Annotated in this window: 853 protein-coding genes, 17 tRNA genes, 1 other RNA gene, 4 pseudogenes and 5 riboswitches (2 of these 880 cut by a window edge); of the genes and pseudogenes, 445 read left to right on the top strand and 430 right to left on the bottom strand. The window is 63.5% G+C overall.

The genetic code is table 11. The features are described 5' to 3' along the window. The 7 genes from ACXJ1Z_RS17300 to ACXJ1Z_RS17270 form a co-directional block, all read left to right on the top strand. Positions 1–254 carry the 3' portion of a hypothetical protein gene (locus ACXJ1Z_RS17300; protein ID WP_463778360.1) on the top strand. The gene continues 175 nt to the left of window position 1, outside the view, so the window shows 254 of its 429 coding nt (coding positions 176–429); the start codon falls outside the window, past its left edge; it ends in the stop codon at positions 252–254. Positions 255–312: 58 nt separating this feature from the next. Continuing rightward, positions 313–1,131 (top strand): inositol monophosphatase family protein, encoded by an 819-nt coding sequence (locus ACXJ1Z_RS17295; RefSeq protein WP_463778358.1) that lies wholly within the window; start codon positions 313–315, stop codon positions 1,129–1,131. A 115-nt stretch (positions 1,132–1,246) separates the two neighbouring features. Next, positions 1,247–1,330, top strand: a tRNA-Leu gene (locus ACXJ1Z_RS17290). A gap of 231 nt (positions 1,331–1,561) precedes the next feature. Beyond that, entirely contained in the window at positions 1,562–2,947 is a 1,386-nt protein-coding gene (locus ACXJ1Z_RS17285) for a TIGR03013 family XrtA/PEP-CTERM system glycosyltransferase (RefSeq protein ID WP_463778357.1), read from the top strand. Beyond that, entirely contained in the window at positions 2,947–5,058 is a 2,112-nt protein-coding gene (gene prsK, locus ACXJ1Z_RS17280; RefSeq protein WP_463778356.1) for an XrtA/PEP-CTERM system histidine kinase PrsK, read from the top strand. Before ACXJ1Z_RS17285 ends, prsK begins: the two co-directional genes overlap by 1 nt. Beyond that, a complete protein-coding gene (gene prsR, locus ACXJ1Z_RS17275) occupies positions 5,055–6,434 on the top strand; it encodes a PEP-CTERM-box response regulator transcription factor (RefSeq protein WP_463778355.1) in 1,380 nt (459 codons plus the stop codon). Before prsK ends, prsR begins: the two co-directional genes overlap by 4 nt. Then, positions 6,427–8,223: a tetratricopeptide repeat protein gene (locus ACXJ1Z_RS17270; RefSeq protein ID WP_463778353.1), complete on the top strand. Its 1,797-nt coding sequence runs from the start codon at positions 6,427–6,429 to the stop codon at positions 8,221–8,223. Before prsR ends, ACXJ1Z_RS17270 begins: the two co-directional genes overlap by 8 nt. On the opposite strand, the gene panB is transcribed toward ACXJ1Z_RS17270, so the two are convergent. Next, a complete protein-coding gene (gene panB, locus ACXJ1Z_RS17265) occupies positions 8,224–9,096 on the bottom strand; it encodes a 3-methyl-2-oxobutanoate hydroxymethyltransferase (RefSeq protein WP_463778351.1) in 873 nt (290 codons plus the stop codon). A 125-nt stretch (positions 9,097–9,221) separates the two neighbouring features. Here panB and ACXJ1Z_RS17260 point away from each other — a divergent pair, with 125 nt between their 5' ends. The 3 genes from ACXJ1Z_RS17260 to ACXJ1Z_RS17250 all read left to right on the top strand — a co-directional run bounded on the left by ACXJ1Z_RS17260 (position 9,222) and on the right by ACXJ1Z_RS17250 (position 13,297). After that, on the top strand, positions 9,222–10,721 hold the full coding sequence (locus ACXJ1Z_RS17260; RefSeq protein WP_463781284.1) for an amino acid permease: 1,500 nt from the start codon (positions 9,222–9,224) through the stop codon (positions 10,719–10,721). A gap of 215 nt (positions 10,722–10,936) precedes the next feature. Continuing rightward, positions 10,937–11,698 carry a hypothetical protein gene (locus ACXJ1Z_RS17255; RefSeq protein WP_463778349.1) on the top strand — a complete coding sequence of 254 codons (762 nt, stop codon included), beginning with the start codon at positions 10,937–10,939 and terminating at the stop codon, positions 11,696–11,698. Positions 11,699–11,731: 33 nt separating this feature from the next. Then, positions 11,732–13,297: a Y-family DNA polymerase gene (locus ACXJ1Z_RS17250; RefSeq protein WP_463778348.1), complete on the top strand. Its 1,566-nt coding sequence runs from the start codon at positions 11,732–11,734 to the stop codon at positions 13,295–13,297. Positions 13,298–13,701: 404 nt separating this feature from the next. On the opposite strand, the gene ACXJ1Z_RS17245 is transcribed toward ACXJ1Z_RS17250, so the two are convergent. Beyond that, on the bottom strand, positions 13,702–16,032 hold the full coding sequence (locus tag ACXJ1Z_RS17245) for a patatin-like protein (RefSeq protein WP_463778346.1): 2,331 nt from the start codon (positions 16,030–16,032) through the stop codon (positions 13,702–13,704). A 70-nt stretch (positions 16,033–16,102) separates the two neighbouring features. On the opposite strand from ACXJ1Z_RS17245, the gene radA reads away from it, so the two are divergent. The 7 genes from radA to ACXJ1Z_RS17210 all read left to right on the top strand — a co-directional run bounded on the left by radA (position 16,103) and on the right by ACXJ1Z_RS17210 (position 22,326). Next, a complete protein-coding gene (radA, locus tag ACXJ1Z_RS17240) occupies positions 16,103–17,473 on the top strand; it encodes a DNA repair protein RadA (RefSeq protein ID WP_463778345.1) in 1,371 nt (456 codons plus the stop codon). A gap of 11 nt (positions 17,474–17,484) precedes the next feature. Beyond that, positions 17,485–18,042 (top strand): CvpA family protein, encoded by a 558-nt coding sequence (locus ACXJ1Z_RS17235; protein ID WP_463778343.1) that lies wholly within the window; start codon positions 17,485–17,487, stop codon positions 18,040–18,042. 6 nt (positions 18,043–18,048) lie between these two features. After that, positions 18,049–18,483: an iron-sulfur cluster assembly scaffold protein gene (locus tag ACXJ1Z_RS17230; RefSeq protein ID WP_463778342.1), complete on the top strand. Its 435-nt coding sequence runs from the start codon at positions 18,049–18,051 to the stop codon at positions 18,481–18,483. Between the two features lie 47 nt (positions 18,484–18,530). Beyond that, positions 18,531–20,174 (top strand): MFS transporter, encoded by a 1,644-nt coding sequence (locus ACXJ1Z_RS17225; protein ID WP_463778341.1) that lies wholly within the window; start codon positions 18,531–18,533, stop codon positions 20,172–20,174. Next, positions 20,167–21,219 carry an alanine racemase gene (locus ACXJ1Z_RS17220; RefSeq protein WP_463778339.1) on the top strand — a complete coding sequence of 351 codons (1,053 nt, stop codon included), beginning with the start codon at positions 20,167–20,169 and terminating at the stop codon, positions 21,217–21,219. Before ACXJ1Z_RS17225 ends, ACXJ1Z_RS17220 begins: the two co-directional genes overlap by 8 nt. 98 nt (positions 21,220–21,317) lie before the next feature. Next, positions 21,318–21,887 carry a polyhydroxyalkanoate synthesis repressor PhaR gene (gene phaR / locus ACXJ1Z_RS17215; RefSeq protein ID WP_463778338.1) on the top strand — a complete coding sequence of 190 codons (570 nt, stop codon included), beginning with the start codon at positions 21,318–21,320 and terminating at the stop codon, positions 21,885–21,887. A gap of 1 nt (position 21,888) precedes the next feature. Further along, positions 21,889–22,326 carry an NUDIX hydrolase gene (locus ACXJ1Z_RS17210; RefSeq protein WP_463778336.1) on the top strand — a complete coding sequence of 146 codons (438 nt, stop codon included), beginning with the start codon at positions 21,889–21,891 and terminating at the stop codon, positions 22,324–22,326. Positions 22,327–22,354: 28 nt separating this feature from the next. Here the strand turns inward: ACXJ1Z_RS17210 and ACXJ1Z_RS17205 are convergent, their stop codons facing one another. From ACXJ1Z_RS17205 to cyoA, 7 genes are read right to left on the bottom strand one after another with little or no spacing between them, the layout of a single operon-like run. Continuing rightward, entirely contained in the window at positions 22,355–22,888 is a 534-nt protein-coding gene (locus ACXJ1Z_RS17205; protein ID WP_463778335.1) for a response regulator transcription factor, read from the bottom strand. A 1-nt stretch (position 22,889) separates the two neighbouring features. After that, entirely contained in the window at positions 22,890–24,185 is a 1,296-nt protein-coding gene (locus ACXJ1Z_RS17200; protein ID WP_463781283.1) for an ATP-binding protein, read from the bottom strand. After that, positions 24,185–24,877 (bottom strand): SURF1 family protein, encoded by a 693-nt coding sequence (locus ACXJ1Z_RS17195; protein WP_463778333.1) that lies wholly within the window; start codon positions 24,875–24,877, stop codon positions 24,185–24,187. Before ACXJ1Z_RS17195 ends, ACXJ1Z_RS17200 begins: the two co-directional genes overlap by 1 nt. 10 nt (positions 24,878–24,887) lie before the next feature. Next, entirely contained in the window at positions 24,888–25,298 is a 411-nt protein-coding gene (gene cyoD / locus ACXJ1Z_RS17190; protein ID WP_463778331.1) for a cytochrome o ubiquinol oxidase subunit IV, read from the bottom strand. Continuing rightward, positions 25,295–25,918 carry a cytochrome o ubiquinol oxidase subunit III gene (cyoC, locus tag ACXJ1Z_RS17185; RefSeq protein WP_463778330.1) on the bottom strand — a complete coding sequence of 208 codons (624 nt, stop codon included), beginning with the start codon at positions 25,916–25,918 and terminating at the stop codon, positions 25,295–25,297. The genes cyoD and cyoC overlap by 4 nt, the downstream gene beginning before the upstream one ends. After that, the gene (gene cyoB, locus ACXJ1Z_RS17180) at positions 25,915–27,945 is read right to left on the bottom strand and encodes a cytochrome o ubiquinol oxidase subunit I (protein WP_463778328.1); all 2,031 of its coding nucleotides are present in this window, start codon (positions 27,943–27,945) and stop codon (positions 25,915–25,917) included. Before cyoB ends, cyoC begins: the two co-directional genes overlap by 4 nt. 11 nt (positions 27,946–27,956) lie before the next feature. Next, complete coding sequence (gene cyoA / locus ACXJ1Z_RS17175) at positions 27,957–29,000, bottom strand: ubiquinol oxidase subunit II (RefSeq protein ID WP_463778326.1); 1,044 nt, start codon at positions 28,998–29,000, stop codon at positions 27,957–27,959. A gap of 201 nt (positions 29,001–29,201) precedes the next feature. Between cyoA and ACXJ1Z_RS17170 the strand changes: the two genes are divergently transcribed. Further along, positions 29,202–30,554: an MFS transporter gene (locus ACXJ1Z_RS17170; protein ID WP_463778324.1), complete on the top strand. Its 1,353-nt coding sequence runs from the start codon at positions 29,202–29,204 to the stop codon at positions 30,552–30,554. A gap of 103 nt (positions 30,555–30,657) precedes the next feature. On the opposite strand, the gene ACXJ1Z_RS17165 is transcribed toward ACXJ1Z_RS17170, so the two are convergent. The 3 genes from ACXJ1Z_RS17165 to ACXJ1Z_RS17155 are packed head-to-tail and all read right to left on the bottom strand — an operon-like array spanning position 30,658 to position 33,730. Next, positions 30,658–31,377 (bottom strand): TadE/TadG family type IV pilus assembly protein, encoded by a 720-nt coding sequence (locus ACXJ1Z_RS17165; protein WP_463778323.1) that lies wholly within the window; start codon positions 31,375–31,377, stop codon positions 30,658–30,660. A 53-nt stretch (positions 31,378–31,430) separates the two neighbouring features. Next, positions 31,431–32,009, bottom strand: coding sequence for a TadE/TadG family type IV pilus assembly protein (locus ACXJ1Z_RS17160; protein WP_463778321.1), 579 nt, complete (start codon positions 32,007–32,009; stop codon positions 31,431–31,433). A gap of 11 nt (positions 32,010–32,020) precedes the next feature. Beyond that, positions 32,021–33,730, bottom strand: coding sequence for a TadE/TadG family type IV pilus assembly protein (locus ACXJ1Z_RS17155; RefSeq protein WP_463778320.1), 1,710 nt, complete (start codon positions 33,728–33,730; stop codon positions 32,021–32,023). Between the two features lie 293 nt (positions 33,731–34,023). On the opposite strand from ACXJ1Z_RS17155, the gene ACXJ1Z_RS17150 reads away from it, so the two are divergent. The 3 genes from ACXJ1Z_RS17150 to rnr all read left to right on the top strand — a co-directional run bounded on the left by ACXJ1Z_RS17150 (position 34,024) and on the right by rnr (position 39,398). After that, positions 34,024–35,571, top strand: coding sequence for an aminoacyl--tRNA ligase-related protein (locus tag ACXJ1Z_RS17150; protein WP_463778319.1), 1,548 nt, complete (start codon positions 34,024–34,026; stop codon positions 35,569–35,571). Positions 35,572–35,751: 180 nt separating this feature from the next. Then, on the top strand, positions 35,752–37,071 hold the full coding sequence (locus tag ACXJ1Z_RS17145; protein ID WP_463778317.1) for a M28 family peptidase: 1,320 nt from the start codon (positions 35,752–35,754) through the stop codon (positions 37,069–37,071). A 47-nt stretch (positions 37,072–37,118) separates the two neighbouring features. Further along, a complete protein-coding gene (rnr, locus tag ACXJ1Z_RS17140) occupies positions 37,119–39,398 on the top strand; it encodes a ribonuclease R (protein ID WP_463778316.1) in 2,280 nt (759 codons plus the stop codon). 24 nt (positions 39,399–39,422) lie between these two features. On the opposite strand, the gene ACXJ1Z_RS17135 is transcribed toward rnr, so the two are convergent. After that, complete coding sequence (locus tag ACXJ1Z_RS17135) at positions 39,423–39,875, bottom strand: universal stress protein (RefSeq protein WP_463778314.1); 453 nt, start codon at positions 39,873–39,875, stop codon at positions 39,423–39,425. Positions 39,876–40,035: 160 nt separating this feature from the next. Between ACXJ1Z_RS17135 and ACXJ1Z_RS17130 the strand changes: the two genes are divergently transcribed. Genes ACXJ1Z_RS17130 through lpdA (ACXJ1Z_RS17120) form a run of 3 tightly spaced genes read left to right on the top strand, consistent with a single transcriptional unit; the run spans position 40,036 to position 43,243 of the window. Next, on the top strand, positions 40,036–41,415 hold the full coding sequence (locus ACXJ1Z_RS17130; protein WP_463778313.1) for a pyruvate dehydrogenase complex dihydrolipoamide acetyltransferase: 1,380 nt from the start codon (positions 40,036–40,038) through the stop codon (positions 41,413–41,415). Positions 41,416–41,443: 28 nt separating this feature from the next. After that, the gene (locus ACXJ1Z_RS17125; protein ID WP_463778312.1) at positions 41,444–41,821 is read left to right on the top strand and encodes an acyl-CoA thioesterase; all 378 of its coding nucleotides are present in this window, start codon (positions 41,444–41,446) and stop codon (positions 41,819–41,821) included. Positions 41,822–41,827: 6 nt separating this feature from the next. Then, complete coding sequence (lpdA, locus tag ACXJ1Z_RS17120; RefSeq protein ID WP_463778310.1) at positions 41,828–43,243, top strand: dihydrolipoyl dehydrogenase; 1,416 nt, start codon at positions 41,828–41,830, stop codon at positions 43,241–43,243. Positions 43,244–43,265: 22 nt separating this feature from the next. Here lpdA (ACXJ1Z_RS17120) and ACXJ1Z_RS17115 read toward each other — a convergent pair whose 3' ends face one another. Continuing rightward, complete coding sequence (locus ACXJ1Z_RS17115) at positions 43,266–43,586, bottom strand: PilZ domain-containing protein (RefSeq protein WP_463778309.1); 321 nt, start codon at positions 43,584–43,586, stop codon at positions 43,266–43,268. Between the two features lie 288 nt (positions 43,587–43,874). On the opposite strand from ACXJ1Z_RS17115, the gene ACXJ1Z_RS17110 reads away from it, so the two are divergent. Genes ACXJ1Z_RS17110 through ACXJ1Z_RS17100 form a run of 3 tightly spaced genes read left to right on the top strand, consistent with a single transcriptional unit; the run spans position 43,875 to position 48,813 of the window. Continuing rightward, positions 43,875–47,045 (top strand): helicase-related protein, encoded by a 3,171-nt coding sequence (locus ACXJ1Z_RS17110; RefSeq protein WP_463778307.1) that lies wholly within the window; start codon positions 43,875–43,877, stop codon positions 47,043–47,045. A gap of 34 nt (positions 47,046–47,079) precedes the next feature. Continuing rightward, positions 47,080–48,216 carry a glycoside hydrolase family 130 protein gene (locus ACXJ1Z_RS17105; RefSeq protein WP_463778306.1) on the top strand — a complete coding sequence of 379 codons (1,137 nt, stop codon included), beginning with the start codon at positions 47,080–47,082 and terminating at the stop codon, positions 48,214–48,216. A gap of 27 nt (positions 48,217–48,243) precedes the next feature. Continuing rightward, complete coding sequence (locus ACXJ1Z_RS17100) at positions 48,244–48,813, top strand: PRC-barrel domain containing protein (RefSeq protein ID WP_463778304.1); 570 nt, start codon at positions 48,244–48,246, stop codon at positions 48,811–48,813. A gap of 78 nt (positions 48,814–48,891) precedes the next feature. Here ACXJ1Z_RS17100 and ACXJ1Z_RS17095 read toward each other — a convergent pair whose 3' ends face one another. Together ACXJ1Z_RS17095 and ACXJ1Z_RS17090 are read right to left on the bottom strand one after the other, a co-directional pair. Then, a complete protein-coding gene (locus ACXJ1Z_RS17095; RefSeq protein WP_463778303.1) occupies positions 48,892–49,401 on the bottom strand; it encodes an SWIB/MDM2 domain-containing protein in 510 nt (169 codons plus the stop codon). A gap of 12 nt (positions 49,402–49,413) precedes the next feature. Continuing rightward, positions 49,414–49,503, bottom strand: a tRNA-Ser gene (locus tag ACXJ1Z_RS17090). Positions 49,504–49,660: 157 nt separating this feature from the next. Between ACXJ1Z_RS17090 and ACXJ1Z_RS17085 the strand changes: the two genes are divergently transcribed. From ACXJ1Z_RS17085 to mazG, 10 genes are all read left to right on the top strand, one after another. Then, positions 49,661–50,695: a lytic murein transglycosylase gene (locus tag ACXJ1Z_RS17085; protein ID WP_463778301.1), complete on the top strand. Its 1,035-nt coding sequence runs from the start codon at positions 49,661–49,663 to the stop codon at positions 50,693–50,695. After that, positions 50,679–51,653, top strand: a complete 975-nt coding sequence (locus tag ACXJ1Z_RS17080; RefSeq protein WP_463778300.1) for an SPOR domain-containing protein — start codon at positions 50,679–50,681, stop codon at positions 51,651–51,653. The genes ACXJ1Z_RS17085 and ACXJ1Z_RS17080 overlap by 17 nt, the downstream gene beginning before the upstream one ends. 71 nt (positions 51,654–51,724) lie before the next feature. Next, complete coding sequence (locus tag ACXJ1Z_RS17075; RefSeq protein ID WP_463778298.1) at positions 51,725–52,870, top strand: D-alanyl-D-alanine carboxypeptidase family protein; 1,146 nt, start codon at positions 51,725–51,727, stop codon at positions 52,868–52,870. Then, entirely contained in the window at positions 52,867–53,493 is a 627-nt protein-coding gene (gene tmk, locus ACXJ1Z_RS17070; RefSeq protein WP_463778296.1) for a dTMP kinase, read from the top strand. Before ACXJ1Z_RS17075 ends, tmk begins: the two co-directional genes overlap by 4 nt. After that, complete coding sequence (locus ACXJ1Z_RS17065; RefSeq protein WP_463778295.1) at positions 53,490–54,467, top strand: DNA polymerase III delta subunit-related protein; 978 nt, start codon at positions 53,490–53,492, stop codon at positions 54,465–54,467. Before tmk ends, ACXJ1Z_RS17065 begins: the two co-directional genes overlap by 4 nt. 24 nt (positions 54,468–54,491) lie before the next feature. Then, positions 54,492–56,057 (top strand): methionine--tRNA ligase, encoded by a 1,566-nt coding sequence (gene metG / locus ACXJ1Z_RS17060; RefSeq protein WP_463778294.1) that lies wholly within the window; start codon positions 54,492–54,494, stop codon positions 56,055–56,057. After that, positions 56,057–56,848 carry a TatD family hydrolase gene (locus ACXJ1Z_RS17055; RefSeq protein WP_463778293.1) on the top strand — a complete coding sequence of 264 codons (792 nt, stop codon included), beginning with the start codon at positions 56,057–56,059 and terminating at the stop codon, positions 56,846–56,848. Before metG ends, ACXJ1Z_RS17055 begins: the two co-directional genes overlap by 1 nt. Next, positions 56,845–57,624 carry an MBL fold metallo-hydrolase gene (locus ACXJ1Z_RS17050; RefSeq protein ID WP_463778291.1) on the top strand — a complete coding sequence of 260 codons (780 nt, stop codon included), beginning with the start codon at positions 56,845–56,847 and terminating at the stop codon, positions 57,622–57,624. Before ACXJ1Z_RS17055 ends, ACXJ1Z_RS17050 begins: the two co-directional genes overlap by 4 nt. Next, positions 57,621–57,803: a hypothetical protein gene (locus ACXJ1Z_RS17045; RefSeq protein ID WP_463778289.1), complete on the top strand. Its 183-nt coding sequence runs from the start codon at positions 57,621–57,623 to the stop codon at positions 57,801–57,803. The genes ACXJ1Z_RS17050 and ACXJ1Z_RS17045 overlap by 4 nt, the downstream gene beginning before the upstream one ends. 64 nt (positions 57,804–57,867) lie before the next feature. Continuing rightward, the gene (mazG, locus tag ACXJ1Z_RS17040) at positions 57,868–58,650 is read left to right on the top strand and encodes a nucleoside triphosphate pyrophosphohydrolase (RefSeq protein WP_463778287.1); all 783 of its coding nucleotides are present in this window, start codon (positions 57,868–57,870) and stop codon (positions 58,648–58,650) included. Here mazG and hflX read toward each other — a convergent pair. From hflX to dusB, 7 genes are all read right to left on the bottom strand, one after another. Further along, positions 58,627–59,946, bottom strand: coding sequence for a GTPase HflX (gene hflX, locus ACXJ1Z_RS17035; protein ID WP_463778285.1), 1,320 nt, complete (start codon positions 59,944–59,946; stop codon positions 58,627–58,629). The genes mazG and hflX overlap by 24 nt on opposite strands. Before the next feature lie 43 nt (positions 59,947–59,989). Beyond that, positions 59,990–60,565 (bottom strand): RNA chaperone Hfq, encoded by a 576-nt coding sequence (gene hfq / locus ACXJ1Z_RS17030; RefSeq protein WP_463778283.1) that lies wholly within the window; start codon positions 60,563–60,565, stop codon positions 59,990–59,992. A 127-nt stretch (positions 60,566–60,692) separates the two neighbouring features. Then, positions 60,693–62,087 (bottom strand): nitrogen assimilation response regulator NtrX, encoded by a 1,395-nt coding sequence (ntrX, locus tag ACXJ1Z_RS17025; protein ID WP_463778281.1) that lies wholly within the window; start codon positions 62,085–62,087, stop codon positions 60,693–60,695. Positions 62,088–62,110: 23 nt separating this feature from the next. Further along, positions 62,111–64,333, bottom strand: coding sequence for a sensor histidine kinase (locus ACXJ1Z_RS17020; protein WP_463778279.1), 2,223 nt, complete (start codon positions 64,331–64,333; stop codon positions 62,111–62,113). Positions 64,334–64,394: 61 nt separating this feature from the next. Then, complete coding sequence (locus ACXJ1Z_RS17015; protein WP_463778277.1) at positions 64,395–65,810, bottom strand: sigma 54-interacting transcriptional regulator; 1,416 nt, start codon at positions 65,808–65,810, stop codon at positions 64,395–64,397. Further along, complete coding sequence (locus tag ACXJ1Z_RS17010) at positions 65,807–66,934, bottom strand: two-component system sensor histidine kinase NtrB (RefSeq protein ID WP_463778276.1); 1,128 nt, start codon at positions 66,932–66,934, stop codon at positions 65,807–65,809. The genes ACXJ1Z_RS17015 and ACXJ1Z_RS17010 overlap by 4 nt, the downstream gene beginning before the upstream one ends. Then, the gene (gene dusB / locus ACXJ1Z_RS17005; protein WP_463778274.1) at positions 66,931–67,947 is read right to left on the bottom strand and encodes a tRNA dihydrouridine synthase DusB; all 1,017 of its coding nucleotides are present in this window, start codon (positions 67,945–67,947) and stop codon (positions 66,931–66,933) included. Before dusB ends, ACXJ1Z_RS17010 begins: the two co-directional genes overlap by 4 nt. A 77-nt stretch (positions 67,948–68,024) precedes the next feature. Here dusB and ACXJ1Z_RS17000 point away from each other — a divergent pair, with 77 nt between their 5' ends. The 3 genes from ACXJ1Z_RS17000 to ACXJ1Z_RS16990 are packed head-to-tail and all read left to right on the top strand — an operon-like array spanning position 68,025 to position 70,221. After that, the gene (locus ACXJ1Z_RS17000) at positions 68,025–69,176 is read left to right on the top strand and encodes a bifunctional 2-C-methyl-D-erythritol 4-phosphate cytidylyltransferase/2-C-methyl-D-erythritol 2,4-cyclodiphosphate synthase (protein ID WP_463778272.1); all 1,152 of its coding nucleotides are present in this window, start codon (positions 68,025–68,027) and stop codon (positions 69,174–69,176) included. Between the two features lie 11 nt (positions 69,177–69,187). Continuing rightward, positions 69,188–69,715, top strand: a complete 528-nt coding sequence (locus ACXJ1Z_RS16995; protein ID WP_463778271.1) for a hypothetical protein — start codon at positions 69,188–69,190, stop codon at positions 69,713–69,715. 2 nt (positions 69,716–69,717) lie between these two features. Next, on the top strand, positions 69,718–70,221 hold the full coding sequence (locus tag ACXJ1Z_RS16990; protein WP_463778270.1) for a CinA family protein: 504 nt from the start codon (positions 69,718–69,720) through the stop codon (positions 70,219–70,221). Here ACXJ1Z_RS16990 and ACXJ1Z_RS16985 read toward each other — a convergent pair. Further along, on the bottom strand, positions 70,182–70,640 hold the full coding sequence (locus ACXJ1Z_RS16985) for a type II toxin-antitoxin system RatA family toxin (RefSeq protein WP_463778268.1): 459 nt from the start codon (positions 70,638–70,640) through the stop codon (positions 70,182–70,184). The two genes, ACXJ1Z_RS16990 and ACXJ1Z_RS16985, sit on opposite strands and share 40 nt — an antisense overlap. Then, positions 70,641–71,594, bottom strand: a complete 954-nt coding sequence (lipA, locus tag ACXJ1Z_RS16980; protein WP_463778266.1) for a lipoyl synthase — start codon at positions 71,592–71,594, stop codon at positions 70,641–70,643. A 65-nt stretch (positions 71,595–71,659) separates the two neighbouring features. On the opposite strand from lipA, the gene ACXJ1Z_RS16975 reads away from it, so the two are divergent. Continuing rightward, positions 71,660–72,325: a carbonic anhydrase gene (locus tag ACXJ1Z_RS16975; protein WP_463778265.1), complete on the top strand. Its 666-nt coding sequence runs from the start codon at positions 71,660–71,662 to the stop codon at positions 72,323–72,325. 71 nt (positions 72,326–72,396) lie between these two features. On the opposite strand, the gene ACXJ1Z_RS16970 is transcribed toward ACXJ1Z_RS16975, so the two are convergent. Then, positions 72,397–73,764, bottom strand: a complete 1,368-nt coding sequence (locus ACXJ1Z_RS16970; RefSeq protein ID WP_463778264.1) for a hypothetical protein — start codon at positions 73,762–73,764, stop codon at positions 72,397–72,399. A gap of 307 nt (positions 73,765–74,071) precedes the next feature. Between ACXJ1Z_RS16970 and gyrA the strand changes: the two genes are divergently transcribed. Genes gyrA through trmFO form a run of 3 tightly spaced genes read left to right on the top strand, consistent with a single transcriptional unit; the run spans position 74,072 to position 78,581 of the window. Then, positions 74,072–76,885 carry a DNA gyrase subunit A gene (gene gyrA / locus ACXJ1Z_RS16965; protein WP_463778262.1) on the top strand — a complete coding sequence of 938 codons (2,814 nt, stop codon included), beginning with the start codon at positions 74,072–74,074 and terminating at the stop codon, positions 76,883–76,885. After that, positions 76,882–77,247 (top strand): DUF952 domain-containing protein, encoded by a 366-nt coding sequence (locus tag ACXJ1Z_RS16960; protein WP_463778260.1) that lies wholly within the window; start codon positions 76,882–76,884, stop codon positions 77,245–77,247. Before gyrA ends, ACXJ1Z_RS16960 begins: the two co-directional genes overlap by 4 nt. Before the next feature lie 2 nt (positions 77,248–77,249). Further along, positions 77,250–78,581: a methylenetetrahydrofolate--tRNA-(uracil(54)-C(5))-methyltransferase (FADH(2)-oxidizing) TrmFO gene (gene trmFO, locus ACXJ1Z_RS16955; RefSeq protein ID WP_463778258.1), complete on the top strand. Its 1,332-nt coding sequence runs from the start codon at positions 77,250–77,252 to the stop codon at positions 78,579–78,581. 4 nt (positions 78,582–78,585) lie between these two features. Here trmFO and ACXJ1Z_RS16950 read toward each other — a convergent pair whose 3' ends face one another. From ACXJ1Z_RS16950 to ACXJ1Z_RS16930, 5 genes are all read right to left on the bottom strand, one after another. Further along, entirely contained in the window at positions 78,586–79,053 is a 468-nt protein-coding gene (locus ACXJ1Z_RS16950) for an EF-hand domain-containing protein (RefSeq protein WP_463778256.1), read from the bottom strand. A 36-nt stretch (positions 79,054–79,089) separates the two neighbouring features. After that, positions 79,090–79,734, bottom strand: coding sequence for a hypothetical protein (locus tag ACXJ1Z_RS16945; protein ID WP_463778255.1), 645 nt, complete (start codon positions 79,732–79,734; stop codon positions 79,090–79,092). 43 nt (positions 79,735–79,777) lie between these two features. Beyond that, positions 79,778–81,220 (bottom strand): pyruvate dehydrogenase complex E1 component subunit beta, encoded by a 1,443-nt coding sequence (locus ACXJ1Z_RS16940; RefSeq protein WP_463778253.1) that lies wholly within the window; start codon positions 81,218–81,220, stop codon positions 79,778–79,780. Further along, a complete protein-coding gene (gene pdhA / locus ACXJ1Z_RS16935) occupies positions 81,220–82,287 on the bottom strand; it encodes a pyruvate dehydrogenase (acetyl-transferring) E1 component subunit alpha (protein ID WP_463778252.1) in 1,068 nt (355 codons plus the stop codon). Before pdhA ends, ACXJ1Z_RS16940 begins: the two co-directional genes overlap by 1 nt. A gap of 167 nt (positions 82,288–82,454) precedes the next feature. Next, a complete protein-coding gene (locus ACXJ1Z_RS16930; protein ID WP_463781282.1) occupies positions 82,455–82,697 on the bottom strand; it encodes an FtsB family cell division protein in 243 nt (80 codons plus the stop codon). A gap of 321 nt (positions 82,698–83,018) precedes the next feature. Between ACXJ1Z_RS16930 and ACXJ1Z_RS16925 the strand changes: the two genes are divergently transcribed. Together ACXJ1Z_RS16925 and ACXJ1Z_RS16920 are read left to right on the top strand one after the other, a co-directional pair. Continuing rightward, the gene (locus ACXJ1Z_RS16925; protein ID WP_463778250.1) at positions 83,019–84,236 is read left to right on the top strand and encodes a toxic anion resistance protein; all 1,218 of its coding nucleotides are present in this window, start codon (positions 83,019–83,021) and stop codon (positions 84,234–84,236) included. A gap of 153 nt (positions 84,237–84,389) precedes the next feature. Further along, on the top strand, positions 84,390–84,974 hold the full coding sequence (locus tag ACXJ1Z_RS16920) for a hypothetical protein (protein WP_463781281.1): 585 nt from the start codon (positions 84,390–84,392) through the stop codon (positions 84,972–84,974). Positions 84,975–85,035: 61 nt separating this feature from the next. On the opposite strand, the gene ACXJ1Z_RS16915 is transcribed toward ACXJ1Z_RS16920, so the two are convergent. The 5 genes from ACXJ1Z_RS16915 to ACXJ1Z_RS16895 form a co-directional block, all read right to left on the bottom strand. Next, the gene (locus ACXJ1Z_RS16915) at positions 85,036–85,896 is read right to left on the bottom strand and encodes a TorF family putative porin (RefSeq protein WP_463778249.1); all 861 of its coding nucleotides are present in this window, start codon (positions 85,894–85,896) and stop codon (positions 85,036–85,038) included. Between the two features lie 235 nt (positions 85,897–86,131). After that, positions 86,132–87,670, bottom strand: coding sequence for a SulP family inorganic anion transporter (locus ACXJ1Z_RS16910; protein ID WP_463778247.1), 1,539 nt, complete (start codon positions 87,668–87,670; stop codon positions 86,132–86,134). Beyond that, entirely contained in the window at positions 87,667–88,356 is a 690-nt protein-coding gene (locus tag ACXJ1Z_RS16905) for a carbonic anhydrase (RefSeq protein WP_463778246.1), read from the bottom strand. Before ACXJ1Z_RS16905 ends, ACXJ1Z_RS16910 begins: the two co-directional genes overlap by 4 nt. Positions 88,357–88,523: 167 nt before the next feature. Next, positions 88,524–89,849 carry an ATP-binding protein gene (locus ACXJ1Z_RS16900; protein WP_463778244.1) on the bottom strand — a complete coding sequence of 442 codons (1,326 nt, stop codon included), beginning with the start codon at positions 89,847–89,849 and terminating at the stop codon, positions 88,524–88,526. After that, entirely contained in the window at positions 89,849–90,580 is a 732-nt protein-coding gene (locus tag ACXJ1Z_RS16895; protein WP_463778242.1) for a response regulator transcription factor, read from the bottom strand. Before ACXJ1Z_RS16895 ends, ACXJ1Z_RS16900 begins: the two co-directional genes overlap by 1 nt. A gap of 319 nt (positions 90,581–90,899) precedes the next feature. Between ACXJ1Z_RS16895 and ACXJ1Z_RS16890 the strand changes: the two genes are divergently transcribed. Beyond that, the gene (locus tag ACXJ1Z_RS16890; protein ID WP_463778240.1) at positions 90,900–91,988 is read left to right on the top strand and encodes an acyltransferase family protein; all 1,089 of its coding nucleotides are present in this window, start codon (positions 90,900–90,902) and stop codon (positions 91,986–91,988) included. Between the two features lie 29 nt (positions 91,989–92,017). Here the strand turns inward: ACXJ1Z_RS16890 and ACXJ1Z_RS16885 are convergent, their stop codons facing one another. Together ACXJ1Z_RS16885 and ACXJ1Z_RS16880 are read right to left on the bottom strand one after the other, a co-directional pair. Continuing rightward, positions 92,018–92,668, bottom strand: a complete 651-nt coding sequence (locus tag ACXJ1Z_RS16885) for an extensin-like domain-containing protein (protein WP_463778238.1) — start codon at positions 92,666–92,668, stop codon at positions 92,018–92,020. A 223-nt stretch (positions 92,669–92,891) separates the two neighbouring features. Next, on the bottom strand, positions 92,892–96,467 hold the full coding sequence (locus ACXJ1Z_RS16880; protein WP_463781280.1) for an error-prone DNA polymerase: 3,576 nt from the start codon (positions 96,465–96,467) through the stop codon (positions 92,892–92,894). Between the two features lie 167 nt (positions 96,468–96,634). Between ACXJ1Z_RS16880 and ACXJ1Z_RS16875 the strand changes: the two genes are divergently transcribed. Continuing rightward, positions 96,635–97,528, top strand: coding sequence for an alpha/beta fold hydrolase (locus ACXJ1Z_RS16875; protein ID WP_463778237.1), 894 nt, complete (start codon positions 96,635–96,637; stop codon positions 97,526–97,528). A gap of 40 nt (positions 97,529–97,568) precedes the next feature. On the opposite strand, the gene dnaJ is transcribed toward ACXJ1Z_RS16875, so the two are convergent. Beyond that, entirely contained in the window at positions 97,569–98,687 is a 1,119-nt protein-coding gene (gene dnaJ, locus ACXJ1Z_RS16870) for a molecular chaperone DnaJ (protein WP_463778235.1), read from the bottom strand. Between the two features lie 76 nt (positions 98,688–98,763). Further along, a complete protein-coding gene (gene dnaK / locus ACXJ1Z_RS16865) occupies positions 98,764–100,686 on the bottom strand; it encodes a molecular chaperone DnaK (RefSeq protein ID WP_463778233.1) in 1,923 nt (640 codons plus the stop codon). A gap of 199 nt (positions 100,687–100,885) precedes the next feature. Here dnaK and ACXJ1Z_RS16860 point away from each other — a divergent pair, with 199 nt between their 5' ends. Then, positions 100,886–101,413, top strand: a complete 528-nt coding sequence (locus ACXJ1Z_RS16860; RefSeq protein WP_463778232.1) for a copper chaperone PCu(A)C — start codon at positions 100,886–100,888, stop codon at positions 101,411–101,413. A gap of 86 nt (positions 101,414–101,499) precedes the next feature. Then, the gene (locus tag ACXJ1Z_RS16855; RefSeq protein WP_463778230.1) at positions 101,500–101,916 is read left to right on the top strand and encodes a vgr related protein; all 417 of its coding nucleotides are present in this window, start codon (positions 101,500–101,502) and stop codon (positions 101,914–101,916) included. A gap of 52 nt (positions 101,917–101,968) precedes the next feature. Here ACXJ1Z_RS16855 and ACXJ1Z_RS16850 read toward each other — a convergent pair whose 3' ends face one another. The 3 genes from ACXJ1Z_RS16850 to hrcA all read right to left on the bottom strand — a co-directional run bounded on the left by ACXJ1Z_RS16850 (position 101,969) and on the right by hrcA (position 104,023). Next, entirely contained in the window at positions 101,969–102,229 is a 261-nt protein-coding gene (locus ACXJ1Z_RS16850) for a YMGG-like glycine zipper-containing protein (RefSeq protein WP_463778229.1), read from the bottom strand. Between the two features lie 131 nt (positions 102,230–102,360). Further along, positions 102,361–102,936 (bottom strand): nucleotide exchange factor GrpE, encoded by a 576-nt coding sequence (locus ACXJ1Z_RS16845; RefSeq protein ID WP_463778228.1) that lies wholly within the window; start codon positions 102,934–102,936, stop codon positions 102,361–102,363. Between the two features lie 16 nt (positions 102,937–102,952). Then, entirely contained in the window at positions 102,953–104,023 is a 1,071-nt protein-coding gene (gene hrcA / locus ACXJ1Z_RS16840) for a heat-inducible transcriptional repressor HrcA (RefSeq protein ID WP_463778226.1), read from the bottom strand. Positions 104,024–104,098: 75 nt separating this feature from the next. On the opposite strand from hrcA, the gene rph reads away from it, so the two are divergent. From rph to ACXJ1Z_RS16820, 4 genes are read left to right on the top strand one after another with little or no spacing between them, the layout of a single operon-like run. Beyond that, positions 104,099–104,815, top strand: coding sequence for a ribonuclease PH (rph, locus tag ACXJ1Z_RS16835; RefSeq protein WP_463778225.1), 717 nt, complete (start codon positions 104,099–104,101; stop codon positions 104,813–104,815). Further along, on the top strand, positions 104,812–105,438 hold the full coding sequence (gene rdgB / locus ACXJ1Z_RS16830) for an RdgB/HAM1 family non-canonical purine NTP pyrophosphatase (RefSeq protein WP_463778224.1): 627 nt from the start codon (positions 104,812–104,814) through the stop codon (positions 105,436–105,438). The genes rph and rdgB overlap by 4 nt, the downstream gene beginning before the upstream one ends. A 43-nt stretch (positions 105,439–105,481) precedes the next feature. After that, positions 105,482–106,633 carry a radical SAM family heme chaperone HemW gene (gene hemW, locus ACXJ1Z_RS16825; RefSeq protein WP_463778222.1) on the top strand — a complete coding sequence of 384 codons (1,152 nt, stop codon included), beginning with the start codon at positions 105,482–105,484 and terminating at the stop codon, positions 106,631–106,633. Continuing rightward, positions 106,630–107,580, top strand: a complete 951-nt coding sequence (locus ACXJ1Z_RS16820; protein WP_463778221.1) for a tyrosine recombinase XerC — start codon at positions 106,630–106,632, stop codon at positions 107,578–107,580. The genes hemW and ACXJ1Z_RS16820 overlap by 4 nt, the downstream gene beginning before the upstream one ends. Here ACXJ1Z_RS16820 and ACXJ1Z_RS16815 read toward each other — a convergent pair. The 4 genes from ACXJ1Z_RS16815 to rsmI form a co-directional block, all read right to left on the bottom strand. Next, positions 107,528–108,127 (bottom strand): DedA family protein, encoded by a 600-nt coding sequence (locus tag ACXJ1Z_RS16815; protein ID WP_463778220.1) that lies wholly within the window; start codon positions 108,125–108,127, stop codon positions 107,528–107,530. The genes ACXJ1Z_RS16820 and ACXJ1Z_RS16815 overlap by 53 nt on opposite strands. 16 nt (positions 108,128–108,143) lie before the next feature. Next, positions 108,144–109,115: a glutathione synthase gene (gshB, locus tag ACXJ1Z_RS16810; RefSeq protein WP_463778218.1), complete on the bottom strand. Its 972-nt coding sequence runs from the start codon at positions 109,113–109,115 to the stop codon at positions 108,144–108,146. A gap of 128 nt (positions 109,116–109,243) precedes the next feature. Next, positions 109,244–109,609, bottom strand: coding sequence for a YraN family protein (locus ACXJ1Z_RS16805; RefSeq protein ID WP_463778216.1), 366 nt, complete (start codon positions 109,607–109,609; stop codon positions 109,244–109,246). Further along, complete coding sequence (rsmI, locus tag ACXJ1Z_RS16800) at positions 109,606–110,430, bottom strand: 16S rRNA (cytidine(1402)-2'-O)-methyltransferase (protein WP_463778215.1); 825 nt, start codon at positions 110,428–110,430, stop codon at positions 109,606–109,608. Before rsmI ends, ACXJ1Z_RS16805 begins: the two co-directional genes overlap by 4 nt. Positions 110,431–110,440: 10 nt before the next feature. Here rsmI and ACXJ1Z_RS16795 point away from each other — a divergent pair, with 10 nt between their 5' ends. The 3 genes from ACXJ1Z_RS16795 (at position 110,441) to ACXJ1Z_RS16785 (ending at position 114,891) form a co-directional block, all read left to right on the top strand. Then, positions 110,441–111,634 carry a penicillin-binding protein activator gene (locus ACXJ1Z_RS16795; RefSeq protein ID WP_463778214.1) on the top strand — a complete coding sequence of 398 codons (1,194 nt, stop codon included), beginning with the start codon at positions 110,441–110,443 and terminating at the stop codon, positions 111,632–111,634. Between the two features lie 67 nt (positions 111,635–111,701). After that, positions 111,702–113,696 carry a DNA topoisomerase IV subunit B gene (gene parE / locus ACXJ1Z_RS16790; RefSeq protein WP_463778212.1) on the top strand — a complete coding sequence of 665 codons (1,995 nt, stop codon included), beginning with the start codon at positions 111,702–111,704 and terminating at the stop codon, positions 113,694–113,696. 133 nt (positions 113,697–113,829) lie between these two features. After that, positions 113,830–114,891 carry an acyltransferase family protein gene (locus tag ACXJ1Z_RS16785; RefSeq protein WP_463778211.1) on the top strand — a complete coding sequence of 354 codons (1,062 nt, stop codon included), beginning with the start codon at positions 113,830–113,832 and terminating at the stop codon, positions 114,889–114,891. A 7-nt stretch (positions 114,892–114,898) separates the two neighbouring features. Here ACXJ1Z_RS16785 and ACXJ1Z_RS16780 read toward each other — a convergent pair whose 3' ends face one another. Further along, on the bottom strand, positions 114,899–115,603 hold the full coding sequence (locus ACXJ1Z_RS16780) for an NYN domain-containing protein (protein WP_463778209.1): 705 nt from the start codon (positions 115,601–115,603) through the stop codon (positions 114,899–114,901). Then, complete coding sequence (locus ACXJ1Z_RS16775; protein ID WP_463778208.1) at positions 115,596–116,801, bottom strand: glycosyltransferase family 87 protein; 1,206 nt, start codon at positions 116,799–116,801, stop codon at positions 115,596–115,598. Before ACXJ1Z_RS16775 ends, ACXJ1Z_RS16780 begins: the two co-directional genes overlap by 8 nt. A 103-nt stretch (positions 116,802–116,904) precedes the next feature. On the opposite strand from ACXJ1Z_RS16775, the gene ACXJ1Z_RS16770 reads away from it, so the two are divergent. From ACXJ1Z_RS16770 to ACXJ1Z_RS16750, 5 genes are all read left to right on the top strand, one after another. After that, positions 116,905–117,750 (top strand): AAA family ATPase, encoded by an 846-nt coding sequence (locus tag ACXJ1Z_RS16770; RefSeq protein ID WP_463778206.1) that lies wholly within the window; start codon positions 116,905–116,907, stop codon positions 117,748–117,750. Positions 117,751–117,754: 4 nt separating this feature from the next. Further along, complete coding sequence (gene bla, locus ACXJ1Z_RS16765) at positions 117,755–118,609, top strand: subclass B3 metallo-beta-lactamase (RefSeq protein ID WP_463778205.1); 855 nt, start codon at positions 117,755–117,757, stop codon at positions 118,607–118,609. Continuing rightward, positions 118,606–119,025 (top strand): GFA family protein, encoded by a 420-nt coding sequence (locus ACXJ1Z_RS16760; RefSeq protein ID WP_463778204.1) that lies wholly within the window; start codon positions 118,606–118,608, stop codon positions 119,023–119,025. Before bla ends, ACXJ1Z_RS16760 begins: the two co-directional genes overlap by 4 nt. A gap of 206 nt (positions 119,026–119,231) precedes the next feature. Then, positions 119,232–120,413 carry a vWA domain-containing protein gene (locus ACXJ1Z_RS16755; protein WP_463778202.1) on the top strand — a complete coding sequence of 394 codons (1,182 nt, stop codon included), beginning with the start codon at positions 119,232–119,234 and terminating at the stop codon, positions 120,411–120,413. 91 nt (positions 120,414–120,504) lie between these two features. Then, complete coding sequence (locus ACXJ1Z_RS16750; RefSeq protein ID WP_463778201.1) at positions 120,505–121,308, top strand: lipid II flippase Amj family protein; 804 nt, start codon at positions 120,505–120,507, stop codon at positions 121,306–121,308. Here the strand turns inward: ACXJ1Z_RS16750 and ACXJ1Z_RS16745 are convergent. Both ACXJ1Z_RS16745 and ACXJ1Z_RS16740 read right to left on the bottom strand, forming a co-directional pair. Continuing rightward, on the bottom strand, positions 121,299–122,501 hold the full coding sequence (locus ACXJ1Z_RS16745; RefSeq protein ID WP_463778199.1) for an exo-beta-N-acetylmuramidase NamZ family protein: 1,203 nt from the start codon (positions 122,499–122,501) through the stop codon (positions 121,299–121,301). The genes ACXJ1Z_RS16750 and ACXJ1Z_RS16745 overlap by 10 nt on opposite strands. Further along, the gene (locus tag ACXJ1Z_RS16740; protein WP_463778198.1) at positions 122,498–123,037 is read right to left on the bottom strand and encodes a DOMON-like domain-containing protein; all 540 of its coding nucleotides are present in this window, start codon (positions 123,035–123,037) and stop codon (positions 122,498–122,500) included. The genes ACXJ1Z_RS16745 and ACXJ1Z_RS16740 overlap by 4 nt, the downstream gene beginning before the upstream one ends. A 48-nt stretch (positions 123,038–123,085) precedes the next feature. On the opposite strand from ACXJ1Z_RS16740, the gene tyrS reads away from it, so the two are divergent. The 5 genes from tyrS to ACXJ1Z_RS16715 all read left to right on the top strand — a co-directional run bounded on the left by tyrS (position 123,086) and on the right by ACXJ1Z_RS16715 (position 127,746). Further along, on the top strand, positions 123,086–124,315 hold the full coding sequence (gene tyrS / locus ACXJ1Z_RS16735) for a tyrosine--tRNA ligase (protein WP_463778196.1): 1,230 nt from the start codon (positions 123,086–123,088) through the stop codon (positions 124,313–124,315). A 98-nt stretch (positions 124,316–124,413) separates the two neighbouring features. Then, a complete protein-coding gene (locus ACXJ1Z_RS16730) occupies positions 124,414–124,752 on the top strand; it encodes a PilZ domain-containing protein (protein WP_463778194.1) in 339 nt (112 codons plus the stop codon). Between the two features lie 62 nt (positions 124,753–124,814). Further along, complete coding sequence (locus ACXJ1Z_RS16725; RefSeq protein ID WP_463778193.1) at positions 124,815–126,137, top strand: MFS transporter; 1,323 nt, start codon at positions 124,815–124,817, stop codon at positions 126,135–126,137. Then, a complete protein-coding gene (gene cysK, locus ACXJ1Z_RS16720) occupies positions 126,134–127,051 on the top strand; it encodes a cysteine synthase A (RefSeq protein ID WP_463778191.1) in 918 nt (305 codons plus the stop codon). Before ACXJ1Z_RS16725 ends, cysK begins: the two co-directional genes overlap by 4 nt. Then, a complete protein-coding gene (locus ACXJ1Z_RS16715) occupies positions 127,048–127,746 on the top strand; it encodes a dienelactone hydrolase family protein (RefSeq protein ID WP_463778190.1) in 699 nt (232 codons plus the stop codon). The genes cysK and ACXJ1Z_RS16715 overlap by 4 nt, the downstream gene beginning before the upstream one ends. On the opposite strand, the gene hisI is transcribed toward ACXJ1Z_RS16715, so the two are convergent. Together hisI and ACXJ1Z_RS16705 are read right to left on the bottom strand one after the other, a co-directional pair. Further along, positions 127,743–128,078 (bottom strand): phosphoribosyl-AMP cyclohydrolase, encoded by a 336-nt coding sequence (gene hisI, locus ACXJ1Z_RS16710; RefSeq protein ID WP_463781279.1) that lies wholly within the window; start codon positions 128,076–128,078, stop codon positions 127,743–127,745. The two genes, ACXJ1Z_RS16715 and hisI, sit on opposite strands and share 4 nt — an antisense overlap. A 381-nt stretch (positions 128,079–128,459) precedes the next feature. Beyond that, a complete protein-coding gene (locus ACXJ1Z_RS16705; RefSeq protein WP_463778188.1) occupies positions 128,460–129,191 on the bottom strand; it encodes a ComF family protein in 732 nt (243 codons plus the stop codon). A 97-nt stretch (positions 129,192–129,288) separates the two neighbouring features. Here ACXJ1Z_RS16705 and ACXJ1Z_RS16700 point away from each other — a divergent pair, with 97 nt between their 5' ends. Continuing rightward, positions 129,289–130,047 carry a class I SAM-dependent methyltransferase gene (locus ACXJ1Z_RS16700; protein ID WP_463778187.1) on the top strand — a complete coding sequence of 253 codons (759 nt, stop codon included), beginning with the start codon at positions 129,289–129,291 and terminating at the stop codon, positions 130,045–130,047. Positions 130,048–130,069: 22 nt separating this feature from the next. Here the strand turns inward: ACXJ1Z_RS16700 and ppdK are convergent, their stop codons facing one another. From ppdK to ACXJ1Z_RS16685, 3 genes are all read right to left on the bottom strand, one after another. After that, complete coding sequence (gene ppdK / locus ACXJ1Z_RS16695) at positions 130,070–132,733, bottom strand: pyruvate, phosphate dikinase (RefSeq protein ID WP_463781278.1); 2,664 nt, start codon at positions 132,731–132,733, stop codon at positions 130,070–130,072. 114 nt (positions 132,734–132,847) lie between these two features. Next, positions 132,848–135,166 carry a glycine--tRNA ligase subunit beta gene (gene glyS, locus ACXJ1Z_RS16690; RefSeq protein WP_463778186.1) on the bottom strand — a complete coding sequence of 773 codons (2,319 nt, stop codon included), beginning with the start codon at positions 135,164–135,166 and terminating at the stop codon, positions 132,848–132,850. Further along, a complete protein-coding gene (locus ACXJ1Z_RS16685; protein WP_463778184.1) occupies positions 135,163–136,065 on the bottom strand; it encodes a glycine--tRNA ligase subunit alpha in 903 nt (300 codons plus the stop codon). The genes glyS and ACXJ1Z_RS16685 overlap by 4 nt, the downstream gene beginning before the upstream one ends. A gap of 108 nt (positions 136,066–136,173) precedes the next feature. Between ACXJ1Z_RS16685 and ACXJ1Z_RS16680 the strand changes: the two genes are divergently transcribed. The 6 genes from ACXJ1Z_RS16680 (at position 136,174) to ACXJ1Z_RS16655 (ending at position 141,454) form a co-directional block, all read left to right on the top strand. Beyond that, complete coding sequence (locus ACXJ1Z_RS16680) at positions 136,174–137,076, top strand: TraB/GumN family protein (RefSeq protein WP_463778183.1); 903 nt, start codon at positions 136,174–136,176, stop codon at positions 137,074–137,076. Next, positions 137,073–137,972 (top strand): TraB/GumN family protein, encoded by a 900-nt coding sequence (locus ACXJ1Z_RS16675; protein ID WP_463778182.1) that lies wholly within the window; start codon positions 137,073–137,075, stop codon positions 137,970–137,972. Before ACXJ1Z_RS16680 ends, ACXJ1Z_RS16675 begins: the two co-directional genes overlap by 4 nt. A 137-nt stretch (positions 137,973–138,109) precedes the next feature. Next, on the top strand, positions 138,110–138,727 hold the full coding sequence (locus ACXJ1Z_RS16670; RefSeq protein ID WP_463778180.1) for a 50S ribosomal protein L25/general stress protein Ctc: 618 nt from the start codon (positions 138,110–138,112) through the stop codon (positions 138,725–138,727). A gap of 105 nt (positions 138,728–138,832) precedes the next feature. Then, on the top strand, positions 138,833–139,402 hold the full coding sequence (gene pth, locus ACXJ1Z_RS16665; protein ID WP_463778179.1) for an aminoacyl-tRNA hydrolase: 570 nt from the start codon (positions 138,833–138,835) through the stop codon (positions 139,400–139,402). Between the two features lie 66 nt (positions 139,403–139,468). Further along, on the top strand, positions 139,469–140,569 hold the full coding sequence (ychF, locus tag ACXJ1Z_RS16660) for a redox-regulated ATPase YchF (protein ID WP_463778178.1): 1,101 nt from the start codon (positions 139,469–139,471) through the stop codon (positions 140,567–140,569). Between the two features lie 105 nt (positions 140,570–140,674). Next, positions 140,675–141,454: a DUF1206 domain-containing protein gene (locus ACXJ1Z_RS16655; RefSeq protein WP_463778176.1), complete on the top strand. Its 780-nt coding sequence runs from the start codon at positions 140,675–140,677 to the stop codon at positions 141,452–141,454. Positions 141,455–141,468: 14 nt separating this feature from the next. On the opposite strand, the gene ACXJ1Z_RS16650 is transcribed toward ACXJ1Z_RS16655, so the two are convergent. Beyond that, positions 141,469–141,990, bottom strand: coding sequence for a hypothetical protein (locus tag ACXJ1Z_RS16650; RefSeq protein ID WP_463778174.1), 522 nt, complete (start codon positions 141,988–141,990; stop codon positions 141,469–141,471). Then, positions 141,987–143,774, bottom strand: a complete 1,788-nt coding sequence (gene mutL / locus ACXJ1Z_RS16645; RefSeq protein ID WP_463778173.1) for a DNA mismatch repair endonuclease MutL — start codon at positions 143,772–143,774, stop codon at positions 141,987–141,989. The genes ACXJ1Z_RS16650 and mutL overlap by 4 nt, the downstream gene beginning before the upstream one ends. Before the next feature lie 187 nt (positions 143,775–143,961). Here mutL and ACXJ1Z_RS16640 point away from each other — a divergent pair, with 187 nt between their 5' ends. From ACXJ1Z_RS16640 to ACXJ1Z_RS16620, 5 genes are all read left to right on the top strand, one after another. After that, on the top strand, positions 143,962–145,008 hold the full coding sequence (locus tag ACXJ1Z_RS16640) for a rod shape-determining protein (protein WP_463778171.1): 1,047 nt from the start codon (positions 143,962–143,964) through the stop codon (positions 145,006–145,008). Positions 145,009–145,064: 56 nt separating this feature from the next. After that, the gene (locus ACXJ1Z_RS16635; protein ID WP_463778170.1) at positions 145,065–145,946 is read left to right on the top strand and encodes a rod shape-determining protein MreC; all 882 of its coding nucleotides are present in this window, start codon (positions 145,065–145,067) and stop codon (positions 145,944–145,946) included. A gap of 106 nt (positions 145,947–146,052) precedes the next feature. After that, positions 146,053–146,508, top strand: a complete 456-nt coding sequence (mreD, locus tag ACXJ1Z_RS16630) for a rod shape-determining protein MreD (protein ID WP_463778169.1) — start codon at positions 146,053–146,055, stop codon at positions 146,506–146,508. Then, positions 146,505–148,577, top strand: coding sequence for a penicillin-binding protein 2 (mrdA, locus tag ACXJ1Z_RS16625; protein WP_463778167.1), 2,073 nt, complete (start codon positions 146,505–146,507; stop codon positions 148,575–148,577). Before mreD ends, mrdA begins: the two co-directional genes overlap by 4 nt. A 246-nt stretch (positions 148,578–148,823) precedes the next feature. Continuing rightward, a tRNA-Lys gene (locus tag ACXJ1Z_RS16620) sits at positions 148,824–148,899 on the top strand. Between the two features lie 543 nt (positions 148,900–149,442). Here ACXJ1Z_RS16620 and ACXJ1Z_RS16615 read toward each other — a convergent pair. From ACXJ1Z_RS16615 to ACXJ1Z_RS16580, 8 genes are all read right to left on the bottom strand, one after another. Then, a complete protein-coding gene (locus ACXJ1Z_RS16615; RefSeq protein WP_463778165.1) occupies positions 149,443–150,882 on the bottom strand; it encodes a hypothetical protein in 1,440 nt (479 codons plus the stop codon). Beyond that, positions 150,830–153,379 carry a hypothetical protein gene (locus ACXJ1Z_RS16610; protein ID WP_463778164.1) on the bottom strand — a complete coding sequence of 850 codons (2,550 nt, stop codon included), beginning with the start codon at positions 153,377–153,379 and terminating at the stop codon, positions 150,830–150,832. The genes ACXJ1Z_RS16615 and ACXJ1Z_RS16610 overlap by 53 nt, the downstream gene beginning before the upstream one ends. A gap of 63 nt (positions 153,380–153,442) precedes the next feature. After that, positions 153,443–153,586 (bottom strand): hypothetical protein, encoded by a 144-nt coding sequence (locus ACXJ1Z_RS16605; RefSeq protein ID WP_463778162.1) that lies wholly within the window; start codon positions 153,584–153,586, stop codon positions 153,443–153,445. A gap of 392 nt (positions 153,587–153,978) precedes the next feature. After that, on the bottom strand, positions 153,979–154,389 hold the full coding sequence (locus tag ACXJ1Z_RS16600; RefSeq protein WP_463778161.1) for a hypothetical protein: 411 nt from the start codon (positions 154,387–154,389) through the stop codon (positions 153,979–153,981). A gap of 333 nt (positions 154,390–154,722) precedes the next feature. After that, the gene (locus tag ACXJ1Z_RS16595; protein ID WP_463781277.1) at positions 154,723–155,013 is read right to left on the bottom strand and encodes a MerR family transcriptional regulator; all 291 of its coding nucleotides are present in this window, start codon (positions 155,011–155,013) and stop codon (positions 154,723–154,725) included. 50 nt (positions 155,014–155,063) lie between these two features. After that, positions 155,064–155,273 carry a helix-turn-helix transcriptional regulator gene (locus ACXJ1Z_RS16590; protein ID WP_463778160.1) on the bottom strand — a complete coding sequence of 70 codons (210 nt, stop codon included), beginning with the start codon at positions 155,271–155,273 and terminating at the stop codon, positions 155,064–155,066. A 203-nt stretch (positions 155,274–155,476) separates the two neighbouring features. Further along, on the bottom strand, positions 155,477–156,565 hold the full coding sequence (locus tag ACXJ1Z_RS16585; protein WP_463778159.1) for a tyrosine-type recombinase/integrase: 1,089 nt from the start codon (positions 156,563–156,565) through the stop codon (positions 155,477–155,479). 158 nt (positions 156,566–156,723) lie between these two features. Next, positions 156,724–157,053: a hypothetical protein gene (locus ACXJ1Z_RS16580; protein ID WP_463778157.1), complete on the bottom strand. Its 330-nt coding sequence runs from the start codon at positions 157,051–157,053 to the stop codon at positions 156,724–156,726. Positions 157,054–158,208: 1,155 nt separating this feature from the next. Here ACXJ1Z_RS16580 and ACXJ1Z_RS16575 point away from each other — a divergent pair. From ACXJ1Z_RS16575 to ACXJ1Z_RS16560, 4 genes are all read left to right on the top strand, one after another. Beyond that, on the top strand, positions 158,209–159,696 hold the full coding sequence (locus tag ACXJ1Z_RS16575) for an AAA family ATPase (protein ID WP_463778156.1): 1,488 nt from the start codon (positions 158,209–158,211) through the stop codon (positions 159,694–159,696). 994 nt (positions 159,697–160,690) lie between these two features. Continuing rightward, positions 160,691–161,776 (top strand): sulfite oxidase, encoded by a 1,086-nt coding sequence (locus ACXJ1Z_RS16570; protein WP_463778154.1) that lies wholly within the window; start codon positions 160,691–160,693, stop codon positions 161,774–161,776. Continuing rightward, entirely contained in the window at positions 161,776–162,216 is a 441-nt protein-coding gene (locus ACXJ1Z_RS16565) for a YidH family protein (protein WP_463778152.1), read from the top strand. Before ACXJ1Z_RS16570 ends, ACXJ1Z_RS16565 begins: the two co-directional genes overlap by 1 nt. A gap of 153 nt (positions 162,217–162,369) precedes the next feature. Then, positions 162,370–162,446, top strand: a riboswitch (Fluoride riboswitch). A 23-nt stretch (positions 162,447–162,469) separates the two neighbouring features. Next, on the top strand, positions 162,470–163,834 hold the full coding sequence (locus tag ACXJ1Z_RS16560; protein WP_463778151.1) for a voltage-gated chloride channel family protein: 1,365 nt from the start codon (positions 162,470–162,472) through the stop codon (positions 163,832–163,834). Positions 163,835–163,844: 10 nt separating this feature from the next. Here ACXJ1Z_RS16560 and ACXJ1Z_RS16555 read toward each other — a convergent pair whose 3' ends face one another. From ACXJ1Z_RS16555 to ACXJ1Z_RS16540, 4 genes are all read right to left on the bottom strand, one after another. After that, on the bottom strand, positions 163,845–164,321 hold the full coding sequence (locus ACXJ1Z_RS16555) for a hypothetical protein (RefSeq protein ID WP_463778149.1): 477 nt from the start codon (positions 164,319–164,321) through the stop codon (positions 163,845–163,847). 12 nt (positions 164,322–164,333) lie between these two features. After that, a complete protein-coding gene (locus tag ACXJ1Z_RS16550; RefSeq protein WP_463778148.1) occupies positions 164,334–165,578 on the bottom strand; it encodes a molybdopterin-dependent oxidoreductase in 1,245 nt (414 codons plus the stop codon). Between the two features lie 107 nt (positions 165,579–165,685). Further along, entirely contained in the window at positions 165,686–166,837 is a 1,152-nt protein-coding gene (locus ACXJ1Z_RS16545) for a TDT family transporter (RefSeq protein ID WP_463778147.1), read from the bottom strand. Further along, the gene (locus ACXJ1Z_RS16540; protein WP_463778145.1) at positions 166,834–167,706 is read right to left on the bottom strand and encodes a LysR family transcriptional regulator; all 873 of its coding nucleotides are present in this window, start codon (positions 167,704–167,706) and stop codon (positions 166,834–166,836) included. The genes ACXJ1Z_RS16545 and ACXJ1Z_RS16540 overlap by 4 nt, the downstream gene beginning before the upstream one ends. 172 nt (positions 167,707–167,878) lie before the next feature. Between ACXJ1Z_RS16540 and copM the strand changes: the two genes are divergently transcribed. The 3 genes from copM to ACXJ1Z_RS16525 all read left to right on the top strand — a co-directional run bounded on the left by copM (position 167,879) and on the right by ACXJ1Z_RS16525 (position 170,316). Beyond that, positions 167,879–168,259, top strand: coding sequence for a CopM family metallochaperone (gene copM, locus ACXJ1Z_RS16535; RefSeq protein WP_463778144.1), 381 nt, complete (start codon positions 167,879–167,881; stop codon positions 168,257–168,259). Next, positions 168,256–169,674 (top strand): YncE family protein, encoded by a 1,419-nt coding sequence (locus ACXJ1Z_RS16530; protein ID WP_463778143.1) that lies wholly within the window; start codon positions 168,256–168,258, stop codon positions 169,672–169,674. The genes copM and ACXJ1Z_RS16530 overlap by 4 nt, the downstream gene beginning before the upstream one ends. A gap of 496 nt (positions 169,675–170,170) precedes the next feature. Next, a tRNA-OTHER gene (locus ACXJ1Z_RS16525) sits at positions 170,171–170,316 on the top strand. A 496-nt stretch (positions 170,317–170,812) separates the two neighbouring features. Here ACXJ1Z_RS16525 and ACXJ1Z_RS16520 read toward each other — a convergent pair. Together ACXJ1Z_RS16520 and ACXJ1Z_RS16515 are read right to left on the bottom strand one after the other, a co-directional pair. Further along, positions 170,813–170,889, bottom strand: a tRNA-Arg gene (locus ACXJ1Z_RS16520). 44 nt (positions 170,890–170,933) lie between these two features. Next, entirely contained in the window at positions 170,934–171,380 is a 447-nt protein-coding gene (locus tag ACXJ1Z_RS16515) for a (deoxy)nucleoside triphosphate pyrophosphohydrolase (protein ID WP_463778141.1), read from the bottom strand. 362 nt (positions 171,381–171,742) lie between these two features. Here ACXJ1Z_RS16515 and ACXJ1Z_RS16510 point away from each other — a divergent pair, with 362 nt between their 5' ends. Beyond that, positions 171,743–171,925, top strand: coding sequence for a Flp family type IVb pilin (locus ACXJ1Z_RS16510; RefSeq protein ID WP_463778140.1), 183 nt, complete (start codon positions 171,743–171,745; stop codon positions 171,923–171,925). Positions 171,926–171,991: 66 nt separating this feature from the next. Here ACXJ1Z_RS16510 and ACXJ1Z_RS16505 read toward each other — a convergent pair whose 3' ends face one another. From ACXJ1Z_RS16505 to ACXJ1Z_RS16495, 3 genes are all read right to left on the bottom strand, one after another. Continuing rightward, on the bottom strand, positions 171,992–173,437 hold the full coding sequence (locus ACXJ1Z_RS16505; RefSeq protein WP_463778139.1) for a M48 family metalloprotease: 1,446 nt from the start codon (positions 173,435–173,437) through the stop codon (positions 171,992–171,994). A 76-nt stretch (positions 173,438–173,513) separates the two neighbouring features. Next, positions 173,514–174,431, bottom strand: a complete 918-nt coding sequence (locus tag ACXJ1Z_RS16500) for a tyrosine recombinase (protein WP_463778137.1) — start codon at positions 174,429–174,431, stop codon at positions 173,514–173,516. A gap of 3 nt (positions 174,432–174,434) precedes the next feature. After that, positions 174,435–176,126: a hypothetical protein gene (locus ACXJ1Z_RS16495; protein WP_463778136.1), complete on the bottom strand. Its 1,692-nt coding sequence runs from the start codon at positions 176,124–176,126 to the stop codon at positions 174,435–174,437. 377 nt (positions 176,127–176,503) lie between these two features. On the opposite strand from ACXJ1Z_RS16495, the gene ACXJ1Z_RS16490 reads away from it, so the two are divergent. The 3 genes from ACXJ1Z_RS16490 (at position 176,504) to ACXJ1Z_RS16480 (ending at position 179,676) form a co-directional block, all read left to right on the top strand. Continuing rightward, positions 176,504–177,079 (top strand): shikimate kinase, encoded by a 576-nt coding sequence (locus ACXJ1Z_RS16490; protein WP_463778135.1) that lies wholly within the window; start codon positions 176,504–176,506, stop codon positions 177,077–177,079. After that, on the top strand, positions 177,070–178,176 hold the full coding sequence (aroB, locus tag ACXJ1Z_RS16485; protein WP_463778133.1) for a 3-dehydroquinate synthase: 1,107 nt from the start codon (positions 177,070–177,072) through the stop codon (positions 178,174–178,176). Before ACXJ1Z_RS16490 ends, aroB begins: the two co-directional genes overlap by 10 nt. A 129-nt stretch (positions 178,177–178,305) precedes the next feature. Then, on the top strand, positions 178,306–179,676 hold the full coding sequence (locus ACXJ1Z_RS16480) for a peptide MFS transporter (RefSeq protein ID WP_463778132.1): 1,371 nt from the start codon (positions 178,306–178,308) through the stop codon (positions 179,674–179,676). A gap of 44 nt (positions 179,677–179,720) precedes the next feature. Here ACXJ1Z_RS16480 and ACXJ1Z_RS16475 read toward each other — a convergent pair whose 3' ends face one another. The 11 genes from ACXJ1Z_RS16475 to gor all read right to left on the bottom strand — a co-directional run bounded on the left by ACXJ1Z_RS16475 (position 179,721) and on the right by gor (position 192,312). Continuing rightward, a complete protein-coding gene (locus tag ACXJ1Z_RS16475) occupies positions 179,721–180,503 on the bottom strand; it encodes an acyl-CoA thioesterase domain-containing protein (RefSeq protein WP_463778130.1) in 783 nt (260 codons plus the stop codon). Further along, positions 180,503–180,874, bottom strand: a complete 372-nt coding sequence (locus tag ACXJ1Z_RS16470; RefSeq protein WP_463778128.1) for a tRNA-binding protein — start codon at positions 180,872–180,874, stop codon at positions 180,503–180,505. The genes ACXJ1Z_RS16475 and ACXJ1Z_RS16470 overlap by 1 nt, the downstream gene beginning before the upstream one ends. A 4-nt stretch (positions 180,875–180,878) precedes the next feature. After that, a complete protein-coding gene (locus ACXJ1Z_RS16465; RefSeq protein WP_463778127.1) occupies positions 180,879–182,900 on the bottom strand; it encodes an ATP-binding protein in 2,022 nt (673 codons plus the stop codon). After that, entirely contained in the window at positions 182,882–183,712 is an 831-nt protein-coding gene (locus tag ACXJ1Z_RS16460; RefSeq protein WP_463778125.1) for an alpha/beta hydrolase, read from the bottom strand. Before ACXJ1Z_RS16460 ends, ACXJ1Z_RS16465 begins: the two co-directional genes overlap by 19 nt. Before the next feature lie 23 nt (positions 183,713–183,735). After that, positions 183,736–184,785 (bottom strand): biotin synthase BioB, encoded by a 1,050-nt coding sequence (gene bioB / locus ACXJ1Z_RS16455; RefSeq protein WP_463778124.1) that lies wholly within the window; start codon positions 184,783–184,785, stop codon positions 183,736–183,738. Beyond that, entirely contained in the window at positions 184,782–185,237 is a 456-nt protein-coding gene (locus ACXJ1Z_RS16450; protein ID WP_463778123.1) for a DMT family transporter, read from the bottom strand. Before ACXJ1Z_RS16450 ends, bioB begins: the two co-directional genes overlap by 4 nt. Before the next feature lie 8 nt (positions 185,238–185,245). Further along, positions 185,246–187,498, bottom strand: a complete 2,253-nt coding sequence (gene scpA, locus ACXJ1Z_RS16445) for a methylmalonyl-CoA mutase (protein WP_463778121.1) — start codon at positions 187,496–187,498, stop codon at positions 185,246–185,248. Between the two features lie 56 nt (positions 187,499–187,554). Beyond that, a complete protein-coding gene (gene mce, locus ACXJ1Z_RS16440) occupies positions 187,555–187,992 on the bottom strand; it encodes a methylmalonyl-CoA epimerase (RefSeq protein ID WP_463778120.1) in 438 nt (145 codons plus the stop codon). Further along, positions 187,989–189,194 (bottom strand): beta-ketothiolase BktB, encoded by a 1,206-nt coding sequence (bktB, locus tag ACXJ1Z_RS16435; protein WP_463778118.1) that lies wholly within the window; start codon positions 189,192–189,194, stop codon positions 187,989–187,991. The genes mce and bktB overlap by 4 nt, the downstream gene beginning before the upstream one ends. 67 nt (positions 189,195–189,261) lie before the next feature. Next, on the bottom strand, positions 189,262–190,791 hold the full coding sequence (locus ACXJ1Z_RS16430) for an acyl-CoA carboxylase subunit beta (RefSeq protein WP_463778117.1): 1,530 nt from the start codon (positions 190,789–190,791) through the stop codon (positions 189,262–189,264). A 174-nt stretch (positions 190,792–190,965) separates the two neighbouring features. Further along, positions 190,966–192,312, bottom strand: coding sequence for a glutathione-disulfide reductase (gor, locus tag ACXJ1Z_RS16425; RefSeq protein ID WP_463778115.1), 1,347 nt, complete (start codon positions 192,310–192,312; stop codon positions 190,966–190,968). Positions 192,313–192,512: 200 nt separating this feature from the next. Here gor and ACXJ1Z_RS16420 point away from each other — a divergent pair, with 200 nt between their 5' ends. Then, positions 192,513–193,184: an RBBP9/YdeN family alpha/beta hydrolase gene (locus tag ACXJ1Z_RS16420; RefSeq protein WP_463778113.1), complete on the top strand. Its 672-nt coding sequence runs from the start codon at positions 192,513–192,515 to the stop codon at positions 193,182–193,184. Positions 193,185–193,197: 13 nt separating this feature from the next. Here ACXJ1Z_RS16420 and ACXJ1Z_RS16415 read toward each other — a convergent pair whose 3' ends face one another. The 3 genes from ACXJ1Z_RS16415 to pgi form a co-directional block, all read right to left on the bottom strand. Further along, entirely contained in the window at positions 193,198–195,282 is a 2,085-nt protein-coding gene (locus ACXJ1Z_RS16415) for a S8 family peptidase (RefSeq protein ID WP_463778111.1), read from the bottom strand. 331 nt (positions 195,283–195,613) lie between these two features. Beyond that, positions 195,614–195,967 (bottom strand): hypothetical protein, encoded by a 354-nt coding sequence (locus tag ACXJ1Z_RS16410; RefSeq protein ID WP_463778110.1) that lies wholly within the window; start codon positions 195,965–195,967, stop codon positions 195,614–195,616. A gap of 203 nt (positions 195,968–196,170) precedes the next feature. Further along, positions 196,171–197,688, bottom strand: a complete 1,518-nt coding sequence (gene pgi / locus ACXJ1Z_RS16405; protein ID WP_463778108.1) for a glucose-6-phosphate isomerase — start codon at positions 197,686–197,688, stop codon at positions 196,171–196,173. Between the two features lie 169 nt (positions 197,689–197,857). On the opposite strand from pgi, the gene lepB reads away from it, so the two are divergent. The 3 genes from lepB to era are packed head-to-tail and all read left to right on the top strand — an operon-like array spanning position 197,858 to position 200,285. Continuing rightward, positions 197,858–198,727 carry a signal peptidase I gene (lepB, locus tag ACXJ1Z_RS16400; RefSeq protein ID WP_463778106.1) on the top strand — a complete coding sequence of 290 codons (870 nt, stop codon included), beginning with the start codon at positions 197,858–197,860 and terminating at the stop codon, positions 198,725–198,727. After that, entirely contained in the window at positions 198,676–199,395 is a 720-nt protein-coding gene (rnc, locus tag ACXJ1Z_RS16395) for a ribonuclease III (protein WP_463778104.1), read from the top strand. The genes lepB and rnc overlap by 52 nt, the downstream gene beginning before the upstream one ends. After that, a complete protein-coding gene (era, locus tag ACXJ1Z_RS16390) occupies positions 199,392–200,285 on the top strand; it encodes a GTPase Era (protein ID WP_463778102.1) in 894 nt (297 codons plus the stop codon). Before rnc ends, era begins: the two co-directional genes overlap by 4 nt. 109 nt (positions 200,286–200,394) lie before the next feature. On the opposite strand, the gene ACXJ1Z_RS16385 is transcribed toward era, so the two are convergent. The 5 genes from ACXJ1Z_RS16385 to plsY form a co-directional block, all read right to left on the bottom strand. Continuing rightward, on the bottom strand, positions 200,395–200,574 hold the full coding sequence (locus tag ACXJ1Z_RS16385) for a hypothetical protein (RefSeq protein WP_463778101.1): 180 nt from the start codon (positions 200,572–200,574) through the stop codon (positions 200,395–200,397). Next, on the bottom strand, positions 200,571–203,168 hold the full coding sequence (gene topA / locus ACXJ1Z_RS16380) for a type I DNA topoisomerase (RefSeq protein WP_463778099.1): 2,598 nt from the start codon (positions 203,166–203,168) through the stop codon (positions 200,571–200,573). The genes ACXJ1Z_RS16385 and topA overlap by 4 nt, the downstream gene beginning before the upstream one ends. A gap of 90 nt (positions 203,169–203,258) precedes the next feature. Next, on the bottom strand, positions 203,259–203,933 hold the full coding sequence (locus ACXJ1Z_RS16375) for a glycerophosphoryl diester phosphodiesterase membrane domain-containing protein (protein ID WP_463778098.1): 675 nt from the start codon (positions 203,931–203,933) through the stop codon (positions 203,259–203,261). Positions 203,934–203,947: 14 nt separating this feature from the next. After that, positions 203,948–205,057, bottom strand: coding sequence for a DNA-processing protein DprA (gene dprA, locus ACXJ1Z_RS16370; protein ID WP_463778097.1), 1,110 nt, complete (start codon positions 205,055–205,057; stop codon positions 203,948–203,950). Then, on the bottom strand, positions 205,054–205,650 hold the full coding sequence (gene plsY / locus ACXJ1Z_RS16365) for a glycerol-3-phosphate 1-O-acyltransferase PlsY (RefSeq protein ID WP_463778095.1): 597 nt from the start codon (positions 205,648–205,650) through the stop codon (positions 205,054–205,056). Before plsY ends, dprA begins: the two co-directional genes overlap by 4 nt. A 156-nt stretch (positions 205,651–205,806) precedes the next feature. On the opposite strand from plsY, the gene murI reads away from it, so the two are divergent. From murI to ACXJ1Z_RS16350, 3 genes are all read left to right on the top strand, one after another. After that, positions 205,807–206,562 (top strand): glutamate racemase, encoded by a 756-nt coding sequence (gene murI / locus ACXJ1Z_RS16360; RefSeq protein ID WP_463781276.1) that lies wholly within the window; start codon positions 205,807–205,809, stop codon positions 206,560–206,562. 139 nt (positions 206,563–206,701) lie between these two features. Next, complete coding sequence (gene hemA / locus ACXJ1Z_RS16355; RefSeq protein ID WP_463778093.1) at positions 206,702–207,916, top strand: 5-aminolevulinate synthase; 1,215 nt, start codon at positions 206,702–206,704, stop codon at positions 207,914–207,916. Positions 207,917–208,101: 185 nt separating this feature from the next. Further along, a complete protein-coding gene (locus tag ACXJ1Z_RS16350) occupies positions 208,102–208,305 on the top strand; it encodes a hypothetical protein (RefSeq protein ID WP_463778092.1) in 204 nt (67 codons plus the stop codon). Between the two features lie 30 nt (positions 208,306–208,335). Here ACXJ1Z_RS16350 and ACXJ1Z_RS16345 read toward each other — a convergent pair whose 3' ends face one another. The 4 genes from ACXJ1Z_RS16345 to ACXJ1Z_RS16330 all read right to left on the bottom strand — a co-directional run bounded on the left by ACXJ1Z_RS16345 (position 208,336) and on the right by ACXJ1Z_RS16330 (position 212,280). Beyond that, positions 208,336–209,745 carry a sensor histidine kinase gene (locus ACXJ1Z_RS16345; RefSeq protein ID WP_463778090.1) on the bottom strand — a complete coding sequence of 470 codons (1,410 nt, stop codon included), beginning with the start codon at positions 209,743–209,745 and terminating at the stop codon, positions 208,336–208,338. Continuing rightward, positions 209,732–210,658: a hypothetical protein gene (locus ACXJ1Z_RS16340; protein ID WP_463778088.1), complete on the bottom strand. Its 927-nt coding sequence runs from the start codon at positions 210,656–210,658 to the stop codon at positions 209,732–209,734. The genes ACXJ1Z_RS16345 and ACXJ1Z_RS16340 overlap by 14 nt, the downstream gene beginning before the upstream one ends. 34 nt (positions 210,659–210,692) lie before the next feature. Beyond that, positions 210,693–211,904: a hypothetical protein gene (locus ACXJ1Z_RS16335; RefSeq protein WP_463778087.1), complete on the bottom strand. Its 1,212-nt coding sequence runs from the start codon at positions 211,902–211,904 to the stop codon at positions 210,693–210,695. A gap of 73 nt (positions 211,905–211,977) precedes the next feature. Further along, positions 211,978–212,280, bottom strand: coding sequence for an Hpt domain-containing protein (locus tag ACXJ1Z_RS16330; protein WP_463778086.1), 303 nt, complete (start codon positions 212,278–212,280; stop codon positions 211,978–211,980). A 195-nt stretch (positions 212,281–212,475) separates the two neighbouring features. On the opposite strand from ACXJ1Z_RS16330, the gene ACXJ1Z_RS16325 reads away from it, so the two are divergent. Beyond that, positions 212,476–215,019 carry a coiled-coil domain-containing protein gene (locus tag ACXJ1Z_RS16325; RefSeq protein WP_463778084.1) on the top strand — a complete coding sequence of 848 codons (2,544 nt, stop codon included), beginning with the start codon at positions 212,476–212,478 and terminating at the stop codon, positions 215,017–215,019. A 64-nt stretch (positions 215,020–215,083) separates the two neighbouring features. Here ACXJ1Z_RS16325 and ACXJ1Z_RS16320 read toward each other — a convergent pair whose 3' ends face one another. From ACXJ1Z_RS16320 to ndhC, 20 genes are all read right to left on the bottom strand, one after another. After that, entirely contained in the window at positions 215,084–215,374 is a 291-nt protein-coding gene (locus tag ACXJ1Z_RS16320) for a DUF1467 family protein (protein ID WP_463778082.1), read from the bottom strand. A 9-nt stretch (positions 215,375–215,383) separates the two neighbouring features. Further along, positions 215,384–217,030 carry a ribonuclease J gene (locus ACXJ1Z_RS16315; protein WP_463778081.1) on the bottom strand — a complete coding sequence of 549 codons (1,647 nt, stop codon included), beginning with the start codon at positions 217,028–217,030 and terminating at the stop codon, positions 215,384–215,386. Positions 217,031–217,040: 10 nt separating this feature from the next. Further along, the gene (locus ACXJ1Z_RS16310) at positions 217,041–217,817 is read right to left on the bottom strand and encodes a type III pantothenate kinase (RefSeq protein WP_463778080.1); all 777 of its coding nucleotides are present in this window, start codon (positions 217,815–217,817) and stop codon (positions 217,041–217,043) included. Between the two features lie 16 nt (positions 217,818–217,833). Beyond that, a complete protein-coding gene (locus ACXJ1Z_RS16305; RefSeq protein ID WP_463778078.1) occupies positions 217,834–218,553 on the bottom strand; it encodes a biotin--[acetyl-CoA-carboxylase] ligase in 720 nt (239 codons plus the stop codon). Between the two features lie 16 nt (positions 218,554–218,569). Next, positions 218,570–220,033 (bottom strand): NADH-quinone oxidoreductase subunit NuoN, encoded by a 1,464-nt coding sequence (nuoN, locus tag ACXJ1Z_RS16300; RefSeq protein WP_463778076.1) that lies wholly within the window; start codon positions 220,031–220,033, stop codon positions 218,570–218,572. After that, entirely contained in the window at positions 220,033–221,562 is a 1,530-nt protein-coding gene (locus ACXJ1Z_RS16295; RefSeq protein WP_463778074.1) for an NADH-quinone oxidoreductase subunit M, read from the bottom strand. Before ACXJ1Z_RS16295 ends, nuoN begins: the two co-directional genes overlap by 1 nt. 64 nt (positions 221,563–221,626) lie before the next feature. Continuing rightward, complete coding sequence (gene nuoL, locus ACXJ1Z_RS16290; protein ID WP_463778072.1) at positions 221,627–223,741, bottom strand: NADH-quinone oxidoreductase subunit L; 2,115 nt, start codon at positions 223,739–223,741, stop codon at positions 221,627–221,629. 4 nt (positions 223,742–223,745) lie between these two features. Beyond that, positions 223,746–224,051 carry an NADH-quinone oxidoreductase subunit NuoK gene (gene nuoK / locus ACXJ1Z_RS16285; protein ID WP_463778070.1) on the bottom strand — a complete coding sequence of 102 codons (306 nt, stop codon included), beginning with the start codon at positions 224,049–224,051 and terminating at the stop codon, positions 223,746–223,748. After that, positions 224,048–224,665, bottom strand: coding sequence for an NADH-quinone oxidoreductase subunit J (locus ACXJ1Z_RS16280; protein ID WP_463778069.1), 618 nt, complete (start codon positions 224,663–224,665; stop codon positions 224,048–224,050). The genes nuoK and ACXJ1Z_RS16280 overlap by 4 nt, the downstream gene beginning before the upstream one ends. 15 nt (positions 224,666–224,680) lie before the next feature. Next, on the bottom strand, positions 224,681–225,166 hold the full coding sequence (nuoI, locus tag ACXJ1Z_RS16275; RefSeq protein WP_463778067.1) for an NADH-quinone oxidoreductase subunit NuoI: 486 nt from the start codon (positions 225,164–225,166) through the stop codon (positions 224,681–224,683). Next, positions 225,163–226,209, bottom strand: a complete 1,047-nt coding sequence (nuoH, locus tag ACXJ1Z_RS16270) for an NADH-quinone oxidoreductase subunit NuoH (protein ID WP_463778066.1) — start codon at positions 226,207–226,209, stop codon at positions 225,163–225,165. The genes nuoI and nuoH overlap by 4 nt, the downstream gene beginning before the upstream one ends. Continuing rightward, positions 226,206–228,224: an NADH-quinone oxidoreductase subunit NuoG gene (nuoG, locus tag ACXJ1Z_RS16265; RefSeq protein ID WP_463778064.1), complete on the bottom strand. Its 2,019-nt coding sequence runs from the start codon at positions 228,222–228,224 to the stop codon at positions 226,206–226,208. The genes nuoH and nuoG overlap by 4 nt, the downstream gene beginning before the upstream one ends. Further along, entirely contained in the window at positions 228,224–229,534 is a 1,311-nt protein-coding gene (nuoF, locus tag ACXJ1Z_RS16260; protein ID WP_463778062.1) for an NADH-quinone oxidoreductase subunit NuoF, read from the bottom strand. Before nuoF ends, nuoG begins: the two co-directional genes overlap by 1 nt. Beyond that, positions 229,531–230,202: a complex I 24 kDa subunit family protein gene (locus tag ACXJ1Z_RS16255; RefSeq protein ID WP_463778061.1), complete on the bottom strand. Its 672-nt coding sequence runs from the start codon at positions 230,200–230,202 to the stop codon at positions 229,531–229,533. The genes nuoF and ACXJ1Z_RS16255 overlap by 4 nt, the downstream gene beginning before the upstream one ends. After that, positions 230,202–230,537: a nuclear transport factor 2 family protein gene (locus ACXJ1Z_RS16250; RefSeq protein ID WP_463778059.1), complete on the bottom strand. Its 336-nt coding sequence runs from the start codon at positions 230,535–230,537 to the stop codon at positions 230,202–230,204. The genes ACXJ1Z_RS16255 and ACXJ1Z_RS16250 overlap by 1 nt, the downstream gene beginning before the upstream one ends. Further along, positions 230,530–230,730 carry a hypothetical protein gene (locus ACXJ1Z_RS16245; protein ID WP_463778058.1) on the bottom strand — a complete coding sequence of 67 codons (201 nt, stop codon included), beginning with the start codon at positions 230,728–230,730 and terminating at the stop codon, positions 230,530–230,532. The genes ACXJ1Z_RS16250 and ACXJ1Z_RS16245 overlap by 8 nt, the downstream gene beginning before the upstream one ends. A gap of 82 nt (positions 230,731–230,812) precedes the next feature. Further along, entirely contained in the window at positions 230,813–232,027 is a 1,215-nt protein-coding gene (locus tag ACXJ1Z_RS16240) for an NADH-quinone oxidoreductase subunit D (protein WP_463778056.1), read from the bottom strand. Position 232,028: 1 nt separating this feature from the next. After that, positions 232,029–232,925 (bottom strand): NADH-quinone oxidoreductase subunit C, encoded by an 897-nt coding sequence (locus ACXJ1Z_RS16235; RefSeq protein ID WP_463778055.1) that lies wholly within the window; start codon positions 232,923–232,925, stop codon positions 232,029–232,031. Positions 232,926–232,927: 2 nt separating this feature from the next. Then, positions 232,928–233,485, bottom strand: a complete 558-nt coding sequence (locus tag ACXJ1Z_RS16230) for a NuoB/complex I 20 kDa subunit family protein (protein WP_463778053.1) — start codon at positions 233,483–233,485, stop codon at positions 232,928–232,930. Then, entirely contained in the window at positions 233,482–233,856 is a 375-nt protein-coding gene (gene ndhC / locus ACXJ1Z_RS16225; protein ID WP_463778052.1) for an NADH-quinone oxidoreductase subunit A, read from the bottom strand. The genes ACXJ1Z_RS16230 and ndhC overlap by 4 nt, the downstream gene beginning before the upstream one ends. Before the next feature lie 248 nt (positions 233,857–234,104). On the opposite strand from ndhC, the gene ACXJ1Z_RS16220 reads away from it, so the two are divergent. Beyond that, complete coding sequence (locus ACXJ1Z_RS16220) at positions 234,105–235,301, top strand: acetyl-CoA C-acyltransferase (RefSeq protein ID WP_463778051.1); 1,197 nt, start codon at positions 234,105–234,107, stop codon at positions 235,299–235,301. A gap of 42 nt (positions 235,302–235,343) precedes the next feature. On the opposite strand, the gene ACXJ1Z_RS16215 is transcribed toward ACXJ1Z_RS16220, so the two are convergent. The 6 genes from ACXJ1Z_RS16215 to ACXJ1Z_RS16190 all read right to left on the bottom strand — a co-directional run bounded on the left by ACXJ1Z_RS16215 (position 235,344) and on the right by ACXJ1Z_RS16190 (position 240,335). Next, positions 235,344–235,817: an SH3 domain-containing protein gene (locus ACXJ1Z_RS16215; protein ID WP_463781275.1), complete on the bottom strand. Its 474-nt coding sequence runs from the start codon at positions 235,815–235,817 to the stop codon at positions 235,344–235,346. Between the two features lie 149 nt (positions 235,818–235,966). Beyond that, positions 235,967–237,373: an NAD(P)H-dependent flavin oxidoreductase gene (locus ACXJ1Z_RS16210; protein ID WP_463778050.1), complete on the bottom strand. Its 1,407-nt coding sequence runs from the start codon at positions 237,371–237,373 to the stop codon at positions 235,967–235,969. A gap of 32 nt (positions 237,374–237,405) precedes the next feature. Continuing rightward, entirely contained in the window at positions 237,406–238,155 is a 750-nt protein-coding gene (locus tag ACXJ1Z_RS16205; RefSeq protein WP_463778049.1) for a class I SAM-dependent methyltransferase, read from the bottom strand. Positions 238,156–238,236: 81 nt separating this feature from the next. Next, the gene (gene prfB, locus ACXJ1Z_RS16200; protein ID WP_463778047.1) at positions 238,237–239,364 is read right to left on the bottom strand and encodes a peptide chain release factor 2; all 1,128 of its coding nucleotides are present in this window, start codon (positions 239,362–239,364) and stop codon (positions 238,237–238,239) included. A 140-nt stretch (positions 239,365–239,504) separates the two neighbouring features. Next, positions 239,505–240,053 carry a peroxiredoxin gene (locus ACXJ1Z_RS16195; protein ID WP_463778046.1) on the bottom strand — a complete coding sequence of 183 codons (549 nt, stop codon included), beginning with the start codon at positions 240,051–240,053 and terminating at the stop codon, positions 239,505–239,507. Positions 240,054–240,104: 51 nt separating this feature from the next. Beyond that, entirely contained in the window at positions 240,105–240,335 is a 231-nt protein-coding gene (locus tag ACXJ1Z_RS16190; protein WP_463778045.1) for a biotin/lipoyl-containing protein, read from the bottom strand. A 320-nt stretch (positions 240,336–240,655) separates the two neighbouring features. Here ACXJ1Z_RS16190 and ACXJ1Z_RS16185 point away from each other — a divergent pair, with 320 nt between their 5' ends. Beyond that, the gene (locus tag ACXJ1Z_RS16185; protein WP_463778044.1) at positions 240,656–241,528 is read left to right on the top strand and encodes an HpcH/HpaI aldolase/citrate lyase family protein; all 873 of its coding nucleotides are present in this window, start codon (positions 240,656–240,658) and stop codon (positions 241,526–241,528) included. A 105-nt stretch (positions 241,529–241,633) separates the two neighbouring features. Here the strand turns inward: ACXJ1Z_RS16185 and eno are convergent, their stop codons facing one another. Then, on the bottom strand, positions 241,634–242,920 hold the full coding sequence (eno, locus tag ACXJ1Z_RS16180; protein WP_463778042.1) for a phosphopyruvate hydratase: 1,287 nt from the start codon (positions 242,918–242,920) through the stop codon (positions 241,634–241,636). Between the two features lie 173 nt (positions 242,921–243,093). Here eno and ACXJ1Z_RS16175 point away from each other — a divergent pair, with 173 nt between their 5' ends. The 6 genes from ACXJ1Z_RS16175 (at position 243,094) to ACXJ1Z_RS16150 (ending at position 245,826) form a co-directional block, all read left to right on the top strand. Beyond that, the gene (locus tag ACXJ1Z_RS16175) at positions 243,094–243,597 is read left to right on the top strand and encodes a hypothetical protein (RefSeq protein WP_463778041.1); all 504 of its coding nucleotides are present in this window, start codon (positions 243,094–243,096) and stop codon (positions 243,595–243,597) included. Between the two features lie 24 nt (positions 243,598–243,621). Continuing rightward, positions 243,622–244,017: a phage holin family protein gene (locus tag ACXJ1Z_RS16170; RefSeq protein WP_463778040.1), complete on the top strand. Its 396-nt coding sequence runs from the start codon at positions 243,622–243,624 to the stop codon at positions 244,015–244,017. Further along, complete coding sequence (locus tag ACXJ1Z_RS16165) at positions 244,014–244,307, top strand: hypothetical protein (protein ID WP_463778039.1); 294 nt, start codon at positions 244,014–244,016, stop codon at positions 244,305–244,307. The genes ACXJ1Z_RS16170 and ACXJ1Z_RS16165 overlap by 4 nt, the downstream gene beginning before the upstream one ends. A gap of 33 nt (positions 244,308–244,340) precedes the next feature. Further along, a complete protein-coding gene (locus ACXJ1Z_RS16160) occupies positions 244,341–245,039 on the top strand; it encodes a hypothetical protein (protein WP_463778037.1) in 699 nt (232 codons plus the stop codon). Positions 245,040–245,116: 77 nt separating this feature from the next. Beyond that, on the top strand, positions 245,117–245,338 hold the full coding sequence (locus ACXJ1Z_RS16155; protein WP_463778036.1) for a DUF4170 domain-containing protein: 222 nt from the start codon (positions 245,117–245,119) through the stop codon (positions 245,336–245,338). Beyond that, the gene (locus ACXJ1Z_RS16150) at positions 245,335–245,826 is read left to right on the top strand and encodes a GNAT family N-acetyltransferase (RefSeq protein ID WP_463778035.1); all 492 of its coding nucleotides are present in this window, start codon (positions 245,335–245,337) and stop codon (positions 245,824–245,826) included. Before ACXJ1Z_RS16155 ends, ACXJ1Z_RS16150 begins: the two co-directional genes overlap by 4 nt. Positions 245,827–245,885: 59 nt before the next feature. Here the strand turns inward: ACXJ1Z_RS16150 and greA are convergent, their stop codons facing one another. From greA to carA, 4 genes are all read right to left on the bottom strand, one after another. Continuing rightward, complete coding sequence (gene greA, locus ACXJ1Z_RS16145) at positions 245,886–246,362, bottom strand: transcription elongation factor GreA (RefSeq protein WP_463778033.1); 477 nt, start codon at positions 246,360–246,362, stop codon at positions 245,886–245,888. A 117-nt stretch (positions 246,363–246,479) separates the two neighbouring features. After that, the gene (gene carB / locus ACXJ1Z_RS16140) at positions 246,480–249,803 is read right to left on the bottom strand and encodes a carbamoyl-phosphate synthase large subunit (protein WP_463778031.1); all 3,324 of its coding nucleotides are present in this window, start codon (positions 249,801–249,803) and stop codon (positions 246,480–246,482) included. A 45-nt stretch (positions 249,804–249,848) separates the two neighbouring features. Then, a complete protein-coding gene (locus ACXJ1Z_RS16135; RefSeq protein WP_463778030.1) occupies positions 249,849–250,232 on the bottom strand; it encodes a hypothetical protein in 384 nt (127 codons plus the stop codon). After that, on the bottom strand, positions 250,229–251,410 hold the full coding sequence (gene carA / locus ACXJ1Z_RS16130; protein WP_463778028.1) for a glutamine-hydrolyzing carbamoyl-phosphate synthase small subunit: 1,182 nt from the start codon (positions 251,408–251,410) through the stop codon (positions 250,229–250,231). Before carA ends, ACXJ1Z_RS16135 begins: the two co-directional genes overlap by 4 nt. Before the next feature lie 148 nt (positions 251,411–251,558). On the opposite strand from carA, the gene ACXJ1Z_RS16125 reads away from it, so the two are divergent. The 9 genes from ACXJ1Z_RS16125 (at position 251,559) to ACXJ1Z_RS16085 (ending at position 260,074) form a co-directional block, all read left to right on the top strand. Then, positions 251,559–252,011 carry a GatB/YqeY domain-containing protein gene (locus tag ACXJ1Z_RS16125; protein WP_463778027.1) on the top strand — a complete coding sequence of 151 codons (453 nt, stop codon included), beginning with the start codon at positions 251,559–251,561 and terminating at the stop codon, positions 252,009–252,011. A gap of 34 nt (positions 252,012–252,045) precedes the next feature. Then, complete coding sequence (gene dnaG / locus ACXJ1Z_RS16120) at positions 252,046–253,908, top strand: DNA primase (RefSeq protein ID WP_463778025.1); 1,863 nt, start codon at positions 252,046–252,048, stop codon at positions 253,906–253,908. A 74-nt stretch (positions 253,909–253,982) separates the two neighbouring features. Continuing rightward, positions 253,983–256,025: an RNA polymerase sigma factor RpoD gene (gene rpoD, locus ACXJ1Z_RS16115; protein ID WP_463781274.1), complete on the top strand. Its 2,043-nt coding sequence runs from the start codon at positions 253,983–253,985 to the stop codon at positions 256,023–256,025. Between the two features lie 239 nt (positions 256,026–256,264). Next, a complete protein-coding gene (locus ACXJ1Z_RS16110) occupies positions 256,265–256,711 on the top strand; it encodes a DUF2059 domain-containing protein (RefSeq protein WP_463778023.1) in 447 nt (148 codons plus the stop codon). Positions 256,712–256,886: 175 nt separating this feature from the next. Beyond that, complete coding sequence (rpiB, locus tag ACXJ1Z_RS16105; protein ID WP_463778022.1) at positions 256,887–257,342, top strand: ribose 5-phosphate isomerase B; 456 nt, start codon at positions 256,887–256,889, stop codon at positions 257,340–257,342. Then, the gene (glyA, locus tag ACXJ1Z_RS16100; RefSeq protein ID WP_463778021.1) at positions 257,339–258,646 is read left to right on the top strand and encodes a serine hydroxymethyltransferase; all 1,308 of its coding nucleotides are present in this window, start codon (positions 257,339–257,341) and stop codon (positions 258,644–258,646) included. The genes rpiB and glyA overlap by 4 nt, the downstream gene beginning before the upstream one ends. 2 nt (positions 258,647–258,648) lie before the next feature. Next, a complete protein-coding gene (locus ACXJ1Z_RS16095) occupies positions 258,649–258,876 on the top strand; it encodes a hypothetical protein (RefSeq protein WP_463778019.1) in 228 nt (75 codons plus the stop codon). Between the two features lie 14 nt (positions 258,877–258,890). Further along, positions 258,891–259,352, top strand: coding sequence for a transcriptional regulator NrdR (nrdR, locus tag ACXJ1Z_RS16090; protein ID WP_463778018.1), 462 nt, complete (start codon positions 258,891–258,893; stop codon positions 259,350–259,352). Then, entirely contained in the window at positions 259,352–260,074 is a 723-nt protein-coding gene (locus ACXJ1Z_RS16085) for an RNA methyltransferase (RefSeq protein ID WP_463778017.1), read from the top strand. Before nrdR ends, ACXJ1Z_RS16085 begins: the two co-directional genes overlap by 1 nt. 12 nt (positions 260,075–260,086) lie before the next feature. Here ACXJ1Z_RS16085 and ACXJ1Z_RS16080 read toward each other — a convergent pair whose 3' ends face one another. Continuing rightward, positions 260,087–260,401, bottom strand: a complete 315-nt coding sequence (locus ACXJ1Z_RS16080) for a chorismate mutase (RefSeq protein WP_463778016.1) — start codon at positions 260,399–260,401, stop codon at positions 260,087–260,089. Positions 260,402–260,634: 233 nt separating this feature from the next. Here ACXJ1Z_RS16080 and rpsD point away from each other — a divergent pair, with 233 nt between their 5' ends. After that, positions 260,635–261,249: a 30S ribosomal protein S4 gene (gene rpsD, locus ACXJ1Z_RS16075; RefSeq protein ID WP_463778014.1), complete on the top strand. Its 615-nt coding sequence runs from the start codon at positions 260,635–260,637 to the stop codon at positions 261,247–261,249. A gap of 400 nt (positions 261,250–261,649) precedes the next feature. On the opposite strand, the gene tgt is transcribed toward rpsD, so the two are convergent. The 10 genes from tgt to ACXJ1Z_RS16025 all read right to left on the bottom strand — a co-directional run bounded on the left by tgt (position 261,650) and on the right by ACXJ1Z_RS16025 (position 269,480). Then, positions 261,650–262,774, bottom strand: a complete 1,125-nt coding sequence (gene tgt / locus ACXJ1Z_RS16070; protein ID WP_463778013.1) for a tRNA guanosine(34) transglycosylase Tgt — start codon at positions 262,772–262,774, stop codon at positions 261,650–261,652. A gap of 2 nt (positions 262,775–262,776) precedes the next feature. Next, the gene (locus ACXJ1Z_RS16065; protein ID WP_463778012.1) at positions 262,777–263,607 is read right to left on the bottom strand and encodes a DUF481 domain-containing protein; all 831 of its coding nucleotides are present in this window, start codon (positions 263,605–263,607) and stop codon (positions 262,777–262,779) included. 106 nt (positions 263,608–263,713) lie between these two features. Further along, complete coding sequence (locus ACXJ1Z_RS16060; RefSeq protein ID WP_463778010.1) at positions 263,714–264,487, bottom strand: ABC transporter permease; 774 nt, start codon at positions 264,485–264,487, stop codon at positions 263,714–263,716. Continuing rightward, on the bottom strand, positions 264,484–265,437 hold the full coding sequence (locus ACXJ1Z_RS16055) for an ABC transporter ATP-binding protein (protein WP_463778009.1): 954 nt from the start codon (positions 265,435–265,437) through the stop codon (positions 264,484–264,486). Before ACXJ1Z_RS16055 ends, ACXJ1Z_RS16060 begins: the two co-directional genes overlap by 4 nt. Positions 265,438–265,483: 46 nt before the next feature. After that, the gene (queA, locus tag ACXJ1Z_RS16050) at positions 265,484–266,512 is read right to left on the bottom strand and encodes a tRNA preQ1(34) S-adenosylmethionine ribosyltransferase-isomerase QueA (protein ID WP_463778007.1); all 1,029 of its coding nucleotides are present in this window, start codon (positions 266,510–266,512) and stop codon (positions 265,484–265,486) included. A gap of 26 nt (positions 266,513–266,538) precedes the next feature. Beyond that, on the bottom strand, positions 266,539–267,222 hold the full coding sequence (locus ACXJ1Z_RS16045; protein ID WP_463778006.1) for a peptidylprolyl isomerase: 684 nt from the start codon (positions 267,220–267,222) through the stop codon (positions 266,539–266,541). A gap of 131 nt (positions 267,223–267,353) precedes the next feature. Further along, positions 267,354–267,872 carry a pantetheine-phosphate adenylyltransferase gene (gene coaD, locus ACXJ1Z_RS16040; protein ID WP_463778004.1) on the bottom strand — a complete coding sequence of 173 codons (519 nt, stop codon included), beginning with the start codon at positions 267,870–267,872 and terminating at the stop codon, positions 267,354–267,356. Next, positions 267,873–268,802: a polyprenyl synthetase family protein gene (locus tag ACXJ1Z_RS16035; protein WP_463778003.1), complete on the bottom strand. Its 930-nt coding sequence runs from the start codon at positions 268,800–268,802 to the stop codon at positions 267,873–267,875. It lies immediately after the preceding gene. Positions 268,803–268,805: 3 nt separating this feature from the next. Further along, positions 268,806–269,057 (bottom strand): exodeoxyribonuclease VII small subunit, encoded by a 252-nt coding sequence (locus ACXJ1Z_RS16030; RefSeq protein ID WP_463778001.1) that lies wholly within the window; start codon positions 269,055–269,057, stop codon positions 268,806–268,808. A gap of 105 nt (positions 269,058–269,162) precedes the next feature. Continuing rightward, positions 269,163–269,480: a hypothetical protein gene (locus tag ACXJ1Z_RS16025; protein WP_463778000.1), complete on the bottom strand. Its 318-nt coding sequence runs from the start codon at positions 269,478–269,480 to the stop codon at positions 269,163–269,165. A gap of 161 nt (positions 269,481–269,641) precedes the next feature. Here ACXJ1Z_RS16025 and purL point away from each other — a divergent pair, with 161 nt between their 5' ends. Continuing rightward, positions 269,642–271,876 (top strand): phosphoribosylformylglycinamidine synthase subunit PurL, encoded by a 2,235-nt coding sequence (gene purL, locus ACXJ1Z_RS16020; RefSeq protein WP_463777999.1) that lies wholly within the window; start codon positions 269,642–269,644, stop codon positions 271,874–271,876. 69 nt (positions 271,877–271,945) lie between these two features. Here the strand turns inward: purL and ACXJ1Z_RS16015 are convergent, their stop codons facing one another. Next, the gene (locus tag ACXJ1Z_RS16015) at positions 271,946–272,593 is read right to left on the bottom strand and encodes a DUF1345 domain-containing protein (RefSeq protein WP_463777997.1); all 648 of its coding nucleotides are present in this window, start codon (positions 272,591–272,593) and stop codon (positions 271,946–271,948) included. A gap of 3 nt (positions 272,594–272,596) precedes the next feature. Beyond that, the gene (gene serB / locus ACXJ1Z_RS16010; RefSeq protein WP_463781273.1) at positions 272,597–273,478 is read right to left on the bottom strand and encodes a phosphoserine phosphatase SerB; all 882 of its coding nucleotides are present in this window, start codon (positions 273,476–273,478) and stop codon (positions 272,597–272,599) included. Positions 273,479–273,527: 49 nt separating this feature from the next. Here serB and miaA point away from each other — a divergent pair, with 49 nt between their 5' ends. From miaA to leuA, 7 genes are all read left to right on the top strand, one after another. Beyond that, positions 273,528–274,463: a tRNA (adenosine(37)-N6)-dimethylallyltransferase MiaA gene (gene miaA / locus ACXJ1Z_RS16005; RefSeq protein ID WP_463777996.1), complete on the top strand. Its 936-nt coding sequence runs from the start codon at positions 273,528–273,530 to the stop codon at positions 274,461–274,463. 162 nt (positions 274,464–274,625) lie between these two features. Continuing rightward, positions 274,626–276,368 (top strand): biosynthetic-type acetolactate synthase large subunit, encoded by a 1,743-nt coding sequence (gene ilvB, locus ACXJ1Z_RS16000; protein WP_463777995.1) that lies wholly within the window; start codon positions 274,626–274,628, stop codon positions 276,366–276,368. Between the two features lie 13 nt (positions 276,369–276,381). Beyond that, positions 276,382–276,897, top strand: a complete 516-nt coding sequence (ilvN, locus tag ACXJ1Z_RS15995; RefSeq protein WP_463777993.1) for an acetolactate synthase small subunit — start codon at positions 276,382–276,384, stop codon at positions 276,895–276,897. 109 nt (positions 276,898–277,006) lie between these two features. Then, positions 277,007–278,026: a ketol-acid reductoisomerase gene (gene ilvC, locus ACXJ1Z_RS15990; protein ID WP_463777992.1), complete on the top strand. Its 1,020-nt coding sequence runs from the start codon at positions 277,007–277,009 to the stop codon at positions 278,024–278,026. A 99-nt stretch (positions 278,027–278,125) separates the two neighbouring features. Next, positions 278,126–278,773, top strand: a complete 648-nt coding sequence (locus ACXJ1Z_RS15985; protein ID WP_463777990.1) for a YceI family protein — start codon at positions 278,126–278,128, stop codon at positions 278,771–278,773. Between the two features lie 4 nt (positions 278,774–278,777). Further along, complete coding sequence (locus ACXJ1Z_RS15980; protein ID WP_463777988.1) at positions 278,778–279,089, top strand: I78 family peptidase inhibitor; 312 nt, start codon at positions 278,778–278,780, stop codon at positions 279,087–279,089. Between the two features lie 300 nt (positions 279,090–279,389). Beyond that, positions 279,390–281,057, top strand: coding sequence for a 2-isopropylmalate synthase (gene leuA / locus ACXJ1Z_RS15975; protein ID WP_463777987.1), 1,668 nt, complete (start codon positions 279,390–279,392; stop codon positions 281,055–281,057). Positions 281,058–281,594: 537 nt separating this feature from the next. Here the strand turns inward: leuA and ACXJ1Z_RS15970 are convergent. Next, positions 281,595–282,767 (bottom strand): FAS1-like dehydratase domain-containing protein, encoded by a 1,173-nt coding sequence (locus ACXJ1Z_RS15970; RefSeq protein WP_463777985.1) that lies wholly within the window; start codon positions 282,765–282,767, stop codon positions 281,595–281,597. Between the two features lie 185 nt (positions 282,768–282,952). Here ACXJ1Z_RS15970 and ACXJ1Z_RS15965 point away from each other — a divergent pair, with 185 nt between their 5' ends. Continuing rightward, positions 282,953–283,897 carry an NAD(P)H-dependent flavin oxidoreductase gene (locus ACXJ1Z_RS15965; protein ID WP_463777984.1) on the top strand — a complete coding sequence of 315 codons (945 nt, stop codon included), beginning with the start codon at positions 282,953–282,955 and terminating at the stop codon, positions 283,895–283,897. Between the two features lie 3 nt (positions 283,898–283,900). On the opposite strand, the gene ACXJ1Z_RS15960 is transcribed toward ACXJ1Z_RS15965, so the two are convergent. Both ACXJ1Z_RS15960 and ACXJ1Z_RS15955 read right to left on the bottom strand, forming a co-directional pair. Further along, positions 283,901–284,635 carry a hypothetical protein gene (locus tag ACXJ1Z_RS15960; protein ID WP_463777982.1) on the bottom strand — a complete coding sequence of 245 codons (735 nt, stop codon included), beginning with the start codon at positions 284,633–284,635 and terminating at the stop codon, positions 283,901–283,903. A 61-nt stretch (positions 284,636–284,696) separates the two neighbouring features. Continuing rightward, complete coding sequence (locus ACXJ1Z_RS15955; protein WP_463777981.1) at positions 284,697–285,203, bottom strand: flavodoxin family protein; 507 nt, start codon at positions 285,201–285,203, stop codon at positions 284,697–284,699. Between the two features lie 114 nt (positions 285,204–285,317). Here ACXJ1Z_RS15955 and recJ point away from each other — a divergent pair, with 114 nt between their 5' ends. The 5 genes from recJ (at position 285,318) to ACXJ1Z_RS15930 (ending at position 288,507) form a co-directional block, all read left to right on the top strand. After that, complete coding sequence (recJ, locus tag ACXJ1Z_RS15950) at positions 285,318–287,120, top strand: single-stranded-DNA-specific exonuclease RecJ (protein ID WP_463777979.1); 1,803 nt, start codon at positions 285,318–285,320, stop codon at positions 287,118–287,120. A 91-nt stretch (positions 287,121–287,211) separates the two neighbouring features. After that, positions 287,212–287,286 (top strand) — tRNA-Glu (locus ACXJ1Z_RS15945). A 39-nt stretch (positions 287,287–287,325) separates the two neighbouring features. Next, positions 287,326–287,400 (top strand) — tRNA-Glu (locus ACXJ1Z_RS15940). Positions 287,401–287,572: 172 nt separating this feature from the next. Beyond that, complete coding sequence (locus tag ACXJ1Z_RS15935; protein WP_463777978.1) at positions 287,573–287,836, top strand: DUF2171 domain-containing protein; 264 nt, start codon at positions 287,573–287,575, stop codon at positions 287,834–287,836. 23 nt (positions 287,837–287,859) lie between these two features. Then, positions 287,860–288,507 (top strand): YbhB/YbcL family Raf kinase inhibitor-like protein, encoded by a 648-nt coding sequence (locus tag ACXJ1Z_RS15930; protein ID WP_463777976.1) that lies wholly within the window; start codon positions 287,860–287,862, stop codon positions 288,505–288,507. 49 nt (positions 288,508–288,556) lie between these two features. Here ACXJ1Z_RS15930 and ACXJ1Z_RS15925 read toward each other — a convergent pair. The 4 genes from ACXJ1Z_RS15925 to grxC form a co-directional block, all read right to left on the bottom strand. Continuing rightward, positions 288,557–288,633: transfer RNA gene (locus tag ACXJ1Z_RS15925), tRNA-Arg, on the bottom strand. 40 nt (positions 288,634–288,673) lie between these two features. Next, positions 288,674–289,177, bottom strand: a complete 504-nt coding sequence (locus ACXJ1Z_RS15920; RefSeq protein WP_463777974.1) for a DUF1178 family protein — start codon at positions 289,175–289,177, stop codon at positions 288,674–288,676. 8 nt (positions 289,178–289,185) lie between these two features. Then, positions 289,186–290,001: a carbon-nitrogen hydrolase family protein gene (locus tag ACXJ1Z_RS15915; RefSeq protein WP_463777973.1), complete on the bottom strand. Its 816-nt coding sequence runs from the start codon at positions 289,999–290,001 to the stop codon at positions 289,186–289,188. Positions 290,002–290,009: 8 nt separating this feature from the next. Further along, complete coding sequence (gene grxC, locus ACXJ1Z_RS15910) at positions 290,010–290,270, bottom strand: glutaredoxin 3 (RefSeq protein ID WP_463777971.1); 261 nt, start codon at positions 290,268–290,270, stop codon at positions 290,010–290,012. Positions 290,271–290,432: 162 nt separating this feature from the next. Between grxC and ACXJ1Z_RS15905 the strand changes: the two genes are divergently transcribed. Continuing rightward, positions 290,433–290,909 carry an Hsp20 family protein gene (locus ACXJ1Z_RS15905; protein WP_463781272.1) on the top strand — a complete coding sequence of 159 codons (477 nt, stop codon included), beginning with the start codon at positions 290,433–290,435 and terminating at the stop codon, positions 290,907–290,909. A 566-nt stretch (positions 290,910–291,475) separates the two neighbouring features. Here the strand turns inward: ACXJ1Z_RS15905 and ACXJ1Z_RS15900 are convergent. Next, positions 291,476–292,681, bottom strand: a complete 1,206-nt coding sequence (locus ACXJ1Z_RS15900) for a hypothetical protein (protein ID WP_463777969.1) — start codon at positions 292,679–292,681, stop codon at positions 291,476–291,478. A 64-nt stretch (positions 292,682–292,745) separates the two neighbouring features. Here ACXJ1Z_RS15900 and ACXJ1Z_RS15895 point away from each other — a divergent pair, with 64 nt between their 5' ends. The 7 genes from ACXJ1Z_RS15895 to ACXJ1Z_RS15865 all read left to right on the top strand — a co-directional run bounded on the left by ACXJ1Z_RS15895 (position 292,746) and on the right by ACXJ1Z_RS15865 (position 300,112). After that, positions 292,746–292,988: a type II toxin-antitoxin system Phd/YefM family antitoxin gene (locus tag ACXJ1Z_RS15895; protein ID WP_463777968.1), complete on the top strand. Its 243-nt coding sequence runs from the start codon at positions 292,746–292,748 to the stop codon at positions 292,986–292,988. Beyond that, complete coding sequence (locus ACXJ1Z_RS15890) at positions 292,988–293,413, top strand: type II toxin-antitoxin system VapC family toxin (protein ID WP_463777967.1); 426 nt, start codon at positions 292,988–292,990, stop codon at positions 293,411–293,413. Before ACXJ1Z_RS15895 ends, ACXJ1Z_RS15890 begins: the two co-directional genes overlap by 1 nt. A 487-nt stretch (positions 293,414–293,900) precedes the next feature. Then, positions 293,901–294,815: a hypothetical protein gene (locus tag ACXJ1Z_RS15885; protein ID WP_463777965.1), complete on the top strand. Its 915-nt coding sequence runs from the start codon at positions 293,901–293,903 to the stop codon at positions 294,813–294,815. A 152-nt stretch (positions 294,816–294,967) separates the two neighbouring features. Next, complete coding sequence (locus ACXJ1Z_RS15880; RefSeq protein WP_463777964.1) at positions 294,968–295,291, top strand: hypothetical protein; 324 nt, start codon at positions 294,968–294,970, stop codon at positions 295,289–295,291. Continuing rightward, positions 295,288–297,369, top strand: a complete 2,082-nt coding sequence (locus tag ACXJ1Z_RS15875) for a coiled-coil domain-containing protein (protein ID WP_463777962.1) — start codon at positions 295,288–295,290, stop codon at positions 297,367–297,369. The genes ACXJ1Z_RS15880 and ACXJ1Z_RS15875 overlap by 4 nt, the downstream gene beginning before the upstream one ends. Before the next feature lie 41 nt (positions 297,370–297,410). Further along, positions 297,411–299,117: a hypothetical protein gene (locus ACXJ1Z_RS15870; protein WP_463777960.1), complete on the top strand. Its 1,707-nt coding sequence runs from the start codon at positions 297,411–297,413 to the stop codon at positions 299,115–299,117. A gap of 641 nt (positions 299,118–299,758) precedes the next feature. After that, positions 299,759–300,112 carry a LysR family transcriptional regulator gene (locus ACXJ1Z_RS15865; protein ID WP_463777959.1) on the top strand — a complete coding sequence of 118 codons (354 nt, stop codon included), beginning with the start codon at positions 299,759–299,761 and terminating at the stop codon, positions 300,110–300,112. A gap of 300 nt (positions 300,113–300,412) precedes the next feature. Here the strand turns inward: ACXJ1Z_RS15865 and ACXJ1Z_RS15860 are convergent, their stop codons facing one another. The 3 genes from ACXJ1Z_RS15860 to ACXJ1Z_RS15850 all read right to left on the bottom strand — a co-directional run bounded on the left by ACXJ1Z_RS15860 (position 300,413) and on the right by ACXJ1Z_RS15850 (position 303,859). Continuing rightward, positions 300,413–301,504 carry an alpha/beta hydrolase gene (locus ACXJ1Z_RS15860; RefSeq protein ID WP_463777957.1) on the bottom strand — a complete coding sequence of 364 codons (1,092 nt, stop codon included), beginning with the start codon at positions 301,502–301,504 and terminating at the stop codon, positions 300,413–300,415. Between the two features lie 196 nt (positions 301,505–301,700). Beyond that, entirely contained in the window at positions 301,701–303,008 is a 1,308-nt protein-coding gene (locus tag ACXJ1Z_RS15855; protein WP_463777955.1) for a PQQ-dependent sugar dehydrogenase, read from the bottom strand. Between the two features lie 68 nt (positions 303,009–303,076). After that, the gene (locus ACXJ1Z_RS15850) at positions 303,077–303,859 is read right to left on the bottom strand and encodes a glucose 1-dehydrogenase (protein WP_463777954.1); all 783 of its coding nucleotides are present in this window, start codon (positions 303,857–303,859) and stop codon (positions 303,077–303,079) included. A gap of 177 nt (positions 303,860–304,036) precedes the next feature. Between ACXJ1Z_RS15850 and ACXJ1Z_RS15845 the strand changes: the two genes are divergently transcribed. The 20 genes from ACXJ1Z_RS15845 to ACXJ1Z_RS15750 all read left to right on the top strand — a co-directional run bounded on the left by ACXJ1Z_RS15845 (position 304,037) and on the right by ACXJ1Z_RS15750 (position 324,069). After that, the gene (locus tag ACXJ1Z_RS15845) at positions 304,037–304,741 is read left to right on the top strand and encodes a RibD family protein (RefSeq protein ID WP_463777952.1); all 705 of its coding nucleotides are present in this window, start codon (positions 304,037–304,039) and stop codon (positions 304,739–304,741) included. Positions 304,742–304,936: 195 nt separating this feature from the next. Continuing rightward, the gene (locus ACXJ1Z_RS15840) at positions 304,937–306,169 is read left to right on the top strand and encodes an MFS transporter (RefSeq protein ID WP_463777951.1); all 1,233 of its coding nucleotides are present in this window, start codon (positions 304,937–304,939) and stop codon (positions 306,167–306,169) included. Next, a complete protein-coding gene (locus ACXJ1Z_RS15835; RefSeq protein WP_463777949.1) occupies positions 306,166–307,284 on the top strand; it encodes an XdhC family protein in 1,119 nt (372 codons plus the stop codon). Before ACXJ1Z_RS15840 ends, ACXJ1Z_RS15835 begins: the two co-directional genes overlap by 4 nt. Further along, on the top strand, positions 307,268–307,906 hold the full coding sequence (paoA, locus tag ACXJ1Z_RS15830) for an aldehyde dehydrogenase iron-sulfur subunit PaoA (RefSeq protein WP_463777947.1): 639 nt from the start codon (positions 307,268–307,270) through the stop codon (positions 307,904–307,906). The genes ACXJ1Z_RS15835 and paoA overlap by 17 nt, the downstream gene beginning before the upstream one ends. Next, entirely contained in the window at positions 307,903–308,850 is a 948-nt protein-coding gene (locus ACXJ1Z_RS15825; protein WP_463777945.1) for an FAD binding domain-containing protein, read from the top strand. Before paoA ends, ACXJ1Z_RS15825 begins: the two co-directional genes overlap by 4 nt. 3 nt (positions 308,851–308,853) lie before the next feature. Next, positions 308,854–311,073, top strand: a complete 2,220-nt coding sequence (gene paoC, locus ACXJ1Z_RS15820) for an aldehyde oxidoreductase molybdenum-binding subunit PaoC (RefSeq protein WP_463777943.1) — start codon at positions 308,854–308,856, stop codon at positions 311,071–311,073. A gap of 111 nt (positions 311,074–311,184) precedes the next feature. After that, positions 311,185–311,793 (top strand): cysteine hydrolase family protein, encoded by a 609-nt coding sequence (locus ACXJ1Z_RS15815; RefSeq protein WP_463777941.1) that lies wholly within the window; start codon positions 311,185–311,187, stop codon positions 311,791–311,793. After that, a complete protein-coding gene (paoC, locus tag ACXJ1Z_RS15810) occupies positions 311,790–314,000 on the top strand; it encodes an aldehyde oxidoreductase molybdenum-binding subunit PaoC (protein ID WP_463777939.1) in 2,211 nt (736 codons plus the stop codon). The genes ACXJ1Z_RS15815 and paoC (ACXJ1Z_RS15810) overlap by 4 nt, the downstream gene beginning before the upstream one ends. Beyond that, positions 313,997–315,007, top strand: a complete 1,011-nt coding sequence (locus ACXJ1Z_RS15805) for an SMP-30/gluconolactonase/LRE family protein (RefSeq protein WP_463777938.1) — start codon at positions 313,997–313,999, stop codon at positions 315,005–315,007. The genes paoC (ACXJ1Z_RS15810) and ACXJ1Z_RS15805 overlap by 4 nt, the downstream gene beginning before the upstream one ends. A gap of 18 nt (positions 315,008–315,025) precedes the next feature. Next, a complete protein-coding gene (locus ACXJ1Z_RS15800; protein WP_463777936.1) occupies positions 315,026–315,421 on the top strand; it encodes a (R)-mandelonitrile lyase in 396 nt (131 codons plus the stop codon). Positions 315,422–315,457: 36 nt separating this feature from the next. Further along, positions 315,458–315,901 (top strand): (R)-mandelonitrile lyase, encoded by a 444-nt coding sequence (locus ACXJ1Z_RS15795; RefSeq protein ID WP_463777934.1) that lies wholly within the window; start codon positions 315,458–315,460, stop codon positions 315,899–315,901. A gap of 47 nt (positions 315,902–315,948) precedes the next feature. After that, complete coding sequence (locus tag ACXJ1Z_RS15790; protein ID WP_463777933.1) at positions 315,949–316,857, top strand: LysR family transcriptional regulator; 909 nt, start codon at positions 315,949–315,951, stop codon at positions 316,855–316,857. A gap of 458 nt (positions 316,858–317,315) precedes the next feature. Next, entirely contained in the window at positions 317,316–317,711 is a 396-nt protein-coding gene (locus tag ACXJ1Z_RS15785; protein WP_463777931.1) for a VOC family protein, read from the top strand. Between the two features lie 329 nt (positions 317,712–318,040). Continuing rightward, positions 318,041–318,673 (top strand): energy transducer TonB, encoded by a 633-nt coding sequence (locus ACXJ1Z_RS15780; RefSeq protein WP_463777929.1) that lies wholly within the window; start codon positions 318,041–318,043, stop codon positions 318,671–318,673. Between the two features lie 125 nt (positions 318,674–318,798). Continuing rightward, entirely contained in the window at positions 318,799–319,113 is a 315-nt protein-coding gene (locus tag ACXJ1Z_RS15775) for an energy transducer TonB (protein ID WP_463777928.1), read from the top strand. A gap of 883 nt (positions 319,114–319,996) precedes the next feature. After that, positions 319,997–320,602 (top strand): TetR/AcrR family transcriptional regulator, encoded by a 606-nt coding sequence (locus ACXJ1Z_RS15770; protein ID WP_463777927.1) that lies wholly within the window; start codon positions 319,997–319,999, stop codon positions 320,600–320,602. A gap of 73 nt (positions 320,603–320,675) precedes the next feature. Next, on the top strand, positions 320,676–321,869 hold the full coding sequence (locus ACXJ1Z_RS15765; RefSeq protein ID WP_463777925.1) for an aromatic ring-hydroxylating oxygenase subunit alpha: 1,194 nt from the start codon (positions 320,676–320,678) through the stop codon (positions 321,867–321,869). Continuing rightward, on the top strand, positions 321,866–322,222 hold the full coding sequence (locus tag ACXJ1Z_RS15760; protein ID WP_463777924.1) for a hypothetical protein: 357 nt from the start codon (positions 321,866–321,868) through the stop codon (positions 322,220–322,222). The genes ACXJ1Z_RS15765 and ACXJ1Z_RS15760 overlap by 4 nt, the downstream gene beginning before the upstream one ends. Then, positions 322,219–323,043, top strand: coding sequence for an SDR family oxidoreductase (locus ACXJ1Z_RS15755; protein WP_463777922.1), 825 nt, complete (start codon positions 322,219–322,221; stop codon positions 323,041–323,043). The genes ACXJ1Z_RS15760 and ACXJ1Z_RS15755 overlap by 4 nt, the downstream gene beginning before the upstream one ends. A 339-nt stretch (positions 323,044–323,382) precedes the next feature. Next, positions 323,383–324,069 carry a pentapeptide repeat-containing protein gene (locus ACXJ1Z_RS15750; RefSeq protein ID WP_463777921.1) on the top strand — a complete coding sequence of 229 codons (687 nt, stop codon included), beginning with the start codon at positions 323,383–323,385 and terminating at the stop codon, positions 324,067–324,069. A gap of 264 nt (positions 324,070–324,333) precedes the next feature. Here the strand turns inward: ACXJ1Z_RS15750 and ACXJ1Z_RS15745 are convergent, their stop codons facing one another. The 9 genes from ACXJ1Z_RS15745 to ACXJ1Z_RS15705 all read right to left on the bottom strand — a co-directional run bounded on the left by ACXJ1Z_RS15745 (position 324,334) and on the right by ACXJ1Z_RS15705 (position 338,328). After that, complete coding sequence (locus tag ACXJ1Z_RS15745; RefSeq protein WP_463781271.1) at positions 324,334–326,484, bottom strand: glycoside hydrolase family 3 N-terminal domain-containing protein; 2,151 nt, start codon at positions 326,482–326,484, stop codon at positions 324,334–324,336. A 209-nt stretch (positions 326,485–326,693) separates the two neighbouring features. Next, positions 326,694–327,560 (bottom strand): sugar phosphate isomerase/epimerase family protein, encoded by an 867-nt coding sequence (locus ACXJ1Z_RS15740; protein WP_463777919.1) that lies wholly within the window; start codon positions 327,558–327,560, stop codon positions 326,694–326,696. Positions 327,561–327,606: 46 nt separating this feature from the next. Continuing rightward, positions 327,607–329,211: a glycosyl hydrolase family 79 N-terminal domain-containing protein gene (locus tag ACXJ1Z_RS15735; protein ID WP_463777918.1), complete on the bottom strand. Its 1,605-nt coding sequence runs from the start codon at positions 329,209–329,211 to the stop codon at positions 327,607–327,609. Between the two features lie 42 nt (positions 329,212–329,253). Further along, positions 329,254–331,284: a hypothetical protein gene (locus ACXJ1Z_RS15730; RefSeq protein ID WP_463777916.1), complete on the bottom strand. Its 2,031-nt coding sequence runs from the start codon at positions 331,282–331,284 to the stop codon at positions 329,254–329,256. Positions 331,285–331,508: 224 nt separating this feature from the next. Further along, positions 331,509–334,232, bottom strand: coding sequence for a TonB-dependent receptor domain-containing protein (locus ACXJ1Z_RS15725; RefSeq protein WP_463777914.1), 2,724 nt, complete (start codon positions 334,230–334,232; stop codon positions 331,509–331,511). Positions 334,233–334,397: 165 nt separating this feature from the next. After that, positions 334,398–335,255, bottom strand: a complete 858-nt coding sequence (locus ACXJ1Z_RS15720; protein ID WP_463777913.1) for an NAD(P)-dependent oxidoreductase — start codon at positions 335,253–335,255, stop codon at positions 334,398–334,400. Positions 335,256–335,285: 30 nt separating this feature from the next. Next, on the bottom strand, positions 335,286–336,074 hold the full coding sequence (locus tag ACXJ1Z_RS15715; protein ID WP_463777911.1) for an SDR family NAD(P)-dependent oxidoreductase: 789 nt from the start codon (positions 336,072–336,074) through the stop codon (positions 335,286–335,288). A gap of 6 nt (positions 336,075–336,080) precedes the next feature. Beyond that, a complete protein-coding gene (locus tag ACXJ1Z_RS15710; protein ID WP_463777910.1) occupies positions 336,081–337,223 on the bottom strand; it encodes a sulfotransferase family protein in 1,143 nt (380 codons plus the stop codon). A gap of 169 nt (positions 337,224–337,392) precedes the next feature. Then, positions 337,393–338,328: a LysR family transcriptional regulator gene (locus ACXJ1Z_RS15705; protein WP_463781270.1), complete on the bottom strand. Its 936-nt coding sequence runs from the start codon at positions 338,326–338,328 to the stop codon at positions 337,393–337,395. A 344-nt stretch (positions 338,329–338,672) separates the two neighbouring features. Between ACXJ1Z_RS15705 and ACXJ1Z_RS15700 the strand changes: the two genes are divergently transcribed. The 3 genes from ACXJ1Z_RS15700 to ACXJ1Z_RS15690 all read left to right on the top strand — a co-directional run bounded on the left by ACXJ1Z_RS15700 (position 338,673) and on the right by ACXJ1Z_RS15690 (position 342,112). Further along, positions 338,673–339,386 (top strand): helix-turn-helix transcriptional regulator, encoded by a 714-nt coding sequence (locus ACXJ1Z_RS15700; RefSeq protein ID WP_463777908.1) that lies wholly within the window; start codon positions 338,673–338,675, stop codon positions 339,384–339,386. 173 nt (positions 339,387–339,559) lie between these two features. Beyond that, on the top strand, positions 339,560–340,804 hold the full coding sequence (locus ACXJ1Z_RS15695; protein WP_463777907.1) for an alkyl sulfatase dimerization domain-containing protein: 1,245 nt from the start codon (positions 339,560–339,562) through the stop codon (positions 340,802–340,804). A gap of 45 nt (positions 340,805–340,849) precedes the next feature. After that, entirely contained in the window at positions 340,850–342,112 is a 1,263-nt protein-coding gene (locus ACXJ1Z_RS15690) for an MFS transporter (protein ID WP_463777905.1), read from the top strand. A gap of 21 nt (positions 342,113–342,133) precedes the next feature. On the opposite strand, the gene ACXJ1Z_RS15685 is transcribed toward ACXJ1Z_RS15690, so the two are convergent. The 4 genes from ACXJ1Z_RS15685 to ACXJ1Z_RS15670 all read right to left on the bottom strand — a co-directional run bounded on the left by ACXJ1Z_RS15685 (position 342,134) and on the right by ACXJ1Z_RS15670 (position 346,436). After that, the gene (locus ACXJ1Z_RS15685; RefSeq protein WP_463777903.1) at positions 342,134–342,874 is read right to left on the bottom strand and encodes a 3'(2'),5'-bisphosphate nucleotidase CysQ; all 741 of its coding nucleotides are present in this window, start codon (positions 342,872–342,874) and stop codon (positions 342,134–342,136) included. Beyond that, a complete protein-coding gene (cysN, locus tag ACXJ1Z_RS15680; RefSeq protein ID WP_463777902.1) occupies positions 342,874–344,796 on the bottom strand; it encodes a sulfate adenylyltransferase subunit CysN in 1,923 nt (640 codons plus the stop codon). Before cysN ends, ACXJ1Z_RS15685 begins: the two co-directional genes overlap by 1 nt. Further along, positions 344,796–345,698, bottom strand: coding sequence for a sulfate adenylyltransferase subunit CysD (gene cysD / locus ACXJ1Z_RS15675; protein ID WP_463777900.1), 903 nt, complete (start codon positions 345,696–345,698; stop codon positions 344,796–344,798). The genes cysN and cysD overlap by 1 nt, the downstream gene beginning before the upstream one ends. A 210-nt stretch (positions 345,699–345,908) precedes the next feature. Beyond that, positions 345,909–346,436 (bottom strand): TetR/AcrR family transcriptional regulator, encoded by a 528-nt coding sequence (locus ACXJ1Z_RS15670; RefSeq protein ID WP_463777899.1) that lies wholly within the window; start codon positions 346,434–346,436, stop codon positions 345,909–345,911. A gap of 189 nt (positions 346,437–346,625) precedes the next feature. On the opposite strand from ACXJ1Z_RS15670, the gene ACXJ1Z_RS15665 reads away from it, so the two are divergent. The 4 genes from ACXJ1Z_RS15665 to ACXJ1Z_RS15650 all read left to right on the top strand — a co-directional run bounded on the left by ACXJ1Z_RS15665 (position 346,626) and on the right by ACXJ1Z_RS15650 (position 350,390). Next, complete coding sequence (locus tag ACXJ1Z_RS15665; RefSeq protein WP_184244691.1) at positions 346,626–347,393, top strand: SDR family NAD(P)-dependent oxidoreductase; 768 nt, start codon at positions 346,626–346,628, stop codon at positions 347,391–347,393. Positions 347,394–347,398: 5 nt separating this feature from the next. Then, the gene (locus ACXJ1Z_RS15660; RefSeq protein ID WP_463777898.1) at positions 347,399–348,154 is read left to right on the top strand and encodes an SDR family NAD(P)-dependent oxidoreductase; all 756 of its coding nucleotides are present in this window, start codon (positions 347,399–347,401) and stop codon (positions 348,152–348,154) included. Between the two features lie 150 nt (positions 348,155–348,304). Beyond that, positions 348,305–349,114, top strand: coding sequence for an SDR family NAD(P)-dependent oxidoreductase (locus tag ACXJ1Z_RS15655; RefSeq protein ID WP_463777896.1), 810 nt, complete (start codon positions 348,305–348,307; stop codon positions 349,112–349,114). 4 nt (positions 349,115–349,118) lie between these two features. Beyond that, entirely contained in the window at positions 349,119–350,390 is a 1,272-nt protein-coding gene (locus tag ACXJ1Z_RS15650; protein ID WP_463777895.1) for a cytochrome P450, read from the top strand. Here the strand turns inward: ACXJ1Z_RS15650 and ACXJ1Z_RS15645 are convergent. Beyond that, positions 350,387–351,655: a cytochrome P450 gene (locus ACXJ1Z_RS15645; protein WP_463777893.1), complete on the bottom strand. Its 1,269-nt coding sequence runs from the start codon at positions 351,653–351,655 to the stop codon at positions 350,387–350,389. The genes ACXJ1Z_RS15650 and ACXJ1Z_RS15645 overlap by 4 nt on opposite strands. A 108-nt stretch (positions 351,656–351,763) precedes the next feature. Here ACXJ1Z_RS15645 and ACXJ1Z_RS15640 point away from each other — a divergent pair, with 108 nt between their 5' ends. From ACXJ1Z_RS15640 to ACXJ1Z_RS15625, 4 genes are read left to right on the top strand one after another with little or no spacing between them, the layout of a single operon-like run. Continuing rightward, entirely contained in the window at positions 351,764–352,669 is a 906-nt protein-coding gene (locus ACXJ1Z_RS15640) for an SMP-30/gluconolactonase/LRE family protein (RefSeq protein ID WP_463777892.1), read from the top strand. A gap of 3 nt (positions 352,670–352,672) precedes the next feature. After that, positions 352,673–353,539, top strand: coding sequence for an SDR family NAD(P)-dependent oxidoreductase (locus ACXJ1Z_RS15635; RefSeq protein ID WP_463777889.1), 867 nt, complete (start codon positions 352,673–352,675; stop codon positions 353,537–353,539). A gap of 4 nt (positions 353,540–353,543) precedes the next feature. Continuing rightward, positions 353,544–354,191 carry a carboxymuconolactone decarboxylase family protein gene (locus tag ACXJ1Z_RS15630; RefSeq protein ID WP_463777888.1) on the top strand — a complete coding sequence of 216 codons (648 nt, stop codon included), beginning with the start codon at positions 353,544–353,546 and terminating at the stop codon, positions 354,189–354,191. 13 nt (positions 354,192–354,204) lie between these two features. Continuing rightward, positions 354,205–354,759: a nuclear transport factor 2 family protein gene (locus ACXJ1Z_RS15625; protein ID WP_463777886.1), complete on the top strand. Its 555-nt coding sequence runs from the start codon at positions 354,205–354,207 to the stop codon at positions 354,757–354,759. A gap of 537 nt (positions 354,760–355,296) precedes the next feature. Here the strand turns inward: ACXJ1Z_RS15625 and ACXJ1Z_RS15620 are convergent. Further along, positions 355,297–355,887: a TetR/AcrR family transcriptional regulator gene (locus ACXJ1Z_RS15620; RefSeq protein ID WP_463777885.1), complete on the bottom strand. Its 591-nt coding sequence runs from the start codon at positions 355,885–355,887 to the stop codon at positions 355,297–355,299. Positions 355,888–356,004: 117 nt separating this feature from the next. On the opposite strand from ACXJ1Z_RS15620, the gene ACXJ1Z_RS15615 reads away from it, so the two are divergent. Then, complete coding sequence (locus ACXJ1Z_RS15615; RefSeq protein ID WP_463777883.1) at positions 356,005–357,219, top strand: MFS transporter; 1,215 nt, start codon at positions 356,005–356,007, stop codon at positions 357,217–357,219. 482 nt (positions 357,220–357,701) lie between these two features. On the opposite strand, the gene ACXJ1Z_RS15610 is transcribed toward ACXJ1Z_RS15615, so the two are convergent. Together ACXJ1Z_RS15610 and ACXJ1Z_RS15605 are read right to left on the bottom strand one after the other, a co-directional pair. Further along, positions 357,702–358,013 carry a hypothetical protein gene (locus tag ACXJ1Z_RS15610; protein WP_463777882.1) on the bottom strand — a complete coding sequence of 104 codons (312 nt, stop codon included), beginning with the start codon at positions 358,011–358,013 and terminating at the stop codon, positions 357,702–357,704. Between the two features lie 99 nt (positions 358,014–358,112). Next, complete coding sequence (locus ACXJ1Z_RS15605; protein WP_463777881.1) at positions 358,113–358,952, bottom strand: hypothetical protein; 840 nt, start codon at positions 358,950–358,952, stop codon at positions 358,113–358,115. Between the two features lie 197 nt (positions 358,953–359,149). Between ACXJ1Z_RS15605 and ACXJ1Z_RS15600 the strand changes: the two genes are divergently transcribed. The 7 genes from ACXJ1Z_RS15600 (at position 359,150) to creD (ending at position 366,301) form a co-directional block, all read left to right on the top strand. Next, on the top strand, positions 359,150–359,608 hold the full coding sequence (locus ACXJ1Z_RS15600) for an SMI1/KNR4 family protein (protein ID WP_463777879.1): 459 nt from the start codon (positions 359,150–359,152) through the stop codon (positions 359,606–359,608). A gap of 463 nt (positions 359,609–360,071) precedes the next feature. Further along, positions 360,072–360,581, top strand: coding sequence for a hypothetical protein (locus tag ACXJ1Z_RS15595; RefSeq protein WP_463777877.1), 510 nt, complete (start codon positions 360,072–360,074; stop codon positions 360,579–360,581). A 173-nt stretch (positions 360,582–360,754) separates the two neighbouring features. Next, positions 360,755–361,033 (top strand): hypothetical protein, encoded by a 279-nt coding sequence (locus ACXJ1Z_RS15590; RefSeq protein WP_463777876.1) that lies wholly within the window; start codon positions 360,755–360,757, stop codon positions 361,031–361,033. 148 nt (positions 361,034–361,181) lie between these two features. Further along, on the top strand, positions 361,182–363,347 hold the full coding sequence (locus tag ACXJ1Z_RS15585; RefSeq protein ID WP_463777874.1) for a M48 family metallopeptidase: 2,166 nt from the start codon (positions 361,182–361,184) through the stop codon (positions 363,345–363,347). Between the two features lie 49 nt (positions 363,348–363,396). Beyond that, positions 363,397–364,119: a hypothetical protein gene (locus tag ACXJ1Z_RS15580; RefSeq protein ID WP_463777873.1), complete on the top strand. Its 723-nt coding sequence runs from the start codon at positions 363,397–363,399 to the stop codon at positions 364,117–364,119. After that, the gene (locus ACXJ1Z_RS15575; RefSeq protein WP_463777871.1) at positions 364,119–364,703 is read left to right on the top strand and encodes a hypothetical protein; all 585 of its coding nucleotides are present in this window, start codon (positions 364,119–364,121) and stop codon (positions 364,701–364,703) included. Before ACXJ1Z_RS15580 ends, ACXJ1Z_RS15575 begins: the two co-directional genes overlap by 1 nt. A gap of 125 nt (positions 364,704–364,828) precedes the next feature. Next, the gene (creD, locus tag ACXJ1Z_RS15570; RefSeq protein WP_463777870.1) at positions 364,829–366,301 is read left to right on the top strand and encodes a cell envelope integrity protein CreD; all 1,473 of its coding nucleotides are present in this window, start codon (positions 364,829–364,831) and stop codon (positions 366,299–366,301) included. 28 nt (positions 366,302–366,329) lie between these two features. Here the strand turns inward: creD and ACXJ1Z_RS15565 are convergent, their stop codons facing one another. Genes ACXJ1Z_RS15565 through ACXJ1Z_RS15550 form a run of 4 tightly spaced genes read right to left on the bottom strand, consistent with a single transcriptional unit; the run spans position 366,330 to position 367,969 of the window. Beyond that, entirely contained in the window at positions 366,330–366,893 is a 564-nt protein-coding gene (locus tag ACXJ1Z_RS15565; RefSeq protein ID WP_463777868.1) for a hypothetical protein, read from the bottom strand. A gap of 27 nt (positions 366,894–366,920) precedes the next feature. Continuing rightward, the gene (locus tag ACXJ1Z_RS15560; RefSeq protein WP_463777866.1) at positions 366,921–367,301 is read right to left on the bottom strand and encodes a lysozyme inhibitor LprI family protein; all 381 of its coding nucleotides are present in this window, start codon (positions 367,299–367,301) and stop codon (positions 366,921–366,923) included. Positions 367,302–367,321: 20 nt separating this feature from the next. After that, positions 367,322–367,744, bottom strand: coding sequence for an SH3 domain-containing protein (locus ACXJ1Z_RS15555; RefSeq protein WP_463777865.1), 423 nt, complete (start codon positions 367,742–367,744; stop codon positions 367,322–367,324). Positions 367,745–367,768: 24 nt separating this feature from the next. Next, complete coding sequence (locus tag ACXJ1Z_RS15550) at positions 367,769–367,969, bottom strand: hypothetical protein (protein WP_463777864.1); 201 nt, start codon at positions 367,967–367,969, stop codon at positions 367,769–367,771. Positions 367,970–368,387: 418 nt separating this feature from the next. Between ACXJ1Z_RS15550 and ACXJ1Z_RS15545 the strand changes: the two genes are divergently transcribed. Both ACXJ1Z_RS15545 and ACXJ1Z_RS15540 read left to right on the top strand, forming a co-directional pair. Next, positions 368,388–369,086, top strand: a complete 699-nt coding sequence (locus ACXJ1Z_RS15545; RefSeq protein WP_463777863.1) for an SIMPL domain-containing protein — start codon at positions 368,388–368,390, stop codon at positions 369,084–369,086. Continuing rightward, positions 369,083–369,538: a hypothetical protein gene (locus ACXJ1Z_RS15540; protein ID WP_463777861.1), complete on the top strand. Its 456-nt coding sequence runs from the start codon at positions 369,083–369,085 to the stop codon at positions 369,536–369,538. Before ACXJ1Z_RS15545 ends, ACXJ1Z_RS15540 begins: the two co-directional genes overlap by 4 nt. Here ACXJ1Z_RS15540 and ACXJ1Z_RS15535 read toward each other — a convergent pair. From ACXJ1Z_RS15535 to ACXJ1Z_RS15525, 3 genes are read right to left on the bottom strand one after another with little or no spacing between them, the layout of a single operon-like run. Continuing rightward, entirely contained in the window at positions 369,516–369,812 is a 297-nt protein-coding gene (locus ACXJ1Z_RS15535; protein WP_463777860.1) for a hypothetical protein, read from the bottom strand. The genes ACXJ1Z_RS15540 and ACXJ1Z_RS15535 overlap by 23 nt on opposite strands. 22 nt (positions 369,813–369,834) lie before the next feature. Continuing rightward, positions 369,835–370,179: a hypothetical protein gene (locus ACXJ1Z_RS15530; protein ID WP_463777858.1), complete on the bottom strand. Its 345-nt coding sequence runs from the start codon at positions 370,177–370,179 to the stop codon at positions 369,835–369,837. A 41-nt stretch (positions 370,180–370,220) separates the two neighbouring features. Next, entirely contained in the window at positions 370,221–370,802 is a 582-nt protein-coding gene (locus tag ACXJ1Z_RS15525) for an SH3 domain-containing protein (protein WP_463777857.1), read from the bottom strand. Positions 370,803–370,898: 96 nt separating this feature from the next. On the opposite strand from ACXJ1Z_RS15525, the gene ACXJ1Z_RS15520 reads away from it, so the two are divergent. Beyond that, the gene (locus ACXJ1Z_RS15520; protein WP_463777855.1) at positions 370,899–371,654 is read left to right on the top strand and encodes a hypothetical protein; all 756 of its coding nucleotides are present in this window, start codon (positions 370,899–370,901) and stop codon (positions 371,652–371,654) included. A 40-nt stretch (positions 371,655–371,694) separates the two neighbouring features. After that, positions 371,695–372,075 carry a hypothetical protein gene (locus ACXJ1Z_RS15515; RefSeq protein ID WP_463777854.1) on the top strand — a complete coding sequence of 127 codons (381 nt, stop codon included), beginning with the start codon at positions 371,695–371,697 and terminating at the stop codon, positions 372,073–372,075. Here the strand turns inward: ACXJ1Z_RS15515 and ACXJ1Z_RS15510 are convergent. Next, positions 372,072–372,662, bottom strand: a complete 591-nt coding sequence (locus ACXJ1Z_RS15510; RefSeq protein WP_463777853.1) for a WG repeat-containing protein — start codon at positions 372,660–372,662, stop codon at positions 372,072–372,074. The genes ACXJ1Z_RS15515 and ACXJ1Z_RS15510 overlap by 4 nt on opposite strands. Positions 372,663–372,764: 102 nt before the next feature. Here ACXJ1Z_RS15510 and ACXJ1Z_RS15505 point away from each other — a divergent pair, with 102 nt between their 5' ends. Continuing rightward, the gene (locus ACXJ1Z_RS15505) at positions 372,765–373,511 is read left to right on the top strand and encodes a hypothetical protein (RefSeq protein WP_463777851.1); all 747 of its coding nucleotides are present in this window, start codon (positions 372,765–372,767) and stop codon (positions 373,509–373,511) included. A gap of 23 nt (positions 373,512–373,534) precedes the next feature. Here ACXJ1Z_RS15505 and ACXJ1Z_RS15500 read toward each other — a convergent pair whose 3' ends face one another. The 4 genes from ACXJ1Z_RS15500 to ACXJ1Z_RS15485 are packed head-to-tail and all read right to left on the bottom strand — an operon-like array spanning position 373,535 to position 375,744. Next, positions 373,535–374,110: a hypothetical protein gene (locus ACXJ1Z_RS15500; RefSeq protein ID WP_463777850.1), complete on the bottom strand. Its 576-nt coding sequence runs from the start codon at positions 374,108–374,110 to the stop codon at positions 373,535–373,537. Further along, positions 374,107–374,667 carry a hypothetical protein gene (locus ACXJ1Z_RS15495; protein ID WP_463777848.1) on the bottom strand — a complete coding sequence of 187 codons (561 nt, stop codon included), beginning with the start codon at positions 374,665–374,667 and terminating at the stop codon, positions 374,107–374,109. Before ACXJ1Z_RS15495 ends, ACXJ1Z_RS15500 begins: the two co-directional genes overlap by 4 nt. Further along, the gene (locus ACXJ1Z_RS15490; RefSeq protein ID WP_463777846.1) at positions 374,664–375,047 is read right to left on the bottom strand and encodes a hypothetical protein; all 384 of its coding nucleotides are present in this window, start codon (positions 375,045–375,047) and stop codon (positions 374,664–374,666) included. The genes ACXJ1Z_RS15495 and ACXJ1Z_RS15490 overlap by 4 nt, the downstream gene beginning before the upstream one ends. A gap of 4 nt (positions 375,048–375,051) precedes the next feature. Then, positions 375,052–375,744 carry a hypothetical protein gene (locus ACXJ1Z_RS15485; RefSeq protein WP_463777844.1) on the bottom strand — a complete coding sequence of 231 codons (693 nt, stop codon included), beginning with the start codon at positions 375,742–375,744 and terminating at the stop codon, positions 375,052–375,054. 46 nt (positions 375,745–375,790) lie between these two features. On the opposite strand from ACXJ1Z_RS15485, the gene ACXJ1Z_RS15480 reads away from it, so the two are divergent. Continuing rightward, positions 375,791–376,243, top strand: a complete 453-nt coding sequence (locus tag ACXJ1Z_RS15480; protein WP_463777843.1) for a hypothetical protein — start codon at positions 375,791–375,793, stop codon at positions 376,241–376,243. Here ACXJ1Z_RS15480 and ACXJ1Z_RS15475 read toward each other — a convergent pair. The 4 genes from ACXJ1Z_RS15475 to ACXJ1Z_RS15460 all read right to left on the bottom strand — a co-directional run bounded on the left by ACXJ1Z_RS15475 (position 376,237) and on the right by ACXJ1Z_RS15460 (position 378,281). After that, a complete protein-coding gene (locus ACXJ1Z_RS15475) occupies positions 376,237–376,917 on the bottom strand; it encodes a hypothetical protein (protein ID WP_463777841.1) in 681 nt (226 codons plus the stop codon). The genes ACXJ1Z_RS15480 and ACXJ1Z_RS15475 overlap by 7 nt on opposite strands. 46 nt (positions 376,918–376,963) lie before the next feature. Further along, positions 376,964–377,371: a hypothetical protein gene (locus ACXJ1Z_RS15470; RefSeq protein ID WP_463777840.1), complete on the bottom strand. Its 408-nt coding sequence runs from the start codon at positions 377,369–377,371 to the stop codon at positions 376,964–376,966. A gap of 138 nt (positions 377,372–377,509) precedes the next feature. Next, positions 377,510–378,085, bottom strand: coding sequence for a hypothetical protein (locus ACXJ1Z_RS15465; RefSeq protein ID WP_463777839.1), 576 nt, complete (start codon positions 378,083–378,085; stop codon positions 377,510–377,512). A gap of 31 nt (positions 378,086–378,116) precedes the next feature. Then, positions 378,117–378,281, bottom strand: coding sequence for a hypothetical protein (locus ACXJ1Z_RS15460; RefSeq protein WP_463777838.1), 165 nt, complete (start codon positions 378,279–378,281; stop codon positions 378,117–378,119). A gap of 385 nt (positions 378,282–378,666) precedes the next feature. On the opposite strand from ACXJ1Z_RS15460, the gene ACXJ1Z_RS15455 reads away from it, so the two are divergent. From ACXJ1Z_RS15455 to ACXJ1Z_RS15435, 5 genes are all read left to right on the top strand, one after another. Continuing rightward, positions 378,667–379,449 carry a M48 family metalloprotease gene (locus ACXJ1Z_RS15455; protein ID WP_463777836.1) on the top strand — a complete coding sequence of 261 codons (783 nt, stop codon included), beginning with the start codon at positions 378,667–378,669 and terminating at the stop codon, positions 379,447–379,449. A gap of 260 nt (positions 379,450–379,709) precedes the next feature. Next, the gene (locus ACXJ1Z_RS15450) at positions 379,710–380,210 is read left to right on the top strand and encodes a hypothetical protein (RefSeq protein ID WP_463777835.1); all 501 of its coding nucleotides are present in this window, start codon (positions 379,710–379,712) and stop codon (positions 380,208–380,210) included. Next, positions 380,210–380,923 carry a hypothetical protein gene (locus tag ACXJ1Z_RS15445; RefSeq protein WP_463777834.1) on the top strand — a complete coding sequence of 238 codons (714 nt, stop codon included), beginning with the start codon at positions 380,210–380,212 and terminating at the stop codon, positions 380,921–380,923. Before ACXJ1Z_RS15450 ends, ACXJ1Z_RS15445 begins: the two co-directional genes overlap by 1 nt. Positions 380,924–381,279: 356 nt before the next feature. Then, entirely contained in the window at positions 381,280–382,200 is a 921-nt protein-coding gene (locus ACXJ1Z_RS15440) for a surface-adhesin E family protein (RefSeq protein WP_463777832.1), read from the top strand. After that, entirely contained in the window at positions 382,197–383,168 is a 972-nt protein-coding gene (locus ACXJ1Z_RS15435) for a tetratricopeptide repeat protein (RefSeq protein WP_463777831.1), read from the top strand. The genes ACXJ1Z_RS15440 and ACXJ1Z_RS15435 overlap by 4 nt, the downstream gene beginning before the upstream one ends. Here ACXJ1Z_RS15435 and ACXJ1Z_RS15430 read toward each other — a convergent pair. Genes ACXJ1Z_RS15430 through ACXJ1Z_RS15420 form a run of 3 tightly spaced genes read right to left on the bottom strand, consistent with a single transcriptional unit; the run spans position 383,152 to position 384,528 of the window. Then, positions 383,152–383,724, bottom strand: coding sequence for a hypothetical protein (locus ACXJ1Z_RS15430; protein WP_463777829.1), 573 nt, complete (start codon positions 383,722–383,724; stop codon positions 383,152–383,154). The two genes, ACXJ1Z_RS15435 and ACXJ1Z_RS15430, sit on opposite strands and share 17 nt — an antisense overlap. A gap of 12 nt (positions 383,725–383,736) precedes the next feature. Beyond that, the gene (locus ACXJ1Z_RS15425) at positions 383,737–384,168 is read right to left on the bottom strand and encodes a lysozyme inhibitor LprI family protein (protein ID WP_463777828.1); all 432 of its coding nucleotides are present in this window, start codon (positions 384,166–384,168) and stop codon (positions 383,737–383,739) included. Positions 384,169–384,180: 12 nt separating this feature from the next. After that, complete coding sequence (locus tag ACXJ1Z_RS15420) at positions 384,181–384,528, bottom strand: hypothetical protein (protein WP_463777826.1); 348 nt, start codon at positions 384,526–384,528, stop codon at positions 384,181–384,183. Positions 384,529–385,058: 530 nt separating this feature from the next. Between ACXJ1Z_RS15420 and ACXJ1Z_RS15415 the strand changes: the two genes are divergently transcribed. The 3 genes from ACXJ1Z_RS15415 to ACXJ1Z_RS15405 all read left to right on the top strand — a co-directional run bounded on the left by ACXJ1Z_RS15415 (position 385,059) and on the right by ACXJ1Z_RS15405 (position 388,869). After that, entirely contained in the window at positions 385,059–385,487 is a 429-nt protein-coding gene (locus ACXJ1Z_RS15415) for a hypothetical protein (RefSeq protein ID WP_463777825.1), read from the top strand. 112 nt (positions 385,488–385,599) lie between these two features. Beyond that, positions 385,600–386,046 carry a nuclear transport factor 2 family protein gene (locus tag ACXJ1Z_RS15410; protein WP_463777822.1) on the top strand — a complete coding sequence of 149 codons (447 nt, stop codon included), beginning with the start codon at positions 385,600–385,602 and terminating at the stop codon, positions 386,044–386,046. A gap of 378 nt (positions 386,047–386,424) precedes the next feature. Next, positions 386,425–388,869: a CaiB/BaiF CoA transferase family protein gene (locus tag ACXJ1Z_RS15405; RefSeq protein WP_463777821.1), complete on the top strand. Its 2,445-nt coding sequence runs from the start codon at positions 386,425–386,427 to the stop codon at positions 388,867–388,869. A 33-nt stretch (positions 388,870–388,902) separates the two neighbouring features. Here the strand turns inward: ACXJ1Z_RS15405 and ACXJ1Z_RS15400 are convergent, their stop codons facing one another. Then, positions 388,903–389,826 (bottom strand): helix-turn-helix domain-containing protein, encoded by a 924-nt coding sequence (locus ACXJ1Z_RS15400; protein WP_463777819.1) that lies wholly within the window; start codon positions 389,824–389,826, stop codon positions 388,903–388,905. 242 nt (positions 389,827–390,068) lie between these two features. Here ACXJ1Z_RS15400 and ACXJ1Z_RS15395 point away from each other — a divergent pair, with 242 nt between their 5' ends. The 7 genes from ACXJ1Z_RS15395 to ACXJ1Z_RS15365 all read left to right on the top strand — a co-directional run bounded on the left by ACXJ1Z_RS15395 (position 390,069) and on the right by ACXJ1Z_RS15365 (position 396,196). Continuing rightward, positions 390,069–391,049 carry a phytanoyl-CoA dioxygenase family protein gene (locus ACXJ1Z_RS15395; protein WP_463777818.1) on the top strand — a complete coding sequence of 327 codons (981 nt, stop codon included), beginning with the start codon at positions 390,069–390,071 and terminating at the stop codon, positions 391,047–391,049. A gap of 59 nt (positions 391,050–391,108) precedes the next feature. Next, positions 391,109–391,951, top strand: coding sequence for a cupin domain-containing protein (locus ACXJ1Z_RS15390; protein ID WP_463777816.1), 843 nt, complete (start codon positions 391,109–391,111; stop codon positions 391,949–391,951). Between the two features lie 137 nt (positions 391,952–392,088). Continuing rightward, on the top strand, positions 392,089–393,315 hold the full coding sequence (locus ACXJ1Z_RS15385) for an MFS transporter (protein WP_463777814.1): 1,227 nt from the start codon (positions 392,089–392,091) through the stop codon (positions 393,313–393,315). Between the two features lie 67 nt (positions 393,316–393,382). Next, a complete protein-coding gene (locus tag ACXJ1Z_RS15380; RefSeq protein ID WP_463777813.1) occupies positions 393,383–393,844 on the top strand; it encodes a nuclear transport factor 2 family protein in 462 nt (153 codons plus the stop codon). Further along, positions 393,841–394,611 carry a hypothetical protein gene (locus ACXJ1Z_RS15375; RefSeq protein WP_463777811.1) on the top strand — a complete coding sequence of 257 codons (771 nt, stop codon included), beginning with the start codon at positions 393,841–393,843 and terminating at the stop codon, positions 394,609–394,611. Before ACXJ1Z_RS15380 ends, ACXJ1Z_RS15375 begins: the two co-directional genes overlap by 4 nt. Continuing rightward, positions 394,608–395,771, top strand: a complete 1,164-nt coding sequence (locus ACXJ1Z_RS15370) for a thiolase C-terminal domain-containing protein (protein ID WP_463777809.1) — start codon at positions 394,608–394,610, stop codon at positions 395,769–395,771. Before ACXJ1Z_RS15375 ends, ACXJ1Z_RS15370 begins: the two co-directional genes overlap by 4 nt. Continuing rightward, positions 395,768–396,196 carry a Zn-ribbon domain-containing OB-fold protein gene (locus ACXJ1Z_RS15365; protein ID WP_463777807.1) on the top strand — a complete coding sequence of 143 codons (429 nt, stop codon included), beginning with the start codon at positions 395,768–395,770 and terminating at the stop codon, positions 396,194–396,196. The genes ACXJ1Z_RS15370 and ACXJ1Z_RS15365 overlap by 4 nt, the downstream gene beginning before the upstream one ends. Here the strand turns inward: ACXJ1Z_RS15365 and ACXJ1Z_RS15360 are convergent. Then, complete coding sequence (locus ACXJ1Z_RS15360) at positions 396,193–397,608, bottom strand: MFS transporter (RefSeq protein ID WP_463777805.1); 1,416 nt, start codon at positions 397,606–397,608, stop codon at positions 396,193–396,195. The two genes, ACXJ1Z_RS15365 and ACXJ1Z_RS15360, sit on opposite strands and share 4 nt — an antisense overlap. Positions 397,609–397,881: 273 nt before the next feature. On the opposite strand from ACXJ1Z_RS15360, the gene ACXJ1Z_RS15355 reads away from it, so the two are divergent. Next, positions 397,882–399,168 carry an MFS transporter gene (locus ACXJ1Z_RS15355; RefSeq protein WP_463777804.1) on the top strand — a complete coding sequence of 429 codons (1,287 nt, stop codon included), beginning with the start codon at positions 397,882–397,884 and terminating at the stop codon, positions 399,166–399,168. On the opposite strand, the gene ACXJ1Z_RS15350 is transcribed toward ACXJ1Z_RS15355, so the two are convergent. From ACXJ1Z_RS15350 to ACXJ1Z_RS15310, 9 genes are all read right to left on the bottom strand, one after another. After that, complete coding sequence (locus tag ACXJ1Z_RS15350; RefSeq protein ID WP_463777802.1) at positions 399,169–399,675, bottom strand: cupin domain-containing protein; 507 nt, start codon at positions 399,673–399,675, stop codon at positions 399,169–399,171. 17 nt (positions 399,676–399,692) lie between these two features. Beyond that, positions 399,693–400,217 carry a nuclear transport factor 2 family protein gene (locus ACXJ1Z_RS15345; RefSeq protein ID WP_463777801.1) on the bottom strand — a complete coding sequence of 175 codons (525 nt, stop codon included), beginning with the start codon at positions 400,215–400,217 and terminating at the stop codon, positions 399,693–399,695. A 10-nt stretch (positions 400,218–400,227) separates the two neighbouring features. Then, a complete protein-coding gene (locus ACXJ1Z_RS15340; protein WP_463777799.1) occupies positions 400,228–402,690 on the bottom strand; it encodes a TonB-dependent receptor in 2,463 nt (820 codons plus the stop codon). Between the two features lie 591 nt (positions 402,691–403,281). Continuing rightward, the gene (locus tag ACXJ1Z_RS15335; RefSeq protein ID WP_463777797.1) at positions 403,282–404,307 is read right to left on the bottom strand and encodes an IS110 family RNA-guided transposase; all 1,026 of its coding nucleotides are present in this window, start codon (positions 404,305–404,307) and stop codon (positions 403,282–403,284) included. Positions 404,308–404,523: 216 nt separating this feature from the next. Then, positions 404,524–405,063, bottom strand: coding sequence for a GNAT family N-acetyltransferase (locus ACXJ1Z_RS15330; protein WP_463777795.1), 540 nt, complete (start codon positions 405,061–405,063; stop codon positions 404,524–404,526). A gap of 233 nt (positions 405,064–405,296) precedes the next feature. After that, positions 405,297–406,796, bottom strand: coding sequence for a carbohydrate porin (locus tag ACXJ1Z_RS15325; protein WP_463777793.1), 1,500 nt, complete (start codon positions 406,794–406,796; stop codon positions 405,297–405,299). Between the two features lie 63 nt (positions 406,797–406,859). After that, the gene (dctA, locus tag ACXJ1Z_RS15320; RefSeq protein ID WP_463777792.1) at positions 406,860–408,182 is read right to left on the bottom strand and encodes a C4-dicarboxylate transporter DctA; all 1,323 of its coding nucleotides are present in this window, start codon (positions 408,180–408,182) and stop codon (positions 406,860–406,862) included. 40 nt (positions 408,183–408,222) lie between these two features. Continuing rightward, on the bottom strand, positions 408,223–409,278 hold the full coding sequence (locus ACXJ1Z_RS15315; RefSeq protein ID WP_463777790.1) for a 4-oxalomesaconate tautomerase: 1,056 nt from the start codon (positions 409,276–409,278) through the stop codon (positions 408,223–408,225). Next, complete coding sequence (locus ACXJ1Z_RS15310) at positions 409,271–409,942, bottom strand: 4-carboxy-4-hydroxy-2-oxoadipate aldolase/oxaloacetate decarboxylase (RefSeq protein ID WP_463777789.1); 672 nt, start codon at positions 409,940–409,942, stop codon at positions 409,271–409,273. Before ACXJ1Z_RS15310 ends, ACXJ1Z_RS15315 begins: the two co-directional genes overlap by 8 nt. Positions 409,943–410,047: 105 nt before the next feature. Between ACXJ1Z_RS15310 and ACXJ1Z_RS15305 the strand changes: the two genes are divergently transcribed. The 4 genes from ACXJ1Z_RS15305 to ACXJ1Z_RS15290 are packed head-to-tail and all read left to right on the top strand — an operon-like array spanning position 410,048 to position 414,132. Continuing rightward, on the top strand, positions 410,048–411,295 hold the full coding sequence (locus ACXJ1Z_RS15305; protein ID WP_463777787.1) for a LysR family transcriptional regulator: 1,248 nt from the start codon (positions 410,048–410,050) through the stop codon (positions 411,293–411,295). A 55-nt stretch (positions 411,296–411,350) separates the two neighbouring features. Then, positions 411,351–412,226 (top strand): NAD(P)-dependent oxidoreductase, encoded by an 876-nt coding sequence (locus ACXJ1Z_RS15300; RefSeq protein ID WP_463777786.1) that lies wholly within the window; start codon positions 411,351–411,353, stop codon positions 412,224–412,226. Further along, positions 412,223–413,245, top strand: coding sequence for an amidohydrolase family protein (locus ACXJ1Z_RS15295; RefSeq protein ID WP_463777785.1), 1,023 nt, complete (start codon positions 412,223–412,225; stop codon positions 413,243–413,245). Before ACXJ1Z_RS15300 ends, ACXJ1Z_RS15295 begins: the two co-directional genes overlap by 4 nt. Further along, complete coding sequence (locus ACXJ1Z_RS15290) at positions 413,245–414,132, top strand: amidohydrolase family protein (RefSeq protein WP_463777784.1); 888 nt, start codon at positions 413,245–413,247, stop codon at positions 414,130–414,132. Before ACXJ1Z_RS15295 ends, ACXJ1Z_RS15290 begins: the two co-directional genes overlap by 1 nt. Positions 414,133–414,794: 662 nt before the next feature. Here ACXJ1Z_RS15290 and ACXJ1Z_RS15285 read toward each other — a convergent pair. The 3 genes and pseudogenes from ACXJ1Z_RS15285 to ACXJ1Z_RS15275 all read right to left on the bottom strand — a co-directional run. After that, the gene (locus ACXJ1Z_RS15285; protein ID WP_463777782.1) at positions 414,795–415,046 is read right to left on the bottom strand and encodes a hypothetical protein; all 252 of its coding nucleotides are present in this window, start codon (positions 415,044–415,046) and stop codon (positions 414,795–414,797) included. A gap of 988 nt (positions 415,047–416,034) precedes the next feature. Continuing rightward, positions 416,035–416,364, bottom strand: a complete 330-nt coding sequence (locus ACXJ1Z_RS15280; protein WP_463777781.1) for a hypothetical protein — start codon at positions 416,362–416,364, stop codon at positions 416,035–416,037. Positions 416,365–416,423: 59 nt separating this feature from the next. After that, a pseudogene (locus ACXJ1Z_RS15275) lies at positions 416,424–416,741 on the bottom strand (hypothetical protein); the annotation flags it as partial. Positions 416,742–417,061: 320 nt separating this feature from the next. Here ACXJ1Z_RS15275 and ACXJ1Z_RS15270 point away from each other — a divergent pair. The 3 genes from ACXJ1Z_RS15270 to ACXJ1Z_RS15260 are packed head-to-tail and all read left to right on the top strand — an operon-like array spanning position 417,062 to position 422,804. Beyond that, complete coding sequence (locus ACXJ1Z_RS15270; RefSeq protein ID WP_463777780.1) at positions 417,062–418,213, top strand: efflux RND transporter periplasmic adaptor subunit; 1,152 nt, start codon at positions 417,062–417,064, stop codon at positions 418,211–418,213. Between the two features lie 3 nt (positions 418,214–418,216). After that, the gene (locus ACXJ1Z_RS15265; RefSeq protein ID WP_463777779.1) at positions 418,217–421,408 is read left to right on the top strand and encodes a multidrug efflux RND transporter permease subunit; all 3,192 of its coding nucleotides are present in this window, start codon (positions 418,217–418,219) and stop codon (positions 421,406–421,408) included. Further along, the gene (locus ACXJ1Z_RS15260) at positions 421,401–422,804 is read left to right on the top strand and encodes an efflux transporter outer membrane subunit (RefSeq protein WP_463777778.1); all 1,404 of its coding nucleotides are present in this window, start codon (positions 421,401–421,403) and stop codon (positions 422,802–422,804) included. The genes ACXJ1Z_RS15265 and ACXJ1Z_RS15260 overlap by 8 nt, the downstream gene beginning before the upstream one ends. A gap of 156 nt (positions 422,805–422,960) precedes the next feature. Here ACXJ1Z_RS15260 and ACXJ1Z_RS15255 read toward each other — a convergent pair whose 3' ends face one another. Then, positions 422,961–423,722, bottom strand: coding sequence for a hypothetical protein (locus ACXJ1Z_RS15255; RefSeq protein WP_463777776.1), 762 nt, complete (start codon positions 423,720–423,722; stop codon positions 422,961–422,963). A gap of 821 nt (positions 423,723–424,543) precedes the next feature. On the opposite strand from ACXJ1Z_RS15255, the gene ACXJ1Z_RS15250 reads away from it, so the two are divergent. Further along, positions 424,544–424,939 (top strand): VOC family protein, encoded by a 396-nt coding sequence (locus ACXJ1Z_RS15250; RefSeq protein WP_463777774.1) that lies wholly within the window; start codon positions 424,544–424,546, stop codon positions 424,937–424,939. Positions 424,940–425,280: 341 nt separating this feature from the next. Here ACXJ1Z_RS15250 and ACXJ1Z_RS15245 read toward each other — a convergent pair whose 3' ends face one another. Beyond that, on the bottom strand, positions 425,281–425,541 hold the full coding sequence (locus tag ACXJ1Z_RS15245) for a hypothetical protein (protein WP_463777773.1): 261 nt from the start codon (positions 425,539–425,541) through the stop codon (positions 425,281–425,283). 115 nt (positions 425,542–425,656) lie between these two features. On the opposite strand from ACXJ1Z_RS15245, the gene ACXJ1Z_RS15240 reads away from it, so the two are divergent. The 10 genes from ACXJ1Z_RS15240 (at position 425,657) to ACXJ1Z_RS15195 (ending at position 443,726) form a co-directional block, all read left to right on the top strand. Continuing rightward, entirely contained in the window at positions 425,657–426,451 is a 795-nt protein-coding gene (locus ACXJ1Z_RS15240) for an AraC family transcriptional regulator (protein ID WP_463777772.1), read from the top strand. Positions 426,452–426,563: 112 nt separating this feature from the next. Then, positions 426,564–427,022 carry an SgcJ/EcaC family oxidoreductase gene (locus ACXJ1Z_RS15235; RefSeq protein ID WP_463777770.1) on the top strand — a complete coding sequence of 153 codons (459 nt, stop codon included), beginning with the start codon at positions 426,564–426,566 and terminating at the stop codon, positions 427,020–427,022. 161 nt (positions 427,023–427,183) lie between these two features. Continuing rightward, positions 427,184–427,492 carry an EAL domain-containing protein gene (locus ACXJ1Z_RS15230; RefSeq protein ID WP_463777769.1) on the top strand — a complete coding sequence of 103 codons (309 nt, stop codon included), beginning with the start codon at positions 427,184–427,186 and terminating at the stop codon, positions 427,490–427,492. A gap of 233 nt (positions 427,493–427,725) precedes the next feature. Continuing rightward, positions 427,726–429,405 (top strand): catalase, encoded by a 1,680-nt coding sequence (locus ACXJ1Z_RS15225; protein WP_463777767.1) that lies wholly within the window; start codon positions 427,726–427,728, stop codon positions 429,403–429,405. Further along, on the top strand, positions 429,405–429,968 hold the full coding sequence (locus ACXJ1Z_RS15220) for an ankyrin repeat domain-containing protein (RefSeq protein ID WP_463777766.1): 564 nt from the start codon (positions 429,405–429,407) through the stop codon (positions 429,966–429,968). Before ACXJ1Z_RS15225 ends, ACXJ1Z_RS15220 begins: the two co-directional genes overlap by 1 nt. Positions 429,969–430,278: 310 nt before the next feature. Then, positions 430,279–430,422, top strand: a complete 144-nt coding sequence (locus ACXJ1Z_RS15215) for a hypothetical protein (RefSeq protein WP_463777764.1) — start codon at positions 430,279–430,281, stop codon at positions 430,420–430,422. Positions 430,423–431,100: 678 nt separating this feature from the next. Then, positions 431,101–432,708, top strand: a complete 1,608-nt coding sequence (locus tag ACXJ1Z_RS15210; protein WP_463777763.1) for a ShlB/FhaC/HecB family hemolysin secretion/activation protein — start codon at positions 431,101–431,103, stop codon at positions 432,706–432,708. A gap of 2 nt (positions 432,709–432,710) precedes the next feature. Next, a complete protein-coding gene (locus ACXJ1Z_RS15205) occupies positions 432,711–442,460 on the top strand; it encodes a two-partner secretion domain-containing protein (RefSeq protein WP_463777762.1) in 9,750 nt (3,249 codons plus the stop codon). 31 nt (positions 442,461–442,491) lie between these two features. Then, positions 442,492–442,806: a hypothetical protein gene (locus ACXJ1Z_RS15200; protein WP_463777761.1), complete on the top strand. Its 315-nt coding sequence runs from the start codon at positions 442,492–442,494 to the stop codon at positions 442,804–442,806. Between the two features lie 551 nt (positions 442,807–443,357). Then, complete coding sequence (locus ACXJ1Z_RS15195; RefSeq protein WP_463777760.1) at positions 443,358–443,726, top strand: hypothetical protein; 369 nt, start codon at positions 443,358–443,360, stop codon at positions 443,724–443,726. A gap of 1,017 nt (positions 443,727–444,743) precedes the next feature. Here ACXJ1Z_RS15195 and ACXJ1Z_RS15190 read toward each other — a convergent pair. Both ACXJ1Z_RS15190 and ACXJ1Z_RS15185 read right to left on the bottom strand, forming a co-directional pair. After that, positions 444,744–446,747 carry a TonB-dependent receptor gene (locus ACXJ1Z_RS15190; RefSeq protein ID WP_463777759.1) on the bottom strand — a complete coding sequence of 668 codons (2,004 nt, stop codon included), beginning with the start codon at positions 446,745–446,747 and terminating at the stop codon, positions 444,744–444,746. 69 nt (positions 446,748–446,816) lie between these two features. Next, positions 446,817–447,260 (bottom strand): TonB-dependent receptor plug domain-containing protein, encoded by a 444-nt coding sequence (locus ACXJ1Z_RS15185; protein ID WP_463777757.1) that lies wholly within the window; start codon positions 447,258–447,260, stop codon positions 446,817–446,819. Positions 447,261–447,473: 213 nt separating this feature from the next. Here ACXJ1Z_RS15185 and ACXJ1Z_RS15180 point away from each other — a divergent pair, with 213 nt between their 5' ends. Beyond that, positions 447,474–448,568, top strand: coding sequence for an LLM class flavin-dependent oxidoreductase (locus ACXJ1Z_RS15180; protein WP_463777756.1), 1,095 nt, complete (start codon positions 447,474–447,476; stop codon positions 448,566–448,568). A 504-nt stretch (positions 448,569–449,072) separates the two neighbouring features. On the opposite strand, the gene ACXJ1Z_RS15175 is transcribed toward ACXJ1Z_RS15180, so the two are convergent. Continuing rightward, on the bottom strand, positions 449,073–450,890 hold the full coding sequence (locus ACXJ1Z_RS15175) for an ABC transporter ATP-binding protein (protein ID WP_463777754.1): 1,818 nt from the start codon (positions 450,888–450,890) through the stop codon (positions 449,073–449,075). Continuing rightward, positions 450,890–452,776, bottom strand: a complete 1,887-nt coding sequence (locus ACXJ1Z_RS15170; protein WP_463777753.1) for an ABC transporter ATP-binding protein — start codon at positions 452,774–452,776, stop codon at positions 450,890–450,892. Before ACXJ1Z_RS15170 ends, ACXJ1Z_RS15175 begins: the two co-directional genes overlap by 1 nt. Before the next feature lie 229 nt (positions 452,777–453,005). Here ACXJ1Z_RS15170 and ACXJ1Z_RS15165 point away from each other — a divergent pair, with 229 nt between their 5' ends. From ACXJ1Z_RS15165 to ACXJ1Z_RS15150, 4 genes are all read left to right on the top strand, one after another. After that, on the top strand, positions 453,006–454,370 hold the full coding sequence (locus ACXJ1Z_RS15165) for an LLM class flavin-dependent oxidoreductase (RefSeq protein WP_463777751.1): 1,365 nt from the start codon (positions 453,006–453,008) through the stop codon (positions 454,368–454,370). Between the two features lie 33 nt (positions 454,371–454,403). Beyond that, positions 454,404–455,402, top strand: coding sequence for a TauD/TfdA dioxygenase family protein (locus tag ACXJ1Z_RS15160; protein WP_463777750.1), 999 nt, complete (start codon positions 454,404–454,406; stop codon positions 455,400–455,402). 241 nt (positions 455,403–455,643) lie between these two features. Beyond that, entirely contained in the window at positions 455,644–456,060 is a 417-nt protein-coding gene (locus ACXJ1Z_RS15155; RefSeq protein ID WP_463777748.1) for a rhodanese-like domain-containing protein, read from the top strand. Positions 456,061–456,192: 132 nt separating this feature from the next. Continuing rightward, positions 456,193–456,642 (top strand): RrF2 family transcriptional regulator, encoded by a 450-nt coding sequence (locus tag ACXJ1Z_RS15150; RefSeq protein ID WP_463777746.1) that lies wholly within the window; start codon positions 456,193–456,195, stop codon positions 456,640–456,642. Between the two features lie 25 nt (positions 456,643–456,667). Here ACXJ1Z_RS15150 and ACXJ1Z_RS15145 read toward each other — a convergent pair whose 3' ends face one another. Further along, on the bottom strand, positions 456,668–457,723 hold the full coding sequence (locus ACXJ1Z_RS15145) for an aldo/keto reductase (RefSeq protein WP_463777745.1): 1,056 nt from the start codon (positions 457,721–457,723) through the stop codon (positions 456,668–456,670). 219 nt (positions 457,724–457,942) lie between these two features. On the opposite strand from ACXJ1Z_RS15145, the gene ACXJ1Z_RS15140 reads away from it, so the two are divergent. The 3 genes from ACXJ1Z_RS15140 to ACXJ1Z_RS15130 are packed head-to-tail and all read left to right on the top strand — an operon-like array spanning position 457,943 to position 460,744. Next, positions 457,943–459,019, top strand: coding sequence for an ABC transporter substrate-binding protein (locus ACXJ1Z_RS15140; protein WP_463777743.1), 1,077 nt, complete (start codon positions 457,943–457,945; stop codon positions 459,017–459,019). A gap of 49 nt (positions 459,020–459,068) precedes the next feature. Beyond that, positions 459,069–459,974, top strand: coding sequence for an ABC transporter permease (locus ACXJ1Z_RS15135; RefSeq protein ID WP_463777742.1), 906 nt, complete (start codon positions 459,069–459,071; stop codon positions 459,972–459,974). Continuing rightward, entirely contained in the window at positions 459,971–460,744 is a 774-nt protein-coding gene (locus ACXJ1Z_RS15130; protein WP_463777740.1) for an ABC transporter ATP-binding protein, read from the top strand. The genes ACXJ1Z_RS15135 and ACXJ1Z_RS15130 overlap by 4 nt, the downstream gene beginning before the upstream one ends. A gap of 16 nt (positions 460,745–460,760) precedes the next feature. On the opposite strand, the gene ACXJ1Z_RS15125 is transcribed toward ACXJ1Z_RS15130, so the two are convergent. Continuing rightward, positions 460,761–461,930 (bottom strand): FAD/NAD(P)-binding protein, encoded by a 1,170-nt coding sequence (locus tag ACXJ1Z_RS15125; protein ID WP_463777738.1) that lies wholly within the window; start codon positions 461,928–461,930, stop codon positions 460,761–460,763. Positions 461,931–462,023: 93 nt separating this feature from the next. On the opposite strand from ACXJ1Z_RS15125, the gene ACXJ1Z_RS15120 reads away from it, so the two are divergent. Continuing rightward, on the top strand, positions 462,024–462,302 hold the full coding sequence (locus tag ACXJ1Z_RS15120; protein WP_463777737.1) for a hypothetical protein: 279 nt from the start codon (positions 462,024–462,026) through the stop codon (positions 462,300–462,302). Positions 462,303–462,677: 375 nt separating this feature from the next. Beyond that, positions 462,678–464,054 (top strand): annotated as a pseudogene (locus tag ACXJ1Z_RS15115) (transposase). Between the two features lie 110 nt (positions 464,055–464,164). Here ACXJ1Z_RS15115 and ACXJ1Z_RS15110 read toward each other — a convergent pair. From ACXJ1Z_RS15110 to ACXJ1Z_RS15065, 10 genes are all read right to left on the bottom strand, one after another. After that, a complete protein-coding gene (locus tag ACXJ1Z_RS15110; RefSeq protein WP_463777736.1) occupies positions 464,165–464,794 on the bottom strand; it encodes a TetR/AcrR family transcriptional regulator in 630 nt (209 codons plus the stop codon). Then, positions 464,791–466,314, bottom strand: coding sequence for an FAD-dependent monooxygenase (locus tag ACXJ1Z_RS15105; RefSeq protein ID WP_463777734.1), 1,524 nt, complete (start codon positions 466,312–466,314; stop codon positions 464,791–464,793). Before ACXJ1Z_RS15105 ends, ACXJ1Z_RS15110 begins: the two co-directional genes overlap by 4 nt. A gap of 173 nt (positions 466,315–466,487) precedes the next feature. Continuing rightward, positions 466,488–466,862, bottom strand: coding sequence for a VOC family protein (locus ACXJ1Z_RS15100; protein ID WP_463777733.1), 375 nt, complete (start codon positions 466,860–466,862; stop codon positions 466,488–466,490). Positions 466,863–466,972: 110 nt separating this feature from the next. Beyond that, on the bottom strand, positions 466,973–467,722 hold the full coding sequence (locus ACXJ1Z_RS15095; RefSeq protein ID WP_463777731.1) for an SDR family NAD(P)-dependent oxidoreductase: 750 nt from the start codon (positions 467,720–467,722) through the stop codon (positions 466,973–466,975). A 59-nt stretch (positions 467,723–467,781) separates the two neighbouring features. After that, on the bottom strand, positions 467,782–468,594 hold the full coding sequence (locus ACXJ1Z_RS15090; protein ID WP_463777730.1) for an SDR family NAD(P)-dependent oxidoreductase: 813 nt from the start codon (positions 468,592–468,594) through the stop codon (positions 467,782–467,784). A 53-nt stretch (positions 468,595–468,647) separates the two neighbouring features. Further along, on the bottom strand, positions 468,648–469,430 hold the full coding sequence (locus ACXJ1Z_RS15085; RefSeq protein WP_463777728.1) for an SDR family NAD(P)-dependent oxidoreductase: 783 nt from the start codon (positions 469,428–469,430) through the stop codon (positions 468,648–468,650). Between the two features lie 74 nt (positions 469,431–469,504). After that, positions 469,505–470,374: a sugar phosphate isomerase/epimerase family protein gene (locus ACXJ1Z_RS15080; protein WP_463777727.1), complete on the bottom strand. Its 870-nt coding sequence runs from the start codon at positions 470,372–470,374 to the stop codon at positions 469,505–469,507. A gap of 212 nt (positions 470,375–470,586) precedes the next feature. Further along, entirely contained in the window at positions 470,587–471,474 is an 888-nt protein-coding gene (locus tag ACXJ1Z_RS15075) for a helix-turn-helix transcriptional regulator (protein WP_463777726.1), read from the bottom strand. Between the two features lie 248 nt (positions 471,475–471,722). Next, complete coding sequence (locus tag ACXJ1Z_RS15070; RefSeq protein ID WP_463781269.1) at positions 471,723–472,160, bottom strand: GNAT family N-acetyltransferase; 438 nt, start codon at positions 472,158–472,160, stop codon at positions 471,723–471,725. Between the two features lie 585 nt (positions 472,161–472,745). Continuing rightward, entirely contained in the window at positions 472,746–474,236 is a 1,491-nt protein-coding gene (locus ACXJ1Z_RS15065; protein WP_463777724.1) for an aldehyde dehydrogenase family protein, read from the bottom strand. A 185-nt stretch (positions 474,237–474,421) separates the two neighbouring features. Here ACXJ1Z_RS15065 and ACXJ1Z_RS15060 point away from each other — a divergent pair, with 185 nt between their 5' ends. Next, positions 474,422–474,814, top strand: coding sequence for a GbsR/MarR family transcriptional regulator (locus ACXJ1Z_RS15060; RefSeq protein WP_463777722.1), 393 nt, complete (start codon positions 474,422–474,424; stop codon positions 474,812–474,814). Between the two features lie 407 nt (positions 474,815–475,221). Then, a complete protein-coding gene (locus tag ACXJ1Z_RS15055) occupies positions 475,222–477,750 on the top strand; it encodes a sensor domain-containing phosphodiesterase (protein WP_463777720.1) in 2,529 nt (842 codons plus the stop codon). 289 nt (positions 477,751–478,039) lie between these two features. Here ACXJ1Z_RS15055 and ACXJ1Z_RS15050 read toward each other — a convergent pair whose 3' ends face one another. The 10 genes and pseudogenes from ACXJ1Z_RS15050 to ACXJ1Z_RS15005 form a co-directional block, all read right to left on the bottom strand. Continuing rightward, a complete protein-coding gene (locus tag ACXJ1Z_RS15050) occupies positions 478,040–478,303 on the bottom strand; it encodes a DksA/TraR family C4-type zinc finger protein (protein WP_463777718.1) in 264 nt (87 codons plus the stop codon). Between the two features lie 385 nt (positions 478,304–478,688). Further along, positions 478,689–479,288, bottom strand: coding sequence for a hypothetical protein (locus ACXJ1Z_RS15045; protein ID WP_463777717.1), 600 nt, complete (start codon positions 479,286–479,288; stop codon positions 478,689–478,691). A 990-nt stretch (positions 479,289–480,278) separates the two neighbouring features. Continuing rightward, positions 480,279–482,582 carry a TonB-dependent receptor gene (locus ACXJ1Z_RS15040; RefSeq protein ID WP_463777715.1) on the bottom strand — a complete coding sequence of 768 codons (2,304 nt, stop codon included), beginning with the start codon at positions 482,580–482,582 and terminating at the stop codon, positions 480,279–480,281. Positions 482,583–482,657: 75 nt separating this feature from the next. Beyond that, positions 482,658–484,226, bottom strand: a complete 1,569-nt coding sequence (locus ACXJ1Z_RS15035; protein ID WP_463777714.1) for a sulfatase family protein — start codon at positions 484,224–484,226, stop codon at positions 482,658–482,660. 177 nt (positions 484,227–484,403) lie between these two features. After that, positions 484,404–486,002, bottom strand: coding sequence for a carboxylesterase/lipase family protein (locus ACXJ1Z_RS15030; protein ID WP_463777712.1), 1,599 nt, complete (start codon positions 486,000–486,002; stop codon positions 484,404–484,406). 640 nt (positions 486,003–486,642) lie between these two features. Beyond that, positions 486,643–487,104 carry a hypothetical protein gene (locus tag ACXJ1Z_RS15025; RefSeq protein ID WP_463776847.1) on the bottom strand — a complete coding sequence of 154 codons (462 nt, stop codon included), beginning with the start codon at positions 487,102–487,104 and terminating at the stop codon, positions 486,643–486,645. Between the two features lie 183 nt (positions 487,105–487,287). Next, positions 487,288–488,496, bottom strand: a complete 1,209-nt coding sequence (locus ACXJ1Z_RS15020; RefSeq protein WP_463776845.1) for a tyrosine-type recombinase/integrase — start codon at positions 488,494–488,496, stop codon at positions 487,288–487,290. Then, the gene (locus ACXJ1Z_RS15015) at positions 488,493–489,149 is read right to left on the bottom strand and encodes a tyrosine-type recombinase/integrase (protein ID WP_463776844.1); all 657 of its coding nucleotides are present in this window, start codon (positions 489,147–489,149) and stop codon (positions 488,493–488,495) included. Before ACXJ1Z_RS15015 ends, ACXJ1Z_RS15020 begins: the two co-directional genes overlap by 4 nt. 99 nt (positions 489,150–489,248) lie before the next feature. After that, a pseudogene (locus ACXJ1Z_RS15010) lies at positions 489,249–489,317 on the bottom strand (hypothetical protein); the annotation flags it as partial. A 131-nt stretch (positions 489,318–489,448) separates the two neighbouring features. Continuing rightward, positions 489,449–489,646 (bottom strand): annotated as a pseudogene (locus tag ACXJ1Z_RS15005) (Arm DNA-binding domain-containing protein); the annotation flags it as partial. A 577-nt stretch (positions 489,647–490,223) separates the two neighbouring features. On the opposite strand from ACXJ1Z_RS15005, the gene ACXJ1Z_RS15000 reads away from it, so the two are divergent. Further along, positions 490,224–491,453, top strand: coding sequence for an MFS transporter (locus ACXJ1Z_RS15000; RefSeq protein ID WP_463781268.1), 1,230 nt, complete (start codon positions 490,224–490,226; stop codon positions 491,451–491,453). Between the two features lie 46 nt (positions 491,454–491,499). Here the strand turns inward: ACXJ1Z_RS15000 and acs are convergent, their stop codons facing one another. Next, the gene (acs, locus tag ACXJ1Z_RS14995) at positions 491,500–493,449 is read right to left on the bottom strand and encodes an acetate--CoA ligase (protein ID WP_463777711.1); all 1,950 of its coding nucleotides are present in this window, start codon (positions 493,447–493,449) and stop codon (positions 491,500–491,502) included. A 333-nt stretch (positions 493,450–493,782) separates the two neighbouring features. Between acs and ACXJ1Z_RS14990 the strand changes: the two genes are divergently transcribed. From ACXJ1Z_RS14990 to ACXJ1Z_RS14980, 3 genes are all read left to right on the top strand, one after another. Then, positions 493,783–494,061 carry a hypothetical protein gene (locus ACXJ1Z_RS14990; RefSeq protein ID WP_463777710.1) on the top strand — a complete coding sequence of 93 codons (279 nt, stop codon included), beginning with the start codon at positions 493,783–493,785 and terminating at the stop codon, positions 494,059–494,061. A 135-nt stretch (positions 494,062–494,196) separates the two neighbouring features. Beyond that, a complete protein-coding gene (locus tag ACXJ1Z_RS14985; RefSeq protein ID WP_463777708.1) occupies positions 494,197–496,338 on the top strand; it encodes a catalase in 2,142 nt (713 codons plus the stop codon). Then, positions 496,335–496,877 carry an ankyrin repeat domain-containing protein gene (locus tag ACXJ1Z_RS14980; protein ID WP_463777707.1) on the top strand — a complete coding sequence of 181 codons (543 nt, stop codon included), beginning with the start codon at positions 496,335–496,337 and terminating at the stop codon, positions 496,875–496,877. Before ACXJ1Z_RS14985 ends, ACXJ1Z_RS14980 begins: the two co-directional genes overlap by 4 nt. A 126-nt stretch (positions 496,878–497,003) precedes the next feature. Here ACXJ1Z_RS14980 and ACXJ1Z_RS14975 read toward each other — a convergent pair. The 3 genes from ACXJ1Z_RS14975 to ACXJ1Z_RS14965 form a co-directional block, all read right to left on the bottom strand. Then, a tRNA-Met gene (locus ACXJ1Z_RS14975) sits at positions 497,004–497,080 on the bottom strand. A gap of 86 nt (positions 497,081–497,166) precedes the next feature. Then, the gene (locus ACXJ1Z_RS14970) at positions 497,167–497,709 is read right to left on the bottom strand and encodes a 2'-5' RNA ligase family protein (RefSeq protein WP_463777705.1); all 543 of its coding nucleotides are present in this window, start codon (positions 497,707–497,709) and stop codon (positions 497,167–497,169) included. After that, positions 497,706–498,242, bottom strand: coding sequence for a peroxiredoxin (locus ACXJ1Z_RS14965; RefSeq protein ID WP_463777704.1), 537 nt, complete (start codon positions 498,240–498,242; stop codon positions 497,706–497,708). The genes ACXJ1Z_RS14970 and ACXJ1Z_RS14965 overlap by 4 nt, the downstream gene beginning before the upstream one ends. A 270-nt stretch (positions 498,243–498,512) precedes the next feature. Here ACXJ1Z_RS14965 and ACXJ1Z_RS14960 point away from each other — a divergent pair, with 270 nt between their 5' ends. Then, a complete protein-coding gene (locus ACXJ1Z_RS14960) occupies positions 498,513–498,869 on the top strand; it encodes a response regulator (protein WP_463777702.1) in 357 nt (118 codons plus the stop codon). A gap of 48 nt (positions 498,870–498,917) precedes the next feature. Here ACXJ1Z_RS14960 and ACXJ1Z_RS14955 read toward each other — a convergent pair whose 3' ends face one another. Beyond that, positions 498,918–502,571 (bottom strand): PAS domain S-box protein, encoded by a 3,654-nt coding sequence (locus ACXJ1Z_RS14955; protein ID WP_463777701.1) that lies wholly within the window; start codon positions 502,569–502,571, stop codon positions 498,918–498,920. Positions 502,572–502,755: 184 nt separating this feature from the next. Between ACXJ1Z_RS14955 and ACXJ1Z_RS14950 the strand changes: the two genes are divergently transcribed. After that, positions 502,756–503,367, top strand: coding sequence for a TetR/AcrR family transcriptional regulator (locus tag ACXJ1Z_RS14950; protein ID WP_463777699.1), 612 nt, complete (start codon positions 502,756–502,758; stop codon positions 503,365–503,367). A 42-nt stretch (positions 503,368–503,409) separates the two neighbouring features. On the opposite strand, the gene ACXJ1Z_RS14945 is transcribed toward ACXJ1Z_RS14950, so the two are convergent. From ACXJ1Z_RS14945 to ACXJ1Z_RS14915, 7 genes are all read right to left on the bottom strand, one after another. Next, on the bottom strand, positions 503,410–504,588 hold the full coding sequence (locus tag ACXJ1Z_RS14945) for a deoxyguanosinetriphosphate triphosphohydrolase (RefSeq protein WP_463777698.1): 1,179 nt from the start codon (positions 504,586–504,588) through the stop codon (positions 503,410–503,412). After that, positions 504,585–505,274, bottom strand: a complete 690-nt coding sequence (locus tag ACXJ1Z_RS14940; RefSeq protein WP_463777696.1) for an aspartate/glutamate racemase family protein — start codon at positions 505,272–505,274, stop codon at positions 504,585–504,587. Before ACXJ1Z_RS14940 ends, ACXJ1Z_RS14945 begins: the two co-directional genes overlap by 4 nt. A 94-nt stretch (positions 505,275–505,368) precedes the next feature. Then, positions 505,369–506,859 (bottom strand): NAD(P)(+) transhydrogenase (Re/Si-specific) subunit beta, encoded by a 1,491-nt coding sequence (locus ACXJ1Z_RS14935; protein WP_463781267.1) that lies wholly within the window; start codon positions 506,857–506,859, stop codon positions 505,369–505,371. 44 nt (positions 506,860–506,903) lie between these two features. After that, complete coding sequence (locus ACXJ1Z_RS14930) at positions 506,904–507,188, bottom strand: NAD(P) transhydrogenase subunit alpha part 2 (RefSeq protein WP_463777693.1); 285 nt, start codon at positions 507,186–507,188, stop codon at positions 506,904–506,906. Then, positions 507,188–507,547, bottom strand: a complete 360-nt coding sequence (locus ACXJ1Z_RS14925; RefSeq protein WP_463777692.1) for a PH domain-containing protein — start codon at positions 507,545–507,547, stop codon at positions 507,188–507,190. The genes ACXJ1Z_RS14930 and ACXJ1Z_RS14925 overlap by 1 nt, the downstream gene beginning before the upstream one ends. A 73-nt stretch (positions 507,548–507,620) precedes the next feature. Next, complete coding sequence (locus ACXJ1Z_RS14920; protein WP_463777689.1) at positions 507,621–508,763, bottom strand: NAD(P) transhydrogenase subunit alpha; 1,143 nt, start codon at positions 508,761–508,763, stop codon at positions 507,621–507,623. An 11-nt stretch (positions 508,764–508,774) separates the two neighbouring features. Next, complete coding sequence (locus ACXJ1Z_RS14915) at positions 508,775–508,900, bottom strand: aa3-type cytochrome c oxidase subunit IV (protein WP_463777688.1); 126 nt, start codon at positions 508,898–508,900, stop codon at positions 508,775–508,777. A 178-nt stretch (positions 508,901–509,078) separates the two neighbouring features. Between ACXJ1Z_RS14915 and ACXJ1Z_RS14910 the strand changes: the two genes are divergently transcribed. After that, on the top strand, positions 509,079–510,503 hold the full coding sequence (locus ACXJ1Z_RS14910; protein WP_463777686.1) for a sigma-54-dependent transcriptional regulator: 1,425 nt from the start codon (positions 509,079–509,081) through the stop codon (positions 510,501–510,503). A 131-nt stretch (positions 510,504–510,634) separates the two neighbouring features. Here ACXJ1Z_RS14910 and ACXJ1Z_RS14905 read toward each other — a convergent pair whose 3' ends face one another. The 5 genes from ACXJ1Z_RS14905 to rnhB form a co-directional block, all read right to left on the bottom strand. Further along, positions 510,635–510,979 carry a hypothetical protein gene (locus ACXJ1Z_RS14905; protein ID WP_463777685.1) on the bottom strand — a complete coding sequence of 115 codons (345 nt, stop codon included), beginning with the start codon at positions 510,977–510,979 and terminating at the stop codon, positions 510,635–510,637. A gap of 139 nt (positions 510,980–511,118) precedes the next feature. Continuing rightward, entirely contained in the window at positions 511,119–512,225 is a 1,107-nt protein-coding gene (gene folP, locus ACXJ1Z_RS14900; RefSeq protein WP_463777683.1) for a dihydropteroate synthase, read from the bottom strand. 22 nt (positions 512,226–512,247) lie between these two features. Then, the gene (locus ACXJ1Z_RS14895) at positions 512,248–513,381 is read right to left on the bottom strand and encodes a site-specific DNA-methyltransferase (RefSeq protein ID WP_463777681.1); all 1,134 of its coding nucleotides are present in this window, start codon (positions 513,379–513,381) and stop codon (positions 512,248–512,250) included. Between the two features lie 175 nt (positions 513,382–513,556). Further along, positions 513,557–514,471 carry an oxidoreductase gene (locus ACXJ1Z_RS14890; RefSeq protein WP_463777679.1) on the bottom strand — a complete coding sequence of 305 codons (915 nt, stop codon included), beginning with the start codon at positions 514,469–514,471 and terminating at the stop codon, positions 513,557–513,559. Next, complete coding sequence (gene rnhB / locus ACXJ1Z_RS14885; RefSeq protein WP_463777677.1) at positions 514,468–515,124, bottom strand: ribonuclease HII; 657 nt, start codon at positions 515,122–515,124, stop codon at positions 514,468–514,470. Before rnhB ends, ACXJ1Z_RS14890 begins: the two co-directional genes overlap by 4 nt. Between rnhB and ACXJ1Z_RS14880 the strand changes: the two genes are divergently transcribed. Further along, complete coding sequence (locus ACXJ1Z_RS14880; protein ID WP_463777676.1) at positions 515,123–516,316, top strand: PQQ-dependent sugar dehydrogenase; 1,194 nt, start codon at positions 515,123–515,125, stop codon at positions 516,314–516,316. The two genes, rnhB and ACXJ1Z_RS14880, sit on opposite strands and share 2 nt — an antisense overlap. 66 nt (positions 516,317–516,382) lie before the next feature. On the opposite strand, the gene pgl is transcribed toward ACXJ1Z_RS14880, so the two are convergent. After that, complete coding sequence (pgl, locus tag ACXJ1Z_RS14875; RefSeq protein WP_463777675.1) at positions 516,383–517,093, bottom strand: 6-phosphogluconolactonase; 711 nt, start codon at positions 517,091–517,093, stop codon at positions 516,383–516,385. A 167-nt stretch (positions 517,094–517,260) separates the two neighbouring features. Between pgl and ACXJ1Z_RS14870 the strand changes: the two genes are divergently transcribed. Genes ACXJ1Z_RS14870 through ACXJ1Z_RS14850 form a run of 5 tightly spaced genes read left to right on the top strand, consistent with a single transcriptional unit; the run spans position 517,261 to position 520,778 of the window. Next, a complete protein-coding gene (locus tag ACXJ1Z_RS14870) occupies positions 517,261–517,776 on the top strand; it encodes a GNAT family N-acetyltransferase (RefSeq protein WP_463781266.1) in 516 nt (171 codons plus the stop codon). 24 nt (positions 517,777–517,800) lie between these two features. Continuing rightward, the gene (locus ACXJ1Z_RS14865; protein ID WP_463777673.1) at positions 517,801–518,346 is read left to right on the top strand and encodes a DUF1285 domain-containing protein; all 546 of its coding nucleotides are present in this window, start codon (positions 517,801–517,803) and stop codon (positions 518,344–518,346) included. Beyond that, positions 518,343–518,936, top strand: coding sequence for a CoA pyrophosphatase (locus ACXJ1Z_RS14860; protein WP_463777672.1), 594 nt, complete (start codon positions 518,343–518,345; stop codon positions 518,934–518,936). Before ACXJ1Z_RS14865 ends, ACXJ1Z_RS14860 begins: the two co-directional genes overlap by 4 nt. Beyond that, positions 518,929–520,089 (top strand): CCA tRNA nucleotidyltransferase, encoded by a 1,161-nt coding sequence (locus ACXJ1Z_RS14855; RefSeq protein ID WP_463777670.1) that lies wholly within the window; start codon positions 518,929–518,931, stop codon positions 520,087–520,089. The genes ACXJ1Z_RS14860 and ACXJ1Z_RS14855 overlap by 8 nt, the downstream gene beginning before the upstream one ends. A gap of 59 nt (positions 520,090–520,148) precedes the next feature. After that, the gene (locus tag ACXJ1Z_RS14850) at positions 520,149–520,778 is read left to right on the top strand and encodes a retropepsin-like aspartic protease family protein (protein ID WP_463777668.1); all 630 of its coding nucleotides are present in this window, start codon (positions 520,149–520,151) and stop codon (positions 520,776–520,778) included. 16 nt (positions 520,779–520,794) lie between these two features. Here ACXJ1Z_RS14850 and ACXJ1Z_RS14845 read toward each other — a convergent pair whose 3' ends face one another. Both ACXJ1Z_RS14845 and parC read right to left on the bottom strand, forming a co-directional pair. Continuing rightward, positions 520,795–521,367: a DUF4328 domain-containing protein gene (locus tag ACXJ1Z_RS14845; RefSeq protein ID WP_463777667.1), complete on the bottom strand. Its 573-nt coding sequence runs from the start codon at positions 521,365–521,367 to the stop codon at positions 520,795–520,797. Between the two features lie 140 nt (positions 521,368–521,507). After that, positions 521,508–523,811, bottom strand: a complete 2,304-nt coding sequence (parC, locus tag ACXJ1Z_RS14840; protein WP_463777665.1) for a DNA topoisomerase IV subunit A — start codon at positions 523,809–523,811, stop codon at positions 521,508–521,510. 101 nt (positions 523,812–523,912) lie between these two features. Here parC and ACXJ1Z_RS14835 point away from each other — a divergent pair, with 101 nt between their 5' ends. After that, positions 523,913–524,449 carry a type 1 glutamine amidotransferase domain-containing protein gene (locus tag ACXJ1Z_RS14835; protein ID WP_463777664.1) on the top strand — a complete coding sequence of 179 codons (537 nt, stop codon included), beginning with the start codon at positions 523,913–523,915 and terminating at the stop codon, positions 524,447–524,449. Positions 524,450–524,581: 132 nt separating this feature from the next. Here the strand turns inward: ACXJ1Z_RS14835 and ACXJ1Z_RS14830 are convergent, their stop codons facing one another. From ACXJ1Z_RS14830 to ACXJ1Z_RS14820, 3 genes are read right to left on the bottom strand one after another with little or no spacing between them, the layout of a single operon-like run. After that, positions 524,582–524,962 carry a 2Fe-2S iron-sulfur cluster-binding protein gene (locus tag ACXJ1Z_RS14830; protein ID WP_463777662.1) on the bottom strand — a complete coding sequence of 127 codons (381 nt, stop codon included), beginning with the start codon at positions 524,960–524,962 and terminating at the stop codon, positions 524,582–524,584. Then, entirely contained in the window at positions 524,916–525,992 is a 1,077-nt protein-coding gene (locus ACXJ1Z_RS14825; RefSeq protein ID WP_463777661.1) for a cysteine desulfurase family protein, read from the bottom strand. Before ACXJ1Z_RS14825 ends, ACXJ1Z_RS14830 begins: the two co-directional genes overlap by 47 nt. Further along, positions 525,989–527,032: a cysteine desulfurase family protein gene (locus tag ACXJ1Z_RS14820; RefSeq protein ID WP_463777659.1), complete on the bottom strand. Its 1,044-nt coding sequence runs from the start codon at positions 527,030–527,032 to the stop codon at positions 525,989–525,991. Before ACXJ1Z_RS14820 ends, ACXJ1Z_RS14825 begins: the two co-directional genes overlap by 4 nt. A gap of 131 nt (positions 527,033–527,163) precedes the next feature. Between ACXJ1Z_RS14820 and ACXJ1Z_RS14815 the strand changes: the two genes are divergently transcribed. The 3 genes from ACXJ1Z_RS14815 to ACXJ1Z_RS14805 all read left to right on the top strand — a co-directional run bounded on the left by ACXJ1Z_RS14815 (position 527,164) and on the right by ACXJ1Z_RS14805 (position 529,989). Further along, complete coding sequence (locus ACXJ1Z_RS14815) at positions 527,164–527,820, top strand: alpha/beta hydrolase (RefSeq protein ID WP_463777657.1); 657 nt, start codon at positions 527,164–527,166, stop codon at positions 527,818–527,820. 69 nt (positions 527,821–527,889) lie between these two features. Further along, positions 527,890–529,116: a bifunctional glutamate N-acetyltransferase/amino-acid acetyltransferase ArgJ gene (gene argJ, locus ACXJ1Z_RS14810; RefSeq protein ID WP_463777656.1), complete on the top strand. Its 1,227-nt coding sequence runs from the start codon at positions 527,890–527,892 to the stop codon at positions 529,114–529,116. Between the two features lie 45 nt (positions 529,117–529,161). Then, positions 529,162–529,989 (top strand): inositol monophosphatase family protein, encoded by an 828-nt coding sequence (locus ACXJ1Z_RS14805; RefSeq protein WP_463777655.1) that lies wholly within the window; start codon positions 529,162–529,164, stop codon positions 529,987–529,989. A gap of 520 nt (positions 529,990–530,509) precedes the next feature. Here ACXJ1Z_RS14805 and trxA read toward each other — a convergent pair. The 9 genes from trxA to ACXJ1Z_RS14760 all read right to left on the bottom strand — a co-directional run bounded on the left by trxA (position 530,510) and on the right by ACXJ1Z_RS14760 (position 543,904). After that, positions 530,510–530,830 carry a thioredoxin gene (gene trxA, locus ACXJ1Z_RS14800; RefSeq protein WP_463777653.1) on the bottom strand — a complete coding sequence of 107 codons (321 nt, stop codon included), beginning with the start codon at positions 530,828–530,830 and terminating at the stop codon, positions 530,510–530,512. A 77-nt stretch (positions 530,831–530,907) separates the two neighbouring features. Continuing rightward, the gene (gene addA / locus ACXJ1Z_RS14795) at positions 530,908–534,390 is read right to left on the bottom strand and encodes a double-strand break repair helicase AddA (protein WP_463777652.1); all 3,483 of its coding nucleotides are present in this window, start codon (positions 534,388–534,390) and stop codon (positions 530,908–530,910) included. Further along, positions 534,387–537,362 (bottom strand): PD-(D/E)XK nuclease family protein, encoded by a 2,976-nt coding sequence (locus ACXJ1Z_RS14790; protein WP_463777650.1) that lies wholly within the window; start codon positions 537,360–537,362, stop codon positions 534,387–534,389. The genes addA and ACXJ1Z_RS14790 overlap by 4 nt, the downstream gene beginning before the upstream one ends. 8 nt (positions 537,363–537,370) lie before the next feature. Further along, entirely contained in the window at positions 537,371–538,093 is a 723-nt protein-coding gene (locus ACXJ1Z_RS14785; RefSeq protein WP_463777649.1) for a nucleotidyltransferase family protein, read from the bottom strand. Then, complete coding sequence (locus tag ACXJ1Z_RS14780) at positions 538,090–539,076, bottom strand: aminoglycoside phosphotransferase family protein (protein ID WP_463781265.1); 987 nt, start codon at positions 539,074–539,076, stop codon at positions 538,090–538,092. Before ACXJ1Z_RS14780 ends, ACXJ1Z_RS14785 begins: the two co-directional genes overlap by 4 nt. Beyond that, positions 539,076–539,537 (bottom strand): tRNA (adenosine(37)-N6)-threonylcarbamoyltransferase complex ATPase subunit type 1 TsaE, encoded by a 462-nt coding sequence (gene tsaE, locus ACXJ1Z_RS14775; RefSeq protein ID WP_463777647.1) that lies wholly within the window; start codon positions 539,535–539,537, stop codon positions 539,076–539,078. Before tsaE ends, ACXJ1Z_RS14780 begins: the two co-directional genes overlap by 1 nt. Further along, entirely contained in the window at positions 539,534–541,888 is a 2,355-nt protein-coding gene (locus tag ACXJ1Z_RS14770) for a sensor histidine kinase (RefSeq protein ID WP_463777646.1), read from the bottom strand. Before ACXJ1Z_RS14770 ends, tsaE begins: the two co-directional genes overlap by 4 nt. Before the next feature lie 92 nt (positions 541,889–541,980). Further along, the gene (ahcY, locus tag ACXJ1Z_RS14765; RefSeq protein ID WP_463777645.1) at positions 541,981–543,399 is read right to left on the bottom strand and encodes an adenosylhomocysteinase; all 1,419 of its coding nucleotides are present in this window, start codon (positions 543,397–543,399) and stop codon (positions 541,981–541,983) included. A 121-nt stretch (positions 543,400–543,520) separates the two neighbouring features. Beyond that, positions 543,521–543,904 carry a hypothetical protein gene (locus tag ACXJ1Z_RS14760; RefSeq protein WP_463777643.1) on the bottom strand — a complete coding sequence of 128 codons (384 nt, stop codon included), beginning with the start codon at positions 543,902–543,904 and terminating at the stop codon, positions 543,521–543,523. A 284-nt stretch (positions 543,905–544,188) separates the two neighbouring features. Between ACXJ1Z_RS14760 and ACXJ1Z_RS14755 the strand changes: the two genes are divergently transcribed. Continuing rightward, complete coding sequence (locus ACXJ1Z_RS14755) at positions 544,189–544,668, top strand: peroxiredoxin (protein WP_463777642.1); 480 nt, start codon at positions 544,189–544,191, stop codon at positions 544,666–544,668. A 67-nt stretch (positions 544,669–544,735) separates the two neighbouring features. Next, on the top strand, positions 544,736–545,416 hold the full coding sequence (locus ACXJ1Z_RS14750) for an SDR family NAD(P)-dependent oxidoreductase (RefSeq protein WP_463777641.1): 681 nt from the start codon (positions 544,736–544,738) through the stop codon (positions 545,414–545,416). On the opposite strand, the gene ACXJ1Z_RS14745 is transcribed toward ACXJ1Z_RS14750, so the two are convergent. The 3 genes from ACXJ1Z_RS14745 to ACXJ1Z_RS14735 all read right to left on the bottom strand — a co-directional run bounded on the left by ACXJ1Z_RS14745 (position 545,417) and on the right by ACXJ1Z_RS14735 (position 549,142). After that, positions 545,417–546,814, bottom strand: coding sequence for a hypothetical protein (locus ACXJ1Z_RS14745; protein WP_463777640.1), 1,398 nt, complete (start codon positions 546,812–546,814; stop codon positions 545,417–545,419). It abuts the gene before it with no gap. Positions 546,815–546,995: 181 nt separating this feature from the next. Next, positions 546,996–547,604, bottom strand: a complete 609-nt coding sequence (gene folE / locus ACXJ1Z_RS14740) for a GTP cyclohydrolase I FolE (RefSeq protein ID WP_463777639.1) — start codon at positions 547,602–547,604, stop codon at positions 546,996–546,998. Beyond that, entirely contained in the window at positions 547,601–549,142 is a 1,542-nt protein-coding gene (locus ACXJ1Z_RS14735) for a phospholipase D-like domain-containing protein (protein ID WP_463777637.1), read from the bottom strand. Before ACXJ1Z_RS14735 ends, folE begins: the two co-directional genes overlap by 4 nt. Before the next feature lie 305 nt (positions 549,143–549,447). Here ACXJ1Z_RS14735 and ACXJ1Z_RS14730 point away from each other — a divergent pair, with 305 nt between their 5' ends. Then, complete coding sequence (locus ACXJ1Z_RS14730; protein ID WP_463777636.1) at positions 549,448–550,095, top strand: hypothetical protein; 648 nt, start codon at positions 549,448–549,450, stop codon at positions 550,093–550,095. A 115-nt stretch (positions 550,096–550,210) separates the two neighbouring features. Here the strand turns inward: ACXJ1Z_RS14730 and ACXJ1Z_RS14725 are convergent, their stop codons facing one another. From ACXJ1Z_RS14725 to ACXJ1Z_RS14695, 7 genes are all read right to left on the bottom strand, one after another. After that, positions 550,211–550,819, bottom strand: coding sequence for a class I SAM-dependent methyltransferase (locus tag ACXJ1Z_RS14725; protein WP_463777634.1), 609 nt, complete (start codon positions 550,817–550,819; stop codon positions 550,211–550,213). Next, positions 550,816–551,466, bottom strand: coding sequence for a PIG-L deacetylase family protein (locus ACXJ1Z_RS14720; RefSeq protein WP_463777632.1), 651 nt, complete (start codon positions 551,464–551,466; stop codon positions 550,816–550,818). The genes ACXJ1Z_RS14725 and ACXJ1Z_RS14720 overlap by 4 nt, the downstream gene beginning before the upstream one ends. Then, the gene (locus ACXJ1Z_RS14715) at positions 551,463–552,446 is read right to left on the bottom strand and encodes an acyl-CoA dehydrogenase (RefSeq protein WP_463777631.1); all 984 of its coding nucleotides are present in this window, start codon (positions 552,444–552,446) and stop codon (positions 551,463–551,465) included. Before ACXJ1Z_RS14715 ends, ACXJ1Z_RS14720 begins: the two co-directional genes overlap by 4 nt. Then, positions 552,443–553,471, bottom strand: coding sequence for a glycosyltransferase family 2 protein (locus ACXJ1Z_RS14710; protein ID WP_463777629.1), 1,029 nt, complete (start codon positions 553,469–553,471; stop codon positions 552,443–552,445). Before ACXJ1Z_RS14710 ends, ACXJ1Z_RS14715 begins: the two co-directional genes overlap by 4 nt. A gap of 213 nt (positions 553,472–553,684) precedes the next feature. Continuing rightward, complete coding sequence (locus tag ACXJ1Z_RS14705) at positions 553,685–553,888, bottom strand: hypothetical protein (RefSeq protein ID WP_463777628.1); 204 nt, start codon at positions 553,886–553,888, stop codon at positions 553,685–553,687. Next, entirely contained in the window at positions 553,888–558,150 is a 4,263-nt protein-coding gene (locus ACXJ1Z_RS14700) for a translocation/assembly module TamB domain-containing protein (protein ID WP_463777627.1), read from the bottom strand. Before ACXJ1Z_RS14700 ends, ACXJ1Z_RS14705 begins: the two co-directional genes overlap by 1 nt. Further along, positions 558,150–560,432: an autotransporter assembly complex protein TamA gene (locus ACXJ1Z_RS14695; protein WP_463777625.1), complete on the bottom strand. Its 2,283-nt coding sequence runs from the start codon at positions 560,430–560,432 to the stop codon at positions 558,150–558,152. The genes ACXJ1Z_RS14700 and ACXJ1Z_RS14695 overlap by 1 nt, the downstream gene beginning before the upstream one ends. Positions 560,433–560,617: 185 nt before the next feature. On the opposite strand from ACXJ1Z_RS14695, the gene ACXJ1Z_RS14690 reads away from it, so the two are divergent. The 8 genes from ACXJ1Z_RS14690 to ACXJ1Z_RS14655 all read left to right on the top strand — a co-directional run bounded on the left by ACXJ1Z_RS14690 (position 560,618) and on the right by ACXJ1Z_RS14655 (position 569,585). Further along, positions 560,618–561,679: a YihY/virulence factor BrkB family protein gene (locus ACXJ1Z_RS14690; RefSeq protein WP_463777624.1), complete on the top strand. Its 1,062-nt coding sequence runs from the start codon at positions 560,618–560,620 to the stop codon at positions 561,677–561,679. 119 nt (positions 561,680–561,798) lie between these two features. Further along, entirely contained in the window at positions 561,799–562,632 is an 834-nt protein-coding gene (locus ACXJ1Z_RS14685) for a coniferyl-alcohol dehydrogenase (RefSeq protein ID WP_463777623.1), read from the top strand. Between the two features lie 135 nt (positions 562,633–562,767). Beyond that, positions 562,768–564,081 (top strand): 3,4-dihydroxy-2-butanone-4-phosphate synthase, encoded by a 1,314-nt coding sequence (gene ribB / locus ACXJ1Z_RS14680; RefSeq protein ID WP_463777621.1) that lies wholly within the window; start codon positions 562,768–562,770, stop codon positions 564,079–564,081. Further along, the gene (gene ribH, locus ACXJ1Z_RS14675; protein WP_463777620.1) at positions 564,074–564,496 is read left to right on the top strand and encodes a 6,7-dimethyl-8-ribityllumazine synthase; all 423 of its coding nucleotides are present in this window, start codon (positions 564,074–564,076) and stop codon (positions 564,494–564,496) included. Before ribB ends, ribH begins: the two co-directional genes overlap by 8 nt. Continuing rightward, the gene (locus ACXJ1Z_RS14670) at positions 564,489–565,454 is read left to right on the top strand and encodes an aldo/keto reductase (protein WP_463777619.1); all 966 of its coding nucleotides are present in this window, start codon (positions 564,489–564,491) and stop codon (positions 565,452–565,454) included. The genes ribH and ACXJ1Z_RS14670 overlap by 8 nt, the downstream gene beginning before the upstream one ends. A 643-nt stretch (positions 565,455–566,097) precedes the next feature. Beyond that, positions 566,098–566,613: a MarR family transcriptional regulator gene (locus tag ACXJ1Z_RS14665; protein ID WP_463777618.1), complete on the top strand. Its 516-nt coding sequence runs from the start codon at positions 566,098–566,100 to the stop codon at positions 566,611–566,613. A 168-nt stretch (positions 566,614–566,781) separates the two neighbouring features. After that, entirely contained in the window at positions 566,782–568,461 is a 1,680-nt protein-coding gene (gene ettA / locus ACXJ1Z_RS14660; RefSeq protein WP_463777617.1) for an energy-dependent translational throttle protein EttA, read from the top strand. Between the two features lie 116 nt (positions 568,462–568,577). Next, the gene (locus ACXJ1Z_RS14655) at positions 568,578–569,585 is read left to right on the top strand and encodes an RcnB family protein (protein WP_463777616.1); all 1,008 of its coding nucleotides are present in this window, start codon (positions 568,578–568,580) and stop codon (positions 569,583–569,585) included. Between the two features lie 73 nt (positions 569,586–569,658). Here ACXJ1Z_RS14655 and ACXJ1Z_RS14650 read toward each other — a convergent pair whose 3' ends face one another. After that, entirely contained in the window at positions 569,659–570,249 is a 591-nt protein-coding gene (locus ACXJ1Z_RS14650) for a J domain-containing protein (RefSeq protein WP_463777614.1), read from the bottom strand. Between the two features lie 39 nt (positions 570,250–570,288). Between ACXJ1Z_RS14650 and ACXJ1Z_RS14645 the strand changes: the two genes are divergently transcribed. From ACXJ1Z_RS14645 to ACXJ1Z_RS14610, 8 genes are all read left to right on the top strand, one after another. Further along, positions 570,289–570,564: a BolA family protein gene (locus tag ACXJ1Z_RS14645; RefSeq protein WP_463781264.1), complete on the top strand. Its 276-nt coding sequence runs from the start codon at positions 570,289–570,291 to the stop codon at positions 570,562–570,564. 122 nt (positions 570,565–570,686) lie between these two features. After that, positions 570,687–571,340 (top strand): ATP phosphoribosyltransferase, encoded by a 654-nt coding sequence (gene hisG / locus ACXJ1Z_RS14640; RefSeq protein WP_463777613.1) that lies wholly within the window; start codon positions 570,687–570,689, stop codon positions 571,338–571,340. Next, entirely contained in the window at positions 571,340–572,632 is a 1,293-nt protein-coding gene (gene hisD / locus ACXJ1Z_RS14635; RefSeq protein ID WP_463777612.1) for a histidinol dehydrogenase, read from the top strand. The genes hisG and hisD overlap by 1 nt, the downstream gene beginning before the upstream one ends. After that, a complete protein-coding gene (gene nusB / locus ACXJ1Z_RS14630; protein WP_463777611.1) occupies positions 572,629–573,072 on the top strand; it encodes a transcription antitermination factor NusB in 444 nt (147 codons plus the stop codon). Before hisD ends, nusB begins: the two co-directional genes overlap by 4 nt. A gap of 66 nt (positions 573,073–573,138) precedes the next feature. Then, entirely contained in the window at positions 573,139–574,101 is a 963-nt protein-coding gene (gene thiL / locus ACXJ1Z_RS14625) for a thiamine-phosphate kinase (RefSeq protein ID WP_463777610.1), read from the top strand. A gap of 151 nt (positions 574,102–574,252) precedes the next feature. Continuing rightward, on the top strand, positions 574,253–576,406 hold the full coding sequence (locus ACXJ1Z_RS14620) for a sodium-translocating pyrophosphatase (RefSeq protein WP_463777609.1): 2,154 nt from the start codon (positions 574,253–574,255) through the stop codon (positions 576,404–576,406). A 127-nt stretch (positions 576,407–576,533) separates the two neighbouring features. Further along, positions 576,534–577,688: a GNAT family N-acetyltransferase gene (locus ACXJ1Z_RS14615; protein ID WP_463777607.1), complete on the top strand. Its 1,155-nt coding sequence runs from the start codon at positions 576,534–576,536 to the stop codon at positions 577,686–577,688. After that, on the top strand, positions 577,685–578,533 hold the full coding sequence (locus ACXJ1Z_RS14610; RefSeq protein ID WP_463777606.1) for a transcriptional regulator: 849 nt from the start codon (positions 577,685–577,687) through the stop codon (positions 578,531–578,533). Before ACXJ1Z_RS14615 ends, ACXJ1Z_RS14610 begins: the two co-directional genes overlap by 4 nt. A gap of 1,536 nt (positions 578,534–580,069) precedes the next feature. Here the strand turns inward: ACXJ1Z_RS14610 and ACXJ1Z_RS14605 are convergent. Together ACXJ1Z_RS14605 and uvrA are read right to left on the bottom strand one after the other, a co-directional pair. Beyond that, positions 580,070–582,598 carry a DEAD/DEAH box helicase family protein gene (locus ACXJ1Z_RS14605; protein ID WP_463777605.1) on the bottom strand — a complete coding sequence of 843 codons (2,529 nt, stop codon included), beginning with the start codon at positions 582,596–582,598 and terminating at the stop codon, positions 580,070–580,072. A 106-nt stretch (positions 582,599–582,704) separates the two neighbouring features. Next, the gene (uvrA, locus tag ACXJ1Z_RS14600) at positions 582,705–585,599 is read right to left on the bottom strand and encodes an excinuclease ABC subunit UvrA (protein WP_463777603.1); all 2,895 of its coding nucleotides are present in this window, start codon (positions 585,597–585,599) and stop codon (positions 582,705–582,707) included. A 478-nt stretch (positions 585,600–586,077) separates the two neighbouring features. Here uvrA and ACXJ1Z_RS14595 point away from each other — a divergent pair, with 478 nt between their 5' ends. The 4 genes from ACXJ1Z_RS14595 (at position 586,078) to ACXJ1Z_RS14580 (ending at position 589,193) form a co-directional block, all read left to right on the top strand. After that, entirely contained in the window at positions 586,078–586,437 is a 360-nt protein-coding gene (locus tag ACXJ1Z_RS14595) for a UrcA family protein (RefSeq protein ID WP_463777602.1), read from the top strand. Between the two features lie 147 nt (positions 586,438–586,584). Continuing rightward, positions 586,585–588,321, top strand: a complete 1,737-nt coding sequence (locus tag ACXJ1Z_RS14590; protein ID WP_463777601.1) for a M28 family metallopeptidase — start codon at positions 586,585–586,587, stop codon at positions 588,319–588,321. Positions 588,322–588,383: 62 nt separating this feature from the next. Continuing rightward, on the top strand, positions 588,384–588,929 hold the full coding sequence (locus ACXJ1Z_RS14585; RefSeq protein ID WP_463777599.1) for a septal ring lytic transglycosylase RlpA family protein: 546 nt from the start codon (positions 588,384–588,386) through the stop codon (positions 588,927–588,929). A 69-nt stretch (positions 588,930–588,998) separates the two neighbouring features. Continuing rightward, complete coding sequence (locus ACXJ1Z_RS14580; RefSeq protein WP_463777598.1) at positions 588,999–589,193, top strand: hypothetical protein; 195 nt, start codon at positions 588,999–589,001, stop codon at positions 589,191–589,193. A gap of 45 nt (positions 589,194–589,238) precedes the next feature. Here ACXJ1Z_RS14580 and ACXJ1Z_RS14575 read toward each other — a convergent pair whose 3' ends face one another. From ACXJ1Z_RS14575 to ACXJ1Z_RS14555, 5 genes are all read right to left on the bottom strand, one after another. After that, a complete protein-coding gene (locus tag ACXJ1Z_RS14575) occupies positions 589,239–590,015 on the bottom strand; it encodes an N-acetylmuramidase domain-containing protein (RefSeq protein WP_463777597.1) in 777 nt (258 codons plus the stop codon). 78 nt (positions 590,016–590,093) lie between these two features. Then, complete coding sequence (locus ACXJ1Z_RS14570) at positions 590,094–590,846, bottom strand: ABC transporter ATP-binding protein (protein ID WP_463777595.1); 753 nt, start codon at positions 590,844–590,846, stop codon at positions 590,094–590,096. Then, positions 590,846–591,808: a FecCD family ABC transporter permease gene (locus ACXJ1Z_RS14565; protein ID WP_463777594.1), complete on the bottom strand. Its 963-nt coding sequence runs from the start codon at positions 591,806–591,808 to the stop codon at positions 590,846–590,848. Before ACXJ1Z_RS14565 ends, ACXJ1Z_RS14570 begins: the two co-directional genes overlap by 1 nt. Further along, positions 591,805–592,776, bottom strand: a complete 972-nt coding sequence (locus ACXJ1Z_RS14560) for an ABC transporter substrate-binding protein (protein ID WP_463777593.1) — start codon at positions 592,774–592,776, stop codon at positions 591,805–591,807. Before ACXJ1Z_RS14560 ends, ACXJ1Z_RS14565 begins: the two co-directional genes overlap by 4 nt. Before the next feature lie 5 nt (positions 592,777–592,781). After that, complete coding sequence (locus ACXJ1Z_RS14555) at positions 592,782–594,683, bottom strand: TonB-dependent receptor plug domain-containing protein (protein ID WP_463777592.1); 1,902 nt, start codon at positions 594,681–594,683, stop codon at positions 592,782–592,784. 104 nt (positions 594,684–594,787) lie between these two features. Beyond that, a riboswitch (cobalamin riboswitch) is annotated at positions 594,788–594,986 on the bottom strand. A 237-nt stretch (positions 594,987–595,223) separates the two neighbouring features. On the opposite strand from ACXJ1Z_RS14555, the gene ACXJ1Z_RS14550 reads away from it, so the two are divergent. The 9 genes from ACXJ1Z_RS14550 to lpdA (ACXJ1Z_RS14510) all read left to right on the top strand — a co-directional run bounded on the left by ACXJ1Z_RS14550 (position 595,224) and on the right by lpdA (ACXJ1Z_RS14510) (position 605,433). Continuing rightward, positions 595,224–596,363: a cell wall hydrolase gene (locus ACXJ1Z_RS14550; RefSeq protein WP_463777591.1), complete on the top strand. Its 1,140-nt coding sequence runs from the start codon at positions 595,224–595,226 to the stop codon at positions 596,361–596,363. A gap of 140 nt (positions 596,364–596,503) precedes the next feature. Continuing rightward, positions 596,504–596,815 carry a hypothetical protein gene (locus tag ACXJ1Z_RS14545; RefSeq protein ID WP_463777590.1) on the top strand — a complete coding sequence of 104 codons (312 nt, stop codon included), beginning with the start codon at positions 596,504–596,506 and terminating at the stop codon, positions 596,813–596,815. 198 nt (positions 596,816–597,013) lie between these two features. Beyond that, complete coding sequence (gene mdh / locus ACXJ1Z_RS14540; RefSeq protein WP_463777589.1) at positions 597,014–597,976, top strand: malate dehydrogenase; 963 nt, start codon at positions 597,014–597,016, stop codon at positions 597,974–597,976. 38 nt (positions 597,977–598,014) lie between these two features. Beyond that, positions 598,015–598,608, top strand: coding sequence for a hypothetical protein (locus ACXJ1Z_RS14535; protein WP_463777587.1), 594 nt, complete (start codon positions 598,015–598,017; stop codon positions 598,606–598,608). A gap of 21 nt (positions 598,609–598,629) precedes the next feature. Further along, positions 598,630–599,520: a succinate--CoA ligase subunit alpha gene (sucD, locus tag ACXJ1Z_RS14530; protein ID WP_463777586.1), complete on the top strand. Its 891-nt coding sequence runs from the start codon at positions 598,630–598,632 to the stop codon at positions 599,518–599,520. 126 nt (positions 599,521–599,646) lie between these two features. Further along, positions 599,647–602,487 (top strand): 2-oxoglutarate dehydrogenase E1 component, encoded by a 2,841-nt coding sequence (locus ACXJ1Z_RS14525; protein WP_463777585.1) that lies wholly within the window; start codon positions 599,647–599,649, stop codon positions 602,485–602,487. 8 nt (positions 602,488–602,495) lie between these two features. Further along, positions 602,496–603,734 carry a 2-oxoglutarate dehydrogenase complex dihydrolipoyllysine-residue succinyltransferase gene (gene odhB, locus ACXJ1Z_RS14520; RefSeq protein ID WP_463777583.1) on the top strand — a complete coding sequence of 413 codons (1,239 nt, stop codon included), beginning with the start codon at positions 602,496–602,498 and terminating at the stop codon, positions 603,732–603,734. Positions 603,735–603,757: 23 nt separating this feature from the next. Beyond that, positions 603,758–604,021, top strand: a complete 264-nt coding sequence (locus tag ACXJ1Z_RS14515) for a hypothetical protein (protein WP_463777582.1) — start codon at positions 603,758–603,760, stop codon at positions 604,019–604,021. Then, positions 604,021–605,433: a dihydrolipoyl dehydrogenase gene (gene lpdA, locus ACXJ1Z_RS14510; RefSeq protein ID WP_463777581.1), complete on the top strand. Its 1,413-nt coding sequence runs from the start codon at positions 604,021–604,023 to the stop codon at positions 605,431–605,433. Before ACXJ1Z_RS14515 ends, lpdA (ACXJ1Z_RS14510) begins: the two co-directional genes overlap by 1 nt. 265 nt (positions 605,434–605,698) lie before the next feature. Here the strand turns inward: lpdA (ACXJ1Z_RS14510) and ACXJ1Z_RS14505 are convergent, their stop codons facing one another. From ACXJ1Z_RS14505 to ACXJ1Z_RS14460, 10 genes are all read right to left on the bottom strand, one after another. After that, the gene (locus ACXJ1Z_RS14505; protein ID WP_463777579.1) at positions 605,699–606,721 is read right to left on the bottom strand and encodes an alpha-ketoacid dehydrogenase subunit beta; all 1,023 of its coding nucleotides are present in this window, start codon (positions 606,719–606,721) and stop codon (positions 605,699–605,701) included. Next, positions 606,718–607,716, bottom strand: a complete 999-nt coding sequence (locus ACXJ1Z_RS14500; RefSeq protein WP_463777578.1) for a thiamine pyrophosphate-dependent dehydrogenase E1 component subunit alpha — start codon at positions 607,714–607,716, stop codon at positions 606,718–606,720. The genes ACXJ1Z_RS14505 and ACXJ1Z_RS14500 overlap by 4 nt, the downstream gene beginning before the upstream one ends. Before the next feature lie 230 nt (positions 607,717–607,946). Further along, positions 607,947–608,219 (bottom strand): HU family DNA-binding protein, encoded by a 273-nt coding sequence (locus tag ACXJ1Z_RS14495; RefSeq protein WP_463777576.1) that lies wholly within the window; start codon positions 608,217–608,219, stop codon positions 607,947–607,949. A gap of 333 nt (positions 608,220–608,552) precedes the next feature. Then, positions 608,553–608,924: a 50S ribosomal protein L19 gene (rplS, locus tag ACXJ1Z_RS14490; RefSeq protein WP_463777575.1), complete on the bottom strand. Its 372-nt coding sequence runs from the start codon at positions 608,922–608,924 to the stop codon at positions 608,553–608,555. Beyond that, positions 608,921–609,667 (bottom strand): tRNA (guanosine(37)-N1)-methyltransferase TrmD, encoded by a 747-nt coding sequence (gene trmD / locus ACXJ1Z_RS14485; protein ID WP_463777574.1) that lies wholly within the window; start codon positions 609,665–609,667, stop codon positions 608,921–608,923. The genes rplS and trmD overlap by 4 nt, the downstream gene beginning before the upstream one ends. 33 nt (positions 609,668–609,700) lie before the next feature. Next, positions 609,701–610,213 (bottom strand): ribosome maturation factor RimM, encoded by a 513-nt coding sequence (rimM, locus tag ACXJ1Z_RS14480; RefSeq protein WP_463777572.1) that lies wholly within the window; start codon positions 610,211–610,213, stop codon positions 609,701–609,703. A gap of 27 nt (positions 610,214–610,240) precedes the next feature. After that, positions 610,241–610,711: a 30S ribosomal protein S16 gene (gene rpsP / locus ACXJ1Z_RS14475; RefSeq protein ID WP_463777571.1), complete on the bottom strand. Its 471-nt coding sequence runs from the start codon at positions 610,709–610,711 to the stop codon at positions 610,241–610,243. Between the two features lie 40 nt (positions 610,712–610,751). Next, positions 610,752–612,191, bottom strand: a complete 1,440-nt coding sequence (gene ffh / locus ACXJ1Z_RS14470; protein ID WP_463777570.1) for a signal recognition particle protein — start codon at positions 612,189–612,191, stop codon at positions 610,752–610,754. A 213-nt stretch (positions 612,192–612,404) separates the two neighbouring features. Next, a tRNA-Ala gene (locus ACXJ1Z_RS14465) sits at positions 612,405–612,480 on the bottom strand. A 107-nt stretch (positions 612,481–612,587) separates the two neighbouring features. Beyond that, positions 612,588–612,908: a TIGR02300 family protein gene (locus ACXJ1Z_RS14460; RefSeq protein WP_463777568.1), complete on the bottom strand. Its 321-nt coding sequence runs from the start codon at positions 612,906–612,908 to the stop codon at positions 612,588–612,590. A gap of 210 nt (positions 612,909–613,118) precedes the next feature. Here ACXJ1Z_RS14460 and aroA point away from each other — a divergent pair, with 210 nt between their 5' ends. From aroA to gloB, 4 genes are all read left to right on the top strand, one after another. After that, the gene (gene aroA, locus ACXJ1Z_RS14455; RefSeq protein ID WP_463781263.1) at positions 613,119–614,453 is read left to right on the top strand and encodes a 3-phosphoshikimate 1-carboxyvinyltransferase; all 1,335 of its coding nucleotides are present in this window, start codon (positions 613,119–613,121) and stop codon (positions 614,451–614,453) included. Then, a complete protein-coding gene (locus tag ACXJ1Z_RS14450; protein WP_463777567.1) occupies positions 614,450–615,067 on the top strand; it encodes a (d)CMP kinase in 618 nt (205 codons plus the stop codon). Before aroA ends, ACXJ1Z_RS14450 begins: the two co-directional genes overlap by 4 nt. A 215-nt stretch (positions 615,068–615,282) precedes the next feature. Then, on the top strand, positions 615,283–617,016 hold the full coding sequence (gene rpsA / locus ACXJ1Z_RS14445; RefSeq protein WP_463777566.1) for a 30S ribosomal protein S1: 1,734 nt from the start codon (positions 615,283–615,285) through the stop codon (positions 617,014–617,016). 222 nt (positions 617,017–617,238) lie between these two features. Further along, positions 617,239–617,997 carry a hydroxyacylglutathione hydrolase gene (gene gloB, locus ACXJ1Z_RS14440; RefSeq protein WP_463777565.1) on the top strand — a complete coding sequence of 253 codons (759 nt, stop codon included), beginning with the start codon at positions 617,239–617,241 and terminating at the stop codon, positions 617,995–617,997. Positions 617,998–618,001: 4 nt separating this feature from the next. Here gloB and ACXJ1Z_RS14435 read toward each other — a convergent pair whose 3' ends face one another. From ACXJ1Z_RS14435 to ACXJ1Z_RS14390, 10 genes are all read right to left on the bottom strand, one after another. Further along, complete coding sequence (locus ACXJ1Z_RS14435; protein WP_463777563.1) at positions 618,002–618,589, bottom strand: hypothetical protein; 588 nt, start codon at positions 618,587–618,589, stop codon at positions 618,002–618,004. 3 nt (positions 618,590–618,592) lie between these two features. Then, positions 618,593–618,736 carry a hypothetical protein gene (locus ACXJ1Z_RS14430; protein WP_463777561.1) on the bottom strand — a complete coding sequence of 48 codons (144 nt, stop codon included), beginning with the start codon at positions 618,734–618,736 and terminating at the stop codon, positions 618,593–618,595. Positions 618,737–618,982: 246 nt separating this feature from the next. Beyond that, positions 618,983–619,573, bottom strand: a complete 591-nt coding sequence (locus ACXJ1Z_RS14425) for a F0F1 ATP synthase subunit B family protein (protein WP_463777560.1) — start codon at positions 619,571–619,573, stop codon at positions 618,983–618,985. Beyond that, positions 619,566–620,060 (bottom strand): F0F1 ATP synthase subunit B family protein, encoded by a 495-nt coding sequence (locus ACXJ1Z_RS14420; protein ID WP_463777559.1) that lies wholly within the window; start codon positions 620,058–620,060, stop codon positions 619,566–619,568. Before ACXJ1Z_RS14420 ends, ACXJ1Z_RS14425 begins: the two co-directional genes overlap by 8 nt. An 89-nt stretch (positions 620,061–620,149) precedes the next feature. Beyond that, complete coding sequence (locus ACXJ1Z_RS14415) at positions 620,150–620,374, bottom strand: F0F1 ATP synthase subunit C (RefSeq protein WP_058735464.1); 225 nt, start codon at positions 620,372–620,374, stop codon at positions 620,150–620,152. A gap of 54 nt (positions 620,375–620,428) precedes the next feature. Then, the gene (locus tag ACXJ1Z_RS14410) at positions 620,429–621,217 is read right to left on the bottom strand and encodes a F0F1 ATP synthase subunit A (protein WP_463777557.1); all 789 of its coding nucleotides are present in this window, start codon (positions 621,215–621,217) and stop codon (positions 620,429–620,431) included. A gap of 72 nt (positions 621,218–621,289) precedes the next feature. After that, positions 621,290–621,610, bottom strand: coding sequence for an AtpZ/AtpI family protein (locus ACXJ1Z_RS14405; RefSeq protein WP_463777556.1), 321 nt, complete (start codon positions 621,608–621,610; stop codon positions 621,290–621,292). A 198-nt stretch (positions 621,611–621,808) separates the two neighbouring features. Next, positions 621,809–622,219, bottom strand: coding sequence for a YdbL family probable chaperone protein (locus tag ACXJ1Z_RS14400; RefSeq protein WP_463777555.1), 411 nt, complete (start codon positions 622,217–622,219; stop codon positions 621,809–621,811). Continuing rightward, positions 622,219–622,497 (bottom strand): YnbE family lipoprotein, encoded by a 279-nt coding sequence (locus ACXJ1Z_RS14395; protein WP_463777554.1) that lies wholly within the window; start codon positions 622,495–622,497, stop codon positions 622,219–622,221. The genes ACXJ1Z_RS14400 and ACXJ1Z_RS14395 overlap by 1 nt, the downstream gene beginning before the upstream one ends. Further along, positions 622,494–625,676 carry an intermembrane phospholipid transport protein YdbH family protein gene (locus ACXJ1Z_RS14390; protein ID WP_463777552.1) on the bottom strand — a complete coding sequence of 1,061 codons (3,183 nt, stop codon included), beginning with the start codon at positions 625,674–625,676 and terminating at the stop codon, positions 622,494–622,496. Before ACXJ1Z_RS14390 ends, ACXJ1Z_RS14395 begins: the two co-directional genes overlap by 4 nt. 53 nt (positions 625,677–625,729) lie before the next feature. On the opposite strand from ACXJ1Z_RS14390, the gene radC reads away from it, so the two are divergent. The 6 genes from radC (at position 625,730) to ACXJ1Z_RS14360 (ending at position 630,671) form a co-directional block, all read left to right on the top strand. Then, complete coding sequence (gene radC, locus ACXJ1Z_RS14385; protein ID WP_463777550.1) at positions 625,730–626,473, top strand: RadC family protein; 744 nt, start codon at positions 625,730–625,732, stop codon at positions 626,471–626,473. Beyond that, complete coding sequence (locus ACXJ1Z_RS14380) at positions 626,473–627,195, top strand: NRDE family protein (protein WP_463777549.1); 723 nt, start codon at positions 626,473–626,475, stop codon at positions 627,193–627,195. Before radC ends, ACXJ1Z_RS14380 begins: the two co-directional genes overlap by 1 nt. 105 nt (positions 627,196–627,300) lie before the next feature. Further along, on the top strand, positions 627,301–628,614 hold the full coding sequence (purB, locus tag ACXJ1Z_RS14375) for an adenylosuccinate lyase (RefSeq protein ID WP_463777548.1): 1,314 nt from the start codon (positions 627,301–627,303) through the stop codon (positions 628,612–628,614). 99 nt (positions 628,615–628,713) lie between these two features. Then, complete coding sequence (locus ACXJ1Z_RS14370) at positions 628,714–629,115, top strand: lipopolysaccharide assembly protein LapA domain-containing protein (RefSeq protein WP_463777546.1); 402 nt, start codon at positions 628,714–628,716, stop codon at positions 629,113–629,115. Between the two features lie 31 nt (positions 629,116–629,146). Then, positions 629,147–629,827, top strand: coding sequence for an orotidine-5'-phosphate decarboxylase (pyrF, locus tag ACXJ1Z_RS14365; protein WP_463777544.1), 681 nt, complete (start codon positions 629,147–629,149; stop codon positions 629,825–629,827). Positions 629,828–629,918: 91 nt separating this feature from the next. Continuing rightward, positions 629,919–630,671 (top strand): SIMPL domain-containing protein, encoded by a 753-nt coding sequence (locus ACXJ1Z_RS14360; protein WP_463777543.1) that lies wholly within the window; start codon positions 629,919–629,921, stop codon positions 630,669–630,671. Here the strand turns inward: ACXJ1Z_RS14360 and ACXJ1Z_RS14355 are convergent, their stop codons facing one another. After that, positions 630,672–631,094 carry a DUF4019 domain-containing protein gene (locus ACXJ1Z_RS14355; RefSeq protein ID WP_463777541.1) on the bottom strand — a complete coding sequence of 141 codons (423 nt, stop codon included), beginning with the start codon at positions 631,092–631,094 and terminating at the stop codon, positions 630,672–630,674. It lies immediately after the preceding gene. Between the two features lie 50 nt (positions 631,095–631,144). Here ACXJ1Z_RS14355 and ACXJ1Z_RS14350 point away from each other — a divergent pair, with 50 nt between their 5' ends. Genes ACXJ1Z_RS14350 through ACXJ1Z_RS14330 form a run of 5 tightly spaced genes read left to right on the top strand, consistent with a single transcriptional unit; the run spans position 631,145 to position 635,405 of the window. Further along, positions 631,145–631,789 (top strand): phosphoribosylanthranilate isomerase, encoded by a 645-nt coding sequence (locus ACXJ1Z_RS14350; protein ID WP_463777540.1) that lies wholly within the window; start codon positions 631,145–631,147, stop codon positions 631,787–631,789. Positions 631,790–631,845: 56 nt separating this feature from the next. Continuing rightward, positions 631,846–633,087, top strand: coding sequence for a tryptophan synthase subunit beta (gene trpB, locus ACXJ1Z_RS14345; protein WP_463777538.1), 1,242 nt, complete (start codon positions 631,846–631,848; stop codon positions 633,085–633,087). Then, complete coding sequence (locus tag ACXJ1Z_RS14340) at positions 633,084–633,326, top strand: hypothetical protein (RefSeq protein WP_463777537.1); 243 nt, start codon at positions 633,084–633,086, stop codon at positions 633,324–633,326. Before trpB ends, ACXJ1Z_RS14340 begins: the two co-directional genes overlap by 4 nt. Next, on the top strand, positions 633,323–634,108 hold the full coding sequence (gene trpA, locus ACXJ1Z_RS14335) for a tryptophan synthase subunit alpha (RefSeq protein ID WP_463777535.1): 786 nt from the start codon (positions 633,323–633,325) through the stop codon (positions 634,106–634,108). The genes ACXJ1Z_RS14340 and trpA overlap by 4 nt, the downstream gene beginning before the upstream one ends. Position 634,109: 1 nt before the next feature. Then, the gene (locus ACXJ1Z_RS14330) at positions 634,110–635,405 is read left to right on the top strand and encodes a bifunctional folylpolyglutamate synthase/dihydrofolate synthase (RefSeq protein ID WP_463781262.1); all 1,296 of its coding nucleotides are present in this window, start codon (positions 634,110–634,112) and stop codon (positions 635,403–635,405) included. A 9-nt stretch (positions 635,406–635,414) separates the two neighbouring features. On the opposite strand, the gene ACXJ1Z_RS14325 is transcribed toward ACXJ1Z_RS14330, so the two are convergent. Beyond that, positions 635,415–636,707 carry an AmpG family muropeptide MFS transporter gene (locus ACXJ1Z_RS14325; RefSeq protein WP_463781261.1) on the bottom strand — a complete coding sequence of 431 codons (1,293 nt, stop codon included), beginning with the start codon at positions 636,705–636,707 and terminating at the stop codon, positions 635,415–635,417. A gap of 111 nt (positions 636,708–636,818) precedes the next feature. Between ACXJ1Z_RS14325 and ACXJ1Z_RS14320 the strand changes: the two genes are divergently transcribed. Continuing rightward, positions 636,819–637,820, top strand: a complete 1,002-nt coding sequence (locus ACXJ1Z_RS14320) for a pseudouridine synthase (protein ID WP_463777534.1) — start codon at positions 636,819–636,821, stop codon at positions 637,818–637,820. Next, entirely contained in the window at positions 637,817–638,365 is a 549-nt protein-coding gene (rsmD, locus tag ACXJ1Z_RS14315; RefSeq protein ID WP_463777533.1) for a 16S rRNA (guanine(966)-N(2))-methyltransferase RsmD, read from the top strand. The genes ACXJ1Z_RS14320 and rsmD overlap by 4 nt, the downstream gene beginning before the upstream one ends. Positions 638,366–638,403: 38 nt before the next feature. On the opposite strand, the gene ACXJ1Z_RS14310 is transcribed toward rsmD, so the two are convergent. Then, complete coding sequence (locus ACXJ1Z_RS14310; RefSeq protein WP_463777531.1) at positions 638,404–639,081, bottom strand: hypothetical protein; 678 nt, start codon at positions 639,079–639,081, stop codon at positions 638,404–638,406. A gap of 136 nt (positions 639,082–639,217) precedes the next feature. Between ACXJ1Z_RS14310 and ACXJ1Z_RS14305 the strand changes: the two genes are divergently transcribed. Beyond that, positions 639,218–641,509, top strand: coding sequence for an ATP-dependent helicase (locus ACXJ1Z_RS14305; RefSeq protein WP_463781260.1), 2,292 nt, complete (start codon positions 639,218–639,220; stop codon positions 641,507–641,509). A gap of 4 nt (positions 641,510–641,513) precedes the next feature. Here ACXJ1Z_RS14305 and ACXJ1Z_RS14300 read toward each other — a convergent pair whose 3' ends face one another. The 3 genes from ACXJ1Z_RS14300 to ACXJ1Z_RS14290 all read right to left on the bottom strand — a co-directional run bounded on the left by ACXJ1Z_RS14300 (position 641,514) and on the right by ACXJ1Z_RS14290 (position 644,909). Next, positions 641,514–642,518 (bottom strand): SDR family oxidoreductase, encoded by a 1,005-nt coding sequence (locus tag ACXJ1Z_RS14300; RefSeq protein ID WP_463777530.1) that lies wholly within the window; start codon positions 642,516–642,518, stop codon positions 641,514–641,516. A gap of 165 nt (positions 642,519–642,683) precedes the next feature. Continuing rightward, complete coding sequence (locus tag ACXJ1Z_RS14295) at positions 642,684–644,162, bottom strand: DEAD/DEAH box helicase (RefSeq protein ID WP_463777529.1); 1,479 nt, start codon at positions 644,160–644,162, stop codon at positions 642,684–642,686. Between the two features lie 171 nt (positions 644,163–644,333). Next, positions 644,334–644,909, bottom strand: coding sequence for a hypothetical protein (locus ACXJ1Z_RS14290; protein ID WP_463777527.1), 576 nt, complete (start codon positions 644,907–644,909; stop codon positions 644,334–644,336). Between the two features lie 198 nt (positions 644,910–645,107). Between ACXJ1Z_RS14290 and ACXJ1Z_RS14285 the strand changes: the two genes are divergently transcribed. After that, complete coding sequence (locus tag ACXJ1Z_RS14285) at positions 645,108–646,529, top strand: FAD-binding oxidoreductase (RefSeq protein WP_463777526.1); 1,422 nt, start codon at positions 645,108–645,110, stop codon at positions 646,527–646,529. A gap of 120 nt (positions 646,530–646,649) precedes the next feature. Next, positions 646,650–647,435 carry a SapC family protein gene (locus tag ACXJ1Z_RS14280; protein WP_463777525.1) on the top strand — a complete coding sequence of 262 codons (786 nt, stop codon included), beginning with the start codon at positions 646,650–646,652 and terminating at the stop codon, positions 647,433–647,435. Between the two features lie 207 nt (positions 647,436–647,642). Here ACXJ1Z_RS14280 and ACXJ1Z_RS14275 read toward each other — a convergent pair whose 3' ends face one another. Next, positions 647,643–648,617: an N-formylglutamate amidohydrolase gene (locus ACXJ1Z_RS14275; RefSeq protein ID WP_463777523.1), complete on the bottom strand. Its 975-nt coding sequence runs from the start codon at positions 648,615–648,617 to the stop codon at positions 647,643–647,645. A gap of 165 nt (positions 648,618–648,782) precedes the next feature. Here ACXJ1Z_RS14275 and cpdR point away from each other — a divergent pair, with 165 nt between their 5' ends. The 4 genes from cpdR to ACXJ1Z_RS14255 all read left to right on the top strand — a co-directional run bounded on the left by cpdR (position 648,783) and on the right by ACXJ1Z_RS14255 (position 652,775). Further along, positions 648,783–649,157 carry a cell cycle two-component system response regulator CpdR gene (cpdR, locus tag ACXJ1Z_RS14270; RefSeq protein ID WP_463781259.1) on the top strand — a complete coding sequence of 125 codons (375 nt, stop codon included), beginning with the start codon at positions 648,783–648,785 and terminating at the stop codon, positions 649,155–649,157. A gap of 100 nt (positions 649,158–649,257) precedes the next feature. Further along, a tRNA-Val gene (locus tag ACXJ1Z_RS14265) sits at positions 649,258–649,332 on the top strand. A 218-nt stretch (positions 649,333–649,550) separates the two neighbouring features. Then, positions 649,551–650,774 (top strand): NADP-dependent isocitrate dehydrogenase, encoded by a 1,224-nt coding sequence (locus ACXJ1Z_RS14260; RefSeq protein WP_463777522.1) that lies wholly within the window; start codon positions 649,551–649,553, stop codon positions 650,772–650,774. Positions 650,775–651,005: 231 nt separating this feature from the next. Further along, positions 651,006–652,775 carry a cation:proton antiporter domain-containing protein gene (locus ACXJ1Z_RS14255; RefSeq protein ID WP_463777521.1) on the top strand — a complete coding sequence of 590 codons (1,770 nt, stop codon included), beginning with the start codon at positions 651,006–651,008 and terminating at the stop codon, positions 652,773–652,775. 26 nt (positions 652,776–652,801) lie between these two features. On the opposite strand, the gene alaS is transcribed toward ACXJ1Z_RS14255, so the two are convergent. The 8 genes from alaS to dapA all read right to left on the bottom strand — a co-directional run bounded on the left by alaS (position 652,802) and on the right by dapA (position 663,133). Next, on the bottom strand, positions 652,802–655,471 hold the full coding sequence (alaS, locus tag ACXJ1Z_RS14250; RefSeq protein ID WP_463777519.1) for an alanine--tRNA ligase: 2,670 nt from the start codon (positions 655,469–655,471) through the stop codon (positions 652,802–652,804). A gap of 57 nt (positions 655,472–655,528) precedes the next feature. Beyond that, entirely contained in the window at positions 655,529–656,452 is a 924-nt protein-coding gene (locus tag ACXJ1Z_RS14245) for a diacylglycerol/lipid kinase family protein (protein ID WP_463777517.1), read from the bottom strand. 277 nt (positions 656,453–656,729) lie between these two features. Beyond that, positions 656,730–657,803 (bottom strand): recombinase RecA, encoded by a 1,074-nt coding sequence (gene recA / locus ACXJ1Z_RS14240; protein ID WP_463777516.1) that lies wholly within the window; start codon positions 657,801–657,803, stop codon positions 656,730–656,732. A gap of 126 nt (positions 657,804–657,929) precedes the next feature. Next, the gene (locus tag ACXJ1Z_RS14235; RefSeq protein ID WP_463777514.1) at positions 657,930–658,565 is read right to left on the bottom strand and encodes a hypothetical protein; all 636 of its coding nucleotides are present in this window, start codon (positions 658,563–658,565) and stop codon (positions 657,930–657,932) included. Continuing rightward, positions 658,562–660,988, bottom strand: a complete 2,427-nt coding sequence (locus ACXJ1Z_RS14230; protein ID WP_463777513.1) for a hybrid sensor histidine kinase/response regulator — start codon at positions 660,986–660,988, stop codon at positions 658,562–658,564. Before ACXJ1Z_RS14230 ends, ACXJ1Z_RS14235 begins: the two co-directional genes overlap by 4 nt. A gap of 13 nt (positions 660,989–661,001) precedes the next feature. After that, positions 661,002–661,577: a DUF2062 domain-containing protein gene (locus ACXJ1Z_RS14225; RefSeq protein WP_463777511.1), complete on the bottom strand. Its 576-nt coding sequence runs from the start codon at positions 661,575–661,577 to the stop codon at positions 661,002–661,004. Then, entirely contained in the window at positions 661,574–662,056 is a 483-nt protein-coding gene (smpB, locus tag ACXJ1Z_RS14220) for an SsrA-binding protein SmpB (protein WP_463777509.1), read from the bottom strand. Before smpB ends, ACXJ1Z_RS14225 begins: the two co-directional genes overlap by 4 nt. 195 nt (positions 662,057–662,251) lie before the next feature. After that, positions 662,252–663,133 (bottom strand): 4-hydroxy-tetrahydrodipicolinate synthase, encoded by an 882-nt coding sequence (gene dapA / locus ACXJ1Z_RS14215; protein ID WP_463777507.1) that lies wholly within the window; start codon positions 663,131–663,133, stop codon positions 662,252–662,254. Between the two features lie 101 nt (positions 663,134–663,234). On the opposite strand from dapA, the gene ACXJ1Z_RS14210 reads away from it, so the two are divergent. From ACXJ1Z_RS14210 to ACXJ1Z_RS14200, 3 genes are all read left to right on the top strand, one after another. After that, positions 663,235–665,256, top strand: a complete 2,022-nt coding sequence (locus ACXJ1Z_RS14210; RefSeq protein ID WP_463777506.1) for a lytic transglycosylase domain-containing protein — start codon at positions 663,235–663,237, stop codon at positions 665,254–665,256. 22 nt (positions 665,257–665,278) lie between these two features. Then, entirely contained in the window at positions 665,279–665,764 is a 486-nt protein-coding gene (gene greB, locus ACXJ1Z_RS14205; RefSeq protein WP_463777504.1) for a transcription elongation factor GreB, read from the top strand. Between the two features lie 67 nt (positions 665,765–665,831). Continuing rightward, positions 665,832–666,050, top strand: coding sequence for a hypothetical protein (locus ACXJ1Z_RS14200; RefSeq protein ID WP_463777503.1), 219 nt, complete (start codon positions 665,832–665,834; stop codon positions 666,048–666,050). A 36-nt stretch (positions 666,051–666,086) separates the two neighbouring features. Here ACXJ1Z_RS14200 and sthA read toward each other — a convergent pair whose 3' ends face one another. Continuing rightward, positions 666,087–667,481, bottom strand: coding sequence for a Si-specific NAD(P)(+) transhydrogenase (sthA, locus tag ACXJ1Z_RS14195; RefSeq protein ID WP_463777501.1), 1,395 nt, complete (start codon positions 667,479–667,481; stop codon positions 666,087–666,089). A 117-nt stretch (positions 667,482–667,598) separates the two neighbouring features. Here sthA and ACXJ1Z_RS14190 point away from each other — a divergent pair, with 117 nt between their 5' ends. The 9 genes from ACXJ1Z_RS14190 to aroQ all read left to right on the top strand — a co-directional run bounded on the left by ACXJ1Z_RS14190 (position 667,599) and on the right by aroQ (position 675,626). After that, positions 667,599–668,138: a hypothetical protein gene (locus ACXJ1Z_RS14190; protein WP_463777500.1), complete on the top strand. Its 540-nt coding sequence runs from the start codon at positions 667,599–667,601 to the stop codon at positions 668,136–668,138. 72 nt (positions 668,139–668,210) lie between these two features. Further along, positions 668,211–669,479 carry a dual-specificity RNA methyltransferase RlmN gene (gene rlmN / locus ACXJ1Z_RS14185; RefSeq protein WP_463777498.1) on the top strand — a complete coding sequence of 423 codons (1,269 nt, stop codon included), beginning with the start codon at positions 668,211–668,213 and terminating at the stop codon, positions 669,477–669,479. 183 nt (positions 669,480–669,662) lie between these two features. After that, positions 669,663–669,992, top strand: coding sequence for a glycine zipper 2TM domain-containing protein (locus ACXJ1Z_RS14180; protein WP_463777496.1), 330 nt, complete (start codon positions 669,663–669,665; stop codon positions 669,990–669,992). 223 nt (positions 669,993–670,215) lie between these two features. Continuing rightward, entirely contained in the window at positions 670,216–670,980 is a 765-nt protein-coding gene (locus ACXJ1Z_RS14175; protein WP_463777494.1) for an SDR family oxidoreductase, read from the top strand. 141 nt (positions 670,981–671,121) lie between these two features. Next, complete coding sequence (locus ACXJ1Z_RS14170; RefSeq protein ID WP_463777493.1) at positions 671,122–672,378, top strand: class I SAM-dependent methyltransferase; 1,257 nt, start codon at positions 671,122–671,124, stop codon at positions 672,376–672,378. Between the two features lie 90 nt (positions 672,379–672,468). Then, complete coding sequence (locus tag ACXJ1Z_RS14165; RefSeq protein ID WP_463777491.1) at positions 672,469–673,683, top strand: argininosuccinate synthase; 1,215 nt, start codon at positions 672,469–672,471, stop codon at positions 673,681–673,683. Between the two features lie 301 nt (positions 673,684–673,984). Then, the gene (locus tag ACXJ1Z_RS14160; protein WP_463777490.1) at positions 673,985–674,359 is read left to right on the top strand and encodes a septal ring lytic transglycosylase RlpA family protein; all 375 of its coding nucleotides are present in this window, start codon (positions 673,985–673,987) and stop codon (positions 674,357–674,359) included. A gap of 240 nt (positions 674,360–674,599) precedes the next feature. Continuing rightward, positions 674,600–675,016 carry a 3TM-type holin gene (locus tag ACXJ1Z_RS14155; RefSeq protein ID WP_463777488.1) on the top strand — a complete coding sequence of 139 codons (417 nt, stop codon included), beginning with the start codon at positions 674,600–674,602 and terminating at the stop codon, positions 675,014–675,016. A 172-nt stretch (positions 675,017–675,188) separates the two neighbouring features. Further along, positions 675,189–675,626 (top strand): type II 3-dehydroquinate dehydratase, encoded by a 438-nt coding sequence (gene aroQ, locus ACXJ1Z_RS14150; protein ID WP_463777487.1) that lies wholly within the window; start codon positions 675,189–675,191, stop codon positions 675,624–675,626. Positions 675,627–675,785: 159 nt separating this feature from the next. On the opposite strand, the gene ACXJ1Z_RS14145 is transcribed toward aroQ, so the two are convergent. After that, the gene (locus tag ACXJ1Z_RS14145) at positions 675,786–676,250 is read right to left on the bottom strand and encodes an Lrp/AsnC family transcriptional regulator (RefSeq protein WP_463777486.1); all 465 of its coding nucleotides are present in this window, start codon (positions 676,248–676,250) and stop codon (positions 675,786–675,788) included. A 237-nt stretch (positions 676,251–676,487) separates the two neighbouring features. Between ACXJ1Z_RS14145 and ACXJ1Z_RS14140 the strand changes: the two genes are divergently transcribed. From ACXJ1Z_RS14140 to ACXJ1Z_RS14110, 7 genes are all read left to right on the top strand, one after another. Next, complete coding sequence (locus tag ACXJ1Z_RS14140) at positions 676,488–678,152, top strand: sensor histidine kinase (RefSeq protein WP_463777484.1); 1,665 nt, start codon at positions 676,488–676,490, stop codon at positions 678,150–678,152. Positions 678,153–678,226: 74 nt separating this feature from the next. Beyond that, positions 678,227–679,231: a polysaccharide deacetylase family protein gene (locus ACXJ1Z_RS14135; protein ID WP_463777483.1), complete on the top strand. Its 1,005-nt coding sequence runs from the start codon at positions 678,227–678,229 to the stop codon at positions 679,229–679,231. A 69-nt stretch (positions 679,232–679,300) separates the two neighbouring features. Beyond that, a tRNA-Ile gene (locus tag ACXJ1Z_RS14130) sits at positions 679,301–679,376 on the top strand. Between the two features lie 38 nt (positions 679,377–679,414). Beyond that, positions 679,415–679,491 (top strand) — tRNA-Pro (locus ACXJ1Z_RS14125). Positions 679,492–679,991: 500 nt separating this feature from the next. Further along, positions 679,992–681,923: a S9 family peptidase gene (locus ACXJ1Z_RS14120; RefSeq protein WP_463777481.1), complete on the top strand. Its 1,932-nt coding sequence runs from the start codon at positions 679,992–679,994 to the stop codon at positions 681,921–681,923. A 151-nt stretch (positions 681,924–682,074) separates the two neighbouring features. Beyond that, positions 682,075–682,887 carry a phosphoribosylaminoimidazolesuccinocarboxamide synthase gene (gene purC / locus ACXJ1Z_RS14115; RefSeq protein ID WP_463777480.1) on the top strand — a complete coding sequence of 271 codons (813 nt, stop codon included), beginning with the start codon at positions 682,075–682,077 and terminating at the stop codon, positions 682,885–682,887. Positions 682,888–682,960: 73 nt separating this feature from the next. Next, the gene (locus ACXJ1Z_RS14110) at positions 682,961–685,807 is read left to right on the top strand and encodes a M16 family metallopeptidase (protein ID WP_463777478.1); all 2,847 of its coding nucleotides are present in this window, start codon (positions 682,961–682,963) and stop codon (positions 685,805–685,807) included. A gap of 3 nt (positions 685,808–685,810) precedes the next feature. On the opposite strand, the gene ACXJ1Z_RS14105 is transcribed toward ACXJ1Z_RS14110, so the two are convergent. Continuing rightward, a complete protein-coding gene (locus ACXJ1Z_RS14105) occupies positions 685,811–686,689 on the bottom strand; it encodes an isocitrate lyase/PEP mutase family protein (RefSeq protein ID WP_463777476.1) in 879 nt (292 codons plus the stop codon). 75 nt (positions 686,690–686,764) lie between these two features. Next, entirely contained in the window at positions 686,765–687,436 is a 672-nt protein-coding gene (locus ACXJ1Z_RS14100; protein WP_463777474.1) for an HAD-IA family hydrolase, read from the bottom strand. Positions 687,437–687,497: 61 nt separating this feature from the next. Between ACXJ1Z_RS14100 and glmU the strand changes: the two genes are divergently transcribed. From glmU to ACXJ1Z_RS14080, 4 genes are all read left to right on the top strand, one after another. Next, complete coding sequence (gene glmU / locus ACXJ1Z_RS14095; RefSeq protein WP_463777473.1) at positions 687,498–688,877, top strand: bifunctional UDP-N-acetylglucosamine diphosphorylase/glucosamine-1-phosphate N-acetyltransferase GlmU; 1,380 nt, start codon at positions 687,498–687,500, stop codon at positions 688,875–688,877. A gap of 22 nt (positions 688,878–688,899) precedes the next feature. Next, complete coding sequence (locus tag ACXJ1Z_RS14090) at positions 688,900–689,751, top strand: TIGR00266 family protein (RefSeq protein ID WP_463777471.1); 852 nt, start codon at positions 688,900–688,902, stop codon at positions 689,749–689,751. A gap of 145 nt (positions 689,752–689,896) precedes the next feature. Continuing rightward, complete coding sequence (gene glmS, locus ACXJ1Z_RS14085; protein ID WP_463777469.1) at positions 689,897–691,720, top strand: glutamine--fructose-6-phosphate transaminase (isomerizing); 1,824 nt, start codon at positions 689,897–689,899, stop codon at positions 691,718–691,720. A 46-nt stretch (positions 691,721–691,766) separates the two neighbouring features. Continuing rightward, positions 691,767–694,073: a putative bifunctional diguanylate cyclase/phosphodiesterase gene (locus ACXJ1Z_RS14080; RefSeq protein WP_463777467.1), complete on the top strand. Its 2,307-nt coding sequence runs from the start codon at positions 691,767–691,769 to the stop codon at positions 694,071–694,073. A 25-nt stretch (positions 694,074–694,098) separates the two neighbouring features. Here the strand turns inward: ACXJ1Z_RS14080 and purQ are convergent, their stop codons facing one another. Together purQ and purS are read right to left on the bottom strand one after the other, a co-directional pair. Next, entirely contained in the window at positions 694,099–694,770 is a 672-nt protein-coding gene (purQ, locus tag ACXJ1Z_RS14075; RefSeq protein WP_463781258.1) for a phosphoribosylformylglycinamidine synthase subunit PurQ, read from the bottom strand. A 5-nt stretch (positions 694,771–694,775) separates the two neighbouring features. Next, positions 694,776–695,027, bottom strand: a complete 252-nt coding sequence (gene purS / locus ACXJ1Z_RS14070) for a phosphoribosylformylglycinamidine synthase subunit PurS (RefSeq protein ID WP_463777465.1) — start codon at positions 695,025–695,027, stop codon at positions 694,776–694,778. A gap of 142 nt (positions 695,028–695,169) precedes the next feature. Between purS and ACXJ1Z_RS14065 the strand changes: the two genes are divergently transcribed. Further along, positions 695,170–696,078, top strand: a complete 909-nt coding sequence (locus ACXJ1Z_RS14065) for an SDR family NAD(P)-dependent oxidoreductase (RefSeq protein WP_463777464.1) — start codon at positions 695,170–695,172, stop codon at positions 696,076–696,078. Between the two features lie 27 nt (positions 696,079–696,105). Here ACXJ1Z_RS14065 and ACXJ1Z_RS14060 read toward each other — a convergent pair whose 3' ends face one another. Genes ACXJ1Z_RS14060 through ACXJ1Z_RS14045 form a run of 4 tightly spaced genes read right to left on the bottom strand, consistent with a single transcriptional unit; the run spans position 696,106 to position 699,086 of the window. After that, entirely contained in the window at positions 696,106–696,480 is a 375-nt protein-coding gene (locus ACXJ1Z_RS14060; protein WP_463777462.1) for a DUF2794 domain-containing protein, read from the bottom strand. Positions 696,481–696,488: 8 nt separating this feature from the next. Continuing rightward, positions 696,489–697,196, bottom strand: a complete 708-nt coding sequence (gene epsC, locus ACXJ1Z_RS14055) for a serine O-acetyltransferase EpsC (RefSeq protein WP_463777461.1) — start codon at positions 697,194–697,196, stop codon at positions 696,489–696,491. Between the two features lie 38 nt (positions 697,197–697,234). After that, a complete protein-coding gene (locus ACXJ1Z_RS14050) occupies positions 697,235–697,846 on the bottom strand; it encodes a P-loop NTPase family protein (RefSeq protein ID WP_463777460.1) in 612 nt (203 codons plus the stop codon). 16 nt (positions 697,847–697,862) lie between these two features. Next, positions 697,863–699,086 (bottom strand): heavy-metal-associated domain-containing protein, encoded by a 1,224-nt coding sequence (locus tag ACXJ1Z_RS14045; RefSeq protein WP_463777458.1) that lies wholly within the window; start codon positions 699,084–699,086, stop codon positions 697,863–697,865. Between the two features lie 145 nt (positions 699,087–699,231). Here ACXJ1Z_RS14045 and purM point away from each other — a divergent pair, with 145 nt between their 5' ends. Then, the gene (purM, locus tag ACXJ1Z_RS14040) at positions 699,232–700,347 is read left to right on the top strand and encodes a phosphoribosylformylglycinamidine cyclo-ligase (RefSeq protein WP_463777457.1); all 1,116 of its coding nucleotides are present in this window, start codon (positions 699,232–699,234) and stop codon (positions 700,345–700,347) included. 25 nt (positions 700,348–700,372) lie between these two features. On the opposite strand, the gene ACXJ1Z_RS14035 is transcribed toward purM, so the two are convergent. Next, a complete protein-coding gene (locus ACXJ1Z_RS14035) occupies positions 700,373–701,428 on the bottom strand; it encodes an AI-2E family transporter (RefSeq protein WP_463777456.1) in 1,056 nt (351 codons plus the stop codon). Positions 701,429–701,604: 176 nt separating this feature from the next. On the opposite strand from ACXJ1Z_RS14035, the gene purN reads away from it, so the two are divergent. Beyond that, complete coding sequence (gene purN / locus ACXJ1Z_RS14030) at positions 701,605–702,576, top strand: phosphoribosylglycinamide formyltransferase (RefSeq protein ID WP_463777454.1); 972 nt, start codon at positions 701,605–701,607, stop codon at positions 702,574–702,576. A gap of 460 nt (positions 702,577–703,036) precedes the next feature. On the opposite strand, the gene ACXJ1Z_RS14025 is transcribed toward purN, so the two are convergent. The 4 genes from ACXJ1Z_RS14025 to ACXJ1Z_RS14010 form a co-directional block, all read right to left on the bottom strand. Then, positions 703,037–703,285 carry a hypothetical protein gene (locus tag ACXJ1Z_RS14025; protein ID WP_463777452.1) on the bottom strand — a complete coding sequence of 83 codons (249 nt, stop codon included), beginning with the start codon at positions 703,283–703,285 and terminating at the stop codon, positions 703,037–703,039. A 110-nt stretch (positions 703,286–703,395) separates the two neighbouring features. Next, the gene (gene ndk, locus ACXJ1Z_RS14020; RefSeq protein ID WP_463777451.1) at positions 703,396–703,818 is read right to left on the bottom strand and encodes a nucleoside-diphosphate kinase; all 423 of its coding nucleotides are present in this window, start codon (positions 703,816–703,818) and stop codon (positions 703,396–703,398) included. A 91-nt stretch (positions 703,819–703,909) separates the two neighbouring features. Then, the gene (locus tag ACXJ1Z_RS14015) at positions 703,910–704,347 is read right to left on the bottom strand and encodes a DNA polymerase III subunit chi (RefSeq protein WP_463777449.1); all 438 of its coding nucleotides are present in this window, start codon (positions 704,345–704,347) and stop codon (positions 703,910–703,912) included. A 44-nt stretch (positions 704,348–704,391) separates the two neighbouring features. Next, positions 704,392–705,867 carry a leucyl aminopeptidase gene (locus ACXJ1Z_RS14010; protein ID WP_463777447.1) on the bottom strand — a complete coding sequence of 492 codons (1,476 nt, stop codon included), beginning with the start codon at positions 705,865–705,867 and terminating at the stop codon, positions 704,392–704,394. Between the two features lie 129 nt (positions 705,868–705,996). On the opposite strand from ACXJ1Z_RS14010, the gene ACXJ1Z_RS14005 reads away from it, so the two are divergent. From ACXJ1Z_RS14005 to rsmA, 4 genes are all read left to right on the top strand, one after another. Next, positions 705,997–708,291, top strand: a complete 2,295-nt coding sequence (locus tag ACXJ1Z_RS14005; RefSeq protein WP_463777446.1) for an LPS-assembly protein LptD — start codon at positions 705,997–705,999, stop codon at positions 708,289–708,291. Positions 708,292–708,438: 147 nt separating this feature from the next. Beyond that, positions 708,439–709,848 carry a peptidylprolyl isomerase gene (locus ACXJ1Z_RS14000; RefSeq protein ID WP_463777444.1) on the top strand — a complete coding sequence of 470 codons (1,410 nt, stop codon included), beginning with the start codon at positions 708,439–708,441 and terminating at the stop codon, positions 709,846–709,848. Between the two features lie 7 nt (positions 709,849–709,855). After that, positions 709,856–710,875, top strand: coding sequence for a 4-hydroxythreonine-4-phosphate dehydrogenase PdxA (pdxA, locus tag ACXJ1Z_RS13995; protein ID WP_463777443.1), 1,020 nt, complete (start codon positions 709,856–709,858; stop codon positions 710,873–710,875). 41 nt (positions 710,876–710,916) lie between these two features. Then, positions 710,917–711,738, top strand: a complete 822-nt coding sequence (gene rsmA, locus ACXJ1Z_RS13990; protein WP_463777441.1) for a 16S rRNA (adenine(1518)-N(6)/adenine(1519)-N(6))-dimethyltransferase RsmA — start codon at positions 710,917–710,919, stop codon at positions 711,736–711,738. Positions 711,739–711,757: 19 nt separating this feature from the next. On the opposite strand, the gene ACXJ1Z_RS13985 is transcribed toward rsmA, so the two are convergent. Next, on the bottom strand, positions 711,758–713,866 hold the full coding sequence (locus tag ACXJ1Z_RS13985; protein WP_463777440.1) for a malate synthase G: 2,109 nt from the start codon (positions 713,864–713,866) through the stop codon (positions 711,758–711,760). A gap of 276 nt (positions 713,867–714,142) precedes the next feature. Between ACXJ1Z_RS13985 and ACXJ1Z_RS13980 the strand changes: the two genes are divergently transcribed. Next, a complete protein-coding gene (locus ACXJ1Z_RS13980) occupies positions 714,143–714,427 on the top strand; it encodes a hypothetical protein (protein WP_463777439.1) in 285 nt (94 codons plus the stop codon). A 94-nt stretch (positions 714,428–714,521) separates the two neighbouring features. Here the strand turns inward: ACXJ1Z_RS13980 and ssrA are convergent. Together ssrA and mscL are read right to left on the bottom strand one after the other, a co-directional pair. After that, positions 714,522–714,866: a transfer-messenger RNA gene (ssrA, locus tag ACXJ1Z_RS13975) on the bottom strand. A gap of 24 nt (positions 714,867–714,890) precedes the next feature. Further along, positions 714,891–715,370 carry a large conductance mechanosensitive channel protein MscL gene (gene mscL, locus ACXJ1Z_RS13970; RefSeq protein ID WP_463777438.1) on the bottom strand — a complete coding sequence of 160 codons (480 nt, stop codon included), beginning with the start codon at positions 715,368–715,370 and terminating at the stop codon, positions 714,891–714,893. 157 nt (positions 715,371–715,527) lie between these two features. Between mscL and ACXJ1Z_RS13965 the strand changes: the two genes are divergently transcribed. From ACXJ1Z_RS13965 to ACXJ1Z_RS13950, 4 genes are read left to right on the top strand one after another with little or no spacing between them, the layout of a single operon-like run. Further along, positions 715,528–716,145: a LemA family protein gene (locus ACXJ1Z_RS13965; RefSeq protein ID WP_463777436.1), complete on the top strand. Its 618-nt coding sequence runs from the start codon at positions 715,528–715,530 to the stop codon at positions 716,143–716,145. Between the two features lie 23 nt (positions 716,146–716,168). Next, positions 716,169–716,957, top strand: coding sequence for a TPM domain-containing protein (locus tag ACXJ1Z_RS13960; protein ID WP_463777435.1), 789 nt, complete (start codon positions 716,169–716,171; stop codon positions 716,955–716,957). A gap of 1 nt (position 716,958) precedes the next feature. Further along, entirely contained in the window at positions 716,959–717,642 is a 684-nt protein-coding gene (locus ACXJ1Z_RS13955; RefSeq protein ID WP_463777433.1) for a TPM domain-containing protein, read from the top strand. Then, positions 717,639–718,175, top strand: coding sequence for an NUDIX hydrolase (locus tag ACXJ1Z_RS13950; protein ID WP_463777432.1), 537 nt, complete (start codon positions 717,639–717,641; stop codon positions 718,173–718,175). The genes ACXJ1Z_RS13955 and ACXJ1Z_RS13950 overlap by 4 nt, the downstream gene beginning before the upstream one ends. Positions 718,176–718,441: 266 nt before the next feature. Here the strand turns inward: ACXJ1Z_RS13950 and mmsB are convergent, their stop codons facing one another. From mmsB to ACXJ1Z_RS13915, 7 genes are all read right to left on the bottom strand, one after another. Further along, on the bottom strand, positions 718,442–719,311 hold the full coding sequence (gene mmsB, locus ACXJ1Z_RS13945; protein ID WP_463777431.1) for a 3-hydroxyisobutyrate dehydrogenase: 870 nt from the start codon (positions 719,309–719,311) through the stop codon (positions 718,442–718,444). A gap of 7 nt (positions 719,312–719,318) precedes the next feature. Next, positions 719,319–720,113 carry an enoyl-CoA hydratase-related protein gene (locus ACXJ1Z_RS13940; protein WP_463777429.1) on the bottom strand — a complete coding sequence of 265 codons (795 nt, stop codon included), beginning with the start codon at positions 720,111–720,113 and terminating at the stop codon, positions 719,319–719,321. Beyond that, positions 720,110–721,153: an enoyl-CoA hydratase/isomerase family protein gene (locus ACXJ1Z_RS13935; protein WP_463777427.1), complete on the bottom strand. Its 1,044-nt coding sequence runs from the start codon at positions 721,151–721,153 to the stop codon at positions 720,110–720,112. The genes ACXJ1Z_RS13940 and ACXJ1Z_RS13935 overlap by 4 nt, the downstream gene beginning before the upstream one ends. Then, positions 721,150–721,410, bottom strand: a complete 261-nt coding sequence (locus tag ACXJ1Z_RS13930) for a hypothetical protein (RefSeq protein WP_463777426.1) — start codon at positions 721,408–721,410, stop codon at positions 721,150–721,152. The genes ACXJ1Z_RS13935 and ACXJ1Z_RS13930 overlap by 4 nt, the downstream gene beginning before the upstream one ends. A gap of 23 nt (positions 721,411–721,433) precedes the next feature. Continuing rightward, a complete protein-coding gene (locus ACXJ1Z_RS13925; RefSeq protein WP_463777424.1) occupies positions 721,434–722,579 on the bottom strand; it encodes an acyl-CoA dehydrogenase family protein in 1,146 nt (381 codons plus the stop codon). A gap of 22 nt (positions 722,580–722,601) precedes the next feature. Beyond that, on the bottom strand, positions 722,602–723,132 hold the full coding sequence (locus tag ACXJ1Z_RS13920; RefSeq protein ID WP_463777422.1) for a hypothetical protein: 531 nt from the start codon (positions 723,130–723,132) through the stop codon (positions 722,602–722,604). A 65-nt stretch (positions 723,133–723,197) separates the two neighbouring features. After that, positions 723,198–724,634: an aldehyde dehydrogenase family protein gene (locus tag ACXJ1Z_RS13915; protein WP_463777421.1), complete on the bottom strand. Its 1,437-nt coding sequence runs from the start codon at positions 724,632–724,634 to the stop codon at positions 723,198–723,200. Between the two features lie 386 nt (positions 724,635–725,020). On the opposite strand from ACXJ1Z_RS13915, the gene ACXJ1Z_RS13910 reads away from it, so the two are divergent. The 6 genes from ACXJ1Z_RS13910 to ACXJ1Z_RS13885 all read left to right on the top strand — a co-directional run bounded on the left by ACXJ1Z_RS13910 (position 725,021) and on the right by ACXJ1Z_RS13885 (position 729,785). Next, positions 725,021–725,524, top strand: coding sequence for a flavin reductase family protein (locus ACXJ1Z_RS13910; RefSeq protein ID WP_463777420.1), 504 nt, complete (start codon positions 725,021–725,023; stop codon positions 725,522–725,524). Positions 725,525–725,582: 58 nt separating this feature from the next. Then, positions 725,583–726,335, top strand: coding sequence for an SDR family NAD(P)-dependent oxidoreductase (locus tag ACXJ1Z_RS13905; protein WP_463777418.1), 753 nt, complete (start codon positions 725,583–725,585; stop codon positions 726,333–726,335). Position 726,336: 1 nt separating this feature from the next. After that, the gene (locus tag ACXJ1Z_RS13900; protein ID WP_463777417.1) at positions 726,337–727,125 is read left to right on the top strand and encodes an alpha/beta fold hydrolase; all 789 of its coding nucleotides are present in this window, start codon (positions 726,337–726,339) and stop codon (positions 727,123–727,125) included. A 58-nt stretch (positions 727,126–727,183) separates the two neighbouring features. Then, positions 727,184–728,104 (top strand): TIGR03619 family F420-dependent LLM class oxidoreductase, encoded by a 921-nt coding sequence (locus ACXJ1Z_RS13895; protein WP_463777415.1) that lies wholly within the window; start codon positions 727,184–727,186, stop codon positions 728,102–728,104. A 107-nt stretch (positions 728,105–728,211) separates the two neighbouring features. Then, entirely contained in the window at positions 728,212–728,616 is a 405-nt protein-coding gene (locus ACXJ1Z_RS13890; protein WP_463777414.1) for a Zn-ribbon domain-containing OB-fold protein, read from the top strand. A gap of 2 nt (positions 728,617–728,618) precedes the next feature. After that, the gene (locus tag ACXJ1Z_RS13885) at positions 728,619–729,785 is read left to right on the top strand and encodes a thiolase family protein (RefSeq protein WP_463777413.1); all 1,167 of its coding nucleotides are present in this window, start codon (positions 728,619–728,621) and stop codon (positions 729,783–729,785) included. A gap of 4 nt (positions 729,786–729,789) precedes the next feature. Here ACXJ1Z_RS13885 and ACXJ1Z_RS13880 read toward each other — a convergent pair whose 3' ends face one another. From ACXJ1Z_RS13880 to ACXJ1Z_RS13865, 4 genes are all read right to left on the bottom strand, one after another. Beyond that, on the bottom strand, positions 729,790–731,010 hold the full coding sequence (locus ACXJ1Z_RS13880; protein ID WP_463777411.1) for an acyltransferase family protein: 1,221 nt from the start codon (positions 731,008–731,010) through the stop codon (positions 729,790–729,792). Positions 731,011–731,189: 179 nt separating this feature from the next. Next, positions 731,190–731,699, bottom strand: a complete 510-nt coding sequence (locus tag ACXJ1Z_RS13875; RefSeq protein WP_463777410.1) for a hypothetical protein — start codon at positions 731,697–731,699, stop codon at positions 731,190–731,192. A gap of 111 nt (positions 731,700–731,810) precedes the next feature. Next, a complete protein-coding gene (locus ACXJ1Z_RS13870) occupies positions 731,811–732,605 on the bottom strand; it encodes an SDR family NAD(P)-dependent oxidoreductase (RefSeq protein ID WP_463777409.1) in 795 nt (264 codons plus the stop codon). A gap of 3 nt (positions 732,606–732,608) precedes the next feature. Beyond that, the gene (locus tag ACXJ1Z_RS13865; protein WP_463777407.1) at positions 732,609–733,112 is read right to left on the bottom strand and encodes a VOC family protein; all 504 of its coding nucleotides are present in this window, start codon (positions 733,110–733,112) and stop codon (positions 732,609–732,611) included. Positions 733,113–733,173: 61 nt separating this feature from the next. Here ACXJ1Z_RS13865 and ACXJ1Z_RS13860 point away from each other — a divergent pair, with 61 nt between their 5' ends. Next, the gene (locus ACXJ1Z_RS13860; RefSeq protein ID WP_463777406.1) at positions 733,174–734,424 is read left to right on the top strand and encodes a CaiB/BaiF CoA transferase family protein; all 1,251 of its coding nucleotides are present in this window, start codon (positions 733,174–733,176) and stop codon (positions 734,422–734,424) included. A 140-nt stretch (positions 734,425–734,564) separates the two neighbouring features. Continuing rightward, positions 734,565–735,365, top strand: coding sequence for a LysR family transcriptional regulator (locus ACXJ1Z_RS13855; RefSeq protein ID WP_463777405.1), 801 nt, complete (start codon positions 734,565–734,567; stop codon positions 735,363–735,365). A 220-nt stretch (positions 735,366–735,585) separates the two neighbouring features. On the opposite strand, the gene ACXJ1Z_RS13850 is transcribed toward ACXJ1Z_RS13855, so the two are convergent. Continuing rightward, a complete protein-coding gene (locus ACXJ1Z_RS13850) occupies positions 735,586–737,031 on the bottom strand; it encodes an aromatic ring-hydroxylating oxygenase subunit alpha (RefSeq protein ID WP_463777404.1) in 1,446 nt (481 codons plus the stop codon). 237 nt (positions 737,032–737,268) lie between these two features. On the opposite strand from ACXJ1Z_RS13850, the gene ACXJ1Z_RS13845 reads away from it, so the two are divergent. Continuing rightward, positions 737,269–738,249, top strand: a complete 981-nt coding sequence (locus tag ACXJ1Z_RS13845) for an NAD(P)H-dependent flavin oxidoreductase (RefSeq protein ID WP_463777402.1) — start codon at positions 737,269–737,271, stop codon at positions 738,247–738,249. A gap of 4 nt (positions 738,250–738,253) precedes the next feature. Continuing rightward, positions 738,254–739,036: an enoyl-CoA hydratase-related protein gene (locus ACXJ1Z_RS13840; RefSeq protein ID WP_463777401.1), complete on the top strand. Its 783-nt coding sequence runs from the start codon at positions 738,254–738,256 to the stop codon at positions 739,034–739,036. 365 nt (positions 739,037–739,401) lie between these two features. On the opposite strand, the gene sdhA is transcribed toward ACXJ1Z_RS13840, so the two are convergent. Genes sdhA through sdhC form a run of 3 tightly spaced genes read right to left on the bottom strand, consistent with a single transcriptional unit; the run spans position 739,402 to position 742,027 of the window. Beyond that, entirely contained in the window at positions 739,402–741,222 is a 1,821-nt protein-coding gene (sdhA, locus tag ACXJ1Z_RS13835) for a succinate dehydrogenase flavoprotein subunit (protein ID WP_463777400.1), read from the bottom strand. Position 741,223: 1 nt separating this feature from the next. Next, positions 741,224–741,607 (bottom strand): succinate dehydrogenase, hydrophobic membrane anchor protein, encoded by a 384-nt coding sequence (gene sdhD / locus ACXJ1Z_RS13830; RefSeq protein ID WP_463777399.1) that lies wholly within the window; start codon positions 741,605–741,607, stop codon positions 741,224–741,226. Positions 741,608–741,631: 24 nt separating this feature from the next. Further along, positions 741,632–742,027, bottom strand: a complete 396-nt coding sequence (gene sdhC, locus ACXJ1Z_RS13825; RefSeq protein ID WP_463777397.1) for a succinate dehydrogenase, cytochrome b556 subunit — start codon at positions 742,025–742,027, stop codon at positions 741,632–741,634. Between the two features lie 207 nt (positions 742,028–742,234). Between sdhC and ACXJ1Z_RS13820 the strand changes: the two genes are divergently transcribed. The 4 genes from ACXJ1Z_RS13820 to ACXJ1Z_RS13805 all read left to right on the top strand — a co-directional run bounded on the left by ACXJ1Z_RS13820 (position 742,235) and on the right by ACXJ1Z_RS13805 (position 745,323). Next, a complete protein-coding gene (locus ACXJ1Z_RS13820; RefSeq protein WP_463777396.1) occupies positions 742,235–743,128 on the top strand; it encodes a 50S ribosomal protein L11 methyltransferase in 894 nt (297 codons plus the stop codon). Then, positions 743,101–743,865 carry a DUF2459 domain-containing protein gene (locus tag ACXJ1Z_RS13815; protein WP_463777395.1) on the top strand — a complete coding sequence of 255 codons (765 nt, stop codon included), beginning with the start codon at positions 743,101–743,103 and terminating at the stop codon, positions 743,863–743,865. The genes ACXJ1Z_RS13820 and ACXJ1Z_RS13815 overlap by 28 nt, the downstream gene beginning before the upstream one ends. Positions 743,866–744,181: 316 nt before the next feature. Beyond that, the gene (gene sciP, locus ACXJ1Z_RS13810; protein WP_463777393.1) at positions 744,182–744,484 is read left to right on the top strand and encodes a CtrA inhibitor SciP; all 303 of its coding nucleotides are present in this window, start codon (positions 744,182–744,184) and stop codon (positions 744,482–744,484) included. 81 nt (positions 744,485–744,565) lie between these two features. Then, positions 744,566–744,741, top strand: a riboswitch (yybP-ykoY riboswitch). Between the two features lie 12 nt (positions 744,742–744,753). Then, positions 744,754–745,323 (top strand): TMEM165/GDT1 family protein, encoded by a 570-nt coding sequence (locus ACXJ1Z_RS13805; protein WP_463777392.1) that lies wholly within the window; start codon positions 744,754–744,756, stop codon positions 745,321–745,323. A gap of 18 nt (positions 745,324–745,341) precedes the next feature. On the opposite strand, the gene ligA is transcribed toward ACXJ1Z_RS13805, so the two are convergent. From ligA to cofE, 17 genes are all read right to left on the bottom strand, one after another. Further along, a complete protein-coding gene (ligA, locus tag ACXJ1Z_RS13800) occupies positions 745,342–747,480 on the bottom strand; it encodes an NAD-dependent DNA ligase LigA (protein WP_488199531.1) in 2,139 nt (712 codons plus the stop codon). After that, positions 747,477–749,141 (bottom strand): DNA repair protein RecN, encoded by a 1,665-nt coding sequence (gene recN, locus ACXJ1Z_RS13795; protein ID WP_463781256.1) that lies wholly within the window; start codon positions 749,139–749,141, stop codon positions 747,477–747,479. Before recN ends, ligA begins: the two co-directional genes overlap by 4 nt. A gap of 145 nt (positions 749,142–749,286) precedes the next feature. Next, positions 749,287–751,779, bottom strand: a complete 2,493-nt coding sequence (locus ACXJ1Z_RS13790; RefSeq protein WP_463777391.1) for a TonB-dependent receptor — start codon at positions 751,777–751,779, stop codon at positions 749,287–749,289. Positions 751,780–751,911: 132 nt separating this feature from the next. After that, the gene (locus tag ACXJ1Z_RS13785; RefSeq protein WP_463777388.1) at positions 751,912–752,109 is read right to left on the bottom strand and encodes a YezD family protein; all 198 of its coding nucleotides are present in this window, start codon (positions 752,107–752,109) and stop codon (positions 751,912–751,914) included. 142 nt (positions 752,110–752,251) lie between these two features. After that, complete coding sequence (locus ACXJ1Z_RS13780; RefSeq protein WP_463777387.1) at positions 752,252–752,695, bottom strand: RrF2 family transcriptional regulator; 444 nt, start codon at positions 752,693–752,695, stop codon at positions 752,252–752,254. A gap of 83 nt (positions 752,696–752,778) precedes the next feature. Continuing rightward, the gene (locus ACXJ1Z_RS13775) at positions 752,779–753,573 is read right to left on the bottom strand and encodes an outer membrane protein assembly factor BamD (protein ID WP_463777385.1); all 795 of its coding nucleotides are present in this window, start codon (positions 753,571–753,573) and stop codon (positions 752,779–752,781) included. 206 nt (positions 753,574–753,779) lie between these two features. Then, positions 753,780–754,628, bottom strand: coding sequence for a TauD/TfdA dioxygenase family protein (locus ACXJ1Z_RS13770; protein ID WP_463777384.1), 849 nt, complete (start codon positions 754,626–754,628; stop codon positions 753,780–753,782). Between the two features lie 115 nt (positions 754,629–754,743). Beyond that, positions 754,744–755,379 carry a TetR/AcrR family transcriptional regulator gene (locus tag ACXJ1Z_RS13765; protein ID WP_463777382.1) on the bottom strand — a complete coding sequence of 212 codons (636 nt, stop codon included), beginning with the start codon at positions 755,377–755,379 and terminating at the stop codon, positions 754,744–754,746. Positions 755,380–755,485: 106 nt separating this feature from the next. Beyond that, complete coding sequence (locus ACXJ1Z_RS13760) at positions 755,486–756,367, bottom strand: alpha/beta fold hydrolase (protein WP_463777381.1); 882 nt, start codon at positions 756,365–756,367, stop codon at positions 755,486–755,488. Positions 756,368–756,490: 123 nt separating this feature from the next. Beyond that, positions 756,491–757,639, bottom strand: coding sequence for an alpha-hydroxy acid oxidase (locus ACXJ1Z_RS13755; RefSeq protein ID WP_463777380.1), 1,149 nt, complete (start codon positions 757,637–757,639; stop codon positions 756,491–756,493). A gap of 7 nt (positions 757,640–757,646) precedes the next feature. After that, complete coding sequence (locus tag ACXJ1Z_RS13750; RefSeq protein WP_463777378.1) at positions 757,647–758,954, bottom strand: NtaA/DmoA family FMN-dependent monooxygenase; 1,308 nt, start codon at positions 758,952–758,954, stop codon at positions 757,647–757,649. An 89-nt stretch (positions 758,955–759,043) separates the two neighbouring features. Then, entirely contained in the window at positions 759,044–759,511 is a 468-nt protein-coding gene (locus ACXJ1Z_RS13745) for a hypothetical protein (protein WP_463777377.1), read from the bottom strand. 97 nt (positions 759,512–759,608) lie between these two features. Continuing rightward, positions 759,609–760,067 (bottom strand): helix-turn-helix transcriptional regulator, encoded by a 459-nt coding sequence (locus ACXJ1Z_RS13740; protein WP_463777376.1) that lies wholly within the window; start codon positions 760,065–760,067, stop codon positions 759,609–759,611. A 315-nt stretch (positions 760,068–760,382) separates the two neighbouring features. Then, positions 760,383–761,102 carry an RraA family protein gene (locus ACXJ1Z_RS13735; RefSeq protein ID WP_463777374.1) on the bottom strand — a complete coding sequence of 240 codons (720 nt, stop codon included), beginning with the start codon at positions 761,100–761,102 and terminating at the stop codon, positions 760,383–760,385. Positions 761,103–761,232: 130 nt separating this feature from the next. Further along, positions 761,233–763,563, bottom strand: coding sequence for a 5-amino-6-(D-ribitylamino)uracil--L-tyrosine 4-hydroxyphenyl transferase CofH (gene cofH, locus ACXJ1Z_RS13730; protein ID WP_463777373.1), 2,331 nt, complete (start codon positions 763,561–763,563; stop codon positions 761,233–761,235). Then, on the bottom strand, positions 763,550–764,515 hold the full coding sequence (cofD, locus tag ACXJ1Z_RS13725) for a 2-phospho-L-lactate transferase (protein WP_463777372.1): 966 nt from the start codon (positions 764,513–764,515) through the stop codon (positions 763,550–763,552). The genes cofH and cofD overlap by 14 nt, the downstream gene beginning before the upstream one ends. Further along, positions 764,512–765,285 carry a coenzyme F420-0:L-glutamate ligase gene (gene cofE, locus ACXJ1Z_RS13720; protein WP_463777370.1) on the bottom strand — a complete coding sequence of 258 codons (774 nt, stop codon included), beginning with the start codon at positions 765,283–765,285 and terminating at the stop codon, positions 764,512–764,514. Before cofE ends, cofD begins: the two co-directional genes overlap by 4 nt. Before the next feature lie 135 nt (positions 765,286–765,420). Between cofE and npdG the strand changes: the two genes are divergently transcribed. From npdG to ACXJ1Z_RS13695, 5 genes are all read left to right on the top strand, one after another. Continuing rightward, entirely contained in the window at positions 765,421–766,071 is a 651-nt protein-coding gene (gene npdG / locus ACXJ1Z_RS13715; protein ID WP_463777369.1) for an NADPH-dependent F420 reductase, read from the top strand. Next, positions 766,068–766,709: a 2-phospho-L-lactate guanylyltransferase gene (cofC, locus tag ACXJ1Z_RS13710; protein WP_463777368.1), complete on the top strand. Its 642-nt coding sequence runs from the start codon at positions 766,068–766,070 to the stop codon at positions 766,707–766,709. The genes npdG and cofC overlap by 4 nt, the downstream gene beginning before the upstream one ends. Positions 766,710–766,727: 18 nt before the next feature. Next, positions 766,728–767,585: an SDR family NAD(P)-dependent oxidoreductase gene (locus ACXJ1Z_RS13705; protein ID WP_463777367.1), complete on the top strand. Its 858-nt coding sequence runs from the start codon at positions 766,728–766,730 to the stop codon at positions 767,583–767,585. Between the two features lie 44 nt (positions 767,586–767,629). Then, positions 767,630–768,550: an LLM class F420-dependent oxidoreductase gene (locus ACXJ1Z_RS13700; RefSeq protein WP_463777365.1), complete on the top strand. Its 921-nt coding sequence runs from the start codon at positions 767,630–767,632 to the stop codon at positions 768,548–768,550. Positions 768,551–768,712: 162 nt separating this feature from the next. Continuing rightward, positions 768,713–769,516 carry a sugar phosphate isomerase/epimerase family protein gene (locus tag ACXJ1Z_RS13695; protein ID WP_463777363.1) on the top strand — a complete coding sequence of 268 codons (804 nt, stop codon included), beginning with the start codon at positions 768,713–768,715 and terminating at the stop codon, positions 769,514–769,516. Here ACXJ1Z_RS13695 and thiE read toward each other — a convergent pair. Continuing rightward, positions 769,502–770,161, bottom strand: a complete 660-nt coding sequence (gene thiE, locus ACXJ1Z_RS13690; protein WP_463777361.1) for a thiamine phosphate synthase — start codon at positions 770,159–770,161, stop codon at positions 769,502–769,504. The two genes, ACXJ1Z_RS13695 and thiE, sit on opposite strands and share 15 nt — an antisense overlap. Positions 770,162–770,239: 78 nt before the next feature. Between thiE and ACXJ1Z_RS13685 the strand changes: the two genes are divergently transcribed. After that, a complete protein-coding gene (locus ACXJ1Z_RS13685) occupies positions 770,240–770,647 on the top strand; it encodes a hypothetical protein (RefSeq protein ID WP_463777359.1) in 408 nt (135 codons plus the stop codon). Between the two features lie 107 nt (positions 770,648–770,754). On the opposite strand, the gene tsf is transcribed toward ACXJ1Z_RS13685, so the two are convergent. Then, the gene (gene tsf / locus ACXJ1Z_RS13680; protein ID WP_463777358.1) at positions 770,755–771,693 is read right to left on the bottom strand and encodes a translation elongation factor Ts; all 939 of its coding nucleotides are present in this window, start codon (positions 771,691–771,693) and stop codon (positions 770,755–770,757) included. Between the two features lie 90 nt (positions 771,694–771,783). Then, positions 771,784–772,557 (bottom strand): 30S ribosomal protein S2, encoded by a 774-nt coding sequence (rpsB, locus tag ACXJ1Z_RS13675; RefSeq protein ID WP_463777356.1) that lies wholly within the window; start codon positions 772,555–772,557, stop codon positions 771,784–771,786. 370 nt (positions 772,558–772,927) lie between these two features. Between rpsB and ACXJ1Z_RS13670 the strand changes: the two genes are divergently transcribed. Then, the gene (locus ACXJ1Z_RS13670; protein WP_463777355.1) at positions 772,928–773,206 is read left to right on the top strand and encodes a hypothetical protein; all 279 of its coding nucleotides are present in this window, start codon (positions 772,928–772,930) and stop codon (positions 773,204–773,206) included. A 425-nt stretch (positions 773,207–773,631) separates the two neighbouring features. Here ACXJ1Z_RS13670 and ACXJ1Z_RS13665 read toward each other — a convergent pair whose 3' ends face one another. From ACXJ1Z_RS13665 to ACXJ1Z_RS13655, 3 genes are all read right to left on the bottom strand, one after another. Then, positions 773,632–774,450, bottom strand: coding sequence for a CDP-alcohol phosphatidyltransferase family protein (locus ACXJ1Z_RS13665; RefSeq protein WP_463777354.1), 819 nt, complete (start codon positions 774,448–774,450; stop codon positions 773,632–773,634). A gap of 43 nt (positions 774,451–774,493) precedes the next feature. After that, on the bottom strand, positions 774,494–775,243 hold the full coding sequence (locus ACXJ1Z_RS13660; RefSeq protein WP_463781255.1) for a phosphatidylserine decarboxylase: 750 nt from the start codon (positions 775,241–775,243) through the stop codon (positions 774,494–774,496). 85 nt (positions 775,244–775,328) lie between these two features. Continuing rightward, positions 775,329–775,414: transfer RNA gene (locus ACXJ1Z_RS13655), tRNA-Tyr, on the bottom strand. Positions 775,415–775,571: 157 nt separating this feature from the next. On the opposite strand from ACXJ1Z_RS13655, the gene ACXJ1Z_RS13650 reads away from it, so the two are divergent. From ACXJ1Z_RS13650 to ACXJ1Z_RS13640, 3 genes are all read left to right on the top strand, one after another. Continuing rightward, on the top strand, positions 775,572–776,384 hold the full coding sequence (locus ACXJ1Z_RS13650) for a TrmH family RNA methyltransferase (RefSeq protein ID WP_463777352.1): 813 nt from the start codon (positions 775,572–775,574) through the stop codon (positions 776,382–776,384). Positions 776,385–776,857: 473 nt separating this feature from the next. Beyond that, positions 776,858–778,615 carry a right-handed parallel beta-helix repeat-containing protein gene (locus ACXJ1Z_RS13645; protein ID WP_463777350.1) on the top strand — a complete coding sequence of 586 codons (1,758 nt, stop codon included), beginning with the start codon at positions 776,858–776,860 and terminating at the stop codon, positions 778,613–778,615. Positions 778,616–778,753: 138 nt separating this feature from the next. Next, a complete protein-coding gene (locus tag ACXJ1Z_RS13640) occupies positions 778,754–779,332 on the top strand; it encodes a response regulator transcription factor (RefSeq protein ID WP_463777349.1) in 579 nt (192 codons plus the stop codon). A gap of 131 nt (positions 779,333–779,463) precedes the next feature. Here the strand turns inward: ACXJ1Z_RS13640 and secA are convergent, their stop codons facing one another. The 4 genes from secA to ACXJ1Z_RS13620 form a co-directional block, all read right to left on the bottom strand. Beyond that, positions 779,464–782,202, bottom strand: a complete 2,739-nt coding sequence (gene secA / locus ACXJ1Z_RS13635) for a preprotein translocase subunit SecA (RefSeq protein WP_463777347.1) — start codon at positions 782,200–782,202, stop codon at positions 779,464–779,466. A gap of 101 nt (positions 782,203–782,303) precedes the next feature. Beyond that, a complete protein-coding gene (locus tag ACXJ1Z_RS13630; RefSeq protein ID WP_463777346.1) occupies positions 782,304–782,624 on the bottom strand; it encodes a hypothetical protein in 321 nt (106 codons plus the stop codon). A gap of 49 nt (positions 782,625–782,673) precedes the next feature. After that, the gene (locus ACXJ1Z_RS13625) at positions 782,674–782,871 is read right to left on the bottom strand and encodes a hypothetical protein (RefSeq protein WP_463777345.1); all 198 of its coding nucleotides are present in this window, start codon (positions 782,869–782,871) and stop codon (positions 782,674–782,676) included. A 336-nt stretch (positions 782,872–783,207) separates the two neighbouring features. Next, complete coding sequence (locus ACXJ1Z_RS13620) at positions 783,208–784,821, bottom strand: phosphoenolpyruvate carboxykinase (RefSeq protein WP_463777343.1); 1,614 nt, start codon at positions 784,819–784,821, stop codon at positions 783,208–783,210. A 221-nt stretch (positions 784,822–785,042) separates the two neighbouring features. Between ACXJ1Z_RS13620 and ACXJ1Z_RS13615 the strand changes: the two genes are divergently transcribed. The 7 genes from ACXJ1Z_RS13615 (at position 785,043) to ACXJ1Z_RS13585 (ending at position 790,352) form a co-directional block, all read left to right on the top strand. Then, positions 785,043–785,801 carry a response regulator transcription factor gene (locus ACXJ1Z_RS13615; protein WP_463777342.1) on the top strand — a complete coding sequence of 253 codons (759 nt, stop codon included), beginning with the start codon at positions 785,043–785,045 and terminating at the stop codon, positions 785,799–785,801. After that, positions 785,794–787,380 carry a sensor histidine kinase gene (locus tag ACXJ1Z_RS13610; RefSeq protein ID WP_463777340.1) on the top strand — a complete coding sequence of 529 codons (1,587 nt, stop codon included), beginning with the start codon at positions 785,794–785,796 and terminating at the stop codon, positions 787,378–787,380. The genes ACXJ1Z_RS13615 and ACXJ1Z_RS13610 overlap by 8 nt, the downstream gene beginning before the upstream one ends. Beyond that, positions 787,377–787,796 carry an HPr kinase/phosphorylase gene (locus ACXJ1Z_RS13605; RefSeq protein ID WP_463777339.1) on the top strand — a complete coding sequence of 140 codons (420 nt, stop codon included), beginning with the start codon at positions 787,377–787,379 and terminating at the stop codon, positions 787,794–787,796. The genes ACXJ1Z_RS13610 and ACXJ1Z_RS13605 overlap by 4 nt, the downstream gene beginning before the upstream one ends. Before the next feature lie 99 nt (positions 787,797–787,895). Further along, positions 787,896–788,822, top strand: coding sequence for an RNase adapter RapZ (gene rapZ, locus ACXJ1Z_RS13600; protein WP_463777337.1), 927 nt, complete (start codon positions 787,896–787,898; stop codon positions 788,820–788,822). Between the two features lie 51 nt (positions 788,823–788,873). Continuing rightward, positions 788,874–789,278 carry a PTS sugar transporter subunit IIA gene (locus tag ACXJ1Z_RS13595; protein ID WP_463777336.1) on the top strand — a complete coding sequence of 135 codons (405 nt, stop codon included), beginning with the start codon at positions 788,874–788,876 and terminating at the stop codon, positions 789,276–789,278. Further along, entirely contained in the window at positions 789,275–789,553 is a 279-nt protein-coding gene (locus ACXJ1Z_RS13590) for an HPr family phosphocarrier protein (protein WP_463777335.1), read from the top strand. Before ACXJ1Z_RS13595 ends, ACXJ1Z_RS13590 begins: the two co-directional genes overlap by 4 nt. Beyond that, positions 789,534–790,352, top strand: a complete 819-nt coding sequence (locus tag ACXJ1Z_RS13585; protein WP_463777334.1) for a TrmH family RNA methyltransferase — start codon at positions 789,534–789,536, stop codon at positions 790,350–790,352. The genes ACXJ1Z_RS13590 and ACXJ1Z_RS13585 overlap by 20 nt, the downstream gene beginning before the upstream one ends. A 248-nt stretch (positions 790,353–790,600) precedes the next feature. Here ACXJ1Z_RS13585 and ACXJ1Z_RS13580 read toward each other — a convergent pair whose 3' ends face one another. The 3 genes from ACXJ1Z_RS13580 to recR all read right to left on the bottom strand — a co-directional run bounded on the left by ACXJ1Z_RS13580 (position 790,601) and on the right by recR (position 793,523). After that, entirely contained in the window at positions 790,601–792,211 is a 1,611-nt protein-coding gene (locus ACXJ1Z_RS13580; protein WP_463777332.1) for a DNA recombination protein RmuC, read from the bottom strand. Positions 792,212–792,280: 69 nt separating this feature from the next. Continuing rightward, the gene (locus ACXJ1Z_RS13575; RefSeq protein WP_463777331.1) at positions 792,281–792,850 is read right to left on the bottom strand and encodes a peptide deformylase; all 570 of its coding nucleotides are present in this window, start codon (positions 792,848–792,850) and stop codon (positions 792,281–792,283) included. 76 nt (positions 792,851–792,926) lie between these two features. After that, entirely contained in the window at positions 792,927–793,523 is a 597-nt protein-coding gene (gene recR / locus ACXJ1Z_RS13570; RefSeq protein ID WP_463777330.1) for a recombination mediator RecR, read from the bottom strand. 53 nt (positions 793,524–793,576) lie between these two features. On the opposite strand from recR, the gene fmt reads away from it, so the two are divergent. After that, complete coding sequence (gene fmt, locus ACXJ1Z_RS13565; protein WP_463777329.1) at positions 793,577–794,485, top strand: methionyl-tRNA formyltransferase; 909 nt, start codon at positions 793,577–793,579, stop codon at positions 794,483–794,485. A 9-nt stretch (positions 794,486–794,494) separates the two neighbouring features. On the opposite strand, the gene ACXJ1Z_RS13560 is transcribed toward fmt, so the two are convergent. Beyond that, on the bottom strand, positions 794,495–795,025 hold the full coding sequence (locus tag ACXJ1Z_RS13560; RefSeq protein WP_463777327.1) for a cupin domain-containing protein: 531 nt from the start codon (positions 795,023–795,025) through the stop codon (positions 794,495–794,497). Between the two features lie 100 nt (positions 795,026–795,125). Between ACXJ1Z_RS13560 and truA the strand changes: the two genes are divergently transcribed. Together truA and ACXJ1Z_RS13550 are read left to right on the top strand one after the other, a co-directional pair. Continuing rightward, positions 795,126–795,893 (top strand): tRNA pseudouridine(38-40) synthase TruA, encoded by a 768-nt coding sequence (gene truA, locus ACXJ1Z_RS13555; RefSeq protein WP_463777326.1) that lies wholly within the window; start codon positions 795,126–795,128, stop codon positions 795,891–795,893. Positions 795,894–795,995: 102 nt separating this feature from the next. Beyond that, complete coding sequence (locus tag ACXJ1Z_RS13550; protein WP_463777324.1) at positions 795,996–798,410, top strand: putative bifunctional diguanylate cyclase/phosphodiesterase; 2,415 nt, start codon at positions 795,996–795,998, stop codon at positions 798,408–798,410. Between the two features lie 78 nt (positions 798,411–798,488). On the opposite strand, the gene cobS is transcribed toward ACXJ1Z_RS13550, so the two are convergent. Beyond that, complete coding sequence (gene cobS, locus ACXJ1Z_RS13545) at positions 798,489–799,472, bottom strand: cobaltochelatase subunit CobS (RefSeq protein ID WP_463777322.1); 984 nt, start codon at positions 799,470–799,472, stop codon at positions 798,489–798,491. A gap of 209 nt (positions 799,473–799,681) precedes the next feature. On the opposite strand from cobS, the gene ACXJ1Z_RS13540 reads away from it, so the two are divergent. The 5 genes from ACXJ1Z_RS13540 (at position 799,682) to ACXJ1Z_RS13520 (ending at position 803,006) form a co-directional block, all read left to right on the top strand. Further along, positions 799,682–800,110 carry a VOC family protein gene (locus ACXJ1Z_RS13540; protein ID WP_463777321.1) on the top strand — a complete coding sequence of 143 codons (429 nt, stop codon included), beginning with the start codon at positions 799,682–799,684 and terminating at the stop codon, positions 800,108–800,110. A gap of 26 nt (positions 800,111–800,136) precedes the next feature. After that, the gene (locus ACXJ1Z_RS13535; protein WP_463777320.1) at positions 800,137–800,814 is read left to right on the top strand and encodes a glutathione S-transferase family protein; all 678 of its coding nucleotides are present in this window, start codon (positions 800,137–800,139) and stop codon (positions 800,812–800,814) included. A gap of 1 nt (position 800,815) precedes the next feature. Further along, complete coding sequence (locus tag ACXJ1Z_RS13530; protein WP_463777319.1) at positions 800,816–801,565, top strand: DUF1428 domain-containing protein; 750 nt, start codon at positions 800,816–800,818, stop codon at positions 801,563–801,565. 79 nt (positions 801,566–801,644) lie between these two features. Beyond that, on the top strand, positions 801,645–802,271 hold the full coding sequence (locus tag ACXJ1Z_RS13525) for a glutathione S-transferase family protein (RefSeq protein WP_463777317.1): 627 nt from the start codon (positions 801,645–801,647) through the stop codon (positions 802,269–802,271). Between the two features lie 45 nt (positions 802,272–802,316). Then, entirely contained in the window at positions 802,317–803,006 is a 690-nt protein-coding gene (locus ACXJ1Z_RS13520) for a prolyl hydroxylase family protein (RefSeq protein ID WP_463777316.1), read from the top strand. A 20-nt stretch (positions 803,007–803,026) separates the two neighbouring features. On the opposite strand, the gene ACXJ1Z_RS13515 is transcribed toward ACXJ1Z_RS13520, so the two are convergent. Both ACXJ1Z_RS13515 and ACXJ1Z_RS13510 read right to left on the bottom strand, forming a co-directional pair. Next, complete coding sequence (locus tag ACXJ1Z_RS13515; RefSeq protein ID WP_463777315.1) at positions 803,027–803,542, bottom strand: DUF1003 domain-containing protein; 516 nt, start codon at positions 803,540–803,542, stop codon at positions 803,027–803,029. Continuing rightward, entirely contained in the window at positions 803,526–805,142 is a 1,617-nt protein-coding gene (locus tag ACXJ1Z_RS13510) for a lysine--tRNA ligase (protein ID WP_463777314.1), read from the bottom strand. Before ACXJ1Z_RS13510 ends, ACXJ1Z_RS13515 begins: the two co-directional genes overlap by 17 nt. A 164-nt stretch (positions 805,143–805,306) precedes the next feature. Between ACXJ1Z_RS13510 and ACXJ1Z_RS13505 the strand changes: the two genes are divergently transcribed. Then, positions 805,307–806,188, top strand: a complete 882-nt coding sequence (locus tag ACXJ1Z_RS13505; RefSeq protein WP_463777313.1) for a mechanosensitive ion channel family protein — start codon at positions 805,307–805,309, stop codon at positions 806,186–806,188. On the opposite strand, the gene ACXJ1Z_RS13500 is transcribed toward ACXJ1Z_RS13505, so the two are convergent. Together ACXJ1Z_RS13500 and ACXJ1Z_RS13495 are read right to left on the bottom strand one after the other, a co-directional pair. After that, positions 806,167–806,454, bottom strand: a complete 288-nt coding sequence (locus ACXJ1Z_RS13500; RefSeq protein ID WP_463777311.1) for a DUF2218 domain-containing protein — start codon at positions 806,452–806,454, stop codon at positions 806,167–806,169. The genes ACXJ1Z_RS13505 and ACXJ1Z_RS13500 overlap by 22 nt on opposite strands. Further along, positions 806,451–806,885, bottom strand: a complete 435-nt coding sequence (locus tag ACXJ1Z_RS13495) for a PadR family transcriptional regulator (protein WP_463777310.1) — start codon at positions 806,883–806,885, stop codon at positions 806,451–806,453. The genes ACXJ1Z_RS13500 and ACXJ1Z_RS13495 overlap by 4 nt, the downstream gene beginning before the upstream one ends. Between ACXJ1Z_RS13495 and ACXJ1Z_RS13490 the strand changes: the two genes are divergently transcribed. The 3 genes from ACXJ1Z_RS13490 to ACXJ1Z_RS13480 are packed head-to-tail and all read left to right on the top strand — an operon-like array spanning position 806,847 to position 810,611. Continuing rightward, complete coding sequence (locus ACXJ1Z_RS13490) at positions 806,847–807,314, top strand: hypothetical protein (RefSeq protein WP_463777308.1); 468 nt, start codon at positions 806,847–806,849, stop codon at positions 807,312–807,314. The genes ACXJ1Z_RS13495 and ACXJ1Z_RS13490 overlap by 39 nt on opposite strands. Beyond that, on the top strand, positions 807,301–810,057 hold the full coding sequence (locus ACXJ1Z_RS13485; protein ID WP_463781254.1) for an ATP-dependent DNA helicase: 2,757 nt from the start codon (positions 807,301–807,303) through the stop codon (positions 810,055–810,057). Before ACXJ1Z_RS13490 ends, ACXJ1Z_RS13485 begins: the two co-directional genes overlap by 14 nt. Next, positions 810,054–810,611, top strand: a complete 558-nt coding sequence (locus ACXJ1Z_RS13480; RefSeq protein ID WP_463777306.1) for a SixA phosphatase family protein — start codon at positions 810,054–810,056, stop codon at positions 810,609–810,611. The genes ACXJ1Z_RS13485 and ACXJ1Z_RS13480 overlap by 4 nt, the downstream gene beginning before the upstream one ends. Positions 810,612–810,619: 8 nt before the next feature. Here ACXJ1Z_RS13480 and ACXJ1Z_RS13475 read toward each other — a convergent pair whose 3' ends face one another. The 5 genes from ACXJ1Z_RS13475 to rpmF all read right to left on the bottom strand — a co-directional run bounded on the left by ACXJ1Z_RS13475 (position 810,620) and on the right by rpmF (position 813,857). Further along, positions 810,620–811,048, bottom strand: coding sequence for a MerR family transcriptional regulator (locus ACXJ1Z_RS13475; RefSeq protein WP_463777304.1), 429 nt, complete (start codon positions 811,046–811,048; stop codon positions 810,620–810,622). After that, positions 811,045–811,395, bottom strand: coding sequence for an integration host factor subunit alpha (locus ACXJ1Z_RS13470; protein WP_463777303.1), 351 nt, complete (start codon positions 811,393–811,395; stop codon positions 811,045–811,047). The genes ACXJ1Z_RS13475 and ACXJ1Z_RS13470 overlap by 4 nt, the downstream gene beginning before the upstream one ends. A gap of 70 nt (positions 811,396–811,465) precedes the next feature. Then, entirely contained in the window at positions 811,466–812,434 is a 969-nt protein-coding gene (locus ACXJ1Z_RS13465) for a beta-ketoacyl-ACP synthase III (RefSeq protein WP_463777301.1), read from the bottom strand. Then, complete coding sequence (plsX, locus tag ACXJ1Z_RS13460; RefSeq protein WP_463777300.1) at positions 812,434–813,501, bottom strand: phosphate acyltransferase PlsX; 1,068 nt, start codon at positions 813,499–813,501, stop codon at positions 812,434–812,436. Before plsX ends, ACXJ1Z_RS13465 begins: the two co-directional genes overlap by 1 nt. Positions 813,502–813,677: 176 nt before the next feature. Beyond that, positions 813,678–813,857: a 50S ribosomal protein L32 gene (rpmF, locus tag ACXJ1Z_RS13455; protein WP_463777298.1), complete on the bottom strand. Its 180-nt coding sequence runs from the start codon at positions 813,855–813,857 to the stop codon at positions 813,678–813,680. A gap of 194 nt (positions 813,858–814,051) precedes the next feature. On the opposite strand from rpmF, the gene ACXJ1Z_RS13450 reads away from it, so the two are divergent. Then, positions 814,052–814,444 carry an MAPEG family protein gene (locus tag ACXJ1Z_RS13450; RefSeq protein ID WP_463781253.1) on the top strand — a complete coding sequence of 131 codons (393 nt, stop codon included), beginning with the start codon at positions 814,052–814,054 and terminating at the stop codon, positions 814,442–814,444. A gap of 16 nt (positions 814,445–814,460) precedes the next feature. Further along, positions 814,461–814,760: a putative quinol monooxygenase gene (locus ACXJ1Z_RS13445; RefSeq protein ID WP_463777296.1), complete on the top strand. Its 300-nt coding sequence runs from the start codon at positions 814,461–814,463 to the stop codon at positions 814,758–814,760. Positions 814,761–814,780: 20 nt separating this feature from the next. Here ACXJ1Z_RS13445 and ACXJ1Z_RS13440 read toward each other — a convergent pair whose 3' ends face one another. Then, the gene (locus tag ACXJ1Z_RS13440) at positions 814,781–815,458 is read right to left on the bottom strand and encodes an MBL fold metallo-hydrolase (RefSeq protein ID WP_463777295.1); all 678 of its coding nucleotides are present in this window, start codon (positions 815,456–815,458) and stop codon (positions 814,781–814,783) included. Between the two features lie 52 nt (positions 815,459–815,510). After that, positions 815,511–816,158, bottom strand: a complete 648-nt coding sequence (locus ACXJ1Z_RS13435; RefSeq protein WP_463777294.1) for a S24 family peptidase — start codon at positions 816,156–816,158, stop codon at positions 815,511–815,513. A gap of 98 nt (positions 816,159–816,256) precedes the next feature. On the opposite strand from ACXJ1Z_RS13435, the gene ACXJ1Z_RS13430 reads away from it, so the two are divergent. Beyond that, positions 816,257–816,445 (top strand): hypothetical protein, encoded by a 189-nt coding sequence (locus ACXJ1Z_RS13430; RefSeq protein WP_463777292.1) that lies wholly within the window; start codon positions 816,257–816,259, stop codon positions 816,443–816,445. Continuing rightward, complete coding sequence (locus tag ACXJ1Z_RS13425; RefSeq protein ID WP_463777290.1) at positions 816,435–816,806, top strand: hypothetical protein; 372 nt, start codon at positions 816,435–816,437, stop codon at positions 816,804–816,806. Before ACXJ1Z_RS13430 ends, ACXJ1Z_RS13425 begins: the two co-directional genes overlap by 11 nt. Before the next feature lie 19 nt (positions 816,807–816,825). Here ACXJ1Z_RS13425 and ACXJ1Z_RS13420 read toward each other — a convergent pair whose 3' ends face one another. The 6 genes from ACXJ1Z_RS13420 to ACXJ1Z_RS13395 all read right to left on the bottom strand — a co-directional run bounded on the left by ACXJ1Z_RS13420 (position 816,826) and on the right by ACXJ1Z_RS13395 (position 823,351). Continuing rightward, entirely contained in the window at positions 816,826–817,764 is a 939-nt protein-coding gene (locus tag ACXJ1Z_RS13420) for an NAD(P)-dependent oxidoreductase (protein WP_463777288.1), read from the bottom strand. Further along, positions 817,761–818,222 carry an RES family NAD+ phosphorylase gene (locus tag ACXJ1Z_RS13415; RefSeq protein ID WP_463777286.1) on the bottom strand — a complete coding sequence of 154 codons (462 nt, stop codon included), beginning with the start codon at positions 818,220–818,222 and terminating at the stop codon, positions 817,761–817,763. Before ACXJ1Z_RS13415 ends, ACXJ1Z_RS13420 begins: the two co-directional genes overlap by 4 nt. Further along, on the bottom strand, positions 818,222–819,667 hold the full coding sequence (cysS, locus tag ACXJ1Z_RS13410) for a cysteine--tRNA ligase (protein WP_463777285.1): 1,446 nt from the start codon (positions 819,665–819,667) through the stop codon (positions 818,222–818,224). Before cysS ends, ACXJ1Z_RS13415 begins: the two co-directional genes overlap by 1 nt. A gap of 45 nt (positions 819,668–819,712) precedes the next feature. Then, positions 819,713–820,621 (bottom strand): DMT family transporter, encoded by a 909-nt coding sequence (locus tag ACXJ1Z_RS13405; RefSeq protein ID WP_463777283.1) that lies wholly within the window; start codon positions 820,619–820,621, stop codon positions 819,713–819,715. Further along, positions 820,618–822,432: a cobaltochelatase subunit CobT gene (cobT, locus tag ACXJ1Z_RS13400; RefSeq protein WP_463777282.1), complete on the bottom strand. Its 1,815-nt coding sequence runs from the start codon at positions 822,430–822,432 to the stop codon at positions 820,618–820,620. Before cobT ends, ACXJ1Z_RS13405 begins: the two co-directional genes overlap by 4 nt. A 172-nt stretch (positions 822,433–822,604) precedes the next feature. Next, positions 822,605–823,351, bottom strand: coding sequence for a DUF4197 domain-containing protein (locus ACXJ1Z_RS13395; protein WP_463777280.1), 747 nt, complete (start codon positions 823,349–823,351; stop codon positions 822,605–822,607). A 68-nt stretch (positions 823,352–823,419) separates the two neighbouring features. Here ACXJ1Z_RS13395 and ACXJ1Z_RS13390 point away from each other — a divergent pair, with 68 nt between their 5' ends. Further along, the gene (locus tag ACXJ1Z_RS13390; RefSeq protein WP_463781252.1) at positions 823,420–825,585 is read left to right on the top strand and encodes a primosomal protein N'; all 2,166 of its coding nucleotides are present in this window, start codon (positions 823,420–823,422) and stop codon (positions 825,583–825,585) included. Here the strand turns inward: ACXJ1Z_RS13390 and uraH are convergent, their stop codons facing one another. Together uraH and ACXJ1Z_RS13380 are read right to left on the bottom strand one after the other, a co-directional pair. Next, positions 825,586–825,984, bottom strand: coding sequence for a hydroxyisourate hydrolase (uraH, locus tag ACXJ1Z_RS13385; RefSeq protein ID WP_463777278.1), 399 nt, complete (start codon positions 825,982–825,984; stop codon positions 825,586–825,588). Between the two features lie 146 nt (positions 825,985–826,130). Beyond that, on the bottom strand, positions 826,131–826,361 hold the full coding sequence (locus ACXJ1Z_RS13380; RefSeq protein WP_463777277.1) for a hypothetical protein: 231 nt from the start codon (positions 826,359–826,361) through the stop codon (positions 826,131–826,133). Positions 826,362–826,538: 177 nt separating this feature from the next. Here ACXJ1Z_RS13380 and ACXJ1Z_RS13375 point away from each other — a divergent pair, with 177 nt between their 5' ends. Then, positions 826,539–828,095, top strand: coding sequence for a cryptochrome/photolyase family protein (locus tag ACXJ1Z_RS13375; RefSeq protein ID WP_463777275.1), 1,557 nt, complete (start codon positions 826,539–826,541; stop codon positions 828,093–828,095). Between the two features lie 51 nt (positions 828,096–828,146). Here ACXJ1Z_RS13375 and ada read toward each other — a convergent pair whose 3' ends face one another. Next, positions 828,147–829,166, bottom strand: coding sequence for a bifunctional DNA-binding transcriptional regulator/O6-methylguanine-DNA methyltransferase Ada (gene ada / locus ACXJ1Z_RS13370; RefSeq protein ID WP_463777274.1), 1,020 nt, complete (start codon positions 829,164–829,166; stop codon positions 828,147–828,149). Positions 829,167–829,425: 259 nt separating this feature from the next. Between ada and ACXJ1Z_RS13365 the strand changes: the two genes are divergently transcribed. The 8 genes from ACXJ1Z_RS13365 to ACXJ1Z_RS13330 all read left to right on the top strand — a co-directional run bounded on the left by ACXJ1Z_RS13365 (position 829,426) and on the right by ACXJ1Z_RS13330 (position 839,477). Next, entirely contained in the window at positions 829,426–829,980 is a 555-nt protein-coding gene (locus ACXJ1Z_RS13365) for a F0F1 ATP synthase subunit delta (protein WP_463777272.1), read from the top strand. A gap of 13 nt (positions 829,981–829,993) precedes the next feature. Beyond that, entirely contained in the window at positions 829,994–831,523 is a 1,530-nt protein-coding gene (gene atpA, locus ACXJ1Z_RS13360) for a F0F1 ATP synthase subunit alpha (protein ID WP_463777270.1), read from the top strand. 85 nt (positions 831,524–831,608) lie between these two features. Continuing rightward, entirely contained in the window at positions 831,609–832,484 is an 876-nt protein-coding gene (locus ACXJ1Z_RS13355; protein WP_463777269.1) for a F0F1 ATP synthase subunit gamma, read from the top strand. A gap of 24 nt (positions 832,485–832,508) precedes the next feature. After that, positions 832,509–833,966, top strand: a complete 1,458-nt coding sequence (gene atpD, locus ACXJ1Z_RS13350) for a F0F1 ATP synthase subunit beta (RefSeq protein ID WP_463777268.1) — start codon at positions 832,509–832,511, stop codon at positions 833,964–833,966. A gap of 119 nt (positions 833,967–834,085) precedes the next feature. Next, complete coding sequence (locus tag ACXJ1Z_RS13345) at positions 834,086–834,343, top strand: ATP synthase F1 subunit epsilon (protein ID WP_463777266.1); 258 nt, start codon at positions 834,086–834,088, stop codon at positions 834,341–834,343. Between the two features lie 575 nt (positions 834,344–834,918). Further along, complete coding sequence (locus ACXJ1Z_RS13340; RefSeq protein ID WP_463777265.1) at positions 834,919–836,349, top strand: ArnT family glycosyltransferase; 1,431 nt, start codon at positions 834,919–834,921, stop codon at positions 836,347–836,349. Beyond that, complete coding sequence (locus ACXJ1Z_RS13335; RefSeq protein ID WP_463777263.1) at positions 836,349–837,896, top strand: hypothetical protein; 1,548 nt, start codon at positions 836,349–836,351, stop codon at positions 837,894–837,896. Before ACXJ1Z_RS13340 ends, ACXJ1Z_RS13335 begins: the two co-directional genes overlap by 1 nt. Positions 837,897–837,959: 63 nt before the next feature. Beyond that, positions 837,960–839,477: a TadA family conjugal transfer-associated ATPase gene (locus ACXJ1Z_RS13330; RefSeq protein ID WP_463777261.1), complete on the top strand. Its 1,518-nt coding sequence runs from the start codon at positions 837,960–837,962 to the stop codon at positions 839,475–839,477. 39 nt (positions 839,478–839,516) lie between these two features. Here ACXJ1Z_RS13330 and ACXJ1Z_RS13325 read toward each other — a convergent pair whose 3' ends face one another. Continuing rightward, on the bottom strand, positions 839,517–839,723 hold the full coding sequence (locus ACXJ1Z_RS13325) for a hypothetical protein (RefSeq protein ID WP_463777260.1): 207 nt from the start codon (positions 839,721–839,723) through the stop codon (positions 839,517–839,519). A 45-nt stretch (positions 839,724–839,768) separates the two neighbouring features. Between ACXJ1Z_RS13325 and ACXJ1Z_RS13320 the strand changes: the two genes are divergently transcribed. Together ACXJ1Z_RS13320 and ACXJ1Z_RS13315 are read left to right on the top strand one after the other, a co-directional pair. Then, complete coding sequence (locus tag ACXJ1Z_RS13320) at positions 839,769–840,713, top strand: DMT family transporter (RefSeq protein WP_463777258.1); 945 nt, start codon at positions 839,769–839,771, stop codon at positions 840,711–840,713. A gap of 96 nt (positions 840,714–840,809) precedes the next feature. Beyond that, the gene (locus ACXJ1Z_RS13315) at positions 840,810–840,947 is read left to right on the top strand and encodes an entericidin A/B family lipoprotein (protein WP_463777257.1); all 138 of its coding nucleotides are present in this window, start codon (positions 840,810–840,812) and stop codon (positions 840,945–840,947) included. Between the two features lie 62 nt (positions 840,948–841,009). Here ACXJ1Z_RS13315 and ACXJ1Z_RS13310 read toward each other — a convergent pair whose 3' ends face one another. The 5 genes from ACXJ1Z_RS13310 to gcvT form a co-directional block, all read right to left on the bottom strand. Next, a complete protein-coding gene (locus ACXJ1Z_RS13310; RefSeq protein ID WP_463777256.1) occupies positions 841,010–841,540 on the bottom strand; it encodes a CcdC protein domain-containing protein in 531 nt (176 codons plus the stop codon). 27 nt (positions 841,541–841,567) lie between these two features. Continuing rightward, positions 841,568–843,169, bottom strand: a complete 1,602-nt coding sequence (gcvPB, locus tag ACXJ1Z_RS13305; protein ID WP_463777254.1) for an aminomethyl-transferring glycine dehydrogenase subunit GcvPB — start codon at positions 843,167–843,169, stop codon at positions 841,568–841,570. Beyond that, complete coding sequence (gcvPA, locus tag ACXJ1Z_RS13300) at positions 843,166–844,524, bottom strand: aminomethyl-transferring glycine dehydrogenase subunit GcvPA (RefSeq protein ID WP_463777252.1); 1,359 nt, start codon at positions 844,522–844,524, stop codon at positions 843,166–843,168. The genes gcvPB and gcvPA overlap by 4 nt, the downstream gene beginning before the upstream one ends. Positions 844,525–844,635: 111 nt before the next feature. Beyond that, the gene (gene gcvH / locus ACXJ1Z_RS13295) at positions 844,636–845,007 is read right to left on the bottom strand and encodes a glycine cleavage system protein GcvH (RefSeq protein WP_463777251.1); all 372 of its coding nucleotides are present in this window, start codon (positions 845,005–845,007) and stop codon (positions 844,636–844,638) included. 8 nt (positions 845,008–845,015) lie between these two features. Then, positions 845,016–846,194: a glycine cleavage system aminomethyltransferase GcvT gene (gcvT, locus tag ACXJ1Z_RS13290; RefSeq protein WP_463777250.1), complete on the bottom strand. Its 1,179-nt coding sequence runs from the start codon at positions 846,192–846,194 to the stop codon at positions 845,016–845,018. 33 nt (positions 846,195–846,227) lie between these two features. Continuing rightward, positions 846,228–846,346: riboswitch (glycine riboswitch) on the bottom strand. Position 846,347: 1 nt separating this feature from the next. Next, positions 846,348–846,451: riboswitch (glycine riboswitch) on the bottom strand. Positions 846,452–846,780: 329 nt separating this feature from the next. Here gcvT and ACXJ1Z_RS13285 point away from each other — a divergent pair. Next, on the top strand, positions 846,781–847,218 hold the full coding sequence (locus ACXJ1Z_RS13285) for a hypothetical protein (protein WP_463777248.1): 438 nt from the start codon (positions 846,781–846,783) through the stop codon (positions 847,216–847,218). Positions 847,219–847,331: 113 nt separating this feature from the next. Here the strand turns inward: ACXJ1Z_RS13285 and ACXJ1Z_RS13280 are convergent, their stop codons facing one another. The 7 genes from ACXJ1Z_RS13280 to tkt form a co-directional block, all read right to left on the bottom strand. Continuing rightward, entirely contained in the window at positions 847,332–848,435 is a 1,104-nt protein-coding gene (locus ACXJ1Z_RS13280) for an NADH:flavin oxidoreductase/NADH oxidase (protein WP_463777247.1), read from the bottom strand. A gap of 582 nt (positions 848,436–849,017) precedes the next feature. After that, on the bottom strand, positions 849,018–849,929 hold the full coding sequence (locus ACXJ1Z_RS13275; protein ID WP_463777246.1) for a fructose bisphosphate aldolase: 912 nt from the start codon (positions 849,927–849,929) through the stop codon (positions 849,018–849,020). An 84-nt stretch (positions 849,930–850,013) separates the two neighbouring features. Then, on the bottom strand, positions 850,014–851,225 hold the full coding sequence (locus ACXJ1Z_RS13270) for an acyltransferase family protein (protein WP_463777244.1): 1,212 nt from the start codon (positions 851,223–851,225) through the stop codon (positions 850,014–850,016). Further along, positions 851,119–852,318, bottom strand: a complete 1,200-nt coding sequence (locus ACXJ1Z_RS13265; protein WP_463777243.1) for a phosphoglycerate kinase — start codon at positions 852,316–852,318, stop codon at positions 851,119–851,121. Before ACXJ1Z_RS13265 ends, ACXJ1Z_RS13270 begins: the two co-directional genes overlap by 107 nt. Next, positions 852,315–852,803 (bottom strand): MOSC domain-containing protein, encoded by a 489-nt coding sequence (locus tag ACXJ1Z_RS13260; RefSeq protein ID WP_463777242.1) that lies wholly within the window; start codon positions 852,801–852,803, stop codon positions 852,315–852,317. Before ACXJ1Z_RS13260 ends, ACXJ1Z_RS13265 begins: the two co-directional genes overlap by 4 nt. Before the next feature lie 23 nt (positions 852,804–852,826). Continuing rightward, positions 852,827–853,834: a type I glyceraldehyde-3-phosphate dehydrogenase gene (gap, locus tag ACXJ1Z_RS13255; protein WP_463777241.1), complete on the bottom strand. Its 1,008-nt coding sequence runs from the start codon at positions 853,832–853,834 to the stop codon at positions 852,827–852,829. Between the two features lie 15 nt (positions 853,835–853,849). Continuing rightward, the gene (gene tkt, locus ACXJ1Z_RS13250; protein ID WP_463777240.1) at positions 853,850–855,835 is read right to left on the bottom strand and encodes a transketolase; all 1,986 of its coding nucleotides are present in this window, start codon (positions 855,833–855,835) and stop codon (positions 853,850–853,852) included. Between the two features lie 192 nt (positions 855,836–856,027). Between tkt and ACXJ1Z_RS13245 the strand changes: the two genes are divergently transcribed. From ACXJ1Z_RS13245 to ACXJ1Z_RS13230, 4 genes are all read left to right on the top strand, one after another. Further along, positions 856,028–856,234: a hypothetical protein gene (locus ACXJ1Z_RS13245; protein ID WP_463777239.1), complete on the top strand. Its 207-nt coding sequence runs from the start codon at positions 856,028–856,030 to the stop codon at positions 856,232–856,234. Further along, positions 856,231–856,578: a cell division protein ZapA gene (locus tag ACXJ1Z_RS13240; RefSeq protein ID WP_463777238.1), complete on the top strand. Its 348-nt coding sequence runs from the start codon at positions 856,231–856,233 to the stop codon at positions 856,576–856,578. Before ACXJ1Z_RS13245 ends, ACXJ1Z_RS13240 begins: the two co-directional genes overlap by 4 nt. Before the next feature lie 157 nt (positions 856,579–856,735). Further along, positions 856,736–857,362, top strand: coding sequence for a 5-formyltetrahydrofolate cyclo-ligase (locus ACXJ1Z_RS13235; RefSeq protein ID WP_463777237.1), 627 nt, complete (start codon positions 856,736–856,738; stop codon positions 857,360–857,362). Next, entirely contained in the window at positions 857,362–857,595 is a 234-nt protein-coding gene (locus tag ACXJ1Z_RS13230) for a DUF2842 domain-containing protein (protein WP_463777236.1), read from the top strand. The genes ACXJ1Z_RS13235 and ACXJ1Z_RS13230 overlap by 1 nt, the downstream gene beginning before the upstream one ends. A 128-nt stretch (positions 857,596–857,723) precedes the next feature. On the opposite strand, the gene ACXJ1Z_RS13225 is transcribed toward ACXJ1Z_RS13230, so the two are convergent. Next, positions 857,724–857,800: transfer RNA gene (locus ACXJ1Z_RS13225), tRNA-Asp, on the bottom strand. 225 nt (positions 857,801–858,025) lie between these two features. Between ACXJ1Z_RS13225 and ACXJ1Z_RS13220 the strand changes: the two genes are divergently transcribed. Continuing rightward, positions 858,026–858,466, top strand: coding sequence for a hypothetical protein (locus ACXJ1Z_RS13220; RefSeq protein ID WP_463777234.1), 441 nt, complete (start codon positions 858,026–858,028; stop codon positions 858,464–858,466). A 90-nt stretch (positions 858,467–858,556) separates the two neighbouring features. On the opposite strand, the gene ACXJ1Z_RS13215 is transcribed toward ACXJ1Z_RS13220, so the two are convergent. The 4 genes from ACXJ1Z_RS13215 to thyA form a co-directional block, all read right to left on the bottom strand. Next, on the bottom strand, positions 858,557–859,882 hold the full coding sequence (locus ACXJ1Z_RS13215; RefSeq protein WP_463777233.1) for a dihydrolipoamide acetyltransferase family protein: 1,326 nt from the start codon (positions 859,880–859,882) through the stop codon (positions 858,557–858,559). 4 nt (positions 859,883–859,886) lie between these two features. Then, a complete protein-coding gene (locus ACXJ1Z_RS13210) occupies positions 859,887–860,951 on the bottom strand; it encodes an alpha-ketoacid dehydrogenase subunit beta (RefSeq protein WP_463777232.1) in 1,065 nt (354 codons plus the stop codon). Further along, entirely contained in the window at positions 860,948–862,264 is a 1,317-nt protein-coding gene (locus tag ACXJ1Z_RS13205) for a 3-methyl-2-oxobutanoate dehydrogenase (2-methylpropanoyl-transferring) subunit alpha (protein ID WP_463777230.1), read from the bottom strand. The genes ACXJ1Z_RS13210 and ACXJ1Z_RS13205 overlap by 4 nt, the downstream gene beginning before the upstream one ends. A 94-nt stretch (positions 862,265–862,358) precedes the next feature. Beyond that, complete coding sequence (gene thyA, locus ACXJ1Z_RS13200; protein ID WP_463777229.1) at positions 862,359–863,306, bottom strand: thymidylate synthase; 948 nt, start codon at positions 863,304–863,306, stop codon at positions 862,359–862,361. Between the two features lie 154 nt (positions 863,307–863,460). On the opposite strand from thyA, the gene ACXJ1Z_RS13195 reads away from it, so the two are divergent. The 5 genes from ACXJ1Z_RS13195 (at position 863,461) to ACXJ1Z_RS13175 (ending at position 869,163) form a co-directional block, all read left to right on the top strand. Next, positions 863,461–863,537 (top strand) — tRNA-Pro (locus ACXJ1Z_RS13195). Between the two features lie 300 nt (positions 863,538–863,837). Continuing rightward, the gene (locus tag ACXJ1Z_RS13190; RefSeq protein WP_463777228.1) at positions 863,838–865,037 is read left to right on the top strand and encodes a GGDEF domain-containing protein; all 1,200 of its coding nucleotides are present in this window, start codon (positions 863,838–863,840) and stop codon (positions 865,035–865,037) included. Positions 865,038–865,188: 151 nt separating this feature from the next. Next, the gene (locus ACXJ1Z_RS13185) at positions 865,189–867,213 is read left to right on the top strand and encodes a transglycosylase domain-containing protein (RefSeq protein WP_463777227.1); all 2,025 of its coding nucleotides are present in this window, start codon (positions 865,189–865,191) and stop codon (positions 867,211–867,213) included. A 215-nt stretch (positions 867,214–867,428) separates the two neighbouring features. Beyond that, entirely contained in the window at positions 867,429–868,421 is a 993-nt protein-coding gene (locus ACXJ1Z_RS13180) for a sterol desaturase family protein (protein WP_463777225.1), read from the top strand. 79 nt (positions 868,422–868,500) lie between these two features. After that, positions 868,501–869,163 (top strand): hypothetical protein, encoded by a 663-nt coding sequence (locus tag ACXJ1Z_RS13175; protein ID WP_463777224.1) that lies wholly within the window; start codon positions 868,501–868,503, stop codon positions 869,161–869,163. Positions 869,164–869,257: 94 nt separating this feature from the next. On the opposite strand, the gene ACXJ1Z_RS13170 is transcribed toward ACXJ1Z_RS13175, so the two are convergent. After that, positions 869,258–869,848, bottom strand: coding sequence for a TetR/AcrR family transcriptional regulator (locus ACXJ1Z_RS13170; protein ID WP_463777223.1), 591 nt, complete (start codon positions 869,846–869,848; stop codon positions 869,258–869,260). A 146-nt stretch (positions 869,849–869,994) separates the two neighbouring features. On the opposite strand from ACXJ1Z_RS13170, the gene ACXJ1Z_RS13165 reads away from it, so the two are divergent. Both ACXJ1Z_RS13165 and ACXJ1Z_RS13160 read left to right on the top strand, forming a co-directional pair. Continuing rightward, on the top strand, positions 869,995–870,864 hold the full coding sequence (locus ACXJ1Z_RS13165; protein ID WP_463777221.1) for an SDR family NAD(P)-dependent oxidoreductase: 870 nt from the start codon (positions 869,995–869,997) through the stop codon (positions 870,862–870,864). A gap of 1 nt (position 870,865) precedes the next feature. Continuing rightward, complete coding sequence (locus ACXJ1Z_RS13160; protein WP_463777220.1) at positions 870,866–871,480, top strand: carboxymuconolactone decarboxylase family protein; 615 nt, start codon at positions 870,866–870,868, stop codon at positions 871,478–871,480. Between the two features lie 41 nt (positions 871,481–871,521). Here the strand turns inward: ACXJ1Z_RS13160 and recG are convergent, their stop codons facing one another. Next, a complete protein-coding gene (recG, locus tag ACXJ1Z_RS13155; protein WP_463777219.1) occupies positions 871,522–873,579 on the bottom strand; it encodes an ATP-dependent DNA helicase RecG in 2,058 nt (685 codons plus the stop codon). A gap of 105 nt (positions 873,580–873,684) precedes the next feature. Here recG and ACXJ1Z_RS13150 point away from each other — a divergent pair, with 105 nt between their 5' ends. The 4 genes from ACXJ1Z_RS13150 to ACXJ1Z_RS13135 all read left to right on the top strand — a co-directional run bounded on the left by ACXJ1Z_RS13150 (position 873,685) and on the right by ACXJ1Z_RS13135 (position 879,701). Further along, positions 873,685–874,107 carry a host attachment family protein gene (locus ACXJ1Z_RS13150; protein WP_463777217.1) on the top strand — a complete coding sequence of 141 codons (423 nt, stop codon included), beginning with the start codon at positions 873,685–873,687 and terminating at the stop codon, positions 874,105–874,107. Between the two features lie 118 nt (positions 874,108–874,225). Continuing rightward, positions 874,226–874,513: an FAD assembly factor SdhE gene (locus tag ACXJ1Z_RS13145; RefSeq protein WP_463777216.1), complete on the top strand. Its 288-nt coding sequence runs from the start codon at positions 874,226–874,228 to the stop codon at positions 874,511–874,513. A 94-nt stretch (positions 874,514–874,607) separates the two neighbouring features. Continuing rightward, a complete protein-coding gene (gene mfd / locus ACXJ1Z_RS13140) occupies positions 874,608–878,105 on the top strand; it encodes a transcription-repair coupling factor (RefSeq protein WP_463777214.1) in 3,498 nt (1,165 codons plus the stop codon). Between the two features lie 51 nt (positions 878,106–878,156). Continuing rightward, positions 878,157–879,701, top strand: a complete 1,545-nt coding sequence (locus ACXJ1Z_RS13135; RefSeq protein WP_463777213.1) for an ArnT family glycosyltransferase — start codon at positions 878,157–878,159, stop codon at positions 879,699–879,701. 9 nt (positions 879,702–879,710) lie between these two features. On the opposite strand, the gene ACXJ1Z_RS13130 is transcribed toward ACXJ1Z_RS13135, so the two are convergent. Further along, positions 879,711–881,117 carry an EAL domain-containing protein gene (locus tag ACXJ1Z_RS13130; RefSeq protein ID WP_463777212.1) on the bottom strand — a complete coding sequence of 469 codons (1,407 nt, stop codon included), beginning with the start codon at positions 881,115–881,117 and terminating at the stop codon, positions 879,711–879,713. Positions 881,118–881,228: 111 nt separating this feature from the next. On the opposite strand from ACXJ1Z_RS13130, the gene ACXJ1Z_RS13125 reads away from it, so the two are divergent. Then, the gene (locus tag ACXJ1Z_RS13125) at positions 881,229–882,026 is read left to right on the top strand and encodes an NAD kinase (protein ID WP_463777210.1); all 798 of its coding nucleotides are present in this window, start codon (positions 881,229–881,231) and stop codon (positions 882,024–882,026) included. Between the two features lie 60 nt (positions 882,027–882,086). Here ACXJ1Z_RS13125 and ACXJ1Z_RS13120 read toward each other — a convergent pair. The 3 genes from ACXJ1Z_RS13120 to ACXJ1Z_RS13110 all read right to left on the bottom strand — a co-directional run bounded on the left by ACXJ1Z_RS13120 (position 882,087) and on the right by ACXJ1Z_RS13110 (position 884,364). Next, positions 882,087–882,161 (bottom strand) — tRNA-Asn (locus ACXJ1Z_RS13120). 83 nt (positions 882,162–882,244) lie between these two features. Then, positions 882,245–882,583 (bottom strand): PaaI family thioesterase, encoded by a 339-nt coding sequence (locus ACXJ1Z_RS13115; RefSeq protein WP_463777209.1) that lies wholly within the window; start codon positions 882,581–882,583, stop codon positions 882,245–882,247. A gap of 92 nt (positions 882,584–882,675) precedes the next feature. Further along, the gene (locus ACXJ1Z_RS13110; protein ID WP_463777208.1) at positions 882,676–884,364 is read right to left on the bottom strand and encodes an FAD-binding protein; all 1,689 of its coding nucleotides are present in this window, start codon (positions 884,362–884,364) and stop codon (positions 882,676–882,678) included. A 175-nt stretch (positions 884,365–884,539) separates the two neighbouring features. Here ACXJ1Z_RS13110 and ACXJ1Z_RS13105 point away from each other — a divergent pair, with 175 nt between their 5' ends. Beyond that, complete coding sequence (locus ACXJ1Z_RS13105) at positions 884,540–885,349, top strand: enoyl-CoA hydratase/isomerase family protein (protein ID WP_463777206.1); 810 nt, start codon at positions 884,540–884,542, stop codon at positions 885,347–885,349. Between the two features lie 162 nt (positions 885,350–885,511). Continuing rightward, positions 885,512–885,730, top strand: a complete 219-nt coding sequence (locus ACXJ1Z_RS13100) for a hypothetical protein (protein ID WP_463777205.1) — start codon at positions 885,512–885,514, stop codon at positions 885,728–885,730. Between the two features lie 18 nt (positions 885,731–885,748). On the opposite strand, the gene ACXJ1Z_RS13095 is transcribed toward ACXJ1Z_RS13100, so the two are convergent. Next, on the bottom strand, positions 885,749–885,955 hold the full coding sequence (locus ACXJ1Z_RS13095; protein WP_463777204.1) for a hypothetical protein: 207 nt from the start codon (positions 885,953–885,955) through the stop codon (positions 885,749–885,751). A gap of 178 nt (positions 885,956–886,133) precedes the next feature. Here ACXJ1Z_RS13095 and ACXJ1Z_RS13090 point away from each other — a divergent pair, with 178 nt between their 5' ends. Next, on the top strand, positions 886,134–887,327 hold the full coding sequence (locus ACXJ1Z_RS13090; RefSeq protein WP_463777203.1) for an MFS transporter: 1,194 nt from the start codon (positions 886,134–886,136) through the stop codon (positions 887,325–887,327). A gap of 281 nt (positions 887,328–887,608) precedes the next feature. Here ACXJ1Z_RS13090 and ACXJ1Z_RS13085 read toward each other — a convergent pair whose 3' ends face one another. Beyond that, positions 887,609–887,944, bottom strand: coding sequence for a hypothetical protein (locus ACXJ1Z_RS13085; RefSeq protein WP_463777202.1), 336 nt, complete (start codon positions 887,942–887,944; stop codon positions 887,609–887,611). Positions 887,945–888,123: 179 nt separating this feature from the next. Between ACXJ1Z_RS13085 and ACXJ1Z_RS13080 the strand changes: the two genes are divergently transcribed. The 26 genes from ACXJ1Z_RS13080 to ACXJ1Z_RS12955 all read left to right on the top strand — a co-directional run bounded on the left by ACXJ1Z_RS13080 (position 888,124) and on the right by ACXJ1Z_RS12955 (position 904,317). Then, positions 888,124–888,726, top strand: coding sequence for a response regulator transcription factor (locus tag ACXJ1Z_RS13080; protein ID WP_463777200.1), 603 nt, complete (start codon positions 888,124–888,126; stop codon positions 888,724–888,726). Between the two features lie 442 nt (positions 888,727–889,168). Further along, entirely contained in the window at positions 889,169–889,540 is a 372-nt protein-coding gene (gene rpsL / locus ACXJ1Z_RS13075) for a 30S ribosomal protein S12 (protein ID WP_058737541.1), read from the top strand. Between the two features lie 147 nt (positions 889,541–889,687). Beyond that, positions 889,688–890,158: a 30S ribosomal protein S7 gene (gene rpsG, locus ACXJ1Z_RS13070; RefSeq protein ID WP_463777198.1), complete on the top strand. Its 471-nt coding sequence runs from the start codon at positions 889,688–889,690 to the stop codon at positions 890,156–890,158. Positions 890,159–890,301: 143 nt separating this feature from the next. Beyond that, positions 890,302–892,386, top strand: a complete 2,085-nt coding sequence (fusA, locus tag ACXJ1Z_RS13065) for an elongation factor G (protein WP_463777196.1) — start codon at positions 890,302–890,304, stop codon at positions 892,384–892,386. Positions 892,387–892,476: 90 nt separating this feature from the next. Further along, on the top strand, positions 892,477–893,667 hold the full coding sequence (tuf, locus tag ACXJ1Z_RS13060; RefSeq protein WP_463777195.1) for an elongation factor Tu: 1,191 nt from the start codon (positions 892,477–892,479) through the stop codon (positions 893,665–893,667). Positions 893,668–894,098: 431 nt separating this feature from the next. Next, the gene (gene rpsJ, locus ACXJ1Z_RS13055; protein ID WP_463777193.1) at positions 894,099–894,410 is read left to right on the top strand and encodes a 30S ribosomal protein S10; all 312 of its coding nucleotides are present in this window, start codon (positions 894,099–894,101) and stop codon (positions 894,408–894,410) included. 300 nt (positions 894,411–894,710) lie between these two features. Continuing rightward, complete coding sequence (gene rplC / locus ACXJ1Z_RS13050) at positions 894,711–895,469, top strand: 50S ribosomal protein L3 (protein ID WP_463777192.1); 759 nt, start codon at positions 894,711–894,713, stop codon at positions 895,467–895,469. A 2-nt stretch (positions 895,470–895,471) separates the two neighbouring features. Then, the gene (gene rplD, locus ACXJ1Z_RS13045; protein WP_463777191.1) at positions 895,472–896,119 is read left to right on the top strand and encodes a 50S ribosomal protein L4; all 648 of its coding nucleotides are present in this window, start codon (positions 895,472–895,474) and stop codon (positions 896,117–896,119) included. Continuing rightward, on the top strand, positions 896,112–896,426 hold the full coding sequence (locus ACXJ1Z_RS13040; RefSeq protein WP_463777189.1) for a 50S ribosomal protein L23: 315 nt from the start codon (positions 896,112–896,114) through the stop codon (positions 896,424–896,426). The genes rplD and ACXJ1Z_RS13040 overlap by 8 nt, the downstream gene beginning before the upstream one ends. Positions 896,427–896,431: 5 nt before the next feature. Beyond that, complete coding sequence (rplB, locus tag ACXJ1Z_RS13035; RefSeq protein ID WP_463777187.1) at positions 896,432–897,268, top strand: 50S ribosomal protein L2; 837 nt, start codon at positions 896,432–896,434, stop codon at positions 897,266–897,268. Between the two features lie 6 nt (positions 897,269–897,274). Further along, positions 897,275–897,553 carry a 30S ribosomal protein S19 gene (gene rpsS, locus ACXJ1Z_RS13030; RefSeq protein ID WP_463777185.1) on the top strand — a complete coding sequence of 93 codons (279 nt, stop codon included), beginning with the start codon at positions 897,275–897,277 and terminating at the stop codon, positions 897,551–897,553. Next, positions 897,553–897,930 carry a 50S ribosomal protein L22 gene (rplV, locus tag ACXJ1Z_RS13025; RefSeq protein WP_463777184.1) on the top strand — a complete coding sequence of 126 codons (378 nt, stop codon included), beginning with the start codon at positions 897,553–897,555 and terminating at the stop codon, positions 897,928–897,930. Before rpsS ends, rplV begins: the two co-directional genes overlap by 1 nt. A gap of 3 nt (positions 897,931–897,933) precedes the next feature. Continuing rightward, positions 897,934–898,629 carry a 30S ribosomal protein S3 gene (gene rpsC / locus ACXJ1Z_RS13020; protein ID WP_463777183.1) on the top strand — a complete coding sequence of 232 codons (696 nt, stop codon included), beginning with the start codon at positions 897,934–897,936 and terminating at the stop codon, positions 898,627–898,629. Between the two features lie 21 nt (positions 898,630–898,650). Continuing rightward, entirely contained in the window at positions 898,651–899,085 is a 435-nt protein-coding gene (gene rplP, locus ACXJ1Z_RS13015; protein ID WP_463777182.1) for a 50S ribosomal protein L16, read from the top strand. Further along, complete coding sequence (gene rpmC, locus ACXJ1Z_RS13010) at positions 899,085–899,288, top strand: 50S ribosomal protein L29 (protein ID WP_463777180.1); 204 nt, start codon at positions 899,085–899,087, stop codon at positions 899,286–899,288. The genes rplP and rpmC overlap by 1 nt, the downstream gene beginning before the upstream one ends. An 11-nt stretch (positions 899,289–899,299) precedes the next feature. Further along, a complete protein-coding gene (gene rpsQ, locus ACXJ1Z_RS13005; RefSeq protein ID WP_463777179.1) occupies positions 899,300–899,587 on the top strand; it encodes a 30S ribosomal protein S17 in 288 nt (95 codons plus the stop codon). A 109-nt stretch (positions 899,588–899,696) separates the two neighbouring features. Continuing rightward, a complete protein-coding gene (gene rplN, locus ACXJ1Z_RS13000; RefSeq protein ID WP_159870546.1) occupies positions 899,697–900,065 on the top strand; it encodes a 50S ribosomal protein L14 in 369 nt (122 codons plus the stop codon). Next, on the top strand, positions 900,065–900,385 hold the full coding sequence (gene rplX / locus ACXJ1Z_RS12995; RefSeq protein ID WP_463777177.1) for a 50S ribosomal protein L24: 321 nt from the start codon (positions 900,065–900,067) through the stop codon (positions 900,383–900,385). Before rplN ends, rplX begins: the two co-directional genes overlap by 1 nt. Next, a complete protein-coding gene (gene rplE, locus ACXJ1Z_RS12990; RefSeq protein ID WP_463777175.1) occupies positions 900,378–900,965 on the top strand; it encodes a 50S ribosomal protein L5 in 588 nt (195 codons plus the stop codon). The genes rplX and rplE overlap by 8 nt, the downstream gene beginning before the upstream one ends. A 27-nt stretch (positions 900,966–900,992) precedes the next feature. After that, positions 900,993–901,298 carry a 30S ribosomal protein S14 gene (gene rpsN, locus ACXJ1Z_RS12985; protein ID WP_463777174.1) on the top strand — a complete coding sequence of 102 codons (306 nt, stop codon included), beginning with the start codon at positions 900,993–900,995 and terminating at the stop codon, positions 901,296–901,298. A gap of 11 nt (positions 901,299–901,309) precedes the next feature. After that, a complete protein-coding gene (gene rpsH, locus ACXJ1Z_RS12980; RefSeq protein ID WP_463777172.1) occupies positions 901,310–901,705 on the top strand; it encodes a 30S ribosomal protein S8 in 396 nt (131 codons plus the stop codon). Continuing rightward, positions 901,705–902,238 carry a 50S ribosomal protein L6 gene (gene rplF, locus ACXJ1Z_RS12975; protein WP_463777170.1) on the top strand — a complete coding sequence of 178 codons (534 nt, stop codon included), beginning with the start codon at positions 901,705–901,707 and terminating at the stop codon, positions 902,236–902,238. Before rpsH ends, rplF begins: the two co-directional genes overlap by 1 nt. After that, entirely contained in the window at positions 902,238–902,576 is a 339-nt protein-coding gene (rplR, locus tag ACXJ1Z_RS12970; RefSeq protein ID WP_463777169.1) for a 50S ribosomal protein L18, read from the top strand. The genes rplF and rplR overlap by 1 nt, the downstream gene beginning before the upstream one ends. Positions 902,577–902,578: 2 nt before the next feature. Continuing rightward, positions 902,579–903,379: a 30S ribosomal protein S5 gene (gene rpsE, locus ACXJ1Z_RS12965; protein WP_463777168.1), complete on the top strand. Its 801-nt coding sequence runs from the start codon at positions 902,579–902,581 to the stop codon at positions 903,377–903,379. A 6-nt stretch (positions 903,380–903,385) separates the two neighbouring features. After that, positions 903,386–903,562 carry a 50S ribosomal protein L30 gene (gene rpmD, locus ACXJ1Z_RS12960; RefSeq protein ID WP_463777166.1) on the top strand — a complete coding sequence of 59 codons (177 nt, stop codon included), beginning with the start codon at positions 903,386–903,388 and terminating at the stop codon, positions 903,560–903,562. Positions 903,563–903,789: 227 nt separating this feature from the next. Beyond that, positions 903,790–904,317 (top strand): hypothetical protein, encoded by a 528-nt coding sequence (locus tag ACXJ1Z_RS12955; RefSeq protein ID WP_463777165.1) that lies wholly within the window; start codon positions 903,790–903,792, stop codon positions 904,315–904,317. Positions 904,318–904,359: 42 nt separating this feature from the next. On the opposite strand, the gene ACXJ1Z_RS12950 is transcribed toward ACXJ1Z_RS12955, so the two are convergent. From ACXJ1Z_RS12950 to ACXJ1Z_RS12940, 3 genes are all read right to left on the bottom strand, one after another. Further along, positions 904,360–905,778 carry an aromatic ring-hydroxylating oxygenase subunit alpha gene (locus tag ACXJ1Z_RS12950; RefSeq protein ID WP_463777164.1) on the bottom strand — a complete coding sequence of 473 codons (1,419 nt, stop codon included), beginning with the start codon at positions 905,776–905,778 and terminating at the stop codon, positions 904,360–904,362. A gap of 190 nt (positions 905,779–905,968) precedes the next feature. Beyond that, positions 905,969–908,446 carry a PhoX family protein gene (locus tag ACXJ1Z_RS12945; RefSeq protein WP_463777162.1) on the bottom strand — a complete coding sequence of 826 codons (2,478 nt, stop codon included), beginning with the start codon at positions 908,444–908,446 and terminating at the stop codon, positions 905,969–905,971. Positions 908,447–908,558: 112 nt separating this feature from the next. Then, on the bottom strand, positions 908,559–909,269 hold the full coding sequence (locus ACXJ1Z_RS12940) for a Crp/Fnr family transcriptional regulator (RefSeq protein WP_463777161.1): 711 nt from the start codon (positions 909,267–909,269) through the stop codon (positions 908,559–908,561). Positions 909,270–909,496: 227 nt separating this feature from the next. On the opposite strand from ACXJ1Z_RS12940, the gene ACXJ1Z_RS12935 reads away from it, so the two are divergent. Next, positions 909,497–910,060: a biliverdin-producing heme oxygenase gene (locus tag ACXJ1Z_RS12935; protein WP_463777160.1), complete on the top strand. Its 564-nt coding sequence runs from the start codon at positions 909,497–909,499 to the stop codon at positions 910,058–910,060. A gap of 23 nt (positions 910,061–910,083) precedes the next feature. Beyond that, positions 910,084–912,565, top strand: the 5' portion of a protein-coding gene (locus tag ACXJ1Z_RS12930; RefSeq protein WP_463777158.1) for an HWE histidine kinase domain-containing protein. Its footprint extends 62 nt past the window's final position; only the first 2,482 of its 2,544 coding nucleotides appear in the window; its start codon is at positions 910,084–910,086; its stop codon lies off the right edge, out of view.

Below are 912,565 nucleotides of genomic sequence, written 5' to 3'. Positions count from 1 at the left end.
AGTCAGACAAGATCGAGCAGCCCGTGAAGGGAGCGCTGGTCGGCTGCGTCTACAATAACTCGCTAGGCAAGATCACCGACTCGATGGAGAAGCTGATCGCCGAAAATCCAGGCAAGGTCAGCCGCGACAATCCCAACCAGGTGCTCTCGGCGCTGCTGGCCGTTTGCGGTTATGGCGCCGGAACCGCGCCTGCCGGGCCGGCCGGTGCCACCCCAACGCCCGCACCGACCACCACTACTCCTTCCGGCCGCTAAGGGGCCGGCCGCCGCGGCGGCGCCCCCATGCCGGACAATTACCGTAACAAGGAAACTCATGGCTCTTTCCGGTCTCATCCGCGTCATGGAGAAGGCAGCCCGCAAGGCCGGCCAGCGCCTGCGTCGCGACTTCGGCGAAGTCGAGCACCTTCAGGCCTCGCGTAAGGGCCCGGCGGACTTCGTGTCCAAGGCGGACCTCGCTTCGGAGCGGACCTTGTGGGACGAACTTCGCGTCGCACGTCCCGACTGGGGCTTCGTGATGGAAGAGGGCGGAACGATCGAGGGCGATCCGGACAAGCCGCGCTTCATCATCGATCCGCTAGACGGCACCAGCAACTTTCTGCACGGCATTCCGCACTTCTCGATCTCGATCGCGGTGCAGGAGCCAAAGCTTGATGGATCGGGCTGGGGCGAAGTGACCGCCGGCATGGTCTATCAGCCGATTACCGACGAGACCTTCTGGGCCGAAAAGACCCGCGGCGCGTGGTTGCAGGATCGCCGCCTGCGGGTGTCCGCACGACGCCACCTGGATGAAGCGCTGATCGCAACCGGCATTCCGTTCGCCGGCCATGGCGACACGGCTCAATGGACACGGATCTACAACGCCATCGGTCCGCAGGTGGCGGGCATCCGTCGTTTCGGGTCCGCGGCGCTTGACCTCGCATGGGTTGCCGCCGGGCGTTACGAGGCTTTCTGGGAAGAGGGGCTCAAGCCGTGGGACAGCGCGGCGGGGTGCTTGCTGGTGCGTGAGGCGGGCGGCTTCGTTTCGGATTTCCGCGGTCGCTCGCTGCCGATCTGCGACGCCGAGGTTCTGGCCGGCAATGACGTGCTCCATTCTCGCCTTCACAAGATCTTGGCGAACAGCCTGAAGGCCTGAGGTCTTTTTATCTGTTCGTCACATGCGAGCCCAGGCGTTGTTGTTGCTTTTCATCTTCAACGCAACGGGCGCTTGAATGCGGCGGCAAGCCTCGCTACAGCGCTCGCGCCGGTGTGCCCCTGTGGCGGAATGGTAGACGCGATCGACTCAAAATCGATTGTTGAGAGACGTGCCCGTTCGAGTCGGGCCAGGGGCACCAGCACACCATCATCATCGCATTGATTGATCCCTACGCGGATCCGTTTCCACGCGGTTGCCTGGAGCGATCGCCCTGGGCTGGGTGTAAGGTTTTCCTTTCACCCCCTTAACGCGCGTGGCCCAGGAAAAACGCGATTTCGAGACATCGATTGTCAAAGTAACCGACATTTTACGTCTTTGCCCTAGGTAGGCATCCTGTCCAGTCCCGGACCGGGAAGATCGACGCGTACCGATGATCCGTTTGTTCAAGCATTACATCCCGCATGCGGTGGTCCTGCTGTGGCTGGTCGACTTGTTGATGCTGGTCGGCGCCAACGAGATGTCGTGGCGGTTGCGCGCCGGGCAGATTGGCATCGCCACCGGGTCGATCGCCGATCGGGTATGGCCGCACTTCGGCTTCGCAGCGATGATGGTGACCGCGATGATCGCCGTCGGCGTCTATGGGGGCGACGCCTTGCGATCGATGCGGTTCGCCGCGGCCAGGCTGCTGGTCTCGATTTCGTTGGGTGTGATCGCGCTGTCGTTTCTCGACTTCGTAATCGGCGGTCAGACGTTCTGGCGATCGACGTTGGCCTATTCGATGGCGATCGCCTTCTGCCTGCTTATCGCCGATCGTCTGGTGCTGGGCGGCTTTCTTGGCACATCGGCCTTCCGCCGCCGCGTCCTAGTGCTTGGCGCGGGCAATCGTGCCAAGCGTCTGCGTGACCTTGGCGATCGGCCCGAGAGCGGATTCGCCATCGTCGGCTACATCGGCATGAGCGAGGCGGCGCCGGTGATCCTTGAGGCGATCCCCCGCGTCGCGATCCACAATCTCACCCGCTACGTCGAGAACCTGGGCGTTAGCGAAGTGGTGCTCGCACTGGAGGAACGCCGCAATGCGCTACCGTTGAAGGACCTGCTGCGGATCAAGACCGCTGGCGTGCACGTCAACGAGTTCTCCAGTTTCGTCGAACGCGAAACGGGTCGAGTCGATCTCGATACCGTCAACCCCAGCTGGCTGATCTTCTCTGACGGTTTTTCGTCCGGGCGCATCGTTTCGAGCGTTGCCAAGCGCCTGTTCGATATTGGCGCCAGCGCGCTGCTGCTGGTGTTCACCGCCCCGATCATCCTGATCTTCGCCATCATGGTAAAACTCGACAGCAAGGGCCCGGCCTTCTACCGCCAGAAACGGGTCGGCCTGTTCGGACAGAACTTCAACGTCATCAAGCTGCGCTCGATGCGGACCGACGCCGAGGCCGCCGGTGCGCAATGGGCCTCGAAAGACGATCCGCGCGTCACGCGCGTCGGCAACTTCATCCGCAAGGTCCGCATCGACGAACTGCCGCAGACCTGGACCGTCCTCAAGGGTGAGATGAGCTTTGTCGGGCCACGGCCCGAACGCCCCGAATTTGTGGCCGATCTGGAAGAGCATCTGCCGTATTACGCCGAACGGCACATGGTGAAGCCGGGGATCACCGGCTGGGCGCAGATCAACTATCCCTACGGAGCCTCGATCGACGATGCGCGGCACAAGCTGGAATACGATCTCTACTACGCCAAGAACTACACGCCGTTCCTCGACCTGCTGATCCTGCTGCAGACGCTGCGGGTGGTGTTGTGGAGCGAAGGGGCGCGTTGATGCCCGGACCAATGGCAAGCTTTCCCGCCGATCTTTGGAGCGTGGTTGCGCTGGTGCTGCACGTCACTGCGGCGATCGCGGCGGCGACGCTGGCGATCTGGCTGCGGCGTCGCACGCAACGCCTGGGAACCGCCGGGCCTGCGATCGCCGCCGCGCTGGTCGTGACGGCGTTATGGTCGCTCGCCGGCGGGATCGAGTTGCACGGCAGTTATGCCACGACGATGCTCGAAGCCGGACGCAATCTTGTGTGGCTGCTGGTGGTCTATCGGCTGTTCGGCGACGATGGGCGACGCGACAGTCTTGCGCCGATCCGTCCCGTGCTGCTGGCGTTGGTCTTTGTGGAAGTGCTGTTGCTGATCCTCGCCGGGATCGAGACGGATGGCGGGGCAGGGGGTGGCGCGCTTGGGCTGAGCATCATGCTGCGGCTGCTGGTCACGGTGGGCGCGTTGGTGTTGGTGCATAACCTTTACGGCGGTGCCTCTCCCGATGCACGCAAGGCGCTGCGCTGGACCGCGGCCGGTCTCGCAGCGATCTGGATCTTCGATCTCAACCTCTACACCGTTGCATATCTCGCCAACAGCTGGCCACGCGAGATCGCGGCGCTGCGCGGCTTGGCGACGCTCGTGCTGGTCGGCCTGTTTGCGATCGGTGCCAGTCATGGGCGCGAGGAGCTGCGGCTGCGTCCATCGCGGGCGGTGACGTTCCAGACGTTCTCGCTACTGCTGATCGGCATGTATCTGGTGGGCATGGTCGTGATCGCCCAATGGCTCGCCTTTGCGGGTGGCGACTTTGCCCGACTGATCGAGCTGGGCTTTCTGACGGTGGCATCTGCCGTGGCGTTGCTGGTGCTGCCCTCCCGCAAATTGCGCGGCTGGGGCAAGGTGATGCTGTCCAAGCACTTGTTCCAGCACCGCTACGATTACCGTGAGGAATGGCTGCGGTTTACCCGCACGATCGGCAATACCGGCGCCGAGGCACCGCCACTGGGCGAGCGCGTGATCCAGGCTTTGGCCGACGTTACCAGCAGTCCTGCAGGGCTGTTGTTGACGTGCGAGGAGGGCATCGAGGGACCGGCACTGTCGGCGCGATGGAATTGGGGGCAGGTGACGGGGCCGGCCACGATCGATGCGCAGTTTGCTGCGTTCCTGGTGCGAGAGAACTTCATCGCTGAACTGGACGACCTGCGCGCTGGGCACACCACGGTGCCAAACGAAACCACCGCGCCGGCCTGGTTGCTCGACGATCCTCGCGCGTGGGCGATCGTGCCGCTGATCCACTATGATCGGTTGGTGGGAGCGGTGGTGCTCGCCCGCCCGGAAGTCACGCGCAAGCTGGATTGGGAGGACTTCGATCTGCTTCGCGTGGTCGGTCAGCAGCTCGCCAGCTACCTTGCCGAGAACGCGACACAGGATGCGCTGGCCGAAGCTAGCCGCTTCGATGATTTTCATCGCCGCATCGCTTTCGTGATGCACGATATCAAGAACCTCGCCAGTCAGTTCAGCCTGTTGGCGCGCAATGCCGAGCTTCATGCCGAGAAAAAGGCGTTTCGCGACGACATGATCGTCACCCTGCGTAGCTCGTCCGAGAAGCTCAACGCCATGATCGCGCGGCTTTCGCGCTACGGTAACGGCAGTGTCGACCGGATCGAGGATGTCGCTGCCGATCAGGTCGCGAAGGCCGTGATGTTGCGCTTCGCCGGCAACCCGCAGGTCGTGCTGGCCGAGTGCCGCGCGTTGCAGGTAATGGGGAGTCGGCATTCGCTGGAGCAGGTACTGGTCCATCTCGTTCAGAACGCGCTCGACGCCAGCCTGTCCGATAGCCCCGTGTTCCTGTCGCTGGTGGCCGAAGGTGGACAAGCGCGGTTCGAGGTCGTCGATTCGGGCACTGGGATGTCGCCCGAATTCATCCGCAACCGGCTGTTCAAGCCGTTCGTCTCAACCAAGAGCGGCGGGTTCGGCATCGGTGCTTTTGAAGCAAGGGAACTGGTCCAGGCGATGCGGGGCACGCTTGATGTCGACTCGCGTGAAGGCATCGGTTCGCGCTTTGTCGTGCGCGTGCCGTTGCAGATTCAAAGCATGGCCGATTCGGCGCACAACCAGGAAGTGGCATGAGCAACGATACCAAGGCCTTGTCGCTGCCCAAGCTTCTGGTGATAGAGGATGATGCTGGGCTGCAGGCGCAGCTCAAGTGGTCCTATGAGGATTTCGAGGTGTTCGTCGCCAGTGACCGCGCGTCAGCGTTGGCACTGCTGCGTTCGGAATCGCCCGACGTTGTCACGCTCGATCTGGGATTGCCGCCCGATCCGGACGGGGTGAGCGAGGGCTTTGCCGTTCTTGACGCGATCATGACGTTGAAGCCCGACACCAAGGTTATCGTCGCATCGGGCCACGGGGCGCGTGAAAGCGCGCTGCAGGCCATCGCGCGCGGCGCCTATGACTTCTACCAGAAACCGGTCGATATAGACGCGCTGGGCTTGATCGTGCGCCGCGCCTTACAACTGCATCGGCTTGAGGACGAGAACCGTCGACTCGCCGCGCGGGTCAACAAGGGCGGGACGGTTCTGGGCCGCCTGATCACCGCCGCGCCTGAGATGGTGAAGGTCGCCCGGACGATCGAGCGGGTCGCCAACACCAAAGTGTCGGTCATGCTGCTGGGGGCCAGCGGAACGGGCAAGGAGCTGCTGGCGCGCGGTCTGCATGACGCAAGCGATCGCAGTGGGCGTGCGTTCGTCGCGATCAACTGCGCCGCAATCCCCGAAAACCTGCTTGAGAGTGAGTTGTTCGGTCACGAGCGCGGCGCCTTCACCGGCGCGATCAAGACCGTCGAAGGGAAGATCGAGCAGGCCGCGGGCGGGACGCTGTTCCTCGACGAGGTGGGAGACATCCCGCTGCAGCTTCAGGTCAAGCTACTGCGTTTCCTGCAGGAGCGGGTGATCGAACGTGTGGGATCACGTACGTCCATTCCGGTCGACACGCGGATCGTGTGCGCCACGCACCAGAACCTGGAAGCGATGATCGAGCAGGGCCGTTTCCGCGAAGATCTGTACTATCGTCTGGCCGAGATCATCGTGCGGATCCCGAGCCTGGCGGAACGACCGGGCGACGCCACGTTGCTCGCCAAGACCTTCCTCAACCGATATGCCAAGGAGATGAACCCGAGCGTACGCGGCTTCGCCGCCGATGCACTGGCCGCGATCGATGGCTGGAGCTGGCCAGGAAATGTGAGAGAGCTGGAAAACCGGGTCAAGCGCGCGGTGATCATGGCGGATGAGAAGCTGGTCAGTGCCGTCGACCTCGATCTCACGTCTCCCGACGAACGGGCTCTGAATGCGCTCAACCTGAAGACTGCGCGCGAAGCTGCCGACCGCAAGGTGATCCGGCATGCGCTTGCCCGCAGCGAAGGCAACATCAGCAGCACCGCCAAGCTGCTGGGGATCAGCCGTCCGACCTTGTACGACCTGCTCAGGCAGTATGACTTGCATGGCTGAACGGTGTCGTCGGCTGCGGCAGGTCGCCTGGCTGGCGATCGTTCCGGCATTGGCGATGGCGCCTTTGGCCAGCCATGCCGAGCCACAGCCACAGAGCCGCACCGCTCTGATCGAAGCGGCGCGGGCGGCACTGCGGCGCGATGACGGCATCGATGCCGAAATGAAGCTGCGCGCGGCGCTTGCCCAGGGGATGCCCCGCGATAACGTCGCTGCGCTGATGGGCGGGGCCTACATCCGTCAGGGCGACCTGCAGCACGCACGCGAGTGGCTCGGTCCCGGTGCGTTCTCGCCTGGTACCGCGGCGGAGGGTTTTCGCGTGCTGGCGCAATTGGAGCAACTGGATGCCGATCTTCCAGCGGCGGCGCGCGCCTACGATCGGGCCTTGGCCATTGCACCGCGCGATGCCGGACTCTGGGTCGAGATCGGACGGCTGCGATATCGCGCGGGCCAACATCTGATGGCGATCCAGGCGGCCGATCATGCGATCGCGCTGAACGGCCGGGATGTACGGGCGCTGGAATTTCGCGGTCAGCTCGTTCGCGATCGATATGGGCTGTTGGCCTCGCTGCCATGGTTCGAGAGTGCGCTTGCGCAATCGCCCGACGACATAGCGGTTCTGACCCAATATGCCGCGACCCTGGGCGAGCTGGGACGTGCGACCGAGATGCTGGCGGTGACGCGTCGCTTGCTCATGGTCGATCCCGGCAACGCGCAGGCCTACTATCTGCAGGCAGTCCTGGCCGCGCGGGGCGGACGGTTCGAGGTTGCCAGGCAATTGCTGGCGCGAACCGGCGGCAAGCTCGACACGATTCCGGCGACGATGCTTCTCGAAGCCGTGCTGGAATTGTCGGCGGGGAACACGCAAACGGCTTCGGAACTGTGCGAGCAGTTGCTTCAGCGCGAACCCGACGACATGCACGCACGCCAATTGCTGGCGCGCGCACTCTACGCGAGCGGCCAGTACCGGTATCTTACGCTGCGGTTCCGCGACGACATCGAACGGGGATATGCCTCACCGTATCTCCTCACGATCGTGGCGCGTGGGTTCGAGGTACTTGGGGACCGGATGCGGGCCGGTGCGCTGCTAGATCGGGCAGCGATGCCGCCGGCGGCCCCGTTGCGGGTGGTGCCGGTGGGCAGCACCGTGGGCGCGCTGATGGCGCAAGGACGCTCTCAGGAAGCGTTGGCCACCGCAGAGCGCGACCGCACGAGCAGGCCCGGGTCCTATGACGCGCAGGCCGCCGCGGGCGACGTACAGCTTGCGTTGGGCCATCCGGTACAAGCCCAGCTGCGCTATGCCGCCGCCGCTCGGATCCGCATGTCCGACAGCCTGCTGCAACGTCGCTACCAGGCTTTCGCGAATGCCGGCGACGTGCGCGGCGCGACGCAGATGGTCGAGGCCTACCTGCTGCAGGATCCCGGCAATCGCATCGCCTTGAGGCTGCAGGCGGCACTGGCGGTTCGCATCGGCGATCCGCGGCGGGCGACAGCGATATTGGATTATCTGCGACAGACCGGGAGCGGGCAGGATGTGCAGCTGCTCACCGATCTGTCGCTGGTTCGGCTGGGCTCCGGCGATACCGGGGCAGGGGAGGCGGCGGCGGCGCGGGCCTATCGCCTGCAGCGGGCGAATCCGGTGGCGGCGCAAGCGTTGGCGCTGAGCTATGCGACGCTGCAGATCCACCGGGGCCAGGCGGTGTCTTTGCTCGACAAGGCGCGCCAGATGCTGGGCGACAATCCGCTGCTCGCCGCCGCACGCGCGCGGCTCGGCAGTTATCGGGCGGGCTGATCAGGCTTTGGGCTGGTAGGTCTGCTCGGGCCCCGGAAACGCACGCTCGCGCACGTCCTGGGCATATTGGGCGGCGCTGGCGCCGATCATGCCGGCGATGTCGCCGTACCGTTTGACGAAGCGTGGCGTGCGTTCGAACATGCCCAGCATATCCTCGGTCACCAAAACCTGACCATCGCACAGAGCCGAGGCGCCGATGCCGATGGTGGGTATCGCGAGTGCCTTGGTGAGGGCGACGGCGATCGGCTCGATAACCCCTTCGATCACCACGGCGAAAGCACCCGCCGCGGCGACGGCTTCGCCATCGGCCATGATCTTGGCATGTTCCTCCTCGCTGCGGCCGCGCGCGGCATAGCCGCCAAGCGCGTTCACCGCCTGCGGGGTCAGGCCGATATGTGCCATTACCGGGATGCCGCGCTGGGACAGGAATGCGATGGTCTCGGCCATGGCCTGCCCTCCTTCCAGTTTCACGCCCGCCGCTCCGGTCTCGGCCATGATCCGGCTGGCCGAGGCGAAGGCGGCCTGGGGGCTCGCTTCGTAGGAGCCGAAAGGCATGTCCACGATCACGACCGAATGATAACTCCCGCGCACGACAGCCGCGCCATGGGCGATCATCATCTCCAGCGTGACGGCAAGGGTGGAAGGCAGGCCATAGATCACCTGGCCCAGCGAATCCCCCACCAGCAGCAGATCGCAGTGCGGATCGAGCAGCTGCGCCTGGCGAGCGGTATAGGCGGTCAGCATCACCAGCGGTTCGGCCGTGACGCCGCCCGTCTTGCGACGCTGGATCGCCGGTACCGTCAGGCGTTTCATCGGTGCCGGAGTGGGGTTGGCGCGGCTGGTCGCGGTATCGAGCTGGAAGGTCGTGGACATGCCATGCCTTCTAGCGCCGCCATGACGATGACGCAAAGGCGTGGAACGCCGTGCGATAACCCTTGCCAAGCGACCGCTTGCCGTTAGCGTCCGGCAGCAATACGCTTATTTCCGGGGGTTACCGCATGTTCGGTCGCGTGAAGTCGCTCGATGCCATCTTGGCGACGGCGGAAAAGAAATCTCTCCATCGATCACTCGGCGCCTTCCAGCTGACCATGCTGGGTATCGGCGCGGTGATCGGCACGGGTATCTTCGTTCTAACCGCCGAGGCCGCGCAGAAGGCGGGTCCCGGCATGATGATCTCGTTCGTCATCGCGGGCTTCGTCTGCGCGGTGGCGGCGCTGTGCTACGCCGAAATGGCAGCGATGGTTCCGGTTTCGGGATCTGCCTATACCTACAGCTATGCGGTCATGGGCGAACTGGTCGCCTGGATGGTCGGCTGGGCGCTGATCCTGGAATACGCGATCGCCGCGGGAGCGGTGTCCGTCGGCTGGTCGGGCTATTTCATCGGCTGGTTGAACACGAGTTTCAATCTGAACGTACCCTACACCTGGGTGCGCGGGCCTTTTGATGGCGGCCTGATCAACTTGCCTGCCATGCTGATCGCCGCTGCTGTTACCGCGCTGCTGATCAAGGGGACGAAGGAAAGCGCGACAGTCAACGCGGTACTGGTCGGGGTCAAGATCCTGGCGTTGACCCTCTTCGTCGCGCTGACCATCCCGATCATCAAGTCGGGCCAGTTCACGCCGTTCGCGCCGCTGGGCTTTGCGGGCATTTCCGGAGCCGCAGCGTCGATCTTCTTCGCCTATGTCGGCTTCGACGCGGTTTCGACCGCCGCCGAGGAGACCAAGAATCCCCAGCGCAACATGCCGATCGGGTTGATCGGAAGCCTGGCGGTCTGCACGATCTTCTACATGCTCGTCGCCACGGGCGTGATCGGCACGGTCGGCGCTCAGCCGGTATTCGGCCCGAACGGCCAGGCGCTTTCGCCTGGGACTCCTGCGTTGTCGCAGGCCTGCGTCGCCATCCAGGAGAACGCCGTAGTCTGTTCGAAGGAGGCGCTGGCCTGGACGCTCAAGCAGGTCGGTTATCCGTTCGTCGGCTGGCTGGTCGGCGCCGCTGCGATCATCGCCTTGCCTTCGGTCATCCTGATGATGATGTTCGGTCAGACCCGCATCTTCTTCGTGATGAGCCGCGACGGCCTGCTGCCCGAGTTCTTTTCCAAGGTGCACCCCAAGTTCCACACCCCCCACGTCATCACGATGCTGACGGGTGTGTTCGTGGCGCTGTTCGCAGCGTTCTTCCCGGTCGGTCTGCTGGCGGACGTGTCCAATTCGGGCACGCTGTTCGCCTTTGCGGCGGTGTCGATCGCGGTCATGGTGCTGCGCCGAACCGATCCGGCCCGGGTTCGACCGTTCCGCACGCCGCTGATCATGATCACCGCACCGCTGGCTATCGCCGGGTGCGTCTATCTGTTCTTCAGCCTCTCGATCGAGACGATCCTGCTGTTCGTCGGGTGGGCGCTGATCGGCTTGGTGGTGTACTTCCTGTACAGCCGTAGCCGTAGCCATGTGGGTCGGGGTCTGAGCGATGTGGCGCCACCGGCAGGCACCATCATCCACTAAAACGCCATAGTGAAACAGCGGTCTGATGCGATGAAGACCAACGAGGGCGCGGCCGGCGGATTTTTCCGTTGGCCGCGCCTTTTTCTTTGCGGCTCAAGGCGTTCTTGCACAAGCAATCCCCAGCTTCTCCCCAGGCCTGTGCACAGGCAGACGTTGCACATCTCTCCAAATCAGAACATATGTAGAACATAATCTTGATTTCGAGAGGCGATTCAATGTCTCATGCCAGCACCGTTCCATCAGCCTTGCAGGTGCAGGATCCGGCAATCCATTGCGTGATGGCCTCGGCCGTACTGTCACCCTCACGAGCGGCGGAGTGGCGGCCTGGACTGGTGCCATCCGGGCCTGCGCATGGCGAGATCTTCGCTTCAGGCGATGATACTTCGGGATCGGCGCTCGCGTTGGCCTTTGCGCGTGACCACTTGCAGGCCACTGCGCCCGATCCATTGGCCGACACGCCGGATGAACGTCCCTGGCTTTGGGTACAGGATCGTGAGGCGCTGCGTTGCTCTGGCCGGCCCTACCGCCCCGGCTTGCCTCGTGCGCTTCGTCATCGCCTGATCCATGTCGCCGTGCGCACTCCGGAAGATGCGCTGTTCGCGCTTGAGGAGGGCTTGCGCTGCCGTGATCTCGCTTTCGTCATGGGTGAGATCACCGGCAATCCGCGCGCGCTGGATATGACGGCCTCGCGCCGCCTAAGCCTGGCGGCGGAGAAGCATGGCGTGCCGTTGTGGCTGATCCGGCTGGATGCGAAGCGTGACTTGTCGTCGGCACGCCAGCGCTGGTCTGTGCAAGCGGCGGCTTCTCCCGAGCCGCGCTGGAACCCTGCGGCGCCGGGTACGCCAAGCTGGCAGGCAGACTTGTTTCGTGCCCGCCGCCATCCTGCCGGCACCTGGATGCTGCGGGACGATGGCGCGATGGTGGCGGGCCGCATTTCCGCGCCGCAACAGGCATACGACATATCGGCAAGAGCCTGAGCCAGGGGCTTTGAACCTCCTGGCCATACTGCCATGCAATCATCATCCACTCCTCGCCGCATCCTCGCCATCTGGTGCGCGCGACTGGCGATCGATCGCTGGCGTCTTGGCGAGAACCTGGCTGAGGGTGAGGGGGCCGATGCCGCGCCTTTGGCGCTGATCACCGAAACCGCGCATGGACCGCGCATAACCGCCGCCAATACCGCCGGACTTGCCGCAGGCGCGCAGCCTGGAATGATGCTGGCCGATGCGCGCACGCTGTGCCCCGCTTTGGCGGTGGCGCCGGCGGACCCTGCCGGTGATCTGGCATTTCTGGAAAAGCTGGCGGTATGGGCTCAGCGCTGGGGGCCATGGAGCGCGCTCGACCCCCCGGATGGCGTGCTTGTCGACGTGAGCGGCGCGGCACACCTGTTCGGTGGCGAAACCGGGTTGCTGGAGGATGCGCGCACGGCTCTTGCGCGGCGGCGACTGGCGGTACGCCTTGCCATCGCGCCTACCGCCGGGGCGGCGTGGGCGCTGGCGCACTATGGCCCACCCAATGCCATGCTGCATATGGCGGATGATCCGGCGCAGCGGCTTTCGCACTTGCCGGTAGCGGCATTGCGGCTGGATGACGATACGATTACCTTGCTCAAGCGGCTGGGGCTCAAGCGGCTGGGCGACCTGCATGGCGTCCATCGCGAGGCGATTGTGCGGCGTTTCCGCAACCGCCGTTCGGCCTCGGCCAACCCGCTGATCCGCATCGACCAGCTCCTGGGTTGCGTACCCGAACCCTTGTTGCCGATCGTCGCTGTCGAGGCGCCACTGGTGCAGCGCCGGCTGATGGAGCCGATCCGCCATCGCGAGCTGCTGCAAAGGGTCGTCGCCGATCTGGCAGCAGACATGGCGCGGATCCTGGAAGGACAGGCGCTGGGCGTCCGCAGGCTGGAACTCGGCATGTGGAAGGTCGACGGCGAAGTCGTGACCCGCCGGCTGGAAATTTCCGCTGCCAGCCGCGATTGCATACACCTGGCCACCTTGTTCAACGGCAAGCTGGAGAATATCGACGCCGGGTTTGGCATCGAGATGGTGCGTCTGCGCGCCTCGTGGACCATGCCGATGGCGCTGGCCCAGCGCGACTTCGAAGCGTCTGCCGAGAACCACGGCACCAGCCTGTCCGCCTGCATCGACCGGCTGTCGGTACGGCTTGGTCCCGATGCCGTCCGCCGCCCGGTTCCTCACGCCAGCCACGTGCCCGAACGCGCACAGCGCTGGCTGGGCCCGCTGGAGCAGGACAAGACGGCGCAGGGTGAACTGGAATTCCACGCCCGCCCGCTCAAGCTGCTCGATCGACCCGAACCGATCACGGTGATCTACGAGACGCCCGATGGCCTGCCCAAGCGTTTCCGCTGGCGCGGCGGATCGCACGACGTCACGCGATCCGAAGGTCCGGAACGTATCGCTCCCGAGTGGTGGCGCGAACGCTCGACCACTCGTCTGCGCGATTACTATCGCATCGAGGATGGGCAGGGCCGTCGCTACTGGATCTATCGCAACGGTGTGATCGGAGATGGCCGGGGCGGCCTGCCCGAGTGGTTCCTGCAAGGCATGTGGGGGTAGCCGATGCTCCGGCCTGATCCAGGACAGCGCGATCAAGCGACACCTAGGCGAGCGCTGAGATGCAACGACCGACATTGACGAACGGGATCAAAAAAGGGCGCTCCAGCCTCGGCCGGAGCGCCTCAGTCGTCGTACATGGGGATGCACCGCAGCGACTTACGCGCGGCGATTTGAAAAAGCATGGCTTTGTTTTCCCCAGTGATTTCGCTGTGAACGCGGAACCAATCGGGCCATGTTTTCGTTCGCGCGCCTCCTTGATCCTAGAGAATCCGGTCGTTTCGTCTGTCTACTCCCCCGATGGAAGCGGTCCGTTCCCGTCGTTGGATCGTGTCTGCCTTGGGTTGAGATGTGACCTCCCGCGATGATCCTGCAAAGGGCAGCGCGATATCATCGCCCTGGATCATTCATGCCCGATCGCCGCCACTCGTGTTTACCTCGACCTCCCGACGAATCCCCCGGATCAGGCCTGGATCTGCCAACAATCGGCCCTCTTCCTCTCGCAGGATGGCCAGAAACGCCTCACACTTGAACCGATCCAGCTCCGCTGTATTGCCATTTGCGGCTTCGATCGTCGATGCGATCAGGTCTATCAGCCGTTCCGCGCCGTGAAGCCGGCCCCAAAGGTAGTCGTTCTCGCGGTAGGCGCGACTGAAGAATGCGCCGAAATTGTAGAACTCCGTACCCCGCAAAGTCGCCCCCTTGCGAATGGCGCTGCAATCGTCAGGAGAGATGCGGTCGACCTTGGCGGGGTTGTACTCGGTGGTGCCCTCACCGCGCAGCAACGGCAACGTCACCACGTCATAGAAGGGGAAACCAAGGTAGGCGAGAAGCAGGGCACGGCGCGAATCCGTCGAGATCGCAGCCAGCGCATCGCCGATCAGCGCATCGGCCCAGGCATCGAGCCGGACCAGATCCCGACTGCGTGCGATGAAGGCGATGACCGCCCCCGGATCCTCGAACACGCGCGCGGCGATACCTTCGAACGCGGGGCCGAGAGAGACCGTCGGCTCGCATGCCTGATACAGGGCAAGCGCCTCGTAGATCGCCGCCAGAAGACGGTCCTCGCCGTCATCGCTGCCGAACCCGTTCGCCTGCTTGTCCTGCGCCGCGCGGCGGGCAAGTAGACGCAGGCGCCGGATGCGAAACGCCAGATCATGCTCGCGAAACAGCGTGATCGCCTGCTCCGAGGCACCACCACGAAGCGCGGACAACCGATCGAGACCGTTCGCGGCAAGGTGCGCGGACAAGGCTTCACCGATCCTCTGCCGCGAACCCGTTTGCGGCGCAGCCTGCGCCACCATCCGCGCCAGCATGTCGACGATGCCGGTGAACTTGACCTGCGAGTATCCGTGATAGGCGAACCCGGCCTGCTCCCACGCGGCCCGCTGCGCCTTGCCGCGCCAGCCTGCCAGTCGCTTCGAAGTCGGCTTGTCGAAGAACAGCGTCCGACCGAACAGTTTTTGCACCGCATCGTCGATCTCGGGGCGAAGCGACTCGATGATCGCGGTCAATGTGGCCATCTCGCGCGAAGCCGTCTCCAGCGCTTCGAGATTGTCGCGGATCGGCTGTTCGCGCGGTATGGCCGAGATCGCTCCGAAGATGGTGGTAAGAAAGCTTGGTGGCCCGACATGCTCGCGCGGTGTCCGCAAGAAGGTGCGGTCGGGCGTGGGGTCGATGTAGACGAAGCGCCGGTCGACTTCCCGATGTGCCGGCCGATCGCGCAGCACTGCCATCGCATCGGCGAACGGGGCATTCACCAGCACCGATCCGTCGATGAGCGCGACCTGGTCAAGATCGTCGGCGCGGATGTGTTCGGGAAGAATGCGCGCCAGGAAGCCATCCCGACTATCCCATGTCATCCCATCCTCATCCGCTAGGCGATCGATCTCCGTGACCTGAAGCGGCGGAAAGGCACCAGGGAAACTCGATGTCGCCCTCGCCGCGAACACAAGATCAAGCAAGGGCGCAAGCGCTTCGCCCGACGCCAGCGGTGTCGCCCGACGAAAGCCGATGCTAACGCGATACTCGCTCTCGAACACCTGTCGCGGCGAATGCAGGCGAAGGGGCTGTACCTGACCGGCGAAGTCGGTGGTGGTGACGAACAGATCGACCGGATGACCCGCCGGCAACAGCGGCGGCCCTGCCGGCCCCTCGGCCATCGCCTGCAACGCACCGGCCAGCAGGCGCGACAGACCGATCCCGCTGAAAGGCGGTTCGAACCAGCGGGAGCGTATCAGCCGGGATAGCTTCTCGCGCACCTCTTCGCGCATTTCCGGAGCTACCGAAACACTCACGCCATTGCCCGGCCGGTGCAGCATGTACGACGCAAATGGCGCCATCCAGAACTTGGCACGGCGCGCCGCTGGCCGCGCCTCGGGGTCCAACAGCACGTCGATATCGGCTTCGGACAGCCATAACTCGGTCAGCGGATCGAGTGATTGGCCCGAATGAATCGCTTGTGCCAGAAACACCGAATTGATGCCCCCGGCACTGGCGCCTGCCACGATGTCGGCCAGCACCGACACGCGCAATCCGTGGCGTTCCTGCAACCATCGCAACAGTTCGGCATAGACCGCCTCGCTGCCATTCAGGCCTTCGTTATCGCCACTGCCGGAATGGATGATCTGACTGGCGCGCAGCAGCTTCCACAATTCCTTGGTGACGCCGTGCATGTAGACGGCCAGGCTGACCCCGCCGTAGCAGACGAGCGCGATGCGCAGTTCCTTGTGCCGCATGTGTCCGATCTAGCGGCATCTTCGCGGATGGCAATTGCGTTCCCGCAATGTTCCGGCTAATCGCACGGATATGGTCAAGCCCAAACGTCGATATGTCTGCCAGGCCTGCGGCGGCGTCAGCAATCGCTGGCAGGGGCAATGCCCCGACTGCGCCGAGTGGAACACGCTTGCCGAAGATGTCCCGGCGACGGTCTTTTCGGCAAAGCACGACTTGTCGTCAGGTGGCCGGCCGATCCGCTTCGAGCCGCTCGATGCGCCGGGGGAAAGACTGGTCCGCCGGTCTAGCGGTCTCGCGGAATTCGACCGGGCACTGGGTGGCGGGATGGTGCCCGGATCGGCTATCCTGATGGGTGGTGATCCGGGTATCGGCAAGTCGACACTCTTGCTGCAGGCGGCGGCGAACATCGCCAATTCAGTTGCGCTCGCCGTCTATATCAGCGGCGAGGAAGCGGCGGGGCAGGTGCGCCTGCGGGCGGAGCGTCTGGGCCTGTCGACGGCGCCACTGCAACTCGCCGCGGCGACGTCGGTACGTGATATTCTTACGACGCTGGGCGGCATGGATCCGCCCAAGCTGCTGGTCATCGATTCCATCCAGACCATGCACTCCGATCAGATCGAAGGCGCGCCCGGCACCGTCAGCCAGGTACGCGGCTGCGCATTCGAGTTGATCCGCTATGCCAAGCAGAACGGCGTGACGCTGGTGCTCGTCGGCCATGTCACCAAGGACGGATCCATCGCCGGCCCGCGTGTGCTTGAGCATATGGTGGACGTGGTGATGAGCTTCGAGGGAGAGCGCAGCCACCAGTATCGCATCCTGCGCTCGATCAAGAACCGCTTCGGGCCGGTGGACGAGATCGGCGTGTTCGCGATGGAGGGTGCCGGGCTGACGGAAGTGGGCAACCCCTCGCTGTTGTTTCTGTCGGGACGCGAGGAGCCGATGGCGGGCAGTGCGGTGTTCCCCGCCATGGAGGGTACGCGGCCGGTCCTGGTCGAAATACAGGCGCTGATCGTGCGGCTGCAAAGCGGCGCCACTCCGCGTCGTGCGGTCGTCGGCTGGGATTCCGGCCGATTGGCGATGCTGCTTGCCGTGCTGGAGGCGCGCTGCGGGCTTAACTTCTCCAGCGCGGAAGTCTATCTGAACGTGGCGGGGGGATATCGTCTGGCCGATCCTGCCGCCGATCTCGCCGTGGCGGCTGCGCTGGTTTCCGCGCTGGGTGACAAGCCGCTGGCGAAGGATGCAGTGTGGTTCGGCGAGGTCTCGCTCGCAGGAGAGATCCGGCCGGTCGCGCATGCCGCCATCCGGCAGCGCGAAGCGGCCAAGCTAGGCTTCGGCAAGGCGTGCGGACCCGCGGGCTCGACCGCCTCGGGGGACAAGGGGTTGCGGTACGATGGGCTGACGCTGCTACCAAACCTCGTTGACCGGGTGCTGGGCGCTTCCTAGATGCATCGCGGATGACCGGCTTCGATATCGCGATCCTGCTGTTCGTAGGGATAGGTGCCGTAACCGGCTTCGTGCGGGGTTTCGTGCACGAGATCCTTGCCTTGATCGCGTGGATCGCCGCTGTGCTCGCGATTCACGCGCTGCATACGTCCCTTAGCGCATGGCTTGCGCCACATATCGGTTCGCCGTCGGGTGCGACGGTCCTCGCCTTCGGACTGCTGCTGATCGTGCCTTACGCGGTGATGAAGCTGATCGCCAATTGGGCGGGGCGCAAAAGCCGCGGTTCGCTACTTGGCCCGATCGATCGCGTGCTGGGTTTCGGCTTCGGCACGGTCAAGGGCGTCATCATCGTCGTACTCGGGTTTTCGGTGCTGTTGCTGGGGTACGACACGGTCTGGGGAATCGGCGGGCGCCCCACCTGGATCACGCAGGCGCGGACATATCCGTTCATTGATGCAGCCAGCAAGTCGCTGGTCGAGATCATCGGCAAGCGCCGGCGCGCAGCCGCTGCGGCCGCGAATCCCAACGCCAAGGCTTCCGCCAGCCTCGACAACAGCGAGGACGAGTAACGGATCATGGCGTCCGCGACCGTTCTCTACACCCCGCAAGTCCTGGCGCTCACGACCGCCCTTGCCGGCTTTCGTTTCGATGACGCGTTCGTGCTGCGCAGCGAGGCTCGCTCGCGCAGTTGCGGAAGCATGTTGATGCTCGGCCTTTCGTTCGATGCAAACGACCGCGTCGAACGCGTCGGCGTGCGCAGCCAGGCCTGCGCGATCGGCCAGGCCTCTGCCGCGATCTTTGCGCAAGGCGCCATGGGGCGTCATGGCGAAGAGATCGGCACGATGGCACAGGCGGTGGCCCACTGGGTCGCGGGGGAGGGCGAACTGCCCGACTGGCCGGATCTGACCACGATCGCTCGGGCCCGTGACTATCCCGGCCGCCACGGAGCCTTGTTGTTGCCGTGGAACGCAGCGCTGCAACTGCTTTCCTCGCGCACCGCTGCCGGTTAAGGCCAACCGCACGGCGAAAGCCGGTAGCAAATGGGGGATTACAAGCGATGGCCGAAGCAGCCGCCACCGGACCAGCCGTCTACGCGGAGCCCAGCGCATCCGACATTCGGCTCGTCATCGCCGCGTCGTCCGCCGGTACGATCTTCGAATGGTACGATTTCTTCATCTACGGCACGCTCGCCTCCATCATCGGCAAGACCTTCTTCCCCGCAGACAACGAGACGCTGCAGTTGCTGCTGGTGTGGGCCGGTTTCGCGGTCGGCTTTGGTTTTCGTCCCTTGGGGGCCATCCTGTTCGGCTATTTCGGTGACAAGCTGGGTCGCAAGTACACCTTCCTGGTCACCGTCACATTGATGGGCATCGCCACCGCCGGTGTCGGGTTGATCCCGTCCGCTGCCAGCATCGGTGTGGCCGCACCGCTCATCATCATCGTGCTGCGCATCTTGCAGGGGCTGGCGCTCGGTGGCGAGTATGGCGGCGCCGCGATCTACGTCGCCGAGCATGCGCCGCCGGACAAGCGCGGTTATTACACGGGATATATCCAGGCGAGCGTCGTGGGCGGTTTCGTGCTCAGCGTCGTCGTGGTTCTGGCCTGTCGGTTCCTCATCCCGGCGGATGTATTCGCAGCCTGGGGTTGGCGACTGCCGTTCGTACTGAGCCTCGTGCTGCTGGCGGTGTCGCTCTACATGCGACTGAAGCTAAACGAGAGCCCGGTGTTCAAGGCGATGAGCGCCGCCGGCGAGATCGCCGGCAATCCCTTCGTGGAAAGCTTCACGTATCCCGGCAACAAGAAGCGTATTTTCGTGGCGCTGTTCGGCGTCACCGGCGGCCTTACGACGATCTGGTACACTGCGTTTTTTTCCAGCCTGACGTTCCTCAAGGGGCCGATGCGCGTCGACGAGACCACTGCCGAGATTGTCGTCGGTTTGACCGGACTGATCTCGATGGTTTTCTTCGTGCTCTTTGGAAAACTGTCGGATCGCATCGGACGAAAGAAGCCGATCATCTGGGGCGACGTGCTGACGTTGCTGCTCTTGTTCCCGTTGTTCTGGGGCCTGGGGCACTACGCCAACCCAGGCTTGGCCGAGGCTGCGGAGCGGGCGCCGGTCATGGTTTCGGGCAGAGACTGCACGTACGATCCGTTCGCTTCCGAGCAGAAGACCAACTGCGGCAAGCTGCTTTCGGACCTCACGGCTTTGGGTGTCAGCTATGACCTCAAGGAAGGCGGCAGCGATTTGCAACTCGGCATCGGCGAGCGCAGTCGCGCGCTTGGTGCAGCCGATGCGATGCCGTGGATGGACAAGACCGCGCGACCCGCTCAGCTCAAGAGCTGGCTTGCAGAAGCGGGCTACGATTTCGCCAAGCAATTTCCCCCGCTCGGGCGACTGGTGATGATCGGCGTCTTGCTATGTGCACTGGGTGCGTTGTCCGGTCTGACCTACGGGTCGGTCGCCGCATTGCTGACTGAGATGTTTCCACCCAAGATCCGCTACAGTTCGATGTCGATCCCGTACCATGTCGGCGCAGGCTACCTCGGCGGATTTCTGCCTTTGATCGCCAGTTACATCATCGCCAAGACGGGCAATGCCTATTCGGGGCTATGGTACACCTGGGCTGTGGTGCTGGTTGCGCTGATCGTCGGCATATGGGGCCTCAAGGGCGGTCCGCCGCGCGAGTTCGAAGATGATTGACGCCAAGGCAGCGCTGCCACCTGCAGCGTTGAGGTTGAGCATTGACGAGCATGCCTTGCAGGCGAACTGGCGAGCCCTCGACGCGCTGTCAGGATCGGCGCGGGCAGGCGCCGCGATCAAGGCGAATGCTTATGGAATGGGCGTTCATGTAGCCGCGCCGCTGCTGCTTGCCGCAGGTTGTCGCGACTTCTTCGTGGCGCATCCTCGCGAAGCGGCGGAGGTGATCGGCCTGATCGAGCCCAGAATGTTGAGCGTCCTGCATGGGCCGTTGAGCGAGGCAGACGCAGCATGGATGCGCGACGCCGGGGTAAAGCCGGTGATCAACTCGGTAGCGCAGGCTAGGCGTTGGATCTCCGCAGGGGGCGGGCTGTGCGACCTGATGGTGGATACAGGCATCAACCGGCTTGGTTTGCCAATGGCCGAACTCGGTGCTGAGGTGATTGGCGCACTCGAGATCGACGTATTGCTGTCGCACTTGGCTTCGGCCGAGGAAATGTCGCCGCTCAACGCGCTGCAACTCGCCAGATGGCGCGACGCCAGCGCAGTGCTGCCGCATCGTCGGCGCAGCCTCGCCAACAGCGCGGGTATTGCCCTGGGGCAGGATTATCACGGCGATCTCACCAGACCTGGCCTTTCGCTTTATGGCGGCGTTCCGTGTAGCGCACTATCCGGGGTGATCCGGCAGGTCGTGAGACCACAGGCCGCGATCATGCAGGTTCGCCGGATCGAAGCGGGGGACGCAGTCGGCTATAACGCAACGTATGTTGCGAAAAGCCCCATGCGCGTGGGTACGATCGCCTTGGGTTATGCCGATGGTTTCCTGCGATGCTGGTCTGGGGTCGGCATGTTGACCGGGCAGGGCCGAGACCTTCCCGTGCTGGGCCGGGTGAGCATGGACATGACTGTGATCGACCTAAGCGATGCGCCGGACTTGCGCGAAGGTGACTGGGTTGAGGCTCTTTACGATCTTCCCGACGCTGCAACTGCGTCCGGCTTGTCTCAGTACGAGTTGCTCACATTGCTGGGATCCCGCTTCAGCCGTTGATCAGCAATGTTTTGTGCAAGTGTGCTGCGCAGCAAACTGTTGCACTGCAGCGTCGGTGTGCTTACGTTGCCTCAATACGAATAATTTGGGAACGAGCGATGGCTGACGCGACAGTCGATGACGAAACGGTAGTCATCAAGAAGTACGCTAACCGGCGGCTTTATAATACGCGCTCGTCGAGCTACATCACGCTCGAACATTTGGCGCAGATGACGCGCGAGGGCATCAACTACAAGGTGATCGACGCAAAGAGCGGCAATGACATCACGCATACGATTCTGACGCAGATCATCATGGAAGAAGAGACCAATGGCGAGCAGATGCTGCCGGTCAACTTCCTGCGCGAGCTGATCGGCATGTACGGCAATTCGATGCAATCGTTGATCCCCCATTATCTGGAGGCGTCGATGGATAACTTTCGCGCCAATCAGACCAAGTTGCACAAGGCGTTCGAAGACAGTCTGGGCAACAATCCCTTGGCCAAACTGGCCGAGCAGAACATGGCCATGTTCAAGGCTGCGGCTTCGGCGTTCATGCCGGGCGCTGAAAAGACCGAAGCCCCGGCGCAACCCTCGCAGGAGGCTCCCGCGCCGGCCGCCGAAGATCTGGCGGTCTTGCGTGAACAGATGGCGCAGATTCAGAAGCGGCTAGACACGCTGGGCAAGTAGCTTGACCCGTGTAGCCCGACCGGCAGCGAGGATCGTGCTGCAGGACAGCCACGGCAGGGTTTTGCTGTTTCGCTTCGATCCCTCGGACCGGCCCCCATTCTGGTGCACCCCCGGAGGCGCCGTCGATACCGGTGAGACTTATGAGGCTGCCGCTCGGCGCGAACTTCTGGAAGAGACCGGCATAGCGGCGGATCCCGGTCCCGAGATAGCGCGCAAACTCGCGGAGTTCATCACTCTCGAAGGCGTGCCGGTGATCGCCGATGAGCGTTACTATCGGGTCATGCTGCCAACCGGAATGGACCCCGACGCGATCGACACCGGTGGTCACACCGAACTCGAACGCCAGGTAATGCGAAGCTGGCGCTGGTTCGATCGAGATAGCTTGGCTGCACTGGATGAGTTGTGGTTCCCTGAGGATCTGGCAGATCTGCTTTTGTAGATCAGGCTACGGCAATTGGGTCATTCGGCTAGGTCATTCGGCGCTTTTCGAGCTTTCTGGCGAGAGTGCGGCGATGCATGCCAAGCCGCCGCGCGGCTTCCGAGACGTTGAAGTCGCTTTGCGCAAGCACTTCGTTGATGCGCTCCCATTCAATCGTCTTGATCGAAGTCGGGCGACTGCCGATCGGAACTTCCGTGTCGCCATGTCCCGCACCAAATGCGAGTTCGATGTCATCGGTATTTGCCGGCTTGGCGAGATACGAGGTCGCGCCCAGTTTGATCGACTGCACGGCCGTGGCGATGCTGGCATAGCCGGTGAGCACGACGATGATCATTTTCGGATCGTGATCGTGCAATGTCTCTACGCAAGTGAGCCCCGACGACTGGGCAAGCTTCAGGTCGACCACCGCGTAAGTCGGGGTGCGGATCGAAAGCAGTGCATCGACCTCTGTGGGTCCAGGCGCGACGACGACTTCGTAGTCGCGGCGTTCGAACGACCGTTGCAAGGTTCGCGCGAAGACGGCGTCATCCTCGACGATCAACAACAGGGGTCTGTCGGTCATCCTAATCCCCCAGGCTGATTGCGGACAGCGGAAGCTGCAGGGTCACCTGCGCCCCCCCGCCTTCCTTGTTGCTGGCGGATAGCGAGCCACCAAGCTTGCGTACGACATTGCCGACCAGGAACAGGCCCAGGCCCCGGCCAAGCCCGACTTTGCTGCTGTTGTACGGCTTGCCCAAATTCGTCAGCTGCTCGGGGGCGAAACCCGGGCCTTCATCGCGGACGATCAAGGCAAGCATGTCGTCGATCCGCGAAAGCAGGATGTCGATCCGGTCGGGCGATGCCTCTGCGGCATTGTCCAGCATGTTGAACACGGCCTGTTGAAGGACCACGTCGGCGACGATCGGCACGTCGCTTCCGAAATCATCCTGATAGCGAGCGTTGCGGAAATCCCGGGCGCTCGTCCAGTCGGACACGATACGATCGAACAGCGCGCGCACCGTCGTCGCGGCGGATTGTTCGCCGCGCGGATCACCCGACGAGAGCAGGATGCTGGTGACGATCGCCTTGCAGCGCTGGACCTCGGCCTGCATGTCCTCGACATCGCGCAACAGATCGGGAGCGGCGGCGATCGCCTCGATTCGGCGCCAATCGCCCAAGATGACCGATAGCGATGACAAGGGCGTGCCCAGTTCGTGCGCGGCTCCGGATGCCAGCATTCCGATCCGCACGATGTGGTCTTCTTCGACTGATTGACGGCGAATGTCGGCCAGATAATCGTCCTGCGCGCGCAAGTTGCCGTTTATACGCGTGACGAACATCACCAGCAGCACTGCGACCAGAGCGAAGCAGACCCACATGCCCTGTATGTGCAGGACGAACAGGTCGATGGCGAATGAGGCGGGCAGCATGATCGGGCGGTAAAACACAGTCAGCAGGGCAAATGCGATACTGGTTGCGATCACCATCACCCAACTCGACCAGCGATCAAGCAGCACCGATCCAAGCACGACCTGAAGCAGGAAAAGCGAGATAAACGGATTTGTCGCGCCGCCGCTGAGGTATAGCTGCGCCGAAAGCGCGAGAACGTCGAGCAGGAGCGCTCCAAACAACTCGGCATTCGTGATGTGCGACCGCCGTCGCAAGAATATGATGCTGGCGAGGTTAAGCACGATCAGCGCCGCTAGCACGGCCAGCATTGCGCGAAGCGGCAGGACGATCCCGAACGCGAATTGGGTCAGTACGATGGTGCCGAGCTGCCCAGCGACGGCAAGCCAGCGCAGTTGCACCAGTTGCAGCAGGTTTTCCCGGCCTGCCGCGATACTGATCCGGCGATCTTGCGACACGGTCGCTCCGGCGATCACGACCCGAACTGATCGCGACGTGAAGAGCGGAACCAGTAGAAGAGTGCGGCGGCCGTCATTATCGCCAGCATGTACCATGTGATTGCATAGACCAGATGGTTGTTCGTGAACGTCACGACCGTCAACCCACCGATCGGCTCACCTGCCTGCTCGCCTCCAGCCTGGGCGTCGATGAAATAAAGCTGTGCCACGATCCCGGTTCGGCGTGCGATGGCACCAATATCGCGCGAGTACCAGCGTCCGCCGGCAGGATCGTTGCTGCGCAGGAACCCTCCGCCCGGCTCGGTGAGCCGTAGCAGCCCGATGATCGTCACCCGACCGGCAGGCGTGCGAGTCACCGTGCGGTCGGGGATATAGCCCCGGTTCACCAGTACGATACCTTCGGTTGTCTTCAGCGGAGACATGACCCACCAGCCGGGGCCCCGCACGGTCGATGCCTGGACCAGCACATCCTTGCCCGGTAGGAAGCGCCCGCGCGCGATCACGCGACGATACTCATCCTGCTTGTCGATACGCGTCCCGAAAGGTGCCGGTTCGGGCGCAGCATGGAGTCGGGCGTCAACCCGGTCAATCAGATCGAGTTTCCATGCACGTCGTTCGACCTGCCACGTACCCAGCGCCATCAGCCCGGCGATCGCAAGTACCCACACCGTGCCAACCGCCGCACGAACGGCGGATGAAGACCTCATGGCGTCCGAGTCATCCCATGTCACTCATCGCCTGCGTCGGCATCATGTTGGTGTTCATGTGGTACATGACCCACAGCGATCCAATCAGCGATATGCCGATGACGACCACGGTGAACAGCAGCGCCATGATCGACCAGCCGCCTTCGGCCCGCCGGTTCATGTGCAGGAAGAACACGATGTGGACCAGCATCTGCACGGCGGCGAAGGCCATGATGATCAGGGCTGTCGCCTGCTTGGTCAGCGTCATCGTCATGACGAGCCAGAACGGGATCGCGGTAAGCACCACCGATAGCGCGAAGCCGATCCAGTAGCCCTTGCGCGATCCGTGCGCCTCGTCATTGTCGTGGTGGTGGTCCTGCTGACCGTGCTGATCCTGGCGGTCGTGCGTCTGACCGTCCATCGCGTGACCCGTCGCGCTCATCGCAGCATTCCCATCAGGTAAACGAAGGTGAAGACCCCGATCCAGATCAGGTCGAGGAAGTGCCAGAACAGACTGAGGCACATCAGCCGACGCTTGTTGGCGGTAATCAAGCCCTTCATCTGGACCTGCACCATCAGCACCACCAGCCAGATCAGGCCAAAGGTTACGTGCAGCCCGTGCGTGCCCACCAGTACGAAGAACGACGAAAGGAACGCGCTGCGCTGCGGGCCGGCACCTTCGTGGATCAGATGGGTGAACTCGTACATTTCGATGCACAGGAACGCGAGGCCGAACAACGCCGTGATCGCCAGCCAGCCTTGCGTCGCGCCACGCTTGCCGTCGCTCATGCTCAGCATCGCGAAACCGTACGTGATCGAGGAGAACAGCAGCATGGCGGTGTTGAGCGCCACCAGCGGCAGTTCGAACAGCTCTTTCGGCCCCGGGCCGCCGGCGTAGCTGGTGCCGAGCACGCCATAGGTCGCGAACAGCATCGCGAAGATGAGGCAGTCGCTCATCAGGTACATCCAGAAGCCGAGCATGGTGCTCGACCCCTCGGCGTGGTGCGGTTCTTCCGCGAGGTGGAAGAGGTCCGGGTCGAGCTGTTGTGCGGTCGCGCTCATGCGAGGGCTCCTGCGAGTTGCTTGCTGCGCGCTTCTTCCACTTCGGTCACGTGGGATGCCGGGATGTGGAAGTCGCGTTTGTAGTTGAAGGTATGCCCGATCGCGACGGCGAGGATGCCCGCGAATGCGATGATCGCCAGCCACCACACGTACCAGATCATGCCGACGCCAAACGCCACGCTCAAACCACCCAGGATGATCCCGGCGCCGGTGTTGCTGGGCATGTGGATGTCGGCGTAGCCGGTCAGTGGCCGTGCATAGTGGCGCGCCTTCATATCGGCCCAGGCGTCGTTGTCATGCACCACCGGCGTGAACGCGAAGTTGTAGTCCGGCGGGGGCGAGGAGGTCGCCCACTCCAGCGTGCGGCCGTTCCAGGGGTCGCCTGTCAGGTCACGCAAGCTCTCGCGATCGCGGATGCTGACATAGAACTGCATCAGCATGGCGGCGATACCCAGCGCAATCAGGAACGCTCCAAAGCCCGCGATGATAAACCAGATCTGCAGGCTCGGATCGTCGAAGGTGCGCAGGCGCCGTGTGACGCCCATCAGACCCAGCACATAGAGCGGCATGAAGGCGAAGTAGAAGCCGCTGACCCACAGCCAGAAGCTGGTCTTGCCCCAAAACTGGTTGAGCTTGAAGCCGAATGCCTTGGGCCACCAGTAGTTTATCGCCGCGAAGGCACCGAACAGCACGCCGCCGATGATCACGTTGTGGAAGTGCGCCACCAGGAACAGCGAGTTGTGCAGCACGAAGTCGGCCGGTGGCACCGCCAGCAGCACGCCGGTCATGCCGCCCAGCGTGAAGGTGATCATGAACGCGATCGTCCACATCATCGGCAGTTCGAAGCGGATCTGCCCGCGGTACATCGTGAACAGCCAGTTGAAGATCTTCGCGCCCGTCGGGATCGAGATGATCATCGTCGTGATGCCGAAGAAGCTGTTGACGCTGGCGCCCGATCCCATGGTGAAAAAGTGGTGCAGCCAGACCAGGTACGCGAGTACAGTGATGACCAGCGTGGCATAGACCATCGAGGTGTAACCGAAGAGGCGCTTGCCCGAGAAGGTCGAGGTCACTTCGCTGAACACGCCGAACATCGGCAGGATCAGGATGTAGACCTCGGGGTGGCCCCAGATCCAGATCAGGTTCACGTACATCATCGGGTTGCCGCCCAGCGTGTTCGTGAAGAACGCGGTCTCGGCATAGCGGTCGAGGCTGAGCAGCGCGAGCACGGCGGTCAGCACCGGGAAGGCGGCGACGATCAGGATGTTGGTGCACAGCGAGGTCCAGCAGAAGATCGGCATCTTCATCATGGTCATACCGGGCGCCCGCATCTTCACGATCGTGGCGATCAGGTTGATGCCTGATAACAACGTCCCGACGCCCGCGATCTGCAACGCCCAGATGTAGTAGTCTACGCCCACCCCGGGGCTGGCGGCGATGCCCGACAGCGGCGGCATGGCGAGCCAGCCGGTCTGCGCGAACTCGCCCACGAACAGGCTCATCATGACGATGGCGGCGCCCGCCGTGGTCATCCAGAAGCTGAAGTTGTTGAGGAACGGGAACGACACGTCGCGCGCGCCGATCTGCAGCGGCACGACGTAGTTCATCAGGCCGGTAACGATCGGCATCGCCACGAAGAAGATCATGATCACCCCGTGCGCGGTGAACACCTGGTCGTAGTGGTGTGCGTTGAGATAGCCTTCGTTGTTGAAGGCCAAGGCCTGCTGCAGCCGCATCATGATCGCATCGGAAAAGCCGCGCAGCAGCATGACGATGCCAAGGATCATGTACATGATGCCGATGCGCTTGTGGTCGACGGTGGTGAACCACTCCTTCCACAGATAGCCCCAGAGCTTGAAATAGGTCAGCGCGGCCAGCAATGCGGCTCCGCCAAGAGCGACTGCCACGAACGTGGCGACCACGATCGGTTCATGCAGCGGCAGGCTTTCGATCGTGAAACGACCGAAGATCGGACTCACCGAGGAGAAAATGCCGGTTGCGGCGGCGGTGGTTGCAGGGGTGCTCATCGCAGGGCCAATCAATGGGTGTGCTTGGTGGGGATGTTGTCGGCCTCTGGCGAGGACGGGCTACGCTGCTTGATGTCTGCCGGGTTCGCGGGGGCAGGGCCGCCGGCCTGGCTGGTGGTCAACGGTGCCTGCCGACGCTGATCCTTCGGCATCGCATGGCCGCTTTCACCACCCATGCCGGATGGATCCGCCGCGTCATGGTTCATCATGTGGCTCATGCATGGCGTACCTGGCTCTACGCATTGGTTCACCACGGCTTCGAACAAGCCCGGCGCCACCTTGCCGAAGCGCATGACCGGCACCTTTTCCGTAGGCTTGACCAAGGTGATGTAGTTCGCTCGGGTCAGCGGAACCCGCGCCGCCTGGTTTCGCGCGACCCAGGCGTTGAAGGCGGTGTCGTCCATCCCATGGAAGCGGAACCGCATGCCCGAGAAACCCGCGCCGCTATAGTTTGACGAAAAGCCCTCATAGTTACCTGGCTTGTTGATGACGGCGTTGAGCTTGGTCTCCATCGACGGCATCGCATAGATCATGCCCGCGAGCGTCGGCACGTAGAACGCGTTCATCACCGATGACGATGTCAACCGGAACGTGATCGGGCGGTCGACCGGGGCCGCGAGTTCATTCACGGTGGCAAAGCCGTACTCGGGGTAGATGAACAGCCATTTCCAATCGAGCGCCACGACCTGCACTTCCAGTGGCTTGGTATTGACGGGTACGGGCTTGCCCTGGGAAATGCGCCCGATGGGGCGATAGGGATCGAGCAGGTGGGTGCCGGTCCAGGTCACCGCGCCCAGACAGATGACGATCAGTAGCGGCGCCGACCAGATCATCAGCTCCAGCAGGGTGGAGTGATCCCAATCCGGCTCGTACTTCGCGTCCTTGTTGGAAGCACGGTACTTCCAGGCGAAGATGCCGACCAGCGCGATCACCGGAATGACGATGAGCAGCATCAGGAAGGTCGCGAAGAGGACGAGATTACGCTGTTGCAGCGCGACATCGCCCATCGGGTTCATGACCACCATGTCGCAGCCGCCAAGCAGCGGCAGGATCATCAACGCGGGCAGCGCACGCGTAATGACACGAGCGATGGATGGAGATGCGGGCGGAGTCGGGCCGGTGTTTGGCATGGCGGTGATCTATGCCCGAAAGCCGCGCCATGACATTGGACATTTTGTCCAATCGCGTTTTCGCGCGTAATGCTTCATTTGGACAAGCATGGCCGATCGAGCTCCCGGCCAAGGAAGACGGATCTAATGACTGCCATGACCGGCGATGACGCCAACCTGTCCCACGCGGCCAATTCCGGAACGGCTGAACGTGATGCTCGCGTGGTCAACGCGCGTCATGAAGAGGTCGCTCCGGCTGAAATCGCGATCGGTGTGATCATCGGCCGCACGTCCGAGTTCTTCGACTTCTTCGTCTATGCGATCGCGTCGGTGCTGGTGTTTCCGTCCCTGGTGTTCCCGTATGTCGACCGGGTGACGGGCACCGTCTATTCCTTCATGATCTTCGCGCTCGCGTTCATCGCTCGGCCGATCGGGACGCTGATCTTCATGCGTGTCGATGCGTCCCTTGGACGCGGCACCAAGCTGACGATCGCTCTTTTCCTGCTCGGAAGCTCGACGGTCGCAGTGGCCTTTTTGCCCGGGTATGAAACTATCGGCATCTGGTCGGCGATCGCACTTGCCGTATTTCGTATCGGTCAGGGTGTCGCGCTTGGCGGCGCATGGGATGGTCTCGCGTCACTGCTCGCGATCAATGCGCCTGAAAATCGACGCGGCTGGTATGCGATGATACCGCAGCTCGGCGCGCCGCTCGGCCTGATATTGGGCAGCGCGCTGTTCGCATTTTTTCTGGCGTCGCTATCGCCGACCGACTTCATCGATTGGGGCTGGCGTTATCCGTTCTTCGTTGCTTTCGCGATCAACGTCGTCGCCCTGTTCGCGCGTTTGCGGATGGTCTCCACGCCAGATTACACCGCGCTTTTTGCCAGCAAGGAGCTCGAACCCTCGAGTGTCGCCGACACCATCCGCAAGGATTGGCGTAACATCGTGATCGGTGCGTTCGCGCCGCTCGCCAGCTTTGCGCTTTTCCACATGGTCACCGTCTTTCCGTTATCCTGGGTTGCTTTGTTCACGGACGAAAGCCCGACCCGCTTCCTGCTGATCGAGATCGGCGCTGCGGTGGTTGGGCTGATTGCGGTGATCTGCTCGGGACTGCTCGCGGACCGGATTGGCCGTCGGTATCTGCTCGGCGCGACCGCGGCGGGCATCGCCGTCTTCAGCGGCTTCGCACCGCAATTGCTGAACGGTGGTGATTCCGGAGAGATGGTCTTCATGCTGCTCGGCTTCGCGCTGCTTGGGGTGGCCTTCGGACAATCATCTGGATCGGTCGCCGGCAACTTTGCCAGCACCCGTCGATACACCGGCGCCGCGCTGACATCCGACCTGGCCTGGCTGTTCGGCGCCGGCTTTGCGCCGCTCGTCGCACTGGTGCTGGCAAGCCATTTCGGCCTGGTCGCGGCAGGCGGCTATCTGTTGTCGGGCGCATTGGCGACTTTGGTGGCGCTGTTCATCAACAAGGAGCTTGGCCGCCGCATCGCATAACTGCCACCTTGAGAAAGGTGGTTCGGCGGCTGTGAAACGACCACGCTACTGCCTCGATGGGCCGATGATGAACCGCAAATAGATACGCCAAAGATTGCGATTTTCAGCTGGTAGGCACCGTCGCATCGAACAAGCGGCAATCGGCCCGCCGTTTACCGCTCAAGCTGCCGTCGTTTCGCAGACTGTAGGCATTGCGCTGCCGCACGGAGAACGCGACCACGCGCCGGATCTGGGGCTGTCCGAGCAGCGATGAGATGATGTCGCTAGGTATGACGGGCTGATAGTTGTAGACGACTTCCACCACCATCACGGCCATGCCGGGCGATGCGGAGATCTGGTTGGTCGGATCGCCCATTCCATCAATCTTCGAGGCACCTTCGACCGCTGCATGATCGGGGTTGGTCGTATCGTCGATATTTGTGACTTGGCCGCCGGCGCTGTTCAGCGGGACTCCATACGACGATGTGACCGACAGCGCGCCGGCGCAACGTTGCCAGCGGATCCATTGGCGATACCCATTCGGGTTGTCGGCAGTCACGGCGCCCCGGCCACCTGTCCCGCTCGTGGTGGTTCGTTGCTCGAGATCGGACAATATAATGCGACCGTTGGCGCTGAAATTCAGCGGTTCGCCCAGTTTGAGCGCGCCGATCATCACCTCTGAGATATCACCCTCGTCAATGCTCGTCCTTACCCGGCCCGCGTTGTCCGCGACCGACATGGCAAGTTGCGAGATGCGAAGATTGGCCATCACATAGTTCGCCATCTCGACACCTCCCAACCCGAGCAGGAGGATGACGGGGGCGGTGATGGCGAATTCGGTCAACGCCAGTCCGCTGGCATCGTGGCGCAGGCTCCGCACCTTTCGCATCAAGTGGGTCATCTGCACACGGTGGCTGGCTCGGGTTGCGAAGCGTATGGCTGGTTTTTCAGCATGGTGGTCGCGGTGACGATTTCGTTCGGGTCCCAGCCCAGCAGGCCCTTCATCGGCACGAGTTCCGGATAGCTGGCCGTAGCGGTGTAGAGCACGACATCATCGGATCCCCCGGTGCCCGCCTTGCCGGCATCGGCGTCCCAGCGGCCGTTGCCGTTGATGTCGCTGAAGCAGTCGCCTGCATTGTATATCCCAAGCGGGGCGGTGTCCGTGGTGATGGGCTCCGCTTTGGCCACGCGGTCGAATTTATTGTAGCTCGTCGGCACGACGGCGACAGTCGCATTGGCTGCGACCGGATCGATCTTCGTCTTCACGATCGCAGTCAACTCGGCGGCGGTTGTACTGGTGCCAATCGTGACCATGCGAGCGGCCTGATCAAGTGCATCCTGAAGCTGCACCGCGACGTACTGGCGATAGCCCAGCGCGAACAGGCCGAACATCATCACCATCAGCGGCATGCAGACGATCGCGAATTCGAGGATGGAAGCACCTCTGCGGTCACCCCAGAGCCGATCCGACAGCATGGCTTTGCATTTCACTTCGTCAGCCTCAGCGCACCGATGTTCTGGCCGATTTCGACGAACTTGGCGATCAAGGCTGCCTGGTTGGACGAAGTCGAGGCCTGACTGCTCGTACTGGCGCAATTCGTGAGCGAGGTATCCAGCGTAGTGGCAAAACCGATGACCCAAACCGAATAACCCATCGATTTGGCTTGCGAACACAGCAAAGCGAACCGCTGCTTGTGCCTGGCCAACTGGTCGGTTTCGTTGGAAGCACTGCCGCCCGGGGTCACCCGGGCGTCCAGCTGTTCGACGCCATAACTCGAATACAGTGAAGAGTAGCCCGTATCGAACTGTCCGTCGGTCATGAAGATAATGTATTTCTTCACAGGCATCGAATTGTACGTGTCGGGATTGTTTGCGCCGAAAATGCCCGAGGATGAATCCCAACGGGCACCCCACATCATTCCATTGTCGTGATAAGTGCCGCCATCCGGATTCAGGGAATCGAGGTAGTTGGACAGCGCCGTTCTTGTCCAGTTTTGCATCATGGCCGCTTCGGTAGGGCATGCCGACTGCGGCTTGTAAGGATTTCCGGCGTAAAGCCCTGTCTTGTAACTCGTGAACTCGACCTCGGGCCAGTACGGCTTCCACTTGGTGTCTTCCGAGTTCGGTATAAGGTTGATATCGAGATCGTAGGCGTCCGATGGTATCGATGTTGCATTCGACGCCATACGGCTCGTCTTGCGTTCTTCGATGCATCCGGACCATGTCGTGAAATTTGCCACGCTTCCAATCGGTGTATCACCGGCAGAATCAGCTGTGCCAATGAATGGTGTCACGTTAACGGATGAACCATTTACAAAGTTTGCGGTATTAATCTCCTGTGCGACATATGCAAAGTAGGTACAGGTTCCGCTTTTGTAACTTCCCGCTAAAGACTTACAGCTCGTTTCCGTGGTATTAGCAGTCGTCACCTTACGGGATTGATAGGTCCAGTTACCCGACACCATGTAGCCCGTATTTGCAGCTCGGATCGACTTTCCAACATTGACCGCACTTGCATATGGGACGATGCCGTAACGAAGGCGCAGACCGGAAGCCGCAAGCTGCGTCTGGACGCTTGCCAGCTGATCATACAAGGCAAGCACGGCGCTACGCAGCGCCTGAATCTTCGTTACGGAGTCAGTCGCTACCGCCTTGTCTTTCATCGACCCGGTCGTATCCAGAACCAGAACGACATCCGTGTTCACGAAATCCTGCGAGGCGTCGCAGTTGACGGTGATCGGCAGCGACGTAAATCCGAACATGCCCATGAAAGTAGTCGGAATGTTCGTTGCGGCTGAAATGACTACCGTCGTCTTGGTTCCGCTTCCGCTGGTAATCGTCGGCGTAAAGGCGTCGGCGCCAAACGTTCCTTGTTGGAAGTTGAAGTTGAAGAACTTGGCAGCTTCGGTCTTCACGCGATCGTCGACGATGCCGTTTGCCATCGCCCTGCGACCGGCAAGCGCCGCCGCGTCGCATGCGTTTTGCATCTGTTTACGCGCGACATAGCCGCGTCCCATATCGATGGAAGAACCCACGAGGGCGATCAGGGGTATGAGAAAGGCGGCCCACAAGATCAGGACGTTGCCGTTCCGATCGGCTGCTAACGTCCTGGGCAACCGGACGATCGATCTCGGGCGTGCGGCGCACCGCAAGCGGCGCATAGCCGCATTGACAAGGTTCAGGCGCTGCAACTTCATGACCCGTTCCCGCAATGTTGATATCATTGCACCTCGCGCGAGTATGGCCGCCATAAACACGCTCAAAATCGTGATAGAGGTTGGGCAGCTAAGAAGGCCTTAATTCGGACCCGGCTTAGATACCTATCGAGTAGCCAGCAGAGTTGCGGATGCGGCAGCCCGATGCCTGCCGCTACGCAAATGCGTCATCTGAAACGTTATCGTCATCGAAGCAGACGCGCAGCCATGCGGGCGGTCCGTGCCGCCGCCTTCGAACGTTTGAACCTGCCGGCAACTCCCGCTAACAGCGCAGCATGAATCAGACGCCCCAGATCCGCCATGCCCTGACTATCAAGCGCGAGGACGATTTCGCCGGATGGTATCAGGAAGTGATTTCCGAAGCCGAGATGGCCGAGGAATCAGGTGTTCGCGGATGCATGGTGATCAAGCCGTGGGGTTATGGCATCTGGGAACGCATCCAGCGCCGCATGGATGATCGGATCAAAGCGGCAGGGGTGCAGAACTGCTACTTCCCCTTGTTCATTCCGCTTTCCTACTTCGCCAAGGAGGCCGAGCACGTCGAAGGCTTTGCAAAAGAGATGGCGGTCGTTACCCACCATCGTCTCGTCGCGGACGGCAAGGGCGGCCTAGTACCCGATCCCGAGGCCAAGTTGGAAGAACCGCTGATCGTGCGGCCGACATCGGAGACGGTCATCGGCGCCGCAATGGCGCGCTGGATCCAGTCCTGGCGTGATCTGCCGATGATGACGAACCAGTGGGCCAACGTCGTGCGTTGGGAAATGCGGACACGCATGTTCCTGCGCACCAGCGAGTTCCTGTGGCAGGAGGGCCATACCGCTCACGCCGATCGTGACGATGCCATGGTCGAGACGCTTCGTTCACTCGAGATGTATCGTGATTTCGCTGAAACCGAGTTGGCGATGCCGGTGGTTGCCGGTGAAAAGCCCGAGAACGAGCGCTTCCCGGGTGCCGTCGCGACCTATTCGATCGAGGCGATGATGCAGGACGGCAAGGCTCTGCAGGCCGGCACGTCGCACTACCTTGGCACCGGCTTCGCGCAATCGGCGGGTATCCAGTATCAGGATAAGGAGGGCACGCAGCGGCATTGCCACACGACGTCGTGGGGCACGTCGACACGCATGATCGGCGGTCTGATCATGACCCATGGCGATGATGACGGCTTGCGCGTGCCGCCGATCGTGGCACCCCATCAGATCGTGGTGCTGCCGATGTTGCGGGACAATGCCGAGGATGAGGCACTTTTGGCCTATTGTACTGAACTTACAAAGGCGCTGGGCGGACTTAACGTGTTCGGAGAACCGGTCCGGGTGCTGCTGGACAAGCGCCCCGGCAAGGCGACGCAAAAGCGCTGGGCGTGGGTCAAGAAGGGCGTGCCCCTCGTTCTGGAGATTGGCGGTCGTGATGCGGCCGGGGGTCAGGTCTCGGTATTGCGCCGCGATCGGCTATGGACCGATAACGCGAAGGCGAACTTCGTCGGGATGGCGAAGGATGATTTTGTCGGCAAGGCAGTGTCTGAGCTCGAGCAGATCCAAGCCTCGCTCTATGCAGAGGCGAGGGCGCGGCGTGACGCAAACTTGACTGAGATCGACAGCTTCGATGCGCTCGCGGCGTTCTTCTCGGAGAACAAACGCTATCCGGGGTGGGCGCAGGTTTTGTGGTCTCGCCCGACTGGCGACGAGCTGGAAGCGGTGGTGCAAAAGCTCAAGGCGCTGAAGCTGACTATTCGCAACACACCTCTCGATAGCGGCGGCGTCAGCGGCACATGCATCTTCACGGCTCAGCCGGCGGTCGAAAAGATCTATGTGGCGCGCTCTTACTGATGCGCCGTTGACCTGATCGCGGGCGTCGTTGCGCGGCGGCTGCCTTGGACTGACTTCAGCGGAGATCTTGGTCGGATAGGGGGCATGCCGCCGAACGGAGGCAGCAATCGAGCTTGCGTTCCAGCACTGGCAGCCTGACAGGACACTTGCCTTCATGCTCCTGTTGGCTGAACAAGAGCCATGCTTAGACTTTTGATCGCCGCGGCACTCAGTTCCTCGCTTTGTTCTGGCATCGCCTTGGCAAAGGATGCCGAAGTCTCCGAAGCGCGCATGCGCGCGGATATCGAAAAGCTGGTGAGTTTCGGCACGCGGCACACGCTGTCATCGCAGACCGATCCCAAGCGTGGCATCGGCGCGGCCCGACGCTGGGCCGAAGGCGAGTTTCGCCGCTCGGCAAAGGCGTGCGGCGGCTGCCTGACGATCGCGCTTCCTGAAACGATGGCAAGCGGCACGCGTATCCCGATCCCGGTGCGCCTGGTTGATGTCGTCGCTATCCAACGCGGGACTGAGCGGCCGGACGAAGTCGTTATCGTGCAAGGTCATCTCGATAGCCGCGTTAGCGACGTGATGGACGCGACCAAGGATGCTCCGGGCGCGAACGATGACGGCTCCGGGGTCTCGCTGGTGCTGGAATCGGCGCGTCTGCTGTCGCAGCGCAAGTTCCCTACCACGATCGTCTATGCCGTGCTCTCGGGCGAGGAGCAGGGACTCTTCGGCGGCAAGCTGCTCGCAGACTATGCCGCCAAGCAGGGCTGGAAGGTCAAGGCGGTGCTCAACAACGATATCGTTGGTGGCAGCAGGGGAGCCGATGAGCTTGTGGATGACACTCACGTCCGCCTGTTCTCCGAGGGGCCCCGCGCTGACGCGACCGACAAGACGCGTGCCGCTTCGCGCCGTTTTGGCGGAGAGAACGACAGCCCGGGACGGAACCTTTCACGCTACATCGCAGCATTGGCGAACGACGGCCTCGCCGTCCGGCAGGTCTGGCGGGCTGATCGTATGGGCCGCGGCGGAGATCAGCTACCGTTTCTGGAAAAGGGCTATCCGGCGGTTCGCTTTTCGGTTGCGGTCGAGGACTACGACCATCAGCATCAGGATCTGCGCACCGAAGGGGGCGTAAAATTCGGGGACACCATCGACGAGATGGACTTCCCTTATCTCGCCAAGGTGACACGTATCAACATCACGGCGCTCGCGGCACTCGCCGCAGCACCGATACCGCCGTCGCCCAAGGTCGAGGCGGCGCTTTCGACCTTTACGCAGCTGACCTGGGCAGCGGTGCCGGGTGCGAAGAGCTACAACGTCTGGCAGCGTCGCACCGATGCCTCGGATTGGGAGCCGAAGCCGGTGCGATCGGGCCTCTCCACCACCAGCGTTAAGCTAGATGGCGTGCGGGGTGATGACTGGTTGTTTGGCGTCAGCGCCGTAGCTGCGGGCGGTGCACAAAGTCCAGTTGCGGCCGCGGTGCCCGGTGGCGGGTTTGCGCCGCTTGGCGATTAAGGTCGCTGCCATTGCGGGGAGCCGCTGCGCAGCCTAAGTCAGCGGCGATGCCATCACCAAAAGCCCTGGGCCTTCCATCGCGCAAGCAGATCCTCGACTTCATTCAGGAGTCCACGGAGCCAGCGGGCAAACGTGAAATCGCGCGTGCTTTCGGCCTCAAGGGTCACGAGAAGATCCAGCTCAAGGCGCTGCTCAAGGACATGGCCGACGAGGGGCTGATCGACGGCAAGCGCACCGCCTATCATCGCATGGGAGGCGTTCCGAAGGTTACCGTCCTGCGCGTCGTCGGGGTCGAGGACGGCGAGGCGATCGCGGTTCCCGATACCTGGCAGCCGGATGATGCCACGCCGCCGCCGCGTTTACGCTTGATCGAGAGAAGTGCGGGCCGCCGCTCGGCCGCGGCGCTGAAGCCGGGGGACCGGGTGCTCGCGAGGACCGAGGAGAGCAACGGACACTGGCGCGCGTTCCCGATGAAGGTGCTGGGCGCGGCCGAGGAACAGGTTCTGGGCGTGGTCGAGATGGATAGTGCCGGCAAGGCCTGGCTGGCCCCGGTCGACAAGCGAATCCGCCATTCCATGCCGATCGCGGATCTGTCGGGCGCGGCAAAGGGCGAACTGGTGCTGGCCGAGCCGGTCGGGCGGTCCGAACGCGCGGGCGTCAAGGTGTTGCAGGTGCTGGGGGAGCCATTGGCGCCGCGGGCCTTCAGCCTGATAGCGATCCACAAGCACGGGATCCCCAACGTCTTTGCGCAAGCCACCCTGGACGAAGCCGAACTCGCGGCCAGACTGCCGGTCAGCGCCGAGCATCGCGAGGACTTGCGGCATTTGCCGATCGTCGCGATCGATCCGTCGGACGCGCGCGATCATGACGATGCGATCTGGGCCGAGCCGGACGGGGAGGGAGGCTTCCGCGCGCTCGTCGCGATTGCGGACGTCTCGTACTATGTTCGACCAGGCGGTGACGTGGACCGCGAGGCGCGCAAGCGCGGCAACTCGGTGTACTTTCCCGATCGCGTCGTGCCGATGCTGCCAGAGGTGCTTTCCGCCGATGTCTGCTCACTGCGCGCAGGAGAAGATCGTGCGGCGATGGCCTGTCACATCGTCATCGATTCCACCGGAAAGATCACGCAATGGCGCTTCAGCCGCGCTATCGTGCGCATCGCCGAGGTCATCGCCTACGAGGACGCGCAAAGGCGGATCGACGAAGGTTCCGGCGACGGCGAGGTCGCTCTGTCCGTGTTGCAGAACCTGTGGTCGGCGTGGCGAGCGCTGGCTTCCGCCCGGGATGATCGCGATCCGCTCGAGCTCGAACTGCCCGAACGCCGCGTCATGCTGGACGATCAGGGGCGTATCGCCGAGATCGCACTGCGTGAGCGCCTCGACGCGCACCGGGTCGTCGAAGACTTCATGATCGCCGCCAATGTCGCTGCGGCCAAGGCACTCGAAGCCAAGGTCGCCCCGGTGGTGTATCGCATCCACGAGCCACCAAGCCGTGAGAAGCTGATCGCGCTCAAGGAATATCTGGCGACGTTCGGACGCAAGCTGGCGTTGGGCCAGGTCATCACGCCGGGCCTGTTCAATCGCATGCTCAAGGACGTGACCGACGAGGCCGAAAAGGCACTGGTCATGGAAGCCGTCCTGCGCAGCCAGACCCGCGCCTACTACGGCCCGCGTAATGCCGGACATTTCGGCCTCGCGCTGGCCTCGTATGCGCACTTTACGTCGCCGATCCGCCGTTATGCCGACCTGCTGGTGCATCGTGCGCTTGTCGACGGTTATCAGCTCGAACAGCCGGCGCCGAAGCTGGACTTGCCGAAGCTGTCGGGTTTGTCCGACCGAGACCGGGATGATCTGTCGCGGATCAGCGACGCGATCAGCGAGGCAGAGCGCCGGGCGATGGAGGCCGAGCGCGAGACCATCGATCGCTATGTGGCGGCGTGGCTGTCGAGCCGAGTCGGCGAAACCTTCCCCACCCGGATCACCGGCGTACAGAAGTTCGGCTTTTTCGCGACCATCGTGGGGCTGGGGGGCGATGGCCTCGTTCCCGTCTCGACGCTTGGAGACGAACGCTTTCATTATGATGAAAAAGCGCATGTCCTGTTCGGAGAGCGAACCGGGACCAAGTACGCCAGCGGTGATCGCCTACCTCTTCGCCTGGCCGAGGCCAATCCGCTGACCGGCGCACTGAAGTTCGAACTGGTAGAGGGTGGAACGTCGCCGATCGAACCGCGCGGCCGGCCATTGCCGCTCAAGAAGCACGGCAATCGGCTCGTGGGCCAGCGTGGCCGCCCTGCGAATATCCGACACCAGGGCAAGAAAAAGCGCTAGCCCTGCCGACGGGTACCTCGATCCTCAGCTCAGCCGATCTATCTCCTGCTCGTCGAGGTGGCCCGGGATCACGAAGACCGGGCAGGGCATGCGGGTTCCCAAGCTGGTAAAGTGCGAAACCAGAGGGCCGGGACCGCCATCCGCGGCGGTCGCCAAGACCAGCGCGGAGACTTCCGGATGCTCCGCAAGATACTCGCGAACCACTTTCGTGTCCTCGCCCATCTTGACCGCGATCGCCGGCATCTTGCCTCCTTGCGACAACAGATTGCCCGCAGCGGCGGTCACCAGCGTCTCGGCGCGTGATCGCGCCTCCTCCTCGATCGTGGCCTGGACACCTGCGAAGGCGTTGAACGGTTGTGGAGGCACCAACGCCAGAAGGTGAACGGTGCCATCCGTCTGTGCCGCCCGTCTGGCGGCATAGCGAAGCGCGACGAGAGCCTCTTCGGACTCGTCGACGATGACGAGATAGACGCGCATGCTACACTCCTCCAGGGCGCTCTTGTGTATCGGATCGTTTCTCTTCGTGCGCAAGCGCCGGTTCAGCCGGTATGTGGCGCGCAAGTGGGTTGCTCCTGCCGGCCAATTTGTCCAAGGACTATCCAGCCATACCCGAGGCCAAAAGGAAGCCGCCGCGACCATGCCGATCGAGATCAAGATGCCCGCCCTTTCCCCCACCATGGAAGAGGGCAAGCTGGCGAAATGGCTCGTGAAGGAAGGCGACACGGTCGTGTCCGGCGACATCATGGCCGAGATCGAAACCGACAAGGCGACGATGGAGTTCGAGGCGGTCGACGAAGGTACGATCGGCAAGATCTTGATCGCCGAGGGAAGTGAAGGCGTCAAGGTCGGCACCGTGATCGCCACTATCTCGGGCGAAGACGACGACGATGTTGTCGAAGCTCCCACGGAGGCTCCGGCCAAGGATGCGCTGATCGAAGCCGAACCCGCTGACCCGGCGCCCCAGACTCCTGCCGAGGTGCCGGCTGACGTTCCAGACGAGCCGGTTTCAGCAAAACCCGAAACGACGCCGACGACCAACATCGCCAAAGCTTCACCGCAATCCCAGGAGGGACGTATCGCCGTATCCCCGCTTGCCCGACGGCTCGCTGCCGAAAAGGGCGTCGACGTTGCCGGCCTGACCGGCTCCGGCCCGCATGGCCGCATCATCAAGGCCGACATCGAGGCGGCACAACCCGGCTCTGCCAAGCCGGATGCGGCAGCCACGCCAACGGCCAAGCCAGCTGCGGCTAACGATACCGTCGCTTCCGCCAAGCCAGCTGACGTGGCGATGGCGGAAGAGACCCGCGGCTTGCTCGACGCGCGCATTCCGCACAGCGTCGAGAAGCTTTCGGGCATGCGCAAGACGATCGCGCGCCGCCTCGCGCAGTCTATGCAGCAGGCGCCGCACATCTACCTGACCTTGGATATCCGTCTCGACAAGCTGATGGCGATGCGTTCCGAACTTAACGCTGCGCTGGAAAAGCAGGGTATCAAGGTGTCGGTGAACGACATGCTGATCAAGGCGCTGGGCAAGGCACTGATCGACGTGCCCGAATGCAACGTGACCTTCGCCGGCAACGAGATGATCAAGTACAGCCGTGCCGACGTGTCGGTGGCGGTGTCGATCCCCGGCGGCCTGATCACACCGATCGTTCAGGATGCCAACGGGCGCTCGTTCTCCGATATCGCCAAGTCGATGAAGGACCTCGGCAAGCGCGCGCAGGAAGGCAAGCTCAAGCCCGAGGAGTACCAAGGCGGAACCGCCTCGATTTCGAACATGGGTATGATGGGGATCAAGCATTTCACCGCCGTCATCAATCCGCCGCAGTCGACGATCCTGGCGATCGGTGCGGGCGAAAAGCGCCCCTGGGTCATGCCTGACGGCCAGCTCGGAGTAGCGACGGTGATGACCGCCACCGGCAGTTTCGACCACCGCGCCGTCGACGGCGCCTCGGGCGCGCAACTGATGACCGCTTTCAAGCGGTACGTTGAAAATCCCCTTGGAATGGTCGCCTGAGCCGGGATCGCATAGCCGGCGCTCCGGGATGACCGGCATCAAGAGGGACCCGGTCATCCGTGTGACCGCCATGCCGGCAGACACCAACGCCTATGGCGACATCTTCGGCGGATGGCTGCTGAGCTTGATGGACTCCGGCGCTGGCTTGTTCGCGGCGCGATATTCGCGGGGCCGGGCGGTGACGGTGGCGCTTGACGGCATGCAGTTCCTGCTGCCGGTAAAGGTTGGCGACGAAGTGTCGGTTTACGCAGAGCTCAAACGAGCCGGGCGCACGTCTCTCGGCATCTCGATCGAGGCTTGGCGGCGGCATCGGACCGAGGATGAAGAAGTAAAGGTTACCGAGGCGACGTTCACGTTCGTCGCCATCGACGATGCGGGTCGGCCCCGCGCTATCGAGCAGGAGTAGATTCTAGTGGCAGACACCTACGACGTCATCGTTCTCGGCTCCGGCCCCGGCGGCTATGTCGCGGCGATCCGTGCGGCCCAGCTTGGCCTCAAGACCGCGATCGTCGAGCGTGAGCGGCTTGGCGGCATCTGCCTGAACTGGGGCTGTATCCCGACCAAGGCGCTGCTGCGCTCGGCCGAGGTGTTCCATCAGATGAAGAACGCCAAGAACTATGGCCTGTCGGCAGACAACATCACCGCCGATCTCGATGCGGTGGTCAAGCGCTCGCGCGGCGTGGCCGACCAGCTCAACAAGGGCGTCACCGGTCTGATGAAGAAGAACAAGATCGCGGTGCACCTGGGCACCGGCAAGCTGGTTGCGCCCGGAAAGCTCGAAGTTACCAGCGAGAAGGGCGCGGAAACGCTCGAAGCCAAGCACATCATCATCGCGACCGGCGCCCGCGCGCGCGAACTGCCCAAGGCCAAGTCCGACGGCGAGCGCATCTGGACCTACCGCCACGCGATGACGCCCAGGGAACTGCCGACCAAGCTGCTCGTCATCGGCTCAGGCGCGATCGGGATCGAGTTTGCCAGCTTCTACAATGACATGGGTAGCGATGTGACCGTCGTCGAAATGGCCGACCGCATCGTGCCCGTCGAAGACGCCGACGTTTCCGCCTTCCTTGAAAAGCAGTTGACCAAGCAGGGCATCAAAATCCTGACCAAGGCGACGGTCGGCGCGATCGAGAAGGGCGCGGACGCCGTCAAGGTCACGCTCAAGGACAAGGCAGGCAAGGAAGAGACGACCGACTTCAGCCACGTCATCGTCGCGATCGGCATCGTTCCCAACGTTGAGAACATCGGCCTGGAAGATCTCAACATCGAGCCGGACAAGCGCTTCTTCATTAAGATCGACGAACTGGGCCGGACCAACGTCAAGGGCGTTTGGGCGATCGGAGACTGCGTGGAAGGCCCTTGGCTGGCGCATAAGGCGAGCCACGAAGGTGTCACTGCCGCAGAGGCGATCGCGAAGGACCTGGGCAACACCGAGGTCCACCCGCACGCGCTCGACCGCAGCAACATCCCGGGCTGCACTTACTGCCACCCGCAGATCGCCTCCGTAGGTCTGACCGAGGCCAAGGCGAAGGAGGCGGGTTTCGAGCTGAAGGTCGGTACTTTCCCCTTCATCGGCAACGGCAAGGCGATCGCGCTGGGCGAGGCGGAAGGCTTCATCAAGACCGTGTTCAACGCCAAGACCGGCGAACTGCTCGGCGCGCACATGATTGGCGCCGAAGTCACCGAGCTGATCCAGGGCTATGTGATCGGCAAGACGCTGGAGACCACCGAGGCCGAGCTAATCAGTGCGGTCTTCCCGCACCCGACACTCTCAGAGATGATGCACGAATCGACATTGGCCGCCTACGGACGCGTGATCCACATGTAATATATATCTCGTTCGTCCGGCCTCAGCCGGCTTGGTGGACGAGATGTTCGAATACGGCGATGTGCAGCGGTTCGGCAAAAGCGCAACCGACTGCACCGCCCTCAACCCATCGAATTTGCGCTGTCAGCATCTGGATGCCCGGTATTCTGATACGTAAGGGCAGCTCCGGACGAACCGCCACAAGCCGGGCGATTCGAAAGCCGCCGGGTGAAAGATTGTCGAGACGTGCCGTAATCCAGGGGCGAGTGCCCTGGCGGACGTCGCAGACGAGAGTGATCCCGGCGCGTGGCGCGCCGCGTCCTGGTTCAATCGCCGCACTGCCTTGGATCGATTCGTGTTTCATGCGCGCCTGCTCATCCGATAGCCTCTGGACGACCAATCTTTACAAAGCCGTTAGCACCGCAACCCACGCGTTGATGGTTCTTTTGGCTAGCGATCAAATACGAGCCAGCGCACCGCGACAGAGCGTCGATCCGGCAAGTCCGAAGATCCCTGCCGTGGAGAACATCCGACAAACAACACACCGCATATTAGTTAACTTTAGTTAGCTCATACAACCGCTTAGTTGAGCATTTGCCCTTTTGATTCAGGAACAAGATCAGTTCCGCCGGGTTCGGCTGGAATGAATAAAATGGTCAAGATCGCTGCCCCCGCGACGGATTGTTCGACGGACACTCGTCTGCCAGAAGGGACAGGCGAGATCGCCGCCATATTGCTCGACTTGCTTGATACCGGTGACGTGATCTTCATAGCGCGAGACGAGCCGCGTGGCCGGAGCATCGCCATCGCGCTTACCGCGGCTTGCGGCGAGCATAGCGTCTTCTTCTGTCCGGGCAGCGACGCACTTCCGGGAGATCAAGCTCCGCCAACGCCCGCGAATGCCGGACTGCGCACCAACGCGCTCTACAATCTTCGGACGGCGCAAGCTGTCAGGAAGAGGCCGAACATCGCGCTCATCAGCACGGGCGAGAGCAGCGCCAAACTCTATCCTCGACCCGACCGGTTCGACAAGGCGCCGCCCATCCTTCGTGTTGGCGATAATCTGTCGTTGGATGATCTACCTGAGGCGCTCGAGGATATAGGCTACTTCGCAGATGAGCGGGTGGACGAGCCGGGGGAGTTTGCGGTGCGCGGCTATGTCGCCGACATCTATCCGGCCGATCTCGGTGGGCCATTCCGCATCGAACTGGCAGACGGGCGCATCGCCTCTATCCGGGGTTTCGACCCCATCACACAGCGTACTTCTCAGGATATCGATCTGCTTCAGATCGGCCGTGCTCGCGAGCCGGAGGCGGATGATGGAGTGAGCTTGCTCGACCATCTTGCTGGCGCTCGCATCGTGCTGGAAAAAGGCGCCGATGCGCGACGCCAGACTTTCATCGAGTTGGCCGAGGATGCGGCGCGGCGTCGCGGCACGGATGGCTGCATCGGGATCTGCACGGACCAGCAGTGGAACGAGGCTTTGGCTGGTCACGATCTACACGAACCGACAGCCTGTTTCGGAAGCGCCCCGCAGCGCTTCGTCGAGCAACGTGGACCGATGCGTGCCTTCGTGAAAGACGCGAAGAGCGCGCTTGGCGATGGGCGTATCCTGCTCTTGGGTACGCGTCGCGACCTGCGCTTTTTGACGCCACGCGTCGAGAAAGCGCTCGGCCACCCCTCAATCTCGGTCGACAGCTGGGCAGCGGCGATGAGCACGCCGGCGGGGTCTGTCGTCCGGCTCACGATGCCGGTTGAGCGAGGCTTTCGGTATCGCAACACACTGGTGGTCGCTGCCGCGGATTTTCTGGGCAGTCGCGCCCAGCGTGAAGACAGCGATCGCGCCTTTGCCGAACTGGATCCGTTCCAACTTGGTGAGCTACGAAGAGGTGATGTCGTCGTGCATGAAGATCACGGTTTGTGCGTGATCGAAGGTCTGGAGCAGACATCCGATAGCTTGGATGCCATCGTGCTGCGGTTTGCCGGTGAGACGCGGCGCCTTGTGCCCGCTCCGGAAGCCAATCGCATCTGGCGCTATGGCGCGGACGAGACTGCGGTCAAGCTGGATAAGCTGGATGGATCAAGCTGGGCGAAACGGCGCGCTGACGTCGATGCCGCACTGGCGATCGCAGCGCGTGAACTGACAGAACTGGCAGCCGAACGACGCGAAAAGGTCGCCGCTGTTATCGAGCCCGACGCGTCCAGGTACGAGAAGTTCGTAGACGGCTTTCCTTTTACCGAGACATGGGATCAGGCGCGGGCAATCGCCGCCGTGCGCCATGATCTGGCATCTGGTCGCCCGATGGATCGATTGATCGTCGGTGATGTCGGTTACGGCAAGACGGAGGTCGCATTGCGGGCGGCTGCCTTGGCGGCCTTTGCTGGAAAGCAAGTCGCGCTGGCCGCGCCGACCACGGTGCTCGCGCGGCAGCATCTGGACACGTTCATCCAGCGGTTCGCGCGTACCGGGGTCAAGGTCGCGGGCTTGTCGCGGTTGTCGAGCACGGCCGAGAAGAAGGCGGTCAAGGCGGGCTTGGCCGACGGATCCATCGCGATTGTGATCGGCACCGGCGCCGTTGCGGCGAAAGACGTCGTCTTCTCGGATCTGGGCTTGGTGATCATCGATGAAGAACAGCGCTTCGGAACGGTTGACAAGGCCAAGCTTGGCGCTCTTGGTGCCGATCATCTGCTCACACTAAGTGCTACGCCAATCCCGAGAACCCTGCAAAGCGCACTGGTCGGCCTGCAGCAGTTATCGACGATCGCGACGCCGCCGGCCCGTCGCCAACCGATACGGTCGACCGTCGCGGCATTCGACGATGCAATGGTGCGCGCCGCGCTGATGCGGGAACGCAGCAGAGGCGGACAAAGCTTCGTCGTTGTCCCACGGATCGAGGATCTGGACGGGCTGGCCGATCGGCTCGCAAAGCTGGTTCCCGAATTGGACATCGCCCGGGCTCATGGAAAGCTTCCGGCCGTTGAACTCGATCAGACCATGGTGCTGTTCGGTGCCGGCGAAGGCGATATCCTGCTGGCGACCAATATCATAGAGGCGGGGCTCGACGTGCCGCGTGCCAACACGATGATCGTCTGGCGAGCGGATCGATTTGGCCTTTCACAGCTGCACCAACTGCGCGGTCGCGTGGGGCGGAGCAGTCGCCGTGGTCAGATCCTTCTGCTTACGGAGCCGGGTGCCGTGATCGCGCCGCGGACCCTGGCGCGGCTAAACACCTTGGCGGCGTTCGACCGGCTGGGTGCCGGCTTCGCCATCAGCGCCCGCGATCTGGACATGCGCGGCGCCGGCGACTTGCTGGGAGACGAGCAAGCCGGGCATGCCAAACTGATCGGGGTTGAGCTGTACCAGCATCTCATGGAGCGAGCGATCGCGCGGGCGCGCGGTGAAGATGCCGAAGACTGGACCCCTACCATCCATGCAGAGCTTGCCGGCGTGTTGCCTGAAACATGGATCCCCGATCTTGATCTGCGTATAACCTTGCACGCGAGAATGGCGCGCATACCCGACATTGGGGGTCTGGAAAGCTTCGAGGACGAATTGCTCGACCGCTTCGGCGCCTTGCCCGACGAGGTGCGTGGTTTGCTCGCTTCGGCTCGATTGCGCGTGCTTGCCCGCAACGTCGGGGTGGAGAGAGTCGACGCCGGTCCCGCAGCGATCGCGTTCACTCCTCGGCCCGGTCGCGAGAATGCGCTTGCGGCATCAGAACTGCTCGAAAGATCCGGAAAGCGCTTTCTCAGCAGAGGGGATTACGCGAAACTCGATGTGCGGCTCGCAAAGGCGGAAGAGCTGCTGGAGAGTATCGAGTGATCATGGACATTTGGGTCGAGCCAGGGGCACGGACATGAGCTTCGTGATAGATAGGCTGGTCGTCGTTCCTGACGATATCGATCTGTCACGCTCTCCATTGGCCGGGCACCTCGATGCCGAAACCTACGTACTGGGCGCCTTCAATCCAGGCCTGACGCGATTGCCGAATGGAAACCTGCTCATGATGGTTCGCGTGGCCGAGGCGCTGCGCAAGCCTATCTTCGACGCGCATGTCCACGCGATCCGTTGGGACGAGGGTGACAATTCGTCAGGACGCTATGTGCTGGATGCCTGGTCTCTGGAGCATGCAGACACTGCGGATCCGCGCAAATTCATGCTTCGCGGCGGCACTTGGAAGGTGATGGCGCTGACATCGCTATCCTGGTTGCTGCCGGTTGAGCTCAGCCCGGATGGCCTTGATGTCGTGGCGATGCACTATGACAAGGCAATCGCGCCAGACCGCTCGCTTCAGTGCTATGGCATCGAGGATGCGCGGATCAGCCGAGTGGCCGATCGGTGGCTGATGACCACGTGCTCGGTCAGCCCCGAACGCCACTCCACCACGCTCTACACATCCACCAACGGCTTGGACTGGGTTTATGATGGCATCGTTCTCGATCACCAGAACAAGGATATGCTGGTTTTCGAAGGTCTGATCGATGGCCATTACTGGGCGCAGACCAGACCCTTGGGTGACCTCTATTTCGCATATCCCCCCGATAGCGAATGGCGCGCGGGTCCGTCGATCAACCTCGCCTACTCGCCAGATGGACTGTTCTGGCGGCCGTGTGACCAGCCGGGCATAAGGCCCCATGCCGCAACAGTCGCGACGGCGCGAATGGGGGGAGGAGCCCCTCCGATTCTGACCGACGATGGCTGGCTGACGTTATGGCATGGTGTGGAGCCACACGAGATCGTCGGCATATATCGCACATACTGGTCGCTTCTGGATCGCGATGATCCCAGCAAGGTGTTGCGAACGCAGCACACCCCGTTGCTGGAAGCCGATCCGCAACTCACCCGCCCACTTGAACACCAAATGTATGTCCATGATGTCGTCTTCACGACGGGCATCGTCGACGGTGGCGACCATTACATCGTGGCATCGGGGGAAGCGGATCTTGCTTGCCGGGTGACCCACGTTCCCAAGACAACATTCGCGTCCGGCTAGCCGGTACAGCACTTTCAGGAGTTCGCCATGTTGGACGCCGCCGGGTGGGTCGCACCCGTAGCCACCATGATCGCCGCGATGATGACCGCCGCCAACCTGGGCGCGCGCCTTACAGGCTGGGGATTCGTCGTATTCACCGTTGGTTCGATAGCCTGGACCACGATTGGTCTGACCTCCGGCCAGACCAATCTGATCGCATCGAATGGTTTTCTGACGATCGTCAATCTGGTTGGTATCTGGCGCTGGTTGGGGAAGCAGGCGAAATACGAAGATGGCGCCAAATCGGCCACCGCTGCAAGCCGCAATTCGGAGACGTCGACGCTTTTCACCGCGACATCGTTAAGCGGAATGCCGGCCAATGACGATGCCGGCCAACAATTAGGACACGCTGTCGAGGCGCTCATCGAGTGCTCGACCGGGACGGTCAACTACATAGTCGTCGCGACTGGCAACATCGCCGGTATCGACGAACAGCTTCGCGCCATACCGCGTGAGCGGATCGAGTTTACCGGCGACGATGTGCGTCTGAGTATGGGAGCCGATGAGTTTCGGGCGCTTCCCGTACTGCAATCAGGACGATGGCCAACCGCAGCATAGAAGCGGCATCGATCAATGCCTTTACCCGCCATTTGTCAGTTTACCCGGCAAATGGCGGGAGATTAAGTTCTCGCTAGATCAAGCCTTCAGATGCTTTGCCAGATGCTTGTTCATCTCGAACATGCTGGCCTTCTTACCGCCGAAGATCTTTTCCAGCTTATCGTCAGCCAGGATCTCGCGCTTATCCTTCGGATTTTGCAGATCGTGCTTCTTGATGTACTCCCAGACCTTCTTGACAACCTCGCTGCGCGGGATTTTGTCGGACCCGACGATCTCGGCCAGCTCCGGGGAAGGCGTGACTGGCGCGGTAATGCCGCCACGTGCGCCGCCTGCGGTCTTGCCGGTCTTCTTGACCTTGGCGGTTGCCGCCTTGGTTTCTTCCTCGCCTCGCTCTTCACGTGTACGGGTTGTCATTGGCGTTTCCTCTTCTTGAGCTTGATCCCACGGCATTCGCGCTTCGGGTCTAAATCCAGCAAGAACACAGAGGTTGCCAGAAATATAGCGGTTCTCGCAAGTCAAACCCGCGCCTTGGCATAACGAAGCTAAAGCGAGGCGAGATTTTTCTACAAGGTAGAAGGCGGTCGGCAAGGTCGATCGGAGTGGCGGACAGGGTGGGATTCGAACCCACGGTGAGCTTTCACCCACGCCGGTTTTCAAGACCGGAGCAATCGACCACTCTGCCACCTGTCCCGCTTAGCGAGCGCATAGCCGATTGCGGCCGCGGTGCAAGCCAGTGTCGTAATCGCCTTTCTAGTGCGGCATTGTGCCGGGGACGAGTTGCAGGGCAACGATGACCCGACGACGGCGGGCATTCCCTTGGCGCCCTTGATGTGCGAACCAGCATGGAATGAAACGCCCGTATCCGCTTCGCCTGCTTCGCCAAGGTCTTGTGTGCCTGCTTCTGGCCGGCATCCCGCTCCCCGCCGTCGAGGCGCAGACCAGCGGGCAAAGTTTTGAGGATTATCTGGGCCAAGTGGGATCGCGCGCCCGCCGCGAAGGCGTCAGCGATGCAACGATCAGCCGCATGCTCACCGGCCTGACCCCGAACCAGCGCGTGATCGCGCTCGATTCCTCGCAACCCGCGAGCCGCGCCGCTCCGCCTCCCACCGCCCCGTACATCGCGACGCATGTGGATGCGGCACGGATCGGTCGCGGTGCCGCCCGTTACAGCCAGGACAGTGCATTGCTGTCGCGGATCGAAAGGCGTTATGGCGTTCCCGGTCCGGTGCTGCTCGGCATCTGGGGACACGAGACCAACTTTGGCAGCTACACAGGCGACTTCGATCTTGCTCGATCGCTTGCGACGCTGGCCTGGGAAGGGCGGCGCCGGTCCTTGTTCGAAAACGAGCTGGTCGCTTTGCTCAAGATGGTGGATCGCGGCGTGCCGCCCAGCCGTCTCAAAGGCAGCTGGGCCGGCGCCTTCGGCAATCCGCAATTCCTGCCAAGTGTCTATCTGCGGCTCGCTACCGACGGGGACGGCGATGGCGATGCAGATATCTGGAACAACGATGCCGATACGCTCGCATCGATCGCCAACTACTTTCGGGATTCCGGCTGGCGTCCGGGGCAACCGTGGGGCGTTCGTGCCACGGTGTCTTCCAGATTTGCAGCTGGCGGGACGTCATCGCGATTGGCCGCGCCGACGTGCGATCGCGTGCATGCCAGGCACTCGCGTTGGCTCACGGTTGCCGAGTGGCGGCGTCTGGGCGTGGCGCCCTTGTCGCCGATTGGGGATCAGGTCCTCGCGTCCTTCTTCCAACCCGATGGGCCGGGCACGCCGGCTTATCTGTTAACCGGGAATTATCGGGTCATCCTTCAGTACAATTGCTCGAACTACTACGCATTGTCCGTGGGATTGCTTGCCGATGAGATTGCCCGTTAACCTCACCGCGCCGATCGCGGCGTCTGTCCTCCTGCTTGTTTCCGGCCATGCGCAGGGCCGTCCGGCCGTCAGCACCCCGGCAGTGCCTTCGGGTCCGGCAGCGGATTATCCTGTCGTGGTGGGTGAGCCCTACACGATCGGTTCGACCACGTGGACGCCGTCCGATCAGCTGAACTACGATGCGGTAGGCTATACGGGCATCGTTTCCAATGTGGTCGGCGTCGCAGCCGCTCATAAGACCTTGCCTGTTCCCAGCTACGCCGAAGTAACCGCGCTTGATACGGGACACACCATCCTGGTTCGCATCGTTGCCCGCGGGCCACAGGACAACGATACGCTGATAGCCTTGTCGCCAGAGGCGAGAACGCAACTGGGCCTTGCAACGGCAAATCGCGCGCCAGTGCGAGTTCGTCGCGTCAACCCACCCGAGGTCGAGCGGGCGGCGCTGCGCGGAAGCGTCGCCGCGCCGATGCGAATGGATACCCCGGAGTCGCTGCTGAAAGTGCTGCGCCGCAAGCTTGCCGAGCAATCGCCCTTGATGCCGCCCCCTTCCGTGCCCCCGGCCATGCCGACGAGCGTGGCCATCGAAGCCGGTCGTGCGTCCATTGCGCCCGCGAGAAATCCTCCATTGTCGACAAGGTTACCCGAAGGCGCCAAGGCACCTGTCAAGACGGCCGCTGAAAAGCCAGTTATGGCCTCTTCCGCTCGTTCAAGCAGGACGACTTCCGACAAGGCGCAGCAGGCCCTCAAAGGTGGTCAGGCTGTGCAGGTTGCCGCCTTTTCGACAAAAAATCGGGCCGATTCAGCCGCAAGGCAACTTGGTGGCAACGTGACCGCAGCGGGTCGCTTCTGGCGCGTTCGCCTCGGTCCGTTCGCATCGACAGCGCAGGCAGCCTCGGCGCTGGAGAAGGCCAAGGCAGCGGGCTATAGGGATGCGCGAATCCAGCGCGCCGACTGAACTTTCGGGATCTCTTGCGCGACGCTCGCTGGAACCATCGCCATCCAGGCGATGACTGGAGATCGCGAAATTTGAAGCGGCTACTGACGTTCCTTGTCGCGCTGGCTGTCCCGGCCGCCGTCTCCGCCGCCGATCTACCGGCGCCACCCGATGTTTCGCGCGTGCCGGTCAGCATGCTGGTCGATCTCGGTTCGGGTGAAGTGCTGGTATCCCATCGCGCCGATGTGAGCTTTCTACCCGCGTCGGTGACGAAGGTGATGTCCACATACGTCGCTTTCGAGGAAATCGGTGCCGGTCGGCTAACACTCGATCGCACCTTCGTGGTTCCGCCGGAAATCTCGCGCGACTGGTTCGCCAAGGGCACTACGATGTACCTAAAGCCCAATCAGGTGGTGGACACCGATGGGCTGCTTCATGGCCTCATGACGGCCTCGGCCAACGATGCGGCCATGGTGCTGGCGCATGGCTATGCCGGCTCGGTCGATACATGGGCGCTGATGATGAACGATGCCGCCCGACGGCTGGGCATGACCCACAGCCATTACAACACGCCAAACGGCTGGATGGACGACGGACTAACGTTCGTCAGCGCTCGTGATCTGGTGCGGTTGGCCGACGCGATGACGATGCGGTACCCGCAACTGTACAAGCACTTTTCCGGGCAGAAGACGTACAAATGGGGCTACGTCTCGATGCGCAGTCATGATCCGACGGTCGGGGTCATTCCCGGCGCCGATGGTATCAAGACGGGCTACACCCGGGAGGCCGGCTATAACTTCCTGGGTTCCGCCCAACGTGACGGTCGTCGCCTGGTGATGGTGCTGGCGGGGGCTCGCACCCATTTCGATCGTGACGCCGTCGCACGCGCCTTGCTCGAGTGGGGCTTCAGGCAGTGGCGTGCTTATCCTCTGTTCGAACAGGGCGCTATCGTTGCGAAGGCAAAGGTTCAGGACGGGTCCAGCACGACCGTTCCCCTGATCGCCAACCGGGCGCTCTATGCGACCGTCCCACGGTTTGGTCGGGCGCGGGTTTCGCTCAAGCTGCACTATCATGGACCTTTGGTCGCACCGATCGCCAAAGGGTCACGCATCGCCGATGTCGAAGTTCAGGTCGATGGGGTCGAATCCTCGCGCATCCCCCTCTATGCGGCACAGGAAGTCCCTGTCGCGGGCGTGCTGGCGCGCTTGCGCAACGGATTGATGAACATCTTCTCATGACCGCTGGCAAGTTCATCGCGCTTGAGGGCGGAGAAGGCGCGGGTAAATCGACCCAGGCGCGAATGCTGGCCGCGTCCTTGGAGAAGCGGGGCCTTCAGGTCGTCCTTACCCGCGAACCGGGTGGGACGCCGGGAGCAGAGGCCATCCGCACATTGTTGTTGAGCAACGAGGGTTCGGGCTGGAACCCGCGAGCCGAGGCCCTCTTGTTTGCGGCCGCGCGCTCCGACCATGTGGAAAGCCTCATCAGGCCGGCGCTGGCGGCAGGCAAATGGGTTGTCTGTGATCGGTTCGTGGACTCCAGTCGCGCTTACCAGGGCGGCGGCGGCGGCCTCAGCGATGCTGATCTTCTCGAACTGCATAGGATCGGCAGCGAGGGGCTGCTGCCCGATCTCACGGTGCTGATCAGCGTCGATCCGCATGTGGCGGAAAAACGGCTCCGTGCGCGCGATGGCCTGAACAGCGATCGCATCGGCTCGCGCCCGCCGCAGTATCACGCAAGGGTCGCTCAAGCGTTCGCCCGCCTCGCAGCCAATGATCGGCTGCGATTCACCGAGGTCAATGGAGATGACTCACCCGCCGCAACGCATGAGAGCGTGATGCAGGCGATCCGGGCCATGTTGTGACCGAGCCCGCCTTTATCGGGCAAGAAGGTGCCTGGCGCGAGTGGATGACTGCCGTCGGGTCCGATCGTATGCACCATGCCTGGCTGCTGGCCGGACCTAAAGGCCTGGGGAAGGGGGGCTTCGCGCGCGCCGCTGCCGCCGAACTGGTACGCTATGGAGCAGCAGTTTCGCCCGATCCCGCTACCCACCCCGATATTCATATCCTCACCCATCTTCCCGCAAACGACGATGAAGCCAAGAAGCAGGCTGAGGGTAAGCCCTTTCAGCCCAAGCGGAACATCTCCGTCGATCAGGTGCGAGGCATCATACGACGGCTGTCCACCAAGCCGACGATGGGATCTCGTCGCGCGATCGTGATCGATCCCGCCGATGACCTGGAGAAAGGCGCCGTCAATGCGCTGCTCAAGGTGCTGGAGGAGCCGCCGACAGGCACCTTCTTCCTGCTGGTGACACACCAGCCCGGACGGCTGCTGCCCACGGTCCGGTCGCGATGCCGCGTGCTGCGCTTTGCGACGTTATCCAGCGAGGATCTCGGCGCCGTGGTTCGTCGCGATCATCCACAAGCAAGCGGTACGTTGATCGATGCGGCAATCGCTGCCGCGGATGGCTCCCCTGGTGTGGCCTTGGCGGTCGTCGAGCATGACCTTGCACAGATTTACCAGTTCATGCAGCGCATCCTGCGTGAAGGTGATGGCGATGTTCGGCTTCGCGGCGCTTTGGCCGAGGCGATGGGGGTGCGGCCTTCGCGAGCCCGACAATTGGCGGTTTTGGAACTGGCGCGTTCGGCTTTGGCGAACCACCTGGTCCTCGCTTCAGGCCCGGCACAGGGCCCGGTGATCGAAGCCCATGCCGGTCTGATGAAGCTGTCGAGCATGGCCCCGACATACAATTTCGACTCCGGGTTGCTTATATTGGAGATTGGCGGCTTGCTGGCATCGGCGGCGATGCCTAGAGATGCGGCTCGCCCGACCTGACAGCAGAAAGAGCCGCGACGCCGCATGGCCGAGCCCTATTATATAACCACCGCGATCAGCTACCCCAACGGTCGTCCGCATATCGGGCACGCCTACGAGGCAGTCGCTGCCGATGTGATTGCGCGCCATCGCAAGGCCGAGGGCTTCGATGTGCGATTTCAGACAGGAACTGACGAGCATGGCCTGAAAATGGCGCAGAAGGCTCGTGAGCTCGAGACGACTCCTGCAGCGCTTGCCGCGGAGATGTCAGGCTACTTTCGTGAAATGTGCGATGCGCTTAATGTCGGTTATGACGTCTTCATACGCACGACCGAGCCGCGCCACCATGCCGCGACCCAAGAGCTGTGGCGAAGGATGGAAGCAGCCGGCGACCTCTACCTCGATCGCTATGAAGGCTGGTATTCGATCCGGGATGAAGCCTACTACGACGAAAGTGAGCTTGAGGTTTGCGACAGCGGTGAAAAGCTTTCGCCGCAGGGTACTCCGGTCGAGTGGACGGTAGAGGAAAGCTGGTTTTTCCGGCTGTCGAAGTATCAGGACCGGTTGCTGGACCTCTACCAGAACAGCGACTTCATTCGACCTGAAAGTCGCCGCAATGAGGTGATGCGGTTCGTGGAGGGCGGACTGCGTGATCTCTCTGTTTCGCGGACCAGTTTCGATTGGGGCGTTCCGGTTCCGGGCAGCGATGGTCACGTCATGTATGTGTGGGTAGATGCACTTACCAACTATCTTACCGGCCTCGGCTTTCCCGACGAAGGTGGTGACGTCTCGAGATGGTGGCCTGCCGATCTGCATTTGATCGGCAAGGACATCGTGCGCTTTCACGCCGTCTATTGGCCTGCTTTTTTGATGAGTGCCGCGCTGCCGCTGCCCAAGCAGGTGTTTGGCCACGGATTCCTTCTCAATCGCGGACAAAAGGAATCGAAGTCGCTGGGCAACGTCACCGACCCACTGGCCCTGGCGGATCAGTTTGGCGTGGACACCCTGCGCTACTTCTTCTTGCGCGAGGTCGCTTTCGGACAGGACGGCAGCTATTCCGCTGAAGCCATCGTCACACGCGCGAACGCCGAACTTGCCAATAGTTTCGGTAACTTCGCGCAGCGGACGTTATCGATGATCTACAAGAACATGGGCGGCGTCTTGACCATCGGCCATCAACTCGCCCCGGCGGATGAGGCGCTTGGGGAAGCGGTTGCGCTGGGTATCAAGGACCTGCGGCGTGGTTTTCTGGATTTGAACTTCAGCGATGGCCTGGATGCCTGGATGCGTGCCGTCTTCGCCTGCAATCAATACGTCGACGAGCAGGCGCCTTGGACGTTGCGAAAGACCGATCCACTGCGCATGGAAGCGGTGCTGATGACGCTGCTGAAGTGTGTGCGCCGCCTCGCGATCGCAGTGCGACCGGTGGTTCCAACCGCGATCGACACACTTCTCGACCAGATTGGCATCGCCAAGGATGCTCGGGATTACGCGGCCTTAGCCAAAACCGATTGGATCGAAGCTCTCATCGCACGCGAGTTTCGCATCGATCAACCCGTAGGCGTGTTCCCGCGGCTCGAAGTTCCCGCGACCGATCCGGTAAGTTTCTGATGTTGGTCGATTCTCACTGTCATCTCCAGTATGAAGGCCTTGTCGAAGATCAGGTCGCCGTTCTTACCCGAGCAAGGCAGGCCGGTATCACGGGGTTCCTCAATATCTCGACCCGCCAAAGCGAGTGGAACGCCGTGATCGCGACCGCCAGCCGCGAATCGGACGTTTGGGCAAGTGTCGGGATTCACCCCCACGAAGCCGATGCCCATGCGGATATGGGTGAAGCCGCGCTGCTTGAGGCGGCAGACCATCCGAAAGTCATTGCGATCGGAGAGACGGGGCTCGATTATTATTACGACAAGTCCGATCGTCAGGTGCAGCAGGCCCTGTTCCGCACCCATATCGCCGTAAGCCGCATGACCGGCCTGCCGATCATCATACACACACGCGATGCGGAAGAAGACACGGCAGCCATCATCGAGGACGAGATGGGGAAGGGGGCATTCCCTGCCTTGATCCATTGCTTCACCGCATCGGCAGGTTTCGGCGCACGCATGATCGAACAGGGGCTCACAATCTCGCTGTCCGGCATCGTCACTTTCAAGAACGCAAAGGACTTGCAGGCGTTTGCGGCGACGGTTCCCGAAGATCGGCTGCTCGTAGAAACCGACGCACCGTTTCTGGCCCCTGTCCCCCATCGAGGGCGGACGTGTGAGCCGGCCTATACGGCAGACACCGCCCGCCATGTCGCTCAGCTTCGAGGAACCACTTTCGAAGCTTTGGCGCAAACGACGACAAGAAACTTCTACGCGCTCTTCACCAAGGCCCAGTCGGCCGGAACTGCCACATGAAGGTAACTCTTCTTGGGAGCGGAACGTCGACGGGCGTGCCACGGCTTGGTGGCGAGCAGGGCATCGACTGGGGGCTGTGTGACCCCAAGGAGCCACGCAACCGCCGCAGCCGTGTGGCGATCGTCGTCGAGAACGATGCCGGCAAGCGCCTGCTGGTCGACACGCCACCAGACTTGCGGAGCCAGCTGCTCGATCGCACGATAACACGCATTGATGCTGTGTTCTGGACCCACGATCACGCCGATCACTGCCATGGCCTCGATGATCTGCGCCCCCTGCGATATGGGCGCGGCGGCCCCATTCCCGGCTATGCTGCGTCCGAGACGGTTCACAGGTTGCGCCAGCGCTTCGGTTACGTATTCGCCGGGCAGTTTGGCTATCCGACGATCGTCGGGCTTGATGATCTCAAGAACCTGCGGATTTGCGAGGGTTTTGGTGTGGCAAGCTGCCAAATGCCGCATGGTCCCGCACAATCGACCGCTTATCGCTTTGATTGTGATGGCAAGACTATCGGCTATGCGACTGATTTCAGCGAGATAACCCGGGGCATGGTTGACCTCATGCTCGGCTGTGACATCCTGGTGGTCGACTGCCTGCGCCGCGAACCGCACCCGACTCACGCGCATCTTGGAATGGCTCTTGAACTGGTGGCAGCAGCAGGGGTCGGTCGTGCCGTGCTGACGCACCTGGATAAAAGCATGGATTTTGCCACCTTGAGCAACGAAGTTCCGGACCATGTCATGGTCGGCTACGACGGGCTTGAGGTCATCGCTTGAGCGCAGATCTTGCTGTAGCTCTCGTCGGCATTGCAGCGGCGTTGTTTCTCGCGTTGCGCAGGCTGCGATGGCGCAATTTACCGGCGAAGCAGATGCTTTGGATGGCATTGGTTTGGGTGGTTATCATCATGACGATGATTTTTGCTTTTGCGAACTTTGGCGCGGATGTCCCCCGATAATATCAAGGACCACGCCCTCTATTTAACATAATATATATTATCAATTTTGGATTGGTCCTTTAGGATGGCGCATGTTCAGTTGGATCGCCTGCTCGCAATAATGGCGTTGCTTCGCGATCCGGTGCTCGGTTGCGAATGGGATCGGGCGCAGACATTCGCCTCGATCGCGCCTTATACGATCGAGGAAGCGTACGAGGTAGCTGACGCGATTGACCGTAGCGACTTAGCCGATCTGCGTAGCGAACTTGGCGACCTCCTCCTTCAAGTCGTCTTCCATGCTCGGATCGCTGAAGAGAGCGGTCGTTTTTCCTTCGACGATGTGGCTGCCGCTATCGCCGATAAGCTTGAAAATCGTCATCCTCACATCTTCGGAAGCGATACGTCGGGAAGTTCTCAACCCGAACGCTGGGAGGCGATCAAGGAGAGCGAGCGAGCAACCGCAGGCGCCCAAAGCGCGCTTGATGGCATAGCCCTGGCTCTGCCAGCCTTGATCCGTGCCGAGAAACTTCAGAAGCGTGCCGCGCGCGTCGGCTTCGATTGGCCTGATCCTTCTGGCCCAACAGCCAAGGTGCTGGAGGAAATCGAGGAGCTGGCCCAAGCAACGAACGATGAAGAGCGACTTTTCGAAGCTGGCGATCTTCTGTTCGCGGCCGTAAATGTGGTCCGCGCGCACGGCATAGCGCCCGAGGATGCCCTTCGAGCTGCCAATTCGAAGTTCGATCGCCGGTTTCGATCTATGGAGCGACAGGCAATCCTGTCCGGGAAGGTCTTTGCCGATCTGACACTCGACCAACAAGAAGAGCTCTGGCGCCGAGCGAAAGCATCAGAGGGCAGCGAAGCGGCCTAGTTCGCGTTCGCTAAGCTTGACCTGAAGGCGCACCATCGGGCCACTCTCTCGGTCTTCCTCGACTTGCTCTGATATGATCTTGCCCCGCGCATGAAGGAACGCCAGTCGTTCGCCATCCTGTGCCGGCAGCAGGAAGGTATACAGCTTGGCACCGACAGTAAGATGTTCCCCTATGGCAGCGCGCAGCTTGTCGCAGCCCTCGCCTGTCAGCGCCGATATCATCGCCACACTCTCATCTTCGCGCTCGGTGACGAAAGCCTTGAGGTCGTCGGCTTCCGATCCTTCCAGAAGATCCCATTTGTTCCAGACTTCGAGAATGGGGATCGTGGACTCCCCCCCCTCCTCCGGGATGACGCCGAGATCTTCGAGCACGGCCAGCACCTGGCGTTTTTGCCCCTCGGTTTCGGCACTCGCGATATCGCGAACGTGCAGGATCAGGTCGGCAGCGGTCACCTCCTCAAGCGTCGCACGAAACGCGGCGACAAGCTGCGTCGGCAAATCCGAGATGAAGCCCACCGTGTCAGACAAGATCGCCTTGTCGAGCCCCGGCAATCGGATCGCCCGCATGGTTGGGTCAAGAGTTGCGAACAGCAGGTCCTCGGCCATGACGTCCGCCCCGGTCAGCCGATTGAACAGCGTCGACTTGCCCGCGTTGGTATAGCCGACCAACGCGACGACCGGCCAAGGTGCTTTCTCGCGTCGATCGCGGTGCAAGCCACGCGTTCGTCGGACTTGCTCCAACTCGCGACGGATACGTGCCATCCGGTCTCGGATCAGCCGTCGATCTGCCTCGATCTGGGTTTCGCCTGGGCCGCCCAAGAATCCGAAACCACCGCGCTGCCGTTCGAGATGGGTCCAGCTTCGGACGAGGCGCCCGGCCTGATAATCGAGGTGCGCAAGCTCGACTTGCAAACGCCCTTCGGCAGTTGCTGCCCGTTCGCCGAAAATCTCAAGGATCAGCCCGGTGCGGTCGATGACCTTTCGCTTGAGCTTTTCTTCCAGATTGCGCTGCTGGATCGCCGTCAGCGAGCCATCGACCACCACCAGCTCCGCATGGGACTGCTCGCACGCGGCGCCGATGTTCTGAATCTGTCCTTCACCGAACAGCGTGGCGGCGCGAGGCTCGCGGATAGAAATCGCGAAGGCATCGGCGACCACGAGCCCGATCGCGAGCGCGAGCCCCCTTCCCTCTTCGAGCCGAGCGTCGACATCCTGACTGCGGTTCGTTCGCAGTTGAGGATACACGACGAGCGCTCGGACACCCCGAGAAACTTCGCCCTGCAATTCCTCGTTCAAACGACGTTCCCTGATGCGATCAGGTCAAATTTTGCCATTAAAATCAGTCATCATCCTCATCGTGCGATTGCAGGTCCACCGGCGTTACGGGCTGAATCGTCGAAACCGCATGCTTATATGCCAGCTGTACGTAGCCTTCACGCTCGAGCAGCATACAAAAGAGATCATACGCTGCAATCCGGCCCTGAAGCATGACGCCATTGACCAGGAACATCGTCACCTGCACCCCGGCGCTGCGCACGCTGGACAGAAACACGTCCTGCAGCAGACGCACTTTCTTGGAGCTTTCTGCGCCTAGCCCGAATTGGCGAGCGTCCACCGGCATGCTCGGCATGATCGTGGAAATGGCATGCTTGTACACGAGCTGAGACTGCCCGTCTCGACGCAAGAGTATCGAGAAATTGTCGAACCAAGTGACGATGCCCTGGAGCTTCACGCCCTTGACGAGGAACATGGTGACCGGCGTCTTGTTCTTCCGCAGAAGATTGAGAAACTGGTCCTGAAGGTTCTGGCCCTTGCCGGTAGCGGGCGACGAGGCAGGCACGGGAGCCTCTGCCACAGGCGTTGTAACCGGATCGGCCGCCGGTTTGGGACGGGCCGAAAGCGTTCGTCCACTCATTGCGAGTCTCCTTTTTGTTGGCGGCCGCTTTTACGGTCCACAATCTGGTCGGGTCCTCTGGCCCGGCCGTTAGGCTGCTAGTCTAGTGTTTTGCTGCAGCGCAGTAAACGCGAAAGTTCTGGCGCTACTATCCCTCTTCGCCCTCAAGCTCGGAATCCTTGCGTTCGGACATCCCCAGCAGCTTCAGCTTGCGATGCAAGGCCGAGCGCTCCATGCCGATGAATGACGCAGTGCGGGAGATATTGCCGGAGAACCGCCTTATCTGGACGCGTAGATATTCGCGCTCGAAGCTTTCACGGGCCTCGCGCAGTGGAGCGCTCATCATCACCGAGGCATGCGCATCGCCATCGCCACGGCTGTTGAAGATTTCGGGCGGCAGCATGTCGGCCTCGATCTGCTGCAAGCGATCGCGCGGCGTCATGATCACGGTACGCTCCACGACGTTACGCAATTGGCGAACGTTGCCGGGCCATTCATAAGCTTGCAGCGCAGCCATGGCATCGGCTCCTACTTCGGGTGCATCCACACCCTGCTCGCTGGCGAACCGCGTGAAAAAGTGGTCGATAAGCGGCGGGATATCCTCTCGTCGATCGCGGAGCGCCGGCACGATGACCGGTACAACATTGAGGCGATAGAACAGATCTTCCCTAAAACGTCGTTCCGCGATCTCCTTCTCGAGATCACGCGAGGTCGACGATACCACGCGCACGTCGACCCGGATTTGCCTGGTGCCCCCGACGCGCACGAAGGCCTGGTCGGTGAGCACCCTGAGGATACGAGCCTGAGTCGATAGCGGCATATCGGCTATTTCGTCGAAGTAGAGCGTGCCGCCATCCGCCGCCTCCAGCAAGCCCGGACGAAGCAGGCTGCCTTCCACTTCCTCGCCAAAAAGCTCCTGTTCGAAGCGTTCGGGCGTGATCCGCGCGGAGTTGACGCAGATGAAAGCTTGGTCCGATCGTGCGCTCCAGGAGTGCAGAAGCCTTGCTGCGACCTCCTTCCCGGCGCCCGCCGGCCCGGTTATGAGCAGGCGGCTGCCGGTGTTGGCTACGCGTTTCAGCGTTGCACGCACCTGGTTGATCGCGCTGCTGTTGCCGGTGAACTCCTCGGCATTCGAGAAGTCATGGCGAAGCTGCGCATTTTCGCGACGCAGTCGTTCCGTCTCGGTGGCCCGGGAGACCAGATGGATCAGCTTCTCGGCTTCAAACGGCTTCTCGATGAAGTCGACGGCCCCACGGCTGATCGCCGCGACCGCGGTATCGATGTTTCCGTGACCGGAGAAGATGATGACCGGCAACTCGGGCTCTCTGGCCTTGATCGCGTCCAGCACTTCCAGGCCATCCATCGCGCTTCCGTGCAGCCATACGTCAAGAAGCACAAGCGATGGCCTGCGCGTATCGAGCGCTGCCAGTGCGCTGTCGCTATCGCCAGCGGTACGGCATTCATAGCCTTCGTCGCTCAGCACGCCGGCAACCAGTTCGCGGATGTCTCGTTCGTCGTCGACGATCAGGATATCGATGGGCATCGCGTCTTGTTCATCCTGCTGTTCTATTCGGCCGCTTCGAAGTTGCGGCCATGGGCGAGAGGATCTGCGGCGAACCGCATGGTTACTGTGGTGCCACCGCCTTGCGCAGGCATGAACGCCATTTCGCCGCCATGCTCTTCGACGATCTTGTTGACGATGGCGAGGCCGAGGCCGGTCCCTTTCTCGCGCGTGGTGACATAGGGTTCGATGATGCGGTCACGGTCCTGCGGCAGACCGATACCATTGTCGGTTATGCGGACCAGCAGAGCGTTATCCTGTGCCTCGATGCATACTGCTACCTTGCCGACGTAGCCATCGCCCGCGTCCTTGATCTTGGCTTCGATCGCTTCGACCGCGTTCTTGAGAACATTGGTCATGGCCTGACCGAACTGGTGGCGGTCGCAGGCGATGGTGCGCACATCGCCCTTGCTGTCGAATTCGAACGCTATGTCGGGACGCGCGACTTCTTGCAGGAACAATGCCTGGCGTGTGAGCTCGATGGGATCTTCGGGCCGGAAGATCGGCTTGGGCAGGCGCGCGAACGAGGAGAACTCGTCCACCATCTTGCGCAGTTCGCCGACCTGGCGAATGATCGTGCGGGTCAGATCCTCGAACAGTTCGGGATCCTGGGTGATCTGCTTGCGGTAACGCCGGCTGAGCCGTTCCGTCGCCAACTGGATCGGCGTCAGGGGGTTCTTGATTTCGTGGGCGATACGGCGGGCGACGTCGGACCAGGCTGCCTGACGTTGATCCAGCAGCTGACGGGTGATGTCCTCGAAGGTGATGACCTGCCCGGTCGCGTCGCGCGCGACCTTGACCGCGAGTGTCAGCAACTCGCCATTCTTGTTGTATTGCACCACGCCGCTCGGCTTGCCGCTGTCGACCATCGTGGCGATCTGTGGCGCGATCTCACTCAACGGCAAGCCGACCGGCCCCGGAATCGCGCGCTCCAGAAGCAGCTTGTGCGCAGTACTGTTCATCAGCTTGACCGAGCCGGCATCATCGATCGAGATGATCCCCGATGTAACAGATTCGAGCACGGCTTCGATGAATGCGCGGCGTTCCTGAAGCTGCACGTTCGCGCCCAGCAGCGCCTGGGTCTGCTTCTCGATCTGCGCGGTCATTCGGTTGAAGGCGCGGTTCAGCAAGCCCATCTCGTCGGCTCCGGTGCGGCCCTCGACGCGGAGGGAGAAGTTGCCGCTACCGACCCTGCGCGCCGCGTCCACCAACTCGTACAGTGGTTTTACCTGGCGATCGGCAAAGCGAAGGGCGAACCATACCGAGAGGCCGACGAGCGCCAGCGACGCAATGAATAGGGCGACGTTGAAGCGTAACTGGTAAAGCCGCGCCCTGCTCGTCAGCATTTCATAGCCACGGACGATGTTTTCGGCCCGCTGGCCTTGGCTGAAGGCGAGTAGATCCGAACTTCGCGACGTGTAGAGATAGATGCCGGTCGCACGATCGATTGGGGTCAACGCCACGATCCGGTTGGCGCTCGCCTGTACTACGAAGGGCTCGCCCGCATCGATCTTGCTGACCATTGCCGGCTTGATCGCAGCGGCCTCGTTGTCTCCGGTCGGGTCGACGATGGCCGCTACCCGCAGCTGATTGCCCCCCACCTTCTGGAGGATGGCCGACTCGTCAAGCTTGCGCGTACGGACCTGATAGGACAGGAACTCGGGAAATCCGGCGGCGGCGATTGACTCCTGGGTCAAATAGCCCCGCAAGTCGCTCGCCATGGCCAACGATTCCTGACTGACATCACGCTGGGCCTGTTCGTAGTAGCCGCGCGCCAGCTTGTTGGCATTCTCCAAAAGACCGCGTGAATTGTCCGAGAACCAGAACTCCACGCCCGATTGGAAGAGGTACGAGGCGAAGACCACCACCAGCAATGTCGGCACCGCCGCGATGACGGAGAATATAAACACCAGCCGGACATGCATCTGGCCGTTGCCGCCAATCGTCTGAGCCGCCCGGCGCAGCGCCATCCAGCGACCCAAAAGGACCAGCAGCGCCAGCGCCGGAACCAGCGTGCCAACCAGCAGCGTTGCGGTCATGTTCGACGACAGGAACTCGCCGCCGCTGCCGTTCGTGAACAAAGCCACGAACGTGACGGTCGTCATGACGAGGAAGGCGATGACCGAAACGACTACCATCACGCCGAACAGGTTCGCTCGTCGCGCTGCGATCTGCGAGCGGCGCCACCATCGTGGCCAAACGCGCCTGGGTTGCGGAAGGGTGCTCATCGTTGCATCTCTACAACACCGGGTGTGTCAGTTTTGCAAGGGAAATTCCACGACATGCGGCTCAAATACTACGAGTGTAATGCTCCGGATTGAGGCCAAGGTCGACGATCCGCTTCCGCAAGGTGTTCCTGTTGATGCCGAGCGCCTGCGCAGCGCGAAGTTGATTGCCACCCATCTCGCGTAGCAGCTGGGTGAAAAGTGGCCGTTCGAATGCTGCCAGCGCCGTTTCGTATATCGCGCCTGCGCTGGGCCGCTCGCTTGCGAGCCACTGGCTGACGGCGCCATCCAGCCCCGGGGTCTTGTCCGCCGCCAGTTCGCACTCGGCTGTCGCTGCAGGTAGCAACGGGACGATGCTGTCGATGTCGATCGTTTCCTCACGGGCAAGCAGTGCGAGCCGGTAGATGAAATTCTTGAGTTCCCGCACGTTGCCTCGCCATGGCTGGGCGCTCAGCATCTGTGCGGCACGCGCGGTCAACTGCCGTCGCGGCAGGCCTTCTGCCATTGCCAGCTGCAGAAAATGCCGTGCCAGCGCTTCGACATCGTCCGATCGCTCGCGCAAGGGCGGCATCGTTATGGGTACGACATTCAGGCGATAATAGAGATCTTCGCGGAACAGGCCGGCCGCGATCAGCGGTTGAAGATCCTTGTTGGTCGCAGCGACGATGCGAGCGTCAAAGCGGACTTCCTCGCGCCCACCGACGCGGCGAACGGAGCCCGATTGCAAGGCTCGCAACAGGCGCGTCTGGGCTTGCATCGGCATATCGCCGATCTCGTCCAGAAACAGTGTTCCCCCAGCGGCTTGCTCGAACTTGCCGACATGCCGCGCGACCGCGCCGGTGAACGCGCCCTTTTCATGACCGAACAGCTCGCTTTCGATCAATTCCGCCGGGATGGCCGCCGTATTGACCGCGATGAACGGTCCGGCACGACGATGGCCAAGCTGATGGATCGCCTCGGCTACCAATTCCTTCCCGGTCCCGGATTCGCCTAGGATCAGCACGGTCAGATCGTTGCGCAGCACACGGGTGATCATTCGATAGACGGCCTGCATTGCGGTGCTGCGCCCCACCAGCGGAAGGCTGCTCTCCACGGCATCCTGGCCGGTTTCGATGACGCCGTCATTCGACCCGACCGCCTGCCGGATGGTTCGGGCCAGTTCATCGATATCGAATGGCTTGGGGAAGTATTCAAAAGCGCCGGTGTCGGCCGCACGTACTGCGGTATCAAGGGTGTTTTGTGCCGACAGGATGACGATCGGCATCTGCGCATGAAGGCGCTGAACCTCGTCAAGCGTGTCGATCCCATCGCCATCAGGAAGCATGACATCGGTAACGAGGGCGGCGAAGCGACGTGCTTGAAGCCAGCGATTGCGCTCAGCGATCGTCTCGCAGTGGATCACCGAAAGACCTTCCGCCTCAAGCGCGGCGGTAATGACGAGCGCGATGGAGGCATCGTCCTCGACCAGCAAGATGGTCATGTTGCGGCCTTCGTCTTGGTCGATCCGCGCAGGCGGATTTCCCGGGCAAGCGGCAGGTGGACGCGAAAGTGCGTCCAGCCTTCCGTCTCGTCGCGCTCGTGGCTGATGCGGCCGCTCATGTCGCGCACCAGCTTGCGCACCAACGGCAGGCCCAGCCCCTGACCTGACTTCTTGGTGGTGACGAATGGCTCGAAGATATGGTCGCGCATCGCGCCCGGCACGCCTGGACCATTGTCGCTAACGCGCAATTCGATCGGCAGTCGTACGGAACGCCCTGAGTCGGTTGCGTGCAACTGCAGACCACTGGCGAACCGCGTACGGATGATGACCCGCCCCGTCGAGTGATCGCCACAAGCCTCACGCGCATTCGACAAGAGATTCATCATGACCTGGACCAGCCCGTCCGGACTGCCAAGAACCGCCGGGAGTGAGGGATCGAACTCCTCCTCGATCCGGGGTGCCTTGCTGGCGGGATCGGCCACGCGCAGCACGTCGATGGCCCGGCGGGCGGCTTCGTGCAGGTTGCATGGTTCGATGTTCGGCACCGTCTTGCGGCTCAACCGCTGCATGCGATCGATCAGCGTGGCGATGCGATCCACTTCCGAGGTGATAAGCTCGGTCAAAGCCAGATCTTTCTCATCGATCCGGCGGGCCAGCAACTGCGCCGCACCGCGTATTCCGGCCAAGGGATTCTTGATCTCGTGAGCCATGATCTCGGGTCCGCGCAGCACCGCATTGTCGGCACCGCCAGAGTCAGCTCCAAAAGCATCGGTGGGCGTGTTGTCGTGGATCGTCAGCAGTTGCCAGCCGGGCCAATCGCCCACCGGCGTCACATTGATGTCGATACGTCGGGTACCCCGATCCTTGATGCCGACCATAATGTCGCGCGCGGAAACCGGCGTCTCGACATCATCGATACGATCGAGCAGCCGCGAGTCGGCGAGCGTCAATATGGTTTCCAGACGACGACCGGTAAGCCGTCGCAGGCTTTGACCAAGGAACTGCTCGGCCGCTGGATTGGCAGACGCCACCGTCTGGCCGGGTTCGAGCAACAGTACCGCATGGGGCAGGCTTGCCAGCTGCCGATGCGCCTCGGGGATTGCGGCGCGTTCCGCGTGGCTCATGCCGCCTGGCGCTGCCGCCAAGGCTCGTAGAAATCGCTCAGGGTGCGTAGCACTTCTTCGGGATCGTCGATGAAATTGACCCGGTTACGCATCTCGGCCGATCCCGGCAGACCTTTGGTGTACCAGCCAAGATGCTTTCTGGCCATTTTCACGCCGGTTTCGCGGCCATAAAGCGACAGCATGTCGCGATAATGCTCGACCATCAACTCGAACTGGGCCCCGATCGACGGAGCGGCGATCTCGCCGCCCGTACGCCACCAGTGCATTACCTGGCTCAGGAACCAAGGGCGGCCATACGCGCCCCGTCCGATCATCACGCCGTCGGCGCCCGATTGATCGAGCGCGATGGCGGCATCCGCGATGGCGCAGATATCGCCGTTGACCAGAACAGGTACCGTGACCGCCTCCTTGACCCGGCGTACGAAGCTCCAGTCAGCCTCACCTTTATACATCTGATTTCGCGTTCGGCCATGAACCGTGATCATCTTTGCGCCCAGATCCTGCGCGATACGTGCCAATTCAGGAGCATTGAGGCTGTCGTGACACCATCCCATCCGCATCTTGACGGTGACCGGAACGTCCACCGCCTTGACCGTCGCCTCGATCAAAGAGGCCGCCAGCTTCAAATCGCGCATCAGCGCCGAGCCGGCCTCGCCGTTTACGACCTTGCGAACCGGACAGCCCATGTTGATGTCGATGATCGCGGCGCCACGGTCGGCGGAAAACCTCGCGGCTTCGGCCATTTGCGCCGGATCGCAACCGACTAGTTGCATGGACACGGGCTCTTCGGATAGATCCCATTGCGCTTTTTGGACCGACTGCCGGGTCTCGCGAATAGCAGCCGGACTTGCGATCATCTCGGTGACGTTCAAGCCGGAACCGAAGCGCCGGACCAGTTTGCGAAATGGCAGATCGGTCACCCCGGTCATCGGCGCCAGCACGACCGGGCACGCGATCTCCACCGCGCCTATGCGGATGGGCGTCATGGTTGGTGGCTTGGGTAGATCGGTCATGGTCGGAAAGGCTGCCTAAAAAACAGGCAGTGCATAGTGGATTGCCCGAGGGCCAGCAAGCGATTACCGGCAGCGCGATGCCCGATGATCGTCCCTCGCCGCCTACCGCCGCCATCGTCGTCGCTGCCGGGCAAGGTCTGCGGGCCGGACAGTCTCTGCGCAAACAATTCGCATTGTGGCGGGGCAAGCCCGTGGTGCGGCATTCCGTCGAAGCCTTGCTGGGAAATGGCGTGTCCCCCATCGTCGTCGTGATACCGGTTGATGCCGAAGGCATCGCGGTGAAAGCCCTTGCCGGGTTATCCGGCGATATCCGTTTCGTGACGGGCGGATCGACCCGCCAGCAATCGGTTTGCAATGGGCTTGGCACGTTGGAGGCAGACGCGCCAACGTACGTCCTGATCCACGATGCCGCTCGCCCGACGCTTCCGGCAGCCGTCATCGCCAGGCTTCGTGAACGGCTTGCCGATTGCAGCGGGGCGATCCCGGTTCTGCCGGTGGTCGATAGTCTCGCTTCGGATGAGAATAGTATGATGGGCCCTTCGACCTCACGCGAAACGCTGCGTCGCGTGCAGACACCGCAAGCCTTCCGATATCGCGACATCCTTGCCGCCCATCGCATCTGGGATGGTGAGCCAACCGCGGGCGATGATGCGCAGGTCGCTCAGGCAGCCGGGCTCGCCGTCGCTCTCGTCGAAGGAGATGAGGCATTGCACAAGCTGACCTACGCTGCCGATTTCTCCGTGGATCGGCCTCCGGTCCGGGTCGGTTCGGGCTACGACGTCCATCGTCTTGGCGACGGTGAGGAGCTATGGCTTTGCGGTGTCCGGGTGCCTCACGATCAAGGCCTGGTGGGACATAGCGATGCCGACGTCGCCATCCACGCGTTGGTCGACGCCCTGTTGGGAGCGTTGGGCGAAGGCGATATCGGGCAACACTTCCCGCCCTCCGATGCCCGCTGGCGTGGGGCGTCGTCCGACCGCTTTCTGGCACACGCGGCAGGTCTCGTCGCACAAGCCGGATATCGGCTGGGCAATGCGGACGTGACGATCATCTGCGAAGCACCGAAGATCGGCCCGCATCGCGAAGCAATGCGCGATCGGCTGGCGGCGATCCTCGGCGTTGACAAGCGCCTTGTGAGCGTCAAGGCAACGACCACCGAAAGGCTGGGTTTCACCGGCCGGGGTGAGGGTATCGCCGCTCAGGCGATGGCCAGCCTCATCAAAGATTGAAGGTCACGACGATGCGTTTACCTGCGATCCTTTGCGCTGCCATGCTCGTTATCGCGCCAGGTGTCGCGCAGGCGGCCCAGCAGTGCCTCACCCCGCAAGAGGCGTCCTCGCTTGCTGCCTACGCGTTGCCGGCCGCCATCAGCGGCACCACCAAGCGATGCGCACCCTCGCTGACGCCATCGTCGTTCCTGCGACGCGGGGGGTCTGAACTGGCCAGCCGCTATTCGGCACGAAAGACGCAGAACTGGCCCGCCGCGAAAGCCGCATTTTTCAAGATCGGTGGTGGTTCGAAGGACGAGAGCAGCGCCATCCTCAAGACCCTGCCCGATCCATCGTTGCAGCAGATGTTGGATGCCATCATCGAAGGCATGGTCGCCCAGGAAATCCCGGTCGAAAAGTGCGGCCAGATCGATCGTATCGTCGGCCTACTGGCGCCCTTGCCTGCCGAAAATACCGCAGACCTGATCGCCGTCGTTCTTGGCATCGCCGGTAAATCCGGCAAGGCGCAAAGCGACAAGTTTTCGATTTGCAAGACCTGATCATGGCCTCCGCAATCCTGCCGGAAGACATCATCGCACTTGCACGCCGTGTAGTGGCCGAGAACATCGCAGCGAAGCGCAAGGTCGCCGTAGCGGAAAGCTGCACCGGCGGCCTGGTCTGCGCCGCCCTGACCGAGATCGCAGGCTCATCAGCGGTACTCGATCGCGGATTCGTGACCTATTCGAACGAGGCCAAGCAGCAAATGCTTGGCGTGTCGGACGACATACTCGACGCCTTCGGCGCGGTATCGCCGGCAACCGCGTGGGCGATGGCCCAAGGTGCGATCAAGCATAGCATCGCCGATGTCGCCGTCGCGATCAGCGGTATTGCCGGCCCCGACGGGGGCAGCGATCTAAAGCCTGTCGGAACCGTCGTGTTCGCCTGCGCGCATCGCAGCCAGGAAATCGAGTCGATCAATGCCGAGCAGCGGTTGCTGGACGGAGCCGATCGCAGCGAGATCAGACGTCAGGCAACGCTGATAGCGCTGGAGTTGTTGCTGCCATAGAGCGCCGCTGCACGTTCTTCGAACGCAGAGACCATCTTGCGGAATGCCCGATCGAAATACTGACCGGCGATCTTCTCGAACAACGGGTTGCGAAACGCAAAGTCGACCGCGAAATCGATTTCGCAACCGCCCTCGACATCTCGGAAGCGCCAGGCATTGTCGAGATCGCGCAGGGGTCCGTCGATGTACGTGACGCGCAGTTCGTCAGGTCGCTTCTTCACGACGCGGGAGGTGAATTTCTCCTTGAGCGCCTTGAAGCCCACAAGCATGTCAGCGACCATTTCAGTGTCGCTGTCGGTTCGGATCCGGGTCGCGATGACCCATGGCAGGAATTCCGGGTAACGATCGACGTCCGCGACCAGATCGAACATCTGGGCGGCGGTGTAGGGCATGGCCCGTGTCTCGCGAATTCCGGGCATTCAGCGGCTCTCCGCCAGCGCACGCTTTGCAAGCTGCGCTTCTCGCGTCGCGCGCATCTCGGCAAAATCCTTACCCGCGTGATAGCTCGATCGCGTCAAAGGGGACGAGGCGACCTGCAGGAACCCCTTGGCCCTGGCGATCGCACCATATGCGGCGAACGCTTGCGGCGTGACGAACTCCATCACTTCGGTATGTTTTGGCGTCGGGCGAAGATATTGGCCCATGGTCAGGAAATCGATATCGGCACAGCGCATGTCATCCATGACCTGATGGATCTCCAGACGCTGTTCACCAAGCCCCAGCATAACGCCCGATTTGGTGAAGATGGACGGATCGTGCCGCTTCACCTCTTCGAGCAGGCGCAGCGAGGCGTAATAGCGCGCGCCCGGGCGGATGGTCGGGTAAAGCCGCGGTACCGTCTCGAGATTATGGTTGTAGACATCCGGGCGGGCAGACACGATCGCTTCCACCGCGCGACGCATCTTTCCGCGAAAGTCAGGAGTCAGGATCTCGATCGTCGTGGCCGGCGTGTTGCGGCGCAATTCCTCGATCACCTTCACGAACTGCGATGCGCCGCCGTCGGGCAGGTCGTCACGATCGACCGAGGTGATGACGATATGCTCCAGGCCGAGCTTGGCCGCGGCCTCCGCCACATGCGCCGGCTCGTCGGCATCGACTCGTCCGGGCATACCCGTCTTGACGTTGCAGAACGCGCAGGCCCGCGTGCAGGTGTCGCCCAGGATCATCACCGTCGCGTGTTTCTTGGTCCAGCACTCCCCGATGTTCGGGCAAGCCGCCTCCTCGCAAACCGTATTCAGCTTGAGGTCGCGCATCAATTGCCGCGTCTCTCCATACCCTTTCGAGGTCGGAGCTTTGACACGGATCCATTCTGGCTTGCGCGCGCGGGCGGAGCTGTCGGGGGCAGCGGTCGGAGCAGATGAGAGATCGTTCATGAATGCCCAGATAGTCGCATGCGCCGGGGCTTGCCAGTGGCAAAGTCCCTAGCCATGTAAGCGCCATGACAGCCTCAGCAACAGACTCGCCGAGCACTGCGCTCGATACTCTCATCGCCGGGTACCAGCGGTTTCGCGAAACCGGATGGACGCCGCACCGGGAACGCTGGTCGGCGCTGGGTGAGGGTCAGCAACCTGAAGTGATGGTCATCGCCTGCTCGGACAGTCGCGTCGACCCCGCGCAGATCTTCGACGTGGCACCGGGTCAGATCTTCGTGGTCAGGAACGTCGCCGCGCTGGTGCCGCCATTCGAGACGACGCCCGGCCACCACGGAGTCTCCGCCGCACTCGAATTCGCGGTGCAGGTCCTCAAGGTCAAAGAGATCGTCGTCATGGGCCATGGGCTTTGCGGCGGCTGCAAGGCCGCGCTGACTCAGTCGCTGAACGGCACCGAGCCGGGTGACGGCGGTTTCGTCGCCGATTGGATCTCATTGCTCGATGAGGCCCGCGAGCCGATTGCCGAAAGCCTGGGGACTGAAGGTCGTGAGGCGGAGATGGCGATGGAACTGGCGGCGGTGCGAGTGAGCCTCGACAACTTGATGACGTTCCCGGGCATCAGCAGCAAGGTCGCCGATGGTAACCTCCGGTTGCGTGGTGCCTTTTTCGCGATTTCCGATGGTCTGCTGCATGTCCTCGACGACACGACGGACGAGTTCAAGCCCCTATCCTGATCAAGCTTGCGAGCTTAAACAATAGGACGCCGGTCTCCCGGCGCCCTATTTCATGGTCGGCTTCTGGCGGGTCAGTTGGCTGCAGGCGCAGCCGGGCTCGCCTTCGACTTTACATAGGCCAACCACATCTTCGCCACCGGCACGCGTGCCGGGGTGGTGACTTGAGCGAAAGTGCTCTGAGCGTCGGCGTACTTGCCCTGATCGGACTGAGCGATGCCGAGGCGGGTCAGGACGCGATCCTTGTCGGCGACGGGTGCCTTTGCCAGCGCCAGCTTGTAGAGCTCCTCCGCCTTGGCAGGCTGCTCGTAGCTGAGGAACGCATCGGCGGCACCGTTGATGGTGGCGAACGTTGCCGATCCGGCCCGAGCGTCCTTTTCATAGGATGGCAGCGCGGCGCGATCAGCGCTCACCCGCCCTTGCGCAAGGCTCTTGTACTCGGCAACGTCGGCTGCGGACACCTTACCCGACGATACGCCCTGATCGATGATCTTGAGGGTCTCACCCGGCAGACGGCGTGGATCGGCGTCCTGCACGTAGGACAAATAGTCGCCGCGCGTCGACAGCGTGCCGGTACGGGCCATCAGGCGTGCGAGATCCAGATCTTCCTGCGCACCGGGCCGGTTGAGTGCCCGGGTTACCTGAAACGCACTCTTCCAGCTCTCGGGGCCGGGATAGTATTCCACGAGCTGCGCGGAAAGATCGTTGGCCTGGGCAACCTGCTTGCCGTCATAGGCGGACTGCAAGGCGGTACGCAGCGCGCTTTCGCTCGGTTTGCCACCACCCGCCTTCGCCTTGGCGATCTCGTCCGTCGACATCTGCAGGGCGGCACCGGGATTGTTCGTCCGCTTGTACGAGTCGGCCAGAACCTTGTCGATCATGCCCTGCTGATCGCGATATCCACCGTCATAGGCTGGCTTGATGTACTTGATGGCGCCGGCGTAATCCTGCGACTGATACGCGGTTACGCCTGCCAGCCACTGCAATTGACCCAGCGTATCCGGCTTTGCGGCGCCACTGTCGATCATCATGACCAGGCCCTTGTGCTGCTGAGCGGTATCGTTCTTCAGCACGCCGATATTCCGGGTGAGTTCGCCAGCCTTGAGCTTGTCGAGCGGAGTCGATGCGGCGGCCGCGGCGGCCGCCAGCTTGGCATCCGCGCCGCCCAGCGCGCTATCGACCTCGGTGGCTGCAGCTGCGCGTGCCGCAGGATCTTTCGCCGCTTGAGCCTTGTCGCTCGCGGACTTGACCGCTGGATTGGTGGACGCGGAACTTACCGCCTTGTCCAGTTCTGCCGCTGCCGCACTGAAATCCTTTGAAAAGGATCCTGCGGCGGCATCCTTCTTCGCCGCGAAGGCGGGTGCTGGCGCCATCGCGGCGACCACCCCCGACGATATGGCAGCAGCCAAAGCAAGACGTGAAATCAGGAACTTGCGAGCCATACAGGCGAACTCCTCTCAATCATCCGCGATACCACCGCAATCCTTGGGCGGCATTCGCGTAGAATAAAAACCGATGCATACATGGCTACCAACATCTGCCGTGGCAATCGTGGGGTGGAGCTAGAATGCGGTCGGTGAACGCGGATTGAATGTAAATTGTTGCCTGGGTGGTCGGTCCGGGTGGTTTGGGTGTGGAAAATACCGCCCGCGTCGCCAGCCTGGATCCGGCATGACTGGCAATCGTCGCTTGCATCGCCTAGGGCAGGCGTTCGCCTATTCCCGCCAACAGTGAAACGATAAGTAGCGCGTGAGCGACGACACCGACATTCTCGATACGCAGGGTCCTTCCGGCGAATACACCCGCGTCGACATCGTCGACGAGATGAAGAACAGCTATCTCGATTACGCGATGAGCGTGATCGTGGCACGCGCCCTGCCCGACGTGCGCGATGGCCTCAAGCCGGTCCATCGCCGTATCCTGTACGCAAGCCAGGAAGGCGGCTTCGTCGCCGGGCGACCTTATCGCAAGTCGGCCAAGATCGTCGGCGACGTGATGGGCAACTATCACCCGCACGGCGATAGCTCGATCTACGATGCGCTTGCCCGCATGACCCAAGATTGGTCGATGCGCGTTCCCTTGGTCGATGGCCAAGGGAACTTCGGATCGATGGATCCCGATCCGCCGGCGTCGATGCGATACACCGAGGCGCGGCTTGCCCGGATCGCGAACTTCCTGCTCGACGATCTCGACAAGGATACCGTCAATTTCCAGGACAACTACGACGGTTCCCGCCAGGAGCCGCAGGTCCTGCCCGCGCGCTTTCCAAATCTGCTGGTCAATGGCGCCGGCGGTATCGCGGTCGGCATGGCGACCAATATCCCGCCGCACAATTTGGGCGAAGTCATCGATGGCTGCCTCGCCTTCATCGAGAATCCGGCGATCAGCGCCGAGGAACTGTTCGAGATCATCCCCGGTCCGGATTTTCCCACCGCACCGCTGATCCTGGGCAAGGCCGGAGCGCGCGCCGCATACCTGACCGGGCGCGGCTCGATCATCATGCGCTGCCGCTACGAGATCGAGGATGGCCGTGGTTCGAATCGCGGCGCGCGCTCGATCGTGCTTACCTCGATTCCCTTCCAGGTCGGCAAGTCGGGTCTCGTCGAAAAGATCGCCGATGCCGCCAAGGAAAAGCGGATCGAGGGCATTTCCGACATCCGTGACGAATCCAACCGCCTCGGCGTGCGCATGGTGCTAGACCTGAAGCGGGATGCGACGCCCGAGGTCGTGCTCAATCAGTTGTGGCGCCACACGCCCGCGCAGTCGAGCTTCCCGGCCAACATGCTTGCGATCCGGGGCGGCCGGCCGGAAACGCTCAGCCTGCGGGACATCATCCAGGCGTTCATCCAGTTCCGCGAAGAGGTCATTACCCGCCGCACCAAGTTCGAGCTGAACAAGGCGCGTGACCGTGCTCACATCTTGCTCGGCCTGGTGGTGGCGGTGTCCAACATGGATGAGGTCGTCAAGATCATCCGTGGCGCGCCGAACCCCAGCGAGGCCCGGGCGCGCTTGATGGCCAGGGAGTGGCCGATCGGCGACATCGCGCCGTATATCCGTCTGGTCGAGGCGATCGAGCCGAACGCCGAGCAAGAGGGCGGCACCTACCGTCTGTCCGAAGCTCAGGTGCGCGCGATCCTCGACCTGCGGCTGCATCGCCTGACGGCCCTTGGCCGGGACGAGATCGGTGACGAACTCAAGGAACTCGCGCTCAAGATTGCGGAGTTTTTGGCGATCCTGGGTGATCGCGTGAAGCTTTACGAGGTCATGCGTGAGGAACTGGTCGCGGTTCGCGCCTTTGCCACGCCGCGCCTTTCCGAGATCGTTGCCGCTGCCGATGGCATCGACGACGAGGATCTGATCGAGCGGGATGACATGGTCGTCACCGTGACGATGGACGGCTACATCAAGCGTACCCCCCTCTCCACCTTCCGCGCGCAAAATCGCGGCGGCAAGGGTCGCGCCGGAATGGCGACCAAGGACGAGGACGTCGTCTCCGAGATGTTCGTCACCTCGACGCACAATCCGGTGCTCTTCTTCTCGACGTCGGGGAAGGTCTATCGCCTCAAGGTATGGCGCCTGCCCGAAGGCGGCCCGACCACGCGCGGTCGGCCCATCGTCAATCTGCTGCCCGCACTGGACAAGGACGAGACGATCGCCACCGTCCTGCCGCTGCCCGAGGACGAAGGAACCTGGGGCGCACTGCACGTCGTATTCGCCACGGCCAAAGGCAATGTGCGCCGTAACTCCATGGATTCATTTGCGAACGTGCCTACCAATGGCAAGTTCGCGATGCGGTTCGAGGATGAGTCCGCGGATCGCCTGATCGGCGTCGCCCTGTTGGGTCCCGAAGACGACGTGCTGCTCGCGACCCGGCTCGGCAGGGCGATCCGCTTTGCCGGAGATGATGTGCGCGAGTTCCAGAGCCGTACGTCTACCGGTGTGCGTGGCATGACGCTCAAGCCGGGCGACGAAGTGGTATCCTTGTCGATCCTGCATCGCATCGGCAGCAGCGCCGAGGAGCGCGAAACCTACTTGCGTTACGCTCCCTGGAAAGCCGAGCGCGAGGGTGAGCATGATCTGGATGCCGATCGCTTTGCGGAGCTCTCCCTTGGCGAGCAGTTCATCCTGACCGTATGCGCCAACGGTTATGGCAAGATGTCGTCCGCTTACGAGTACCGCCGCACCGGACGGGGCGGCCAGGGTATCACCAACATCGATAACATCGGTCGCAATGGGCCGGTGGTCGCCAGTTTTGCCGCGACCAAGGCCGATCAACTGATGCTGGTTACCGACCAGGCCAAGCTGATCCGCATCGGCCTCGACAGCCTGCGCGTGATTGGGCGTGGCAGCGCCGGCGTAAAGCTGTTCGACGTATCGGCCAACGAGCATGTCGTCAGCGCTGTTCGTATCGATGAGACCGCCGAACCGGAAAACGAAGCCGAAGCTGCAATCGTAGAAGAAATGATCGCCCGCAATGCGGACCAGGTCGACATCGCGACAACCATCGACCGGGATGATCTGGATATCAACGACGAAGACAATCCGGAGGGCGACGACGTATGAGCGCGCAGAGTGGCGCGACGCCGCTGATCGCCTACAAGGTGCTCACCGCAGAGCAGATGGCGGACTTGCAAGGCAGGGGAACTTTTGCGGGATCGCCCATCGATGTGAAGGATGGCTTCATCCATCTCTCAACGGCAGACCAATTGGATGAAACCGTCATCAAGCACTTCGCAAAGCAGGATAATCTTCATCTTGCCGCCATCGATCTGGAAGCTTTGAAGGATGCGGTGAAGTGGGAGCCATCTCGCGGTGGTGCGCTGTTCCCGCACATTTACGCAGAACTGCCATTGGCGGCGGTCATCGCCTATGGTCCGCTGGAACGCGATGCGCACGGCAAGGTAAGCCTGCCGGTCACCGGCTGACGATGACCCATCAGGTTCATATCATCGGTGGTGGGCTGGCGGGTAGCGAAGCCGCCTGGCAATTGGCGCGGCGCGGTGTGCGTGTGCGATTGTCCGAGATGCGTGGGACAGGCGAACGATCGCCCGCGCATCATACCGATGCCTTGGCGGAACTGGTCTGCTCGAATTCGTTTCGATCGGATGATGACGAAAAAAATGCCGTCGGTCTTCTGCATCACGAGATGCGGCGCTTGGACTCTCTGGCGATGCGCGCGGCGAAAAGCGCGCAGGTTCCCGCAGGATCGGCTCTTGCCGTCGATCGCGACGTGTTTTCGGCGGAAGTCGAAGCGGCGCTGGCGGCCCAACCGACATTGGAAATCGTACGCGAGCGAGTTGATGTTCTGCCCGAAGATGGGCTCACTATCATCGCGACCGGTCCCCTTACTGCGGCCGGTCTGGCGAGCAGTATCGGTACCGCGACGGGAGCAGACAGCCTGGCGTTCTTCGATGCGATCGCACCAATCGTGTACCACGAGACGATCGACATGGATGTCTGCTGGATGGCCTCGCGCTGGGACAAAGGCGAGACCAAGGATTATATCAACTGCCCGATGAACAAGGAGCAGTACCTCGCCTTTCACGACGGTCTGATCTCCGGCGAAAAGATCTCGTTCAAGCAGTGGGAGGCGGACACCCCCTACTTCAACGGCTGCATGCCGATCGAGGTCATGGCCGAGCGGGGACTGGATACGCTTCGGTTTGGTCCGATGAAGCCGGTGGGGCTCGATGATCCACGGACGGGCCGATGGCCGCATGCAGTGGTGCAGTTACGGCAGGACAACAAGCTGGGCACCTTGTGGAATATGGTCGGCTTCCAGACGAAGCTGAAACATGCCGATCAGGTGCGCCTGTTCCGCACCATTCCCGGCCTGGAAAAAGCGGAGTTTGCCCGTCTTGGCGGTCTGCACCGTAACACTTTTCTCAACTCGCCTGTCTTGCTGGATCGACAGTTGCGATTGCACACGGCCCCTCACATTCGTTTCGCAGGCCAGATCACCGGGTGCGAAGGGTATGTCGAGAGTGCTGCTGTGGGTCTGGTCGCAGGGCTGATGACCGCGGCCGAAATTGGTGGTCACGCCTGGAACTCGCCGCCACGAACAACCGCCCTGGGTGCGCTGTTGGCGCACATCACCGGCGACGCGGAAGCCGAGAGCTTTCAGCCGATGAACGTCAACTTCGGCTTGTTTCCGCCTTTGCATGACGTGAAGAAAAAGCAGCGCAAGGAGGCCTACACCTCGCGTGCGAAAGACGAATTGGGCGTTTGGGCTACTGCCGAGCCGGTGCTGGTCGGCTGAGCGATCAGCATCCGCATTTCGGCTTGGCACGCACGGGTGGCGCGGTGGTGCGAAATTCCTGCGGCGTCAGGGCCAGATCATGGTTGGCGTCTGCCTGCGCGAACTTGTCGACCGTGGTGCCGGCCCATTCCTCGAAGGTAAGCAGGTTGTTGCCATCCTTGTCGAGATTGCGGAACGTGCCGGTTCGTGTCGACAGTAGCTCATTGCGGGTTATGCGGCCGTCGCTATCGCGATCGTAACGTGCGAACCGGCGCTGTTCATTGGTGAGTTCGACCGCTTCCGGCGGCGACGGACCTTGAAGGCCAGCGACATCCGCCGATGGAAGAACATCGGGTGCGGCTTTCGCCTTCTTGGGTTTGCCCGGCAGCGGCGGTGGAGCGCCCTGCTCTACTTCGGCCCGTCCTTGCAACCAAAATAGCCCGGCAGCGACGAACAATAGCGCTGCAAGAGCACCCAGTACGATACGATTCAATGACTTGCCCCCTTGTCCCGGGGAACTAGCAGGCCATCACAGACCCAGCAATCCCAGCTTCACCGCTTCGAGCATAGCCGCCGGAGAGGACGCGCCGTCCTCCCTTCCCGAGCGCCGGCGACGTCTGGACAGACCCGCAAGAACGCGCAGCGGCCGTAGTGGCCGGCTGACACGCGGAAGCTGACGCGGAAGCATCTCGGCCAGCGCTACCGCCGTCGAGCGTTCGTCATCCCGACCAAGCCGCATCGCCAGATCCTCCAGCGCCCAAACTTGTCCCAATTGCCGTGCGGCTTCCCGATCCAGGGACGAATGCAAGACGTCGGCCAGCGCTGCCGCTGCGGCGCCTCGTCCGTCGGCAAAGGCTTTGAGCGATGAGGCGGCCAATGGTGAAGGCGCGGTAAGGGCTTCCCAAGCGTCGACGAGCGCGGCTGCCGTCGGCGTCGCCTTGTTCCAGCTGCGCAGCGTTGCCAGGATCGGCTCGCCTTGCGGCCATTGCGCGGGCTGCTGGCTGATCGCCTCGCGCCACCAGGCCAGACGTAGCTGCGCCAGCATCGGTTCGGTCGAGCGCCGGATCAACGTCGCCAAACGCGCATCGAGCGCCAGCAGTGCCAGCGTCGGTGCTCGCGCAGGCGCAGGTGCGTACACCAGCGCCAGGCGAGCTAACGACGGCAGTGTCGCCAAGAGGGCTTCGTCGTAATCCCGATCGGCGGCGACGGATTCAGGGCTAGCGATAGCAGACCTTCTTCACCGCATCGATCACCTTGGGAACATCGATGAGCGCGGCCTTTTCCAGATTGGCGGCATACGGCAGCGGCACGTCTTCGTTGTTAACGCGCAGAACCGGGGCATCGAGATCGTCGAAGCCCTGCTCCATGCAGATCGCGATGATTTCCGACGCGATCGAACAGACAGGGAAGCCTTCCTCGGCGACGACGAGGCGGTTGGTCTTCTTTAGACTTGCCAGAACCGCAGCTGTATCCAGCGGCCGCAGCGTACGCAGATCGAGGACTTCGGCTTCGATGCCCTCGCCAGCGAGTTGCTCCGCCGCCTCCAGAGCGACACCGACTCCGATCGAGTAGGACACGATCGTCACGTCCGTACCTTCGCGCATGACGCGCGCCTTGCCGATGGGCAGGACGTGGTCATCGAGTTCCGGAAGCTCGAAGGAGCGGCCATAGACAAGCTCGTTCTCCAGGAAAACCACCGGATCTTCCGAGCGGATCGCCGCCTTGAGCAGGCCCTTGGCATCGGCAGCGTCGTAAGGAGCAATCACGATCAGGCCCGGCACGGAGGCGTACCAAGGACCGTAGTTGTGGGAGTGCTGCGCGCCCACGCGGGACGCCGCGCCGTTGGGACCGCGGAACACGATCGGACAACGCATTTGCCCGCCGGACATGTAGTTGGTCTTGGCGGCGGAATTGATGATGTGGTCGATGGCCTGCATAGCGAAGTTGAAGGTCATGAATTCGACGATCGGCCGCAGACCGCCCATCGCGGCGCCGGTGCCAATGCCGGCGAATCCGTATTCGGTGATCGGTGTGTCGATCACGCGCTGCGGCCCGAACTCTTCCAGCAGGCCTTGAGTTACCTTATAGGCACCTTGGTATTCGGCGACTTCTTCACCCATGATGAAGACGCGGTCGTCCCGGCGCATCTCTTCGGCCATCGCATCGCGCAAAGCCTCGCGGACAGTCGCGCTCTTCATGTTGACGCCGCGCGGGATCTCCTTCGAGGCAGCAGGCTTTATGTCGCTGCCGAGCTGGGTCGTGCCGGTTTCAAGCTTGTCGCCAGACTTGCTTGTCCCTGACTCATCAGCCTTCATCTTCTGTTCGGGCGCCTCCGTCTTTGGTGCCTTTTTGTTTTTGGCGGCATCCGGCTGTTTCGTGACGTCGCTGGCCGCTTCTGGTGCGGGCGCAGCGTCCTCATCCTCACCAGACATGACGGCGATCACGGTCCCGACCTTCACACCCTCGGTGCCCTCGGAGATCATGATCTTGCCGATCGTGCCTTCATCGACGGCTTCGAATTCCATTGTCGCCTTGTCGGTCTCGATCTCGGCCAGGATGTCGCCCGAGGTCACCTGGTCGCCTTCCTTGACCAGCCACTTGGCAAGTTTGCCTTCTTCCATGGTCGGGGAAAGCGCGGGCATCTTGAGTTCGATCGGCATCAGTATGTCTCCACCAGCACGTCGGTGTAGAGTTCGGGAGCCTCGGGCTCAGGCGAACTCTCGGCAAAATCGGCGGCATGGCCGACGCTGGTACGAACGCGCTTGTCGATCTCCTTGAGGCTTGCTTCGCTAACGCCGATTTCCAGCAGTTCCGTTTTCAGGTGTTCGATCGGATCGCGTTTTTCACGGATCCCCTGCACTTCCTCACGCGTGCGGTACTTGGCCGGATCGGACATCGAGTGGCCACGATAGCGGTAGGTGTTGAGTTCCATGAGGACGGGCCCATTACCGCCGCGCACATGCTCCAGGGCGATTTCCGCTGCCTGGCGAACCTCGAGAACGTCCATGCCGTCGACTTGCATGCCCGGAATGCGAAACGCGGTACCGCGACGATGGAAATGCGTTTCGGCTGACGAGCGATTGACGGCGGTACCCATCGCATACTGGTTGTTCTCGATCACGAAAATGATCGGAAGCTTCCACAAGGACGCCATGTTGAAGGCTTCGTACACCTGGCCCTGGTTGGCGGCACCGTCTCCGAAATAGGCCAGGGTCACCCCACCATCACCGCGATACTTATGGGCGAACGCCAAGCCGGAGCCGAGCGGAACCTGCGCACCGACGATACCATGTCCACCATAGAAGCCATGTTCGACGCTGAACATGTGCATCGAACCGCCCTTACCCTTCGAGATGCCCGATTGACGTCCCGTAAGCTCGGCCATGATGATTTTGGGATCGATGCCATATGCGAGCATGTGGCCGTGATCGCGGTAGCCGGTGATGACCGAATCCAGACCCGCCTTCAATGCCGACTGCAGGCCGACGGCCACCGCTTCCTGACCAATATAAAGGTGACAAAAACCACCGATGAGACCAAGGCCATAAAGCTGTCCAGCCTTCTCCTCGAACCGACGTATCAGCAGCATCTGCTCATAGAAGTGCAGCAGCTCCTCTTTGCCGGCCTTGTATCGTCGATCTGCGGCCAGTGCGTCTGCCAGGCTACGCAGCGCGAAACCTTCATCCTGATCGGCGGTATCGGGCGGTGACGTCTCTGCGTTAGGCAACGGCTAATTCCTGGTAGCTGCGAGTCTGATCAGGGATATAGGTTCCCCTCGCCGCCAGAGAAACCCGTCGAGCCGATTTAGCCGCATGGCAGCAGCGCTTTGTCACCATGCGAGCAAACAGCCGCGACCGGCGCACCTGCTTGGGTGCTAAATCGCCCAAGCCTGTCTCAGGGCTGCTTGGGCAACAGCATGACCATTTCGTCGGGATGAGCGACGTTGAGATTGCTGCGCAGCAGTTCACCGGCAAGGTCGGGATCGGCATGGCGCGGATCAAGCAAGGCAACGCGATTGCGCAAGTGTTCGCGATCGGCTTCCAGCTTCGCAATCTGTTCCTGCTGCTGATCGAGCAAGCGCTCGTTCTCGTTCCAGGCGATGAACCCGCTCGGCCCAGCGACCACGAAACCGGCCATCAACAGCAAGGCCCCAAGCGCGCCCAACTGAAGCCCACGGTCGCGTACGAACTTTGGTTCATGTCGATATCTGCGCATGCTGATAATCCAACCACGCATTCGCCAAAACTTCAACAAAATAGGGCCGTAACGGCGCTGGTTCATGCGCATTGACCATGAACTTGCGTTTCCACCGCAAGGTCCGACAATCATTCATCAGATGCCGAATACGGAGGGCTGCTTCACGATGGTCCGACCGGTGCAAGGTGGCTATCGCTTGTGAATCGATCCGTGCACCCTAGGTTCTGCACCAATGACACAGCGAGCGGAGCTTCGCAGACAATGACAGCGGCAGGCAACACGGCAGCGATCGACGAACTCAAGCTGGTCCCACCCGATCCCGTACCCGTCGTCGCGCCCGAGCGGGCCGCCGGGTTGGTCCCGGTCGACGAGGCCTCCAAATCGAAGCTTGCAGTCCGCGTCACGCAATATGTCGACAGCCTGATCGCGCAGGATGCCAATTCGCCCGAGTTCGGCAAGCGCGTGGATGAGATCACCAACATGGGCAGACGCGAGATTGCCGAGGCTTCCGGACAATCGAACCGCTTCCTTGATCGCCCTGTGCGCGCCATGGATGGCACGAGCGGGGTCGGCGCCGATCTTGCCGAGCTGCGACGGACGGTGGAAGAGCTCGATCCCTCGCGCCGCGGCAATCTGCTCGCGCCCAGGAAATTGCTGGGGGTGATCCCGTTCGGCAGCAAATTGAAGAACTATTTCGACAGCTACAGCAGTGCGCAGAGCCACATCAGCGCGATTCTGGCGCGCCTTCAAGGCGGCAAGGACGAACTGCTGATGGACAACGCCGCCATCGATGTCGAGCGAACGAATTTGTGGAAGGCGCTGGGCAAGCTTGAGCAGATGATCTTCATGTCCAAGGCGCTCGACACCGAGTTGGAGCAGCGCGCAGCAGATCTGGACGCCACGGATCCCGCCAAGGCCAAGGCCATCCGCGAAACCGCGCTGTTCTATGTTCGCCAGCGCACACAGGATCTGCTCACCCAGATGGCGGTCTCGGTTCAGGGTTATCTGGCGCTCGATCTCGTCAAGAAGAACAACGTCGAGCTGATCAAAGGCGTTGACCGCGCATCCACGACTACAGTCGGCGCCCTGCGAACCGCAGTGACCGTTGCGCAGGCGATGACCAGCCAGAAGCTGGTTCTGGACCAGATCACCGCCCTCAACACAACCACCGCCAACATCATCGATGCCACCGGGCAGATGCTGAAGGACAATACCGCCCGCATCCACGAACAGGCAGCAGGCGCTACGATCCCGCTCGAGACGTTGAGCCGCGCGTTCCAGAATATCTATGACACGATGGACTCCATCGACAGCTTCAAGCTCAAGGCTCTCGACAACATGAAGCAGACCGTCGACGCGCTCGAAGGCGAAGTAGGTAAGTCGAAAGCCTACATCGCCCGGGCGCAAGGCCAGGCAGATGCCTCCGCGCAGCCGGCCGGGGGCAACGGTTCCAAAGGGCTGCTGGAGACACTGGACTGATCCGTCATGGCTTCCGATACAGGTAGGTCCGCTCTTGAACGACGCCCCGTGCCGCTCGCCCTCCTGCGAGAAGCCCGACGGCAGCGCGCTGCCCGCTTGCGGCGTGCCCGTCAGAACCGGTGGCAGTGGCGGTTGCGGCGCCTGCGTCGTGCAATGTTGGCGGTGACCCTGCTGATCGTAGCGACGATCGGCGCGGGACTGGTGCTTCCCGGCGGATTGCCGGACAACCTGTTCCTGCTGGCGGTGCTTTTGGGCTTCGTGATCTTCGTCTTGCTGTCGATCTATCCTGCCACGCCACGCGCCCAGATCAAGGACGTCGAGCAGGCCGACTTGCCCGAACTCGCGGCGACGACCGAGTTGTGGCTGGAGGGCCAGCGAAAGGCACTGCCGCCGCCGGCTCTCGACGCGATCGACATGATCGGAGTACGCTTGGAGCAGCTTTCGCCGCAGCTCGAGACACTCGATCCGATGGCGCCCGCTTCCCATGAGGTGCGTAAGCTTTTGGCCGAGCACTTGCCCGGCCTGGTGAGCAGCTACACACGTATCCCGTCGTCACTACGCATGAGCGAGCACGCGGGGTCTACGCCTGCGAAGCAGGTCACCGAAGGTCTGCATGTGATCGCCAACCAGATCGAAGCGTTGTCGCTGGATCTTTCCCGCAACGATCTCGACGCCCTGGCCGTGCGGGGGCGCTTTCTAGAGACGCGCTATATCGCCGCTCCGCAGAACGACGGTTAAGGGCGACTTCTTGCTCGCAGTATCAGGTGCCGGATCCCGCCTGGGCCCGGCACCTTGGCGATCAGAACGAAGCGGTCAGCGTGCCGAGCACGGTGGAGCCGGCGATCGAACCGGTCCCATCCTGCCCGCGCGAAAAGCTTGGCTGCAGATAGGCGGATTCGCGCTTGCCGATATCGGTGTCGATGTAAGCCACGCCGACCGTGAGAGGCGTCTTGGGGATCACGAAATCCACCCCGAGCAGCCAATCCCAATATTCGCCGGTGGGCGCAACCGAGGTGGCGAAGGGGCCAAGACCCTTGTTGCCGTTGGAGTACCCGATGTGTCCCTTGAGGGTGAGTCCGGTGTTCGGGATGCCGCCGGCAAAATCGCCCCAGAGATAAAGGTTGTCGTTCTTGTCGCCCGGATCGGTGTAGACGCCGTTGGCTGCGGCCAGACCGTCGGCATACCAGGCGCCGAGTGCTTCCTGCTTGGGCGCATAGGCTACACCGGCGGTCAGCGAAACCGGACCGGCAGTGCCCGACAGCTTTGCATAAGGCTCGATGAAGTCGGTGTTGTTGAAGCCGCCCGGGTACATGTACCAAGTCGCGCCAACGTCGATCGTGCCGCCACCGCCGATGGGTGCCTTGAAGCCTGCGATCAGGTCCAGCTCCATGTTCGAGCCGCCGAAGGTGCCCCAGCCCGCGAGGTTCGAGCCCCAGGTGCCAACGTAGATGCCGCTTTCATGGCTGACGGTGATGCCGCCTTGAACCGCGAGATCCTTGTCACTCTGGGAAACGCCGCGGAAGCGATACTCGCTTGCGATGCCGACACTGCCGGTCACGGTTATGGGACCGGGAGCGGCCTCCTGCGCCAGCGCGGGGCTGGCGGACGCAAGACACGCTGCAGCAAGACCGGCCACGCCGGCCAGAAGTCGCATATTCATAATGGAACACCCTCATGTTGTTAATCGTGTTCCGCCCTGCGCTGCAGCGTTGAAGCGCGCTTCGTGGCGGCTCCATTTCGCTGCAGTGCAGCACTCATAACAAACGCCAGGGGTCAGTCAATCATCGTTGACCGCGACAGTGTGACATGTTGGTATCAGTGCCTACAGAAAAGCCCGCGACGGCTCTTGATCCGCCGCAGGCTCAGTTCTGGGGCCGCTTTTACTACGCAGGAACTTACGTTGCAGCCTGAAGCGGCTGAACGATGTACGCCGGGCCGGTTATGCGATCATGCTGACCAAAATGACGGCGGCGGTTGATCCATTCGGATAATGTCTCGGCCGTCGTGTGATCCATCCCTTTGACGTTATCAAGATCGAGATGGATCGCGCGGTCCACGGACTGTTTTTCCAGGATCGCGTTCAAGCGAGTCAAACCGAGGAAGGTTGCTGCACCAGACAATTCGACGCGGGTCGATCCGCCCTCGTCATGTTCGCGAACGCGCAGACGAATATCGCGAAAATGCGGCAAGACCTCAATAAGGGAAAGGCCGAGACCGACCAGCACCCCGGTCAGCAGATCGGTCGTGATGACAAGCATGAACGTGACGGCCCAGATTGCCGCCGGCAGGTAGCCGTGCGCCTTGAACAGGTGCTGCACATGCTTGAGGCTCACCAGCCGCCAGCCTGTGACGACCAGCACGCCGCCAAGCGCCGCCATCGGCACCTCGCGCAGGATCGAGGGTAGCAGCGCGACGAAACCCAGTATCCATGCGCCGTGCAGCATCGTCGAGAGGCGGGTCTTGCCGCCGGCTTGAACGTTCGCCGAACTGCGCACGATGACGCCCGTCATCGGCAATGCCCCGAACAAACCGCACAGGAAATTGCCGACGCCCTGGGCTCCAAGCTCCCGGTTGTAATTGGTTCGTACGCCATTGTGCATACGATCGACGGCAGCCGCCGAGAGCAGCGTTTCAGCGCTCGCGATAAACGCGATTGCCAGTGCCGCGACGATCAGTGACGGTTTAGCCAGCGGCGCGAACCACGCGGTGCTCGTCGGCAGACTGAACGCAGCGCTCAAGGACACCGGAACCTCGATGCGGGCAACCTGGGGGCCTAACGCCCATGCGACCAGCGTGGCGGCAAGCACACCCAGCAAGGCGCCGGGAACCAGGCTCATCGATTTGGGACGCAGCTTTTCCCATCCCAGCATCACGGCGATGGTGAGGATGCCTAGGGACAGGGCGATTTCGGTGCTGGATACGTCCGCGAAACTCAAACCGAGTATGCGGGCAGGCATCATGGCCATGTTGGCCAGGCCGCTCGACATCGGTTTCTCGTCAAACAGGATGTGGAACTGGCCGATGACGATCAGCGCGCCGATACCGGCGAGCATTCCATGCACCACGGCAGGACTGATGGCGCGGAACAGACCGCCCAGCTTGAGGCTGCCCGCAATAAGTTGGAGCACGCCGGCAAGCAGCAGGACCGGGCCCAAAGCTTCGAGGCCGTTTTCACGAACGAATTCGAAGACGATGACGGCGAGCCCTGCCGCTGGCCCGCTGACCTGCAAGGGCGACCCGGCCAGCAATCCAACGACGATCCCGCCGATGATGCCGGTGACCAGCCCTTTCTCAGGTGGCACGCCCGAAGCGATGGCGATGCCCATGCACAGCGGCATAGCCACGAGGAATACGACGATCGACGCCGTAAGATCACTCGTGAAATGGGCGAAAGGGCCGGTGCGACCTTGATCACCAGCGACGGGGGCGATCATTCTGCAGCTTCTGCCAAGGCGTATCCGGCGCGGGTACGAGCGGGAATGGCGACCGGGAGTTCCGCATCCTCAGCCAGGGGCACGAATTCGCCCGTATTGCCGTCCAGGCCGAGGATCTGTCCGGCTGCGATATCGACGAACCAGCCATGCAGCGCCAGTTCCCCGCGCGCCATGGCCGCGGCGACCGAGGGATGGGTACGCAAATGATTGAGCTGCGTCATAACGTTTTCAAGGCTTATGGCGCGAACGCGAGCATTACCTTCAAGATGCGGATGGCAGGTGCTGACCACGGTCTGCGCAGCGGCGCCATGTCGCAGCCACGCAGCAACGTTCGGCATGGCTTCGAGCCCGACCGGATTGCTCAGGGCCTTCATCGCGCCGCAATCGGAGTGACCGCAAACAATGATATCGCGGATACCAAGGGCCACAACCGCATATTCTACGGTCGAGGTCACGCCGCCATTCTGGGTGGCGTATGGTGGGACGATATTGCCGGCATTGCGGCATACGAACAGATCGCCTGGCGCCGCCTGCATGATCTGCTCTGGCACGATGCGCGAATCCGCGCACGAGATCATCAGCGCCTTTGGCTCCTGGCCGTGCGTCGAAAGTTTGTGGAACAACTCGCTGCTGGCGGGAAAGGTCGTCTTCGCGAAGTTGAAGACACGGCCGATCAACTCGTTCACGGTAAATACCCTTATATCGTTGTCGCGAGCATGGCGGGGGACGCCATGATTGATCGAAAACGATATCGGCCCTAGCTGTCCCTACGCGTTCGTTTATGTGACGAAGCCTTGCCCACCATCGATGTGGCGCGCCTCGTGGCTTGCAGGTTCGGGTTGTCAGCCTCAGCTCAATCCTGAGGAAGCGGCAAGCGGATCGTCGCGCAAAGTCCGCCTTCCGCGCGATTGCGCAGGTCGAGCGTGCCGTCTTCCGCTTGAACCGCCTTGCGGACGATGGCCAAACCCAGGCCCATCCCGGCAGTATCTCGCGCCCGGGCCGTATCGAGGCGAATGAATGGCTGCAGGGCGTCGGCGATACGGTCATCGGGAATACCGGGCCCGTCATCCTCTATCGAGATTACGGCGAAACCGCCTTGTCGGCGCACATCCACACGAACGTTGCCTCCATAATGGATGGAATTTTCAATGAGGTTCGACAGCGCACGACGGATCGAAACAGGCCGCACCCGGATTTCCAGGCTGGTGACACCGGTATAGGTCGCGTTCCCACCATGATCGGCTACGGTATCGACCAAGGTTTCCGCCATCACCGCGACGTCGATACGTTCCTGCTGGATCGATCGGCCGTCGCTTTCGACGTAGGCCTGAATGGATTCCAGCAGCATCCGCATCTCATCGATATCGTGTGAAAAGCCCTTGCGCAGATCGGAGTCGAGACTCTCGTCATCCAGCCGCAGCCGCATGCGCGAAAGCGGTGTCTTCAGATCGTGCCCAATCGCCAGCATGGTCTGCGTTCGATCGGTCAAGGTGGCGTGGATGCGCTCCTGCATCTCGTTAAGCGCGCGTATCAGGCTGCGCAGTTCGTCCGGACCGCCTTCAGGAACCGCCTTGCGCGGCCCCGTCCCGAGGTGGCTGGTAGCACCGATCAGATTGCGCAGCGGCTTGAGCGTGGCGCGTAACAGTATCCAGCCCAGCCCGATCAGCAACACCGTGGGGAGCAGAGAACTTACGATGCGCCCTATCGTCAGCTTCCAGGCCGCATTCGCATGCGTATGGAAACGCAGGACACTTCGGTCAGCCAAGCGGATCGAGCCACCGATGTTGTCTTTTCCGGGAACCCCTTCGAGATGAAGTTCGGGGTCGCCAAGAGCCAGTTCCGGCTCGATCGAGACGACTTGCGCCCGCAGTCCCGCGAGATCGAGCGGTCTGCGGGCCGGACGCTGCGACGGATCAACCTCTAGCTGGAATCGCTCGGTGCTAAGAGTCTTGGCAACGGCGACCCGTTCGCTGGATGGTGTGCGTTCGAGCGTACGGGTCGCAAGCACCAGGGTTTCGGCGATACGTTCGGCATCGTCACGTCGCAGTTCGAACGAATTCACGCGTTCAAACAGGAACGAGTTGGCGACAAAGTCGACGATGAGCACCAGTACCAGGACTGCCAGCAATCGTTCCGGCAGGCCCAGCTGGCGGATCATGGCGACAATCCGCTGCGCCATCAGCCGCGCTTCACCTCGGACTTGAACATGTATCCCACCCCGCGAACGGTGACGATCGGCGCGTCACAGCCACCCGCCTGCAGTTTGCGGCGCAAGCGGCTTACCAGCACGTCGATGCTGCGATCGGAACTGTCACCGATGCGCGCGCGCGACAATTCCATCAGCCGCTCACGACCCAAAACGCGCTGCGGATAACTCAGGAAGGTCAGCAGCAGGTCGAATTCGGCTCCGGTAAGGTCGACAATCGCACCGCTGGCGCTGCGCAACTCCCGCCTTGCCAGGGATACCTGCCAGCCATCGAACGAGATGATGTCGGGCGGGCGGCCATCGCTGGCGATGTCGCTCCCGGCTTCGGTGGTACTGCCCCCGCGCCGCAAAACGGCGCTGACGCGTGCCGCCAGCTCACGGGTGCTGAATGGCTTCACAAGGTAGTCGTCGGCACCCAGTTCCAGGCCAAGGACGCGATCCTCCTCGCTGCTGCGCGCGCTGGCGAAGATGATCGGTATGTCGTTTTCCCGGCGCAAGCGCCTGAACAGATCGAGGCCACTGGTGCCTGGCAGCATGATGTCCATGACGATCAGATCGACTGTGCTGTCACGCAAGGTAATCCACATCTCCGCGCCTGTCGCAGCGGTAAGGACGTGAAATCCGCTCTGCCGAAGGGCACGGGCGGTGAGTGTACGCAAGGCGCCATCATCCTCGACGAGGAGTATGGTATGAGGTGATGTCATCAGCTTCCTGCCGCTTTGAAATCTTCGAGTTTGTCGATGGGCTTCATTCGCACTGCCGCGGCAATCTATCGATTCCGCTTTGTGGCGCGATGATGATTCAGCTTCCGGAGAACCAACAATCGTGGGTCGAAGTAGTTGGTTATCAGGCAATGAGCACTCATATCTGGCCACGGCGCGTTGATGTAAATCAGTTTTTACACGTCCGGTTACGAACCAGCAATCCCTGAGCAGTCAGCATGTCGGCCGTGCTTCCGGTTCCCTACAAACCATTTCCGAAGGTCCGACTGACCTCCTTATCGCTCCAAACTGGCGCTGATGGTTGCTGCACTTCAACTGTCCGCGTGCGAGCCATACCCGCGAAGCGATGGCGGTTCGTCGTACACCACAAGGGCAAAGTTTGGAAAACGCGCGTCAGGACGTTCGTGTTGTCAAGCCCCGCGATGCGGCGATCGACTGGATGCGCGCACTATCGATATTGTATATAGTCGGGTTCTGGCATCTCCACGATCACACGGGCTTTCTAACTTGGTACAAGGCTCCGGGTTTTGCTCGCTTGACCGTTTTCGCGCTCGCACTCTTTGTTCTGATTTCCGGCAATCTGGCTGGGCGGGCAGGCCAGCAACTCACACCGACAGCCATCGTGGATTACTACAGGCGGCGGCTCATCCGCATTTATCCGCCCTATCTGCTTGCGCTGATCGTATTCACCGTTCTCAAGTTGAGTACGGCTGCGTTTGTCGCGTCGGCCCTGATGCTGACCATGTTCGTGCCGCCGCCACCGCCGACCTTATGGTTCATGACCATGATCGTGCTGTTCTATCTGGTCGCCCCTTTCCTTCTGGCCATGGCGAAGCGTCCGCTTGCGCTGATCCTGATCGTCTCGCTTGTCTGGATCACGCTGTTCGCGCTCGATCGTTTCGTGACCGACATAGAGGATCGCTTGCTCATCTATCTGCCGGCTTTCGCCGCCGGGATGTTGACCGCCAATCGCGGCTCTTCACGCAAGGTCATCTGGCTTACCGTGGCGGCGCTGATCTCGGTGGCAGGCTATGCGCTTTCGCTGGAGGGGCCAAGGTTCCTACAGGATCAGTCGCTGTGGATGGCGCCTTGGGCAACGGGAAGCGCAGTGTTCGTTTTCATTGCCTTGAGTGGCGGTTTACCAAAATCGCGGATCATCGAGGAACTCAGTTTGGGCGGGTTCTTCCTCTACCTCTTCCATCGACCGATCTTTGTTGTTCTGCTGAAGCTTGTCAGGCCAGAAACGGCCTTGCAGCGTGAGCTTCTGCTCGTGGGTGTTGGGCTGCCGGTGGCGGTGGGCTTCGGTATCGCAGCGCAGCGAACGTACGATTGGATAATAGCCAGACTTTCGCACGGCCGTCGCTCTGCCCAGCAGCCGCTCGGCGCGTAAGGGCGACAGCGCGACGTCAGCCCAAAGGATCAGCGGCAATAAGACCAGCCCATGCCGCCGCGAACGGCCTGATCAAGGTGGAGGTGGTCGGCGTGCGCGGCGTTGTAATCTGGAGAGAGTACGGTCGCGAACTCGCCGCAAGCGGCATCACGAACAGCGTGGAGGAAGGCTGCGGTCTTGTCGCTGGCAGGCCAGTCTCTCCGCACGATCACGCGACGGCCATCCTTCAGCCTGAAGGCGGCGATGTCTATGGCGTTACCCGTGGCATGCTCACTCCAGGTGCCGCGTTCACCCCCGCCGATGCGCCGGCAGTTATTGGTGCCGTAGTGTTCCAGCGATGCGACGGGCGAGCCCAGGATGGCTCGGGCTGCGGGTTGGACGCCATGGCGCAGCCAGCGCACCATCGCAGCATCCACGGCGCACGTCGCCTGCGCACCCGCGGGCCTCAGGACCAAACCAAGCGAACGATCATCCGACAGGACTTGTCGATCATCCCGCCGGCAGGTGCCCTGCCCGGCTGGCGCCAGCACGGTGAAGGCGATGCCGCTACGGCGCAGAAAGTCTCGGCAGGTTGAGGTGTCTGCGCGCAAGGTCGCAATCTTCGATCTGGCACCCCAGCCATCTGGCGTATCCTCGAACGACAGTGGAGCCCAGGGATCATAGCGCGGATGATCGTGCACCCATGCGCGTCCACCAACCAGGACTGTCAGTATAAGCAGGCCAGCAAGAAGCCAGGTGTCAAAGATAAATCGCACAAGGCAGCAATGCCCTCGGTCACGTTTAGCTGCCAAACCGGTGGTCAGCACCGGCGATCAACAAGCGAAATGCCTGTCCCAAGAGGCGCTCAGTTTGTGTGCAGTGGGATAAACAAAGCCGGGGCACGACACGCGAGCAAACTCCAGCCTAGTGGAAATCACGTGACTTGGGAATCACGCGCACGTCTCGGGGATGGCCTTGGTGAAAGCCGCATTCCCGATTTCCCGGTCCCGGTGGTGTCCACTGATCGTAATCGATCGGTTTGAACGGATCATCTTTGCCTTCGCGAAGGTTGTCACGTGGCCCCCACTTACTGGGCAGCGGATTGTTGCAATGGTCCGCGCGCGCGATGGTGGTGGGCAGCAGATCTTCGGACAGGCGGTGCAATTCGTGCGTGGCGTCGGTCATGTGCGCGGCAATTACGTGGATCACTTCGTCATCGTACTCGACCCGGCCGCGTACTTCCATCAATCGCGCGCCCATGACGACGCGCCGCTGCTTCTCCTTCAGATCGGGCCAGATGACGAGATTGATCACGCCGGTCTCATCTTCAAGCGTGATGAAGCAGACACCCTTGGCCGAACCCGGCCGTTGCCGGATCAGCACGACGCCAGCGACCTGAACCATGGTGCGGAACTTGCGACTTCGCAGGTCGCATGCACGCACGAACCCGCGTTCCGCCAGGCCGGGCCGCAAGAACGCGAGCGGATGTGCCTTCAGGCTGAGGCGCTGTGTCTGGTAATCGGCCACTACTTCTTCACTCAGCGGCATTTGCGGCAACTGCGTCTTCGCGCGTTCATCTCCCTCATCGCGAGCATCGGCGGCGGCGAACAGCGGCAAGTCCGGCCCGGCGATCAGGCTGCGTGCGTTCCACAAGGCCTGTCGTCGCGATAGAGCAAGCGAACCGAACGCATCCGCCGCGGCCAGCCGTTCGATCAAAGGCGGGGACACCTTGGCGCGTGCCTGCAATTCCGCGATATCGAGAAACGGCCCTCCCTCCACACGTGCACTGACGATCCTGGCGGCGGCGGCTTCGGGAAAGCCGTCGATCTGGCGCAATCCCAACCGCAGGCCGATGTGTCCGTCCGGCCTGCCGCTATCCTTGAACGACAGGTCTGCAGATGTCTTTTCAAGCGTACAGTCCCACTCGCTGGCGTTCACATCAGTGGGCAAGACAGGGACGTGGTGTTCCAAGGCATCGCGCACGATCTGCGCGGGCGCATAAAAGCCCATCGGCTGGGAGTTCAGCAGCGCACAACCGAAGGCAGCCGGAAAGTGGCACTTCAACCAGCTTGAGACATAGACCAGGTGTGCGAAGCTTGCCGCATGGCTTTCGGGAAAGCCATATTCGCCAAATCCCTTGATCTGATTGAAGCAACGTTCTGAAAAGTCGGCATCATAGCCGCGTTCGATCATCCGGCTGACCATCCGCTCCTGCAGCACGTCCAGCATGCCGCGCGATCGGAATGTTGCCATAGCCTTGCGCAACTGATTGGCCTCCTCACCCGTGAACTCGGCGGCATCGAGCGCGATTTTCATCGCCTGTTCCTGAAAAATCGGCACACCCAGCGTACGACTTAAGATAGAGGATAGTTCGTCTGGAGGGCCATGCTGCGGCGATGGTCCAGGGATGACCACCTGCTCACCGCCTCTACGGCGCTTGAGATAGGGATGCACCATGTCGCCCTGGATCGGCCCGGGACGCACGATGGCGACCTGGATAACCAGATCGTAGAACTCGCGCGGTCGCAATCGCGGCAGCATGTTCATCTGCGCCCTGCTTTCCACCTGGAATACGCCCAGCGAGTCGCCCTTCTGCAACATCGCATAGACCTCGGGATCCTCGCGTGGAACCGATGCCAAGTTCAAGCAGCGGTCGTGGTGGTTTTCCAGAAGATCCAGACACTTGCGGATGCATGTCAACATGCCCAAAGCAAGGACGTCTACCTTGAGAATTTTAAGCTCATCGATATCGTCCTTGTCCCACTCGATGAAGCTGCGCTCCGGCATGGCGCCATTGCCGATCGGTACGGTTTCGATGAGCGGGCCTTGGGTGAGGATAAAGCCGCCGACGTGCTGGCTGAGGTGCCGCGGCATTCCGATCATCTGCTCGGTCAACTTGAGAACGCGCTTTAAGTGTGGATCGGTAACGTCCATGCCGGTCTCCGCGACGTGCTTGTCGCCGATCTCGGTGCCCCAACCGCCCCAGACGGTCCGCGCAAGCGCAGCGGTAACGTCTTCGGTCAGACCCATCGCCTTTCCGACCTCACGGATCGCCATGCGTGGTCGATAGTGAATGACCGTGGCGCAAAGACCGGCACGCTTTCGCCCGTACCGACCATATATGTACTGGATCACTTCTTCGCGTCGCTCATGCTCGAAATCGACGTCGATGTCCGGAGGCTCGTTGCGCTCTTCGGTAATGAAGCGATCGAACAGAAGGCTGTGGACGGCGGGATCGACCGAGGTGATTCCCAAGCAGTAGCATACAGCGGAGTTCGCCGCCGAACCACGCCCCTGGCAAAGGATCGGCGGTTGGCAATTTCTAGCAAAATCAACGATATCCTTGATCGTCAGAAAGTACCTTGCGAGCTTCATCCTGCCAATGACGCTAAGCTCATGGACTATGCTGTCATGGACGTGCTCCGGTACGCCATCGGGATATCGGCGACCCGCACCGTCCCAAGTCTGCTTCACCAGATATTCTTGAGGATCCAAGCCATCGGGACATATCTCGGTCGGGTATTCGTACTTCAGGTCTTTCAGATTGAACCTGCAGGAATCTGCAACCGACCGCGATGCAACGATCGCATGTGGCCATCGGGCGAACAGATGGACCATCTCGTCCGGCGACTTCAAATGGCGTTCCGCGTTGGCTTCGAGCAGCAGCCCTGCGCCAGCCACCGTCGTCTTGTGACGGATCGCCGTCATCACGTCCTGCAGCGGCCGCCGCTCTACCGCGTGATAGAGCACATCGTTGGTCGCCAGGATGGACAGTCCGTTCGCTCTGGCCATTTCGTCGAGCTTTTCGATGCGGGCCAGATCATCACCGACATGCAGATAGCTGGCAGCAACGTGCTTCATGGTCACAAGTCGGCCGGCAAGTAGCGGGAGTAGACCGCGCAGGTCATCTGAATGCGTGGTTAGATCGAAAGCCTCGGTCGCCACCTGCGCGGTGCCGGATGACTGATCCACCGGACGCAAAGGCATGACATTGCTCTTGATCTCGATCGTGTACCTGATGGCCAGATCGCGCGGGGGCACAAGTATCAGGTGCAGGTCTTGCGCATGGTCGGCGAGCATATCCAAGGAGATCTCGCACACGCCCTTTTGCTGCCAACCACCTGACAGCGTGCCCATTCGTCCGGCAGAGATCAGACGGCACAATCGCCCGTAAGCCGCCCGATCTTGAGGGTAGGCAAGGAAAGCGAAGCCTTCGACCGTCTCGATGCGGCAACCAATGACAGGGCGCAACTTCACCCTCTGAGTCTCGGTGTGGATGCGTACCACGCCGGCAAGAGAATTGACGTCGGCGATGCCGATCGCATCGTAGCCCAGTTGATAAGCGCGCTCTACCAACTGCGCTGCATCGGACGCGCCGCGCAGGAACGAAAAGCAACTGGCCATGCCAAGCTCGACAAACGGCGCTGTCGTCGGCTCTTTGATCAGGTCCGGATCTATCGAGATCCGCCTGCGGTCTGGGGTGAGCGGCGCTTCGGGCATGATAATCAGAACACTGGTAGATGAAGAATCGTTCCTTTTATGTTCTAATTTGGCTTTTGTCAGGTTTCCGCTCGTCCGTTTTCCCCAGACGAAACAACGTACCCGCAAGCATCAGGCAGGAACGCGAACCTGATGAATGAATTGAGAAGGATGAAGGAGAGACTCCCATGCCTATGATCCAGACACGTGATGAGACGCAGCTGTTCGTCAAGACCCTGGGCGAAGGAAGGCCGGTGGTCCTCATCCACGGCTGGCCTTTGTCGTCGGACAGCTGGGATCCCGTGATGATCGCGCTTGCCGAACATGGCTATCGCGCCATCGCCTACGACCGCCGTGGCTTCGGTCGATCCGATCATGCGCCACGTGGCTACGATTACGATACGTTCTCGGATGACCTGGCCGAAGTGATGGCCGCTACTGGCGCGACACAGGACGTGGCGCTCGTTGGCTTCTCCATGGGCGGCGGAGAGATCGCCCGCTACATGTCCCGTCATGCCGGCAAAGGCGTAAGCCAGGTGGCGCTGATCAGCTCGGTAGTGCCTTACATGCTCAAGACCGACGACAATCCCAACGGCGTCGATGAAAGCGTGTTCCAGCAGATGACCGATGGAATGAAGACGGACTTCCGCCATTTCTTCACCGGCTTCATCAAGGACTTCTATGGAGTGGGCCTGCTCAGCCATCCGGTATCGGATGAAGAGCTGCGTTGGGCCTGGATGACGGCCATGAAGGCCGGCCAGTATGCCACGATCCAATCGGCCGCGGCTTTCGCCCATACCGATTTCCGGGGCGATCTGCCATCGTTCACGGTGCCCACCTTGGTGGTTCATGGCAATGCCGACGCGACGGTTCCGATCGAAGCTACCGGACGCGTTGTCGCCGATCAGGTGCCCGGCGCGCAATTCGTGGAATATCCCGGTGCGCCACATGGCGTGTTCGCCACGCACACGCAGCGTTTGTCCGAGGATCTGCTTCGCTTCCTGAGTGGAGGTGAGGTCGACAATCGGCAGGAGGTTTTGGACGCACAAACGGCGGCGTTGTTGTCCACACAGCCCCTTTGATCCTCAAGCCCACTCCCGGATCGGGAGTGGGCTTTCACCATCAGCCTGTAAACGCGGACTTGATCCGGTCGAAAAAGCCCTTCGAGCCCGGGCACTCGTCGCCGGTCTCGGTTTCCTGCAATTCGCGAAGCAAATCCTTCTGCTTGGCGGTAAGTCTGGTCGGCGTCTCGACGGTGATTTCGATCACCATGTCACCGCGTCCCCGACCTTGAAGCACCGGCATGCCGGCTCCACGTTTGCGCAACTGCTTGCCTGACTGGATTCCTGCCGGGATATCGAGAGCGAGCCGTTCGCCATCCACGCCGGGGATCTCGATATCACCGCCAAGCGCGGCGGTGGTAAAGGTGATCGGAACACGCGTGACCAGCGTGGTGCCTTCTCGCTCGAAGACGGCGTGGCGCTTCACATGCAGGAAGATATAGAGATCTCCCGGTGGCGATCCGAATGGACCCGCCTCGCCCTTGCCCGACAAACGGATGCGTGTGCCCGAATCGACGCCGGGAGGTACGTCGACTTCAAGCCGTGACGGCTTGTCGACCCGGCCCTCGCCACGGCAGATTCGACAGGGCTTTTCGATCACCTCGCCCCGGCCATGACAAGTCGGACAAGTTCGCTCGACCATGAAGAAGCCCTGTTGGGCCCTGACCTTGCCGTGGCCTCCGCAAGTCGTGCAACGACGAGACCCGGTACCAGGTTCAGCTCCCGAGCCATGACAAGGCTCACAAGCCTGCGATACCTCGATCTCGATCTCGGTCTTCTTGCCCTCGAACGCTTCTTCGAGGCTGATTTCCATATCGTAGCGCAGATCGGCACCACGACGGGCTTGCTGACGACCGCCACCTCCGCCGAACGCCTGTCCGAATATGGACTCGAAGATGTCGCCGATATCGCCGAAGTCACCGCCCTGCCCGCCGCCCGGTCCGCCGTTCTGGAACGCGGCGTGGCCATAGCGATCGTACGCCGCCCGCTTCTGCGGATCCTTGAGGCAATCGTAGGCAACGCTTATCATCTTGAAGCGCGTCTCTGCCTCTGCGTCGCCCGGGTTCTTGTCCGGATGGAACCGCATGGCAAGGCGGCGATAAGACGACTTCAGCGTCTTGTCGTCAGCAGTACGCTCGCATTCGAGCAGTTCGTAGAAATCTATCTCAGTAGCTGACACGTATTTTACCCTCGCGACACACTAACCCCCGCCGGCGCAAGTCGCACCGGCGGGGGTTGCGTCTTTCATCAGGTTATCAGCCCTTGTTCTCGTCGACTTCCGAGAACTCGGCATCGACGACATCGTCGTCGCCGCTGGCCCGTGCGCTGGCTGCATCAGCCTCAGGAGAAGCCGCAGAAGCCTGCTCCTTCTCGTAGATCGCCTGACCAAGCTTCATGGCGACTTCGGTCAACGCCTGTGACTTGGCGGTGATGTCCGCCGTGTCACCGCCTTCGATCGCGGTCTTGGTCGAAGCGATGGCGGCCTCGATCTCGGACTTCAGCGAGGCGTCGACCTTGTCGCCATTTTCGGAGAGCTGCTGCTCGGTCGCGTGAACCAGGCTTTCGGCGTTGTTCTTGGCCTCGGCCCCTTCACGGCGCTTCTTGTCCTCGTCGGCGAACTTCTCGGCATCCTTGACCATCTGGTCGATGTCGGCATCGGACAAACCACCCGATGCCTGGATGCGGATCTGCTGTTCCTTGCCTGTGCCCTTGTCCTTGGCGGACACATTGACCAGACCGTTGGCGTCGATGTCGAAAGTCACCTCGATCTGCGGCACGCCGCGACGCGACGGCGGGATGCCGACGAGGTCGAACTGGCCAAGCAGCTTGTTGTCCTGCGCCATCTCGCGCTCGCCCTGGAACACGCGGATGGTCACTGCCTGCTGGTTGTCCTCGGCAGTGGAGTAGACCTGGCTCTTCTTGGTCGGGATCGTCGTGTTACGGTCGATCATCTTGGTCATGATGCCGCCCAGCGTCTCGATGCCCAGCGACAGCGGAGTCACGTCGAGCAGCAGCACGTCCTTGACGTCACCCTGCAACACACCGGCCTGAATCGCAGCGCCCATGGCGACGACCTCATCCGGGTTCACACCGGTGTGCGGATCCTTGCCGAAGAAGTCCTTCACGACTTCGCGAACGCGCGGCATGCGGGTCATGCCGCCGACAAGCACGACCTCGTCGATGTCCTTGGCGGTCAGACCGGCATCGGCCAGAGCCTTGCGGCAAGGATCGAGCGTGCGTTGGATCAGGTCAGCGACCATCTTCTCGAGATCCGAACGTGTGATCGTCTCGACCAGATGCAACGGCGTGGTGCTGCCGCCTTCCATGCGGGCGGTGATGAAGGGCAGGTTGATCTCTGTCGAGGCGGTGCTCGAAAGCTCGATCTTGGCCTTTTCAGCTGCTTCCTTGAGACGCTGCAGAGCAAGCTTGTCGGTCCGCAGGTCCATGTTCTCCTTGGCCTTGAACTTGTCCGCCAGCCACTCGACCAGCTTGGAGTCGAAATCTTCACCACCCAGGAAGGTGTCGCCGTTGGTCGACTTCACCTCGAATACGCCGTCGCCGATCTCGAGCACGGAAACGTCGAACGTACCGCCGCCAAGGTCGTAGACCGCGATGGTCTTGCCGTCCTGCTTGTCCAGACCATAGGCAAGGGCCGCAGCGGTCGGCTCGTTGATGATGCGCAGCACTTCGAGACCAGCGATCTGGCCGGCATCCTTGGTCGCCTGGCGCTGCGCGTCATTGAAATATGCCGGCACGGTGATGACCGCCTGTGTGACCGTCTCACCCAGGTAGCTTTCCGCGGTTTCCTTCATCTTCTGCAGGATGAAAGCGCTGACCTGCGACGGGCTGTAGTCCTCGCCACCGGCGCTGACCCACGCGTCGCCATTCTTGCCACGGGTGATGGTGTATGGAACCAGCTCGGTGTCCTTCTTGGTCACCGGGTCGTCGAAGCGGCGGCCGATCAGGCGCTTCACCGCAAAAATCGTGTTGTCGCCGTTGGTGACCGCCTGGCGCTTCGCCGGCTGGCCGATCAGGCGTTCGCCATCCTTGGTGAAGGCGACGATGGAAGGCGTCGTGCGTGCGCCTTCGGAATTCTCGATGACCTTGGGCTTGCCGCCGTCCATGACCGCGATGCAGCTGTTGGTCGTGCCGAGATCGATACCGATTACTTTAGCCATTATCCCCAATTCCTCACGTCGTTAATGACACCGCCCGGATCGCCTCCCTTGCAGGCAAGGCGGCTTGTGCGGCTCCGCGACGCCCCATAGTGGGCATGTCGTCGAGGCGCGATATAGGACGGGTTTCGCTTGGCACAAGAGTGGTGCGCAGGCATGAGGCGTGCGTAAAATTCAGCTGCGGCGACAAGGGAATGCTATCGTGAAAATAGGCCGTGGAACCGCGCTGACGCTTGGGTTGGCCATGACTGCCGGACTCGGTGCCTGCAAGCAGCAGGCAACTCCGTCTGCGCAGCAGACCGGCGCGGGCGATCAGGGCGACAATGCGCTTGGTCCGGACGCAAAGCCGGGCATTACCGCCGGCGCGGCAAGGCTGGTACTCCCGATCGTGCCCGGTCGCCCCGGCGTGATCTACTTGCGTGTCGCGAATATGAGCAAGAGCAAGATCACGCTCGCGGGCGTTCATGTCGATGGTGTCGGCAAAGCAGAAATCCATCGCACCAGCGGCGGCGCGATGACACCGGTCGATCACGTCGACATCGCGCCAGGTGCCTCGATCGCGTTCGTCCCTGGCGGACTTCACGCGATGGCATTCGGAATCGCGGACAGCCTGAAGGCCGGACAACAAACGGAAGCCACGCTGACCTTTGCGGATGGCGACAAGACCTCGCTACCGATCAAGATCGAGGCGATGGGCGAAGGTAATGGCATGTCGGGGATGAAGCACTGATAGCGACGACACCGGACGAAATCGATGGCTGTCCTCCAAGCGGGGAGCGCTCACTGACGTCAGGTGAGCGTGATTTGGTCTGCGCCATGTTCGGCGACGCGATCGATTGCGATCCCGTGCGTATCAAGCGTCGCCGCTGGTTTCCGTTTCAACCCACGAACACCTTGATGGCACCCACAGGGCACATCCATTTTCACCCGCGATCGAGCCTCTACGTGAACGATTTCGCCAGTGCTGGTCGGCAACTGCAAGGCCTGTTCCTGCATGAAATGACGCACGTCTGGCAAAGTCAGCACAAGGGACGATGGTTTCTACCGCTCGCCCGCCATCCGCTATGCCGCTACGACTATGCCTTGAAGCCGGGCTGGCGACTGGAGCGTTATGGCCTCGAGCAACAAGCTGAGATCGTCAGGCACATCTTCCTGCTGCAGCATGAGGTGAATGTGCCTGGGGCGCCCCCCTTGCAGTCCTATTGCGGCATTCTACCATTTGGCCGGACATGAATAAAGGCGAGTGAAACCGGTTCCCGCGCCCTTCACATCATCCTGACGGATTTCAGCAGTCGCGATCGTAATACCGGCGGCCATCGCGATCGTAGCGGTAGCAACCGCCATTGCGATCCTTCTCGACCTGAGAACCGGCAACGGCACCCGCTGCGGCACCGATCGCGGCGCCTGCTCCTACGTCACCTGCCAGCGCGCCGATACCTGCGCCAACTGCGCCTCCGGCAAGCGCGCCCTCTCCGCCGTAGTTGGAGGCACAACCTCCGAGTGCAAGCGCGCCGGCGGCGACCAGGGGAAGGATGAGGTTACGCATGAGCTATCTCCAAGACCCAACAATTGTTCTGCAAGGGCAAACGGAGATCCGGATGCCTTGTTCCGGGAAAAGAGACGATCCTCATTGGAGCAACATGATGTCACGAACGCCCCAAACCGGACATGCCCTGCTCAATCGGGCTTCTTTGCCACCGCCACCATTGCCGGCCGAAGCAGACGGTCCTTGATCATATAGCCAGCCTGCATTTCCTGCAGCACCGTACCAGGCTCCGCGTCGGCCGAAGGCAGTTCGATCATCGCCTGATGCTGGTTGGGATCAAGCGGCAAGCCCACGGCGGCGATGCGGCTGATGCCATGCGATGCGAAGACCTTCTCGATCTCACGCCCGGTCGCCTCAAGCCCGGCGACAAGGTTCTTCAACTTGTCGTCCTCGCGCAAATCGGCGGGGATAGCCGACAGCGCCCGGCTCAGGTTGTCCGAAACCGAGAGAATGTCACGCGCAAAGCTGGTGGCAGCATAGGTGCGCGCATCGGCGACGTCCTTCTCCAGCCTACGCCTGACATTCTGGGTCTCGGCGCGAGCATACAGGACGTCCTGCTTCGCGGCCTCGTTCTCTTCACGCAGGCGCGCGAGTTCTTCGGCGCCACGATCCGCCGTCTCGGCTTTCTTGCCAAGAAGATCCTCGGGAACGCCTTTCAGTTCATCGGCTACAGCCTTGTCTTGCGGCTGCAAATTGTCTTCGGTCATGTCGTATGTTTTCCAGCTAACCAATGAGTTTGCTCAGGGTTTGACCCAGGCTGTGTGCGGTGAAATCCACCATGGGGACGACTCGCGCATAGTTCAACCGAGTCGGCCCGATAACCCCTACCACGCCGACCACCCTGCCCTCGCGATCGCGGTAGGGCGATGCGATGACCGATGACCCGGAAAGCGCGAACAGGCGGTTCTCCGATCCGATGAAGATGCGTGCCGATCGGGCATCGCGTGCCAGATCGAGCAGTGCCGATACCGACTGCTTGTTCTCCAGATCGTCGAGCAAGGAGCGCACCCGTTCGAGATCGGACACGGCCGCTTCATCCAGCAGGTTGGCCTGCCCGCGCACGATCAGCACCGGCCGACGCGCCGCATCTTCGCTCCACACGGCGATCCCGCGCTCTATCAGGTCGCGGCTGGCGGCATCGAGCGCGCTCTGGCCCGAGGCGATGTCGGCGCGCATCGCTGAGGCCGCTTCACGCAAGGTGCGTCCGGCGAGATGCGCGGTTATGTAGTTGGACGCTTCTTCGAGCGCACTGGATGGCACGGCTGCGCCGAGCTCGATGATCCGGTTCTCGACCGCGCCATCATCGTTGACCATGATCGCCAGCACCCGCCGCTCTGCGATGGATACCAGCGATAACTGGCGCAGTTGCGCGTCGCGTTGGGGAATCATCACCACGCCCGCGCAAGCCGAAAGATCCGAGAGGATCGCGCTTGTCGCTTCAAGCGCGGCCTCGATCGGTCCGGCGCCCGCAAGGCGGCTTTCGATGGCCGCGCGCTCTTCACGCGTGGGTTTGGCGACTTGCATCATCCCGTCGACAAACAGGCGAAGGCCTGATTCGGTCGGCATCCGTCCCGCGCTGGTGTGGGGCGCGGCGAGCAGGCCCTGCTTCTCGAGATCGGACAGAACCGATCGGATCGAGGCCGGCGAAAGGTTCAGCGAACCGCCCGCACCACTGGCCGACAAGGTGCGCGAGCCGACCGGAACACCGGTCGCCAGGTAACCCTCGACCACAAGGCGGAAGATTTCCCGCGCCCGTGTCGTCAATTCGGAGATAGGTGCCGTCACATCGTCCATCTTAGGGATCGCGCTTGCGGCCTCAAGCCCATTGAGCCAAGGGCCTCTCACGTTTTTACACGAGAGGACAGCTTAATGCGACCATCCGGCCGCGCGCCAGACGAGATGCGCACCATCGATATCCAGACGGGCTTCACCAAGCACGCAGAGGGATCCGCGTTGATCTCCTTTGGCGATACACGGGTGCTGGTCACCGCCAGTGTCGAGGAGAAGGTGCCGCCGTTCTTGCGCGGGAAAGGCGAAGGCTGGGTCACTGCCGAGTACTCGATGCTACCGCGCGCCACGCATACCCGCGGCAGCCGCGAAGCGGCCAAGGGCAAGCAGTCCGGCAGAACCCAGGAAATTCAGCGCCTTATCGGCCGCTCCTTGCGTGCGGTCGTGGACATGAAGAAACTGGGCGAGCGCCAGATCGTGCTCGATTGCGACGTGATCCAGGCCGATGGCGGCACGCGCACGGCGTCGATCTCGGGCGCATGGGTCGCACTGCGTCTGGCCGTCGACAAGCTGATGGCGGAAGGCAAGATCAAGGAAGATCCGATCACGGCTCAGGTGGCTGCTGTATCCTGCGGCATTCATCAGGGCACCCCGGTGCTGGATCTCGACTACATCGAGGACAGCAATGCCCACGCCGATGCCAACTTCGTGCTTTTGGAAGGCGGCATGATCGCCGAGGCGCAGGCGACCGCCGAGGGCGCTCCCTATGACGAGGAAGGCCTGCTTCGCTTGCTGCGCCTCGCGCGTATCGGCTGCGATGGCATATTCGCGGCGCAGGCAAAGGCAGTCGGACGGTGACGCGCCGTCTGGAGGGCAACCGTCTCGTCATCGCCACGCACAATGCCGGCAAGTTGAAGGAGATCGGGGCCCTCCTGGCGCCTTATGGTATCGAGTGCATCTCTGCCGGCGAGATTGGCTTGCCGGAGCCTGACGAGACCGGCACGACTTTCGTCGAAAATGCCTTGCTGAAAGCGCGCGCGGCCGCCGTCGCCGCCCAGCTTCCGGCATTGGCCGATGATAGCGGCTTGTCGGTCGCGGCGCTGGCTGGAAGGCCTGGCGTCTATACGGCGGACTGGGCCGAACGGCAGTGGTTCGAAGGAAATCCCGGCCGCGACTGGTACATGGCCATGGGCAAGGTCGAGGGACTCCTATGTGAGCTAGGTCCCGACGCCGACCGCTCATGCTGGTTTTCTTGCGTGCTCGCGATCGCTTGGCCGGATGGCGAAAGTGCAGTCTATGAAGGGCGGGTCGATGGCAATTACGCCTGGCCGCCGCGTGGAATGCTGGGGTTCGGATATGACCCGGTCTTCGTACCACAGGGTCATGAGGAGACGTTCGCCCAGCTGCCGCCAGAAGAAAAGCATCGGATGAGCCACCGCGCGGATGCGTTCGCCAAACTTGTCGCCGACCAGTTCGCCTGACGGATCCCGTTACGCTCTGCGCGATACCTGCTAAGAACCACTGATGGCGCGTGCTCTTTACATACATTGGCCTTTTTGCCTGGCGAAATGCCCGTACTGCGATTTCAACAGCCATGTGCGCGACATGGTGGACCACGAGGCATGGCAGGCGGCCTTGCTGGCCGACATGCGACGCGAAGCGGAGGTTGCCGGTGGCGAAACGCTGACTTCGATCTTCTTCGGCGGTGGCACGCCATCGCTGATGCCCCCCGCCCTCGTCGCCCGACTGCTGGATGAGGCCGAACGGCTGTGGGGCTTCGCCGATGAGATCGAAATCACGCTGGAGGGCAATCCGTCCTCGATCGAAGCGGCCAACTACGCAGAACTGGCAAGCGCGGGGATCAACCGTGCATCGATAGGCTTGCAGGCGTTCGACAATGCCACTTTGCGGTTCCTGGGGCGCCTGCACGATGCCGACGAAGGACTTGCCGCGCTCGACGTGGCACAGCGCCACTTCGGCCGGGCGTCGTTCGACCTGATCTATGCGCGTCCCGCACAGACCCTTGATGCGTGGCAGGCCGAGCTTTCTCGCGCCATAGGTCTCGGCACAGGCCACCTGTCGCTTTATCAACTCACCATCGAGCCGGGCACCCGGTTCGAAACCATGGTGCGCAAGGGCGATTTCATTCCGCTGGACGAAGACGCGGCGGCCGATATGTTCGATCTTACGCGTGAGATGACCGCAGCGGCCGGCCTGCCAGCCTACGAGATCAGCAATCACGCAAGATCCGGCGAGCAGAGCCGCCATAACCTCGCGTATTGGCGCTATCAGGATAGCTGCGGGATTGGACCCGGCGCTCATGGTCGCCGCGGAGGCATCGCCACGGTCCGCCATCGCAAGCCTGAGAATTGGCTGACGGCCGTCTCCCACCGGGGAGACGGCATCGTCGAAGCACGCACGCTTGGCCGGCACGAGCAGGCGGCAGAGGCCATGCTGATGGGGTTGCGCCTGAACGAAGGCGTCGACCTTGGCGCTCTGGCGGCTCGACTGGCGATACAAGAGAGCGCGCTTTGCGACGACGCCAAGCTCGTATTCTATGAAAGCCAGGGCTTGGCCTGGCGGCAGGGCAGCCGGATCGGCGTAACCGAAGCCGGCATGCCGTTGCTTGATGCGCTGCTGGCCGAACTGGTGCCCGCCGCCTTGGTGGCCGTTTGACCCGGGCCGACATGCTTGAGGCGTGGGGCACCTACCTCGCCAGCAGTCGACGACGCTCACCACACACGGTTCGTGCCTATGTTGCCGCCGCTGCCCGTCTGATCGAGGACGGCGATCATGACTGGTCGAGCGTCGCCAGGCTGGATGCGCCAGAACTGCGCCGGCGCCTCGCCGAACGCAGAGCGCAAGGTATCGGCAACAACTCCGCCGCACGAGAGCTTTCCGCGATCAAGGCCTTCCTGATTTTTGCGCGCGGACAGGCTGGCATCGATATCGCGCCGCCGCGTGTTCGCGGGCCACGGGTCAAGAAAGGGCTTCCGCGCCCGGTCACTCCGGACGAGGCCATCAATCTTGCGCATGCGGTGGAAGACAATGCCACCGAGCCGTGGATCGGCGCGCGCGATCGCGCGGTGCTGTTGCTGCTGTACGGTGCCGGGCTGCGTATCGCGGAGGCTCTCTCGCTGACGGGCGCCGCATTGCCGTTGGCGGAAACGCTGATGGTCACCGGTAAAGGTGGAAAGCAACGCATCGTCCCACTTCTGCCGATCGTGCGCGCTGCGGTGTCGGACTACGTGGCCATGTCGCCTTGGCCGGTCGGGCGGGCCGACCCCCTGTTTCGCGGGGCAAAAGGCGGCCCCCTTGCGCAGGGAATGGTGCAAAAGGCGGTGCTGCACGCCCGAGCCGCACTCGGCTTACCGCCGACGGCCACGCCGCATGCGCTGCGACACAGCTTTGCGACACACCTTTTAAGCGCTGGCGCCGACTTGCGCAGCCTGCAGGAGTTGCTTGGCCATGCCAGCCTTGGCTCGACGCAGATATACACCAAGGTGGACGCGGCAACGCTGCTCGATGTCTATCGTAACGCTCACCCGCGCGAGAACATGACGATTGCCGCTAGTGACGCGGCTTCCAGGTCAACACCCGCCACAGATAATAGACGATCGTAATCGCGACGATGGCGAGGGTTGCCCACCCCAGCCAATGCTCGGCCTCTGCGAACTTGTTACCCGCCCATCGCCCGGCATAGATCAGCGCAGTGTTCCAGATCGCCGCGCCGGCTGCCGTGTAGAGAAGGAAGCGGATGTGCCCCATATGCGCCAGCCCTGCCGGAATCGACACCACCGATCGGAAAGCGGGCATGAAGCGCAGGACGAACACCACCATGCCGCCATGCTTGCGGAAGAACCGGGTGCCCGTCTCGACGTCCTGCCATTCGAGGGTCAGCCACCGGCCCCAGCGGTCGACGAACGGTTGCAAGCGCTCGTAGCCCAATCGATCGGCAATCAGGAACAGGACGTAGTTCCCCAAAGTCGAGCCGATGGTCCCGGCTATCAATAGCGGCCCGAAGGCCATCGATCCACGCGCCACGGCGATCCCGCCGATGCCCATGATCAGTTCCGATGGGATCGGCGGAAAGATGTTTTCCAAGGCCATCAGGAAGACGATGCCCCAATAGCCTCCGCCTTCGATGAGTCCGATGATCCAGCTGCTCACCCGACCAAGCCTGCCGTCACATGGCGGCGTGGCGACGTTCGATGGCTTCGAAGATCATGCCACCGGTGTCGGTGCCATTGAAGCGGTCGATGGCCACGATGCCGGTCGGCGATGTCACATTGATCTCGGTAAGCCATTGTCCGCCAATCACGTCGATGCCGACAAAAACCAGCCCGCGGGCCTTGAGTTCCGGGCCCATCGCAGCGCAGATTTCTTCCTCTCGCGCCGTAAGCTGTGCCGCCTCGGCCGAACCACCGACCGCCAGGTTGGAACGGAACTCGCCCTCCCCCGGCCGGCGATTGATCGCGCCGGCAAATTCGCCGTCGACCAGGACGATGCGCTTGTCGCCCTCGCTGACTGATGGGAGAAAAGGTTGTACCATGAACGGTTCAGGCCAGACCTGACCGAACAGCTCAGCCAGCGCACCGAGGTTGGAGCCATCCGCGGGTATCCGGAACACCGCCTTGCCGCCATTGCCGTGCAGCGGCTTGACGACGAGGTCGCCGGGATGCGCCGCGTGAAACCGGCGTACATCTTCGATACGGCGTGCGATGAACGTGGGCGGCATGAAGCGGGCGTAATCCAGCACCATTACCTTCTCGGGTGCGTTGCGCACCGCTGCGGGATCGTTGACGACCAGCGTCGTTCCGGCAAGCCGCTCGAGCAGATGGGTGCCGGTGATGTAGCCCAGGTCGAACGGCGGATCCTGACGCATCAGCACGACGTCGACATCCGTCGCAAGATCGATCAGCCGGGGCTCATCGATCGAGAAATGATCGCCCTGCACTTTTTGCACCGTCACCGGCGTCGCCCAGGCCGTCAGCCGCCCCCCGGCGCCTTCGCTGGTATCGTATGCCAACGATCCGACGTCGTAATGAAATAGCGTATGACCGCGCGCCTGCGCCGAAAGCATCAGGGCGAACGAACTGTCGCCGACGATGTTGATGCTTTCGAGTGGGTCCATCTGAACCGCGATGCGTAACGCCATGCCAATCCTCGCTAAGGGCTCCTACCGTAGGCGCTTTAGCGCAATCCCAACGCATCGCGAGTAGTTTCGAAACGCTGGCCGCGCGACGGATCTCCCCATGGATCGCGGTCGTGTCAGACTTCAAGCCCCTAGGTGACGCCGGGTTGCCAAGCATTGGCAAGCCGGCGCGGCCAGCACCATGGGGCCAACAGCAGAACATCGACGCGAACGTCCTCACCGTTGCGCGCATATCGTGGTGCCAGAGCCTCTGCGGCGGCTGCGACGCGGCGAAGCCGATGCGCGTCGATCGCGAACGCAAGCTGCTCGGCACTGCGCCGCCATTTGACCTCGACGAAGCAGACCGTGCGCCCGCGTCTGGCGATGATGTCGACCTCGCCACGCGCGGTTTTCACGCGTCGCGCCATGATATGCCAGCCGGTCAATCGCAGGTACCACGCCGCCAGGACTTCGCCGCGTCGGCCCTGCTGCTCGGCCTGGGCGCGGCGCCTGCTCACTTGAGTTCGAGTGCGCGGGCATAAAGGACCTTGCGATCCAGACCGGTCACCTTGGCGACCCGCGCGGCCGCTTGCGAGGGCTTGTCTTCGGCCAACGCCTCGCGCAGCAAGGCATCGGCATCGTAATCGCGAGGGCCGCTGGATGGCGGCGCTATCAAGACGACGATCTCACCCTTGGGCGGGTGTGCGGTATAATGCACGGCAATCTCGGTCGGAGGGCCATGCCGGCATTCCTCGAACCGCTTGGTCAATTCGCGCGCCACCGCGACCTCCCGGCCCGGCAGCACCGCGTCGATCGCGGCCAGCGTATCCAGCAGGCGCGGCGCGGTTTCGTAGAACATCAAGGTCGCCGGGACGCCTGAAAGTTCGGTCAGCACATCCTCGCGCGCCTTGGCCTTGTGCGGCAGGAAACCGGCAAACAGGAACCGGTCGTTGGGCAGGCCCGACAGCGTCAGCGCGACTACCCCCGCGCTGGGGCCCGGCAGGCTGGTGACCAGGATGCCGTCTTCGCGGGCTGCACGAACGAGCCGGTAGCCCGGATCCGAGATCAGCGGCGTGCCGGCATCACTGACCAGCGCGACCGGCTCCTCGCGCATCAACGATAGCAGGCGATCACGCGACCCCACGTCGGCATGATCGTCGTAGCGCACCATACGCTTCTTGATGCCAAGGTGATTGAGCAGCTTCCCCGTGACGCGCGAATCCTCACACGCTATCGCCGAGACCGCGCCGAGAACCTCGATCGAGCGCAAGGTGATATCGCCAAGGTTGCCAATCGGGGTCGCGACTATGTAGAGGCCCGGCGGAAGCGGTTGATCCATGGCGCTTTCCATGGCCCAATCCGAAGGGGGACGGCAAGTGATGTTCGAACGGCGATTGGCTTTGCGCAAACTGCTGGCCGCAGCGGCGATGACGACTCTGGCGGCTTGCGCCGTCGTGCCCAAGGGCCCCTCGACGAACGCTCCTCCACCACGGCCGACGCCCACGCCAGGTGCCAGCGAATTGCCGAGCGACTCGCAACACCACCGGATCGCCCTGCTCGTACCGATGACCGGCGCCAACGGAGCGGTGGGTCAGTCCATCGCGAATGCTTCGACCATGGCCTTGATGGACACCAACGCCAAGAACCTGCGGATCACCACCTATGATACCGCAGCGGGTGCCGGAGCGGCGGCAATGCGGGCGGTAGCGGACGGCAATCAGCTGATCCTGGGCCCCTTGCTGGCCGACGATATTCCGTCCGTCGCGTCGGCTGCGCGCTCGGCCAGAATTCCCCTCATATCGTTCTCCAACGACGAAAGCGCCGCCGCGCGCGATGTCTATGTGATGGGCAGCCTGCCCGGCGCCTCAATTCGTCGCACGGTGCGCTACGCGCGGGGCCACGGAGTGACCAGCTTCGCCGCCCTCGTGCCCAAGGGTGATTATGGCGAACGCGCATCCGAGACGCTGATCGCCGAGGCCCGGGCCGCCGGGGGGACGGTCATGGCGATGGAAAGTTATGACCGAAGCGCCGCGTCGATCGCCGCGGCTGCTTCCCGGCTGCGCACGCGTGGCACCTTCGACGCCATCTTGATCGCGGACAGCGGCAGCTTGTCCGCCCGCGCTGCAGGCTTGCTCAAGGCGCGCGGCAGCGCCTCGCCACGCCTGCTCGGCACCGAACTATGGAGCGGCGAAAAGGCGATCACCACCTCGCCCGCGTTGACTGGCGCATGGTTTTCGGCCGTGTCCGATGCGCGCTTTCCGCAGTTTGTCAGCAGCTATCGCACTCGCTTCGGAGCAGCGCCATATCGCATCGCCACGCTGGGTTATGATGCCGTCCTGCTCACCTTGCGCGTGGCGCGCGAATGGAAGCCGGGACGGACATTCCCGACCGCGGCACTTACTTCGAACGATGGCTTTCTCGGCCTTGATGGAGCGTTTCGCTTCACCAAGGATGGCGTGATTGAGCGGGCGCTCGAAGTACGCGAAGTCGGCGCTGGAAGCGTCAAGGTGGTGGCCCCGGCGCCGACGAAGTTCACGGATTGATCCGCCGCCGACGATAACCCGCGCGCGCCCGCTTGCGCGCGGAATCCCGGCGCCCCATAGTCGATCCATGGCCGACGATCTTTTCGACAAACTGCCCACATCCGCCGGCGAGGCCTATGACGGTTCCGCGATCGAGGTCCTCGAAGGCCTCGAACCGGTCCGCCGCCGGCCGGGCATGTACATCGGCGGCACCGACGAACGGGCGCTGCATCACCTTGCCGCCGAAGTGCTCGATAATGCGATGGACGAGGCTGTCGCAGGCCACGCCAACCGCATCGAGGTGCTGCTGGAAGAAGGTAACCGCCTGACGATCACCGACAATGGTCGCGGTATTCCGGTTGACGAACACCCCAAGTTTCCGGGCAAGTCCGCTCTCGAAGTGATCCTTTCGACGCTCCATTCGGGCGGCAAGTTCTCGGGCAAGGCTTATGCGACCAGCGGCGGCCTGCATGGCGTCGGCATTTCCGTGGTGAACGCGTTGTCTAGCCATACGCGCGTGGAAGTCGCTCGCAACAAGGAGCTTTATGCGCAGGAGTTCGCGCGTGGCGCGACGCTGGGCAAGCTGCAGAAGGTCGGTGCCGCTCCCAACCGGCGCGGCACGTCGGTGGCCTTTACGCCCGACATCGAAATTTTTGGCGATCAGCAATTCAAGCCGGCCCGCCTCTTCAAGCTGGTGCGATCCAAAGCCTACCTTTTTGCCGGGGTTGAAATCCGCTGGAAATGCGCACCCTCGCTTGCCAGCGAGGACGTTCCCGCAGAGGCGGTCTTCCAGTTCCCGGGCGGCCTGGCCGATCATCTTGCCGAGCAGATCGGCAGCCGTGAATGCGTAACCGCGCAATTCTTTTCGGGCAGTCAGGACTTTCCCCGCGAGCATGGCGAGGAACAGGGACGGGTCGAATGGGCGATCGCATGGCCGCTGTACTCCGACGGCTCCTATTCGTATTACTGCAACACCATCCCCACGCCCGATGGCGGCACCCACGAGCAGGGTCTGCGTGGCGCGTTGACCAAGGGCATTCGCGCCTTTGCGGAACTGGTCGGCCAGGGCAAGAAGGTGAAGGATATAACCCCGGACGACGTGGTGACGGGGTCCGAGGTCATGCTGTCGGTCTTCGTCCGCGATCCACAGTTCCAGAGCCAGACCAAGGATCGCCTGACTTCGCCGGATGCGATTCGCCTGGTCGAGAACGCGGTGCGCGATCACTTCGACCACTTTCTCTCTGGGAACCTCGAGCGCGGCAAGGCCCTGCTCGGCTCGATCATCGAGCGGATGGACGATCGCCTGCGCCGCAAGGCGGAGCGTGAGATCAAGCGCAAGACGGCCACCAGCGCCCGCAAGCTGCGCCTGCCCGGCAAGCTCACCGACTGCACCGGTGAAGGCAAAGGCGAGACCGAGTTGTTCATCGTCGAAGGCGACAGCGCCGGCGGCTCCGCCAAGCAGGCGCGCGACCGCAAGACGCAGGCTATCCTGCCGATCCGCGGCAAGATCCTCAATGTCGCCAGCGCCAGCGCCGACAAGATCCGCGGCAACCAGGAGATCGCCGATCTCCAGCTCGCGCTGGGTTGCGGCATCCGCAAGGACTGCAATCCCGACAATCTGCGGTATGATCGCATCGTCATCATGACCGACGCCGACGTCGACGGGGCCCACATCGCCACGCTGCTGATGACTTTCTTCTTTCAGGAGATGCCCGAGATCGTACGCAAGGGTCACCTCTACCTCGCGCAGCCGCCGCTCTACCGGCTGACGTCGGGTGCGACCTCGGCCTATGCGAAGGACGATGCGCAGCGCGCCGAGCTGGAGCGGACCAAGTTCAAGGGCAAGAAGGTCGATGTCGGTCGGTTCAAGGGCCTGGGCGAAATGAACCCGCAACAGCTGCGTGAAACCACGATGAGCCCGTTGACGCGCTCGCTGCTGCGTATCACCCTTCCGCCCGAGTACGAAGACCGGGCCGCGGTGAAGGATCTTGTCGACCGCCTCATGGGTCGCAATCCGGAACACAGGTTCCAATTCATCCAGAACCGCGCAGGCGAGATCGATCCCGAGTTGATCGACGCCTGAGGCGTCCCGGCCACGTTTGCCTCCGGATTGTGCGCGGCGGGCGTGACTTACCTCGAATTCAGATGCGTATGGATTTGATCGTCTAGAACCGCGCTTGCTACTCGCCAGGCTTCGAGCTTGGCGAAAGGGCCACATGCGCATTCATTCGGTGCAGCTACTGAGAGCCGTGGCCGCATTGCTGGTGCTGGTCGGTCACGCCATCGCCGCGGGTGCCAGGATGGGCCATGCCGAAAGATTGCCGTTGCCGACCGGGGTAGGCGTCGATCTGTTTTTCGCGATCTCTGGCTTCATTATGGTTTTTGCCAGTGATCGTCTGTTTGCAAAGCCGGGCGCCGGAAGGGAGTTTCTCGCCAGGCGTATAGCGCGCGTCGTCCCGCTATATTGGCTTACGACCACCGCGATGCTGATGTTGATACTGCTTGGCAGCAGGGCGGCACCGAACCCGAATTATATCCTGTCGTCCTACCTGTTCATTCCCGATCTGTCTTACGGCAGCGTCGACGGCGTTGCATTTCCCTTGCTGTCGCTCGGTTGGACCCTGAACTACGAGATGCTGTTTTACGCCATCTTCAGCGTGTTCATCATGTTGCCGCGCCGCCGCGCGAGTGGCTGGGTCATCGGTGTACTGCTGCTCGGTGTTACACTGGGCCGTGTGTTCCAGCCGCAATCGACCGTTCTTTCCACCTGGTCGCAGCCGATCATACTGGAGTTCGCTCTGGGCCTGCTGATCGGCAACGCCTTGCTCGACGGGACCCGCCTTTCGCGGCTTGTCAGCGCGATCCTCATATTGGCCGCGTGCCTCTGGATCATCGCCGACCCCCTCCATGTGGCGGACAGTCTGCAGACGCCCAACGACTTTCGCCGTCTTGTCGGATGGGGCATGCCGGCCGCAGCACTTCTGGCGGCGGTCGTGCTCGGCCCGCGCGAGTTGCCGCTCTGGTGCCAGCGGCCCGCCGCTTTGCTGGGCGATGCCTCGTACAGTCTCTATCTGACCCACCCCTTCATCATGATCGTCTGCGAACGAGCATGGCACCATGCGATAGGGCCGCGTTATCTCACTGGCTTCGTCGTGACGGTCATCGTTCTGGCCATCGCTTTGTCCGTTGTCGTCAACAAGATCGTCGAGCGTCCTTTGACCGGCGTCCTGCAACGCCGGCGAACACCCGTCAGGCAATCCGTGGCCTTATCGATCTAGCGCCTCGTCAGCGCACGCGCTTGATGAACAGGCCCTCATCGCGATGCTCGGTGGTGAAATTGGGCAGCGACTGGATCAGATCCGAAAGACGCGAGAATCCATAGCTGCGCGCATCGAAGCTCGAACGGTTGGAAACCCTGCGTCCGACATCGAGCATGCTGGAATAGCCTTGTTCGTCGCGCTTGCTCGCTTTCCACGCGTCGCCGATCAGCTTGACCAGTTCCTCGTCGACAGCCGGCTTGCTCGGCAGCTGTCCCTTCTCCTCCTTTTTATCTTCCTCGACCACCGCATCCAGATCGATGAAGCGGGTGCAGGCCTCGCGAAAGGCTTCGGGCGTGCGGCTGGTGCCGAAGCCATAGACGGGGGTGCCGTTCTGGCGGATGCGCATGGACAATGGCATGAAGTCGCTGTCGCTCGTCATCAGACCGAAGCCTTCGATCCGGCCGCCATAGAGCAGGTCCATGGCGTCGATCGTCATCTTCATGTCGGTCGCGTTCTTTCCCTTGGTCAGATCGAACTGCTGTTGAGGCTCGAGGGCATAACGATGGACGATGGCCGACCAGCCCTTCAGGCCCGGCTTGCTCCAGTTGCCATAGATGCGTCTGACGTTGACGGTACCCAGGTCTCCGAGGATCGTCAGGGCGGCATCGAGGTTGCCCGGAGAGGCATTGTCGGCGTCGATCAGCAGCGCGATGTTGCGGGTGTCAGGCATGATTTTGTCTTTCGAAGGTAGAAGACGCGGGGTGTTCCCTCACGCGTCTCCACAGCAAATAGAATAGTAGCAACGCGATCACGGGTGCGATCGGCAGGTGCAGGTTCATGGCGATGGGCCGGGCGAACGCCGGCGCGGCAAAGGCGAGAAACACGGCCAGCTTCTCCCATGGCGCAAAGCTTCTCGCCACCATGACGATCAAGGCTGGGCCAAGCAGGAGCAGATCGTAGTCGAGCACGAAGGGGGTAAACTGGACAGAGCCGACCAGCATCAAGGCGCCCAGCTCGCTGCTATAGGGGCGGCGCCAGGAGACTATCGCCAACGCAACCGCAACGCCGATGCTTACCGCTGCTTGTATGATATAGGAAAACCACAGCGGAATTCCCAACAGCATCGCACCCGCAAACGGACTTACCATCTTGGCATAGCCCATGGAGCCCGCATCCATCGCGGCCTGGGCAGCGCGGGTGAGCGCGTACCATTCGTTCCAGACGCCGGGTCCGAACAGCATGGTGGAGGTTGCGGACAGTGCGAGCGCGGCTGCCGATGCCGCTACGATCACCCGCCATTCCCCGGTAAGTAGAAGCACCATAGGCACCAACACGCCAAACTGTGGCTTGATCGTTGCGAGGCCAAACGCGACGCCCGCGAGCATAGGCCTTTCCTGAACCCACAAGGCCCCCAGCAAGAGCAATCCAGCCACAAAGAACGCGGTCTGGCCATGCGTGATCTGGATGACGCACGCGGGATAGGCCAGCAGCAGCAGCCAGGTGGGCGCGGGAAGTCGATATCGGTGCAGCCAGCGCGTCACCGCGAATACGAACAGGGCACCTGTGCTTACCAGCCACAGGATCAGCGCCGGGAAATACGCCAGCGTGCCGAGTGGCCAGCAGAACGGCAGGAACGGCGGCGGATAGAAAAACGCGGTAAAGGCATCGACCTGGCTGAAATAGGCCTGCTGCTCGGCGATGTGCGCGGCCTGGTCATAGACATCGGCATGCCGAACCAGCAGGCGACCGGCCGTCCAAAAGCTGAGGAAGTCGGTGCCCAGCAGGAAACCGTGGCGATCGACACCACCGCGCGAGGTGGCCAAGAGAAAAGCAAGCGTGACGATGTTTAGGGTGGCCAGTATCCACAGATACGCCTTCACTCGCGCTGCGGTCAGCCAGGCAGCGCTGCGAAGGAATTGGGGCCCCATGGTCCGTATGCTTGTGCAATCGCGCCGCGGCAAAGTCCATCCGCTTGCCTCGCGGCGCAGCACAACTTACGCGTGATCGGGAACACAGGACAGGATCGACCCGATGCAGCGTTTCGAAGGCACCAGCAACTACGTCGCCACCGACGACCTGAAGGTCGCGGTCAACGCCGCCGTGCTGCTGCGCCGTCCACTGCTGGTCAAGGGGGAGCCCGGCACCGGAAAGACCGTGCTGGCCGAGGAAATCGCCAAGGCAGCCGGCGCCGAACTCATCACCTGGAACGTCAAGTCCACCACCAAGGCGCATCAGGGCCTCTATGAATACGACGCGGTCGCCCGCTTGCGCGACGGTCAGCTGGGTGACGAGCGCGTCCACGACATCTCCAACTACATCCGTAAGGGCAAGCTGTGGGAAGCCTTCACCGCACCCAAGCTGCCGGTGCTGCTGATCGATGAGATCGACAAGGCCGATATCGAATTTCCCAACGACCTGCTCGCCGAGCTCGATCGCATGGCTTTCGACGTTTATGAGACCGGCGAGCATATCGCCGCCAAAGAGCGGCCGATCATCATCATCACCTCGAACAACGAGAAGGATCTACCCGACGCGTTTCTGCGCCGCTGCTTCTTCCACTACATCAAGTTTCCGGACCGGGAGACGATGCAGTCCATCATCGACGTACACTATCCCGACATTCAGAAGACCCTCGTCACCAAGGCGATGGAGATTTTCTACTCGCTGCGCGACGTACCCGGGCTCAAGAAAAAGCCCTCCACCAGTGAATTGCTCGACTGGCTCAAGCTGCTGATGAACGAGGAAATGCCGCTCGACGTTCTGCAGAGCCAGGACGTCAGCAAGGCGATCCCGCCGCTGCACGGCGCATTGCTCAAGAACGAGCAGGACGTGATGATGTTCGAACGCCTCGCCTTCATGGCGCGCCGGGGAAACTGAATTGATGCGCAGGGTTCTGGCACTGTGTCTGGCTGCGGTGTCGAGCACGGCCGCCTTTGGTGATTCGCCGCCGGAATGGACACGCCCGACCGAGCCGTTCCACATCGTCGGGCCGATCGACTATGTCGGCACCGAAGGCATCGGCGTCTATCTGATCCGAACCAGCGCTGGGGCGATCGTGATCGATGCCGGGCCGGCGCAAGCCGCGCCGATTGTCGAGCGCAACATCGTCAAGCTGGGTCTCAAGCTCAGCGACGTGAAGATCCTGCTCGCCACGCACGCGCACTGGGATCATGTCGCCGGGATGGCGCAGCTCAAACGTGATACGGGCGCACGCCTGCTCGCCAGTGCCGCCGATCGTGGCGCGCTCGATCGGGGAACTCCACCCAGCGACACCGATTACGGCGTGGTAAGGTTCGCGCCTGTCGAAGTCGATGGCTTGGTCGTCGATGGCCGCCCGGTGCGCTTAGGCAATATCGCGCTGACGCCGGTGCTGACGCCCGGCCATACGCCGGGCTGCACCAGCTGGACGATGCAGGTGAAGGAGCGGGGGCGCTCGCTTAGCGTGCTTTTCCCGTGCAGCCTGTCGGTCGCCGGCAACAAGCTGGTCGGCAACAAGGGATATCCCGGCATCGTCGGCGATTACCGCAAGAGCTTCGCCCGGCTTAGCCGTATAAAGGCTGACGTCGTACTGCCCGCGCATCCCGAACTGGCGGACGTGCTGGGTCGAGCACGTCGCAGCAAGGAGGGTGACGCCTCCGCGTTCGTCGATCCCAAGGTTCTGCCAGGGATGGTGTCGAACTTCACCGCCGCGTTCGATCAGGAACTGGCGAAGCAGACGAGGGAGACACGGCCATGACCTACACCGGACGCTGCAATTGCGGCACCATCGCCCTTAAGATCGAGGCCGAGCCGGTCACGACACGCCAATGCTGGTGCCGTCAATGCCAGAAGATCGCGGCCGGCGGCGCCACTCACAATGCGATCTTTCCGGCCGATGCTGTGACGATCACCGGCGAGCGAACGCAGAACAGCTACACCGCCGCCAGCGGCAGCACGCTGACGCACGAGTTCTGTCCGATTTGCGGGACTCACGTTCTTGGACGGTCGAGCGCCCGCCCGCAGTTCCGCACGATCCGCCTTGGCATGCTGAACGAGGGTCATGGCATCAGGCCCGCCGCCGCGATCTGGTTGGACGAGGCGCCGGATTGGGCGGTGATCGATCCGGCGCTGGAACACTGGCCGCAGCAGCCTCCGCCGCCAGGTGCAAAGTGATCACCGGCGCTGTCCTACAGGGTGCGGGATCGGGTATGCACCCAGACATGCCCGACGCTCTTCTCCCGCTCCGAACGCCCCCTACGTCGTCTCCAGGACAGCGAAGCCGGTTCGTCGATGCCCTGGGTTCGGCGGATGGCGCCGCGTCGCCTCCCGCCTCCCCCCACATTCCCGCCGTGAGTGGCAGCCGGGTCGGAGCCTGACGCATGTTCTTCAACTTCGTCGATGAATTGCGGGCCGCAGGGATCAAGACCTCGTTCAAGGAGCACCTCACGCTGCTGGAGGCGCTCGACAAGGACGTGATCGAGCAGACGCCCGAGGCGTTCTACTATCTGTCACGCGCGACCTTCGTAAAGGATGAAGGCCTGCTCGATCGTTTCGATCAGGTCTTCCAGCGTGTCTTCAAGGGCATCCTGACCGACTATGGTCAGGCTCCCGTCGAAATCCCGGAAGACTGGCTGAAGAAACTGGCCGATCGTTATTTCACGCCCGAGGAGATGGAGGCCGTCAAGGGGCTGGGCTCCTGGGACGAGATCATGGAGACGCTCAAGAAGCGGCTGGAGGAGCAGGAAAAGCGCCACTCGGGTGGCAACAAGTGGATGGGAACCAACGGTACTTCGCCATTCGGCCATGCCGGCTACAATCCCGAGGGAATACGCGTCGGCGGCGAAGGCCGGCACGGTCGCGCCATCAAGGTGTGGGAAAAGCGCGATTTCGCCAACCTCGATAACACGAAGGATCTGGGTACCCGTAACATCAAGGTCGCGCTGCGGCGATTGCGGCGGTTCGCTCGCCAAGGCGCGGCGGAGGAGCTGGATCTCGATGCGACGATCGAAGGCACGGCGAAGCAAGGCTGGCTGGATGTCGTCATGCGGCCGGAACGGCACAATGCCGTCAAGGTGCTGCTATTTCTCGATGTCGGTGGTTCGATGGACCCGTTCATCAAGCTGATCGAGGAACTGTTCAGTGCCGCCACCTCGGAGTTCAAGAACCTCGAGTTCTTCTACTTTCACAACTGCCTGTACGAAGGCGTTTGGAAGGATAATCGGCGCCGCTGGTCCCAACGGACCACCACCTGGGACATTCTTCATAAGTACGGCCATGACTACAAGGTCATCTTCGTTGGCGATGCAGCGATGAGCCCCTACGAAATCAGCCATCCGGGCGGATCAGTCGAGCACATGAACGAAGAGGCGGGCGCGGTGTGGCTGCAGCGCGTCGTTCAGACGTATCCGGCCACTGTCTGGCTGAACCCCACGGCCGAGCGGCAATGGGACTATTCGACTTCGACGCGGATGGTTCGCGAGATCGTGCATGATGCCATGTACCCGCTGACGCTCGACGGTCTGGAAAACGCCATGCGCGAACTCACCCGCAAGAAGGCCTGAGGCGCCCGATGACGTCCGACTTGCCCCATGATCTTCCTTCGTTCGGCGGCGCTATGGCGTTGCTGACCGTGACGGCCTAGGAGCCGCGCCCATGGACCGGCAATTGCTCATCATCTGCCTGCTGACGGCGGCGATCAACCTCATCGGCACCCTCGCCTACTCGGCGCGGATCGCCGGGGTACGTACGCGGCGAATTGCGATGAGCTTCGCATTGTTCAACATCCTGGTGCTGGTTTCACGCACATCGAACAGCTTCCTGGGACCGTTTCTGGCCAAGCGCATCGAGACCAGGCTGGCGACCGGCGGCGGCGAGGCGCTGCTGGGCGACTTTCGGCTGGTTCTGGCGTCGGCTTCGATCGCGGTGTTCCTGGGTATTCTGCTGGTGCCGACCGGGCAGCGATTGTTCGCGGCGGGAATTGGCTATTTCCAGATCCACCGCTCGACCGGCAAGCTGGTGATGCGTCTGGCCTCGCCGGCAGGCGTGCGGGCGATCCGCGCATCGATCCGGATGCCATCGCTCAAGCACCTGCGCGGTTTCACCCAGGATCGCGGTGTCGGTTTCGGCGTGTTGCTTGCCAATTGCCTGGCGCAGGCGCTGATCGTCGTCGGTGTGCTGGCGTCGCTGTATGCCGGCTTCCTGAACCCGGAGTACCGCGTCACCGCCTCGCAGCTTTCCGCGGTCGTCAACGGCTTTGCGACGATCCTGCTGTTCGCGCTGATCGACCCGCAACTCTCGGTAATGACGGACGACGTGGTCGAAGGACGCATTGCCGAGGCGAGGTTTCGGCGGACGATCGTCTGGATTTCGATCAGCCGCCTGGTGGGGACCCTGCTTGCCCAGGCCTTATTCGTACCGTCGGCTCACGCGGTCGCCTGGATCGCCAACTACGTGTAGAGCAGCAGGTCCGCGACATCGTCCCGCCAGGCCGTTTCATCGCTTGTGGCAAGGGCATCGAGATCGCCGGGCCGAGCGGACGGATCATCCACCCATTCCCGCAACACCGGCCCCCCGTTGATGACGTCTATCGCCAGCCGATCGAATTCGTATTCATAGGGAAAATCGCGCCAGATCGGGTAATCCGGATAGAGCCGCCTGATCGATTTGAACGCCAGGGCCTGCAGCCGCCACGGTCTGAACGCCGCGTGATCGTAGAATGGCCCTTCGGCATGGATCATCAGCGCGTTGCACAAGGCCTTCTGATGCTTGTGGAACGTCGGCTCGAACCAGCATTCGCGCAGCGCGCAGCCGGCAAGCCACTCGGGCGCAAAGGCTTGCATGTCGTCCAGGACTTTCGCCGCCGCGATGTCGGGCGCGCCGAACAGCACCTCGAGCGGACGTGTCGTGCCTCGCGCTTCCGATAGCGTCGTGCCTTCCAGCATGACCGTTCCGGCATAAGCCCGCGCCATGTTGAGGTTGGCCGCGTTCGGGCTCGGATTGATCCACACGCGGTCCGTCGGCCAGCCAAAGCCCGGCGATCGAGCGGGCTCCCAGCCCTCCATGGCGATCACGCGATAATCGACGTCGAGTTTAAAGTGCCGGATGAACCAGTGGCCCATTTCTCCCAGCGTCAAGCCATGGCGCATCGGCATCGGGCCGGCGCCGACAAAGCTCTCCTGCCCCGGCAGCAATGTCGTGCCTTCGACGGGTCGGCCTGCGGGATTGGGGCGATCGAGCACCCAGACGCTCTTCCCCGTGTTAGCGGCCGCCTCCAGCAGATAAAGCAGCGTCGTCACGAAGGTATAGATACGGCAGCCCAGATCCTGCAGATCGAAGAGGAATACGTCGGCCGTATCCATCATCTCGCGCGTTGGCCGGCGTACTTCGCCGTACAGGCTGAAGATCGGGATGCCGAACTGCGGGTCCAGCTCGTCGCCGGTCTCGACCATGTTGTCCTGCTTGTCGCCCTTCAGCCCATGCTGCGGACCAAAGGCCGACGTCACGTCGATCCCTGCAGCCACCAGCGCATCGAGCGAGTGAGTCAGCGTCTGCGTGACCGATGCCGGATGTGCGACGAGGGCAACCCTGCGCCCCTGCAGCGGTTGGCGCAACGCGATGTCCGCCAGCAGACGGTCTATTCCAAACTTCATAGCTGATCCGCTGCCGCAAGCTCGACGACGAAGCAAGCCGCATCGTGGAAGTCCGGTTTGCCGGGTGGATGCGCAAGGGCCCAGAACGATTTCGCGCCGCCCTCCTCCTCGATCACCGCCGTCATGTTCAGCTGCCACGGTCTTGGTGGAAGCGCGGCGGCGGGAACCACTGCGTCGAAGATCGCCAGGGCCTCTCCCTTGCGCATCGCGCAGGTCGGCTCGTGTGGAAACGGCCGGGTGGCCATGCCCGCGCGATAGTCATTGAAATCGTACGCGTTCCAACGTTCCGACGGCGAAAGGTTTAGCTCGGTATAACCTGCTTCACCCGGCACTTTGACAAAGAGCTCGAAGCAGGTCGCCTGCCACAAGCCATCGGCCCTGCCCTTTCCGGCGAAGGGCGGCACGATCAGCTTGTAGGCTCCTTCGATCCGCCAGCGCAGCCGCAGCCAGTCTGCGTCAGGCGTGATCCGTGCGGTGATCTCTCGCACGGAAGTGGGCGGGAAGTCGGGATGGGCAAGCAGCGAGTGCGTTTGCAACCGCGTATCTCCATGCTAGGCGCGCGTTTGCGAAAAGGACGCTGCCCGATGACGTACAATTCCACCCTGCTCCGCCTGCTGGACGAGCGCGGCTACATTCACCAGGTGACCGATGCCGCCGGTATCGATGCCCTGGCGAGCAAGCAGGTGGTGCCTGGCTATATCGGTTTCGATCCTACCGCGCCATCGCTCCATGTGGGAAGCCTCGTTCAGATCATGATGCTGCGCTGCCTGCAAAAGGCCGGGCACAAACCGATCGTGGTGATGGGCGGCGGCACCGGCAAGATCGGCGATCCCAGCTTCAAGGACGAAGCACGCAGATTGATGACGGGTGACATCATCGCACAGAACGTGGCGTCTATCCGCCGCGTGTTCGAGCGTTTCCTGACCTTTGGCGATGGGCCGACCGACGCGATCCTCGTCGACAATGCCGAGTGGCTGGACAAGCTTGAGTACATACCGTTCCTGCGGGATATCGGCCAGCATTTCTCGATCAACCGCATGCTGAGCTTCGACTCGGTCAAGCTGCGGCTCGATCGGGAACAGTCGCTGAGCTTCCTCGAATTCAACTACATGATCCTGCAGGGATACGACTTCCTGGAGCTGTCGCGGCGAGCCGCGTGCCGGCTACAGATGGGCGGTTCGGATCAATGGGGCAACATCGTCAACGGCGTGGAATTGGCCCGTCGGGTTGACGGCACGCAAGTCTTCGGGCTGACCACGCCTCTGCTCACCAATGCCGATGGAACCAAGATGGGCAAGACGGTCAGCGGCGCGGTCTGGCTCAACGAGGACCAGCTTTCCAGCTTCGACTACTGGCAGTTCTGGCGCAACACCGACGATCGCGACGTCGGCAAGCGCCTGCGCCTGTTCACTGACCTGCCAATCTCGGAAATCAAGCGGCTCGAGGCGCTGGAGGGCGGCGAGATCAACGAGGCGAAAGTCGTTCTCGCCAACGAGGCGACCCGGCTGTGCCGCGGCGACGATGCCGCACGCACTGCCGAGGCCACGGCACGCGAGACTTTCGCGGGCGGTGGCATGGGTGAGGATCTGCCGACGATCGCGGTCGCCATCGACGGCATTCGTCTCGCTGCGGCGTGTACCGCTCTCGGCTTCACGGCATCGAACGGCGAAGCCAAGCGCAAGATCGGCGAAGGTGCCGTGCGCCTCGACGATGCGGTCGTCAGCGATCCCAATCTCCTGATCACCGTTGCCCCCGGCATTTCACGCAAGCTCAGCCTTGGCCGCAAGAAGCACGGCGTGCTGCGAAGCGTCTGACAAGTTGCTGAACGCCAGTTAACCCCGCTAATTCACGGTTTGTTTGCCACTATCGTGCATGACGAAATCTGCGACCAGAGGCAGGAGCAGACGAGGCAATGAGTGGCGGGGCACAGCTAACCGTAACGGACAAGCGGCGTGCGGCGCGTCATCCCGCCGAGTTCAAGGTGATCGCGGAACACCGGCAGCGCGGTGACGTGGTGTTGAACATCGTCAATGTATCGGCGCAAGGTTTCATGGTCCGGGGGCTGGACGACATGGAGCGTGGCGAGCGCGTCGTGATGCGTTTGCCGGTCGTCGGCAGGATCGAGGCGCATCTGATCTGGGCCCACGAGGATCGCGCAGGCTTCCAGTTTGAGCGTATCATCCGCCTGGATGACTTCACCAAGCTGGTCGACGCCATGCAGCCCAACCCACGGCTGCGCGCACGGCGGTGATCTGACGGCGCTGCGCCGACGCTTGGCGCCATGCAAGATACTCAACCAACTTAATAGACTGGATGGTTGGCAAACCGAGTTCGGGGTGCCATGTCGCGGGGGTGAGCCTAACCACCGTCGTTCCCTCCAGTCCGCTGGCCATTCCCGATTACCGCAGGTTCTGGCTTGCGCGGTTCGCTGCGGTGATCGCAACGAACGGCATGGTCGTGATCATCGGCTATCAACTCTACGACGTCGCGCGTGCCGAGTATGGGATGACGATCTCGCAAGCGTCGTTCCAGCTGGGGCTGCTGGGCCTTGCGCAGTTCATCCCGATCCTGTTGCTGACGCCGATCGCGGGTGTCGTCGCCGATCGGTTCGACCGGCGCTATGTCGCCAGCATCTCGATGTCGATCGACTTGTGCGTCGCGCTCGGGCTAGGTGTGATCACGGCCCTTGGCTGGCGCAGTCTTCCGGTATTGTTCACCTTCGCTGCACTGCATGGCGCGGTCAGAGTGTTCCAGGGACCGGCGCTGAGTGCCATTGCGCCAAACATAGTGCCGGCGGCGCTGATCCCCCGGGCGATCGCGCTCAACTCGATTGCCTGGCAAGCTGGTGGCGTCATCGGGCCGGCGACCTTCGGGTTTCTTTTCGCCTCGTCGCATCCGCTTCCTTACTGGACATCCGCCGTGCTGATGGCGATCGCCAGCGCGACGTTGCTTTCGATCCGATCGCTGCCGCCGCCGCCGGAATACGCGCGCCGATCGCATCCGCTCACCCAGATCGTCGGCGGCTTCAAGTTCGTGTGGAACGATCGTTTCCTGCTCGGTTGCATCACGCTCGACCTGTTTGCCGTGATCCTTGGCGGAGCGACCGCGCTGTTTCCGGTGTTCGCCCGGGACGTGCTTCACGTCGGCGCCGAAGGACTGGGCCAGATGCGCGCCGCCCCGGCCTTGGGCGCGGCGGCGGTCGCCTTGATCCTGTCCTTCCGCCCGCTGGAACACAACGTCGGCGTCAAGATGCTGCTTGCGGTGGGCGTGTATGGCCTGGCGACGATCGGCTTCGCCTATTCGCGGCACTTTGCCACCTCCTTGGCATTCCTCACCGTGCTGGGCGCGGCCGACATGGTCTCGGTCTTCATCCGCAGCTCGCTGATCCAGTTGAACACGCCCGACGATATGCGGGGACGGGTCTCCGCCACGTCGGGCCTGGCGGTTTCAGCCTCCAACGAACTGGGTGAGATGCAATCCGGCCTCGCCGCCGCGCTGCTCGGTGCCACTGGAGCGGTTGTGTTTGGCGGCGCTGCTGCCATATTCGTGACTGCGGTATGGTCGCGGTTGTTTCCGGAAATCCGCAAGGCGCGAACCTTCGCGCCCCAGTACCGCCAAAGGGAGAGTGCCCCATGAAGGCCGACAGCATCCTCGCCACCATCGGCAATACGCCGCATATCCGGCTCGCCCGATTGTTCCCCGACCATGAAGTCTGGGTCAAGAGCGAGCGCGGCAATCCCGGCGGCTCGATCAAGGATCGCATAGGCCTGGCCATGATCGAGGCGGCCGAAGCCGATGGCAGTCTGAAGCCGGGCGGCACGATCATCGAGCCGACGTCCGGAAACACCGGGATCGGTCTGGCCATGGCGGCCGCGGTGAAGGGCTATCCACTCGTTCTGGTGATGCCGGAATCGATGTCGCTGGAGCGTCGCCGGCTGATGCTGGCCTATGGTGCGACGTTCGACCTCACGCCCAAGGAGAAGGGCATGAAGGGCGCGATCGAGCGCGCCAAGGAACTGGTTGATCAGACGCCGGGCGCCTGGATGGCACAGCAGTTCGACAACCCGGCGAACATCGACGTACACGTGCGCACCACCGCACTCGAAATCCTGGCGGATTTCGCTGATACGCCGATCGACGTGCTGATCACGGGCGTTGGCACCGGGGGCCACCTCACCGGATGCGCCGAGCGATTGAAGCAGGACTGGCCGTCTATGAAGGCCTATGCGGTCGAGCCGACGCTCTCTCCAGTCATTTCCGGCGGACAGCCCGGCCCTCACCCCATCCAGGGCATCGGCGCCGGCTTCATACCTTCCAACTTGCACACCCAGTCGATCGACGGGGCGATCCAGGTCGATCCGGCGATTGCCAAGGACTGGGCGCGGCGCTCCGCCAGCGTCGAAGGCATCCTGGTCGGTATAAGTTCCGGCGCTACGCTTGCGGCGATCGCCGCCAAGCTGCCGGAGTTGCCAGTCGGTTCGCGCGTGCTGGGCTTCAACTACGACACCGGCGAGCGCTACCTCTCGGTTCCGGACTTCCTACCGGAGTGAGCGAACTCGAGCCACATTCGTACAGCCATGGTGAGACGCCGCTGACGGGGTGGCTGGCCCGCCCCCAAGGCACGCCGCGTGCCGCCATCCTGCTGCTGCCCACGATCGCCAACCCTGCCCCTGCCACGAAGCGCAGGGCCAGCATGTTGGCGGCCTTGGGCTACCTCGTCCTGGTGGCGGACTTCTATGGGCCAGCAGAAGGCGACGTGCAGGTGCTCGCTCAGGAGCTTCGTGCCGATGTGGCGCATTATCGTTCGCGTATCGACGCCGCCCTCGCGACGTTGCGCGACCTTCCGGAAAGCGCCGGGCTGCGGATCGGCGCTATCGGCTATTGCATGGGCGGACAAGCCGCGCTCGAAGCGGCCCGCGAGGGGCATGACCTGTTTGCGGTGGTCAGCTTCCATGGCTTGCTGACCACCGATCGTCCGGCGCTCCCTGGCGAGATCCGGGCCCGCCTGCTCATCTGCCATGGCGTCGACGATCCGCTGGTCCCGCGCGAGCAGGTCCTGACGTTCTGGGACGAGATGGAGGCCGCGAAGGCGAACTGGCACTTCCACGCCTACAGCGGCGTCAAACATGGCTTCACCGATCCCGGCAGCGACGCCCGCGGCATACCCGCTATCGGTTATGACGCGAGCGCGGATCGGCAAAGCTGGGCGGCGATGCTGGGCCTTTTCGACGAGATGCTCGGCTAGCGAGGAGCGATCGGCTCAAGCCGATCATCGACGAGCCGTCGGTAGAAGCAACTGGTTGCACCGGTGTGGCAGGCAGGCCCCTGCGGCTCAACCAGCATGACCAGCGCATCCTGATCGCAGTCCACCAGGATTTCGCGCACTTTCAAGAAGTGACCCGAAGTCTCGCCCTTCAGCCACAGACGACCGCGCGACCGTGAATGGAAATGCGCCAAGCCGGTTTCTCGCGTGCGGGCGATTGCCTCGGCATCCATAAAGGCGACCATCAGCACATCGCGATTGTCGGCATCGATGGCGATCCCGGTCACCAAGCCCTGCGCATCGAAACGGGGCATGAATATGGTTCCGCTCTCGCGATCTAGTTCGTCATTCACGCTGTGTATCCTTGAGGCCTAGATGTCTTGCGATGATGTTGCACGATAACCACAGCGCTAAACCAAAATCCGCGTCGATCTGCAAACACCCTTTCCAAGAATCACGTTTCGAGAGAACACCTGTCTTGCGGCCTTGGGGGGCTGCACACCGGACAGGTGCTGACGTTCAAGCGCCAACGGTTCAGGGAAACGGTCGAGCCCGCGTCAACGCGGCTTGGTCGACAATATGAGGGATCGAGCCAAGCGACGAACAGGGGCGTCGCTGAACTGCACTGCAGGGCTCACGAGTTTCGTCACGAGGACACCCGAGGGTTACCGCCCTCGGGTGTTTTCGTTTACGCATCACGCTTGCTCGTCGAGCACGCGTGCGAAACAACTGATCACCACCCGCTCAGCACCGGCTCGCAGTAGGGCCGAAACACAAGCCTCGCTGGTCGCGCCGCTGGTCAGCACGTCATCCACCAACAGGACATTGCGACCTTGCACGGCCATGGTGCCTTTAGGTGACACCGAAATCGCACCTCGCAACTCGCGCAGCCGGGCGCGGCGACCAAGACCGCCCAGGCTCGCGGTCGGCTTGTGACGAACCAATGCGTCCACCGCCAGCGTGCCGCCCGTCCCACGCGCGACGGCGCGCGCGAGGATAGCGGCCTGGTTGTAGCCACGACGCCATAAGCGCCAGCGGTGCAGTGGGACCGGCACGACCAGCCATCGGCTATCGTCGCCCAGTGGCACCTTTGCGACCATGAGCCGCGCCATCATCGGTGCCAGCCCCAAGCGGCTGCCGTGCTTGAAAGCAAGTACCAGCTTGCGAGAGGCCTCGTTGTAGAGCGTGGCGGCGGCGATCCCGGCATGGCGTGGCGGTTGAGCCAGGCACGGCGCACATGTGGCCTCAGCGAAGACTTCGTCGCCGAACGGCCGGCTGCAACGCAGGCAACTCGGGTCCCCCGGTATCGCCAGATCACTCCAACACATCGCACACAACCCGGCCTGCGCGTGAACGCCGGCACCGCATAACGGGCAACGGGGTGGAAAGACGAAATCGATCAGGGGATTGAGCACGGCGAGCAACACGGACCTCACGCTAGCTGATGCTGGCCGGCCGGCAAGGAACGAGTTCGATGCCCGCGCGATCGGTTGCATCGGCAGCAAGGCTACGGCAGGAAACGCCATGCCCTCCCAGCCCCCTCCCCGCATCTTTTCGCCCAACCGTCGACTAGCCGTGCGCAAACGGATGTTGATCGCGCAACGTCAGGTCGATGCGCCCCGCTATCTGCTCGACGACATGATCGAAGACGTGATCGAACGCCTCGCGTTCTTGCGTCATGAACCGCGCCGCACGCTGGTGATCGGTGACACCGGGGGCGTATTGGGTGCGGCGCTCACCCGCAGCGGTTCGCAAGTGATCGCGGTCGAGCCGGCGGACGGCTTCGAGGAGGAACGGCCCTACCCTGAAACCGCCTTCGATCTTATCACGACCATGGGTACTCTCGACACCGTCAACGACTTGCCAGGCGCGATGGTGCACATTCGTGATGCGCTGGCCCCGGGCGGCCTGCTGATCGCCAGCTTTGCGGGCGCAGGCAGCCTGCCATCGTTACGGGCGGCGCTGCTCACGGCCGACGGTGACCGCCCGGCGGGACGAGTCCATCCGATGGTCGACGTCAGATCGGGGGCCCAACTGCTACAGCGAGCAGGCTTCTCGGATCCGGTGGCGGATTCGCGGCACCTCGATGTCGCGTTCCGCTCGTTCGAACGCGAGGTTCAGGATCTGCGGGCCCAGGGTCTGATCAATGTCCTGGCGGATCCGGGACCCGCCTTGGGTAAGTCTGCGTGGTTGAAGGCTCAAGAGGCCTATGCGTCAGCGGCCACGGACGGGCGCACCATAGAACGGTTCGAATTGCTGACGCTTTCGGGCTGGCGACGGTAACGCCGCCAGCCGCTTACCGCTTTCAGGCCAAGGCCGCCTGCGCCGCCGCCAGTCGTGCAATCGGCACGCGGAACGGTGAAGCGCTGACGTAATCGAGCCCGATCTTCTCGCAGAACGCGATCGAAGCAGGATCGCCACCGTGTTCGCCACAAATGCCCAGCTTGATATCCGCGCGGGTCGCGCGGCCGCGTTGGGCGCCCAGTTCGATCAATTGCCCGACGCCTTCGATGTCCAGGCTGACGAAGGGATCACGGGGGTAGATGCCCTTTTCCACATAGGGGCTGAGGAACCGGGCCGCATCGTCACGCGAAACACCAAGCGTTGTCTGCGTCAGATCGTTGGTGCCGAACGAGAAGAACTTCGCTTCTTCCGCGATCTCGCCAGCCATCAGCGCCGCACGGGGCAATTCGATCATGGTGCCCACCATGTACTCGACCGACCGGCCCTTCTCGGCGAAGACCTTGGCGGCAGTCTCGTCGACCAGCTTCCTGAGGATCGCCAGTTCGCGCTTGGTGGCGACCAGCGGGATCATGACTTCGGGCACCGGCGCCTCGTCGACGCGGTCGAGAACATCGCAGGCCGCCTCGAAGATGGCGCGGGCCTGCATCTCGTAGATTTCGGGAAAAGTGATGCCCAGGCGGCAGCCACGGTGGCCAAGCATCGGGTTGGACTCGTGCAGTTCGTCCGCGCGGCGCTTGAGGGTCTCGACACCGATGCCGATCGTTTCGGACAGTTCGACGAACTCGGCATCGCCCTGTGGCAGGAATTCGTGCAGCGGCGGGTCGAGCAAGCGGATCGTCACCGGCAGGCCGGCCATGACCATGAAGATCTGCGCGAAGTCATCGCGCTGTTCGGGCAGCAGCTTGTCGAGAGCCAGGCGGCGGCCGGCTTCATCCTCGGCCAGGATCATTTGGCGAACGGCGGAGATGCGGCTGGCATCGAAGAACATGTGCTCGGTGCGGCACAGGCCGATGCCTTCGGCCCCGAACTGGCGGGCCATCTTGCAGTCGGCGGGCGTTTCGGCGTTGGTGCGCACTTTCATGCGGCGGTGCTTGTCGGCCCAGACCATCAGCTCGGCGAAGTCGCCCGCCAGTTCCGGCTCCACCGTGGGCACGCGGCCGAGCATGATGTCGCCGGTCGAGCCGTCGAGGGTGATCACATCCCCTTCCTTGAGATCGCGACCGCCGATCTTGAGCGTCCGGGCCTTCATGTCGATCGACACGGCGGACGCGCCAGAGACGCAGCAGCGGCCCATGCCGCGCGCAACCACCGCAGCGTGGCTGGTCATGCCGCCGCGCGCGGTGAGGATGCCCTTGGCGGCGTGCATGCCGTGAATGTCCTCGGGCGAGGTTTCAACACGCACCAAGATCACGGCGTCGCCGCGCTCGGCGCGCTTCTCGGCGGTATCGGCATCCAGCACTATCGCTCCGGAAGCGGCCCCCGGTGAGGCCGGAAGGCCCTTGCCCAGCACGTCGCGCTGCGCCTTGGGGTCGAGCGTGGGGTGCAGCAGCTGGTCGAGCGCCATCGGATCGATACGCAGGATCGCGGTCTTCTCGTCGATCAGACCCTCGGCGACCATGTCGACCGCCATCTTGAGCGCCGCCTTGGCGGTGCGCTTGCCCGAGCGGGTCTGCAGCATCCACAGCTTGTTGCGCTCCACCGTAAACTCGATGTCCTGCATGTCCTTGTAGTGCTTCTCGAGCAGCTCGAACACGGCGGCCAGTTCGCCATAGGCGGCCGGCATCGCCGCTTCCATCGACAGCGGCTTGGCGCCGGCGAGGTTGCGGGCGCGTTCGGTCAGGTACTGCGGGGTGCGGATGCCAGCGACGACGTCCTCGCCCTGCGCGTTGACCAGCCACTCGCCGTAGTAGGCCTTCTCGCCGGTCGCGGGATCGCGGGTGAAGGCGACGCCGGTGGCCGAAGTCTCGCCCATGTTGCCGAACACCATCGCTTGCACGTTGACGGCGGTGCCCCAGTCGCCCGGAATGTCGTTCAAGCGGCGATAGACCTTGGCGCGGTCCGAATCCCAGCTGTCGAAGACGGCCTGGATGGCGCCCCAGAGCTGCTCGTTCACATCAAGCGGGAATGGATGGCCCAGAGCGTCCTGGACTATGCCCTTGTACTCGGCGACGATCTTCTGCCACTCTGCGGCAGTCAGTTCCGTGTCGTTGACGTAGCCGTTGTCTTCCTTGGCGACTTCGAGCGCTTCCTCGAACAGATGATGCTCGACGCCCAGAACCACGTCCGAATACATCTGGATGAAGCGGCGATAGCTGTCCCATGCGAACCGCTCGTCACCTGAAACCTTGGCGAGGCCCTGGACTGTATCGTCGTTCAGACCAAGGTTGAGCACGGTGTCCATCATGCCGGGCATGGAAACCCGGGCGCCCGAGCGGACCGAAACCAGCAGGGGATCGGCGGCGTCGCCGAAACTCTTGCCAACGGTCTTCTCGATATGAGTCAGCGCCTCGGCCACGTCGGCGCGAAGCTGGTCCGAGAAGTTGGCGCCTTCGGCAAGGTACTTCACGCATTCTTCGGTGGTGATGGTGAATCCGGGGGGGACCGGCAAGCCGATCCCGGCCATCTCGGCGAGGTTCGCACCCTTGCCGCCGCAGATGATCTTGTCGCGCGAACGCGGATCTTCATGCTTCACGCCGCCGCCGAAGGTGTAGACCTGCTTGACCATAGTATCGATGCCCATCGGTTTTCCTCATGCTCAAGTGCGAGGATTCGCGCCCTCGGACAAGCTCTATGTCTTCAAGCGTGATGCACCATCGCAGCTACGCTCGGTGCAGCCGGATCAGCCCTCGATACGCGAGAAGTCAGCAACATTGTGCACTGCAGCACGAAATTGATCAAGCAGCGCCAGACGTGCATTGCGTTTGACCGGATCGGGATCGTTGATCATCACCGAATCGAAGAACGCGTCGATAGGCCCGCGCAGCGAAGCCAGCGCCGCCATCGCCCCGGCAAAGTCCTCGGTCGCCACAGCCTTCTCCGCTTGTGGAGTGGCGAGAGCGAGCGCGTCGATCAGCGCCTGCTCGGCGGGTTCGGGCGTGTGGCCGTGTTCCGCCTTATGGCGCTCAGCCATCTTGGCGGCGATGACAGCAGCGAGATCGGGATCGTCGACGCCGGCCAGAGGATCTTCCTCGCCAGTCTCGGCGATCTCGCCTTCGAGGCCGTGCCAGTCTTCCTTCTTGAGGATGTTGGCAGCGCGCTTGTAGCCGGCGAGCAGGTTGGCCCCGTCCTCGGTGCCGACAAACGCCTGCAGTGCATGGACGCGGGCGAGCAGGCGCACGAGATCGTCCTCGCCGCCGAGCGCGAACACGGCGTCGATCAGGTCGTGGCGGACGCCGGCCTCGCGTTGCTGGACTTTCAGACGGTCAGCAAAGAAGTCGAGGAGCCTGGCACGCGCGACCAGGACACGTTCGTCGAACTGTGCGCTCACTTCGGGCGAGATTGACTGCTCTCCCATCGCCTGGATCTGCTGACGCCGTTCAGCCTCGCTGAGTGGACTTCCGGATGCGGCGCGGGTCTCGACCAGCACTTCGAAGGCCTTTCCAAGCTCATAGCCACGGATACGTGGGCTCAAGGCCCCCATCTGGCGTCGCAAGGGCTCAAGAAGACCGAACCGGAGGCTGTTTCGCTGCACCAACTCGATGGCGCCCAGCGTCGCACGCCGAAGCGCGAAGGGATCCTTCGAACCTGTAGGAGGCATGTCACCGATGAAGAAGCTTGCCAGCGTGTCGAGCTTGTCTGCCAGCGCCACCGCGACCGTCACCGGCGCGGTGGGCACCGCGTCGCCTTGCCCGACGGGCTTGTAGTGGTCGCGGATGGCGTCGGCGACGGCCTCGGGCAGACCCTCGGCGCGGGCGTAGTAGCCGCCCATCAGGCCCTGGAGCTCTGGGAACTCGCCGACGATCTCGGTCACGAGGTCGGCCTTGCACAACTCGGCCGCCTGCCGCGCCAGAACCGGATCGCAGTTGGGGACGATGCCTTCGCCCGCCAGCCACTCGGCCAGCATCGCGACACGCTCGACCTTATCGGCGACGGTGCCAAGCTTCTCGTGGAAGGTGATGCGCCCCAGCTTCTTCGCTTGCCTCTCCAGCGTGGTCTTGCGGTCGGTGTCCCAGAAGAACCGCGCATCCGAGAGCCGCGCCGCGAGGACCTTGCGGTTGCCGGCGACGACGCCCGCGCCCCCGTCATGCGCCTCGATGTTGGCGGTGCAGACGAAGGCGTTGGCAAGCTTGCCGGCACTGTCCTCGCAGACGAAATACTTCTGGTTCACGCGGGCGGTTAGCTGGATGACTTCGGGCGGAACCGCAAGAAACCCCTCGTCGAAGCGGCCGAGCAGCGGCACCGGCCATTCGGTCAATCCGGCGTTTTCGATCACCAGGCTCTCGTCCGCGACCAGTGTCAGGCCGTCGAGCGTCGCCACTTCCGCCGCGCCTAGGCGTACGACGTCCTGGCGCTCCTCGTGGCTGACGATGACGTGGCAGGCGCGCAGCTTGTCGGCATAGTCGTGCGCGCCGCCGATGGTGATCGCGCCGGGATGGTGGAAGCGGTGGCCGACCGTGGCGTAGCCGCTGGTCACGCCGCCGACTTCGCAAGGCACCAACTCCTCGCCGAAAATGGCGACGATGCCCGAAAGTGGGCGCACCCAGCGCGGGGACTCGGTGCTGATCGAGGCTGCGCCCCAGCGCATCGACTTGGGCCAGGGGAACGCGCGCACGATCGCGGGGATGGCCTGCGCCAACACCTCGGCGACGGCGCGGCCGGGCTTCTCGACCACGGCGAAGTAGGTGCCCTTGCCCTTGATCTCACGCACTTCGAGCTGGTCCTGCGTCAGGCCGACCTTGCGCAGGAAGCCTTCCAGCGCCTGAGGCGGGACACCGACCGCCGGCCCCTTGGTCTCTTCGCTGATGGCTTGCGTCGCCTCGGGCAAGTCATGTGCGATCAGGGCGAGGCGGCGCGGCGTCGACCACACCGTGATCTTGCCTGCCTCCAGCCCGGCCGCAGCAAGCTCCTTGCGGAACAGCTTTTCGAGGTCCGCGCGCCCGCCGGCCTGCATGCGGGCGGGAATTTCCTCGGAGCGCAGTTCGAGCAGGAAGTCGGTCATACGGTCCACCCGGCGTAGTCACTGGCCCAGCGCGCTTGGTTCTTCTCGATCCACGCCTGGCAGGCGCCCTTGGCGAGATCGCGGACGCGGCCGATGTAGCTGGCGCGCTCCTGCACCGAGATCACGCCGCGTGCCTGGAGCAGGTTGAACAAGTGGCTGGCCTCGATCGCCTGGTCGTAGGCGGCAAGCGGCACGTTCGCCTTGATGCAGCGCTGCGCCTCGGTCTCGGCGTGGCGGAAGCCGGCGAACAGCTGGTCAGTGTCGGCGACCTCGAAGTTGTACTTCGACATTTCCTGCTCGTTGGCGAGGAACACGTCGCCGTAGGACACGCCCTGGTCGTTGAACCGCAAATCGTAGACGCGATCGACACCCTGGATGTACATGGCCAGGCGTTCGAGGCCATAGGTCAGCTCTCCCGCGACCGGCTTGCAGTCGTAGCCACCGATCTGCTGGAAGTAGGTGAACTGCGTCACCTCCATGCCGTCGCACCAGACTTCCCAACCCAGGCCCCATGCGCCTAGCGTCGGGCTCTCCCAGTCGTCCTCGACGAAGCGGATATCGTGCGCGAGCGGATCGACGCCGATGGCCGCCAAGCTAGCGAGGTAAAGCTCCTGCAGGTCCGCCGGGTTGGGCTTCAGGATCACCTGATACTGGTAATAGTGCTGCAGCCGGTTCGGGTTCTCGCCATAGCGGCCATCGGTCGGCCGGCGCGAGGGCTGGACGTAGGCGGCCTTCCACGGCTCCGGGCCTAGAGCGCGCAAGGTGGTCGCCGGGTGGAACGTACCCGCACCCATGCGCATGTCGTAGGGCTGCAGGATGGCGCAGCCCTGCTTGCTCCAGAACGCGTGGAGCGTCAGGATCATGTCCTGGAAACTGAGCGAAGTCGGAAGGTCTGACATGGGGTCGCGCTTTGGCGCACGGTCGGGAACGGGTCAACAATGCAGTCGGCGGCGCCAGGCCGCAATCGTTCATCGACGCTTGATACATAGTGCCTATAAGGCCGGCCGATGACATCCTTGCGCCGCGTGCTGCCCGCCCTGCTCTCCCCGCTTCTCCTGCTTTTCGCTCCCGCCTCGGGATGGGCCAAAGAGGCTGCGCCTGCTCAGGTCGCGGTCAATGCCAGACCGGCGCTGTGGAAGGTGTCGGACAAGGACACGACGATCTGGCTGTTCGGCACGATCCATATCCTGCCCGCCGGCATCGAATGGTACGCGGGGCCGATCGCCACCGCGCTGGAAGGATCGGACACGCTGGTGACCGAGATCGTCGATCAGGCCGATCCGGCAGTTCAAGCACGAATCGGCCAGATCGCCTTGTCCGATCCGCCGGCCAACTTGCGTGAGAAGCTGCCTTCCGCAGAACGCATGCAATATGAGGCCGCGCTGACGGCGCTGCAGCTCCCAGTGTCGGCGTTCGACGCCAACGACCCTTGGTATGCCGCCGTGGCGCTATCCACCTTGCCGCTGATCAAGGATGGCTACGGCGTCATGAGCGGCGCCGAGGCGCTGCTGGTCGCCAAGGCAGCGGGCAAGCAGCACATCGGCCTCGAGACGGCAGAATCGCAGCTCACGCTGTTCGATACGCTTCCCCACGATACCCAGGTCAAATACCTGGGCGAGGTTCTGAAGGATCTGCCCAAGGTCCGCGAAGAGGTGCACGCGATGATCGAAGCCTGGAAAGCGGGCAAGGCCGACGAACTCGCGCGGCTGATGAACGAGGATGAGAGCGATCCGATGTTGATGAGGATTCTTCTGGTCGATCGCAACAAGGCGTGGGCGACGTGGATCGAGGATCGCCTGAAACAGCCGGGAACGGTGTTCGTCGCGGTCGGCGCGGGCCATCTCGCCGGCAAGGACAGCGTTCAGGCGCAACTCGCGAAGGATCGGATCAGGGCGAAGCGCGTGCAGTGACCACCAGCCTGCCTGTGTCGAACGTTGTTCGCATCGGGAAAAGCCTGCGCGCGTCTTTCCTGGCCGTGCTCGTGCTGGCAGCCGGTTGTAACCGTGCGGCCATTCCTGCCGATCCGGCGATCTGGCGGGTATCGGGTAAGCATGGCGAAGAAGCATGGCTGTTCGGAACCATACATGCCGCTCCGCAGCCGTTGGCATGGCGGTCGACGAAAGTCGACGCGGCGCTATCCCGATCTAGCGAAGTCATGGTCGAAGTCGCCAACATCGCCGACGACCAAGCCATTTCGCGCAGCTTTGCCGCCTTGTCGCGAACGCCGGGACTGCCGCCGGTAGAGCAGCGGGTCGCCCCGCAGAAGCACCGGGCCCTTGCCAGAATGATGGCGGATCGCGGTGTCGATGGCGATGACTTGCGCGATGTCGAGACCTGGGCCATCGCGCTGACACTTGCGCGTCCCGCCAGCGGCGGCAATGCGGCCAACGGCATCGATCGCGCGGTCTTGGCAGCAGCGTCGGGCAAGCGGGTGATAGAACTTGAAGGCGCGACGGGCCAGCTTGCCATATTCGACCGTCTTCCCGAAACGGAGCAACGCGATCTTCTCGGCTACGTGATTGCGGATGCCGGCGTGCTGGATGACGAAGCCGACTTCGTCGATACGTGGCGGCGGGGCGACATGGACCGCATCGAGGCGGAGACGCAAAGCGGCCTGCTCGCCGATCGCGACCTGCGCGAAGCGCTGTTTACCGCCCGCAATCGCAGCTGGCGCGAGCGGATCGTCCGAGAAATCCGTGCCGGCCGCCGCCCGTTCGTCGCTGTCGGGGCGGCGCACATGGCGGGGCCCGACGGGCTCGTCGCGATGTTGCAGCACGCCGGCTACACCGTAGAGCGACTGCGGTGAGCCTTGCTTTCACGGGCATTTGCCGCTAGGGGCCCGCGCTTCCCGGCTATGGTCATCCCTGGAGGCGTAGCGGGAAAGGACGTGCCGGCAAGCGGCGCGCTCCTTACACATACAACGAATCCGAAAGGCACGTTATCATGAGCGATACGCTGAACCTGCCGGCCGAGACGCGCGAAGGGCTTGGCAAGGGAGCCTCCCGTGTGCTGCGTCGCGAAGGCCGCGTTCCCGCCGTTATCTACGGCAACAAGGAAGAGCCCCTGGCGATCCACGTCGAAGCGAAGCTGCTGGCTCGCATGCTGGACACCGGGCACTTCATGAACTCGATCGTCGAACTCGAAGTCGGCGGTCGTAAGGTGCGTACGCTCCCCAAGGACGTTGCCTTCCATCCCGTCACCGCGCGTGCGCTGCACGTCGACTTCCTGCGGCTTGCGAAGAACGCGACCGTTCACGTCAACGTGCCGGTGGTATTCACCAACGAGGAAGCTGCCCCCGGCCTGAAGCGCGGTGGTGTTCTCAATGTCGTGCGTCACGAGCTTGAGCTGGTCTGCGATGCGAACAGCATTCCGGACGAGATCATCGTCGACGTGACTGGCGCCGAGATCGGCGATTCGATCCACATCCATAGCGTGACGCTGCCCAAGGGCGTCGAGAGCGCGATCACGGATCGTGACTTCACCATCGCCACCATCGTCGCTCCTTCGGCTCTCAAGAGCGCCGATGGCGAAGAGGGCGAAGAAGAAGCCACCGCGGAATAATCCACGTCCGGAGCAAGCCGGACAGGAGTTCGGGCAAGACCTCGCCATCTCGATCGGGTGGCGGGGTCTTACTGTTTTATCGTAGGTCCGGATCGGAGAAGCGCGATGCAATTGTGGGTCGGCCTCGGCAATCCCGGCGCGCAATACGCGATGCACCGCCACAACGTCGGCTTCATGGTCGCCGATACCCTGGCGGAAGTGCATGGGTTTGGCCCGGTGCAGAAGAAGTTTCAAGGCTGGTTGCAGGAAGGGCGCATCGGGACGGAGAAGATCCTGCTGCTCAAGCCCGCGACCTTCATGAACGAAAGCGGCCGGGCCGTCGGCGAGGCGATGCGCTTCTACAAGCTCGGCCTCGAGGCGCTCACGGTGTTTCACGACGAGCTCGACCTCGCGCCGTTCAAGGTCAAGGTGAAGCAAGGCGGCGGCACCGCCGGCCACAACGGGCTGCGTTCGATCGACCAGCATCTGGGCGCCGATTTTCGACGGGTGCGCCTCGGCATCGGGCACCCGGGGCATAAGGACCGCGTGACCGGCTACGTATTGGGCAACTACACCAAGGCCGAGGTGGACGATCTGGCCGACATGCTCGGAGCCATCGCGGCCGAAGCCGAGTGGCTGGCAAAAGGCGACGGGACGCGGTTCATGAATGACATTGCCCTGCGGCAGCAGGACTAAGCCCGTCTGGCTTTCACCGGTCCTGACCGCTATGGGCCGCGCACAATCTATACACCGGAGCATATCATGGGTTTTCGTTGCGGGATCGTCGGCCTGCCAAACGTCGGCAAGTCGACCCTGTTCAATGCGCTGACGGAGACGCAGGCGGCGCAGGCGGCGAACTATCCGTTCTGCACGATCGAGCCCAATGTCGGCCAGGTCGGCGTGCCCGATCCGCGCCTCGACAAGCTGGCCGAGATCGCCAAGTCGGCCAAGATCGTGCCGACGCAGCTCTCATTCGTGGACATCGCCGGCCTGGTGCGCGGCGCTTCCAAGGGCGAGGGCCTGGGCAACCAGTTCCTCGGCAACATCCGCGAGGTCGACGCGGTGGTGCACGTGCTGCGCTGCTTCGAGAACGACGACATCCAGCACGTCGAAAACAAGGTCGACCCGATCGCCGACGCCGAGACGGTCGAGACCGAACTGCTCCTTTCCGACCTCGAAAGCCTGGAGAAGCGCGTTCCCGCTGCCCAGAAGAAGGCGGCGCAGGGTGACAAGGAAATGAAGATCACCGCCAGCGTGCTGGGCCAGGCGCTCGAGCTGCTGCGTGAGGGCAAGCCCGCGCGGCTGACCAAACCGGCCGATGAGGAAGAGGAGCGCGTGTTCCGCCAGGCGCAGCTGCTCACCGCCAAGCCTGTCCTCTACGTCTGCAACGTCGAGGAAGAAGCTGCAGCCGACGGTAACGCCTTTTCCAAGCGTGTGTTCGAGCGCGCCGCCGCCGAAGGCGCCAGCGCCGTCATCGTCTCGGCCGCGATCGAGTCCGAACTGACCGGCATGGAGATCGAGGAGCGCCTTGCGTTCCTCGAAGAGATGGGCCTGCATGAAACCGGCCTCGCCCGGATCATCCGCGCCGGCTACGACCTGCTCGATCTGCTGACCTTCTTCACCGTCGGGCCCAAGGAAGCGCGCGCCTGGACCGTGCACAAGGGCGCCAAGGCGCCCGAGGCTGCGGGCGAGATCCACTCCGACATGCAGCGCGGCTTTATCCGCGCAGAGACGATCGCATTCGACGACTTCGTGTCGCTGGGCGGCGAAGCGCCCGCACGCGACGCCGGCAAGCTGCGCCAGGAGGGCAAGGAATACGTCGTGCACGACGGCGACGTCATGCACTTCAAGTTCAATGTCTGAGCGATTGCGCAGTCGGGCACGATTGCCGCTCCCGCGCATTTAGCCCGCAACGGCAGCGGGGGAGCATGCGCGGTGGTAATTGATAAGTCAGAAAAGATAATCTGGTTGGCCAGGCTGGGCTATGCGGTGCGTGGTCTGGTTTATCTGTTGCTGGGCTATCTGCTGCTGTCGGCCACCGGCAAGGACGAAGTGAGCAACGGCACCACCGGAGCGCTCGAGTATGTGCAGGATATCCCTGGCGGCACCGCGATCCTCTACGTGGCCGCGCTGGGGTTGATCGGATATGCCGTTTACAAGATGATTGCTTGCCTGTTCGATACCGAGCGACTTGGCTCGGATATCAAGGGCGTCGGCAAGCGAATCGCCTACCTTGTTAGTGCGGTTGCCTACGGTACGTTGTCGTGGACGGCGATACAGCTTGCCCGTGGAGCGCAGGCGGGCGGCGGAAACCAGAATCGGGAGATGGCCGCGACAGCGCTGACCTTCGATCTGGGGCCGGTGGCCCTGGGCCTGGCCGGGCTCGGCTTGCTGATTGGTGCCGGGGCGCAAGCCAAGAGTGCGTATGATCTGGGCTTCATGCGGCACATCGCGTCGGATGCGCCACCTGCCACTTGCTGGATCGGCCGCATCGGCCTGGCAACGCGGGCGGTGGTGTTCCTGCTGATGGGATGGTCGCTTCTGCGCTCGGGCTGGTTTTCCAGCAGCGCCGAAGTGCGTTCACTCGGGCAGGCGTTGCTCGATCTACGCGAGATGGGTCTGGGTTTCTCGATCATCGCGACCGGCATCGCCTTGTTCGGCGTGTTCAGCCTGATCACCGCAAGATATCGTATCATTCCCGACCCCGATCCCAAGCTGGATATCGGCGCCGCCCTACGCGGGCGATAAGGCGCGCGGCGTGCTCAATCCCCGAACGGTGCGGTGCAATTCACCTGACCTAAGGCGTTGAACGACACGCGTTGTTGCGCATCGTGGATGACGAGGCGACTGGGCCAGGCCTTGCCTCCGTTGCCATCCGCGATGCCGTCACCAGCCTGTGCGACAAGCTCGATCCATCCATCCAGCCCGACATAAGTCGATAGCGCGCCTGACGGCAGCTCGGCGCTACCGCTTTTCGCTGAAACGGGTTGCAGTACACCATCGATCTTCAGGAAGCCCCGATCGTGCTGGGCGACGAATAACGGCTCAGCCTCCGCCTTGCCCATCGGGCGAAACGTGCATCCGCTTTCCGCAAGATCGTAGCGGGCGAGATCGTCGCGCGTGAGCGGTTCCGGGATGACCGGCCTGAAAGGCGTCTGGTTCATGCGCTTGACCATGGCGACAGCTTGGGCATCGTCGATCGCCTTAGCTTTCGGATCCTTGTGCTCCTGACACCCGCCAAGCAAAGCGATTCCCAGCACCACCACAGCCGCACTACGCATCATTTTCGCCCGAACAGTTTCTCGATGTCGTGATGTGCGAGCTTAACCCAGGTGGGCCGGCCATGGTTGCATTGGCCTGATCGCGGCGTGCGTTCCATCTCTCGCAGCAGCGCATTCATCTCCGCGACTGACAGGGTGCGCCCTGCTCGTACCGACCCGTGGCACGCCATCGTCGCAAGCACGAGATCCAGCTTTTCGCCAAGCAGCAACGCGTCACCGTGCTTCGCCAGATCGTCTGCGATATCCCGCACCAACGAGGCGGCGTCGGCCTTGCCCAGCACCGACGGCACCGCGCGGACCAGCATCGCACCGGGACCGAAACGCTCCATTCCCAACCCGACCTTCGCCAGTTCATCGAGCTTGTCTTCGAGACGGTCGCAATCGACCTCTTCCAGTTCGACCACTTGGGGGAGCAGCAAGGCCTGACTGCGGGTCATCGCATCTTCGGCCCCCGCCGCCTTCAGCCTTTCCAGCACGAGGCGTTCATGCGCGGCATGCTGGTCGACGATGACCAGCCCGTCATCCGCCTCGGCAACGATGTAGGTCGCCGCGACTTGGCCGCGCGCGACGCCAAGCGGAAAGGCTGCGGAGGGCGCCTCCTCGGCCACCTCGGCGCGTGCCGAAGGCGGCGCCATCACGGGTTCATCCCGAGCATTCCAGGCTGTTCCCGCCTCCCGGACTTGGCTTGGCGCCGAGTGCTGGCGTGCGAACAACGAACCCAGCGAGGGCGCCGGCGCAGTCACGGGTTCCACCTGCCATGCCGACATCGCGCCGACCGCCGGGGCCTGCGCACTGCGCTGCCCTTGCGCTTCCAGCGCGTGACGCAGCGCACCGACGAGGAAGCCGCGTACGAAGGTAGGATCGCGGAAACGAACCTCGGTCTTGGCCGGATGCACGTTGACGTCGACGTCTTCCGCCGGAATTTGCAGGAACAAGGCCAGCACCGCGTGACGATCGCGTGCGAGCATATCGGCATAGGCGCCGCGAACGGCGCCGATCAGCAGGCGATCCTTCACCGGCCTGCCGTTCACGAAGAGGTATTGATGGTCGGCGACCCCGCGATTGAACGTCGGTAACCCGGCAACGCCGGTCAGCCTTGCCTCGCCTCTTTGCGCTTCGATGACGACTCCGTCTTCCGCCAGTTCGCGCGCGATCAGACGCGCGACCCTGGCCGCCAGCGCTTCATCCGGCTGGGTCGACAAGGTACGACGACCGTCGTGCTCCAGAGTGAAGCCGATCTCGGGTCGGGCCATCGCCAGCCGTCGCATCACGTCCAGACACGCCGCATACTCGGCACGAGCGGAGCGCAGGAACTTGCGGCGTGCCGGCACTTTCCCGAACAGATCCTCGACCCGGATGCGGGTTCCCGGCGGCAACGCGGCGGGGGCGTCGACCGACATGGCGCCATGATCGACGACCCTGCGCCAGCCGTCGGCGCTCGCTCCCGGGCGGCTTTCGATAGTCATTCTTGCAACACTGGCGATCGAAGGGAGTGCTTCTCCGCGAAAACCGAGCGTCGCGACCATTTCGATGCGCTCGTCGGGGAGTTTCGATGTCGCATGGCGCTCTAGCGCGAGCGCGATCTGGTCGGCATCCATGCCGCAGCCGTCGTCCGTAACCTCGATAAGATCGAGTCCACCGCCTGCCAATCGCACCGAGATCGTTCGCGCGCCGGCGTCGATGGCGTTTTCGACGAGTTCCTTCAACGCCGACGCCGGTCGCTCGACCACTTCTCCTGCGGCGATGCGATTGACGAGATCATCGGGTAGGCGGCGTATTTCCGGCATCGCATGGTCTGTAGCGACGAAACGCCGCGAATTCGAGACGGACCCGCGAAAACGCGTTGCACTGTGGACACAAATTTTTGGCGTTTGCCTAAAGCATGGGTTAAGGGACCGCCTTCCTCGTCACCCCCTGCTGGCTTGGTCACTTCGAAGGAAGCGGCCAAGCGACAGAGTATCCACGGATTTCCTGATGGCCTCGTTCATGTCGCGATTCTTCAAGTTCGGCTCGCAGAACATGGCCATCGATCTTGGTACGGCCAATACCCTTGTCTACGTGCAGGACCGCGGGATCGTCCTCAACGAACCGTCCGTCGTCGCGATCGAGACGCTTCATGGCGTCAAGAAGGTCAAGGCCGTGGGTGACGATGCCAAGATGATGATGGGCAAGACACCCGACAACATCGAAGCCATCCGTCCTTTGCGCGATGGCGTGATCGCCGACATCGAAATCGCGGAGGAGATGATCAAGCATTTCATCCGCAAGGTGCACGGCAAGAAAAGCCTGTTCCGCTATCCCGAGATCGTGATCTGCGTGCCATCGGGCTCCACCTCGGTCGAGCGGCGCGCGATCCGCGACGCCGCCAGCAACGCCGGTGCGAGCCAGGTCTATCTCATCCTCGAGCCGATGGCCGCGGCGATCGGCGCCGACATGCCCGTCACCGAGCCGGTCGGTTCGATGGTCGTCGATATCGGCGGCGGCACCACCGAGGTGGCCGTGCTTTCGCTTCGCGGCCTCGCTTACACGACGTCGGTGCGCGTCGGTGGCGACAAGATGGACGAGGCGATCGTCTCGTACGTGCGGCGGCACCATAACCTGCTCATCGGTGAAGCCACGGCGGAGCGGATCAAGAAGGACTACGGTATCGCCATGATGCCGGCTGACGGCGTCGGCGAGCTGATCCAGATCAAGGGCCGCGATCTCGTCAACGGTGTTCCCAAGGAGATCACCATCAGCCAGGCCAACGTCGCCGAGGCCTTGAGCGAGCCTATCGGCGCAATCATCGAGGGCGTGCGCATCGCGCTCGAAAATACCGCACCGGAACTGGCGGCGGATATCGTCGATCAGGGAATCGTCCTGACCGGTGGCGGTGCGCTGATCCAGGGTCTGGACGAATACTTGCGTGAAGAGACCGGGCTGCCTGTCAGCGTGGCCGAGGATCCGCTTTCCTGCGTTGCGCTCGGCACCGGGCGGGCGATGGAAGATCCGATATATCGCGGCGTATTGATGACCGCCTAAGCCTGCTTGGCTCGGCGCCTAGCTTGTAGCGCGCGCCGGAGAAGGAGAGACGCCGTATGGCGCCCCCAGCGAACCGGCGTTCGGGATACTCCCGCAGGGCGCAGTACACGATCTTCATCAGCTACTTCGCAGGCGTGGCCGGCGTCCTGATCGGCATCGTGATGCTGGTCGTGTCCTTCGTTCAGCCCAATGCATTCACCGGATTGCGGACGCTCGCCACCGACGTTACCCAGCCTGCAAACCAGGCTACGGCTACGGCGCGAGTAGCCGGCAAGGATGTGTTCGCCACCGTCGCCGGGTTCTTCAAGGCCGGCAGCGAACGCGCCCGGTTGGAGCGTGAGCTTGCTGTGGCCAAGACCCGTCTGGTCCAGTCTCGCGCTACGCAGGTCGAAAATCAACGCTTGAAGGCGCTGCTCGGTCTCGCGCGTCAGGATCCTCGCCCGGTAGTGGTGACCCGATTGACCAGTTCGACCGCCGCAAGCACCCGGCGCTTCGCCACGTTGGCATCGGGACAGGACGCCGGCGTCAAGAACGGCATGCCGGTGCGATCCGAACGAGGGCTGCTTGGCCGCGTGCTGGATGTCGGAAGCACAAGCTCTCGAGTATTGCTCGTCACCGATACCGAAAGCCTGGTTCCGGTACGGCGTGCCACCGATGGCGTGCCGGCCTTCGCCCAGGGTGTGGGGGACGGCAACATCCGCATCAAGCTGATCAATCTTGGCCTCAACCCGCTGCACAAGGGTGACGTATTCGTCACCTCGGGATCGGGTGGCCTCTATCGACCGGGCACTCCGATGGCAGTGGCCCGCGAAGTCACCCGTGATGGCGCGATCGCTCAGGTGCTCGCCAATCCGTCGGATGCAGACTACGTCATCGTCGACGATCTTTTTGCCCCGACCCCGCCCGCCGCCGTCGCACCCGTGCCGGACAGCAAGTGACGCTGCGATGAGATGGTTACCGTGGCTTGCGCCGGATGGAACGCAGCGCCCACGCATCAATCGCGCGCCATCGTCCATCCTGGCGCGGGCGGTTCCCTGGTTTACGGTGCTGCTCGCATCGCTGATGCCGGGGCTAGCCCTTATCGCGTCGGCACCGGTATTGCCGCCCTTCGGCTTTCTGGTCTTCATATCGTGGCGACAACTGCGTCCCGGGTTGCTGCCGGTTTGGGCTGGGCTTCCGCTGGGAATCTTCGACGATCTGTTCTCGGGACAACCTTTCGGGTCTGCAGTAATGCTGTTCTCGGCCGCCGCGATCGCCCTCGACATCATCGAAACGCGCTTGCCGTGGCGTAATTTCCTGACGGAATGGCTGGTGGCGATTGGCCTTATCATCGTCTATATCATCGCCGGGCTCGTGCTCGCGAACCTTGGCGGCGCCCACACCCCCCTTCATGTGACCTGGCCACAAATGGTGATCTCCATTCTCGCTTATCCCTTGGTCGGACGTTTCGTGGCGCTGGCTGATCGCCTTCGCTTGATACCGTTCGTGGAGATCAGATGACGATCCTCCGCCTTCGCCATGTCAGCATGGCGACATTGCGTAACAGCTTCGACCGTCGCAGCATGGTTATCGGCGCAATGCAGGGTGGCCTGGGAATGCTGCTGGCCAGTCGCCTGGGTTATCTGGCGATTCTCCAGAACAAGAAGTATGAGCTGGAATCCGAGAGCAATCGGGTAAACCTGTCACTCATTCCGCCGCGGCGCGGGTGGATCCTCGACCGGCATGGCTCGCCCCTCGCCTCCAATCGCGCGGACTTCCGCGTCGATGTCGTTCCCGAAAGGATGACGAACGAGGCCTACACCATCGGGGAACTGGCCAAGCTGCTGCGGATGACGCCGGTCGATCTTCAGGATCTTCGGGACAAGCTCGACAAGTCCCATGGCTTCGCGCCCGTCGAAGTCGCGACGGGGCTTGATTGGGATCGCTTCGCAGCAGTCAGCGTGCGCTTGCCGGACCTGCCGGGGGTGGTCACTCAGCGTGGCTTTTCCCGATACTATCCTACCGGTCCCTGCGTGGGCCACCTCGTCGGCTATGTCGGCCCGGCATCGGCGGAGGAGTACGAGAAGGAGAAGGATCCTTTGCTCGTCACCCCGGGATATAAAGTAGGCAAGGACGGGCTCGAGAAGATCTTCGAGAAGCGTCTGCGCGGTTCCCCGGGCGCGCGCCGGGTGGAGGTGACCGCCGGTGGCCGGATCGTGCGCGATCTCGAGACTCGCGACGACATACCCGGCAAGCCGATCAAGCTGACGATCGATGGCCCGCTGCAGGACTATGCGGCACGGCGCATCGGGCTGGAATCCGGCGCTGTCGTCGCGATGGATCTGCAAACGGGCGGCCTGCTGGCGATGGCTTCGATGCCAAGTTACGATCCGAACAGCTTTTCCGATGGCATCGGCCGCATCGAATGGAAGATGCTGGCGGACGACGATCACGTTCCGTTACGCAACAAGGTTCTAAGAGGCCTCTATCCGCCAGGCTCGACGGTCAAGCCGATGGTCGCGCTTTCGTTTCTCGAAGCTGGCCTGGATCCTCAAGAGAGCGTTTTCTGCGGCGGCGGGCTGCGCGTCGGCAACCGCGTGTTCCACTGCTGGAACCGCCGCGGACACGGCCAGGTCAACATGGCCAAGGGCATCTATCAAAGCTGCGACGTCTATTTTTATCATTTCGCCCAACGGATCGGCATGGATCCGATTGCAGCGATGGCGCGTCGACTGGGGCTGGGGCAGGAATTCAACCTTCCGGTTATCGGTCAGTCTTACGGTACGGTTCCGGACCCCGCCTGGAAGCGGCGCAAGTATGGCAAGGATTGGGCCATCTACGATACCGTCAACGCCACGATCGGTCAGGGATACTTCCTTGTAAACCCCCTGCAGCAAGCCGTCATGGCGTCGCGCATCGCTTCGGGGCGCATGCTGATGCCCAGCATGCTCTATTCCAGCCACCCGGCCCCAGCCCCGACCCTTGGGATACCGCAGGAACACCTCGACCTGATCCACAAGGCGATGTCCGACGTCGTCAACGGACCCGGCACCGCGCACAAGGCGGCCTTGCCGATCAAGGATGTCCTGCTTGCCGGCAAGACCGGCACTGCACAGGTGGTCGGCCTCAATATAGGCAACGGCAAAGGCGGCTTGTGGAAGCACCGAGACCACGGGCACTTCATCTGCTTCGCCCCCGCCGACAAGCCGCGCTATGCCGTAGCGGTGGTGATCGAGCATGGTGGTGGATCGGGTGCGGCCTATCCCATCGCGCGCGATGTAATGACCTATCTGTTCGACCCCGGCAAAGCGGTCGACGTCCTGCATGGATATGAAAAGGAATGGGGCGGAACCGCCAAGGAACGCCTAGACGCCAAGTACCGCAGCTATGCCGCCGCCTATGGCGAGAAAGCGCCGCAAGCCCCTTCGGAGGAGAAAGTGGAGGCAATCGACCAGGCGACCGAGCCCGCCCAGCCAATCGTCAACGATGCGCAAACGCCGCCACCCGAACCGGTGCTGCTGCCGCAGAGCCCGCCCAACACCACCGCGGCCGCACCCACTATCCCCATGCCACCTCCGATCGGCGATTGACGAGTCATATCGTAGAGCCGCGAGGACCTTCATCCCTACATTAGCATGCTCGCAAATCCTTGCCGACCGATCACCGCCAGACCATTTCAGAATGGTCGAAAGATGCTCACAACATCGCGGATACGGCGCAATCGAGCCTCGTGTAAAAAGCCAAAAGAAAACTCTTCTCATCCTCTCTCCAGTCGCTATACGGGCCGCTCCCCGCCGAATCGGGGCGCGCCGAAAGGCTCGGAAAGACGGCAGTGTGGACGCATAGCTCAGTTGGTAGAGCAGCTGACTCTTAATCAGCGGGTCCTTGGTTCGAGCCCAAGTGCGTCCACCACCTTTTTCAATAATATAACGAACGCCTCTCCCGGTGAGGCCATTAGCCTCCCCTGATGTTCCCCTTCCGGTGACTGAAGCGGTTTCTGTTCGGGCAGCTTTGTTGGACCGTCCGAAACGGCAAGTTCCGAGCCGCGGAAAGCCTGACAGCGGCCATTCTAATGTATCGGTACGGCTTGCGAGTTCGACACTTCCCGGCAGTTCGAAGCTAAATCTTCGCTCTCGGGCGCAAAGGGTCCACTTTCATGGCAGGTGTCGACCAAAATACGCCGTTCGGCCTCTGCGATCGGTATGTCGGCTCATGCCGAAAGCCGCCGGTCACACTCCGCAGACTGGCTGGTCGGGAATGCGCCCCAATCTCAGCCGTTCGCTGCCCAGAAAGCTAATCATGGAAGCTGTCCTTCATCCATAGGTGATCGATACAAAGTGGTGCTTGCGGTTGGAGCAGTCTACGCCTTCGCGGACTGGTTGATCATACTGAACGGGCGCACGTGGCCATCGACCAAGACGACGCCCCACTTGCCGAAGTATTTCAGCGGTCTGGTCACCGCGAGAACGCGCTGGGCTTCGGGAAACCGCCCTGCACCAGCACCGTCACCACGCTGACGACACCGGCGCCAGTGTCGTGACCATGCAGGAACAGGCAAGACCCGAGCGGCAGCGGCGTGGCGGTCTTCCGGCTGCAGTCGAGTACGCACAGCACGGCGACGCGCTTCCCGGTTCCCACCGCGTACATGGCTGCCTGCTCGGCGAAGCGCACGCAGTCCGCCGGCAGTAGCCGCTTGGATCGCTCGCTCTTGAGTTCGAGCCGCACCCCGCGGATCGACAGATCGGTCCTTCCGCCGGCCGCGTGCGCCTGTTGCTCCAGCGCGGCACCGATGCTCGGGACGCCGCGCAGGCGATCGCGCACGTCCTTCTCGAACGTGGCCTCGTCGACGGGGCTTGGGTAGAGCGCGTCCTGCACCGAGGCTCCGGCGAGGTTGGCCAGGTGCGGCAGGAGCAACATCACGCTGCGGATGTCGTCCTCGGGAATCATCGGATCGCCGCGCAGCGCCTGACGGACGTCGAGTATGCTGCGATCCAGCTCGCCGTAGCCGGACACCGCCTGTCCCTCCGCTCCGATCCCATCGAGGCGTAGCCGGCGCTGGCCCGCGACCACCACCTTCTCGTCGGCCGCGCCGGGCTGGAATTGCGCGGCGTAGACAAACTCGAGCGGCCTCGCGTCGAATCCCTGTGCCGCGTGGATGATCATCCGCTGGTCAGCCTGGAACGTGTAGGGCGGGTCGCCTTCCGGTCGCCAAAAGGTGAAGCGCGGGAGGTCCCAGACGGATGACGGCTCCACCGACACCGGCGTGATGTCGAGCCTGTCGGCATCTTGCGGCCAGCGCGACACGCGTATGATGAGGCCGAGGTCATGTACTTGGTTCGGGCGCAGGGCGTGGAGGTTGGCGGCGGGGAAGCGGTCGATGGTGAATTCCAGGAAGGCGACCGCGAGGTCGTCCCTTGTCGGGACGGGGTCGTCGGCGAACCTGGGATGCTCAGGCACTGGATCCGCTAGGATCGCGACCGGCAGGGTGACCGCCCCGAGACTGCCGCGGAACTCGGCCACGTCCTCGGGTTCGATCGCGGCGGTGATCGGTTCGAGGAGTGCGGTAACGGTCGCGTGGTATTCGCTCGGTTCGCTCTCGCCGTTCAGCGCCTTGAGCTTCTGGCGCGCGGCGCGCAGGTGTCGTTCGGCATCGGCCTCGGCGGTCTCCACGGCGGCCGCCCAGTCGGTGAGGAGCGCGGCGGTCTCAATCGCCAAGGCCAGGGCCCGCCAGTCCTTCGCCCCGGGCATCCGCCCGAGACCTTTGGCGATCTCCGCCGCCCTTATCGCCGAGGCCCTGAGGTCGGCACCGGTGGCATCGACGCGCCGGAGCGCGTCGATCGCGTCAATCCGGGAAGGGACGAGCTGCTCGACTATCACGCTCACGCTGTTCGTCACGACGGGCCTTCAACTCCTTTTCTATCTCGTTCCACCTTGTCGAGACCTTGGCGATCCCGCCCTCCCCGTTCGCCCCGACGGCTGCCTCAAGCGCGAACGCCAACTCGACCTTCTCGCCGAACAGCCGAGCGATGCGGTTCCTCGGATTGTCCCCGAGGGCGTCCATTCGGGCCTGCGCCACGCGTGCTGCGGCGGCGGTGGCGCCCGACCGGGCCAGCGCGTCGATCACCACCAGGGTGATCCACTGGTCGGTCTTCGCGAGATCGAGACCGACTGCCTCGAACTCCGCCGAATGGGCTGCGATGGCCGATGGCGAGAGTCCCATCACGAGTTCCTGGGCGCGATCACTGTTGTTGTAGCGGTCGACCATGTGCGGCAGCAGCCGGATGACCAGCCTGGCGAAGTCGGCCTCGGTGCCGAGTGTGTGGACGATGCTTCGGATCTCGGACTCCAGGTAGATCGGCTCGACGTCCATGCACACGCCTATCAGCCATCGGCGGATGGCGCCGCTATCCTTGCCGAATGCATCGGCCGAGCCGGCTAGCGTCCGCACACACTCCATCACGAAGTTGTCCTCACCGGTCTGCGTTCGGTAGTGGCGGATCAGGTCGAGTAGGGCTCGGAGCGCCCGCAAGCGCAACTGATCCGGGAGGAGCGACGACCTGAGCGCCCTCGCGGCGTACTTGTGCACGATTACGAAGTTGTCGTGTAGTAGGGGCACGAACGCCTCGAAGACGAGCGTGGGCAGGTTGCCGAGCGCCGTGCTCCCCAGCTTGCCGATTGCGGCGGCCGCGCCGGCACGTTCGAGCGACGAGGGGCCGACCATCGCCCGGTAGAGGTGCGGAAGATACGTCGCCAGACCTGCAGCGTCGTCGGCGATCGCCGAGAACGTCTCGATGGCGATGCTGCGTAGCAGCTCATGACCCTCCGGGATGGCAGTCAGGAAGCCGTCGAGCTTCGGCAGGAGCGCCATGTCTGCGAGCGCCGCCTCGGCCGCAAGGCGCGTAAGCCCCTTCATCAGGGATCGATAGGAGCTAAGGTGGTTGTTCCGTTCGATCCGAGCCATCGGGTGCGTCGCGTCGAGCGGGGCCTTCTCCAATTCGCGGTATCGCTCGGCGAGTAGCAGCGTTGCGCCGAGCACCGCATCGGTTTCGGCGGCCGCGAGTGGAACCAGGTCGCGCGTACGGCCGCGAAAAGCCTCGACCGCCTTCTCCATGATCCCTTGGTCGAACGGACCGGTCGTCGCCCAGATCAGCCGCCGGAACGCGATCCTCGCGCATTCCGCGTCCGGCGAGAGGCTGTCGTCGTAGCCGGTCCGCAGGGATCGCGCGTAGAGGTCGTGGACGCGCTTGGTGAAGTCGCTGCCGGTAGCGCCGACGTAATCCTGCAGCAGTGCGTCCACCGCTGCGGGCCTGACGTCGAAGGCCGCGACGACCGCGTTCCGGACCGCATACAGATCCCTGTGCAGCTCGTCGAAGTCGCGCACGAGCAGGCGGGCGCGGACGTAGGTCGCGATCAGGGAGCGGGCATGGCGGTCCGCGGCTGCAGGATGGTCGGGCAGCAGAGCGCCGACGCCCCGGCCGGCACTCTCGGCCGGCCACGTCTCGCCTGACGAGAGGAGCAGGCCGATCGCCTGGTCCACGGCATCTTGATGCGTCTTGTAGAGACGTCGCAGGAGGGCCGGGTCCGGAGTGCGTCCTCGCGCAAGGAAGTCGCGGCGGTCCGGTTCCGCGAGGTCGATCGCGCCGTGCACGGAGGCCTGGGCGTCGTCCGAGCTGAGATGCTCGACGAGCGGCAGGAGCACCCGGGCTGCCAGCGCCCGGTGCGTCCCGGCCGCGAGCGCCTTCGCCGCCACGGCCGCCAGGCGTATCGGATCTGTCCCGAGGGTCTCCAGGATCTCGAGCGCGGGGCCATCGAGCCAGCGCTCGGTCTCGCAGACGTCGAGTATGTACTCCTGCAGGTCGGCGGTGAAGTGCTCGGGCGCCATCCGGGCGCTGGCCATGAGCCGTTGCCGGTTCTCCTCAGAAGCATCGCGGTCGAAGAGGGCGATGTCGTCGACAAGCGTCTGACCGATCGGCGAGAGCCGCTCCTTGAGACGGCGTCTGGTCTCGTCCCGCGTGGCGAGGGCCGCGGCGTTCGCGGCATCGGCTCTCGCGGCCTCGGCCGCCCGGAGTTCGCGCCGACGCTCGCGCTCGGCGAGGAACTTGCTGATGTTGGGCAGGCGCATCGGCTTGCGGTGCCCGCAGCCCACACAGTTCCGGTCGTTGAAATCGAGGGCCGCCTCCGAAACCTCGTAAAAGGAGGATGTGCCGCCATCGTCGGCGAAATCGCATTGGATGTGGTGGTGTCCGATCGGGAGACCCGTGTGCACCGCGAGCAAGCCGCGGGTGTCGCATTCTACCTTCGCGTTTCCGCACCAGTTCAGGACGAGCTGGATCGCCTCGCGATTCCGCTCCCCGTTGGCGATCGCCTTGTCGAAGTCGCCTCGGCCGCGCATCACTGCATATTCGACAGGATGGCGGTCGCGGGCAAGTGCTACGGCGTTGCAATCGACGTTTTGTTACGTGGGGTGACGCGGCACCATCCGATGATGGCTGCCGGGGTTCGTATCCTTGACCGTCGAGCGCGGCGTGAGTCGTCGCTGGAGGCGATAGTCGCCACTTGCGCTAAGCAGTTCGGCCAAGTTAGGGGCGGCGTCGCTCATGAGATCCGCCTCTACCAACCTCTGAGCCGAAGGGCCGTTTTTAGAGTGTGGGTACCAGCCTTCCGGCACTTCGATTTAGCGCTTCACTCGAGCACGCAATTGGTGATCTTTTGAATGTCCGATCATGTCGGTAGCGGTCGTCTGAGGGCAAATCGGAAACGGCAGTTTTGTCCCAAGTCCGGTCGCTCGCTACCGCACGCCAGTCCGCTGAACGAAGGTGGGTTCTTGGAAGCCGTTTGGGGCGGTCGATTGTCCACAATGTCGGCGGCAGCTGCCTCCTCGAACTGCCGGGAAAGGAAGCCATCCGATGCCGGTCACCGGAACCTGATAGGTGCTATGGGACGTTGTAGCAAAAAAGGCAATCCGATCGCCCGGAGGCGATCGGACACTCGCTATGCTTCTCGCGCGGCGGTCTGCTGGATGCTCTCTGCAACTTGACTTGCCTGATTGGCTATGTGCTTCGGGACCAAAAACTGCGGTCCGCCATCCGGCCCTTCAATCGTCACAAAGCGCGCAAACCGCCCGCCATCCAGCCACTCGGCGATGTCGAACCAGCCCGACGGCCCATCAGCGAGCGACAACCGGCGACCGCTCACTTCCTCCGCTGACAGTACAGCCGCGAGTTCCTCTACCTCCTCAATCAGGTACGCCGGTGCGCTCAGCAGCTCGGTGAAGCTAGCCTGCTCCACTGGCCCATCGATGAAGTCGAGCAAGCTTTCAAGAACCGCGACCATAGGCGCGCAGGTCCCCTCCGGCACGTGCCTTCGCATCTCCTCAAGATTGTCCATCACCTTCATCTTCATCCTCCGTGATCCATCACGGGCGGATGATATTGCGCCGAGTTGCCGACCTCCTGCGGGCCAGACACCCGCATCTCCGTGGGATGATTTCCTTTGAAGGAGCATTGACCGCGTGGAGGCCGGTGCAGTCTCAGCCGCGAGCTGAGAAGGAGCCAAAAAGCTATCGGCCAAGACAATAGGCTCACCGCGTCCTGCTCTGATCGCTAGCTGCGGTTGCCGACGCGCGACCCTGATCACGGGAGCGCAGTGGTAGTTTGAGGCAGGAATGCATGTTGATGCGACCGTCAGCGCCCCGAGGTGAGTGCCCTAGACGCATTGGCGGCTAGGGCATCTCCATCACCTCCTCCAGCGGCGGACCGCGAAAAGCCGACGGGGCCGCGGCATCGCAGCCAGCCGCTCAATTGTCTCAGCGTCGTACTTCCAGCCACTTGGGGTTGGACGAGGCTGAGGTCCATGCCCGATCCCCCGCCACTGGCGTAGGACGTCCTCGGTGATCTCCAGCAGCGAGGCTGCCTCGTCCAGCCCGATCACCCGGCGGGCGGCCCGGTGAGTGGCGTCTACGGCTCTTTCCCGGCGAGTGCGGCGGGGTTGGGGGACCAGTTTTGTGCTGGCGGCGTCGTGTTCCATGTGTTCCTCGTCTGCTGGGGTGGTGTTCAGGGCTGCGTCATTGTGATTGCTCATTGCGCCGTGTTGGCCCGCAGGCCGGCGGTAATGAACGCGGTGATGTCGTCGGGGAGGTAGCGCACGGTGCTGCGGCTCAGCTTGACGAAGCGAGGTCCCTCCCCCGTGATCCGCCAGCGCTCCAGCGTACGCTCAGTCAGGCTGAGCATCTCAGCAACCACCTCCGGAGTGAGCAGCCGCGGCACATCGGCGCTGGCTTGTTCCATGACAGCGACGATGGGGTCCGAGTTGCTGGCCGGCGGGCTTAGCAAATATGGTTGGGCTGTTGGCGGTGACTTGGTGACTGGTGCGTCTGCCTGTCGTGCAAGGGCGAACTTTCTGATGCGAGACATGGTAGGTTCTTCCAAAAAAGAACGGCCCCGGGATCATCTCCGCGGGGCCGCATGGTTCGTTGAGGGTGAGTTCAGAGCTAGCTGAGGTCGGGCAGCGCGAGATTGGCCGCTTCCACCAGACGCTGAGGTGCCAGATGTGCGTAACGGGCGGTCATCCCGACGGTGGTATGCCCGAGCAGCTGGCCAACCTCGTAGAGGCTACGCCCCTGCCCGACCAAACGCGAGGCGTACGTGTGCCTCAGTTGGTGTAGGCAGAGGCTCCCTTGGATCCCTGCCCGCTCCTTGACCCGCGCCCAAGCCTTGCGAAGGTCACAGATGGGCTTGGAGGAGTCCACCTCACTCGGAAATACCCAGGGACTGTCGCTCTGAGGGATGCTTCGCAAAATGCGGATCGCCGCGTCAGAGAGCGGGATGTAGCGGGTCTTCCGGCTTTTCGACGAGGACGCTGGCACAGTCAGGATGCGTCGTTCGATATCGACGCGCTCCCATCGGGCACCCAGCACCTCTCCCCGCCGGGCACCTGTCGCGGCAAGCATAGCTATGGCGCATGCAGCTGTTCGGCTGGGCTCCACTTCTAGTGCCTTGAAGAGGGCGACTAGTTCTGTATCCGTTAGAAACCGCTCTCGGCCCTGCTCGCTAAGCATGTCCGCGCGTTGCGCTGGGTTGCGGCCCTCGAAAGCCTCCCAGTGGAGCGCCAGGTTGAAGATCCTCTTTACCAGTGCCGTGTATCTATTGATGGTGGCATTCGCGAGGCCCTCGGCGGCGAGCCTCTTCTGCAGTTCAGCAACGTCGCCGCGGCGAATCTCGTCGAGGTGTCGGTTGCCCCAGAGCGCCTTCAGCCTGAGGCGATAGAAGCTCTCTTGATCTCTGTAGGAGCGTAGCTTGCCCTTCACATGCGGCAGGTAGCGGTCCTCGACGAACTCGCCAAAGGTCGGCACTGCCCGGAGCTTGTCACGCTCGGCTGCGGGGTCGCCGCCTAGAGCCGCTGCCGCTCTGATCTCCTGGGCTCGCTTGCGAGCTTGATCGAGTGTCACATCGCCATGGCGGCCGATACGCACCTCACGCTGACGGCCCCGAGAGTCGTTGTATCTGACGTAGTACGTGGATTTGCCGGATTTTCTTACCTCAAGAATGAAGCCAGGCAGCTTGTCGTCGAACAGGCGCAACTTGTCCTTCCCTGCCGGTACCGGCGGGGGACTTTGCGCCAAGGCACGCGTGATCGCGGGCATAGGCATTACTCCGATGATGGTTGAGGAGCCCGGCGACCAGCGCGGGGCGACAATGGTATGTTACGGGCCGCGCGCGAACTTTGCGGCCAAAAGGCTCAGAACATAGGACGGGCGTTGATCAGCCATCGCCCGGCTCGGCCCGGCAGATAAGCGCCGAGTTCCTCGTCAGGGCTTAGCAGAGCGATCAGCTCCAACTCGAGCCCAAGAAGGCGGCCCGTCGCTGCTGGTGCCCCATTGATCACGTGATCAAAGGCCCAGACGGGCATGAGGAACGCTGGAGGGGGGCTGATCCGCCGCTCTCGAGGAGTGAGACAGGCGTCGACGGTGAACACGCCAAGCTGCGACCGAAGTTCGCTGATGAGCTTTTCTAGATTGGCGACTTCAGTGAGGCTGACGCTGAAAGCTGCCAGGTGACCAAGGTCCAAGAGGTTGCGCAATGTGCGCTCGATAAGTTCCCTTTGATCCCGTGTGGCTGCCAATCGCCATGATCGAACTTCTGCCGTCTGTGCGAAGGCAAGTGCGACGGTAAACTCGCAACTCGACTCCCTCATGGCCTGCTCCGATGATTGCCACGTTCTCCCGACAGCACCAGGACCAGGCGGAACAAAGTGACTTCGATTGCCGGCTGTCGACAGGCACCTCCCGTTGCTCGGCGAGTTACCCGCGGTAGGTCAGAAAAGTTGACCAATGGACCGCCAAATCGGTGACACAATTGGTCGAAGATGGGTAGATGGACTGTGTTCATCGGATCTTCCTCCAGCCGGCACGATCGCCGACGCAGGAATGAAATGTGAACGAGAGCGCTCCCAAAGGCGCTTCGGGCGTACTTCGGACGCCTATAGCCAACAACGCCTCTCGACCCGTCACGACTGGGGCACGGGTGTGGAGGACCCCTCCCCCCTTTAGGGGGGGGAGGGTCCTTCCGAGCTCCCTAAGCCGGCAAGCCGATGGCTTGGCGCTGCACTCGAAAACTTTTTCCTCTCGCAAAGCCACAGAAGCCCGCCAGGAGCAGCGGTTGGGCGAGACCCTTGCCATCGCCAAGCTCAGCTGCGAGCATAGCGCAGGAAGGGCACAGAGTGCCCTTGCTGCGCCCTCCTTCGACTATCCTAACCAGACAAAGTTCAGCGATCACTCGTTTCGCCGCGGCATCGACCTTCTATAGCAAGCGGCAACTCCATCGCTGAGCTCAATTCGGTGACACCGGAAGGAGCGCGCTGATCCACCGTGAAAAGCCGATCACAGAGCAAGTCTGGCAATGTTGTCGCCAATGGCAATCTCGTGCGGCATCGATCAGACTGCCTCAAAGCAAGGCTAGCACCGGCGTGCGGCTAGCTCTGTCACAGAGATGGTTCAGCCGCCTACTTGACGAAGCTGCCTGAAGCGCCACCGCTTGCCCGACCGCTGCCACGGCAGCTTAGTTTGTCGGAAGGTGCGTTAGCAACTGCGGTGGAGAACTCTGTGCAAGAGAGGTACAGACCATGGCGCAGAAAAAATTTTCGAGTGCGCCTGCCTCGGACGGATGCTGCGTTTTAAGGCCCTTGCCTAGGCCGCAACCTATTTGCGCGCCTTGAGGAGGTTCAATGGCACTGAAAACGTTCCCGAGTAAAGTTGCAAACGCCGGCCGGACTCGGCCCGCTGCCCCCACGCTCTCAGACGCATCTAAGCGTTTCATCCAGACAAACGAAAGCGCTCTGCGCAAATTGCCGATCCAGACGGTCCGCCAAGTCAAGGTCATGGCGAGTCGTACGCAAAGCCCCCCGTCGCCGTTCTCTACGAAAGAAACCATAAGCAGTGTCTTAGCTCGGTGCTTCTCCGATAACGCGATTATCACTCTGGCTTGCGTCGCCGCGCTGACGGACACGGCTGAACTCCTGCGCGACGCGTTTGCTCATGAGGAAAGTGCGCGCCTAGACCGCTTGCTATCGGTTGGGTCTTTGATCGCCACCGGCAACTCTGCTGACCTAGACAAGCTTGTGGAGCAGGTGGTGGACGATGGATGGACAAGTATCGAGTCTTCAGGATCGCCTGATCATCAAGTCCCTTCTCAAGCACGTAGAAAAATCGCGAGGGCGGCAGACGTCTATAGCGAGGCAAATCCCCAGTGGCTGGAGCTGTTTCAGCTTGAGGCACCACCCGAGCCATCACCAGCGATAACTGAGGCTACGATTGCATCCGCAGTCAAGGACGAGGTCACAAGAGCACTTTGCCAACAGGAGCCTGCCCTGCAAGCTCCCGAGCCGCCGCCGCTGAGTATGCTGGTGACGGTAAAATCGCTCCTGAGCCAAGATATTCCTAAAAGGCAGATGGTGCTTGGAACGATTGCCGAGCGGGGAGTTGTCACCCTCATTGTTTCCCCTCCGGGATTGGGGAAGACCACACTCGGCATGCAGTTGGGAACTGCTGTGACTGCGGGTAAGGCTTGGGCCGGACTTGCTGTCGGTAAGCCCTCCAAGGTAATTTACTACAATGCAGAAGACTCTCACGCGGAGCTCGCGCGCCGGTTTGCGGCTCTGAGAACCTCTGACCAACTCACCAGCGCCGCCGAGGAACGATTTCTCCTCTACTTTCGACATGGGCCGCAGCGCATCATGGACAAGCAAACGGGTCGACCTGCTCTCACTCAGTATGGCAAAGAGTTTCGCGACGAAATCGTGGAGGCTCAACCTGCGCTCGTGATTGTCGATCCACTGGCGCTGACGCATGACTTAGACGAGAACTTGAATTCAGACATGACCGCTTACATCGAGATTCTGAAGTCTATCGCTGCGGAAGCCAACTGTGCTGTCATTTTGATGCATCACACCGGAAAGGACATGAAGATTGCCGGCATGCATGCAGGCCGAGGCGCCAGCGCACTCCCCGCGTCGGTGCGCAGCATGTGGCAGCTTTCTGAGACGGAGCGCAGCGATATAGTGGTGGTGAGCTGCGTGAAGTCGAACCATTTCGCGGGTCGGGAAGCCTTCGCTCTGAAGCGGGACTCGGTGTCACTGGACAACGGAGACGAGGTCGGACTGCTGACACCAACTCCGCTCCACGAGGTGGTGGCTAAGTCCCGGAGCCGGCGGTGACTGGGAGACGGCAGTCCAGCGACGCAGAGCCATAGCCGCGATGAGGCGAGTTGGAAAATGCCGAGAGATTTGACGGCGAGCCTAACCCGCCGGGCGGCGGAGCTGTTTTCGGCTTCAGCTCAAGCCAGATGCAGCTCTTTGCCTCCTCCCCTCCTTTGACTGCCCAGCGAAAGTTACGCAGGAGGAGAGGATGCGGCGACGCATCGATGATCTCGCTACCTAAATTACAGCTCGACCGCCTGTTCGTCTGCCCTCTCCGCTAACACTTAGAGGCAGCAGACCGGATCCGGCCATGGCGGCCGGTACAGACGCCCGGAGAGACAAGCTATATCAGCGTAAGTGGCTAGGTCGCATCGCCAGGATTGTCGCGGAAATGATGGGATGCCACCGCACCATCCTTGTGCAGTTCCTGCGAAGCTTTAAACCCTCCGTCGATTAGCATTCGAGGCGAGCTGTTGCTGCCCTCTGGGCAACTGTCCAGAGGCCACGATGCCTGTTCCGGTGACCCATGGGGCGCGGGACATCCCGGCAAGCCTGCTCATTGGCATCCGACTGCAGCGGGTGACGAAGCCGCCGCTGAAGCTCCCACCGCATGCCTTAAGTGACGGATGCGTCCAATTTGCACTAACCCCGGTCAAAACAAGCTCGTCGGCTTGCGCCCATTGTTCGCACAAGCGCTCTCCCGAGCTTTCCACATTCTGTCGATTGCTTCTCCTAAGCAGGCTCAAGCGAATGCCCGAGACTGGGACAAAGCCGTCATTCAAGTCGCGGGTCGTAAACGTCGGCTTCAGCCGAAAGCCGTCGTAGAAAGCTCAGCCACTCCGCGTCGATGTATGACAAAGGTGTGTGGCTATCGCTCGGCGTCTTTCGCGCGACGGCATGGCGATGGCTTCCCCGCCTTCCAGGAAGAAATAGGCGCTCGAAAGAGTCTTGGTGACATCTCCCAGCCAAACGATCGATTTCGCTATTGATTTCATCATGGTAAGCCGCTTGCATGACCGCATCCGATCGCGCCGAACAGAATTTGATCCTCCGCTGTCCGGAGCCGCTCAACGCGGAAACGGCTCCAGATAAACTGATCGCGTCATTCATGACGCCGCAGGCGAATTTCTACATCCGCAGTCACGGACCGACGCCGGAGCTGGCCGAAGATCATCGTGTAGCGCTGGACGGCTTGGTCGACCGCCCGCGCTCCTACACGGTTGCCGAACTTCAGACGGCATTTGCGACCCGGACAGTGACCGCGACCATGCAGTGCGCCGGCAATCGTCGGGCGCATCTTCAAGGCGTGGAAAAGACCTCGGGCGATCCCTGGGACGTGGGAGCGATCGGAAATGCGGAGTGGACCGGCGTCTCGCTCCGTGACGTACTTGCCGCAGCCGGCATCCAGGACGGCGCGTCGTTCGTCGGCACGACGGGGGCCGACAACGTGGATGTTGATGGTGAGACAGCACCGTTTGGTGCCTCGATCTCGATCGCCAAGGCGCTAGAGCCCGACGTGCTGATCGCCTGGGCCATGAACGGCGAGACGCTGGCCCCAGAACATGGCGCACCGCTGCGGCTCGTCGTGCCGGGCTATGCGGGCGTTCGTAGCGCAAAGTGGCTGACGCGCATCGAGGTGCGCGATCGCCCGTCCGATGCGCCGATCCAGGCCAAGGACTACAAGCTCTTTCCGGCGTCGGTAGCGAAGAAGAACGCGGACTGGGATCAGGGCCTGACGATCGAGGAGATGCCGCTCAACGCTGCGATATGCGCGCCCGTGGACGGCGCGCATATCGGCGCCGGCGCGTGCGGAATCGCGGGCTATGCGGTCGCCTTCGGCCGAGCGGTCTCCCGCGTCGAGGTCTCCGTCAATGGCGGCACCGACTGGCTGCAGGCGGAACTGACCGCGGAGCCCGATGCACCCTGGAGCTGGACGCAGTGGCACGTGACGGTCGATCTGTCGCCCGGACTCCACGTTCTGGTCGTGCGCGCCGTCGATGGTGCCGGGCAGATGCAACCCGAACGGCCCGAGGCGATCTGGAACTTCGCGGGCTATCTCTCGACTGCCTGGCACCGCATCACCGTCACCGTAAACTGATGGACGCGCCGCACGACGCCGATCGGGCCCATGCGAAGCTGGCGGAGAGCGCGAGCACGCTGAAGGACAGCGCAGTCCAGCAGGTGGACAGCGCCGATCGTCGCACAGAGCTTGCCGCGGACCGCACAATCCTCGCCGGCGAACGCACCTATGCCGCCTGGGTGCGTACCGGACTGGCGGCGCTTGCTTCCGGCATCGGCGCGCGCGCGCTGCTCAAGGACGTCGTGTTCCCGTGGCTGGCGACGGCGACCGGGACGATGCTGATCCTGTTTAGCGCCTTTTGCTTTGTTGCCGCGGTGTGGCGAGAGATGGGCGCAGGCGCCCCGCCGCCACGACCGGACATCAAGCGCCTGCCAGCGGCGTTGCTCCTGGTGATGAACGGGTTTCTCATGCTCGTGTCGCTGGCGGCGCTCGTCGGCATCTGGATGGCGCGCTCGTAGCAACATAAACGGCGCTGCGGGCCGAACTCGATCCCGCAGGCAGCGTACCGGGGGCGGTACATATAACGGGCTTGGATAGACGCTAACGACTGGCCGGTTTGAGCATTTGCCCGACCAACATACCCATTGACGGTTGGGGCAGACGTCGCATACATCGACCTCGGCAATGGATTTCTGCCGGGCAATTTGGCCGAACCGCTCTGAGACGAGCTGATGATTCCTACTTGGCGCCGTCAGGCAGCAAGGAGGAATTGTGCGCGCTACCTTTCGCAATCTCGTCGGCACGCTGAACGTCGCGGCATTCATGCGCGATCGTCACGACCATGCTATCTCTGTCCTGCGCTGGGCGCTGATCCTGCTGCCCATGGCTGCACTCGTCGGGACGCTATGTGCGGCGTTCCTGTTTAGCCTCGATACCGTTACCCGCCTGCGGTTTGCGTCGCCTTGGCTGCTCTATCTGCTGCCGGTGGGCGGGTTCGTTGTCGGATTACTCTACCATCTCACCGGGCGCTCGGTGGAGGGCGGCAACAACCTGATCGTCGAGCAGATCCACGAGCCTGGCGGCGGGGTGCCTCTGCGGATGGCGCCGCTCATCTTCTTCGGCACAGTGGTGACGCATCTTTTCGGTGGCTCGGCCGGACGTGAAGGCACCGCCGTCCAATTAGGCGGAAGCCTTGCCAGCGGTTTCGGCCGCGCGCTCCACCTCGATGCGGGCGGCACGCGCATCCTGTTGATGACGGGTATCGCAGCCGGGTTCGGCGCGGTCTTCGGCACGCCGATCGCAGGCGCGGTCTTCGCGCTCGAAGTGCTGGCGATCGGCCGCGTTGAATATTCCGCGCTAGTGCCATGCCTCCTTGCAGCGCTGGTCGGCGATTGGACATGCCTCGCCTGGGGTATCCATCACGGTGTCTACCCGATCGGTGCGTTGATACCGGTCGATGCGCTGCTCGTGACGAAGGCGGGTATTGCGGGGATCATATTCGGACTGGTCGGTCTGGCCTTCGCGGAAGCCAACCACGTGGTCGGGGGATGGCTGAAGCGGATCGTCCCATATGGTCCGCTACGTCCAGTGATCGGCGGGGCCGTCGTTATCGCGCTCGTCTTCCTGTTCGGCACGCGCGACTATCTGGGTCTGGGTGCCCTGGCAGCGAGGCCCGACAGCCTTACCATCGCCAGTTTCTTCGGACCGGACACGCATCCGTGGAGTTGGGCGATCAAGCTGCTGTTTACCGTCGTCACGCTCGGCGCGGGTTTCAAAGGCGGTGAAGTCACGCCGTTATTCTTCATCGGCGCAGCGCTCGGTAACGCGCTGGCGCCTTTCTTGGGCGTGCCGACGGGCCTGTTCGCCGCGATCGGCTTTGTCGCGGTCTTTGCCGGGGCTGCCAATACCCCGCTCGCCTGCACCTTCATGGGGATTGAACTGTTCGGCGCCGCCTATGCGGTGCCGATCGCCGTCGCCTGTTTCGTGGCCTATCTCTGCTCGGGCCACAACGGCATCTACCTGTCGCAGCGCGTTGCGATACCAAAGGTGCCCGCGAACGGCCTCGCGCCCAATGCGACACTGCGCGAGACACGTACACGCCGCAAAGCACTTCGCGCGCAGAACCGTGTGTCGTGAGTTGATGGGCTTAGCCTGATCCCCCCGATACGTCGGGCGCAGCCTTCGGATCAGGGTCTTGCGCCTTGCCTTTTGCGGCGCCCGGCTGCTTTGCGCTCATGGCGGTCAGATAAGCGACGATCGCCGGCACATCGGCTGCGGCGACGGGCGCCTTGTAGATCTCACGCATCTTGGTGACCTCCGCGGTCCACTGATCGGAAGAGAGTGGCGGCTGGTTCAGCGCCATGCTCGCCGAATGACACGAGGTGCAGTTGGCGTTGATGACGTCGGCATGCGGGCCGGCGGGATATTGCCCTTCGTCGGTCGGGAGATCGACCGAGGTGGACGCCAGCGAGAAGCCGCGCGCCGAAACGCTTGGCGGTGGTGGTGCGGTCGGGGCATCAGGCGTCGGGACAACGCGACTGTTCGGGGCACCGATCACGAGCAGCGTTACCGCGGCGATGCCGATGAATCCGAAGGACAGCGTGCCGATGGAAGGCGTTTTCATGCGTTGCGCTCCTTAGCCGACGACGATGTTGGTGGTTTCGATGTTGCCGCGCATGAACCCGCCCGGGTTCCAGATCGGCGTCATCGGCTGCGCGATGCCGGCGGTGTTCCAGCAGCGCGACATCAGCCTGGTCGGCCCCGCATGCGTAAGCGGAACCTGCGCATCCCAGCGGCGGAAACTGTATTTGCCGTGATCGGGGCCGAGGACCGTCTTGTACCAGGTCTTGCCGTTGTCGGTCGACACATCGACCTTGGCGACGCCGCAATCGCCGCCCATCGCGATGCCGCCCAGCGGAATCGACCGGTCGAAGGCGATCGCCTGCCCCTCGTCGAGGCTCGTGACCCAACTGCGCGGGATCATCTTGTTGATCGGGACAGTCGGGAAATCCTTCTGGCCAGGCCGCACGTTCGCGCCGGGAGTGTCAGGTATCTTATACGCCTTGGCCATCCAGTAACCGTCGTCGGGCGCGGCGAGCACCTCGATGTCGTTCAGCATCTTGACCCAATAGGTCGAATACCAGCCGGGTACGATCAGCCGGACCGGGAAGCCGTTGAGGAGCGGCATCTGTTCGCCGTTCATCCCGAAGGCGAGCATCACTTCACCATCGCGCGCATGGTCGATCGACAGCGACTTCGCGAAATCCGGTCCGCCCGCGACCACCGGCTGGTCGAGCGCACCGAACCGCACCGCGACCGCGCCCGGCTTCACGCCGGCGATGTCGAGCACGTCGCGCAAGCGAACGCCGAGCCATTTTGCGTTGCCCATCGCTCCGTGACGCCACTGCGCGCCCGCCACTGGAGGCTGGAACAGCGCACGCGAATTGCCCGAGCATTGATTGATCGCCGCCAGCTCGACGCGCGGCAAGTTCAGCAGTTGCGCGAGCGAGATCGACAGCGGCCGCGTGACCGCGCCGTGCACCTTGATCCGGAACGTCTCGACATCGATCGCGGTCGGAATGTCGGCCCAGTGCCAGCGGACGAAGAACTGGTCGTTGGGGGTGAAGACGTCGCCATTGAACACGCTCATCGGCGTTTCCAGCAACGGCGGGTGGATACGCTGGAGGATCATGTTGCCCTTGCCGGGGAACGCACTGGTCATCGGCCGTTCCGACGGACCACCCGGCAGGTGCAGATCGACCATGCTCTGCGCCAGCGCGGGTGCGGCGATCAGCGCACCGCTGCCGATCGCGGCCTCTGCGAGAAAGCGACGGCGGTTCGTCGCCTGCGCCAGTTTCGTATCCAGGCTGTCCACCAACATTCTCCCGTTTCTGTCATGATCTGTACGCGCGCCCCGTCCGCCGGTCTGCCCGGTACGGGTCGATCGGATCCGCCGGTTCGATCCGGCAGGACGATCAGTTCGGCCCATCAATTGGCTTGGGCGATGCAGGGCGACACGAACAGGTTGCCGCGCCAGCCGCCAGCGACCGTCTTGGCGCCGACCAGCAGCCACATCGCGGCGAGTGCGATCGTGAGGACGGTGCCGACGATCCCGAAAAAGCCGAGCTGGAGCGTCGTGCCGAGCTTGAAGGTGGCGACCGTGTAGACGCCGAGCGGGAAGGTATAGCCCCACCAGCCGAGGTTGAACGGAATGCCTGCGCGCCAGTAGCGGATCGTGATCAGCGTCGCGAGCGCCAGCCACCACAGACCGAAACCCCAGAGCAGCAGCCCGGCAATCGTGCCAATCCCCTGCGCTACCGCGCCGATCTGCCCCAGACCGTTGGCGGCGAGGATCGCGGGCGCGTCGCTGCCGAGCACCAGCATCCCGAGCGCACCGGTGCCGATCGGGCCAAGTGCGAGCCAGCTCGACGCGGCCATGCTCTCGTGCGGCAGTTTATGCAGCGCCATCCGCAAGATCAGGATCGCGAGGATGCCGAACGCGACCGGCACCGAATAGGCCCAGAGGACATAGGAGGTTGCCAGCACCACGAACTGGTGGTGCGCGTCCGCCAGATGCGGGGCGAGCAGGCCTCCGCTCGCACCTGCGACCTCGGCTGCGACCACCGGCAGCAGCCACACCGCGGTCATGCCGTCGAGCGAATGTTCGTGCCGGGTGAACATCAGGTACGGGATCGCCACACCGCAGGCGAGCGACATCGCGACGTCGATCCACCACAAGGTCTCGGCGATCGGGATCACGCCCGCGCCGAACCGCGGCAGGCCGAACGCGAGACATCCGTTGATGATCGTCGCCAGTCCCATCGGGATCGTGCCGATGAACATGGACACGGTGTTGTGCCCGAAGATTCGCCGCGCCTCGTGCCCGAACATCGTCCAGCGCGCGGTGTAGAGCCCGGCGAACAGCGTGAAGAGCGCGATGTTGAAATACCACAACGCCTCGCCGACCGGTTGCAGCGATGCGCCGACGCCTAGCACCTGCGGCAAGGCGAGCGCGAGGATGCCGGTGCCCATCGTCGCAGCGAACCAGTTGGGGGTGAACTGCCGGATCATCTCGCGCGGCGAGTCGAGTCGGCTGAGCGGCTTCAGGCCATCGAGAACGGGCTTCAGATCGGCGGTCACTTGCCAGTCTCCTTGATGAGGTCGGTCAGCGCGTCGGCCGCCCGGGTACGATAGCGCTCTTTATGCCGCAGCGCGTAGAACGGACGCCGCGGCAGACCGAGCGGCAGATCGTGCAACGTTCCGGCGGCGATCGCAGGTGCGACGACATGCTGCGACAGCACTGCGATGCCTGCGCCGGCCTCGACCGCGCTACGCACCGCCTCGTTCGACGGCAGGGTCAGCGCTATGGTGAGATCCGACGGATCGACGCCACGCTGACGCAATACCTCTTCGAACGATGAACGCGTGCCAGATCCCTGTTCACGGACGATCCAACGCGCAGCGCGGATCCAGTCCTCGTCGATCGTGTCGGCAGCGCGGTCGCTCACCAGCACCATGCGGTCGTTCGCAACCGTCCAATGCGCGAGCGCGGGTTCGTCGATGACACCCTCGACGAAGCCGAGCTCGACCGCACCGTCGAGCACGCGCGCCGCGGCCCCTTCCGTGTTGTCGATCGCCAGTTCTATCGTGATGGACGGGTAGCGCGCATGGAACGCCGCAAGCTGACGCGGCAGCCAATAGCCCGCAATCGTCTGGCTCGCGACCAGTCGCAGCGTGCCGCGCTCGAGTCCCGCATATTCGGCCAGTGCAAGTTCTGCACTGGCCGCACGGCCAAGGACGGCGCGCGCGTCGACCAGAAACATGCGGCCCGCCTCGGACAGCTCGATCCCACGGCCGACCCGGTGGAACAGCGGCACGCCATGCCGGGCTTCCAGCGCAGCGATGGCAGCGCTTGCGGCTGACTGCGTCACATTGAGCGCTTCGGCAGCGCGCGTCATGTGCTCGCGCTCTGCGACACCGACGAAAATCCTGAGTTGTTCGAGGGTCATGCCCGATCTCCTTATAATTGAGATACGCGCCGCCGATCGATCGAACCAACGCATTGTTCTTATTGTTTCGATTTGAAAGTGCGATCGATCCATCTTGCCGATACGAACGATCATAACCCTGCGTTGGACAGTTTGGCGTCGGTCGATCAGGTTGAACGCATTGGAGTAATCGATGAGACTTGGAATTACCGTGCTCGGGATCGCGGCATTGTCGGTGTCAGCTGTGACGCTGGCCCAGACGGACGGCTTCGCATCGGCGATGGATGCGGCGATGGCGCGGATGCACGGCGCGATGATGACAGGCTATTCAGGCGATCCCGACCGCGACTTCGCAAGGATGATGATCCCGCACCATCAGGGCGCGATCGACATGGCCGAAATCGAACTGCGCTATGGCAAGGACGAACGCCTGCGTCGGCTTGCTCAGGGAATCATCGTCGAACAGCGCCAGGAAATCGCGGTGATGCAGGGCATCCTATCCGACGGCGGCACGTTGCCACCTCACACCGAACCGACCGCGACCGGTCACCCCCATCACGGAGACCGTCCATGAATCGTTTAACCCTGACCGCCTGCGCCGCCTTGTGTTTCTCAGGCCCCGCGTTTGCCCAACAAGTGCCGAACGCGACTCCCGACATACCCGTCAGCGCGCAGGACCGGTTCTACACCTCGGACCAGTTCTCCAACACCGTGTCTGTGATCGATCCGTCGACCAACACGCTGCTCGGCGTCATCAAGCTCGGCGACCAAACCCCCGCCAATCTGAGCCCGCTCTACAAGGGGCAGTTGCTCGTGCACGGCATGGGCTTCTCGCCCGATCGCAAGACGCTGGCGGTGATCTCGATCGGGTCGAACTCGGTGACGTTCATCGATACCGCGACCAATGCCGTGAAGCACACGACCTATGTCGGGCGCTCGCCGCACGAAGCGTTCTTCCGCCCCGACGGTCGCGAAGTCTGGGTCGCGGTACGCGGCGAGGATTACATTCAGGTACTCGACGGCAAGACGTACGAGCCTACCACGCGCATCCCCGTCCCCAATGGCCCCGGCATGACGATCTTCTCGCCGAACGGAAAATACGGCTATGTCTGCTCGAGCTTCTCGCCAGAGACGGTCGTGATCGACACCGCATCGAAACAGATCGTCGGTCGCGTCAAGCAGGCGAGCCCGTTCTGTCCCGACATCGCCGCGACGCCCGACGGCAAGCAGGTCTGGTTGACGCTCAAGGACGTCGGCAAGGTGATGGTGTTCGACGCCAAGCCGCCCTTCGCGGTGCTCAGGACTATCGATACCGGCGCGATCACCAATCACGTCAACATAGTCCGTAACAAAGCGGGCCAATTCGCTTATGTGACCGTTGGCACCGAGAATGTCGTGAAGGTGTTCCGCACCACCGACTTCACACAGGTCGCCAGCATCCCGGTTGGCGCGCTGCCGCACGGCCTGTGGCCGTCGGGAGACGGGTCGCGGATCTATGTGGGGCTTGAAAACGCCGACGCGGTCGCGGCGATCGACACGACTACCAACACCGTCCTCGCGACGATTCCGATCGGCCAGGGGCCGCAAGGCGTCGCCTATGTCCCCGGCGCGGTTCCGAACGGTGATGGCAGGGCAAACCTCGTGCCGCTCGCGCAGGCAGGGATGAAGGTTCAGATTACGCTGGATGGCACGGGACGCAGTCAGGTGACGCTATTTGACCAGGGTCAGGTTCAAATCCTGCAAGCAGCGGTCGCGGGTCTGAGCCCCAAGATGCCCTATGTGCTCGGTCTATCGACACGTGCCGATGGTGGTGGCCCGATCCAACCGCTGGCCAAGTTCATGACCAACCCGGCAGGCGGCGCGATCGTCAATACGGTCGGACCGCTGCGCCAGATCGTCAGCGATGCGAAAGGAGACATGCGCCGTTATCTCGTTATCGCGCCAGGTGATCCAATGACGCTGGGAACTGCCATTCAGGTGCAGAAATAGCGATCATGCCTGAGTGGACTTCAATCGCAGGTCCACTGAGCATTCTTGTCGGTGTTACGACCGGTCGGTTCTGACGCTGAGCACGAATGGCGGATTTCCGCGGGCTCTGCGGTGTTAAGAGCCGCGCCACAATGACCGATTACGAGACGAGCGTATTGTGCTTCAGCTGCTCGGGACATTGGCGCATTCCTGATCATCTGCTCTGATAATCTCGAAAGGCTGCTCCTGTCAGAAACGGAAGTCGTCATCCCATCCGGGGAGCGACGGAAGTGGTCGGTAGCTGCCGCAGCTGGGGCGATCCTAAAATGCCGCTTTGCCAACCCTGGCGCTCGGATCTTGTTTGTCCGGTTGCCACTTGCAGTGTCGTTCACTCCGAGGACCGGACGCCTCGAAGTAACATGTTGGCATTTCATCTCCTTCCTCCCTCGCCAGATGCTGCCACGGACTTCCCCTTTCCGGCCCCTTGGCGTCCTGCTGGATATAACGGGCTGGTAGGGGGCGTTTGAGCTGAGTGAGCACAGCAGCGAATGGGTGGAAGCGGCTGTTTGCGTGCGAAAAACGGTTGCTGCGTGCCGCTCACATCGAACAAACCGAGACCTCTTAATCAGCGGGTCCTTGGTTCGAGCCCAAGTGCGTCCACCATTTTCCAATCACTTACGATACGAAAACCTCCCGAAGGGGGTGGAGCTGCGTTGCGTGAGGACACGTGAGAGACGGCGGCAGCGCCGACAGCGCCCGTCTGCGCTCCTACTATCTCATTGATCGGGGCGGAGACGCAGAATCGCTGCTGCGGGCACAGAAGTGCTCTCTCCAACCCACGGTTCATTTGGGGAACGCCACAGCGGGGTCAGTCCAGCGGAGTTGGCCCGCAATCTCAGTAGGGTTGATACCCTGACCGTAAAGTCTCTTCACCTAGGCATAGTCGATGCTGGCGGAGCGCCCCTTGTGGTGACCTTCCTGTTTGGCGCGGGCAATGCCCTCGGCCTACCGTTCGAACCTGTACGCCTCAACCATCGACGATATCTTATGATTCAAGTCATAGCGCCGTCGCGTCGCTTTGACGCGATGACATAGACAGACTAACCTAGTCCAGAAACAAATAAACCCTGCCAGGTTCAAGACCTGACAGGGTTTATTATGGTGCGCCCGGAACGATTCGAACGTCCGACCCTCAGATTCGTAGTCTGATGCTCTATCCAGCTGAGCTACGGGCGCGCTGGAGGGGTGCCTTTAGAAAAGGTCTGCGCAGTTGGCAACGGTTAAATTGCATCTTCATCGATCATTTTTGCCAATGCATGGGCAAGTGGGTAGTCGAGCGGCGGCATCGCCCATTGTTCAAGCTCGCGAGGCTCGCACCAAGCCAGTTGCGTATCGGCAAGGGGCCTTGGTTCACCCTCCCAGTGGTTGCAGGCGAACAGCAGCAGCACGGGTGATCGATCCTCCCGTGAGACTTCTGTCATGCTGCAGGCAAAGCATACCGGTCGCAGGTCGATCGGGCGTATCGATACGGCGAGTTCCTCGTGCAGTTCCCGAACCGCCGCTTGTGCAGGTGTCTCGCCCGCTTCCAACTTCCCGCCGGGAAATTCCCAGAGGTGGGCGTGTTGCGATCCTGCCGGTCTGCGCTGAACAAGCACCTGCGATGCCCCGTTAACCAAGGCGACCGCCGCAACCCACATTGGGCCGGGGTCTCGATCGTTAGCCGCCATGATGTTTAAGCGATCCTTCACGTAAGCATGAGACTTTGGCGCCACCTTGCGGTCACACAGAGGCGTCGATGCGGTTCCTACAATTTATCAGAGGCTTGCAGCGTGACCTGCGGGGTACGTCAGCAGTGGAGTATGGAATGATCCTGAGTCTCATCGTCCTGGGAATGCTGAGCGCGCTTAGCGGCGTCGCGGATGAAACGCTTAAGATGTGGACGAACATAGCCACTAAATCGGCCAAAGCACATAACGGCGGTAATTAAACTTTTTTCAAGCTTTATCACCTAGTCACCAAATTGTCCAAAGGCCCTGTGCTGCACGGACCGGGTAATTCGATAGACGATTTCCATCCCAGGAGACTACACATGCAGTTCATGAAGAAGCTTCGCCGCAATGAGAAGGGCGCCACCGCCATCGAGTACGGCCTGATCGCCGCTCTCATCGCCGTTGCCGCAATCACCGCTATGGCCGGACTTGGCTCGCAGCTGAGCAACACTTTCACGAAGACGCAGAATTCAATGGCGCAGAACAAGGCAACGACGGCCTAATCGTTCGCGTGATAAGAAATTCATCGGCGGCGGGGCAACCCGCCGCCTTTCTCTTGCACTAGGCCTTCATGAAGACACGATGATCTTCACCTTCTGACCAATCGCCAATGGCGTATTCTCCCGCAATCCGTTGAGGACAAGGAAGCGCTCCAGTGGCGCATCCTCGTACGCCATTCGGGCCGAAAGCGACTTGATGGTATCGCCGGGTTTGACCGTGATGACGCTCAATCGCCGGGCCTTCACGCTCGTGGCTTCCGTCCCAGACAGTCGCCGCATCGATCGGAACATCGGGTTGAATACCCCTGCATTGCCGGCCTGCGTGATCGAGACGAAATGATAGGCTTTGCCACCGCCGAAATCGTAAGCGAAGACGGCAACGTCCAAGGCGCCGCTGCTGCCCTGCGTCCGGACGACGCCGTAACGGGCCGAAATCCCATTTACGGTCGCGGTCTCAAACGTCTCAGCCTGCAAGCGCGGCTGGCCACTCTCCGTCAGCCCGGCAAAAACGCCCTCGATATAACGGTCAAGATCGCCATCGAAGCGCGCGGAAGCGAACTCGGCCTTGCCCGACTGGCCGCTGATGGAGACCGACGCGGTGCCATTCACGACAGTGAAGCCCTCGGGTGCGACAAACGATAGCCGCAAGTCGGGATGCTTGAACGTGCGGCCTTCCACTATGCCTTGCCGCGGATCGTCGTCATACGTCAGACCGTCCACGCCAGCGAGGAACGCGTCACGATTGGTCCTGCCGCCCGGGTTCGCGCCAGCGCGCGAGAGCGCGTCGCGAACGCGTGAGGCCGGGTCGGGGTGCGTCGATGCCCACTCCGGCACCTGGTTGCCGTTGCCACGCAGCCGGGCTTCCAGGGCAGTCTGCCGGCCCAGGCTTTCCAGGACCGTTGCCATGGCGCGCGGATCGTAGCCGGCACGCTTGAGGTAGCTGATGCCAAGCGCATCGGCCTCGAGTTCCTGGCTGCGCGAGAACTGCAGCGTCAACAGTTGCGATCCCTGCGAGAAGACCCGCTGCCCGAGCTGGCCGAAACCGCCATCACCCAGCAGAACACCCGACAGAAGCGCGCCCACTGCACCGATGATGGAATTTCGGGTTGCCGCCTTCTGTCGCTTTGCCGAGTGGCGAGCCGCGACATGGCCGACTTCGTGCCCGAGCACGCCGGCAAGCTCGGCTTCGTTGTTCATCAGTGCCGCGAGTTGGCGGGTGACGTAGATGTAGCCACCGGGGATTGCGAAGGCATTGTTGACGGGCGAATTCAGCAGCGCCACGGTGAAGTCGCTGCGGGCATTCCCGAGACCTGATTGAAGCGCGATGGTCTTGCCGATCGCCTCGACATAAGTAGCTTGAGGGCCAGTCAGGCGTCCGCCGTATTCCGCCAGCAAGGCCGGGTTCGCTTTGGCACCCTGCGCCTTGTCGGACGCGCTTATGGCGGCTACGCCGCCGACTGGGCCATCGACCGCCGCCTTGCCGCCTGTCGCTACGAAAGTCGCTGCACCTGCCATTGCAAGTGCGACGATCGCCCTACCCGTTCGTTTGCGCTGTCGCATTGCTCCGCTCTCCAACTCTCGATCCGATGCGTTAGCCCGCATCGGCTTGAGCAAGAGGATGCCGCGCATTTACCAGAGCGACAAGCCGCGCGCTGTCGACATGCGTGTAGATCTGTGTCGTCGCGATATCGGTGTGGCCGAGCAGCATCTGCAAAACGCGCAGATCCGCGCCACCTTCCAGCAGATGCGTCGCGAAGGCATGCCGCAGCACATGGGGCGAGACACGCGCAGGGTCGATATCGGCCCGGACCGCGAGTTCTCGCAGTAGTTGGAAAAGACGTACCCGGGTAAGATGTCCATCGATCCCTCGCGACGGGAACAGGAAGCGCGGAGCGGTCGCGCGAAACCTCAGCCAGCGTGACAACGCCTGTCTCGCGCGCGTGCTAACCGGCACCATCCGTTGCTGGCCGCCCTTCCCCGTGATGTGCAGGAATGGCGCGTCGCGTGGTACCGCGTTCAAGGGCAGGCTGACGAGTTCACTCGCGCGCAGACCCGAGCCATAGAGCAACTCGAGCAGACATAACAGGCGGACCGCCGGCGGATGGTCTGTGGCAGCCTCATCCTCCGCAAGGGCAAGCAAGCGTACGACTTCCTCGCGAGACAGAAGCCGCGGCAACGGACGCCGGGTCTGCGGGCGGGGCAGAGCCGCTGAAGGGTCGTTCTGACGAAGACCCTCATCCACAAGGAAACCGTAGAATTGCCGCAGTGCCGAACAGCGCCGCGCCAGGCTCGATGCGGCCAGGTCCGTCCAGGTCTCTCCAAGTGAAGCCAGTTGTGGCCCCTCGGCTCTCGCAGGGTCACCGATTGCTAATCGGGTGGCGGCAAGATCGCGCCGATAGGCGTCGATCGTGTTGCGTGAGGCACCGCGTTCCGCGGCAAGCATTGCCAGGAACGCCTCGACGGCATCGCCGGTCGGTTCGGACGCTCTTGGTTCGAGCGGATCCGGCATGGCTCAGGCTCGCGCGACCGCCTCGGCGGCGATCATGCGGGCCTCGGCGTCGAAGCCTACCGAGCGTAAGGCTGACACGATATGATAGAGGTAACGCGGCGTCATCTGCGACCAGCTTACGCCTTGCATGCCAAGGCCGGCCAGGAACGCCACTGTCGTCACGTCGCCGCTGCGTGCCGCCGCATCGATTGTCTGCGTCCAACGCGACGTCTGGCCCAACCCCAGCTTGAGGTTGGCGGAGTAGCTGCCTGCGCTGCCATTGTCGATCCGGCCAAGACCGGCAAGTCCGGCGACGAGAAACGCCGACTTGCGCGCTCCCGCGGTGTCATCGGCCTCGACGAATTTGTCGATGTCACCGGTATCCACCGCGCCTGTTCGTTGGGGAGCAGCAAGCACGAGCATGGCCCAGCCATCGCTGCCCGCATTCACCACGTTGGCCCAACGCATCGCGTTCGCGTCCAGCCCTGCTGCGAGCATGGAGGCGATCAGCGCATCTGCACTGTCGACCATCGTCGCGCTGGCCGGCAGGCGAGCCGCTGCGTAAGCGGTTAGAACCTTACGGGAATAGCCCTCCTGCGCAAGCTTGCCGCCCTCCCAAAGCGAGCGCATTGCGGCGAGCCGCGCTGCTGGATCCTCCAGCACATAGGCGTCGCGCAGCTTCTCCGCACGATCGGACCACTCGCCGGTAACATCGGGCTCGGCATAAAGCTGGCTGTAAAGATCAACCATAGCGGCGCTCGAAAACACCCCGCTGGCACCGGCGCGGTCGGCTGCGGCGGCGCGTCGAGTCAGGCCGATCATCGGCGCCAGCGCTGCCACGGAATCATAGCGAGCGTCGGCATCCGCCATGATGCTGGCGGGCGGAGCGAGCCCGACGGCATTCGTCAGACCGAAGCGCCATGGCGTCATGTCGTCGACACCATCCCACTCGATCGTCGTCGCCCTGCGTGAGCGTCCCGCGGCGCCGACGTATTTCTGCGCCAGTAACAGGTCGATCCGCGGCATCGTCCCACGAAAGCGATATCGATCGAGCTGGGCGATCGCGGCCGGGCCATTGCCGCGAAAGGCGGTGCAGATAGACTTGGCCACGTTCCACTGCGCATCATCGCGCGCCGCTCCTTGCGTGGTCAACACGGGACACACGCCGGTGAAATCGGCGGCGTCGGCATAGGCATCGAGCGCGACGCCATCAAGGTCGGGCGTGAAGTTACCCGCATCCACATCCTGCAGGATCGCACGAGCGGCATCGCTCTCGCCCATGCGCAGCAGCAGACCGACACGCAATGCCAGGAACTCCTGCGGAGCCATGCCGCGCGGCGCATCGAGCCGCGAAATCAGAGCGCGACGCAGCAGGATATGCCCCCACCGCGATACCATCGGCCCGCGATTGGCGGCGAGCGCAAGGCGGATCAGACGACCGTTCTGGCTCGCCAGTACCGACCCGTCGAGCCCTCCCTCACTCATGTCGAGCAGCCCGACCTGACTCATCGCCCGGCGCGCACCTGCCGGCATGTCGAAGTCCGGCTTGAGGCCCAGCAGATCCTGGAAATCCTCCGGCGTCATTTGCGCCAGCTCATCAAGGGACGGCAACCGCTTGACGGTATGCAAGCCATCCCCACCAGGCGCGCCGGGCGATAGCGAAACGACTTGCGATCCACCCGGAAGCGTCTGCACGACCGGCGTAGCGGTAGCCACCGGTCTGGGCGCTGGTGATAAAGGGGTGCGAGGGGCCGAAGGTGTAGTCCGCGCCGATGGCAGAGGGCTCGGCTCACCAAGACCCGGCGGCAACAGCGATTCCGGCGCGCCCTGCGCGAGCGCAAGAGCGGACGTCAGCGCCAACAAAGCGCCCGAGACGCCCAGAACCCTTCTCACTTCACGGGCCTTGGTATCGGGAGGGACTCATCGATCTGACGCAGAGGCTGGCGGCCGCCATCGATCCAGGCATAGCCGAGCAAAGCCAGCACCGGCAAAGCGAGTGCCGTCACTACAGTCCGTCTGCCAATCAACCGCTTCAACCGACTTCCTCAACGATGCTTGCGCGCGGACCTAGCGCAACTATAGGGGCGGCTGCAATGGACCATCCACAGCCACGCTTTTCCGATCAGGACATCGCCGAGTTAGCGCGGAAGATCGATCGTCCCATCGTGCTGGTGGGGATGATGGGTGTCGGCAAATCGAGCGTCGGCAAGCGGTTGGCGACGGTTCTGCGTTGGCCCTTCGTCGATGCCGACGACGAGATCGAACTATCCGCCCGCATGACGATACCCGAGATCTTCGCCGAGTTTGGCGAGGGCTACTTTCGTGACGGAGAGCGGCGGGTGATCGCACGACTGCTGGCCGAGGATCGCAAGCGCAGCGTCATCGCCACGGGCGGCGGCGCCTTCTGCAACGAAGGGACGCGCCAGCTCATCCTGGATAGCGCGATCGCGGTATGGCTCGACAGCGACGTCGATACGCTCGTCGATCGCACCGCGCGCAAGGACAACCGCCCCCTCCTGCGCGATGGCGATCCTCGCGAGATTCTCGGCCGCTTGCGAGACGAGCGCGCGCCGCACTATCGAATGGCGCAGATCCACGTGATCAGCGCGACCGGGCCTCACACCCAGACCGTCAACCGGGTGCTGCAAGGGATCTCGCAATGGCTGTGATATCGGTCGACGTCGCCGGGCGCCCTTACGACGTTCATGTCGGCACCGGCCTGTTGGAGAAGCTTGCCGGGCATTGCCGCGGACGGCTGCGCAAGCGCGGTGTGCCGATCATAACGGATGCGAACGTCCACGCGCGATGGGGCGCCACCGTCGAGGACGCGTTGCGTGCCGAAGGTCATGAGCCCTTGTGGCGCATCCTCCCCCCAGGCGAGCAAACCAAAAGTTGGGACGAGCTTGCGGCTACCGTCAACTGGCTGTTGTCGATCGAGGTCGAACGTGGCGACCACATCATCGCGCTTGGCGGCGGCGTCATCGGCGATCTTACCGGGTTTTGCGCATCCATGCTCAAGCGAGGTTGCAACTTCATCCAGGTGCCGACGACACTGCTGGCACAAGTCGACTCCAGTGTCGGCGGCAAGACCGCGATCAATACCCCGGCGGGCAAGAACCTGGTCGGTGCGTTCCACCAGCCTGCGCTTGTCCTCGCAGATCTGTCGGTCCTCGACACTCTGCCCAGGCGCGAGTTGCTGGCCGGCTATGCCGAGGTCATCAAGTACGGCCTGCTGGGCGATGCCACGTTCTTCGCGTGGTGCGAGGCGAACGGCGCTGCGATGCTGGCCGGGGATATCGCCTTGCGCGAGTACGCCGTCGCGCACAATGTCACCGCCAAAGCGCGCATAGTGGCCGCGGACGAGTTCGAGCGTAACGGCACGCGTGCACTGCTGAACCTCGGGCATACGTTCGGCCACGCGCTCGAAGCGCAGACCGGGTTCGGCGCTGCCCTGCTGCATGGCGAGGCCGTCGCGATGGGGATGGTGCTCGCTGCGCGCTATTCGGCCCGTAAAGACCTTATGCCCCACGAAGATGCCGAGCGTGCGGCGCGGCATATCGAAGCGATTGGCTTGCCAGCAAGATTGAGCGCGCTGCCGCTCGATTGCGATGGGGAGACGCTGGTGGCGCACATGCTACATGACAAGAAGATGGATGCTGGCACCCTGCCCTTCCTGCTGTTGAGAGGGATCGGCGAAGCCTTTCTCGATCGCGATGTCAGCCTTGCGGACGTTGCCGCCTTCCTCGACGATGAGCTCACCCGTTAGGTCAGGCCGTGACGACGGAACGGACCGCCACCTGTTCGCGTGATCATCGAAGCTCGAACAAGCAGCGGTGGTGACAAGGCACGCCCCAGCTTCTAGCCTTGAACACCATCGTTCCTCAACGGATCCACCATGACCGCAGCTGAAACCACGCCTGTGATCGATCTGGAAAAAGCCGATCGCGCATTTTTGGGTCATCCCAAAGGTCTGGGCTTCCTCGCCTTTGTCGAAGGCTGCGAGCGTTTCTCCTATTATTCCATGCAGACCTTGCTGGTGCTGTACATGGTCAAATATCTGCTACTGCCCGAAAATATCGGCCACGTCGCGGGCCTCCAGATGCTGCAGCACGGTTGGTACGATGGACGCGAGGGTCAGCAACTGGCTTCTGCCATCTTCGGCGATTACACCGCGCTGGTCTATCTTACGCCCATCCTGGGCGGTATCATCGCCGACCGTTGGCTCGGCCGCCGTGCGACCCTGATCCTCGGGGGAGCGGTCATGGCGCTGGGCCACTTCCTCATGGCGTTCGAAAGTGCGTTCCTGCTTGCGCTGGTATGCCTGATCATCGGCGTCGGACTGTTCAAGGGGAACATCGCCAGCCAGGTTGGCGAGTTGTACGGCCCCAAGGATATGCGCCGGGCCATGGCGTTCCAGCTTTTCTACATTGCGATCCAGGTGAGCGTCATCGCCGCACCGCTGATATCGGGAACGCTGGGTGAGCAGGTCAGCTGGCATTACGGCTTTGGCTGTGCCGGCGTCGTCATGGTTTTCGGACTTGCCGCGTATATCTTCGCCAAGCCATGGTTGCCGCCCGAGCGGCGCTCGAAGACCGCGTCAGCGATCCCGGGCGAAAAGCTGCAGGCGAGCGATGTTCCGCGCTTGTTGGTACTCCTGGCGTTGATCCCGATCCTGGCACTTGTCCTTCTGACCAACCAGGAGATTTTCAACGCCTACCTGATCTGGGCAGATCAACACTTCCAACTCACATTCGCCGGCTATACCGCGCCGACAAGCTGGATGATCACGATGGATGCCACGACCAGTTTCACGCTCCTCGTGGCGGTAACGGCATTCTGGAAATGGTACGCGGATCGTACCGGCCGCGAGCCCGACGAGCTGGGCAAAATGATCATCGGCAGTGCCTTCACGGTAGCTGGCGGGCTTTGCCTCGTTATCGCCGCCTCATTGCAAGGTAGTGGAAAGATCGGGCTGTTCTGGCCCGTCATGTTCCACATCCTCAATTCGATCGGCTTCGCACACACCCTGCCGGTCAGCCTGGCCTTGTTCACCAAGGTCGCACCCCGGGCACTCACGGGCACTGTTGTCGGCCTGTACTACCTGGCGTTCTTCGCGACGAACAAGATCGTCGGCGTTGTCGGCGGATGGTACTCGACGATGGACACGGTCCACTTCTGGCTGCTGCATGTGGCTGCAGCGGCAATCGGGCTGATCGCTTTCGTGGTGCTTAAGCTGACACTGGGCAAGGTGTTGGCACCACAATAGCCAGGGCCAGCGACGGCGTCGGCCTAGGCAGCCATGACGCTACGTCATCCAAACAAGGCGATTGACTGCAATCCGGCCATGGCGGGAACCCCGTCGGCGTTCCACGCCGTCATGCGCTGGCTTGATCCACCGTCCAGGGCATGATCACCGATGGACCGCAGCAGCCACCAACCGTCGTTGGTCTTGGGCATCGCCGTCAGCAGATTGACCTGCCAGTGCATCGTGCTCACTGGCGTTTGCAGCGCCACGAGCGGCATGACTCCCGGTGGAAGCGCGTCCGCCGCGAGTAACAGCGCGACTGTCGGATCGAGCCGCGCATGATCGAGGGGGCGCACCCACCAGCATACGTCGGGGAGCGGTCGTTCGCTTCGTGCCAGCGCAAAACGCACTTCAAAATGATTTTGCAGAAATGCTGGCGCGCGAGCATTCTCGAAGGTGCGAGCATGCTCCCTTGCTATCAGATCGCCTCGCGGCTGCGCATACTGGATCGTCAACGCGCTGTGCACCGGCTGCATGAACACGAAATTCGCCGCGAGCCCGATACCGCGTTCGGTCGAGATCTCCACAGCGATCCATGTCGCGTTACGTCCCTGCCGCATAAGTTTTGCGCTGATGGTAATCTCCCCGGCGAGCGGAGCCATCATCGCGATCTGTGCCGATCGCAGCGGCGGAAGCGGACCCCCGATGCGCATGGCTTCGGCGAGGGCGATCGCAGACGAGAATCCCCCGTAAGCCGTCCGGCCCTGGTGCCAGCTTTCCGGCACGACCACGATCCGCCCCCCTTTCACGACACGTGCTTCGTCCAGCACTTGCGCAAAGGCGGTCATCAGAACAGGCGCGAGCCGTTGGGCACGGCCTTGTCGGGAGAGAACAGGACCACCCTGCCCTCCTCGTCCGCGAACCCCAAGGTCAGCGCTTCAGACAAAGCCTTGCCGATCTGGCGTGGCGGAAAATTCACCACCGCCGCGACTTGCCGGCCGATCAGTTCCTCGGGCGTGTAGAGCGCCGCGACCTGGCCGACGCTGCGGCGTTCGCCCACGCCGGGACCGAAATCGATCCGCAACTTGAAGCTGGGCTTGCGCGCGCCTTCGTAGACCTCGGCGGCGATCACGGTGCCGATGCGGATATCGACCCGGAGGAAGTCGTCGAACGCGATGTCCTCGCTCGCGGCTGCCGCCGGGTCGTGATCCAGATGCACGGGCCTATTCCAGTTCGAGGATCACTGCGTCGACCGCCAGGCTCTGGCCAGCCTCGGCATTGACCGCCTTGACGGTCCCGGACTTCTCGGCGCGCAGGATGTTCTCCATCTTCATCGCCTCGATCACCGCGAGCGGCTGACCCAGTTCGACCTTGTCGCCCTCGGCGACATGGAGCGAGACCAGCAGGCCGGGCATCGGGCAGATCAGGAAGCGCGAAAGATCGGGCGCGACCTTCTCGATCATGTGCACCGACAACGGCGCCAGACGCGTGGGCAGCACGCCGACCTTGTGGATCGCCCCGCGCGTGGTGACCTTCAGGCCATTGCGCGTGGGCTCGACCTTGAGGCCCATCACGTCGCCATCGACTTCGGCTTCGATCAGGCGATCGCCTGGCGTGTATTCCATCGCCAATTCGACGCTGCTGCCATTCACCGTGACATCGTCTTCGTCGATTACGACGTCATAGGCATCCTTGTCGATCGTCACCGTCCACTCCGACGGCGGCGCCAGCGTCCTGCCAAGCTGTCCGTCGATCCGCCGCGAGCGGTCGGCCCGCGCGGTGGCGATGAAGCCGGCAACAGCAGCGATCTTGGCCTTGGTCTCGTCCGACGCGGCCGCCCCGACGAAGCCGTCCGGATACTCCTCGGCGATGAAGCCGGTGGTCAGCTCGCCCGAGCGGAAGCGCGGGTGCTGCATGATGGCAGAGACGAAGTCGATGTTGTGGCCCAGGCCTTCGATCTCGAAGGTGTCGAGCGCGGCGATCTGCTTGTCCGCCGCCTCGTCGCGGGTCTCGCCCCAGGTGATCAGCTTGGCGATCATCGGATCGTAGAACATCGAGACTTCGCCGCCTTCGTAGACGCCGTCATCGACGCGCACGCCATCGATGCCGCGGCGGCCATTGGCCTGACCGTCGTCGGTCCAGCCGTCCACCGGCGGCTGATAGCGCACCAAGCGCCCGGTCGATGGCAGGAACCCGCGATAGGGATCTTCGGCGTAAACGCGGTTCTCGATCGCCCAGCCGTCGATGCCGATGTCGTCCTGCGTGAACGCGAGCTTCTCACCGGCGGCGACGCGGATCATCTGTTCGACCAGGTCGATGCCGGTGATCGCCTCGGTAACGGGGTGCTCCACCTGCAGGCGGGTGTTCATCTCGAGGAAGTAGAAGCTCTCGCCCGTCGGATCCGCGCCCGAGACGATCAGTTCCACCGTACCGGCCGAGTAGTAGCCCACCGCACGCGACAGCGCGACGCACTGTTCGCCCATCGCCTTGCGCATCTTGGGCGTGACGAACGGCGACGGCGCTTCCTCGACCACCTTCTGATGGCGCCGCTGGATCGAGCATTCACGCTCGTTCAGGTAGAGGATGTTGCCGTGCTGATCGCCCAGGATCTGGATCTCGATGTGGCGCGGGTTGAGGATGAACTTCTCGATGAACACGCGGTCATCGCCGAACGAATTCAGGCCCTCGCGCTTGGTCGCCTCAAAGCCTTCGCGCACGTCCTGCTCGGAATAGGCGAGGCGCATGCCCTTGCCGCCGCCGCCGGCCGACGCCTTCATCATCACCGGGTAGCCGATCTCTTCGGAGATGCGGACCGCATGCTCGGTGTCTTCGATCTCGCCGACGAAGCCGGGGACGACGTTGACGCCGGCCTTCATGGCCAGCTTCTTGGACTCGATCTTGTCACCCATCGCCGCGATGGCGTTCACTGGCGGGCCGACGAAGGCGATGCCCTCGGCGGCGAGCGCTTCGGCGAACGAGGTCCGCTCGGACAGGAAGCCGTAGCCCGGGTGGACCGCGTCGGCGCCGGTCTGCTTGGCGGCGGCAATGATCTTGTCGGCGATCAGGTAAGACTGCGCGGCGGGTGCCGGGCCGATGTGCACGGCCTCGTCGGCCATCTGCACGAACGGCGCGCGCGCGTCGGCGTCCGAATAGACGGCGACGGTCGCGATGCCCATGCGGCGCGCGGTCTTGATGACGCGGCAGGCGATCTCACCACGATTTGCGATCAGGATTTTCTTGAACATGTCACCTCGAAACCCGCAACCGGGTCATGCTTGTTGGCGGTCGGAAACAGGAACTGTAGCGCCTGCGGCGAAAGGGTGTGATAGGCGGTCGCGTGGGTCAGATCGGTTCGCGGCACGAAGCACACGAGCGGACCAGCGGCGGCGGCGACGCGGACCGCCGCATTAGAGGTTTCCGGCCCTTCGTTGGAATACGTCAGATACAGGTGACCGCGCGTTTGCTTGCCGGCCAGCAGACGACCCGCTTCCTTGGAGAGCGCACCATCCTGCCACCAAAGGCTGGCATCGATGGCCGCATAACGGTCGAACAAGCTGGGCTCGCGCAGCCAGGTCTCGACAACGAACAGGCCGGCGAGAGACTCACCGATCACGCCGTCTTCCCCGTTGGTGCGATAGTTGGCCGCAACCAGGGGCTTGACCCGATCGCGCAGGAAAGCGCGGAAGCGGGCCGCCTGGCCGGCGGTGGGATATTGCTCGTGCTGAGCCGCCGTGCCGGGGCTGCCGATGAGTTCGGCGCGGCGATCCTTGGTCTCGATCCCCACGACGATCACCGGCAGCGACCGGCCCCAGATGGTGTTGAGCGCGCTGGTGCCTGCGACATGCAGGAAATCCTGGGAAAGCCCGCCATCGATCACGTAGAGTACGGGATAGCGCTCCGCCCCCTCGCCGTAGCCATCGGGAAGGTAGACGTTGATCTGGCGGCTGTCGCCATCCGCATAAGTCAGTTGGCGTGTTTCGCCGATCGCGATCGGCACCGCGGCGGTTTGGGCCGCGGTGGCACTACCCGACCCGCATGAAAGACAGGCCAATGCCATCAGCATCGATCCCGCCATCCTGATCATTCGGCCGCTTCCAGCTTCGCGCAGCCCGCAGGCATGCGCTCGGCTTCGAACTCGGCCTCGGTTCGGGCGATCGCCATGGGCTTGATACCGAGGCGGGCGAACATCGCCGCATCGGTGTCGTCGCCTGCGTTGGGGGCGGTAAGCAGCGTATCGCCGGTGAAGATCGAGTTGGCGCCGGCCATGAAGCACATCGCTTGCGTCATTTCGGACATGGACTCACGACCGGCCGACAGTCGTACCATCGAGAGTGGCATGGTAATTCGTGCCACGGCGACGGTGCGCACGAATTCCACGTCGTCGATCTTCGCGAGCGGCGTGTCGGCCAGCATGTCGCCAAGTACCGTGCCCTTGACCGGCACCAGCGCGTTGACCGGGACAGATTGCGGATGGCTTGGCAATGTCGCGAGGGTGTGCACGAACCCGACGCGGTCGGCGCGGGTCTCGCCCATGCCGACGATGCCGCCCGAGCAGACGTTGATTCCGGCCATACGCACGTTCGACAGGGTGTCGAGGCGGTCGTCCATGGTACGGGTGGTGATCACCTGGTCATAGCGTTCGGGCGAAGTGTCGATGTTGTGGTTGTAGTAATCGAGCCCCGCCTCGGATAGCATATCCGCCTGCGCCGGGGTCAGCATGCCCAGCGTCATGCAGGTTTCCAGACCCATCGAGCGCACGCCCTTCACCATCTCGATGATGGCGGGCATGTCCCGATCCTTGGGATTACGCCAGGCGGCGCCCATGCAGAAGCGGGTCGAACCGGCATCTCGGGCCTGCGCCGCGCGTTGCAGCACTTGCTGAACCTCGAGCAGCTTGGTCGCCTTGACGCCGCTGTCCGCCTTCACCGACTGCGAGCAGTAGCCGCAATCTTCGACGCAGCCACCGGTCTTTATCGACAGGAGCGTCGAAAGCTGGACCTCGTTGGCCGCATGGTTCGCCCGGTGGACTTCGGCGGCGCGGAACACCAGTTCGGTGAAGGGCAGGTCGAACAGCTCGGCGATCTCGTCGCGCGTCCAGTCGATACGGGGCTCGAAAGTCTGGTCAGTCATACGGTTCGCTTTGCGAGATAGATGCCGAAGCACATGACGGCGAGGCCTAGGGCGCGCTTGGCTTCGAGCGGAGTGCGGATCGACCCGAACCACCCGAAGTGATCGACCGCAGCGGCCATCACCAACTGGCCGATCAGCACGAAGAAGATCGCGTTGCCCAATCCAATGCGTGGCGCGAAGTAGGTGATCGACAGGATGTAGAACACCATGAACACGCCGCCGCAAAAGTATTGCGGCGGAACCGCCTTGAATTGCGCGACCGAGGGAACACCAGCGAAGGCAAGCGCTCCGAGTGACACCACGAAGGCTCCCACGAACAACACCGACGTAGCCGCTGCGGCATTGTCGAGCCCCCGGCCCAGTCCGGCGTTGAGCGCCGCGAGCACGGGCACGCCGATCCCGGTCAGGAACATGACGAAGGCCGCCGTCCAGAACTGAGATTGGTGGCTCACGGTCAGGCTTACTCCGCCGCCTGCAGCTCTTCGCCAGCGGGCGGCATGTTGTGGCCCAGCAGGCGCAGCACGTCCGCAGCGCATTCGACCACGTTCGAGCCAGGGCCGTAGATGCCCTGTACCCCCGAATTGCGCAGATATTCGTAGTCCTGCGGTGGGATCACGCCGCCAGCGATCACCTTGATGTCGTTGCGGCCAGCCTCACGCAGGCGCTGGACGAGCTCGGGGATCAGCGTCTTGTGGCCTGCTGCCAACGAAGATGCGCCGACCACATCGACGTCGTTCTCCAGCGCCAACACGACGGTTTCCTCGGGCGTCTGGAACAGCGGCCCGGAGACGATATCGAAGCCCATATCGCCGAACGCAGAGGCGATCACGTTGGCACCGCGATCGTGGCCGTCCTGGCCCATCTTGGCGACCATCAGCTTGGGCTTGCGACCCAGGCGACGTTCCACCGCGGCGACGCCGTCGAGAACCTGCTGCCAGCGCGGGTCGCCGGCGTAAGGTGCCCCGTAAACGCCCTTCACCGGCGTCGGCTGAGTGCCGTAGCGGGCGAAGCTCTCTTCCATCGCGGACGAAATCTCGCCCAGCGTGGCGCGCGCGCGGGCACAGTCGACCGCGAGCGCGAGCAGGTTGTTCTCGATGCTCGACTGGCCGGCAGCGCCATCGCGAAGCGCTTTCAGGGCCGCCTGGCATGCCGGCTCGTCGCGCTCGGCCTTGGTCTTGGCGATGCGGGCAATCTGCCCCTCGCGCACCTTGGCGTTGTCGACTTCGAGGGTTTCGAGGAAATCCTCGGTGGCTAGGCGGTACTTGTTGACGCCGACGATCACGTCATCGCCGCGATCGACCCGCGCCTGGCGGGCGGCGGCTGCGGTCTCGATCATCGCCTTGGGCCAGCCTGCCGCGACCGCCTTTGCCATGCCACCTTCGGACTGGACCCGCTCGATGATCTCCCAAGCCTGGTCGACCAGTTCCTGCGTCAGCGCCTCGATATAGTAGGAGCCACCCAGCGGATCGACCACCTTGGTCATCCCGGTCTCTTCCTGGATGATGATCTGGGTGTTACGCGCGATGCGCGCCGAGAAGTCGGTCGGCAGCGCGATCGCCTCGTCGAGCGCGTTGGTGTGCAGCGACTGGGTGCCGCCCAGCATCGAGGCCATCGCCTCGATCGTGGTGCGCACCACGTTGTTGTAGGGGTCCTGCTCCTGCAGCGACACGCCGGAGGTCTGGCAGTGAGTGCGCAGCATCTTCGAACGCTCGTCCTGCGCGCCCAGCTGTGTCATCGCGCGGTGCCACAGCACGCGCGCAGCTCGCAGCTTGGCGATCTCCATGAAGAAGTTCATGCCGATTGCGAAGAAGAAGCTCAGGCGCCCTGCGAACTTATCGATGTCGAGGCCCGAGGCGACGCCGTATTTCACATACTCCATGCCATCGGCGATGGTGAAGGCCAGTTCCTGGACCTGCGTCGCGCCGGCTTCCTGCATGTGATAGCCGGAGATCGAGATCGAGTTGAACTTGGGCATCTCGCGGCTGGTATAGCCGAAGATGTCCGAGATGATCCGCATGCTCGGCTCAGGAGGATAGATGTAGGTGTTGCGGACCATGAACTCCTTGAGGATGTCGTTCTGGATGGTCCCGTCGAGCAGCTTGCGGTCGACGCCCTGCTCCTCACCGGCGACGATGAAAAACGCCAGGATCGGGATCACCGCGCCATTCATTGTCATCGAGACCGACATCTTGTCCAGCGGAATGCCGTCGAACAGGATCTTCATATCCTCGAGCGTATCGATCGCAACGCCGGCCTTGCCGACATCGCCGGTGACGCGCGGATGGTCGCTGTCATAACCGCGATGCGTGGCAAGGTCGAAGGCGACCGATAGGCCCTTCTGCCCCGCGGCCAGGTTGCGCTTGTAAAATGCGTTCGATTCCTCGGCGGTCGAGAAGCCGGCGTACTGGCGGATTGTCCAGGGCCGGCCGGCATACATCGAGGCACGCACGCCACGCGTGAACGGCGCGAAACCCGGCAGGCCAGGTTCGGCGGTCACGTCCTCGGCGGTGTAGAGCGGCTTGACCGCGATGCCTTCGGGCGTGTTCCAGGTCAGGTCCTTGCCCTTGACCTCCTTGTCGGCAGCCGCGCGCCACTTCTCGAGATTTGGATTGGCCGAGGGCTCGGGGAGCTTGCGCGTATCAGGCACGGCGCCGCTGTCTTCGCCCAGGTTCGTCTCGATCGTTGGCCCATTCTGCTGGGGAGTGTCGCTCATCGTCGTGTTCCTCAGTGTCGCCTTCGCCGAGAAGGGTTCAACCTTCCCGCCTCGTGTCAGTGCGCCGCTTTGGGCGTTTCCATGATCTCGGTCAGCTGTCCGCCCATGTCCTTGGGGTGGACGAAGAAGATCATCGTGCCGTGCGCTCCGACGTGCGGTTCACCCAGCACACGCTTACCAAGGCTGTCGAACCAGGCCTTGGCCTCGAGAATATCCGGCACTTCGTAGCAGAGGTGGTGCTGGCCACCGAGCGGGTTCTTTTCCAGCCACTTGCCAACGGCGCTATCTGGCGTGGTTGGCTGCAGCAGCTCGATCTGGGTTCCAGCGGTGCCGCCCTCGCCCGGCGTGTTCACGAAGCACACGCGTACCTGCTGGCTTTCCAGCACGAACGGTTCGGTGATGTCGGTCGCGCCCATGACGTCGCGATAGAACGCGATGGAGGCATCAAGATCGGGCGTGGCGACGCCGATATGATTGAGACGACCTAGCTTCATGCTGCCTGCTCCAATGCGGCGTCTGCGACGTTCTCGATCACCATCGCAATACCCTGCCCGCCACCGATGCACATGGTGATGAGGCCATAGCGACCGCCGATGCGCTTTAGTTCATACATGCACTTGATCGTCAGCATCGTGCCGGTGGCGCCGACCGGATGGCCGATCGAAACGCCCGATCCGTTCGGGTTGACCTTCTCGGGATCGAAGCCGAGCACCTTGGCGACGGCACACGCCTGGGCAGCGAACGCCTCGTTGCTCTCGATCACATCCATCTGCGCGAGACTGAGGCCAGCGCGCTTGAGCGCAATCGGCACGGCCTGAATGGGACCCTCGCCCATGTATTCGGGCTCGACGCCGGCATGGCCCCAGGCGACGATCCTGGCGAACGGGGTCAGGCCACGACTCTCGACTTCGCTGGCAGTCGCCAGAACCACCGCCGCGGCGCCGTCGTTGATACCCGAGGCGTTGCCGGCGGTGACCACGCCATCCTTCTTGAACGCGGTGCGCATGGCACCGAGCACTTCGAGCGTGGTGTCGCCCTTCACATGTTCATCCGTATCGAACACGGTGACGCCCTTGCGCGTCTTGATCTCGACCGGGAGGATCTGCTCCTTGAAGCGACCTTCCGCGATGGCCCGTGCCGCGCGCTGGTGGCTCGTGACCGAAAGCGAGTCCATGTCGTTGCGCGTCACCTGATGACGTTCGGCGACGTTCTCGGCGGTGATGCCCATGTGGTAGCCGCCGATCGCGTCCGAAAGCCCGAGCGTCAGCGCGTCTTCCTGCGTGTTGGCGCCCATCTTCTTGCCCCAGCGCACGCCGTGGTCATGATAAGGTACGTTAGACATCGATTCCGCGCCGCCGGCGACCGTGATGGACGCCTCGCCCAGCTTCATCATCTGCGTGGCGGACACGATGGCCTGTACGCCCGAACCGCACAAACGGTTGAGGGTCAGTGCCGGGACGGCCGCAGGTATGCCTGAGTTGAGCGCCATGACCCGGCTCAGCATCTCGTCGCGTGCGCTGGTCGGCATAACCTGGCCGACCACGACATGCTGCACGGCTTCGGGCTCGACGTTCGCGCGCTTCAACGCTTCGGTCACGACCATGCCGCCAAGTTCCGATGGCATGAAAGACTTCAGCGACCCACCAAAATCCCCCACGGCGGTGCGCACGCCGCTCACGATGTAGACGTCTTCCATAACGAACCTCGGTTTCTCAACGGTTCGACGCGCGCCCTTGGGATGTCCGCAGGCACGGCCTCAATTCCTAGAGTGGGATGTTGTCGTGCTTCTTCCAAGGATTCTCGAGGCTCTTGTTGCGCAGCTTGCGCAGACCCAGAGCAATCCGCCGGCGTGTCGAATGCGGATAGATCACCTCGTCGATGTAGCCACGGCTGGCGGCGACGAAGGGATTGGCGAACCGATCCTCGTATTCCTTGGTACGTGCGGCGATGCCGTCCGCGTCCTGGCCGCGGAAGATGATCTCGACCGCGCCCTTTGCCCCCATCACCGCTATCTCTGCGGTCGGCCAGGCGTAATTGAGATCGCCGCGCAAGTGCTTCGAACTCATCACGTCGTAAGCGCCGCCATATGCCTTGCGGGTGATGACGGTGATCTTCGGCACGGTCGCTTCGGCATAGGCGAACAGCAGCTTGGCACCATGCTTGATGATGCCGTTATGCTCCTGGTCGGTGCCGGGCAGGAAGCCGGGCACGTCGACGAAGGTGATGATCGGGATGTTGAAGGCGTCGCAGAAGCGCACGAAGCGCGCGCCCTTTCGCGAAGAGTCGATGTCGAGGACGCCGGCCATCGCCATCGGCTGGTTCGCGACGATGCCCACGGTCTTGCCCTCGATACGTCCGAAGCCGATCAGGATGTTCCGCGCGTACGTCGGCTGGATCTCGAAGAACTCGCCTTCGTCGACTGTCTTACGGATAACCTCGTGCATGTCGTAGGGCTGGTTGGCCGAGGGCGGAATGATCGTGTCTAGGCTGTCTTCCAGGCGATCCCAGGGATCTGCGCAGGGGCGCTCGGGCACCTCTTCACGATTCGAGGACGGCAGAAAGTCGAAAAAGTCGCGCGTCGCCAGCAAGGCTTCGATGTCGTTTTCCAACGCGAGGTCGGAAACGGAGGTCTTGCTGGAATGTACGACGGCGCCGCCCAGTTCTTCCTGGGTGACGATCTCGTTGGTGACGGTCTTCACCACGTCCGGGCCGGTGACGAACATGTACGAGCTGTCCTTCACCATGAAGATGAAGTCGGTCATGGCCGGCGAGTACACGGCGCCGCCAGCGCAGGGGCCCATGATCAGCGAAAGCTGCGGCACCACGCCCGAGGCAAGCACATTGCGTTGGAAGATTTCGGCATAGCCGCCGAGGGACGCTACGCCTTCCTGGATGCGGGCGCCGCCGGAATCGTTGAGGCCGATCACCGGCGCACCGACCTTCATCGCCTGGTCCATGACCTTGCAGATCTTCATCGCGTGACGCTCGGAAACCGCGCCGCCGAAGACGGTAAAGTCCTGGCTGAACACGAACACCAGACGGCCGTTGATCGTACCCGATCCCGTTACGACGCCGTCCCCGGGGATCTTGGGCTGATCGAGCATCCCGAAATCGACGCAGTTATGTTCGACATAGGTATCGAACTCTTCGAAACTGTCCTCGTCGAGCAGCACTTCGAGGCGTTCGCGTGCAGTAAGCTTGCCTTTGGCATGCTGCGCGTCGATCCGGCGCTGGCCGCCGCCCAGCCGCGCAGCGGCCCGGCGCTTCTCCATCTCGGCGATGTTTGCTGACATTCCCGCTTTCCTTGCCCGCATGAACGATGAGCCCTGTCCTAAGGCAGGAAGGCGGCCACAGGTCAATAGGTTTAAGCGCGCGATTAACAACCATGGCAGCGAGGGCGCTCGGACCCTGCGAGGCACTTCAAGGGAACCGAGCGCGCGCTTTTCCTGCGGATACCAGTCGGTTGCCTACTTAAGCAGCACGAGTTCCTCGGCCATGGTCGGATGGATGGCGAGGGTCGCATCGAAGTCAGCCTTGGTCAGGCCCGCCTTTACCGCCACTGCGGCGGCCTGCATGATCTCGGGAGCGTCGGGGCCAATCATGTGGATGCCGACGACCCTGCCGGTGATGCCATCGCAGACCATCTTGTACAGCGAGCGCTCGCTGCGATGGGCCACGACGTTTTTCATCGGCCTGAAATCGCTCTCATAGACCTTCACCGAGCCGAGGCTCTGCTTCGCCTGCGCCTCGGTCAGGCCGACGCTGGCGATCGGCGGATGGCTGAAGACCGCGCTCGGGATGCAGGAATAGTCCACGGTATGTGGATTGCTGCCAAACACGGTATCGGCGAACGCCTGCCCTTCGCGGATGGCCACGGGGGTCAACTGGACGCGATTGGTCACGTCGCCGATCGCATAGATGTGATCGATGCTGGTTCGCGAATTGGCATCCACCTTGATCGCGTTCTTGTCGTCGAGTTCCACCCCCACGGATTCGAGCCCGAGGTCCTCTACGTTGGGAACCCGTCCGGTCGCAAACAGAACGCAGTCGACCTCGATCGGCTCATGGCCCGACATCGATACGCGCAGACACCCTTCGGACGTTTTTTCAATGCCCTGTATCTCGGCATGAAACCTGAAATCGATGCCTTTCATGATCGATATCTGCAGCAAGCGATCGCGCAGCGATTCATCATAGCCGCGCAGGAGCTGATCGGTTCGGTTGATGAGAGTCACCTTGGACCCGAACTGGTGGAAGATGCCGGCAAACTCATTGGCGATATAGCCGGCACCCGCAATCAGGATGCGTTTGGGAATGGCGTCGAGATGGAATGCTTCGTTCGAGGTTATGCCAAGCTCGTGCCCCGGGCAGGATGGAACGTGGGGGCGGGCACCTGTCGCCACCAATATCTTGGCCGCAGTCTTCTTCGTGCCATTTGCCAGCGTGATTTCGTTCGGACCCGTGATCGTCGCGCGGTCGTGAAAAATCTCGACTCCGCTGTTCTCAAGGGTCTGAGTATATATCCCATTGAGGCGATCGATGTCCGACAGCACGTTGTCCCGCAGCTTGACCCAATCGAACGTGCAATGCGGGATGTCCCAGCCGAAATGCTTGGCGTCTTCGAGATCCTCGGCGAAGTGGGCACCGTACACGAGCATCTTCTTGGGTACGCAGCCGCGGATCACGCACGTGCCGCCGACCCGATACTCCTCCGCCACGGCAACCCGGGCGCCGTAAGCGGAAGAGACGCGCGATGCGCGCACGCCGCCAGAGCCGGCACCAATGGTGAAGAGGTCGTAATCGAATTCGGGCATCAGGCATGGCTCCGGAAAGTTCATGGCGCATATGCGTGCGCCCGAGCCTGATTGCCATAGATGCCGTACCTTGGGGCGGAATGCGGCTGGTCGCACCATGCCGACAATCTATCGCATACGACTTGTCTATTCTCTTGGTAGAGTATATTTGGGGCTGACGCGGACGACGAAACGTATCGAGTTCGGCCCATTTTCGGAGCATGAACATGACGCCACCATCAGTTCGGAATTTTGCCGAAGCACCCGCAATCCTGCTTGTACCCGGTCTTCACGGCAGTGGCCCCGGCCACTGGCAGACCGTTTGGGAGGAGCATCTGCCAGATTGCAGCACTGTCGCGCTTGGTCGAACCGAAGACCCACATCGCAACACGTGGATCAACAATCTCAATCTCGCAATTCATCAGGCCGGGCGGCCGGTGGTTCTTGTAGCGCATAGCTTGGGTTGCTTGGCGGTCGCATGGTGGGCGCGGTTCGAGCAGCGCGAATGGATGCAGCGCGGCGCCGCCGCTCCGGTCGTCGGCGCCCTGCTGGTTGCCCCGCCCGAGGTCGACTTCTTCCCCCTGGACGATCGGGTGGCGCGCTTCTCGCCGACGCCGACCGAGCCGTTGCCGTTTGCCAGCCGACTGATCGCCAGCCGCAATGACCCCTGGATGGGCTTTCACACTGCCAAGGCGCTGGCACGACGCTGGGGCAGCACGCTGGTCGATGCCGGTGAGGCCGGTCATATCAATGCGGAGTCCGGGCTCGGGGCATGGAGCTTCGGACAGGAACAGCTGGCGATCCTGTTGGGTAACGGCGCGCGAGTGAACCATCCGGCTATCGAGGCCACGCAACTCCAGCCGACTACGCCCACGCCCACGGTTCGCCCGTAGGGTCTCCGTCTTCCTAGCGCAGCGTCATTCGCCAGGAGGCCAGCGCGCGCCAGTCGCTGACGAGCGCATCCGTGGCTGCGGCAAAGCGCAAGGATGAACTACGCCCAAGGTGCTCGTAGCCGACGCTGACGATCGGCTGGTACCGTGCGGTCATGCTGATGCGGCCACGGTCGTAGAGCAAGGAACGCTTGTCGAGGTCATAACCCGTTGCATAGGTCAACTCGCCCGAACCGGCGAAAGCCGTCAACGGCAGGGCCACTCCCATCCGCAGGCTTCCGCCTTTCAGCAGATGGCTGGCAGACACGCCAGCGCGCTGTGTGAGGATAGGACGTGCAGATGTGAGCAGCGTGTCCGCCGCGATCTTCAACCGGGTCGCACCCATTGAAGCGTATGTATCGACGGACCAGCCGCCGACCTGCCAGTTACGCGACATTTCGAGAAATGCCGTGCGTGCGCCATCCCCGAAGCGCAGCGCGCCCGCCCCAACCGGGTTGCCAAAGACGGTACCGTCCTCCTTGAGGTAGCCAGCCTTGATGCGCAGCTTGTGCCCATTCCAGCCCAGCAGCATGCCGCGCGCGGCCCCGCGTTCGCCATCGCTGTTCAAGGCCGTGATCGTCAGGTCGCCGCCGTCGATGGCACGCTGAACACCCATCGATAGGTTGGCGCCGGGAGCGTAAGCGATCGTCACGTCGGATGACGGGGCGAGACCCATGGCTTCATCCTGGATCGCATCCTGCCCGGAATAAGTGGCAAGCAGTTTGGTTCGGCCAAGACTGGCGGCGAATTTTCCCGATATCATTCTGGCTCGCTGATTTTCGGGCGCTGGGCCATTCTGGCTGCTCGTATAGGAAACGCTGCCCGCGAAACCCTTGCCTGAAAAGCTGGAACTCCCCATCCCGGCGCTGGAGATGACCTGTCGCGCCAGCATGCCTTTGCGCGGCAGGGGATCGGCTACAAGCGATGCCAGGCTGCCGCTATAATCACGCCCGTACGCATCCAGCATCGTCACACGCGACAGCATCTGTTTAACCGCGACGCTTGCCGCCGCTCCTCCCAGCGCATTGGGGATGATCATAGCGGTGTGCGATAGCGACGTCTGGGTGGTTCCGTTGGAAATCGTCGGCGTGACTGGCGACAAGGCGGCTTCGACGTCGATCAGGCCGGCACCGTAAACCGGATCGATACCTGCCTCGCCCATGTCGCGTGCGGTGTTTAGGATGACCTGCCCGGCCTGCACGCCAGAAAGCTGCGGCCACTTTCCAAGGATCAGTGCCGCAAGACCGCTGACTTGCGCGGTGGCCGAACTCGTCCCGGTGAACAGGACCGGGGCACCGCCGATGTCCATGGTCGCGTTCGTCCCCATGGCGGCGACGCATCGCGTCATCGCCGTCGCTCCGCAACGGTTGGCGTAGTCGGCCAGTGCCACCCCGTCGCCACCGTCCTCGACTGCGGTTACGAAGAGCCAGCCGTCGCGATTGGCGGGCGTGAGATCGAGGTAGCCCTTGGCATTGTCCTCGCCATCGTTACCCGCGGAATTGACGAACAAGCCCCCCGAGGCGGCATAGCGAGCCACCATGTCCGACCAAACCGTGCTTGGTTGCGAAGCATCGACCTTGGCCAGCGAGGCATTGACGACCTTGACCCCCTTGCTTGCGGCGTAGTCGAGCGCCGCCGGCAGGGTTCGGCCCAAGGTTTCCTCGCGTGTCGTGCTGTTCACGTCGCTGACGCGCAAGGAGACGATCTTCGCGCCCGGGGCGATGCCCTGAATACCGCGACCATCGTCGCGGCCGGCGATGACCCCCGCGATCAGTGTCCCGTGATCCGAATAGGCGTCGCCGATGATATTGCGCGCGGTGGTCTTTCCGTTCGTCGTCACGTTGCCGAAGTCCTTGCCGAGCGCGGAGAGTTGCCCGGCAAGCTCGGTGTTCTCGACCACGCCATCATCGACGACACCGACGAGAACCCCCTGCCCGGTCCAGCCGTGATCGAGCGCGTAGAGCGCGTGAACGTACTCGAACGCACTGTAATTGCGGCGATACTCATCGTCATCGTTCGATGAACGAACGGCGACGTCGGCTTTCGGAATGATCGTCGCCAAAGGGGCGGCAAGTTCCGGTGGCGACGGTGGTGTCGGTGTCGATACCGGCGGAGTTGATGTTTCGGGCTCCGGTACTGGGCCGGGCTCGGGAACTGCAACGGCTGGAATGTCCGGAGTCGATACAGGCGCCTGCGCCGGGTCGGGTAGCGGCGTCGATGCCGGTGCCGGGGGTGAGACCGGCGAAGCTATCGGTGTCGTATCTGGAAGCGCTGGCGCACTTGGCGAAGCACCCTCTTCGGGCAAGGGCGTTGAGACCGGTGCCACAGGCGAGACCGGCGAAAGCGTGGGGGTCGGATCTGGACTTGAAGTCCCCCCAGGCGATGGGACCTGTTCAGGCAGCGGCGTCGACACCGGTCCCGGCATCGCAACTGGCGGACTGGTCAGGCCGGGAGTTGGTGTTGGAATTGGCACTGGTGTCGCGACTGGCGTTGCGGTCGCGTCGGGCGCAGGCGTGGGCACGGGTGCTGCGATCGGTTCGAGAAGTGGAGCTGCCACGATTGCTGGAGCTGGCGTTGCCCCTGGCGCTGGCGGCGAACCCGGCTGGACCGCCGATGCAGGTGCCGGTGTGGAAACGGGCGGCGCGCTTGGGGCCGGGGTCGCGACGGCCGGAGGCGTTGGTGCCGGCGATGCGATCGGGGTTGGAGTGGATGCTACCGAGCCACCACCACTGCCGCCACCGCCACATGCAGACAGCGCGGTCGCGGCGACGCCGCAAAGCGCGACGATGCGCACGCGATGAACTCGATTTTCCATATGACCAGATCTCGATGCGGAATTGAGCGAACTCGCATCGATTAGCCAATTGTGGTTGAGACTGCCTTGGCCTCCCCTTCGGCGTTATACCGGGGTGGGTATCAACAACTTGAAAGCCCACCAGATGCGCAAGCGTCAGGCTATTCCGGCAAGCTCGAGCAAGGCTTGGGTAGACGGATCGAAGATCGTGCCTCCGGTTTCGATCTGCTTGGCGATTTCCTTGCCAAGCTCGACGCCGAACTGATCGAAAGGATTGATCTCCATCAGCACCGCGTTGCAGAATGTGCGGTGCTCGTGGAACGCCAACAGCGCGCCGAAACTGGCCGGCGACAGTTCATCCAGCAGTATCGTAGCGGACGGCCGATCGCCGGCATATGCCCTGGCCGGGTCGTCGCTTGGCTTGCCGGCCATCAGCGCGGCGCCTTGTGCGAAGCAGTTGGACAACAAGATACGGTGATGTGCCGGCGCCAGATCATGACCGGGTACGATCGCAGCGATGAAGTCGACCGGGACGAGATTGCTTCCCTGATGCAGTAACTGAAAGACCGCATGCTGTGCGTCGGTGCCCACACCGCCCCAGGTTATCGGCGCGGTCGGTTCCGTGACCGGCGAACCGTCGATACTGACGGACTTGCCGTTCGATTCCATCTCCAGCTGCTGCAGGTAGTCGGGCAGCAAGCCCAGGCGGTCGTCATAGGCGAAGACCGCGCGCGTCTGGCACTTACGCAACCGGGTGTAGTACTGGTCCGCAAAGGCTGCCCGCAACGGAAGGTTCGTGATGTCATCGGTCTGTCGAAAGTGCCTGTCGACGATCGCGGCCCCTTCGAGCATCTCGGCGAAATCGGGCCAGCCAAGCGCCATCGCGATCGGGAAACCTATCGACGACCATAGTGAATAGCGCCCACCGACACTTTCGGAGAAGGGTAGCACGCGCGTCTCGTCCACGCCCCATTCGATAGCTTTTTGCGGAGCGGCCGTCAGCGCGACCACGCGGCCGAAAGCATCGGCAACCCCATTGTCGGTCAGCCAATCGATCGCGCTGGCGGCGTTGACCATCGTCTCCATGGTGGTGAAGGTTTTCGAGGCGATCGCAAGCATGGTCGTTGCCGGATCGCAAGCTTCGAATGCCGCCTCCAGCGCGACCCCGTCGATGTTCGAGACGACGTGCACGTCCACCATCGCACCGCTGCGCGCCAGTGCGTCGATCGCGAGCGCCGGGCCCAAGGCAGATCCCCCGATCCCGATATGGATGAGGTGGCGCACCTCACCCAGGACACCTTGATGGATCGCTTCGACGATCCCGGCCATGCGAGCGTGGTAGCCACGCGCTAGATCGACGCTCTGGGCCGCACCAACGCCGCGTTGCGCGGTATGCTCTGCGGCGCGTCCCTCGGTCGGATTGACGATCGCACCGTCGAACAGCGCTGCACGGCGGGCAACGAAATTGGTGGCCTGCGCCAAAGTGACGAAAGCATCGATGTGCGCATCATCGAGGTGGGTCTTCGACCAATCGAACCGGATCCCCTGCTCCCCAAGATCCAGCCGCGTGGCAAGCTTGTCGAGCCGATCCGGATCGGCGGCGAACAGATCCGCCAAAGTCGGCTTCGGCAATTCGGTAAGCGTCGCCCAAACGGTACCGGTCGCTTCGCCCATGTCGTTTTCCCCGCTTGGCGCTGCCCCCAAAGCCGCGCGATCGCCATCGCTTATGCCTGCCACATCGGTGGCGGCCAAGGACGATCTTGGGGTATGAACACAGGCCGGTCGTGAATCAGCTGCTATGGCAGCCTTGACGGAAGCCATGGCGAGCAACATGGACATGACGATGAACGACACCGACGATGCCCCCCTTCGATTGCAATCCGCCGATGTGCCCGCCGCTGACCAGGGCAGCGCGGCGGGCAAAGCGCCGAAGGTTGAAAAGCAAGAGAATTTCTTTGTTTTCGTGCTCAAGCTCATCGTTCTGGTGGTTGTCTTTCGTAGCTTCATCTTCTCGCCGTTCAACATCCCGAGCGAGTCGATGCTGCCGCGGCTACTGAACGGCGATTACCTGCTCGCATCGAAATGGTCGTACGGCTTCTCGAAATATTCGCTCCCCTTCAGCGTGCCGCTAATCCCGGGACGGATCTTCGCCAGTCAGCCTGATCGCGGCGATATCGTCATCTTCAAGGCCCCGCCTGGAAACGACGTCGACTATATCAAACGGGTAATCGGCCTGCCGGGCGATACCGTCCAGGTTCGCGGCGGTCAGGTGTTCCTGAACGGCAAGCCTGTTCCGAAAAAGCGCGTGGCGGATTTTATCCTGCCTCTCACCCCCAATACCCGGTGCTATGCCGTGGAGTTCGAGACGCAGGCGCCCGACGGTCGCATAGCGTGCGCCTATCCGCAATTTCAGGAAACCCTGCCAGAGGGCAAAAGCTACAACGTCCTCGACCTCGGCACCCAGCCGCAGGATGACACGCAGGTTTACAAGGTTCCGGCCGATCACCTGTTCCTCATGGGCGACAATCGCGACAATTCCCTCGACAGCCGCTTCCCCGCCATCGAAGGGGAAGGCATCGGCCTGGTTCCCCAAGCGAATCTGGTCGGCCGCGCGGCAGTGATGATGTTCTCCACCGACGGGGGGGCCGAGTGGATCAAGCCATGGACCTGGTTCACCGCTGCGCGCTGGAGCCGGATCGGCGGTACGTTCTAGTGCTTTCCGAAGAGACCCTGCGCTATCTTGCCGAGCAGACCGGCAGACAGCCGCAGGATCTGGCCTTGTGGGAAGAAGCGCTTACCCATGCCAGCACGGCGGACAAGCGCAATTACGAGCGTCTCGAGTTCCTGGGCGACCGTGTGCTCGGACTTTCCATCGCCGACTGGCTGTTCGAGCGGGGCGACGAGCCAGAAGGCAAACTGTCACAGCGGCTCAATGCGCTGGTGAGCCGGACAACCTGCGCCGAAGTCGCGCGCAGCATCGGCCTTGCGCGACATATCCGCCTGGGCAAGCAAGCTCGCGATGATGGCGGGCAGGACAGCGACAATATCCTTGGGGACGTGGTCGAAGCGCTGATCGGCGCCTGCTTTCTCGAAGGCGGCTTCGAAGCAGCGCGCGACATGGTGCGCAGGCTCTGGGAAGTGTCGCTCATGGGCAAGACGGGAAAGCGCAAGCACCCCAAGTCTGCGCTTCAGGAATGGGCGGCCGGGAATCGGCGGCGCATGCCCGAATACAAGCTGCTCGATCGTTCCGGGCCCGATCATGCGGCGCAGTTCACCGTTGGCGTAATGGTTCATGGCGTCGGTGAGGCGCAGGCCACGTCCAATAGCAAGCAGGATGCGGAAACGCGGGCAGCGGAAGAGTTCATGCGGAGATTTGGGTGACACATAAATGCGGCCTCGTGGCGGTGCTCGGCGCCCCCAATGCAGGCAAATCGACGCTGGTAAACTCGCTGGTGGGCCAGAAGGTGGCGATTACATCGGCGAAGGCGCAGACCACGCGTGCGCGTCTGCTGGGCATCGCGCTGGCGGGCGAGGTGCAGATCATCCTTGCCGATACTCCCGGCATTTTCGAGCCGAAGCGTCGGCTCGATCGGGCGATGGTGTCGGCGGCATGGGAAGGCGCGCAGGAGGCGGATGCCATCCTGCTGGTGATAGACCCTATCAAGCAACGCCGGCATGAGGTCGAGCCGTTGCTTGAAGCGCTCAAGAACCGCCCCGAGCGCAAGCTGCTGGTACTCAACAAGGTGGATGCGACCGCGAAGGAGCCACTGCTGGCATTGGCCCAGGAACTGACAGGCAAGGTCGCGTTCGAGGAGGTCTTCTTTGTCTCGGCCCTGACCGGCGATGGGGTGCCCGAATTGAAGGCCCGCCTGGCCGAGCTTATGCCCCAGAGCGAGTGGCACTACCCGGAAGATCAGGTCTCAGACGCGAGCGAGCGTCTGCTGGCATGCGAAGTGACGCGCGAGCAGCTTTATCGGTTGCTGCATGACGAACTGCCTTACGACAGCGCCGTCAGGCCCGAGGCATACACGCCGCGCAAGGACGGTTCTGTCGAGATCCGGCAACAGATCGTCGTCGCCCGCGACAGCCAGAAGTCGATCGTGCTGGGCAAACGCGGCACGATGATCAAGGCGATCGGCGAAGCTGCGCGGATGGAGCTGGCCAAGATCCTCGGCCACAAGGTGCATCTCTTCCTGCATGTGAAGGTCGAGGAAAACTGGGCCGAGGCTCGTGATCTCTACGAGGAGCTTGGACTCGACTGGGTGAAGTGAACGACCGCAACGGAGGCACATGACTGCACCCGTTGCGGCTGGATTTGCGCAGTCAAGGACACCGGGAGGCTGGCGATTGGCTAGCCCCGGCGATCCTCGGGCTCTGCGTTCACCGCAGCTTGGTGATCGTCATCCCATGCTGCTTGGCCGCATCCTTCGTCGACTCCTCGGTTCGATTTAGAGACTTCGCTATCTCTTTCAGGCCCTTGCCCTTGGTGGCCAGCAGACGCAGCTGCTGGAGTTCCTCGGGCTTCCAGGGTTGCTTGTGCTTGGCGGTCCGCTCGCTCATTCCGCGACCTCCTGAACGGTCTTGCCGGTTGCCTTGGCTTTGGCCTTGGCGTCAGGCTTTTTGGCAGCCGCCTTCTTGGCCGGAGCCTTCTTCGCTGCCGCTTTCTTCGGGGCCGCCTTCTTGCGACCCTTGGCTGCCGGCGCCTTGGCAGCTCGTTCGTCGATGAGGACGATGGCCGCTTCGGCAGTCAGGTCTTCAGGCTTTGCATCACGCGGCAGGGTTGCATTGGTCGTCCCGTCGGTAACGTAGGGACCGTAGCGTCCCGCCAGCACCTTCATCTCGCCGCCTGACGTGGGATGAGGCCCAAGCACCTTGATTGGTTCCACCGGCGTACGCGCGCCCCGCCCACCCTTGTTCGCGGCCGCTTCGGCCAGCAGCGATACGGCAGCGTTCATGCCGGTTTCGAACACATCGGACGTCGAGCGCAGCCGTGCATACTTTCCATCGTGCATGAGGTAGGGGCCATAACGCCCTATGCTGGCGACGATCGGATTGCCACTCTCGGGATGTGCGCCGACCGTGCGCGGAAGGCTGAGCAGCTTGATCGCCCAATCGGCGGTAAGCTCCTCGACATCTTTCGGGATCGATGCCCGCTTGGCTTCCTTGCCCTCGCCCAACTGGATGTACGGGCCGAACCGGCCAGTGCGGCGCACCATTTCCAGGCCGCTTGCGGGATCCGTCCCGAGCGTCTCGTCCTCGGTCTCCTCGCCGTTGCCACCCGGCTGTGCGAACTTGCGGGTGTACTTGCACTCGGGATAGTTCGAGCAGGCCACGAAGGCACCGAACTTGCCGCCACGCAGCGATAGGCGGCCTTCCTGGCATTTTGGGCAGAGCCTGGGATCGGTGCCGTCGTCCTTGGGGGGAAACAGGTATTCGGACAGGAATTCGTCCAGCGCCTCGGTCACCTCGGACGGCTTGCGCTCCATCACCTCGTTGGACTTGGGCTTGAAGTCACGCCAGAACGCAGCGAGCACATCCTTCCAGACGGCGCGGCCGTCAGAAACGCTGTCGAGTTCGTCTTCCATGCTCGCGGTAAAATCGAAGGCGACGTAGCGCTCGAAGAACCGCTCCAGGAACGAGGTCAGCAGGCGGCCCGTCTCTTCCGCAAAGAAGCGATTTTTCTCGATCCGCACATAGGCGCGATCCTTCAGGACCTGCAGCGTCGCCGCGTACGTCGAGGGGCGGCCGATCCCGAGTTCCTCCAGCCGCTTGACCAGGCTTGCTTCCGAGAAGCGCGGAGGCGGCTGCGTAAAATGCTGTTCGGCAGTCACGTCCTTCTTCGCCGGCATGTCGCCCGCCTTCATTGCTGGAAGCAGGCTGCCTTCTTCATCTTCATCTGATTTCTGGTCGCGCCCTTCCTCATAGACCGCAAGGAAGCCGGGGAACTTGACCACTTGGCCGGTGGCGCGCAGCTCGTGGCGGCCGGTGGCGTCGCGCAGCGTGATCGTGGTTCGCTCAAGCTGTGCCGAGGCCATCTGGCTCGCCATGGCGCGCTTGAAGACGAGGTCGTAAAGTCGCGCTTCGTCACCGGACCCAAAGCGCTCACGCGTGAACTCCGTCGGACGGATCGCCTCGTGCGCTTCCTGTGCGTTCTTGGCCTTGGTCTCGTAGATCCGCGGCTTCTCGGGCAAGTAGTGGCCCGAAAACCGGTCGTTGATCGCGGCACGCGCTTCCGAGATCGCCGAAGGATCCATCTGCACTCCGTCCGTACGCATGTAGGTGATCGCGCCCGCCTCGTAGAGCGACTGGGCGACGCGCATCGTATGGCTGGCGGAAAAACCGAGCTTACGCGCGGCCTCCTGCTGCAGCGTCGACGTGGTGAACGGTGGTTGCGGATTGCGGCGATGTGGCTTGGTCTCGACACCCTCGACCTTGAAGGCGCCATTCTCGACCGCGGATTTCGCCCGCTGGGCCGTACCCTCATCGCCGATGCTCAGACGATCGAGCTTCTGGCCGTCGAATGTGACCAGCTTGGCCGTAAAATCGGTGCCATCGTGCGCCATCAACGCCGCGACGGACCAGTATTCCTGCGGCTTGAACGCTTCGATCTCGCGTTCACGCTCGACGATCAGGCGCAAGGCGACCGATTGCACGCGACCGGCGGACTTGGCCCCCGGCAGCTTGCGCCACAGCACCGGCGATAGCGTAAATCCGAACAGGTAATCGAGCGCGCGGCGAGCCAGGTAGGCGTCAATCAGATCCTGATCGAGTTCGCGCGGGTGCAGCATCGCCTTGGTCACCGTATCCTTGGTGATGGCGTTGAACGTGACGCGCTGAACGTCCTTGGGCAAGGCCTTGCGCTTGGCCAGCAGTTCGCGGACGTGCCACGAAATCGCCTCACCCTCACGATCGGGGTCGGTCGCCAGGATCAGTCGATCGGCTTGCTTGGCAAGATCGGTGATCGCTTTGACCTGCTTCTGCTTGTCGCCGTAAAGCTCCCAATCCATGGCGAAGTCTTCGTCGGGACGGACGGAGCCGTCCTTTGGCGGCAGATCGCGAACGTGGCCGTACGAGGCGAGGACGCGGTAATCCTTGCCGAGATACTTCTCGATGGTCTTCGCCTTGGCGGGCGATTCTACGATGACTAGCTGCATTGTGATCCCAAAAAAACGCCGCTACGCGTGCGCACATACATACACGTACAAGGTGGAAGCGGTCAGCGAGCGGCGTCAAGAGACTTCGCGTCAGGCAAAGATCGCCTCCGCTTCGGTCTGGCATCCCACAAGCTCGATATAGATCGCGACGTTCAGCACCACGCCCAGGATGGTGCCCAGGTCGACCACGCCATTCGTCACCGCCGCCGACACGAGATTCTCTTCGCCGCCCGCGAGCATCGTCACACCAAAGCTGACGCCGAAAGCCAGGGCGATGAACAGCGCCAGCACGACGAAATACACTATCGTCAGCAAGACGGTGCTTTGCTTCGTCAGCGCCCAGCTTTCTCTTAGTGCGTCACCAGCCGAGAGATTGCGGGTGATGGTGAGAGTCGTGGCTACAGCCCATCGTGCCGCCAGGAAGAATCCCGGAACGATGAGGAGGATCGCACCGACTATCATGCCAAGCCCGGACAACAACGAAGCACCGAAATAGCTGCCGAACCCGCCCGCGCGCTCGATCAGGTCTTCGATGCGAAGCAAATGTTGCATGAAAAAGAAGATAGCGATCATCGAAATAATGCTTCCGACCATCTGAATCGATGAGCCAGCAATGGCTTCAAGTGCCGTATCCACCCCAGCCAGGCCAAGCGCGACGAGCGTGATCGACGCGCCGTGTCGACCAACCAACGCGATAAACGTCTGTATAATAGCGTTCAGCCCGATCCGGTTTCCAGTCAATGCGCGCCCCCCAATAGCGATCATGCAAGCGGCCTCGATCAAGCCGCCAGGCTGACCCGCCCCCCTGCATGCCGCTGCAACCTGCCCGCGATTTCCAGTTCGAGCAAGGCAAGCTGGACCGCGGAGGCGGAGTCTCCCGACTGTCGGATCAACTCGTCCACCGCCACCGGCGCGAGTGAAAGCAGGTTCGTGATGCTGGCTGGCTCGTCTGCCGAGATGTCAGCGGCGACCCATGTCGGCGCCGGTTCGCGGAAGGTCGAGCGAGCGGTGCCATCGAATCCTGACAGCAGCTCGATGACATCCTCAGGCCGCTGGATGAGGATAGCGCCGTCGCGAATGAGCTGGTTGCAGCCGTGCGATCGTGAGTCCAGCGGCGAGCCTGGGATCGCCATGACCTCTCGCCCATAGTCTCCGGCCAACCTGGCGGTGATGAGCGAACCCGATTTCGGAGCGGCCTCTACCACCAGGGTTCCGGCAGCGAGACCCGCGATGATACGGTTGCGAGAGGGAAAGTGCCGCGCCAGCGGTTCGCTGCCGGGCGGCTGTTCGGCGATCAGCAGGCCTTCCCGGGCGATACGTTCCTGCAAGTCGACATGCTCGGGAGGGTAACTTACGTCTATGCCGCTTGCGATCACGCCAACCGTCGTATCGTTGCCCGAAGCGAGCGCTCCGGTATGGGCCGCACCATCGATGCCTCGGGCCAGTCCCGAGACGATCGTGAAGCCAGCCTCTGCCAAGGCCAGCGAGAAATCACGCGCCAGTTTGATGGCGGCCACCGAGGCGTTGCGCGCTCCGACCACGGCGACACACGGCTTTTTGGTGCTATCCAGCGATCCTCGCACGGTAACGATCGGCGGCGCGGTGTCGCTCGCAGACAGCATGGCGGGGTAATCATTCGAATCGTGGAAAAGGTAGCGTGCACCCGCCTTGCGCACAGCTGCGATCTCCTTGGTTATCCGCTCCTCACTCGCCACGCGATAGGGTTTGCCGGCGCGACTCCCCAGATCGGGAACCGCTTCGAGCGCCGCTGCAGCACTCCCATAGCGGGCGAGCAACTGCCTGAAACTTACCGGCCCGATGTTGGGCGATCGCAACAACCGGATACGGGCGAACGCCTCGTCCTGGCCCAGCACCCCGGCGGCCCTCACGATTTGGCGGAGCCGATGCGTGGCTCGGTCCCTGCGCGCAGACGGGCTATGTTCGCGCGATGCAACCACACGACCAGCAGCGCCAGAGCTGCCAGCGGTATCGCATAATCGTGATAACCGAGGGCGAATGCCGCGATCGGCGCACCGATCGCGGCCGCCATCCCGCTCAGCGACGAAACCCGCAGAGCTGCCAATATGCCAAGCCAGAGCGCGGCATAAACCAGCCCGATCGGCCAGGCGAGACCGAAGCAAACACCGGCAAGCGTCGCCACACCCTTCCCGCCGCGAAACTTGAGCCAGACTGGGAAGCAATGCCCGAGCACCGCGCCCACAGCAGCACCCGCCGCGACAAGCGGCTCGCCGTCCGGCCAGCTCGCCCGGGCCAACAGCACCGCTGCGAGCCCCTTGCCGAGATCGAGCAGCAGTGTGGCGGCGGCGAGGCCCTTGCGCCCGGTGCGCAGAACATTGGTCGCGCCGATATTGCCCGAACCCACCGCGCGCAAATCCCCGGCGCCGGTCAGACGGGTCAACAAAAGGCCGAACGGCACCGACCCAAGCAGGTAACCGAGCATCGAAGCGAGAATCCACGTCATTCGCCGCTTCTAACCGCTTGCAAAACGATTGGCGAAGGCTTGTTGCTCGGGCCTGCATCAAACCGCTAACAGGCGCATCCGATTTCGCCCGAAAGGACCACCCGCTTGGCTCGATCCCCCGCTTCATCGGCTCCGGTCCTGCTGTTCGATTCAGGCATGGGTGGCCTCACCGTGCTTGAAGAGTTGCGACGGGTGCTGCCACAGGCGCCCGTGGTCTATGCCGCCGACACCGCCGGGTTGCCTTACGGAACCAAGACGGAGGCGCAGATCGCGGCGCGTGTTGCCGGGCTGTTGGGACGCCTGACCGAACGGCTCAATCCCAGGCTGGTGTGCATCGCCTGCAACACGGCTTCGACGATCGCGCTGGAGATGGTGCGTGACGTGCTGGAAGTGCCTGTCGTCGGTACGGTTCCGGCAATCAAGCCTGCTGCGGGCATGACGCGTACCGGGGTCATCGGACTGCTGGGAACACAGGCGACCATCCGTCAGGGATACGTCGACCGCCTGGAAGATCGGTTCGGCCAGGGTAAGCGGCTGCTGCGGCATGCGGCTCCCCAACTGGTCGAGGCAGCCGAAGCGAAGATGCGTGGAGAGCCTGTCGATCCAGCCGCTGTCATGGCGGCGGTCGATGGCTTGCGCGCCATGGTCGATGGCGATCGGATCGACACCGTCGTGTTGGCGTGCACGCACTTTCCGCTGCTGCAGGAAGAACTGGCGGCGGCTTTTGGCGGCGGCGTCGCCTTCGTGCATGGCGCCGCCGGCATCGCGCGGCAGATCGCGCGCTTGCTCGAGGGGCAGAATTTCGATCGTAGCGAGCTCGACTATGCGATCACGACCGCTCCGATCCCTAGGACTGCCGACCTGAACGCGATGCTCGAACGATATGGGCTGGCCGATTTTCGCGCGGCGTGATCGTATTTCACGAACATGGTGATCGGATCGCGGCTCCCTCGCCCTGACGCCTGGATAACACGCTGGCGCATAAGGTCATCATGCGATATGGCGCCAACCAATGCGCTGGGAACGGCGACCGCGGAGCGGATCGAATTTCGTGAACTACGACAAAATCTTCGACCAGGCGATCGAGCGTCTTCATTCCGAAGGCCGCTATCGAGTGTTCATCGATATCCTGCGCAACAAGGGGGCGTTTCCCAACGCGCGCTGTTTCGCGGGGCATAACGGACCCAAGCCGATCACGGTCTGGTGCTCGAACGACTATCTCGCAATGGGGCAGCATCCCAAGGTGGTCGCCGCGATGGAAGAAGCGTTGCACGATGTCGGCGCGGGCTCGGGTGGTACGCGCAATATCGGCGGCAATACGCATTATCATATCGAGCTGGAGCGGGAACTTGCCGACCTTCACGGCAAGGAAAGCGCCCTTCTTTTCACGAGCGGCTATGTGTCGAACGACGCCACCTTGTCGACACTTGCCAAGTTGCTGCCCGGCTGCGTGATCTTCTCCGATGCCCTGAACCATGCCAGCATGATCGCCGGCATCCGCAATTCCGGGTGCGAGAAGAAGGTGTGGCGGCACAACGATGTGGAGCACCTGGAACAGCTGCTCGCGGAAACCGACCCGAAAACGCCCAAGCTGATCGCGTTTGAGAGCGTCTATTCGATGGATGGCGACGTAGCGCCGATTCATGCCATCTGTGATCTTGCCGACAAGTACAACGCCATCACCTACATCGACGAAGTTCATGCCGTCGGCATGTATGGCAAGCGTGGCGGCGGCATTTCCGAGCGCGACAACGCCGCCGATCGCATCACCATCGTCGAAGGAACCTTGGGCAAGGCTTTCGGTGTGATGGGCGGTTACATCGCCGCGGATACGCGCATTATCGACTGCATTCGCTCGTATGCGCCCGGCTTCATCTTCACCACATCCTTGTCGCCGGTGCTGGTTGCCGGCGTTCTGGCGAGCGTTCGGCACCTCAAGTCCTGCAGCGAGGAACGTGAGGGGCAGCAATACGCCGCAGCCACGATGAAGGCGATGTTCCGCGAAGCCGGGTTGCCCGTGATGGACTCCGTCACCCACATCGTCCCGCTGATGGTGGGCGATCCGGTCAAAGCCAAGAAGATCAGCGACATTCTGCTGGCCGAATATGGCGCTTACGTGCAGCCTATCAACTTTCCAACGGTTCCGCGCGGAACGGAACGGCTGCGCTTCACGCCGGGCCCGGCCCATACCGAAGCGATGATGCGCGAGTTGACCGCGGCACTTGTCGAGATTTGGGATCGCCTCGAAATGCGCATCGCCGCCTGATTTGCCGGCTGGACTACATCGCCACACCTGCGTCTTGCGGTGATTTTCCTATCGTCAGGGTACCTCCTGGAAGTCGGACCTTCCTCATCCTTCCAGCTTAAGGCGCGGATTATTCGATGCTTTTCTCGCTATTACCTGCGCAAGTAGGTATGTCTGCGCTCAGAGCGAACTGAAAAGGATTGACGATGCGGTTCCTGCGGATCGGTGCTCTTGTATTTGGCGTCCTGGCGATAGCGATGGGGTTGCTATGGCTTGGTCAAGGCACCGGGGTAATCATGTGGCCTAAAAGCAGTTTCATGCTTGCCGATCGCACTTGGGCACGGAACGGCCTCTTGCTCACCGCAGCAGGCGCCATCGTCGTCTGGCTTTCTTACAAGCGGTACCGCTGAGCAATCGCCTGGTAGGCTCCGCCAAGGTCGTCAGCAGATGTCGGATACATCGCTTGCGGGAAGGTCTAGATTGAACCGGGCGCCCTCGCCCACGACACTCTCGACCGAAAGCTCGCCGCCCATCGCTCTTGCGAGCCGCCGCGAGATGTAGAGGCCCAGACCCGAGCCGCCATCGCCACTTCGGCCCAAACGCTCGAACTTTTCGAATACGATCGCCTGGTCGTCCGGCGATAGCCCCGGCCCCTGATCGGCGACGACTACCCGCGCTTTGTCATCGACATGCTGCAAGTCGATCGAAATGTGCGATCCTTCCGGCGAATAGCGGATCGCGTTGCCGATGAGGTTGAGCAAGATCTGCAGCACCCGACGGAACTCCGCGATAGCGGTCATCTGCCCCTGCGTGGATGGGGCGGCGATGACGATGTCTTTTGCGCGTGCGCGTACGCCAAGGATCCCTGCAGCCTGTCGAGCTACATCCCCCAGGTCGATCCGCTCGGGCACAGTCGCGAAATCGGCGGCTTCGACCGTTTCAAGGTCGCTCAGGTCGTCAAGCAGGCCAAGTAGTAACCGCCCGGCGTTCGCGATCTCGCCCGCATAATCGGCATAAGCGTCGGGTAGTGGACCGGCGAGGCGCGTTCGGATGGTCTCGGCGTTCGCCACGATGCGGGCGATCGGCTGACGCAGCACTGGTGCGAGGTCGGCGCCGACAAGCCCCTGCCCCGCCGGCATCAAGCCTTCGAGCGTCGATGGCGAAGGCAAGGTCTGGTCCGCGACTTGATCGGACACGAGCAGTAACTCGAAGCCACTCGGCTCGCGACCAGCCCCGATCTGCGGAATCAGCACGATCTTCCAATCTCGCACCGCCGCGTCGATCTCGACTGGCGCCCCATCGAGCATCCGCCAGTGCAGCGCCTGGAGCCCTCGCGCCACCGGCGTCATGAAGTCGGTGAACGGGCGACCAATTCCGCCTTGCATTGCGAGCGCAAGATTAGCCAACTCCACGCTGTCGCTGGTCACGGTCAGGATGCGTTGCCGCGCGTCGAGAAGGGCTGAAAGTTCCGCCACCTCGCGATCCAGAATCAGCCGCCGCTGGTTAAGGTCGCGGGCATCATCGGCCGGCATGGGGGCGCTTTGCCAACTCCGCAAGACGATCCTGCAACCCTCGTCCTCAGCGTCCGGCCCTGGCTCTACTTCGACCCAGGCGGAAACGGACTCGACTCCATCATGGACCGTGATCGCCCGCGCAAGCGGAAGCCCGAGGCTGCGCGATTGTCGCACCAGTTCCAGCAATGCAGGGATCGCGATGATGCCGTGCGGTTCTCCACCGCAGCTGGTCTGAAGCTCCGAAAGCGGCGCATCCGCCGAAAGCAGGCGATCGGCCGCGTCGCTGGTTGCCGTCGCGATCACGACCCCCGGTTCCTCAAGGTCAGCGATGACCATCGCGCGCCTCGGCGAGGATGGCGGCGGCCGGCTCGATGCCCAGACGATCGAAGCCGGACGGGAGCTGGGTGTCGCCATGCAGTATCAGCAATTGTTGATCGATTACCGGGGCTGGCAGCGCTGCCGCCCGTAGGCCCAGAGCAAGACGTAGGCGCCGCGTATCCTGCATCGAAAGGATGACTTGCTCACGGCCCTGCCTCGTAATGGATGACAGTGCGCTCGCGAACAGGGTGGCTCCACCATGCCGCAGATCGAGCGCGACGCTCGCCGCGCTTCCCATGTTCGCGACCAAGCGGGCCGCGAGCCCAAGACGAGTAGCACTTTCGTCATGATCCTCCCGAAGTTGCGGCACGCCCAAGTCTTCAGCGAAGCCGGTCACGGAACGCAGCGCGCCAACAACGGCGTCCAGGATCTTGCCGGGCAAGTCACGCGGCGAGAGTTGCATGCGCCGCATGCCCTGGCACCAGCGCGCCTGCGCCGCGAGAAACTTCATCGCGGTATCTTGCGTCTCTGCTTCCGGCGATGCGATGAGTGCCTGCAACAACGGCGGCACGACCGGATCGACCGCGTGTTGTTGTTCCAGCCTCACGAGCAACCGCCATTCGAGTGCAAGCGCGTGGAGGTGTCGCAACACTCCGGGACAATCGAGCAGCGCGTCGGCAAGCTCAGCCACCGAGCTTCGTTCCGGCGGATGACCGTCATCGCTTGCCGTCAGCAACCGCTGCGCGAGATGGAGTTGCATGCCTCGTACGAGCGCGAGGATCTCGTCACCGAACGCGGTCCGATTGTCGTTATCGAGTAGGTGGCGCAAAACCGGTTCCACGGCGCCGGACAGCGCATCGCTTCGCGCTACTTGCGCACGCAACTGCTCCTCGATCGGTTCGCCACTGATGCGCAAAGGTGTCTCGATCATCCCACGGCGTTACTGCCGCTTGGTTAAGCCCGCGTTAGTTGCTTCGCCTTGGTGGCAGCACGATGCAGCCGATAACCAGTGCTAGCGCCATCAACCGAACCGCCATGCCAAGATACCCCAGCATGGCGGCCACGCCAAGCATCAGCGCGAGAACGCCGCGATCCGCCACCCATCGGGCTATCTGTCCTGGCAGCAACTGCGGCGCCAATCGCAGCATGAGGACAAGAACCGAAGGCGCGAAAATGCGATCTTCCATCGTGGCGATCGGATCCAGACCGATCTCGGTCATTCCCAGAACGCAGATGACGATCAATACCGCGTCGATCAGCCACCCGAGCAACTCTGCGCGAGGGATCGCAGGCGCCGCGACGCTGTAAGCCTGACGCTCGGTTTGCCGAAGCAGATCCGTGGCCTGCACCAGAACCCATCCGATCGCCGTCAAACCCAGCGCCGGCACCGGCGAACCCAGCCAGGCTGCGCAAAGCGACAGGACCAGAGCCGCTACAACGCCCCCGCCGACCATGCCGCTGGCGTTGCCGCCATGCAGCAGGGCCGATCCAAACGACAGTACGCCGATCCGCGCGAGCCGATCCGAAAGCGTCAGCGGTTGGCTCAGCGACAGTCTTGCTCGCAGCCAGTCATTTTCGATGGCGAGCGCGTCGGATTCGCTTCGCACCATCATCCAGTTGTCCGCTGCGCGCGCATCGATCGGTACTTGCCGCATCTGGGCGCCCGCCTGCAACGCCACGCGTGTCAGGGCGGAGGCCACATCGCAATCCGGCGGCAGTTCGTGCAATCGCTCCACCAGCGAGCCGGCGATCTTGATCAGTCCGGCCGCCGCATTGTTGATGTCGAGCCGCTCGAAGCCGCGTGCGACCGCGCCGTCGTCCGGCAGCGCCAGAACCACGCTCCGGCTACCTTCCAGCAGCGCAGCGGTTTCGCAGTCCTGAAGGAACAGGCCCTCGGTGATCACGATCAACTCATCTGTCGCCGTCACCAGCCCGGAGATCTGCTGCGGTCCTGTCACGATATTGAACCGCAGGCCGGCCGCCTCGGCACCATGTTGCAAGGCAATCAGTTCTGACGAAGGGCCACGCGCCACGCAGATGAGCCGCTGGCATTCGAGCGAAAGCGCGAGGCCCAACTGATGCTGCGCGAGGCTGGCTCCGGCTATGCGCAGGAAGGCTCGCGGATATGGCTGACCTGCCCCGGCCGGCTCCAGCATGGATAGCAATGCGATGCGCACCGTGCTTCCCCTCCCATGCGTCGAGGCGCCTCTCTAGGCGGCGCCCCGCTTGGTGCCAAGCAGGCTTCGTACCCTATTCGGCCGAAAATTGTGCAACGTACGTCTTGAGACGACGGACGATCCCAGGCTCGCCCGGCGCACCGCCAAGCGCTTCCTCCGCAAGAAGCAGCAGCGGTTCGGAGTGAAAGCTGGCTGCCAGGCCCTTGAGACGCATCGCCGCCACGGACCAATTGCCGTCGCACCTCGACCGTTCCAGCAAGTCCACCTGCCGCGCGACGCCATCCGCGTAAGCTCTGCGAAGCTCGGCAACCAGGTCCGCATCACCGCCTGCCGCGGCCTGTAGAGTAGCGTCGAGCGCGCCTGCTTCATAAGCCATCCCCAGCGGATAATCGATCAGGGGTTAATCCGGGGTTTAACGGATGCCGCTCCTCGTGATAAATTCACCGGCATGGCAGGGGAAACACGCATCTTCGCAGTCGACGCAAACGGGCCTGAGCCCAAAAGCGGCGCCCATTCGGCTCCTGTTGAAGGAGATACGGCGACCACGCCCGATCCGGAGCTCTTCGATACGGTGCCCTGGGATTTCGAAGAGTCCAAGCAGGCTGGCGCTCGCGACGGCGCTTATATCATGCCGCTGATAGCCGGGGGCATGGTCCTTGGCTGGACGGGATTTTTCATGTGGTCGCAATGGAATGTCTTGTCCGGGCTGACGCCGGCGGCGGTCCCCCAGACCATCGTCCAGTGGGCTGTTCCAGTGCTGTTGGTCGTGGTCGTGTGGCTGCTTGTCATGCGCAGCAGCCTGCGTGAGGCAAAGCGGTTCGGAGACGCCGCTGCCATGCTCAGAGCGGAAGGCGCCGAACTCGAGCGACGCCTCTCTACGGTGAACGGCGAGCTTAGCCTGGCAAGGGAGTTCGTTGCCGCGCAATCTCGCGATCTCGAGTCCTTGGGACGAATCGCCGTCGAGCGGCTGACCCAGAATGCCGAACGCCTGCAGGCGCTCATCGTCGAGAACAGCTCCAGACTCGATGGCATCCAGACGGTCAGCCAGTCCGCCTTGGAGAACATGGATCGACTTCGCGGCCAACTACCTGTCATCGCGAGCTCGGCGAAGGATGTGACCAACAACATCGGCAACGCGGGCCGGGTCGCACAAGTTCAACTTGACGATATGGTAGCGGGTTTCCAGCGCCTTGAGCAGGCGGGAGATGGTTGCAATCGGATCGTCGCCACCGTCAGCCGCTCGATGGACGGAGCCGCTGGCGAGTTCGCGCGCATATGCGAGAACCTCGAAGGTGTGGCGGCGGCCCGTTTCGATGCACTTGCCTCACACGGAAACGAGTTCCGCGCCCAGCTTCAACGCGATGAGGAGCAGGCGCTCGCCGCGATAAGGACTCGCGCCGAGGCCCTCGCGCATGAAGTGGAAGGCGTACGCGGGGCGCTTGATGGATATGAAGCTGAAAGCCTCAATTCCCTGCGTGTGCGCTTGGCAGCCTTGCGCGACGAAAGCGGAGTCGTGGCGCGTGCGCTGCAGGACAGCGAGTTGCGCGCGGTCGAGTCGTGGACGGCCCGGATCGTCACGGTAGAAAGCCAGCGCGACGCGCTCGACCAGCGGTTGGAAGAAATCGAGCGCGCTTCGCTAGACGCCCTGCGTGATCGGGCGGATGCGCTCACCCAACGCGCCGAAGAGTTGCGCGCCCGGTTATCGCAGGACGATCAGGCAGCCCTGACCCTGATCGAGCAACGCACCGACCGTATCCGCGTGCGCGCGATAGAACTCCAGACCCACATCGATTCGACCGAGCAAGCGGCCGTGGCACGCATAACGGCGCAATTATCCACGCTCGACGGCGCTGTGGCGGAGCGACTGGCCGATCACGAGCGGCATTCCGATGCACTCGCTTGGCGCAGCGAGGCACTCGCGGGATCGTTGAGCGATCACGGCGAACGCATGGCTGCGGTTGCCAGAAGCGGCGCCGAGATCGAAGCCAATCTGTCACGTAGTCTGGCCGTCTTGGGCGATCGCCTGACCGCATCGCGTACCACGCTGGCTGCGACCGAGGGAGAAGTCGAGCGGCTGACCGATGCCAGCGTCCGCCTTCTGGAACTCGTCCAAGCGAGCGCGAAGCACAGTTCGGGCGTATTGCCCGAGGCGCTGGCGATCGCTGACGATCGCCTGTCGCGGCTGGGGGACAAAGTGCTGCACTTGATCGACGATATCGAGACCGGATCGCGCAAAGGCGGCGAACTCAGCGGGCGCATCGACGTCCTTCGCGAGGCGCTCGCTTCCGTGCAGTCGCAGATCGACGCCGGGCAGACCAAGATCTCCGAACGCAACGAAACGCACTATGCGGAACTGAGCGCCTTGCGCGCCGCGCTGGAAGACATGGAGCGCACGGGCGAACGGGTCGAAGCCAAGACCCGCGGCGAGCTTGGCGGCGCCATCGACTACCTCGCAGCTTCGGTCCGCAACATCCTGGCAACGCTAGAAGATGAAGGCACGAGCCGAGTGCGCGCGCTTGCCGAACATCTCGGCGAGGAAAGCGCGACCGCTATCGATCGGGTCATGAGACCGCGTGCAGCCGAAGCCGCCGGCACGCTGGAGCAGGCCGTCGCTCATGCTACCGGCGCCGGCCGTGAGGCGGCAAACCAGATGCGTGAGCAATTGTCGTCGGTGGAAGAAGCCGTCGGCAATCTGGAGCGCCGCGTCGAGCAGGCCCGTGAGCGGGCACAGGAGCAGGTCGACAACGATTTCAGCCGGCGTGCCGCGCTAATCACCGACTCACTCAAGTCGAACGCGATCGATATCGCCTCGGCTCTATCTGGCGACGTGGCGGATACCGCGTGGTCCGCCTACCTGAAGGGCGATCGTGGCATCTTCACCCGCCGCGCGGTGGCCTTGCTCGAAGCCGGGGAAGCGCGCGCGATACAGCAACTGTTCGAACGCGATGATACCTTCCGCGAGCACGTGAGCCGCTACATTCATGACTTTGAGGCCCTGCTCCGACAGGTTCTATCGACCCGTGACGGCAACGCCTTGGGCGTCACGCTGCTGTCGTCAGACATGGGCAAGCTTTATGTCGCACTTGCTCAAGGTATAGAACGGTTGCGAAACTAAGCCCGCGAGATGCCGACGGAGGGTTCACGCCTTGGCATTTCGCGAAGCGTTCCCGCCGACCGGCTCAATAACCCAGATCCTTGACCGGCGGTGGACCGTAGAAGTTGAGATCCTGAACGCTCACCCAGCCATTCACATAATTGAGATAGAACGCGAAAAGCATCACAGCGGCCAGGATCGTCGCACGAATCGCGACCCGGCCAGGTCGAAAGTTTACCGGCGCGCTCTCCGCATGCCCCTTCTCGATACGGTGACCCTCCACCTCATCGGGCGTGCGCAAGCCGAACGGCATCACCAGGAATGCGCTGAACACCCACAGCAGCGCATAGATCGCGATCACCGATGTCCATTTCATCGGATCGCCTCAGTTCGCGTCGGCCATCATGACGATGACCTGCGGTTTCTTGCCGGTCCAGCGACTTGCGGCTCGCCTCGCGGCCAAGCGCACCGCTTCTCTTCGCTTGCCCGGCTCCGATCGCGACTTGCGCGATGCCGTGAGGGCGCTCTCCACATCGCGGCAGGTCTCAGCCAGGAACGCGTCCAGATCGGCTTCGAGCGGCAAGCCGAGCGCGTCGACCTGCACGCCGCCTTGCGGGTCGACCGCGACTGTCAGAACGCCAGCCTGGGACAGTCGGCGCCGCATCACGACCGCGTCGCCGTTGGCGGGTACGATCATGTCACCATCGAGCACCAGTCGACCCGAGCGGACCGCATCGATCTTACCCGGTTTACCAGGCGCCAATCGCACCAGATCCCCGTTCTGCTGGAATACGGCGGCAGGTATGCCGCTTGCCAGACCAAGCCGCACCTGCTCGCGCATGTGCCGGATCTCGCCGTGCACAGGTACCAGCACTTCCGGACGGATCCAGCTGTAGAGCGCCTCGAGTTCCGGACGCCCCGGATGCCCCGAGACGTGGATCGGGCTCTGCCGATCGGTAACCAGCACGATATCGCGCTCGGCAAGTCGATTCTGGATCCGACCGATAGCAATCTCGTTGCCCGGGATCTGGCGGCTCGAGAACAGCACAACGTCGCCGGCCTCGAGCGAAAGCTGGTGATTGCCGTCCGTCACGCGTGACAAAGCCGCGCGAGGCTCGCCCTGACCGCCGGTGGCCACGATCAGGAGTTCGCCGCGCGGCAACCCCATCGCCGTCTGAAAATCGATGGTCTCAGGAAGGTCCTTCAGGTAGCCGCTGGCCTTCCCCACTTCGATGATACGGTCGAGCGAACGGCCGGCCACGCACAGTTGGCGACCGGTCGCCTTCGCCACGGCACCCAGCGTCTGCAATCTGGCAACGTTGGATGCGAAGGTGGTGACGAGCACGCGGCGACCTTTATGCTTCGCCACTTCAAGCTGCAACCCGCGATAGACCTCCCCTTCCGAACCGGAAGCCTCGGGATTGAAGACGTTGGTGGAATCGCACACCATAGCCAACACGCCCTCATCACCGATCTCGGTAAGTTCGGCCGCCGTAGCCGGAACGCCGACCTGGGGTTCGTCGTCGATTTTCCAGTCGCCCGTGTGGAACACGCGTCCAAAAGGCGTGTCGATCAGAAGCGCGTTACCCTCAGCAATCGAGTGCGCCAGCGGAACGTAGCTGATGCCGAACGGACCGATTTCAAACTCATCCAGATCACGCACTATGATCAGTTCGATCTGGTCCCTTATGCCCTCTTCTTCCAACTTCGCGGCGACGAGGCGGGCCGTAAACGGCGTGGCATACAAGGGAACACCAAGCTTCTTTGCAAAGTAAGGCACCGCTCCGATGTGATCTTCGTGCGCGTGAGTCAGCACGATTCCCAACAGATCCTCGCGGCGCTGCTCGATGAATTCGAGATCGGCGAAGACCAGGTCGACGCCGGGGTACTCGTTACCGCTAAAGGTCATGCCAAGATCGACCATGATCCACTTGCCGCGGCAGCCATAAAGATTGACGTTCATGCCGATTTCGCCCGAGCCGCCGAGCGCGAGGAACAGCAGTTCCTCTCCGGGTTTGGTATTATCCTTCAATTCAAATCCTTTATTGGGCAGAACGCTCTGCCAGGATCGCCAGGCCCTCAAGCGTGAGGTCGGCGTCAACGATATCGAATATAGTGCTGGCTTCGTCGAACAGAACGGCCAGCCCGCCCGTCGCGACGACTTTTGCAGGGCGGCCGATCTCGGCACGCGTGCGGGCGATCAGACCCTCCATCATTGCGACATAGCCCCAGAAAACACCGATCAACATCTGATCTTCGGTGTTCCGGCCGATTACGCTGGTCCCCCTGGGCACCTCGATCGCAATGCGCGGCAGCTTGGCGGTGTTGCCGACCAGCGCGTCGAGCGAGAGGTTGAGGCCTGGCGCGATGATGCCCCCTTTGTAGGCGCCGTTGAAATCGATGACATCGAACGTGGTGGCGGTCCCGAAATCTATCACGATGAGGTCGCCCTGATACTTCGCATGAGCCGCCACTGCATTGACGGCGCGGTCGGATCCCAGCGAGCGTGGTTCGTCGACGTCTATTTCGATGCCATATGCCGCAGCGCCCTGGCCGGCGATCAACGGTTGGATCTGGAAGTAATTCTGGGCCAAGACCTCCAGGTTGTGGAGCGCGCGGGGTACCACCGTGGAAATGATGATGCGATCTATCGCCTTACGCTCGACACCCCGGATCTGCAGCAATTGCATCAGCCACACCGCGTACTCGTCGCCGGTGCGGCGAGGATCGGTGGCGATACGCCAACGTCCCTTGATGGTCCGACCATCGAAAAGTGCGAAGACGACGTTGGTATTGCCGGCGTCGATGGCGAGCAGCATGGTGCGATTGTCCCGGTCAGCGGCGATGGTCGAGCGTGACTTCGCCGGCGTGGATCGTCTGTCTCGTGCCTCCCGCAAGCTGCAGTTGCAAGGCCCCATCAGGGCCGAGGCCGGCGAATGTGCCGCGCAGGACCTCGCCGCTGGGTCCATGGACCTTCAGCGCGGTCCCGAACGCGTGTGCACGGGCGATCCAGTCCGAGCGTAGTTGCTCCCAACCACCCCCGCGCCAGAGCCTCAAAGTGTGCGTCCAGCAGGTGTCGAGTAGATCGGCGAAAATTTCGCGCGTCACAGCGTGCCCGCTCGACGTCAGGCTCGCGACATCTCGGTCCAGCACTTCGGGTGCCTGAGCAATGTTCACGCCAATGCCAACCACCACGACGTCTCCGATGCGCTCAAGCAGGATGCCGGCCAGCTTGGCATCCTTGAGCAGCACGTCGTTGGGCCACTTCAGCGCCAGGCCGGCGATGCCCGGCGCAGCGGCCTCGATCGCGGCGAAGGTTGCGACCCCGGCAACCAGCGACAGCGTCGGCGCGGGAGGATCGCTCGCCTGGACGAGAACTACGGTTGAGCCCATGAAATTGCCGGCGCCGTCGTTCCACACGCGACCCTGCCGGCCGCGGCCGGCGGTCTGGCGATCGGCGACGAGCCAGCGCCCCTCGCCCACATCCTCATCCGCAGCGATTCTCGCGGCAAGGTCGGCACTTGTCGAGCCGGTTTCGGCGACGACTTCGATCAAATCGGCCTGATGTGTCTTAGGACGCGAGGAACAGAACGGAGGCAGCGGTGGTCGCCAGGCCATCGAGCCACTTGGTGAGCAGGTAGCCAAGCGGCGACATGAACACCGCGCAGATCAGCAGCAGCGCCTGGTGCGCCCAGTCGCTCTTGCCCGTGACCACGTCAGCCGGTTCGTCGAAGTACATGATCTTGACGACCTTGATGTAGTAGAACGCACCGATCACCGAGGCGGCGATACCGATCGCGGCGAGCGCCACGTAGCCGGCATTGACCGCGGCCTGGAACACCACGAACTTGCCCCAGAAGCCGAACAGCGGCGGGATACCGGCGAGGCTGAACATGATCATCGCCAGCGCCAGCGCCAGGTAGGGGCGGGTGCGCGAAAGGCCGGCGAGATCGGCGATCGCCTCGACCGGGTTGCCGTCCGCGTCCTTGAGCATCAGGATCGCGACGAAGCCGCCCAGTGACATGGCTATGTAGATTACCAGATAGGTCAGCATCGCCGCCGCGCCCTGCGGCGTGGCAATGGCCAGACCGATCAGCACGAAGCCGACGTTGTTGATAGACGAGTACGCCATCAGCCGCTTGATGTTGCTTTGGCCGATGGCTCCGAGCGCACCGACCACGATCGAAGCGAGCGCCGCGAACATGACGATCTGCTGCCAGGCGGTCGCCTGAGACCCGAACGCCTCGAACGAAACGCGCATCAGCAGCGCCAGCGCCGAGGCCTTGGAAGCGGTGGCGAAGAAGGTCGTCACCGGTGTCGGCGCGCCTTCGTAGACGTCGGGCGTCCACATGTGGAATGGCACCGCGGCGATCTTGAAGGCCAGGCCCGCCAGCACGAAGACGATGCCGAACAGCGCGCCCGCCGACAGCCCGCCCGAGAGCGCGGCGTTGATGCCGGCGAACGAGGTGGTGCCGGTGAAGCCGTAGGTCAGGCTCACGCCGAACAGCAGGATGCCCGAGGCCAGCGCGCCCAGCACGAAGTACTTGAGGCCCGATTCCGCCGAGCGTCCGTCCGTGCGCAGGAACGCTGCGAGAATGTACGAAGCGAGCGAGTTCATCTCGAGGCCGATGTACAGCGTCAGCAGATCGCCGGCCGACGCCATCATGCCCATGCCGAGCGCGGCGAAGAGCACGAGGATCGGGTATTCGGCGCGCATCTGGCCGAGGCGGTCGAAGAACGCCGGTGCCACGATCAGGGCCGCGGCCGACGATCCGTAGATCAGCAGCTTGGCGAAGGCGGAGAAGGCATCGGCGTGGTACTGACCGCCGAACGCGCTCACGTCCGGACCCATGGCCCCGCCGCACAGCGCCGGCGCGACCAGGAACATGCAGCCGACCAGGACCGAAACGGCCAGGATCGAAATAAGGCGCGAAGCCTTGTCACCGCTCCAGGCGGCGATCAGCAGCAGGATCAGGCCCGCGATGCTGAGCGTCTCTTCGGGCGCGATCAGGCGAAGCGAATGGGCGAGGTCCATCAGTGTGCCTCCCCTTCATGCGCCGCCGGGGCGGGCTTGGCCTTGCCGATCGCTAGCTTGGCGTCGCCCTCGGGCTTGGCGCGGGCGAGACGTGCGTCGAGTGCGGCGATGTCTGCGCGCATGGGGGCAATGAAGCTTTCTGGATAAATGCCCATCCACAGCACGGCGAGGCCGAGCGGGATCATCATCAGGTATTCGCGCAAGGTCAGGTCCGGCATGGCGGCGGCGTCGGCGTTCTTCTGTTCGCCGAACACGACACGGCGGTAGAGGTAGAGCATGTAGGCGGCGCCCAGGATGATGCCGGTGGTGCACACCAGCGAGACCCAGCTCGATATCTGGTAGATACCGCCCAGGCTCAGAAACTCGCCCACGAAGCCCGAGGTACCCGGCAGGCCGATCGAGCCCATCGTGAACAGCAGGAAGAACAGCGCATACTTGGGCATGTTGATCGCGAGGCCGCCGTAACGGCTGATCTCGCGGGTGTGCAGGCGATCGTAGATCACGCCGACCGAAAGGAACAGCGCGCCCGAGACCAGGCCGTGGCTCAGCATGACCAGCATCGAGCCTTCGAGGCCCTGCACGTTGAAGGCGAACAGGCCGATCGTCACGATCGCCATGTGCGCGACGGACGAATAGGCGATCAGCTTCTTCATGTCGTGCTGCACCAGCGCGATCAGCGAGGTGACGACGACCGCGATCATCGACAGTGCGAACACCAGCGGCGCGAACTGCGCACTCGCCTCGGGGAACATCGGCAGAGAGAAGCGGATGAAGCCGTAGCCGCCCATCTTGAGCAGCACGCCGGCCAGGATCACCGAGCCCGCGGTCGGCGCCTGAACGTGCGCGTCGGGCAGCCAGGTGTGGACCGGGTACATCGGCATCTTCACCGCGAAGCTGGCGAAGAACGCGAGCCACAGCCAGGTCTGGACGTGCGGATCGAAATCGTAGGCCATCAGCGTCGGGATGTCGGTAGTGCCGGCCTGGTGGGCCATCCACAGCATCGCGATCAGCATCACCACGGAGCCGAGCAGCGTGTAGAGGAAGAATTTGTAGCTGGCGTAGATGCGGTTGTCGCCGCCCCAGATGCCGATGATCAGGTACATCGGGATCAGCCCGGCTTCGAAGAAGATGTAGAACAGGTACAGGTCCTGCGCCGCGAACACGCCGATCATCAACGTTTCCATCAGCAGGAACGCCGCCATGTATTCGCCGACGCGCTTCGTTACCGAAGTCCAGCTAGCGCCGATGCAGACCGGCATCAGGAACACCGAGAGCATGATCAGCAGCAGCGCGATGCCGTCGATCCCCAGCGCGTAGGAAAAGCTGGAGAAGATCGCGTGGCGCTCCTGGAACTGCCACTGCGCGCCGCCGATGTCGAAGTTCGCCCAGAGCACGACGCCGAGCACGAAGTCGATCAGCGTCGCCGCCAGCGCGACGGTGCGCGCGGCCTGCGCCTCGAGATTGAGGCAGGCGATGGCGCCGACCAGCGGCACCAGCAGCATCAGCGAGAGGATCGGAAAGCCCCCCATCACACTGCTCCCAACGAAGCGAACATCATATTCCCCTGCGGCCGGGTCATTCGATCAGCGCCCGTCACGTGATCACCCAGGTGATCGCGGCGACGAGGCCGATGAGCATGACCAGCGCGTAGCTGTAGAGATAGCCCGACTGCACCTTCTGCGCATAATGCGAGCCCTTGGCGACGACCCAGGCGGCACCGTTCGGACCGAACCGGTCGATGATGCCGACGTCGCCCACCTTCCAGAACACCCGACCAAGCCACAGCGCAGGCAGGACGATCGCGTAGTGGTAGAGTTCGTCGAACATCCACTTGCGGTAGACGAAGGTGTAGCTCGGGCCGAGCTGCTCGGCGAACGCTGCCGGAAAACGAGTGTTGCGGATATAGCCGTACCAGGCGGTGAGCAGGCCGATCGCCATGACCGTGAACGGTGCCCACTTCACCCACAGCGGCACGCCGTGCATCGCGTGGATCAGATGCTCGGGGAAGGACAGGCTACCCTTCCAGAACTCGCCCTCGCCCTCGGAGATGAAGGCGTGCTGGAACACGAAGCCGGCCAGCACCGCGCCAATCGACAGCGCGATCAGCGGGATCAGCATGACCCACGGACTTTCATGCGGATGATAGCCGCCGGTACCTGCCTCGGTATGGACGCTCGGCTCGTGGTGCGCGGCCGCGCGACCGTCATGTCCAGCGTCTTCCTGCGCCGGCGCGTTATCGGCTTCGCTGCCATGGCCGTGCGTTTCGTGTGCGTCATGGGAATGCGTGTCATGGCCGTGAGCATCGTGTAGCGCGTGCTGGATGTGCTCGGAGGCGGCCCAGCGCGGCTTGCCGAAGAAGGTCAGGAACACCAGGCGCCAAGAATAGAAGCTCGTCATCAGCGCAGCGAAGATGCCCATCCAGAAGGCGTAGTCGCCCACTTGCGAGCCTGATGCATAAGCGGACTCGAGGATCGCGTCCTTGGAGTAGAAGCCGGCGAAGCCGAACACGTCGGCGATGCCGACGCCGGTGATCGCGAGCGTTCCCGCGGTCATCGCCCAGAACGTGATGGGGATCTCCTTACGCAGGCCGCCATAGTACCGCATGTCCTGCTCGTGATGCATCGCGTGGATCACCGAGCCGGCGCCCAGGAACAGCAGCGCCTTGAAGAAGGCGTGGGTAAACAGGTGGAACATCGAGGCGCCGAACGCGCCGACGCCGGCGGCGAAGAACATGTAGCCCAGCTGCGAGCAGGTCGAATAGGCGATGACCCGCTTGATATCCCACTGGGTGCAGCCGATGGTCGCAGCGAAGAAGCAGGTCGAGGCGCCGATGAAGGCGACGAAGCCCATCGCCGTCGGCGCGGCCTGGAACATCGGCGACAGGCGGCAGACCATGAACACACCCGCGGTGACCATCGTCGCAGCATGAATCAGGGCCGAGACCGGGGTTGGGCCTTCCATCGCGTCGGGAAGCCAGGTGTGCAGGCCGAGCTGCGCCGACTTGCCCATCGCGCCGACGAACAGCAGCAGGCACAGGACCGTCAGCGTGTCGAAGCGATGGCCCAGGAAGCCGATCGTCGATCCCGCCATGCCCGGCGCGGCCGAGAGGATCTCCGGGATCGAGACGGTGTTGAATACCAGGTAGGTCCCGAAGATGCCGAGCATGAAGCCCAGGTCACCCACGCGGTTGACCACGAAGGCCTTGATCGCAGCGGCGCTGGCGGACGGTTTCCGGAACCAGAAACCGATCAGCAGGTACGAGGCGAGCCCGACGCCTTCCCAGCCAAAGAACATCTGCACCAGGTTGTCGGCAGTCACCAGCATCAGCATGGCGAAGGTGAAGAGCGACAGGTACGCGAAGAAGCGCGGCTGATCCGGCTCCTCGTCCATGTAACCCCACGAGTAGAGGTGGACGAGCGCAGAGACGCTGGTGATCACCACCAGCATGACGGCGGTCAGCGTGTCGACCCGCAGCGCCCAGTCGAACGTCATCGTGCCGGACTGCACCCACTTGAGCACAGGGACGACGGTGGCCTCGGCACTGCCGGTCAGGAAGCTGATGAAGATCGGCCAGGACAGGGCGCAGGCGACGAACAGCGCGCCGGTCGTGATGACCTTGGCCGCGAAGTTGCCAAGCGCCTTGTTGCCAAGCCCGGCGACGATCGCTGCCAGGAGCGGCAGGAAAACGATGAAGGTGATGGGATGCAAGATCTTAGCCCTTCATCCGATTGGCGTCGTCCACCGCAATGGTGCCACGGCTGCGGAAGTAGATGACGAGGATGGCGAGACCGACAGCCGCCTCGCCCGCCGCGACCGTCAGGACGAACATGGCGAAGATCTGCCCCGTCAGGTCGTGCAGGAAGCTGGAGAACGCCACCAGGTTGATGTTTACCGCCAGCAGGATCAGTTCGATCGCCATCAGGATGACAATGATGTTCTTGCGATTGAGAAAGATGCCCAACACGCCCAGCACGAACAGGATCGAGCTGACGACGACATAGTGTTCGATCCCGATCACAGCGTCATTCCCTTGCCCACTTCCGGTCGCATGTTGACGGTCGCCTCATCGGGACGGCGCGCGTTCTGCTTGGCGATGTTCTGCCCGCGGGTGTCGCCACGCTCGCGGTGGGTCAGAACGATGGCACCTATCATAGCGACCAGCAGCACCAGGCCCGAGGCCTCGAACAGGAACAGATAGCGGCTGTAGAGCAGCCCGCCGATCGCGGCGATGTTGCTGACACCCGGCGCGGTCATCGCTGCGCCATCCGGCGTACCGAGATGCAACGCGCCGGCGCGGTAAGCGCCGATGCCCAAGACGATCTCAGCCAGCAACACCACGGCGATCAGCATGCCGAGCGGAAAGTTTTTCACGAACCCTGCGCGCAGTTCAGCGAAGTCGATGTCCAGCATCATGACGACGAACAGGAACAGCACCGCGACCGCGCCGACATATACGATGACCAGCAGCATCGCGATAAACTCGGCACCAACGAGCACCATCAGCCCAGCAGCGTTGAAGAACGCCAGGATGAGCCAGAGCACCGAATGCACCGGGTTGCGCGCAAGGATGGTGACGGCGCCCGAGGCAATCGTCAGCACCGCGAAAAGGTAAAATGCGAAAACGTGAATCATGTGCCCCGCGGCTCCCTAGCGATAGGGCGCGTCGGCTTCAAGGTTCGCGGCCAATGCCCGCTCCCACTTGTCCCCGTTCGCCAGCAGCTTAGCCTTGTCGTAGAGCAACTCTTCGCGCGTCTCGACGGAATATTCGAAGTTCGGCCCCTCTACGATGGCATCGACCGGGCAGGCTTCCTGGCAAAAGCCGCAGAAGATGCACTTGGTCATGTCGATGTCGTAACGCGTGGTGCGGCGCGAACCGTCGCTGCGTGGCTCGGCCTCGATCGTGATCGCCTGTGCCGGGCAGACCGCCTCGCACAGCTTGCACGCGATGCAGCGCTCCTCGCCGTTGGGATACCGGCGCAGCGCATGCTCACCACGAAAGCGAGGGCTCAGCGGGTTCTTCTCGAATGGATAGTTGATCGTCGCCTTGGGCTTGAAGAAATACTTCAGCGTCAAGGCATGCGCCTTCACGAACTCCCAGAGTGTGAAGGACTTGACCAGCTGCGCGACACTCATGCGCCATACCTCGTAAACATGAGCCAGCCCGAAACGAGCACGACGAAACCGAGCGAGACGGGCAGGAAGACCTTCCAGCCCAGACGCATCAGCTGGTCATAGCGGTACCGCGGTACCGTTGCCTTCACCCATGAGAAGATGAAGAAGAAAAACAGGATCTTGAGCAGCAGCCAGACAAAGCCTGGGATCCAGTACAGGAACGGGATCTCGAACGGGGGCAACCACCCACCGAAGAACAGCGTCGCGTTGAGGGCGCACATCAGCAGCACGTTGGCGTATTCACCCAGCCAGTACAGCGCGAAAGACATCGACGAATACTCGGTCTGAAAGCCAGCGACGAGCTCGGACTCAGCCTCGGTCAGATCGAAGGGTGCCCGGCCGGTTTCTGCCATGCCCGAGATAAGGAACATCACCCACATCGGGAACAGCAGGATGTTGAACCAGAAGCCGTTGACGAAGCCGAGGCCCGCGCCCTTCTGTGCCAGCACGATGTCGTTCAGGTTGAAGCTGTTGGCCCACAACACCACGCAGATCAGGATGAACCCGATCGAGACTTCATAGCTGATCATCTGCGCCGAGGCGCGCATCGCCGAGAAGAACGGGTACTTCGAGTTCGACGCCCAACCCGCCATGACGGTGCCGTAGACACCCAGCGAACTGATCGCCAGCACGTAGAGCAAACCGACGTTGATGTCGGCCAGCACTGCGCCGGAGTTAAACGGGATCACCGCCCAGGCGAGCAGTGCCACAGTGAACGTCACGATCGGGGCGATCAGGAAGATGCCCTTGTTCGCAGCCGAGGGGATGATGGTCTCTTGCAGGAAGACCTTGAGGCCATCCGCAAACGACTGCAACAGGCCGAACGGACCGACCACGTTGGGACCGCGACGCAGCGCCATCGCCGCCCAGATCTTACGATCGGCATAGATGATCATCGCCACGCCGAGCATTAGCGGCAACGCGATCAGCAAGATGCCGGCGATCGTCGCAAGGGACCATGCCCAGTCGAAGGACATGCCGAGGGATTGGAAGAACGCTGTCACTCGGCGGCCTCCGCAAAGTCCTCGCCGTGAAGCAGTTCGGCCGAGCAGCGCTGCATCACCGCGCTAGCGCGGGCGATCGGGTTGGTCATGTAAAAATCCTGGATCGGATAGGCGATGGCGCCAGATGCGGAACCGCCGCCGGGCGGCAGCTCGCTTCCGTAGTCTGCCAGACCCTCGATGCCAAGCGTCGGAACCTGCGCGATCATCGCGTCGCGCAATTCGTCGAAGCTGTCGAATCCGACCGACACGCCGAACGCATCAGCGAGCGCGCGCAGGATCGTCCAGTCCTCGCGCGCGTCACCCGGCGCGAACACGGCCTTCTCACCGAATTGCACCCGACCCTCGGTGTTTACGTAAGTGCCGGCCTTCTCGGTGAAGGCAGCGCCAGGCAGGATCACGTCCGCCGCATGCGCGCCCTTGTCGCCGTGATGGCCGACGTAGACGATCATCGATCCGGCGAACCTAGTGTAGTCCACCTCGTCGGCGCCCAGCGAAAGCAGGACCTTTGGCTTGGCCGCAACGAGGTCGGAGATACCGCCCTTTTGCGCAAAGCCCAGCATCAGCCCGCCCATGCGGCTCGCCGCCATGTGCAGGACGTTAAAGCCGTTCCACCTTGACCCGTCCTCGAGATCACGCGCAAGGCTCAGATGTCCCGAAAGCGCCAATGCGGCGTCGAGACCGCCGCGGCCGAGCCCTGCCCCGCCGACGATTACCGCCGGACGCTTGGCAGCACCGAATGCCTCCATCACCGCCCGGGGCAGATTGCCCAGCAGTGCGAGGTCGCTGCCGATGAACTCGCCGCCGCAAGTGGTGTCCCACTCAGGCCCGATCAGGAAAACCTTGGCGCCCCGCTTGACTGCCTTGCGGATGCGAACGTGGACCAGCGGCGCTTCCCACCGCACCATCGAGCCGACGATCAGGATGGCATCAGCCGTCTCGATCCCGGCGAAGGTCGAATTGAAATTCACCGCGGCCAAGTTGTCGGTCGCGTAGTCCATTCCGGTCTGGCGACCTTCGAGCAGGGTCGAGCCCAGTGCGCCGAGTAGCGACTTGGCCGCGAACATCGTCTCACAATCGACCATGTCGCCGGCGATCGCGGCGATGCTGTTGCCCGGGTTCAACGAGGCGATCGCCGCAAACGCCTCATTCCAGCTGGCGGGCTGCAGTTTGCCATCGCGGCGCAGATAAGGCCGGTCGAGCCGACGTCGGGTCAGGCCGTCGACCTGATAGCGCGCCTTGTCGCTGATCCACTCTTCATTGACGTCATCATTGATGCGCGGAAGTACGCGCATCACCTCACGGCCGCGCGCGTCGATGCGGATGTTCGCACCGGTGGCGTCGGACACGTCGATGCCGAGCGTCTTCTTCAGCTCCCAGGGACGCGCCTCGTACTCGTAGGGACGACTGGTCAACGCGCCGACCGGGCACAAGTCGATCACGTTGGCCGACAGTTCATGCTTGGCAGCGTGCTCCAGGTATGTGGTGATCTGCATGTTCTCACCACGATAGAGCGCGCCGATTTCGTCGACGCCGGCGATCTCTTCCGAGAAGCGGACGCAGCGGGTGCAGTGGATGCAGCGAGTCATCTGCGTCTTGATCAGTGGCCCCATGTACTTGTCGGTCACCGCGCGCTTGTTCTCGTGGTAGCGCGAACCGCCACGGCCATAGCCCATCGCTTGGTCCTGCAGGTCGCACTCACCGCCCTGGTCACAGATCGGGCAATCGAGCGGGTGGTTGATGAGGAGAAACTCCATCACCCCCTCGCGCGCCTTCTTGACCATTTCCGAGTCGGTGCGGATCTCCTGGTTCTCCGCTGCGGGCAGCGCGCACGAAGCCTGCGGCTTGGGCGGACCTGGCTTCACCTCGACCAGGCACATGCGGCAGTTGCCGGCGATCGAGAGCCGCTCGTGATAACAGAACCGCGGGATTTCCTTGCCGGCGAGTTCGCAGGCCTGGAGCACGGTGGCGCCGTTGGGAACCTCGATCTCGACGCCGTCGACTTTGAGCTTGGGCATTATTCTGCGGCCTCTTGCAACGAGCCCAGGCGCTCTTCGATGCGACGCTCGATCTCGGGGCGGAAGTGCTTGATGAGGCCCTGGATCGGCCACGCGGCGGCGTCGCCCAGCGCGCAGATGGTGTGGCCCTCGACCTGCTTGGTGACTTGCTGGAGCATGTCAATTTCCTCGACATGGGCCTCGCCGGTGCGCAGGCGCTCCATCACGCGCCACATCCACCCAGTGCCTTCGCGGCAGGGCGTGCACTGGCCACAGGACTCATGCTTGTAGAAATAGGACAGGCGGCTGATGGCGCGCACAATGTCGGTCGACTTGTCCATGACGATGACCGCGGCAGTGCCCAGACCCGAACCCACCGCCTTGAGGCCGTCGAAGTCCATCGGCGCATCCCAGATCTGCGACGCGGGCACCAGCGGCACCGAGGAGCCGCCCGGGATCACCGCGAGCAAATTGTCCTTGCCGCCACGGATGCCGCCGCAGTGCTTCTCGATCAGCTCGCTGAACGGGATGCTCATCGCCTCTTCGACGACGCACGGCTTGTTCACGTGGCCGCTGATCTGGAAAAGCTTGGTGCCGCGATTGTTCTCGGCACCGAAGCTGGAGAACCAGCTCGCGCCGCGCCGCAAAATGGTAGGCGCGACCGCGATCGATTCAACGTTGTTGACCGTTGTCGGGCAGCCATAGAGGCCTGCGCCGGCCGGAAACGGCGGCTTGAGGCGGGGCTGGCCCTTCTTGCCTTCCAAGCTCTCGATCATCGCGGTCTCTTCACCGCAGATGTAGGCGCCGGCGCCGCGATGAACGAAGACGTCGTAATCGAAGCCGGAGCCAGCGGCATTCTTGCCAAGCAGGCCCGCGTCATACGCTTCCTGCACGGCGGCAAATAGCACTTCGGCCTCACGAATGTATTCACCGCGCACGTAGATGTAGGCAGCGCGCGCGTTCATCGCGAAACCGGCGACCAGCGCGCCCTCGATCAGCTTGTGCGGATCATGGCGCAGGATCTCACGATCCTTGCAGCTGCCCGGCTCGGATTCGTCGGCGTTGATAACCAGAAAGCTGGGCTTGGGATTGCCAGCGGCATCCTTGGGCGGCTCCTTGGGCATGAAGGACCATTTCATGCCGGTCGGGAAGCCCGCTCCGCCGCGGCCGCGCAAGCCCGAGTCCTTCATTTCCTGGATAATCGCGTCGCGTCCGCGCGCGATCAGGTCCTTGGTGTTGTCCCAATCGCCCCGCTTCCGCGCGGCATCAAGGTGCCACGACTGATAGCCGTAGACGTTGGTGAATATGCGGTCCTTATCGGAGAGGCTCATGCCCACTCACCCCGGTAATCGTGGTTCTCGTCGACCATCGCGATCAACGAACTCAGTGCGCCTGCAGGTTCTACCGTGTGGCGACCTGGCTCCTGGGTCCCAGCCTTCGGCCTTTCGCCGCGGGCCAGTGCGTCGAGGATCGCATCCATGCGCTCAGCCGTGAGATCCTCATAATTGTCGTCGTTGATCTGCACCATCGGCGCCGACGCGCAGTTGCCCATGCATTCGACCTCGGTGAACGTCCACAAGCCGTCGTCGGTGATGTGTCCAGGGAGCATGCCACGCTTTTCGCATGCGGCGATGATGTCGTCGGACCCGCGCAGCATACACGGCGTAGTGCCGCAGACCTGAACGTGGAAGCGACCCACCGGCACCAGGTTGTACATCGTATAGAAGGTCGCGACCTCTAGGACACGCACGACCGGCATTCCCAGTTCTCGCGCCACGAACTCGATCACCGGGATCGGTAGCCAGCCTTGCGTGTTCGTCTCTTCGCCGACCTGCCGTTGCGCGAAGTCGAGATAAGCCATCACTGCCGAGCGCTGCCGGCCCTCGGGATAACGCGCGATCGTCGCCCTGGCCTTGTCCGCCCATGTCGGCGTCCAGGCGAAGTTCCCCCAGCGCGCCCGCAGTTCGGGCGAATCCGGTTCGAGGTAGCGATCGGCCATTAGCGAACAAACTCCACGCGAGAGCACTTGTCGCCCTCGAAACTGTAGATCGACATCACTTCGAACGGCTCGGCATCGGCCGAGCGCGATACGGTCTCGTGCAGCACGACGAATTCGCCCAAGACATAACCCTTGACGATATCGGCACGGTTCTGGGGGAACTCAGCGAACATCGCCGTAAGCCCCGCGCGCACGCCTTCGCGGCCGTCACGCAGCACCGCGCCGCGGTAGCCCGCTTCGCATGCATCGTCGGTCATCAATGCGACATAGCCGTCGACGTCCTGCGCGTTGTAGCGCGCGATCATCTCTTCGGCGATGGCAAGGCGGTCAGCCATTCCTGCTCTTTCGTTTCAGCCAGACGTCCTGGCTGTAGAGAAACATTTCGAAGCCGCCGATCGCGGTGAGTAGCATGGGCAGCAGGTCGGAAACCTTGAGCCCCAGAACCAATGCGGCGAAGTACCAGGCGGCAAGCACCAACCCGGTGACCATGGCCCACATTCGCGTCATGTCGAACATCTGCGCCTTCATTTCACGTACTCCCGCGTTTCCCGCTACGCACTCACCCGAACGAGGGGTCCCACCCCTCTCGTCCGGTACTCGAAAACCGAAACTACCGATCGCATTCCCCGAACACGACGTCGATCGCCCCCAGGATCGCCGTGGCATCGGGCAGCATGTGCCCCTTGCACATCATGTCCATTGCCTGGAGATGCGAGAACGCCGTTGGCCGGATCTTGCAGCGGTACGGCTTGTTGGAACCATCCGAAACCAGATAGACACCGAATTCGCCCTTGGGGCTCTCGGTCGCGACATAGACTTCGCCGGCCGGCACGTGGAAGCCCTCGGTGTAGAGCTTGAAATGATGGATCAGCGATTCCATCGAACTCTTCATCTCGGCCCGCTTGGGTGGCACGATCTTGCGGTCTTCCGACGCGATCGGCCCCTCGGGCATCTGCGCCAGGCACTGCTTCATGATCTTGGCGGACTGGCGCACTTCCTCGACGCGCACCATGAAACGATCGTAGCAGTCGGAGTTGGTGCCGACCGGGATCTCGAATTCCATGCGGTCATAGACGTCGTAGGGCTGGCTCTTGCGCAAGTCCCACGGAATGCCGGCGCCACGGATCATCGGGCCGGAAAAGCCCCACGCGATGGCATCGTCGCGGCTGACCTTGGCGATGTCGACGTTGCGCTGCTTGAAGATCCGGTTGTCCACGACCAGGCTCATCGCGTCGTCGAACAGCGTCGGCAGGCGCGTGTCGAGCCAGTCGGCGATGTCGGTCAGCAGCTTGAGCGGCACATCCTGGTGAACGCCACCAGGACGGTACCAGGCCGCATGCATGCGTGCACCGGACGCGCGCTCGAAGAAGTTGAGGCAGTCCTCGCGAATCTCGAACAGCCACAGGTTCGGTGTCATCGCGCCCACGTCCATGACGTGCGAGCCAAGGTTGAGCATGTGGTTGCAGATGCGTGTCAGTTCGGCGAACAACACTCGCAGGTACTGCGCGCGGATCGGCACTTCGAGGTTTAGCAGCTTCTCGATCGCCAGTACGTAGCTGTGCTCCATGCACAGCGGCGAGCAGTAGTCGAGGCGGTCGAAGTACGGCAGAGCCTGAAGGTAGGTCTTGTGCTCGATCAGCTTCTCGGTGCCGCGATGCAGCAAACCGACGTGCGGATCGACTCGCTCGATCACTTCGCCGTCCAGTTCCATGACCATGCGCAGCACGCCGTGCGCGGCGGGATGCTGAGGGCCGAAGTTAATGGTGTAGTTGTCGACCGACTCGCCCGTGTTGGTGGGCGAACGGTCCAGGGTCATTCCACTCATATCAGCTACCTTCGGGAGCCGGACCGGCGCCCTCTTTCGCACTGGCGCCGCCTGCTGCCGGCCGCTCTGGACGGGTACCGGTCGGATCAGGCGCTCCCGGTTCGGACACGTCCGAAGTCTTCACAGCGGGCTCGCTCTGGCCTTGCCCGGCGATCGTGCTCGAAGTGGTCGCGCTCGGCGCTATCTTCTCTTCGGCCTTGGCGTCGGTCTTCGCGCCCGCCCCGGTCTGGTTGGGCTTCTCGGTGGTCTTTACCTCGCCGACCGGTGGCGTTGCCGGCTTCTCGGCTGCCTTCTCGTCGCCGGGGAGCACATAGTCGCCACCCTCCCAAGGACTCATGAAATCGAACGAGCGCAAATCCTGGGCCAGCTTCACCGGTTCGTAGACGACGCGCTTGTCTTCTTCGGAATAGCGCAGCTCGACATAGCCGGTGAGTGGAAAATCCTTGCGGAACGGATGCCCCTCGAACCCATAGTCGGTGAGAATGCGCCGAAGGTCGGAATTGCCCGCGAACACCACCCCGTACATGTCGAAGACCTCCCGCTCGAGCCAGCCTGCGACCGGCCATAGCGTGGTAACGGTCGGCACTGGCGTGTGCTCGGCCGCGGTCACCTTCACCATGATGCGATGGTTTTTGGTAAGCGACAGCAGCATGTAAACGACATCGAACCGCTCAGCCCGGGACGGATAATCCGCGCCGGCAATCTCCATCAACTGCTGATAGGCATGATCGTCGCGCAACAGACGCAGCGCGTCCTCGACGCTGTCTCGCGCCACAGTGAGGACGATTTCGCCAAATTCTTCCTTTGCGGATACGAGCATGCTGCCGAGCGCGACCGACAGCGAGTCGAGCACGCCTTCGTTCGAGGCGATCCGGGGGGCGGAGTGCAGGACGGCCATTCTTAGCGCTCCAGCGTGCCGACGCGGCGGATCTTACGCTGCAACTGCATCACGCCGTAAAGCAGTGCCTCTGCCGTGGGCGGACAACCGGGCACGTAGATATCGACCGGCACGATCCGGTCGCAGCCGCGCACGACGCTGTAGCTATAGTGATAGTAGCCGCCGCCGTTAGCGCATGAGCCCATCGAGATGACGTACTTGGGATCCGACATCTGATCGTAGACGCGGCGAAGCGCTGGAGCCATCTTGTTGCAAAGCGTGCCCGCCACGATCATCACGTCCGACTGACGCGGTGACGCGCGTGGAGCGACGCCAAAGCGTTCCATGTCGTAACGCGGCATGTTTACGTGGATCATTTCGACCGCGCAGCAAGCGAGGCCAAACGTCATCCACCACAGTGAGCCGGTACGGGCCCACTGGAAGAGTTCCTCGGTCGAGGTGATCAGGAAGCCCTTGTCGGACACTTCCTGGGTAAGGCCGTTGAAGAACGACGCATCGGGAGCGGTCAAGGCGCCCTCTGGCGCGTGACCGTCCGCACGAAATTGCGTAACCTCGGTCATTCCCAGTCCAGAGCTCCCTTCTTCCACGCGTAAGCCAAACCGATCGCCAGTTCCCCCAGGAAAACCATCATGGTGATCCAGCCCGGCCAGCCCGTAACGTCTAGTGACACCGCCCAGGGAAACAGGAATGCCGCCTCCAGATCGAAGATGATGAACAGGATCGCGACCAGGTAGAACCGCACATCGAACTGGCTGCGCGGATCCTCGAACGCGGGAAAGCCGCATTCATATTCCGCTAGCTTGTCCGCGCTGGGATTGTGCGTTCCCGTCAGCCGCGCCACCCCCATGGGGAGGAACACGAACGCTGTCGACAGCGCTAAAGCGACGGCGAGAAACAGGAGGATAGGCAGGTATTGCGAGAGATCGACCAAAGTACTGACTCGTTTCGAAAACCGATTGCATCGCGCCCTAGTCCTGCCCGATGCACGGTGCAACCCCGAGCAGGCCGAATACGAGCCGATCCACAATCTTGCAGTCAGCCCGAAGCGGCTTAGCCTTCATGATGCCACCCCTCTGCACCTGGTGCCGAGATCGACCAACATGGCATTGCTAATGCCGCAGCGCAGCATTATGCGCAAATGCAACAAGTGTCCAACGCAATTGCCTGAAAGGTGCCCTCATGGCCCAGATTTCTGCCAGCGATCCGATCGTCATTCTATCTTATGCCCGTACGCCGATGGGCGGCCTGCAAGGCGTCTTGGCGGATGTCAGTGCGACCGACCTCGGTGCAACGGCCGTTCGTGCGGCAGTAGAGCGCGCCGGTGTTTCCGGTGGCGATATCGAACGGATCTACATGGGATGCGTCTTGCCAGCCGGGCTTGGTCAGGCGCCCGCCCGTCAGGCGGCGATCAAGGCAGGCCTGCCCACCTCGGTTCAGGCTACGACCGTCAACAAGGTCTGCGGATCAGGTATGCAGACGGTCATTATGGGCGCCGAAGCGCTAGCTTCAGGTTCGATCGACATGGTCATCGCGGGTGGCATGGAGAGCATGACCAACGCGCCCTATCTGACGAAGAAGCATCGTGGCGGCGCGCGCGCTGGCCACGATACGCTATACGATCACATGTTTCTCGATGGCCTCGAAGATGCCTACGAGGAAGGCAAGGCCATGGGCGCCTTCGCGCAATGCACCGCTGACGAATATCAACTGACGCGTCAGGATCAGGATGCCTACGCCATCGAGTCCCTCCGCCGCGCGCAGGAGGCGATAGCTGGGGGTGGTTTCGATAGCGAGGTGGTGCCGGTCACGGTCAAGACCCGCAAGGGAGAAGTCGTCGTCGATACCGACGAGGCGCCCGGCAAAGGTCAACCCGACAAGATCCCGCAGTTGAAGGCCGCTTTCGCCAAGGAAGGCACGATCACCGCAGCCAGTTCAAGCTCGATCTCAGACGGTGCCGCCGCAGTTGTGCTGACCCGCGCCAGCCAGGCCAAGGATAAAGGTCTTACGCCCTTGGCCACGATCGTCGGCGTTTCGGCGCATGCGCAGGAGCCTGCGAAGTTTACCACTGCACCTGCCGGCGCGATCAACAAACTGCTCAAGAAGATCGATTGGGACATCGCGGACGTAGATCTGTTCGAGATCAACGAGGCATTTGCCTGCGTTGCGATGTTCGCGATGCACGACCTCGGCATCCCGCACGAGAAGATCAACGTTCATGGCGGTGCGACGGCGCTCGGTCACCCGATCGGTGCATCCGGTACGCGCATCATCGTGACACTGCTTGGAGCCCTGAAGAAGAAGGGATTGAAGCGCGGCATCGCTTGTCTGTGCATTGGCGGCGGCGAAGCGACCGCGGTTGCAATCGAACTGAACTGATCGAAAGCACTCCTCGCCGGCGCTCTGCCGGCGAGGAAATGTCTACGGCGTTCCAGCACCCCAAAGCCGCTCGGAGGGTACGAATGCCTTGTGCCCACCGGCGTCGAATTGGCACCAACCCGCGCTGCAATCTCCCAGAAGCCCGATGACCCCAGGCTCGATCTTCCATTGCAGGTGAGCTGTCGCGAGAGGCTGGGCACGCATTTCAGCTACCCCCTTCCCGGTGACCATCGCGGCTCGCTGGCGAGATAGCAGAAGGTCACGCATCCAGCCCCGATCGCCGGATGGATCTTCTATCAATCGCCATGGACCTTCACGGCGCAGCACTTTGACCGGCAAATATGGTCGACGGTAGATCCAGGAGATGCGGTAACTGTCTCCAGGCCCCACGCGCATATTCGCCTCGGCCGCGCTGACCGAAGCCCAATAAGGAACGCCCTCGTCGGCGGCCCGGGCCAAAGTCGGACTTACGATCACCGCAAGCGCAAGCAGAGGGACATAGCGAGAAAGGAACATGCTGACTGCATAGCCTTGGCGTCGATGTCGCTTCAAGAGGTAGATGGCACGTCGATCCAGCAGGCGCACTCCCCGCAGCTAAGGATTTGCACCCAGTCGATCATGGGAAGCCAAGGTCTCGTTCGACCGTGCGTACGGCCCGGCACGCGTCAATCGCCCGTCAGGATACGATCGACGAGTTCCTTGACGGTCGGCGTGAAGCCGTTCGAGTAAAACGGATCCTGCTTGAACTTGTAGGCAGCGTGACCGGCGAACATCAGGTTTTCGTCGAGCGGGCCGCCATGCGCGATCTCTTGCAAGGTCTTCTGGATGCAGAAGCTACGCGGGTCAGCGAGGCGCCCGGTGGTGTAGTCATCATGGTCCTTCCAAGATGAAAAACCACAATGCGACAGGCAGCCCATGCAGTCGGCCTGGTCCTTTCGGATCAAATCACGTTCGATCGGATCCACGAAGACGATCGTATCATCAGGCGTTCGCAGACCGTCGGTGTGGCCCTCAAGCGACCATGTGCGAGCGCGCGCAAGATCCTTGGGGGTCACCCAGAAATTCTTGCCTTTCACCCCCACGTCAAGCCGCACGGTATGCTCGCCAGCCTCCACCTTCGAGTATGGTATCTGACGATCGGATCGAGCTTCGAGATTGCGCAGGAATGGATTGCGCACGGCTGACGAATAGAACCCCGTAGGAGAGAAACGATGCAGGAGGACATCGCCAGGCTCCAACTCACGCAGAGCATCTTTCCACTGTTGGGGGATCGGACTCTCATGCGTTAGCAGAGGGCGTGTGCCGTACTGGAATGCGATGGAACCAAGCTCAGGGTTGTCGATCCAGTTTTCCCAATCGCGCAGAAACCAGACGCCGCCCGCCATGATGATGGGAACGTCATCGGAAATACCCTCGCCCCGCATGGTTTCCCGCAGGGCCTTGACGCGGGGATAAGGATCTTCGGGCTTGGTGGGATCCTCGGCGTTCGACAGACCATTGTGTCCCCCCGCCAACCACGGGTCTTCGTACACGACGGCCGCCATCAGTTCCGCAACCTTGGAATAGGCGCGCTTCCACAAGGCCCTGAAAGCGCGCGCGGAACTGACGATGGGCAGATAGTTGACATTATAGCGCGCAGCGATCTCGGCAAGCTTGTACGGCATACCGGCACCACACGTCACACCAGTGACCATCCCCCGGGTCTTTTCGAGAACGCCCTCCAAAATGGGCTGCGCGCCGCCCATTTCCCAAAGCACGTTAATGTTGATCGCACCCTTGCCGCCGGCGATGTCGTAAGCTCTGCGGACCTGCTCCACCGCGCCATCGATGGCATAGCGGATGAGTTCTTCGTGTCGCTCCTTGCGGGTAAGGGCATTGTAGATCTGAGGTATGATCTTGCCTTCGGCATCGTAACTATCCGCGTTGACCGCACTGACGGTGCCAATTCCGCCAGCGGCCGCCCAGGCGCCCGAGCTCATGTGGTTGGTAGCCGCCACGCCCTTGCCGCCTTCGACCAATGGCCAAACCTCACGGCCGCCATAAACGATCGGCTTGAGACCCTTGAAACTCATGACTCGTCGTCTTTCCTCTGGAGCGCAGCAGTTCAGCTATCTGCGGTCGGAGCCCTGTCAGCCAAACGGCAAGGCGTTATCGCGCCCGGCCGCGGAGCGGGCCCTCTTGCCTCGAACCTTGCATAATACCCTTGCATCTTAGGCTTACGCACAAATTCGGCCAAGCGGAAACCAACCGCTTCGAATTCACAGAAAAGAAGCGCGGGCGGAATACCGTGGTCCTGCGTCGAGCGATCGATGTCGACCACCACCACGCTGCCACCTGCGCGCAAGGCCGGTCGCAATCGCCAGAGGAAGGCGTAAGGCTCGCTAACCTCATGGTACATGTGGACCAGCATGATCCGATCGAAGCTGTCGGCCGGCAACCCAGGATCGTCCTCCGCGCCGCGCTTGATCGACACGTTGTCGAGACGCTCGCGCTCGATGCGCAGGCCCAGATCGCGCAGCGCATCAGGATCGATATCCTGCGCCAGAACGCGGCCATTCGCACCCACGCGCTGGGCCAGGCGGACAGTGTAATAGCCCTCGCCCGCGCCGATATCCGCCACGGTCATGTTCTTGGAGATGCCCGCCAGATCCATTACCATACGCGCTTCGTTCACGCTATCTCGCGCAACCTCGGATGAAAAGCCATTCCCCGCCAGTCTCGACACCGGGCGGTCCGCCTTCGGGAATGCTCGCGCCGTGGGTAACCGACCATCACCGGCCTTCTTCTGACAGGCACCAGTCGTGGTTGTCAGTACGACGAGCGCAACCAGCAGGAGATTTCGGCGCATACGCATGCCGCCCCTTAACGGCTTGCTTACAGACTGGCAAAAGCTTCCAGACAGTGCTGATACTGCGGATTACACAATCCTCGTCGATCAGTCGTTGTCGTCGACCTCGACCTTTTCGCCGGTAACCCGTTGCGAGAGCGCTGCTGCCATGAAGGGATCGAGTTCGCCATCAAGCACGTCTCCCGGCGCTGTCGAGACCAATCCGGTTCGCAGATCCTTGACCTGCTGATACGGTTGCAAGACGTAAGACCTGATCTGATGCCCCCACCCGATGTCGCTTTTTCCTGCATGCTCGGCGCTGGCTGCCTCTTCCCGGCGCTGCATCTCCGCTTCGAACATGCGTGCCTTGAGCATGCCCATCGCGATCTCGCGGTTCTTGTGCTGCGATCTGTCGATCTGGCTCGCTACGACAATACCCGACGGTTGGTGGGTGATGCGCACTGCTGAATCCGTCGTATTGACGTGCTGCCCGCCCGCACCTGATGCGCGATATGTGTCGATCTTCAGGTCCGAGGGGTTGATGTCGATCTCGAAGGTGTCGTCGATCACGGGATAAACCCAGACGCTGGAAAAGCTGGTGTGCCGACGTGCGGAGCTGTCGTACGGGCTGATCCGGACCAGACGATGAACGCCGCTCTCGGTCTTTGCATAGCCATAGGCGTTCTCGCCCTTGATCAACAAAGTCGCGCTTTTGATGCCGGCCGCTTCGCCAGCATGGTAGTCGACGAGCTCCACCTTGTAACCGCGTCGTTCCGCCCAGCGCGTGTACATGCGCTGCAGCATCTCGGCCCAGTCCTGGCTTTCGGTACCGCCCGCTCCGGCATGGACTTCGAGATAGGTGTCGTTGCCGTCCGCCTCGCCCGCCAGCAGGGCCTGGACCTTATCTCGGTCGGCTCGCTCGGCCAGTTGGGCTAGGGTCGTGTGCCCTTCGTCGATCGTCGCAGTATCGTCTTCCAACTCGCCCAGTTCGATGAATTCGATCGCGTCGTTCATCTCGGCAGTTATCTGGTTCACGGCTCCAATCGAAGCTTCGAGCCGCCGCCGTTCCTTCATGACGGCCTCTGCGTCCTTTGGCTTGTCCCAAAGCGTCGGATCCTCGACGCGCGCGTTCAACTCATCGAGACGCCTTGTCGCACGATCCCAGTCGAGGAACTTGCGGACGAGCGCCATCGCCTTTTGGATGCGCTCAACGTGGGCCTGCCCTTCGGCACGCATGATCTGGACTCCGGAACAAATGGGGACGCCCCGCTTAGCGAAGCGAGCATGATTGTAAAGCGCTGGCGATCATGTCGCCCGCTGACCTCGACGACGATCGGAAAGCTAAGGGCGTGAAACCACCCGAAGCCAACGCCTGATCAGCGCTTGGGCTTCCGGAGCTGCTTCACCGCGGCCAATGTCCGGCTGACATGATCGCGATAGTCGAGATCCGAGTGTACGAACGCGATGCGGCCATCGGGCGCTATGACATAGCTGGTCCGATCAGCGACCCCAGCCGGGGCACCCGCGCGCTTGAGCGAAACATCATAAGACTTGATGATCGCAGGGCTCGCCACGCCAACAGTGAACTTGTCGCGGCAGCCTTCGGTCGAAAACTTGCGGAGGGTGGGCAGATCGTCAGCTGACAATCCGATCACCGTTGCGCCGTACTTGGAGAACTCAGCCGTTGCCTCGGCGAAGGCATGAGCCTCCAGCGTACAACCTTGCGTAAAAGCCTTAGGATAGAAGTACAGCACGACCGGCCCCTTGCTAAGGGCCCGGCGCAGATCGAGCGGCACGTCCTTACCCGCGAGCGCGCCCTGCGTTATGAACTCGGGCGCTTTTGCACCGACTGGCAAGTTGGCAAGCGCCGTGCCCGGCAAAGCGGTCACGGCGAGGATTGCGAGCGCAAGGAAGGTCTTGTTCATCCACAACTGTCTGGACCCGGCAAACGCCCGAGTCCAGAGTCTAGACATGGGTTATTCGATATAGCCAAGCACGGTGCCGACTTCGTAGGTTTCGCCCGTCGTAGTGGTGATCTTGAGCGTGCCGGTAGCAGGAGCCTCGACCTCGTTCGTCGACTTGTCGGCTTCTAGCGAGAACAGCGGCTGCCCCTCAGTGACCTGATCGCCGTCCTTGGCAAGCCACTCGGCCACCTGGCCCTCCTGCATCGAGAAGCCGATCTTGGGGAGCAGGATTTCAACAGCCATGGGTACGATCCTCTTGATGCATTTGCCGAAATGCCTAGCGCATGACGCACTGCTTGCAAGAGGGTTCCGCAGCGGTGCCGCGATATGTCCCCTGCCCCATGCCTCGGAACTTCGAAACGGGAGATCGCCCTTTGCGCAGACCCTGCTTTATCGATTGCCTGGGTGCGGCGAACCCCCTCTGCCCGCGTGACCACGCTCGTCCCAGGGGCAGAGGTGCGAGGCTGAGCCAGTGGCCTATTGGCGATAAACCGAGATGATGATGTCCTCAACGGAAGGACTGCGGGGTTCAAGTCGCGCAAGGATCTCGCTAGCAACAGGGCATGAAAGCTGAACCAAAACCTCGCCGCAGCGCGCTGTATCTTCCGGCATCAAACGCCAAGGCTATCGCCAAAGCGCGAACGTTACCTTGCGATATCATAATCTTCGACCTGGAAGATGCGGTTGCGCCAGAACTGAAGGATGCAGCTCGTGAAGCCGCCGTCGCTGCAGTGCACGAAGGCGGCTTTGGCCATCGCGAGATCGCGATACGCGCGAATGGTCTCGACACGCCATGGGGCGCGGCGGATCTGGCAGCCATTGCCGGCTCCCATGCGGATGCCGTGCTGGTGCCCAAGATCGATGGACCGCAAGACCTCCAGATGTATCAGGATGCTCTCGGCACCGCTCCAAGAGAGATGCAACTTTGGGCGATGATTGAGACGTGCGCGTCCGTGGCCAATTTGCCAGCCATCGCGGCCATGGCGGCATCGACGCGTTTGTCACTCTGGATCATGGGAACCAACGATCTGGCCAAGGAGATGCGCGCGCAACTGACGCCGTGTCGTTCGCCTTTCCTGCCATTTCTTTCAATGGCGGTGGCCGCCGCTCGCACCCATGGCGTCAGCATTCTGGATGGTGTGTGCAACGAATTTCGCGACCTGGGCGCCTTCGAAGCCGAAGCACGTCAGGGCCTGATGTTCGGCTTCGATGGGAAGAGCCTGATCCATCCCGCGCAAATCGACGCCTGCAATACGGTGTTCTCTCCAAGCGCTGCTGACTTGTCGAGAGCGGAAGCGATAATCGCGGCTTTCTCCCTTCCGGAAAATGCCGGTAAGGGAGCGATTCAGGTCGATGGCAAGATGGCCGAGCTTCTGCATCTTGAGCAGGCGCGCCAAATGATTGCGGTCGCGCACAGTGCCGCTGCCAGTACATAGGCCAGCTCGTCAGCGGGGCGTCATCAAGGTCTCAATGTCAGGTCACGGCGTCAACCGGGTATCAAAAAATCGGGGTCCGAAGGTTCACTTCGGACCCCGTCTGTCTTAGAAACTCAGCTTTCCGAATGCCTTGGCGCCAGCATAATGAGCCGCCTTGCCGAGTTCCTCTTCGATGCGGATCAATTGATTGTACTTCGCCAACCGGTCGGATCGGGCAAGCGAACCGGTCTTGATCTGACCGCAGTTGGTAGCCACCGCCAGATCGGCGATCGTCGCATCCTCGGTCTCGCCCGAACGATGCGACATGACCGCGGTGTAACCAGCACGCTGGGCAATGGACACGGCCTCGAGAGTCTCGGTCAGAGATCCGATCTGGTTGACCTTAACGAGCAGGGAGTTTGCCAATCCCTTATCGATGCCCATCGTCAGACGTTTCGGATTGGTGACGAACAGGTCGTCGCCGACCAGCTGGACCTTGTGCCCGACCTTATCAGTCAGGGCCTTCCAGCCTTCGAAATCGTCTTCGCCCATGCCATCCTCGATCGAGATAATCGGATAGGCGTCGCACAAATCCGCGAGATAGTCCGCGAACGCCGTGGGAGCGAGGCTCAGCCCCTCGCCGCTGATCTCGTACTTGCCGTTCTTGAAGAATTCGGTCGAAGCACAGTCCAGGGCGAGCTGGATCTCGCTACCAGGCTTGAAACCAGCCCTCTCGATCGACGCCATCACGAAATCGAGCGCGTCGCGGGTGCTGGCCAGGTTGGGCGCGAAGCCACCTTCGTCGCCAACAGCGGTCGCGAGGCCCTTCTCGTGCAATCCCTTTTTCAGGGTGTGGAAGATCTCGGCACCCCAGCGCACGGCTTCGGCGATTGAGCCGGCCCCGACCGGCATGATCATGAATTCCTGGAAATCGATCGGGTTATCGGCATGTTCGCCACCATTGATGATGTTCATCATCGGCACCGGAAGCACATGCGCCGATACGCCGCCCACGTAGGCATACAAAGGCAGGCCACGCGCATTGGCGGCGGCTTTGGCAGCGGCGAGGCTAACGCCAAGAATGGCATTCGCGCCCAAGCGGCTCTTGTTCTCGGTCCCGTCTAGTTCGATCATCGCGAGATCAAGATCGCGCTGGTCCTCGGCGTCGGTGCCGACCAGCAACTCAGCGATCTCACCATTCACCGCATCGACGGCCTTGAGCACCCCTTTGCCGAGGTAGCGGCCCTGGTCGCCATCACGAAGTTCGACCGCCTCGTGCGCGCCGGTGGATGCGCCGGAAGGCACGGCCGCACGTCCAAAGCTGCCGTCTTCGAGCAATACATCCACTTCAACCGTTGGATTGCCGCGGCTGTCCAGGATCTCACGGCCATGAATGTCGATGATGGCGGTCATGCGGGTCAGACTCCTTGCGTGGGTGCGCGGCTTGCGCGCGAAAGTGTCGCGGTCTTAGCAGGGGAACCTTCGCTTGCAAGTTGCGTTGCAGCAACCAAGCGCCCTCGTGGACGTGATTGCGCATCATCTTGCGACCGTCATTCGGTTCGCCGACGAAAAGAAGAGGACAAACCATGGTCGAAACTATTCTGTCCGGTACCGACACTGGCAACGGCACCGAAGCTGCCAAGAACCACTTCTCCAAGGCGGTGGATGAAGCCCTCGCAGGCGCCAAGGCACTCGGCGCCGAAGCGCAGAACCGCGCCGGAGAGTACCGCGAGAAGCTTTCCGAAAAGAAGGATGGGCTTGCCGGCGACGCAAAAGTGCGCACCGATGAGTACAAGGACAAGGCGTATGGTCTGGCCGACGATGGCAAGGCAAAGGCCAGCGGTGCTCTTGTAAACCTAAGCCAGCTGATCAACGACAATGCCGGGACACTCGATGAGAAGATCGGCGTGAAATATGGCGATTACGCGCGTGGTGCGGCAAAGTCCGTGCAGGATGCCGCCAGCCGTCTTGATGAAAAGTCGATCGACGAGCTTGGAGAGGACGCCAAGGAGTTCGTTCGCGCAAGTCCCGCACTTGCCTTGGGTCTTGCCGCAGCGGCAGGCTACCTTATCGGTCGCGTGTTTAAGTAAGGCGGGCGGCTTTCGGTAAGCACGATGCAGGACATCCAACCTGAATCAGGTTCGTCACCCGCACCCTCGTTGAGCGATGCAAAGGAGCGCTCGCTCAACGATGATCTCCATCGATTGGCTCACGATGCGCGGGCTTATGCCGCCGCAGAGTTGAGCTTTCAGAAATCGCGGGTCTCTTACGCCGCCGCGGCCAGCAAGAGTATCGTTGTCTATGCCATCGCGGCGTTGGTCCTGGTATTTTTTGCCGTAATGGCGTTGGTGGTGGGCCTTATCATAGCCCTAGCGCCCTTGATAACGGCATGGGGATCGACGGCGGTAGTCACGTTGCTTTTGCTGGGCTTAGCGGCTTTCTTGTTGCTCCGCGTGAAAAGCCGAGTGCAGGTCATGATGACGGTCTTTGGCGGGACAGAAAAAGCGTGAGCCGCCTTGTAGAGAGCAAGGTGCTTGCAGACAAAGTCCTTCGTGACAGCACCAAGGCGATCCTGGATCGTCGAATCGAAGCAGTCAAACTAGACCTTGAGGCCAGGGGCATAGGCGGAAGAATCGCGGATGAGATCGTCGGCCGCGCCAAGACCGTCGTCGACGAGGCCGTAGAGATCACTGAAGAACATCCAGGCGTAATCGGCGGAACCATCGCCGCATTGGTGCTTTGGACGCTGCGAAATCCGATCATCGATTGGCTCGACGAGTTTCTCGGCCCCCGGCGCTAATCACGATCCGTCGATCATTAAACGAGGTAAACCATGGCTGCTCAAGACACCACGATCATTCCGGCTGCGAATGGCGAGGCGACGACAAACGTGGTGGCGTTGCCCATCCCCCCGGAGCCGGTAACCCCTTCCGAGAAGGCTTTGAGCTTCGTGAAGGAGCATCCGGTGCTGACGCTGGCCGGCGGTGTCGCTGCCGGCCTTCTCATCAGCTCTCTCGTTCCACGGCGCGCCAACCGCAGGTTGCGCAACCGCGCATATCGGGTCGCCGAAGCGGGTGCGACCGCCGCTCTGTCTTTTGGACGAAGCTCCCTCGACAAAGCTGAGGATGGCGGGCTCTTCGCTCGAAACAAGGCAAGGATCGTTGCAACCCAAGCCGAGAAGTTTGGAGAACGTGCCTCTGCACGAGCCGAAAGGTATAGCGCTCTGGCTGCCAGGCGAGCGGAAAAGTTGAGCGAGAAGGCTGTGGTCCAGGCCGAACGATTTGGCGTGGCCGCGTTGGGTACAGCCAGTGCATGGGGGCATGTTGCGGCGGAAAGAGCCGACAAGCTGGGTCATGCCGCGGCTTACCATGCCGAAAATCTCGGTGGACGTGCGTCCGATCGCCTAAGCCAGTTTGGTGACAAGGCACTCGATAAGTCCAGTGAGCTTTTCGGATACCCGAAAGCCCATCGCAAGCTTGGCGCTCGCATTTTGGACAAAGTTCGCGATCTATTGGATGGCTTGCGGCGGTGAAACCCGTGTAGGCCTTGCATATCGCCCTGGCGAAAGAGTAGGGGTCAAACTCCGGCAACTAGGATTTTGGCCCCTTCATGCAGAAGCTTCACCTCGTCATGGGTGGGCGGGTAAAAGACCCGCGCACCTTGGAGTTTAACGATCTCGACGCCTTGGACCTAGTCGGAGTATTTGCCGACTATGCTTCCGCTGAAGACGCATGGCGCGCCAGCGCGCAACGGACCGTTGATGATGCCGAGATGAAGTACGTAATCGTTCATCTTCACCGCCTGCTTCAGCCCGACTTACCAGCGGAGTGATCCGTACATTCAGGCCCGGCGATGAAGATGCGCTCAGGCACATCCATCTCGCTTCGATTACCCAGGTCGGCCCGTTAGCTTACAATCCGGAGCAAGTCGCGGCGTGGGCGGGGAAGACCCGTGAACCCTGGGAATGGCTGGAGTGGCACGCGTTTGGCGACCGCATAACCATTGCATTTTCCGACCAGGCTGAGCCGGCGGCCTTTAGTTTGCTTGAGGCCGATGGACATCTCGACATGCTTTACTGTCACCCCAGCCACGTCCGGCAGGGTCACGCGCTCCGCCTTGTAAAAGAAGTGAGTGCCTTCTGTAGGCGTACCGGTTTGTCGATGATCACGACTGACGCAAGCGAATTGGCTCGCCCTGTCTTTCTCGCTGCCGGATATGTCGTGGAAAGTCGGCAGGACTTTCTGTTAGATGGCGTACCCATCCACAACTACGCCATGCACAAGACCCTGACGTCCGACTGCACGCTAGTCATGCAATAAGCAGCAGGAACGCCATCCTGAATACGATTAAGGATGGCGTTCCCAAGGTCTGCTTGAAATCAAACGAACTCGATCTTTTCGACGACGAAGAACTTGTCACCTGCGGGAACGGTCACCTCGACCTCGTCACCAACTTTGCGACCGATTAGCGCCTTACCGAGCGGTGCGTTGTAGCTTATCCGGCCAACCTTCACGTCCGCCTCATAAGGCCCGACGATCTGATATTTTACCGGCTTGTCGTCGTCGTCGAGCAACGTGACGGTCGCGCCGAATATTACCTTGTCGCCCGACAATGTGGTGGGATCGACAATCTGAGCGCGAGTGATGCGGTCTTCCAAGTCGGCGATCATCGCCTCGACCTGGCCCTGACGCTCTTTCGCGGCGTGATATTCGGCATTTTCCGACAAATCGCCATGCGCACGAGCTTCCTCGATCGCATCAACGATCAGCGGACGTTCGTCCCGTAACGCCTTGATCTCTGCAGTCAGCCTTTCATAGCCTTCCGCAAGCATCGGCAACTTCTCGACACTGGCCATTGCTTCGCTCTTATCCTTTTGATGCCGTCCCCGGCTGCCGGTCTCGGCTAGTAGTGCCCTGCCCGCTACCGATTGAAGCGGGCTGATCGCAAATAATGTCGGGAAGCGCGATTGGTTTCAGTTATAATAATCCTGTAACGATCGCACTTCAAGTTGGCTGCCCCGCAATGCCGCAATAGCCTGGCTGGCAGCGACGCTCGCCGCAGCGGTCGTGAAATACGGCACTTTGGCTGTCAGCGCCGAACTTCTGATCGATTGCGAGTCCTGATGGCTCTGCCAACCCTCGGTCGTGTTGAAGATCAACGCGATGTCGCCGTCGATGATCTTGTCGACGATATGCGGCCGCCCTTCCGCCACTTTGTTTACGACCTCGACGGGCAAGCCGGCGTCTGCCAGATACCTCTGCGTTCCCGCAGTGGCGATGATGCGAAACCCTTGCGCGACAAGTTCCTGCACCGCGGGCAAGATGACCGGCTTGTCACTGGATTTGACCGAGACGAACACGGTCCCGCTCTCGGGCAGTCGCATGCCTGCTCCGAGTTGCGCCTTGAGAAACGCTGTCGCGAAGTTGGTATCGATTCCCATGACTTCGCCCGTCGATTTCATCTCAGGGCTTAGAACGGGATCGACACCGGAGAATCTGGCGAACGGGAACACCGCCTCCTTTACCGCCATGTAAGGCAAGTCACGCTTGAACGGTGGAAACGTGCTCAATTTCTCTCCGGCCATTACCCTGGCCGCGATCTTGGCGACAGGTTGCCCGATCGCTTTGGCAACGAACGGTACGGTCCGGCTGGCGCGAGGATTTACCTCGATGAGGTACACCTCGCCGTCTTTCACCGCGAACTGCACGTTCATCAAGCCGCGCACGCCCAGGCTGGTCGCCAGCAAATCCGTCTGGCGTTCCATCTCTGCGATGATCTCGGGCGGCAGACTATATGGCGGCAACGTGCAGGCGCTATCGCCAGAGTGGATCCCGGCTTCTTCGATGTGCTGCAGAACACCCGCGACCACGACTTGCTCGCCATCGCACAGGGCATCGACATCGCATTCGATCGCGTCACGCAGGTACTGATCGATCAGCACCGGGGAATCGCCGGAAACCTGCACCGCGGTGGCGATGTAGTTATCAAGCTGCTGTTCGCTATCGACAATCTCCATCGCTCTACCGCCAAGCACGTAGCTGGGGCGCATCAGCACGGGATAACCGATGCGATTGGCAACCGCGATCGCTTCGTCACGGCTTCTGGCGATACCGTTGAGAGGCTGCTTCAGCTTCAACTTGGTGATGAGAGCAGCGAAACGTTCACGATCCTCGGCAAGGTCGATCGCGTCAGGCGATGTTCCCAAAATCGGGATGCCAGCATCTTCCAGCGCTTGAGCAAGCTTCAGCGGGGTCTGCCCGCCGAACTGAACGAGTACGCCGACGACCTCGCCTCGCTGCTGCTCGACGCGCAGGATCTCCAGCACGTCTTCCTGGGTCAACGGCTCGAAGTAGAGGCGATCCGAAGTGTCGTAGTCGGTCGATACGGTTTCGGGGTTGCAGTTGACCATGATCGTTTCAAAGCCGGCTTCGGCCAACGCGAAACAGGCGTGAACGCAACAATAGTCGAACTCGATGCCCTGTCCGATGCGATTTGGACCACCACCCAGGATAACGATCTTGCGCCGATCCGAAGGCATCGCCTCGTCTTCGGGCTCGCCAAAAATAGGGCTCTCGTAGGTCGAGTACATGTACGGCGTGATGGCGTCGAACTCGGCTGCGCAACTGTCGATACGCTTGAAGACCGGCAAGACGCCCAGCTTGTGACGCAGCTTGCGCACTTCTTCTTCGCTGGTCGCGCCAGCCATCGCCCGCAAGGCATCGTGCAGCAGGCCCGAGCGCTTCGCCTGGGTTTCCGCCAGACCGCCCGCGACTCCGACCGATCGCACCGCTAGCGTGGCTAGCCTCTTGTCGGAAAAACCCATGGCTTTCAGCCGGCGCAGGCCTTGTGCGTCGATCGGCAAGCCATCGGCGAGGATCTTGGCCTCCTCCGAAATTATCTCTTCGATGTGACGCAGGAACCAGCGATCGTAATGCGTGATCGCGTGTATCTCGTCGACGCTCAGTCCTTCTCGGATGGCTTGTGCCGCGACCAGTATTCGATCGGGCGTCGCCTTTGCGAGAGCGGCGGTGATGACGTCCTTGGCGGCGCCCTGCAGGGCAGGAACCGTGTTGAAGCCATCCAGTCCGGTCTCGAGGCCACGCAGCGCCTTCTGCATCGATTCCTTGAAGTTGCGCCCGATCGCCATGACTTCGCCGACCGACTTCATGGCCGTCGACAGGATGGGATCGGCCCCCTTGAACTTTTCGAAAGCGAAGCGTGGGATCTTGGTGACGACGTAATCGATCGTCGGCTCGAAGCTCGCCGGCGTGGCACCGGTGATCTCGTTCATGATCTCGTCGAGCGTGTAGCCCACGGCCAGCTTGGCGGCGACGCGCGCGATCGGGAAGCCCGTGGCCTTCGATGCGAGCGCTGACGAACGCGACACACGAGGGTTCATCTCGATGACGATAAGACGCCCGTCCTTCGGGTTCACCGCGAACTGGACGTTGGAGCCGCCGGTTTCGACGCCGATTTCGCGCAGCACAGCGATGCTGGCATTGCGCATGATCTGGTATTCCTTGTCGGTCAGCGTCAAGGCCGGCGCGACAGTGATGGAATCTCCGGTATGGACCCCCATCGGATCGACGTTTTCGATCGAGCAGATGATGATGCAGTTGTCGTGGCGATCGCGCACGACTTCCATCTCGTACTCTTTCCAGCCGAGCAGTGATTCCTCGATCAAGACCTCGGTCGTCGGCGACGCATCGAGGCCGGTTTTGACGATCGCTTCGAACTCAGCCTTGTTGTAGGCGATGCCGCCGCCGGTACCGCCCAAGGTGAAGCTGGGCCGGATGATCGCCGGAAGACCGGTCGTCTCAAGACCCGCCAGCGCCTCGGCAAGCGTATGGGCGACGACCGATCGTGCCGACTCCAACCCGATCTTGTCCATCGCTTCACGAAAGCGCTGACGGTCCTCGGCCTTGTCGATCGCGTCGGCGTTGGCACCGATCATCTGCACGCCCAGTCGATCGAGCGTACCGTCGTTGAACAGCGCCAGCGCGCAGTTGAGCGCGGTCTGCCCGCCCATCGTCGGCAAGAGCGCGTCGGGGCGCTCCTTCTCGATGATCCGGGTGACGATCTCGGGCGTGATCGGCTCGACATAGGTGGCGTCGGCCATGTCGGGATCGGTCATGATCGTCGCCGGGTTCGAATTGACGAGGACGACGCGATAGCCCTCCTCGCGCAATGCCTTGATTGCCTGCGTACCCGAATAATCGAACTCGCACGCCTGGCCGATGATGATCGGGCCGGCGCCGATGACGAGGATGGTCGAGATGTCGGTACGTTTGGGCATCAGGTCATTCGGCTTTCAAGTTCAGGCAAGTGTCGCAGATGAAGCTCAGGCGACCAGATCGGCGAAAGCCTTGTCCCAGAATTCAGGGCCTTCGGACTTGGCGCTGGCGATGACGGGGTCGTTTGCTTGCTGTTCGGCGATGGCGCTGCGGAACTTGTCCGTCTGGAACTGGTGCATCTGACCGCCGAAGTCGTTGGTCTTGGTCTCCCACACGCCTTTGGCGATCATCGCATCGAGAAATTTCTGGGCTGCGACCTTGGACTTGCCCTTCACCTTTGGGCCGAATTTGCGGGTCGCGGTGGCGAACTTGTCGTCGATAATCAGGACGAGCTCCCCATAGGGGTACCAGCGCGTCGCGATGTTGAGGTCGTTGGCCGGTCCAGCCACGTAATAGGCGATCATGTGATCGATCAGGCTGTCATCGCTCATGCCGGGGTCCCTTCTTTCATCATCTCGACGAACTTTTCGAACAAATAGAAGCTGTCTTGCGGTCCGGGGCTCGCCTCCGGGTGATATTGCACACCGTAGGCGCGCTTGCCGCGGATCGAAATGCCGCAGTTCGAGCCGTCGAACAGTGAAACGTGAGTCTCCTGCACTTCCTCGGGCAAGCTGCGGTTATCGACCGCGAAACCATGGTTCATCGACGTGATCTCGACCACGCTGTCGACCAGCCTTTTCACGGGGTGATTGGCGCCCCGATGCCCTTGATGCATCTTGAGCGTCCTGGCGCCTGCCGCGAGGGCCAGAATTTGATGGCCGAGACAGATACCGAAAATTGGTACGTCGCGTTCGATGAGACTTTTCACCACCGGCACCGCGTAGGAGCCGGTCGCCGCCGGATCGCCCGGACCGTTGGACAGGAACACGCCGTCCGGCTTCAATTCTAGGATCGTTTCGATGGTAGCTTCGGCGGGAACCACGGTGACTCGCGCGCCGGCCTTTACCAAGTTGCGAAAAATGTTGTCCTTGGCGCCGTAATCGATCGCGACGGCGTGAGGACGGTCATCCCTCGGGCTGCGGCCGTAACCGGTTCCCAGCGTCCAAGTCGAGCCTTCCCATCCCTCTTGGATTTCGCGGCTGACGATCTTGGCGAGGTCCATGCCGGCAAGGCCGGGCCAGTCGCGCGCCCTTGCCGCAAGCGCCGCGATGTCGAAATCGCCATCAGGATGATGGGCGATGGCGACGTTGGGTGCGCCCAACGTGCGGATGCGTCTGGTAAGTGCACGCGTATCGACACCGGCGAGACCCACTTTGCCCTTGCTCGCCAGCCAATCGCCAAGCTCTCCGCGGGATCGGAAGTTGGAAGGAGTGGTCACATCCTCGCGTACGACGCAGCCGACCGCACCATCGACCAGCGATTCAAGATCCTCGTCGTTGATGCCGACATTGCCGATATGCGGAAAGGTGAAGGTGACGACCTGCCCGGCATAGGACGGATCGGTGAGCACTTCCTGATAACCGGTCATCGAGGTGTTGAAGCACAGCTCGCCAACCGCGTCACCGATGGCTCCGAATCCACGACCCCAAACGACGTGGCCATCGGCAAGAACCAGTACGCCAGTGGCGCCGTCTGGTTTGGGCGCGTGCGAAGGTGCGGCGTCGGCCATGAAGGGTCGCTCCGGTAGGCGTTCTGACAATGGTTGCTAAGGGGCGGCGGCTAGTCCTGGTTCGCGCTCACGTCAAGGCAGGCGGTGGAAATCGCATTCGGATGGGCCTACTTTCCCACCTTTCTCCGCATCATCATCAAGGCAAAACATGATTCGCGATTCGATCAAGTCCGCGCAGGTTGCTGCAATGAAGTCCGCCGACAAGCCACGTACGGCTGCCATCCGCCTGATCCTGGCCAAGTTGAAAGACCGCGATATCGAATTGCGCACGGCCTCCACCGCGCCCGACGACGATGCCCTCGTGATCGAGGTGCTGCAGAAGATGGTGAAGCAGCGGCGCGAGTCGATCCAGCTGTTCGAGCAGGGTGGCCGACAGGAAAAAGCCGACGATGAAAAGATCGAGCTGGCCGTGATCGAAGAGTTCCTGCCGCAACAACTCAACGAGGCCGACACCCGGGCGGCGATCGCCACGATAAGGGACGAGGTCGGCGCAACCGGCCCCAAGGACATGGGCAAGGTCATGGCCGAGTTGAAGGCGCGGCACGGCACCGTGCTCGACATGAGCAAGGTGAGCGGCTGGGTGAAGGAAGCCCTGGCATGATCGCATACCCTCCCCGCTGCGGGAGGGGTACGCCATGCTGAGCCCACAGTGGCTCGACCAGCTGCGCTCTCGCACATCGCTGTCTACCCTCATCGGGCGCTCCACGCGGCTGCAAAAGGCCGGACGCGAGTACAAGGCGTGCTGTCCGTTTCATGACGAGAAGACTCCGAGCTTCCACGTCAACGACGAGAAGGGGTTCTATCACTGCTTCGGGTGCGGCGCGCATGGCGATGCCATCAAGTGGATGACCGACCACCAGGGCCTGCCGTTCATGGATGCGGTCAAGGATCTTGCCGCAGAGGCCGGCATGGACGTGCCCGCGCCCGATCCACGTGCGGCCAGGGCTGCCGAGAAGCGCGACACCTTGTACGACGTGATGGCGGCGGCACAGGCCTGGTTCGTCGCCAATCTAGCGGCGCCGGATGGCGCCGAGGCACGCGCCTATCTCGCCACGCGTGGGTTCGATGCGCATACCGTGCAACGGTTCGGTTTCGGCTATGCGCCCGAGGGCCGTCAGGCGCTGAAAGCTGCGCTTGGCCAGTTTCCCGAAGCCATGCTGATCGAAGCGGGTTTGCGCATCGTCGTGGATGGCAAGGATCCCTACGATAGGTTTCGCGGCCGCCTGATGCTGCCGATCGAGGATACGCGCGGACGGGCCATCGCGTTTGGCGGGCGCATTCTGGCGAAGGGCAAGACCGATGCGCCCAAGTATCTGAATTCGCCCGATACCCCGCTGTTCGACAAAGGACGCAATCTCTACAACCTGCATCGGGCGGCCCCCGCTGCGCGCCAGTCCGGTCGTTTGATCGTGGTCGAAGGCTACATGGATGTCATCGCGCTGGCCGCCGCTGGTATAGCAGAGTGCGTTGCGCCGATGGGTACCGCCCTTACCGAGCAACAGTTGGAACTCCTGTGGCGCCAAGTGGAGAATCCGGTTCTCTGCTTCGATGGCGACGCTGCCGGTCAGCGTGCGGCCATGCGGGCGATCACCCGCGCCCTGCCGATGCTGCGACCCGCACATTCGCTGCGGATCGTGCGATTGCCGGAAGGTCTGGATCCCGACGATCTGCTGAAGTCCAAGGGCCGTGCAGCGATGGACGCCCTGCTCGGCGATGCGAGCGCGCTGGTCGAGGTGCTGTGGGAGGTCGAGCGGGAAGCGCTTCCGCTGACGACACCCGAGGCAAAGGCCGGCCTCAAGGCGCGCCTGAACGGACATGTCGAAACGATCACCCATCCGGACGTCGCCAGCCTTTATCGGCGCGATTTGATGGATCGGTATTCCTCCTTCGCCTTTCCCAAGCGGGAGGAGCGGGCTTTTACCCCACGTCGACAAAGCCCAAATCAACCGCGAAGCGGCAAACGCGGGAATTACCAACCCGACCCGCTACCGTCCGATCCGTTATCGATCGCACGGCTCAATCGTCGGATGGATCGCGGCAGCGACAACCTGTCGGCTGCCATCTTCGCCGGGCTCGTGCGCTGGCCCGAACAGATCCACCGCCATGCCGAGACGCTGATGTCCACGCATGGCATCGACCGCCGTTTCGGTGTGCTGGTCGACTGTTGCGACTCGGAGCAGCCGGTTGAAAGCGCGACGCTTGCAACCATATTGGCAAGGCACGGCCTGGAGCTTCCCGGCCCATCGGCATGGTCGGACCTCAGGTTCGGGTTCCTGCGACCTGATGCCACGGCGGCGCAGGCATCGGCGGAACTGGCGCAGGCGATCGACTTGCTGGTTGAGCGACCGGCCCTCGAAGCGGCCCTGGCCGAGGCGACGGAGCGGTTTGAAGGTGAGTTGTCCGAGGATGCTTTTTCCGAGCAACAGCGTTTGCTCAAGAGAAAGCTGGAATTTGATAATCGCTTAAGGCAGATGGCGACTAGACATGCGGCAAGTTGATAACGGCCCCGCTGGCAGCAGCCTCTTGGCAAGAGCAAGGCCCGCAACCTGCGGCAGGATCACACGGCGGTAGAATGAGCAAGAACGACAACAACGGCGATACCCAGGTCGACGGCAATGATGCACCGCTGATCGACCTCAACGAAGGAGCGATCAAGAAGTTGATCGCCCGTGCCAAGCGTCGTGGCGTCATCACCTATGACGAGTTGAACGAGGCTCTGCCGCAGGACCAGATGTCGACCGATCAGATCGAGGATATCATGTCCGCGATCTCGGAGATGGGCGTCAATATCGTCGAGAGCGATGAGGACAGCGGTAACGAGGACGATCGCGAAGCGGACGAACCGGAAGCCGAGAGCGATAACGAGGAAGACGGCGTCTCCCCGCGCCAGAACGTCGATCCGGCCAAGAAGAAGGAAGTCATCGAGCGCACCGACGATCCGGTGCGGATGTACTTGCGCGAAATGGGCGCGGTCGAACTGCTCAGCCGCGAGGGCGAGATCGCCATCGCCAAGCGGATTGAATCCGGGCGGGACATGATGATCCTGGGCTTGTGCGAGAGCCCGATCACCTTTCACGCGATCATCATGTGGTCCGAAGCGCTGAACAACGGCGAGATGCAGTTGCGCGAGATCCTCGATCTCGACGCCATGCTTTCGAAGGAACCGGCCCCTGAAACGTTGACCGACGAGGCCGAGGGCGGCGCCGACGGCGAGATCACCGAAGCGACCGCCGGACCGACCTTCAAGGAAGAAGAAGACGTCGAGGAGGAGCCTGCCGCCGACGACGAGGACGAGGACGGCATCGAACGCCGCGCCAAGCGTCCGGTTGAGGAAGAGGAGGAGGACAACACCCTCAGCCTCGCCCAGATGGAAGCGGCACTCAAGCCTGAAGCTCTCGAGCGTTTCGCGCAGATCACAGAGATGTTCCGCGCCTTCGAGAAGCTTCAGACCGAGCGGCTCGACGCCCTGAGCCTAGGCATCGATTTCCCGGCTGCCAAGGAACAGCAGTACCATCAACTGCGCGAAGACCTGACGGCGCAGGTTGAATCGGTTAAATTCCACGCGACGAAGATCGAGTATCTGGTCGACAACCTCTATGCCTTCAATCGCCGCCTCACGACGCTTGGTGGCCAGATGTTGCGGCTGGCGGAGCGTCACAAGGTCAAGCGGACCGACTTTCTTAGCGCCTATGTCGGCCACGAGATGGACGATACCTGGCTCGCCGAAATGGCGAAGAAGGACAAGAAGTGGCTGGCCTTCGCGCAGAGCGAGGCCGATCCCGTCGAGCGCATTCGTGCCGAAGTGTCCGACATCGCCGCGGCTACTGGCATGGCGCTCCCTGAGTTCCGCCGCATCGTCAACATGGTCCAGAAGGGTGAGCGCGAGGCGCGCATCGCCAAGAAGGAGATGGTCGAGGCGAACCTGCGGCTCGTGATCTCGATCGCTAAGAAGTATACCAACCGTGGCCTGCAGTTCCTGGACCTGATCCAGGAGGGAAACATCGGTCTGATGAAGGCGGTCGACAAGTTCGAGTACCGGCGCGGCTACAAGTTCAGCACTTATGCGACGTGGTGGATTCGTCAGGCCATCACCCGCTCTATCGCGGATCAGGCGCGGACCATCCGCATCCCGGTCCACATGATCGAGACGATCAACAAGCTGGTGCGCACCAGCCGTCAGTTCCTCCATGAGCAGGGCCGTGAGCCCACGCCCGAGGAAATGGCCGAGCGCCTGAGCATGCCGCTCGAGAAGGTGCGCAAGGTGATGAAGATCGCCAAGGAACCGATCTCCCTCGAGACGCCGATCGGCGACGAGGAAGACAGCCACCTGGGCGACTTCATCGAGGACAAGAACGCGATCATCCCGGTGGATGCCGCAATCCAGGCCAACCTCAAGGAAACCGTCACCCGCGTCCTTGCATCGCTCACCCCGCGCGAGGAACGCGTGCTGCGCATGCGCTTCGGCATCGGCATGAATACCGATCACACGCTGGAGGAAGTCGGCCAACAGTTCTCGGTGACACGCGAGCGCATCCGCCAGATCGAGGCCAAGGCCCTGCGCAAACTCAAGCATCCAAGTCGCAGCCGCAAGATGCGCTCGTTCCTGGACCAGTAAGCCAAGGCAGCAAGCGCGCGACCGTACCCGCGCTCTAGGGGGTTTAGATGACACGGTTTTGGCGATGCGCCCTGACGATCGCTGCTTTTGCAACGACCGACAGAGGCGCGATCGCCGCTGCGCAAGCGGTTCAGTCGCCACCCTCGCCAACAGCGCAAGCGCGAGCCATCGACCCGAAGGCTTCCGCACTCGCACACGCCATCGTCGACACGGCCTTTCCGACAGAGCGCCGACAGGAGATGATGGACAAGCTGATGCGCAGCATGGGCGAGCAGATGAAGTCGGCGATGCCGGCGTCCCTGATGAGCGATCCTGGTCTGGCAAAAATCATGTCCGATTTCCTCGCCGATCTGCCTGCGAACTTGCGACCTGCGACATCGGCGTTCATCCCGAAGCAAATGGACGCGGTGGCGCAGGCCTATGCACGCATGTTCACGGTTGCCGAATTGACAGACATCGTTGCGTTTGCGCGCACGCCAAGCGGAAAACACTACCTGCAGGGAAGCCTTGATGTGATGTCCGATCCCGCGGTCGCAGCGGTGAACAGTGAGTATTTCGCCCAGGCCCAGGGGCTGGCGCAGACATCATCCGCGATCTTGGGCGAGAAGGTTGCGGCATATCTCAAGGCTCACCCCGAGGTCGCCAAGTCGATGCGTCCAGCAACAAATGGGTCCGATGGCGACTGACGCGGAGATGAGCCCGGCGAGAGGATAAAACCGGCGCCAGCTTCGTTTTTATAGTGGCGTGGACCGGTCATCCCTACTTGCCCCCAGAGCCAGGCCCCTAGGCTGGTCATTTGCCTACCTCACGACTAAGGGGTTCGCAAACGACTCTCACGCTTCACAGGTTGCAACGCTCAACATGCGCATCGTCATCGCCTCGGACCACGCTGCTGTCGATCTCAAGGCCCAACTGACGGATTACCTCGCCGACCAGGGCCATGAGGTCGCCGACCTCGGGCCGCGGACAGACGACCGCGTCGACTATCCCGACTTTGGTTATAAGCTTGCCGATGCGATAGCGGCCGGTCGAGCGGATAGGGCGGTGGCGCTATGTGGGTCCGGGATCGGCATCTCGATCGCGGTGAATCGCCACCCTGCCCTTCGCTGCGCACTCGTGACTGACCCGCTCACCGCTGCGCTGGCCCGAGAGCACAATGACGCCAACGCCATTGCAATGGGTGCCCGCTTGATCGGCATCGACATGGCCAAGGCCTGCCTCGACGCATTTCTATCCACTGCCTTTGGCGAGGGTCGCCACGCAGGCCGTGTCGAAAAGCTTTCCCATCCCAAGATCACCGAGGAGTCCGCCGCATGAGCACCGTACTCGACGCACCGATCCGCAATCCCGGATTCTTCAGCGCCAATCTGGAGCAAGCCGATCCCGAGGTATTCGCCGCCATACGCGGTGAGCTCAAGCGGCAGCGGACCAAGATCGAACTGATCGCCAGCGAGAACATCACCAGCAAGGCCGTTCTCCAAGCCACCGGCTCGGTGTTCACCAACAAGTACGCCGAAGGCTATCCCGGCAAGCGTTACTATGGCGGCTGCGAATATGCGGACGTCGTCGAGACCCTGGCGATCGAGCGTGCGAAGCAACTGTTCGGCTGCGACTTCGCCAACGTCCAGCCAAACTCGGGCAGCCAGATGAACCAGGCGGTGTTCCTGGCATTGCTAAGCCCGGGCGACACCTTCATGGGTCTCGACCTCAACTCAGGTGGACACCTGACTCACGGTTCGCCCGTGAACATGAGCGGCAAGTGGTTCAACCCGGTGCCCTACGGCGTGCGCCCCGATGATCATTTGATCGACATGGACGATGTCGCGAAGATCGCGCGGGAAGCCAGGCCCAAGCTGATCATCGCCGGCGGTACCGCCTATTCACGGGTATGGGATTTCGAGCGATTTCGTCAGATTGCCGACGAGGTTGGCGCCTGGCTGCTGGTCGACATGAGCCATTTCTCTGGGCTCGTCGCAGGGGGTGCCCATCCGTCGCCCTTCCCGCACGCGCACGTCGTCACCACCACCACGCACAAGTCGTTGCGTGGTCCCCGCTCGGGCGTTATCCTCACCAACGACGAGGCTTTGGCCAAGAAGTTCAACACGGCGGTTTTCCCGGGGCTGCAGGGCGGCCCACTGGTGCATGTGATCGCCGCCAAGGCCGTGGCGTTTGCTGACGCCTTGAAGCCCGAGTTCAAGAACTATGCCCGGCAGATCGTTGCCAACTCGCGCGCGCTGGCGGCCAGCATCGAGGCTGAGGGACTATCGGTCGTATCCGGCGGCACCGACAATCATCTCCTGCTGGTCGATCTCACCGCAAAGGACGTGACCGGAAAGGCTGCCGAGAAGGGGCTCGATCGGGCGTGGCTCACTTGTAACAAGAATGGCATTCCGTTCGACAAGCGCTCGCCGTTCGTAACTTCGGGAATCCGCCTTGGAACGCCGGCGGGGACCACGCGCGGGTTCCGCGAAGAGGAATTCCGCGAGATCGGCAGCCTGATCGCCCAGGTTGTCGATGGACTTGCTCGCAATGGCGATGATGGAGACGGTCAGGTGGAACAAGCGGTCCGCATGCGCGTAGAAGCGCTGTGTGAACGTTATCCCATCTATGAGGACCTTTGATCATGATCGACCCCAACACCCCCAAAGGCACTGGCGACTTCATCAGCGATGCGCGCCAAGAGCTTGCCGGAATGCTGCAGGATGGCTTGGGGCATCCTTCGACCAAGCCGGTTCTGCTATGGGGTGTCGCTGGGGCCGCTGCGGCAGTGGTCCTGCCTTTCGTGACGATCCCGCTCGGGCTGGCAGCAGGTGCCGGCTATCAGTTCTACAAGCGGGTGCGCCCCGATTGACCCAGCACGCCTGAATGCGCTGTCCATTTTGCGCCCACGAGGATTCGCAGGTCAAGGATAGCCGACCGACCGAAGACAACACCTCGATCCGCCGCCGCCGCCAATGCGGTAGCTGCGGAGCGAGGTTCACGACCTTCGAGCGGGTACAACTGCGAGAGATAACCGTCATCAAGAGCGACGGCTCACGCCAGCTGTTCGATCGTTCCAAGATTGAACAATCGGTCGTCCTTGCCTGCCGCAAGCGCAGCGTTGAGCGTGAGAAGATCGATCGTCTGGTTTCGGGCGTTCAGCGGCAGGTCGAAACGCTTGGCGAAAGTGAAGTGTCCTCGCTCGCGATCGGCGAGATGGTGATGGACGGTCTGAGGCAAATCGATTCGGTCGCTTATATCCGCTTCGCCTCGGTCTATCGCGATTTCAGCGAAGCGCGCGACTTCGAAGAGTTCGCCAGCACCGTGCGTGATATCAGCACGATCTGATGTCGCCCGCGAAGCCAGTCATAGTGTTAGTCCGCCCACAGCTAGGCGAGAATATCGGCAAAGCAGCGCGAGCGATGCTCAATTTCGGGCTGACCGAAATGCGCTTGGTCACGCCAAGGGACGGTTGGCCCAATCCCAGCGCTGCTCCGGCATCCGCAGGCGCGGAAGCCGTTCTCGATGCCGCACGGGTCTATGGGTCCCTTGCAGAAGCGGTGTCGGATTGTGCGAACGTCTATGCGACGACCGTTCGTAAGCGAGGGGTGAGCAAGCCGGTCGTCACGCCCGAACAGGCGGCGATGGAGATCCACAAGGCGCCCGGCCGGTCGGCCTATGTTTTCGGTGCGGAGCGGGCGGGCCTTTCTACCGATGACGTGGCCCTCGCCCGCGCGATACTGACGGTTCCGATCAACCCACAGTTTGCCTCGCTGAATCTCGCGCAGGCAGTGATCTTGTGTGCTTACGAGTGGTCCAAGCACACGCACCTGGCGCAACCCACGCTAGAGGAAATCTTGCCTCCCGCCCCTCAGGACGAGCTGGAAGGTCTGATCGGTCATCTCGAAAAGATGCTCGACGACAAGAACTACTTCTGGCCGCCGGCACGAGCCGAAACCAATCGCCTGACCTTGCGCAACGTCATGACCAAACCGGGTTGGAATCACCTTGAGGTGCGTACGCTTCGCGGCATCCTCACGACGCTCGAGCGTGAGCGCCGCGAGCGATAGGCCGCTCGCAGGCTAATCTGCGCGTTGCGCGTCCCAGTGCGTCATCTCGTATGCGATCGAGGTTTCTACCAGGTCGTGCCATAAGGTTTCCACCGCCTCGCTAGGCAGCCCCAGCGCTTGCGCCCGTTCCTTGGCGTTGGCGATCACTTGCGCCTTGCGCCCCTCATCCCGCACTTGGCCGCGATCGGACTTGATGCGTGCGGCGGCGCGCATGTAGGCGAACCGCAAGGCCAGCATCTCGACCAATTGGGCATCGAGCGCGTCGACGCCGGCGCGAACCTCTTCCATCGAGAGACAGGTATCGGGCAGCGGTGGGACGTCGGGCATACGGGCTGCTCTAGACGCCTCTCCCATCCCAGTCGAGTGTGCCAGTCGCTTGACTTTCGCATGGCGCACGTTATTGGCGCCGCTTCACTTGGACCCTGCCTCATAGGCGGGAAACGTCCGTTCGGCCCCGCACTCCGGTGAAGCGGTGGCCGCGTTCCAGCCTAGGAACGGTGCGACCCGGAACATCATGGTCGCACCATTTTGGGGTGGCCCGCAGAATTGAAGGACACGATATGTCGAAGCGTCATAGTGCAAAGCACAAGCTCGATCGCCGTATGGGCGAGAACATCTGGGGTCGTCCGAAGAGTTCAGTCAACCGCCGTGCTTATGGCCCTGGCCAGCACGGTCAGCGCCGGAAGAGCAAGGTGTCGGATTACGGCATCCAGTTGCGCGCCAAGCAGAAGCTCAAGGGCTATTACGGCGATGTGACGGAAAAGCAGTTCAAGCGCACCTACGCCGAGGCGTCGCGCATGAAGGGCGACACCGGCCAGAACCTGATCGGCCTGCTCGAACAGCGCCTGGACATGGTCGTGTATCGCGCCAAGTTCGCGCCGACGATCTTCTCGGCCCGTCAGATCGTGAGCCACGGCCACATTCGCGTCAATGGCGTCAAGTGCAACATCGCCAGCCGCCGCGTCCTCGTTGGCGATGTCATCAGCCTGGGTGACAAGGCCAAGGAAATGGCTCTGATCGCAGAGGCACAGACGCTCGCTGAGCGTGAAGTTCCCGATTACGTATCGCAGGATGGTGGTGACAAGATCACCTTCGTGCGCGTGCCTACGCTCGACGAGGTTCCCTATCCGGTAAAGATGGAGCCCAATCTGGTGGTCGAGTTCTACTCGCGCTAAGTCAGGCGACATCGGTAGTTGAGTGGAGCGGTCCTGCGGGGCCGCTCTTTTCATATGGGCTCCCGGCGATGCGACAAATGGTGGAAGATCAGACGGATGGCGGGAACCACTCGCGCTGCTTCTTCGTTTTCAGGTTACTATGTCCAAGTATCGTTTCATCACCCCCCACCGTGCCGGCAAGTGGTACGCCGATCTTCATCTAGCGAAGCGCTTCGCCAACGCGATCGGGGCCGGGTTCCTCGACGCGCGCAGTGGCGAGTTCGTTGCATATCCAGGCACTAAGCTTGAGGTTGCAAACTACGCCAAATGATGAAGCTGGAACCGTCAGGTTGCTAGTACGAGCGGAGATCTTGGGTCATACTGCCCGGCCTAACGACGTAACCTTGCACCGCCGAAACGACTAGGCCTGATGATAGTCTGTCCTAAAAGTTGCGGCAAAGCTCGCGAAGCGCGTTTCAAAGATCGCGTCACGCATTGCCTGCATAAGCTGCTGATAGAATCCTAAATTGTGCTCTGTCAGTAGCATGGCGCCCAGAATTTCGCCTGACTTGATCAGGTGGTGTAGGTAAGCACGAGTATAGGTCCGACAGGTCGGACAGGCGCAGTGAGGATCAAGGGGGCCGGTGTCCTCGGCATGCCGCGCATTTCGCATGTTGATCGGGCCATTCCAGGTAAATGCCTGACCATTGCGCCCGGACCGGGTCGGCAAGACACAGTCGAACATATCAACTCCGCGTTCGACGGCGCCCACAAGATCATCGGGTTTGCCCACTCCCATGAGATATCTCGGGCGATCGGCAGGAAGTTGCCCCGGCGCAAAATCCAGCGTCGCGAACATCGCCTCCTGGCCCTCCCCAACCGCCAAACCACCGATCGCATAGCCATCGAAGCCGATGTCCGCCAAAGCGTCGGCCGATTGACGCCGCAGGCCTTCGTCGAGCGCACCTTGCTGAATGCCGAATAGTGCCGCATTCTCCGCATGTTCGCCACCGGCATCGAAGCCCTCTCGGCTTCGCCGCGCCCACCGCATCGACATCTCCATCGATCGAGCGATGACATCGCGGCCCTGATCAATCTTTGGACATTCGTCGAACGCCATGACGATGTCGGATCCGAGAAGACGCTGGATTTCCATCGATCTCTCCGGCGTAAGCAGGTGGCGCGAACCATCGAGATGGCTGGCGAAAGTGACGCCTTCTTCCGTGATCTTGCGTAGATCGGACAGACTCATGACCTGATAGCCGCCGCTGTCGGTGAGGATCGGGCGGTCCCAGTTCATGAAGCGATGAAGCCCGCCCAACCGAGCGACCCGTTCGGCGCCCGGTCGCAACATCAGATGATAGGTGTTGCCAAGGATGATGTCGGCACCCGATGCGCGTACATCCTGCGGCTTCATCGCCTTGACCGTCGCCGCGGTACCGACCGGCATGAACGCCGGGGTGCGTATTTCGCCACGTTTCATGGCGATGCGGCCCGTGCGCGCGCGGCCGTCGGTAGCGTGAATGGCAAAGTCGAACCGAGGCATGTTCAAAACCCGTAGACGAGCGTGAAGCGGGAGAGTGTGTCAGTGCGACGCGAGCCGATCGGCGGGGCGCTGTCGTGTTCATACCGGTATGACAGGCGTGCCTTCAGACCTTTCAGCATTCCCGCCTCAAGAGAGGTAGTCGAGGTGAACGTGCTGTTGTCCGATTCGAGATATGCGCTCGCCTGCTGGCTCAACTTGATCGCACGCGTCGCATTCCAGGCGAAGTCGAGAGAGCCGAGCGCCGAAACCGTCGTCGCTCCAGGTTCATCGATATAGTTGGTAAAGCGCAACGCAGGTCCGCCTTCAAAGGACAGCTTGAGATCCTTTGTGTTATAGAAGCGATAGCCGACACCCGGTGAGAGAGAATATCGGCTGTAATAGCCTTGGAACTTATCACTCTCGTACTGGCCCAGACCATAGGCGTAAAACCTGTCACTCAACGTGTATCGCGGGGTGTACGATGCCAGGTATTGCTCTCTGGATACGACGTCACCGGTCTTCTGGTAATCGGCAGTGAATTGCAGCTTGTGCTGCCAATAAACGCCGATGCGTTCAAGCTTCAGGCCCGCAGATACACCCGCGCTGGTGGTGTTACCGGTGGTGTTGAAAGCTCCGATCTCGCCCTCTCCCCGCCACAACTGCAGTGGCCTGGCCGCCAGCACACGTTCGCGCTCGTTCTCGGCCTTTTCCGCCACGACGAGTTTGTGCGTATCGTCGTACTTCTGCTTCATCGCGTCGATTTCCGCGCTGGCTTGCGGCTGGGTCGATTTTGCCGCCTTCACGACGGCGTCGACGGCTTTGCTGTCGTCGGTCTGCATGACCGCTTCAAGCATGGCGCGAACGGGGCCGGGAAGTTCGGCGCACGCAGGAGTGGCGGCGCCAGCGAGGACGCAAAACAGGACGACGGTACGAGCAGACATTATCCAGAAACTTAGCGCGTTAGTTGCGCAGGCGCCACCCAGTGCGGAAGATGAACGCGATCAACGCCACGCACGCTGCGAGGAACGCCAGAGTCAGCCCCAACGACAGCCAGATCGACACATCCGAGGTGCCATAAAACGTCCAGCGCAGACCATTCACAAGGTAGACTACCGGGTTGGCCATCGCGACGGTTCGCCAAGGCTGCGCCAGCATCTGCACCGAATAGAACGTCCCGCCCAGGAACGTCAGTGGCGTCAGGATCAGCATCGGCACCACCGAAAGCTTTTCGAAGCTGTCCGCCCAGATGCCCAGGATGAAACCGAACAGCGAGAAGCTGGCTGACACCAGAAGGATGAAGCCAAAAGCATACACCGGATGCAGGATCGAATAATCGACGAACAGGGTCGCCGTAGCCAAAATGATCGTCGCCAGAATCAGCGACTTGGTCGCCGCTGCGCCGACGAAGCCGACGAGAGTCTCGGCCACCCCCACCGGAGCGGACAACAGCTCGTAGATGGCACCGGTGAAACGCGGCATGTAGATGCCGAAACTTGCATTGCTGGTGCTTTCGCCAAGCAGCGTCAGCAAGAGCAGACCCGGCACGATAAATGCGCCGTAGCTCACCCCATCCATGCCTCCCTGCATGCGCCCGCCGATGGCGGCGCCGAAGACGACGAAGTACAGCGATGTCGTGAGCACCGGCGCCAGGATCGACTGCATCGCGGTACGGAACGCGCGCATCAGCTCCTGCTTGTAGATGGTCCAGGCGCTGCGAGCGCTGAAGCTGATCATGCCGCCGCTCCGACGCTTTGCGATCGTCCTTCGACCAAGTCGACGAAGATATCTTCAAGACTCGATTCACGCTGGTCGATAGCCACGTAATCCACGCCGTCGCGCGTAAGTTCCTTGGTGATTGCGGCGATATCCGCCTTACCCTGACCGGCACCGTCACCACCACGATACGTGAGCGACATACCATCATCGCTCAGGGTTACGGGATAGCCGGCCAGTGAAGCGGAGATCCCACTTTGGGCGGCGCTAAACGTGATTAGCGCCTCGGTTCGACCAAGCCGCTTCATCATCGCGTCCTTTTCATCGACCATCACGATCTCGCCCTGCCGTATGATCCCGACACGGTCGGCCATCTCCTCGGCTTCCTCGATGTAATGGGTGGTCAGGATCACCGTCGTTCCGCGGGCACGCATCTCACCGATCTGTTTCCACATCTCACGTCTCAGTTCCACGTCGACGCCCGCCGTCGGCTCATCGAGAAAAAGCAGTTCCGGCTCGTGCGCCATCGCTTTCGCGATCAGGACGCGACGCTTCATTCCGCCGGATAAGGCACGTATCTGCACGTTCCGCTTATCCCATAAGCTAAGAGATCGAAGGATCGCCTCGATCCGACCGGGATCGGGGGCAAGGCCGAACAACCCCCGCGAATGCGACACGGCGCGCAAAACCGGCTCGAACATGTCCGTTGCCAGTTCCTGGGGCACGAGCCCGATACGCCGCCTCAGCGATCGCCAATGGGTTCGCATGTCTTCGCCAAAAGCGTGGATCGTTCCGCCGCTGGGCCGCACCAGTCCGCAAACCGCGCCAATCAATGTCGTCTTGCCGGCACCGTTCGGCCCCAGCAGCGCAAAGATTTCACCCTTGCGAATGTCGAGATCGACACCGTTGAGAGCTTGAAAGCCACCCTTGTAGGTTTTGGTGAGGCCGCGGATTTTGAGGATGGGTTCCATGCCGCGCTTAGATGGCGTGGCATGCCGGTCGTTCCAAGGCCAAAGTTCAGGGAATGAGCAACGAAGAATCGCCATAAGAATAAAAGCGATAATCCCGTTCGATCGCGTGCAAGTAGATCGCTTGCATCCGCTCGAGCCCCATCAAGGCCGAGACCAGCATGAACAGGGTCGAACGCGGCAGATGGAAGTTGGTCATCAAGCCATCGACCGCGCGAAAACGGTAGCCGGGCGTGATGAAGATCGAGGTGTCACCCGCGAAGGGTAGTATCGTTCCATCGTCGCCGGCGGCACTTTCCAGCAGACGAAGGCTTGTTGTTCCCACTGCGATGAGGCGTCCGCCAGACGCGCGCGCTGTGTTCAGGCGCGCGGCGACAGCGGCATCGATCTCCCCCCATTCGGCGTGCATCCGATGCTCGGCGGTGTCATTTGCCTTGACCGGGAGGAAGGTTCCAGCACCGACATGCAGCGTCAGCGTCTCACGGCCAATCCCGGCGGCGTCCAAGGCAGCGACGAGTTCCGGCGTGAAATGTAGCGAAGCGGTAGGTGCGGCGACCGCGCCGTCGCGCGCTGCGAACATTGTCTGGTAATCGCTTCGGTCTGCCTCATCGGTCGGCCGCTTACCGGCGATATACGGCGGCAATGGCATCCGCCCGGCTCGCTCCAACAGGACCTCGACGGGCTCGTCCCCTTCGAACCACAAGGTCCAGCTGCCATCCTCGTGCCGCTGCTGAGCGATCGCGAAAACATCGGCCGGAAACGTGATGCGGTCGCCGGTTCGCAGGCGCTTGGCGTTGCGCACGAACGCCTGCCATCGACGCAAGTCGATACGCTTGTGAAGCGTCGCTCCGATCCGGGCTTCGCCTCGCTGCCCCTCCAGCTGCGCTGGAATGACCCGCGTATCGTTGAACACCAGGACATCGCCAGCCCGCAAAAGGGCTGGTAGATCATGAACATGGCAATCGGCAAGCGGGGCCTCACCCGTGGCGACAAGCATCCTAGCCGCATGGCGGGGCTTCATCGGCCGCAGCGCGATGCGTTCGGGCGGCAGGTCGAAGTCGAACAGATCTACCTTCATGGCAATGCCGCGCGGGGCCGCGAGAATCAGTCCGACTTCGACGTGTTCAGCGCCGCAGCGCTTACCGGCGCGGCAGGACTGACGGGAGCCGCCGGTGCACCCTTGCGCTCGCTTGCCAACGAGGCCTGCAGGACACGCGTCGGGTTCGCGGGCGGCTCGCCGCGCTGAATCGCATCGACGTATTGCATGCCCGAGATGACACGACCGAACACCGTGTACTTGTGATCAAGTGCGAAGCGCGGGTAGAAAACGATGAAGAACTGGCTGTTTGCCGTGTTTGGATCGTTGGTACGCGCCATCGAGACGGTACCACGCAAGTGCGGCATCGCATTGAATTCCGCCTTCAGGTCGGGCAATTTGGAACCGCCCTGCCCCGTCCCGGTCGGGTCGCCGGTCTGAGCCATGAAGCCATCTATGACACGGTGGAAAACCACACCGTTATAGAAGCCCTGCTTCGTCAGCTCCTTTATCCGCGCGACGTGTGCGGGCGCCCATTGCGGCATGAGCCGGATCGCCACGCGCCCTCCATCATCCAGATCGAGTAGCAGCACGTTATCCGGATCATGCGCGATGTCGGTGTCGATCAGCGTGGGTAGCGCAGCCGGCGGCGGTGTCACCGCCTCTGGCTTTTTGGCGAGCGCCGGCGAGCCGGTCAGGGCCAGGCCCATTACCATGCCCATCATCGTCGGAACAAGCAGACGCAGCTTCATCGGCAACTTTCGGATAGGGCCGCGCGCGGATGGCGCGCCGCAACGTGGGATTGGCAACAGCCAGCGCGATAGAACCAAGCCCCTGTCATGGCAATGAACGGAAATGTCGGGGGCAGACACACGCCGGCCCGTCAATAATCGCCGCGAAGACCGACCTTCGCGATGCGCGCTACCACGTCGTCGCGGACGGCGGGGCTGACGAATCTGGCGATTTCGCCGCCGAACATCGCGATTTCCTTGACCAGTTTGGACGCGATCGGCTGCAATCCGACGTCGGCCATCAGAAAGACGGTTTCGATACGATCGTTCAGCTGTTGGTTCATGCCCGCCATCTGGTATTCGTATTCAAAATCCGCGACTGCGCGCAGGCCGCGGATGATCATGCTGGCCCCCTGCACCTCGGCGAACTTCATCAGCAGGGCATTGAAGCCCACCACTTCGACGTTGGTTAGGCCCATGTCGGCCACCTCGCGCTCGACCATGGCGATCCGTTCGCTCGGCGTGAACATCGGATCCTTGGACGGGTTGGTCGTCACGCCCAGGATCAGCCGATCGACGAGGTTTGAACCTCGCCTTATGATATCGGCATGGCCCAGCGTGATCGGATCGAATGTGCCGGGATACACCCCGATGCGGGTCGCGTCCGCCATCTAGTGGTCCCTTTCGAGTATATATCGGGCGACGTCGCGCAACAAATCGGCTTCCCCCCCATGACCGGAGAGGTGCGCGACGGCCTGGTCGACCAGCAGCGATGCCTGCGCTCGCGCACGATCCGCACCGAGCAGCGAAACGAAGGTTTCCTTACCCGCTTGGGCATCTTTTCCGACCGCCTTGCCGGCAATCGCCTCGTCACCCTCGTGATCGATGAGGTCGTCGACGATCTGGAATGCCAATCCGATGTCGCGGGCATAACCGCGCAAGTGTGTTCGCGCTTCGAGCGGAACATGACCTAGGATCGCGCCCATTTCCACCGCCGCACCCAGCAGTGCGCCCGTCTTCAGCTGTTGCAGCCGGGTCACCGTTGCCAGATCGAAGTCGCCGGTCGCCGCCACGAGATCCATCATCTGCCCACCGGCCATGCCGCGAAAGCCGCTTGCCAGCCCGAGCGCCCGCACCAGTTCGATGCGAACGAACGGGTCGCCGCTCGTCTGTGGATCGGCCAACACCTCAAAGGCAAAATCGTGCAGGGCGTCGCCGGCCAGCACCGCCGTTGCCTCGTCGAACGCGAGGTGCAGGGTCGGCTTGCCATGACGTAGCGCATCGTCGTCCATGCAAGGCAAGTCGTCATGCACGAGCGAATAGACGTGGATCGCCTCGATCGCGCAACCGGCGCGAACGGAGGCGGCACGATCGACACCGTACATCGTCGCCGTGGCGCAAAGCAGCAGCGGGCGCAGGCGCTTGCCACCGCCGATCGCGGCATAGCGCATCGCCTCGACCAGCCGGGCGCGAGCGTCCTGCGGCACAGGCAGCAACGCGTCGAACGCCGCGTCGACCTCGCCGGCTATGCGCGCCAACGCGGCGGGGAGTAGCGAGCCGCTCATCGCGCTGTCGCTGTCGTCGCCGCGTAACGAAGCCATGGCTCAGCGCTCCACGGCATCGAAGGGCTGTACCGAAGCGGGCAGACCGTCGGGACCGGCGACGATCTTCTCGATCCGCGCCTGCGCCGCATCGAGGCGAGCCTGACAATGCCGACGAAGCGCCTCGCCGCGTTCGTAAAGCGTGATCGAGTCATCGAGCGGTACGTCGCCACTCTCGAGGGCACGCACCACGTCCTCGAGCGCACGCAGCGCATCCTCGAAGCTCAGGGCGGCGATATCGGTGGTGTCGTTCATCGGCTGCAGCAATGGCGCTGCCGCGCGCGTGGGTCAAGGTGGCCCCGCTTCACCTCGTGGTATGGCACCCGGCACGCCTGGCGATCGTAAGTCGATGCGTCTGGTTCAAAAGCCGATCTTGACCCCGACCATCGCCCGATTGCTGGACGCTCCCAGTAGCTGTCCGGACTCGCCGTGGAGGTCGATGGTCATGGTGTCGCTCACGCGCAGTTCGGCCTTGGGCAATCCTTCGGGCGGGCTTTCCGGCAAAGGGGTAAGCCGATCACGTTTTGGGTCATGAGCGCAGACGACGATCTCGCCTGGTTTGCCCGCATCGCATCGTGGCCGGATGCCGCTGACTTGCGCAAGCGGCGCAGCGGCGGTCTCGAACTCGGGACCGATATGAGGCAGGGCAATCGCCGGAGGCACGTCTGGCAAGGGCATGGATCATGTCTCACCGAAGTTCGGGATGTCCATCAGATCGTAAGAACATGGCCGAAGTGAGGCTGCGAGCGAAGACGATGCTACCATGGCCCTGCATCATGACGAGCGCACCGGCGCGCTCGGCCTAGCCACCCCGATTGTCTGGCGCTAAGGCGCAAGCCATGTCCGGAATCACCCCAGAAGTCGTCGAGGCACATGGCCTCAACCCCGAAGAATACCAGCGTGTCCTGCGCGCGATCGGTCGCGAGCCGAACCTGGTCGAGCTCGGCATCTTCTCGGTCATGTGGTCGGAACACTGCTCTTACAAGTCGAGCCGCTTCCACCTGAAGCAGTTGCCGACGACCGCGCCATGGGTGATCTGCGGACCGGGTGAGAATGCCGGCGTGATCGACATCGGCGAAGGGCCGCGCGGGCAGAAGCTGGCAGCCATCTTCAAGATGGAAAGCCACAATCACCCCAGCTACATCGAACCTTATCAAGGCGCTGCGACCGGCGTCGGCGGTATCCTGCGCGACGTGTTCACGATGGGCGCGCGCCCGATCGCCAACATGAACGCCCTACGGTTCGGCCGGCCGGATCACCCCAAGATGAAACACCTCGTCCAAGGCGTGGTGTCGGGCATCGGTGGCTACGGCAACTGCGTCGGCGTGCCGACCGTGGGTGGCGAAACCAACTTCCACAAGGCGTACGACGGCAACATCCTGGTCAATGCGATGACCGTGGGCATCGCGGCGCAGGACAAGATCTTCTACTCGGCCGCCACGGGCCTGGGCAATCCGATCGTCTATGTCGGATCCAAGACCGGTCGCGATGGCATCCACGGCGCCACGATGGCCAGCGCCGACTTCGACGAGCACAGCGACGAGAAGCGTCCCACCGTGCAGGTCGGCGATCCGTTTACCGAGAAGCTGCTGATCGAGGCGTGCCTCGAACTGATGGCCACCGACGCGATCGTCGCGATCCAGGACATGGGCGCGGCGGGGCTGACGTCCTCCTCGGTCGAGATGGCCAGCAAGGGCGGCGCCGGCATCCGGCTCGACATGAACGCGGTCCCTTGCCGCGAAGAGGGCATGACCCCTTACGAGATGATGCTGAGCGAGAGTCAGGAGCGCATGCTCATGGTGCTCAAGCCCGGCAAGGAACCGATGGCCGAAGCGATCTTCCTCAAATGGGAGCTCGACTTCGCGGTAATCGGTGAAGTCACCGATACCGGGCACATGGTGCTGGAATTCGACGGCGCGGTCGTCTGCGACATTCCTTTGGGCCCGCTGGCGGATGACGCGCCGGAGTACGAGCGGCCCTATATCACCCGCGAGCAATATACCGACTGGGCTGCGGTCCTGCCGCTGGGCGACGTGCCCGATCAGACGAACGTCGCGGCCGACTTGGTGAAGCTGATGGGGACGGCCGATCTCGCCTCACGCAAGTGGATCTGGGAACAATACGATTCGCAGGTGGGTGCGGACACGCTCCAGAAGCCGGGTGGCGATGCGGCTGTGGTGCGGATCCACGACACCACCAAAGCGCTCGCGATGAGCACCGATTGCACCCCACGCTACGTCTATGCCGATCCTTACGAGGGTGGCATGCAGGCGGTGGCCGAGACCTGGCGCAACCTTTGCGCCGTGGGCGCGCGCCCGCTGGCGATCACGAATTGCCTGAACTTCGCCAACCCACAGCGGCCCGAGATCATGGCGCAGATCGTCTATGCGCTGCACGGCATGGGCGATGCATGTCGTGCGCTGGACTACCCGATCGTGAGCGGCAACGTCTCGCTCTACAACGAAAGCAAGGCCACAGGGGGCGGCTCGGCCATCCTGCCCACGCCGGCGATCGGTGGCGTCGGACTGCTTGACGATCATGAGGCGATGGCGACGATCGCATTCAAGGCGCCGGGAGAGACGATTGTCCTCATCGGCGGTGAAAGCGGGCATCTGGGACAATCGCTGTGGCTGCGCGAAATTCATGGCCGCGAAGAAGGGCCGCCTCCGCCGGTCGGGCTGGCGCTGGAGCGCGCTTCTGGCGAGCACGTCCGCGATCTGATCGCGCGAAAGCTGGTAAGCGCGGTGCATGACTGCGCCGATGGCGGCGTGGCGGTCGCTTTGGCGGAGATGGCGCTGGCCAGTGGGATCGGCTTCGCGGTCGCGGCACCTCAGGATACGGTGAGCGAACCTGCGTTCTGGTTCGGTGAGGATCAGGCGCGCTATGTCGTGACCACCAGCGACCCCACTGCCGTCCTTGATGCCGTCGCGCAGGCCGGGCTGGTCGCCTTCGCGCTGGGGCAAACCGAAGGCACCGCCCTCACCTTCCGTGGCGGTAGCCGCGAAAGCCATGCCGAGATCGCGGATCTGCGCGAAGCACACGAAGCGTTCTTCCGCGACTGGATGGATGCCTGACCAATCACGTTCGAGGACATGCCAGACTTCCGCGTCAGATCTGTCTGACGCGGAGTAACAGTCTCCGCGTTAGCTTGACGCTAGGACGTTGACCGTCAGCGCCAGGATCCCAAGGTTGAAGGCAAACGCGAACAGACCCTGAAAGGTGGAAATCCGTCGCATCGCCTGATCGGTGATGTCGATATCGGCGGTCTGGCAGGTCATGCCGATCACGAACGCGAAATTTACGAAGTCGGCAAATACCGGCAGCTGATCGCCCGGGAAATCGAGGCCGGCATGATCGCCGCTATCCCTCACGGAGTAGTACAGGCGGGCGTAATGGAAGGCATAGACCATGTTCGCGAACGTCCAGCTCGCCATCAAGGTCGAAACCAGCAGGACGATATGCCGGGCGTCGAGTCCCTTCTTGTCGAGGATCAGCATGCCCAGCGCGGTCAGCACCACCATGCTGATCAGCGCCGTCAACATCAGCAGCAGGAGCTGATTGCCGTCGTCGCGATGTGCCTCGATCCGCATCGCCTCGGCATCGCCGCGCCGCCACAATCCCACGCAGGAAAGAATGAACGCGAGCACCGCCACGTCGAAGCCGACCAGAAGTGCCAGATCGAACTTGATGACAGCATTGAGCGCTGTCGCCGCGATCACCAGCACGAGCAGGAACAATCGGTATCGCGGATGACCGCCGCCCAGCAACGCGATACGCGACGATCCCGTCATGCTTCAGGCCACCCAGTCCCGGCGATTGATGCCCAGCAGCTTCAACACGCTGGTAAGGTCTCCGCGATCGACCCGACCGTTCGCGGCTTCTCGCGCCTTGGGCTTGGCATGATAGGCGAAGCCGTATGTGGCGGCCTCGATCATGGGAATGTCGTTGGCACCATCGCCACTTGCCAAGGTGACGGGATGTTCGCCCAGCGCCGCGGACTCTTCCAGCAATGTCGTTCGCTTGACGGCGCTGTCGACGATCCCGCCGACGAGGCCACCTGTCAGCTTGCCATCGACCACCTCCAGCCGGTTGCCGACCACCCGGTCGAAACCGAGCAGTTCCCCGATCGGATCGGCGAAATGATGGAAGCCCCCCGTCACCAGGACCGTCCGACAGCCCAGGGATTTTAGCGTCGCCACCAGCGTACCGGCGCCCGCCATCGGGCGGATCCGCTCGGCGAGGCAAGCGTCGATCGCGCTCTCGGGCAGACCTGCCAGCAGCTTCACGCGTTCGCGCAAGGCGGCGACGAAGTCGAGTTCACCCTGCATCGCCCGCTCGGTGATCGCGGCCACCCGATCTTTCAAGCCGGCATAATCGGCCAGCTCGTCGATGCACTCCTGCCCGATCATGGTTGAATCCATGTCCGAGATGAACAGGCGCGGCACCACCGGTTCGTCATTCGCCACCAGCATGTCGTACGGCGAGAAGTGCGTATCCAGAACCGCGATCATCGCCGCGGCATCGTCGTCGGGCGAAGTGATTTCGAGCGTATCGCCGCAGTGGTCGAGCATGGCGGCAGCGGCAAGGCGAATACCGCGCGTTTCAAGTTCTGCGCGCGCCGCGTCGATCCTTGCGGACAGGCTCTCGGGGTCTGCTATCAGCCGGGCTATGAGCACCGAAATATCCTCTGATTGGTTCCTGAAGCCGCACCCCGAAAGGCCGCCGATGGCGCTCATCGCAGGGCCCACCGCGAGCGGCAAGAGCGATTGTGCCGTTGCGCTGGCGCAGGCGATCGAGAGCGCGGGATGCCAGGCCATGGTGATCAATGCGGACAGCGCCCAGGTCTACGCCGACTTGGCGGTGCTCAGCGCAAGGCCTTCGTCAGAAGATATGGGAGGTATCGATCATCGACTCTTCGGCGTTTGGGATGGCGCCCAAGCGTGCTCGGCCGCCGACTGGGCCGTCGCGGCGCGTACCGAGATCGACGCCGCGCACGAGGATGGTGTCGTGCCGATCCTGGTCGGTGGTACCGGATTATATATCCGCACCTTGCTCGAGGGCATCGCTCCGGTACCACAGATCGACCCCGAAGTACGCGGCCTCGTGCGCGCCATGCCCATCGAGGCCGCCTATGCGGCTCTGCAACAGGAAGATCCCGAACGCGCCGCCGCCCTCGCCCCGGCAGATTCGGTACGGATCGCCCGCGCACTCGAGGTCGTCCGCTCGACCGGCAGCACACTGGCGTCCTGGCAATCGCGCACGACGGGCGGGATCGGCGCGCGCGTCTCAGTCCAGGCGGCGATCCTGCTGCCCGAGCGACAAGCGCTCTATGCGCGGTGCGACAATCGCTTCGCCGGCATGATCGCAGGCGGCGCGATCGACGAGGTCGGGCGCCTGTTGGAGCGAGATCTCGATCCCGATCTTCCGGTGATGCGGGCGATCGGCGTGCCCGAGCTCTCGGCTTACCTTCGGGGCGAGTTGGCACTCGACCAGGCAGAAGCCCGAGGAGCGCAGGCCACGCGAAATTACGCGAAGCGGCAGTTTACGTGGTTGCGCCACCAACTTGATACCCGTTGGCCTAGGATCGCGATCGACAATCCATCAGAAGATGATCTTTCTGAAACAATATTACGCTATTTTGGGTTGACCCGACATTTTTGATTATCTAGGAGCCCGTTACCCGCCCGAAATCAATGAGGCGGGAGGGAGAGGATGCGACCCGGCCCGCCATTGTGGAGCCGGGTCCATTTCTTTATGACCCCGGTTCGCCATTTCGGCAGCCGAGGCGCGATCCCTTGCGCCTCGTAAATTAAGGAACGTGTTGTGACCGAAGAGCGCAGCGGCGCGAACATTCTGGTTGAAGGTCTTGTGCGGCAGGGCGTCGAATTCGTATTCGGCTATCCCGGTGGTGCCGTGCTTCCCATCTACGACGCCTTGTTCTCCGAAGAGCGAATTCGCCACATCCTCGTTCGCCACGAAGCCGGCGCAGCCCATGCCGCGGAAGGCTACGCTCGCTCGACCGGCAAGCCGGGCGTCGTGCTCGTCACCTCGGGTCCGGGCGCGACCAACGCGATGACCGGCATCGCCGACGCCTTTCTCGACTCGATTCCGCTGGTCGTGATTACCGGCCAGGTGCCCACGGCGCTGATCGGCTCGGACGCGTTCCAGGAAGCCGACACCATCGGCATGTCGCGCCACTGCACCAAGCACAACTATCTGGTGCGCGATCCTGCCGAGCTTGCGGCGACGATCGACGAGGCGTTCCAGATCGCCACCACCGGTCGCCCCGGTCCGGTTCTGATCGATATCCCCAAGGACGTGCAGATCGCATCGGCGCTGTGGCACGATGGCGCGCCCCAGCGCCGCAACCGCTACACGCCACGCCTCGAAGCCGGCGCGCAGGAGATCGCCGAGGCGGTCGAGATGATCGCGTCCGCCACCAAGCCGGTGTTCTACACCGGCGGCGGCGTCATCAACTCGGGCCCGCGCGCCTCCGCCTTGCTGCGCGAGTTGCAGGCCAAGGTCGGTGCGCCGGTCACCTCGACGCTGATGGGCCTGGGTGCGTTCCCGGCCGACAGCAAGGACTGGCTTGGCATGCTGGGCATGCACGGCACGTACGAAGCCAACATGGCGATGAACGAGGCGGACCTGATCGTCTGCGTCGGGGCCCGCTTCGACGACCGGGTCACCGGCCGCCTCGATGCCTTCGCGCCCAACTCGCGCAAGATCCACATCGATATCGACCGCTCGTCGATCAACAAGACCGTGCATGTCGACCTGCCGCTGGTGGGTGACTGTGCGAATGTGCTCGACCAGCTGCTTGCCGAGTGGGGCCCGCGCGACGGCCAGAACCTGACCGCGTGGCATGCCAAGGTCGATACATGGCGCGCTCGCCAAAGCCTGGCGTTCCCGCGCCTGGCCGAAGCGATCGTGCCGCAGCTGGCGGTGCAGCGCCTGTTCGAACTCACCCGTGAGTACGACCCGATCATCTCGACCGAGGTCGGCCAGCACCAGATGTGGGCGGCGCAGCACTATCACTTCTTCTCGCCGAACCGGTGGCTCACCTCGGGTGGCCTCGGCACGATGGGCTATGGCCTTCCGGCCGCGATCGGTGCGCAGTGCGGCAATCCCAATAAGCTGGTGATCGACATCGCCGGGGACGCCTCGATCCAGATGAACATTCAGGAACTGGGTACCGCCTCGCAGTATCGACTGCCGGTCAAGGTCTTCATTCTCAACAACGAGTGGATGGGCATGGTCCGCCAGTGGCAGGAGCTCACCTACGAGAGCCGCTATTCGAACTCGTATTCGGACAGCCTGCCCGACTTCGTGAAGCTGGCCGAGGCTTATGGTTGGAAGGGCATCCGCATCGAGAACGAGAGCCAGCTGGATGCCGGCATTCAGGCGATGATCGACTACGACGGCCCAGTCATCGTCGACTGCCAGGTGTCCAAGGCGGCGAACTGCTTCCCGATGATCCCGAGCGGCGCGGCGCATACAGAGATGATGCTGCACGGCGACATCGTCACCGGCATCATGGACGACCACGCCAAAGCGCTGGTCTGAGGACAATCGAACCATGAAGATCACCCAGGCCGCAGAAGAGCGGCACGTCCTCACCGTGACCGTCGACAACGAAGCGGGCATCCTCGCTCGCATCGCCGGCATGTTCACCGCGCGCGGCTACAACATCGACAGCCTGACCGTGGCCGACATCACCGAGAACCACTCGGTCAGCCGGATCACCATCGTTACCAATGGCCCGCCGGCGGTGATCGACCAAATCCGCCACCAGCTTGAACGGCTGGTCTCGGTGCACAAGGTGGTCGACCTCACCGAAGTCGGTCCTTACGTCGAGCGCGAGCTGGCGCTGATCAAGGTGGCCGGGACCGGCGAGAAGCGCGTCGAGGCGTTGCGCGTCGCGGAGATCTTCCGCGCCCGGCCGGTCGACACCACCACCGAGAGCTTCGTGTTCGAACTCACCGGCGCACCGCAGAAGATCGACAGCTTCATCGCGCTGATGCGCGGTCTTGGCCTTGTCGAGGTCGGTCGCACCGGCATCGTCGGCATGGCACGCGGATCGATCGAAGCCTGATTTCACACCCGCGCGTCGTCCTGGGCTCAGGTCCAGGACCAAGGGCCATTCGGCGGCGCGCTCTACCTTAGCGATCCCGGCGCAAGCAGGGGATGACGGAGTACCCACGATGAAAGTCTACTACGACGCCGATGCCGACCTCAACCTGATCACCGACAAGAAGATCGTCGTGCTTGGTTACGGCAGCCAGGGCCACGCCCATGCGCAGAACCTGCGCGACAGCGGCGTCAAGGACGTCGCCATCGCCCTGCGCGCCGGTTCGGCCACCGCGAAGAAGGCTGAAGACGCCGGCTTCAAGGTGCTGTCAAACGTCGAGGCGGCCAAGTGGGCCGACATCCTGATGATCCTCGCCCCCGACGAACATCAGGCCGCGATCTACGCCGAAGACCTGCATGCCAACCTCAAGCCGGGTGCCGCACTCGCTTTCGCGCATGGCCTCAACATCCACTTCGGCCTGATCGAGCCGCGCGCCGACATCGACGTCATCATGATCGCGCCCAAGGGCCCGGGCCACACCGTACGCTCGGAATTCCAGCGCGGCGGCGGCGTGCCCTGCCTGATCGCGATCGCGCAGGACTCGACCGGTAACGCGCATGACATCGCCCTCGCCTATGCATCGGGCGTCGGCGGCGGCCGTTCGGGCATCATCGAGACCAACTTTCGCGAGGAATGCGAGACCGATCTGTTCGGCGAGCAGGCCGTGCTGTGCGGCGGCGCCACTGCGCTGGTCCAGGCCGGCTTCGAGACGCTGGTCGAGGCGGGCTACGCCCCCGAGATGGCCTATTTCGAGTGCCTCCACGAGCTGAAGCTCATCGTCGACCTGATGTACGAGGGCGGCATCGCCAACATGCGTTACTCGATCTCGAACACCGCCGAGTACGGTGACATCACCGTTGGCCCGCGCATCATCACCGAAGAGACCAAGAAGGAAATGAAGCGCGTTCTGGCCGACATCCAGTCGGGCCGCTTCGTCAAGAACTTCGTCCTCGACAACCGCGCCGGCCAGCCCGAGCTGAAGGGCGCCCGCAAGGCCGCGCAGGCACACCCGATCGAGGAAACCGGGGCCAAGCTGCGCGCGATGATGCCTTGGATCAAGGCCAACGCCCTGGTCGACAAGTCGAAGAACTAAGCCGCGGCTTGACGACCAGACGTCAAACGCTTTGACATGGAACAACCTCCCGGGCAGCTAGTTGCGCCAAGGCAACATAGCTCCCCGGGAGGACTTTCCATGCGCCGTTATCTCGCATCCGCCGCTGCTCTGGCATTCATTGCCGCCGCTCCGCTGCTCGCGCAGGGCGGACCTGCCGCTCCCGGCACCAAGAGCACCGCATCGATCACCGGCGGCACCTACCAGGCCGATCCCAATCACACCCTGGTGGAGTGGGAGCTAAACCACCTCGGCTTTTCGCCCTACTTCGGCCTTTTCGGCGACGTGACGGGCACCCTGCAGCTCGACCCCAAGGCGCCGCAGAACGCCAAGGTGTCGGTGACGATCCCCGTATCCAAGGTCACCACCGCGAGTGCCGGTCTAACCTCGCACCTGCTCCGCGCGCCCAAGGAAGCCGGCGGCAAGCCGGACTTCTTCGGCCCCTCGCCCGCCGATGCGACCTTCGTGTCGACTTCGGTGAAGCCCAAGGGCACCGGCATGGCCGACGTGACCGGCAACCTGACGCTCAACGGCGTGACCAAGCCGGTGACGCTCGCCACCAAGTTCTATGGCGCCGGCAAGATGCCCGCGCAGATGGGCGGCGCCGAGAACGTTGGCTTCGAAGCCACCGCCACGATCAAGCGCAGCGACTTCGGCATGGGCCTGATGGTGCCGATGCTGGGCGACGAGGTGAAGCTAAAGATTGCCGCCGCCTTCCAGAAGAAGTGAGGCGATGATGGCCCTGCGATCCGCACTGCCCGGCCTGATGGCGACCGTCCTGCTCGCCGGCTGTGCGGCGCAGGGCGGGCCGCCGCCCGAAACGACCCCGCCTCCTGCGCAAGGGAGCTGCGGGGCCGAGAAGGTCGGAGGCTACGTCGGTACAGTGATGAACGACGAAGTGCTGGCCAAGATCAAGGCCACCTCGGGCGCGAAAACCACGCGTGTGGTCGGGCCGCACGATGCCATGACGATGGACTTTCGCGAAGATCGGCTGACCATCACCACCGACTATGCCGGCCGGATCAAGACTCTCCGCTGCGTCTAGGCTGTAGGTGGCGGCCTTTGGAAAGCTCAGACCGAGCGGGGGTGGGGCAAACCGCTGATACCCGGTGTGTGAGGATTAACCCCCACCCTGCTTATGCTGAGCCTGTCGCCGCACCTCACTCCACCCTTTACTTTCGCGCCCCTCGGCGGCATAGGCAGCGCAATGTCCCTGCACCTCGGCCTTATTCTGCGACTTATCCGCCCTTGGGCGTGAGCCTGCGCGTCGGCTGACCGTCGCGCATCGCGCCCAGGGGATCAGCCACCACGGACACCAGCAGAATACCCGAGCGAGACAATTCCCATGACGATGCTGAAAGACCCTTCGGTCAAGTACCGACCGTTCCCGCAAGTCGCCCTGCCCGATCGTCAGTGGCCCGGCCGCACGATCACCCAGGCCCCGCGCTGGCTCTCGACCGATCTGCGCGACGGCAACCAGGCACTGATCGACCCGATGGGCGCGGAAAAGAAGACACGCTTCTTCGACCTGCTGGTTAAGGTGGGTCTCAAGGAGATCGAGGTCGGCTTCCCCGCCGCCGGCTCTACCGAATTCGACTTCATTCGTGGCCTTGTCGATACCGGCCGCATCCCCGAGGACGTGCTGGTGCAGGTCCTCACCCAGTCACGGCAAGACTTGATCGAGCGCTCGTTCGAGAGCCTGGCCGGCGTGCACGCCGCGATCGTCCACCTCTACAACGCGGTGTCGCCGCTGTGGCGTCAGGTCGTGTTCGGCATGGAACGCCGCGAAATCCGCGCGATCGCCGAGAACGGCGCCAAGGTCTTGCGCGACCAGGCGGCCAAGTACCCGCAGACCAAATGGCACTTCGAGTACAGCCCTGAGACCTTCTCCACCGCCGAACTGGATTTCTCGCTGGAGTGCTGCGAGGCGGTGATGGGCATCCTCCAGCCCACGCCCGAAAACCCGATCATCCTCAACCTGCCGGCGACGGTCGAGGCGGCGACGCCCAACATCTACGCCGACCAGATCGAGTATTTCTGCCGCAACCTGCCCAACCGCGAGAGCGCGGTGATCAGCCTGCACACGCATAACGATCGCGGCACCGGCGTCGCGGCGGCGGAGCTGGGCCTGATGGCCGGCGCCGACCGCGTCGAAGGCTGCCTGTTCGGCAACGGCGAGCGCACCGGCAACTGCTGCCTGGTGACGGTCGGCCTCAATCTCTACACCCAAGGCGTCGATCCCGGCCTGGACTTCTCGGACATCGACGAGGTGATCCAGACGGTCGAATACTGCAATCAGCTCAAGGTGGCCGAGCGGCATCCCTATGGCGGCGAGCTGGTGTTCACCGCGTTTTCCGGCAGTCATCAGGACGCGATCAAGAAGGGTTTCGCGGCGCAGGAAACCCGCAACGACCCGCTGTGGGCGGTGCCTTACCTGCCGATCGATCCGGCTGACCTGGGCCGCGACTACGAGGCGGTGATCCGCGTCAATTCGCAGTCCGGCAAGGGCGGCTTCGCCTGGGTGATCGAGCAGGACCGAGGCCTTAAGCTGCCCAAGCGGATGCAGGCGCACTTCTCCAACCACGTGCAGGAATTGGCCGACGAGCTGGGCCGCGAGCTGCAGGCGAGCGATATCTGGGATGTGTTCCAGCGCGCCTACCGCCTTGAAGGTCCGCAACGGTATCAGTTGATCGACTGGGAGGAAGGCCGCACCGCTGATGGTACGCGCCTGTTCTCGGGCAAGATCGGCGTCGAGGGGCAGGAGCAGTCGGTCTCCGGGCGCGGCAACGGGTTGATCTCGTCGGTGATTGCCACCCTCAAGGACGGCTTCGGCGTCGATCTCGACGTCAAGGATTATGCCGAGCACTCGTTGGGCAAGAGCACCGATGCGCGCGCTGCGGCTTACGTCGAGTGCGTGCTGCCGGATGGTCGCATCGTGTGGGGCGTCGGCATCGACGAGGACGTCGCCACGGCCAGCGTGCGCGCCGTGCTGAGCGCCGCCAACGCGGCTTGAGGCATGGTGGCGCGCGCTTTAACGCGTGACAGAGGAATGTTGCCGCCGGCGTAGTGGGCGACTTAGAGGGGGCTACACCCCTCCACCAGGAGCTATGCGGGCGGTCGCCCTCCCCTCGTGCGGGAGGATCCAAAGTCGGCGCACGTTCTCGCCCGCTAGCGAGCGCGGGGTTACGCCAGGGAAAAACTCACGGCAGGCGTTGCGGCCGGCGGCCCTGGCACGACAGGGTTGGCTCGAATTCCATCTTGCGACTGGCCGGCGGGGAAACGCGAAAAGCACGCCAACTCGGCCCCTGGACCACGCGAAGCGCCCGGCGAGCGGGGCTCGCATCAAATCGCCGAAACCATGAAGCCTCGCGCAGAAAGGTGGCGCGGATGAACGCCGACCGCACGGTGCGGATTGTCCGCAACGCCGCGCCAGCGCTCCGTCCGCACCCACCGTCGCCGGAAGGATCCGGCTGCTGCGTCGACTAACCTAAATGGCACTATTTGTCAAGTCTGCTCGTCGCTCCGGGCAGTCCGAAGCGACGAGCCTTGCTCAGCCCACCTTCTTCGGCAGCTTGATCTCGGCCGTGCCGGTACACATCGTCACGCCGCGCTGGTTCACCATCTTGTGCTTCACATGCACCAGATTGCGCCCGTCTTCATCGACCGACTTCTCGACGACTTCGGCGGTCTGGATGGTCACGTCGCCGGTCAGCGCCGGGCCGCGATAGTTGGCGGTGGAGTGGACGACCATGCCGTGCTCGCCGGCCCAGCCTGCCAGATAGTCCGTCACCCAGCTGCCCATCGACGCGCCGTAGCCATAACCGCGCGGCATGCCGATGCGGCGGGCGAACTTGGGGAACAGGTGCCCGCGCGAAGGACCGAAATAGGCACCGTCGGTCAGTGTCGGGTTGATCAGCTGCATCGCGCGGTCGTTCTCGTAACCGGCCATTTCCTTGGTGAAGCCCATCGCCTCCAGATCCTGGAAACGCAGGTCCATCGTGCCCCAGGTATTGACGAGATAGGCGCGCCACTCGGTGGTGAAGCTAGCGATCGAGTGCGGGCCGAACACGCGTTCGGGCAGTTGATCGCCGACATTCACATCGTCCCACCAGCGCTCCTTATGGCCAAGATCATGCAGCGTCTGGATCCAGGCGAACTTGCGGTCGGTCAGCGCGTCAAGTTCCTCGTCGCTCCATTCCGGCTCGTCGAAGTCCTCCTCGTTCACCTTCGAACCGCCGGCGGCTGCGGAATAGCGGATCGCGGTGGAACGCTGTTTGGCGACAGGCTCGCCATGCTGGTTGGCGTAGTTGTTGTCGCCACGCTGGAACACGGTTGGACCGAAGCCGGTTTCCTTGAGCGTATAGTCGAAAGGGATGCGCGTATTGGCGATGGTGTCGCCGGCAGAGATCTTGGTGTCGTAGAACCACCACTCGTCGCCGCCGAACAGCAGATGCGATTCGGGCAGGCGGCCCACGCAGGCGGGCGCGGCGCCGTGGCCGTCGTCGGTGGCGATCGCGAAACTCTGTGGCGCGACGATCTTGCCGAACCGGCTTTCTGACGCGAACTTGGGATCGAAGTGCAGCAGATTGGCATAGTGCATCGCATGCACCCAGCGCCGGATGTCGTTGGTGCCGATCGGCTCGCGCAGCGGCGAACTCTCCAGTGGTATGCCGAGTTGTGCGTCGATGTCCGATGTGTCGAATGTCTTGGGCTGGGTCGCCATGAAAACTCCCTCTCTCCGGGCGTGTCGTTAGTAGACAGTGCTGCCTATTACATGGCGCGTTTCGCACGTCACTCCTATTCCAATCGTGCGGCCAAAGCATCGCGCTCGCGCCTGCGTCCGTCTCGACAGCGATGCACGCCACGCCTAAGTGTGTGTTTAATCGCTCGCTTAAACGGAACCTGCCGATGTCCCTGCCCGCGCCTTTCGACGCCCTGCGCCTGCCAGTCATCGCAGCGCCGATGTTCATCGTGTCGACGCCCGCGCTGGTCATCGCGCAAGTGCAGTCCGGCATCGTCGGAAGTTTCCCGGCCCTCAATGCCCGGCCCGCGGCGCAGCTGGACGAGTGGCTGCACGAAATTGCCGAGGCGACACAAGGTTGCTCGGCGCCGTTCGCGGTCAACCTCATCGTCCACAAGACCAACTCGCGCTTGGAGGAAGACCTTGCGATCTGCGCCAGACATCGCGTGCCGCTGGTCATCACGTCATTGGGTGCTCGCGAGGACGTGAACGCGGCGGTTCATGATTGGGGCGGGATCGTCCTCCACGACGTCATCGACAACGGCTTTGCGCGCAAGGCGATCGACAAGGGCGCCGACGGGCTGATCGCGGTTGCCGCCGGTGCCGGTGGCCATGCCGGGAACCAGTCCCCTTTCGCGCTGATGCAGGAAATACGCGCCTGGTTTGGCGGAATCGTGGCCCTGTCCGGCGCGATCGCCAACGGTCGCTCGATCCTGGCCGCGCAAGCACTTGGCGCCGATTTCGCCTACATGGGGACCCCCTGGATCGCGACGCCGGAGGCCAACGCAGTCGAGGCATACAAGCAGGCCATCGTGACGGGCCAGGCCGCCGACATCGTCAATTCCAATCTCTTTACGGGCGTTCACGGCAATTACCTGCGGGCCTCCATCGCCGCCGCTGGAATGGACCCGGACGCTTTGCCGCAAGGCGATCCCAGTGCCATGAACTTCGGTTCGGGTGGCAACACGGCCGCCAAGGCCTGGAGAGACATCTGGGGTTCGGGCCAGGGGATCGGCGTCATAGACTCCGTTGTTCCCGTCGCGACGCGCGTCGACCAGTTGGCGGTACAGTACGAGGCCGCAGTGGCAGATCTGTCGCGCCGCGCGGTCTAGCCGCTACTCGACCCGCCAGGCGAGGATTTGCTTCGCTTCGCGTGCCGGCTCGGCGCTGACCAGCACATCTTGGATACGCCACTGCTTGAAAGCGGTGAGCGGACCTTCCTGGATGATGCGATCGACGATCCGCGTGGCCAACAGGACATCCGGCGCCGCTGTGCCGCCGCGAAACGTCAGCTCTTGCCCGACGAAATGCTTCAGCCCGCGAGACACCACGCTGCCATCCGCCAGCGCCGACAACGACGTCAGCCCCATTGCCGGAAAGGCGCCACCAGCCAACCAGGCCAGCACCGACCGCGAGAACCTGCCTGGCTCGATCGCGGTGTCGGCGGGATGCCACAGCACTGCCGTTGCCGGCAGGGCGACGGCAAGTTCCGCAGCAAGCGCCAGCATCGCGCGGATGACGGGAGAAAGCGATACGCCGCCAGACAGGTGGTGGCCCGGCGCGATCGTGACAGCCTCCTGCTCGCCAGCAGGGCCATCGTCGTCGAAGAAGTAGCGATCCGCTGGAAGCGGTACGCGCCGAGGGGAGACAGGCGCCAGACCCATCACATCGAACGCCAGACCGCTGACGATCAGTTCCACCGCATCGCCTGGCACATTGGCGCAGGTCAAGGCCGCTTGTGCCTGACAGCCTGCGATCACGCTTCTCAACGTCGCGACATCGGGCCGCTCGCCCGGCGCAAACAGCAGCGACAGTCCCGCGCGGACACGCTGTGCGTTCGATTCTTCCATGCCTATTGTGCTCACCATGCCTCGATCCTGCATGCAACGATGCGCATGCGGCGTCGAGTGTTCAGAAGATGCCCAGCCGTAATCCTTCGGCGATCGCCGCGCCTAGATCGCGGCACGCATCTATGGCGGCGGCTTCCAACGTTTTGGGCGACAGGATCGTCTCGGGCGTCTGCGCGGCGAAATCGACGATCAGCGGCTCCGCAATCCGGCGCAGGCGCCAGCCAGTGACGATGCGATCGATCTGGGCCTGCGCGCCCTGCCCGCCCGACCCCGCGGCGATCGCAGTCGCATATGGCCGCCCTTCGACCTGGCCAAGCAGCGGATAATACGTCCGGTCGAAAAAGTCCTTCATCATGCCGGACATCGACCCGAGATTTTCGGGACAGACGAAGACAAAGGCATCGGCCGACAGCAGATCTGGTGCAGTCGCTTCTGCAGCGGACAAAAGCCGTGCGCTGTCCTGCGCACCTTCGGCGATCGCATGGGCCATCGCGCGCGCGCCGCCGGTGCGGCTATGCCAGATGATGGCAAGGGTGCGGCGTGTCCCGACTTCGCTGGCGTCATGCATGAACGCGTTTTCACGCCTCGACCGGCGATCGTCCAGCTGCATTTCTCAGAGCCATGCTTTGCAGGTTCAAGCCTTTGTCTTTCACGAAGCCGGGTGAAGGTCTAACTGCGGCGCATGGCCTCTCTTTCCCAATCCGTGCTTGGTGTCGATCGATCGCTTTCCGGCAAGAGCTGGCGCTGGCGCGGCGGCAACATGGACCTTAGCAATGCGTCCACCGCCGGCCTTGGCGGGCTCGACGATATCGTCACGCAACTGTTGCTGTCACGCGGCGTCGACCGCGATGATGTTGCCCGGCATCGCACGCCGTCCCTGCGTGCGTTCCTGCCCGATCCATCCGAATTTCGTGACATGGACGCCGCTGCCGAGCGGCTGACGCAGGCCGTGCTGACGGGTGAGACGGTAACCGTCTATGGCGATTACGACGTCGATGGTGCCACCAGTGCGGCATTGCTGATCCTGCTGATGCGCGGGCTCGGGCAAGATGCCCATTACTACATCCCCGATCGCCTGCTCGAAGGATATGGGCCCTCTGGCGAGGCGCTGGTGCGTATTGCTGGCGAAGGGTCCAGCCTGATCGTGACCGTGGATTGCGGCGCCATGGCGCATGAAGCCCTGGCGATGGCGCACGATGCCGGTGTCGACGTGATCGTGGTCGACCACCACAAGTGTTCGGCCGAGCTGCCCCGTGCAGCCGCAATGGTGAACCCCAACCGTCTGGACGAAGGCGTCATCGCCGCGGGACATGGTCACCTTGCCGCGGTCGGGGTCGCCTTCCTGCTCGCGGTCGCGACCGTACGATCGCTGCGCCGCCGCGACTGGTTCAAGAGCAATGGCCGTTCCGAACCGGATTTGTTCTCGCTGCTCGATCTCGTCGCCCTCGGGACCGTCGCCGATGTCGCCTCGTTGCACGGCTTGAACCGCGCTTTGGTCGCACAAGGGCTCAAGGTGATGGCCAAGCGCGAGAATATCGGCATGTCGGCACTGATCGACGCCAGCAGGTTGTCTCGCGCGCCAACTTGCAGCGACCTGGGCTTCGCACTGGGCCCGCGGATCAATGCGGGCGGCCGGGTGGGCGAATCGACGCTGGGTGTGCGCCTGCTGACGACCCGCGATCCCGACGAGGCGCGCGAAATCGCCACGCAACTTTCGCGCCTCAACGATGAACGCCGGGCGATCGAACAGATCGTGCAGGAAGAGGCAGAGGCGCAGGTCGCCCAACAGCATAACCGCGCCGTCTTGGTGCTGGCGGGTCGTGACTGGCACCCCGGGGTGATCGGGATCGTCGCCGGGCGGATCAAGGAGAAGACCGGAAAACCCGCGCTGGTCATCGCGCTCGATGCCAACGAGGCCGGTCAGGGCAAGGGATCCGGGCGATCGATATCGGGCGTGGATCTTGGCGCCGCGATCATCGCCGCGCGCGAAGCAGGCTTGCTCGTCGCGGGCGGTGGGCATGCGATGGCGGCCGGGCTGACGATCATGCCCGACCAGCTCGAACGCCTGGGCGATTGGCTCGACCAGCGCCTTGCGAGGGACATCGCCGCCGCAAGCGAGGGGCGGGCGATGCTGCTGGACCTGGCGCTTGCCCCTGGCGGCCTTACGCCCGAGCTTGTCGAGACGCTGGATCAGGCCGGGCCATTCGGGATGGGATGGCCGGGGCCCAAGGTTGCCGTCGGCCCGGTGCGATTGGTGAAGGCCGAAATCGTCGGCAACGATCACGTGCGCGTCATCGCGAGCGGCCCTGATGGGGGACGGATCAAGGCGATCGCCTTTCGTTCGGCAGAAAGTGACATGGGACAGGCGCTGCTCCACGCGGCGCAAGGGCGGCGCCTGTGGCTGGTCGGCCGGGCCAAGATCGATGACTGGGGCGCACGGCCGCAAGCCGAGCTGTTGCTCGATGACGCGGCATGGGCGGACTGAACCGGATCGGGTGGCAAGACACACAAAGACGCTTGACCCCCTTCCCCACCTTGCCTAAAGGCGCGGCCTGCCCCCGGCATCACGCTGGTTTGGCCCCTTCGTCTAGCGGTTAGGACGCGGCCCTTTCACGGCTGAAGCACGGGTTCGATTCCCGTAGGGGTCACCATTCTCGTGCTACCGGGCGCGTACATAAACATGGCTTCACGGCCCCTTCGTCTAGCGGTTAGGACGGCGCCCTCTCACGGCGCAAACACGAGTTCGATTCTCGTAGGGGTCACCATGTTTGTCCAGGCGAGGACTGGATCACGCCCTTGTTGCGTGGCACTCTCCACAGGGTCGTATTATCGGGATCACGCCTTGAACTTGCGTTGAACCGTTCAACGCACGGCATCCAAGCTGGCCTTCGTACGTTCTCCCCTCGCTAGTTTTTCAAAAAGCACAGGAGAACCGATATGGCCGACATCAGCCAGGTTACCGAACACATGAAGATCATCGGCGCTGACGGCGTGCACGTTGGCACGGTCGACAAGGTCGTGGGCAATCGCATCAAGCTCACCAAGCAGGACGACGCGCTCAAGGCTGATCACCATCACTACATCTCCGAAGGCCTGATTGCGGGGATCGAGGGTGATACGGTGCGCCTGTCCGCCAATGCGGATGTCGCGATCACGTTTGAAGAAGAAGAAGGCGGCGAATCGACCGCCAACGACAAGTAAGCGATTGGGGCTGGAAAAAACCGATGCTTGAACATGTGCCTCACTGGCTTGGCGCTTTGCTGACGAACGTCCGTGCCGGACATTCCAAACTGGCGATCGTCCAGCATGAGCTTGCCACCGCGCTGCCGCGCATCGAGCTTTCCAGCCCCGCGTTCGCTTATGGCGCGCGCCTGCCCGAGCGCTTCACCGCCGATGGTGCAGGCGTGTCTCCACCCCTTGTCTGGGGTGACGTACCGCCCGGCACGTCCAGCCTTGCCTTGATCGTCGAGGATCCAGACGCCCCGGCGCCCAATCCCCTGGTCCACGCAGTGCTGTGGAACCTGCCTGCCGAGGAGCGCAGGTTGGCAGAAGGTGCTGTCGTCGGCGACGGAGACGGCGAGGCCGATGGCCGCGATGTTGGTCGCAACAGCTACCTGGCTGAAGGCTGGCTCCCCCCGGATCCACCAACCGGACATGGTAACCACGACTATGTTTTCCAGCTTTTCGCCTTGGCGAATACCCCCGAGCTTGGCGCAAATCCCGGTCGAGGCACCGTAGCCGATGCGTTGCAAGGCAATGTCCTGGCGGCGGGACTGCTTGTAGGCACTTACTCGCGCGGTGACGAAGCCCCGATCGCCGAAGCAGAAGCGGTCGAGACGTTTCCAACAGGAGTGCGACCCGCCACCGCCTGAAGTGACAAGGCGCTGAAAGCCCGGTTACGCCGATCGTTTATTGGCAAGGTGGTGCGCCCGACGGGATTCGAACCCATGGCCCCCAGATTAGGAATCTGATGCTCTATCCTGCTGAGCTACGGGCGCACGCGCCATGATGCTTACGAGCAGGAAATTGGCTTTGCAATCAGTTCGCACGGTCCGGTGGGACGACAGGCAACAGCAGCGGCGCCACGGCGATCCCTTCTTCAAGCAGGTCCTGCGCTTCCGCAAGCGTCGCCTGGCCATGGATGACCTCGGTTTCTCGCTCACCATAGTGCATCGCACGAGCATCCTCGGCAAATGTCGCGCCGACATATCGCGATGATTTCAGCGCCTCCGCCTGAAGCGTGGCGAGTTTATGCAAAAGCGCGACGGCTTGCGGCGTGGGCGAAGGAACCGGTGAGCTGGTCGCGGGAGCTACAGCGGGTGATGCGGGCGAGACCTTCGCGGACGCGCGAGGAACTTCGACAAGTTGGTTGCCCTTGCGGGCGATGCGTGGGGCCATAAGCGCCTTGACGACATCGCTGGATCCGCAATGCGGGCACGAAACCAACCCCATCGACTGTTGGCGGGCATAATCCTCCGACGTGCCGAACCACCCTTCGAACTTGTGCGCACCCGCGCGGCATTCCAGATCGAATACAATCATTCGGCGGTCTAATTGGATATCGCGCGACGGTTGGCAAGGCTCGGCAGCTGCGCACGCACTTCCGCGATACGTTTCGGCTCGACCTCGACGAAACCGACCTGCGCAGTCTCGCCCCCCAAATCGAGCAGCACCTCGCCCCATGGATCGATGGCAAGGCTGTGGCCATAAGTCGTGCGGCCATCCTCATGCCGCCCGACCTGCGCGGCCGATAGCACGTAGGCGCTCGATTCGACGGCACGCGCGCGCTGCAGCAAATGCCAGTGCGCCTGTCCGGTTGGAACGGTGAAGGCCGCGGGTATGGCGATGACGTCGCATCGCTCACGACCAAGCGCCTCGTACAGCGCCGGAAAACGGATATCGTAGCAGATCGACAAGCCCAGTCGTCCAAGCGGCGTCTGCACCGTCGTAACCGCATCGCCGGGCACGTAGGCGTTTGATTCCCGCCACGTTTCGCCGGTAGCCAGATCGACATCGAACATGTGCAGCTTATCATACCAGGCGGCGATCGCGCCCGAGCCATCGATCACATAGGCCCGATTGGCCCAACGTCCGTCTTCGCGCGCGATCGCCAACGAGCCGATCGCAACCCAGATGCCTTCGCGGGCGGCCATTTCGCGCACGGTGCCAAGGACGGTATCCTGCTCCTCGGGGACCACCAATGCGGCGGCACGCTTGCGATCACGATCGAGCAGTCCGGACATTTCCGGCGTGAACAGCATGGCAGCCCCACCCGCCTTCGCCGTCCGCGCGGCTTGGGCGATGGCATCGCCATTTCGCCCAGGATCGATCCCGCTCGTCATCTGGAACACTGCAGCGCGCGCCATCGGCTAGCTCAAAGCCCCAGGATCGGGTCGAGTTCGCCCCGGCTGTCGAGCGCACTGATATCGTCGAAACCGCCCAGAGCGCGGTCTCCGACGATCACTTGCGGAACCGTGCGTGCGCCAGGCACCCGCTCCAGCATTTCGGCTTTCTTGGGACCGCCCATCGTCACGTCGTATTCCTCGTAAGCAACGCCCTTCTTGTCGAGCAGCGACTTGGCCGCGACGCAGTATGGGCAACCCCACTTCGTATAGATCTCGACCTTGTCTGCCATGAAGATTTCCGTCCTTTTTTCTCGTTGAAAGTCGCTTGAAACCGGCGGCTGCCATCATATCTTGTCGCTCGAGTGATCGCCCGCAAGGGGATGACTCGTCAGCGCGGCGCCGGGTTCCCGGGCCACGCACCCACGAAGATTGCTCATTGGAGGATTTTTGTCATGAACCGTATCGACTTTTCGCCTTACCGCCGCACTATGGTCGGCTTCGACCGCCTGTTCGATATGATCGAAAACCAGGCCCGCGTGCAAAGCGCGGACAAGTACCCCCCGTTCAACATTGAGCGCCGCGGCAGCGATGCTTATCGCATCACGCTTGCGGTGGCCGGCTTCAAGGAGGCCGACATCGACATCACCGCGCAGGCCAACCTGCTGGTGGTGAAGGGTCAAAAGCCCGAGGAAGACGGCGAGGGACAGTTCCTGCATGTCGGCATCGCCCAACGCGGGTTCGAGCGCCGCTTCGAACTGGCAGACTATGTCCGCGTCCACAATGCAGACCTAGCCGACGGGCTGCTCGTGATCGACTTGGTGCGCGAAGTGCCTGAAGCGATGAAGCCGAAGAAGATCGTGATCGGCGGTAACACGTTGTCGGTGGTGGATTCGTCGGACGACACCGACAAAAAGGCCGCCGCCGCCTGATATACTGCAGCGCGACCTAAAACCATCGGGGCGGTCCGGCTATCCGGACCGCCCTTTTCGTTGTGGGTGTCTTCGCGCATCTGGATTTGGCTTTGCCGCGTAGGGTGTGCTTGTCAATGAGGGACTTTTTGCGATCAAGTGGGGGGTGGATCTCAGGCATAGCCATCAGTTGAATTGCCGTTTCCAGCGAGGGGCTTAGGCGCGCTGGAGAGCGCGCCAGTCCAGACCAAGAAAGCAAAGGCGTAAAGTGGGTGTTCTGCATCTGATCTGATTTGGGGACCAAATAGCCATCACGAACATCCGAGGAGAACGTGTCCCTGACGCTCCTCTGAGCAGGCCGAAATTCGAAGAGTGTTTGGTGTTCAAAGATCAAGGAGGATGGTGAAAGTGCCGGCATGCTAGCGCCCCCATGGAACCGCCAAGACAACAGCTTATGACGGCCCTCACCTTGCTCGATTGGAACGTGATGCGGCGCACCTTGGTGACTGCACATCACGATCGGATCGCACTCCCATTCCGCCCCCGACTGTGCGCCGTGCTCGAAGCCAAAGACAGCGTTCCAAACGTCAACAGGTTTGCGTATCCGAGCCGCCCTCGCGGGCGCCGACTGACGTCGGGGCGAAAGCTTCCACTCCGCTCAACTCGCGGGCAATCGCTTCGCGCGAAAGACGGGCGTTCATGCCGGCCAAGCGTTGCTGAACCCAGCTTCTGAAATCTCGATAGCATTCATGATCTGGCTGGTCGGATCGACCTTCGAGAGAAGCAAGGAAGGCGGCGAGGCGGTCTCGCTCTTCTACCTGCAGGAGCTTTTGCTCGAGGAACTCAACGCGGTTCGCCTCCAGCTTGGCGAGGCGCACCTGTTCAGCTCTCTCGAGCCGGGCGATCGCCGCTAATTGTGCTCGCTCCTGAGCTTGTGCCCGTTCGACTTTTTCTCCCGCAGCGAAGGCGGCAAAGGAGACAAGAACCTCTCCGATCCGCTCCACGATCTTTCGCGAGCGAGTGTCAGCAAACCTGCGTTGAACGCCCTCGTATCGAGTCCAACGGCCAAGCTCGATGACCATCTCCCCGGTCGGGAGAAAGTCATAGTAAGGGATCGTCGGGCGCCCCTGCCAGCTGGACCAATTATGCCGGTGGCGAGCGTCCCAGCGCTCGACCTTTCGCCGCTCTTCTTCAGTTTCGACATGGCGGGTTCGCCGAATCGTCTGATAGACAGAAAATGCTATCGCTTCATCGTCGGCGACGACCTCCAAGCCGTCGCGCCCCGAAACCAACCGGTAGTCTCGGCCTTTGGCCTGATAGACGAGGGCATTGAGGAAGGTTCCTACGCGCTCCAGCGTCTCCGGATGAGCGCGGATGTGGAAGACTTCCGAGCCTAACTTTGTCACCGCTCCGTGCTGATCCGGTTGCGCCTTGCGTGCAACGGCGAGCGTCTTTGCGACGAGCGGATGGAGCTTGTCCGGAACGATGATCTGCCCGCCAGTCTGTCGCACTTGCCCGATAGCGAAGGTGATTGGCTCCGGCAGCGGCGGCGCTTTTGGCGCGATGATGATCGTGTCGCTTGTGCCCGCTGGCGCCGGGCCAAGAGGCTTGCGCTTGACGGGCCGCCCCGCGTGGAGCCGGCCCCAATAAGTGGCATCCGGTAAGGGTATGGCGTGCTTGACGCACTGCTTGCGCAGGGCGACGTCAGAAATCCCGAACTCAGGTGCTACCTTCGAGACCGCGCGCTGCCAGATCATATCGTAGAGCTGCTGCCGTGACAGGCTACGTTCCATATGCGCTCCTAGGAAATTCAGTTGGGTTGATGTAGATGACTATCTACATAGTCAGGAGCGTGACATGGACATCATCAATCTGGCCGATGCCAAGGCTCACCTCAGTGAGCTTGTCGATCGCGTAGAAGCTGGAGACACCATCGACATCGCCAGACGTGGCAAGCCCGTGGCTCGTCTTGCCGCCGTATCGCAGGCTCGCAAGCCCATCGATGTCTCCCTGCTTCGTGCACTTACCGCCGGTATGCCGGTGGCGACGCAGAGCGCCGATGAACTGATACGATCGATGCGGGATGGCGATCGCTACTGATGCATTATCTCGACACATCGTTGCTCGTTGCTGCCCTCTCGAACGAAGCAGCGACCGCCGTGGTTCAGGGCTGGTTGGCGGAGCAAGATTCTGCTGAACTTACGATCAGCGAGTGGACGATCACCGAGATGTCCTCAGCATTCGCCATCAAGGTGAGAACCAGCCAGATCACGCTTGAGCAGCGCGCGGCAGCGCTCGCTATGTTCCACAAGCTTGTAGCTGAGAGCCTGACCGTGCTGCCAGTAACGGGACGTCATTTCCGGGCGGCGGCCCAACATGCCGATCAGCATTCGCTTGGCCTCCGCGCTGGCGACGCCCTTCATCTCGCGATAGCATCCGAAGCAGGCGCAGTCGTGCAGACGCTGGACCGGAAGCTTGCACAGGCTGGCCCTTCGCTGGGCATACCAACAAATCTGCTTGGGTGAGCTCACAACAGGCTGGGCCGACAACCTAAGGATCTGCCAGTAGTCAAACTCTCCACTGGGGGGCCGGGAACAAACAGTCCGGATTTAGGGAGCGCAATCGGGGAAGCGGACGTTTGTTCAGGATCACTCGAGCGACCGTCGAGTGAGGGGCCGGAAGGAGACTGTCCGGTCTTGGCGACGAAAGTCTGGAAAGCCGACCTTCGTTAATCTGGTTCAAAGCTGGTCGATCTAATGGCAACTTTGTTGGACGATCGGACGCCTGCCCATCCTAAAAGCCGCCATTCATTCGGCCAACGCTGATCGGCATAGTATGTGGATGGCGTCGCGGGTAAACGGCGATCGACGGCGAAAGACAGCCTCTCCGATGCTGGCCCAGGCCAGTTTCGCCAATTGTCTTGATAGGGCGCAATCCTTGCATAGGAGCCCTGAGCCGTTTCTAGTTGCAGCGTCAGGCATGTTGGGTAATTCTTCCCTCTAAGGGGACAACATGATTTATCGGCGAGAATGGAAGGGCAAGGAGTGGCAGGATTTCGCTCTTCAGCTCGTCCAACGCCGTCACGGCGCGGAGAATGTTCAGGTCGTTCCTGACAAAGTAAAGGGCGACGCCGGACTGGAGTTCTTCACAACTTGCGGTTGCCTTTACCAATGCTACGCGCCTGAAGAGGCATCCAACGTTGCAAAAGCCGCCAGCGCGATGAAGGCCAAGGCTGGCCGAGATCTCCCAAAGCTTGAGAAGAACAAGGCAACTATCGAAAAGCTGCTGGCTGGAACGATGGCGAGGCGATGGATACTCCTCTGCCCCTTCCTTGACAACAAAGACGTCGTCACCTCTGTCCGGTCGCGCGGTGTCGTAGTGAAGGCGCTTGGCATTTCCTTCCTAACCGCGGATTTCGAGGCACTTTGTCATTCCCAGGACGACTTTCAGGGGGAAATCGAACAGCTCAGGGCTTTGTCGCTGGGGCCGCCGCTGAGCATCACCCCACCCACCGACCAGCAGGTAAAGGATGCAGGCGAGACCGAGATCGGCTCTCGTATCGATGACAAGCTCGGGCGCGCATTTCACAAGGCCCCCGAAACCAAGATTGCGGAACGGCGCAATCAGTACGTTAGAGCCCATCTTCATCGGGAGAATGCCCTTACCCAGTTACGGCAGGATCACGCGATCTTGTGGGAGCGTGCGTTCGAGACGATCGAAGCCGAGGAGGCGCGGCTCATCGCGTTCGGTGCGAGCGCAACGCTGCCCGGAGAGCAGCTACAGGAAAGCATGCAAAGGATTGAGGCTTCGCTCGCAGAGGCCTTGCCTACGTTGAGCCCCGCGCTTCGAACTCGCATCGCACATGGCACAATCAGCGACTGGCTAATCCGCTGCCCCTTGGACTTCCCGGAAGGCGATCAACCTTAAGCACCCCCGAGTTTGCCGACACGCGCTTTTCCTTTCAGCGGCGGCCTATTCCCGTACCCGGTGACCTGCGCATCGCGTGGCGAGTGTCACTGATCCTGCTGATGCTGGTCGCGTCGCGATCGAGCCGCGCGTAGCTGGCGAAGCTGCATATCTTGAACGACGCCATCCGTTCCAAGCAGGTTCCCCGACTGAAGAAAGCCATCGAAACTGACACAAAGATCCTGCCCTGGAATTTGCGGGTCGAGCCAGCCTTTGCCAGAGCGATCGATTTCGTGGTTGGTGAACGGCTTGCTGAATGGACGAAGGCGGGCGGGCGGGCCTCGCTGCAACTGACGCAAAGAGGTCTGACAACTGCTGGCGAGATCGAGAAAGTCGAGGATGCACTCGAGCTGGAGCGGGTGATCATTTCTGACCATGCGAAAAAGCTGACGGAGACCCGTGTGTCCGCACTGCTTGGTGAAAGGATCCCGGAATGATCAGTCTTCGCCATCTTCGGCTGCGCTCCTTCACGGCTGAGCGCACTTTCGGCGCAGGCATCCCGTTCGGTCCGAGCCTGAATATCATCCAGGCACCGAACACCTCCGGCAAGTCGACCTGCCTGCAGGCCGTTATCTATGCGCTTGGTCTGGAACGGTCGCTCGGGCCTCAGCTGACGATCCCGTTGCCTTATGCGATGCGGGAAAGGATCCACGCGGCCGAAGACGACTTGTACGAGTTGGTGTTGCAGTCCTATGTGGAACTGGAAATCGAGAACCATCGCGGTGAGATCATTGTTCTCCACCGCGATGTCGTCGGCGGAACAGACACGAAGCTGATCCAGACTACGTCCGGTCCGGCGCTGAGCGAGGGTATCCCGCGCTCGGGGCAACGCGATTTCTACGTTCTCAACGGTGGATCTGCTGTACAGCCGGACGGCTTCCATTTCTTCCTGGCCAAATATCTCGGGTGGGAGCAGCCGCTCGTCGCACGCTACGACGGGACCGAGTGCCCTCTCTATCTTGAGGCGATTTTCCCAATGCTGTTCGTCGAGCAGAAGCGAGGCTGGTCGACCATTCAAGGGCCATTCCCGACCTACTTCCGTATTCAGGACGTGGCACGCCGGGTCATGGAGTTTCTGCTTAACCTCGACGTGGCGCAGTATCGGCGCCAGCGATCCGAGCTTCGCAATACCATCGCCGAGTTGAGTAACCGGTGGTCGCAGGAGCGCAGCAAGCTTGTGGATGCGGCTATGCGAGTCGGGCGACTCCGCGGTCTGCCGCAACAGCCCACGGTTGAATTCGCGCAGCAGCCCGAGATCGATCTGCAGCTATTCCACGAAGGCGAATGGGTGCGGCTTACCGAGCTGGTCTCCGAAGTTGAAGAGATCATCGACCAACTGGAATCTGCCCAGCTGGAGATGATCGACGCGATTGCCCCGCAGATAGAGGCACGGATCGCCACGCTCCGCAGCCAGGTTGATACCGAAACCGCGATACTTGAAGCGGTGCGAAACGAGCATGCCTCCGAGACCCAGGACCATCAGGACCTAGCCGCGCGCGTCCGCTCGCTTGAAATTGACCTCCGCCGAAATCAGGATGCCCAAAAACTCCAGCGACTTGGGTCCGACCTGGGCAAGGCGTCGTCCGAGCATGTGTGCCCGACCTGCCGTCAGGATGTGAGCAACGAGCTGCTTCCAGCAATCGACGCCGTCGGTATGGGGCTGGGCGAGAATATCGCGTTCGTGAAGTCTCAGCTAGAACTCTATCGATCCGCGCAAGGGTCGTCCGCGGAGCGGCTGGCGGAGATTGCCGGGCGGTACCGCGGCGTCGAACGAAACCTTCAGGACAAACAGCAGGAATTGCGGTCGCTACGTCAGGAACTGCTTCGACCAGGCAATTCCCCCTCTCGCGCAGCGCTTGAAAATCTGGTGCGACAGCAGAATTTCCTGGGACAGATCCGCAGTGTTGACGACTTGGCCATCTCGCTGCTCGACGAGCTGCACGCGATCGCGATCCGTTGGGCAGCCGCAACCGGGGATCTGCGCAATCTGCCCGCCGACAAATTGACGGCGGATGATTTGAAGAAGGTCGAAATGCTGACGGCGAAAGTGCAAAAGCAGCTCACTGATTACCGGTTCAGATCGTTCAATCCTGGCGAAATCGTGCTGTCGACCGACAATTTTCGTCCACTTGTCAGGGAACGCGTCGGCAAGGATATCGTGGAAAAGGAGATCAATTTCGAGGTTTCCGCGAGCGACGCCATCCGTCTGAAGTGGGCTTATCTTCTCGCCACATTCGAACTGAAACACAGCGGCAAAACGAACCATCCAGGCTTGGTGATCTTTGATGAACCGGGACAGCAGGAAATTGATTCGGCCAGCCTGTTCGCGTTCCTCACCCGCGCTGGTACCGTATCAAAAGATGATGGTCAGATTATCGTCTCGACCTCCGAACCGTTGGAATTGGTGCAGCAAGAGATTGGCGGACGCGCCCGCATCATCGATTTCCCGGGGTTCATTCTGCAGCCGCAAGATGGTCAGGCGGGGCACGCGACAGTTCAATCGAGCGACACCTGATCTGACATTTTGGCTATTTGATAGGACAGAAAGAGCAACGTTTGCCGCAGCATATTTTCTATTCCTGGCAGGCCGACACGAAGACCGCGACTGGCAAGAACCTCGTTGGCCGCGCGCTGCGCGACGCGATTGCGATGGTCAATGCGGATGCCGCAGTCGAGGATGCCGACCGGGACGATGAGAATGTCGCGGTGGTGGATCATGATACCGAGGGAGTGTCCGGTTCGCCACCGATCGTGCAGATCATCTTCGAGAAAATCGACGCAGCCGCCGCCTTCGTATCCGACCTGACTTATGTCGCCGAGCGAAGGGACGGGCGGCGAAGCCCGAACCCGAACGTGCTATTCGAGCATGGCTGGGCATGGAAATCGCTAACTTGGCGCGCGGTTATCTCGGTGATGAACATCGCGCATGGCGACCCGCGCGAGCACCCGCTGCCGTTCGACCTCCAGCATAACAAGGGTCCGATCTTCTTCGACTGCCCGGACGATGCGGATCTGGACTGGCGCAAGGCCGAGCGCGCCAAGCTAGCAAAGTTGTTGGCGCCCCGGCTGAAAGCGATCCTTACCGACAAGGTCCTGCTCGCCGCGCGCATCCCGCCGGCGCCGGCCGAGCTGCACCCGCACGACCTGGCGCTGATCGCGCGCTGGCGCCAGGTGATGAGCGAACCGCTCCGCCTGTTCCTGCGCGAGCATAATTTCGGAGATGTCCATGCGCGCAGCCGCGTGACACCGCTCCACGACATCGCCGAAACCTGGCTGGGCGCACAATATGAGTTGGAGGATGGCGAACTGCAGCTACCATTCGCGGCATTCCTTGAGGCCAACCGCGACTTTTACCGCTTGCTGGTCGCCAAGACCCATCTGCTCGACACGAATACCAACCTCGCCTCGCCCAAGACTACGCTCGACCGCAGGTTGGGTATACAGAAGTCGACGCTCAAGGCGATCGAACAGCTCAACAAGGCAGCGAGCCATCTCGCCGACATGATCGATGGTTTCGACCGGGCGGTGCGCGCTCGGATCCGGGTGGCGATCACGACGCCCGAGGCGGCGATCGATCCTGCATGCGACTGGGCAAACCAGGCGATCGTCGAGCTGGCCCATGATCGCAACCGTGGCGGCGTGCCCCGGCTGGTCTCCCGACCCTGCCTCACGATACGCATCGCACCCTATGCAGCGAATACGGGCAAGCGCCTCGATCCGCGCGCCGTTGAGCAGGCACAGCTGCGCTTTGCCCCCGACGATAAGGCCCGGGTCGAGGAGAGCTCGGATGCCAAGCAATGGTGGACCTGCGCGGTGCCTATGCAGATTCCGGACCACATTCCGGAGACGCGCTGGCTGGTGCGGCTGGTCCGTCCCGGCGTGATCGAAGCCGAGGTGACGATCGGTTATCGGATTGACGACGACGACGCGATTCTGATCGACGGCGCGATGGTCGAGAGCCAGTTCGTCGGCTGGAGCGAGCGCCTGGCCGGCTCCCTCGCGGCCGCCGGCCTGACCGGGGGCGGTCGGATCCAGCTCTCGCTCGACGGCACCGAAGATGTCGTGCTCAGCCGCGCCCGGCACGGTGGCAGGAAGATTGGCGCCACGTCGCTGTGCCTCGCGCTGCTCGACGTGCCGGACCTCACCGCGTCGCTGGCACCTGCCATGCACGAGGCCTTCGATATCCTGTGGCAATCCGCTGGCTGGCGCGACGGCTCGCCATCCTTCCAAGACGGAAAGTGGTTGGGTCATGACCGCGCCTGATCCCTGGTTTGCCCGCACGCGGCGCGCGCTGGCGGCAGGATTCGAAGTGGCCTTAGCGTTTGCAGGTAGCGCTCGAGTGAGCAAACGATATCGGCTTCCCTAGCCCACGCGATTCAAACCCGACATTCCGCTGAAGGCCCAAGAGGCGCGATAAATCGCTGAGTGAATGACCCGGCAGCTATCAGGCGCAGCGTTAAGTCGGGGTCCCCCCGGTTTGTCGGCGGGTGCAGGCCCGTACGGCGTCCCAACCCAGCGGCCGCTCTCGACCAACATAAGACATTCAAGAAAACACCCGTTACGTTCGCTCCTGGCGAGAGCGGACGCCAGAAAGTTACAGATTAGCGATCCTCGTATCCGCAATAGTCTCGGCGAAGCATGACCAAACAGACCAGCAGATGTCTGGAAGCCCGGACGCGCCTCGCCGTTCAGGACGGGCCGGGCGGCCTCGGCCGCTGCGATCGCAGTGAACGTGTAGCCGTTGACCGTGTCGAGGACCGAGCGACCGTTCCATCCTCACCCGTCACCCCGACCGCGGCCTGGTATGGTTATCACTGTCGGAAAGCGCACCGAGGCAAGGTCTCACAATGTTGAGCGCATCTCAGGGCAGTTGCTGTTGATGCGGGCGTTGGCACTATGGTGACTTGCGGTGGAATCGAGCTGATCTCGCAGACATCAGCTATTTCCGTGCGATCGCGCGGCATCGCTGCTTTCGGCAAGCAGGTGTTAAAGTGGGTGTCAGCGCTTCGGCGCTGAGCCGGTCGCCAAACGGCCTGGAAGCCCGGCTCGGCGTGCGCCTGCTAAATCGCACCTGTCGCAGCGTTACGCTGACCGCTGCGGGCGAGGAACTTTCCGCGCATCTCGATGCGATCAGCACGGCCGTGGACGTGCTGAACCGCTACCGGGACGACCCAGCCGGTCGGATCCGGCTAAATGTGCTTGAACATGCCGCGAAGATGTTGCTCGCGCCGGCACTGGCGAGATTCATCGAGCGCTAACGGTGCGCACCGCTTCCTTGATGATGCTATCGGGGGACCATACCCGACTATCCCGCGCAGACCGCCGCGGAGCCGACGGTGATGACGCGTGATGCTGCGTGAGCCTTCAAGTAAGGATAGCAGGCCCGCATAATGTACAGATAGAATTAAGCACACTTGCTAAAGGTGTCGGGCGGCAAATGCGGGATATTAGTTCGATTGGTCCAGATCGCCCGACACGTCGATGTTCCTGAGAACAGCAGCCTCACCATACGACCTGCAGATGGAGCCTGCCCCTGCGGCGCAGGCTCCATCTCGCGACTATAAAGAAAGATGCTGATCGAAGAAGGTGGTCAATTTGTCGAACGGGATCACATCGATTTTGTCGTAAAGATCGATATGGCTGGCGCCGGGGACGATCACCAGCTCTTTCGGCTCCGCAGCCGCTGCAAAGGCGGTTTCGCTGAAGTAGCGTGAATGCGCTTTCTCTCCGTGCACGAACAGGACCGGCCTCGGCGATATTTCCGCGATATAGGTCAGGATCGGCATGTTCATGAACGACAGCGGTGTCGTCTGCGTCCAAGCGTTGCCCGAGTTGACCGCGCGCTTATGGTATCCTCGCGGCGTCATGTAATATTCGTGATAATCGACCATGAACTGCGGCTCACCGCCTTGCAGCTTGGCGTTGTAGGCTGGCTGATAGGCCGGAGTTCCGCTCTCCGCGTCCGCCCAGCGCTGACGGCTCAGCTGTTCCAGCGTCTGCGCGCGTTGCTCGGGGGTCACGCTATCGTTGTAGCCTTTCGACATGACGCGGGTCATGTCGTACATCGTACTGGCTACGACGGCCTTGACCCGCTTGTCTGAGGCGACGGCGTTCAGCGCCATGCCGCCCCAACCGCAAACGCCGATGACACCGATCCGCTCGCGGTCGACTTCTGGCCGCAGGCCGACGAAATCCACCGCTGCACTGAAATCTTCGGTGTTGATGTCGGGTGAGGCAACGTTACGGGGCGTTCCGCCGCTTTCTCCCGTGAAGGACGGATCGAAGGCAAGCGTGACGTAGCCGCGTTCCGCCATGGTCTGCGCATAGAGTCCCGACGACTGCTCCTTCACGGCGCCGAACGGCCCGGCGACGACGATCGCCGCCAGTTTCCCGCTGGCATTCTTCGGTCGGTACAGATCGGCCGACAGGGTGATCCCGTAGCGGTTCTTGAAGGTAACCTTCTCGTGATCGACTTTCGCGCTGCGCGGAAAGACCTTATCCCATTCGTTTGACATGTTCTGAGCCTTTGCAGATGTAGGAAATATTGAAGCTGCGCCAAATGCAACGACGCCTGCGCCGGTCATCTGCAAGAGCTTGCGACGATGAACGAGGCGCACTGGCGCGTTCGTTTCTAGAATGCCGATAGGCATCGGTGATCTCCGGTCGGTTTGTGTCGGCGGGCGGCATCTGTTCGGTCGATCCCGACGGCACAGCGAGCGGCAGATCGGCGTCACACACTATAGTTAGGCGCTATCGACACCGTCGGTTACCCCCTGCCCGTGCGACGGAGCGGTGAGCGCTGCTCATCATCAGCGGCCAGTCAGCATAGCATCAGGGATTCACCGCTCAACGTGGCGCCAGTCGGATGAGCCGGCCATCGGCCGCGTCGGTGATGGCCCAGAGCGCACCGTCAGGTCCTTGTGCGACGTGGCGAAAACGCTGGTGTTGATCCTGAAGCAATCGCTCCTCGCCGACAATGCGGTTGCCTTCGATGACCAGCCGGGCGAGGTGCTGCCCGGCTAGTGCGGCGACGAACAGATTGTTCTTCCATTCGGGGATGAGGTCGCCGGAGTAGAAGGCGATCCCGCCCGGCGCGACGGCCGCCTGCCAGACATAGCGCGGCTGTTCGGTATTCGGCAGCTGCGTGCGCCCACCCTGAATGGCGCTATGGTCGTAGTTGGTGCCATAGGCGACGAGTGGCCACCCGTAATTGGTCCCGCGCGTGATGCGATTAATCTCGTCACCGCCATCCGGCCCGTGTTCGGCCTCCCACAGGCTGCCATCGACCGGGTTCAGTGCCAGCCCCTGCGGATTGCGGTGACCATAGCTCCAGATCTCGGCACGGGTGTGGTTCTCGGCGTCCTGATTTGCGGCATACGGATTGCGCGGGGCCGGTTTGCCGCTCGTATCGACGCGCAGCACCTTGCCGAGCCAGGAATAGAGCGACTGGGCTTCGTCCCGCGTAGGGCTGAAGAACCGCTCCGCCAGCGACACGTAGAGATAGCCGTCGCGATCGAACAACAGGCGCGATCCATAATGCGCCTGTTGCGGCAACGCCGGATCGACCCGCAGCAGTGTCGTTATCTCGGCGAGCTTGTACATCGGGGCCTGGTTGCCGCCCTGTGGTGGATCGAGCCGCGCCTTGGCAACGATGATCCCGCTATCCTTCTCGCCGCGTGGTTCGACATAGGTGCAATAGAGGGTGCGGTTCTGTGCGAAGTTCGGATCAGCCACCACGTCGAGCAGCCCGGCATCCCCGCCATAGACAACCCGCGGCACGTCGCTCACCCCTGCGATGGGTTCACCGCTGGCCATGTCGATGATGCGCATCGCACCCGGCTTCTCGGTCACGAGAACCTTGCCGTCACCGATGAAGGCCAGGCCCCAGGGATGATCCAGCCCCCTCGTCTTGACCTGCACGTCGATAGGCGTCCGTGTGGCAACGGCCGGCGCGCGCATCTGCCCGGCAAAAGCCGGCTTCTGCGCGGGTGCGGTCGGATCGTTGACCGGAAGCGGCCTACCGGCGACCGATGCGCCGTCCGGTGCACGCTTGCCGCTCGCGGGCAGGCCGACGCTGTTGTGGTTCTGCGCCAAGGCCGGCGCGGCGAGGATCGCGAGCATCGATGTCGCGGCAATGAGGGGGCGGGTCATCATGATCTTTCGGTATTTAGGGGCGCACATGAAGGCGGCGACGCGGCCCGGCCCGATCGCCGGGAATGCGCTCAGCCGCCCAGACCGGCGGTCTGGCCACCATCGACGACCATGGCGTGTCCGACCATGAAGGCCGCGGCATCCGAGCACATGTAGAGGACGGCTGCGGCGATCTCCTCGGGTTTGCCCATGCGGCCGATCGGCTCCTGCGCGACCATCTTCTCTCGACCTTCCTCGGTGCCGCCCGACACCCGGTCGGTTATCATCGGCGTTTCGATGATGCCGGGGCAGATGACGTTCACGCGGATCTTGTCGCCGATATATTCGAGCGCGGCCGACTTGCTTATCCCGATCACGCCATGCTTGACGGCGACGTACCCCGCCTGCCCCGCGATCCCGACGACGCCAGCGCCTGACGAGGTGTTGACGATCGCGCCGCCACCGCGCTGCTGCATCAGCGGAATCTGGTACTTCATGCACAGGAACACGCCGCGCAGGTCGATCGCGACGATCCGGTCGAACTCGTCTTCGTCGAGGTCCGCGAGCGGCACCTGTTGCTGCTCGATGCCGGCGTTGTTGAAGGCGATGTCGAGACCGCCGAACGCTTCGACCGTCTTGTCGAGCGCGGCCCGGATGTCCTCGCCCTTCGATACATCACAGCGGACGCCAAGCGCCCTACCGCCTGCGTCTTTGATCTCCTTTACAACCTTCGCAATTTCGTCATCGGCGATGTCGACCACCGCAACGCTGGCGCCGGCCTCGGCAAAGGCAAGGGCGGTAGCGCGGCCGATGCCATTGCCACCGCCGGTGATGAAGGCGACCTTGCCGGCGTGGGACTGGTTCTGAAGGGGCATGTATGTGATCCTTTCGGAATAGACGGCATTGGCTGCCGCAATCTCAGAACCTCAACGCACTCGGGGCCAGTATAGTGCATGAATCAGGCTCAACGTCTCAGTGCATAACTCTCACTGAGACGAAGACGCTGCGCGTGTGTTTTGTGATCGACCAGCCAGACCAGCAACAGGATCATCATGAAGCCGCACATCATCTGTCACATGGCCAGTAGCCTCGACGGGCGCATCATACCTGAGCGGTGGACGCCGAGCGATGCGCACTCGCACCCGACCTACGAAGATCTTCATGTCCGCCTCGGCGGGGGGTCATGGATCGTCGGTCGCGTCACAGGGGAGGAGTTTGCGAAGGGAGAAGCTTACCCCAAGCAGAGCCACGGTCCGATCGCGCGCACGTCGTGGCTGCCAAACGAGGGAGCCGACGCCTACGCGATCGTGATCGACGCGCACGGCAAGATTGTCTGGGGGCGCAGCGACGTCGGGGGAGACCCGATCATCGTCGTCCTGACTGAGCGGGTATCGGACGCGCATCTTGCCGGATTACAGGCCGACGGAGTCGGCTACGTATTCGCCGGGGAAGACGAGCTCGATCTCCGGCATGCTTTGGCCACGCTCGGTGAGGAGCTGGAGCTAGACCGGTTCATCCTTGAGGGTGGCGGGCATCTCAATGGCGCATTCCTCCGCTCCGGACTCATCGATGAAATAAGCTTGATGCTCGTACCGGCGATCGATGGGACGGCTGGCGCTCCTGCCGTCTTCGATGGTCCGGAAGCGGGCGGATCGGCCATTCCCGCGATCGACCGGCTGACACTGGAGAGCCATGAAGTGCTGGATACCGGCATCGTCTGGCTCCGCTATCAGGTGTCGAACACATCACCAGTGTAGTGCGATGATGAAGAACGTTCATCGCTTCATCAAATTTGCTCATGTTGTGGACTATCCCGCGACCCCTTAAACTAAACTCCTTCGCAGCTCGTCATCCCCCAACCTGGCGATGCTGCGCGTGCCCGGATCGACTGTGGCTGCCCCCCTGTCACGCTTTCGGTCCGGGCTTTCGAAATGACATTAGGAGAAGCCATCATGGCAGGCTTGACCGCGCCCGCGGCGACCGGCGCCGCCCAGGGCGCAATCAATTCACCGGCCCATTGGGGCGCGGTCTACGCCATGGCGCTGTGCAGCTTCGTGCTGGTGGCTTCCGAGTTCATGCCGGTCAGCCTGTTAAGCCCGATCGCACAGACGCTGCAGCTCACTGAAGGCCAAGCGGGTCAGGCGATCGCCATCTCCGGTGTCTTCGCCGTGGTGACGAGCCTGTCGCTTTCGTTCATCCTGGGCGCTCTCGACCGCCGGTTGGTCCTGCTCCTGCTTACCGGACTGCTGATCGTGTCCGGTGTCATCGTCGCCTTCGCGCCGAGCTACCTGATCTTCATGGGAGGCCGGGCTTTGCTCGGCATCGCCATCGGCGGCTTCTGGTCGATGTCGGCAGCGATCGCGATGCGTCTGGTGCCGAACGCGTCCGTCCCCAAGGCTTTGGCGGTCATCAATGGCGGCAACGCATTGGCCACCGTGCTGGCCGCGCCGCTCGGCAGCTTCATGGGCAGCCTCATCGGTTGGCGCGGCGCCTTCTTTTGCGTCGTGCCCGTTGCGGTGGCTGCCGTGGCCTGGCAGGCGATCGCCCTTCCCAAGCTGCCCGCCATCGCGCGACAGGGCGGCAATGGCATGACCGCGCTGCTGCGCCGCCCGCCGGTCCTGTTCGGTCTCGCTACGGTCGCGCTGCTGTTCGTCGGCCAGTTCTCGCTCTTCACCTATCTGCGTCCCTTCCTGGAGCAGGTCACGCATGTCAGCGTCTCGACGCTGTCGATCATGCTGCTCATCGTCGGTGTCTCCGGGTTCATCGGAACGCTGCTGATCGGCCGCGTCCTCGAACATAAGCTCTACGTGACGCTCGGCGTCCTTCCGGCTGCCATGGCGGCGGTGGCGGTCGCGCTGACGCTGGTCGGCGGATCGACGATCGCGACCGCTGCGCTTCTAGCGGTGTGGGGCTTCGCCGGTACGGCGGCACCCGTAGCCTGGTGGACCTGGCTCGCGCGCACTGCCCCCGAGGAGGCAGAAGCCGGCGGCGGGCTGATGGTGGCGATCGTCCAGCTCGCGATCACCCTGGGAGCGACAGTCGGGGGCATCGTGTTCGACACTGCCGGCGCCATCCCTGAGTTCCTCGTGAGCGGCGCTCTCCTCGCGATAGCGGCGCTGGCCGCCTTTGCGGTGGCGCGCTTTCACGGCCGCGCAACTGCAACCGGCGCAACGGCGGCCGCGTGAAGCAGGCGCGCTCCATCTTCCTCTTCTTGCGCGACTGTGCGCGCCGGGGACAGCGCAGCGTACTAGTGACGCTCACAGACGTCGCGGGCAGCGCAACCCGTGCGCCCGGCGAGCACATGGCCGTCGCCGAAAGCGGTGCCGTGTTCGGATCGTTTTCCGGAGGGTGCGTTGAGGCCGCGGTGATCGCGGAAGCGCGGGAGGTGATGGCGGCGGGACAGTCGCGCCACGTCCGCTACGGCGCTGGATCGCCCTACATCGACATCCGACTCCCGTGCGGCGGGGGCATCGACCTGCTTTTCCTGCCTGACCCCGATCGCTCACAGATCGACTTGGCGATTAATGTGCTGGAACGGCGCCGGCCGTTGAAGCTGCATCTCTCCAGGGGCGGGCGCCTCACCGCTTCGGAGGCCGAGCAGTCGGATAGGACGGGTTGGACAGATCATGCCTTTCTGGCTCGACACGATCCGCGACTCCGCCTTGTCGTACTCGGGCATGGCGCGGAACCGGGTGCTCTCATCGATATGGCGGAAGCCTATGGCGCAGAGATCCTCCTTTTCAGCCCACAAGCCTCACTTGTCGACGAGGTCCGCGCAAGAGGCACGCCTGCCCAGCTTTTGCGGGTCGTCGGACGCGCCGATGGCTTCGTGGTCGACCCTTGGTCTGCGGTTGTCACCCTGTTCCACGATCACGACTGGGAGACCGACTTGCTTTTGCAGGCACTCGAACAGCAATCGCTCTTCATCGGTGCTATGGGCAGCAGGCGCACGCATGCCGAGCGTCGAGACCGACTGCTGCAGGCAGGCGCGGAGCCGCGCGCCATCGACCGCGTTGTAGGGCCGATAGGGCTTATCGCCGCGACCCGTGACCCGCAAACTCTAGCGGTCTCGATCCTGGCGCAGATCGTTCAGGTTTATGAGGACGCGCTCGCGAGTGGGACCGTTGCCGCGCATCTCCGCTCTGGGCTGAGCAATGCTCATCGGTTCAATGAGCTCCCTGCACGAACCGTAACAACGCCAAAAGCGTTAAAGAATGAGAGCGGCGATGCCGCAACCGAAGTTTACGCTCACCGCTGCGCAGCTGGAAGAGGAGCCAAGGTCCATGGCGGGCATGTCTGAAATCGAACTGTCTCGTCGGGGACTACTTGCGGGAAGCGCCGCTACGGTCGCCATCGCCGCATCTCCGATCGCGGCTGAGGCTGCACCGCTGCAACCCTTGTCAGCTCCTGCATCTCTGCCGGTCTCGTTCGAGGTCAACGGGAAGGCGCACAAGCTGAGCCTCGATCCCCGTACCACGTTGCTTGATGCGCTTCGCGAGCACCTGCACCTGACCGGCACCAAGAAAGGCTGCGACCACGGCCAATGTGGCGCCTGCACCGTGATGGTCGATGGCGTCCGGATCAATTCCTGCCTCACCCTCGCCGTCATGCACGAGGGTGACAGGATCACGACCATCGAAGGCTTGGGCACGCCTGAGAAGCTGCACCCCATGCAGGCGGCGTTCGTGAAGCATGATGGCTACCAGTGCGGCTATTGCACGCCGGGCCAGATCTGCTCGGCAGTCGCTGTGCTCGACGAGATCAAGCGCGGTGTGCCGAGCCATGTTCAGGCCGACCTAACCAATCGACCGCAGGCGACCAACATCGAGATGCGTGAGCGTATGAGCGGCAACATCTGCCGCTGCGGCGCCTATTCCAACATCGCCGAGGCCATGGCCGAAGTTGCAGGAGCAAAGGCATGAAAGCCTTCACCTATGAGCGCGCCAAGGACCCTGTCGCCGCGGCGCGGGCCGCGGCACGCCCCGGCGCCCGGTTCATCGCTGGTGGCACCAACCTGCTCGATCTGATGAAGATCGAGGTGGAGACGCCGAGCCACCTTATCGACGTTCAGGATCTCGGCTTTGACAAGATCGAGAAGACCGCCGACGGCGGGCTGCGCATCGGCGCTCTGGTGACCAACACCAACCTTGCCGCGGACGAGCGCGTGCGCCGCGATTACGGCGTCCTGACCCGCGCCATCGTGGCTGGCGCGTCCGGCCAGCTCCGCAACAAGGCCTCTACGGCGGGCAACCTGCTTCAGCGCACCCGCTGCCCCTATTTTTACGACACCAACATGGCGTGCAATAAGCGCAAGCCAGACTCAGGGTGCTCTGCCATCGGCGGCGTGTCCCGCCAGCTCGGCGTGATCGGCGTGTCCGACAAGTGCATCGCGACCTTCCCAGGCGACATGGCGGTGGCCATGCGTGTTCTGGACGCCGTTATCGAGACGGTTGATGCCAACGGCCAGCGGCGTTCGATCCCGATCGCCGACTTCCACCGGCTGTGGGATGACCGGCCCGAGATCGACACCAACCTGCGCGCCGGCGAGCTGATCACCGCCGTGACGCTGCCACGCCCGCTCGGCGGCAAGCACCTCTACGAAAAGGTGCGCGACCGGGCATCCTATGCCTATGCGCTGGTCTCGATCGCGGCTGTCATCCAGCCCGACGGTACCGGCCGGGTCGCATTTGGCGGTGTCGCGCCCAAACCGTGGCGTGTTGAAGCCGCGGAGGCGCTGCTGCCGAGCGGAGCCGCCGCGGTGACGGCCCGCGCCTTCCAGGGCGCGACGCCGACTGAGGACAACAAGTTCAAGCTGCCGCTCGCCACGCGGGCGCTGGCCTCTGTCATCGCCCAAGCCAAGGCATAAGCCATGAAGTTCGACACCCCCGCGACGACCAATCCGATCGACCGCATGAAGGTCGTGGGGCGTGCCCACGACCGCATCGACGGTCCGCTCAAGACGACGGGTCAGGCGCCCTACGCATACGAGTTCCATCGCGAGGTCCCGAACGCGGCCTATGGCTACGTGGTCGGCTCGGCCATTGCCAAGGGTCGTATCCGTTCGATGAACCTGGACGAGGCGCGCGCAGCGCCCGGTGTGCTTGCCATCGTTACCGCATCCGACGCCGGCAAGCTGGGTAAGGGCAAGTATAATACCGCCAAGCTGTTCGCGGGTCCCGCGGTCGATCATTATCACCAAGCCGTTGCAGTCGTCGTGGCCGAGACGTTTGAGCAAGCGCGGGCGGCGGCCGGACTGATCCGCGTGGACTATCAGCGCGCGCCCGGGCGATTCGATCTCGACCAAGAGATCAAGACCGCGCCGCTACACGGCGGAAGCAGCGGCGAAGGCAGCGAATCTTCGCCGGAGCATCGCGTGGGCAAGTTCGAGGCTGCCTTCGCCGCTGCCCCGGTGAAGCTCGATCAACGCTACACCACGCCCGACCACAGCCATGCGATGATGGAGCCGTTCGCCTCGATCGCGTCCTGGACCGGTGACGAGCTGACGGTGTGGACGTCGAACCAGATGATCGACTGGGGCCGTACAGATCTGGCGACGACGCTTGGTATCCCCAAGGAGAAGATCACCTTCATGTCGCCCTATGTGGGCGGCGGTTTCGGCGGAAAGCTGTTCCTGCGCACCGACGCGGTGCTGGCGGCGCTCGGCGCGCGTGCAGCCAAGCGCCCGGTCAAGCTGGCGTTGCAACGCCCCCTCATCGCCAACAACACGACGCACCGCCCTGCCACGCGCCAGCGCATCCGTATTGGCACGTTGCGCGACGGCACGATCACAGCGATCGCGCACGAGAGCGGTTCGGGCGATCTGGCCGGTGGTGGCCCCGAAACGGCGGTCAATCAAACCGAATTGCTGTACGCGGGCGCCAATCGCCTCACGTCGCTGCGGCTCGCGGTCATGGATCTTCCCGAGGGAAATGCCATGCGTGCGCCCGGCGAGGCGCCGGGCATGATGGCGCTCGAGATCGCGATGGACGAGATGGCCGAGCAGCTCAGCATGGACCCGATCGCGTTCCGGGTAAAGAACGACACGCAGATCGATCCCAAGGATCCGAAGCGTCACTTCTCGCAGCGCCAGCTCGTCCGTTGCCTCGAGGAAGGGGCGCAGCGCTTTGGCTGGTCGAAGCGCAACCCCAAGCCCGGTCAGGTGCGCGATGGGCGTTGGCTGGTCGGGATGGGTGTCGCATCCTCGTTTCGCAACCACATGAACATGCCCTCGGGTGCCCGTGTCCGGCTGGGCCGCGACGGTGTCGTGACGGTCGAAACCGACATGACCGACATCGGCACCGGCAGTTATACTATCCTCGCGCAGACTGCTGGCGAGATGATGGGCGTGCCGGCCGAAGCCGTCGTCGTGAAGCTCGGGAGTTCGGCATATCCGGTGTCCGCGGGTTCGGGCGGCCAGTTCGGTGCGGCGAATTCGACCGCGGGTGTTTATGCAGCGTGCGTGAAGCTGCGCGAGCAGGTCGCCCAGCGGCTCGGCGTCAACTCGGTCGACGCGGTGTTCGAAGGTGGCAAGGTCCGAAGCGGCAACCGCACCGCCGACCTGCGTCAGGCGGCGTCTGCCGGCGAGCTGGTGGCCGAGGACAAGATCGAGTTCGATAAGCTCGACAAGACCTATCAGATCTCCACCTTCGGTGCGCACTTCGTCGAAGTTGGGGTCGACGCATATACCGGTGCCACCCGCGTGCGCCGGATGCTTGCGGTCTGTGCCGCCGGTCGCATCATCAACCCCAAGTCGGCGCGCAGTCAGGTGATCGGCGCGATGACCATGGGCGTTGGCTCGGCGCTGATGGAAGCGCTCGAAGTAGACAAGCGGTTCGGCCTGTTCATCAACCATGATCTTGCCGGATACGAAGTGCCGGTGCACGCTGACATTCCTCACCAAGAGGTCGTGTTCCTCGACGAGGCCGACGACAAGGCCAACCCGATGAAGGCCAAGGGTGTCGGTGAACTTGGCCTTTGCGGCGTAGGCGGCGCGGTGGCCAATGCGGTCTACAATGCCACCGGCGTGCGCATCCGCGACTATCCGTTGACCCTCGACAAGCATCTGGAACGCCTGCCGACGATCGCCTGAGCGACCGTGGCCGGATCGAGGGCGCTGCATGAGGTACGGCCCCTTCCGTCGTCCGGCGGGAGGAAATGAAAGGGCTCGCCTTCGCGGTTCGAGTCAAAACGGAGAAGCGTCATGCACCCGAACAGGACGGCACTGCTGTTGATCGAATATCAAAACGACTTCGTGAGTCAGGGCGGCGCCCAGCATGAGGCGGTGCAAGCCGTCATGGCCCAAAACGACATGCTTGCGCACAGCCGGGCCGTGGTCGAACACGCACGAGCGCGGGGCGTGACGGTGATGTACGCACCGATCAGCTTTGCTGCGGGCTATCCCGAAATTCCCTCCGATCCCTACGGCATCCTTGCCGGCATCGTCGGGGCGCAGGCATTCCGCAAGGGAAGCTGGGGGGCCGAGATCGCCGAAGAGATGGCGCCCCAGGACGGCGACATCATCATCGAGGGCAAGCGCGGGCTGGATTGCTTTGCCAGCACCAACATCGACTTCATTCTGCGTCAGCGCGGCATCACGGATGTGGCCATCGCCGGCTTCCTCACCAATTGCTGCGTGGAATTGACCATGCGCTCCGCCTACGAGCGCGGCTTCCGCGTGGTCACTCTGACTGACTGTACCGCAACGCTCAGCCCGGAAGAGCAGGAAGCGGCCGTCACCAAGAACTTTCCGATGTTCTCGCGGCCCATGACACACCAAGCCTTCGTTGCCGAGCTGGAGCCGGTGGCATGAAGTTCGACACCCCGGCGGGCACCACCCCGATCGATCGCCAGGCTGTCGTCGGCCGGCCGCATCCGCGGGTTGAGGGCCGGCTCAAGACAACCGGCACCGCTACCTACGCGGCCGAACACCATGACGTTGGCGACAATCTTGCCTACGGCTACATTTTGGGTGCCGCGATCGCGAAGGGGCGGATTTCGCGCCTCGACCTATCGATCGCGCGCGCCGCGCCGGGCGTCCGCACGATCGTCACCCACGAGACGGCGGGGACGCTCGGTGTCGGCGACTTCTATGTCCAGCGCATGCTCGCCGGACCGGAGGTGGATCATTATCATCAGGCCGTCGCCGTAGTGGTGGCGGACACGTTTGAGCAGGCGCGGGCTGCTGCCGCCCTGATCCGTGTCGATTATACGCGCGGCAAAGGCGCGTTCGACCTTGCCGCGCAAAAGCCGACCGCTCCGATTGCACCGGAAGAGCCGTTCGGCGGCGCAAGCGAGCTTCGCATCGGCGACTTCGAGCGCGCCTTCGCCGCGGCGCCGGTGAAAGTCGACCAGACCTATACCGTGCCCGATCAGGCGCATGCGATGATGGAGCCGCACGCCACCATCGCCCGCTGGGACGGTGACAAGCTGACATGCTGGACGTCCATCCAGCAGATGAATTGGGGCAAGCGCGATCTCGGCAAGATCATCGGCGCGCCCAAGGAGAACATCCACCTGCTCTCGCCCTTCATCGGCGGCGGTTTCGGTGGCAAGGGCACGACCCAGAGCGACCTCGCGCTCGCGGCGCTCGCTGCGCGTGCGGCGGGGCGGCCGGTCAAGCTCGTGCTGCAGCGGGCGATCATGTTCAACAACACGATCCATCGGCCGAAGACGATTCAGCGGATCCGGCTTGGGGCGGGCCGCGACGGACGCATCACTGCCATCGGACACGATGGCTGGTCGGGCAATCTGCGCGGCGGGAGAACCGAACCGACCACGCTTCCCACCCGCTTGCTCTATCGCGGCGAGAACCGGCTGCTGCGCCGCTATCTTACCACGCTCGACCTGGCCGAGGGCAATGCGATGCGTGCGCCCGGCGAGGCTCCCGGCATGATGGCGCTCGAAATCGCGATGGACGAGCTAGCGGAAAAACTAGGCATGGACCCGGTCACTCTGCGCATCGCCAATGACACGCAGGTTGACCCGGAGAAGCCTGAACGCCGCTTCTCGACCCGTGCCTTCGTCGAGTGTCTGCGCACGGGTGCCGAGCGGTTCGGCTGGAACGCCCGCCCCACCAAGCCCGCCAGTCGGCAGGACGGCAAGTGGCTGATCGGTTATGGCATGGCGAGTGCAATCCGCGGCGCCCCGATCGCCAAGGCGGGTGCGCGTGCGCGGCTTGGCCGCGACGGGATCGTCACGGTTGAAACCGACATGACCGACATCGGTACGGGTAGCTATACGATCGTGGCGCAGGTTGCCGCCGAGATGATGGGTGTCCCGTTGAGCCGCGTGGTGGCGAAGCTCGGCGACTCTGCTTACCCAGAGACGCCCGGCTCCGGGGGACAGATGGGCGCTGCGTCGGTCACTGCCGGAGTCTATGCCGCTTGTGCCGCCTTGCGTGATGCCGTGGCGCAGCGGCTTGGCTTCAACACGATCGATGTCACCTTCTCTGACGGCGAGGTGCGGTCGGGCGGTCGCGCCGTGCCCCTCGCTCGTGCCGCGCAAGGCGGCGACGTGGTGGCCGAGGACAGCATGGAATATGGCGACCTCAGCAAGCAATATGCTCAGCAGACCTTCGGCGCGCATTTCGCCGAAGTCGGCGTCGATCGCTACACGGGTGTCGTCCGCGTTCGACGTATGCTGGCGGTGTGTGCAGCGGGACGTATCCTCAATCCTCTGACCGCACGCAGTCAGGTGATCGGCGGCATGACTATGGGAATCGGTGCTGCGCTGATGGAGGAGATGGCCGTAGACAAGCGCTTCGGCTTCTTCGTAAATCACGACCTCGCGGGGTATGAGGTGCCGGTTCACGCCGACGTACCGCATCTCGACGTTGCGTTCATCGAAGAGGTCGACGCGACCATGTCGCCGGTCAAGGCGAAGGGCGTCGGCGAACTTGGCTTGAGCGGCGTCGCGCCTGCGATTGCCAACGCCATCTACAACGCGACCGGCGTGCGCGTGCGTGAATATCCGATCACTCTGGAGAAGCACCTCGACGGGCTACCGGAGCTTACATGACTCGCGATAGCGGGCTGCTCACGCGCTTGCCGCAACGACTTCGGCCGGCGCTCCTCGCCCTGTCGTTGCTCGGCATCGCGGCTGGAGCGTCGGCTCAGGTCACCGCTTCCACACCCGGCAGCGTCGTTCCCATACCCCCCGCCGAGCTTGCGTTGACGACAACCGTCGCCGATCGGCCGATCCGCGTCCCAGGCGCAACCCTGGATCTCGAAGGTCCGGTGTTTCTTCCCAACGGGGATCTCCTGTTCTCCGATGTTCAGGGAAGGCGCGTGATGAGACTGGATGAGCGCGATCGGCTCACCACGGTAGTCACGCTGGCCAGTCTGATGCCTGGCGGCATGGCGCTCGCGCCCGATGGCCGCGTCTTAATCGCGGCGGCAAACGACACAGGGGGCGGCGCAATCATTGCGATGCGGCCCGATGGCAGCCAGCAGGAGACGATCGTTCGCGAAAGCGCCGGCTTCGCGCCGAACGACCTCGCATTCGACGCCCAGGGCGGGTTCTACTTCACCGACGCGCGGGGCTCGATCGGAGAACCGACGGGCGGCGTCTGGTACGTCGCTTCGGGTGGCGCAGCGCCAGTGCCCGTCGTGCAGCATCTCTCGGTGGCCAACGGGCTCTCCTTGAGCCCTGACGGCAAGCGGCTGTGGGTCGGCGAGTTCGCCTTGGGGCGGCTGTACCGGATCGATCTCAAGGATGCGTTCACTCCGGCGCCCTTCGGGTCCACGACGGCCTATCAGTTCACCGGACCCGCGCCGGATTCCATGCGCGTTGACGGAGCCGGCAACGTCTATGTCGCGCTATACGGCCAAGGCCGTGTCGTTGCATTCTCGCCGAGCGGTCTGCCGCTCGGACAGATACTTCTTCCCGGCCGGGACGAGGGACGCAACCTGAACACCACCAGCATGGCGATCCGGCCCGCGACCCGCGAGTTGGTCATCGTCACGAGTGACGGCAAACCGGGCGGTCGCGCGATGATCTTTCATGCAGCCTCTTTCGAACAGTAGACCGGCAGGAGAAGAGACATGGATTTGAAACGCGCAGGATCGCAAGCCTCGCAAGTGGGGCCAGCCGAATGGTTCACCGGCAACGTCCGCATCGATCCGCTTAACAGCCCGCCCGAGCCGGCGCGCCATAGCTGTGCCGCAGTGACGTTCGAGCCGGGTGCACGGACCAACTGGCATACCCACCCGCTCGGCCAGACCCTGATCGTCACCGCAGGCTGCGGCTGGACACAATGCGAGGGCGAAGAGGTCGTCGAGATCCGCGCCGGCGACGTCATATGGTGTCCACCGGGACATAAGCATTGGCACGGCGCTACCCCGACGACTGCGATGACACACATCGCCGTGCAGGAATCGCTGGATGGGCGGCCGGTCGACTGGCTCGAGCCGGTCAGCGACGAACAGTACCACCGTTAACGAAAGCCGGAGCATCTCATGAAATATATTCACGCTATGGCGCTAGCCCTCTGCGCGGCACCTGCGGCGCACGCGCAGACCATCGTCCGGGCGGAAGAGGCGCCAGCCAAGCCCGGACCGACCGAGAATTTTACCGGCACAGTGACCGTTCGTATGACGGCTGAGGCGATCGCGCCCGGGCAGGCAGGGACTGCACTGGTAACCTTTCAGCCCGGCGCACGGACCAATTGGCACACGCATCCCGCCGGACAGATACTCTACGTGACGCAAGGCTGTGGCTGGTATCAGGAGGAAGGCAGCGCGGTCGCCCGCATCTGCACGGGTGACACCATCCACGCGCGACCGGGTGCAAAACACTGGCATGGCGCGACGAACAGACAGAGCATGAGCCATCTGGCGATCAGCGAGATGCTCAACGGGAAACCTGTCGACTGGCTCCAGCCGGTGACGGCGGATCAATTTCGGGGACCAGCGAACTAGTCCACGAAGGTTGCTTGCCGGATGATGATGATGCACGCTGCTCATCAATGTCGAACACCCGATCCAACCTTGCCGACCTGACATACTTCCTGTCGATTGCACGGCATCGCAGCTTTCGTCTTGCGGGTCTGGAACTTGGTGTCAGCGCCTCTGCGCTCAGCCACGCGCTCAAAGGGCTGGAGGCGCGTCTCGGCGTGCGCCTCTTGAACCGCACCAACCGAAGTGTGACTCTCACTGCCGCCGGCGAAGAGCTGTGCGACGAGATATCGGAACCGTTCGGGAAGATCGATCAGGCGGTAGAGGGCCTGAACCGCTTTCGCGATGCGCCCACGGGTCGCATCCGGCTGAACGTGATTGCCGAAGCGGCCACCTTGCTGCTGGCGCCGGTTGTGGCCGTGTTCAACGAGCGATACCCGGACATCGAAGTCGATATCGCTGCGCGCGATCAGATGGTGGACGTCGTGGATGGCGGCTACGACGCCGGCATTCGCCATGGCGGAACGGTTCCCGAAGACATGATCGCACAGCGGCTCTCCGCCGACCTGCGTTGGGTCGTGGCTGGATCGCCCGCATATCTGGAGAAGTTCGGGACACCTGAAACTCTCGACGATCTTCGACATCATCGTTGCCTTGGCGTGAGGCTTGGGAATGACCGCATCTACCGGTGGGAGTTCGAAGGCGCGGACGGAGAGGTCGCTTTCAGTGTGCCTAGCAAAGTCATCGTCGATGAGGGGCGTGCGATGCTTTCGATGGCGCTTGCCGGCGCAGGTTTGATGTACGGCCTCGAACCTAGCTTCGCGCCATATGTCGCCCGCGGGGAATTACGATTGGTACTTGAGGATCACGCCTCCATGGGCCCTGGTTACCACATCTACTACTCAAGCAGGCGTCAAGTGCCGACCGGTCTCCGCTTGCTGATCGAACTTGTGCGGGAGCTTCGTCCCTTGGGCCTCTGAGATCCTTTTCGGCATTCCTCGTGGTCAGCGCTTGGAAGGTGTCATATAGTCGATGACCCGTTGTTCTTTGACGCGCGCGGAAGGCGGTCTGATCGACGGGGATCGCTCGGCGTGGACAGGATAAGGCCCGAGTTATCAGTCTAGATAGTGACGTTCTGGACAATGTCGTCACCCTGGTTTCCGCTGCAGCAAGATGAGCGAGCGGCCTTTTCGGGAAAGCTCGGGGTAAAGCTGGACGGCAGAAACTGGGTCGGGCACCTGACTATGCGCTTTCGGGCAACAAGAGCACAACTCGGAACGTTCAGTAACTTAGGTGTTTGCCTGACAGCGAGTGAAGTTTGAGCTTTGACCAGCCGCCTTGGACTCCTCAGACGTTCCATTAGGACAAGATCGAGGGACCGGATACAAGGCTAGAGAGCGTGATCCCGCATGCTTACATGTCACCCAGGAGAGATGAATTGCTGTTTCATACGATGGTAGGATCGAACGATATCGAACGATCCAGGGGCTTCTACAACGCCGTGCTCGGCGTTTTGGGAGTAGGGGAAGGAGCAACGAACGTAGCCAACAGCGGGCACACTCGGCTCTTCTACAGCAACAAGGGCGGAACGAATTTCATCGTCAGCCAACCGATCAACAATGAACCAGCAACCGTAGCCAATGGCAGCACCGTCGCTTTCTCTTGCAACTCCCCCGAACAGGTAGAACTGTTTCACGCGACCGCACTCGCCAATGGCGGCACGTCCATTGAGGATCAGCCCGGCCCACGAGAGTCTGCAATGGGAACCATCAATCTCGCATACGTTCGCGATCCTGACGGCAACAAGCTGTGCGGGATCCACATTCCAACCTAAGTCGCCGCCGCAAGTTCATCAATTCAAGTAGCTGCCTGCTTCATTGATCGCCGACCGGTTACAACCGGTCGGCCCCACCCACGTGCAGCCATCAACGCGGCGCGATCGGGAAGATGAATAAGAGTCCGCTGTCGCGGAGTTCTAATGAGCCCCGAATGTCTCTATATGAGGGCGGCAGGCGCCCTGCCCCGCTTGTTCAGCCACGCACGTCCGCTACGGGCGATTGCTTTCCTGTATCCGGACAGACCTTTCGCGCCCCAATTGCAGACATTTCCGGGAAGATGCATAGTCTCGGAGAGCGGACGTTTGGAGATGGCAAATTGATACTGATGATTGCGCTTCTTGCCAGCGCCTCGGCAGCAGTGGACAATGCACCGAGTAAGGGTCACCCGATCGGCTCCGCTGCGGATTGGGTGCGTGCTGAAGACTTTTCGTCGTCGGAATGGAATAAGGCTGCGGTCACGACATACGACCTGATGGTCGATCCTAACGGCATCCCGGTAAGTTGCGTTGTAACTGGAACAAGCGGCTCCGACGAGGTCGATAAAGTGGCGTGCTCATCGCTTATGGCGAGGGCTCGATTTTTTCCGGCAAGGGATGGTCAAGGCGATCCAACAGCTGAGGCGCGTCACGGGCATATACGTTGGCATCCGGAAAAAACTGGGTCGAACCAGTACTCAACCCCGCCTGAGATACTGGTGAAGACTCCTTTGATTACTGATTTAGAACATAGAGAACATGTGACCGTGGACCTAATCTATGACGATCTCGGTGATATTAAGCAGTGCATTGCTGTCGAAAGATCAGGTATTTCTCAACTTAACGCTGATGCGTGCACAATTGCTTCCAAGACGGGTACTTTCGGCCCGGTGAGAGGCGGCCGTGGCGAGACGACAAGAGGTTTGCGAGACATAGACCTAGTTTTCATCAAGGGTGAATCAGAGCAGGTTACTATGTTTTAAACGCCTGCCTCGATTGCCGACCGGTTGAAATTCATTCGTCTCCTCTCACCGTCAACCCGGGCGCAAGCTGACCGTCGGCACACGCCCCAATTGCGGGCATCCCTGTTAAAAGCTACTAGCGTGTCATGCTGCTTTTGCTGATCATGTTAAACGCCACGGCACCGGTTCCCCTGGCCTCGCCGGCGGGCTGGACCGATTATCCGATGCAAGCTTTGAGGATGGGTGAGCAGGGGACGGTAGGATTTGAAGTGACTGTTGGACCGGATGGCCGCGTGACAGACTGTCATATCGTACAAACAAGCGCTTCTGCTATCCTCGATGCGGAGGTTTGCCGTCAGATCAGTACGCGGGGTCGCTTCCGGCCAGCTACCGACACCTCAGGTAGTCCGGTTATTGGCAGCTACCGAGGAAAGGTCAGTTTCTCGTCCAATCCGCAATAGTAGTTGCACAAGCGCGTCCGCTCACCACCGCCTGACTGGCCGCAAATGGCGCCGATACGATGCCCGTAAGCTGACGTCGCAGCCGCCGCTTGGGAGCCGTTTCCCGTGAGACGATGGAGATGAACGACGGTCCGCTTTCGGGCACGTCATCTCAGCCCCTTAGCGGCCGGAATGAGGGCGACAGACGCCCTACCACACCCGTTCTGCTCCTCGCGTCCGCTTTGGCAATCATCAGTGCCGCTGCGACAATTGGACATCGCCGGGTATCAGCCTAGGTGTATCAATCGCCACGACACCGGCCAGATGGGCCTAGGGTATCCCCAGTCGTTGCCGTGAGTCGGAGAAGTAGATGGTTCTAGGAGACTTAAGTCCCGATCGCGACCGAAACATAGCGATCTACGTGGCCGTCATCAATGGCGCGACCTTTGGTGAGCTTGCTGCGCGGCACGGTATCAGTAAGGTCCGCGTGCAGAAGGCCTATGCTCGAGAGCGCACGAATGCCTGGGAAGCGCGGCGACGCGGAGAGACCAGCTATCTAGAACGCCCTATTCCAGCGGATGTCTGATACCGGCCCGGCGGGGGTGTGCGAGGATCGCATGACCGAAGGACCACATAGCTAAGATTTCCGCTCCAGGGCGGTCAGTTCGTTTTCACCAGTTTTGCCGTAAAAGCATCCAGTTCACGCCGTCAAAACAAGAGATCAGCCGGCGCATGAACAGGCGGCCGCATTTGGGCGTGCCGTTGTGCTAAGCCTATGATCGAACGAGGGCGGCAATCGTCATGCACTTCGCCCCTTTCACGGCCTCCGCCAAAAACGGAGCCGCCGACGGGGCTTTGTGCTTCCACATCTTCCCAAACGTGGGCAGTCGTCCATAGCTAGCTGATGGCTACCACCACGGATGCAACCCGGCGTACTCGCGCCAGACGCAACAAGACGTATGATGCAACTCATCTGTCGCTGATCGAGGCATCGGTCAAACTGATCTCGGATCGGGGCGTAGAAGCGCTCTCAGTGGCCGGCCTAGCACGTGCGGTGGGCATGAACCGAGCCACCGTGTACTACCATTTCGCGGATCGAGAAGCCTTGCTCGAGGCGGTCAGCGCCTGGTCCTCAGCACAGCTTACGCGTGGGTTCGCCGGCGACGAGAGCCAGCGCGAGCGGATCGACTTCGTCGCCCGCTTTGTTCTGGGCAACCCCGATCTGATAAAGCTTTGGATCGAGCAGTTCATCGCGCCTGGCGACATCCGCGACCGCTACCCCAAATGGGACGAGTTCGTTGCGGCAAGCCATGCCACCCGCGGCAAAGAAGCAGTTGAGGAAGCTGTCGATGTGGAAGTCTACTGCACCTTCCTGCTTGCCGGTGCGATCATCGGACCGAGGGTTTTTCGCAACAGCGTGCGGCCCGACCTGAGCGAAGACGAAGTGGTAAACCGCTTTCGCGCTGAACAGCAACGTATGCTGCGGCAGGAAGGCCTGCTGCGCGACTAATTTCCAACACACCTGTTGGAATATCGTTCGAAGCTGTATAAGCTCGGGTCATAACGATCAGAGAGGATTCGCCATGGCTCAGGCCGCAACCAGCTTTCAGCGGGTCTCCGATGAGGCGCTCGCCTGGCTTGGCACCGACCCTGTGCCCGCCAAAGCCTACTACGATCCGGCCTACTTCGAACTTGAGCGCCAGGCCGTGTTCCTCAAAAGTTGGATCCAAGTTGGCCATGTCTGCGAAGTGCCGGAGCCGGGAAGCTTTGTCCGCCGCGAGCTTGAGTTCGCTCAAGCATCTCTCCTCATCATTCATGGCCGTGATCAGCGCGTCCGGGCATTTCACAACGTCTGTCCGCATCGTGGCACGCAGCTAGTTGAAGAGGCGAGCGGGCGGCAGTCGAAGTTCCGCTGCCCCTATCACATGTGGACCTTCGGCACCGACGGCGCGCTGATCTCGGCGCCGGACTTCGGGGCCTTTTACCTCGACAAGAAGGACTGCGGGTTGAAGGAAATTGCCCTGCAGGAATGTGGCGGCATGCTGTTCGTCAACTTCGATCCAGACGCCCACAGCTTGCGCGATTGGCTGGGCGATTACGCGACGCGCCTGGAGCAGATGCCGGTGGCACGTGCGACGACCTTCAGCGAATACACTTACGAGATCGATGCCAATTGGAAGCTGACATACGACAACTTCCAGGAGAACTACCATCTGCGCTTCATCCATCCCAGATCGGGAGGCGCGGGGATCGGCGGCGACAATCAGTACGGCTATCCCGTCAGCATGGGTTTCGAAGGACCACATCGAACTCAACGCATCTGGTCCAATCCCTCACCGAATCTGAAGCCCTTCCAGCGCGCCGCCTCGATGCGCGGCATCCCAGCGCTGGCCCAAGCCGGTTTGCTCGGCCTGCCGTTCGAGCGCGATTACCTAGCCTTGTTCCCGAACGTGTTCGTAATCGGCACCCCGACGCAGCCCTTCTCGCACACCGTTTATCCGCTCGCGCCGGATCGATCGCGTGGCGTGGTGCGGGTGTACTGGGTGGGCGACGACAAGACGGCCAGCCAGCGCTTTGCACGCGAATACTCGCTCGCGCAGATCCGCGACATCCACGCCGAGGACATCGCCATGATCGAGCGCGGACAGCGCGGCCTCTCCAGCGGCGCGCTCAGCCATATCCACTTCCAGAGCATGGAAGCGCTTTGTCGCCACCTGTTCAATGAGGTGGACAGCCGTGTCGCTGCTCACGCCAAAGCACAAGCGGAGGTGGTATGATCATGACGAACTCTCTGCCGCCTGAATTCGCCACACTCGAGCCTTTCGTAGCTACTTGGGCCCTCCAGCGCTCGGCCGACCGTGCAGCCAGGCGAACAGCCTCCACGCCGCGGGAGCGTGATGCTTTCTTCGCCACCGTGTCGCCGCACGTGGACGCCGCGCTGGACTACCTCGACGCGCGCTCGATGGAGGATTTAACCTCGGCCGATCGGCGCTTAATGGAACTCATGCTTTCGCTCGCGCACGTCGCGCTCGCAGTCGAGATCCAAGGGCCTGACGAGATCCGGAGCGCGCCCTGGCGGGATCGCATGCGGATCACCCGCGCCACCGCGGATCAGGAGTTCATGCGATGATGGCACTCGATGGCAGGATCGTCCTGATTACCGGTGGCGGTGGCGGGATTGGCTCGGGCATGGCGCAAGCCTTTGCCGAGCGGGGAGCGAAGATCGTCCTTGCCGACGTCGCGCTGGAGTTTGCAAAACAGGAAGCCGACAAGCTGCTCGCCGGAACTCAGACCATGGTCGTGGCTCTCGATGTTCGCAGCCTTGAAAGCTGGAACGCCGCTCGCGACACGATCGAGAGAGATTTTGGCACGGTCGATGTGCTCTGCAACAATGCCGGCGTATCTTCCGGCTTCAAGCCGCTGCTCGACATCGAGCCTGAAGAATTCGAACGCCTGATGACCATCAACGTCACCGGTGTGTACAACGGGATCAAGACCTTCGCACCCCTTATGGTCGAGCGAGGGACCGGACACATCGTCAACACATCCTCCGTGAACGGCCTGACACCTTTCGGGAGCTTCGCGGCCTACTCTGCCAGCAAGTTTGCGGTGTTGGGCCTCTCGGACGCGCTGCGCGACGAGTTGGCGCCGGCAGGTGTTGGAGTATCTACGCTGTTCCCCGGCTTGACCAAAAGCCGCATGGCCGAGGCTGACGCCGCAGGCCCAATGGCGAACAATCCCGCCCGCCTCTCTGCGATCCGGGCGAACATGATGGATCCCATCTGGCTAGGCCGAGCCGTGGTTCGTGCCGTCGAGCACGACGAACCTTACATCGTCACTCATCCCGAATATCGCGGAGGGTTGGTCGAACGTCACAACAAGATCCTGGCCGCCTTTGGCGAACCAGCACAACCAGGCTATCGCACCGGCGCTACAGCCACCATGACGTAACGCCTTCAGCTTACGTTTGAACACTTGGTCTGAGCCAGCTTGGTGTCCACAACCAGCGGAGGCTCGGTGTTGAGCTACGATCAATTGGAGCCCAGCACGCGGTTTGCGCCATTATCCGGTCGGCGGTCCTGCAAGTTCAAAGCTCGAATGAACGAGCCGCTGCTACACTGGTCAGGCAGGATGCCGACGCAACCGTCGGTGTTGGAAGCCGGCGGAAGCAGTGAGGGAGGCCGGCCATCGATGACAGCAAAGTCCGCACTTTCACTCGTTTCGATGTGGCCGCCGTGCTCGGTAGCGCCCCGGGCTACTGTCCGATCCCCACTGTGATAAGGAGGGCGGATGGAAGACAACTTTGCCCACCCGCTGCTGAAACAGCTCACACTTTCCAGAAGCGAAGTGGAAAAGTTGGCCGGGAAGCCGCACACAGTCGTCGAATGCGAGCTCGTCCGGGCCGACCTGTCTGGTCTGGATTTGGCGCAATGGTCCTTCGAAAAATGTGACCTCCGGCACGCCGATTTTCATGGCGCGAAACTCGAGCGCTCCAAGTGGCGATCATGTCGCGCGGCCTTTGCTTCGTTCGTCGGTTGCGACCTGTCCGAAGCGTCGTTCGTCAACAGCGATTTCAACAATGCTGCGCTCAAGCGCAGCAATCTCGACGGTGCGAAGATCGTAGGGTGCAAGTTCACCGGAGCAGACATGACTAACGTGACGGCGTTGACAATCCAATTTGAGGAAACCCTGCTCATCAATGCCAAAATGCCTGGCAGGGACTTTCGGAAGGCTACGCTGACCCGTCTGGACTTTTCACAAGCTGATCTACGCAAATGTGATTTTCGCCATACGACGTTCGATAATTGCAGTTTGCGGGACGCGTTGCTGGATGCTGCTCGGTTTGACAGCGCCGACCTGCGGGGGGCGGACCTTGGTGGCATCCGGCTTGGAGATGCATCACAGTTCCGAGGTGCGACAATTTCAAGCGAGCAGGCGAGTCAGCTTCTGGGCGAACTCGTATTGAAAGTTCGCTGACGCTCTGACTTACCTCACGATGCACGTCCGTGTTTGCCCCCTATTCCAAGCCTTGAACGATATGAACAAACGGCCGCTTTCGGGCATGGCATCTTGCCCATCGAATGGCCGGAATGAGGGCGTACCCTGCCCGTTCCCTCAAAAAATCATAGAGGGCAGCAGCCCGCTACTCTATATGCCCGCAGATCGATGATCCTCGGCTCGCCCGCTTAGGTAAAATCCGTCAAACACACGGCGTAGATTCGCGAAGGACAACGGCACCGATTAGCCAGCCTTTTCAAACGTTCCGTGCAATGTCGCTTCCGAGTCTCCTCCGACCCAAACGTCGAACTCGCTTGCATCATTAACCCAGCTGTTCGTCACGGCGCTCCAGTAGCGCAGGTCTTTGGGATTAAGGACGAAGTGAAGGGAGCGTACCTCCCCTGGCCTCAACGAGACACGCTGGAACCCCTTCAGCTCACGAGCAGGCCTAGCGGAGGTCCCAAATCGTTGATGTATGTAGATCTGCGCTACCTCGTCGGCGACCCGACTTCCAACATTCCTGAGATCGACTTCAAGGACAACCTGACCTCCAATTGGAACCCTCGCTTCTTTAAAGCGCAAATTGGTGTACTCGAACTTGGAGTAAGTCAGCCCATAGCCGAACGGATAAGTCGGAGCGCTCGATTCATTCCAGTAGCGCCCGTTTACGGGCTTTGGTTTGTGCGAGATCAGCTGTGCGTAGTAATTGGGGGCATGCGCCGGGCTGCGGATCCAGCTGAAGGGCAGCTTGCCTGCTGGCACCGCATCGCCAAATAAAAGGTTGGCGATGGCTGTGCCCCCTTCGGAGCCTGGATACCACGCATCCAGGATTGCTTGCGCCCGGGTTTCACCAAGATCCAGAGGCCGCGCGCTGAGGATGACCACGACGACCGGCTTGCCGGTCGCAACGGCGGCATCGAGCAATTCCTGCTGGCGACCCGGCAATTTGAAGGACGATCGTGAGCCCCCTTCGCTGATCATGTTCATGGCCTCGCCGACCACCACGATTGCAGCATCCGCATCGCGAACCTGGTTCGCCGATCGAGCGATCTCGGCGGTTTCGTTTAGGGGCGGGCGCTCGGGCACTTTGTCTGCGGTCGCCGATGGCGAAGGAAACATCCGCGCTGGCATCCTGACGCCTTCTGAATAGGAGATGCGCACCTTCTTGCCCAACTTTTGCCGAAGTCCGGCCAGGACAGTGACGGCGCTCGCACCATTCTGCTCGAATACCCATGGGCCAAGAGTGTCCTTTGCAGAGTCAGCCATGGGGCCGATGACGGCCAGCGACTTGATCCGGCGCTTGTCGAACGGAAGGACGCCGCCTTCGTTGCGCAAAAGCACCGCCGAGCGCTCGGCCGCGATGCGCGCCAAGCGCCGATGTGCAGGGTCGTTCAACGTCTTCTCGACAGCCTTCTCCTCGATATAGGGCCGTTCGAACAGGCCCATCCGCAGCTTGGCCTTGAGAATACGTCCGACCGCCTCGTCGACGCGCGCTTGCGGTACTTGTCCCGCCGCCATCGCGGCCGGCAACGTGCTCATCGCGGCCAGCTTGCCCGGATCGACCATCTCGATGTCCAGACCGGCCGCGATGGCGCGCGCGGCCGCGTCCTGCGTGTCACGTGTGAGGTTTTGCGTGACCAGCTTGTTCACCGAACCGGAGTCACTGCCGATGAAGCCCTTGAAGCCGAGCTTGTCACGCAGGATCGTGGTCAGGAGATTCCTGTTCGCCGCCGCAGGAACGCCGTTGAGATGCATATAGGCCGCCATCATCGCGCCGGCGCCGGCATCGATCGCGGCCTGGAACGGGGGAAGGTGAACGTTCCACAAGTCGGAGTCCGACAATTCGACCTCATCCCAATCACGGCCGCCCAGGGAGGCACCGTATCCGGCAAAGTGCTTGGGCCCTGCGATGACGTGCCCCGGCGCTCCCAGTCGTGGTCCTTGGAAGCCGTGAACCTGCGCGCGCGCCATGGCGGAGGTGAGATAGGGATCCTCGCCCGCGGTCTCAACTATCCGACCCCAGCGGGGGTCGCGCGCGATATCGACGTTGGGCGCGAAGGTCCAATGCACGCCGACGGCCCTCGCCTCCTTCGCGGCAACCGCCTGCGTGGCTTCGACCAGCGCCGGGTCCCAACTCGCAGCCATGCCGATGGGGACAGGGAAGATCGTCCGCAGTCCGTGGATGACATCGAACCCGAAGAGCAGCGGGATCTTGAGGCGGGATTGTTCGACCGCGATGCGCTGCAAGCGATTCACTTCCGCCGGATCGGTGACGAACAATAGCGATCCCAGACCGGTCGTGCGCAGCGCTTCGAGCGCGGGTTTGTTCGCGGCCGGGATCGGCTGGAGATAGAAGTACTGCGTGAGTTGCGCGGCCTTTTCTTCCGGCGTCATCTGCTTGAGCAGCGCGTCGGCGCGAGCCTGGATGGCTGCATCATTAGAGGCACCATCAGCCGAGGCCGAGTTCGCTGAAAGCGGGACCGCCCAGGTGAGTGAAAGACCCACACAGGCAAGAGCCACCTTGAAACGCCTGTGACCGTTCGAGATCATGCCGTAAGCTCTCCATTATCCGTTGTCCGCGCGCCACCGTTCCAGGTGTGGCACTAAGCCAGCACGCGCCTGACCAACTCCGCGCCAATGCGTGCGGCAGCGATCCCATCCTTGGGCTTGTCGACTTCGATGTAGCCGGTTGCGGTCGTCAGCCGGCGTACCGCAGGCAGCAAAGCGGCGTAGTCCATCTCACCAAGGCGGGGCGCGACGGCTTGATCGACCCGCTCCGTACCACGCCTGCGATCCACGTCCTTCCAGTGCATTGTCACCACTCGTGGACCCAGCCGGCGCAGCATCTGCAAGGGATCGATCCCGGCCAGCCAGAGCCAGGCGAGATCCAGCTCGAAGGACAGGAGCTCGGGAGAGATGGAGTTCGCCAGGAGGTCGAACGGCTGCTCGCCGTCAAGCGGCAGAAAGTCATAGGGATGGTTATGGTAGGCCAGACGCAGCCCTCGATCGCGAGCCTTCTCACCCACCTTCGCCAGTTGGGGGAGCCAGGCCTCGAACGCCGCGCGCGTGGTTTTGAAGAGTTCGGGGCCCGCAATGAAGGGCGGGGCCGTCGTGATGACAACGATGCGGGACCCCATCTCGGCGGCGATATCGAGTTCACGGTCGTAATCGGCATTGCGGACGCTCAGCCTCGTCGCGCCGATCTCCAGTCCGGCGGCACGAACCATGGCGGCTTTCAATCGGGGTGGTGGCTCGGCGGGGGACGGCCCTGCGTAGCCGTAGAGGCGGAACCCGAAGGTGGTGTATCCCAGCGCGGCAACCTTGGCCAACGTGCCGGGATAATTCACCATCAGTTCCCGCATGACCGTGATGTCCGCCAGAGCGAGGCGCTCGGGTGATTTCGCCAGCGGGCCGGTGGCGCATCCGCTCACAAGCGTCAGCGATCCCGCCAAAGCAGCACGGCGGCTCACCGTTGGCAAGGCCGAGGCTATCGTGGCGGATTGCAATACCAAGTGCTTACTTGCAGGCAGCGTTGTTGGCGCTGGGCACCGTTAGGAACGTGATGCTTGCGGGCGTCAGCTTCACGGCACCCTTTCGGAAGGCTATGCCGCCGAGCGTTGGCAGCGTGTCGCCAGAAAGGCGCAGGTCGCGCCCGTTCAGCTTGACCGACTTGGCCGTAAGCGCGCCAGCGGTCAGGCTGTAACGCGATCCACCCTCGGGCAAGTCGATTGCGGCGCTGTTGGTCTGGTTCAGGTTCAGCGCGATCAGCGTCACCCCACCTGGCGTGCCACGCATGCACTGCGAATAGACGCGAAGATCACCCTGACCGGAGCCGGTGTCGAGCACGACATCGCCGACAAGCCTGCGCCATAGGACTGCCGCCCAATAGTTGGGTCGAGGTAGCCAGGTGTCCTCCTCGATCAGCGAGTAGTCGCTAGCGGCGAGCGTGTTGTGGAACACGATGGCCACGTCGTTGCGCGCGAAGCGGCCGAGCTGGTCGATGAAACGGAACGTATCCATGAAGGTCGCAGCCCAGCGATCGCCACCGCAGGCGGCTTGCGCGGTTTCGGTGATCCAGATCGGAGCCCCGGGCGCAAACCGGTCGCGCACGCCTTTGTAGAAGTTCTGGCCTTGGTCCGCCGCGCCTAGCCACTTCTCGGTCAGCGCGTCGGCCTGGGACGTCGTGACCTCCTGGTTGCGGCCGCCGCGACCGCTGAGCGACTTGCACCGCTCGGACACCGAACCGTAGAAGTGCCAAGAGAACGCATCAAAACGGGGCTGCGGCGCACCGGCCAGGAGCCTTGCCGTGCTCATGGCTTCCGGCGGCTTGTCGAACAGCTTGAACCCGGCCTCCCCGGTGGAACCGGGACCAACCAGCTTGGTCTCGGGAGAGACCTCCTTCACCAGCCGATTAAGCGTATCCATGTCATGGGCGTAGTCTTCCGCCTTGTACTGGATTTGCGAGGCATTGGGTTCGTTGGTCAACTCGACCGCATCGATCCGCCCTCCGAGCGAGCGCGTGTAGGCGAAAAGGCGCCGCGCCTGCTCCGCATTCCACACACCGTTCGGGCGCGCGCCGGGGCTGGTGGCGAAGGACGTCAGGATCTTGGCGTCAACCGCTTGGCCGAATTTGACCACGCCGGCCCATTGCGCGCGTGTCATCACTGCCTTGTAGCCGGGAGGTGGCTCTCTGGCGGGCTGGTCGTCGTCTTGAAAGTAAACGCTGTTTGCCCAGCTGCCGCTCACGCGCATGTACGAGGGGCCAAGCTCCTTGGTCAGCATGCGCAGGCGCTTGTTGCCGATAAGGTCGATGGGCTTGCGATATCGGTACGCGCCAGTGGCGAAGCCGGTGCCATGCGGACCTTCCATGGCCTTGGGTGGCGCTTCACCGGGCTTGGGATAGGGCGCCCAGAAGTTGCCGCCGGTCACCTCCACACTTTCGACGTTGTAGGCCAGGAAGCGTGGATCGACCTGCCCCACTTTACGCAGTGCTGCCGGATCGATGCGCCTGGCAGCAACCGCATCCTGCTTGCTCATGGCCGGCGTGATCACACCGCTGGTGAGAGCCGTCCCGATAGTGACAGCGTAGATCAGGCGCTTGTGCGCGGTGCGAATGTTCATGCGGTCATCCAATCCGGGGTCATGAGGTAGTCGGGCCGAGGGCTATTTCACGACAACGCGAACCCGGGCGAGGTTCTGGATGCGCGCAAATGTAGCCGCTCGGTCACCTTGCCGGTTCGCCGTCCCGCGCAGCACTGCGAAGTAAGTGCCGGAACGCGTGAACGTGTGGGAGGTCGATACCTTCACGGTTTTCGCCTTTGCCGGCACCTTCGCGCTGATCGGGAAAGTACCGCTGCCATCGAAATCCCAGTCCGCCGCGATCACCGAGCCGGCCCCTTTCGGCACCGTGATCGCACCGTCGAACGACACAGGCTGGCCGGCCCTCACCTCGACACGATCGGAACCGTTGACGCTCAGGGATACGACGGGCTGGACGCCCTTTCTCGCCTCTGCCGATGGTGGGACGATCACCTGGCCGTCCACAATCTTGTATTGCGTGCTGGTCGGCGCGGGCACACCCTTCTCGACCCAATCGGCCAAGTCGCGCAGGGCTTGCTGCAGGACCGGGACGTAGCTGACGATCCTCGTCGCGTCTTCGCCCAAACCCTTGGGCGAGAAGTCACCATGGACCGCATGATCGGCGTACCAGAGCCTGAAGTTCTGATCGAAACGAGCCCCAAGATGCTGCTTGAGACGGTTCGCGTACCAGTCGGCTTGCCAGGGCAGCGCCTCCCGGTCCCATAGCGACGAGGCGACGATCATCTTGCCCTCGATCTCGCCAGTCTGCTTGCGGCCGACGGTCGGTATGAACATCGGGCCGAGGAGCTTGGGCCGCTGCGGGTACTTAGGCGTGCCATCGGCGTTGCGAAACTGATCCCACACCTTGAACTCGGGGCCAGGCACCTGATGGCGGTGGTAGGTCTCCATCGCCAGGAAGTTGGAGTTGTCGACGGTGACTTCGTCACCATCCTTCAGCAGTGCCGCGACATCGCCGTTGGCGACGCCCAGCACGACGACGTCGCCCACGATCCTCGCCAGCGGGAGGCGTTTGTCACGAGCGGCTCCGGTGCCGACGATCAAGTCGCCACCCAGAAACGGTATCTTCGGCGGAGCAGCCGTCAGGCGGTAGGCGACGACGCGTCGGCCCTCGGCCCCCTCGGGAACCTTGAAAGCGGTATCCACGCCGCCACGCTGTCGTTCGCTGGAGGCATCGAGATTGATCCCTGCCCTCGCCGCTTCGGCAGCGGTAAGAACATGCGAGACCTTGCTCTTGAACTGCAGCCGGGCGTCCTTGAACTGAGCCGGATCGTCGAAGCCTAGGTACCCTGGTTTCGTCCAGAAATCGGTGAAGTACGTGGGATCGGCCGCCGAAATGCCTGGATAGAGCGCGGCAAAGCCGTGAATCCCCATGTCACGCCAAGCGTACCAGGACTGCGGCAAGAACCCGAGGCGTGTCATCTCACGAAGCGCTTCGGCCTGCAACGGCGTCAGCCCGGCATAGATGTCGCCGCTACCGCCCGGATCGGCGGCGGAGACGACCTGGTCGAGCTTGTCGCCTAGTAAACGCATCACCCGGATCCGCCCGGTAAACATATTCGGAATGGCTTGCGTCGATCCGACCACGTACGGGACCGCGCCGTCCCATACGCCGCGCGTATTCTCCATCAAGCCAATCGTCCGGTACGCGCCGCCGCTGCCGCCATACGCGTAGCCGAAGGGACGCTTGCCGCCGTACATCTTCTGCGCGACGATACGGGAGTAAGCCGCCGCGTTGGGGTTCGCGCGATAGCCGCCGATGGTAGGATCAGCCTTGGACGTATGTGCCTTGCCGAGGTCCAGTTTGCCGCCGCCGTTGGTCTCGACGAAGTAGGCGCCGCTCGCAATGGCGAAGGCGATTTTGTTGTCCTCGCCGGCAGGCAGTTTCTGGCTGGCGTTCTCGTCATCCGGTACGGGCGTGATGTGCTGGAAGAAGCGACCCTTGTAGTCAGCCTTGTCCGGAAAATAATACGAGAAGCGCGTTTCCGTGCCGGTAAAGCCACCATGCACGTAACGATGGCGCACCGGCTGGGTACGCCATTCGTCGACGTCGATGTAAGGCTGTGCGAACTCGCGATCGCCTTCAGTGCGGTACAATGCCGGTTCACTCGGCGGTGGAGACTGGGTGATGGATGTCGGTGCCGTAGTCGATTGACCAAGCGCCAAGCTTGGCAGCGCAATGCTCCCGGCCAGCATCGCCACTGCCAATCGGGCTCGGCAAGGCGCCATCTTCAGCTTAACCGCCTCGGCTCTCGCCTTTAGCTTAAAGTTTCGATCCGTCGCGCGGCCGCGTTGCTGAAGACTTGCCATCAATGCGATCCTTAGAACTTCTTGCTTGCGCCGAGAATGAAGAGCCGTCCAAGTGTGAACTCGTTTGGCGCAGTCGCGAAGCCATTGAGGCCCGTCTGGCGAAACGCGGGCGGATCGGTGTCGAAGACGTTGTTGATGTTGAGTGTGAAGCTCAGATCCTTAAGCAGCGCGCTCTCACCCGGCACATCGTACTTGAAGAACAAGTTGATCGTATCGAAGGCGCCGATCCGATCCTGGATCAACTGCGTGGTACGAACCACATCGAAACCGCTGGTATGGTTCCACGTCACCTGAGCGCGAAGGTTTCCGAGGTTGGCACCCAAAAGCCCTTGCAGCGTCAGACGCGGGTTATTGGCATTCAGTTCGGTCAAGGTGGGTCCGACGGACCCCTTGCTCTTACGGGTAAGCTGATAGTTGCCGGAAACATTGGCATCGATGCTGCCAAACCCGGTCGGCCGGGAATAGTTGGCCTGGAAGTCGATACCGCTGACCTCCAGGCTCTTGAAGTTGCCGGTACGGAAGTCGATTAGCTGGTACACGACCGGGGCGCCCGGAAGCAGGAACGGCGCCACGGCAGCAGCACCGCCCGGAACCTGCGCACCGAAGGCGGCGATCTGCGCAGCCGTCGGGCGGATCGTGACGACGTCAGAGTAGCTCTGGAACAACTGTGATGGTGTCTGGACCGGCGGTGCCAGCAGAATGTCTTCGAAGTTGACATGATAGTAGTTGGCACTCAGGCGGAGCCCATCGACGAACGGCGGGTTGATCTCAGCTCCCACCGACCACGTCTCTGCCGTTTGCGGCTGCAGGTTCGGGCGGGCGCCCTGCAACGCGATCGTATTGGATCCCGCAGGCGCAGTATCGCCAGATGGCACCGCCGCCGCGATCGGAAACACCTGAATGTTGTTCCGCAACGATCCCAGCTGATCGACCGGGGTAGGCGCGGTGAAGGAGGTGCTCCAATTACCACGGATCGTCAGCCAGTCCACTGGCTCGTACGTGACGCCGATCTTGGGATTGAAGGTGTCGCCGAAATCGCTGTACTTGTCGTATCGCGCGGACGCGGACAGCGTGAGCGAGTTGATCCCGCCCACTGCATTGTCAGTACCAAAAATGGGAACGAGTATTTCGCCGAAGACCGAATGGGTGTCTCGGTTATAGGCCGCATAAGGGCGAGTAGCGAGCACGCCCACGCGAATGTCGGAGGCGAAGCGCTGGCGGAAATCCTCCTGCATGTACTCGTAGCCAATCGCAACGCGCACATCTCCTCCGGGAAGCGTCAGCAAGCTGCCATCGGCGATAGCGCGCAGGTCCAGCAACTGGTCCTTTGCCTGTCCGACGTTCTCGTTGTCGACGATGTCCGCGATCAGCGCCTGATTGCTCGTCGCCCCCAGATCGTAGGGGTTGATGGCGGTCGCCAGCGTCGTGCCACGCCCTGCCGCCGATAGCCGCCCAGGGTTAGCCTGCCCACGGATGAAGAAGTAACTAGAACTGCGGCTGTAGTTGAACAGAGTGCGAAGCTGCCAGTTGCTGCCGAGCTTTGCCTTCACCTCGGCATTGGCGCCCCACTCCTGGAAACCCGAGCCGAGCTTGATAGAGTCCGTACCAAGCACTGGCGCGAAGCTGAAATTGACGGTCTGATTGCCGACCGGATTGGCAGCAATCCGACGATAATAGGGATTGGCGCTGGTGATGGTGACCGAGTTGCGCAGTTCGTTTTCTGACAGCGTGTCACGCTTGCCATAAAAGGCACGAAGATCGACACTGATGAAGTCGTTTAGTTCCTGGGAAAGACTCGCCAGAGCACTATGGCGCTTGTTGCGCGGTACGAACGTTGCATTGTCGCTGGCATCGCAGCGGTTCGCGCCCTGGGCCGCTGCCAGCGAAGGCAGTGGGTAGGTTACGCCACTGAGCAAGACGTTGCCGGGATCGCACTGGATCGAGTTCGGCACAGCGGGATCACGAGAGTAGTCAAGCGCGCGAATAAATTCCCGGTCACGGCCAAACAGAGCGTCGTTGCGTGCAAAGTTGTACGCGACGTAGAACGAGCCCGAACCCCAATCCTTGCCCGCAATGACGTTGGCATCCGTGGAGCGGTAGTTATCGGCTATGCCATGCCTGGCATTGACCTCCAGGCCATTGAACCTGCGCCGGGTGATGAAGTTGATCACGCCACCAACCGCATCGGCGCCATACGTCGATGATCCGCCATCGGTGACGATCTCGACCCGCTCGATCGCGCCGGTAGGTATAAGGTCCGGATCGAGGGTCGCCTGGTTGACGCCAACGCCGGCCAGTCGACGTCCATCGACCAGAACCAACGTTGCGGAGGTCGAGGCATCCGTCGCGAGCAGGTTGCGAAGGTTGGGCCGGGCAACCTGCAACTGGTTAGGGTTCCCCGCTAAGGTCTGGGTCGGGACAGTGTTGAAGAAGTTGGTGACTTGCGGAACCGTTGCCAGCAATTCGTTGGTGCTGGTGGCGCCTTGTGATTGGACGGCATCCTGGCCGACGCTGATGAGATTCGATCCCACTGGAGCCGCACCGCGTAGGAGCGTGCCGGTCACAACGATGTCATCGACTGACGCCGCATCGCTTTTAGCTTCTGCCTTGGCGGCTTCCTCGCCCTGCGGTCTCTGCGACGCTTGTTGCGCTAGCGAGATGCCGGGCGAAAGTGCTGCAGCCGCGATCCCGGCCAAAAGGCCACACCGCAGGCTTCGGACCGAAGTCACGTTCATCAAACTCTCCCCAATTTATCTTCTCGATGTCTTCGTGTGGACTCCGGTAATTGCCGGCCGGACCAATAGAGCGCACGATAGGTCTGAGATCAGACGGTGGCTTTCCCGCCATCTGGACTAAAATGTCGTTTGCGGGACAGATTATCGATGGCTCAAGCTGGATGGTTACTCCGACGCATGCTCGTCTCGAGGCGCGGCCCCATCTATCCGATCAGAAACGCTTACGAACGGCTTTGAGGCGTCTTGAAGTACCTTTGCGGCTTCGTCGCTCTCGCCCAGAACCTCGCCGAGAAGGCGCAGATCCTTGCGCAACAAAGCCCCGCCGTGGCGGAAGCTGCAAGGGTCAGCCATTCTTGAACGGACTTCCAGAGCGAAGCTTTTGCCGCTGCTGTTGAGGAGTAAGTTCAACAGCGCGGAGCGATCCACACCAAGTTTGTCACCGCCATTGAGAACCGCCTCCACAAGCCCAAGATTTGCTAGCAGAAGCGAGTTATTCAACAGCTTCACGTGCTGGCCGGCGCCAACATCCCCGAGTCGGACGATTAGCCGTCCAAACGTCTCGAAGACCGGCATCGACTTCGCAATGGCGGCAGGCTCACCCCCAAGCATTAACGTCAATGTACCCGCTTCCGCCGCGGGTGAGCCGCCGCTGACGGGCGCGTCGATCACCTCTACTCCGTAGTTGGCGCCAAGAGTCTCCATCTCGCGGCAAGTTTGCGGATGAATGGTCGAATGGATCGCTAGGCGTGCTCCAGGCCTCATTGATGAGATCAAGGTTGCACAGACCTCACGCACATCGTCGTCAGTGACCACACATATGCCGACATGATCCGAGTGTGCACCTACATCCTCCAGCGATTTCGCAAAGAGGGCTGTGGTGTTTCGATAAGGCTCGAACGCGGCTTCCCGACGCGCCCAGAGCATCGTGGGAAAGCCAGCATCGATCATCCGTCGCGCTATGGGTGCGCCTTGGCTGCCAAGGCCAATGAAGCCACAGCTAATCGGTTGGCTGATGTCTTCCATTTTGCTTGCACTCGACCCTCTCACAAAATCTCAAAGCGACTTAACGGTCCTGCCGCCATCGATGACGAGGATATCACCAGTGTGGAATTTTGAGGCGTCCGAAGCCAGGTAGGCGCCCGGCCCCTCGATATCGCTGGGGTAGCCCGGACGCTTAAGCGGGGTAATTGCCGAGAACCGCTCGATGATCTGCTGCGCCTTGTCGCTGCCGCTGGTCATCTCGGTCATGATGAAGCCTGGCGCGATCATGTTAACACGCACCTTGTACTCACCCATCTCCACCGCGAGGCCCTTCACCATGGCCGCGAGCGCGCCCTTGGCTCCGGCATAATGCTCCATGCCCTTGATGCCGTGGAAAATGGACAGGCTGCCACAGACGACGATCGAGCCGCCGGGATCGCCCGCCTGCGCACGATCGCGCATGTGGCGGGTCGCTTCACGCAAGGTGTAGAACGCGCCGTGCAGGTTCACGTCCATGAGCGCGTGATACATTTCGCTCGTCATGTCCGGGAAAGACGGCGCGGCTTGCGAGTAGCCGGCGTTGGCGAACAGGCAGTCCACCCGGCCCATCGTCTCGACCGTCGACTTGAAAGCCGCGATTACCGCGGCCTCGTCGGCAACATCGACAACTTCGTGATGGGTTCGCCCGGCACCGGCTTCGCGTAGCTGTTCCAGCGCCTGCTCGTTGCGGTCACCACGCCTGCCCCAGACCACGACATCCGCGCCCTGCTTGGCACATCCCATCAGGAAACCGAGGCCGATACCGCTGTTGGCGCCGGCTGCCAGAACCACTCGGCCTGTAAGATCGAAAAGATCGCTCATCGCTGATTACTCCGCAACCGGGTGTGCACGTAGATAGTCGGAGAAGTAGGGGGCAAGATCCTGCTTGGTGTAGCCCCAATCCTCCAGCGAATACTCGTGCTTGCCGCGCTTGTTCTGAGGATTGTTGCGCATCCAATCCTCCATTCCTGATTGACTGTCCGGCGTCCATTCGTCACCCAACCACTCATAGATCCGCCGCGCCTCAGCAAGGGGATCGCGGACCATGTCCTTGTAGTAGCAGTGGTAGAAGTCGTCTGGCCGCTCCTTGCTGACTTCCAACGCCCTCGCCGCATGCAGCCCGAGCTGCAGCGGGAAGTACTGTCGCATGTATTCGCGGTTTTCGTCGATCTCGCTGAAGGGACGCCCGCCGGCGCGCATCTGCATCGAAGAGCCGAACACCTTGTAGGGATCGCGATGTGTCCAGATTACGCGTGCGTCCGGGAAAGTCTTGAACAGCTGGCGGATGAACAGCGAATCCGATGGCATTTTGAGCACCCAGCGGCCTGGGTTCGTGGTCTGCAGGATCTGCAGCACGCGCTTGCGGTGCGCAAAGGCGGAACTCATGTCCGTCAGCATCAGCCAGTCGTGATAGACCGGGGTGGTGTTGGTCACCGCCAGCATCAGCGAGCGGAAATCCTGTGCCAACGCATGGACGCATTCCGTGGGACCATCGCCCGGCTCGAAGTGCGCCGCCGCCACTTTGCCGGCGAATTTCAGGATATCCACGTCCTGCTCCAGCGCCGCAAGGCACCGTGGGTCCGTGCGCAACGCGCCTGGCTCGGCAGGCGGAACCACGTTGGCGGCTTCCCAACGCAGAGGCGTGCGGTTCGCAGGGTCCGCCTCCATCAGGTAGCTCAGCATGGTGGTGCCGGTGCGTGGCAGGCCGAGGATGAATACGGGCCGCTTGATCTCGCTTTGCGCCACTTGCGGATGGACGCGCATGAACTCGTCCACCTCCATGCGGTTGGCGAGCAGGCCGACATAGCGCGCACGAACCGTCTGATAGCCGCGTTCGGTCAGCCGGCCAGCCTTGTTGTGATCCTTGACGAGGATCTCGATACCCTCCCGCCAGGAATCGCTGTCCGGGTCCGGCAATCCGCCAGTCTTGGCCCGGGCGGCATCCACGATGTCTTCGAAGCTTAGGTCCATGATTGGGTCCAGGTGTCTACGGTCAGATCAGAACGCCTGTTAACACCGTGCGGGTGCCCCTCGCGCAAGGCGCTTCGTTGTTGCCGAGTGGCCGTGGCTTACGCAGTTGAGCCGCAACCCGCCCAGGAGATCATGAGTAGGTAGACCTTCGCCGACGACGCAACTCGCTTCAGATCGTCTCCTGCAAACGGGAAGCGAGCACCGCAAAGCGCCGGCCCAACCGCAATGCCGCGGGTGACAGCGTACAGCCATGCAGTTGGAAGATCATGAGCTTGTAGGGCGGGCGAGCGGGTGTGCGATGCTGCCGGGCCGACGTTAGCTGGCGTAGGTGTCCCTCTTGCAGCTCACGCGCGGCAGAGAACGTCGATGTGACCCAGATGAGGTCGGTGGTTGCAGCGAGCCTTGCGGCGCAGCCGAGGTCTTCCAGCATGATCTCCGGTGTTGGCCGAAGCTGCGGATATCCCATGTCTTGCGCCGTCGTGGCGGGGGCTTCGGTGCTGGAGATCATCCAGGGGAAGTCATCCGGCCTCTTGCCTGTATGGGGCGCCAGCAGGGGATGCCCCGCCCGCACCAACGGGGCGATCGGAAAGTTGGCGATGGGATGAACTTGCAGCGTATCATTGGCAGCGCGCCCCTCGCGCCGATGTTCTGCACTAACGAAGAACTCGATCTCCCTGGCCAGCAACATATCCCGAAGATTGTCGAAACTGCGCACGACGACCTGATGCTGCAGGCCCGGAGCGAGTTCGAGTTCCGCTTGCAGTGCCTGGGGTAACAGCGCCGCCGCTGCTGTTCGTGCCATCCCGAACCTTACGCTGGTTTGAGCGCCCGCCTTGAGACGTCCCAGCAACTCGTCGAACGATTGCGACTGCTGCAGTAACTCGTTGGCGCCATCGACGACGATGCGCCCCATGGCGGTGAGTTGAACCTTGGTCCTGTCCCGATCGAAAAGCGTCACGCCCAGCGCCGCCTCTACTTGCTGGATACTGCGGGAAAGGGCCGACTGCGTGAGTTCGAGTTCACGCGCCGCGCGGGTAAAGTTCAGGTGCCGGGCAAGGCCGGTGATATGGCGGGCCGCCCGAAGATCTATATTCGTCAGGCTCATCAAGAACGCTCCTTTGATGAATTGGACGGATATCAGGGCACCCCGCTATTCTCAACCCGAACCCGCCAAAGAGCGGCTATGGTCGAGAGGAGAATGCCATGATCTGCATGACGAAGGTCGAGAATAAGCGTGACAGATCGGCGCCTGCGCCTTGCGCCATTGGCAACCCTGCTTCGCATAACGCCTACTCGCACGGTCGGCATGACGATGCGCCTCGGTCGGCAGATATCTCGACAGTAGAGGCCAGGGTGTCAGTCGCCTCGGTAACCGCCGAATTGCGCAAGCTTCATCTGACTCGGCCCATCAGCACGAGGATCCACACGGGACGAGGCTACTGGATCGACATGAGCCTCACTGGCCGCACGGGAGATCCCCGCGTGCGCTATCAGGATCGGTGGCAACCTCATCGCATGGAGAAGATCGGCTCGATCATGGCCTTGTGTGGCCGCGAACCCATCTATGGCGTCAGCGGTCCCGGTACCGGCACGTCGGTCGTGTGCCGGATAAAGCCCGAAGCCGCTAGCCGCTGGATGCCTGAAGTCGAGGACTGGACCGACGATCAGCTTGTCGCGCTGCTCGATGTCACGAACGACAACGTAAAATCGCTCATGACGCGGCTGGCGGTGGAGTTGCGCAATCCGGGACTGGCTGGCGATCTGATGATCGAACTCATCGCCGGACAACTCATGATCGAGCTGCACCGCTCGCGGCAGGCCGCTGTGCAAGTGTGCAGCGGCGGATTGGCGCCCTGGCAAATGCGTTTGATCGAGGAGCGCTTCAACGATCAGATTCATGACGTTGCCTTGAAGGACGTTGCCTCGCTCTGCGGGATTTCGGTGCGACATCTGACGCGTGCTTTCCGAGTGAGCCAAGGTTGCTCGATCGGCAGCTACTTGTCGCGCATCCGTATGGAACGGGCGAAGTCCGATCTGATCGCCGGCGAAAGCATCAAGGTTCTTGCGCCGAGGCTCGGCTTCTCCAGCGTGTCGAGCTTCACCTCGGCCTTCCGCCGCGACGTGGGGATCAGCCCTGCGACCTTCCGGCGATCGTTCCGGTAAACGCCACCCCGTGACACAGCTGACGATCGGCAGTGCCAGCGCCGTTGCGGGATCGGGACATCCTGATCGCGGGTTGGACGCAATCACCTCACCGATGCTTCGGCTCGCTCGTCAGTGGTTGCAGCCCCGCCCTTCCCGCGCTGGAAAGCCGCGAACGGCGACAGGAGAATAGCATGGCGGATCCAGACACGCTTTCGGACAAGGGATTGCGGACGGCGCAGATGATCCGCTCGGGCGAGGGTCAGGCCGCAGCGATCGAGCGCGGCCCCGGTATCTGGGAGAGCCGTGGTGTCGGCAACAGCTACCTCGTCGTGACGCCCGACGGTGACGTGATCATCAATGCCGGCACGCTTTCCGATGCCCGACGCTCAAAGGAGCTGTTCGCAGCCGTTTCGAGCAACCCGGTGGCGAAGATCATCCTGACCCAGAGCCATGCCAACCAGTATGGCGGCCTGGAGATCTTCAAGACGCCGGACAACACCGTTATGACTCATCGGTTCTATCCCGCTGAGCGGTCCTACAATGAAATGCTGAGCGCGCACTATCGCCGCGGATCGCGTCGGTTTTTCGGTACCATCACCGGTCGCACCGACGAGATGGTGCCAACCCGTGAAGTCGCTCCCGACGTGTTGATCGGCGATGAAGGGCATGCCTTCACGCTTGGCAACCGGCGGTTCGAGATCATCTGGACGCCAGGCGGCGAAACCCGTTCGGCGGTCATCGTCTGGTTGCCGGACGATCGGGTCGCGATCGTCGGCAATCTTTTCGGCCCCCTTTTCGGCAACCATCCCAACCTCAATACGGTGCGGGGCGATAAGCCCCGTTCCGCTGCCGAGTTCGTCGCGTCGGTGCAGAAGCTCCGTGCGCTCAAGCCTGTGCAGATCCTGACCGGGCATGAGGACATTCGCGGCGAGGAGCACATCCAGCAAGAGACCACCCGGATCATCGATTCGGTCCAATGGGTCCACGATCAGGTGGTCGCCGGGATGAACGAAGGGACGGACTTGCGCACATTGATGCGCGAGATCCAGACGCCCGACGATCTCCGGCTGACTGAAGAGTACGGCAAAGTCGCGTGGAACGTCCGAGCGATCTGGCATGAATATACGGGTTGGTTCGATCCCAGCTCCGGCACGACGGGCCTTTACGGAGTGCCACCCTCCACTGTCGCTCGCGACCTAGTGGAGCTTGCCGGCGGCGCTGCCCCCCTCGCCCGCCGCGCGCAGGAGTATGTGCAACAAGGCAAGCCGCTCGAAGCGTTGCACATCCTGGAAGTGGCAAGCGCGGCCGCGCCGCAGGACGATACCGTCCGCGCCGCCAAGCGCGACGCACTCATGCTGCTGGACCAGCAGACCGGCGGCAAGAACCTGTGGGAGCGGATGTGGATCTCGACCGAGCTAAAGCAACTCGCTGAATAGTCAGATTGGCCACCGCGATGCCCATCAAGAACTGGAGAACTAGCTTTGCGTGAGCCCACCACAGGTTTGGCTGCGGAGGAATGGCGCAAGGGCTGGCGGCTCGTTCTGGCCTCCTCGCTCGGATTTTCATTCTTCTCGGTCATGATGTCCGCGACCGGCCTGTTCATGGAGCCGCTCAGCCAGGCGTTCGGGTGGAGCCGGACTCTGCTGTCTTCGGGCCCCTCGATCGCGTCGGCCAGTCAGGCGCTTCTCGGCCCGTTTTTCGGACTACTTGTCGATCGCCTGGGCACACGACGGCTGGCGCTTCCCGGAGTGGCGCTGACGACGGCCACGATCGCCTGCTTCGGGCTGCTGGATGGATCCTCGGCGATGTGGATCGGCCTGTGGCTGTGCTTTGGCATCGTGTCGGTCAGCATCAAGTCTACCGGCTGGACGACAGCCGTCGTAGGTAACTTCGCTGCATCACGCGGGCTCGCCCTGGCTTTGACGCTGGGTGGCACGGCTCTATCGCAAACCTTGGTGCCGCCCATCGGCAATTGGCTGATCACCGACTTCGGGTGGCGCGCCGCGTTCGTCTGGCTTGGTCTCGGCTGGGGCGGCATAACTTTGTTACTTTGCGCGCTGTTTTTCCACGACCAGAACGACAATGCGCGTGTACTAGCGCGGTCTAAGCGCCGGAAAGGCGAGCCTATTGTCAGCACCCTGTCCGGCCTGACGGTCAAGCAAGCGCTGCGCCACTTCGCCTTGTTACGCGTCGCCTTATCGAACTTCATCGTCATGCTACTGACCATGGGCTTGTCGGTTCATCTGTTCCCGATCTTGACCGAGGCTGGCGTATCGCGATCGAACGCAGCGTGGCTGGTCGCCCTGGGCGGCATCTCGGCGATCATCGGGAAAGTGATTACCGGCGTTCTCACCGACCGCTTCAAACCGAACTGGATCGGCGGGATCACGCTGGGAATTGCCGCTCTGGTATTCCTGCTGCTGCTGGACGGCGTACGAACATACCCGTTCATCATCGTTGCCATGATCGTCAACGGATATGCCCAGGGCACCAAGACGCAGATCACCGGCTATCTTACGGCAGGTTACGCCGGTATGCGCAACTTCGGAACGGTATACAGCTTCATGTCGGCACTTATGGCTCTAGCTGCGGGGCTCGGCCCGCTGATAGCCGGCATGGTCTACGACTATTCGGGAGGCTATGGCCCATTCCTGATCATGGGCACGATCGGCTGTGCAGTGGGTGGATTGATCGTCCTTACGCTGCCCCCCTTCCCGGAGCAGGAAGAAGCGGCGACCTCCTGAAGGCCGCCGCTTCCGTTTATTTCAGCTTAGCGCGGTGACTTCGGCCAGTACCCGCTCGGCGTGTTCCTTCCGGCAGATCAGCAAGTCGGGCATGTAGACGTCGCTCTGGTTGTATACCAATGGGCTGCCGTCGATGCGCGAGCAGTGCAGGCCCCAGCCCCGCGCCACGGCGACTGGGGCGCAGCTGTCCCACTCGTACTGTCCGCCCGAGTGCAGGTAGATATCCGCCTCGCCGCGCAGGATCGCCATGGCCTTGGCCCCGGCCGAGCCCATCGGCACCAGTTCGGCGCCCAGCTTGGTCGCGACTTCAGTGGCCTCACGCGCGGGACGCGTGCGGCTGACCACCATGCGCAGCACCTCGGATGCAGGCGGCACTTCGCCCGGCTGGTCCGAGCGCAGCACTTCATCGAGACCCGGCAGAGCGACGGCGCCCAGCACCGGCTCGCCGTTCACCGCCATGGCGACGTGAACCGCCCAATCGGCGCGCTCCTCGCCATACTCGCGCGTGCCGTCGACCGGGTCGACGATCCACACGCGGCTCTGGCTCAGGCGCTCGGCGTTATCCTTTTCCTCTTCGGACAGCAGACCGTCGTCTGGCCGCTGCTGGCGCAGGGCGTGGACGAGGAACTGGTTGGCGGTCTGGTCGCCCGCCTTGCCCAGCGACTTGCCCTCGAACAGTCCCGAGGCTCGGACCTGCAGGAGGATCTTGCCCGCCTCGACCGCCAGCTTGGCAGCGAGGTCACCATCGTGTTCGATCGCCATCAGGCGTCGCCCAGGAGCGTGTTGACGATCAGCTCGGCCGCTTCCTCGGGGGTGATCGCGGTGGTGTCGATCCGGATCTCGGGGTTGCGCGGCGCTTCGTAGGGGCTGTCGATGCCGGTGAAGTTCTTCAGCTCACCCGCACGGGCCTTCTTGTAGAGCCCCTTGACGTCGCGGCTCTCGGCAACGCGCAGCGGAGTGTCGATGAACACCTCGATGAACTCGCCTTCGGGCAGCATCGCACGGACCATTTCGCGCTCGGCCTGGAACGGCGAGATGAACGCGGTGATCACGATCAGGCCGGAGTCGGTCATCAACTTGGCGACCTCGCCGACGCGGCGGATGTTCTCGATGCGGTCGGCCTCGGTGAAGCCCAGGTCCTTGTTGAGACCGTGGCGCACGTTGTCGCCATCGAGCAGGAAGGTGTGCCGATTCATGCGGTACAGCTTCTTCTCGACCAGGTTGGCGATGGTCGACTTGCCCGAACCCGAAAGCCCGGTGAACCACAGCAGCGCCGGCTTCTGGTTCTTGAGGTCGGCACGCTGGTTGCGGCCGATGTCGAGCGCCTGCCAGTGCACGTTCTGCGAACGACGCAGCGAGAAGTTGATCATGCCCGCAGCCACCGTGGCGTTGGTCATCTTGTCGATCAGGATGAAGCCGCCCAGCGCGCGATTGTCGGCATAGGATTCGAACACGACCGCCTTGTCGGTGGTCAGCTCCGCCACGCCAATCGCGTTGAGTTCCAGCGTCTTGGCCGCCATGTGCTCCATGGTGTTCACGTTGACGGTGTACTTGGGCTCCTGCACCGTGGCCGAGACCATCTGCGTGCCGAGCTTGAGCCAGTAGGCGCGCCCTGCGGTCATCGCCTCGTCGGCCAGCCACACGAAGGTCGCCTCGAACTGGTCGGCGGTCTGCGGCGGATTGTCGGCGGTGGAGATCACCGAGCCGCGTGAGCAGTCGATCTCGTCGGCGAAGGTTACGGTGATCGACTGGCCGGCAGTGGCTTCCTCAAGATCGCCGTCCAGCGTGACGACGCGGGTGATCGTGCTGGTCTTGCCCGAGGGCAGGACGCGGATCTTGTCGCCCGGCTTGACCGAACCGGTCGCGATCAGGCCCGAGAAGCCGCGGAAGTCGAGGTTCGGACGGTTGACCCATTGCACCGGCAGGCGGAACGGCTTGTCGGCATCGATCGAGCTCAGCACTTCGACGGTTTCGAGATGCTCGATCAGCGTCGGGCCGGTGTACCACGGCGTGTTCTCCGACCGGCTGGTGATGTTGTCACCCTTGAAGCCCGAAATCGGCATCGCGGTGAACGTGTTGATCCCGATCGAATGGGCGAACTCGGTATAGTCCTTGACGATCGCATCGAATACCGCGTGATCGTAATCGACCAGGTCCATCTTGTTGACGGCCAGGACGATGTTCTTGATGCCGATCAGGTGGCACAGGTAAGAGTGGCGGCGCGTCTGCACCAGCACGCCCTTGCGCGCGTCGATCAGGATCACCGCCAAGTCGGCGGTCGAAGCGCCGGTGACCATGTTGCGGGTGTACTGCTCGTGGCCGGGGCAATCGGCGACGATGAACTTGCGCTTCTCGGTGTTGAAGAAGCGATAGGCCACGTCGATGGTGATGCCCTGCTCACGCTCGGCGGCAAGACCGTCGACCAGCAGCGCGAAGTCGATGTCCTGGCCTTGCGTGCCGACCTTCTTGGAGTCGGCGGTCAGCGCATCGAGCTGGTCCTCGAAGATCATCTTCGAGTCATACAGCATGCGCCCGATCAGCGTGGACTTGCCGTCGTCGACGCTGCCGCAGGTGATGAAGCGCAGCATCGTCTTGTGTTCGTGCTGGTCGAGGTATGCGTCGATATCCTCGGCGATCAGGCTGTCGGTGACGTAGACAGCATCCTTGGTGTCGATATCGGACATCAGAAGTACCCCTGCTGCTTCTTGACTTCCATGCCAGCGCCGCCGGCATCCTTGTCGATGGCGCGGCCCTGCCGCTCGGACGTGGTGGTCAGGAGCGTTTCCTGGATCACCTCGGGCAGGGTCTTGGCGGTGCTCTCCACCGCGCCGGTCAGCGGGTAGCAGCCCAGCGTGCGGAAGCGGATCGAGCGCTCGACCGGCACTTCGCCCTCGCGCAGCGGAAAACGATCGTCATCGACCATCAGCAGCATGCCGTCGCGCTCCACGGTGGGGCGCTTGTCCGCGAAATACAGCGGGACGATCGGAATGTCGTTGAGGTGGATATACTGCCAGATGTCCAGCTCGGTCCAGTTCGAGATCGGGAACACGCGGATCGACTCGCCCTTCGCCTTGCGAGCGTTGTAAAGGTTCCACAATTCCGGGCGCTGGTTCTTGGGATCCCAGCCATGCGACGTGGTGCGGAACGAGAAGATGCGCTCCTTGGCGCGGCTCTTCTCTTCGTCGCGGCGGGCACCGCCGAACGCGGCATCGAAGCCGTACTTGTCGAGCGCCTGCTTGAGGCCTTCCGTCTTCCACATGTCGGTGTGGAGCGCGCCGTGGTCGAAGGGGTTGATGCCCTTATCCTTAGCTTCCTGGTTCTGGTAGACGAGCAGCTCCATGCCGCTCTCCTGCGCCATCTTGTCGCGCAGCTTGTACATTTCCTTGAACTTCCAGGTCGTATCGACGTGGAGCAGCGGAAACGGCGGCGGCGAGGGATAGAACGCCTTGCGCGCAAGGTGCAGCATCACGGCGCTGTCCTTGCCCACGGAGTACATCATCACCGGCTTTTCAGCTTCGGCAACGACCTCGCGAAGAATGTGGATCGCCTCGGCTTCGAGACGATCGAGATGCGTAAGTGTTGTCATGTGCCTCTTTCGATCTGTCGGTCGAGGCGTTATTACAGCTACGCGTCGCTTCATGACCTCCCAATTGGGAGAATGAGAAAGCATGAGCTGCTTTGATGGCTGATTACAGACGCTAAAGTCCCGACAAAGCAAAGCCGGCACATGCAAGCTCAAGGCTCGCCAGTTCATGGGCCCCGCTCCAATCGCGCGCTAAATACGCACAGGAAGCACTCACATTGCTTCTAGCGCTCCGAGAAATACGTCCACGACAGCCATAGTCTCCGCATGGCCCATTTGCACACCCAAGTGTTCTTCGCGATTGAGGGATAGACCGAGGCTGCTCGCGATGGTGGCGATAACTACCGGTGCCAAGCGCTGATCATTTGTCGCAGGCGGGAGGGCGGCGGTAATCGCATCCACCTGAATACGGCGGGACATCTCGATGAAGTTAATGACTTCACTCCGGAGATCCGGAATGCGGTGCGCAAGTGCTGTGTATTCGGAGATAAGGCGAGCATCGTGGGAGTTGTAGCAAAGCTGCCATAGCTCCCGCACAGATCGCTGCGACGCACTTGCGTCGCGCAGCCGCTGCAAGTCTCGCTCTGACGAGCGCTTGAACAGTGCGACGACAAGATCATCCATAGTGTGAAAATAGTAATAGACGAGGCGCTGCTTCACACCAATCCGCTCGGCGATGCGGCGCGAGGTCAACTCTGCATGGCCTTGCTCGCGCAGGATATCCTCCGCGCCGTCGAGCATCGTGTTCCAAACCTCTGAGCCTGGCGGGCCCATACGTCTAGCTGGTCCTGGCTTCGTCGTCGTCATCAATCCCTACCTTGAACATCGACCTAACCTGCCTGCATCCGAGCGTAAAGGTCGCGACATCCACGCCACTTGACACTACGACCAGCTTGCTAACAATATGACGAACAAAGATGGGAGAGAGCGATGGGCAACGATTCGGAGCGCCTTGCCGGCAAGGTCGCGATCGTCACTGGCGCAGGTCAAGGCATCGGCGAAGCGATTGCGATTGGTTTCGCGGCGGCGGGGGCGAAGGTGATCGTCACCGGCCGAACCGAGAGCAAATTGGACGAGGTCGTCGCGAAGATCTCAGCCAGCCGCGGCACAGCGATCGGCGTGGCGGCTCTCGCAGGCAACAAGGAGCATGCAGCGCTTACAGTCGAGCGCGCAATTGCCGAATGGGGCCGCGTCGACGTTCTGGTCAACAATGCACACACCTTCACCGACTACCTGCCTATCGAGGATCCCCGAATGGAAGAGAACTGCATGGTCGACATTCAGTCGGCCTTCTTTGGCTCTTTGCAACTTATGCAGCTGTGCCAGCCGCACATGGTCAAGCAAGGCGGCGGCTCGATTATCAACATGGGCACTGGGTTTTCGATCCGCTGCGAACCCGGCTTTCTCGCCTATGCCGCTACCAAGGAAGCGGTCCGCGTGTTGACGAAGACCGCCGCGAAGGAGTGGGGCAAACACAAGATCCGGGTGAACACGGTGCTCCCGTCTGCACTGACACCCAAGTCGATCTGGTACCTGGAAGACAGCGGCACCTATGACCAGGAACTGGCCAAGGTCGCTCTGGGCCGTTTCGGCGAGCCTCAGGATATCGCACCGACAGCGATCTTCCTGGCTAGCGACGACTCCGCCTTCGTGACCGGTCAGACGATCGGCGTCGAAGGCGGGACGACGATGCTTTGACCGTCATGAGCATGGAAGCACGGGTTGCCATCGTTACGGGCGCCGCATCCGGAATGGGCAAGGCAACAGCACTGCGCTTTGCCCGCGACGGTCACGCGGTGGGCGTCCTCGACATCGACGGTGATGGCGCAGATGCCGTCACCGCCGATATCATTGGGGCGGGCGGCAAGGCCGTCACCTTAAAGGCCGATTTGGCAGATCGAGGGCAAATCGAGGAAGCGGTGGCCAAGGCACGCGCCACGCTCGGTCCCGTCACGATCATCGTGAACAACGCTGCGCTCGAAAGTTTTGCTCCCGTCGCCGCCATTGTCGAGGCCGAGTGGGACAAGCTGATGAACGTCAACCTCAAGGGCGCCTTTCTCCTGATCCAAACGGTCCTGTCGGACATGGTCGCTGCCGGATGGGGTCGGATCATCAATGTGTCGGCCTTTGGCGCGCAAGTCGGGGCGCCGAATATGGCACTTTATACCGCAACCAAGGGCGGCGTGATCTCGATGACGCGCTCGATGGCGGTCGAACTTGGCCCGCAAGGCATCACGGTCAATTCGGTATCACCCGGCTTCATCGACACGCCGATGGCTCGACGCGCGATCGATGGTGATCTGTTCCCGGTCCCCTACGAACAGATCATCGCGAGCTATCCGATCCCCCGCCTCGGGCGCCCAGAAGAGATAGCCGCCGCATGCGCGTTTTTCGCCTCGGACGACGCTGGCTATGTCACGGGCCAGCTACTCGGCGTGAACGGCGGCACCGCCTTTTGACCGCGAATATCAAGAGAGAAACACGCATGAAGAAGTTCATCGATCACGTGTGCTGCGTGCGCGGGATCCGGCGCACCAAGAATATCCTGGGCCAGATCGCCGATATGAAACGCATCAAACCGTTCGTTTCGGCTCAAGGAGGCTAAGCCAATGGCTGTCACCGATGTTTCGAGCCACCCGCTTGCAGACCTCATCTCGCTCAGAGGCCGCAGCGCCGTCGTTACCGGTGGTGCACAGGGGCTGGGCAAGGCAATAGCTCGGAGGTTCGCGGAAGCCGGCGCTTCGGTGCTGATTGGCGACCTCAAGGTCGGGCAGGCCGAAACCGCTGCCGTTGAACTCAGTGCCAGTTACGGCACCAAAGTGATCGCAGCCGGGCTCGACGTGACAGACAGCGCCTCGATTGCCGCCATGGGCGCGCTGGCCGTCCAGGAACTGGGCGGCGTCGACATCTGGGTGAACAACGCTGGGCTCTACCCCAACGTCAGCTTGTTCGAGATGACGGACGAGGCCTGGGACCAGGTAATGGCGGTGAACCTGCGCGGAGTGTTCGCCTCCTGCCGCGAGGCGGCGCGTCGCATGATCGACGCCGGCAATGGCGGCGTCCTGATCAACATCGTATCGACCGCCGGCTTCGGCGGCGTGGCACCGGGCGTAGCAGCCTACGTCGCATCGAAGCACGGGGTCCGCGGGCTCGTGCGCCAACTGGCGATCGAGCTCGCCCCGCACGACATCCGCGTGCTCGGCGTGGCTCCGACCTTTTGCGAGACCGAGGGCAATACGGCGGCGCTAGCCGCCCTGCCCGAGCGTGTGCGTCAGGAAATCTCCGCGACCTTAATGTCCAAGCTGGGTCGCGTCGGCGTTCCAGACGACATCGCCCGTGTCGTCCTCTTTGCCGCCTCAGACATGGCGGCCTTCATGACCGGCAGCACCCTGCTCGCCGATGCTGGTGAGGTGGCCTGAACCAATGACCGACTTTTCACAAACCGATATCTACACGGACGTTTCGCTCGTCGACGATCCCTGGGCCTACTTCGAATATCTGCATGACCAAGGTCCCATCACGCGACTTCCGCATCGAAACGTCCTGGCGGTTACGGGCTTCGAGGAGGCGCTGGCGATCTACGCCGACACGGCGAGCTTCTCGTCAGTCAACGCGGTGACCGGCCCCCTCCCCGACCTGCCCTTCTCACCCAACGGCGATGACATCGCGCGAGCTGTCGCCGAATATCGCCCGCAGATCCCCTTCGGGCTGGAGGTTGCCGGGCTAGACGCACCGCTTCATGGCCCGCTGCGATCGCTTCTGATGCCGCTGTTTACACCGGGCAGGCTCAAGGCGATGGCGCCCAAGTTTCGCGCCGTGGCAGAAGAACTGATCGGTCGCTTCCCTGCGTCCGGCTCGGTGGAGTTTATCGGCGACTACGCCAATCCGCTAGCAACGCTGATCATCACCGAACTGCTCGGTATTCCGGCTGAGGATCGGCCGATCTTCCTGGAAGCGTTCGGCCAGGGAACGCCCGCAGAAATCGGCGCCTCGGTAGCGGACATCGCAAACAATCCACTAATGGCGATGGGCATGCGGATTGCAGGCTACATCGCAGAACGCCGGGCCGAGCCACGCGAGGATCTGCTCACCCAGCTTGCTCTGTCGCGCTTTCCTGACGGATCGGAGCCGACTCTCGAAGAAGCGGCGCGCGTCGCATGCTTCCTGTTCGGCGCGGGTCAAGACACCACCGTCAAGCTGCTCGGCAATTCCTTGCGCTTGCTGGCCGAGCGGCAAGACCTTCAGGCGAAGGTACGCGCTGAGCCGACGCGTGCACCTGATTTCGTTGAGGAGATGCTGCGCTACGAAGGGTCGATCCGCGCAAGCCACCGGTTGTGTCAGCGCTCGACCGAGGTTTGCGGCTATCCTATTCAGGCCGGCACGACGGTCTGGATCGCGAATCTTGCCGTCAACCGAGACCCTCGGCGTTTCGCAGACCCGAACACCTTTGACATGGACAGGTCTAAGCTGCGGGAACACCTTGCATTCGGACGTGGCACGCACACTTGCGCCGGCGCCCCGCTCGCTCGCGCCGAGACGCGGCTGAGCCTTGAACTTCTTCTTGAACGATTCGCCACCATCACCGTCGATGAGGGCAGGCACGGGCTCGAAGGCGCGCGGGTGTTCCACTACGAAAACAGCTACGTCCTACGCGGCCTTTCGGAGCTGCACCTGCGTCTCGAAGAGGCGCGCTAAAACGGCGTGAACTGGATGTGCAATTCGGCAAGACTACGGAAGGTGTAGGTCGGCTCGAAGCGGTAGCGACGCTCGGCTTCGGGCCCATGATGGTCCTCGGAAATGCGAATGTCCTTCACCCGCGCCAGCAGGCGCTCGATGGCGATCCGTGCTTCCATGCGACCGAGCGGCGCCCCCAAACAGCCATGAACACCGCGACCAAAGCCCATGTGGTCGCGCATGTGTGGCCGGTCGATGTCGAAGCATTCGGGATGCTCGAAGTGCGCCGGGTCGTTGCTGGCGGCGTTGTAGCAGACGGTGAGGATCGTGCCTGCGGGCACCTCGACCTCACCCAACCTCGTGTCCGCAAGCGCGAGGCGATAGGCGACCTTCACTGGCGCATCGTAGCGCAGCACTTCCTCGATGAAGTCCGGTATGCGCGCGGGCTCCGCCTGCAAGCGCTGCTGCAGCGACTTGTTCTCACCCAAGATCAGGATTGCCATCGCGATCAGCCGCGATGTCGTATCCTGACCCGCGCCGAACAGGAAGCGTGCGAGACCCGACACGATATCGAAATCCGGTGTCGACCCGTCTTTGAACTTCGCATGGATGAGATCTGACATGAGATCGCCTCGTGGATTGTCGAGCCGATCGCGCAGGTATTCATCAAAGCGCGGCTTCATGAAGATCAACGGGTCTGGTCCAACCTTGTGAACCGCATCGCCGTCGATCTGGCTGGGTGGCGCGCCAATCAACTCAAGCAGTTCGGCCCGGTCGTCCTCGGGAATGCCCATGAGATCGGAGATGGCGTAGATGGTCGTAGCGTGAGCGTATTCGGGCACGACGGAGCATTGGCCTGTGCTGATGAACCGATCGATCAGCCGGTCAGCCAGGCCGCGCAGATACTCTTCGTTCTGCTTCAGACGCTTGTATGTGAGCAGGCTTCCCAGCAGCATGCGATGCTCCTGGTGCCGCTTACCGTCCATGCAGACGAGATGATCGGACCATGGCAGTTCGCCTCGGTGCGCTTCCAAATGGTTACGAATGTCGCTGCCCTGGGGGGTGAACGGCAGCCCTGGAATCGGACCCACCACCGAGCAGGCGTTCGAGAACAGGCCCGTCTTGTCGTTGAGGATTTCGAGAGCCTCGGCAAATCCAGTGACCATCAGCGTACCGTGATAGACCTCGCGCTTGATTGGCCCTTGCGAGCGCATGAGATCGAAATAGCTTCTCGAATCAGCGATCACATCTGGATCGCTGAAGAAATCGGGCGCTGATGTGATCATGGGTAAACCCGGCTCTTATGCACGGAATGCCCTGTTGCAACCGTGCTCGTCATTATGTTAGCAGGCAGCTAGCACGGTTGTAAATGCCGAGGCGAGTGGGAGGACGTCATGAGCGAAGCGGCGACGAGCGCGTTCCATAAAGTGGCGTCGGGCCTCTATCTTGAGGGACTGGCAATAGACCTTTCGCGGGATGTCATATGGTACAGCGACGTGATCGCCGGCGGCATCCACGGCGCAAAGCCGGACGGCACAAAGGTCAGCTCGTTCAACGAAGGTCGCATGTGGACCGGCGGCGTGATGATGAACCATGACGGCGCGGTCTTGTCGACGGGCGCAGGTGGGATCATGTGGAACCACCCCGAGACCGGCAAAGCCGGCTGGCTGCTCGACCGCCTAGATGGTCAGCCGATCAACGGCATCAACGAGATGATCCCCGACGGTACAGGAGGCATATTCTTCGGCACCAACGACATTGAGATGGTAATTGAAGGGCAACCGACCCGCCCCACCGAAATTTGGCGACTGACCGCGGACCGCCGAGCCATCAAACTCGCCGACGGGATCGGCTTCACGAACGGCATGGCTTACGATGCCGAACGGCGCCGGTTCTACTGCAATGATACTTTCCTTGGCACCTGGGCGTTCGATGTCGCGGACGACCTGACGCTGCACAATCGCCAGCTGTTCCTTGCAAAGGAAGATGCCGACGGCATGGCGCTCGATGCAAAGGGCAACCTGTGGGTGACCGGTTTCCGCTCGGACTTCTTCACTCGCATTGCGCCCGATGGGACCACGCTCGACCGCTTTGAGACACCTGCCGGGTCCATTACCCAGCTGCGTTTCGGTGGCACGGACGTGCGTGATCTCTATCTCAACTCGGTGCCGGCAGACGGCGGCGACACCTTGAAGGAGGGCGGTGAGATCACCGCGCAAAACTCCTTCCTCTTGCGCGGCCGGTCCGACGTCCCCGGGCTTCCCATCCCACCTGCCCGCTTCGATCTGTCGAAAGGATAACCCGTGTCCGACCAAGCTCCCGTAGTTCTCGTTACCGGCGCAAGCCGCGGTGCGGGCAGAGGTATTGCCGTCGCGCTCGGCGCGCATGGCTGCACGGTCTACGTCACTGGCCGGTCGAAAGCGTCAGGCGACCACCCTCTACCGGGAACGATCTACGAGACCGCCGATGCCGTGACCCAAGCCGGCGGTAAAGGCATCGGCGTGGCTTGCGATCACGCCGACGATGCGCAGGTCGCAGCGCTATTCGCCCAGATCAAGAACGAGCAGGGCCGTCTTGACGTGCTCGTGAACAATGCGGCGGCGGTGTATGACGAGCTGACCATGCCCGGTAACTTCTGGGAAAAGCCGCTGAAGCTTGCCGACATGATCGATGTCGGCATTCGCAGCAGCTACGTCGCCTCCTGGCATGCCGCGCCGATCATGACGAAGCAGGACAAGGCACTGATTGTCTTCACCTCAGCCTCAGGCGCGGTGCACTACTCGTTCGGCGCGGCTTACGGCGCGCACAAGGCCAGTCTCGACAAGATGGCTCATGACATGTCGGTCGACTTCGCCGAGGCCAAAAGCCACGTTGCTGCGGTTTCCATCTGGATGGGTGCCGTGCTCACCGAAAGGCTTAAGATGGTCATTGCCTCCGATCGCGAAAAGTTTGGATCGTTGGAAGGCATATCGGAAAGCCCTGGGTTCACCGGAGATCTCATCTGGGCGCTATTCAACGATCCTGCACTGGCGCAGAAGTCGGGCAAGACCTTCATCGGTGCCGAACTGGGCCGGGAGTACGGCGTCACCGATCAGGGCCGCCAGCCGCCCTCCTATCGTGACACCCATGGCTCTGTGCCGTTCACCTATCAGCCGACGATCATCCGCTGATATCATGCCCATAGACACTGACACGCGCCGCCAAATCGAGACACGTCACGATGACGTGCTCGGCCAGCCACCTCGCATTGCTCCCGTAGACCGCCAAGTCGCAGCCGCTCAGGTCCAGGAGACCACCCGGCAGCTGATCGTCGGCGTTGGCGGCCCCGCCGACATGCCGCTACCGCCGGTCGACGCCATCCCGGAAATCATGTTCACGCTTTGCCGCTTTCCCACGCTGTGGCAGGCAGTGATGGACGTGACCGTGCCACTACAAGGGCCAGCGAGTACCCTGCCGCCGCGTGACCGCAAGCTGGCCATCTTGCGCACGGGTTGGCTTTGTGCGGCTCCCTACGAGTTCGGCGAGCATGTCGCGCAGGCCAAACGCCTCGGCTTCAGCGAAGACGAGATTGAAGCTACCACAACTGGCTCGATCGCTGCCCGATGGGACGAGCATGAGCGCGCGATCCTGCAAGCGGTCGAGGAACTGCACGAAAATGCGATGGTCAGCGATGGGACATGGAACACGCTCGCTCAGCGCTTCGACGACCAGCAGATGTTCGAACTCCTGATCCTGATCGGGCAGTTCACCGCAACGGCGTATTTCCAGAACTCGCTGCGCTTACGGCTCGAAACAAACAATGCGGGCCTGGCGGCGCGCTGATCGAAGAGGGAACATGAGCGAAGACATGGATATGACTGAGCTGAAGGCGACCGTTCGGCTTCTGAAGGATCGACAAGACATTCTGGACGTCATCGTGCGGGAATCCCGCGGGCGCGACCGCCACGATGCCGAACTCACGGCGAGCTGCTACTGGCCCGAGGGCGCGGACGAGCATGGCCCGGTTCCGTTTCCCGCAACTGCATACCCTGAGATCGCCAACAAGGGGCACGCGGCCGCTTTCGGAATGAACCAGCACAACCTGGCCAATCATACCTGCGAGATCGACGGCGAAATCGCATACTGCGAGACTTACGTCGTTGGCACGATGCTGTCACATGATGGCCTGACCTGCACGATCGCGGCCGGCCGCTATATGGATCAGCTGGAGAAACGGAGCGGCGAATGGCGCATCATGTGGCGCCGTTCAACCGTCGAGACCGCCATGCAGGGCGATGCCTCCTGGCTACACACGCAGCCGGTCAAGGGCTTCCTCAAGGGCACGCGTGACTGCGACGACCTTTCATACCAAAGACCTTTTGTAATTGGCGGGCCGGGTGCGCGCTGGTAAGCGAATATAAGCAAGGCGGCAACCGCGACCGCTAGCCGATAAAATCGATCGATGGCTCAAACGGGTCTGGGCGATCCAGCATCATCTGCGTTACAGCACTTTGCACGCCTGAGGTTACTGATCTGTCGCATGTGGCATAAACGGATCGTCTAAACCACGCACACCAGCCTCTTGTTCGATGCAATATTTAATTGCTTACCCTGAAGAAGGTGCACGCGCGCGCATCCATAATTCATGTCGTGCGCTAGCGACCACTCTGCAGACTTGATTTAGATGAACGAGCGGCGGCTTTCGGGCATGCCGTCGTGCCATCTGAACGACCGGAATGAGGGCGCCAGGCGCCCTCCCCCATCCTGAGCCCCCCTAACCTGCAGTCTCGGGTGGGCAGCTAGCGACCCAAAGGCAGTCAGCCGAGGCAAGTGCCGATTTCGCAAGCCGACATTCTGAGCCGGGTTTATGACACCTGCAAGCCCTTGGAGAGCTTTGCGGGAGCGAGGGTGTCAAAACCGACCGGTTCTGACACCTTGACACTACGATCTAGCGCTGCACGAGCTGGTCTAATCCCCCCGACGCGGTTTCCGCCACGGCGATCAGCCTTGCTTCCTCCCATCCCTCGCGTGCGGCGGACGACAAGCCGAGCATGGTCGTGGCGACGTAATCGGCGACGCGGGCCGGCGCCGGAATGTCGGATGCTTCGAGAAACGCCTGCACTCTACTGCGGTTCTCGCCTGCGATTTGCGTGGCGGCGATGCCCCACTCCGTCGCCCCCGCCTTGGCGTGTTCGAGGATGAGGCAACCACGCCGCTGCGGATGGGCGGAATAAGCGCGCGCCGCAGCCTCCAGCATGTCGCCTAGGGCAGTCCGGGGCGATTGGCCTGGGATCAGGAAGCGATCAAGCGGCACTACCGTTGTCGAGTAGCGCTGCAACGCATCCCTGAAGAATGCCCCCTTGCTGCCGAACGCCGTATAAAAGCTTGGCGGAGTGATCCCGATCGCCTCGGTCAACGCAGCCACGCTGACATTCTCGTAGCCATGCTCGTGAAACAGATGCTGCCCCGCCTCGACCGCATCGTCGAGCGCGAAACCGCGCGGCCGCCCCCGTGCTCTCTTATTTTCCTTATCAGTCACTATAAAATTACCTTGCCTTAGAAAGCGGTATTTATATAGTGGGCTCTAACGGAATTATCCACGCTTCCGATTGCTCTCCCAATCGGGGCGGGCATCTTAGCAATGCCAAGGACAATCATGCCGCTTTCCCTTACGCCCGGCCACGTCGGAGAGGAGTCCGGTCCGCGGACGGGCCTGCCGACCGCGGCGCTGTCCGGCCTCGCGGCCAGTGGCTTCCTGTGCATCGTCACCGAGACGCTGCCCGCCGGCTTGCTGCCGCAGATCGCGTCCGGCCTTCGGGTCTCCGAAGCCATCGCAGGGCAGCTCATTGCGGTCTATGCTCTGGGATCGCTGCTGGCCGCGATCCCGCTCACCAGTTTGACGCAAGGCCTTCACCGAATGCCTGTGCTGCTCGCCACCATCGTCTGCTTCGTGATCGGCAACACGTTGACGGCACTGGCCGGGTCGATCGCGCTCGTGTTGGTTGCACGGTTCGTCGCCGGATGTGCAGCGGGTCTCGCTTGGGGAATCCTCGCGGGCTACGCGCGCAGTATCGTGCGCCCCGATCAGACCGGGCCGGCGATGGCGGTCGCCATGGTCGGCGTGCCCCTGGCACTCTCGTTGGGTGTTCCGTTGGGAACGTTCCTGGGGAGCCTGGTGGGCTGGCGCGGATCGTTCCTGATCCTCTCGGCGGTCGGCATCGCACTGATCGGTTGGATCGTCGTGAAAGTGCCCGATGTCGCCGGTCGGACGAGCGAGAATCGCCCCTCGCTGCGTCGCGTCGTCGCCACACCGGGCATCATGCCCATCCTGCTTGTCATCCTGGCGTGGATGACGGCGCACAACATCCTCTACACCTATATCGCACCATTCGCGACGGCTGCGGCAGTGCGGGTCGATCTCGTCCTGTTGGCGTTCGGCGTCAGTTCACTGGCCGGTATCTGGATCGTTGGACGGCTGGTGGACCGGATGTTGCGCCGGCTAGTTCTGATCGCGATCGGATCGTTCGCGGCGGTCGCGATCCTCCTTACGATCGCCGGCGAACAGGGCATTGCCGTCTATGCAGGTGCCGTCATCTGGGGCCTGGGCTTCGGCGGTGCCGGCGCGATGATGCAGACGGCGTCGGCCGACGCGGCAGGCGATGGCGTCGATCTGGCACAGGCCATGGTGACCACAGCTTGGAACTTGGCGATCGCGGTCGGTGGTGCGCTTGGCGGGGCGCTGCTCACGACTGGAGGGACGCCGCTGCTGCCGCCAGCGGTCGCCACGATGGCGGTGATTGCCTTCGTAATCGCACTGGGTGCGCGCCGTTTTGCCTTTCCACCCGGTCACCGCGCCCAGCCAAGTCGCTGATAGGTTTCGAGAAACCATTGGACTCCCTGCAACTTGGTTCAATCGGGAAGTCTGCGGTGTCAAAACTGCACGGTTGTGACACCAAGAAACGGCGGCGTGCGACCGTTCCGATCTTAGAAGCCGTCTGGCGGGAAAGTCCCCACTTCATGTTGTTCGCAGAAGCCGCGGTTGAGATGAACCGACGTCCGCTTTCGGGCATCAGGCGTGGGATGCTGAGCGACCGGAATAGGGCGGGCTAGTGACCTCTCATGAAGCTTAACATCGCAGCGCCAAGCGGGCCTTAGATCAACCCACCACCCCAACATGTATGCACCTTGCCCCTCCGCCGCCCGCTGCAATCGTCAACCGGGCGTCAGCGGCCTGACGATACGGCTGTTGTCGGCAGCGCGGGTGGCCAATTCAACCGCTTCTTTGAGGGCGATAGGCGCCCTGCCCCACCTCCCTTGGCGCGCAAGTGAACTTAGGATTCGGGTTAATTGCGGTCATGTCTGCTTGTTCGCGTACCATGCGTCGATCGCTTCATCCGCCCGCTTGCGCGCGGGTGTAATGACGAGGCTGCGTGCCTTGAAGGGAGATTTGTTTCCCTGCACACCTGGCGCGCTAGAGCGGATACGCTGGGCGAGGTTATCAAGATAGGGCCGCCCGAGCTTTCCGAAAAGCGCGGCCTCCTCCTCCGTCATCTCAAGCAGGAACATGTAGTCCACCGTGCTGTAGCTGCACACCGTGTCTAGAAAGAGACGGCCATTCTCCTCTAGGAGGAACCAACTGTAGTGTTCGCCGTCCAGAGCGATCATCGCAATCTCCATTTGATGCACGAGACGCTCGGGGTATGCTGGCTAGACTTGGCGAACCGTAAGCGGAAGATACGAGAGAGCGACAGGCTGAGCGGGCCGCTATCCGTCTCGATCCCGCCGTGGCAGTGGCACCAGGCCGATCAGCCTGGCGATGTCTGCGGCCGCAGCCTCCAGATCGGCGGGCGGGTTGTAGCCCAACGCCTGATCACCCGGCCGTGCCCAGCGTATACCGAAGGGCATTTCCACGAGACCGGGTCCGATGCCCCTTCCCGCTATCGGAAAGGCCGGTACACCGATCCGGTCCAGCCTTATGCCGGAGCGCGACCGTTTGCGTCCATCGGGCCAAGTTGCGGTCGTGCCGGTCTCGTAGCCGCTAACCCACCCACTAAAATAGCTGCTCCCTGTCCCTTCCATGTAGATCATGTTCTCGGGCTGCCCCCGCATCATTGTCTCGGTTAGCCGGCCATCGCCACTTGGCACGCGTCGATATAGGATGCGATCGGTTACGCCAATTTCCGGGCTGGCGACGGTGAAGGCCACATCGTAGCGGAGAGCCAGAATGCGTGCGATCCCGGGTTCGGAGACGTAAACGCCCAGTACGCCCGCACCGGGTCCGAATCCTGCCTCAGCTTGGTCTCTCTCTTCAATGCGCACGCGCTCGGTGGCGATCTGTCGCTCTTCAAGCATGCGCGGCATGGCCGACAACAGCGCGCCACCTAATGGAAAAGTCCACCAAGCGGACGATACGCGGCCGAAAAGTGCCTCGACGCCGACGCCGATGGCGGCAGCGTACAGCAGCGCGCCCGGCCAATATTCGGCGCGCACGAGCCCCATCAAGACGCTGAGGCCTGGCACGGCCTGCAACCCGACCAGGATCGCCGCCAAGGGCAGCGCCAGAAGCGAGCGTGGCCATGAAGCTCCGGAGCCGTCCAGGATCATCGCCCCTCCTCTTCCCTTTGGCGACGGCAGAAGCGGACGCGGCCAGATCAAGCGAGATCTCTCCGTACCGGTAGCCCACCACCTTCCGCCGCCTCTCCGCAGCCGATATAGGCGAAGGCAGCCTCTGACCACTTGCGAGTACGCCGATGCTGATCTTGCCTCCCTTGCTCCTGACCGTCACGCAGCGGGAACCCTTCATGAAGGCGACCGCGGCCGACGTCGCGCTCATTCGCGGCATTCCGCCGCTGGAGGTGCCTGAAAGCTACCTCGAGTTCATTACGCGGTTCGGATACTGGAGTTTTGATCCGCTCGATGATCCGTGCGAATTTGAATACGAGTATCGCGAGCCGGAATTCGCGATGTCGTTCGCCGACAGTGTCAAATCCTTCATGCATGCGGAAAAGGTAAACGCCTATTATACTGGCTTGGTCGTGGAGGACGATGATGACCTTCCCAAGTTCCCGCCGTTTATGCTGCCGATCTGCTCCAACCCTGGCCAGAGCCACGTTCTGCTGGAATGCGGCGGCGAAAGCGATCGGGTGTGGTTCTGGGAGTTCCAGGGCGACGCTTGGGGCAAGGGCAACAACGTGCGCCTCGGCTTCGTCGCGCAGACATTCCAGGATTTCCTTAACAAGCTGCGCGTGCCGATCGACTGAGCCTGCACGTGGCGAGAAATCTCCCTACAATCTTCGGCCATACATCTCCTGTCCGGTCCTTCGCAGAACGCAGGATCACTCAGGGCGCATCACCATGCAATTGCGGTCAGTGCAGTGCGATGGTCTGGTTGCCGAAAGCCTGATCCGCGTCGCTCCGTCGGATGCAAACTTTCTCGAGACATTCCGCTGGCTTGGTGAAATCAGACGGGGTGAGACCAAGCCGATTATAGCGAGGGATCTGTAATCCTGCCCAAAGCCAAGCAAGGGCAGCCGCAAACCCAGACGCTGACATCTAGTGCGTGCCCCGCGTACAACGAAGGATGAAACATTGCCACGCATGAGACACCGAACTTGGCTGATTTCCTTTGCCTGGCTTTGCAGCGTCTTCCTTTTGGCTCTGGCATCTGCGTCGACAGCATCCCCTCAAATCGCTGGGCGATACGGGCAACTTGCCATCGCTGTGGTGAAGGACCGCGTTCATGGCGTGTTCGCCGAAGGACGCATCGGCAACGGTAACGAAGAAAGCCCGCAGTTCAGCTGCCTGTTCCTTCTCGAAGGCCGCCTTGATGGCCGCCAGGCGAAGGTCGTGACCTGGTTCCCTGGAGAGCGAGAGCGGATCGCCGGCACTCTTCGTCTTGGCAAGGATCCAAGCTTGCAACTCGACGAGAACCATGGAGGCTGTCTGATGACGAGCGGTGACATGAAGGACAAACCCTTCACGCTCGATCTGGACGAGCCTCGCGCGGATTGGATCGGAGCCGGGCTCATCACAGCGAAACAGGCGGTCCTACGCGGCGAACCCGATGCGCGCTCGCGACAGAAGCGCCCCCACCTCGTGAAATTCGACGCTATCGCCGTTCTGGAGAAACGCCCCGGCTGGGTGCGAGCCGAATACCTCGGTTCTGAAGGTCGGCCCATAAGGGGCTGGCTCCGCGACAGCGAAGTGGCGGCAAGTGTCCCTGCGTTGAAATGAGCATCCTGCGACGACCGACGTGGCGGAATGACACGAGGTTCGTTGTCTTCGTCGGCCTCGTGGTAGCAGCTTTCGCGCTCGTGCCCGCGGGACGCCTCGCTTGCAAAACCCCCTACCTGACGGAGCTTTCGCCCGACGGACGGTGGCGTATCGACGTCTGCGGGCGTCCCCGCATGATCGCCATGCCGGGAAGCGGATCGGATGCGCCTGGATGGATCGTGCTGCGGGACAGACATCATGCTATTCGCGGCGTCTCCGATCTTGCGATGCTGCAGCTCTACGGCGCCACGTCCGGCGAAACCCGTTGGGAGAAGCAGGCGGTGGTCCGGGGCATGGTGTTCGAACTGCCGCTCGATCCCGCCAGGGACGGATTGTCACGCTGGTGGGACGAGCGGATTTGGCGCTGGCGTGCGCTTCTTGGCCTTACACCAAGCGACGAGGAATTGAGATGATCCGGGTATCGTTGCCGGTCTTCAATCCGACACTGGCCCCCTAACCGAGGATGCTGTCTGTGGTTGTTCACAGATCAAGCGACGCGCAACTGCGAACCTTTTCGGGCTCGGGCAGTTTGTAGCCACGGGCCAAAAGGGGAGTAGCGACATGACGCATAGAGGCGGCGGTGCGGCACGTTTGTGGCAGCGCATCGACATCTACGTGCTGGTTATCGTGTTCCCGCTGCTGCTCTTGGGTGTAGGCCTTTGGGAGCGTACTCGGGCCACAGAAGCACACGAGCTTTACGCAAACGCGGCGCAGAACATGGCTGCAAGCCGGGACAACATCCGCGTACTTGCGGCTCGTGAGCCGAATGCGATGATCGAGGCCGGAGGACGGGTGCTGACCGCCTCAATGGCCCTGGCGGAGCTCGACAACCTGATCCCCATGGCGGAGCGAGGAACCTGGCTCTCGAAAATCCGCCAGCCCATCGCCATCGCGACCGTTCTTGGCGGAGGTGTGGCGTTTTTGGCGGGGTTGACGGGATTGCTGCTGTCGGCACAGGCCGGACATGCGGCACGGCGCTCGCGCGATCAGCTGATCGCCAGCTTCTCGCGCATCCACAAGCTGCTTCCGCTGATCCTTGGCACGCTGATGGTGGGCATCGCACTGGGTCTTGTCGGCATCGCCGTGTTCGAGACGATCAGCATGTGGTTCTGGGACCGCGTTTCAGGCAACATGCTGAAGTTGGCCGTGTTCGGATTGCTGCTGGCGGGGCTCGCCATCTTCGGAGCGATCCGCGCGATCCTGGGCCTGCGCGACATCTTCTCGCTTTCCAGGATTGAGCCATTCGATGCCAGGGGACGCCGGATAACCGAGGAAGACGGCCCTGGATTGTGGCGGTTCGTTCGCGAGATCGCGCGTAAGCAGGAAGCAACGGCACCGGACGCAATCGTCATCGCACTCGACGGCGGCTTCTACGTGACAGAGCATCCCGTTCGACTACTTCCTGAACAGACGGTTTTGGAAGGCAGGACGCTACATATCCCGGCACCTTATCTCGAGTTCTTCGACGAGGATGAGCTTGCCGCTGTGATCGGCCATGAACTCGCGCATTTCGTCGGCGAGGACACGACCTACAGCCGCCACTTCAACCCGATCTACACCGGCCTTGAACGCGCGATGCTGGCCCTGCACGAAGCGTCGACTAAGGGCTTCGCGCTCAACCCCGCTTTCCGGCTGGGCGCCCACATGATGGACAGCTTCGATCATGCGGTGAAACATTGGAGCCGCTTGCGTGAATTCGAGGCGGATCGGCTGAGCAGCCTCGTCAACGGTCCGCGCTCCGTCGCCTCGTCGCTGCTTCGGTCGAGCGTGGTCGCACCGGTGATCGATCACACCCTGGACCGGCGCTTCCAAGATCCGGAAGAAGGCGATGCCGACTTGGTGGCGCAGATGGTCGCGGCGGTCGATACCCGCGGCTGGCCGCCGACGCGCGAACATCTGGACGATCGTGCCGCGCACCCCACCGACACGCATCCTTCAACGCCGCACCGCGTCGAGAAGCTGGCAATCGCGCTGGACGACGATCTGATCGCCCACGCCACCCGCCGCCCTGCCGCTGGCGGAACGGCACCGGGCTCGCTGCTTTTCGCGGATTGGCTGGCTGTTCGCCGGCAGCTAAGCCTGGATTTCGACGCACACGTCCGCGAACTCAAAGCCACGCACCGTGCCTATCTCGAAAGCGCCGTGGCTGCGGTCGGCGACGAGACGGTCACCCTCTACGAGAATGTCGGGCCGATGATCTGGGTGATGGGGATCGTCGCCGCCCTATTCGGTACCGGCGCGATCATCATACTGGCCATGGTGAGCCGGCAGACCCTGGAGCGCGAACCAATCGCCTTTGCGATCATGTTCGGCATCTGCCTGTTCATGGCTGTCGGCTTTGGCCTCTATGGGTTGAGGTTGCGTCGTCAAAGCCATGAGCCGGTGATGGCGCTCACGCGTGATGCGCTGGTGACGCCACGTCTTGCCCAGCCCTTGCGTTGGCAGGACATCGCCGATTACCAGGTGCACGCCGGAAGCCGCTTCGAGCTGACCTGTCTGCTCACACCTGAAGCTGCTTTGCCAGAACGGGCAGCACGCCGCCGCAGAACGCGGATCGACTCCAAGAAACGACAAGTCGTGATGCAGTGCTTCGGTATTCGCGGGATGAAGCCCCAAGCCTTCTCCGATCTCATCGGCCGCTATCTCGAAGCGTCGTCGGCGCGAGCCGCTCTTGCAAGCCAGACCATCGGAACAGACCAAGCTTCAGACACCGCTCTCGTTAACTGAGGGCCGGCAATTCACACCGCGCGCCTGTGCGCACCACGAGGGGACGAGCATGAAAACGATGTCTAAATTGGGCACCATGGCAACCGCCGCGACGCTGTCGCTGGTTCTGTCTGCCTGCGGTGGCAAGAGCGAGGACTCCGACGCGGCTGCCGCCATGCAGCAGGCAGGCTCGATGAGGGGAGCCCCCATATCCGGCGGCGGCGCAGCCAAGGTCGCCGCTCCGACGTTGGCGCAAGGCCCCGATGTCTGCTTCAAGGCGATCGCCAAGCACATCGGCGCGAACACCAAGGTGTCGGAGATTACGTCCTTCTTCAGCTCGGGACCGGAGATCGACTCCAGCAGTACCGAGCCGCAAGGACAGCTGACCACCTGCTCCGTCCAGTACCAGAACCCCGACGATCCGCGTAAGCTGCTGGGCACTCGCCTGGATATCGCGACCGGACAATTCGATAAGCCATCTCCGGTCGAGATCAGCGTGTCGGGCGGCAACGCGGCCGAGTTCAAGCTGGACGATTATCTAATCCCGCTGTCGCAGCTCAACCCGACAGCGCTGACGGCCATCATGGACTCTCAGAAGGCAAGGCTATCCGGCGTCTACGGCAAGTACGCCTGGACGGGTGTGCGCCTTTCCAGCCCCGACGCGTTCAGCCAGACCCACACGCTGCGCCTCGATGTGGAAGGCCGCTTGGCATCTAACGACATCAAGGAGAGTGGCTACGCCTCGATCACCCCGGACGGGAAGAAGATCACCACCAACTACCTCCTGCCCTGATGCTGCGCTTTTCGGCCGGGCTCATGCTGCTAGCGCTACCGGCATGTGGGCAAAATCCGCCTGAGCCGGAGCCCGAGCCGCGTCCTGAATGGCAGGGCGCGGCGGTCGATGGCATCGCGCCCTTGATGACCCCGCAAGCGGTTGCCAAGGCGCTGCAGCGGCGCGGATACCGACAAGTGGCCTGCACACAGGATCGCCCGGTCAAGGCCGACATGCTGGTGCGCGGAGACGATCCCGGGTGCTTCGAGTCCATGGCTCGGCCGATGCGCGTCCGCCTGAACTTCTTCGAGCTGAATGAGGGGCGCAGGCTGGCGATCGTCAACTTCGACGAGCGCGATGCTCATGCTCGAACCCGTCAGCAACGCCTCGACTCCAGCCGCAACCTGGCACGGCGTCTTCGAAAGCATTGGGGCAAGCCCCTCACCATGTCGCAGGATGCGCGGTTCGTAACGCTGTACTGGGGGCGGCCCGGCGGATCGCCCACCCTCCCGGATCTGGTCAGCACGACGGTGAGCGCGGATCTGGGCGCGAGCATCACGATGACCAGCTTCTGGGCCTACGGTCAGCAACGCGGACCAGCCTGACGCGCATGATCTGATTTGGCTTAGAATACCGGACAGCATGCCAGACGGCACCGCCTGATTTCTCGCGCTTGTTCTGGCAACCGCCTCGCACTTGGGGCAACGTATGTCGCGAGGAGATCCTGCTGATGCCAGACGAAACCTTGTCGCGTCCGGAGCGATCGCCGGGAATCAAGCTGCTGTTCGTGAGCTTGGTGGCCATTATACTCACACTTCCGCTCCTGCTGATCTACGCGCTTGTCTACGATCGCCAGGATCAATCCCGGACGGCGCAGGCCGCCATCAATTCAGGGTGGGGCGGCGCTCAGGTGCTTTCCGGTCCCATCGTCGTCGTACCGTTCCGGACGACCCAGACACAAAACGAGACGGTCGACGGCAAACAGGTCAGCCGGGTCGTGGAAGTGGAGCGGTTGCTCTACATCTCTCCCGTCGACAACCGCGTGACCACGCGCATCGATCCCCAGGAACGACGCAAGTCGATCTATCGCTCGGTCTTGTTCACCGCCCAGGTCAAAGGCACAGCGACGTTCCGGCTTCCAGCCGACCTTGCCCGCTTTGGCGTGACTCCGGAGCGACTGCTGTGGGACCGCGCCGAAGTGCGAGTGGGAACGTCGGACGCGCGCGGCTTGACCGCTGGCGGATCGATCCTGGCGAACGGCCGGCCACTCGAAGTTCAACCGGGCAAGGGGCCGGCCGCATCGGGGGGCCAAGGCTTTTTCGCGTTTCTGCCCTGGTCCGGCGAAGGCAGTCTGCCGGTGAGCTATGCCTTGAACGTGCGCGGCAGCGGAGGCATCAGCCTCGTCCCGCGTGGTGGCCTGACCCGATGGACCATCTCCTCGAGCTGGCCGAGCCCCAGCTTCTCCGGCTCGTTCCTTCCAGACAAGCCGCGCATTTCGAATGCAGGGTTCACCGCCAGCTATGCGATCGACAAACTGGCGCTCGGGCAACCGCCGGTGTCCATGCAAGATCTTGGCGCACCTTCGCTCGGCAGCACCGATGACTCGACCAGAATGATCCAGGTGGCCGAGCAGCCTGTGTCATCCTCCGATATCGCGGCTGGTGGAGCCCAGGAGGTGATTAGCGGCGCCAGCCATGCAGTCAGCATCGACCTGATCGAGCCGGTAAATCTATATGCCAAGGTAGTCCGCTCGGTGAAGTACGGGTTCCTGTTCATCGGCTTCACGTTCCTGGCGTTCTTCCTGTTCGACGTGGTCGGCACTGCCCGCGTCGCGGCGGTCGAGTACCTGCTGACGGGCGCTGGACTGGTGCTGTTCTTCGCCCTGTTGCTCGCCTTTGCCGAAGTGATCGGCTTCACGCTGGCCTATGTGCTGGCAAGCGCGGCGGTGATCGGCCTGCTGACCGCCTACAGCGCCGCCGTGCTGAAAAGCTGGTCACGCGCGCGGTTTATCGGCGCGTTGCTGGTCGGGCTTTATGCCTTGCTGTTCGTGCTGCTCAACCTGGAGGCCTGGTCGCTGCTGATCGGCTCGATCCTGCTGTTCGTGGCGCTCGGCGGCGTCATGTACGCGACGCGCGGGGTAGACTGGAGTTCGGTCAGCCGCCCTCGCCCGAAAGCCGAAGCGGCGCCGCAAACCGCGGCTTAGACCGTGCGCACCGGAGGCGCTGCTGCCGTCAGGAAAGTAGCCGGCGCAAGGCCGCAATGGTCGTCGCACCCTCTTGGGAGGCTCGCTGCGACAGCGCCTCGTCTGGCACCAGCGTCCGGTTCTTGCGGTTCCATCGCAGGACCACCGGCTCACGAACGAGCGTGTTGGGCGATGCTGCTTCGTAGACGATGCCGACAAGCACCGTGTCGCCGCTGGCGATCAATCCGGTGGCCAGGGCACGTCCGCAGGTTTCGGCCTCCCAGTTGCCGCTGCCGATCGTGGGAACAAGCGTCGTCCTGCCGTCCTGCACCAGCGCCATGAAGCATCTCATGGTGACAGCGTCGGGTGCCTGGCCCTTGCCAGCGACAAGAGTGGCGACGTGGCGGCCACGATCGACGATGCGGAAGGACTGCGACCTGTTGATGGTCGCGGACGGCATACCTCGGGTAGCCTGGCGAACAGCCATGATCGCGGCATCGTCGGCGCCAGCAGCAAGTTGCGGCTCGTGGGCCTCGATACCCAGCGCTGCCGCTGCGCCCACTGAACTGCATACCAAGGCGGCGGCCATCGGCGTCAGCGATCTCAGCGACATCCTTTCACCCGGTGGATGCCGCCGCACCTAGCGCGCGTCCCAGGTGATGATCGCCCGCAGCTGGCGGGTGCGCTCCTGCGTCAGTGCGGTCGTGCATTGGTTGTAGGTGAACGGCTGCATCGATCCGCCCCGCCATTCGTAGCTTTCGATCTGGCACTCCGCATCTCGGTACTTCAGCCAGGCGCGCTGCGAGGCGAGCAGCGCAGGAGCGAAGCCCAGGTCGGAACGCGTCGTTGCCGGCTCCTCGCGATCGGAGCGCCGCATCTGTGCATAAACTTGCTTCCAGACCTGGTTCATCTCCGCATCGGCGCGCTCGGAGACTTGCGCCTGGCACATCGTCATCGCCGTCTGGCTCGGTTTGTCCCCGCAGTTCGCGGCGGCGGCTAGGATCATTAGAAAGGCCGACATTTCAAGCTCCTAAGTAGCCGCTAACCGGCGATTACGTCTATGTAGCGCTTGTGAACCCACCCCGACGGGCACGGTCCACGATAAGGCCTGGCGCGCGCGATCGCCGTCGTCACACCGCACTCCTGCGAGGCACCTGCGGCGGCATACACGACGCCCAGCCACACGCCCTTCTCCTGGCAGATCGAAACCACCTGCCCGCCGTGGAGGCGCGCGATTTCGCGGAAGTGCTTGCCGCCGGGGCCGCTGCGAACGGAAAGGAAGTTGTCTGCCTTGGGATCGAGCCCCACCACTTTGCCCTGCGCGGCGCAGGCGTCCGTGATCGCATCCTCGCCGACGATGACAGGCACATCATGGACTTGGGGAGCCTGGCCGTGAGCGGGCCCGCACAAGGCCATTATACCCAGCGCACTCAGGATGGCGTTCGCGATCTTACGGGTCTGCATCCGAAATGTTCCTTGTGCCGGCGCCTACTCAGGCCTGCCGTCGATGATGCTTTGCGCCAGTCGGGTGTAGTACGCCGCCGAAGCCTGATTGCCTTGCCGCTGGAACCAGCGCGCGGTGGCAAGCGCGCCTGCGTGGGCCTGCTCGAACGCGCGGTCGTCCCATTCAGGATGCAGCCCGCCGTTTGGTACCGCCTTAAGGCTTTCGTCGAAGGCGACGGCAAGCATCCACCCGCCAGCCTTCAACATGAGCAATCCTTCGGCTGGTCTACCTTGGTGCATTACGCCGGCAAAGAAAGCATAGGGCTCGCCAGCACCGCCGCGCAAGACGCCCAGCCCGTCCGCTGCACCATGCGGACATTCTCCCAGCCAGCGACCGGGAGCAGCGTCGAGATCGGCGGGGGCTTCGAAGCGGCAGGAAGTCGCTGGCGGAAGGGGCTCTGCGGCGTGTCCGGCGGCAGGCGCCATCGCGAGGGCGATGAACCAGCCAGCAGCACTAAGCGAGCGGAGTGAAAAGCGATTGCGGATCATGTTACCGCAAGTTTCGCGCCGGCGATCCGTTCCATTTGTTTTGCGCGCGCGCGAGCGTGCGATAAGCTGCGCCATGCTCGATCGAACCACGCGCTCCGCTTTTCCAGCCCTCGCCATGATGGCGGCCGCCGTTGGCTTGAACGGATGCAGCCGCGAGGCGCCCGACCCACGGGGCCTGCTTGCCGGCGAGACCTTGCTGACGGTCTCCGGCACGGGTCGCGCTGAGGCGGCGCCGGACCAGGCGCTGTTCACGGCCGGGCTTTCCAGCATCGCTCCCACCGCCGAAGCCGCGAGCGCGCGTAATGCTGCGACGATGAACCGCATCACCGCCGCCCTTGCCAAGCTGAACATCCCCGAGCGCGATATCCAGACGCGCAACCTGTCGCTCAACCGCATCGACTACGGTCGCAGCCGCGGCCAGTTCGAGGCAAGCAACAGCGTCGCTGTGCGAGTGCGCGACGTCGGCAAGGTGGGCGTAGGGATCGCGGCGGTCACCGCTGCCGGGGCCAACATCCTGTCCGGTCCCGACCTGACCGTTTCGGACCCGGAAAAGGCGAACCTCGGCGCCTACGGCGTCGCCTACAAGGCGGCGCGCGCCAAGGCAGATAGCTATGCCAAGGCCGCCGACTTGCGCATCGTTCGCGTTCTCTCGATCCGCGACGGCGGAGATGGTGGCACCATGGCGCCGATGGGCGCGGAAGAGAGCCGCGCCGACTACGCGATGCGCCCGCAAGCCGCGCCGCCGCCGGTGATGGCGGGCACCAACGCCAACGTGGTGACGACCAGCGTGGACTTCGTGCTCGCGCCGAAATGATCGGGGCGATCGTTCGTGACCGCTGCCTCGCATCCCTGCTCGCGTTGCTGGTGGTGGGGTGCGGGGGAGCTGACGATGCCAAGACGCTGGAAGCACGGTCAACGGCATCGCAGCAAGCGGTCGGGTTGAAGCTGCCCGCCAGTGCAAGGGTCGAGTTCGTCCATCAAATGCCTGGCATCGACGATGCCGCGCAGATCATCGCGGTGATGCCGATCACCGACTGGCACGCACTCGAACGCCGGATCGAGGCGACCGTGCTCGGCACCCAGCCTCCATCGCGCGATGGCATAGCGTTCCTCGGCACCGACAACGGCGATTGGCAGCCCAGCAAGCAACCTGGCCTCACCGCTCATCAGGTGCCCTGGCGTGATGGCGTGGAGTCGCTGAACATCGGCGCCGCGCCTGCCGGACAGGGCATGGTGCGGGTCTTCATCTTCTGGTTCGAGACGTGAGCTTCTCCAGGACGGCACGCACCAGCAGGACCAGCGGAAAGGTCGCGGGCGTCAGCCAGCCCGCGAACTCCAGCGCCAGGACAAGCCGGAACCGCCATTCGATGAACGCGACCGAGCCGTTGTCCTCGAAGGTGGGATCGATGCTGATCGCGGTGAGTGCGCCGGCATAGGCGATGCCGAGTGCGAGCAGCAGCGCCGCGGCGATCCAGCGGCCGGTCCTCAGCCAGGCAATCAGCGCCACCAGAGCGACGGGCGGAACCAGAAACATCATCATTGGCGTGTCCCCCTCTCTTCGATCAAGCGGCCAGGCAACGGCGCAACAGCCATGACGCCGCCCCGATCGACACGCTCCAGACCACCATGACCCACATGTTCCCCGCCGAGCCCGACAAGTCGATCTCGGCGTCGAGCATAGCGTCGTCGTAGTCACGCGGACGCCGGGCCAGGGCAAAGATGACCCGCCGCGCCAGCCACACGAAGGGGGCGTCGGGGACGAACACGTCGTCGAGCAGACCCATGACGAACAGCCGCAGGAACGCGCGTTCATAGGCGGACAGCGCGCGTGCCAAATAGCGTGGCACGATCCAGACGCCGCAATCGTGACCCAGCACGTACGTCGCGGCGACGCGGCGGTCACGCAAGGGGATCGTCCTGTGCCATCAAGCGCGCGCAGGCAAAGCGGTCAGAGCTTTCCCGGCGGGCTCTTGTTTTCGTCGAGGCTATCGCAGGTCGTGTACTGATTGCCGCAGATGCCGCCGAACCATGCCACGCCGGAACGCGGGCCGGACAACGTGCGCGCTTCTGCCGGTATGGTGTACCGCAAGCGCGCCCAGCCGCCGGAGCAGCCCACGATCGGCTGGACCCGCTCTCCCGCATCGCCGAGCCAGTCGCTCGCCTTGACCACGACCTTGGCATGCACAGAAGGTGCCGAGCGACCCGTTTCGGACTGGACGGTGAACACCACCCGCGAGGCGTGCACCCACCCAGTACCGCGAAAGGCTGGGCGCGGTTTGCCGGGATTGTCCGTGTCGTCGGCATCGGCGATCTTCACCCAGCCATCACGCACGTCGACGATGTGGAAGTTGGGGGCGTAATGGTCATCGCCGACGATGGCTGCGGGCAGCCGCCCGATCTCGGTCGTGGCAAGGCCAGGGCCGGCATGCACGCGCAGGCCCGCCGGATCGGTGTCGTTTGACCATCCTTCGAGCATGCAGCGACGGGGTGGATCGGCGGCCATGGCGGCCATCAGCGTCAGGAAGATCATCGTCGTTACTCCACGCAGCCGCAAGCGGCACCGCCACCTTGCCCAAGCCGCCTTGCGCGTGCAACGAATGCAGCTTCACTTGGTGGCGAGCCGATCATGAAGCGTTCGATTGCATCCTGGCTGGCCGTGGCCCCGCTCCTGCTGCTGCCAGGCGCCAGCCCGCCATCCCCGCAGGACTGGACGCCGGATCCGGTGCAACGCACGCAAGTGATTAAGGGCCGCAGCGATGGCAGCGGTGGCGAGGTCCGCTGCACCTTCTACGCCGACCTACTGGTGCAAGAGAGCGACACCGACACGCCCTCTCCCGCAGACGCCCTGCTGATCCGCGCCGGTGGTACCCGGCCAGCCTGCAACGCGCGCGCGCCCGCTGGCGTACGGCTGAAAACCGCCGGCTTCGGGCTGCTCGGTCGCGCTGGTCCGTTTCTGCTGTTCCAGGAAAGTAGTTCGCACGGCAGCGTGCCGTTCGTGGTGATCGATGCCCGTACGAGACGCATGGTGATCGAGGACATTTCCGACGCCGGGATCGACGAGCCGGGCGCGATGCGGATCATCAAGGCGGAACCGGGCGCGCTCACGCTGGCGTTTCGCCGAGGCTTCAATGCCTCATGTAGCATCGTTGCCAGCCCGGGCGCCTGCTGGAGGTCCATCGCCGGCGATCGCGTCGCCGCGATGCCGCACGCCATCGCCAGGCTAGCGCCACCGGTGCCAGCTTGCGCCCGGTCATACCGTCAGGCAAGCGCTCCGGCCGATAACCCCAGCGTCATCACCTACTCCGCGCAGGTGAGCTGGACGGCGAGCCAGGGCAAACGCGTGACCGGATCCGGCCCGGTAGAATGCAGGCCGCTGCCATGACGATCTTCGTTCCGCGCCGATACTCTCCAAGGAGCCATGCATGATCAATCCCCGCAAACCTGCCCCGGATACCCAGCCCGCCACGCCGGCGCGAGGGGCCACGGCTCGCGGTCTCGTGCAAGTCGTACTGGGCGTGTTCCTGGTCGGGTTGATGGGGACGATCACCCTGCGCATGCGGCCGATGCTGCTGGCTGCCCCCGAGGCCATCGCCGATGGCTCGCGGTTCAACGCGTCGCAGGGCACTGCGCGACTGGTGCTGGCCCTGTTCGCGGCTGTCATGCTGTTCGGTGCGGTCACCATCGCGCACGGCATCAGCCTTGCGCGCACCGGGGTAAAGCCGCGCAAGCTGCTCTACCTGCAATGGGCGGCGGCAGCGCTGATCCTGGTGCTAGTGGCGGCGGTTGTACTGACGATCCGTTAGCCGATGGTCGGCCAATGCGCCCACTGAACGCGGTCTCTTCGCGCGACGAACTCGGCCTGGGTGAACGTCACCGGCACCACCTCGCGGCCCGACGTGTCGATCATGCCCCAGCGCCCACCTGCCATAACGCTGTGCTCGCCGTTGCCGACCGGCACCGCGTGGCAACCGATACACACCTCGGCTTGGCCATGATCGAAGCGATCGCTCCAGTCGTAGCGCGGTCCGATGCGGATGCGCAGGCGCCGATCGACATAGGCGATCTTGCCGTCGACCAGGGCCCGCGCCAGCCCTTGCACGAAGTCGTCCGGACCGTTGTCAAAGATGTACATGCGCCTGGTGGTGCCGTCTCGTCGACGGTAATACGCCATCCCTTGTACCGTGAAGTGGGCCAGCCCTTTTGTGTACGCCAGTTTGGCAAGGATGCGTGGAGCGAGCACCGGCGTCTCCCCGGCAGACGCCGCGCAGCCCTCCGCGACATCGAGTTCACCCGAAGTGCTCGCATATGTGCAGGCCAGCGGGAACGCCGACCTGGCGGTAGGCGAGCCTTGCGCGACGCAAGGCGATACCGATAGCAACAATCCTGCCAAGCACGACGCGACCCATCTTTCCACGCGTCCACTCCACTTTAACGATGCGCACAGCCCGCGGCTGTGGCTATGCTGGACCGATCACCGGGGAATTGTTGTACCATGAAGAGACTGCTCGCATCCGTTCTGTTGATGGGCACTGCCCTGGCCGCATGCAGCAGCCGTGAAAGCGAGCAAGCCGGGCAAGCCGAGAGCCTCGGCGACACCAAGGCTCTGGTCGCGTACGGCTACACCTACCGCTTCACCCTGCCCGGTGCCGCCGTCAGCGAGGCGCAGGACAAGCACATGGCCTTGTGCGACCAGATGGGTCCGAGCCGTTGCCGCATGCTGGAGATGCACCGCAGCACCAGCGCGAGCGGCTCCGACGGCTCGACTCGCTTCATGGTTCTGGCCGGCGACGCGCGCAAGTTCGGGCAGGACTTGACCACACCGGTCACCGCGTTGGGCGGCGAACTGGCTTCGCGCGACTTCGAAGCCGAGGACGTGACAAAGCAGACCGCCGAAGCCAGCGCCAAGGTCGCCGAGAAGAACAATGCCGACAACCGCGCCGCCGCCGGCAACTTGCGCGAGCGTGTCGAGACCTCAACGGTCTGGGCGTACTACAGCGGCACCGAAGGTTTCTGGAACCAGGTCGGCGCGGCGCTGAGTTCGGGCGGCGAGACACTGACGAGCAGCGTCGTGGCATTGATCTATTTCCTGGCCGGCGCCTTGCCGTGGGTCTTGGTGCTCGGCGCGATATTCGTGATCGTGCGCACCATCTCACGCCGCGTCCCGCGCCGGGCTAAGCCCGATCGCATTGTTCCCGCCGCCAGCCGTCCGCCGGAGGAAACCGTCGGCCCCGGCATCTGACGGGTCACAAGGCCTCGGCACGGTTACGCAGGCGAACGACGCCGCCGGCGCCACGCAGCCCTTACGCCCCAGACGATCAGGGCCGCGGCTGCGAGCCAGGGAGCCAGTGCCGGCAGCAGGAAGATCGTGGGAACGAAGCCCGCCTGCGCGACAGGTCCGAACGCACGCAGGGCTTCGCCGGTCTGTTCGGCAAATCCCGGTATGCCGACATACGTGACCGCGATCGACGTCGTGCCGTTTGCCTTGGGTGCGGGTGATCCTTCGGTAACCCTGAGTTCACGCAAGCACGCCTCGCCGCCCGCATCGTCGACAATGCTGGCGAACTGCTCCAGAACCTGCGGGGCCGTGGCGCGTGTGACCTCGACAGTCAGGGCGCCACGCTGACTTGCACCGTCATCCACACGCGACAGCATGACCCGGCATTGCGATGGACCCATCTGCGTGCACACGGCCTCCTGCTGGCGCTGCACCTGCGGGCTGTCGGCGGGCGAAAGCGCATATTCGAGCGTGTACTCATAGCTGCGGGTTGGCTCTGCCGCCGCCGCTTGCGCGGCGCTGACAAGCATGCCGCCAAGGCCAAGAACGATACGCCGGTTCACGCTGTCACCGCCGTTTCGACCATCGGGACTTTGGCAAGCGATCTGCGAAGTTCGGCGCTATCCGTCTCGCGCGCCAGCTTGATCCCGCCGAGGCCCGCCTTGATGCGGAACACCGCGGTTTCGCCCGCCGCCATGTCGATCGCGGCCGGATCGGTGCGCCTGCCTTGTGACAGGGCCACGATGTCGTGTCGGCCGGCACTGAGTGTCAGCACTGCGAAACGTGGACTCTTCAGCTGGGTCATGGTGGCACCATCGACGATCACATCGACCCCGATCATCATGCCGACCGCACTCTCGCGCACGACGATCAGCCGGGTGGTGCCGTCGCCGGGTGGCGGTGCGGCGAGCATGGCACGGCGCGCATCGTCACTAGCGATCTTCACTGCGCGGTTCTGCGAGAACAGCATGTAAACCGTACCGGCCACCATACCCAACGCCATGCCGACGAACGTCGTGTTCGGCTCACGCCCCGACCCGGCCGCCAGTGCCGCAAGGACGAACGAGGTCAGGCCCGAGACCAGCGTGACGATCGCGACGAAGATGATCGTGCGCTTCATGGTGCATCCCTCGTGCTGGTGAACGGCGCCATTTGGCCATCTGCAGGAACGCTGATGCAAGCAGCAAGCTCCGGATGCGTGGCCGCCAGGTCCAGGATACTCCGATAAAGCCGCTCCAGCACGGCATGGGCGGCGGGATCGTCCTGCCGCAGGGTTTCGATGTTACCCACCTGCTCGGCTTCGCGCAGCACGTCGGTCACCATGAACACCATCGCTTGCTGCGCGCTCCAGCGATTACGCCGCATCATCGGCGCAACGACATAGGCGGCTTCGTGGAAGATCATCTCCCCCGTCATCAGCGCTTGAGGATCTACCTCCGTGCGGCGCAAGGCAATGACTTCGACCCGCAGTGCGGCCTTTATGCGAAAACGCGCGAACACGATGCTACTTCCTCCAGGCCGACAGCCGTGCCAGCAGGTAATCGGGCACGCGATCGGCCACGCCGAGACTGCGCTGATGAAGCGAGAAGTCGTACGTCAAACCATCGCGATGGATGACATAGCTGCAGGCGTAGCGTTCCTGACGGCGATAATCGAGTTCGGCCAGGCACGATGGAGCGATCTGCGCTCCTCGGCTGCGGACTGCTGCCTCGTTCGAGAAGAGGTAGAAGCTGCGGTTGCCGTCTTCTGGCGGTCCCTCGCTGTGGACCAGCCGCATCATCCCGGAGGGGTCGGGCCGTAGCTCGGCACCTTCAGCCAGCCGCGCCTCGACGTTTTCCCAATTGCGCTGACGCAAGCGGACGAACGCGCGCGCATTGCGATCGCTGCGGATGTTCACCACCATCGTCGCCTCGACCGGACCGACAGCACCCGCGAAGTGGCCCCGATAGCCACGAATACCGCTGGCAAGTTCGGCTGCGGGAATCATCAGCCAGATCGACTCTGCCGGTTCTTCGGCAAGCCCCTCGATCTCGTCGAGCCATGGCACGTGGAACTGGCGCGAGAACTCGTACTTGTGCGGAACGAAGTAGGTGACACCGCGCAATTGGTAAGCGGTGGTGCCATACCGTGCCTCAGCCCCGCAAGCGACGCACGCGACAACCAGGACCACTACCAGAACCAGGATGACACGGCGCATGCATTATCATTGCACAATGTGCGCAGACCTGAAAAGCTCGCGGTCCATGCACCCCGTGGACGATCTCCATGATCTTGCCCAAGACGGCCGTTTCTCGAAGCGCAAGTTGATTCTCGGCTTCCTTGCAGACATGTTCGGCCTACGCCCCGATCCCTATCCGGACGGGTTCGGGCAAACCATGATCGAGGACATCCGCTACTATCTGCGCTCCCGCCGGTGCCGCAAGCTGCAAGTCCGGTGGCGGCGCGCGCTGCCGGATGAGGTGGCGATCTGGAATGCGCACCCCCTTGTCAGTCGCTTCGCCGATGATCTTCTCGGGCTCGCTGAAGTGGATGGACGCGCCTGGATCGTCAAAGACCGGATGTGGTCAGGCTGGCCCGATCCGCCGGAGTATTGCTTCTTCGTCATGGACGACAATCAGGTTTGGGCCGTGGCAGACTTCGACCGATGGCCGTGGAGTTGGACGTTGCCGCCGATCACACCGCCTGCCGATCATTGATCCGCCGCGAGCTTGCGCCGTGCCAAGACCTGATCAACGAGCACGGGAACGGCGACATTATGACGGCTGCTGATCGCCGCGACAAAGGCATCAAGATCGTCAGGCGTCGAGTGCAGGATATCGGCGACCAGACGCCCGAACGCGATCGGCGTCATGTCCGGAGCGCCTCGCCCCATCAACGATTGCAGCACCTCATGCGCAACCACTTCCAAGACGGCGCGACGATATTCATCGGACAGCAGGATCGCCAGATCGTCGTCACCAATCAGGAACGAGAAAGACGTCGACATGAAGCCGGAGTCCACCGGCAGCGAATAGACCAATCGTCCCGCAACCTCGTCGACGTGCGGCTCATAGCCATCCCCCATCCGCCTGACGGTTTTTGAATACCGTTCCTTGTAATCCTGGAAGGATCTGACGAGCGGCGAGTCAGGTGCGCCAAACGCCTCGACCAAGGCCTGGAACGTCGCGAGGTAGCGGCGCTGCTCCAACACATAGTCGGCCCAGCCGGGCGCGCCGCGCAGCCCGGGATAACCGCCACGCCCCTCCGCAATGCCTGCCCAGACCATCCAGCCATACACGATCCGGAACATTTCCGCTGGCGTTTGCGGCGCTTCGGTCCCCCGGCGGCGGCGGAACTCGTCCGCTACCGAAGACGGCAGCTGGGCCAGCAACCTGTCGGTGGCGTCTTGCACCAAGAGCGTCCCGCAAAACTGGGAGCTAGAACTTCTGCCCGGGCAAGCCGCTAAATTCTTCGCGCACGCACTTGCCCTCGGCGATGCCGAAGCTCGATCCGGACCAGCCGGCCGCCACCGCCTCGCGGATCGTACCTTGCGTGCGCGAGAGTGTAAGCTGCACGTCGGCTGGGCCGCCGGTGTTGGCGCGGCTATCGTAGATGGAGATCTCGTCGGGTGTGACCTGGCTGATCTGGCCCGCAACCTTGCAGGCGCCGCGGCACCAGCGCTTGTCCACCAGATCGAAGCGCAGCCGCTCTTTCCACGCAACCGCAGGCTTGCCGGTCGCGACCTGCTGTTGGCCGGTGCAAACCAGGTCGAAATAGTCGCGATTAGCGGCGTGTGCGGTCGACGAAACTGCACAAGCAGCGACAACCAACATCAGTTTACGCATGAACTTCCCCCCCGAACTTTGCCGTACGTGGACCTGTTGGGTCAACGTGGATTGAACATCCATGATCATAGCTTGTTCCACGCCGCCGCCAGCAGTCTCACCTTCCGCGCGCCTAAACCGAGACCGATTACCGCCCGATCATCGATCCGCCTCCACTTGCGGACAATCCGCGCCCTGAGCCGCCCAGGTCACGAACGTCATCCGGCGCCCGTGCCTGACTTCACAACTGTGATAATCGTACCAATCCATCATGGCATTCATGATGAGACTCCCGGCAAGACTGAGCACCGCCCCGAGCACCAGCGAGACGAGGATGACGACAGCCACGCGTTCCTGAACAAGTCGACATCTGGTGGTGGATGCAGCGGGAACAAGGAAGGACGCACCGATCGCAACAAGCGCAATCCCCATCAACGGCAAGCCCGGCATGGCGCTCTGCGTCTCGATCATCGGTGCGTCGCTGGCCAGCGCACGAGCGAGAACGCCGATGTCGTGGATCCCCCAGTACGCGCAACCGCCCCCACCAATCCCGAACGACGCCGCCGCCGCTATCCGCTTCCACGGCGACAAGAGCGGTTCGGGATCTGGCGCCGCCTTCGTCGTGCGTCGGTGTTGTGTCTTCGGCTTATCTCTATCCAAGTGCATGGCCGTCACATGTTTTCGAGCACCGAAGCTGAACAAGCAATCACGCTCTGCGATGTGGGCGAGAACCACCTCACGATGGCCCCGTCGATGTGCTTCGAAATCATTGATACCCGTAGGATCGCAGCAGATAGCTCGTTCCCAGCATCCCGCCGAAACCGGTCACAGCACACAACAGAGCTATGATGTTACCCACGGGCGTGATGCGCTTCCTTTCCGCATCGCGCGTCACCGCCTCCGTTCTCGCCCCCAAGATCATCAACGTCATACCAATTATCATAAGCGGCCCGACGAGAAATGAAGCCGTAGACCAGGTGCTTATGCTGGGCACCCCCTGTCGGGCTATCCGAAGACGGTCAAAAATGGACGGCCACGATATCGCAGCGCCAGCCACGACGCAGCCGAAGCCTGCCAGTCGGTTTTTTACATCGTCATTCATCGATCTCTCCGAAGGTATCCAAAGGGGCCTAACCTTGAGCCCAGCACGAAAGGAACCAGCGGATGAGACGACGGATCCGCCAGGATGGAAGACGAGTTGCGCTGATGACGTTCACTTGGGCGTTCCAGTCTGTCACCAAAATGCAGTTGTCATGATGGGGCAGTTCTGATTTATTCAGAGCTGATCTCGCAGCAGAAAATGGACTTTCAGGTTGATGATGCGCAAAAATGAAATGGTTCGGAACGTCCGACTGCCGGCGTTAACCAAGGCCGTAACACTTGGGGTAATGATCACTGCTTTGACGTCCACCGCTTTTGCACAAAGCTTTGGCGACCTGATGGGTTCGGCCAAGAAAGTAGCGCAGGCTGCAACTGTTTCTGACCAACAGATTGTCGCCACTTTCTCGCAAATGTCCGATGAACTCGATCGGCAGAACCGGATTGCTCCGGCCAAGAACCCGTATGCGGTTCGTCTCGCCAAACTGACCACGGGGTTGTCCAGCTACGATGGGCTTAAGCTCGACATCAAGGCCTATCTGGTCAACGATGTGAACGCGTTCGCAATGGGCGACGGCACTGTGCGCGTTTATTCTGGATTGATGGACAAGTTCACCGACGATGAAGTGCGTTGCGTGATCGGTCACGAGATCGGGCATGTCAAACTCCAGCATGGGCAGAAGCGTTTGAAGCGCGCTCTGCAACAGGACGCCGCATTGAGCGTGGCGGGTACAGCCAGCAGCGGAGTGCGCACCATCGCCAGTTCCGAGCTTGGTGGATTGATTCAGAACGTGGTCAGCGCCCAGTACTCACAGGGCGCTGAAACCGCGTCCGACGATTATGCACTGACCTTCATGACCGCCAAGGGTTACCCGAAACAGGCATGTCCAGCCGCAATGGATAAATTGGCGGCGCTCAGCGGCGGCGGCGGCATCGGACTGCTGCAAACCCATCCTGATCCAGCCAAGCGGGCCAAACGGATGCGAGCGCAGATCACGTGATGCGCTTCTCAGCATGCCGCTGCTGCTAGTTATCGCTCAATTTCGGCATGGTCCAATGCTAACCCGCAAGTTTTACCATTGGACCATTTCTGCGGCAACTAGAAATAAACCCTCTTTCCTGCTAACTACACACGGCTTCGAAGCTCGCCGTAAACTTACACCAAGTCGCCGGTGGATGATCGTAACTTTGATAATCACGAGCGACTTGTCACGTTGATTAGCTGTAGCTAGTCCAATGCCTTGCTGAGCGAAAACACCCCATGCACAAACTTGTGATGATCTTGATTGCCGCTATCGCGCCAGTGCACGCGCAGGCACAAGGCTTCGCGACTAATGACCTGACCCGCATCGAGGCCTCAGTCACCAGCGCGTTGGGTCAAGGTTTCGATGGTCGAGCAAAGACTAATCGACTAACCATCACCTGCCCAAGCTGCACAGGTAAGCCCATCATCGATATCCTCTTGGGTCAGCAGAACGACGGTACCGAGAAGCGCCTTCGTTCGGGCGAGACAAAGCTCAGCGATCTAGAGCGCCTGTGCAAGCTCAATACTCCTGAATGTCGGCTCTCAGCCTTGGACGTTGCGCCGGCGGTCGGCTGGGTGACTAGCTATCCGATCGGCGACAATGCAGGCGCGACAGCCATCGTTCTTCAAGATAGCGACCTTTTGACGATCCGTTCGCTGGCAACAGACGCTGCAACAGCTCGGCGCAATATCGACAAGCTGATGCCGCTGATCCGTACTCATGTGATTGGAAAGTGATGCGCTCGGAAAGCCATCTGCTCAGCAGACTCAACATGGTGTTACTCCGCGCATGCCCGACGCTTCTCGCCATTGCGGTGCCCGCAGCCGCTCAGCTCCCTTCGAACAGCGTTCCGGTGTTCATCGGCGACGAGCGCGTGCTTGTCGGAAAGTACCATTATGAAGAGGACAGCGATGACTTCAAAATGGACGTGCATCTGAACGCCGACCACACGGCGCTTTATCGCATAACTACTGGCAGTGAACAGGCAGCCTTCATCGATTTAACTGGCTACTGGACGCTCGATAATCCGTACATTCACATCCACAATCGGCCAGGACCGGTCCGCTTAGAACCAACTGGCACTCCAACACGCGACGCATCTGTCGGATTTTCGATTGTCGCCACGAATGCCGACAGGAGCCCCGCTGAAGGCCTGGGAGTGACCTGGGACGATGCAAACGGCCTCTACATGCTTTCGGAAGGGCGACACACCGCGAGCCCGAATGAGATCGCCAAGGCGACCACGGTCGAGATCGTGCGATCATCCGATCGCAAGATACTGCGTAGCGTGAAGGTCGCGCCTGGAGAACAAAACAGCTTTCGCTTCACCTACTATCCCAGCGATCAGGAACCCTTCGACATTCCAGCCATCGCGCTCGATCCTTCCGCAGATACGCTTGAAGTTGAGGTCGGCACCTCTCAGGCGCAGCTGAAACGCGTGTCGAAGTAGCTGGCTTGGCTGATCTACAAGGCAATCGCATCGCTGCGCAAAAACCTCGTGATGGCCGAGAGACCCACAATCAGTATTCCGCCGCCGCTAACCCGTTGTTCAACAACGAACGCCGTTCATCCCGCCAGATGTCCGCTATCAGGACCTTGTTAGGGCGTTAAGCGCCATGACTGGGGTGGAATGCTGCAGTTGGGGAAACAGGCTTGCCGATCAGACCAAGCCGGCGCTTCGTGGCCGCCGACCTTCGCATGCCTATATTCACGCGGGGATCGCCCGATGCTGCTTCCCGGTGCCATCGGCGCATGACTTGACGGGGCGACAGGTTCACGGTCGCCCTGCGAAGATGAGGTGAGAGAATGAAGGTTCGGATTGTGGTCTGCGCGCTGGCGCTGCTCGTGCCTTCGGCAGTGCAGGCCCGCGCGTCGCAATGGTGGTACGTCACTCAAGAAGCCGACAAGGTGCTGTTCGTGGACGCCGAGTCCATAGAGCGCGATGGCGATACAGTGCGCTACGAGGCCAGCCAGATCCTGCGCGAGCCGGGTAACCCCGCTGCTTCGGTGCGTGCCTCGATGGTCGCCGACTGCCGCCGGCAGAACGAGACCTGGGACATGGTCCTGCGCTATGGCGCCGATGACGAGCGGCTCGACAAGACGGCGCTCAGCTACGCCGGGCCCAATCCTATCGAGGCCGGATCGGTGGCCGAGGCGCAGTTGCGCTACGTCTGCGCAGACGATCGCAGCCAAAGCGGGGGCTTTCCCATCGCGATCGATCAGGTCGCCTTCGCCGAAGCCCTGATGGCCGATACCAAAGCGTCTGTCAGCCCGGCGGACCTCCACGAAAGGATGCGAGCGGACCCGAAGGTGCCCATCATCCGCTCCACCGCACCCGCGCCCGAGACCTTCGGCACGCCGCAAGTCACCGCTGCAGGCGATGCCGTCGTCCCGCCGCGCGACTACGCCAAAGGGGTGCAGATCCCCGACGCCAGCGAGTACGACACGGTCGAAAGCGGCACGATCTACGACTTCGCCTATCTGGGGATCGAGAACGGAGAACTCGCCTTCGAGCGGCGCGGCTACAGCATCGACGATCTCGTCCATGCCAGCAGCGCGCAGACCATGCGCTTTCCGCTTTCGCAAAAATCGATTCGCATCCTCGACATCGACATTGCGGTTCTGGAAGCGACCCCGCAACGGCTACGGTTCCGCGCAAGCCTGGCGGCGAGAGATGCCGAGGACGCGCCGTTCGTCTGCAACGATCCGGCCTGCACCCCGCAATGATCCGCGCCATCCTGCTATCGGCGGCGTTGCTCGTTGGGCTGGCGAGCACAGCGATAGCGCAGGATGCGGACACCGCGGCGGACGATCCCGTCGCCGCGCTGACATCGCAGTGTGCCGAGGACCACGCCGCCGCCTGCACCAGGCTCGGCAACCGGCTGATCGAGGGCAACGGCGTGGCCCGAGACGACGCGCGCGGCCTGTTGATTCTGGCCAAGGGGCGCCAGCTTGGCGACATGCGCGGCTGCACGATGGTCGGCTACCTCTACAGTCAGGGCAAGGCCATCGGGCGGTCAGCGGAGCGCGCGCGTGAATACTATGCCTATGCTTGCCATGGCGGCGAGGCGACGGGATGCTCCAATCTCGGGCTCGCCTATGTCGGAGGCGACGGCGTTCCCAAGGACGACGCCCGTGCTGCGGCGCTGTTCCAGCAAGGCTGCGCGGCAGGGTCGACGGCGGGCTGCGCCAACATGGGGGCCACCTACTCGCTGGGCAGAGGCGTGGCGCGCGATCATCGCCGGGCAGCACGGCTGTTCGAGCAGGCCTGCGATGGTGACGATCAGCACGCCTGCTACAATCTGGGCGTGCTCCACCGCGACGGCCTGGGCGTGAAACGCAACGAAGCGCGGGCTGTTACGCTGTTCGAGCAAGCGTGCGAGTCGCAGGAGCCCAGCGCTTGCGGCAATCTGGGCAACATGGTCGACGATGGCAAAGGCGCGCCCAGGGACCGGCAGCGGGCCCTTACCCTGCACGACAAGGCCTGCACCTTGGGGGAAGCTGAAAGCTGCTTCACACTGGGCCGCGCCTACCAGACCGGAAATGGGCGGCAGAACGACCACCCGCGCGCCATCGCCCTGCTGGAACGGGCCTTGAAGCTCGACTCGAAGACACCGTCCGCCGCCAGTGCCGTGAAAGCGCTCTTCATCTCCCGCGATGCCATGGCCGGCTCGATCGTCAAAGACGCCAGCTGAGCCGCCTAATATCTCGCCGCTCCCCTCGCAGCGCTGCAGCAACCCGAGAATGAAGGGTGCTATGGAGGCGAGCCGGCCAGAACGGACTTCGCCTGATCGGACAGACGACCGTGTCCGGGAACAGCGCCAGCGCCGCCCGAGCGGCCGCTGTCGTTCCCACGTTCACGGCAAAGGTCAGCCGTTCGCCGCGAAAGTGCATCTCGATGTTCACCGTCTTCCAGGCCGCCCTGAGCTCCACTCTCTCGATTTCGTCGAAGCGGCGCTCGTTCTTGCGGATCATGCGATAGCGGATGCCGGACGAGAAGATGACGAGCGAGGGGTTGGCGTTGTTGCTCGCGACCGCGAACCACCATGGCATGCCTTTGACCCCTGCGAACGCCGCCAGGACCGGGACCATTGTGCCCTCTTCCGCATCGGGATGGATCGGCCCTCGCTCCTTGTACGCGGGGCGCCCTCTGAGGACGCGGTAGACGACAAAGAGGGTCAGGCTGATAATGATCGGCTGCAGCATCTGCGTGGTAACCGCGCCCAGGACAGGAGCGGTGGTGCCAGTCACCGTCGTCCGGCCTCAGTCATCGATCGTCAACACCTGCAGCGCATCCTCGAGTTGCATGGCCCGGTCGCGAACGATGTTCGCAGACGCCGCCGCTTGCATCGGCACGTACATCGTTCCCTGCCGTGTCTCGTACAGTGCCGACCGCGCGGCTTCATCGGCGGTTCGGAAAGCTAGCCACGCGCGCTGCGCCGAGCGCAGCCGAGCGGCGGCAGCCGGCGGCAGGCGCCGCATGAGCGCCCGGTAAGCCGCGCTCATCCGCTGGTCGTAGCGGCGCTGCGCCGCGCCCTCGCACGCCGTCTGGCCTGCGGTAGATGCCGCCGAGGGTCTATCGAGACAGCGCCGCAACTCTACCTCGGCGGAGTCCGCGACGGAATCCGTGGAGGCCGGGGCGGCCGCGCCCGAAGTTGCAACCGCAATCAGGACCAGCGCGTAAGGTCGGCTCATCGCGAGCTGTCTTTAGACATGGCCCCGGGCGTGCTTTCGCGATGCGAGCAGACCCGCCAGCGTCATCACGAGGCCAAGGCCGAGCAGGAACATGCCCAGCGCGTTGCCACCGATGTCCTGGTTGTTGTTGGCACTGATCGAGGCAGCGGCCTGATTGGCGTCGGTCGCCGTCATCGCGGTGGCAAATGCCGCCTCACCGCAGCGCGCCAGCATCTCCGCGCCCTGATCCTGCAACCGTTCTCGGCACTGAACAGCTTGTACGGGATCCGCCTTGGGCGGCCCACTGGCGAAACTCATGAACGCACCTAGCGCGATCAGAACGATGCCGATGAGCAGCAGGAGCCGAGGGTTCTGCTTCATGAGTCCTACATTCCCTTGTTCTTGCCCCTGATGATCGACAACACCTGCCCGCCCATCCTGTTCCGCCAAAGCAAGCAACTGCCTGCCGCTTAACACTAATCGGCATATCGCATCACGAAGCGTCGGTTGCAGTGGAGGTACTTCTTCGCGGCTAACCTCCGGATCAGGGCTACCTTCACGATCCAAGTCAGCACTCTCCACTTCTGCTACAGCTTCTGAGAGTAGCACGGCTGGCCTTTCACAAGATCGAACTGGCAATCTGAACAAGGGTCCGCTTTCAGGCATGCCAATGTTGCGTCTGAGCGTCTGGAATGAGGGCGACAGGCGCCCTGCCCCCGCCTCTTCGGCCAAGCATGTCCGCTACAGGCACTTGCTTTCTTGATACCGGACAGCCCCTTCACGCCCCAAACCGAGACGTTGAGGCGCCCTTGTCCTCTTGCCAAAAGGAGGCGTAAGATCCGGCACGAAGCGCAGGAGCCGAAGCATTGCAGACAATCGCAAGAGCTGCACGAAAGCACTGGTTCTACGCCATGCTTCCAATCCTGCTTGGTGCTGCCTTAAACTTTCGCACTACACATCCGTGGGCAGATCAGCCGCGAATTGGCGAGGCGGTCACACTCTTCGATTGGTGCCTGTTCGTGCCCTTTCTTTATGCAATCTGCTATCGAAAGATGCCCGGGCGGGCTCTCGCGATGCGCACGCTCGCGCTGGTGTGCGGCGGAATCTGGGTCGCAGGCAAGATTGTTCCTGATCCGGCAGAAACCATCCTCGCGCGATGGGGCTGGCTGCGCGTTGTAGGCATTGGTGTCTTGGTACTTGCCGAGGGTGCTGCTCTGATTGCGGTGTTGCGGGTTGCGTTCGGCTCCTCGCCTGACCCGTCGGAATTGGAGCGGCAAGGTGTTCCGCCGTTGCTTGTGAAGCTGATGTTGGCCGAAGCACGCTTCTGGCGTTGGGTTTGATTCCGCCTGTAGGGCAAATAGCTCTAGCCTGAAAGGGAACGGCGGCTAGCCTCCCCGATCGCTAGATTTGATCCATAGATTGGAAGGATAATTCATGCATAGAGGCAGGCAGGTGGCGTTGCTGCTGGCGGCAGCGATTAGTAGCATGCCGATGAACGCAGCTGCACAGAAGCGATCTACCGGGGAGTCGCAAGTAGTCATCGCCACGACCTTCTTGGATGCGCTCGGCCGGCTTGATTTTGGCGCCGCTGGATCACTCCTCGATGACGGCGCGGTTCTAGAGCTTCCATATGTGAACCAAGGCCTGACAGTGCGGGGAAAAGCCGACGTATTGCAGTTCCTTCGGCGCTCGATGGGGAAGTCCGTGTCTGCCATCGTCTACAAATTGGATCAGGCTTATCCGAGTCCGAAAGCTAACGCCACGGTTCTGGAAGTCTCGACGCAGGGTCGCACAGCGGCAGGACGAGAGTATACCAACCATCTGGTCGGGATCTTCAAGTTTCGCTCCGGCAAAATCGTGCTTTTTCGAGAGTATTTCAATCCGGCTAAACTCGACTGAAACATTGGCAGGGGGAGCCGGTAAAATGTCGCTTGCCACCGCCAACCTGGCCGCGCGCGGCGCCGGATACATCGCCCGTAAGCTGACGTCGCCTGCGCCTATCGAAGGGTCGGTTCCATGCGGCGGTGGACATGAACGATGGACCGCTTTCGGGCACGTCATCTCGGCCCCTTAACGGCCGGAATGAGGGCGAAATGCATCAGCCAGCACAGCCTTGTAGCTGATAGCCAAGCAGAACTTACCTTCGCGGACGATAGCACAGCTATTCGAGACGGCCGCGATCTTGTGCTGCCAAGCGCCCGTGCTCTAGCTCTGCAAATCACCAATCGTCGTATCCAGTAACAGAACCGCGACAGGCGGATAGAGATCGAGGATAGCTTGACAGAGATTTTCAATGGCCTGCGCGTCATCGACCTGACCCAAGGCATGGCCGGTCCGCTGGTGACTATGATCCTGGCGGATTATGGCGCGGAGGTCATTCGGCTGGAGCCGCCCGGCGGCGATCCGATGTGGGACCATCCGGCATACCTGCTATGGCAACGCGGCAAGCAGAGCGTAGCGATCGACTGGGACAGCGAGCATGGTCGCCGACAGGCGTCCGACCTGATTGGCGGCGCGGATCTCTTCATCGAAAGCCTAGGTCCGGGCCAGGCCGCGGCACACGGTCTTGATGAGCGGGTTCTGCGGGCAACGAACCCGGCGTTGATCTTTTATTCGCTCACCGCGTTCGGCGATGAAGGACCGTACAAGAACTACAAACCGTACGACGGCATCATCAATGCCACGGCGGGCCGGATGCGGGATCAAGTCGGCTGGCAGCGCAATCGCCCGACTTTCCGGGCGGTGAACGACTTGTCGTATCACACCGCCATGTTCACGTTTCAGGCGATCGTCGCCGCGCTCCGCGTACGCTCAATGACGGGGCGCGGGCAGAAGCTCGACGGCACCCTGCTGTCCGGCGCAAGTGCACCGAACAACAATTGGCGCTTGTTCGATGCGCAGGAGATTCCGCCCGATCTCTATCCCGGTGAATTATCGAAGGAAGCCGTCGCTCGCGGCGAGCTTACTGCCGATCGGCATGAATCCGATCCGCAGACCGCGAACCCGAGCCAGATGTGCATGCAGACCCAGGATGGCCGCTGGATCATGCACTCGCATATTCAGCAGGACCTGTTCGACGCCTGGATCGACACCATCGGGTTCTCCTGGATCCGACAGGACGAACGCTATCGGCACGCGCCACAGTTTGCCAACCACGCAGATCGTATCGCGCTCAATCTGTTGATATTCGAACGCTTCAAGGAAAAGACGGCGCAGGAATGGCGTGAACTCTATCGACGCAGCCCCAATTGCGCCGGCGAGACAATGCAGACCACGCAAGAAGCATTGCGCCACGAACAGTTCATCGCCAACGGCCATCTGGTCGATATTGCCGATCCGCGGGTAGGTCCGATGAAGCAGCTCGGTGCTTTCGCCAAGTTGAGCGCGACACCCGCCCGCATCGAGCAGCCTGCACCCCTGCCCGGTCAGCATACTGCGGAAGTTCTCGCGCAGCCTCCTCGTCCGGCTCCGAAGATCGTGCCGACCGGCGGCAACCCGGCACGGCCGCTGGAAGGGATCACCGTGCTGGAATGCGCAAGCTGGCTGGCCGCGCCGTTTGCCGGTGCCTTGCTCGCGGATCTGGGCGCCCGCGTGATCAAGGTCGAGCCGTTGTCCGGCGATCCGTACCGCCGGATGCCCACCAACGAGAATATGATCCGCGCCTTCCAGGGCAAAGAGAACCTGGCGCTCAACCTCAAGAGCGAAGCCGGGCTGGCGATCTTCTACGACCTGGTGAAGCGCGCTGACATCGTGATGCACAACTACCGGCCTGGCGCCCCGGAACGGCTGAAGATCGATTACGAGACGCTCAAGGCGATCAAGCCCGACCTGGTCTACGTCTATGCCGGCTCCTACGGTTCGATCGGCCCCGACCGACTGCGCGCGGCGTTCAACCCGACGATGGGGGCATTCTCCGGAAACTCCGTGTTCCAATCGGGTGAGGGCAACAATCCGAAAGGCGACCAATCGCCAGATCCGATCGCCGGCAGCGGCGTGGCGACAGGCATGATGTTGGGCCTCGCCGCACGGTTCCTCACCGGACAGGGGCAGTACATCGAAACTTCGATGATGAACTCGAACGTCTACTGCAACTCGGACGACGCTTTCCTCTACGACGGCAAGCCGCCGCGTCGGGCGCCGGACCAGGCACAGCTTGGCCTAGAGGCGACGTACCGCCTCTATCAGACAGCCGAGGGCTGGGTATTCCTCGCCGCGCAGTTCGATGCGGAGTTCGTGGAGCTTTGCGCCCTGCTGGAACGCGACAATCTGCGGGCCGATCCGCGTTTCACCGACTGGGGATCACGCATCGCCCACCGTGCCGCGCTCGAGGCGGAGCTTGAGCCGATCTTTCGCTCGCGCGCGGCGGACGAATGGGAGGCGCTGCTAACCGCGCGAGACATCGCCTGCGTACGTGCCGACAAGGCTTCCCACGTCCGCTTTCTACATGAGGATCCGCAGCCCAAGGCGATCGGCTTCATGACAATGACGCAGAGCCAGACGTTCGCGGATCAGGCGCCCGGCGGACGCTACTGGCGGCACGCTCCGGTCGTCCGTTTTTCGGAAACGCCCTGCGAGGCGGGCAAGCCCTACGAGGGTATGGGCTCCCACACGCGCTCGATCCTGCGCGACCTGGGGTACGACGATCAGGCGATCGACCGGTTGGCGACGAACAAGGTCGTCAGTCTCGACGGCACGCTACAACCCAAGGCTCTGGCGTACTGAAGCAACAATCCGTTTACAGCCCGCGCGCTCGGTCTAGCACTCAGCTCCCACCAAGACGCGGGCGGGTTCGGCCACACGACGCTGCTTGCGAACCTGACCGGGCGTGAGGCCCTGTTGCGCCAGGAAGCGGTGGCTGAACGCGGACTCGGAACGGTATCCGATCCGATCGGCGATCTCCGCGATTTTCAGGTCGGTATGCTCCAGCAACGACACCGCATGCTTCATCCGTTCCTGCGTGATCAGAGCCATCGGAGTCTCCCCGATATCCTCCAGGAAGCGGCGCGCGAAGTTCGACCGCCCCATTCCGACTTTGCTGGCGAGCTGCGCCACCGTCCACTCGTTGAACGGATGCGTTTCGATCATCTGGACTGCCTGGGCGATCGGTCGCCTGAGACCTGCATCGTGGAAGATGCGCTCACAAGATGGATCTGTGCGAAACGCATTGACGAAGATGAACATGGCGGCGCGGGTCAGCGTTGCGGTCGTTCCCTTGCCGACCGAACGGTTGACCAGCGCAGGAAGATCGATGCAGGCTTCATCCGCACTCGTGTGCAGCATGGCGGGCAGGCCGGGTGGCAGTTTGGCTCCGGGCCAACGCGCCTTGAGCCGACCACATAGGATCCTCGTACATGGCTCACCGAAGCCAAGGCGGAAATGGAGCGGGGCGTCGACCGGCTCACCGGCAGCGAGAAACTTCAGGACGTCGCATGCCGAAGCCTGCGGACCGCGCACCGAATGCACCTCACCCGACAGCACCATTGCAATGTCGCCGGCTTCTAAAGTCGTGGTTCGTCCCCCGCCGAAAGCGAGTGAAGTGGGACCATCCAGCGCGGCATAGAAAAGCACGCCTTCGGAACGCGGTATCCGGAATGCGCCCGTGGCGCCCATTTCAACGATGCACCAGGTTTGGCTCCGGAGCTCGATGAGGTTCAGGAATTCGGAAAATGTCCAATCCATCGCGGCGCTGTTCTCCCGGGTCCTGGCTCCTGCGATACGCGGGCCTGGTAGCCTAATGGTCACTCTAGTCCGTCAGGGTATAGGTTCGACGCTCAAAACTCCAACATCAGTGCGCAATCGTCCATACCATTACGCTGCGAAGTTGGCCTTGGTGGGTTGAAGAGGTTCGAGCAGTTTTTTCAGATGCTCCCGACTGGCGCGGACTCCATGCCAAAGCCATCCTTGCCGAAATGCCTGCAGATATGCCTGGCTATGAACGGTTGGAGATGATGATGAAAATCGAAGTGCCGCAACTCGAAGACAATTCGCACCTGATTGGCAATCCAGAGGCACTGCGCCAGCGTTACCACGACGATGGCGTGCTTTACATGCGCGGGGTGATGGATCCCGAATTGATGGATTGGGCCCAAGGCAAGTATCGCGAGGCGTTGCAAGATCAGGGGCTGATCGACGGGACTTCGCAAGCTCCGGTGTGGACGGGCAAGCAGACCGATGCGTGGCGCCCGTGCGACGTGCTCGGCACCTCGGTTTGGCATGAGGTGGTCAAGACACCTTTGCTCAACGAGATCATGCACGCGATCTTCGACGCCGATCCGGTGTGGATCCCGATCGCCGCACACCGCTCGGCCTTGCCAACCGGCCCGCTAGACGAAGGCGCCGACATCTTCGCGGGACGCCACCAGGACGGCTTCTACAACGAGGGGATGCTGTTCACGATCTGCTGGATGCCCGTCCGCGACGTGAAGACGGAGAACGGCAGCTTCGCGGTCGCTCCGGGTACCCACAAGCGCGGCAGCCTGCACGATACGTCCTTGCCGAGGAATGCTATCCCCCGCTTCGCCATACCCGACGAGGCCTGGCGCAGCGCCGACTTCAAGGTGGGCGACGTGCTGATCTTCAACTACCTTACCGCGCACACCGCCTTGCCAAACCCTTCCGACGAAATCCGCATGTCGCTGGACGTGCGCGCCATTCCCTCCTGGGCTCCCCAACCCGTGATCGGAGCGGTAGAGAGGGTCGACGATGGCGACGTCGCGATCCGTACCGAGAGCGGCGAACTGCAGACAGTTACCGTCGACGACGACACGCTCATTCGCGACATGAGCCCCTGGCCCCGCATTCCCAAGAGCGAGCTGCACAAGATCGCCTATCCAGGCGCGCATGTGATGGCGATGGTCCGCAACGACGGCACCGTTTCGGTGCTGCGCCGCAACTTCTACTGAGACTGGACGACTTCCTGACCTGCATGGGTCAGGTGGAGAAACGAGGGAAAGGACAGAACATGACGATCGCAAGGCGCTCGATGGGACCGGCCGGGCACTTTCAATCCGAGGAGATCGCGCCCGGCATAATCGTGCGCCGGCTCCATCCGGGCGGGGCCGCCGGTCCAAACGGCGAGACCCGCAACGATTTTCCCGGCGGCCAGACCTGGAGCGAATACTACAGCCTCGGTTCCGACAATGACGCGTTCACGATGATCGTGCCCGATGTCCGCATGCCACCCAATCAGTTATGGCCGCTGCACTGGCACGATTGTTGGACGGTCGTCGTCATCCTTGAAGGCAATTGCCTGATTGGCGATTGGTACATGGCGCCGGGAGACGTGTTCGTGGCGGCCCCATCGGTCGAGTACGGCCCCCTGCTCAACGGACCGAAAGGCTGTCGTCTCCTCGAGATATTCGCCGATGTCACGCTGTCTCTAGGTGGCTACGCACCGGAGTACCGCGATCACCCGACCCTGCGCGGCGGCGACCATGCGTTCAAGCCGCGATCCGCGATGAACAAGCGCAACGAGGGCAGGTCCTCGATCGCGCTCGACGGGGTCGAGGGTGTCTGGAAGACCAGATTGGCGTCGGGATGGAGCTGGGATCTTGGCGCGTCGGATGACCCTGATCGCGGTGTCGTGCGCGCCTTGCATATACGGAGCGGAGAACGCGTGACCGAGCGCTCACGGGGCGACTGGTACGGCGCGCTCGTGCTTGAAGGTTCGGTGCAGGCCTGTGGAAAGACGATGGTTCGTGACGACGTGCTGATCGCGGAACGTGGTGCGGTGATTCCGGACATGATCGCGGGCTCGGATGGCGTCCACTTGCTCGAGACATTTCGCACGGCACGCGCGCTGTAGCGGCCACGCAAAGATGCGCTCGTGTTTGGACGATCGGACATCGGCAAAGGACGCGCTCAGCTTGCTGCGCTGCGCGATCGTGCAATGTTCCCAGATGATGCATTCGAGAACAACACGGATGCACGCTGGAGAAGAGGGTGGAGCATAACGACGTGCGCGTGGACGCTTCGCAAGCAGCGCTCAATTGGCCGACCCGGATCGTGATGCTGATCGGCGGCCTCATGGTCGCCATCGCCATGTCGGCCATCACGCCGGTGCTGCCCAAGATCGAGGCGGCGCTGGCGGTGACCGCGAACGACAAGCTCCTGGTCAAGATGCTGGTGCCCATCGTCGGGGTGACGATGGTGATCGGAGCGCCTCTCACCGGATGGCTGGTCGATCGGTTCGGGCTGCGGCGGATACTGCTGATCCATTGCACCCTCTATGCCGTGGGCGGGACCGCGGGACTCTATCTCAACGAGATCATGCCGCTGCTCGCCTCGCGGCTGCTGGTCGGGCTTGGCGCCTCGGGTCTCGCCACCATCAGCATGACCCTGATCAACACACGATTGGAAGGAAACGAGCGAGCGCGCTGGATGGGCTACCACATCGCGACGGCCATGTTCGGCGCGCTGATCGTCCAGCCGACCGTGGGTCTGCTGGGAGAGATCGGCTGGCGCTGGCCGTTCTTGGCCTACGCTGCCAGCGTGATCGTCGCATGCGCGGCTCTGGCCGGATTGCAGGAGCCGCCCCTTAGAACGCCCGAAACGGCGCAAGCCACTCGCGGCTCGGGAAACCCGCTGAAGTGGTTCCCCTTGTGGTTCCTGCCCTTCGCACTTGTCATGGGTACCGTGACTTACCTTCCCAACGTGTACCTGCCCTACGTCGTGCGCGATGTCGGTGTGACCAGCCCGGCAGTGATTTCGACCGTCATGCTCGCCGACGCCCTTCTCGGCGCCACGATCGCGATGCTGTTCGGCCGTTCTCAGCGATACATCTCGAGCGATACGGCGTTCGTGATCAGCTTCGGCTGTGCGGGCACCGGCATGGTCATCGTCGGTCTCGCGAGCGGTTTTGCCGGCATCGTCGCCGGTATGCTGGTGTTCGGCCTCGGTCTCGGCTGGTTCGTGCCAAATCTCATGTTCGCACTCTCCCGGCGCGTCACTCAGTTGCAGCAAGGCCGCGCCGTGGGGATCGTCAAATCCGCGCACTACCTGGCTTCGCCGCTCGCCGTGGTGGCGGTGGAGCCGATCTCGCGCGCCTATGGCTCGTCCGCCGTGCTGCTTGCGAGCGGACTGCTGTCGTTCGTGATGGTCGCGACGTTTCTGCTTCTTAGAGCCAGGCCGGGCACATCCCTGGCGGCGCCCGTGATGAGCGGTACCTAGGCATGGTCCCGGACAAAGGGCCATCGCACATTGGAAATGACGTTCGATCGATAGGTGGAAAGTAGTTATGGCGAGCACGACTCTCGAAAGAACGAGCGGGAACGAAGCTCTCCAGAGCCGCGCCGAGATTGCCGATCTCGTCCATCGCTATGCGCTCAACATACGCAACGGCAACGCGGCGGCATGTGGCGCGCTCTTCACGCATGATATCGAGTTCATCGTCCGTCAGATGGACCCGCGGCAACGCGAGCTAGTCGCGGTTCGCTCCCGCGACCGGGGCCTAGAGGAAGTCCTGGCGCATATCGCTGCGCCGCTTGCGAATATTTCGTTGTGCCCGATGATCCACAATCTGCTGATCGACATCGAGGGTGACCGCGCTTTCGCCACTTCGATCATGGAGAACCGGACCTTTCCGCCGATGCGTCCCATGATCGGCGAGTATCACGACGACTTCCGCTTCGAGGGTCGCTGGCTGTTCTCCAAGCGCGTCTACACTTTGTTCGTGCAGCCCGATCCGCCAGCCGCATGAGCGGCGCATTGTCCGTGTATCCCGCATTTCCTCCCGGCTTCTGGCGACGCATCGAATTGCATCCTGCTGCCGGTGCGATCGTCGGCGGGCTGGAGGACGACGTGCATCGCTTCATGCTTACGCTCGAACACGACGGTGAAAGGATCACCTCGGTCCCTGCGCGAACGGAGCGGGTACCCTGGTCGGTGTGCCCCGGTGCCGGGCCTTTCCTGCAGGACGGGCTTACCGGCCGGGCACTCGATGAAGTCGCCCGGCTCGATCCCAAGATCCACTGCACGCACTTGTTCGAACTTGCCGTGCTATGTGCCGCCCACGCCCATCTTGCGGAACCTGTTCGATACGACATCAAGGTGGGCGATCCGGTGAATGGACGCGCCCGCGCGGTCCTGGCGGTGAATGGCGAGCAGGCAATCATCTGGGAGGTCAGCGGCACCGCGCTGGAAGGGCCTGCCGAATGGGCGGGCCGGGACTTGCGCCGCCTTTCGCAATGGGGTGCGCAACTCGATCCCGACCTCGCGCTCAAGGCGATGATGCTGCGCCGCGCGATCATGGTCTCGGGCGCAAGGCGGCAGCCGCAGCTCATGCGCGAGGGTCAGCCATCGCTCGATCCGCGCCGTCTCGGGGCCTGCTTTCGCTATCAATTACCGCAAGCGACCGACGCGCAGCAGACGCCAGACTGGCGCAAGGATTTTTCCAGATCCCGCGCAGGGCCACTCCAGGACTTTCCGCCACGGCAGGACACGACGATGCCAGAGACCATGACGTGAGAGCCGAGACCGCCATCGTCGGAGTGGGTGCCACGCCGTACTACTTCCGCGGGCAATCCGCGCCTCAAACGCTCTATGAGCTGATCGGCAAGGCCGTCCTCGCCGCCGTTGCCGATGCCGGGCTGAAGGTGGGCGATATCGATGGGCTCGCATTCTACGCCAGCGGCTTCGAGCCGGGGCTGATCACGGAAATGCTTGGCATTCCCGAACTCACCTTCGCCGCCACGGTGGCGGCACAGGGCGGTGGCTCGGCGGGCGTACTCGATCTTGCGGCAATGGCGATCGAGACCGGCAGAGCGAAGACCGTGGTCTGCATCGGCGCCTGCCAGCAAAGCGACCGCCGCTATGGGCTGACCTTCGCCAACCTCACCACCACGCCGGACAGTGCCTGGTCGAAGGCGGCGGGCCTGACCGGCGGCCCCGGACAGACATTCGGCCTCACCACTCGGCGCCATATGCACAAGTACGGCACGCGCCGCGAAGCCTTCGGCGAAGTCGTCATGGCCAGCCGCGAGTATGCCTCGACGAGGCCCGGTGCGTTGCGTCGCAAGCCGCTTAGCCTGGACGAATACATGGCATCACCGATGCTTGCCGACCCGCTGTGCCGGTTGGACTTTTGCCTGGAAACCGACGGCGCTCTCGCCTTCGTGGTGACGAGCGGCGAACGAGCGCGCGATCTGGCGCAGAAGCCGGTCTACATCGCAGCGAGCGCGCACGGCGGGAGCGGAGATTGGGGCCGATCGTTCTTCTGGCTCAACATGCCTGATGACATGTTCACCACGGCGGGAGGCGCTCACACCGCCCGACGGCTTTACGAACAAGCCGGGATCGGCGCGAACGACATCGATGTCGCGCTGCTCTACGATCACTTCTCGCCGCTCGTGATACTGCAGCTTGAGGACTGTGGCTTCTGCAAGCCCGGCGAAGGCGGTCCTTTCGTCGAGAGCGGGGCGATCCGGCGCGGCGGAACGATACCGGTCAACCCTCACGGGGGTCACTTGTCGGAAGCTTACGTGATCGGCATGACGCATATCCGCGAAGCGGTGGAGCAACTGCGCGGGAGTGCGGTCAACCAGGTCGAGGACGCGCGAGTGGCGCTCGTCACCGGCGGTCCTGCCCCCATCCCCATGAGCGGCGCGATCCTGAGGAACGAGCGATGAGCGAGGTGACCTCGGCGCCGTACATCAGCGAACTACAAATCCCCGCGGACGCCTGGACCCAGCCGTTCTGGGACGCGGCGGAGGATGCAACGCTGCTTCTGCCCAGCTGCGCAGACTGCGAGCGGTTCCGCTGGCCGCCGGGCCCGTTCTGTCCGCACTGCCGCTCGCAAGGTGTCGCCTGGCGCGCGGGCGGGCGAGCCCGCCTCTACAGCTACACGATCGTGCGCCGTCTGAACGAGGACGGCACTTCGCAGGTGGTAGCCCCGGCGCTGGTCGAGTTCCCGGACGCGGACGGCGTACGTCTGCTAGCCGCGATCGTCGACACCCCCGTCGAGAAGCTGAAAGTCGGAGCCTCGCTGCGCCTTTCCTGGTCACAGACGGCCAACGCCAAGGTACCGGTGTTCGAAGTCGCTGCGGAACGTTAAGCGCTGTTTCGTGCCTTGGATGACCCGACAAGCAGGATCGCGCTGCAAAGCAAAGCCACGCTTGCAAGTCCGGCCGCGATCAGTGGTGGCATGGCGCCGAGGCCTGTGCCAGCGGCGAGCAAGGCTGCGGCAAGGCTGGAGCCGAGCACCTGACCGGTCATCCGCATGGTCTGGGTAAGACCACCAGCCGCCGCGGTGCGATGCAACGACGCCGCATAAATGATCTGCCGCGCATTGGGCGAATAGAACGCTCCGAACCCTGCCGCGACCAGCATGATCCGCCAAATCACGTCGAAATGGCTGGGCTCGGGCGGTAGCACCGCGAGCAGGATCAGACCGACACTCGCGACTGCCATCCCACCGGTACAGAGCAGTCCAGCCGGAGCGCCGTCCGACAGGATCGCGCTTGCAGGCGCCATCACCATGGACACCATCGGCCAAGGCGCCAGCATCAACCCCGCCTCCACGACCGTGTAGCCGAACGCCTGCTGCAGGCGGAACGGCAAGGTCAGCAGCAAGATCATTCCGGCAACCGAGGCCGTGAGCAACGCAATCCCGGACAAAGCGATGCCGCGGTCTCGCAGCAGATCGACTGGCAGGATCGGTCTCGCCTGCGTCAGCTCACGCCGGATGAAGATCACCCCGATGATCAGCGCTGACGCGAGCGAGATAGCGGCGACGCTCGCGTTCGCTCCCTGCATCGCGAATTCCAAGCCACAGATCGCCGTACCGAACATTGCCGCGCACATCACGGCTGCCGACCAGTCGAAGGGCTGCTGGTGGCGCTCGGGATCCGGAAGGCCCTTGCCGCTGATGATCAGCGACAGCAGTCCGATGGGCATGCATAGCGCGAACAGCCATGGCCAGCCCGCCGTCGAGAGGATGACGCCGCCCAGACTGGGCGCCATTGCCGCGGAGGTGGTGGCAACCATCGTGTTGAGCGCCATCCCCCTGCCAAGCTGCGCGCGCGGGTAGATCGAGCGGACCATGGCCGAGGCCACGCTGAAGGTAGCGGCGGCCCCGACCGCTTGCATCGCCCGAACCCCCACCAGCATCGGCAGCGTATGAACGACGAAGCACAACGGGGTCGCCGCCACGAACAGTCCCATCCCGCAACGGTAGACGGTGCGATGACCGAAGCGATCGCCCAGCGCCGAGAACGGCAACAAGGCCATGATCAGGATCAGCTGGTACACGGTGACGAGCATCACGGCAGAGGAAGCGGCCACGTGCAGTTCGCGCGCCAAGGTCGGCAATGCGACGTTCACGCTCCCGCTGTCGAGGCTCGCGACCATGGTGCCCAAGGAGATTGCGATCACCGCGACGTATCGACGTGGCGGCGCCAGACCGTCCGGCAACGCTACATCAGGCGGCTGGTCGCACGGATCGTCGCCTGGCTTGATACCATGCATGGTGGAAGGTCGTTCCTCGCATTCGCGCCCTGCCCTTCGAGGCGCGAAACCGACCATCCCGGCGGTGCGCCGCCTCGTCAATCGAGCCCGACCGAAGTGGGCGATCGAGCAAGTGAATTGGGCTCGCGGACACATTGCATCGGACGGGTTTCCTGTAGGACTGACGCACCGAGCGGAAGACAAGAATAGCCGTGAGAATTGCGGGATCATGCTCGGCCACGAAGATCGGCACGCCGCATAACGTCGGCCGATCGAGGTATTTGGGAGAATCGCATGCTTGAACGAACCGGCCCGACCGAGGGACTTGCGGCATCGTCCGTCACCGAGTGGAAGTCGGGCTGGACGCTGGTCATGGCATCGTCGTTCGGGATGTCGTTCTTCGGGATGATGCTGGCGGCAATCGGACTGTTCATGGCACCGCTTTCCGATGAGTTCGGCTGGAGCCGGGCCATGCTCTCGTCAGGGCATACGATTGCGTCGCTGTGCACCGCGCTGCTTGGCCCCTTCCTCGGCGTGCTCGTGGATCGCTATGGCGCACGCCGCCTCGCGTTGCCTGGGCTGCTGCTGACGATCGCGTCGATATCGGCATTCAGCCTGCTCGATGGCCGGGCCTTCTATTGGTATGGACTCTGGGCGATCTTCGGGATCGTCACCGTGGGCATTAAGACCACCACCTGGACCGCCGCGATCGTCGGCGTCTTCACCCGGTCTCGCGGACTTGCGCTGGGGTTGACCATGTCGGGCACGGCCTTGGCGGCGATCATCGTTCCGCCGCTCGGCAACTACCTGATTGCCGAGTTCGGCTGGCGCGCGGCCTTTATCTGGCTGGCGCTGGGTTGGGGCGGGCTGACCTTTGCCTTGTGCTTCCTGTTCTTCTTCGATGTCCGTGACCGGGTGCGACAACGCATGAAGGCGGGCGGCAGGGGGGGCGAGCAGAAGATCGATCTGCCGGGGCTGACAGTCCGCGAGGGCTTGCTGAATACCGCGCTGTGGCGGATCGCGTTCTCGAACTTCGTGATCATGACGCTTACGATCGGACTGAGTGTCCACCTTTTCCCGATCCTGACCGAGGCGGGCGTGTCACGAACCAATGCGGCGTGGCTGCTCAGCCTGGTCGGCGTCGCGGGGGTCGCCGGCAAGCTTGCGACCGGCGTGATGCTGGACCGCTTCCGGCCGAACTGGATCGGCGGGATCACGCTCGGCGCAGCGGCGCTGGCGTTCGTCCTGCTTATCGACGGCGTGCGCACGCCATCGTTGATCATCGTCGCGATGCTAGTGAATGGCTATGCTTTCGGCACCAAGACGCAGATCACCGGCTACATGACCGCGAGCTATGCGGGCATGAAGAACTTCGGCTTCCTTTATAGCATCATGTCGACGCTGCTGGCCTTGGCCTCGGGCATCGGGCCGTTCGTCGCCGGTCTCATCTACGACCATGCCGGCGGCTACGACCCGTTCCTGATCGCGGGAACGGTCGGCTGCGCCCTCAGCGGTGTGCTGATCGCCAGCCTGCCCCGATCGCCCGACTGGACGGCCGCACCCGCTGGCAGCGTCAGCTAATCAAACCCCGCCGAGGCGGACGGCGGGAGCGATGATGGTGCCGTCCGGCTCGTAGACTTCGACTACGGATCGTTTGCGTTCGGAGAAGTAGATCACCTCGTTCTTGGTCCGGTGATCGACCGCCTCGACCTGGAGCAGTTCGAGTTGCTCGCATTCACCCGCCTCGAACCAGTACTTGGCGCCCGCAGGTACCAGGATGCCTTCGTGCGGGCCGAGGTCGGCGACCAGTTCGTCACCCTCGCCGTAGAACCGCGCACGGCCCGCCAGCACGAACCAGAAGCCGTCCATGGCGGTGTGCAGATGCATCTCCTGCTCGCCGCCACCGCCGCGAAAGATCTGCACCATCGAGAGCAGGCTCTGTGTCTTGACCAGCGGAACCAGCGCACGATCCCGCTTCAGGTTCTCCGGAGCGAAATAGCGGAACGTTTTCATCCGCGTGCTCGGCTGGGGGCGTCCGGTGATCGCCTCGATCTCCATCACGCTGACGGCTTCTGCATCCTGGTCCATTCTGGTCTGCCTTTCAGTCATTCCCGGGGCGGCCGCGCGAAAGCGACCATGCTGAGGATCTTCCCACCACCATCGACTTCGAACAGATCGGCCGACACCATCACGTAGCGCTGCCGGCCGTTGATCTCGACCTGGCGGGTCAGCGTGACGAAGCACTGGCGATCGCTGCCGAGGTACGAAACCGCCACCAGGCTGGGCTTCATTGTACCGATGCGTTGGGTGTAGAAGTTGTCTATCTGATTACGCCCCCTGAGCGTAGGCCGCATCGGCTCAAGGAACGTCGCGTCGTCGGCATAAAGCGCCGCCACTCCGGCGTAATCGCCCGCGTTGATCATCTCGACATAGCGCGCGGCGACCGCGCAGCCTCGACCCGGTGGAGCCTTGGCCGCTATCGGCGTGCCGACATAGACGTCCGCCCCGGGGTACGTGGGATCGAGTTTCCCACCCGGCACTCTCAAATCGCTTTTGCTGGCTATCAGCTGCGTTCCGATCGCCAACACGCCGGCACAAGCTAGAGCGCGCAAGTAAGAGAAAGTCCTCACCCAGCGCTCCCTATGCGCCAAACCGGTACTTAAGCCGCAGACCGTAGATACGCGGCTGATTGGTGATGACGGTCTCGAAACCGCGCGATTGCCAGTTGTTGGTAACCGACACCGGAAATTCCTCCTTGGTGACGTTGGTTGCGAAGGCGGACAGATCGACTGGCAGGCCACCGACCGAACCCCAGTTCAGGTTGAGGTTGAGCAACTCGTTCGACGGCAGAAACGAAACGATCGAAGACGTGCTGCTGAGTTGCTTTGTCGTATAGGTGTACGTGGCGGCGAACGAGATCCGCCCGATGCTTTCGTCCAACGGCAGCGTATAGGCGGCCGTCAGCGTCACGCGGTGCTTGGGAGAGAGTGGCAGGACGCCACCTTCGGTACCCGCATCGGCCGTCGGCGGAACGTAGGGCGTTCCCGCCGGTAGCGTCGGCACTACGAAGTCGAGCAATTTGGTGTTGAGGTACGCGTAGGCCGCATCGAGCTTGAACCCCTCGAAAGGGGTTACCGAGGAATCGACCTCTATTCCCCAGATCCGCGACTTTCCGGCATTCAGTACGATGCGGGCGCCGGGAAGACCGCTGTTGAAACCGCAAGTGGACACCGTGCAGCCGAATGTGGTGGCCGATAGTTGCTGGTCGGTGAAGTTGTTGTAGAAACCCGTTATATTGACGAAGCCGTTGATGGCGCCACTGAAGCTTCCCTTCGCACCGACTTCGTAAGTGTCGACCTTCTCCGGGTTCCAGGTCTCCAAGCCGATGATGCTGGGGTTAACCCCACCCTGGCGATAGCCGCGCGAGTACTTGGCGAACAACAGCATGTCAGCGGTCGGCTTGTATTCCAGGTCGATCGTCCAGGTCGGACGTTGCGACTTCTCGACGGAGACAGGCGATGAGCAGTCAGCGAGGTTGAGCGTCACCAAGCCTGGCCTGAGCAGAGGGTTCGCGCAGCGGCCGACCGGGACGTTGGCGGTGGGGAATGAAACCGTAAGGCGCTCGCCACTGCCCTCGGTGCGATCCCAGGTGTAACGCAAGCCACCAGTCACGCCCAGCTTGTCGGAGAGCTTGTAAGTCGCTTGGCTGTATAGGCCGATGTTCCGGTATGAGACCTCGTTATCGACGATGCTCAGCGTGGAACCGGCGAAATAGCTCAGGCACCGAAGGTTGGTGACATCTTCGCAATAGAGCGTGCTTTGGGAATACGAGGTGTTGCCGCCCAGGGGTTTGCTGATTTCGAGATATCCGCCGGCCTGCCAGTTGAGGCTGCCATCGGTCGTCTGTCCCTGGAACTGCAGCTCCTCGGTGAAGGTCGATTGCGCCGCGCTGTCGCGGCCGGGAATGCGGTTCAGCGTGGTCGTCGCATACGGCTGGCCCAGGAACCTGGATGTCGGATCGGCAACGAAGAAATTGTCGCCCGAGATGTTGAAGGCCAGCTGATCCTTGTACTCGGCATAACTCGCGACGTTCTTGATCGTGAGATTATCGGCGGCCTTCCACGTCGTGATGTTTATGACCTGCCATTGCGTGCTTCTATTGTATGGCGCCGGCACGCTGCCTTCGACATCGTAGAACCCGTCTCCGCGCGCATTCTGCCGGCTCAATTGCTGGCAGGCCGAGAGGGCCGTCTGCCGCTGCGTCGCATTGGGCGTTTCATTGCACGCCACCAGCCGGCCCAGGATTCCGTGGGTATCGGACTTGCTGTAGCTGGCGACGATGTAGTTCTCAAGATCGGGGGTCAGTTCGGCGACGATACTGGCGCGGTAGGCCGAATAGTCGACATCGCCGTAGTCGTCCGGCCCAACTCCGGATCGGTTCTTGAGGTAGCCGTCACGAACATTGCGATCGACGCTCAGGCGAACCTTGAACGCCTCCGCCAGCGGGATGTTCACCACTGCCTGGACTCTGCGTTGATCGTAATTGCCGATGGTCCCCTCGACATAGCCTTCCAGGTTGTCGGTCGGCTTACGCGGTACCAGCAAAATCGCGCCGCCCGTGGTGTTGCGCCCGAACAGCGTTCCCTGTGGGCCCTTCAGCACTTGCACGTTCTGCAGGTCGAACAGCGATCCCGGCCCGGCGCCGTTGCCGCTCGTCGTGCCGGCCGCCGAACGCGGCGCGACGACATCGGCGAAATAGACGCCCACGGTCGGCGAAGTGTTACTCTCCTGGCTGAAGCCGCGGATGGTGAACGATGCCTTGTCCGGGCCGAACCGGCTGTTGGATGTCAGCGACGGGGTGTAAGTCGCCAGATCGCTCGCCGTGACGATGTTGCGGTTATCGAGTTGCTGCTGATTGAACACGGTAATCGAAATCGGAACGTCCTGCAGCCGTTCTTCGACACGCCGTGCCGTCACCACGATGTCGGCAGGATTGTCGGCAGCGGTAGCGCTGTCTTGAGCGTAAGCGGGTGCGGCAAGAACAAGTCCAATAGCGCTGGCGACGGACAATACGGGTGCGCGAAGTGTAACCGTCAACATCATCTCCCATGTATTTTTCATAGTCATTGTTTGACCTTGGCCTCTGCAAAAGAGCAGGTGCCAAGTGGTCGACCATGATTATCGCACACAGGAGTGGGGTGTCAGAGCGGACTGCGTCAACGCGCCAGCGTCCACACTGAATACTCGAAGCGCCAAAACGCCGCTGTTTACCGTTGCCGCACGAAGGGCCACTAACGTAGTGCTGCGGCTAATATGCACCGCCCCGAGTTCGTCAAGATGACAACCCCGGTGTTCAAATATCGTCAACTCATTAGCGTAAAGCTGAGTAGTCTCGTTTCAAAGCGCTCTGATCGATATGAACGAGTGGCCGTGTGTGGACGCCCCGCCGGATACAAGGGGGTGTTGAAGAGTTTTGTTCGCGCAGGTTCAGGTGCTTCCGTGTGTCCGGCCTGATTGATGCAGCCATCATCACGGCTGCAGGCCTGTATGGAGATCGCGGATCGGGTCCATGACGCTTTCGCGCGCTCGAAGCGCTTGGCCACTCTCTGGTTTTCCCGACCCCGTCTTCTGACCGTTGCGCCATACCTCCCTACTGACCTTCCTTGCGTCCCTGACGCCTCAAGCCTTGGCGGGTTACACTGCCGCGGCCGGAGCTCTGTAGGACCCGCCATGCGCCATCAGCGCCCAGACGATCCTAGCCATCTTGTTGGCGAGTGCGACGGTGACGAGCATGCGCGGCTTGCGCGTCAACATGCTGGCCAGCCATGCGCTAGCTTTATCGGGGTTACGTGCAGCGACCTTGGTCGCTGAGCTTGCGCCCAGGATCAGCAGCCGTCTCAAGCTGCGCTCGCCCATTTTCGTGGTGCGCCCGAGCCGCTCCTTGCCGCCGCTGGAGTGCTGCCTTGGGACGAGCCCGAGCAAGGCTGCAAAGTCACGCCCCCGCTTGAAGGTGTTAGCAGCCGGCGCAAGCGCAACCAACGCCGTTGCCACCACAGGGCCAACACCTGGAATAGTCATCAGCCGCTTGGCGACGGGATCAACCTTTGCGCGAGTGGCGATCTCACGATCGAGAAGAGCGATCTGCGATTGCAGCGCCTGAAAGCTGTCCGCCATGATCACGAGCACCGGCCGTGCTTCATCCGGGATGTCGGATGCAGGATCTCGGACCAGTTCGACCAGCTTGCTAACGTGGCCCACGCCTTGGCGCACGATGTAGCCGAACTTGGTAAGATGCCCGCGCAAGGCGTTTATCAGCTGCGTGCGCTGGCGAACGAGCAGATCACGGGTACGAAAGACTACCGCTGAAGCCTGGGCCTGCGCGCTCTTGCCTTGCACGAACCGCATCGTTGGGCGCTGAGCTGCCTCACAGATCGCTTCCGCATCAGCCATGTCGTTCTTCTGGCGTTTCACAAACGGCTTCACGTACGCCGGTGGGATGAGCCGTGTGTCATGACCCAAGCCTCCGATCTCACGCGCCCAATAATGAGCGCTTGCACATGCCTCCATCGCAACAATGCATTGCGGCAAGGACGCGAAGAAGGGCAGGACCTGGTCTCGGCGCAGCTTCTTGCGAAACACAACAGATCCATTCGGTCTTGAGCCGTGAACCTGAAAAACCGACTTGGCCAAGTCGATGCAGACTATGCTAACCTCATCCATGGACGCCTCCAACAGTGGTGTTTCAACACCTCCACTATGGCACATCAAGGCCGTCAGGGGGCGTCCACCCCAACGCTTTCGGGCGCGGCATCGTTGCCTGCCAGCGGCCGGAATGAGGGCGACAGGCGCCCTGCCCCGCCTGTTCAGCCAGGCAGGTCCGGTTCAGGTGTTGCTTTCCTGAATTCGGACGGGCTCTTCCCTATCTAAAGCAGCCGTTCAGTGATCGAGCCACCCTTCCGCATACTGCACCCTCCCGGCAACGCCATCGAGCGCGTGCGGTGTCAGCGGAAGGATCATGCAGTCATCGTCAGGCGCATCGAATGGCAGCGTGATCGGATAGCGGCTCAGCGGCTCAAATCCGAATCGCGAATAATAAGATCGGTTGCCAACCAGTAGGATGCTCCCGAAGCCCAGAGCAGCCGCGCGCTGTTGAGCCGCTCTCACCAGCCGCTTGCCCACTCCGCAGGATTGGTGCTTGGGCACAACCGATAAGGGGGCAAGCGCCAGGGTTACCACAGACAAATGTGCGCCGAGGATACTGGCCTTCGTCAGCAAAATATGACCCGCTGCCTCGCCGTCGATCTCAGCCAGCAGCGACAGCGCAGGGCTATAAGCGCTCGTCGCATGTAACCGCTCGATCATCAGGTGCTCGCGGTGATCGCTATAGGGTACATTGGCGTAAGCGCGGAGCACCACGTCAGTGATAGTCGGTGCGTCCTCAGGCCGCTCCGCTCGAATGATGATCTCTGCTTCCATCCCGTATCCTTACGTCGCTGCCCGATCTTTGCGATCTGACACCGGTCAGCCGGCAATCCCTTCACTCCAGCGTGGCGGCAACGATCGAAACCCCTTCTAGCTCCTCGTCTCGTGTGATCGAAGATGAACAGAGGTCCGGTTTCAGGAGCGCCATTTAAGCGCCGTAGCGTCCGGGATGAGGGCGAAAACTAGCTGCCTCACTTCCACACCCTTCATGCTTCCGCGACGGCTATCTAGCTACCGAAGATTTGCGCGAGCTTTATGTCGATACGAAGTCCAAACACCAGCGCATCAGGGACGTTGGTCACTCGGCTCGTCGCATAGATGGGATCAGGGTTCATGACGTACTGAAGGTTGGGCATAATCCGCATGCCGGGCAGCGCGGCGAAGCCGTAGTTGAGTTCGGCGATGATCTCGTTTGCCTTGGGAGAGCCCGTGCCGCCCGCCTTGGCGCGCAGATCCCTCAAGTAGGCGACTTGCTGCTCGCTGAAATGCGTATTCGAGACGAGAAAGCCGATCGTGTCGTTGTCGCGGCGCTTGAACGTGCCGGTCTTCACAAAGCCGGCCGAGGCGAACCAGTCGATCTGCTGGACGTTGCCGACGTTCGCGAAGGCACGCCCGAACAGCGCCAGGTTGCGCTTGCTCTTGCCGGACGAGCGCGAGACGGTCTGGTCGACCATGGCGTAGAGGCCGACACGGTGGCCATCGAGCGTGTCCCGTGTCAGGCCGGTCAGCGCGGCGGAGCCGCCGTTGTGATCGTAGAACGGGCTCTGCCCGCCATCCGTGTTGAGATAGAAACCGACTTTGTAACGACCCGGTAGGCGTTCCTGCTCGAACGTGGTCTGATACCCCGCCTCGCCTGCGATCAACGCACCGGTGCCCGTGCCTAGCGAGAAGTCGAGCCCGCCCTTGCCCTTCACGTTCAAGTCGTTGTTGTAGTCGAACACGCCGAGCTGAACGTAGGCCCGCGTGTCGATCGCATAGCGTATCTTGGCAGCCCAGGACGAGTTCGGGAAGGCGGTGATGCCGATGTCGCTGATGCCACCATAGGCGGTCAGGCAGCTGGTGTTGCTCATGAACACGCAGTTGAGCGGAGAATTGTTGTAATAGGTGTTCACCGCTGCCCGCCCAGCCATGACGTTCACCGGCCCGAAGTCATGCTCGATGTTGAACTGGGTCAGGCGTGGTCCGGGGACCGGACGCCAGGTCTGCTGGAAGCTGATCGAATTGCCGATGTAGTCGCGGCCAAGGCTGTCGCCGCTGAACCAGGCGCCATGGACGTGCAGCTTGGTATCGCTCCAGCCGAGCAGCTTTTCGAGGTCGACGTCGGCGCCGCTGCTGACCCAGTGTGATTCCGCCACGCCCTGGCGCACACCGCCGATCGGGTTGCCGGCCACGTTGGCGACGACATCCAGCGCCAGGTCGACGCCGTGCGCCTTGAGGGCGCTTAGCTGCCTTGCGATCGGGTTTTCGCGCTGGAAGCGCGCGATGCCAGTCGGCGTGGCGCTGTGGTCCGCTGGCGCGGCTTCGGTTCGGCCTGATGAGAACGCCGTCGCCGGATCGCGCGTCACCTCGCGTTCGCCTCGAGCGGTCACCGGCAGCTCGCCGGTCGTCGGAGCATCGCCGGTGTCGGGGGTGGCCGCCGCCTCCGACGACGGATCTGGGGCCGCTGCAAGTGCCGGGACGGGCGTCGCTTGCGTCGCCAGGACGGCTATTACGCCGATGAGGGACATGGGTTCTCTCCTGCTCCGGGTCGATAAGGCCGAAATTGTCTGGGTGGGTTGGAGCGCGGGCGCTCAGGCGGGCATGGGAATGCCCAGTCGCTGCCGGGCGGCATTGGTGCCGACCACCGCGGCGAGGGTCCGCTCGTCGAGCTTGCCCTCCCACTTGGCGATGACGATCGTGGCGACAGTGTTGCCGACCAGGTTCACGAAGGTGAGCCCCTCGGCCAGGATGCGGTGGATGCCCAGGATCAGCGCGATGCTGGCGACGGGGATCGTGCCGGTGGTGTTGAGCGTCGCTGCGAGCACCACGAACGCGGCACCGGCGATGCCTGCAGCGCCCTTGGAGGTGAGCAGCAGCACTGCGATCAGGCCCAGCTCGTGCCAGAACGTCAGGGGGGTGTTGGTCGCCTGCGCCAGGAACACCGCCACGGTCGTCAGATAGAGGCAGGTGCCGTCCAGGTTGAACGAGTAGCCGGCCGGGATCACGAAGCCGACGACGCTTTCTTCGCACCCCAGCTTGCGCAGCTTGAGGATCAGGCGCGGCAGGACCGTTTCGGTCGAGGTGGTCGCCGCGACGATCACGATCTCGTCCCAGATGTAGGCGAGCAGGCGCGGCAGGCTCACGCCGCACCAGTGCGCGATGCCGCCCAGCACCACGGCGGTGAACAGCGCGCAGACGACGAAGAACTCGATGATCAGCTCGCCCAACGACAGCAACGATCCGGTTCCGAACTGCCCGACGGTGAAGGCGATGGCACCGAACGCGCCCAACGGCGCGAAATACATGATGTAGCCGATGATCCGGAAGAACGCCTGCGAGGCGCTCTCGATCAGGTCGACGACCGGCTTGGCGCGTTCACCGATCGCGGCGACGGCAAGGCCGAACAGCACCGCAGCGAACAGCACCTGCAGCACATGACCCTCGGTTAGCGCGCCGGCGAAGCTGTCGGGGATGATCGCCATCAGGTAGGCCGAGATCGACTGGTCGTGGGCGGTGGCGACATAGGTCTGGATCGAAGCGGTATCGATCTGCGCGACATTGATGTTCATGCCCGCACCAGGCTGCCACAGATCGACGGCGACCAGGCCGAAGATCAGCGCTAGGATGGTGACCGCTTCGAAGTAGAGGATGGATTTAAGCGCGACCCGGCCGACGCTCTTCATGTCGTTCATGCCGGCGATGCCGTGCACCACGGTCACGAAGATGATCGGTCCGATCATCATGCGGATCAGCTTGATGAACGCGTCTCCAAACGGCTTCATCGCAATTGCGAGGTGGGGTGCGAAATGGCCGAGCAGAATGCCGATCAGCGTTCCCGCCAGCACCTGGAACCACAACTTGCCCACGATGCCGAAGCGGCTGGCCCGCTTCTCCGTCTCTCCTATGGTCGTCATGTTTCTTGTTCTCTTCTTGGTTCGGGAAGACGCGTCCGCGTCAGCCGAACAAGGTTCCGTCGAATAACTTGCGCGCGGTGCGCATCATGCCCGCGCCCGCCACGTCGCCATGCTCATCGACATCGATCACGCAGGCGGTGGCACCGCTGGGATGCTCCACTTCCAGCGTCTTGGACGAACCGGACGGCACCTGCGCCAACGCGGCCGCGGGCGATCCGGGGATGAGGCAGGCCGTCGCCACGCTGACCGCGCCGAGCACGCCGATCGAGGCATGGCAGCGGTGCGGGATGAACGAGCGCACGCAGATCGCGCCACCCGCGCGCGGCGCGGCGACGAGCATCATCTTGGGCACAGACTGCTCGGCCACGTCGCCCAGGTTCATCAGTGGCCCGGCAAGCAGCCGGATCGCCTCGATGCGCGCCTTGAGCGCCTCGTCGGCGTCGAGCGTCTCACGATCCTCGTACCCGGTCACGCCGACGTCGGCGGCGCGCAGCACGACGCAGGGCATGCCGTTGTCGATCAGGGTGACCTCGACGCCTTCGATGGTGTCGACCGCACGGCTGGTCGGCAGCAGTGCCCCGCAGGTGGAGCCGGCGATATCGGCAAAGGCGAGCGGTATGGGTGCGGCGGTGCCCGGCACGCCGTCGATCGCGGCATCACCGGCGTAAGTCACGCGTCCGCCGGGCGTCTGCACCGTCGCGGTGGCGTTCTTGCCGGTGTTGCGCATGTGGATGACGACGCGGGTCTCGCCGTCCTGCGCCTCGACCAGCCCGCGTTCGATCGCGAAGGGACCAACGCCTGCGAGCATGTTGCCGCAGTTCTGCTTGTCGGTCACGATCGCCTGATCGACGAAGGCCTGCAGGAACAGATAATCGACGTCCGCGTCGTCGCGCTCGGAACGCGAGACCACCGCGACCTTGGAGGTCAGCGGATCGGCGCCGCCCATCCCGTCGATCTGCCGGGGATCGGGCGAGCCGAACGCCCGCAGCAGGAACGCGTCGCGGCTTGCGACATCGGCGGGCAAATCGTCGGCGACGAAGAAGCCGCCCTTCGAAGTGCCGCCGCGCATCCACATCGCTGGCACGCCGTCACTCATAGCGCAATCCCATGGCCTCGAGCTTGCCGCGCATATCGTAGATGTCGAGGCCGAGTTCGCCGGAGGCGAGGCGCACGCGCTTCGCCTCTTCGTTGGCTTCGCGGGCCTGCGCCTTTTCGAGCACCGCGGCAGCGTCCTCGCGACGGACCACGCACACGCCGTCGTCGTCCGCGATCACCACGTCGCCGGCGCGAATCAACTCTTGCGCACAGACGATGTCGGCGTTGACCGAGCCCAGCGTCGCCTTGACCGTGCCTTGGGCGCTGATGGTCTTGGACCAGACCGGAAAGCCCATCTGGGTCAGGTCGCGCACATCGCGCACGCCCGCGTCGATGATCAGCCCGCGACAGCCCCGCGCAATCGCCGAGGTCGCCAGCAGATCGCCGAAGTATCCGTCATCGCACGGGCTGGTCGGGGCGACCACCAGGACATCGCCATCCTGCAATTGTTCGATGGCGGCATGCATCATCCAGTTGTCGCCGGGCGGCACCGATACCGTCACCGCCGAACCGGCGATGCGCGCACCGGGATAGATCGGTCGCAAGCGGTGCGACAGCAGGCCGATACGCCCCTGCGCTTCGTGAACGGTGGCGACGCCGGCCTTGGCGAGCCCATCGACGACACCGCAGGCGGCGCGTTCGACGGAAATGATGACTTTACCCATCTGTGGAATCCTCGCTTTACTATTTGACCGCCTGTGAAGCGCAAAATGCGGCTCCCCGGCAAAGTAGAATTGCGATCCGGGCATAAGCTGTGCTGAGGTGTGGTGATGGTCGACCCGCTTTCCCTCAACCTGCGCCACCTCGATGCCGTGGCAACCGCCGCCCGGCTCGGCAGCATCAGCGCAGCATCGCAGGCGATGAACCTGTCGCAACCGGCGCTGACCCAGGCCGTCGCTAAAGTGGAGGGTCAATTCGGCCATGCCTTGTTCGATCGCCAACCTGGCGGCGTGGTGCCGACCGAGGCGGGCGAGCTGGTGACGGCGCGGATCGAGCGTGCGCTGGCCTATATCGTGCGCGGCGGGCAGAGCGTGCGCCGCGGTGCCCGCCTGTCGCCGCTGCCGCACATCGAACGCCGGGTGACGCTAGGCCAGCTACGCGCCCTGATCGCCGTCGACCGGGCCGGCAGCTTCGCGCTGGCGTCAACGCACACCGGGCTTTCGGAGCCGGCTTTGCATCGCGCCGCGCGTGACCTAGAGCAGCAACTCGGGGTGCCCCTGCTCACCCGCCAGGGCCGCACCGTGCAGCCGACACCCGCCGCCGCCCGCTTCCTGCGCTTTGTGCGGCTGGCACGCGCCGAGTTACAAGCCGGCATCGACGAACTGAAGGCCTTGCGCTCCGCAGGCGCCGGGCGCGTGACGCTCGGCACGATGCCACTGGCGCGCGCGGTGCTGCTGCCGCAGACCCTGGCCCGGTTCGCGCGCGATCACCCGGGTGCCTCGGTCAACGTGGTGGAAGGGCCATACCTCGAGTTGCTCAGCAGCCTGCGCGAGGGTGAAATGGACTTGCTGGTGGGCGCCATGCGTGATCCCCTGCCAGTGCCCGACGTGGCGCAGGAGCCATTGTTCACCGACGATCCGGTGATCGTCGCGCGGGCCGGCCATCCGCTCGCAAGCGGCGGGTTCGCCTTCAAGGCGCTACTGGACTACCCCTGGGTAGTGTCCGCGATCGGCACGCCGGTCAGGCGGCGGTGGGAGCAGATGTTCACCGACCATGGCCTGGAACCGCCACGCCTGCGCATCGAATGCGGCTCCGTGATGGTCATCCGCGGCCTCTTGCTGGAGGATGACTGGCTCACCCTGATGTCCCGCGACCAGGTCGTTTTCGAGCAGCGCGCCGGCCTGGTCGCCGAGATCCCGGGCGCCGGTACCTCGCTGCGTCGGCAAATCGGACTGACCGTGCGTGACGATTGGCGTCCGACCTCGCTCCAGGCCGCCTTCGTGGCGACCTTCCGCGCCGTCTGTTCGGAATGGACTTCCGAAAAAGCAATGGAGCGTGATCCCTTCCGATACGCCTGAATGAGCGGCACGCACTACCTTGCCAAGCATGCAACACGACTTGCCACCGAACAACTTGCCCATAGCCTTCATCGGCTTTGGCGAGGCAGCGCAGGCCTTCTGCGAAAGTTGGGGCGCCGCGCGGCCAGCCGTGATCCACGCCTACGATCGCAAGACCGATGCGCCCGAAACCGCGATTGCCAAGCGGAACGACTATGCCGCGCATCGCGTACACGGCTGCGAAAACATGGGCGCGGCGTTGGACGGCGTCCTGTCCATCCTCAGCGTCGTGACCGCCGATCAGGCGCTTGCTGCGGCGCGCTTCGCTGCGCAGGCACTCGCTCCCGGCGCATACTACTACGATATGAACAGCGTCGCGCCCTATACCAAGCGGACGGCCGCGGCGGTGATCGGCCAGGCCGGTGGCCAATACGTCGATGTGGCGGTCATGGCGCCGGTGCGCACTGCGCTAAACCGCGTTCCGCTGCTGGTGTCGGGTCCGACCGCCGGCGCGGGCGCTGCCGTCCTGCAGTCGCTCGGCTTCCGCCCCGAGGTCGTGAGCGACGAGATCGGTGCGGCGAGTGCGATCAAGATGATCCGCTCGATCATGATCAAGGGCATGGAAGCCCTCACCGCCGAGTGTCTGCTGTCCGCCCGCGCCGCCGGCGTCGACGAGGCGGTGCTCGCCTCGCTCGATGCGAGCTTCCCGGGCTGGGACTGGGTCACCCGCGCGGACTACAACCTTGACCGCATGCTGGTGCACGGCACCCGGCGCGCCGCCGAAATGCGCGAGGCCGCCGCAACCGCCCAGGCCCTGGGTCAGCAAGGCAGCATGGCGCACGCCACCGCCGGCTGGCAGGGCCGTCTCGGCGCCTTGCAGATCTCCCCGCTTCCGACAGGCCTCGCCGCAAAGGCCGACGCCATCCTTGCCGCCACAGGACCCCAGCCATGATCATCGACTGCCACGGCCACTATACCACCGCCCCTGCCCCCCACAGCGAGTGGCGCGAGCAGCAGAAGACCGCGTTCAAGGCCGGCGGAGACATCGACCCTGCTTATCCCGCGATCTCCGACGACGAGATCCGCGAGACGATCGAGGCGAACCAGCTGCGCCTCTTGCGCGAGCGCGGCGCGGACATGACGATCTTCAGCCCGCGTGCTTCGGCAATGGCCCCGCACCTCGGCGATGCCACGACGAACCGGATCTGGGCCCAGCGCTCCAACGACCTGATCAAGCGCGTGGTTGACCTGTACCCCGAGACCTTCGTGGGGGTATGCCAGCTGCCCCAGACCCCGGATCTGTCGATCGCGCAGTCGATCGCCGAACTGGAGCGCTGCGTCACCGAATTGGGCTTCGTGGGCTGCAACCTCAACCCCGATCCCAGCGGCGGCAAGTTCTCGGCCCCGCCGCTCACCGACCGCGCCTGGTACCCGTTCTTCGAGAAGATGGTCGAGCTGGACGTGCCGGCGATGATCCACGTGTCGGGCAGTTGCAACCCGGCGATGCACGCGACCGGGGCATACTACATCGCCGCCGACACCATCGCCTTCATGCAGTTAATCGAAGGCGACCTGTTCCGCGACTTTCCCAGCTTGCGCTTCATCATCCCCCATGGTGGCGGCGCGGTGCCCTACCACTGGGGTCGCTATCGCGGCCTGACCGACATGCTCAAGCGCCCGCCGCTGGCCGAGCATGTGATGAAGAACGTCTACTTCGACACCTGCGTCTATCATCAGCCCGGCATCGACCTGCTGTTCAAGGTGATCGACATCGACAACATCCTGTTCGGATCGGAAATGGTCGGCGCGGTGCGCGGCATCGATCCCGAGACGGGCCAGTACTTCGATGACACCAAGCGCTACGTCGATGCTCTCGTGATCCCGGACGCGGACAAGCGCAAGGTATTCGAAGGCAATGCCCGGCGGGTCTATCCGCGCCTGGACCAGCAGCTCAAGGCGCGGGGCCTGTGATGCCCCGCTTCGCGATGGATCCCGACTGGCTGTGCTGGCATCCGACCCCCAGCACGCCGCGCTACACTCTGCCGCCGGGTGCGGTGGACGCGCATTGCCACGTCTTCGGTCCCGGCAATCTCTTCCCCTATGCGCCCGAGCGCAAGTACACACCGTGCGACGCCAGCAAGGATCAGCTGTTCGCGCTTCGCGATCACCTCGGGTTCTCGCGCAACGTCATCGTCCAGGCGACATGCCACGGCGCCGACAACCGCGCGCTGGTGGATGCGCTCAAGGCCTCGGACGGTCGTGCACGCGGCGTGGCGACGGTGCGCGACAGCGTGACGGATGCTGAACTGGCGGAGCTTGACGCGGCGGGGGTGCGGGGCGTGCGCTTCAACTTTGTGCGCCGCCTGGTCGATCCCAAGCCCGACGCCTACTATCATGCCATCATCGATCGCATCGTACCACTGGGCTGGCATGTGGTCGTCTACTTCGAGGCGGCCGACCTAGACGAGCGCTGGGACTTCTTCACCTCATTACCCACGACCGTCGTCGTCGATCACATGGGGCGACCCGACGTCACCCAGCCGGTCGAGGGTCCCGAGTTCGCCCGCTTCATCCAACTGATGACGGAGCACGAGAACGTGTGGACGAAGGTGAGCTGCCCCGAGCGCTTATCACAATCCGGCCCGCCCAATTACGACGATGTCGTGCCCTTCGCGCGGACGCTGGTCGAGCGCTTCCCTGACCGCGTGCTATGGGGCACCGACTGGCCGCACCCCAATCTTAAAAGCCACATGCCGGACGATGCCACCCTGATCGACATGATCCCACTGATCGCGACAACACCTGGGTTGCAGCTAGCGTTGATGGTAGAAAATCCGATACGGCTTTATTGGGGTTAAAGGACTAAACCACGATGGCAGTCGATCAACACTAGAGATGGTACCGTGACAGGAATTCTATTATAATACACGGGCCCGCGATGCCTCGTAAACTGGTCGTCGCAGATGGCTTACGCGCGATCATCGATCGCACCATGTAGGTGGTTGATCCCGCACGGATCCTACCCCAGATTAGCACGATATGGCGCACCGTGGCCGCGCTGTCGATGTTGTGACCTGGCGCTCTCGCCGGTCGGTGACGATGATCGAGCGACCCTTGCCCTTCGTGTTCCCTGAACAAACATGGAGCGTGAGCATCTAGCTCAGCTGCGGTGAGATAGCGTGAAGCAGATTGCCATTCAGGATCCAATGGCTACTGGATCGAAATAGAGAACGTATGCCACAGCCAAACAATGGTTCGGCCGCTATAACGGCTCATGCCCGGCAAGCGACCATAGTTTCAGCGCGGAGATCTAATTTCATGCGCGCTATCGAAATGCCGCCATTGATGCGACGGCAGTATTTTCCACAAAACGAGAGCTTGCTACTTTACGCCACTCCTGAGAGAAGCTCCTTGCGTTCCAAGGTTGCGAGAAAACCACGTGCGAACCGGACCAGAATCTTTCAACATCGACCAACGCGAAGCTCAAGTGGCTAACGATCCGCGGATCCAGCAGATGCGTTCAGAGGAATTTACCGATGAGGCAAAAGCTTTGGTCAAAGAGACCTTCGCGCATGTCGGCGCTTGACACCTCGGATGTTCCTGAGTTCTCCGCAATCTCGTTCAGACATCCCGGCCTTGCCGAGCGCACATTCAGACCAGCATAGAATTGGGGCAGAACGGCTTCATCCCACCACGCGAACAGGAGCTTGCCATTCTGCGCGCGGCTTGGTTGTCGCGAGCCCCGTTCGAATAGGGCGAGCACATCGATCACGCAAGGTAGTTGGGACTCTCAGCGGATGAGATCAAGCGTGTCACACAAGGCTCCGATGCCCCGCAATGGAGCGAGCTTGATCAAGCGATCATCCGCGCTGTGAAAGAATTCGTGGCGGATCGCGCAATAGCGACAGCAACGTGGACCATTCTCGCCATGAGATGGAGCGATCCGAAGTGATGAAGCGGTCAGGGCTCGCGGGCCATTATCTTGCAACGGCTCTATTTAAAAACAGCATCCTCTTCAATCTGCTCGAAGGAAATACGGGCCTTCGGCGAAAATAACGACGTTAGCGCCGGGTCGCATATCAGAGCGCTTCGGCATATCTTCTGATTGCTCCTGACGTTGACGAGATCGCTGACGCGTCGGATATTATTCAGCCATGGTTCGGCACTGAAAAGCACCGTCCGTCGATCTGCTGTAACAAGACGTGCTCTTTGCGCATATATCGGCCTACACCAATACGCTCGGGTTACGACGGTCTGTGGCTACCCAACGAACAAAGAATCCATTCGAGCTCATGCGCGTCCTCGACCAGCGCGATGGCTGTACATGGTGCATGTTTCGCCACCGATCGAGGCATTGCCGCGATCAGACCCTTGGGAGCGTATCTGTCGCCACGTAAAAAGACATGACCATCTAGTCCGCAATGCAGCTTAACAAGCCGCAACTTCATCGAAATTAGCAGGCGTTAATGCCCTTTAAGTCGCGGTCTGCACAGACATCCGCATCCCACCAAGGTAACCGTGTAAGCAGCCACCCTGATCGACCACCAAGCAGGGGCTCAGCCGGCACATGAAGAGGGGCAAGTTTCGGGCGTGCCATCGTTCCCATGGGTGCTTGTTGAGCGGTATCCGGGTGGGCCCTCACACCCAATAGGAGCGCTGCTTCCACAGCCAACGTTGCTCAAGCCAGCTTTGTAGGAAATGAAGATAAGGTTGGGACATCAAAACCTGGGCGCCCCTCCCTCCACCGGATCCATCAGCACCTAAGTAGCGCACCGAAGTAGTCGGGCGTGCTCGCTCTGGTGAGTGCATAGACGAAGCCCAGCTTCTTGTCTCCGCTGAATGCGCCTAGGCAACGGGCACCCCCATGGTATAAGTCTCACCGGCGGGCGGGGGCCGGTGCGGCCGGGCCCCCAGCCCGCGAGTGCCCCGGCCACCACATCGTAGACGCGTACGCCGCCTGATGGCTCGCCGATGTGGTCACCGCCCGTCACCCAGCCGCTGATTATGGCGCCGCAACGCACAATCGTCGGCAGCGAAGTCGGGAAGGCGATCCCCGGCGGGATGGTGCCCAGGTCTTCCTTGAGATCCACCGCGCCGCGCCACGCCGCCCGAGACTGGGGCAAGTCCCTTCCGTAATTGCGTCAGGCCATCATCCGATTATCCGCCATCCCGCCCCGATCCGCGGGGCGCAGTCGTGCACGGGCCAGGCGACACATATTAGCCCACACCCCAGCACATGGCGACCGAAAACCCTGTCGAGATGCGAAGGGGGATGCAAGCGCCATACTTCGCGGCCAGTCTGCTGATCAAGCGCGACGATCACGTCGGGATCCATGCACGCGTAAAGCAGTCTGCTAGCGGCCACCGGTGTCCCATTGCAACGATGGACGATATATGGGCGCATGTCGGTAACGTACGTCCATGCGGCGGTGAGCGTGGCGACATTGCGTGTGTCGATCTGCCGTGCGGGCGAGAAGCGCTACCCTCACGTCGCGCCACCCCATCGCCCGCCGTTCCCGCAAGTGCAACGACGGCGACAGGCGCCAAACCGGGTACCGGTGCGAAGGCTCGCGAACCGAACTGGCGGACATCACGAAAGTCGCCGCAATCGCCCTTAAGGGAGCGGTCAGCCACCAGTGAAATCCGTTCGCTCGAAATCAACCGGTGTGGCCTAATCTCAATCGGAACGGGTGTACATGTATCGCCCATGATCTCTCCATCGATCCTCCACGCAAAGCTTTGAAGCAATTCTCCTGATCGCATTCAGCGACGCCTTGGAGACGTAGCTTGAAATTCTGTACCCACCGCGTTGCCCTTTTCACCATCGTTCCGGTTCTCTTCGCCGGATGCGGCAGCGAGAAGGCGCAGCCGCCGCTCGCGCCGCTGGTCGAAACGGTGACGATCCGGCCGCAGCCCGTGCCCAACATGATCGAGCTTCCCGGACGCATCCAGGCGGTGCGCAGCGCCGAGGTGCGTGCCCGCACCGATGGCATCGTCCAGCGGCGCTTGTTCGAAGAGGGCACGATCGTCCCAGCCGGCGCTGCGCTGTTCCAGATCGACGCGCGCGACTACCGGGCCCAGGTCCAGCAGGCGCAGGGTACGCTACAGCGCGCGCAAGCCTTGCGCGACAATGCACAGGCGGTGGTCCGCCGCTATACCCCGCTGATCTCCGACCGCGCGGTGAGCGGGCAGGAGTTCGACAGCGCCCGCTCGGATCTGACGCAGGCGCAGGGTCAGGTCACCGAAGGCAAGGCCGCGCTCGATCGCAGCCGCCTGCAGCTCGGCTTCACCACGGTCCGTGCCCCGATCGCGGGCCGGGCCGGGCGCGCCGAAGTGACCGAAGGCGCACTGGTCAGCGGTGGGCAGGCGACGCTGATGACGCGGATCGATCAGATCACTCCAGTCTATGCGGTATTCTCCCAATCCAACGCGGCGATCCTCGACCTGCTGCAACGCAGCCGTTCGGGCGCGATCAAGCTGCCGTCGCCCCACAGCGTGGCCGTGCGGCTGGTGCTCGAGAATGGCGCTGAATATCCGGTCGCAGGCCGGATCGACTTTGCCGGCGCCAACGTCGACCCGGCGACGGGCACGCAGACCATCCGCGCACGTATTGACAACCCGCAGCAGCTGCTAGCCCCTGGGCAGTTCGTACGTGGGCGGATCGAAGCCGGCACGATCCCCGAAGGCATCGTCGTTCCCGCCCGAGCGGTCCAGTTCAAGGGCGAGCAGGCCAGCGTCTACGTGCTGGGGCAGGATGGCTCCGTGGCCAGCCGCCCGATCACGCTGGGCACGCTGCGGGGCGGCCAGTGGATCGTCGCATCCGGCCTCAAGGCCGGCGAGCGGGTCATCGTCGAAGGGTGGCAGAAGGTGAGGCCGGGGCAAAAGGCCCGCGACATGTCGACCAAGGCCAAGCTCACGTCCGGCACGGGGGCGCGTTGAACCATGGACCGCTTCTTCGTTTACAAGCCCGTGTTCGGCTGGGTCATAGCCGCGTTCATCGCGCTGGCCGGTATCATCGCGCTGACCAGCCTGCCGGTCGAGCAATATCCCTCGGTGGCGCCACCCTCGCTGAACCTGTCGTACACCTATACCGGCGCCGATGCCGAAACCCTGGACCGCAACGTCACCTCGATCGTCGAGCGCGAGCTTAACGGAATCGACGGGTTCCTCTACATGAGCTCGACCAGCAGGGCCAACGGCACCGGGCAGATCGTCGTCACTTTCAAGCCCGGCACCAATCTCGATGTCGCGCGCAGCAGCGTGCGCGACCGGCTCAACCGCGCCGAGCCGAGATTGCCGCAAGTGGTGCAGCAGATGGGCGTGCAGATCACCGACAACAGTTCGGGCTTCCTGATGCTCGTCGGCCTGTTTTCGCCCAAGGGGACGATGAGCCCGCTGGAGATCGGCAACTACGCCAACAACAACGTCGTCAACGAGCTGCGCCGCGTACCCGGCGTGGGTGACATCATCCTATTCGGCTCGCAGTACGCCATGCGCATCTGGCTCGATCCCGCCAAGCTTGCCGGCTATTCACTAACCACCGGCGAAGTGCTCGCCGCGGTGCAGGAGCAGAACAGCCAGGTCGCAGGCGGCGGCATCGCCGAGCAGCCGATCACGCGCGAGGCGGAATTCACCGCCAAGATCGTCACCCAGAACCGGTTCAGCGATCCCGAGCAGTTCAAGCAGATCATCGTCAGGGCCAACCAGGACGGCTCCGCCATCCGGCTGGGCGATGTCGCCCGCGTCGAGCTGGGCGCCGACAACTACGGCTTCAAGGCAAGGCTCAACGGCAAGGAGATCGCCGGCATGGGCGTGCAGCTCGCCGCCGGTGCCAATGCCGTCGCGACCGGTGATGCGGTGCGCGCGCGCCTGGCCGAGCTGCAGAAAAACTTCCCGCCCGACCTCACGTGGAAAGTCGGCTTCGACACGACGCCCTTCATCGACGCCTCGATCGCAAGCGTCATCACGACGCTGATCGAAGCGATGGTGCTGGTGTTCCTGGTGATGTTCATCTTCCTGCAGGACTGGCGCGCGACGCTGATCCCGGCGATCGTGGTGCCGATCGCGCTGGCCGGCGCGTGCCTGGGGCTGTTCCTGTTCGGCTTCTCGATCAACACGCTGTCGCTGTTCGCGATGGTGGTGGCGATCGGCATCCTGGTCGATGATGCGATCGTGGTGGTCGAGAACGTCGAGCGGATCATGGCCGACGAAGGCCTCCCCCCGCGGCTCGCCACGATCAAGGCGATGGGCCAGATCCGCGGCGCGATCATCGGCATTACCCTGGTGCTGGTCGCGGTGTTCGTGCCGATGGCGTTCTTCCCGGGATCGACCGGCGGCATCTATCGCCAGTTCTCGGTGACGCTGGCGGTCTCGATCTTCTTCTCGGCCATCCTCGCGCTCACCCTCACCCCGGCGCTGTGCGCCACGCTGCTCAAGCCCCATGCCGCCAAGCACGAGGACGAGGGCCCGCCCAGCGGCATCCCGGCCTTGCCCGCGCGCTTCTTCGGGTGGTTCAACCGCGTGTTCGACCGCTCGACCCAAAGCTATGGCGGCACCGTCGCGCGGCTGATCGGCTCACCGCTGCGCTGGATCGCGGTGTTCCTCGTCATGGGCCTGGTCACCGCGCTGCTGTTCACGCGCCTGCCAGGCGGCTTCCTGCCGACCGAGGACCAAGGCTATGTGCTCGTGAACTACGACGCGCCGGTCGGCTCGACGATGCAGCGCACCGAACAGGCGGTGCTCCAAGCGGAAGCCTACCTCAAGCGCCAGCCCCAAGTGCGCAACATCATCACCCTGCAGGGCTACAATTTCTACGGGCAGAGCCAGGCCGCCGCACTCTCCTATGTCGACTTGAAACCTTGGGACGAGCGCAAGGGCGAGGCGGACAGCGCTCAGGCCATCATCGCCGGCATCCAGAAAGCGATGGCCGGCGTCAGCAGCGCGACGATCTTCGCGCTGAACCCACCCGCGATCTCGGCATTGGGCAACGCCACCGGCTTCTCGATGAAGATCGAGGACCGCTCCGGCACCGACCGCGAGGGCCTGGTCGCCGCGCGCGACGCAATCATCGCCGCCGCCTCGCAGGACCCCTTGCTGGCCGGCGTTCGTCCGGACGGCCAAGGCGATGCGCCGCAGCTCTACGTCGATATCGACCGGGTCAAGGCACGCGCGCTCGGCCTCTCGATCGGCGACGTCAACCAGGCGCTGGCGATCAGCTTCGGCTCGGCCTACGCCAACGACTTCACGCGCGAAGGCAACACGTTGCGCGTCTATCTGCAGGCCGAGGCCGCGGCGCGGATGAAGCCCGACGATATCCTCTCGCTTCAGGCGCGCGGACAGGACGGGCAGATGGTGCCGTTCAGCGCCTTCACCAAGGTCAGCTGGCGGTCGGGCCCGGCCCAGCTGGAGCGTTACAACGGCTATCCCGCACTCACCATCTCGGGCTCCGCGGCCCCCGGCAAGTCCTCGGGCGACGCGTTGGCGGCGATGGAGCGCATCGCGCAGGACAAGCTGTCGGGTTCGCTGGCCTACGACTGGACCGGCATCGCCTATGAGGAGAAGCAGGCGGGCGGCCAGATCGGCCTGCTGCTGGGGCTAAGCCTGGTGGTGGTGTTCCTACTACTCTCGGCGCTCTACAACAGCTGGGGCATCCCGATCGCGGTGCTGCTGGTGGTGCCGTTCGGCATCCTGGGGGCGGTCGTGCTGACGATGGCGCGCGCGATGTCCGCCGACGTCTACTTCAACGTCGGACTGATCACGATCATCGGTCTGGCCGCCAAGAACGCGATCCTAATCGTCGAGTTCGCGATCGAGGACGAAGCCGCCGGCAAGTCGCTGGTTGACGCCACGATCGAGGCGTCCAAGCAGCGCCTGCGGCCGATCCTGATGACCAGCTTGGCCTTCATCCTAGGCATGGTGCCGCTGTTCATCGCCTCGGGTGCGGGAGCCGCCAGCCGCCAGGCGGTCGGCACCGGCGTGGTCGGCGGCATGATCGCGGCGACTATCCTGGGCATCTTCTTCACCCCGATCTTCTACGTGCTGGTGCGCCGCCACCTCAGCAAACGGCGCGATCCGGAGGGCGAGGACGCCCGATGGCTGCAATCCACGACCTCGCAGGAGACTGCGCATGCGTAAGTCGATCCCGCCCTTGCTGGCATGCACGCTGCTGGCCGGCTGCAATTTCGCCCCCAAGTACGTGCAGCCGTCGCTGCCCATCGCGGACCACTTCGCACCACAGACTACCGGCGGTGATAGCCAGGCCGCGACCGCGCTGGGCTGGCGTGAATTCTTCCAGGATGCGCGCCTACGCGAACTGATCGGCACGGCATTGGAGCGCAATCGCGAACTGGCGCAGGCCATGGCGCGGGTCGAACAGGCTCGGGCGCAGTACCGCATCCAGGAAAGCCAACGCCTGCCAACGATCGAGACCAATGGCCAGGCGACCCGCAGCCGCCAGCCGCCCAGCGCAATGGGGGGCGGCGCTGCCGGTGCCGGATCGGTCGAGTTTTCGCAGTACACCGCCGATGTCGCCGTCAGCGCATTCGAGCTCGACCTGTGGGGCCGCGTGCGCAATCTTACCCAGGCGGACCGCGAACGGTACCTGGCATCGGAGCAAGGCGCGCGCGCGTTCCGGCTTTCGCTGATCGCGCAGGTCGCCGCTGCCTATTACGACGTCCGCGCCGGCGCAGAGCGCATCGACCTGGCCAATCGCACGCTGCAAGGCCGGCGCGAGGGCGTGCGCATCGCGCTGAAGCGCCTCGACGCAGGCGTCACGTCCACCGTCGACTACGATCAGTCAGTGCTGCTCCTGACCCAGGCGCAGACAGAACTAGCCGACTTGCAACGCACCACCGAGCGGGCGCAGAACCTGCTCGACGTGCTGACAGGCGGCCCAATGACGACCGCCCTGCCCGCGGCCCAGCCGCTCATGCCGGCAGCGCAAGTTCGCCCGCTGGATGCCGGCCTGCCATCCGCGCTGCTCGAAGCGCGGCCAGATATCGTGGAGGCTGAACACAACCTGCGCGCCGCCAATGCCGACATCGGCGCGGGGCGTGCGGCGTTCTTCCCGACGATCTCGCTGACCGGCAGCTACGGCGGCGCATCCACCGCGCTCAATGGACTTTTCGACGGCGCCAACCGCGCCTGGAGCTTCGGCGGCGCGCTCAACCTGCCGATCTTCGACTGGGGCCGGCGCAAAGCGCAGGTACGCGTCAGCCGCGCTCGCGCCGACGAACTGACCGCGGCCTACCAGAGCACGGTGCAGACGGCATTCCGCGAAGTGGCCGACGCCCTTGCCGCCCGCCAGCGCCGCGCCGAACAGATCGAGGCGCAAGGCCGCACCGTCACCACCCAGCGTCGCCTTGCCCGCACCGCCCACCAGCGCTATGAGAACGGCATCGCCATCTATCTCGAAGTGCTGGATGCCGAACGCAACCTGTTCGCAGCCGAGCAGCAACTGCTCCAACTGCGCGCCACCGACCTGCAGAACAGCATCTCGCTCTACGTCGCGCTGGGTGGTGGAGCTGACTAAACTTGAGCTCGCGGTGCTCGTGATTAAAGCAGCACATCAAGCCGATCGGCGGCAGATGGCCCCCCGTTTCAGGTCATTCTTTTCGTGAGCGGACGCCCTAAAAGGCTTTTTTTGACGACTTTGATTGATTTTTTTGTCATGTCGCTGCTCACTTTGTCACTGTGGCTGCGGAGCTATGGATATAGGTGGTGGCGCTGGGACTGTGTCAAGCGTCGGTTGCCGAGCCGCCGCCTCTATCGTCTTCTGTCGGCACCATCGAATGAGTGCCGTATCCTCGCCGATCTTCAGATCAAGGGGTGAAGTGCTGGCAGAGCGTACGACACAAGCGATGTTGCTACCGCTGTCCTCAATGTCCGTGCGGATTATCAAAGACAAGCTCCCGTCCCGATGAACTCCGATCACGCGTTGAAGCGTTGTTTTTGTCGTCTCAAAACGATCAGTAGGGTAGGCGTGAAGCAAAGCCAAAGGGCGGGCGGGCTCCACGCTTGCGATCGCTGAAAGAGAACGCTGGATGGCGCCGGCCGACGCCGACACCAGTGATACCTGCCATGTCTTTCCAGACGAGTCCGTCACCGGTTCACGAAGCAAAATCTTGTCCGTGGCCCACTGCGTGTACTGTTCGGAGGGCGGTGCCACTGCGGGCACGGATAGCGGCTCGTTACCGCATTGACGGTTCTGGGTGAGCACGTAAGCATAAGAGTCCGGCTTGAATATTGACGGCGCCGCCTTAGCCATATGATCTACCGTGACTTTGCACACCTGCCCGATTTCGTCCCCGGCATCATACGGATTCAGCTGCGCAATGTAGATAATCTGGCGATCCGGTGAAAACCGAGCAAAAGTGTCGAAACTGATCCATCCTTCGCGGCGGTCCGGACCCAGGCGAACTGTGTCCCGCGTCGCGACAATTCCGACCATCTTGGCAGGATCCCAATGACCCCGCCCGCTTCCCTCCGATATCCACGCTGGACTATCGACCGCCGCAAAGGCCACACGTTCCATGCGAACTGAACTAGTCGCCGGCTTTACGGGTGCCTTAGTCTCACGTGCAGCGGCAGTTGTAGGTCCTACGCAGGCAACGACCATCAGGACTTTTAGCTCCAACCACAAGTGTCCTGACATGTTCTTTCCCCCGCCTAACGTCCCTTTTTTAAGAGAGATTCTCCCAAGATCACGCATTCTAAAGTTTCCGATGCCGAGTTGACATAAAGGGGTTCGCACGACTTTCCATCGATAAGTGAAATGCCGCTAGTCCACCTTTCGCCGCAAAATCAGGCTGATCAGACACTACACTGACCTAGACTTCGACGGTGCCGCTGCGCTCCCCGAAAGCCCGCCTTTTTCTGGCGTTTGCTGACACCGAGGCAGCCGCGATCATGAAGATGAACAAACGGCCGCTTTTCGGCATAGCATCGTGGCCTGCCAATGACCGGAATGAGGGCGGCAGGCGCCCAGCCCTGCGCGTTCTCTTCGGGCTGCTGATGTCTGCTACGGGAGCTTGCTTTCCTGAATCCGGACGTGCCGTTTCGAGGGCGGGACCTGACTTTGCGCTTTCCGGCAGCAAGGACACAGTTCGGGACGTTCAGCAGCCCAGGTGTTTGCCATACAGCGAGTAAAGTTTGAGCTTTGACCCGCCGCCTCGGACTCCTCAGACGTTCCATTAGGACAAGATCGAGGGACCGGATACAAGGCTCGAGAGCGTGATCCCGCATGCTCACATGTCACCCAGGAGAGATGATTTGCTGTTTCATACGATGGTAGGATCGAACGATATCGAACGATCCAGGGGCTTCTACAACGCCGTGCTCGGCGTTTTGGGAGTAGGGGAAGGAGCAACGAACGTAGCCGGCAGCGGGCACACTCGGCTCTTCTACAGCAACAAGGGCGGAACGAATTTCATCGTCAGCCAACCGATCAACAATGAACCAGCAACCGTAGCCAATGGCAGCACCGTCGCTTTCTCTTGCAACTCCCCCGAACAGGTAGAACTGTTTCACGCGACCGCACTCGCCAATGGCGGCACGTCCATTGAGGATCAGCCCGGCCCACGAGAGTCTGCAATGGGAACCATCAATCTCGCATACGTTCGCGATCCTGACGGCAACAAGCTGTGCGGGATCTACATTCCAGCCTGAGTCGCCGCCGCAAGATCATCGATTCAGGTAGGTGCCTGCTTCATAGATCGCCGACCGGTTACAACCGGTCGGCTCGACCCACGTGCAGCCATCAACGCGGCGCGATTGGCAAGATGAATAAAAGTCCGCTGTCGCGGAGTTCTAATGAGCCTCGAATGTCTGGATTGAGGGCGTCAGCCGCCCGGCCCAGCCGTCATCCTGACGACCGCTTTGCCGAGGGATTTGCCTCTGACCGGATATGCCAGCTCTTAGGCCGCCGCTAGCGGACATTTAACGTGGGCGGGTATTATCGCTTCATGAGAGCTATGCTTGACCCGCAGGCCGCCCCGACCGGAACGGCCTCACGAGTGATGGCGCACGGTGATTGCCAACCACAGCAGGCCGGGCGCGGCAACTACGAAGGGCGCGACAAAGGCGACGAGGAGAGGTAAGTCGGTGAACGCCCACAAGACGACCATCACCGCACTGACGCCCGCGCTAACCATTATCCAACCCTTGGGGTGATCCGCCACATAGCTGCCTTCGCTTTCAGCCTGCTTGAACCCGATTTCCTGGCCATGTTTGTTAAGTCTTGGTGGCTCTGGATCAGGCATCGCGCCCATATGATAACGCGTTTCTCCATGAGGGGCTAGCAAACGACATACGGCGCCCGCCCTTCCACGGTGATAGCAAGTTTTCTTCCTATTGACGTTGTCAGGCTATGATTGATGATGTGGCGTGATCATCTTGCAGTGTCCTGCGGCGGCGGAGCTGAAAAGCGTCGTGCTGTCCTTTGCCGAACGACGCGCGGTACTCGGTGTAGACGTCGTCACCGTGCCCCTGCCCGCCCGCCCCGATCAGTTCATCGAGTTCTACCTTGGTGATCGCTACGCCGTGTCACACGATGATGGCGAGGCTCAGTATGCTCCGGAAGCGGTCATCGTTGGGCCGCAAAGCTACCGCCGCGCACGCCTGTTCCTGACTGGCACCATCCATGTGTTTACGATCCGGTTCCAGCCAGGCGGGCTCCATGCGCTGTTTGGCATTTCGATGCAGGCCTTGGTCAACGAAGGCGTGCCCGCTGTCGACGTGCTGGGCCGAGCGGCGACGAGCCTGAGTGACGGCATCATGTCCGCGCCTGACTTTGAAGCGCGCATCACCGCGGCGCAGCGCTGGATCGGAGGTTGCCTCAGCCTAGCATCGCCCGTCGATCCCGTAGCTCAAATGGCCGCCGCCCTGGTCAGATCGGGTGGGCGTCTTAGCATCCAGACACTCGCCCGGAACGCCGAGTTGAGCGACAGGCAGTTCACCCGGCGCTTTGAAACTCAGGTCGGCCTGACTCCAAAGCTCTTCGCTCGTACCGTTCGCCTCAATGCCGTTCTTCAAGCCAGGGCACGATCGCCGGGCGTAACCTGGACCGAACTCGTGCACCGCGCCGGCTATGCCGATCAGGCCCATTTCAACCGCGACTGCCGCGCCCTTGCCGGCAGCGCACCGCGTGACTTCTTTGCCGAATGGATGGCGGGCCAATGACGCTTTTGTTCAATTCTCATCGCCTGGGTTACGATATCGCACTGTCCGCAAGGAGGTACCCAAGATGGACAGGCGGCAAGCAATGGTTGGGCTCTTGGCCGCAGGAACGCTCATGAGCGGTAAGGCAAGCGCCACAATCGTCGGCGATCCCGCCGCGAAGGTTCGACAACTCGTCGATCGCTACGCCGCCGCATGGAACGCGTCAGACATGGATGCGATGGCCAAGCTCTACACAGACGATATCCATTGGGTGAACATCGTCGGGATGCACTGGAAGGGAAAAGCTCAGGTCGATCATGCGCACCGCATCTATTTCGACGTTATGTTCAAGGGCGTGCCGATGGTGCTTGAAGAGATTGAGTCGGTGGTGGCGATCACAGGAGGCGCGCTAGTCGCCGTGGTACGCTGGTCAGTCGGTGCGTTTAAGACTCCCTTTGGTCAGCAGGTGCCGCCAAGTCGGGATCGCATGTCCCTGGTCCTGGTCCCGAACGGCGATGGCTTGCAGATTGCACATGGCGCTAACATCCAGATCGACGAACTGGCCCAAAAGTCCAATCCTGTCGGCGTGTAGCCACACTGAGGCAAGTTGCGGCTGCTTTCGGGAGCTCAGTCAACGAGAACTATCGTCCGCTTAGAGGGCGGCAGGCGCCTCCCCTGCCCTTTTCTTTGGGCTGCTCATGTCTTCTACGAAAGCTTGCTTTCCTAAATCCGGACATGCCGTTCGCGCCCTAATTGCAGACGCTAGCGGCAAGTGGCAACCAACTACCATCACACCTGAGGCCAGGAAGATGCCATGCTACATGCTGTCCGAACGACGATGATGGCGCGACCGCCATTATCGAGGCGATCACCACCGTAGCAGAAGCGCTGGGCATGGAGACGACGACCGAGGGCGTCGAACATGCAAGGCAGCTGGACATCCTGCGCGAGCAAGGGTGCAAGCAGATCCACGGATTCTACTTCAGCAAGCCGATCACCGAAGGCCAAGTCGCCGGATGGCTGCAAAGTGCGATCAGGACCGAAATGCTCAAGGCGGGTTAAGCTGCGGCCTTACGTGACCACCGCGACATAAGCTTGGCCGACAACATGCGACGCATGCTCTGTGCGGCCGGGCACTTCACCACGGCACTTCGAAAGATCGACCGCAAGCCAATGTTTGGTGGCGGATCGTTGCTTGCGATCAGCGGAATAAAAACGATTACGAACATAGGTTAAACCGGTTGGGAACTGCGCGGGCACCATGTCACTGGAGGCCCAACAATCAGGGGAAAGCCATGAAGACCTATACCTCGCTGGCACTCGCAACTGCCGTTTACGCCATTCCGATCTCCGCCGCGATCGCACAGACCGCCACGCAGGTGGAAGACCGCATGACGACGGTCGCAGCCCCGCTCGCAGCGTACAAGCCGCAGGCTGCCCAAGCCGGCGTGTCCGGCACCGTTGATGCACAGGCGGGCGCGGCAAGTGGCGGCGCGCCGCAGATGACGCGCGACAATGGCGCCCCGATCGGCTCGAACCGCAACTCGGTCGCGTTGGGTGACACTGGGCCGGTCCTGCTCGAAGATACGACGCTGCTGGAGAAGCTCGGCCGCTTCGATCGCGAGCGCGTGCCCGAGCGGGTTGTCCATGCTCGTGGTACCGGAGCACTTGGCGTGTTCCGCTCGACGGCGGACCTGTCCGAGATCACCAAGGCTTCGCTGTTCGGCCAGCCCGGCAAGGAAACGCCGGTTTTCGTCCGCTTCTCCACCGTTATACATCCGTCGGGTTCGCCCGAGGGCGCGCGCGATCCACGCGGCTTTGCGATCAAGTTCTACACCGACCAGGGCAACTGGGATCTGGTCGGCAACAACCTGCCGATCTTCTTCATTCGCGACGCGATCCAGTTTCCTGACATGATCCACTCGCTCAAGCCGTCGCCGGTGACGAACAAGCAGGACCCCAATCGCTTCTTCGAATTCTTCTCGGGCACGCCCGAGGCGACCAACATGCTGGTCCATGTCTATTCGAACCTGGGCACGCCCGCTTCGTACCGCACAATGGACGGCAACGGTGTCCACGCCTTCAAGCTCGTCAACAAGGACGGCAAGGTCGTATTCGCTAAGTTCCGGTGGATCAGCCGCCAGGGCGTAAAAAGCCTGACCGGCGACATGGCGGCCAAGGCACCGGCGAACTATCTGACCGACGATCTGTATGGCGCGTTGGCAGCGGGCGAGACGCCGACGTGGGACCTGATGGTCCAGACGATGACGCCTGAGGAGCTGGGCAAGCTGACATTCAACCCATTCGACGACACCAAGGAATGGCTGACCGCGCCGTTCCGCAAGGTCGGTGAATTGACGCTCAACCAGGTGCCGGAGAACTTCTTCCGCTGGACCGAGCAGTCTGCCTTCGCTCCTGCGAACATGGTGCCCGGCATCGAGGCTTCGCCCGATCGCATGCTCCAGGGTCGTCTGTTCTCCTATTCGGACACGCAGCGCTATCGCATCGGCGCCAACGTCATGGACTTGCCGGTCAATCGCCCGCGCGTTCCGGTGGTGAACAACAATCAGGATGGCCTGCTCGATGCCGCAACGGGCAAGGTCGACGTGAACTACTTCCCTTCGGTAACGCAGGGTAAGACCGTCAGTCCGGAGTTCGCGCCGACGCCGATCAGGATCGACGCGATCGCGCGCACCGCACCGATCTCGAAAACTGAGCCGTTCGACCAGGCAGGGCAATTCTACCGTTCGCTCAAGGCTGCCGACAAGGCGGATCTCGTGAAGAATCTCGCGGGTGATCTGGGCGTGGTGACCTCGATGCGCACCAAGGTGGTGATGGTCAGCTACTTCATGCAGACAGACAAGGACCTGGGTGCTCGCCTGGCCAAGGCCGTCAACGTGCCTGCGGGCGAGGTCAACCGGGCCGTGTCCGAGTACCAGGCTACTGCCGATGCGCGCTATGCGGGGCAGCAGTAATGCTGCTCCTCGCGCTTGCATCGGCGCTGGCGACCACGCCGGCGCCTGCCGCAACCCTGCCGCCCGCCGCAACCCTGCCGTCGCCCGAACGGCGGCAGGAGTTGCTGTTCGAGGCTGCCAAGCTCGGCCGGGTGGACCTGATCCCGGTCCTGATCAAGAACGGGGCGGACGTGAACGCCTACGAAGCACGCGGCTTCACTCCGCTGATCCTGGCGGCCTACAACGGCCAGGCCGAGGCTGTGGACCTGTTGATCAAGGCCGGCGCCGACCCGTGCAAGCCCGATCGCGAGCAGGGTAACACCGCGCAGATGGGCGTCGCCTTCAAGGGCGACGATCGTTTGGCAGCACGGCTGCTCAAGGAGAAATGCGACGTCAACACCCGCAACAAGGCGGGGCAAACGGCATTGATGATGGCGGCTTTGTTCGGCCGCACGACGCAAATCCAGCTGCTGCTCGATGCGGGCGCCGACAAAGGCGCGCTTGACCTCTCTGGCCGGTCCGCAGCAACGGTAGCGGCGTCTCAGGGCAACGAGGCGGTGGCGATGAAGCTCAGCACCCCTTGATGGCTGCTTAGCGGTAGCTGCAGTCTAGGGTCAATGTCAGTGACCCTGACGGGTGGAGTATCCGCATCTGCTCAGACATCCAACCTGTCCGGCAGGAGATCACGAAAGTGGAAAACGCCTGGCGCAAGGCTCGGATCGCAGACGACACCGCGTTCCTCGAGCAGTTCTATGCAAAGGAGGGGCGCATCTAGGGTATGGATGGCAAGGTTCAGTCTCGTGCCGCAGACATTGCGCTGTTTGCCAGCGGCAAGATCAGACCGAAGTTCTTAGATCATGTCCCCTAGAGATCGCCACCCATCGCAACACAGCCGTGGTCACTGGCGTCTACCATCTGGGTGGAACCGCGTTTGGCCGCTACGGCGAAATGTATCTGCGCTTTATAGACGTGTTGGTGAAGCGAGATTGGCGCTGGCAGCTGGTGGTGCAGCAGGCGACGCAAACCAGCGGGTTCTGAACGGCCGCTCTCCACCGCCAACCTACTCCACCGCCAACCTAGATGCCGACGGTGCCAACTGCACCGCCTGAAAGCCGCCCTTTGCTGCATCTGTTAGCGCTGGATCAGGCGCCAACATGAAGATGAACAAAGGGCCGCTTTCGGGCACGTCATCTCAGCCCCTTAGCGGCCGGAATGAGGGCGGTCGGCGGCAGCTCACGACCAGGGTCGGCCGTTCGCGCTCGCTCCGGCGAACGTCTGTTCTCGACAATAACTGCCAGTTGCTCTGATCAAGAGCCAGCAATCGGAACATGCTGATTGGCTGACAGTCTGTACGACCATCAAACCTTCGCCGCAAACCCACTGTGTCAGAACTCTCGTTCAAATTCGAACACGCCGCCTAGCCTTGTCGCTGACGCGTTTGCAGCGGCCGATGACGCAACGTACCGGCTGCTTCGGTGTGCCGCTTGACCCACGTCAGCGCGCAAGTTGCCGATATCTACGCCTGGCATGAAACGCTTTTCAGACCCGAGAGTTATGTGTTCGCTTGTAGGCCGTGACGCGGCGAAGCGTCAGGGGTTGGCGTGTTTTCGGGCATGATGAACGGGGCGGGGCATTGCGATGGTCACGGGGCGGTCAGGCGTTAGGCGAAGCAGCCGGTATGTTGGTGGCGCCGCGATCTGTGTTGCCTTGCTCGCTGTGCCGTGTGTTGCGTCGGCTCAAGGGATTTCGCCCGCTGACCAGGAACAGGCGCGGATCCGGGCGGAGCGGCAGGCTGCCGAGCGCGCGGCGCAGGAGCGGGCTCCGATCGTTTCGCTGCAGCAGGACGATGCCGCCGTGCTGGGGCCGTTCCCGGTCGAGGCGGAATGCTTCCCGGTCCGCGAGATCGTGGTCGAGAATGCGGAGGTGGCCAAGTTGCGCTGGGTGCCGGGCTTTCTCGCGCAATTCCAGGGCCGCTGCATCGGCACCCAAGGGCTCAACTACGTCGTGCGCGCGTTGCAGGGGCAGTTCATCGAGCATGGCCTGGTCACGACGCGCGTGGGTCTGCCCGAACAAGAGCTGGCGAGCGGGACTCTGCGCATCGTGGTGGTGCCGGGGACGGTGTCGGGTATCCGCGTCAACAAGGCCGATCGCACCAGAGTGTGGTCGCGCGCCGCGCCGCTCGAGCGTGGCGACCTGCTCGACTTGCGCGCGCTGGAGCAGGGGCTGGAGCAGCTGCGCAGCGTTCCCGGGCGCACCGCGACGGTGGACATCGCGCCCGGCGATACGCCGGGCGCCTCGATCCTCGACGTGACGCTGGCGCAGCCGCGACCGATCGCCGGCTCTGTCAGCATCAACAACTTCGCCAGCGAGCGGGTGGGGCGGTATCAGGGCTCGGTGCAGCTCGCCGAGCTGGGTCAACTGGGCTTCTCCGAAGTCATCAGCGTCTATTACAACCGGCGCACCGACAGTCCGGGCATCCCGGCCGATAGCCGCGGTTATGGTGCCACCGCTTCGGTGCCGCTGGGCTGGTGGACGTTCAGCGCCAACGCCTCGTCCAACCGCTACGAACAGACCGTCGTCGGCGATGTCAGCACGTTCGGCGCACGCGGCAAGCTGGAGCGGATTGCGATCGCCGCCGAGCGCGTGGTCCACCGCGACCAGGCCTCGCGCACTTCGGTCAGCGTCGGCCTTGCCAAGCGCTGGGCGAAGAACTTTATCGACGATGTCGAGATCGGCATCCAGCGGCAAGACCTCACCGACCTCGAACTGCGTCTGATCGACCGGCGCAGCATAGGGCGTGCGCGCCTCGACGGATCGGTGGGCCTGCGTCTCAGCCTCGGCATCCTCGGCGCGCAGGACGAGCCGAGCGACCGCCCCGATGCTCTGCCGAGCGCGCGCTATCGCATCTTCAGCGCCAATTTCTCGCTGCTGGTGCCGTTCGAGCAGGGCTTCATCAACGACTATCGTGCCGAGTTCTTCGGCCAGGTCAGCAGCAAGAACCTCTACGGCTCGGACCTCGTGCAGGTCGGGGGATCGTATACGGTGCGGGGGCTCGACAGCGATGCCGCGTTGCTGGGGCGTGAAGGCTTCTACGTGCGCCAGGAACTGGGTGCGCGCGTCGCCGATGGTTTCCGGCCCTACGCGCTGTTCGACTTCGGCGGTGTGCGCGATGGGCCGGGCCTGCGTGGTGGCGCGGGCATCGGCCTTCGCATGCAGCGTGGACCGGTCTTCGTCGACGCATTCGGCGCGCGCCCGGTGTTCGGCCGCGCTATCAACAATCGAGACCGCATCCGCTTCGGCCTTGCCGCCGGCATAGGATTCTGACCATGACCCAGCTGTCCTTCATCGCCACGTGCCGCCGCATCCGCGCTGCGACCGCGCTCTCGCCGGTCAGCAAGGGGGTGGGGCTCGCCGCGCTGCTCTTGATCGCGCCGCTGACGGTATGGGCGCAGGAAGCGCCAGCCCCCGCTCCCAACCCGGTGGTACCGGTGCAAGGCGGCGGCACCCGGCTGGACTACGGCGCGAACGGCGTGCCGGTGGTCAAGATCGCCGCGCCCGACGCTCGTGGCACCAGCTACAATCGCTACGACGCCTTCAACGTCGACGGGCGCGGCGTGGTGCTCAACAACAGCGACAAGATCGTGCAGAGCCGCCTTGCCGGTTTCATCGACGGCAACTCCGCGCTAAAGGCCAGCGGCGGGGCGAACCTCATCATCAACGAGGTGGTGTCCGCCAATCCGTCGCGCATGGCGGGCTATCTCGAAGTGGCCGGGCGGCCGGCCGACCTGATCCTCGCCAATCCCTACGGCATCACCTGCGATGGGTGCGGCTTCGTCAACGCACCGCGGATCACGCTGGCAGTGGGCGCGCCGCAGCTGAAGGATGGCGCGGTCAGCGGATTTCGCACTTCGACCGACGCGCTCAACGTCATCGGACGCGGGCTGGACGCCACCAACGCGCGGCTGGAGCTGTTCGCGCGTGCGGTGACGATCAACGCGGGCATCTATGCCGATAGCGTGACCGCCAGCTTCGGCACCGGCGATGTCACCCGCGACGGCGAGCTGGTGGTGACTGGCAAGCGCAATTCAGCGGCGGCGGATCAGCCAGTGTTCGGTCTCGACGTTGCGGCGCTGGGCGGGATGTACGCCAAGTCCATCCGCCTGATCGGCACCGAGGCTGGCCTTGGCGTCAACGTCTCGGGCGAGCTTGCAGGGCTGGAGCAGGGTATCAGCCTGTCGTCCGACGGGCGGGTTTCGATCGGCGGCATCGTCACCGCCAAGACCGACGCAGCGATCGAGACCACCGGTCCGCTCGACGTGGCCGGTCAGCTCTATGCCGAGGGCAAGACGACGCTCAAGGCGGGCGCTCTCACCAGCGGCGGATTGATCGGCAGCGGCGGCGATCTTACGGTGTCTGCGGGCGCGATCAACAGCAGCGGCACCCTCGCCGCCGGTCTCAACCGCGCGGGCGGCATCGCGCAGGCCGGCAGCGTGGCGCTGACCACCGGCGGCACCGCCAACCTGTCCGGCCGCGTGCTCGCACGCGATGGTCTGGCGATGGACGCGGCAAGCATCCGCAACGCCGGACTGGTGAGCGGCGGCAGCGTGACGTCGCGTTCGGACGCGCTCGACAACAGCGGCGGCGTGATCGACGGAAAGACCGCCCTTGATGTTCGGACCGGAGCAATCACTAACGTGGGCGGCGCGATCCAGTCCGGCGGCGCGCTGACGCTCACCGGCTCTGCCCTCGCGAACGAGCGCGGCGCGGTGCTGGGTCTTGGCGACGGCAAGGTCACCGTGGACGTGCGGGGCGCTGTCGCGGGCGTCGACGGGCAGATCGGTGGCAACGGCGACGTGTCGCTGACTGCCGCGAGCCTGTCGGTCGCGGGCGCGAAGGGCAGCGTCACGGTAGGCAAGGCGCTTACCGTCTCCAGCGGCGGCGGCATCGACGTCAGCGGCAATGCGCTGATCGCCAGCGGCGGGGCGGCCGATATTTCGGCGGGTACCACCACCAACATCACAGCGGGCGCGATCCAGAGCGGCGGGGCGCTGGCGCTGCGCAGCAATGCGTTGACGGTTGGCAGCGCCGGGCAGGTCAGCGGCGGCGCCGGCTCCATCGTCACCCGTGGCGGCCTCACCAACGCCGGCCTGATCGCCAGCACCGGACGCATTGATGTAAACGCAGGGAACTTGAGCAACACCGGCACCATCGCCGCCGATGCGGGACTGGGCCTCACCGTCTCGGGCGATCTCTCTACAAGCGGCCTCACCGCGTCAGATGCAGGCATCGCTATCCGGGCCGGCTCTCTCACCGCTTCGGGTGGCACGATCCAAGCGGGCGGACCGCTGACGATCACGACCGGCCTCGCCACGCTCGACAAGGCCACCGTGCTGGCGCTGGGCACCGGCGGGCTCTCGCTCGCCAGCACCGGCGCGTTCAGCGCGACCGGCAGCCGCCTGGGCGGCAATGGCGACGTGGCGTTTTCCGGCACCACCATCGGGCTCAACGGAACCCGCGTCACCGCGCTGGGCGGTCTGACGCTCGACGCCACCGCCGGTGACCTCGCGCTGACCGACGCAGCGACGCTGGAGAATGCCGGCGACCTGACGCTGCGCACCGCCGGCACGCTCAGCCACACCAGCGACATCGTCGGCCGAGGCGCGAACCTGACCCTTTCCGCCGCTCGGATCGGCAATCGCGCGGGCTCTATCCTGCATCTCGGCACCGGCACGCTGACGGTGACCGGCACCAGCGCAGTTGACAACACCTCGGGCACGATCGGCACCAACGGCGCGCTGGCCCTGAGCGGCGGCACGCTGGCCAACGCTGGCGGGCGGATCACCGCGGCGGGCTCAGCTGCGCTCAACCTGACCGGCGCGGTCACGAACGGCAGCGGCCTGGTCTCTTCGGGAGCCGGCCTCACCGTGCGTGCCGGCGCGGTGACCAACACCGGCGGATCGATCGAGACCAGCGGCGTGCTGGATGCGCGCGTCGCGTCGCTCGATGGCGGCACGCTGGTCGCGGCAGGCCCGGCCGGGAAGCTGACGCTGGACGCTACTGGCGCGATCAACGGCGGCGTGCTGATCGGCGCGGCCACCGATGCGACGATCGCCGCCGGATCGGTCACCCTGGCGAGCGGCGCGCGGCTGACCGCGGGCGGCGGCCTGACTGCGACCACGCGCAGCGGCGATCTCGCATTGAATGGCGGCACCGTCGAAGCGGCGAACGTGTCGCTGACATCGGCGGGATCCATCGCCACGGGTAGCGGCGGCGTGGTGCAGTCCACCGCCGCGCTGACGCTGTCCGCGGGGCAAGGCATCGTCACCACCGGTGGCCGGATGGTCGCGGGCGGCGCGCTGGCCGCAAAGGCCGCTACCATCGACAACCGCTCGGGCCTGCTGGTCTCGGGCCCGGGCGGCGCGACCTTCACCGCGACCACGGTGCAGAACGCGGGCGGCACGCTGGGCGGAGACGGCGCGGTCGCGCTGACCGCCGCCACGATCGACAACGGCACCGGCGTGCTCGCCGCCGGCACCGACCTGACGCTGACCGCCACCACCCTGACCAACGCCACCGGCGGGCAGCTGTGGGCCGACCAGGATGCCCGCGTCTCGATATCGGGCGCGCTGACCAATCGCGGCAGCATCGCCGCCAACCGCGATCTTGTGCTGAACACCGGTTCGCTCGACGGCGGCACCGGCGCAAGCGCGGGCACGCTGGCGGGCGGGCGCCTGCTCGAAGTCAACTCGGGCGGCGGCACCACCGGCAAGCTGGTCGCCCCCAACGCGCTGACGCTCGGCATCACCGGCGACCTCACCAACGCGGCGGGAGACACGATCTCGACCCCGGGTGCGCTGACGCTGAACATCGGCGGCAGCTTCACCAATGCGGGCCGCATCGAGGGCGGCGCGGTGGGCATCACCACCGGCGGCGCGATCGCCAACCAGGCGAGCGGTAGCATCAAGGCCGGCACCATCAGCCTTGCCGCTGCGACGACGCTGGAGAACGCAGGCCTCATCAATGGCGGCGCGGCGACGCTGCGCGGATCGAGCATCGCCAACGTCAGCGCGGTGTTCGGCGACCAGGTGGCGCTGTTCGGCACGGGCGGCATCACCAATGCCGGCAGCGACGCGGTGATCGCGACGCGCAGCGGTCTGCTCCAGCTTTCGAGCGGCGGTGACATCGTCAACCGCGACGGCGCGCTGCTCTACAGCCTGGGCAACATCGCCGCCACCGGGGCCGACGGGACCGGCCGCGCGGGCTCGCTCACCAACTTGTCCGCCGACATCCAGGCGCAGGGCGATATCGCCATCGCCGCGACACGCGTAGTCAACGACCGTGCGAGTTTCGCAACCGAAGAAGCGCTGCTCTCCAGCCAGTACGTCGAGAACGCCGACCGTCGTGACCGCGAGCATCGCACGCTCACCAGGTACACCGAGACCGTCACCGACACCCGGATCACTGCCGACAGCGGCGAGGCCCGGATCATCGGCGGCAACATCACGATCGATGCCGACAGCCTGACCAACAACATCTCGACTATCAGCGCAAGCGGCAACCTAGGCGTCGGCGCCGCGGCGGTCAGCAACGCCGCGTTCACCGGCTACAACACGACCACGCAGACCGGCACGATCGAGGATCAGAAGCGCAACTGCTTCCTGTTCTTCTGCGGCGACTGGGACACGCGTTCGACCACGCCGCTCAACACCGTGAACCCGGTGGCGACCTTCACCATCGCCTCCACGCTCACCGCGGGCGGGACGCTGGCAATCGATGCGCGCACGATCGACAATGTGACGCTGACGCCCGGCGGCGGCTCGGCGGACATCTTCGCGGCGACCGCGACGCCGGGCACGGTCAACGCCGGTGCGGCGCTGGCGGCGGGCGGCCTGGCGGCGGTGACTGCCCCCGGCACCGCGCCCGGCGCGATCACCGGCACCACGATCGACCCGTCGTTCGGCTTCGCGGTGCTCCCGCTGAGCGACCGCGCGGGCGGCGGCGCGGTCGCGGCTACGCTCGATCTCGGTGGCCTGTTCAAGTACGCCGACAGCACCTCGCAGTTCCTGGTCGAGGCCGATCCGCGCTTCTCCAATTACCAGAACTTCGTCTCGAGCGACTACTTCCTCGATCGGCTCGGCTACGACCCCGCTCGCGTCCAGCGGCGCCTGGGCGATGGCCTTTACGAGCAGCAGTTGATCTCCAACCAGCTCGTCGCGCTGTTGGGGGCGCAGCGGCTGACCGGCTACAGCGACAATCAGGCCCAGTACCGGGCGCTGCTCGATGCCGGGGCGACTTATGCCCAGCAGTACCAGCTGGCGCTGGGCGTCGGCCTCTCGCCCGAGCAGATGGCGACGCTGACCAGCGACATCGTGCTGCTGGTGGAAACCACGGTGCAGACGCCGTCCGGATCGCAGACGGTGCTCGCCCCCCGCGTCTACCTGACCAAGGCCGCAACCGGCGATCTTACCAGTGGCGGCGCGATCATCGCGGGTCGTGACCTGCAACTGCGCGCGTCGGATTCGTTCGCCAACGCCGGCGTCGTGCGCGCCACCGCAAGCAGCACCATCGTCGGCGGCACGGTTACCAACAGCGGCCGGCTCGACCTCGGCAGCCGCGCGGTAGTGGCCGCTTCAGGCGACCTGACCGACCGGGGCGGCGCGATCACCGCCGGCGACCTCACGCTCTCGGCCGGTCGCGACCTGGCGCTGGCACCGGTTGCGACCACTCGCACCGTTGCGACCCGCTACTACGCCGGGCGCTCGGACCAGCAAGTCTCGCTGGCGACGACGACCACCAATCGCGGCACCGACTTGTCGGCGAGCGGCAACGTCAACTTGCTCGCCGGGCGCAGCGTGTCCGTGGCCGGCGCGACCGTGGCGGCGGGCGGCGATCTCGCGATCCAGGGCGGGCAGGACGTGGCGATCCGCTCGGCCACCGACACCGGCTCGTCTTTCGCCATCGGCCGGCAGGGCAAGACGCAGTTCAAGCAGACCCAGACCGAACAGGCCAACGTACTCAGCACGCTGAACGCGGGCGGCAACGTCAGCATCGCCACACCGGGGGCGCTTGCGGTCTCGGGGGCGGAAGTGACGGCCGGCAAGGCGCTCACTGCCGACGCCGGCAGCATCGCTGTTACCGGCGTGGTCGACAGTACCCGTCTGCAACGCGACACGCTCAAGAAATCGGGCGGGCTGCTCTCCTCGACCAAGACCACCACCACCTACGACGGCACCGACCAGACCGTGGTCGCCTCGACGCTGGCGGGCGACACCGTGGCATTGCGCAGCCAGGGCGACAGCCGCATCGCCGGTTCGAACGTGGCGGCGAGCAGCGGCGTCGGCATCCAAGCGGGCGGGGCGATCGACATTGGCACGCTGACCGCCACCGACACCGAGGCGCAGTCCACCCGCGTCAAGAAAAGCGGCCTGTCGATCGGCGGTGGCGGCCTGTTCCTGGGCGTCGCCAATAACCGCAACGACGTGAACACCACCAGCACTACCAACATCGGATCCCTGATCGGATCGACCGCGGGCGACGTGACACTCGATGCCGGGCGCGACCTGACCGTGACCGGCAGCCAGGTGGTCGGCAATGGCACCACCCGCCTCACCGGCGAGCGCGTGACCGTGCAGAACGCGACCGACACGACGCAGACCGATACGCTCAGCAAGTCGTCCAGCATCGGGCTCTCCGTCGGCGTCCAGAACCCGGTGCTGAGCGGACTTGCCGGCGTGCGCGACGGCGCCCGCGTGCTGGGCAACGGCAACACCAACGCCCGCACCATCGCGGTGGCCGGCGTGGCCGGCGGTCTTGCCGCTTACAACGCCGTCGATGCGCTGAGCGTGGGCGGGGCCAATGTCGCCGACACCGCACGCAATCTGACTTCGGTCGGGGTGAGTTTCGGCGTATCGAATAGCAAATCCACTTCCAGCACCACCGACCAGACCAACCTGGCTAGCCGCATCGCCGGCCAGGATGTGGTGATCGCTGCGCGGGGCGCAGGTCCTACCTCGACCATCACCGTGCAAGGCAGCGAAGTGGTCGCGCAGCGTGACCTGACACTGGTCGCTCCGGGCGCGATCACGCTGCGATCGGGCAGCGAAACCGACACGCTGACGCAAGCGAACAAGTCTTCCGGCTTCTCGGTCGGCGTGCAGTTGGGGCTGAACGGCGGTATTACGCCTTCGGCCTCGCTCAACCTGGGCAAGGGCAGCGCCAGCGGCACCGACGTGCGCCAGACCGAGAGCCTGCTCAGTGCCGGCAGCCAGGTGCGGATCGCGACGCCTGACGCGCTGACGCTGCAAGGCGCGCAAGTCAGCGGCAACCGCGTTTCGGTCGATGCCGGCAGCCTTGCGATCGTCAGCGAACAGGATCGCGCCAGCTATGCCGAGCGCCAGCGCAATCTTGGCCTGTCGGTAAGTGCCGCGGGCGGCGGCTCGATCGGCGGCAACCTCAACAACAGCCGCCAGAATGGCGAATATGCCAGCGTGCGCGAGCAGTCGGGCATCTTCGCCGGATCGGGCGGCTACGACGTCAATGTCGCGGGCAACACGAATCTCGTCGGCGGCGTGATCGCCAGTGAAGCGGGGGCCGAACGCGATCGCCTGAGCACCGGCACCCTCACCGCATCGGACATCGCCAACACCGAACGCTATCGCGCCAACAGCACCACTCTGGGCGGTGGTATCGGCGGCATCGGCAAGAACAAGGACGGCCTCGCCACCGCCGGCACCGATCGCACGCCGGGCAGCCAGTTGCCGGGGCTGCGCACAGGCATCGGCACAATCAGTGCGACGCCACCTCTGGTGCTCAATGCCAAGGGTAGCCAGTCTGGCACGACGTCCTCGGCGATCGCGCCCGGCACGATCGCCATCACCTCGGGCGATGCGGCCAGTCGCGATCTCGCCGCCACGATCAGCCGCGACACCGCCGGCGCCAATGCCGGCGCGCTCACCCAGCAGTACGACGCCGACAAGCGCGAGGAGATCGCGCTGGGCTTCGCCGCCGCGACGCAGCTTGCCAACCAGACCGGAACCTTCTTCGCCAACCGCGCGAACGAGGAGCAGATCCTGCGCGACCAGGCGCGGCGGACCAACGATCCTGCCGAAGCGGCGCGCTTGACCGAGCGTGCCGATGCCTTGCGCGATACCTATGGCGCTGGCAGCTCCGCACGACTGATCGCCACCGCGCTCAATGGCGCGGCGGGCAGCGGGGTCACCGGCTCGCTTGGCGGACTGGTGCAGGCCAGTGCGGTCAACGTGCTGCAGGGGCTGGCGGCCTCGGCTGTGAAGGATCAGGTCGACCTCATCGCCAATCCGCGCGACCGTGAAGTGACGCGCGCTGCGTTGCAGGCGGTGGTTGGGTGCGCGGGTAGCGTCGCTGGGGGCTCTGGCGGATGCGGCAGCGCCGCGACTGGCGCGGCAGCCAGCGTCGTGCTCAACAACCTGCTGAAGAGCGGGACCAACGCCACGGTCGGGCCCGATGGCAAGCCGCTCACGATCGATCAGCAGGAGGCCCGCAGCGCGCTCGTGGCGACCATCGTCACCGGGCTTGGCGAGGCCTTGGGCACTGCCTCTTCCGCTGCGACGTTGGCAGCGCAGATTGAGACCGAGAACAACTCGGCGAACGGGCGCAATTATGTGAAAGGCGGCGTGACGCCGTTCACGCCCGCCCAGCTGGCGAGCGTCAACGGCTTCTTCCGCGGCAAGTACGAAGCGCTCGGAAGCACCGACCAGGCCCGTGCCGAGCGACTCCAAAAGATCATCGATTGCGCGGCCAGTTCCAGCTGCAAGGTCTCCGATCCGGTCGAACTCGCCGCCTTCAATGCCTGGGTCGATGTCGCCAATGACAAGGTGCGCACAGCGTCTAACAACCGCGCATTGAACGATCGCCTGGTTGACGTGCTGAGCCAGAACGATCCGGTCATGGCGGAAAAGCTGGCCAGCCAGTCGCAGGCAGTGCTGACGCAAGTGCGCGCCGACCTCGCCTCCGGTCGCGGCGACAATGTGGTCGGCCGCATCTCCGGCGGCATCCTGTCGACCTTCCTCAGCGACGATCAGATCGCAGATCTCTACCTCGCCAACGTCTCCGACCGCGTGGGGGAACGCAAGGGCAGCTTCGATGAGGCAATTGCGCGGGGAGCACAAGACGTACGGGCGCAAGCGATCACGACACGCCAGAACGCAGACTCGCAAGCGGCCACGATGCGTGCGAACGGCACCTCCGAATTGCTGGTGCAGGCGTTTCTATTCAAGGAATACTACAATGCGGCAGCGCAGGAGCGCACGACGACAGCACTGCTCGATCAGGTGCAATTCCTAGGCGACTACCTCACCGATCCTTTGCGAGTTACGCAGACGACCGCACGGGGCGCGGTGGGTGGGCTCGATGCAGCCCTGCTGGATGATACCAGCGCGTTGGAATATGTGCGCCGCGCCGGCGCTGCAGCTGATGGCTTCGCGCAGTCTAGCCTGACGGACAAGGCCACGGCGCTAGGCAGCGCGCAAGGAAGCATCACGGCCATCGCTATCGATGCGGCGATATCCCACGGGGCCAGCGCGGCAATTGGCCGAGCCGGTTCTATCGTACGCGAGACGGGGGCAGCGGGCACAGGTACGGCAGAAGCCGGCGCAGCCAGCGGCAGCCTCTCTGGACGCGCACCTGCGTTCGCAGGGCGCGTCGACGCAGAAGCAGGTATGGCCGAGCCGACCATGTTCTACGAACGTGCGGCGCAGACTGCGACCAACAATCCTGATGGCGGGACGGTCGTGCTGGGCAAGTATATTCCCAACGATCCTGCCTCTTATGAGGCCGTGGCGCAAAGGACAGGCTCGACCTACTTCTCGATGGGCGATTGGAACGCGGTCGTTTCGGAAATCGGCGAAGACCGGATGTGGAATATCAACCGTTCTTTCCTCGATCAGCAGATCGCGAAAGGCAAGGAATTCATCTTCACCGCCGATCCTGCCACCGCGCGGGTGGGCACGTACACGGAACTCGAGTACAAATACCTCCAGGCCAATGGCTTTAAGGTGATCAGGGACAGCGATGGGACCTTCCGTGCCACTAAGAAATGATCTCGATAGCCGTAACCTTTTGCAGGACACAGTGATTGGCTATTACGAGAATGCCGGTCGAGCAATTACCCGCCTCGGCGAGGAGATCGCGAGCGATGGTTGGCTCCAGATGGATTTCCTTGTGGATCGTCGGCATGTCATCCGCGTGGCAGTAGGTAACGATCCCAATCCGCAAGGCGACCGTTGGCTCTCTTCCATATCGTTGGCATTTGGCCCCTATTTCATCGGACCTTCCGACTTCTGGTCGTTTGACAATGCAATGCGCCTTTCTCGAGCTGCGGAGACAGCATCTATAATTCACAATTTAGCAATTTTGGATGAATACTGGAGCGGGGATTCTCAATGATATCCGTCGTTTGGTAAGACGTGTGGTAAAAATGTGAGATAGAAGTGAGTATAAAGGCCGGAGTATATTGGCTGTAAAATAGGTGAATTATGAGCTATGAATTCTACGATGAGGTAGAGAATATTGCGCGCGAACTTGCTAGTCATTCACACGGACTATTAGCCTCGCTACTTAGGAAAGATATAGGTCAAGGGTTTACGTCCACTGAAATACTAATGTCGTTGCGGCACGACATTGCGCCCGCAGTTACTGATGCAAGTGTCGCGCTTCCGACGAGGAAGCGTATCAAAAATTTGATTAAACAAATCGATATCGCGCTTGCCCCGTAATTTTGAGACCGGGCAGTGATACCGTCAGATCGATATTTAGATCCCGAATATTTTACGCGTCGCTGGTTGGAGCGAGCCGAGGAGAAGCTCGTGAATTCCTAAAGGCTCGCTCACGCCGCTATCGCAGTTCTAGGTGAATGGCGGCAAGTATCTCACCCGAGATAGCTTCGGAACACCATTCCTCCTGGATCCCAGCAAAGCCCTGCCGCGTGTAGGAGGAGAATGACAGTCGTGTCTTTGCACCCCTCCTTTAACGCATACGAGATTGCTGCCCGGATGGCCCTGGAAGACGGCCGTCAACTGGTGGTCTTTGTCTCGGTCCCAAGCGCAGGTGTGACCTACGACGAAATCCTCGGGCGTGAGGTGTTCTTGTTCGATCAAGCCGGCATCGCTGCGTGGCAGATCGATCCGGAGCGGGGCACGACCAAAGGCAGGACGCACGACTTCGATCCGACAATACCAACGACCGAGCCGTTCGTGAACGTATGGCAGGCCAACGGATCGGTCTATGCGAGCAGGATGAATGGTGACACCTTCCGCATCGACATGGAAACCGGAGCCGGCACTTACAGCGGCTGGGCAAGAACATAGATGCAGGCTACTTGGAGTGGAAGCTATGACATCCCGCGCAAGCTCGTGGCGTGCATGGAACGGTCTCGTGCAAGCCAAAAGCGGTGATGGAAGCTTCCGTACTTTTAAGGAATGACGAGGAGGGCCGAAATCGTTGAGGAAATCGCAGGCGATCGCTGATTTACCTCAGCCACTCTTGCATTCGGACCCTACTTTGTAAGTCCCGCCGATTTTTGGTCGTTCAATGATGGAGAGAAATTTCGAAGGGCGGCGGACGTCTCGTCAGTCTTGCACAACCTTACGCTCCTTGACGAGTTCTAGAACCATCTTTGAGTTGATCAGGCCATCACGATGCATTGACGGCCGTGATGATTGTCGAAGAGCCTGATCCAGCCTGTGTCACCGCCGCGTGAACGAAGCGAAGGCCGGTCGCTGACAAGATCCTTCTACTCAACATCTGAAAGATCGCCAGCCGATTGAAGCCTTGTCACGAGCGCGGCTGAATACGACAAGGTTGCCGGCGGCGTGTGAGCCAGCTTCTACCACGCGAGGCTCAATCCCGCCGCGATACGGCGCAAGATCGATGAGCTGATAGCCACCCCTACAGATCACGCCGGCAAGGTGGGGCCGAAGCTGCGCTTACCCCCCAAAAGCAGGATAGCCCCACTTGTGAATGTCAGCTCTGGCGAGAAGCCGACCTTCGGCGATGTGGACAAGAACGGCAGCTTCGTCCCACTTGCCCCCCTTCCCCGAGGCGCCCGCATGATTTTGAACGAACGTCGGCTTTCGGGCGCGCCGTCTTTTCGCCTGAGTGTCGGAAATGAGGGCGGTTCCACACATTGGCCCAACATCCAAGCAAGCGCCAAGCGCTCACTATCTTCCGTAAACGAATGGCGGAACTTGGCGAAGTAGCGCTCGCACCGATTAACCCGGCGAGTGCGCCTAGACTTGTTGATCTGGCACGCGTTTTGCCCCACCAGCTCTCAGCAGGCTCAAATCTGACCGCTATCTTGCCATGCAGCGGCTAACTCCCTTCCCTTAGTCCAGCTTGGCGGTCATGCGCAGGCCGAAGGTGCGACGGTCGCCCAACGCCCAGGTCGGCACGGCGTTGGTGGTGCCGATGGTCTTGTTGTACGTGTACTTCTCGTCGAACAGGTTCTTGACCCACACCGAGAGCGTGACCCGGTCATCGACGCGGCGCAGGCCGATGCTGGCGTTGGTCAGGCCATAAGTGCCCTGCCCCAGGTAGATCGTCGAGCCTGCGTCCGAAAACCGCGTCTTGCCGGTCAGCGCCTCGTTGACGAAGCCGAACAGCGCCACGTCCTGCCCGGCAACGGTGCCCGCCGGAATGTCGAAGTTGACGCCGACATTGGCGGTCCACGGCGCGACGTTGGGGATCTTGCGGCCCGACAGGTCGAGCGTCTTGGGGCCGCCCGGGTACTGCCAGTCCACCGTCGCGCCCGAGTTGGTGTAATCGAGGTACTTCGCACCCACGATCGCGCCGGCGGCGTGGAACTGCACGCCTTGGGTGATCTGCCAGTTGCTCTCGATCTCGACGCCTCGCAGCCGCACCTTGGCGATGTTGCCCAGGTACGCCTTGGGGATGTTGGTGCCGCTGGCGTCGAAGAACGAGGACGTGTCGGTGATGTTGCCCTGATAGTTCTTGATGGTGTTCTGGTATGCGTTGACGTTCAGGGTGAAGCGCCCGTTGGCCCAGCTGGACTTGAACCCGGCTTCGAAATCGAGCGAGGTCTCGGGCTCGGTGATGACCGGCGTCGCGCCGACGATGGTCGTGCCCGAATAGACCGGCACCGCGACCGTGTTCACCGCGCCCGACTTCACCCCGCGCGCGACCGAGGCATACAGCAGCAAGTCGGGCGTCACCTTGATGCTGGGATTGACCAGCCACGACACCGAGTTGTCGGTCTGCTTGTCCTTGAGCGAGAAATACCCGCCGAACAGCGTGCGCAGCAAGTTGGCCTGCTGCGCCTGTTCCGCCGCAGTGAGCCCGGCGGCGCCGTTGAACGACGAGCCGGTGTCGGACCCCTCGCGCTTCTCATGCGTGAAGCGTACGCCGCCGGTCAGGTCGAACCAGTCGGTCAGATGCAGCGTCACCTGTCCGAAGGCGGCGATCGTGCGGGTCTTGGCAATGCCGAGCTGGTTGTACTCCAGCCCGTCGAGCACGTTGGGATTGATCGTGATCGGCACCCGAGCCGTAAACGAAGCGGGCAGCGTCGTGCCATAGAAGCCCGCCGCGTCCCTGCCGAAGATGATCCGGTCGTTGGATTCCCGATCGTCCTTCAGGGCATAGGCACCGATCTGCCAGTCGAACACCTTGCCCGGCTCGGACGCCAGGCGGAATTCCTGCGACCAGAACTTGTTGTCGTTGTCGTAACCCAAGCTGTAGAGATACAGGCCGTAGCTGCCTTGGCTGTTGCGTGGGTAGAGCCGGAAGCTGCGGTACGCGGTGACCGAGGTCAAGCTGACCCCGCCGAAGTCGACGTTCAGCTCGTTCGAGACCCCGGTGGTGTACGAATAGAGGCGCGACGGGTTGGTCGAATCCCCGGTGGAAGGATCGGTATCCAGGTTGGTCAACCCGTAGAGCTGCGCCAGCTTGGTGGCATAAGTGCGATAGGGCGCGCCGTTGTTGTATTGCGTGATCGGCGAGGCGACGATGCCGTTGTAGTTGTTGAACTCCGCCGTCTCGTTGTGGTCCACGATCAGCCGGTTGGTGATGTTCGACGTTGGCGTCCATAGCAGTTGCCCGCGGATGCCCCAGCGATTGACGTCGGTGAAGTTGACCGTGCTGCGCCGGCTGTCGTCGATCTGCGGCGAATTGTTCTTGAAGAACCCGTCCTGCTTGTCGCGCAGGAAGCTGACGCGAAAGGCCAGCTTGTCCTCGACCAGGGTGCCGGTGGTGTACCCGCGCAGTGACAGGCTGTCGTAGTTGCCGGCGCTGACATCCAGCGCGGTCTCGGGCGTGAAGCTGGGCGCATTGTTGCGCACGATCACTGCGCCCACGGTGGTGTTCTTGCCCAGCAACGTGCCTTGCGGCCCGCGCGCGACTTCAAGCCCCGCAACATCGTAGAGCGGCCCCCAGGCGAAGCCGACCTAAGTGTAGAACACGTTGTCGACGATCAGGCCGACGCCCGACTCCGCGCCGTCGCTGCCCCCGTTGATGCCACCGACGCCGCGGATCGACAGCGCCGAAGTGCGCGGGTTCGAGGTGTATGGATTGAAATTCGGGATCTTCTGCGCGAAGTCCTGCAGGCGGTCGAGCCGCTCGGTCTTCACCACATCGCCCGAGATCGCGCTGATCGACAGCGGCACGTCCTGCAGCCGCTCGTCGCGGCGCCGCGCGGTAACGACGATTGCGTTGCCGCCACCATCATCCTCGGCAGCGACGGTCTCGGCAGACGGATCGACGGCCAGCGCGGCCTCGGCGGCTTGCGATGGCACCGCGAGACCGAATGCCATGGCGAACCCCGCTCCGCCGATCAGGCTGGAGGCAGCAGAGCAGCGCAGCTCGGCTCGAAGTCGCGAAATCTTGGTCATCGTTGGTCCCCCTGGGTTGCGAGCGTGGAGGCATATTCATCCATACCAATTTGGTATAGGTTAAATTGATTTAGCCCTGGCTAGATTTTCTAGTCACCCGCGATCAGGCGAGGAATCAAGGCGGACACGACGCCAAGAGGTTTCCGAAGGCCTTGCACAATCCCTATTGGCTGAGTAGCTTTGACTTTCCAAAGTGAGCAGATCGAGCCAGCCATGAGCAAGGACACCGAGTACCTCTGGTATATCCCCAACCAGATCGAAGCGGGCCATCGCGGCGACGTGGTGGTTCCAGGGCACAACACGCTGGATACGCTGACGCGGCAGGCGCTGGCGCTGGAACGGCATGGCTGGAAGGGCGCGCTGCTGGGCACCGGGTGGGGGCGGCCGGACACCTTCACCGTGGCGACCGCGCTGGCAGCACGCACCACCACCTTCGAACCGCTGATTGCGATCCGTCCTGGCTATTGGCGCCCGGCGCACTTTGCCTCCGCCGCCGCCACGCTCGATGACCTGAGCGAGGGCCGGGTGCGGATCAACGTCGTTTCGGGGCAGGACAACCTGGCCGCTTATGGCGACAGCGAGGCTGACCAGGCGCACCGCTATGGCCGCACCCGCGAGTTCATTCGCCTCGTCCGCCGCCTGTGGACCGAGGAAAACGTCACCTACAGCGGCGAGCACTATAGCGTCGCCGGCTCGACCGTGGTGCCGCGCATCGAACCGCGCGGAAGCCGCTTGCACCCGCGCCTCTACTTCGGCGGCGCGTCCGCCGCGGCCGAACAGACCGCCGCGGCGGAGGCCGACGTGCAGCTGTTCTGGGGTGAGCCGCTTGCCGACGTCGCCGAGCGGATCGCTCGGCTCAAGGCGCTGAGTTCTGCGCACGACCGCAACTTGCCGCCGCTCGAGTTCGGCCTGCGCATCACCACGTTGGTGTGCGACACCACCGAGCAGGCGTGGGCCGAGGCCGAAGCCAAGGTGGCCGAGATGGAGCATCGCCAAGGGAGCGACCACCATCGCCGCACCCCGGCCGTGGGCCAGCAGCGCCTGCTCGACTTGCAGGTACGCGGCGAGGTGCTGGACGACAACCTCTACACCGCGCCCGGCCGCGCCGGCGGCGGCGGCGCCGGCACCACCTGGCTGGTCGGCTCGGCGCAGGATGTCGCCACATCGTTGCGCAAGTACCAGGCGCTGGGGATCACCCACTTCATCCTTTCGGATACGCCGTACCTTGCCGAGATCGAGCGCCAGGGCGAACAGTTGCTGCCCTTGCTGCGCGGTGAGCAGGTCGAGACCGCACGCGAACTGGCTTGACATATAGAACCATTTAGGTTACACGTCGCAGCAGTCGGAGTGATCCGATACACGGCGGGTGCGGGCGAACGAGGCGCTCCGTTCGACCAACCCCGCACCATGCGGTCGGCGTTCAAACGGGCGCCAACACCGATGAGAAGCTTCATCCCACCGCTGCCCCCTCGCGGGCTTCGGAACGGGGCCAGCGCGACTTGCGAGCTCTACCGCCGGCGTTTCGCATTTTAGGGGCCGAGTTGGCGTACTTTCGCGTTCCCCCGCCAGCCGTTCGCAAGATGGAATACGAGCCAACCCTGTCGTGCCAGGTCCGCCGGCCGCAACGCCTGCCGTGTCTTCCTTTAGGCGTTATCCCGCGTTCGCCGGCGGGGGTAAAGTTGTGTCCGCTGGAGAGCATGTCAGTTTGCCCGCACGACCTACCGACCACGAACTTCGTCATTCCCGCCTTCGCGGGAGTAACGAAGGGAAGAGGGTGGCGAGTGGGCCAACCCTCCCCCTCCCAACGCGAGCTCAAGCCGCCTCGTCGAACGACGAAAAGTTGCGACGATACAGGTCGGCATAAAGCCCGTCATGCGCCAGCAGCTCGGCGGGCGAGCCCTGCTCCAGGATCGCGCCGTCGCGCAGCACGACGATGCGATCGGCATCCTTCACCGTTGCCAGGCGGTGGGCGATGAGGATGCTGGTGCGGCCCTTCTGAAGCACCCGCAGCGCATTCTGGATCTGCGCCTCGACGAAGCTGTCGATGCTGGCGGTCGCCTCGTCCAGGATCAGGATCTGCGGGTCCGCGACCAACGCCCGCGCAAAGCTGAGCAGCTGGCGCTGGCCCAGCGACAGGTTCTGCCCGCGCTGGTCGAGTGCGGTGTCGTACCCTTGCGGCAGGCGCACGATGAAGTCGTGCGCGCGCACCGCCTTGGCAGCCTCGATCACCGCCTCGCGGCTGGCGTCCACGCTGGAATAGCGGATGTTGTCCAGCACAGTGCCGGTGAACAGGAACGGCTCCTGCAACACGATCGCGATGTTGCGGCCCAGCGCTTCGAACGTGAGATCGCGCACGTCGTGCCCGCCGATCAGCACTTGCCCGTCCCACACGTCGTAGAAGCGGCGCACCAGCGAGGCGACGCTGGTCTTGCCCGAGCCAGTCGGCCCGACCAGCGCGATGACCTGCTGCGGTGCGATCTGCAAGTCGAAGTCGCGGATCACCGCCTGGCCCGGGTGATAGCCAAAGGTGACGCCGCGCAGCTCGACCGACGGCACCAGCCGGCCCGGATCGATCGCGTCCGCCTTTTCCTGCAAGGTGACCGGCACATCGAGCACCTCGAAGATGCGCTTGCCCGCCGCGGTCGCGCGCTGGAGCAGAGTGTACTGCTGCGACAGGGTGCGGATCGGATCGAAGAAGCGCTGCACGTAGAAGATGAAGGCCACCATGACGCCCACTTCGATGCGGCCGTTGATTGCCAGCATGCCGCCACCCAGCACGACCACCACCATCGCCAGCCCGGTGAGCACGTCGACCACCGGCACCATCGTCTGGCCCGACCATGCCGCGGCGACTTGCGCGTCGAAGTTGCCGTCGACCTTGGCGGTGAAGTCGCGCAGGTTCTCGCCCTCACGCCGGGCGCCCTGCACCACGCGCACCCCGGCGATGTTCTCGGCCAGCGCGCCGTTGACGATCGACGAGGTGTCACGCGCGCGCGAAAAGGTCTCACGCGCCCGGGGCAGCCAGCGCGCCCGCACGAACAGCAGCGCCGGCAGCACCGTCAGCGTCAGCAGGCCCAGCCGCCACTCCATCACGAACAGCACCACGACGATGCCGACCAGCAGCGCCAGGTCGCCGACCGCGCTGATCGAAGTCTCGAAGAAGTCCTGCAGCGCATTCACGTCGCCCTGCAGCCGCGACATGATGCGGCCGACGTGGGTCTGGTCCATGAACGAGAGCGGCAGGCGCTGCAGGTGCTCGAACATGGCGCGGCGCATGTCGAAGATGACGCGCTGGGCGAGCCGCGCCGCAGTCATCTCGTTGAGGTAGCTGCTGGCGGCGTTGGCGCCGATCAGCGCGACGAACACCAGCAGGATCGCGTTCAACGACCAGCTGCCCGGCGCGCCGACGATGCTGTCGACCGCCTTGCTGATCAAGTACGGGATGCTGACTTGCGTGGCGACGAACGCCAGCACCGCCGCGATCGCCGCGATCAGCGTCCAGCGATAAGGACGCACGAAGCCGTTAAGGCGGCGGAAGGTCTGGGTGTCGACCGAGGCGAACACTTCTTCGCCGCGCGCGCTGTGGCTGGCTGCGAGGTTGGCTGCGCGTGTGGTGACTGTGGTGGCCATCAGGCGCTCTCCCTCAGGTCGTCGGCGAAATCGTTGGCGGGTTCTTCTTCCGCCTGGCTCTGCAAGTCGTAGAGCGTGGCATAGTAGCCCCGCGCCGCGCGCAGTTGCCGGTGCGAGCCGCGCTCGACCACGCGCCCGGCGTCGAGCACGATGATCTCGTCGGCATGCATCAGCGAGCCGACCCGGTGCGAGATGATGATCGTCGCGCAGTGCCCGGTCGCCCCGCGCAGCGCCGCGCGCAAGCGATGCTCGGTCGCGGCATCGACCGCGGAGGTCGCATCGTCGAACACCATCACCGCCGGGTCGGGTACCATGCCGCGTGCGATGGCGACGCGCTGGCGCTGGCCGCCCGACAGGGCCGAGCCCCGCTCACCCACCGGAGTGCCATAGCCGGCGGGAAGCGCGACCACGTGCTCGTGCATCTGCGCCAGCAGCGCGGCATTGTGGACCGACTGGTCCTCCGCCTCGGGATCGGCATAGGCGATGTTGCACGAGACGCTGTCGTCGAACAGGAACACGTCCTGCTGCACCAGGCCCACGGCGCTGCGCAGCGAGCCGAGCGTGACATCGCGAACATCCTGGCCGTCGATGGTCACCCGGCCGCCGGTCACGTCGTAGAAGCGCGGGATCAGTTGGGCGATGGTCGACTTACCCGACCCCGACGGCCCGACGATGCCCAGCGTCCGCCCGCGGCCCACCGCAAAGCTGACGCCGTCCAGCGCCAGCGGCGCGTCCTCGCCATAACGGAACGACACGTCCTCGAACCGCAGCACGCCCGCTCCCGGCACCAGCGGCGCGGCATCGGGTGCGTCGCGGATGGTCGGTTCGAGGTCGAGCACCTCGAACACCCGCCGCCCCGACGAGATCGCGCGAGCCGACGAGTTCATGATCATGCCGATCTGGCGCACCGGCAATTGCAGGATGGTCATGAACGCCAGGAACTGCGTCAGCTGCCCCACGGTGATGATCCCTGCGCCGACGCGATGCCCGCCGACCCACAGCACCAGCGCCATCGCCAGGTAGTAGGCCGAGTTGATCACCGCCATCGAGCGCGAGCGGACCACGATCCGCTCGTTCGCCAGCGCCAGTGCGGCGTTGCCCGCGGCATCGAACTTGCCCATTTCGAACGCTTGCGAGGAGAACGCGCGCACCACTCGCGCGCCTTGCAGGTTCTCCTCCATGACGCGGGTGAGCACCGACAGCTTCTCCTGCAGCCGGGTCCAGGCAAGCCGCAGGCGCAGGCCCATGTTGGCCGCGCGCCAGGCGACGACCGGCACGAAGCTGAGCGTCAGCGCCGCCATCACCGGATCTTGCCGCACCAGCAACGCGCTGCCGATGCCGAGCAGCAGCACCAGGCTGATGAGGCGCTGCATGCCGTTCTCGATGAACCCGCGCACCCCCTCCAGATCCAGCATGCCGCGCGTGATCAGGTCGCCCGAGTGGACCCGGTCATGGTAGTCGAAGCCGAGCCGCTGCAGCTTCTCGAAAAACGCGAGCCGCAGGTCGCGGCCGACGTTCTGGCCGATGACTTCGCTGGCATAGCCCGACGCCATCTGCAGCCCGCCGCGCAGGATCGACGCCCCCAGCACCAGCGCCGCGGTAAGGCCAAGCACGCGCAGAGCGGGCCCGCTGCCAAGGTCGCTGGCCGGGCCGCCTCGCTGCAACAGCGCGTGCACCTGGTCGACCGCGCGGCCAAGCAGCCCCGGCACCATCAGGTTGAAGACCGTCGCGCCGACACTGGCCACCGTCGCGAGCGCAAAACGCCGGCGATAGACCAGCGCAAGCCGGATCACCCGCCACAGCATCGCCGGCGCCTCGCGCACGTCGATGCCCAGGCTGCGCACGACCGACGCGGTCCCGGATGGCGGATTCTGATCGGTCGACACAAGCCCCTCCATGTTGGATTTCACACCCGATAGATATACTTTGTTCCTCTGACAAGAGCCTGAGCTCGTTCGAGCCCGATGACGAAAAGTCGCAGAAAACGAGGCATAAGCGCACAAGAAAGCGTTGCCGACCATTGCGCCGGTCCCCGAAGTTGAATCTTGACTCATCTACTATGGTATGGAACTTCTAGGGCGCGACATCGGGTCGCCCAAGAGGTTCTTCGATCCCATGACACACTCTCGAAAGCTTCGGCTCGGCGCCTTCATCATGGCTACCGGCCATCACGTCGCCGCCTGGCGGCATCCTGCGGCACAAGCCGACGCCGGCCTCAACATTGCGCACTATCGCGAGCTCGCGCAGACCGCCGAGCGCGGCAAGTTCGACATGGTGTTCGTGGCCGACAGCCCCGGCGCCGGCATCCAGACCGACCCCGCCGCCGCCGCCCGCACCGCACAAGGCGTCAAGTTCGAGCCGGTCACGCTGTGGGCCGCGCTCTCGCAAGTGACCGAGCATGTCGGCTTCGTCGCCACTGCGTCCACCACGTACGAAGATCCCTATACTCTGGCGCGCAAGTTCGCGTCGCTCGACTGGATCTCGAACGGGCGGGCCGCTTGGAACGTGGTCACGACCGGCCAGGATGTCTCGCCCAACTTCGGGCTTGGTCGCCACCCGGATCATGCCTTGCGCTACGAACGCGCCGAGGAGTTCCTGACCGTCGTGAAGTCCTTGTGGGACACCCACGAGGATGACGCTTTCATCCGCGACAAGGACAGCGGCGTCTATGCCGATGCCGACAAGATCCATGCGCTGGAGCACGACGGCGCGTTCTTCAACGTGCACGGCCAGCTCAACGTCGGCCGCCCGCCGCAGGGCCATCCGGTGATCGTGCAGGCCGGCGCCTCCGAAGCGGGCCGCGACCTCGCCGCGCGCACCTCGGAAGTCATCTTCACCGCCAACCTCACCATCGAGGACGCGCAGGAATTTTACGCCGACGTGAAGGGCCGCCTGCCCCGCTTCGGCCGCGATCCCGAGCAGTTGCTGATCATGCCCGGCATCTTCCCGGTGCTCGGCGGCACCGAAGCCGAAGCGCGCGACAATTACGAATACCTGCAGTCGCTGGTGCATCCCGAAACCGCGTGGAACATCCTGAGGCGCCACTACCAAGGCGCGGACCTGAGCGGCTATTCTCTGGACGACATCGCCCCGCCGCTTCCGGGCGAGACCAACGGCAACAAGAGCCGGCTCAAGCTCGTGACCGATTACGTCGAGCGCGAACGCCCGACCTTGCGCCAGCTCTACCGCACCATGGCGACCGCACGGGGCCATCGCGTCTTCGTCGGCACGCCCGAGCAGACCGCCGATGCGATCCAGGACTGGTTCGAACACGGCGCGGCGGACGGCTTCAACATCATGCCGCCGATCCTGCCCACGGGCCTCACAGATTTCGTCGACCAGGTCGTACCGATCCTGCAGCGGCGCGGGCTGTTCCGCACCGAGTACGAAGGCTCGACGCTGCGCGAGAACCTCGGCCTCGAACGCCCGGCCAACACCTTTTCCGCGCGCAGAACCGCAATCCGCGAGAACGCGGCCTGATCACGTTTCCATCGAAGAAAAAGGAGTAAGCCCATGACTATCGATGTGCTCGAACGCACCAAGACAACCGTCAACTCGGTCGCCAATCTCAAATTCCAAAAAGCCACTCCGGTCATCGGTGCCGAAGTCACCGGCCTCGACTTGCGCGAGGAGCTCGACGCGGAGACCGTCGCCAAGCTGCGCAAGAAGCTGCTCAAGCACAAGGTGCTGTTCTTCCGCGATCAGCCGATCAGCGACGAGGATCACATCCGCTTCTCCAGCTACTTCGGCAGCGTCACGCCTGCCCATCCCATCACCAACGGCCGCAAGGGCGGACCGGTGCAAGTGATGGAGAACGTCAAGTCGCTCCAGCGCGACCGGCCCAGCGTGTTCGACGCGGTGCAAAAGCAGCACCACCGCGCCTTCAGCCGGCCCCGCACCGGCCGCGGCTGGCACACCGACATCACCTTCGTCGCCAACCCCAGCGACATCACCTTCCTGCGCATCCTCGATGGGCCGGTGGCCGGCGGCGACACGCTGTGGGTCAACCTCGAAGCGCTGTACAACAGCCTTTCACCAGCATTTCGCGCCAGCATCGAGAACCTGAAGGCGGTCCACGCCCGCGACGATGCCTACAACGGCTTCCCACCGCCACCTCGCGACGACGGCCGGCCGACGCCGGGCTTCCTCGCGCGCCACCCGCTTGTGCGTGTCCATCCCGAGACCGGCGAGAAGTCGCTGTTCCTGAGCCCCGGCTTCATCAAGTACATCGACGGCTTCAGCGACGGCGAGAGCGACGCGCTGCTCGGCTTCCTCAAGAACGAACTCGCCGGACGCGCCGAATTGCAGGCGCGCTTCAACTGGAGCCCCAACTCGATCGTGGTGTGGGACAATCGCGCGACCAGCCACTGGGGTCCGGTCGACTGGGAGCACTTCGAGGAAGAGCGCATCGTGCGCCGCACCACCGTCGGCACCAGCACCGCAACCGGCCCGGACGGCTACGTGTCGGAACAGATCGCCGGTGACTTGTTCTACACGCTGGACGATCAGTAACTCGGCTCATGGCTCGGCGACGGCGCGCAGGATTGGTCGCGCCGTCGCCTGCCTGTGCGGCGATTGCGACGAGGAAAGCCGATCCTCTCAATCTGAAAGTGGAAGTGTCTGGCATTTCTCTACTGATGTAGTAGAAACACCGCTGTTGGGGACCGCTTCCGCTCTCCCGACAGTCAGACACAAGCCACGAGCTAAGGCGACCACGTCAGGTTTCGTGACTCCTGAAACCGGGAGACGAACGATGGCCAGTTACAGAGACCTCCACAAGCTTGCCCGGCTTGCCCGCCGGCAGATCCGCGAAATCGCCCCGTCCGAAGCGCGCGCGAAAGTCGCGCAAGGGGCGCTTCTCATCGACGTGCGCGACGAGGAGGAATTGCTGCGCAACCCTCCGCTTGCCGGCGCGCTGCACCTCAGCCGGGGTCGGCTCGAATATCTCATCACCGATGCGGTCGGCAGCAAGCACGACCCTATCGTCATCTACTGCGCCGGTGGCAACCGCGGCGCCTTGGCCGTGCAGAGCCTGCAGACGCTGGGCTATAGCCAGGTGTTCAACGTCGCGGGCGGACTGCATGCCTGGCGCGACAGCACCGGTCAGCATTGGTTCGCGCCGGGCTGGGATGCTCCTGCCGGCGCGGGCCTGTCGCACGGAACCGTCTGACCGACCTGGGATAAGTGACCCCGTCGCGGCTGTGCGTCGGCTTGCGAGGCATCGGGCGCTGACCTATAGGCCGAGCCAACGATCGTTGGCGCGCTTGTGGTCTGCGCCTGACCTTGCAAGGTGTTCTTTCCCATGCTTTCCCAACGCGGCCGGTACGCGCTGAAGGCTCTTCTCAACATAGCCCGCGCCAAGGGCGCGACGCGCCAGGTGTCCGCGATCTCCGAGCAGGAGAGCATCCCGCGCAAGTTCCTGGAATCGATCATGTCGGACTTGCGCCGGGTCGGCCTGGTCAAGAGCACGCGCGGCAACATGGGCGGCTACCAGCTTGCGCGGCCCGCCGATCTCATCACCTTTGGCGAAGTCGTGCGCGTCACCGACGGACCGCTGGCGATGCTGCCCTGCGTCAGCCGCACGCTTTACCAGCGCTGCGACGACTGCCCGGACGAGCATGCCTGCCAGTTGCGCGCGCTGTTCTCCGAAGTGCGCGACGCCACCACCCGCATCCTCGACAACCGAACGATCGCCGACGCCTTGCGCGAAGAAGGCGCGACCACGACCGAGCCGGCGCGGGCTGCCGGCTAGCGACAGGGCCTGCGCCGGGTTTTTCTCACGGCGCCGGATTGCTGTGCACTTGGTGGATGGCGTCGATCGCCTGCGCCAGTTCGGGCGTGATCGTCACGTCGAGCGCGCCGAGGTTTGTTTCCAGCTGCTCCAAGGTCGTTGCGCCGATGATCGCCGAGGTCACGAATGGGCGCGAGAGAACGAACGCGATCGCCAGTTGCGAAGGATCGAGGCCATGCTCGGCTGCAAGCTTGAGGTAGGCGTCGATCGCCGCCTCGATGCCCGGCTTCTGGTAGCGCTGGCCGCGATCGTAGAGCGTCAGCCGCGCGCCCGCGGGCTTCGCGCCGTGCTGGTACTTGCCGGTCAGGAAGCCCTGGCCCAGCGGTGAGTAGGCCAGCAGGCCGACATCCTCGCGAACCGCGATTTCGGCCAGACCGATCTCGAACGTGCGGTTGATCAGGCTGTAGGCGTTCTGGATCGAGACCACGCGCGGCAGCGCGCCGTTGGCCTCGGCCGCGCTGACGAAGCGTGCCGTCCCCCAGGCCGTCTCGTTCGACAGTCCGATGTGACGCACCTTGCCCGCGGTCACCAACTCGCCCAGCGCATCGAGGGTTTCCTCGATGGCGATCTCCTCGGCGCCCTTGCCCGGCACGAACGTCGTACCGCCATCGCCGAACAGGGGCACCACCCGGTCTGGCGAGTGGAGTTGGTACAAGTCGATGTAGTCGGTCTGCAGCCGGCGCAGCGACTGCTCGACGGCGTAGTGGATGTTCTTGCGGTCGAGCTTTGGCGTTTCGCCATCGGGACGCAGCCAGGCATTGTTCGTTCGGCCCGACACCTTGGTGGCGAGCACGACCTTGTCGCGGTTCGCGCGTGCCTTGAGCCAGGTACCCAGGATCTCCTCAGTGCGTCCTTGCGTCTCGGCGCGCGGCGGGATGGGATAGATCTCGGCGGCATCGACTAGGTTGATGCCGCGATCGAACGCCAGGTCCAGCTGTGCATGACCCTCGTCCTCGGTGTTCTGCTCGCCCCAAGTCATGCTGCCGAGCGCGATTGCCGAAACCTCGATGTCGGTGCGGCCCAGCTTGCGGGTTATGCTCATGATCGTCTTCTTTCCTAGGCTTTGGATAGACATTGCAGTCGTCGGCTGCGCGCCGTCGCGGTGACACGACGCACACGACATTCGCCATGGACAACGCGAATAGGCCAGCTTGGCTGCAGCAAAGCTTTTTCGTGGCTCGCCCTGACATACGACGACCAAACGGCACTTGACGATCTAATTCATATCCGTCCAGTATGAAAGGACAACGAGGAGTGCGAAGTGGCGGGAAGGTCGATACGAGGTCGCGACATCGGCGCAATCATCGCGATCGCTCTGGTCGTGCTCGCGTTCATACCCCTGCTGCTTCATCTGGTACGCGGTCAGGCGGCTAGCGCATCGGGGCTGGCGCTCGATGCGCCGATCCCCCAACGCGTTCCGGCCGGGACCACCATCGTCGTCGGCGATCCGCTGACTCAGAAGGTCCTTGAACGCAACGGCTGGCTCAAGGGCCTGCCGTTCAAGGTCCAGTTCGCGCAGATCACCGGCGGCCCCGGTGTGACCGAGGCGTTCCAGGCCAAGGCGCTGGATGTCGGGTCGGCCGCGAACATTCCGCCGATCCATGCGATCTGGGTCGGCATCCCAGTCAAGATCGTCGCCTGGCGCTTCCGCACCGAGCCGTGGCGCCATCCGATCTACGTCATCGCCACGCGCCCCGGCAGCCCCATCACCAAGGTGGCGGACCTGAAGGGCAAGCGCATCGCCTACAGTCCCGGCCAGGCCCAGGGCGCGGTCGTGTTGCGCACGCTGGCGCATGCCGGGATCGCGCAAAAGGACGTCACACTGGTCGACCTGCCCGCAGCGGCGGACACCTACATGGGTGCGCTGGCTGCAGGCGAAGTCGATGCCGCTCCGATCGGCGCCGGGCTGCAAGCCAAACGCTATCTCGAAAAGTACCAGGCAGACGGCGCCAGAGTGATCGGCCACGGCGCTTTCCGCGACGATCCCGGCATCCTCTACGTGCGCACCGAAACGCTGCAGGATCCGGCGAAGGCCGCCGCGATCCGCCAGTACGTGCAGCTGTGGGCGCGCGCGCAGACGTGGATCGACACCCATCCGCGTGAATGGGCGCAGCTCTACTACGTCCGCGACCAGGGCGTGACCGCAGCCGAGGCGGCGCTGATCATCAAGGAAAGTGGCCGCTCCGACATTCCGCGCAGCTGGGATCAGGCGATCGCGGTGCAGCAGGAAACCATCGATTTCATGGCCGCCGAGATGAGCAACAAGCCCTTCGACGCCCACACCATCTTCGACCGCCGCTTCGAGACCGTGGCTGCAGACGCACTGCGCCCGTCATGACCCGCCTCGTAAGCCGCCTACCGGAACCGCTGAGCAAGGATATCCGACCATGAGCACGTCCACGGCAGAACTGCTTCGCCCGGCGTTTCCCGAATACGCCGGGCCGCCGCAACGATACGGCTATCGTCGCCGCCCGACGCTGGAAGAAGTGCCTTCGGGCTCGCCGCTCCGGCGCGGCCGTCACCGCCTCGCCCTGCCCAGGCCGCTCGCCTACGGCTGGCTGCTCGGCCCCGCTCTGCTGCTGATCTACTGGTCGGTGGGATCGCTGTCGGGCTTCATCGACAGCCGTATCCTGCCCGCGCCATGGGTCGCGATCACCACCGGCATCGACTTGTTCGCCGACGGACGGCTGCAGCACAATGTCCTGATCTCGTCGATCCGCGCGCTGGAGGGTCTGTTCTTTGGGGTGACCGCGGGCATCGCCGTCGCCTTCCTGTCGGGCCTCAGCCTTGTCGGCGGCTACATCTTCGACAGTGTCATCCAGCTCAAGCGGGCGATCCCGACGCTCGCGCTGATCCCCTTCTTCATCCTGTGGTTCGGCGTGGGCGAGGTGATGAAGGTGACGATGATCAGCGTCTTCGTGTTCCTGCCGATCTACGTCCACACCCACAATGCCTTGCGCGGCATCGACTTGCGCTTCGTCGAACTCGCCGAGACCACGCGCATCAGCTACCTGCAGTTCCTGCGCCACATCGTCCTGCCCGGCGCCTTGCCCGGGATCATGTTGGGCCTGCGGTTCGGGGCGATGGCGGCCTGGGTCAGTCTGGTCGTGGTGGAGCAGATCAACACCACCAGCGGTATCGGCTACATGATCAACCTGGCGCGCAATTACGCGCAGGCCGACGTCATGCTGGTGGGGCTGGTGCTCTATGCCGTGCTCGGCCTGACCACCGACCTCGCGGTGCGCCTGATCGAGAAGCGCACCATCACCTGGCGCCGGACACTCGCGCAGTGACGACAGCTACCGCTATCCGGACCGGACCGATCGTCCGCATCCGCAACCTCGTGCGCCGCTTCACCGTCAAGGGCGTGCTGAACGGCCTCGATCTCGACATCGCGCATGGCGAGTTCATCGCCCTGCTGGGCCGCAGCGGATCGGGCAAGAGCACGCTGCTGCGCGCCATCGCGGACCTCGACCATGAGGCGATCGGCGGCGGCGAACTCTATGTGCCGGAACGGATCTCGGTGGTGTTCCAGGACTCGCGCCTGCTGCCGTGGAAGCGACTGATCGACAACGTCGTCCTCGGCCTCAACCAGCCCGACGCGCGGCAACGCGGGATGGATGCGCTGTCCGAAGTCGGCCTCGCCGGGCGCGAGCGGTCCTGGCCGCACGAGCTGTCGGGCGGCGAACAGCAGCGCCTCGCCCTCGCCCGCTCGCTGGTGCGCGAGCCCGAGCTGCTGCTGGCGGACGAGCCGTTCGGCGCGCTGGACGCGCTCACCCGGATCAAGATGCACGCGCTGGTCAAGCGGCTGGTGCGCGTGCACAATCCGGCGGTACTGCTCGTCACCCACGACGTCGACGAAGCGATCGCACTGGCCAATCGCATCATCGTGCTCGATCAAGGGGTCATCGTCGCCGACCTCGCCAATGATCTGCCGGACGAGGAGATCGCCTTGCTCGAACACAAGGCCGACATCCGCGGCGTCCTGCTCGCGCATCTGGGCGTGGGCAAGGATGGCCGATCGCTGGCCGGCGATGTCGCCAGCCCCGCGACCACCGGGTAGGTACGAGCCTCGGCGGCTACAGCCCCTCGCCGCCGACCCAGTGCGCGTTGCCCAGGTAGCGGCCAAGATCCCAGACCTGCCGGCGAATGTCCGGCACCGCGACCGTCTCCCACGCTTCGCCCTTGGTGATCGGACCGACGACGAACAGCCGCTCCTGCGCCCTGCCCTCGGCGTCGAACGCACGGCCGGTCCGGTCGACGTCCAGCCCCAGTTCGTGTGGGTCCGCTCGCAACCGGCCTTGGCGCACCAGATCGCGCAGCAGCGGATGGTCGGCGCGAGCCAGCGCGCCTTCGGGACCGGTGCAGTTGATCACCCGGTCCGCCATCATGCTCTGCGCTTCGACCGCTCCGCGCGGGCGCCAGTCCAGCCGCACGCGTTCGCCGTCCACTTCGGCGCGCAGCAGCTTGCCGGCGGTGAATGTCACTCGCCCGGTACTCTCGAGGTCGTCGATCTGACGCGCCACTGCAGGGGCCAGGCGGTGGCGATGAACATCCCAGTACGGCCGCAAGTGACGCAGGAACCGGCGCTGCGCCGCCAGATCGTGGCCACGCCACAAGTGCTGGGTATGTGGTCGCAGCTCATCGATGGCCGCGCGCCAGCCGGTACTCGCCGCCCGCTCGCGCACCGCGCGCACCAGCCACGAGCCTCTGGCTTCGGGGCGCGTCGGTGGCGAGACGACCGGCCCGACCTCGGCATGGGCGCGCGGCTTGAGCCCACGGCGCGACAGCGCGGTCACTCGCCCCCGAAAGCCTGCACCCTCCAGCGAGACGATGACGTCCGCAGCGGTCAGGCCCGATCCCAGCAGCACGATGTGATCGAGCTTGTCCACGCCGTCGGTCGCTGCCGGGCTCCACGGGTCGGGTGCATACAGATGCTGCGGCAACCCGGCGAGCAGAGGCATCGGCGTTGGCGGGAAGTTGCCGAGCGCCAGCACCAGCGCGCGACAGGCAATCGACTTGCCGCCTTTCAGCGCCAGCGTGATGGACTCGGTTCCAAAAGACGCTGCAACCGCTTCTCCCTGCACGATCTGCGCACGATCCGGCGACGCTGCCATCGCGTCGACCAGCAGCTCGCGGAGATAGTGGCCGTAGGCGAGCCGGGGCACGAAGCGGCTACAAACGCGCCACTTGCTCGCAAGGCTGGCTTCCTTGAAGTCGAAGCGGCGCCTGGCGACGTGCGTGCGCAAGACGACGCTGTGTTCGCGCCGTGGGGTCCCAAGGACAAAAAGGAGGGTGTCGCGTATTTTGCGCGCGCCGGTCGTTCGGAGACGCGCTCGGCTATGGCACTCGAGATCACACCTCGTACTAGCGGGGGCAATAGTTTCGTGCTTCTTCGCGACGGCAAGCCTGTAACTGACACAGCAGTCAAGGTTATATCCCCGGACAAATGGTCGAAAGCCATCAAGCCTGACGCGCAAGGCTCAATCATTGTACCAGTGCGCGAGAAGGGCCGCTATCTCCTGACCACCACACTTAAGGATGAGGGCACCTTCAGCACCAGCCTTGGCGTGGTTGCCGTTTTGCACTTGATCGCAACCACCACCTTTGTGGTCGATTGAGGCAGCAACTCAGCCCGAATTAGCCTTGCATGCTCAGGCTCATCACGCCGTTAGGCATGTGGCCGCCATGTTTGCGACTTCCGCTCTGGAGCGCGGAACGGCGCGTGGGCTTATCATCAAGTCATCAAGTCGAGATGAAGGCAAAAAGAAGCCTGGAATTTCAGGCTAAAAGAACCAGTCGTGAGCAGCCATCCTCCCACTTCGCTGCCCGTTGATCACCTCTGCGGCTTCAATCACATATGAACGGCCGTCCGCTTTCGGGCATCCCCTCGCGGCAGCTAAAAGTCCGGAGTGAGGGCGTTGTGTTGGAAAACTCGGCCTTGAAGTAGGTGCCAAGTCCTGATTCAATCTCCCCAAGTGATTGGAGATCGGTCGATGATGGGTGAGCGGACGGTGGCGCAGGAGGCGCTGTTTTATAGCTTCAACATCGAACTGCACGTGCCGGCCGATCACCTGTTGCGGTCCATCGACCGGTTCGTCGACCTGTCAGGTGTGCGCGACCATTTGCGTCCGTTCTATAGTGAGACGGGCCGGCCCTCGATCGATCCCGAGCTGATGATCCGGATGCTGATCATTGGTTATTGCATGGGGATCTGCTCGGAGCGCCGGCTGTGCGACGAGGTGCATCTCAACCTCGCTTACCACTGGTTCTGCCGGCTTGGCTTGGAGGGCGACGTACCCGATCACTCGACGTTCTCTAAGAACCGGCACGGCCGCTTTCGTGACAGCGACCTGCTGCGAAAGGTGTCGAAATGACGGTGCAACAGTGCATTGCGGAGAAACTCGTCGGCGGTGAGGGCTTCGCGGTCGATGCCAGCCTGATCCGAGCCGATGTAAGCCGACCGCGCGCGGTTCTGTCCGTAGATGGCCTGCCACCCGAAGCAGCGAGTCGGGCCGTGCGCGAGTACCTGGAAGTGCTCGACGATGCCGCCTTTGGCGGTGCGACACCGGTCGTGCCCAAGTATCTGGCGCCGTCCGATCCGGCCTCGCGCTTCACTGCCGCGACGCCGGAGCGCGCCTTCTTCGCCTACAGCACCAACTACCTCATAGACCTCGAGCACGCGGTCATCGTCGACGTCGAGGCGACCACCGCGATCCGACAGGCCGAGATCCTGGCGCAGCGCCGGATGATCGATCGCACGCAGGAGCGGTTCGATCTGTGGCCGGCGCGGCTCGCAGCCGACACCGCCTACGGATCAGCCGAGAACCTCGCCTGGCTGGTTGAGGAGAAAGGCATCGAACCACACATCCGTGTGTTCGATCGCTCCAAGCGTCGCGACGGCACTCTTGAGCGTGACAGCTTCACGTTCGATCACCAGGATCGACAGCTACACCTGCCCCGAAGGCAAGCGGCTGCGCCCTTCCAACCGTAACTTCACTACCGAGCGCTCGCGTGTCGATCAGGACGGCTTCATCCGATACCGCGCTTCGCAGCATGACTGTGGACCGTGTGCCTTGCGGCAGCGCTGCACGCCCAACACGCCAGCGCGCAAGATCATGCGCTCGATGCACGAGGGAGCACGCGACATGGCGCGCGACCTTGCCACAACCGATGCCTACGTGACCTCGCGGCGCCAGCGAAAGAAGGTCGAGATGCTGTTCGCCCACCTCAAGCGCATCCTGAAGCTGGATCGGCTGCGATTACGCGGCCCCAACGGAGCAAAGGATGAATTCCTCCTAGCCGCCACCGCTCAAAACCTTCGCAAGATGGCCAAGATCATCCCGATGCCCGCGCAACCAGCGCCAGTCTGAGGTGACAGGCGCCTTTGGCAACGCACCTCAAGCTTTCCAGCGCGAAACCACGCCTGACTTCTTCAACAGAATCGGGGCAATACCTGTCGGCTTTGATCGCGAGCAAACGGCTAAGTTGACCCGCTCAAGCTTAAACCGCGCACTACCGTCTCGGCATGTTGGAGAGCCAAGGCATCCAAGCTAGGCCAGCCATCACCGGATGGCCCGAACACTTCGTGATAGAGTATCCCGGTGACCATCGGCCCCATGACCGACAGGGCGTGCAGGCGCGGATCGCCGGGCGTGATTTCCCCGGTTGCCTGACCTTGGGCAATGATGGTGGTGATGCGATCCAGCATCGGAGATACGACCTCGTGATGCCAGATCGAGGCAAGGTCAGGGAAGCTACGGCTTTCCGCCAGAACCATTCGTACAACAGCCGGGATGCGGCTTTGGCCTACGCTATTCGCAATCTGTCGCAGCATTGCTGGCACCAACGTCGCAACCGTCCCGGTGGGTATGGCCTCTTCAACGAAGCCAAGATTTTCTCCAGCCAGGTGCCGCACGGAGGCCCTGAACAGATCCTCCTTGGCATCGAAGTATCGGTAGAGCGTGCCTTTCACCACGCCAGCACGCTGCGCGACCTCGGTGAGTTTCGTCGCGGCAAAGCCTTTCAGCACGAACAGTTCCAATGCCGCTTCGATGATCTCACCGGGCCGGGCATCCTTGCGCCGGGTCCACTTGGGTCCACCGTCCGTCATCGGGCGAGCATGAAACCCTTATCGGCCAGATAGCCGTCGATCGCGGTGATGGACTGATCGGGGGCTGCGAACGCGATGTAGGTATCAGGCCGCAGGAGGTAGGCTGCATCCTGCTCGAACCCGGCGTCCTTGTACTCGGGCGCCCACGTGAAGGCGTTCAGCTCGACACCGTGCTTCTCGCTCCATGTGCGCAGATCGTCATGGACAGTGCCATAGACGTGTACCTGCCATCCGACTTTACGCAGCGGCTCGTAATTGTCCGATCCAGTCATCTCAACCCAAGGCAGACGATCACCGCCCTTCACCTTTCCAGCCTGTCCTTCGCTGATTGGGCCGTCCTGATAGGTCAGCGTCGTTTGCGACACGGTGCGAAACATGAACTCGCGCACGGTCCCGAAGCCGTAAGCGACACTGGCGACGGTCGGGAAGATGTGAGTCCGCACAAAGTCGGCGAAATTGCCCTGTCTGGTCGCGAAGGTGAACAACCGGTCGGTCGTGTCGATCACTTTGCGCGCGAAGGCACGGCGCTCTGCATCATAACTGTCGAGCAGGCTATCGGGAGCATGGCCCTTGATGACTTCCGCCAGCTTCCACGCAAGGTTGATCGCATCACCGATCCCGGTGTTCATGCCCTGCCCGCCTGCCGGACTGTGGACGTGTGCCGCATCACCCATAAGGAACGCGCGACCGTGGCGGAAGCTGTCGGTGACGCGGTGATGGACCCGGTAATGCGAGAACCAGTTCACCTTGTCGATCGTGATCCCGAGCTTATCGATTGCCTCGTGGCTGACATCGTCGAACGTCAGGTTTTCGGGATGGTCGGCGCGCTCACCGCGTACGGTGCCGATCAGACGGAACGTCCCACTATCGCCATAAGGCAGGATCATAACGAAGTCGCTGCCATCAAGGGCAATGTGCGCCTCGTTGGCGGGCTCGATGCCGTGCAGCGTGACATCAGCGACGTAGAAAATCTGCGCGTAGGTACCGCCCTCAAAGCTGCCCCCGACCTGCTTGCGGACGGTAGAGCGCGCGCCGTCGGCACCGGCAAGATAGCTCGCCTCGAACACCTCTTCCGATCCGTCAGCGGTACGAAGTCGCGCCGTGACGTGATCGCCCGTTTCCTCAAATGACAGCAGCTCGGTCTTGCGCTCGACGGTGACACCCATCGCCTCAAGCCGCTCGATCAGGAAACGCTCATGCTGATCCTGCGGGAAGACCAGCAGGAAGGGATAGGGCGTGAGGCCCTTGCCGGCGTCGCCCAGCGAAAGCTCAGCCCGACGCTTGCCCCCAGCCCAGAAGTTCATGGCGAGGTCCTTGTGACCCGCCGCAACCACCGCGTCGCCCATGTCGAGCTGGCGATAGAGTTCAAGCGTGCGCGCCTGCACCGCCATCGCACGGGAGGTTTCGCCAGGCCCGGCGCTCTTGTCGATGATCCGGACACCGATGCCCTGTTTGGTCAGCCAGAGCGCAAGCACCAGGCCGGTAGGACCAGCCCCCGCAATCAAAACCTTGCCTGCCATCACTATCTCCCTATCCGCTAATGACTCTGAGGTCATTAATCTGGGAGGGGCGTGCGCCGATACAAGGGTCTCAACTCCACTGGCGCAGAATCAGCTAGGGATTTGCGTCTGTAACGCTCACAAAACGACCGCTATTACCTGTGTCGCTCTTTCCCCGCTTTTCAAACTGACGTTCAGCTCGGTTCAGAGAAATTTAGCTCGAGGATGATTCCATGCGGATCGCGGACGAATATCTGGGCGACCCCCGGTGTAAGGTTGTCCGATTCTGCATATTCGATGCCCTGCTGTTTTAAACGCGCTCTCATTCCGGATCGATCGGTGCAGCACAGCGCGACGTGGTCGATGACGCCTGTATTTGCTCCTGCAGGCTCCAAATTCCGAAAATGGATTATGGCCTCGCCTTGAGAATCAAAGAGCCAGTGAGATTGGTTCCCCATCACGACCGGCCCCTGCCTGTAAACGAGGCCCAAAACGTCCTCATAGAAGCGGGCGGACGTTTCGGGGTCAGTGGTTCTGATGTTCACATGATCGAGGCCAGCGACAGCCATATGATTTCGCCTTTTAAGCATTTGGTTTCGCAGCGACGCGATTGTCCAGTCAAAGTCAGGAGCCTCGCGCTGGCGTTGCGGGGACAGTGCACCCTTGCAGCGCCGCAGTGTCAGGTCACGGTGAACCCGCCATCGACAGCCAGTACCTGATTGGTCACGAGCCTGGCTGCCGGCGTGGCGAAATACAGCGCGGCTGAACCGATGTCGCGCGGGGAACACATGCCAAGCGGGGGACGGCGGTTGCCCGGCCCATGTGAAGGCGGACCTTCCGCACCGATCGCGCCGGGCGTGCCGACGCCCCCGGGAAGAACGGTGTTGACGGTGATGGCGTGTTCGGCAAGCTCGAACGCCGCGCTGGTCGTCAGCGCGGCAAGGCCGCCCTTGGAAGCCAGATATGCCGCCAGCCCCTGAACGAACTGACCGACAAGGCCACACGAAGCGCAGTTGATGATCCGCCCGCCCTCGCCCTTCGCGATCATGGCCCGGGCGACTTCACGTATCAGCAGGAACGGCGCCAGCCCATTGACCGACTGGATACGATTCCAGTGCGCAACCGAGCCTTCCAACAGCAGTTCGCGGTGCTGCAAGCCCGCATTGTTGACGAGCGCCCAGGGCGGGCCATGGCGATCGACCACTTGCGCAACGGCCGCGACGATCGACGCTTCGTCGGTCAGATCGACAACCACATAGTCGGCCGCAGAGCCGGCATCGACCTGCGCCTTGGCGCCTGCCTCATCCTTGTCAGCGATCACGACAATGGCACCGGCCTCACTCAGCACTTCGCAGATACCGATACCAATGCCGCTGGCCCCACCGGTGACCAGCGCGACCCGGCCCGACAGATCGAAAAGGTTTGTCATGTTCATGTTTCTCCGAAGGAAGATGTTGGACTTTGCATGGTCAGGTGGTCAGCAGGGTGTCAGGTCGCCCCGTTCGACGCGAACAGGTCAGCCATCGCAGCCTCCATGGCCAAGACGCGATCCCGACGCTCGGTCGCGGACTGTGGTATGGGGCCGCGGTCCTGATCGTCGAGAGCCCAATTATGGATGGGTCCGTGTGGCAGGCGCTCGAGCCCAACACGCGCAACGTCGTCGGCGTTCGCAAGACCTTCCGGCACGGCAGCGCCGCGAGCTGCCAACCATCGACGCAGTTCGGGGGTATCCGTGCGTCCGAGGATGAGATTGAGCACGTCCACACCATGACCGCGCAATTCCGCCCAGAGCGCCTCGCCAAGGCACAGATCGAATGCCTTGCTGCCGGCGTAGGGGCCAAGGCCGCTGGCGCCGCCGTAGCACGCCCCTGATCCCACCAGCAGGATGCCGCCGCGACCACGCTCACGCATCGCTCCCCCCAGCAGATGCGCCGTGTGCATGACGGTCAGGACATTGCGCGTCACAAGCTCGGTCCATGCGGCGATGTCGGCATCGAAAAAGCCTGTGCCTTGCGTGTCCCCGCCCGCATTGCTGATGTAGAGGCCGACCTCGCGGCCAGCACTCACCGCCTTGATGGCGTCGATTGCATCGGGACGCGAAAGGTCGATCGAGGCGGTGACGCTCTCGGTGCCATGCTTGGCCTTCAGCATGGCAGCCAGCTTTTCCAGTGGCTCGGCGCGCCTTGCGACGAGGATCAGCTTGAAGCCCTGCTCCGCCAAGCGATGGGCAAAGGCCGCGCCGGTACCCTCCGAAGCGCCGGCGATCAGCACCCAAGGGCCATATTTGCTCAACGCGTCCATGCTCGCTCCTGTCTTCGAAGTATGGTGCCCTGCTATAGGCCGCCCTCCGCAGCTCAAGCTGGCTTAAGAGCGCCCGCCATCGCCATCAGCGCATCGCGGCGCGGCATGGCGAGCATTTTGTCAAAAATGGCACGGTAATGATCGCTGCTCACGAACGTCGGGCCGTTGGCGATGTTGTCCAGCGTCAACTGGACGACATCCTGCGCGGTCATCACATTCCGGAGTGTCGCTGGATCGATGCCCTGGGATGCTGCCGCCTCGGACTCTGTCGCGCCAGGGCACAGGGTCAACACGTCGATGCCGTCTGGGGCCAGCTCCGCCCAGAGCGCTTCGCCTAGACTGACGACAAGCGCCTTCGATGCTGAATAGGCTGCAGAATAGGGGCAGCCCATCAACCCTTCGACAGACGACGTGAGGATCAGGCCGCCACGTCCCCGCGCCTTGAGCCGTGGTATGAAGCCATGTGCGAGTTGCATGGGGACGTTGCAGTTGACCATCAGCATGTCGGTCATCGCGCGTGGATCGTTACTGGAATGCTCGCCCTTCATGCCAAAGCCGGCATTGCTTACGACCAAGCCGACATCCTCGTCCGCACAGAGTGCCAACATGTCCCGGGTGGCCGCGTCATCCGTGAGGTCCACCTTGGCCGTCACCACGCGGACGCCATGTTCCCGTGTCAGGCGTTCGGCCAGTTCTTTCAGTCGATCCAGCCTTCGGGCGACGAGAATAAGGTCAAGTTTGCGAGCGGCAAGCGCTCCGGCGAATGCCACGCCGATGCCGGACGAGGCGCCCGTTACCAGCGCCACAGGACCATATTGAGCTTTGAAGTCGGACATTGGGAGCCTCCGGGGCGAATCGAGCAAGGTTGGGAGTTGGCCGGCGCTGTCGGCGGGGCGTTCTCCAGGATCGGTCAGTCCATGAGATGCCCTGCTCGCTCGAGCAGCCTGCGAGCGGCATCGACGCATTTGCCGAGCCGCTCGCGAGGGCCGACCCCCGCCTCGGCTTCGCTGCGCAGCGGGATCTCCAGGCTGAAGACACGATCGGTCGGCAACGCCGCCACGATCGCGTCCAGCCTCAGCCCTCCCTCTCCAGGGGCGACCCGCTCGAACATCGATTCCTCAAAGTAGCTGGCGAAGAGTGGCTCAGCCGAAGCATCGCAGAGTTGGATGTAGCCTATTAGCTTTGGATCGACCGCAGCGAGGTCCGCGGCACTTGATCCGGAACGAACCAGGTGCATCGTATCGATCAGAAGCTTAAAATCAGCTCGCCCAACCTGCCCGATCGCTTTTAAAGCGCTGGGCAAATCAGCCACAGTGAGGCTGGGGGCGAACTCGACCGTCGTTTCCATGCCGCGCGCCGCAGCAAGCTCTGCCAGCGCCGCAAACTGGTCCACAGTGTAGTCCCAGTCGGGGTCCATGCTGACGGTGTTGACCCTAACCGTGCCCAGTTCAGCGAAGATATCAAGGTCGCCGGCATAGTCCGCCACATCATGGCCCGGACGGATCGTCAAGCCTTCGCCCAAGGTGATGCTCACCCCCCGATCTCGCAGCGTCGCGCTCATCGATTGCCGCAGCGCTGCATCGTCGCGAAGTGAAAATGTCTCGTACCCATGTGGGTTGTACGGAAAAGCGCTGAGGCCCGTCGAAATGGCACGGCATCCCAGATCGGCCGCGAGATTGACATACTCCACCGGGGGCAAGCCGAATACGCTTAGTGCCTCGAGTCCAAGAGATGCCACGACGGCCCTTCCTTCCCACTTCATGCCATCGATCGTCAGCAAGCACCGAACCTGGCGCACTTGCCATGCCTTGAGGGGCGATCGAACCGCTCAGCTCACAGCTTGGCTTCGCGGACGTCGAATACGAAATCCCAAGGCTGGCACCTGGGAACGCCTTCACCGTACACACGGTCGACCCGTCATGAGGATCGGATTTGCTAGTAACAATGAAGTTTTGCTTCAAGATCGGGACATTGTGTCGATCACTTGCCATCTCAGCTCGAAGCGGCAGTCACCTGACCTGTTTTCAGGAGGCTTCGATATTGGCCGGGGGTCATCCCCGTCGCCTGATGAAACGCGTAGATGAAGCCGGATGGAGACGCGAAACCCATGCTATAGGCGGTCGCCTTGACGCTACCGGACGTCGCAAGCAAACGCTTGGCGTTTTCGATCCGTTTTCGAGCGACGTGTTCGCCCAAAGCGATACCTCGACTGACCCGGAACGCACGGGAAAGGTGGCGAACAGAAAGACCGCACAGCATCGCCAGATCCGATAGCGTTGGTGGTTCATGCACTTCACGCAGGCGCTCATCGATCAAGCGCAGGCGCCATAGTGCCAGACCTCCATCTGACTTAGCCTCCACATGAGCACGAAGATGCCGTTCCAAAAAGACAGCCATCTGGATCGCCGCCGCTTCGCAGAAGACTTTGCTGGCAAATCCCGGATTGCGGGCTTCCTCGCCGAGCCGTCGCATGAGCAACGCGATCTCCCGGCTTCCGACGTCCAAGCTGTGCTCTAACCTGCGGTCGTTCCAACAAAGATCGTCGTCCAACCAATCGGCGACGCTTGCTGCGGATAAAAAGCAGACTATGGCTCGCTGATCGCCCAGACCGTTTCTGACTTGCAAGGTTTCTGCCGGAGGAAGCAAAAACAGCTTCCCGGCGCGTTCGTATCGATGGGTTCTCCAATGATCACAATACCGGACCTGTGTCCCCGGCAAACGTGCGTCTAGGCTAAGGTCAAAACGGTAGGCTTCGTCTTCGCGCAGCAAATGTGTCTGTGAGGTGCGTAGCGAAAGCTGCAACACCTGAACCCGGACGGACGGAAGATGAATTTCACCTGCCAGGGTGGTTGAATCCACAGATCTATCAGTCGCGATCAAGTGAAATCGTCCTGGTCTACGGCGCGGATTCGCTGACCGGTTCCCATCGTGCCGATGGTGGGCAGTGCATGCAGATGGTTCTCACCCCGCGCCTGGCTGCCGGATATAGCGGGCCATGGCAGCGCTGAACACAAGAGAAAGGGCCTCACAACAGTCAATCAGTATCGGTCCGGAAAGTGAGTGTCCACCAGAGTGATCGCGGGGATGCGGGGTCTGCCGATTGTGGCTTCGGCTTGCCGAGCAGATGTCTAACAAACGACCGGGGCTATCGATAATGGCGCGACCGTTACCCTGATTGTCTTGATTAAGATCGTTCGTGAACGTCGCCGACTATATGATCCAACGATCGAGGCTGTGGAGTATGGAGAGATCGTCTCCCATCCAAGCGCTGAGTAGAGGGATCGACCGGTTTCGGTGGCAACGAGCAACTCCGTGCCGCTGGGATGCTGACGAGCATCATGTAGCGCCTGCATGAGGGCGCGCCCTAACCCTCTCCGGCGGTGGTCAGGCTCTGTTACAATCCGATCATAGACGAAGACGTTGTGGGTTTCTGCCGCATAACCGCTTGCTGCGATCTTGCCTGCCGCTGAGAATATTTGGGCTTCCGACACCACGCCGGTCCGTCTTACCTCAACTCTGTATCCGTACGGTAAGTGTCCGCTGGGGAATTTGGCGGCAGCCTGCATGAAATAGCCTGGAGCGTGCAGCGTCCAGTCCGTCGGTAGTGCAGCGCGTAGCTCCTCGGCCGTGCCGCACAGCTTCAGGAAATAACGAGGGTCGCCGATGGAACGAGCGAGATGTTCGAGGCCAAGGTTTGCTCTCGCAAACACCCAACGGGCGACTGCTGCGTCTGACTAGGTATCGACGCGAAAGCCGCCTTGGTCCGGAATCGGCAACGGCAACCCACGCGCGATCGATCTGGCGGAAAGCCACGCTTCCAGAAGCGCAGGATCAACGCCTTGATCTTTCATAGGTCTTCTCCAGGAGCACAGTGACGTCCTATCGCTCCCACTAAATGCGAGTTTTGAGAAGCTGTCGCCTTTCCTGATGCACCATCCCATTTGGACGGGCTGACGTGGCGCTCGAAGCCCCTCCCCCCTTCATGAATGGACGGCAGCTTTCAGGTTCCTATCAAAGCGGACTCTATCACCAAAATTGGGTGGATAGCGGTCATTAAACCGACATCGACATATCAACCGAAGCCCAAACTTCTTTGGCGGCAGATAGGTTTAAGGGAGTGCTCCAGATTGTAAGGAACACTCCCGAGTAGATCAGACTGGGTAAGCCATAACTTTAGTTTCGAGGTATTCCTCGATCCCGTCGACACCCCATGCGCGGCCGATCCCGCTGTGCTTGTAGCCGCCGAACGGCAGATCGCCGTTGATCGGAGTTCCACCGTTCACACCGATGGTGCCTGTACGGATCCGCTTGGCGACTGCAATCGCGCGCGCCTGGTCGCTAGACCACACGCCGCCGGACAGGCCATAGACGCTGTCGTTGGCGATGCGAATGGCGTCGTCGTCATCGTCGAATGGGATCACAACCAGCACAGGACCGAAGATCTCCTCCTGCGCGATCCGCATATCGTTGGTCACGTCGACGAAACACGTCGGCTCGATGAACCAGCCAGTGCCGATGTCCGGACGAAGAGCCCCGCCGGCAAGCAGCGTCGCGCCTTCCTCGATGCCCAGGTCCACGTAGGCCTTTACGCGCTCCATCTGCTTCTTCGAGACGACCGGTCCCATAGAGCAGGTCGGCTCGTCGAAGTGGCCCCACTTGTCGGTGAAGCCTTCGTATGCTGCGCTTAGGATCTGCTTGGCTTCCTCGTACCGGCTCCGCGGTACCAACAGACGCGACTGCACGGCGCAGCCCTGGCCGGCATGAAACACGAGGATGGACTGGGCGACGATCCGAGCGAAGTCCTGTGCGTCGTCGAGCACGATGTTCACCGACTTGCCGCCCAGTTCCAGGAACGCGCGCTTCATCGTCTCCGCGCCTTGCCTGACGATGTGCTTGCCGATTGCGGTCGAGCCGGTGAAGGTGATTAGATCGACGCGCGGATCGGTGACGAGCATCTCGCCTGCCTCGGCCGGATCGCTTGCGGTGATGACGTTGAGGACGCCAGCGGGGAAACCCGCTTCGGCAGCCAGCTCGCCATAGATCGCACCAGCAAGAGGCGTGTCGGGCGCAGGCTTGAGGATGACCGTGCAGCCCGCCAGCAGCGCCGAGACGACCTTTTCGGCGTTCACGTAGAGCGGGAAGTTCCACGGTGTGATCGCCGCGACCACGCCGATGGCCTCGTAGAAGGCGGTGCGCTGGCTGGTACCGGACGAAGTCTCACGGATGCCGTAGTCCTTCTCCCACTCCAGCTTGGGATAGACTTCCATCAGGTCGCGCCAGCTATTGAGGCAATTGGCCACCTGGGCGCGGTTCACCGCCATCAGCGGAGCACCCACTTCGTGTCGAGCGATCGCGATCAGCTTGTCGCGGTTCGCTTCGAATAGATCGTAAAGCTTCTTGACCAACGCGAAGCGCTTCTCGTGATTGGTCGACCAGTCCGTCATGTCGAAAGCGCCCCTTGCAGCAGCAATGGCTTCCTCGACATCCTTGCTGGAGGCGTCGGCGGCAACCCCGACCGCCTCGCCCGTCCATGGACCGATGTTGTCGAACGTGCGCCCACCCTCGGCTCGGCGGAGAACGCCATCGACATAGAGCAGGCCTTCAGGAAGAACGGACGCGGCGCTTTCAGGCATGGTAGGCATGTGTTTCATCCCAATCGTTTCTTTTTGCGAGATCAGGAAGCTAATGTTGGCGCACCAGGCTAAGCTTGATTCCCCATCTCTAATTTCGTATATTTCCTAAATGAGAAATTATGTCAACGAACATGCTCACTGACGATCAGCGCCGCTTTCTCGATGAGTTCGTGACGCTGCTGGCAGGATGGAACATGCCGGCCAACGCCGCCCGCGTTTACGGCTATCTGCTGTTCCAAGGTGAGCCCGCAAGCTTGGACGAGATCGCCGAGAAGCTGGAGATCAGCAAAAGCAATGCCTGCAAGGCAGCCAAGCTGCTGGAGAATGCAGGCCATTGTCGACGCGTTGGCGAAAAAGGCACCAAGCGCGTGCTCTATGTGGCGCGCGAAGATTTTGGCACGCCGTTTCTGTTGCGAACAGCATCACTCGGTGCCTTGAACCGGCTTATGGAAACGCGGGGCAGCAAGGTTGCGAAAGGCTCGGCGGCGCGGCGGATTTCAGATCTGGCCGGCTTCTATCGCGAGATGCAAACCGCTATGGAAACCATCATCAGCGCCGATGTCGATCGAGCCGATGCCGCACCCTAGCGGTTAGCTGCTGAGGACGCTTCATGTCCGCAAATGGGGCGGGAGGCGCCCCGGCCGGCGAGTTGGGATGTTCTACAACGTCCTAGAGAGCTACTTCGCGTCGCCGCAGAGAGCACCGCCCGCTGAGCCTCGAATGCACGTCCCAATGCGGGCCGCGCTCCTCCGCGTGCGACATACGTGACGACAGTGGGGTGTCTCTTCCATGAGGCCTGACTAGGCCAGCTTTTGTGACCATGATTCCGGATTACCGACTTGTTCCCGAAGGCGCTGGCGGCGCCGCCCTCCCCGGCCGAGGCTTGGTGAGGCGCACCCGGTCGCTCAGATCCAGCACCATAGAGCGCTGAGCCTAGCTACGTGCTGACGTGCTGTTTACCAAACTCTAACCGCTGTCTTGCATTTAACGTCGCATGGATCTCTCCAATGCCCCTAGCCTTTCTAATGAAATGGAGCGCCTCGCAGCTCTCGACAGCTACGACATCTTGGACACTCCACCAGAGGGGCAATTCGATGAACTGACCCAGTTGGCTGCTGTGGCAATCGGGGCAAGCAGTTCCGTCATCAGCCTGATGGATAATGACCGTCAATGGTTCAAATCCCGCCATGACGTTTCAATCAGCGAAACCCCGCGCGCGGTAGCCTTTTGCAATCACGTTGTCGCACATGGCAAACCCATTATCGTTCCCGATGCTAGGTTGGATTGGCGGTTCAGCAACAACCCGCTTGTGACAAAGCCAGACGGCATTCGTTTCTATGCCGGCTATCCCTTGATCGTCCAGTCGGGTCATTGCCTGGGCACGCTATGCGTCTTCGATGCTCGGCCCCACGCCGATCTCACCCGGCACCAGGCCGCCCTCCTCAACGATCTTGCCCGGCTCGCGACAGAAAGGATCGAAGCGCGCCGCGAACGCCGTTTTGGCGAAATCGCTGCTCAGGTTGTGAGCGCAACATCAGACGCCATCCTCGCTTTCGATGCCGAAGGTATGATCGTGTTCTCAAATCAAGCGTCCGAGAGGATGTTTGGGCTGCCCCGTGGCGGATCAATCGCTTATCATATCGAAAACCTTATCCACCCCGAAGATCTAGATCGCTTCCGCAGACACCTGAGTCAGGTTGGATCGACCGGTGGCCAAACGCTGCCGAGCTCGCCTGCCGAAATTAATGCTTTGCACACGGACGGGAGCGAAGTAGCAGTTGAAATATCGCTGGCGATGTGGGGCGGGGACAACTCGGAAAATGGTTTTGTTGCCATACTGCGCGATGTAAGCGTTCGTAAAGCTTTGGAGCGGGATCGCGAAGTCTCTAAATCGTTCTTACATACGGTTATCACAAACCTGCCAGCAATGCTGTATGTAAAGGATACTATTACTCGCCAATACCTGATGATCAATGCGGCTGGTGAGCGGATGGTCGGAATCCCCGCAAGCGAAATGATTGGACGGACCGATTACAGTCTCTTTCCAGATTATTGCAAGACGTATGCGCTGCGAGATGAATCCACGCTGATATCCTCCGGCCCGGATATTTTCGAAAGTACGTTCATCCGACGGGACGGAGGCACAGTTCATCTTCGCACGGCTCGCACCCTGATCGATGGCCCCGACCGCCCGCACCAGTATATCCTTGGTATATCTGAAGATGTGACGCAAATTCGCCAAGCGCAGGCGGAGGTCATTCGGCTTGGTCGGTACGACCCGCTTACTAACCTGTTCAATCGAGCAACCTATACGCAAGAGGTGCAGGAATTACTGACCGAGAACACCCCCTTTGCCATGCTGAGTATCGATCTCGATCGATTTAAGTCAATCAATGATCAACTCGGCCATCCTGCAGGTGATGCGGTTCTGACGCAAGTTGGCGAAAGGCTTGGCTCGGCCATCAAGCATCCCAATTTCGTAGCTCGCGTCGGCGGCGACGAATTTGTCGCCGTCTTGGTAGGCGAGAACTTGCGGGATCGCGCGCGACTTACCGCGAACGCTCTCGTCCAACTGATGTCGGAACCGTTCGTCTTGGATCGCGTCATTGCCCATGCAGGAGCGTCTATAGGCATTGTCATCATGCCGGAGGATGGCACTACAATCGAGAGGTTGCGAGAAAACGTTGACTTGGCTTTGTATAGAGCCAAGCACATGGGCAAATCCGCTGCCTGTTTCTTTGACGCGGAAATGGACGCGTCCGCGCATGAGCGCCGGTATCTTGAGCGCGAGCTTCAGGATGCGATCAACACCGGCAATATCACCCTGGTCTACCAACCGCTGGTGCGAGCAGGCGATGGTCACATAACCAGTGTCGAGGCGTTGGCTCGGTGGTCGCACCCTATATGCGGTCCCGTCAGGCCTGATGTATTTATTTCGCTTGCTGAAGATTGCGGGTGGATCGATGAGCTTGGAAGGCAATTGTTGCAACGCGCATGCCACGATGCTCTCAATTGGCCGACGGATGTTCGAGTTGCGGTTAATCTGTCTCCCATCCAATTTATGTCCCACAAGCTGGTCGAAACAGTAACCCAGGCGTTGGCGACGTCTGGGTTGGATGCACAACGTCTGCAGCTCGAAGTGACCGAGCGACTGGTCATCCGCGATGTGGAAGCGACCTTCAGCCAGCTCGAGCAGCTGCGCGATTTGGGCATACAGATCCTTGTGGATGATTTTGGTGTTGGATACTCATCACTTAGCTACTTCCAGAGGTTCCCATTTGATAAGGTGAAGATCGACAAATCATTCGTCAACGAGGTTGGCACGTCTCAAGCAGCCAAGGCAATAATCCAAGCTGTCGTCGGACTTGGCCAGCAACTCAAGATGGCGGTTGTAGCCGAGGGGGTCGAAACGGAACTTCAAAGGCAAACTTTGACCGAGTTAGGATGCACACACCTCCAAGGGTATCTCTTCAGCCACCCTCTTCCTGCAGACGAAATCACTGAATTATTACGTTCATCATGAATGGACGCGAAGAGGGCTTCGACGGCGCGATCATGTACAGGTAGCTGCGTTAAGCGGCCCGCCCGACCTAGGCGCCCAGCCATAGGTCGACAGCGCCCGTCAGGCAAACCGGTGTAAACTTGGACAGGCTAGGCATCCATAAGTAGCCGATCCATTCTCCGAAACTTCAGTCGGAAGAACAACTGGCTCGCCCGCCAGAGGAATGGTTGAGTAGCGACATGAACCAGCGGCAGCTTTCGGTTGTGTTGGTTTGAGTAGCCAATGACCGGAATGAGGGCGGGGATTGTCGTCAGCGTAATTGACTATCCTTGCTGCCGCGGCGGTTGATTTGCGAGTGGACTACGGTCTTGTCCCGGCGGCCCTGACAAGCAACGCAGGTGCGCGCACCCGGCAGTACCTCGCGCCGACGAGCGGGAATAGCCTCACCACAGTCTTCGCAATGGTCGAGCCCTTCACCAGCGGGCATTCGTGCACGAGCCCCGCGAATGGCATCGCTCACTGTGTCGTCAATCTGATCCTGCACTGCACCGTCACGCGACCATCCACCGGCCATACCAGCTTCCCTGCAACTCTCACCGACACACTTGGGAGCGCGCCGCGCGTGGTTCAATCCCAGGCCGTCATGACGGCCCGGGCGTAGCCCCGGCTCGGATTGAGCGAGCGGGGGCTTTCGGGAACGTGCAAGGGAGATGACTAAAGCGGCTGTCGCGGCGGCAGACTCCCACGCTGCCGGAAGCCACCCACCTCAAACGTCGACCCGCCGCCTGGAGGACGGCCCGCAGCTATGTGTCGCCGGACGATCCATCCGATGCGTCAGAGCAGCCCCGGCAGGGCGTTGGAGCAGGCGGCAGCCTCTCGGACGATCGCTGCTCCTGGCCGCTGTCACCACAACCGACATGCGAACTTACGGCCAGTCTTCCTTCCCTAGCCGAACGAGGTCAGCGCGGTACGTAAGCGGCTAACGTCACCGGTCGTTTAGGATCCGCTCGCGTCACCTTCCTGCCGTCCGACACCAACGCTTCTGCGTCGGGCCCGGTGTTGTCATTTAGCCGCCAGGATTCGAAGATGCGGTTGTGCCACACGATCGTGTTCCCCTTCGGATCAAAGCGGAAAGTAGTGAAGTCGGTCCAATGCTGCCCGCAGGCGACGCCGCTCTCAAGCGTGAAGAAGCGCCCTTTGATAGCGATTGCGCCCGCATCCTCGACAGGATCGCACTGACCGCCTTCGTCTCTTTGAAGCACGACCCGATCGTTGCGCGCGATGAGCGTGGCGGTGTGGCCCACCAGACGATAGACCAGTAGCAGCCGTGGCGGTGCAGCGCGGCGTGCTGATCTGGGCTGTCGGCCCTCGTCCGGATGGGCAGCCACCACGATGCAGATTATGCGCGGCGGATCTAGCGTTTGGCTGCACGCCGCCACCCGCGCGACATGGCCCGCCGGTAGCTTCGCGCGGACCGCTGCCGGCATGGCGACCGGCTCCCATGCGGCAGCCGGTTGTGCCATCGCCAAAAGCAGGATTGCTGCCAAATGCTTGCTCATGTCGCTTCGCGGCGTCGGTCGCTGGGCGCAGTGATGGCAAAGGCGTGGGTGTCTTGCATATCCATGGCCTAACTGTTTGTCCGGCATCCACAAGCGTCGAGCATGCCGGCGGAACTGAGCTCGCTGTGCTTTGCTGGAATGGCATTCCAGTTAGGCGTATGCGCAACGTGAACGGCCGGCAACTATGAGGAAGTGCTAAGCCACTCCCGTGCGGCCGGGTAGAGGGCGAGGACAGGCGCCCTGCTCCGTCTATTCTCTTCCAGGCACGTCGCTAAGGAGTTGCTTTTCCTGGATCCGGACATGCAGCTTCGCGCAGATCGAGCCGGCTTCTATTTATCCATCACGGAACCCTGGAACCCTTCTCCGACGATGCGCCGCGTTCGTGCTATCTTCTCGCGCGATCGTGAAACTGCCGCTTCTGAGCGACGGATCGTTTCTCTAACCGAAGCAAGGAGTTCTTCCAAACTCTGGGTAGTTGGCGGACTAGGAGGCTTCTGAGTGATAACGGCCGTCCCGATCAGAGCGGGAGCGCATAGTCTCTCAGGCGTCGTTTACTCAGGGTTGATCGACGATGTCCCCCTTTGGGCCCGTTCAAGCTCTTGGTCCATCGATCTACGACACGGGTCCAATTGGCTCCTATCCACACCACGGGACACGATATGCAGTTTCGCGGACACTTGAATGCGATCACCGGGAACCTGCCCACGTACAACTGATTTCGGGCATGCTGTCGCACCAGCTGAATGACGGAGATGAGGCGCAGCTGGCCTTAAAGCGGACGGAAAGGTCGCTTTGATTCACCGAGCGAAAGAGCATCTCAATTTCAAATGTAAACCTGGCAGCTATAAGCTGCGGTAATCATCCCTCCGCATGAGATCGAACCGCAATCGAGACAGCGACTCGTTCTACATCTCACCAAGGCAAACCCGTAAGGCGCTGATCAGCACAGGCGAGGGGAGCGCCCACGCAACGCATCCCCCTACCGTTATGTCAAAAGTTCTTGCGAGCGTTGATGCCGAAGTAGCGGTCATTATCACGTGGCACGAAGCGGACCGTGCCGGCGGTGGTGCCATTGCCAAGTAGGTTCGAATAATGCTGGTCGAGGATGTTCTTCACCAGTCCCCGGACTTCCCAGTCACCCTCACGCAGCAGGGCGATGCTCGCGTTCCATATGCCATAAGCAGGCTGGATGGTGCTGGGCGTCTGCGTAAGCGCGAATTGCGTGTCGCTGCGGAAGGTCCAGTCGGTCTGCAGCTCAATGTTCTTGTCGGCACCAAGCGGTAGCCGCCAGGCTCCGCCGCCAGCCAGCTTCCAGTCCGGCGCGAACGGCAGGGACGCACCGTTGATCGAGACGCAGCTGGCGACGTTCACCGGGCACTTGAAATCGCGAACGCGGGCATGGTTGTAGACACCCGAGACGTTGAAGGTCAGCCGATCGGTTGGCCGCGCCGCAAAATCGAGCTCCACCCCCTGCGTGCGTACGTCACCTGCGTTGATCAGGCGGGTGACTGGCGCGCCGAGAAAGGTGTCCTGGAAATTGGCCTGGTAGCCGGCGTAATCGGTTCGGTAGAGGGCGATCGCTGCCGTAACCCGGCCGTCGAGGAGGCTCGACTTGAGGCCAAGCTCGTAGCTGTTGGAGGTTTCCGGCGAGAGCGCCTGATCGTCGAATGCCTGCATGTTGAAGAAGACGTTGTATGCGGGCCCCTTGTAGCCGCGCGAGTAGGTGAAGTACGCGGTTGCCTCGGGCGTGATCTTGTACTGCACGCCGGCGCGGCCGCTCCAGTCCCAGCGGTCGGTCTTGCCCGAGCGCAGGCCGATCGACGGCCGGATCGCGGTGACGCCGGCGCCCGGCGTCGCCTCGGACGGAAGCACCGAGGTGCGACTGTGATAGTACGAGAGCTTGTCGTAGATCAGCCGCCCACCCAGAATGAAGGTCAGCGTGTCGCTGGCGTGTAGGTTGGCCTCTCCGAACAGCGCGGCGTTCTCTGCGCGCGTGCCGTATTCGGCGACGCCGACGTTTGTGCGGCTCACCGCGCCCGATGAGAGGGTGACGTTACGCTGATAGCGCTCATCGGTGTCGGCCTTCAGGTAATAGGCGCCGATCACGTAGTCGATCAGTTTGCCCTGCGGCGAAGCGAGGCGCAGCTCCTGGCTGAACTGGTTGAACTTCAGCCGGCCGTCATCGCTGCCCTGCGGGAAGGCATCGGTCTGGAGCGAGCGCTGGTCCCAGTCGGGCACCTGATGGTTGCGCCACTCGCGATAAGCGGTAATCGAGGTGACGGTGTAATCGCCCGGCCGCCACTCGGCGGTAAGCGAGCCGCCGTAGTTGCTGTCGTTCACATGCGTGTCGAACGTGGTGTTGACGGTCTTGTTGTTCGAACTGGCGACGATGCCTTCACGCGCCAGGATCGCGGCAAGCGCGGGGCTGTCGGTACGCACGTTGGTGGGGTAGGCGATCCGCGCGGTGCTGGAGTAGACGCCGTTGGGCGTGGTGTCCTTGTTATGGGTGTAGTCACCCGCGAGCGTCAGCGTGAGATCGTCGGTGGGCTTCGCCTGGAGCTTGCCCCGGACGCCATAGCGCTCGTAGCCGTTGACCCAGTTGTCGGTGCCGATATTGCGAACATTGCCCTTGAAATTGGCGTAGATGCCGCTGAGCGAATAGCCCAGCTTGTCGCCGATCGGGCCGGAGAGCAGGCCGCGCACGCGGTACTCGTCCCCCTCGTAATAGCCGACGTCGATCGCGCCGGTTTGCGCCTGGGTCGGCGACTTGGTGACGACATTGACCACGCCGGCCGAGGCGTTCTTGCCGAACAGTGTGCCCTGCGGACCGCGCAGCACCTCAAGCCGTTCCAAGTCCATGAGGTCGAGCGTCGCCTGCCCCGGGCGGACCAGCACAACGCCGTCCACGACGGTGGAGACCGATGACTCAACGCCTGGCGAGGTGGTGATCGTTCCCACACCACGGATGAAGATGTTGCGATCCTTGTTCGACGCGCCGTTGCGAAAGTCCAGCGTCGGGACCGTCGCTGCGATGTCCTGGATGTTGTTGAGGTTGCGCGACGCTGCGGCATCGCCGTTCACCACCGAGATGGCGACCGGAACGTCCTTGAGGCTCTCGTTGCGGAACCGCGCGGTGACGACGATGTCTCCTTCGCCGGAAGGAGCACTCGTCGGCTCGGAGGGTTCGCTCTGCGAACCGGGCGCATCCTGCGCGCTGGCGGTTCCGGCTGCGCCGAAACCCAGCACGACGGTGGTTCCCGCGAGCACCGCGCAACTCAAGCTTATGGTCTTCACGATCTTACTCCCTGATTCGTGCGTGACCGATAATGTCTATGCCGTCAGTAGAGAAGAGAAGTTTTTCGTTGCCGATCAGGAGATGTGCTTTTCGGGCGGCAGCAGCAGGCTGGACGGGAACGGCGCATTTCCGGGCCCCTTTGGGTCACGCAGAGCATTGCGCTGGCCAGCGTCGGGCGCGAGCGGGATTTGCATGCCCTGGGTGCGCTCGAGCAGATCAAACAGTTTCGTGCTCATCCGCCGCGCCAGCTCTTCGTGGCCCGGTACGGCGAGCAGATTGTTGGTCTCGTCTGGGTCGGACTGGATGTCGTAGAGTTCGTCGATGTCCCAGATGCCGTGGAAGTGGACGTACTTGAAGCGATCCTCGCGCAGCGCATGAACGGTGGGGGTCTGCGGAAAATTGCGCTCCCAGTAGTACTCGTAGAGCAGTTCGGTGCGCCATGGCACGGACTCGCCGCGCGCGAGCGGCAGCATGTCCTTGCCTTCCATGTGCGCCGGCGCCTCAAGCCCGGCGGCGGCAAGCAAAGTCGGTGCGATGTCGATGTTGGCGACGACTTGCTCGACCTTGCGGTTCCCGCCGGGACCGAACAGCGCCGGGCAGCGCGCCAGCATCGGGATACGCATTGATTCCTCATAGGCGGTGCGCTTGTCGATCAGCCCGTGCTCGCCGAACATGAAGCCGTTGTCGCCTAGGTACAAGATCAGCGTCTCGTCGAGCTCGCCGCGCGCATCGAGTTCCGACATGATCTTCTCGATGCCTTCGTCGACCGCGAGCAGCGTCTCCATGTAACGCTTGTAGTAGCTCGCGATGTCGAGATGCGAATGGTACGCGTAGTCGACCCCGTGCCAGCTGTTGCGCTGGTCCTGCACCCAGCGCGGACGGCCCTGCGCGGCGGGGCCATCCTTCGCCATGGAAGCGGGATAGCGGAAGGTCTCGTTCTCGTACTTGCCGGTGTGGCGCTCTGCGGGGATGAATTCGGCGTGCACCGCCTTGTGGCTGAGGTAGCACAGCCACGGCTTGTCCTTCGGCCGCTCCTTGATCCAGTCGAGCGCGTAGTCGGTCAGTTCATCGGTGATGTAGCCTTTTTGCGGCACCCGCTTGCCGTTGATGTTGAGGCCGTTTTCCTCGGGCAGGTAGCTGCCCTGCCCCTTGAAGCTGATCCAGTGGTCGAAGCCGGGCTGCGGCTGGTCGCCGGTGTCGCCCATGTGCCATTTGCCGATGAACGCGGTCTGGTAGCCCGCGGTCTGCAAATATTCCGGGAAGAAGATCAGGTTCGGATCGACCGGATGGTTGTTGTCCACCACCCGGTGTTGGTGGGCGTATAGCCCGGTCAGGATCGACGCCCGTGAGGGCGAGCACAGCGCCGTCGTGACAAAGGCATTGCGGAAATGCACGCCCTCGCGCGCCAGGCGGTCCAGTGCAGGGGTGTCGCCGAAGGTCTGCGCCTTCATGAAGCCCATGGCATCGTAGCGGTGGTCGTCCGTCAGGATCACCAGGATGTTACGCGGCGTCGTGCGTGGCTTGTGCGCCAGCCGCAGCTGCTTGGGTGCCGGCTTCGCGGATGCAGCGGCATTGTTCCAGGAATATAGGCCGAAAGCGGCCCCGCCACCAGCGAGCAGAATGCTCCTGCGATTGGTATCCATGGAAGCGACTCCGACTGAGGACGAGAATAGGAAGCCGCTAATGCAATCACCACCAAGATGATAGACTATCTTTCGACCATCGGCGATTGGTTCTTCGTGGTGTCGGCGGCGAGCGTACGACTGAACCGCTTAGTCGCCGACATCCGTGCCCGCGGCGAAGTTACGTCGGCTTCAGCTTCAGCGCTTGGCGCCACTGGATGTGCGCGGGTCCGGCAGGCCGAGCGCGGCGAGGGCGTCCATCCGCCTGGTGTCAGCCCAGCGCCCAATCGCCGGTAGGCCGCCGAAGCGGATCACGCGCTCTCGGCGCGGATCATAGTGCGGCCAGCGCACGCCAAGTGTCGGGTTGTTCGGGTCTCCACCGGCGGCGAATGCGACAAGCGCATCCTGCATCCGCTCGGCAAGGGCCATATCGTCAGCGGTCCAGTCGCGCGTCCGTCGCGGATTGTTGAGGCTGTCGAAGGTACCGAGCCAATAGGGCACGTCATCGGTATGGTTCACGCCGGTCGTCGCGGGATCGAGGTCGGAGAAGATCGTTCCAGGATGATAGGGATGCCGCCGCTCGAAGAGATACGCGTAGACAGGCGAGGTGCCGTTGCGAGCCTGCAACCGAGCCCAGCTGCGCATCATCGTCGAGAAGCCGAGATCGTGCGCCAGCGCGCGCGCCATATCGTGCGCCTGCGTATCTGACGTTGCGGGGTAGAGCCGCAGGATGGCCTCGGCCTGCTGCGGCCATCGCTTTGCAACGGCGGCATGGTACTGGTCTAGCGTCATTATCGAGGTCAGCGGATCCAGCGCCTCGTCCCTGACGGTGCCCAGCAACAGCGGAACGTCCGCTTCCTGGTGGCGAGCGTAGACTTGCACCGGCGACTCATTCACGACCATGCCATCCACGTCCGGCAAGATCAGTGCCGGCTGCGCGGTGACGATGCGGTCGGCCGGCATGCGTCGCAGCGCGGCAAGATCGGTCGCACCAAGCTTTGCACGCAGCCGTTCGCCATCCTGTTCCGCCTCATCCAGGGTCGGGATCCGGTCCGAGGCGGGCGAGCTGTAGACCGAGCCGCTTAGCGCTGCGATGCGCGAGAAGAGGCCCTTGGCAGCGGAACTGGTCTGAAGCAGCGCGATCGACATCGCGCCTGCCGATTGGCCCAGCAGCGTGATGCGCGCGGGGTCACCGCCAAAGGCGGCGGCATTGGCCTTGATCCAACGCAGCGCGGCGATTTGATCCATGAGGCCATAGTTGCCCGGGGCCCCCTCGGGTGACTCTCGGCTTAGCTCGGGCAGTGCGAGAAAGCCCAAAGCACCCAGCCGATAGTTGATGGCGAACACCACCGCCCCGCGTGCCGCCAGCTTGTCGCCGACGTAGAGCGGCTTACGCGCGGAGCCGGCGACGAACGAGCCGCCATGAATGAAGACGATCACCGGCAACGCGGTGCCGGCGCTCGCACCCCTCGGAGCCCAGACGTTGAGCGTCAGGCAGTCCTCCGCAACCGGATCGTCCCCGACATAGTAAGCGATGCCATGGTCACGCAGCGGCTGCATGCAGGACGGGCCGAAGCGGTCCGCCACGAAGGGCGTGCTCCAGGGAGCGGCGGGCTGCGGCGGCTTCCAGCGAAGCTCCCCGATCGGCGGCGCGGCATAGGGGATGCCCAGCCACGCCTGTACGCCGCTGTCCAGCGTGAAGCCTACCGTCGATCCGAGCGTGATCTCTGCGGTAGTCGCCGCGATCGCTGGGGCGGCCGCCGCCAGCGTCAGACCGAACGTAAGCAGGTAGCGCATCCGGCCAGCGACTCGTCCCACGCGACGACCGCAACCTCTTACGACTTCCGCAGCGTCCAAGCGATCGCGTGCACGTGCTTGATCTCGCGAATAGGCGAGAGCGTCTCCCTCTCGATGAGATAAATGAGCTGCGCCCAACTTGGCACGCCCCAGCTGTAAGCCACGATAGCTCTGTTCATTTCTACCTCCCGCGCCGGGGATACGAGGCCCCCCCCGCCCTATCGATGGTGGATTGGCAAACGCGCCGCTTGCCCCAGACCACAATTCCGACGACGATGCGCAAATGCGCGAGTGGAAAGACGGCGGAAGAGAATTGAGCTGCGACATCTTTCCCATTTCCTAGGGTTAGAAACGTTGTTCGAGCGAGCATGCTCCCGCGCTGGGCAGACCAGCATCATGCCTGCGGCAATTATCAGCAATTCTTTAAGCGTAAAGACGCGCCTGAATGAGCGGCAGCTTTTAAGAGAGTCTATCGACGGCTCGGGCGGCCGGAATGAGGGCGTGAACGGCCGGGCGCGGAGCCGCTCCGAACGGTCGGAAAGGCCAGTCCGGCGCTCCAAAGCGGCCGTGCCGTCGTCCGCCAGGCGCGACAACGTTGATAATTTTCAGCCGCGTGGCTGGCCTGAAGTCGGCTTGGCAATCAGGAGCGCTGATAATCGGCAAGGCGCACCCCGCAAGCTTGACGGCTTGGCCGCTGCCGCTTGGCGACCTGCACGGCGATAGTCATGTCAGAGCGCTTGATGACGTAGTCTGGGTTGTCCCCGTAGCAGATAACCAGATGGTCAAGAGCGCAATCGGCGAGGGTTGTGCCAACCGCACAACGTATAGCGTGCAACCAGCGCGCTGAGGCGTACGGATGGGCAAGGGTCCATATGCCTCGGCCAAAATCGAAGACAACCACGATCAGCCAAAGCCCAAAAATGGCCAAGGCGGGAACCGATGAGGAATCGTCTATGATCGCCTGTGTAGCCGCCGCTGCTACAAACAGGAACGGTAGCGCAAGTAGGCTTAGCGACGACGGGATCGTTCCAAGCGGACTTACTTCCAACCGCGCGATTGCCAAGCTGATGAGGCCAGGTTTTCGGTCTTTCGAGGGGGTCATATGGGCCTCCTTTGCGTCGGGCAGCCTTGCCATTTCCAACTGTAATCCCGGACAAGATGGATACCACGCCACCCGTGTTAGCGAATAACGTCGATCGTATTTGGCCGACGATACTGCCTTGGGGGCCGCACGCCTATCGAAAAGCTATACTCCAGCCGTAGCTTGCAGCGAGCGCTTCGACCATCAAGGCGCCGTGCCGCCAAGCAATCGCTCAACAACGATCCCAATCTGCTTCGATGCCTCCAACAAGTGCTCATCGCCCAAGTGAGAGTATCTTGATGTCGACTCCGCTTTGACATGGCCCAGCAACCGCCCGATCATGGGAATGGACTCCTTGTTCATCGCCGCGTGGCTGGCAAAGGTATGACGCAGGTCGTGGAGCCTGACGTTTCGCAATTCAGCCTTGCTGCGGAACTCCTCCCAGTAGTACTGAAGGCTTCTGAGCGGCTTTCTAAACTTCAGGTTCCAGAACAGCCAAGGGATGTCGCGATGGCGTGGGAGAGTGGCGATCAGTGCCCTGGCTTCATCGCCAAGCCAGATGGTTCGCGGACCGGTCTTGCTGTCCCGAAGCTTGAGGCGGCTCCCCTTCACATCCTGCCACTGTAGTCCCAAAATCTCTCCGCAGCGGCACCCGGTCAGCAACAACAGAGTGATGGCGACGGCTGCCACCGGACGGACCTTCTCGTCGCCTGCCCTCTCCCTAGCGAGCAATCCCCCAAGCTTCTCCAGTTCCGCGACACTGAGGAACCGCTCGCACTTCCTGCGACGGTTCTGGCGCACCTCGCGGCATGGGTTAGTGTTATCGCGGCGATATCCCCAGCTCTCGGCCTTGTTGAGCATGTGGCTCAAGATGCCAAGCGTCCGGTTGGCAGCGCCGGGGCCGCCGTTATCCGTCACCATCGAGAACCACTTGGTCACGTGCGCTTCGTTCAGCTCGTCGATGAACACGCCGGTGAACGCGTCGTCGAGGTAGAGCGCGCGGTAGTACTGATTGCGATCATAGGTGGACGGCTTCCAGCGCGGCGCCCAACGTCGCCAGTATTCTTCGAGGAAATCGTCAAACCGCGGTGCGCCTCGCGCGCGACGACGATCCGTCGCCGGATCGCCACCTACCTGGGCGTAAGCGGACACGCGCCGGGCAACAGCGGCCGCTTGATGCTGCGTGATCACGTTGGCGGGGCCGATCGTAACCGTGCGGACGCGCCCGCCCATGCGGGTCTGAACTATGTAGACGTTTCGACCGCTCTTGTAGTGCCGTACGCCGAAGCCGTGTTCGACACCGATCCAGGTCGTTGTCCGCGGACGGCCCTTGGGGACGCGAAGGTCCAGCAGATTGGCGCCGATCTCGGCAAGTGCTTTTGCCAACACCTGCTTGAGCGAAAGAGCCGTCATCGCGTTAGCCCTATGTTGCGAGCCAAAGCGCCGCAGACCCGCTGCGCCGCGTCAGCGATGGTGTCATCGGACAGGTGGGCGTACTTGGCAGTAGTCTCGACGAGCAGATGGCCAAGCAGCTTTCCGATAGTTGCAAGAGGAACGTTGTCCATGACAGCCGTCGAAGCGAAGCTGTGCCGCAGGTCATGGATGCGCACGTCCGGTATCGCGCATGTACGTCGGAAGTTTGGCCACCATTTTCCGAGAACCATCGGCCCCGTTCGCTTGACGTTCGGGAAAACCAATGGGCAGTCGCCGATGCGTGGTACAGCGTCGAGGATGGCGAGCGCCTGACTGTTGAGCCAGATGGTTTTCGCGCCGGTCTTGCTATCCGGGAGGAGCAGGTATGGCGGCCTGACCCATTCCCATCTGAGGTCCTTGATCTCGCTGATCCGAGCACCCGTGTAGAGCAGCAATCGGATAATCGCGACCTCGGCTGGGTAGTCACCTTCCGCTTCGCTTAGAGCCGCTCCTACGCGACGATATTCAAGCGGAGTGAGGAAGCGTTCACAACGCGCGCGGCGGTAGCGCGGCATAGCCCTGCAAGGGTTTGATCCCTTGGGTCTCAGGTGCAGCTGTTCGGCGTAGTTCAGCAGCGATGCGAACACCGGCACCGCCCGATTGAAACGCGCTTCGAGGTCACCCGAGCAATCATCTCGCCACCGTGTCACATCAGCACGGGTTATGTCTGCAACGCGTATGCTCCCGAATACCGGCCCAAGGTCGCGCTTCCACGCTTCGAAGTTGCGTTTCTGCGTCGATGGCTTCCAATGCCGAGCAATGTCTTTCCAGTAGATCTCGACATAATCGGTGAGTGTCGGAGTAGACTGACGACCACTCTTTTGGGCAGGCCGTCGAGAGCAACTTCGGCAAGCAGGCGACGTGCACTGGCGCGTGCCGCCACTGCCTCGACATCCACCGTCTTGCCCAGACTAAACCGCCGATGCTTGCCACGCTGCCGCAGCCGAACGAACCAAAAGCGGGCGCCTGACGGTCTGACACGAAGCCCGAAACCAGGCAGTTGTGTGTCCCAGATGCAGTATTCTTTGCTGCGCGTGGGCAGCTTGCGGCGAGCGAGATTGCCGTCAAGAAATGCCCTTCGAGGCTGCATCGGTCGTTTGGGGACCATAAGGCCATCAGGTACAGCAAAACTATTAAGAAAAGCCTCGGAAGTCTGCGGATCTGCGGGGACCTGACAGCCATCGTGAGCACCCGAACTGTCGAGCGATTCCTGAAACGCCTGCACTGATTTGATTGCACTTTTTCCCATAAAATGCGGCTTAGCCGCGTAGGGTGTGCAAATGTCCCTTTCTTTCGGCTGGGGGCTCACATCTGACCTTTCAATCGTCGCGATGCAGATCTGTTCTGGACATGGTGGATCGGATCTGAGAGAGGAGCTCCTAGGTCATGCGCGTTGGAAAACGAGGCGCAGGCGATCCGAACAATCGGACGGACCCGGGAGAGGATGTCCTTGGCTTTAGCCGATGCGCGCAAGATGAAAGAGCAGTGCTTTTCATCGACTTATACTTTCGCCAAGCTCAGGAACTGCGCGGCGTGAAGTCGGAATGCATCAGGGGCGACGAGGGTCGGCGTCAGCGGGTTCGAGACCTTGCGCCTCGATCGGAGTCCGGTCACCATGACAGATATCTGTGCTTGCGCACGATCCAGTCAGGATACTCGTTGGCGTGATGGGCAATTATTTTCCAGGTTGGCGGCAGGTGGCGTTGTGCTTTCTGCTTCTTTCGGCAACCGGCATGATCGCCTCGACGTATTCGCTTGTGGCGGTGCCACTCTACCAGGAGTTCAGGCCCAGTCGCATGGTGCTGATGCTGTCGATGACGGCAATGGCCGGATCCAGCGCCGTACTGATGCCGATCATGGGTGGCGTGCTGGACCGGTTCTCGGTGCGCAAGATGATGGTGGTTGGCGCTCTCTGCCTTGCCGCCGGCTATGCCGCGCTGTCGTTTGCGACATCGTTCAACCAAGTTCTGGTGATTTTCGCGGTGTTGATGGCGCTGGCCAATGTGCTCATCGGGCCGCTTGCCGTTACCGTGCTGCTGTCCCGATGGTTCGAGCAGCGTCGCGGTCGCGCGATCGGTATCGCCATCGCGGGTATTTCGGCCGGCGGCTTCTTGTTTCCGATGATCGTTCAGGGACTTCTGGATGCCTATCAGTGGCGCGAGGCCTTGCGCCTGCTTGGATTTATCCTGTTGCTGTTTACGGTACCGGTCGCACTTCTGACCATCGATTCACCGCAGCAGCGTGGCCTGGTCCCGGATGGCGCATCGCCTGCTCACGAGAGCGCGACTGAGCGGACAGCGATCGAGCCGATCTCGGCCAGTGCGATCTTGACCGATCCCGCCTTCTGGATGATCGCGGCGTCGGTCGCGGTCGTCACCGCTGGAATGAAGGGGTCGGTCACGAACCTTGCGCCCCTCGCGCTTGACGCCGGGGTGGAGCCATCGCGGGCGGCGTACCTGATTTCGATCTACGCCGGCTGCAGTTTCGTCGCCAAGATGCTTTTCGCCACGTTTTCGGACAAGCTGGGCGCGCGCGCCATCATGTTCGTCTCGTTATGCGGCTTCGCGGTCGGAATGATCTGCCTTACGCAGGCGTACCTTGGCTTCGGCATGATCGCTTTCGGGGTCGCCGTCGTCGGGCTGTTCGGCGGGATGATGGTTCCGATCGAAAGCTACCTCGCGCCCAAGGTGTTCGGACAAGGCGCGGTGGGACGGGCGATGGGCCTGCTTTCAGGTACCATCCTCATCGCCCTGCTTCTCAGCCCGCCGCTGTTCGGCTTCATCTTCGACCAGACCGGAAGCTACGCCGGCATTTTCTGGACATTCGGCGGACTGGCCGCAGTGGCGCTGCTGGCCATCCCCAAGCTGCGCCTGCATCCCAGAAACCAGGTGGCCTGATCCACCGGGGCGGGCGGGGGCTTACCCCCCTCGCCTGCCCCGGCCTTCAATCCTCCGCTGCGACAGGACGGTTCGCGAGCAGGTTTTCAACGACGCCGGGGTCGGCCAGGGTCGAAGTGTCGCCCAGGTTGGCGGTATCGTTCTCCGCGATCTTGCGCAGGATGCGACGCATGATCTTGCCCGAGCGGGTCTTGGGCAAGGCAGGCGCGAACTGGATCACGTCGGGCGTGGCGATCGGCCCGATTTCTGTGCGCACCCACTTGATCAGTTCCGCGCGCAGCGCCTCGTCGGGGTCGATGCCGGCATTGGTGGTGACGTAGGCGTAGATGCCCTGCCCCTTGATCGCATGAGGCATGCCGACCACCGCAGCCTCGGCGACTTTGGCATGTGCAACCAGCGCGCTCTCGATCTCCGCCGTGCCCATGCGATGTCCCGAGACGTTGATCACATCGTCGATGCGGCCGGTGATCCAGTAATAGCCATCCTCGTCGCGGCGGCAGCCATCGCCCGAAAAGTAGTACCCCTTGTACGTCGTGAAGTAGGTCTGGAAGAACCGCTCATGGTCGCCCCATACGGTGCGCATCTGTCCGGGCCAGCTATCCGCGATCACCAGACTGCCTTCCGCGGCACCCTCCAGCACTTGTCCTTCCGCGTCGAGCAGCAAGGGTTGCACACCGAACATCGGCCAGCTTGCCGATCCGGGTTTCAGCGCGGTGGCCCCCGGCAGCGGCGTGATCGTGGCGCCACCGGTCTCGGTTTGCCACCAGGTGTCGACGATCGGGCAGCGCTCCTCGCCGACCACGCGATAGTACCATTCCCAGGCTTCGGGATTGATCGGTTCTCCGACCGATCCCAGCAAGCGCAGCGACTTGCGGCTGGTTCTCGCGACCCACTCGTCGCCCTCGCGCATCAAGGCGCGCAAGGCGGTGGGCGCGCCGTAGAAGATCTCGACCTGGAACTTGTCGATGATCTGCCAGAAGCGCGAGGGGTCGGGCCAGTTGGGCACGCCTTCGAACATCACGGTGGTGCCGCCGTTCAGCAGTGGACCATACACGACATACGTATGCCCGGTCACCCAACCCACGTCCGCCGCGCACCAGAAGATCTGCCCCGGACGATAGTCGAACACGTATTCATGCGTCATCGCCGCCCAGACCGCATAGCCGCCGGTGGTGTGGAGCACGCCTTTGGGCTTTCCGGTCGAACCCGAGGTATAGAGGATGAACAGCGGGTCTTCGGCCCCGACCTCGACTGGCTCGCAACGGACGTCTTGTGTGGCGACACCCTGCTCCCAATCGACATCGCGACCTTCGACCATCGGCACGTCTGCGCCGGTATGAGCCAGCACGATCACCGTGTCGACACCGGGGCAATGAACCAGAGCCGTATCGACGTTGGCCTTGAGCGGAATCGTCTTGCCGCCGCGCCGTCCTTCGTCGGTGGTCAGCACCATGCGGCTGTCACAATCCTGGATGCGCCCAGCAAGCGCTTCGGGCGAGAACCCGGCGAAGACGATCGAGTGGATCGCGCCGATCCGTGCACAAGCCAACATCGCGATAGCCGCTTCCGGAACCATCGGCAGATAGATCGTCACCCGATCGCCCTTGCCGACACCGCGACTTTTGAGCAGGTTGGCGAAACGGCAAACCTGTTCGTGCAGTTCGCGATAGGTGATGCGGCGCTCGGGCGTGGTTGGATCATCGGCCTCCCACACGATCGCCACCGTGTCGCCGCTTTCGGGCAGATGACGGTCGACGCAGTTTACGGACAGGTTGAGCGTACCGTCACCGAACCAGCGGATGCCGAAGTCCGCCTCGTGGAAGCTGGTTTGCTTGACTTGCGTGAACGGCTTGATCCAGTCGATCCGTCTGCCTTCCTCGCTCCAGAAGCCCTCCGGATCTTCGATCGAGCGTCGGTGCAGCTGGTGATAGCGCGCTTCGTCGATCAGGCTGCTGGCCGCCCAGGTGGCCGGAACGGGATAGATCGACTGCGGCATGCGCGCTCTCCTGCGACGTTGTTTTCGATGACCCTTCGGGCGAGTCTCGGCCATTGCGTCTAGCACAGCGGCGCAGCGCAGGTGCAAGGCGTCCCGCGTGCCATCCCTTGCCTCTGAACCCAAGAATACCCCGCAAGCTCGATTGATAAAAAGCAATAGCTGCTAAGTTATTGCGCAAGCCTCACTTTCGATCGGAACGATTTGACGGCTCTCGGGTTGGAAACGGCATCCACGTCGTCATCGGCCGACAGGCTGGCGGCTGGCCGGTTGGGAAGTGCGTTTTAGTCACCGATGCGAGCCGGAAATTTTTCGCGCCAGAAAGCGGAGCAGCACATGACCGACGAAAAGGGCAAGTTTCCCACTCAGGCCAGCGGTGAAGGACACACTCGGGGTGCCAGCGACGGCGTGGGCACCGATACCACGCATGGTCGGACCGAAAGCGAGAGTCAGGGCGGCGCCTATCCCAACCCGCATACCGGCAAGGAAGACGCCGGCAAGTCGGAGGGCTTCCACGGCGGCCAGAGCAAGACCGCATATCACGGGTCGGGACAACTGGGCGAGGAAGCGATCGAGGGCGAACACAACGACAACTCGGCCACGAAGAAGGGCTGAAGCCGTCGAAGCGCAGGCAGCCTTCGCGGCAATGTCTGCGAACATCATGGCTGGCCCAATCGATACGATTTTCACAGATGCCGACGATGGCATCTGATCCCACGAGCGGCTTCAAGATTTTTAGAAGGAATACACATGGCCAACACGAAAATCGGTGAAGACACCGGTGCCAAGTCTGGCGCACGGGAATTCGCTCACGAGGTCGGCACTGGCGGCGAGCTGCATCAGTTGCCCCAGGATGGGGTGCTGACGACGCAGCAGGGCATTCCCGTCGCCGACGACCAGAACAGCTTGAAGCTTGGCGAGCGCGGACCGACGTTGCTTGAAGACTTCCATCTGCGCGAGAAGATCTTTCACTTCGATCACGAACGTATCCCCGAACGGGTCGTTCACGCGCGTGGCTTCGGTGTGCATGGCACCTTCAAGCTCGATACCAGCCTGGCCGATCATACCATCGCCAAGGTGCTGACCGAGGTGGGTGAGGAAACGCCGATGTTCGTGCGGTTCTCCACGGTCGCCGGTAACAAGGGCTCGCCGGATCTTGCCCGCGACGTGCGCGGGTTTGCGGCCAAGTTCTACACGAAGGAAGGCAACTGGGACATCGTTGGCAACAACATCCCCGTCTTCTTCATCCAGGACGCCATCAAGTTTCCCGATCTTATCCATGCTGCCAAGCAGGAGCCCGATCGTGGCTTCCCGCAGGCGCAAACAGCGCATGACAACTTCTGGGACTTCATCAGCCTGACGCCGGAATCGATGCACATGATCATGTGGATCATGTCCGACCGCACGATCCCCCGCTCGTTCCGCTTCATCGAAGGCTTCGGTGTCCACACCTTCCGGTTGATCAACGCCGAGGGCAAGGGGACCTACGTCAAGTTCCACTTCAAGCCCAAGCTCGGGCTGCAATCGGTGATGTGGAACGAGGCGGTCAAGATCAACGGCGCCGATCCCGATTTCCATCGCCGTGATATGTGGGATGCGATCACCACGGGCAACGCGCCCGAGTGGGACCTGGGCGTACAGCTGTTCGACGACGATTTCGCCGACAGCTTCGAGTTCGATGTGCTCGATTCGACAAAGCTGATCCCTGAAGAGCAGGTTCCCGTCACCAAGATCGGTACGTTCGCGCTCAATCGTGTGGTCGACAACTTCTTTGCCGAAACCGAGCAAGTCGCGTTCTGCACCCAGAACGTGGTTCCCGGCATCGGCTTCACCAACGATCCGCTGCTGCACGGTCGCAACTTCTCGTACCTTGATACGCAGCTCAAGCGGTTGGGCAGTCCGAATTTCACCCACATCCCGATAAACGCCCCCAAGATCCCGGTCCAGAATTTCCAGCAGGACGGGCACATGGCGATGCGCAACCCCAAGGGCCGGGTGAACTACGAGCCGAACAGCTGGGGCGGTCCGCGCGCCGATCCGGTGAGCGGCTACAAGCACTTCCCCGCACAGGAGACCGGACGCAAGGCGCAAGTGCGATCGGCGACGTTCGCCGACCACTACAGTCAGGCGCGCCAGTTCTTCATCAGCCAGTTGCCGATCGAGCAAAAGCACATCGGTGATGCCCTGGTGTTCGAGCTGTCGAAGGTCGAAAGGGTCGACATTCGCGAGAAGATCGTCGCGCACTTGCGCAACATCGACGAGACTCTCGCGTCGGTCGTTGCCGATGGACTGGGTCTGGTAAAGCTCCCGGAACCGTTCCCGGCGGCGGTCACTCCGCGTACCGACCTGCCACCGTCCGACGCACTGAGCATCGTCAAGCGTGGGCCGCAAAGCTTCGCGGGCCGCAAGCTGGGCATCGTTGTCAGTGACGGCGCTTCCGCCAAGGTGGTCCAAGCCTTGGTCGATGCGGTCGCGGCACTTCCGGCCGTGTACGAAATCATCGCGCCGAAGATTGCCGGCGCGACCCTTGATGATGGGACGCTGGTGGAAGCCAAGCAGAAGATCGATGGTGGCCCCTCGATCCTCTACGATGCCGTCGTTCTGGTCCTGTCGGCGGACGGCGCGAAGCTTCTGTCCGAAGACAAGACCGCCAAGGACTTCGTCAGTGACGCGTTCGGCCATAGCAAGTTCATCGGCTACACTCCCGAAGCCGTGCCCCTGCTCGAGCGTGCGGGCATCACCGCCGACGATATCGATGAAGGCGTGATCGAGCTTGCGGGTGCTGGCGACGTCGCCGAGTTCCTGGAAAGCTGCGGTCAGCTGCGCGTCTGGGAGCGCGAACTCAGCACCGACCTTGACGCTGCCGGGTTCCTGAAGGCCAACGCCGAGTGAACGACACGATCGCAGCGGCGGGGACGGCAACGCCGCCGCCGCTGCCTTCGCCACAGCGGCTGCAACAACTGCTGTTCGACGCCGCAAGGACGGGGCGGGACGATGTCGTTCCTGCCCTGCTCCAGGCCGGTGCATCGATCGAAGCGCACGATGAGCGCGGGTTCACGCCACTTGTCCTGGCCAGTTACAATGGTCAGGAAACCACCACGGCGCTGCTGCTCCAACGTGGCGCCCACCCCGATGGGGCACCGGAGGATGCCGCGAGCAGCGCCCTGATGGGTGTCGCCTTCAAGGGTCACACCGCTATCGCGCGGTGCCTGCTTGATCATGGTGCCGACCCCAATCGCGCCAACCGCGCCGGTCAGACTCCGCTCATGATGGCAGCGCTGTTCAACCAGCGCGATATCATCGACATGCTGCTGGCGGCGGGTGCCGATCGCGAGACGCGCGATGGCAGCGGGCAAAGCGCCGCCGACGTCGCCCTCGCCCAAGGGAACGACGATTTGGCAAAGTTCCTATCCGGGACGACCGCTGACTGACGCGATGCGTCGTGTCGTACCGCAAGCCCCACCAAATTGCCGCAGCGACGATATGACAGCGGTGGAAAGGCGACAGCACCCGCGCCCGCATGGAGGCTTCAATGAAGCCTTATGTTAGTTTGAAGATGGTAGCGGAGGAGGGACTTGAACCCCCGACACGCGGATTATGATTTCGCTGCTCTAACCAGCTGAGCTACTCCGCCATCTGTTCACTGGCCGCCTGGGCCCGGTGCAGGTCGCGTCCATTAAGGCGGGGTCTGCGACAGGTCAACCGCAGAAAGCGCATCGCTCACCCACGAAATGAAAATGTCCGCATGAAGCGCCACAAACCATCCTCGTAAGCGAACAGGCTGAACCCGTGAAAGCGGAATGAGCGCGGTTGCAACGTCGCTCCGAGCTCTTCCTGAAGTTGTCGCGCGGCTTGTGCGGTCACCTTGTTCTGAATCGTGATATGCAGCTTGAGCGGCTGCGCATCCTGGCGCGTCATCAACCCGTGCATGCGCTCGGCGATAACGCCGTGCAACGCGACCATTTCAGGAGAGTCGATGGCCAACGCGGTTCCACCGCCCAGCTTCATAAGCCCACTGATCCGCGCGGGGGGCGGGGCGGACGCGGCGAGCTCGCCCAGGATTTGCCTGAGTTCAGGCTCGACCGATGGCGGCAGCGCGTGGAAGAGCGTGACGTGGGCCTGCAGTCGGTTCCGCTCGGGTGGAAAATGCGCTTTGCGCAGCCCATCCGACCACGCCAACACGTCCGGTGGCAACTGCGCGGTAACCAGCAGCGGCGGACGGCGGGCCGCAGCGTCGCGCCCCGCCGCCTGGTCCTGGTTCATGCGCGGCCTTGCTGCAGCGCTTCCAGCACCTTCTCCGGCGCGGACTCGCCATAGGGATCATTGTCCTCGCCAGTATCGTTGATGCCGGGTTCTTCGAACCAGCTGACAACCTTGTTGTCATCGACGACCATCGCATAGCGCCATGAACGCTGGCCAAAACCGAGGTGGTCCTTGTTGATGAGCATGCCCATTCGGCGCGTGAAGTGACCGGCTCCGTCCGGCAGGAGCTTGACCTGCTTGAGGCCTAGGTTCTTACCCCATTGATGCATGACGAACGCGTCGTTCACCGCGATGCAGTAAACCTCGTCCACACCCGCCTTGCGAAAGTCCTCGTACAAGCGCTCGAATGCCGGGCACTGTTCGTTCGAGCATGTCGGCGTGAATGCGCCCGGCAGCGAGAACACGACGACCTTCTTTCCTTCGAATGCCTGACGCACCGATAGGTCCTGCCAGCGGTAAGGATTGGGGCCGTCGAGGCTGTCATCGCGAACGCGGGTCTTCAAGGTGACGTCCGGAACGTAGCGGTTCAACATGGCAGCTCCCTACATCGGCGCCGACCGCGGCGCCTCGTGATCCGTTTTGACAAGACCTCAGTACCGACAAAGTTCCGCTATCCAGGCCTCCAGGCGAGGCAAACCGCCTGCGTCCGCCTGGAGGTCAGACGGGAAACATCGTGGCGCGAAACTATGCCATCCGTCGTCTTGATGCTTTGCAAACCGAATGTAGCCGGTTAATCGGCTAAACATGCAAGCCAGACCATGCCACGACCGGATCGCCAACCCTCCTTGCGGCAAGCTGAGACCATGAGCGGGAAGCGCCGCCTGCTCGTGCTTGATGACGAAGTTCTCGTCGCGATGATGCTCGAGGATATGCTCGCCGATCTCGACTACGATGTCGTGGGGCCGTTCGGTACGCTCGAGCAAGCCATGCCCGCGGCTTTGAGTGAGCAGATCGATGGCGCGATCATCGACTTGAACCTCGGACGCGGCATTCTTTCGACACCGGTGGCACAAGCGCTGCGCGAACGCGGCATTCCGTTCCTGCTGGCGACCGGATATGGCGCGAGCGCCGAGACGGAAGGCCTTGGCTACACCGGACTTCTCAGCAAACCCTTCTCCACCGGGGACGTACAGGCCGCGCTGGAATCCATGTTCGCATAAGCGCCGCCATCGTCGGCATCGCCTTGGCAACCACGGTGAACGGCTGCCTCAGCCTTCGATGATCTCGCGTATCCTGGCCGCAAGAACGTCCATGGCAAACGGCTTGGTGATAAGCGCCATGCCCGGCTCCAGAAAGCCGGAAGCCTGCGCGGCATTCTCGGCATAGCCGGTCATGAACAACACTTTCAGGTCGGGACGGCCCAGCCTTGCGGCATCCGCGACCTGCCGACCGTTCAGTCCAGGAAGCCCGATGTCGGTCACCAACAGATCGATCCGCCCCGGCGCCTGCAGCACCGCCAGCCCTTCCGGACCGTCGCAGGCTTCTATCGCTCGGTAGCCCAAATCGTTCAGCACCTCTACGATCAGGCCACGCACCACCGGCTCGTCTTCCACGACGAGCACAACTTCGCCCGCATCGGTGCCCAGTGCCGCTTCCGGCCCCGCACCCTCCTCGTCGATGGCTTGCTCGCCGCGATAGCGCGGCAGGTAGAGATGAATGGCGGTGCCTTCGTCCGGTACTGAATCGATGACCGCATGCCCTTCCGACTGGCGAGCGAAACCATAGATCATCGACAGTCCCAGCCCGGTCCCCTGCCCCGTTGGCTTGGTGGTGAAGAACGGCTCGAAGGCGCGGGCGATCGTTTCCCGGCTCATCCCGGTACCGGTATCACGAACGCTGATGCAGACGTAATGGCCGGGCTGAACGTCATGCTGATACGCGATCAAGGCGTTGTCGAACCGCACGTTCGATGTCTCGATCGTCAAATCGCCGCCATCCGGCATCGCGTCGCGTGCGTTGATCGCCAGGTTGAGGATCGCGCTCTCCAACTGGTTGGGATCGCACCGGGTCAGCCACAGATCGTCCGCCAGCTTAAGATGCAACGCGATCTTCTCGTCCAGCGTGCGTTCGAGCAGATCTTCCATGGAGGAGATCAGCGGATTGGCGGGCACCGGGCGCGGGTCGAGTGGTTGCCGTCGAGAGAAGGCGAGCAGGCGATGGGTCAGCGCGGCGGCGCGCTCGGCCGATCCGCGCGCGCCCTCCAGCCACTTGCCCAGATCATCGGTGCGACCTTTGGCGAGGCGGCTTTGCATGATGTCGAGGCTGCCGGTGATCCCCTGCAGCAGGTTGTTGAAATCGTGGGCGATGCCCCCGGTAAGCTGACCGACCGCCTCCATCTTCTGGCTTTGGCGCAACGCCTCCTCGACCTCCCGCTGATCGGTAATGTCGCGACCGATGGCGTGGATGCGACCATCGGCGGGAACCGCGGTCCACGCGATCAGGCGATAACCGCCGTCGCTGGTTCGGTAGCGGTTTTCAAAAGCGAAGGTGGTCTCGCCCTGGCCGAGCGACGCCATTTCCCTGTCCGTCGCCGCCACATCGTCGGGATGGAGGAACTCGCCCAATTTATGACCCACCATCTGGGCAGCGGACCAGCCGAGCATGCGCTTGGCAGAGGGATTGACGCCGGTGATCAGGCCTTCGTAATCACACACCAGCATCAGATCCTGGCTGCTGGTCCACAATCGCTCGCGGTCACGCGCGCTCTCCGCCTCCGCCTGTTTTTGCGCCTCGATCTGCGTGTTCGTGCCGACCCAGGCACTGATCTGACCACGCGCATCGGTGAGCGGCTGCGCGCGTGCCAGATGCCAGCAATAATGGTCTTCGCCGTTGCGAAGCCGGAACTCGGTTTCGAAAGCCTCTCCCGAGCTTAGCGATGCGTTCCATCGCTCCATCGTCGTTGCGACATCGTCGGGATGTAGCTGGCGGGTCCAGTCCACTCCGGTCAGACTGCCGCGCGCCGCGCCGCAGTAGGCATAGAACTGGTCGTTGAACCAATCGATGCCGCCATCTGCGCGCGCCGTCCAAACCTGGTTCGGCATGTTCTGCGCCAGCGCGGTGAACTGCGCTTCACTCTTTTCCAGCGCGCGCTGGATCCGCAGGCGATCGGTGACGTCCTGAACGACGCCGACGAGGCGGATCGGTCGCCCTTCGTCATCGTATTCGTAGTCCGCCCTCCTGGCGATCGTGCGTTCGGCGCCGGTGTCGGCGCGGTGGATGCGATACTCGATATCCAAAAGGCCCAAGCCCGATGCCCTGACGTCGCGATTGGACGCGAGCATGCGATCGTCCATCACCACCAACTGCTCGACATCGGCGGCGTTGAGTTCGGATTGTGGCTCGATCCCGAAGATCCGGCAGAACTCGTCGGTCGCACTGATCACATCGGTCAGGGTGTCGAGCGAGAACAGGCCCACGCCACCCGCTTCCTGGGCCCGCTGCAAGCGCTCCTCGCTATGGCGAAGCGCTTCCTGCGCCTCGTACTCAAGCGTATGATCGCGCATCAGCTTGACGAAGCCGATCGCCTGGCCTTGTGCGTCGCGCAAGGGCGCCATCTCGCTCAGCCCCCAAAATCGCTCGCCGGATTTTCGCAGATGCCAGCGCGCATCGTGCGCGCGCCCGCTTTCCAGCGCCTCGCGCCGCTTCGCCTCGGGCCTGCCCAGCACGCGATCCTCGGGGGTGAAGAACAAGGCGATCGGTCGTCCGAGCATCTCCTCCTCCGTCCAGCCCAGCATCTCGGTAGCGCCGCGGTTCCACAAGGTGACATGGCCGCCCATGTCGGCCGCGACGATGCCATAGTCGACGGCACCATCGAGAATCTGGCGATTGTAGGCCTCGCGGTCACGCAGTACGCCTTCGGCGCCGACGCGCTGGATGTGCGCCCACGAACGGTCGGTCACCTCGCGCACGATGGTCAGGTCGTAATCCGACCAGGCTCGCGCTTCGCGGTGCTGGATCGCCATCAGCGCCGTGAGACGGCCTTCCTTGATGAGTGGAACACAGATCACCGCGCGAATGCCGATGCTGCCGTAATGATCGGCGGAAGCAGTTGCGAGCTCGGCGGGGATGTCCGAGATGACCAATGACCGGCCCGCACGCAGTTCCTTCACCGCCGAGTGGCCGAAATCGGCAAGGCTGTAGTGGCCGACGATCGAGGCCGATCCGGGTTCATGCCAGTCGCCGCGGATCGTGAAGCCGTCCTGATCGTCGTCCATATCGGCATAGGCGCAGCTGCTGACGCCAAGGTGCTGCGCGGTCATCCGCGTGGTGATCGCAAGCACTTCGCTCGCTTCGCGCTGCCCGTCGACAGCCTGGCCGAGATCATCGAGGAAGCGCAGCCGCGCCTCGTTCTGCTCCAACGCGCGGCGCGTGCGCACGCCTTCGCTGGTTTCCACCACGATCGCGATCACGCCGGCCGGTTTGCCATCGTCGCCCAGAACCGGGGAGTAGTCCAGGTTCATCCAGACCTGCTCGGGCTGGCCGTCGCGCCACAAAGTGAGCTCATGGTCGCGATAGCTCAGCGTGCCGCCGGCCAATCCCACCCGCATGACGTTGTCGTTGAAGTCCGCGATCTCGCCCCAGCCTTCACGGACATTGGACCCCAGCAGCGTCGAATTGCGACCGCCCGCGAACATCGAATAGGCATCGTTGTAGATCATGACGCCGTCCTCGCCCCACAACAGGACGATCGGCACCGGGCTACCGAGCATGAAACCGAGCGTCGCGGTAAGGCTGCGCGGCCAGGTATCGATCGAACCGATCGGCGTTGCGCCCCAATCGTGCCAGGCGATCCGCCGCGCGATCTCTCCATCACCTTTGAGAAAGTCGTAGCCGTCCTGCTGCGAGAGTGTGTCAGGCTCCATCGTTCACCGCTTCTTATTGACGAACTGCTATTTCGTTAGTCCTGGCACGAGTGCGCAACCGACGTCAGGACCTACGGGCTTAGCTTCAAACTTCGTGAACGGCCACCATCACGATACGAAAACCCGTGAAGATCAATGCTCGAAGCTGGACGTAACGCTTATGCCTCACTACATACCGTCCGGTATGAAATGTTCCGCATCCACTGCCGTCCGCGGTCGCCCGCGCGAGTTCGATCCGGAGCAGGCACTCGCCGCGGCTTTGCGCGTATTCTGGCAGAACGGCTACGAAGGCGCTTCGATGAGCGAACTCACCGAAGCGATGGGCATCACCAAGCCCAGCCTCTACGCGTGTTTCGGTAACAAGGAGGCGCTGTTCCGCAAGGCGCTCGACCTCTACGAGCGCGACAAGCTGGCCTATATCGGCAGGGCGCTTGAAGAACCGACGGGCAAGGCAGTGGCGGAATACCTGCTGCGTGGCGCCTTGAAGACCCATTGCGGCGGCAGCGATCCCCAGGGGTGCCTTGGCGTGATCGCGACCGTGGTCGGCTGCTCTGAAGCGGAGTCGATCCGCGAGCATGTCTGCGCCAGGCGCGCTTCGTCGGAAGTGGCGCTGGTGAATCGGCTGGCGCGAGCGAAAGCGGAAGGCGATTTTCCGGACGGCATCGATCCCAAAGCCTTGGGCAGCTGTGTCACCACTGTGTTGCAGGGCCTGTCGGTCAAGGCGCAAAGCGGGGCCAGCCGCCAGGATCTCGAAGCCAGCGTCGATGCCTTCCTGGCGATGTGGCCGGGTCGCTGATCCGGTCCGGATCAACCACCCGCCATCACGCTTGCTCGGCGATCAGACGTTACGCAGGCCTTCTGGCGTGACTCCGTAGATGTCGGCATGGCGGGCGATGGCGAAGCGATCGGTCATCCCGGCGATGTAATCGGCGATATGGCGGCTCCGGCCGGGTTCGTGACGCGGTAGTCCGTCGATCCATTCCTCGTCCATCAGGACCGGCTGCTGCGCGTAGGCGCTGAACAATTCCGCAACGACCGCCCTCGCCCGACGCGAGGTCTCGACCTGCTCGGGATGGTAATACAGTTTTTCGTACATGAAGCGCTTGAAGGCGCGTTCCTGCTGCGCCAGTTCATCGGAGAACGCCGCCGTCGCGCGGCCGGCAGCGCGCACGTCGTCCACGCTCGCCAACCCGGCCACGCGCCTGCCGGTCTCGGCCAACAAGTCGTTGACCATGAAGCCGATCTGGCTGCGGATCAGTTCGGAGACCTGGCGGTCGCGCGGAGCCTCGGGATAGCGGCGCTCCACCTCGCGCCAGTGATCCGCAACGAATGGGTGCGCCAGCACTTCGTCGAGGTCGAGGAACCCGGCCCGCAAGCCGTCGTCGATATCGTGATTGTCATAGGCGATGTCGTCCGACAACGCCGCCACTTGCGCCTCCAGTGAGGGCCAGGTCGCCAGATCCATCGACACGGCGGCATTGAGTTCGGTCAGCGCCCAGCCGGGGCTGGCGACCGGGCCGTTATGCTTCGCCAGCCCCTCCAGCGTCTCCCACGTCAGGTTCAACCCGTCATGCTCGCAATATGGGGATTCGATGCGCATGAGCGTGCGCAGCGTCTGGGCATTGTGTTCGAACCCACCGTGCTCGTGCAGCGCACGGTTCAGCGCATCCTCGCCTGCGTGGCCGAAAGGCGCGTGCCCGATATCATGCGCCAGAGCCAACGCCTCGGTGAGATCCTCGTCCAGACCCAGGCTGCGCGCGATCACCCTGGCGATCTGCGCGACTTCGAGGCTGTGGGTCAGCCGGACGCGGTAATGATCGCCATCGGGAGCGATGAACACCTGGGTCTTGTAGCGCAGGCGGCGAAACGCAATCGAATGGATGATCCGATCGCGATCACGTTGATAGGGTGTTCGCGGGCCCCGAGACAGCGCGTCTTCCTGGCCGAATTCGCGCCCGCGCGAGCGGGTCCAATCGGTCGCATAAGGAGCGAGGTCGGAGGAGATGGTACGGCTCATCCCAGGATCCACTCCACCGCATGTTCGGCATGGATGGCGGTGCAGTCGAAGATCGGCAGGACATTCGCGTCGACATCGACGATCATCTCCAACTCGGTGCAGCCAAGGACGATCGCTTCGGCGCCCTCCTGCTCTAGCATCGTGATCATCGACTTGAGTTCGCGTTCGGACTGGCGACTCGCCTTGCCCAGCAGCAGTTCGTCGTAGATTATGCGATCGAGCAGCTCGACCCGCAGCATGTTGGGGGGCAGCAATTCGATATCGCGCGTGATCAGCTTCTGGCGATAGAAGCTTTCCAGCATCACGTTACGGGTGCCCAGCAGCGCCGCTTTTTTGGCCCCCTTGTCGACCATGCGCTGCGCCACGCACTCGGCGATGTGCAGGATCGGCACCGAGACCGCCGCCGCGACCTGATCATAGACCTTGTGCATGGAATTGGCGCCGATGAGGATCGCGGTCGCGCCCGCGTCTTCCAACCGTCGCGCCGATTCCGCCAGTTGCGCCGCGGCGCGGCCCCAATCCTCGGCCGTGGAGAGGCGCATCAGGCTGGCGGAATCGAGGCTGTCGATCACCATCGGTGCGCTCGCCTGCTTACCCATGCGCGCCTGCACGCCGTTCTGGATGTGATCGTAGTACGTCTTCGTCGAATACCAGCTGAGGCCGCCGATCAGGCCGATCTTGCGCAAGAGGGTTCCTTCCAGTCGTGCAGCAGGGGGCTTTCGTGCAGCCGTAGCCCGGCGAGGCGAGCCGCGTCCACCCCGCGCGCGCAGTTGGAGTGTCTCAGTCGGCCAATGCTTTGTTGATGTCCTCGACCATCTTCTTGGCGTCGGCGAGCAGCATCATCGTCTGGTCCATGTAGAACACGTCGTTGTCGACGCCGGCATACCCCTGCCCGCCCATCGAGCGCTTGATGAAGAAGATCGTCTTGGCCTTCTCGACGTCGAACACCGGCATGCCATAGATGGGCGACGATTTGTCGGTCTTCGCCGCGGGGTTCACCACATCGTTGGCGCCGATGATGAAGGCGACGTCGGCCTGGGCGAATTCGCCGTTGATGTCTTCCAGTTCGAACACATCGTCATACGGCACGTTGGCCTCGGCCAGCAGCACGTTCATGTGTCCCGGCATACGCCCGGCAACGGGATGGATCGCGTATTTCACGCCCACGCCGTGCTTCTTCAACTGATCGCCCATTTCACGCAGGACGTGCTGCGCCTGCGCCACCGCCATGCCGTAGCCCGGGATGATGATGACGGTTTCGGCCTCCTTCATCAGGAACGCCGCGTCCTCGGCCGAGCCGCGCTTCCACGGGCGGTCGGTCTTGGCAGCGCCGCCGCCGGCGCCGGCACCCGCTTCCGCGCCGAACCCGCCGGCGATGACCGAAATGAAGCTGCGGTTCATCGCCTTGCACATGATGTAGCTCAGGATCGCACCCGATGATCCGACCAGCGCGCCGGTGATGATCATCGCGGTGTTGTGCAGCGTGAAGCCCATCGCCGCCGCCGCCCAGCCCGAGTAGCTGTTCAGCATCGAGACGACGACCGGCATGTCCGCGCCGCCGATCGGAATGATCAGCAGGAAGCCGATCGCGAAACTCAGGATCACGATCCCCCAGAAGAGCGCCGGCGTATCCCAATGAAACAAGGCGATCAGCACGAGGATCAGGCCGAGCAATCCCAGGTTGATGACATGGCGACCCGGTAGCAGGATCGGCGAACCACCCATGTTGCCGTTCAACTTGGCAAAGGCGATGACCGAGCCGGAGAACGTGATCGCACCGATCGCGACGCCCAGGCCCATCTCGACCCGGCTTTGCGCGAGGATGTCGGTCCCGGTGGCATTGAGGATGCCGAACGCTTCTGGATTGAAGTACGCGGCGATCCCGACCAGCACCGCGGCAAGGCCGACCAGCGAGTGGAACGCGGCGACAAGTTGCGGCATCGCCGTCATTCGGATGCGACGTGCGGTCACCAGGCCGATCACCGCGCCGATCACGATGGCCGCCAGGATCTCTGCGACGGTCATGGTGTCGAAGACCCGTTCCGCCACCGAGCAGTCGCCCAGGATGGGGCATGGCGGCGTTGAGACGGCATACGGCAGGTGCGTCACCAGCGTGGTAACGACCGCGATCAACATGCCCGCCATGCCGAAGCGGTTGCCGGTCCGCGACGTCGCCGGAGAAGACAGGCCGCGCAGGGCGAGAATGAAGAGCACTCCCGAAGCCAGGTACGCGAACGCCACCCAGGGGTTCACCGCATGCTCGATCGGCATGACCTGCGCCATCGACGGTGTCGTTTCCAGCGGCCCCACGAAGCTCACTTGCGATCCTTTTTCTTGTACATCGCCAGCATCCGAGCGGTGACGGCGAAGCCGCCGAAGATGTTGACGCTCGCCAGCACCACCGCGGCAAGGCCCAGCCACTTGGCGACCGGCGATCCGGCCGCGGCACTCGCCACCAGTGCGCCGACGATGATGACCGAGGAGATCGCATTGGTCACCGCCATCAGCGGCGTATGCAGCGCCGGGGTGACCGACCAGACGACGTAATAGCCCACGAAGCAGGCCATGACGAAGATCGACAGGATCGCGATGAAGTCCATTATCGGTCCAACTTTTGAGCAAGCAGCAGCTGCAAGGCGGTTACATCGATGTCACGACCGATCTTGAACTGGATCGGCGGATGCCCCGACAGGAAAATCTTGATCTCGGCATCGAGATCGAACGTACCCGCGCTCTCGATCGCAAACGCATTGATCGACCGATACGGGATCGAGAGATACTGCTTCTTGCTGCCGGTGATGCCTTGCACGTTGACGTGGATCACCCGCCAGGATGTGAAGGCTATCCAGTCGCGCGTGGTCTTGAAAGCAAGTTCGACGCTTTCGCCATCGATGACCGCGTGTCCGTGCTTCTCGATGAACTGGTTCGGCGAAGCCGTCGTCGCATTCAGAAGTCCCATGTCGACCTTCCACTCATCGGAGGGGCAACCACCATCGTACGACGCGACGCGCGCGCATCTCTGGCCGGGACGTTCAATCCAGCAGCCTGGGATTGACGATCCTGCCGCCCTGGGTCAGCCGGATCGCATCGCCGATCTCGGCATCGAGAACAGGCCCCCCGGCATCCTTGTCCCAAAAGGCGGTCACGAAGTTCAGGAGGTTGCGGGCATACAGCGCCGAGGCATCGGCAGGCAGATGCGCCGGCGTGTTCGAAAAGCCGATGATCTTCACGCCATGCCGCTCGATCACCTGATCGGCGACGGTCCCCTCGACGTTGCAGCCTTGTGGAGCGGCCAGATCGAAGATCACGCTGCCGCGCTTCATCGTCGCGACTTGCGCGTCCGTTACCAGACGCGGCGCCGGCCGACCGGGAATCAGCGCGGTGGTGATGACGATGTCCTGCTTGGCGATGTGCGCGGACACGAGTTCGGCCTGGGCCTGCTGGTATTCCGGCGACATCTCGGTCGCATAGCCACCGCTGCCCTCGCCTTCGATCCCGGCTACAGCCTCGACGAATATCGGTTTCGCGCCGAGCGACTGGATCTGTTCACGCGTCGCGGCACGCACATCCGTTGCGGACACCTGCGCACCCAGACGACGCGCGGTCGCGATCGCCTGCAACCCTGCGACACCCACGCCCATGACGAAGACCTTGGTGGCGCTGATGGTGCCCGCTGCCGTCATCATCATCGGGAAGGCCCGGCCATACAGGTCGGCGGCCGCGATCACCGCCTTGTAACCGGCCAGGTTGGACTGGCTGGAAAGCACGTCCATCGATTGCGCCCGCGTGATGCGCGGCATGAACTCCATCGCCAGCGCCTCGAGTCCCGCCGCCGCGTAGGCATCGAGCCGCGCGCGCTGGCCAAAGGGATCGAACGTCGCGACCACCCAGGCGCCCGAAGCGACACCTTCCAGCAGAGCCGCATCCGGGCCCTGCACGCCAAGCACGACATCCGCACCGCTCAGCACCTGCACCAGCGGCCCGACCTCGGCTCCGGCGGCGCCATAGTCGTCGTCAGCGATGGCCGCAGCCTCGCCGGCACCACTTTCCACGCGGACCCGTGCGCCAAGCGCGATCAGCTTGCGCACCGTCTCGGGGGTAGCGGCAACGCGCGTCTCTGCGGCCGCGCGCTCTCGCAGGATGGCGAAATCGCGCCGGGCGGGCGCTGAGCCCATGTCGGCGGAGATCAGCTGGCGATCAACATGACGACGAATGCCGCCACCAGTACGACGGCGATGGTGCCGTACTTCACCATCGTCAGGAAGCCGCCGTAGGTCGAGGTGGCGTTCTTCAAGTCGTTAGTCGGTGCCATGCAGGATCCCCGTTGCAAGAATTGTCCATCCGGCTCTAGCCGCCCGCATCTGCCGGCTCAAGCCCCTCCTGAAGCGGGCGATGTGAAAGCATCTGGCGCTTAAGTCCGTCTTTACCCGTGCCGGCTATGAAGACCTCGGGGCAGACAACCGAGACCGAGGGCATAGACGCAAACGACCATGGCGGATTTCGAACCTCGTCTCCTGATGTTGATCGACGATGAGCCCGCGCAGTGCCGGCTGATCTCGGCGCTCGCCTCGCGAGAGGGCTGGCGCACGATCATCGCGCGCGATGCCGAGACCGCCATTGCCACGCTTGGCACCCGCCAGGGTATGCAGCTCAGCGCCATAATTCTCGACCAGTGGGTTCCGGGCGACGATGCCTGCGCGCTGATCGCCGAGCTCAAGGCGCGCCGCCCGGCTTTGCCGATCCTGATGCTGACCGCCAGCACCTCGCCCTTGCTCGCGGTCGAGGCGATGCGGGCCGGCGCCACCGATTATTTGGTAAAACCGGTCGCGCCCGATCAGCTGATGCAGGCGTTGCGGGCGGCGACCACGCTGGAAGCGCCGCGCGACGAACTGGCGCCAATGACTGAGAAGATGGCGTCGCCGCCGGATTTCGAATCGATGATCGGGGCGACACCGACCTTCCGCAAGGCGCTCGCCGTCGCCGCAAAGGCCGCCCGTGGTCATGGCCCGGTGCTGATCGAGGGGGAGAGCGGCTCGGGCAAGGAGATGCTGATCCGCGCGATGCACGCCGCCAGCCCCCGCTCACGTCTGCCGTTGCGGATCGTCAACGTCGGCGGCACTCCGGCCAACGCCATAGAGTCGGTGCTGTTCGGGCATGAGAAAGGCGCCTTCCCCGGCGCGTTCGACCGACAGATCGGCGCGTTGCAGCACTGTGATGGCGCCACGCTCGCGCTCGACGATATCGATCGGCTGCCTCTGAACGTGCAGGAGCGGCTGCTGGAATCGGTGAAGCGCGGCGACGTGCGCCCCATCGGCGTCCGCCACAGCTTCCGGGTCGACGTCCGCCTGATCGCGGCCAGCAATGTGCCGCTAAAGGAACTGGTCGAGGAAGGCCTGTTCCTTCCCGAACTGCACGAAGCCCTGTCGCAGGTGACCGTCGTGCTGTCGTCCCTGCGCGAGCGGGTGGGTGACATACCCGCGCTTTCGCGGCACTTTCTGGCGCGCATCGGTGAGCAGCCGGGCTTGCGCGCCCTGGGCATCACCGACGGCGCACTGGCGCTTCTGGCCGCGTACGACTGGCCGGGCAACGTGCGGCAGCTTCAGGCCGTGCTGTTTCGGGCCGCGGTGTTCTGCGATGGCGACGCGTTGACCGCCGAAGATTTCCCGCAGCTTCTCAACATCCTCGGCCCCACGCAATCCAACGCGGCGACCTCGTCGATGCAATCGAGTTCAGGGGTGATGCTCTATACGGCGGACGGCAACTTGCGCCCGCTCGAAGAGATCGAGGCAGACGTCATCCGCCTTGCGATAGGTCTGTATCGCGGTCGCATGACCGAAGTCGCACGCCGGCTCGGCATCGGTCGGTCCACGCTCTACCGCAAGCTGAGCGAACTGGGCATCGACAACGCCGCGTGACGAAGCTCTGCATGAAATGGCGCGACACCTGCGAGGGTCGGGCGATCGCTACCAGCGCGCAACGATCGCGACCGCGTTCACCAGTCGGCCTATGATGGTGCGTCCGAGGGCCGCGTCATACCGCCGGATCATCAGCTGCCGACATAGACACGCGGGATGCGATAGCCCTTCTTAGCCATGGCGTTCACATAGCTGACGCGTTCATGACGCAGTTCATGGCCGTATTCCTCCCAGGCGTCGCGTCTATCTTCGATGTCGCTCGAACGGCGAAGGTCGCTGGCGAGTTCTTTTTGCGTCTCGCTGACGTTCGTGCGGTAATCGAACCAGCGGCTGTTGCGGACACCGGCGATCGGAGCACGGATGACGCGCGCTTCCTCGCGCTGTGCCAGTTGCTGCTCGTATAGCGTGGGCACGGCCATCGCAGCGGTTGGTGCAGCGATGAGCGCGGCCACCGCGATCATGGTTGCTGGCTTCATGTCGATCTCCTCATCTACCGGAGCACTCGCGCTTCCGAACGATTGTCGAGGGAACGATCGACTGTAGCAATGGGTCGGCAGTTTTGGACAGGACGCCACCTCGATGCGACAGTTCGAGAAGTCGAGTTGCGCGGGCCCATCAGGGCAGTTGGGCGAAGTCCGTCAGCGCCGCATCGCGCAATCCGCGCCAGACGCGCACCGCCTGCACCGTTTCGAACACGTCGTGCACGCGCAGCAGGTGGACGCCGGCATCGACCGCCTTGATCGCCAGCGCGAGCGAACCACCCAGCCGCAGGTGTGCGGGCGCCTCGTTCGACAGGGCGCCGACCATCCGCTTGCGGCTGGCCCCGACCAGCAGCGGCTGTCCCAGCGCGTGGAACAGCGGCAGCGCGTTCATCAGCGCCAGGTTGCTCGCCACCGACTTGCCAAAGCCGATGCCGGGGTCGAGGATGATGCGATCCGCCGCCACCCCCGCGGCAATGGCCGCGTCGCGCCGCTGCGCCAGCCAGTCGAACACGTCGAGTACGACATCGTCGTAACTCGCTTCGGCATGCAGATCGTCACCCGAACCCGGCGCGTGCATCAAGACCACGGGTGCGCCCGACGATGCCGCGAATTCCAGGCTGCGCGGGTCGAACCGCAACGCCGACACGTCATTGATCACGTGCGCGCCGGCAGCCAGGGCCGCTTCCATGACCGCCGGTCTGCGTGTGTCGACACTCACCGCCGCGCCCATCGCGGCGATGCGCTCGACTGCCGGAATCACGCGCTTGAGTTCGTCACCCTCCCACACCGCGGCCGCGCCCGGCCGGGTGGATTCACCCCCGACGTCGATCAGCGCCGCGCCCGCCTCCAGCATCGAGGCGGCGTGAGCGCCGGCGACTTGCGGATCCTCGAGGAACTGCCCGCCGTCCGAGAAACTGTCCGGGGTCACATTGAGGATGCCCATGACCTGCGGCTGGTCGAGGCGGATCGTGCGCGGTCCGCAGGCGAGCGGCGCATGGACCTTGCGCAGTGCCGACCATTGCGCCTCCGCCTGCCGGCCGAGCGCATCGGGCAGTGCAGCAATCGCCGACGGAATCTCCGACACCGAAAGCCGCTCGCGCGCGGTAACCCGTGCCCGCTCGCGCACGATCAGCGCAAAGCGGCTTGCCCACACCATCGAACCACCCAAGCGCACCGCCTCGCCATGTTCGCTTTGCGGACTATCGGCGAGCGCGATCGGGCGCAGGTACAATCTGCTCATGCGCGAGGGCGAGCGTGGCAGATCAAGGCTCGGTCGCCAGCAGGTAAAGCTGGCGCACGGCATCGATCGGCTTGACCTCGCCTTCATGCTCGAGGTGCCAGAACGTCCAGCCATTGCAGGACGGCGCCCCTTGTAGCGCGGCGCCCAGCGCATGGATCGAGCCGTGGCCGCTCTCGCCCAGCAGCGATCCATCGGCGCGCACGGTGGCGTAGAAGCGCTTCTTGCGGTCCGACAGAACGGCACCCGGGGCGATCCAGCCGGTTTCGACCAAAGTGCCGAACGCCACCTTCGGCGCGGCCCGCTTGCTCTGCATGATCTTGAGCGCGCTTTCGTCCAGCGGCAGCGCCAGTTCGATGCGTTCCAGCGCGGCGTCGCGATAGCCGCTCTCGCGCTCGCAACCGATCCACTCGCGCCCCAGCCGCTTGGCGACGGCGCCGGTGGTGCCGGTACCAAAGAAGGGATCGAGCACGACGTCGCCCTTATGCGTCGTGGCGAGCATCACGCGATACAGCAACGCTTCGGGCTTTTGGGTCGGATGGACTTTGTGCCCTTCCTTGCGCAGACGTTCCGGCCCACCGCAGATCGGCAGCACCCAGTCCGAGCGCATCTGCAGTTCGTCGTTCAGCGTCTTCATCGCCGTGTAGTTGAAGGTGTACTTCGCCTTTTCGCCCATCGAGGCCCAGATCAGCGTTTCGTGGGCGTTGGTGAAGCGCGTACCCTTGAAATTGGGCATCGGGTTGGCCTTGCGCCAGACGATGTCGTTCAGGATCCAGAAGCCGGCATCCTGCAGGCTCGCCCCGACGCGATAGATGTTGTGGTACGATCCGATGACCCACAGCGATCCGGTGGGCTTGAGCACGCGGCGCGCTTCGGCCAGCCACTCGCGCGTGAACCGATCGTAGGTGGCGAAGCTGTCGAACTTGTCCCATGCGTCGGTGACGGCATCGACATGGCTGCCGTCCGGACGCGAGAGATCGCCGCCCAGTTGCAGGTTATACGGCGGATCGGCGAAGACCATGTCGACGCAGGCATCGGGCAGCGAACGCATGGCGGCGATGCAGTCACCATCCAGGATCTGCCCCAGCGGCAACAGTTCGCGCGGGGTGGGAGCAGGCGTTCTGACCCGCATCCGCTCCTTCAACAAGACTTGTCCCATGCGCGCTCCACCACCCTGATCAGCGGTCAGGGTGAGTCTTTTCCAAGGCTGCGTCAAGTCGCGACTCGCCGGAAACGCTGGCGTTCAGTTTGGAACAGAACGAGTCTGACACCAGATGATGAGTCCCGCCCGATCCGATAGACTCTAGATGTTGTGCCTCGCCGCGCCCGTAAAATTATGCGGGAGGCAGGCCCGGATCGACGCCGGTCAACGCGACCGAGAGATCCCACAGCCGGCGACCGAGAATGGGATCGCGGGCCTGCGCGCTCGCGGGCGCCAGGCCGGACGGTCCCGCCGCCCCGCCCCGGTGTTGCGGCCCAAGGTAGGCACCGGGCGTCACGCCGGGCTGGGTCGCCGCCTGCAATGCCGGCCACGCGCCTTGCGCCGCGTTGTTGAGCACCAGCGCGAACAGCGGCCATGCCAGCCGTGCGACCGCCGGCAAGTGGCGCGCCAGCTCGGTCGAGGCGATGCCGGGGTGGCATGCGATCGCCGTCACCGGTGAACCCGCCCCGCGCAACCGGCGATCGAGTTCCAGCGCGAACAGCAGGTTCATCAGCTTGCTGTCGCCGTAGCGCTGGCTGCGGCTGTAGCTGGCGTGCGCGTCGATATCCGCCCAGTCGATCTTGCCGCGCCGATGCGCCAAGCTGGAGGTGACGACCACACGCGAACCCGGCGTCTGCGCCAGCTTGTCGAGCAGCAATCCGGTCAGGGCGAAGCAACCGAGGTGATTGACGCCGAATTGCAGCTCGTGTCCTTGCGTCGTGCGAGTCAACGGCGGCAGCATCACCCCGGCATTGTTGAGCAGTACGTCGACCCTGGGTTCCCAGCCGATGATCTCCGCCGCGTCCCGCACGCTGGCGAGGTCGGCCTGATCGAGCGGCACGAACGCGAGGTCGGCGCGCGGGGTCTCCGCCCGAATACGGGTGATCGCCTCGTCCGCCTTGTCCTTGTTGCGACACGCCAGCAGCACGCGTGCACCGCGCGCCGCCAGCACCTTGGCCGCCTCGAAGCCGATGCCGGTGTTGGCGCCGGTGACGACGATGCATCTGCCCGCCTGCGAAGGGACGTCCCTGGCCGTGAACCCGCTCATGACAGTGTCTCCAGATCGAGTTGCAGTTGCGCCACCGGCGAGAAGCTGCGCCGATGATGAGCGGTCGCACCATGCCGGCGCAACGCGGCGAGGTGCTCTGGCGTGCCATAGCCGGCGTTGCGTTCCCAGCCATAATGCGGGTGCGCGCTTGCCAGTTCACGCATCAGCCGGTCGCGATGCTCCTTGGCGATGATCGAGGCCGCCGAGATACATGGCTCGATCGCATCGCCGCCGACGATCGGCCGCGCCTGCCAGCACCATTCGGGGCGACGGCCGGCAGGCGTGAGATTACCGTCGATCAGCACCTCGCGCGGTGCGACGCCCAGCTGCTCGCACAAGGCCTGCACCGCCAGCGTCATCGCCAGCATCGTCGCGCCGAAAATGTTGAGCCGGTCGATATCATCGACGTCGACCACACCCACCGCCCAGCGGCAGCGCCGCTTGATGCTGGCTTCCAGGCTGGCGCGCCTGTCGCGGGTCAGCTTCTTGGAATCGTCGAGGTTGGCCGGCCGCGGCTTGCACAACACCACTGCGGCAGCGACCACCGGACCGGCCAGCGGACCGCGCCCCGCTTCGTCGACGCCGACCACATAATCGGCGCCCGGATGCCAGGCGACGGGAACCGACGGAGAATTGTGCGTTACCAAGGGCATGAACTTCTTTATCGGCTCTGGACGCCTGCTCGCCCTGATATCCCCTCTCGGCATCGCCGTCGCAAGCTGCGCCGACGCATCGGTCGGGGAAAAGGCCGCCGAAACCGCGAAAGCGGACGGCGGCTTTCGCACCGAAGTCGTGGCGCAGTTCGACAAGCCATGGGCGATGGACTTCGACGAAGGCACCGGCATCCTCCTCGTCACCGAACAGCGCGGGACGATGAAATTCCGCCTCCCGGATGGACGCCTCGGCCAGGTCGGCGGGTTGCCCAAGGTGGCCTATGGCGGCCAGGGCGGCCTGGGCGATGTGGTGTTCGCGCCGGGGCAGAGGGCGAAGAGCGCGTCTCTCGATGGACGCACGATCTATCTCAGCTGGGCCGAAGCCGGCACTGGGACCACGCGCGGCGCCGTGCTGGGTCGGGCCACCCTCGCCTGCCCTTCCGCCCTCGCGTGTTCGCTGCAGGATCTCAAGGTGATCTGGCGCCAGACGCCAAAGGTGGAGGGGCAAGGCCACTATTCGCACCGCATCGCCTTCTCGCCCGACGGCAGGTATCTGTTCCTGTCTTCGGGCGAGCGGCAGAAATTCACACCGGCGCAAGACCTGAACACCAATCTCGGCAAGGTCCTTCGCCTCAACCTCGATGGCACGCCGGCGGCGGGCAATCCCTTTGCCGCCAAGGGTTCGCCCGCCGATCAGATCTGGAGCTATGGCCACCGCAACGTCCTCGGCCTCGCCTTCGATGCGCAAGGCCGTTTGTGGGACATGGAGCACGGGCCCGCCGGTGGTGACGAGATCAACCTGGTCAAGCCGGGCCGGAACTATGGCTGGCCGCTGGTCTCGAACGGCGATCATTACGATGGTCGCGCGATCCCGCGTCACGACACCCGGCCCGATCTGGCCGCACCTGCGATCAGCTGGAACCCGGTCATCGCGCCGGGCGATTTCATCATCTATTCGGGCAACGCATTCCCAAGCTGGCAAGGCCAAGCGCTGGTCGGGGGCATGAACCCCAACGTTCTGGTGCGCGTGGCCTTCGACGGCGAGAAGGCCCGCGAGGTGTCGCGCACCCCCGTGCAACACCGCATCCGCGAGATCGAGCAAGCGCCCGATGGCGCCGTATGGATCCTGGAAGACGGCAAGGAGGACGGTGCCGGCCGCTTGCTCAAACTGACGCCGCAAGCACCGGCGTAACCGCATCAAGAATCGGCCGGGACGCCGCGATGAGGCGCTCCGACCGATCCTGCGTCAACCCATCTGTCAGGCCGGTGCCCAGTGGATATCCACCGGAAGCTCCGTGCCAGCCAGAGCGCGACCGATCGGATACTTGGATCCGGGCCCCTGCTTGATTGCAGCTTCGATCACGGCGCGCTTTTCGTCACCGGTCACCGCGATCATCAGCGCGCGGGCCGAGGTGATCGCGGCCAGGCTGAGCGTCACGCGCGCAACCGGCGCGTCGGCGGGCATCGGATCGGGCATCACGCCCAGAGCGCGGCGCTCCTTCGGCCCTGCGACGGCTTCGTCGAAGTCCGGTCCCGGAAAGATCGACGCGGTGTGGCCATCACCGCCAACGCCCAGCAGGCACAAGTCGAGCGGCCAGTGCAGATCCTGCATCAGCGCATCGGCCGAACGTCCCGCCGCCTTGTAGTCAGCGATCGCATTTGGAACGATCGGCATGACCCGCGCGCCCTTGGGCAGGAAGAACTTGGCCAGCGCGGTGACGTTGCTGAGCGGGTCACCGAGGGGCACGATACGCTCGTCGCCCGGCACGATCGTAACGCGCTTCCAATCGAGCTTGGTGGCCGAGAGCGCCTCATAGATCGGGATCGGCGTCTTGCCACCGGCAAGCGCGATCACCGCCGCGCCGCGCGCATCGATCGCGCTTTCGATGATGAAGCCGATATCGCCGGCGACTGCCGTCGCCATCTCGGCCGCATCTTCGTATTCCCACCATTCGACTTCGTCACTCACGCGATAATCCTTGTCTTGCTGGCGCGTCCCATACCGGCACTGGCGCCCGGGACGCAATCGCCGCACGATGCCAAGACGACCCCGCGCGGCGATCGTTCCCGGCAATAGCGGGCGGCTTGTGGTTTATCATCGACAATGCCCGCGCCGCCTCCTATCCGCGCGACGCTATGTCCGACCCCGCGATCATCCCACTCGACAACGTAGATCCCGCCATCGTCGAGGAAGTACTCGACCGTGCCTTTGGAACGGATCGTCACGCACGCACCGCCTACAAGGTGCGCGAAGACATGGACTGGCTGCCCGCGCTGAGTTTCGCGGCGCTCGACGAGGCCGAGATGCTTGTCGGTACGATCCAGTGCTGGCCGGTCGCACTGACCGACGCCGCCGGCAAGCCGCATCCGATGATCATGGTCGGCCCCGTCGCCGTCCTGCCCGAGCATCAGGGCAACGGCTTTGGCAAGGCTTTGGTGACCGCCAGCCTCGCCGGCATCGACGATCGCGCGCCGCTGCCGCAGGTGATGATCGGTGACGCCGATTACTACGGTCGCTTCTGGGGCTTCACCAACGAACACACGCGCGAATGGAGTCTGCCCGGACCGTTCGAACAGGGTCGCCTGCTCGTTCGGTGCGACAATCCCGCCATCCTGCCCGACAGTGGCACGCTGGGCCCTTGGCTGCGCTAGACTTGTCTGGCATCGCACCGGACGATGCCTTACGAACCCCCACCTGAAATCGCCGGACTATCGCTGGCGCAGATCGCCGAACTCGTCGACGCGCGCAAGCTGCCGCCGCTCGACAAGTGGGCGCCCGAAGCGATCGGCGACAGCGAGATGCGCATCGCCGCCGATGGCCGCTGGTTCCATCAGGGCGGCGAGATCCGGCGTCCGGCAATGATCCGTGCGTTCGGCTCGCTGCTCATCCGCGACGCGGACGGCCAGCACTGGCTGGTCACGCCGATGCAAAAGCTTGCGATCGAGGTCGAGGACGCGGCGTTCGTGGCGGTCGACGTGCGACAGGACGGCGATGCCCTTGCGTTCCTGCTCAACACCGACGATCTGGTGATCGCCGGCCCCGAACACCCGATCCACGCCGTCGGCGATTCGGATACGCCGGCGATCTATCTCGACGTGCGACATGGCACGCAGGCGCGTCTCAACCGCAGCACCTGGGCGCAGCTTGCCGAGATCGCGCTGGCCGGAGACGGCACCACCGTGTCGAGCCAGGGCATGACGTTCCCGCTCGTTCCGGCATGACGACGCTGTCCGCACGGACCGAGCGGCTGTTCAAGATCGGCCACGCGGGCGCCCCGCCGCAGCTGTGGCTGGATCCCCGCATCCACGAGATCGAGCGTTTCGTGCCTGCCGCGGTGTTGATCGCGATGACCGATCGCGAACGGCCCGGCATGCTGTTCCTCCATCGCCCGTCCAACATGCGCGCGCACGCCGGCCAGATCGCGTTCCCCGGTGGCCGCATCGATCCCGGCGAAACGCCGACCGAGGCGGCCTTGCGCGAAGCCTGGGAAGAACTTGGCATCAGACCCGCCGATGTCACTGTCATCGGCACGACCGATCAATACCGTACCGGCTCGGGGTATGAGATCACACCGGTGCTCGGCATCGTTCCCGCCGATATCGAGATCCATCCCAACCCGGCTGAGGTGTCGCAGTGGTTCGAGGCGCCGGTGGACTTCGTGCTCGATCCCGCCAATCAGGCGCGCAAGACGATCGAGCACGATGGCCGATCGCACGCCTTCATCGAGGTCGACTGGCGGGGTCATCAGATCTGGGGCGTGACTGCCGCCATCCTCCACAATCTCGCCGGGCGGCTGCGCTGGCATGGCTGAACTTCCTCCCGTCGAGTGGACCGCGCGTGCCGATCTGGCCGATCTGTCACAGGCGCTCGGCGCCGGCACCATGCGCTATGTCGGCGGCGCGGTGCGCGATACGCTGCTGGGGCTGGCGGTAAAGGACATCGACGTCGCGACCGCGCTGGTTCCCGATGATGTCATCGCCCGTCTCGACGCGGCCGGCATCCGCAACGTTCCCACCGGTGTCGCCCATGGTACCGTGACCGCCATCCTGCCGGGTGGCCCGGTCGAGATCACCACTCTGCGCCACGACGTCAGCACCGATGGCCGCCGCGCGACCGTCGCCTTCGCCAGCGACTGGCGCGAGGATGCGGCGCGACGCGACTTCACGATCAACGCGCTCTATGCCGATCCGGTCACCCGCGAAATTCACGACTGGTTCGGCGGCCTGGACGATCTGGCGGCGCGGCGAGTGCGCTTCATCGGCGACGCCCGCGAACGCATCCGCGAGGATCACTTGCGGATCCTGCGCTATTTCCGGTTCCAGGCGCGCTTTGGGGCGCAGCCCGCCGACCAGGAAGCCGAGGCTGCGTGTGCCGATCTCGCGTCCACCTTGAAGGGCCTCTCGCGCGAGCGGATCGGCATGGAGACGATGAACCTGCTCGGCCTGCCCGACCCGGCGGGTACCGTCATCCGCATGCAGGAACTCGGCGTGCTCGCACAGTTCCTTCCCGAGGCGCAACCGCAGAGCCTGGTCGACCTCGTGGCGCAAGAGCGGGCGCAGGGCATCGCGCCGGCTGCGCTGCGGCGGCTGGCGGCGTTGCTGCCGGCCGACCCGGCGGTGGCCGAGGGTGTCGCCGCTCGCTTCCGCCTGTCGGGCGCACAGAAGAAGCGGCTGGCGCTGGCTGCGGCGCGGGATGAGGACGAGGCGCCGGCGCGCGAACTTGCCTACCGGCTCGGTCGCAGCGAAGCGCTCGATCGGCTGTTGTTGACGGCGCGATCGGCCGAACCGCTAGCGGAGTGGGAGATCCCGTCGTTCCCGCTCAAGGGTGGCGAGGTGGTCGCCCAGGGCGTGAAGGCCGGGCCGCAAGTCGCGCGCACCTTGCGCGAACTGGAGGACCGGTGGATCGCGCAAGGCTTTCCCGATCGGGCACGGGTTCTTGAAATGCTGCACGAAATCCTGACCTAGCAGACGATGGCGAACGGCCCGTTTCGCCGCATTAGGAACCCCGTGTGGACGCTCCCGGATTGTTAGAATTCCTTATCCAGCAGCCGCTGCTGGCGTTGGCGATCGTATCGATCCTGGTCGCGGCACTGGGCGGCATGCTGCGCCGTGCCTCGCCGTTCCTGGGCGGCTTCGTGCGCGGCCTCGGCAACCTCGGTCTGGTCGCGGCGCTGCTGCTGACGATTGCGCAAGTCACCCGCTTCACCACCGGCACCGACTTTGCCCTGCCCCAGTTGGGCATGCCCGCGCAGACGGTCGAAGGCGGCGAGACCCGCGTGCCGATGGACCGTGACGGCCACTTCTGGATCAAGGCCAGTGTCAATGGCGCCACCCGCCGCTTCCTGGTCGATACCGGCGCCACCCTGACCGCGATCTCGCCCAGCACCGCCGAGGCGGGGCAGCTCAGGCCCAAGGCGATGTCGCAGGCGATCATGATGCGTACTGCCAACGGCACCGTCCAGGCGCAACTGACGACTATCGACGAACTGCGCTTCGGCAGCGTCGTCGCGCGCGACCTCGACGCCGTCGTCGCACCGGGCCTTGGCGACGCCAACGTCATCGGCATGAACCTGCTGTCTCGCCTCGCCAGTTGGCGGGTCGAAGGCCGCACGCTGATTCTGGTGCCGCATCATCCGCAGGTCGAGGCGGGGTGACGTTAGAAAAGGTGGCTCATGCGAATGCTTTGTAAATCCCGACATTCGCCATCTGCGATCGCGCTATTTCGCCAATGATGCGATGAAGAAAGAACGCCGATCCCAAGAGTAAGGACTCACCAAAGAGCGTCAGGATCATGTTCGCCGCAGGTGGCGCCGTGAAGATCACGTTCGTCGCCGCCTGGACCAAAGCCTTGCCCAGATTGAACATCTGGATCGAACTGCCAACCAGGAAACATGTCCACCAGGAACTTACGTCCGAGACACTTTGGTTTGCGAAATGCGCGGGTTCTCCGGCGCTGCGATTGTACAAGTCGCGCATCGCCTGGAATGGCACGAACAAATTGATGACGGGAATGAAGAACGATAGCACCGCCCAAATTGGCGAGAACCGCAGATCAGGCGTGCCATTGGTCCGCAGGTGGCGATGAGCCAGAAACACCCATGCCGACACCGCGATCATGGACACGCAGATGACGGTGACCGTGATCATTACGATCATGCCAAGCACGCCCATGACCAGCATCGGTGAACTGCGCATGTTGAACGTCAGCGCGAAACTGACGATCATCAAAGTAGCGGCCACCATGTATACCACTAGCAGCGCTCGCGCCGTGGCTGCGGCCGCTTTCAATCTGCGCGGCTCGCCATTTTGTCGATCCATCTACCTGCCCCCGCCTTCAAGACTTGCCGACCGTATCGAAGACGTCGGTACGCATGCTCGCCTGGCTAACCTGAAAACTTGTTATCCCGCGGGAAGCCCTGCGGTGGCAATCGCCCGGCGGCGCCGCGGGCGACCTTCCACGGCAGCAAGTCCTTCTCCACTCGCGTGCGGCCGCTGTCGCCGCCCATGGTCCAGGATAGCCCTTCTTCCAGCTTGAGCGTGACCGCATCGGCCATGCCGCCGTCGCGATAGCGCTGGAGGGTGACGCCCTGCCCCTTGGCCAGCACCGGCAGCTCGGCGAGACTGAAGACGAGCAGCTTGCGGTTGTCGCCCACCACCGCGACATGGTCGTGCTCGGGCGGGATCTCGCGCACCAGAACCAGCCGCGCGCCGGGCTTGGTGGTCATCACCGCGCGACCCTTGCGCGTTTCGGCCAGCAGCTCGTCGGCTTCGGCGGCGAAACCGCGGCCGACATTCGACGCGAGCAGCAGCTGGGTCTTGGGCCTGTAGACCATCACCGCGATGATCTGCGCCTCGGTATCGATGTCGATCATCGTGCGGATCGGCTCGCCGAAGCCGCGTGCGCCGGGCAGCTTGTCCGCGCCCATCGTATAGAAGCGGCCGTTGTCGAGCGCGATCAGCAGCTTGTCGGTGGTCTGCGCGTGGAGCGCAAAGGCGGGGCCGTCGCCTTCCTTGTACTTGAAGTCGCTCCCTTTGCCATCTTGGCCAAGCGGCACGTGCCCGCGCGCGGCGCGCACCCAGGCGCGTTGCGTCAGGATCACCGTCACCGGCTCCTTCTCGATCATCGCGTCCATGCTGAAGGCGACGGTCGGCGCGGCCTGCGCGATAGTCGTGCGTCGGCGGCCCAGCACGGTTGTCTCGGCATAGTCCTTACGCAACGTGTTGAGATCGCGCTTCAGCCGGGTGCGCTGGCGGGCCGGGTTGTCGAGCAGCTGCTGCAGGTCGGCCTGCTCCTTGAGCAAGGCCTCGTGCTCGCGGCGAAGCTCCATCTCCTCCAGCTTGCGCAAGCTACGCAGCCGCATGTTGAGGATCGCCTCGGCCTGGCGGTCGGTCAATTCGAACTCGGCCATCATCACCGGCTTGGGTTCATCCTCGGTGCGGATGATCTCGATGATGCGATCGAGATTGAGGTAGGCGATGATGTAGCCGGCGACCAGTTCCAGCCGCGCCGCAATCTTGTCCAACCGGTGCCGGGTGCGGCGCAGCAGGATGTCGATCTGGCTGATCACCCATTCCTGGAGCATCAGCTTCAACCCTAGCACACCCGGCGTGCGATGCGCGTCCAGCACGTTGAGGTTGAGCGTGAAGCGGCTTTCGAGGTCGGTCAGCCGGTAAAGGCTTTCCTTCAGCAGTTCAGGATCGACGTTGCGGCTCTTGGGGACGAGAACGATGCGGATCGTCTCGTCGCTTTCGTCGCGCACGTCTTCCAGGATCGGCAGCTTGCGATCGCCGATCAGCGCGGCGATCTGCTCGATCAGCTTGCCCTTGGCAAGCATGTACGGGATCTCGGAGATGACCAGCTGCCACTGGCCGCTGCCCAGCTTCTCGATGCCGGTTTCTTCCCAACCCTCCCCGACGCGCCCGGTCGAGAAGCGCCCGCGCACGCGGAAAGCGCCCTTGCCGCTTTCGTAGGCGGCGCTGATCGCCTCGGGGCTGTCGACCACCAGTCCGCCGGTCGCGAAGTCAGGCCCCTGAAACACCTGCATCAGTTCGGCATGGGTGCTTTCGGGCTTGTCGATCAGCATCAGCGTCGCGTCGATGATCTCGGCGACGTTGTGGCTGGGGATCGAGGTCGCCATGCCCACCGCGATGCCGGTGGCGCCATTGGCCATGAGGTTGGGGAAGATGCCGGGGAATATCTCCGGCTCCTCGTCCTCACCGTTGTAGGTCGGATGGTATTCCACCGTACCTTCGTCCAGCCCCGCCATCAGCTGGATCGCGGTCTTGGTCAGCCGCGCTTCGGTGTAGCGGTAGGCGGCAGCGTTATCGCCGTCGATGTTGCCGAAGTTGCCCTGGCCCTCGACCAGGGGATAGCGCAGCGACCAATCCTGCGCGAGGCGCACCATCGCGTCATAGACCGACTGGTCGCCATGCGGGTGGTACTTACCGATGACATCGCCGACCACGCGCGCGGATTTTTTATAGGCGCTGGCGGGATCGAGCTTCAACTGCCGCATCGCCCACAGCAGGCGACGGTGCACCGGCTTCAGGCCGTCGCGCAAATCCGGCAACGAACGCGCGGTGATCGTCGACAGCGCATAGACGAGATAGCGCTCGGACAGCGCGGCATCGAACGGCGCGTCGACGATGGCGTCGAAGGGGTCGGTATCGTCGGTCGGCTTGGCCATGGCCGGAACGCCCTAGCAACACCGCGAGCCGAGCGGAACAGGCGGAACCAATGTTTTCCGCCGTTCATTGATCACCCAAACGCCATCCAAGGAGATTCCCCATGGCCAAGAAGGTTCTCATCCTCGCAACCGACGGTTTCGAGCAGTCCGAATTGATCGATCCCAAGCAGGCACTGGAAGATGCCGGCATCGAAACCACCGTCGCCAGTCCGCAATCGGGCGAGATCAAGGGTTGGGATCAGACCGACTGGGGCAAGAGCGTCAAGGTCGACAAGACGCTCGACGAGGTCAGCGCCGACGATTTCGACGCGCTGCTGCTGCCCGGCGGCCAGATCAACCCCGACAAGCTGCGGCTCGAGGAAAAGGCGGTCGCGCTGGTCAAGGCATTCGCACAAGGCGGCAAGCCGGTCGCGGCGATCTGCCACGGCCCGTGGCTGCTGGTCGAAGCTGACGTGGTCAAGGGGCGCACCGTCACCAGCTGGCCCTCGATCCGCACCGACTTGCGCAACGCCGGCGCGACCGTGGTCGACGAACAGGTGGTGGTCGATGGCAACTTCATCACCAGCCGCAAGCCTGACGACATTCCCGCTTTCGCCAAGGCGCTGATCGAAGCCGTAAACCAGCCCGCCACGGTCTAGTGACTTCAGGCCGCTCCATCGGAAGGCGGTCTGCTAAAATCCGATAGCGAAGAAGGGGTGTCCGCCAGGCGCGTTCGCCCCTTTTTCGTCATCGCGCCGGACGCTTTGCCAGACATCGCCAGCGGGCGGCGGCTACCCGAATTGCATATCCCGCGACACCCCGGGGATCTTGACCGTCAATCCGTCCAGTTCGCCGCTGAGCGAAATCTGGCAGGATAGGCGGCTCGTCCGCGTGACCCCCGCCGCCAGATCCAGCATGTCTTCCTCGTCGGCGGAGGCGGGCACGAGCTTGTCGAACCAGTCGGGTGAGACGATGACATGGCAAGTGGAACAGGCCATCTGCCCCTCGCACGTTCCCTCCAGCGGCAGGCCCGCGGCCTGACCCACCTCGAGCAGGCGCGCACCAGCCGTGGTCTGTGCGGTGACCACGTCTCCTTCAGGGGTGACGAAGCGGACGTTCAATGTATCAAACTCCCTGCGCGGCCGATGCGACCTCGATGCTTGCGCAGGCATCCTCAATTTCCCTTAAGCTTGTATACCGACCAAATCCCAACCGAACAGAAGATTTTGCCTGACCCGCGCTCAGGCCGATCGCGGTCAGCACATGGCTGGGTCGTCCGGAACCGCTGGCGCAGGCCGACCCGGCCGAAAACGCGACACCGCGCAAGTCGGACATCAGCCGCGCGACGTCCAGCCCGTCGAGCCGCAAGTTCAAATTGCCATACCAGCGTCTTGTATCCGACCCGTTGAGCGTCCAGCGCGCCAGGATCGTGCGCGCGGCCTGCCACAAACGGGCGACGTGCGCGGCATCCTCGTCCATCCGCTCGGCCGCCAGCTTGGCCGCCACGCCGAACCCCGCGCACAGCGCCGGGCTGAGCGTGCCCGACCGCACGCCCTGCTCCTGCCCGCCGCCATGGATCTGCGGTGCCAGCGTCAGCCCATCGCGGACCCACAAGGCGCCGATCCCCTTGGGGCCGTAGAGCTTGTGCGCCGAAAGCGCGATCATGTCGGCACCGGCAGGCGGCGCCAGCTTGCCCGCCCCTTGCACCGCGTCACATACGAACAGAGCACCCACCTCGTGCGCCGCACGGGCCAGTTGCTCGACCGGCTGGATGGTTCCGATCTCGTTGTTGACCTGCATCACCGCGACCAGATCGACGTCGCCCGGCGCGCTGGCCGGATCGACGGCACCAGAACTGTCCACACCGAGCATCCGCACGTCCGATTGCACCGCGCGAGCCGTATCGAGGACCGCGGCATGCTCGATCGCGGAGACCGCAAGCCGTTTCGCCCCGCTGCCGATGATCGCAAGGTTGAGCGCCTCGGTGGCGCTGCCGGTAAAGATCACGCGCCCGCCCGCCGGCAGCAGGGCCGCCACTTGCTCTCGTGCGACCTCGACGGCGGCCGCCGCGGCGCGCCCGCCCCGGTGCGGGCTATGCGGATTGGCGAAACCACTCGTTTCCGGGCCGCCCAGCCACGCCAGCATCGCCTCGCGCGCTTCGGGCGCCAGCGGCGTCGTCGCCTGATAGTCGAGATAGATCATGCCGCGGTGCGCCGTTCGGCCATCGCGATCCAGGCGGAGAGGAAGCGGTCGATCCCTGCCCTGGTGGTCTCGCATCCGATGCTGACCCGTACGACCTCGCCTGCGCCCGGCACGCCCATGGCGGTCAGCACATGGCTGGCCTTGAGACTGCCGGACGAACAGGCGCTGCCCGCCGATACCGCGATCCCTTGCGCATCGAAACGGATCAGCTGCACCGCCGAGGACACGCCGGGCATCCGATAGGCACCGATGGATGCGAGTCGTGGCACTCCCATGCCGATGACGGTTCCACCTGCCGCGACGATGCCCGCCTCGAGGTGGTCGCGCAGCCGCGATGCGGTTTCGATCCAGCCCGACCCGGCCTCCAGCGCCGCCACCATCGCCAGCACGCCGGGCAGGTTCTCGGTTCCGGGACGATAGCCGCGCTCCTGCCCCCCCGACGGCACCAGCATCGCCCAATCGCGCACCAGCAAGGCGCCGACCCCGATCGGTCCGCCGAACTTGTGCGCCGAGATCGCGATCATGTCGGCATCGGGCAGCTCCAGCTTGCCGGCGCTCTGCGCGCAATCGGCCAGCAAACGCCCACCCGCCTCGCGGATCGCCGCAGCCACATCGGCAAGCGGCTGGATCACGCCGGTTTCGTTGTTGACGTGCTGCACCGCCACCAGGCCGGCGCGCGCCGCATCCGGATCGCTGACCAGACCATCGCCATTCACCGGAACCGACGACAAGCCGCCCGCCAGCCGCAGGACGGCATTGTGTTCGACGCTGGAGACCGCCTGCAGCGGCATCGCGCTTCGCGTGATCGCGATAGCCAGCGCCTCGCTCGCACCCGCAGTGAAGATCACCTCGCCTCGCCAGCCCAGCGCCGCCTTCATCCGCTCGCGCGCATCCTCCAGCGCGGCGCGCGCGGCCCGGCCGCTCGCATGCGGGCTCGACGGATTGGCCCAGCGCGCCATGCCGTCAAGCCACGCATCGCGGGCCTCGGGCAACAGCGGCGTGGTGGCGGCATGATCGAGATAGAGCGGTTCTTGGGTCATCCACGGACTAAGTTGTTTTCAGGAGCGGTAGTTCTATATAGCGAACACCCATCGTTTCGCACCCCCCGGCGCGGACGGCTTCCTTGCGAAGCCGCGCATCGGGACTTAGCAAGTCAGGTTCACGCACAACCATGCCAGCAGTCATTTTCCCTGGTCCAGAAGGCCGGCTCGAAGGTCGTTTCCAGCCCGCCGCCCGGCCCCGCGCGCCCGTCGCGATGATCCTTCACCCGCACCCGCAAGCCGGCGGTACGATGAACGATCGCATCACGCAGCACATGTACAAGACCTTCGTGAACCGCGGGTTCGCGACGCTGCGCTTCAACTTTCGCGGCGTCGGCCGCAGCCAGGGCAGCTTCGACAACGGCATCGGCGAGCTTTCGGACGCGGCAGCCGCGCTCGACTGGGTGCAGTCGATCCATCCCGAGGCATCGACCACCTGGATCGCCGGCAACAGCTTCGGCGCGCTGATCGGCATGCAATTGCTGATGCGCCGCCCGGAGATCCGTGGCTTCATCTCGGTGGCGCCGCCTGCCAACATGTACGACTTCAGCTTCCTGGCGCCCTGCCCCGCCTCCGGCATCATCATCCAGGGTACCGCCGATACCGTCGTGACTCCCAACGCGGTGCAGAAGCTGGTCGACAAGCTGCGCACCCAGAAGCACATCACCATCCATCACGACGAGATCCCGCGCGCCAACCACTTCTTCGAGAATGAGACCGAAGACCTGATGCGCTCGGTCGACAACTACCTCGACATGCGCCTCGCGCCCGATTGCCCGATCAAGTGAGCTGACGGCACATCGCAGCAAGACGACGCGGCGTTGCGAAGCGCCGCGTCGCGTCCTAGGGGCGATGACATGTCAGACGCCGTGTCACCGCTCGCCAGCCCCTTTCCCGACCTGCCGCCGATCGCCGGCGTCACCTTGCGCGTCGCCCGCGCCGGGTACAAGAACTGGGGCCGCTGCGACCTGACCTATGTCGAACTGGCGCCGGGAACCACGGTGGCCGGAGTGTTCACCCGCAACGTCTGCTGCTCCAGCGAGGTGGAACTGGGCCGGGCCAACATCGCGCAGGGACAAGCCCGCGCGCTGGTGGTGAACGCCGGCAACTCCAACGCCTTCACCGGATACCGTGGCCGCGAGGCGGTCGAGCAGATCATGGCGCAAGTCGCCAGTCATCTGGGCTGTCCGCAACAAGAAGTGTTCGTCTCGTCCACCGGCGTCATCGGCGTGCCCTTGCCCAAGGACAAGGCACGCGAAGGGGTCGCCGCCGCGCGCGGCGCCGCGACCTGCAGCTGGGAAGATGTCGCGCGCACGATCTCGACCACCGACACCTTCCCCAAGGGCGCGAGCGCGACCGCGATCGTAGGTGGCACGAAGGTGACGATCAGCGCTGTCATCAAGGGTTCGGGGATGATCGCGCCCGACATGGCGACGATGCTGGGCTACCTGTTCACCGACGCGGCGGTGGCGCCGGCCTTCCTGCAGGACTGCCTCGCGCGAGCGAACCGGCGCACGTTCTCGTGCATCACCGTCGACAGCGACACCTCGACCAGCGACACCGTGCTCGCCTTCGCCACCGGCCACGCCGGCAATGCACCGCTCGGCTCGTTCGACGATCCGGGCGCGGACGCCTTCGCCGCCGCCATCCACGACGTCTGTCGCCAGCTTGCCCACCTGGTCGTGCGGGACGGCGAAGGGGCGAGCAAGTTCATCGCCGTTACCGTCACCGGCGCGGTGTCGGACGACAGCGCGCACCGTGTCGGCATGGCGATCGCGAACTCGCCGCTGGTGAAGACCGCCATCGCCGGCGAAGATGCGAACTGGGGCCGCGTCGTGATGGCGGTGGGCAAGGCAGGCGAACCAGCCGATCGTGACCGCCTTTCGATCGGCTTCGGCGGCACCTGGGCGGCACGCGACGGGCTGCCGCGCGCCGATTACGACGAAGCGCCGGTGACCGCGCATCTCAAGGGCCAGGACGTAACCATCGAAGTCGATCTCGGGCTTGGTCAAGGCCGCGCCCAGGTTTGGACTTGCGACCTGACGCACGGTTACATCTCGATCAACGCCGACTATCGGAGCTGACGCGATGATGACCTGGCGCCGATGCACCACCGGGAGAATTCACGCATGAGCGCGCCAGACCTCACGCCTGCCTTCACCGCCCAGGTCGAAGCGATCATGCGCCGCGCGTCGCAAACGGCGATCCTGCCGCATTACCAGTCGCTGGCACGATCCGAGATCATCAGCAAGGCGACCGACGATGTCGTGACGATCGCGGATCACGAAAGTGAGGCGATCCTGACCGCCGAGCTCGCCGACTTGCTGCCCGAGGCCGGCATCGTGGGCGAGGAAAACGCCTTTGCCGATCCCACCATCTTCGCGCGCCTGCGCGACGGGCTATGCTGGATCGTCGATCCGCTCGACGGCACCAACAACTTCGCGCAGGGCAAGCCGCCATTCGGCGTGCTGGTGGCGCTTGCCGATGGTGGCGAGACCATCGGCGGCTGGATTCTGGATTGCCTGAGCGGGCGGTTCTGTCACGCCACGCGCGCCGGCGGCGCCTGGATCGATGCCGAGCGCGCAACCGCGCGGCCCTCCGCCAAAGAGCCTCCGGTTGCCGCGCTGTCGACGGTCTACATGGAAGCGGCCGAGCGTGCGCAAGTGCTGGAACACATCGCCCCGCATTACCGCATGGTCGACATTCCCCGCTGCGCCGCCGAACAGTATCCACGGCTGGTGCTGGGCGAAAACGATGTGTCGGTGTTCAACCGCACGCTGCCATGGGATCATGCCGCCGGCACCTTGTTCCTCAACGAAGCCGGCGGCCGCGCCGCGCGTCTGGACGGCACCCCCTATCGCGTTGATGCGTGGGAACGCACCGGCATGATCGGCGCGTCGACGCCTCGTTTGTGGGACGAGCTTGCCGGACGCATGGCACGATTGCCTCGCACTTGACATTACGAACCATTCTGGTTATATGCCACAGCACTGGGGCAGGTCTCGGCCTGATCCGGTAAACGGCGGGTGCGGGCGGACAGGGCCTTGTTCGACACCAACCCGCACCGTGCGGCCGGCGCTTCACAGACGGGCGCCTGCACCCGATGCGATTGCTGATGATCGGCATACCGGCGGTACGTCCGCAGGCTCTCCCGATCGTTCAAACCGGCGGCGTTCTCGCGAACCTTTCGCCGCCGGGGCTTCGCATGACAAGAAGGTCGAGCTGGCGGTCCGCTCACGCGCTTCCCCGTCAGCCAGTCGCGAGATGGAACGTGAGCCAAGCCTGTCGTGCCAGGCATTCCACGCCGGCCGCAACGTCCGCCGTGTGTCTTTCCTGGCGTTATCCCGCGCTCGCCGGCGGGCGTACCCGCCTGTCCGCAACGCGCGTTCGAGACGCTTCCTCATCCCCGCTTGCGCGGGAATGAGGCTCGACAGTCGGCGGCTAAAACGACCGGCGGGTAGCCGACGAACGACGCGCCTAGAGTTCGCTCTCGAGCCAGCCCTTGAGCGCGCTTTTGGGTGCGGCGCCAAGCTTCTGTGCGACGGCCTTGCCGTCCTTGAACAGCACCATCAGCGGGATCGACTTGACCCCGATCTGGCCTGGGACGTCGGTATTGGCCATGATGTCCATCTTCGCGATCGTCACCTTGTCGCCCAGTTCCTCGCTGATTTCCTCGAGCGACGGGCCGATCATCTTGCATGGGCCGCACCAGTCGGCCCAGAAGTCCACCAGCACGGGCTTGTCGGACTTGAGAACGTCGTCTTCGAAGCTGGCGTCGGTTACGGCGATGGTGGACATGATGGTCTCCGATTAGAAAGGTCGAGCCGCAATCTAGGCATGATTGCGGCGCAGGCAACGCCGGGTTCGTAATAGCTTTACTCGGACGCGGGCAAGGCGGGCTTGTGGCGCTCCAGAACAGGCGCAGGAACCGCGATAAGCTGCGGGGTGGCGGTATAGAGGATCGCCGCCTCCACCGGCCTGCCGGGATAGATCACCGCCAGCGCCGCCGCATAGGCCGCCATCTGGCGCACCGTCGCCACCGGCACGTCTTCGGGCGACATCGGCGGACGGCGCGCGGTCTTGAAGTCGACCACCCGTATGCGATCGGGCGCGATCAGCAGCCTATCGACCGTGCCGGCCACCACTTGCCCGCCGATCACGGCGGAAAAGCAAACCTCGGCAAGGCTGGCAGGCCCGAACAGATCGGCCCACTGCGCATCGCCGACGATCGCCAGCGTTGCCATAAGCATCGCCTCGCGCTCATCGGCTGCGAAGTCGGCGGCATTGTGCGCCAGCCAGCGCCGGGCCGCTTCCTCGCGCGCATCGGCCGCAAGCTCGGGCAGCCGCTCAAGCAAGCGGTGCATCAGCGTGCCGCGCCGCGCCGCATCAAGCGCCGAGCCGGGCGGCAACGGTGGATCGGGCGCGGCCTCTTCTCCCAGCGAGGATGGAGCCAGCGGACGCGGTGGCAACGGCTCTGCGGGCGGCGCGCGGCGCAGCACCCGCGGCAGCGGTTCGGGCAGATCGAGCAGCGCGGTCGCGGCGGGAGGCTCTGGCGGCATCGGCGCTGGCGGATCGCCCCAGTCGCGCCGGCTGTCCCATATCGCATCGGTGACGCCGGCCTCGGGCGGGAACAGCGCCACCAGCCGCGCATACCAGCTGTTGGGCGCCGGCTGGCCCTTGTCCTTGGGCCCCAGCGCGCCACCGACGAACAGCGCCTCTTCGGCGCGGGTCATCGCGACGTAGAGCAGCCGCCAGTGCTCCTGCATCTCGGCGATCTTCACGCCTTGCGCCTCCTCGGCGATGCGGCCCAGCTTTTCCTCCTTGCGCAAGGGCGGCAACGGAATGCGCCGTTCGGGATCGCGCGGATCGGGCAAGTCGAGCCCGCGATCGCGGCTCTCGTCGGGGTTGCCGGTGGCATCGGCCAGGATCACGATCGGCGATTGCAGCCCCTTCGATCCGTGCACCGTCATCACCCGCACCAGCCCGGCGGCGTTGTCGGCCTCGCGCTTCAATTCGCCCTCGCCGGCATCGAACCATGCGAGAAACCCGACCAGACTTGGCGTGCCGGTGGCGGTATAGGCCATCGCCGCATTCACGAGCTCATCGATCGGATCGTTGGCTTCGCGCCCCAGCCGGGCGACGAGCTTGTGGCGCCCCTGCCACGGCCCCGACAGCAGCCATTGCAGCAGCACATGCGGTGGATCGAAGTCGGCCAGATCGAGCAGCGCGAACAGCTGCAATACGCTGTCTCGCACGAACGGATCGGCCGATCCGCGCAAGTGGTTCCACAACGGCCGGCGCTGGTTCGGCGCGCGATAGCCATGCTCCAGCAGCGCCTCCTGGCTCCAGCCGAGCAATGGCGAGACGAGCAAGCCGGCAAGGTTCAGGTCGTCCAGCGGCTGCGCGGCGAAGCGCAACGCGGCCACAAGATCCTTCACCGCCAGCGGCGCGCCCAGCCGCAGGCGATCGACACCTGCGACAGGAACGCCCAGCGCGTGCAGCCGCGCCACGATCAGCCCGGCCAGTTCCTTGCGCTTGCGCACCAGCACCATGATGTCACCCGCGCCGGCGCGGCGGATCTCGCCCTTGTGAAGCTTGAACCCGGGCCCGCGTGGATCGAGCCAGGCCTTGATCTGCTGGGCGATGCGCTCGGCCAGTTGGCGATCCGGGCGCGACAGCCAAGTCTCGGCGCCTTCCTCGGCCTCGTCCACCACCTCGTCGGAAGCCGCACCGATCGGCTGCCACAGCGATACGTAGCCAGGCCGGCTCTGCCCGACATGCGGCTCGGCCGGCCCGGCCAGTCCGACTTCGGCGTGGCCGATCTGCTGCAGCGCGCGGTCGACGAAATCGAGCACACCCTGCGCGGTGCGGAAGCTGCGATCGAGGCCCAGATCCTGCATCTGGCGCGGGCGATCCGCCTCGGCCTTCCACCGGGCGCCCTGCGAAGCTTCGTGCATGGTGCGGCGCACGCGGTCGGCGGCACGACGAAAGTTTTCGGGGCTGGTGCCCTGGAAGCGGAAGATCGCCTGCTTGTAATCGCCCACCACGAACAGCGTGCGCAGCCGATCGGAACGCTGCCCCTCACCCGCCCAGAATTCTTCCGCCATCGCGAAGATGATGTCCCATTGCGCCGCGTTGGTATCCTGCGCCTCGTCGACCAGGATGTGATCGAAGCGCCGATCGAGCTTGTAGCGGATCCAGTCCGACAGCTCGCGCTTGCCCAGCAAGGCCGCGGCCTGCCGGATCTGATCGTCGAAGTCGATCAGCCCTTCGCGCGCCTTCGCCGCGTCCCAGGCAAGCGCGAAGGCGCGGCCCAGGCGTAGCGCCGGCACCAGCCGGTCGGTCAGCGCCAGCATCGCCGCCATCCGTCCGACCTCGGACAACCCCGCGATCACGCGGGAGCAGTGCGACGGGTAGTCGGGATCCAGCTTTTCGAGCGAGGTGGTCGAGCGCGGTTCGCCCTTCTTGGTCAGGAATACGTCGCACAATGCCGCAAGGTTTTCGTGCCGCTGCGCCGGCGTGGCGGCGAGCCAGGCCGCGATCGTCTCAGCCGCCTTCTGCCCGGTCGCAGCTTTCCAGCCTCGATTGACCGCATGGCACTGTCGCAGCGAGGCGACGTCGAACACCTCGTCGTGCAGCAGGCCGGCGAGCATGTCCTCGTCGGCATCGCTGGGCAGACCAAGCAGACGCAGCACATTGGCGCGCATCGGCTCCTGCCAGCTGCCCGTGCCGAACCATGCATTGCGAGCGGTGGCACAGCGCAGCAGGAACGCCTGCACCGCATCGGGCCCCAAGCGCAGCGACAGGTCCGCCACCGAGGCGAGGAATTGCGGATCGCCGAGCGGGTCCTGTTCCGCCGAAACGAGCAAGTCCGACAGCACCTGGCGCGCCAGCAGCACCCGTTCGCGATCCTCCATCGGCCGCGTACCGGGTAGCAGGCCCGACTCGAGCGGGAACGCGGCCAGCAGCCATTGCGAGAATGCGTGGATGGTATCGATCCGCAAGCCGCCGCCCGGACAATCGAGTACCGAGGCGAACAGCGTGCGCGCGTGAGTCAGTGCTTCAGGGCCGAAGTCGGCGCCGATCGCGCGCAGTTCCGCCGCCAGATTGGCATCGTCGAGGCGGACCCAGCGGGCGAGCTTTTCGTTGATACGCGCGGCCATCTCGGTCGCGCCGGCCTTGGTGAAGGTCAGGCACAGGATCTGCGACGGCTCGACGCCCGGACGCAGCAACAGCCGCAGCACCCGGCTCGACAGCACTTGCGTCTTGCCGGTACCGGCAGAGGCCGAGAGCCACACGGTGTCTTCCGGCGCAACCGCGTCCATCTGGCTGCCGACGAGAGGATGCGGATCGCTCATGCCGGATCCTCGCTGCCACCCAGTTGCACGATCCATTCGTCCAACCGCATCAACTGATCGTACTCGGCATAACCCGGCAGATCGGGGTTGAGCCGGGCGGTGAACGGCTCGGCGCCCAGAATCCAGCGATCGAGTGCGTCATCGAGAAAGCGGGCCGTCTCGGGCAGGAAGCGATCGCGTTCGATGCCGGATTTCTTGGGCGGCTCCAGCACCGGCTCGTTCCAATAGCCGAAGTGCTCCTGCCCCGGCTTCTTGGCCAGCGACCAGTATTCGAAACGCTGCGCCCGGCCTGCGATATCGGGGAACCCGCCCTCGTCCGCGATGAGCCCGATGAGGCCGAGTTGCAGGGCGAAGCCTTCCTCGACCCGGCGGGCCGAAGGTGGCTGGCCGGTCTTGTAGTCGATCACCGCCAGGCTGCCGTCGGCGCAGCGATCGATGCGATCAGCGCGGCCATGCAGGAGAACGCCGCGCCACTCGATCGAACCCTTCACCTCGGTCGCCAGCACCGATCGGCCCGCCGCACGCTGCTCGGCGATCGTCTCGCCGACCCAGTCGAGCGCAGCGACCAGACGCGGGCGCCACAGGGCGCGCATCAAAGGGTGTGCGCTCATTTCATCCATCACCGTCTCGGCGATGCTGCGCAGCATTCCGGCAGGCTCACCCTGCTTATGCCATCGATCGAGAATGTCGTGTACCGCCGTGCCCTTCCAGGCCGCACTGGGTTCGGCGTCGAGCGGATCGAGACTGCGCAGCCGCAGAATCGCGTTGGCATAGAACTGGTAGGGATCCCCGCGCAGGCGGTCGAGCCCGGTGACCGACAGCGCCACCTTGCGTTGATCGGCGGTCGGCACCGGCTTTGGGCGCGGGTACGCCGGGGCGGCCGGGGCATCGTCGATCAGGACCGCCAGACGACCGGCGTCGTGCTCCACCATGGATTCAACCGCCTCGCCCAGCATCGCCTTGACCCGCAGCACGAAGCGCGAGGGGATCACCGGGGAGCCCTCGTCGCGTCGCGCCCAACTGAGCACGACATCGGGCGCACCCAGCGCGGCGGCAAGGTCGTGCGCGGACAGACCGATCCGAAAATCGGCGCCGGGAACACCGAGGGCGCGCAGCAGGGCGGGAGGCAACAAGGCATCGGGAGACGGGCTGGCCGGCCAGACCCCCTCGACCAGCCCGCCACAGATCACCAGGTCCGCCCGGCTCATCCGCGCTTCGAGAAGACCATAGATCGCCACCCGTGGATGGCCACCCCAGGGCGGACGGACCGACACCCGCTCCATCGCATCGCGCAGCACCGCATGCAGTTGCGCGGGATCGAGCCGCGTTTGCGTCTCTCGCGCAGCCTCGCGAAGCTCCTCGATGAATTGCGCCAGAGCGCGCCCGTCCGGGCGGCTCCACATTTCCTCGCCGCACAAGGCCTCAGCCACTCTAGCCAGTTCATCGACCAGGTCGGCTAGCGCGGCATCTTCGCCATGCGCCAGCAGCGGCGCCAGGATCGCGGCCACCTCGGACCACCATTCAAGCACCTTCGCGTCGGCGGCCTTGCTGGCGATTGCCTGCAAACCGGGACCGGGGCGCGGCCCCCGCAAGGCGAGATCGAGAGCCCTCGCCTGATCGAGCCAGCGCGCACGCCCCTCACCCGCCGCGACCAGCGGATGCGTGAGCAAGGCCACCAACGGCACCGGTGCCGCCGCCTCGGCGATCACCTCGGCCAGCAACAGCAGCACGCGCGCGGCCGCGGTCTGCGGCAGGGGGCGCCCGGCGCTGTCGTCAGCGATGATGTCCCACCGCCGCAACTGCGCCGCCACCCGGCCCGCAAGATTGCGATCCGGGGTAACCAGCGCGATGCGCCGCTCCGGCACTTCGAGCGCCTGGCGGATCAGAATGGCGATCGCCTGCGCCTCGGCTGCCGGCGCCGCGCTCTCCATCAATCGAACGCCGCCAAGCCGGCGAACCTTCGCCGCCAGCCCGGACCAGCGCGCGGATGCTGACGGCGGCAGGAACAGGTTCGAAATGGCCCGGCTGCGTTCCGGCGGCGCGGCGCCGATGCCGGCGCGATGCCAGGGCTGAACCTCGGCGCGATTGATACCCATGCGGTTGAGCAGCAGCTTGAGGTGGTACTGCGGGTGCGTGACCGCATCGCCTCGCCCGAACGGCGGATCCTCCGCCTCCACCGGGGCGCCTGCCGTCCCCAGCGCCGCCCAGACCTCGGCGTCGAGAGACAAGTCGAGATCCGGCAGGATCACCGCCCCACGCGGCAACTGCGACACCACGTGCAGCAGACCGGCGAGTGCCGGCGAGGCGCTGGTCACGCCTGCAGCGACGATCGGGCGTTCGGGTGGCGTCTGCGTCCAACGGCTTGCAGCATGGGCGAACAGACGGTTACGGCGTTCGGGTGGATCGACCTCGCCTTTTGCCGCAAGGTCGGCGATCCACAATTGCTGCACCATCAGGAAATTGCGCGTCGCGACCCGCCAATGCTCGGCCAGTTCACCGACGATACCGATCACCGTGTCCGACATGAGGTCGACCGGCGCGATGCCCTCTACCGCCAGACGATCCATGCTGCGCCCGATCTCGAACGCACGCCGCAGCAATACCGCGCCTCTTCCGGCCTGATCGCCCTCGACCTGACGCAGATGGTCGGCGATGCGCAGCCAGCGTCGCATCGGATCGGCGGCAGGTGGAACATCGGCCGCACCCAGCGGATCGAGCAAGGGGCCAAGCGTCTCGTCGAGGTCGAGATCGCCGACCACGCTCATGCGCGGCAGCAGCATGCCCGCGCCGGAATGCCGCACCAGCGCCTCGGTGATGGTACGTGCCGTACGCCGGCTTGGCAGCAGCAGCGTCAGCCGGGCAAGACCGAAATCCGGTTCCGCATAACGCGGCACCAGTCCCGCGACCAGCGCATCGGCGAAACCCCGATGCGCGGCGATGGAATAGACCTGCGGACCCGCGCGTTCAGGCACGAAGGCGCCTAGACACGCGTCAGCCAGTCCTGCGTCGCACGGACGGCGGCAGGATCGCCGACCTCGAACCACACGCCGGTGTGCGAAATGCCATAAAGCCGGCCTTCCTCGATCGCCCGGTTCCACAACACGTTGGTCGAAAACGCACCCTGCGGGGCATCCCGCAGCAGCCGGTGCGACACCAGCTGAATGCCCGAATAGATGAACGGCGCGATCCGCCCCGAGCGGCGGCGCGACACACCGCCATGACCATCGAGGTGGAAGTCGCCCTTGCCCTTGTAGTTCAGCGCGCGGGCGTGCGGCACCAGCAGCAGCAACGCATCCATCCGTGCAGGATCCCAGGCCATCGACAGTTCGGCAAAGGCGTCGAACGGACCATCCAGCCAGATATTGTCGCTGTTGAGCGCGAAGAACGGGTCGGGAAGCAGCGGCAGGGCACGCACCATGCCGCCACCTGTTTCGAGCAGGACGTCCCGCTCGTCGGAGATGGTCGTGGCGGGACCGGACTTGCGCGATGCAAGATGGCCCTCGATGGCGTCGGGCAAGTAGTGCACGTTGACCACCGCCTTCGCCACGCCGGCCAGATCGAGCTGGTCGAGCGCATAGTCGATCAACGCCTTTCCCGCGACGCGGACCAGCGGCTTGGGCTGCGTCGCGGTCAACGGTCGCATCCGCTTGCCAAGCCCCGCCGCCAGCACCATCGCGGTGTCGCTCGCCAGCGGCCCACTCATGCCGCGAACGTCCCACCGGCGCTCTTGCGAAGCGGCTCGGGCACATTGGCCGCGAACCAGTCGGCAACCGGCGCCAAGGCAGGATGCGCCAGATCCCGCTCAAGCTGGCGCCAGACACGCGGGATCAGATCGAGATACCGCGCCTTGCCGTCACGCTTCCACAAGCGCACGAAGATACCGACGATCTTGATGTTCCTTTGCGCGCCAAGCCGGGCATAGTCGGCTCGGAAATTCTCGCGATCATCGCCTGCCGCCGCCAGATACCGGTCGATCATCGCTGCTTCCAATTCGGGTGAGACATCGCGCCGCGCATCCTGCAGCAGCGAGACGAGATCGTAGGCCGGATGGCCGACCAAGGCGTCCTGGAAGTCGAGCAGACCCTGCTTGTGCAGCGCGCCCAGCAGCATGATGTTCTCCGCATGATAATCGCGCAACACGGTCACACCGGGCCGCTGGCGGGGCAGCAGATCGCGCAACACGCTTTCCCACGCGGCGGTATATCCCGCGACGTCGGCATAGAGCTTCTGCGCAGGGCAATACCATTCGGTGAACAGCTTCACTTCGCGCAGGTATTCGCCGGTGGTATAGTTCAGGAAGGGACCGGGCGGCAGCGCGCGTAAGGCGACCAGCGCATCGATGGCTCCGGCATAGACATCGCTCTCATCACTGGGATGCTCGTCGAGATAGTCGCGCATCCGGACGGTGCCGAAATCCTCCAGCAACACCAAGCCCTTGGCGGCATCATCCGCGAGGATCATGGGCGCCCGCAAGCCATTGTCATCGAGCCAGCGCGCGGCGCGCAGGAATGGCGTCGGATCCTCATGCGGCGGCGGGGCGTCCATCAGCAACGCGGTGCTCTCGCCACGGCGGATGCGAAAGTAACGGCGAAACGAAGCATCGCCGGGAAGCGGCTCGATCGCGGCGGCGTGCCAGCCAGCCTTCGCCAGGAAGGCGTCGACTCCATCGGGGAGGGTCGGGGACATCAAAGACATGGCATGCGCCCTAGCCAATCGGGACCGCCTTCGACAATGGCGATCCGCCCCCTGCCCCCAGCTTCGCGCATCGGCTCAAGCGTGATCGCAAGGCACCCGGGTTCGGTCGAGAAGCCGCCGGCCTGCTCGGGCCATTCCGCGATCAAGGCCGCGCCCTCGCGATAATCGTCCAGACCGATCTCCTGCGCCTCGTCCGAATGGCGCAAGCGATAGAAATCCGCATGGACCACGGCCAGGCTGACGGCGGGTGGTTCGTAGAGCTCGACGATCGAGAAACTGGGGGACGGGACTTCGCCGGCATGTCCCAGCCCGGCGATGATCGCGCGCGCCAGGGTGGTCTTGCCTGCGCCCAGGCCTCCCGAGAGCGCGACCACATCGCCTGGCCTCAAAACCTGCGCGATCGCATGGCCGAAGCGGTCCATCGCGGCAAGATCGGGCAGATCCAGCGTCATGGCAGTTCGACGATGGCGGCCGTGCCCTGCCCCGGCTCGGACAGCAGCCGCAACGTGCCGCCATGCGCCTCGATCAACTGGCGCGCGAGCGGCAGACCAAGCCCCTGGCGACGCTCGACGGTGGTGCCATCCGCGCTGACCTTCAGCCCGTCCAGCGCGCGCGCCAGCTCCTGCTCCTGCATGCCCGGCCCATTGTCGGACACCACGACTTGCGCGAACTGACGCCCGTCGAACGTCTCGCGCGAAACCTGCACCAGAAGGCGGCCGCCACGCGGCGTCGCTGCCAGGGCATTGTCGATCAGGTGCCCCAGCGCCCGCGCCAGACGTCGCCGGTCGCCCCGGATCGTACCGACGAGGTTGCTGCCTTGCAGATCGAGCGTCAGCCCCGCGCGGGTGAGCCGGCTCGCGCGTTCCTCCACGACCACGCGAACCAGCGCCATCAATTCGATGTCCTCGCTGGCAAGTGGCAGCAGACCCGCCTCGCTTTGCGACAGGTCGAGGATCGTCTCGATCTGCTCGCCAAGGCGTTCGGACGAGGCGATGATGGCCGCGACGTATTCCTTGCCGTCCTCGCTCAGATCGCCGCCGACTCCGGCCTGGAGCAGTTCGGCGAACCCACCGATCGAGGTCAGCGGCGTGCGCAGCTGGTAGCTCATGTTGGCGAGGAAACGGGTCTTCACCGCATCGGATTCCTCCAGCGCCACGTTGCGCTCGAGCAGCGAGGCCTGCGCTTTTTGGGAGTCGGTGATGTCCAGCACGGTAAGCAGGCCGTTGCCGTCCGGCAGGGGCACGCCGGCGAACTCCAGCGTCCGCCCATCCGCCAGCGTTATGCGGCCCGTCGTCTGGCTGCGATCCAGCGTGGCGGAGCGCACGACATCGCCGATCGCCTTGGCCTGGCTTGGCTGTCGCAAGCGCGGCGAGATCTTGCCCAGCAACGCCTCGATATGGGGATGGGTGTCGAGGAAATCGCTTTCCAGACCCCAGTCGGCGGTGAAGCGCCGGTTCCACAGCTGCATCCGACCGTCGGGCGCGAATACCGCAACGGATTCGAACAAGCTGTCGAACGTCGCGGTGCGGGTGCGCAGCAAGGTGTCGCGCACGGCCGATAGGCGCAACTGTTCGGTACGATCCTCGGCGATCAGCAGCAGCCCCCCGTCGGGCACCGGCTGCGCCACGATCCGCAAGTGCGTGCCGTCGGCCAATGGCCAGGCTTCCTCCTGCGTCTCGTTCGCCGCGAACCAGCCGGCGCGCTCCCGGCGCCAGGCCGGAAAGTCGCGAACCTCTGGCACGCGCCCGGCATCACGCGCCGCGTCCAGCAAGCGCTCGAACGCCGGCGGATCGATCATCGCCGAGGGTGTGAGTGCGAACAGGCTCTGGAAGGGCCGGTTGGCGAAGGTCAGCCGCCGCTTGGCATCGAACTGCGCGACCCCGGCGGAAAGCTGATCCAGCATGGCGCGCTGGGCCTCGCGGAAAGCGCGGAAGGCGCGCGCCATCTCCTCCAGATCCTCGACATCGACTGCGTAGCCGGCGACTCCTTCGCTACCCAGCGGCAGGTCGTGGACGCGATAGGCGCGGCGCTGGTTGTCGATGGTGACCGAAACGAGCCGTTCGATCGGCTGTCCCCGCGTGACCGCCTGCAGCGCAACCTGAGCCGCGCTCATACCGTCGACCTTCTCGATCAGTTCGGTCCCGTCGAACACTACCGCCTCGGCATTCTCGCCCGACACTGCGGCGACATAGGCCGAGTTCACCAGGCGCAGCGCGCCATCGGGCCGCCGAAACCACATCGGCATTGGTGCCGCCTCGATCAACGATACCAGCGCCGCGAAATCGCCCCGCGCGCGAGACGCCTCCTCGCGCAATGTGGTGAGTTCGCTTTCGCTGTCGCTGAAATCAAAGACCCAGACCAGCGCGGCGCCGCCCGGTGAAACCTGCGGATCGGCCAAGTGCCCGCGCAAGGCCAGACTGCGGTCGGATCCGCGTGGAGTAGCCACCATCCGGAATGGTACGGCTGTCTTCTGCGATCGCAGCACCGCTTCGGTCAGCCCGGCCAGGCACTCGGCCGTAAGCCCCCGGTCGCCGCCATCCAGCTCGCTCAGGTATTGCGGCACGCCATCAAGGCCGAGCCATTGGGCAAGACGCGGCGAAGCCTCGATCCGGCCATCGCTGCGCACCAGCAGCGGCAGCGCCGGCGATTCCTCGACCATACGGGCAAGCCGGCGCGCGGATCGCTGAACGGCCGCGGCGCGGCGCTGGCGCAGCCGGGCGGCGATGATCGCCCATGCGGCTGCCAGGGTCCAACTCGCGAGGAGCAATCCCAGCAGCACGGGTACGATGCGATCCTCTTCCATCGCCTGCGGCTATGGGGCGGGTCGGCGCCCATGACAATGGCCGGAACTCGCGTTCCGGCCATTCGCCGTGATCTTACCGAGCGAGGGCGATCTTAGTAGCGGTAGTGATCGGCCTTGAACGGGCCCTGCTGCGGCACGCCGATGTAGTCGGCCTGCTTCTGCGAAAGCACCGTCAGCTGCACGCCCAGTTTCTCGAGGTGCAACGCGGCGACCTTCTCGTCGAGGTGCTTGGGCAGGACGTAGACGCTGTTCTGATAGTTCTCGGACTTGGTCCACAGCTCGATCTGCGCCAGCGTCTGGTTGGTGAAGCTGGCCGACATCACGAAACTGGGGTGGCCGGTGGCGCAGCCCAGGTTGACCAGGCGGCCCTTCGCCAGGATCAGGATCTGCTTGCCGTCAGGGAATTCGACCAAGTCGGTGCCCGGCTTCACTTCGGTCCACTTGTAGTTATCGAGCGCGGCGATCTGAATCTCGCTATCGAAGTGGCCGATGTTGCACACGATGCTCATGGGCTTCATCGCCTTCATGTGCTCGGCGGTGATCACGGCCTCGTTGCCGGTCGCCGTCACAAAGATGTCGGCGCGCTTGACCGCCTCTTCCATGGTGACGACTTCGTAGCCTTCCATCGCCGCCTGCAGCGCGCAGATCGGGTCGATCTCCGTCACCATCACGCGAGCGCCGCCGTTGCGCAGCGATGCAGCCGAACCCTTGCCGACGTCACCGAAACCGGCGACGCAGGCGACCTTGCCGGCAAGCATCACGTCGGTCGCGCGACGGATCGCGTCTACCAGCGACTCTTTGCAGCCGTAGAGGTTGTCGAACTTCGACTTGGTGACGCTATCGTTCACGTTGATCGCGGGGAACGGCAGCTTGCCTTCCTTGGCAAGGCTGTAGAGGCGGTGAACGCCGGTGGTGGTCTCTTCCGAAACGCCCTTGATCGCCTTGACGGACGCGGTGAGATAGCCCGGCTTGGCCTTCAGGAAGGCATTGAGCGCACGGACGAACTCGATCTCTTCGGCGTTCGAGGGCTCGAACAGAGTCTCGCCCGCTTCGACGCGCGCGCCCCACAGCGCGAACATCGTGGCGTCGCCGCCGTCATCCAGGATCAGATTGGCAGTGAGGTCTAGGTCGGCTTCGCTGGTCCAGTCGAAGATCTTGCCGACGTAATCCCAGTAATCGGCTAGGCTCTCGCCCTTGATCGCATAGACCGGGATGCCGGCTGCGGCGATGGCGGCGGCGGCGTGGTCCTGGGTCGAATAGATGTTACAGGTAGCCCAACGCACTTCTGCCCCAAGCGCCGTCAGTGTCTCGATCAGCACTGCGGTCTGGATCGTCATGTGCAGCGAACCGGTGATCCGCGCGCCCTTCAGCGGCTGCGATGCGCCAAATTCCGAGCGCAGCGCCATCAGGCCGGGCATCTCGGTTTCAGCGATCTTGATCTCGGCGCGGCCGAAGTCGGCTAGGCTGATATCGGCGATGGCGTAGTCTTTGGTCAGCTCGGCAGTGGCCACGGGCAAACTCCTGGATCACATAAAGGAATGGCACGAAGGGTTGCCCAACGCGCTTACGATGCTGTTCCCTTAGCGATCCCGCCGCAGCGAGGCAAATATAAAGGTTTCTTTATATGCTGGCTCAATCGCGCCGCATTGCCAGATGGCGCGATGCCGCTTCGGGCAGGATCTGGTCAGCCGCCTCGACCAGGGTGGCCGAACCTTCGACCATCGCCAGCCCGTGTGCCGCTACCTTCAGCTTCTGGCAGCTGAGCCAGGGATGGCCGCGACGATATTCATCGGCAAGCGCGTAGTTCAGATGCTCGTAAGCCTGCGCCGCAGCACCCGAGCCGACTCGCTCCTGAAGCCCCGCCTGCACTTCGCGCGCGGCGTGCGCCAATGCGAAGCGATGATTTCTGGCGAACATCGCATAATCGGCGCGCATATCGTCGGGACCGGCAGCACAGCGAGCGCCGGAAACTTTCAGCATGATGTCGAGGCGATGCAGCTTTTCCGCGCCAGTCATGGGTTCCGCCGCCTGAACGGGACACGTCGCCGCCACGGCGATCATCATTCCCAGCATCGATCTGCGAGCACTCACCCTTAGCCCTCGCGGCCTGTTCGCGAATACCATCTTCCCCAACCCTCATCGCAACTTACACCGATCGGCCAGATGTCGCGCAGGTTTGGTTACCAAAGTCTAAAGAACGCGCCGATCACACAAATAACCGGCCTGCCGTTGCCGGACGGTCACAGCGCCATATATCTGCGCGCAAGCGATTCACGCTCTCTGCAAGGAAGGATCCCTCCATGACCATCGCCATTGGTGACAAGCTCCCCGACGTTAAGCTGATCAAGGTGACCGAGAACGGTCCCGATGCCGTCCAGAGCGCGGACTATTTCGCCGGCAAGAAGGTCGCGTTGTTCTCTGTGCCGGGCGCGTTCACGCCGACTTGCTCGGCCAAGCACTTGCCCGGGTTCGTCGAAAAGGCCGCCGACCTCAAAGCCAAGGGCATCGACGAGATCGCCTGCACCGCGGTCAACGACGCTTTCGTGATGGGCGCCTGGAGCAAGGCTTCGGGCAGCGATGACATCACCATGCTCTCGGACGGCAACGGTGAATTGGCCGAGGCGGTCGGCCTCGTCATGGACGGCACCGGCTTTGGCATGGGCAAGCGCGGCCAGCGCTTCTCGATGGTGGTCAATGATGGCGTCGTCGAACAGCTCAACGTCGAGGCCCCCGGCCAGTTCGAGGTAAGCTCTGCCGATCACATGCTGGGCCAGCTCTAAATGACGCGCGGGGCGGCGCGAGTTGGCCGCCCCGCCTTATCTTCAAACATCACATGCGGGGAATGACATGGCGCGATCGGTAATCGTAACGGGTGGCTTCGGCATCCTAGGGCAAGCGGTAGCGCAAGCGTTCGCCGATGCCGGTGACAAGGTCGCCCGGATCGACTTCGCCGCGAGCGCGCAGCAGGCGCTGGCCGGATCGCTGGACATCGGCGGGGTCGACCTTACCGACGCCGCTTCGACCGAGCAGGCTGTCGCCCAGGTCGCTGCTCAGCATGGCGGGATCGACGTGCTGGTCAATGTCGCGGGTGGTTTCACCTGGGAGACGCTCGAAGGCGGGGCGATCGCGACGTTCTCGAAGATGCACACGATGAACCTGCTCACCAACGCGACGATCACGCAACTGGCCTTGCCTGAACTCAAAAAGTCGCAGGCCGGGCGCATCGTCAACGTGGGTGCCGGTGGCGCGGTGAAGGCCGGCATGGGCATGGGCGCCTACGCCGCATCGAAATCGGGCGTCCATCGTCTGACCGAGGCACTCGCCGAGGAATTGGCCGGCTCCAGCGTCACCGCCAATGCCGTGCTGCCCAGCATCATCGACACGCCGACCAATCGCGCCGACATGCCGGACGCGGACACGTCATCGTGGGTCAGCCCCCAGGCCGTCGCCAAGGTGATCCTGCTGCTCGCATCTTCCGATGCCGCAGCCGTCAGCGGAGCCCTGATCCCCGTTTCGCGCGGCGGCTGATCATCTGGCCTGATGGTGGCGTGGTATCCAGACGGCCGCGCCATCATCGCGCCAGATCCTGCGCCACCCGCTATCGGGGCGATCGAGCGCAATGCTCAGCGCGGTCGAGTGGCTGGGTCGCAGCAGGAACGCGGCGGGGTGATACAAGCGTTCGATGGACCGCAGGCCAAAGCTGCCATCGAGAACCTGACCATAGCGGCCCCACTCGTCGTCGGTGTAACGATAGTATCTACCGTCATAGGATACGCGCCAGGCCGGATAACCGGTGTCTATGACCAGCCCGGCAAATTCAGGCTCGGTGAAAATCGTACCGCTGACCCCGGCCTCATGCAGGCGGGTGACCGCCGCGATGGGCAGATTCGCCGAAAAGTGCGTGGGCCGCAGCCATGGCGTGACGAACGCCACCAGCATCAGCGCGGCGGGCATGATCCATGGGGATAGCGTGCCGCCGTCCTTCTGCGCCGGTAAACGCCTTTCAGCCGTCGTCGATGCGATGACCGGAATGACCGCGACTGCCCAGAACAGCACAAAGCGATAAGCGCTGATCGTCAGCGCCAGCAACACCAGCATCGTCGCGATGTCGCGCCAGGCGGCTACGGAATGGTCCCGGATTATGGCGCGCGCGCAGAGCAACGACACGACGATTACCGGCACGGCGTTCAGGTGATTGGATGGCACCCACAGCGGCAGCCACTCGCTCGCACCCACGGCGATGCTGGCCTGCGCGTTGCGAAGCGAAACCGCGAGGACCGCAAACCCGTCTGGCGTGGCGAACATGCTTGCCAGCGCGATCGGGGTCAGGACGGTCGCAAGCCAGGGCTGTCGCAGTGTGCGATCGCGCAGCCACGCCAACCACCCAGCACCGGCATGTGCGGCCAGCGCGATCGCAGCGATACTGACGGAGGGATGCAGGTTCTGCCACAGCACCAGCAAAGGTACCGCCAAACCCAGCGCGAGCCACAGCCGCAACTCCAGCTTGAGCAAGGCCAGAAGCGCGCCGAAGCAGAGCATGCCGAAGCTTTGCGGTCGCACGCTGGCGGCGGGCAACACTGCGAGGAACGCCACGCCCATGGCCAGGGCGACACTGCCGATCGAGGCCTGTCGCCAACGACAGGCCGCGGCGATCAACCAGAACCCGCCACACCAGCACAGGGCATCGAACAGTCGCAGCCCGGTCCAGCCGGAAATTTCGCGAACGGCGGCAAACACAGCCTGGGCCAGCCAAGCGACCGCTGGAAGTGGCTCACCCAGATGCGTTGCGGCGAATGGCTCTCGCAGGATTGGTCTGCCTGCATCCAGGATCAGCTCGCCAAGGCGCAGCTGCCAGAAGATATCGACGTCCCAAACCGCGCGGAGCATCAGCACGAACAGCATCGCCGCCGGCATCAACGCGAGCACTAGCGTTGTGGTCGCGCTAGGCTTCGATAACCGTCGTATTTGCGACAACGCTGCCTTGCCCTGTATCAGATAGACATTGTTCCCGCCGCGTGAATGCGGCGGGAAGTCAGCGATAAACGCAATGGTTCGGGGCGCAAGACCCGTTCACGCGGTGCGCCGGTTTCACGCCGTCGTCAGAGCATCAGTAGCCCATCAGTTTGAGCACCTCGGACCGGCTGCGTTCGTCATCGAGGAACGTGCCCATCATGCGGCTCGTGATCATATGCACCCCAGGGGTGCGAACGCCACGCGCGGTCATGCAGGCATGGCTCGCTTCGATCACGACGGCCACGCCATGCGGCTTGAGGTGCTCCCAGATGCATTGGGCGACTTCGGCCGTCAGACGCTCCTGGATCTGCAGCCGTCGTGCAAACCCGTGCAGTACCCGCGCAAGCTTCGAGATACCCACGACGTGATCGCGCGGCAGGTAGGCGATCGCGGCCTTGCCGATGATCGGCGCCATGTGGTGCTCGCAGTGCGACTGGAACGGAATGTCCTTCAGCAGAACAACTTCGTCGTAGCCACCGACTTCCTCGAAGATCCGTTCGAGGTGAATTGCCGGATCCTCGCCATATCCCTGGCAATATTCCTTCCATGCCCGCGCCACGCGCTTTGGCGTGTCGAGCAGTCCTTCACGTTCCGGGTCGTCACCCGACCAGCGGATGAGCGTACGGATCGCTTCTTGCACATTTTCGGGAACCGCCGGCTTGCCGCTGCCGTCATCCTCATCTGGGCCCACGAGGCTGCTCATACCATCTTGCTCCTAGCCAATGTCTTCTTCGCGTATGCGATCTTGCCGTGCCGTCCGGACTTGTGCAGCAAGCCATGCCGGCGGAACAGACCCTTGCGTGCGATAGGCTCGAACATTTCGCCGGGGCGCTCCGGATCGAGAAGCGAGCTTTGTGCCAGAGCACGCTCCGCATCGCTCAATTCGGGTAGCTCGAGCGGGCGAACATGCTTGCCCTCACGCGGCAGGGCCTGGATCATCGCCGCCATCGAGCCATGTCGCTCGACCAGACTTGCGACTTCGTCTTCAGATATGCCGCAATGTTCGGCGATGAGCGAATGGCGCAGTCCGGTGATCTTCGAACCCACGTGCCGGTTCGCCGGCCGCGTACTGTCGATGAAGACATCGCACTCGCTATCCAGCCCCATCGAACGATTGTTCATGTTGGCCGATCCGACACGAAGGATTTCATCGTCGACGATCGTCAGCTTGGCGTGGACGTAGATCGGCTCTCCACCCGTCGTGTAGGGTACGAAGATATGGAACCTGCCGGCATGGTCGATCTCGCGCACCGCGCGTACCAGTTCGGCCCGCGCACTATCCATCGCGATCTGTTCAAGCCAGCCATCGGCAGTGAGCGGATTCATGATCAGAAATTCTGGTGGATCCGGCTCCATCAGACGCTTTGAAATAGCCTCGGCGATGCGACGCGAGGCGAAGTATTGCGTCTCGGCATAGATGAACCGTTTGGCCCGGGCGATCTGCTCGACAAAGAGGTTCTCGATCTCCGAAATCTGTGCGGCATCACCCCAGACAGATCGTGTACGCGCGATACCGATCTCGACGTTCTCGAACTCCGCCTGAAGCCTTTCGGGCCATGGGCTCTCCTCTTGGGGTTTGCACGCAGGCATGTCTTCGCCGCCCGCGATCTTCCAGCGATCGCGGCCCAGTTCACCCAAGGCACCGGCAATCTCGCCCTCCATCATCATCGTGACGTCGTGCCATGGTCCATAGCGCCTGCCCGTCGGTCGACGACGGCGCCGGTCATGATGCACATGATCGCGGGTGTCCCAGCGGTCACTCGTCATGTCGATACCGCCGCATACCGCCAGCTTGTCATCGATCACGACGATTTTCTGATGATGGCTACAACCGACGGGATGAGCGGAATCGAACTTGAAATCGATCGTCTTGCTTCTCGCCCAGCGCCATAAGTCGATCGCCATATTTCCGCGTAAGAGCGCTTTCAACAAAGCGACGTTCCACTTGAGCAGGCGTATTTCCAGTTCAGGCGTGCGCTTGCCAAGCCATAGCATGAACGCGCCCAGGCGCGCTGGTGAACGATCGCGCGTAGTGCGCCATCCCGACTTGCGCTCGGAGGTCAGCTTGATACGTGTATCGAAATCCCACCCGATCAGAAATACGCGTTGGCGTGCCTTGCACATGGCTTCGCGCATGAGCCCGAAGTAATCGGCCGCATCGATCACGACGTGGGCTCTTGTCGCCATGGCATAACGCCAGACCGATTGCTGGGCCTGCCCGTCGTCGTCCTGCTCTTCCATGGTACCGTCAATCCCCTCCAGCCGCTACAAACGATCACCTGGGTCAATGTTCCCTCTTTTGACCTTGCGCCACCGCCTACGTGGGGACGCATGACGATCGTCCAAATATATGAACGCCAAACGGCTCCTCGCGCATCTGGCACGCCCCAACGTCTCGTTCATCTGAGATATCATTGGAATGAATACAGTTAGGTGCAGACAGTGGATGAACGGGGCACATCGTCGGCTAGCGTTGTGGAACGAGCCTCTTGGCACAGCGTTCTGCAATCCGACATTTCATCACTGTGATCGAGAAGGAGAAGATCATGAACAAGCAACTTATCGCCGCCACTCTCGCAGCAGCAGCGCTGGCCCCGATGGCTGCTAACGCCCAGGACGCTAGCGCGACCGGCAAGCCAGCTACTGCCGCTTCGGCAACGGCGACCGCCACGCCGACAGTGGGGGCAAAGGTATTCGATCCACAAGGTGGAGAAGTGGGCGCGATCGAGAAGGTCGAAGGCGCCAATGCGGTGGTCTACACCGGTACGAAGCGCGCGACGCTGCCACTCACCGCTTTCGCGAAGAACGACAAAGGCCTGCTGATCAGCATGACGCAGGCACAGCTCAACTCTGCGGTCGCCGCAGCCGAGGCACAGACCACATCAGCGCTGGCGACCAAGATCGTGGCCGATGCACCGGTCAAGAGCAAGGATGGCGCAAGCGTCGGCACGATCTCGAAAGTCGAGGGTGACAATGTCACGATCGCATTGACGAGTGGAAGCCCCGTTACGGTTACCAAGCAGTACCTAACCGTCGGCACCGATGGCGCTTTGGCGCTGACGATGAACTCGGCGGAGTTCAAGTCGGCGGTCGCCGCTGCGGCGCAGGCCACCCCTTCTAGCGGCAGTGCAACGGCGGGCGCGACAGCGGGTGCAGCTACGGAGGGCGCCGAGACCCCTTCTGCCGGCAACTGACAGCGGCGATAAGCCAAAATTCGGATCGGGTCGGGGTGGTACGCCACCCCGGCCCTCGTTCGTTCTGGCGCATGTGAAACGCGCGAGAGCTTGCGACGTCCTTAGCGGACACCGATTAGGAGCGGTGCACCTTGGCTGCGGCAGGCCCATTTAGTTTCGTACACGACTGCACCAGCCACCGATCCGTTCGGCGAACCAGACGCGAACGCCACACTGTCCCCGTATCCGCAAGAAAGCGGTCGTGAATGTGCTCGGCATGCTGAGCAAAATCGTAAAACGTGATGCGATGATGCGCGAGGATCAGCGTCCCGCCCACGCGAATGCAGCGCGTCATCTGGCGCGCCAGCTCGGCCATTGCGTGCGGACGCAGGTAGTAAAGCAGTTCGGCGATCACCACCGCATCGTACCTGCTTCGCGGCAGGCGGTCGGGCGCGACCAGTTGCAACGCCCGGGATCGGACACGGCCTGCCAATGCCCGGTCGACCAGCGCAGTCCCGGCGCTCGTGGCTTCGGTCGCGTCCAACCGCAAGCTGCGTGCCGCAAGAGCGCGGCTATTTGAACCGTTGCCGGCACCGATTTCCAGCACTCTACCACATACGCCGACTGGCATCGCCTGAAGGATCGCCTTGCGTTTGAGCACCTCGTCCGGCGCGTTCCATGTGCTCCAGGGGTCATCATTCGCGGAGAATTTCTCATCAAAACCGGCAAGACTAATCGCCCTCATGCACCACCTGCAAAGCGTTCGGTCGGCGCGGCAAACGCCCTGAGATGACGATGCGTCAGAGTAAATCCGGTCGGAGCATCGCCGATGATACCGCCCTGCGTGCGATAGCTGCGAATGATCCTACGCTTGATGGCGAGGGCCGCCCCCTTCAAGACGCTGCCGTATCGCCTCGCGCCGCGCGCCGCATGAACGGGCCAGACGTGATAAGTCAGCCGTTGTTCGCCACGCCGCCGAATTGCAGCCAGAGCCTGAGAGACGGTTCGATGATCGGCGTGCACGTCGGTTCGTTCGGGGCCGACTATCATATCCGGTGCAGGCAAGCGGCACATCGCACGGATCATCGCACGACGCACCATGATCGGATCCAGTTCCAGGCAACCGTCATCTAGATCAAGGAACCTTACCGAAGCGGGGGCCAAGCCGGCGAACCGCATCGCGCGGATGGTCTCGCGTCGCCGTTCGGCGATCAGGCGGGTGGCCGGCCAGCGGGCGCTGCCGGGATGCGATGCGCCGCCATCGCTCACCACCAGAACGTCGATCCGAGAGCCCTGTCGCGATAGGGTGCATATCAGGTTCCAGGCGGCGATCGCCTCGTCGTCAGGATGCGGAGCGATGACGAGTACGCGCTTGGCCTTGGGCAAGATCATAGCGTGGGTGTGAGCAGGCGTGATGCGACCGCCCGGCCCAGTCGCATCGTCTGCGCATCCGGCCCCGGCTGGCGCAGATAGACGGCCAGGTCGGTGAGCACCGCCGAAATCGGGTGTTCCACGAACATCGCCGACAGACCGACTGCCGCCTGCGCTACCGTGATCGCGCGCTCGCCCGCTTCGTAGACCGCACAACGCGCTGCAGCCACATGAGCCAAGGTCCGATCCGCATCGGCATCGTCCCATTCGCGTGCGGCGGTTGCCACGCCATCGGCGGCGCCTTGCCCAAAGCGAAAAAGCGTCGCCAATCGACTTGTCTGGTGCGGATCGGCTGCCCGGTCGTGATCCACGAGATGCTCGCGAACGTGATCGACAAGCGCGGCAATGCCCCCTGCCTGTACGGCTGCGAACCGCAGCGCTCCACCGCTGAACCAAGGCTCGGTCACATAGTCGCCTGGCTTGCCGATAAATCCGTCTGAATTCATCCGCTGATCACGCCATTCAACCAGATGGGTTTCGGACCGCGCCATCCCCGTCACACGCCACCAGGACCTGTCGAGCTGCGGTGGCATGCGGGCAAGATCGACAAGGCAAAGCTGCCGACCATGCGCAGTGTCGAACGAGACCAGTGCATGCGTGAGGATGCCGGCCCCGGAGGCGAACGCCTTCCCCCCATCCAGCGTATCATCCGCCCAGCGTAAAGGGCGATCCTGGCGGTCGGCGTTCCATACGCCAAACACACCGCCGTCTCTGGCAATCCTTTGCGTCGCTAGGACCTGATCGTCGCTGCCATAGCGATTGATGATCTGCAGTGCATCGACATGGCCCTCGAACAAACGCCCCAGTGGAAGGTCCCGGCGGCCGATACCATGCAACAAGCGCAGCAGATCCATTCGCTGCATCGCATCCACCGGATCGGACAGACTCGTCAGGTGCGGCATCAGCGCAGTGATATCACCCCGGGTCAGTGGAGCGGTCATGCCGCACCTACGAGCAGGGACTGCTCCTTAACGACAAGCAAGGCTTCGGCATGCGCCAGGCTGACCATTCGCATGCCCCCGGCGGGTGTTCCCACGATTCTGGCGGCAAATGCCTCACCGTTGTGACACTCGCCCGCGACAGCCTCGACCTCGCTCAAAGGAAGCATCAAAGCCTCGGCAAGCGTGCCCGGACGGCCTGCTTCGAAAGCAGCGCGCGCTTCGGCTTGGAAGCGAAAGCGCCATGTCTCGTCATCGGGATGGGAGACTTGGGGCGGCTCCGGCAACGCATCCAGCATCGAGAGAGTGGCGGCAAACCCTTCCTCGGCCCGACCTTTTCTGCGGCTGGACGTTCTCACAATGACGGACGGATCACGGCGCACGCGAAAACCGGCGCGCGTCGCCACATCGGCGAACGCAGCATCTTCGCCATTGGGTATCGGCGGGAACCCACCAATCTGACGATACACCCCCGCTCGGAAGGCAAGGCTGGCGCCGCTGGTCCAATGGTGACTTTCAGCGTCCTCCCAAGGCACCGGATCGATCCTGCGCCGCAGGACATGCAACCGATCATAATAGGACGCGACACGATGCTGCATGTCGGCAGCTTCGCCCGCCTTGCGAAATATGCGACCGGCGATGACGTCCGCCTTTTCCAGCGCGATCAAATTGGCAGCGATCCAGTCGGGAGCCGGTTCGCTATCCGCATCGGTGGTAAGTAACGCGGCCGCATGCGAGCCCCGGTACGCCGATGCCAGCGCCAATGCACGCCGACGGGCCGCCCCGGCATTTGGTGGCCCACCGACGGCGCAACGCTCGCTAACGATGGCGAACGGCAATTGCGACGCCAGACCTGCGACCAAATCCGGGCTTCCGTCGGTACAATTGTCGAAGAATATGCAAAGTCTGAACGGTTGCGAGCCATGTTGCTCCGCGAGTGCCGTCAAAAGACGCGGTAAACGCCGAACTTCGTTGCGAACGGGTAGGCCAATGGCGACTTCAGGCTCTGCAACATCATGGCTTAGCAACCGGCTAACGCCCTAGCGCAGATCGCACCAGCGGATAGCGTGTGCTTCTTCCAATCCATGTGCTTGATTATCAAAGATACCCGCATATCCGCTCAACACGTCGACGGAACCAAGGTTGCACGAACCGTCGTTTGGATGGGCGTGACCGCGAGGTTGACATCCGCGAAAGCGGGCCCTCGATGAGGCGCGTCATTGTAGAGGCGAGTTGATCCCCTACCGAGCCGCGCCGCTCGCCTGAGTTTGCGGCGCGCTCGTCGCGGCTTCGGACGCACGGCTCGTCATGTCCCGGTCAAGCTCCCTCGCCTTGTCGCGGATCACCTTCTGCGCGCCGGCATAACGCTCGTCGAAACTGGGTTCGCGCTTACACGCTGACAGCATCACGAGCGCAACGATCACGCAGCAGCCGGCAATACGCATCAGTAGTTCTTCTTGATCCGTGCGCTGACACTGTTGACGCCCGATCCGCCAGCCTGGCTGAGGACCGAAAGCCATTTGTTGAGGCTGACCTCAAGTTGGGTGGCAGTGAAGCCGCGCGCGTCGGTGATCAATTCCACATAGATATCGTCGGTCAGGTACTGACCGGCCGCCAGCGATGTCCCCCGACCTGTCGCCTGATCGGCGCCGAGGATGCGCAAACGGTCGATCCCCGCGGCGGAACGCAATTTGCCAAGCGGATTGAGCCCACCGCCGGTACCCCGCAGCGAGTTGAGCGACGACGCCAACTGAACTGCCTGAATGGCCGACAGGTTAGCCACCGAACTGCCGAACAAGATCCGCGACATGAGCTCGTCCTGCGGCAGCGAGGGCGTGGACGTGAAGCTGATCTCCGGGTTCATCGCCCGGCCGCTGACGTTTACGTTGACGGTAACGTCCTCGATGTCTTCGGTCGCGACGATGCGCACGGTGGGGTCGATCGTGTTGCCACCATTGAACGACACCAGACCCTCCGTCAGGTCGAACGATTTTCCGGCAAAACCCAGCGTTCCGCGAATCAACTCGATTTCGCCGGACAAACTCGGTGCCGAACTGGTACCGTTAATCGTGAAGTCGGCTCGCCACTCGGACTCAAGTCCCATTCCGGAAACATAGAGCTTTTCTGGTGCGACAAGATGCAGGTCCAGCCGCACGGACGCGAATGCGCTTTTGGTGGGCTGAGCCGGCTCGTTACCGGTGATCCGCTGCGGGCCACGGGGCGGCTTGAAGCGCACACCGGTCAACCGCGGAACGTCAGCCGCGCCTTCGCGCACGATCGCATAACGGGTCTCGGGAAGTTGGATCGTGCCGGAGAGCAGCGGCGCTTCAGCACCGGATTTTACGAGGCGAAGGCTACCGCTTGCCGTCGCGGCAAGCGCATCGCTCTTGGCAAGCTGAGCCTGGGTAAGGTCAACGCTCAAGTCCGTCGGATAGCCCTGCTCTGCCGCAAGTCCGACCGTGCCCCGAGCTACGATGCTGCCATCGCCGGCCTTTGCGGTCAGATTCTCCAGCTGCAGGCTGCTGCCGTCGAACTTTCCGGACACGTTCATCTGCGTGAGCTTGGTGCCGTACGTCAGGTTCTCGTAGGTCAGGTTCTGCCCACGAACGATACCGTTCAGGCACGGCGCCTGCACCCGGCAGGAGAAGTCCGCAGCCAGCCCGATGGGGCCGGAGAGGCGCTGATCCGTCATCCCCGCAAAGGAGAAGAGCGTATCCGCCGGGCCGTTGTACCGAATCCCGCCTCCCAGCGATGCGCTCATCAAACGCTCCGTCCAGGTGCCCGCAGCCGGTCCAAGCGGCCGAAGCGTGGCAACGAGGCGGCCGACCACGCTGCCACGTCGGCGCATGACCGCGCTTGCCTCGCCCCCATCCGGCAACAGCTTCCCGACAAAGTTGATGTCGAGCGGCTGACTGACCGAGGCTGCCGTTGTGCGGGTAAAGTCCTCCAAGTGCAGGCGCGCGTCGGCTCGGGGGAAAGCGGTATCACCGGCCTGCTCGAAATCCAGGCTTCCGCTCGCACGACCACCAATGCCGAGACCCGGCGTGAACGCATTCACCAGCGCCATGTCGACATTCTCAAGCCGGCTCTGCAGCTTCATGCCTTTGCCATAGCGCCCTGCGAGCTGCACCTTGCCACCGCCGAAATTCACCGTGGTGGGCAGCAGTTCGTACGTGCCATCGCGCGGGAGGATACGGGCGGGCGTCACCGTAGTGACCTCAAGGCCGCGCACGCGGCCGGCGAGCGCCACTCGCCACAATTCGGGTTGCAGATCGGCATTCGCGCTCATGCGGAAAGGAACGCCACTTGTGCCTTCGATCAGCGCCTTGGCCTTCCCACGGCCATTCTGGTAATCGACCAGCACCCGTGCCGCAGCTATGTCCAGACTGCCGAACTGGGTTCCCGCCACCTGCGCATCAGCGATGACCAACGGCTTATCATAAAGGACTGCCCGCCCGTCGACGATCGCTGATCCGATCGACAACTTGGCTGGGCCCGCGAATACCGTATCACGAGCCCGGACGTTGAACACGACCTCCTGGAACTTGCCTTGCGCGCCAAGGCGCAACAAACCGCCCAGACCATTGCCGTTCGCCGTGAGTTGCCCGGTAAAGGGGCCGCTCGGTGCCTGCACGATCCGGCCAGAGAAATCGATCCCGGAGAGGTTGGCGCTGTTGACCTGAACGGCCAGAGCCCTGCCCATCTCCATGGTCACGTCGGCTCGTAGCGGGCCATAATCGCTATCGCTGGTGAGGTTCAGGTTGTAGCCCCCCCTCACGCCATCGATCCTCGCATCCACGTTGGCGAGGCCAATCCCGAAATTGGGCTTCTCGGCGGTGATGTGGGCGTTTGGATCGGCGACCGTACCATCCACCCGGACCCCGATGTTGCCATATCGCCGCGAGGTACCATTGGCGTTCAGCACTATCCGCCCGGATTTCGTGGAGTACGATCCGGTGCCACCGACGACCCGAAGATCGGGTGCCTCCAGCCTGAGGCCGGAGAAACGCGCGAGACCATCCGAGCCATAACTGACTCGCGAAGAAGCGACGAGGTTGCCGCCCAGATACGACCTGAGGCTGTCGTTGAGCAATCGCGTGGAACGTGCCCGGACAGTGCCTTCCAGAGCATAGCCGTCCTGCTTGGCCTTGAGATCCATGTTCGTGTTGATGTCGAAGATGCCCACGCTTTCGAGGCGATAATCATCAAGCCGGCCATCTACGGCGCCAGTGTAGATACCCGTGCTCATATCCGCGAGCAGGATCAGCTTGGCATCGATCCGATCCGATCGGATCCGCATGTTGTCTGAAAGAATGCGTGGGCCATCGATCGCGAGATCCCCGGCCAGCTTTACATTTACCAGAGTGCCGCCGGCCACCGTGTCGAGGCCGGTGATGCGTGTGACGCTGGCGTTGACCGGGATCAGGATGCGATCGGCGTTGACCGTCGCGGCCCCGGTGGCGTTCAAATTCTGCAGCCCCATGTCGTTCATGACAATCTGCGAAGCGTTGATGGCGTATTGTACCTTTGGTGTCGCAAAGGCTCCATCGAGCGTCATCGCGGCGCGCAGACCTGCGCCACGCAGATTCTCTGCAAGCGCAGACGGCTTGAGCAAAACGAAATCAAGCTTGAGGGCCTCGAACGAGTTGTCGGAAAGATCGATCAGGCCGTCGGGCGTCAGATTGAAGGCGTCGCTCCAGATCCTGCCGCTCAACCTTGCACGCCGGTTGGCAAGCGCAGCGGTAAGATCGAGGTTTGTGATTGGTCCCAGCAGATTCGCGGTCGGACCGGTGACCAACCGCGCGATCCGCGTCGGGCCCCGCAGCGTGAAGGTTCCGTCGCGGGCAGTCATCGCGATGCGGGCAAGCTCCCCGCCAGCAAGGTTGGCTGCCACTTCACCATTCCACGCGGCCCAGGATCCCTTGCCGCCAATCTTGACCGTAAGCGGCGCATTCAATCCCGCGAGCGTTGCGATGACGCCGCCTCGCGGCGCATCGAGATCCAGGTCGATGTCGAGCTTGTTGGTTGCCGGAACCGCGTCGAGCTTGACCTTGAAACGATCACCGCCAGCGACACCGGCAGCCGCAACGGTGCCACCAGTGGCGTCGATCTGCGCGCGACCGTCTGCGATATGGGTGTGCCCATCGATCGTAGCGATACGGCGCGCACCGGTAACGGGCTTTTCGATAACGAACCGCGCGATCCTGAGACGCCCGATATCGATATCGATATCGGGCAGCAAAGGTTCGTTGGGATCAGCGGGCGGCGTCTTGTTGAACTGCGGCGCGCGCTTCAGGATCATGCGTTCGGCGATGGCTGATCGCACGTCGACATGATTTTTGATGTAGGCAAACGGCCGCCAATCGACGTCGATCCGGGGCGAAAACAAGAATTCACCCTTGGGATCACGCACCGATAGATCCTGAAGCGTCATCTTGCCATAAAGCGAACCTTCGATCCGTCCGACATTGATCTTCATGCCGTTCTGAAATTCGAGAGCGGCAATTTGATCTGCCACAAAGCGATGGCCGGGGCTGGTGTTCAGGCCCAACACTATCGCCACCACCAACAAGACCGCACCGATCACGACCGCCGCGATCAGCTTGGCGACCCGCAGGCCCCAGCGGCGCGGCCGCCGTCCAGCGTCGGCAACGTCGGCTACTTCGGTCGACATGCCGGCCGGGTCGTTGCCCTTCTCATCGGTCATCAAAACGCTTGCCCGATCGAGACATAAAGATTTAGCCGCGATTCCCCCGGTTGTCGGTCAAGCGGCGTGGCGACGTCGACCCGTAACGGGCCGAAGTTCGTGTAGAAACGCCCACCTATGCCGACACCATACCGCAGATTGGAAAATCTGGGTGTCGTCGCCTCATACGATTGGCCGGCGTCCAAAAACGCCACGATCCCATAGTTGCCGAAACGATAGCGGCCCTCGATCGCGGCTTCGTTCAAGCTGCGCCCGCCGATGGGATCGCCATTCGGGTCGAGCGGACCCAGCTTCTGATATCCAAACCCACGCACCGATCCGCCACCGCCGGAATAGAACCGTCGGGACGGAGCGATATCGCTACGCGACGCTCCCTGGATCGTGCCAAACCGCATGCGGCCCGCAAGCACGAAGCTTTCCCCGAACGGGTAGTAGGCGGACCCATCAATCCGGGCGCGAACATAAGGTGTGAAGTTACCCTGTAGAGAGCCTTCGGGCTGAATGAGCGCCGTTACGCGAAAACCCTTCGTCGGGTTCAGCAAGTCATCCGATGTGTCGAGCCCGATCTGCCCGTTCAACGCAGCGATGTAATAGGTGCGCCGCCGTCGGTCGGCGGTGGCAAAGTCATACTCCGTCTCGGCGGTGCCTAACAATTCGACGCCATAGGCATAGGTCAGGCGCTTCTGCCAGATCTGCGTCGAGTCATAACTGACCCGTGCCGCAAGCCGCCCGGTAAAGGCGTCATACGCGTCGTATTTCGAATGAAGCGTTTCCGCCACGGCCTCAAAAGTACGATCGCGTTGCCCGGCGTTGGCGCGGCGGAAGGTTACACCGGCACCCTGCTGCTGGGTTCCGGCGATACCATGAACGATCAAGGCTCCTTCCGGTGGAAACATGTTGCGGTTGGTCCAGGTGCCCTCGAGCGTGAAGCCCTCGCCCGCGGCATAACCTGCACTTCCGGCAATCGTACGAGGCGGGCCGGCCTCCTGTTTGACCAGCATCGTAACATATTGCGTATCGTCCGGAGCGACTTCGCCAGTCCTCTGCGGTTCCGCTGTGACGGTCGAGAACAGTCCGGTGGCCACCAGCGCCTTGCGCAGATCATCGACCTTGCGACTATCGTAAAGTTCGCCGCGCTTGAAGCGGGCCAGCGTTTCCACGTGGTCGGCCCCGAATGCAAGTTTGCCTTGGGTCGTGAAGCCGCCGAACCTCGCTCGCGGCCCGACCGTCACGGGCAAGGTGTAATCGCCCCCACCCGTTGCCTGATCCAGCAAGATGTCACGAGCGCCGATCGCGGCGAAAGGATACCCATTCTCCGGCAAGGCCAGGGCGACCTGAGCCTCGGCGCCCTGAACGCGTTGGGCGACGATCGGCTCGCCAACCTTGAGAGCCAGATTGTCAGCGATCAGGGTCGGCGGAACTGTCGGGTCTGCTTTCACGGTAATAGAGGTGAAGGCGAAACGTTTTCCTGGTGTCACGTCGATGACGGCAGTCAGTGGCATCCCGCCCGGTGCCTCCGAGCGATCCAGTCGCGTGCGCACCTGGGGGTCGTACCAGCCTTCAGACGCGAGCAAGGTCTTCACCAACTCGCTATCCTCGGTCAATCGCGCCGAGAGCATAGCCGAGTTCGCCGCCTTCTTTCCGCCTTTGTCCAGTGCCGAAAGGGCTTTGAACTGGTTCTTGAGATTGACTTCCGATTCCCTGTCCGCAGCGTCGAGACCATTGAGCTTGACCACATACGTCACCTTGGTGTCGGCAGCCTCGGCCTCATCCTCGGCAAACTGGACAGGAGCGACCTTGAACTGGTCGAGTGGCGGCAGCGGTGCGGACAATTCGGCATCTGCGACCGGGGCATCGCCGATCGCGGATGCAGCCGCACGCGTCGCCCCAACCCTTTCGCCGGTTGAACCAGGCTTCAGCCTGTTCGCGTCTGCCGGTTGAAGCGGCTGGCCGGCCCTACCCTGGCCGATCCCACCATCGCCCTTCGTCGAGGACTGTTCGGCGGCGATCCGACGCTCGAAGCTGTCGATCGATTCCAAAGGCTGGTCCAGCTCGGGTTCGCTACGCTCGCTTAGTGGCGGGATCGCGCCGTTGAACTCTGCGTCAGGGATGATCGGCTCGACCGGAGGGAGTGCCGACCCGGAGGGTGGCGGAGGCAGGGCGATCGATCCAGCACGCAGCGCATCGCCGGCAGGTGCGGGTGCTTCGCTGGTGGTTGTGGCTGCTGCGGTCGATTGCGCGTGCGCAGATCCGGCGAGCGACGCAAAAACCAGCGCGACCATTGCCACACCAGTAATCCGGATGATTGAACTCTTCGACGGGGAACCATGCACCCGGTCGACGATTAGCAGTGGCATGCGATGCGAAATGCGAAAACCCCTGGATCGAAATATCGCGCCCACCCGCGATCCTGTGATCGTAATATCATGAATCAGAACAAGGTTCCAGCAAACCTGGGGGGCTTTGCGTGACCGAAGGCGTATCGGCAAGCAACCTGCCACCGGGTGCGACCGCGGGATCGCCTTGGTCGATGCCACGGAAGGCGTGGTTTCAGGTCGTCAAACGCGTTTACGTCATGATCGGATTTCATGAGCTTGGTCTGCTGGCGGCGGGACTGGCCTTTTTCGTGTTTTTGGCGATCACTCCGCTCATCGCTGCCATCGTCATGGTTTATGGCTTGGTCGGGGATCCAGGCGCGGTGCAGTCGCAAATGGAGGCGATCGTGCGGGTCGTGCCTGCGGATGCTGCTCGGCTGATCGAAGAGCAACTGTTGCAGATCGTCACCACCAGTTCCGGCGTGACGGGGTTTGCCTTGCTTATCGCAATGTTCTTCGCTGTCTACGGCGGTATGCGTGCAGCTAGCGGCATGATAAGCGCCCTTAACATTATCAACGAAGAGCACGAGACTCGCTCGTTCATCAAGCTCACGTTGCGCGCTGCCGCGCTTACGGTTGCCGCCGTGCTGATCGCGTTGACCGGGCTGCTTTCCGGCGGCGTGTTCGCGTGGCTGCAAACACAAACCAGCGTGTTTTTAGGTGGCGTCACGGCGTTGTTGTTCAAGCTTCTGACTTGGACTGCGGCGGTCGCACTTGGAACCGCCGGCTTCGCGTTGATCATGCGATATGGACCCGACCGCCGCCCGGCGAAATGGAGATGGCTGACCCCCGGATCACTGCTGGCAACCGTGTTGTGGATTTTGGTTTCGTTCGGGTTCTCGCTCTATGTGGCGTACATCAGCGACTACAACGCAACGTATGGTTCACTTTCGGCCATAGTGGTCTTCCTGATGTGGTTGTTTCTTTCCGCCTATGCGGTTCTCTTGGGAGCGCTATTGAATGCCGAGATCGAGCGGCAGACGTATTGCGACACCACCACTGGCCCAACCCGAGAGCCGGGCGAACGAGGCGCTGTTCTGGCAGACCAGGTCGATGACAAGGTGCCTACGCGCGAAGCGCTCGATCGCAGCAAACAGCGGCACGCCGCGCATGAGCGTCACAAGGCCGACATCAAGGCAGCCAGCGCCAGATAGCTTCGTCCGCACATCGCCGCTGCGATCACGGCCCGTCGCGGTTGAAGCATTTCGGGACCACGGCATAGCTAACCCCACACATGGCGAGCGCAATGCGACCCAGGGGAAGGATTACGATCATGAGCGATATTCTGGGCTATGCCGGCAAGCGGGTAATCGTCAGCGGCTGCTTTTCGGGGATGGGCGAAGCGACTGCAAAGCTCCTGCTAGATCTTGGCGCTGAGGTTCACGGGTTCGATTTTAAGGACGTCGAACTCCCGTTGGCGTCTTTCAACAAGGTCGATTTGCGCGATCCTGCCACGATCGAGGCCGGCGTCGCAGCCGTCGGCGGTAAAGTCGACGCGCTATTCAACTGCGCCGGCCTGCCTGGCGGTGGTGGCTTCCCGGCAATCGACACGATGAAAGTCAATTTTCTCGGCACTCGCCACCTGACAGAGCAGGTCGTTCCCTTGATGGGGGATAAGGGGGCGATCGTCTCCATCGCATCCACCGGTGGCTTGGGCTGGAGCCGCCGAATCCCGGTCCACATGGAACTGCTGCAGACCAAGGGCTTCCAAGCCGGACTGGAATGGTGCGAAGCCAACGCGCAGCACGTCGCCGAGGGCTATGCCTTTTCGAAGGAGGCGGTGATCGTGTGGACCCAGTTCATGGGCGCGCACTTGATCAAAAAGGGCATTCGCATCAACTGTTCGCTGCCCTCTCCCACCCAGACGCCGATGATGGCGACCTTCCACGCCACCTCGGGCAAGGATGTCGTCGATGCCGCTGCTGAGCCTTTGGGTCGCTATACTACTGCGGCCGAACAGGCCGGGCCGTTGGTCCTCATCAATTCGGACCTGGCAAACGTAGTCAACGGTATCGTCCTTCCGGTCGACGGTGGCTTCATGGGTGGCTTGGCGACTGGACAGGTGGACATCAGCAAGATGATGAGCGCTGCCAAGAAGCCTTCTTGAACGCATGGAGGGTGCAGCACCTGAGCCGGTGGCGCACCCTTCCAAACGCCCTATTTGACGATTGTCATTCCTCAGCTTGCCTACAATGTGAGGTTGCAGTACAGCCTTCACATTAAGATGTGAGGATAGACGTACATGGCAACCGATCTAATCGAGAAAGTTCGTCGGCTCGTTACCGATGGGGGCATGAGTCGGTCCGGACTGGCTCGAGCCGCCGGCCTTCACGCTAACACTCTTCGCGATCTGACGGAAGTTGACTGGAATCCGACCGCAGAGACGCTGAGCAAGCTTGAACGCGTCTTGTTCTCCAATGACGATCGTTCGATGTTGGTCCCCATCGAGGAGATCATCGATGAGGCCCGTAATGGGCGGATGTTCATTCTGGTCGATGATGAAGATCGCGAGAATGAAGGCGATCTTGTCATTCCGGCGCAGATGGCGACCCCATCGGCGATCAACTTCATGGCGACTCATGGTCGCGGTTTGATTTGCCTCTCCCTTACGTCCGATCGCTGCGACCTGTTGGGCCTTGAGGCGATGAGTGCCAGCAACGGGACGCGGCACGAGACCGCGTTTACAGTCTCGATCGAAGCGCGTGAGGGTGTCACCACCGGCATCTCGGCCGGAGATCGGGCGCGAACCGTGAGCGTCGCGATCGACGGCACCAAGTCGCGTGACGACATCGTCACTCCTGGCCACGTCTTTCCTTTGCGGGCTCGCGATGGCGGCGTTCTTGTCCGTGCCGGCCATACCGAGGCGGCAGTCGACATCTCGCGCTTGGCCGGCCTCAATCCTTCCGGCGTCATCTGCGAGATCATGCGCGACGATGGTACGATGGCGCGGATGGACGATCTGGTATCCTTCGCCCGTCTCCACGATTTGAAGATCGGCACGATCCGCGATCTGATCGCCTATCGCCGGCGCCATGACCGGATGGTCGAGAAGAAGGCCGATATGGCCTTTGACAGCCGTTATGGCGGACAGTGGATGGCCCGGACTTATTACAACAAGGCCACTGGCGATGAGACCATGGCGCTGATCAAGGGACGCATCGATCCCGACAAGCCAACGCTGGTGCGCATGCACACATTGTCGATCTTCTCCGACATTCTTGGTGAGACGACCGGCGCGCGCGGAGAACTGCTGCATCGTTCGATGGAGATCATCGGCGAGGCCGGCAGCGGCGTTATCGTCCTCATCAATCGGCCCATGAGCACGTTGATGTCGCGCACATTCGACATCCGCGCGCGCTATCGTGCCGGTGAACAGCCGGACCTCGCAGAACTGCGCGATTACGGTGTGGGCGCGCAGATTCTTGCCGAGTTGGGCGTTCACGACATGATACTACTGACCAACACGCATCACTCGCTGGTCGCACTCGAAGGCTATGGCATAAACATCGTCGGCGAACATGCGATCGACGGCGTGGGAGACGAAGACAATGGCTAAGTTCCTTATCGTCGAGGCCCGCTTCTACGACCATCTCAACGATATGCTGATCGCCGGCGCGCGGGCAGCGCTGAAGGCGGCCGGTCACAAGAGCGATACCATTACGGTGCCGGGAGCACTCGAGATACCCGGCGCGATCGCCCTTGCCGAGGCGGCGGGTGACTACGAAGGGTTCGTAGCGATCGGTGTGGTGATCCGGGGAGAGACCTACCACTTCGAGATCGTAGCCGGAGAAAGCGCGCGCGGTATCATGGCCATGACGATGGACGGCGTGCCGATAGGCAACGGCATCCTCACCGTCGAGGACGAGGCACAAGCGCTCGCCCGCGCTGATCCAGAGCAAAAAGACAAAGGCGGCGAAGCTGCAAAAGCTGCCATTGCCTTGCTTGAATTGAAGGAGCGGTTCGGTGGCTAGCGAACCTTCCGGCGATCCTGCCAATCTCAGCAAGAGCTCGGCCCGTCATCCGTCTTTTGGCGGCATCAGGCTCGTGCTTGGTGGCAACGTCTTCGGCTGGACGATCGATCAGGATCGCAGCTTCGCCGTGCTTGACGCCTTCTATGAAGCCGGTGGCCGCATGATCGATACGGCGGAGGGATATTCTGCGTGGGTACCCGGCAATCGAGGCGGTGAATCCGAAGCGATCATCGGTGCCTGGCTCGAAAGTCGCAACGTCCGTGGCGACATGCGCATTGGCACCAAGACGGGCATGGGCGGATCGGCGGGAGCTTTGCACCCCGAAAAAGTGGCCAGGGCACTCGAGGGCTCGTTGAACCGGCTTCGAACCCAATATGTCGACCTCTACTATATCCACAGAGATGATCAGGTTACCCCACTTGATGAAGTGGTGAACGCCTACGACACAGCGTTTCGCGCTGGCGCAGTGCGCGAACTGGGCGTCTCGAACTACCGACCCGATCGGCTCGAAGATCTGAACACCACCGCGCAACGCTCCGGCGCCCAACCCTTCACCGTTGCCCAACCGCTTTATAACCTCGTTGCGCGGGACGAGTATGAAGGCGCACTGCAGAGCCTGTGCGTGGCACAAGGTATTGCTGTGATGCCGTACTATGGCCTTGCCGCCGGTTTCCTGAGTGGGAAGTATCAAAGCACGCGGGACTGGGCCGGCAAGGCTCGCGCCAGCTCGCTGGACGACGCAGCCCGAAATGGTGGTTGGGAAAAACTCGAGATTCTACGCGAAGTCGCTGCAGAACTGGACGTACCTCCGGCCCATGTCGCACTTGCATGGATCAACGCGCAGCCTGGCATAGCCGCGCCGCTCGCCAGCGCGACGTCGCTCGAACAAGTTGCGGATCTTGCTCGAGCTGCAACTTTGCATTTGGATCCGGCGCATCTTCGACGCTTCGCTGGTTAAAGCGCCTTCAGTCCGCAAATTGACCTGCACCGACTGATATACGGCATGCGGAACTGTACCTAAGTAGTACGTCGTTCGACATAAGTATTTTCAAGCTCGTAAAATCATGTAAATAACAGACCATATTCGATACTAATCCATTTCGGATATAAATCCGTTTAAGTAAGTCTCCGGGAGCAACCCGGGTCGCAAACATAAAATGGTCCGCCTGAACGGACTTGGGTGCCGTAAACGCCCAACGCAGTGGAGATAAATCCAGTGTCCCAGCATGATCGCGTTCGAAAGCTTGTCGAGACCCTCTCGAACTGTCGCACCGACCTTGACAAGATCGGTGCCCATGTTGCGGCGGCACACCTTGATACTGCCCTCCACGCCTTGCGACGGCAGTTCACTCCGCCTTCTTGAACCTCCGAATTGGAGTAAGATCGCCACGACGTTTGCGGCGATGCCTGCCTAGTGTCTCCTCCAGACCGGACCGGCCTTTGCGCGGATCTGCCTAGCCTCTTGGCGAAGGCCGTATCCTGCAGAGACCGCATCCAAAGTCTGCGAATGGAATCAGGACAAACTGCAGCCATTGGGCTGTCGGTGGGGCATCGTGACAAGTGGAGCGTCTAACCAGCCTATGCGAAATCGGGCCAAAGCCATGCGCCTGATCGGCATAGCCAATGAATTGCTGGCGATGGCCCGGGAACTCGAAATCGGTTCGCATGCCGGCGTCGATGCATCGAACCGCGCTTCAACTCCGACGCCTCAGTTTGCAACAGGGACACAGGATCATCCGGTGTGGGTGGAACTTGCCCGGCAGACTTACGATGATCGGCGGCGGCGAACCAAGATTTTCCAGTCCGAAGAACTTTTTGGTGAACCTGCCTGGGATATTCTCCTCGACCTTTTCATTGCCGCGAAGGAGCGTAGACGCGTTTCTGTGACCAGCGCCTGCATCGGCTCCGCAGTCCCCTCCACAACCGCGCTTCGCTGGATCTCGATACTCGAACGTCAAGGATTGCTCAGTCGCGAAGCCGATCCTGGCGACGCACGACGCGTCTATGTGCAGCTCAGCCCGCGGGGCTATGAGGCCATGCTGGAATACTTTTTTTCATCTAGTCGTTCGGTCGTTCTGTTGGATGAGAACCTGCAGCACGTTGCCAGGCGCCGCTAAGGCGCAACCACGGCTCATCTAGCTCTAACAGTCATAATTCCGCTGCCGGTCGCGAACGGCATCGCCTCTTTCGCAAGGCCCGGCCGGGGCGGCAGCCTTGCGGACGGCGACACACACTTGTAGAGGACGCGCCAACTCCCCTACCCGCCAGATCCCAGAGGATTACCGATGGCCGCCCAGTACGCCTATGTCATGAAGAGCATGACCAAGACCTTCCCCGGCGCGCAAAAGCCGGTACTGTCCGACATCAGCCTGCAGTTCTATCAAGGTGCCAAGATCGGCATCGTCGGCCCCAACGGCGCCGGCAAGTCGACCCTGATCAAGATCATGGCCGGCATCGACACCGACTATACCGGCGAGGCCTGGCCCGGTGAGAACATCACTGTCGGCTACCTGGAACAGGAACCGGAGCTCGACACCAGCAAGACCGTACTCGAGAACGTCAAGGACGGCGCGCGCGAAGTCGCGGACCTGGTCGACCGATTCAACGAAATTTCGAACCTGATGGCCGACCCGCCGGAGGACGCCGACTTCGACGCCCTTATGGAAGAGATGGGCACGCTCCAGGAGAAGATCGACGCCGTCGATGGCTGGTCGCTCGACAGTCAGCTGGAACTGGCGATGGAAGCCCTGCGCTGCCCTCCCGGCGACTGGCCGGTGGATAGTCTGTCGGGCGGTGAAAAGCGCCGTGTCGCCCTAACCCGCCTACTGATCCAGAAGCCGTCGATCCTACTGCTCGACGAACCGACCAACCACCTCGACGCGGAATCGGTCGAGTGGCTTGAGAACCATCTCAAGGAATACGCCGGCGCGGTGCTGATGATCACCCACGATCGCTACTTCCTCGACAACGTGGTGAGCTGGATCCTCGAACTCGATCGCGGCAAGTACTTCCCGTATGAAGGTAACTACTCGACCTACCTGGAGAAGAAGGCCAAGCGCCTGTCGCAGGAAGAACGCGAGGAGTCCGGCCGTTCCAAGGCGCTGCGCGAAGAGCTCGAGTGGATCCGTCAGACGCCTGCCGCACGCCAGACCAAGTCGAAGGCGCGCATTCGCAAGTTCGAGCAGCTGCAGGAAGCCCAGTCCAGCCGCAAGCCGGGCAAGGCGCAGATAGTCATCCAGGTGCCCGAGCGGCTTGGCAGCAAGGTCATCGAGGTCACAGGCGTGACCAAGGCGTATGGCGAGAAGCTGCTGTTCGAGAACCTCTCGTTCATGCTCCCACCCGGTGGCATCGTCGGCGTGATCGGCCCGAACGGCGCCGGCAAGTCGACGCTGTTCAAGATGCTCATCGGCAAGGAAACGCCGGACGAAGGCTCGATCGATATCGGCAGCACCGTTCACTTAGGCTTCGTCGATCAGAGCCGTGATCACCTCGATCCCTCGAAGAACGTCTGGGAGGAAATTTCCGACGGTCTAGACTACATGAAGGTCAACGGTCACGACATGTCGACCCGCGCCTATGTCGGCGCATTCAACTTCAAGGGTGCGGATCAGCAGAAGAACGTCGGCAAGCTATCGGGTGGTGAGCGCAACCGCGTTCACATGGCCAAAATGCTCAAATTGGGCGGAAACGTGCTGCTGCTTGACGAGCCGACCAACGATCTCGATGTCGAAACTTTGGGTGCGCTCGAAGACGCGATCGAGAATTTCGCCGGTTGTGCCGTGGTGATCAGCCACGATCGCTTCTTTCTCGACCGGCTCGCCACGCACATCCTTGCTTTCGAAGGCAATAGCCATGTCGAATGGTTCGAAGGCAACTTCGCAGCGTACGAGGAAGACAAGCGTCGCCGTCTGGGCGATGCTGCCGATCGCCCAACAGCGTTGGCTTACAAAAAACTGACCCGCTAGGCTCGCCGGCGACCCTCTGTTCATTTTCGGAACGCTGAAGCTGAACAGAGGGCGCCACTTTGGTTCAGAGTTGCGACAGCGCGACGTATGTAGAAGGCCTGCATGGATAGGCCGCAATGCGTGCGACCGTCTCTTTGAATGGGACAGCAGCGATGAAGAATGTGTCGAGCTCGGCTAAGCCGCAAGCGTTTGCACTGAGTGCCATGGCACTCATGGCGTGCGCGGTATCACTACCGGTGGCAGCGGTAGCGCAAGATGGCGGTCAACGTGGGAATGGCGAGCAACGCGACGGTGATCGGGGTGGAAACCGACAGCAGCAAAGCGATCAATCAGCTGCTCAGCAACAGCCGCAGACGCAAGCCCCTGCGGCTTCAAGCCAGCCGGTAATGATCAGGAATGGCGATCGGGGTCAGCGTTACCGAAGCCAGAACGATCAGAGATACCGGGGCCAAGAGGGCCGCAACAACGTCCGGATGCAGGATCAGGCGACTTGGACGGATGCCCAGCGCGAAGCTTATCGTGGTGCAGTGCTTCAAGGGCGTGCGACAGATCAGTTCCAAGGGCGTGGTCGCGATCGTGACCGTAGGTCGATAGACAACCGTTACAATCAGGGTGATCGCCAACAGGCTTGGCAGCGCGACCGAGATGGCCGTGCACAAACGGGATGGCAGGCTAGCCGCAATTACCGAGCCGAGCCGCAGTGGCAGGGCAATCGTGACAACAGGGGCAAGGGTGATCGCGCTGGCTGGCAAGACAATCGAGGCGGCTCGGCAGGGCGGGAGACTTGGCGCAATAATGGCTCGGTAAACAATCGCGGCTGGGATCGCGGTTGGCGCAGCAACAATCGTTATGATTGGTCATCCTATCGATCGAGCAATCGCAACATCTACTCGGCCGGACGATATTACTCACCATTCCAAAATTACAGCTATCGCCGCCTCGGCATCGGCTTTTCACTAGGAAGCCAATTCTATGGGTCACGTTACTTGATCAGCGATCCCTATTACTACCGCCTTCCCGAAGCATACGGGCCGTATCGATGGGTTCGTTACTACGATGATGTCCTGCTCGTAGACACCTATTCAGGTGAAGTCGTCGACGCGATCTACGATTTCTTCTACTAGGCTTACCTTTAAACCGTCGAGCGCGAAGCCTTCTCGGTTATGCCACGAAGGCTTCGCCACTTTGGCAGTACGATCAGACGAAGGGTGCTGCCTTACGCAACAATTGATACGCGTCGACCACTTGCTGCAAGCGTCCCTCGTGCGAGCGATCCCCCCCGTTATGGTCGGGATGATAGCGCCGAACCAATTCGGTATATCGACGTCGCAGACCGCTGCGATCGGCACCATGCTGGAGACCGAGCGTATTCAGGGCACGCTCCTGGTCGGGGGTAAAGGCCCCTGCTTGTCCCTGCGTATGGTGCCTCCGTTCTTTCGCATACGCTTTTGCGCGCGCGTTGATCGCTTCGAGAGGATCGGTAAAATCGGCCCATCGCGGCACCCCGTCCACCCCGCCATCTGCACGGAACGCGCGGCTGGTACTTGCCCACCCATGTAAGGGCGATTGCGCTTCGAAGATCTCTTCTGCGCTCATGCCATCGAAGTAGTCATACCCCGAATTGAACTGCCGGACATGATCGAGGCAAAGCCATCGAAAATCACCCGGGCCGTCAAACCCGGATGGTCGATGGCCGGGAGCACGGAACTCGCCAGGCTCGCCGCACCCAGGCCATGCGCAAACGTGGCCCGTCGCGTCGAACCTACCGTGAAATCTTCTGCTGCTCACCGACTTCCAGATGGGACCAACTTGCTCTAAATGGAAGACATGACCGGACCGATCGCACAGGAAATGCGGAAGCTTTTAACCGAAGCTTTCGCCCCTACTCACCTCGATGTCGTCAATGACAGCGCCAAACACCGCGGCCACACGGGCGATGACGGTAGCGGCGAATCCCACTTTACCATCGAGATCGAAAGCGCAACTTTCGACGATACCTCACGCCTGCAGCGACAGCGGATGGTCAACGCCGCACTGGGCGACATTCCGGGTCAGCGGGTCCACGCACTCGCCGTTCGCGCATGGGCGCCGGGTGAACGCTGACTTTCGACAGGCTGGCTGATATCACCCAATGGTAAGGGGGCGGCCAGCAACGACCAAGACGATAACCATAATCCGCGCTCCCATGTTGCCCTTGGCCGTCAGGCCGCGTAAAGCGCGCCACCATGCCGAACCCGCTGATCTTCGCCGTGCCCAAAGGGCGTATTCTGGACGAGGCGTTGCCGCTGATGGCACGTGCGGGCGTGGTGCCCGAAGCGGAGTTCCACGACAAGAAATCGCGCGCGCTCTCGTTCAGCTGCGAGAACGCCGATATACGCTTGATCCGCGTGCGCGCTTTCGACGTCGCGACGTTCGTCGCGCATGGGGCAGCGCAAGCCGGAATTGTGGGATCGGATGTCGTCGAGGAATTCGCGTATTCCGACTTGTATGCGCCAGTGGATTTGGCCATCGGCCATTGCCGACTATCGGTCGCTGAACCGGAAGGCCAAGCCACCGGTGCTGTCCCCTCGCACCTGCGCATTGCCAGCAAATACCCCAACCTGACGCGCCGCCACTACGAACGCCTTGGCATTCAGGCCGAGGTGGTCAAGCTTAACGGCGCGATGGAGCTGGCGCCTAGCCTCGGGCTTTCCAGTCGCATCGTTGATCTCGTATCGACCGGCCGCACCCTGCGGGAGAACGGTCTGGTCGAGACAAGCACGATCCTGGAAATATCGGCACGGCTAATCGTCAATCGTGCGGCATTGAAGACAGACGAACGGGTTGGCGCCCTGGTCGAGCGTTTTCGTGCGCTCGTGAACGAGCGTGAGGCCGCCTGATGCAGAGGCTGTCAACGCGCGATGCAGGCTTCGAAAAGGCCTTCGCTCGCTTGGTTCGCGAGCGCCGCGAGAGCGACGACGATGTCGCCCGCGATGTTTCCCTGATCCTGGCGCAAGTCCGTAGCCGAGGCGATGCGGCTGTTGCCGAGTTGACTGCCCGACATGACGGCCATCAGTTGGTCGATGAGGTATCTTGGCGTGTCGAGGCCGCCACTTGCCGCGACGCATTCGATGCACTCAAGCCTGAACTTCGTGCCGCGCTTGAACTCGCGGCTGGTCGCATTCGGGCATACCATGAGGCGCAAAGGCCCGAAGATCGAGACCACACGGACGAACTGGGCGTCAGGCTTGGCGCCAAGTGGTTGCCGGTCGACGCGGCGGGCCTCTACGTTCCGGGTGGCCGTGCGGCTTACCCTTCATCGTTGCTGATGAACGCCATTCCCGCCAAAGTCGCCGGCGTCGAGCGGCTCGTTGTGGTGACCCCGACGCCCAAGGGCGCGATCAATCCCCTCGTCCTGGCCGCTGCGCATCTGGCAGGCGTCGATGAGATTTGGCGTATCGGCGGTGCGCAGGCGATCGCGGCACTTGCTTACGGGACCGACCGCATCCGCCCCGTGGACGTCATAACGGGTCCGGGAAACGCCTGGGTCGCAGAAGCCAAGCGCCAGCTATTCGGCGTGGTCGGCATCGACATGGTTGCAGGCCCAAGCGAAATTTTGGTGATCGCGGATGCGTTGAACGATCCCGAATGGATCGCTGCTGATCTGCTCAGTCAGGCCGAGCACGATCCATCGGCCCAGTCGATCCTGATCACCGACGATGCGATCTTCGCTGATACGGTCGCGGACCGTGTCGGCGTCGAGATTGCGATGCTGCCCACCGCGCGCGTGGCCAGCCAGAGCTGGAACAAGCACGGCGTCATCATCGAGGTCGCATCGTTGGACGAGGCACCGGCCCTCGCCAATGCGCTTGCGGCCGAGCATGTCGAAATCGCAACGGAAGACCCTGAAGCGTTGTTCAAGCGCATCCGGCATGCAGGAAGCGTGTTTCTCGGGCGGCATACGCCAGAAGCCGTTGGCGATTACGTCGCAGGGCCGAACCACGTCTTGCCGACCGGGCGGCGTGCACGTTTCGCCTCCGGTCTTTCGGTACTCGATTTCATGAAGCGGACCAGCTTCATTCAACTGGACGAGCGTGCGCTCGAGGCGATCGGTCCAGCCGCCATCGCGCTGGCCGAGGCAGAGGGTCTGCCGGCTCACGCACGGTCGATCGAAACGAGATTGGGAATATGAAAGCCAAGTCAAAAGGGCGCGCTGCTGCGCGCCTTGCCGCTGTACAGGCGCTATACCAGCATGAGATGGAAGGTACGCCGCAGGCTCAACTTCTAGATGAATTTCATCGTCATCGACTGGGTGCGCAAATCGACGACGATCAGTACGCCGATGCCGAAGTCTCGTTTTTCGATGACGTCGTGGCAGGCACTATCGCTCGCCGAGACGAGATCGATGCCTTGCTGTCTGCCAAGCTAGCGCAGGGATGGGCACTTGCGCGTCTCGATCGGACCATGCTGCAAATCCTACGCGCGGGCAGTTGGGAGCTTCTCGCCCGTGCAGACGTCCCCACTGGATCGGTGATCAACGAATACCTCGATGTGGCGCATGCGTTTTTCGATACGCGGGAGACGAAGTTCGTGAATGGCGTCCTTGATGCGGTGGCCAAGCAGGTTCGATAATCTCGCGAAGAGGGGATCGTCGATCATGGCCTCGACTTCGTGTTCATGTCCCGCCACTACGATCTGATGAGCACCGAGGCCACATTCATCGCGAGCCTACGTGCGATCGCTACCGCGCCTGCTGCGCGGGGCCTGGCAGACGATGCAGCCGTGCTCGAGGTTGGCGGAACGCGGCTGGTCCTTACGATGGACGCCATTGTCGAAGGCACACATTTTCTTCCGCAGGATCCGGCTGAGACAGTCGCTTGGAAGCTGGTAGCCACCAACGTATCCGACCTTGCAGCGAAGGGAGCCGCACCGCGCGGTTGCCTTCTGACCTACTCGTTATCGAACGATGACAGCTGGAACGCTGCCTTCCTGGGCGGCCTTGACGAGGCATGCCGCGCTTTCGCTATTCCCCTACTGGGTGGCGACACGGTGCGCCCACCGCAGGATACGCCACGCAGCTTTTCCCTTGTCGCGATAGGCGAACCGGCAGCCGGGGTCACTGTCCCATCGCGCCATGGCGCAAAACCGGGAGACGTGCTGTGGGTGTCGGGCCCGATCGGAGATGCCGGACTTGGGCTTGCGCTGTTGCAGGGTCGGCTAAGTGCGGATGCCGAAAGCCGGACTGAGCTTATTGGAGCCTACCAGCGTCCCCAGCCCTGCCCGAACTTGGGTATTGCTCTGGCCCCTCTGGTAAACGCCATGATGGATGTATCGGATGGACTGTTGATCGACAGCCAGCGGATGATTGCCGCGAGCGAAACCGCAGCGAACATCGAAGTCGAGCGAATACCCTTATCCCGTGCATATGACGCGGTTGCGGGCAATGATTGCACCGCCCGGCTCGCAGCGGCGACAGCAGGGGATGACTATTGCCTGTTGTTTGCAGCACCCGTTGCCGCCGAGGCCGCACTGCGGTCCGCAGCAGGATCATGTAGAACTATCATCCATCCGATCGGAGCGGTTCAGGCCGGCGTCGGTCTAACCCTCACCTTCCTTGACCGTCGGGTACCATTACCAGACCGACTCGGATTCGAGCACTGACTGCCGACCACCGACGGGTGGCACTGGCAATGTGCCAAGGCGTTGGTACTTGCTAGACAGCAAAGCAAAGCTTAGCCCTTCCTAAGAGCAGCGTAAAAAAGCTGCCGCAAAAAACATAAGTTGGGAAAGGGGATGTACCGTGGACCTTGTCATGGTTGCAATCGTCCTGGGCCTTGTAGGCGTGCTCTACAGCCTGGTCACCAGTAGACAAGTGCTAGCTGCGCCTGTGGGAAGCACAAAAATGCAGGATATCGCAGCAGCTATTCAGGAAGGGGCAAAGGCCTACCTTGGTCGTCAGTATACTGCGATCGCGGTGGTCGGCGTGATCGTCTCGGTCGTGATCTATCTAACGTTAGGATCGCTCTCGACAGTTTCGTTTATAATTGGCGCGGTTCTGTCCGGAGTCGCCGGATTTGTGGGTATGAACATTTCAGTGAGAGCTAATGTTCGGACGGCCGCCGCCGCGCAAAGCTCGCTCCAGGGCGCACTGACGCTGGCTTTCCGATCAGGCGCCGTTACGGGCATGTTGGTCGCTGGGCTGGGACTTCTCTCCATCTCTGGACTCTTCTGGTATCTGATCGGGCCCGCCGGGTTCGCACCGAATGCCCGACCGGTCATATCCGCTCTGACAGCGCTTGCGTTCGGTGCCTCCCTCATCTCCATCTTCGCGCGGCTCGGCGGTGGCATATTCACCAAGGCGGCGGATGTCGGCGCAGATCTGGTCGGTAAGGTAGAGGCGGGCATCCCTGAAGACGACCCACGCAATCCCGCGGTCATCGCCGATAACGTCGGTGACAATGTCGGCGATTGCGCCGGCATGGCGGCCGACTTGTTCGAGACTTATGTCGTCACGATCGGATTGACGATGGTTTCCATCGCTTTGCTCGTAAAGGCTCCGACACCAGATCTGCTTCGGCTGATGGCGGTCCCGCTAGTGGTTGGCGGAATGTGCATCGTCGCTTCGATCATTGGCACCTTTTTCGTCACGCTTGGTGCCAAGGCTTCGATCATGGGCGCGTTGTACAAAGGTCTTTGGGTCACGGTCATCGTGTCAGCCGTACTTATCTACGCGGTGTTTCAGTACGTCTTCAAGGATCTTCATGCCGTGATCGGAGGAGCCGGATTTTTGCAACCGGGCACCGACAGCCTGACAACACAGGGCAGGCTTGGCACTGCTGCGCGAAGTGGTGCGGAGTTCACCGGCCTGGATCTTTTCTGGTGCATGATGATCGGGCTAGTGGTCACCGGCCTGCTGGTCTGGATCACCGAATATTACACCGGCACCAACTACCGCCCCGTACGTTCGATCGCGAAAGCGAGCGAGACCGGACATGGCACCAACGTCATACAGGGTCTCGCGATTAGCCTGGAGTCGACGGCGGCACCGACATTGGTTCTGGTCGTGGCGGTGGTGGCCACCTATCAGCTAGCGGGCGTTATCGGGGTCGCATTCGCCGCCACCTCGTTGTTGGCGCTGGCAGGTATGGTGGTCGCACTCGATGCCTATGGACCGGTGACCGACAATGCTGGCGGGATCGCCGAGATGGCAGGACTGGATGAGACCGTCCGGGCTCGCACCGATGCACTCGACGCTGTCGGCAACACCACGAAAGCCGTTACCAAGGGATACGCCATCGGTTCGGCAGCGCTGGCCGCATTGGTTCTGTTCGGCGCTTACACGACCGATCTGAAAGAGTTCTTCCCGGCCGTTACGGTGGATTTCTCCCTTTCGAACCCATTCGTCATCGTAGGCCTACTGTTGGGCGCGCTGCTACCATACCTATTCGGCGCTTTTGGGATGACCGCCGTCGGCCGGGCGGCAGGCTCGGTGGTCAAGGACGTACGTGAGCAGTTCCGCTCGAACCCTGGCATCATGGCGGGAACGAGCCGCCCGGATTATGCCCGCACGGTCGACATCGTCACGAGGGCGGCGATCAAGGAGATGATCGTACCCTCATTGCTGCCGGTGCTATCCCCCGTGCTGGTCTATTTCATCATCACCGCAGTCGCAGGGCAAGCCGAGGGGTTCGCGTCACTCGGCGCGATGTTGCTCGGCGTGATCGTATCCGGACTGTTCGTCGCCATCTCGATGACCTCGGGTGGCGGCGCGTGGGACAACGCGAAGAAATACATCGAGGATGGCAATCACGGCGGCAAAGGTTCCGAAGCCCATAAGGCTGCGATCACCGGTGACACAGTGGGCGATCCGTACAAGGATACTGCGGGGCCAGCGGTCAATCCGATGATCAAGATCACCAACATCGTCGCGCTGCTGTTGCTTGCCATCCTGGCTGGGCACGCCTGACAACCGAACTACCCGAGAAAGCCTTGCCCACGATCCGAGGCTTTCTTGGCATGCAAGTTAAGCAAATCGTGACCATCATCTGCTAGCGATCAGGATGTGCGGTCCGTCCGCTCGGCAGGTGGGGTCGATGAAAGCCGTGGCGACGCAGTTCAGGACCAGGCATGCCGCCGCCGAACCCCCAAGCCTCGCCGTCGACGAGGGCTCGCTACATCTGGCGTCCGGGCCGGAAATGGCCGAGCCAGATGCCCAAGCATCGTGGGATCATCTCGCGGACCGGGCGAGCGAGCCCAACCCGTTCTTCGAAAGCTGGTACCTCCTGCCTTCGCTGCGGCACCTTGGCAATTTCGCGGACGTACGCCTGTTGTGCTTCAGACAGGGCGGACAACTTGCCGGTTTACTGCCGATCGTTCGTCCGAGCCGCTATTATCGCTGGCCCTTTCCGCATCTGGCGAGTTGGCTGCACGCCAATGCCTTCTGCGGCGCGCCACTGGTAGCGCGTGGCGCCGAGGCGGTGTTCTGGAAGGCGTTGCTGCGGTGGGCGGACGAGCAGGCCGGCGCCGCGATGTTCCTGCATTTGCGCGATCTGCCCCTCGATGGTCCGCTGTTCGCCGGATTGGAGGCCGTCATCGCCGACGAGAATCGACAGGCCGAGGTGGTCCACCGGGAGGCCCGGGCCCTGCTCGCCTCCGAGCTGTCATCCCAGGCGTACTGGGAAGACTCGCTGTCCGGCAAGAAGCGCAAGGAACTGCGCCGGCAGGCCAACCGCCTTGCCGACGAGGGTACCGTCGCCTTCCACCGCTCGACCGCTGCGGACGGGCTGAAAGAATGGTGCGACGCCTTCCTCCGCCTTGAGCAGGCCGGGTGGAAGGGTGCGGCCGGTTCCGCCCTCGCCTCTGATCCCGCCACCGCCGCGCTGCTTTGCGAGAGCCTGGCCGGCGCGGCGCAGCGAGGGCGGCTGGAGCGGTTGACGCTCACGCTCGATGACCAACCCATCGCCATGCTCGCCTCGTTCCTGTGTCCGCCGGGCGCGTTCTCGTTCAAGACGGCGTTTGACGAGCGGTATTCGCGATATTCCCCCGGCGTGCTGCTGCAACAGGCCAATCTGGCGATCCTCGACAACCCCGCGATCATCTGGACCGACAGTTGTGCCGCCGCCGACCATCCGATGATCGACCACATCTGGCGGGAGCGGCGCGAGATCGGGCGGTTGTCGATCGCCATCGGCGGGGCGGCGCGGCGGTTTGCGTTTCGCCAGCTGGTTCGGGCCGAGACCAAGCGATGAGCGTCTTTCCGCCCGCCTCCCGCCTCGCCTTTGCCGCCGCTTACCCCGAGCAGCCGCATGTCCTCGCCCACACCCTCGACCACCACCCGCTGCTGGAGCGCGAAGCCCTCGCCCAACTCGCCGAGGCGCTGCCGGCAGCCTCGGTCGAGTACAACGCCGCCGACCAGCCCATCGGCATCGACGGCAAGCCCGCCCCCACCGGCTTGCCCATCGGCGAGACCATCCGCCGGATCGAGAGCAGCGCTTCGTGGGCGGTGCTCAAGAATGTCGAGCAGCACGCTCCCTACGCCGCGCTGCTGGCCGATCTGCTGGCCGAGCTCACCCCCGATATCGTGGGCCGGACCGGGCGGATGCTCAAGACGCAGGCCTTCGTGTTCATCAGCAGCCCCGGCAGCATGACGCCCTACCACTTCGACCCCGAGCACAACATCCTGCTGCAGGTGCGCGGGTCCAAGGTGATGACGCAGTTCCCCGCCGGAGACCCCCGCTTCGCGCCGGACAGCGTGCACGAAACCTACCACACCGGCGGCGGCCGCGAGCTCAAGTGGCGCGACGAGTTGCTGGCGGGCGGCACCGCCTTCGCGCTCAACCCCGGCGAGGCGATCTACGTCCCCGTCATGGCGCCACATTTCGTGCGCAACGGACCGGAGCCGTCGGTCTCGCTCTCGATCACCTGGCGCTCGGAGTGGAGCTTCGCCGAGGCCGACGCGCGCGCCTTCAACGGGCTGCTGCGCAAGTGGGGCGTCTCCCCTGCGCGCCCCGGACGCTGGCCGGCGAGCAACCGCGCCAAGGCGCTCGGCTGGCGGCTGGCCCGGAAACTCGGAGCGAAGCTGGGCGCGGGCTGAGCGACCGCCAGGTTGCCGCAGTTGCCGGTGTCCTGAGGGCATCTTCCGTCGCCCGCCACCGGGCGCCGATCGACCCTGGCGCCTCGCTCTCCGCCCGACAATCCGTCACCCTGAACTCGTTTCAGGGTCCATCGTGCCGCATGCCCGGGCGTGTGAGGCGGCAAACCGCCCGCGCCCTCTGCGATCCCGACACTTGAGCTACCCTGCACCATGGACCCTGAAACGAGTTCAGGGTGACGAAGTGGGGTAGGCGAGCCAGCGTCGATCACCGGCGACTGCGTCGTCGGTCCTCGCGCTGGATCGGGAACGAACCTGACCTTCGCCATCCCCCACGACTTGTACTCCACCACCGGAGTGTCGTCCTCCTCCCCATCGTCGTCTCGGTAGATCGGGTCGTTCCAGTCCGGCACCCGGCCATCCGCGTCGCGTTCGTCGATGGCGCCGTAGGCGTCGCATTCGTCGACGATCTCCCAGTTGGCGGGCAGCGGTTCGAGGCTCTCCGCCTCCACCGCCGCGTCGACGCTGGCGCAGGCGCGGGCGTGCCAGGCGTCCCATTCGGCCAGCGCGGCGTCGAACCAGGGGGTGTAGAGCCCGGTCGGCTCGTCGTCCTTCGTGGCGAGGCCGGCGCGCGTGTCGGCCTGCCACTGCGCGATCGCCTCGTGCTGGAGCTCCGCCGCGCGCCGGTCCGCGAAGGGCTCGCGCGCCTTGGGGAGCAGCGGCGCGGGCGTGTTCCAGTTCGGGCCGTGATCGACCAGGCCCGCTGCGGGCGCCTCGCCCGCGATCCCCGCCACCAGCTCGTCGAAGCGCGCGGCGAGGTCGCCCGCGTCGGTCTCCTCGGCCGCCTTGTCGAGCCGCGCGAGGTGCGCGAGCAGCAGGCGCGAGTCATGGCGGCGGCGCGTGCCGACCCGCTCGCCCCGGAACCACACCGGCTCCTCGTAGCCATCGAGCGCGCGGGTGCTCAGCGCCTCCTCGGCCACCCCGCGCGCCAGCACCAGTGCCGCCTGCCAGCCGGCATCGAAGGCGCGATCCCGCCGCCGCGCGACATAGGCCGACTGGTGCGAGAGCCCCACCCGCGCCGCCGCCGCCCGCACGTTTCCCGCCTCGGCAAGGTGATGCAGGAACGCCGCCTTGCGCGCGGGCGTCCACGAATTGTGGTTGGCGTGCTTCAAGTCGTGGAGGGTCTGCGCAGAGAAGGGATCGCGCCGCGTCGGCTCGCCTGCAGGGCAAGCGCCTTGCGCGCCGCCGGTCTCCCCGGCCGCTGCCGGCCCCTCACCCCCCCGCGCGGCCCGAGCGGTCGCCTGCCCCGCTGCGAGAACGGGCGTATCGTCCGGCAAGCCGATGTCCCGATCGGCCGGTATCCACCCCCGCCCGAACGACGTGGGATAGCTCGGCCCCGAGCCCTTCGCTTCTGAACTGTCCGACATGGTCACCTCCAACATGAGCGAGCCCAGCGCAACGTAAGCGCGCCAAGCGAACCCATATGGTTAGATCATGTTGGGGCATGTAGGAAAGCTATTTTTGATCCATTGTCCGCCGCTATGCCAACGTTTGAGCGATCCTCGCTTTCAAAGCCTCAAGGCGATAACGTCCGTCCGCATAGAGACTTTCAACGCGTCCTCTACGCTCAATGGGCAGGCTTTTACGAATTACCATGGCAGCCGACATAAACTCGCTTCGTAACTCTATAAGCTTGCCAATTTGCACATGCATCATTTCAGCAGAAGGATGAGCTTGGTTGGAAACCGAAGCAGACTCACAGACATAGACTAGCCCTAAGAATGCATTTCCGCTGTATGTATCTTTTACGTACTGAATATGATCATGTCCTTGACCAATTTCTTTTTTAGTCAATTCACTCCCAGGACCCTTGTCAGTCTTCAACTCGAATGCTAGCGCGAATTTGCTTTCGCTTTCAATCCAAAGCACATCTGGACCAGTTCCCAACTCGTTATCAGGCCGGGACGATTCAAAGCCAAGAAACTCACCAAGTGCACGAACTGCTTCTTCAGCTTGGTTCGGCGATCCACCAAGATCGCGAAATGCGCGTTCCAACCGCGTCCATTCTCTATCAAACGCGTTTGCTGACGCGATACTCAAAAGCTGTGAAAGTGTTTGGACAAAACGCGGCGCATTAAGCGATGCCGCTGTCTCATCTCCTCTACCATACGGGTACCGCGGGATTGCCAAACCCAAGCGGTTCTTAGCACGATCGTAGTTGATGGCTGCGGCTTCAAAGTCGCCTTGATGCTCAAAACACCAAGCCAGCCACATCGACTGCCAGCCTGCTAATTTTTCATCGACCCGAGCCGTATTCTCTATCGCCTCGTCGAGCGCCTGCCTCGCACCATCTATGTTACCAGTCCACACACGGGATGCGAAGTCAGCTTCGGCCAATGCCGCTTCTTCCAAACCCTCTACCGCTTGATGAGCACGCTCAGCCTGATCACGATCAAGCTCCTGCATTTGGATGTACTTAGAATAGAAAGATGTCCAGTTTTCATCACGTGGATTTTTTAAAACGACTTGTTCGATTACGTCTATAACTGAGCCGTTGTTGATGACTGACATCTCGGTTTGCACCTGACGTCCAAGCAGGATTTGATTTTGTAGCAAAGACGGCAGTAAAGCAACAAATCTATCTCGTTGCATCCACGTATTTAAGTCTCTGCCAGCTATCAGAAAAGCACCATAATCCGAACGACCGCGATTTATCCTTCCGAATAATTGCACAACGCGATTTACGAGCTTATTCATGAGATATCCCTGCATGTGCAGGGATTCCCAGAAATATCTTTCCAATAGGCTACCGGATATTGGAAGACCATCTAATACCATTACGCGACAGGTGGCGTGTGGGAGGTCGATACCATCCACTCGCGACACCAGTATAAAGGCACCTTGATCAGCTCGACGGAACGTATCTAACTGACTACTAAACTGTTCTTTCTTGGGCGGCTGCGCTACTCGCTCCCACTTTTCAGCAGACTTGTAACTCGGTACTGCCACCAGCACCTTCGCACGCTCCTTAATCCGTTCAACTAGCGCGACTTCAATGTCTTTCTCATCTAGAGATCGACCAAACAGAATAAGCCGCTCACCATTTCCCGCATCATTCTTGGGTTGGATTATTTTCTCGGGTCGACGGCCAAACGCACGAATGACATCAACGGTGTTCGTAAGTGTCGCCGAGAGGTAAATACGCCTCACGTCTCGCTCAAAGATATCTAAAGCACGTGATGGAAGAAAAGGAGGCGAGATTTCGCAAACACCCTTCCCAAATATCACAGCACACCTATCAAATTTGTCTCTCAGATTTGGATAATTGTACTTTAGATTTTTGTCATTCTCGATATTGAACCGTGCCATCGCTTCACTAATTTGCGATGCTACCGCACGGACCATGAACGGCGGAGCCAGCAGTAAGCTCGATGTATGTGAACCAACTGCTATGCCTTCTTCAAATTCTCTGAGGCGATCAACCGCAGCAAATTGAGGACGAAATAAAGCGGCAAGTTGATCGAACAAGGCGCTCTGGTTTTCACGCTTGATCGTCAACGTGAACGCATCACGGAGCGAGACCTCGGCTACATGAGCGTCATCGAAAATAACAGCGTCAGGAAAATATCTCCGTCTTAGAGAACTAAGGCCGTTAAAAATCGCAGCATAGGTTGTGATACAAAATGACTTTTCACTTTCGAAAAGGTCATTTGAGAACTTGCCATCAGTTCTAAGCGTATATTGTATGCCTAGGCTATCCGCTTCTCGAGCAGTCTGCTCAACTAGGTCGATTGTAGGACATACATAAACAACGTTACGAAGACCCTCGTTAACGAGACTCTTCGCCACTAGTAGCCCAACTACTGTTTTCCCTGCTCCAGTATTCAACGAAATTAATGTGTCGGTTTTGGACCTTGACGCATTCCATTCCTCAAGCGCTTGCGCCTGCCCTCTCCATAGGTCATTCGGCGCACCAGTCACCCTCGGAAGCGTCTCGAATATCCTTATCGGGTCAGTCGGCGCCGCCCCGATTTGACCAAGGCTCATCTGAGTAAAATCAAACGGCATGCGATATTCCTTGGGTGATTTCGCCTTTTCTCTGAGAACCTCCGGGCTCAAGTCAAGGTTGACAAGCTTATGCTAGGAAGTTTTCTACAGCCGCAGCGAAGTGGCTTTACCGCTCCAACAGCGGCTTCAAATAATGCCCCGTGAAGCTCGCCGGGTTGGCCGCGACTTGCTCGGGCGTGCCGATTGCGACGATCTCGCCGCCGCGGACGCCGCCTTCAGGGCCTAGGTCGATGATCCAGTCGGCCACCTTGATGACGTCGAGGTTGTGTTCGATCACCACTACCGAGTTGCCCTGGTCGACGAGGCGCTGGAGCACTTCGAGCAGCTTGCGTACGTCCTCGAAGTGGAGGCCGGTGGTCGGCTCGTCGAGGATGTAGAGCGTCTGCCCGGTGGAGCGGCGGGCGAGTTCCTTGGCGAGCTTCACGCGCTGCGCCTCGCCGCCCGACAGCGTGGTCGCCTGCTGGCCGACCTTGACGTAGCCCAGCCCCACTTCGTTGAGCATGTGCATGCGGTCTCGGATCGGGGGGACGGCCTTGAAGAACTCCTCGGCATCCTCGATCGTCATGTCGAGCACGTCGGCGATCGAGAGGCCCTTGAACCTCACCTCCAGCGTCTCGCGGTTGTAGCGCTTGCCGTGGCACTCCTCGCAAGTGACGTAGACGTCGGGCAGGAAGTGCATCTCGATCTTGATCAGGCCGTCGCCCTGGCACGCCTCGCAACGGCCGCCCTTGACGTTGAAGCTGAAGCGGCCGGGCTTGTACCCGCGCTCGGCGCTTTCGGGCAGGCCGGCGAACCAGTCGCGGATGATGGTGAAGGCGCCGGTGTAGGTGGCCGGGTTGCTGCGCGGGGTGCGGCCGATCGGCGACTGGTCGATCTCGATCACCTTGTCGCAGTTTTCCAGGCCGGTGATCTTGTCGTGCGCGCCCGCGATCACCCGCGCGCCGTTGAGCAGGCGCGAGGCGCCGGCCTGCAGCGTGTCGATGGTGAGCGAGGATTTTCCCGAGCCCGACACGCCGGTGACGCAGCAGAAGGTGCCGAGCGGGAACTTGGCGGTGACGCCCTTGAGGTTGTTGGCGCGCGCGTTCTCGACCGTGACGAACTTCTTGTTGCCCTTGCGCCGCTTGGCCGGGACCGCGATCTCGCGGGTGCCGTTGAGGTAGGCGGCGGTGAGGCTGCCCTTGGCCTTCAGCACTTGCTTGAGCGTGCCCTCGGCGACGATCTCGCCGCCATGAACGCCAGCGCCGGGGCCGAGGTCGACGATGTAGTCGGCGGCGCGGATCGCGTCCTCGTCATGCTCGACCACGATCACCGTGTTGCCGAGGTCGCGCAGGCGCTTGAGCGTGGCGAGCAGCATGTCGTTGTCGCGCTGGTGGAGCCCGATCGAGGGTTCGTCGAGCACGTAGAGCACGCCCGAGAGGCCCGAGCCGATCTGGCTGGCGAGGCGGATGCGCTGGCTCTCGCCGCCTGACAGCGTGCCGCTGGTGCGGTCGAGGTTGAGGTAGTCGAGCCCGACGTTGTTGAGGAAGCCCAGCCGCTCGTTGATCTCCTTGAGGATGGCCTTGGCGATCTGGCTCTGCTGCGGCGTCAGCTTGGCGTCGAGCTCGCCGAACCAGGCATAGGCGTCCTGCACCGAGAGGCGCGCGGCGTCGGCGATGTCGCTGCTGGCGATCTTGACCGAGAGCGCCTCGGGCTTGAGGCGCTTGCCGTGGCAGGTCTCGCAGGCTTGCGCGGTCTGGAACTTGGACAGCTCCTCACGCATCCAGGCGCTGTCGGTCTGCAGCATGCGGCGGTTGAGGTTGCCGATCACGCCCTCGAACGCCTTGTTGACGGTGTAGCTCTTGCGCCCGTCCTTGAAGGTGAGCGGGACGGCCTTGCCCCGGGTGCCGAACAGGATGGCGTACTGGTGTTCGGCGTCCAGCTCCTCCCACTTGGTCTCCAGCCGGAAGCCGAAGTGTTCGGCCAGGCTGGAGAGCACCTGCATGTAGTAGGGGCTGGGCGGGTTCGACTTGGCCCACGGCACCACCGCGCCCTGCTTGAGGCTGAGGCCTTCGTTGGGGACCACCAGCTGGGGATCGAACAGCAGCTTCTCGCCCAGGCCGTCGCAGGCTGGGCACGCGCCTTGCGGGGCGTTGAACGAGAACAGGCGCGGCTCGATCTCCTCGATGGTGAAGCCGCTGACGGGGCAGGCGAACTTCTCGGAGAAGACGATGCGGTTGGAAGGGAGGCCGGCGCCTTTGAGATTAACGCCTTCGCCGCCCTCTTCGCGGCCCGGCACGACGCCGTCGGCGAGATCGACGTAGGTCAGCCCCTCGGCCAGCTTGAGCGCCTGCTCGAATGAGTCCGCCAGCCGCGTCTGGATGCCGTCGCGCACGGCGATGCGGTCGACCACCACTTCGATGTCGTGCTTGTACTTCTTGTCGAGCGCGGGCGCGTCGTCGATCTCGTACATCTCGCCGTCGATCCGCACGCGGGTGTAGCCGGCGCGCTGCCATTCGAGCAGCTCCTTGCGGTATTCCCCCTTGCGCCCGCGCACGACCGGCGCGAGCAAGTAGGCGCGCGTGCCCTCGGGCAGGGCCATCACCCGGTCGACCATGTTCGACACCGTCTGCGCCTCGATCGGCAGGCCGGTGGCGGGCGAATAGGGAATGCCGACGCGCGCCCACAGCAGGCGCATGTAGTCCCAGATCTCGGTCACCGTGGCGACGGTCGAGCGCGGGTTGCGGCTGGTGGTCTTCTGCTCGATCGAGATGGCGGGGGACAGGCCGTCGATGTGCTCGACATCGGGCTTCTGCATCATCTCGAGGAACTGGCGCGCATAGGCGCTCAGGCTCTCGACGTAGCGGCGCTGGCCCTCGGCATAGATCGTGTCGAACGCGAGGCTCGACTTGCCCGAGCCCGACAGCCCGGTGATGACGATCAGCTTGTCGCGCGGAAGGGCAATGTCGATGCCCTTAAGGTTATGCTCGCGCGCGCCGCGCACGGTGATGTGGGTCAAGCTCATGAAGGCGGTGTGTTCCGGAAATGTTCGGGACGGTCAAGCGTCGGGGATGGATTTGCGATGTGGGTGCGCGCCACCCGATTGCAACGCGCGATTCGTCACGCCCGCGTTCGCGCCGGACCTGGCGTGCAGCCCCGCCCAACCGTCCCGCGTGCCCAATCGGATTGAAAAACAACGATTACTTAATTGCGAATCTTTTTAAGGCGATCTTTACTGTAGTCTTGATTCTGTAATCTGCGGCGTCTAGTGGAGGCAACAACAAGCCTGGATATGCTGGTGTCGCAACTGAGCTGATTTCTGTAGTTGGCGATAAACCTCCATCCTGGAATCCATCTATAGTTATCGATTTGACGAAGAGCGTTTGTTTGCTCTGCGTTGACGAAGCGATGCCTTGTTTCCCCGTGTCCGCCGTCTAGTGCAGGCATGGATGACTTCGCTTGCCCGTCTTGCGCCGACTTACCGCATAATTGGGAGAATTGCCTTGAAGATCACCGCCCTCATGCTGGCGCTTGCCGCCGGCCTCGTTCCTTCGCTCGCGTCCGCGGCGGATGCGAACCGCATCGAAGTATCGCGCGAAGTAAAGTTCAACGACCTCGACCTGACCAGCACCGAAGGCCAGCAGAGCCTGGATGCGCGTATCTCGTTGGCCGTGCGCAGCGTGTGCGGACGCCCGAATGGCCGCGTCCTCGCCGAAGTGATGCAGTACGGCCGCTGCCGTCGCGAAGCCATCGCCTCCGCCACCATCGGCCGCCAGTTCGCCATGGCCCAAAGTGCTCGACGCACGGCCACCGCGATGGCCATGACCAGTCGCGACCTCGGCAAGCCTGAGTTTTCCAAGTAAAAGTACCTTCGTCGACTGACGAAGGTAAATAAGTCCGCCGCCGTCGCCGGTTCACCGGCGGCGGTGTTCGGCGTTTCGATATATGTCACTCACAGCTTCTTCGAGCGGGCGGTTGTCAGATGCGGCGGGGGAGCTAGACTTGCGCCGATGACACGCACCTTCCTGCCCGCGTTCGGCCTGCTCGCACCCGCCCTGCTCTGCTCGGCCCTCTCGATTGCGCCGACGCAGGCCCAACCTGTCCAGGCCCAAACGACGCAGGCCCATTCGACCGCCCGGTCATCGACGCGGCCCGCCGGCCAGACCGCGATCACCGTCGATCCGGCCCAGCTTACGCGCGATGTCAGGGCGCTGTCCTCCGACGCCTTCGAGGGCCGCGCGCCCGGCACCAAGGGGGAGGAACGCACGATCGGTTATCTGATCGCGCGGATGCAGGACGCGGGTCTGGAGCCGGGCGGGCCGGACGGGCAATGGTTGCAGACCGTGCCGCTGCTGCACACCACGCTGGGAACCGGAACGATGGCGTTTGCCGGCCAGCCGGTCGAACAGGGCCGGCAGATCTACGTCTCGACCCTGCGCCCCGACGACGCGGCGCGGATCGACAAGGCGCCGCTGGTATTCGTCGGCTATGGCGTCAGCGCGCCCGAACGCGGCTGGGACGATTTCAAGGGCGTCGATCTGCACGGCAAGGTCGCGGTGATCCTGATCAACGACCCGGATTTCGCCGCCGCGCCGGGCGATGCGGTGGCCGGCACGTTCGGCGGCCGGACGATGACCTACTATGGCCGGTGGACCTACAAGTTCGAGGAAGCCGCGCGGCGCGGCGCGATCGGCGCGCTGATCGTCCACGACACCGACGGCGCGGGCTATGGCTGGAACGTGGTGCAAAGCCCACGCGGCGAGAACTACGATATCGTGCGCGATGCCAGCAACCTGACCAGCCTGCATCTGCAAGGCTGGATCGAGGGAGCCGCCGCCAAGGCGCTGTTCACGCGCGCCGACCTCGATCTCACCCAAATGCGTGTCGCCGCGCGCAAGGCGGATTTCCGCCCGGTCGTGCTCAAAGGCCAGACGTTCAGCGCCGACGTTCCCGTGGTTCACGAACAGATCGCCAGCCACAATGTGCTGGGTCGCATTGCCGGAACCAAGCGGCCCGACGAAGTGGTGTCGCTTGGCGCGCACTGGGATGCCTATGGCAAGGGCGCGCCCGATGCCAAGGGCCGGATCTATCGCGCCGGTGCCAACGACGATGCGCTGGGCATCGCCGGGCTGCTGGAGATTGCCCGCGCGATGAAGGCCGGCCCCGCCCCCGCCCGTTCGGTCGTGTTCGCGGCGTGGACGGCGGAAGAGCGTGGGCTGCTGGGCAGCGAATACTACGCCGCCAACCCGGTCTATCCGATGGAAAGGACGGTCGCCAATCTCGCGATCGACATCCTCCAGACCGCTGGTGCCGCCAACGACGTCGTGCTGGTCGGCAAGGGGCAGGACACGCTGGAGGACGACATGGCGCGCATCGCCAAGGCGCAGGGACGCACCGTCACGCCAGAGAGCCTGCCCGAGCGCGGCCTGTTCTATCGCGCCGACCATTTCTCGTTCGCCAAGCGCGGCGTGCCGGTGCTGCTGCAGATGGGCATCGCCGGCGCTTCCGACCTCAAGCAAGGCGGGCGCGCGGCGGGACAGGCCTGGATCGATGCCTATACCGGCCAGTGCTATCATCAGGCGTGCGACGCCTGGGACGCAAGCTGGAACCTGGCGGGCGCAGTGCAGGATATCGAACTGGTCGGCACGATGGCGCAGGAACTGGCGAATTCGGCGAAATGGCCCGCGTGGAAGCCGGGGTCCGAGTTCAAGGCCATTCGTGACAAGAGCGCGGCGGTGCGGCGCTGACGGCTTTCCCGCTTCTCGCTACCGGCAGCCCGGCTCCGTCCTTCGTCCGGCGTTCGTGGGTCTTGCCGGCGCTTGCCGCGTTGGCACTGGCGGGGTGCGGCGGCGGCAACTTCCGCCCGGTCAGCGACGTGCCCGTACGGATCGGCGCCCCCTACACCGTGCGGGGCACGACCTATACGCCCGCCGCGCAGCCCGGCTACGATATGCTGGGATACGCGACCTGGTACGGCTCGGAGAGCGGCAACAAGGTCGCCAGCGGCGAACGCTTTCGCCCGCAATGGATTACCGGCGCGCACACCACCCTCCCCTTGCCCAGCTACGTCGAGGTCACCGCGCTCGATACCGGCCGCCGCATCCTGGTGCGCGTCAACGATCGCGGGCCGTTCAGCGGCGGCGGGCGGGTCATCGACCTGTCGCGCGGGGCCGCCGAACTGCTCGGCACGCGCGCCCGCGGCAAGGCGGCGGTGCGGGTGCGGGTGGCCGAACCCAGTGAACGGGACCGCGCCGCGTTGCGCAAGGGCAAGCCGGCGCAGGCCCTGGCGCCGCTGCCGCAAACGGCATTGGCGGCGCTGCGTGAACGCTTCGTCCGAGGGGTGGGCGCGCTCTGACGGGATGCGCGGAACCGTCATCCGCGTCGATGCGTTGGCTTTGGTAGAACGATGGAAACGGAGAGAGCCATGAGCGACACGCAGACCGGCAAGCCCTCGATCGGGGACGAGATCCCCTACCGCCGCGACCAGATCGACAAGAAGACCGGATCGCTTGTGTTCGACCAGCACCTCAAGGAAACGCTGAACGAAGCACCCACGCCGTCGATCGACGATGCGATGCCGAAGGACGACAATCCGCTAAAGCGCGGTCAGGTTACCTGAACAGGCGGGGCTCGCGCCCGCGCGAGCCCTTGGACCTGAATCTGATCAGCCGAGCATGGCGGCCCAGGTGCGCTCACCGATGATGCCATCGGTCGCCAGCCCCATGCTCGTCTGCAGCGCGACGACACGGTTCCGGGTTGCCGGGCCGAATGTTCCGTCGGCAGCCGCGCCCAGCAGCTTCTGCGCTCTGGCCACTGGCGCACCGACGTCGCCCAGCCGGAGCACGGGCATCGGCGCTCCTGCCGTGCGGTACATATCGTAGGCTGCGGCAAGCTTGCGATCGTATCCGTCGCGGGCATAATCGGTTCCATTGTAGCCGCGCGCGAAGCCGGCCCAGTCCCGATGGATCAACGCGGCATCTAGCCGGTTGACCTTGATGAACGCGACGAACGCCGCAAGCTGCGCCGGTTCACCCGAAACCATCGCCTTCACGAACGCCTCGACGTCGCGATGCCCGACCAGCGCATGATTGAAGCCCATCACCTGAAACTTGCCCCAGCTCGCCGACAGCAGCGCGGCACGGCGGTCGAGCAGGATCGCCGCGTGCAAGCGATCATACTCGCGTCGCCCGCCGAGGTACCCGCCGCGCCGGGGGTTGGAAATCGTCGGATTTTCACCGCCGAACCGGCCGCCCGTCCGCGCGTGAAAGACGTGCCGTTCGAACAGGATCTTGGGCCGCCCATCGATCAGGAACCCGCCGCCGTCACTCTCGACGTGCGCGACGGCGCGGACCGCCGCCACGTCGCAGCCCAGGTCGCGTGCCGCCTTCTGGAAATCGCCGGCCTGCAGCGGTGTCGGATCACCGACGAATTCATCGTTCATGCTATGCCCTCCCGAAGAGAACAAACCATAAACGCATTATTTGGCGTGTAGGAAAGTGGTTTCTGGCCGGCGCGGCCGCTAGCCCACCGCGAGCGCGCGCGTGCCGGGTTCGCCCAGCCAACGGGCCCTGACGCCCCAGACGCTCTCGATCACGGCTTCGGACAGCGCGATCGCGGGCGGGCCATCGGCCACGAGGCGCCCACCATCCAGCACCAGTACCCGCTCGGCATGGTTCATCGCGGTCGCCAGATCGTGCAGCACCAGCACCACGCCGCGCCCTTCGCTGGCCTGTTCGCGAAAGCGGCGCATCAGCGTGGCGCCATGCGCGAGGTCGAGGTTGGCGAGCGGCTCGTCGGCCAGCAGCCACGCCGGCCGCGTCGCCAGCACCCGCGCCATCAGCGCCCGCGCCCGTTCTCCGCCCGACAGCCGCGAAACCGGGCGATGGCGCAGCGCCTCGAGGTCCATCGCGGCGATCGCGGCATCGATCGCGGCCTGCGCCTCGTCGGCGGGGGCGCCGCGCCATGGCAGGCGGCCAAGCGAGACCAGCGTCTCCACCGACATGTCCCACGCGACCTCCGCGCTTTGCGGCAGGTAACCGATCATGCGCGCGCGCATCGCCGCCGTCAGTTCGACGATCGGCGTTCCGCCCAGCCGCACCACGCCGCCATCCGGCGGCATCAGCCCGGCGCAGCACCCCAGCAGCGTCGACTTGCCCGCGCCGTTGGGACCGCAGATCGCATTGATCGCGCCGGGGTTGAGCTTGGCGGTGACGCCCACCAGCCGCCCCGCGACCGAGGCGCCGTCCAGTGCCAGAGAGGTCGGCGCCGCCATTATACCAGCCCCCGCCGCATCCGCAGCAGCAGGTGCAGGAAGAACGGCGCGCCGATCAGGCTGAGCGCGATGCCCAGCCGCAACTCGCCCCCGGCCAGCGGCAGGATGCGGCACACGACGTCCGCGATCAGCAGCAGCAGCGCACCCGCAAGCGCGCTGGGCAGGATCAGCGACGACGGCCGGCGGTCGGTGAAGGGGCGCATCAGGTGCGGCACGATCAGGCCGACGAAGCCGATGATCCCCGCCACCGCGACGCTGGCGCCCACGGTCAGGCCGATGCCGGCGATCAGCAGCGCCTGCAGCCGTCGCGGCTCGACCCCGAGCGAGCGCGCCGCCGCCTCGCCCAGCGTCAGCGCATCCAGGCTGGGGCGGGCGAGGAACAGCAGGGCAATGCCGACCAGCGTCAGCGGGGTCGCGATCCACACTTCACGCCACGAGCGATCGGCCAGCGCGCCCATCAGCCAGGTGACGATCTCGCTCAGCGCGAACGGCGTCGGCGACAGACTGATCGCCAGGCTCATCAGCGCACCCGCCAGGCTGGCGATCATCAGACCGGCCAGCGTGAACAGCGCGACGCCGGCATCACGGCCCGCGATCAGGGCCAGCAGCGCCATCGACCCGCCCGCGCCGATCAGCGCGAACAGCGGCAGCAGATAGGCGGACGCGGCATACCCGGTCCAGAAGCTGAGCACCGCGCCAAGTGCCGCACCCGGCGCGATCCCGAACAGTCCGGGGTCGGCCAGCGGATTGCGCAAGTACCCCTGCATCGCCGCCCCGGCACAGCCCAGGCCCGCCCCGATCACCACCGCCAGCACCGCGCGCGGCAGGCGCAGCTGGAACAGGATGACGGTGGCGTTGCGCGTATGCGGGTCGAACGGATCGATCCACACCCGCCCCGCCAGCAGCGACAACGGAAGCGCCAGCGCCAGCGCGGTCAGCAACAGGCCGACAGCGCGGCTCAAGTCCTGCCCGCCGCAGCGCGAGGTGGCGTCAGTTCGCGATGGAGCCGCCCCAGTTCGGCGGCGGCGCGTACGATCGTCGGACCGCCGCACCACAGCAATGCACCTTCCAGCGCAACCCGCCGGGTGCCCTTCAATGCGGCGAGCGCCGGATGCGACAGCAGCCGGTCTTCCTGCGAAAACGTGCTTCCACTCGCCAGGATCACGCGCGGCGGATCGGTCAGCATCGCTTCGAGCGGGAGGTAGTCGGCCTGCCCCATGCCCCGCACCGCCGCGGCATTGACGAAGCCGGTGTGGCGCAAGAGGTCTGCAATCAGCGTGTGGTCGCCGGCGACGATTCCCCCCGATTCCCAGACCACGGCGGACAGCGGCGCGCTGCCGGTGGCCGGCGCGGAACTTGCCAGAGCGTGCTCGATATCATCGACAAGCATCTCCCCCGCCTTCACATTTTTCGCAGCGGCAGCGAGCGCGCGAACTTGCGCCTTGCCCGCATCGACGGTGTCGATACCGCTGATGGTGACGACCCGGATGCCCAGACCGCGCAACGCCTGCCTGGTCGCGGGCGCGAGGAAGGTATCCGCCACTACGACGTCGGGCGCAAGCCGGGCGATCTCCTCGACCGAACCGGATACGGATGGATAGTGGCTGGCGGCGGCGACGCCCATCGAACTCGACGCGGAGTCATGGCTGTAGTGCGAGATCGCGAGCAGTTGCCCCGGCGCCGCGACGCGGGCGAGGATGGCGTCGCTGCAGGGATTGAGGGAGACGATCGTCGGACGCGCCATCGCGGATCCGGCGGGTGTTCCGGTCGGCTGGCACGCAGCAAGAACGAGGCTGAACAGTCCTGCCACGATGCCGCCCGCCAAGCGGATGGTGGAGGGGTCTCGGTGGCCATGCGGCACCCCCTCCTCCACTCGCTTGGCGAGCGTATTTCCTCTTGAGACAAGCTCGCGGAGGAAACCGATTTGCATGGATCTCACATCTTTGCCCGCACGCCGATGAAGGCGGAACGGCCGGCCGTGCCATAGTCACCCACGGTCACGTAGTCCTCGTTCGTGACGTTTTCGATACGGCCGAACACTTCGAGGTGTTCGCCGACCGGAACGCTCGCCCGCACGGTGCCCAGGGCATAGCCCTTGAGCCGCCCGAATTCGCCGGCGAAGTCATAGCTTTCGCCGACCATGCGGATGTCGCCGCCAACCACGAAGCCGGTCAGCGGACCGGTGGTGATCGGGGTCCAGTCGGCCGAAACGGTCAGCGCGTGTCGTGGACGCCGCGCGAGGTCGGTGCCCTCGTCGGCGCTCCCACGGGTGCGGTCGGTCGATTTCACGTACGTATAGGCGGCCTGAGCGTGGAGGGTCTCGCCGATCTTCGCGCCCAGCTCGAGTTCGAACCCGGTCGCCCGCGCGCGCCCGACGTTGATGTAATAGCCGAACGGCCGGGTGGCGCAGATCGCGCCGGAGCACGAGACGAAGCCGATCAGGTCGCGGCTGTCGCGGCGAAACCCGGTGAGCGCGAAATGCAGCGGCGCGTTGCGATCGCCGTACTCGATCCCGGCGTCGTAGCTGCGGCTTTTCTCCGGATCGAGCGTCGTCGTCGGATTGCTGTACTCGGAAAACAGCTGGTACAAGGTCGGCACCTTGAAGCCCTCGCCATACGAGGCTCGCACGCGCCACTGGTCGGCGATGGCGACGCTGCCGTTGGCGCCGAACGTCCACCGGTCGCCGAAGCGCGAATGATCGTCATACCGCACGCCGCCGGCGATGGTGAAGGCGTCGGTATAAAGTCCGAGCAGCGCATGGCCGCTGGACAGGTTGGCCTTTTGCCTGTCCGCGCCGCTGACGTCGATCCGCGACCACTCGTGATCGCCACCGAAATCCAGCCGCAGCGTGTCGGTGGCGCGATAGGCGCCGTTCAATTCCGCACGGCGGCTCTGCCCTTGCGTTTCCGACGTGGGATCACCGGAGAACGTGGGGTCGTAATACCGGCGGCGGGTGTCGGAAACCTGATACCCGGCGTTGAGGTCGAGCTTTTCCGAAGTCCAGGCAAGACCGGCGCGGCCGTTGATCTCGCGGGTCTTCTGATACTCCGGCGTATCGCCGAAGACGAAGTCCGGCGCGGGGTAGCCGTCGATGTCGAGTTTGCCCTGGGTGTAGCGGCCGACGAGGCTGGCGGTGAGACCCGGCGTCAGTTCGACATGCGCTCGGCCCCCAGCGCGATACTGACGAAAGCCGTCTTTCTCGGTTCCTGCCGCGGCCTGGCTGAAGCCATCGGTCCGCAGGTACCCACCGTTGAACGTGACGCCGTAGGTATCGTTGGATAGCCCCGCAGTGACTTGCCCGTCGAAACTGTCGCGCGCGCCATATTCGGCGGTGGCTTCGGCGCCGTTCATATCGCGCGAGGTGAGCGACAGCACGCCGCCGATGGCTTCCGAACCCCAAACCACCGAATTAGAGCCGCGCAGCAAATCGACGCGCGCGAGACCGCCAGTGGTCAGATTGCCGAAATCGTAGCCGCCGCCCGGCGCGGCGACATCGGCGACGCGGATGCCGTCGACCAGCACCAGCAACTGCTGTGAATTGGCGCCGCGCACGAACAGGCTGGTGGTCGAGCCGAGGCCACCGTTGCGCGCGATCGTGACGCCGGGCAGCCGCTCGAGGACGCGGGTGATGTCCGGCCCCTGGATCGAGGCGATTTCGGCCTGGTCGATCACGCTGACCGGCTGGCCCGCCTGATCGATCGGCAGGCGACTGCCGGTGGCAAGAACGGTGATGGTGTTGTCGGCGATGCGCAAGTCAGCCACGCTGATCTCCCCATCCTGCCCCCACGCCGGGGTTGCCATGGCCAGCGCCGACGTCAGCAAAAACAGATACTTCATGCGAAAACCTCCAACCTGAACGAAGTGCCGTCCATGGCGAGAGGCTTGCACGTGCCCTCATGCGACGCGCATTCCCAGCTGCGACCGGTACACCCGCCCGGCGCGGAACGACCGTCTATCGGGCAGGTCTCCTGGCTTTCCGGATCATCGCCCGCCCTCGCCTTCCCGGACGCCCGCGAGGGTTGGCCAGTGGCATGGTTGAGAACGGACTCCTCGGTCACAGTTGCGGGAGCAGCTTCGGCATCGCACCGAAATTCCCTCTTCGGTCCGGCTTCCCGGACAACCCCTGACGTGGCCGCGCCGTAGGCCCGGGATGCATTTCGTGCAAGGAGAAGCTGGTCGCGCAAGGAGAAGCTGGTTCGCTCATGTCCGCAAGGCGGCGCCTTTTCCATGCTCGCGCGACGACTCCTTAACCGCTTAAGGGTATTTGCCCAGAACGTGCCGCATCGGGACGCCGCCGGATCGTGTGCTGCACGGCGATCCGCGCGTGCGTAGCTGCGGGCTTCAGTGCCGCCCAGCAGGATCTTCGATACCCCGCGTATGCCCGTCATCCTCGCCGATCTTTGCCTGAACGAGCAGCGGCCGCGCGATTTCGCGGCGCGCATCGCGCATGGGTCCAGAGGATTGCGGCTGTCCCGCATGGCGCTGCTGGTCGCCGGAGCCATCGCCATCCCCGCCTTCGCCGCCGCGCCGGCCGACTGGTCCGCCTTCAGCATCGGCGATGCTTCGGGACAGGCCGCGACGGTCGAGCCGATGCCGTTCGAGCGGGCGGGCGACAGCTTCCCGGGTTCGGCGTTCTATTATCTGCAACTCGACGCTGCCGAGCCCGGGCTTGGCGAAGGGATCCACTCCGACGCAAAAGGCGCGCCAGGACTCGATGTGCTGTCACCCGCGATCGCCAAGCCGCTGTGGGTCGATAACAGCGGCGTCGATCGCACGCGCGCCGTCCAGTGCCTGACCGCGGCGATCTATTACGAAGCCGCGAGCGAGGCGGATGCCGGCCAGCGCGCCGTCGCGCAAGTCGTGCTCAACCGTGTCGCGCACCCCGCCTATCCCAAGACGGTGTGCGGCGTCGTCTATCAGGGGTCCGAACGATCCACCGGCTGCCAGTTCTCGTTCGCCTGCGACGGCTCGCTCGCGCGGCGGCCCAACCGGTTGTTCTGGGACCGGGCGGGCGACGTCGCCCGGCAGGCGCTGGCGGGCTATGTCTATGCGCCGGCCGGCTTGGCGACCCACTATCATACGGTCGCGGTGCACCCGTACTGGGCGCCGAGCCTGCATTACCTGCTGACGATCGGCGCGCATCGGTTCTACAGCTTCAACGGCCGGGCCGGGCAGCCTGCGACGTTCCGCTTCGCCTACCTGGGCGGCGAGCCCTTGGCCGCGCCCAACCGTCACGACGAGTCCGCCGTATCCGCAGCCGCCAGCGCGGCGCTTGATCCGCTGGCGATCCAGAAGGCGTACGACGAAGGTCTGCAACGCGCGCGGGCGCAAGGGCTGGTGGCCATGCCCGGCGGCCTGTCGACGGATGCACCGCCCGCCGCCGCGCCGGTCTATACCGGAGAGGTCAAGGCACGCGGCGGCGACACCTTGTATCAGGGTCACGCCCTCCCCAGCGGAGACGGGGTGCGCGAAGAGTACCGGAACAGCGGTCAATGGATCGCCAGCCCCACCAGTTGACCGCCAATACGATGAATTGTGTTCGCAACCGGACCGGCGGCATCCTGAACAACCATGAAACCATAGGATGTCAGCAAACAGTTAGGGACCGCGCGCGTAGAAGCGTTTTCGTCAATTGCGTTGCTTGAAGGGTCGAAATCATGACCATCCGTTTTGCCGGCGCCCATGTCGCCGGAGAATCCCCGATCGGCGCCTGGCGGTGCCACTCCGCCCCGATGTGCGCGGTCAACGACAACGATGTCGCCCGGCTCGACAACAAGACGCTGATCGCCGCGCTGCGCCACTTCGCCCGTCACGGCCTTGCCGCCGCGGAACATGCCGGCGCGCGGGCCCTGTCGGCCTTGCGCGAGCGGGATCGGGACAGCTGCCAGCACTGGCTGGCGGTGTGTCGCCAGCTCGATCGGCGCCTCGCCGATCGGATCAGCTCCAAACTCGGAAGCTTCGCCGCCTGAGTGCACCCGGCTTATCGCTATTGCGAACTGTTATCAACATGATGTAAGATCTTTGCCCTGTCGGGGCTCAAGAAGGTTGCATTCGCGCCATCGCGGGCTTAGGCACGCGCGGAACTCAACGGCTGGCTTGCCTTCGCGGGGCATCGCAGGCCGCCCATCCGTCCGTTGACCCCGCACCTGTGAAGGACTGACAGGCCCATGGCTCGCAAGAAGATCGCCCTCATCGGCGCCGGCAACATCGGCGGCACCCTGGCTCACCTCGCCGCGCAAAAGGAACTGGGCGACATCGTCCTGTTCGACATCGCCGACGGCGTTCCCCAGGGCAAGGCGCTCGACCTGTCGCAGTGCGGTCCGGTCGAAGGCTTCGACGCGCAGATCACCGGTTCGAGCGATTACGCTTCGATCGCCGGCGCCGACGTGGTGATCGTCACCGCCGGCGTGCCGCGCAAGCCCGGCATGAGCCGCGACGACCTGCTCGGCATCAACCTCAAGGTGATGAAGGCCGTGGGCGAAGGCATCAAGGCCAACGCCCCCGACGCATTCGTGATCTGCATCACCAACCCGCTCGACGCGATGGTCTGGGCGTTGCGCGAATTCTCGGGCCTGCCGCACAACAAGGTCGTCGGCATGGCCGGCGTGCTGGACTCGGCGCGTTTCTCGACCTTCCTCGCCTGGGAGTTCGGCGTCTCGGTGCGTGACGTCACCAGCTTCGTGCTGGGCGGCCACGGCGACACCATGGTGCCGGTGGTCGAGTACTCGACCGTCAAGGGCATCCCCGTCCCCGACCTCATCAAGATGGGCAAGTCCACGCAGGAGCGCATCGACGAAATCGTCAAGCGCACCGCCAACGGCGGCGGCGAGATCGTCGGCCTGCTCAAGACCGGCTCGGCATTCTACGCGCCTGCCGCTTCGGGCATCGCCATGGCCGAAGCCTACCTCAAGGATCAGAAGCGCATCCTGCCTTGCGCCGCCTACGTCGAAGGCCAGTACGGCGTCGACGGCCTTTATGTCGGCGTGCCGGTGAAGATCGGTGCCGGCGGCGTCGAGGAAATCATCGAGATCGAGCTGAACGAGAAGGCCAAGGCCGGTCTCCAGGTCTCGATCGACGCGGTCAAGGAACTGCTGGTCGCGTGCAAGGGCATCGACGAGAGCCTGGCCTGAGCCACGCGGTGCGCCATCGCTTCGCCCTCGCTGCCTGCATGATCCTGGCTTGCGCCAGCGTGCCGGCGGCTGCGGCCGAAGCGAAAGGCGCCTATCCTCTCGGGCAAGTGCTCGATGCGGTTCGCACCGCCTGCTCCGATCTGTCGACCCGCGATGCGGCCGCCGCAAAGGTTGCCGCGAGCGGGTGGACCAAGGCCGCCGATCCGGCTGCGACGCCGGTCGGCCCCCTGGTCAAGATGGGATACGAACAAGGCCGCAAGCTGCTCGACAAGACCGGCGGGCGTGTCGATGATGGGCCGCTCGTCTTCACCCGCCAGGTCGCCGGTGAAGACCTGCACCTCGTGCTGTCCTCGGTCGAGAGCGATGGAACGTCCGTCGTCGGATGCCGCACTTACGATGTCGGCGAGACTCGCCCAATCGACAAGGCCGCGGCATCGCGCTGGGTCGGAAGCGAGCCTGATGCCGCGATCGAGCGCGCCGAGATGACCAAGTACAGCTGGAACTCCGGCCTGAAGCCGGAACAGGACAGCTTCGAAATATTCTACGTACCTGCCGGAAGCCCTCTGATCGCATTGGTCAAGATCGCCGGCTTAGCCATCAAAGCCGACCAGATCAGCGACCTCCCCCGCTGAATCGCACGTAACGGAGATCCTATGTCCATTCTCGTCGACAAAAACACCAAGGTCATCACCCAGGGCATGACCGGCAAGACCGGCAGCTTCCACACCGAGACCGCGCTCGCCTATGGCACCAAGATGGTCGGTGGCGTGACGCCGGGCCGTGGTGGTACCCAGCATCTGGGCCTGCCGCAGTTCAACTCGGTGCATGAAGCCAAGGCCGCCACGGGCGCCACCGCTTCGTGCGTCTACGTGCCGCCCGCCGGTGCCGCCGATGCCATCCTCGAGGCGATCGACGCGCAGATGGAGCTGATCATCTGCATCACCGAGGGTATCCCGGTGCTCGACATGGTCCCCGTCAAGCGTGCGCTGACCGGTTCGAAGTCGCGCCTGATCGGCCCGAACTGCCCTGGCGTCCTGACCCCGAACGAGTGCAAGATCGGCATCATGCCCGGCAGCATCTTTTCCAAGGGTTCGGTCGGCGTTGTGTCACGTTCAGGCACGCTGACGTATGAGGCGGTTTTCCAGACCACCAACGCAGGGCTTGGCCAGACCACGGCTGTCGGCATCGGCGGCGATCCGGTCAACGGCACCAACTTCATCGACATGCTGGAGCTGTTCCTGGCCGACGACGAGACCAAGTCGATCATCATGATCGGCGAGATCGGCGGATCGGCCGAAGAAGAAGCGGCGCAGTTCCTCAAGGACGAAGCCAAGCGTGGCCGCAAGAAGCCGATGGTCGGCTTCATCGCCGGTCTCACCGCTCCTCCGGGACGTCGCATGGGCCATGCCGGTGCCATCGTTTCGGGCGGCCAGGGTGGCGCGGAAGACAAGATCGCGGCGATGGAAGAAGCGGGTATCCGCGTTTCGCCTTCGCCATCGGAACTGGGCGTCACGCTCGAAGGTTTGCTGAAGGAACTCGCCTAAATCTCTCTCCCCGCCAGGGGAGAAAACGCGGTCTCACACTTGCTCCTCCCCGGGAAAGTGCCACGCCCGCGATCGATTGGTGAGTAAGCGCCGGGGGAGCCCCCTGGCGCGGAAAGGTCATTTGCCATGGGCAACGAAACGTTCGACTTCTTCCCAGAAGACCCGCAGCCGGGTCCGAGCTGGCAGCGCAACAACTGGCCCCCGGTCGGTGGCGACTACGAAGACGATCTGACCCAGGCGCTTGACCCGACCACGCTGCAAGCCGAAATCAAGAAGGCGGCCAAGGCCGCCGGCGCGCCGATCGACGAAGCCCGGATCGAGCAGGCTGCTTCGGATTCCCTGCGGGCGATGAACCTGATCCGCACGTATCGCGTGCGCGGGCATCTTGCCGCCAACCTCGATCCGCTGGGTCTGTCGCAGCGCGAGCTGCCTGCCGACCTGACCCCCGAGTATCATGGCTTCACCGGCGATGCGCTCGATCGCAAGATCTTCCTGGGCGGCTTCCTGGGCCTGCAATGGGGTACCGTGCGCGAGATCGTCGATATCGTGCGCGCCAATTATTGCGGCAAGGTCGGCCTGGAATACATGCACCTGAGCGATACCGAGGAACGTCGCTTCCTGCAGGACCGCATGGAAGGGCATGACAAGGAGATCGAGTTCACGCCCGAGGGCAAGAAGGCGATCCTGCAGGCCGTGATCCGCGGCGAGCAGTACGAGAAGTTCCTGGGCAAGAAGTACGTCGGCACCAAGCGCTTCGGCCTCGACGGTGGCGAATCCATGATCCCCGCGCTCGAAGGCGTGATCAAGTACGGCGGCCAGCTCGGCGTCAACGAGATCGTCTATGGCATGGCCCACCGTGGCCGCCTCAACGTTCTCGCGAACGTCATGGCCAAGCCGTACAAGGTGATCTTCCACGAGTTCTCGGGCGGCACCGCCAATCCGGAGGACGTGGGCGGTTCGGGCGACGTCAAGTACCACCTGGGCACCTCGACCGATCGCGATTTCGACGGCGTCAAGGTTCACATGAGCCTGATGCCCAACCCGAGCCATCTCGAAACGGTCGACCCGATCGTGCTGGGCAAGGTCCGCGCCTACCAGGTGCTGCAGGACGACATCGGCGACGACGTTGGCCCCCACGCCAGGCACAAGAAGGTGCTGCCGGTGCTGATCCACGGCGATGCCGCGTTTGCCGGTCAGGGCATCGTGTGGGAGTGCTTCGGCCTTTCCGGGGTGAAGGGCTACAACACCGGCGGTTGCATCCACTTCATCATCAACAACCAGATCGGCTTCACCACGAGCCCGCAGTTCGCGCGGCGTTCACCCTATCCCTCGGACGTAGCCAAGGGCATCCAGGTGCCGGTGCTGCACGTCAACGGTGACGATCCTGCGGCGGTGACGTTCTGCTGCAAGCTGGCGATCGATTTTCGCCAGACCTTCGGCCGGGACGTGGTGATCGACATGTGGTGCTACCGCCGCTTCGGCCACAACGAAGGCGACGAGCCCAGCTTCACGCAGCCGCTGATGTATTCGAAGATACGGCAGCATCCGCCGGTCAGCGAGATCTATGCCGAGCGCCTGAAGCGCGAAGGCGTGATCGACGACAGCTTCGTTCCCGAAGCGGTGGCGACATTTACCGGCCACCTCGAAGAACAGTTCGAAGCGGCCAAGAGCTACAAGCCCAACCAGGCGGACTGGTTCGCCGGACAGTGGAGCGGCTTCAACAAGCCGGCTGATCCCGAGGGCGCGCGCCGCAACGTCGACACCGGCATCGAGGGCAAGCTGTTCGACAGCCTTGGCCGCACGCTCACGACGGTTCCGGAAGGCCTGACGATCCACAAGACGTTGGGCCGCGTGCTGGACGCCAAGCGCGAGATGTTCAAGTCGAGCGAAGGCTTCGACTGGGCCACCGCGGAGGCACTCGCGTTCGGCAGCCTCGTCACCGAGGGCTACAGCGTCCGCCTTTCGGGTCAGGACTCCGGTCGTGGCACGTTCAGCCAGCGTCACGCGGTGTGGGTCGATCAGACCGACGAGCACACATACGTGCCGATCACTACCCTGCCCCACGGCAGCTTCGAGGTGCTGGATTCCACGCTCAGCGAGTATGGCGTCCTCGGTTTCGAGTACGGCTATGCCAGCGCCGATCCCAAGACCCTGGTCTTGTGGGAAGCGCAGTTCGGCGACTTCGCCAACGGCGCGCAGATCATCATCGATCAGTACGTCGCCGCGGCCGAGGCCAAGTGGCTTCGCGCCAACGGCCTCGTCATGCTGTTGCCCCACGGATACGAAGGCCAGGGGCCGGAGCACTCCTCGGCGCGGCTGGAGCGGTTCCTGCAGCTTTGCGCGCAGGACAACATCCAGGTGTGCAACATCACCACCCCGGCCAACTACTTCCACGTCCTGCGCCGGCAGATGCATCGCCCGTTCCGCAAGCCGCTGATCATCATGACGCCCAAGTCGCTGCTGCGCCATCCGCTGGCAAAGTCCAAGGCGCATGATTTCGTCGGCGGCGGGCACTTCTTCCGGCTTCTCTCCGACCCCAAGGGTTGCGATGACAAGACGACCAAGAAGGTCGTGCTGTGTTCGGGCAAAGTCGCCTACGACCTGATGGAAGCGCGCGACGCGGCCGAGATCGACGACGTGCAGATCGTCCGGGTCGAGCAGCTTTACCCCTTCCCCAGCGAGCCGCTGGCACAGCGCCTGTCGCGCATGCCGCAGCTGGAAGAAGTGGTGTGGTGCCAGGAAGAGCCGCGCAACAACGGCGCCTGGTTCTTCGTCGCCTCCCAGATCGAAGAAGCGATGGGCCAGGCCGAGCTGTCTTTCGATCGTCCGCGCTATGCCGGGCGTGCTGGTTCCGCCTCGCCCGCGACGGGCCTGGCGAAGCGTCATGCCTCCGAGCAGGCGGCACTCGTCGCCGACGCGCTGGGCCTTTCGGTCCGCTCTGAAATCCGTCGCAAGCAGAAGGCTTGAGATCCACGATGTCCATTGAAGTCAAAGTTCCCACCCTCGGCGAATCCGTTTCGGAAGCCACCATCGGCCAGTGGCTCAAGCAGCCGGGCGAAGCGGTGTCCGCCGACGAACCCATCGCCAGTCTCGAGACCGACAAGGTCGCGATGGACGTCATGGCTCCCCAGGCGGGTGTCATGGGCGCACACATCGCCAAGGAAGGCGAGACGGTCGTGGTCGGCGCACTGATCACCACGATCGAAAGCGGCAGCGGCGCTGCCGCAGCGCCCAAGTCAGCCGCACCCGAACAGGCGGCGGCGCCGGCAGCGGCGTCTGCCACCCCCGCCCCTGCAGCCCCGGTCGAGGATACCGGCGCGGGCGCAGCCGTGCTGTCACCCGCCGTGCGCCGGGCCGTGCTGGAGTACGGCATCGATCCGAGCAAGGTGACCGGCACCGGCAAGGATGGCCGCATCACCCGCGACGACGTACTCGCCGCGGCGCAAGCCAAGACCGCGCAGGCCGCTCCTGTCGCGACGGCCCCCGCCACCGCCGCGGCTCCCGCCGCCGGCGAGCGCCGCGAAGAGCGCGTGCGGATGACACGTTTGCGCCAGACGGTCGCCAAGCGCCTCAAGAGCGCGCAGGACACTGCCGCGCTGCTGACCACCTTCAACGACGTCGACATGTCGGCGGTCATCGAAGCGCGCGACAAGTACAAGGACACGTTCCAGAAAAAGCACGGCATCAAGCTGGGCTTCATGAGCTTCTTCTCGAAGGCCTCGGTGCTGGCGCTCAAGTCGATCCCCAGCGTCAACGCGCAGATCGAAGGCGATGAGATCGTCTACTTCGACTACATCGACATCTCGATCGCGGTCTCGGCCCCGAACGGTTTGGTGGTCCCGGTCGTTCGCGACGTCGACAAGCTGTCGTTCGCCGGCATCGAGCAGGCGATCGCCGGCTTCGGCAAGAAGGCCAAGGACGGCACGCTGACCATGGAAGACATGAAGGGCGGTACCTTCACCATCTCCAACGGCGGCGTATTCGGTGGCCTGATGTCGACGCCGATCATCAACCCGCCGCAGTCGGCGGTGCTGGGCCTGCACCGTATCGAGGACAGACCCGTGGTGCGCAACGGCGAGATCGTGGTCCGCCCGATGATGTATATCGCGCTCAGCTACGATCATCGCCTGATCGACGGTCGCGAAGCGGTGACCGCGCTCAAGACCATCAAGGAAGCGATCGAGGATCCGACGCGCCTGCTGATCGATCTTTGATGCCGGTGCGGACGTACATTTTTGTGGCCGCGAGCCTTGTCGCGCTTGCCGGTTGCGGCAAGGCGAGCGAGGGTGCGTTCAACAAGGGCTATGACGAGAAGTTCCTCTCGTCGTGCGTGGGTTCGGCAAGCAAGAGCGGCATGCCCACGCAGCTCGCGACTTCGCTGTGCACTTGCGCGATCACCGAGATCAACAAGAAGTACAGTGCTACACAGAAATTGACGCTGTCCAAGGAAGAGTCCGAACCCATCCTCAAGACATGCCTCAACAAGACGGTGCAACGATAATGGCTGAATACGACTACGACGTCCTCGTCATCGGCTCGGGCCCCGGCGGCTATGTCGCGGCGATCCGTGCGGCGCAACTCGGGCTCAAGACCGGGTGTGTCGAAGGACGCGAGACCCTGGGCGGCACCTGCCTGAACGTCGGCTGCATTCCCTCCAAGGCGCTGCTGCACGCATCGGAATACTTCGATGCGGCGGTCAACGGCACGATGGCCAAGATGGGCATCAAGGTTACGCCCGAACTCGACCTGGACACCATGCACGCGCAGCGACGCGACGCGGTGAAGGGCCTGACGGGAGGCATCGAGTTCCTGTTCAAGAAGAACAAGATCGACTGGATCAAGGGCTACGCCACCTTCAAGGACGCGCACACCGTCACGGTCGGCGAGCGTGCCGTGTCGGCCAAGAACATCGTCATCGCCACCGGCTCCACGGTCACGCCGCTCCCCGGAATCGAGATCGACAACGACAAGGGTGTCGTCGTCGACAGCACCGGCGCGCTGGAGCTATCGGCCGTGCCAAAGAAGATGGTCGTCATCGGTGGTGGCGTGATCGGGCTGGAACTCGGCTCGGTCTGGCGGCGTCTCGGTGCCGAGGTTACCGTCGTCGAATACCTCGACCAACTCCTGCCCGGCATGGACGGTGACGTCCGCAAGGAAGCGGGCAAGATCTTCAAGAAGCAGGGCATGATCCTGAAGCTGTCTACGAAGGTAACGGGCGTCGCAGTCGAGGGTAACCGGGCGACCGTGACTGTCGAGCCTTCGGCGGGCGGCGCGGCTGAGACGCTGGAAGCCGATGTGGTTCTCGTCTCCATCGGCCGCCGCCCCAACACCGAGGGCTTGGGCCTTGATGCGATCGGCATCGAACTCAACAAGCGCGGGCAGATCGAAACCGATCACGATTTCGCCACCAAGGTCGATGGCGTGTGGGCGATCGGCGACGTGATCCCCGGCCCGATGCTAGCGCACAAGGCCGAGGACGAGGGCATCGCGGTATCGGAGAATATCGCCGGATTGACCGGTATTGTGAACCACGATGTCATTCCCGGCGTGGTCTATACCTGGCCGGAGTTTGCCGGCGTTGGCCTCACGGAGGAAGACGCCAAGGCCAAGGCGGCCGAGTCAGGCGGCGAGATCAAGGTCGGCAAGTTCCCGATGCTGGCCAACTCACGCGCCAAGACCAACCACGAGCCGGATGGCTTCGTGAAGATCATCGCGGACGCGCAGACCGATCGCGTGCTGGGCGTTTGGTGCATCGCGTCGGTTGCCGGCACGATGATCGCGCAAGCTGCGCAAGCGATGGAGTTCGGCGCGACCAGCGAGGACATCGCCTACACCTGCCACGCACATCCCACGCATTCCGAAGCGATCAAGGAAGCGGCGATGTCGGTGACGGGCAAAGCCATCCATATCTGACGACATTTGCCGACAAGGCATCAGCGCGAGGACCGACACGGTCTTCGCGCTGACGGCCAGTCGACGATGATCTTGCGTCTCGCACGCCAAGGTGAAACACGCGCAATGAAACGCAGTTTTTGCAACGGCGAGCCAAGACGTGCGTCTTTGAGCTGGATGCTGCGGATCAAACGGCCAAGTTTGACTGATCTGTCGACCGTTCATCCTACGACAATATCGAGAGAAACCGGCCGGCAGGACAGGTGTCCATGCCGGCCGTTTTTCCTTAGCCCATCGCGACGAGGCGCTGGACTTCAGCGACGATTTCCGGTGCCTGCACCAGGAAAGCGTCTTCGAGCTTCTTGGCGAAGGGTACCGAGCAATACGGACCACCAAGACGGCCTACCGGCGACTTGAGCTTGCCGAACAGCGTCTCCTGTACGGTCGCGGCGATTTCCGCGCCTGGACCGAAGCTGCGACCAGCCTCATGGACGACGAGCAAGCGCCCGGTCTTCTCGGTCGACGACAGAACGGCTTCCTTGTCCCACGGCGAGATCGTGCGCAGGTTGATGACCTCGACCGAAACGCCAGCCTTGCCGAGCTCTTCGACCGCCTGCATCACCGTGAACATCATCTGGCCATACGACACAATCGTCAGGTCCGTGCCCTCGACGACGGTCTGCGCCTTGCCGATCGGGATCGGGCCCTGGTTTGCCGGCGTGTCCATCGGGATGAACAGAGTCTTGCCACTCTCGATGATCATGACCGGATCTGGATCCTGGATCGCCGAGAGGTACAGGCCCTTGAAGTCGGCCGGGGTCCAGGGGATCACGACCTTGATGCCCGCGGTGTGGCAGAACCACGCCTCGTAGAAATCGGCATGCTGGCCGGCGGTCTGGTTGCCGGCGCCGGTCAGCGTGCGGATCACCATCGGCACCTGGCTCTGGCCGCCCGACATGAAGCGCAGCTTCGCCGCGTGGTTCACGATCATGTCCATTGCCACGGTGGTGAAGTTCATCAGCATGATCTCGGCCACCGGCTTGTAGCCGGCCATCGCCGCGCCGATCGCCGCACCGATGATCGCCTGCTCCGAGATCGGCGTCGAGCGTACCCGCATGTCACCGAACTTGGTGGAAAGACCCTTGGTGACGCCAACCACGCCGCCGCCCTCGCGATCGGCGATGTCTTCGCCCAGCACGATGACCTTGGAGTCGGCTTCCATCGCCTCAACCAAAGCCGCGTTGATCGCCTGCAGGCCGTTCATCTTCACCATCTCGGTGGTCGGTGCTTCGAGTGTATCGGTGCTCATGCCGGAATCTCCTCGGCAAAGACGTCGCGGCGCAGTTCGTCCACGGACGGATATTCACAGGACTGGGCGAATTCGATGGCGTCCTTCACCTCGGCCTCGATGTCGGCCTTGAGCGCCTCGAGTTGTTCCTCGGTGGCGATGCCGTCGTCGATCAGTTTCTGACGGAAGCGTGGCAGCGGATCGAACTCGCGTGCGGCATCCTTTTCGCCCGCATTCATGTACTTGTCGTCGTCACCGAAGACGTGGCCGAAGAACCGGAAGGTCTTGCATTCGAGCAGAGTCGGACCTTCGCCGGCGCGCGCGCGCTCAATCGCGGCATGCGCGTGGGCATAGACCTCGATCGGATCGTTGCCGTCGAGCGTATAGCCCGGCATGCCGTAACCGATCGCCCGCTTCGAGATCTGATCGACGGCGGTGCAGTTTTCATAGCGAGTATGCTCGGAGAAGCCGTTGTTCTGGCACACGAAGATCACCGGCAGCTTCCACACGGAAGCGAGGTTGAGCGCCTCGTGGAAGGCACCGATGTTGCTGGCGCCGTCGCCGAAGTAAGCCACGGTGACCTGCTTCGTGCCGTCAAGCAGCGCTGCCCAGCCAAAACCGTTGGCGATGGGCATCGACGAGCCGACGATGCCAGTGGTCACCATCACGCCGGTTTCCGGGTGGGTAAGGTGCATCGGGCCGCCCTTGCCCTTGCAGGTGCCGTCGACGCGGCCCGAGATCTCGGCCCAGAGCGGGCGCAGCGGCATGTTCTTGGCGACCATGTCGTGGATGCCGCGATAGATCGTGCAGATCTTGTCGTCATCGTTGAGCAGCACGGAAATGGCCGACGGGATCGCCTCTTGTCCACGTGCCGAGTAATACGGTGCGGTGATCTGGCCGCGGCGGATCTGCGCGCGGGTGGATTCGTCGTTTCGCTCGATACGCACCATGCGGCGGTAGATGTCGAGCTGGGTAGCGGCATCCGGAGATGCTCGGTTGGTCAGGGTGTCGCTCATGGTCCCTCTCTCGCTGGCCGACCGTGATATGGTCGGCGCTGAACTGTTGTTCAGTACCCTTAGCTCATGACGCTGCAAGGGCAACCTCGGCCGCTTCGCAGCCATCGCCCGAGCGGTCCACCAAGCCGAACGGCGGCAGGATCGGCAGCCGAAACGAAATCGCCGCACCCGCCTGATGGCAGATGCGGCGATCGGTAACCGGCTGCGGCGCATGACACACCGGCTGATGCTTAGTTGACGGCGTCCTTGAGCCCCTTGCCCGCCTTGAACTTGGGCTGGCTCGATGCCTTGATCTCCATCGCTTCACCAGTGCGGGGATTGCGGCCGGTGGAAGCCTTGCGCTTTGCGACGGTGAAGGTGCCAAAACCGACCAGACGCACTTCGTCGCCCTTCTTCAGCGCGTCGGAGATCGCCTCGAACACACCCTCGACAGCCTTGACGGCATCGTTGCGGTTGAGGCCGCTGGACGTGGTGACCGCACTGATCAGATCGTTTTTGTTCATTATGAGAACCCCCTAGGCTGTCATTGGAAAACCACGTGACGTGGCTGAGATATCTGGATTCGTCGAGCGAATGGCCGGGAATTGAGCGGCTTTTGCGGCCCCTGTCAAAGCGAAAAGAGGCGCTAAATTGACGGCTCGGCTTGTTTTAGCCAGGGCTGTCCGCTGTCCGGGCAACCGAGCGCCCCGACCGGCCGTGCACCGCCATGACGAGCGGCGTTGCGTTGGTAAATACGAAAGACTGGCTTCAACAAAGGCACATCAATGCCAAACGGGGACGGGCACTTGCGCACCAGCCCCCGTTGTTTTTCGCCTATCGCACTGCGAAAAGCGCGCTTACGCGCCTTCGTTGCGCACGTCGCGACGCTCGGCGATACGTGCACGCTTACCGGTACGACCACGCAGGTAGTACAGCTTGGCGCGACGCACCACGCCGCGGCGCACGACCGCAATGCTGTCGAGGTTAGGCGAGTAGAGCGGAAATACGCGCTCCACGCCTTCACCGAAGCTCATCTTGCGGACGGTAAAGTTGGAACCCATGCCACGGTTCGAACGCGCGATGCACACGCCTTCGAAGTTCTGGACGCGGGTGCGGGTGCCTTCGACAACCTTCACGCCGACGCGGACGGTGTCGCCCGGACGGAAGGTCGGGATTTCCTTGGAAGCCTTGGCGATCTCTTCGGCTTCGATCTGCTGAATCAGGTTCATGTGTCCTGGTCCTTCGTTTGTCGCTGCGCGCCAGAGGCAGACGGGATCCGAGCGCCATTGTGACGCTCCCAAAGATCCGGCCTGCGTGACCGTGTATCGTCGTTGGCCCTGGCTTTACGCCAGGCGGCGATTTTCGCATGATCCCCCGATCGCAGCACTTCGGGGATCGTGCGCCCTTCCCATTCGACAGGTCGGGTATAGTGCGGGTACTCGAGCAGGCCGTCCTCGAACGACTCCTCCGCCCCGCTGGAAGGCGCGCCCATTACGCCGGGAAGCAGCCGAATGCAAGCATCCAGCAGCATCAGCGCCGCCGGTTCGCCGCCGGACAGGACGATATCGCCGACGCTGATCTCTTCCACGTCGCGCGCGGCGAAGATGCGCTCGTCAAAGCCTTCGAACCGACCGCACAGGATCGTCACGCCCGGACCGGCCGCAAATTCGCGAACGCGGGCCTGGGAGATCGGTCGCCCACGCGGTGTCATTGCCAGCACCGGGGCCTGTGGCTTGAGTGCCAAAGCATGATCGATGGCCGCTGAGAGCACGTCCACCCGCAGGACCATTCCAGCGCCGCCACCCGCCGGGGTGTCGTCGACCGTGCGGTGCTTGTCGATGGCGAAGTCGCGGATCTGAACGGGCGTCAGCGACCACTTGGCTTCAGCCAGCGCACGGCCCGCAAGAGACAAGCCCAATGGGCCGGGAAACATCTCGGGATAAAGAGTGAGGACGGTGGCTGCGAAGGTCATGGCAGAAACGATGCCGACCGATCGGACGACACCCTAATCCTCCACGAAGTCGGCGGCGACGATCAGCTTCTCCGCCGTCCACTCAGGCACCGCGGTCGGGTTCATCGGCACCATGAAGCGTGTCCGCTTGCCGCTTTCGTCCGCCGGCCGCTCGATCTCGATCACATCGCCCGCGCCAAAGTTTTCAATCGCGACGCACGTGCCGATTAACACGCCGTCGGTCGAGACCACCGGCAGGCCGAGCAGGTCAGCGTGGTAGTATTCGCCCTCGGCCAACGCCGGCATGGCCGATCGCGGCACGGTCAAGGCCGTGCCCCGCAGCTTTTCCGCTGCGTTGCGATCCGTCACCTCGACGAAGCGGGCGATTGCCCCGCCCTTCCCGTCGTCGCGCAGGCTCTGCACCGTCAGGCTTGCGTCGTTGAAGGCGCGGTAGCGCTTGAGCGCAGCCGCACCTTCTCCGAACAGCTTGAGGCGCACGTCACCGGTCACGCCATGCGCGCCGGCGACGGCGGCAAGGGTGACGGGACGATCCGGATCAACCGGCATGGGTCAAGTCCGTACGCAACGTGAGGATCAACCCTCTGCCGGAGTCTCTGCGCTTTCGACCTGCGGGGTCTCGGCGGCAGGCTCCTCGGCGCCTTCGGCCGGAGCTTCGGCGGACACGGCTTGCTTGGAAGCTTCTGCAGCAGCAGCGGCTTCCTCGGCTTCGCGAACCTTGGTGGCGCGGTCTTCCGCGCGCTCCTTAGCCTTCTTGCCCGGCTCGGCCTGGTTCGGGTTGTTGGTGGCCGCACGCTCCTTGATGCCGGCCTTGTCGAGGATGCGAGCGACGCGGTCGGTCGGCTGCGCGCCGACGCCGATCCAGTAGCGCACGCGATCTTCGATCAACGTCACGCGCTTCTCGTCGTCTTTGGCCAGCACCGGGTTGTAGGTGCCCAGCTGCTCAAGATACTTGCCGTCGCGCGGGCTGCGCACGTCCGTGACGACGATGCGATAGTAAGGACGCTTCTTGGCGCCACCGCGCGACAGACGAATTGCTACTGCCATTTTGTTCTTCCTTCTCGATACTTACGAATGGTTGTGAGGATTACTTCTTACCGAATTTGCTCATGTCGGGCAGGCTGCCGACGCCGCCGCCCATGCCGCCGAGCGCATTGCCCAGGCCCGGCATGGCGCCTTCGAGGCCGCCCTTGCCGAACATCGCGGCCAGACCCTTGAGCCCGCCCATCTTCTTGATCTGCTTCATGGCCTTGGCCATTTCCTGGTGCATCTTCAGAACCTTGTTCACGTCCTGCACCTGGGTGCCCGAGCCATTGGCGACGCGGATCTTGCGCTTGGCGTTGAGCAGCGCGGGATTGACCCGCTCCTTGCCGGTCATCGAGCCGATGATCGCATCCATGCGCAACAGCACCCGATCGTCCATGCCTGAAGACGCCATCGCCGCCTTGGCCTTCTTCATGCCGGGTATCATGCCCGCCAATGCGCCGACGCCACCCATGTTCTGCATCTGCTTGAGCTGCATGCGCAGGTCGTTCATGTCGAACTTGCCCGCGTCCATACGCTTGGCGAGCGCCTCGGCATCCTCAAGCTTGACCGACTCCGCCGCCTTTTCGACCAGGCTGACGATGTCGCCCATGCCGAGAATGCGATTGGCGACACGCACGGGCTGGAACACCTCGAGCGCGTCGAGCTTCTCGCCCGTACCGGCAAACTTGATCGGCTTGCCGGTGACCGCGCGCATCGACAACGCCGCGCCACCACGTGCATCGCCGTCCATGCGAGTCAGCACGACGCCGGTGAGGTCCACCTGGCCGGCGAACGACTGCGCGACGTTGACCGCGTCCTGACCTGTCAGCGAGTCGACCACCAGCAGCACTTCACGTGGAGTCGAGATGGCGGAGACCGCCTTCATCTCGTCCATCAGCTGCTGGTCGACGTGGAGACGGCCGGCGGTGTCGAGCAGCAGCACGTCCACCGCCTGCAGCTTCGCCGACTGGATCGCCCGGGTGGCGATCTCGGTCGGTTGCTGGCCGGTGATGATCGGCAGCGTGGCGACGCCGACCTGCTCGCCCAGAACCTTCAACTGCTCCTGTGCCGCCGGACGGTTGACGTCGAGCGAGGCCATCATCGCCTTCTTGCCGTGCTTCTCCTTGAGCAGCTTGGCGATCTTGGCGGTGCTGGTGGTCTTGCCCGAGCCCTGCAGGCCGACCATCATGATGACGATCGGCGGAGCCGCGTTCAGATCGAGTTCGGGCGTGGTGTCCCCGCCCAGCGTCTCGATCAGCGCATCGTTGACGATCTTGATGACCTGCTGGCCCGGCGTGACCGAGCGCAGCACGTCATGGCCCACGGCCTTTTCGGTAACCTGATCGACGAAGCGACGCACCACCGGCAGGGCCACGTCGGCCTCGAGCAACGCGATGCGCACTTCGCGCATGGCATCCCGAACGTCCTGCTCCTTGAGCGCACCGCGTCCACGCAGCTTGTCGAAGACGCCGCCAAGACGATCTGAAAGGCTGTCGAACATGCCGTTCACCACTCCAAGACAGATCGAAACCCGCCAAAACGCCGAAAACGCCGGCGGACGAAACCTCGTCAGCCAGCGTATAAATGTTCACCCCCGGTGCGACAAACGCTGCGCCGGGTATGGTGAGATTTCCTTCAGCCCGGACCCGCCGGGATGCAGGGAATCTCACCCCTCAATACGCCATCAGCAGTCACGATGACAGCGTAGGAGGGATGGTGGAGCCAAGGGGGATCGAACCCCTGACCTCTTGCATGCCATGCAAGCGCTCTCCCAGCTGAGCTATGGCCCCATTCATCCGTCCGGATCGGCCCTGGAAGGCCGTCCGCCCCAAGTGCCAGCCTTGGGAGGCCGCCCCTCTAAGGGCGGCTCCCGCGGTTGGCAAGTGGGAATTTTACCTCAGGTGTCGTGCTCGTCCTCGGTCTCGGCGCCTGGAATGCCGAGATCGTCGTCGCCGCCCAGATCGACATCGTTGTCCGGCGAATCGCCGTCCTCGTCGATGTCCAGATCTTCTTCGGCGAGATCGGAATCCTCCTCCTCGACGACTTCCTTCTTCTGCACTTCCTCGAACTGCACCGGCTGCTTGGACTTGAGCACTGGCTCGGGGTTCCAGGCATTGCCACATTCGATGCAGGTGACCGGATCATCCTTGCCGAGATCGTAGAAACGCGTGCCGCACTTCGGGCAGCCGTGCTTGGCGCCCCATTCCGGGTTGACCATGAAAAATCCTCGCCTGGCGCGCCCCGAAACAGGCCGCGCTGAAATCGATGTACTTGATGGGTGGGCTCGGCGGCGAAATCAAGCCGCAAGACCGCATCCCAGGCCGCATCAGGGCGCGCGCCTTGCCATAGCGGACGACGACTGTCAAAAGCCGCGCGCTCCAGATCCTGCCGCGAAAGCCAAGACGTGACCGCCGATCCGACCTCCCAGATGCGCCCGCGCCGCTTCCTGCCCACCGGTCCGTTGCGTGGCCGCATCCGCGTGCCTGGCGACAAGTCGATCAGCCATCGCGCGATCATGCTCTCATCTCTTGCCGTGGGCGAGAGCCGCATCACCGGCCTGCTGGAAGGGGAGGACGTGCTCGCCACCGCCGCCGCGATGCGAGCGATGGGCGCGCATGTCGAGCGCATCGGCGAAGGCGCGTGGGTGGTGAACGGTGTTGGCGTCGGCGCGCTGCTCCAGCCCGAGACCGCGCTCGACATGGGCAATTCCGGCACCTCGACGCGGCTGCTGATGGGGCTGATTTCGAGCCATCCGATCCAGGCGACGTTCGTGGGCGACGCCAGCCTGTCGAAGCGACCGATGGCGCGGGTGATCGAACCACTAACGCAGATGGGCGCGGACATCACCTCGACCGTCGGCGGTCGCCTGCCGCTGATCCTGCGCGGCGCTTCCCCTGCCGTGCCGATCACCTACCGCCTGCCGGTCGCCTCGGCGCAGGTCAAAAGCGCGGTTCTGCTCGCTGGCCTCAACACGCCTGGCATCACCACGGTGATCGAGCCGATCGCCACCCGCGACCATTCCGAACGCATGCTGCGTGGCTTCGGCGCCGAGCTGAACGTCGAGGTGGAAGCCGATGGCACCCGCATGATCAGCGTGCGCGGCGAAGCCGAACTGCGCCCGCAAGTGATCGACGTGCCCGGCGACCCCTCCTCGGCCGCCTTCTTCGTCGTCGCCGCGCTGCTGGTGGAAGGATCGGACCTCACCATCGAGAACGTCGGCCTCAACCCGACGCGCGCCGCGCTGTTCGACGTGCTGCGCGCAATGGGCGGCAGCATCGAGGAGGTCGCCCGCCGCGATGTCGGCGGCGAGCCCGTCGCCGATCTGCGAGTGCGTCACTCGGCGCTGCGCGGCATCGAGGTCGACCCGGCAGTCGCGCCCAGCATGATCGACGAGTTCCCGATCCTGTTCGTGGCAGCATCGATGGCCGAGGGGCGCACCGTTACCCGCGGGCTCGACGAGTTGCGCGTGAAGGAATCGGACCGCCTCGCCGTCATGGCGACCGCCCTCACCGCTTCGGGCGCGCGGATCGAAGAGCGCGGGGACGGACTGGTCATAGACGGTTCCGGCGGCGCCCCCTTGCGCGGCGCTGCCAATCACCCGATCGCCACGCACCTCGACCACCGCATCGCCATGAGCATGGCCGTTGCCGGACTGGTCAGCGTCGCCGGCATCGAAGTGGATGATACCCGCCCGATCGCCACCAGCTTCCCCACCTTCGAGCCGATGCTCGACGGGCTAGCCCAAAGCGAGGCCCCTGCGTGATCGTCGCCGTCGATGGACCCACCGCTTCGGGCAAAGGCACGATCGCCAAGGCCATCTCCAGGCACTTCGGCTTGCCGCATCTCGACACCGGCTTGCTTTACCGCGCAGTCGGTCGCCAGTGCGTGATCAACGGCGGCAACCCGGACGATGCAGGCGACGCCATGGCCGCCACGAACTTCCCCGACGCGTTGCTCGGCGATCCGGAACTGCGATCGGAAACCAGCGGCGGCCTCGCCAGTCGCGTCTCGATCCACCCCGCCGTGCGCCAGGCCCTGTTCGATCGCCAGCGCGCCTTTGCCTTGCAACCGCATGGCGCGGTCCTCGATGGCCGCGATATCGGAACCGTCATCGCGCCCGATGCTGAGGTGAAGCTGTTCGTCGTCGCCAGCGTCGAAGCCCGCGCCCAGCGGCGCTACCTGGAAATGCAGGCGCAAGGCCGCGCCGTATCGCTGGATGAGATCGCCGCCGATCTCACCGCTAGGGACGCGCGCGACACACACCGCGCGCAGGCCCCGCTCCTGGCAGCTGCGGATGCGACGACCCTCGACACGTCGCAGCTGGGGCGAGACGCGGCCATCGCCGCCGCCTTGCGGATCGTCGCCGCGCACCGCTAGGCGCAATTGCCAATTTCATTGCTTCTGCGCGGTTTTGCGCATAAGCGCCGCCGATCCAGCAGAGTCGCACGACTCCGTTGGATGCCGTGACCGGTATCCGACCGCCACGGCAGTTCGGCCCTTTTTGGCCCGTGGTCGCAATGGTGCGGCGGCGGAGGAAAGACCGGCGGACCCAACCGCCTGGCCGGAATACAACACGAGAGAGACACTCCTACATGGCCACTATGGCAAATCCCACGCGCGATGATTTCGCGAAAATGCTGGACGAACAGTTCGGCGGCGTTGGTGACGAGGGCTTCGAGGGCCGCGTCGTCAAGGGCACCATTACCGCAATCGAGAACGACAAGGCCGTCATCGACGTTGGCTTGAAGAGCGAAGGCCGCGTGCCGCTTCGCGAATTCGCCCGCGGTGACGACGACCACGGCCTCAAGGTCGGTGACGAAGTCGAAGTGTACGTCGACCGCGTCGAGAACGCCGACGGCGAAGCGATGCTGTCGCGCGACCGCGCCCGTCGCGAAGCGGCCTGGGACAAGCTCGAGAGCGAGTTCGGCGAAGGCAAGCGCGTCGACGGCGTGATCTTCGGCCGCGTCAAGGGTGGCTTCACCGTCGACCTCGACGGCGCCGTTGCGTTCCTGCCCGGCTCGCAGGTCGACATCCGCCCGGTGCGTGACGTCGGACCGCTGATGGACATCCCGCAGCCGTTCCAGATCCTCAAGATGGATCGCCGCCGCGGCAACATCGTCGTGTCGCGTCGCGCCGTCCTGGAAGAGACGCGCGCCGAGCAGCGCAGCGAGCTGATCGACAAGCTGACCGAGGGTCAGGTCATCGAGGGCGTGGTCAAGAACATCACCGACTACGGCGCGTTCGTCGACCTCGGCGGTATCGACGGCCTGCTCCATGTCACCGACATGAGCTACAAGCGCGTCAACCACCCGAGTGAGGTCATCAACATCGGTGACACCGTAAAGGTGCAGATCATCCGCATCAACTCGGAAACGCAGCGCATCAGCCTCGGCATGAAGCAGCTCGAAAGCGATCCGTGGGAAGGCGCGACTGTCAAGTACCCGGTCGGCGCGAAGCTGCGCGGCGTGGTCACCAACATCACCGAATACGGCGCCTTCGTGGAGCTGGAAGCCGGGATCGAGGGCCTCGTCCACGTTTCGGAAATGTCCTGGACCAAGAAGAACGTCCACCCCGGCAAGATCGTCTCGACCTCGCAGGAAGTCGACGTTGTCGTGCTCGAGGTCGACTCCGAGAAGCGCCGCATCAGCCTGGGTCTCAAGCAGGCCATCGGCAATCCTTGGGAAGACTTTGCCGCGAACCACCCGGTTGGCAGCCAGGTCGAAGGCGAAGTCAAGAACGCCACCGAGTTTGGCCTGTTCATCGGTCTGGACGGCGACGTCGACGGCATGGTCCACATGTCGGACATCGCCTGGGGCATCTCGGGCGAGGACGCGCTGGCTCTGCACCGCAAGGGCGAGCAGGTTTCGGCGATCGTTCTGGATGTCGACATCGAGAAGGAGCGCATCAGCCTCGGCATGAAGCAGCTTGAGCGTGGCGCTCCGGCCGCTGGCGGCGCGGCATCGGCTCCGGCCGCTGCGGACGGTTCCAGCGCGGGTGGTCTGCGTCGTGGTCAGGTGACCACCGTGACCATCCTCGAAGTGCGCGATGGCGGCCTCGAGGTTCAGGCCGGCGAAGATGGGGCCACCGGCTTCATCAAGCGCTCGGATCTGGGCCGCGACCGCGACGAGCAGCGTCCGGATCGCTTCCAGGTCGGTCAGAAGTTCGATGCGATGGTCATCGGCTTCGACCGTTCGAAGAAGCCCAACTTCTCGGTCAAGGCCCGTCAGCTGGCCGAAGAGAAGGAAGCCGTCGAGCAGTACGGTTCGTCCGACTCGGGCGCATCGCTGGGCGACATCCTCGGCGAGGCTCTCAAGGGCCGCAGCTAAGCCGAGCCCAGGCAAATAGCCGACGTTTGCGCAAGCAAACGGTAGGCTATTTGCCGCTCGGGGCGAAGGCCGGCCGGCGGGTCGCAGACCCGTTCGACGTCATGGGGTGAAAACCCCATGATGGCCTAGCCAACCAAGACAAAGGAAAGCCCGCCCGGCATCGCGCCAGGCGGGCTTTTTCTTGGCGCCTCATCCGCTACATAAGCCAGTGAGGAGAAACCGATGCTAGAAGTCCACCAGTTCCCCTGCCTGTCCGACAACTACGGCTTCCTGCTGCATGACGACGCCAGCCAGGAAACCGTGTGCATCGACACGCCCGACGCCGACGCTTACTTGCGCGAGGCGGCGCTGAAAGGCTGGCAGATCACCCAGATCTGGAACACGCACTGGCACCCCGATCATGCGGGCGGAAACGAGGCGATCAAGGCCGTGACAGGGTGTACGGTCACCGCCCCCGAGATCGACGCGCCCAAGATCGACGCTGTCGACCGCACGGTGACACAGGGCGATACGGTGCGCATCGGCGACTACACCGCAAACGTGATCGATGTCGGCGGCCACACCCTGGGTCACATAGCTTACCACTTGCGCGAAGCCGACATCGCCTTCGTCGGTGATTCCGTGTTTGCCTTGGGCTGCGGCAGAATGTTCGAAGGCACGCCGCCGCAGTTCTGGGCGAGCATCATGCGCATCAAGTCGCTGCCGCCCGAGACGCTGCTATATTGCGCTCACGAGTACACCGTCTCGAACGCTCGCTTCGCCGTGCATGCCGATCCGGATAACGCCGCGCTGAGCGATTACGCGAAAGAGATCGCCGAAAGGCGCGCCCGTGACCTGCCCACCGTACCCACCAAGCTGGAACGCGAGCTCGCCACCAACCCCTTCCTGCGAGCAGACGTTGCATCGCTGCAGGCGCGTTGGGGCGGCGGCGATGCGGTTGCCACCTTTGCAGCGTTGCGGGCTGCAAAGGATGGGTTTTAAGTCATCAACGCACTGTGAAGTCGAAAATGCGGGCCGTCATCGCACCACCAGGGCCGCCACTACCTGCCAAAGAGTAGATGAAGCCGTACTCACCCGCAGGCAGCGCGACCTGGGGCTGAACTAGGAAAACGCCCGGGCGGACGACGGTGTGGGCGAAGGCGATGCGGTCCTTGTCCATCACGCCAGACTTGGCACCGCCGATGTTCATGCTGCCCACGCGCGCCTCCCGGCGGCCGTCCTTCTTGGTGAGGCGAACAAGCGTGAGTTCCGCGGGTGAGTTGACCACGGTGTTTTGTCCACTTGCCCAGGCACCACCGTTGTCGCCGCTGGCTTCGCCCGAGAAAAAGTAGAACCTCGGCATCGTCTCTACCGGAGTCCGCGAAGTCTCGTTCTGAATAGCCGCCTTGACGCTCATCGAAGCGATGCCGCCGGTCAAGGCGTAGCCGATGATCCCGCCGGTTTTCGCCTGGTTGGTTACGGTAGCCTCCATCCGCTGCATCCGCACGGGCGCGCTTTCCTGCAAGACGTAGAAGCCGGTCGGATGCGGAACCATCGGGTTCGGTGAATCGAGCGACGGCGTCACCTTGGCCACGGATCAGTTGCTGATCAGCGCCGCGATGACGGGCGAAGAGATGCCCTGGCTCTTGAAGGCGACCATGTCGCTTGTCGACAGGTCAAAGTCGACTTTATCCGCGATGACCTTGGCGATCACGGCATCATCCCCAAGGCCCAACTTCATGAGCTCGACAACTTCCTGGCGGCTGAGCGGCCCGGCTCAAGCGGTCGTCGCGGTACACGCCAGTGCCAAAGCGATCAGCAACTGCGCGGCAGACTTCTTCATGGCTCTTCCCCCGTTGTGGCGAGAGATCGGATGGTTCCTTCGTCAGGTTGCGACCCTGCCCGGTCGTCAACATCCGATGGGTAAGACATAAAAAAAGCCTCCGTCAAGCGACGGAGGCCTTTGTTCACTCACGAAAAACGACAGCTAGATCGCGCCGATAGACCGATCCACCAAGGCTCGATCGGCATCAGCCGAGTAATTGCTGCGGATCAGGCCATGTGCGGCCCCAGCAGCCGCACGGGCCGCCTTGGCGCGCAGTTCGGAAACGGCGGTGCGTTCTGCCGCGCCGATCTTGTCCTGCGCCATCTTCTCACGGCGCGCGATAACTTCGGTGGTGTCCGCGTGCGCCTTGGCAACGATCGCCTCGGCTTCGTGGCGGGCGTGGTCGAGGACCGATGCCGCGTCCTTTTCGGCGTTGGCGATCTTGTCGGCGTATTCCTTGCGCAGGGCTTCCGCCTCGGCGCGCAAAGTCTTGGCCTGCTCGAGCTGGCTCTTGATGTCGGCGATCTTGGCGTCGAGGCCGCCGGTCACCGACTTCAAGGCGCCCTTCCAGATGGCGATGCCGAGCAGCACGATCATGGACGCACTGACGACGGCCATCGGCGGAGCGACTCCGAGCAACAAGGGCTCGGGATGTTCGGTTCCGGCGTGGGCCTGTTCGCCTGGCTCGTGACCTGGCGTGCCCGGATCTGCGCTGGTGCCTGCCTCGGGGGCGGCGAGAGGTGCTTCAGCCATGAGCCAGCTTCTCCTTGACGGCCGACCTGGCAGCGCCATCGTCGATGGTGATGCCCGCGACACGCGCAACGACGTCTCGCGCAGCGTCGGTCGCCACATTTTCGATTTCTGCACCAGCAGCGCGCAGTGCATCGGCGATGCGCGCCTCGGCCGCAGCAAGCTGTCCGTCGAGCCCACGCTGTGTCTCGCCGAGACGGGTCTCGGCAGCGACGGTCGCCTTTGCGCGGGCGTCGGCGATGACGGCCTGAGCCTCCGCACGGCGAGCATTTTCACGTGCGCGCCACGCTTCTTCTTCCGCATCCGCTTCGCGCCGAGCACGCTCGGCCGCAGCGAAGTCATCCGAAATCTGCTTGTCGCGATTGGCGACGGTATCCATCACCTTGGGCACCATTCCGCGCCCGACGATGAAGAAAGCCAGGCCGAAGAACACGACCAGCCAGAAGATCTGACTGGCGTAGAACTCGCCCAGCTGTGCGATCTGTGGCATTCTTCAGCCCTGTTTGTTGCGATCACCCATCATCCCGCGCCGGCCACAAGCATACCGAAGTACGCCGCAACCGGACGCGGCATGTGCGATCAGGCGAAGATCAGCAGTGCGGCGACGACGAACGACAGCAGGCCCAGAAGCTCTGCACCGGCGAAACCGATGAACAGGCGGCCCTGCTGGGCGTCGGCAGCACCGGGGTTGCGCAGCGCGCCTTCGAGGAACTTGGCGAAGACCGAGCCCACGCCGATCGAAGCGAGACCGCAACCGATTGCAGCGAGACCGGCACCGAGCAGCTTTGCAGCATCTGCGTCCATAGTAAAAACTCCCTTTGGTAGATCGTGGATCGATGAAGATCGGTGGGTTGGATATTAGTGCAGGTTCTCGGCGTCGTTGAGATAGACGCAAGTGAGAAGCGCAAAGACGTAAGCCTGGATGCCGGCGACCAGCAGCTCGAGCGCGCAGATGCCGACCATCAGTACGAAGCTGGGGATGCCGGCGATGGCGAACAGGCCGATATTGGCGTTGCCCGTGCTGATCACGAAGCTGGACAGCACTTCGAGCAGGACGTGCCCGGCCATCATCGCGACGAACAGTCGCAGGCCGAGGCTGAACGGACGCACCAGGAAGGAGATCAGCTCGACCACGAAGATCAGCGGGATCATCACCACCGGGGTGCCGTGCGGCACGAACAGTGAGAAGAAGTGGAAACCATGCTTGGCGAAACCGACGATCAGCACGATCGCGAAGGTCATGATCGCGAGCACGCCGGTGGCCGAGAAGTGGCTGGTGAAGGTGAACGCATGGACACCGAAGACGCCGAGCGGCAGCAGGCCCAGGAAGTTCGCGAACAGGATGAACATGAACAGCGTGAACATGTACGGCACGTACTTCTTGCCGGCCGGTCCGATGTTCGAAGCCAGCAGCCCGTCGATGAAGCCGGTAAAGCTTTCCACGGCCATCTGCCAGCGGCCAGGCACGAGCTCGCGCTTCATGCCACCAGCCACGAACACCAGCATCAGCAGCGAGGCCAAGGCCATCCACAGCGTCGAATTGGTGAAAGGGATGTGATAGCCCGCCAGCTGCCAACCATCGGTGCCGAACAACGGCTCGATGGTGAACTGGTGCATCGGATCGACTTTGCCCGCCTCGGCTGCCACGTCTCGCCTCTTCGCGTTAGCCCGAAACCGGGCCTTACATGCGACCAGCGCCCATACCGTTCCGGTTCGGAATCAGTCAGGGCGCCGGGTCGACATCCGGATGATGTTCCTGAAGGAGACGATGATTCCGAGGAACATCATCACCAACAGACCCCAGGGCGCGGTTCCGGCGAAGCGATCGATGACCCACCCCAAGAACACGCCTCCCACGATACCGCCCAATAACTGGGCCAGAACGCGGTTGCCGGCACGATAATTCTCGTCCGCTTCCGCGCCTGCCGCCGGCTTGGTCCGCTTCTCTTCATGCTCGCGAGCGGCGCGTAGCCGCTCATCAAGCGCGTCGAGGCGCGCATCCTCACCAACGGAATCTCGTGCGTCAGGATCGTCGATCATGTCAGCTCCCATTTTCAAGCAGGAACCTGTGACACGCCCGACGACCTGCCCGCCGTAGGCATCGGCCCCTTAGGGTTGGAGAAATTTCAAGTCAACCGGTGCGGTAGCGTCGATGCGGTTTATCCCGTGTCGACAGTGCCGCGGCGATGCTTTGCGCAGGACATCCACCCGCCGTTATCCGCCCGTCATCCGAGATGATCAGGGACAGCGCGGGTCACGTTGCGGTGCGCCGCCGCCACGGGTCTGCCAGCTGCCGTCGGGCGCCTGATACTTCTCGCCGGGCGCAGTTCGCTGGATCAGCAGGCACCCTTGCGTGAAGGCGTACTCCTCCACGGTGGCGTTCTGCGCCTGGGCACGCTGGGTATAGTTGGCGCGGCGCTGGATGTTGATCTTGTCGACCAGGCCACGAACATCGCCGCCTCCGCCGACGACGCCGAGGTAGCCGTCGGTCTTTTCCCCGACCTGGCCGGAGGAGCGCGCCGCCGCATAAGCGGGATCACGATCGGCCCAGGCCGGCGTCGCCATGGCGGCGATTGCCAGCGCTATCGCCGGAGCGATCACGGCAGCACGCCCGGCATGGCGGAAAGGCAGTCTGGCAAAATGGGTCATCAGAAAATGTCCGAGTTGGCTTCGATGTTCTTCTTCACGTCTTCGGCAAGGCGATAGATGACTTCCTGCTTGATGTTGATGTTCAACTCGATGACGATCGGCTTGTCGGGTGCGTTCACCGATATGCACCCTGCCAACGTCGCCGCGCCTGCCATCAGCACTGCAGCCTTGCCTGCGATCGCGGCGACTGTGCCGCGACCCGATTGGCCCGCGCCCTTGCCGCACATGCCGAAGCTTGTCGCAGGCGGGGCAAGGACGGTCAATCGTGAGAGATTCATGGCACATTCTCGCTTGCGGTAGGCTGAATGGAAGGTTTTGCGGGATCAATCGTTACCGGAGGCGGTCCGGGGCGCGGCAGCGGCTTCCCCTTCGCATCGATCAGCCCGAGCGTCCGCGGATCCCGCACGAAGGCGGGATCGTAGAACGACTTGAAAGAGGTAACCAACTGGAAGAACGGTGCGCGCAGATTGACGTTGAACTGGATCGGGAGCTTGGCGATGCGGCGTGTCAGGAAGTTCTTGGAGGCGCCCTCCCCCTGCGAGACGCCCGAGAAGCTGAGACGCGTGACGATCTCGCCCTCCAGCGCGCCGTACATGCCGATGCTCATCGTCCGGTAGTTGAGCGAGCGCAGCGTATCGAACGCGAAGTTCGCCATCGTCGACAAATCCTTGTACGTCAGTTCTCCGACATACGAGACGTTGCCGCCCGGCGGCCGTGATTCCAGCTTGCCGCCGACGATGCGACCGCCGTTCTGGTCGAATACCAACGGCAGCGTGCCGTCGAACTTCCCGGTCGCGTTGAGATTGCCAAGCTCCAGCCGCTGGATGAACAGCGCGGCGTCGGCGCCGGTGACCTCCAGCGTGTAGGTCTGAACCGCGTCGGTGCCGATCGCCATGCGAGTGGGAAGCAGGCGCAGCGTGCCGCCGACGAAGGGCCATGAGCCACCCTTCACCGCCACGACGAAGTCGGGCTGAAGCGCATACGTGATGACGCCGTCGTTGACCTCGATTCCCGGATTGATCGACGCGACCCTGAGCTGCTGATCGGGCGCGGTCACCAGACCGAGCAGGTCGGTAAAGCGGATGGTTCCAGCCACGCCCTGTACCGGTCCGAAGGCAGCGGCAAAATCGAGCTTGTCGGTGGTGAACGCACCGGTGCTGGTGACACGCGCGGCGTTCCAGTCGATGCGGCCCGAACCGCGCACGACACCCCGGGCGTTGGCGATCACACCCAGCGCGAGGCGGGTCAGCGTATCGGGCTGCAGCTTGTCGTCGAAAGTGATGTCCTGCACCGCGAGGTCGGCGTGACCGCTGGCGTCGGACAGATCGTGACGGATGGTGGCGCGGACGATCGCACGGTCGCTGACCGGCTCGCGCATCAGGGCGACGGCATCGATGACGTTGTCTTTGAGGGTGAGCGTCGCGTCCCGGGCGATGACCGGCTGGAAGCGATCGACCTGCTCCCTGTCTTCAAGCCGGAACGCGGCGTCCGCGAGCGAGAGCACTCCGCCTGCGTAGCGCCACTTTCCGCGCACCTCATGCAAGTCGAGCGGTACGGCGAACAGCGACACGTCGGAGCCTTCGAAGGTGCCGGCGATGTCGCGGGCTGCCTTTGCGGTGAGGCTGGAGATGCGAAACCGCGACGCCGTGGCCGGCGGCCCCAGGCCAACGTCCACCGCGCGTGCGGTGATCACGCCGGGATAAGCGAAGCCGACCGGACCGCTGGCGATACGGATCGGCGTCTGGCCCAGTCTTCCGGCCACATCGAGCGCACTCAATCCGCCAGCCAGGCTCAGGTTACCGCCCGCCAGGCGCAGTAGCGGACGGCCCTTTGGCGCACAGACGGTCAACTGGCGACGATCGATCGAAAGGCTGGCCACCATGAGCCGGTCGAAACGGATGTCGGTGCAGCGCCGCCAGAGCGCGAGGGTGTCGTCGTTCCAGGTGCCATCGATCGGCAACAGCAGGTTTTGCGCTCGACCGCCCGGCAGTTCGCCGCTCGCGAGCACTTGACCGGTAAAGCCGATCGCGCCCGAACGCGCTTGCACGATCGCCATCTGCGGTATGGAAAGGCTGGCGTCGCCATCGCGGTAGGCGGGCATCTGCACACGCAGCACGAGGCTGCCGTCGGCGACGCGCTCCATGCGGCCGGAAAGACGCGGCAGACCTTGGCCTCCGGAGGCGAAATTGCCGGTGATATGCGGCAACCCTCTGGCGCGGGCCAGCAATTGCACGCGCGACACCGCGAGCAACGACTGGCCGCTGCCGCCGCGCAGGCTCGCGCGTGGGACCACCACGGAAATCCCCTCTGGTCCGCGGCGAGCCAGGAAACTGCCATCGAGCGTGCTGTCTTTCAGTTCCCCTGCGGCACCGGACCGCATCCGGGCAAGCAGCGGCGCCACCAGCGTTCCCGAGGCGCCGCGTTGCGCCTGCGCGAGCAGCCGGTCGAGATCGTTACCGGCGGCGATCTGGCTGCCGGTAACGTCACCTTCGATCTGGATGCGCGCCAGCCCTCGCGCCGATCGCAGGCGTCCCGACGATTGCAGCTGCCCCGCGCGAAGCTGCGATACCGCGATGCCTTGCCCGGCGATATCGTAGCGAGCGGTCAGCACCTGGCGGGCGTATGTGAACTGGGACGCGAGGGTCAGCCCGGCCAGCCGCCCTTGCGCCGCCTCGGCCGCACCGGCCCTGAGGCTGAACTTACCCTCGGCACCATCGAGGGCTTGCGCGAAAGTCACGTCCGCCTGCAGCGCGGCATTCGCCAGTCGCACGTCGCGCGTGCGGCAGCGTACGTCGGCGATCCGCATTGGCCCCACAAAGCGCGGCCTTTCAGAAGCGACGGACAGCGTGCCATAGATCGTGGCGCGCTCGGCGGTGCAGCCCTGCGCGCTGATCCGCGGGGCCACCGCGGCAATCTGCGCCACGAAGCCATCGCGCAGCGCGCCGCTTCCAGTCAGCTTGACGCCGACCGGGCCATAGTCGGTGTCGATCCTGGCCCGTCCGTCCTGTACCGCGATATCGTAGTCGGGCAGGCGAAAGGGCGCCTTGCTGCCGGTGAACAGCACCTTGTCGAGGCTGCCGAAACTGGCCTTGCCATGCACCACCTTGCCATAAAGACGCGGCCGCACGAGCGTGATGCGGCCAATGCCCGGCAAGCCGAATCGCAGGCGGGTCCGCACATGCACTTCCGCGATCGTCATGTCCGGGCTGGCGGCATCGCCGATCACGAGGTTGCGGATGATCTGCTCGCCCGGCCCGATCGCCTCGATATCGTAGGAGCCCGGCAGACCCAGCTGCTGCATCTGGCTGGTGATGAAGTTGTCGGCGATGGTCTTGCGCGTGGCCCACACGTAGGCGACCGCGAGCGCCAGCACGATCAGCGCGCCAAGCAGCACCGCGCGCCGTTTGCGCCGGCGCGGCGGGCTATCGAGTGCCGGCAAATCGTCGTCCTGCGCCATGGGTCGCATCACTTGCGCTGGCGGACCTTGAAAGGCAATGACTTGTCCTGACGATGGCCGACGAACCCAGCCTTTTCGGTGCAGCAATTGCGCCCTCCCCCGCCACCACCGGCAACCGTGCGACAGGCAACGATCCGAGCGGGCATCGCTCGCGACTGCGCCAGCGCCTGCTCGAGGGCAACGACGACGCGCTGGGCGATCATGAGGTGATCGAGATGCTGCTGATGCAGGCGGTCCCGCGCCGCGACATGAAGCCGCTTGCACGCACGCTGATCGATCGCTTCGGGTCGCTTGCAGGTGTGCTGACGGCGGATGCGCGGACGCTGGCAGCCCACCCCGGAATGGGCGAGGCGACCGCTGCCGCGCTGAAGATCGTGGTCCTCGCCGCGCGCCGTCTGGCCCGGCAGCGCGTGCGTGAGGCGCCGGTGATCGGATCGTGGCAGACGCTGATCGACTATCTGACGATCGACATGGCGCATCTGACGCGTGAACGGGTCCGCGTGCTTTATCTCAATGCGCGTAACATGCTGATCCTCGACGAGCATGTCGGCGACGGTTCGATCGACGAGGCGGCGATTCACCCGCGCGAAGTGATTCGCCGCGCGCTCGATCTGGGCGCGACCGCGCTGATCCTCGTCCATAATCATCCCAGCGGGAACGCGCAGCCCAGCCGTGCCGATATCGAGATCACCAATCGCATCGCCGAAGCCGGACGCTTGCTGGGCGTCACCGTCCACGATCACGTCGTTATCGGCCGCGAGGGGCATGTGTCGCTCAAGGCCAAGGGCCTGATCTGATGTGCGTGGCCGCCGTCGCCTGGGCCGCGCATCCGCGCTGGCAGCTTGTGTGCATCGGCAACCGCGACGAGTTCCATGCCCGGCTCGCCGCACCGCTGGCGCGATGGGACGGCGGGCTGATCGCCGGACGCGACCTGACCGGAGGCGGGACGTGGCTCGGCGTTCACGAGGCCGGCCGCTTCACCCTGGTCACGAACTTTCGCCAGCCGGAAGGCCCGCAACCAAATCGCCGGTCACGCGGGCAGATGGTGGTCGACTTGCTCGAAGGCCGCACGCCCGAGCATCTTGCGCAGATGAACAGCTTCAACGTCATTCATGCCGAGGGCAACGAGGCCGGGTATCTCACCAATGTGCCCGAAGTGCGCTGGGTGCCGCTCACGCCCGGCATCCACGGCCTTTCGAACGGCGGCTTCCACGATCGCTGGCCCAAGACCCGGCAACTCGAAGGCGCGCTCGCGGGATGGCTGGAGAATGGCTCGAACGACGCCACGATCCTGCTCGATGCCCTGCGCGCGGAGACACCGGACCCCGCGCTCGCCCGCCCAAGCGAAGGCCCCGAGCCGCGGTTTGCGCCGGTGTTTATCCGTGATCCTGAATACGGCACCCGTTGCTCCAGCGTCATTGCCGTCGATCGTGCCGGCGCCGGGCTGTTCATCGAGCGGCGCTTCGATGAAACCGGCACCACCGTCGGCGAGGCGCGAATCGATTTCGCCTGGCATTGACCATCAACGCCACGGCCCACCCGACTACGCCGACGACCGGCAGCGCTTGCCTTCCTGAGGAAGGCCCCCTAGCGGCACCTCGTTATCTGCCTCGAGGAGTTCGCCATGGTCCCCCGCTACGCCCGCCCCGCGATGACCGCGATCTGGGAGCCCGAGGCACGCTATCGCATCTGGTTCGAGATCGAGGCGCACGCCGCGGTGAAGATGGGTGAACTGGGCGTCGTTCCGGCGAGCGCCGGCCAGGCACTGTGGGACTGGTGGGCGGCCGATCCCAAGATCGACGTACCGGCGATCGACGCGATCGAAGCGGTGACCAAGCACGACGTCATCGCCTTTCTCGACTGGGTGGCGCAGCAGGTCGGTCCCGAAGCCCGCTTCATGCACCAGGGGATGACCAGCTCCGACGTGCTCGACACCACGCTCAACGTCCAGCTCGCCCGTGCCAGCGACATCCTGCTCGACGACCTCGACCAGCTGCTTGCCGCGATCAAGCGCCGCGCCGAGGAACACAAGTACACGCCGACCATCGGGCGCAGCCACGGCATTCACGCCGAGCCGGTCACGTTCGGGCTCAAGCTGGCGCAGGCCTACGCCGAGTTCGCACGCTGCCGCAAACGCCTGGTGGCCGCGCGTGAGGAGATCGCGACCTGCGCGATCTCGGGCGCGGTCGGCACGTTCGCCAACGTCGATCCCTCGGTCGAGGCCTATGTCGCCGAGAAGATGGGGCTGGAGGTCGAGCCGATCTCGACCCAGGTCATCCCGCGCGATCGCCACGCAATGTTCTTCGCGGTACTCGCGGTGATTGCCAGTTCGATCGAACGGCTCGCGATCGAGGTGCGTCACCTGCAACGCACCGAAGTGCTGGAGGCTGAGGAATACTTTTCGCCGGGCCAGAAGGGTTCGAGCGCGATGCCGCACAAGCGCAATCCGATCCTGACCGAGAACCTTACCGGCCAAGCCCGCATGATCCGTTCGTACGCGCTACCCGCGATGGAGAACGTGGCGCTGTGGCACGAGCGCGACATCTCGCACTCCTCGGTCGAGCGGTTCATCGGTCCCGATGCCACGATCACGCTCGATTTCGCGCTGGGCCGGCTGACCGGGGTGATCGACAAGCTGCTGATCTACCCTGAGCGGATGCAGAAGAATCTCGACCGCATGGGCGGGCTGGTTCATTCCCAACGCGTGCTGCTGGCGCTGACGCAGGCCGGCCTTAGCCGCGACGAATCGTACCGCCTCGTCCAGCGCAATGCCATGAAGGTCTGGGAATCGGACGGCGCGCTGTCGCTGCTCGAACTGCTCAAGGTCGATCCCGAAGTGGCCGCCGCGTTGCCGGCAGCGACGATCGAGGAGAAGTTCGACCTCGGCTATCACTTCAAGCAGGTCGACGCGATCTTCGCACGGGTGTTCGGCGCCTGACCCGGCGCCCGGACGCAAGGATCAAACCGGCTCGACCGGGGTTTCGCGTCGACGAAATACATCCTAGCATCGGTCTCGCGGCGTAGAGGAAGCACGAACATGCAGATCATTCGAACGATCCTGTGGGTAATCGTCACGGCCATGCTGGTCGCGTTCATCGCGATGAACTGGACCAAGGTGCCGGTGAACATCTGGCCGCTGGAAGACGGCAACTATCTCCATTTCGAATGGCCCGTGGGCATCATCGCCCTGCTGTTCTTCCTACTGGGCGCGCTGCCGATGTGGGTCATCCATCGCGCCGGACGCTGGCGCCTGAAGCGGCGGATCCATTCGCTGGAGAATACGGTGCAGGCCAGTGCCGCGCCGGCTCCGGTCGCGTACGAACCCGCCCCGGCGATCGTCCACGAACCTGCGCTGACCCCCGATCCAACCGCGATTTCGCCGGTCTCCGGCGACCCGACGCTACGCCCGGTCGATCCGGACGCGGGCCGGCCACTCTGACCATCCTGATTTTGCCGGAAGAACAAGAACAATGAACCACAACCCGGTTTTCCTCGCGCTCGACCTTCCTCGTCTCGACGCTGCCGAGGCCCTCGCGCGAAAGGTCGCCGGACATATCGGCGGGATCAAGCTGGGCATGGAGTTCTTCTATGCACACGGGCACCATGGCGTGCACGAAATGCACAAGCTTGGCTTGCCGATCTTCCTCGACCTCAAACTGCACGACATCCCCAATACCGTCGCCTCGGCGATGCAGGCGATTCATGTGCTGGAACCGGCGATCGTCACCGTCCATGCGGCTGGCGGTCGCGCCATGATGGAGGATGCCAAGGCCGCTGCGGGAGAGAACTGCAAGGTCGTGGCGGTGACGGTTCTCACCAGCCTCGACGACGACGATCTTGCCGCCACGGGGATTGGCGGCAACGCCCATGACCACGCATTGCGGCTGGCCGACCTTGCCCATCAGGCGGGGCTGGATGGGATCGTCTGCTCCGGCCAGGAAGTCGCCGCGATCCGTCGGCAGTGGAAGGACGGCTATTTCGTCGTCCCCGGCTTGCGGCCCGATACCGGCAAGCGCGACGGCGACCAGAAGCGCACCGTAACCCCACGCGAAGCGCGGGATGCCGGAGCCTCCGTCCTTGTCATTGGCCGGCCGATCAGCCGGGCCGAAGACCCGCTTGCCGCCGCGCGCGCGATCGAGGCAACGCTCTAGACGTCCCTCACATAGATCAATCGGTTCAGCCTCGCGCAACCTCACCCGCAGCAGATCGTTCGGCAGGGCATAGAGGATGGAAGGCACCTTGATGAGACCGTTTGTTTACGCTGCGGCGGCAACTTTTGCCGCGTTCACCACCCCTGTGCTGGCGCAAGTCGCCACGCCCGTACCAACGCTTCCCGCAGGTCACACGCTGCTCACCGTCAATGCCGAGGGCGCCTCCACCGGCACGCCGGATCTCGCGACCTTCTCCGCCGGGGTGACCACGCAAGGCAACACGGCCAGCGCCGCGCTTGCGGAAAACTCGACGAAAATGGCCCAGGTCATCGCCGCGCTCAAGCGGGCCGGCATTGCCGAACGTGACATCCAGACCAGCAATTTGAACCTCAACCCGGTGTACGCTCCGCCCAAGCGTCTGCCCGATGGTTCCGTTGAAGAGCAAGCGCAGACGATCGTCGGCTATCAGGTCACTAACCAGGTTTCGGTCAAGCAGCGCAAACTGGCCGACTACGGCAAGGTTCTGGATGCGCTCGTCTCGGCCGGCGCCAATCAGGTGAACGGACCCAACTTCATGCTGTCCAACCCCGATGCGGCGCAAGACGAGGCCCGAGCCGCCGCGATGAAGACCGCGCGCGAACGTGCGCAGCTTTATGCCCAGGCGGCCGGGATGCGCGTCGTCGGCATCGTGTCGATCAACGAGGGCGGCGGTGCTCCGCCTCAGCCGGTGATGTTCCGCCGCAGCGCCGACATGATGGCCGCACCCCCGCCGCCCGCCCCGGTGATGGCCGGCGAACTGGAGACAAGCGTCAACGTTACCGTCCAGTTCGATCTGGCGACCTGATCAATCCAGCATCATTTCTTTTGATTGAATGTCGTAGCCGGCCAGTTCGAGCGATTGGTCGGCTGCTTTTACGTAGATGAATTGCTCGGTACCACTGCCCCGCTCGAAGTCGGTGGCCATCGTCACGGTCACCGAGCTTTGGGAAGTGCCGGCGTTGGCGTTCCAACCCACTTGCTTGCTCTGCTTCACCTTACCGAGCTTGCGGTGAACGGCTTGCAGTATCCGCTCAAAATCCGCCTGCTTGTTTTGCTGGCGAAACTGCGGCGCCGTCGTGTCCCAGATCGCCTGCCATTGCCCCTGGTCAAGGGCTGCGTGAAACCGTTCGACCGCCGTATCGGCATCCGCGAACGATTGCTTGAGCCCACACGCCGGAAGCATTGCCACTGCCACGATCGGCACTAGATAGCGCGCCATACGGTTCATACCGATCCCCTTGTTTCGCTCCCACCAGCTTGTCAGGCAAAAAATCGTCCATGCCAACTCCCGCCATCAAGATCTGTGGCATCAACACCGCCGCAGCGCTCGACGCCGCGATCCGGGCGCGGGCCGATCATGTCGGATTCGTGTTCTTCCCCCGCAGTCCGCGATCCGTCGACCCGAAAACCGCACTCCAACTGGGTGGCCGGGCTGAGGGACGCATCGGCAAGGTCGGCCTGTTCGTCGATGCCGATGACGATCTGCTGGGCGAAGCCGTCGGCGGGGCGGGACTCACCGCTGTCCAGTTGCACGGTGGCGAGACGCCGGAACGCGCCGCCGCCATCCGGGCCCGCTTTGCACTACCGGTGTGGAAGGCGATCTCGGTCACCGGCGCGCAGGATGTCGCACGGGCCAGATCGTATGCGGGCGCGGTCGATCTTATCCTATTCGATGCCAAGACGCCTGCCGGCACGTTGCCCGGCGGCATGGGCCTGAGCTTCGACTGGTCGCTGGTGGCCAACTGGAAGGGACCGCTCGCCTGGGGACTCGCCGGCGGCCTGACCCCGGCCAACGTCGCCGAGGCGGTGCGCCTTACCGGCGCACCACTGGTGGATACGTCCTCGGGAGTCGAAAGTGCGCCGGGGGTCAAGGACGACCAGTTGATCGCCGCATTCTGCCGCGCGGCACGCGAGCCCACGTAGAGTCTTGCCCCTAACACCGGCTGGACATCACTCCTTGCCTCTGTAAAGCGCTGGATATGACCATACCACCACCCGTCAACAGCTTCCGCAACCAGCCCGACGAGAACGGCCACTTCGGCCGTTTCGGGGGACGCTACGTCGCGGAAACGCTGATGCCGCTGGTTCTGGATCTTGAGAAGGAATATCGCTCCGCGAAGGCCGATCCGGCGTTCCAGGCCGAGTTCGACGACCTGCTCGCGCATTTCGTCGGCCGCCCCAGCCCGCTCTATTATGCCCCCCGCATGACCGAGCATTACCGAGCGGCGGCGCCGGACGGTAAAGGTCCGAAGATCTACTTCAAGCGCGAGGAACTCAACCACACCGGCGCGCACAAGATCAACAACTGCGTCGGCCAGATCCTGCTGGCGATGCGCATGGGCAAAACCCGCATCATCGCCGAGACCGGCGCCGGCCAGCACGGCGTCGCGACCGCCACGGTCGCCGCGCGCTTCGGCCTGCCCTGCACCATCTTCATGGGCGCCAAGGATATCGAGCGGCAGAAGCCCAACGTGTTCCGCATGCGCCTGCTCGGCGCGGAAGTGCGGCCCGTCACCAGCGGCGCCGGCACACTCAAGGATGCGATGAACGACGCGTTGCGCGACTGGGTCGCCAACGTGCACGACACGTTCTACATCATCGGCACCGCCGCCGGTCCTCATCCCTATCCTGAACTGGTACGCGATTTCCAGAGCGTGATCGGCACCGAACTGCGCGAGCAGATCATGAAGGCAGAAGGCCGCCTGCCCGACATGCTGCTGGCATCGGTCGGTGGCGGATCGAACGCGATCGGCATGTTCTATCCGTTCCTCGACGATCCCGAGGTCGGCATGATCGGCGTCGAGGCGGCGGGGCACGGCATCGCCAGCGGCAAGCACGCCGCCAGTCTGATGGGTGGGAGCCCGGGCATCCTGCACGGCAACCGCACCTACCTGCTGCAGGACGAAGACGGCCAGATCACCGAGGCGCACTCGATCAGCGCCGGCCTGGATTATCCCGGCCTGGGCCCCGAGCACTCCTGGCTGCATGAAAGCGGCCGCGTAACCTACGTGCCGATCACCGATGCCGAGGCGCTGCAGGCGTTCCAGCTGTGCTGCAAGCTCGAGGGCATCATCCCGGCGCTCGAATGCGCGCACGCCCTCGCCGCGCTGCCGAACATCACCGCATCGATGGATCATGACAAGCTGCTGGTCGTCAATGTCTCGGGCCGCGGCGACAAGGACATCTTCACCGTCGCGGAGCATCTCGGAGCCGAGATGTGAACCTGGCCAAGGTGGACAGGCGGACGGTGGCGAGCGTGACGTCACTCCTGCTTGCCGTGCTCCTGTTTGTCCTGGCCGGGCCTGGCGAGACTCAAACCTTCTCGGCAGATCCGCGAACCGTGTTTTGCGACTATGATTGTTTTCCCGTTTCGCATCCGTGGCTGCTGATCCTCGCCGCCGCATGTGCGATCGCCGGTCTGATCGGACTTCGAAAGTCTCTCAAGAGTACGCCACGATGACCCGTTTTGCCGATACGTTCGCCAAGGGCCCGGCCCTGATTTGCTTCATCACCGCAGGCGATGGCGACACCGCCGCCAATCTCGACGCGCTGGTCGCCGGCGGAGCGGACGTGATCGAGCTTGGCATGCCGTTCACCGATCCCATGGCGGACGGTCAGGCGATCCAGGAAGCGAACATCCGCAGCTTGGGCGCGGGTACCCGAACCGCCGATATCTTTCGTATGGCCACTGAGTTTCGCGCCCGTCACCCGCAGGTGCCGCTGGTGCTGATGGGCTACTCCAATCCCATGACCATCCGTGGCCCAGAATGGTTCGCCGACGCGTGCGCAAAAGCCGGTGTCGACGGTGTCATCTGCGTGGACATTCCCCCCGAGGAAGATGCGGAGCTTGGTCCCGCCCTGCGTGACAAGGGCTTGTCGTTGATTCGCCTGGCGACGCCCACCACCGATGCCGCGCGACTGCCGGCGGTGCTCGAAGGCTCGTCCGGGTTCCTCTATTACGTATCGGTAGCCGGCATCACCGGCAGCCAGCAGGCGGCACAGACCTCGATCGACGATGCCGTCGCCCGCCTCAAGGCTGCCAGCAATATCCCTGTCGCGGTCGGCTTCGGCGTCCGCACGCCGGAGCAGGCGCAGGCGATCGCCCGCGTCGCCGATGGCGTGGTTGTCGGTTCCGCCATCGTTGCATTGGTGAAAGAGCACGGCACCGCCGCTGCCGAACCGATCCGGGCGTTCACCGCCGCGCTGGCAGAGGCTGTCCACACCGCACGTGTGGTGGCGTGACCTGAAGGACTTCGCCCGCTCCGACTCGCCCGAGGTACAGCGCCAGCTCGACCGGCTGGCGGCCTTGTCGCTGCCGCAAGGTCGGTTCGGGCTGGAAACGATACGCGAGTTGCTCACCCGCCTGGGGGAGCCGCAGGAGCAGATCCCACCCGCCTTTCACGTCGCCGGCACCAACGGCAAAGGCTCGACCTGCGCGTTCCTGCGCACGATCCTCGAAGCCGAGGGGCTCGTGGTTCATACCGCGACCAAGCCGCACCTGGTGCGTTACAACGAACGCATCCGAGTCGCGGGAAAGCTGATCTCTGACAGCATGTTAACACAGCTTCTTGCCGAAGTGCTCGATATCTCGGAGGATCTTTCGCCGAGCTTCTTCGAGGTCACCACGGCCGCGATGTTCCTCGCCTTCGCGCGCGAGCCGGCGGACGCCTGCGTGATCGAGACGGGGCTGGGTGGCCGCTTCGATGCCACAAACGTACTGCCCCGTCCCGCCGCCGTCGGGATCGCCTCGCTCGGCATCGATCACGAAGCCTTTCTCCTGCGCCCCGAACCCGGCACGCCCGATGATCCACTCGCGCGCATTGCTTTCGAGAAAGCGGGCATCATTCGCCCCGGCGCGCCCACATGCACGATGGCCTATCCCGAAGGCGCCGAGCTCGAGATCGAGCAAGCAGCGCTAGCGGCTGGCGCGCCGCTTCACATCAAGGGCAAGGATTGGGATGCGACCGGCGTCGATGTGCTGGAATACCGCGATCGGCACGGTGCGCTGACCTTGCCATTGCCGATGCTGGCCGGTGCCCACCAGGTCGACAACGCCGCGCTCGCCATCGCCTTGCTGCGCCATCAGGATCGTGTGAACGTCTCGCTCGAAGCGATGGCAAGCGGGATTCTGGAGGCACGCTGGCCGGCGCGATTGCAGTTGTTGGGCGACGGGCCGTTGACGGCGGTTGCCGGCAAGCGAGCGGTCTGGCTGGACGGTGGCCATAACCCCGATGCCGGTCTGGCGATCGCCCGGCATTTCACCGGCCAGCCGATGCATCTGATCATCGGCATGATGGCGAACAAGGATCCCGCCGCGATTATCGCTGCGCTCGATCCGACGCCGCTGACCATCCAGACCGTCGAGGTTGCCGGCCAAGCCAGCCATCCGGCACTTGCGTTCGGTGCTTCGGCTAAAATTGCAGCCAGTGTCGCCGCCGCGCTCAAGGCGCTCCCCGACGATGGCGTTTCCGCACTGATCGCAGGATCGCTATATCTTGCCGGCGACGTGCTTGCGCAGAATCACGAAGTGCCGGACTGAGCGCCCTACTCAATCGCGGGCATCGCCCTCGCCAACCTCACCCGCGCTTCCCATCGCTGCATCGACTAGGCCGGCGCGGATCATCCACCAGAACAGTACGATCCCGGGCACCGCCACGATGGTGGTGAGCAGGTAGAAGTTCACGTAGCCGATCGATTCGATCAGCGCGCCAGCCGTCGTCCCAGTCAGGAAGCGGCCGACCACGCTCGCAGCAGCCGAGATCATCGCGTATTGCGAGGCGGTAAACCGCAAGTCGCACAGCGCCGAGAAATAGGCGACGACGACGACGCCGCCAAAGCCGCTGGCGATGTTCTCGAACCCGATCGCGCCGGCCATCCCGATGTTGGAGTGTCCGGCAGCCGCAAGTGCCGCGAAGCTGAGGTTCGATACCGCCATCAACACCAGCGCTACCAGCACCGACCGCTTGAGCCCCATGCGGGTATAGGCGATGCCGCCGATGAACACACCGATGAGATACGCCCAGAAACCCAACCCGACATCGTATATGGCGATCTCGTCATTGGTGAAGCCAAGGTCATCGAACAGCAGCCGAAACGTGAGGTTGGCCAGCGTGTCGCCGATCTTGTGGACCAGGATGAAGCTCAGCACCAACCAGGCGCCTGCCCGCTGGAAGAACTCGACGAACGGCCCGATGATCGAAGCCCAGACTTCCGCCAGCCCCTTGCGCGCGATCGCCACCTTGCGGCGCGCCGGCTCTCCCAGCAACAACACCGTCGCCATCGCCGGTACCGCGAACATCGAGCACGCGACGTATGCCGACTTCCACCCGTATCGCGTCGCTATGATCAGGGCGACAGCACCCGCGCCGGCAGAGCCCACGCGCCAGCCGTACTGGCTCATGCCCGAGCCTGTTCCGAGCTGGTAAGGCTTGAGCGTCTCGATCCGATAGGCGTCTATGACGATATCGTATGTCGCGCCGGCGATGCCGACCAGCACCGCAGCGAGCACGGTTCCGGGTAGATCGTTGGCCGGATCGACCATCGCCAGATTGATGGTCGCCGCGATGACCAGCACGCCAACCACAAGCATCCACGAGACGCGCTGCCCCATCCTGCCGATAAGAGGCAGCCGCACGCCATCGACGATCCAGGCCCAGAAGATCTTCAGATTGTAGACGAGAAAGGCCAGTGTAAACGCGGTAATCGTTGACTTTTGAATTTCGTCCTGCGCCAATCTGGTCGTCAGGGTCGCGCCGATCATCGCGAACGGAAAGCCCGAGGATACGCCCAGGGCGAATGCCGCCAGCGACTCCTTCTCGCAGTACGGCGCGATCGATCCCATGATGCCCGGGCGCCGGGCTGTTGCGCCCGTGGAGCGCTCCGTCTCGATCGTTCCGGCCACGCCGACTCCCTCATGGTGTGAAAACGCGCATGATTAGCGGGCGGCGGCGCAATGGGAAGGCTGGATGATCACGCGATCAACAGCTATGCGCTGTGCATGTCCCAACCTCCCAGAAAGTCCGGCGGCTCGTTCGGCGGCAAGTTCGGCGCAACGCCCGGCAGTCGTCGTGGCCCGCCACGCGAACCCGCCGCCCAGCGAGGCCCGTTCGCCAAGCCGCCCGCGCCGCGCATCAAGCGTGCCTCGACGGCAAACCCGAATGCCGCCCCCAAGACCTCGATTCCCTTGCGGGCCGAGGGTCAGGAAGGGGATCGCATCGCCAAGCTGCTCGCCCGCGCCGGCGTCGCCAGCCGCCGTGAGGTAGAGCGCATGATCACCGAAGGCCGCGTGAAGATCGGCGACGATGTCGTCACCACCCCCGCTACGTTGCTCAAGGACTTGCGCGGCGTCAGCGTCGACGGCGTGGCGGTGAAGGCCGCCGAAGCGACACGCCTGTTCGCCTTTCACAAACCCGCCGGCCTCATCACGGCCGAGAGCGATCCCGCTGGTCGGCCGACGATCTACACCGCCTTGCGCAATGCCCTGCCGCAAGGCGCCGGGCGGCTGATGCCGGTCGGCCGGCTCGACTTCAACACCGAGGGGCTCTTGCTCCTGACCAACGATGGCGAGTTCAAGCGGCTGCTGGAACTGCCGGCCACCAAGGTTCCGCGCACGTACCGTGCTCGCGCGTTCGGAGCCGTGACGCAGGCTCAGTTGGAAGAACTGATCGAGGGGATCGAGATCGAGGGCATGCGGTACGGCCGGATCGACGCCAACATGGAGCGCAGCACCGGGCGCAACCAGTGGATCCAGATGACCATCACCGAAGGCAAGAACCGCGAGGTGCGCCGCGTGCTTGAACATCTTGGGTTGGAAGTCAGCCGCCTGATCCGTGTCGGCTATGGTCCCTTTGCCCTCGACGAACTGCCCAAGGGCGCGGCGGTCGAGATCACCGCCAAGCAGATCGAAGCCTTTCGCAAGGGCCTGGAAACGCGAGCCGGAGCGGCAAAGGCATGAGGATCGTCGCGGGTGAATGGCGCGGCCGCAACCTCGTCGCGCCCGAAGGCGACACGACCCGCCCGACATCCGATCGCACGCGGGAGACGCTGTTCTCGATGCTTGCCAGTCGGCTCGGCGATTTCGCCGACTTGCGCGTCGCCGACTTCTTTGCCGGATCAGGAGCGCTCGGCCTCGAGGCGTTGAGCCGGGGTGCCGCGAACTGCATCTTCGTCGAGCAGGATCCTGCCGCGATCCGGGCCTTGCGGACCAACATCGCCAACTTGCGCGCGCAGGACAGATGCGATGTTCGCGCGACGTCGGTTCTGTCGATGGGCGCGGTCCGTGGCGAGCCGCTTGACTTGGTGCTGCTCGATCCGCCCTACGGGACCGGCGCCGGGGTCGTCGCGATCGACAAGCTCACGCGGCTGGGCTGGATCTCGCCCTCGGCGTGGGTCAGTCTCGAGACCGGCAACCGCGAGGACGCGGCGATCAAGGGCTACGTCACCGAGGTCACCCGAGATGTCGGCAAGGCGCGCCTGCACCTGATGCGGCGCGAGGGCTGATCCCCCTCCCGGCGGGAGAGGGATCGCGTTAGATCAGCTTACTTGCCACCGCGATTGCGGCAGCCGTCGGTCACGGTCTTGCTGCAGACCGGGTAGTCCTTGCCCATCGCGTCGGCGGGCGCCGGGGTCTTCGCGCCCTTGTACGGACCGCCCTGGTAGCTCTCGTCGGCAGGCATAGCGGGTTGCGCCGCTTGGTTGGCAGTCTGCGGGTTCGGGACGCCGGCAGTCGGCACGCCCTGTCCGGGAGGATTGGCCTGCCCCTCGGGCGTGGTCGGCGTCTGTCCGGCCAGCTGCTGCTCGATCGACTTCCACGCGGTCGCGCGCTGCTCTGGCGACATCTTGTAGATCTGGCCGCGTTGATCCGGAGTCAGAGCCCAGTAGCCTTCCTGCTGCACCGGCGTGAGGGTCCAATAGTACGTCTGGTATTCGCCGGTAAGCGCATCGTAATCGGTCCGGCGCTGGGCGGGCCAGGTTGCATAGACGGTCTTCTGCTTGGTCGTCATCGCGACCGTGCGACCGGCTTCGGTTCCCTTGGCGGCCTGAGGCGTGGACGACGTGGTGGTCTCGGTCGTCGTCACGGTCGTGGTGCCGTCAGCCTCAGGGGCGGGTGCGGCGGAACCCTGTGGCGGTGTGGGAGAGGGATCCTGTGCGAACAGAACGGACGGTGCGGCGGTCAGAACGAAGGCGGCAGCGCCGGCGAGTAGAGTCTTGCGCAATGTGGAACTCCTTGATCTGTGTTCAGGATCAAGCGACGAACCAGCGCGGCGAATGTTCCCACTGTGCGGTCAAGCGACCTTGCGCGGCGGTAATCCGTTCCCTAGCTGTTCACGTGTGAACCTTCCTTCATCCCCCCTGCCCGCCACCGGCCGCGACCGCCCGGCCGACCCGCTGATCGATGGCTTGAACACGCCCCAGCGCGAGGCGGTGCTGACCACGGAAGGGCCGGTGCTGATGCTTGCAGGCGCCGGTACGGGCAAGACGGCCGCCCTCACCGCGCGCCTTGCGCACCTCGTCCGCGCACGGCTCGCATGGCCATCAGAGATCCTGTGCGTCACTTTCACCAACAAGGCGGCGCGTGAAATGCGCGAGCGGGTCGGACATCTGATCGGCCCCGCAGTGGAGGGCATGCCCTGGCTCGGCACCTTCCACTCCATCGCGGCCAAGATGCTGCGCCGTCATGCCGAACTGGTCGGCCTGCAGTCCAATTACACGATCATCGACACCGACGATCAGCTGCGCCTGCTCAAGCAGTTGATCCAGGCGGAAGGCCTGGATGAAAAGCGCTGGCCTGCGCGATCGCTGGCAGGTTGCCTCGATCGCTGGAAGAACCGCGGCCTCAATCCCGATCAACTCGACGCGGTGGAGAACGAAGCCTATGCCAATGGCAAGGGGCAACATTTCTATCGGCTTTACCAGGCGCGGCTGAAGGCGCTCAACGCCTGCGATTTCGGCGATCTGCTGCTGCACATGGTCAATATCCTGCGCGACAATCGCGAAGTGCTGGATCAATACCGCCAGCGTTTCAAGTATGTCATGGTGGACGAATATCAGGATACCAATCAGGTGCAGTACCTGTGGTTACGCCTGATCGCGCAAGGCCGGCAGAACATCTGCGTCGTGGGTGATGACGACCAGTCGATCTACTCGTGGCGTGGTGCAGAGGTGGAAAACATCCTGCGGTTCGAAAAGGACTTTGCCGGCGCCAAGGTCATCAAGCTTGAACAGAACTATCGCTCCACGCCCCAGATCCTCGCCGCCGCATCGGGGCTGATCAACGAAAACAGCCAGCGGCTGGGCAAGACGTTGTGGACCGAGCGGCACCCGGGCGATCCGGTTCGCGTGATCGGGATCTGGGACGGCCCCGAAGAAGCGCGCAGGGTCGGCGAAGAGATCGAGCGGATCGAACGCGAAGGCGCATCTTTGGCTCAGGTCGCGATCCTGGTGCGGGCGCAATACCAGACCCGCGAGTTCGAGGATCGGTTTATCCAGATCGGTCTGAACTATCGCATCGTCGGGGGCTTCCGCTTCTACGAGCGCGCCGAGATCCGGGATGCGCTGGCTTACCTGCGTGTGATCGCGCAGCCCGCCGACGATCTCGCGTTCGAGCGGATCTACAACGCACCCAAGCGCGGTCTGGGCGCAAAGGCGCTCGAGAAGCTGCACGTCCATGCCCGGCGGCGCGGACTGCCGCTGGCGTCGGCCGCGATCGAGATCGCCGATACCGACGAGCTGCCGGCGCGGGCGCGAAATACATTCTTGGCGCTGATGCGCGACTTCGCACGGTGGCGCGATCTTGCGGGAACGACCTCCCCTGCGGAACTGCTGCGTACGGTGATCGACGAGTGCGGCTATACCGATGCCTTGCAGGCCGAGAAAACGGCTGAGTCAGCCGGACGGCTGGAGAACCTCGCCGAGCTTGCGCGCGCCATGGAAGAATACGAGACGCTGGGCGATTTTCTCGAACACGTCAGTCTGGTGATGGACAACGAGGCCGCCGACGAGACCGAGAAGGTCACGATCATGACGATGCACGGGGCCAAGGGTCTGGAGTTCGACAACGTGTTCCTCCCCGGCTGGGAGGAAGGCGTGTTCCCGTCGCAGCGCTCGCTCGACGAGGGCGGTCTCGCCAGTCTGGAGGAGGAACGCCGCCTCGCCTATGTCGCGATCACCCGCGCCAAACGTAAATGCACCATCCTGCACGCGGCCAATCGCCGCATCTATGGCCAGTGGAACAGCTCGATCCCGTCGCGCTTCATCGCCGAACTGCCGGACGAACACGTCGTTCAGGAAACCACGATGAGCGGCGGAGCATCGCTGTGGCGCGCCCAGTGGTCAGAGCATTCCGATCCCTTCGCCAGCGTCGCCGCATCGCAACCTTCACGGATCGTCACGCGCGGACCGGGCTGGCAACGCGCGGTGGCCGCCCAGTTCGAGACCGTGCCCAAGCGGGTGGCGGAAAGCACGCGATCGGCTGCGAGCTTTGCGGCCAAGCCGCGCACCGACGTCAAGGTCGGTGCGCGCGTGTTCCATGACAAGTTCGGCTATGGCACGATCGCCGGGCAGGAAGGCAACAAGCTCGAGATCGACTTCGAGCAGGCCGGTCGAAAGCGCGTGATCGACAGCTTCGTAAAGCCGGCCGACTGAGCGGTCAGGGGTTGCCCTTGCCACCGTTGGCGCCAACCGCGCCGCCAGTGGTAAAGCTCGATTCATCGGACGCCATCATCACGTAGAGGGCCGCCAGTTCGGCTGGCTGCCCGGGCCGGCCGAGCGGCGTATTCTTGCCGAACTCTCCCAGCGTGCCGGGCAGCTGTCCCCCGGCGACTTGCAGCGGGGTCCAGATCGGCCCCGGCGCAACCATGTTGACGCGGATACCTTTTTTCGCAAGTTGCTTTGCCAAGCCCTTGGTAAATATCAGGATCGCACCCTTTGTACTGGCATAGTCGAGCAGCTCTTCTCCCGGATCGTAGGAGTTTACCGACCCGGTGTTGAGGATCACGGATCCCGGCTTCATGTGCGGGATCGCCGCCTTGCTGATGCGGAACATAGCGAAGTAGTTGGTTTCGAACGTGCGAACCATCTGCTCGTCGCTGATCTCGCTTATGTCGGCCTTGCTCTGCTGATATGCCGCGTTGTTGACCAACAGGTCCAGGCCACCCAACCCTTCGACGGCTTGCGAGACCAGCTTCTTGCATGCCGCCTCGCTGCGGATGTCTGCCGGCAGGGCGATCGCCTTGCGCCCGGCGGCGCGGATCAGTTCGACGACCTCGCGCGCGTCCGGCTCCTCGGTCGGGTAATAGTTGATCGCGACGTCGGCACCTTCGCGCGCAAAGGCGATCGCGGCGGCGCGACCGATGCCGCTGTCGCCTCCGGTCAGCAGCGCCTTGCGTCCAAGCAAGCGCCCCGAGCCACGATAGCTGGTCTCGCCGTGATCGGGGCGCGGGTCCATCTTGCTGGCGAGTGCGGGCCAAGGCTGCGGCTGCTCGGGGAACGGTCCGGTCGGGTACTTCGTGCGAGGATCGAGCAACGGGCGTGCGGCTGTCGCACTTGCGCCGCCCTGCTGCTGCGCTAGCGCCGGCGTCGCACCCAAGGCCATTCCCATTGCCACTGCGCCGCCGCCGAGCACGTCGCGGCGTGATGTGCCTTGGTCTGCCATAATCCGTCCACCTGTCTGAAAAGCCTACGAAAGCTCAACAGACAGACGACGATTGGGTGCTACATCGGGGGCGTTGAGCGATGCTCAAAAAGGCAGAAGGCCCTAAATCGACGACGAGCCGATCGGGTCGACAGTCAGCCGGATCCTGACAGGATCCGCACCGTCCTAGTTGAGAGCGGAAGCCTTGAGGAATTCCGGAACCGGACCGTTCCAGCCATCGTCCGGTCCATCCTGATCGCCATGACGTGGACGGCGTTCCTGACGCGGCTCGGCGTCCGGTGCGGCACGACGAGGGGTACGCTCGGGAGCAATGGATGCGGATGCGGATGCGCGCGGAGGCGCGACCGCTTCGACCACGGGCTGGGTGTCTTGCTCGATCGCCACATCCTCGCGGGCAGGACGCTTGCGGTCCTCGCGCGGCTCGCGAGCCGATCGCGACGTGCGCTCACGCTTCTTGCGGGGCTCGCGCTCCTGCGTCTGCGTGTCGGCCTGCGCTGGCGTGCTTTCAGCGGACGCGTCGGCGGCGGAACCGCCAGCGTCGTAGACCGGGATCGGACCGCCGGTCAGCTTCTCGACGTTCTGGATCGCCTCGGCATCTTCGGGTGCGACGAAGGTGAAGGCGCGACCGAGCGCGCCCGCGCGACCGGTGCGCCCGATGCGGTGGACATAGTCATCGGGATGCCAGGGCGTGTCGAAGTTGAAGACGTGGCTGACACCCTTGACGTCCAGCCCGCGCGCGGCGACGTCGGACGCGACCAGGATATTGATCTTGCCGTCCTTGAAGCGCTGCAATTCGGCGATACGCGAGGACTGGTCCATGTCGCCATGGATCTCGCCGCTCGAAAAGCCATAGCTGTTCAGGCTCTTGTTGATCTCGCGTACCGTGGTCTTGCGGTTGCAGAAGATGATGCCGGTCTGCACATCCTCGCTCTGCAGGATCTGGCGCAGCACATCACGCTTCTTGCGAGCGGTTACCGCGACCTTGAACTGGGCGATGTTGACGTTGGCCGACGCCGGCCGGGCGACCTCGATGTATTTGGGATTGGTCAGAAAACGATCGGCCAGCTTCTTGATCGGCGCCGGCATCGTCGCGGAGAACAACAGCGTCTGGCGGGTGGCCGGCAGCTTGGTGCAGATGTTCTCGATGTCCGGGATGAAGCCCATGTCGAGCATGCGATCGGCTTCGTCGATCACCAGCATCGAGCAGCCGTTCAGCATGATCTTGCCGCGTTCGAACAAGTCCATCAGGCGACCCGGCGTGGCGATCAGCACGTCGACGCCGTCGGCCAGTGCCTTGACCTGATCGCCCATCTGCACGCCGCCGATCAGCAGCGCCATCTTGAGATCGTGGTTCTTGCCATACTTCTCGAAGTTCTCGGCCACCTGGGCGGCAAGCTCTCGCGTCGGCTCGAGGATCAGCGAGCGCGGCATCAGCGCGCGACGGCGACCGTTCGCCAGGATGTCGATCATCGGCAGCACGAAGCTGGCGGTCTTGCCGGTACCGGTTTGCGCGATCGCGATGATGTCGCGCATCATGTGGACCTGCGGGATCGCCTGTTCCTGGATCGGAGTCGGCACGGTATAGCCGGAGTCCACGACCGCTTTCAGCAATTCGTCTGACAGGCCGAGATCGGCGAAGTTCATAGGCTTAGAGGTGTCCGGAAATAAGATGTCTCGCGCAAGATTGCAGATCCGGCATGGACCCGGCCCTGCGCGACACAGTCGCACGCTTGAGGCGCTCTACCCCTGAAACCGCCGGAAAGTCAAGTTTTCCCGACCATTCACGACAGTTGCGCGGGCGTTGGTAATAAGGCGCTAGTCGTCGTCTTCGACCAGCAGCCGGATGCGCGTCAGCTTGCAGGCGGTTCCGCTGCGCGAAAGCAGGGTATCACGATTGACGCAAAGATTTCCGTCGGTGCCGTGCGACAGGTAGAAGCCCGAGTAGAACGATCGCGCCAGGCAGCTGCGCTCCAACTGCGCATTGATCATCCGCCTATCGCGCAGGAACAGGATAAGGTTGTTCGGCCCATTGGGCTCGACACCGGCGATCGCGGCAACCGGCAGGCAATTGCCCACTTTGCGTTCGGAATAGCGGGGGCCGGCCGCGCCCTGCGGCAGCCCCATGAACATGTCGTGCGGCACGGGCACAGGCGATCGCGGCGCGACCCGGATCGTCATGCGCCGCTCTATATGGACCTGCCAGGCGCTGTCTGGTTCGAACGAGCGAACCACTCCAATCGGCCATTCCGGCGCAATCTGCGGCAACGATCCTTCCGTCGGACCTGCCGCCGCGATATCCGAAACCGGCGGCGATCCGTCACGCACCTCATCACCACCGATCGCCGCGACCAGCAGCGCCAGTGGCGCGAGCAAGGCGGCGGCAAGGTTCATCGTGTGGCTTCAGTCCCCAAGTTGCGTCACGCGTCGCGCCACAAACCCAAGCAGCAATCTTCGTTTCGCTGCAAGCGATTGAACCATCGCTTAACCCGATTGTACACCGATCCCGACGCCAGCTCGCCGTGACCCCGATGGGCCGCACGCTCGCCCCCTCTGTCCATGCCCGTGTCCGATGTGGCATAGATCCCGATCATGAGTGAACGAGAAAGCTTTCTGGCCGCCGCGCAGGATCTGCTGGGTCCACGCGGTCTGACGTGTGACACCGACCTGATCGAACCTTGGCTGACCGATTGGCGCGGGCGTTTCCATGGTCGCGCGCTGGCGATGGCTTCTCCCGTCGACACGGACGAGCTTGCCGCGCTTGTCGCTTTGTGCGCCCGACACCGGGTGCCCATCGTGCCGCAGGGGGGAAACAGCGGCATGGCCGGCGGCGCGACGCCGGACCAGAGCGGAGCGGCGGTGCTGCTATCGCTCCGCCGGATGAACACCATCGGGCCGATCGACCCGCAAGCGCGCCAGGTGACCTGCGGTGCCGGGGTGATCCTGCAGACCTTGCACGATGCCGCGGCTGCGCAAGGCCTGCGCTTTCCGCTGACACTGGGCGGCAAGGGTTCGGCGACCATCGGCGGGCTGGTCTCGACCAATGCGGGCGGTACCCAGGTGCTGCGTCATGGATCGATGCGCGCGCTGGTGCTGGGGCTCGAGGCGGTGCTGGCCGATGGCCAGGTGTTCTCGATGCTGACGCCGCTGAAGAAGGACAATCGTGGCTTCGATCTCAAGCAGCTGCTTGTGGGGTCCGAGGGGACGCTGGGCATCGTCACCGCCGCCACGCTCAAGCTGGTGCCCGCCATCGCCGAGCGTGTGGTGATCTGGGCCGGGGTGCCCAGCGTTCAGGCCGCGCGCACGCTGCTGCTGCATTGCGAAGGCGCTTGTGGCGATGCGCTGGAGGGGTTCGAGATCCTGCCGCATGCTTCCTTGCAGGCGGTGCTCGATCATGTGCCCACCGCCCGCGCGCCCCTTGTCGGGGATCATCCCTGGCAGATCCTGATCGAGGTGGTGGCCGATCGCTCCGGCGCGGATCGCTTGCGTGGCCGGTGCGAGACGATGCTGGAGAAAGCCTTCGAGGACGGACTGCTCGACGATGCGGTGATCGCGGCCAACGAGACGCAGGCAGAGGCATTCTGGCTGATCCGGGATTCGATCTCCGCCGCCGAACGTGAGCGAGGGCCCGCGGTCCAGCACGACATCTCGGTGCCGGTGGAGGCGATGCCCGATTTCATCGACGCGGCCGTGCCGCGGCTCGAAGCGAGCTGGCCGGGAACCGAGGCGATCGCGTTCGGCCATCTCGGCGATGGCAATGTCCACTTCCACGTCATCGCTCCGCAAGGAAGCGACGGCCCGGCGTGGCATGCGCACGATGGCAAGGCGATCAGCGCCCAAGTCCATGATCTGGTCACGCAATGGGGCGGCTCGATCTCGGCCGAGCACGGCATCGGGCAACTCAAGCGTGACGAGCTTGCACGACTGGGCGATCCCGTCGCGCTCGACATGATGCGGCGGGTGAAGCAGGCGCTGGATCCTTTGGGGCTGCTAAACCCGGGCAAGCTGCTGTAATCACGCAATCGCCGCGCCGAATGCCAGCGCCACCATCTACGCCGCGGCGGCACCGCTTGCGCGCATCCCGGCCATTGCCTAAGGCACCCGCACTTCAATCGCGACTTGCGGAGATTACCAATGGCCAGCGCGCCGCCGAGCGTTTCCCTGCCCCTGTTCTACAACGACCTGGTCCTGCTCAGCTCGCAAGAGCACGCGGATTGGAAGAGCCGCGCCACCGACAAGGCGATCTGGCTCAAGGGCGTGAACACCGTGCCGCTTACGGTCGAGGAGTTCCCGCTGGCGCAGCGCAACTTCCCGATCGTGTTCTCGTCCGGGGACCAGCCGTTTCCGATCGCGCTGATGGGCATGAACGACGACGTCAACGTCTTCGTCGACGACGATGGCACGGTGAACACCCCGATCTACATGCCGGCCTATGTCCGCCGCTATCCTTTCCTGCTCGCACGGATCCAGCCTGACTCGCAGGAGCTGTCGCTGTGCGTCGACCCCACCAGCGACCTCGTGGGTGAATTCGACGACGGCGAGCCCTTGTTCAACGGCAACGAGCCGAGCGAGAGCTGCCGCAACACGCTGCAGTTCTGCGAACAGTTCGAGATCGCCGGACAGAAGACCGCCAGCTTCATGGCCGAACTCGAAAAGCACAACCTGCTGATGGACGGTGAGCTGAACATCGACGTCGGGGGTGGCCAACCCTACAACTATCGCGGTTTCCGCATGGTCGACGAGAACAAGCTGCGCGAGATTCGCGGCGATATCCTGCGCACCTGGAATCAGAGCGGGCTGCTCGCCCTGATCTATGCGCACCTGTTCTCGCTCGATCTCGTACGCGACATCTTCAGCCGGCAGGTTGCGCAGGGCAAGGGCCCACAGTTGCCGAACGGTGCGAACGCCCTTCCCGCCTGATCCGGGAACCCACCAAGTCGACGGTCCAAATGCACCTAAAATGCGGTCGGGGTTGCAAGGCCCCATACACCCGTCTATATTACAAGAACTTCGCCAACGCTGCCCTCATGGCTTGGTGAAGTTTGGTGCGCTTAGGCGCGCCTCCTCCCTGAACCTTGGCCACCTCGCGCATTTGCGCGGGGTGGTTTTTTCTTGTCGTTGGTGGGCTTATTCCGCTGCCAGGGTCCAGCTATGATCAGGACTGTTGCCGGATAGCTCGGCGACGTTCGCCGCGAGGCGCCTGACCATGGCCGACAAGATCGCGACGACAGGTTCGAACCCGGAGCCCGGCTCGGCCATTCGCATGTCGAGGTAGCAGCTGCGATCGACTTCGATCTGCAGGGCATGAACACCCGCCGACGGACGGGCGTGCCGCTCAAGCACATAGCCGCCGGCGTAGGGGCGGTTGTGGGCAGCCGGTCGCCCTGCCTGCGCCAGTTGCGCGAAGGCCGATCCGACAAGACTGCCGTGGCAGGTCGTACCAAACCGATCGCCGATCACGAACTGTGCGGCGACCTGGCCGGTGCGTGCCACCAGCGGTGGCATCGAATGCAGATCGATCAGCAAGGCCACGCCCCAGCGCTCTCGCAACGCCTCGAGCATGGCGGCGAGTTGCCGATGGTAAGGCTCGTGGATCTGGGCGATCCTGGAAGTGAGGTCCTGTTCGTCGTGACGCCGCCGCCATAACTCGCCGATGCCCGGCAGCCGGCGCGGGATCAGACCCAGCCCGCTGCGCGCGCGCCGACTGGGATGATCGCCGCCCTGTGCGCTCGCCTGGCGCAACGCGGCATCAGGGCGGGCGGCGCGCTCGAACATCTCCCAGTCGACATCTTCAGGTGCGCGATTGAGATCGATCATCGCACGCGGCGCCTGCGCGATCAGCAAAGCCGCGCCCGTCTCGGCACCGACCGCCCGGGCCAGCCGGTCGACATAGCGATCCTCGAGCTTGAGCGCGGCGGCATCGGGATGGCGCATCTCGCGCAACAGAGCCGGCGAATAGGCACGTCCGGCATGGGGCACCGCGATCAGAACCGGAAGCGCCGATGGCTGATCGCCCCACGTGCGAAATGCCGCGATGTTCGGCGTGCCGGGAATCGACCCACCCGAGCCGGTGTGCGAATCGTTTTTGGCTCTCTCGCCCATCGCCGTCATTGCTGTCCTGTTCGCCGTCGTGTGTCAAAGACAGCCGGACCAGCTTGCCGCGAGAGCACGTGACAGGTACTTGGCCTTACCGAAATCTTAACCACCATGCACCCATATCCTCGCACGCGGCCGTTGGGAGCCGCAATGCATTTTCTGGATACCGCGATGATCCGCATTCTGCTTGCCGAAGACGACGAAGCCATGCGCATGTACTTGTCTCGCGCGCTTCAAAACGCAGGGTATGACGTCAGCACGGTCGATCGTGGCACCGACGCGCTGGAGTTGCTGAAGAACGAGACGTTCGATCTCCTGCTATCCGATATCGTCATGCCGGAAATGGATGGGATCGAACTCGCGCAGCGCTGCAACGAGGTTTCGCCCACTACCAAGGTGATGTTCATCACCGGCTTCGCAGCAGTCACCTTGCGTGCCAGCCGAGAAGCGCCGCAGGCGCGTGTTCTGTCCAAGCCGTTCCACTTGCGTGATCTGGTGCTTGAGGTGCAGCGCGTTTTCGGGCTGGCGGAACATGCTCATCTTTGACCTTCCAAGAAGGCTTGCATCCGGCTCAAGGCGCAGCTAAAGGGCGCTCCTCCGGAAGCGGGCCACGGCCCGCTACCCGGAAAAAAGGCGAATGGTGTTCGGGCGTATAGCTCAGTGGTAGAGCACTATGTTGACATCGTAGGGGTCGCAAGTTCAATCCTTGCTACGCCCACCATTCGAAAGGCCCGCAGATCTTCGGATCCTGCGGGCTTTTTCATGGCCAGAGCCGGTTCGTCACCGCGCCCTCGCGCTTCCTGGCCGACGGTGCGGATAATGGCCCAGCCGCCCACCCCCGGTCACATCGCCCCCTCGGCTAGTGGGACACGTGCCTTGCTAAGCGTCGCACCGCTGCCTAAGAAGCCGGCAAATTCCTCACCCCAGGGAGCGTTCTAGATGCAGAAGATCAAGGTCAAGAATCCAGTCGTCGAGATGGATGGCGACGAGATGACGCGGATCATCTGGGAATGGATCCGCGAACGGCTGATTCTTCCTTACCTCGACATCGACCTCAAGTATTACGATCTCTCGATCGAGCATCGCGATGCGACCGACGATCAGGTCACCATCGACAGCGCCAACGCGACCAAGGAATTCGGCGTTGCGGTGAAGTGCGCGACGATCACCCCCGACGAGCAGCGCGTCGAGGAATTCAGCCTCAAGAAGATGTGGAAGTCGCCCAACGGCACGATCCGCAACATTCTGGGCGGCGTCGTGTTCCGTGAGCCGATCGTGATCTCCAACGTGCCCCGCCTGGTTCCGGGCTGGACCGATCCGATCGTGGTCGGTCGTCATGCCTTTGGCGATCAGTACCGCGCCACCGACACGCTGATCCCCGGTCCGGGCAAGCTGCGTCTGGTGTTCGAGGGTGACGACGGCCAGAACATCGACCTCGAAGTGTTCAAGTTCCCCAGCGCCGGCGTGGCGATGGCGATGTACAACCTCGACGACTCGATCCGCGATTTCGCGCGCGCCTCGTTCAACTACGGCCTCAACCTCAAGTGGCCGGTGTACCTGTCGACCAAGAATACGATCCTAAAGGCCTATGACGGCCGCTTCAAGGATCTGTTCCAGGAAGTGTTCGACACCGAGGGCTTCGCCGAGCAGTTCAAGGCCGCGGGCATCGTCTACGAGCACCGCCTGATCGACGACATGGTCGCGTCCGCGCTCAAGTGGTCGGGCAAGTTCGTCTGGGCCTGCAAGAACTACGACGGTGACGTGCAGTCGGACACCGTCGCGCAAGGATTCGGCTCGCTGGGCCTGATGACCTCGGTGCTGCTCTCGCCCGATGGCAAGACGGTCGAGGCGGAAGCGGCGCACGGCACCGTGACTCGTCACTACCGCCAGCACCAGCAGGGCAAGGCGACTTCGACCAACCCGATCGCCTCGATCTTCGCCTGGACCCGCGGTCTCATGTATCGCGGCAAGTTCGACGAGACCCCGCAGGTCGTGAAGTTCGCCGAGACGATCGAGCGCATCTGCATCGAGACCGTCGAAAGCGGCAAGATGACCAAGGATCTCGCGCTGCTGATCGGCCCCGATCAGGCATGGATGACCACGGAGCAGTTCTTCGAGGCCATCGTGCAGAACCTCGAAGCCGAAATGGCCACCTGGGCCTGAAGCCCCTGGCATGACCCGATCGCGGCGGCCTTCTCCGGCGTGTCGCGGGTCGGGTCATCCACTTGACGATATTCGCGGCGCGAGTGAAGTGCGGTCGACAGACTCACTTCCTCGCGCCGCGATCGTTTCCGCCCCGGCACCACAACGGCCGCTCGCCTCTGCGCGATAAGCTGCGGCGATAGCTCTGCCCGATCCGTGACAAGCGCGGCCTTGATCGCGTAAGGGTCGGCCATGGCAAGCAGCGAACTTTACACTCCCGTCATCTCGGATGCGCTGGTAATTCTTGGCGCGGCGGGCGCGGTGATCCCGATCTTCGCGCGCTTTCGTATCACACCGGTGATCGGCTTTATCCTTGTAGGGCTGCTGGTCGGCCCCTTCGGGCTTGGTCGACTGGTCCCGAACTTTCCCTGGTTGTACCACTTCACCATCAGCGACCCCGCGGGTCTCGATGTCTTTGCCGAATTCGGGATCATCCTGCTGCTGTTCTCGATCGGGCTCGAACTGTCGTTCGGACGTCTGTGGCAGATGCGTCAGCAGGTCTTCGGACTAGGACTGCTGGAGATGCTGGGGATCGGCGCGGCGATCACCGGCGTCCTTTACGCCACCGGACATACGCTGGGTGCCGCACTGGCGCTGGGCCTCGCCCTGGCGCTGTCCTCGACCGCACTTGTCCTCAAGGTCACCAGCACCACCACGCCGGTAGGGCGAGCCGCGCTGGCCATGCTGCTGTTCGAGGACATCGCACTGGTGCCGATCATCTTTCTGCTCGGCGCGATGGGCCCCAACGCCCAGAACGGTGTCGGCGCCATCATCACTACGCTGGGCCTGGGCATCACCGTCATCCTCGCGCTGCTGGTATTCGGACGGTACCTGCTGCCTCCCCTGTTCGCACAGGCGGCCCGAACCAAGAGCCCCGAACTGTTCCTCGCCGCCTCGCTGCTGGTGGTCATCCTCGCCTCGCTGGCAACCGCTGCCGCCGGCCTTTCGCCCATCGTCGGTGCGTTGATCGCCGGGCTGCTCATTGCCGAGACCGAGTACCACGCCGAAGTCGAGCATATCACCGAACCCTTCAAGGGCCTGGCGCTCGGGGTATTCCTCATCACCGTGGGGATGAGCATCGATTTCGAAGTCGTCGCGCGTAACATCATGGCCATCCTGATCGCGACGGTCGGGGTGATCGCGCTGAAGGCGGTCGTCACCAGCGCCCTGCTGCGGGCGACCGGCGCGCGCCGTGGCATGGCGACCGAGACCGGCATCCTGATGTCCAGTCCATCGGAAACCACGCTGATCGTGCTCACCGCCGCGACGACCGCGCAGTTGATCGACCCGCAAACGGCGCAGTTCTGGCAGATCGTCACGGCGCTGGGCATGACGGTGACGCCGCTGCTCGCGCTGGGTGGCCGTTTCATGGCGCGCCGTGTCGATGCCTACGAGCCTCAGGCCGCCCTACCCGACGAGGCCGCGCCGCGCGCGATCATCGTCGGTTTCGGCCGGGTCGGTCAGCTTGTCGCCGACATGCTCGCCGCCCATGCGAAGCCCTATCTCGCGATAGACAGCGATGCCGACCTCGTGGTGGCGGGCAAGCACCAGGGTTACGCGGTGACGTTCGGCGACGCGGCCCGGGGCAACGCGCTCGATCGCGTCGGCATCGAGCGCGCCTCCGCGGTGATCCTGACGATGGATGAACCGGTCTTTGCCCAGCGGCTGGTGCGCCGCCTGCGCGCCGCCTATCCCGACTTGCCGATCATCGCCCGAGCCCGCGACACCACGCATGCGGCCGAACTCTATCGCGCTGGCGCCAGTCAGGCCGTCCCCGAGACACTGGAAAGTTCGCTCCAGCTATCGGAGGCGGTGCTGGTCGATCTTGGCGTGCCGATGGGCCCGGTAATCGCGTCGATTCACGAAAAGCGCGATGCTTTGCGCATGCAACTGATGGACGAAGGCGGTTTGACCGAAAAGCCTCGGCTAAAATCGTCGACCCTTCGCGAGCGAACCACCTGACCGCTCGCGGCCAGGCTAGCGGTTCATCACCCCCCAAGCACCGCACGAACGGCGGCGATCGCCTCGGCACCCTTGCCGCCGTCGGGCCCGCCGCCTTGCGCCATGTCCGGGCGACCACCGCCGCCTTTGCCGCCTAGCGCCTCGACGCCGGCACGCACCAGATCGACGGCGCTGACGCGGCCGACAAGATCTTCCGTCACCGCAGCGGCGATGCTCGCCTTGCCTTCGTTCACCGCAACGATCGCCGCCACGCCCGAGCCGAGCCGCTGCTTGGCCTGATCGAGCAAGCCGCGAAGTTCCTTGGGATCCAGACCTTCGAGCACCTGGCCGGAGAACTTGATTCCGCCGACCTCCTCGTCCGCCGGGCCAGCCGCCGTGGCGCCGCCAGTGCCCGCCAGCGCAAGCGCGCGCTTGGCATCGGCAAGTTCACGCTCGAGCTTGCGACGCTCGTCGAGCAAGGCCGCGACCCGCGTCTCGACCTCGTCCGGGGTGGTGCGCAGCAGGCTGGCGGTGCTCTTTAGCGCATCCTCGCGGGCGACCAGCCAGCGACGCGCGCCCTCGCCGGTCAGTGCCTCGATACGCCGCACACCCGAAGAGACGGCACTTTCCGACACGATGCGGAACACGCCGATGTCGCCCGTCGCTTCGACGTGGGTGCCGCCGCACAGTTCCACGGAATAGTTTCGGCTGCCGGCTACGCGACCCATCGCCAGCACCCGGACCTCGTCACCGTACTTCTCGCCGAACAGCGCCATGGCGCCGGCCTCGATCGCTTCGTCGGGGCTCATCAGCCGGGTCGACACCCGCTCGTTATGGCGGATCTCGGCGTTCACCTCGGCCTCGATCGCGGTTATGTCATCGTCGGTCAGGGGCTTGGGGTGCGAGAAGTCGAAGCGCAGGCGTTCTTGCGCCACCAGCGAGCCCTTCTGCGTCACATGCCCGCCCAACCGGTTGCGCAGCGCGGCGTGCAGCAGGTGTGTCGCCGAATGGTTCGCTCGGATCGCATCGCGCCGCTCGATATCGACGACCAGTTGAACGGTGTCGCCTACGGTGAGGGTACCGGCCTCGACCCGGCCCTGCATGGCATGCAGACGACCCAGCGGCTTGGCGGTGTCATCGACCACGATGCGCAGGTCGCCCGTGCCGCTGCCCGGCGCGCCGGTGATGATGCCGGCGTCACCCACCTGCCCGCCGCTTTCGCCATAGAACGCCGTCTGGTTGGTCAGCACAGTCACGGTATCGCCGGCTTCGACGAACGGCACTTCCTTGCCGTCGCGCACAAGCGCCACGACACGACCCTCGCCACTGTCGGAGGTGTAGCCGGTGAACTCGGTCGCGCCCTCGCGCTCGGCGATATCGAACCAGACCTCACCGTCAGCGGCCTGACCCGAGCCCTTCCAAGCGGCGCGCGCGGCTGCCTTTTGCTGCGCCATCGCCGCATCGAAACCAGCCCGATCGACACCGATCCCACGCGAACGCAGTGCGTCTTCGGTCAGGTCGTAGGGAAAGCCGAAGGTATCGTAGAGACGGAACGCGGTCTCACCCGGCAGCTCGCCGCCCTCGCTCATGCCGACGGTCGCTTCGTCGAGCAGGCGAAGACCATTGGATAGCGTACGGCGGAACTGAATCTCTTCGCGCTGGAGCGTCTCTTCGATCAACGGCTGGGCGCGGCCGAGTTCGGGGTAGGCCTGCCCCATCTCGGCCACGAGCGCGGGGACCAGCCGATGCATCAGCGGCTCCGATGCACCCAACAGATGCGCGTGCCGCATGGCGCGGCGCATGATCCGGCGCAGCACATAGCCACGGCCTTCGTTCGAGGGCAGAACCCCATCCGCCAGCAGAAACCCGGTCGAACGCAAGTGATCGGCGATGACGCGATGGCTCGCGCGCTGCGCGCCTTCGGCGGGCACGCTGGTCAGGCTTTCGGACGCGGCGATCAGCGCCTTGAACGTGTCGGTATCGTAATTGTCGTGCACGCCCTGCATCACCGCGGCGATGCGCTCCAGCCCCATGCCGGTGTCGATGGACGGGCGCGGCAGGTTGCCGACGATTTCGCCGGCCGCCTGCTCGAACTGCATGAACACCAGGTTCCAGATCTCGATGAAGCGGTCGCCGTCTTCATCCGGCGATCCCGGCGGGCCGCCCGCGATGTGTGGACCGTGATCGAAGAAAATCTCCGAGCATGGGCCACATGGGCCATCGTCGCCCATCGCCCAGAAGTTGTCCTTGGTGGCGATGCGGATGATGCGGTCTTCAGGGAGGCCGGCGATCTTCTGCCACAGCGCGAACGCCTCGTCGTCGGTGTGATAGACTGTGACCAGCAGCTTCTCTTCGGGCAGTCCCCAAACCTTCGTCAGCAGGGTCCAGGCGTGGGTGATCGCCTGCTCCTTGAAGTAGTCACCGAACGAGAAATTTCCGAGCATTTCGAAGAAAGTGTGATGCCGCGCGGTGTAGCCCACATTGTCGAGATCGTTGTGCTTGCCGCCCGCGCGAACGCACTTCTGCGACGAGGTTGCGCGCGGGGTGTCGCGGCTCTCCAGTCCCGTGAAGACGTTCTTGAACGGTACCATGCCCGCGTTGACGAACATCAGCGTGGGATCGTTGTACGGGACGAGCGGCGCCGACGCGGAAACCTCATGCCCTTGCGAGCCGAAGTATTCGAGGAAGGAACGGCGGATTTCATTGGTCGAGCGCATGGCTCAAGCCGATAAATCAGCCCTGCAGGCGCGGCAAGCGCGAAGGCACGATCATGCTCATCGCGGATCCGGCGAATCTGGCATCATGGCGGCCTCGGCAGCGCGCGGGCGCATGACCCACAACGCCTTGGGCCGGATGCTGAGCTTAAGCGGAAACATAAGGCGCACGACCTCGCCATCCAGCGCGACCGGATGACGGCCCGACCGTGAGATCAGCACTTCGCGCGCATCCGAAAGCGTCGCGAAATCCTGTTCGCGGTCGGCTTTGCCGCGCAATATACGCAGCGCTTCAGCGACAAGACCGGGGCCGCTGCGCGCCGTGACGGCGTAAAGCGACAGCACGCCATCTTCCAGGCTTTCACGCTGACCGACGGCGCCGGCCCCGAGCGAATAGCGATTGTTGCCGACAAACAGCAGCGGCGTTCGGACCAACTGCACGCGACCGTCGATGCTGATGCGAAGCTTGCGCGATCCCGGACGCCAGAGAACGCGTACAGCCGCCGGTATGGTCGCGAGCCACTTGGGTAAAGGCAGGCGATCGCGGTCGCGAACCATCCGCGGGTAGATCCCGAAAGAGGCATTGTTGATGAACACGCGGTCGCCCGCCAACCCGAAATCGGTCCGGCGCGCCTCACCCCGGCATGCGACATCGGCGGCGTGCGCGAGCGTACCGTCGAGACCGATCGCCTGCGCGAAATGATTGAGCGTGCCCAGCGGCAGAACGGCGAGACGCCTGTTCTGATTAGCCAGAACACCGGCTGCGGCAGAAATCGTACCGTCGCCACCGCCCACGACTACGGTATCGCCTTGCGCCTGCTGGACCGCCTCGGTCACATCGTCGCCATCGACCATCCGCAATGCGATCTCCGCGCCAACCGCGTCGAAGGCATCTTGCACCTGCATCGCCAGCTTATCGCCGAGACGGGACGCCAGCCCGCCATTGCGATTGATGACGACGGGTAGCGGCGGTTTGTTGGCCATGGCTGCGGCAACCACTGCGCGGCCTTCATGTTCCGCAGCCAAGTATGTCAGGAACGGTCCTGTCGCCGGTGAAACGATCTGAATGCGGTTGCCAAGTCCGCTGTCGTCAGGTTCGGTCCGACAGAAAGCGTCGTGCTTGCCTGATCCGGATCAGATCGTCGAAGCCCTGAAGACCACGCATCCCACGCCCGGAAACGAGATCAGCGTCGATCGATACGAGATTGGCTGACGCACCTTGGATCCGGCACTCGCGCGCTGACGAGTGCCGGACCTAGGATCAAACGTCGTCTTCCTCGGAAGGCCCAGCCATCATTTCTTCGGCAAGACCGGCGGTGCGATCACGAATCGCCTTCTCGAGACGATCGCAGACCTCCGGGTTGTTCCTCATGTAGGTCTTGGAATTCTCGCGACCCTGACCGATGCGGATCGAGTCGTAGCTGAACCAGGCACCCGATTTTTCCACCAGGCCGGCCTTGACGCCAAGATCGAGGATCTCGCCGATCTTGGAGATGCCTTCGCCGTACATGATGTCGAACTCGACCTGCTTGAACGGCGGCGCGACCTTGTTCTTCACCACCTTTACCCGGGTCGCGTTGCCGACGATCTCGTCGCGGTCCTTGATCTGGCCGGTGCGACGAATGTCGAGACGAACCGAGGCATAGAACTTGAGCGCGTTGCCGCCGGTCGTGGTCTCGGGATTGCCGTACATGACGCCGATCTTCATGCGCAGCTGGTTGATGAAGATCACCATGCAACGCGAACGACTGATCGAGCCGGTGAGCTTGCGCAGCGACTGGCTCATCAAACGAGCCTGAAGGCCGACGTGGCTGTCGCCCATCTCGCCCTCGATCTCGGCCCGCGGAACCAGCGCCGCAACCGAATCGACCACCAACACGTCGATCGCGTTGGAACGCACCAGCGTATCGACGATCTCGAGCGCCTGTTCGCCAGTGTCAGGCTGCGAGACGATCAGTTCGTCGATATTGACGCCCAGCTTCTTGGCATAGACCGGGTCGAGCGCGTGTTCGGCGTCGATGAAAGCGGCGGTGCCACCGATCTTCTGCGCTTCGGCAATGCAGTGCAGCGCCAGAGTCGTCTTGCCCGAGCTCTCCGGACCATAGATTTCGATGACGCGCCCGCGCGGCAAACCGCCGACGCCCAGCGCGATGTCGAGCCCGAGCGAGCCGGTGGAAACGGACTCCACCTGCATCGTCTCCTTCGAGCCGAGCTTCATCGCGCTGCCCTTGCCGAATGCGCGGTCGATCTGCGCGAGTGCGGCTTCCAGGGCCTTTTGCCGGTCCATTGCGTCCTTGTCCTTGCCTTCTTGGATCAGCTTGAGCTGAGCAGCCATTTCGTTATCTCCTCGCTACCGGGCTGACCGGAAAGGTCAACGTCCACGCCAGCGGATGTATTCTCTTTGTTCCGATAGAACAAGAGAGGAACATGTGCTGTTGGCAAATTTAAGCGGGCTGACCGTCTAGCTCGATGCCGGCGCCAAGGCCGTCATCGTCGATCGGACACGTGGCGCGGCCGATTGCCTCGCAAAGGTCGGTTTCGCGCCAACCCCTGTGTCGGCGGACGCGGCGGCAGCGGCGATCAATCGGGCAAACTCGGCATCGTTCAACGCGGCGGGGGGACGCCCGTACAAGTCATGACTCGCCTGATAGACGCCGCGCATCCATCCATGCGGGCCGCGTCCCATTTCCACAGTTTCCAGCCACAAAGCCGCCAATCGCGGCCCGGAGAGCTCCGCTTCCAGCCCGCTGGCATAGCCGGCCAGGCGAATCCTGCCGATGCCTGGCGTATAATGCTCGAACGCCATTCGCTTCGCCAACGCATGGGCCAGAATGGGCACGCCTCCTGCAGGATCGCTCGCCAAATCCTCGCTTGCAGGGACGAGTGCCGCGAGCATCTGTCCCTCGCGACCGGCGCCAAGGCCCGCAGCGCCTTCGCCGCGCGCGATCAGCCGGTCGGCCAGGCGCGCAAGCGGGCGTGTGTCGTCGCGCGCGTCGGCACGTCCGCCGGCGTAGTAGCCGCCCAGCCCGGCAAGCAGACCGAACACCATGACAGCAAGGACGAACAGCGACCTGCTAACGCGCGCGGCCTTGCTCATGGGGCCGGCTGCGCCGAACGCGCCAGAACGTCGCCGACTTTTTCCGACAGTTGCTGCACCGAGAAAGGCTTGGGCATGAACCAGGCGTTGGCGATGCCGATCTCCTTGCGCAGCTGTTCCTCGGCATAGCCGGACATGAACAGGACCGGCAGGTCCGGCACGATCTCACGGATGTGGCGCGCCATCGCCGGGCCATCCATCGTCGGCATCACCACGTCGCTGACCAAGAGATCGAAACGCTGGCCCTGCTGCACCAGATCGAGCCCCTCTTCGCCATCCCGCGCGGAGGTGACCTGGTAGCCCTGCCGAGTGAGCGCCCGCTCGGCGACGACGCGGACGGGATCCTCGTCCTCGACCAGCAGGATGCGACCGCCCCCGGCCCATTGGCGGGGCGCTTCGGCAGGCTTGGCCAGCGGGCGCGCGGCTCCGGGTCCGGCATGATCGACCGGTAGATAGACCGTGAAGACGGTGCCGATCCCCACTCTGCTGTCGGCAAAGATGAAGCCGCCCGATTGCTTGACGATGCCGTAGACCGTCGAAAGGCCGAGGCCGGTACCCTTGCCCTGCTCCTTGGTGGTGAAGAACGGCTCGAAGATCTTGCCCAGATGCTCGGGCGCGATGCCGCCGCCGGTGTCCTCCACCCGCAGCGCTGTATATTCACCGACCGGGATGATCTCGCTGCGCATGGCGCGGACGTCGGCGGTGGTGACGCGGCGGGTCGAAAGATTGAGCCGACCCGAGCCGTCGCCGCGCGACTGCATGGCGTCGCGCGCGTTGACCGCCAGGTTGACGATCACTTGCTCGAGCTGGGTGGGATCGGCGCGTACGGGCCCGAGATCACGGTCGTGGGTGACGACCAGCTGGATCTTCTCGCCGATCAGCCGACGCAGCATCTGCGAGACGTCGGCGACGACATCGGGCAGTTGCAGGACTTCGGGCCGCAACGTCTGCTGACGGGAAAATGCGAGCAACTGGCGAGTCAGCGAGGCCGCGCGGTTCGAGTTGGCGCGGATCTGCTGAATATCGTCATAGTCCGAATCGCCGGGCGTGTGCCGCATCAGCATCAGGTCACAGGTTCCGAGGATCGCGGTAAGCACGTTGTTGAAATCGTGCGCGACGCCGCCTGCGAGCTGGCCGACCGCCTGCATTTTGGTGGCTTGCGCGACCTGCCGCTTGAGCCGCGTCTCTTCGGACGAATCGGTCAGCCCCAGCAGCACTGCCGCCTCACCCAGGCCGCGCACACCGGCGAGGCTGAGCGAGACCGGCTCGTCGGCCTGACCGGTAAGCCGCACGGCGATGTCCCCGGCGGCGGCGGGCCCTTGCGCGAAACGGCGGATCGCCTCGGCCAGCGCGCGCTTGTCTTCCTTGACGACCAGGTCGGTGGGGTAGGTCGGCGGGGGCTGGCCTTCGCAGAAGGCGGCGCGCATGAACGCGGCATTGGCGAATAGCAGGCGACCATCGCGATCCGCCATCGCCAGACCAAGCGGCAGCTGGCCCAGCAGAGCCTCGAGATGCGGCACGGCGGCACCGGTGCCCTCTCCGGCGCCGATCCCCAGGCCGGCATCGACGACCAGGATCAGCGATGGCGTCGTCAGCGGATCGGGATCACCGGACTGATCGAGGTTGGCGACCGGCACATGGTACAACATGAGCGGCGTCGCGCGCTGACCATCGCGGGCCCAGACGATGCGATCGCCCTCTTCCTGGCGCAGGAGATCGACGAACGGCTGGCCGACGACCGAGGTCAGCGCATCGCCGGTCGCGCGCTCGGCAAAACCGGCGCTGGCGGCACGGATCTGACCATCAGGATCGACCAGCGCCGCGGCGATCCCGGCGTATGACAAGGCTCGACCCAGCTTGTCGTCAAGATGCGCCACCAGCTCCGACACAGGATCACCCTGAATGTGCGACGCGAACTGCCAGACCAGGAAGTCCTCGCCCCGGCCTGCTCGCTGGACATGCGCCTGCCAGTGCTGAGCGCCGGCCGCATCCACGGCATCGAGCGCCAGTTGCGCCCCGCCGTCGCGCCAGGCGAGGCGCACCGCCTCTGCAAGGCGTTCGCGCGAGGGATCGTCGATCGGCAGGTGCGGCGGGGCGCTGCCGGCGCCGAACCACGCCTCGTACAACGAATTGGCGCAGACCAGGCGCCCGGCCCGGTCGGTCACCGCCACGGCCGCGTCGGGACGTTCGATCGCGGCCACGGTCACCGACCAGTCCGGGGTCGCGAACTCCTGCTCCGGCGCGGCCGCGCGTTTCCTGCTTACCGCGAGAGCGGCTGCTCCGAACGCGAGCAGGCCGGCGACGAACACCGCGACCACCACGCCGTCATGGGTGGCGAACCACACCAGGGCGATGCTTGCCGCGATCGCGACGATGATGGCGGCGAGTTCGCCCGGCCCGCGTACGGGTCCGGCCTCGATCACGAATCGGGCTCGTTCATGCCCGCGGCTCCAGCAGCGGCGCCCGCGCGGGCCGCAGCTTGCGCGCGCGGTGCTTGCGGCCGATCCATGCACGCCAGAACCACATGGCGATGAAGTAGCCGACGATTGCGGCAACGACCGAGATGATGAACAGGCCGATGACGAGTGACGGCGCCGCGTCGGAAAGGAGCCAGTAAAGCCAGTCGCGCAGGCTGGCGTGTTCCTTGTACAAGCGCCAGAACGTCGAGATGTCGGCGTGATAACCCAGGTGATTGCCGATCCAGATCGAGCCGATCAGGATGAACGGCGTGGTCGGCGGGATCGACAGGAACGTCATCGCGACCGCCAGCGGGATATTGCCCCGGAAAGGCACGCACATCAGCGCCGCGCCGACGATCTGCACGCCGGGTATCATCGCGAAGATACCCACGAAAATGCCCAAAGCCACGCCACGCGGAACCGAGCGCCGCGTGAAGCGGAACAGTTCCTGCCGGCGCGCCAGCGGCGCGGTCAGACGGTTTGCGGCCAGCGATTCGTGCGTCGGTATCTGCGAATGGAACCAGCGCGCGATACGGGCAGACAGCGTGCTCATCCGTGCTCTCGCATGATCCTGCCTTGTTCACGCTTCCAATCGCGCTCCTTGACCGTGTCGCGCTTGTCGGCCGCATTCTTGCCGCGTGCAAGCGCGAGTTCCACCTTGGCGCGGCCCCGGCCATTGAAATAGATCGACAATGGAACAAGCGTCATACCCTTGCGCTCGACCATGCCGTGCAGCTTGGCGATCTCGCGTTCCTTCAGCAGCAGCTTGCGCGGTCGCTTGGGCACGTGGTTGTAGCGATTGCCGTGGCTGAACTCGGGCACGTTGGAGTTGACCAGCCAGCATTCGCCGTCACGAATCTCCGCATAGGCCTCCGCGATCGAGCCCTCGCCAAAGCGAAGCGACTTCACCTCGGTGCCGGTCAGCATGATGCCGGCCTCGTAGACGTCGTCGATGAAGTACTCGAAACGAGCGCGGCGATTCTCCGCCACGCTCTTCACCTTGTCGAATTCTTTGTGTTGGGGGCGTGCCATGGTGCGTGGCATGTAGGTGCACACCGCAGCAAAATAAATCATGAACGCGGCTAAGGTAAAAAGTTAGTTGCGCATGCCTTGCGCCACACCGAGCCACCGCCATGTTGCCCGGAGCGACATCGCGCACCAGGAACCTCAGATAACCGACAGTCTATCGCGTTCTGCCTTCGCCGACGCGAGGGCGCACTGACCGGCTCAGACCAGTCCGGCGTGCCTCAAAGCGGCATCGACCGCGGTGCGAGCCTTGTCGCTGCAAGGGACCAGCGGCAGCCGCAACTCGTTCTCGATCCAGTCATGGACTTGCGCCAGCGCGTACTTGCACGGACCGGGCGAGCTGTCCTCGAACATGGCATAGTGCAGCGGGTACAGCTTGTCGTTGAGGTCGCGCGCACGCTGCAGGTCATTCGCGGCGCAGGCAGCCTGGAACTCCGCGCACAAGGCCGGCGCGACGTTGGCGGTGACCGAGATGCAGCCGACGCCACCGGCCGCGTTGAACGGCAAGGCAAGTTCGTCGTCGCCCGACAGCTGGCAGAACTGCTTGGAGATGCCCATGCGGTGATCGGTCACGCGGCTGAGATCCCCGCTGGCGTCCTTGATCCCCACGAACGTGTCCGGAAAGCGGCGCGCCAGCTCGCAGACGGTTTCGGGCTGGAGGTCGGTCACGGTGCGGCCCGGCACGTTGTACAGCACGATCGGCAGGTCGATATGCTCGGCCAGGTAGGAGAAGTGCGCGAGCAGGCCCTCCTGGCTGGGGCGATTGTAATAGGGTGCGACGCATAGCGCGGCGGCCGCGCCCGACTTCTTCGAGAAATTCATGTGGAGAAGTGCGTTCATCGTATCGTTGCTGCCGCACCCGGCGATCACCGGCACCCGGCCGGCCGCCTGCTCGACGCAGACTTCGATCACGCGGTGGTGTTCGGCGTTGGAGAGCGTGGAATTCTCACCCGTGGTACCGCATGGAACCAGCGCCGACGAACCGTTCTCGATCTGCCACTCGACCAGCTTGCGAAAGGCGTTCTCGTCGAAGGCACCATCGCGGAACGGAGTAACGAGTGCTGGAATCGAACCCGAGAACATGGACTTCGCCTTTGCTGTTGGTCATCAGGACGGCATATCCGGATCACAGGTGAGACCGGGCCGACGATCATTCAGCGCCTGATAAGGAGCCTTTCTTCAAAATGTCCAGCATGCGTAGCGCCCTCGCCTGTCTCTTGCTGACATCCGCCATGTGTTCGATCCAGCCCGCCTCGGCCCAGATCATGGGCGGAACGACGGGCAGCAGCTATCCGCCGCCGGCGCAAACCGGCAGCGGTCCCGCGACCGAATGGGATCGTGCCCGCGCGTTGCAGATGCAGTCGCACGACATGGCGACGCACCAGGCGGTCGACCGCTGGCGGCTGCTGACCGCGAGCGACCGCATGGGCTTCGGCGCCTATGCCTCCTTTCTGATGACCTATCCGGGCTACCCGCAAGAAGCCCGGCTGCGCGGGTTCGCGGAAAAGGCACTGGATAACGAATCGCCCGATGCCTCGACGCTGGTGGCCTTTTTCGACCGTTTCCCGCCGGTGAGCAGTTCGGCGGCGGGGCGCTATGCCACCGCGCTGACGATGATCCGCCGCGCCGACGCCGCGCAAAAGGCGGTGCTGGCATGGCGCGCCGGCTCGCTTTCGCCCGCCGACGAGACAACGCTGCTGACCTACTATCGCGACCGGTTCAACGCAGACGATCACGACGTGCGGATGGACGCGCTGTTGTGGCAGGGACAGCGACCGCAGGCAGAGCGGCAGATCTCGTTCGTGTCCGCGGGACGGCGCGCCGCCTACATGGAGCGGCTTTCGCTGCTGCAGGGCATGGCTCCAGGATCGCTGGGCGTGCCGACCGATCCCTCCCTGCTGCGTGACCCGGGCTATATCTACAACCGGTCGGTCCAGGCGCGGTCCAGCGGCAACCTGCCCGCTTCGATCAGCCTGCTTTCCACCCGCGCCCCCCTGTCCCAGCCCGCCCGCGATCCCGAGAAGTGGGTGCGCGAGCTGCTGACGGCGGCCAAGGCTTCGGGAGCGGACCAGGCGGTGCGGATCGCCTCGTCGATCGACGATGCCTTCGTGCCCGGCACCGACATCTCCAGACTCTCGTTTCGCCTGCGCGACGATTACACGACGCTGGTCTGGCTTGGCGGCACCAAGGCGATGTGGGACTTGCGCGATCCGCGTCGCGCGGGGCCGTTGTTCTATCGCTATGGCGCGGCGGCGCAGACCCCGGGCACGCGCTCGAAGGGCTTCTACTGGGCGGGTCGGGCCATGGCCCAGGCGGGCGACACCAGCAGCGCCAACCGCTATTTCGAGATGGCGGCGAAGTATGCCGAATGTTTCTATGGTCAGCTCTCGCTCGAACGGCTTGGCCGTCCGATGCCGAACCTCGACGTGATGCCCCAGGCGCGACCGACAAGCACCGATCGCGCCGCCTTCAACGCCAAGCCGATCACCCGTGCGGTGCGCGACGTCGCCCGCGATGCCGACTGGCGAACCGGCGTACAGTTCTTTCGCGAGATATCCGATCAGGCGCAGTCCGAGGCCGATCATGTCCTCGTCGCCGATCTGGCGCGCGAGATCGGGCGGCGCGATCTGGGCGTGATCCTGGGTCAGTCCGCGCATGCCGAGGGGTACAGCAGCTTCGGGCGGATCTCGTTCCCAGAGATGCCGGTGCCGCCGGGGGCCAGCTGGATCATGGACCATGCGCTCGCCCGGCAGGAAAGCCAGTTCGCGCAGAACGCGATCAGCAGCGCCGGTGCCCGCGGGCTGATGCAGCTGATGCCGGGAACCGCGCGCGAACAGGCGGGCAAGCTGGGTCTTGGCTACAGCATGGAGGCGCTGATCTCCGACCCGATCTACAACGTGCGGTTGGGCGACGGCTACTTCGGGCGGATGATGGATTACTACGGCGGCGCGACCCCATTGGCGGTGGGCGCCTACAACGCCGGTCCGGGCAACGTGAACAAGTGGCTCGCCGCCAACGGCGATCCGCGCAACGGTTCGATCGACTGGATCGACTGGATCGAACGCATTCCGATCTACGAGACCAAGAACTACATCCAGCGCGTGCTGGAAAATGCCGTCGTCTATCAAAGCATGCACCCGGAGCGTGGCTACTATCGCGGTCAGACCCCGCTCAGCAACGTGCTGGGCAAGCGGACGCCGGGTTGACGGCCGGGCGGGCACTGCCGCGATGAAACCTGCTGGACCGCCCATCACCCCGGCCGGAATGGCTGCGCTGAGCGCGCGTTATCATCACCTGCTGGGCAAGGAGCGGCCCGAGATCGTCGAGATCGTCAGCTGGGCGGCCGGCAACGGTGATCGCTCGGAAAATGGCGACTACCTCTATGGCCGCAAGCGCATGCGCGAGATCGACCGGGAACTCGCCTATCTGGCGCGCCGGATGAAGGCGCTGCGGGTGGTCGATCCGGCACTGCAGACCGACCACGACAGGGTGTTCTTCGGCGCGACGGTGACGCTGGCGGACGAGGACGACGCCCGGCTGGTCATCACCATCGTGGGCGATGACGAGCAGGATGCGGCGGTCGGTCGGATCGGCTGGAGCGCGCCGCTCGCGCGCGCCTTGCGTGGCGCCACCGTCGGCGATCTCAAGACCGTCCGCCTGCCCGCAGGAGAGAAGGAATGGGAAATCCTGGCGATCAACTATCCCGTTGTGTGACCTGGTAAACACTTGGCGAGTGCGCGAAGCACGCCTATTGCGGAGTGGGAACCATAAGGGGGGTGATATGACCGGAGAAAACGAGGACCTGCGCCATGCGCTCGGCAACGCGCGGGCCGAGACGGCGGCGCTGAAAAGCCTGCTTGGCAAGGCGGCCGACCGGCTGGAGGATATCGTCGCCGAGGAATGCTCGGACGAAGCCCAGGAAAAGGCGCTGACGACGGCGAAACGGCTTCGCACCGTGATCGAACGGACCACGGACAAGAAAGACGAGCCCGGCGCCTGAACGCGCGCCGGGCGTTCGGACCCGGCGCCCTCGCAGTTAAGGCGCCATCCGGTTCCAGGCATCGAGCGCGGCGATTTTGTAGGCTTCGGCCAGCGTCGGGTAATTGAACGTATTCTCGATGAAGTAGTCGATGCCGCCCTTCAGGTTCAGCACCGCCTGGCCGATGTGGATCAGTTCGGTGGCACCTTCGCCGATAATGTGGACCCCCAGCAGCCGGCGGGTCTTGTTCGAGAAGAGCATCTTCATCAGCCCGCTCTCCAGCCCCATGATGTGGCCGCGGCTAGTCTCGCGGAAGCGGGCGATACCCACCTCGTAATTGATGCCGCGTTTGCGCACTTCCTCTTCGCTCATGCCCACGGTCGAGATCTCGGGGACGGCGTAGATGCCGTAGGGAAAGTAGGCTGGTGCCGGCGGCAACGGCAGTCCGAAAGCATGGCAGGCGGCGATGCGGCCCTGCTCCATCGACGTCGAGGCGAGGCTGGGAAAACCGATGACGTCTCCGGCGGCGTAGATGTGGGGAACGCCCGTCTGGAAGGTCGCCGGGTCGATCGTGACACGACCGCGTGCATCGGTCTCGATCCCGCAGGTCTCCAGCCCCAGATCCGCCGTCGCTCCCATGCGACCGGCGCAGTACAGCAGCATTTCCGATCGCGCCGAGCGTCCATCGGCCAGCGTGGTGACGATCTTGCCGTCCTCTCCCCTCGCGACCGAACTGACCGCCGAACCAAGCCGCAAGACGATCCCGCGATCGCGTAACTGGTGCACGAACTCGTCGATGATCTCGCGATCGATGAAGTCCAGAAACGTCGCGCGCGGCTCGATCACGGTCACCGCCACGTCCAGTGCCGAAAAGATGGTCGCGTACTCGATGCCGATCACACCGGCGCCGATGACGGTCATCGAACGCGGCAGCTTGTGGATGTTCACCACCTCGTCCGAATCCATGATGTCGGGATCTGCGAAGTCGACGTTCTCGGGCTGGTGCGGGACAGTGCCGACCGCGATCACGAAGCGCTCGCCCGCGATCGGCATCTGGCTGCCATCGGGCTCGGTGACGATCAGGTTGTGCGCATCGACGAAGCGGGCCGTGCCGATGAGCGTGGTCACGCCGTTGCGCTGGAACTGGTGCTCGAGCACGTCCACCTCGTGATCCAGCGTCTTGTGCAGGCGGTCGGACAGATCGGCGCTGCCGATCTCCTTCTTCACGCGATAGGACCGACCGTAGAAACCGCGTTCGCGCCAGCCGGACAGGTTCAGCGCGGTCTCTCGCAAGGTCTTGGACGGGATCGTACCGGTATGAACCGACACCCCGCCGACCGCCGGCCGGTTCTCGATCACCAGCACCGATCGTCCCAGCTTCGCCGCCTGGATCGCCGCGCGGCGGCCTGCCGGACCGCTGCCGATCACGATCAATTCGTAGCGCTGCGTCAAATGCTGCCTCCGCTTTGTCCAAGCACTCGTCAGTCGCGGCAAGCCGCCAGCGTGGCAAGTGCGTTGTGGCCGCAAGGCGGTTGCCAATCCCGTATCATCGCGCCAAGCGACAAGGCGATGAAGCGCCCCTCCCTCGATACCGTTCCCGGCCGCCGGGCCTTTGGCATGCGCGTAGCGCTGGGGCTGCTGCTTGTATCCCTGGCTTGGGGATCGACGGCGACAGCGCGCGACAACCTGGGGCTCTACGCCGGCTGGGGGGCCTTTCGCGATCCGTTTGCGCCGCGCTGCTATGCCATCGCCATGGCCGAGCCGGGTGCGCAGCAGCGGGACTATCAGCCCTTCGCCGCGATCGGCACCTGGCCACGCCGCGGCAAGCGCAACCAGATCCACTTTCGCCTGTCGCGTGCGGTGACCGGCAATTCGCCGATCGTGCTTGGCATCGGCACCAGCCGCTTCGCGCTCATCGGCGGGGGCGGCGATGCCTGGGCGGCCAACGACCGGGACAACGCCGCGATCGTCGCCGCCATGCGCTCGGCGCCGCGCATGGTCGTCAGCGCACGCGACACCCGTGGCCGCCGTTTCGCCAACGCCTGGCCGCTGGCCGGCGCCGCCTCCGCCATGGATGCGGCGGCGATCGGCTGCGCGCGCACGGACTAGGCCTGGCTGCGACTGAGCGATCCCGGTGCGCCGCTTTCATCTGTGGCCGCATTGCCCTATATGCGAGCGACCATGGCAGACACGAACCTGATGACGATCCCCGGACACATCGATCCGGTGCCGCTTCCCCGCGACATTACCCCGCGCGAGGATGGGCGCATCGACCTGATGGGTCTGCCCAAGGCGCGGATCGCGGAACTGTTCGCTGCCGCCGGCCTCGATGCCAAGCAAGCCAAGCTGCGCGCCAAGCAGGTGTTCCACTGGCTCTATCATCGCGGCGTGTCAGACTTCGCCGAGATGACCGACATCGCCAAGACCATGCGGCCCTGGCTGACCGAGCGGTTCGTGGTCGCCCGGCCCGAGATCGTCGAGGCGCAGCATTCGACAGACGGCACGCGCAAGTGGCTGCTGCGCACGCCGGACGGGCACGATTTCGAGATGGTGTTCATCCCCGACGCCGATCGCGGCACGCTGTGCGTGTCGAGCCAGGTCGGCTGCACGCTCAATTGCCGGTTCTGCCACACCGGCACTATGCGGCTGGTGCGCAACCTGACCGCCGGCGAGATCGTCGGCCAGGTCATGCTGGCGCGTGATGCACTGGGCGAGTGGCCCAAGAGCGCGGACGAGGCGAAGATCGCGACGATGGCCGGACTCGACGACGAGGAGGACGAAGGCTCCTATTCGTCCGATGGGCGCCTGCTTACCAACATCGTGATGATGGGCATGGGCGAACCGCTCTACAATTTCGACAACGTGCGCGACGCGCTCAAGCTGGTGATGGATGGTGATGGCCTCGCCTTGTCCAAGCGCCGGATCACGCTTTCGACATCCGGCGTCGTGCCCAAGATGGCGCAATGCGGCGAGGAGATCGGCGTGAACCTGGCCGTTTCGCTCCACGCCGTGACCAAGGAAGTGCGCGACGAGATCGTGCCGATCAATCGCAAGTACGGCATCGAGGAACTGCTGCAGGCGTGCGCCGACTATCCCGGCGCCAGCAACGCACGCCGAATCACGTTCGAGTACGTCATGCTCAGGGACAAGAACGACAGCGATGCCGACGCGCACGAGCTGGTCCGATTGATCAAGCACTATCGGCTTCCCGCCAAGGTAAACCTGATCCCGTTCAATCCCTGGCCCGGCGCGCCCTATGAATGTTCGACACCCGAGCGCGTGCGCCGGTTTTCGGACATCGTGTTCGAGGCGGGCATCTCCGCTCCGGTGCGCACCCCTCGCGGTCGCGACATCGACGCCGCCTGTGGCCAGCTTAAGACCGCCGCCGAGAAGAAGAGCCGGGCGGAACTCGATCGGCTTTACGAGGAAAAGCAGGCGGCGATCGGCTAATTCTCGGATGCCCCGGATCGGGATTTCGGCAAGGGCTTAGGGAACCAAACGGAGGTACAAGCATCTTGTCGCGTACGGTGATCATTTTACCGCACATCTACCGTGTATCGATTTCGTTCATCTCCGGTTGTGAATCAATGAACGAATATGGGTCCATCGAAACGCAACCAAGAGGGCAAGTCCATGCGTAAAGCCACAATCGCCGCATTGATCGCGGCAGTCACCGTCCCCGTCATCACCGCCGTTCCTGCCGAAGCGCGTCGCGATGACCGTCGCCACTACTCGCGCACCGACGATGGCGTACGCTACTGGCGCGGCAACGACGGCCGTTATCGCTGCAAGCGCAACAATGGCACGACCGGCCTGCTGGTCGGTGGCGTCGGTGGCGCCCTGCTCGGCCGTACCGTTGCCGGTGGCGGCGACAAGACACTCGGAACCGTACTCGGCGCTGCCGGTGGTGCACTGGCCGGTCGCGCAATCGATCGCGGTGGCTCGCGTTCGCGCTGCCGCTGATAGCATCACGGATACCTTTGCAGAGGCGCGTCGCTCATCCGGGCGTCGCGCCTTTCGCTTTGGCGGCAAGGCAGACGCTTTCCTACGTCCCCGGCTTATGCTCCAAGTGCCGGATGATTTCGGTACCGCCTAAGTGTCCCCCCGCCCCTGCTCGATCGCTGCCCATCGCGTGGCGTCCGCTCGCGATGTCAGGACACCGGCAACTGCGGCAACCTGCAAGACGATGATCACGCGACCAGCCGTACTCGTCACCGGTGGCGCCCGCCGGATCGGCGCCGCGATCGCTGCTGCGTTTGCCGCCGCGGGCTGGCACGTCGTTATTCATTATGGCAGCTCGCAGGACGAGGCCGAGCGGCTCGCGTCGTCTTTCGCCTCGGCCGGCACGATCGGTGCGGATCTGGCCGATCCTGGCGCCGCGACGGCCCTCGTCGCCGCACTGTCGCAGGATCTCGCCGACTTACGGGTGCTGGTGAACTGCGCGAGCGTGTTCGAGCTCGATACCGCCGATCAACTAGACCCCGCCGTGTTCGACCGGGCGTTGCGTGTGAACGCCGCCGCCCCGGCCTTGCTGGCACAGGCGTTCCTCGCGCAACCGCGTTCCGAATCGGGGCGTCGGGTGATCAACGTCACCGATCAGAAGATCGCCAATCCCAACCCCGACTTCTTTTCCTACACCATGAGCAAGCACGCACTTGCCGCGATCGTTCCGATGCTGGCCATGGCAGCGACAGATCCGCGTGATCGGGTTTATGGCCTCGCGCCGGGCGCGATCCTAGCCAGCCACGACCAGCAGGAGGCGGAGATCGAGCGCTCGCACCGCATGAACTTGCTGGAACGCAAGACCGGCGCGGACGAGATTGCGGCGGCCGCGCTGTTTCTGGCCGAAGGCTGGCTGGCCAGTGGGGAAACCCTGTTCATCGATTCGGGCCAGCATCTGCTCGCTCAACCGCGCGACGTGCTGTTCCTGGCACGCGAAGAGTCTGCCTGATCCGGCGGGGGACGCCAGTCGGGCGGCTCGCCTCTTGCCTTGGCGACCAACGCGGGTAGGAATGCGCGCGATGAAGTCTGAACGAACCGCTCCGCATTCGCCCCTCGTAACACCGCCGGCATCCGACGCGAGATAGCGGACATGGCAAAACGACTGCTGGACAGGTTTCTTCGCAAAGTCGTGCGCCACGGCACGCTCGAAGTGCTTCGCTCCGACGGCTCGATCGCGCGTTTCGGTTCGGAGGTGGCCGGCTTTCCCGACGTGCGCATCCGCTTCACCACTCCGGCGGGCGAGCGGCGTATCCTGCTCGATCCTCGATTGGGTGCGGCCGAAGCGTTCATGGACGGTCAGCTGGTGATCGAACATGGCGACATCATGGACCTGATCACGCTGATCCGGGCCAATGCGCCATGGGATCGTGGCAGCAGGCTCGATGCGCCGACCCTTGTCCGTCGTCTGCGCAACGGGATCGCCCATCGCATCCAGAGCGTGAACCACGCGCGCAAGTCGAAATCGAACGTGGCGCATCATTACGATGTCGGCAACGCACTCTATCGCTTGTTCCTCGACATCGATCACATGCAGTACTCCTGCGCCTACTGGTCCCGGCAGGACATGACGCTGGAGCAGGCCCAGGACGCGAAGCTTGCGCATATCGCGGCGAAGCTGGCCCTCTCGCCCGGCCAGCATGTGCTCGACATCGGCTGCGGCTGGGGCGGCATGGCGATCTATCTTGCGCGCCATGCCGGCGTCACCGTGCATGGCATCACGCTGAGCGAGGAGCAGCTTGCCCTGGCGCGTGAACGTGCCGATGCGGCGGGCGTAGCGGACCGCATCACCTTCGAACTCGTCGACTACCGCGATCTGGCCGCGCGCGGCGTCCATTACGACCGGATCGTCTCCGTCGGCATGTTCGAACACGTTGGCCGTCCGCAATTCGAACGCTTTTTCCGCGATTGCGCCAACCTGCTGGCGTCCGATGGGGTCATGCTGCTGCACACGATCGGCCGCATGGGCAAGCCGGGATCGACCGATGCGTTCACGCGCAAGTACATCTTTCCGGGCGGATATATCCCGGCACTCAGTGAGACGCTCGCCGCCAGTGAAAAGGTGCGGCTGATCGCCGCCGACGCCGAGAACCTGCGCCTGCATTACGCGCTGACCTTGCGCGAATGGTACGCGCGCTGCCGCAGCCATCGTGCCGAGATCGTGGCGATGTTCGATGAGCGGTTCTATCGCATGTGGGCCTTCTATCTCGCCGGCGCGACCGCTGCCTTCGAAAGCGGATCGATGTGCAATTACCAGATCCAGTACATCCGATCGCGTCATGCGCTGCCCTTGACCCGTGACTATCTGGCCGATGCCGAACGAACGTTGCTGGAGTCCTCCTTGAAGTAGCGCCACTTGCATCGAGCCTCCCCGACCGTTGCGCCGACGGTCCGGCACTGATACCGGCCATCCCGAATTTCCGAGCGGAGCTATCCTCGCATGTCCGACATCAAGAAGGTCGTCCTCGCCTACTCCGGCGGTCTCGACACCAGCGTCATCCTCAAGTGGCTGCAGGTGACTTATGGCTGCGAGGTGGTGACCTTCACCGCCGACCTGGGTCAAGGCGAGGAACTGGAGCCCGCCCGAGCAAAGGCCAAGTTGCTCGGTATCCCTGACGAGCACATCTATATCGACGACTTGCGCGAAGAGTTCGTTCGCGACTTCATTTTCCCGATGATGCGCGCCAATGCCCGTTATGAAGGCGATTATCTGCTCGGCACGTCGATCGCGCGTCCGCTCATTTCCAAGCGGCTGATCGAGATCGCACGGGAAACCGGAGCCGATGCGATTGCGCATGGCGCCACCGGAAAGGGCAACGATCAGGTCCGTTTCGAGCTGTCCGCCTATGCACTCGATCCCGGCATCAAGGTGATCGCACCTTGGCGCGAGTGGGACCTGACCAGTCGTACCGCGCTGATCGCGTGGGCCGAGGAGCACCAGGTTCCCGTCCCCAAGGACAAGCGTGGCGAGAGCCCGTTCTCGACCGATGCCAATATTCTGCATACCTCTTCGGAAGGCAAAGTGCTGGAAGACCCTTGGGTCGAGACGCCGGATTACGTCTACTCCCGCACCGTCGATCCCGAGCAGGCGCCCGATACGCCTGAATACATCACCATCGACTTCGAGCGTGGTGACGGTGTCGCACTGAACGGCGAGACGATGAGCCCGGCGACGCTGCTGGCCGCCCTCAACGAACTCGGCCGCAAACACGGCATCGGCCGGCTCGATCTGGTCGAGAACCGTTTCGTGGGGATGAAAAGCCGAGGGATGTACGAGACCCCTGGTGGCGAGATCTATGCCCGTGCGCATCGTGGGATCGAACAGATCACCCTCGATCGTGGTGCCGCTCATCTCAAGGACGAGCTGATGCCGAAGTATGCAGAGCTCATCTACAACGGCTTCTGGTTCGCTCCGGAACGCGAGATGCTGCAGGCGGCGATCGACCAGTCGCAGGCACGGGTCAGCGGAACGGTGCGGCTGAAGCTCTATAAGGGCCTGGCATCCGTCGTGGGCCGCAAGTCGCCCGACAGCCTCTATTCCGAACGGCACGTTACGTTCGAGGACGATGCAGGCGCGTATGACCAAAAGGACGCCGCGGGCTTCATAAAGCTTAATGCACTGCGACTCCGCTTGCTGGCACAGCGCGATCGGTGAGATCGCGCGCGATTGGTTGCGCCAAAAGTTATCGAGACCTTACTCGTGCGGGGCCAACCGTTTGCCGATCGCGATGACTTGCAGCCGTTGGGGTGCCTATATTTAGTCGCGACCTGTATCCCTCGTTTCACAGAAGCGGGGTGTGGGTTACCGAATGTTACAATCGAAAAAGCCGGTTTCGGCACGAAAACCTCTCGTGTCTGGAGCCGGCCTAGCGGCCTTCGCCGCTACCATGTTCGTCTTGGGATCGGGTGTCGGGGCGCCCGCAATCGCCGATAATACGACGAACTACGTTGCGGCGGTGCCGGTCGCCTCCGTCAGCGCTCTCGGCAATCTGGTCGAGAAACAGGCGACCATCGTGAATGATGACGAACCAGTCTATGACCCCGTCGGCTCTGGCATGGCCAGCTATTACGGGCGGGAACTTGCCGGAAACCGAACCGCTAGCGGCGAACGCTTCAATCCCTCCGAACTTACCGCTGCGCACCGGACGTTGGCGCTTGGTAGTCGGGTCAAGGTAACCAATCCCAAAACCGGCGAATCAGTCATCGTCAAGATCAACGATCGCGGTCCATTTCACAGCAACCGACTTATCGATCTCTCCGAAGCGGCGGCACGCCAGATCGGCATTCGTGCAGCGGGTCGTGGAATGGTACAAATTTCGGTCCGTCGATAAACGCGCCAGACAATTTCCCGAGTCATTTTCGAAGGCCGACGGAAGCGGGAGGGGGTGGGGGAAGCTCCGCGCCGACCTTCACTGACTGAACCGCAAAAGCGGCAAAACCGTTCCTGGCCCGCGCGAAAAAGTTTGATCCACGTCGCTTCAAACGAACTCCCTTCATCCACGCGGGTTTTCGCATTTTCCTACACGAACCTATTCGGCTAACACTCTTCGCTCTTCGAGCGGAGATCGGCGATGCGCGGAACGTTACCAGCGGCGAATTTGGAAGGTTTGGGCCAGAAACCTGATGAGCCGGGCATTCCACAAGATGGAACCTGCGCAGCGTTAGGCGAACGGCCTCATGATACTCAGCGCTCGACGCGTCATGCCGTCGACCACCATGCCGTCGAAGACCCTCCTGCAAGATGCGTCGATCCCTGGACCAACCGCGCCCGCCCCACGTTGCTCTATGTCATGTATGTTATGATCCTGTGGTCGATCCCCGTCGGCATCATCTCGGCGATCAGCCCGGCGACAGCACGTAATCTTGCCGAGGGCACGGGCGCTTACCTCCGCGCCCTGCCCGAGCCGCTATATGCCCTCTTTGCTTCGGGATACCTAGGCTACGCCACACTGCGACAATGGGGAAAGGTCAAAGGCGCAGAGCGCTGACAGCCACGATAGCCGCCGTCGTATGAGGTTAGAAGGCATTCGCCGCTTTCGACACGCGTAGGATCGCGCTTCGCGTCGCAGGTCTATCGTGGCGCTGTTTGCGATGCCCTGCTCTTGCGCTATGCCGGCAATCGGCTGTTCTGCGTATCGCGTCAAAGGAGTATGGTTCCGCGTGTCCGACAAGTTGATACTCGTTCTCAACGGCCCGAACCTGAACATGCTTGGCCAACGAGAGCCGGGCATCTACGAAATCGTCACCCTCGCGGATATTGCCGAGAGTCTCGAGGCGCGCGCCAAGACGCTGGGCTTCATCGTCGAAAGCCGACAGTCGAACCACGAAGGCGTGCTGGTGGACTGGCTGCACGAGGCGCACGCGCGGCATGCGCATGCGGTGATCTTGAACGCTGGCGCCCTGACGCACACGTCGATCGCGTTGCTGGACGCGATCCGAGCGATTGCGGTTCCGGTTATCGAGGTTCATCTTTCGAACCCGCATGCTCGCGAGGACTTTCGCCACAAGTCCTGGATCGCGCCCGTTGCGAGGGGAACGATCGCCGGTTTCGGCGCAGACAGCTATCTGCTCGCGCTTGAGGCGGCATCACGATTTTGAGCCTGAAACGTCGCAACCGAAACTTGCGATATTAACCGCGTTTGTGAACGGCGCTGCAACGCCGGTGCTGCTCACAAGTTTCCAGATGATCGAGAGCGTGCCATCCTGCTTGAAGCTTGCCCGCACGTGTGACGTGACGCGCCTGGCGCCCGCGTCCCCTCAAATCAGCGGGACTCCCGGGAGGCTCTTGGCGGTGCGTATCGTCAGCGAGGTCTTGACGCTTGCCACGTTCGGTGCGGGCGTCAGCTTGGACGTCAGAAATTCCTGGAAACTCTGCAGGTCGCGGCTGACAATCTTGAGGATGAAGTCGATCTCGCCGTTGAGCATATGGCACTCGCGCACCTCGGGCAATTCGCGCATATGTTCCTCGAACGACCGCAACGCTTCCTCGGCCTGGCTCTTCAGGCTTACCAACGCGAAGACGGTGATGGTAAAGCCCAGTTTGGAGGCATCGAGATCGGCGTGATACCCTTGAATGACGCCGGCTTCCTCAAGGCTGCGCACGCGGCGCAAGCACGGCGGCGCGGTCAATCCGACGCGCTGCGCCAGCTCGACATTGGTGATCCGCCCTTCGTCCTGGAGCTCGCGGAGGAGCTGGCGGTCGATTTCGTCGAGATTGATCATCGGCCCACTCGCCCCACACACGCTCTCATAAATACCGGTCCAGCGACATATCCACATGGATTTGACCAACCGGAAGAAATATTATTGTTCCCTAGCGCAAATGTCCCGCTTTGCAACGGCTCAGCCGTTGGGCTTTGTGAGGCTACAGGGTTTGCTACGAACGGCGAGCAGGAGGAGTTTGATACTCCTTCGCAGACTTGCAGCGGCGATGATGCGCGCATGCATGGCGGAGCCTTGATGCATTTCGACGATCGCCTAGCCACCGTCATGCGGCTCCCGGCGAGCAGCCAGGCGATAGCACGCATTCAGTATCGTCAGCTGCTCGACCTGCTGGGCGGGGACGAGCATGCGGAGCTATCGGCTAGCGAACCTGCGCTCGCCCGCATCGTCGAGCTGGGTGCACTCATCCCGGCGCCCGAACGCGCGGCACTGTTGAAGGAGCCGGCGTTCCGCATCGCCAGTCCTGCCCTCGTCGCACGCCTGGCCACGCTGGAGCCGGAAGTCGCGAGCGCGGCGATCACTGCGGCGGACTTATCGGAAGCGCAATGGATCGCCCTGATACCCTCGCTGCCGGTGCAGGCCCGTGGCATCCTGCGGCATCGTCGTGGCTTCGGCCCCAAAGTGGAGGCCTTGCTCGAGAGGCTCGGCATCGGCGATCGGGGCCTGCCGCCGGTTGCCAACACGTCGAGGCAATCGCAGCGACCCGAACTCGTCGTGGTCGAAGGTGGCGGTGGGACGATCCCGCGTCGTCGTGTCCGCGAGGAACCATCCGCCGCGGGGATCGGCGCCATCGTCCGCCGGATCGAGGCATTCCGCACCGCCCGCAGCGATGCCGATGAAGCCGGCGACTTCGGTGTCGGCGGCGCGAGTTCTTCCCGCAGCGCCAAGGCTCAAACGGCGGTGCTCGCGCTCGATTTTACCACCGATGCCGACGGCAGGCTCGATTGGGCGGATGGGGTACTGGCATCGAGCGTGATCGGGTTCCGCTTGGCCGGGATCATCGGTGAGGTCCACCAAGCCGCCTTGCGCGATCGCTTGCCCTTGCGCGGCCTCGACGTGTTGATTCCCGGCGCACCGAGCCTCGCCGGAGCCTGGCGTCTCGATGCACTCCCCAGCTTCGTCGGTCCTGATGGTCGATTTGCGGGCTATGCCGGCCGGCTGCGTCGTCTCCCTGTCTCGGCGCCGAGCGCCCGCGCCGAACCCTCCACCACGGCCGACAGCATGCGCGAAGTGCTGCACGAACTGCGCACACCGGCGAACGCGATCCAGGTCGCCGCCGAGATCATCCAGCAGCAGCTTTACGGCCCTGCACCGCACGAATACAGGGCGCTTGCCGCAGCGATCGCCGGCGATACCGCACAGATACTCGCGGGGTTCGACGAGCTCGACCGTTTGGTTCGCCTCGAAAGCGGCGCATTGCGGCTCGCGATCGGGACGTGCGAGCTCGGTACCCTGGTCTTTGAGACTGTCGAGCGATTGCAGGCGTGGACCGCAGCACGGGGCAGCGGCTTTCGCATGGCCGATCGTCCGCCTGCGTTGATGGTCGGCCTCGACGCGGACGAAGTGGCGCGGCTGTTGTGGCGGTTGCTGGCCGCCTTTGCCGGCATGGCGCAAGACGGCGAGACGATCGATCTCGCTTTTTCGCGCTCCGCCAGCAGGATCACGCTGTTCATCGAGACCTCGCCCGCACTTGGCGAGCGCCTGAAAGATGCGATGACGGCTGGCCGGCCGTTCGAACTGGCCCGATCGCTGTCGGCCGGCATGTTCGGCGTCGGCTTCACCTTGCGCCTCGCTGCAGCCGAAGCTGCGGCTGCGGGTGGCATGTTGAACCGTGCTGGGGAGCGATTCGCGTTGACCCTCCCCGGGTTGACCACCGCAGCGGCAGGACATACGCAAGGCTGACAAGATCCGCGACGACGCCGACGCTTGTATATGCGCAGACGGGGCCGGAGGCGGCCAAGACAAAGGGGATTGCGTTGTCGGGTCCAAATCTCCTCGATCGCCCGACATCAGCCGATCTCGTCTCCTTCCCGCAGAGCTTCGGACAGCGCTTCCTCGTAACGGTCGACACCGAAGAAGAGTTCGACTGGAGCGCGCCTCTGCAACGCGAAGGTCACGGTGTCGCGACGATCCCGGCCCTCCGCGACTTCCAGACGTTTTGCGAAGGATTCGGCGTCGTGCCGGTCTATCTGGTCGACTATCCAATCGCCAGCTCCGCCGCTGCTGCCGACGCGCTCGGGGAGGCTGTCAACGCCGGCCGCGCCGAGATCGGCGTCCAGCTTCATCCCTGGGTCAGCCCGCCGTTCGAAGAAGCGGTGACCGACTTCAACAGCTATGCCGGCAATCTGGCGCCCGAGCTGGAGCGTGCGAAGTTCGGCATCCTTCGGGACGAAATCGAGCGAAGGTTCGGCAAGGCGCCGTTGATCTATCGCGCCGGACGGTATGGCCTCGGCCCCGCTACCGCCGATATCCTGGCTGATCATGGCCTCACGATCGATACCTCGGTACGCGCACGCTTCGATTATAGCGGCAGCGGCGGTCCGAGCTATCGCGATCATCCGCTGCGCCCGTACTGGATCGATCGCAGCCGCAACTTGCTCGAATTACCGCTGACGACGGTGTTTTGGGGGCCATTGCGGCAACTTGGCCAGGTCATCTACCCACACCTGTGGCGCGCGCCCTCGGCACGCGGCATGCTGTCGCGCGCGGGTCTGCTCGAGCGCATCCCGCTCACGCCGGAGGGTGTCACCGCGCAAGAGGCGGTACGTGGTATCGACGTTGCACTCGACGAAGGGCTTCCGGTACTCGTGCTATCGTTCCATAGTCCCTCGCTGGCGGCAGGTCACACACCATACGTGCGCAACGCTTCCGAGCTGGCGCGTCTTTACGACTGGTGGCGTATCGTTTTTGCCCATCTTGCCCGCCGCGGCATCAAATCGACGTCCGTTGCCGACATTATGGACAGCCTCGCCCTTGCCTAGTCGGCTCGCGCAAGCTAACGGACCTCACCCGGCGGGGCGCAAGCGCTGCCGGGACCGATCGAATCGTTCGGGCCTGTAGCTCAGCGGTTAGAGCTGGCCGCTCATAACGGCTAGGTCGCGGGTTCGAATCCTGCCGGGCCCACCAACGTCTCGGTGATCGATCGGCCGTGAAGTATCGGAAGTCGGGGAGTGGCGCAGCCCGGTAGCGCGCTTGCTTTGGGAGCAAGATGTCGCAGGTTCGAATCCTGTCTCCCCGACCACCGGCTTCCTCCCATCATGCCCCCTCCGACGTTCTTGCGCAGTGCGATGGCCCAGCTGTTATCACGTGGAAAAACCCTTGTTTTCGGGAACTCAACCGCACTCCGAGCATTACGATTCTGTTCAGCGGCATGTTGCTGAGGGAGCAGTCCGTGACCACCACCCGTCCTCGATCAAAGCGTCAGATCCCGACCTCGCCACGTCCGCCAATGGATGCGCAATCGCGGTACAGGGTGTTCGGTCCGATTCAGCCGATGGAACAGCCGAGCTTTCTGGAGCGGCTTTTCGGACGGCGCTGAATCCAAGACCGCGATCGTCTCGGATAGATCTCTGCGCGCCCAAACGCATCGAGGCATAGTCTCCGGCATTATCGCGTAAGCGCTGCCGGGTTTTGACGGGCCGAGGATCGAATTTGTTACGGCACCGATAAGCCGGCATCGCGTCTACCCTTATCACCTCAACCCGTCATTCGGGGGTGAACCAGACAGGGGACCAAAATCGTATGAGGACATTCCTGCTGGCAGCCACCGCGCTGCTTCCACTCTCCCCGGCATTGGCAGACGCTCCCAAACCGGCCGCGCTTGTCGCCGACGGCATTCCTGCGGTTCCGGATCAAGTGGTCGCTGCCATTCGGCCCTATGCGGAATATCGCACCGCCTCCGTCCAGGGTTGGGACGCCAAATCCGGAGCGTTGATCGTCAGCACCCGGTTTGCGAACACCGCGCAGTTGCACACGGTCTCAGGACCATTGATGGCCCGCAGGCAGATCACCTTCGAGAGCGAGCCGGTACAAGGCCTCCCCTCACCCGCCGGCGACATGCTTCTGGTTCAGAAGGACAACGGCGGCGACGAGTTCTACCAGATCTATCGCCTGCAGGCGGGCAAGCTGCAGCTCTTGACCGATGGCAAAAGTCGCAACGAATTTGGTGCCTACAGCCATGACGGCAAGCTAATCGGCTATAGCTCGACCCGGCGCAACGGCACCGACTCCGACCTGTACATCATGAACCCCGCCGACCCGAAAAGCGACCGCCTGGTGGCGCAAGTCAAGGGCGGTGGCTGGGCGATCGAGGGGTTCTCGGCCGACAATCGCACTGCGATCGTGATCGAGTATGTATCGATACAGAAGTCCAACTTGTGGCTTCTGGACATCCGCAGCGGAAAGATGCGTGCGCTAGGCGATCAGTCGAAGCCGGTCTCTTACGGCAACGTCGATTACGGCCCGGATGGCACGATCTGGGCAACCAGCGACGAGGGCTCGGATTTCCAGCGGCTCGGCACCCTCGATGCGGCGACCGGATCGTTCACGCCGCGGTCGGTCAATGCGAAATGGGATGTCGACACATTCGAGATCGCACGCGATGGCTCCTATGTCGCCTACGTGACCAACGAGCAGGGAACGTCGCGGCTGCATCTGATTGATCCACGCACAGGCAAGGTGCGCGATGCGGCCGCCCTGCCCATCGGCGTCATCGGTGATCTTCACGCCGCTCCGGATGGTCGCCTGGCCTTCACCATGACATCGGCCAAAGTGCCGGCGGATGCCTTCACGCTCGATCCGGTCTCGTTGCAGGCCACCCGCTGGACGCAAAGCGAAACCGGCGGCCTCGATCCCGCCGCCAACGTCGAGCCCGAACTGCTCGAAGTGAAAAGCTTCGATGGCGAGACCGTCTCCGGTTTCCTCTACCGCCCCGATCCCAAGCGCTTTCCCGGCAAGCGCCCGCTGATCGTCAACATACATGGCGGGCCCGAGGGCCAGACGACGCCGGGCTTTCGTGGGTCGGGCAATTACCTCACCAACGAGTTGGGGATCGCGGTGTTCTTGCCCAACGTGCGAGGATCGACCGGCTTCGGCAAGCGCTTCGTCAGCCTGGATAACGGTCCTTCCAAGCGCGAGGATTCGGTCAAGGATATCGGCGCCTTTCTGGATACGCTGCAGAAAGACCCGCGGGTGGATCCCACGCGCATGGCGGTGACCGGTGGATCGTACGGCGGGTACATGTGCTATGCCTCGGCCATCCGCTATGTTGATCGCTTCAAGGCGGCGGACTGCATCGTCGCGATCAGCAACTTCGTCACCTTCCTCGAAAACACGCAGGACTACCGTCGCGACCTTCGCCGGGTCGAATACGGGGACGAACGCGATCCTGCCCAGCGGGCGAAGCTCACCGCGATTTCTCCGCTTACCAGCGTCGACAAGCTGAACATCCCGTTGCTCGTCGTGACCGGCAGCAATGATCCGCGCGTGCCCGAAAGCGAGGCGAACCAGATCGTCGCCGCGGTCCGCGCCAAAGGTGGAACCGCCTGGCATCTGGTCGGCAAGAACGAAGGGCACGGCTTTCGCAAAAAGGAAAACCGGGATTATCAGGCCGCGGTCGAAACCCTGTTCTGGCAGACATATCTGCTTGGCTCGCCGGCCGAGCCGCGTCGATAAGACGGTGTTGCGGCGTGCCTGCGACTTTGCAATTGAGCCACGCTAGCCTATATGCCATCGCGACAACCCCGGTACGAGCAGTCCGCAACAAGCGCTCTGCGCGTGCCGGGGTCCGCTTTTATGACGTCGTGTTCGAGTAAGGATAAGCCCCATGTCCCGCAGGCGCCAGATCTACGAAGGCAAGGCCAAGATCCTGTACGAAGGGCCTGAGCCCGGCACGCTGATCCAGTACTTCAAGGACGATGCGACTGCGTTCAATGCGCAGAAAAAGGGCACGATCCAGGGTAAGGGCGTGATCAACAACCGCATCAGCGAGTATGTGTTCACACGCCTCAATCACATCGGCGTTCCCAACCACTTCATCCGCCGCCTCAACATGCGCGAGCAGCTTGTGCGCCAGGTCGAGATCATTCCGATCGAAGTCGTGGTGCGCAATGTGGCCGCTGGATCGATTTCCAAACGCCTGGGCATCGCCGAGGGTGAGCCGCTGCCGCACACGCTGCTGGAATACTATTACAAGGACGATGCACTGGGCGATCCGATGATCGCGGAAGAGCACATCGCCTGCTTCGGATGGGCTACCAACGAGGAGATGCAGGACATCTCGGCGCTGGCGATCCGGGTGAACGACTTTCTGTGCGGCATGTTCGCGGCGATCAATATCCGCCTGATCGACTTCAAGCTCGAGTTCGGCCGCATCTGGGACGGCGACTACAGCCGGGTGATCCTGGCTGACGAGATCAGCCCGGATGGTTGCCGCCTGTGGGACATGGTCACCGGCGAGAAGCTGGACAAGGATCGCTTCCGCCAGGATCTCGGCGGCGAAGAGGAGGCGTACCAGGAGGTCGCTCGTCGGCTCGGTGTCCTGCAGGACGATCCGGGCCCGAGCGAAGTGTTCGATCTGACGGCGCATCGTGGCAAACTGCGTGGCGGCAAGAGCACGACCACGACGTCGACCAAGTAACGGCCAGCCATACCGTCTGCCTTCAGGTGGTTTCTTGTTGAAATGGCCCGGCAGGGGCACGGCGCGACGCGACTTGGCTGGTACCCTGGCAGTCGCGCTCGCGCTCGCAGGTTTGGCCGCGCCTCCTGCCGCTTCGCGCGATACGAGTCGGGCCGCGCGCGACGATCAGTGGGCCTTCGAGCATAGCGATCTTCGCCCCGATCCATCGTTTCGTTATGGCCGCTTGGCGAACGGCCTGCGCTACATCGTGAGGCATAACGCGACGCCCGCCGGGACAGCGCTGGTGCGGATGGACGTGGCGGTAGGCTCGCTCGATGAACGCAAGAGCGAGCGTGGCTACGCCCACTTCCTCGAACATATGGCGTTCAACGGCAGCACCCGCGTGGCCGAGGGCGAGATGGTGCGCCTGCTGGAACGCCATGGCCTAGCGTTCGGTGCCGACACCAACGCTTCGACCAGTTTCGATCGCACGCAATACAAGCTGGACCTGCCGACCGCCGAACCGGCCTTGCTGGACACCGCGCTGATGCTGATGCGCGAGACGGCGAGCGAGTTGTTGCTGACGCCGCAGGGGATCAGCCGGGAGCGCGGTGTGATCCTGTCCGAAATGCGTGATCGCAACACCTGGCAACTGCGCGATACGATAGCCAACACCGACTTCTTCTACCCGCGATCCCGTTTTGCCACCCGATTTCCGATCGGTACCGCCAAGACGTTGAACGCGGCTAACGCGCGGCGTCTTCGGGCCTTTTACGAGCGCGAATACGTTCCTGCCAAGACGACGCTGGTCGTGGTCGGAGACCTTGACCCCGCCGTGGTCGAGCAACAGATCAAGACGCACTTCGAGGGCTGGGCTGCAGCCCGGTCAAGAACCCAGCCTGCGGCGGGTCCGATCCTTGTGCAGGACCATCACCGAACCGCGGTCTATGTCGATCCCGCCCTGTCCGAGCGGGTGACCTTGCTGCGCAATGGCGCCTGGTTGGACGAGCCGGACAGCATCGCCACGCGACGCGAGAACCTTCTACGCAAGGTCGGCTACGACATCGTCAATCGCCGCTTGCTGCGGGTGACGCGACAATCCGATCCGCCTTTTCGGGGGGCCGGGTTTGGGACGGGCGACGTGTTCGAGAGTGGGCGATCGACGCGGTTGATCGTCGACACCGTCGATCGCAAGTGGCGCCGCGGCGTGATCGCGGCCGCAGCCGAATATCGCCGGGCCTTGGCATTCGGCTTTACCGCTCCTGAGGTGGCCGAACAGATCGCGGGGCTGCGCACGGCGCTGGAAAACGCGGCGGCTTCATCGGAGACACGCAGCAACGCGCAACTGGTCGCCGCCGCGCTTGCGCTGGTTTCGGATCGGAACGTCCCGGTATTGCCCTCCGACGCCCTTGCCCGGTTTCAGGCGCTCGCCCCGCAGATCACGCCCGAGGCCGTGCTGGCCGCCATGCAGCGTGAAGCGGTCGTTCTCGACGATCCGCTGATACGGTTCCGGGGTCGCTTCGAACCGATCGGCGGCGCAAAGGCGATCCGCGCGGCCTGGGACGGGGGTATGTCGGCCTCCATCGCACGACAGCAGGGCGCGACAGCCACCGAATTCGCCTACACGAATTTCGGCAGCGCCGGCACAGTGGTTTCGGACAATCGCGAGCAAGCGCTGGGCATCCGCGAGTTGCGTTTCGCCAATGGCGTGATGCTCAATCTGAAGAAGACCGCGCTGGAAGCGGATCGCGCGCGGGCCAGCCTGTCCATCGATGGCGGAGATCGGCTGGATACCAAGGCCAACCCGCTCGCCACCGAGATGCTGCCGTTTCTCGACGAGGGCGGCCTTGGCAAGCACAGCGCCGACGACTTGCAGACCATTCTTGCCGGTCGCAGCGTCAACGACAGCTTTGGTAGCGGTGACCTGAGCTTCGATGCCAATGCATTGACCACCCCGCGCGACCTGAAGCTACAATTGCAGCTATGGGCCGCATTCCTCACCGATCCCGGCTTTCGCCGCGAGGGCGAGGTTCAGTACCGGCACAGCATGAACAACTATTTCGAGCAATTGCGCGCCACGCCAAGCTCGGCCTTGCGCGCGGACCTGGGCGGGATCCTGTCCGATCGCGATCCCCGATTCACGTTGCAGGACGTAAGCGCTTATCGCGCGCTGACCTTCGAGAAGCTGAAGCAGGATGTCGCCGGGCACTTTGCCCATGGCGCGATCGAGATCGGGCTGGTCGGCGACTTCGACGAGGATCAGGCGATCGCAGCCGTCGCTTCGACATTCGGCGCACTTCCCGCGCGCGAGCCAGCTTTCGCCGCGCGGCTGGTCGAGAGCCGGCCGTTCACCGCCGACCGGCATCCCCGGGTCATTCATCATTCCGGTCCTGCCGACCAGGCCCTGCTACGGCTGACCTGGCCAACCCGCGACGACGGCGATCCGCTGGAAACGCTCAAGCTCGAACTGCTCGAACGCGTGGTGCGGATCGAACTGACCGACAGCTTGCGCGAAGCCCTGGGCAAGTCCTATTCCCCCAGCGCCGCAAGCGCGATGTCGCATACCTGGAAGGGTTACGGAACCTTCGGCATCGCCGCTTCGATCGACGTGCGCGATGTCGCCGCGACGCGTGCGGCGATCGCCCAGGCGCTGGCCGATCTGCGCACTACGCCGGTGACTGCGGACATTCTTCAGCGCGCCCGCCAGCCACTGATCGAAGCGTTCCAGAACGCGCTGAAATCGAACGAGGGCTGGAGCGGCTTGGTCAGCCGTGCGCAAAGCGAAGCGGATCGCATAGATCGCTACGCCAAGGCACGCGACCGCTTGCAGGCGATCAATGCGAGCGACCTGCAGGCGATGGCCGCGCGCTATCTCGATCCCGCGGCCGCGCTGGAAGTGCTGGTGCTGCCCGTCGGTGTAGAACCGGCCGGCCAGCCGTAGGCGTCAGCGGGCGTGGTTGGGTCGGGTGGGTCGGCCGGTCCGCTCGGCCCAGTCGACGATCAGGTCGTCGTAGAGCTTCTGGTCGATTAGGTCGTATTTCTCGGGGAAGTTCGTGAATGCATCCATCGCGCTGGCGACCGAACCCGTCTCCATCAGTTCGCGCGCCATCTTGAGGTGGTTCACGGTCGCCGACACCCAGCCCCAGCCGGTCGACAGCGTGAAAGCGGTATTCGGCAGGTTGAAGCCGAGGGTACACACCGGGATCTTCATCTGCGGGATCAGCTGCAACTGCTGTTCTGGCGGCGCGCTGGCAAAGACGATCGCATCCGCACCAGCCTCCGCATAGGCGTGCGCGCGCCGCACGGCCTCGTCGAGCGAACCGGTACCACCGCCACCGTTGGCGTTGGTGTAGAGTTCGTCGCAGCGCGCGATGATGACGAAGCCGGAGTCGCCGCGCCCCTTCACGCCCGCCTCGATCCTGAGTTGCATGTCCTCGATCGAGCAGAGGCCGTTGACGTGCTTGGAGTGCTTGGGATTGACCTCGTCCTCGACGTGATAGCCCGCGATCCCGGCAGCGACGTACCGGCGCGTGAAGTGGAAAGCATCGGCCACCGTCTCGCCCAGGGTATCGGCATCCGCGACAAGCGGGATATCGATGGCCTGCGCGACGCGGCCGGCCTGATCGATCATCTCGACCTGGCTGAAGATGCCGTTGTCGGGCACTGCATAATGGAATGCGGAACAGGCATGACCACCCATGTAGGCCGCCTTGAAACCGACATGCTGCACCGCGCGACCGGTAATCGCGCTATAGGCTTCGGCGGCAACGAAATGCTCGCCGTTCTCGATCAGCGCACGCAGCTTTTCACCCGGTGTCGGCATCGTCTCGTCTCCCAGATTGACGTTTGCGAGCGGGGTCGCACGGAGCCGGACCAGACGCAAGCGCCTGCCTGTGGGTCAGAGGCCGGCGAGCGTGTCCACCAAGCGGTCGTAGTGATCGATCACCACGTCGGCGCCCAGTCGGTCGGGCGGCACGTCGTTGAAGCCGAAGCTGACCGCGACGCAGGGCAAGCCGGCGGCGCGGGCGGACGCGGTATCGAACGTGCTGTCCCCGACGAAAGCCGCCCTGCCCCCTCCCCCGCGCGCGACCATCTCATGCAGCATGTCCGGCGCCGGCTTGGCCCGTCCTGGTCCCAGGGTGTCGCCGCCGATGATGGTGTAGAAGCGGTCGGCAAGACCCAGTTCGCGCAGCAACTTCACCGCCAGATGTTCCAGCTTGTTGGTTGCGACAGCCAGCTTCACGCCTTTTGCCGCAAGATCGTCCAGCATCGCCGCGCCACCAGGAAACAGCCGGGTGTGGCGCGCGATGTTCGCCTCGTAATAGCTGAGCAGCGCCGCGAACAGTTCATCGAACCGCGCCGACGATACCTCAACCTGGCTGAACGCGAGCGCGCGTTCCAGCATCTTGCGAGACCCTGCGCCGACGAGATGGCGCACCTCGCCCGGCTCTATCGACGGACGTCCCTCAAGGCCAAGCGTGTGGTTCACCGCCTCGGCCAGATCGCCATGGGTGTCCAGCAAGGTGCCGTCGAGGTCGAAGCCGACGATCGCGAAAGGGAAGTTCGTCATAGGTCGCGTCAAGTGGTCGCTAGTGGTGGAAACGGCAAGCATTTGCTGGCAAACGGCAGGCATGACCACTGCCGTATCGCCGTCCGCCCGCCGGCCGCTCGCAACTGTCGTTCTCGCCGCTGGCAAGGGCACGCGGATGAAAAGCGATCTGCACAAGGTGCTCCACCCCATCGCGGGCCGACCGATGCTGGAACATTTGCTGGCGAGCGCAGCCGAGCTTTCTCCGCAACGCCAGGTAGTGGTTGCGGGGCATGGTCGCGAGCAACTGGAACGGGCGCTGGCCGGACGCGCGACGATCGCGCTTCAGGAACCGCAACTGGGAACCGGTCACGCGGTGCTGCAGGCGAAAGCGGCGCTGGCGGATTTCGATGGCGATGTGCTGATTCTTTATGGTGATGTCCCCTTCGTTCGCGCCGAAACGATGCAGGCGATGCTGGAGCGACTGCATGGCCCCGAGGAACCGCCGATCGTCGTCCTGGGCTTCGAGCCTGACGACACGCTGCAATACGGTCGCGTCATCGCCGACGGCGATCGTATCCGGGCGATGGTCGAGCACAAGGATGCGACGCCCGAGCAGCGCCAGGTGCGTCTGTGCAATTCGGGCCTGATGGCGGTGCGCTCGGCGGACTTGTTCGCGCTGCTCGAACGCGTCGGCAACGACAACAGCCAAGGCGAATATTACCTCACCGACATCGTCAACATCGCCAACCAGGACGGACGGTTCTGCGCGGTGGTCACGACCGACGATGCTGACGAAGTCGCCGGCATCAATGCCCGCGGTGAACTGGCGCAGGCCGAAGCGCGCTGGCAGACTCGGCGCCGCAAACAGGCGATGGCCGATGGGGCGACGCTGATCGCGCCCGAGACGGTGTGGTTCTCGTGGGATACGAAGCTGGGCCGCGACGTGACGGTGGAGCCCAACGTCGTGTTCGGCCCCGGCGTCACCGTAGCCGACGGCGTTGTCATCCACGCTTTTTCTCATCTCGAAGGGGCGACGCTGGAAAGCGGCGTCTCGATCGGGCCCTATGCGCGGCTGCGGCCCGGCGCGGTGCTCAAGGCGAATTCGCGCGTCGGCAATTTCGTCGAGATGAAGAACGCGGTATTGGGCGAAGGAGCGAAAGCCAATCACCTCACCTATCTGGGCGATGCGGACGTCGGCGCCGGCGCGAACATCGGCGCAGGCACGATCACCTGTAATTACGATGGGTATTTCAAGCACAGGACGGTGATCGGCGCGCGGGCCTTCATCGGCTCTAACAGCTGCCTGATCGCGCCGGTACGGATCGGCGCGGATGCGATCGTCGGCGCGGGCAGCGCGGTGAGCCGCGACGTCGGCGATGGCGAACTTCGCCTCGTGCGCGCCGAACAGCTGGTGAAGCCCGGCTGGGCCGACAGCTTCCACGACGCGATGAAGAAAAAGAAGGCCGAGAAGTCCAGCTAAGTCTCTTTGCGAGGAACGACCCATGCCGAACAATCCGTGGAGCCACAGCCGCAACACCGCGCTGGGCGACGACATCGATTTCGAGATCAAGGGACAGGAACTGCAGTTCGTCGAGATCGAGCTCGATCCCGGCGAAAGCGCGGTCGCCGAAGCCGGCGCGATGGTCTGGAAAGACGCCAGCATCGACATGACATCGGTGTTCGGTGACGGCTCGGCCGCGCAGCAAGGCGGCGGATTCATGGGCAAGCTGCTGGGTGCGGGCAAGCGGCTCGTGACCGGCGAAAGCCTGTTCACCACGGTCTTCACGCATCAGGGCAGCGGCAAGGCGCGAGTCGCCTTCGCCTCACCGATCCCCGGCGCGATCGTTGCGCTCAAGCTCGACAGCGTCGGCGGCACGCTGATCTGCCAGAAGGACGCCTTCCTGTGCGCGGCGCGCGGCGTCTCGATCGGCATCCATTTCCAGCAGAAGATCCTGACCGGGCTGTTCGGCGGCGAAGGCTTCGTGATGCAGCGGCTCGACGGCGATGGCTGGGTCTTCGTCCAGATGGGCGGCACCGTGATCGAGCGCGAACTGGCACCGGACGAGGAACTGCATGTCGACACCGGCTGCGTCGCCGCGTTCACGCAAGGGATCGACTTCGACGTGATCCGCGCCGGTTCGATCAAGTCGATGATGTTCGGCGGCGAGGGCGTGTTCTTCGCGCGACTGCGCGGGCCGGGCAAGGTGTGGATCCAGTCGCTGCCATTCTCGCGCCTGGCTGGACGGATGCTGGCGGCGGCGATGCCGGTGGGCGGCCAGAACCGCGGCGAAGGCACGCTGCTGGGGCTAGGTGCACTAGGTGGCCTGGGCGCGATGATCAGCGGTGACGACTGAGCCGATCGCCCGGTCTATCGAGCTTGTAATGAACCCGTAACCCCAACGAAACCCGCACCGTTTTAGTAAACGCCAAGGTTTCGGAACTACCGCCGTCATACCGTTCGTGTCTTCAAGTCCCATTCCAGCGAAAGCGTAATCAATCATGTGCGGCATCATCGGCATCGTCGGCAAGGAAGACGTGGCGGACAGGTTGGTCGACGGCCTGCGCCGGATGGAATATCGCGGCTATGACAGCGCGGGCGTATGCACGCTGTTCGATGGCGAGCTGGTCCGCCGCCGCGCGCAGGGCAAGCTGCTCAATCTCGTCAAGGAAGTCGCGGCCAACCCAGCTCCCGGCTCGACCGGCATTGCGCATACCCGCTGGGCGACTCATGGCGCGCCGACCGCCGCTAATGCCCACCCCCATGCGACATCCGAGCTGGCGCTGGTGCACAACGGCATCATCGAGAATTTCAAACAGCTTCGCGACGGACTCGAAGCGCGCGGTCGCCATTTCGAAAGCCAGACGGATAGCGAAGTGGTCGCGCATCTGATCTCGGAGTTGATCGAGGGCGGATTGTCGCCCCAGCAGGCCGTTCGCGAGGCCCTGCCCGAGTTGCGCGGCGCCTTTGCCCTGGCGATCGCGTTCCGTCGCTTTCCCGACATGCTCATCGGTGCCCGGCTCGGCTCGCCGCTGGTCGTCGGCTATGGCGAGGGTGAAACCTATCTCGGGTCCGACGCGCTGGCTCTGGCCCCGCTGACCCAGCGCATCAGCTACCTCGAGGAAGGCGACTGGGTCGTCATCACGCGCGATGGCGCGCAAGTGTACGATGCCTCAAACCACGCGGTCACGCGCGAGATCGTCGCCTCGGGCGCATCCGCCGTGGCGATCGAGAAAGGCAATTACCGCCATTTCATGCAGAAGGAGATCTACGAGCAGCCGACCGTGGTGGCGCAGACCCTGCGCAGCTACATCCGCCAGATCGACCAGTCGGTCGCGCTGCCGCAGATCGACTACGACCTGTCGAAGATCAAGCGCGTCACCATCGTCGCGTGCGGCACCAGCTACTACGCCGGCATGGTCGCGAAGTACTGGTTCGAGCAGTTCGCGCGGTTGCCGGTCGATATCGATGTCGCATCCGAATTCCGCTATCGCGACCCGGTGCTGGAGGCCGGCGGCCTAGCCCTCTTCATCTCGCAATCGGGCGAGACCGCCGATACCCTGGCTGCGCTGCGCCACTGCAAGGCGCATGGCCAGACGATCGCGGTGGTGGTCAACGTGCCCACCAGTTCGATGGCCCGCGAGGCCGACCTGCTGCTGCCCACGCATGCCGGGCCGGAAATCGGTGTCGCTTCGACCAAGGCGTTTACTTGTCAGCTCGCCGTGCTGGCCGCACTGGCCGCGCATCTGGGTGTGCTGCGCCATCGGATCGATCGCGACGAGGAAATCGAGATCGTCCGCCAGCTGGTCGAAACGCCGTCCTGCCTCAATGCCGCGCTGGCCTTCGACGAAGAGATCGCGGCGATGGCGCACCTCATCGCACCGGCGCGCGACGTGCTCTATCTGGGTCGTGGACCGGACTATCCTCTGGCACTGGAAGGCGCGCTCAAGCTCAAGGAAATCAGCTACATCCATGCCGAGGGCTATGCCTCGGGCGAGATGAAGCACGGGCCGATCGCACTCATCGACGAGGCGGTGCCGGTGATCGTGCTCGCCCCGTCCGGCCCGCTGTTCGAAAAGACCGTCAGCAACATGCAGGAAGTGCGCGCACGCGGCGGCAAGGTGGTCCTGATCTCCGATGCGGATGGCATTGCCGAGGCCGGCGAGGGTTGCATCGCCACCATCGAGATGCCCAAGGTCCATCCCCTGATCGCCCCGCTGGTCTATGCGGTGCCGGTGCAATTGCTCGCCTATCACGTCGCCTGCATCAAGGGCACCGACGTCGACCAGCCGCGCAATCTGGCGAAGAGCGTCACCGTCGAATGACGTGAAGTTTACTCCGCACTAACCATTCTCCCGCTACGTCTGGAGAGTGACGTTAAGCGCCCAGCCCGGCCCAGATGCCAGCGCCACCGCTACCTCGATCGCCCTGTTCGGCCTCGGCCGACGGCGGAGCGATCGGGCGCGCGGGGCGTTGCCGCATCCGGGCGGTGTCCACCAGGCCCGATCCGGCCGTGAAGTGGTTCACGGGGTCTGCGCGGCGATCACGCTGCTGCTGCTGTGGGCCCAGGTTTCCGCCTTGCTGCTGCTGGCATGGCTGGTCTTGCTGGCTGGTGGCCTGACGCTGGCATGGCATGCGGATCGTCCTTCGGCTGGCCCCCTGGCGCGATCGATCGCCGCGCTGGCGCTGGCGGCAGTCTGGACGGTGCCGCTGATGCTGGCGACCGCCGACATGCAGGTGCCGTTGTGGTCGGTGATGACCGCGCTACTCGGCGCCTCGGCGATCCTGTTACCCGCCCGTCCGCGCAGCACGTACACCCTCTCCGCCGTGCTGGGAGTGATATACGCCATCAGCTTCATGGTGACAGGCGACGAGCCGCTGGCGATCCTGGTGCTGCTGTCGGTTCTCGTCACCATCGTCGGCGCCGCGCAGAACGCCTGTCGCTATCGCGCCGCCCGATATGCGGTGGCGGTGATGCATGAAAAGGAAGACGTCGTCTCGCTGCTCCTGCGCGAGTTCGAGGAAGGCGAGGCGGCGTGGTTGTGGCAAGTCGATGCCAGCCATGCCGTTCGCGCACCCTCGCCGCGGTTCGCGCTGGCATTGTCACGGAACGCGCGCGAGATCGAGGGCCAGGCTTTCATTCCCCTGCTGGCCGGGTCCGATGCCGTGAGCGAACCGTACGACGCGACACTGGTGGATCTTGGCGACCGGCTGCACCGTCGCGAGCCCTTCGCCGGCCTGCAAGTTCATGTCGCCGTCGCCGATGGCCAGCGCTGGTTCGAGCTGTCGGGAACCCCGCGCCACGATCCGCATGGACGCTATGCCGGGTTCCATGGCGTCGCTTCCGATGTCACCATCGAGCGCGAGAAGTCGGACAAGATCGCCTATCTCGCCCGCTACGATGCGCTGACCGGCCTGCCCAATCGTTCGATGCTGACGGAGACGCTGGCGGGCGCACTCGCCGAGGCCGAACGGCAAGGCACCGCCTGCGCGTTCATGATGATCGATCTCGACCGGTTCAAGGCGGTGAACGACACGCTGGGCCACCAGGTCGGCGATCAGCTGCTGGCGCGCGTGTCCGAACGCCTGCGCGAGCAGATGGACGAAAACCAGTTCTGCTGCCGCCTGGGCGGTGATGAATTTGCCGTCGTCATGCGCAATGTCGCCGACGAAGCCGCCGTGGCAACCGCAGCGCAGCGGCTGATCGAGGATCTGTCGCAGCCGTATCGGGTCAGCCATCACATGCTGTTCGTCGGCGCTTCGGTCGGCTCGGCGATGGGGCCTCAGGATGGTTCGAGCGTCGAGACACTGATGCGCAACGCCGACCTTGCGCTCTATCGTTCCAAGGACGCGGGCGGCAACGTGCACTGCACCTACGAACCGACGCTGCACGCGCTGGCCGAGGAACGCCGCCAGCTCGAATCAGCCTTGCGCGGCGCCCTCGAAGCGGGAGAGTTCGAGCTGCACTACCAGCCGGTGGTCGATGCCGAGAGCGAAGCCATCGTCAGCCTTGAAGCGCTGCTGCGCTGGAACAGTCCGGTGCACGGCTCGGTCAGCCCGGCCAAGTTCGTTCCCGTGGCCGAGGACACCCGGCTGGTGATTCCGATCGGCGAATGGGTCCTGCGTCGCGCCTGCCTGGAGGCCGTGCGCTGGCCCGAGCACATCCGCATCGCGGTCAACGTCTCGGGCGAGCAGCTGCTCGATGCCGATTTTCCCGAAATGGTGGTCAGCGCACTGGCGAGCAGCGGCCTCGCGCCGCAGCGCCTCGAGATCGAAGTCACCGAAAGCATCTTCGTGCGCGATGCCAGCCTGGCGCGGCTTGCGCTGGAGCAGGTCATCGCGCTGGGCTGCACCGTCGCGCTGGACGATTTCGGCACCGGCTATTCGGCGTTGGGATACCTGCGCGCCTTGCGCTTCTCGACGATTAAGATCGACCGGACCTTCGTTCAGGGCGCCGCCGAGGGAAATGCCGAGTGTCTGGCGATCATCCGCGCCGTCGTCGCGATGGCCGAAAGCCTGGAGATGTCGACCATCGCCGAGGGTGTCGAGACCCCGACCGAGGTCGATGTCGTCCGGGCGCTGGGTTGCCGCAAGATCCAGGGCTATCACTATGGCCGCCCGATGCCGGCGAGCGCGGCCGGCCGCCTGTTCGACGCCCGCCGCGCCAGCGCCAGCTGAGTTCTAGACGCTCTTCAGCCGCAGCTCAGGCGCCGACCAAGCCCTTGATCGCGCTTTCGAAAACCACGCGCCCGTCGCTGCCGCCCTGCGCGGCCTCGATCGCGCGTTCGGGGTGCGGCATCATGCCCAAGACGTTGCCGGCCTTGTTTAGAACACCTGCGATTCCGCGGGCCGAACCGTTGACATCCTCGGCATACCGCAGCGCCACCCGGCCTTCGCCCTCGATCCGGTCGAGCGTTTCGTCGTCGGCATAGAAATTGCCGTCGTGGTGCGCCACCGGCAAGCGGATCGTCTGCCCCGCGTCGAACCCGGCGGTGAACAGCGACTGATTGTTCTCCACCGTGAGGGCGACTTCGCGGCAGACGAAGCGGATACCCGAGTTGCGCAGCAAGGCGCCGGGCAACAGTCCGCTTTCGGTCAGCACCTGGAAGCCGTTGCACACGCCCAGCACCGGCACGCCGCGATCCGCCGCCGCGATCACCGCGCGCATCACCGGCGAGCGCGAGGCGATCGCGCCGCAACGCAGGTAGTCGCCATAGGAGAAGCCACCGGGCAGCGCGATGAAGTCCAGCCGTTCGGGCAGGTCCGCGTCGCCATGCCAGACCCGCAGCGGCGCTGCGCCGGAGACCTTCTCCAGCGCATCGGCCATGTCGCGGTCGCAGTTGGATCCGGGAAAGGTGATGACCGCGGCGCGCAGGCCGCTCACGCGCGGGTCTCCGCCAGCGCCACCTTTTCGATGCGATAGTTTTCGATCACCATGTTCGCCAGCAGCTCGCGGCACATCTCGTCGAGCGCTTCGTCACCCACGTCGTCGGCAACGTCGAGCTCGATCAGCCGGCCGGCGCGCACATCGTTGACGCCGGTGAAGCCCAGCCCTTCGAGCGAATGATGGATGGCCCGGCCCTGAGGGTCGAGCACGCCGGGCTTTAGGCTGACATGGACGCGCACTTTCATCGCCGAGGCCTTTCGCAAACGGGCAGGAACGCCGCCGCCTATGGCCCCGCGCGCGATTCGGAGCAAGCCGCGCGGCGAGCCTTGCGGGCGCGAAGCTCGCTTTGCGATTGTGCGACACCGCCCTGCATGTCATCGCCGGGCGATGGACATCCGCTTCACCGATCGGGTCGCAATCGTCACCGGGGCCGGCAACGGGCTGGGCCGCGACTATGCGCTGGAGCTTGCTCGGCGCGGCGCGAAAGTCATGGTCAACGATCTGGGCACTTCGCGCGATGGCGCGGGCACCTCGCAGGCGGCGTTGTCCGTCGTCGAGGAGATCCACAGCGCGGGCGGGATCGCGATGGCCGATCATGGCGACGTGTCGGACTATGTGCAGATGGAAGCGATGGCCGCGCGGACGGTCGAGGCCTGGGGCGGCGTACACATCCTGATCAACAACGCCGGCATCCTGCGCGACCGCACGTTCGCGAAGATGGACCCTGCCGATTTCGAGCTGGTGGTGCGTGTCCACCTGCTCGGTTCGGCCTTCGCCACCAAGGCGGTGTGGAACATCATGCGCGAGCAACGCCATGGCCGGGTGCTGATGACCAGCTCGGCGGCAGGGCTTGGCGGCAATTTCGGGCAGGCGAACTACGCCGCCGCGAAACTTGGCGTGGTCGGCCTGGCGCAGACCCTGCGGCTCGAAGGCGCCAAGTACGGCATCCGGGTCAACACGATCGCGCCGGCAGCGGGCACCCGCATGACCGAGGACATCTTCCCCGAAGACGCGTTCCGGGCCTTCGCCGTCGAGAACGTGACGCCGGCCGCGCTGTTCCTGGTCAGCGACGATGCTCCCGACGGCGCGATCCTGGGCGCGGGCGCGGGCGTGTTCCAGGGCGCCTGGCTGACGATGGGCGACGGCGTGCTGCTGCCCGAGGCGGCGCGCACCGTCGAGGGCGTCGCGGCCGCCTGGAACCGGATCACCGCACAGGAGCCCGGCCACCCGGTGGGCAACGGCATGGAACAGACCTATCGCACGCTCGAGATGCTGGGCCGACCACCACGGCCGTGACCCCCACCGACGTGGCGTGGCACGCGCTCAGTCGTCGACGATCTTCAGCAGCTTGCGTTCCAGCGGCACCAGCACTCCGGCCAGTTCATGCCCGCGTTTCAGCACCTGCCCCGCTTCCCCGAACAGGGTCCACATCCCCTGCTTGCCGCGAAGCGCCGGTCGTTTCTCGATGCGCGCTTGTGGTCGCTCCGCAGCCCGCCGGAACGCGGCAAAGCTGGCGGCATCGCGGCTGAAATCCATCGCATAGTCGCGCCACAGGCCCGCCGCGACCATGCGTCCGTACGTATCGAGGATGCGTTGCAGTTCGATCCGGTCGAACCCCACTTGCAACGGGCGTCCGGGAAAGGCGATGACGTTCGCCTGTGGTGGAGCGCCGGGGCTACCGGTTGCGGGTCCAGCCATCGCTCGCGTCAACTACCCGTCTTGTCCGACATCGGCGGCTCGGCGACAACCTGATCGATCGGCATGGCCAGCGCGGCCATTTGCTCGCGCAGGCGGACGACTTCGGCTTCCAGCACCTCGATCCGGACATTGCCGGATGGCTCGCACGGCTCCTTGCACGGGGTGCCATAGGGCATGAATTCGCGCGCCCAGGTCTCGGCGGCGACCAGCGTGGAGCGGGCCTTGACGCCGATCATCGTCGCGCCTTCGGGCACGTCGCCGGTTACCACCGCGCTCGCGCCGATGCGGGCGCGCCGGCCGATGGTGATCGGCCCGAGAATCTGCGCACCCGACCCGACGATCACGTTGTCCTCCAGCGTGGGGTGGCGCTTGCCGCTCTTGCCGTTGGTGGGATTGGTGCCGCCCAGCGTCACGCCCTGATAGATCGTGACGTCGTCGCCGATGACCGCCGTTTCGCCGATCACGGTAAAGCCGTGGTCGATGAAGAAATTGCGGCCGATCGTGGCACCGGGGTGAATGTCGATCGCGGTGAACATTCGCGATGCGTGGTTCACCAGCCGCGCGAGGAAGAACAAGCGCATGCCGAACAGGCGGTGGGCGACGCGATGCCAGAACAGCGCCCAGACCCCCGGATATAGCAGCACCTCCCAGCGCGAGCGGGGCGCGGGATCACGTGCGACGATCGAATCGAGATAGCCGATCAAGCCGTTCGCCATGAATCTCGGATCTCCTGCTTGCCCGCGGCGAGCGGCGCCTATGCCGCGTGTCCACCCTGAGCCATAGTCTCGTTCAATGCCTCACGCCAGATCGACAGCGTGGCCGGCGCCTTGCGCTCAAGGCTCAACCGATCGATCGCGGCTACAAGGTGCTCGGCCTGCAGATGGCCACGCTCGGCGCGTGGTACAAGGTAGTCGGTCGCGGCGGGGTCGAGCACCAGGCCGCGCATCTCGGCATGCAGCGCGATCAGTTCCGCCATCATCGCATCGTCGGGCGTGCCGATCTCAATATACAGCGCCGCTCCGAGCCGCGATGCGAGATCGGGCAGCGCCACCTGCCACTGCCCGGGCGCCGCGTTGGTGACGATCAGCAACGGCCGTCTCGCCTCCTGCGCCCGGTTCCAGCGATGGAAAACCTCCGTTTCCGGCAAAGTCTCGGCATCGTCCAGCACGTCGCCGGCTCCGGCCTGCGCGAACCAGCGCGCCAGCAGCGACTTGCCCGAGCGCGGCGGCCCGGCCAGCACCGCCGTGCCGAACGGCCACCGCGACGGGTCGGACAGCGCCTCGATCGCAGCGGCGTTGGCGTTGCCGACGACGATCCGCGAAGCGCCGCTTCCGGCAAGCGCGAGCGGCAGGGCGATCTGGCGCATCACCGCACCGCTCCGCCTAGCGGCTGATCCTGAGCACGCCGCCATTCGCGGCGACTTGCCATCCGCGCGCCTTCAAGGCGGCGATCAGCGCGCCCTGCCCACCCGCGACCGACACGCGCATCACCGAGGTGCCGCCGATCGCGAGGCTGGTGGTCGCCGCGCTTTGCACGCCGGCCGAACCGCGCACGGCGGACATCGCCGCATCCACCGCCGCCGCATCGGGCGAGGCGAACTGCACCGTCAGCGACTGGACTTCAGCGGCGGGTGTCGTCGGTCCGGGCGTCGCCACCGGCGCGGCGGCTGCCGGTGTCGCCGGCAAGACGATCGGGCGATCTTCGACATCGCGCCGCATCAACCGCGAGCGCAAGTCGCCCAGTGCATTGTCGAAGGCGAGCCGACCACTCAGCAGCGTGGGATCGGGAGTCAGCTCGCCACGTTCCAGCGCATTGCGATAGATCCCGTCGATCCGCACCACCGCCTGCGCCAGCATCTGGGGCAGCGCCTCGTCGTCGCGCGCGATCATGCTGAAGCTTTCCAGCACCTTGCTGTCGGGACCGTAGCGCGCGGTGAAGGTCCCGCGAACCGGCCCGCCCGGCCACTGCCGCTCCAGCCGCGCGACGGGAATGACGACGTCGGCGGCATCGAACTGGTCGAGGATGGTGCGCCACCACAGGCGGCTGCGACGGCCCGTCTGCCCGGCGTTGAGGATCAGCGATTCGCCACCGGAGCCCGCCGGGCGCACGTAGTCCACCGGACTGGCCGAGGCCTGGAATTCCGCCCAGGCCTTTTGCCACGCGCCGCGCACTTCGAAGACTTGGCGCACGCCGCCCGAATCGAGCACCGGAATGACCAGCATCGGCGCCGAATGCGTCACGCCGTCGGCCCCGCCGCCGACATATTGCCCGGCCTTCGAACGATCGAAGATGACGCCGAGCCGCGCGACGTAGCGATGCGGGCCGATTTGCTCGCGCTCGATCACCACCGACGAGACCATCGCGTCGATCGCCTCGATCGGCATCGCCGGTCCGCGCAGGGTTTCCCACGCCTTCTTCTCGGCCATCTTCCAGCCCGCGGTGCGTGCTTCCAGCCCGGTCTTGCCGGTGACATCGACGAGAATGCCGTTGACCTGGATGTCGACCGAGTTGGCCACCGGGGGAATGCCGCGATCGCCTTCGATCTGCGCAAGCAACTGCTGCGCGCCGAGCAAAATCGCGCTGATGAAGGCTGCGATGGCCAGCATTGCCCCCAGCTTGACCCACGGGCCGGCTTGGGCGAGGCGTATGCGCCTGATCTGTTGGTAAAGTGCCCTGGTCATCGTCGAACCGGCGGCCTTGTGCCCAAACGCCGATGGAAATCCAAGCGGTAAAGCGTTAGGCGCGCTGGCTATGTCAGACGAAACCACAAAGACGCCGCCTGCGGGCTCCTACAGCTATGCCCAGGCCGGGGTCTCGATCGCGGCCGGCAACGCGCTGGTAAAAGCCATCGCGCCGCTCGCCCGCGCCACCGCGCGCCCCGGTGCGGATGCCGAGCTGGGCGGCTTCGGCGGCTTCTTCGATCTGCGCGCGGCCGGCTATACCGATCCGCTGCTGGTCGCCGCCAACGATGGTGTCGGCACCAAGGTCAAGCTGGCGATCGACCATGACCGTCATGACGCGATCGGCATCGATCTGGTGGCGATGTGCGTGAACGACCTGATCGTCCAGGGTGCGGAGCCGCTGTTCTTCCTCGACTATTTCGCGACCGGCAAGCTGGAGAACGGCATCGCCGAACGCGTCGTCGCCGGCATCGCCGAGGGTTGCCGCATCGCCGGCTGCGCGCTGATCGGGGGCGAGACCGCCGAGATGCCGGGCATGTACGCGCCGGGCGACTACGACCTCGCCGGCTTCTGCGTCGGCGCGGTGGAGCGCGGGCAGCAGCTGACCGGTGACAAGGTGGCGGACGGCGACGTGCTGCTGGGCCTCGCTTCCTCGGGTGTGCATTCCAACGGCTATTCGCTGGTCCGCAGGCTGGCGGCGGACAAGGGCTGGAAGCTCAACCGCCCGGCCCTGTTCGATTCCGACGTGCTGCTGATCGAAGCGCTGATCGAGCCGACTCGGATCTACGTCAAAAGCCTGCTGCCGCTGGTGCGCACGGGCAAGATCCACGCCCTCGCCCACATCACCGGCGGCGGCTTGCTCGAGAACATCCCGCGCGTGCTGCCCGAGGGTTTGCGCGCGCATGTCGATGCCGATGCATGGGACCAGCCCCGGCTGATGGCATTCCTGCAGGCACAGGGGCACATCGAGCCCGAGGAAATGGCCCGCACCTTCAACTGCGGCGTCGGCATGGTGCTGGCGGTGGCGCCGGACGAGGTCGCCGACGTGACTGCGGCGCTGGTCGCAGCCGGCGAAACGGTGGTGCGAGTGGGCGAGATCCGGGCCGGCCAGCGCGGTTGCACCGTCAGCGGCAGCATCGAGACGTGGTCAGCCCGCGAGCCGTGGACCGCCAGCCACGACGCCTGAGGCCTTCCTGCCCCGGCGGCGTCGCCTAGTCGATGCCGCCGGGCACACCCTCGATATCCTCGCCCAGGGTGTCGCGCAGGTAGAATTCGCGCACTGCGACGAAGGCGATGATAAGCAGCGCGCCGGCGAAGAACACGCCATAGACGCCGAACACCGCGCCGACCGCCAGGATCGTGAACAGCGTCAGCGCGGGCGGGATGCTGACGACCTGGCGATTGACGAAAGGCGTCATCAGCCAGCCCTCGATCACCCGTACCGCGAGATAGGCGATGCAGGTGCGGATCAGGATTTCGCTGCTTTCCGACGCGGCCAGACCGATCGCGGGGAGCATCGCCACCGCCGGGCCGACATAGGGCACGAACTCGCTCAAGCCGCCCAGCAAGCCCAGCGCCGCCCACGATTCGAGGCCGGCGAGCCACAGCGACCCGCCGATGATGACCGCCATGATGATCATCGTGATCAGCTTGGCCTTGAGCCACAGGCGCAGCGCGAACACCATCTCGTTCAGCGCGCGTTCCATCGTCGTGCGGGCGGGCGGCGGGGTCAGCAGGATCACCGCGTTGCGATAGGGCGCGGGGTTGCCGGCGATGAACAGCGCGCCGACGATGACGATCACGAAGTTGAGCAGGATCTCGCCCGCGCCGCGCACCAGGTCGCTCAGGCTGTCGGCGATCTTGCTGCCGCCCGCCGCCGCCTCGCCCGCCTGGACCACCGCCGCGCCAACCTTGCTGGCGGAAAGGCCGCGCTCGATCTTGTCGAGCGTGCCCGGCAGGTTGCTCAGCATCGCCCCAAGCTCGGTACCGAACTGGACGATCAGCAGGTAGCCGATGGCGCCGAACAGCGCGAGGACGATCCCCGTGCCGAGCGCCAGCGCCACGCTCCAGTTGCGCACGCCGGCCTTTTGCAAGGCATGCGCGGCGCTGCGGAACATGACCGCGCCCAATACCGACCCGAACGCCAGCAGCAGCAGATCCGACGCGCGCCAAACCATCAGCAGCACCGCGGCGATCAGCAGCGTCCAGCCCAGCCGGCGCAAGTAGGCCATGTCCTCGGGCCGGGGCTTGAACGGTGCCTCGATCATGCGGTTGCCCGTCCCGCCGCGAAGGCATAGGGGCTGCGCCAGGCGGCCACGACGAAGGCCGCACGAAGCGAGCCGGATTGGAAGGGGCCAGGCATGATGCACATTCCTTACGGAACATACCTGAGGTTCCGCAAGGCCCAGGCCGCAATGGTCGCGGGACGAAAGGGCATCGGCTCGTGATCCCGGAAGGTTCGAGCCGAACGCGCGCCAGGGTGGCGGTGCTGATCTCCGGCAGCGGCACCAACATGGCCGCCCTGCTCTACGCCAGCCGGGCGCAGGATTGCCCCTATGAGATCGTGCTGGTCGCCAGCAACAAGCCCGATGCGGGAGGCCTGCGACTGGCCGAGGCCGAGGGCATCGCCACCTTCGCGCTGTCGCACAAGGGCATGGCGCGCGAGGATCACGACGCAGCCATGGACGCGGCGATTCGCGCCAGCGGTGCGCAGTGGGTGGCGTTGGCGGGGTACATGCGCATCCTGACACCGGGCTTCGTCGCGGGCTGGGATGGACGCATGGTCAACATCCATCCATCGCTGCTGCCCAAGTACACCGGCCTGCACACGCACGAGCGTGCGATCGCGACGGGGGACAGCCACGGCGGCGTAACGGTTCACCTCGTCACCGCGGAACTCGATTGCGGCCCAATCCTGGGCCAGACCCCGGTGGCGATCATGGCGACCGACACGCCCGATACCCTGGCCGGCCGGGTGCTGATCGCGGAGCACCAGCTTTATTCGCGATGCCTCGCCGAACTGGTCGCGCGCGAGACGTCGCCCGCTTGGCTGCTGGGACAGGTGCGTGAACGCGCGCTCGCCTTGCCGCAAGCGGACGAGATCGTCAGCCACGGTATGCCCTGCTTCGGGATCGTCAAGGGCAAGAAGTTCGCCTACTTTTCGTCCGATCATCATGGCGACGGTCGCACCGCCCTGCTGGTCAAGATCGCCGGCGCGGACGAGCAGGCGCATTTGATCGAGCAGGATGCCGCGCGCTATTTCCGCCCCGCCTACTTCGGCGACGACTGGATCGCCATCCGCGTGGATCTGGGCGATACCGACTGGGACGGCATCGCGGCGTGGCTGGGCCGATCATGGCATGCGGTCGCACCCGGAAAGCTGACGAAGCTGGCGGCGATCGGCGACGGGTTCTGACCGCTCTGCGCACCTCGCGAAGATCCGAAGCGGGCACGGCTCGACACCCGCCGGCGAGCGCGGGATAACGCCTGGGAAAACACACGGCGGACGTTGCGGCCGGCGCGGGGTACCTGGCACGACAGGCTTGGCTCGCGTTCCATCTCGCGACCGGCCGACGGGGGAAGCGCGTAAGCGGACCGCCAGCTCGACCTTCTTGTCATGCGAAGCCCCGGCGGCGAAAGGTTCGCGAGAACACCGCCGGTTTGAACGATCGGGAGAGCCTGCGGGCGTACCGCCGGATGCCGATCGTCATGCAGTCGCATCGGGTGCAGGCGCCCGTCTATGAAGCGCCGGCCGCACGGTGCGGGTTGGTCGAACGATGCACCGTTCCCCGCACCCGCCGTTTACCGGGTCAGGCCGAGACCTGCTCCAGTGCCGCAGCGTATAACCGATACGGTTCGTCAAGTCAAGTCCGGCGTCAGACCTCGGCGAAATCGACCACAGGCCGGCTTTCGCGCGTGCCTTTGTAGCGGGCGTTGGGATCGGTGACGTCGCCGGCGATCAGGACGTGATCGTCGTGTACCTCCAGCAGCGTGCCGACGAACGGAAAGCCGTCGAGGCTGCCGGTCACCCGATAGCTCACCGTATCACCGACCTTGAAGCTGGCGGGATCGAAGTTGAACTCGAACGGGCAATTCTCGCCCGCAGTTTCGCCCATGCCCTGCATCGCTGATCTCCTTTGCGCGGCACGATACCGCAACGGTCCTGCATCGATCAAATGCAAAAGGCCGCCCCGAACGGAGCGGCCCTTCGTATTTCAGCCGTTTGGCCGGTCGATCAGCCGACGATCTCTTCGGGCTTGAAGAAGTAGGCGATCTCGATCTCGGCGTTCTCTTCGGAGTCCGAGCCGTGAACCGAGTTGGCCTCGATGCTCTCGGCCAGTTCCTTGCGGATGGTGCCGGCATCGGCGTTCTCGGGGTTGGTCGCGCCCATGATGTCGCGGTTGCGCTTCACGGCGTCGAGACCTTCGAGCACCTGCACGACTACCGGGCCCGAGATCATGAAGCTGACCAGATCACCGAAGAACGGACGCTCCTTGTGGACGGCGTAGAAGCCCTCGGCCTGCTCCTGGGTCATCTGGATGCGCTTGGACGCGACGACGCGCAGGCCGGCATCTTCCAGCATCTTGGTGACGGCGCCGGTCAGGTTGCGGCGCGTGGCGTCGGGCTTGATGATCGAAAAGGTGCGGGTCACGGCCATGGAAAGTTCCTCAGATGCGTCTGTGTTCAAGTTGGGCGCGCCCCTAGCCGGGTCGGCGCGGCGAAGCAAGCCGAGCGAGGATGGGACGCGCTCAACCCGCCTCGGCCCAACGGCCGCCCTCCTGCTTCCAGAAGTGACGTTCGGTGTCGGCGCGACCGCGCAACTGCTTCCACACACCCCGCGCCGCCTCGACCGTCGTATCGTCGAACAACAGGAACGTGCGCGCGAAGCCGGTCGCCTCCTCGCGCCAGCGACCATCGGCCAGCGCCAGGAAACGCGCGCCGTTGGCCGGCTCGCACGCGTCGGACAGCAGCACGGGCTGGCGCGCGTCGTGCGCACCACCCGCCCGGCCGTTGGCGAGGAAACTGTCCGGCAGCGCCCACAGCCCTTCGCCGATACGATCCAGCTGACCGGGATCGGCCGACACCACCAGCATCCGCTCACCCGCATTGAGCGTGGCCCGCGCGAGCAACGGCAGCGCCGCCTCGACCGGATCGCGCGACAGCTGGTAGAAATCGACGCGGGTCATGCCGACAGGCTCATATCGCTTTGATGCCCTGCCCGCCTAGTCCGTCATGCCTCGGCGGTGTCGCGCACGAACCGGTCGAGCAGGCGCACGCCGAAGCCGGTCGCGCCCTTGTCCCAGGTCGCCCCGGACTTGTCGGCCCAGACGGTACCGGCGATGTCGAGGTGCGCCCATGGGGTACCGTTTTCGATGAATCGCTTGAGGAACTGCGCCGCGGTGATCGATCCGGCGTAGCGGCCGCCGACGTTCTTCATGTCGGCGATCGGGCTGTCGATCATCTTGTCGAACTCGGAACCCATCGGGAAGCGCCACAGCCGCTCACCCGTGGCGGCGCCGGCTGCGGTCAGGTCCGCCGAAAGCGCGTCGTCGTTCGAGAACAGACCGGCGTACTCGAACGCCAGCGCGGCGATGATCGCGCCGGTCAGGGTCGCGAGATCGACGATCCGGCTCGGCGCATATTCGCGCTGCACCCAGGTGAGCGCATCGCACAGCACCAGCCGGCCTTCCGCGTCGGTATTGATGACCTCGATCGTCTGCCCCGACAGCGACTTCACCACGTCGCCGGGACGCTGGGCGTTACCGTCGGGCATGTTCTCGACCAGGCCGCAAACCGCGACGACGTTGGCCTTGGCCTTGCGCAAGGCGAGCGCGAGCATGGTGCCGGCCACCGCGCCGGCGCCGCCCATGTCCCACTTCATGTCTTCCATGCCGCCAGCACCCTTGATACTGATGCCACCGCTGTCGAAGGTCACGCCCTTGCCCACGAAGGCGATCGGGCCCGCACCCTTCTGGCCGCCTTGTTCGCCGCCGTTCCATTCCATGACCAGCAGCTGCGCATCGCGGACCGAGCCTTGCGAGACGCCGAGCAACGAGCCCATGCCCAGCTCCGCCATTTCGGCTTCGCCCAGCACGCGGATCTTGAGGCCGGTGCCCTCCATCCGTTCACGACAGCGCGCGACGAAGCTTTCGGGATAGATGATGTTGGCCGGCTCGGTCACCAGTTCACGCGTGAACTCAACCCCGGTGGCGAGCGCCTGTTCGATCTCCCACTGCGCTTCGGTGCCTGCGGGCGCGCCGATCACGGTCACCCCGGTGAGCGTCGGCTTCTTGTCGTCGCTCTGCGTGGTGCGATAGGTGTCCCAGCGCCAGGCGCGCAGGCGCAGGCCCAGCAGCAGCGCGGCGGCCTGCTCTACCGAAAGGCCGCTGTTCGAAAGATCGATGGCGAGCGTCGTCTCGCCCGAGGTGAGGAAGCGCGCGACGATACCGGCGCCGGCCTTTTCCGCCGAGACGACGCGATCCTTGTCATCCACGCTGCCCAGTCCGGCAAGCACGAGGCGTACGACGCGGCCGTCACGCTCGACATAACTTTCGAGCAACTGGCCTGGTTTGCCCGTGAATTTGGCGCGTCTGGCCGCTTCAAGCACGGTTGCTTCGGATCCGGCGGGCAACGCATCCTGATTGACCGGTACCACGAGAATGGCGGCCTGCGGCGACACACCTGCATCAAGGAACTGAATTTGCATGGATTCTCCTCAGCCGATCGAAAACGCAGACCTGACCGCCCGCCGCGCGACTTGCAAGCTGTCGCAAAGGTTCCAGGTTCGCATCACCGGCGGATTGCAGTTAAGCGCGGGCGATGCGATAGGCAAGCCATGCCCCCCGTCCTGCCGATCCCACCGCAAGCCCCCTCCCTTCGCTTGCGCTCCCACTCGCTGAGTGCGCTGGCGGCAGGGCTCGTCGCCTTTGCCGCTCCCGGCGCCGCGCTGGCGCAGGATCTCACGCGCCCGATTCCGGACCAGCCGATGGTGGTGCCCCCAGCCCCGCCGCCCGCGACGAGTGCGAACGAGATTCCGGTCGCCTTCGCCGCCGACAAGGTGGAATACGCGCAGAATTCCGATCAGGTGACCGCCACCGGCAACGTCGTGCTGCGTCGCGACGACCAGTCGGTGCGATCGGATCGCGTCACCTGGAACCAGAAGACCGGCCAGATCATCGCCACCGGCAACGTGCGTCTGGTCGACGAGAACGGCAACCAGGTGTTCACCGACCGGGTCGAACTGACCGACGAGCTCAAGACCGGCGCGATGCAGAACCTGCTGATCGCGATGCGCCAGGGCGGTCGTCTGGCGGCGGTCTCCGGCGAGCGCATCGACAACGGCAACGTCATCCTGAACAAGGCCGCCTACACCGGCTGCGCCATCGAGGACAGTGATGGCTGCCCCAAGCAGCCGAGCTGGCGCGTGACCGCGAAACAGGTCGTCTATGACGAGACCGCCGAACGGATCACGTTCAAGAACGCCCGGCTCGAGATGTTCGACCTGATCAAGCTGCCGCTGCCGGGACTGCGCATCTCGACCAGCGGCGGCTCGGTCGGTGGCTTCCTCGTTCCCGATTTCGGCGTGTCGCCGTCCAACGGCCTCGAGATCAGCGATTCCTACTATTGGCAGATCGCCAAGAACCGCGACCTGACCGGCACCGCTTACGTCTATAGCAAGGTCGCGCCGATGGTCGCGGGCCAGTATCGCGCGCTCACCCAGGACGGCGCCTACCAGATCACGGGCTACGCGACCTCCAGCAGCCGCATCCCGATCAGCGGCGACAATCCGCAGTCCAATCGCAGCTTTCGCGGATACGTCTTTGCCAACGGCCGCTTCCAGCTGGATCCGGCGTGGAGCGTGACGACCTCGATCCGGCGCGCCACCGACCGTACGTTCCTGCGCCGCTACGACATCAGCCGCGACGACCGGCTGCGTTCGTTCATCGATGTCGAGCGGATCGATCCCGACAGCTACCTGTCGATATCAGGCTGGAACACCCAGACCCTGCGTACCGGGGTCGACCAGGGCCAGCAGCCGATCGCCCTGCCGCTGATCGACTATCGCCGCCGCTTCGCCGACCCGGTGCTGGGTGGCGTCATCGAAGGTCAGGTGAACACTCTGGCGATCACCCGGCCGAACGGACAGGACACGCAACGCGCGTTCGCCAAGGCGCAGTGGTCGCTCCGCAAGTTGACCGGGATGGGCCAGGAGGTGACGTTTACCGGCTTGCTGCGCGGCGATGTCTATCACTCCAACCAGAACGCGTTGACGACTACAGATCTCTATCGTGGCGAAGCCGGATGGAAGACGCGCGGCATCGCGACTGCGGCGGTCGACGTGCGCTGGCCGCTGGTGGGCGCCGTGTTCGGCGGCACGCAAGTGCTCACCCCGCGTGTCCAGCTGGTCGCGACACCCAACACGCCCAATCTCTCGATCCCCAACGAAGACGCGCGCGCGATCGATTTGGAAGACAGCAACCTGTTCGCACTCAACCGCTTCCCCGGGTACGATCGGATCGAGGACGGCGTGCGCTTCACCTACGGCGTCGACTGGAAATTCGAACGCCCCCGCTGGCGCATCCTCGCGAACGTCGGTCAGTCTATCCGGCTGAGCAATCAGGAGTCCATCCTGCCGGACGGTACCGGCCTGTCCAACAAGACATCCGACATCGTCGGCCGCACCGAAGTTCGCTATCGCGATTTCATCTCGCTCACCCACCGCTACCGGCTGGACAAGGACAGCTTCCAGATGCGGCGCAATGAAATCGATGCGACGATCGGCAACAGCAAGACTTACGCAGAAATCGGCTACACCAAGCTCAATCGCGATATCGACGTGGTCGAGGATCTGCGCGACCGCGAGGAACTGCGCTTCGCCGGCCGCGCATCGATCCTCAACTACTGGTCGATCTTCGGTTCGGCGGTCGTCAACCTGACCGACCGCAGCGAGGATCCGACGTTCGGCTCGGACGGTTTCCAGCCCCTGCGCACGCGCATCGGCGCCGCCTACGAGGATGACTGCCTGCAGGTCGCGCTGACATGGCGACGCGACTACCAGATCATCGGCGACGCGCGCCAAGGCAACTCCTTCTCGGTGAACTTCGCGCTCAAGAACATCGGCTTCAAGTAGCCTTGCCGCATGGCGACTGCGAAACCCGCGACCACCTCATACCATCGGCGGACGCCTGCAATCGCGCTATCGGTCATGCTCATTTTCAGTTAAGCCGCGCTGCTGCAGGGCACGCGATCATGGTACGCCGGGTCGGTTGGATACGACATGACCTTGCGGTATCTGGCCGAGTATCCGGCCCAGGACGGGATAGAAGACACGGTGAAAACCAGCATTCGTAATGGCTTGAGGACAGGTTCGCTCACGCTGGCCGTCCTCGCGGGCGCACTCGCCGTGCCGATCGCGTCGGCGCAACAGCAAGAAGACGCCCAGGGGAACATCACGATCCCCGACGATGTGAAGATCTTTGCCGCCGCCAACAACCCCAACCAGCGGCGCGCCACCGCCGTGGTGAACGGCGACGTCATCACGGGAACCGACGTCGACCAGCGCCTCGCGCTGATCCTTGCCGCCAACGAGAACAAGGTCGGCGATGAGGAAAAATCCCGCCTGCGCCTGCAGGTTCTGCGCAACCTGATCGACGAGACGCTGCAGATTCAGGCCGCCAAGGCCGCCGATATCGAGGTCAAGTCGGCCGAGGTCGATCAGACCTATGCGCGCGTCGCCACCCAGAACTTCGGCCAGAATCCGGCGGCGATGGATGCGTACCTCGGTCGCGTCGGCTCCGCGCCGGCATCGCTCAAGCGCCAGATCCTTGGCGAACTTTCGTGGCAGCGCCTGCTTAGCCGCAACGTCGCACCTTTCGTCAACGTCTCGGATGACGAGGTGAAGGAAGTGATGAGCCGGCTCGAAGCGTCCAAGGGCACCGACGAGTACCGGATCGGCGAGATCTATCTGGCCGCCACGGACGAGGACCAGCAGCAGGTCTCGGACAATGCGCACAAGATCGTCGAGCAGCTCAAGCAGGGCGGCAGCTTCGTCGCCTACGCCCGCCAGTATTCGCAGGCATCGACCGCTGCCGTCGGTGGCGATCTGGGCTGGATCAAGCTTGCCCAGCTGCCGACCGAACTGGCGCAGGCCGCCAGCGAGATCCAGACCGGCCAGCTGGTCGGACCGATCAAGATCCCCGGCGGCTATTCGATCCTCTATCTGATCGACAAGCGCAAGGTCCTCACCGCCGATCCGCGCGATGCGGTGCTGGCGCTCAAGCAGGTTTCGATCAACTTCCCCGCCGGCACCACCGAGGCGCAGGCGACTGCCCGCGCCAAGACGTTCGCCTCGGCGATGCAGGGCGCCAAGGGTTGCGGCGCGGTGGACGAAGTCGCCGGCAAGCTTGGCGCGCAAGTCGTCGCCAACGATCAGGTGCGCGCGCGCGATCTGCCCGGACCGTTGCAGAACGCGGTCCTGGCACTGAACGTCGGCGAAACCTCGCCGCCGTTCGGCTCGATCAAGGAAGGCGTGCGCGTGCTGATGCTGTGCGGGCGCGACGATGCCCCCAATGCCAATGGGCCGAACTTCGACCAGTTGATGAGCCAGATGGAAGACGATCGCATCAACAAGCGCGCGCAGATGTACTTGCGCGATCTTCGCCGCGACGCGGTGATCGAGTACAACTGATCGCCTGATGGAACGGCGCGCGCCGCTCGCGGTATCGCTTGGCGATCCGGCCGGCATCGGGCCGGAACTGATCGCCGAAGCCTGGCTGCGGCGCGATGCCGAGGATCTGGCGCCGTTCTTCGCCAGCGGCGGCGCTAATGTCCTGACGTCCGCATCACGCCGGCGTGGGCTCGACGTGACGATCGTGCCGATTGGCGATCCCGCCGAGGCAGGCGCCGCTTTCGCCCGTGGTCTACCGGTGCTGGGCGGCTATGATGCCGACTATCGACCCGGCGAACCCGACGAGCAAGGCGCGCGGTTCGCGATCGCCTCGCTCACCGAAGCGACCGCGCATGCCGTACAGGGCCGCGCCACCGGCATCGTAACCGGCCCGATTGCCAAATCGCACCTCGCCCGCTTCGGCTTCACGCAACCGGGGCAGACCGAATTCGTCGCCGATGCCAGCGGCACCGTTCGCGAAGACGCCGTGATGATGCTCGCCGGTCCCTCGTTGCGGACGGTGCCCCTGACTGTTCACGCGGCACTGGCGGATGTGCCCGGCCTGATTACGGTCGACCTGATCGTACGCCGCGTGACCGTGATCCTCGCCGCACTTGCCCGTGATTTCGGCATCCCTAAAGCGCGGATCGCGGTGACCGGCCTCAATCCGCACGCGGGCGAGGATGGCCGCATGGGTGTTGAGGAGCAGCGCATCATCCGCCCGGCGATCGACCGCTTGCGGGCCGCGGGCCATGCGGTCACCGGCCCCCACCCGGCCGACGCGCTGTTCGCCGCCCACGAACGCGGGCGCTATGACGTGGCAGTGTGCATGTATCACGATCAGGCCCTGATACCGATCAAGGCGCTGGACTTCGATCAGGGCGTCAACGTCACCCTCGGGCTGCCGATCGTGCGGACCTCGCCCGACCACGGCACTGCGTTCGCCATCGCCGGCACCGGCCAGGCAAGCGCGGGCGCGACGATCGCCGCGATCCGCATGGCCGGTGAATGCGCGGCCCAGCGCCTGAAGGCACACGGTTCGATCTGAACGGCTCGACTTCGCGCGACCTGAGCGCGTAGGGACGTGCGATGCATCCACCCCTCCCCCCCTTGCGCGAGGTCATCGCGCGCCATGGGCTGTCGGCCAGCAAGGCGCTCGGCCAGAACTTCTTGCTGGACGAGCAATTGCTCGACCGCATTGCCGCCGTTCCTGGCTCTCTCGACGGCCAGCATGTTCTCGAAGTCGGGCCCGGCCCGGGTGGACTGACCCGCGCGCTGTTGCGGGCGGGCGCGCATGTCACCGCGATCGAGATGGATCGGCGCTGCCTGCCCGCGCTTGCCGAGCTGGCCGATGCGTTTCCCGGACGGTTGCGCGTGATCGAGGGTGACGCGCTGAAGATCGACCCCGCCACCTTGTTCGACGGTCCCTACGCCATCGTCGCGAATCTGCCCTACAACGTCGGCACCGCCTTGTTCACCGGCTGGCTGACCGGCGAGACCTGGCCACCGCGCTGGACCTCGCTGACCCTGATGTTCCAGGAGGAAGTCGCGCGGCGGATCATCGCCGCGCCGGACACCGGCGCCTACGGGCGACTGGCAGTCCTGGCGCAGTGGCGATCGACCGCGCGGCTGGCGATGAAGGTCCACCGCAGCGCCTTCACGCCCGCGCCCAAGGTCATGTCGGCGATCGTTCACGTCGAGCCGGCACCGGCGCCAACAGGCGTCTCGATGCGGATGCTCGAGCGGCTGACCGAGGCTGCGTTCGGCCAGCGCCGCAAGATGCTGCGCCAGAGCGTCAAAGGCTTGCCCGGCGCGCTCGATGCCCTGGCCGAATGCGGTATCGACCCGCAACGACGGGCCGAGACGCTGAGCATCCCGGAGTTCGTAGCTATCGCGAAAGTCCTCAGCTAAGCTGTTGGTGTAACAACGTTTACGCCAAGGCCTTCTTCTTCAGGCGCCAAGCATGAAGCAGGGGTTCGGTGTAGCCGTTGGGCTGCTCGGCTCCCTTGAACACGAGGTCGCACGCCGCCTGAAAAGCCAGCGAAGTCTCCCAGTTCCCGGTCATCGGTTCGTAGAGCGGATCGCCTGCGTTCTGCGCATCGACCTTCGCCGCCATCCGCTTGAGCGAATCCAGAACCTGGTCCTCGCTGCAGACGCCATGCAGCAGCCAGTTGGCCATATGCTGGCTGGAGATGCGCAGCGTCGCGCGATCTTCCATCAGTCCGATGTCGTTGATGTCGGGCACCTTGGAGCAGCCGACACCCTGATCGATCCAGCGCACGACATAGCCCAATAGACCCTGCGCATTGTTGTCGAGTTCCTCGCGAACCTCGTCCTCGGACCAGTTCACCCCATCCGCCAACGGCACCTGCAACAGGGCATCGAGGCCCGGGATCGTCGCGATAGCCGCATCGCTACGCAGGTCGAACACGTCGACCTGATGGTAATGCATGGCATGGAGCGTCGCGGCCGTCGGCGATGGCACCCAGGCGGTGTTCGCGCCGGTCTTGGGGTGGCCGATCTTCTCGACCATCATCGCCGCCATGCGATCGGGTGCCGCCCACATGCCCTTGCCGATCTGGGCCCGCCCCGAAAGTCCATGCGCCAACCCGATGGCGACATTGCGTTTTTCGTAGGCCTGGATCCAGCCGCTCGCCTTGATCGCGCCTTTGCGGATCATCGGGCCTGCGCGCATCGACGTATGGATCTCGTCGCCAGTGCGATCGAGGAAGCCGGTGTTGATGAAGACGATACGATCCTTCACCGCATGAATGCATGCGGCGAGGTTTGCCGATGTCCGCCGCTCCTCGTCCATGACGCCGACCTTGATGGTATGGCGCGGCAGCTGCAGCAGATCCTCAACCGCATCGAACAAGTCGTTGGTAAAGCTGCACTCTTCCGGACCATGCATCTTCGGCTTGACGACGTAGATCGAACCCTCGCGGCTGTTGCGGAACCGGCCGAGTCCCTTGACGTCCTGTGCCGAGATCGCGCTGGTTAGCACCGCGTCCATCACGCCTTCGGGTATCTCCGAGCCATCCGCGAGCAGGATCGCAGGGTTTGTCATCAGATGGCCGACATTGCGCACGAACAACAGGCTGCGGCCCGGCAGTGCCAGCGCATCGCCATCGCTGGTGGTCAGGGCCTTGTCTTCGGCGAGCGCGCGAGTCATCGCCTGACCGCCCTTCTCGAAGGTATCCGTCAGATCGCCACGGATGACGCCGAGCCAGTTGGCATAGGCCAGGATCTTGTCCGCAGCGTCGACCGCAGCGATCGAATCCTCAAGATCGACGATCGTGGTCAGCGCCGCTTCCAGCACGATATCGGCGATTCCCGCCTTGTCGGTGCTGCCCACGGCATGGGTCGGATCGACGATGACCTCAATGCCAAGTCCGTTGCTGCGATAGAGCCGGCCATTCTTGGTGGTCCCGCGATACTGCAGCGGCGTCGCCAGTTCGATCGCGGTGATATCCGCGATATCCGCCCACGAACCCTGCGCCAGCGGCACCGCCTGGTCCAGGAACGCACGACCCGCCGCGATCACCGCGGCGCCGCGTACCGGGTCGTAGCCTTTGCCCTGTGCTGGCGCCGCATCGAGCGCGTCGGTGCCATACCAGGCGTCGTACAGGCTGCCCCAGCGCGCGTTCGCCGCGTTCAGCAGGAACCGGGCATTGAGCACGGGGACCACGAGCTGCGGTCCGGCCAACGTCGCGATTTCGGCATCGACTTTCTCGGTGCTGACGACGAACGGCGCGGGTTCGGGAACCAGATAGCCGATCTGACGCAAAAATGCCTGATACTCGTCCTGGACCAACGGCTTGCCGGCGCGCTGCTGGTGCCAAGCGTCGATCTGAGATTGCAGATCGTCCCGCTTGGCGAGCAAGGCGCGGTTGCGCGGTGCAAAATCGCGCAGCAGCGCGGCGAACCCGCTCCAGAAATCATCGACCGACGTGCCGATTGGCGGAAGAATGTCGGTCTCGACGAACTTCGCCAGTTCGGCATCGACCTGCAAACCGGAACGCTCAACCCTGCCTGTCATGAGACCTCGCAACAATAAACGGCGCGCCATGAGACTGGCCGCCTTTTGTGAACACCGATGCTGTCCTGGGGAAGAACGATGCGGCTATGGCGGATGGTGGAAAGCTTGGCAACCGCACGACCCACGATCGCGCGACTACGGGTGATCCACTGGACTTTGTTAACCTGTCGGAAACCCTTACACGAGAGATTATGTTAACCACCGCCGGCGGCGTAAAATCGGGGCTGGCACGTTCATTGCCTATGCGATGGGACACGGTTCGGACAAAGGGTGACGATGCTCAAGAAGATTTCTCGCCTTTTCGTCATCAAGACCCGGTGGGAGGCGTTTCTCATCATCTACGGTCTTGCGCTCGGAGCCGTCGAACGAGGCAGCGCCTATCTCATCAAGTACCCTGGGCTCGGCGGCAAACTGCTGTTCCTCGCATGCACCGGCGCGGTGTTCATGGCGGGCGCCAAGATGCTCGATTGTCTGCGCCACGAACAGGCACTCGCGGCGCCGGTGCCGGCCGTCATGAACGGTGATGTCAAAAGTGGCATGACAACTGCCGAAGCCCGCTAGCGGGCATAAGCCGCCAGGCACCTGTGCTTGCCGTCCATGTCGTCAATGATGGGGTAAGTGGAGCGCTTCTGTTGCCCGGTGCGCTCCGAACCGCTGGAATCCCTTCTGTTACCCGGTGGGTCCGACCGTGTTCAGGCTTTGTAACTTCAGGGCGTTAGCCCCTAGAATTACGCTGCGAGAGCAAGTGCTTCGTTATCGTTGGCACTTATTGGGTTTTGAGCCTTGAACGGGTTACTCAGCCCGGGCAAAAACAGCGTCTTTGAACACACGTCGATCCTAGTTCGGCCCCGTCATTTCCCTCGCCGAGACGAGAGGAGTGGTGGAGCCGCCGGGTACCGCCCCCGGGTCCGCTGCGTCTATTTCACGCCGCAGTTTATCACCATAGCCGGTCGAGACCGGCGAGATCTCATATAAGGATTGCGCGTCGCTTGTGAAGGGCCTGCTTGCGCGATCGCGCAAGGTTCTATGCCGGTGGCGCGCCGCGCTTCTTCAGTTCGACCAGGATGTCCTTGAGGATATCGAGCTGGGGATCGGTCGCCACCGATTGTTCTGCCGCCGTGTCGGCCGCGTCCTTCTTTTCACGTTCGAGCTTGTCGATCACCCGGTTGACCGAACGCAGCAGCATGAACAGCACCGCCGCTACGATCAGGAAGTTGATGACCTGGGTGACGAAGGCGCCATAGCCCACCATCGCGACGCCCGCGGCCTTGAGCGCCGCATAGTCGGCCAAGCTGCCTTTGTAAGTGGCAGGTATCGATCCCAAGGTTACGAAGTAATTGGAAAAATCGATATCCCCGAACAGCCAGCCGATGATCGGCATGATGATGTTTTCGGTCAGCGCGGTGACGATCTTGCCGAAAGCCGCACCGATGATGACGCCGACTGCGAGATCGAGGACGTTTCCGCGCGCGATGAATTTCTTGAATTCGTCTAGCAAAGTCATCGCGCCATCCCTTGTTCCCTGACGTGCGTCAGCCTGCCAAAGCCTTGTCTCGCTGGCAAGTGTCACGCACCGCTTGCGTGGACGCCGGGCGTCGCTATCTATTCCGCCGTGCAAAGAGGTCCGCACCGCGCGGAGCCGTGAGCCAAGGATGTCCGGAATGCTGCAGACTTTCTCCCGCGCCCATTTCGCCCGCTCCGGTCGCGTGCTCCTGGTTACGGCCGGAGCGATGAGCGTCGCCGCCTGCGGCTTCAATTCGGTTCCGACCAAGCAGGAAGCCGCGAAGGCCAAGTGGGCTGACGTGCAGGCCGCTTTCCAGGAACGTGCGAACCTCGTTCCCAATCTTGCCGCCGTGGCCAAAGGCGCGGCCGAGCAGGAAAAGGCGATCCTGACCGGCGTCGTCGAAGCGCGCGCCAAGGCCACCAGCGTCCAGGTGACGGCCAACGATCTGAACGACCCGGCCAAGATGCAGCAGTTTAGCCAGGCGCAGGAGCAATTCGGTCAGAGCCTCGGCCGCCTGCTCGTCAGCGTCGAAAAGTATCCCGATCTAAAGTCGATCACCAACTATCAGATGCTGCAGACCCAGATCGAGGGTCAGGAAAACCGTATCCGTGTCGCCGTGCGCGACTACAACGGCGCCGTGCAGGATTACAACACCGAGGTACGGGTGTTCCCGACGATGATCGGCGCCAAGCTGCGCGGCGCCTCGCCGTTGGTCCCCTACCAGGCCGTGACCCCCGGTGCCGACGTCGCACCAAGCCTTGAAGGCAAGCTGTAGCGCGGCGCTCGGGCGTTCGACCGGTGAGGTTTTTGCTCGGCGCGCTGCTGGCGTGTCTCGGTGCGCTCGTCGCGCAACCCGGTGTCGCGGCGCCGCAGTTCCCCAAGCTGACCGGTCGCGTGGTGGACGACGCCAACATCCTTCCCCCCGATGTCGAACAACGCCTGACCCAGAAGCTCGATACGCTTGAGCGGCAATCGCAGCGCCAGGTTGTCGTCGCGACGGTGCCCGACCTGCAGGGACTGGAGATCTCCGACTACGGCTATCAGCTGGGCCGGGCCTGGGGGATCGGCGACAAGAAGCGTAATGATGGCGTGCTGCTTCTGGTGGCGCCCAACCAGCGCAAGGTGCGGATCGAAGTCGGCTATGGCCTTGAAGGCGTGCTGCCGGACGGCATGGGCTTCCTGATCATCAACAACGACATCGTACCCCGGTTCAAGGCGGGTGACATGCCGGGCGGGATCGAAGCGGGAACCGACGCGATCGTCTCGCAATTGACGCTTCCGCCGCAGCAGGCACAGCAGATCGCCGCCCAGGCGGTACGGCAAAGCAGGCAATCACGCGATCAGGGGGTTCCGGTCGGCGGCATCATCTTCACGCTGGTCATTCTGTTGTTCTTTGTCCTGCCAATCCTGCGCGCGTTTGGCGGTGGTGGCGGCAGGCGCCGCGGTGGCTTCGGCTCACCGATCATCTTCATGCCGGGCGGCTTTGGCGGCGGCGGCGGCGGCGGTTTTGGCGGCGGTGGAGGCGGGGGCGGCTTCTCGGGCGGGGGCGGCAGCTTCGGCGGCGGTGGCGCGAGCGGGAGTTGGTAGCATGAGCAAACTCACCTACCTTTCATCGGCAGACCACCAACGCGTGAGCGACGCCGTGGCCAAGGCCGAAGGCGGCACCGCGGGTGAGATCGTCACCGTGCTGGCCGAGCGTTCGGATGGCTATTCCGACGTGGCGCTCGCCTGGGCTGCCTTTGTCGCCTTGCTGACGCTGGCGATCATGGCCGTGTTGCCCGACGCCTTTCTGGGCGCTGCGGAGATCCTCCAGGGCGGCTGGATCCACAGCTGGACGCCGCGCGACGTCTTGACGCTGGCCTCGTTGGTCACCGGGCTGGCTTTCGCGGCGATGGTGCTGCTGCAGGCCGCGCCGGCGGTGCGTTTCCTGCTGATCCCGCCACCGATCAAGACCAGGCGCGTCCACGATCGGGCGCTGCATACCTTCCGCGTCAGCGCCGAACAGCGAACCACGGGGCGCACCGGCATCCTGATCTACCTGTCGATGCGCGAGCATCGGGCCGAGGTGCTGGCCGACGCGGCGATCGCCAGCAAGGTCGATGCGGAGGTATGGGCCGACGCGCTCGAGGCCTTGCTGGATCATCTGCGACGCGGCGATGTCGCGGGCGGGATGTGCGCCGCGGTGGAGCGCATCGGCGCCATCCTTGCCGAGCATCTTCCCCGCGCAAGCGACGACGTCAATGAATTGCCGGACAGGTTGATAGAAATATGAGCGACGAAGCGAACCTGCCCGAGGAAGTCGTCTGGCAAGGCAAGTTCATCACCGCCAAGCGCCGGGGACGATGGGAATATGTCGGCCGTGCGCGCGGCCTCCGCGCCGCCGTCATCCTGGCGATCGACGACGAGGATCATGTGATCCTGGTCGACCAGTTCCGCATGCCCCTGGGCAAGCGCTGCATCGAATTGCCCGCGGGACTGGTGGGAGATCATGATGACAACCAGGACGAGGATACGAGTGTCGCCGGCGCGCGCGAGCTTGAGGAAGAAACCGGCTATCGCCCCGGTCGCATGGAAGTGATCGGCGAGTTCTTCTCTTCGCCCGGCATGGTGAGCGAAAGCTTCACCCTTTTGCGCGCGCACGATCTGGTGAAAGTCGGCGAAGGCGGCGGTGTCGAGAGCGAGGACATCACCGTGCATCGCGTGCCCCTGTCGGGGATCGACGCCGCGATCGATCGCTTCAGGACCGATGGCTTTGCGGTCGACGTAAAGATCCTGACGCTGCTGGGCCCAGGCATCCTGGCCTGAGCCATTGCGCACGAGCATCGGCACCTGCCAGCGCAAGGCACGGTTTCGCGAGGAAGGCGAAGCGCTGGCCGCAGCCGCGAGGGCGCCCTTCCCGCTGCGCCCCTACCGCTGCGAGCTATGCCGACAGTTTCACCTGACGAGCCGCACGAAGGGCATGCGGGTGCCCAGGTTCGAGCGCGAACGGCGTACCGCCGCTGAAGGCGATCAAGAACGACCGGCGGAATAAGGCGCCGGGTCGATCCGCCAGCACGGGCCGGCAACCCCGCTCACAATGTCGTGAAGATCGCGCCGAAGTCCTTGCCGCCATGACCCGCTTCGACGAAGGCTTCGTAGATCTTCGTCGCGTGTTCGCCCAGCGGCACGGTCGCGCCGGCGGTCTGCGCCCCGCCCATCGCCAGCCGCAAGTCCTTCAGCATCAGCGCCGAAGCGAATCCACCCTGATAGTCGTTGTCGGCCGGGCTCGTGGCACCGATGCCGGGAGCCGGCGTGTAGTCGTTTAAAGACCAGTTGTAGCCGGTCGATTTCGAGCTGATCTCGAAGAACTTCTGCGGATCGAGCCCGGCCTTTTCGGCCAGGGCCAACGCTTCGCAAGTGCCGATCATGTGGATCGCCAGCAGCATGTTGTTGCACATCTTGGCAACCTGCCCGCTCCCGATCGCGCCGGCGTGGATCACCGCCTTGGCCATCGGTTCGAACACGGCCTGCGCCTTTGCGAACGCCGCCTCGGTACCGCCGACCATGAAGGTCAGCGTGCCGCCGTTGGCCGCGGCGATCCCGCCCGAGACCGGCGCATCGACCATCGCGTAGCCCCCCGCCTCGGCCAGCCCGGCGACTTCGCGTGCGGTGGCCAGATCGATCGTCGAGCAATCGAGGAACAGTGCACCGGCCGGCGCCTTGCCGATGACATCCTTGGTGTAGACCGCCTTCACGATGGCGCCGTTGGGCAGCATGGTGACCACCGCCTCGGCATTGGCAACGGCGTCCGGCACGGCGGTGAACGGGGTGCAGCCGCTGTCCTTGGCGCGGGCCAGCGCGTCTTCGGACAAGTCGAAGGCGGCAACGTCGTGCCCCGCCTTGACGAGGTTCGCGGCCATGCCGCCGCCCATGTTGCCAAGGCCGATGAACGCGATCTTCATGGCGGGCCTAGCGCCCCTTCCAGACGCCGGGCCGCTTCTCGACGAAGGCGGCCATGCCCTCGGCCTTGTCCTCGGTGGCGGTGAGGACCTGGAACATGCGGCGTTCCATGACGAGGCCGGTCTGCAGCGTCGTTTCGAACGCCATGTTGACCATTTCCTTGTTCATCATCGCGGCCAGTGGCGGCATGCCGGCGATCAGCTCGGCTGCCTTGAGCGCTTCGTCGAGCAGCTGGTCGGCCGGCACCACGCGGCTGACGAGGCCCGAGCGCTCGGCCTCGGCGGCGTCCATGTTGCGGCCGGTGAGGCACAGGTCCATCGCCTTGGCCTTGCCGATCGCGCGGGTCAGGCGCTGGGTACCGCCCATGCCGGGTGCGACCGCGAGGCGGATCTCGGGCTGGCCGAACTTGGCGGTTTCGGAGGCAATGATGAAGTCGGCCATCATCGCCACTTCACAGCCGCCACCCAGCGCAAAGCCGTTGACCGCAGCGATCCACGGTTTGCGGATGGCGTTGGCGAACTTCGTGGTCCAGCCCGAGAAGAAGTCTTCGGAATAGAAATCCGCGCCCGGTTTCTCGACCATCTCCTTGATGTCGGCGCCCGCGGCGAAAGCCTTGTCGCCCGACCCGATCAGCACCGCGCAGCCCTGCGACTTGTCGGCCTCGAACCTGGCGAAGGCGTCGATCAGCTCGGCCAGCACGGTCGAGTTCAGCGCGTTGAGCGCCTTGGGCCGGTTGAGCGTGACCAGCGTGACCGCGCCCCTCTGCTCGACCAGGATCGTCTCGTAGGCGGTTTCGGTGCTCATAGGGGCTTCCATCCTTCGTTGGCGGGGAGCGGCGCAAAGATCGCGTCCAGCTCGTCGTCGGTGACACCCTCGGGCGTCGGCGGGTTCCATTTGGGCGCGTGATCCTTGTCGACGATCACCGCGCGGACGCCCTCGGCGAAATCGGGGCGCAGCAGCACCCGCGCGCCAAGGCGATATTCCAGCGCCATGTTGGCGGCAAAGTCGGTCAGGTGCGCGGACTCCGCAAGCTGCCGCAGCGAGACCTTGCAGGCCTGCGGGCTCTTGGCGCGGAGTGTGGCGAGTTCCTTGGCCGCCCATTCGCTGTCGTCCGCTTCCAGGCTGGTCAGGATATCCTCCAGCCTATCGGATGCGAAGTGCTTGCGGATCGCGGCGGCTTGCGCAGCGATCTTCGGCTCGGGCGGCGTGACAGCAAGCGCCGAAAGCACCCCGCCGATCTCGTCACCAGCGGCGATCCTCTGCTTGGCTTCGGCGATTGCGCCGGCTGGCAGGTAGTGGGTAGCAAGCCCGCTCCACAGACATTCCGCGCCATCCAGCCGCGCGCCGGTGAGCGCGAGGAAATGACCCAGCCGTCCGTCGAGGCGCGAGAGGTACCAGCCGCCGCCGACATCGGGGAACAGGCCGATCCCGGTTTCGGGCATGGCGAAGCGGGTGTTCTCGGTCGCGACGCGGTATTTCGCGGGCTGCGAGATGCCGACACCGCCACCCATGGTGATGCCGTCCATGAACGCGACCACCGGTTTGTCGTAGGTGAACAGCAGATGGTTGAGCCGGTATTCGTCGAAGAAGAACGCCCGGCCGGCGACGCCGCCGTCGGTCAGCGCCGACTGGCGCAGCAGATTGATATCGCCGCCCGAGCAGAAGCCGCGACCTTCGCTGTGTTCGAGAATTACCGCCTTCACCGCCGGCTCGGCCCGCCACGCGAGCAGCGCCTCGGTCATCGCCAGGCACATCTCCAGCGTCAGGGCATGGATCGCCTTGGGCCGGTTGAGCGAGAGGTACCCGGAAACGCCTTCGCGCCGGGTCAACAATTCATCGGTCATCGCGGGGCGTCTTTCGACGAGTGGACGGTGATCATCGACGACGCGTCATCCGCTTCCTTCATCAGATCGAACACCAGCCCCTGCCCCTTTTTGTATCGCAAACTGACGTGCGATTGGGTGCGATGGCGCACCACCATGATGCCGCACAGGCAGACCGTCGCCACCGCCGCTAGGCTCGCGATGGCCGGGACCGCCGCCACCCCGGCAAGAACGACGGGAGCGGTCCGGGCCGCATTCACCAGAAGCGGATTTGCCATCGGCTGTTCAACTCACCTTTTCATCAGTCGCGCAGCAGATCGCGGCCGATGATCATGCGCATGACCTGGTTCGTGCCTTCGAGGATCGAGTGCACGCGCAGATCGCGCCAGAACCGCTCGATCGGATAATCGCGCAGATAGCCATAGCCGCCGAACAGCTGCAGCGCATCGTTGACGATGGCCGAGCCACTGTCGGTCGCCAGGCGCTTGGCCATCGCCGAAAAGCGCGACTTGTCCGGCGCATTGGCGGTGATCTTCGCGGCTGCCATGTAAAGCAGCGCCCGCGCGGCCTCGAGGTCGGTCGCCATGTCGGCCAGCATGAACTGGGTGTTCTGGAAGTCGCCGATCGCCTGGTCGAACTGCTTGCGGTCCTTCACATAGCCGATCGCCTCGTCGAGGCAGCGCTGCGCGCCGCCCAGCGAGCAGGCGCCGATGTTGATGCGGCCGCCATCGAGCCCGGCCATGGCAAAGCGGAAGCCCTCGCCTTCCTTGCCGACGAGGTTGGCGACCGGGACGCGCGCGTCCTCGAAGATGACCTGTGCAGTCGGCGAGGCGTTCCAGCCCAGCTTCTTCTCCGGCGCGCCGAAGCTGACGCCCGGCGTATCCTTGTCCACCACCAGGCAGCTGATGCCACGCGACTTGTGATCGCCGGTGCGCACCATGACGACATAGACGTCGTTGAAGCCGGCGCCCGAGATGAACTGCTTGGTGCCGTTCAGCACATAGTGGTCGCCATCCAGCCGTGCGGTGGTCTTGAGCGCGGCGGCGTCGGAGCCCGAGCCTGGCTCGGTCAGGCAATAGCTGGCGATCTTCTCCATCGAGACGAGATCGGGCAGGTAGCGATCCTTCAGCTCCTGCGAACCAAAGGTGTCGATCATCCAGCCGGCCATGTTATGGATCGAGATGAAGGCGCTGGTGGCGGCGCAGCCATAGCTCATCGCCTCCATGATCAGTGCGGCCTCAAGACGGCCGAGGCCGATACCGCCGCTCTCTTCCGAGACGTAGATCGCACCGAAGCCGAGCTCTCCCGCGGCCTTCCACACGTCGACGGGATAGTGGTGCTTTTCGTCCCACTCGCCCGCGAAGGGCGTGATCCGGTCGGCGGTGAACTTGCGCGCCGTCTCCTGGATCGCGAGCTGGTCTTCGGTCAGAGCGAACTGGTCAGTCATGGAGATCCCCCGTCCGCTGCGTTCAGGAGCAGCGGGTGTATTTTTGCGGTCCGAGCAAGGCGTCGGGTCCATAGTCGCGCCGGATCAGCGTCTTGCCGCCGTCCGTCACGTCGAGCGTGACGTCCAGCTTCCAGGCCTGGCCCTCGCCTGAAAAGGCGAACGCGCCGCTGATGCTTTGATCGGTCAGTTTCTTGACGGTACCCAGTTTGGCCACCGCTTCGTAGAACTTGATCTGCTTGGGCGAAATGACGATCAGGCCCTTGGCATCGCCCAGAGTGCTGGTGCAGTCCTTCGGGACCATGCCCCAGCGGCCGAGGATGGCTGCCGGGATCTCGCCCGCGACGGCCGTGGCGGTCGGCGTCGGTGATGGCATAGGTTCGGTCGCGGACGCCGTCGGCTCGGCGGTCGTCTCAGGCTCGGCTACCGGCCCGGTCGCGGCAGGCGTGCCGGTCGCGGTCGCGGTCGCGGTCGCTTCCGGCTTATCCGCCTTCTTCGAGCAGGCGGAGAGGCCCAGCGCGGCGGCCAAGGCGATCAGCGGCAATGTGGCCTTCATCGTTCCTCTCCCGTGCCCTTTTCCTTCCGCCATCCTCGCCGCAACGAGGATGGCGAGGAGGTTTATCAGCCGACGGCGGCGATGATGTCCTTGCCGAACAGCGCTTCGTCGCTGGGCAGAGTCTTGGGCGTGGCGAGCGGCTTGGAGACCCAGGTTTCGTTGATCAGGTCGCGCCAGGAAACGTTGTTGTTGGTCGCATTGCCGCCCCACGAACCGCAGCCCAGCGAGAAGGTCTGGCGCATGCCGTTCCATAGATTGCCCGAGTTCGAGGCCGACTGCGGCTGGTTCACCATTACGCGGCTGGTCTTGGTGCCCAGCGCCAACTTGCGGATGTTCTCGTCACTGGTCGAGTAGATGCCGCAGGAATGGCCCTGGCCCTGGTAGGCCTGGATCGAGTTTGTCAGGGCTATCGCGTCGTCGATGTCCTTCGCACGATAGAGCGCCATGGTGACGGACATCTTCTCGCCCGAGAACATGAAGTCCGGGCCGAAACCGGTCTCAGGCACGATGAAGAACGCGGTGTCCTCGGGGATGGCGAAACCGGCGTAGTCGGCGATGAACTTGGGCGACTGGGCGACGACCTTGGCGTTGATGTGCACGCCATCTTCCCACAGCGCGTTCTGCAGCTTGGTCTTGTTCTCACCCTCGATGATGAAGCCGCCCTTGGCCTTCAGCTTGTCGAGCATGGTGTCGTAGATCGCATCGAGCAGGACGACCGCGTTGTCCGACGAGCACGACGCCGCGTAATCCAGCGTCTTGGAAATCAGGATCTTCTCGGCCGCGTCGTCCAGATCGGCGGTGTCGTCCACGGTGATGACCGCGTTGCCCACGCCCACGCCCAGCGCCGGGGTGCCCGACGAATAGGCCGCCTTCACCATCGGCGTGCCGCCCGTGGCGAGAATGCGGTCGCACTGCTTCATGACTTCGTTGGTACGCTCGACCGAAGGCTGCTCGATGGGGATTACCAGGTCTGCGGGCGCACCCAGCTTGACCAGCGCGTCGCGCATCAGGTTGCAGATCTTGGCGTTGACGAACTTGGCGCGCGGGTGCGGGCAGATGATGATCGAATTGCGACCCTTGATCGCGTTGATCGCCTTGATCACCGGGGTCGCCTCGGGGTTGGTCGAAGGCGACAGCGCGCCGATCACGCCGACCGGCTTGGCGATCTTGACGATCTGGCGCTCTTCGTCCTCCTCGATGATGCCCACCGACTTGTCGTCGATGATGTCCATCAGCGCGGCACGGGTCTTGACCGAGATCTTCTTGAACTTGCCCTCGTAGTTGCCGAGCTGGGTTTCCTCGACGGTTTCGCGGGCGATCTCCTCGTCCATGCCGGGCTTGGCGACGGCGTAGACCATGCCGCGGATCCAGGTGTCGACCTGCTCCTGCGTGGCGTTCTCGATCTGCTGCTGCGCCGCGCGCGAGCGGGCGATCAGGACCGCGACTTCATCCGCGACCGAAGTCTGCTGAGCGGTGTCGGCGGTCTTTTCCATCGTAGCCATGATACGTATCCCTTCAAGGCTGGAAGCGGGCGAGAAGGCGAGCGGCACAATGCGACGGCATCGCCCGGATCATCCAGCATCGCTGCTTCCAGTGCACTTTTCACAAGCTGCTCGCAACTCTTTTTAACCGCGCGCTTAAATCGCGCGATCACCCGCTCTCGCCGGCAATGTTACCATCTCGTAGGCCCACCCCCCGGGTTCAAGGGTTCAGGTCTCCTCCAGCGCAATTCGGCTTTGCCGGCAGCACTTGGCAGGTCGCGTCGGGATTGGCATGGCCGCATCAGCCTGCCATCATACGGACGGCAGGCTTGCCGCTTAGGCGAATTGCCGTTCGCCCCGGCGAACGCGAACCATGACGACCATGACATTGCCGAAGGAACAGACGCTTGAGCCAGACCGCCATCGACCAGGCCGATTTTCGCAAGGTGCTGGGCAGCTACCCGACCGGGGTCTGCGTCATCACCGCGATGGGGCCGGATGATCGCCCTACCGGAATGGTGGTCGGCACGTTCACGTCCGTCTCGCTGGATCCCCCGCTGGTGGGATTCTTCCCAGACCGGAAATCGACCTCCTGGCCGCAGATCGAGGCGGCCGGTCATTTTTGCGTCAACGTGATGGGCAGCGACCAGACCGAGGTGTGCCGGGCCGTCGGCGCCAAGGGCGAGCAGAAGTTCGTGGGCGTCGAATTCACGATCTCGGAGCACAACCTGCCGGTGATCGCCAACGCGATCGCGTGCATCGAATGCCGCCTCTATTCGGTGACCGAAGCCGGCGACCACTGGTTCGTGATGGGCGAGGTCCTGCGTATGGAGTCCGCGCGTGACGACGACCCGATGCTGTTCCATCGCGGGCGCTATGGCGGTTTCGCCGAATTGATCCAGCCGGCTTGACTTCATCCGCTCCTCTGCTGATCAGGCGTTCAAACCAGATCACACAGGAGATTGATGGATGACTCGTTCGCTAGAGGGTAAGGTCGCGGTGGTGACCGGATCGGGTTCGGGCATCGGTCGTGGGTGCGCCCGCCGCCTGGCCGAAGATCATGCCGCGATCGCCGTATGGGATCTCAACGGCGAGGGCGCGGCCGAGACCGTACGCCTGATCGAGGAAGCCGGCGGCAAGGCGATCGCCATCGTCGTCGACTGCGCCGACAAGACCGCGATCAAGGCCGCAGCCGACGAAACCCGCGAACGCCTCGGCCCGGTGACGATCCTCGTCAACAACGCCGGCATCGCTCCGTTCACCGCCTTCACCGACATCGAGGACGACGAGTTCGACAAGGTCATCCGCATCAACTTGCGTGGGCCGTGGCTGGTCACCAAGGAACTTGTCGGCGACATGCTCGCCGCCAAGTGGGGCCGGATCATCAACATCACGTCCTCGTCGACCCAGACCGGTTCGCCGATGCAGAGCCACTATGTCGCATCGAAGGGCGGCCTGTTCGGCCTGACCAAGGCTCTGGCGCTGGAGCTGGGCAAGACCGGCATCACCGTGAACCTGATCCCGCCGGGGTCGATCGACACGCCGATGCTGCGCGCCGCGCCGATCGATGGCGATGCCTATGGCGCTTCGCTGCCGGTCGGTCGCCTCGGCACGGTCGAGGATATCGCCGCTGCCTGCGCCTTCCTCGCTTCGGAAGAGGCGGGCTACTTCACCGGCCAGACCATGAGCGTCAACGGCGGGCGCTACATGGGCTCTGCCTGACATGAGCGCCTTCGCCGTCAAGGTCGAAGGCGCAACCCTGGTCGGCGAGCGGCACGGGCCGAACGAGAGCGTGCCGCTCGTCCTGGTGCATGGGTTTGGTGGGTCACGCGATGACTGGGAACTGGTCGCGGCCCATCTTTCCCCGCAGCGACCCATCGTAACCTATGACCAACGCGGCTTTGGCGGCTCGACCGCCGAGCCCGGAGTAACGTTCTCGCATGCGCAGGATCTGGTCGCGTTGCTCGACGCGTTGGGTCTCGCTGTCGTCGACCTCGCCGGGCTCTCGCTGGGCGGAGCGACGGTCTTGGGAGCAGCGCTGACCGCCCCTGCGCGGGTTCGCCGGCTGGTGCTGGTCAGCCCCATGCTGGCCGGTTGGTCGTGGTCGGCGGAGTGGATCGCGTTGTGGAAGACGATCGGGCGCGCCGCGCGAGAAGGCGACCTCGATCGGGCTCGCGCGCTCTGGCTGGCGCATCCGCTATTCGCCGGTGTCCGCGATGGCCCCCAGGCGAACAGGCTCGAGCGGTCGATCGCCGCTTTCGCCGGCCGGCAATGGATCGAGGACGACCAGCGCGACGAACTGCCCATGGTGGAACGCCTTCACGCCATGGCGACCCCCGCACTGCTGCTGACCGGCGGCCACGACTTGCCGGACTTTCGCCTGATGGCCGACCTGATCGCGGGGGCGCTGCCGCACGTCAGCCGCATCCACGATCCCGACGCCGGGCACTTGCTGACACTGGAACGACCACAAGCGGTCGCGGACGCGATCACGGATTTCATGGCCGGCTGAAGCGCAACTTGACTGCATTATCATGGCCAGCCGAAACTGCGGCAAAAGGGAGAGACGTATGAAACTGGGCTTTGCGATGCCGCATATGCTGCGGCTCAAGGCGACGATGCAGCCTTGGGAAACCGAGGTCACCGGCGCCGACCAGACCCGCCTCGCCAAGTGGGCCGAGAAGCTGGGTTACGAGATGATCGCGGTGCCCGAACACCACGTGATCCCGCGCAAGCACGTCGACCTGTCGGGCCCCTTCTATTTCAACGCCTACACCGCGATGGCGCATTTCGCCGGCGCCACCGAGACGATCCGTGTCAACTCCTGCATCGCCATCCTGCCCGCGCAGAACCCGATCATCACCGCCAAGGCGCTCTCGACCATGGACTGGCTGTCGAGCGGGCGCGTCACGGTCACCTTCGCGGTGGGCTGGCTGGAGGAGGAGTTCGCGCTACTCGGCGTTCCCTTCCACGAACGCGGAGCCATGGCCGAGGAATACATCCAGGCGATCATCGCGTTGTGGACGCAGGAAAATCCGGAGTTCGAAGGCAAGTACGTCAGCTTCCGCGACGTCGCCTTCGAGCCCAAGCCGGTGCAGAAGCCGCATCTGCCGGTGTGGTTCGGCGGCGACGCCGACGCGGTGCTGCGGCGTGTCGCGAGGTACGCGCAAGGCTGGTGGCCGTTCCTGACCAAGCCCGAAACCATCGCCGACCGGATCGACTTCATCCGCTCGCAGCCCGACTACAACGGCCAACTGGCCGACGTGTACTATGGCATGTCGACCAGCCGCGTCGGCGAGGGCCACGCCGTGATCGACGATCCGACCGCGCAACCCGGTCAGAGCAAGCAGGAGATCATCGACCGCCTGAGCCATCTCGCCTCGCTGGGCGTCACCTGGAGTTCGGTGCCGATCCCGCCGCTGTCGCGCATCGAAGCCTATTACGATTACACGCAATGGGTCGCCGAGGAGATCATGCCCGCGGTGCGTTGAACTCTCGCGCCGCCCACACGATCAATTTGCCCTCGTGCCACAGCGTCGCTTGACGCGCGCCCTGCCCTGCTCCGACTGTCCTGCGCAAACAAGTGAGAGAGATCGCCATGAGCCCACCGCGTCCCAAGCCCAAGCTCGACCAGGAAAACCGCGCCTTCTGGACCGGTGGCGCCGAGGGCAAGCTGCTGATCGTGCACTGCAACGATTGCGGGCAGTACACCCACCCCCCGCGGGTGCTGTGCCGGCATTGCCAGTCCGAGAACATCGCCCCCGAGGCTGTGGCGGGCACCGGATCGATCGACACGCTCACGGTCAATCACCAACCCTGGGCCAAGGATCTGGAAGTGCCTTACGTGATCGCCCGCGTGCGCCTGGATGGGGTGCCGGGCGTGTACCTGACGACCAACGTGGTCAACTCGCCGGTCGAGGACGTCCACTTCGACGACAAGGTGCGCGTCGTGTTCGAAGAGCAGGACGGCATATTTTATCCCTTGTTCGAGAAGGTGGCCTGACCATGGCACGCGAAGCCTACATCACCGGTATCGGCCAATCCGAAGTCGGCGTGCGCCTGCCGCGCCATCCGCTGCTGCTCACCCTCGACGCCGCGCGCGAGGCGGTGGCGGATGCCGGGCTCACCTTCGACCAGATCGACGGTGTGTTCTCGTTCCCCGGCAAGGTGCCGAGCTATCTCGCCTTTTCGCCCGTCGGCACCGACGAGGTGATCGAGGCGTTCGGCATCAAGTCGAAGTGGCAGATGGGCGCGATGGAGCAGCCCGCGCAACTCTCCGCGATCGCCATGGCCGCCTGGGCAGTGAAGGAAGGCATCTGCCGCCACGTGCTTTGCTTTCGCACCGTCTATGAGGCGGGCGGCATGGCCGATCCGGGCATCTACATGGCGGGCACGAAGTCCGACACGGTTACCGGTGCGTCGCAATGGACATCCCCGTTCTGGGCGACTTCGGCCGCCTGCTGGACCGCGCAATACGCCAACCGCCACGTCCATAAGTACGGCATGACGCGCGAGCAGCTGGCACAGATCGCGATCAACGGATCGAAGAACGCGATGCTAAATCCCAAGGCCCGCGCGATCACCAAGGAGGAGCTGACGCTCGACAAGTACATGTCGGCGCGGCTGATCTCGACCCCGCTGTGCCTCTACGATTGCGACCGCTTTTCGGATGCCTCGACCGCCATTATCGTTTCGGCCGGTGACGCCCTCGACGAGATCAAGGCGACCCCGATCCGCATCGCCGCCACCGCCGGCTCGGTCGATCGCTATTCGTGGGATCAGGTCGAGTGGCCCGCTGCTTACGAAACCGGCGCCGATCTGTGGAAGCGCACCGACTACACCGTCGACGATGTCGATACCGTCCAGTTCTACGACGGTTTCGCTTTCCTGCCGATCACCTGGCTCGAAGGCCTTGGCTTCGTCGGCAAGGGCGAAGGACACACGTTCATCGAAGGCGGCACACGGATCGCGCGCGACGGCGAGTTGCCGATGAACACCGCCGGCGGACAACTCGGGGCCGGACGGCTCCACGGCTTCGGCTTCGCGCATGAGGCGGTGACCCAATTGCGCGGCGTCGGTGGCGAGCGCCAGATCCCCGGCGACCCCAAGGTGGCGGTGGCCAGTTCGGGCGGTGGACCGCTGGCCGCAGCGCTGCTGCTGGCGCGCGACTGACTGCTCAGCCCGGCGCCGCTTCCGGATCGGCGCCGGGCGACAGCTCGATGGGCGCTTGCGGGCGCTTGCTGTGCCACTTGAGGCCGATCAGCGGCCGCAGCGGCCCGATCCGGCGCCCCACGAAGTAGAACAGCGCGCACCCGACCGCGGTCACTGCCACCAGGATCGCGAACTGCGCCAGCGATGGCAGGCCCAGCGGGCGCAGGTAGAACCCGACGACCATGATCAGCGTCTGATGGACGATGTAGAACGGGAACACCGCTTCGGCGAGCGTGGCCCGCCAGCGGCCCTCGCGGTTCCAGTACAGGTCCGACACGCCGAACAAGGCGATGATCGTCGCCCAGCCCTGCACCGCCCGCGCGATAAGATAGGGGTGGAGCATGGCGACGGGGATGATCGTGTCGCCCGGATAACGCACCTCGCACCCCGCGACGATGGCATACCCGACCGCTCCGAGCACGGCGGCAAGCTTCCACTGCCGTGCGATGGCCCGGCGCAAGGGTTCCGATCCACGCAGAAGGACGCCGAACAGGAACACCGGCAAGTAGGACAGATGGGCGGCGGGATCGTCGATCAGGCGATGGGTATCGCTCCACCCCTCCCCGACCTGGCGCATCGCATAGATCCACGCGGCGCCCAGCGGCAACAGCAACGGCCCGGCCAGAAGCCGTTCGGCCTGGTCGCGCAGCCAGCCGCGCAGACCCTGAGGCAACACCTGAAAGGCGCAGAAAACCAGCGTGTAGAACAGCAGGTAGACCACGAACCACATGTGCATCCATGTCGGCACCAGGATGCCGCCCATGTCGCGGAACGTGAAATAGTCGTGGAGCATGAAGTAGCCGAAAGAATACGGATACCCTTTGGCCGTCACCAGCCATGTCCAAGGTTGAGGCGCGACGACGACCGCCATCGCGAACAGCAGCGGAATGCCCAGCCTTGCCAGACGCCCGCGAAGAAACGACGCGAGGCCCGGTGCCCGCTCCAGAACCGCCGCGCTCGCATAACCCGAGATCGCGAACAGCAGCGAAAGCCGCCATGCATTCAGCAGCAAGAGCGGCACCGCGACCCACTCGAACGTCCGCGTCGCTTTCGACTCATAGTCCCAGGGAGAGAAGACCAGTCCCACGTGATAGAGGATCAGCAGCGCGAAAGCGCCGATACGCAGCCAGTCCATCCCGTAATGGCGGGGCGAACGGCTGCCGGTCAATGCTGGGTCGGCTGGCATCGCCCCTCCGGTTCAACGTCGCCGCGCTGCTAGCAGGCGGGATCGCGACCGCAAACCGCATAGTAATCGAAGTGGGCTCACCGCCGTCGGCTCCCGCATGTCATCGAGGGATCAGCAACCAAAAAGGGGGCGGGTTTGTACCCGCCCCCTCGATCCACTCTAACCCGCTTAGGGTCTGATTACGGCGCCGTCGTCGTTGCGCCGGCAGCACCGGGGTTCGATCCCGCATACGGACCGGTAGCGCCCGTCGTCCCCGGAGGATTGGCGCCATAAGGGCCGGTCGCCCCCATGGTACCCGTCGTTCCGGCACCGCCGAGCGGTGGCGTGGTTCCTGGGGTCGTACCGTCCATCGAGCTGCCGGGGGTCGTATCCCCGCTCATCGACCCGCCGGGCGCCCTAGTCGTGCTACCACGAACCGTGCCATCGCCGGTCGTCGACCCCGCGCCCGAATGCGGGCCGCTGTGCCTTCCCGCGCGTCCGCTGCGACGCTCGCTACCCGTGGTGGTAGACGACGATGTGCCTTCGCCGGGACGCGAGGCGCTCGATCCGGTCGTGCTGCCGGGCGCGCCGGCTCCGGTCGTCGATCCGGTGGTGCTGGCGGTGCCAGTGGTCGAGCCCGTGCTCTGGGCCATGACCGGCGCTGCCGCCATTGCGAGGATCGCGATCGAGCCGTGGATCAGTGTTTTCATTGCTTCTCTCCTGTCGCGCCGATTGACGTTCGAGAGAGAAGCGCTTGAAACGGCGGAGAGTTCGTGCGCTCGTCCGGTGCCCGACACGCTTGGGCGCGCCGGGCAGCAGGTTCAGGCTTGGTCCGGTTCGACCCACGTGGTCCGGGTCACGCGTGGGCTGAGATACTTGGTCGCGGTCCAGCCGCCATCGACCACGATCGACTGGCCATTGATCATCTCGCTGCCCGGCAGGCACAGGAAGGCGATGACGCTGGCGATGTCGTCGGGCTGGGCGAGACGCGGGTACGGTGTCGTCTCGACATTGGCGCGCTTGAACGTCTCGTCCTCGAACCGATGCGCGACCATGTCGGTCATCGTCACGCCGGGCGCCACGCAGTTGGAGCGAATGCCGCGCGGGCCGTACTCGCAGGCCATGTGCTCGGTCAGCGACTTCAGCCCGCCCTTCGCCGCGGAGTAGGCGCCGCCACGACGCCCACCAATGTGCGCAAAGGTGCTGGTGACGTTCACGACGCTGGCACCTTCCTTCAAGTGCGGAATCACGTCGCGGCACAGCCGGAACGGCGCGGTCAGCATGATGTCGAGGAAGTCGTCGAGCATCTGGTCGTCGGTTTCGTCCAGCGGCTTGGGGCTGCCGACGCCGGCGTTGTTCACCAGCGCGTCGATGCGGCCGAACTGGTCGATCGCCTGCTGGACGATCGCCTTGGGCGCGGCGGGATCGGTCAGGTCGGCGCTGATCGCCAGGACGTGATCGGGATTGCCGATCTCGGCCTCCAGCGTGGCCAGCTTGTCCTTGCTGCGCCCGACGCCGACGATGGCGAAGCCCTCGCCATGCAGAATCTTGGCGGTGGCGAGGCCGATACCGCTGCCGGCACCGGTGATGATCGCGACCTTGCGTGCTTCAGCCATCGTTCAAGCCTCCGGACCGGTGCGATAGGCGCACAGCTTGTTGCCGTCGAGATCGCGGAAATAGGCGCCGTAAAAGCCGCCTTCGGGGCCTCGCCAGCCCGGCTCGCCCTCGCTGATGCCGCCAAGCTCGATCACCTTGTCGTGCAAGGCGCGGATCTGATCGTGACTGTCGAGCTGGAACGAGATCATCGTGCCGTTGCCCGCCGTTGCGGCGCCGCCATCGAAGGGCGGCACCACGCCGAACATCGGCTTGTCCGCCGCCACGCCGTAGACGCGCCCGCCGCTGGGATGATCGAACACCTTGCCCGCTCCGATCGTGGGCAACAGCGTGTCGTAGAAATCCAGGGCATTTGGCAAGTCGTTGGTGCCGACCAGCGCGTATCCGATCATGTCGTCCTCTTTTCCGGTAAAGCCTGCAATTGGCGGCGGGTGATAACCGCAGCCCGGCAGCGCGTCGAGCCGTGAGTCGGGCATCGCGGCGGCGAAGTGCGGACACTTCACCCGCATCGTCAGGGCGGTTAGGGAGGACGCGGAATTTGCAAGATCAAGAAGTGGCAAGGGATCGAAGATGAACGATAGCGTCCAATCCAAGGCCGCCCTGGCCGGTATCCGCGTCATCGACATGAGCCGCGTGTTCGCCGCGCCCGTCGGCGCGCAGATCCTTGGCGACCTGGGCGCCGACGTGATCAAGATCGAGCGCCCCGGCGTGGGCGACGACGGTCGCGGCTATGGCTTCTCGTGGGTGCCGGGCAAGGACGGCATCGAAACGCGGCACTCCAGCTTCTTCACCGTGTCCAACCGCAACAAGCGTTCGATCACGCTCAATCACTCGAAGCCGGAGGGGCAGGAGGTGATCCGCAAGCTGGTCGAGAACGCGGACGTCCTGATCGAGAACTACAAGGTCGGCGACCTGAAGCGCTTCGGCCTGGATTACGAGAGCCTCAAGGCGATCAATCCGCGGCTGATCTATTGCTCGGTCACCGGCTTCGGCCAAACCGGCCCGATGGCGGCGCGCCCCGGCTACGACGGTCTGTTCCAGGCGACCGGCGGCATGATGGCGGCCACCGGCATCCCCGAAGGCCAGCCTGGCAGCGGACCTCTCAAGACCGGCCCCAGCCTCGTCGACTTCGTTACGGGCCACAACACCGCCTTGGCGATCATGGGCGCGCTGATGTACCGCGAGCGCACCGGCGAGGGCCAGTTCATCGATATCGCTCTGCTCGACAGCTCGGTGGCAATGGTCAGCCACGTCATGCAGGACTACCTGATCAGCGGCAACGCGCCGCCACGTCTGGGCAACGGCGGCAACGGCGGCGGCCCTGCCGACCTGATCTATTGCAGCGACGGCATCATCTACCTGACCGCAGGCACCGACGAGCATTATCGCCGGCTGACCGTGCTGATGGAGCAGCCCGAGCTCAACACCGACCCGCGCTTCGACAGCAACTTCAAGCGCGGCAAGACCAACCGGGCCGAGCTGATGGAGATCATCAACACCTGGAGCCGTCAGTTCACCACCGACGATGTCCAGGCCAAGCTCGACGGCGTCGGCATCCCCGCCGCGCGCTACAACGAGCTTTCCGATGTGTGGGAGGACGAGCAGGTCCAGCACCGCGAACTGAAAGCGCGCACGCCCCACGCCCATGCCGAGGCCGGCTACGTCGACCTGATCCAGAGCCCGCTGGCGCAGATGTCGGCCAGCCCGGCGACGATCCGCATGGCCCCGCCGATGCTGGGCGAGCACACGGACGAGATCCTGGGCGAACTGGGCTATGACGAGGCGGCGATTGCGGCGCTGAAGGACGCGAAGGTGGTCTGACGCCGCGTTGCTGTCGCGCACATCGTCGCCCTGACCTGCTTCATGGTGACGGTGTTCCGAAAGCTGGCGCCGCCGCCGCTCCATGTCGGGACCGCCGCAGGACGCTTGCCCCTCTCCTTTCGCGTAAGTAGGACAGCGCCATGAAGCGCACGCACCTGCCCCTCAACGCCTTGCGCGTGTTCGATGCCGCGGCGCGGCATTTGTCGTTTACCCGCGCGGCCGACGAACTGGCGGTCACGCCCGCAGCGGTCGGCCAGCAGATCCGGGCGTTGGAAGACGTGCTGGGGGTCGTGCTGTTCCGTCGCACCAGCAAGGGCCTGGAACTGACCGAGGAAGCGGGCGCTGGCCTCGAACCGCTGCGCAGCGGCTTCCTGCACTTCGAGGATGCGGTGCAGGCGATGCAGGCGGGGCAATCGAGCCACGTCTACACGATCGCCGCGCCGCGTGAGTTCTTTGCCGCCTGGCTTGCGCCACGTCTCGCCGCGTTTCGCGCTGCCAATCCGCAAGTGCGGTACGTCGTCGTCGATGGCGAGATGACCGATTTCACCGAAGCCAACCTCGATCTCGCCGTGCGCTGGACCGACGGTCCGGGCGACCTGGAAGGCGTGCTGCTGGGCAAGGCCGAGCAGGTCATCGTCGGCAGTGGCGATTGGATCGGCTGGCCGGGCGATCCCACGCCCGCTGGTGAAGGGCAAGAGCCGCCGGCGATCATGGTCGGCGATGCAGGCCAGGCGATGTCGGCCGCGCTATCGGGACTGGGTCAGGCACGGGTGCCGCAGCTTCTGGCCCAGGAAATGCGGGATGCCGGCCACATCGCAAGCCTCCCTCCCGCAGAACCATCGCGTCGCAGTTACTGGATCGTCGCACCACCGCCGCAGTGGCGCCAGAAGAAGGTCCGCGCGCTGGTTGCGGCGCTGACCGGCGAGGCTGACCGGGGCTGAGGCGCGGAAACTGAGCGCGAACGCCGGATGCCAAAGACGCGCCAGGCGAACCTGCGCAACCGACGATAATTACGCCGCCACCTGAGTAACCCGCGATACTTTGCCCGCCGGAAGCTGCGGCGATGAGGGCGAGGTGACCTTCGTGCGGACGCCCCAAAGCCAAAACGCCGCACCAGTTTCCCGGCACGGCGTCATGGGTTACGTCACGACAGACGAAGGATCAGAAGCCCAGATCCTCGATCTTGCCGTCGAAATTGCCGCCGAGCACGTGCGTCGCCTTGGCCAGGTTCTCCTGCGGCACGCCGGCCAGATAGCCGTCGATGATGCGGTTGTAGTTGCTGATCATGCCCTCGATGTCCTTCGACAGGCGCATGAACTCGAACCCCTTGGCGTGCAGGCCCTTCTGCTGCAGCGGGATGTTCGCATAATCCTGGCGCGGGATCGGCGGGAAGTCCTGGCTGTCGTAAGGCAACACGATCGGCTCCATTACCGGATCGGGTTCCTGGCCTTCGGGATAGAAGGTCAGCGACCACAGCTCGAAGAAGCAGCTTTCCGGGCCCAGCGGACGGATCCGATAGGCCGACATCGCGCTGAAGTATGGCAGCACGAAGTAGTGCGGGAACATGAATTCCACCGCGTGGATGGGGTCGCTCTGCGCCACCGCGGTCAGTTCGGGGATCGGCTCACCCTTGGCTTTCAGCTGCGCGCTGATCTGGTGCATCACCATGCCCAGCCACATCATGATCGCCATGTTCTTGTCCTCGGGCAGGCCATCGGTGGCCTCCCGCAGCGACTTGGCGATCTCGACTTCCTTTTCGTGGACCATCCCGGACATGCCCTCGTTGAGCAGTTCCAGCGACTTGATCTGAATGTCGATGTTCTCGGCCAGCGACAGGTTGGGATCCGCCATCTGCGGCCCGCCCTTGGTGCCGTCGGGGCCTGCCATCTTGTACATGCTGTCGTACAGCATCGGCGCGGCATGCTGCAGCTGCGGGTGCGTCTGCATAACGTGGTAGCCTTCCATGAAGGCCTCCATCGCGATCTTCCAGTTGGCCGGCAGCACCGTGCCATAGGCCCACTCGGCCTTGAGGTGCTGCATGTTGTGCGCCTCGAGCCGGTCGGCGACCGGGCCCAGGCCCTCTTTCACCGATGGCGCATCATCGTCGTGGTTGATCCACACGATGCCGCCCCACACTTCGGCGCGGCAGGGGATCAGGTTGATCTCGTCCGGGTTGAGCTGCTTGTCCGAAAACAGGTGCTTGCCATAGACCAGCGTGCTCTCGCCATCCATGTTCCAGCGCCAGCCATGGAACGGGCAGACGAACCCGCTTTTCGAGCAGTTGCCGTGCGCGGTCGCGTGAGAGGAGCCGATGGTGGTGCCGCCGGCGATCGGCACGCCACGGTGACGGCAGGCGTTGTGGAACGCCTTCACGCCGGTGGTCGTCTTGACCACGATCACGGACTTGCCGACGTTCTCGTACTCGATCCAGTCGCCGATATCCTGCAGCTGCTCTTCGCGACAGGCCATCTGCCAGACGTGCGGCCACAAGTGCTCTACCTCGGCGTCATAGAACGCCTGGTCGTAGTAGCGCTTGACCGGAATGCGCTCGGGATCATCGATCGGAAACGGGACGGACCGAATGCCGCCTTCTGGTGATTTTAGCACTCTTCCGGACCTCATCAATTTCGAGTCATGTTCTGCTGAACGAGTGTATAGTACTCATCGGTCGACGCAATGACCCCCTGGTGCGCTCATCGCCTCGGCGCCTGCGCTTGTCCCGAAGCATCGCACCTGCGGGTGCCCCCCGGCACAGATCGGGCTTGCAGCAAACCCAAGCTGCGGACAAAGGCTTGCATCACCAGCGCGCTTCGCGAGGCGCGCGGCGAGGGAGCAAGAGGCATCATGGCGTTCAAGACCCGCATTACCGAAATGCTCGAGATCGAGCACCCGATCGTTCAGGGCGGCATGCAGGGCGTCGGCTATGCCGAACTCGCCAGCGCCGTCTCCAACGCCGGGGGCCTTGGCACCCTCACCGCCCTCACCCAGCCCAGCCCCGAAGCCTTGCGCGAAGAGATCGAGCGCTGCCGGTCGATGACCGACAAGCCTTTCGCGGTGAACATCACTGTGTTCCCGACGATCCTGCCGCCCGACTATGCCGCCTATGCCCGCGCCGCGATCGACGGCGGGGTCAAGATCATCGAGACTGCGGGCACCCAGCAAGTGCGCGAGATCTGGGAGATGGTGAAGCCGCACGGAATCAAGGTGCTGCACAAGTGCACCGCCGTGCGCCACGCGCTCTCGGCCGAGCGGGCGGGCTGCGATATCATTTCGATCGATGGCTTCGAATGCGCGGGTCATCCAGGCGAGGACGACATCCCCGGCCTGATCCTGATCCCGGCGGCTGCCGACAAGGTCAAGATCCCGATGCTGGCCAGCGGCGGCATCGGCGATGCGCGCGGCTTCGTGGCGGCGCTGGCGCTGGGCGCCGAGGGCGTGAACATGGGCACGCGTTTTTGTGCGACCCAGGAAGCGCCGATCCACGACAACGTGAAGGCCAAGTACGTCGAGAACGACGAGCGTGGCACGAACCTGATCTTCCGCAAGTTCAAGAACACCGCGCGGGTCGGCAAGAACTCGGTGTCGGACAAGGTGGTCGAGATCTCGAACCGTCCCGACGCGACGTTCGAAGACATCCGCCCCTATGTCGCCGGCGCGGTCGGGCGCGAACTGCTGCAGAGCGGCGACCTGGACAAGGGCATCTTCTGGGCCGGCATGGTCCAGGGACTGATCCAGGACGTTCCGACCTGCCAAGAACTGATGGACCGCATCATCGGCGGCGCGGAGGAGATCGTGCGCGGTCGTCTCGGCGCGATGCTGAGCTGAACGGATGGCCTACCAGCATATCCTCTACAGCCTTGAAGACGGCGTCGCCCGGATCGCGCTGAACGATCCCAAGACGATGAACGGCGTGACCGAAGCGATGGGCGCCGAGATGGTCGACGCGTTCGACATCGCCGCGCGCGATGCCCGCGCGGTTCTGCTGACCGGCGAGGGCAAGGGCTTCTGCTCGGGCGCCAACCTTGCCGCGGCGCAGGATATGCTGACCGACCCGCGCCGCGATGTCGGCGGCCAGCTCGATCGGGTATTCAACCCGGTTCAACTGGCGATCAAGCGGATGGAGCAGCCGGTGATCACCGCGATCCGAGGCCCAGCCGCAGGGTACGGCGCCGGGCTCGCGGCCGCAGGCGACATCGTGCTGATGAGCGACAACGCTTTTTTCTTTTGCGCTTTTGCGCATGTCGGCCTGGTCCCGGACGGCGGGGCGACATACCTGCTGGCCAAGGCGATCGGCCGGGTTCGCGCGATGCGGATGATGCTGCTGGGCGAGAAGATCGACGCGGCGACCGCGCTCGATTGGGGTCTCGCGACCAAGGTCGTGCCCGATGACCAGCTCGATGCGGAAGCGACGAAGCTCGCACGTCAGCTGGCGAATGGCCCGCGTTCACTGGGCATGATCAAGCGGATGGCCTGGGACGCACTCGATTGCGATTTCGAGACCGCGCTCAATGCGGAGCGTCGTGGTCAGCGCGATGCGGGACGTACCGAGGACTTCCTCGAAGGCGTCAGCGCTTTCGTCGAGAAACGCAAGCCGAGCTTCAAGGGCCGGTAGCTTCGTGGGGGCGGACACGGCGTGCGAGTCCCTCGACTATGCGACGATTGAAAGTGCCGATCCGCCTTTCAGACTGACGCAGATCGACAAGGCACGATCGTTTCGGGCAGCAGCAAATGTAAAATCGGACGGCAGTCCGCCGGGCGCCTGACAATAGCGAGGTATTGGCTCTGGTCGAGCCGCTTTGCAGCTCCGACAGAAGCCTAGGTGTGCCTTATGGACCCTCACTACCGGATCAATATCGCGCGAAGGCCATGCCTAGGGCACGCCAGTCACCTACGATCAGGATGCACAAATAGGCGCCCATCCCCTACTGGCTGACGTCGCGAACGACCTCGACACCAGTGAGGAGAGAACGGCCCGCATCAATAGACGCGAGCCTTGGGCTTGATGTACTCGACGTCATCGGTGAGCGTGAATTCATGGACCGGGCGGTAGTCGATCTTGACCTCGCCACCCTTGCCACCCCAGCCGTCGAACCAGGTCGCGGTGTGCTTCATCCAGTTCGCATCGTCGCGGTTCGGGAAATCTTCATGCGCGTGGGCGCCGCGGCTTTCCTTGCGATTGTGCGCACCATGCAGCGTGACGGTCGCCTGGCTGATCAGGTTGTCGAGCTCCATCGTCTCGATAAGGTCCGAGTTCCAGATCAAGCCGGTGTCGGACACATGAACGTCCTCCATCCGCTTGTAGGTCGCGGCCATCTTCGTCTTGCCTTCGGCCATCAACTCGTCGTTGCGGAACACCGCCGCGTGCTGCGACATCGTACGCTGCATTTCCGAGCGGATCTGCGCGGTCGGCGAACCGCCCTTGGCGTTGCGGAAGTGGTCGAGGCGCGTGAGCGCCAGGTCGGCCGAGTCCTTGGGCAGTTCGGGGAACGCGGTGCCGGGCGTGATCGTGTCACGCAGATGGTGGCCGGTCGCGCGGCCAAACACCACGAGGTCGATCAGCGAGTTGGAACCCAGGCGGTTGGCGCCATGGACCGAGACGCAAGCCGCCTCACCCACGGCGTAGAGCCCGGGCACGACCGTCTCGGGATCGCCATCGGCACCGATGGTGACGACTTCGCCGGTCCACTTGCAGGGGATTCCGCCCATGTTGTAGTGCACCGTCGGCACGACCGGCAGCGGCTGGCGCGTGAGGTCGACGCCGGCAAAGATCTTGCCGCTCTCGGTGATGCCAGGCAGACGCTCGGCAAGGACTTCGGGCGCGATGTGATCGAGGTGGAGGTAGATGTGGTCCTTGTTCGGACCCACGCCACGACCTTCGCGAATCTCCAGCGCCATCGAACGGCTGACGACGTCGCGGCTGGCAAGGTCCTTGGCCGAAGGTGCATAGCGCTCCATGAAGCGCTCGCCTTCGGAGTTGGTCAGGTAGCCACCCTCGCCGCGCGCGCCCTCGGTGATGAGAACGCCGGCGCCGTAGATGCCGGTCGGGTGGAACTGCACGAACTCCATGTCCTGCAGCGGCAGTCCAGCGCGCATCACCATACCGCCACCGTCGCCAGTGCAGGTGTGGGCGGAGGTCGCGGTGAAGTACGAACGGCCATAGCCACCGGTCGCCAGCACGACGGCCTTCGCCTTGAAGCGGTGGATCGTACCGTCATCCATGCACATCGCGATCACGCCGACGCACTTGCCGTTGTCCATGATGAGATCGATCGCGAAGTATTCGATGAAGAAGTCTGCCGCGTACTTCAGGCTCTGCTGATACAGCGCATGGAGCATGGCGTGGCCGGTGCGATCGGCCGCGGCGCACGTGCGCTGAACCGGCGGGCCTTCGCCCATGTTCTGCATGTGGCCGCCGAACGGGCGCTGGTAGATCGTGCCGTCGGCGTTGCGGCTGAACGGCACGCCAGCGTGCTCCAGCTCGTACACCGCCTGCGGCGCTTCACGCACCATGTACTCGATCGCGTCCTGGTCGCCCAGCCAGTCCGACCCCTTGACGGTGTCGTACATGTGCCAGGTCCAGTGATCGGGCGTGTTGTTCTGCAGCGAGGCGGCGATGCCGCCCTGCGCCGCGACAGTGTGCGAGCGGGTCGGAAACACCTTGGTGATGCAGGCGGTCTTCAGACCGGCCTCGGCGGCGCCCATCGTGGCGCGCAGACCCGAACCGCCGGCGCCGACGACGACGGTGTCATAGGTGTGATCGATGATCTTGTAGGCTGCCTGAGCAGAAGCGGTGGCCATCTTAAGCGCCTCCCAGCGCGAGGCGGACGACGCAGAACAGGCCAAAGGCGCCCGCCGCGAAACAGACCAGATTGAGAGCGATGAGCGAGGCGAACTTGTTGCCTTCCTCGTGCACGTAGTCCTCGATGACGACACGCAGACCCAGCTGCGCGTGCCAGACGTTGACGACGATGAACAACGCCAGCGCGGTCGCCGCAACCGGCGAGGCCAGCCACTCGCGCACGCTGGCATAGCTGAAGTTGGGCAACATCAGCAGCGATGCGCCGAACCAGACGGTCAGCAGCAGGCTGCCGACCGAGGTGTAGCGGAACATCAGCCAGTGATGCGCGCCGCTATGTGCCGAGCCCTTGCCCCGCACGCGTCCGATGGATGTTCCGTTACCCATAATCTTGTTCCTTGAACTCTTCGCTCAGCGCAGCAGCAGCGCGGCCCAGAACAGCGCGGTGAGCACGAAGCCCGCCGCCGTGCTCACATTGGCCCACAGCTTGTTCTGCCCCAGCTCGTAGCCGGCGCCCGTATCGAGCACGAAGTGGCGGATGCCGGTGATGGCGTGGCCGATCACCGACCAGCTCACGCCGATCAGCACCACGATCCCGATCCACGATCCCGCGATGTCGGCGAACTTGGCATAAGCTGCCGGCCCTGCGATCAGCGCGCCCAACCACCACAGCAGAACGAAGATGCCGACGCTCGCGCCGACACCGGTCACGCGGTGCAGGATCGAGGACACCATGCCCGGCCCCCAGCGCCAGATCTGGAGATGCGGTGAAAGCGGGCGGTTGCGGGTCGCGGCTTGCTGAGCCATGCTTGATCGATTCCCCTTGATACGGCGGGCAAGTGCCATGGCACCAACGCGTTCCCCTTAGCCGAATCATCGCCTCGCGCAAGACTTGCGCAGGGGCAATCGCCGGTCCGGTACCCGGCGCGCGCTGGTCAACCGCCCGTCACGCTCCTATCAGCCGGAACCCCCATAGAACGAGACGGCAAGAAACCGGTGAGTCGCACTTATAAAATGACCGTTTTCGCCGGTCGCGAGGCCGTCGAAGCCGCGTTGATCGCCCACGAAGACATGCCCGAGTGGGATTTCGATATCGTGCTTGCCGGCACCGAGCTTGCCGAGGATCGGCCCGAGGACTGGAAGCTTGAGGCGTGGCTGCCACGCAAGCCGACGACGAGCGACAAGGCTGCGGTAACGGCACTTTTCGAAGGCGACGCACCTGAGATCATCGTGGAAGCCCTAGCGGACGAGGACTGGGTGACGCGCAGCCAGTCGGATCTGGAGCCGATCCAGGCGGGTCGCTTCGTGGTGCGCACGCCTGAACATGCTGCGCTGGATCAGCCCGGTACCATCGAATTCGTCATACCCGCCAGTCAGGCGTTCGGCACCGGGCACCATGCCACTACGGCCGGTTGCCTTGCCATGCTCGATGCGATGAAGCGGCGCGGCATCATCGTGCGCAATCATCTTGATGTGGGCACGGGAACAGGTCTGCTGGCCTTCGCCGCCATGGCTTTGTGGCCGCGAGCCCGCGCAACCGCGAGCGACATCGATGCCGTCTGCGCCGATGTCGTGGCGGACAATGCGCTCGCCAACGGCATAGTGCTGGGCGCCCGCCCTGGCACCCTCGCGATGACCATCGCCCCCGGCCTCGATCATCCGCTGATCGCCGTTCGTGGCCCCTACGATCTGGTGATGGCCAACATCCTGGCCGGCCCGCTGGTCGAGCTTGCACCCGACTTTGGCGAGGCGGTGGTGCCCGGCGGCCACCTGTTGCTTGCGGGCTTGCTCGAAAGCCAGGAAAGCGCCGTGCGCTTCGCCTGTCGGCGTGCCGGGCTGCGGCTTGTCGCGCGCATCGTCTCGGGTGACTGGTCGATCCTGTGGCTGCGCCGCCGCTCGCATCGCTGATGCGGGCGATCGTGATACGTTGGGCCGTGCGCGCCCTGGCATTGCTGACGCTGGTCGTAGCATCGTATCTCCTCGCCGCCTGGGTGGGGTCGTCCCTGTCGCGCAACGCGGACTGGCGCGAGCCTGAGCGCGGCGGCGTGATGATCGGGGTGGAGACCAACGGCGTCCATACGGCGCTGGTGATGCCGCTGGTCACCCCGGCCAAGGACTGGCGCCGGGAATTTGCATTGAGCGACGTGGCCCGGCCCGATCGTCCCTATACCCACGTCTCCGTAAGCTGGGGCGAGCGGGAAGTGTTCCTCGATACGCCGACTTGGTGGGACCTGTCGCCGATGGTGGTCCTGCGGGTGCTGACGGTTGGTGGCGAGTCGCTGGAACACGTCGCGTTTTATGTCCGGCCACAGGCGACGGAAACCTTGCGCCCCTTCCGGTTGACCGACGCGCAATATGCACGCCTGGTCGCGTCGATCGAGGCTCGCCTGTCCCGCGAACGCCCCCTGATCAAACACCCCGGCTACGGCGCTTCCGATGTGTTCTATGATGTGGAGGGTAGGTACACCGCCGTTAACACTTGCAACCAGTGGACGAGCAATCGCCTGGCTGATGCCGGTGTTCGCATCGGTCGATGGACACCCCTGGCCGGCGGGGTCATGAAGTGGGCGACGACGCCGCTTCGCCCTGAAATCCTCAACGGGACGCCTGAGCCGCAGCCGATGTCCGCAGCGGGTACGACCTGAGCAGGGCTCGCGTCATTTGCGCGATGGTATTGGCGGCGATCTGACAGCCACAACGTGGGCATCGCCGCTTACGCGCATGAATTGAGCGCATTCATGGCTATTTCCTGCCGCATCGTCCGACTGGTTACCAGCAAAGGTAAATGCGGGTTTACACTCTCAACCAAGCTACGACGTTAATCTTTTGGCACCGAGCGCACCTCATAACGATAAGTGGTTACCGCAGGTTAACCAGACAAAATAATTCCGGATTAAGCTTTTCGGCGAATACTTAGGACAGCTTTAGGGGGCTTCTCACAACAGTCGAAGAGGCATCACGATGCTTGAAGATCATACCACCGAAGCCAGTACGATAGCTGGCACTCGCGGAGATGAACAAGCCAAAGTCGATCTCCCGCCACCTGATACATCGCGATGGGTGGTGCGGCGCAAGGCGCAGGTCGTCGCGGCCGTGAACGAGGGGTTGTTGAGCGTTCGCGAAGCCTGCGATCGATACAGTCTGACCCTGGAAGAACTGGCATCCTGGCAACGGGCAATCGATCGCGAAGGTACGCTGGGACTGCGCGCGACGCGGGTACAACATTACCGCCATGCGCATGAGCGCGAGGCACGCCAGGCGTAAGCCCTGGGCACTTACGCACGCCTCGCCGAGGGCCAGGGCGTTATGTCTTGCCTGCGGCGATGCGGCGGATTAAGGCGCAATCCTCCCGTCATTGGGGAGTAGCTGATCGCCACCTGGCGATCCACGCGTCAACATACTTGGCCGAGAGGCTGTGGCGCGCGGAGGACGGTCCTGACCGTTCGGGTGAGACCAATGGCATGGTGCTTCTGCCGACCGGGCGGAGGACCGTGCCGTTGCCTGTCTCGCGCGCCCGGTCTGGATATGCCAACGTGGAAGCACTCCTTACCTCTACCGTAGTCGTGGCGCTCGCCGAGATCGGCGACAAGACCCAATTGCTAGCAATCATTCTGGCCACGCGCTTCAAACGACCGTGGCCGATCGTCGGCGGTATTTTTTGCGCCACCCTGGCCAACCACTTCCTCGCCGCGCTGGTGGGTGAGCAGGCCGCAGCGCTGCTCGACGGGCTGTGGTTCCGCTATGCCGTCGCAGTGTCGTTCATCGCCATGGCCGCGTGGACACTGATCCCGGACAAGATGGACGAGGACGAACAGCCAAAAGCGCGTTTCGGTGCCTTCGTGACGACCCTTATCGCGTTCTTCCTGGTGGAGATGGGCGACAAGACACAGATTGCGACGATCGCGCTGGGCGCCCGCTTCCAAAGCGTGCTGCCGGTGATGGCGGGCACCACGCTGGGCATGATGATCGCCAACGTACCGGCCGTATTCGTGGGCGACGCGTTGATTCGCCGCGTACCGCTTCAAGTCGTGCGCTTGATAGCGGCCGCGCTGTTCCTCGTCGTGGGCATGTGGCTGCTGGCCCAGACCGCCGGCTGGATCTGATCGCCGGCGTAAGGGAACTCAGCCAGCGGCGGCGACGATTTCGGCCCACTGCGCTTCGTCGATGACCCGGATGCCGAGTTCGGCGGCCTTCTTGAGCTTCGAGCCGGCACCGGGACCGGCAACGACGAGATCGGTCTTGGGCGACACCGCGCTGGCGGCCTTGGCCCCCAGCCGCTCGGCCTGCGCCTTGGCTTCGTCGCGGCTCATCGTTTCCAGCTTGCCGGTGAATACCACCGTCTGGCCGGCGACCTCGCTGTCCTTCGTCTCGACGATGAACGGTGGTGGCGAGACTTCGCTCAGCAGATCGTCCCAGACCTGGCGATTGTGTTCCTCGTGGAAGAAGTCGCCCAGCGCTTCGACGACCACGGGGCCCACGCCTTCGATCGACAGCAATTCCGAGCGCGCGTCCGCAGCGCCGGCCTCTTCTAGTCCACCCTCGACGGGCGAAGCATGCGCCGCTTCGGCGACGGTGCGCAAGGCCGGCAACGTCGCGAAGCGCTTGAGCAAATCGCGCGCGGTTACCGCGCCGACATGCCGGATACCCAGACCGAACAGCAGCCGCGCGGCATCGGGCGATCGCTTGTTTTCCACCGCAGCCAACATGTTGTCCACAGACTTGTCCTTCCACCCTTCACGGCCGACCAGCTCGCTTCGGTGCCGTTTGAGGCGGAAGATGTCGGCAGGGCTTTCCAGCCAGCCGAGTGCGAAGAATTCATCGATCGTCTTCTCGCCCAGCCCCTCGATATCGAGTGCGGCGCGGCTGACGAAGTGCTTGAGGCGCTCTGTCCGCTGCGCCGGGCAGATAAGGCCGCCCGTGCAGCGCACATCGACCTCCCCTTCCTCGGCAATGGCTTCGGAATGGCACTGTGGGCAATGTTCGGGAAACGCGAACGCGGGTCGCGGATCGTCGCGCGTAAGGTTGTCGACCACCTGCGGGATGACATCGCCTGCGCGCTGGAGCACCACGCGGTCACCGGGACGGACACCCAGCCGGGCGATCTCGTCACGGTTGTGCAAGGTGACGTTGGTGACGGTGACACCGGCCACGAGCACGGGCTTGAGCCGGCCTACGGGGGTCAACTTGCCGGTGCGGCCGACCTGGATGTCGATCGCTTCCAGCGTGGTTTCCGCGCGCTCGGCGGGGAACTTGTGCGCCATGCCCCAGCGCGGCGCCTTGGCGACGAAGCCCAGGCGACCCTGCCAGTCGAGCCGGTCGACCTTGTAGACCACGCCGTCGATTTCATAGGCCAGCCCTGCCCGCGCCGCGCGTATCGCCTCGTAGGCCGTCAGCATTTCCTCCAGCGAGTGGCACAGGCGAAAGTCGGGAGATACCGGCAGGCCCCACTCCGCGATCTTGCGGATGACATCATGCTGCGTCTGTCCCGGCACGACGCTCGCACTGCCCCAGCCGTGCGCCCAGAACCGCAACGGGCGCCGGGCAGTGACGCTGGCGTCCTTCTGGCGCAGCGATCCGGCAGCAGCGTTACGCGGATTGGCGAACTGGCGCACCTTGCTGTCGTCGAACGCGACTCCGCCCGCCTCCGCCGCGGCGCGAGCCTCGTCCATCAACGCGGTATTGAGCGCCAGGAACGCGGCCTTTTCCATATAGACTTCGCCGCGCACTTCGAAGATCGCGGGCACCTCTCCCGACAGCACCTGCGGAATATCGGCGATGTGCGCGACGTTCGCGGTGACGTCCTCGCCCACTTGCCCGTCCCCACGCGTGGCGGCACGGACCAGCCGGCCATTCTCATAGCGTAGCGAGCACGACAGGCCGTCGATCTTGTCTTCCGCCGTCACCGTCACCGGCACATCGTCGGCAAGCGCCAGGAAGCGGCGTACCCGCGCCAGGAACTCCGCGACCTCCTCCGGCGTGAAGGCATTGTCGAGGCTCATCATGCGCAGTTCGTGCGTCACCTTCGACAGTGGCGAAGTGGCGACTTCGTGCCCGACCTTGTTGCTGGGGCTGTCCGGGCGCACCAGCTTCGGAAAGGCGGCCTCCAGTTCGGCATTGCGTCGCATCAGCGCGTCGTATTCGGCGTCGGTGATCTCCGGCGCGTCTTCGGCATGGTAGAGCCGGTTGGCACGAGCGATCGCCCTGGCCAGGCGCATCAGCTCGTTCGCAGCGTCGGCTTCGGACACACTGGCCTCGGTCACGCCCGCTCCAGCAATCGATCGGCCTGAGCGCGCGCCTCGTCGGTGACCTGGGCGCCGGACAGCATGCGGGCGATCTCCTCCTTGCGCTCCGTTTCGTCCAGCAGCACCACCGACGTGCGCGTGACGGTGCCCTCGCTCGATTTCGCGATCATGTAGTGCCGGGTGCCGCGCGCGGCGACTTGCGGGCTATGGGTCACCGCCAGCAATTGCCCGGCGGAAGCGAGGCGGGCCAGCCGTTCGCCGATCGCGCTGGCGACCGCGCCGCCGACACCACGATCGATCTCGTCGAAGATCACCGTCGCCGCGCCGCCCTCTTCCGCCAGGGCCACCTTCAACGCCAGGATGAAGCGCGACAGCTCGCCGCCGCTGGCGATCTTAGCGAGTGGCGCGAACGGCGCGCCCGGATTGGTGCTGATGAGGAATTCGACGACATCCATGCCGTGCGCGCCCCAGCGGTCCTCCGCCACGTCGGACACGGCGGTGCGAAACCGCGCGGAATCGAGTTTAAGCGGCGCCAATTCGGCGGCCACGGCGTCGTCGAGGCGCAAGGCGGCGGCGACGCGGCTGGCATGCAGCGCCTCGGCCTGCGCGCGATAGACTTCGCCGGCCGCCTGCGCGGCCGCCTCGAGCCGAGACAATTCGTCGCTGCCACCTTCTATGGCGTCGAGCGTCGCGCGCATTTCACGCAGCTTTTCCGCCAGGGCATCGGGCTGACAGCCATGCTTGCGCGCCGCCGCCCTCAGCTCGAACAGTCGCGTCTCGATCCGGTCGAGCTCGGCCGGATCGAACGAGAGCGCATCGGCCGCGGCACGCACTTTTCCCTCGGCATCGTCCGCTTCGATCACCGCGCGATCGAGCGCAGCGAGTGCATCTTCGAGCAGCGGATGTTCCGACGCGATCCGATCCAGCCGCCGCGCCGCGCCACGTAGAGACGACAGCGCCGAGTCCGAGCCGTGGAACAGGCGTTCGAGGTCGGCCATGTCCTCCGCCACTTTCTCGCCCTTCTGCATCGTCGCGCGGGCAAGAGCGAGTTCCTCTTCCTCACCCGGCTCGGGCGCCAGTGTGGTCAGCTCCTCGACGAAGGCGACCAGCAGATCGCGATCCTCAGCTGCCTGTGCCACGCGAGCCTGCGCGCCCTCGAAAGCATCGCGCGCCGTGCGCCATTCGCGCCATGCCGTACCGACCGCAGCGGTGTTGGCGTTGGCGAACCTGTCGAGAAGCTGGCGGTGGCCGCGCGGGTTGACCAGACCGCGGTCGTCGTGCTGGCCGTGGATCTCGACCAGGGCCGGTGCCAGTTCCCGCAGCAGCGCGACGCCGACCGGCTGGTCGTTCACGAAGCCCTTGCTGCCGCCGTCGGCGCGCAGTTGCCGTTTGAGGATCAGCGGCTCGCCCGGCTCGATCTCGATATCCGCGTCGTCGAGCGTATCGCGCAGCGAGCCGGGCAGAGCGGCCATATCGAAGCTGGCGGTCACGCTGGCCCGATCCTCGCCGCTGCGGACCAGGCCGCTGTCCGCCCGGTTACCAAGCACAAGGCCAAGTGCATCGAGCAGGATCGACTTGCCAGCACCGGTTTCTCCGGTGAGCACGCCGAGGCCCCCGGCAAATTCCAGGTCGAGAGCCTCGATCAGCACGATGTTACGAATAGAGAGCCGGGTGAGCATGTTCGCTTCGCGTTCTAGCGCGGTGCGCGGCATGCGTCACCCGGCTTGTAACCGGTACGCGGCAAGGGGGAAGCGCGTACCGGAACACACCTATAAACGTATCAACTCACGTTAGGCTGCAAATGCATCAGCCATTTGCTCCACATCAGAAGTTGTACTTGATCGTACCGCCCCACGTCCGCTGGTCTCCGGGTTGGCCGGCGATCAGGCCGACGTTGCCCGGTGCCACCTGCAGCAGGTCGATATAGTTGACGTCGAAGGCGTTGCGTACCCAGCCGAACAGATCGAAGTTGTCGCCGCGAAAACCGGTGCGGAAGTTGGTCAACGCGTAGCCTCTCACGTCGGTGTAGGCCGAAGGCGAGGCGTTAGAGTTCCAGTGCGAGCGGTAGTTGCCGTCCACGCCGAAGTAGATTTGCCCTTCCTTGCTCAGCAGTTCCACCGGTGCGTTCACTTCCGCTCCATAGGAGAAGGCGTACTTCGACACGCCGGGCAGTCGCTGACCGGAAATGTCGCACTGGCGTGGGCTCAAGGCCCCGGGAACACCGGGCCGCGAATAGTCGGGCGTCGCACTCGCTGGCTGCAGCGTGCCGCCCGAAAGCTCGGGCGGGCACGGCGCGTTGGTGAACTTCTTGTACTTCGCGTCGGTGTAGGCGCCGTTGGCATAAGCGGTGAAGCGATCGCTGGTGCGGATCTTGAAGTCGGCCTCGATACCTTGCGAGCGGACCTTGTCGGCGTTGGCGAGATAACCGCGCACCGTGCCGAACTGCCCCCCGTTGACGGTCGCCTGGAAATTCTTGATCTCGGTACGGAACGCCGTGAGGTTGAAGGTCGCGCGGCGATCCCAGAACTGGGTCTTGATACCCACTTCGTAGTGGTTGACCGATTCCGGTTTCACCGTGGCGGCGTCGTAGTTCACCGTGTTGTCGGCGTTCAGCGGCAGACCGTTCTGGTTGATGCCCAGGGTCTTGAAGCTCTTGGCGTACGTCGCATAGGCCAGGACGTCGCGCGCGATCTTGTAGTTGACGTTGAGATCGTAGGTGAAGTTCCAGTCGCTGTCGGACGGTGCGCTGATCTGCGGCTGATAGACGCCGCACTGCGCGGTCAGCACGGCGTTGCCGGCGATCGCGGCGGGTGCGCAACTGGTGATCAGCTGGCCGGCGCCGTTCGTCACCGTACGCTGGTAGAAGCCGGACTTCTTGTCGTAATTCAGGCGCATGCCCGGCTGGATGGTCAGTGCGTCTGTCACCTTCCAGGCGAACTGGCCGAACAGCGCGGCGCTGGTGCTCTTGAGATATTGCGTGTTCGCGGCCGTCAGCCCGGCCAGCGTTCCTGGACGGTTCGCGACGTTGTTCGGATCGGTCGAGGGCGCGAGGCTCCACAGCGCGGCGTCGGTGCCCTGCTGCTCGATCCCCTGCGTGTCGATCCGCTGCTTGAAGCCGTAGAGGCCGACCACGAAGTCGTACTTGTCGCCGGTATAGTTGTAGCGCAGTTCCTGGCTATACTGATCCTGCTGCGACGGGTTCTGCGATCTCGCCACGATCGACAGGCCGGTGAAGTCACGATCGTTTTCGGGTTTCCAGTCCCAGAAACGCCAAGCGGTGACCGACGTCAGAGTGCCGGCGCCCAGGTCCCACACGGCCTTCGCCGAAACGCCGCCGATCTTGTTGCCCGCGTTCAGACTGCTGTCGAGATCGGACAGGCGATCGTACGGATTGCGGCTGGGAACGGCATAGTTGCGCCCCGGGTTGGCGGCATTGATCCGCGCCACCAGCGCATCGTACTGGCGGTTCAGCGGACGCTGGGTCAGGCCGGTGCGCACGAAGACGGTGCCGACGCCCTCGGGATCCTGCTGGCTGTAATCGCCCGACAGCGTGATGCTCAGGTCGTCGTTCGGCTTGAACAGCAACTGGGCGCGCAAGCCCAGGTTGTCCTGCTCGTTGATGTAGCGGTCGCTGGTCGTATTGAAATAGACGCCGCGACGGCTGGTGGTGGCAAGCGCCACGCGCGCGGCGATCTTGTCGGTCAACGGCCCTGAAATCGCGGCCTTCGCCTGCTTGAAGTCGAGATTGCCTGCCGACACCTCGGCTCGCGCCTCGAAGTCGAAGGTCGGCTGGTTGGTGGTGATGTTGATCGCGCCGGCAGTCGTGTTCTTGCCGTATAGCGTGCCTTGCGGGCCGCGCAGCACTTCGACCTGCGCAACGTCGAGGAAGTCGAAAGTCGCAGCGGCGACGCGCGAATTGTACACGTCGTCGACATAGATGCCGACGCCCTGCTCGAAACCGTCGCTGGTCAGGCCGAACGGCACGCCAAGGCCGCGGATGTTGACCGAGGTGTTGCGCGGGTTTGAGGTATAGACCTGCAACGTGGGCGCCAGCTGCTGCAGCTTGACGACGTTGAAGTTGCCCGTCGCCTCGATGCTGTCGCCGCGGATGACCGAGATCGCGAGCGGCACTTGCTGCGCCGTCTCCTGGCGGCGGCGGGCGGTGACGATGATGACGTCGCCCGACGTCGCCGTGCGTGCGGTGTTGCCTTGTTGCGGCGCAGGCTGTTCGGCGGGTGCGGCTTCGGCGGCGAAAGCCTGGAATGGTGCGACAAGCGCGGTGGAAGCGACAAGGCTCAAGCGGACGAACGCATTCATGTTATCCAAATCCTTCGTAGGAAATTGGCAGCCCCCGGAAAGATGCCGGTCTGCACCGTTGATGTCAGATTGTTCGCGCAAGTGCGCGGTGACGGATTCCCCTGTGGACCCGCCAGGTGAAGCGCCTGCGGTTCAGGTAAAACGCTGGCGCTCGGTAACGTCGAGTTGGACGACCTTTCCGTCATGTACGGTCAAGTGAACCGCCCCATAGCGCAAGCTGGACAGCGCATCGGCGACAGCCGCAAGAGTTGCATGATGGGCAGGACCGATCCGGGCCAGAGTATCGGCCCGATCGTTGGTGTTTGCGTCGCTCAGATTAGGCTGTGGCATGAGTCGCTCCCTTCGGGAACCGCTCTATCTCTACCTGCACGATAGACAACGTGAATTCATGTTGCCTGCGGTAAAGCGAAACTTTGTTGAGCCAACCTGCGAAGTAGACATTCGACGCCGAAAGAGCGCGCGTACCCGGGGGCTAGGCTTCCGGCTCACCCACGAATGGGGGTTCAGGTACGATCGGATCGGCCAGAGTCATGCGATCGAGCATCTGTGCCATCTCGTCACGCAGCAGCAGCATCAACCCGCGTAGACGGCAATCGACCTCGGGAAGGCAGTTCGCGCAAGTTTCGTGCGCATTGCGACTGGCACACGGCACCAGCGCCAGGCTGCCGCGGGTGATGCGGATGATATCGCCATAACGCACGTCGACGGGCGGCAGCGCCAGTTCATAGCCGCCAGCTCGTCCCCGGTGTGAAACCACGACGCCCTCGCGCGCCATCTCGGACAGGATCACGGTCAGGAATTTGCGTGGGATGTTTTGCGCCGCGGCGATCTCGTCCAGCCGCACGGGGCCCTGCTTGTAGCGATCCGCCAGGTGCTGGAGCGCGCGTATCGTGTATCGTGTCTTCTGCGAGAGCATGCGGTCGGACTCAACCCGCCCCGCGCACAAATGTCAACTTGCACGGTGGATCTGCGGAATTATCCCGCACCATGCTGAAGCGATCAGGCGACGGACTTGGGCGCGTGCTTGTTCATGAGCTTGTACGCGCGCTCGTACCAGATGCTGCCCGGGTAGTTGCGCTGCAACACGGCCGCAGCCTTTTGCGCCTCTTCAGCAACGCCGATCGATAGGTATCCCTCGACCAGACGGTACAGTGCCTCGGCCGCGTGGCCGGTGGTCTGGTAGTTGTCGACCACGTTGCGGAACCGCAGCGACGCGGCAAGCCACTTGCCGCTACGTTCATAGTAACGACCGATGGTCATTTCCTTGCCGGCCAGGTGATCGTTCACCAGGTCGAGCTTGATCGTCGCGTCGGAGGCGTAGCTGGTGGTGGGATAGCGGCGCACGACGTCGGTCAAAGCCTGCTTCGCCTGAAGCGTGATCTTCTGGTCGCGCGTCACATCGCTGATCTGCTCGTAATAGCAGACCGCGATCAGGTAGTAGGCGTAAGGCGCGTCCTTGTTGCCAGGATGGATCGAGAGGAACCGCTCGGCCGACTGCACCGCCTTGTTGTAATCACGCGCCACGTAATAGCTGAACGCGCTCATCAACTGCGCGCGCCGAGCCCAGGGCGAATAAGGATGCTGGCGCTCGACCTCATCGAACAGTGCGGCCGCCTGCTTCGTCTGGCCACGATCGAGGCGGCTCTGCGCTGCGGAATAAAGCGTATCGACATCGCGCGCGACGTAGGCGGTGTCCTTCTTGCCCCCACCACGCCCGGCGCAACCTGCGGTCAGGATCATCGCGCCTGCGGTGACGGCGAACAGGACGGGCTTCAAACGCGATCTATCGAGCATGGCGGGTCTATAGACAGGCCGCGGCTGAACGCCAAGTGAAAGGCGGTGCTCATCTTGCGGCCTTCGGACGGTGCGATACGCGCCGACATTGCGCGCGGCGAAAGCCTGTTACCGGCGGCAAGCGAAACGCCCAAACACGAAGGGCCCGCTTGCGCAGGCAAGCGGACCCTTCGAAGTGTGCGGGACGGTCGACCGCCAACCGCAAATCAGGCGTGAGCGAATGCTTCCTCGCCCTCTAGCTTGGTGCGGTGCATCATGCGACCGCAGGTCGGGTCGTAGGCTTCGGCGCGGTGCATCGTGCCGGTGTTGTCCCAGATGACCATGTCGCCCACTTCCCACTCGTGGCTGTAGGTGAAGTCAGGGCCGGTCGCCCAATCGCGCAGACCATGAATGATGAGCGCGCTTTCCATCGGCGTCTTGCCTTCGACCGCAACCGAGGTGCAGCCGATGACGAGGCTCTTGCGACCCGACTTGTGCTTCCACACCAGTGGCAGGACCTGCTCACCGATGTTCATGTAGCCCTGCAGCTTGGCAAGGCTCGGCTCCGGCTCGTAATAAAACAGCGACTGCCACGGACCGTGGATGACCTTGTACTGCTCGTACTCGGCCTTTTTCTCGTCCGAAAGGGCATCGTACGCGCTGTAGGTGTTGGCGAAGCCGGTGTTGCCGGTGCCCTTGGGCGAAGGCTTGATGCACGAAAGCAGCGACGCCAGGATCGGCACGTCGTTACGCGTACCGTCGATGTGCCAATACAGCGAACCCTTGAGGTACTCGGCCGCCATCGGGTTTTCCTTGGCGTCGAGCGTGATCTTGGTGATGTTGTCGCCATCGCCGCCTTCCGGCGCGAACGTGCCGAGCGTCTTGGTAAAGGCGACCTGCTCTTCGCTGGTGAAGCTGATCTTGGGGAACACCAGCACGCCGCGGGCTTCCAGAAGCTCACGGATTTCGGCCGAGACCTCCCCCGAGAGGAGTTCCTCCTTCGAGTTCAGAACACGCGACCCGATAGCGGGCTTGATCTCTTCGGCCTGCATCTTGATCTTGGTGGCAATCGACATCGTCTGCTTCTCCCGCAGTTGGGAACACTGTTCTTACCGATATAGGCCCATCACGCCCGCGGCGTCCAGAGCGCCCCGACGATGACGAGAAACGCTTGCGCGCGCAAATGACCCATCACGTCGCGGCGTTGACGTTTTCTCCGAAGCTTGCAGGCGCGCCGCATTGACCCTTCCCGGTCAGCCGCTCAAGCCAGGACCGCACGAACTGCGCCGCTTCTTCATGCCCGCAACGCACGCCAAGGTTCTCTTCCATCACGATCGCCCGGCCGATCCCGGCCAGGACCACGCTCAGTCCGGCAGGAGGGCAGCCGTCCGGTCCCAGCGCGCGGTCACCCAACACGTGCCGTAATATCTCGACCTGGCGCTTTCGCATCGCCTCGCTGTGCTCGGCCATGTGCGCGCGTACCGGCGCGCGATGGTTGGCCAGCGCCATGAACTCGAGCGCCATCGCGGTGCGACTGGTGTCGATGAAGAATTGCCACAGGGCCTGAAGCGGATCGTCCGACGCCAGGGCAGCCTCGATCATGCGATCGCTTTCGTCCGCCCCGCGACGTGAAAGTTCGATCAGCAAGTCATCGGTCGTCGGAAAATAGTAATGGACCAGCGATGGTTTGAGCCCGGCCCTGGCCGCCACGCGCCGCGTGCTGACCGCGGCGTACCCTTCGTCCCGGATGAGAACCTCTGCCGCCTCAACGATCAGCGCCCTCGTCGCGGACGTTTCGGCTCCGATCCTGCGTGCTACGCCCGACATCCTGGCATCCCTTCACCCCAAGCGGTGCGGGAGAGAGCCAGCCAAGTCAACCGCCCCCTCCCCTACGCCAAGGCCGATCGGGCCAAAGCCAGCCGAATAGTCTGGCTCAAGCCTGGGCCGGAGCATTCTGAATGAAGTCGAGAATCGCCGGAACCAGCTTGGGCCAGGACCGGAACAAGGCGACGCCATCCGTTCCCGCAAAAGTCTGGGCAGAACGCATGTTCCACTCGTCATCGTTCCACGGCGGGTCCAGCATCAGCGAATGCGGGACGAGGCGGTGGACCCATTCGCTGGTCGCGCGCGTGTGCGAAAGGTCGCTCTTGCCGCTGCGGAAGACCAGCACCGGCATCGTCAGACGCGCAAAGTCGCGCGGGGTCATGCCGGGCACGGGCGAGATGTCCGACGGCACATAGGCGGCCGCCCAGCGCTGCATCACCTCGATGAACTTGTCGGGATCCTGCGCACGGATGAATTCACGCGACTGCTCGCTCTTGCCGAGGTTCTCCGCCCAGGACGTCGCCTTCAGCACCGCTTCCATGCCGCCGACGCTTGCCAGCGAGCCGGCTTCGCCACAATAATACGTCGCCAGCTGCATCAATCCGATCGGATCGCCGGAGATCCACCACAGGGCCAAGTGCGAGCATATCTCGGGATCGCGGGCCGCGGCCAGCATCGAGATCCGTGATCCGCCTGAACCACCAGCGATTACGGTGGGGCCAAGATCGAGCTTGCGGATCAAGCCGGACAAGGCCTCCGCCTGCATCTCGGACTCGCTAGCGCCAAGCAGGCACGCATCGGAATGGCCGCAATTGGGTCGGTCATAGATCAACACGCGGTGCCCCGCCGCCACAAAGGCTTGCGCCATCTCGCGCAGGCCTGGCACGTCCATCGTGAAGCGCCCCCCCGGCGTCAGCACGACCGGCGGATGGCCGGCGTCGCCAAGCAGCTCGTAGGCGATGCCGATGCCGCCGACGTCGATCTTGTCCATGCTTCTCTCCCGATGGTCGCGTTGCGCGTTACCGCACGGTTCGCCGTGCCGGCCACTCATGGCAAGTCCAAAAGCGCCTCACGAGTGCACTAGCTGGCCGCGCCCCAGCCGACCATGGTCGGATCAAGCCAGGTAGCTGCGGTCCAGTTCATCGAGCCGGGTCACGCCGACCATCGCCATCGCCACGTCGATCTCGTTCGCCAGGAGTGAAATCGCATGGCTTGCGCCCGCTTCGCCGCCTGCAGCGCACCCGTACAGCGTGGCCCGGCCGACCAGCACCGCCTTGGCGCCAATCGCCAACGCCTTGACGATATCGGCGCCGCGACGCACGCCGCTGTCGAACAGGACCGTCAGATCCTTGCCCACCGCATCGACGATGCCGGGCAGCGCCGCGATCGCTGGCGGCGAAGAATCGAAGTTGCGCCCGCCGTGGTTCGAGACGGCGATGCCATCGACGCCGTGCTCGACGGCAAGCTTGGCGTCCTCGACGCTCAGGATGCCCTTGAGGACGAGCTTGCCCGACCACCGCCGACGCAACTCGGCCACGTCATCCCAGCACACCGACGCGGAGTTGGAGACCCGGCTCACCACCCCGGTAAGTTTGCCGCCCACTTCCGCCGGATAGTTGGCGAACTGCGGCAATCCGCCATTGAGATAATAGCGCACGATCACTGCCGTGAGCCAGCCCGGTCGCTTGAGGAAGTCGCTCACCAAAGTCGCGTTGGGTCGAATGGGATTGGACATGCCGGCCCGCTTGTTGAATTCGCGCAAGGGCCACATGGGCGTATCGACGGTCAGGACCAGCACGTCAGCGCCGTTCTCGCCCGCCGCATCGACCACGCGCCATGACAGATCGCGCCGCTCCCACAGATACATCTGCATCCAGTGCCCGCTGGTCGCGCATTTGGCGATGTCCGCGAAGCTGGTCGTCGAACTGGTCGTCTGGGTGAAAGGAATGCCCGCTTTGGCCGCCGCGGTGGCGATCGCGCGCTCGCCACGATACGAAAGCAGGTCCGAGACGCCGGTCGGCGCGATCACGAAGGGCAACGGCTGCCTGCGACCGAACAGCTCGATCGAGGCGTCGCGCTGCGCGACATTCCGCAGTGTGCGCGGCATCAGGTTGATATCCTGCAACGCCGCGACGTTGCGGTTTATCAGCAGATCGTCTTCGGTTCCGCGCTCGATGAATTCGAAGATCGCACGCGGAAGGCGCCGCTTCGCCAGCGTGCGCAGTTGCGCGATATTGTGCGCCTTGCCGGCGATCGCTGCCATCGAGCGCTCAGTCCAGACCGAGGTTGGCGCGGAACGTCGTGCCTTCGTATTCTGTCCGATAGACGCCCTTCTTCTGCAGGATCGGCACCACCTGGTCGACGAAATCTTCGACCGAGGACGCCATGACTGTCGGTGTCATGTTGTATCCATAACAGCCTGTCTCCCGCCAGATCGCCTCAAGCCGGTCCGCGACCTGTTCCGGCGTTCCGACGATCTGAGGCTTGCCCACCGCCAGCCCCCACCGGATCGCAACTTCGCGCAGGGTCAGCGGCTTGTCGCCCTCGATGTTGGAGAATGCCTTCATCAATCCCTGCGACCCTTGCGTGTTCATCTCCACCAGCGGCTGATCGAGGTCCATGCCGGCGAAGTCCACGCCCATCGTACCCGACAGTCGCGCCAGGCAACCATCGATCGGCAGCCGCTCGACCAAGTCGGCAAGTTTCCTTTTCGCCTCTTCCTCGGTACCGCCGACGATCGGCTGCACCCCGAAGCTGACACCCGGCGTCTTCTTTCCTGCGGCCTTCGCGGCATCTTCCAGATTGGTCATGAACTTCTTCATGCCGGCCACGTTCGGCTGGATCGAGAACACGACATCGGCATGGCTGACCGCGAACTGTTGTCCGCGACCCGAGCTGCCGGCCTGGAACAGCACGGGATGCCCCTGGGGCGAAGGCAGCACGGGAGAGACCGTCTGGCACGAAAAGAACTCGCCCTTATGATCGATGAATTCGACCTTCTCGGGATCGGCGTAGATGCCACTCTCGCGGTCGGCCAGCACGGCGCCGGGCTTGACCGAGTTCCACAGCTTGTAACAGACCTCCATGTACTCGTCGGCACGATCATAGCGGCGGTCGTGCTCGAGTTGATGGAGGCCAAGCGCGCGATGCTCGCCACGCAGGTGGCCGGTGACGATGTTCCAGCCCACGCGTCCGCCGGAAAGATAGTCGAGCGTGCCCAGTTGCCGCACGATCGTCCACGGCTGATACGAACTGGTCGACATGGTCGCCGCAAGTCCCAGGTTGGTCGTCACCGCCGCCAACGCGCTGAGCAGCACGACCGGATCCATGCAGGGCCAGCACACGCCGTACTTGACCGCATCTTCGTGACTGTCGCGGTAGCGATCGAACACCCCGGGAGTGTCCGCGAAGAAGATGCCATCGAACTTGCCGCGCTCGAGCGTACGGGCGAGTTCCTGCCAGCGCGCGATCTCGCCCAAAGCCTCCAGCCGGTTGTCCCCCGGCGCGGCCCAACTCAATACCGTATGATTGATCGGCGAGTTGATCAGGAAGCTGACGAGATGGATTTGCTTGGTCATTCGCTTCGTCCGGCGCTGTTGATCCTCAAGCTCGCGTCATGTCGCCTTCGGCTATCGCGAGCAAGCAAATTCGCCATGAATGTATCCAATCAACTGGCAGGCATCTTGCCGATCCAGTTAATTGCCGCAGCCTGGGAGCGATCACGACCCATGTGCGCCGCCAGCCCGACCGCAAGCACCAGGAGCTGGGTGATCGCGGCGATGCCGTGCAACATCGTATGCGCGTGCGGCAGTGCCTGCAGGAACGACAACCGCCACAAATGAGAAATCAGCATCACGAGTTCAATGGCGCCGATCCATAGAGGATAGACCCTGTTGGCTTTCAGGGCCACGACCAGCATCAGCATGAAAGCGACGATGTCGACCGCGACGAAGATCCAGCAGTCTTCATGGCTCAGATGATGGACCAGCCGGATACATATGCCACTGCACAAGGCAGCTGCCATCAAAACCCCCGCCAACACTCTTTCGGGCGCGCCGCCGCGCAGAAACGTCAGGATGAGAAGCAGGCTCGAAACGACAATCCGCAAGTTGGAAACAAACTCTTCGTCCAGCACACCTTGTCCCGTTCGCTGTGCAGCTATCGATCCGAATGCACCCACCCGATGCACCGATCATCCGCAATATGTATCCGCCACTTCATCGAACGCCCGATTACGCCAGGGCGGCCAGACCTTGCATGACGCCCAGGCAGACCATGGTCGCTGCAAGCAGCCCTGCGGCGATTACGACCATCGCCGCGATTCGGTTGAGCCCGGCATTTGGCCCGACAAATGCAGCCGGAACGATAAACCCGGAGGCGCGCATGGGCGCCTCGGCCTCAGACGGGCAATCGATCTGTTGATGATCCGCGAATGGCCCGGGCACGACAATCTGCTGAACCGCAGAATTGCGTTCACCGTCGCCCGATGGTCCGCCGACGTTCTCATGACCCGCGATGTAGCGACGGTATGCACGCGCCAGTTCCGCTCTTGGCGGCGAGCCTGCCCGGCTGCGCACTGCCTCGATGCGCTGCACCACAGCACTGTCGGTGATGCCAAGGCGCCAGGCGATTTCCTTCGCCGAACGCCCTTCAGCCACAAGCAGGTAAACCTCATGCTGCTTGGCCGTCATCGCTGAAAAATGCGGCGCAAACCGACAGCTCTCGCCAGCATCCCTATTAGAATCCGGTCGATAGCCGACCATGCCGTGTCCCCATCAAATCAAAAGGGACCGCGCAGCCGCGCGCCAAACGGCCCCCGCGATATCCTACGCATGCGGACTTTTGGATCAAGATGAAAATAGGTGTAATTGCCTACTTGCCAGCAACTTAAACACCGGTTTCGTAGTCAATGGATGCGATGAATAGATTTTATGATCTACACAGGCACATAAAGCGTTGACGTTACTTCGAAGCCGGTTGCCGTCGCGAATGAGATAGCACCAATGTCATTCCTCATCCTGCCAAGTGCAATCCTTCATCTGGATTCCAAGTTCGGCAACGAAAGTCCTGAACCCGAAGATGTCGAATGGACGCTCTCCCGCCGCGATGCGCTGCCGGATAGCGATCTCGGCTTTCGCTCTCGCCTCGGCACCCTCGACCGCATGCCGCAACAGCTTGCGCGGGATCACGAGCACGCCGTCGGTGTCGGCACAGATTATATCGCCGGGTTCGACAAGAATGCCATCGACCGTGATCGGCACGTTCACCGCCGCCGGGCCGCGCTTTTCGGGATGCTCCACGGAAATCGCAGTCGACCAGATCGGGAATTCAAGCTCGCGAATGGCGTCGATATCACGGGCCGCCCCTTCGACGACGGCGCCTGCCAGTCCCTCCTTCTTGGCGAAGCCGCACGCGACATCCCCCCACAAGGCGCCCTGATGTCCACCGCCATTGGTCAGGACCAGCACGTCGCCCGCTTGCGCCACTTCCAGAGCGCAGTGGATCGCAAGGTTATCGCCCGGATAGTTCCACGCGGTAATCGCCGGCCCGACGATCCGCTTGCCGTCCTGACGCGCCTGCATCGCCGGACTCATCAGGCTCATCCGTCCCGCGATCGCGCCGAGGCCCTCGTGAAGATCGGCGACTCCGAACTGCTTGGCTCGCGCGATCAGCCCATCGTCAGGACGCGGTATACGCTTGTATACGACAGACTTGATCGGACGCATGGCACTTCTCCCGCTAGATCAGCCGTTTCCGGTCCAAAATGATCGGAAAAGGGCGTTTACAAAGCAGGCCATGGCACCAGCCAAGATCGTGTGCAACCCTTGGATGATATACATTTGCGGCTAATCGCGCTCAGGCTGATTGTCGTGCCTGCTGCGAAATAAGGGGATCACCGTACAACGTGGTGCGTCGACGCAAGGGCCTTCCGGCGGCCGCTGCAGCCCCCGATAGATCATCGACGCTGACGTCCTGACCATGCGCGGCTCCGGCGGCCCGACTGATGCTTTCGTTCATCAGCACGCCGCCAAGATCGTTCGCGCCAGCGGCAAGCACCGCGGCTGCGCCCGGAACACCAAGCTTGACCCACGAACACTGGATCGAGTCGATCGAACCATGCAAAGCTACCCGCGCAACGGCGTGCATCATCACCGCCTCACGCCAGGTAGGCCCCTTGCGCGACTGACCCCGTCGATAGAACGGCGCTTCCATGTGAACCAGGGGCAGCGGAACGAACTCGGTGAAGCCGCCGGTTTCGCCCTGCTGGTGTCGCAAGGCGAGCAAGTGGCGCGCCCAGTGATCCGGACGCTCGAGATGTCCAAACATGATCGTCGATGTCGTCGGCAGGCCGACCTTGTGCGCGGCGCCCACCACATCGAGCCATTGCTGCGTCGTCAGCTTGTCCGGACAGATCTGCGCACGGATCTCGTCGCAGAGAATTTCGGCGGCGGTGCCGGGCAAGGAGCCGAGTCCAGCGTCCTTCAACATTCGCAGGTATTCGATCACCGGGATCCCGAGCGTGGTGGCACCCTGGCTTACCTCGAGCGGGGAGAAGGCGTGGACATGCAGATCCGGGCAAGCCGCCTTCACTTCGCGCAAGATCGAAAGGTAGGTATCTCCGGTATAGCTGGGGTGGATCCCTCCTTGCAGGCACACTTCGGTCGCACCGCGCTCCACCGCTTCGCGCGCGCGCCCGGCGATCTCTGACAAGTCGAGATTGTACGGCTTGTCGCGGAAACCGCCCTTGGTACTGGTTTTCGAAAAGGCGCAGAACGAACACGAGTGGGTGCAGATGTTGGTATAATTGATGTTGCGGTTGATGACATACGTCACGTCATCGCCGTTTACCTGCGCCCGCAACGTATCAGCCGCCTCGATCACCGCCTGCGCCGCGGCGCCGCGCGTCGCGAACAGCGTGGTGATCTCTGCCGCAGCCAGTTCGGAACCGTTTGCAGCCCGATCGAGGATGCGGTGCAACCGGGTCGCGACCGGCCCGTGATGCCTGACCCCCAGGGGATGGCGCGGCGTGCCCGGACCGGGCTCGGCTAGACCTGGACTCCAGGCGCTGTCTCGCGCCAGACCTTCGCTGTCGGACAGCTTCAAGACTGCCGGACGGATCGCCCGGTCCAGCCATGAACGATCGTCACCGGCAACGAAGCGCGGGTAGGCGGTCAGACGCTCCACCAGCGGCAGACCGGCTTGCGCGCAAATGCCACTCAGGCGCTCGATCTCGGGCCAGGGCGCCTCGGGATTGACGTGATCGAGCGTAACCGGCGAGATGCCGCCCCAGTCATCGATCCCGCAGGCGATCAACGCGCCCAGCCGCTCGTCGTTGAGGTTGGGCGGCGCCTGCACGGAGACCTCGTCGGGCAACACGATCCGGGCAGCGGCGATGACGCGCAGGAAATCGGCCTCCGTCGCCTCCGGGGCCTGCGCCATCCGGGTGCCGGGCTTGGGGCAGAAGTTCTGGACGATCACTTCCTGCAGGTGACCATGCTCGGCATGCAGATCGCGCAAGGCGAACAATGCTTCGATGCGCTCCTCGGCAGTTTCGCCGATGCCGATGAGAATGCCGCTCGTCATCGGCACCCGGGCCCGACCGGCCGCGGCAAGCGATGCCAGCCGCACGGCCGGCACCTTGTCGGGAGATCCATGATGCGACCCGCCTTTTTCCAGCAGCCGCTCGGACGTGCTTTCCAGCATCAGCCCGCCCGACGCCATCACCGGGCGCAACATTCGCCAGTCCGCCTCGTCGAGGATGCCGGCGTTGATATGCGGCAGCAGCCCGGTCTGCTCCAGAACCGCCTCTGCACAGTGACGCACGTAGTCGATCGTTCTGGCAAAGCCCTGCTCGGCCAGCCACTCGGCAGCCACCGCATACCGTCGTTCGGGCGCGTCGCCGAGCGTGAACAAGGCCTCCTTGCAGCCCGCAGCCGCACCGGCGCGAGCGATCTCGAGCACCTGTTCGAGCGTCAGGTACGGTGCTTCCAAACGCGACGGCGTGGTCGCGAAAGTGCAGTAGTGGCAGACGTCGGCGCACAGACGTGTGAGAGGGATGAAGACCTTGCGCGAATACGTCATGCGTGCCGGGCCGCGCAGCTCGCGCCGGGTGCGCGCCTCGCCCTGAAGGTCGGCCAGGGGAGCGGCCAGGAGTCGATTCGTCAGTGCACGGTCAGCGGGTGCCATTATCTTCCAGTTCGATGCGGGCTGCCGACAGTGCTTCGCGCGCAAGCCGCTCCCGATCATCGGCTCCGCACATGACTGTTGCAGACAAAATGACCGAAAGGTTGGACGTGCGCAACCCTTCGACGTCACCAGCATCGCTATGATCGATCAACAGGTGCGTGGCTAAGCCCTTGTAGTGGCTGGCAATAGCCTGATTCCCGGTTTCGGCGCCAAGCTCTATGAGCAGCTTGCTCAAGGGCCCTTTCAGCGATGTGCCTCCGACCAGCGGCGATACGACGACGACCGGGACGGCCAGGTCAACGAGCGCCTGGCGGACGCCATCGACCGCCAGGATCGGGTCGACGCTGAGATAAGGATTGGATGGGCAGACGATCACCGCCGCAAGATCCGAACGCTGCAACGCGTCCGCCAGCGCCGGTGATGGCGAGGCTTCGCCGGCACCCGCGAACCGGATCGCGCGCGCGACCGGCCGGCATTGCTCGCGCACGAAGTAGTGCTGGAAATCGAGCGTCCCCTCGTCGGTGAGGATCTGCGTGCGGACCGGCATGTCGCTCATCGGCACGATGGCATGGGTGATGCCAAGCTGGCGGGTCAGCCTGGCCGTGACCTCGGACAGCGTCTCGCCCGCTCGCAGCCGCCATGATCGTGCGATATGCATGCCAAGATCGCGATCGCCAAGGTTGAACCAGTCATCCTCGCCAAGGCCGCGCAGCATCGCCATCGCCTGCCAGCTTTCGTCCTGCACGCCCCAGCCGCGCTGGGTGTCGTTTAGGCCGGCCATGGCATAGGTCACCGAGTCGAGGTCGGGACAGATCGTCAGGCCGAGGTGCTCGAAATCGTCGCCGGTGTTGACGGCGATGGTCAGGTCTTCAGGCGGTAGCACCGCAGCCAGACCGGCCGCCAGCTTGGCCCCGCCGACGCCGCCCGACAGGGCAAGAACGTGCCCGCTCATCGGAACATGTCCTGTGCGACCGGGCGCAAGCCACTGGCCGCACCCGCGCCATCATCATCGCTTACCCATTGCCCAGCCCCGCGCACCAGCGCCGCAGGCGTGCCTTCATCGCCCTCACCCATCGTCAAAGTGGCGACCGCGGCGATCGAATCGGCAATGGCGATCTGGGTCGCCTGCAACACGCGCCCGAACAGGTCTCGACCCACGCCGCGCTTGTCCTCGACCACCGTCAGACCGGCGCAGCCTATCGCGGTCCCCACGGTGCCGACCCGCCAGGCGCGGCCCATGCTGTCGGCGATCACGACGGCCGGACGTACACTGCAAATCGCCTCGATCTCGTCACGGATGGCGCGCGCGGAGGCGTCGGGATCGACCGGCCAAAGCAACAGGATCCCCTCGTCGCCACCCTCGACATTGGACGCGTCGATGCCCGCATTCGCAAGCACATGGCCGGTGCGATGGCGCGCGACGATCGCGGCTGGATTGGCACGCAGCAATTCCGCGCTTTCGTCGAGGATCAGTTGCACCATGGCTGCATCGCGACCCGTATCGGCAGCGATCCGTGTCGCCTCGTCGCCGACGACGACCGAACCCATGTCGACAAGTCGTCCTTCTCGTTTGGATACGATCTTCTGCGCGATCACCACCACGTCGCCGGCAGCAAGCGCGACGCCCGCGCGATCAATCGCGGCGCAAATCTCCTTCGCCATATCTGTCCGCGTGTCGAACAAAGGCAGCCCCTGCAAGGGGATGGCGTCGATCCGGATCATCGCAAATCCATCTTGAGGCGAACTTGGCATTGCATCGGCTGTCCCCAAACGTGGACTATGTGTCAGTATCGGTGGCGCGCTATCGGCTTTCGAGACGCAGGCGCAACCCTGCAAATACAACGGAGAGACCCAGCCATGGCAACCATCGCAGTTATCGGAGGAACCGGTGCCCTCGGCAAAGGCATCGCACGCCGCCTCGTCAAGGCAGGCCACGAAGTGACGATCGGCTCGCGCTCGGCGGACAAGGCTCAGGCGACCGCGCAGGCACTGGGTGCGGCCGGTTACGCCGCCAATGCCGATGCTGCGCAAGACAAGGAGATCGTCATCGTCACCGTGCCGCACGCGTCGCAAGCCGACACCCTGGCGCAAATCCGCGACCGGCTCGGCGACGCGATCGTAGTGGATACGACTGTGCCGCTCGTTCCGCCCAAGGTCATGCGCGTGCAACTGCCGGCCGAAGGCAGCGCCGCCTTACAGGCCCAGGCCCATCTCGGGCCGAACGTGCGTCTGGTCAGCGCCTTCCACAATGTGTCCGCGCATCACCTCGACAGCGACCATGCGATCGAATGCGACGTGCTCGTCTTTTCGGACGATATCGAAGCGCGCAAGGCCATCGTCGAGCTTTGCCCTGGCATGGGTCTGCGCGGACTGGCCGGAGGAGCGCTGGCGAACTCCGCCGCTGCCGAGGCGCTGACCTCGATCCTGATCTACATGAACAAGACCTACAAGGCGGATGGCGCCGGCATCCGTTTCACCAATCTGACGGAAGCGCCGGCCATTCCGTGACCAGCCAAAGCCCGAACGCAAGCGCGAACTGCTGGGCGGTCATTCCGGTCAAGGCCGTGGCCCTTGGCAAAAGCCGCCTCGCCGGCGTCCTGGCTCCGATGCAGCGCGAGCGGCTGGTCATGGCAATGCTGCGGCATGTAATACTGGCCGCACAGGCCTGCCCGGCCATCGCGAAAGTCTGCGTTCTCCGTCCGCAAGATGGGGACTGCGATGACGGGGTGATCTGGCTGCCCGACAGCGGCGCCGGACTCAACGGGGCGCTCGCCGATAGCCTGCGCGGTTTGGAGGCGCTTGCGCAGGAAGGCTCGCCCGCGTCCCCGTCCCGCGCGCTTATTCTGCCGGCGGACTTGCCGCTCTTAACACCCGCTGACATTTCGCTGATGGCGGACATACCCGAGACCATCATCGCCATCGCTCCCGATCGTCACGGCTCGGGGACCAACGCGCTGTCGCTGCCGCTTGCAGCGTTCGGCCACTTTCGACCGCAGTTCGGCAGCGGCAGCTTCGCGGCGCATCGGATCGAGGCGCTTCGGCTCGGCTACACCGTCGAGACGATGCTGAGTGCGGGACTGGAGAAAGATATAGACGAACCTGGTGATTTGCCGGATGCCCACGGGTGTCTGCAAGAAGCACGATAAGTGCCGGAGAGGGGTTGAATGGATACAAACGACATCGATCTCGCAGGCCAAGCCGCTTTCGTCACCGGCGGGGGTGGGGGGATCGGACGCGCCGCCGCACTTTGCCTCGCCGACATGGGGGCGGACGTCGCGATCGTCGACATCGTGCCCGAGCGCTGCGACCAGATGATCGCCGAGATCGAACGGCGGGGTGTCAGGGCACTGGCGCTCAATGTCGATGTCATGGATGTCGATGCCCTGCAGGGCGCGGTAGGAAAGGCCGCCGACGCGTTCGGACGGTTGGACATCCTGGTGAACAATGCTGGCGGTGTCACCCGCCGCAAGTTTCTCGATCTACATGAGAAGAACTGGCGCCGGCATATCGACCTCAATCTCGTCAGCAATCTCGCGGCGACACAAGCCGCGGTGCCGCTGATGATTTCCGGCAATCGCGGCGGCTCGATCATCAACGTCAGCAGTATCGAAGGCTCGCGCGCGGCGCCCGGATATGCGGTCTATGCCGCTTGCAAGGCCGGCATCAACAATCTCACGCGGACGCTGGCACTCGAGCTTGCCGAGCATGGCATCCGCGTCAATACGATCGCCCCCGACTATACGCGCACGCCGGGCACCGCCGGCCAGTTTTCTGGCCCGGTCGACGAAAGCCGGTGGTTCAGCCCCTCCCCGGCACAGTTGGACAGCGTGCGCCGGCGCATTCCCCTGGGGCGTTCCGGTTTCGAGGACGAGTGCGGCCGCGTGATCGTCTTCCTCGCCTCGGCGCTGGCCAGCTACGTGACGGGGACGATCATTCCCGTCGATGGCGGTTCCTGGGCATCAAGCGGGTGGGTGCGCAACAGCGCCGACGACTGGATCCTTCCCCCCGAAGTTACCGGCTGACCGAGCCGCCGCCTTTTTCCATGCAACCTGCAGGAACCTGACCGATGACCTTCACCCTCAGCACGACGTTCCCCTTCGATCACATCCAGCATCCGGACGAGTTCATCTCGATGGAGGCGGTTCATGAGTGCGCCAGGGCGGTCGAGCAAGCCGGCTTCTATGCCGGCACCGTGACGGACCATCCGGTACCTTCCGCCCGCTGGCTCGACAGCGGCGGCCATTACGCGCAGGATCCGTTCGTGATGCTGTCGATGGCCGGTGCGGTCACCACCACGCTCAGGCTCCAGACCAATATCCTGGTCTTGCCCTACCGCAATCCGTTCATCACCGCGCGAATGGTCGCGACCCTCGATCGCTTCACCAATGGCCGCGTGATCCTGGGCCTGGGGGCCGGCTACATGAAGGCCGAATACAAGGCGCTTGGCGTCGAATTCGACAATCGCAACGACCTTATGGACGAGTACATGCAGGCGATGAAGCTGGCCTGGACCGGCGAGGATTTCGAGTTCGAAGGCACCGGCTACAAAGCTTTGGGCAACCGCATGCTGCCGACGCCGGTGCAGACCCCGCATCCACCGCTTCTCGTCGGCGGCAACTCCAAGCGCGCCCTGCGTCGCGCGGTGGAGCTGGGCGACGCGTGGCATCCCTTTTTCGTGCCCAAGCAAGTGACCGACACCGCCCGCACGGTGAACCTGTCCGAGGACCAGGACATCGTCGACGCGATCAACTACATGGCCGAACACGCAGCAAAGATCGGTCGCACGGTGCCGCCGAAGGTGATCGCGTCATCGACTTTCAGCCTTGGCGACGACTGGAACGCCCAGGAAGCACTGGATCATTACGCAAATCTCAAATCGATCGGCGTCGATGGATCGGGCGCCAGCATCTCTGCCAGCACCCGTCGCGAATACTGCGACCAGGCGCAGCGCTTTGGCGAGGAGGTCATCGCCAGGATCGACTTCTAGGCCCCTACACGAATGCTGCGACCCCTTCCCCGCGCAGCCCGGGCGAGAATTCGCTCCGCAATTTTGCTTTGCCCATGTCGGACGGGATCAGGTTCACGCCTGGTCCGCCGATCGCGGCAAAAGCGTCGAAGCCATTCCTGAAGCCCGCGAGAAACCATAACCATGACCCGACCCCTTGTGCTTGAATTCATCAGCGCTCTCGGCATGCCTCCCGACGAGATGATGGGCCTGGCGGCAGATCTCGGTCTGTCGCACGTCGGGTTGGCGACCCGACCGATCACGCTGAACGACGCTGCCTATCAGCCGTGGAACCTGCTTGAAGACGATGCCCTGCTACGGCGAACCCGGGCGGCGATGGCGCAGCATGAGGTGCGGATCGCGATCGGCGAGGGCTTCTTGATCCGTCCCGATCTGCCGATCCAGAATCATCGTCCCGGCCTGGAGTTGATGGCCGAACTTGGCGTTGGTCTCGTCAACGCGGTCAATCTTGGCGGCAGCAATGACACGGCGGTCGAAGCTTTCGCGAACTTCGCGGCGCTGGCGCGCGAGCACGGTCTGCGTGCCACGGTAGAGTTCCTGCCGATGCTGGCGCCCGCCGATCTCGGCGAAGCGCTGACGTTCGCGCAGCGAGCGGGCGCCGAGATCCTCATCGATGCGATGCACTTCTTCCGTTCAGGCGGAGACGTCAGCGAATTGCGCGATGCCGATCTATCGCGCATCGGCCATATCCAGCTTTGCGATGTGCCGATGCCGCCAGTGCTCGACGACTATGGCAAAGAGGCTTCGCAGGACCGGTTGCCGATCGGAGAAGGCGATCTCCCGCTGGCCGACTTGCTCGCCGCGCTCCCCCGCGACGTGATGGTCGGGCTGGAACTGCCGATGCTGAGCAAAGCCGGTGCCACGCCTGACATGCGCGGCCTTCTGGCCCCCAGCGTCGCGGCGTGTCGCCAGCTACTGAACGGCTAGGTCGCCGCGCGCCGCAGCGATCGCACGTTCGAACGCCTGCACTGCGGCAACCTCGTTCCCGTTCCAGACGGCCCCACTGACAGCGAGGAAGTCGGCGCCGGCCCTGACAAGAGGAGCGCAATTTTCAGGCGTGATGCCACCGATGGCGACGCAGGGCAGTTCGAATACCGCCTGCCACCATTCGAGCACATCGACGCTGGCGTGGTGCTTCACGTCTTTCGTTGTCGTAGGATAGAACGCCCCGAACGCCACATAATCGGCGCCTTGCTCGCCCGCGACCATCGCCATGTCGCGGCTGTCGTGGCAGGTTACGCCGATCTGGGCATCCTTGCCCAGTTCGCTGCGGGCATCGGCCGGGTCGCCGTCGTCCTGACCCAGATGAACCCCATCCGCGCCCAGCCGCTTGGCGAGGCTGATCGAATCGTTGACGATGAACGTCACGTCCCGCTCCGCACAGATCGCCTGCAATGGCTGGGCCAGACGGGCCGCCTCATGCTGATCGACATCCTTCACCCGGAACTGAAACGCCGCCACCTTTCCTGCATCCAGTGCGCGCGCCAGCCGCTCAGGGAAGTCACCCCCGACTTCCAATGGAGAGATCAGATAGAGCAAACACTCGGGCGGCGGGTCATCCTTGTCGAACATGGTCGCGCTCTAGCCGCAAGCAAGCGCCACGCCAAGCATTCGGCGCGCATTCAGCAAAGGTGGCATTAAAGCGTGAGGATGAGACCGATCGCCATCTACCTGCTGCTGCCTGCCTCGCTGATGGCGTGTGCGCCGGCACCACACCATGCGCTGAAGCCGCCGCCGGTGGCGGACCGCAACGATACGCTGGAATGGGGAACACTCGGCAAGACCATCGGGGTCGGAGGGCCAAAGGTAACGCCCCTCACCCTCCTGGAAGACAGTCGCTGCCCTGCTGGTGTCAGATGCGTATGGGCCGGGCGTGTCCGACTATCCGTCCGGGTCGATCTTGGCCGAGGCAGCATGATAAAAGAACTCACCCTGGGCGAGCCTATCCGGGTTGCCGATGGCACGCTCGAACTGGCTGACGTGCAGCCCGGCAAAAGCAGCGAGGGTCCAGCCAAGTCGGAATACCGTTTTGGTTTTCGCTTCATGGGCGGACTATGATGCCAACTTGACGTCCACATTGCCAGGCCACCTGCCGCCAAACGAAACGGGCCGGGAAGCTTGCGCTACCCGGCCCGGTGTCATCGGTTCAAAGACCGAAGCTATAATCAGCTTTGGAGTGCGGCGACCTCTGCAGCGAAATCGCTGACCTGCTTCTCGATGCCTTCGCCCAGCTGGAAGCGCACGAAGTCCTTGAGGACGATCTTCACGCCAGCTTCCTTGCCGGCCTGATCGACGACCTGCTGGATCGGCGTCTTGTTGTCCATCACGAACACCTGGCTGAGCAGTGCGTTCTCCTTGGCGTACTTTGCGGCGGCACCGTCGGCGCGCTTGGCAAGGATATCGTCAGGGATGGTCTTGCCGCTCTTGCTGGCGTCCTCGACAGCCTTCTCCAGCGCGATCTTGCGCTCGCGCGAAAGCACCTCGGGATCGAGATCATCGGCGGACAGCGCCTGCGGGAATGCAGCGGCGATGTGCATCGCGATCTGCTTGCCCAGCGGCTCGAGCACGGCAGCGGCCGCTTCGCTTTCGAGCGCGACGAGAACGCCGATCTTGCCGAGGTTAGGCGCAGCAGCGTTGTGCATGTAAGGTACGACGAGGCCGTTGGCGACCTCTACCGTCTTGATGCGGCGGATCTGCTGGTTCTCACCGATGGTCGCGACATTGTTGGTCAGCGCGTCGGCAACGGTGGTGCCGCCGGGGAACGCCGCGCCCTTGAGCGCTTCGACGTCATCGCCCGACACGTTCAACGCCGCTTCGGTCGCCTTGCGCACGAAGTCCTGGAACTGCTCGTTCTTGGCAACGAAATCCGTCTCGGAGTTGACCTCGACGGCAACGCCCTTGGTGCCGGCAACGGCGACGCCGACCAGACCCTCGGCTGCGGTGCGGCTGGACTTCTTGGCGGCCGCAGCCAGGCCCTTGGAGCGCAGCGCGTCGACTGCGGCTTCGAAGTTGCCGTCCGTCTCGGTCAGCGCCTTCTTGCAATCCATCATGCCGGCGCCAGTGCGCTCGCGCAGGTTCTTCACGTCAGCGGCGGTGTAAGCCATCGCTCAATTCCTCTTGCTTGAATGGACAGGCGCGCCGGGCCCTGTGGACCCGGCGCGCGACATTTCGATGACGAAGTGTCAGACCGGGCGTCAGGCCGCGGTGGTTGCTTCCGGAGCAGCTGCTTCCTCGGCGATCGGCTCGTCCATCGAACCGATGTCGAAGCCCGAGTCGACCACGCCTTCGCGGTGACCCTTCGTCGCGGCCTGGGCCACGGCTTCGCAGTACAGGCGCACGGCGCGGCTGGCGTCGTCGTTGCCCGGGATCGGGAACGCGATGCCCTGTGGGTTAACGTTAGTATCGAGCACCGCGACGACCGGGATGCCAAGTACGTTGGCTTCCTTGATCGCCAGGTCTTCCTTGCTGGCGTCGATCACGAACATCACGTCCGGGATACCGCCCATGTCGCGGATGCCGCCGAGCGACAGCTCGAGCTTGTCACGCTCACGGGTGAGCTGCAGGACTTCCTTCTTGGTCAGACCGGTAGTGTCGCCCGAAAGCTGCTCTTCCAGCGTCTTGAGACGCTTGATCGAGCCCGAGATCGTACGCCAGTTGGTGAGCATGCCACCCAGCCAGCGGTGGTTGACAAAGTGCTGGCCGCATGCGCGCGCCGCCTGAGCGATAGGCTCCTGCGCCTGACGCTTGGTGCCGACGAACAGGACCTTGCCGCCGGCCTGGACGGTCGACGACACGAAGTCGAGCGCACGCGCCATCAGCGGAACGGTCTGCGACAGGTCGATGATGTGGATGCCGTTGCGGGCGCCGAAGATGTACGGCTTCATCCGCGGATTCCAGCGGTGGGTCTGGTGGCCGAAGTGAGCGCCGGCCTCGATCAATTGCTGCATGGAGACGACAGGAGCCGCCATAGGTATTTCCTTTCCGGTTGTGCCTCTGGAAAGCTGGGACCGTGCGGCCGACCCGAAGGTCATTCCCCGCTGCGGCACCGGTATGAGCGCTTCCCATGTGGATTCGCCGCCTCCCAACCCTGAAATGAGCTGTGATGCTTCGGCGCGGTCGCCCTAGTCGCTTGATGTGCTAAAATCCAGCACAATTCGCCGTCGACTAGCCTCAACTTGCCTCAAAATGGAAGATTACGAGGGGCATGCAGGAACCAAATGTGGTTAATCCTTATTAGACTCTCGGTAAGCTGTTGATCGGACTGAAAAACTGTCTTGTCCATGATCAGCAGGCATATGCAAGGTTGTCGTGGACGCCGTTCCACCAGGAGTAAGACCGATGGAGACCGCTCTCCCCGCGCTTTTCGCATTCGCCGGTATCTCGTCCATCGGGGTAATCTGGCATTGTGTTCGTAGCAATCTCAGCGCGATCGCAAGCCTGCGGCACGCGATGTACGGTGCGGACAGCCATACCATGATCGTGGTGAACTACCTCGATAATGCATCGGCACTGGAACCGATCTCCTCGGTTCGACGGCCACGTCAGGTGCGTGTTCCGGCACCCAAACCGATCACCCATCGTCTTCATCAGTTCGGCAAAGTTTCGGGAGCAGCATGATCTGCGACTTTGCGATCAGTGGCCAGGTCCAGTGACACATGGTCGGACCGGGTAGCGATCGATGAGCGAGATGCTGCCTATCAAAAAATATTGACAACGGAACAAAAAGTGAACATAGCGGATGGTAGAACATCGATAGAACAACAACGCGTTATCCACAAGGTATCCACACGATACCCATAAGGTTCAACGCCATCCGGGATGGTCAGCCATGGTTGCAGTCAATTCATGCGTGTTCGCCTTGGCGGCTGTTGCTGCCCTAACTGCGATCATCCGTACGCTTCATGGATATGCGCCGGACATCCGGCATCTTCGCGCGCAGATGGCGCAACCAGATGCAGGCTTGATCATCGTCTGGAAGCTCCGGGAACTTGGAGCGAGCGCACGTGGTGGCGTGAACGTGGATGATCAGGTTACGGCTTGGCCTAAGGTAGCGCGTCAAATCCCGCATTGCTCGTGGCATGATGCGTCGACACCGAGCCTCGCCGCCTGATGCGATAATAGCGGGCGACGCCGTAGGGAAGCAGCAGGATATAGACCAAGGTGATGCCGACCAGTGTCATCCACGGTTCTGTCAGCAGTGCCGCCATCAGGATACCGATCAACGCCAGAAGCCCCAGTCGCAATTGACGCGGTGGGCGTACACGAGACCAGCTGAGTGTCGGCAAATTCGAGATCATCAGGAATGCGATCAGAAGCATCCAGATGCTGACAGCAAGGGGATTGGCAAACTCGCTTATGCCGGTCGCCAGCCAGAAGTAGATCGGCAGAAATGCCAGTCCTGCACCCAGTGGTGCGGGAACGCCCGTGAGGAAGCCAGCCTGTTTGTGAGGCTGTTCAAGGGTGTCGAGGCGAGCGTTGAACCTTGCGAGCCTCAACACGCAGCAGATCGCAAAGCCCAGGGAAGCGATCCAGCCAAAACTCGGAAGCTCGCGCAGGGACCATAGATAGACGATCAGCGCCGGTGCTACGCCAAACGAGATCGAATCGGCCAGGCTGTCGAGTTCCGCACCGAAGCGTGATTGCGCTTTGAGCATCCGCGCAGCGCGCCCATCGATACCATCGAGCACGCCGGCCAGGATGACCGCCTGCACTGACTTTTCGAAGTCGCCGGCGATGGCGAAGCGGATACCCGTAAGACCCGCGCACAATGCGGCGGCGGTTATCGAGTTCGGGACAAGCGCCCGCAAGCTGAGGCTGCGTGCGAGGCGTAGTTCGGCCGGGCTCTTGTCCGTAGCACTCATGCCGTCTGGCTGCCGATCACGGTGCGAGGATACCCAAATCCATTCACTGCGCGACGCCCTCGATCAAACGTGCCTCGTTCAACTCGGCAAGCACCGTTTCACCGGCAATGACCTTCTGGCCCAATAGCACGCGCGGTTCGGTTCCATGCGGCAGATACACGTCGACGCGACTGCCGAATCGAATCAAGCCGATGCGCTGGCCGCCGGCGATCGTATCACCGGGCTTGATGAACGGCACGATGCGGCGCGCAACCAGTCCGGCGATCTGGGTGAAGCACAAGGTCACGCCGTCGGCCCGTTCGATCATTACGTGCTGACGCTCGTTCTCCTCGCTCGCCTTGTCTAGATCCGCATTCACGAACTTTCCCGGAATGTAGATCACCCGACGTACGATGCCGCCAATCGGCGCCCGATTGATGTGCACGTCGAACACGCTCATGAAAACGGATACGCGCGTGACCGGCTCGGCGCTCAACGGACGGCTGCCGCTGCCATCATCCATCGTCAGCTCACGGGGCGGCGGCACTTTCTGGATAAGAGTTACCAAGCCATCCGCCGGTGAGACGATGCAGCGGTCGTCCTGCGGGACGATGCGGGTCGGATCGCGAAAGAACGCCAGCACGCAAACCGTGAGGATAGCGAGCGGCCAGGCCACCCACGACCAACCGAGGATAATCGTAAGCAGGCATACCGCCGCCACGATGGCGCCGAATTTACGGCCTTCGGGATGAATTGGCGGCCAGCACCATGACGCGTCGCCGCGCCCCTGATTGTCAAGAATTTGTCCGGGCATGCCGTCCACTTAGGCGCTGCAACCGTTGACCGCAATGACGAGTCGTATTTGCAGTCGAGGAGCTGAGGCTCGGGTTTGAGAAGAATGGTGGACAGGGCTGGATTCGAACCAGCGTACGCTTGCACGGGCAGATTTACAGTCTGCTGCCTTTAACCACTCGGCCACCTGTCCACACCGTCTTTCCGCGGGTGGCGGGTTACCCCGCCGAACGACGTCCAAAGGGCGCCGCGCTGCCGAGAGTTGGCGCACATGGCGAAGGGAGCCTTGCCTGTCAATGGGGTCACTGGCAGGGAGCAGCCGACAAACGAAGTTCACAAGGACGACACGAATGGCCAAGGCCGCTGAAAAGAGCACGGATCGCCGCGCCATGCGCGGTCGCGCGGGTCGCATGAACAATGGCCGCGGGTCGGGACGCACCTCGCCCGGGGTCGTTCGCATCTGGGGGCGCCATGCGGTCGAAGCGGCGTTGCTCAATCCCGAACGCAAGCACCGCAAGCTTTGGGCGACGCGCGAAGGCGTGGAATCGCTGAGCGGCGAGTTGCCTGCCGACTTTCCCGTCGAGTGGGCACAAGCCGCCGACCTCGCCCGTCTGGTGGCGCGCGATGCGCCGCATCAGGGGCTCGTGCTGGAATGCGAGGCGCTCGAAGACGTCTACCTGGGCGATATCCTCGAAGGCGATGCCGACCGCCCGATCCTGGTGCTCGATCAAGTTACCGACCCGCACAACGTCGGCGCGCTGATGCGCACGGCAGCGGCGTTCAACGCGATCGCCGTCGTGACCCAGGATCGTCACGCCCCGGTCGAATCGGGCACCTTGGCGAAGTCGGCGTCGGGCGCGCTCGAACTCGTGCCATGGGTTCGCGTGGTCAATCTGGCGCGCGCGCTCGAGGAGATCGCCGAAGCGGGATATTGGCGAATCGGTCTGGCTGGCGAAGCGGAGATGACGCTAGCCGAGGCACTGCCCTCCGGCCCGGTCGCGCTGGTCCTCGGGGCGGAGGGCGACGGAATGCGGCACAATATCGCGCAACATTGCGATGCACTGGCCCGATTGCCGATCAGCGCGGCGATGGAGAGCCTGAACGTCAGCAATGCCGGCGCCGTGGCGCTTTATGCAGTGGCTTCGCGTTTGCAGACGGAGTGACATACGGCACCGGGTATGATCGGGACGGTCGTGCCCGCGTTACGCGACGGTGCAAGGGCAACTCGCATCGTCGTGATTAGACGACCGGCGCGAGCCGGCGCGTTTCGACGCACGCGACTTTTCTGACGTTCGACGATTAACGATCAGGTGCGATTCGCGGCTGATCGTTCGTCCTGACGCTCCTCCTCGCGCAGCCAAGAACGGCTGAAACGCGAACTTTTGTACTGCCCCTCGCCGGCAAAACCTGCGCAAGATGGTTAACCGCTTCATCCGACCGCCTTGTTTTACCGTATCCGGCGGCTCGCGCTCCCTTAGCCACATGCACGGCATAAGCGGCTCACGCCAGCAGCAGACCGCCGCGGCGAACCATCATTCTCGCAAGCACCAAGACGCAGGCGAACTGCGCTCGGTCGAACCATGCTGCGAGCACATTGCGGGGCGCGACCATGAAATATGCTGTAAAGTCCAAATCGATGATCTTGCTGTTGCCCCTTATCGCCGCCTGCTCGGGTGGGGACGGTGAAACGACCGCCGCCGCCCCGCAATTGGACACGCCGGTCGCCACACAAGGTGTCGCCCAACCCGCCACGGCCGTGAAACCGCTCAGCGATTTCGATGTCTGGAGCAAGCGGATGATGGCGGACCGGTTGAGCCCGGTCATCGCCGGGATCGGCGACTTGTCGCAAGCGTGGATCGGCGCGGATAACCGCGCTGCCAATCTCGTGGTGCGGGCACCACGCACCCTGGGCAAGCTGACCGTCACCGTGACCGCGCCGGCCGCAGGAGCCGATGCGACGCCGGTCCTGCAGGCGGCGGTCACCCAGTTGCGCAAGGCCGGTGGCGGCATCCTCAAGGTCACGCCCGGCGAGTACCGGTTCAGGACCACCAACACCGATCAACCCAGCGCCGCCCACCTGCTGCTCAGCAAGCTTGTCGATGTCGATATCCAGGCCAGCGGCGCCAGCTTCGTTTTCGAGAACAATGTCGACGGGATCTTCATCCAGGATTCGCAGCGCGTGCGTATCGTCGGCGCGAAGATGCGCGACAGTCGGGTGCTTTCGGGCACCGGTCGCATGCGCACCGTCGACGGCGTCCTGCGGCTCGAACTCGATCAGCCACTCCCGGCCGGGGTGACGATCAACTGGGTGCAGCCGATGAACGAAGGCCCCAACCGCAGCTGGCCGCAGATCCAGTCCCGCGCGATCATAGCGCCAACGGCCGCACAGCCAGTCCGCGTCGATGATCGCACCTTCACCTCGCCCCTGTTCCGCGCTTTGAAGGACGGTCAGTACGTTGCGGTAAAGTTTACGTATTATGGAGCACGCGCGGTTTATATCCGCGACAGCTATTCGGGGATGAACGAGGATATCATCCTGGATGGTATCCGCATCGGATCGATCGGTGGAATCGGCGTGCTGGTGAAGACGCGCGGTCGGGGCATCGCCATCCAGAACTCGACGATCGCCGCGGATGCCGGGCGGCCATACAGCACCAACTTCGACGGTATCCATGTCGTCGCGGCCGGCGGTGACGTGCTGATCCGCGGGAACGCCATCTCGCATACAGGCGACGATCAGATCAACTTGCGCTCGATCATCCACAAGGCAACGCCGACCGGAACCAACGGCGCCACTCTGACGAACGACGCACGGCTGATCCGCGTCGGTGACGAAGTGGCCTTCTTCAACAAGGAGGGTGAGTATCTGTCGCGCCGGACGGTAAACGCCGCCCCCCCGGTGGGTAACAGCGACATCGTGACGTTCGGCTTTGCTCCAGGAGAGCCGTTCAACGAAGCGGCCTATGCACGCGTCGTCAACCTCACCCCACGCCGCTTCGCGATCGTCAACAACACGATGGCCGACAGCGGTGGCCGAGGGATGCTGATCCAGACCGCCAACGGCATCATCCAGGGCAACGTGATCAGGGGACTGCCTCGCACCGCCATTCGACTGCTGACCAGCTTCGACCCCTGGCTTGAAGGCGCGGGTGCGATCAACGTGCGTATTACCGGAAATTCGTTCGATAGCGGCGGCGGCGAACTGGGCTTCAGCTACGTCACCGGGATCATAACCGCGCTGGGTGAAGTCGTATCCACCAAGATCCCGACCAATATGCAGAATGGTCCGATCAAGATCGACAACAACAAGTTCACGGCGCCGCGTGCAGCTTGCATAGCGATCTACAACACAGCCGGGTATGTGCAGGAAAACAACGATTGCCAGGGTAAGTGACCAAGGTGCGCCGGCTGCCTGACGTGGCCGGCGCCATCGCGATATCGCTGCGGCGAATTCCCGGTCAACATGATCGTATATCATGATCTTCACAGTGCAGGTGAAGTTCACTAACGTATCCGAATGTCACCACGCGTCATGATTGAAAACAGCCCGATCGCGGCTGTCGTCAGCAACCCCAACCTTCCAGACAATCCGATCATCGAATGCAACCAACCGTTTCTTGACCTTACGGGGTACTCGCGTGACGAAGTGATCGGCAATAACTGCAGGTTCCTGCGCGGACCCGAGACGGAACCCTGGCTGATCGACAAGATGCGCGACGCCATTCGCGAACGCAAACCCGTGCTCGTCGAGGTCGTGAATTACCGCAAGGATGGCACTCCCTTCCGCAACGCCGTCATGATCGTCCCGCTGTTCGACGAGAGCGGCGAGCTACAATACTTCCTGGGATCGCAGGTCGAGCTGGGTCATGACGGTAGCGCGAATGGCGCGATCGACTGCCTTTCATCGTCCAAGGGCAAGGTCGACGTACTGACATCACGCCAGCGCGAGATCCTGATCCAGATGGCGGAAGGCAAGCTGAACAAGCAGATCGCCTTCGACCTTGGCCTGAGCGAGCGTACGGTGAAGATGCATCGGGCGGCGCTGTTCCGCGCGCTGGGCGTGAAAACCAGCGCCGATGCCATCCGCATCGCCGTCGAGGCTGGCCACTGACTCCAGGCTGATCGCTTCTCGGTGAAGCAGTCAGCCTTTCGTTGAATGGAAAGCAACCGATCGCTCGCCAAAGCGCTGCGACCGGCTTCCCCCTTGCCTATCTTACCGCCACGTTCGCCCCTGTGATCCGTTCAAGCCAGGGCACCGTGGCAATGCTTGTACTTGTTGCCCGAACCGCAAGGGCAAGGCGCATTGCGGCTGATCTGCAGATCGGCATACGGATTCTCACCTGCGTTCGATCGATCCAGCGCGACTTGCGGGCTTCCCGCCAACGCACCGAACAGCGCCGCCTGCGAAGCTGATCCATCGCCATCCGCAGAGTCGTCGAACCCGGTAAAGGGATCGATGTGGCCGGTTAGAAAGTCCGGCAGTTCAGGCAAATCGACCGTCTCGGGCATCCGCAGTTCGCTGACGGACAGGATGCGGGTCACATCCTCGCGAATCGTTTCCAGCATACGCTCGAACAGGCCGAACGCTTCGGTCTTGTACTCGTTGATCGGCGTCTTCTGCGCATAGGCGCGCAGGAACACGACCTGGCGCAGCGCATCGAGCGTGGCGAGATGCTCTTTCCAGAAATGATCGAGGCGATCGAGCAGGATGCTCTTTTCGACTTGACGCCAGATCGATGGATCATCGACCGCCATCTTGGTCGCCATGTGCGCATCGGCGGCCGCTGCGACGCGTTCCTCGACCACCTCGGGATCGATGCCGTCCTCCTCGATCCATGCCTCGACCGGGATCTCGATCCCGAGGACATCGCGCGAACGCTCCTTCAACTGGTCGATATTCCAGTTCTCGGGGTACGAATTGGGCGGGCAGGCATCCGCGACGATCGCGTTGACGGTGTCCTGGCGCATCTCGACAACGACATCATCGACCGTTTCCGCGTCCATGATGTCGGAGCGCTGCTCGTAGATGACCTTGCGCTGGTCGTTCATCACATCGTCGTACTCGACGACCTGCTTACGCACTTCGTAGTTGCGCGCCTCGACCTTCTTCTGCGCGGTCTCGATCGCCTTCGACAGCCACTTGGAACCGATCGCCTCGCCATCGGCCAGGTTGCTGTTCATCATCTTGGAGAACAGCGTGTCGGGTCCGAAAATACGCAGCAGGTCATCTTCGAGGCAGAGGTAGAACTTCGACAGGCCGGGATCGCCCTGGCGGCCCGAACGACCGCGCAGCTGGTTGTCGATACGGCGGCTTTCGTGGCGCTCGGTGCCGATAACGCACAGGCCGCCCGCGGCGAGGACCAGCGCTTTTTGTTCAGCGACCTCGGCCTTGATTCTGGCGATTGCCTCGTCGCGCTCCGGCCCCTCGGGCATGTCGCGCAGCTCGTCCTCGATGCGGAACTCGACGTTGCCGCCCAGCTGAATGTCGGTGCCGCGACCCGCCATGTTGGTGGCGATGGTGACCGCGCGCAACTGCCCGGCCTGCGCGACGATGTGCGCTTCCATCTCGTGGAAACGGGCGTTGAGGACGTTGTGCTGCACGCCTTCCTTGGTCAGGAATTCGGAAAGGAGCTCGGACTTCTCGATCGACACGGTGCCGACCAGCACCGGCTGGCCACCCTCGTAACGTTCGCGGATCAGCTTCGCGATCGCGGCGAATTTATCGAGGGTGTTCTTGTAGAACTCGTCCTCTTCGTCGACGCGGATCACCGGCACGTTGGTGGGGATGGTCACCACGTTGATCTTGTAGATATCGTAGAATTCGGCCGCCTCGGTCGCGGCGGTGCCGGTCATGCCCGACAGCTTCGGGTACATGCGGAAGTAGTTCTGGAAGGTGATCGAGGCCATCGTCTGGTTCTCGGGCTCGATATCGACGCCCTCCTTGGCCTCGACCGCCTGGTGCAGGCCGTTGGACCAACGCCGCCCGTCCATCATGCGGCCGGTGAACTCGTCGATGATGACGATCTTGCCGTCCTTCTCGATGTAGTCGATGTCGCGCTTGAACATCACGACGGCCTTCAGCGCCTGGTCGAGGTGGTGCACGACTTGCGTGTTCTCGACATCGTAGAGGTTCGATCCGACCAGCAGGCCAGCCGCCTCGAGGATGCGTTCGGCCTTTTCGACACCATCCTCGGTCAGGACGACGCTCTTGCCCTTCTCGTCGGCATCGTAGTCCTCGGGAACCAGCTGCTTCACCACCGCGTCGACCTGAAGGTACAGCTCGGACTTGTCGTCGGTCGGCCCCGAGATGATCAGCGGCGTGCGCGCCTCGTCGATCAGGATCGAGTCCACCTCGTCGACGATCGCGTAGTTGAAGGCACGCTGCACCATCTGGCTGCGCTCATGCTTCATGTTGTCGCGCAGGTAGTCGAAGCCGAACTCGTTGTTGGTGCCGTAGGTGATGTCGGCGGCGTAGGCCTCGCGGCGCTCGTACTCGTTGAGATTGGGCACGATCACGCCGACCGTCAGGCCGAGGAAGGTGTAGAGCTGCCCCATCTGCTCGGCATCGCGCCGCGCCAGGTAGTCGTTCACGGTGACGACATGGACGCCTTTGCCTTCCAGCGCGTTGAGATACGTCGCCAGCGTCGCGACCAGGGTCTTGCCCTCGCCCGTGCGCATCTCGGCGATTTCGCCGCGATGCAGGACGATGCCGCCGATCATCTGCACGTCGAAGTGCCGCATCTTGAACACGCGTCGCGCCGCCTCGCGGACGGTGGCGAATGCCTCGGGCAGCAGGTCGTCGAGGGTGGTGCCCGCCGAGAGCTGCTGGCGGAACGTCTGCGTCTGCGCCGCGAGTTCGTCATCGCTCATCGCTTCGAGCGACGGCTCGAACGACGCGATCTGCCGGACAGTCTTGTCGAGCGATTTGATGTAGCGCTCGTTGGACGAGCCGAAGATGGACTTGACGATGGCCCCAAGCATGGCGGGATTCCTGTATTTATCGGTAAGCGCGCGATCACGCGCGGGATGCGTCCGTCATAGAGGCGGGCGGCGAGAACAATGTCGATGAGATGGGGGTTGCGCTACTCGCGCGCGCGATCAACCTGAATACGCACGCTTGGCGCATGGCCGGCGCTGACGGCAACGCCACTGATGGACGTCGCCACGCGTCGTGCCTGCCGCCTGCCCTGCTCGGGTAGTCGTGCCAGGCCGATCGGACCCGCCGGTGCACGAACGGCGATAGCTGTGGGCGCAATTGCCGCTGCCGTCTGCTCCGCACGGACACGCGCCTGCGCCGGCGCAATTTGCGCGGCGAGGCCCGTCAGCAACGCCAACAAGGTAAGGAACAGGCGGTTTGCCATCACGGTCGAGATAGTCGTGGTGCGGCCGTGTGTCCACCGCATGCGACGAGATCGGTCGAGACTGGCGCGATGGCTTCCCTGGATGCACTACTCAGCCGGGTGCACTCGCCGTCTTGAGCGACTCTCCGCCCTGCATCGGCCAGGTCCAGATCGCGACGTTCAGCACCATCACCACCGCAAGCCCGAGCATGAGCCACGCCTGGCGGCGCCGGCCGCGGCGCAACAGGACGTAGGCGCCAGCGAAAAGCGCGATGCTGGTAAGAACGAGAAGAGACAGGGCGATGTCCATCCAGCGCTTCTAGCGTGAGCGCGGGCCCGATGCGAGCCGGTGAATGCTTCGATTCGATGGTAATCGTTGGGCGCCAGGTTCCCCAAGAACCTGGCGCCCAAGGTAATGCTCGCGCCGGGGGCTGGGCTCGCGTGCGGGCCTAGCCAACCAGCGATCTGGCTGGTGATCGACGCCAAGGCCTGAAGCCGGGGCGAGGCAAGATACATGACCGTCGCGGGTCGCAGGGTGGCGCTTCGCTATATCGCTGCTGCCAGACGCACCTGACATGAAAAACCCCGCGGCACCGAGGCGCCGCGGGGTCGTCACTTCACTTGCGTGAAGTCGAAGCCGTATCGATCAAGCCGCGACCGGAGCTGCCTTGCGGACGCCCTCGTCGACATGCTCTTCGAACTGCTCGAAGTTCTCGATGAACTGCTTGACCAGGGTCTGCGCAGTCTTGTCGTACTCGGCCGGATCGGCCCAGGCGCCGCGTGGGTCGAGCAGCTTGCTGTCGACACCCGCGACTGCGACCGGAACCTCGAAGCCGAAGTTCGGATCTTCCTTGAACTCGGCATCGTTCAGGCTGCCATCGAGCGCGGCGTTGAGCAGCGCACGGGTCGCCTTGATCGGCATCCGCTTGATGCCTTCCATGGTGGCCTTGCCGCCCGACCAGCCGGTGTTGACCAACCAGCATTTCACCCCGCCCTTGGCGATCCGCTCCTTGAGCAGGTTGCCATAGATCGACGGGTGACGCGGCATGAACGGGGCGCCGAAGCAGGTCGAGAACGTCGCTTCCGGCTCGGTCACGCCGATCTCGGTGCCCGCGACGCGCGCGGTGTAGCCTGAGAGGAAGTGATACATCGCCTGATCGGGGGTGAGACGCGCGATGGGAGGCAACACGCCATAGGCGTCGGCGGTGAGGAAGATCAGGTTAGCGGGTACCGGACCGAGGTTCTTCTCCGAAGCGTTCGGGATGAAGTCGATCGGGTAGGAGCCGCGGCTGTTTTCGGCCAGCGAGTTGTCGTCGAGATCGATCTTCCGGGTCTCGGGATCGATCACGACGTTCTCCAGCACCGTGCCGAAGCGCTTGGTGACAGCATAGATCTCGGGCTCGGCCTCTTCCGACAGGCGGATCATCTTGGCGTAGCAGCCGCCTTCGAAGTTGAACACGGCGGTATCCGACCAGCCATGCTCGTCGTCACCGATCAGCGTGCGGCTGGCGTCGGCCGACAGCGTGGTCTTGCCGGTGCCCGACAGGCCGAAGAACACGGCGGTCTTGCCATCGTTGCCGATGTTGGCCGAGCAGTGCATCGGCATCACGCCCTTGACCGGGAGCAGGTAGTTGAGGATGCCGAAGACGCTCTTCTTCATCTCGCCGGCATAGGACGTGCCGCCGATCAGGATCAGCTTCTCGGAGAAGTTGACCGCGACGACCGTCTCGGTGCGGCTGCCATGACGCTCGGGATTGGCGCGGAAGCTGGGCAGGTCGATGATGGTGTATTCGGGTGCGAAGCTGGACAGTTCCTCAGCGCTGGGACGAACCAGCAGCGTGCGGATGAACAGGTTGTGCCACGCGAACTCGTTGATCACGCGCACTTTCACGCGATGCTCTGGCTGCGAGCCGCCGAACAGGTCGGCAACGTAGAGCTTGTCCTTGCTGCCCAGCGCCGCGAAGAAATCTTCCTTGAGGTTGGCGAAGTGCTCCGGCGTCATCGAGACGTTGGTCTTGCCCCACCACACGGTGTTCTCGGTTTCGGCATCGCGGACGATGAACTTGTCCTTGGCCGAGCGGCCGGTGTGCTTGCCGGTCTGGACGACGAACGGACCATCGGCCGCCAGCATGCCCTCACCGTTAGCGATCGCATGCTCGACCAGCGGCGCCGTGCCCAGGTTGGCAAAGATCGTCGCGTTCGTGGCAATGCCCTGACGGTCGAGAGGATAGCTGAGCGATGCGGTCAAGGTCGTCTCCATGATATTGACGCTCGAAAAGAAGAGCGCCCAAGGCAGCAAGTCTGCGCAAGAATCACGGAGTCCGATAATCGGCCCGCATCATCCCGTCAAATCGGCTGTATTGAGCGGAGAGCTAGCACATTCCTGCCATTTGCGCACCTACTTCCGCACGTTGCCAGCCCGGCGCAGAGCGTCTACCCATCGCGTTTGTCCAACCATCAATCGGCTTTGCTCCGAAAGCGATGATAACGCCGCCCCTCCCCGATGATACGCACAGCACCCAGCCGGCTCGGCAGAAGTGCGTCGCGCTGGTGGACGATGATCGCAATATCCTTACCGCGGTCTCGATCGGCCTCCAGGCAGAAGGCTTCGCCACGCGCGTCTACACCGATGGCGAGACCGCCCTCAAGGCGCTGCTCGACAACCCACCGGATCTTGCAATCTTCGACATCAAGATGCCACGAATGGACGGACTGCAATTGCTCCAGTCGCTGCGTGAGCATTCGGGGTTGCCGGTGATCTTCCTGACCTCGAAGGACGAGGAGCCGGACGAGGCTCTGGGACTGGCGCTCGGCGCGGACGACTACATCACCAAGCCCTTCAGCCAGCGCCTGCTGGTAGCGCGCATCCGTGCCATTTTGAGACGCAGCGACCTCGTTCGCAGCCAACCTGGCGACGGCGACGATGCCCCCGTCGGCGAATCGATCCTGCGCGGGCGGCTGCACCTCGATCCCCCGCGCCATCAGGTGACCTGGGACGGCATGGCCGTATCGCTGACGGTCACGGAGTTCCTTATCCTGGAGGCGCTCGCGGCGCGGCCCGGCGTGGTCAAGAGCCGCAACCAACTGATGGATGCGGCCTATAGCGAGGACGTATTCGTCGACGATCGCACGATCGACAGCCACATCAAACGCCTGCGCCGCAAGTTCCGCGCGGTCGATCCCCAGTTCGCCGCGATCGAAACGCTGTACGGCGCCGGCTATTCCTTCGCCGATGGCTGAGCCACGCCGCATCGGCTTTCCCGCCATGCCGGGCTGGCCACCACCAATCTCGCTGACTGCCCGTATCCTTGCGGTCAACATCATCGCCTTCATGCTGCTCGCCGGAAGCCTGTTCTACATCGACAGCTATCGCCGCGAGCTGTTCGCGGAGCGGTTCCGTCTGGCGCGAGTGGAATCGGAAATCACGGCGGCGGCACTGGCCGGGCGCAAACCGGCCGAACAGCGCAAGCTGATGATGCGCATCGGCACCATGCAGAAACTGCGACTGCGCCTCTACGACCGTGATGGCCAGCTTATCGCCGACAGTTTCGAATTGGCTCCGCCGTCGTTCGGTTTCACCGACCCCAATCGCGATCCGCCGTTGCAGAAGGCGGCGCGCATGCTGGATCGGGCGATGGACTTCGTATTGGGCGCACCACCCATCCCCCCCTATCGCGACCCCACTGTAAACCGGGGAGCGAGGGCCGACGCGGCCAGCTGGCCGGAGATCGGCGAAGCACTTGCCGGCAGCAGCACGATCGCGCGCCGTCGCGCCGCGCCCGACCGGACGCCGGTCATCACCGCCGCGACCCCCGTCGGCAACGCCGGCGAGGCATTGCTCGTGACCCGCAACGCTCGCGATATCACCGAATACGTTCGCGAGGCACGCCAGACGCTGGCGATCATCGTCGGCGCCGCGTTGACGATTTCGGTGCTGTTGTCCTTGTTCTTGGCCCGCACCATCGTCGATCCGCTTCGCACCCTGGTGCGTGCGGCGGTGAGAGTTCGGCTAGGTCGCGACCGCAAGGTGGTGGTTCCTCGCCTGCCCGATCGCCGCGACGAGATCGGCCTGCTCGCACGCGCCATTTCCGACATGACGACGGCGTTGCGCCAGCGCATCGACGCCGTCGAGAGCTTTGCCGCGGACGTGGCGCACGAGCTCAAGAACCCACTGGCGTCCCTGCGCAGTTCGGTCGAAACGCTCGAACGCGTCACCGATCCGGACTTGCGAAAGCAGCTCGTCGCGATCGCCAGCGACGACGTGCGCCGTCTGGACTTCCTCATCACCCAGATCGCGGATGCCAGCCGCATCGATGCCGAACTCAGCCGCACCACCTTCGAACCGGTCGACATGCTGCGCCTGGTCCTCGCGATCGTCGCCGAACGCGAGACGCGCGGCGCCAATGGCCGCTGCCATGTCGGCGTCTCGCGGGCCGGTGATGGTGGCGAGATGGTGGTTCCAGGCGATCCGGCACGTCTCGAACGCGTGCTGCACAATCTGCTCGACAACGCGGTCTCGTTTTCGGAACCCGGCGCGGCGATCGAGATCGAACTCGAGCGGATCGATGACAGAGTGATCGTAGCGGTGTCCGATCATGGCCCGGGCATTCCGGAAGAGGCGCGCGAAAAGGTGTTCGAACGATTCCATTCGCTCCGTCCGCCAGGCGAAGCGTTCGCGCGGCATAGCGGCTTGGGGCTGGCGATCGCGCGCACCGTTGTCGACGCGCACTTCGGGCGCTTGCTGGCCAGCCCGCGATCGGATCGGCAGCCAGGGGCCAAGCTCGAGATGACGCTGCCAGCCTGGCGTGACCGCGCATGACTCCGCACGTCGCCACCTGCGTCGGCATCGGCGGACGCGGCGTCCTGATCGAAGGTGCGCCGGGAACGGGCAAGTCCGCCTTGGCGCTGGCGCTGATCGACCGTGGCGCGATGCTGATCGGGGACGACGGCGTGATGCTCGCCCGGTTTCGGGATCGTCTGCTGGCGTACCCTCACCCGAATACGCGAGGCCTGCTTGAGGTACGCAACCTGGGCCTGCTGACGTTCCCGGTGGGCGAGATGGTCGAGGTCGCACTGCTCGTACGCCTCGATGTCGACGCCCCTCGCTTCATTGAGGCCGCCCAGCCGATCGAACGCGCGGGGCTGGACATACCGGCGGTCGCGATATGGCCAAGCCCGGAGCCGCCGTTCCTGAAGGTCGAGCAGGCGCTTCGTATATATGGAACCTCTTCCTGAACTTTGCCCGGCTTTGGCACGCCAGCGGATACATCCGGGCCTTTTCTTTCGGTGTAGAGCGGCGCAAAGCAGTATCAGATGCAGGACGATGTCTCTTCCATGCCACCATCCGCGACCCAACATGCGGTGCAGCGGCTCATGCTCGTCACCGGGATGCTGGGCGCGGGCAAGACGACGGCGCTACGCTCGCTTGAGGACCTGGGGTGGGAGATCGTCGACAACTTTCCGATCCGCTTGCTGGACCGGCTGATCGACACGCCGCACACCGCAGTGGGGCTTAGCGGCTCGATCGCGATCGGCTTCGATTCAAGAACGCGCGGCTTCGATCCCCAAGGCATCATCCGCAAGGTCCAGGAACTGGGCAGCCGCCCCGATCTTGAAGTCACCACCCTATTCCTCGATTGCTCGAGCAGCGAACTGGAACGCCGCTACAACGAAACACGGCGGCGCCATCCGCTGGCGTCGGATACCCCCGTGTCGAATGGCATCCGGGCCGAGCGCGAGTTGTTGGGATCGCTGCGGCGCTGGGCCGATATCCTTATCGATACCACCGACTACACCAGCAACGACCTGCAGCGCGCCATGCGCGAGCGGTTCGGCGGCGTGGACGAGCACGAGTTGACGATCACCGTTTCCAGCTTCGGGTTCTCGCGCGGGATGCCGCCCGTGGCCGATCTGGTGTTCGACATGCGTTTCCTCGACAACCCGCACTGGGATCCGGTGCTGCGCCCGCTTACCGGCGAGGATGCAGCCGTGGGCGAGCACATCCGCCAGGATCCTGCCTACACCGAGGCCTTCACGCGCATCCGCGACCTGCTGCTGCTGTTGCTGCCGCGCTACAGGGCACAAGGAAAAGCATACGTACACATCGCATTCGGCTGCACCGGAGGCCGACATCGGTCAGTGTTCACCTCGCGTGAGGTTGCAGCGGCCTTGCGTGAACACGGATTCTCACCCACATTGCTGCATCGCAACCTGGGCGCGCGTGCCGCCGATCTTCTGGAAGGAAGTCCGCGGCGTGAATGACCATAAGACAACCCAGGTGCATTCGCAGCATTTTCGGAGCGCACGTCTCACATGATCGGCATGATCCTCGTCACCCATGGTGATCTCGCCGTCGAGTTCGTCAAGGCGATGGAACATGTCGTCGGCGCCCAGGGCAACGTCGCCACGATCTGCATAGGCCCCAGCGACGACATGGAACTGCGTCGGCGCGAGATCGCCGATGCCATACGCGACGTGGACGCGGGCGAAGGCGTCGTGATCTTGACCGACCTGTTCGGTGGCACGCCTTCGAACCTGGCGATCTCGCTGATGGAAGCGGGCAAGGTCGAGGTCATCGCCGGGATCAACCTGCCGATGCTGATCCGCCTCGCCAAGGCGCGGCGCTGCATGTCGGTGCGTCAGGCGGCCTCGGCCGCGCGCGATGCCGGGCGCAACTACATCACGATCGCATCGGAGTATCTGGGGCAGGACGCATGATCGGTTGCCGTGAAAGCATCGTGATCGTCAACCAGCGCGGCCTGCACGCGCGCGCGAGCGCCAAGTTCGTGAACATGGTGAGCGACCTTCCGCCCACATGTGCCGTCACCGTCAGCAAGGACGGCACCGAGGCGGCGGGCGGTTCGATCCTGGGCCTGATGATGCTGGGCGCCGCGAAGGGTGACACAATCGAGATCGTGGTTTCGGGCGACAATGCCGAAGACGTGCTCGAACAGCTTGCGACGCTCGTCAAGGATGGCTTCGGCGAGGATTGATCGCGTGCGCCGCACGATTACCGGCTTCTCCAATCCGACGGTCAAGTTCCTGCGCTCTCTGCGCGAGAAGAAGCACCGGCGGCTGGAGCGCAAGTTCCTGGCCGAAGGCCTGCGCCTGCTGACCGATGCGCGGGAGAGCCGCATCCTGCCCGAAATGCTGGTGATGGCGACCGGTCGCCCAGCCCATCCTTTGCTCGCCGAACTGGAAGCCGCGGTCATCGCCAACGGTGGCGAAGTGATCGAGATGGACGAGGCCATTCTCGCCAAGGTGACCGGCAAGGACAATCCGCAGGCCGTCGCCGGTATCTTTGCCGAGTTCGACACTGGCCTTGCCCGAATCGACCGTGCTGCCGCTCCAATCTGGCTGGTGGCGCAGGCGCTTCGCGATCCCGGCAACTTGGGCACGATGTTGCGCACAGGCGACGCGGTCGGTGCGGGCGGGTTGATCCTGATCGACGATTGCGCCGATCCCTTCTCCGTCGAAGCCGTCCGTGCGAGCATGGGTGCGATCTTCACCCAGCGCCTGGCGACGGCGCGGTGGGACGAGTTCCTGCCTTGGCTGCGCAGCGGCGCCGGACAGCTTGTCGCAGCCTCATTACGCGAACCAACCGACTATCGCGCTGCAGCCTATGAGGCCCCGTGCTTCCTACTGGTAGGCAACGAATCGCAAGGGTTGCCCGAGGCTTACGAGGCGGAGTGCGACTTACGCGTCACCATTCCGATGCTTGGGCGGGCCGACAGTCTCAACGCGGCGGTCGCCGGTGCTGTTCTGGCATACGAAGCCTTGGCGCGAATTTAGCTTCAACAGGTTTGACGCCGAAGCGCGGAACCGGAGCAGGAAAAAGCGTGTACGCGCACAGAGGCGCAGAAAAAGAGGCGGACATGCCGAGCCTCCAGAAGCTTTCGAAACCATCTCCATCGACGCGAAGCGATTTACGGTGGCGGCTTCGCGGTGGGCGGGCGCTACGCCGACAAGATTTCTTTCCCGCGCCTGTGCCTCCGCGAGAACCTTCTTCTCCGTGACTATGCGGCCACGTCTGAGCCGATCTACTCCGCCGCCTCGATGCGATCGTCGTTGTCCGGCGGAACCAGAGCTTCAGTTCCGTAACGTGGCATGGACTCGATCATCGGCACCGCGTCGATCTCGTTCTTGCCAATCTCGATATGCTTGTCGCGAAGGCGTCGTCCGGACGAGAGCACATTGCGCTCGAAGCTGCCGACGAACTTGTTGTAGTTGCTGACCGCCGACTCCAGCCCCGCGCCGACACGCTTCATGTGATTGGCCGCGACGGCGAGCCGATCGTAGAGCTCCCCGCCCATGCGGCCGATCTCGCGCGCTTCCTTGGCCAAGCCATCCTGCCGCCAGACCTGCGCCACGGTGCGGGCGATCGCCACCAGGTTGGTCGGTGTCGCCAACAGCACCTTGTTGCGGAAGGCGAAATCCCACAGCTCGGGATCGTGATCGAGCGCGGCGGCAACGAAGTGTTCGCCCGGAACGAACATCACCACGTAGTCGGGCGCATCCTCGAACTGGCTCTGGTAGCTCTTGGCACCCAGCGTCTGGACATGATTGCGCATCGAGCGCGCGTGCAGGTCGAGGTGACGCTTGCGCTCGCCATCGTCATTGGCCTCGAACGCGGCTTGGTAGGCGTTGAGCGAGACCTTGGCGTCGATCACCAGCTGCTTGTTGCCGGGAATGCGGACGATGGCGTCCGGGCGTAGCCGGCCCTCGTCGGTGTTCATCGAGTGTTCGAGGTTGAAGTCGGTATGCTCGGACAGGCCACACTGCTCCAGCACGTTCTGCAATGCGCGCTCGCCCCAACGCCCCCGCGCCTTAGGCGCGTTGGTGAGCGAGTTGCCCAGCCGTGCCGCTTCTGCGCGAACCTGCTCCTGGCCTTCGCGCATCGACTGGATCAAGCCGGCAAGCTGCCCGAACGAGTCAACGCGTTTGGATTCCAGCGCGGTGACCTGCTCCTCGTAGGACTTCAGACGCGCGTTCACTGGAGCCAGCAGCGTCGACAACCGCTCGGCACTGGCCTTCTCGCTTTCCTCGAACCGCGCCCCGGCGCGATTGAGGAACGCCGCTTGCGCATCGGCCAGCACCTTGGCGCCGGCATTCTCGAACTCCTTGCGCAGCACACCCTGCGCTTCCATCAGCAACCGCTTCTGCTCGTCGAAGTTGGCGGTCTTCTCGCGCAAGGCCGCCAGTTCGGTGGACAGACGGCGCTGTTCGGCGACGTGACCGCCGACCATCTTGGCATGCTCCGCATGAAGCATGTCGTGCTTGGCGGCATGATCGGTCCGGACACTGTCGAGCAAGGCGGTCAGCTCGGACCGAGTCGCGACCAGCGCGTGCCCATGCTCCACCCGCAACCGCTCGAGCGTCGCCGCGTGCTCGCCATGCGTGCGCTCCAGCGTAACACCATGCTCGCGCCGCGCCTGCTCCAACGCCTCGGCCAAGGCATCGCTGCGGCTCGCGCGTTCGCTCGCCGTAGCCAGTTCGGTGATCGCGCGCCGGAACTTCTCGTCAAGCTCGCGCGCCTCGGCGTCACGCGCGGCGTGGCGCTCACGCCACTCTGCTGCAGGGCGCGAGCCGAAGAACCAGCCTGCGAACAGCCCCAAGGCCAAGGCGACGATGATGAACGCGGCGACTTCCATCCACCGTGCGTATCAGGAACGAATAGAGAACGTCAACCCATCGCGCAAATCATCCACAGCGCGCATTGTTCACGCCGCCTTGCGCAGCTTCTCCAGCCTCTTGATCGCCATCTGGCGCTTGAGGCGGCTGAGGCGGTCGATGAAGAGAATGCCTTCGAGGTGGTCCATCTCGTGCTGCAGGCAGATCGCCATCATGCCATCGAGCGGCTCTTCGTGGACGGTGCCGTCCAGGTCCTGCCAGCGCGCGCGAATGCGGGCGGGGCGTTCCACGTCGGCGTAGATCTCGGGGACCGAGAGGCAGCCCTCGTTGTAGACGATGAACTCGTCCGACGGATCGAGTATCTCGGGGTTGATGAACACCCGCGGCTCGTGCTTGGTCGGCTGATGCGTGTGATGGTGATCGCCGTGCGAGGTGCAGACTTCGGGCTCGGCATCGGGATCGTCGGGCTGCAGATCGATGACCAGCACGCGCAAGGGAACGCCCACCTGGATCGCGGCGAGGCCGATGCCCGGCCCGTCGTACATCGTCTCGAACATGTCGGCGACGAGCGTCTTGAGCTCGTCGTCGAACGTCTCGACGGGTTTGGAGACCTGCTTCAAGCGCTGGTCGGGGATCTCGATGATTTCGCGAATGGCCATACGTTCCAGATAAATGCCCGAGCGCGGTTTCGCAACATGGCAGCCTCGCAGAAAAGGCGATCGCTGTCAGCGGCGTTCAGGTGACCGGGCGCCGCGCCCTGATCGCCTGCGCCAGCGTACCCTCGTCGAGGTAGTCCAGTTCACCACCAACCGGCAGGCCATGCGCCAGCTGGGTGATGCGCAAGGGGAAGCTCTCCAGCCGTTCGGCGATGTAGTGCGCGGTGGTCTGGCCTTCGAGCGTCGCGTTCATGGCAAGCACCACCTCGTCGATGCCGCCCTCCTCCACCCGCGCGAGCAGGCGATCCACGCTGAGGTCTTCCGGCCGCACGCCATCGAGCGCCGACAACCGTCCACCCAGCACGTGGTAGCGGCCGGTGAACAGGCGCGCGCGGTCTAGCGCCCACAGGTCGGCCACTTCCTCGACCACGCACAGCGACCGTGCATCACGGCGCGCGTCGGTGCAGATCGCGCATGGGTCGCTGGTGTCGATGTTGCCGCAGACCTGGCATTCGACCAGTGCGCCCTGCACGGCTTCGAGAGCGTCCCGCAGTTGCACCAGCGCGGTTTCGCGGCGCTTGATCAGCCACAACACCGCGCGGCGGGCCGAGCGCGGGCCCAGGCCGGGCAGGCGCGAAAGCGCGGCGGCCAGGGTCTCGATCTCTTGCGATGCCATGGTGTGCCAGATAGGGGTTGCGCCCCTCCTACGGCAAGAACAAACCGGAACACATGCGCATCATCTTCATGGGAACGCCCGACTTCGCCGTGCCTGCGCTGGTCGCACTGGTGGAGGCGGGCCACGAAGTGGTCGCCGCCTACACCCAGCCGCCGCGCCCCGGCGGGCGGCGCGGGCGCGAACTGACCCCCTCGCCGGTGCAGCGCGAGGCCGAGATGCGCGGAATCGCCGTGCGCCATCCCACTTCGCTCAAGGGCGCAGAGGAACAAGCCGCCTTGGCGGCCCTCGACGCGGATCTTGCGGTGGTCGCCGCCTATGGCCTGATCCTGCCACAGGCGGTGCTTGATGCGCCGCGCCTCGGTTGCCTCAACATTCACGCGTCGATCCTCCCGCGCTGGCGGGGAGCGGCTCCGATCCAGCGCGCGATCCTGGCGGGCGATCCCACCACCGGCGTCACTATCATGCAGATGGAAGCCGGGCTGGATACCGGACCGATGCTTGCGACCTTGCGCACGGTGATCGATCGCAAAACCGCGGGGGAGTTGACCCAGGAACTCGCCGAGCGGGGAAGTCAGCTACTGGTCGGCACCATCACCGACCTGGCGCATCATCGCAAAGTCCAGCAGCCCGACGACGGCGTCACCTATGCAAGGAAGATCGACAAGGCCGAGGCGCGGATCGACTTCGGCGCCGACGCCATGCAGGTCGAGCGACAGGTACGCGCCTTTGCCCCCTCCCCCGGCGCATTCTTCGAGCTGGAGAATGAACGGTTCAAGGTTCTGGCGGCCGACGTCGTCGACGGCGCGGGTGAGCCCGGCATCGTGCTGGACGACGGCCTGACGATCGCCTGCGGCACAGGTGCGATCAGGCCATTGACGGTCCAGCGCGCGGGCCGGCCCGCCATGACGACGGCTGAGCTGTTACGTGGCAAGGCGATCGCCACGGGTACACGCCTGGGCTGACGTCGTGGCTTAGACTTTCTCGGGCATCTTGCGTACCGGCGGAGCTTCGGTCGCCCAGCGGTCACGCGAATCCAGCATGCGGCCGGCGGTCTTGTCCCACGCGGCCGCGGGCTTGTCCTTGATGCGGATGGCAAAGGCGTCGGTCGCCCGAAACTCCAGCACTTCGGCGCCTTGCGGACCGGCGGTGTAAGCGTAAGGCACGTCGCTGCCGACGAAGAAACCATCCCCCGCCACCAGGGTCTCCTTGCCCAGATCGATGCTACCGGCGACGATGTAGTAGAGGCAGTCGCAATCATGCGTATGCAGCGGCAGGGGAAAGCCGCTCTTGAGCCAGAGCCGTGCCAGGCTCATGCCCGGACGGCGATAGGGCACGTCGACCTGTTCGCCACCGCTTTCCAGCATCTGAGGATACCGCGCGAGCGTTGCCAGCATGTTGGGCGTGTCGCCTTCGGGCGTCATGCACTGGCATTCGGCGAGCGAAGGCGCGTCACCGCCGCGAAAGATCTCGAAACGCGGGCGCTGGCTGTCATCGATGGGCATCGTGGGGGGCTCTCCTGACCGAGCGGCATCGTGCCATCGGTCGCGCGTGCCGCCAAGCCCTGGATTGCGCCACGCGCGTGGTTCTGTATCGGCTCGAAGCATGACCCGTTTCGCGCTGACTCTCGAGTTCGATGGCCGTCCGTTCATGGGCCTGCAGCGCCAGGCGCATGGCCCCTCGGTGCAACAGGCGATAGAGGAAGCCGTCTTCGCCATGACCGGCAAGGTTGCGGCGGTGCATGCCGCCGGTCGCACCGATGCGGGCGTTCACGCACTGGGCATGTGCGCGCACGTCGACATCGCCAGGCCGTTCACGCCATTCCGGCTGATGGAGGCGCTCAACGCCCTGCTGCGACCGGCGCCGATCGCCGTGCTGGCGTGTCGGGTGGTGCCGGACGACTGGCATGCGCGCTTCAACTGCATCGCCCGGTCCTATGAGTACCGCATCATCAATCGCCGCGCCCCGCTGACTATCGAACGGGGCCGCGCCTGGCAGTTGCCGCATCCACTCGATACACATGCGATGCACGACGCGGCACAGATCCTGGTCGGCATTCACGACTTCACGACGTTTAGATCGGTCCATTGCCAAGCAAAAAATCCGGTCAAGGCGATCGACCACATGACCGTGACGCGCGATGATGACCGAGTGACTATCGCGGTCGAAGCCAGGAGCTTTCTACATCATCAGGTCCGTTCGATGGTCGGCTGTCTTGCGCTGGTTGGCAGTGGCCGGTGGGACCGCGCCCGGATGCAGGCCGCGCTGGATGCACGCGATCGTAGCGCGCTGGGCATCAATGCTCCGCCCGACGGACTTTACTTCGTGAGCGCCCGCTATCCATCCATCCCGGAACATACGGATGGAGCCTAAAGCGATTTGCTCATCTTAATTAGCGAAACTTAGGAAAGGCACTGTGACGATCCGTCCTTTGCACGGGTGACCTGTCAAAGGTCCGGAAGATGGTGAGCGTCCATGCAGGCAGCCAGGCATATCCTGAATCGCTTCGCCAGCTGGCCGGTGTGGCGGCTCGACCTCGTTCGCCATGAAGTCGCTGAGTGTGATCGCGACTGGTACGCACGCTGCCGAATCGAACAGTTCGCCCGCTATCCCTGGCTGCTGGTGGACGCGCTGCGTGGTCTTTTCGCCCTGTGGTTTCTGTCACCGGCGCCGGATCTCGTGGTGAGTTTCGCGGCGGTCGCGCTGATCGCGCTGTCGGTTGTGGAACTCGCTTTGCGTCGGGTGCTGGACCGGTCCTTCATCGACGTTCGGCGCCAATTGCGGCGCATCCGGGCCTTTCTGATCTGCCGCGCGGTTGTCTGGTCCATCATTGGCGCGGCGATGTTGCGCCACGCCGGGCCGAACATCGCGACCGTCATGATCTTTATCCTGGGTGCCCTGCTGTTCGACATCCTGTGCACCATTTCACTGCCGTTCACGGGTCTGGTCGCCGGCTCTCTGCTATTGCTCGGTCCGGCGAGCGCCTTGCTTGCGATGCCGGGCATCGATCCGGCGCTCGTGCTGGCGACGATCGCGCTGTCTATCGTCGGCTTGCATCACGCGATTTTCCATTTGCACTACCTGTTCGCCACGCGCCGGTTGCGCACTCATCGGCTGCGGCTCGCCAACGAGACGATCCGCCTGCTCCTCAAGCAATATGACGAGCATAGCGCCGACGCCCTGGTCGAGGTCGATCGTGATGGTCTCTTGCGGCGCCCGTCCACCCGCCTTGCCGAGATGCTCGGGCGCCCGCCCGAAGCGCTAGAGGGGATCGAGTTTGCTTCGCTGTTCGAGCCCGGACCGCATCGCAGCGCCTTGCTGACAGCGGCGCGGAACCAGCTTCGCTTCCGCAATCAGGTCGTGCCGTTGCGGGTAGCAGGCGAGCGGCACTGGTGGACGGTTTCGGGCGGTACCGCGATCGCCGCGGACGGGCACGACGAAGGTTTTCGCTGCTTCGTGCAAGACATCACCGAACAACGCGCCAACGAGGAGCGCATCCGGATCATGGCGATGCGCGACAATCTGACCGGGCTGGTCAATCGTGCCGTGTTCACCGATCGGTTGGCCGATGTCCTGGCAAAATGCGCGCCGAACCGGGATTGCGCGGTGCTGTTCATCGACCTCGATTCGTTCAAGCTGGTCAACGACACGTACGGTCATGCAGCAGGCGACACCGTCCTGATCGAGGTCGCGCAGCGCATCGAGAGTCTGCTGAGTCCCGACATGATCGCCGCGCGCCTCGGAGGGGACGAATTCGCCGTACTCGCCTGGAACGTGACCGACCACGAGGATCTGGAGCGGCTGGGCGCGGCGATCGTCGCCGAGTTGTCGAAGCCGATCGTTCGCGAGGACGTGATTCTGCCCTGCGGGGCCAGCGCCGGACTGGCGATCGGCCCCGACCACGGCCGGATCGGCAAGACCCTGCTGCGCTCTGCCGATATCGCACTTTACGAAGCCAAGTCACGTGGGCGGGGCGTGTGCGTCCTGTATCATCCGCGCTTGCTGCTGGAATTGCAGGAGCGCCGCCAACTGGAAATGGACTTGCGCGTCGCACTCGAACGCGGCGAGTTCGAAGTATGGTATCAGCCGCTTATCGACATCGCCTCGCGCCGGACGACGGGCTATGAGGCGCTGTTGCGCTGGCACCATCCGAAGCGGGGCCTGGTGCTACCGACCCAGTTCATCGCGCTGGCGGAGGAAACCGGCCTGATCGTCCAGATCGGCGAGTGGGCCTTGCGCGAAGCATTGCGCGAAGCGGCGACCTGGCATGAAAACCTGACGATAGCGGTGAATGTCTCTCCGGCTCAGATGCGCGGTGACGCGTTACTGGGTCAGGTGGTGGGCGCCCTGGCAACCAGCGGCGTTTCACCAAGCCGCCTGGAACTCGAGATCACCGAGACGCTGCTGATGGAGGACTGCGAGACGCATTTGCGCACCCTGCATCGGTTGCGCGCACTCGGCGTTCGGATCGCGCTGGATGACTTCGGCACCGGGTTTTCCTCGCTCAACTACCTGCGCCGGTTTCCATTCGACAAGCTCAAGGTCGATCGCTCGTTCGTCAGCGATATCGTCATGGAGCCGCAGAGCCGCGCGATCGTCGATACCGTGCTGTCGCTCGCGCGCGAGTTCCAGATGAAGACCACGGCCGAGGGAATCGAGTCCGAGGCGCAGCTTGCCGAACTGAACGCGATGGGCTGCAGCCAGGCGCAAGGTTTTCTATTCGCCAGGCCGCTGCCCACCTCGCGCATACCCGCCGCGCATCGCAAGGCGCCTGGGGATGCGGATCAAGATGTGATCGTCGATGCGGCCGAGTGGCTGCTGGCACATGGCTTCGAGTTGCCAGTACCGGACAACGATATCCGGATCGCCGCGGATCGCCGCCGCCGATAGCGTGCTGCAGACCAGCCTTTCGACAGGCCAATCGCTCGCCCAGGCCGACCACTCAGATGATGCCGGCCTGTTGAGAACTCAGGCCTTGGCGACGACGCTTTCGGGCAGTTCGGTACCGAACACGCGCTGGTAGTATTCGGCCACCAGCATCCGCTCGGTCTCATCGCACTTGTTGAGGAACGACAGGCGGAACGCGAAGCCGACGTCCTTGAAGATCGCGGTGTTCTGCGCCCAGGTGATCACCGTGCGCGGGCTCATGACGGTCGAGATATCGCCGTTCATGAAGCCCTGGCGGGACAGGTCGGCGACCTTGACCATGTTGCCGATGGTCTTGGCATCGACCCCCGTCACCTTCTTGGAAACGATCTCGCTCTCGATCTTCTCTGGCAGGTAGTTGAGCCCGACGACCATGTTCCAGCGGTCCATCTGGCCCTGGTTGATCGCCTGGGTGCCATGATAGAGACCGGACGTATCGCCCAGACCCACCGTGTTGGCGGTGGCGAACAGGCGGAAGTTTGGATTGGGCCGGATCACCCGGTTCTGGTCCAGCAAGGTCAGCTTGCCTTCCGTCTCGAGCACGCGCTGGATCACGAACATCACGTCTGGACGCCCGGCGTCGTATTCATCGAAAACCAGCGCCACGGGATGCTGCAGTGCCCAGGGCAGCAGGCCTTCGCGAAACTCGGTGACCTGCAAGCCATCGCGCAACACGATCGCATCACGGCCGATCAGGTCGATCCGGCTGATGTGCGCATCGAGGTTGATGCGAATGCACGGCCACTTCAGCCGCGCAGCGACCTGCTCGATGTGCGTCGACTTGCCGGTGCCATGAAACCCCTGCACCATCACCCGGCGATTGAAGGCAAAGCCGGCAAGGATCGCCAGCGTGGTATCCGGATCGAAGACATAGCTGCCGTCCAGGTCTGGCACACGCTCGTCCGCTTGCGAGAAAGCGGGCACTTTCATGTCGATATCGATGCCGAACGTCTCGCGCACGCTGACTTCGATGTCGGGCGCGTCGAGGATGGTACGGTCGCGGCTGTCTGCTTGAAGGTCTGTCATCGCGATTACCGCTAATGGACGCGGCGCTGTGCTGCAACTGCGATTAAGGGCTAAATCGCACGCCTGACGCTTGGTCAGCGCCGGATCGATGCACCGCGTTGCGTCCATGACATGCCGCATCGCGATCAGCACGCGGTTGCCTTTTACCGCCGTGGTGCCACGATCCTGAAAAAGCCGAATCGGGGCAGGTTACGAGAGGGACTTATGCAATGAGCCGGATGATTTTCGTCAATTTGCCGGTGGTAGATCTAGTCAAGGCCAAGGCGTTCTACGAAGCGATCGGCTTTACCAATAATCCGGCGTTCAGCGACGAAACCGCCGCCTGCATGGTATGGTCCGACGCAATTTACGTGATGATCCTGAGCCATGCGAAGTGGGCGACGTTCACCGATCGCCCGATCGCCGCGTCAGGGTCGAGCGAGGTCGCGCTCTGCCTCGCGTTGGAAAGCCGCGACGAAGTGCAGGCGATGACCAGGGCCGCTGGCGCGGCGGGCGGCATTATCGATGTGAACCCCGCGCAGGATCACGGCTTCATGATGAGCCGCAGCTTCACCGATCTCGACGGCCATGTATGGGAGCCGATGTGGATGGACCCGGCTGTTGCGTCCGGCCAAGCGCCGCCCGCGCCCTCCGCCTGATATGCCATCGAGACCGGAGCAAGACGATGCCGATCGATGCGACTGCCCCAATCGAGATCACCGCCTTTGACTGGGTCCCCCGCTTTGCGCGTGGCCACGTGCGCGATCTTCGCCCACGTTGGGCTTGCGAGGAGATGGACCTTGCCTATCGCGAGCGGCTGATCAGTGCGATCGACCGGCCGGACTGGTACTTTCACGAACAGCCTTGGGGTCAGGTACCGCATCTGCGCGATGGCGATATCGCCGTGTTCGAAAGTGGCGCGACGCTGTTGTACCTGGGCGATAAAGGGGGCCTCACGCCCGCTGCCGGCCAGGCGCGCGAAATGGTGACAAGCTGGCTGTTTGCGGCCTTCAACAGCGTCGAGCCATCGGTGTTCGAATGGTCCAACGTCTCGATCTTCGCCAGGGACGAGGAGTGGGCCCAATTGCGACGCCCCTCGCTGATACGGGATCTGGGCGGAAGGCTCGACCGTCTGCAGGATGCGCTCGGATCGCGCGAATGGCTGGCGGAGTCGTTCTCGATCGCGGACATCGCCATGGTCACGGTGCTGCGCGCCCTCGACGGCTCCGGCCTGCTGGACGCACGCCCCTCGCTTGCCGGTTACGTCGCGCGCGGCAGCGATCGAGCGGCGTTCAGGACGGCGATGGCAGCGCAGCTCGCCGTGTTCGATGCCCATCCGCGACGGCAGGAGCAGGAGACCTGAGATGGCCTATTTCGACAGCTATGTGACCGCCGTTCCTACCACGGGAAAGGACAGCTACCTTCGCTATTGCCGCACCGGTCATCCGGCCTTTCTCGAGCATGGCGCAACGCGCATCGTCGAAGGTTGGGGTGATGACGTGACCCATGGCAAGGTCACCGACTTCTACCGCGCCGTACAGGCGGAGGCGGACGAGGCGATCGCCTTCAGCTGGGTGGAGTGGCCCGACAAGTCCGTGCGAGACAAAGGCTGGGCCACGATGATGGACCCGGCCAGCCCCGATCCGCGCATCCGCCCGCAGCACAACCCGATGCCGTTCGATGGCCGCCGGATGATCCATGGCGGCTTCGAGGGGATCGTCGCGCGGGGCGATCATGGCAGCTTCCCCTACGTGCAAGGCTTCATGGTTCCGGTGCCGACCGCCAAGCGGGAGGCCTATACCCGGATGGCCGTGGATGCGTGGGACATGTTCCGCGGCTATGGCGCGCTGGCGGTGTTGGAAGCGTGGGGCAGCGATGTGCCGCACGGCACCATCACCGACTTCTATCGCGGCGTGAACGCCAGCGAGGACGAGAGCGTCGTGTTCTCGTACATGACCTGGCCTTCCAAGCAGGTCTGCCAGGAGGCGGCACGCAAGATGGGTGAGGCAGAGATGCCCTCAGACTTCGAGATGCCGTTCGATGGCATGCGGATGGTCTGGGGCGGGTTCGACGCCGTCATCGTCGCGGAAGCCGGGACGCGCTTGACGGATTAGCTGCGTTCCGTAAATGTTCCATCATGGACTGCAGACGCCCGGACCGATCGAACGCGCAGACCGTGACAGGAGAGTAACGATGGCGAGCTACACCTTCTTTACCAATCCGATGTCGCGCGGGCAGATCGCGCGCTGGGCGCTGCATGAAGTCGACGCCGACTACGAGCAGGTGCTGGTCGACTGGCAGGCTAAGCCCGACACGCTCCTTGCCGTCAACCCGATGGGCAAGGTGCCGACCATCGTCCATCATGCCGACACCGGCGATCGTGTCGTCACAGAAGCCGCGGCGATCTGCCTCTACCTTGCGGACATGCACCCCGATGCCGGTCTGCTGCCGCACGATGCCGAAAAGGCGGACTACTATCGCTGGACGCTCTTTGCCGCCGGACCGATCGAGCAAAGCATCACCTCGCGCGCGCTCAAGTTCGAACCGACGCCACAGCAGGAGGCGATGGCCGGCTGGGGCAGTATCGAGCGCACCATCGCGGCGCTCGATGGGTTTCTGTCCGGCCGCACATGGGTATGCGGGGATCGCTTCACCATGGCGGACGTATATCTGGGCAGCTCGGTCGGTTGGGGTGTGAACTTCGGAATCCTGCCGCCGACCCAAGCGCTGTCGGCCTATATCGAACGCATCGAGGCGCGCCCTGCCTACAAGGCCGCCAAGGCGATCGACAACGCGCTTATCGAAGATTCGCGAAAGTGACTCAAGCTAGGGCGCAACGCCGGCTTGGATCGAATACGGGAAAGAATGATGCCCAGCACCAACCGGGACGGCGCACGGCCGCGGCAGACGCCCGATCGCAAGGCCCTCTGCCAGGTGGGCAAGAGCGTGCGTGCGCGGCTGGCGCGTGACCCGAGTGTCTATAAAGTGCCGGTCGAGCGGGCGGAGATCTTCGCCGTGGGCGATTTCCTCGACGCCCGCGAATGCGCGCACCTGATCGCTCTCATCGACGAGGTGGCGCGTCCCTCCGAGCTTACGCGTGATATCGAGGACGATTATCGCACCAGCTATTCGGGCGATGTCGACCGCATGGATTCGGTGGTGCGCACCGTCGAGCGCCGGCTCTACGATCTGATCGGCATCGATTCGTCCTGGGGAGAGACCATCCAGGGCCAGCGCTATCACCCGGGGCAGCAGTTCAAGGAACACTGCGACTGGTTCGACACCAACCAGCCGTATTGGGCGAAGGAATACGCCAATGGCGGTCAGCGCAGCTGGACCGGCATGGTTTATCTCAACGACGTGGAGGAAGGCGGCGTGACCGACTTCACCCGCCTGGGTGTCACCATTCCCCCGCAGGCCGGGGCGCTGTTGTTGTGGAACAACAACTTGCCCGACGGCACGGTGAACTGGGATACGATGCATGCCGCGCTGCCGGTGACGAGCGGCGTCAAATACATCATCACCAAGTGGTTCAGGGGGCGTCGTTGGGGCTAGCCGCGCGAGTGCGCTAGGCGCTAGTCCTGATCATCTTGCTGGCCGAGTGCGTTGAGCAGCCTGTCGAAGCGGCGCTGCAGCCGGATGATCTCCAGCTGGGTGCGCAAGTTCACCTCGTAGTCGTGCCGCGCGGCGATGCGATCCTTCTGCGACTGCCGGTTCTGGCTCATCATGATCAGCGGCGCCTGGATCGCCGCCAGCATCGACAGCATCAGGTTCAGGAAGATGTAGGGATAGGCATCGAAGGCGTGCAGCCCGAAGTCTTCCAGGATGCGGCTGTTGATCAGCATCCAGCCCAGCAGCACCAGCATGAAGCCGACGATGAAACCCCAGCTGCCGCCCACCGCCGCGACCCGGTCCGCCAGGACTTGCCCACGGGTCGCGTGCAGTGCCGCCTCTTCCTGCGCGTCGAGATTCTCGATCTGACCGGACGCGATGCGTTCGAGCACGCGGCGCTCCTCGGCATCGACCTGATCGAACCGGCGGCCGAGCAGCTCCTGGCAGAGCGCCTCCGCCGTCTTAGGCGTGCTGCGCACCAAGCGCCTCCGCGATCAGCTTGCGGGTTTCGGGGATCCCGTAAAGCGCGATGAAGCTGCCCATGCGCGGCCCCTGGGCCGAACCCAGCAGCGTTTCATACAAGGCCTTGAACCAGTCGCGCAGGTTCTCGAACCCGAAGTCCTCGCGCTTGCCGATCTCGTACACCGCGTTCTGCAGCGTCTCCGCGGTCGCATCGGGCGCAGCCTTGGCAAGCTCCGCATCAAGCGCCTGCAAGGCTGCGGCCTCTTTCGGTGTCGGCGTGCGGCGCTTCAGCGTCGGCGCGATGTAGTCGCGATTGGTGGCAAGGGCGGCAGCGACCAGCGCCTTCAGATCCGGGTGCGCTTCGGGCGTGGCATCGGCGACATAGTTGGCAAGGTAGGACCACACCTGATCCTCCGTCGCATCGGCGCCCAGCACGCCGACCAGGTTGAGCAGCAGGCCGAACGTCACCGGCAGCGTATCACCGGCGCCCGCCTGCTCACCATTGGCGCGCAGCAGGTGCCACACCGGATTGCCCAGCTGCTTGTCGAGCTCCTGCGCGGCCAGATTACCGCGGAACTGCCAGTACTCATCCACTGCCTTGGGGATCACACCGATATGCAGCTGCTTGGCGCTCTTGGGTTCGCGGAACAGATAGAAGCCCAGCGATTCCTCGCTGCCATAGGTCAGCCACTGGTCGATGGTCAGGCCGTTGCCCTTGGACTTCGATATCTTCTCGCCGTTCTCGTCGAGGAACAGCTCGTAGATCAAACCCTCGGGCCGCCGGCCACCCAGCACGGTGGCGATCTTGGCCGATTGCGTGACCGAATCGGTTAAGTCCTTGCCGCACATCTCGTAGTCGACGCCAAGCGCCACCCAGCGCATTGCCCAGTCGACCTTCCACTGCAGCTTGGCCTGGCCACCGAACACCGACTGCTCGATGCGCCGCCCGTCGTCCTCGAAAGCGATCATCCCGGTCGCGGCGTCGAGCACCTCGACCGGCACCTGCAGCACCACGCCAGTGGTGGGCGAGACCGGCAGCACCGGCGAATAGGTGCGACGGCGCTCTTCACGCAGGGTCGGCAGCATCACCCCCATGATCGCATCGAAGTGCGTCAGCACGTTGGCCAGCGCACCATCAAAGGCGCCGGAGTTGTAGCGCTCGCTCGCCGATACGAACTCGTAGTCGAAGCCGAAGCGATCGAGGAATGCCCGCAGCATCGCGTTGTTGTGATGCGCGAAGCTTTCATGCTCACCGAACGGATCGGGAATGCGCGTCAGCGGCTTGCCCAGATTAGCGCGCAGAAGATCGGCATTCGGCAGGTTGTCGGGCACCTTGCGCAAGCCGTCCATATCGTCCGAGAATGCCACCAGCCGGGTCGGCGCGCCACCCGTCAGCACCTCGTAGGCGCGCCGCACCAGAGTGGTCCGCAAGACCTCCTGGAACGTGCCGATATGCGGCAGGCCCGAAGGCCCGTAGCCGGTTTCGAACAGCACCGGCTCGGGCTTGCCATCGGTGCCGATCTTGCCTTGCGGAAAGCGCTTGATGAGCTTGCGCGCCTCCTCGAAAGGCCAGGCCTTGGACTTCGCGGCAGCGTCGATAAGTGCGGTGTCTGTCATGATGCTGGTTCCTTCGCGCCAAAGCCGCGCTTTCGCAAGTGCGCAGGTCGGGTCCACCGCCGGGGAACATCGCCCTGCAAGATCGGTTTGCCTTTTTTGCGAGAAATAAGAATCGGTCGAGTTCTTTGAATTACCTGCAGACACTGCAAAACCAGATCGAGCGGATGACCCGTGGGTTCATCCAGGCGCTGCCCACGCTGGCAATCGCGATCATCATCCTGACGATCACCTGGCTGATCGCCCGCTCGGCGGTAAAGATTACCGATCGGCTGACAGTGCGCACGCACTTGCGCGAGGATCTCAAGCAGCTTCTCGACACGATGGTGCGGCTGGGCATCTGGATCATCGGGATCGTCATCGCGCTGACCGTGGCGATCCCCAGCTTCACGCCCGCCAGCGCATTCGCCGGCCTTGGCGTCGGCGCGCTGGCGATCGGGTTTGCGTTTCAGGACATCTTCGAGAATTTCCTGGCCGGGGTGCTGATCATGTTGCGTGAGAAGATGCGGATCAACGACCTGATCGAATGCCAGAGCATCACCGGGCGGGTAGAGCGCATCACCCTGCGCGAGACACACATCCGCCAGCTATCGAACGAATTGACGATCGTACCCAATTCGTTGCTGTTCAAGAATCCCGTCAAGATCCTTACCGACGAGGTCGTGCGCCGCGACGAGATCATGGTCGGCGTGAGCTACGACGCGGACCTGGAACGGGCGCAGCAGGTGATCCGCGACGCCGTACAGGGGCTGGAGAACGTCAACCCGGATCGGCCGGTGATCGTGCTGGCACGCACGTTCGGCGCCAGCTCGATCGATTTCCTGGTGCAATGGTGGGCACCCGTTATCGCACGCGACATGCGGCTGACCCGCAGCGAGGTGGTGATCGCGGTCAAGAAGGCACTGGACGCGGCGGGGATCGAGATACCTTTCCCTTACGTCACGAACACGTTCAAGGAGCCGCTGCTGCTCGAACGGTCGCCGCACGAGGGACGCGATCCTTCCTCCGAAGAGGAAAGATCGGCGGCTCAGGCCCAGACCCAGTCGTAACGCAGCGGTGCTTCGCGAAAGGCGAAGCGGTCGATGTGCTTGGCGACCACGTCCTTCAGGCGGTCGACCTGCTCGCGATCTTCGCCGCGCACCGAGACGTCGATCGCCTCGGGACCAGCCTTCATCGTCGCGACGGCACCGACGAAGGTGACGACGCCACAGTCGCCTTCAAGCTCGACCGGCATCTTGTGCGCCCAGTGCTTGCACAGCTGCTGAACGTACTTGCCCCCGCTGGTCGTGCGGACGTGAGCTTCGACTTCAGTCATGTTTCGATCCTTTCGATCTTGCGCGCGGCCTCGTCGATGATCTCGGCGACGGCCAACACGGTTTCGCGGCTGACGTTTTCGGCCGAAAGGCGGTCAAACAGCGCGGTCTTCATCGAGTGCATGGCGCGGCGGACCGGTGCAGGATCCGTCTTTTCGCGTGCTTGGGCCAGCGCTTCGAGCCGAGCGCGCAGGGCGGTGACGACCTGAGCCTGGGCTGCCAGTTGGGCACCGCCCTCGTCGCTGACGCTGTAGGCCTTGCGACTGCCGGTGGTATCCTGCGCCGCGATCACGCCCTGCTCCTCCATGAAGGTGAGCGCGGGATACACGATGCCAGGACTCGGAGCGTACTCGCCGCCCGAAAGCGTCTCGATCTCCTTGATGAGGTCGTACCCGTGGCGCGGCTGCTCCGCGATCAGCGACAGCAGCAGCAACTGCAACTCGGCCTGATCGAACAGGCGCCGGCGACGACCGCCTCCCCCAGGCCCACCACGGCCGCCATCGCGACCGTGCCCACCAGACCCGAAGTGCTTGCCGAAACCGCGGCCTTCGAACGAGCCCCGGCCAAAACCTGCGCGATCGGCCCCGTGGCGATGATGGCCTTGGTCTTGAATAAAATGTCTCACATTATTTCCTTGATGCTTTATGATGTCCTCAAGATATATCTTGTGTGTGAGATAGCAAGTGGCTGGATGTCGCAATTTGTCGCTACGTTTTCGGACGATCCTGAGCGCCGTGGTGCGATGCGGCAGATCAATCGTTATTTGTCAGCCACCGCCGCGCCGCGCGGCAGACTCACGTCATCAAGCCGCGTTTACTTTTCGTTCCTGCTTCCCCATCCTGTGCATGATGGATCCGCTTGATCTTCCCGCGTTGCATGCCAGCCATGCCGGCAGCTGGCTGCGCGACAACCGTGGCACCCGCGCGGTGAGCAAGGGCGAGGCGGTGACCATCGCCGCGGACACCCCGCTGCTGATGCTCAACGCACCGCTGGTGGCGACCCGGCTCGGCTATCCCGATCTTTCGGGGCTGGATCTGCTGGAACTGTTCGCCTTCATCCACCCGGCCCGCTTCGTTGTACCGACGCCCAAGGGCCTGGCCCACGCGCTCGACCTCGCCGAGCCTACCGACGATTCGCAAGTGCCGCTGCTGCTGCAGCACGCGGCCGCGGCCCTGCTTGCGACCTGCGCCGATCCCGCCTGGTCGGAGCGTGAGGGCGCGTGGAGCGCGCTGCAATCGCTTACTCGGCTGCGATGGCCCTGGACGGGGCCGCTGACCGGCCAGATCCCCCGCCCCGAACGCGCCGAGCGCTGGCTTTTCACCAAGCTGCCCGAGTGGGAGGAAGCCGGCGAACTGCCACAGCCACGACAGGTACAGATCGACGAAGCGGGCACCCTCACCCGCCTTGCTGAGCTGACCGGCACGTCTGCCGAGCAACGCCAGGGCCAGCGCAATTACGCCGTCCGCGCATCGGGCGTGTTTTCGCCGCGGCAGAAATCGGGCCAGCCGCATCTACTGCTCGCACAGGCCGGTACCGGCATCGGCAAGACGCTGGGCTATCTGGCGCCCGCTTCGTTATGGACGGGGCTATCGGGTGGGACCGTGTGGGTCTCGACCTTCACGAAGGCGCTGCAACGTCAGTTGCGTCAGGAAAGCCGCCGCGCCTGGCCCGAACGCCGTGCGGACGGTTCGCCGCCGGTCGTGGTACGCAAAGGGCGCGAGAACTACTTGTGCCTGCTCAACCTGGAAGACGCGCTGCAAGGCGGCTTCGCCGGGCGCGCCGCGATCCTGGCGCACCTGGTCGCACGCTGGGCCGCCTACACGCAGGACGGCGACATGATCGGTGGCGATTTGCCGGGCTGGCTGGGCACGCTGTTCCGCAAGCGCGGCATAACCGCGCTGACCGACCAGCGCGGCGAGTGCGTCTATGCCGGTTGCCCGCACTACCGCAAATGCTTCATCGAGCGCGCCTCGCGCGCCAGCGCGCGCGCCGATCTGGTGATCGCCAATCACGCCTTGGTGATGGTCAACGCCGCAAGAGGCCGTGACCATGCCGCGCGGCCCACCCGTATCGTCTTCGACGAGGGGCACCATGTCTTCGACGCCGCCGATTCGACTTTCGCCGCCGCCCTGACCGGCGCCGAGGCGATCGAGTTGCGACGCTGGGTGATCGGCCCGGAAAAAGCCTCGCGCGGGCGGCGGCGCGGATTGGCGGCACGGCTCGCCGATCTTGCCAGCTACGATGAAGCCGGCGGCCGCGCCGTATCGGCGGCGCGCGCCGCAGCCGAGGCCTTGCCGTCCGACGGCTGGTTGCAGCGGCTGGTCGAAGGCACGCCGTTCGGCCCGATCGAAGAGCTGCTCGCCGCCGTGCGCGCGACGGTCTATGCGCGCGACGAAAGCGGCGGGACGGAGGCTGGCTACGGCCTCGAAACCGAAGTGGCCGGCCTCGAAGGGGCATTCGTGGAACTGGCGCAATCCGCCCGCGTCGCCCTGGCGGAATTGCGCCAGCCGCTGATCAACATCGGCACGCGGCTCGAAGCCCTGCTGGAGGAACCGCCCGACTGGCTCGACAGTCAAGGCCGTCAACGCATCGAAGGCGCGCGATATTCCCTCAGCTGGCGGGTGGACCTGCTCGCCGCCTGGGAGGCGCTGCTCGGGCGACTGGGCGGTCCCGGCGATCCCGAGTTCGTCGACTGGCTGGCGATCGAACGCGGCGAAGCGCGCGAGTTCGATGTCGGCATCCATCGCCGCTGGTTGGACCCGATGAAGCCCTTCGCGCGCACGGTGCTGGAGCCTGCGCACGGCGTCGTGATGACATCGGCCACGCTGACCGATCGCACCGGTCGCGACGAGGAAGACTGGGAGGTCGCGATCGCGCGCAGTGGCGCCCCCCATCTCGGTGTCGTCCCCCAGATGTCCGCACACGAAAGCCCGTTCGACTATGCGGGGCAAGCCGAAGTGCTGATCGTCACCGACGTGCCGCGCGGCGATATCCCCGCGCTGGCGGGCGCCTACGGACGCCTGATCGAGGCTTCGGGCGGCGGGGTGCTGGGCCTGTTTACCGCGATCCGCCGCCTGCGCGCGGTGCATGGCCGCATCGCCGACCGGCTGGCACGCGGCGGGCTGCCGCTTTATGCCCAGCATGTCGATCCGATCGACACCGGCACTCTCGTCGACATCTTTCGCGATGATCCCGCCGCCTCGCTGCTAGGTACAGATGCCTTGCGTGACGGGGTGGACGTGCCCGGCCGCTCGCTGCGGTTGGTGGTGATGGAGCAAGTGCCCTGGCCGCGTCCCACCATCCTGCATCGCGCCCGCCGCCTCGCTGCCGGTGCGAGCGCCGGTTCCGGAGCCGGCGCACAGGCCTATGACGATGCGATCATCCGCGCGCGATTGGCGCAGGCGTTTGGCCGATTGATCCGCAGCAAGAACGATAGCGGCCACTTCGTCGTCCTCTCGTCCGCGTTCCCGTCGCGCCTGCTTACCGCGTTCCCCGCCGGGATCGCGATCCGGCGGGTGACCCTAGAGGAGGCCTTGCAACGCGTCGCCGCCCATGGTCTTGAGCCGGCGATGACCCAGCCAGACGCAACGGTTCCGCCAACATGAAAACCCTGGGCCTTTTTCGCCATGCCAAGTCGGACTGGAACGACGCGCGCCTGCGTGATTTCGACCGGCCGCTGAACCGGCGCGGACGCACCGGTGCCGGCCTGATGGGTGTGCATATCCGTGACCATGGCGTGTTGTGGAAGCGTATCCTCGCTTCACCGGCCGTGCGCGTGGCCGAAACGATAGAACTTGCCGCCGAAGCTGCCGGGCAGACGCCGCCGCTCAACTGGGATCGGCGCATCTATCTCGCCAGTTCTCCCACGCTGATGGAGCTTTTGCGCGAACAGGACAGCGATCGCGATGGCGCGCCCGAGACGATCCTGATGGTCGGCCACAATCCGGGCCTGGAAGACCTGATCTTTGACCTGGTGCCCGACGACGGCAGCAGCCCGTTACGCGACAGCGTGGAGGACAAGTTCCCCACCGCCGCTTTCGCAATCCTGGAATTGAGGATCGACGCCTGGCGTGACATCGAGGATGGCTGCGCCCGCCTGGTGCATCTGATGCGGCCGCGCGATCTCGATCCGCGACTCGGCCCCGAACCGCTCGACTGAGCCAGCAATCAGGCTTGCGCGAGCGCTCCGGCCAGATCGGCCCGGATAGCGCGCAGTTCGTCCAGGAGTGACGGCCCTGCCTTGGCCGCAAGATGGGCTGGCTCAGATGGCACTGCCGCAGGTTCGATCGCGGGATCCTTGCCCCGTCCGGCTTCGATCGCCAGCCGCGCGCCGCGCAAGGTGAAGCCTTCGTGATGGACCAGCCGGTCGATCTCGGCGATTAGCGCGATATCCTCGGGCCGGTAATACCGCCGATTTCCGCTGCGCTTGACGGGCTTCAACATCGGGAACTGTTCTTCCCAATAGCGCAGCACATGCTGCCTGATGCCAAGCGCGCGGGTCACTTCACCGATGGTGCGCAAGGCGTCGGGCGCCTTGCCGTCGTCGAAGGCGAGTTGCGGCATCGCGGCTGCGGGCTGGCTTTCGTCCTCGCTCATGCAGGCGGCGCCCCCTGGGCAATGCGCTCCTTCAGCATCTGGCTGGCGCGGAACGTCATGACCCGACGCGGGGTGATCGGCACTTCCACGCCGGTCTTGGGATTGCGGCCGACCCGCTCACCCTTGTCCCGCAGGAGAAACGTGCCAAAACCCGAGATCTTCACGTTTTCGCCGCTCGACAGCGCTTCACACATCAGTCGCAGCACAGCTTCGACCATGCCGAGCGACTCCGCTCGCGATAGCCCGAGCTTGGTGTGTATGGCTTCGGCAATGGCTGCTCGCGTTAGCGTCTCCGTGGAGCGCATCGATACCCTACCCTTATCCTGAGGATCCCCGAGCGCGACCATTAGAAAAAAACGCGACAAAATCAACAAATGTGCATGACGAAAGACACATTAGTTTACATTGCAGTCAAGCTTACATGCGGACGAGGCATGCGCCCCATGTAAAACCGCCGCCCATTGCCTCCAGCATCACCAAATCACCAGGCTTGATACGTCCATCGCGCACGCCGGCATCGAGCGCCAGCGGCACCGAGGCGGCGGATGTGTTGGCGTGCTGACCCACGGTGACGATTACCTTTTCCGGCGGCAAGTTCAGCTTCCGGGCGGTCGCATCGAGTATGCGCGCATTGGCCTGATGCGGCACCAGCCAGTCGATATCGTCTGTGGTCAGTTGCGCCTCGTCGAGCACTTCGCGCAGGACCGATGCCAGATTGACGACCGCGTGACGAAAGACCTCGCGACCCTTCATGCGCAGCTTGCCGATCGTACCGGTCGTCGATGCGCCGCCATCGACATAAAGCAACTGGTTGTGATTGCCGTCGGCATGAAGCTTCGTGGCGATGACGCCGCGTGGCGATTCGCCCGCCTCTTCGCGCGCTTCGAGCACGACCGCACCGGCTCCATCGCCGAACAGCACGCATGTCGTGCGGTCTTCCCAATCGAGAATACGGCTGAACGTTTCCGATCCGATGACCAGCGCGCGCTTCGCCATGCCGGTCTGCAGCATCGAGTCGGCCACGCCCATCGCATAGAGGAAGCCCGAGCAGACCGCCGCAACGTCGAAGGCGATGCCGCCATGACAACCCAGTTCATGCTGGACGATGGTCGCGGTCGCGGGGAACGTCTGGTCGGGCGTGGCGGTCGCCAGCACGATCAGGTCGATGTCCTTTGGCTCGAGCCCCGCGGCCATGATGGCTTTGCGCGAGGCCTCGATCGCCAGCGTCGCGGTGGTTTCGTCGGCTTGCGCGACGTGGCGCTGCCGGATGCCGGTGCGCTCGACGATCCACTCGTCCGTCGTGTCGACCCGCGCTGCGAGTTCGGCATTGCTGACGATGGTGCGCGGTAAGGCCGAGCCGGTTCCGATCAAGACCGAGCGGCGCATCAGGCGCGTTCCTCCATGGCCGTGGCTGGCCGCATGCGCAGGGATTCCTCTCCTACACGAGCAAGATCGGCGGTGATCCGATGGGTGACGTCGGCTTCGAGCAGACGCGCGGTGACCGCGACCGCGTTCGCAACGCCGGCCGCGTTGGCGCTGCCGTGGCTTTTTACGACGATACCGTTGAGGCCAAGAAAGACCGCACCGTTATGGTTGTTGGGATCGAGGTGATGCTTGAGCAGCTCCGTCGCCGGTCGCGAGACGAGGAAACCGATCTTCGAGCGCAGCGAGCTGGCAAAACTGCGACGCAGCAGGTCGCCCACGAAGCGCGCGGTTCCCTCGATCGCCTTGAGCGCGATGTTGCCCGAGAAGCCATCGGTCACCACCACGTCGACATCGCCGCGGCATACCTTGTCCGCTTCGGTGAAGCCGTCGAACGAGATGGAGAGGTCACCGGCGGCCGCCTTCAGCAGGTTGGCCGCATCGCGCAGCTCGTCGGTGCCCTTGGTCTCCTCGGTGCCGATGTTGAGCAGACGCACGCGCGGTGCCTCGCGACCCGTCACCACCCGCGCATAGGCTGCGCCCATGATCGCGAACTGCACCAGATTGCGGGTGTCGCATTCGGTATTGGCGCCGAGGTCCAGCATGACGACGTCGTTGTCGCCCAATGTCGGCAGCAGCGCGGCGAGCGCGGGGCGATCGATGCCGGGCATCGTGCGCAGCGACAGTTTGGCCATCGCCATCAATGCGCCGGTATTACCACCGCTGACGGCAGCGCCGGCTTCGCCCGACTTTACCGCATTGATCGCCAGACCCATCGACGTGCTCTTGGCCCGGCGTATCGCCTGGCTCGGCTTGTCGTCGCCTGAGATCACGCCATCGGTGTGAAGTATCTCGGACGAGGCACGCAAGTTGGGATGGCTGTCGAGCGCGGCCTTGATCCGCGGCTCGTCGCCCACGAGGAGGAACTTGAAGCGGTCATGCCGGCGGCGCGCAAGCGCGGCGCCTTCGATCATAACGCGCACGCCCTCGTCGCCGCCCATCGCGTCAATAGCGATCCGCGGCAAGCTCATGGGGTCTCTCCACATTGTAATCTGCGCAGGTTCTGGCCGGCGCCTCGAAGTCGAGCCGAAGCCAACAACGGCGGACGCGCCTCAAACCAAGGCGGCAAGAACGCGAACCACGTCAGCCGCCTCATGATGTGCCTCGCCTCCGGTTGCCGGCCAGCACGGCCGGCCACGGATCGAACTTACGCTTCGACTGCGACGATCTCGCGACCGTTGTAGTGGCCGCAGGCGGTGCACAGGTGGTGCGGCCGCTTCAGTTCGCCACAGTTCTTGCACTCTGCAAAAGCATCGACCGTAAGCGCGTCATGGCTGCGGCGCATGCCCCGGCGTGACGGGGAAGTCTTTCTTTTAGGGACAGCCATTTCGGCACCTGTTCCTGGAAAATCTGAGTTTCTGTCAAAAAGGCCGCCAGGACCATACGGACGAGACCATATGGGCCGGCGGCTTTGCGAAGGCGCGCCTATACCCGATTTCTGACGAGTTGCAAGCCGTAGTGGGGCAGTCCATGCTGATCCGATGCGCAGCGCCCGTTGCCGCGATCCCGGAGTACACCACCTTGATTTTGCAAACGACCTTGAGCCTGGCCGCAGCCGCGGCGATCATCAACCTGTGGCTGGGCGTGCGCACCAGTGCGATGCGCGTCGGCAAAAAGATCCTTCATGGCGACGGCGGCGATCCGCTGCTGCTCCAGCGGATGCGGGCGCAGGCGAACTTCGTCGAGTACACGCCATTCGTGTTGATCCTGATCGCCGCCATCGAAATGACCGGTAAAGGCGGTCGCTGGCTGGCGATCGTCGGATCGATCTACATGCTGGCTCGCGTCGCGCACGGATTCGGCATGGATCGCACCGACACCAACGTACTGCGCGCCGGCGGCATCATGCTGACGCTGCTGGTCCTGGCCGGGCTCTCGGCGGTCGCGGTGCTGATCGCGCTTGGGGTGATGTGACGATGAGCCTGGCTTCATGCTGCTGATCGTCGGATCCTTGCGCCTGCCACCCGAGAACCTCGATCTGGCACGGCCGGTCATGCGACGGATGGCAGAGGCCAGTCGCGCGGAGGATGGTTGCCTGGAATACGGTTACGCCGAGGATGTACTGGAGCCCGGCCTGATCCACGTGAAGGAACTATGGGCCGACCAGACTGCGCTCGATCGCCATTTCGCCGCCGCTCACCTGGCTGAGTGGCGTGCGGCCTGGCCCAGCCTGGGGATCGCCGATCGCAGATTGCGCAAATACGTCGTCGGGGAGCCGGAACCCACTTAGACCGTCGACGGCCAGGCGCATCAACGCAAAGCCGCGTCGCTCACGTAAGGATTTCCACGCCGTTCGTCGCCGAAAGTGCTGATCGCGCCATGGCCGGGAACGAAAGTCGTCTCGTCACCCAAAGGCCACAGGCGCCCGGTGATCGAATCGAGCAGCGTTTGCAAGTCGCCGCGTGGAAAGTCGGTGCGGCCGATCGAGCCCTGAAACAACACGTCGCCCACCATCGCGAAACGCGACGGCGCGTGGTGGAACACCACATGTCCGGGCGTATGCCCAGGGCAGTGATAGACGTCGAGCGTGAGATCGCCCACCGTCACCTGATCGCCATCGTCCAGCCAGCGATCGGGCTCGAAGCTGTGCGCCTCCATGTTCCAGCGCGGGCCATCGTCGTCGAGCTGCGCGATCCAGAAGCGGTCTTCCTCATGCGGACCCTCGATCGGCACGCCGAGTTCCTTGGCCAGTTCGCCGGCCAGCCCGCAGTGGTCGAGATGACCGTGCGTGACGAGGATCTTCTCGAGCGTTACGCCGGTCTTGACCAGCGCGGCCTTCAGCTTGTCGAGGTCGCCGCCGGGATCGACCAGCGCACCGCGCATGGTTTTCGTGCACCAGATCAGCGAGCAATTCTGCTGCAGAGGCGTCACGGGCAAGATCGCCACGCGCATTGGCGGCGACTGAGGCGATACGGAAGGCTGGGTCATGGCAGCCGAAATGGCCGGCCCGGCACGCGATTGCAACATGCACGCGATCCCGTCACAGCCGTCCGCTTTTCCAAACCACCCTGCCCAGCACTTCGACGTCGTGCCCGGCGCAGTCGATCGGGTGATAGATGGGGTTGTCACTGAGCAGGCGGAGGTGTCCCGGCCGGCTGGTGTCCAGATGCTTGACCACCAGCGCCCCATCCAGTCGCACCACGTGAATACCGTCGCGCCAGGCCTGCGGCGTCTGATCGACCAGGATCTCGTCGCCATCGCGCAAGGTCGGCTCCATCGAATCGCCGCGTACGGCGATGGCCGAAAGGCGGCCGGGCTGCAGGCCCTGGTCCCGCAGCCAGCGGGCGGAGAAGCGGAAGCTGCCGATCGCGTCCTCGTCCCCGGCCGCAGCGCCGGGCCCCGCCGATGCGAAAAGCGGCAGTCGCGGCACGTCGATCCACGCCCCCCGGCCCGAATGAGGCTGCTCGCGATATTTTTCCTGCGCTCCGCCCAGCTCCGTCTCTGCCACGCCGAAGAAACGCGCCAGCACCGCTCGGTCAGTTTCCTCCAGCTTGCGCGGGCTGCCCTTGCGCAGAAATTGTTGCAGATAGCTCGCGTTCTTACCGATCAGTCGCGACAGGCTCGCCAAACTGACCCCGCGTTCCGTTGCGAGGGCGAGCAGGCGAGCGCGGCAAGGATCGTTCTGCATGCTGCGACGGTAGACGAAGGAAATTTCCTAGACAAGTAGGATTTGAAAAGGAACAAACGGGGAACTGATCGAGTCGTCGCTGATGAGGGATGAGGTTTATGTTGCTGCGCCGGATCGAGCGCTTCCTGCAATCCACGGGGATGCCGTGGACCCAGTTCGGACGCCTCGCCGTGCGTGATCCGCGCATCGTCGCGGATATCCGCAACGGCCGCGAGCCACGTCCGGCGATGCAGCAGCGGCTCGAGCAATTCATGAACACCTACGAGGAGCAAAGCCATGTTCGTTGACCCTGCGCACCGTTGCGCGATGACCGAGGCGTTGCGCCGAGAAGGCGCGCGCGGCCCGTGGCTGGGATTGCTGCGCGAACTCGCGACGCTGGCGGGCACCGATGTGCAGTTCGTGCGCCATGCCGAACGGCCGTGGTCGACCGCGACGTTCGCGGGCGCCCGCCACAGCTTCACACTTACCTTCGCCGGTGCCGACGCGGTCGCGGCGGGCGAGAACCTCATCGCGGAACTGCCCGAACACGAATTCACGCTGAACGGTCGTCTCGTCGCCGATGCCAAGGTGGTGGCGGCCGAACATAGCCTGATCGATGGCCCGCGCCTGACCATCGAGGCCGAGCTGCTGGTGCTGGACGAGGCCTGACGGCCCTGCTTCCCCGTATCTAATAGCCCGCGCGAAGATCCACCTGATGCTGCAGCGGTTCACCCGCAAGGAACCGCTGCAGGTTACGCAGGAACCGTTCGGCGCCTTTCTGAAAGATCGTTTCCTGTGACCGGCCCGACAAGTGCATCGAGATATGGACGTTCGCGCGTGTCCAGAGTGGATGTTCGGGCGGTAGCGGTTCGGGTTCGGTCACATCGAGGAAAGCGCCGCCAAGCCGCCCCGCATCGATCGCGGACAGCAAGGCATCGGTATCGATCACCTCTCCGCGCGCGAAATTGAGGATCGTCGCTCCCGGCTTCATCGCCGCGAACTCGGCCGCTCCGAACATGCCGTGAGTCGCGGCGGTGGATGGCACCGCCACGATCACCCAGTCGAAATCGCCCAGCTTCGCGCGCCACGCCTCTGGCCGCAGCGTGCCCGGCGCGCCATTGCGGCGAACTTCGGTCACGGCGACATCGAATGCGCGCAGCAAGTGGCCTATGCGCCCGCCGATCGCGCCCGCTCCGACGATCAATGCCGAGGTGCCGGCAAGTTCGCCCCTGGCTGGCGGCTCGTCCAGCCATTGATGCCGATCCTGCGCGCGCACGACCTCGCGATAGCCCTTGGCGATGTTCAGCATGCCGAGCACCGCGTATTCCGCGACGGTGCCCGCGTGCAGCCCTGCCCCGTTGGTCAGCACGGCGCCGCGTTCGTCCATCAACGCCAGCGGTAAATGGTTGACGCCCGCCGCCACCGTGCTGAGCCAGCGCAGCTTCTCGGCACGCGCAACGGCTTCGGGCACCACGTCCGAACCGAACGAATCGAACCAGCCGATCTGGGCGCGAGGGGCAAGTTCCAGCAATTGCTCAGACGTTTCGAACCACAACGGCTCGATCGCGTCCGGCAGACGATGCTCGAGAAACGGGCGAGCGGACGAGGTGAACACGGCGACGGTCATGAGGCACTCCGGAAACGATCGAGCATCGGCGGGACATGGAGGCAGGCCGCGAAATCGAAGGGCTTGACTTGCAAGGGCGGCACGTCGGCTGCATCCGGGTGACGCGGGTTGAGCAGCACCACGTCCGCCTCGGGCAGTACGCGCGATGAAACCGCTGCCAGCAACCAGCGGCATTCGGCGAGCCAGATTTCGACCTCGGCGCGTATCAGGGAATCGTCTTCGCTATCGGTGAGCCGCCGCGCAACCGCGTCGATGTCTGTCCATCCCAGCACGAAATCGGTGGGCCATTCCGCACGGCTTGCCGGAAGGTAGCGTTGCGCGACAAGCACGTCGAGCCCCGCCTCGCTTGCGAGCGGGACGATCGGGGTGCCGATCGACGTGTAGCGGCCACCGTGCCTCATCGCGCCGGCGCCATCCAGCGCGACGTAGGGCGCCCGTGTAAGGCGCCAGAGCCGCATCAGCCCAGTTTCCATTCCCAGCCGAGCGGGTCGCCGTCCATCGCTTCGACTCCGCGCGCGGCAAGTTCGTCTCGCAGGCGGTCGGACGTCGCGAAATCCTTGTCCGCCCTTGCCGCCTTGCGGCGATCGATGATCGCGGCGATTTCGGCTTCGTCGATCTCGGCGGCCTTGGGACGCAATCGCAAGTCGGCGCGTGTCTTGCCGAACACGTCGAGGCCAAGCACGTCGTCCATCCGCTCGACCATGGCGCGTTTCGCGGCGGGATCGACTTTCTTGGCGGCAAGCACGTCTTCGAGAGCAATCAAGGCCAGCGGCGTGTTGAGATCGTCGGAAATGGCGGCATCGAACGCCTCCAGCATCGGCGCGAGCTTGGGATGCGTATCGTCGCCGGGTGGGACGTCGGCGAGACGCTCGGCGGCGATCAGCATGCGCTTCAATCGGGTCAGCGCGGCGGCGAGGTTATCCCACGAGAACTCCAGCTCGCTACGGTAATGCGCCTGCAGGCACATCAGGCGATAGGCGAGCGGATGGTAGCCGCGATCGATCAGCAGTTGCAGGCGCAGGAACTCGCCCGACGACTTGCTCATCTTGCCCGAGCGCTCGACGAGGAAGTTGTTGTGCATCCAGACGCGTGCGCCCGAGTTGGCCGGAACGTCGAGGCCGCAAGGATCGCCGGGCGCGCAGCAGAACGCCTGATTCTGCGCGATCTCGTTGGGGTGGTGGATCTCGCGGTGGTCGATGCCGCCGGTGTGGATGTCGAACGGAAAGCCGAGCAGATCGCCCGACATCACCGAGCACTCCAGGTGCCAGCCGGGCGCGCCCCGCCCCCACGGCGAATCCCACTCCATCTGGCGGTTTTCGCCCGGCGGCGTCTTGCGCCAGATCGCGAAGTCGGCGGCGTTGCGCTTGCCGGCGACGGGATCGATGCGGCCTTCGCCGTCATCGGTGACCTGCCGCGCGAGGCGGCCATAGTCGGCGACGGAGGCGGTATCGAAATAAAGGCCGCTCTCCAGTTCGTAGCAATGCCGTTCGGCGATGCTTGCGGCGAAGTCGATCATTTGCGGTACGTAATCGGTGGCGATCGACCACTTGGCCGGCTGGCGCACGTTGAGCGCCGCGATATCCGCCCAATACGCCTCGGTATAGTGACGCGCGATGTCCCAGATGGATTGGGCCTGCGCGCGCGCCATCTTCTCCATCTTGTCCTCGCCCGCATCGGCATCGTCGGTCAGGTGCCCGACATCGGTGATGTTGATGACGTGGGTAAGCTTGTAGCCCTTCCAGGTCAGCGTCCGGCCCAGCACATCGGCAAAGACGTAGGCGCGCATATTGCCGATGTGCGGGTAATTGTAGACGGTCGGTCCGCAGCTATAGACGCGCGCTTCGCCGGCGTGGACGGGCTCGAACGGTTCGAGGGCGCGGGTCAGGCTGTTGTAGAGCTTCATGCACGCGGACTTACGCAGGCCCTTTGCGCAGTCAAGTTCCGCCCATCAACTTCGATGCGCGAACAGCAGCAGTGCCACGCCTGCGGTAATCAGCGCAAACCCGCTCGCCTCGCGGGGGGAGAGCCACTTTCCCGACACGCGCCGGGTAACCAAGGCCACGATCGGCATCTCGATCAGGCCAAGGGTCCGCACGTTAGCCGCCAGTGTCAGCGAAAACGCCACGAACCATCCCGCCGAAGCCAGCGCCCCCAATGCTCCGGCACCCAGGCTGACGCGCCAGTGGCGTAGCGAGGCCTTCAAGGGCGCAGCTCCTCTCACCGCGAACCAGGCCATCAGCATGCCGCACTGAAGCGCCAGCGATACCACCAGCATCAGCAAACTGCGCATCATGAACGTGCCTTGCGGCACGGCCTCGATCCCAGCACGAAAGGCGATGGCGGATAGCCCGAACAGCGCGCCACTCGATACGCCGATAAGGACAGGGCGTACCTCGGCCAGCTTGGCCGTTCCATCGCCCGGCCGCAGCGACGACAGCACCACGCCGACGGTGACCGTCATGACTGCGAACCATCCGAGCGTCGGCAAGCGTTCGGCGATCAGCACCAGTCCCAGCAAGGCGACCGTGACCGGCTCGGTCTTGATGTAGGCATAGGCAACGCCGAAATCGCGCCGCGCCATCACCTCGAGCATCAGCGCCGTCGCGCCAATCTGGCTCGCCGCGCCAAGCAGCATCCACGCCAGCGCCGACAAGCCGGGCATCGGCAACGCCTCACCCGAAACACCAAGATACCCACCGAGAAACAGGACCGCGAAAGGCAGGCCGTATACGAACCGCACTTGCGTGGCGCCAAGCGTGCCGATCTCCTTGGTCAGGCTCGATTGCAACGCATTGCGCACGACCTGCGCGGTCGCGGCCAGCAGCGTGAAGGGCACCCAGAGGTAGGGAGAGATCACTCCTCCTCGAACAAGCCCGCCAGCTGTTCGATCATCGTGCCGCCCAGCTGCTCGACGTCCATGATCGTCACCGCGCGGCGGTAATAGCGGGTGACGTCGTGGCCGATGCCGATGGCGACGAGCTGCACCGGTGACTGGCGTTCGATCCAATCGATCACGCGGCGCAGGTGCGCTTCGAGATAGCCGGCGCTGTTGACGCTCAGGGTCGAATCGTCGACCGGCGCGCCGTCGGAGATGACCATCAGGATGCGGCGGTCTTCCTGCCGGGCGAGCATGCGGCTGTGCGCCCACAGAAGGGCCTCGCCGTCGATGTTTTCCTTCAGCAGGCCCTCGCGCATCATCAGGCCAAGGTTCTTGCGTGCACGCCGCCAGGGCTCGTCGGCCTTCTTGTAGACGATGTGGCGCAGATCGTTGAGGCGGCCGGGATGCTGCGGCTTGCCGCTGGCGAGCCAGGACTCGCGGCTTTGCCCGCCCTTCCAGGCACGGGTGGTGAAGCCCAGGATCTCGACCTTGACGCCGCAGCGCTCCAGCGTGCGCGCAAGCACGTCGGCGCTGATCGCGGCAATGCTGATCGGCCGTCCGCGCATCGAGCCGGAGTTGTCGATCAGCATGGTGACGACGGTGTCCTTGAACTCGACATCGCGCTCGATCTTGTAGCTCAGCGACGATCCCGGCGAGACCACCACGCGCGCCAGCCGCGCGGCATCGAGCATGCCTTCTTCCTGGTCGAAGTCCCACGACCGGTTCTGCTGCGCCATCAGCCGGCGCTGCAACCGGTTGGCAAGCCGCGTGACGATGCCCTGCAAGCCCTTCAACTGCGCGTCGAGGTAGGCCCGCAGCCGGGTCAGTTCTTCCTCATCACACAAGTCATGCGCGCCGACGACTTCGTCGAACGCCTCGGTGAACACCTTGTAATCGAAGCTTTCGGGGATGTCGGTCCATGGACGATTGGGGCGGACCGGCAGCATGCCTTCCTCGCCCTCTTCGCCATCCTGGCCATCCTGCATCTCGTCGGAGTCTTCGCCTTCGGCCTCACCTTCGCCGTCGTCCTCGCCTTCGCTCGGCTCTCCGGCCATTTCAGTGGGCTGCTGTTCGTCGCCGGAATTGTCACCGGTCTGCTCTTCCTCGGTCGGCTCGTCGCCGTCCATGTCGTCGGCGTCTTCAGGTTCCTGCGGCAGTTGCTCGGTGCGGGTGAGTTCCAGATGCTGGAGCATGTCGAGCGAGAGCGACTGGAACGCCTTCTGGTCGTCCAGCGAGCTGGCGAGCGCCTCGAAGTCGGCGCCGGCCTTCTGCTCGATCCACTTGCGCAGCATGTCGACACCGGCGACCGCGTTCTTCGGAATTGGCTGTCCGGTGAGATGCTCGCGCAGCAGCAGCGCCAGTGCCGACTGCACGGGAACCTCGTCCACGCTGCCCGCGCGATTGATCGGGTCGGATCCCATCCGCACGCCCAGCGCAGCATCGAGATTGTCGCGCATGCCGGCGAACTTGTTGGAGCCCAGCGCTTCGTAGCGGACCAGTTCGACCGCGTCGTAGCAGGCGCGTGCGGACGGCTCGAGCGGAGCGCTGCGCTGGTGCAGCCGCTCGTCGTGATGGCGCAGCTTGAGCGCGAAGCTGTCGGCAAAGCCACGCGCCTGCATCGCCGCGGCGCGCGGCAGCGTGCGGCCCGGCATCGGCACGCGGAACGTAGGGCCGGTGGAACTGGGCGCATCGGCGGTCCAATTGACCTCGACCTCGGGCTCGGCCGCGATGGCGCGGCTGGCGCCGGCGAGGACGGACTTGAAGCGATCTGCGGGGGATTCGTCTGACATGTGAAGAAAACGCTAGAGCCGGGCGAGTGGTTCGACAAGGCGTCGCGAAGGGCGGCTGCCCCCGGCATCACGCAGCGCGGCGGGAATCGCGGATGCCTGATGCCCAAGCCTCGTCATCCACGCGAGCGCGGGAATGACGAGGATGTTGCGGATCAAGCGCCCAAGCGAGTGCTTACCCTCCAAAAGCCCTAGCCATCAGCGCATCGCCGCTCTTGCCCGGCTCGCGACGGATCGCGGCTTCCTCGCCGCCGATCTCGAACCAGATCGCATTGTCGGCACCCAGCGCGAGCGCATGGGCGGCATCGGCCATGTCGACGTTCTTGAGCGCGGCGACCGCCTGGCTGATGATCGGATCGTCGGCGGCGCGCAGCAGGCGGTCCATCGCCGGGATCATCGCGTTGACCAGCGTCGGACCAACCTTGGTGCGCAGATAGCTGGTGGCGGCAGTGGCCGGGCCGTTCACCAAAGCATCGGGGTTGTCGAAAGTCAGGGTGCGAATCGCTTCGGCCACTTGCGGCGCGGCGGCGCGGGCGCCGTCCTCGGCGATGATGTTGAGGCGGTGCTGCAATTGCTCGCGGAACTTGGCCTGACGCAGCACGCCAGGCATGCCCTTGGCCGATTTGCCGAACAGCACCGGCATGTTGATTCGCGCCACGGCGCTGTTCCAGAAGCCGTCGGGCGCGGTCAGGCGATTGAAGGCGTTGCGGGTCGACAGCTCGAGCAGGCGACGCGCTACTTCGGCGGATGGCGGCGCGGCGGCGGCACCGGCAGCCCCTGCGGTGGCTGCGGCTCCGCCCGCCCCCGTGGCCGTGGTGCAACCCGACAGCAGCAGCATGCCGAAGACCGCCGCACCCGCGCCCAAAAGGCTGCGACGCGCCAGCGGCGACTGAGCGTCAAACTTCGAACGATCCTCAAACATGCCCAAATCCTTCACCTGTGTATCCCCGAATGCCTATATGCGCGACGATGCCCGCTCCCATGCCCCAAATCGAACGCGTCCGCCTGCTTGTTTTCAACGCTGTGCTCAGTGTTCTCGACTACCGCGTTCCCGAGGGGATGACGGTCGAGCCCGGCACGGTCGTACTTGCTCCGCTGGGCCCACGTCAGATCCTGGGGATCGTATGGGAGCCGGAACGCCTGAACGGAGCGGAAGTGCCGGACACAAAGCTGCGGGCTTTGCTGGAGATAATGCCGGTTCCTCCCGTGCCTGCCCGATTGCGGCGGCTGATCGAATGGACGGCCGATTATTACTGCGCCTCGATGTCATCGGTCGCGCGCATGACCCTGGCCAGCAGCGCCGCCTTGCGCGGGGGCGGAACCACGACCGAATACCGCCTGACCGGCGCGGAACCCGCCCGCCTGACCCCGCAACGCGCCGCCGCGCTGGATGCCTTGCAGGGCGAACAAGGGTCGATTCGCGAGCTGGCCGAACTCGCGAGCGTGTCGGACGGCGTGTTGCGCGGGATGGTCAGTGCGGGACTGCTGGAGCCGGTCGTGGTCGATTGTGATCGACCTTATCCCCCCGCCCTGCCCGACTTCGCCGAACCCAGGCTCAACCCCGGCCAGCAGGAGGCGGCGGATACCTTCGTCGCCGCCGTCAGCGAGCGCAAGTTCGCGCCGTTCCTGCTCGACGGCGTGACCGGCTCGGGCAAGACCGAAACCTATTTCGAGGCCGTCGCCGAGGCGCTGCGTACCGGTCGCCAGGTGTTGGTGCTGCTGCCCGAGATCGCGCTGACCGAAAATTTCCTGCGCCGCTTCGAACAGCGCTTCGGCACGCCGCCGATCCTGTGGCACTCCTCGCTCAAGGCAAGCGAACGGCGCCGCGCCTGGCGCGCGATTGCGCATGGCCAGGCGCAAGTGGTAGTGGGCGCGCGCTCGGCGTTGTTCCTGCCCTACGCCAATCTGGGTCTGATCGTGGTGGACGAGGCGCACGAGGTGTCGTTCAAGCAGGACGACGGGGTGCGCTACAACGCCCGCGACGTGGCGGTGATCCGCGCGCGGTTCGAGGCGATCCCGGTGATCCTCGCCAGCGCCACGCCCGCGCTCGAATCGCTGCAGCTGGCCGAGGCCGGCGTCTACACCCGCATCGAATTGCCCGACCGCTTCGGCGGCGCCCAGATGCCCACGATCAAGATCGTCGACTTGCGCGAGGAACCGCCCGAGCGCGGCCGCTGGCTCGCGCCGCGGCTGGTCGAGGAAATGAAGCTGCGCCTTGCGCGCGGCGAGCAGTCGCTGCTGTTCCTCAACCGCCGTGGCTACGCCCCGCTGACGCTGTGCCGGCATTGCGGCCACCGCTTTCAGTGCCCCAACTGCACCGCCTGGCTGGTCGAGCACCGCTTCTCCAGCCGCCTCGCCTGCCACCATTGCGGACACGAGACTCCGGTGCCCGAGACCTGCCCCGAGTGCGGCACCGGCGACTGCCTTGTCGCCTGCGGCCCCGGCGTGGAGCGCATCGCCGACGAAGTGGGCGAGCTGCTGCCCGACGCGCGGGTGGCCGTCGTCACCTCCGACACGCTGAACTCCCGCGAGGCGGTGGGCCGCTTCGTGGCGCAGGCGGAGGAAGGCGCGATCGACGTGATCGTCGGCACGCAGTTGGTGACCAAGGGCTACCACTTCCCGGAACTGACGCTGGTGGGCGTGGTCGATGCGGACCTAGGCCTCGAAGGCGGCGACTTGCGCGCGGGCGAGCGCACCTACCAGCAGATCGCGCAGGTCTCGGGCCGCGCCGGCCGCGCCGAGAAGCCGGGCGAAGTCCTCATCCAGACCCGCCACCCCGAAGCCGCGGTGATCGCCGCCCTCGCCTCAGGGGATCGCGACGCCTTCTACGCCGCCGAAACCGAAAGCCGCCGCGACGCCGGCGCGCCCCCCTTCGGCCGCTGGGCCGCGATCATCGTCTCGAGCGAAGACCAGTCCGAAGCCCAATCCGCCGCCCGCGCCATCGGCGGCACCGCCCCCAACCACCCCGACATGCTGGTGCTGGGCCCCGCCCCCGCGCCGATGGCGCTGTTGCGCGGCCGCTATCGCTATCGCCTGCTGATCAACGCGCGGCGCTCGGCAGAACTGCAAAAGGCGCTGGCGGAGTGGCTTGGGCCGCTGCAGTTCCCGCAGGGGGTGCGGGTAGCGATCGATATCGATCCGTACAGCTTCGTGTGATCAGTTGCCGCGATAGGTCGAATATCCGAAGGGGCTGACGACCACCGGCACATGATAGTGCGCCGCCGCGTCCGTCACCTGGAACACTAGGTCGATCTCGGGAAAGAACGGTTGTGCGCCGGAATGCGCGTAGGCGGTCATGTCGAACTGCAGCTTGTAGATGCCGGTCCTGAGCGACTTGGCGTCGCCGAACGAGCGCACGCGGCCATCGGCATCCGTCTTGGCACGCGCGACCTCGGTCCAGGCGCCGGCAGCACCCTTTTGGAGCAGAACGACAGGCACGTCCGCGCCGCCGACACCCTTGGCGAGATCGAGAACATGCGTCGATATCTCCGCGGCGACGGCCGGCAGGGGCAAGAGCGCGGCCGCCGCGGATATTACAACAAGACTGGGCTTCATGCGTCTGCCTTCAGATCGTGATACGCTGCGCCGCTAAGCGCCCGGAGGGAGGCAAAGTTGCCTGCCGCTTCATTGACCCAGCACACTCGATCGGCATGGCGGCGCGACAACGATGCCCACGCCGCCATGCCGTTAGCCTGCGAAACTCAGTGCCGGACGGGTTGTGGGTGAGCTTGAGCCTGGGCCTGCTTTTTCGCGGCAACCTTGGCGCGGTGATGGCCGACGGCACAGCCGACCGCCGCTCCCGCTACTCCGTGCCCCTTGCCGACGAAGTGACCGCCAACCCCGCCGACAGCGGCTCCCTTCAGGCACCCTGCAGCGAACGAGGGACTTGCTACCGACAGAGCCAACAAGGCTGCGACACCGATCTTGAGCATAAAATCTCCTTTGGAAGGTTCTAGCCAAACACCGATCGTCGCCCCTGGTTCGCGGGGCACCCCCGGCGATACACTTAATTACAGCTGCCATCTCGGGGCCGGTGCTTTGTTTCGATGCCCCACACGTACCAAAGGGTAGGCCCCCATCGCCCGCCTCGCACGTTAGCCTAGGTCGATATGACCACTCTCGTTCCCATCCTCGGCGACCAGCTCACGCATTCAATCGCCAGTCTCGACGGCTGCGACAAGGCCTCGACAATCGTGCTGCTGATGGAGGTCTGGGACGAGACCATCTACGTGCGCCACCACAAGCAGAAGATCGTCTTGATCCTTTCGGCGATGCGCCACTTTGCCGCCGAGCTGGAGGCGCAAGGGTGGCGGGTCGATTATGTGAGGCTGGACGATACGGACAACACCGGCAGCTTTTCCGGCGAAGTCGCCCGCGCCGCCGAGCGCCACGAGGCCACAGCCGTGCGCGTGGTGGAGCCGGGCGAGTGGCGCGTCGCGGAGATGATGCGCGGTTGGCCCAAGGCGCTTGACCTCCCGGTCGAGGTGCTGGTCGACGACCGCTACTTGTGCTCGCGCGACGAGTTCACCGCCTGGGCGCAGGGGCGCAACCAGCTGCTGATGGAGACCTTCTACCGCGACATGCGGGTGCGCACCGGCTTGCTCATGCACGACGGCAGGCCCGAGGGCGACCGCTGGAACTACGACAAGGAGAACCGCGCCAGCCCCGACATGTTCATGCAGCCGCCGCCCGTCCCCGGCTTCCCGCCGGACAAGGTGACGCGCGAGGTGATCGCGCTGGTAGAGACGCGGTTCGGCAACCACTTCGGCAGTCTGGAGCGATTTCGCTGGCCGGTCACCGCCCGCCAGGCGAACAAGGCCCTCGACCGCTTCATCGCCGAGCGCCTGCCCGAATTCGGCACCTATCAGGATGCGATGAAATGGGGCGAGGACGACCTGTTCCACTCGTTGCTGTCGACCTCGCTCAACCTGGGGCTGCTCGATCCGCTGGAGGTCTGCCGCCGCGCCGAGAAGGCCTATCGCGCCGGCAAGGTGCCGCTCAACGCCGCCGAGGGCTTCATCCGCCAGATCATCGGCTGGCGCGAATACATCCGCGGCATGTACTGGTTCGAGATGCCCGGCCTGCGCGAGGCCAACGCGCTCGATGCGCAACGCCAGCTGCCCGAGTTCTACTGGACCGGCGAGACCAAGATGCGCTGCATGGCGGACTGCGTGCGCTCGACCCGCGACAACGCCCATGCACACCACATCCAGCGGCTGATGGTGCTGGGCAATTTCGCGCTGATCGCCGGGGTGAAACCGCAGGACGTGGAGGACTGGTTCCTGGTGGTCTACGCCGATGCCTACGAGTGGGTGGAACTGCCCAACGTCGCGGCGATGGCGCTGTGGGCCGACAAGGGCCGGCTGGCCTCCAAGCCCTATGCGGCGAGCGGCAACTACATCAACAAGATGTCAGACTACTGTGGCGCCTGCCACTACGACGTGAAGGCGAAGACCGGCCCGACGGCATGCCCATTCAATCCGCTCTACTGGCACTTCCTGGTGCGGCACCGAAAGCTGTTCGAAAACAACATGCGGATCAACCGCGTGTATGGGACGTGGGACAAGATGGAGGCGGGCAAGCGCCAGGCCTATCTCGATACGGCCGAAGCATTCCTGGCCGAGCTAACACCAGCGGCGAAGGGCTGGGCGCGAGCGGAAACGTGAGCTTGCGCCCTCGCTGTCCGATAAACGGACGAGGAAGGGCGGCGGCGCTCTCTATGCCCCCTGCTCCCGCTTCAACAATTCGCGTTTGATATCGAGGCCATAGGCATATCCGCCCAGCGATCCATCACTGCGCACCACGCGATGGCAGGGGATCAGCACCGCGACGTTGTTCGCGCCGTTCGCCGAACCGGTCGCGCGCACGGCGCCCGGCCTGCCCACCGCCGCCGCGATCTGTGCATAGCTGCGGGTCTCGCCCTTGGGGATGCGCTGAAGTTCCTGCCAGACCGCCTGCTGGAACGCCGTACCCTGAACGTCGAGCGGGATCGTGCGCGATTGCCCCGGCTGCTCGACGGCGGTAATCACCTGCGACAGCAGTTCCGCAAAGGCGTCTCCACCCTCCACCAGCTTGGCACGGGGAAACCGCCGCGCCAGCGCTTCGGCGCCTTCGTCGAAGGAGAGACGGCAGACACCCTTGTCCGTCGCCGCCACCAGCATCCAACCCAGCGACGTGGGCACTTGAGCCCATCGGATGGTCACACCGGTTCCACCGTCCCGCCATGCCGATGGCGCCATGCCCAGCCTGCCCTCGCTCGCCGCATAGAACCGCGAAGGCGCCCCATATCCGGCGGCATAGACGGCATCCGTCACACGCGCACCATCGCTCAAGGCATTGCTCGCGCGGTCCAGTTTCAACGCGCGGGAATACGCGGCGGGGCTCAACCCGGTCGCGCGGGTGAACACGCGCTGGAAGTGCGCCGGCGAATAACCCGTCTCGCGCGCCAACTGATCAAGCGTCACGGTATCGCCCCGGCGTAGAAGCGCGAGTGCCGCGCCGATGGCGGCATCGTCGCGGGCGATCTCACCCGGGCGGCAGCGCTGGCAAGCGCGCAGGCCGGCAGCTTCGGCGGCTACGATCGAGTCATAGAACCGCACGTTTTCGCGCAGGGGATGACGCGCCGGGCATGACGGCCGACAGTAGATGCCGGTCGAATGCACGCCGGTGAAGAAGCGTCCGTCGGCACTGCGATCGCGCGCGCGCACTGCGGCCCAGGCTTGTTCCTCATCGATCATCCTTGCTTCTCTTACCTGTCCAGCCGAGCCTTCGACACCGCTATATCGCAAGCACGATGCCGCCGCTTCCCGCATCTTGCGTTCAAACCTCTGGTACCTGTCGCCAGACGCCGTACCCCGCCTTGCATCGTCGCGGAATCGTCGCTATGCGCCGCCCGGACCGGGGGAGACGGAGCGCGATTTCGCGCCTTGTCGGCGTGTCCCGGCACACCTGATGCCCAGAGCCAGTGCTCGGGCCAGTTGCAAGGATAGGACGCGCGTGGAGAATTCCGGCGGTATCAAGGCCAGTCTGCAGGGGCGCTACGCATCTGCTCTGTTCGACCTCGCCAGCGAGCATGGCACGGTTACGGCTGTGGAGGCCGATCTCGACAAGGTCGAGCAAGCCATCCGCGAAAGCGCCGATTTCGGCGCGCTGATCCGCAATCCGCAAGTCAGCCGCTCTGATGCGGCGAAGATCATGGACGCGATCGCGCCAGTGCTCGGCCTGTCCGACCTGACCAGGAAGTTCATGGGCGTGCTGGCGGAGAACCGCCGCCTGTTCGCCCTGCCCGAAATCATTCGCGCTTTTCATTCGATTGCCGCCGCGCAGCGTGGCGAGGCGACCGCCGAGGTCACCTCCGCTCACCCGCTCGACGAAGGCCAGATCGAGCAGCTTCGCCAGAAGCTCGAAGCGCGCGAAGGCCGCAACGTCAAGATCCGCACCAGCGTGGACGCTGATCTGCTCGGAGGGCTGATCGTCACGATCGGTTCCAAGCGCATCGACAGCTCGATCCGCACTCGTCTCAATTCGCTCGCCCAGGCCATGAAGGGCTAAGAAGGAAAACCCTATGGACATCCGCGCCGCAGAAATCTCGAAGGTCATCAAGGACCAGATCGCCAGCTTCGGCACCGAGGCCCAGGTCTCCGAAGTCGGCACCGTGCTGTCGGTCGGCGACGGCATCGCCCGCATCCACGGCCTCGACAACGTCCAGGCGGGCGAGATGGTCGAATTCAACGGCGGCATCCAGGGCATGGCGCTCAACCTCGAGGCCGACAATGTCGGCGTCGTGATCTTCGGGTCGGACTCGACGATCCGCGAAGGCGACAGCGTCAAGCGCACCGGCACCATCGTCGACGTTCCCGTCGGCAAGGGCCTGCTCGGCCGCGTCGTCGACGCGCTGGGCAACCCGATCGACGGTAAGGGCCCGATCGTCGCCGAGAAGCGCGCCCGCGTCGAGAGCAAGGCTCCGGGCATCATCCCGCGCAAGTCGGTGCACGAGCCCGTGCAGACCGGCCTCAAGGCGATCGACGCGCTCGTCCCCGTTGGCCGCGGCCAGCGCGAGCTGATTATTGGCGACCGTCAGACCGGCAAGACCGCCGTCGCGATCGACACCTTCATCAACCAGAAGGGTCCGAACGCCGGCACCGACGAGAACAAGAAGCTTTACTGCATCTACGTCGCCGTCGGGCAGAAGCGCTCGACCGTGGCGCAGATCGTCCGCCAGCTCGAAGAGAACGGCGCGATGGAATACTCCATCGTCATCGCCGCAACCGCGTCCGAGCCCGCACCCCTGCAGTACCTCGCGCCCTACACCGGCGCCGCGATGGGTGAGTTCTTCCGCGACAACGGCATGCACGCCGTGATCGTGTTCGACGACCTTTCCAAGCAGGCCGTCGCCTATCGCCAGATGTCGCTGCTGCTGCGTCGTCCTCCGGGACGCGAAGCTTACCCCGGCGACGTGTTCTATCTGCACAGCCGTCTGCTTGAGCGCGCTGCCAAGATGAACGACGAACTCGGCGCAGGCTCGCTTACCGCGCTGCCGATCATCGAGACTCAGGCGGGTGACGTTTCGGCCTACATCCCGACCAACGTGATTTCGATCACCGACGGCCAGATCTTCCTTGAGACCGGCCTGTTCTACCAGGGCGTGCGTCCGGCGATCAACGTCGGTCTCTCGGTCAGCCGTGTCGGTGGCGCCGCGCAGACCAAGGCGATGAAGAAGGTTGCCGGCTCGATCAAGCTGGAGCTGGCGCAGTACCGCGAGATGGCGGCGTTCGCGCAGTTCGGTTCGGACCTCGACGCCTCGACCCAGAAGCTGCTCAACCGCGGTGCGCGCCTGACCGAGCTGCTCAAGCAGGCGCAGTTCTCGCCGCTGTCGATGGAAGAGCAGGTCGCCTCGATCTATGCCGGCACCAACGGCTATCTCGACGCGCTGCCCGTCAGCAAGGTGACCGAGTACGAGCGCGAGATGCTCAGCTTCCTGCACTCCGAGCACCCCGAAGTGCTCGCCGAGATCCGCGACACCGGCAAGTTCGAGGGTGAAACCCCCAAGAAGCTGGCTTCGGCGCTCGCAGAGTTCGGCAAGCAGTTCGCGTAAAACCTCTGTGGCCCCGGAGCGTCGCTCCGGGGCTCACGGCGGCACCCGATCCCGGAACAGTCCGGGATGACGATTGGAGTTTAGAGTGGCTTCGCTGAAGGAACTCAAAGGCCGGATCAACTCGGTCAAGTCGACCCAGAAGATTACCAAGGCCAAGCAGATGGTCGCGGCCGCGAAGCTGCGCAAGGCGCAGGCTGCTGCCGAAGCCGGGCGTCCTTATGCCCAGCGCCTGGCCGAAGTCATGGCCTCGCTGTCGAGCAAGATCATCGTCACCGACAACAGCCCCAAGCTGCTGTCCGGCACGGGCAGTGACAGCGTGCACCTGCTGGTCGTCGCGAACTCGGACAAGGGTCTGGCCGGCGCGTTCAACTCGAACATCGTCAAGGCCGCGCTGGTCACCGCCCGCCGGCTTGAGGCCGAAGGCAAGACCGTGCTGTTCTACCTGATCGGCCGCAAGGGCCGTCCGGTGATCCGCCGCAACTATCCCAAGTCGATCCTCCACATGTTCGACACCACCGACGTGCGCACCCCCGGTTTCGACGAAGCCGAGACGATCGCCGACGAGCTGGTGAAGCTGTACGAGGAAGGCCGCTTCGACGTGGCGCACCTGTTCTTCTCGAAATTCAAAAACGCGCTGACGCAGGAGCCGACCGAGCAGCAGATCATCCCGGTGCCCGCGCCCAAGGTTGCGGCTGCCAAGAGCGATGCCGTGGTCGAGTACGAGCCGGACGAAGAGGAAATCCTCGCCGCCCTGCTCCCGCGCTACCTCAAGACCCAGCTGTTCGGCGCGTTGCTGGAGAACATGGCGTCCGAGCAAGGCGCGTCGATGACCGCGATGGATAACGCCACGCGCAACGCCGGCGACCTGATCAAGGCCCTGACCATCCAATACAACCGCAGCCGCCAGGCCGCGATCACCACCGAACTCGTCGAAATTATCGCTGGCGCCGAAGCGCTCTAAGCACCCGAAGGCAAGGAAACGAACATGGCAACCGCCCCAGTGCTAAACCAGACTACGACTGGCAAGATCAGCCAGGTCATCGGCGCCGTCGTCGACGTGAGCTTCGAAGGCGAACTGCCGCCGATCCTCACCGCGCTCGTCACCGAGAACAACGGCAACAAGCTCGTTCTCGAGGTCGCGCAGCACCTCGGCGAGAACACCGTGCGCACGATCGCGATGGACGGCACCGACGGGCTGACTCGCGGCCAGAGCGTGTCGAGCACCGGCGCGCAGATCACCGTTCCGGTCGGTCCCAAGACGCTCGGCCGCATCATGAACGTCATCGGCGATCCGATCGACGAGCGTGGTCCCGTCGGCTCGGACATGCACGCGCCGATCCACGCCGAGGCTCCTCCGTTCATCGACCAGTCGACCGAAGCGTCAATCCTCGTCACCGGCATCAAGGTTATCGACCTGCTCGCGCCTTATGCAAAGGGCGGCAAGATCGGCCTGTTCGGCGGCGCCGGCGTCGGCAAGACCGTGCTGATCCAGGAGCTGATCAACAACATCGCCAAGGGCCACGGCGGTGTGTCCGTGTTCGCCGGCGTGGGTGAGCGCACCCGCGAAGGCAACGATCTGTATCACGAGTTCCTCGACGCCGGCGTTATCGCCAAGGATGCCGATGGCAACGCCACTTCGGAAGGCTCCAAAGTCGCCCTGGTATTTGGCCAGATGAACGAGCCTCCGGGTGCCCGCGCGCGCGTCGCGCTCTCGGGTCTGACCATGGCCGAGTACTTCCGCGACCAGGAGGGCCAGGACGTGCTCTTCTTCGTCGACAACATCTTCCGCTTCACCCAGGCCGGCGCCGAAGTGTCGGCTCTGCTGGGCCGTATTCCTTCGGCCGTGGGCTACCAGCCGACCCTGTCGACCGACATGGGCCAGCTGCAGGAGCGCATCACCTCAACCAACAAGGGCTCGATCACCTCGGTTCAGGCGATCTACGTGCCTGCGGACGATTTGACCGACCCTGCGCCAGCCGCCTCGTTCGCCCACTTGGACGCTACGACCACGCTGAACCGCGCCATCTCGGAGCTGGGCATCTACCCGGCGGTCGACCCGCTCGACTCGACGTCGCGCGTGTTGTCGCCTGCCGTCGTCGGCCAGGAGCACTACGACACAGCGCGCCGCGTTCAGGAGACCCTGCAGAAGTACAAGTCGCTGCAGGACATCATCGCGATCCTGGGCATGGACGAGCTCTCCGAAGAGGATAAGCTCACCGTCGCCCGCGCACGCAAGATCCAGAAGTTCCTCAGCCAGCCGTTCCATGTGGCCGAAGTCTTCACCGGCATCTCGGGCAAGTTCGTCCAGCTCGAAGACACCGTGAAGTCGTTCAAGGCCGTCGTCGAAGGCGAGTACGACCACCTGCCCGAGAACGCCTTCTACATGGTCGGCGGCATCGAAGAGGCGGTCGAGAAGGCCAAGAAGCTGGCCGAAGAAGCCTGATCATCTGACTTGCCCCTCCCGCCAGCGCGGGAGGGGCGGGGCGATCTGCACGCACGCAGCCTCCTCCCCTGCCCAACCCCGGCCCTAGTCCAGCGTGGCCAGGGAAAGGAAACGACACCATGCCTCTTCACTTCGAACTCGTGACCCCTGCCGCACTCGTGCGCTCGGAAGAAGTCCATATGGTCGTCATCCCCGGCACCGAGGGTGAGATGGGCGTACTGGCGGGCCACGCGCCCTTCATGACCACGATCAAGGACGGCCCGCTCAAGGTCTATCGCACCGAGAACGGCGCACCGGAAGAAATCCTGATTCAGGGTGGTTTTGCCGAAGTCGGCGCCAATGGCCTGACCGTCCTGGCTGAGCACGTCGAAGGCTGATCTCCCATGACCTTGCTCCCATGAAGAGCAAGGATCGACTGCGAATTGTCGTCAGAACCGAAAGCCGTCAGCGTTTGCGCTTTGCGGTGCGCGCATGGAAGTCAGGTGGCTTTTTGGCAACCCAGCCGAGGAACCTGACGACTGCCGGTTCTTGCCGAAGAGTCTCAACATCCGCTCCGCGCCGCGCGAGATCAGCGTTAGCGAACGTCGCGTGCAGCGTACGATGACAGATCGGATGAACCGAAACCGTTACGCGCCCGCCGCGACTCTTCGGCACGGGATGATGGCGCTCGATGCGCGAGCCCAGTGCGCGCTCGCACAGCCAGCAAGTATCGGGCGACATGACGCTCATCTCGCGTCGAGATAGGAATGGCCCGGGCTTCGTGCCACCGTCCGCCTCGCCATCCGAAAAGCGTTCGTTGACGATCGTGGCTCGTACAAATGCTTTTGGGAAACCCTCGCCAATGGGTCCGTCTGCAACCAACTCGTCGATCGCATCGGTCGGACCCGCGATGCCATCAGCGCCGGTACCACGCTGGCGGTCTGTGCTTGAAACCTCTCGACTTGCGCATGCCTTGGTCTTGCTTGGCGTCGCGTTCGTGTTTCGCGGCGCGACGTTCGGCGAGTGGAACTACGACATCGACGAGCAATTCTACGCTCTCGTCGGCCGCCGCCTGCTCGATGGCGCCACGCTCTACGTCGATATCTGGGATCGCAAGCCGCCGGCTCTCTACCTGCTCTATGCCGCGATCGCGAGCGTTTCGCGATCGGTACTGGCTTTCCAGGTGGCGGCGGCACTGTGCGCGACGCTTGGTGCTTATGGCATTGCCAGAATAGCAAAGCGTTTCACCGCGGGCGTCCCGGCGTTGCTAGCCGGCATCGCGTACCTGGCGTTGCTGGGTCGGTTCGGTGGGGCGAGCGGCCAGGCCCCGGTCTGGTACACGACCCTGATGATCTTTGCGGCATGGACCATCACGTCGCGCCTTGAAGCCTTGCGGCAGGGTCGGATCGACGCTGCGGTCATCATGGGGATGGCAGGGGCCGGACTAGCAGTGGCGTTCAAGCAATCGGCATTCATTGAAGCGGGCTTCTTTGGCCTGTTCATCTCGTGGCAGTTGCTGAAAAGCCGCCAGAGCCTAACCCGATCCGGAACCCGGATCACGCTGCTGGCGGCAGTAGCGCTGGCGCCGATGGCGGCGATCTTCGCATGGTACTGGCATATCCGCCATTTGCCCGAGTTGTGGCAGGCGCTCGTCAGTTCGAACTTCACCCGTCTTTACGACGGTCCGTGGGGCCGGCTCTATCGCTTCGGTGCGCTTATGGGTTTGCTGGGTATGCCGATCGTCTTCGCGATACTGGGATGGCGCGAGCTATCCCGCGATGAGCGACGTGACCCCGGGCTCGTATTCATCGCCGCCTGGGCTGTGGTCGCGGTCCTGGCGGTCGCGGTTTTCCCGAACATCTTCTATCATTACGCCATTCCCATCCTCCCCCCGCTTTGCATACTGTCCGCAATATTGTTCGAGCGGCGATCGATCGGTCGGATCGGGTTCGTCGCGATGGTGGCGGTGAGCCTGTTTTATGGCAACACGCTCAACCTCGTCACCCGATGGCGTGCGCACAAGGCAACGCCAGCGCTGGTCGACTATGTACGCGCCGAAACTGCGCACAAGCGGTTGCTGGTTTGGGGGATTCCCAATTACCTCTATGTGTTGACCGGGGCGGTGCCGCCAAGCCGTCTGGCGTTTCCGCCACATCTTTACGAAGGCGCCGAAAGCGGTGTCAGCGGGATCGACGAAGTGGAAGAAATGCGGCGGATCATCGCAGGCCAACCGGAAACGATCGTGGTGCAGGATCCGATCGTCGCACGCCCGATCAACGAGGCGAACGTCGCGCAGCTCGGCGCCTATTTGAAGACCTGCCGCAAGCTGCGGTCTTTCACGATCTACGACCACAACGGCGCACAGACGCAGAACGTCTATAGCCGCTGCGGCTGGATTGGCTGATGCCCACATCGCTTGCCAAGCGCGTTGATAACCTGCTCGGAGCGGCGGTACTGCTGCTGATCGTTGCGCTGCCGGTGATGTTTCTGACGACGCCGCCGATGATCGACGTTCTGGGCCATATCGGCCGCTACGAATTGCAGACGGGCTTGGATGGCCAGCCCTGGCTGCGGCAATTCTACGCATTCCGCTGGCAAGTCATCGGCAATCTCGGGGCAGACTTGCTGGTGCAGGCGATGCACCCGATCATAAGCGCGCTGGCCGCAGCCAGGGTCGTGATCGTTATGGTTCCGTTGTTGGCGGCAACAGCCATCCTGCTGTTGTCACGCCAGATACACGGACGGATCACGCCTTTCGCGCTACTCTCGCTGACACTGGTCTATTCACTCCCTTTCACCTGGGGCTTTCTGAATTTCTCGCTTTCGATGGCGCTCGCGCTGCTGGCGTTCACGTTGTGGCTGCGAATAGGTGATCGCTCGATGCGCATGGCGCTGTTCGTTCCGATCAGCCTCGCGGTATGGTCCTGCCACACGTTTGGCTGGGCGTTCATGGGTATTCTTTGCACGGCTGACAGTCTGGCGAAAGCGTCGCAACGCGAACGATCCACCGTATCTATCGTGCTGGCACCGTTGCGGCAGTGCTGGCCTTTGCTGGCACCGCTGCTGCCGATGCTGCTGTGGCGAAGCTCCGCCGCGGGGGCCGGGATCGACGGCTGGTTCGACTTGGCGGAAAAGGCGGCGTGGATCATCGGAACCCTTCGCCTGAGCTGGGAGTGGACAGACAAGCTTTGCGCCGGTGTCCTGCTCCTGGTCGTATATGCCGGCTGGCGTAGCAACCGACATGCCGTGGACCGCACGTTTGCGCTGTCCGCCGCGATAGCACTCGCCGCGTTCCTGCTGCTGCCGCGACAGATTTTCGGCTCGGTGTTCGCCGACATGCGTCTGGCACCTTACGTGGTGATGCTGGGCCTGCTTGCCCTTCGCGAACGGCACCTGCCCTCGCGTTGGATGATGTTGTCAGCCCTGCTTTTCCTTGGCTTTCGCCTGGCACTTACCGCCCACGTCTATCATCAGCGTGAGCGCGAACTGGAAGCGCACCTCGCCGCGTTGCAAGCCATTCCCACGCAAACCCGCCTCGCGACACTGATCGAGATGCCATGCCAGACCGAATGGGCACTACCCTGGTTCTCGCACATCGGCAGCGTGGCTTTGACGCGCAAGCATGTTTTCGCGAACGATCAGTGGGCGAACTCGAGCATGAATCCGCTCAGTGTCGACTTCCCCGCTGCGGGTCGATTCGCCACCGACGATCGCCAGTTGTTCTTCCCAGCTCGGTGCGGGATGCAACCGACCCTCAGTCAGTCATTGCAGGCGATGCCGGTGCGCGCCTTCACGCGCGTCTGGGTCGTGGGGGTGGCCCCCGCCGCGATCCCGCACCGCAATGGCCTGACCACGATATGGCGCGGCCCAGACGCGGCGGTGTTCTCGGTCGACGATCCGCTTATCGTGCCTGCTCAGCGCATTAGGAAGTTATCAAAGCTTCAACCTTAATAGCCGGTGCTTCGGATCGCATCGCGCCAGGCAAAACGCCGCGCGCAAGGGGTTGATGTAAGCATGACGGCATTCGGGCGACGCAACGGCATCGGCGGGATGAACCAGGGCGCGCGCCCCGCGTTCGGTGTGGCCAAGCCGCTCAAGGGCCCGGCGCCCGATCGGATCAACCAGGTGCCGCTACCGGGCGGGGGTGACCAGTTTCCGCCGATCCCGGGCGGCGAAGCGTCGATTTCCCCGGCCAATCCGCTCGACGATGCGATGGCGCGCTTGGCCGACCGCGCGAATGCGGTACACGCCGAAAACGAACAGGACGGCTTCGAGGTCTCGATCCACAAGATCAAGGAACAGGTGCTGCCGCGCCTGCTGGAGCGAGTCGACCCCGAGGCCGCAGCGACGCTGACCAAGGACGAGCTGTCCGAAGAATTTCGCCCGATCATCATGGAAGTGCTGGCCGAGCTGAAGATCACCTTCAACCGGCGCGAGCAGTTCGCGCTGGAAAAGGTGCTGATCGACGAACTGCTGGGCTTCGGCCCGCTCGAGGAGCTGCTTAACGACCCCGACATCTCGGACATCATGGTCAACGGTCCGAACCAGACCTACATCGAAAAGAACGGCAAGCTGCAGGTCGCCGGTATCCGTTTCCGCGACGAGCAGCATCTGTTCCAGATCGCCCAGCGCATCGTCAACCAGGTCGGCCGCCGGGTCGACCAGACCACGCCGCTGGCCGATGCCCGCCTGAAGGACGGCAGCCGCGTCAACGTGATCGTGCCGCCGCTCAGCTTGCGTGGCACCGCGATCTCGATCCGCAAGTTCTCCGAAAAGCCGATCACCATCGACATGCTGCGCGACTTCGGGTCGATGAGTGACAAGATGGCGACCGCGCTCAAGATCGCCGGCGCCTGCCGGATGAACGTGGTCATCTCGGGCGGTACCGGCTCCGGCAAGACGACGATGCTCAATGCGCTGTCGAAGATGATCGATCCGGGCGAGCGCGTGCTGACGATTGAGGACGCGGCCGAACTGCGGCTGCAGCAGCCGCACTGGCTTCCGCTCGAAACCCGCCCGCCGAACCTTGAAGGCCAAGGCGCGATCAGCATCGGCGATCTCGTCAAGAACGCCCTGCGTATGCGCCCCGACCGGATCATCCTGGGCGAAATTCGTGGCGCCGAGGCATTCGACCTGCTTGCCGCCATGAACACCGGCCACGATGGATCGATGTGCACGCTGCACGCCAACAGCCCGCGCGAGTGCCTCGGCCGGATGGAGAACATGATCCTGATGGGCGACATCAAGATCCCCAAGGAAGCCATCAGCCGCCAGATCGCCGAATCGGTGGATCTCATCGTCCAGGTAAAGCGCCTGCGCGATGGCTCGCGCCGCACGACCAACATCACCGAAGTCATCGGCATGGAGGGCGATGTCATCGTGACGCAGGAGCTGTTCAAGTTCGAGTATCTGGACGAAACCGACGATGGCAAGATCATCGGCGAGTTCCGCCCCTCTGGCCTCAGGCCCTACACGCTGGAAAAGGCGCGCATGTTCGGCTTCGATCAGGCATACCTCGAAGCCTGCCTGTGACCGTATAACCCGTACGCCGAGGAAATACGGCAGGCACCCCTAGCCCTGCAGCCAAGCCTTGCCGGCGAGGCCGAGCAGCAGAACCGCGGCCATGAAAGACCAGAAGAACACGCCAGTCCACGGCACCCACCCAACGCGATCGAGATGGGATCGCTTGCCCCGTCGATGATCGCCCCACCAGGCGAGGCAGGACAAAACTGCGGCCGCGCAGCCGCCGATAGCCAGCCAATGGTCTGTCGGATCCATGCGCCGCGCTTGCCACGCCCACGCTGTCAGTTCAACGCGGGGCCCGTGATCTCCCTGCCCAAGCCGTCGTCACCCGATCCGGTGCAGCATCGCACCGAGCGGGCCCTGCTGGGCCTGATGTTGCGCGCCGCCGCGATGCTGCTCCTTGCGACGATGTTCATGCTGGTGAAGCTGGCTGGTGACAGCGGGATCGCCGCGCCCGAGGTGATGTTCTGGCGCCAGACGGTGACTGTCCCGACGCTGCTCGGCGGCCTTGCCCTTACCGGCAATCTTGGCCTGCTGCGCACCAACCGCATGGCCAGCCATGCACGGCGGGCGATGACCGGTACCTTCGGTCTTCTTTGCAACGTGTCGGCGGCGATGCTGCTGCCGCTCGCCGAGGCGACCACGCTCGGCTTCACGACGCCGCTGTTCGCGGTCGTCATCTCCGCGCTGGTCATTCGCCAGCATGTCGGGCCCTGGCGCTGGGCTGCGGTCACTTTGGGATTTGCAGGCGTGCTGATCGTGGCGCAGCCAGGGCATGTGCCCGTATCGCTGCTGGGCGTCGCCGCCGGGCTGACCGCCGGGCTCGTCGTGGCGTCGGTCAGCTTCCAGATTCGCGACCTGTCCCGCACCGAAGCGCCAGTCGCCTGCGTATTCTGGTTCGGTTTCTACGGCACCGTCTTCGCCGGGGTACTCATGCCGCTTTATGCCACGCCTCACACGGCCTGGCAGTGGCTGCTTCTCATCGGCATCGGCCTGGCCGGTACCGGCGCCCAGTTGCTTATCACGCTGGCGTTGCGCCATGCCGCCGTGGCGACCGTCATCGTGATGGATTACACCGCCCTCATCTGGTCGACCCTTTACGGCTGGCTGATCTGGGACCAATTGCCCCCACGCGTCACATGGCTTGGCGCCCCGCTGATCGTCGCGGCCGGCATGATCATCACCTGGCGCGAGCATCGCATGGCCCGTGCGATTTCACCTGCGAGCGCGCTTGAGGAAGATTGATCCTGCAGGCGTGGGAACACCTTTCGAAGTTGGCGGTTTGGTGCGCAGGTGCGTCCCCTGGCGCGTGCCGCGTCTCACCCGTGAAAGGAAATTCGTATGATGAAGAAAGTCGTATTCGCACTCGTGGCCGGTAGCTTGGCGTTCGGTGCATCGGCTTGCAACACCGTCAAGGGTGCAGGCAAGGACGTGCAGTCGGCAGGCCAGGCCGGCGAAGACGCGATCAAGGGCAACTAAGGCTGCAACGGCGGCGATCGTGACGCTGGCGAAAGTCGGCGTCGTGGTGGCCGCCACCGCGGTCAATCGATAGAAACGTTCATCCTGCTATTACCGCCGGACATCAGCATCCGGGCTCGCCGCCACAAGCCGAGCCTTTGAGCAACGATAATTCCCAACGCGAACCCTAGCATGCCATCGGTAAACGCGAGCGATCCGTCCGACGCATGCACCGCCACGAATCCGCCTGCCATAGGTGCCGCCCCCGTGGCCGACCGAGCCAGAGTGCGCACCCCGGCCAAGGCCATCAGCAGCAGTAACGCTGCTCGCGACTGCCGCATCATCACCTTTGCATGCGCGCCTTCGCCCTCCAGATGTAACCGCAGCAAGCGCGCCCGCTGCCAGCCGATGCCAGCGCCGATCACTCCGCCGAGCACGAGACTGACGATACCGATCCTGCCCGGCGGCATGCTGAACACGATGAAACCCACCAGCAGAACGAAGAGCACCGGCATCACCCACAAGGTGCGCAGCCGGAGCGGTCTGGCCTTGTCCATCGTCCGCATCCGCCAGCACATGACGCCGATGAAGATCGCCAGCGGCAAGTAGCTCATCAGCGTCCTGGCGGTCGGCATCGCGCGTCAGCTCCCGCCGATTTCACTGAGCGTGGGCGTGCCGGCGGGCGCGGGGTCGCCCTTCCACACCAGCACCGGCTTGCGTGCGGCCAGGGTTTCATCAAGCCGTCGGCGGGGCGCGAAGTGCGGCGCGGAATGCAGGCTTTCGTCTCCTGCTCGCGCCCGCTCGGCAACGCTGCGCAAGGACGAGATGAAGCGGTCGAGGCCTGCCTTGCTCTCGGTCTCGGTCGGCTCGACCAGCATGGCTCCGTGCACCACCAGCGGGAAATAGACCGTCATTGGATGGAAGCCCTCGTCGATCAGACCCTTGGCGACGTCGAGAGTCGAGAACCCTTCCGCGAACCCGCGATCGCTGAACAGCGCCTCGTGCATGCATGGGCCGCTATCGCCGAAAGGCGCCACCAGCACGTCGTCGAGACTGCGCAGCACGTAGTTGGCATTGAGCACCGCGTCCTCGGCCACCTGGCGCAATCCATCGGCGCCGTGGCTCAGAATATAAGTGAGGGCGCGGGTAAACATACCCATCTGGCCATGAAACGCCGACATCCGCCCGAAAGCCTGACGATGACCGAACTCTTCAGCCTCGGCTTCCTCCACCAGATGGATGACGCCATCCTCGGTCTTCGCGGTGAACGGCAGCGGTCCGAACGGTGCGAGCGCTTCGGACAGCACGACCGGACCGGATCCCGGACCACCGCCGCCATGCGGGGTCGAGAACGTCTTGTGCAGGTTGATGTGCATCGCGTCGATGCCAAGATCACCAGGCCGTACGCGACCGACGATCGCGTTGAAATTGGCGCCGTCGCAATAGACATAGCCACCGGCGGCGTGAACAGCGTCGGAAATGGCCTTCATGTCAGGCTCGAACAGCCCGCAAGTGTTGGGATTGGTGATCATCACGCCGGCGACATCCGGCCCCAATCGGGCCTGCAACGCCGCCAGATCCACGCGGCCCGCACGCGTGGCGGGGATGTTCTCCACTCTGAATCCGGCGAAGGCGGCGGTAGCCGGATTGGTCCCATGCGCGCTTTCCGGGACGAGGATTACCGGACGGGTTTCGCCTCGGGCTTCGATCGCCGCCTTGATGCATAGCAGTCCGCAAAGCTCCCCGTGTGCGCCGGCCTTGGGCGTCATCGCCACGCCGTGCATTCCGGTCAGCGCGATGAGCCAGTGCGCCAGTTCGTTGATCACCGCCAAAGCGCCCTGCACGCTCTGCTGCGGCTGTAGCGGGTGGACATCGGCGAAGCCGGGGAAGCGCGCGACTTTCTCGTTGAGCCGCGGGTTGTGCTTCATCGTGCATGAGCCAAGCGGGAACGGCCCAAGGTCAATCGCATAGTTCTGCCGCGACAGCCGGGTGTAATGCCGCACCGTCTCGGGCTCAGTCAGGCCTGGCAGATCGGGCGCCTCGGCGCGCAAACGCAGACCAGCCAAAGGGCCTTGGGCCGGCTCGTCCATGTCGACGCCACACTTGCCGCTATCGCCGAGCTCGAAGCTCAGTGCCTCTTCCAGCATAAGCGCATAGTCGCCGCTGTTCGTTGTCAATTTGTGGGTGTCGAGGTCGTGGCTGCCCATCGTCGGACGCCAACCTGCGGTGTTGGTTGCGGTCATGCCAGGACTCCCTCAAGCTCGGTGGCGAAAGTCTCGATATCCTCATCGGTGACGGTCTCCGTCGCCGTGACCAGCAGACCTTTCGCAAGGCCAGCGATGCCCGGAAACAGGCGGCCGAGTGACACGCCGGCAAGCACACCCCGATCCGCCAAGGCGCGCACGACTTCGCGCGCATCGTCCGGCAGCAGCAGCGTCGCCTCGTTGAAGTACGTCGTATTGAGGCAGGATACGCCCGGCACCTTGGTCAGCCGAGCGATCATCGCCTGGGTGCGCGCATGATTGATCCGCGCCAGACGGCCCAGGCCCGCGCCGCCAAGCAGCGTCATGTGAATGCTGAAAGCCAACGCACAAAGCCCTGAGTTCGTGCAGATATTACTCGTCGCCTTCTCACGCCGGATATGCTGTTCTCGCGTCGACAGCGTGAGGACGAACCCACGTTTGCCCTCCGCGTCGACGGTCTGGCCACACAGCCGACCCGGCATCTGCCGCACGAACTTTTCGCGACAGCCGAACAGGCCAAGGTAAGGGCCGCCAAATTGCAGCCCGACACCGAGCGACTGCCCTTCCCCGACGACGATATCCGCGCCAAGGTTCCCCGGTGCCTCGATCAGCCCGAGCGCGACCGGCTCGGTAACGACCGTGATCAGCAGCGCGCCTTTGGCATGTGCGGCTTCGGCGATGGCGGCCAGATCGGGAATGCGGCCAAGTATGTCGGGATACTGCACGACCACGCAGGACGTCTTGTCGTCGATCGCGGCAATCAGCGTCGCATCATCCGGCTCGGCCTCGAGCGCGGGCAGGCGCGCGTCGATCTCGTCGCCGGTAAACCGGGCGAGCGTGTGGACGACTTGGGCATAATGCGGGTGAAGCCCACCCGAAAGCACGGCACGGCTGCGGCGGGTGATGCGGCCTGCCATCAAGATAGCCTCCCAGCACGCGGTCGAGCCATCATACATCGAGGCGTTGGCGACATCGGTACCGAAGAGCCGCGCGACCTGCGTCTGGAACTCGAACAAAACCTGCAACGTGCCTTGCGCGATCTCCGGCTGGTAAGGCGTGTAGGCGGTCAGGAACTCGCCACGCTGGATCAGGTGATCGACCGAGGCAGGGATATGATGGCGATAGGCACCCGCGCCCAGGAAAAACGGCACGCTGCCCGCCGTCAGGTTCTTGCCTGCCAATCGGCTCATGTGCCGCTCGACCGCCAGTTCGCTGGCGTGAAGGGCGAGCCCTTCGACCGGACCGGCAAGTCGGGCCTCTGCGGGAACATCGATGAACAGATCATCGACCGAAGCGGCGCCGATGACGCCCAGCATCGCGGCACGGTCGTCGGCAGTAAGAGGTAGATAGCGCATCAGGCAGCGGCTCCGGCGTTGATCATGACCCTCGGGATTTCAACGACCCGGCCCGCTGGTGCAAACCAGCCCGCGCGAGGTGACGTTCGAAGATCGTATCGGACAGCGAAATTAGAGACTTGCGACGAAGTCCTTGTAGGCTACTTCATCAAGCAGCGTCTCAAGTTCGGCGGTGTCGGCCAGGCTTACCCGGTAGAGCCACCCACCGGTTTCCGCGTCGGTATTGACGAGTTCCGGGGCCTCGGCCAGCGCCGGATTGGCCTCGGTGACGGTGCCCGAAACAGGCGCATAGACGTCCGAGGCGGCTTTGACGGAATCGACGACTGAAACCGAATCGCCTTTGCCGATCGCGGCTCCTTCCGCCGGCAGTTCAACGAACGTTATGTCGCCCAACTGGCCTTGCGCATAATCGGTGATCCCGACGGTGCCGGTGTCGCCATCGACATCGATCCATTCGTGTTCTTTGGTGAAGTAGCGGGTCATGATTTTCCTCAACGGTTGTAGCGGTGGGGGATGAAAGGCATGGGCACGACGCGCGCAGTCAGGCGCTTGCCGCGCACGTCCACTTCCAGCACGGTACCCTCAGCGGCGCTGGGATGATCGACATAGGCCATGGCGATCGGTGTCTGCAGGCTTGGCGAGAAGCCACCTGATGTCACCCGACCAACCTGTCGGCCACCCTGCCAGATGGTAGCGCCTTCGCGCGCGGCCTGTCGGCCTTCGAGAACGAGCCCGACGCGGGTCTTCGCGGTTCCGGCCGCCAGCAAGGCAAGCACCCGTTCCGCGCCAAGGAAGCCGCCCTCTTCGCGTCGCCGCTTGGATAGCGCGAATGCCAGTCCGGCGCTGACGGGATCGATATCGGGCGTAAGGTCATGGCCATAAAGCGGCAAGGCCGCCTCGAGCCTGAGAGAATCGCGGGCGCCCAGACCGATCGGCTTGACCTCGGGCTGTTCGCAAAGCGCATCGGCAAGCGCGGCGATATGCTCACCATGCACGGATATCTCGAAGCCGTCTTCGCCGGTGTAGCCGGACCGGCTGATCGCCAGAGTCCGTCCATCCCAGTCATAGACGCCCGCCTGCATGAACTTGAGCGAGGAGACCGGCACGCGAAGCTCGTCGGCCGGCACAAGTTCAAGGCGTGCCAGCGCGTCGACCGCCTTAGGGCCCTGCAAGGCAAGCAAGCCCAGGTCGTCGCGATGGCTCAGGGTGATCTCGTCGGGCAGATGCTCACGCAGGTGAGCGATATCGTCCCACTTGGTGGCTCCGTTGACGACGATGGCATAATCGTGGCCGGTGTTGAGCGCGATCAGGTCGTCGAGCACGCCGCCGTTTTCGTCCAGCAGCAGCGAATAGCGCATGCGGCCCGGTTTGAGCGCCGAGATATCACCGGGAAGCAAGGCTTCGAGCGCGCGCGCCGCCGCGGCCTGATCACCATCGGCGCTGGAAACCCCGAGTTGGCCCATGTGGCTGACATCGAACAGTCCGGCATTCTGGCGCGTCCACAAATGCTCGGCAATGATGCCTTCGTACTGGACCGGCATCCAGTATCCGGCGAACTCGACCATGCGACCGCCCCGCTCACGATGCCACAAGTCGAGCGGCAACAATTGTGTCTCGAGCGCTTCGACTTGTTCGTCGAGACCGTCTTCGGGGATATCAATTTCGCTCAAGACACAGCTCCGCACAGCATTGGCACACCATCAGGTGCCCCCTCTGTCACGGAAACCTGAGAGCTTTCCCCAGCCGCCACAGGTCGGCCTGCTGGGTTACACCTTCGGCGGCCCTGCTCGGCTTGAGCACGACACTTTCCAGAGTCTCGCTATAGACGCTGCGCGGTCCTTTTGCCTGAGAGTTTCCGGGGCGGTTGCTCCTTCGGCGCCAACCTGATCCGCAAACGAATCAAGCCAGTCTCTCCCGCGCTGTCAGCGATCCGGAAGACGATGGGAGACGTGCTGTCGCAAGTCAACGAATGTCACCGGCACCTTGGGGCACACCGCCCATTACCACCAAGCAAGAACACCCTTTCCAACTAAAATACCATTCGGTACAGAAAGTGCGTTGACAGCGACGTTCCCTGCTTCCATACTGCTTGGTATAGAAAGAACGTTAGCCAGTCACTCCCGATCTTCCCGATCCCGCGTGCTGCCTACCCCTTTCCGACGCTTCCCCCCCCAGCGTCGGAAGACGCCCTGGTGTGTGCCCGTGTCCCCCATAGGGGCATGCACCAGGGCCCTTTTGCAACAGGGATCGAGTGACATGGCCTTTATCGAATTTGCAGACGCCGCCCCCGCCGGATTGCCCATCGCCCACACCGCCCTGTTCGCGGTGCCGCGTGGCGCGCCGCGTTCGATCGAGGCCTCCGACCTGGTCGAGGCGGCGCAGCCGCTGACGCTGCTGGAACGCCGGGTCGTCGAACTTGCACGCGAAGATAAGCTGACGACCTTGCGTCCTTACGCCCGCCGTTCTTGGCTGGCGCGGCTGGTGCTCGGCCCCGCGCGGCCCTCACCGGTGCTGGCCAACGAGCGGCTCGAAGCCTTGCGCCGTCTGGCCGTCCACGCCTGGCATAGCGGCTATACGCTACCGGCATCCGCGCTGGCCGAAGCGCGCCAGGCGGGGTATGACGATGGGCAAATCGGCGAAGTGATCGACATGGTCGCTCGTCTTCAGCCTGCCGTCCGCCGCCTCGCTGCGTGAACCCCGCCTGATACGTCAGGGTTCAGCGGTCCTCGGCCCAGGCTGACCAACCCTTATCATGGCACCATTTCGACCATGCTTCGCATTCGGAAGCATGGTCGAAATGCGTCAGCTCAAGCGTCGAACAGGTGCTTGTACTGGCGCGGCTGGGACCGCAGATACTGCGGCGCGGCCTTTACGCTGGCGCCCAGATGCGCGGCAGCGTGCCAAGGCCAGCGCGGATCGTAGAGAATGGTGCGGGCCAGGGCGATCATGTCGGCGTCGCCGGTCCCGATGATCGCTTCTGCCTGCTCATAGTCGGTGATGAGGCCTACCGCCACGACCGGGAGCCCCGTTCCCTGCTTCACCGCACGCGCAAGCGGCACCTGATAGTTCGGTCCGATAGGAATCTGCTGACGTGGGTCGAGCCCACCGCTGCTGATATGGGCGGCATCGCAACCCCTGGCTTCGAGAGCCTGGAACAGCGCCACGGTCTGCTCGGCATCCCAGCCGCCATCCACCCAGTCCGAGCCTGATGCCCGCACCGTCACTGGTCGCCCGGCGGGGAACGCCGCGCGCACTGCGTCATAGACCTCGAGGCAGAACCGCATCCGGTTTTCCAGGCTGCCACCGTACTCATCGGTACGCTGGTTGGACAGCGGCGAGAGGAACTGGTGGATGAGATAGCCATGAGCCGCATGCACCTGAACGGCGTCGAGCCCCAACCGACCGGCGCGCCGAGCGGCTTGCGCGAACGCATCGATCAGCGCGGCTATCTGATCCTGACTGAGCTCGGCCGGGGCGTTCTCGTCCTTGGCGAAAGGCACCGGAGATGGCGCTTGGGTTTGCCAACCATCAGCATGATCCGGAGCGATCTGCTTGCCACCGAGCCAAGGTAGATCGGTCGACGCCTTGCGTCCGGCGTGCGCGAGCTGAATCGCGATCGGCATGTCGGAATACTGACGCACGCTCTTGAGCACTTTCGCCATCGCCGCTTCGGATGCGTCATCCCACAGCCCCACGTCGCCATACGAGATGCGTCCTTCCGGCACGACGGCACTCGCCTCGATCGTCAGCAACGCGGCTCCTGATTGTGCCAACTGGCCCAGATGCATCGCGTGCCATTCCGTCATGCAGCCATTCACTGCGGAATACTGACACATGGGTGCGATGATAATGCGATTGCGCAGCGACAGGCCACCGACAGTCAGCGGCTCGAACAATTTGGGTGAGGACACGCGGGGGGATGCTCCTTGCTGCAGTCGTCGCACAGGACCTTATGGTCGTCGATCGCGTCGGAACGACTTGGGGTCGCGGAGCCGGAGCCACAAGGTCGTGACTGTCGCCAAGATCGCGCGGTGGGTGCACAAAAATGCAACCGAGAACTGGAAGGATGATTGGTCGCGTGCGATGCAGGGCAAATGCGAAGCCACGCCGGCTATGGGCGGCGGCTCGACCGTATGATGACTCCGACGCGTGCGGGCAATCGTACCGAGGCATGCGGCACATGGCGGTCGGCTCACGATTGGCCGAGAGATTGAACTGCCTGGGATTGGGAAGCTGCTGGGCGATCAACCGGAGGCGCCGAGATACGCCATAGATAGCGCTGATATATGGGCGCGCATGTACGCGTCAGGTTGTGTGGCAAGCATGCCGGCATCGGCTTCGTCAACGAACGCGGAGCAAAGCCTTTGCCAACAATGGTGTGACAGCGCTCGCCGGCGTTCAGGAAACCGTAGATCGTCAGGAACCCGCGACACGGGCACTACCACGCGAAGATCTCGCGAAGGTAAGTGCCCGTGCGCTGAGTCGCTTCAAAGTCAGGCTGCGGCAGTCGCTTCGGTCTTCTGCGTCGAGCCCTTGTAGATCTCGTCGATCGCGTCGCCGAGCGACTTGTCGAACTCGGCATCGGTCATCTGGAAGCGCAGGTCCTGCAGCAAGGCGCGGCTGAAGCTGGCGATGATGCCCTTGTTCTTGGCCAGTTCAGCGCAAGCCTCGGGACGCTCGTAGCCGCCCGACAGGGCGACGACGCGCAGCACCTTGGGGTGCGTCGTCAGCGGATCGAACGTGCCCGGCTTGATCGGCAGCGACAACTTGAGCATGACCTGCACACCCTCGGGCAAGGTGTCGAGGTTCTTGAGGATTTCCTTGAGCAGGATCGCGTCGCACTCGGCGCGGGTCTCGCTCTTGATGTTGATCTCGGGCTCGAGCATCGGCATCAGGCCATGGCTCAGCACCTGGTTGCCGGTCTCGAACTGCTGCGTTACGATCGCGGCGATCCCCGCCTCGTTCGCCGAGTTGATGACCGAGCGCTCCTTGGTGCCATAGACACCCAGCGCCTTCGAGCGCGCGAGCAGCGTATCGAGCGTGGGGTTCGGCTTCATCAGTTGTACGCCGTCGACCTCGTCCTCAAGGCCCTTGTCGATCTTGATGAACGGCACCACGCCCTTGGCGATCAGCGCCTGCGGGGTGGGCACGCCGTTCACTTCGCCATCCATCGTGCGCTCGAACAGGATCGCGCCGATGACCTTCTCGCCGGTGAAGGCGGGCGACGAGATGATGCGGCTGCGCATTTCGTGGATCAGGCCGTACATACCGGCTTCGTCGCTCCACGCGCCTTCTTCGATGCCATAGCCCTTCAAGGCCTTGGGCGTGGAACCGCCGCTCTGGTCGAGTGCGGCGATGAAGCCTTTGCCGGCGGCCATCTTGGCGGTCATCTCGGAGGTCTGCATGGTGTTCCCCTTTAGGTGCGCGTATTTTGCGCGTGGTCTATCCGTGAGCCGGCCATTTCGCAACTGCGGCATACGCGATGTGTGTCAAATCAGGCCGATCGGGCGCGCACCACGGGCCTCTCGCCGCAACAAGGCGGTCAGCTTGCGGCGAAGCGGCAGATCGTACCAGCGCACCGCCGCCCATGCGGCGGTGAGCATGATGGCCAGAAACAGCGCCGCCGCCGGAATCGGTGACAGGCCGAGGTGGCGCACTGCGGACCGCATCGGCTCGATGAAGGACCAATGCACGGCATACAGCGCGTACGACACTTCGCCGATAAAGGCGGCTGCGGGGGCGGCGAAGAACGTCGGCTCGAAGCGGCTGCCCAGATAGACCAGCACGGGGGAGAAGAAGAGGATGATCGCCAAGTCGTACGTCGCGATCCAGTCGGCCGGAACCGGCATCGCCAGCAGCACGCCGATCGCCAGGATGCAGGTCAGCCCCAGCCAGCCGGAAGGCCGCAGATGCCCGCCCGGCAAGGCCGCGATGATGGCGCCTAGCGTGAACGAGAATGCCGTGCGCATGAAGGCGATGCCATGCTCGCCCCATAACGCGCCAATGTTACCCGAACCATTCTCCAGGATGATCGGTACCATCCCGACCGCTGCAGCGATACAGATCGCCAGCAGAGCCAGACGCGGCAGACGAAAGATCAGCACGATCAGCGCGAGATTGGCGACGATCTCGAAGAACAGCGACCAGGACGGCACGTTCAGCGGATAATACGGCAAGCCCGCTGGCGATGGCAGCATCAGACCGTTGAACAGCATGGTCGTCGCCAGATCCGCACCGGTGGGCGCATGCGGATCGCCGGTGAGCATCTGCTGGACCGCCACCACCAGCCCGAGCATCAGCCCCAGCAGGAACAGCGGATAGAGCCGGGCGAAGCGCTGGGCCATGAACCAACCGACGCCCAGCCCCTCTCGGAACCGGGGCAGGTAGCTGCGGTACAGCACGAAGCCCGACAGCACGAAGAAGAAGTCCACCGCAACATAACCATGCGGCATCAGGTAGATGTCGAAATGAAACAGTGCGACCGCGATCGCCGCGAAACCACGCATTCCATCAAGCGTGACGTATCGCGCCGCACCCGGCCGCGCTTCTGGCAAAGCCTTCATCGTCCTTGCCGAAGCGTCGGTTCGTTCGCGCTCAGGCTTCGAGCGCGGCGACGCCGGGAAGTTCCTTGCCTTCCATCCATTCCAGAAAGGCACCGCCGGCCGTCGAGATATAGGTAAAGTCTTGCGCCACGCCCGCATGGTTCATCGCCGCCACGGTGTCACCACCGCCCGCGACGGATACCAGCGAGCCTTCGCGCGTCAGAGCGGCGGCCGTCTTGGCGAGCGATACCGTCGCGGCGTCGAACGGCGCCATCTCGAACGCGCCGAGTGGACCGTTCCATACCACCGTGCGGCAGGTCTTGAGCACATCGCCCAGCGCCTCGGCCGAAGACGGTCCGGCATCGAGGATCATCTCGTCGGCGGCGACTTCGTGGACGTTGCAGGTGCGCAAGCTGGCCGGATTGGCGGCGAACTCCTTGGAAACCACCACTTCGTACGGCAGATGCACGGTGCAGCCCGCCTTGTCCGCTGCGGCGAGGATCGCATTGGCGGTGTCTGCCAGGTCATGCTCGCAAAGCGACTTGCCGACATCCACGCCCTTGGCGGCAAGGAAGGTATTGGCCATGCCTCCACCGATGATCAGGTGATCGACCTGGGTGACCAGATGCGTCAACACGTCGAGCTTGGACGAAACCTTGGCGCCGCCGACCACGGCAGCGACCGGCTTTTCCGGCGTGCCTAGAGCCTTGTCGAGCGCCTTGAGTTCCGCTTCCATCGAACGACCGGCGTAAGCCGGAAGGACCTTGGCTAGCCCCTCGGTGGTCGCGTGCGCACGGTGCGCGGCGGAGAAAGCGTCGTTGACGTAGAAGTCGGCGTTGGCGGCGATTGCGGCGGCCAATTCCGGATCATTCTTTTCCTCGCCCTTCCAGAAGCGGGTGTTCTCGAGGATTGCGATATCGCCGGCTCGCAGGATGCCGATCGACTGCGCGACCACCGGCCCAGCGATCTCGGGTACGAACATCACTTCCTTGCCGAACACCTTCTCGACCGCACCGACCACCATCGACAGCGATTGGGTCGAACTGCGTTCGCCCTTGGGTCGACCAAAATGCGCGAGCAGCAGGACCTTGGCGCCCTTGCCCGACAGTTCGAGGACGGTCGGTGCCGCGGCGCGGATACGGGTGTCGTCGGTAACGGCGCCGTCGGCCATCGGCAGGTTGAGATCGACACGGACCAGCGCGACCTTGCCGGTCACATCACCAAGATCGTCCAAGGTCTTGAAAGTGCTCATGTCTCGATCCTTATCATGTCGCCTACGGCTATCGGGCCGTCCGTCAGTACCTTGCCCAACACGCCGCCGCGCCAGTCCGGCAGAAGCGCCGCCTTGAGGCCGGGCACGAGCTGTTCCATGCGGCTGCAAGGGTCGCATTCCTGCATCACTTCGATGCGCAGACTGATACCGATCGCCAAGACATATCCCGCGTGTTGCGGCAGTTTCAGGCCCTGCACCAACAGATTGGCGCGCCGTGCATGCCAAGGCAGCAGCTCTTCGTCATGCAGCCCGAGCTCAGCCATCGCGGCTGCCCAGGCTTCCGCCGTGATCAGCGAGACCTGACGGCGCGCCTTGCCCCCTGGCTTCACCGCGCCGCGAAAGTCGCCCTGCAATCCGCTCACGACGGTGACGGAGACGTTATCGAGAATTTCGATCGGACCGCGCGGCCTTCCGTGCCGCGCGATCCCACCCAAAACGCCGATGCTTTCGCCTGCCTCCGTCATGTCCCTCGTTACTTTGTCAGCGTTTAGAGCAGCTTGCCCATAACGCCGGCCGTGTCGACCATGCGGTTGGAGAAGCCCCACTCGTTGTCGTACCACGACAGCACGCGGACCAGCTTGCCTTCGAGCACGGCGGTCTCGAGGCTGTCGACGGTCGACGAAGCCGGATCGTGGTTGAAGTCGATCGAAACCAGCGGCTCTTCGGTGAACGCCAGTACGCCCTTGAGTTCGCCCTCGGCCGCGGCCTTTAGCAGTGCGTTGACTTCTTCCTTGGTCGTGTCGCGCTTGGGCTGGAAGGTAAGGTCGACGACCGAGACGTTCGGGGTCGGCACGCGGATCGACGAGCCGTCGAGCTTGCCGGCGAGATCCGGCAGCACGAGGCCGACGGCCACGGCAGCGCCGGTGCTGGTCGGGATCATGTTCATCGCAGCAGCGCGAGCGCGACGCGGATCCGAGTGGATCTGGTCGAGGATCTTCTGGTCGTTGGTGTACGAGTGGATCGTGGTCATCAGGCCACGCTCGATGCCGATGTTCTCGTGCAGGACCTTCGCCAGCGGCGCGAGGCAATTGGTGGTGCACGATGCGTTCGACACGACGAGGTGCTCTGCGGTCAGCTTGTCGTGGTTGACGCCATACACGACGGTCAGGTCGGCGCCCTTGGCCGGGGCCGAGATCAGCACGCGCTTGGCACCCGCTTCGATGTGCTTGGAGGCGCTGGCCTTGTCGCAGAAAAAGCCGGTGCACTCGAGCGCGATGTCGACGCCGTTGGCCGCGTGCGGCAGGTTGGCGGGATCACGCTCGGCGGTGACCTTGATGCGGGTGCCGTTGATGATCAGGTCCTCGCCGTCGACTTCGACGGTGCCGGGGAACGTGCCGTGCACGGAATCGCGCTTGAACAGGAGAGCATTCGCCTTGGCGCCAGCCAGGTCGTTGATCGAGACCAGTTCCAGGCCGCAATCGGGCCGCTCGAGAATGGCGCGAGCGACATTGCGCCCGATACGTCCGAAACCGTTGATCGCAACCTTGGTCGCCATGAGATATTCTCCTCGTTAAGTGCTGAGCTTGTTCAAAATCTTGGGTACGATAGCTTCGGCGGTGAAGCCGAATTTCTCGAACAGGTCCTTGGCCGGAGCCGAAGCTCCAAAGCGATCGATGCCGATATTGAGGCCGTTCACCATCGTATAACGCTCCCATCCCATGGTCACGCCCGCCTCGATCGAGACACGCAGGATCTGGTCGGGCGTCGCATCGGGTAACAGGTCGCGCTTGTAGGCTTCGTCCTGCTGCTCGAAAAGCTCGAGGCAAGGCGCCGAGATCACGTCCGCGCCGATGCCTTGCGCTTCAAGCTTTTCGGCGACTTCGACCGCAAGCTGGACTTCAGAACCGGTAGCCATGAGGATGACCTTGCGGGCGGCGGTCGCGTTCCTGAGGCGATAAGCGCCGCGAGCCGACAGCATTCCGCCATCCTTGCGAAGCTGTGGCAGGTTCTGACGCGTGAGGGCGAGCACCGAAGGCGTCGTTTCGGATTGCAAGGCAATCTGCCAGCATTCGGCCGTCTCGATCACGTCGGCAGGGCGAAACACATTGAGGTTCGGGATCAGACGCATCGACATGATATGCTCGACCGGCTGGTGCGTTGGACCATCCTCGCCCAATCCGATCGAATCGTGGGTCAGAACATAGATGACGCGAGTTTGCTGCAATGCCGAAAGGCGGATCGCGTTGCGGCAGTAATCCGAGAAGATCAGGAACGTGCCGCCGTAAGGGATCACGCCACCGTGCAGCGCCATGCCGTTCATCGCCGCTGCCATCCCGAACTCACGGATGCCGTAATAAACATAGCGCCCGGCATAATCGGTAGCCGTCAGCGGAGCCTGGTTCTTCGCCTTGGTGTTGTTCGAGCCGGTTAGATCGGCCGAGCCGCCGATCATCTCCGGCACCAGCGGCACGAGCACGTTGAGCGCGTTTTCCGATGCCTTGCGTGTAGCGATGTTGGCATCGCCTGCCAGCCAGCCATCGAACGCCGCCGTCACTTCGGCTTGGGATCCCAGTTCACCCGCCATGCGGCGCTGGAACTCGGTGCCTTGCGGATCCGCGGCGAGGCGCTGCTCCCATTCGCCGCGAGCCGCCGCGCCGCGCCGCCCTGCCTCGCGCCAGTCGGCCAGGACCTCTTCGGGGATCACGAAAGGCTCGGCGGTCCAGCCAAGGCCATGCCGTGTGGCGGCAATCTCTTCCGCACCCAGTGGCGCGCCATGAACGTCATGACTGCCCTGCTTGGTCGGCGCGCCCTTACCGATGATCGTCCGGCAACGGACCAGTGTCGGCTTTTCGGACGTGGCCGCTTTGGCCAAAGCCTGCTCGATGTCGGCGAAATCATGGCCATCGCACTCGAACACGTCCCAGCCCGAAGCCCGGTAGCGCGCAGGAATGTCCTCGGTGGTCGAAAGCGACGTATCGCCGTCGATCGTGATACGGTTGTCGTCCCACAAAACTTTGAGGCGGCTCAACTTCAGCGTGCCGGCAAGGCCGATGGCCTCGTGGTTGATGCCTTCCATCAAACAGCCATCGCCGGCGATCACCCAGGTGTGGTGATCGACCAGATCGTCACCGAAGGTCGCGTTGAGGTGCCGTTCGGCCAAGGCGAAACCCACTGCCATCGCCACACCCTGGCCCAACGGCCCCGTGGTGCACTCGATGCCCGGGATCAGGAAGTTTTCAGGATGGCCGGCGCAGACCGAGCCCAGCTGCCGGAAGTGGCGGATGTCGTCGATCGTCGGACTGTCGTAGCCGGTCAGATAGAGCAGCGAGTAGATCAGCATCGATCCGTGACCCGCCGACAGCACAAAGCGGTCACGATCGGCCCAATCGGGGCGCGAAGGATCGAAACGCAAAAACTTGCTGAACAGCACCGTCGCGACGTCGGCCATGCCCATCGGCATCCCCGGGTGGCCGCTATTGGCCGCCTGGACCGCATCCATCGACAGCGCACGGATGGCATTCGCCATCGGCGCGAAGCGGGTGGGGTCGGTGCTCATGGATATACTCCGCGCGGGGATACGAGAGGGCGTATGCTCGATTCGATTTCGCCGCCTCCTTCGCGGCTCGGCGCAAATCCGTCAAGTTTCGCACCCTGCAAGCCGGGCCGGTATCGTCCCGCCGCAGCGCACATCCATTCACAGCTTTTTGCGCCAAGCGCTTGCACCGCCGGCTTTCCGGCTTAGCAGGGAATGATGGACGAGGCTTCTATCTTGGGTTCTCTGGACCGGATCGAGTTTGCCATTGCGCGGATCGAGACCGCTTCGCGGCAGCGTGCGATGCCTGCCGCGGCCGCGCCGATGGAAGATACCGATTTGCAGCAGCGTCATGTCGCCCTCAAGACGGCGGTGGAAAACGCGCTGACGCGGATCGATACCCTGATCGCCGATCAATCATGAGCAACGTCAATCTCGCGATCGGCGGTCGCACGTTCATGGTCGCATGCGCCGATGGTGAGGAAGGTCACATCGCGGACCTTGGCCGCATGATCGACGACAAGGTGACCGCCAGCGGCGCCATCGCCCAGAACGAGACGCGCATGCTGCTGTTCGCGGCGCTGATGCTGGCCGACGAAGTGCATGAGGTGCGCTCCGATCTCGCGCAGGCACAAACCCTGCAAGCGCAGGGGCAGCAGACCAATACGCAGTTGCAGCACCGTTTCGACCAGGTCGCACTGCGCCTCGAGGCGTTGGCGCAAGAACTTGAGATGCAACACCTTGAGGACTCGGGCTCGATCTCCTAGATAGGTCGTGACGGGATCTGCCCGGCACGTGCCGTTCGAACATCCCTGAGGCTATAAGTAATCCATATGGGAGCTGTCCCTGGTCGGATCCTGGTCCGGCACACATGGTTCCCACCTGACGTTGACGCGTCAGAGGATTTCTAGGAAACGACCCACGGTGGACCCGTCACCCCCGACCCCAGGCCCAGATGGTGGCCCTCTCGATATTGCGGAAGCCAAGGCGCGATTGCGCAAGCGATATCGAAGCCTGCGTCGCGAACACGTCGTCAGCTTGCCCGATCGTATGCGCGCGCTGCTGTTCATGCGCCCGCCAGTGCCGGTGGTAGAACGGATCGCCCCCGGCGCGATCGTCGGGCTCTACTATCCGCAGACGTACGAGGCGCCGACGCTGGCCTATGCCCGCTGGCTGCACGAAAATGGATTTGCGGTCGCCTTGCCCCGGTTCGCCGATCAGGGATCGCCCATGCGCTTTCATGCCTGGTCCGATCCCTACGACGACGAGCTGCTGGAACCCGGCCCGTTCGGCGTCCTGCAACCCGCCAGTGATGCGGCCGTCGTAACGCCCAAGGTGCTGCTCATGCCGCTGCTGGCTTTCACCGCGCAGGGCGACCGGCTCGGACAGGGTGGCGGGCATTACGACCGTTGGCTGCAGGCACACCCGGCGACCCTGGCGATTGGATTGGCCTGGGATACGCAACTGGCCGAAAGCTTACCGGCCGAACCGCACGATCATCCGCTTGCAATGGTGGTGACGCCAACACGACTTTACGAAGGATCCCGTTGATGCGCGAACAGCCGACCTGGCGCATTCCTGTGGGCGTGCTGGCGCTTGTGGTCGCGCTGATCGTCTATGGCGTAGTGATCGCCTCGGTGCTCGGCCCGCTGATCGCGGACTGGCCCGCCTTGGCGCAGACGCCGATCTATCTCGTATTGGGGATCGTCTGGCTGCTGCCCTTACGGCGATACCTGATCTGGATGGAAACTGGCAGCTGGAGCGCGCCTGAGAACGACGGCTAGTCGACCGACCCCGCCGCTCATCTACGACGTTTGCGCGCTCGCGTGTTAGCTGAGCTGTGCGCCCCTTGGTCGCCCGCCGTCCGAGGAGTCTCGGCTAAGGCGTTATCGGTAAAGGAAAGGTCCCCAAGTGGCGCGAGTGACGGGACTTGAACCCGCGACCTCCGGCGTGACAGGCCGGCGCTCTAACCAACTGAGCTACACCCGCGTACTAGACGCTTTCGAAGGCGTGCACCCCTTGGGGAGCCGCGCCTCTATGGCAGGGTGCCGGGGCTGTCAACCGCACTTTGCTGCGATAGTCATTTTTCCTTCGCAATGAGCCGCGATCGATCGCAGTTACGCAGACGTTAACCACATCTTTGCAGTTCAGCCCGTAGTGTCCCCGGGCCCAAACGGGTAGCGAACGGGGGTTCACAACTTGACATCCACAACCATGAAGCGTGCTGCGGCGTCGGCTTCGTTCATAGCTGCCGCGCTGGCCACCCTTGGCCACGTACCGGCACAAGCCGCGCCGACGGTCTCGACACGAAGCGCCGTCTTCGTCGAGCGCGTTCAGCCGAACGCGACGCGCCGGCTCGAACTTGCAAGCCAACTTAACCGGGGCGATCGCATCATTACGGTCGTAAACTGGCGCCGAGCCGGCATGACACCGTTCGTGATCACCAACCCGTTGCCTGCGACGGTTGCCTATCAGGCAAGCGCGTGGGACGCCCAGCAGGTGTCGGTCGATGGCGGGCGGTCATGGGGCAAGCTAGACGCGCTCCACGTCGGCAAGCGGTCGGCGACGCCCGAAGATGTCACCCATATCCGCTGGCGCATATCGGCGCAGCAGCGCAGCCGGGGACAGATCGCCTACAGCGGGATCGTTCGCTGAAAGACTTTCGGTCCCGTGGAGGGGATGGTCCACCGATCGACAGAGCCAGAACCGATCCCCCTTCCGTGCCGTGCGATCTCTCCTTAAATCTCACCCCGCCAGCAGCACCGCCGGCGCTTCGATCAGCTTCTTGAGCGCTTGCGCAAAGCTCGCCGCATCCCAGCCATCGACGACGCGGTGATCGCAGCTCATCGACAGGTTCATGATCTTGCGCTTTTCGATGCGCTCCTGCCCATCCGGACCGGTCACGAACATCGGCCGCTCGACGATGCGGTTGGGACCGATGATGGCGACTTCCGGTCGATTGATCACCGGCGTCGTGGCGACCCCGCCCAGCGCGCCCAGCGAGGTCAGCGTGATCGTCGAGCCCGAAAGCTCGGACGACTTGGCGGTGCCGTCGCGTGCGGCTTGCGCCAGGCGTGTGATCTCGGCGGCGAGTTGCCACAGGTTCCGGTCCTGCGCGTCGCGGATCACCGGCACCATCAGCCCGGCGGGCGTCTGCGCGGCCATGCCCAGGTGCACCGAGCCAAACCGTGTCACCACGCCCGCTTCGTCGTCATAGTGAGCGTTGAGCATCGGGAACTCGGGGATCAACCGGCAGATCGCGGTGATCAGCAGCGGCAGCATCGTCAGCTTGGGGCGATCGCCTCGGGCGGAGTTCAGCTGCGCCCTCGCCTCCTCCAGCGCGGTGACGTCGAATTCCTCGACATAGGAGAAGTGCGGGATGTTGCGCTTCGACGCGGCCATGTTCTCGGCGATGCGGCGGCGCAGGCCGATGACGCGGACTTGCTCGTCCTTGCCCTTGCCCTTGCCCTTGCGCGCGGCAGGCTGGAACCCGCCGGCAGCGTTGTAGGCCAGGAAGGCGTCGAGATCGGCGTGGCGGACGCGGCCATCCTCGGCGGGGCGGACCTCGCCCAGGTTCACGCCAAGCTCGCTAGCGCGCTTGCGGACAGCCGGGCTGGCGAGGACCTTGGCTTGAGCTGCGGGAGCAGCGGCCTGCGCCGGTGTCGGGGCTGGCTTGGCTATCGGCTGAACCGGCTCAGGCGCAGCGTCAATCGCAGGCTCGGGCTCTGCCGCGATCACCCGGTCGGCGTCTCCCGCATCGGGGTTCTCGGCGTCGATGCGCTCCTCGACGACTGCAGGCTCCGAAGCGGGCGCGTCCTCTTCAAGCTCATCCTCGACCTCGATCACCACCAATGGCGCGCCGATGGCGACGATATCACCCTCAGCCCCGGCAACCTCGATCACCTTGCCCGAGACGGGGCTTTCCATCTCGACCGTGGCCTTGTCGGTCATCATGTCGGCGATGCGGCCGTCTTCCTCGACCATATCGCCGATCTTGACGTGCCAGGCGACGATCTCGGCCTCGGCGATGCCCTCGCCGATGTCGGGCAGGCGGAACGTGTACTTGCCCATCGGATCAATCCTTCAGCAGACGGTCGACCGCTTCGCCGATGCGAACGGGACCGGGAAAATATGCCCACTCGAGGCTATGCGGATATGGCGTATCGAAGCCGGTGACACGCTCGACCGGGGCCTCGAGGTGATAGAAGCACCGCTCCTGCACCAGCGCCGACAGCTCGGCGCCGAAGCCAGAGGTGCGGGTCGCCTCGTGTATCACCAGACATCTGCCGGTCTTTTGCACCGACTTCTCCACAGTCTCAATGTCGAGCGGAACCAGGGTGCGCAGGTCGATGATCTCGGCATCGATGCCCTTCTCGGCCAGCACCGCCTCGGCGACGTGGATCATCGTGCCGTAGGCAAGCACGGTCATCGCCGAACCCTCGCGCACGATCCGCGCCTTGCCCAGTTCGACCTTGTAGTAGCCTTCGGGCACCTGGCCACCGGGGTGGCCTTTCCAGGTCTTGGACGGGTTGTCGTAATAGCCATCAAACGGGCCGTTGTAGATGCGCTTGGGCTCGAAGAAGATGACCGGATCGTTGTCCTCGATCGCGGCGATCAGCAGGCCCTTGGCATCGTGCGGGGTGGACGGGATCACCGTCTTGAGGCCGGCGACATGGGTGAACAGCGCTTCGGGGCTCTGGCTGTGAGTTTGGCCGCCGAAGATGCCGCCGCCGAACGGAGAGCGGATCGTCATCGACGCGGTGAACTCTCCGGCCGAGCGGTAGCGCATCCGTGCCGCTTCGGAGACCAGCTGGTCGAGACCGGGATAGATATAGTCGGCGAACTGGATCTCGGGCACCGGGCGCAAGCCATAGGCCGCCATGCCGACCGCCGCGCCGATGATGCCGCATTCGTTGATCGGCGAATCGAACACGCGGTGCTTGCCGTATTTCGCCTGCAGCCCTGCGGTGGCGCGGAACACGCCGCCGAAGTAGCCGACGTCCTCCCCCAGGATCACGATGTCGGGATCGCGCGCCATGGTGATGTCGAGCGCTTCGTTGATCGCCTCGATCATGTTGAGCGCGCGAGCAGGCGCATTTTGGCCTGGTTGATCCACGCTGACGGGTTGCTCCTCGCTCATTTCGGCGCCTCCACGTCGGTTTTCCAATCAGGGAACTTGGTCGCGCGTTCGCGGATGGCCATGTCGGCCTGTTCCTCCAGGTGCCAGGGCAATTCCTCGAACACGTCCTCGAACATGGTGTGGAACGGATGGTGGAGGCCATGGCCCAGGATGCCGTTCTTCTCGGCCTGCTTGGTCGCGGCCTTGACCTGCTCCGCGACCTCGCGGTCCATCGTTGCGTGCTGCTCTTCCGACCATTCGCCCCGCGCGATCAGGTGGCGCATCAAGCGGTTGATCGGATCGCCGAGCGGCCAGTCCTTGCTCTCCTGCACCGAGCGATAGGCGCTGGGATCGTCAGAGGTCGAGTGACCCTCGGCGCGGTACGTGAAGTGCTCGATCATGGTTGGCCCGCCGTTGGCGCGCGCGCGATCGGCTGCCCAGCGCATCGCCGCGTAGACGGCCAGGATGTCGTTGCCGTCCACCCGCAAGCCCGCCATGCCATAGCCCTCCGCCCGTGCCGCGAATGTCGCCCGCTCGCCGCCGGCGAAGCCGGAGAAGCTGGAAATCGCCCACTGGTTGTTGACGATGTTCAGCACCACCGGCGCGTTGTAAACGGTGGCGAAGGTCATCGCCGCGTGGAAGTCACCCTCCGCGCTCGATCCCTCGCCGATGAAGGCGGTGGCGATGCGGCTGTCACCCTTGATCGCGCTCGCCATCGCCCAGCCGACCGCTTGCGGATACTGCGTCGCGAGATTGCCCGAGATGGAGAAGAACCCATAGTCGCGCGCCGAGTACATCACCGGCAGCTGCCGGCCCTTCAACTTGTCGGCGCGGTTGGAGTAGATCTGGTTGACCATCTCGACCAGCGGGTAGTCGCGCGCGATCAGGATGCCCTGCTGGCGATAGCTGGGGAACACCATGTCCTCGCGATCGAGCGCGAAGGCGGTGGCGATGGAGATCGCTTCCTCGCCGGTGGACTTCATGTAGAAGCTGGTCTTGCCCTGGCGCTGGCTGCGATACAGACGATCGTCGAACGCGCGGGTCAGCGCCATCATCCGCAGCATCCGCCGCAGCGTTTCGGCATCGAGCTTGGGATCCCACGGACCGAGCGCCCGGTGATCGTCATCGAGCACGCGGATCAGGTCGACGCAGAGCGGCTTGGTCTCGGACGGATCGCACGTCTCGTCGGGGCGAGGCTGCGCGCCAGCGGGTGGGACGGTGATGTGCGAGTAATCCACGGCGTCGCCCGGGCGAAAGCGCGGCTCGGGAACATGCAGCTGCAAAGGCGGCAGATTGCCACGGGAACGGTCGGTTGCAGAGCCTCGTTCGGCCATCGTCGCGTCTCCCACGCTCAGGCGGGACCAGCGATGACCCGCGAAGCAATGTTCTAAGATCGAGTTATAATATTGCGCGTCTCGTCATTGTCAATCACACCGCGACCGGAGCTGTGAGGCGGCCTTGCGGAGCGTACCCGGCGACGTCCAGATCGTCGATCCGATAGTCGAAGATCGACGATGGCCGGCGCGCGAACGACAGCGTGGCCAGGCCCGACGGGGTCCTGGCGAGCTGCTCTTCGACGAGCGCGGCATGGTTGAGGTAGAGGTGGACATCGGCTCCTGTCCAAACGACTTCGCCGGGCTCCAAGTTGCATTGCTGCGCCAGCATACGCGTCAGCAGCGCCAGCGACCACATGTTGAAGGCAAACCCCAGGCCCAAATCGCAACTGCGCTGGAACAGCATGCCTGACAGCCGGCCATCGGCGACATGGAACTGATAGGTCTTGTGACACGGCGGCAGCGCCATCGCGTCGAGTTCGGCGACGTTCCAACCCTCGATGATGTGGCGCCGGCTACCGGGATTGCGTTGCAGGCTGTCGACAACCTGCGCGACCTGGTTCACGCCCGGCCCACGCCGATAGAGCCCCTCGCCCACCGGCTCGTAAACAGGCCAGTCGACCCACTGCTTGCCATAGACCGGCCCCAGATCGCCCCATCGCTCCGCAAAGTCGGCATCCTCGACGATGCGACGCGAGAAGGCAGTGCGCTCGATGGGATCACCAGTTTCGCGCCGATAGCGATCGAGCGGCCAATCCGTCCAGATCTCCACGCCCTGCGAACAGAGGCTGCGGATGTTGGTATCACCGGTCAGGAACCATAAAAGTTCGCGGCTGGCGGTCTTCCAATAGACCCGCTTGGTGGTGAGCAGCGGCATCGCGCCACCCGAAAGATCGAAGCGGATCGTCTCGCCCAGCAGCGATCGCGTACCCACCCCGGTGCGGTCCACCCGCTCGTCGCCGCTTTCCCAGATGCGACGCATGAGATCGAGGTACTGCCATTCCCAATGGCGCGACGGGTCTTGCGAGGTGCTGGCCAACATCGCGCAAGATTAGGCGCACGCCCGCATGCTGCCAACCCGCCAGAACACGCACCCACAAAAGCAGCGGCCCAACGTTCTGCCCGCTTGCCCTTCTCACGATCGCTCTCTATAGGCGCGCTCCTGCCTCGCGCCGACGCAAGTCGGCACGATCGGTCGGGGAGTAGCTCAGCCTGGTAGAGCACTGTCTTCGGGAGGCAGGGGCCGGAGGTTCGAATCCTCTCTCCCCGACCAACACAACACAGTCCATCCGTACTGCGGCATTGCCGCACGATCGCGACTACTTGGGCGTGCATTGCCGGTTCGGCACGACGCGCAGTGCCCACCCCATAGAGCACCGGTATTTTCCTTGCCCAGCGGCAGCGCCTCTCCCAGCGGCAGCAACTCTCATTGCGCGGTCGCATACTTGGCGGTGTCAGGCCGGTGCAGGCGGGATTGCTTCATCGCGACAAACGGCCGTTCAGGCGGTTTACAAGAGTTAACCCGGCTATAAGGAATTGTATGTAGCAAGGCCGCACAAGAAAGCGGAGCTGCATGGGCCTTTTCAATTTCCTCGTCAGCAAACTCGATCGGCCATTCAGTCGGGCGCACTACTTCGTCGGCTCGATTGCGCTGCTGGGGACCCTGCTGGTGGGATCTTCGCTGGTCGCATGGCAGGCCAATCGCGAACAGCGGCACATGGCGCTGGCAAATATCGAGACGGTCAGGGTGTTGCGATCGGCCCAGGCGGTGAAGCTTGCTACGCTCGACGCCCTGCGCGGTCAGCGTGGGTACCTGATGTCGGGCGACGCCACATACCTCGAGCCGTACCTGGAGGCGCGTCGCTCCATCTCGCACAATCTTGCTATGCTGGATCAGGCCACCAAGGGACAACCCGGCGGATACGGGGACATGGCCGCCTTGCGCCGAGCCACCACGACGTACCAGTCGCAACTGGGCTCGGCCATCGTGCTGACGCGCAGCGGACATCGCGATCTTGCGCTATCGCGACCGCGCCTTGCCAGCACCGAAAACAGCATCGGCGCGATCAACCGGCGAGTCGATACGATCATCGAAAGCGAGCGCGTCCGCTTGACCGGCATCGCGGACCGGGTCGCCCTGGTCACGACGATACTGCTGCGGTTCATCTATGTCCTCTCGTTCTCTGGCATCTGCCTGCTGGCGATCGCCGTCTTCGCGGCCGCGGCTTTGCGCCGTTCCTTTGCCAGGGAGCGTATCTATCGCGACGAATTGCAGATCCGTGTCCAGACCGACGAACTGACCGGCGTGGCCAATCGCCGTCAGTTGCTGACGGTGCTGGAACACCGCATCATCGAAGCGCGGCAGAACGGCACGGCGCTGACCTTCGCGATGTTCGATCTCGATCATTTCAAGCGGGTCAACGACACGCATGGTCACGCCACCGGCGATCGGGCGATCCGCCATGTGGTAAGAACCGCGTTGCGAATGGTGCGCGTCAACGATCTGATCGGTCGCCTCGGTGGCGAAGAGTTCGGCATCATTCTTCCCAAGGCCGACCAGGACAACGCTTTTAGGGTATGCGAACGACTGCGCATGCGCTTGCGCGACGAAGGCATGCCCATTGACGATGCCCGCCATCTGCATATCACGATAAGCTCCGGGATCGCCTGCCTCACCGACGCGGACGACGCCGCCAGCCTGATCGAACGGGCGGACAAGGCGCTCTACGCCTCCAAGCACAACGGCCGCGATCAGGTGAGCCTCGCAGCCTAGGCCGGGTATGCGAGGATCCTGCGGTCGGCGCGACAATCAAGCGGTCGAGAATGCAGCTGTCATCGAGATTACGGCCGCTGCGATAGATTAAGCCGCACTGGTCCGACCCGGTAGCTTTCGCGGTAGGGTAATCTGGCCTATCCGCTGGCCGATGAGGCTGTTTGTGTCTTCACGGCAAGAACCACAGTTTGGCGACGTCGCGGCGCCAGGTCCGCTCGTGATCGAGAGACCCGACGCCCGGGACGGCGATCGGCGACGCCCCCCGACCCGATCGCGCCGCTGGGCGCGGCGCGTGTCGCTATTGATCGCGACGCTCCTGTTGGTGATCTTCTGCCTCGTCTGCTGGCTCGCGCTGACGGCGCCGGTTTCCAAATCGTTGGAGCCGATATCGCCACCGGAAGTAACATTGCTCGCCGCCGACGGTACACCAATCGCGCGCAACGGTGCCATTATCGAGGCGCCGGTCCGGGTGAACCGACTTCCGCGCCATGTGGTGAACGCGTTCCTCGCGATCGAGGATCGCCGGTTCTATCACCATCTGGGTCTGGATCCGCGTGCACTCGCCCGGGCGGCCTGGAGCAATGTTACGACCGGCCGCACCCAGGGCGGCAGCACGATCACGCAACAGCTCGCCAAGTTCACGTTCCTGACGCCGGAGCGAAGCCTAGGACGAAAGGCCCAGGAGGCCCTGATCGCGTTGTGGCTTGAGGCGCGGCTGCCGAAGGACGAGATTCTTGGGCGGTATCTATCCAACGCCTATTTCGGCGACAACGCCTATGGTCTCCGCGCCGCCTCGCTCCACTACTTCCATCGGCAGCCGGAAAAGCTGCAGATCGGGCAGGCAGCCATGCTCGCCGGTCTGGTGCAGGCGCCTTCGCGACTGGCGCCCACGCGGAACCTGAAGCTGGCAGACAAGCGTATGCGGCTGGTTCTGGGTGCCATGGTCGAGGAAAGCTATCTCACCGGCGCCCAGGCATCCGCCATCGGCACGCCTGCCCTGGATGTGCGCAGCCGCACTGCACTGCCGACGGGAACCTATTTCGCCGATTGGGCGCTGCCGCTCGCCCGCAAGTCGGGCGACGCCGGCTATTCGCGAAAGACCTATACGACGACGCTCGATGCGCGTCTGCAGGCTGCTGCGCGCAACGCGACCCAGGGCCTCGTCCCATCGGGCGCGCAAGTTGCGCTCGTCGCCATGCGCACGAACGGCGAGGTCGTGGCAATGCTCGGTGGTGCGGATTATGCCGCCTCACCGTTCAACCGCGCCACTCAGGCGCGGCGTCAGCCAGGCTCGACCTTCAAGCTGTTCGTCTATCTTGCCGCCTTGCAGAAAGGCCGGGAGCCGGACGATCGGATCGACAACGAACCGTTCGCAAGCGGCGCCTATCGCCCGCGCAACGTGTCAGGGCGGTATTCGCGATCGATCACGCTCGCCGATGCCTTCGCGCAGTCGAGCAATGTGGCCTCTGTCCGCCTTTTCAACGAAGTGGGTGACGACGCCGTCGTCGCGCTTGCCCATGATCTTGGGGTAAAATCGCCCTTGCCGCTGCAGGATCCCAGTCTGGCGCTCGGCACGTCGGGGATGACCTTGCTCGAGCTTACGGCAGCTTACGCAGGCGTGGCCGGCAATCGCTACCCGGTCGTCGCCACGCCCTTCACGGCCGAAGACGAGAGCTGGGGCGATTGGCTGTTGGGCCGCCGCAAGAGCCTCTCCGAGGAGGATCACGACAACATCGAGAGCATGTTGCGCAAGGTCGTCGAGCGCGGGACCGGCCGCGCCGCGAGGCTTGCGAGAACGAGTTACGGAAAGACCGGCACCAGTCAGGGCAATCGGGACGCGCTGTTCGTCGGCTTTTCGGGAGATCTGGTCACAGGCGTATGGATCGGCCGTGACGATAGCCAGCCGCTGAAGGATACCACTGGGGGTGGCGCCCCGGCACGCATCTGGCGTCGATTCATGCGTCAGGCGCTGAGAGAGGAAGGTGCACCGTCACGCCGCGCCGACCCGCGCGGGCCTGTGCGACCGCTCGATCTGTCGAAGAACGACCTGGCCCGCGCGGCCGGCATGGGCAAACTCGACATCAGCAGGAACGGCGCGGTGATCTCCACCAAGATCGGGGGAACGCCGATGAAGCTGCGCATCGGCACACAAGGCATCCAGATCGACGCCGACTGATCGACCCGGCGGCAGGTCATAGATCTGGCCTCTGCCCTACATTCGATTTGCCCTACTTTATCGATGGCGCAGTTTCCCTGATTGTTGCGGTCGGGAATGCCGCCGCATCAGCGCGTTGCAACCGGTATCGACCTCGTCGGGACCACGTTGCGCTTTGCTCGAAGATGGCAGCCTGGACGGACCACGAGGCTCAAGCCTCATCGAGAGATGCGCCGATGACCGACACGACCGTAGCTCAAAAACCCTCATACATGGTTAGCGCGCCCGTCACGATGGGCCTCGACAACCTTGGCAGAGTGCAGGGAGGCCCGATCAAACAGGCCTTCTTCACGCATTTTCAGCCGGCTTTCCTGATCGCCGTCGTGGCTTTTTACTATTACGCCCCGGATGCCTGGATCAAGCCGTCAGTCACCTTGTGGATCGGCCTCGGCGTCAAGTTCTTCATGCTGGCGATGGAATGGGTCAGCCCGCGCTACAAAAGCTGGCAACACACCTGGAAGGAACTGGCCTGCGACACATTTTACGTCGCGATGGGCATGATGGTCGTGCGTGTCCTGTTTGGCCCGATCAGCAGCGAGGCGATCATTGGCTGGTTTCAGGACAACTTCGATATCGCGAAGTTTGCCTGGTTCATGGGGATGCCGCTGTTGCTGCAGGCGTTCGTCATCTCGTTCATCGGTGACTACTTCCAATACTGGATGCATCGCGGAATGCACAACTGGTACCCGCTGTGGGTCACCCATGCGCCGCACCACTTCGTCACCCAGCTCAACGTTCAGAAAGGCAGCGTCGGCAACCCCATCGAGATCTTCCTCATCGGCCTGGGCGTTGGCGGCATGTTCGACTTCCTGCCGCGTGCAGCCCTGCTTGCCGGCGCCTTCGGTCTGGCGGTGGGCACTTATCAGCATTGCAACATCCGCTTCAACACGCCGCGCTGGTGGTTCCGCATCTTCAACACGACAGAGCACCACAGCCTGCATCACGCGCAGGACTACGAGAGCACGCGCAGCAATTACTCGGGCACGTGGATTTTCATCGATCGCATGCACGGCACCTGCCGCGATGGTGAGGCGGAACTGCTCGGCCAGGAAGGCGGCCGTCGGATGTCGATCTGGGAGACGATGCACTACACCTTCTCGGAGCCCTACAAGCTGCTCAAGGCAAAGTACGGGCATCGCGGCCAGATGACCGCGGTTCCGGCCGAATGATCGACGCCGGCAGCATCGGGCTGATCCGAGCGAGCGATAGACGTCACCATCCCCGATCGACAATCCACGGAGAGGCGGCGTGAACCTGCGTACCATCGACTGGATCTGGAGGATCCGGGGGCGCATCCCGATCGCTTCGGCGCGATCGCCGGCGCAGGCGTTCGAACGGCTGGGCAAGCTGTTCGAGGAGCGCGGAACGTCGCACCGCATCGATCAGGCAACGCTGGTTTTCACCAAGAAGGATCAACTTCCGCAGGATCCGATGTCGGTATTCGACGGTGGCACGCTGCACATCAACGACGGCGTGCTGCGCTACGACATGATGAGCCGCGCGTTGCTGGCCTGCTTTCTGGCACCGCTGATGTTCTTCGCCGTGGGGCACATCGGCGTCGCCATGGACACCTGGCGCAATCCGCCCGAGCTCGCCAAGGCAAAGGCCGAGGCTGAAAAGAAGCGGTCCAGGATCAAGCCTGAAGATGTTCCGATGCACCCGATCGACCAGTTTCTCGGCGCCGCCAAGCCCGAGAAGAAGAAGGACGGCGAGGAGGCGACCGGCAAGCGCAACCGCAAGCCATCGATGAAGACAGCCTACGTCTTCATGGGGATCTTCTTCGCGCTCTGGGTTCTCGGCCGCATCCTCGAAAACGTCCTGATCCATACGCGAATTCGCAATCTGCTGGCGGGGCAACCATCGGACTTGGACGATCGCCTTGGCGCCGCGCAGACGAGCAGCATACGCTGAGCGCAAGGCGATCGGCCCAATCCAACATCTGATGCCGTAACGCTTCGGGTCTGCGATCCTTAATACGAAGACTCGAACGGAGCGCGACCGCCGGCTAAGTGGGATCGTCGCTTCGTCTCGGCTCCAGCAGATCGAGCATGCCTTCAACGTGAAGGCGCAGTTGCTCATGGCCTTGGGTGATGCCGACCGAGTTCTCCATCACCATCGCGCGACCCAGCGCCGCAAGGACCAGAGCCAGCACATCGGCCGCGATCATCTGCGGCGTGGCAGCGCCGATGGCTGCACGTTCCAGCACCGCCGCCTGCATCCGCCGATGCCTGAGCACGAACGCGGCCATCTCGCGCTGGATCACCGGCCAAAGGTTGGCCAGCGCCATGAACTGCGTGGCCAGAACCGTGCGTTCGCCATCACAGTTGTACTCCCACAAGGCCCGCAACGGCTGATCGGATCGCAGCGCACCCGCCAGGATCGTTTCCGACCGCTCCGCAGAGCGTCGGTATGCCGCCAGCAGCAGGTTTTCCGTCGTGGCGAAGTGATAATGCACCAGCGTCGGGCTAACGCCCGCGTCGCTTGCCACGCTGCGGGTGTTGACGACGGCATAACCCTGTCGCTGCATCAGCCGCTCTACCGCATCCAGGATCATCGCCCGCGATTGTTCGGCGTCCAACCGGCGCCGCTTCATCATACCCCTGCCCTCATCATCACGCCGCTGTGCCCCGCGTTGACGGTAAGAACAAGTGGGCTTACTGATCAAACACTCAGTAATGATCCGGGCCTGCTTACGCGAACAGCGAGAAGATCGAGACGGGTAAGCGAACGAGAGGATTGCAGATGTCAGCAACGGCCAAGGTCGCCATCGTCACCGGTGCCAGCCGCGGCGCCGGACGCGGTATCGCCCGCGCCTTGGGCGCGCATGGTTGCACCGTTTACGTCACCGGGCGGTCGCAAAACGAAGGCGACGCGAGCATGCCTGGCACGATCCACGCGACAGCCGCCGAAGTGACGGCGGCCGGCGGGCATGGCATCGCGGCCAGATGCGATCATTCGGACGACGCGCAAGTAGCGGCTTTGATCCAGCGTGTGATCGGCGAACAGGGTCGTATCGACATCCTCGTCAACAATGCCTGCGCCATATCCGATGCGCTTTCGACACCGGGCCAGTTTTGGGAGAAGCCGATCGAGATCGGCAACATGATCGATGTCGGCGTGCGAAGCGGCTTCGTCGCAAGCTGGCACGCCGCCCCGCACATGGTGCGCCAGGGCAAGGGACTGATCGTGTTCACGTCCTCCGCGGGATCGATGCATTATTGCTTCGGCCCGGCATACGGCGCTCATAAGGCCGGCCTCGATAAGATGGCTTTCGACATGGGGGTCGACTTCGCCGATGCCGGCGCCGATGTCGCCGCCGTGTCGATCTGGATGGGTTCGCTTGCCACGGAGCGGCTGCTGACCATGATCGAGACCATGCCCGACCAGTTCGGCCACCTGGCCGGCACTCTGGAATCGCCGGATTACACCGGCCACGTCACCTGGGCCTTGTTCAACGATCCGGACATGATGACGCACAACGGCCGGACGATCATCGGTGCCGAAGCGGGCAAGGCATATGGCATCATCGATGCCGAGGGGCGCTTCCCACCGTCGGCACGGGATCATACCGGCGCCCATCCTCCGGTCTATGCGGCCTACAAGGTAAAGTGAGATGACCCGGCCCATCCCCGGACAAACCCCGGCTCCGGCGGATCCGCCGCCCCGTTTGCCACCACTGCCTGTGGAGGCGTTCACCGACGAGACCCGCGCTTTCTTCGGACGCTGGACCGGCGGCTTCTTCAAGGATGCGGATGCGAACCCACCGCTGATGACGTTCGCGCATCACCCGAAGCTTGCGGACCTGTTTTCGCAGTTCAACATTCATCTGCTCACCACCAGCACGCTGCCGGTCAAGGAGCGCCAGATCGCCATCATGCGCACGGTGTGGCTCTGCGGTTCGACCTACGCCTGGTCGAGCCACCTCAACACCAGCATGCTCTATGGCCTGTCCAGCGACATGTACCACCCGATCCAGGTCGGCCCTGACGATCCCTATTTCGCCGGGTTCGAACGCACGGTGATGCGGGCGACGGATGAGCTGGTGCGCGACCATGAGGTGGGCCACGAAAGCTGGACGGCGCTGGCACGCCAGTGGAACGAGCAGCAGATGCTCGACTTCCTGTTCACGGTCGGGGCCTATGTGCTGACAGCCGGCGTGATGCGTTCGACCGGCATCCAGCGCGAGGAGGACTTGCGCAGACTTGCGGCGCAATTCGGCGCGCCATGAACCTTCGTCGGACGATAGATGGCAGCATGAGCCAATCCGCCTCAGCCACCGCGCAGCAATTGCACGCCCCAATCGCGCTCGAACAGATAGAGCAGCACCCTCGCCGCATCGCCGCGCTCACCCGATAAGCCACCATCGCGCTCGATCAGCAGTCGCGCGTCGTCATGCGCGACGGGGAGGAACTTCTGGATCTGCTCCAGCGTGGCGATGCGAAACGGGGAATCGCCTGACTGACGCGTGCCGAGCAATTCGCCGCCGCCACGCAATTCGAGGTCTTCCTCCGCCAGCCGAAACCCGTCCTGGGTCTCGCGCATGAGCGCCAGGCGCTTGCGGCCGGTTTCCGACAGTTCGCCGCCGCGCAGCAGCAGGCACGTCGACTTCTCCGCGCCGCGTCCGACGCGTCCACGCAGCTGATGCAACTGTGCAAGGCCGAAGCGTTCGGCCTGCTCGATCACCATCAGCGTGGCGTTGGGCACGTCGACCCCGACCTCGATCACCGTCGTCGCCACCAGCAGCTTGGCCGCTCCAGAGGCGAAGCGCTCCATCGCGGCATCTTTCATCTCCGGGCGAAGCTGGCCATGAACGAGCACCACGTCGTCGCCGAACCGCGCCTTCATTCCGGCATAGCGCGCCTCGGCGGCGGCCAGATCCTCGCCCTCGTTTTCGCGCACCATCGGGCACACCCAGTACGCCTGCCCGCCGCCATCGATGTGCCGGGAGAGCGCGCCGACCACGTCGTCCATCCGTTCGATCGCCACCACTCGCGTATCGATCGCCTGACGTCCGGGTGGCAGTTCGTCGAGGCGGGAGACCTCCATCTCGCCGTACTGCGCCAAGGTCAGCGTGCGCGGGATCGGGGTGGCGGTCATCGCCAGGAAATGCGGCGTGCGCCGGCCTTTCTTCGCCAGCAGCAGCCGCTGGCTGACGCCGAAGCGATGCTGTTCGTCGATTACGGCCAGCGCCAGGTTCTTGTAGGCGACCGCCTCCTGGAAGATCGCGTGCGTGCCGACCAGGATGTCGATCGAGCCATCGAGCAGCCCCATCAGGATCGACTCACGCGCCCTGCCCTTGTCCCGCCCGGTCAGCAGCGCGACTTCCACGCCGGTGCCTTGCAACATCCGCATCAGCGTCGTGTGATGCTGGCGTGCGAGGATCTCGGTCGGCGCCAGCATCGCCGCTTGGGTGCCGGCCTCCACCGCGATCAGCATCGCCGAAAGCGCGACCACCGTCTTGCCGGACCCGACATCACCTTGCAGCAGCCGCAGCATCGGCGCCTGTTGCGCCAGATCGCCCTCGATCTCGGCGATGCAGCGCGCCTGCGCCCCGGTGAGCGCGAACGGCAGCTTGAGCTTGGCGCGCAAGGTGCCATCGCCCACCAGCGGCGTGCCCTTTTGCGAGCGGTTGCTGGCCTTCACCAGCATCAGCGCCAGCCCGTTCGCCAGGAGCTCGTCATATGCCAGGCGATCGCGCGCCGTCGGTGCGGGGCGGCGATGCGCTTCCCTCAGCGCATCGCGCCAGGTCGGCCAGCCCATCTTCCCGACCAGACCGGCCTCGCACCATTCCGCCAGATCCGGCAAATCCTTCAGCGCCTGCCCAACCACACCGGTGATCCGCCCCAGCGTCATGCCTTCGGACAGGCCATAGACCGGCTCGCGCACTTGCCCGGCGAGCTTCGACGCGGACTCCTCGACATGATCGGGATGCACGATCTGGAGCATCTGGCCGTACTGGTCGAGCCGTCCGGCGACCCAGCGCTGCTCTCCCACCGGCATCGCCTTCTTCCCCGAGTAAGCGGAGCGGCCGAAGTACGTGATGGTGCAGACGTTACCCTTCGCGTCCTCCGCCAGGATGCGGAAAGGGCCGCGCCCGGCGGCGCTGCGATGCTCGCGCACCGTCAGCGCGACGATCACGTTCTCGCCCACGGTCGCCTCGTCCAGATCGGCAACCGCGTGCCGCTCCACGAAACGCTCGGGCAAGTGATAGATCAGGTCGCGCACCCGCGTGAGCCCGAGCTTCTCGAGCGGACGCATCAGCTTGGGACCGACGCCATCCAGCGCCTCGCTCTCTACGAACAGGGGATTGAGCGCTTCGGGCCGCATGGCGCGCCTTCTAGCGCGTGTTGTGCCCATTTCGCCAGCCGCCACGGAACATGCCGGTCACAAGGATCGTTCCTGATTCACATAGATCAGCAAAAAGGAGAGACCATGCTGCTTCCTAAGGGAACCGCGATCGCCGTCGTCGACGGCACCAAGTTCGAATTCTACCGCAACACCGGCACCGAAGCCGAGCCGAAGCTGAGCGCGGTTGAAACCCCCGAACTCGAGTTGACGAACTTCAGCGCGGGCGCTCGTATCAACGATGGCGGCGCACGTCACTCGGCGCGCACCGGCGACGGCAGCAATGATTCGGTCGACGAAAGCGCGCATGCGATCGCGGTAGCGGATTGGCTCAACAACCAGGTGCTCAAGCACAAGCTCGATAGCCTGGTAATCATTGCCGACCCCAAGTCGCTGGGCGAGATGCGCAAGCGCTATCACAAGCAGCTGGAAGCCGTGCTGGTGAAAGAACTGTCCAAAACGCTGACCGGCCATCCGGCCGCTGATGTGCTCAAGGCGCTGAAGGACTAAACGCCTACTGACCTCACTCTTAGCCATTCCCGCGACAACGGGAATGGCGGGAGCAGGTTCACCATCGTTGCCCCTACTGCATCTTGCTCAAATCCCCTTCGCCGATTACCTCGCGCCCATGTCCTCACCCAATCCCGGCCCCGAACTCACGCCACAGCTCGCCCGCATGCGCTTTCGCGCCTGGCACCGCGGCACGCGCGAAGCGGATTACATGATCGGCTGCTACTTCGACCGCTTCCACACCGAGTGGTCGAACCAGGACGTGCAATGGTTCGAGGATCTGCTGCAGGAAGAGGATCACGATATCCTCGCCTGGGCACTTAAGACGCAAGCAGTGCCCGAGCGCTTCGACGGCGCGCTGATGACGCGGATGCAGCTGCTCGACTACGTCGACATTCCACGGTGATCTGGGGCGCGTGCCGCCCTCGTTCTTGTCGAACCATGCCGCGAGCCCTATCGGCTCGGAACCGTTCACCGCACCTGCGAATTTCTTAGACCACATGCCTGATCTTAATCGGATACTCTCCGCCAAAACGCCACTCACCCTGTCCTCCGTCGTTCGGGGCGCGCAGCCGCTCGTCATGGCGGACTTGGCGCGGGCGTCTCACGTCAAGGGTGGGCGGGTGGTTTTCGTCGCGACCGCCGATACCGAGATGCGCAGCGTTGCCGATGCCGCGGCGTACTTCGCGCCTGAACTCGACGTTATTGAGTTCCCGGCGTGGGACTGCCTGCCATACGACCGCGCCAGTCCTGCGCTGTCGGTCAGCGCCAAGCGCCTGTCCGCACTGCACCGGCTTCAGGCCAAGCGCGAGGCGCCGCAGCTTCTCGTCACAACCGTTAATGCGCTGCTCCAGCGTGTCCTGACGCCGTTCCGCATCCGCGAATCCGTGCGCCTGCTGATGCCGGGGCTGGAAATCGGCCACGAGAGCCTGATCGCGCTGTTGCGGCGCCAGGGTTACCAGCGCAGCGACACCGCGATCGATGCGGGCGAGTTCGCGGTGCGCGGCTCGATTTTCGACATCGTCCCCTCGGGCCTCGAACAGGGCCTGCGGCTCGACTTCTTCGGCGACGAGCTGGAAACGCTGCGGCTGTTCGACACCAGCACCCAGCGCACCACCGGTCCGGTCGACGGCCACCTGCTGCTCCCCGCCAGCGAAGCGCTGATGGACGAGGATACCGTCAAGCGTTTCCGCGCCCGCTATCGCGAGAAGTTCGGCGCCAATGCCACCAGTGATCCGCTCTACATGGCCGTCAGCGAAGGCCGTCGCCTCGCCGGCATGGAGCACTGGCTGCCCTTGTTCGAGGACCGGCTGGTCACGCTGTTCGACCACCTCGACAAAAAAGACCTGATCGTCCTCGACAGCGCCGCGCAAGGCAGCGCCGAGGAGCGGATCAAGGACATCGCCGACTACTACAGGTCGCGCATGGAGACGTCGGGCCAGAAAGCCGGCAGCTATCGCCCGCTCGGCGCGGACGCGCTCTATCTCACCGCCGACGAATACGAGAGCCACGCCGCACAGTGGCCCGCGCACCGCGCCGACCCGTTCGCCCAGCCCGAGAGCGACCGCGTCATCGACTTTGGCTTCAGCAACGCCCGCGATTTCGCGCCTGAGCGCGCCCGTGGTGACAACGCCTATGAAGCCGCCGCCGCGCATCTGCACAAGGTCGCCAAGTCCGGCCGCCGTGCGCTGCTCGCCGCCTATTCGACCGGCAGCCGCGCGCGCATCACCTCGATCCTGGGCGAAGCCCTAAGTGGATCAGGGGGGGCGCCCGAACCGGCGCTCGCAGCGAACTGGCAGGACGCGCTGGGCAAGGCGAGCAAGAGCCGCCCCGCCGCCTTGGTGCTGCCGCTGGAAACCGGGTTCGCCAACGCCGAGCTCGAGATCATCACCGAGCAGGACATTCTCGGTGACCGCCTTGTGCGCCGCAAGAAGAAGCGCAAGGATTCCGACGCCTTCCTCGCCGAACTCGCGGCACTGACGCCGGGCGACCTCGTGGTCCACATGGAACACGGTATCGGCCGCTACGAGGGCCTGCAGTCGATCCCGGTCGGCAAGAGCCCGCACGACTGCGTGATGCTGACCTACTCGGGCGGCGACAAGCTCTACATTCCGGTCGAGAACCTCGACGTCCTCTCGCGCTATGGCAGCGAGAGCGAAGGTGCCTCGCTCGACAAGCTGGGCGGCGAAGCCTGGCAGCGGCGCAAGGCCCGCCTCAAGGAGCGCATCACCGAGATCGCCGGCGAGCTGATGAAGACCGCCGCCGAACGCGCGCTGCGCCACGCGCCGATCTTCGAGGCCGAAAGTTCATCATTCAACCAGTTCGTCGAGCGCTTCCCGTGGCAGGAGACCGACGACCAGGAGCGCGCGATCCAGGATGTGCTCGGCGATCTGTCCGAAGGCAAGCCGATGGACCGGTTGGTCTGCGGCGACGTCGGCTTCGGCAAGACCGAGGTCGCCTTGCGCGCTGCCTTCGTCGCGGCGATGTCCGGGCATCAGGTGGCGGTGGTCGCGCCCACCACCCTGCTCGCGCGCCAACACTTTACCGGCTTTTCGGACCGCTTTTCCGGCTTTCCGCTCAACGTCGGCCGCCTGTCGCGGCTGGTCACCGACAAGGAAGCGCGCGCCACCCGCGAGGGCGTGGCCGATGGCACCATCGACGTCGTGGTCGGCACGCACGCGATCCTGTCGAAGACCGTCGGGTTCAAGAACCTCGGCCTCGTCATCGTCGACGAAGAACAGCGCTTTGGCGTCACCCACAAGGAAAAGCTCAAGCAGCTGCGCGCCGACGTGCACATGCTGACGCTGACCGCCACGCCGATCCCGCGCACGCTGCAGATGGCGATGAGCGGCCTGCGCGAACTGTCGACCATTCAGACGCCCCCGGTCGACCGCCTCGCCGTGCGCACCTACATCATGGAATGGGACGACATGGTGATGCGCGAGGCGCTGCTGCGCGAGCATCACCGCGGCGGCCAGAGCTTTATCGTCGTGCCCCGCATCTCGGACATGGCCGAAGTCGAGGAATGGCTCGCCAAGCACGTGCCCGAGGTCAAGTCGATCGCTGCTCACGGACAAATGAGCCCAACCGAAGTCGAGGAGCGCATGAGCGCGTTCTACGAGGGCAAGTACGAGGTGCTGCTCTCCACCACCATCGTCGAAAGCGGACTCGATATCCCGCGCGCCAACACGATCATCATCCACCGCGCAGACCGCTTCGGCCTCGCCCAGCTCTACCAGCTACGCGGCCGGGTCGGCCGTTCCAAGCTGCGCGCCTATGCCTACCTCACGACCCCGGCCAACCAGACCCTGTCCGAAGTCGCCGAAAAGCGCCTCAAGGTGCTGGGCGATCTTGATAGCCTAGGTGCCGGCTTCCAGCTCGCCAGCCACGACCTCGACATTCGCGGTGCCGGCAACCTGCTGGGCGATGAGCAGTCCGGCCACATCCGCGAAGTCGGCTTCGAACTCTATCAGTCGATGCTGGAGGACGCGATCCTGATGGCGCGCGCAGGCGGCGCGGCGCTCGAGAAGAGCAATGCCGGCCTGTCCCCCCAGATCACGGTCGAAGCGCCGATCCTCATCCCCGAGGAATACGTGCCCGACCTCGCGGTGCGCATGGCGCTGTACCGCCGCCTCAACGACGCCGACAGCACCGCCGAAATCGAGGCGATGTCCGCCGAGATGATCGACCGGTTCGGCCCCCTGCCCGATCCTACCGCCAACCTCGTTCGCCTGATCGAGATCAAGCGCCAGGCGATCGACGCCCACATTGCCAAGATCGACGTGGGTGCGCGCGGCTCGCTGGTCAGCTTCCACAACGACGCCTTTCCCAACCCCGAAGGCCTGATCGCGTACGCCGCGCGCCTCGAAGGCACGATCAAGCTGCGGCCCGACAACAAACTGGTGATCACCCGCGTCTGGGGCGATCCCAAGTCGCGGCTGAACGGGTTGTACCAGTTGACCAAGGGCCTCGCCGCGATCGCGAAGAAAGCCGCCTAGCGTCCTCACGCGCTTACGCTATCGCAAACATTTGCGATTAGCGTGGCTGTCATGGCGACGTTTGCCCCCGTTGTATCCGGCAAAGGCTCGGAGGTTATAGCGAAGTCCTTTGCGATTTCGCTCTCCACATTGCTGGCGCTCATGCTGATCGCCGCCGTCACCATCGGCTTGCGACTGGGTACCTTGTGGACCGAGAAGCTCGATTGGGACGAATGGAGCTTCATCCTGATGGGCGCCGATGTGGCGCAAGGCCATTTGCCATTCGTCCACCAGTTCGACCTCAAGCCACCGCTGATCTTCTTTCTGTTCGGCGCTACAATCGCGGTGTTCGGCAAGAGCCTTGTCGCGATCCGCCTGCTGGGCGCACTCTGCGTGTTCGTCGCCGCCGGCTTCGTGTTCTTGTCGGCTCGCCGGGTCGCTGGATTCTGGCCCGCGCTTGCCGGAGCCTTGCTGACGGCCACGCTCGCCTCGGCGCCGTATGGCCTGGCGACGAGTTCGGAACTTCCCGCTATAGCTTTCCTTGCTGCGGCGACATGGTGCCTGACACGGCGGCGCTTGCGCGCGCGCGATGCCGCAAGCGCCGGCGTTCTGATCGCACTGGCAGTGCTTTGTCGCACGAATCTGGCGCTGGTCGCCATCGTCGTCGGCGCCTTGCTCATAGCCCGCAGCCTTCGATCGCGTTACAGTTCGGACCGCCTTGCCTGGGTGGCGTTCGGCGCTGCCGGTATGGCGCCGCCAGCCGCTCTCGTGCTCACCTACGCCATGGCCGGACACCTGGCGACACTGAAGCTGGCGATGATCGACGTGCCGCTGGCCTACTCGGGCCAACTGGGTGCGATTGCGCTGGCCCGGCAGCACGTCACGCAGTTCTACTATACCGCGCAGGCCTTTCCGCTCCTCTACGTGCCCGCCGGACTGCTGGTGATCTTGGGTGCCATCGCCGCATCGGTCGCGCTTTTACGCCGAAAGGGTCGCGCAAACGCATGGTGGCTGCTGGTCCTGTTCGCGATCACCGGGGCCGTCGCCGCTTCGCTGCTGATCGGCGGCGCGGCCTATCCCCACTACTGGTTGCAGCTCGCGCCTTTCGCGGGGCTGCTCGCCAGCTTCGGCATCGCTCGATCTTCGCGCATGGCAGGCCCCTTGCGCCTCGTCTTGCCGGTGCTGATCGCCCTTCCTGTCGGAACCGGCCTGATTACATCACTGTCTTCCGCACCCAGGAGCTTTGCCAGCACCCATGACGCGCAACGGGCAGCGGCCTACATCGCCCGTACCGGCGGTTCGCACCCGACCGTGTGGGCGCTGCACGAGCATCTCGTGCTGTGGTATCTCGATGCGCCGCAACTCTCCCGCGCAGGCGTTCATCCCGACAACCTGGCGCGCCGCGCCATCATCGACACGCTGGCCGCTCACCGCTACGTCGGCCCGGACGAGGTCGGCCGCCTCATGGCCCTTCGCCCCGCTTTCGTGGTGACGGACGCGGGCGGCAAAGGCCTGTCTTGGGTGCGTGCAGACGGGCACGCGATTGATCCGTGGCTGGGCGTTTACTACCGCCGCGAGGCGCGCCTTGGTGATGTGCTGGTTTACCGGCGCCGGTGATATCGAAGCCTAGCTTGAAACCGCGACCAGTTTAGCGAACATCGCCGCACTCATCGGCTGGGCGCGGATGAACCCCTGATAATACGCGCAGCCTTCCGCCGCGACGCGAGTGCGCTGTGCCTCGCTTTCGATGCCCTCGGCGATCACTTCCAGATCGAGCGCCTGTGCCATCGCGACGATCGCACGCAGCACCGCCCGGTCACGCCGATCACGCCCTATCCCCTCGATCATCGACCGATCGAGCTTGAGGTAATGCAGCGGGAGCACCTTGAGATAGCGAAAGTTGCAAAATCCCGCGCCGAAATCGTCGAGCGCCATGCGGATACCGTTCGCCGCGAATTCGGCCATGATCTGCGCCGCCAGCCCGACATCTGCGATCAGCGCCTGTTCGGTCACTTCCAAAGTCAGACGATTGGGTGGGAAGCGGCTTTCGCGCAATTTGTCGAGCAACTGGCGCGCATAGCTGCCGAACGCCAGATCGGCTGCGGTCACGTTCAACGACAGCCGCAACTGCCCCGGCCACTGGCAGGCTATCTCCAGCGCCTTGCCGGCGATATGGCGCGACAGCGGTGCGATATGATCGGTGCGCTCGGCGATCGCGAACAGGGCGCTGGCACCGATCCGTCCAAGCTCCGGGTGGTTCCAGCGAGCCAGCGCCTCCGCTCCGACCAGATTATCCTCGGGCAAGCTGAACTGCGGCTGGAACAACACCTCGATCTCGTCGCGCTCGATCGCGCCCAGCAGGTCGGCTTCCAGTTGTGCCGAAGACCGTCCGGGCGGCGTCGCCTCGCCGTTGGCCCACACGATGCGTGCGCCCTGCATGAGCGTCGCGGCGCTCAGCGCCTGTCCCAGCCGATCGAGCATGAGGTCGATCGTCTCGCCTCCCAGCATCCGGACCAGGGCAATCCGGGGAGACAGGCGCAGCACGCCGGATGGTAGCGTGATCGGGCGTGCCACGGCCTCGCCCAGTTCGTCAGCCACCAATTGCCACCGCTCGCGGCTGCAAGGCTCGGCTGCCAGCAGGAGGAACGAGCCACCGCCGGCGCGCGAGACCATCCAGCGCCCCTCAAGCTCTCCGGCGGCGAAGTTCATCATCCGGCTGGCGACCTCTTCCAGCGCATCGTCGCCCGCCGCCTCGCCATAGGCCAAATTGACCGCATCGAAGCGGCGCAGGCCGATCAGCAGCGCATGCAAGTGGGTGCTGCCCTCTTCGACGCCCTCGGTTTCCATCCATTCGGCGATGCGGCCCCGTGCGGTCTCGAGACCGGCACTTCCCGACAGGCGGTCGCGAACGGGCTCACCCTGCTCCGCAGCTGCCTTGTCGTCGACGCCCAGAGCGGCGGCCTCGTGTTCGCGATCGTCGACCGGCGGCGATGAGACATCGCTGCTTTGATGAAGTTGACGTTGGCCGGGCATCGGTACCTCATACCGCGAAACACCTTGCCAAACACGTCTAAATTGGACAGCCCGCCCATCGGGCGCGATGTTGCCGGAGTGGCGGCACGGCACCCCCGGGCAGGATGATGTATGAGCGAGCACTCGAAGCCAGCGACGCCCAAGCTCGCCCTGATCGTGTCTGATAGCCCCAAGGCACAGGAAGGCGCCGAGGAGCTTCGCCGGTCGCACGACTGGGTACCCCCGGCCGAGGCCGATGTGCTGGTCGTCGTCGGCGGCGACGGCTTTCTGCTGCACGTCCTGCACGAGATGCTCGAATGGGACGACATGCTGCCCTGCTACGGCGTGAACCTTGGCACCGTCGGCTTCCTGATGAATGGCCCCTTCGATCCCGACAGAGCGATCGCAACGCGCGTAGAGGAAGCACATGCCGTCTCGGTTCGGCCTCTCGAGATGCATGTCACCAACCAGGCGGGCAAGGAATTCTGCTACTACGCCATCAACGAAGTCTCGCTGCTGCGTGAAACCCGGCAGACCGCCAAGCTGGAGGTACGGATCAATGGCAAGGTGCGGATGGAGGAGCTTGCGGGCGACGGCATTCTGGTGGCGACCCCCGCCGGATCGACCGCCTACAATCTTTCCGCAGGAGGTCCGATCCTGCCTCTGGGGTCGCGCATGCTGGCGTTGACGCCGCTGAGCCCGTTCCGCCCCCGTCGCTGGAAAGGGGCCATCCTGCCTGAAAGCGCCGAAGTGGAATTTCGCATCCTCGACCCGCTCAAGCGCCCGGTCGCGGCCGTCGCCGATCAGCGCGAAGTGCGCGAGGTCCGCGATGTCCGCATCAGCGCTTGTCAGAGAAAGGAACTGACGCTGCTGTTCGACCCCGGCGCAAGCCTGGAGGAACGTATCTTCGCCGAGCAGTTCCAAGTCTAAGGAATAGCGACGGCCGGGCTGCCGACACCGCCGCTGCACCATCCATTTAGAGCAGGATGTTGGCTCCCCGAGTAGGATTCGAACCTACGGCCATTCGATTAACAGTCGAATGCTCTACCGCTGAGCTATCGGGGAGCAGCCGCGAATGTCTCCATCCGGGCAGGGGTGCGCGTATAACAGGCCGAATTTGTTTGGCAAGCGCAGATCGGACACGAGCCTCAAGGTTTGGGCTCGAAAACGTTGTAGATCGCATCCGCCGAGCCGACGATGCTGTCGTTCACGCGAAACAGTGCGCGGGTAAAAACCATGCGCCGTGTCCTGCGGACTAGTTCGGGCGCACCGATCAGGAGGCTGCCGACCGGTACGGCGGCGGCGAAATGGTACTGCAGCTGGGCGGTGGAACACCAGGGCCCACCCAGTTCGTCGACGACGACGATTCCCATGGCTATATCCGCGAAGGTGGTCAGGGCACCGCCATGAACGACGCGCAAGTGATCGTTGGCTATGGCGTCGGCGCATGGCAGGCATACTTCACGCGCGCCTGCCGCCCCGCGCATCCATAAGGAACCTATCGCAGCGGAGAACGCGCGCGTGGGGACGCGGGTCCATCCGTCCGCAGCCAGATCAGCGCCCTCTGGAAGACCGTTGCTCAGACCTGGTTGCCCAGACCGGCGGCATGCTTGGCTGCGATCCACCCGAACGTCATCGATGGTCCGACGCTGGCGCCGGCACCGGGATAGACCTTGCCCATGGGGGAGGCGGTCGCCACGCCGCAGGCATAGAGGCCGGCGATCGGTGTCCCTTCCGCCGTCAGCACCCGCGAATCACTGTCGCACACGACGCCGCCGTAAGTCCCGACATCGCCCGGCACGATCGGGATGGCATAAAACGGGCCCTTCTCGATCGTGCCCATGCACTTGTTGGGACCGTCCTTGAAGAACGGGTCGCCGAGCCAGTTGTCGTAGGCACGCTCGCCACGGTGGAAATCCTCGTCCTTGCCGCCGCGCACGAAGCCGTTCCAGCGATCGACCGTCTGCTTCAACGCCGCCGGGGGAACTTTGATGGCGTCGGCCAGACCCTCGACGCTGTCGGCGCGGCGCATCCAGCCCGATTCCAGCCACTTGGCCATGTTCTTCTTGGCCGTGCCCTTACCCGCGACGGCATACTCATCCATGTACTGCTGGTCCATGATCGCCCAGCTGGGGATCGCTGGAACCGTCCGGTTGCGGATCAGCATGTTCTCGCAGAACTCCTCGTACGATCCACCTTCGTTCATGTAGCGGACGCCCGATTGATCGACCTGGATCGCATGCGGCTTGCCGGTCGTGCTCTGGGTACCCGGCTTGACGTAATCGGTGTCCCAACCGGGAGCCTCGCTCATCTGGAAGCCGACCATCTGGTCCATCTGGCCCAGCCTGGCGCCCTTGCGTTCAAGCTCGACGTGCATGTCGCCGGTATCGCTCTCGATACCGTTGGACCACTCCTTGCGCGTGCCGGGCATATACCTGTCACGCATCGCCTGATTCTGTGAAAAGCCGCCGGCGTTGATCAGCACGCCCAGATTGGCGCCGATCCGCCAGGGTTTGCCATTCCTGACGGTAACCACGCCCAAGGCCTTGCCGTCCTCGACGATGACCTCGTTCACCGGAGAATCGACTCGAATGTCGGCCGCCTGCTTGTCCAGCACCGCCTTGAGCATTCGGCCCTGCAGCGCGGCGCCGGCCGTGACCCAGTGGCGCCCGGTCAGCTTGCCGAGCACGACCTTGAGAGCGATCTTGAAGAAGATGCGTTTGATCTCCCACGAATGCTTCATGAACGGCAGCTTCATGCCATCGTCGAGCTTGGCCGGGACTTCGAGGAAGCCCTGCCGCAGCTTGGAGGCCCATTCCTTGCCAAGTTCCTTCTTGTCGAAGGGCAGCGCGGTGACCGTGCGGCTCGTCTTCATGCCGCCGGGCAGTTCGTCGTAATAGTCGGGCCAGAATGTCGATCCACGTTCGATCTCGACACCCTGATTGACGATGAAGTCGAGCATGCGGGGCGCTTGCGCAACGTAGGTGCGTCGCCGCTCCGGACTGGTGCCAGGCGCGTCGTCGCTGTCCTGGATCAGCGCCTCGAGATATTCGACGCCCTTTTCCACGCTATCCTCGCCTGGATCCATGAAGCGATTGGCGGGGATCCACATCACGCCCCCCGATTTGCAAGTGGTGCCGCCCACCCAGAGCGCCTTTTCCAGGATCACCACCGACTTGCCGGCCTGCTTCATCAGCAGTGCCGAGCTCATCGAGCCCGCGCCGCTGCCAACCACTACCCAGTCGAACGTTTCGTCGAATTGCGCCATTGAATGCCTCTCCACCGGTCGTTCCCGGCCCGTTGCTGCGCAAGTGTTCAGCACGATCGGCTTCGCGGCGCAATGGCGCGCGAGACCGCTCCGGCGATGCGCGGCTGCCACGAATGGGCGTGCCTGTGACCGAGACCACGGCTAAGACGCCGCGACAAACCCAGGGAGACCAGCCTTGACCGACGCCGCCCCGGCCTTGCCCAGCCTCGACACGATTGCGCTTGCCCGCGAAGGCCGCCTGTTGCGCATCACCCTCAATCGCCCCGATGCGATGAACGCGGTGAACCTGCAACTGCACGACGAACTGTGCGAGGCGCTGTGGTTCGCGCAGGGCGACACGGGATCGGACGTCATCGTCCTCACGGGCGCCGGGCGGGCGTTTTCAGCGGGCGGCGATCTCGATCATATCGAACACAATGCGCGCAACCCCCACCTGTTCGACCATGAGGCGCGCATCGCCAAGCGGATCGTCTCCACCCTTCTCGACATCGACAAGGTCGTGGTATGCCGGCTCAACGGCCACGCGGTCGGGCTGGGAGCGACCCTCGCCCTGCTGTGCGACGTCATTTTCGCGGCCGAGAATGCCAAGATCGGTGATCCGCATGTCGGGCTTGGATTGGTGGCTGGCGATGGCGGCGCGGTCATCTGGGCCCAACGTATCGGGCTGACGCGCGCCAAGGAATATCTGCTCACCGGCGACCTGCTCACCGCCACCAAGGCGGCCGAGATCGGTCTCATCAACCATGCCGTGCCGCTCGACGAACTCGACACCCACGTCGACGCGTTCTGCGCCAAGTTGCTCAAGGGCGCGATGGTGGCGATCCGCGCGACCAAGGTGCTGACGAACCTGGAGTTGAAGCGCCTCGCCACCGCGTTGATGGATGCCGGCATCGCATACGAATCCGTCAGTGTCCGCAGCGCCGACCATCTCGAGGGCATTCAGGCCCTCAAGGAAAAGCGCGCTCCGAACTTCATCGGTCGCTGAGCGCGAACAGTCCCATCCCCCAAAGCTGCTGCATGGCGCCGGGTGCGCAAGGTACAGGCTCTGAGGTTGTACCTGCGCACTGGTAACGATGCACCGCTGGCGGGTCCGCAGGAACCACAAGCAAACTCGATCGCTTCAGTCGCCTAGAACAGGAGTAATCGCATGCTTGGAAAGATCATCGGCGGCTTGGTGGGCGCAAAACTGTCGAAGGGTTCGCGCAACGTGAACGAGCCCGGCGGCATGGTGATGGGTGCAGTCGCGGTCGCCGCCGCACGCCGGTTCGGTATCCCGGGCATGATCGCTGCCGCAGCGGGCGGCTATGCCCTGAAGCGTTATCAGGAGCGTCGTCAGATCAACCCCGCAGCCAAGCGGCCGCTGTGAACAAGCGACGCGCAATTCCTAGTCTTTAGGCTTGGGCGTTACCCATATATCAACCGGCGCCACGAATTTTCCTGGCGCCGGTTTGCCGACGTCGATCCGCTCGGCGGTGACGAGTTCGCCGGTCTCAAGATTGAAGCTGATCCAGGGCTTGGGCATCCGCCCAAACGTCATCTTCTGAATGGGACGGCCGGTGGCCGTGTTCATGATCGTCGCGATAATTGCCATCGCCGCCCGTTAGCGACCGGATCGTCCTCGCGTCCACGTTTCCCACCAAGATATCGACAAGTCTCGAGTTGCAAGAAACTTCGCTTCGTCTGCGTGTTTTGCAAGTAGCGCTGCCTTGACGCTGCGGGGCGGCGCCACCCATTTGGGGCGCTTGCAAAATCACGGAAAGTTCAAACGCATGACGCAGTCACGCCGCGCCGTGCATCCAGCGCTCGTCACCCTGGCGTTGGCCATGGGTGCGTTCGCAATCGGCACCGCAGAGTTCGCCGCGATGAGCCTGCTGCCGTTCTTCGCGACCGACCTGCGGATCGATGAAGCCACGGCAGGTCATGCCATTAGCGCCTATGCCTTGGGGGTGGTCGTCGGAGCGCCGGTGATCGCGGTTCTTTCCGCGCGAATTGCCCGGCGCACGTTGCTTATCGGGTTGATGGCGTTGTTTGCGATCGGCAACGGCCTCTCCGCCTGGGCGCCGAGCTACCACGCTCTCCTGCTGTTCCGCTTTCTCGCCGGCTTGCCGCATGGCGCCTATTTTGGCGTGGCCGCGCTCGTTGCTGCAGCCATGGTGCCGCCCAACCGCCGGGCGCTGTCCGTGGCACGGGTCATGACCGGACTGACGGTCGCCACGATCATCGGCGTGCCCTTGGCAAACTGGCTGGGGCAAGCCTTCGGATGGCGTCTGGGCTTTGCAGTCGTCGCCCTGCTGGCGCTCGTGACGATGGTACTGGTCGCCTTGTTCGCGCCGCATGGTGCCGTCGATCGCAATGCCAGCCCCTTGCGTGAGTTAACCGCGCTCAAGCGACCGCAAGTGCTGCTCACGCTTCTGACGGGAGCAGTCGGCTTCGGCGGCCTCTTCGCGGTCTATACTTATGTCGCGTCGACAATGATCGAGGTAACCCATGTCTCCGAACGGTGGGTTCCACTGGTACTGGCAACGTTCGGCGTCGGCATGACGATCGGCAACCTCGTTGCGGGATGGGCTGCTGATCGCAACCTCAATCGCACGGCCATCATTCTGATGATCTGGTCGGCAGTGGCGCTCGCCTTGTTTCCCGGGGCATCCGGCAATGTGTGGACATTGGCGGTCGATATTTTCCTGATCGGCTGTGGAGGCGGGCTGGGCGCAGTGCTGCAGACGCGATTGATGGATGTCGCGGGCGATGCCCAATCATTGGCCGCGGCGGCGCATCACAGCGCCTTCAACGTGGCCAACGCACTCGGCCCCTGGCTCGGCGGCCTGGCGATCACGGCAGGGTATGGCTTCACCTCGACCGGGTGGATCGGCGCGGCGTTGTCGATCGCCGGACTTGCCGTGTTCCTGATCGCGCTGGGCTCGGCTCGCCGAGATGGCATTCGGGTGGCGGCGGCAGCTTAATCCTGAAGCGCACCACCACCATCCGATCCCCTACTAACGCGAACGACGACTTTCGCGAATGGCGGTGCCCACCAGAAAAGCCGTCGACACCAGAATCCCGCAAGTCAGAGCCGCGATGCTCAGCAATCCGGCAGGCGTCAGATCGAGCTCGGTCCTAAGCCTCACATGCTTGCCAACACGCACCACCGTGCGCGCGGTCTGCCGTGCGCCAAGCGCCCCGATCGCTCTCGATCGCTTGCCCTTCGGTTCACGCGCAGCGCGATCAGGGTCTGCCGGTTGCATCAACCTGGCAGCACCGGCTCGCCGAGAGCCTGAAACACCGCCGTGTAAGTCGTGCCGAAATCCTGCGAGTCCGTCTGGGTCAACTTGCCGCTTTTGGCCGCCTCACCCATCTCGCCCAGAAACGCCATCGGATCCTCGGCTTCCCATTCGTAGATCGCCAGATACGGGTTGGTATCGGAACCCATCAACTTGGCGACCAGCTCCCACCGACTCGCTTCGGTGAACCCGAACGTATTGACAAGCTCCGGCAGGTGCACCGTGTTGTACCAGTCATGGAACTCCTGCTCGCGCCCGGGAAGTGGGGTGGTGAGCGCGATCATCCGCATCTTGGGCATAGGCCATCCTCTCGTTGTTCAAGGCAACATCATCGACGGTGCGTATGCCTCTGACAAGCCTGCCTAGGCGATCGATGCACCCTCGCCAAATGCCGGGCCACGCAGGTGGATCGATCGACACAACCAATTTGACCCTAGTTGGCCTTTTAGTACCACGGACAAACACGTAGCCTGGGCTTATGCAACGTTACACGACGATTTCGCTGATCGAGAACCCCACGCGAGGCCGGGCCGAGCACTACAAGGCATTGTCGGGAGGACGCTTCCACATCGAGCCCTACGATAGTGTTGCGGAATTTCGTGGCGAGGGTAACGTGAATACGCTGATCCTGATCCACGACGATGACGAGGGCATCGACGCGCTTCTCGCCGACATGCGCAAACGCGATTACTGGGCTCCGGCCATCGGCTATGGCCAGGTCGTGGATACGGTGCGCTGCTCGCAACTGATCCTGCATGGTCTCATCGGGTACCTGCCGATGCCTGTCGATCGCGCCGACATGGAAGCGTTTCTCGACGGCGCCGCCGAACACCTGACCGCCTTGATCGACATGCGGCATGGCGCCGCGAGTGCCCGGCAAAAGCTGAAAAGCCTGACCCGCCGAGAGGCTGAGGTGCTCGATGGACTGCAGTCGGGTCTCACCAACCGCGAGATCGCCGACACGCTCGACATCAGCCCGCGCACGGTGGAAATCCATCGTGCCAACATGCTGCGCAAGATGGACACCAAGTCCGCCCTCACCGCCATCCAGATGAACCTGCATGCCAAGATCAACTGCTGATCGAAGTCTGGGCAACGATCCACCCAGGAAACCCGAAACGCCCCTTTGGATCTGACGAACGGTATCGTCTTGACCCGACGAGCAAAGCCGCCTAATGGCGCAAATCCTTCGTGAGACTACTCGCGCGGGATCATCGAGCTGAACATTGCCGCACAGATGCGCCGATCGTCAAGATTGGCTTGGGATGTTCTCCCGTATCATGCGGCAAAGTAATCCGGCGGGAACGTCGGGTGGAGTGTTTTTCGGCTCACGTGATGGCAGGTTCATCGCGATACGGCGCACCACCGCGCAGTTTCGCAGCCTTGTCCGTTCGTGAACCCCGTCATCCCTTCACCCGTCCCCGCCACACCCAGTGGACCGGGGTGCGACGGGTCCGTTCCGCGCTACCTTACGCAAGGCACGCGGACCGGATCCATCGCACTCCCTCAGGAAGAAGAGATAGATGCCCACGATCAACCAGCTGATCCGCAAGGGTCGCGAGCCGCAGAAGGCCAAGTCGAAGGTTCCTGCGATGGAGCAGAACCCCCAGAAGCGCGGCGTCTGCACGCGCGTGTACACTACGACCCCGAAGAAGCCGAACTCGGCGCTTCGCAAGGTCGCCAAGGTGCGCCTCACCAACCAGCGCGAAGTCATCACCTACATCCCGGGCGAAGGCCACAACCTGCAGGAGCACTCGGTCGTGCTGATCCGCGGCGGCCGCGTTCGCGATCTTCCCGGCGTGCGCTACCATGTCCTTCGCGGCGTGCTCGACACGCAGGGCGTCAAGGACCGCAAGCAGTCGCGCTCGAAGTACGGCGCCAAGCGTCCGAAGTAATTTTGGTCGCGGCTAGGCCGGCTCCGGTCCGCTCCCCCACCCGGACACCCTATCGAGGGTATCCTGTGGGAGGCCGGGTGGGGGAGCGGGCCGGAGCCGCAAGGCGGTCACGGATGTGACCGACGCATTCCGAAGGAATTCAAGAAGATGTCACGTCGTCGTCGTCCCGAGAAGCGGGAAATCCTGCCTGATCCCGTGTTCCACGATCAGATCCTGTCCAAGTTCATGAACAACCTCATGTACGACGGCAAGAAGTCGGTCGCGGAGCAGATCGTCTATGGCGCCATGGAAACCATGCAGACCCGCGCCAAGGCGGACCCGGTTCAGCTGTTCCACACCGCGCTGACCAACGTCGCCCCGCAGATCGAAGTGCGCAGCCGCCGCGTCGGTGGTGCGACCTATCAGGTTCCCGTAGAGGTTCGCCCCGAGCGTGCGCAGGCTCTCGCGATCCGTTGGCTGATCACCGCGGCGCGCAACCGGCCCGAGACCACGATGTCGGCGCGCCTGTCGGGCGAATTGCTCGATGCCGCCAACAACCGCGGCAACGCGGTGAAGAAGCGCGAAGACACGCACCGCATGGCCGATGCCAACCGCGCCTTCTCGCACTACCGCTGGTAAACCGGCGCTGGTAAGGTCTCCCGGCTGGGCCTCGTGCCTGGCCGGAACCGTGGTCGTCATCGCCGCGTCACACTTTTAATCGAGGGGCCGGGAGCCTATCTCACGCGTGGCTCCCCTCCCCCGCACACCCAAGGATTGAACCCATGGCACGCAGCCATCCGCTTTCGATGTACCGTAACATCGGCATCATGGCGCATATCGACGCCGGCAAGACGACAACGACCGAGCGCATCCTCTACTACACCGGCAAGTCCTACAAGATCGGCGAAGTCCACGACGGCGCCGCGACGATGGACTGGATGGAGCAGGAGCAGGAGCGCGGCATCACGATCACCTCGGCTGCCACCACCTGCTTCTGGACGTCAGAGGACCAGGAATACCGCATCAACATCATCGACACCCCCGGCCACGTCGACTTCACCATCGAAGTCGAGCGTTCGCTGCGCGTGCTCGACGGCGCGGTCGCCTGCTTCGATGGCGTTGCCGGCGTTGAGCCCCAGTCCGAGACCGTGTGGCGCCAGGCCGACAAGTACGGCGTGCCGCGCATGTGCTTTATCAACAAGCTCGACCGCACCGGCGCCAACTTCAAGTACTGCGTGCAGTCGATCATCGACCGCCTGGGCTCGACCCCGGCCGTCCTGTATCTGCCGATCGGCATCGAGGCCGATCTCAAGGGTCTGGTCGATCTCGTCAACAACCGCGCGATCATCTGGAAGGACGAAGCGCTGGGCGCCGAATTCTTCTACGAAGAGATCCCGGCCGATATGGTCGACGAAGCCGCCGAGTACCGCACCAAGCTGATCGAGCTCGCCGTGGACCAGGACGATGACGTCATGGAAGCGTACCTCGAAGGCACCGAGCCCGACGTCGCGACGCTCAAGAAGCTGATCCGCAAGGGTACGCTGGCGCATGCGTTCGTGCCCGTGGTCTGCGGTTCGGCGTTCAAGAACAAGGGCGTGCAGCCCCTGCTCGACGCCGTGGTCGACTACCTGCCCTCGCCGCTCGACATCCCCGACGTCCAGGGCGTCAAGATGGACAGCGACGAGAAGGACAGCCGTCCGCCCGAAGACAACGCACCGTTCAGCGCGCTGGCGTTCAAGGTCATGAACGATCCGTTCGTGGGCTCGCTCACCTTCATCCGCATCTACTCGGGCACGTTGACCAAGGGCGGCTACCTGAACTCGGTGAAGGATCGCAAGGAGAAGGTCGGCCGCATCCTCGAAATGCACGCCAACGATCGCAAGGACATCGACGAAGCCTTCGCGGGCGACATCGTTGCGCTGGCCGGCATGAAGGAAACCACCACCGGCGACACGCTGTGCGCCGAGCGTCAGCCGATCGTGCTGGAGCGGATGGAATTCCCCGAGCCGGTCATCGAGCTGTCGGTGGAACCCAAGACCAAGGCCGACCAGGAGAAGATGGGCGTCGCGCTCAACCGTCTCTCGGCAGAGGATCCCTCGTTCCGCGTTTCGACCGATCATGAGTCGGGCCAGACCATCATCAAGGGCATGGGCGAGCTTCACCTCGACATCATCGTCGATCGCATGCGTCGCGAGTTCAAGGTCGAGGCCAACGTCGGTGCGCCGCAGGTGGCCTATCGCGAGTATCTCGCGAAGCCGGTGGATGTCGATTACACCCACAAGAAGCAGTCGGGTGGTACCGGTCAGTTCGGTCGCGTGAAGATCAAGGTCACGCCGGGCGAGCGCGGTTCGGGCATCACCTTCACCGACGAGATCAAGGGCGGTAACATTCCGAAGGAATATATCCCCGCGATCGAGAAGGGCATGCGCGAGACGGCAGCCTCGGGTTCGCTGGTCGGCTTCCCGATAATCGACTTCGACATCAACCTGTATGACGGATCGTACCACGACGTCGACTCGTCAGCCCTGGCGTTCGAAATCGCCGGTCGCGGTGCGATGCGCGAAGTCGCACAGCGCGCCGGCATCAAGCTGCTCGAGCCGATCATGAAGGTCGAAGTCGTCAGCCCCGAGGAGTATCTCGGTGACGTCATCGGCGACATGAACAGCCGTCGTGGCCAGATCCAGGGCACCGATACCCGCGGCAACGCACAGGTCGTCGAGGCACTCGTGCCGCTGGCCAACATGTTCGGCTACGTGAACCAGCTGCGCTCGTTCACCCAGGGCCGTGCGAACTACTCGATGTTCTTCTCACACTATGACGAAGTCCCGGCGAACGTCGCGGCCGAGGTCAAGGAGAAGCTTGCCTAATAGGTGAGATCATTCTAGTGGCGGCGCCTGTTTCAGTGGGCGCCGTCCATTCCCACAGAACCAAAATCAAGCGAACAGAAGGTTTCAACAATGGCGAAGGCTAAATTCGAGCGGAACAAGCCGCACTGCAACATCGGCACCATCGGTCACGTCGATCACGGCAAGACCACGCTGACGGCTGCGATCACCAAGGTGATGGCTGAAGCATTCGGCGGCACCGCTGTCGACTTCGCCAACATCGACAAGGCTCCTGAAGAGCGCGAGCGCGGCATCACGATCTCGACCGCACACGTCGAGTACGAGACCGAAGCACGTCACTACGCGCACGTCGACTGCCCGGGCCACGCTGACTATGTGAAGAACATGATCACCGGCGCTGCGCAGATGGACGGCGGCATCCTCGTGGTGAACGCTGCTGACGGCCCGATGCCGCAGACCCGCGAGCACATCCTGCTCGCACGTCAGGTCGGTGTGCCCGCACTGGTCGTGTACATGAACAAGATCGACCAGGTCGACGACGAGGAGCTGATTGAGCTCGTCGAGCTCGAAATGCGCGAACTGCTCACCTCGTACGGCTTCGACGGCGACGCGATCCCCATCGTCAAGGGTTCGGCTCTGGCCGCTCTTGAAGGTCGTGACGACGAGATCGGCAAGAACTCAATCCTCGAGCTGATGAAGGCCGTCGACGAAGCGATCCCGCAGCCGCCCCGTCCGACCGACAAGCCGTTCCTGATGCCCGTCGAGGACGTGTTCTCGATCTCGGGTCGTGGTACGGTCGTGACCGGCCGCGTCGAGACCGGCATCGTCAAGGTTGGCGAGGAAGTCGAGATCGTCGGCCTCAAGGACACCCGCAAGACCGTCGTCACCGGCGTCGAAATGTTCCGCAAGCTGCTCGATCAGGGTGAAGCTGGCGACAACATCGGCGCGCTGGTTCGCGGCGTTGCACGTGAAGACGTCGAGCGCGGCCAGGTTCTGGCCAAGCCCGGTTCGGTCACCCCGCACACCGAGTTCAACGCAGAAGTCTACGTGCTGTCGAAGGAAGAAGGCGGTCGTCACACTCCGTTCTTCGCCAACTACCGTCCGCAGTTCTACTTCCGCACCACCGACGTGACCGGCGAAGTGATTCTTCCCGAGGGCACCGAGATGGTGATGCCGGGCGATAACGTGACGCTCGCCGTCAAGCTGATCGCACCGATCGCCATGGACGATGGCCTTCGCTTCGCAATCCGCGAAGGCGGCCGTACCGTCGGTTCGGGCGTCGTTGCCAAGATCACGAAGTAAGCTTCACCGCTCTTCGGATTACAGACAAAAGGCCCGGCTTCCGAAAGGAGGCCGGGCTTTTTGCCGTACGAGGCAGACGCGCTCCCGTCGTGCGCGCAAGCATCACCACACCTCCCGTCACCCTGAACTTGTTTCAGGGTCCATCAGGCGGTGAGCCCTGCTCTCTCAGACGCTACGCCGCTGCCACGGTTGGCCACTCAAGCCACAGGGCAAGCGGCACGATCGACCCTGAAACAAGTTCAGGGTGCCGACGGCCGGTGTTGGATGCCGTTGGATTAATCGGGCACTCTCGGTACCGCCACGCACGGCGTCGTAAAAGAACGTCCGACCTAACCTCAATCAACCCTTGCGCGAATCCCATTCGCGACGTAAGGGCCGCCTTCGAATTTCCTCGGGGCATCGCCCCTTTGCTCTTTCTCATCGGTAGGGACATGGACGCTCAAAACATCCGCATTCGCCTCAAGGCGTTCGACCATCGAGTGCTTGACCAGGCAACCGGCGAAATCGCCGACACTGCCCGTCGCACCGGCGCACTCATCCGTGGCCCTATTCCACTTCCGACGAAGATCGAGAAGTTCACCGTGAACCGCGGCCCGCACATCGACAAGAAGTCGCGCGAGCAGTTCGAGGTCCGCACCTACAAGCGCCTGCTCGACATCGTGCAGCCGAACGCCGCCACTGTCGACGCGCTGATGAAGCTCGACCTGGCAGCCGGCGTGAACGTCGAGATCAAACTCGCGTAAAGCCGCTTTCCAAAGCGTCAGTTATGGTCTAACGGCCACATTCCTTCCGGACTCGAGTCCGGCTCTGGTGGTTTAGGCCACTAGGAGACAGAGCCCCGGCGATCACGATCGCTGGCGGACACAAGGGATACCTCCGGTTCAAGTCTTCGGACGAACGATCGGGAATGCGTCCCCCGTCTCGCTTTCTTGCAACCATCGCGTTGTCGGCAAGCACCCAGCCCGGACGGGGCTCGCATCACACCAGGGCTGGACACGCCTGTCGGGATGGTCTCGGCAGGCCTCTGTTATGGAGTTTTGGTCATGCGCACCGGCGTGATCGCCAAAAAAGTCGGTATGACCCGACTGTTCCAGGAGGACGGCCGGCATGTGCCCGTGACCGTCTTGGCGCTGGAAGTTAATCAGGTTGTCTCTGTTCGCACCAATGATGTCGACGGCTACGTCGCTGTCCAGCTCGGTGCCGGAGTGGCCAAGCAGAAGAATGTGAACAAGCCCCAGCGCGAGCACTTCGCCAAGGCCCAGGTTCCTCTCAAGCAGCGAGTTGCCGAGTTCCGCGTCGATGACGACGCCGTTCTCGAAGTCGGCTCCACCATCGCAGCATCGCACTTCGTCCCCGGTCAGCTGGTAGACGTCGTCGGCCACACCCAGGGCAAGGGCTTCCAGGGCGCCATGAAGCGCTGGGGCTTCGGCGGTCTTCGCGCCACCCACGGTGTTTCGCTCTCGCACCGTTCGCACGGTTCGACCGGCCAGCGTCAGGATCCGGGCAAGGTCTTCAAGAACAAGAAGATGGCCGGCCACATGGGCGACCGTCAGCGCACGCAGCAGAACCTCGAGATCGTCCGCGTCGACGACGAGCGTGGCCTGATCTTCGTCAAGGGCTCGGTCCCTGGCTCGAAGAACGCCTGGCTCACCGTCTCGGACGCCGTCAAGGTCGCTCGTCACGCCGAAGCGCCCTACCCCGCCGGCCTCAAGCAGGCCGCCAACAGCAATGACTCGGCCTCCGCCGACACGCCTGCGGTTGACACCGCAGCGGTCGAGACGACCGACGGCCAGGAGGGCTGAACATGAAGGTACAGGTCCTCAATCTCGACGGCACCAACGCGAACAACGACATCGAACTGTCGGATGACGTGTTCGGTATCGCACCGCGTGCAGACATCCTGCACCGCGTTGTCACCTGGCAGCTCGAGAAGCGTCGCGGCATTGCTCGCGCCACTCGCGAGCGTTCGGATGTCGCACGCACCGGCAAGAAGTTCGGCAACCAGAAGGGCGGCGGTACCGCCCGTCACGGCGATCGTGCGGCTCCGGTGTTCATCGGTGGTGGTAAGGCTCACGGCGCCCGTCGTCGCGAGTTCAATCCTTCGCTGAACAAGAAGGTTCGTGCACTCGGCCTGAAGATGGCGCTCTCGGCCAAGGCCCAGAATGGCCTCGTCATTGTCGACAACCTCGACGGCATCGAAGCCAAGACCAAGGCGCTCAAGGGCGAATTCGGCAAGGCCGGCATGAACGGCAAGGTTCTCGTGATCGACGGCGACGTCGTGAACACGAACTTCGCACTCGCAGCCGGTAACCTGGTCGGCGTGAGCGTGCTCCCCGCCGTCGGCGCCAACGTCTACGACATCCTGAAGCATGATACGCTGGTGCTGACCCGCGCCGCTGTCGAAAAGCTGGAGGCGCGGTTCGCCCCCACGGGAGTGATTAACAATGGCTAAGGGCCAGCAAGTGGACATCCGTCACTACGACGTGATCCTTTCGCCACACATCACCGAGAAGTCGACGATGCTCTCCGAGCATAACGCCGTGGTCTTCAAGGTGGCTGACAAGGCGACCAAGCCCGAGATCAAGGCGGCCGTAGAGGCGCTGTTTTCCGTCAAGGTGACCGGCGTCAATACGATCGTGGTCAAGGGCAAGACCAAGCGCTGGCGCGGTAAGGAATACCGCCGCAGCGACGTGAAGAAGGCGATTGTCACGCTGGCCGAAGGCCAGTCGATCGACATCACCGAAGGCGTACGGGGCTAAATCGGATGGCACTCAAAAGTTATAACCCGACGAGCCCGGCGCGCCGCGGCCTCGTCCTTGTCGACAAGTCGTCGCTGTTCAAGGGCAAGCCGCTCAAGGCTTTGACCGAGGGCAAGCACAAGACCGGCGGCCGCAACAACAAGGGCCATGTGACCTCGCGCGGCATCGCCGGCGGTCACAAGCAGAAGTACCGCTACATCGACTTCAAGCGTCGCAAGTGGGACCAGCCTGCCACCGTCGAGCGGCTCGAGTACGATCCCAACCGCACGGCGTTCATCGCCCTCGTCAAGTACGAGGACGGCGAGCTCGCCTACATCATCGCACCGCAGCGTCTCGCCGTAGGTGACCAGGTGGTCGCCGGTGAGAAGACCGACGTGAAGCCGGGTAACGCGATGTTGCTCAGCACGATGCCGGTCGGCACGATTTGCCACAACGTCGAGATGAAGCCCGGCAAGGGCGGTCAGATTGCCCGTTCGGCCGGAACGTACGTTCAGGTCGTCGGTCGTGACCGCGGCATGGTCATCGTTCGCCTGAACTCGGGTGAGCAGCGCTACATTCGTGGTGACTGCATGGGTACGGTGGGCGCGGTGTCGAACCCCGACAACGCCAACCAGACCCTCGCCAAGGCCGGTCGCAAGCGCTGGATGGGCCGACGCCCGCTTACTCGCGGTGTCGCCAAGAACCCTGTCGATCACCCTCATGGTGGTGGTGAAGGCCGGACTTCCGGTGGTCGTCACCCGGTTACGCCTTGGGGCAAGCCGACCAAGGGCGCGCGCACACGTCACAACAAGCAGACGGACAAGATGATCATCCGTTCGCGCCACGCCAAGAAGAAGAGGTAAGACACGATGGCACGTTCCGTCTGGAAAGGCCCCTTCGTTGACCTGTACCTTCTCAAGAAGGCTGAGGTTGCGCAGGATGCCAGCGGTCGCACCGGTCCGATCAAGACCTGGTCGCGCCGCTCCACGATCCTTCCGCAGTTCGTTGGTCTGACCTTCTCGGTCTACAACGGCAAGAAGTTCATCCCCGTCGCCGTGAACGAGGACATGGTCGGTCACAAGCTTGGCGAGTTCGCTCCCACGCGGACCTTCCCGGGCCACGCCGCCGACAAGAAGGGCAAGCGCTGATGAGCAAGCAGGCAGCACCCCGCCGCGTCGGCGAAAAGGAGGCTTTGGCCGTCAACACCACGATCCGTGGTTCGGCGCAGAAGCTCAACCTCGTCGCTGGTCTGATCCGCGGTCGCCGCGCCGAGGATGCGATGAACATCCTCGCCTTCTCGAAGAAGGGCATGGCCGAAGAGGCTCGCAAGGTTCTCGCATCGGCGATCGCCAACGCGGAAAACAATCACAACCTGGACGTTGACGCGCTCGTCATCGCCGAGGCTTCGGTGGGCAAGTCGATCGTCATGAAGCGGTTCCACACGCGTGGTCGCGGCAAGTCGACCCGCATCCTGAAGCCGTTCAGCCGCTTGCGGATCGTCGTTCGCGAAGTCGAGGAGGCCTGAGCTATGGGTCATAAGTCCAATCCCATCGGTCTGCGTCTGCAGATCAACCGCACCTGGGACAGCCGCTGGTTCGCCGAGGGCGAAGGCTATCGCACGCTGCTTGAGGAAGACCTCAAGATGCGCAAGTTCATCTTCACGAGCCTGCCGCAGGCAGCGATCTCGAAGGTGGTCATCGAGCGCCCTGCCAAGCTGTGCCGCGTGTCGATTTATGCCGCGCGTCCGGGTGTCATCATCGGCAAGAAGGGCGCCGACATCGAGAAGCTGCGCAAGCAGCTCGCCGCGATGACCAAGAGCGAAGTCAAGCTGAACATCGTCGAGATCCGCAAGCCGGAAGTCGACGCTAAGCTGATCGCTCAGGGCATCGCCGATCAGTTGATCCGTCGCGTCGCCTTCCGTCGTGCCATGAAGCGTTCGATGCAGTCTGCGATGCGCCTGGGTGCTGAAGGCGTGAAGATCATGTGCGGCGGCCGTCTTGGCGGCGCCGAGATCGCGCGCGTCGAGCAGTACCGCGAAGGCCGCGTGCCGCTTCACACCTTACGTGCGAACATCGATTATGCCGAAGCCGAGGCGCTCACCGCCTACGGTATCATCGGCATCAAGGTCTGGGTCTTCAAGGGCGAGATCCTCGGCCATGACCCGCTGGCCCAAGACCGACTGATGATGGAGGCTCAAACCTCCGGCGTCCGTCCGGCCCGCTGAGCCAAGGATTAGAGAAGCACCATGCTGCAACCTAAAAAGACCAAGTTCCGCAAGGCTTTCAAGGGCCGGATCAAGGGCGACGCCAAGGGCGGTACCGACCTGAACTTCGGTTCGTACGGCCTCAAGGCCATGGAGCCCGAGCGGATCACCGCGCGGCAGATCGAGGCGGCTCGCCGCGCGATCACGCGTCACATCAAGCGTCAGGGCCGTCTTTGGATCCGCGTGTTCCCGGACGTGCCCGTTTCGAAGAAGCCCGCCGAAGTCCGTCAGGGCAAGGGCAAGGGCGCGATCGAATACTGGGCCGCTCGCGTGAAGCCGGGCCGCATCCTGTTCGAGCTGGACGGTGTTGCCGGTCCTCTCGCGGCAGAGGCCTTCAGCCGCGCCGCGATGAAGCTGCCGATCAAGACCAAGGTCGTTGCCCGCCTCGGCGACTCTTCGCACCTGGGAGGTGAGTGATGGCTAAGATCGAAGACATGCGCGCCAAGACCGACGACCAGCTCAAGGACGAACTGGGCGAGCTCAAGCGCGAGCAGTTCAACTTGCGCTTCCAGGCCGCGACGAGCCAGCTCGAGCGCCCTGCCCGGATCAAGGAAGTCCGTCGCGACATCGCCCGGATCAAGACGCTGCAGACGCAGCGCTCTGCCGACGCGGCGAAGTAAGGAGACCAACGATGCCCAAGCGTATTCTGACGGGGACCGTGGTTTCCGACAAGACCGACAAGACCGTGACCGTGCTCGTCGAGCGTAAGGTGAAGCACCCGCTTTACGGGAAGATCATCCGGCGCTCGAAGAAGTACCACGCTCACGATGAGGAAAATGCCTACCAGACCGGTGAGCGCGTCCGCATCGAAGAGACCAAGCCGATCTCCAAGACCAAGTCTTGGAAGGTGCTCGATCGCCTCCAGGCGAGCAAGGGTACCGCGATCGAGGCAAACATCGAGGTGGACAACGCGCGCTAAGCTGCTAGGGGCGCTGATCCTTCAGCGCCCGCTCAGCATTGGCCGTGCACTGGAATTTTTTGGAACTGCCGGACTGGTTCCGGCAAGCCGTTGAGAAGGAACCGGATCTATGATCCAGATGCAATCCAATCTCGACGTCGCGGATAACAGCGGCGCTAAGCGCGTCCAGTGCATCAAGGTGCTGGGTGGCTCTAAGCGTCGTACCGCGGGCGTCGGCGACATCATCGTGGTGTCGATCAAGGAGGCGCAGCCCCGCGCCCGCGTCAAGAAGGGCGACGTTCACCGTGCCGTGATCGTTCGCACCCGCAAGGACGTGCGTCGCGCCGATGGCAGCGTTATCCGCTTCGATTCGAACGCGGCCGTGCTGATCAACAAGAACGAGGAGCCGATCGGCACTCGTATCTTCGGCCCCGTGGTCCGTGAGCTGCGTGGCCGTGGCTTCATGAAGATCATCAGCCTTGCGCCGGAGGTGCTGTAATGGGCTCCGCTAAGATCAAGAAGGGCGACAGCGTCGTCGTCCGCTCGGGCAAGGACAAGGGCCGCACCGGCACCGTCGTCCAGGTCATGCCGAAGGATGGCAAGGTACTTGTTGAGGGCGTCAACGTCATGACCCGTCACCGCAAGCCGAGCCAGACGAACCCGCAGGGTGGTATCGACCGCGTTCCTGCGCCGCTGGCGATCAGCAAGGTCGGCCTCGCCGACCCCAAGGATGGCAAGCCGACGCGCGTTCGTTTCGAGACCAAGGACGGCAAGAAGGTCCGTGTGGCCGTGAAGTCCGGGGAGACCATTGATGGTTGACACCTACACACCGCGTTTGCGTTCGCGCTATGACGCCGAGATCGTCAAGGCGATGACCGAGAAGTTCGGTTACAAGAACGTTATGGAGGTTCCCAAGATCTCCAAGATCACGCTCAACATGGGTGTTGGCGAGGCCAGCCAGGACAAGAAGAAGGTCCAGACTGCCGCCCAAGAGATGGAGCTGATCGCCGGCCAGAAGCCCGTGATCACCAAGGCTCGCAAGTCGATCGCGCAGTTCAAGCTGCGTGAGGGCATGCCGATCGGCTGCAAGGTGACCTTGCGTCGTGAGCGCATGTACGAGTTCCTCGATCGCCTGGTGACTGTGGCCATGCCACGCATCCGCGACTTTCGTGGCCTCAACCCCAAGTCGTTCGACGGTCGTGGTAACTACGCGATGGGCTTGAAGGAGCAGATCATCTTTCCAGAGATCAGCTACGACAAGATCGACAAGGTGCGTGGCATGGACATCATCGTCACCACCACCGCGAAGTCCGACGATGAAGCGCGCGAGCTGCTTCGTCTGTTCGGTTTCCCGTTCCCGCTGCCCGAGGCGGCGAGCGAAGAGAAGCAGGCTGCGTGAGCGGCCGTAGCAAGAGAGCTTAAGTCCATGGCGAAACTGAGTTCCGTAAACAAGAATGAGCGTCGCAAGAAGCTCGTGAAGAAGTACGCTGGCAAGTATGCGGCCCTCAAGGCCGTTGCTGATGATCAGTCGCTCGACGAAACCGAGCGTCTGATCGCACGCCTCAAGCTGGCCGAGATCCCGCGCAACGCCAACCCGACCCGGGTTCGCAACCGTTGTGCCACGACCGGCCGCCCCCGCGGCTTCTACCGCAAGTTCGGGATCAACCGGATCGAGATCAGGAACCTTGGCAACAAGGGCATGATCCCCGGCCTGGTCAAGTCGAGCTGGTAAGGATTATCTAAATGGCTTTGACCGATCCCCTGGGTGATATGCTCACCCGCATCCGCAACGGCCAGCAGGCGAAGAAGGACTCCGTCCTTTCGCCCGCTTCGAAGATCCGCGCACGGGTTCTCGAGGTGCTGCAGCGCGAAGGTTATATCCGTGGTTTCAGCGATGACGCCACCGGTGCCCACCCGCAGCTGCGCATCGAGCTCAAGTATTTCGAAGGCGAGCCTGCTATCAAGCATATCGCCCGCGTCTCCAAGCCTGGCCGCCGCGTCTACTCGGGTTCCAAGGAACTTCCGGTGATCCGCAACGGTCTTGGCATCACCATCGTCTCGACGCCGCGCGGCGTGCTTTCGGATGCCGAAGCACGTACGCAGAACGTCGGTGGCGAAGTGCTTGCGGAGGTATTCTGATGAGCCGCATTGGCAAGCGTCCTGTCGCCATCCCCAGCGGGGTGACTGCCGACATCAAGGACGGCGTTCTCTCGGTGAAGGGGCCCAAGGGTACTCTCACTCTGCGTATGCGTGACGAGATCAGCTACACGCTCGACGACGGTTCGATCCTGGTAAAGCCGGCGAACGACACCAAGTCGGCCCGCGCGTTCTGGGGCATGCAGCGTACGCTCGTGTCGAACCTGATCGAAGGCGTGACCACGGGCTTCACCAAGACGCTCGAGATCACTGGCGTTGGTTATCGTGCGAACATTCAGGGCAAGAACCTGAAGCTGCAGCTGGGTTACTCGCACGACGTCGACATCACCGTGCCGGAAGGCATCGAGATCAAGACGCCTGACAACACGACTGTCGAGATCTCCGGCAACGACAAGCAGAAGGTCGGCCAGATCGCGGCTGAGATTCGCCAGTGGCGCAAGCCCGAGCCTTACAAGGGCAAGGGTATCAAGTACCGTGGCGAGTACATCTTCCGCAAGGAAGGGAAGAAGAAGTAATGGCCAAGCTCAACCTCTTCGATCGCCGCAAGCGTCGCGTTCGTACGTCTCTGCGTGCGCGCTCGGGCAGCCGCCCTCGCCTTTCGGTGCATCGCACCGGTCGGCACATCTATGCGCAGATCATCGACGACGCGCAGGGCCGCACCATCGCCGCAGCCAACACGCTGGGCGCCAAGGGCACCGACATCGACGCTGCGACCCGCGTGGGCAAGCAACTCGCGGAAGCTGCCAAGCAGGCGGGCGTGACGACTGTCGTGTTCGACCGCGGTGGTTTCCTGTTCCACGGCCGCGTCAAGGCGCTGGCCGAAGCCGCCCGTGAAGGCGGGCTGGAGTTCTGATCATGGCTGACGAAAACAACAACGAGCAGCCCATCGCGGCTGCAGCACCCCAGGGTGCGGATGCTGCTCCGGTCTCGGCGCCTTCGAGCGGCGGTTACCAGGGTGGTGGCCAGGGCAACCGTGGCGGTGGCAACCGTGGCGGTGGTCCAGGTGGCAATCGTGGTCGTGGCGGCGGTGACAACCGTGGCGGCGGCGGTGGTCGCGGCGGCAACGATCGTGGCGGCCGTGGCGGCAACGATCGTCGCGGTGGACGTGACGACGATGGCGGTGAAGAGCTGATCGAGAAGCTGGTTCACATCAACCGCGTCTCCAAGACCGTCAAGGGCGGCAAGCGCTTCGGTTTCGCCGCGCTGGTCGTGGTCGGCGATGGCAAGGGGCGCGTCGGCTTTGGTCACTCCAAGGCTCGCGAAGTTCCCGAGGCGATCACCAAGGCGACCGCTTCTGCCAAGAAGAAGATGGTTCGTGTTCCCCTCAAGGAAGGCCGCACCCTGCATCACGACGCCAAGGGCCACTTTGGCGCCGGCAACGTCAACGTGCGCAGTGCGCCCGCCGGTACCGGCATCATCGCCGGTGGCCCGATGCGCGCCGTGTTCGAGAGCCTGGGCGTTCATGACGTGGTGACCAAGTCGGTCGGCACCTCGAATCCCTACAACATGATCCGCGCCACGTTCGACGCGCTGACCAACCAGACTTCGCCGAAGTCGGTCGCTCAGCGTCGTGGCAAGAAGGTCGCCGACCTTCTGGGTCGTGGCGGCGCCACCGAAGTAGAGGCCGAGGCAGCCGCCGAAGCCATCGCGGAGTAATCGATCATGGCAACCATCAAGATCAAGCAGATCGGTTCACCGATCCGTCGCCCGGAAGCCCAGAAGAAGATTCTGATCGGCCTGGGTCTGGGTAAGATGCATCGCACCGTTGAGCGTCAGGATACCGCGGAAGTACGTGGCGCTATTGCCCGGCTCCCGCATATGGTCAAAGTGATCGACTGAACGTCGCGTCTGTAGCTAGAAGAACGAAGCCCCGGCCGAAAGGTCGGGGTTTTTCGTATGTGACCACCATTTCGAACCCGGCCTCAAGCGTCGGCAGCGCGACCTGATCCACGTTCATCACGCCGACGCCAAACACATCCCTGTTTCTGAATGCTCTGGGGAAATTTATTCTCGGTCCGATGCGTTCATGATGCGGCAGTCCTCCTAAACCTAGATGGACTACGCAGTTGCTGGTTCGCGGTTCGTCAGCTTTGCGGCTGTATCGATCGATGAAACGTTTCGGGATTGAAGACATGACGTTCGAGCGCAGTTCCGCCCTCTACAGGCGTGCCGGTTGGCGCGAGGCCCTGCATGATCTGGCGTTGAGTTGCCGCGATGATGACCGCGCCCGTACGCCCGAGCGGCTTCAGGAAATGAACGCACTTCTCGTCGATGCGCCGGATGTGTCCCTACTTGAGGGCCTTCGCGCCGTGAGCCCCGTGCGGTTAGAGGCTTTGCTGAAGTTGGGCGCCTGGGAGACCGCAGCACTTTCCATGCTGGACGATGGTGCCAGGTATATGCTGTCTCGCAGCGACGAACAGCGTAGTCTGGCCACGGTCGTGCTGCCAACAACCCGCCAGGAAAAGACAAGCTCCGGATCTTCCCCGGCGCTGGCGATTGTCGGCGCCCTGGCGCTCGCACTGTCGTGCGGGAGCCGTTTTGCCTCACTTGCCACGCTGCGCCCAACTCTGGACGTCGCTCCGTCACTTCATTGAAACGACCGGTGGAGGACGGCGCGACCAGGATCGCGCCTTATCCTAGTCGATATCAAGCAAGCTGGGTGCGCCGCGCCCTTCCATGAAGGTTGCCAGGTTGCGGTGAAGGTTGATGACCTTCTGTTCCTGATGCGGATTGGGCAGCGGTCCTCGGAAGCCGGACGACTTCATGCCCTTCTGGACGAACTGCATGTTGCCAAAATCCTGCGCCAGGACCGAGCCCCAGTTCTCGCCGGTCGGATCGGCATAGACCCATTCGGTAATCGGGGCTTCGCCTTCGGGGAACCGCTCCAGCGCGTAGCTTTCGAACACGCACTTGTTCGGATCATCCCCATAGGGGCGCACGCGGTAACATAGCGCGAAGGTCTCGCCATGGAGGATGTTCTGGTTGGGGAACAGGCCCCAGGCGAGGCCACCCTCCTTCTTGATTTCGGCCGGAACGTCGGGCCAGATGACGCCACGCCTGGCATCGTCGGCCTTGGCGGACTTGATCCAATGCGCGATGCATTCCTGCGGGGTCGCGGTCGCCGGCAGTTCGTCCTTCATGCGGCTGGCTGCGTTGACCAGCGTCTCGGTCGACGCCGAATAATTGACCGTCTCGTAGTTCTCGCGGATCAACTCGTAGGTGGACACGCGGGGATCGTCGCCCTTGCCCGCACGCGTGGTGCCCGCGCTTTCGCTCATCTGGAACTTGGCGTCGCGCGTGTCGTAGCTCGATACCGAATGCAGCCCGTACTGCTTCGACAAGGCGTAGTAATCACCATAGGCCAGCAGCTGGGTGTGCGTACCGGCGACATGATAGGGCTCAAGGAAGGCCTCGATCGCGGTCTTCCAATTGCATTCGTAGATCGCCCACTGACGCCATTTGTAGCTCATACCGGCAAGGTCGAAGTGGTTCAGGATCTCTCCCGCGCGTCCCATCCACTCGACCAGCGGCACCGCATCGGGGTCCATGTTGATGTAGATATAGCCGTTCCACGTATCGACCTTCACCTCGGACAGGCAGGTCATCTCGGGCGTCAGCTTGTTGTCCCAATCCTGCGGATCGAGGATGTAGGTGTTCTCACCTTCGAGATTGAAGGTCCAGCCGTGAAAGCCGCATACGAAATTGCGGCGATTGCTCCCGCGAACATCGTGCACCTTGCCGGGCAGATGATCGGGTGTGCTGACAAGCTGACGGCCACGATGAGGGCACACGTTGTGAAAGGCCTTCAGGCTGCCATCGTCCTTGCGCAGGACGATGATCGACTCGTCCGCGACGTTGTAGGTCAGCCAGTCCCCGGCGTTGGGCAGATCGCTTTCGCGCTCGACCATCTGCCAGATCCTGGGCCACAGCAGGCGCTTCTCGGCTTCGAGGTACTCCGACGAAAGAAAGGCCTCGGTCGGGTACGTGACCAGCCGCTCCTGATCCATGTCCTGAGCGGTGATGTTTGCGGGGGCGAACGTCTCTGGCTTGTTCATCGTGGCATCTCCCATGGCACCAGGCGACATCCTTGCGGCGGATGTTCTGACACACGGCCAACTGCGCTATTCAACAGTCCTGTTCATTAAGTCCAATGCCCGTCGAATGCCAGAACAGAATCGACTAACGCAAAACGAAGGGGCGGAACGCTTGCACGTTCCGCCCCTCGCGCAGCCCCGATGGCGTTCCTCAGAGGGCGATGATGCCGCCATCGTCCTTGGTGATGGCAACGATGGCCGATCGTGGGCGGATCGTCGCGGCGACCGCGGTACCGGCCTGTGAATCCGGCCATTGGCTCGAAGGCTGTGCCGGCGTACCATCCTCTCCCGGATGCTGGATGCCGACGAACAGCGTGCGTCCATCCGGCGTCATGTCGATACCCGTGATCTCGCACTGCTTGGGGCCAACCAGGAAGCGGCGCAGCGTTGCCGCCGTCGCCGCCGCTCCGACGATGGTCGCCTGCGTTGCGGTGGCGCCGGTCGCATCCTTGTTGGTGATCGTTTTGGCGCCACCGTCTCCGACGGTGCCGGGCATTGCCGCCAGCAACATGCAATTGGTGCGATCTGTCAGCGCACCATCGTCCGTTTCGATCCAGAGCACCGGCTTCACCTTGCCGGCAGGATTGGTCGACCGCGAGAAGTACAGGCCATCCGGGCTGGACAGGTCGTTATCGGCGGTCAGCCCCGAGATGTTCACGTTGACCGGGTCGGCGTCCGCGGAGTCCGCACCGAACAGGTAGATGTCCCAACGAAACGTCACCGCGCCGGCATCGTCGCCGCTCTCGCGTAGGCGGATGATGTGACCGTTGGGGTTGCCGAACTGCGCGGTCATCCCCTTCGGATCGTTGTAGTGGCGCGGATTGGCGGCGTCTGTCCCGTTCAATGGCCGCCCGGCGGCATTGTTGTTGGTCAGTGTGAGATAGATCTCGCCGGTCACGGGGTTTCCGGCCGTCCACTCGGGCCGGTCCATCGGCGTGGCCCCCACCGCGTCGGCGGCAAGCCGGGCGTTGATCAGAATGTCAGCCTGGTCGGCGAACTGATAGGCCGGAGTCGACCCCGATGCTGCGCGGGGCGGCACTTGCCCGAAGACGAGCGGCAACCATTGCCCGGTCCCATCCGCGTTGAACCTGGCGACATGGAGCACGCCTGCATCAAGGTACTTGTCGCCCATGGCGACACGATTGGTGGCCCCCGCATCCGCCGCGGCGAACGTGGTGTTCGAGACGAACTTGTAGAGATACTCGCGCCGGGAGTCGTCGCCCATGTAAACTGCCAGCTTGCGCCCGGCGACCGCTTGGACGAACGCGCCTTCATGCCCGAAACGCCCAAGCGTGGTGCGCTTGCGCGGCGTGGACGCCGGATCGTAGGGATCGATCTCGACCACCCAGCCGAACTGGTTCGGCTCGTTGCGGAAGTCCTGCGCTGCGGTGTCGGCCTTTGCGCGCGCATCCCAGCGGGTGTAGAGCGTGTCCGTCGTCGCCACCGACGACCAGGCGTAGTTGCCAGTGTTGCTCGTCACGCCATACCGAGACAACGCGATCTGCTCACGCACGGAGCGTTTGGCGCTATCGGCACCGGCGCCCGTCGCATCACGACGGAAATAGCCGGCCCAGTTTTCCTCGCAAGTCAGGTTCGTGGCCCAGGGCGTTATGCCGTTAGCGCAATTGTTGATGGTGCCACGGCCCCGCGTCCCATCCGGGGAAAAGACGGTAGACAGCATCGCCGAGCCGGCGGCGGGACCAGAAAACTGCATCGGCGTGGCGGGCGTGATGCGACGGTTGAAGCCGCTGGTCGCCACATAGCTCCACTTGCGATTACCCGCATCGACATACTCGCTGACGCTGACACCGTGCGCCATCATCTCCTTGAGCGCCTCGCCTTGCGGGCGCGGGCCCGTGGCGACGTTGGTCGGGCCGTTGGGGTGGAGGTACTGAACGTTGAGGTTCTCGTGGTTCTGAACCATCAACCCGCGCGTATTGCTGTTGTCGTCGCGGGCGGCGGCGCTGTTCAGGCCGAAGAAGTGCAGCGCATCGCCATGATCGCCGATGCGCCTGTCGAAGTCGCTGTCGGTGCCGTTGTTGGCATAGGCGGAGACGCCCGCCGCCAATGGATCCCCAAGGCGGGTCAGCACCGTTACCGAGTAGCCGGCCGGAACCGTGACCACGTCGTTCAGGTTCTTCGCCACGGCAGAGAACCCCAGCACGGCGGCATTCACGCGAACGGTACTGGTGGCGCTCGCGGTGCCGCCCCGCTGCGTCGGGGCGGAATAGGTGAACGTCAGATCGGTGGCCTGCGTCACCGACGGCGCGATGAACGTCGAGGTGGTGCCATTGACCGTGGTGAGCGCAACGGCTTCGCCGCTGCTTTGCGTCCAGGCGCCTGGCAGAACGTCCGCCGCGACTGTCGTCGTCAAGGTCACCACCCTGCCGGCGCTGGTAGCTGCGACCATTCCTGGCGTCACCACCGGTGACTGGTCGGCATCGTCGCCGCCGCAAGCCGAAAGCATCGTGGTTCCAAGCAGCGCCATCCCCGTTGCGCCAAGGCCGCCGAACAGCGTTTGCCGGCGCGAGTATCGCTCGTCAGCGAGGCTTTCGAGCGATCGCACGCAGCTGTCGTTCGTGTCGACGTCACCGTCCGAATAGCCGGTGATCGAGAAGTTGTCTGTCATGGTGTCCCCCTTTGCGAGTGCTCTGGGGCGATCTCCTATGGCCGTTCCATGACAGGATTGCGGAGCTGCGATGACAGATTTGCGGCATCGCCGGGGTTGGGCGAACGCTCCGTCAGGCGGTGGGGTACACACCTGCCAGCACCGTTCTGAAGTGCCGTTTCACAAGTTCGTTGCAGGTGCAGGCGCGCTGCGCGAGCAATTCGGGAGCGGTCACTTCGATCCCGCCGCGCCGCGTCCGTACAAGGCCGTCCGCCTTGAAGCGCTGGACCACCCTGCTGGCATAACTGCGGCCGATGCCCATCATCGAGGCGAGTTGTTCCTGCGTCATGGTGATGTCGTTGCGGCCAATCCGCTCGGTGGCGGCGATGAGCCACTTGGCGGCGCGCTGCTCGATCGTATGCACCGCGTTGCAGGCGATGGACTGAAAAACCTGAGCCATCAGGCAGTCGGCATAGCGTGAGAACAGCGATCGTACCGCAGGAGACGCCTCCTTGGCTCGGTCGAGGTCGGCCACCGGTATGCGCAGGAACCGGCCTTCGTGCATAACGCTCGATCGCGCGTAGGCCGGGGTCGATCCATTGCTGACGATCGCGCCCAGTGCGCCCTCGCGTCCGACCATCAAGGTCTCGACCACGACGCCGTCCTCGAGCAAAACGAAGAACGATGCGACCGCGCCCCCGCATGGAAAGTAACAGTAATCGACGGACTCGCCGGGCTCGTAAAGCAATCGTCCGCCGCTGAGGCGAATGGTCGCCGAACGCGCGAAGAGCATGTCGCGATCCTGATCGCTCAGGGTGTCCAGCAGTTCGTTTCGTTCGGACATCGCCCATCCTTTCGGACCGCTTCGGCCCTGCGGAGGACAAGTCGGTCGTTCGCGGCGAAGTTCCCGGCTGCGTGTAAAAGTGAACAGAGGGACGATGGCATTCGTGCTACTCGACGTTGCAGAACGCTTGTCGGCGCCCCCGCGATCGGGCGGCGGCCTCCGAGTCATTTCGATGGACAATCGGGGCGGTCGGCACCAAGGAAGCTTCGGAGATTTATCAGCCTAACATGCAAACACTCCTGGCACATCTGCGCGAGGCGACAGCGGCGTCGCATGCGTCGCTCGACGACGCCTTCGGCTCGCTCGATCTCTCCCAAAGGTCGGACTACGCGCGTTTTCTTGCGGGTCATGCGATCGGCATGAGGCCACTTTTCGGCAGCTTCAGGACGTTCGTGGCGGACCAGCTAGGGCTGCCCTGCCCTGATTATCCTGCAATGTTGCGGATGGATCTTGCGGCCTTGGGCATCGATGCCGAAGATCTGCCCAAGCTTGAAACGAAAGTCGACCTCACTCCGGGTGGCAGCGGCTACGTCGTGGCAGGATCGCGCCTGGGGCTGTCGATGATCCGCAAGGCCGGCTATTGGGGCCGTGCGCATGGCCACCCGTCGGCCTACATGGAAGACGATCAGGGCATCGCGATCTGGAAGAGCGTGTCGGCCTGGCTCAAGCGTAGCGAGGCCGACGAGGCTGTTGCCTCACGCGAAGCCGCCGCAGCGGTTGCAGCCTTCGACACCTTTCGCGACGCCTTCGCAGCGAGCGGCGTCGTGACCATCAGCGAAGTCGCGAAGTAGGCGCAATGGCCGATTTATCCCCCATGGTCGACCTGACCACCTGCGATCTCGAACCGATCCACATCATCGGGCGCATCCAGAGCTTCGGCTGGCTGATCTCGTTTTCAAGCGACTGGATCGTCAATCACGCGTCGCTCAATTGCGCGGAGATATTCGGCGCCCCCGCGTTCGACCTGATCGGCCGACCCGTGCGCGATATTCTGACGCCCGGCGTGCTGCATGACGTTCGCTCGCGTATGCAGATCCTCGGCGCGTTCGGCTCGGTCGAGCGGATGTTCGATATCGACCTGCTTGAGGACGGCCGCAAGTTCGACATCGCGCTGCACACCTCGGGACAGTCGATCGTTCTCGAACTCGAACTGAGCGAGAATATCGGTCGACGCGACTACGTGAGCTACGTGCGGCCGATGATCGACCGCATGCGGACCGCGCCATCCGCCGAAGCCCTGTGCAAGAGCGCGGCACGGCACCTGCGCGCCTTGACCGGGTTCGATCGGGTCATGATCTACCGCTTCGAACCCTCAGGCGCAGGCGAAGTCATCGCCGAAAGCGTGAACGGTGGGATCGACAGCTTCTATGGCCTGCACTTTCCGGCTTCGGACATTCCGGCCCAGGCCAGGCGGTTGTACGCCCGCAATATCCTGCGCATCATCACCGATGTCGATGATCCCACCATCAAGGTGGTGCCGACGACCAATCCCAACGGCGATCCTCTCGATATGTCGATGAGCGGCCTGCGTGCGGTCTCACCGATTCACATCGAATATTTGCGCAACATGGGCGTGAAGGCGTCGATGTCGGTTTCGATCATGCGCCGGGGCAAGCTGTGGGGCCTGATGGCATGCCACCACTATACGCCGCTGCGATTGTCGTATTCGGTGCGTACGGCGGCCGAGCTTTTCGGCGAATTCTTCGCCTATCTGCTCGACCAGCGCGAAACCGACTTCGCGCTGGAAAAGCGCAGCGAGTCGTCGCGGATCCATGACGAGATCATGTCGCGGGTCGCCGGGGGCAACTCGCTGCTCTCCGCGTTCGAGGATTTTGCGGACTCGATCGCGAAGGTCATTCCGTTCGATGGTATCGCCGGATGGGTCGACGGGAGCTTCATGGCGCGTGGCTCGACGCCGACGCAGCCGCAGCTCGAAGCGCTGACGCGATACCTCAACACCGCCGGCTCCAATGCGATCTGGTCGAGCGAGAACATGGCGCTGGTCTATGAACCCGCCGCAGAGTTTGCCGAACAAGCTGCCGGCGTCCTGGCACTGCCGGTTTCCCGCTTGCCCCGCGATTACATCGTGCTCTTCCGCAAGGAGCATCTGCGCGAGGTCTTCTGGGCGGGAAATCCCGAGAAGGCGATCGAGCTTGGCCCCAACGGATCACGCCTGACCCCACGCAAAAGCTTCGAATTGTGGAAGGAAGAGCGCCGCGGTTATTCGCTGCCGTGGACGGCCGACGAGATCCTTGCGGCGGAATCGCTGCGGATCACCTTGCTGGAGGTCGTGCTGCGCCTGGCGGACGCGGCGAACGCGGTGCGCGAACAGGCCAACAAGCAGCAGGACATGCTGATCGCGGAATTGAACCACCGGGTCCGCAACATCCTGAACCTCATCCGGGGTCTGGTGACCCAGTCGAAGGAAGGCGCCAGGACGATCGACGAGTTCGCCGAGATCATCGGTAGCCGTATCCATGCGCTTGCGCGCGCGCATGACCAGGTGACGCAATCCGACTGGTCGCCCTCGTCGCTCTACAAACTCATCCGCACCGAAACCGACGCCTATGCCAGCGATAGCGCCGACAGGGTTTTGATCGAGGGTCCCGATGCGATGATCGCGCCGGGCGCCTTCACGACCCTTGCTCTGGTCATCCACGAGATGATGACGAACTCGTGTAAGTACGGGGCGCTATCCGATACGCGCGGACAGATTGCGATCAAGATCAGCAAGGGTCAGGATAAGTCGCTGCAGGTCGACTGGAGCGAGAATGGCGGCCCCCCGGTCAAGATACCGACCCGTCGTGGCTTTGGCTCCATCATCATCGAGCGCACGATCCCCCACGAGCTGGGTGGCGGCGCCGTGATCGACTATCGCGCCGAAGGTCTGCATGCGCGGTTCCTCGTGCCCAGCGAGCATATTTCGGCTTACGACATGCCGACCCCCGCAGGCTACGAACCACCGCCGACCCTGAGCGACATGCGCGAGAGCCTGCCTGACCTGCTGAAGGCGGGCGCGCTGATCGTCGAGGACAATGTCATCATCGCCATGGAAGCCGAGGACGTGCTGCGCGATCTCGGGTTCAAGACCTGCCTGGTCGCCGGCTCGGTTCAATCGGCGAAAGGTGTGATCGAGAACACCGACCTCAGCTTCGCCATGCTCGACGTGAATCTCGGCAGCGAGACGAGCGAGGAAGTGGCCGAGCTGCTTCGGGAACGTCGCATCCCTTTCATCTTTGCAAGCGGCTATGGCGACCGTTCTCTCGCGACGGCGCGGTTTGCCGAAGTGCCGGTGA

This window comes from Novosphingobium sp. TK46 (genome assembly GCF_055361525.1).
Note: the sequence above shows the minus strand (reverse complement) of the source record. Positions and strands in the feature narration are given on the sequence as shown.

Coding starts and splice junctions, on each gene's coding strand:
- fmt (WP_463777329.1), top strand. CDS start 793,577: ATGCGCATCATCTTCATGGGAACGCCCGACTTCGCCGTGCCTGCGCTG.
- ACXJ1Z_RS14825 (WP_463777661.1), bottom strand. CDS start 525,992: ATGATCTATCTCGACTATCAGGCGACGACGCCGCTGGCGCCCGAAGCG.
- prsR (WP_463778355.1), top strand. CDS start 5,055: ATGAGCAACGATACCAAGGCCTTGTCGCTGCCCAAGCTTCTGGTGATA.
- ACXJ1Z_RS15700 (WP_463777908.1), top strand. CDS start 338,673: ATGAGCCTCACTGGCCGCACGGGAGATCCCCGCGTGCGCTATCAGGAT.
- ACXJ1Z_RS13480 (WP_463777306.1), top strand. CDS start 810,054: ATGAAAACCCTGGGCCTTTTTCGCCATGCCAAGTCGGACTGGAACGAC.
- ACXJ1Z_RS15420 (WP_463777826.1), bottom strand. CDS start 384,528: ATGAAGCAGAACCCTCGGCTCCTGCTGCTCATCGGCATCGTTCTGATC.
- ACXJ1Z_RS13760 (WP_463777381.1), bottom strand. CDS start 756,367: ATGGACAAGATCGACGTCGGCGGCATCGGCATCGCCTACGAGCTGCTT.
- ACXJ1Z_RS13165 (WP_463777221.1), top strand. CDS start 869,995: ATGTCAGCAACGGCCAAGGTCGCCATCGTCACCGGTGCCAGCCGCGGC.
- rsmD (WP_463777533.1), top strand. CDS start 637,817: ATGAGGATCGTCGCGGGTGAATGGCGCGGCCGCAACCTCGTCGCGCCC.
- bktB (WP_463778118.1), bottom strand. CDS start 189,194: ATGGAAGACGTCTACATCGTGAGCGGCGTGCGCACCGCCGTGGGGGAT.
- ACXJ1Z_RS14190 (WP_463777500.1), top strand. CDS start 667,599: ATGAAGCGCCCCTCCCTCGATACCGTTCCCGGCCGCCGGGCCTTTGGC.
- ACXJ1Z_RS16855 (WP_463778230.1), top strand. CDS start 101,500: ATGTTCGGCGACGCGATCGATTGCGATCCCGTGCGTATCAAGCGTCGC.
- ACXJ1Z_RS15030 (WP_463777712.1), bottom strand. CDS start 486,002: ATGCGCTACCTGCTTACGTTCGGTCTGACGCTGGCGGCGGCCGCCCCA.
- ACXJ1Z_RS15325 (WP_463777793.1), bottom strand. CDS start 406,796: ATGTCCCTCATCGGCGTAATAGCCGTCCTGGCGACGCAAGCGACGCCC.
- pth (WP_463778179.1), top strand. CDS start 138,833: ATGCAATTGTGGGTCGGCCTCGGCAATCCCGGCGCGCAATACGCGATG.
- parE (WP_463778212.1), top strand. CDS start 111,702: ATGGCCGACGATCTTTTCGACAAACTGCCCACATCCGCCGGCGAGGCC.
- lepB (WP_463778106.1), top strand. CDS start 197,858: ATGAACGACACCGACGATGCCCCCCTTCGATTGCAATCCGCCGATGTG.
- ACXJ1Z_RS16055 (WP_463778009.1), bottom strand. CDS start 265,437: ATGGAACCCATCCTCAAAATCCGCGGCCTCACCAAAACCTACAAGGGT.
- ACXJ1Z_RS16045 (WP_463778006.1), bottom strand. CDS start 267,222: ATGAAGCTGCGTCTGCTTGTTCCGACGATGATGGGCATGGTAATGGGC.
- ACXJ1Z_RS13685 (WP_463777359.1), top strand. CDS start 770,240: ATGAGACCGATCGCCATCTACCTGCTGCTGCCTGCCTCGCTGATGGCG.
- ACXJ1Z_RS15610 (WP_463777882.1), bottom strand. CDS start 358,013: ATGATCGCTCTGGACGGCGAACACTACAGTTGGTTCCTCCTAGAGGAG.
- ACXJ1Z_RS13130 (WP_463777212.1), bottom strand. CDS start 881,117: ATGCCCGGCCAACGTCAACTTCATCAAAGCAGCGATGTCTCATCGCCG.
- ACXJ1Z_RS15575 (WP_463777871.1), top strand. CDS start 364,119: ATGCTGCGCTTTTCGGCCGGGCTCATGCTGCTAGCGCTACCGGCATGT.
- ACXJ1Z_RS15375 (WP_463777811.1), top strand. CDS start 393,841: ATGAGCGGCGCATTGTCCGTGTATCCCGCATTTCCTCCCGGCTTCTGG.
- truA (WP_463777326.1), top strand. CDS start 795,126: ATGACCCGTTTCGCGCTGACTCTCGAGTTCGATGGCCGTCCGTTCATG.
- tuf (WP_463777195.1), top strand. CDS start 892,477: ATGGCGAAGGCTAAATTCGAGCGGAACAAGCCGCACTGCAACATCGGC.
- ACXJ1Z_RS17110 (WP_463778307.1), top strand. CDS start 43,875: ATGGTCAAGATCGCTGCCCCCGCGACGGATTGTTCGACGGACACTCGT.
- ACXJ1Z_RS15565 (WP_463777868.1), bottom strand. CDS start 366,893: ATGTCGCTGAGATCGCTGACGCCGATGGCCGCCGCCTTGGTATGCAGT.
- ACXJ1Z_RS15535 (WP_463777860.1), bottom strand. CDS start 369,812: ATGATGATGTTTCTGGTTCCGCCCGTCGCTCTGGTGGCGCTGATTGCC.
- ACXJ1Z_RS16460 (WP_463778125.1), bottom strand. CDS start 183,712: ATGGCATTGGCCTGTCTTTCATGCGGGTCGGGTAGTGCCACCGCGGCC.
- ACXJ1Z_RS13595 (WP_463777336.1), top strand. CDS start 788,874: ATGATCGGCATGATCCTCGTCACCCATGGTGATCTCGCCGTCGAGTTC.
- rimM (WP_463777572.1), bottom strand. CDS start 610,213: ATGCCGGTTGATCCGGATCGTCCCGTCACCCTTGCCGCCGTCGCCGGC.
- nuoG (WP_463778064.1), bottom strand. CDS start 228,224: ATGCCCAAGCTCAAAGTCGACGGCGTCGAGATCGAGGTTCCCAACGGC.
- ACXJ1Z_RS13210 (WP_463777232.1), bottom strand. CDS start 860,951: ATGAGCGAGGAGCAACCCGTCAGCGTGGATCAACCAGGCCAAAATGCG.
- ACXJ1Z_RS13925 (WP_463777424.1), bottom strand. CDS start 722,579: ATGACTGACCAGTTCGCTCTGACCGAAGACCAGCTCGCGATCCAGGAG.
- murI (WP_463781276.1), top strand. CDS start 205,807: ATGGGTGGCCTCACCGTGCTTGAAGAGTTGCGACGGGTGCTGCCACAG.
- ACXJ1Z_RS15485 (WP_463777844.1), bottom strand. CDS start 375,744: ATGCGCCGTGTCATCCTGGTTCTGGTAGTGGTCCTGGTTGTCGCGTGC.
- ACXJ1Z_RS17250 (WP_463778348.1), top strand. CDS start 11,732: ATGCAATCATCATCCACTCCTCGCCGCATCCTCGCCATCTGGTGCGCG.
- ACXJ1Z_RS14460 (WP_463777568.1), bottom strand. CDS start 612,908: ATGGTCAACCCGGAATGGGGCGCCAAGCACGGCTGCCCGAAGTGCGGC.
- ACXJ1Z_RS13865 (WP_463777407.1), bottom strand. CDS start 733,112: ATGCGGGTGAAGTGTCCGCACTTCGCCGCCGCGATGCCCGACTCACGG.
- ACXJ1Z_RS14925 (WP_463777692.1), bottom strand. CDS start 507,547: ATGGGACTTCTGAATGCGACGACGGCTTCGCCGAACCAGTTCATCGAG.
- ACXJ1Z_RS16205 (WP_463778049.1), bottom strand. CDS start 238,155: ATGCGTATGCGCCGAAATCTCCTGCTGGTTGCGCTCGTCGTACTGACA.
- ACXJ1Z_RS13790 (WP_463777391.1), bottom strand. CDS start 751,779: ATGAATGCGTTCGTCCGCTTGAGCCTTGTCGCTTCCACCGCGCTTGTC.
- hrcA (WP_463778226.1), bottom strand. CDS start 104,023: ATGGACGATGTGACGGCACCTATCTCCGAATTGACGACACGGGCGCGG.
- ACXJ1Z_RS16930 (WP_463781282.1), bottom strand. CDS start 82,697: ATGGCCGGTTTCGTGGTCGCTGGGCCGAGCGGGTTCATCGCCTGGAAC.
- ACXJ1Z_RS14145 (WP_463777486.1), bottom strand. CDS start 676,250: ATGATCAATCTCGACGAAATCGACCGCCAGCTCCTCCGCGAGCTCCAG.
- ACXJ1Z_RS17270 (WP_463778353.1), top strand. CDS start 6,427: ATGGCTGAACGGTGTCGTCGGCTGCGGCAGGTCGCCTGGCTGGCGATC.
- ACXJ1Z_RS16030 (WP_463778001.1), bottom strand. CDS start 269,057: ATGAACGACACCACCGATATCGCCGCCCTGAGCTTCGAGGATGCGCTG.
- ACXJ1Z_RS14820 (WP_463777659.1), bottom strand. CDS start 527,032: ATGACCCAAGAACCGCTCTATCTCGATCATGCCGCCACCACGCCGCTG.
- ACXJ1Z_RS15745 (WP_463781271.1), bottom strand. CDS start 326,484: ATGACGCCGGAAGAAAAGGCCGCGCAACTCACGCAGTACTTCTATCTC.
- ACXJ1Z_RS16775 (WP_463778208.1), bottom strand. CDS start 116,801: ATGGGGCCCCAATTCCTTCGCAGCGCTGCCTGGCTGACCGCAGCGCGA.
- ACXJ1Z_RS14700 (WP_463777627.1), bottom strand. CDS start 558,150: ATGACCGATGAGAAGGGCAACGACCCGGCCGGCATGTCGACCGAAGTA.
- ACXJ1Z_RS14175 (WP_463777494.1), top strand. CDS start 670,216: ATGATCACGCGACCAGCCGTACTCGTCACCGGTGGCGCCCGCCGGATC.
- trmFO (WP_463778258.1), top strand. CDS start 77,250: ATGACCCATCAGGTTCATATCATCGGTGGTGGGCTGGCGGGTAGCGAA.
- ACXJ1Z_RS15670 (WP_463777899.1), bottom strand. CDS start 346,436: ATGCTCGACGGCGCGGAGGATATCCTGCGCGAGCAAGGCCATGCAGAG.
- ACXJ1Z_RS13440 (WP_463777295.1), bottom strand. CDS start 815,458: ATGACCCAGCCTTCCGTATCGCCTCAGTCGCCGCCAATGCGCGTGGCG.
- ACXJ1Z_RS13855 (WP_463777405.1), top strand. CDS start 734,565: ATGAAGCGCACGCACCTGCCCCTCAACGCCTTGCGCGTGTTCGATGCC.
- ACXJ1Z_RS15750 (WP_463777921.1), top strand. CDS start 323,383: ATGGAAGACAACTTTGCCCACCCGCTGCTGAAACAGCTCACACTTTCC.
- ACXJ1Z_RS13920 (WP_463777422.1), bottom strand. CDS start 723,132: ATGAAGGCCACATTGCCGCTGATCGCCTTGGCCGCCGCGCTGGGCCTC.
- ACXJ1Z_RS13660 (WP_463781255.1), bottom strand. CDS start 775,243: ATGCCCGGACAAATTCTTGACAATCAGGGGCGCGGCGACGCGTCATGG.
- ACXJ1Z_RS13605 (WP_463777339.1), top strand. CDS start 787,377: ATGACTCCGCACGTCGCCACCTGCGTCGGCATCGGCGGACGCGGCGTC.
- ACXJ1Z_RS15545 (WP_463777863.1), top strand. CDS start 368,388: ATGATGGCGGCCGCCGTTGGCTTGAACGGATGCAGCCGCGAGGCGCCC.
- ACXJ1Z_RS13425 (WP_463777290.1), top strand. CDS start 816,435: ATGTTCGTTGACCCTGCGCACCGTTGCGCGATGACCGAGGCGTTGCGC.
- ACXJ1Z_RS15895 (WP_463777968.1), top strand. CDS start 292,746: ATGGACATCATCAATCTGGCCGATGCCAAGGCTCACCTCAGTGAGCTT.
- ACXJ1Z_RS15845 (WP_463777952.1), top strand. CDS start 304,037: ATGAAGCCGCACATCATCTGTCACATGGCCAGTAGCCTCGACGGGCGC.
- ACXJ1Z_RS15225 (WP_463777767.1), top strand. CDS start 427,726: ATGAAGACCTATACCTCGCTGGCACTCGCAACTGCCGTTTACGCCATT.
- ACXJ1Z_RS13590 (WP_463777335.1), top strand. CDS start 789,275: ATGATCGGTTGCCGTGAAAGCATCGTGATCGTCAACCAGCGCGGCCTG.
- ACXJ1Z_RS16430 (WP_463778117.1), bottom strand. CDS start 190,791: ATGTCAGCAAACATCGCCGAGATGGAGAAGCGCCGGGCCGCTGCGCGG.
- ACXJ1Z_RS14500 (WP_463777578.1), bottom strand. CDS start 607,716: ATGAGCGACACCCTGACCAACCGAGCATCTCCGGATGCCGCTACCCAG.
- pgi (WP_463778108.1), bottom strand. CDS start 197,688: ATGGGCGAAGCGACCGGTACCGTTTGGGCGACGCTTACCGAATTGCCG.
- ACXJ1Z_RS16785 (WP_463778211.1), top strand. CDS start 113,830: ATGCGCATTCATTCGGTGCAGCTACTGAGAGCCGTGGCCGCATTGCTG.
- tkt (WP_463777240.1), bottom strand. CDS start 855,835: ATGAGCACCGACCCCACCCGCTTCGCGCCGATGGCGAATGCCATCCGT.
- ACXJ1Z_RS13530 (WP_463777319.1), top strand. CDS start 800,816: ATGGCCTATTTCGACAGCTATGTGACCGCCGTTCCTACCACGGGAAAG.
- ACXJ1Z_RS16240 (WP_463778056.1), bottom strand. CDS start 232,027: ATGAGTGGAATGACCCTGGACCGTTCGCCCACCAACACGGGCGAGTCG.
- ACXJ1Z_RS13205 (WP_463777230.1), bottom strand. CDS start 862,264: ATGGCCGAACGAGGCTCTGCAACCGACCGTTCCCGTGGCAATCTGCCG.
- panB (WP_463778351.1), bottom strand. CDS start 9,096: ATGTCCACGACCTTCCAGCTCGATACCGCGACCAGCCGCGCCAACCCC.
- ribB (WP_463777621.1), top strand. CDS start 562,768: ATGGCAACCGATCTAATCGAGAAAGTTCGTCGGCTCGTTACCGATGGG.
- ACXJ1Z_RS15520 (WP_463777855.1), top strand. CDS start 370,899: ATGAAGCGTTCGATTGCATCCTGGCTGGCCGTGGCCCCGCTCCTGCTG.
- ACXJ1Z_RS14905 (WP_463777685.1), bottom strand. CDS start 510,979: ATGAAGCCAGCAACCATGATCGCGGTGGCCGCGCTCATCGCTGCACCA.
- ACXJ1Z_RS14920 (WP_463777689.1), bottom strand. CDS start 508,763: ATGGGCTCAGCGCCCGCCCGGCGCGATTTCGCCATCCTGCGAGAGCGC.
- ACXJ1Z_RS16135 (WP_463778030.1), bottom strand. CDS start 250,232: ATGAGCGATGACAGCCTGATCGATCACATGATCGCCTATTACGTGGCT.
- prfB (WP_463778047.1), bottom strand. CDS start 239,364: ATGCGTGCCGAAGGGCAGGCCCACGTTGAGCGCATCCAAAAGGCGATG.
- ACXJ1Z_RS15035 (WP_463777714.1), bottom strand. CDS start 484,226: ATGGATACCAATCGCAGGAGCATTCTGCTCGCTGGTGGCGGGGCCGCT.
- ACXJ1Z_RS17245 (WP_463778346.1), bottom strand. CDS start 16,032: ATGCGGCACAAGGAACTGCGCATCGCGCTCGTCTGCTACGGCGGGGTC.
- ffh (WP_463777570.1), bottom strand. CDS start 612,191: ATGTTCGACAGCCTTTCAGATCGTCTTGGCGGCGTCTTCGACAAGCTG.
- ACXJ1Z_RS15760 (WP_463777924.1), top strand. CDS start 321,866: ATGATCATGACGAACTCTCTGCCGCCTGAATTCGCCACACTCGAGCCT.
- ACXJ1Z_RS14120 (WP_463777481.1), top strand. CDS start 679,992: ATGAGGACATTCCTGCTGGCAGCCACCGCGCTGCTTCCACTCTCCCCG.
- ACXJ1Z_RS16755 (WP_463778202.1), top strand. CDS start 119,232: ATGTTCTTCAACTTCGTCGATGAATTGCGGGCCGCAGGGATCAAGACC.
- ACXJ1Z_RS13575 (WP_463777331.1), bottom strand. CDS start 792,850: ATGGCCATTCGCGAAATCATCGAGATCCCCGACCAGCGCTTGAAGCAG.
- hemW (WP_463778222.1), top strand. CDS start 105,482: ATGGCGCGTGCTCTTTACATACATTGGCCTTTTTGCCTGGCGAAATGC.
- rpsJ (WP_463777193.1), top strand. CDS start 894,099: ATGGACGCTCAAAACATCCGCATTCGCCTCAAGGCGTTCGACCATCGA.
- ACXJ1Z_RS14685 (WP_463777623.1), top strand. CDS start 561,799: ATGAGCGATATTCTGGGCTATGCCGGCAAGCGGGTAATCGTCAGCGGC.
- ACXJ1Z_RS14695 (WP_463777625.1), bottom strand. CDS start 560,432: ATGGTCGCGCTGGTTTTTGCGTCGCTCGCCGGATCTGCGCACGCGCAA.
- ACXJ1Z_RS12950 (WP_463777164.1), bottom strand. CDS start 905,778: ATGAACAAGCCAGAGACGTTCGCCCCCGCAAACATCACCGCTCAGGAC.
- ACXJ1Z_RS15855 (WP_463777955.1), bottom strand. CDS start 303,008: ATGATGACCCGCCCCCTCATTGCCGCGACATCGATGCTCGCGATCCTC.
- creD (WP_463777870.1), top strand. CDS start 364,829: ATGCCAGACGAAACCTTGTCGCGTCCGGAGCGATCGCCGGGAATCAAG.
- ACXJ1Z_RS16530 (WP_463778143.1), top strand. CDS start 168,256: ATGAATCGTTTAACCCTGACCGCCTGCGCCGCCTTGTGTTTCTCAGGC.
- ACXJ1Z_RS13520 (WP_463777316.1), top strand. CDS start 802,317: ATGATGCCCAGCACCAACCGGGACGGCGCACGGCCGCGGCAGACGCCC.
- rph (WP_463778225.1), top strand. CDS start 104,099: ATGCGACCATCCGGCCGCGCGCCAGACGAGATGCGCACCATCGATATC.
- ACXJ1Z_RS15400 (WP_463777819.1), bottom strand. CDS start 389,826: ATGGATTGGACATTTTCCGAATTCCTGAACCTCATCGAGCTCCGGAGC.
- ACXJ1Z_RS16995 (WP_463778271.1), top strand. CDS start 69,188: ATGCGTTTACCTGCGATCCTTTGCGCTGCCATGCTCGTTATCGCGCCA.
- ACXJ1Z_RS15310 (WP_463777789.1), bottom strand. CDS start 409,942: ATGGGTAAAGTCATCATTTCCGTCGAACGCGCCGCCTGCGGTGTCGTC.
- thyA (WP_463777229.1), bottom strand. CDS start 863,306: ATGTTGGCCAGCACCTCGCAAGACCCGTCGCGCCATTGGGAATGGCAG.
- ACXJ1Z_RS15980 (WP_463777988.1), top strand. CDS start 278,778: ATGATGGCCCTGCGATCCGCACTGCCCGGCCTGATGGCGACCGTCCTG.
- ACXJ1Z_RS15885 (WP_463777965.1), top strand. CDS start 293,901: ATGATTTATCGGCGAGAATGGAAGGGCAAGGAGTGGCAGGATTTCGCT.
- ACXJ1Z_RS15930 (WP_463777976.1), top strand. CDS start 287,860: ATGCTTGAACATGTGCCTCACTGGCTTGGCGCTTTGCTGACGAACGTC.
- rpsS (WP_463777185.1), top strand. CDS start 897,275: ATGGCACGTTCCGTCTGGAAAGGCCCCTTCGTTGACCTGTACCTTCTC.
- ACXJ1Z_RS16110 (WP_463778023.1), top strand. CDS start 256,265: ATGATGGACAAGCTGATGCGCAGCATGGGCGAGCAGATGAAGTCGGCG.
- ACXJ1Z_RS14090 (WP_463777471.1), top strand. CDS start 688,900: ATGCCGAACAATCCGTGGAGCCACAGCCGCAACACCGCGCTGGGCGAC.
- ACXJ1Z_RS13775 (WP_463777385.1), bottom strand. CDS start 753,573: ATGCTCGATAGATCGCGTTTGAAGCCCGTCCTGTTCGCCGTCACCGCA.
- rpmC (WP_463777180.1), top strand. CDS start 899,085: ATGGCTAAGATCGAAGACATGCGCGCCAAGACCGACGACCAGCTCAAG.
- lipA (WP_463778266.1), bottom strand. CDS start 71,594: ATGAACGATCTCTCATCTGCTCCGACCGCTGCCCCCGACAGCTCCGCC.
- paoA (WP_463777947.1), top strand. CDS start 307,268: ATGGCGGGCATGTCTGAAATCGAACTGTCTCGTCGGGGACTACTTGCG.
- ACXJ1Z_RS15305 (WP_463777787.1), top strand. CDS start 410,048: ATGGTCGACCCGCTTTCCCTCAACCTGCGCCACCTCGATGCCGTGGCA.
- ACXJ1Z_RS14915 (WP_463777688.1), bottom strand. CDS start 508,900: ATGGCACCGACTAACGACTTGAAGAACGCCACCTCGACCTACGGCGGC.
- fusA (WP_463777196.1), top strand. CDS start 890,302: ATGGCACGCAGCCATCCGCTTTCGATGTACCGTAACATCGGCATCATG.
- ACXJ1Z_RS14155 (WP_463777488.1), top strand. CDS start 674,600: ATGCGCGGAACGTTACCAGCGGCGAATTTGGAAGGTTTGGGCCAGAAA.
- ACXJ1Z_RS14610 (WP_463777606.1), top strand. CDS start 577,685: ATGAGCGTCTTTCCGCCCGCCTCCCGCCTCGCCTTTGCCGCCGCTTAC.
- ACXJ1Z_RS16770 (WP_463778206.1), top strand. CDS start 116,905: ATGCAGCGTTTCGAAGGCACCAGCAACTACGTCGCCACCGACGACCTG.
- ACXJ1Z_RS14895 (WP_463777681.1), bottom strand. CDS start 513,381: ATGGGACAAGTCTTGTTGAAGGAGCGGATGCGGGTCAGAACGCCTGCT.
- ACXJ1Z_RS13610 (WP_463777340.1), top strand. CDS start 785,794: ATGGCTGAGCCACGCCGCATCGGCTTTCCCGCCATGCCGGGCTGGCCA.
- lpdA (WP_463777581.1), top strand. CDS start 604,021: ATGGCTGAATACGACTACGACGTCCTCGTCATCGGCTCGGGCCCCGGC.
- folP (WP_463777683.1), bottom strand. CDS start 512,225: ATGAGCAGATTGTACCTGCGCCCGATCGCGCTCGCCGATAGTCCGCAA.
- ACXJ1Z_RS16550 (WP_463778148.1), bottom strand. CDS start 165,578: ATGTTGGTGGACAGCCTGGATACGAAACTGGCGCAGGCGACGAACCGC.
- ACXJ1Z_RS13510 (WP_463777314.1), bottom strand. CDS start 805,142: ATGACAGACACCGCACTTATCGACGCTGCCGCGAAGTCCAAGGCCTGG.
- ACXJ1Z_RS16975 (WP_463778265.1), top strand. CDS start 71,660: ATGACAGCCTCAGCAACAGACTCGCCGAGCACTGCGCTCGATACTCTC.
- ACXJ1Z_RS15315 (WP_463777790.1), bottom strand. CDS start 409,278: ATGAGTGACGGCGTGCCAGCGATGTGGATGCGCGGCGGCACTTCGAAG.
- ACXJ1Z_RS13375 (WP_463777275.1), top strand. CDS start 826,539: ATGACCACTCTCGTTCCCATCCTCGGCGACCAGCTCACGCATTCAATC.
- gshB (WP_463778218.1), bottom strand. CDS start 109,115: ATGGCGTTACGCATCGCGGTTCAGATGGACCCACTCGAAAGCATCAAC.
- ACXJ1Z_RS16295 (WP_463778074.1), bottom strand. CDS start 221,562: ATGGGGGGCTTTCCGATCCTCTCGCTGATGCTGCTGGTGCCGCTGGTC.
- tsaE (WP_463777647.1), bottom strand. CDS start 539,537: ATGACGCTGGATCTGCCCGATCTTGCCGCGATGGACCGCTTCGGCCAT.
- ACXJ1Z_RS13765 (WP_463777382.1), bottom strand. CDS start 755,379: ATGTCGGGCGTAGCACGCAGGATCGGAGCCGAAACGTCCGCGACGAGG.
- ACXJ1Z_RS14025 (WP_463777452.1), bottom strand. CDS start 703,285: ATGCAGGGCATGGGCGAAACTGCGGGCGAGAATTGCCCGTTCGAGTTC.
- ACXJ1Z_RS17220 (WP_463778339.1), top strand. CDS start 20,167: ATGATTGACGCCAAGGCAGCGCTGCCACCTGCAGCGTTGAGGTTGAGC.
- ACXJ1Z_RS15660 (WP_463777898.1), top strand. CDS start 347,399: ATGAGCATGGAAGCACGGGTTGCCATCGTTACGGGCGCCGCATCCGGA.
- ACXJ1Z_RS13880 (WP_463777411.1), bottom strand. CDS start 731,010: ATGCCAGCCGACCCAGCATTGACCGGCAGCCGTTCGCCCCGCCATTAC.
- ACXJ1Z_RS13170 (WP_463777223.1), bottom strand. CDS start 869,848: ATGATGAAGCGGCGCCGGTTGGACGCCGAACAATCGCGGGCGATGATC.
- ACXJ1Z_RS15645 (WP_463777893.1), bottom strand. CDS start 351,655: ATGATCACATCAGCGCCCGATTTCTTCAGCGATCCAGATGTGATCGCT.
- rplS (WP_463777575.1), bottom strand. CDS start 608,924: ATGAACCTGATTCAGCAGATCGAAGCCGAAGAGATCGCCAAGGCTTCC.
- ACXJ1Z_RS16500 (WP_463778137.1), bottom strand. CDS start 174,431: ATGCCGGATCCGCTCGAACCAAGAGCGTCCGAACCGACCGGCGATGCC.
- rplR (WP_463777169.1), top strand. CDS start 902,238: ATGGCCAAGCTCAACCTCTTCGATCGCCGCAAGCGTCGCGTTCGTACG.
- ACXJ1Z_RS15380 (WP_463777813.1), top strand. CDS start 393,383: ATGGCGAGCACGACTCTCGAAAGAACGAGCGGGAACGAAGCTCTCCAG.
- aroB (WP_463778133.1), top strand. CDS start 177,070: ATGGCTGTGATATCGGTCGACGTCGCCGGGCGCCCTTACGACGTTCAT.
- ACXJ1Z_RS14255 (WP_463777521.1), top strand. CDS start 651,006: ATGGCAAGCAGCGAACTTTACACTCCCGTCATCTCGGATGCGCTGGTA.
- ACXJ1Z_RS17155 (WP_463778320.1), bottom strand. CDS start 33,730: ATGAAGTTGCAGCGCCTGAACCTTGTCAATGCGGCTATGCGCCGCTTG.
- ACXJ1Z_RS14420 (WP_463777559.1), bottom strand. CDS start 620,060: ATGCCACAGATCGCACAGCTGGGCGAGTTCTACGCCAGTCAGATCTTC.
- ACXJ1Z_RS15070 (WP_463781269.1), bottom strand. CDS start 472,160: ATGCAGGCTGCCGCCAAATTCCCCAGCGGACACTTACCGTACGGATAC.
- ACXJ1Z_RS16700 (WP_463778187.1), top strand. CDS start 129,289: ATGCCCTCCCAGCCCCCTCCCCGCATCTTTTCGCCCAACCGTCGACTA.
- ACXJ1Z_RS16255 (WP_463778061.1), bottom strand. CDS start 230,202: ATGGCCGATCGCTACCTCGAACCGGATTCGCCCGAACTGCGGGCGCGC.
- ACXJ1Z_RS15355 (WP_463777804.1), top strand. CDS start 397,882: ATGCTTGAACGAACCGGCCCGACCGAGGGACTTGCGGCATCGTCCGTC.
- recJ (WP_463777979.1), top strand. CDS start 285,318: ATGGCCTCTCTTTCCCAATCCGTGCTTGGTGTCGATCGATCGCTTTCC.
- ACXJ1Z_RS13150 (WP_463777217.1), top strand. CDS start 873,685: ATGCTGCTTCCTAAGGGAACCGCGATCGCCGTCGTCGACGGCACCAAG.
- ACXJ1Z_RS13770 (WP_463777384.1), bottom strand. CDS start 754,628: ATGTCGATTGCCACCAAGATCAAGATGCAGGCCGAAGAGATCAAGCCC.
- ACXJ1Z_RS16085 (WP_463778017.1), top strand. CDS start 259,352: ATGTCGCCCGCGAAGCCAGTCATAGTGTTAGTCCGCCCACAGCTAGGC.
- ACXJ1Z_RS14000 (WP_463777444.1), top strand. CDS start 708,439: ATGACCTTGCGGTATCTGGCCGAGTATCCGGCCCAGGACGGGATAGAA.
- ACXJ1Z_RS16970 (WP_463778264.1), bottom strand. CDS start 73,764: ATGGCTCGCAAGTTCCTGATTTCACGTCTTGCTTTGGCTGCTGCCATA.
- ACXJ1Z_RS16895 (WP_463778242.1), bottom strand. CDS start 90,580: ATGACATCACCTCATACCATACTCCTCGTCGAGGATGATGGCGCCTTG.
- recG (WP_463777219.1), bottom strand. CDS start 873,579: ATGCGGCCCGAAGCGCTCAATCCCCTGTTCGTAGAGAGCGAGGCGCTG.
- cyoA (WP_463778326.1), bottom strand. CDS start 29,000: ATGATCCTGCCGCTGCTTGGCGGCTGCGACATGGTGGTCATGAACCCG.
- ACXJ1Z_RS16960 (WP_463778260.1), top strand. CDS start 76,882: ATGAGCGCGCAGAGTGGCGCGACGCCGCTGATCGCCTACAAGGTGCTC.
- ACXJ1Z_RS15770 (WP_463777927.1), top strand. CDS start 319,997: ATGGCTACCACCACGGATGCAACCCGGCGTACTCGCGCCAGACGCAAC.
- ACXJ1Z_RS14665 (WP_463777618.1), top strand. CDS start 566,098: ATGCGCCTGATCGGCATAGCCAATGAATTGCTGGCGATGGCCCGGGAA.
- ACXJ1Z_RS14590 (WP_463777601.1), top strand. CDS start 586,585: ATGACACGCACCTTCCTGCCCGCGTTCGGCCTGCTCGCACCCGCCCTG.
- ACXJ1Z_RS15440 (WP_463777832.1), top strand. CDS start 381,280: ATGAAGGTTCGGATTGTGGTCTGCGCGCTGGCGCTGCTCGTGCCTTCG.
- ACXJ1Z_RS16680 (WP_463778183.1), top strand. CDS start 136,174: ATGACATCCTTGCGCCGCGTGCTGCCCGCCCTGCTCTCCCCGCTTCTC.
- ACXJ1Z_RS14830 (WP_463777662.1), bottom strand. CDS start 524,962: ATGCCTGCGCAAGCATCGAGGTCGCATCGGCCGCGCAGGGAGTTTGAT.
- ACXJ1Z_RS16640 (WP_463778171.1), top strand. CDS start 143,962: ATGGCCTCGTTCATGTCGCGATTCTTCAAGTTCGGCTCGCAGAACATG.
- rpiB (WP_463778022.1), top strand. CDS start 256,887: ATGCGCATCGTCATCGCCTCGGACCACGCTGCTGTCGATCTCAAGGCC.
- ACXJ1Z_RS13180 (WP_463777225.1), top strand. CDS start 867,429: ATGACCGACACGACCGTAGCTCAAAAACCCTCATACATGGTTAGCGCG.
- ACXJ1Z_RS14405 (WP_463777556.1), bottom strand. CDS start 621,610: ATGATCGACGATCCTGACGCACGAGATTCCGTTGGTGAGGATGCGCGC.
- ACXJ1Z_RS15365 (WP_463777807.1), top strand. CDS start 395,768: ATGAGCGAGGTGACCTCGGCGCCGTACATCAGCGAACTACAAATCCCC.
- ACXJ1Z_RS16920 (WP_463781281.1), top strand. CDS start 84,390: ATGTTGGCGGTGACCCTGCTGATCGTAGCGACGATCGGCGCGGGACTG.
- carA (WP_463778028.1), bottom strand. CDS start 251,410: ATGGCCGACGCCGCACCTTCGCACGCGCCCAAACCAGACGGCGCCACT.
- ACXJ1Z_RS15960 (WP_463777982.1), bottom strand. CDS start 284,635: ATGGAAGAATCGAACGCACAGCGTGTCCGCGCGGGACTGTCGCTGCTG.
- ACXJ1Z_RS17295 (WP_463778358.1), top strand. CDS start 313: ATGGCTCTTTCCGGTCTCATCCGCGTCATGGAGAAGGCAGCCCGCAAG.
- ACXJ1Z_RS14815 (WP_463777657.1), top strand. CDS start 527,164: ATGCCAGCAGTCATTTTCCCTGGTCCAGAAGGCCGGCTCGAAGGTCGT.
- ACXJ1Z_RS13230 (WP_463777236.1), top strand. CDS start 857,362: ATGCGCGAACAGCCGACCTGGCGCATTCCTGTGGGCGTGCTGGCGCTT.
- ACXJ1Z_RS15435 (WP_463777831.1), top strand. CDS start 382,197: ATGATCCGCGCCATCCTGCTATCGGCGGCGTTGCTCGTTGGGCTGGCG.
- ACXJ1Z_RS17255 (WP_463778349.1), top strand. CDS start 10,937: ATGTCTCATGCCAGCACCGTTCCATCAGCCTTGCAGGTGCAGGATCCG.
- ACXJ1Z_RS15145 (WP_463777745.1), bottom strand. CDS start 457,723: ATGAGCATAACCCGCAAGCTGGGCCGCACCGACATCGAGGTTTCGGCA.
- grxC (WP_463777971.1), bottom strand. CDS start 290,270: ATGGCAGACAAGGTCGAGATCTATACGAAGTGGGGTTGCCCATACTGC.
- rpsB (WP_463777356.1), bottom strand. CDS start 772,557: ATGGCGGCTCCTGTCGTCTCCATGCAGCAATTGATCGAGGCCGGCGCT.
- rnc (WP_463778104.1), top strand. CDS start 198,676: ATGGACCTGGTTCACCGCTGCGCGCTGGAGCCGGATCGGCGGTACGTT.
- ACXJ1Z_RS14930 (WP_463777693.1), bottom strand. CDS start 507,188: ATGGACTTCATCGCGATCCTGTCGATCTTCGTCATGGCCTGCTTCGTG.
- ACXJ1Z_RS15415 (WP_463777825.1), top strand. CDS start 385,059: ATGCTTCCAATCCTGCTTGGTGCTGCCTTAAACTTTCGCACTACACAT.
- ACXJ1Z_RS17050 (WP_463778291.1), top strand. CDS start 56,845: ATGAAGGTAACTCTTCTTGGGAGCGGAACGTCGACGGGCGTGCCACGG.
- rpsQ (WP_463777179.1), top strand. CDS start 899,300: ATGCCCAAGCGTATTCTGACGGGGACCGTGGTTTCCGACAAGACCGAC.
- ACXJ1Z_RS14960 (WP_463777702.1), top strand. CDS start 498,513: ATGAGCGGGAAGCGCCGCCTGCTCGTGCTTGATGACGAAGTTCTCGTC.
- ACXJ1Z_RS13900 (WP_463777417.1), top strand. CDS start 726,337: ATGAGCGCCTTCGCCGTCAAGGTCGAAGGCGCAACCCTGGTCGGCGAG.
- ACXJ1Z_RS16650 (WP_463778174.1), bottom strand. CDS start 141,990: ATGATGCGTAGTGCGGCTGTGGTGGTGCTGGGAATCGCTTTGCTTGGC.
- ACXJ1Z_RS13325 (WP_463777260.1), bottom strand. CDS start 839,723: ATGGATCCGACAGACCATTGGCTGGCTATCGGCGGCTGCGCGGCCGCA.
- ACXJ1Z_RS15065 (WP_463777724.1), bottom strand. CDS start 474,236: ATGCCTACCATGCCTGAAAGCGCCGCGTCCGTTCTTCCTGAAGGCCTG.
- gcvPB (WP_463777254.1), bottom strand. CDS start 843,169: ATGACCGCAACCAACACCGCAGGTTGGCGTCCGACGATGGGCAGCCAC.
- gap (WP_463777241.1), bottom strand. CDS start 853,834: ATGGCGACCAAGGTTGCGATCAACGGTTTCGGACGTATCGGGCGCAAT.
- sdhA (WP_463777400.1), bottom strand. CDS start 741,222: ATGGCCACCGCTTCTGCTCAGGCAGCCTACAAGATCATCGATCACACC.
- ACXJ1Z_RS16570 (WP_463778154.1), top strand. CDS start 160,691: ATGACCGCATCCGATCGCGCCGAACAGAATTTGATCCTCCGCTGTCCG.
- cofD (WP_463777372.1), bottom strand. CDS start 764,515: ATGAGCGGGCACGTTCTTGCCCTGTCGGGCGGCGTCGGCGGGGCCAAG.
- nuoF (WP_463778062.1), bottom strand. CDS start 229,534: ATGAGCCTCTCCGATAAGGACCGCATATTCACCAACGTCTACGGCTAT.
- trpB (WP_463777538.1), top strand. CDS start 631,846: ATGACCATACCACCACCCGTCAACAGCTTCCGCAACCAGCCCGACGAG.
- ACXJ1Z_RS15100 (WP_463777733.1), bottom strand. CDS start 466,862: ATGGCTGTCGCTGGCCTCGATCATGTGAACATCAGAACCACTGACCCC.
- uvrA (WP_463777603.1), bottom strand. CDS start 585,599: ATGAGCTTGACCCACATCACCGTGCGCGGCGCGCGCGAGCATAACCTT.
- ACXJ1Z_RS14890 (WP_463777679.1), bottom strand. CDS start 514,471: ATGAGCGGGTTCACGGCCAGGGACGTCCCTTCGCAGGCGGGCAGATGC.
- nrdR (WP_463778018.1), top strand. CDS start 258,891: ATGCGCTGTCCATTTTGCGCCCACGAGGATTCGCAGGTCAAGGATAGC.
- ilvN (WP_463777993.1), top strand. CDS start 276,382: ATGAAGATCACCCAGGCCGCAGAAGAGCGGCACGTCCTCACCGTGACC.
- ACXJ1Z_RS16515 (WP_463778141.1), bottom strand. CDS start 171,380: ATGGCGGCTAACGATCGAGACCCCGGCCCAATGTGGGTTGCGGCGGTC.
- ACXJ1Z_RS17285 (WP_463778357.1), top strand. CDS start 1,562: ATGATCCGTTTGTTCAAGCATTACATCCCGCATGCGGTGGTCCTGCTG.
- ACXJ1Z_RS16065 (WP_463778012.1), bottom strand. CDS start 263,607: ATGCTTGAAGCGGTCATGCAGACCGACGACAGCAAAGCCGTCGACGCC.
- rpsN (WP_463777174.1), top strand. CDS start 900,993: ATGGCGAAACTGAGTTCCGTAAACAAGAATGAGCGTCGCAAGAAGCTC.
- ACXJ1Z_RS17205 (WP_463778335.1), bottom strand. CDS start 22,888: ATGACCGACAGACCCCTGTTGTTGATCGTCGAGGATGACGCCGTCTTC.
- ACXJ1Z_RS14210 (WP_463777506.1), top strand. CDS start 663,235: ATGTCCAGCATGCGTAGCGCCCTCGCCTGTCTCTTGCTGACATCCGCC.
- ACXJ1Z_RS13625 (WP_463777345.1), bottom strand. CDS start 782,871: ATGGACATCGCCCTGTCTCTTCTCGTTCTTACCAGCATCGCGCTTTTC.
- coaD (WP_463778004.1), bottom strand. CDS start 267,872: ATGGCGGACGCGACCCGCATCGGGGTGTATCCCGGCACATTCGATCCG.
- ACXJ1Z_RS15020 (WP_463776845.1), bottom strand. CDS start 488,496: ATGACGGCTCTTTCGCTCAAGCAGGTGTTGGCAAAAGCACTTGCCGAG.
- ada (WP_463777274.1), bottom strand. CDS start 829,166: ATGATCGATGAGGAACAAGCCTGGGCCGCAGTGCGCGCGCGCGATCGC.
- parC (WP_463777665.1), bottom strand. CDS start 523,811: ATGGCCAAGCCGACCGACGATACCGACCCCTTCGACGCCATCGTCGAC.
- ACXJ1Z_RS14725 (WP_463777634.1), bottom strand. CDS start 550,819: ATGAGGGCGATTAGTCTTGCCGGTTTTGATGAGAAATTCTCCGCGAAT.
- ACXJ1Z_RS15850 (WP_463777954.1), bottom strand. CDS start 303,859: ATGCCCCTTCAGAACCAGTCCCACGCCGGCAAGGTCGCCTTCATCACC.
- radC (WP_463777550.1), top strand. CDS start 625,730: ATGGCCGACGAACCCAGCCTTTTCGGTGCAGCAATTGCGCCCTCCCCC.
- ACXJ1Z_RS14655 (WP_463777616.1), top strand. CDS start 568,578: ATGCGTGCGACCGTCTCTTTGAATGGGACAGCAGCGATGAAGAATGTG.
- ACXJ1Z_RS13270 (WP_463777244.1), bottom strand. CDS start 851,225: ATGCGGGCGTGGCGCAAGACTTTACCTATATCTCGACGGCCGGCGGTG.
- ACXJ1Z_RS14560 (WP_463777593.1), bottom strand. CDS start 592,776: ATGCAAATCGGTTTCCTCCGCGAGCTTGTCTCAAGAGGAAATACGCTC.
- ettA (WP_463777617.1), top strand. CDS start 566,782: ATGGCCGCCCAGTACGCCTATGTCATGAAGAGCATGACCAAGACCTTC.
- rpsH (WP_463777172.1), top strand. CDS start 901,310: ATGGCTTTGACCGATCCCCTGGGTGATATGCTCACCCGCATCCGCAAC.
- ACXJ1Z_RS13215 (WP_463777233.1), bottom strand. CDS start 859,882: ATGGGCAAGTACACGTTCCGCCTGCCCGACATCGGCGAGGGCATCGCC.
- ACXJ1Z_RS15840 (WP_463777951.1), top strand. CDS start 304,937: ATGGCAGGCTTGACCGCGCCCGCGGCGACCGGCGCCGCCCAGGGCGCA.
- ACXJ1Z_RS15630 (WP_463777888.1), top strand. CDS start 353,544: ATGCCCATAGACACTGACACGCGCCGCCAAATCGAGACACGTCACGAT.
- ACXJ1Z_RS14300 (WP_463777530.1), bottom strand. CDS start 642,518: ATGGCAGACCAAGGCACATCACGCCGCGACGTGCTCGGCGGCGGCGCA.
- ACXJ1Z_RS13535 (WP_463777320.1), top strand. CDS start 800,137: ATGCCGATCGATGCGACTGCCCCAATCGAGATCACCGCCTTTGACTGG.
- ACXJ1Z_RS13475 (WP_463777304.1), bottom strand. CDS start 811,048: ATGAGCGAGGACGAAAGCCAGCCCGCAGCCGCGATGCCGCAACTCGCC.
- rplX (WP_463777177.1), top strand. CDS start 900,065: ATGGGCTCCGCTAAGATCAAGAAGGGCGACAGCGTCGTCGTCCGCTCG.
- ACXJ1Z_RS16280 (WP_463778069.1), bottom strand. CDS start 224,665: ATGATTCACGTTTTCGCATTTTACCTTTTCGCGGTGCTGACGATTGCC.
- ACXJ1Z_RS16605 (WP_463778162.1), bottom strand. CDS start 153,586: ATGAGCGACGCCGCCCCTAACTTGGCCGAACTGCTTAGCGCAAGTGGC.
- ACXJ1Z_RS15890 (WP_463777967.1), top strand. CDS start 292,988: ATGCATTATCTCGACACATCGTTGCTCGTTGCTGCCCTCTCGAACGAA.
- ACXJ1Z_RS15085 (WP_463777728.1), bottom strand. CDS start 469,430: ATGTCCGACTTCAAAGCTCAATATGGTCCTGTGGCGCTGGTAACGGGC.
- rapZ (WP_463777337.1), top strand. CDS start 787,896: ATGCCACCATCCGCGACCCAACATGCGGTGCAGCGGCTCATGCTCGTC.
- paoC (WP_463777939.1), top strand. CDS start 311,790: ATGAAGTTCGACACCCCGGCGGGCACCACCCCGATCGATCGCCAGGCT.
- ACXJ1Z_RS14945 (WP_463777698.1), bottom strand. CDS start 504,588: ATGAGCCGTACCATCTCCTCCGACCTCGCTCCTTATGCGACCGATTGG.
- ACXJ1Z_RS13755 (WP_463777380.1), bottom strand. CDS start 757,639: ATGGCAGCGATCGCCGGCAAGGCGCACAATATCGCGCAACTGCGCACG.
- ACXJ1Z_RS16420 (WP_463778113.1), top strand. CDS start 192,513: ATGAACATGACGCCACCATCAGTTCGGAATTTTGCCGAAGCACCCGCA.
- ACXJ1Z_RS16095 (WP_463778019.1), top strand. CDS start 258,649: ATGATCGACCCCAACACCCCCAAAGGCACTGGCGACTTCATCAGCGAT.
- ACXJ1Z_RS13905 (WP_463777418.1), top strand. CDS start 725,583: ATGACTCGTTCGCTAGAGGGTAAGGTCGCGGTGGTGACCGGATCGGGT.
- ACXJ1Z_RS13670 (WP_463777355.1), top strand. CDS start 772,928: ATGGAGACCGCTCTCCCCGCGCTTTTCGCATTCGCCGGTATCTCGTCC.
- ACXJ1Z_RS15495 (WP_463777848.1), bottom strand. CDS start 374,667: ATGAAGCGCACGATCATCTTCGTCGCGATCGTCACGCTGGTCTCGGGC.
- ACXJ1Z_RS15935 (WP_463777978.1), top strand. CDS start 287,573: ATGGCCGACATCAGCCAGGTTACCGAACACATGAAGATCATCGGCGCT.
- odhB (WP_463777583.1), top strand. CDS start 602,496: ATGTCCATTGAAGTCAAAGTTCCCACCCTCGGCGAATCCGTTTCGGAA.
- ACXJ1Z_RS15245 (WP_463777773.1), bottom strand. CDS start 425,541: ATGGGCGCGATGCCTGATCCAGAGCCACCAAGACTTAACAAACATGGC.
- ACXJ1Z_RS17115 (WP_463778309.1), bottom strand. CDS start 43,586: ATGAAACACGAATCGATCCAAGGCAGTGCGGCGATTGAACCAGGACGC.
- ACXJ1Z_RS13930 (WP_463777426.1), bottom strand. CDS start 721,410: ATGGCAAATCCGCTTCTGGTGAATGCGGCCCGGACCGCTCCCGTCGTT.
- greB (WP_463777504.1), top strand. CDS start 665,279: ATGAAACCTGCTGGACCGCCCATCACCCCGGCCGGAATGGCTGCGCTG.
- ACXJ1Z_RS15525 (WP_463777857.1), bottom strand. CDS start 370,802: ATGATCTTCCTGACGCTGATGGCCGCCATGGCCGCCGATCCACCCCGT.
- ACXJ1Z_RS14770 (WP_463777646.1), bottom strand. CDS start 541,888: ATGGAAGAGGATCGCATCGTACCCGTGCTGCTGGGATTGCTCCTCGCG.
- ACXJ1Z_RS13915 (WP_463777421.1), bottom strand. CDS start 724,634: ATGGCTACGATGGAAAAGACCGCCGACACCGCTCAGCAGACTTCGGTC.
- ACXJ1Z_RS14720 (WP_463777632.1), bottom strand. CDS start 551,466: ATGATCTTGCCCAAGGCCAAGCGCGTACTCGTCATCGCTCCGCATCCT.
- ACXJ1Z_RS16195 (WP_463778046.1), bottom strand. CDS start 240,053: ATGAACAAGACCTTCCTTGCGCTCGCAATCCTCGCCGTGACCGCTTTG.
- ACXJ1Z_RS14280 (WP_463777525.1), top strand. CDS start 646,650: ATGGCCAGCGCGCCGCCGAGCGTTTCCCTGCCCCTGTTCTACAACGAC.
- trxA (WP_463777653.1), bottom strand. CDS start 530,830: ATGTCCACCATCGCCGTAACCGACGCCAGCTTCGAAGACGACGTTCTC.
- ACXJ1Z_RS15825 (WP_463777945.1), top strand. CDS start 307,903: ATGAAAGCCTTCACCTATGAGCGCGCCAAGGACCCTGTCGCCGCGGCG.
- ACXJ1Z_RS15705 (WP_463781270.1), bottom strand. CDS start 338,328: ATGAGCCTGACGAATATAGATCTTCGGGCGGCCCGCCATATCACCGGC.
- ACXJ1Z_RS16610 (WP_463778164.1), bottom strand. CDS start 153,379: ATGCGCGGCCGAGGCGACTTCGACAAGGCGATCGCCAACGGGGAGCGG.
- ACXJ1Z_RS15110 (WP_463777736.1), bottom strand. CDS start 464,794: ATGACGGACGGTGGACCCAAGTGGACCCGGCGCAAGGATGCCCGGCCC.
- ACXJ1Z_RS13380 (WP_463777277.1), bottom strand. CDS start 826,361: ATGCTCAAGATCGGTGTCGCAGCCTTGTTGGCTCTGTCGGTAGCAAGT.
- rpsE (WP_463777168.1), top strand. CDS start 902,579: ATGGCTGACGAAAACAACAACGAGCAGCCCATCGCGGCTGCAGCACCC.
- ACXJ1Z_RS15095 (WP_463777731.1), bottom strand. CDS start 467,722: ATGACAAACCTTTTCGATCTGTCGGGCCGGGTCGCGCTGGTCACCGGT.
- ACXJ1Z_RS13550 (WP_463777324.1), top strand. CDS start 795,996: ATGCAGGCAGCCAGGCATATCCTGAATCGCTTCGCCAGCTGGCCGGTG.
- ACXJ1Z_RS14755 (WP_463777642.1), top strand. CDS start 544,189: ATGACCATCGCCATTGGTGACAAGCTCCCCGACGTTAAGCTGATCAAG.
- ACXJ1Z_RS13240 (WP_463777238.1), top strand. CDS start 856,231: ATGAGCAACGTCAATCTCGCGATCGGCGGTCGCACGTTCATGGTCGCA.
- ACXJ1Z_RS15815 (WP_463777941.1), top strand. CDS start 311,185: ATGCACCCGAACAGGACGGCACTGCTGTTGATCGAATATCAAAACGAC.
- mrdA (WP_463778167.1), top strand. CDS start 146,505: ATGACGATCCTCCGCCTTCGCCATGTCAGCATGGCGACATTGCGTAAC.
- ACXJ1Z_RS16595 (WP_463781277.1), bottom strand. CDS start 155,013: ATGGAACACGACGCCGCCAGCACAAAACTGGTCCCCCAACCCCGCCGC.
- ACXJ1Z_RS17080 (WP_463778300.1), top strand. CDS start 50,679: ATGAGATTGCCCGTTAACCTCACCGCGCCGATCGCGGCGTCTGTCCTC.
- ACXJ1Z_RS16250 (WP_463778059.1), bottom strand. CDS start 230,537: ATGGCTGACCGCCTTGCCATCGCCGAAGAGATGATCGCGCGCTACAAC.
- ACXJ1Z_RS15600 (WP_463777879.1), top strand. CDS start 359,150: ATGAAGGCGACCGCGGCCGACGTCGCGCTCATTCGCGGCATTCCGCCG.
- ACXJ1Z_RS16900 (WP_463778244.1), bottom strand. CDS start 89,849: ATGGCGCAGCGGATTGTCGCCATGATCCGCCAGCTGGGCCTGCCGGAA.
- ACXJ1Z_RS15255 (WP_463777776.1), bottom strand. CDS start 423,722: ATGGTCGGAATTGTCGCGACGCGGGACACAGTTCGCCTGGGTCCGGAC.
- ACXJ1Z_RS15470 (WP_463777840.1), bottom strand. CDS start 377,371: ATGCGTAAACTGATGTTGGTTGTCGCTGCTTGTGCAGTTTCGTCGACC.
- dnaG (WP_463778025.1), top strand. CDS start 252,046: ATGCTGAGCCCACAGTGGCTCGACCAGCTGCGCTCTCGCACATCGCTG.
- ACXJ1Z_RS14295 (WP_463777529.1), bottom strand. CDS start 644,162: ATGAACTTCGCCGATCTCGGCCTGTCAGACGAATTGCTGAAAGCGGTC.
- ACXJ1Z_RS15735 (WP_463777918.1), bottom strand. CDS start 329,211: ATGAACATTCGCACCGCGCACAAGCGCCTGATCTACGCTGTCACTATC.
- ACXJ1Z_RS13650 (WP_463777352.1), top strand. CDS start 775,572: ATGGCCAAGGCCGCTGAAAAGAGCACGGATCGCCGCGCCATGCGCGGT.
- ACXJ1Z_RS16125 (WP_463778027.1), top strand. CDS start 251,559: ATGATTCGCGATTCGATCAAGTCCGCGCAGGTTGCTGCAATGAAGTCC.
- rnr (WP_463778316.1), top strand. CDS start 37,119: ATGCCATCACCAAAAGCCCTGGGCCTTCCATCGCGCAAGCAGATCCTC.
- ACXJ1Z_RS13160 (WP_463777220.1), top strand. CDS start 870,866: ATGACCCGGCCCATCCCCGGACAAACCCCGGCTCCGGCGGATCCGCCG.
- purC (WP_463777480.1), top strand. CDS start 682,075: ATGTCCCGCAGGCGCCAGATCTACGAAGGCAAGGCCAAGATCCTGTAC.
- ACXJ1Z_RS15505 (WP_463777851.1), top strand. CDS start 372,765: ATGAAGAGACTGCTCGCATCCGTTCTGTTGATGGGCACTGCCCTGGCC.
- ACXJ1Z_RS13465 (WP_463777301.1), bottom strand. CDS start 812,434: ATGCGCCGCTCGGTCTTGATCGGAACCGGCTCGGCCTTACCGCGCACC.
- pdxA (WP_463777443.1), top strand. CDS start 709,856: ATGGAACGGCGCGCGCCGCTCGCGGTATCGCTTGGCGATCCGGCCGGC.
- ACXJ1Z_RS17195 (WP_463778333.1), bottom strand. CDS start 24,877: ATGAGGTCTTCATCCGCCGTTCGTGCGGCGGTTGGCACGGTGTGGGTA.
- ACXJ1Z_RS14035 (WP_463777456.1), bottom strand. CDS start 701,428: ATGATCGAGGCACCGTTCAAGCCCCGGCCCGAGGACATGGCCTACTTG.
- ACXJ1Z_RS17015 (WP_463778277.1), bottom strand. CDS start 65,810: ATGACCATCTTGCTGGTCGAGGACGATGCCTCCATCGCGCTCGTCATT.
- ACXJ1Z_RS15025 (WP_463776847.1), bottom strand. CDS start 487,104: ATGACCCCCTCGAAAGACCGAAAACCTGGCCTCATCAGCTTGGCAATC.
- phaR (WP_463778338.1), top strand. CDS start 21,318: ATGGCTGACGCGACAGTCGATGACGAAACGGTAGTCATCAAGAAGTAC.
- ACXJ1Z_RS15875 (WP_463777962.1), top strand. CDS start 295,288: ATGATCAGTCTTCGCCATCTTCGGCTGCGCTCCTTCACGGCTGAGCGC.
- ACXJ1Z_RS15965 (WP_463777984.1), top strand. CDS start 282,953: ATGTCCCTGCCCGCGCCTTTCGACGCCCTGCGCCTGCCAGTCATCGCA.
- cysD (WP_463777900.1), bottom strand. CDS start 345,698: ATGACAACACTTACGCATCTCGATCGTCTCGAAGCCGAGGCGATCCAC.
- ACXJ1Z_RS16475 (WP_463778130.1), bottom strand. CDS start 180,503: ATGACCGCCTTTGCGCAAGTGCTGGACGAAGCACGTGTCGTGAAAGGG.
- ACXJ1Z_RS15335 (WP_463777797.1), bottom strand. CDS start 404,307: ATGGATGAGGTTAGCATAGTCTGCATCGACTTGGCCAAGTCGGTTTTT.
- ACXJ1Z_RS13740 (WP_463777376.1), bottom strand. CDS start 760,067: ATGACGGCCAAGCAGCATGAGGTTTACCTGCTTGTGGCTGAAGGGCGT.
- ACXJ1Z_RS13090 (WP_463777203.1), top strand. CDS start 886,134: ATGACGCAGTCACGCCGCGCCGTGCATCCAGCGCTCGTCACCCTGGCG.
- ACXJ1Z_RS13505 (WP_463777313.1), top strand. CDS start 805,307: ATGACCCGTGGGTTCATCCAGGCGCTGCCCACGCTGGCAATCGCGATC.
- ACXJ1Z_RS13950 (WP_463777432.1), top strand. CDS start 717,639: ATGAGCGACGAAGCGAACCTGCCCGAGGAAGTCGTCTGGCAAGGCAAG.
- radA (WP_463778345.1), top strand. CDS start 16,103: ATGGTCAAGCCCAAACGTCGATATGTCTGCCAGGCCTGCGGCGGCGTC.
- ACXJ1Z_RS14415 (WP_058735464.1), bottom strand. CDS start 620,374: ATGGACGCAGATGCTGCAAAGCTGCTCGGTGCCGGTCTCGCTGCAATC.
- ACXJ1Z_RS13115 (WP_463777209.1), bottom strand. CDS start 882,583: ATGCGCGGGGCGGCAGGCGCGCGTGAAGTATGCCTGCCATGCGCCGAC.
- ACXJ1Z_RS14575 (WP_463777597.1), bottom strand. CDS start 590,015: ATGAACGATGAATTCGTCGGTGATCCGACACCGCTGCAGGCCGGCGAT.
- ACXJ1Z_RS13860 (WP_463777406.1), top strand. CDS start 733,174: ATGAACGATAGCGTCCAATCCAAGGCCGCCCTGGCCGGTATCCGCGTC.
- ACXJ1Z_RS14545 (WP_463777590.1), top strand. CDS start 596,504: ATGACCATCCGTTTTGCCGGCGCCCATGTCGCCGGAGAATCCCCGATC.
- ribH (WP_463777620.1), top strand. CDS start 564,074: ATGGCTAAGTTCCTTATCGTCGAGGCCCGCTTCTACGACCATCTCAAC.
- glyS (WP_463778186.1), bottom strand. CDS start 135,166: ATGACCGACTTCCTGCTCGAACTGCGCTCCGAGGAAATTCCCGCCCGC.
- ACXJ1Z_RS14880 (WP_463777676.1), top strand. CDS start 515,123: ATGAACTTCTTTATCGGCTCTGGACGCCTGCTCGCCCTGATATCCCCT.
- ACXJ1Z_RS13585 (WP_463777334.1), top strand. CDS start 789,534: ATGGCTTCGGCGAGGATTGATCGCGTGCGCCGCACGATTACCGGCTTC.
- ACXJ1Z_RS13500 (WP_463777311.1), bottom strand. CDS start 806,454: ATGACTGAAGTCGAAGCTCACGTCCGCACGACCAGCGGGGGCAAGTAC.
- ACXJ1Z_RS16910 (WP_463778247.1), bottom strand. CDS start 87,670: ATGATCGCCCCCGTCGCTGGTGATCAAGGTCGCACCGGCCCTTTCGCC.
- ACXJ1Z_RS15720 (WP_463777913.1), bottom strand. CDS start 335,255: ATGGAAGACATCAGCCAACCGATTAGCTGTGGCTTCATTGGCCTTGGC.
- ACXJ1Z_RS14645 (WP_463781264.1), top strand. CDS start 570,289: ATGACCGGACCGATCGCACAGGAAATGCGGAAGCTTTTAACCGAAGCT.
- paoC (WP_463777943.1), top strand. CDS start 308,854: ATGAAGTTCGACACCCCCGCGACGACCAATCCGATCGACCGCATGAAG.
- ACXJ1Z_RS16330 (WP_463778086.1), bottom strand. CDS start 212,280: ATGGCTTATGAAGCAGGCGCGCTCGACGCTACTCTACAGGCCGCGGCA.
- leuA (WP_463777987.1), top strand. CDS start 279,390: ATGACGATGCTGAAAGACCCTTCGGTCAAGTACCGACCGTTCCCGCAA.
- ACXJ1Z_RS15390 (WP_463777816.1), top strand. CDS start 391,109: ATGACGATCGCAAGGCGCTCGATGGGACCGGCCGGGCACTTTCAATCC.
- ACXJ1Z_RS16490 (WP_463778135.1), top strand. CDS start 176,504: ATGGACCATCCACAGCCACGCTTTTCCGATCAGGACATCGCCGAGTTA.
- ACXJ1Z_RS14370 (WP_463777546.1), top strand. CDS start 628,714: ATGCAGATCATTCGAACGATCCTGTGGGTAATCGTCACGGCCATGCTG.
- ACXJ1Z_RS15000 (WP_463781268.1), top strand. CDS start 490,224: ATGGGCAATTATTTTCCAGGTTGGCGGCAGGTGGCGTTGTGCTTTCTG.
- rpmF (WP_463777298.1), bottom strand. CDS start 813,857: ATGGCTGTCCCTAAAAGAAAGACTTCCCCGTCACGCCGGGGCATGCGC.
- ACXJ1Z_RS16210 (WP_463778050.1), bottom strand. CDS start 237,373: ATGAGTTTCAAGGGTCTCAAGCCGATCGTTTATGGCGGCCGTGAGGTT.
- ACXJ1Z_RS15180 (WP_463777756.1), top strand. CDS start 447,474: ATGAGCAAGGACACCGAGTACCTCTGGTATATCCCCAACCAGATCGAA.
- ACXJ1Z_RS15205 (WP_463777762.1), top strand. CDS start 432,711: ATGACCCAGCTGTCCTTCATCGCCACGTGCCGCCGCATCCGCGCTGCG.
- ACXJ1Z_RS14730 (WP_463777636.1), top strand. CDS start 549,448: ATGAACAAGCAACTTATCGCCGCCACTCTCGCAGCAGCAGCGCTGGCC.
- recR (WP_463777330.1), bottom strand. CDS start 793,523: ATGGCATCGCAAGAGATCGAGACCCTGGCCGCCGCGCTTTCGCGCCTG.
- ACXJ1Z_RS13780 (WP_463777387.1), bottom strand. CDS start 752,695: ATGCTCTCGCAGAAGACACGATACACGATACGCGCGCTCCAGCACCTG.
- ACXJ1Z_RS17135 (WP_463778314.1), bottom strand. CDS start 39,875: ATGCGCGTCTATCTCGTCATCGTCGACGAGTCCGAAGAGGCTCTCGTC.
- ACXJ1Z_RS14290 (WP_463777527.1), bottom strand. CDS start 644,909: ATGAACCTTGCCGCCGCCTTGCTCGCGCCACTGGCGCTGCTGGTCGCG.
- mmsB (WP_463777431.1), bottom strand. CDS start 719,311: ATGAAGATCGCGTTCATCGGCCTTGGCAACATGGGCGGCGGCATGGCC.
- ACXJ1Z_RS15905 (WP_463781272.1), top strand. CDS start 290,433: ATGAACCGTATCGACTTTTCGCCTTACCGCCGCACTATGGTCGGCTTC.
- ACXJ1Z_RS13735 (WP_463777374.1), bottom strand. CDS start 761,102: ATGCGTCCGATCAAGTCTGTCGTATACAAGCGTATACCGCGTCCTGAC.
- rpsC (WP_463777183.1), top strand. CDS start 897,934: ATGGGTCATAAGTCCAATCCCATCGGTCTGCGTCTGCAGATCAACCGC.
- ACXJ1Z_RS14715 (WP_463777631.1), bottom strand. CDS start 552,446: ATGACCGCTCCACTGACCCGGGGTGATATCACTGCGCTGATGCCGCAC.
- ACXJ1Z_RS15050 (WP_463777718.1), bottom strand. CDS start 478,303: ATGGCCGGTGGATGGTCGCGTGACGGTGCAGTGCAGGATCAGATTGAC.
- gcvPA (WP_463777252.1), bottom strand. CDS start 844,524: ATGCGCTATCTACCTCTTACTGCCGACGACCGTGCCGCGATGCTGGGC.
- argJ (WP_463777656.1), top strand. CDS start 527,890: ATGTCAGACGCCGTGTCACCGCTCGCCAGCCCCTTTCCCGACCTGCCG.
- acs (WP_463777711.1), bottom strand. CDS start 493,449: ATGCCGCAGTCGATCTATCCCGTTCCGGCCACCTGGGCGGCCAGCAGC.
- ACXJ1Z_RS13935 (WP_463777427.1), bottom strand. CDS start 721,153: ATGACCGATGAATTGTTGACCCGGCGCGAAGGCGTTTCCGGGTACCTC.
- ACXJ1Z_RS13785 (WP_463777388.1), bottom strand. CDS start 752,109: ATGCCACAGCCTAATCTGAGCGACGCAAACACCAACGATCGGGCCGAT.
- folE (WP_463777639.1), bottom strand. CDS start 547,604: ATGAGCAGCCTCGTGGGCCCAGATGAGGATGACGGCAGCGGCAAGCCG.
- ACXJ1Z_RS14165 (WP_463777491.1), top strand. CDS start 672,469: ATGTCCGACATCAAGAAGGTCGTCCTCGCCTACTCCGGCGGTCTCGAC.
- ACXJ1Z_RS14065 (WP_463777464.1), top strand. CDS start 695,170: ATGGACATCCGCTTCACCGATCGGGTCGCAATCGTCACCGGGGCCGGC.
- ACXJ1Z_RS16510 (WP_463778140.1), top strand. CDS start 171,743: ATGCAGTTCATGAAGAAGCTTCGCCGCAATGAGAAGGGCGCCACCGCC.
- ppdK (WP_463781278.1), bottom strand. CDS start 132,733: ATGGTCAAGCAGGTCTACACCTTCGGCGGCGGCGTGAAGCATGAAGAT.
- ACXJ1Z_RS16025 (WP_463778000.1), bottom strand. CDS start 269,480: ATGCCCTTGCCAGACGTGCCTCCGGCGATTGCCCTGCCTCATATCGGT.
- cyoD (WP_463778331.1), bottom strand. CDS start 25,298: ATGAGCGCGACGGGTCACGCGATGGACGGTCAGACGCACGACCGCCAG.
- nuoI (WP_463778067.1), bottom strand. CDS start 225,166: ATGAGTGTCGCGCAGCTGGTCAAGTCCTTCACACTCTGGGAGTTCGTG.
- ntrX (WP_463778281.1), bottom strand. CDS start 62,087: ATGCCCATCGATATCCTGATCGTCGACGACGAACGAGACATCCGCGAA.
- aroA (WP_463781263.1), top strand. CDS start 613,119: ATGCGCCCGCGCCGCTTCCTGCCCACCGGTCCGTTGCGTGGCCGCATC.
- ACXJ1Z_RS16985 (WP_463778268.1), bottom strand. CDS start 70,640: ATGCCCGGAATTCGCGAGACACGGGCCATGCCCTACACCGCCGCCCAG.
- ACXJ1Z_RS14785 (WP_463777649.1), bottom strand. CDS start 538,093: ATGAGTGGGCCGCTGGCGAGCGACACCGCGATGGTGCTGGCGGCGGGG.
- ACXJ1Z_RS17260 (WP_463781284.1), top strand. CDS start 9,222: ATGTTCGGTCGCGTGAAGTCGCTCGATGCCATCTTGGCGACGGCGGAA.
- ACXJ1Z_RS17145 (WP_463778317.1), top strand. CDS start 35,752: ATGCTTAGACTTTTGATCGCCGCGGCACTCAGTTCCTCGCTTTGTTCT.
- addA (WP_463777652.1), bottom strand. CDS start 534,390: ATGAGCGATCCGCATCCTCTCGTCGGCAGCCAGATGGACGCGGTTGCG.
- ACXJ1Z_RS16565 (WP_463778152.1), top strand. CDS start 161,776: ATGGACGCGCCGCACGACGCCGATCGGGCCCATGCGAAGCTGGCGGAG.
- ACXJ1Z_RS12940 (WP_463777161.1), bottom strand. CDS start 909,269: ATGTCCGAACGAAACGAACTGCTGGACACCCTGAGCGATCAGGATCGC.
- ACXJ1Z_RS15580 (WP_463777873.1), top strand. CDS start 363,397: ATGAAAACGATGTCTAAATTGGGCACCATGGCAACCGCCGCGACGCTG.
- ACXJ1Z_RS13420 (WP_463777288.1), bottom strand. CDS start 817,764: ATGACCGTCGCCGTGTTCACCTCGTCCGCTCGCCCGTTTCTCGAGCAT.
- cysN (WP_463777902.1), bottom strand. CDS start 344,796: ATGTCCGATATCGACACCAAGGATGCTGTCTACGTCACCGACAGCCTG.
- ACXJ1Z_RS16170 (WP_463778040.1), top strand. CDS start 243,622: ATGCAGGACATCCAACCTGAATCAGGTTCGTCACCCGCACCCTCGTTG.
- ACXJ1Z_RS16385 (WP_463778101.1), bottom strand. CDS start 200,574: ATGAGCGAGCGGACCGCCAAGCACAAGCAACCCTGGAAGCCCGAGGAA.
- purS (WP_463777465.1), bottom strand. CDS start 695,027: ATGAAAGTGCGCGTCCATGTCAGCCTAAAGCCCGGCGTGCTCGACCCT.
- ACXJ1Z_RS16245 (WP_463778058.1), bottom strand. CDS start 230,730: ATGAAGGCGCAGATGTTCGACATGACGCGAATGTGGGCCATGGTCACC.
- sdhC (WP_463777397.1), bottom strand. CDS start 742,027: ATGGCTCAGCAAGCCGCGACCCGCAACCGCCCGCTTTCACCGCATCTC.
- ACXJ1Z_RS13540 (WP_463777321.1), top strand. CDS start 799,682: ATGAGCCGGATGATTTTCGTCAATTTGCCGGTGGTAGATCTAGTCAAG.
- atpA (WP_463777270.1), top strand. CDS start 829,994: ATGGACATCCGCGCCGCAGAAATCTCGAAGGTCATCAAGGACCAGATC.
- ACXJ1Z_RS17010 (WP_463778276.1), bottom strand. CDS start 66,934: ATGAGCCACGCGGAACGCGCCGCAATCCCCGAGGCGCATCGGCAGCTG.
- ACXJ1Z_RS13110 (WP_463777208.1), bottom strand. CDS start 884,364: ATGGCGCAATTCGACGAAACGTTCGACTGGGTAGTGGTTGGCAGCGGC.
- ACXJ1Z_RS13895 (WP_463777415.1), top strand. CDS start 727,184: ATGAAACTGGGCTTTGCGATGCCGCATATGCTGCGGCTCAAGGCGACG.
- ACXJ1Z_RS15195 (WP_463777760.1), top strand. CDS start 443,358: ATGACAGTCGTGTCTTTGCACCCCTCCTTTAACGCATACGAGATTGCT.
- ACXJ1Z_RS15970 (WP_463777985.1), bottom strand. CDS start 282,767: ATGGCGACCCAGCCCAAGACATTCGACACATCGGACATCGACGCACAA.
- ACXJ1Z_RS13040 (WP_463777189.1), top strand. CDS start 896,112: ATGGCTAAGGGCCAGCAAGTGGACATCCGTCACTACGACGTGATCCTT.
- ACXJ1Z_RS14970 (WP_463777705.1), bottom strand. CDS start 497,709: ATGAACCAGGACCAGGCGGCGGGGCGCGACGCTGCGGCCCGCCGTCCG.
- ACXJ1Z_RS13435 (WP_463777294.1), bottom strand. CDS start 816,158: ATGCAGAACGATCCTTGCCGCGCTCGCCTGCTCGCCCTCGCAACGGAA.
- mazG (WP_463778287.1), top strand. CDS start 57,868: ATGGCGCATGTTCAGTTGGATCGCCTGCTCGCAATAATGGCGTTGCTT.
- ACXJ1Z_RS15585 (WP_463777874.1), top strand. CDS start 361,182: ATGACGCATAGAGGCGGCGGTGCGGCACGTTTGTGGCAGCGCATCGAC.
- ACXJ1Z_RS14395 (WP_463777554.1), bottom strand. CDS start 622,497: ATGAATCTCTCACGATTGACCGTCCTTGCCCCGCCTGCGACAAGCTTC.
- ACXJ1Z_RS15615 (WP_463777883.1), top strand. CDS start 356,005: ATGCCGCTTTCCCTTACGCCCGGCCACGTCGGAGAGGAGTCCGGTCCG.
- scpA (WP_463778121.1), bottom strand. CDS start 187,498: ATGAGCGACACTCCCCAGCAGAATGGGCCAACGATCGAGACGAACCTG.
- ACXJ1Z_RS14170 (WP_463777493.1), top strand. CDS start 671,122: ATGGCAAAACGACTGCTGGACAGGTTTCTTCGCAAAGTCGTGCGCCAC.
- rplC (WP_463777192.1), top strand. CDS start 894,711: ATGCGCACCGGCGTGATCGCCAAAAAAGTCGGTATGACCCGACTGTTC.
- purM (WP_463777457.1), top strand. CDS start 699,232: ATGTCAGACGAAACCACAAAGACGCCGCCTGCGGGCTCCTACAGCTAT.
- ACXJ1Z_RS15175 (WP_463777754.1), bottom strand. CDS start 450,890: ATGGCCACCACAGTCACCACACGCGCAGCCAACCTCGCAGCCAGCCAC.
- ACXJ1Z_RS14935 (WP_463781267.1), bottom strand. CDS start 506,859: ATGCCGATCGAGCATGCGGTGAACCCCTGGGTGGCGTTCGCGTACCTG.
- ACXJ1Z_RS14010 (WP_463777447.1), bottom strand. CDS start 705,867: ATGCAAATTCAGTTCCTTGATGCAGGTGTGTCGCCGCAGGCCGCCATT.
- rpsA (WP_463777566.1), top strand. CDS start 615,283: ATGGCCACTATGGCAAATCCCACGCGCGATGATTTCGCGAAAATGCTG.
- ACXJ1Z_RS16730 (WP_463778194.1), top strand. CDS start 124,414: ATGAGTGGCGGGGCACAGCTAACCGTAACGGACAAGCGGCGTGCGGCG.
- ACXJ1Z_RS16590 (WP_463778160.1), bottom strand. CDS start 155,273: ATGGAACAAGCCAGCGCCGATGTGCCGCGGCTGCTCACTCCGGAGGTG.
- ACXJ1Z_RS13315 (WP_463777257.1), top strand. CDS start 840,810: ATGATGAAGAAAGTCGTATTCGCACTCGTGGCCGGTAGCTTGGCGTTC.
- ACXJ1Z_RS14380 (WP_463777549.1), top strand. CDS start 626,473: ATGTGCGTGGCCGCCGTCGCCTGGGCCGCGCATCCGCGCTGGCAGCTT.
- ACXJ1Z_RS16350 (WP_463778092.1), top strand. CDS start 208,102: ATGCGGTTCCTGCGGATCGGTGCTCTTGTATTTGGCGTCCTGGCGATA.
- tyrS (WP_463778196.1), top strand. CDS start 123,086: ATGACGTACAATTCCACCCTGCTCCGCCTGCTGGACGAGCGCGGCTAC.
- ACXJ1Z_RS13705 (WP_463777367.1), top strand. CDS start 766,728: ATGGATACAAACGACATCGATCTCGCAGGCCAAGCCGCTTTCGTCACC.
- ACXJ1Z_RS17055 (WP_463778293.1), top strand. CDS start 56,057: ATGTTGGTCGATTCTCACTGTCATCTCCAGTATGAAGGCCTTGTCGAA.
- ACXJ1Z_RS14430 (WP_463777561.1), bottom strand. CDS start 618,736: ATGAAGTTGGGCCTTGGGGATGATGCCGTGATCGCCAAGGTCATCGCG.
- ACXJ1Z_RS13185 (WP_463777227.1), top strand. CDS start 865,189: ATGAGGCTGTTTGTGTCTTCACGGCAAGAACCACAGTTTGGCGACGTC.
- dapA (WP_463777507.1), bottom strand. CDS start 663,133: ATGTTCTCGGGTTCGATTCCAGCACTCGTTACTCCGTTCCGCGATGGT.
- ACXJ1Z_RS14570 (WP_463777595.1), bottom strand. CDS start 590,846: ATGGCGGCGCCGACCTCTCTGGCACTGGACGGCGCCTCGGTCGCGGGG.
- ACXJ1Z_RS15150 (WP_463777746.1), top strand. CDS start 456,193: ATGCTTTCCCAACGCGGCCGGTACGCGCTGAAGGCTCTTCTCAACATA.
- ACXJ1Z_RS17160 (WP_463778321.1), bottom strand. CDS start 32,009: ATGCTGTCGGATCGGCTCTGGGGTGACCGCAGAGGTGCTTCCATCCTC.
- dusB (WP_463778274.1), bottom strand. CDS start 67,947: ATGACCGATCTACCCAAGCCACCAACCATGACGCCCATCCGCATAGGC.
- ACXJ1Z_RS15640 (WP_463777892.1), top strand. CDS start 351,764: ATGAGCGAAGCGGCGACGAGCGCGTTCCATAAAGTGGCGTCGGGCCTC.
- ACXJ1Z_RS14805 (WP_463777655.1), top strand. CDS start 529,162: ATGAGCGCGCCAGACCTCACGCCTGCCTTCACCGCCCAGGTCGAAGCG.
- tmk (WP_463778296.1), top strand. CDS start 52,867: ATGACCGCTGGCAAGTTCATCGCGCTTGAGGGCGGAGAAGGCGCGGGT.
- ACXJ1Z_RS14285 (WP_463777526.1), top strand. CDS start 645,108: ATGAGTGAACGAGAAAGCTTTCTGGCCGCCGCGCAGGATCTGCTGGGT.
- ACXJ1Z_RS13220 (WP_463777234.1), top strand. CDS start 858,026: ATGAAGCGTGCTGCGGCGTCGGCTTCGTTCATAGCTGCCGCGCTGGCC.
- ACXJ1Z_RS13470 (WP_463777303.1), bottom strand. CDS start 811,395: ATGGTCGCGCTCGGGGATCCTCAGGATAAGGGTAGGGTATCGATGCGC.
- ACXJ1Z_RS14180 (WP_463777496.1), top strand. CDS start 669,663: ATGCGTAAAGCCACAATCGCCGCATTGATCGCGGCAGTCACCGTCCCC.
- ACXJ1Z_RS15540 (WP_463777861.1), top strand. CDS start 369,083: ATGATCGGGGCGATCGTTCGTGACCGCTGCCTCGCATCCCTGCTCGCG.
- ACXJ1Z_RS15290 (WP_463777784.1), top strand. CDS start 413,245: ATGCCCCGCTTCGCGATGGATCCCGACTGGCTGTGCTGGCATCCGACC.
- ACXJ1Z_RS13525 (WP_463777317.1), top strand. CDS start 801,645: ATGGCGAGCTACACCTTCTTTACCAATCCGATGTCGCGCGGGCAGATC.
- ACXJ1Z_RS13485 (WP_463781254.1), top strand. CDS start 807,301: ATGGATCCGCTTGATCTTCCCGCGTTGCATGCCAGCCATGCCGGCAGC.
- ACXJ1Z_RS15425 (WP_463777828.1), bottom strand. CDS start 384,168: ATGAGCCGACCTTACGCGCTGGTCCTGATTGCGGTTGCAACTTCGGGC.
- ACXJ1Z_RS16340 (WP_463778088.1), bottom strand. CDS start 210,658: ATGATCGAGACACCTTTGCGCATCAGTGGCGAACCGATCGAGGAGCAG.
- cobT (WP_463777282.1), bottom strand. CDS start 822,432: ATGTCAGACGAATCCCCCGCAGATCGCTTCAAGTCCGTCCTCGCCGGC.
- ACXJ1Z_RS15755 (WP_463777922.1), top strand. CDS start 322,219: ATGATGGCACTCGATGGCAGGATCGTCCTGATTACCGGTGGCGGTGGC.
- ACXJ1Z_RS16230 (WP_463778053.1), bottom strand. CDS start 233,485: ATGACCGAGGTTACGCAATTTCGTGCGGACGGTCACGCGCCAGAGGGC.
- ACXJ1Z_RS15155 (WP_463777748.1), top strand. CDS start 455,644: ATGGCCAGTTACAGAGACCTCCACAAGCTTGCCCGGCTTGCCCGCCGG.
- copM (WP_463778144.1), top strand. CDS start 167,879: ATGAGACTTGGAATTACCGTGCTCGGGATCGCGGCATTGTCGGTGTCA.
- ACXJ1Z_RS13640 (WP_463777349.1), top strand. CDS start 778,754: ATGATTGAAAACAGCCCGATCGCGGCTGTCGTCAGCAACCCCAACCTT.
- ACXJ1Z_RS13430 (WP_463777292.1), top strand. CDS start 816,257: ATGTTGCTGCGCCGGATCGAGCGCTTCCTGCAATCCACGGGGATGCCG.
- ACXJ1Z_RS15775 (WP_463777928.1), top strand. CDS start 318,799: ATGCTGCTTTTGCTGATCATGTTAAACGCCACGGCACCGGTTCCCCTG.
- ACXJ1Z_RS13445 (WP_463777296.1), top strand. CDS start 814,461: ATGCTGCTGATCGTCGGATCCTTGCGCCTGCCACCCGAGAACCTCGAT.
- rplB (WP_463777187.1), top strand. CDS start 896,432: ATGGCACTCAAAAGTTATAACCCGACGAGCCCGGCGCGCCGCGGCCTC.
- ACXJ1Z_RS15135 (WP_463777742.1), top strand. CDS start 459,069: ATGAGCACGTCCACGGCAGAACTGCTTCGCCCGGCGTTTCCCGAATAC.
- queA (WP_463778007.1), bottom strand. CDS start 266,512: ATGAAGGTAGATCTGTTCGACTTCGACCTGCCGCCCGAACGCATCGCG.
- ACXJ1Z_RS16410 (WP_463778110.1), bottom strand. CDS start 195,967: ATGTGGCGGTGGCGGCAGTGGTGGTGGCTCGGTAGCATCCACTCCAAC.
- ACXJ1Z_RS15920 (WP_463777974.1), bottom strand. CDS start 289,177: ATGATTGTATTCGATCTGGAATGCCGCGCGGGTGCGCACAAGTTCGAA.
- ACXJ1Z_RS16080 (WP_463778016.1), bottom strand. CDS start 260,401: ATGCCCGACGTCCCACCGCTGCCCGATACCTGTCTCTCGATGGAAGAG.
- trpA (WP_463777535.1), top strand. CDS start 633,323: ATGACCCGTTTTGCCGATACGTTCGCCAAGGGCCCGGCCCTGATTTGC.
- ACXJ1Z_RS14225 (WP_463777511.1), bottom strand. CDS start 661,577: ATGAGCACGCTGTCTGCCCGTATCGCGCGCTGGTTCCATTCGCAGATA.
- ACXJ1Z_RS17230 (WP_463778342.1), top strand. CDS start 18,049: ATGGCGTCCGCGACCGTTCTCTACACCCCGCAAGTCCTGGCGCTCACG.
- ACXJ1Z_RS14580 (WP_463777598.1), top strand. CDS start 588,999: ATGAGCGACACGCAGACCGGCAAGCCCTCGATCGGGGACGAGATCCCC.
- ACXJ1Z_RS15725 (WP_463777914.1), bottom strand. CDS start 334,232: ATGAACGTGACTTCGGTCCGAAGCCTGCGGTGTGGCCTTTTGGCCGGG.
- ACXJ1Z_RS15120 (WP_463777737.1), top strand. CDS start 462,024: ATGGCACTCGAGATCACACCTCGTACTAGCGGGGGCAATAGTTTCGTG.
- ACXJ1Z_RS15715 (WP_463777911.1), bottom strand. CDS start 336,074: ATGAGCGATCTTTTCGATCTTACAGGCCGAGTGGTTCTGGCAGCCGGC.
- ACXJ1Z_RS13890 (WP_463777414.1), top strand. CDS start 728,212: ATGAGCCCACCGCGTCCCAAGCCCAAGCTCGACCAGGAAAACCGCGCC.
- ACXJ1Z_RS14015 (WP_463777449.1), bottom strand. CDS start 704,347: ATGACCCGCGTCGATTTCTACCAGCTGTCGCGCGATCCGGTCGAGGCG.
- ACXJ1Z_RS13980 (WP_463777439.1), top strand. CDS start 714,143: ATGCTCAAGAAGATTTCTCGCCTTTTCGTCATCAAGACCCGGTGGGAG.
- npdG (WP_463777369.1), top strand. CDS start 765,421: ATGGCAACCATCGCAGTTATCGGAGGAACCGGTGCCCTCGGCAAAGGC.
- ACXJ1Z_RS14780 (WP_463781265.1), bottom strand. CDS start 539,076: ATGTCCCCGACCCTCCCCGATGGAGTCGACGCCTTCCTGGCGAAGGCT.
- ACXJ1Z_RS15550 (WP_463777864.1), bottom strand. CDS start 367,969: ATGCTTGCCGTCGCCTTCGACGAAAGCCTTAAGGCGGTACCAAACGGC.
- ACXJ1Z_RS14870 (WP_463781266.1), top strand. CDS start 517,261: ATGTCCGACCCCGCGATCATCCCACTCGACAACGTAGATCCCGCCATC.
- ACXJ1Z_RS15265 (WP_463777779.1), top strand. CDS start 418,217: ATGGACCGCTTCTTCGTTTACAAGCCCGTGTTCGGCTGGGTCATAGCC.
- ACXJ1Z_RS15605 (WP_463777881.1), bottom strand. CDS start 358,952: ATGATCCTGGACGGCTCCGGAGCTTCATGGCCACGCTCGCTTCTGGCG.
- cobS (WP_463777322.1), bottom strand. CDS start 799,472: ATGACAGACCTTCAAGCAGACAGCCGCGACCGTACCATCCTCGACGCG.
- ACXJ1Z_RS14100 (WP_463777474.1), bottom strand. CDS start 687,436: ATGACGAACTTCCCTTTCGCGATCGTCGGCTTCGACCTCGACGGCACC.
- ACXJ1Z_RS13125 (WP_463777210.1), top strand. CDS start 881,229: ATGAGCGAGCACTCGAAGCCAGCGACGCCCAAGCTCGCCCTGATCGTG.
- rpmD (WP_463777166.1), top strand. CDS start 903,386: ATGGCAACCATCAAGATCAAGCAGATCGGTTCACCGATCCGTCGCCCG.
- ACXJ1Z_RS14325 (WP_463781261.1), bottom strand. CDS start 636,707: ATGGGATCGATCGCGCCGTACTGCGAGAAGGAGTCGCTGGCGGCATTC.
- rplE (WP_463777175.1), top strand. CDS start 900,378: ATGGTTGACACCTACACACCGCGTTTGCGTTCGCGCTATGACGCCGAG.
- ACXJ1Z_RS13275 (WP_463777246.1), bottom strand. CDS start 849,929: ATGCAGACCTCCGAGATGACCGCCAAGATGGCCGCCGGCAAAGGCTTC.
- ACXJ1Z_RS16160 (WP_463778037.1), top strand. CDS start 244,341: ATGGCTGCTCAAGACACCACGATCATTCCGGCTGCGAATGGCGAGGCG.
- ACXJ1Z_RS14750 (WP_463777641.1), top strand. CDS start 544,736: ATGGCGCGATCGGTAATCGTAACGGGTGGCTTCGGCATCCTAGGGCAA.
- ACXJ1Z_RS16745 (WP_463778199.1), bottom strand. CDS start 122,501: ATGAAGTTTGGAATAGACCGTCTGCTGGCGGACATCGCGTTGCGCCAA.
- ACXJ1Z_RS14200 (WP_463777503.1), top strand. CDS start 665,832: ATGACCGGAGAAAACGAGGACCTGCGCCATGCGCTCGGCAACGCGCGG.
- ACXJ1Z_RS14760 (WP_463777643.1), bottom strand. CDS start 543,904: ATGACTGGCGCGGAAAAGCTGCATCGCCTCGACATCATGCTGAAAGTT.
- ACXJ1Z_RS14355 (WP_463777541.1), bottom strand. CDS start 631,094: ATGAACCGTATGGCGCGCTATCTAGTGCCGATCGTGGCAGTGGCAATG.
- ACXJ1Z_RS13845 (WP_463777402.1), top strand. CDS start 737,269: ATGGCGTTCAAGACCCGCATTACCGAAATGCTCGAGATCGAGCACCCG.
- rlmN (WP_463777498.1), top strand. CDS start 668,211: ATGGCAGACACGAACCTGATGACGATCCCCGGACACATCGATCCGGTG.
- ACXJ1Z_RS14060 (WP_463777462.1), bottom strand. CDS start 696,480: ATGGCTGGACCCGCAACCGGTAGCCCCGGCGCTCCACCACAGGCGAAC.
- ACXJ1Z_RS16685 (WP_463778184.1), bottom strand. CDS start 136,065: ATGTCAGACCTTCCGACTTCGCTCAGTTTCCAGGACATGATCCTGACG.
- ACXJ1Z_RS16555 (WP_463778149.1), bottom strand. CDS start 164,321: ATGAAAACGCCTTCCATCGGCACGCTGTCCTTCGGATTCATCGGCATC.
- hisG (WP_463777613.1), top strand. CDS start 570,687: ATGCCGAACCCGCTGATCTTCGCCGTGCCCAAAGGGCGTATTCTGGAC.
- ACXJ1Z_RS14965 (WP_463777704.1), bottom strand. CDS start 498,242: ATGTTGAACCGCTACGTTCCGGACGTCACCTTGAAGACCCGCGTTCGC.
- ychF (WP_463778178.1), top strand. CDS start 139,469: ATGGGTTTTCGTTGCGGGATCGTCGGCCTGCCAAACGTCGGCAAGTCG.
- dctA (WP_463777792.1), bottom strand. CDS start 408,182: ATGACGACCATAGGAGAGACGGAGAAGCGGGCCAGCCGCTTCGGCATC.
- ACXJ1Z_RS17130 (WP_463778313.1), top strand. CDS start 40,036: ATGCCGATCGAGATCAAGATGCCCGCCCTTTCCCCCACCATGGAAGAG.
- ACXJ1Z_RS15360 (WP_463777805.1), bottom strand. CDS start 397,608: ATGCATGGTATCAAGCCAGGCGACGATCCGTGCGACCAGCCGCCTGAT.
- tgt (WP_463778013.1), bottom strand. CDS start 262,774: ATGCCTCGGTTCGACTTTGCCATTCACGCTACCGACGGCCGCGCGCGC.
- ACXJ1Z_RS16190 (WP_463778045.1), bottom strand. CDS start 240,335: ATGGCTGTTGAAATCCTGCTCCCCAAGATCGGCTTCTCGATGCAGGAG.
- ACXJ1Z_RS15235 (WP_463777770.1), top strand. CDS start 426,564: ATGAGCGGTAAGGCAAGCGCCACAATCGTCGGCGATCCCGCCGCGAAG.
- eno (WP_463778042.1), bottom strand. CDS start 242,920: ATGACCGCCATCATCGACATTCATGGCCGTGAGATCCTGGACAGCCGC.
- ACXJ1Z_RS13080 (WP_463777200.1), top strand. CDS start 888,124: ATGCAACGTTACACGACGATTTCGCTGATCGAGAACCCCACGCGAGGC.
- ACXJ1Z_RS16345 (WP_463778090.1), bottom strand. CDS start 209,745: ATGGTCATCGCTGACCTTGAGGAACCGGGGGTCGTGATCGCGACGGCA.
- ACXJ1Z_RS14860 (WP_463777672.1), top strand. CDS start 518,343: ATGACGACGCTGTCCGCACGGACCGAGCGGCTGTTCAAGATCGGCCAC.
- ACXJ1Z_RS14050 (WP_463777460.1), bottom strand. CDS start 697,846: ATGCGCCAGATCGCCCTGCCGCTCGCGCTTGCCGGAAGCGGCGCTTCG.
- rplN (WP_159870546.1), top strand. CDS start 899,697: ATGATCCAGATGCAATCCAATCTCGACGTCGCGGATAACAGCGGCGCT.
- ACXJ1Z_RS14505 (WP_463777579.1), bottom strand. CDS start 606,721: ATGAGCACCGATACACTCGAAGCACCGACCACCGAGATGGTGAAGATG.
- rpsP (WP_463777571.1), bottom strand. CDS start 610,711: ATGGCAGTAGCAATTCGTCTGTCGCGCGGTGGCGCCAAGAAGCGTCCT.
- ACXJ1Z_RS15045 (WP_463777717.1), bottom strand. CDS start 479,288: ATGAGCAAGCATTTGGCAGCAATCCTGCTTTTGGCGATGGCACAACCG.
- ACXJ1Z_RS17125 (WP_463778312.1), top strand. CDS start 41,444: ATGACCGGCATCAAGAGGGACCCGGTCATCCGTGTGACCGCCATGCCG.
- ACXJ1Z_RS16875 (WP_463778237.1), top strand. CDS start 96,635: ATGCCTATGATCCAGACACGTGATGAGACGCAGCTGTTCGTCAAGACC.
- rsmA (WP_463777441.1), top strand. CDS start 710,917: ATGCATCCACCCCTCCCCCCCTTGCGCGAGGTCATCGCGCGCCATGGG.
- ACXJ1Z_RS13330 (WP_463777261.1), top strand. CDS start 837,960: ATGACGGCATTCGGGCGACGCAACGGCATCGGCGGGATGAACCAGGGC.
- ACXJ1Z_RS15160 (WP_463777750.1), top strand. CDS start 454,404: ATGACTATCGATGTGCTCGAACGCACCAAGACAACCGTCAACTCGGTC.
- ACXJ1Z_RS13335 (WP_463777263.1), top strand. CDS start 836,349: ATGCCCACATCGCTTGCCAAGCGCGTTGATAACCTGCTCGGAGCGGCG.
- ACXJ1Z_RS16940 (WP_463778253.1), bottom strand. CDS start 81,220: ATGCCGATCGAACTCAAGATGCCCGCGCTTTCCCCGACCATGGAAGAA.
- topA (WP_463778099.1), bottom strand. CDS start 203,168: ATGCAGCTAGTCATCGTAGAATCGCCCGCCAAGGCGAAGACCATCGAG.
- ACXJ1Z_RS14235 (WP_463777514.1), bottom strand. CDS start 658,565: ATGAGCAAGGCCGCGCGCGTTAGCAGGTCGCTGTTCGTCCTTGCTGTC.
- ACXJ1Z_RS14865 (WP_463777673.1), top strand. CDS start 517,801: ATGCCTTACGAACCCCCACCTGAAATCGCCGGACTATCGCTGGCGCAG.
- ACXJ1Z_RS14950 (WP_463777699.1), top strand. CDS start 502,756: ATGAAATGTTCCGCATCCACTGCCGTCCGCGGTCGCCCGCGCGAGTTC.
- ACXJ1Z_RS15800 (WP_463777936.1), top strand. CDS start 315,026: ATGGATTTGAAACGCGCAGGATCGCAAGCCTCGCAAGTGGGGCCAGCC.
- ACXJ1Z_RS14245 (WP_463777517.1), bottom strand. CDS start 656,452: ATGGCCAACAAACCGCCGCTACCCGTCGTCATCAATCGCAATGGCGGG.
- ACXJ1Z_RS13145 (WP_463777216.1), top strand. CDS start 874,226: ATGTCCTCACCCAATCCCGGCCCCGAACTCACGCCACAGCTCGCCCGC.
- ACXJ1Z_RS15060 (WP_463777722.1), top strand. CDS start 474,422: ATGCCGGCCAACGCCGCCCGCGTTTACGGCTATCTGCTGTTCCAAGGT.
- nuoN (WP_463778076.1), bottom strand. CDS start 220,033: ATGGACCTCGCCCATTCGCTTCGCCTGATCGCGCCCGAAGAGACGCTC.
- ACXJ1Z_RS16575 (WP_463778156.1), top strand. CDS start 158,209: ATGGCACTGAAAACGTTCCCGAGTAAAGTTGCAAACGCCGGCCGGACT.
- ACXJ1Z_RS13955 (WP_463777433.1), top strand. CDS start 716,959: ATGAGCAAACTCACCTACCTTTCATCGGCAGACCACCAACGCGTGAGC.
- ACXJ1Z_RS15165 (WP_463777751.1), top strand. CDS start 453,006: ATGACACACTCTCGAAAGCTTCGGCTCGGCGCCTTCATCATGGCTACC.
- ACXJ1Z_RS16880 (WP_463781280.1), bottom strand. CDS start 96,467: ATGCCCGAAGCGCCGCTCACCCCAGACCGCAGGCGGATCTCGATAGAT.
- ACXJ1Z_RS13750 (WP_463777378.1), bottom strand. CDS start 758,954: ATGACCAAGCAAATCCATCTCGTCAGCTTCCTGATCAACTCGCCGATC.
- ACXJ1Z_RS15590 (WP_463777876.1), top strand. CDS start 360,755: ATGATCGCCATGCCGGGAAGCGGATCGGATGCGCCTGGATGGATCGTG.
- smpB (WP_463777509.1), bottom strand. CDS start 662,056: ATGGCACGCCCCCAACACAAAGAATTCGACAAGGTGAAGAGCGTGGCG.
- ACXJ1Z_RS15090 (WP_463777730.1), bottom strand. CDS start 468,594: ATGGACGCGTTGAGCAAATATGGCCCTTGGGTGCTGATCGCCGGCGCT.
- ACXJ1Z_RS16600 (WP_463778161.1), bottom strand. CDS start 154,389: ATGAAGATGAAGGTGATGGACAATCTTGAGGAGATGCGAAGGCACGTG.
- epsC (WP_463777461.1), bottom strand. CDS start 697,196: ATGGCGAACGGCTTGATCGGCTATCTCGATTCGATCGTCGCACGTGAT.
- ACXJ1Z_RS14845 (WP_463777667.1), bottom strand. CDS start 521,367: ATGGTGGCCGCTACTTTGATGATCGTCAGTTTCGCGCTGACGTTCAAC.
- ACXJ1Z_RS14350 (WP_463777540.1), top strand. CDS start 631,145: ATGCCAACTCCCGCCATCAAGATCTGTGGCATCAACACCGCCGCAGCG.
- metG (WP_463778294.1), top strand. CDS start 54,492: ATGGCCGAGCCCTATTATATAACCACCGCGATCAGCTACCCCAACGGT.
- rplP (WP_463777182.1), top strand. CDS start 898,651: ATGCTGCAACCTAAAAAGACCAAGTTCCGCAAGGCTTTCAAGGGCCGG.
- ACXJ1Z_RS16375 (WP_463778098.1), bottom strand. CDS start 203,933: ATGATCGCTATTGGGGGGCGCGCATTGACTGGAAACCGGATCGGGCTG.
- ACXJ1Z_RS17235 (WP_463778343.1), top strand. CDS start 17,485: ATGACCGGCTTCGATATCGCGATCCTGCTGTTCGTAGGGATAGGTGCC.
- glmU (WP_463777473.1), top strand. CDS start 687,498: ATGACCACTGCCGTATCGCCGTCCGCCCGCCGGCCGCTCGCAACTGTC.
- rpsD (WP_463778014.1), top strand. CDS start 260,635: ATGTCGAAGCGTCATAGTGCAAAGCACAAGCTCGATCGCCGTATGGGC.
- ACXJ1Z_RS16915 (WP_463778249.1), bottom strand. CDS start 85,896: ATGAATATGCGACTTCTGGCCGGCGTGGCCGGTCTTGCTGCAGCGTGT.
- ACXJ1Z_RS15455 (WP_463777836.1), top strand. CDS start 378,667: ATGATGCGCAAAAATGAAATGGTTCGGAACGTCCGACTGCCGGCGTTA.
- ACXJ1Z_RS15515 (WP_463777854.1), top strand. CDS start 371,695: ATGATCAATCCCCGCAAACCTGCCCCGGATACCCAGCCCGCCACGCCG.
- ACXJ1Z_RS16310 (WP_463778080.1), bottom strand. CDS start 217,817: ATGCTGCTCGCCATCGACGCCGGCAATACCAACGTCGTCTTCGCACTT.
- cofH (WP_463777373.1), bottom strand. CDS start 763,563: ATGGCACCCGCTGACCGTGCACTGACGAATCGACTCCTGGCCGCTCCC.
- ACXJ1Z_RS13875 (WP_463777410.1), bottom strand. CDS start 731,699: ATGAAAACACTGATCCACGGCTCGATCGCGATCCTCGCAATGGCGGCA.
- ACXJ1Z_RS13260 (WP_463777242.1), bottom strand. CDS start 852,803: ATGACGGAGGCAGGCGAAAGCATCGGCGTTTTGGGTGGGATCGCGCGG.
- mfd (WP_463777214.1), top strand. CDS start 874,608: ATGCCTGATCTTAATCGGATACTCTCCGCCAAAACGCCACTCACCCTG.
- mdh (WP_463777589.1), top strand. CDS start 597,014: ATGGCTCGCAAGAAGATCGCCCTCATCGGCGCCGGCAACATCGGCGGC.
- purL (WP_463777999.1), top strand. CDS start 269,642: ATGTCCGGAATCACCCCAGAAGTCGTCGAGGCACATGGCCTCAACCCC.
- ACXJ1Z_RS13840 (WP_463777401.1), top strand. CDS start 738,254: ATGGCCTACCAGCATATCCTCTACAGCCTTGAAGACGGCGTCGCCCGG.
- sdhD (WP_463777399.1), bottom strand. CDS start 741,607: ATGGGTAACGGAACATCCATCGGACGCGTGCGGGGCAAGGGCTCGGCA.
- ACXJ1Z_RS15685 (WP_463777903.1), bottom strand. CDS start 342,874: ATGGCGATCGAACACGATGGTGACCTCGCTGCCAAGCTGGCGGTCGAG.
- ACXJ1Z_RS14140 (WP_463777484.1), top strand. CDS start 676,488: ATGCATTTCGACGATCGCCTAGCCACCGTCATGCGGCTCCCGGCGAGC.
- uraH (WP_463777278.1), bottom strand. CDS start 825,984: ATGAAGCCCAGTCTTGTTGTAATATCCGCGGCGGCCGCGCTCTTGCCC.
- greA (WP_463778033.1), bottom strand. CDS start 246,362: ATGGCCAGTGTCGAGAAGTTGCCGATGCTTGCGGAAGGCTATGAAAGG.
- mutL (WP_463778173.1), bottom strand. CDS start 143,774: ATGCCGGAAATACGCCGCCTACCCGATGATCTCGTCAATCGCATCGCC.
- ACXJ1Z_RS16990 (WP_463778270.1), top strand. CDS start 69,718: ATGGCCTCCGCAATCCTGCCGGAAGACATCATCGCACTTGCACGCCGT.
- cyoB (WP_463778328.1), bottom strand. CDS start 27,945: ATGAGCACCCCTGCAACCACCGCCGCCGCAACCGGCATTTTCTCCTCG.
- dnaK (WP_463778233.1), bottom strand. CDS start 100,686: ATGGCTAAAGTAATCGGTATCGATCTCGGCACGACCAACAGCTGCATC.
- miaA (WP_463777996.1), top strand. CDS start 273,528: ATGGCGCTCATCGCAGGGCCCACCGCGAGCGGCAAGAGCGATTGTGCC.
- ACXJ1Z_RS13100 (WP_463777205.1), top strand. CDS start 885,512: ATGCTTGGAAAGATCATCGGCGGCTTGGTGGGCGCAAAACTGTCGAAG.
- ACXJ1Z_RS13695 (WP_463777363.1), top strand. CDS start 768,713: ATGACCCGACCCCTTGTGCTTGAATTCATCAGCGCTCTCGGCATGCCT.
- ACXJ1Z_RS15695 (WP_463777907.1), top strand. CDS start 339,560: ATGGCGGATCCAGACACGCTTTCGGACAAGGGATTGCGGACGGCGCAG.
- ACXJ1Z_RS15765 (WP_463777925.1), top strand. CDS start 320,676: ATGGCTCAGGCCGCAACCAGCTTTCAGCGGGTCTCCGATGAGGCGCTC.
- ACXJ1Z_RS14955 (WP_463777701.1), bottom strand. CDS start 502,571: ATGGAGCCTGACACACTCTCGCAGCAGGACGGCTACGACTTTCTCAAA.
- rplF (WP_463777170.1), top strand. CDS start 901,705: ATGAGCCGCATTGGCAAGCGTCCTGTCGCCATCCCCAGCGGGGTGACT.
- ACXJ1Z_RS14005 (WP_463777446.1), top strand. CDS start 705,997: ATGCCCCCCGTCCTGCCGATCCCACCGCAAGCCCCCTCCCTTCGCTTG.
- ACXJ1Z_RS13940 (WP_463777429.1), bottom strand. CDS start 720,113: ATGAGCACCGAAACCGCCTACGAGACGATCCTGGTCGAGCAGAGGGGC.
- rpsL (WP_058737541.1), top strand. CDS start 889,169: ATGCCCACGATCAACCAGCTGATCCGCAAGGGTCGCGAGCCGCAGAAG.
- ACXJ1Z_RS15260 (WP_463777778.1), top strand. CDS start 421,401: ATGCGTAAGTCGATCCCGCCCTTGCTGGCATGCACGCTGCTGGCCGGC.
- ACXJ1Z_RS15395 (WP_463777818.1), top strand. CDS start 390,069: ATGCCTGGCTATGAACGGTTGGAGATGATGATGAAAATCGAAGTGCCG.
- ACXJ1Z_RS13085 (WP_463777202.1), bottom strand. CDS start 887,944: ATGCCCAAGATGCGGATGATCGCGCTCACCACCCCACTTCCCGGGCGC.
- sucD (WP_463777586.1), top strand. CDS start 598,630: ATGTCCATTCTCGTCGACAAAAACACCAAGGTCATCACCCAGGGCATG.
- ACXJ1Z_RS14105 (WP_463777476.1), bottom strand. CDS start 686,689: ATGCCGACACCGGGTGAAAAGCTGCGTGCGCTGATCGAGAACGGCGAG.
- ACXJ1Z_RS13285 (WP_463777248.1), top strand. CDS start 846,781: ATGGCCTTTATCGAATTTGCAGACGCCGCCCCCGCCGGATTGCCCATC.
- ACXJ1Z_RS14835 (WP_463777664.1), top strand. CDS start 523,913: ATGGCCAAGAAGGTTCTCATCCTCGCAACCGACGGTTTCGAGCAGTCC.
- ilvC (WP_463777992.1), top strand. CDS start 277,007: ATGAAAGTCTACTACGACGCCGATGCCGACCTCAACCTGATCACCGAC.
- trmD (WP_463777574.1), bottom strand. CDS start 609,667: ATGACCTTCGCAGCCACCGTCCTCACTCTTTATCCCGAGATGTTTCCC.
- ACXJ1Z_RS16155 (WP_463778036.1), top strand. CDS start 245,117: ATGCAGAAGCTTCACCTCGTCATGGGTGGGCGGGTAAAAGACCCGCGC.
- ACXJ1Z_RS14990 (WP_463777710.1), top strand. CDS start 493,783: ATGACCGACGAAAAGGGCAAGTTTCCCACTCAGGCCAGCGGTGAAGGA.
- ACXJ1Z_RS16015 (WP_463777997.1), bottom strand. CDS start 272,593: ATGACGGGATCGTCGCGTATCGCGTTGCTGGGCGGCGGTCATCCGCGA.
- hisD (WP_463777612.1), top strand. CDS start 571,340: ATGCAGAGGCTGTCAACGCGCGATGCAGGCTTCGAAAAGGCCTTCGCT.
- ACXJ1Z_RS15900 (WP_463777969.1), bottom strand. CDS start 292,681: ATGGAACGTAGCCTGTCACGGCAGCAGCTCTACGATATGATCTGGCAG.
- atpD (WP_463777268.1), top strand. CDS start 832,509: ATGGCAACCGCCCCAGTGCTAAACCAGACTACGACTGGCAAGATCAGC.
- ACXJ1Z_RS13580 (WP_463777332.1), bottom strand. CDS start 792,211: ATGGAAGTCGCCGCGTTCATCATCGTCGCCTTGGCCTTGGGGCTGTTC.
- ACXJ1Z_RS16750 (WP_463778201.1), top strand. CDS start 120,505: ATGGACCGGCAATTGCTCATCATCTGCCTGCTGACGGCGGCGATCAAC.
- ACXJ1Z_RS15780 (WP_463777929.1), top strand. CDS start 318,041: ATGATTGCGCTTCTTGCCAGCGCCTCGGCAGCAGTGGACAATGCACCG.
- mscL (WP_463777438.1), bottom strand. CDS start 715,370: ATGACTTTGCTAGACGAATTCAAGAAATTCATCGCGCGCGGAAACGTC.
- rsmI (WP_463778215.1), bottom strand. CDS start 110,430: ATGGATCAACCGCTTCCGCCGGGCCTCTACATAGTCGCGACCCCGATT.
- cysS (WP_463777285.1), bottom strand. CDS start 819,667: ATGAAGCTCTACAACAGCCTGACCCGCGCCCTCGAACCGTTCGAGCCC.
- ACXJ1Z_RS12935 (WP_463777160.1), top strand. CDS start 909,497: ATGCAAACACTCCTGGCACATCTGCGCGAGGCGACAGCGGCGTCGCAT.
- ACXJ1Z_RS16795 (WP_463778214.1), top strand. CDS start 110,441: ATGGCCCAATCCGAAGGGGGACGGCAAGTGATGTTCGAACGGCGATTG.
- mce (WP_463778120.1), bottom strand. CDS start 187,992: ATGAAGCTAGGTCGTCTCAATCATATCGGCGTCGCCACGCCCGATCTT.
- ACXJ1Z_RS13885 (WP_463777413.1), top strand. CDS start 728,619: ATGGCACGCGAAGCCTACATCACCGGTATCGGCCAATCCGAAGTCGGC.
- ACXJ1Z_RS13415 (WP_463777286.1), bottom strand. CDS start 818,222: ATGCGGCTCTGGCGCCTTACACGGGCGCCCTACGTCGCGCTGGATGGC.
- ACXJ1Z_RS14260 (WP_463777522.1), top strand. CDS start 649,551: ATGCAGAAGATCAAGGTCAAGAATCCAGTCGTCGAGATGGATGGCGAC.
- ACXJ1Z_RS15450 (WP_463777835.1), top strand. CDS start 379,710: ATGCACAAACTTGTGATGATCTTGATTGCCGCTATCGCGCCAGTGCAC.
- rplV (WP_463777184.1), top strand. CDS start 897,553: ATGAGCAAGCAGGCAGCACCCCGCCGCGTCGGCGAAAAGGAGGCTTTG.
- ACXJ1Z_RS13190 (WP_463777228.1), top strand. CDS start 863,838: ATGGGCCTTTTCAATTTCCTCGTCAGCAAACTCGATCGGCCATTCAGT.
- ACXJ1Z_RS13700 (WP_463777365.1), top strand. CDS start 767,630: ATGACCTTCACCCTCAGCACGACGTTCCCCTTCGATCACATCCAGCAT.
- ACXJ1Z_RS15790 (WP_463777933.1), top strand. CDS start 315,949: ATGTCGAACACCCGATCCAACCTTGCCGACCTGACATACTTCCTGTCG.
- ACXJ1Z_RS16235 (WP_463778055.1), bottom strand. CDS start 232,925: ATGGCCGTCCTGCACTCCGCCCCCCGGATCGCCTCGAACGAAGGCGTG.
- ACXJ1Z_RS14425 (WP_463777560.1), bottom strand. CDS start 619,573: ATGGCTGAAGCACCTCTCGCCGCCCCCGAGGCAGGCACCAGCGCAGAT.
- ACXJ1Z_RS14615 (WP_463777607.1), top strand. CDS start 576,534: ATGAAAGCCGTGGCGACGCAGTTCAGGACCAGGCATGCCGCCGCCGAA.
- ACXJ1Z_RS14535 (WP_463777587.1), top strand. CDS start 598,015: ATGATCCTGGCTTGCGCCAGCGTGCCGGCGGCTGCGGCCGAAGCGAAA.
- thiL (WP_463777610.1), top strand. CDS start 573,139: ATGAGCACCGAGGCCACATTCATCGCGAGCCTACGTGCGATCGCTACC.
- ACXJ1Z_RS16215 (WP_463781275.1), bottom strand. CDS start 235,817: ATGTTCCTTTCTCGCTATGTCCCTCTGCTTGCGCTTGCGGTGATCGTA.
- ACXJ1Z_RS15555 (WP_463777865.1), bottom strand. CDS start 367,744: ATGCAGACCCGTAAGATCGCGAACGCCATCCTGAGTGCGCTGGGTATA.
- ACXJ1Z_RS14390 (WP_463777552.1), bottom strand. CDS start 625,676: ATGGCGCAGGACGACGATTTGCCGGCACTCGATAGCCCGCCGCGCCGG.
- ACXJ1Z_RS16925 (WP_463778250.1), top strand. CDS start 83,019: ATGACAGCGGCAGGCAACACGGCAGCGATCGACGAACTCAAGCTGGTC.
- ACXJ1Z_RS13095 (WP_463777204.1), bottom strand. CDS start 885,955: ATGGCAATTATCGCGACGATCATGAACACGGCCACCGGCCGTCCCATT.
- ACXJ1Z_RS15650 (WP_463777895.1), top strand. CDS start 349,119: ATGACCGACTTTTCACAAACCGATATCTACACGGACGTTTCGCTCGTC.
- ACXJ1Z_RS13310 (WP_463777256.1), bottom strand. CDS start 841,540: ATGAGCTACTTGCCGCTGGCGATCTTCATCGGCGTCATGTGCTGGCGG.
- ACXJ1Z_RS14910 (WP_463777686.1), top strand. CDS start 509,079: ATGGCGGATTTCGAACCTCGTCTCCTGATGTTGATCGACGATGAGCCC.
- plsX (WP_463777300.1), bottom strand. CDS start 813,501: ATGAGCTTGCCGCGGATCGCTATTGACGCGATGGGCGGCGACGAGGGC.
- ACXJ1Z_RS15560 (WP_463777866.1), bottom strand. CDS start 367,301: ATGTCGGCCTTTCTAATGATCCTAGCCGCCGCCGCGAACTGCGGGGAC.
- alaS (WP_463777519.1), bottom strand. CDS start 655,471: ATGCGCTCGACCAATGAAATCCGCCGTTCCTTCCTCGAATACTTCGGC.
- ACXJ1Z_RS14320 (WP_463777534.1), top strand. CDS start 636,819: ATGGGAAGGCTGGATGATCACGCGATCAACAGCTATGCGCTGTGCATG.
- ACXJ1Z_RS15330 (WP_463777795.1), bottom strand. CDS start 405,063: ATGGAAGCAGAGATCATCATTCGAGCGGAGCGGCCTGAGGACGCACCG.
- ACXJ1Z_RS14855 (WP_463777670.1), top strand. CDS start 518,929: ATGGCTGAACTTCCTCCCGTCGAGTGGACCGCGCGTGCCGATCTGGCC.
- ACXJ1Z_RS16760 (WP_463778204.1), top strand. CDS start 118,606: ATGACCTACACCGGACGCTGCAATTGCGGCACCATCGCCCTTAAGATC.
- gor (WP_463778115.1), bottom strand. CDS start 192,312: ATGCCCGAATTCGATTACGACCTCTTCACCATTGGTGCCGGCTCTGGC.
- ACXJ1Z_RS14550 (WP_463777591.1), top strand. CDS start 595,224: ATGCCCGTCATCCTCGCCGATCTTTGCCTGAACGAGCAGCGGCCGCGC.
- recN (WP_463781256.1), bottom strand. CDS start 749,141: ATGCTCACCCGGCTCTCTATTCGTAACATCGTGCTGATCGAGGCTCTC.
- ACXJ1Z_RS16480 (WP_463778132.1), top strand. CDS start 178,306: ATGACCGCAGCTGAAACCACGCCTGTGATCGATCTGGAAAAAGCCGAT.
- tsf (WP_463777358.1), bottom strand. CDS start 771,693: ATGGCTTACACCGCCGCTGACGTGAAGAACCTGCGCGAGCGCACTGGC.
- thiE (WP_463777361.1), bottom strand. CDS start 770,161: ATGTTCGACAAGGATGACCCGCCGCCCGAGTGTTTGCTCTATCTGATC.
- ACXJ1Z_RS15860 (WP_463777957.1), bottom strand. CDS start 301,504: ATGCCTATCGGCATTCTAGAAACGAACGCGCCAGTGCGCCTCGTTCAT.
- ACXJ1Z_RS16505 (WP_463778139.1), bottom strand. CDS start 173,437: ATGGCAGGTGCAGCGACTTTCGTAGCGACAGGCGGCAAGGCGGCGGTC.
- ACXJ1Z_RS15710 (WP_463777910.1), bottom strand. CDS start 337,223: ATGGACCTAAGCTTCGAAGACATCGTGGATGCCGCCCGGGCCAAGACT.
- cofE (WP_463777370.1), bottom strand. CDS start 765,285: ATGATCCGGATCGACGCCATCCCCTTGCAGGGGCTGCCTTTGTTCGAC.
- ACXJ1Z_RS16845 (WP_463778228.1), bottom strand. CDS start 102,936: ATGACCGAAGACAATTTGCAGCCGCAAGACAAGGCTGTAGCCGATGAA.
- ACXJ1Z_RS13645 (WP_463777350.1), top strand. CDS start 776,858: ATGATCTTGCTGTTGCCCCTTATCGCCGCCTGCTCGGGTGGGGACGGT.
- ACXJ1Z_RS15985 (WP_463777990.1), top strand. CDS start 278,126: ATGCGCCGTTATCTCGCATCCGCCGCTGCTCTGGCATTCATTGCCGCC.
- purB (WP_463777548.1), top strand. CDS start 627,301: ATGGTCCCCCGCTACGCCCGCCCCGCGATGACCGCGATCTGGGAGCCC.
- ACXJ1Z_RS13665 (WP_463777354.1), bottom strand. CDS start 774,450: ATGAGTGCTACGGACAAGAGCCCGGCCGAACTACGCCTCGCACGCAGC.
- gcvH (WP_463777251.1), bottom strand. CDS start 845,007: ATGACCCGCTACTTCACCAAAGAACACGAATGGATCGATGTCGATGGC.
- ACXJ1Z_RS13965 (WP_463777436.1), top strand. CDS start 715,528: ATGCTGCAGACTTTCTCCCGCGCCCATTTCGCCCGCTCCGGTCGCGTG.
- ACXJ1Z_RS12945 (WP_463777162.1), bottom strand. CDS start 908,446: ATGACAGACAACTTCTCGATCACCGGCTATTCGGACGGTGACGTCGAC.
- ACXJ1Z_RS13265 (WP_463777243.1), bottom strand. CDS start 852,318: ATGAGCACTTTCAAGACCTTGGACGATCTTGGTGATGTGACCGGCAAG.
- ACXJ1Z_RS14705 (WP_463777628.1), bottom strand. CDS start 553,888: ATGCGTATTGCCGGCTGCTGCGTGATCGTTGCGCTCGTGATGCTGTCA.
- glmS (WP_463777469.1), top strand. CDS start 689,897: ATGTGCGGCATCATCGGCATCGTCGGCAAGGAAGACGTGGCGGACAGG.
- ACXJ1Z_RS14735 (WP_463777637.1), bottom strand. CDS start 549,142: ATGGAAGAGCAGGACGACGACGGGCAGGCCCAGCAATCGGTCTGGCGT.
- ACXJ1Z_RS17170 (WP_463778324.1), top strand. CDS start 29,202: ATGACTGCCATGACCGGCGATGACGCCAACCTGTCCCACGCGGCCAAT.
- ACXJ1Z_RS15105 (WP_463777734.1), bottom strand. CDS start 466,314: ATGGCAGGCAAGGTTTTGATTGCGGGGGCTGGTCCTACCGGCCTGGTG.
- cysK (WP_463778191.1), top strand. CDS start 126,134: ATGAAGGCCGACAGCATCCTCGCCACCATCGGCAATACGCCGCATATC.
- ACXJ1Z_RS17000 (WP_463778272.1), top strand. CDS start 68,025: ATGCCCGATGATCGTCCCTCGCCGCCTACCGCCGCCATCGTCGTCGCT.
- bla (WP_463778205.1), top strand. CDS start 117,755: ATGCGCAGGGTTCTGGCACTGTGTCTGGCTGCGGTGTCGAGCACGGCC.
- glyA (WP_463778021.1), top strand. CDS start 257,339: ATGAGCACCGTACTCGACGCACCGATCCGCAATCCCGGATTCTTCAGC.
- rpsG (WP_463777198.1), top strand. CDS start 889,688: ATGTCACGTCGTCGTCGTCCCGAGAAGCGGGAAATCCTGCCTGATCCC.
- ACXJ1Z_RS14360 (WP_463777543.1), top strand. CDS start 629,919: ATGAGACCGTTTGTTTACGCTGCGGCGGCAACTTTTGCCGCGTTCACC.
- ACXJ1Z_RS15185 (WP_463777757.1), bottom strand. CDS start 447,260: ATGACCAAGATTTCGCGACTTCGAGCCGAGCTGCGCTGCTCTGCTGCC.
- bioB (WP_463778124.1), bottom strand. CDS start 184,785: ATGACTGACCAGACTTTCGAGCCCCGTATCGACTGGACGCGCGACGAG.
- plsY (WP_463778095.1), bottom strand. CDS start 205,650: ATGACGTGGATTCTCGCTTCGATGCTCGGTTACCTGCTTGGGTCGGTG.
- ACXJ1Z_RS17085 (WP_463778301.1), top strand. CDS start 49,661: ATGAAACGCCCGTATCCGCTTCGCCTGCTTCGCCAAGGTCTTGTGTGC.
- ACXJ1Z_RS16185 (WP_463778044.1), top strand. CDS start 240,656: ATGAAAGCTGAACCAAAACCTCGCCGCAGCGCGCTGTATCTTCCGGCA.
- hfq (WP_463778283.1), bottom strand. CDS start 60,565: ATGAGTGGACGAACGCTTTCGGCCCGTCCCAAACCGGCGGCCGATCCG.
- ACXJ1Z_RS17105 (WP_463778306.1), top strand. CDS start 47,080: ATGAGCTTCGTGATAGATAGGCTGGTCGTCGTTCCTGACGATATCGAT.
- nusB (WP_463777611.1), top strand. CDS start 572,629: ATGAAAGCCAAGTCAAAAGGGCGCGCTGCTGCGCGCCTTGCCGCTGTA.
- ACXJ1Z_RS16635 (WP_463778170.1), top strand. CDS start 145,065: ATGGCGCCCCCAGCGAACCGGCGTTCGGGATACTCCCGCAGGGCGCAG.
- ACXJ1Z_RS14275 (WP_463777523.1), bottom strand. CDS start 648,617: ATGGGCGAGAGAGCCAAAAACGATTCGCACACCGGCTCGGGTGGGTCG.
- rnhB (WP_463777677.1), bottom strand. CDS start 515,124: ATGCCCTTGGTAACGCACAATTCTCCGTCGGTTCCCGTCGCCTGGCAT.
- ACXJ1Z_RS15805 (WP_463777938.1), top strand. CDS start 313,997: ATGACTCGCGATAGCGGGCTGCTCACGCGCTTGCCGCAACGACTTCGG.
- ACXJ1Z_RS15655 (WP_463777896.1), top strand. CDS start 348,305: ATGGCTGTCACCGATGTTTCGAGCCACCCGCTTGCAGACCTCATCTCG.
- ACXJ1Z_RS17225 (WP_463778341.1), top strand. CDS start 18,531: ATGGCCGAAGCAGCCGCCACCGGACCAGCCGTCTACGCGGAGCCCAGC.
- prsK (WP_463778356.1), top strand. CDS start 2,947: ATGCCCGGACCAATGGCAAGCTTTCCCGCCGATCTTTGGAGCGTGGTT.
- rplD (WP_463777191.1), top strand. CDS start 895,472: ATGAAGGTACAGGTCCTCAATCTCGACGGCACCAACGCGAACAACGAC.
- ACXJ1Z_RS15955 (WP_463777981.1), bottom strand. CDS start 285,203: ATGCATGACGCCAGCGAAGTCGGGACACGCCGCACCCTTGCCATCATC.
- ACXJ1Z_RS16850 (WP_463778229.1), bottom strand. CDS start 102,229: ATGCGTAACCTCATCCTTCCCCTGGTCGCCGCCGGCGCGCTTGCACTC.
- ACXJ1Z_RS15055 (WP_463777720.1), top strand. CDS start 475,222: ATGGATCTCTCCAATGCCCCTAGCCTTTCTAATGAAATGGAGCGCCTC.
- hisI (WP_463781279.1), bottom strand. CDS start 128,078: ATGCCCCGTTTCGATGCGCAGGGCTTGGTGACCGGGATCGCCATCGAT.
- ACXJ1Z_RS16175 (WP_463778041.1), top strand. CDS start 243,094: ATGGTCGAAACTATTCTGTCCGGTACCGACACTGGCAACGGCACCGAA.
- ACXJ1Z_RS13395 (WP_463777280.1), bottom strand. CDS start 823,351: ATGTTTGAGGATCGTTCGAAGTTTGACGCTCAGTCGCCGCTGGCGCGT.
- ACXJ1Z_RS15915 (WP_463777973.1), bottom strand. CDS start 290,001: ATGGCGCGCGCTGCAGTGTTCCAGATGACGAGCGGGATCGATCCTGGG.
- secA (WP_463777347.1), bottom strand. CDS start 782,202: ATGCTTGGGGCCATCGTCAAGTCCATCTTCGGCTCGTCCAACGAGCGC.
- ACXJ1Z_RS15295 (WP_463777785.1), top strand. CDS start 412,223: ATGATCATCGACTGCCACGGCCACTATACCACCGCCCCTGCCCCCCAC.
- ACXJ1Z_RS14985 (WP_463777708.1), top strand. CDS start 494,197: ATGGCCAACACGAAAATCGGTGAAGACACCGGTGCCAAGTCTGGCGCA.
- ACXJ1Z_RS16465 (WP_463778127.1), bottom strand. CDS start 182,900: ATGTTCAAGAAAATCCTGATCGCAAATCGTGGTGAGATCGCCTGCCGC.
- ACXJ1Z_RS16540 (WP_463778145.1), bottom strand. CDS start 167,706: ATGACCCTCGAACAACTCAGGATTTTCGTCGGTGTCGCAGAGCGCGAG.
- ACXJ1Z_RS13630 (WP_463777346.1), bottom strand. CDS start 782,624: ATGCGGTGGACACACGGCCGCACCACGACTATCTCGACCGTGATGGCA.
- rpoD (WP_463781274.1), top strand. CDS start 253,983: ATGAGCAAGAACGACAACAACGGCGATACCCAGGTCGACGGCAATGAT.
- ACXJ1Z_RS13560 (WP_463777327.1), bottom strand. CDS start 795,025: ATGCCCATCGATGACAGCCAGCGCCCGCGTTTCGAGATCTTTCGCGGC.
- recA (WP_463777516.1), bottom strand. CDS start 657,803: ATGGCTGCTCAGCTCAAGCTGATCCAAGAAGGCAAGGACAAGGACGCA.
- ACXJ1Z_RS13820 (WP_463777396.1), top strand. CDS start 742,235: ATGACCGTTTTCGCCGGTCGCGAGGCCGTCGAAGCCGCGTTGATCGCC.
- ACXJ1Z_RS14495 (WP_463777576.1), bottom strand. CDS start 608,219: ATGAACAAAAACGATCTGATCAGTGCGGTCACCACGTCCAGCGGCCTC.
- ACXJ1Z_RS15340 (WP_463777799.1), bottom strand. CDS start 402,690: ATGATGTTGACGGTTACACTTCGCGCACCCGTATTGTCCGTCGCCAGC.
- ACXJ1Z_RS13135 (WP_463777213.1), top strand. CDS start 878,157: ATGGCGACGTTTGCCCCCGTTGTATCCGGCAAAGGCTCGGAGGTTATA.
- ACXJ1Z_RS17020 (WP_463778279.1), bottom strand. CDS start 64,333: ATGAGCACCCTTCCGCAACCCAGGCGCGTTTGGCCACGATGGTGGCGC.
- cpdR (WP_463781259.1), top strand. CDS start 648,783: ATGATCCGCATTCTGCTTGCCGAAGACGACGAAGCCATGCGCATGTAC.
- ACXJ1Z_RS14400 (WP_463777555.1), bottom strand. CDS start 622,219: ATGACCCATTTTGCCAGACTGCCTTTCCGCCATGCCGGGCGTGCTGCC.
- gloB (WP_463777565.1), top strand. CDS start 617,239: ATGCTAGAAGTCCACCAGTTCCCCTGCCTGTCCGACAACTACGGCTTC.
- ACXJ1Z_RS16035 (WP_463778003.1), bottom strand. CDS start 268,802: ATGGCTTCGTTACGCGGCGACGACAGCGACAGCGCGATGAGCGGCTCG.
- ACXJ1Z_RS13985 (WP_463777440.1), bottom strand. CDS start 713,866: ATGACAGGCAGGGTTGAGCGTTCCGGTTTGCAGGTCGATGCCGAACTG.
- ACXJ1Z_RS16725 (WP_463778193.1), top strand. CDS start 124,815: ATGGTTGGCAAACCGAGTTCGGGGTGCCATGTCGCGGGGGTGAGCCTA.
- ACXJ1Z_RS13245 (WP_463777239.1), top strand. CDS start 856,028: ATGATGGACGAGGCTTCTATCTTGGGTTCTCTGGACCGGATCGAGTTT.
- ACXJ1Z_RS13345 (WP_463777266.1), top strand. CDS start 834,086: ATGCCTCTTCACTTCGAACTCGTGACCCCTGCCGCACTCGTGCGCTCG.
- ACXJ1Z_RS13615 (WP_463777342.1), top strand. CDS start 785,043: ATGATAACGCCGCCCCTCCCCGATGATACGCACAGCACCCAGCCGGCT.
- ACXJ1Z_RS14525 (WP_463777585.1), top strand. CDS start 599,647: ATGGGCAACGAAACGTTCGACTTCTTCCCAGAAGACCCGCAGCCGGGT.
- ACXJ1Z_RS15460 (WP_463777838.1), bottom strand. CDS start 378,281: ATGACGTTGATGATCTTGGGGGCGAGAACGGAGGCGGTGACGCGCGAT.
- ACXJ1Z_RS15350 (WP_463777802.1), bottom strand. CDS start 399,675: ATGGACCAGGATGCAGAAGCCGTCAGCGTGATGGAGATCGAGGCGATC.
- ACXJ1Z_RS15795 (WP_463777934.1), top strand. CDS start 315,458: ATGGCGCTAGCCCTCTGCGCGGCACCTGCGGCGCACGCGCAGACCATC.
- sciP (WP_463777393.1), top strand. CDS start 744,182: ATGCTTGAAGATCATACCACCGAAGCCAGTACGATAGCTGGCACTCGC.
- carB (WP_463778031.1), bottom strand. CDS start 249,803: ATGCCCAAACGTACCGACATCTCGACCATCCTCGTCATCGGCGCCGGC.
- ACXJ1Z_RS14555 (WP_463777592.1), bottom strand. CDS start 594,683: ATGAAGTATCTGTTTTTGCTGACGTCGGCGCTGGCCATGGCAACCCCG.
- ACXJ1Z_RS16780 (WP_463778209.1), bottom strand. CDS start 115,603: ATGCCTGACACCCGCAACATCGCGCTGCTGATCGACGCCGACAATGCC.
- ACXJ1Z_RS13620 (WP_463777343.1), bottom strand. CDS start 784,821: ATGGAGACGACCTTGACCGCATCGCTCAGCTATCCTCTCGACCGTCAG.
- ACXJ1Z_RS15445 (WP_463777834.1), top strand. CDS start 380,210: ATGCGCTCGGAAAGCCATCTGCTCAGCAGACTCAACATGGTGTTACTC.
- ACXJ1Z_RS14045 (WP_463777458.1), bottom strand. CDS start 699,086: ATGCTGGCCATCGCAGCCTTCATCAGCGCGATTTTGCTCGGCGCGCAG.
- pyrF (WP_463777544.1), top strand. CDS start 629,147: ATGAACCACAACCCGGTTTTCCTCGCGCTCGACCTTCCTCGTCTCGAC.
- ACXJ1Z_RS15480 (WP_463777843.1), top strand. CDS start 375,791: ATGCACCCCGTGGACGATCTCCATGATCTTGCCCAAGACGGCCGTTTC.
- ACXJ1Z_RS15625 (WP_463777886.1), top strand. CDS start 354,205: ATGAGCGAAGACATGGATATGACTGAGCTGAAGGCGACCGTTCGGCTT.
- ACXJ1Z_RS16670 (WP_463778180.1), top strand. CDS start 138,110: ATGAGCGATACGCTGAACCTGCCGGCCGAGACGCGCGAAGGGCTTGGC.
- ACXJ1Z_RS14605 (WP_463777605.1), bottom strand. CDS start 582,598: ATGCCGTTTGATTTTACTCAGATGAGCCTTGGTCAAATCGGGGCGGCG.
- ndk (WP_463777451.1), bottom strand. CDS start 703,818: ATGGCCGTGACCCGCACCTTTTCGATCATCAAGCCCGACGCCACGCGC.
- ACXJ1Z_RS15220 (WP_463777766.1), top strand. CDS start 429,405: ATGCTGCTCCTCGCGCTTGCATCGGCGCTGGCGACCACGCCGGCGCCT.
- ACXJ1Z_RS15665 (WP_184244691.1), top strand. CDS start 346,626: ATGGGCAACGATTCGGAGCGCCTTGCCGGCAAGGTCGCGATCGTCACT.
- ACXJ1Z_RS16060 (WP_463778010.1), bottom strand. CDS start 264,487: ATGATCAGCTTCAGCGCTCGCAGCGCCTGGACCATCTACAAGCAGGAG.
- ACXJ1Z_RS16220 (WP_463778051.1), top strand. CDS start 234,105: ATGGCCCAGATTTCTGCCAGCGATCCGATCGTCATTCTATCTTATGCC.
- ACXJ1Z_RS14620 (WP_463777609.1), top strand. CDS start 574,253: ATGGTTGCAATCGTCCTGGGCCTTGTAGGCGTGCTCTACAGCCTGGTC.
- ACXJ1Z_RS17100 (WP_463778304.1), top strand. CDS start 48,244: ATGTTGGACGCCGCCGGGTGGGTCGCACCCGTAGCCACCATGATCGCC.
- ACXJ1Z_RS13870 (WP_463777409.1), bottom strand. CDS start 732,605: ATGGCTGAAGCACGCAAGGTCGCGATCATCACCGGTGCCGGCAGCGGT.
- ACXJ1Z_RS17150 (WP_463778319.1), top strand. CDS start 34,024: ATGAATCAGACGCCCCAGATCCGCCATGCCCTGACTATCAAGCGCGAG.
- ACXJ1Z_RS16320 (WP_463778082.1), bottom strand. CDS start 215,374: ATGAAATGGACATCGGTGATCGCGATCTATGCGCTGCTGTGGGTGTTC.
- cyoC (WP_463778330.1), bottom strand. CDS start 25,918: ATGAGCGCGACCGCACAACAGCTCGACCCGGACCTCTTCCACCTCGCG.